Origin of the sequence: Bradyrhizobium sp. LCT2 (assembly GCF_009931255.1) — a bacterium.
Classification (GTDB): Bacteria; Pseudomonadota; Alphaproteobacteria; order Rhizobiales; family Xanthobacteraceae; genus Bradyrhizobium; species Bradyrhizobium diazoefficiens.
In genome coordinates, this window is the sequence record NZ_CP034432.1 from 288,358 (window position 1) to 1,198,105 (window position 909,748).

The 909,748-nt window shown below is 64.6% G+C and carries 828 protein-coding genes, 9 tRNA genes, 13 pseudogenes and 1 riboswitch (1 of these 851 cut by a window edge); of the genes and pseudogenes, 398 read left to right on the forward strand and 452 right to left on the reverse strand.

Translation table 11 applies throughout. The features are described 5' to 3' along the window. Window positions 1–178 carry the 3' portion of a hypothetical protein gene (locus EI171_RS02175; RefSeq protein ID WP_161532453.1) on the forward strand. Its footprint begins 122 nt before the window's first position, so the window shows 178 of its 300 coding nt (coding positions 123–300); its start codon lies beyond the left edge, outside the window; it ends in the stop codon at window positions 176–178. Window positions 179–316: 138 nt separating this feature from the next. Continuing rightward, window positions 317–1,468 (forward strand): acyl-CoA dehydrogenase family protein, encoded by a 1,152-nt coding sequence (locus EI171_RS02180; protein WP_161532454.1) that lies wholly within the window; start codon window positions 317–319, stop codon window positions 1,466–1,468. Between the two features lie 251 nt (window positions 1,469–1,719). Here EI171_RS02180 and EI171_RS02185 read toward each other — a convergent pair whose 3' ends face one another. Together EI171_RS02185 and EI171_RS02190 are read right to left on the reverse strand one after the other, a co-directional pair. Then, window positions 1,720–3,891 (reverse strand): bifunctional diguanylate cyclase/phosphodiesterase, encoded by a 2,172-nt coding sequence (locus tag EI171_RS02185; protein ID WP_161532455.1) that lies wholly within the window; start codon window positions 3,889–3,891, stop codon window positions 1,720–1,722. A 388-nt stretch (window positions 3,892–4,279) separates the two neighbouring features. Then, window positions 4,280–4,723, reverse strand: a complete 444-nt coding sequence (locus EI171_RS02190; protein WP_246740430.1) for a L,D-transpeptidase — start codon at window positions 4,721–4,723, stop codon at window positions 4,280–4,282. Between the two features lie 138 nt (window positions 4,724–4,861). Here EI171_RS02190 and mepA point away from each other — a divergent pair, with 138 nt between their 5' ends. The 5 genes from mepA (at window position 4,862) to modC (ending at window position 9,187) form a co-directional block, all read left to right on the forward strand. Then, a complete protein-coding gene (mepA, locus tag EI171_RS02195; protein ID WP_161532456.1) occupies window positions 4,862–5,806 on the forward strand; it encodes a penicillin-insensitive murein endopeptidase in 945 nt (314 codons plus the stop codon). Between the two features lie 510 nt (window positions 5,807–6,316). Next, window positions 6,317–6,820, forward strand: coding sequence for a hypothetical protein (locus EI171_RS02200; RefSeq protein ID WP_060910008.1), 504 nt, complete (start codon window positions 6,317–6,319; stop codon window positions 6,818–6,820). A gap of 210 nt (window positions 6,821–7,030) precedes the next feature. Continuing rightward, window positions 7,031–7,813: a molybdate ABC transporter substrate-binding protein gene (gene modA, locus EI171_RS02205; RefSeq protein WP_060910007.1), complete on the forward strand. Its 783-nt coding sequence runs from the start codon at window positions 7,031–7,033 to the stop codon at window positions 7,811–7,813. A 13-nt stretch (window positions 7,814–7,826) separates the two neighbouring features. After that, window positions 7,827–8,522, forward strand: coding sequence for a molybdate ABC transporter permease subunit (modB, locus tag EI171_RS02210; protein WP_011090882.1), 696 nt, complete (start codon window positions 7,827–7,829; stop codon window positions 8,520–8,522). 2 nt (window positions 8,523–8,524) lie between these two features. After that, window positions 8,525–9,187, forward strand: a complete 663-nt coding sequence (gene modC, locus EI171_RS02215; RefSeq protein ID WP_060910006.1) for a molybdenum ABC transporter ATP-binding protein — start codon at window positions 8,525–8,527, stop codon at window positions 9,185–9,187. A gap of 38 nt (window positions 9,188–9,225) precedes the next feature. On the opposite strand, the gene EI171_RS02220 is transcribed toward modC, so the two are convergent. From EI171_RS02220 to EI171_RS02240, 5 genes are all read right to left on the reverse strand, one after another. After that, entirely contained in the window at window positions 9,226–10,263 is a 1,038-nt protein-coding gene (locus EI171_RS02220; protein WP_060910005.1) for a glycosyltransferase family 1 protein, read from the reverse strand. Next, window positions 10,263–11,132, reverse strand: coding sequence for a UDP-2,3-diacylglucosamine diphosphatase (locus EI171_RS02225; RefSeq protein ID WP_161536897.1), 870 nt, complete (start codon window positions 11,130–11,132; stop codon window positions 10,263–10,265). Before EI171_RS02225 ends, EI171_RS02220 begins: the two co-directional genes overlap by 1 nt. 239 nt (window positions 11,133–11,371) lie before the next feature. Then, the gene (locus EI171_RS02230; RefSeq protein ID WP_161532457.1) at window positions 11,372–12,031 is read right to left on the reverse strand and encodes a DedA family protein; all 660 of its coding nucleotides are present in this window, start codon (window positions 12,029–12,031) and stop codon (window positions 11,372–11,374) included. Window positions 12,032–12,041: 10 nt separating this feature from the next. Next, window positions 12,042–12,620, reverse strand: a complete 579-nt coding sequence (locus EI171_RS02235; RefSeq protein WP_161532458.1) for a class I SAM-dependent methyltransferase — start codon at window positions 12,618–12,620, stop codon at window positions 12,042–12,044. A 539-nt stretch (window positions 12,621–13,159) separates the two neighbouring features. Further along, window positions 13,160–14,953, reverse strand: a complete 1,794-nt coding sequence (locus EI171_RS02240; protein ID WP_028175936.1) for a potassium/proton antiporter — start codon at window positions 14,951–14,953, stop codon at window positions 13,160–13,162. A gap of 208 nt (window positions 14,954–15,161) precedes the next feature. On the opposite strand from EI171_RS02240, the gene EI171_RS02245 reads away from it, so the two are divergent. Further along, complete coding sequence (locus tag EI171_RS02245; RefSeq protein WP_028175937.1) at window positions 15,162–16,478, forward strand: mechanosensitive ion channel family protein; 1,317 nt, start codon at window positions 15,162–15,164, stop codon at window positions 16,476–16,478. 116 nt (window positions 16,479–16,594) lie between these two features. Continuing rightward, window positions 16,595–17,413 carry a type I methionyl aminopeptidase gene (gene map, locus EI171_RS02250; RefSeq protein ID WP_011090891.1) on the forward strand — a complete coding sequence of 273 codons (819 nt, stop codon included), beginning with the start codon at window positions 16,595–16,597 and terminating at the stop codon, window positions 17,411–17,413. Window positions 17,414–17,427: 14 nt separating this feature from the next. Here the strand turns inward: map and EI171_RS02255 are convergent, their stop codons facing one another. Next, window positions 17,428–18,024 carry a bifunctional transcriptional activator/DNA repair enzyme AdaA gene (locus EI171_RS02255; protein ID WP_161532459.1) on the reverse strand — a complete coding sequence of 199 codons (597 nt, stop codon included), beginning with the start codon at window positions 18,022–18,024 and terminating at the stop codon, window positions 17,428–17,430. 131 nt (window positions 18,025–18,155) lie between these two features. Between EI171_RS02255 and EI171_RS02260 the strand changes: the two genes are divergently transcribed. The 4 genes from EI171_RS02260 to EI171_RS02275 all read left to right on the forward strand — a co-directional run bounded on the left by EI171_RS02260 (window position 18,156) and on the right by EI171_RS02275 (window position 22,536). Further along, window positions 18,156–19,127 carry a DMT family transporter gene (locus tag EI171_RS02260; protein ID WP_161532460.1) on the forward strand — a complete coding sequence of 324 codons (972 nt, stop codon included), beginning with the start codon at window positions 18,156–18,158 and terminating at the stop codon, window positions 19,125–19,127. A 40-nt stretch (window positions 19,128–19,167) separates the two neighbouring features. Continuing rightward, window positions 19,168–19,770: a RadC family protein gene (locus EI171_RS02265; RefSeq protein ID WP_161532461.1), complete on the forward strand. Its 603-nt coding sequence runs from the start codon at window positions 19,168–19,170 to the stop codon at window positions 19,768–19,770. A 163-nt stretch (window positions 19,771–19,933) separates the two neighbouring features. Further along, on the forward strand, window positions 19,934–21,175 hold the full coding sequence (locus EI171_RS02270; RefSeq protein WP_161532462.1) for a site-specific integrase: 1,242 nt from the start codon (window positions 19,934–19,936) through the stop codon (window positions 21,173–21,175). Continuing rightward, a complete protein-coding gene (locus EI171_RS02275) occupies window positions 21,118–22,536 on the forward strand; it encodes a YhcG family protein (RefSeq protein ID WP_161532463.1) in 1,419 nt (472 codons plus the stop codon). Before EI171_RS02270 ends, EI171_RS02275 begins: the two co-directional genes overlap by 58 nt. A 360-nt stretch (window positions 22,537–22,896) precedes the next feature. Here EI171_RS02275 and EI171_RS02280 read toward each other — a convergent pair whose 3' ends face one another. Beyond that, entirely contained in the window at window positions 22,897–23,805 is a 909-nt protein-coding gene (locus tag EI171_RS02280) for a restriction endonuclease (RefSeq protein ID WP_161532464.1), read from the reverse strand. Window positions 23,806–24,341: 536 nt separating this feature from the next. On the opposite strand from EI171_RS02280, the gene EI171_RS46615 reads away from it, so the two are divergent. From EI171_RS46615 to EI171_RS02310, 5 genes are read left to right on the forward strand one after another with little or no spacing between them, the layout of a single operon-like run. Then, window positions 24,342–24,917, forward strand: a complete 576-nt coding sequence (locus tag EI171_RS46615) for an XRE family transcriptional regulator (protein WP_371740416.1) — start codon at window positions 24,342–24,344, stop codon at window positions 24,915–24,917. Next, the gene (locus EI171_RS02295; RefSeq protein ID WP_161532465.1) at window positions 24,914–26,233 is read left to right on the forward strand and encodes an SIR2 family protein; all 1,320 of its coding nucleotides are present in this window, start codon (window positions 24,914–24,916) and stop codon (window positions 26,231–26,233) included. The genes EI171_RS46615 and EI171_RS02295 overlap by 4 nt, the downstream gene beginning before the upstream one ends. Further along, a complete protein-coding gene (locus EI171_RS02300; protein WP_161532466.1) occupies window positions 26,233–26,763 on the forward strand; it encodes a hypothetical protein in 531 nt (176 codons plus the stop codon). The genes EI171_RS02295 and EI171_RS02300 overlap by 1 nt, the downstream gene beginning before the upstream one ends. Further along, the gene (locus tag EI171_RS02305) at window positions 26,760–28,808 is read left to right on the forward strand and encodes an AAA family ATPase (protein WP_161532467.1); all 2,049 of its coding nucleotides are present in this window, start codon (window positions 26,760–26,762) and stop codon (window positions 28,806–28,808) included. The genes EI171_RS02300 and EI171_RS02305 overlap by 4 nt, the downstream gene beginning before the upstream one ends. Then, the gene (locus EI171_RS02310) at window positions 28,805–31,123 is read left to right on the forward strand and encodes a hypothetical protein (RefSeq protein WP_161532468.1); all 2,319 of its coding nucleotides are present in this window, start codon (window positions 28,805–28,807) and stop codon (window positions 31,121–31,123) included. Before EI171_RS02305 ends, EI171_RS02310 begins: the two co-directional genes overlap by 4 nt. 254 nt (window positions 31,124–31,377) lie before the next feature. Here EI171_RS02310 and EI171_RS02315 read toward each other — a convergent pair whose 3' ends face one another. Beyond that, the gene (locus EI171_RS02315) at window positions 31,378–32,511 is read right to left on the reverse strand and encodes an SAVED domain-containing protein (RefSeq protein ID WP_161532469.1); all 1,134 of its coding nucleotides are present in this window, start codon (window positions 32,509–32,511) and stop codon (window positions 31,378–31,380) included. 108 nt (window positions 32,512–32,619) lie between these two features. On the opposite strand from EI171_RS02315, the gene EI171_RS02320 reads away from it, so the two are divergent. The 3 genes from EI171_RS02320 to EI171_RS02330 are packed head-to-tail and all read left to right on the forward strand — an operon-like array spanning window position 32,620 to window position 35,991. Continuing rightward, on the forward strand, window positions 32,620–33,837 hold the full coding sequence (locus tag EI171_RS02320) for a nucleotidyltransferase (RefSeq protein ID WP_202633093.1): 1,218 nt from the start codon (window positions 32,620–32,622) through the stop codon (window positions 33,835–33,837). After that, on the forward strand, window positions 33,834–35,558 hold the full coding sequence (locus tag EI171_RS02325) for a ThiF family adenylyltransferase (RefSeq protein WP_161532470.1): 1,725 nt from the start codon (window positions 33,834–33,836) through the stop codon (window positions 35,556–35,558). Before EI171_RS02320 ends, EI171_RS02325 begins: the two co-directional genes overlap by 4 nt. Beyond that, entirely contained in the window at window positions 35,533–35,991 is a 459-nt protein-coding gene (locus tag EI171_RS02330; RefSeq protein WP_161532471.1) for a Mov34/MPN/PAD-1 family protein, read from the forward strand. The genes EI171_RS02325 and EI171_RS02330 overlap by 26 nt, the downstream gene beginning before the upstream one ends. 8 nt (window positions 35,992–35,999) lie before the next feature. On the opposite strand, the gene EI171_RS46370 is transcribed toward EI171_RS02330, so the two are convergent. After that, window positions 36,000–36,134, reverse strand: a complete 135-nt coding sequence (locus EI171_RS46370; RefSeq protein WP_256380411.1) for a hypothetical protein — start codon at window positions 36,132–36,134, stop codon at window positions 36,000–36,002. A gap of 547 nt (window positions 36,135–36,681) precedes the next feature. Here EI171_RS46370 and EI171_RS02335 point away from each other — a divergent pair. Continuing rightward, window positions 36,682–36,758, forward strand: a tRNA-Arg gene (locus tag EI171_RS02335). Between the two features lie 78 nt (window positions 36,759–36,836). On the opposite strand, the gene EI171_RS02340 is transcribed toward EI171_RS02335, so the two are convergent. From EI171_RS02340 to EI171_RS02390, 11 genes are all read right to left on the reverse strand, one after another. Then, entirely contained in the window at window positions 36,837–37,193 is a 357-nt protein-coding gene (locus EI171_RS02340; RefSeq protein ID WP_161532472.1) for a hypothetical protein, read from the reverse strand. A 161-nt stretch (window positions 37,194–37,354) separates the two neighbouring features. Further along, window positions 37,355–38,551 carry an acyl-CoA dehydrogenase family protein gene (locus EI171_RS02345; protein ID WP_161532473.1) on the reverse strand — a complete coding sequence of 399 codons (1,197 nt, stop codon included), beginning with the start codon at window positions 38,549–38,551 and terminating at the stop codon, window positions 37,355–37,357. A gap of 25 nt (window positions 38,552–38,576) precedes the next feature. Further along, window positions 38,577–39,362 (reverse strand): ABC transporter ATP-binding protein, encoded by a 786-nt coding sequence (locus EI171_RS02350; protein ID WP_161532474.1) that lies wholly within the window; start codon window positions 39,360–39,362, stop codon window positions 38,577–38,579. A gap of 61 nt (window positions 39,363–39,423) precedes the next feature. Continuing rightward, window positions 39,424–40,755, reverse strand: coding sequence for an ABC transporter substrate-binding protein (locus EI171_RS02355; RefSeq protein ID WP_161532475.1), 1,332 nt, complete (start codon window positions 40,753–40,755; stop codon window positions 39,424–39,426). A gap of 34 nt (window positions 40,756–40,789) precedes the next feature. Further along, window positions 40,790–41,845 (reverse strand): branched-chain amino acid ABC transporter permease, encoded by a 1,056-nt coding sequence (locus EI171_RS02360; protein WP_161532476.1) that lies wholly within the window; start codon window positions 41,843–41,845, stop codon window positions 40,790–40,792. Between the two features lie 3 nt (window positions 41,846–41,848). Then, complete coding sequence (locus EI171_RS02365; RefSeq protein ID WP_161532477.1) at window positions 41,849–42,739, reverse strand: branched-chain amino acid ABC transporter permease; 891 nt, start codon at window positions 42,737–42,739, stop codon at window positions 41,849–41,851. Continuing rightward, window positions 42,739–43,587, reverse strand: coding sequence for an ABC transporter ATP-binding protein (locus tag EI171_RS02370; RefSeq protein WP_246740606.1), 849 nt, complete (start codon window positions 43,585–43,587; stop codon window positions 42,739–42,741). Before EI171_RS02370 ends, EI171_RS02365 begins: the two co-directional genes overlap by 1 nt. Before the next feature lie 91 nt (window positions 43,588–43,678). Next, window positions 43,679–44,779, reverse strand: a complete 1,101-nt coding sequence (sfnG, locus tag EI171_RS02375) for a dimethylsulfone monooxygenase SfnG (RefSeq protein ID WP_161532479.1) — start codon at window positions 44,777–44,779, stop codon at window positions 43,679–43,681. 584 nt (window positions 44,780–45,363) lie between these two features. Then, window positions 45,364–46,125, reverse strand: coding sequence for an MBL fold metallo-hydrolase (locus EI171_RS02380; RefSeq protein WP_161532480.1), 762 nt, complete (start codon window positions 46,123–46,125; stop codon window positions 45,364–45,366). Window positions 46,126–46,142: 17 nt separating this feature from the next. Further along, window positions 46,143–46,808, reverse strand: a complete 666-nt coding sequence (locus EI171_RS02385; protein ID WP_246740432.1) for an MSMEG_1061 family FMN-dependent PPOX-type flavoprotein — start codon at window positions 46,806–46,808, stop codon at window positions 46,143–46,145. Beyond that, entirely contained in the window at window positions 46,795–47,607 is an 813-nt protein-coding gene (locus tag EI171_RS02390; protein WP_161532481.1) for a carbon-nitrogen hydrolase family protein, read from the reverse strand. Before EI171_RS02390 ends, EI171_RS02385 begins: the two co-directional genes overlap by 14 nt. A gap of 2 nt (window positions 47,608–47,609) precedes the next feature. On the opposite strand from EI171_RS02390, the gene ftrA reads away from it, so the two are divergent. After that, the gene (ftrA, locus tag EI171_RS02395) at window positions 47,610–48,656 is read left to right on the forward strand and encodes a transcriptional regulator FtrA (protein WP_161536901.1); all 1,047 of its coding nucleotides are present in this window, start codon (window positions 47,610–47,612) and stop codon (window positions 48,654–48,656) included. Window positions 48,657–48,933: 277 nt separating this feature from the next. Here the strand turns inward: ftrA and glcF are convergent, their stop codons facing one another. From glcF to EI171_RS02410, 3 genes are read right to left on the reverse strand one after another with little or no spacing between them, the layout of a single operon-like run. Further along, a complete protein-coding gene (glcF, locus tag EI171_RS02400) occupies window positions 48,934–50,217 on the reverse strand; it encodes a glycolate oxidase subunit GlcF (RefSeq protein WP_161532482.1) in 1,284 nt (427 codons plus the stop codon). Between the two features lie 5 nt (window positions 50,218–50,222). Beyond that, on the reverse strand, window positions 50,223–51,443 hold the full coding sequence (locus EI171_RS02405; protein WP_161532483.1) for an FAD-binding protein: 1,221 nt from the start codon (window positions 51,441–51,443) through the stop codon (window positions 50,223–50,225). Window positions 51,444–51,457: 14 nt separating this feature from the next. Further along, on the reverse strand, window positions 51,458–52,939 hold the full coding sequence (locus EI171_RS02410; protein ID WP_161532484.1) for an FAD-linked oxidase C-terminal domain-containing protein: 1,482 nt from the start codon (window positions 52,937–52,939) through the stop codon (window positions 51,458–51,460). Window positions 52,940–53,821: 882 nt separating this feature from the next. Here EI171_RS02410 and EI171_RS02415 point away from each other — a divergent pair. Together EI171_RS02415 and EI171_RS02420 are read left to right on the forward strand one after the other, a co-directional pair. Next, window positions 53,822–54,205, forward strand: a complete 384-nt coding sequence (locus EI171_RS02415; protein WP_161532485.1) for a CidA/LrgA family protein — start codon at window positions 53,822–53,824, stop codon at window positions 54,203–54,205. Next, the gene (locus EI171_RS02420) at window positions 54,202–54,924 is read left to right on the forward strand and encodes an LrgB family protein (RefSeq protein ID WP_161532486.1); all 723 of its coding nucleotides are present in this window, start codon (window positions 54,202–54,204) and stop codon (window positions 54,922–54,924) included. The genes EI171_RS02415 and EI171_RS02420 overlap by 4 nt, the downstream gene beginning before the upstream one ends. 229 nt (window positions 54,925–55,153) lie before the next feature. Here the strand turns inward: EI171_RS02420 and EI171_RS02425 are convergent, their stop codons facing one another. The 11 genes from EI171_RS02425 to EI171_RS02475 all read right to left on the reverse strand — a co-directional run bounded on the left by EI171_RS02425 (window position 55,154) and on the right by EI171_RS02475 (window position 69,879). Continuing rightward, a complete protein-coding gene (locus EI171_RS02425; protein ID WP_161532487.1) occupies window positions 55,154–56,125 on the reverse strand; it encodes an ABC transporter permease in 972 nt (323 codons plus the stop codon). Window positions 56,126–56,165: 40 nt separating this feature from the next. After that, window positions 56,166–57,707 carry a sugar ABC transporter ATP-binding protein gene (locus EI171_RS02430; RefSeq protein WP_161532488.1) on the reverse strand — a complete coding sequence of 514 codons (1,542 nt, stop codon included), beginning with the start codon at window positions 57,705–57,707 and terminating at the stop codon, window positions 56,166–56,168. Then, window positions 57,704–58,711, reverse strand: coding sequence for an ABC transporter permease (locus EI171_RS02435; RefSeq protein ID WP_161532489.1), 1,008 nt, complete (start codon window positions 58,709–58,711; stop codon window positions 57,704–57,706). The genes EI171_RS02430 and EI171_RS02435 overlap by 4 nt, the downstream gene beginning before the upstream one ends. Window positions 58,712–58,733: 22 nt before the next feature. Continuing rightward, window positions 58,734–59,909, reverse strand: coding sequence for a sugar ABC transporter substrate-binding protein (locus EI171_RS02440; RefSeq protein WP_161532490.1), 1,176 nt, complete (start codon window positions 59,907–59,909; stop codon window positions 58,734–58,736). A gap of 207 nt (window positions 59,910–60,116) precedes the next feature. Continuing rightward, complete coding sequence (locus tag EI171_RS02445) at window positions 60,117–61,631, reverse strand: amidase (RefSeq protein WP_161532491.1); 1,515 nt, start codon at window positions 61,629–61,631, stop codon at window positions 60,117–60,119. A gap of 525 nt (window positions 61,632–62,156) precedes the next feature. After that, window positions 62,157–62,540 (reverse strand): SgcJ/EcaC family oxidoreductase, encoded by a 384-nt coding sequence (locus tag EI171_RS02450; protein WP_246740433.1) that lies wholly within the window; start codon window positions 62,538–62,540, stop codon window positions 62,157–62,159. Between the two features lie 191 nt (window positions 62,541–62,731). Then, a complete protein-coding gene (gene pyk / locus EI171_RS02455; protein WP_161532493.1) occupies window positions 62,732–64,144 on the reverse strand; it encodes a pyruvate kinase in 1,413 nt (470 codons plus the stop codon). Between the two features lie 14 nt (window positions 64,145–64,158). Next, on the reverse strand, window positions 64,159–65,790 hold the full coding sequence (locus tag EI171_RS02460; RefSeq protein ID WP_202633095.1) for an NADP-dependent glyceraldehyde-3-phosphate dehydrogenase: 1,632 nt from the start codon (window positions 65,788–65,790) through the stop codon (window positions 64,159–64,161). 207 nt (window positions 65,791–65,997) lie between these two features. Continuing rightward, the gene (locus tag EI171_RS02465; RefSeq protein ID WP_161532494.1) at window positions 65,998–67,767 is read right to left on the reverse strand and encodes an FAD-dependent oxidoreductase; all 1,770 of its coding nucleotides are present in this window, start codon (window positions 67,765–67,767) and stop codon (window positions 65,998–66,000) included. Between the two features lie 29 nt (window positions 67,768–67,796). After that, complete coding sequence (locus EI171_RS02470; protein ID WP_161536903.1) at window positions 67,797–68,621, reverse strand: phosphoenolpyruvate hydrolase family protein; 825 nt, start codon at window positions 68,619–68,621, stop codon at window positions 67,797–67,799. Beyond that, the gene (locus tag EI171_RS02475) at window positions 68,614–69,879 is read right to left on the reverse strand and encodes a Tm-1-like ATP-binding domain-containing protein (RefSeq protein ID WP_202633096.1); all 1,266 of its coding nucleotides are present in this window, start codon (window positions 69,877–69,879) and stop codon (window positions 68,614–68,616) included. The genes EI171_RS02470 and EI171_RS02475 overlap by 8 nt, the downstream gene beginning before the upstream one ends. 157 nt (window positions 69,880–70,036) lie before the next feature. Here EI171_RS02475 and EI171_RS02480 point away from each other — a divergent pair, with 157 nt between their 5' ends. Then, window positions 70,037–70,591, forward strand: a complete 555-nt coding sequence (locus EI171_RS02480) for a hypothetical protein (RefSeq protein ID WP_161532496.1) — start codon at window positions 70,037–70,039, stop codon at window positions 70,589–70,591. A gap of 11 nt (window positions 70,592–70,602) precedes the next feature. Here the strand turns inward: EI171_RS02480 and EI171_RS02485 are convergent, their stop codons facing one another. From EI171_RS02485 to EI171_RS02520, 8 genes are all read right to left on the reverse strand, one after another. After that, window positions 70,603–72,357, reverse strand: a complete 1,755-nt coding sequence (locus EI171_RS02485; RefSeq protein ID WP_202633097.1) for a phosphoenolpyruvate hydrolase family protein — start codon at window positions 72,355–72,357, stop codon at window positions 70,603–70,605. Window positions 72,358–72,415: 58 nt separating this feature from the next. After that, on the reverse strand, window positions 72,416–73,528 hold the full coding sequence (locus EI171_RS02490; protein ID WP_161532497.1) for an ABC transporter ATP-binding protein: 1,113 nt from the start codon (window positions 73,526–73,528) through the stop codon (window positions 72,416–72,418). Further along, window positions 73,528–74,355 (reverse strand): HAD-IIA family hydrolase, encoded by an 828-nt coding sequence (locus EI171_RS02495; RefSeq protein ID WP_161532498.1) that lies wholly within the window; start codon window positions 74,353–74,355, stop codon window positions 73,528–73,530. The genes EI171_RS02490 and EI171_RS02495 overlap by 1 nt, the downstream gene beginning before the upstream one ends. Continuing rightward, complete coding sequence (locus tag EI171_RS02500; protein WP_161532499.1) at window positions 74,348–75,118, reverse strand: SDR family NAD(P)-dependent oxidoreductase; 771 nt, start codon at window positions 75,116–75,118, stop codon at window positions 74,348–74,350. Before EI171_RS02500 ends, EI171_RS02495 begins: the two co-directional genes overlap by 8 nt. Further along, window positions 75,118–76,038, reverse strand: coding sequence for a ribokinase (locus EI171_RS02505; protein WP_246740607.1), 921 nt, complete (start codon window positions 76,036–76,038; stop codon window positions 75,118–75,120). The genes EI171_RS02500 and EI171_RS02505 overlap by 1 nt, the downstream gene beginning before the upstream one ends. Before the next feature lie 14 nt (window positions 76,039–76,052). After that, window positions 76,053–76,883, reverse strand: coding sequence for a carbohydrate ABC transporter permease (locus EI171_RS02510; RefSeq protein ID WP_246740435.1), 831 nt, complete (start codon window positions 76,881–76,883; stop codon window positions 76,053–76,055). A 42-nt stretch (window positions 76,884–76,925) separates the two neighbouring features. Continuing rightward, complete coding sequence (locus tag EI171_RS02515) at window positions 76,926–77,861, reverse strand: carbohydrate ABC transporter permease (RefSeq protein WP_246740436.1); 936 nt, start codon at window positions 77,859–77,861, stop codon at window positions 76,926–76,928. Between the two features lie 86 nt (window positions 77,862–77,947). Then, on the reverse strand, window positions 77,948–79,333 hold the full coding sequence (locus EI171_RS02520; RefSeq protein ID WP_246740437.1) for a sugar ABC transporter substrate-binding protein: 1,386 nt from the start codon (window positions 79,331–79,333) through the stop codon (window positions 77,948–77,950). A 539-nt stretch (window positions 79,334–79,872) separates the two neighbouring features. Between EI171_RS02520 and EI171_RS02525 the strand changes: the two genes are divergently transcribed. Continuing rightward, the gene (locus tag EI171_RS02525) at window positions 79,873–80,790 is read left to right on the forward strand and encodes a LysR family transcriptional regulator (RefSeq protein ID WP_161532503.1); all 918 of its coding nucleotides are present in this window, start codon (window positions 79,873–79,875) and stop codon (window positions 80,788–80,790) included. Here EI171_RS02525 and EI171_RS02530 read toward each other — a convergent pair. The 11 genes from EI171_RS02530 to trbB are packed head-to-tail and all read right to left on the reverse strand — an operon-like array spanning window position 80,772 to window position 90,471. Further along, window positions 80,772–81,011: a DUF2274 domain-containing protein gene (locus EI171_RS02530; protein WP_161532504.1), complete on the reverse strand. Its 240-nt coding sequence runs from the start codon at window positions 81,009–81,011 to the stop codon at window positions 80,772–80,774. The two genes, EI171_RS02525 and EI171_RS02530, sit on opposite strands and share 19 nt — an antisense overlap. After that, window positions 81,008–82,210, reverse strand: coding sequence for a TrbI/VirB10 family protein (locus tag EI171_RS02535; protein WP_161532505.1), 1,203 nt, complete (start codon window positions 82,208–82,210; stop codon window positions 81,008–81,010). Before EI171_RS02535 ends, EI171_RS02530 begins: the two co-directional genes overlap by 4 nt. Continuing rightward, a complete protein-coding gene (gene trbG / locus EI171_RS02540) occupies window positions 82,201–83,280 on the reverse strand; it encodes a P-type conjugative transfer protein TrbG (RefSeq protein WP_161536905.1) in 1,080 nt (359 codons plus the stop codon). The genes EI171_RS02535 and trbG overlap by 10 nt, the downstream gene beginning before the upstream one ends. After that, on the reverse strand, window positions 83,277–83,966 hold the full coding sequence (gene trbF, locus EI171_RS02545; protein WP_161532506.1) for a conjugal transfer protein TrbF: 690 nt from the start codon (window positions 83,964–83,966) through the stop codon (window positions 83,277–83,279). The genes trbG and trbF overlap by 4 nt, the downstream gene beginning before the upstream one ends. A gap of 3 nt (window positions 83,967–83,969) precedes the next feature. Further along, entirely contained in the window at window positions 83,970–85,331 is a 1,362-nt protein-coding gene (gene trbL, locus EI171_RS02550) for a P-type conjugative transfer protein TrbL (protein WP_161532507.1), read from the reverse strand. Further along, window positions 85,328–85,648: a putative entry exclusion protein TrbK-alt gene (gene trbK-alt, locus EI171_RS02555; protein WP_161532508.1), complete on the reverse strand. Its 321-nt coding sequence runs from the start codon at window positions 85,646–85,648 to the stop codon at window positions 85,328–85,330. Before trbK-alt ends, trbL begins: the two co-directional genes overlap by 4 nt. Before the next feature lie 10 nt (window positions 85,649–85,658). Beyond that, the gene (gene trbJ / locus EI171_RS02560) at window positions 85,659–86,417 is read right to left on the reverse strand and encodes a P-type conjugative transfer protein TrbJ (protein ID WP_161532509.1); all 759 of its coding nucleotides are present in this window, start codon (window positions 86,415–86,417) and stop codon (window positions 85,659–85,661) included. Next, complete coding sequence (trbE, locus tag EI171_RS02565; RefSeq protein WP_161532510.1) at window positions 86,414–88,852, reverse strand: conjugal transfer protein TrbE; 2,439 nt, start codon at window positions 88,850–88,852, stop codon at window positions 86,414–86,416. The genes trbJ and trbE overlap by 4 nt, the downstream gene beginning before the upstream one ends. A 7-nt stretch (window positions 88,853–88,859) precedes the next feature. Continuing rightward, window positions 88,860–89,135: a VirB3 family type IV secretion system protein gene (locus EI171_RS02570; RefSeq protein WP_161532511.1), complete on the reverse strand. Its 276-nt coding sequence runs from the start codon at window positions 89,133–89,135 to the stop codon at window positions 88,860–88,862. Beyond that, the gene (locus tag EI171_RS02575; RefSeq protein WP_161532512.1) at window positions 89,135–89,476 is read right to left on the reverse strand and encodes a TrbC/VirB2 family protein; all 342 of its coding nucleotides are present in this window, start codon (window positions 89,474–89,476) and stop codon (window positions 89,135–89,137) included. The genes EI171_RS02570 and EI171_RS02575 overlap by 1 nt, the downstream gene beginning before the upstream one ends. Beyond that, the gene (gene trbB / locus EI171_RS02580; RefSeq protein ID WP_161532513.1) at window positions 89,473–90,471 is read right to left on the reverse strand and encodes a P-type conjugative transfer ATPase TrbB; all 999 of its coding nucleotides are present in this window, start codon (window positions 90,469–90,471) and stop codon (window positions 89,473–89,475) included. The genes EI171_RS02575 and trbB overlap by 4 nt, the downstream gene beginning before the upstream one ends. A gap of 335 nt (window positions 90,472–90,806) precedes the next feature. Between trbB and EI171_RS02585 the strand changes: the two genes are divergently transcribed. The 3 genes from EI171_RS02585 to EI171_RS02595 all read left to right on the forward strand — a co-directional run bounded on the left by EI171_RS02585 (window position 90,807) and on the right by EI171_RS02595 (window position 96,550). Then, window positions 90,807–91,754, forward strand: a complete 948-nt coding sequence (locus tag EI171_RS02585) for an aminotransferase (protein WP_161532514.1) — start codon at window positions 90,807–90,809, stop codon at window positions 91,752–91,754. A gap of 8 nt (window positions 91,755–91,762) precedes the next feature. Continuing rightward, the gene (locus EI171_RS02590; RefSeq protein ID WP_246740439.1) at window positions 91,763–95,401 is read left to right on the forward strand and encodes a DEAD/DEAH box helicase; all 3,639 of its coding nucleotides are present in this window, start codon (window positions 91,763–91,765) and stop codon (window positions 95,399–95,401) included. 399 nt (window positions 95,402–95,800) lie between these two features. Then, on the forward strand, window positions 95,801–96,550 hold the full coding sequence (locus EI171_RS02595) for a hypothetical protein (RefSeq protein ID WP_161532515.1): 750 nt from the start codon (window positions 95,801–95,803) through the stop codon (window positions 96,548–96,550). A gap of 225 nt (window positions 96,551–96,775) precedes the next feature. Here EI171_RS02595 and EI171_RS02600 read toward each other — a convergent pair whose 3' ends face one another. After that, window positions 96,776–97,897, reverse strand: coding sequence for an IS630 family transposase (locus EI171_RS02600; RefSeq protein ID WP_161532241.1), 1,122 nt, complete (start codon window positions 97,895–97,897; stop codon window positions 96,776–96,778). Between the two features lie 38 nt (window positions 97,898–97,935). Between EI171_RS02600 and EI171_RS02605 the strand changes: the two genes are divergently transcribed. Then, on the forward strand, window positions 97,936–98,217 hold the full coding sequence (locus EI171_RS02605; RefSeq protein WP_126262178.1) for a LexA family transcriptional regulator: 282 nt from the start codon (window positions 97,936–97,938) through the stop codon (window positions 98,215–98,217). 285 nt (window positions 98,218–98,502) lie between these two features. Here EI171_RS02605 and EI171_RS02610 read toward each other — a convergent pair whose 3' ends face one another. The 4 genes from EI171_RS02610 to EI171_RS02625 form a co-directional block, all read right to left on the reverse strand. Continuing rightward, the gene (locus EI171_RS02610; protein ID WP_161532516.1) at window positions 98,503–98,670 is read right to left on the reverse strand and encodes a hypothetical protein; all 168 of its coding nucleotides are present in this window, start codon (window positions 98,668–98,670) and stop codon (window positions 98,503–98,505) included. A 510-nt stretch (window positions 98,671–99,180) separates the two neighbouring features. Then, a complete protein-coding gene (locus EI171_RS02615) occupies window positions 99,181–100,041 on the reverse strand; it encodes a hypothetical protein (RefSeq protein ID WP_161532517.1) in 861 nt (286 codons plus the stop codon). Then, window positions 100,038–100,910: a DUF1353 domain-containing protein gene (locus tag EI171_RS02620; protein ID WP_161532518.1), complete on the reverse strand. Its 873-nt coding sequence runs from the start codon at window positions 100,908–100,910 to the stop codon at window positions 100,038–100,040. Before EI171_RS02620 ends, EI171_RS02615 begins: the two co-directional genes overlap by 4 nt. 103 nt (window positions 100,911–101,013) lie before the next feature. Beyond that, window positions 101,014–102,084 (reverse strand): LOG family protein, encoded by a 1,071-nt coding sequence (locus EI171_RS02625; protein WP_161532519.1) that lies wholly within the window; start codon window positions 102,082–102,084, stop codon window positions 101,014–101,016. 132 nt (window positions 102,085–102,216) lie between these two features. Here EI171_RS02625 and EI171_RS02630 point away from each other — a divergent pair, with 132 nt between their 5' ends. Beyond that, a complete protein-coding gene (locus tag EI171_RS02630) occupies window positions 102,217–103,131 on the forward strand; it encodes a S1/P1 nuclease (protein ID WP_161532520.1) in 915 nt (304 codons plus the stop codon). A 66-nt stretch (window positions 103,132–103,197) separates the two neighbouring features. Here the strand turns inward: EI171_RS02630 and EI171_RS02635 are convergent, their stop codons facing one another. Further along, window positions 103,198–104,319 (reverse strand): IS630 family transposase, encoded by a 1,122-nt coding sequence (locus EI171_RS02635; RefSeq protein ID WP_161532241.1) that lies wholly within the window; start codon window positions 104,317–104,319, stop codon window positions 103,198–103,200. 38 nt (window positions 104,320–104,357) lie between these two features. On the opposite strand from EI171_RS02635, the gene EI171_RS02640 reads away from it, so the two are divergent. Further along, window positions 104,358–104,639, forward strand: coding sequence for a LexA family transcriptional regulator (locus EI171_RS02640; RefSeq protein ID WP_126262178.1), 282 nt, complete (start codon window positions 104,358–104,360; stop codon window positions 104,637–104,639). Between the two features lie 30 nt (window positions 104,640–104,669). Continuing rightward, entirely contained in the window at window positions 104,670–105,335 is a 666-nt protein-coding gene (locus tag EI171_RS02645) for a GDSL-type esterase/lipase family protein (RefSeq protein ID WP_161532521.1), read from the forward strand. A gap of 103 nt (window positions 105,336–105,438) precedes the next feature. Here EI171_RS02645 and EI171_RS02650 read toward each other — a convergent pair whose 3' ends face one another. The 14 genes from EI171_RS02650 to EI171_RS02715 all read right to left on the reverse strand — a co-directional run bounded on the left by EI171_RS02650 (window position 105,439) and on the right by EI171_RS02715 (window position 116,305). Beyond that, entirely contained in the window at window positions 105,439–105,876 is a 438-nt protein-coding gene (locus tag EI171_RS02650; RefSeq protein WP_161532522.1) for a CopG family transcriptional regulator, read from the reverse strand. Between the two features lie 7 nt (window positions 105,877–105,883). Then, the gene (locus EI171_RS02655) at window positions 105,884–107,866 is read right to left on the reverse strand and encodes a conjugal transfer protein TraG (protein ID WP_161532523.1); all 1,983 of its coding nucleotides are present in this window, start codon (window positions 107,864–107,866) and stop codon (window positions 105,884–105,886) included. A gap of 41 nt (window positions 107,867–107,907) precedes the next feature. Continuing rightward, window positions 107,908–109,647 (reverse strand): VirD2 family relaxase/mobilization nuclease, encoded by a 1,740-nt coding sequence (locus tag EI171_RS02660; protein ID WP_161532524.1) that lies wholly within the window; start codon window positions 109,645–109,647, stop codon window positions 107,908–107,910. Window positions 109,648–110,325: 678 nt separating this feature from the next. After that, window positions 110,326–111,231 (reverse strand): lytic transglycosylase domain-containing protein, encoded by a 906-nt coding sequence (locus tag EI171_RS02665; protein ID WP_246740440.1) that lies wholly within the window; start codon window positions 111,229–111,231, stop codon window positions 110,326–110,328. A gap of 3 nt (window positions 111,232–111,234) precedes the next feature. After that, window positions 111,235–111,570: a DUF736 domain-containing protein gene (locus EI171_RS02670; protein WP_157343582.1), complete on the reverse strand. Its 336-nt coding sequence runs from the start codon at window positions 111,568–111,570 to the stop codon at window positions 111,235–111,237. 33 nt (window positions 111,571–111,603) lie between these two features. Then, window positions 111,604–112,149, reverse strand: a complete 546-nt coding sequence (locus EI171_RS02675) for a S26 family signal peptidase (protein WP_161532525.1) — start codon at window positions 112,147–112,149, stop codon at window positions 111,604–111,606. Next, on the reverse strand, window positions 112,146–112,664 hold the full coding sequence (locus tag EI171_RS02680; protein WP_161532526.1) for a DUF2840 domain-containing protein: 519 nt from the start codon (window positions 112,662–112,664) through the stop codon (window positions 112,146–112,148). The genes EI171_RS02675 and EI171_RS02680 overlap by 4 nt, the downstream gene beginning before the upstream one ends. Next, complete coding sequence (locus EI171_RS02685; RefSeq protein ID WP_161532527.1) at window positions 112,661–112,915, reverse strand: hypothetical protein; 255 nt, start codon at window positions 112,913–112,915, stop codon at window positions 112,661–112,663. The genes EI171_RS02680 and EI171_RS02685 overlap by 4 nt, the downstream gene beginning before the upstream one ends. Further along, window positions 112,912–113,550 (reverse strand): ParA family partition ATPase, encoded by a 639-nt coding sequence (parA, locus tag EI171_RS02690; RefSeq protein ID WP_161532528.1) that lies wholly within the window; start codon window positions 113,548–113,550, stop codon window positions 112,912–112,914. Before parA ends, EI171_RS02685 begins: the two co-directional genes overlap by 4 nt. Further along, complete coding sequence (locus tag EI171_RS02695) at window positions 113,547–114,662, reverse strand: replication initiator protein A (RefSeq protein WP_161532529.1); 1,116 nt, start codon at window positions 114,660–114,662, stop codon at window positions 113,547–113,549. Before EI171_RS02695 ends, parA begins: the two co-directional genes overlap by 4 nt. Window positions 114,663–114,677: 15 nt before the next feature. Continuing rightward, window positions 114,678–114,929 (reverse strand): AlpA family transcriptional regulator, encoded by a 252-nt coding sequence (locus EI171_RS02700; RefSeq protein ID WP_148750764.1) that lies wholly within the window; start codon window positions 114,927–114,929, stop codon window positions 114,678–114,680. A 206-nt stretch (window positions 114,930–115,135) separates the two neighbouring features. Further along, a complete protein-coding gene (locus tag EI171_RS02705) occupies window positions 115,136–115,651 on the reverse strand; it encodes a DUF2285 domain-containing protein (RefSeq protein ID WP_161532530.1) in 516 nt (171 codons plus the stop codon). Window positions 115,652–115,712: 61 nt separating this feature from the next. Next, on the reverse strand, window positions 115,713–115,922 hold the full coding sequence (locus EI171_RS02710) for a transcriptional regulator domain-containing protein (RefSeq protein ID WP_161532531.1): 210 nt from the start codon (window positions 115,920–115,922) through the stop codon (window positions 115,713–115,715). A gap of 119 nt (window positions 115,923–116,041) precedes the next feature. Beyond that, on the reverse strand, window positions 116,042–116,305 hold the full coding sequence (locus EI171_RS02715) for a DUF2285 domain-containing protein (RefSeq protein WP_161532532.1): 264 nt from the start codon (window positions 116,303–116,305) through the stop codon (window positions 116,042–116,044). A gap of 230 nt (window positions 116,306–116,535) precedes the next feature. Between EI171_RS02715 and EI171_RS02720 the strand changes: the two genes are divergently transcribed. Together EI171_RS02720 and EI171_RS02725 are read left to right on the forward strand one after the other, a co-directional pair. Next, window positions 116,536–116,769 (forward strand): helix-turn-helix domain-containing protein, encoded by a 234-nt coding sequence (locus tag EI171_RS02720; protein ID WP_161532533.1) that lies wholly within the window; start codon window positions 116,536–116,538, stop codon window positions 116,767–116,769. Window positions 116,770–116,935: 166 nt separating this feature from the next. Then, window positions 116,936–117,346 carry a hypothetical protein gene (locus tag EI171_RS02725; RefSeq protein ID WP_161532534.1) on the forward strand — a complete coding sequence of 137 codons (411 nt, stop codon included), beginning with the start codon at window positions 116,936–116,938 and terminating at the stop codon, window positions 117,344–117,346. Between the two features lie 117 nt (window positions 117,347–117,463). Here the strand turns inward: EI171_RS02725 and EI171_RS02730 are convergent, their stop codons facing one another. From EI171_RS02730 to EI171_RS44580, 3 genes are all read right to left on the reverse strand, one after another. After that, window positions 117,464–117,790 (reverse strand): DUF736 domain-containing protein, encoded by a 327-nt coding sequence (locus EI171_RS02730; RefSeq protein WP_161532535.1) that lies wholly within the window; start codon window positions 117,788–117,790, stop codon window positions 117,464–117,466. A 609-nt stretch (window positions 117,791–118,399) separates the two neighbouring features. Beyond that, a complete protein-coding gene (locus EI171_RS02735; protein ID WP_161532536.1) occupies window positions 118,400–118,834 on the reverse strand; it encodes a hypothetical protein in 435 nt (144 codons plus the stop codon). 159 nt (window positions 118,835–118,993) lie between these two features. After that, window positions 118,994–119,158 carry a hypothetical protein gene (locus EI171_RS44580; RefSeq protein WP_202633098.1) on the reverse strand — a complete coding sequence of 55 codons (165 nt, stop codon included), beginning with the start codon at window positions 119,156–119,158 and terminating at the stop codon, window positions 118,994–118,996. Window positions 119,159–119,726: 568 nt separating this feature from the next. Here EI171_RS44580 and EI171_RS02740 point away from each other — a divergent pair. The 3 genes from EI171_RS02740 (at window position 119,727) to EI171_RS02750 (ending at window position 122,255) form a co-directional block, all read left to right on the forward strand. After that, the gene (locus EI171_RS02740; RefSeq protein WP_161532537.1) at window positions 119,727–120,431 is read left to right on the forward strand and encodes a hypothetical protein; all 705 of its coding nucleotides are present in this window, start codon (window positions 119,727–119,729) and stop codon (window positions 120,429–120,431) included. 113 nt (window positions 120,432–120,544) lie between these two features. Further along, complete coding sequence (locus tag EI171_RS02745) at window positions 120,545–120,889, forward strand: hypothetical protein (protein ID WP_161532538.1); 345 nt, start codon at window positions 120,545–120,547, stop codon at window positions 120,887–120,889. Between the two features lie 106 nt (window positions 120,890–120,995). After that, window positions 120,996–122,255 (forward strand): HEPN/Toprim-associated domain-containing protein, encoded by a 1,260-nt coding sequence (locus tag EI171_RS02750; protein WP_161532539.1) that lies wholly within the window; start codon window positions 120,996–120,998, stop codon window positions 122,253–122,255. Between the two features lie 30 nt (window positions 122,256–122,285). On the opposite strand, the gene EI171_RS02755 is transcribed toward EI171_RS02750, so the two are convergent. The 7 genes from EI171_RS02755 to EI171_RS02785 all read right to left on the reverse strand — a co-directional run bounded on the left by EI171_RS02755 (window position 122,286) and on the right by EI171_RS02785 (window position 135,083). Continuing rightward, window positions 122,286–123,215, reverse strand: coding sequence for a DUF2493 domain-containing protein (locus EI171_RS02755; RefSeq protein ID WP_161532540.1), 930 nt, complete (start codon window positions 123,213–123,215; stop codon window positions 122,286–122,288). A 328-nt stretch (window positions 123,216–123,543) separates the two neighbouring features. Beyond that, entirely contained in the window at window positions 123,544–124,602 is a 1,059-nt protein-coding gene (locus tag EI171_RS02760; RefSeq protein ID WP_161532541.1) for a toprim domain-containing protein, read from the reverse strand. Then, window positions 124,602–128,933, reverse strand: coding sequence for a strawberry notch family protein (locus EI171_RS02765; RefSeq protein ID WP_161532542.1), 4,332 nt, complete (start codon window positions 128,931–128,933; stop codon window positions 124,602–124,604). The genes EI171_RS02760 and EI171_RS02765 overlap by 1 nt, the downstream gene beginning before the upstream one ends. 88 nt (window positions 128,934–129,021) lie before the next feature. After that, window positions 129,022–129,678 (reverse strand): hypothetical protein, encoded by a 657-nt coding sequence (locus EI171_RS02770; protein ID WP_161532543.1) that lies wholly within the window; start codon window positions 129,676–129,678, stop codon window positions 129,022–129,024. After that, window positions 129,641–131,785 carry a ParB/RepB/Spo0J family partition protein gene (locus EI171_RS02775; protein ID WP_161532544.1) on the reverse strand — a complete coding sequence of 715 codons (2,145 nt, stop codon included), beginning with the start codon at window positions 131,783–131,785 and terminating at the stop codon, window positions 129,641–129,643. The genes EI171_RS02770 and EI171_RS02775 overlap by 38 nt, the downstream gene beginning before the upstream one ends. Window positions 131,786–131,958: 173 nt before the next feature. Further along, window positions 131,959–133,155: a DUF932 domain-containing protein gene (locus EI171_RS02780; protein ID WP_161532545.1), complete on the reverse strand. Its 1,197-nt coding sequence runs from the start codon at window positions 133,153–133,155 to the stop codon at window positions 131,959–131,961. A gap of 230 nt (window positions 133,156–133,385) precedes the next feature. Further along, on the reverse strand, window positions 133,386–135,083 hold the full coding sequence (locus tag EI171_RS02785; RefSeq protein ID WP_161532546.1) for a DUF262 domain-containing protein: 1,698 nt from the start codon (window positions 135,081–135,083) through the stop codon (window positions 133,386–133,388). 606 nt (window positions 135,084–135,689) lie between these two features. Between EI171_RS02785 and EI171_RS45360 the strand changes: the two genes are divergently transcribed. Further along, entirely contained in the window at window positions 135,690–135,908 is a 219-nt protein-coding gene (locus EI171_RS45360; protein ID WP_161532547.1) for a helix-turn-helix domain-containing protein, read from the forward strand. A 71-nt stretch (window positions 135,909–135,979) separates the two neighbouring features. Here EI171_RS45360 and EI171_RS02795 read toward each other — a convergent pair whose 3' ends face one another. Then, window positions 135,980–136,732, reverse strand: coding sequence for a hypothetical protein (locus EI171_RS02795; RefSeq protein WP_161532548.1), 753 nt, complete (start codon window positions 136,730–136,732; stop codon window positions 135,980–135,982). A 214-nt stretch (window positions 136,733–136,946) separates the two neighbouring features. Between EI171_RS02795 and EI171_RS02800 the strand changes: the two are divergent. After that, window positions 136,947–137,111 (forward strand): annotated as a pseudogene (locus EI171_RS02800) (JAB domain-containing protein); the annotation flags it as partial. A gap of 119 nt (window positions 137,112–137,230) precedes the next feature. Here EI171_RS02800 and EI171_RS02805 read toward each other — a convergent pair. After that, window positions 137,231–138,259 carry a hypothetical protein gene (locus EI171_RS02805; RefSeq protein WP_161532549.1) on the reverse strand — a complete coding sequence of 343 codons (1,029 nt, stop codon included), beginning with the start codon at window positions 138,257–138,259 and terminating at the stop codon, window positions 137,231–137,233. Between the two features lie 559 nt (window positions 138,260–138,818). Between EI171_RS02805 and EI171_RS02810 the strand changes: the two genes are divergently transcribed. Further along, window positions 138,819–141,068, forward strand: coding sequence for an ABC transporter substrate-binding protein (locus EI171_RS02810; RefSeq protein ID WP_161532550.1), 2,250 nt, complete (start codon window positions 138,819–138,821; stop codon window positions 141,066–141,068). 213 nt (window positions 141,069–141,281) lie between these two features. Here EI171_RS02810 and EI171_RS02815 read toward each other — a convergent pair whose 3' ends face one another. From EI171_RS02815 to EI171_RS02825, 3 genes are all read right to left on the reverse strand, one after another. Then, on the reverse strand, window positions 141,282–142,145 hold the full coding sequence (locus EI171_RS02815; protein ID WP_231166616.1) for a hypothetical protein: 864 nt from the start codon (window positions 142,143–142,145) through the stop codon (window positions 141,282–141,284). A 103-nt stretch (window positions 142,146–142,248) separates the two neighbouring features. After that, complete coding sequence (locus tag EI171_RS02820; RefSeq protein ID WP_011082914.1) at window positions 142,249–142,569, reverse strand: YMGG-like glycine zipper-containing protein; 321 nt, start codon at window positions 142,567–142,569, stop codon at window positions 142,249–142,251. A 165-nt stretch (window positions 142,570–142,734) separates the two neighbouring features. Beyond that, window positions 142,735–143,109: a hypothetical protein gene (locus tag EI171_RS02825; RefSeq protein WP_028175101.1), complete on the reverse strand. Its 375-nt coding sequence runs from the start codon at window positions 143,107–143,109 to the stop codon at window positions 142,735–142,737. 289 nt (window positions 143,110–143,398) lie between these two features. Between EI171_RS02825 and EI171_RS02830 the strand changes: the two genes are divergently transcribed. Beyond that, a complete protein-coding gene (locus EI171_RS02830) occupies window positions 143,399–144,787 on the forward strand; it encodes a peptidoglycan-binding protein (protein ID WP_161532551.1) in 1,389 nt (462 codons plus the stop codon). 57 nt (window positions 144,788–144,844) lie between these two features. On the opposite strand, the gene EI171_RS02835 is transcribed toward EI171_RS02830, so the two are convergent. The 7 genes from EI171_RS02835 to EI171_RS02865 all read right to left on the reverse strand — a co-directional run bounded on the left by EI171_RS02835 (window position 144,845) and on the right by EI171_RS02865 (window position 151,135). Beyond that, window positions 144,845–146,131: an RNA polymerase sigma factor gene (locus EI171_RS02835; protein WP_161532552.1), complete on the reverse strand. Its 1,287-nt coding sequence runs from the start codon at window positions 146,129–146,131 to the stop codon at window positions 144,845–144,847. A gap of 133 nt (window positions 146,132–146,264) precedes the next feature. Further along, window positions 146,265–146,672 (reverse strand): YciI family protein, encoded by a 408-nt coding sequence (locus tag EI171_RS02840; protein ID WP_161532553.1) that lies wholly within the window; start codon window positions 146,670–146,672, stop codon window positions 146,265–146,267. Between the two features lie 118 nt (window positions 146,673–146,790). Beyond that, on the reverse strand, window positions 146,791–147,483 hold the full coding sequence (locus EI171_RS02845; protein ID WP_011082919.1) for an AprI/Inh family metalloprotease inhibitor: 693 nt from the start codon (window positions 147,481–147,483) through the stop codon (window positions 146,791–146,793). Continuing rightward, window positions 147,483–148,472 carry a 2-hydroxyacid dehydrogenase gene (locus EI171_RS02850; protein ID WP_161532554.1) on the reverse strand — a complete coding sequence of 330 codons (990 nt, stop codon included), beginning with the start codon at window positions 148,470–148,472 and terminating at the stop codon, window positions 147,483–147,485. Before EI171_RS02850 ends, EI171_RS02845 begins: the two co-directional genes overlap by 1 nt. Beyond that, window positions 148,472–149,290, reverse strand: a complete 819-nt coding sequence (locus EI171_RS02855) for an ABC transporter permease (protein WP_011082921.1) — start codon at window positions 149,288–149,290, stop codon at window positions 148,472–148,474. The genes EI171_RS02850 and EI171_RS02855 overlap by 1 nt, the downstream gene beginning before the upstream one ends. Beyond that, window positions 149,287–150,102, reverse strand: a complete 816-nt coding sequence (locus EI171_RS02860; protein ID WP_028175105.1) for an ABC transporter ATP-binding protein — start codon at window positions 150,100–150,102, stop codon at window positions 149,287–149,289. Before EI171_RS02860 ends, EI171_RS02855 begins: the two co-directional genes overlap by 4 nt. A 10-nt stretch (window positions 150,103–150,112) precedes the next feature. Beyond that, on the reverse strand, window positions 150,113–151,135 hold the full coding sequence (locus EI171_RS02865) for an ABC transporter substrate-binding protein (RefSeq protein WP_161532555.1): 1,023 nt from the start codon (window positions 151,133–151,135) through the stop codon (window positions 150,113–150,115). A 153-nt stretch (window positions 151,136–151,288) separates the two neighbouring features. Between EI171_RS02865 and EI171_RS02870 the strand changes: the two genes are divergently transcribed. The 4 genes from EI171_RS02870 to EI171_RS02885 all read left to right on the forward strand — a co-directional run bounded on the left by EI171_RS02870 (window position 151,289) and on the right by EI171_RS02885 (window position 156,027). After that, window positions 151,289–152,095, forward strand: coding sequence for a creatininase family protein (locus tag EI171_RS02870; RefSeq protein ID WP_161532556.1), 807 nt, complete (start codon window positions 151,289–151,291; stop codon window positions 152,093–152,095). A 139-nt stretch (window positions 152,096–152,234) separates the two neighbouring features. Then, window positions 152,235–152,498 carry a hypothetical protein gene (locus EI171_RS02875; protein WP_028175107.1) on the forward strand — a complete coding sequence of 88 codons (264 nt, stop codon included), beginning with the start codon at window positions 152,235–152,237 and terminating at the stop codon, window positions 152,496–152,498. Window positions 152,499–152,707: 209 nt separating this feature from the next. Continuing rightward, window positions 152,708–153,661, forward strand: a complete 954-nt coding sequence (locus EI171_RS02880) for a DUF1194 domain-containing protein (RefSeq protein ID WP_161536908.1) — start codon at window positions 152,708–152,710, stop codon at window positions 153,659–153,661. Window positions 153,662–154,095: 434 nt separating this feature from the next. Further along, on the forward strand, window positions 154,096–156,027 hold the full coding sequence (locus EI171_RS02885; RefSeq protein ID WP_161536909.1) for a carbohydrate porin: 1,932 nt from the start codon (window positions 154,096–154,098) through the stop codon (window positions 156,025–156,027). A gap of 202 nt (window positions 156,028–156,229) precedes the next feature. Here EI171_RS02885 and EI171_RS02890 read toward each other — a convergent pair whose 3' ends face one another. Further along, complete coding sequence (locus EI171_RS02890; protein WP_161532557.1) at window positions 156,230–158,305, reverse strand: methyl-accepting chemotaxis protein; 2,076 nt, start codon at window positions 158,303–158,305, stop codon at window positions 156,230–156,232. Between the two features lie 243 nt (window positions 158,306–158,548). Between EI171_RS02890 and EI171_RS02895 the strand changes: the two genes are divergently transcribed. After that, complete coding sequence (locus EI171_RS02895; protein ID WP_028175109.1) at window positions 158,549–159,847, forward strand: hemolysin family protein; 1,299 nt, start codon at window positions 158,549–158,551, stop codon at window positions 159,845–159,847. Between the two features lie 248 nt (window positions 159,848–160,095). Here the strand turns inward: EI171_RS02895 and EI171_RS02900 are convergent, their stop codons facing one another. The 3 genes from EI171_RS02900 to EI171_RS02910 form a co-directional block, all read right to left on the reverse strand. After that, window positions 160,096–160,335, reverse strand: a complete 240-nt coding sequence (locus EI171_RS02900; protein WP_011082930.1) for a PilZ domain-containing protein — start codon at window positions 160,333–160,335, stop codon at window positions 160,096–160,098. Window positions 160,336–160,437: 102 nt separating this feature from the next. Beyond that, window positions 160,438–162,063 (reverse strand): FMN-binding glutamate synthase family protein, encoded by a 1,626-nt coding sequence (locus tag EI171_RS02905; protein ID WP_011082931.1) that lies wholly within the window; start codon window positions 162,061–162,063, stop codon window positions 160,438–160,440. Window positions 162,064–162,464: 401 nt separating this feature from the next. Continuing rightward, on the reverse strand, window positions 162,465–163,238 hold the full coding sequence (locus EI171_RS02910; protein WP_028175111.1) for a ferredoxin--NADP reductase: 774 nt from the start codon (window positions 163,236–163,238) through the stop codon (window positions 162,465–162,467). Between EI171_RS02910 and EI171_RS02915 the strand changes: the two genes are divergently transcribed. Together EI171_RS02915 and EI171_RS02920 are read left to right on the forward strand one after the other, a co-directional pair. After that, window positions 163,237–163,389 carry a hypothetical protein gene (locus tag EI171_RS02915; protein ID WP_156149860.1) on the forward strand — a complete coding sequence of 51 codons (153 nt, stop codon included), beginning with the start codon at window positions 163,237–163,239 and terminating at the stop codon, window positions 163,387–163,389. The genes EI171_RS02910 and EI171_RS02915 overlap by 2 nt on opposite strands. Window positions 163,390–163,612: 223 nt before the next feature. Next, window positions 163,613–164,539 carry a RimK family alpha-L-glutamate ligase gene (locus EI171_RS02920; RefSeq protein WP_161532558.1) on the forward strand — a complete coding sequence of 309 codons (927 nt, stop codon included), beginning with the start codon at window positions 163,613–163,615 and terminating at the stop codon, window positions 164,537–164,539. A 201-nt stretch (window positions 164,540–164,740) separates the two neighbouring features. Here EI171_RS02920 and EI171_RS02925 read toward each other — a convergent pair whose 3' ends face one another. Both EI171_RS02925 and EI171_RS02930 read right to left on the reverse strand, forming a co-directional pair. Beyond that, window positions 164,741–165,667 (reverse strand): amino acid ABC transporter substrate-binding protein, encoded by a 927-nt coding sequence (locus EI171_RS02925; RefSeq protein WP_161532559.1) that lies wholly within the window; start codon window positions 165,665–165,667, stop codon window positions 164,741–164,743. Between the two features lie 9 nt (window positions 165,668–165,676). Further along, window positions 165,677–166,975 carry a dicarboxylate/amino acid:cation symporter gene (locus tag EI171_RS02930; RefSeq protein ID WP_011082935.1) on the reverse strand — a complete coding sequence of 433 codons (1,299 nt, stop codon included), beginning with the start codon at window positions 166,973–166,975 and terminating at the stop codon, window positions 165,677–165,679. A 210-nt stretch (window positions 166,976–167,185) separates the two neighbouring features. Between EI171_RS02930 and EI171_RS02935 the strand changes: the two genes are divergently transcribed. The 5 genes from EI171_RS02935 (at window position 167,186) to EI171_RS02955 (ending at window position 172,599) form a co-directional block, all read left to right on the forward strand. Further along, window positions 167,186–168,187: an NADP-dependent oxidoreductase gene (locus tag EI171_RS02935; protein ID WP_161532560.1), complete on the forward strand. Its 1,002-nt coding sequence runs from the start codon at window positions 167,186–167,188 to the stop codon at window positions 168,185–168,187. Window positions 168,188–168,447: 260 nt separating this feature from the next. After that, complete coding sequence (locus EI171_RS02940) at window positions 168,448–169,299, forward strand: cysteine rich repeat-containing protein (RefSeq protein ID WP_028175114.1); 852 nt, start codon at window positions 168,448–168,450, stop codon at window positions 169,297–169,299. 129 nt (window positions 169,300–169,428) lie between these two features. Then, a complete protein-coding gene (locus tag EI171_RS02945; RefSeq protein ID WP_038966627.1) occupies window positions 169,429–169,644 on the forward strand; it encodes a hypothetical protein in 216 nt (71 codons plus the stop codon). Window positions 169,645–169,834: 190 nt separating this feature from the next. Continuing rightward, complete coding sequence (locus EI171_RS02950) at window positions 169,835–170,989, forward strand: FAD-dependent monooxygenase (RefSeq protein WP_028175116.1); 1,155 nt, start codon at window positions 169,835–169,837, stop codon at window positions 170,987–170,989. Continuing rightward, on the forward strand, window positions 170,986–172,599 hold the full coding sequence (locus EI171_RS02955) for a benzoate-CoA ligase family protein (protein WP_028175117.1): 1,614 nt from the start codon (window positions 170,986–170,988) through the stop codon (window positions 172,597–172,599). Before EI171_RS02950 ends, EI171_RS02955 begins: the two co-directional genes overlap by 4 nt. A 185-nt stretch (window positions 172,600–172,784) precedes the next feature. Here the strand turns inward: EI171_RS02955 and EI171_RS02960 are convergent, their stop codons facing one another. Beyond that, window positions 172,785–173,297 carry a MarR family winged helix-turn-helix transcriptional regulator gene (locus tag EI171_RS02960; protein ID WP_028175118.1) on the reverse strand — a complete coding sequence of 171 codons (513 nt, stop codon included), beginning with the start codon at window positions 173,295–173,297 and terminating at the stop codon, window positions 172,785–172,787. Beyond that, window positions 173,287–173,919: a maleylacetoacetate isomerase gene (gene maiA / locus EI171_RS02965; protein ID WP_161532561.1), complete on the reverse strand. Its 633-nt coding sequence runs from the start codon at window positions 173,917–173,919 to the stop codon at window positions 173,287–173,289. Before maiA ends, EI171_RS02960 begins: the two co-directional genes overlap by 11 nt. Window positions 173,920–174,091: 172 nt before the next feature. Here maiA and gtdA point away from each other — a divergent pair, with 172 nt between their 5' ends. After that, window positions 174,092–175,132 (forward strand): gentisate 1,2-dioxygenase, encoded by a 1,041-nt coding sequence (gene gtdA / locus EI171_RS02970; protein WP_060909982.1) that lies wholly within the window; start codon window positions 174,092–174,094, stop codon window positions 175,130–175,132. Between the two features lie 214 nt (window positions 175,133–175,346). Here gtdA and EI171_RS02975 read toward each other — a convergent pair whose 3' ends face one another. The 4 genes from EI171_RS02975 to EI171_RS02990 form a co-directional block, all read right to left on the reverse strand. After that, entirely contained in the window at window positions 175,347–176,174 is an 828-nt protein-coding gene (locus tag EI171_RS02975; RefSeq protein ID WP_028175120.1) for an ABC transporter permease, read from the reverse strand. Further along, window positions 176,167–176,940, reverse strand: a complete 774-nt coding sequence (locus EI171_RS02980) for an ABC transporter ATP-binding protein (RefSeq protein WP_011082944.1) — start codon at window positions 176,938–176,940, stop codon at window positions 176,167–176,169. Before EI171_RS02980 ends, EI171_RS02975 begins: the two co-directional genes overlap by 8 nt. Before the next feature lie 110 nt (window positions 176,941–177,050). Next, a complete protein-coding gene (locus tag EI171_RS02985) occupies window positions 177,051–178,055 on the reverse strand; it encodes an ABC transporter substrate-binding protein (protein ID WP_161532562.1) in 1,005 nt (334 codons plus the stop codon). A 43-nt stretch (window positions 178,056–178,098) separates the two neighbouring features. Next, window positions 178,099–179,463: an FAD-dependent oxidoreductase gene (locus tag EI171_RS02990; RefSeq protein ID WP_161532563.1), complete on the reverse strand. Its 1,365-nt coding sequence runs from the start codon at window positions 179,461–179,463 to the stop codon at window positions 178,099–178,101. A gap of 113 nt (window positions 179,464–179,576) precedes the next feature. Here EI171_RS02990 and EI171_RS02995 point away from each other — a divergent pair, with 113 nt between their 5' ends. Beyond that, the gene (locus tag EI171_RS02995; protein ID WP_028175123.1) at window positions 179,577–180,461 is read left to right on the forward strand and encodes a LysR family transcriptional regulator; all 885 of its coding nucleotides are present in this window, start codon (window positions 179,577–179,579) and stop codon (window positions 180,459–180,461) included. Between the two features lie 67 nt (window positions 180,462–180,528). Then, on the forward strand, window positions 180,529–180,801 hold the full coding sequence (locus EI171_RS03000) for a hypothetical protein (RefSeq protein ID WP_161532564.1): 273 nt from the start codon (window positions 180,529–180,531) through the stop codon (window positions 180,799–180,801). A gap of 11 nt (window positions 180,802–180,812) precedes the next feature. Here the strand turns inward: EI171_RS03000 and EI171_RS03005 are convergent, their stop codons facing one another. After that, on the reverse strand, window positions 180,813–181,616 hold the full coding sequence (locus tag EI171_RS03005) for an enoyl-CoA hydratase-related protein (RefSeq protein ID WP_161532565.1): 804 nt from the start codon (window positions 181,614–181,616) through the stop codon (window positions 180,813–180,815). Window positions 181,617–181,774: 158 nt separating this feature from the next. Here EI171_RS03005 and EI171_RS03010 point away from each other — a divergent pair, with 158 nt between their 5' ends. Further along, complete coding sequence (locus EI171_RS03010; protein WP_161532566.1) at window positions 181,775–182,749, forward strand: ketopantoate reductase family protein; 975 nt, start codon at window positions 181,775–181,777, stop codon at window positions 182,747–182,749. A 2-nt stretch (window positions 182,750–182,751) separates the two neighbouring features. Here EI171_RS03010 and EI171_RS03015 read toward each other — a convergent pair whose 3' ends face one another. Beyond that, window positions 182,752–183,429, reverse strand: coding sequence for an alpha/beta family hydrolase (locus EI171_RS03015; protein WP_028175126.1), 678 nt, complete (start codon window positions 183,427–183,429; stop codon window positions 182,752–182,754). 126 nt (window positions 183,430–183,555) lie between these two features. Here EI171_RS03015 and EI171_RS03020 point away from each other — a divergent pair, with 126 nt between their 5' ends. Next, window positions 183,556–184,689 carry an acyl-CoA dehydrogenase family protein gene (locus tag EI171_RS03020; RefSeq protein WP_161532567.1) on the forward strand — a complete coding sequence of 378 codons (1,134 nt, stop codon included), beginning with the start codon at window positions 183,556–183,558 and terminating at the stop codon, window positions 184,687–184,689. A 9-nt stretch (window positions 184,690–184,698) separates the two neighbouring features. Here the strand turns inward: EI171_RS03020 and EI171_RS03025 are convergent, their stop codons facing one another. Beyond that, a complete protein-coding gene (locus EI171_RS03025; protein ID WP_161532568.1) occupies window positions 184,699–185,583 on the reverse strand; it encodes a LysR family transcriptional regulator in 885 nt (294 codons plus the stop codon). Window positions 185,584–185,686: 103 nt separating this feature from the next. Between EI171_RS03025 and EI171_RS03030 the strand changes: the two genes are divergently transcribed. Genes EI171_RS03030 through EI171_RS03040 form a run of 3 tightly spaced genes read left to right on the forward strand, consistent with a single transcriptional unit; the run spans window position 185,687 to window position 187,189 of the window. Continuing rightward, the gene (locus EI171_RS03030) at window positions 185,687–186,115 is read left to right on the forward strand and encodes a DoxX family protein (RefSeq protein WP_028175129.1); all 429 of its coding nucleotides are present in this window, start codon (window positions 185,687–185,689) and stop codon (window positions 186,113–186,115) included. Between the two features lie 20 nt (window positions 186,116–186,135). Then, window positions 186,136–186,594, forward strand: coding sequence for a DsrE family protein (locus tag EI171_RS03035; RefSeq protein ID WP_028175130.1), 459 nt, complete (start codon window positions 186,136–186,138; stop codon window positions 186,592–186,594). Continuing rightward, entirely contained in the window at window positions 186,587–187,189 is a 603-nt protein-coding gene (locus EI171_RS03040) for a TlpA disulfide reductase family protein (protein ID WP_161532569.1), read from the forward strand. Before EI171_RS03035 ends, EI171_RS03040 begins: the two co-directional genes overlap by 8 nt. A 5-nt stretch (window positions 187,190–187,194) precedes the next feature. Here the strand turns inward: EI171_RS03040 and EI171_RS03045 are convergent, their stop codons facing one another. Beyond that, window positions 187,195–188,334, reverse strand: coding sequence for an amidohydrolase/deacetylase family metallohydrolase (locus EI171_RS03045; protein WP_011082957.1), 1,140 nt, complete (start codon window positions 188,332–188,334; stop codon window positions 187,195–187,197). A 129-nt stretch (window positions 188,335–188,463) separates the two neighbouring features. Further along, window positions 188,464–188,540, reverse strand: a tRNA-Arg gene (locus tag EI171_RS03050). A 160-nt stretch (window positions 188,541–188,700) separates the two neighbouring features. On the opposite strand from EI171_RS03050, the gene EI171_RS03055 reads away from it, so the two are divergent. Then, window positions 188,701–189,054 carry a VOC family protein gene (locus tag EI171_RS03055; RefSeq protein ID WP_038966633.1) on the forward strand — a complete coding sequence of 118 codons (354 nt, stop codon included), beginning with the start codon at window positions 188,701–188,703 and terminating at the stop codon, window positions 189,052–189,054. A 124-nt stretch (window positions 189,055–189,178) separates the two neighbouring features. Further along, entirely contained in the window at window positions 189,179–189,472 is a 294-nt protein-coding gene (locus EI171_RS03060; protein WP_011082959.1) for a GYD domain-containing protein, read from the forward strand. Window positions 189,473–189,529: 57 nt separating this feature from the next. On the opposite strand, the gene EI171_RS03065 is transcribed toward EI171_RS03060, so the two are convergent. The 5 genes from EI171_RS03065 to EI171_RS03085 form a co-directional block, all read right to left on the reverse strand. Further along, window positions 189,530–190,486 (reverse strand): tripartite tricarboxylate transporter substrate-binding protein, encoded by a 957-nt coding sequence (locus tag EI171_RS03065; RefSeq protein WP_060909923.1) that lies wholly within the window; start codon window positions 190,484–190,486, stop codon window positions 189,530–189,532. Between the two features lie 46 nt (window positions 190,487–190,532). Then, on the reverse strand, window positions 190,533–190,904 hold the full coding sequence (locus EI171_RS03070; RefSeq protein WP_161532570.1) for a cupin domain-containing protein: 372 nt from the start codon (window positions 190,902–190,904) through the stop codon (window positions 190,533–190,535). A 26-nt stretch (window positions 190,905–190,930) separates the two neighbouring features. After that, complete coding sequence (locus EI171_RS03075) at window positions 190,931–191,569, reverse strand: RraA family protein (RefSeq protein ID WP_028175134.1); 639 nt, start codon at window positions 191,567–191,569, stop codon at window positions 190,931–190,933. A gap of 25 nt (window positions 191,570–191,594) precedes the next feature. Continuing rightward, window positions 191,595–193,112: an AMP-binding protein gene (locus EI171_RS03080; protein WP_028175135.1), complete on the reverse strand. Its 1,518-nt coding sequence runs from the start codon at window positions 193,110–193,112 to the stop codon at window positions 191,595–191,597. Window positions 193,113–193,208: 96 nt separating this feature from the next. Next, window positions 193,209–194,237, reverse strand: a complete 1,029-nt coding sequence (locus EI171_RS03085; RefSeq protein WP_028175136.1) for an alpha/beta hydrolase — start codon at window positions 194,235–194,237, stop codon at window positions 193,209–193,211. Window positions 194,238–194,445: 208 nt separating this feature from the next. On the opposite strand from EI171_RS03085, the gene EI171_RS03090 reads away from it, so the two are divergent. Then, window positions 194,446–195,066: a hypothetical protein gene (locus EI171_RS03090; protein ID WP_161532571.1), complete on the forward strand. Its 621-nt coding sequence runs from the start codon at window positions 194,446–194,448 to the stop codon at window positions 195,064–195,066. Window positions 195,067–195,178: 112 nt separating this feature from the next. On the opposite strand, the gene EI171_RS03095 is transcribed toward EI171_RS03090, so the two are convergent. Both EI171_RS03095 and EI171_RS03100 read right to left on the reverse strand, forming a co-directional pair. Further along, window positions 195,179–195,391: a hypothetical protein gene (locus tag EI171_RS03095; protein ID WP_028175138.1), complete on the reverse strand. Its 213-nt coding sequence runs from the start codon at window positions 195,389–195,391 to the stop codon at window positions 195,179–195,181. Between the two features lie 36 nt (window positions 195,392–195,427). Beyond that, window positions 195,428–196,429 (reverse strand): 2-dehydropantoate 2-reductase, encoded by a 1,002-nt coding sequence (locus EI171_RS03100; protein WP_011082966.1) that lies wholly within the window; start codon window positions 196,427–196,429, stop codon window positions 195,428–195,430. 186 nt (window positions 196,430–196,615) lie between these two features. Here EI171_RS03100 and EI171_RS03105 point away from each other — a divergent pair, with 186 nt between their 5' ends. Beyond that, entirely contained in the window at window positions 196,616–197,209 is a 594-nt protein-coding gene (locus EI171_RS03105; protein ID WP_161532572.1) for a YidB family protein, read from the forward strand. 41 nt (window positions 197,210–197,250) lie between these two features. After that, complete coding sequence (locus tag EI171_RS03110) at window positions 197,251–197,523, forward strand: GlsB/YeaQ/YmgE family stress response membrane protein (protein WP_161532573.1); 273 nt, start codon at window positions 197,251–197,253, stop codon at window positions 197,521–197,523. Window positions 197,524–197,618: 95 nt separating this feature from the next. Here the strand turns inward: EI171_RS03110 and EI171_RS03115 are convergent, their stop codons facing one another. Further along, a complete protein-coding gene (locus EI171_RS03115; protein ID WP_161532574.1) occupies window positions 197,619–198,404 on the reverse strand; it encodes an SDR family NAD(P)-dependent oxidoreductase in 786 nt (261 codons plus the stop codon). A gap of 260 nt (window positions 198,405–198,664) precedes the next feature. On the opposite strand from EI171_RS03115, the gene EI171_RS03120 reads away from it, so the two are divergent. Genes EI171_RS03120 through EI171_RS03130 form a run of 3 tightly spaced genes read left to right on the forward strand, consistent with a single transcriptional unit; the run spans window position 198,665 to window position 201,760 of the window. Beyond that, the gene (locus EI171_RS03120; protein WP_161532575.1) at window positions 198,665–199,729 is read left to right on the forward strand and encodes an acyl-CoA dehydrogenase family protein; all 1,065 of its coding nucleotides are present in this window, start codon (window positions 198,665–198,667) and stop codon (window positions 199,727–199,729) included. Between the two features lie 16 nt (window positions 199,730–199,745). Next, window positions 199,746–200,906 carry an acyl-CoA dehydrogenase family protein gene (locus EI171_RS03125; protein WP_011082971.1) on the forward strand — a complete coding sequence of 387 codons (1,161 nt, stop codon included), beginning with the start codon at window positions 199,746–199,748 and terminating at the stop codon, window positions 200,904–200,906. 41 nt (window positions 200,907–200,947) lie between these two features. Beyond that, entirely contained in the window at window positions 200,948–201,760 is an 813-nt protein-coding gene (locus EI171_RS03130; RefSeq protein WP_028175142.1) for an enoyl-CoA hydratase/isomerase family protein, read from the forward strand. A 160-nt stretch (window positions 201,761–201,920) separates the two neighbouring features. Here EI171_RS03130 and EI171_RS03135 read toward each other — a convergent pair whose 3' ends face one another. The 4 genes from EI171_RS03135 to EI171_RS03150 all read right to left on the reverse strand — a co-directional run bounded on the left by EI171_RS03135 (window position 201,921) and on the right by EI171_RS03150 (window position 207,179). Then, window positions 201,921–204,035 (reverse strand): acetate--CoA ligase family protein, encoded by a 2,115-nt coding sequence (locus EI171_RS03135; RefSeq protein ID WP_161532576.1) that lies wholly within the window; start codon window positions 204,033–204,035, stop codon window positions 201,921–201,923. 240 nt (window positions 204,036–204,275) lie between these two features. After that, on the reverse strand, window positions 204,276–205,025 hold the full coding sequence (locus tag EI171_RS03140; protein WP_161536910.1) for a hypothetical protein: 750 nt from the start codon (window positions 205,023–205,025) through the stop codon (window positions 204,276–204,278). Window positions 205,026–205,027: 2 nt separating this feature from the next. Next, on the reverse strand, window positions 205,028–205,819 hold the full coding sequence (locus tag EI171_RS03145) for an enoyl-CoA hydratase (protein WP_011082975.1): 792 nt from the start codon (window positions 205,817–205,819) through the stop codon (window positions 205,028–205,030). A 154-nt stretch (window positions 205,820–205,973) separates the two neighbouring features. Further along, a complete protein-coding gene (locus EI171_RS03150; protein ID WP_161532577.1) occupies window positions 205,974–207,179 on the reverse strand; it encodes an ABC transporter substrate-binding protein in 1,206 nt (401 codons plus the stop codon). A 288-nt stretch (window positions 207,180–207,467) separates the two neighbouring features. Between EI171_RS03150 and EI171_RS03155 the strand changes: the two genes are divergently transcribed. Together EI171_RS03155 and EI171_RS03160 are read left to right on the forward strand one after the other, a co-directional pair. Beyond that, on the forward strand, window positions 207,468–208,268 hold the full coding sequence (locus EI171_RS03155) for a thermonuclease family protein (protein WP_371740428.1): 801 nt from the start codon (window positions 207,468–207,470) through the stop codon (window positions 208,266–208,268). 133 nt (window positions 208,269–208,401) lie between these two features. After that, window positions 208,402–209,793 carry a M48 family metalloprotease gene (locus tag EI171_RS03160; RefSeq protein ID WP_246740608.1) on the forward strand — a complete coding sequence of 464 codons (1,392 nt, stop codon included), beginning with the start codon at window positions 208,402–208,404 and terminating at the stop codon, window positions 209,791–209,793. 177 nt (window positions 209,794–209,970) lie between these two features. On the opposite strand, the gene EI171_RS03165 is transcribed toward EI171_RS03160, so the two are convergent. Further along, window positions 209,971–211,299, reverse strand: a complete 1,329-nt coding sequence (locus tag EI171_RS03165; RefSeq protein WP_161532579.1) for an MFS transporter — start codon at window positions 211,297–211,299, stop codon at window positions 209,971–209,973. Window positions 211,300–211,480: 181 nt separating this feature from the next. On the opposite strand from EI171_RS03165, the gene cyoA reads away from it, so the two are divergent. The 7 genes from cyoA to EI171_RS03200 are packed head-to-tail and all read left to right on the forward strand — an operon-like array spanning window position 211,481 to window position 218,406. After that, complete coding sequence (gene cyoA / locus EI171_RS03170; RefSeq protein ID WP_028175149.1) at window positions 211,481–212,641, forward strand: ubiquinol oxidase subunit II; 1,161 nt, start codon at window positions 211,481–211,483, stop codon at window positions 212,639–212,641. Window positions 212,642–212,652: 11 nt separating this feature from the next. After that, window positions 212,653–214,650: a cytochrome o ubiquinol oxidase subunit I gene (cyoB, locus tag EI171_RS03175; RefSeq protein ID WP_028175150.1), complete on the forward strand. Its 1,998-nt coding sequence runs from the start codon at window positions 212,653–212,655 to the stop codon at window positions 214,648–214,650. Then, on the forward strand, window positions 214,651–215,280 hold the full coding sequence (cyoC, locus tag EI171_RS03180) for a cytochrome o ubiquinol oxidase subunit III (protein ID WP_011082983.1): 630 nt from the start codon (window positions 214,651–214,653) through the stop codon (window positions 215,278–215,280). It begins immediately after the preceding gene. Continuing rightward, window positions 215,277–215,657, forward strand: a complete 381-nt coding sequence (gene cyoD / locus EI171_RS03185; protein WP_011082984.1) for a cytochrome o ubiquinol oxidase subunit IV — start codon at window positions 215,277–215,279, stop codon at window positions 215,655–215,657. The genes cyoC and cyoD overlap by 4 nt, the downstream gene beginning before the upstream one ends. After that, window positions 215,654–216,514: an SURF1 family protein gene (locus EI171_RS03190; RefSeq protein ID WP_161532580.1), complete on the forward strand. Its 861-nt coding sequence runs from the start codon at window positions 215,654–215,656 to the stop codon at window positions 216,512–216,514. The genes cyoD and EI171_RS03190 overlap by 4 nt, the downstream gene beginning before the upstream one ends. Then, the gene (locus EI171_RS03195; RefSeq protein WP_161532581.1) at window positions 216,486–217,883 is read left to right on the forward strand and encodes an ATP-binding protein; all 1,398 of its coding nucleotides are present in this window, start codon (window positions 216,486–216,488) and stop codon (window positions 217,881–217,883) included. The genes EI171_RS03190 and EI171_RS03195 overlap by 29 nt, the downstream gene beginning before the upstream one ends. Further along, window positions 217,873–218,406 carry a response regulator transcription factor gene (locus EI171_RS03200; protein WP_011082987.1) on the forward strand — a complete coding sequence of 178 codons (534 nt, stop codon included), beginning with the start codon at window positions 217,873–217,875 and terminating at the stop codon, window positions 218,404–218,406. The genes EI171_RS03195 and EI171_RS03200 overlap by 11 nt, the downstream gene beginning before the upstream one ends. Window positions 218,407–218,648: 242 nt before the next feature. On the opposite strand, the gene EI171_RS03205 is transcribed toward EI171_RS03200, so the two are convergent. The 5 genes from EI171_RS03205 to EI171_RS03225 form a co-directional block, all read right to left on the reverse strand. Beyond that, window positions 218,649–219,437, reverse strand: coding sequence for a CarD family transcriptional regulator (locus tag EI171_RS03205; protein ID WP_161532582.1), 789 nt, complete (start codon window positions 219,435–219,437; stop codon window positions 218,649–218,651). 344 nt (window positions 219,438–219,781) lie between these two features. Continuing rightward, on the reverse strand, window positions 219,782–220,120 hold the full coding sequence (fdxA, locus tag EI171_RS03210) for a ferredoxin FdxA (protein ID WP_011082989.1): 339 nt from the start codon (window positions 220,118–220,120) through the stop codon (window positions 219,782–219,784). Between the two features lie 132 nt (window positions 220,121–220,252). After that, complete coding sequence (locus EI171_RS03215; RefSeq protein WP_161536912.1) at window positions 220,253–220,510, reverse strand: RNA-binding S4 domain-containing protein; 258 nt, start codon at window positions 220,508–220,510, stop codon at window positions 220,253–220,255. A 21-nt stretch (window positions 220,511–220,531) separates the two neighbouring features. Beyond that, window positions 220,532–223,903: a helicase-related protein gene (locus tag EI171_RS03220; protein WP_161532583.1), complete on the reverse strand. Its 3,372-nt coding sequence runs from the start codon at window positions 223,901–223,903 to the stop codon at window positions 220,532–220,534. Between the two features lie 776 nt (window positions 223,904–224,679). Next, window positions 224,680–225,489, reverse strand: a complete 810-nt coding sequence (locus EI171_RS03225) for a DUF3108 domain-containing protein (RefSeq protein ID WP_038966645.1) — start codon at window positions 225,487–225,489, stop codon at window positions 224,680–224,682. 548 nt (window positions 225,490–226,037) lie between these two features. Between EI171_RS03225 and rpmB the strand changes: the two genes are divergently transcribed. Beyond that, the gene (gene rpmB / locus EI171_RS03230) at window positions 226,038–226,346 is read left to right on the forward strand and encodes a 50S ribosomal protein L28 (RefSeq protein ID WP_011082994.1); all 309 of its coding nucleotides are present in this window, start codon (window positions 226,038–226,040) and stop codon (window positions 226,344–226,346) included. Window positions 226,347–226,760: 414 nt separating this feature from the next. Next, the gene (locus tag EI171_RS03235) at window positions 226,761–230,672 is read left to right on the forward strand and encodes an ATP-binding protein (protein ID WP_161532584.1); all 3,912 of its coding nucleotides are present in this window, start codon (window positions 226,761–226,763) and stop codon (window positions 230,670–230,672) included. 193 nt (window positions 230,673–230,865) lie between these two features. On the opposite strand, the gene EI171_RS03240 is transcribed toward EI171_RS03235, so the two are convergent. Further along, window positions 230,866–231,036, reverse strand: coding sequence for a DUF1488 family protein (locus tag EI171_RS03240; RefSeq protein WP_202633099.1), 171 nt, complete (start codon window positions 231,034–231,036; stop codon window positions 230,866–230,868). 121 nt (window positions 231,037–231,157) lie between these two features. Between EI171_RS03240 and EI171_RS03245 the strand changes: the two genes are divergently transcribed. Further along, window positions 231,158–231,670 carry a hypothetical protein gene (locus tag EI171_RS03245; protein ID WP_161532585.1) on the forward strand — a complete coding sequence of 171 codons (513 nt, stop codon included), beginning with the start codon at window positions 231,158–231,160 and terminating at the stop codon, window positions 231,668–231,670. 50 nt (window positions 231,671–231,720) lie between these two features. Next, a complete protein-coding gene (gene ftsZ / locus EI171_RS03250; RefSeq protein ID WP_161532586.1) occupies window positions 231,721–232,980 on the forward strand; it encodes a cell division protein FtsZ in 1,260 nt (419 codons plus the stop codon). Between the two features lie 232 nt (window positions 232,981–233,212). Here ftsZ and EI171_RS03255 read toward each other — a convergent pair whose 3' ends face one another. Beyond that, the gene (locus EI171_RS03255; RefSeq protein WP_246740443.1) at window positions 233,213–233,761 is read right to left on the reverse strand and encodes a hypothetical protein; all 549 of its coding nucleotides are present in this window, start codon (window positions 233,759–233,761) and stop codon (window positions 233,213–233,215) included. 183 nt (window positions 233,762–233,944) lie between these two features. Between EI171_RS03255 and EI171_RS46375 the strand changes: the two genes are divergently transcribed. Continuing rightward, window positions 233,945–234,067, forward strand: a complete 123-nt coding sequence (locus EI171_RS46375) for a hypothetical protein (RefSeq protein WP_256380412.1) — start codon at window positions 233,945–233,947, stop codon at window positions 234,065–234,067. 10 nt (window positions 234,068–234,077) lie between these two features. Here the strand turns inward: EI171_RS46375 and EI171_RS03260 are convergent, their stop codons facing one another. The 3 genes from EI171_RS03260 to EI171_RS03270 form a co-directional block, all read right to left on the reverse strand. Then, complete coding sequence (locus EI171_RS03260) at window positions 234,078–234,356, reverse strand: DUF1488 domain-containing protein (RefSeq protein ID WP_011083000.1); 279 nt, start codon at window positions 234,354–234,356, stop codon at window positions 234,078–234,080. Window positions 234,357–234,641: 285 nt separating this feature from the next. Then, window positions 234,642–234,938 (reverse strand): hypothetical protein, encoded by a 297-nt coding sequence (locus EI171_RS03265; RefSeq protein ID WP_027545228.1) that lies wholly within the window; start codon window positions 234,936–234,938, stop codon window positions 234,642–234,644. Further along, complete coding sequence (locus EI171_RS03270; protein ID WP_011083002.1) at window positions 234,931–235,227, reverse strand: hypothetical protein; 297 nt, start codon at window positions 235,225–235,227, stop codon at window positions 234,931–234,933. Before EI171_RS03270 ends, EI171_RS03265 begins: the two co-directional genes overlap by 8 nt. A 390-nt stretch (window positions 235,228–235,617) precedes the next feature. On the opposite strand from EI171_RS03270, the gene EI171_RS44585 reads away from it, so the two are divergent. The 3 genes from EI171_RS44585 to EI171_RS03285 all read left to right on the forward strand — a co-directional run bounded on the left by EI171_RS44585 (window position 235,618) and on the right by EI171_RS03285 (window position 238,018). Then, on the forward strand, window positions 235,618–235,953 hold the full coding sequence (locus EI171_RS44585; protein ID WP_038966647.1) for a hypothetical protein: 336 nt from the start codon (window positions 235,618–235,620) through the stop codon (window positions 235,951–235,953). Between the two features lie 297 nt (window positions 235,954–236,250). Continuing rightward, window positions 236,251–237,585 carry a DUF2235 domain-containing protein gene (locus tag EI171_RS03280; protein WP_161532588.1) on the forward strand — a complete coding sequence of 445 codons (1,335 nt, stop codon included), beginning with the start codon at window positions 236,251–236,253 and terminating at the stop codon, window positions 237,583–237,585. A gap of 187 nt (window positions 237,586–237,772) precedes the next feature. Further along, window positions 237,773–238,018: a PilZ domain-containing protein gene (locus tag EI171_RS03285; protein WP_161532589.1), complete on the forward strand. Its 246-nt coding sequence runs from the start codon at window positions 237,773–237,775 to the stop codon at window positions 238,016–238,018. 198 nt (window positions 238,019–238,216) lie between these two features. On the opposite strand, the gene EI171_RS03290 is transcribed toward EI171_RS03285, so the two are convergent. The 7 genes from EI171_RS03290 to cobS all read right to left on the reverse strand — a co-directional run bounded on the left by EI171_RS03290 (window position 238,217) and on the right by cobS (window position 245,152). After that, window positions 238,217–238,624 carry a hypothetical protein gene (locus tag EI171_RS03290; RefSeq protein WP_161532590.1) on the reverse strand — a complete coding sequence of 136 codons (408 nt, stop codon included), beginning with the start codon at window positions 238,622–238,624 and terminating at the stop codon, window positions 238,217–238,219. Window positions 238,625–238,793: 169 nt separating this feature from the next. Then, window positions 238,794–239,906 carry an NADH:flavin oxidoreductase/NADH oxidase gene (locus tag EI171_RS03295; RefSeq protein ID WP_161532591.1) on the reverse strand — a complete coding sequence of 371 codons (1,113 nt, stop codon included), beginning with the start codon at window positions 239,904–239,906 and terminating at the stop codon, window positions 238,794–238,796. Window positions 239,907–240,044: 138 nt separating this feature from the next. Then, window positions 240,045–240,740 (reverse strand): hypothetical protein, encoded by a 696-nt coding sequence (locus EI171_RS03300; RefSeq protein WP_161532592.1) that lies wholly within the window; start codon window positions 240,738–240,740, stop codon window positions 240,045–240,047. Between the two features lie 43 nt (window positions 240,741–240,783). Further along, a complete protein-coding gene (locus EI171_RS03305) occupies window positions 240,784–241,854 on the reverse strand; it encodes an esterase-like activity of phytase family protein (protein ID WP_161532593.1) in 1,071 nt (356 codons plus the stop codon). Then, window positions 241,851–243,758: a cobaltochelatase subunit CobT gene (cobT, locus tag EI171_RS03310; RefSeq protein ID WP_011083010.1), complete on the reverse strand. Its 1,908-nt coding sequence runs from the start codon at window positions 243,756–243,758 to the stop codon at window positions 241,851–241,853. Before cobT ends, EI171_RS03305 begins: the two co-directional genes overlap by 4 nt. Beyond that, the gene (locus EI171_RS03315) at window positions 243,755–244,165 is read right to left on the reverse strand and encodes a GNAT family N-acetyltransferase (RefSeq protein ID WP_011083011.1); all 411 of its coding nucleotides are present in this window, start codon (window positions 244,163–244,165) and stop codon (window positions 243,755–243,757) included. Before EI171_RS03315 ends, cobT begins: the two co-directional genes overlap by 4 nt. Before the next feature lie 3 nt (window positions 244,166–244,168). Beyond that, complete coding sequence (cobS, locus tag EI171_RS03320) at window positions 244,169–245,152, reverse strand: cobaltochelatase subunit CobS (RefSeq protein WP_370139181.1); 984 nt, start codon at window positions 245,150–245,152, stop codon at window positions 244,169–244,171. A gap of 311 nt (window positions 245,153–245,463) precedes the next feature. Between cobS and EI171_RS03325 the strand changes: the two genes are divergently transcribed. After that, the gene (locus tag EI171_RS03325; protein ID WP_161532594.1) at window positions 245,464–246,123 is read left to right on the forward strand and encodes a DedA family protein; all 660 of its coding nucleotides are present in this window, start codon (window positions 245,464–245,466) and stop codon (window positions 246,121–246,123) included. A 152-nt stretch (window positions 246,124–246,275) separates the two neighbouring features. Here the strand turns inward: EI171_RS03325 and EI171_RS03330 are convergent, their stop codons facing one another. Then, complete coding sequence (locus EI171_RS03330) at window positions 246,276–247,493, reverse strand: citrate synthase family protein (RefSeq protein WP_011083014.1); 1,218 nt, start codon at window positions 247,491–247,493, stop codon at window positions 246,276–246,278. A 78-nt stretch (window positions 247,494–247,571) separates the two neighbouring features. Here EI171_RS03330 and EI171_RS03335 point away from each other — a divergent pair, with 78 nt between their 5' ends. Beyond that, entirely contained in the window at window positions 247,572–248,666 is a 1,095-nt protein-coding gene (locus EI171_RS03335; RefSeq protein ID WP_161532595.1) for a citrate synthase/methylcitrate synthase, read from the forward strand. Between the two features lie 246 nt (window positions 248,667–248,912). Here EI171_RS03335 and EI171_RS03340 read toward each other — a convergent pair whose 3' ends face one another. Continuing rightward, window positions 248,913–249,545, reverse strand: a complete 633-nt coding sequence (locus EI171_RS03340; protein ID WP_011083016.1) for a J domain-containing protein — start codon at window positions 249,543–249,545, stop codon at window positions 248,913–248,915. A gap of 107 nt (window positions 249,546–249,652) precedes the next feature. On the opposite strand from EI171_RS03340, the gene EI171_RS03345 reads away from it, so the two are divergent. Beyond that, window positions 249,653–249,922, forward strand: a complete 270-nt coding sequence (locus EI171_RS03345; RefSeq protein ID WP_161532596.1) for a BolA family transcriptional regulator — start codon at window positions 249,653–249,655, stop codon at window positions 249,920–249,922. 91 nt (window positions 249,923–250,013) lie between these two features. Here EI171_RS03345 and EI171_RS03350 read toward each other — a convergent pair whose 3' ends face one another. From EI171_RS03350 to EI171_RS03360, 3 genes are all read right to left on the reverse strand, one after another. Next, window positions 250,014–251,318: an HlyC/CorC family transporter gene (locus EI171_RS03350; RefSeq protein ID WP_011083018.1), complete on the reverse strand. Its 1,305-nt coding sequence runs from the start codon at window positions 251,316–251,318 to the stop codon at window positions 250,014–250,016. A 92-nt stretch (window positions 251,319–251,410) separates the two neighbouring features. After that, window positions 251,411–252,559, reverse strand: a complete 1,149-nt coding sequence (aroB, locus tag EI171_RS03355) for a 3-dehydroquinate synthase (protein ID WP_161532597.1) — start codon at window positions 252,557–252,559, stop codon at window positions 251,411–251,413. Further along, window positions 252,556–253,179, reverse strand: a complete 624-nt coding sequence (locus tag EI171_RS03360; protein WP_028175815.1) for a shikimate kinase — start codon at window positions 253,177–253,179, stop codon at window positions 252,556–252,558. The genes aroB and EI171_RS03360 overlap by 4 nt, the downstream gene beginning before the upstream one ends. A 171-nt stretch (window positions 253,180–253,350) precedes the next feature. On the opposite strand from EI171_RS03360, the gene EI171_RS03365 reads away from it, so the two are divergent. From EI171_RS03365 to EI171_RS03380, 4 genes are all read left to right on the forward strand, one after another. Further along, complete coding sequence (locus EI171_RS03365; RefSeq protein WP_011083021.1) at window positions 253,351–253,497, forward strand: hypothetical protein; 147 nt, start codon at window positions 253,351–253,353, stop codon at window positions 253,495–253,497. A 17-nt stretch (window positions 253,498–253,514) separates the two neighbouring features. Further along, a complete protein-coding gene (xerD, locus tag EI171_RS03370; protein WP_161532598.1) occupies window positions 253,515–254,471 on the forward strand; it encodes a site-specific tyrosine recombinase XerD in 957 nt (318 codons plus the stop codon). A 181-nt stretch (window positions 254,472–254,652) separates the two neighbouring features. After that, window positions 254,653–255,615 carry an acetyl-CoA carboxylase carboxyltransferase subunit alpha gene (locus tag EI171_RS03375; RefSeq protein WP_011083023.1) on the forward strand — a complete coding sequence of 321 codons (963 nt, stop codon included), beginning with the start codon at window positions 254,653–254,655 and terminating at the stop codon, window positions 255,613–255,615. A 422-nt stretch (window positions 255,616–256,037) separates the two neighbouring features. Continuing rightward, a complete protein-coding gene (locus EI171_RS03380) occupies window positions 256,038–257,609 on the forward strand; it encodes a murein L,D-transpeptidase family protein (RefSeq protein ID WP_161532599.1) in 1,572 nt (523 codons plus the stop codon). Between the two features lie 198 nt (window positions 257,610–257,807). Here the strand turns inward: EI171_RS03380 and EI171_RS03385 are convergent, their stop codons facing one another. From EI171_RS03385 to EI171_RS03415, 7 genes are all read right to left on the reverse strand, one after another. Then, a complete protein-coding gene (locus EI171_RS03385) occupies window positions 257,808–258,503 on the reverse strand; it encodes an ABC transporter ATP-binding protein (RefSeq protein WP_060909852.1) in 696 nt (231 codons plus the stop codon). Beyond that, entirely contained in the window at window positions 258,496–259,230 is a 735-nt protein-coding gene (locus tag EI171_RS03390; RefSeq protein WP_028175810.1) for an ABC transporter ATP-binding protein, read from the reverse strand. The genes EI171_RS03385 and EI171_RS03390 overlap by 8 nt, the downstream gene beginning before the upstream one ends. Then, window positions 259,217–260,302: a branched-chain amino acid ABC transporter permease gene (locus tag EI171_RS03395; protein WP_028175809.1), complete on the reverse strand. Its 1,086-nt coding sequence runs from the start codon at window positions 260,300–260,302 to the stop codon at window positions 259,217–259,219. Before EI171_RS03395 ends, EI171_RS03390 begins: the two co-directional genes overlap by 14 nt. A 6-nt stretch (window positions 260,303–260,308) precedes the next feature. Further along, window positions 260,309–261,526, reverse strand: a complete 1,218-nt coding sequence (locus EI171_RS03400; protein ID WP_011083028.1) for a substrate-binding protein — start codon at window positions 261,524–261,526, stop codon at window positions 260,309–260,311. A 4-nt stretch (window positions 261,527–261,530) separates the two neighbouring features. After that, complete coding sequence (locus EI171_RS03405; protein ID WP_011083029.1) at window positions 261,531–262,388, reverse strand: branched-chain amino acid ABC transporter permease; 858 nt, start codon at window positions 262,386–262,388, stop codon at window positions 261,531–261,533. 36 nt (window positions 262,389–262,424) lie between these two features. Next, window positions 262,425–263,939: an amidase gene (locus EI171_RS03410; protein WP_161532600.1), complete on the reverse strand. Its 1,515-nt coding sequence runs from the start codon at window positions 263,937–263,939 to the stop codon at window positions 262,425–262,427. A 164-nt stretch (window positions 263,940–264,103) separates the two neighbouring features. Further along, entirely contained in the window at window positions 264,104–265,288 is a 1,185-nt protein-coding gene (locus EI171_RS03415) for a substrate-binding domain-containing protein (RefSeq protein WP_028175807.1), read from the reverse strand. 179 nt (window positions 265,289–265,467) lie between these two features. Here EI171_RS03415 and EI171_RS03420 point away from each other — a divergent pair, with 179 nt between their 5' ends. After that, entirely contained in the window at window positions 265,468–265,911 is a 444-nt protein-coding gene (locus tag EI171_RS03420) for a MarR family winged helix-turn-helix transcriptional regulator (protein WP_018643508.1), read from the forward strand. A gap of 311 nt (window positions 265,912–266,222) precedes the next feature. Here EI171_RS03420 and secA read toward each other — a convergent pair whose 3' ends face one another. After that, window positions 266,223–269,063: a preprotein translocase subunit SecA gene (secA, locus tag EI171_RS03425; RefSeq protein ID WP_161532601.1), complete on the reverse strand. Its 2,841-nt coding sequence runs from the start codon at window positions 269,061–269,063 to the stop codon at window positions 266,223–266,225. A 353-nt stretch (window positions 269,064–269,416) separates the two neighbouring features. Here secA and EI171_RS03430 point away from each other — a divergent pair, with 353 nt between their 5' ends. The 3 genes from EI171_RS03430 (at window position 269,417) to EI171_RS03440 (ending at window position 272,100) form a co-directional block, all read left to right on the forward strand. Further along, a complete protein-coding gene (locus EI171_RS03430; protein WP_028175805.1) occupies window positions 269,417–270,340 on the forward strand; it encodes a peptidylprolyl isomerase in 924 nt (307 codons plus the stop codon). 102 nt (window positions 270,341–270,442) lie between these two features. Then, window positions 270,443–271,684, forward strand: a complete 1,242-nt coding sequence (gene argJ / locus EI171_RS03435; protein WP_011083038.1) for a bifunctional glutamate N-acetyltransferase/amino-acid acetyltransferase ArgJ — start codon at window positions 270,443–270,445, stop codon at window positions 271,682–271,684. Between the two features lie 5 nt (window positions 271,685–271,689). After that, window positions 271,690–272,100 (forward strand): (deoxy)nucleoside triphosphate pyrophosphohydrolase, encoded by a 411-nt coding sequence (locus tag EI171_RS03440; protein ID WP_028175803.1) that lies wholly within the window; start codon window positions 271,690–271,692, stop codon window positions 272,098–272,100. Window positions 272,101–272,215: 115 nt separating this feature from the next. On the opposite strand, the gene EI171_RS03445 is transcribed toward EI171_RS03440, so the two are convergent. Next, complete coding sequence (locus EI171_RS03445; protein ID WP_161532602.1) at window positions 272,216–273,064, reverse strand: methyltransferase domain-containing protein; 849 nt, start codon at window positions 273,062–273,064, stop codon at window positions 272,216–272,218. A gap of 139 nt (window positions 273,065–273,203) precedes the next feature. Between EI171_RS03445 and EI171_RS03450 the strand changes: the two genes are divergently transcribed. The 4 genes from EI171_RS03450 to EI171_RS03465 are packed head-to-tail and all read left to right on the forward strand — an operon-like array spanning window position 273,204 to window position 275,678. Continuing rightward, window positions 273,204–274,001, forward strand: coding sequence for a ComF family protein (locus EI171_RS03450; protein WP_161532603.1), 798 nt, complete (start codon window positions 273,204–273,206; stop codon window positions 273,999–274,001). 47 nt (window positions 274,002–274,048) lie between these two features. After that, a complete protein-coding gene (gene grxC, locus EI171_RS03455) occupies window positions 274,049–274,324 on the forward strand; it encodes a glutaredoxin 3 (protein ID WP_028175800.1) in 276 nt (91 codons plus the stop codon). Then, window positions 274,321–275,199 carry a carbon-nitrogen hydrolase family protein gene (locus EI171_RS03460; RefSeq protein ID WP_011083043.1) on the forward strand — a complete coding sequence of 293 codons (879 nt, stop codon included), beginning with the start codon at window positions 274,321–274,323 and terminating at the stop codon, window positions 275,197–275,199. The genes grxC and EI171_RS03460 overlap by 4 nt, the downstream gene beginning before the upstream one ends. Next, the gene (locus EI171_RS03465; protein ID WP_011083044.1) at window positions 275,196–275,678 is read left to right on the forward strand and encodes a DUF1178 family protein; all 483 of its coding nucleotides are present in this window, start codon (window positions 275,196–275,198) and stop codon (window positions 275,676–275,678) included. Before EI171_RS03460 ends, EI171_RS03465 begins: the two co-directional genes overlap by 4 nt. Window positions 275,679–275,817: 139 nt before the next feature. Here EI171_RS03465 and EI171_RS03470 read toward each other — a convergent pair whose 3' ends face one another. From EI171_RS03470 to EI171_RS03480, 3 genes are all read right to left on the reverse strand, one after another. Further along, the gene (locus EI171_RS03470) at window positions 275,818–276,717 is read right to left on the reverse strand and encodes an EamA family transporter (RefSeq protein WP_011083045.1); all 900 of its coding nucleotides are present in this window, start codon (window positions 276,715–276,717) and stop codon (window positions 275,818–275,820) included. A 278-nt stretch (window positions 276,718–276,995) separates the two neighbouring features. After that, window positions 276,996–277,763 carry a bifunctional 2-polyprenyl-6-hydroxyphenol methylase/3-demethylubiquinol 3-O-methyltransferase UbiG gene (gene ubiG / locus EI171_RS03475; RefSeq protein ID WP_038966657.1) on the reverse strand — a complete coding sequence of 256 codons (768 nt, stop codon included), beginning with the start codon at window positions 277,761–277,763 and terminating at the stop codon, window positions 276,996–276,998. Between the two features lie 14 nt (window positions 277,764–277,777). Then, window positions 277,778–278,245: a PH domain-containing protein gene (locus EI171_RS03480; protein ID WP_011083047.1), complete on the reverse strand. Its 468-nt coding sequence runs from the start codon at window positions 278,243–278,245 to the stop codon at window positions 277,778–277,780. A 163-nt stretch (window positions 278,246–278,408) separates the two neighbouring features. Between EI171_RS03480 and EI171_RS03485 the strand changes: the two genes are divergently transcribed. From EI171_RS03485 to EI171_RS03505, 5 genes are all read left to right on the forward strand, one after another. Continuing rightward, complete coding sequence (locus EI171_RS03485; protein WP_011083048.1) at window positions 278,409–279,665, forward strand: aspartate kinase; 1,257 nt, start codon at window positions 278,409–278,411, stop codon at window positions 279,663–279,665. Window positions 279,666–279,953: 288 nt separating this feature from the next. Further along, on the forward strand, window positions 279,954–282,221 hold the full coding sequence (gene ptsP, locus EI171_RS03490; protein ID WP_161532604.1) for a phosphoenolpyruvate--protein phosphotransferase: 2,268 nt from the start codon (window positions 279,954–279,956) through the stop codon (window positions 282,219–282,221). Window positions 282,222–282,279: 58 nt separating this feature from the next. Beyond that, window positions 282,280–283,365, forward strand: coding sequence for a peptide chain release factor 1 (gene prfA / locus EI171_RS03495; protein ID WP_011083050.1), 1,086 nt, complete (start codon window positions 282,280–282,282; stop codon window positions 283,363–283,365). Further along, window positions 283,362–284,255 carry a peptide chain release factor N(5)-glutamine methyltransferase gene (gene prmC / locus EI171_RS03500; protein WP_202633101.1) on the forward strand — a complete coding sequence of 298 codons (894 nt, stop codon included), beginning with the start codon at window positions 283,362–283,364 and terminating at the stop codon, window positions 284,253–284,255. The genes prfA and prmC overlap by 4 nt, the downstream gene beginning before the upstream one ends. Before the next feature lie 463 nt (window positions 284,256–284,718). Further along, window positions 284,719–285,504 (forward strand): DUF4167 domain-containing protein, encoded by a 786-nt coding sequence (locus EI171_RS03505; protein WP_161532605.1) that lies wholly within the window; start codon window positions 284,719–284,721, stop codon window positions 285,502–285,504. A 57-nt stretch (window positions 285,505–285,561) separates the two neighbouring features. Here the strand turns inward: EI171_RS03505 and EI171_RS03510 are convergent, their stop codons facing one another. Beyond that, entirely contained in the window at window positions 285,562–286,302 is a 741-nt protein-coding gene (locus EI171_RS03510; protein ID WP_011083053.1) for a methyltransferase domain-containing protein, read from the reverse strand. A 108-nt stretch (window positions 286,303–286,410) separates the two neighbouring features. Between EI171_RS03510 and gloB the strand changes: the two genes are divergently transcribed. Both gloB and EI171_RS03520 read left to right on the forward strand, forming a co-directional pair. After that, window positions 286,411–287,178, forward strand: a complete 768-nt coding sequence (gene gloB / locus EI171_RS03515) for a hydroxyacylglutathione hydrolase (RefSeq protein WP_028175791.1) — start codon at window positions 286,411–286,413, stop codon at window positions 287,176–287,178. A 23-nt stretch (window positions 287,179–287,201) separates the two neighbouring features. Next, on the forward strand, window positions 287,202–287,624 hold the full coding sequence (locus EI171_RS03520) for a cupin domain-containing protein (RefSeq protein ID WP_011083055.1): 423 nt from the start codon (window positions 287,202–287,204) through the stop codon (window positions 287,622–287,624). 115 nt (window positions 287,625–287,739) lie between these two features. Here the strand turns inward: EI171_RS03520 and EI171_RS03525 are convergent, their stop codons facing one another. The 3 genes from EI171_RS03525 to EI171_RS03535 form a co-directional block, all read right to left on the reverse strand. Beyond that, window positions 287,740–288,609, reverse strand: coding sequence for a DMT family transporter (locus EI171_RS03525; protein ID WP_011083056.1), 870 nt, complete (start codon window positions 288,607–288,609; stop codon window positions 287,740–287,742). Window positions 288,610–288,777: 168 nt separating this feature from the next. Next, window positions 288,778–289,503 (reverse strand): acetoacetyl-CoA reductase, encoded by a 726-nt coding sequence (phbB, locus tag EI171_RS03530; protein WP_028175789.1) that lies wholly within the window; start codon window positions 289,501–289,503, stop codon window positions 288,778–288,780. Window positions 289,504–289,753: 250 nt separating this feature from the next. Continuing rightward, complete coding sequence (locus EI171_RS03535) at window positions 289,754–290,932, reverse strand: acetyl-CoA C-acetyltransferase (protein WP_028175239.1); 1,179 nt, start codon at window positions 290,930–290,932, stop codon at window positions 289,754–289,756. Between the two features lie 305 nt (window positions 290,933–291,237). Here EI171_RS03535 and phaR point away from each other — a divergent pair, with 305 nt between their 5' ends. Beyond that, window positions 291,238–291,831, forward strand: coding sequence for a polyhydroxyalkanoate synthesis repressor PhaR (gene phaR / locus EI171_RS03540; protein WP_011083059.1), 594 nt, complete (start codon window positions 291,238–291,240; stop codon window positions 291,829–291,831). A gap of 217 nt (window positions 291,832–292,048) precedes the next feature. Further along, window positions 292,049–292,669 carry a trans-aconitate 2-methyltransferase gene (locus tag EI171_RS03545; protein WP_038966671.1) on the forward strand — a complete coding sequence of 207 codons (621 nt, stop codon included), beginning with the start codon at window positions 292,049–292,051 and terminating at the stop codon, window positions 292,667–292,669. A gap of 62 nt (window positions 292,670–292,731) precedes the next feature. Here the strand turns inward: EI171_RS03545 and EI171_RS03550 are convergent, their stop codons facing one another. Next, window positions 292,732–293,619 (reverse strand): branched-chain amino acid aminotransferase, encoded by an 888-nt coding sequence (locus tag EI171_RS03550; protein WP_161532606.1) that lies wholly within the window; start codon window positions 293,617–293,619, stop codon window positions 292,732–292,734. A 184-nt stretch (window positions 293,620–293,803) separates the two neighbouring features. On the opposite strand from EI171_RS03550, the gene EI171_RS03555 reads away from it, so the two are divergent. Next, on the forward strand, window positions 293,804–294,739 hold the full coding sequence (locus EI171_RS03555; protein WP_161532607.1) for an alpha/beta hydrolase: 936 nt from the start codon (window positions 293,804–293,806) through the stop codon (window positions 294,737–294,739). A gap of 9 nt (window positions 294,740–294,748) precedes the next feature. Here the strand turns inward: EI171_RS03555 and EI171_RS03560 are convergent, their stop codons facing one another. The 5 genes from EI171_RS03560 to EI171_RS03580 form a co-directional block, all read right to left on the reverse strand. After that, complete coding sequence (locus EI171_RS03560) at window positions 294,749–294,997, reverse strand: hypothetical protein (protein WP_161532608.1); 249 nt, start codon at window positions 294,995–294,997, stop codon at window positions 294,749–294,751. A gap of 537 nt (window positions 294,998–295,534) precedes the next feature. Next, the gene (locus tag EI171_RS03565) at window positions 295,535–296,095 is read right to left on the reverse strand and encodes a carboxymuconolactone decarboxylase family protein (protein WP_161532609.1); all 561 of its coding nucleotides are present in this window, start codon (window positions 296,093–296,095) and stop codon (window positions 295,535–295,537) included. A 109-nt stretch (window positions 296,096–296,204) separates the two neighbouring features. Next, complete coding sequence (locus EI171_RS03570) at window positions 296,205–296,792, reverse strand: peroxidase-related enzyme (RefSeq protein ID WP_161532610.1); 588 nt, start codon at window positions 296,790–296,792, stop codon at window positions 296,205–296,207. Then, window positions 296,789–297,280: a CMD domain-containing protein gene (locus EI171_RS03575; RefSeq protein ID WP_161532611.1), complete on the reverse strand. Its 492-nt coding sequence runs from the start codon at window positions 297,278–297,280 to the stop codon at window positions 296,789–296,791. The genes EI171_RS03570 and EI171_RS03575 overlap by 4 nt, the downstream gene beginning before the upstream one ends. Continuing rightward, window positions 297,277–298,434, reverse strand: a complete 1,158-nt coding sequence (locus tag EI171_RS03580) for a PLP-dependent cysteine synthase family protein (RefSeq protein ID WP_161532612.1) — start codon at window positions 298,432–298,434, stop codon at window positions 297,277–297,279. Before EI171_RS03580 ends, EI171_RS03575 begins: the two co-directional genes overlap by 4 nt. Before the next feature lie 86 nt (window positions 298,435–298,520). Between EI171_RS03580 and EI171_RS03585 the strand changes: the two genes are divergently transcribed. From EI171_RS03585 to EI171_RS03595, 3 genes are read left to right on the forward strand one after another with little or no spacing between them, the layout of a single operon-like run. Beyond that, window positions 298,521–299,501: a LysR family transcriptional regulator gene (locus tag EI171_RS03585; RefSeq protein WP_161532613.1), complete on the forward strand. Its 981-nt coding sequence runs from the start codon at window positions 298,521–298,523 to the stop codon at window positions 299,499–299,501. Then, a complete protein-coding gene (locus EI171_RS03590; RefSeq protein WP_161532614.1) occupies window positions 299,498–300,958 on the forward strand; it encodes an NAD(P)-binding domain-containing protein in 1,461 nt (486 codons plus the stop codon). Before EI171_RS03585 ends, EI171_RS03590 begins: the two co-directional genes overlap by 4 nt. 25 nt (window positions 300,959–300,983) lie before the next feature. Continuing rightward, on the forward strand, window positions 300,984–302,288 hold the full coding sequence (locus tag EI171_RS03595) for a citrate-proton symporter (RefSeq protein ID WP_161532615.1): 1,305 nt from the start codon (window positions 300,984–300,986) through the stop codon (window positions 302,286–302,288). 6 nt (window positions 302,289–302,294) lie between these two features. On the opposite strand, the gene EI171_RS03600 is transcribed toward EI171_RS03595, so the two are convergent. Next, window positions 302,295–302,759, reverse strand: a complete 465-nt coding sequence (locus EI171_RS03600) for an Lrp/AsnC family transcriptional regulator (protein ID WP_011083072.1) — start codon at window positions 302,757–302,759, stop codon at window positions 302,295–302,297. Window positions 302,760–302,922: 163 nt separating this feature from the next. Here EI171_RS03600 and EI171_RS03605 point away from each other — a divergent pair, with 163 nt between their 5' ends. Then, on the forward strand, window positions 302,923–303,936 hold the full coding sequence (locus EI171_RS03605) for a 1-aminocyclopropane-1-carboxylate deaminase (protein WP_011083073.1): 1,014 nt from the start codon (window positions 302,923–302,925) through the stop codon (window positions 303,934–303,936). A gap of 203 nt (window positions 303,937–304,139) precedes the next feature. On the opposite strand, the gene recQ is transcribed toward EI171_RS03605, so the two are convergent. From recQ to EI171_RS03630, 5 genes are all read right to left on the reverse strand, one after another. Continuing rightward, the gene (gene recQ / locus EI171_RS03610) at window positions 304,140–306,005 is read right to left on the reverse strand and encodes a DNA helicase RecQ (RefSeq protein ID WP_161532616.1); all 1,866 of its coding nucleotides are present in this window, start codon (window positions 306,003–306,005) and stop codon (window positions 304,140–304,142) included. A 235-nt stretch (window positions 306,006–306,240) separates the two neighbouring features. Beyond that, on the reverse strand, window positions 306,241–306,984 hold the full coding sequence (locus EI171_RS03615) for a polysaccharide deacetylase family protein (protein ID WP_038966663.1): 744 nt from the start codon (window positions 306,982–306,984) through the stop codon (window positions 306,241–306,243). A 100-nt stretch (window positions 306,985–307,084) separates the two neighbouring features. Next, window positions 307,085–308,086: a homoserine O-succinyltransferase gene (locus tag EI171_RS03620; RefSeq protein WP_011083076.1), complete on the reverse strand. Its 1,002-nt coding sequence runs from the start codon at window positions 308,084–308,086 to the stop codon at window positions 307,085–307,087. Window positions 308,087–308,098: 12 nt separating this feature from the next. Then, on the reverse strand, window positions 308,099–309,400 hold the full coding sequence (locus EI171_RS03625; protein ID WP_011083077.1) for an O-acetylhomoserine aminocarboxypropyltransferase/cysteine synthase family protein: 1,302 nt from the start codon (window positions 309,398–309,400) through the stop codon (window positions 308,099–308,101). A gap of 326 nt (window positions 309,401–309,726) precedes the next feature. After that, complete coding sequence (locus tag EI171_RS03630) at window positions 309,727–311,301, reverse strand: amidase family protein (protein WP_161532617.1); 1,575 nt, start codon at window positions 311,299–311,301, stop codon at window positions 309,727–309,729. 251 nt (window positions 311,302–311,552) lie between these two features. On the opposite strand from EI171_RS03630, the gene EI171_RS03635 reads away from it, so the two are divergent. Both EI171_RS03635 and EI171_RS03640 read left to right on the forward strand, forming a co-directional pair. Then, window positions 311,553–312,371 carry a uracil-DNA glycosylase gene (locus tag EI171_RS03635; RefSeq protein WP_161532618.1) on the forward strand — a complete coding sequence of 273 codons (819 nt, stop codon included), beginning with the start codon at window positions 311,553–311,555 and terminating at the stop codon, window positions 312,369–312,371. Further along, window positions 312,368–313,978: an amidohydrolase family protein gene (locus tag EI171_RS03640; protein WP_161532619.1), complete on the forward strand. Its 1,611-nt coding sequence runs from the start codon at window positions 312,368–312,370 to the stop codon at window positions 313,976–313,978. The genes EI171_RS03635 and EI171_RS03640 overlap by 4 nt, the downstream gene beginning before the upstream one ends. 7 nt (window positions 313,979–313,985) lie before the next feature. On the opposite strand, the gene EI171_RS03645 is transcribed toward EI171_RS03640, so the two are convergent. Beyond that, the gene (locus EI171_RS03645) at window positions 313,986–315,020 is read right to left on the reverse strand and encodes an aldo/keto reductase (RefSeq protein ID WP_060909825.1); all 1,035 of its coding nucleotides are present in this window, start codon (window positions 315,018–315,020) and stop codon (window positions 313,986–313,988) included. Between the two features lie 10 nt (window positions 315,021–315,030). Further along, entirely contained in the window at window positions 315,031–316,212 is a 1,182-nt protein-coding gene (locus tag EI171_RS03650; protein WP_161532620.1) for an MFS transporter, read from the reverse strand. A 98-nt stretch (window positions 316,213–316,310) separates the two neighbouring features. Between EI171_RS03650 and EI171_RS03655 the strand changes: the two genes are divergently transcribed. Then, the gene (locus EI171_RS03655; protein ID WP_161532621.1) at window positions 316,311–317,288 is read left to right on the forward strand and encodes a LysR family transcriptional regulator; all 978 of its coding nucleotides are present in this window, start codon (window positions 316,311–316,313) and stop codon (window positions 317,286–317,288) included. Between the two features lie 259 nt (window positions 317,289–317,547). Continuing rightward, on the forward strand, window positions 317,548–318,345 hold the full coding sequence (allE, locus tag EI171_RS03660) for a (S)-ureidoglycine aminohydrolase (RefSeq protein ID WP_161532622.1): 798 nt from the start codon (window positions 317,548–317,550) through the stop codon (window positions 318,343–318,345). A gap of 55 nt (window positions 318,346–318,400) precedes the next feature. On the opposite strand, the gene EI171_RS03665 is transcribed toward allE, so the two are convergent. The 3 genes from EI171_RS03665 to EI171_RS03675 form a co-directional block, all read right to left on the reverse strand. Then, entirely contained in the window at window positions 318,401–318,808 is a 408-nt protein-coding gene (locus EI171_RS03665; protein ID WP_161532623.1) for a RidA family protein, read from the reverse strand. Window positions 318,809–318,988: 180 nt separating this feature from the next. Continuing rightward, the gene (locus EI171_RS03670) at window positions 318,989–319,243 is read right to left on the reverse strand and encodes a hypothetical protein (protein WP_011083087.1); all 255 of its coding nucleotides are present in this window, start codon (window positions 319,241–319,243) and stop codon (window positions 318,989–318,991) included. Next, window positions 319,240–320,094 (reverse strand): helix-turn-helix domain-containing protein, encoded by an 855-nt coding sequence (locus EI171_RS03675; protein ID WP_028175262.1) that lies wholly within the window; start codon window positions 320,092–320,094, stop codon window positions 319,240–319,242. The genes EI171_RS03670 and EI171_RS03675 overlap by 4 nt, the downstream gene beginning before the upstream one ends. A 471-nt stretch (window positions 320,095–320,565) precedes the next feature. On the opposite strand from EI171_RS03675, the gene EI171_RS03680 reads away from it, so the two are divergent. The 8 genes and pseudogenes from EI171_RS03680 (at window position 320,566) to EI171_RS03710 (ending at window position 328,437) form a co-directional block, all read left to right on the forward strand. After that, the gene (locus EI171_RS03680; protein WP_246740444.1) at window positions 320,566–322,443 is read left to right on the forward strand and encodes a PAS domain-containing sensor histidine kinase; all 1,878 of its coding nucleotides are present in this window, start codon (window positions 320,566–320,568) and stop codon (window positions 322,441–322,443) included. After that, window positions 322,440–323,111, forward strand: coding sequence for a response regulator transcription factor (locus tag EI171_RS03685; RefSeq protein ID WP_161532625.1), 672 nt, complete (start codon window positions 322,440–322,442; stop codon window positions 323,109–323,111). The genes EI171_RS03680 and EI171_RS03685 overlap by 4 nt, the downstream gene beginning before the upstream one ends. Window positions 323,112–323,210: 99 nt before the next feature. Continuing rightward, complete coding sequence (locus tag EI171_RS03690) at window positions 323,211–323,588, forward strand: response regulator transcription factor (protein ID WP_028175265.1); 378 nt, start codon at window positions 323,211–323,213, stop codon at window positions 323,586–323,588. A gap of 252 nt (window positions 323,589–323,840) precedes the next feature. Then, window positions 323,841–324,902: pseudogene (locus EI171_RS46620) on the forward strand (FUSC family protein); the annotation flags it as partial. A gap of 103 nt (window positions 324,903–325,005) precedes the next feature. Beyond that, on the forward strand, window positions 325,006–325,626 hold the full coding sequence (locus tag EI171_RS46625) for an FUSC family protein (protein ID WP_371740529.1): 621 nt from the start codon (window positions 325,006–325,008) through the stop codon (window positions 325,624–325,626). After that, window positions 325,626–325,826, forward strand: a complete 201-nt coding sequence (locus tag EI171_RS03700; RefSeq protein ID WP_246740609.1) for a DUF1656 domain-containing protein — start codon at window positions 325,626–325,628, stop codon at window positions 325,824–325,826. The genes EI171_RS46625 and EI171_RS03700 overlap by 1 nt, the downstream gene beginning before the upstream one ends. Window positions 325,827–325,837: 11 nt before the next feature. After that, a complete protein-coding gene (locus tag EI171_RS03705; RefSeq protein ID WP_161532626.1) occupies window positions 325,838–327,133 on the forward strand; it encodes an HlyD family secretion protein in 1,296 nt (431 codons plus the stop codon). A gap of 299 nt (window positions 327,134–327,432) precedes the next feature. Continuing rightward, the gene (locus EI171_RS03710) at window positions 327,433–328,437 is read left to right on the forward strand and encodes an AraC family transcriptional regulator (RefSeq protein ID WP_246740445.1); all 1,005 of its coding nucleotides are present in this window, start codon (window positions 327,433–327,435) and stop codon (window positions 328,435–328,437) included. Between the two features lie 218 nt (window positions 328,438–328,655). On the opposite strand, the gene EI171_RS03715 is transcribed toward EI171_RS03710, so the two are convergent. The 6 genes and pseudogenes from EI171_RS03715 to EI171_RS03740 form a co-directional block, all read right to left on the reverse strand. Next, entirely contained in the window at window positions 328,656–329,594 is a 939-nt protein-coding gene (locus EI171_RS03715; RefSeq protein ID WP_161532628.1) for an acyltransferase domain-containing protein, read from the reverse strand. A 9-nt stretch (window positions 329,595–329,603) separates the two neighbouring features. Further along, complete coding sequence (locus tag EI171_RS03720; protein WP_011083096.1) at window positions 329,604–330,554, reverse strand: AEC family transporter; 951 nt, start codon at window positions 330,552–330,554, stop codon at window positions 329,604–329,606. After that, window positions 330,551–331,429, reverse strand: a complete 879-nt coding sequence (mdcB, locus tag EI171_RS03725) for a triphosphoribosyl-dephospho-CoA synthase MdcB (RefSeq protein WP_161532629.1) — start codon at window positions 331,427–331,429, stop codon at window positions 330,551–330,553. Before mdcB ends, EI171_RS03720 begins: the two co-directional genes overlap by 4 nt. Then, window positions 331,426–332,106, reverse strand: coding sequence for a malonate decarboxylase holo-[acyl-carrier-protein] synthase (gene mdcG / locus EI171_RS03730; RefSeq protein ID WP_161532630.1), 681 nt, complete (start codon window positions 332,104–332,106; stop codon window positions 331,426–331,428). The genes mdcB and mdcG overlap by 4 nt, the downstream gene beginning before the upstream one ends. After that, window positions 332,081–332,218: pseudogene (locus EI171_RS46630) on the reverse strand (biotin-independent malonate decarboxylase subunit gamma); the annotation flags it as partial. The gene mdcG and the pseudogene EI171_RS46630, both read right to left, overlap by 26 nt. A gap of 1 nt (window position 332,219) precedes the next feature. Beyond that, the gene (locus tag EI171_RS03740; RefSeq protein ID WP_126262178.1) at window positions 332,220–332,501 is read right to left on the reverse strand and encodes a LexA family transcriptional regulator; all 282 of its coding nucleotides are present in this window, start codon (window positions 332,499–332,501) and stop codon (window positions 332,220–332,222) included. A gap of 38 nt (window positions 332,502–332,539) precedes the next feature. On the opposite strand from EI171_RS03740, the gene EI171_RS03745 reads away from it, so the two are divergent. Further along, the gene (locus EI171_RS03745) at window positions 332,540–333,661 is read left to right on the forward strand and encodes an IS630 family transposase (protein ID WP_161532241.1); all 1,122 of its coding nucleotides are present in this window, start codon (window positions 332,540–332,542) and stop codon (window positions 333,659–333,661) included. Here the strand turns inward: EI171_RS03745 and EI171_RS03750 are convergent. The 6 genes from EI171_RS03750 to EI171_RS03775 form a co-directional block, all read right to left on the reverse strand. After that, window positions 333,634–334,272, reverse strand: a complete 639-nt coding sequence (locus EI171_RS03750) for a biotin-independent malonate decarboxylase subunit gamma (protein ID WP_246740447.1) — start codon at window positions 334,270–334,272, stop codon at window positions 333,634–333,636. The genes EI171_RS03745 and EI171_RS03750 overlap by 28 nt on opposite strands. Further along, window positions 334,259–335,197, reverse strand: coding sequence for a biotin-independent malonate decarboxylase subunit beta (locus EI171_RS03755; protein ID WP_038966669.1), 939 nt, complete (start codon window positions 335,195–335,197; stop codon window positions 334,259–334,261). The genes EI171_RS03750 and EI171_RS03755 overlap by 14 nt, the downstream gene beginning before the upstream one ends. Beyond that, window positions 335,194–335,511, reverse strand: a complete 318-nt coding sequence (mdcC, locus tag EI171_RS03760) for a malonate decarboxylase acyl carrier protein (protein WP_011083101.1) — start codon at window positions 335,509–335,511, stop codon at window positions 335,194–335,196. Before mdcC ends, EI171_RS03755 begins: the two co-directional genes overlap by 4 nt. 10 nt (window positions 335,512–335,521) lie before the next feature. Further along, a complete protein-coding gene (gene mdcA, locus EI171_RS03765; RefSeq protein WP_161532631.1) occupies window positions 335,522–337,168 on the reverse strand; it encodes a malonate decarboxylase subunit alpha in 1,647 nt (548 codons plus the stop codon). Beyond that, window positions 337,165–338,031, reverse strand: coding sequence for an MBL fold metallo-hydrolase (locus tag EI171_RS03770; protein ID WP_161532632.1), 867 nt, complete (start codon window positions 338,029–338,031; stop codon window positions 337,165–337,167). Before EI171_RS03770 ends, mdcA begins: the two co-directional genes overlap by 4 nt. 97 nt (window positions 338,032–338,128) lie before the next feature. Then, window positions 338,129–338,914, reverse strand: a complete 786-nt coding sequence (locus tag EI171_RS03775) for an alpha/beta hydrolase (protein WP_011083104.1) — start codon at window positions 338,912–338,914, stop codon at window positions 338,129–338,131. A gap of 320 nt (window positions 338,915–339,234) precedes the next feature. On the opposite strand from EI171_RS03775, the gene EI171_RS03780 reads away from it, so the two are divergent. The 6 genes and pseudogenes from EI171_RS03780 (at window position 339,235) to EI171_RS03805 (ending at window position 346,938) form a co-directional block, all read left to right on the forward strand. After that, window positions 339,235–339,576 carry a hypothetical protein gene (locus tag EI171_RS03780; protein ID WP_161532633.1) on the forward strand — a complete coding sequence of 114 codons (342 nt, stop codon included), beginning with the start codon at window positions 339,235–339,237 and terminating at the stop codon, window positions 339,574–339,576. Between the two features lie 135 nt (window positions 339,577–339,711). Next, on the forward strand, window positions 339,712–340,251 hold the full coding sequence (locus EI171_RS45245) for a hypothetical protein (RefSeq protein ID WP_210253963.1): 540 nt from the start codon (window positions 339,712–339,714) through the stop codon (window positions 340,249–340,251). 19 nt (window positions 340,252–340,270) lie between these two features. Next, window positions 340,271–341,443 (forward strand): efflux RND transporter periplasmic adaptor subunit, encoded by a 1,173-nt coding sequence (locus tag EI171_RS03790; protein ID WP_011083108.1) that lies wholly within the window; start codon window positions 340,271–340,273, stop codon window positions 341,441–341,443. Continuing rightward, complete coding sequence (locus tag EI171_RS03795; RefSeq protein ID WP_028175281.1) at window positions 341,440–344,583, forward strand: efflux RND transporter permease subunit; 3,144 nt, start codon at window positions 341,440–341,442, stop codon at window positions 344,581–344,583. Before EI171_RS03790 ends, EI171_RS03795 begins: the two co-directional genes overlap by 4 nt. Then, a pseudogene (locus EI171_RS03800) lies at window positions 344,570–344,985 on the forward strand (thioesterase family protein). Before EI171_RS03795 ends, EI171_RS03800 begins: the two are co-directional and overlap by 14 nt. A 102-nt stretch (window positions 344,986–345,087) precedes the next feature. Then, the gene (locus EI171_RS03805; protein ID WP_161532634.1) at window positions 345,088–346,938 is read left to right on the forward strand and encodes an ATP-binding protein; all 1,851 of its coding nucleotides are present in this window, start codon (window positions 345,088–345,090) and stop codon (window positions 346,936–346,938) included. Between the two features lie 23 nt (window positions 346,939–346,961). On the opposite strand, the gene EI171_RS03810 is transcribed toward EI171_RS03805, so the two are convergent. Next, on the reverse strand, window positions 346,962–349,253 hold the full coding sequence (locus EI171_RS03810; RefSeq protein WP_161532635.1) for an FdhF/YdeP family oxidoreductase: 2,292 nt from the start codon (window positions 349,251–349,253) through the stop codon (window positions 346,962–346,964). A gap of 248 nt (window positions 349,254–349,501) precedes the next feature. On the opposite strand from EI171_RS03810, the gene EI171_RS03815 reads away from it, so the two are divergent. Continuing rightward, window positions 349,502–350,749, forward strand: a complete 1,248-nt coding sequence (locus EI171_RS03815; protein WP_161532636.1) for an oxalate decarboxylase family bicupin — start codon at window positions 349,502–349,504, stop codon at window positions 350,747–350,749. An 81-nt stretch (window positions 350,750–350,830) separates the two neighbouring features. Here the strand turns inward: EI171_RS03815 and cydB are convergent, their stop codons facing one another. The 12 genes from cydB to EI171_RS03875 form a co-directional block, all read right to left on the reverse strand. After that, window positions 350,831–351,817, reverse strand: a complete 987-nt coding sequence (gene cydB / locus EI171_RS03820) for a cytochrome d ubiquinol oxidase subunit II (RefSeq protein WP_028175285.1) — start codon at window positions 351,815–351,817, stop codon at window positions 350,831–350,833. A gap of 2 nt (window positions 351,818–351,819) precedes the next feature. Then, window positions 351,820–353,229 carry a cytochrome ubiquinol oxidase subunit I gene (locus EI171_RS03825; protein WP_161532637.1) on the reverse strand — a complete coding sequence of 470 codons (1,410 nt, stop codon included), beginning with the start codon at window positions 353,227–353,229 and terminating at the stop codon, window positions 351,820–351,822. A gap of 19 nt (window positions 353,230–353,248) precedes the next feature. Next, window positions 353,249–354,787 carry a malate dehydrogenase (quinone) gene (gene mqo / locus EI171_RS03830; protein ID WP_161532638.1) on the reverse strand — a complete coding sequence of 513 codons (1,539 nt, stop codon included), beginning with the start codon at window positions 354,785–354,787 and terminating at the stop codon, window positions 353,249–353,251. A 42-nt stretch (window positions 354,788–354,829) separates the two neighbouring features. Further along, on the reverse strand, window positions 354,830–355,234 hold the full coding sequence (locus EI171_RS03835; RefSeq protein ID WP_161532639.1) for a hypothetical protein: 405 nt from the start codon (window positions 355,232–355,234) through the stop codon (window positions 354,830–354,832). Window positions 355,235–355,463: 229 nt separating this feature from the next. Continuing rightward, a complete protein-coding gene (locus EI171_RS45365) occupies window positions 355,464–355,655 on the reverse strand; it encodes a hypothetical protein (protein ID WP_246740448.1) in 192 nt (63 codons plus the stop codon). Window positions 355,656–355,669: 14 nt separating this feature from the next. Beyond that, entirely contained in the window at window positions 355,670–357,106 is a 1,437-nt protein-coding gene (gene fumC, locus EI171_RS03845) for a class II fumarate hydratase (RefSeq protein ID WP_011083118.1), read from the reverse strand. 185 nt (window positions 357,107–357,291) lie between these two features. Beyond that, window positions 357,292–357,960 carry a YoaK family protein gene (locus EI171_RS03850; protein ID WP_161532640.1) on the reverse strand — a complete coding sequence of 223 codons (669 nt, stop codon included), beginning with the start codon at window positions 357,958–357,960 and terminating at the stop codon, window positions 357,292–357,294. An 18-nt stretch (window positions 357,961–357,978) separates the two neighbouring features. After that, a complete protein-coding gene (gene fdhD, locus EI171_RS03855) occupies window positions 357,979–358,815 on the reverse strand; it encodes a formate dehydrogenase accessory sulfurtransferase FdhD (protein ID WP_161532641.1) in 837 nt (278 codons plus the stop codon). A 3-nt stretch (window positions 358,816–358,818) separates the two neighbouring features. Next, window positions 358,819–359,418 (reverse strand): HdeD family acid-resistance protein, encoded by a 600-nt coding sequence (locus tag EI171_RS03860; protein ID WP_161532642.1) that lies wholly within the window; start codon window positions 359,416–359,418, stop codon window positions 358,819–358,821. A gap of 343 nt (window positions 359,419–359,761) precedes the next feature. After that, window positions 359,762–360,262 carry a Dps family protein gene (locus tag EI171_RS03865; protein ID WP_028175294.1) on the reverse strand — a complete coding sequence of 167 codons (501 nt, stop codon included), beginning with the start codon at window positions 360,260–360,262 and terminating at the stop codon, window positions 359,762–359,764. A 63-nt stretch (window positions 360,263–360,325) separates the two neighbouring features. Beyond that, the gene (locus tag EI171_RS03870) at window positions 360,326–360,889 is read right to left on the reverse strand and encodes a cytochrome b (RefSeq protein ID WP_011083123.1); all 564 of its coding nucleotides are present in this window, start codon (window positions 360,887–360,889) and stop codon (window positions 360,326–360,328) included. Beyond that, window positions 360,886–361,941, reverse strand: a complete 1,056-nt coding sequence (locus EI171_RS03875) for a catalase family peroxidase (RefSeq protein ID WP_161536915.1) — start codon at window positions 361,939–361,941, stop codon at window positions 360,886–360,888. The genes EI171_RS03870 and EI171_RS03875 overlap by 4 nt, the downstream gene beginning before the upstream one ends. A gap of 360 nt (window positions 361,942–362,301) precedes the next feature. Here EI171_RS03875 and EI171_RS03880 point away from each other — a divergent pair, with 360 nt between their 5' ends. Further along, window positions 362,302–363,183, forward strand: coding sequence for an SDR family NAD(P)-dependent oxidoreductase (locus EI171_RS03880; RefSeq protein ID WP_028175297.1), 882 nt, complete (start codon window positions 362,302–362,304; stop codon window positions 363,181–363,183). A gap of 283 nt (window positions 363,184–363,466) precedes the next feature. Continuing rightward, the gene (locus EI171_RS03885) at window positions 363,467–366,382 is read left to right on the forward strand and encodes a winged helix-turn-helix domain-containing protein (RefSeq protein WP_161532643.1); all 2,916 of its coding nucleotides are present in this window, start codon (window positions 363,467–363,469) and stop codon (window positions 366,380–366,382) included. Window positions 366,383–366,645: 263 nt separating this feature from the next. Here the strand turns inward: EI171_RS03885 and EI171_RS03890 are convergent, their stop codons facing one another. Together EI171_RS03890 and EI171_RS03895 are read right to left on the reverse strand one after the other, a co-directional pair. Next, window positions 366,646–369,543, reverse strand: a complete 2,898-nt coding sequence (locus EI171_RS03890; protein WP_161532644.1) for a winged helix-turn-helix domain-containing protein — start codon at window positions 369,541–369,543, stop codon at window positions 366,646–366,648. 69 nt (window positions 369,544–369,612) lie between these two features. After that, entirely contained in the window at window positions 369,613–369,810 is a 198-nt protein-coding gene (locus EI171_RS03895; RefSeq protein ID WP_231166614.1) for a hypothetical protein, read from the reverse strand. A gap of 336 nt (window positions 369,811–370,146) precedes the next feature. Between EI171_RS03895 and EI171_RS03900 the strand changes: the two genes are divergently transcribed. From EI171_RS03900 to EI171_RS03920, 5 genes and pseudogenes are all read left to right on the forward strand, one after another. Further along, window positions 370,147–370,389, forward strand: a complete 243-nt coding sequence (locus tag EI171_RS03900) for a hypothetical protein (protein ID WP_028175300.1) — start codon at window positions 370,147–370,149, stop codon at window positions 370,387–370,389. A gap of 320 nt (window positions 370,390–370,709) precedes the next feature. Beyond that, window positions 370,710–371,975, forward strand: a complete 1,266-nt coding sequence (locus EI171_RS03905; RefSeq protein ID WP_202633103.1) for an ABC transporter substrate-binding protein — start codon at window positions 370,710–370,712, stop codon at window positions 371,973–371,975. A gap of 173 nt (window positions 371,976–372,148) precedes the next feature. Continuing rightward, window positions 372,149–372,376 (forward strand): hypothetical protein, encoded by a 228-nt coding sequence (locus EI171_RS03910; RefSeq protein WP_074076402.1) that lies wholly within the window; start codon window positions 372,149–372,151, stop codon window positions 372,374–372,376. Window positions 372,377–372,858: 482 nt separating this feature from the next. Next, window positions 372,859–373,143 (forward strand): annotated as a pseudogene (locus EI171_RS46635) (transcriptional regulator); the annotation flags it as partial. Window positions 373,144–375,847: 2,704 nt separating this feature from the next. Continuing rightward, a complete protein-coding gene (locus EI171_RS03920; RefSeq protein ID WP_161532647.1) occupies window positions 375,848–376,531 on the forward strand; it encodes a hypothetical protein in 684 nt (227 codons plus the stop codon). On the opposite strand, the gene EI171_RS03925 is transcribed toward EI171_RS03920, so the two are convergent. The 6 genes from EI171_RS03925 to EI171_RS03950 form a co-directional block, all read right to left on the reverse strand. Continuing rightward, window positions 376,503–377,774, reverse strand: coding sequence for an efflux RND transporter periplasmic adaptor subunit (locus tag EI171_RS03925; protein ID WP_161532648.1), 1,272 nt, complete (start codon window positions 377,772–377,774; stop codon window positions 376,503–376,505). The two genes, EI171_RS03920 and EI171_RS03925, sit on opposite strands and share 29 nt — an antisense overlap. Then, complete coding sequence (locus EI171_RS03930; protein WP_161532649.1) at window positions 377,771–380,953, reverse strand: efflux RND transporter permease subunit; 3,183 nt, start codon at window positions 380,951–380,953, stop codon at window positions 377,771–377,773. The genes EI171_RS03925 and EI171_RS03930 overlap by 4 nt, the downstream gene beginning before the upstream one ends. Window positions 380,954–381,032: 79 nt before the next feature. Further along, complete coding sequence (gene rpoH, locus EI171_RS03935) at window positions 381,033–381,956, reverse strand: RNA polymerase sigma factor RpoH (protein ID WP_161532650.1); 924 nt, start codon at window positions 381,954–381,956, stop codon at window positions 381,033–381,035. Between the two features lie 60 nt (window positions 381,957–382,016). After that, complete coding sequence (locus EI171_RS03940; protein ID WP_161532651.1) at window positions 382,017–383,441, reverse strand: HAMP domain-containing histidine kinase; 1,425 nt, start codon at window positions 383,439–383,441, stop codon at window positions 382,017–382,019. A 9-nt stretch (window positions 383,442–383,450) separates the two neighbouring features. Further along, on the reverse strand, window positions 383,451–384,131 hold the full coding sequence (locus EI171_RS03945; protein WP_028175307.1) for a response regulator transcription factor: 681 nt from the start codon (window positions 384,129–384,131) through the stop codon (window positions 383,451–383,453). Window positions 384,132–384,208: 77 nt separating this feature from the next. Continuing rightward, complete coding sequence (locus EI171_RS03950; protein ID WP_161532652.1) at window positions 384,209–384,388, reverse strand: hypothetical protein; 180 nt, start codon at window positions 384,386–384,388, stop codon at window positions 384,209–384,211. A gap of 234 nt (window positions 384,389–384,622) precedes the next feature. Between EI171_RS03950 and EI171_RS03955 the strand changes: the two genes are divergently transcribed. Both EI171_RS03955 and EI171_RS03960 read left to right on the forward strand, forming a co-directional pair. Continuing rightward, entirely contained in the window at window positions 384,623–384,868 is a 246-nt protein-coding gene (locus EI171_RS03955; protein WP_161532653.1) for a hypothetical protein, read from the forward strand. Between the two features lie 288 nt (window positions 384,869–385,156). Further along, the gene (locus tag EI171_RS03960; RefSeq protein ID WP_161532654.1) at window positions 385,157–385,534 is read left to right on the forward strand and encodes a hypothetical protein; all 378 of its coding nucleotides are present in this window, start codon (window positions 385,157–385,159) and stop codon (window positions 385,532–385,534) included. A 356-nt stretch (window positions 385,535–385,890) separates the two neighbouring features. Here the strand turns inward: EI171_RS03960 and EI171_RS03965 are convergent, their stop codons facing one another. Further along, window positions 385,891–386,847: a MurR/RpiR family transcriptional regulator gene (locus EI171_RS03965; RefSeq protein ID WP_161532655.1), complete on the reverse strand. Its 957-nt coding sequence runs from the start codon at window positions 386,845–386,847 to the stop codon at window positions 385,891–385,893. A gap of 242 nt (window positions 386,848–387,089) precedes the next feature. Between EI171_RS03965 and EI171_RS03970 the strand changes: the two genes are divergently transcribed. The 5 genes from EI171_RS03970 to EI171_RS03990 all read left to right on the forward strand — a co-directional run bounded on the left by EI171_RS03970 (window position 387,090) and on the right by EI171_RS03990 (window position 392,443). Further along, the gene (locus EI171_RS03970; RefSeq protein WP_161532656.1) at window positions 387,090–388,631 is read left to right on the forward strand and encodes an ABC transporter substrate-binding protein; all 1,542 of its coding nucleotides are present in this window, start codon (window positions 387,090–387,092) and stop codon (window positions 388,629–388,631) included. A 79-nt stretch (window positions 388,632–388,710) separates the two neighbouring features. Then, complete coding sequence (locus tag EI171_RS03975; RefSeq protein WP_161532657.1) at window positions 388,711–389,655, forward strand: ABC transporter permease; 945 nt, start codon at window positions 388,711–388,713, stop codon at window positions 389,653–389,655. Beyond that, the gene (locus tag EI171_RS03980) at window positions 389,652–390,512 is read left to right on the forward strand and encodes an ABC transporter permease (protein WP_161532658.1); all 861 of its coding nucleotides are present in this window, start codon (window positions 389,652–389,654) and stop codon (window positions 390,510–390,512) included. Before EI171_RS03975 ends, EI171_RS03980 begins: the two co-directional genes overlap by 4 nt. A gap of 3 nt (window positions 390,513–390,515) precedes the next feature. After that, a complete protein-coding gene (locus EI171_RS03985; RefSeq protein ID WP_011083143.1) occupies window positions 390,516–391,490 on the forward strand; it encodes an ABC transporter ATP-binding protein in 975 nt (324 codons plus the stop codon). Continuing rightward, window positions 391,487–392,443: an ABC transporter ATP-binding protein gene (locus EI171_RS03990; RefSeq protein ID WP_161532659.1), complete on the forward strand. Its 957-nt coding sequence runs from the start codon at window positions 391,487–391,489 to the stop codon at window positions 392,441–392,443. Before EI171_RS03985 ends, EI171_RS03990 begins: the two co-directional genes overlap by 4 nt. 99 nt (window positions 392,444–392,542) lie before the next feature. Here EI171_RS03990 and EI171_RS03995 read toward each other — a convergent pair whose 3' ends face one another. Then, window positions 392,543–393,421: a ferritin family protein gene (locus EI171_RS03995; RefSeq protein ID WP_161536917.1), complete on the reverse strand. Its 879-nt coding sequence runs from the start codon at window positions 393,419–393,421 to the stop codon at window positions 392,543–392,545. Between the two features lie 161 nt (window positions 393,422–393,582). On the opposite strand from EI171_RS03995, the gene EI171_RS04000 reads away from it, so the two are divergent. From EI171_RS04000 to EI171_RS04030, 7 genes are read left to right on the forward strand one after another with little or no spacing between them, the layout of a single operon-like run. Continuing rightward, window positions 393,583–395,886, forward strand: coding sequence for a NosR/NirI family protein (locus EI171_RS04000; protein ID WP_161532660.1), 2,304 nt, complete (start codon window positions 393,583–393,585; stop codon window positions 395,884–395,886). Between the two features lie 22 nt (window positions 395,887–395,908). Continuing rightward, a complete protein-coding gene (nosZ, locus tag EI171_RS04005) occupies window positions 395,909–397,861 on the forward strand; it encodes a TAT-dependent nitrous-oxide reductase (RefSeq protein ID WP_011083147.1) in 1,953 nt (650 codons plus the stop codon). 32 nt (window positions 397,862–397,893) lie between these two features. Next, complete coding sequence (locus EI171_RS04010) at window positions 397,894–399,237, forward strand: nitrous oxide reductase family maturation protein NosD (RefSeq protein ID WP_039186341.1); 1,344 nt, start codon at window positions 397,894–397,896, stop codon at window positions 399,235–399,237. After that, on the forward strand, window positions 399,234–400,142 hold the full coding sequence (locus EI171_RS04015) for an ABC transporter ATP-binding protein (RefSeq protein WP_161532661.1): 909 nt from the start codon (window positions 399,234–399,236) through the stop codon (window positions 400,140–400,142). The genes EI171_RS04010 and EI171_RS04015 overlap by 4 nt, the downstream gene beginning before the upstream one ends. Next, window positions 400,139–400,966, forward strand: coding sequence for an ABC transporter permease subunit (locus EI171_RS04020; RefSeq protein ID WP_011083150.1), 828 nt, complete (start codon window positions 400,139–400,141; stop codon window positions 400,964–400,966). The genes EI171_RS04015 and EI171_RS04020 overlap by 4 nt, the downstream gene beginning before the upstream one ends. After that, on the forward strand, window positions 400,963–401,511 hold the full coding sequence (locus tag EI171_RS04025) for a nitrous oxide reductase accessory protein NosL (protein WP_011083151.1): 549 nt from the start codon (window positions 400,963–400,965) through the stop codon (window positions 401,509–401,511). Before EI171_RS04020 ends, EI171_RS04025 begins: the two co-directional genes overlap by 4 nt. A gap of 11 nt (window positions 401,512–401,522) precedes the next feature. Beyond that, the gene (locus EI171_RS04030) at window positions 401,523–402,521 is read left to right on the forward strand and encodes an FAD:protein FMN transferase (RefSeq protein ID WP_011083152.1); all 999 of its coding nucleotides are present in this window, start codon (window positions 401,523–401,525) and stop codon (window positions 402,519–402,521) included. 57 nt (window positions 402,522–402,578) lie between these two features. On the opposite strand, the gene EI171_RS04035 is transcribed toward EI171_RS04030, so the two are convergent. The 3 genes from EI171_RS04035 to EI171_RS04045 are packed head-to-tail and all read right to left on the reverse strand — an operon-like array spanning window position 402,579 to window position 406,060. Then, on the reverse strand, window positions 402,579–403,550 hold the full coding sequence (locus EI171_RS04035) for an alpha/beta hydrolase (RefSeq protein ID WP_161532662.1): 972 nt from the start codon (window positions 403,548–403,550) through the stop codon (window positions 402,579–402,581). Between the two features lie 17 nt (window positions 403,551–403,567). Continuing rightward, window positions 403,568–404,431 (reverse strand): MBL fold metallo-hydrolase, encoded by an 864-nt coding sequence (locus tag EI171_RS04040; protein ID WP_161532663.1) that lies wholly within the window; start codon window positions 404,429–404,431, stop codon window positions 403,568–403,570. Between the two features lie 51 nt (window positions 404,432–404,482). Next, window positions 404,483–406,060, reverse strand: a complete 1,578-nt coding sequence (locus tag EI171_RS04045; RefSeq protein WP_246740611.1) for an MFS transporter — start codon at window positions 406,058–406,060, stop codon at window positions 404,483–404,485. On the opposite strand from EI171_RS04045, the gene EI171_RS04050 reads away from it, so the two are divergent. Beyond that, window positions 405,945–407,174: a LysR family transcriptional regulator gene (locus EI171_RS04050; RefSeq protein WP_246740450.1), complete on the forward strand. Its 1,230-nt coding sequence runs from the start codon at window positions 405,945–405,947 to the stop codon at window positions 407,172–407,174. The two genes, EI171_RS04045 and EI171_RS04050, sit on opposite strands and share 116 nt — an antisense overlap. Before the next feature lie 194 nt (window positions 407,175–407,368). Here the strand turns inward: EI171_RS04050 and EI171_RS04055 are convergent. Continuing rightward, window positions 407,369–407,458, reverse strand: a tRNA-Ser gene (locus EI171_RS04055). 196 nt (window positions 407,459–407,654) lie between these two features. Here EI171_RS04055 and EI171_RS04060 point away from each other — a divergent pair. After that, the gene (locus EI171_RS04060; RefSeq protein ID WP_038966690.1) at window positions 407,655–407,996 is read left to right on the forward strand and encodes a hypothetical protein; all 342 of its coding nucleotides are present in this window, start codon (window positions 407,655–407,657) and stop codon (window positions 407,994–407,996) included. 58 nt (window positions 407,997–408,054) lie between these two features. Here EI171_RS04060 and EI171_RS04065 read toward each other — a convergent pair whose 3' ends face one another. The 3 genes from EI171_RS04065 to EI171_RS04075 form a co-directional block, all read right to left on the reverse strand. Beyond that, window positions 408,055–409,518: a trehalose-6-phosphate synthase gene (locus tag EI171_RS04065; RefSeq protein ID WP_161532665.1), complete on the reverse strand. Its 1,464-nt coding sequence runs from the start codon at window positions 409,516–409,518 to the stop codon at window positions 408,055–408,057. Between the two features lie 232 nt (window positions 409,519–409,750). After that, a complete protein-coding gene (otsB, locus tag EI171_RS04070) occupies window positions 409,751–410,572 on the reverse strand; it encodes a trehalose-phosphatase (RefSeq protein WP_161532666.1) in 822 nt (273 codons plus the stop codon). Window positions 410,573–410,575: 3 nt separating this feature from the next. After that, a complete protein-coding gene (locus tag EI171_RS04075) occupies window positions 410,576–412,060 on the reverse strand; it encodes an MFS transporter (RefSeq protein WP_161536919.1) in 1,485 nt (494 codons plus the stop codon). A gap of 182 nt (window positions 412,061–412,242) precedes the next feature. Here EI171_RS04075 and EI171_RS04080 point away from each other — a divergent pair, with 182 nt between their 5' ends. After that, a complete protein-coding gene (locus EI171_RS04080; RefSeq protein ID WP_074076407.1) occupies window positions 412,243–412,602 on the forward strand; it encodes a DUF3175 domain-containing protein in 360 nt (119 codons plus the stop codon). 196 nt (window positions 412,603–412,798) lie between these two features. Here EI171_RS04080 and EI171_RS04085 read toward each other — a convergent pair whose 3' ends face one another. Both EI171_RS04085 and EI171_RS04090 read right to left on the reverse strand, forming a co-directional pair. Beyond that, window positions 412,799–414,832, reverse strand: a complete 2,034-nt coding sequence (locus EI171_RS04085) for a methyl-accepting chemotaxis protein (RefSeq protein WP_161532667.1) — start codon at window positions 414,830–414,832, stop codon at window positions 412,799–412,801. Between the two features lie 364 nt (window positions 414,833–415,196). Next, window positions 415,197–417,236: a methyl-accepting chemotaxis protein gene (locus EI171_RS04090; RefSeq protein ID WP_063921594.1), complete on the reverse strand. Its 2,040-nt coding sequence runs from the start codon at window positions 417,234–417,236 to the stop codon at window positions 415,197–415,199. Window positions 417,237–417,519: 283 nt separating this feature from the next. Between EI171_RS04090 and EI171_RS04095 the strand changes: the two genes are divergently transcribed. Both EI171_RS04095 and EI171_RS04100 read left to right on the forward strand, forming a co-directional pair. Beyond that, window positions 417,520–418,686 carry an FIST N-terminal domain-containing protein gene (locus EI171_RS04095; protein WP_011083160.1) on the forward strand — a complete coding sequence of 389 codons (1,167 nt, stop codon included), beginning with the start codon at window positions 417,520–417,522 and terminating at the stop codon, window positions 418,684–418,686. Between the two features lie 5 nt (window positions 418,687–418,691). Further along, window positions 418,692–420,041: a hybrid sensor histidine kinase/response regulator gene (locus EI171_RS04100; protein ID WP_161536920.1), complete on the forward strand. Its 1,350-nt coding sequence runs from the start codon at window positions 418,692–418,694 to the stop codon at window positions 420,039–420,041. A 180-nt stretch (window positions 420,042–420,221) separates the two neighbouring features. On the opposite strand, the gene EI171_RS04105 is transcribed toward EI171_RS04100, so the two are convergent. The 5 genes from EI171_RS04105 to EI171_RS04125 form a co-directional block, all read right to left on the reverse strand. Next, window positions 420,222–420,917 (reverse strand): response regulator transcription factor, encoded by a 696-nt coding sequence (locus tag EI171_RS04105; protein WP_161536921.1) that lies wholly within the window; start codon window positions 420,915–420,917, stop codon window positions 420,222–420,224. A gap of 124 nt (window positions 420,918–421,041) precedes the next feature. Further along, a complete protein-coding gene (locus tag EI171_RS04110) occupies window positions 421,042–421,725 on the reverse strand; it encodes a response regulator transcription factor (protein ID WP_161532668.1) in 684 nt (227 codons plus the stop codon). A gap of 138 nt (window positions 421,726–421,863) precedes the next feature. Then, window positions 421,864–423,036, reverse strand: a complete 1,173-nt coding sequence (locus EI171_RS04115; protein ID WP_246740451.1) for a c-type cytochrome — start codon at window positions 423,034–423,036, stop codon at window positions 421,864–421,866. Between the two features lie 131 nt (window positions 423,037–423,167). After that, window positions 423,168–424,883: a PQQ-dependent methanol/ethanol family dehydrogenase gene (locus tag EI171_RS04120; protein WP_039186352.1), complete on the reverse strand. Its 1,716-nt coding sequence runs from the start codon at window positions 424,881–424,883 to the stop codon at window positions 423,168–423,170. 406 nt (window positions 424,884–425,289) lie between these two features. Beyond that, the gene (locus tag EI171_RS04125) at window positions 425,290–425,739 is read right to left on the reverse strand and encodes a carbon monoxide dehydrogenase subunit G (protein WP_028175650.1); all 450 of its coding nucleotides are present in this window, start codon (window positions 425,737–425,739) and stop codon (window positions 425,290–425,292) included. 592 nt (window positions 425,740–426,331) lie between these two features. Between EI171_RS04125 and EI171_RS04130 the strand changes: the two genes are divergently transcribed. The 4 genes from EI171_RS04130 to EI171_RS04145 all read left to right on the forward strand — a co-directional run bounded on the left by EI171_RS04130 (window position 426,332) and on the right by EI171_RS04145 (window position 431,501). Further along, window positions 426,332–426,817 (forward strand): (2Fe-2S)-binding protein, encoded by a 486-nt coding sequence (locus EI171_RS04130; protein WP_028175651.1) that lies wholly within the window; start codon window positions 426,332–426,334, stop codon window positions 426,815–426,817. Between the two features lie 84 nt (window positions 426,818–426,901). Then, a complete protein-coding gene (locus EI171_RS04135; RefSeq protein ID WP_011083168.1) occupies window positions 426,902–429,244 on the forward strand; it encodes a xanthine dehydrogenase family protein molybdopterin-binding subunit in 2,343 nt (780 codons plus the stop codon). A gap of 139 nt (window positions 429,245–429,383) precedes the next feature. Further along, window positions 429,384–430,184, forward strand: a complete 801-nt coding sequence (locus tag EI171_RS04140; RefSeq protein ID WP_011083169.1) for a xanthine dehydrogenase family protein subunit M — start codon at window positions 429,384–429,386, stop codon at window positions 430,182–430,184. Window positions 430,185–430,388: 204 nt separating this feature from the next. Then, window positions 430,389–431,501: a CaiB/BaiF CoA-transferase family protein gene (locus tag EI171_RS04145; protein ID WP_161532670.1), complete on the forward strand. Its 1,113-nt coding sequence runs from the start codon at window positions 430,389–430,391 to the stop codon at window positions 431,499–431,501. Window positions 431,502–431,744: 243 nt separating this feature from the next. Here EI171_RS04145 and hppD read toward each other — a convergent pair. Then, a pseudogene (gene hppD / locus EI171_RS04150) lies at window positions 431,745–432,791 on the reverse strand (4-hydroxyphenylpyruvate dioxygenase); the annotation flags it as partial. Window positions 432,792–432,897: 106 nt separating this feature from the next. On the opposite strand from hppD, the pseudogene istA reads away from it, so the two are divergent. From istA to EI171_RS04170, 4 genes and pseudogenes are all read left to right on the forward strand, one after another. Further along, a pseudogene (istA, locus tag EI171_RS04155) lies at window positions 432,898–434,654 on the forward strand (IS21 family transposase). A gap of 4 nt (window positions 434,655–434,658) precedes the next feature. Next, on the forward strand, window positions 434,659–435,426 hold the full coding sequence (gene istB / locus EI171_RS04160) for an IS21-like element IS1631 family helper ATPase IstB (RefSeq protein WP_038952109.1): 768 nt from the start codon (window positions 434,659–434,661) through the stop codon (window positions 435,424–435,426). Between the two features lie 274 nt (window positions 435,427–435,700). Next, on the forward strand, window positions 435,701–436,180 hold the full coding sequence (locus EI171_RS04165; protein ID WP_028175656.1) for an Lrp/AsnC family transcriptional regulator: 480 nt from the start codon (window positions 435,701–435,703) through the stop codon (window positions 436,178–436,180). 71 nt (window positions 436,181–436,251) lie between these two features. Then, complete coding sequence (locus EI171_RS04170; protein ID WP_011083173.1) at window positions 436,252–436,563, forward strand: DUF1272 domain-containing protein; 312 nt, start codon at window positions 436,252–436,254, stop codon at window positions 436,561–436,563. Between the two features lie 96 nt (window positions 436,564–436,659). Here the strand turns inward: EI171_RS04170 and fahA are convergent, their stop codons facing one another. The 5 genes from fahA to EI171_RS04195 all read right to left on the reverse strand — a co-directional run bounded on the left by fahA (window position 436,660) and on the right by EI171_RS04195 (window position 442,266). Then, the gene (fahA, locus tag EI171_RS04175) at window positions 436,660–437,931 is read right to left on the reverse strand and encodes a fumarylacetoacetase (RefSeq protein WP_161532671.1); all 1,272 of its coding nucleotides are present in this window, start codon (window positions 437,929–437,931) and stop codon (window positions 436,660–436,662) included. A gap of 141 nt (window positions 437,932–438,072) precedes the next feature. Next, a complete protein-coding gene (gene hmgA / locus EI171_RS04180) occupies window positions 438,073–439,419 on the reverse strand; it encodes a homogentisate 1,2-dioxygenase (protein ID WP_161532672.1) in 1,347 nt (448 codons plus the stop codon). Window positions 439,420–439,421: 2 nt separating this feature from the next. Beyond that, window positions 439,422–440,378 (reverse strand): MBL fold metallo-hydrolase, encoded by a 957-nt coding sequence (locus EI171_RS04185; RefSeq protein ID WP_161532673.1) that lies wholly within the window; start codon window positions 440,376–440,378, stop codon window positions 439,422–439,424. Between the two features lie 23 nt (window positions 440,379–440,401). Next, the gene (locus EI171_RS04190; protein ID WP_060909790.1) at window positions 440,402–440,629 is read right to left on the reverse strand and encodes a DUF2783 domain-containing protein; all 228 of its coding nucleotides are present in this window, start codon (window positions 440,627–440,629) and stop codon (window positions 440,402–440,404) included. An 8-nt stretch (window positions 440,630–440,637) separates the two neighbouring features. Then, the gene (locus EI171_RS04195) at window positions 440,638–442,266 is read right to left on the reverse strand and encodes an FAD-dependent oxidoreductase (protein ID WP_161532674.1); all 1,629 of its coding nucleotides are present in this window, start codon (window positions 442,264–442,266) and stop codon (window positions 440,638–440,640) included. A gap of 110 nt (window positions 442,267–442,376) precedes the next feature. On the opposite strand from EI171_RS04195, the gene EI171_RS04200 reads away from it, so the two are divergent. Next, window positions 442,377–442,919 carry a MarR family winged helix-turn-helix transcriptional regulator gene (locus tag EI171_RS04200; protein ID WP_038967447.1) on the forward strand — a complete coding sequence of 181 codons (543 nt, stop codon included), beginning with the start codon at window positions 442,377–442,379 and terminating at the stop codon, window positions 442,917–442,919. A 216-nt stretch (window positions 442,920–443,135) separates the two neighbouring features. On the opposite strand, the gene EI171_RS04205 is transcribed toward EI171_RS04200, so the two are convergent. After that, on the reverse strand, window positions 443,136–443,435 hold the full coding sequence (locus EI171_RS04205) for a hypothetical protein (RefSeq protein WP_161532675.1): 300 nt from the start codon (window positions 443,433–443,435) through the stop codon (window positions 443,136–443,138). 510 nt (window positions 443,436–443,945) lie between these two features. On the opposite strand from EI171_RS04205, the gene EI171_RS04210 reads away from it, so the two are divergent. Further along, complete coding sequence (locus EI171_RS04210) at window positions 443,946–444,308, forward strand: hypothetical protein (RefSeq protein ID WP_060909787.1); 363 nt, start codon at window positions 443,946–443,948, stop codon at window positions 444,306–444,308. 29 nt (window positions 444,309–444,337) lie between these two features. Continuing rightward, a complete protein-coding gene (locus EI171_RS04215; RefSeq protein WP_028175664.1) occupies window positions 444,338–444,799 on the forward strand; it encodes a MaoC/PaaZ C-terminal domain-containing protein in 462 nt (153 codons plus the stop codon). 415 nt (window positions 444,800–445,214) lie between these two features. On the opposite strand, the gene EI171_RS04220 is transcribed toward EI171_RS04215, so the two are convergent. Then, complete coding sequence (locus tag EI171_RS04220; protein ID WP_161532676.1) at window positions 445,215–446,021, reverse strand: N-acyl homoserine lactonase family protein; 807 nt, start codon at window positions 446,019–446,021, stop codon at window positions 445,215–445,217. A gap of 407 nt (window positions 446,022–446,428) precedes the next feature. On the opposite strand from EI171_RS04220, the gene EI171_RS04225 reads away from it, so the two are divergent. The 4 genes from EI171_RS04225 to EI171_RS04240 all read left to right on the forward strand — a co-directional run bounded on the left by EI171_RS04225 (window position 446,429) and on the right by EI171_RS04240 (window position 453,004). After that, a complete protein-coding gene (locus EI171_RS04225; protein ID WP_161532677.1) occupies window positions 446,429–447,955 on the forward strand; it encodes a caspase family protein in 1,527 nt (508 codons plus the stop codon). Between the two features lie 146 nt (window positions 447,956–448,101). Continuing rightward, on the forward strand, window positions 448,102–448,773 hold the full coding sequence (locus tag EI171_RS04230; RefSeq protein WP_028175667.1) for an OmpA family protein: 672 nt from the start codon (window positions 448,102–448,104) through the stop codon (window positions 448,771–448,773). A 158-nt stretch (window positions 448,774–448,931) separates the two neighbouring features. After that, the gene (locus tag EI171_RS04235) at window positions 448,932–449,861 is read left to right on the forward strand and encodes an efflux RND transporter periplasmic adaptor subunit (RefSeq protein WP_060909784.1); all 930 of its coding nucleotides are present in this window, start codon (window positions 448,932–448,934) and stop codon (window positions 449,859–449,861) included. Further along, window positions 449,861–453,004: an efflux RND transporter permease subunit gene (locus tag EI171_RS04240; RefSeq protein WP_161532678.1), complete on the forward strand. Its 3,144-nt coding sequence runs from the start codon at window positions 449,861–449,863 to the stop codon at window positions 453,002–453,004. The genes EI171_RS04235 and EI171_RS04240 overlap by 1 nt, the downstream gene beginning before the upstream one ends. A gap of 15 nt (window positions 453,005–453,019) precedes the next feature. Here the strand turns inward: EI171_RS04240 and EI171_RS04245 are convergent, their stop codons facing one another. Then, entirely contained in the window at window positions 453,020–453,694 is a 675-nt protein-coding gene (locus EI171_RS04245; protein ID WP_011083189.1) for a Crp/Fnr family transcriptional regulator, read from the reverse strand. A gap of 236 nt (window positions 453,695–453,930) precedes the next feature. On the opposite strand from EI171_RS04245, the gene EI171_RS04250 reads away from it, so the two are divergent. The 3 genes from EI171_RS04250 to EI171_RS04260 all read left to right on the forward strand — a co-directional run bounded on the left by EI171_RS04250 (window position 453,931) and on the right by EI171_RS04260 (window position 459,965). After that, window positions 453,931–456,006 (forward strand): AsmA family protein, encoded by a 2,076-nt coding sequence (locus EI171_RS04250; protein WP_161532679.1) that lies wholly within the window; start codon window positions 453,931–453,933, stop codon window positions 456,004–456,006. Window positions 456,007–456,254: 248 nt separating this feature from the next. Further along, on the forward strand, window positions 456,255–458,702 hold the full coding sequence (locus EI171_RS04255; RefSeq protein WP_161532680.1) for an adenylate/guanylate cyclase domain-containing protein: 2,448 nt from the start codon (window positions 456,255–456,257) through the stop codon (window positions 458,700–458,702). Between the two features lie 396 nt (window positions 458,703–459,098). Beyond that, window positions 459,099–459,965 (forward strand): hypothetical protein, encoded by an 867-nt coding sequence (locus tag EI171_RS04260; RefSeq protein ID WP_161532681.1) that lies wholly within the window; start codon window positions 459,099–459,101, stop codon window positions 459,963–459,965. On the opposite strand, the gene EI171_RS04265 is transcribed toward EI171_RS04260, so the two are convergent. Together EI171_RS04265 and EI171_RS04270 are read right to left on the reverse strand one after the other, a co-directional pair. Continuing rightward, window positions 459,966–461,237, reverse strand: a complete 1,272-nt coding sequence (locus tag EI171_RS04265) for a Spy/CpxP family protein refolding chaperone (RefSeq protein ID WP_161536922.1) — start codon at window positions 461,235–461,237, stop codon at window positions 459,966–459,968. It abuts the gene before it with no gap. 136 nt (window positions 461,238–461,373) lie between these two features. After that, the gene (locus EI171_RS04270) at window positions 461,374–462,399 is read right to left on the reverse strand and encodes a LysM peptidoglycan-binding domain-containing protein (RefSeq protein ID WP_161532682.1); all 1,026 of its coding nucleotides are present in this window, start codon (window positions 462,397–462,399) and stop codon (window positions 461,374–461,376) included. Between the two features lie 185 nt (window positions 462,400–462,584). On the opposite strand from EI171_RS04270, the gene EI171_RS04275 reads away from it, so the two are divergent. From EI171_RS04275 to EI171_RS04295, 5 genes are all read left to right on the forward strand, one after another. Then, the gene (locus EI171_RS04275) at window positions 462,585–463,277 is read left to right on the forward strand and encodes a hypothetical protein (protein ID WP_161532683.1); all 693 of its coding nucleotides are present in this window, start codon (window positions 462,585–462,587) and stop codon (window positions 463,275–463,277) included. Window positions 463,278–463,595: 318 nt separating this feature from the next. Continuing rightward, window positions 463,596–466,259, forward strand: a complete 2,664-nt coding sequence (locus tag EI171_RS04280) for an EAL domain-containing protein (protein WP_161532684.1) — start codon at window positions 463,596–463,598, stop codon at window positions 466,257–466,259. Window positions 466,260–466,538: 279 nt separating this feature from the next. Further along, window positions 466,539–466,817 (forward strand): 30S ribosomal protein S21, encoded by a 279-nt coding sequence (gene rpsU, locus EI171_RS04285; RefSeq protein ID WP_011083197.1) that lies wholly within the window; start codon window positions 466,539–466,541, stop codon window positions 466,815–466,817. Between the two features lie 103 nt (window positions 466,818–466,920). Continuing rightward, window positions 466,921–467,181 (forward strand): hypothetical protein, encoded by a 261-nt coding sequence (locus EI171_RS04290; RefSeq protein WP_038967442.1) that lies wholly within the window; start codon window positions 466,921–466,923, stop codon window positions 467,179–467,181. A gap of 159 nt (window positions 467,182–467,340) precedes the next feature. Next, window positions 467,341–469,035, forward strand: a complete 1,695-nt coding sequence (locus EI171_RS04295) for a GMC family oxidoreductase (protein ID WP_161532685.1) — start codon at window positions 467,341–467,343, stop codon at window positions 469,033–469,035. A gap of 120 nt (window positions 469,036–469,155) precedes the next feature. On the opposite strand, the gene EI171_RS46385 is transcribed toward EI171_RS04295, so the two are convergent. Further along, window positions 469,156–469,278: a hypothetical protein gene (locus EI171_RS46385; protein ID WP_256380414.1), complete on the reverse strand. Its 123-nt coding sequence runs from the start codon at window positions 469,276–469,278 to the stop codon at window positions 469,156–469,158. Between the two features lie 312 nt (window positions 469,279–469,590). Between EI171_RS46385 and EI171_RS04300 the strand changes: the two genes are divergently transcribed. The 4 genes from EI171_RS04300 to EI171_RS04310 all read left to right on the forward strand — a co-directional run bounded on the left by EI171_RS04300 (window position 469,591) and on the right by EI171_RS04310 (window position 472,339). Continuing rightward, on the forward strand, window positions 469,591–469,728 hold the full coding sequence (locus tag EI171_RS04300) for a hypothetical protein (RefSeq protein WP_156149861.1): 138 nt from the start codon (window positions 469,591–469,593) through the stop codon (window positions 469,726–469,728). Window positions 469,729–469,861: 133 nt separating this feature from the next. Next, a complete protein-coding gene (locus EI171_RS04305; protein ID WP_161532686.1) occupies window positions 469,862–470,986 on the forward strand; it encodes a beta-propeller fold lactonase family protein in 1,125 nt (374 codons plus the stop codon). A 68-nt stretch (window positions 470,987–471,054) separates the two neighbouring features. Continuing rightward, a complete protein-coding gene (locus EI171_RS44590) occupies window positions 471,055–471,225 on the forward strand; it encodes a hypothetical protein (RefSeq protein ID WP_165448133.1) in 171 nt (56 codons plus the stop codon). Between the two features lie 223 nt (window positions 471,226–471,448). After that, window positions 471,449–472,339, forward strand: coding sequence for an efflux RND transporter periplasmic adaptor subunit (locus tag EI171_RS04310; RefSeq protein WP_028175680.1), 891 nt, complete (start codon window positions 471,449–471,451; stop codon window positions 472,337–472,339). Window positions 472,340–472,575: 236 nt separating this feature from the next. On the opposite strand, the gene EI171_RS04315 is transcribed toward EI171_RS04310, so the two are convergent. Next, window positions 472,576–473,424, reverse strand: a complete 849-nt coding sequence (locus EI171_RS04315; RefSeq protein WP_011083202.1) for a caspase family protein — start codon at window positions 473,422–473,424, stop codon at window positions 472,576–472,578. A gap of 421 nt (window positions 473,425–473,845) precedes the next feature. On the opposite strand from EI171_RS04315, the gene EI171_RS04320 reads away from it, so the two are divergent. The 3 genes from EI171_RS04320 to EI171_RS04330 all read left to right on the forward strand — a co-directional run bounded on the left by EI171_RS04320 (window position 473,846) and on the right by EI171_RS04330 (window position 477,736). Continuing rightward, window positions 473,846–475,573: a hypothetical protein gene (locus EI171_RS04320; RefSeq protein ID WP_161532687.1), complete on the forward strand. Its 1,728-nt coding sequence runs from the start codon at window positions 473,846–473,848 to the stop codon at window positions 475,571–475,573. A gap of 149 nt (window positions 475,574–475,722) precedes the next feature. Beyond that, on the forward strand, window positions 475,723–476,445 hold the full coding sequence (locus tag EI171_RS04325; RefSeq protein WP_011083204.1) for a thermonuclease family protein: 723 nt from the start codon (window positions 475,723–475,725) through the stop codon (window positions 476,443–476,445). Window positions 476,446–476,548: 103 nt separating this feature from the next. Then, window positions 476,549–477,736, forward strand: coding sequence for an alanine--glyoxylate aminotransferase family protein (locus EI171_RS04330; RefSeq protein WP_011083205.1), 1,188 nt, complete (start codon window positions 476,549–476,551; stop codon window positions 477,734–477,736). A gap of 266 nt (window positions 477,737–478,002) precedes the next feature. On the opposite strand, the gene EI171_RS04335 is transcribed toward EI171_RS04330, so the two are convergent. Next, the gene (locus EI171_RS04335; RefSeq protein WP_161532688.1) at window positions 478,003–479,112 is read right to left on the reverse strand and encodes a hypothetical protein; all 1,110 of its coding nucleotides are present in this window, start codon (window positions 479,110–479,112) and stop codon (window positions 478,003–478,005) included. Next, entirely contained in the window at window positions 479,112–480,548 is a 1,437-nt protein-coding gene (locus EI171_RS04340) for an MBOAT family protein (protein ID WP_161532689.1), read from the reverse strand. The genes EI171_RS04335 and EI171_RS04340 overlap by 1 nt, the downstream gene beginning before the upstream one ends. Before the next feature lie 337 nt (window positions 480,549–480,885). Here EI171_RS04340 and EI171_RS04345 point away from each other — a divergent pair, with 337 nt between their 5' ends. After that, window positions 480,886–482,991 carry a S9 family peptidase gene (locus EI171_RS04345; protein WP_161532690.1) on the forward strand — a complete coding sequence of 702 codons (2,106 nt, stop codon included), beginning with the start codon at window positions 480,886–480,888 and terminating at the stop codon, window positions 482,989–482,991. Window positions 482,992–483,037: 46 nt separating this feature from the next. Here EI171_RS04345 and EI171_RS04350 read toward each other — a convergent pair whose 3' ends face one another. The 5 genes from EI171_RS04350 to EI171_RS04370 all read right to left on the reverse strand — a co-directional run bounded on the left by EI171_RS04350 (window position 483,038) and on the right by EI171_RS04370 (window position 488,249). Beyond that, window positions 483,038–483,757, reverse strand: a complete 720-nt coding sequence (locus EI171_RS04350) for a ribonuclease activity regulator RraA (protein WP_011083209.1) — start codon at window positions 483,755–483,757, stop codon at window positions 483,038–483,040. 99 nt (window positions 483,758–483,856) lie between these two features. Beyond that, entirely contained in the window at window positions 483,857–485,596 is a 1,740-nt protein-coding gene (gene araD / locus EI171_RS04355; RefSeq protein ID WP_161532691.1) for an L-arabinonate dehydratase, read from the reverse strand. Next, on the reverse strand, window positions 485,593–486,456 hold the full coding sequence (locus EI171_RS04360; protein WP_161532692.1) for an ABC transporter permease: 864 nt from the start codon (window positions 486,454–486,456) through the stop codon (window positions 485,593–485,595). The genes araD and EI171_RS04360 overlap by 4 nt, the downstream gene beginning before the upstream one ends. Window positions 486,457–486,468: 12 nt before the next feature. Continuing rightward, the gene (locus EI171_RS04365; RefSeq protein WP_161532693.1) at window positions 486,469–487,230 is read right to left on the reverse strand and encodes an ABC transporter ATP-binding protein; all 762 of its coding nucleotides are present in this window, start codon (window positions 487,228–487,230) and stop codon (window positions 486,469–486,471) included. Beyond that, complete coding sequence (locus EI171_RS04370; RefSeq protein WP_161532694.1) at window positions 487,230–488,249, reverse strand: ABC transporter substrate-binding protein; 1,020 nt, start codon at window positions 488,247–488,249, stop codon at window positions 487,230–487,232. Before EI171_RS04370 ends, EI171_RS04365 begins: the two co-directional genes overlap by 1 nt. A gap of 94 nt (window positions 488,250–488,343) precedes the next feature. Between EI171_RS04370 and EI171_RS04375 the strand changes: the two genes are divergently transcribed. Next, the gene (locus EI171_RS04375) at window positions 488,344–489,054 is read left to right on the forward strand and encodes a GntR family transcriptional regulator (protein ID WP_028175686.1); all 711 of its coding nucleotides are present in this window, start codon (window positions 488,344–488,346) and stop codon (window positions 489,052–489,054) included. On the opposite strand, the gene EI171_RS04380 is transcribed toward EI171_RS04375, so the two are convergent. After that, window positions 489,055–491,226 (reverse strand): methyl-accepting chemotaxis protein, encoded by a 2,172-nt coding sequence (locus tag EI171_RS04380; RefSeq protein WP_161532695.1) that lies wholly within the window; start codon window positions 491,224–491,226, stop codon window positions 489,055–489,057. A 392-nt stretch (window positions 491,227–491,618) separates the two neighbouring features. Between EI171_RS04380 and EI171_RS04385 the strand changes: the two genes are divergently transcribed. Both EI171_RS04385 and EI171_RS04390 read left to right on the forward strand, forming a co-directional pair. Then, window positions 491,619–492,038: a response regulator gene (locus EI171_RS04385; protein WP_028175688.1), complete on the forward strand. Its 420-nt coding sequence runs from the start codon at window positions 491,619–491,621 to the stop codon at window positions 492,036–492,038. Next, window positions 492,016–495,612, forward strand: a complete 3,597-nt coding sequence (locus EI171_RS04390) for a PAS domain S-box protein (RefSeq protein WP_161532696.1) — start codon at window positions 492,016–492,018, stop codon at window positions 495,610–495,612. The genes EI171_RS04385 and EI171_RS04390 overlap by 23 nt, the downstream gene beginning before the upstream one ends. A gap of 112 nt (window positions 495,613–495,724) precedes the next feature. Here EI171_RS04390 and EI171_RS04395 read toward each other — a convergent pair whose 3' ends face one another. Continuing rightward, a complete protein-coding gene (locus EI171_RS04395) occupies window positions 495,725–496,360 on the reverse strand; it encodes a response regulator transcription factor (protein ID WP_011083218.1) in 636 nt (211 codons plus the stop codon). Window positions 496,361–496,526: 166 nt separating this feature from the next. Here EI171_RS04395 and EI171_RS04400 point away from each other — a divergent pair, with 166 nt between their 5' ends. Continuing rightward, a complete protein-coding gene (locus EI171_RS04400) occupies window positions 496,527–496,832 on the forward strand; it encodes a hypothetical protein (protein ID WP_028175690.1) in 306 nt (101 codons plus the stop codon). A 52-nt stretch (window positions 496,833–496,884) separates the two neighbouring features. On the opposite strand, the gene EI171_RS04405 is transcribed toward EI171_RS04400, so the two are convergent. The 8 genes from EI171_RS04405 to EI171_RS04440 form a co-directional block, all read right to left on the reverse strand. Continuing rightward, a complete protein-coding gene (locus tag EI171_RS04405; RefSeq protein ID WP_011083220.1) occupies window positions 496,885–497,388 on the reverse strand; it encodes a response regulator in 504 nt (167 codons plus the stop codon). Window positions 497,389–497,529: 141 nt separating this feature from the next. Then, window positions 497,530–497,847: a hypothetical protein gene (locus tag EI171_RS04410; protein ID WP_011083221.1), complete on the reverse strand. Its 318-nt coding sequence runs from the start codon at window positions 497,845–497,847 to the stop codon at window positions 497,530–497,532. Between the two features lie 2 nt (window positions 497,848–497,849). Continuing rightward, a complete protein-coding gene (locus EI171_RS04415; protein WP_011083222.1) occupies window positions 497,850–498,728 on the reverse strand; it encodes a protein-glutamate O-methyltransferase CheR in 879 nt (292 codons plus the stop codon). Window positions 498,729–498,789: 61 nt separating this feature from the next. Then, complete coding sequence (locus EI171_RS04420) at window positions 498,790–499,176, reverse strand: response regulator (protein WP_028143851.1); 387 nt, start codon at window positions 499,174–499,176, stop codon at window positions 498,790–498,792. 31 nt (window positions 499,177–499,207) lie between these two features. Further along, entirely contained in the window at window positions 499,208–499,681 is a 474-nt protein-coding gene (locus EI171_RS04425) for a chemotaxis protein CheW (RefSeq protein WP_011083224.1), read from the reverse strand. Between the two features lie 81 nt (window positions 499,682–499,762). Further along, a complete protein-coding gene (locus EI171_RS04430; protein WP_161532697.1) occupies window positions 499,763–502,600 on the reverse strand; it encodes a hybrid sensor histidine kinase/response regulator in 2,838 nt (945 codons plus the stop codon). 409 nt (window positions 502,601–503,009) lie between these two features. Then, window positions 503,010–503,489, reverse strand: coding sequence for a response regulator (locus tag EI171_RS04435; RefSeq protein ID WP_246740612.1), 480 nt, complete (start codon window positions 503,487–503,489; stop codon window positions 503,010–503,012). 586 nt (window positions 503,490–504,075) lie between these two features. After that, a complete protein-coding gene (locus EI171_RS04440; RefSeq protein ID WP_161532698.1) occupies window positions 504,076–504,303 on the reverse strand; it encodes a hypothetical protein in 228 nt (75 codons plus the stop codon). Between the two features lie 219 nt (window positions 504,304–504,522). Here EI171_RS04440 and EI171_RS04445 point away from each other — a divergent pair, with 219 nt between their 5' ends. The 3 genes from EI171_RS04445 (at window position 504,523) to EI171_RS04455 (ending at window position 506,101) form a co-directional block, all read left to right on the forward strand. Beyond that, window positions 504,523–505,221, forward strand: a complete 699-nt coding sequence (locus EI171_RS04445; protein WP_171901173.1) for a Crp/Fnr family transcriptional regulator — start codon at window positions 504,523–504,525, stop codon at window positions 505,219–505,221. A gap of 156 nt (window positions 505,222–505,377) precedes the next feature. After that, the gene (locus EI171_RS04450; protein WP_161536924.1) at window positions 505,378–505,755 is read left to right on the forward strand and encodes an Hpt domain-containing protein; all 378 of its coding nucleotides are present in this window, start codon (window positions 505,378–505,380) and stop codon (window positions 505,753–505,755) included. A 97-nt stretch (window positions 505,756–505,852) separates the two neighbouring features. After that, window positions 505,853–506,101, forward strand: a complete 249-nt coding sequence (locus EI171_RS04455; protein WP_060909763.1) for a hypothetical protein — start codon at window positions 505,853–505,855, stop codon at window positions 506,099–506,101. A 55-nt stretch (window positions 506,102–506,156) separates the two neighbouring features. Here the strand turns inward: EI171_RS04455 and EI171_RS04460 are convergent, their stop codons facing one another. Then, a complete protein-coding gene (locus EI171_RS04460; protein WP_060909762.1) occupies window positions 506,157–506,780 on the reverse strand; it encodes a helix-turn-helix transcriptional regulator in 624 nt (207 codons plus the stop codon). 341 nt (window positions 506,781–507,121) lie between these two features. Between EI171_RS04460 and EI171_RS04465 the strand changes: the two genes are divergently transcribed. Together EI171_RS04465 and EI171_RS04470 are read left to right on the forward strand one after the other, a co-directional pair. Beyond that, the gene (locus tag EI171_RS04465; RefSeq protein WP_060909761.1) at window positions 507,122–508,285 is read left to right on the forward strand and encodes a hypothetical protein; all 1,164 of its coding nucleotides are present in this window, start codon (window positions 507,122–507,124) and stop codon (window positions 508,283–508,285) included. A 334-nt stretch (window positions 508,286–508,619) separates the two neighbouring features. Then, window positions 508,620–509,045: a hypothetical protein gene (locus tag EI171_RS04470; protein WP_161532699.1), complete on the forward strand. Its 426-nt coding sequence runs from the start codon at window positions 508,620–508,622 to the stop codon at window positions 509,043–509,045. 12 nt (window positions 509,046–509,057) lie between these two features. On the opposite strand, the gene EI171_RS04475 is transcribed toward EI171_RS04470, so the two are convergent. Next, the gene (locus EI171_RS04475; protein WP_131234228.1) at window positions 509,058–509,276 is read right to left on the reverse strand and encodes a hypothetical protein; all 219 of its coding nucleotides are present in this window, start codon (window positions 509,274–509,276) and stop codon (window positions 509,058–509,060) included. Between the two features lie 52 nt (window positions 509,277–509,328). On the opposite strand from EI171_RS04475, the gene EI171_RS04480 reads away from it, so the two are divergent. Continuing rightward, a complete protein-coding gene (locus tag EI171_RS04480; RefSeq protein WP_028174835.1) occupies window positions 509,329–510,537 on the forward strand; it encodes an EAL domain-containing protein in 1,209 nt (402 codons plus the stop codon). A gap of 173 nt (window positions 510,538–510,710) precedes the next feature. Here EI171_RS04480 and EI171_RS04485 read toward each other — a convergent pair whose 3' ends face one another. Further along, window positions 510,711–511,571, reverse strand: coding sequence for a DMT family transporter (locus EI171_RS04485; protein ID WP_161532700.1), 861 nt, complete (start codon window positions 511,569–511,571; stop codon window positions 510,711–510,713). A gap of 162 nt (window positions 511,572–511,733) precedes the next feature. On the opposite strand from EI171_RS04485, the gene EI171_RS04490 reads away from it, so the two are divergent. After that, window positions 511,734–513,092, forward strand: a complete 1,359-nt coding sequence (locus EI171_RS04490; protein WP_246740453.1) for a PLP-dependent aminotransferase family protein — start codon at window positions 511,734–511,736, stop codon at window positions 513,090–513,092. A gap of 105 nt (window positions 513,093–513,197) precedes the next feature. Here EI171_RS04490 and EI171_RS04495 read toward each other — a convergent pair whose 3' ends face one another. From EI171_RS04495 to EI171_RS46390, 3 genes are all read right to left on the reverse strand, one after another. Beyond that, a complete protein-coding gene (locus EI171_RS04495; protein ID WP_161532702.1) occupies window positions 513,198–513,803 on the reverse strand; it encodes a GDYXXLXY domain-containing protein in 606 nt (201 codons plus the stop codon). Next, window positions 513,800–515,071 (reverse strand): DUF2157 domain-containing protein, encoded by a 1,272-nt coding sequence (locus EI171_RS04500; protein ID WP_161532703.1) that lies wholly within the window; start codon window positions 515,069–515,071, stop codon window positions 513,800–513,802. Before EI171_RS04500 ends, EI171_RS04495 begins: the two co-directional genes overlap by 4 nt. A 117-nt stretch (window positions 515,072–515,188) precedes the next feature. Then, on the reverse strand, window positions 515,189–515,317 hold the full coding sequence (locus EI171_RS46390) for a hypothetical protein (RefSeq protein ID WP_256380415.1): 129 nt from the start codon (window positions 515,315–515,317) through the stop codon (window positions 515,189–515,191). 147 nt (window positions 515,318–515,464) lie between these two features. Here EI171_RS46390 and EI171_RS04505 point away from each other — a divergent pair, with 147 nt between their 5' ends. After that, window positions 515,465–516,568, forward strand: coding sequence for a tripartite tricarboxylate transporter substrate binding protein (locus EI171_RS04505; protein WP_028174840.1), 1,104 nt, complete (start codon window positions 515,465–515,467; stop codon window positions 516,566–516,568). Window positions 516,569–516,646: 78 nt separating this feature from the next. Here the strand turns inward: EI171_RS04505 and EI171_RS04510 are convergent, their stop codons facing one another. Then, the gene (locus EI171_RS04510) at window positions 516,647–517,627 is read right to left on the reverse strand and encodes a tripartite tricarboxylate transporter substrate binding protein (RefSeq protein ID WP_161532704.1); all 981 of its coding nucleotides are present in this window, start codon (window positions 517,625–517,627) and stop codon (window positions 516,647–516,649) included. 79 nt (window positions 517,628–517,706) lie between these two features. Then, entirely contained in the window at window positions 517,707–519,347 is a 1,641-nt protein-coding gene (locus EI171_RS04515; RefSeq protein ID WP_161532705.1) for an FAD-dependent oxidoreductase, read from the reverse strand. A gap of 117 nt (window positions 519,348–519,464) precedes the next feature. On the opposite strand from EI171_RS04515, the gene EI171_RS04520 reads away from it, so the two are divergent. Beyond that, window positions 519,465–520,358 carry a LysR family transcriptional regulator gene (locus EI171_RS04520; RefSeq protein ID WP_161532706.1) on the forward strand — a complete coding sequence of 298 codons (894 nt, stop codon included), beginning with the start codon at window positions 519,465–519,467 and terminating at the stop codon, window positions 520,356–520,358. Window positions 520,359–520,379: 21 nt separating this feature from the next. Here EI171_RS04520 and EI171_RS04525 read toward each other — a convergent pair whose 3' ends face one another. The 8 genes from EI171_RS04525 to EI171_RS04560 form a co-directional block, all read right to left on the reverse strand. Then, a complete protein-coding gene (locus EI171_RS04525; RefSeq protein ID WP_028174843.1) occupies window positions 520,380–521,255 on the reverse strand; it encodes an ABC transporter permease in 876 nt (291 codons plus the stop codon). After that, complete coding sequence (locus EI171_RS04530; RefSeq protein WP_049832547.1) at window positions 521,252–522,037, reverse strand: ABC transporter ATP-binding protein; 786 nt, start codon at window positions 522,035–522,037, stop codon at window positions 521,252–521,254. Before EI171_RS04530 ends, EI171_RS04525 begins: the two co-directional genes overlap by 4 nt. 44 nt (window positions 522,038–522,081) lie before the next feature. After that, window positions 522,082–523,131, reverse strand: coding sequence for an ABC transporter substrate-binding protein (locus EI171_RS04535; protein ID WP_161532707.1), 1,050 nt, complete (start codon window positions 523,129–523,131; stop codon window positions 522,082–522,084). Beyond that, entirely contained in the window at window positions 523,131–524,270 is a 1,140-nt protein-coding gene (gene leuB / locus EI171_RS04540; RefSeq protein WP_161532708.1) for a 3-isopropylmalate dehydrogenase, read from the reverse strand. The genes EI171_RS04535 and leuB (EI171_RS04540) overlap by 1 nt, the downstream gene beginning before the upstream one ends. Next, entirely contained in the window at window positions 524,267–524,902 is a 636-nt protein-coding gene (gene leuD, locus EI171_RS04545; RefSeq protein ID WP_161532709.1) for a 3-isopropylmalate dehydratase small subunit, read from the reverse strand. Before leuD (EI171_RS04545) ends, leuB (EI171_RS04540) begins: the two co-directional genes overlap by 4 nt. Beyond that, on the reverse strand, window positions 524,903–526,336 hold the full coding sequence (leuC, locus tag EI171_RS04550; protein ID WP_371740530.1) for a 3-isopropylmalate dehydratase large subunit: 1,434 nt from the start codon (window positions 526,334–526,336) through the stop codon (window positions 524,903–524,905). Window positions 526,337–526,487: 151 nt separating this feature from the next. Next, complete coding sequence (locus EI171_RS04555) at window positions 526,488–527,441, reverse strand: LysR family transcriptional regulator (RefSeq protein WP_161532711.1); 954 nt, start codon at window positions 527,439–527,441, stop codon at window positions 526,488–526,490. A 162-nt stretch (window positions 527,442–527,603) separates the two neighbouring features. Further along, window positions 527,604–527,693, reverse strand: a tRNA-Ser gene (locus tag EI171_RS04560). A 135-nt stretch (window positions 527,694–527,828) separates the two neighbouring features. On the opposite strand from EI171_RS04560, the gene EI171_RS04565 reads away from it, so the two are divergent. Continuing rightward, on the forward strand, window positions 527,829–528,692 hold the full coding sequence (locus tag EI171_RS04565) for an alpha/beta fold hydrolase (RefSeq protein WP_161532712.1): 864 nt from the start codon (window positions 527,829–527,831) through the stop codon (window positions 528,690–528,692). Between the two features lie 427 nt (window positions 528,693–529,119). Here EI171_RS04565 and EI171_RS04570 read toward each other — a convergent pair whose 3' ends face one another. Continuing rightward, a complete protein-coding gene (locus tag EI171_RS04570; RefSeq protein ID WP_161532713.1) occupies window positions 529,120–530,244 on the reverse strand; it encodes an ROK family protein in 1,125 nt (374 codons plus the stop codon). A 324-nt stretch (window positions 530,245–530,568) separates the two neighbouring features. On the opposite strand from EI171_RS04570, the gene rplU reads away from it, so the two are divergent. The 3 genes from rplU to EI171_RS04585 all read left to right on the forward strand — a co-directional run bounded on the left by rplU (window position 530,569) and on the right by EI171_RS04585 (window position 532,046). Further along, window positions 530,569–530,958 carry a 50S ribosomal protein L21 gene (gene rplU, locus EI171_RS04575; protein ID WP_060909734.1) on the forward strand — a complete coding sequence of 130 codons (390 nt, stop codon included), beginning with the start codon at window positions 530,569–530,571 and terminating at the stop codon, window positions 530,956–530,958. A 97-nt stretch (window positions 530,959–531,055) separates the two neighbouring features. After that, complete coding sequence (gene rpmA, locus EI171_RS04580; protein WP_011083253.1) at window positions 531,056–531,325, forward strand: 50S ribosomal protein L27; 270 nt, start codon at window positions 531,056–531,058, stop codon at window positions 531,323–531,325. 127 nt (window positions 531,326–531,452) lie between these two features. Next, window positions 531,453–532,046: a GNAT family N-acetyltransferase gene (locus tag EI171_RS04585; RefSeq protein WP_161532714.1), complete on the forward strand. Its 594-nt coding sequence runs from the start codon at window positions 531,453–531,455 to the stop codon at window positions 532,044–532,046. A gap of 181 nt (window positions 532,047–532,227) precedes the next feature. On the opposite strand, the gene EI171_RS04590 is transcribed toward EI171_RS04585, so the two are convergent. Continuing rightward, window positions 532,228–533,142 carry a DMT family transporter gene (locus EI171_RS04590; RefSeq protein WP_161532715.1) on the reverse strand — a complete coding sequence of 305 codons (915 nt, stop codon included), beginning with the start codon at window positions 533,140–533,142 and terminating at the stop codon, window positions 532,228–532,230. Between the two features lie 269 nt (window positions 533,143–533,411). On the opposite strand from EI171_RS04590, the gene EI171_RS04595 reads away from it, so the two are divergent. The 3 genes from EI171_RS04595 (at window position 533,412) to EI171_RS04605 (ending at window position 536,898) form a co-directional block, all read left to right on the forward strand. Further along, window positions 533,412–533,891, forward strand: coding sequence for a MaoC family dehydratase (locus tag EI171_RS04595; protein ID WP_161532716.1), 480 nt, complete (start codon window positions 533,412–533,414; stop codon window positions 533,889–533,891). Between the two features lie 101 nt (window positions 533,892–533,992). Beyond that, window positions 533,993–535,033, forward strand: coding sequence for a GTPase ObgE (gene obgE, locus EI171_RS04600; protein ID WP_161532717.1), 1,041 nt, complete (start codon window positions 533,993–533,995; stop codon window positions 535,031–535,033). 233 nt (window positions 535,034–535,266) lie between these two features. Further along, entirely contained in the window at window positions 535,267–536,898 is a 1,632-nt protein-coding gene (locus EI171_RS04605; RefSeq protein ID WP_161532718.1) for an alkaline phosphatase family protein, read from the forward strand. Window positions 536,899–537,054: 156 nt separating this feature from the next. Here EI171_RS04605 and EI171_RS04610 read toward each other — a convergent pair whose 3' ends face one another. Next, on the reverse strand, window positions 537,055–538,032 hold the full coding sequence (locus EI171_RS04610) for a Bug family tripartite tricarboxylate transporter substrate binding protein (RefSeq protein ID WP_028174854.1): 978 nt from the start codon (window positions 538,030–538,032) through the stop codon (window positions 537,055–537,057). 216 nt (window positions 538,033–538,248) lie between these two features. Here EI171_RS04610 and proB point away from each other — a divergent pair, with 216 nt between their 5' ends. The 10 genes from proB to EI171_RS04660 all read left to right on the forward strand — a co-directional run bounded on the left by proB (window position 538,249) and on the right by EI171_RS04660 (window position 548,004). After that, window positions 538,249–539,370 carry a glutamate 5-kinase gene (gene proB / locus EI171_RS04615; RefSeq protein ID WP_028174855.1) on the forward strand — a complete coding sequence of 374 codons (1,122 nt, stop codon included), beginning with the start codon at window positions 538,249–538,251 and terminating at the stop codon, window positions 539,368–539,370. Between the two features lie 247 nt (window positions 539,371–539,617). After that, window positions 539,618–540,913 (forward strand): glutamate-5-semialdehyde dehydrogenase, encoded by a 1,296-nt coding sequence (locus EI171_RS04620; RefSeq protein WP_060909729.1) that lies wholly within the window; start codon window positions 539,618–539,620, stop codon window positions 540,911–540,913. Window positions 540,914–540,936: 23 nt separating this feature from the next. Beyond that, window positions 540,937–541,581, forward strand: a complete 645-nt coding sequence (locus EI171_RS04625; RefSeq protein WP_038965055.1) for a nicotinate-nucleotide adenylyltransferase — start codon at window positions 540,937–540,939, stop codon at window positions 541,579–541,581. A 196-nt stretch (window positions 541,582–541,777) separates the two neighbouring features. Further along, window positions 541,778–542,134, forward strand: a complete 357-nt coding sequence (gene rsfS / locus EI171_RS04630; RefSeq protein ID WP_027523570.1) for a ribosome silencing factor — start codon at window positions 541,778–541,780, stop codon at window positions 542,132–542,134. A gap of 94 nt (window positions 542,135–542,228) precedes the next feature. Then, window positions 542,229–542,711: a 23S rRNA (pseudouridine(1915)-N(3))-methyltransferase RlmH gene (gene rlmH / locus EI171_RS04635; RefSeq protein ID WP_028174858.1), complete on the forward strand. Its 483-nt coding sequence runs from the start codon at window positions 542,229–542,231 to the stop codon at window positions 542,709–542,711. Window positions 542,712–542,744: 33 nt separating this feature from the next. Then, on the forward strand, window positions 542,745–544,094 hold the full coding sequence (locus EI171_RS04640) for a murein hydrolase activator EnvC (protein ID WP_028174859.1): 1,350 nt from the start codon (window positions 542,745–542,747) through the stop codon (window positions 544,092–544,094). Beyond that, complete coding sequence (locus EI171_RS04645; RefSeq protein ID WP_011083266.1) at window positions 544,091–545,446, forward strand: S41 family peptidase; 1,356 nt, start codon at window positions 544,091–544,093, stop codon at window positions 545,444–545,446. The genes EI171_RS04640 and EI171_RS04645 overlap by 4 nt, the downstream gene beginning before the upstream one ends. A gap of 148 nt (window positions 545,447–545,594) precedes the next feature. Then, complete coding sequence (locus EI171_RS04650) at window positions 545,595–546,818, forward strand: divergent polysaccharide deacetylase family protein (protein WP_161532719.1); 1,224 nt, start codon at window positions 545,595–545,597, stop codon at window positions 546,816–546,818. Between the two features lie 74 nt (window positions 546,819–546,892). Further along, complete coding sequence (locus tag EI171_RS04655; RefSeq protein WP_011083268.1) at window positions 546,893–547,396, forward strand: RNA pyrophosphohydrolase; 504 nt, start codon at window positions 546,893–546,895, stop codon at window positions 547,394–547,396. A 104-nt stretch (window positions 547,397–547,500) separates the two neighbouring features. Then, entirely contained in the window at window positions 547,501–548,004 is a 504-nt protein-coding gene (locus EI171_RS04660) for an RNA pyrophosphohydrolase (protein ID WP_161532720.1), read from the forward strand. 166 nt (window positions 548,005–548,170) lie between these two features. Here the strand turns inward: EI171_RS04660 and EI171_RS04665 are convergent, their stop codons facing one another. From EI171_RS04665 to EI171_RS04690, 6 genes are all read right to left on the reverse strand, one after another. Beyond that, window positions 548,171–549,817 (reverse strand): adenylate/guanylate cyclase domain-containing protein, encoded by a 1,647-nt coding sequence (locus tag EI171_RS04665; protein WP_161532721.1) that lies wholly within the window; start codon window positions 549,815–549,817, stop codon window positions 548,171–548,173. A gap of 161 nt (window positions 549,818–549,978) precedes the next feature. After that, entirely contained in the window at window positions 549,979–550,386 is a 408-nt protein-coding gene (locus tag EI171_RS04670) for a F0F1 ATP synthase subunit epsilon (protein WP_011083271.1), read from the reverse strand. 86 nt (window positions 550,387–550,472) lie between these two features. Next, a complete protein-coding gene (gene atpD, locus EI171_RS04675; protein ID WP_011083272.1) occupies window positions 550,473–551,906 on the reverse strand; it encodes a F0F1 ATP synthase subunit beta in 1,434 nt (477 codons plus the stop codon). Window positions 551,907–551,988: 82 nt separating this feature from the next. Then, on the reverse strand, window positions 551,989–552,861 hold the full coding sequence (locus EI171_RS04680; protein ID WP_011083273.1) for a F0F1 ATP synthase subunit gamma: 873 nt from the start codon (window positions 552,859–552,861) through the stop codon (window positions 551,989–551,991). Between the two features lie 174 nt (window positions 552,862–553,035). Then, window positions 553,036–554,565, reverse strand: a complete 1,530-nt coding sequence (gene atpA, locus EI171_RS04685) for a F0F1 ATP synthase subunit alpha (protein WP_011083274.1) — start codon at window positions 554,563–554,565, stop codon at window positions 553,036–553,038. After that, on the reverse strand, window positions 554,565–555,125 hold the full coding sequence (locus EI171_RS04690; RefSeq protein ID WP_011083275.1) for a F0F1 ATP synthase subunit delta: 561 nt from the start codon (window positions 555,123–555,125) through the stop codon (window positions 554,565–554,567). The genes atpA and EI171_RS04690 overlap by 1 nt, the downstream gene beginning before the upstream one ends. Window positions 555,126–555,784: 659 nt before the next feature. On the opposite strand from EI171_RS04690, the gene EI171_RS04695 reads away from it, so the two are divergent. Then, a complete protein-coding gene (locus tag EI171_RS04695; RefSeq protein ID WP_011083276.1) occupies window positions 555,785–556,282 on the forward strand; it encodes a septal ring lytic transglycosylase RlpA family protein in 498 nt (165 codons plus the stop codon). A gap of 232 nt (window positions 556,283–556,514) precedes the next feature. Here EI171_RS04695 and EI171_RS04700 read toward each other — a convergent pair whose 3' ends face one another. After that, window positions 556,515–558,725 carry a primosomal protein N' gene (locus tag EI171_RS04700; protein WP_161532722.1) on the reverse strand — a complete coding sequence of 737 codons (2,211 nt, stop codon included), beginning with the start codon at window positions 558,723–558,725 and terminating at the stop codon, window positions 556,515–556,517. 112 nt (window positions 558,726–558,837) lie between these two features. Here EI171_RS04700 and EI171_RS04705 point away from each other — a divergent pair, with 112 nt between their 5' ends. After that, window positions 558,838–559,803, forward strand: a complete 966-nt coding sequence (locus tag EI171_RS04705; protein ID WP_011083278.1) for a tyrosine recombinase XerC — start codon at window positions 558,838–558,840, stop codon at window positions 559,801–559,803. Between the two features lie 100 nt (window positions 559,804–559,903). After that, entirely contained in the window at window positions 559,904–560,494 is a 591-nt protein-coding gene (locus tag EI171_RS04710; protein WP_011083279.1) for a DUF4337 domain-containing protein, read from the forward strand. Between the two features lie 130 nt (window positions 560,495–560,624). Here the strand turns inward: EI171_RS04710 and EI171_RS04715 are convergent, their stop codons facing one another. The 12 genes and pseudogenes from EI171_RS04715 to EI171_RS04770 form a co-directional block, all read right to left on the reverse strand. Continuing rightward, complete coding sequence (locus EI171_RS04715) at window positions 560,625–561,155, reverse strand: hypothetical protein (RefSeq protein WP_011083280.1); 531 nt, start codon at window positions 561,153–561,155, stop codon at window positions 560,625–560,627. Window positions 561,156–561,189: 34 nt separating this feature from the next. After that, window positions 561,190–562,590, reverse strand: a complete 1,401-nt coding sequence (gene lpdA, locus EI171_RS04720; protein ID WP_028174863.1) for a dihydrolipoyl dehydrogenase — start codon at window positions 562,588–562,590, stop codon at window positions 561,190–561,192. Window positions 562,591–562,646: 56 nt separating this feature from the next. Continuing rightward, window positions 562,647–563,395, reverse strand: a pseudogene (locus EI171_RS04725) (SDR family oxidoreductase). A gap of 65 nt (window positions 563,396–563,460) precedes the next feature. After that, window positions 563,461–564,705 carry a 2-oxoglutarate dehydrogenase complex dihydrolipoyllysine-residue succinyltransferase gene (odhB, locus tag EI171_RS04730; RefSeq protein ID WP_060909716.1) on the reverse strand — a complete coding sequence of 415 codons (1,245 nt, stop codon included), beginning with the start codon at window positions 564,703–564,705 and terminating at the stop codon, window positions 563,461–563,463. Window positions 564,706–564,864: 159 nt separating this feature from the next. Then, window positions 564,865–567,822, reverse strand: coding sequence for a 2-oxoglutarate dehydrogenase E1 component (locus EI171_RS04735; protein WP_011083284.1), 2,958 nt, complete (start codon window positions 567,820–567,822; stop codon window positions 564,865–564,867). A gap of 137 nt (window positions 567,823–567,959) precedes the next feature. Then, window positions 567,960–568,844 carry a succinate--CoA ligase subunit alpha gene (gene sucD, locus EI171_RS04740; protein WP_011083285.1) on the reverse strand — a complete coding sequence of 295 codons (885 nt, stop codon included), beginning with the start codon at window positions 568,842–568,844 and terminating at the stop codon, window positions 567,960–567,962. Window positions 568,845–568,878: 34 nt separating this feature from the next. Beyond that, a complete protein-coding gene (locus tag EI171_RS04745; RefSeq protein ID WP_011083286.1) occupies window positions 568,879–569,358 on the reverse strand; it encodes a DUF1579 domain-containing protein in 480 nt (159 codons plus the stop codon). A 4-nt stretch (window positions 569,359–569,362) separates the two neighbouring features. Further along, a complete protein-coding gene (sucC, locus tag EI171_RS04750) occupies window positions 569,363–570,559 on the reverse strand; it encodes an ADP-forming succinate--CoA ligase subunit beta (protein WP_011083287.1) in 1,197 nt (398 codons plus the stop codon). Window positions 570,560–570,783: 224 nt separating this feature from the next. After that, window positions 570,784–571,752, reverse strand: a complete 969-nt coding sequence (gene mdh / locus EI171_RS04755) for a malate dehydrogenase (RefSeq protein ID WP_008145224.1) — start codon at window positions 571,750–571,752, stop codon at window positions 570,784–570,786. 262 nt (window positions 571,753–572,014) lie between these two features. Then, a complete protein-coding gene (gene zapE / locus EI171_RS04760) occupies window positions 572,015–573,199 on the reverse strand; it encodes a cell division protein ZapE (protein ID WP_161532723.1) in 1,185 nt (394 codons plus the stop codon). 102 nt (window positions 573,200–573,301) lie between these two features. Next, window positions 573,302–573,838: an RNA 2',3'-cyclic phosphodiesterase gene (thpR, locus tag EI171_RS04765; protein ID WP_011083289.1), complete on the reverse strand. Its 537-nt coding sequence runs from the start codon at window positions 573,836–573,838 to the stop codon at window positions 573,302–573,304. 174 nt (window positions 573,839–574,012) lie between these two features. Further along, window positions 574,013–574,657 carry an arylesterase gene (locus EI171_RS04770; protein WP_161532724.1) on the reverse strand — a complete coding sequence of 215 codons (645 nt, stop codon included), beginning with the start codon at window positions 574,655–574,657 and terminating at the stop codon, window positions 574,013–574,015. A gap of 55 nt (window positions 574,658–574,712) precedes the next feature. Between EI171_RS04770 and EI171_RS04775 the strand changes: the two genes are divergently transcribed. The 4 genes from EI171_RS04775 (at window position 574,713) to EI171_RS04790 (ending at window position 579,822) form a co-directional block, all read left to right on the forward strand. Beyond that, on the forward strand, window positions 574,713–575,435 hold the full coding sequence (locus EI171_RS04775) for an ABC transporter ATP-binding protein (RefSeq protein WP_060909711.1): 723 nt from the start codon (window positions 574,713–574,715) through the stop codon (window positions 575,433–575,435). Continuing rightward, on the forward strand, window positions 575,432–578,002 hold the full coding sequence (locus EI171_RS04780) for an ABC transporter permease (RefSeq protein WP_011083292.1): 2,571 nt from the start codon (window positions 575,432–575,434) through the stop codon (window positions 578,000–578,002). The genes EI171_RS04775 and EI171_RS04780 overlap by 4 nt, the downstream gene beginning before the upstream one ends. 269 nt (window positions 578,003–578,271) lie before the next feature. Beyond that, the gene (locus EI171_RS04785) at window positions 578,272–579,063 is read left to right on the forward strand and encodes a Bax inhibitor-1/YccA family protein (protein ID WP_028174871.1); all 792 of its coding nucleotides are present in this window, start codon (window positions 578,272–578,274) and stop codon (window positions 579,061–579,063) included. A 228-nt stretch (window positions 579,064–579,291) separates the two neighbouring features. Next, a complete protein-coding gene (locus tag EI171_RS04790; protein WP_161532725.1) occupies window positions 579,292–579,822 on the forward strand; it encodes a GNAT family N-acetyltransferase in 531 nt (176 codons plus the stop codon). A 125-nt stretch (window positions 579,823–579,947) separates the two neighbouring features. On the opposite strand, the gene EI171_RS04795 is transcribed toward EI171_RS04790, so the two are convergent. The 3 genes from EI171_RS04795 to acnA all read right to left on the reverse strand — a co-directional run bounded on the left by EI171_RS04795 (window position 579,948) and on the right by acnA (window position 584,785). Next, a complete protein-coding gene (locus EI171_RS04795; protein ID WP_011083295.1) occupies window positions 579,948–580,319 on the reverse strand; it encodes a DUF2794 domain-containing protein in 372 nt (123 codons plus the stop codon). A 748-nt stretch (window positions 580,320–581,067) separates the two neighbouring features. After that, entirely contained in the window at window positions 581,068–581,844 is a 777-nt protein-coding gene (locus EI171_RS04800) for a thioredoxin family protein (RefSeq protein ID WP_011083296.1), read from the reverse strand. Between the two features lie 220 nt (window positions 581,845–582,064). Beyond that, on the reverse strand, window positions 582,065–584,785 hold the full coding sequence (acnA, locus tag EI171_RS04805) for an aconitate hydratase AcnA (RefSeq protein ID WP_011083297.1): 2,721 nt from the start codon (window positions 584,783–584,785) through the stop codon (window positions 582,065–582,067). Window positions 584,786–585,027: 242 nt separating this feature from the next. Here acnA and ccmA point away from each other — a divergent pair, with 242 nt between their 5' ends. The 5 genes from ccmA (at window position 585,028) to EI171_RS04830 (ending at window position 588,255) form a co-directional block, all read left to right on the forward strand. Continuing rightward, window positions 585,028–585,630 carry a heme ABC exporter ATP-binding protein CcmA gene (ccmA, locus tag EI171_RS04810; RefSeq protein WP_161532726.1) on the forward strand — a complete coding sequence of 201 codons (603 nt, stop codon included), beginning with the start codon at window positions 585,028–585,030 and terminating at the stop codon, window positions 585,628–585,630. Window positions 585,631–585,940: 310 nt separating this feature from the next. Continuing rightward, window positions 585,941–586,609 (forward strand): heme exporter protein CcmB, encoded by a 669-nt coding sequence (gene ccmB, locus EI171_RS04815; RefSeq protein WP_011083299.1) that lies wholly within the window; start codon window positions 585,941–585,943, stop codon window positions 586,607–586,609. 91 nt (window positions 586,610–586,700) lie between these two features. Further along, window positions 586,701–587,492, forward strand: coding sequence for a heme ABC transporter permease (locus EI171_RS04820; RefSeq protein ID WP_161532727.1), 792 nt, complete (start codon window positions 586,701–586,703; stop codon window positions 587,490–587,492). Further along, window positions 587,489–587,674, forward strand: coding sequence for a heme exporter protein CcmD (ccmD, locus tag EI171_RS04825; RefSeq protein ID WP_161532728.1), 186 nt, complete (start codon window positions 587,489–587,491; stop codon window positions 587,672–587,674). Before EI171_RS04820 ends, ccmD begins: the two co-directional genes overlap by 4 nt. Then, entirely contained in the window at window positions 587,671–588,255 is a 585-nt protein-coding gene (locus tag EI171_RS04830) for a DsbE family thiol:disulfide interchange protein (protein ID WP_028174877.1), read from the forward strand. Before ccmD ends, EI171_RS04830 begins: the two co-directional genes overlap by 4 nt. A 113-nt stretch (window positions 588,256–588,368) precedes the next feature. Here EI171_RS04830 and EI171_RS04835 read toward each other — a convergent pair whose 3' ends face one another. Both EI171_RS04835 and ftsY read right to left on the reverse strand, forming a co-directional pair. Continuing rightward, window positions 588,369–588,971, reverse strand: a complete 603-nt coding sequence (locus EI171_RS04835) for a septation protein A (RefSeq protein ID WP_011083303.1) — start codon at window positions 588,969–588,971, stop codon at window positions 588,369–588,371. A gap of 2 nt (window positions 588,972–588,973) precedes the next feature. After that, the gene (gene ftsY, locus EI171_RS04840; protein ID WP_011083304.1) at window positions 588,974–589,921 is read right to left on the reverse strand and encodes a signal recognition particle-docking protein FtsY; all 948 of its coding nucleotides are present in this window, start codon (window positions 589,919–589,921) and stop codon (window positions 588,974–588,976) included. A gap of 222 nt (window positions 589,922–590,143) precedes the next feature. Here ftsY and EI171_RS04845 point away from each other — a divergent pair, with 222 nt between their 5' ends. Together EI171_RS04845 and EI171_RS04850 are read left to right on the forward strand one after the other, a co-directional pair. Continuing rightward, on the forward strand, window positions 590,144–590,845 hold the full coding sequence (locus EI171_RS04845) for an RluA family pseudouridine synthase (RefSeq protein ID WP_028174878.1): 702 nt from the start codon (window positions 590,144–590,146) through the stop codon (window positions 590,843–590,845). A gap of 163 nt (window positions 590,846–591,008) precedes the next feature. Beyond that, on the forward strand, window positions 591,009–592,118 hold the full coding sequence (locus EI171_RS04850) for a DUF2336 domain-containing protein (protein WP_161532729.1): 1,110 nt from the start codon (window positions 591,009–591,011) through the stop codon (window positions 592,116–592,118). A 172-nt stretch (window positions 592,119–592,290) separates the two neighbouring features. Here EI171_RS04850 and mtaB read toward each other — a convergent pair whose 3' ends face one another. Beyond that, window positions 592,291–593,544, reverse strand: a complete 1,254-nt coding sequence (gene mtaB, locus EI171_RS04855; protein ID WP_161532730.1) for a tRNA (N(6)-L-threonylcarbamoyladenosine(37)-C(2))-methylthiotransferase MtaB — start codon at window positions 593,542–593,544, stop codon at window positions 592,291–592,293. Beyond that, a complete protein-coding gene (dapF, locus tag EI171_RS04860; RefSeq protein WP_060909701.1) occupies window positions 593,544–594,419 on the reverse strand; it encodes a diaminopimelate epimerase in 876 nt (291 codons plus the stop codon). Before dapF ends, mtaB begins: the two co-directional genes overlap by 1 nt. 235 nt (window positions 594,420–594,654) lie before the next feature. Here dapF and EI171_RS04865 point away from each other — a divergent pair, with 235 nt between their 5' ends. Next, window positions 594,655–595,410: a GyrI-like domain-containing protein gene (locus tag EI171_RS04865; RefSeq protein WP_161532731.1), complete on the forward strand. Its 756-nt coding sequence runs from the start codon at window positions 594,655–594,657 to the stop codon at window positions 595,408–595,410. Window positions 595,411–595,415: 5 nt separating this feature from the next. After that, window positions 595,416–596,117: an SIMPL domain-containing protein gene (locus tag EI171_RS04870; RefSeq protein ID WP_038965070.1), complete on the forward strand. Its 702-nt coding sequence runs from the start codon at window positions 595,416–595,418 to the stop codon at window positions 596,115–596,117. A 223-nt stretch (window positions 596,118–596,340) separates the two neighbouring features. On the opposite strand, the gene EI171_RS04875 is transcribed toward EI171_RS04870, so the two are convergent. Next, window positions 596,341–597,321 carry an MBL fold metallo-hydrolase gene (locus EI171_RS04875; RefSeq protein WP_161532732.1) on the reverse strand — a complete coding sequence of 327 codons (981 nt, stop codon included), beginning with the start codon at window positions 597,319–597,321 and terminating at the stop codon, window positions 596,341–596,343. Between the two features lie 400 nt (window positions 597,322–597,721). Here EI171_RS04875 and ffh point away from each other — a divergent pair, with 400 nt between their 5' ends. The 3 genes from ffh to rimM all read left to right on the forward strand — a co-directional run bounded on the left by ffh (window position 597,722) and on the right by rimM (window position 600,218). Next, a complete protein-coding gene (gene ffh, locus EI171_RS04880; protein ID WP_028174885.1) occupies window positions 597,722–599,269 on the forward strand; it encodes a signal recognition particle protein in 1,548 nt (515 codons plus the stop codon). A gap of 85 nt (window positions 599,270–599,354) precedes the next feature. Beyond that, a complete protein-coding gene (gene rpsP, locus EI171_RS04885; protein ID WP_011083313.1) occupies window positions 599,355–599,687 on the forward strand; it encodes a 30S ribosomal protein S16 in 333 nt (110 codons plus the stop codon). A gap of 9 nt (window positions 599,688–599,696) precedes the next feature. Beyond that, window positions 599,697–600,218: a ribosome maturation factor RimM gene (gene rimM, locus EI171_RS04890; RefSeq protein ID WP_161532733.1), complete on the forward strand. Its 522-nt coding sequence runs from the start codon at window positions 599,697–599,699 to the stop codon at window positions 600,216–600,218. 6 nt (window positions 600,219–600,224) lie between these two features. Here the strand turns inward: rimM and EI171_RS04895 are convergent, their stop codons facing one another. Next, the gene (locus tag EI171_RS04895) at window positions 600,225–601,136 is read right to left on the reverse strand and encodes a LysR substrate-binding domain-containing protein (protein ID WP_161536925.1); all 912 of its coding nucleotides are present in this window, start codon (window positions 601,134–601,136) and stop codon (window positions 600,225–600,227) included. A gap of 128 nt (window positions 601,137–601,264) precedes the next feature. On the opposite strand from EI171_RS04895, the gene EI171_RS04900 reads away from it, so the two are divergent. The 5 genes from EI171_RS04900 to EI171_RS04920 all read left to right on the forward strand — a co-directional run bounded on the left by EI171_RS04900 (window position 601,265) and on the right by EI171_RS04920 (window position 605,821). Continuing rightward, window positions 601,265–602,488 (forward strand): MFS transporter, encoded by a 1,224-nt coding sequence (locus EI171_RS04900; RefSeq protein ID WP_011083316.1) that lies wholly within the window; start codon window positions 601,265–601,267, stop codon window positions 602,486–602,488. A gap of 48 nt (window positions 602,489–602,536) precedes the next feature. After that, window positions 602,537–603,292: a tRNA (guanosine(37)-N1)-methyltransferase TrmD gene (trmD, locus tag EI171_RS04905; RefSeq protein WP_028174889.1), complete on the forward strand. Its 756-nt coding sequence runs from the start codon at window positions 602,537–602,539 to the stop codon at window positions 603,290–603,292. Between the two features lie 110 nt (window positions 603,293–603,402). Continuing rightward, window positions 603,403–603,783, forward strand: coding sequence for a 50S ribosomal protein L19 (rplS, locus tag EI171_RS04910; RefSeq protein WP_011083318.1), 381 nt, complete (start codon window positions 603,403–603,405; stop codon window positions 603,781–603,783). A gap of 327 nt (window positions 603,784–604,110) precedes the next feature. Then, window positions 604,111–605,517 (forward strand): 3-isopropylmalate dehydratase large subunit, encoded by a 1,407-nt coding sequence (gene leuC / locus EI171_RS04915; protein WP_011083319.1) that lies wholly within the window; start codon window positions 604,111–604,113, stop codon window positions 605,515–605,517. Between the two features lie 94 nt (window positions 605,518–605,611). Continuing rightward, window positions 605,612–605,821, forward strand: coding sequence for a hypothetical protein (locus EI171_RS04920; protein ID WP_028174890.1), 210 nt, complete (start codon window positions 605,612–605,614; stop codon window positions 605,819–605,821). Window positions 605,822–605,937: 116 nt separating this feature from the next. Here EI171_RS04920 and EI171_RS04925 read toward each other — a convergent pair whose 3' ends face one another. After that, entirely contained in the window at window positions 605,938–606,486 is a 549-nt protein-coding gene (locus EI171_RS04925; RefSeq protein WP_161532734.1) for a hypothetical protein, read from the reverse strand. A gap of 186 nt (window positions 606,487–606,672) precedes the next feature. Here EI171_RS04925 and EI171_RS04930 point away from each other — a divergent pair, with 186 nt between their 5' ends. Then, entirely contained in the window at window positions 606,673–606,972 is a 300-nt protein-coding gene (locus EI171_RS04930; RefSeq protein ID WP_161532735.1) for a DUF1330 domain-containing protein, read from the forward strand. A gap of 4 nt (window positions 606,973–606,976) precedes the next feature. Here the strand turns inward: EI171_RS04930 and EI171_RS04935 are convergent, their stop codons facing one another. Next, a complete protein-coding gene (locus EI171_RS04935; RefSeq protein ID WP_246740454.1) occupies window positions 606,977–607,258 on the reverse strand; it encodes a hypothetical protein in 282 nt (93 codons plus the stop codon). Window positions 607,259–607,486: 228 nt separating this feature from the next. Between EI171_RS04935 and EI171_RS04940 the strand changes: the two genes are divergently transcribed. Beyond that, window positions 607,487–607,696 carry a hypothetical protein gene (locus EI171_RS04940; protein WP_161532736.1) on the forward strand — a complete coding sequence of 70 codons (210 nt, stop codon included), beginning with the start codon at window positions 607,487–607,489 and terminating at the stop codon, window positions 607,694–607,696. Window positions 607,697–607,704: 8 nt separating this feature from the next. Here the strand turns inward: EI171_RS04940 and EI171_RS04945 are convergent, their stop codons facing one another. Further along, entirely contained in the window at window positions 607,705–607,995 is a 291-nt protein-coding gene (locus EI171_RS04945; RefSeq protein WP_161532737.1) for a hypothetical protein, read from the reverse strand. A gap of 172 nt (window positions 607,996–608,167) precedes the next feature. On the opposite strand from EI171_RS04945, the gene EI171_RS04950 reads away from it, so the two are divergent. The 4 genes from EI171_RS04950 to EI171_RS04965 all read left to right on the forward strand — a co-directional run bounded on the left by EI171_RS04950 (window position 608,168) and on the right by EI171_RS04965 (window position 610,782). Then, a complete protein-coding gene (locus tag EI171_RS04950; RefSeq protein ID WP_060909695.1) occupies window positions 608,168–608,566 on the forward strand; it encodes a metallopeptidase family protein in 399 nt (132 codons plus the stop codon). 81 nt (window positions 608,567–608,647) lie between these two features. Beyond that, window positions 608,648–609,253, forward strand: coding sequence for a 3-isopropylmalate dehydratase small subunit (gene leuD / locus EI171_RS04955; RefSeq protein WP_027543922.1), 606 nt, complete (start codon window positions 608,648–608,650; stop codon window positions 609,251–609,253). A gap of 81 nt (window positions 609,254–609,334) precedes the next feature. Then, complete coding sequence (locus EI171_RS04960) at window positions 609,335–610,120, forward strand: hypothetical protein (protein WP_011083327.1); 786 nt, start codon at window positions 609,335–609,337, stop codon at window positions 610,118–610,120. A 242-nt stretch (window positions 610,121–610,362) separates the two neighbouring features. Then, on the forward strand, window positions 610,363–610,782 hold the full coding sequence (locus EI171_RS04965) for a hypothetical protein (RefSeq protein WP_028174902.1): 420 nt from the start codon (window positions 610,363–610,365) through the stop codon (window positions 610,780–610,782). Between the two features lie 49 nt (window positions 610,783–610,831). Here EI171_RS04965 and EI171_RS04970 read toward each other — a convergent pair whose 3' ends face one another. Together EI171_RS04970 and EI171_RS04975 are read right to left on the reverse strand one after the other, a co-directional pair. Further along, window positions 610,832–612,547: a caspase family protein gene (locus tag EI171_RS04970; RefSeq protein ID WP_049832545.1), complete on the reverse strand. Its 1,716-nt coding sequence runs from the start codon at window positions 612,545–612,547 to the stop codon at window positions 610,832–610,834. Window positions 612,548–612,614: 67 nt separating this feature from the next. Continuing rightward, window positions 612,615–613,496, reverse strand: coding sequence for a CoA ester lyase (locus tag EI171_RS04975; protein ID WP_028174903.1), 882 nt, complete (start codon window positions 613,494–613,496; stop codon window positions 612,615–612,617). A 111-nt stretch (window positions 613,497–613,607) separates the two neighbouring features. Between EI171_RS04975 and EI171_RS04980 the strand changes: the two genes are divergently transcribed. After that, the gene (locus EI171_RS04980) at window positions 613,608–614,252 is read left to right on the forward strand and encodes a carbonic anhydrase (RefSeq protein WP_060909692.1); all 645 of its coding nucleotides are present in this window, start codon (window positions 613,608–613,610) and stop codon (window positions 614,250–614,252) included. Window positions 614,253–614,356: 104 nt separating this feature from the next. Here EI171_RS04980 and EI171_RS04985 read toward each other — a convergent pair. Further along, a pseudogene (locus tag EI171_RS04985) lies at window positions 614,357–615,390 on the reverse strand (aspartate-semialdehyde dehydrogenase). Window positions 615,391–615,506: 116 nt separating this feature from the next. Here EI171_RS04985 and EI171_RS04990 point away from each other — a divergent pair. Together EI171_RS04990 and EI171_RS04995 are read left to right on the forward strand one after the other, a co-directional pair. Then, window positions 615,507–616,286, forward strand: a complete 780-nt coding sequence (locus tag EI171_RS04990; protein ID WP_161532738.1) for a hypothetical protein — start codon at window positions 615,507–615,509, stop codon at window positions 616,284–616,286. A 156-nt stretch (window positions 616,287–616,442) separates the two neighbouring features. Further along, entirely contained in the window at window positions 616,443–616,829 is a 387-nt protein-coding gene (locus EI171_RS04995) for a hypothetical protein (RefSeq protein WP_028174905.1), read from the forward strand. 118 nt (window positions 616,830–616,947) lie between these two features. Here EI171_RS04995 and leuB (EI171_RS05000) read toward each other — a convergent pair whose 3' ends face one another. Beyond that, window positions 616,948–618,060, reverse strand: coding sequence for a 3-isopropylmalate dehydrogenase (gene leuB, locus EI171_RS05000; RefSeq protein WP_161532739.1), 1,113 nt, complete (start codon window positions 618,058–618,060; stop codon window positions 616,948–616,950). Window positions 618,061–618,300: 240 nt separating this feature from the next. Between leuB (EI171_RS05000) and EI171_RS05005 the strand changes: the two genes are divergently transcribed. Beyond that, window positions 618,301–619,488: a YbfB/YjiJ family MFS transporter gene (locus tag EI171_RS05005; protein ID WP_038965084.1), complete on the forward strand. Its 1,188-nt coding sequence runs from the start codon at window positions 618,301–618,303 to the stop codon at window positions 619,486–619,488. 99 nt (window positions 619,489–619,587) lie between these two features. On the opposite strand, the gene EI171_RS05010 is transcribed toward EI171_RS05005, so the two are convergent. The 4 genes from EI171_RS05010 to EI171_RS05025 form a co-directional block, all read right to left on the reverse strand. Beyond that, window positions 619,588–620,370 (reverse strand): molybdopterin-binding protein, encoded by a 783-nt coding sequence (locus EI171_RS05010; protein ID WP_028174907.1) that lies wholly within the window; start codon window positions 620,368–620,370, stop codon window positions 619,588–619,590. A 12-nt stretch (window positions 620,371–620,382) separates the two neighbouring features. Further along, complete coding sequence (locus EI171_RS05015) at window positions 620,383–621,012, reverse strand: cytochrome b/b6 domain-containing protein (protein ID WP_028174908.1); 630 nt, start codon at window positions 621,010–621,012, stop codon at window positions 620,383–620,385. 182 nt (window positions 621,013–621,194) lie between these two features. Continuing rightward, complete coding sequence (locus EI171_RS05020; RefSeq protein WP_161532740.1) at window positions 621,195–621,749, reverse strand: fasciclin domain-containing protein; 555 nt, start codon at window positions 621,747–621,749, stop codon at window positions 621,195–621,197. Between the two features lie 316 nt (window positions 621,750–622,065). Further along, window positions 622,066–622,827 (reverse strand): SDR family oxidoreductase, encoded by a 762-nt coding sequence (locus tag EI171_RS05025; protein WP_161532741.1) that lies wholly within the window; start codon window positions 622,825–622,827, stop codon window positions 622,066–622,068. Between the two features lie 100 nt (window positions 622,828–622,927). Here EI171_RS05025 and EI171_RS05030 point away from each other — a divergent pair, with 100 nt between their 5' ends. Beyond that, the gene (locus EI171_RS05030) at window positions 622,928–624,457 is read left to right on the forward strand and encodes a malonyl-CoA synthase (RefSeq protein WP_161532742.1); all 1,530 of its coding nucleotides are present in this window, start codon (window positions 622,928–622,930) and stop codon (window positions 624,455–624,457) included. A gap of 303 nt (window positions 624,458–624,760) precedes the next feature. On the opposite strand, the gene EI171_RS05035 is transcribed toward EI171_RS05030, so the two are convergent. Beyond that, on the reverse strand, window positions 624,761–625,621 hold the full coding sequence (locus EI171_RS05035) for a sulfite exporter TauE/SafE family protein (RefSeq protein ID WP_161536927.1): 861 nt from the start codon (window positions 625,619–625,621) through the stop codon (window positions 624,761–624,763). 102 nt (window positions 625,622–625,723) lie between these two features. Between EI171_RS05035 and EI171_RS05040 the strand changes: the two genes are divergently transcribed. From EI171_RS05040 to EI171_RS05090, 11 genes are all read left to right on the forward strand, one after another. Further along, the gene (locus EI171_RS05040; protein ID WP_161532743.1) at window positions 625,724–626,629 is read left to right on the forward strand and encodes a LysR family transcriptional regulator; all 906 of its coding nucleotides are present in this window, start codon (window positions 625,724–625,726) and stop codon (window positions 626,627–626,629) included. Between the two features lie 417 nt (window positions 626,630–627,046). Next, window positions 627,047–627,445: a succinate dehydrogenase, cytochrome b556 subunit gene (sdhC, locus tag EI171_RS05045; RefSeq protein ID WP_011083343.1), complete on the forward strand. Its 399-nt coding sequence runs from the start codon at window positions 627,047–627,049 to the stop codon at window positions 627,443–627,445. Beyond that, complete coding sequence (sdhD, locus tag EI171_RS05050) at window positions 627,442–627,846, forward strand: succinate dehydrogenase, hydrophobic membrane anchor protein (protein WP_011083344.1); 405 nt, start codon at window positions 627,442–627,444, stop codon at window positions 627,844–627,846. Before sdhC ends, sdhD begins: the two co-directional genes overlap by 4 nt. Window positions 627,847–627,849: 3 nt before the next feature. Continuing rightward, a complete protein-coding gene (gene sdhA, locus EI171_RS05055) occupies window positions 627,850–629,685 on the forward strand; it encodes a succinate dehydrogenase flavoprotein subunit (RefSeq protein WP_011083345.1) in 1,836 nt (611 codons plus the stop codon). A gap of 102 nt (window positions 629,686–629,787) precedes the next feature. After that, window positions 629,788–630,570: a succinate dehydrogenase iron-sulfur subunit gene (locus EI171_RS05060; protein WP_011083346.1), complete on the forward strand. Its 783-nt coding sequence runs from the start codon at window positions 629,788–629,790 to the stop codon at window positions 630,568–630,570. Between the two features lie 191 nt (window positions 630,571–630,761). Further along, window positions 630,762–632,915, forward strand: a complete 2,154-nt coding sequence (locus EI171_RS05065; protein ID WP_161532744.1) for a hybrid sensor histidine kinase/response regulator — start codon at window positions 630,762–630,764, stop codon at window positions 632,913–632,915. 52 nt (window positions 632,916–632,967) lie between these two features. After that, window positions 632,968–634,926 carry an ABC transporter ATP-binding protein/permease gene (locus EI171_RS05070; RefSeq protein ID WP_028174915.1) on the forward strand — a complete coding sequence of 653 codons (1,959 nt, stop codon included), beginning with the start codon at window positions 632,968–632,970 and terminating at the stop codon, window positions 634,924–634,926. Between the two features lie 240 nt (window positions 634,927–635,166). Next, the gene (locus EI171_RS05075; protein WP_161532745.1) at window positions 635,167–635,991 is read left to right on the forward strand and encodes an FkbM family methyltransferase; all 825 of its coding nucleotides are present in this window, start codon (window positions 635,167–635,169) and stop codon (window positions 635,989–635,991) included. A gap of 24 nt (window positions 635,992–636,015) precedes the next feature. Further along, complete coding sequence (locus EI171_RS05080; protein WP_011083350.1) at window positions 636,016–636,402, forward strand: VOC family protein; 387 nt, start codon at window positions 636,016–636,018, stop codon at window positions 636,400–636,402. A gap of 83 nt (window positions 636,403–636,485) precedes the next feature. Then, complete coding sequence (locus tag EI171_RS45370) at window positions 636,486–636,728, forward strand: hypothetical protein (RefSeq protein WP_161532746.1); 243 nt, start codon at window positions 636,486–636,488, stop codon at window positions 636,726–636,728. 186 nt (window positions 636,729–636,914) lie between these two features. After that, window positions 636,915–639,146, forward strand: a complete 2,232-nt coding sequence (locus tag EI171_RS05090) for an OmpA family protein (RefSeq protein ID WP_161532747.1) — start codon at window positions 636,915–636,917, stop codon at window positions 639,144–639,146. Between the two features lie 191 nt (window positions 639,147–639,337). On the opposite strand, the gene argG is transcribed toward EI171_RS05090, so the two are convergent. The 6 genes from argG to EI171_RS05120 all read right to left on the reverse strand — a co-directional run bounded on the left by argG (window position 639,338) and on the right by EI171_RS05120 (window position 645,349). Continuing rightward, complete coding sequence (gene argG / locus EI171_RS05095; protein WP_011083353.1) at window positions 639,338–640,675, reverse strand: argininosuccinate synthase; 1,338 nt, start codon at window positions 640,673–640,675, stop codon at window positions 639,338–639,340. A 93-nt stretch (window positions 640,676–640,768) separates the two neighbouring features. Then, on the reverse strand, window positions 640,769–641,545 hold the full coding sequence (locus tag EI171_RS05100) for a phosphatase PAP2 family protein (protein ID WP_161532748.1): 777 nt from the start codon (window positions 641,543–641,545) through the stop codon (window positions 640,769–640,771). A 156-nt stretch (window positions 641,546–641,701) separates the two neighbouring features. Further along, a complete protein-coding gene (locus EI171_RS05105; protein ID WP_161532749.1) occupies window positions 641,702–642,196 on the reverse strand; it encodes a hypothetical protein in 495 nt (164 codons plus the stop codon). Window positions 642,197–642,362: 166 nt separating this feature from the next. Continuing rightward, window positions 642,363–643,565 (reverse strand): 23S rRNA (adenine(2503)-C(2))-methyltransferase RlmN, encoded by a 1,203-nt coding sequence (rlmN, locus tag EI171_RS05110; protein WP_161532750.1) that lies wholly within the window; start codon window positions 643,563–643,565, stop codon window positions 642,363–642,365. 165 nt (window positions 643,566–643,730) lie between these two features. After that, a complete protein-coding gene (locus EI171_RS05115; protein ID WP_011083357.1) occupies window positions 643,731–644,393 on the reverse strand; it encodes an invasion associated locus B family protein in 663 nt (220 codons plus the stop codon). A 116-nt stretch (window positions 644,394–644,509) separates the two neighbouring features. Continuing rightward, window positions 644,510–645,349, reverse strand: a complete 840-nt coding sequence (locus tag EI171_RS05120; protein WP_161532751.1) for an SDR family oxidoreductase — start codon at window positions 645,347–645,349, stop codon at window positions 644,510–644,512. 241 nt (window positions 645,350–645,590) lie between these two features. Between EI171_RS05120 and EI171_RS05125 the strand changes: the two genes are divergently transcribed. The 3 genes from EI171_RS05125 to EI171_RS05135 all read left to right on the forward strand — a co-directional run bounded on the left by EI171_RS05125 (window position 645,591) and on the right by EI171_RS05135 (window position 649,098). Continuing rightward, a complete protein-coding gene (locus EI171_RS05125; protein WP_028174923.1) occupies window positions 645,591–646,565 on the forward strand; it encodes an NADPH:quinone oxidoreductase family protein in 975 nt (324 codons plus the stop codon). Window positions 646,566–647,196: 631 nt separating this feature from the next. Then, complete coding sequence (locus tag EI171_RS05130) at window positions 647,197–647,919, forward strand: hypothetical protein (protein ID WP_371740451.1); 723 nt, start codon at window positions 647,197–647,199, stop codon at window positions 647,917–647,919. A gap of 18 nt (window positions 647,920–647,937) precedes the next feature. Further along, window positions 647,938–649,098: a TAXI family TRAP transporter solute-binding subunit gene (locus EI171_RS05135; protein ID WP_011083361.1), complete on the forward strand. Its 1,161-nt coding sequence runs from the start codon at window positions 647,938–647,940 to the stop codon at window positions 649,096–649,098. Window positions 649,099–649,167: 69 nt separating this feature from the next. Here EI171_RS05135 and EI171_RS05140 read toward each other — a convergent pair whose 3' ends face one another. Both EI171_RS05140 and EI171_RS05145 read right to left on the reverse strand, forming a co-directional pair. Beyond that, complete coding sequence (locus EI171_RS05140; protein WP_161532753.1) at window positions 649,168–649,545, reverse strand: YkvA family protein; 378 nt, start codon at window positions 649,543–649,545, stop codon at window positions 649,168–649,170. A gap of 96 nt (window positions 649,546–649,641) precedes the next feature. After that, the gene (locus tag EI171_RS05145; protein WP_011083363.1) at window positions 649,642–649,944 is read right to left on the reverse strand and encodes a 4a-hydroxytetrahydrobiopterin dehydratase; all 303 of its coding nucleotides are present in this window, start codon (window positions 649,942–649,944) and stop codon (window positions 649,642–649,644) included. A gap of 151 nt (window positions 649,945–650,095) precedes the next feature. Between EI171_RS05145 and EI171_RS05150 the strand changes: the two genes are divergently transcribed. After that, a complete protein-coding gene (locus tag EI171_RS05150; protein ID WP_051000233.1) occupies window positions 650,096–651,541 on the forward strand; it encodes a TAXI family TRAP transporter solute-binding subunit in 1,446 nt (481 codons plus the stop codon). Between the two features lie 166 nt (window positions 651,542–651,707). Beyond that, window positions 651,708–653,249, forward strand: a complete 1,542-nt coding sequence (locus tag EI171_RS05155; protein WP_161532754.1) for an alkaline phosphatase — start codon at window positions 651,708–651,710, stop codon at window positions 653,247–653,249. A gap of 23 nt (window positions 653,250–653,272) precedes the next feature. Here EI171_RS05155 and EI171_RS05160 read toward each other — a convergent pair whose 3' ends face one another. Further along, window positions 653,273–653,656, reverse strand: coding sequence for a response regulator (locus EI171_RS05160; protein ID WP_202633105.1), 384 nt, complete (start codon window positions 653,654–653,656; stop codon window positions 653,273–653,275). 186 nt (window positions 653,657–653,842) lie between these two features. Between EI171_RS05160 and EI171_RS05165 the strand changes: the two genes are divergently transcribed. The 7 genes from EI171_RS05165 (at window position 653,843) to EI171_RS05195 (ending at window position 661,195) form a co-directional block, all read left to right on the forward strand. After that, the gene (locus EI171_RS05165; protein ID WP_161532755.1) at window positions 653,843–654,610 is read left to right on the forward strand and encodes a Crp/Fnr family transcriptional regulator; all 768 of its coding nucleotides are present in this window, start codon (window positions 653,843–653,845) and stop codon (window positions 654,608–654,610) included. A gap of 352 nt (window positions 654,611–654,962) precedes the next feature. Beyond that, window positions 654,963–655,679, forward strand: coding sequence for a prolipoprotein diacylglyceryl transferase (locus EI171_RS05170; protein WP_060912813.1), 717 nt, complete (start codon window positions 654,963–654,965; stop codon window positions 655,677–655,679). After that, window positions 655,660–657,105, forward strand: coding sequence for a radical SAM protein (locus EI171_RS05175; RefSeq protein ID WP_161532756.1), 1,446 nt, complete (start codon window positions 655,660–655,662; stop codon window positions 657,103–657,105). Before EI171_RS05170 ends, EI171_RS05175 begins: the two co-directional genes overlap by 20 nt. Beyond that, window positions 657,102–657,347, forward strand: coding sequence for a hypothetical protein (locus EI171_RS05180; RefSeq protein ID WP_028174932.1), 246 nt, complete (start codon window positions 657,102–657,104; stop codon window positions 657,345–657,347). Before EI171_RS05175 ends, EI171_RS05180 begins: the two co-directional genes overlap by 4 nt. Before the next feature lie 18 nt (window positions 657,348–657,365). Then, entirely contained in the window at window positions 657,366–657,647 is a 282-nt protein-coding gene (locus EI171_RS05185; protein ID WP_011083370.1) for a hypothetical protein, read from the forward strand. Window positions 657,648–657,884: 237 nt separating this feature from the next. Then, window positions 657,885–659,711, forward strand: coding sequence for a translational GTPase TypA (typA, locus tag EI171_RS05190; protein WP_028174933.1), 1,827 nt, complete (start codon window positions 657,885–657,887; stop codon window positions 659,709–659,711). Between the two features lie 236 nt (window positions 659,712–659,947). Beyond that, on the forward strand, window positions 659,948–661,195 hold the full coding sequence (locus tag EI171_RS05195; RefSeq protein ID WP_161532757.1) for an NAD(P)/FAD-dependent oxidoreductase: 1,248 nt from the start codon (window positions 659,948–659,950) through the stop codon (window positions 661,193–661,195). 42 nt (window positions 661,196–661,237) lie between these two features. On the opposite strand, the gene EI171_RS05200 is transcribed toward EI171_RS05195, so the two are convergent. Genes EI171_RS05200 through EI171_RS05215 form a run of 4 tightly spaced genes read right to left on the reverse strand, consistent with a single transcriptional unit; the run spans window position 661,238 to window position 664,314 of the window. Continuing rightward, on the reverse strand, window positions 661,238–661,645 hold the full coding sequence (locus EI171_RS05200; RefSeq protein WP_161532758.1) for a thiol-disulfide oxidoreductase DCC family protein: 408 nt from the start codon (window positions 661,643–661,645) through the stop codon (window positions 661,238–661,240). Further along, window positions 661,645–662,964: an SDR family oxidoreductase gene (locus EI171_RS05205; RefSeq protein WP_161532759.1), complete on the reverse strand. Its 1,320-nt coding sequence runs from the start codon at window positions 662,962–662,964 to the stop codon at window positions 661,645–661,647. The genes EI171_RS05200 and EI171_RS05205 overlap by 1 nt, the downstream gene beginning before the upstream one ends. Window positions 662,965–662,971: 7 nt before the next feature. Further along, window positions 662,972–663,439: a DUF2269 domain-containing protein gene (locus EI171_RS05210; protein WP_011083376.1), complete on the reverse strand. Its 468-nt coding sequence runs from the start codon at window positions 663,437–663,439 to the stop codon at window positions 662,972–662,974. Further along, window positions 663,436–664,314 (reverse strand): S9 family peptidase, encoded by an 879-nt coding sequence (locus EI171_RS05215; protein WP_161532760.1) that lies wholly within the window; start codon window positions 664,312–664,314, stop codon window positions 663,436–663,438. Before EI171_RS05215 ends, EI171_RS05210 begins: the two co-directional genes overlap by 4 nt. A gap of 266 nt (window positions 664,315–664,580) precedes the next feature. Here EI171_RS05215 and EI171_RS05220 point away from each other — a divergent pair, with 266 nt between their 5' ends. Then, window positions 664,581–665,090 carry a GNAT family N-acetyltransferase gene (locus tag EI171_RS05220; RefSeq protein WP_008136728.1) on the forward strand — a complete coding sequence of 170 codons (510 nt, stop codon included), beginning with the start codon at window positions 664,581–664,583 and terminating at the stop codon, window positions 665,088–665,090. Window positions 665,091–665,269: 179 nt separating this feature from the next. Then, window positions 665,270–665,806 (forward strand): inorganic diphosphatase, encoded by a 537-nt coding sequence (ppa, locus tag EI171_RS05225; protein ID WP_011083378.1) that lies wholly within the window; start codon window positions 665,270–665,272, stop codon window positions 665,804–665,806. A gap of 133 nt (window positions 665,807–665,939) precedes the next feature. Here the strand turns inward: ppa and folD are convergent, their stop codons facing one another. From folD to EI171_RS05240, 3 genes are read right to left on the reverse strand one after another with little or no spacing between them, the layout of a single operon-like run. Then, window positions 665,940–666,824 (reverse strand): bifunctional methylenetetrahydrofolate dehydrogenase/methenyltetrahydrofolate cyclohydrolase FolD, encoded by an 885-nt coding sequence (gene folD, locus EI171_RS05230; RefSeq protein WP_161532761.1) that lies wholly within the window; start codon window positions 666,822–666,824, stop codon window positions 665,940–665,942. Between the two features lies 1 nt (window position 666,825). Then, entirely contained in the window at window positions 666,826–667,179 is a 354-nt protein-coding gene (locus EI171_RS05235; protein WP_161532762.1) for a DUF167 domain-containing protein, read from the reverse strand. Window positions 667,180–667,194: 15 nt separating this feature from the next. Next, complete coding sequence (locus EI171_RS05240; protein WP_007598721.1) at window positions 667,195–667,485, reverse strand: YggT family protein; 291 nt, start codon at window positions 667,483–667,485, stop codon at window positions 667,195–667,197. Between the two features lie 206 nt (window positions 667,486–667,691). Between EI171_RS05240 and EI171_RS05245 the strand changes: the two genes are divergently transcribed. After that, window positions 667,692–667,767, forward strand: a tRNA-Ala gene (locus tag EI171_RS05245). Between the two features lie 108 nt (window positions 667,768–667,875). Here EI171_RS05245 and EI171_RS05250 read toward each other — a convergent pair. The 7 genes from EI171_RS05250 to EI171_RS05280 form a co-directional block, all read right to left on the reverse strand. Beyond that, window positions 667,876–668,688, reverse strand: coding sequence for an enoyl-CoA hydratase (locus EI171_RS05250; RefSeq protein ID WP_161532763.1), 813 nt, complete (start codon window positions 668,686–668,688; stop codon window positions 667,876–667,878). 99 nt (window positions 668,689–668,787) lie between these two features. Further along, the gene (locus tag EI171_RS05255) at window positions 668,788–669,591 is read right to left on the reverse strand and encodes a glutamine amidotransferase (RefSeq protein ID WP_161532764.1); all 804 of its coding nucleotides are present in this window, start codon (window positions 669,589–669,591) and stop codon (window positions 668,788–668,790) included. Between the two features lie 129 nt (window positions 669,592–669,720). Further along, entirely contained in the window at window positions 669,721–670,500 is a 780-nt protein-coding gene (locus EI171_RS05260) for an SDR family oxidoreductase (protein ID WP_161532765.1), read from the reverse strand. A 227-nt stretch (window positions 670,501–670,727) separates the two neighbouring features. After that, window positions 670,728–671,216 (reverse strand): TerB family tellurite resistance protein, encoded by a 489-nt coding sequence (locus EI171_RS05265; RefSeq protein WP_011083384.1) that lies wholly within the window; start codon window positions 671,214–671,216, stop codon window positions 670,728–670,730. Window positions 671,217–671,440: 224 nt separating this feature from the next. Beyond that, window positions 671,441–672,850 (reverse strand): adenylate/guanylate cyclase domain-containing protein, encoded by a 1,410-nt coding sequence (locus EI171_RS05270; protein ID WP_161532766.1) that lies wholly within the window; start codon window positions 672,848–672,850, stop codon window positions 671,441–671,443. 50 nt (window positions 672,851–672,900) lie between these two features. Continuing rightward, window positions 672,901–674,268 (reverse strand): cytochrome P450, encoded by a 1,368-nt coding sequence (locus EI171_RS05275; protein ID WP_161532767.1) that lies wholly within the window; start codon window positions 674,266–674,268, stop codon window positions 672,901–672,903. A 34-nt stretch (window positions 674,269–674,302) separates the two neighbouring features. Continuing rightward, on the reverse strand, window positions 674,303–675,673 hold the full coding sequence (locus EI171_RS05280) for a hydrolase (protein WP_161532768.1): 1,371 nt from the start codon (window positions 675,671–675,673) through the stop codon (window positions 674,303–674,305). 137 nt (window positions 675,674–675,810) lie between these two features. Here EI171_RS05280 and EI171_RS05285 point away from each other — a divergent pair, with 137 nt between their 5' ends. Further along, window positions 675,811–677,499, forward strand: coding sequence for an MFS transporter (locus EI171_RS05285; RefSeq protein WP_011083388.1), 1,689 nt, complete (start codon window positions 675,811–675,813; stop codon window positions 677,497–677,499). A gap of 155 nt (window positions 677,500–677,654) precedes the next feature. Here EI171_RS05285 and EI171_RS05290 read toward each other — a convergent pair whose 3' ends face one another. Next, complete coding sequence (locus tag EI171_RS05290; protein WP_028174942.1) at window positions 677,655–677,870, reverse strand: hypothetical protein; 216 nt, start codon at window positions 677,868–677,870, stop codon at window positions 677,655–677,657. Between the two features lie 165 nt (window positions 677,871–678,035). Continuing rightward, a complete protein-coding gene (locus EI171_RS05295; RefSeq protein ID WP_161532769.1) occupies window positions 678,036–678,329 on the reverse strand; it encodes a hypothetical protein in 294 nt (97 codons plus the stop codon). Between the two features lie 254 nt (window positions 678,330–678,583). Between EI171_RS05295 and EI171_RS05300 the strand changes: the two genes are divergently transcribed. After that, entirely contained in the window at window positions 678,584–679,639 is a 1,056-nt protein-coding gene (locus tag EI171_RS05300; RefSeq protein WP_161532770.1) for a polysaccharide deacetylase family protein, read from the forward strand. A 162-nt stretch (window positions 679,640–679,801) separates the two neighbouring features. Here EI171_RS05300 and EI171_RS05305 read toward each other — a convergent pair whose 3' ends face one another. From EI171_RS05305 to EI171_RS05325, 5 genes are all read right to left on the reverse strand, one after another. Then, complete coding sequence (locus EI171_RS05305; RefSeq protein ID WP_028174945.1) at window positions 679,802–680,170, reverse strand: hypothetical protein; 369 nt, start codon at window positions 680,168–680,170, stop codon at window positions 679,802–679,804. A gap of 169 nt (window positions 680,171–680,339) precedes the next feature. After that, window positions 680,340–680,415: transfer RNA gene (locus EI171_RS05310), tRNA-Thr, on the reverse strand. 100 nt (window positions 680,416–680,515) lie between these two features. Continuing rightward, on the reverse strand, window positions 680,516–682,258 hold the full coding sequence (locus EI171_RS05315; RefSeq protein ID WP_161532771.1) for a heme biosynthesis protein HemY: 1,743 nt from the start codon (window positions 682,256–682,258) through the stop codon (window positions 680,516–680,518). Window positions 682,259–682,294: 36 nt separating this feature from the next. After that, entirely contained in the window at window positions 682,295–683,506 is a 1,212-nt protein-coding gene (locus EI171_RS05320; protein WP_161532772.1) for a COG4223 family protein, read from the reverse strand. A gap of 89 nt (window positions 683,507–683,595) precedes the next feature. Next, a complete protein-coding gene (locus EI171_RS05325) occupies window positions 683,596–684,342 on the reverse strand; it encodes a uroporphyrinogen-III synthase (protein ID WP_011083395.1) in 747 nt (248 codons plus the stop codon). Between the two features lie 151 nt (window positions 684,343–684,493). Here EI171_RS05325 and tsaD point away from each other — a divergent pair, with 151 nt between their 5' ends. From tsaD to EI171_RS05340, 3 genes are all read left to right on the forward strand, one after another. Continuing rightward, window positions 684,494–685,567: a tRNA (adenosine(37)-N6)-threonylcarbamoyltransferase complex transferase subunit TsaD gene (gene tsaD / locus EI171_RS05330; RefSeq protein ID WP_161532773.1), complete on the forward strand. Its 1,074-nt coding sequence runs from the start codon at window positions 684,494–684,496 to the stop codon at window positions 685,565–685,567. Window positions 685,568–685,569: 2 nt separating this feature from the next. Then, window positions 685,570–686,550: an NAD(P)H-dependent glycerol-3-phosphate dehydrogenase gene (locus EI171_RS05335; protein WP_161532774.1), complete on the forward strand. Its 981-nt coding sequence runs from the start codon at window positions 685,570–685,572 to the stop codon at window positions 686,548–686,550. A gap of 141 nt (window positions 686,551–686,691) precedes the next feature. Next, window positions 686,692–687,105, forward strand: a complete 414-nt coding sequence (locus tag EI171_RS05340) for an EVE domain-containing protein (protein WP_028174950.1) — start codon at window positions 686,692–686,694, stop codon at window positions 687,103–687,105. A gap of 26 nt (window positions 687,106–687,131) precedes the next feature. Here EI171_RS05340 and EI171_RS05345 read toward each other — a convergent pair whose 3' ends face one another. Continuing rightward, entirely contained in the window at window positions 687,132–688,211 is a 1,080-nt protein-coding gene (locus EI171_RS05345) for an adenylate/guanylate cyclase domain-containing protein (RefSeq protein ID WP_161536929.1), read from the reverse strand. Between the two features lie 123 nt (window positions 688,212–688,334). On the opposite strand from EI171_RS05345, the gene EI171_RS05350 reads away from it, so the two are divergent. Further along, the gene (locus EI171_RS05350; RefSeq protein WP_011083400.1) at window positions 688,335–688,790 is read left to right on the forward strand and encodes an SRPBCC domain-containing protein; all 456 of its coding nucleotides are present in this window, start codon (window positions 688,335–688,337) and stop codon (window positions 688,788–688,790) included. Between the two features lie 14 nt (window positions 688,791–688,804). Here the strand turns inward: EI171_RS05350 and EI171_RS05355 are convergent, their stop codons facing one another. Further along, a complete protein-coding gene (locus EI171_RS05355) occupies window positions 688,805–689,974 on the reverse strand; it encodes a DNA topoisomerase IB (protein WP_161532775.1) in 1,170 nt (389 codons plus the stop codon). A 391-nt stretch (window positions 689,975–690,365) separates the two neighbouring features. Between EI171_RS05355 and acs the strand changes: the two genes are divergently transcribed. Continuing rightward, complete coding sequence (gene acs, locus EI171_RS05360; protein WP_060909639.1) at window positions 690,366–692,312, forward strand: acetate--CoA ligase; 1,947 nt, start codon at window positions 690,366–690,368, stop codon at window positions 692,310–692,312. 432 nt (window positions 692,313–692,744) lie between these two features. Further along, on the forward strand, window positions 692,745–693,260 hold the full coding sequence (locus tag EI171_RS05365; RefSeq protein ID WP_161532776.1) for a L,D-transpeptidase: 516 nt from the start codon (window positions 692,745–692,747) through the stop codon (window positions 693,258–693,260). 53 nt (window positions 693,261–693,313) lie between these two features. Here the strand turns inward: EI171_RS05365 and EI171_RS05370 are convergent, their stop codons facing one another. Beyond that, a complete protein-coding gene (locus EI171_RS05370) occupies window positions 693,314–693,898 on the reverse strand; it encodes a thermonuclease family protein (protein WP_161532777.1) in 585 nt (194 codons plus the stop codon). Window positions 693,899–694,131: 233 nt separating this feature from the next. Here EI171_RS05370 and EI171_RS05375 point away from each other — a divergent pair, with 233 nt between their 5' ends. Further along, window positions 694,132–696,162 (forward strand): methyl-accepting chemotaxis protein, encoded by a 2,031-nt coding sequence (locus EI171_RS05375; RefSeq protein WP_161532778.1) that lies wholly within the window; start codon window positions 694,132–694,134, stop codon window positions 696,160–696,162. A 141-nt stretch (window positions 696,163–696,303) separates the two neighbouring features. Continuing rightward, complete coding sequence (locus EI171_RS05380; protein ID WP_161532779.1) at window positions 696,304–697,749, forward strand: FAD/NAD(P)-binding protein; 1,446 nt, start codon at window positions 696,304–696,306, stop codon at window positions 697,747–697,749. A 4-nt stretch (window positions 697,750–697,753) separates the two neighbouring features. On the opposite strand, the gene EI171_RS05385 is transcribed toward EI171_RS05380, so the two are convergent. Further along, on the reverse strand, window positions 697,754–697,963 hold the full coding sequence (locus tag EI171_RS05385) for a DUF1674 domain-containing protein (RefSeq protein WP_028174957.1): 210 nt from the start codon (window positions 697,961–697,963) through the stop codon (window positions 697,754–697,756). A 189-nt stretch (window positions 697,964–698,152) separates the two neighbouring features. Here EI171_RS05385 and EI171_RS05390 point away from each other — a divergent pair, with 189 nt between their 5' ends. The 3 genes from EI171_RS05390 to purH all read left to right on the forward strand — a co-directional run bounded on the left by EI171_RS05390 (window position 698,153) and on the right by purH (window position 703,137). Then, window positions 698,153–699,499: an RsmB/NOP family class I SAM-dependent RNA methyltransferase gene (locus tag EI171_RS05390; RefSeq protein WP_028174958.1), complete on the forward strand. Its 1,347-nt coding sequence runs from the start codon at window positions 698,153–698,155 to the stop codon at window positions 699,497–699,499. Between the two features lie 159 nt (window positions 699,500–699,658). Further along, window positions 699,659–701,377: a heparinase II/III family protein gene (locus tag EI171_RS05395; RefSeq protein WP_028174959.1), complete on the forward strand. Its 1,719-nt coding sequence runs from the start codon at window positions 699,659–699,661 to the stop codon at window positions 701,375–701,377. A 59-nt stretch (window positions 701,378–701,436) separates the two neighbouring features. Next, window positions 701,437–701,519, forward strand: a riboswitch (ZMP/ZTP riboswitch). A gap of 25 nt (window positions 701,520–701,544) precedes the next feature. After that, window positions 701,545–703,137: a bifunctional phosphoribosylaminoimidazolecarboxamide formyltransferase/IMP cyclohydrolase gene (purH, locus tag EI171_RS05400; RefSeq protein WP_161532780.1), complete on the forward strand. Its 1,593-nt coding sequence runs from the start codon at window positions 701,545–701,547 to the stop codon at window positions 703,135–703,137. Between the two features lie 128 nt (window positions 703,138–703,265). Here the strand turns inward: purH and EI171_RS05405 are convergent, their stop codons facing one another. Beyond that, window positions 703,266–704,651 carry an MFS transporter gene (locus EI171_RS05405; RefSeq protein WP_161532781.1) on the reverse strand — a complete coding sequence of 462 codons (1,386 nt, stop codon included), beginning with the start codon at window positions 704,649–704,651 and terminating at the stop codon, window positions 703,266–703,268. Between the two features lie 98 nt (window positions 704,652–704,749). Between EI171_RS05405 and ggt the strand changes: the two genes are divergently transcribed. Together ggt and EI171_RS05415 are read left to right on the forward strand one after the other, a co-directional pair. Continuing rightward, window positions 704,750–706,501, forward strand: coding sequence for a gamma-glutamyltransferase (gene ggt / locus EI171_RS05410; protein WP_161532782.1), 1,752 nt, complete (start codon window positions 704,750–704,752; stop codon window positions 706,499–706,501). 97 nt (window positions 706,502–706,598) lie between these two features. Further along, entirely contained in the window at window positions 706,599–707,894 is a 1,296-nt protein-coding gene (locus EI171_RS05415) for an MFS transporter (RefSeq protein ID WP_028174963.1), read from the forward strand. A 96-nt stretch (window positions 707,895–707,990) separates the two neighbouring features. Here the strand turns inward: EI171_RS05415 and EI171_RS05420 are convergent, their stop codons facing one another. After that, window positions 707,991–708,656, reverse strand: a complete 666-nt coding sequence (locus EI171_RS05420) for a glutathione S-transferase family protein (RefSeq protein WP_060909632.1) — start codon at window positions 708,654–708,656, stop codon at window positions 707,991–707,993. A gap of 149 nt (window positions 708,657–708,805) precedes the next feature. On the opposite strand from EI171_RS05420, the gene EI171_RS05425 reads away from it, so the two are divergent. The 4 genes from EI171_RS05425 to panE all read left to right on the forward strand — a co-directional run bounded on the left by EI171_RS05425 (window position 708,806) and on the right by panE (window position 712,684). Then, window positions 708,806–709,402: a DUF2239 family protein gene (locus tag EI171_RS05425; protein ID WP_202633106.1), complete on the forward strand. Its 597-nt coding sequence runs from the start codon at window positions 708,806–708,808 to the stop codon at window positions 709,400–709,402. Between the two features lie 74 nt (window positions 709,403–709,476). Further along, complete coding sequence (locus tag EI171_RS05430; protein WP_161532783.1) at window positions 709,477–710,841, forward strand: MATE family efflux transporter; 1,365 nt, start codon at window positions 709,477–709,479, stop codon at window positions 710,839–710,841. Window positions 710,842–710,949: 108 nt separating this feature from the next. Beyond that, window positions 710,950–711,558, forward strand: a complete 609-nt coding sequence (locus EI171_RS05435; RefSeq protein ID WP_028174966.1) for a 2-hydroxychromene-2-carboxylate isomerase — start codon at window positions 710,950–710,952, stop codon at window positions 711,556–711,558. 202 nt (window positions 711,559–711,760) lie between these two features. Beyond that, window positions 711,761–712,684, forward strand: coding sequence for a 2-dehydropantoate 2-reductase (panE, locus tag EI171_RS05440; RefSeq protein ID WP_161532784.1), 924 nt, complete (start codon window positions 711,761–711,763; stop codon window positions 712,682–712,684). Window positions 712,685–712,870: 186 nt separating this feature from the next. Here panE and EI171_RS05445 read toward each other — a convergent pair whose 3' ends face one another. The 3 genes from EI171_RS05445 to EI171_RS05455 form a co-directional block, all read right to left on the reverse strand. Continuing rightward, the gene (locus tag EI171_RS05445) at window positions 712,871–713,464 is read right to left on the reverse strand and encodes a cytochrome c (RefSeq protein WP_028174967.1); all 594 of its coding nucleotides are present in this window, start codon (window positions 713,462–713,464) and stop codon (window positions 712,871–712,873) included. Between the two features lie 189 nt (window positions 713,465–713,653). After that, window positions 713,654–714,946, reverse strand: coding sequence for a sorbosone dehydrogenase family protein (locus EI171_RS05450; protein WP_161532785.1), 1,293 nt, complete (start codon window positions 714,944–714,946; stop codon window positions 713,654–713,656). A 380-nt stretch (window positions 714,947–715,326) separates the two neighbouring features. Further along, window positions 715,327–716,313 carry an NAD(P)-dependent oxidoreductase gene (locus EI171_RS05455; protein ID WP_161532786.1) on the reverse strand — a complete coding sequence of 329 codons (987 nt, stop codon included), beginning with the start codon at window positions 716,311–716,313 and terminating at the stop codon, window positions 715,327–715,329. 436 nt (window positions 716,314–716,749) lie between these two features. Here EI171_RS05455 and EI171_RS05460 point away from each other — a divergent pair, with 436 nt between their 5' ends. Continuing rightward, complete coding sequence (locus EI171_RS05460; RefSeq protein WP_161532787.1) at window positions 716,750–717,115, forward strand: hypothetical protein; 366 nt, start codon at window positions 716,750–716,752, stop codon at window positions 717,113–717,115. Between the two features lie 513 nt (window positions 717,116–717,628). On the opposite strand, the gene EI171_RS05465 is transcribed toward EI171_RS05460, so the two are convergent. The 3 genes from EI171_RS05465 to EI171_RS05475 form a co-directional block, all read right to left on the reverse strand. After that, complete coding sequence (locus EI171_RS05465) at window positions 717,629–718,663, reverse strand: serine/threonine-protein kinase (RefSeq protein ID WP_161532788.1); 1,035 nt, start codon at window positions 718,661–718,663, stop codon at window positions 717,629–717,631. Next, window positions 718,660–719,130, reverse strand: a complete 471-nt coding sequence (locus tag EI171_RS05470; protein WP_161532789.1) for a hypothetical protein — start codon at window positions 719,128–719,130, stop codon at window positions 718,660–718,662. The genes EI171_RS05465 and EI171_RS05470 overlap by 4 nt, the downstream gene beginning before the upstream one ends. 128 nt (window positions 719,131–719,258) lie before the next feature. Further along, a tRNA-Gly gene (locus EI171_RS05475) sits at window positions 719,259–719,333 on the reverse strand. A gap of 273 nt (window positions 719,334–719,606) precedes the next feature. Here EI171_RS05475 and trxA (EI171_RS05480) point away from each other — a divergent pair. Beyond that, window positions 719,607–720,529, forward strand: a pseudogene (gene trxA / locus EI171_RS05480) (thioredoxin). Between the two features lie 115 nt (window positions 720,530–720,644). Further along, entirely contained in the window at window positions 720,645–721,322 is a 678-nt protein-coding gene (locus EI171_RS05485; protein ID WP_011083424.1) for an LON peptidase substrate-binding domain-containing protein, read from the forward strand. Window positions 721,323–721,335: 13 nt separating this feature from the next. On the opposite strand, the gene EI171_RS05490 is transcribed toward EI171_RS05485, so the two are convergent. The 5 genes from EI171_RS05490 to EI171_RS05510 form a co-directional block, all read right to left on the reverse strand. Beyond that, entirely contained in the window at window positions 721,336–723,837 is a 2,502-nt protein-coding gene (locus EI171_RS05490; RefSeq protein ID WP_161532790.1) for an EAL domain-containing protein, read from the reverse strand. Between the two features lie 181 nt (window positions 723,838–724,018). Continuing rightward, window positions 724,019–724,612, reverse strand: coding sequence for a cytochrome b/b6 domain-containing protein (locus EI171_RS05495; RefSeq protein WP_161532791.1), 594 nt, complete (start codon window positions 724,610–724,612; stop codon window positions 724,019–724,021). 62 nt (window positions 724,613–724,674) lie between these two features. After that, complete coding sequence (locus EI171_RS05500; RefSeq protein WP_161532792.1) at window positions 724,675–724,953, reverse strand: PepSY domain-containing protein; 279 nt, start codon at window positions 724,951–724,953, stop codon at window positions 724,675–724,677. Window positions 724,954–725,173: 220 nt separating this feature from the next. Continuing rightward, window positions 725,174–725,992 carry an SDR family oxidoreductase gene (locus tag EI171_RS05505; RefSeq protein WP_161532793.1) on the reverse strand — a complete coding sequence of 273 codons (819 nt, stop codon included), beginning with the start codon at window positions 725,990–725,992 and terminating at the stop codon, window positions 725,174–725,176. 62 nt (window positions 725,993–726,054) lie between these two features. Next, the gene (locus tag EI171_RS05510) at window positions 726,055–726,405 is read right to left on the reverse strand and encodes a hypothetical protein (RefSeq protein WP_161532794.1); all 351 of its coding nucleotides are present in this window, start codon (window positions 726,403–726,405) and stop codon (window positions 726,055–726,057) included. Window positions 726,406–726,496: 91 nt separating this feature from the next. Here EI171_RS05510 and EI171_RS05515 point away from each other — a divergent pair, with 91 nt between their 5' ends. Next, complete coding sequence (locus EI171_RS05515; protein WP_038965114.1) at window positions 726,497–727,030, forward strand: TetR/AcrR family transcriptional regulator; 534 nt, start codon at window positions 726,497–726,499, stop codon at window positions 727,028–727,030. A gap of 74 nt (window positions 727,031–727,104) precedes the next feature. After that, window positions 727,105–727,302: a Trm112 family protein gene (locus EI171_RS05520; protein ID WP_011083431.1), complete on the forward strand. Its 198-nt coding sequence runs from the start codon at window positions 727,105–727,107 to the stop codon at window positions 727,300–727,302. 214 nt (window positions 727,303–727,516) lie between these two features. Here the strand turns inward: EI171_RS05520 and EI171_RS05525 are convergent, their stop codons facing one another. Next, complete coding sequence (locus EI171_RS05525; protein WP_011083432.1) at window positions 727,517–728,737, reverse strand: ubiquinone biosynthesis hydroxylase; 1,221 nt, start codon at window positions 728,735–728,737, stop codon at window positions 727,517–727,519. Window positions 728,738–728,952: 215 nt separating this feature from the next. On the opposite strand from EI171_RS05525, the gene tesB reads away from it, so the two are divergent. Further along, on the forward strand, window positions 728,953–729,816 hold the full coding sequence (tesB, locus tag EI171_RS05530) for an acyl-CoA thioesterase II (protein WP_028174978.1): 864 nt from the start codon (window positions 728,953–728,955) through the stop codon (window positions 729,814–729,816). Between the two features lie 3 nt (window positions 729,817–729,819). Here the strand turns inward: tesB and EI171_RS05535 are convergent, their stop codons facing one another. Continuing rightward, window positions 729,820–730,698 carry a DUF4339 domain-containing protein gene (locus EI171_RS05535; protein WP_028174979.1) on the reverse strand — a complete coding sequence of 293 codons (879 nt, stop codon included), beginning with the start codon at window positions 730,696–730,698 and terminating at the stop codon, window positions 729,820–729,822. A 238-nt stretch (window positions 730,699–730,936) separates the two neighbouring features. Between EI171_RS05535 and EI171_RS05540 the strand changes: the two genes are divergently transcribed. The 12 genes and pseudogenes from EI171_RS05540 (at window position 730,937) to xth (ending at window position 742,875) form a co-directional block, all read left to right on the forward strand. Continuing rightward, window positions 730,937–731,275 carry a P-II family nitrogen regulator gene (locus tag EI171_RS05540; protein ID WP_008142802.1) on the forward strand — a complete coding sequence of 113 codons (339 nt, stop codon included), beginning with the start codon at window positions 730,937–730,939 and terminating at the stop codon, window positions 731,273–731,275. Between the two features lie 75 nt (window positions 731,276–731,350). Then, window positions 731,351–732,652 (forward strand): ammonium transporter, encoded by a 1,302-nt coding sequence (locus tag EI171_RS05545; protein ID WP_161532795.1) that lies wholly within the window; start codon window positions 731,351–731,353, stop codon window positions 732,650–732,652. Window positions 732,653–732,733: 81 nt separating this feature from the next. After that, entirely contained in the window at window positions 732,734–733,048 is a 315-nt protein-coding gene (locus tag EI171_RS05550; RefSeq protein WP_011083437.1) for a helix-turn-helix transcriptional regulator, read from the forward strand. Window positions 733,049–733,076: 28 nt separating this feature from the next. Beyond that, a complete protein-coding gene (locus tag EI171_RS05555) occupies window positions 733,077–733,430 on the forward strand; it encodes an SRPBCC domain-containing protein (protein ID WP_161532796.1) in 354 nt (117 codons plus the stop codon). A gap of 40 nt (window positions 733,431–733,470) precedes the next feature. After that, complete coding sequence (locus EI171_RS05560) at window positions 733,471–734,073, forward strand: ATP-dependent Clp protease proteolytic subunit (protein WP_161532797.1); 603 nt, start codon at window positions 733,471–733,473, stop codon at window positions 734,071–734,073. Between the two features lie 447 nt (window positions 734,074–734,520). Then, entirely contained in the window at window positions 734,521–734,859 is a 339-nt protein-coding gene (locus EI171_RS05565) for a P-II family nitrogen regulator (protein WP_008142813.1), read from the forward strand. A 37-nt stretch (window positions 734,860–734,896) separates the two neighbouring features. Further along, a pseudogene (locus EI171_RS05570) lies at window positions 734,897–736,344 on the forward strand (ammonium transporter). A gap of 214 nt (window positions 736,345–736,558) precedes the next feature. Next, window positions 736,559–736,963 carry a GFA family protein gene (locus tag EI171_RS05575; protein ID WP_028174984.1) on the forward strand — a complete coding sequence of 135 codons (405 nt, stop codon included), beginning with the start codon at window positions 736,559–736,561 and terminating at the stop codon, window positions 736,961–736,963. 332 nt (window positions 736,964–737,295) lie between these two features. Beyond that, the gene (locus EI171_RS05580) at window positions 737,296–738,510 is read left to right on the forward strand and encodes an aminotransferase class I/II-fold pyridoxal phosphate-dependent enzyme (protein ID WP_161532798.1); all 1,215 of its coding nucleotides are present in this window, start codon (window positions 737,296–737,298) and stop codon (window positions 738,508–738,510) included. A 9-nt stretch (window positions 738,511–738,519) separates the two neighbouring features. Next, entirely contained in the window at window positions 738,520–740,997 is a 2,478-nt protein-coding gene (locus EI171_RS05585) for a DNA translocase FtsK (RefSeq protein WP_161532799.1), read from the forward strand. 151 nt (window positions 740,998–741,148) lie between these two features. Then, window positions 741,149–741,904, forward strand: coding sequence for an outer membrane lipoprotein carrier protein LolA (locus tag EI171_RS05590; protein WP_011083445.1), 756 nt, complete (start codon window positions 741,149–741,151; stop codon window positions 741,902–741,904). Between the two features lie 155 nt (window positions 741,905–742,059). Next, the gene (gene xth / locus EI171_RS05595; protein ID WP_161532800.1) at window positions 742,060–742,875 is read left to right on the forward strand and encodes an exodeoxyribonuclease III; all 816 of its coding nucleotides are present in this window, start codon (window positions 742,060–742,062) and stop codon (window positions 742,873–742,875) included. A 116-nt stretch (window positions 742,876–742,991) separates the two neighbouring features. On the opposite strand, the gene EI171_RS05600 is transcribed toward xth, so the two are convergent. Both EI171_RS05600 and EI171_RS05605 read right to left on the reverse strand, forming a co-directional pair. Further along, on the reverse strand, window positions 742,992–743,435 hold the full coding sequence (locus EI171_RS05600; RefSeq protein ID WP_011083447.1) for a cyclic nucleotide-binding domain-containing protein: 444 nt from the start codon (window positions 743,433–743,435) through the stop codon (window positions 742,992–742,994). A gap of 58 nt (window positions 743,436–743,493) precedes the next feature. Continuing rightward, window positions 743,494–744,180: a response regulator transcription factor gene (locus EI171_RS05605; RefSeq protein WP_008142830.1), complete on the reverse strand. Its 687-nt coding sequence runs from the start codon at window positions 744,178–744,180 to the stop codon at window positions 743,494–743,496. 203 nt (window positions 744,181–744,383) lie between these two features. Between EI171_RS05605 and EI171_RS05610 the strand changes: the two genes are divergently transcribed. After that, entirely contained in the window at window positions 744,384–744,953 is a 570-nt protein-coding gene (locus EI171_RS05610) for a L,D-transpeptidase (RefSeq protein ID WP_028174988.1), read from the forward strand. A gap of 6 nt (window positions 744,954–744,959) precedes the next feature. Next, entirely contained in the window at window positions 744,960–745,745 is a 786-nt protein-coding gene (locus EI171_RS05615; RefSeq protein ID WP_028174989.1) for a 2-keto-4-pentenoate hydratase, read from the forward strand. A 143-nt stretch (window positions 745,746–745,888) separates the two neighbouring features. Here the strand turns inward: EI171_RS05615 and EI171_RS05620 are convergent, their stop codons facing one another. After that, window positions 745,889–746,578: a YggS family pyridoxal phosphate-dependent enzyme gene (locus tag EI171_RS05620; protein ID WP_161532801.1), complete on the reverse strand. Its 690-nt coding sequence runs from the start codon at window positions 746,576–746,578 to the stop codon at window positions 745,889–745,891. 108 nt (window positions 746,579–746,686) lie between these two features. On the opposite strand from EI171_RS05620, the gene EI171_RS05625 reads away from it, so the two are divergent. Then, window positions 746,687–748,384, forward strand: a complete 1,698-nt coding sequence (locus tag EI171_RS05625) for a diguanylate cyclase domain-containing protein (protein ID WP_028174991.1) — start codon at window positions 746,687–746,689, stop codon at window positions 748,382–748,384. Window positions 748,385–748,399: 15 nt separating this feature from the next. Here EI171_RS05625 and EI171_RS05630 read toward each other — a convergent pair whose 3' ends face one another. Beyond that, window positions 748,400–749,056 (reverse strand): hypothetical protein, encoded by a 657-nt coding sequence (locus tag EI171_RS05630; protein ID WP_161532802.1) that lies wholly within the window; start codon window positions 749,054–749,056, stop codon window positions 748,400–748,402. A 41-nt stretch (window positions 749,057–749,097) separates the two neighbouring features. Then, window positions 749,098–750,468 carry a tetratricopeptide repeat protein gene (locus EI171_RS05635; RefSeq protein ID WP_161532803.1) on the reverse strand — a complete coding sequence of 457 codons (1,371 nt, stop codon included), beginning with the start codon at window positions 750,466–750,468 and terminating at the stop codon, window positions 749,098–749,100. A gap of 289 nt (window positions 750,469–750,757) precedes the next feature. On the opposite strand from EI171_RS05635, the gene leuS reads away from it, so the two are divergent. The 3 genes from leuS (at window position 750,758) to holA (ending at window position 755,059) form a co-directional block, all read left to right on the forward strand. After that, a complete protein-coding gene (gene leuS / locus EI171_RS05640) occupies window positions 750,758–753,382 on the forward strand; it encodes a leucine--tRNA ligase (RefSeq protein ID WP_161532804.1) in 2,625 nt (874 codons plus the stop codon). After that, window positions 753,369–753,920: an LPS assembly lipoprotein LptE gene (gene lptE / locus EI171_RS05645; RefSeq protein WP_011083455.1), complete on the forward strand. Its 552-nt coding sequence runs from the start codon at window positions 753,369–753,371 to the stop codon at window positions 753,918–753,920. Before leuS ends, lptE begins: the two co-directional genes overlap by 14 nt. Before the next feature lie 110 nt (window positions 753,921–754,030). Beyond that, complete coding sequence (gene holA, locus EI171_RS05650) at window positions 754,031–755,059, forward strand: DNA polymerase III subunit delta (RefSeq protein WP_028174995.1); 1,029 nt, start codon at window positions 754,031–754,033, stop codon at window positions 755,057–755,059. Between the two features lie 48 nt (window positions 755,060–755,107). On the opposite strand, the gene EI171_RS05655 is transcribed toward holA, so the two are convergent. The 7 genes and pseudogenes from EI171_RS05655 to hemJ all read right to left on the reverse strand — a co-directional run bounded on the left by EI171_RS05655 (window position 755,108) and on the right by hemJ (window position 763,787). After that, window positions 755,108–755,995 (reverse strand): ParB/RepB/Spo0J family partition protein, encoded by an 888-nt coding sequence (locus tag EI171_RS05655; RefSeq protein ID WP_038965125.1) that lies wholly within the window; start codon window positions 755,993–755,995, stop codon window positions 755,108–755,110. A gap of 137 nt (window positions 755,996–756,132) precedes the next feature. Further along, complete coding sequence (locus EI171_RS05660; RefSeq protein WP_011083458.1) at window positions 756,133–756,987, reverse strand: ParA family protein; 855 nt, start codon at window positions 756,985–756,987, stop codon at window positions 756,133–756,135. Between the two features lie 29 nt (window positions 756,988–757,016). Beyond that, entirely contained in the window at window positions 757,017–757,658 is a 642-nt protein-coding gene (gene rsmG, locus EI171_RS05665) for a 16S rRNA (guanine(527)-N(7))-methyltransferase RsmG (RefSeq protein WP_171463831.1), read from the reverse strand. A 165-nt stretch (window positions 757,659–757,823) separates the two neighbouring features. After that, window positions 757,824–759,703 (reverse strand): annotated as a pseudogene (gene mnmG / locus EI171_RS05670) (tRNA uridine-5-carboxymethylaminomethyl(34) synthesis enzyme MnmG). Window positions 759,704–760,174: 471 nt separating this feature from the next. Beyond that, window positions 760,175–761,533 carry a tRNA uridine-5-carboxymethylaminomethyl(34) synthesis GTPase MnmE gene (gene mnmE / locus EI171_RS05675; RefSeq protein ID WP_161532806.1) on the reverse strand — a complete coding sequence of 453 codons (1,359 nt, stop codon included), beginning with the start codon at window positions 761,531–761,533 and terminating at the stop codon, window positions 760,175–760,177. Between the two features lie 315 nt (window positions 761,534–761,848). Then, entirely contained in the window at window positions 761,849–763,114 is a 1,266-nt protein-coding gene (gene rho / locus EI171_RS05680; RefSeq protein ID WP_011083462.1) for a transcription termination factor Rho, read from the reverse strand. A 250-nt stretch (window positions 763,115–763,364) separates the two neighbouring features. Further along, complete coding sequence (gene hemJ, locus EI171_RS05685; protein WP_011083463.1) at window positions 763,365–763,787, reverse strand: protoporphyrinogen oxidase HemJ; 423 nt, start codon at window positions 763,785–763,787, stop codon at window positions 763,365–763,367. A gap of 519 nt (window positions 763,788–764,306) precedes the next feature. Between hemJ and EI171_RS05690 the strand changes: the two genes are divergently transcribed. Genes EI171_RS05690 through dnaQ form a run of 4 tightly spaced genes read left to right on the forward strand, consistent with a single transcriptional unit; the run spans window position 764,307 to window position 767,132 of the window. After that, window positions 764,307–765,146: a pyruvate, water dikinase regulatory protein gene (locus EI171_RS05690; protein WP_028175001.1), complete on the forward strand. Its 840-nt coding sequence runs from the start codon at window positions 764,307–764,309 to the stop codon at window positions 765,144–765,146. An 8-nt stretch (window positions 765,147–765,154) separates the two neighbouring features. Continuing rightward, on the forward strand, window positions 765,155–765,763 hold the full coding sequence (locus EI171_RS05695; protein ID WP_028175002.1) for a Maf family nucleotide pyrophosphatase: 609 nt from the start codon (window positions 765,155–765,157) through the stop codon (window positions 765,761–765,763). 23 nt (window positions 765,764–765,786) lie between these two features. After that, window positions 765,787–766,386: a dephospho-CoA kinase gene (gene coaE / locus EI171_RS05700; protein ID WP_011083466.1), complete on the forward strand. Its 600-nt coding sequence runs from the start codon at window positions 765,787–765,789 to the stop codon at window positions 766,384–766,386. 26 nt (window positions 766,387–766,412) lie between these two features. Next, window positions 766,413–767,132: a DNA polymerase III subunit epsilon gene (dnaQ, locus tag EI171_RS05705; protein WP_028175003.1), complete on the forward strand. Its 720-nt coding sequence runs from the start codon at window positions 766,413–766,415 to the stop codon at window positions 767,130–767,132. 8 nt (window positions 767,133–767,140) lie between these two features. Here the strand turns inward: dnaQ and secB are convergent, their stop codons facing one another. Then, entirely contained in the window at window positions 767,141–767,626 is a 486-nt protein-coding gene (gene secB, locus EI171_RS05710; protein ID WP_060909600.1) for a protein-export chaperone SecB, read from the reverse strand. A gap of 416 nt (window positions 767,627–768,042) precedes the next feature. Between secB and EI171_RS05715 the strand changes: the two genes are divergently transcribed. Genes EI171_RS05715 through EI171_RS05725 form a run of 3 tightly spaced genes read left to right on the forward strand, consistent with a single transcriptional unit; the run spans window position 768,043 to window position 770,868 of the window. Beyond that, window positions 768,043–768,750, forward strand: coding sequence for a Tim44/TimA family putative adaptor protein (locus EI171_RS05715; RefSeq protein WP_011083469.1), 708 nt, complete (start codon window positions 768,043–768,045; stop codon window positions 768,748–768,750). Continuing rightward, the gene (locus tag EI171_RS05720) at window positions 768,728–770,281 is read left to right on the forward strand and encodes a murein transglycosylase A (protein WP_038965126.1); all 1,554 of its coding nucleotides are present in this window, start codon (window positions 768,728–768,730) and stop codon (window positions 770,279–770,281) included. Before EI171_RS05715 ends, EI171_RS05720 begins: the two co-directional genes overlap by 23 nt. Then, entirely contained in the window at window positions 770,278–770,868 is a 591-nt protein-coding gene (locus EI171_RS05725) for a Smr/MutS family protein (RefSeq protein ID WP_011083471.1), read from the forward strand. The genes EI171_RS05720 and EI171_RS05725 overlap by 4 nt, the downstream gene beginning before the upstream one ends. Window positions 770,869–771,012: 144 nt before the next feature. On the opposite strand, the gene EI171_RS05730 is transcribed toward EI171_RS05725, so the two are convergent. The 5 genes from EI171_RS05730 to hslV all read right to left on the reverse strand — a co-directional run bounded on the left by EI171_RS05730 (window position 771,013) and on the right by hslV (window position 775,557). After that, window positions 771,013–772,137, reverse strand: a complete 1,125-nt coding sequence (locus EI171_RS05730) for a hypothetical protein (protein WP_161532807.1) — start codon at window positions 772,135–772,137, stop codon at window positions 771,013–771,015. A 221-nt stretch (window positions 772,138–772,358) separates the two neighbouring features. Next, entirely contained in the window at window positions 772,359–773,663 is a 1,305-nt protein-coding gene (gene hslU, locus EI171_RS05735; protein WP_060909598.1) for an ATP-dependent protease ATPase subunit HslU, read from the reverse strand. 52 nt (window positions 773,664–773,715) lie between these two features. Beyond that, a complete protein-coding gene (locus tag EI171_RS05740; protein WP_011083474.1) occupies window positions 773,716–774,333 on the reverse strand; it encodes a DUF2585 domain-containing protein in 618 nt (205 codons plus the stop codon). Beyond that, window positions 774,330–774,815: a GNAT family N-acetyltransferase gene (locus EI171_RS05745; protein WP_161532808.1), complete on the reverse strand. Its 486-nt coding sequence runs from the start codon at window positions 774,813–774,815 to the stop codon at window positions 774,330–774,332. Before EI171_RS05745 ends, EI171_RS05740 begins: the two co-directional genes overlap by 4 nt. A 181-nt stretch (window positions 774,816–774,996) precedes the next feature. Further along, the gene (gene hslV, locus EI171_RS05750; RefSeq protein ID WP_011083476.1) at window positions 774,997–775,557 is read right to left on the reverse strand and encodes an ATP-dependent protease subunit HslV; all 561 of its coding nucleotides are present in this window, start codon (window positions 775,555–775,557) and stop codon (window positions 774,997–774,999) included. A gap of 240 nt (window positions 775,558–775,797) precedes the next feature. On the opposite strand from hslV, the gene hisB reads away from it, so the two are divergent. From hisB to coaA, 7 genes are all read left to right on the forward strand, one after another. Then, a complete protein-coding gene (gene hisB, locus EI171_RS05755; protein WP_027543777.1) occupies window positions 775,798–776,391 on the forward strand; it encodes an imidazoleglycerol-phosphate dehydratase HisB in 594 nt (197 codons plus the stop codon). A 65-nt stretch (window positions 776,392–776,456) separates the two neighbouring features. Then, window positions 776,457–776,987, forward strand: coding sequence for a DUF2628 domain-containing protein (locus tag EI171_RS05760; RefSeq protein WP_011083478.1), 531 nt, complete (start codon window positions 776,457–776,459; stop codon window positions 776,985–776,987). Then, a complete protein-coding gene (gene hisH, locus EI171_RS05765; protein WP_011083479.1) occupies window positions 776,984–777,634 on the forward strand; it encodes an imidazole glycerol phosphate synthase subunit HisH in 651 nt (216 codons plus the stop codon). Before EI171_RS05760 ends, hisH begins: the two co-directional genes overlap by 4 nt. Continuing rightward, the gene (hisA, locus tag EI171_RS05770; protein ID WP_161532809.1) at window positions 777,622–778,368 is read left to right on the forward strand and encodes a 1-(5-phosphoribosyl)-5-[(5-phosphoribosylamino)methylideneamino]imidazole-4-carboxamide isomerase; all 747 of its coding nucleotides are present in this window, start codon (window positions 777,622–777,624) and stop codon (window positions 778,366–778,368) included. The genes hisH and hisA overlap by 13 nt, the downstream gene beginning before the upstream one ends. A gap of 10 nt (window positions 778,369–778,378) precedes the next feature. Beyond that, window positions 778,379–779,152 (forward strand): imidazole glycerol phosphate synthase subunit HisF, encoded by a 774-nt coding sequence (hisF, locus tag EI171_RS05775; protein WP_011083481.1) that lies wholly within the window; start codon window positions 778,379–778,381, stop codon window positions 779,150–779,152. A gap of 89 nt (window positions 779,153–779,241) precedes the next feature. Beyond that, window positions 779,242–779,562: a phosphoribosyl-ATP diphosphatase gene (locus tag EI171_RS05780; RefSeq protein ID WP_011083482.1), complete on the forward strand. Its 321-nt coding sequence runs from the start codon at window positions 779,242–779,244 to the stop codon at window positions 779,560–779,562. Window positions 779,563–779,588: 26 nt separating this feature from the next. Next, entirely contained in the window at window positions 779,589–780,545 is a 957-nt protein-coding gene (gene coaA, locus EI171_RS05785) for a type I pantothenate kinase (RefSeq protein WP_027543772.1), read from the forward strand. Window positions 780,546–780,675: 130 nt separating this feature from the next. Here coaA and EI171_RS05790 read toward each other — a convergent pair whose 3' ends face one another. The 5 genes from EI171_RS05790 to EI171_RS05810 all read right to left on the reverse strand — a co-directional run bounded on the left by EI171_RS05790 (window position 780,676) and on the right by EI171_RS05810 (window position 787,116). Beyond that, complete coding sequence (locus EI171_RS05790; protein ID WP_038965128.1) at window positions 780,676–781,734, reverse strand: AI-2E family transporter; 1,059 nt, start codon at window positions 781,732–781,734, stop codon at window positions 780,676–780,678. Window positions 781,735–781,846: 112 nt separating this feature from the next. Then, a complete protein-coding gene (locus EI171_RS05795; protein ID WP_161532810.1) occupies window positions 781,847–782,476 on the reverse strand; it encodes a histidine phosphatase family protein in 630 nt (209 codons plus the stop codon). 103 nt (window positions 782,477–782,579) lie between these two features. Further along, a complete protein-coding gene (locus EI171_RS05800) occupies window positions 782,580–784,805 on the reverse strand; it encodes an ATP-binding protein (protein WP_161532811.1) in 2,226 nt (741 codons plus the stop codon). 207 nt (window positions 784,806–785,012) lie between these two features. Next, window positions 785,013–785,480, reverse strand: coding sequence for a hypothetical protein (locus tag EI171_RS05805; RefSeq protein WP_011083487.1), 468 nt, complete (start codon window positions 785,478–785,480; stop codon window positions 785,013–785,015). Window positions 785,481–785,577: 97 nt separating this feature from the next. Further along, entirely contained in the window at window positions 785,578–787,116 is a 1,539-nt protein-coding gene (locus tag EI171_RS05810) for a YifB family Mg chelatase-like AAA ATPase (RefSeq protein ID WP_161532812.1), read from the reverse strand. Window positions 787,117–787,341: 225 nt separating this feature from the next. On the opposite strand from EI171_RS05810, the gene EI171_RS05815 reads away from it, so the two are divergent. Together EI171_RS05815 and EI171_RS05820 are read left to right on the forward strand one after the other, a co-directional pair. After that, entirely contained in the window at window positions 787,342–787,587 is a 246-nt protein-coding gene (locus EI171_RS05815; protein ID WP_011083489.1) for a PilZ domain-containing protein, read from the forward strand. Between the two features lie 78 nt (window positions 787,588–787,665). Continuing rightward, window positions 787,666–788,442: a tetratricopeptide repeat protein gene (locus EI171_RS05820; protein ID WP_011083490.1), complete on the forward strand. Its 777-nt coding sequence runs from the start codon at window positions 787,666–787,668 to the stop codon at window positions 788,440–788,442. Window positions 788,443–788,491: 49 nt separating this feature from the next. Here the strand turns inward: EI171_RS05820 and EI171_RS05825 are convergent, their stop codons facing one another. The 7 genes from EI171_RS05825 to rsmI form a co-directional block, all read right to left on the reverse strand. After that, complete coding sequence (locus tag EI171_RS05825) at window positions 788,492–789,781, reverse strand: AAA family ATPase (protein WP_038965131.1); 1,290 nt, start codon at window positions 789,779–789,781, stop codon at window positions 788,492–788,494. Further along, entirely contained in the window at window positions 789,778–790,512 is a 735-nt protein-coding gene (locus EI171_RS05830) for a CpaD family pilus assembly protein (protein WP_161532813.1), read from the reverse strand. Before EI171_RS05830 ends, EI171_RS05825 begins: the two co-directional genes overlap by 4 nt. A gap of 56 nt (window positions 790,513–790,568) precedes the next feature. Further along, window positions 790,569–792,086, reverse strand: coding sequence for a type II and III secretion system protein family protein (locus EI171_RS05835; protein ID WP_161532814.1), 1,518 nt, complete (start codon window positions 792,084–792,086; stop codon window positions 790,569–790,571). Window positions 792,087–792,096: 10 nt separating this feature from the next. Then, window positions 792,097–792,909, reverse strand: a complete 813-nt coding sequence (gene cpaB, locus EI171_RS05840) for a Flp pilus assembly protein CpaB (RefSeq protein ID WP_011083494.1) — start codon at window positions 792,907–792,909, stop codon at window positions 792,097–792,099. A 353-nt stretch (window positions 792,910–793,262) separates the two neighbouring features. Continuing rightward, window positions 793,263–794,207, reverse strand: coding sequence for a glutathione synthase (gene gshB, locus EI171_RS05845; RefSeq protein ID WP_011083495.1), 945 nt, complete (start codon window positions 794,205–794,207; stop codon window positions 793,263–793,265). Between the two features lie 10 nt (window positions 794,208–794,217). Further along, window positions 794,218–794,619: a YraN family protein gene (locus tag EI171_RS05850; protein ID WP_011083496.1), complete on the reverse strand. Its 402-nt coding sequence runs from the start codon at window positions 794,617–794,619 to the stop codon at window positions 794,218–794,220. Then, complete coding sequence (gene rsmI / locus EI171_RS05855; RefSeq protein WP_161532815.1) at window positions 794,606–795,556, reverse strand: 16S rRNA (cytidine(1402)-2'-O)-methyltransferase; 951 nt, start codon at window positions 795,554–795,556, stop codon at window positions 794,606–794,608. The genes EI171_RS05850 and rsmI overlap by 14 nt, the downstream gene beginning before the upstream one ends. Window positions 795,557–795,908: 352 nt before the next feature. On the opposite strand from rsmI, the gene EI171_RS05860 reads away from it, so the two are divergent. Next, window positions 795,909–797,144: a penicillin-binding protein activator gene (locus EI171_RS05860; RefSeq protein ID WP_161532816.1), complete on the forward strand. Its 1,236-nt coding sequence runs from the start codon at window positions 795,909–795,911 to the stop codon at window positions 797,142–797,144. A 164-nt stretch (window positions 797,145–797,308) separates the two neighbouring features. Here EI171_RS05860 and hemW read toward each other — a convergent pair whose 3' ends face one another. The 3 genes from hemW to rph are packed head-to-tail and all read right to left on the reverse strand — an operon-like array spanning window position 797,309 to window position 799,810. Further along, window positions 797,309–798,463, reverse strand: a complete 1,155-nt coding sequence (gene hemW / locus EI171_RS05865; protein ID WP_161532817.1) for a radical SAM family heme chaperone HemW — start codon at window positions 798,461–798,463, stop codon at window positions 797,309–797,311. Continuing rightward, entirely contained in the window at window positions 798,450–799,085 is a 636-nt protein-coding gene (rdgB, locus tag EI171_RS05870; RefSeq protein ID WP_011083500.1) for an RdgB/HAM1 family non-canonical purine NTP pyrophosphatase, read from the reverse strand. The genes hemW and rdgB overlap by 14 nt, the downstream gene beginning before the upstream one ends. Before the next feature lie 11 nt (window positions 799,086–799,096). Beyond that, the gene (gene rph / locus EI171_RS05875) at window positions 799,097–799,810 is read right to left on the reverse strand and encodes a ribonuclease PH (protein ID WP_011083501.1); all 714 of its coding nucleotides are present in this window, start codon (window positions 799,808–799,810) and stop codon (window positions 799,097–799,099) included. Window positions 799,811–799,984: 174 nt separating this feature from the next. On the opposite strand from rph, the gene hrcA reads away from it, so the two are divergent. Both hrcA and grpE read left to right on the forward strand, forming a co-directional pair. Continuing rightward, window positions 799,985–801,073: a heat-inducible transcriptional repressor HrcA gene (hrcA, locus tag EI171_RS05880; RefSeq protein WP_011083502.1), complete on the forward strand. Its 1,089-nt coding sequence runs from the start codon at window positions 799,985–799,987 to the stop codon at window positions 801,071–801,073. A gap of 97 nt (window positions 801,074–801,170) precedes the next feature. Beyond that, window positions 801,171–801,788, forward strand: coding sequence for a nucleotide exchange factor GrpE (gene grpE, locus EI171_RS05885; protein WP_028172454.1), 618 nt, complete (start codon window positions 801,171–801,173; stop codon window positions 801,786–801,788). Window positions 801,789–801,888: 100 nt separating this feature from the next. On the opposite strand, the gene pncA is transcribed toward grpE, so the two are convergent. Both pncA and EI171_RS05895 read right to left on the reverse strand, forming a co-directional pair. Beyond that, entirely contained in the window at window positions 801,889–802,611 is a 723-nt protein-coding gene (gene pncA, locus EI171_RS05890) for a bifunctional nicotinamidase/pyrazinamidase (protein ID WP_011083504.1), read from the reverse strand. A gap of 264 nt (window positions 802,612–802,875) precedes the next feature. After that, window positions 802,876–803,817 carry a hypothetical protein gene (locus EI171_RS05895; protein ID WP_028172455.1) on the reverse strand — a complete coding sequence of 314 codons (942 nt, stop codon included), beginning with the start codon at window positions 803,815–803,817 and terminating at the stop codon, window positions 802,876–802,878. 396 nt (window positions 803,818–804,213) lie between these two features. On the opposite strand from EI171_RS05895, the gene dnaK reads away from it, so the two are divergent. From dnaK to EI171_RS05935, 8 genes and pseudogenes are all read left to right on the forward strand, one after another. Next, the gene (dnaK, locus tag EI171_RS05900; RefSeq protein ID WP_011083506.1) at window positions 804,214–806,115 is read left to right on the forward strand and encodes a molecular chaperone DnaK; all 1,902 of its coding nucleotides are present in this window, start codon (window positions 804,214–804,216) and stop codon (window positions 806,113–806,115) included. A 245-nt stretch (window positions 806,116–806,360) separates the two neighbouring features. Then, on the forward strand, window positions 806,361–807,494 hold the full coding sequence (dnaJ, locus tag EI171_RS05905; RefSeq protein ID WP_011083507.1) for a molecular chaperone DnaJ: 1,134 nt from the start codon (window positions 806,361–806,363) through the stop codon (window positions 807,492–807,494). 87 nt (window positions 807,495–807,581) lie between these two features. After that, window positions 807,582–808,181, forward strand: coding sequence for a class I SAM-dependent methyltransferase (locus EI171_RS05910; protein ID WP_007598495.1), 600 nt, complete (start codon window positions 807,582–807,584; stop codon window positions 808,179–808,181). A gap of 57 nt (window positions 808,182–808,238) precedes the next feature. Further along, complete coding sequence (locus EI171_RS05915) at window positions 808,239–808,817, forward strand: NADPH-dependent FMN reductase (protein WP_011083508.1); 579 nt, start codon at window positions 808,239–808,241, stop codon at window positions 808,815–808,817. Window positions 808,818–808,823: 6 nt separating this feature from the next. Further along, a complete protein-coding gene (gene pyrF / locus EI171_RS05920) occupies window positions 808,824–809,537 on the forward strand; it encodes an orotidine-5'-phosphate decarboxylase (protein WP_161532818.1) in 714 nt (237 codons plus the stop codon). 119 nt (window positions 809,538–809,656) lie between these two features. Beyond that, the gene (locus tag EI171_RS05925) at window positions 809,657–809,968 is read left to right on the forward strand and encodes a DUF1330 domain-containing protein (protein WP_011083510.1); all 312 of its coding nucleotides are present in this window, start codon (window positions 809,657–809,659) and stop codon (window positions 809,966–809,968) included. Window positions 809,969–810,083: 115 nt separating this feature from the next. Further along, window positions 810,084–810,898: pseudogene (gene dapB / locus EI171_RS05930) on the forward strand (4-hydroxy-tetrahydrodipicolinate reductase). Between the two features lie 27 nt (window positions 810,899–810,925). Then, a complete protein-coding gene (locus EI171_RS05935; RefSeq protein ID WP_011083512.1) occupies window positions 810,926–811,549 on the forward strand; it encodes a 2,3-bisphosphoglycerate-dependent phosphoglycerate mutase in 624 nt (207 codons plus the stop codon). A 116-nt stretch (window positions 811,550–811,665) separates the two neighbouring features. On the opposite strand, the gene EI171_RS05940 is transcribed toward EI171_RS05935, so the two are convergent. Next, window positions 811,666–812,562 carry a bifunctional helix-turn-helix domain-containing protein/methylated-DNA--[protein]-cysteine S-methyltransferase gene (locus EI171_RS05940; protein ID WP_161532819.1) on the reverse strand — a complete coding sequence of 299 codons (897 nt, stop codon included), beginning with the start codon at window positions 812,560–812,562 and terminating at the stop codon, window positions 811,666–811,668. Between the two features lie 55 nt (window positions 812,563–812,617). Next, window positions 812,618–813,151 carry a DUF2244 domain-containing protein gene (locus EI171_RS05945; protein ID WP_161532820.1) on the reverse strand — a complete coding sequence of 178 codons (534 nt, stop codon included), beginning with the start codon at window positions 813,149–813,151 and terminating at the stop codon, window positions 812,618–812,620. 22 nt (window positions 813,152–813,173) lie between these two features. Here EI171_RS05945 and nth point away from each other — a divergent pair, with 22 nt between their 5' ends. From nth to EI171_RS05960, 3 genes are all read left to right on the forward strand, one after another. Continuing rightward, window positions 813,174–813,926, forward strand: a complete 753-nt coding sequence (gene nth / locus EI171_RS05950) for an endonuclease III (protein ID WP_028172458.1) — start codon at window positions 813,174–813,176, stop codon at window positions 813,924–813,926. A 138-nt stretch (window positions 813,927–814,064) separates the two neighbouring features. After that, entirely contained in the window at window positions 814,065–815,201 is a 1,137-nt protein-coding gene (locus EI171_RS05955) for an HlyD family secretion protein (RefSeq protein WP_161532821.1), read from the forward strand. Next, the gene (locus tag EI171_RS05960; protein ID WP_161532822.1) at window positions 815,188–816,816 is read left to right on the forward strand and encodes an MFS transporter; all 1,629 of its coding nucleotides are present in this window, start codon (window positions 815,188–815,190) and stop codon (window positions 816,814–816,816) included. The genes EI171_RS05955 and EI171_RS05960 overlap by 14 nt, the downstream gene beginning before the upstream one ends. 8 nt (window positions 816,817–816,824) lie before the next feature. Here EI171_RS05960 and EI171_RS05965 read toward each other — a convergent pair whose 3' ends face one another. Together EI171_RS05965 and EI171_RS05970 are read right to left on the reverse strand one after the other, a co-directional pair. Continuing rightward, window positions 816,825–817,565: a sulfate transporter family protein gene (locus EI171_RS05965; protein WP_011083518.1), complete on the reverse strand. Its 741-nt coding sequence runs from the start codon at window positions 817,563–817,565 to the stop codon at window positions 816,825–816,827. Window positions 817,566–817,652: 87 nt separating this feature from the next. Next, entirely contained in the window at window positions 817,653–818,825 is a 1,173-nt protein-coding gene (locus EI171_RS05970) for a hypothetical protein (RefSeq protein WP_161532823.1), read from the reverse strand. Between the two features lie 268 nt (window positions 818,826–819,093). On the opposite strand from EI171_RS05970, the gene EI171_RS05975 reads away from it, so the two are divergent. Continuing rightward, the gene (locus tag EI171_RS05975) at window positions 819,094–820,746 is read left to right on the forward strand and encodes a protease pro-enzyme activation domain-containing protein (RefSeq protein WP_161532824.1); all 1,653 of its coding nucleotides are present in this window, start codon (window positions 819,094–819,096) and stop codon (window positions 820,744–820,746) included. A gap of 145 nt (window positions 820,747–820,891) precedes the next feature. Here EI171_RS05975 and EI171_RS05980 read toward each other — a convergent pair whose 3' ends face one another. Both EI171_RS05980 and EI171_RS05985 read right to left on the reverse strand, forming a co-directional pair. After that, window positions 820,892–822,307 carry an MFS transporter gene (locus tag EI171_RS05980; RefSeq protein ID WP_161532825.1) on the reverse strand — a complete coding sequence of 472 codons (1,416 nt, stop codon included), beginning with the start codon at window positions 822,305–822,307 and terminating at the stop codon, window positions 820,892–820,894. A 325-nt stretch (window positions 822,308–822,632) separates the two neighbouring features. Then, the gene (locus tag EI171_RS05985; protein WP_161532826.1) at window positions 822,633–823,565 is read right to left on the reverse strand and encodes a LysR family transcriptional regulator; all 933 of its coding nucleotides are present in this window, start codon (window positions 823,563–823,565) and stop codon (window positions 822,633–822,635) included. Between the two features lie 106 nt (window positions 823,566–823,671). Here EI171_RS05985 and EI171_RS05990 point away from each other — a divergent pair, with 106 nt between their 5' ends. Together EI171_RS05990 and EI171_RS05995 are read left to right on the forward strand one after the other, a co-directional pair. After that, on the forward strand, window positions 823,672–824,847 hold the full coding sequence (locus tag EI171_RS05990; RefSeq protein ID WP_161532827.1) for a CoA transferase: 1,176 nt from the start codon (window positions 823,672–823,674) through the stop codon (window positions 824,845–824,847). After that, the gene (locus EI171_RS05995) at window positions 824,844–825,791 is read left to right on the forward strand and encodes a hydroxymethylglutaryl-CoA lyase (RefSeq protein ID WP_161532828.1); all 948 of its coding nucleotides are present in this window, start codon (window positions 824,844–824,846) and stop codon (window positions 825,789–825,791) included. Before EI171_RS05990 ends, EI171_RS05995 begins: the two co-directional genes overlap by 4 nt. Before the next feature lie 179 nt (window positions 825,792–825,970). Here EI171_RS05995 and nikR read toward each other — a convergent pair whose 3' ends face one another. Together nikR and EI171_RS06005 are read right to left on the reverse strand one after the other, a co-directional pair. Next, window positions 825,971–826,417 (reverse strand): nickel-responsive transcriptional regulator NikR, encoded by a 447-nt coding sequence (gene nikR / locus EI171_RS06000; RefSeq protein ID WP_011083525.1) that lies wholly within the window; start codon window positions 826,415–826,417, stop codon window positions 825,971–825,973. Window positions 826,418–826,624: 207 nt separating this feature from the next. Further along, the gene (locus tag EI171_RS06005) at window positions 826,625–829,090 is read right to left on the reverse strand and encodes a heavy metal translocating P-type ATPase (protein WP_161532829.1); all 2,466 of its coding nucleotides are present in this window, start codon (window positions 829,088–829,090) and stop codon (window positions 826,625–826,627) included. Window positions 829,091–829,177: 87 nt separating this feature from the next. On the opposite strand from EI171_RS06005, the gene EI171_RS06010 reads away from it, so the two are divergent. Beyond that, window positions 829,178–829,453: a metal-sensitive transcriptional regulator gene (locus EI171_RS06010; protein WP_011083527.1), complete on the forward strand. Its 276-nt coding sequence runs from the start codon at window positions 829,178–829,180 to the stop codon at window positions 829,451–829,453. A gap of 179 nt (window positions 829,454–829,632) precedes the next feature. Here the strand turns inward: EI171_RS06010 and EI171_RS06015 are convergent, their stop codons facing one another. Further along, a complete protein-coding gene (locus EI171_RS06015; protein ID WP_161532830.1) occupies window positions 829,633–830,616 on the reverse strand; it encodes a YiiX/YebB-like N1pC/P60 family cysteine hydrolase in 984 nt (327 codons plus the stop codon). Between the two features lie 192 nt (window positions 830,617–830,808). Here EI171_RS06015 and EI171_RS06020 point away from each other — a divergent pair, with 192 nt between their 5' ends. Continuing rightward, window positions 830,809–832,197 (forward strand): NAD(P)/FAD-dependent oxidoreductase, encoded by a 1,389-nt coding sequence (locus EI171_RS06020; protein ID WP_161532831.1) that lies wholly within the window; start codon window positions 830,809–830,811, stop codon window positions 832,195–832,197. 167 nt (window positions 832,198–832,364) lie between these two features. On the opposite strand, the gene EI171_RS06025 is transcribed toward EI171_RS06020, so the two are convergent. Genes EI171_RS06025 through pheS form a run of 3 tightly spaced genes read right to left on the reverse strand, consistent with a single transcriptional unit; the run spans window position 832,365 to window position 836,676 of the window. Further along, entirely contained in the window at window positions 832,365–833,135 is a 771-nt protein-coding gene (locus EI171_RS06025) for a sulfite exporter TauE/SafE family protein (protein ID WP_161532832.1), read from the reverse strand. 53 nt (window positions 833,136–833,188) lie between these two features. Continuing rightward, window positions 833,189–835,597, reverse strand: coding sequence for a phenylalanine--tRNA ligase subunit beta (pheT, locus tag EI171_RS06030; protein WP_161532833.1), 2,409 nt, complete (start codon window positions 835,595–835,597; stop codon window positions 833,189–833,191). Beyond that, on the reverse strand, window positions 835,594–836,676 hold the full coding sequence (gene pheS / locus EI171_RS06035; protein ID WP_011083532.1) for a phenylalanine--tRNA ligase subunit alpha: 1,083 nt from the start codon (window positions 836,674–836,676) through the stop codon (window positions 835,594–835,596). The genes pheT and pheS overlap by 4 nt, the downstream gene beginning before the upstream one ends. A gap of 150 nt (window positions 836,677–836,826) precedes the next feature. Here pheS and EI171_RS06040 point away from each other — a divergent pair, with 150 nt between their 5' ends. Further along, window positions 836,827–837,240 carry a hypothetical protein gene (locus EI171_RS06040; protein ID WP_161532834.1) on the forward strand — a complete coding sequence of 138 codons (414 nt, stop codon included), beginning with the start codon at window positions 836,827–836,829 and terminating at the stop codon, window positions 837,238–837,240. A gap of 32 nt (window positions 837,241–837,272) precedes the next feature. On the opposite strand, the gene rplT is transcribed toward EI171_RS06040, so the two are convergent. Beyond that, a complete protein-coding gene (gene rplT, locus EI171_RS06045; protein WP_011083533.1) occupies window positions 837,273–837,632 on the reverse strand; it encodes a 50S ribosomal protein L20 in 360 nt (119 codons plus the stop codon). Between the two features lie 80 nt (window positions 837,633–837,712). Continuing rightward, complete coding sequence (gene rpmI, locus EI171_RS06050; protein ID WP_008539890.1) at window positions 837,713–837,913, reverse strand: 50S ribosomal protein L35; 201 nt, start codon at window positions 837,911–837,913, stop codon at window positions 837,713–837,715. A 273-nt stretch (window positions 837,914–838,186) separates the two neighbouring features. Here rpmI and EI171_RS06055 point away from each other — a divergent pair, with 273 nt between their 5' ends. Continuing rightward, window positions 838,187–838,594, forward strand: coding sequence for a hypothetical protein (locus EI171_RS06055; RefSeq protein WP_028172475.1), 408 nt, complete (start codon window positions 838,187–838,189; stop codon window positions 838,592–838,594). 62 nt (window positions 838,595–838,656) lie between these two features. Here the strand turns inward: EI171_RS06055 and infC are convergent, their stop codons facing one another. Beyond that, complete coding sequence (gene infC, locus EI171_RS06060) at window positions 838,657–839,196, reverse strand: translation initiation factor IF-3 (protein ID WP_011083535.1); 540 nt, start codon at window positions 839,194–839,196, stop codon at window positions 838,657–838,659. Window positions 839,197–839,445: 249 nt separating this feature from the next. On the opposite strand from infC, the gene EI171_RS06065 reads away from it, so the two are divergent. Beyond that, window positions 839,446–840,258 (forward strand): carboxylesterase, encoded by an 813-nt coding sequence (locus EI171_RS06065; RefSeq protein WP_011083536.1) that lies wholly within the window; start codon window positions 839,446–839,448, stop codon window positions 840,256–840,258. 155 nt (window positions 840,259–840,413) lie between these two features. Next, window positions 840,414–840,881 (forward strand): nuclear transport factor 2 family protein, encoded by a 468-nt coding sequence (locus EI171_RS06070; protein WP_161532835.1) that lies wholly within the window; start codon window positions 840,414–840,416, stop codon window positions 840,879–840,881. A 147-nt stretch (window positions 840,882–841,028) separates the two neighbouring features. Here the strand turns inward: EI171_RS06070 and EI171_RS06075 are convergent, their stop codons facing one another. The 3 genes from EI171_RS06075 to EI171_RS06085 form a co-directional block, all read right to left on the reverse strand. Then, window positions 841,029–841,826 (reverse strand): acyl-CoA thioesterase domain-containing protein, encoded by a 798-nt coding sequence (locus tag EI171_RS06075; protein ID WP_161532836.1) that lies wholly within the window; start codon window positions 841,824–841,826, stop codon window positions 841,029–841,031. 172 nt (window positions 841,827–841,998) lie between these two features. Further along, complete coding sequence (gene queG / locus EI171_RS06080; RefSeq protein WP_161532837.1) at window positions 841,999–843,177, reverse strand: tRNA epoxyqueuosine(34) reductase QueG; 1,179 nt, start codon at window positions 843,175–843,177, stop codon at window positions 841,999–842,001. Next, a complete protein-coding gene (locus tag EI171_RS06085) occupies window positions 843,126–843,818 on the reverse strand; it encodes a glutathione S-transferase family protein (protein WP_011083540.1) in 693 nt (230 codons plus the stop codon). The genes queG and EI171_RS06085 overlap by 52 nt, the downstream gene beginning before the upstream one ends. 169 nt (window positions 843,819–843,987) lie before the next feature. Here EI171_RS06085 and EI171_RS06090 point away from each other — a divergent pair, with 169 nt between their 5' ends. Then, window positions 843,988–844,794 (forward strand): undecaprenyl-diphosphate phosphatase, encoded by an 807-nt coding sequence (locus EI171_RS06090; protein ID WP_011083541.1) that lies wholly within the window; start codon window positions 843,988–843,990, stop codon window positions 844,792–844,794. A gap of 219 nt (window positions 844,795–845,013) precedes the next feature. Here EI171_RS06090 and EI171_RS06095 read toward each other — a convergent pair whose 3' ends face one another. Beyond that, window positions 845,014–845,979 (reverse strand): complex I NDUFA9 subunit family protein, encoded by a 966-nt coding sequence (locus tag EI171_RS06095; RefSeq protein WP_161532838.1) that lies wholly within the window; start codon window positions 845,977–845,979, stop codon window positions 845,014–845,016. A gap of 150 nt (window positions 845,980–846,129) precedes the next feature. Here EI171_RS06095 and EI171_RS06100 point away from each other — a divergent pair. Beyond that, window positions 846,130–846,216 (forward strand) — tRNA-Leu (locus EI171_RS06100). A gap of 86 nt (window positions 846,217–846,302) precedes the next feature. Here EI171_RS06100 and EI171_RS06105 read toward each other — a convergent pair. Continuing rightward, window positions 846,303–847,574, reverse strand: coding sequence for an MFS transporter (locus EI171_RS06105; protein ID WP_161532839.1), 1,272 nt, complete (start codon window positions 847,572–847,574; stop codon window positions 846,303–846,305). A 345-nt stretch (window positions 847,575–847,919) separates the two neighbouring features. Between EI171_RS06105 and EI171_RS06110 the strand changes: the two genes are divergently transcribed. The 7 genes from EI171_RS06110 to ptsN all read left to right on the forward strand — a co-directional run bounded on the left by EI171_RS06110 (window position 847,920) and on the right by ptsN (window position 854,524). Continuing rightward, a complete protein-coding gene (locus EI171_RS06110; RefSeq protein WP_011083544.1) occupies window positions 847,920–848,534 on the forward strand; it encodes a ribonuclease D in 615 nt (204 codons plus the stop codon). A gap of 144 nt (window positions 848,535–848,678) precedes the next feature. Beyond that, complete coding sequence (gene lptC / locus EI171_RS06115) at window positions 848,679–849,413, forward strand: LPS export ABC transporter periplasmic protein LptC (protein ID WP_161532840.1); 735 nt, start codon at window positions 848,679–848,681, stop codon at window positions 849,411–849,413. A 5-nt stretch (window positions 849,414–849,418) separates the two neighbouring features. Next, window positions 849,419–850,147, forward strand: coding sequence for an LptA/OstA family protein (locus EI171_RS06120; RefSeq protein ID WP_161532841.1), 729 nt, complete (start codon window positions 849,419–849,421; stop codon window positions 850,145–850,147). Between the two features lie 221 nt (window positions 850,148–850,368). After that, window positions 850,369–851,367: an LPS export ABC transporter ATP-binding protein gene (lptB, locus tag EI171_RS06125; RefSeq protein ID WP_011083547.1), complete on the forward strand. Its 999-nt coding sequence runs from the start codon at window positions 850,369–850,371 to the stop codon at window positions 851,365–851,367. A gap of 91 nt (window positions 851,368–851,458) precedes the next feature. After that, entirely contained in the window at window positions 851,459–853,072 is a 1,614-nt protein-coding gene (rpoN, locus tag EI171_RS06130; protein WP_011083548.1) for an RNA polymerase factor sigma-54, read from the forward strand. 156 nt (window positions 853,073–853,228) lie between these two features. Next, a complete protein-coding gene (hpf, locus tag EI171_RS06135; protein ID WP_011083549.1) occupies window positions 853,229–853,840 on the forward strand; it encodes a ribosome hibernation-promoting factor, HPF/YfiA family in 612 nt (203 codons plus the stop codon). A gap of 222 nt (window positions 853,841–854,062) precedes the next feature. After that, window positions 854,063–854,524 (forward strand): PTS IIA-like nitrogen regulatory protein PtsN, encoded by a 462-nt coding sequence (gene ptsN / locus EI171_RS06140; protein ID WP_011083550.1) that lies wholly within the window; start codon window positions 854,063–854,065, stop codon window positions 854,522–854,524. 29 nt (window positions 854,525–854,553) lie between these two features. Here the strand turns inward: ptsN and EI171_RS06145 are convergent, their stop codons facing one another. Beyond that, on the reverse strand, window positions 854,554–855,054 hold the full coding sequence (locus EI171_RS06145) for a GNAT family N-acetyltransferase (RefSeq protein ID WP_231166755.1): 501 nt from the start codon (window positions 855,052–855,054) through the stop codon (window positions 854,554–854,556). A 390-nt stretch (window positions 855,055–855,444) separates the two neighbouring features. Between EI171_RS06145 and EI171_RS06150 the strand changes: the two genes are divergently transcribed. Next, window positions 855,445–856,377 carry a lipopolysaccharide assembly protein LapB gene (locus EI171_RS06150; protein ID WP_246740455.1) on the forward strand — a complete coding sequence of 311 codons (933 nt, stop codon included), beginning with the start codon at window positions 855,445–855,447 and terminating at the stop codon, window positions 856,375–856,377. Between the two features lie 132 nt (window positions 856,378–856,509). On the opposite strand, the gene EI171_RS06155 is transcribed toward EI171_RS06150, so the two are convergent. The 8 genes from EI171_RS06155 to EI171_RS06190 form a co-directional block, all read right to left on the reverse strand. Continuing rightward, window positions 856,510–856,782 carry a DUF1150 domain-containing protein gene (locus tag EI171_RS06155; protein WP_011083553.1) on the reverse strand — a complete coding sequence of 91 codons (273 nt, stop codon included), beginning with the start codon at window positions 856,780–856,782 and terminating at the stop codon, window positions 856,510–856,512. Between the two features lie 51 nt (window positions 856,783–856,833). Continuing rightward, window positions 856,834–857,259: an Hsp20 family protein gene (locus tag EI171_RS06160; RefSeq protein ID WP_011083554.1), complete on the reverse strand. Its 426-nt coding sequence runs from the start codon at window positions 857,257–857,259 to the stop codon at window positions 856,834–856,836. A 298-nt stretch (window positions 857,260–857,557) separates the two neighbouring features. Beyond that, window positions 857,558–858,643: a sn-glycerol-3-phosphate import ATP-binding protein UgpC gene (locus EI171_RS06165; RefSeq protein ID WP_161532843.1), complete on the reverse strand. Its 1,086-nt coding sequence runs from the start codon at window positions 858,641–858,643 to the stop codon at window positions 857,558–857,560. 20 nt (window positions 858,644–858,663) lie between these two features. Next, entirely contained in the window at window positions 858,664–859,512 is an 849-nt protein-coding gene (gene ugpE, locus EI171_RS06170; protein ID WP_011083556.1) for a sn-glycerol-3-phosphate ABC transporter permease UgpE, read from the reverse strand. Continuing rightward, entirely contained in the window at window positions 859,512–860,393 is an 882-nt protein-coding gene (gene ugpA / locus EI171_RS06175; protein WP_028172488.1) for a sn-glycerol-3-phosphate ABC transporter permease UgpA, read from the reverse strand. Before ugpA ends, ugpE begins: the two co-directional genes overlap by 1 nt. Before the next feature lie 49 nt (window positions 860,394–860,442). Then, complete coding sequence (ugpB, locus tag EI171_RS06180; protein ID WP_161532844.1) at window positions 860,443–861,759, reverse strand: sn-glycerol-3-phosphate ABC transporter substrate-binding protein UgpB; 1,317 nt, start codon at window positions 861,757–861,759, stop codon at window positions 860,443–860,445. Between the two features lie 372 nt (window positions 861,760–862,131). Continuing rightward, complete coding sequence (locus EI171_RS06185; RefSeq protein ID WP_161532845.1) at window positions 862,132–863,334, reverse strand: CaiB/BaiF CoA-transferase family protein; 1,203 nt, start codon at window positions 863,332–863,334, stop codon at window positions 862,132–862,134. A 178-nt stretch (window positions 863,335–863,512) separates the two neighbouring features. After that, window positions 863,513–863,938, reverse strand: coding sequence for an organic hydroperoxide resistance protein (locus tag EI171_RS06190; protein WP_011083560.1), 426 nt, complete (start codon window positions 863,936–863,938; stop codon window positions 863,513–863,515). A 152-nt stretch (window positions 863,939–864,090) separates the two neighbouring features. Here EI171_RS06190 and EI171_RS06195 point away from each other — a divergent pair, with 152 nt between their 5' ends. Then, entirely contained in the window at window positions 864,091–864,552 is a 462-nt protein-coding gene (locus tag EI171_RS06195; protein ID WP_028172490.1) for a MarR family winged helix-turn-helix transcriptional regulator, read from the forward strand. A 69-nt stretch (window positions 864,553–864,621) separates the two neighbouring features. Here EI171_RS06195 and EI171_RS06200 read toward each other — a convergent pair. Together EI171_RS06200 and EI171_RS06205 are read right to left on the reverse strand one after the other, a co-directional pair. Then, window positions 864,622–864,697: transfer RNA gene (locus EI171_RS06200), tRNA-Ala, on the reverse strand. Window positions 864,698–864,796: 99 nt separating this feature from the next. Next, window positions 864,797–865,207 carry a TIGR02300 family protein gene (locus tag EI171_RS06205; RefSeq protein ID WP_011083562.1) on the reverse strand — a complete coding sequence of 137 codons (411 nt, stop codon included), beginning with the start codon at window positions 865,205–865,207 and terminating at the stop codon, window positions 864,797–864,799. 161 nt (window positions 865,208–865,368) lie between these two features. On the opposite strand from EI171_RS06205, the gene aroA reads away from it, so the two are divergent. From aroA to EI171_RS06270, 13 genes are all read left to right on the forward strand, one after another. After that, entirely contained in the window at window positions 865,369–866,706 is a 1,338-nt protein-coding gene (aroA, locus tag EI171_RS06210) for a 3-phosphoshikimate 1-carboxyvinyltransferase (RefSeq protein WP_161532846.1), read from the forward strand. Next, window positions 866,703–867,341: a (d)CMP kinase gene (gene cmk / locus EI171_RS06215; protein ID WP_011083564.1), complete on the forward strand. Its 639-nt coding sequence runs from the start codon at window positions 866,703–866,705 to the stop codon at window positions 867,339–867,341. The genes aroA and cmk overlap by 4 nt, the downstream gene beginning before the upstream one ends. Window positions 867,342–867,607: 266 nt before the next feature. Continuing rightward, window positions 867,608–869,314: a 30S ribosomal protein S1 gene (rpsA, locus tag EI171_RS06220; RefSeq protein ID WP_027546860.1), complete on the forward strand. Its 1,707-nt coding sequence runs from the start codon at window positions 867,608–867,610 to the stop codon at window positions 869,312–869,314. A gap of 375 nt (window positions 869,315–869,689) precedes the next feature. Continuing rightward, the gene (gene sppA, locus EI171_RS06225; RefSeq protein ID WP_028172493.1) at window positions 869,690–870,670 is read left to right on the forward strand and encodes a signal peptide peptidase SppA; all 981 of its coding nucleotides are present in this window, start codon (window positions 869,690–869,692) and stop codon (window positions 870,668–870,670) included. A 171-nt stretch (window positions 870,671–870,841) separates the two neighbouring features. Further along, entirely contained in the window at window positions 870,842–871,147 is a 306-nt protein-coding gene (locus EI171_RS06230; RefSeq protein ID WP_008539997.1) for an integration host factor subunit beta, read from the forward strand. 71 nt (window positions 871,148–871,218) lie between these two features. After that, window positions 871,219–871,611: a lipopolysaccharide assembly protein LapA domain-containing protein gene (locus EI171_RS06235; RefSeq protein WP_011083567.1), complete on the forward strand. Its 393-nt coding sequence runs from the start codon at window positions 871,219–871,221 to the stop codon at window positions 871,609–871,611. Between the two features lie 66 nt (window positions 871,612–871,677). Continuing rightward, window positions 871,678–872,349, forward strand: a complete 672-nt coding sequence (locus EI171_RS06240; protein ID WP_028172494.1) for a phosphoribosylanthranilate isomerase — start codon at window positions 871,678–871,680, stop codon at window positions 872,347–872,349. After that, window positions 872,346–873,563, forward strand: coding sequence for a tryptophan synthase subunit beta (gene trpB / locus EI171_RS06245; RefSeq protein ID WP_011083569.1), 1,218 nt, complete (start codon window positions 872,346–872,348; stop codon window positions 873,561–873,563). Before EI171_RS06240 ends, trpB begins: the two co-directional genes overlap by 4 nt. After that, window positions 873,560–874,396: a tryptophan synthase subunit alpha gene (trpA, locus tag EI171_RS06250; protein WP_011083570.1), complete on the forward strand. Its 837-nt coding sequence runs from the start codon at window positions 873,560–873,562 to the stop codon at window positions 874,394–874,396. Before trpB ends, trpA begins: the two co-directional genes overlap by 4 nt. 112 nt (window positions 874,397–874,508) lie before the next feature. Continuing rightward, window positions 874,509–875,450: an acetyl-CoA carboxylase, carboxyltransferase subunit beta gene (gene accD, locus EI171_RS06255; protein ID WP_011083571.1), complete on the forward strand. Its 942-nt coding sequence runs from the start codon at window positions 874,509–874,511 to the stop codon at window positions 875,448–875,450. Continuing rightward, window positions 875,447–876,790 carry a folylpolyglutamate synthase/dihydrofolate synthase family protein gene (locus EI171_RS06260; RefSeq protein ID WP_161532847.1) on the forward strand — a complete coding sequence of 448 codons (1,344 nt, stop codon included), beginning with the start codon at window positions 875,447–875,449 and terminating at the stop codon, window positions 876,788–876,790. The genes accD and EI171_RS06260 overlap by 4 nt, the downstream gene beginning before the upstream one ends. Before the next feature lie 140 nt (window positions 876,791–876,930). Beyond that, window positions 876,931–877,671 carry a metallophosphoesterase gene (locus EI171_RS06265; protein ID WP_038965152.1) on the forward strand — a complete coding sequence of 247 codons (741 nt, stop codon included), beginning with the start codon at window positions 876,931–876,933 and terminating at the stop codon, window positions 877,669–877,671. 86 nt (window positions 877,672–877,757) lie between these two features. Beyond that, window positions 877,758–878,198: an SRPBCC family protein gene (locus EI171_RS06270; protein WP_011083574.1), complete on the forward strand. Its 441-nt coding sequence runs from the start codon at window positions 877,758–877,760 to the stop codon at window positions 878,196–878,198. A 74-nt stretch (window positions 878,199–878,272) separates the two neighbouring features. On the opposite strand, the gene trxA (EI171_RS06275) is transcribed toward EI171_RS06270, so the two are convergent. The 11 genes from trxA (EI171_RS06275) to ubiE all read right to left on the reverse strand — a co-directional run bounded on the left by trxA (EI171_RS06275) (window position 878,273) and on the right by ubiE (window position 895,671). Further along, on the reverse strand, window positions 878,273–878,593 hold the full coding sequence (gene trxA / locus EI171_RS06275) for a thioredoxin (RefSeq protein ID WP_007598398.1): 321 nt from the start codon (window positions 878,591–878,593) through the stop codon (window positions 878,273–878,275). 67 nt (window positions 878,594–878,660) lie between these two features. Next, window positions 878,661–882,170 (reverse strand): double-strand break repair helicase AddA, encoded by a 3,510-nt coding sequence (addA, locus tag EI171_RS06280; protein ID WP_161532848.1) that lies wholly within the window; start codon window positions 882,168–882,170, stop codon window positions 878,661–878,663. Continuing rightward, window positions 882,164–885,310, reverse strand: a complete 3,147-nt coding sequence (gene addB / locus EI171_RS06285) for a double-strand break repair protein AddB (RefSeq protein WP_161532849.1) — start codon at window positions 885,308–885,310, stop codon at window positions 882,164–882,166. Before addB ends, addA begins: the two co-directional genes overlap by 7 nt. Before the next feature lie 310 nt (window positions 885,311–885,620). Further along, on the reverse strand, window positions 885,621–886,343 hold the full coding sequence (locus tag EI171_RS06290; RefSeq protein WP_011083577.1) for a nucleotidyltransferase family protein: 723 nt from the start codon (window positions 886,341–886,343) through the stop codon (window positions 885,621–885,623). 193 nt (window positions 886,344–886,536) lie between these two features. Beyond that, window positions 886,537–886,854 (reverse strand): PilZ domain-containing protein, encoded by a 318-nt coding sequence (locus EI171_RS06295; protein WP_011083578.1) that lies wholly within the window; start codon window positions 886,852–886,854, stop codon window positions 886,537–886,539. Between the two features lie 87 nt (window positions 886,855–886,941). Next, the gene (gene tsaE, locus EI171_RS06300) at window positions 886,942–888,498 is read right to left on the reverse strand and encodes a tRNA (adenosine(37)-N6)-threonylcarbamoyltransferase complex ATPase subunit type 1 TsaE (protein ID WP_161532850.1); all 1,557 of its coding nucleotides are present in this window, start codon (window positions 888,496–888,498) and stop codon (window positions 886,942–886,944) included. Beyond that, window positions 888,495–890,999: a PAS domain-containing sensor histidine kinase gene (locus EI171_RS06305; protein ID WP_038965154.1), complete on the reverse strand. Its 2,505-nt coding sequence runs from the start codon at window positions 890,997–890,999 to the stop codon at window positions 888,495–888,497. Before EI171_RS06305 ends, tsaE begins: the two co-directional genes overlap by 4 nt. Before the next feature lie 376 nt (window positions 891,000–891,375). Further along, window positions 891,376–891,834: a dUTP diphosphatase gene (gene dut, locus EI171_RS06310; RefSeq protein WP_011083581.1), complete on the reverse strand. Its 459-nt coding sequence runs from the start codon at window positions 891,832–891,834 to the stop codon at window positions 891,376–891,378. Next, on the reverse strand, window positions 891,831–893,282 hold the full coding sequence (gene coaBC / locus EI171_RS06315; RefSeq protein ID WP_161532851.1) for a bifunctional phosphopantothenoylcysteine decarboxylase/phosphopantothenate--cysteine ligase CoaBC: 1,452 nt from the start codon (window positions 893,280–893,282) through the stop codon (window positions 891,831–891,833). The genes dut and coaBC overlap by 4 nt, the downstream gene beginning before the upstream one ends. 56 nt (window positions 893,283–893,338) lie before the next feature. After that, a complete protein-coding gene (ubiB, locus tag EI171_RS06320; RefSeq protein WP_161532852.1) occupies window positions 893,339–894,913 on the reverse strand; it encodes a 2-polyprenylphenol 6-hydroxylase in 1,575 nt (524 codons plus the stop codon). After that, window positions 894,910–895,671, reverse strand: coding sequence for a bifunctional demethylmenaquinone methyltransferase/2-methoxy-6-polyprenyl-1,4-benzoquinol methylase UbiE (ubiE, locus tag EI171_RS06325; RefSeq protein WP_161532853.1), 762 nt, complete (start codon window positions 895,669–895,671; stop codon window positions 894,910–894,912). The genes ubiB and ubiE overlap by 4 nt, the downstream gene beginning before the upstream one ends. Before the next feature lie 81 nt (window positions 895,672–895,752). On the opposite strand from ubiE, the gene mutM reads away from it, so the two are divergent. Beyond that, window positions 895,753–896,634, forward strand: coding sequence for a bifunctional DNA-formamidopyrimidine glycosylase/DNA-(apurinic or apyrimidinic site) lyase (mutM, locus tag EI171_RS06330; protein WP_060909551.1), 882 nt, complete (start codon window positions 895,753–895,755; stop codon window positions 896,632–896,634). Between the two features lie 171 nt (window positions 896,635–896,805). Here the strand turns inward: mutM and EI171_RS06335 are convergent, their stop codons facing one another. Together EI171_RS06335 and EI171_RS06340 are read right to left on the reverse strand one after the other, a co-directional pair. Continuing rightward, on the reverse strand, window positions 896,806–897,549 hold the full coding sequence (locus EI171_RS06335; RefSeq protein WP_161532854.1) for a ParA family protein: 744 nt from the start codon (window positions 897,547–897,549) through the stop codon (window positions 896,806–896,808). A 245-nt stretch (window positions 897,550–897,794) separates the two neighbouring features. Further along, complete coding sequence (locus EI171_RS06340; protein ID WP_161532855.1) at window positions 897,795–899,156, reverse strand: serine protease; 1,362 nt, start codon at window positions 899,154–899,156, stop codon at window positions 897,795–897,797. A 267-nt stretch (window positions 899,157–899,423) separates the two neighbouring features. Here EI171_RS06340 and EI171_RS06345 point away from each other — a divergent pair, with 267 nt between their 5' ends. Beyond that, window positions 899,424–900,227: a molybdopterin-synthase adenylyltransferase MoeB gene (locus tag EI171_RS06345; protein WP_161532856.1), complete on the forward strand. Its 804-nt coding sequence runs from the start codon at window positions 899,424–899,426 to the stop codon at window positions 900,225–900,227. A 107-nt stretch (window positions 900,228–900,334) separates the two neighbouring features. Here EI171_RS06345 and EI171_RS06350 read toward each other — a convergent pair whose 3' ends face one another. Then, a complete protein-coding gene (locus EI171_RS06350; protein WP_011083589.1) occupies window positions 900,335–901,336 on the reverse strand; it encodes a D-glycerate dehydrogenase in 1,002 nt (333 codons plus the stop codon). A 330-nt stretch (window positions 901,337–901,666) separates the two neighbouring features. Here EI171_RS06350 and EI171_RS06355 point away from each other — a divergent pair, with 330 nt between their 5' ends. Continuing rightward, complete coding sequence (locus EI171_RS06355) at window positions 901,667–902,197, forward strand: SH3 domain-containing protein (protein WP_011083590.1); 531 nt, start codon at window positions 901,667–901,669, stop codon at window positions 902,195–902,197. A gap of 155 nt (window positions 902,198–902,352) precedes the next feature. Here EI171_RS06355 and irrA read toward each other — a convergent pair whose 3' ends face one another. Next, window positions 902,353–902,844: an iron response transcriptional regulator IrrA gene (gene irrA, locus EI171_RS06360; protein WP_008131763.1), complete on the reverse strand. Its 492-nt coding sequence runs from the start codon at window positions 902,842–902,844 to the stop codon at window positions 902,353–902,355. A gap of 350 nt (window positions 902,845–903,194) precedes the next feature. On the opposite strand from irrA, the gene fabA reads away from it, so the two are divergent. The 4 genes from fabA (at window position 903,195) to EI171_RS06380 (ending at window position 908,043) form a co-directional block, all read left to right on the forward strand. Continuing rightward, window positions 903,195–903,716, forward strand: coding sequence for a bifunctional 3-hydroxydecanoyl-ACP dehydratase/trans-2-decenoyl-ACP isomerase (gene fabA / locus EI171_RS06365; protein ID WP_011083591.1), 522 nt, complete (start codon window positions 903,195–903,197; stop codon window positions 903,714–903,716). A gap of 40 nt (window positions 903,717–903,756) precedes the next feature. Then, entirely contained in the window at window positions 903,757–904,980 is a 1,224-nt protein-coding gene (fabB, locus tag EI171_RS06370; RefSeq protein ID WP_161532857.1) for a beta-ketoacyl-ACP synthase I, read from the forward strand. A 135-nt stretch (window positions 904,981–905,115) separates the two neighbouring features. After that, complete coding sequence (gene fabI, locus EI171_RS06375) at window positions 905,116–905,913, forward strand: enoyl-ACP reductase FabI (RefSeq protein ID WP_161532858.1); 798 nt, start codon at window positions 905,116–905,118, stop codon at window positions 905,911–905,913. A 192-nt stretch (window positions 905,914–906,105) separates the two neighbouring features. Then, window positions 906,106–908,043 (forward strand): autotransporter outer membrane beta-barrel domain-containing protein, encoded by a 1,938-nt coding sequence (locus EI171_RS06380; protein WP_246740613.1) that lies wholly within the window; start codon window positions 906,106–906,108, stop codon window positions 908,041–908,043. A 64-nt stretch (window positions 908,044–908,107) separates the two neighbouring features. On the opposite strand, the gene EI171_RS06385 is transcribed toward EI171_RS06380, so the two are convergent. Both EI171_RS06385 and EI171_RS06390 read right to left on the reverse strand, forming a co-directional pair. After that, window positions 908,108–908,704 (reverse strand): glutathione S-transferase family protein, encoded by a 597-nt coding sequence (locus EI171_RS06385; RefSeq protein WP_011083595.1) that lies wholly within the window; start codon window positions 908,702–908,704, stop codon window positions 908,108–908,110. A gap of 115 nt (window positions 908,705–908,819) precedes the next feature. Continuing rightward, window positions 908,820–909,710, reverse strand: a complete 891-nt coding sequence (locus tag EI171_RS06390; protein ID WP_161532859.1) for a hypothetical protein — start codon at window positions 909,708–909,710, stop codon at window positions 908,820–908,822. Window positions 909,711–909,748: the final 38 nt, after the last annotated feature.

A 909,748-nucleotide genomic window follows, 5' to 3' on the forward strand; every position in this document is an offset into this window, starting at 1 on the left:
CCGGAAAATCAGGGCCTTCAGTCCCGATCTCGTGGTCTGGCTGCTGGACTGGTCGCGGCAGGTTTTCCAGAGGGACACCGCGCCGGTCCAGTACTGGATAGAAATGGGCCATCAGGCCATCTGCCTTTTGGCGTGCCTCGTCGTCGCGATCTTCGGGTGGTGGCTACCGAACGGCTGAGCAGCCGGCGATGGCGTTCCGGGACCGCAACCGACCTCGCCCTGGGGCGAGCGAGCGCGGGCAATCTTGATCCTCCCTGCCAAATAGACCACCATCGCTTGTCTTACCGCTCACGGCAGAATGGGCGAGGAAACGCAGATGAACGCAACTCGCGGGTTTGGCCTGGTTGAGCGGGCGCGGGCCATCGCACCACTGATCGCGGGCGAGGCCGACGAGATCGAGCGGACGCGGAGGCTGACGCCGGCCGTCGTTTCAGCGCTGGTCGAGAACGGGCTCTATCGCGCGCTGCTGCCGCAGAGCCTTGGTGGCACGGAAGCTCCGATCGAAGCCTTCATGCAGATGCTGGAGGAGATCGCGAAGGCGGACGCCTCCACGGCCTGGTGTCTCGGCCAGTGCTGCGTCTGCGCGATGATCGCGGCCTCGCTCGACCGCGACACCGCGCACGAGATCTTCAACACACAGCCGGGCATCCTCGCCTGGGGTGCGATCGCGCATGAGGCGCGCGCGGTCGAGGGCGGCTATCGCGTCACCGCGCGCTGGGATTTTGCCTCGGGCTCGCGGCAGGCGAACTGGCTGGGGGCGCATGTCCGCATCGTCGGCGCCGACGCTGTGCCGCGAAAAAATGCCGACGGCTCGCCAGAGGTGCGCACCATCCTGTTTCCGGCAGAGAGCGCCGTGCTGCACGACGTGTGGCAGGCGATCGGGCTCGCCGGCACCGGCACGGATTCCTATGAGGTGAGCGACCTCTTCATCCCCGAGCGCTTCACCGCGTTCCGTGACGTGCCGTCGGCGCTGCGCGAGAAGGGACCGCTCTACAGGATCGGCACCGGCTCGACCTTCAGCCTCGGCTTTGCCGCGGTGTCGCTCGGCGTCGCGCGCGCCACGCTGGATGCGGCGATCGCACTGGAGCGCGGCAAGCACCAGTCGCTGGCGGCCAGCGCCATGCGCGACAACCAGTCGGTCCAGGGCCTGATCGGCCACACCGAGGGCGACCTTCGCGCCGCGCGCGCCTATCTCTACGCCACCGCAAATGCGATGTGGCGCGATCTCAGCGCGACCGGCGAATTCAGCGCGGCGCATCGCAGCGCGGTTCGCCTCGCCGCGACTTGGACCATTCACCAGTCGGCCAAGGTGGTGGACGCCGCCTACCACATGGCCGGCGCCACGGCCGTGTTCCGCAGCAATCCGTTCGAACGGCGGTTCCGCGACATGCACGCCATCGCGCAGCAGATCCAGGCGCGCGACACGCATTATGAGGATGTGGGGAAGGCACTTTTGGCGAGCGAGTGAGGCGGAGTGATAGCCGCACGGCCGGTGCGCTCCCTCCCCCGCTTGCGGGGTCGCGACGAGCTTCGCTCGCGCTGAGAGGGTTGGGGAGAGGGTGGCTCCGCAATCGAGAATCCCCCCAGAGGAGAGAACCCTCACCCGCGCCTTCGGCGCGACTTCTCCCGCAAGCGGGAGAGGTTAACCGAAAGAGTGGCGCGTCCCTTACATTGGGAATTCACGGTGAGCTGCGAAGAATGGCCGGAGGAGCATGACGATCACGCCACCATCGCGGCGTCTTCCTCGTCGGCGGCATCGATGCCGCGCTGCGCGGCGAGCAGGCTGATGATCTCGATATTGGGGCGGGCCTTGCTGAACAGAAAACCCTGGCCTTCGTCGCAGCCTTCGGCCCTGAGGCAGCTCAGCTCGGCCTCGGTCTCGACGCCTTCGGCGGTGATGGTGACGCCAAGACCTTTGCCGAGGCTGACGATGGAGCGGATGATCGCCTGGGCCTCGCGGTTGGCGCCGAGATCGCGCACGAAGGACTGGTCGATCTTGATCTTGTCGAAGGGGAAGCTGCGCAGATAGCTGAGGCTGGAATAGCCGGTGCCGAAATCGTCCATCGAGATGCGCACCCCGAGCGCGCGCAGCGCATGCAGCGTCGCCAGCACCTGGGCGCTCTTCTCCAGCAGCAGCGTCTCGGTGATCTCGAGCTCGAGCCGCCGCGGCGGCAGGCCGGAATGTTTCAGCGCGTCCGTCACCATCGAGAGCAGGTTGCCGCTGCGGAACTGGAGCGGCGACAGATTGACGGCGACGCGGACGTCGTCGGGCCAGGTCGCGGCGTCGAGGCAGGCGCGGCGCAGCATCAAGCCGCCGAGCGGATTGATCAGGCCGGTTTCCTCGGCGACAGGGATGAACTCCGCCGGCGAGACCATGCCGCGCTCGGCATGCGGCCAGCGCACCAGCGCCTCGAAGCCGGTGATGCGGCCGCTCGAGAGGTCGATCAGCGGCTGGTAGTACGGCCGCAACACGTCGTTCTGGATCGCGTCGCGCAGCTCGACCTCGATCTTGCGCCGGCTCTGCGCTTTCGCATGCAGCGCCGCCTCGAAGAAGGCGAAGGTGCCGCGCGCGTCCAGCTTGGCGCGCGACAGCGCCATGTCGGCGCTCTTGAGCAGCTTTTCGGAATCGTCGCCGTCGGCCGGCGCCATCGCGATGCCGATGGAGGCGCCGATCACCACGGAATGGCCGTCGAGCAGATAGGGATCGGCGATGGCCTCCAGCAGGCGCTTGGCCAGCATCACCGCGTCCTCGGGACGGGTCAGCCCGCTCTGCACGATCGCGAACTCGTCCGAATTGAGCCGCGCCAGCGCGTCCGCTTCGCGCAAGGTGGAGCGCAGCCGCTTGGCGACACCGCGCAAGAGCTTGTCGCCGACGGCGTGTCCGAGCGTCTCGTTGACCGCCTTGAAATTGTCCAGCCCCAGCATCAGCACCGCGACCTTCTCGGAACTGCGGCGCGTGTGCAGCAGCATCTCGTCGACCTGCTGGCGCAGCAGGTTGCGGTTCGGCAGGCCGGTGAGCCCGTCATGCTGGGCCATGAAGGCCAGCCGCGCCTCGGCGCGCTTGCGCTCCGTGATGTCCATCAGCGCGAGCAGCACCGCGGGCCGCTCGGCATAGGTCAATTCGCGCGAATAGATCGCAAGGTCGATCAGCGCGCCGTCGGCCTTGACGTGCTTCCAGGTGCGCGCGGCCTGCTCGTCGCTGGAGCGGTCGGTGGTCCAGGGCGGCTCGCTGTCGAAGGCCTGCAAGGACCGGATCTTCAGCTTCTCGAACTCGGTGCGGCTATAGCCGTAATGGGCGACCGCGGCGTCGTTGACACCGAGGATGCGCTCGTCGTCGAGCGCGCAGACGATCATGGGGACGGGATTGCCGTCGAACAGCAGGCGGAACGAGGCCTCGCGCTGCTTCAACTCGGTGATGTCGACGCGCAGGCCGACGACGCCGCCGTCGTCGGTGCGGCGCTCCTCGATCAAGATGACACGGCCGTCCGACAGCGTCTGCTCGTGACGTGCGCCCGGCTGATAGAGCTTCTCCAGCCGCCGGGCTATCCACTCTTCCTCGTGGCCTGCGGCTTCCGGATAGTCGCCGCGGGCGACGCCGACGCGCAGCGTGTCTTCGAGGCGCGCGCCCTCCGCGAACAGATCGGCGGTCTTGCTGTAGATCTCGGAATATTGCTTGTTCCAGAGAACGTAGCGGCCTTCGGGGTCGAGAATCACGATGCCCTGCGGTAGCAGGTCGACGGCCTGGCGCAGCCGTTCGTGCGATTTGCGCACCTCGATGATGGCCGCTTCGGCTTCCGCGCGGCTCTGCACGAGTTCGTCGTGCCTGGCGGGCCGATGCGAGGCGCGCGCGAAACGCGGCTTGCGCGGCCGCTCGCCGGCCGCAGCACGCACGTTGCGCTTTCGCTTTCCTGGTTTTCGAGACCCCAAACTCAACTTCACATGTCCCAGTCGCGCCCTGCGGCCGCAAGTCTTGAGGCAGTCTTGGGGCAAGTGTCTGAAAAAAAAGTAATCTTCGCCGGCCCCGCGGTTCGCATGCACCCGCAGCCGTGCCTGTTTGCGAGGCGTGAAAGCCTCCGCGGGCGCAGCAAACCCGTTTCGTCGTTACAATCGGACGGCGCGCTGGCGCAAAATTGCGCGCGCGCTTGAATCATTTCCGAAATCGCGCGCGATTGCATGCCGACCGCGGTTATTCCGCACGCCGCGCACGAATTTTGGTCAATGCAGGATACGGTTATCGGGCCGTTAAAATCGGCCGGCCGGCATGCGACTTTGTGATGGTCTAATCGGAAATACGGATCGTGGTGTTACGTGCGCCCTCGCGCTGGACCAGCGCGAACAGGGCGGCCGCATGCGCGGGATGCAAGCGGACACAGCCGTGCGAGGCCGGCCCGCCCAGGCGGTAAATGTCGGTCGTGCCATGAATGGCGAAGCCGTAGTGGAAGAAGATCGCGTGCGGCATCGGCGAATTGTAGTATTTGCGCGAGAAGTAGCGCCGCATCATCGCCTGCGGATGGAAGGTGCCGCTCGGCGTGCCGTAGCCGCTGCGGCCCGTCGACACTGGCCAGCTGTACCGCGGCGTGCCGTCGACACGCACCGACATGCGCTGTGACGATTTGTCGATGTCCACCCTGAGGTCGGCCCGCGCCGGCGTCACGCAATATCCTGCCAGCACAAGCGCCGCAGTCACGCCCCGCATCGCGAGCCGTGCACATTGTTGGTTCATGACCAAAGCCCCGCAGCTTTTTGTCCGGCCAGCATGGTGTCGGGGCCGGACCGCGGCTGTAAAGACACCGTGAGGCGGCGGCCGGTCGAAAGCCTAATTCTTAACCCTGACGCAGCGTTGGGCTATAAGGTGATCAGCATGAGTCCCCGCCGCCTCGTCCCTCTCCTGCTTTTCGCGACACTCCTGACCGCCGGCGGCGCGCTGGCCCAGGACAAGGGCAGCGTGAACCCAAAGCCGCTGCCGCCGCTCGCCAACCCCAACGATCCCAGCATCGGCGCCAAGGAGCTGTTCGCGCGAAAGCTGCTGCCCTCGAAGGGGCCGGCGCATGTCATCGGCTCCTACACCAAGGGCTGCATCGGCGGCGCCGAACGGATGCCGCTGAACGGCGACAATTGGCAGGTGATGCGGCTGTCGCGCAATCGCAATTTCGGCCACCCCGAGATGATCGCGTTGATCAAGCGGCTCGCGGCCAGGGCGCACAAGGACGCGGGCTGGCCGGGCATCCTGGTCGGCGACATCGCCCAGCCGCGCGGCGGGCCGGCGCTGTCGGGCCATGCCAGCCATCAGATCGGCCTCGATGCCGACATCTGGCTGACGCCGATGCCCGACCATCGGCTCTCGCGCGAGGAGCGCGAGGAAATGTCCGCGGTGATGATGGTGCGGCAGGACCGGCTCGACATCGACCCGAAGGCGTTCACGCCGTCCCACGTGCTGGTGCTGCGCGACGCCGCGCAGGAGCCGGCGGTGCAGCGCATCTTCGTCAATGCCGCGATCAAGAAGGCGCTGTGCCGCGAGGCCAAGGGCGACCGCTCCTGGCTGTCGAAGATCCGGCCATGGTGGGGCCATGACTATCACTTCCACATCCGCATGCGCTGCCCGCCGGGCGCCGGCGAATGCGAGGGCCAGCCGTCGCAGTCCGAGGACGAAGGCTGCAAGGAGGCCGATCTCGCCTACTGGTTCTCTGATGCCGTGCTGCACCCCAAGCCGCCGCCGGAACCGCCAAAACCGAAACCGCCGATGACGCTGGCGCAGATGCCGGCGGCCTGCAAGGCGGTGCTGCACGCGGCGGATGCGAAACCGTAACGCTCTCCGCCGTCGTCCTGGCGAAAGCCAGGACCCATTACCCCAGGGAGGAGTTGTTGGGCGAAGTGGCAACTGCGAGTCTTCGCCAAACACAATCCTGGGGGTATGGGTCCTGGATCAGCGCTCGCTCTGCTCGCTTGTCCAGGACGACGAGCTGATATTGACGCTGCCGCCTCCTCACCGCCGTCGTCCCGGGGCGCGAAGCGAGCACGGGACTCATAACCACAGGGAGTGGTTGTGGCGCGAGCTGGCAACTCAGAACCCCCGTGACCACACCCGCCTGTGGCTATGGATCCCGGATCTGCGCTCCGCTTGTCCGGGACGACAGTGGTGATTGGGGCGCGCGGCCCGGGCTGACGAATGAGTTGATTGGTTCGCACCAGCCAAATGCGCTAGTATCGGCCTGCCGCCGCGCCGTAAGCCCGCGGCATCTCGGGACGCGCATCCCGTTCTTCAACAAGCCTGACCGCAAGCCCCGCGTCTTTCGCGTGGCCAACGATGAGATTTGACATGCGCATCCTCACCTTCCTCGCCGCGCTCACGCTCGGTGCGACCTCCGCTCTGGCCGCCGAAGAGCCGAGCGGCTGCGACAAGTTCAAATGGCCGATCGAGCGCGAGCGCGCCGCGCTGACGGCGCCGGACCGTGCGAAGCTCGTTTCGGGGAGCGAACAGGCCGCGCTGCCGTCATCGGCCATTACGCTGGGGCTGGTCGCCCCGAGCGAAGCAAAGCTGCCCACGCCGCCGGAGCGGGCTCCGAAGGACGGCACCTTTGCCGGTTTCACCGGCATCAAGACAACGAAAGCCGGGCTCTACACGATCAGCCTGTCGGCCGGCGCCTGGGTCGACGTGGTGCAGGACGGGCATGTCCTCAAGCCCGTGGCCTTCAGCGGCGCGACCGATTGCGACGGCATCCGCAAGACCATGAAATACGAGCTGTCGGCGCAGCCCTTGGTGCTCCAGGTCAGCGGCGCCAGGGACAATTTTATCTCGATCGCGATCCTGCCGAGCGAGTAGGCAAGGGTCGGACCAAAGGTCGCCTTTGACCTCAAAGGTCGCCTTTGACCTGTTCCGCCAGCCTGTTATGGTCGCGCCCAGCGATATCCCGAGGGACCGTAAGTCCGTCGGGCTCCCCGGAACAGCGCGTCCGCCGATCGCACCCCTGACTCAACCAACGCCGTCTTGCGTGCGCTATTGGCGCGCGCAGGCGCGCATGGAGCGCTCCCGATGTCCCGCCCTTCCGTACTTTTTTCCGCCTTCATCGTTTTGCTCGCGGCTTTGTCGCCCGCCGCCGCCGAGGACAAGACCATCACCGTGTTCGCCGCCGCCTCGATGAAGAACGCGCTCGACGAGATCGACGCGGCCTACACCGCGAAGACCGGCGTCAAGTTCAGCGTCAGCTATGCCGCAAGCTCGGTGCTCGCCAAGCAGATCGAGCAGGGCGCGCCGGCCGACGTGTTCGTCTCCGCCGACACCGACTGGATGGACTACGCGATCTCCAGGAAGACCATCAACGAGCCTTCCAGAGTCAACCTGCTCGGCAACAGCATCGTGCTGATCGCGCCGAAGGATTCCAAGATCGACAGCGTCGCCATCGCGCAGGGCTTCGACCTCGCCAAGCTCGCGGGCGACGGCAGGATCGCGACCGGCGACGTCAAGTCGGTGCCAGCAGGCAAATATGCCAAGGCTGCACTGGAGAAGCTCGGCGCGTGGCAGGCGGCCGAGCCGAAATTCGCCATGGCCGAGAGCGTGCGCGCCGCGCTGACGCTGGTCGCCCGCGGCGAGGCCGATCTCGGCATCGTCTATTCGACCGACGCCAAGGTCGAGCCGGGCGTCAAGATCGTCGGCACCTTCCCGGCGGACTCGCATCCCGCGATCATCTATCCCGTTGCCGCGACCGTGACCGCGAAGGGCGAGACCAGCGACTATCTCGCCTTCCTGCGCTCGACTGCGGCCAAGACGATCCTGGAAAAATACGGCTTCAAGTTCCTGATCAGCCCCACGACGTGATATCTGCGACTTGATGTCCGAGATCTCACCTGCCGAATGGACTGCGATCCTGCTCTCGCTCAGGGTCGCCGTGATCGCAACGCTGGTGGCGACGCCGTTCGGCATTGCGCTGGCATGGCTGCTCGCGCGACGCGATTTCTGGGGCAAGTCGCTGCTCGATGCGCTGGTGCACCTGCCGCTGGTGCTGCCGCCAGTCGTGACCGGCTATCTGCTGCTTCTCACCTTCGGCCGCCGCGGCCTCGTCGGCGGCTTCCTCGCCGACCATCTCGGCATCGTCTTCGCGTTCCGCTGGACCGGCGCGGCGCTCGCCTGCGGCGTGATGTCGTTTCCGCTGCTGGTACGCCCGATGCGGCTGTCGATCGAGGCGATCGACCGCAAGCTGGAGCAGGCCGCGGAGACGCTTGGCGCGGCACCGTGGAAAGTGTTCTTCACCGTGACGCTGCCGCTGGCGCTGCCCGGCGTGCTCGCCGGCATGGTGCTCGGCTTCGCGAAAGCGATCGGCGAGTTCGGCGCGACCATCACCTTCGTCTCCAACATTCCCGGCGAGACCCAGACGATTTCCTCGGCGATCTATTCGTTGATCCAGACGCCCGATGGCGATGCCGCGGCGGGCCGCCTCGTGATCGTCTCGGTCATCCTGGCGCTGGGTGCGCTGATTGCCGCCGAGTGGTTCGCCCGCCGCGCCACCGCGCGATTGCACGGGAATTGACCATGCTGCGGGTCGATGTCGAAAAGCAGCTCGGCGAGTTCTCGCTTCACGCATCGTTCACCGGCGAAGGGCGCGTCATCGGCCTGTTCGGTGCGTCAGGCGCCGGCAAGACCTCGCTGGTCAACATGATCGCCGGGCTCTTGCGGCCCGACCGCGGCACTATCGTGATCGACGGCGAGACCGTGGACGACACCGCGGCCGGCATTCATGTGCCGCCCTGGCGCCGCCGCATCGGCTATGTGTTCCAGGACGCGCGGCTGTTCCCGCATCTCAACGTTGCGCAGAATCTCGACTATGGACGACGGATGAACCGCCTTGCGCCCGATCCTGCCCAGCACAGGCGCGTCATCGACCTGCTCGACATCGGCGCCTTGCTTGACCGCCGTCCCGGAAAACTCTCCGGCGGCGAGCGCCAGCGCGTCGCGCTCGGCCGCGCGCTGTTGTCCAAACCGCGCTTGCTGCTGCTCGACGAGCCGCTCGGCGCGCTCGACGAAGGCCGCAAGCTCGAGATCCTGCCCTATCTGGTGCGGCTGCGGGATGAGGCCAACGTCCCCATGGTCTATGTCAGCCACGACGTCGCCGAGTTGCGCCAGCTCGCGACGCAAATCGTGATGCTGAAAGAGGGGCGCGTGACGTCGTTCGGCGGGGTGAAGGTGCTGACGTGAGGGGCTTGTGACGTTGCCGCTCTTTTGCTTGTCGTCCCTCAGCTCGCGAACAGCGGCCGCGCGGCGTCGGTCAGCATGCCATGCGCCCGCTTGACGTTGTCGAGAAACTGCCGCACGCTTTCCTGCCAAGTGAAAGTCAGGGCATAGGCCCGGCATTTTTCGCGCGGCACCTGCAGGGCGGCGAGCGCCGCGCGGCGCAGGTCGGCATCGAGACAGCCGCATCCGGACTCTCCGATCACATCGAGCGGCCCCATCACCGGGAAGGCCGCAACCGGCAGGCCGCACGCCAACGCTTCGAGGATCACCAACCCGAACGTATCGGTCAGGCTCGGAAAGACGAAGACATCGGCTGACGCGTAGACATCGGCGAGTGCTCGCCCGGTTCGCGTGCCGAGAAAATGGACCTGCGGAAACCGCGCCTGCAGGCTCGCACGCAACGGCCCGTCGCCGACCACGACCTTCGAGCCCGGCAGGTCCAAGGCAAGGAAAGCCTCGAGGTTCTTCTCGACCGCGATGCGGCCGACATACAGGAACACCGGCGCCGGAAAGGCGAGCGGCTGCACGCTGCGCGGACGAAACAGCACGGCATCGACGCCGCGCGACCACGGCATCAGGTTGCGGAAGCCATGCGCCTTCAGGGCCTGTTCCAGCGTCGGCGAGCCGACCATGATGCCGTCGCCGCCGTTGTGGAAACGGCGCAGTACCGCATAGCTCCACCTCAGCGGCACCGGCAGCCGCTCCGCCAGATATTCAGGAAAGCGGGTGTGATAGCTCGTCGTGAACGGATAGCCGCGGGTCTGGCAGACATGGCGAGTGATCCACCCGATCGGCCCCTCGGTCGCGATGTGCACGGAATCCGGACTCATGCTTTTGATCGCGCGCTCGATTCGCCCCACCGAGGCCAGCGCGAGGCGGATCTCCCGGTAGCCGGGCAGCGGCACGGTGGGGAAATCGCCCGGCGTGAGGAAGCCGATACTGGCGCCGAACGAAGGCGCTTCGCTGGCGAGATATTCGAGCGAGCGCACCACGCCGTTGATCTGTGGGCGCCAGGCGTCGGTTGCCACCAGCACGCGCATCAGGCGACCGCCCTTGCGAACGGCACCACGCTCGACGGCCCCGGCATCTGCTGGGGCCGCGCCTCGACCCAGCGGATGATCTCGAACCGGCCGTCATGGTGCTCGACGACACCGGTGCAGGATTCCACCCAGTCGCCGGTGTTGATGTAGCGAATGCCGAACTCGTCATGCATCGCTGCGTGATGGATGTGGCCGCAGATCACGCCCTGCGCAGCGTGCCGCCTTGCCTCCGACGACAGAACCTCCTCGAAGCGGCCGATGTGATTGACCGCATTCTTGACCCGCAGCTTCGCCCAGGACGAGAACGACCAATAGGCGAGCCCGAACCGGCTCCGGATCCAGTTGAGCCAGACGTTGGAGGCAAGCGCCGTGCGATAGCCGACATCGCCGAGCAGCGCCAGCCAGCGGGCGTGGCGTACGACGAGATCGAAGTGATCGCCATGGACGACGAGATAAGCGCGGCCGTCGACGCCCCGGTGGATCGCGTGCTCAACCACCTCGACGCTGCCAAAGGTCGAGCCGACATAGTCGCGCACGAACTCGTCGTGATTGCCGGCTACATAGACGATCCGCTTGCCGCGCCGCGCGATATCGACGAGCGCCTGCACCACTGCATTGTGCGTGCCTGGCCAGTACCAGCTCGACCGCAGGTACCAGCCATCGACGATGTCGCCGACCAGGAACACAGTGTCGGCGTCATGGTGATGGAGAAAGTCGATCAGCCGCTCGGCCTGGCATCCCCTCGTCCCAAGATGGACATCGGAGATGAACAAGCTCCTGACCTTGACGACGTCGGACGGCAAGGCCGCATCCCTGTCCGGACTCTGCGCCGGCCGGTCGCCGCGATTGTCATCGCGCAGGAATGCCATCGCGGCAGCTTCCGCCAATCCCGCGACCGCCTTCGTCACATCGCGGTTGGCGCGGCGCCGGAAGATCGAGCGATGCCAATAGACGCCGACGGCAAGAACCAGGAGCGCGAACTGGGCGCCGCGATGCCGCCCGTCGGACGCCGCGACACCGAACTGAAGGCCGGCGAGCAGGATCAGCACCGCGGCGGTGAGATGCTCAAGCGTGTGCGAGCCGGACCGAAACCGGGACAACAGGGGTCTCATGCGATCTCCTCCACAGCCTTGGGGGCGGCGATGGCGCGCGACGACGCGAGGCGCGACCGCGCGATCGCGTGCGTGTAAAGGCGAAGTCCGAGAATGATCGCGACCTCCACAGCGACGAGGATGGCGACCACCCAGAAGCCGATGCTGACGGGATCCTGACCGCTGTCGCGCAGCACATAGCCGAGGCTCAGGAACGGCATGTTCCAGATCACGGTGCCGATTGCGGTGGCGGTGACGAAGGCGCGCGGCTCCAGTTGCAGCACACCGGCCGGCAACGCCAGATAGATCCGCACGGTCGGCAGCGTCTGGCCGATCAGCGTGACCCAGAAATGGTTGCCGCGATAGGCATCGGTGAGTTGCTGATAGAACGAGGGCCGCAGCAGCACGTATTTGCCGTAAGTCCTCACCAGTCGCTCGATCCGCTGCGAGCCGAGCGCGCGGCCAAGCCCGTACCAGCCGAGCGCGCCGACGACCGATCCAACACTTGTCGCCACGACGGTCATGGCCAGCGACGCGCCGTCGGACACGGTGAGACCGAGCAGCATCAACAGAACGTAGGACGGAAACACCGGAATGAATTTCTCGGCGATCGCCAGGCAACAAATGCCCAGCAGGCCGAAGTGCAGAAACATTGCGATCGTGCTCGACGTGTCCATGGTGCCTCGATCACGCGCAGGGGGGACGGCGGCTGATCCGGTACACCGAGGCCGGAGGCAGGTTGCGATAGGTCTGCCCGATGCAACTTGCCTGCAGATCGAGATGATCGAGGATCGCATCAGGGACGGGACAGCGCGGGCCGTACGTGATCTGGTAAAACGCGCCGCCCGGACGGAGGTAGGCAAACGCGCCGCCGAGAATCGCCAGCACTTTTCCTGGCGGCATCGTGAGCAATCCGAGGCCGCTGACGACGGCGCCGACCGGCGCCCCTTCAAACAGTTTTTCTCTCACCAGCCAGGCCGCATCCATCCACAGCACGCGCGCGCCGGGGAAGCGCTGCTGCAGCAACGGGATGAAATCGGAGCCGTATTCGACCAGCGTCAGATTCTGCTGCCGGACGCCGCGATCGAGCAATGCGCGGGTGAACACGCCGGTGCCGGGGCCGAGTTCGATGACGGGGCCAGTCTCTGCCGTAATCTCCTGCGCCATCAGCGACGACGCGGCGGGTCCCGACGGCGCAACCGCTGCGACACGCAAAGGATCGCGAATCCAGGCGCGGAAGAACGGCAGGATGTCAGCAGACAACATGCGAGATCTCCCTCGCGATGCAGTCGGTCTCGCAGGTGCGGTTCAGTACCAAGGCCATTCAAATGTCTTTCCGCTTGCGCGTGTCCGCCATCGAACGCGGAGCGTCGCGCAGGTGAGCCATGTCGGGCCTGGCAGGATGATCAAGCCCGACCCAATAGTGGCTTCAGTCTCACGCCTACATTGCGAGAGTCTGTCGCGAATGCGCATCTTTCAAAAAAACATCCGCGACGTTCGCGCTGGATGGAGCCGCAAGGTTGCCGCAATGAATTGGACAAAAAGCCGGCAGCGAGCGCGAAGGAGAGACTCCTCGATGCGGCACTGTTGGTGGAACCACACCCTCCGCCGTCGTCCCGGCGAAGGCCGGGACGCATACCGCGTGATCTATCGAGAGCGTTCGGTGCGAGTACCGGCAAAGAAGAGATAGCTACCAGTCTTCGCCAAACTTCACCCTGTAGTTATGGGTCCTGGCTTTCGCCAGGACGACTTTGGGGAGGCATATCGCTTCAACAACTCACACCGCCATGACGACGCCGGGACCGCTAAACCCCCGCCACCGAGGTCCATAGCTCCGCCAGCTTGCGGCGCAGCGCCTGCCAGCGCGTCAATGGCGCGGGCGTTTCCTCGTCTTCCGGCAGGCGCAGGCCCACGACGTTGACGCGGCCGCCGGAGATGCTGCGTGCGACCAGCACGATCTCGTCCAGCGCAAGCTCAGCGCCCTCTTTCGGCGCGCGGTCGAGATGGACGTCGAAATAGTCGGCCAAGGTCAGCTTGCCTTCGTCCTCGCTCACCTTCACGCCATAGATCTCGGCGAGCTCGGCGAGCGTGTGCTCGCCGGAGACCATGAAGTCGCCGAGCAGATGCGGGTCCGGCGCGGTGCTCGGCTGCATGTCGACGAAGAAGCGGTCGAGCGACTCGGCCTTTTCCGGCGGCGCCAGCAGATAGATGTAGTCGCCAGGCGCGATCGGATCGGCCTCCGTCGGCGTCAAAATGTTCTCGTTGCGGATCACCAGCGTCGGCTTCGACCAGGACGGGATCAGGCCGCGGCGGAAGTACAGGCTCTTGGATCGCACCGGATAGCCGACGAGCTGCTGCTCGAGCTGGCCGGGCAGATCCAGTTCGACACGCCGCGGGCCGCGCTCGGCGCGCGGCAGCGCGACGTGCAGCTTGCGCGCGGCCGGCGCCAGGGTCCACCCTTGCAAGAGCAGCGAGATGATGACGACGACGAAGGCGACGTCGAAATAGAGATAGGCCTTGGACAGGCCGACCAGCATCGGGATCGACGCCAGGAAGATCGCGACGGCACCGCGCAGGCCAGTCCAGGCGATGAAGATCCTTTCGCGCCAGTTGAAGCGGAACGGCGCCAGGCAGACGAACACCGCGAGCGGCCGTGCGACCAGCATCAGCACGAGCGCGACGGCGACAGCCGGCAAAACGCTGGCGCCGAGCCGGCTCGGCGAGACCAGGAGACCGAGCAGCACGAACATCACGATCTGCGCCAGCCAGGTCGCGGCATCGAGGAAGGTCACCACCGAATTATGCGCGCGCGTAGGCCGGTTACCGATGATGATGCCGGCGAGATAGACCGCGAGGAAGCCCGAGGCATGCATGATCTGCGAGCCGCCGAAGATCACGAGCGCGCCTGTGGTCACGAACGGCGCATGCAGGCCCTGCGGCAGCGCCACCTGGTTGAGCGCGATGACGACGAGACGTCCGCCGAAGAAGCCGACGACGGCGCCCAGCACCGCCTCCTGCAGGAACTCCATCAGCACGTGCCCCGCCGAGCTCGATCCCAGCGAGATGTATTCGACCAGCATCAGGGTGAGGAAGATCGCGAAGGGGTCGTTGGTGCCGGACTCGGCCTCCAGCGTCGCACCAACGCGCGGACGCAGGCGCAGGCCCTGGGTATGGACCAGCAGGAACACGGCGGCCGCATCGGTCGAGGCTACCACGGCGCCGACCAGCAGCGACTCCGTCCAGTTGAGGTCGAGCGCGTATTTGGCGAACGGCGCCGTGATCAGCGCGGTCAGCAGCACGCCGACAGTCGCGAGCACCACGGATGGCGCAAGCACGGTGCGGATGCTGGCAAAGCGCGTCTTCAGGCCGCCGTCGAACAGGATCAGGGCCAGCGCCACCGAGCCGACCAGATAGGTGGTGCGGACGTCGTCGAACTGGATCTGCCCGGGACCGGAATCGCCCGCGAGCATGCCGATCACAAGGAAGACGAGCAGCAGGGGCGCGCCGAAGCGCAGCGCAAGCAGGCTCGACAGGATACCCGCCATCACCAGGACGGCGCCGAGCAATATGGCGAGGCTGACAGAGTCGAGAGAGGCCATCCACCTTCCGGGTAAAAATAGCTGGATTTGCATCCTTATCGTCGCTGCACCGGCGCGCCAACCCATTTTCTCCCGCTCGCGGCAATCTGCCCGTATTTTGCGGCCTTAACGCGCTTCACATAGCGGTGTATCGATGGCCGGGCCGCACCCTTTGTGGGATTCTGCAGCGCCCTCGAATCAATTCCTCCCCCGCTTCCCGACGAGACCGATGGACATGGACCTCAAAGACTTCATGGAGTTCGTGCAGACGACCGCACGCAGCGTCGGGGCGGAGATTTCCTCACCCTGGTTCTACCTGCAATTTGGTCTCATTCTCGCGGCAGCCGGCATCGCCTATGCCGCGGAAGCCGGCGTTCGCAACCGCGTCGACATGACATCGCTGGCGATGGGCTGGCCGCTGCCGCTCCGGCACTTCTCCCGCGTCATGGTCTCCAGTGCCTCGACGGCGGTGTTCACCCTGCTCGTGATCATCTCCCGCTTCGTGATGTACCATGCGACCTGGCCGAGCCGCAGCTATCTCTTGATGGTCGCCGCCAAGATGGGGCTGGCCTGGCTCGCGATCCGGCTCGTGACCTCGGTGCTGCGCAACGCCTTCATCGTCAAGCTGGTGTCGATCACGGCGTGGTTCGTCGCCGCGCTTTCCATCCTCGGCCAGCTCGACGCGACGATCGACCTGCTCGATTCCTTCGCGATCGTGCTCGGCGGCCTGCGGCTGACCCCGCTGCTGGTGATCAAGGCCGGCGCGCTGCTGCTCATCGCGCTGTGGGCCACCAACATCGCCAGCAATTTCGCCGAGAGCCGGATCAACTCGACCACCGATCTGACGCCGTCGGTGCAGGTGCTGCTGGTCAAGATCATCCGCATCGGACTTCTGGCCATCGCAATCGTCATTGCGCTCGGCGCGGTCGGCATCGACCTCTCGGCGCTCGCGGTGTTCTCCGGCGCGGTCGGCGTCGGCATCGGTATCGGCCTGCAGAAGATCGTCGCCAATTTCATCTCGGGGATCATCCTGCTCGCCGACAAATCGGTGAAGCCCGGCGATCTCGTCACCATCGGCGACAACACCGGGCGCATCAGCGCGATGAAGACGCGTTATATTTCCGTCGCCGCCGGCGACGGCCGCGAGTTCCTGGTGCCGAACGAGGACCTGGTGACGCAGAAGGTCGTCAACTGGACCTATACCGACAAGAACACGCTGGTGAAGATCGCCTTCGGCACCAATTACGACGCCGACCCCAGGCTGGTCTGCAAGCTCGCCATCGAGACGGCCATAGCCCATCCCCGCGCGCAGAAAGCCAAGCCGCCGAACTGCATCCTGACCGAGTTCGCGGAGGCCGGGATGAAGTTCTCGCTGACCCTCTGGCTCGCCGACCCCGACGGCATGGACAATGTCAAAAGCGACGTGATGCTGGCGCTATGGGAGGCCTTCAAGCGCGAGGGCATCCGGGTTCCCTATCCGGTCCGCGAAATCCGCGTCCGCGGCGGCGCCCTGCCGGTGGAAACCACCGTAGAAGTCCCGAATTAGGCCCGCTTTCGGGCGCAAGGCCCACGCTCGGCTTGCATGAAGGCCCGCGATCATTAGATTAGGGCCTGAAATCAAGCCCTTTCCACCGCATCGAGCCCCGCAAAGACCATACAAGCATGAGCTACGTCGAAGCCACCGATACCTCCCTGCGCAAGACCGGACAGATCAAGCTGCATGGACCGAGCGCCTTTGCCGGCATGCGCAAGGCGGGCGCGCTGGTAGCCAAGTGCCTCGACGAGCTCACCGACATTGTCGGGCCGGGCGTGCCGACCGAGCGCATCGACCAGTTCGTCCGCGACTTCGCCTTCAGCCATGGCGCCTATCCGGCGACGCTGATGTATCGCGGCTATCGCTACTCGACCTGCACCTCACTCAACCACGTGGTCTGCCACGGCATGCCCGGCGACCGTCCGCTGAAAGAGGGCGACATCGTCAACATCGACGTCACCTTCATCGTCGACGGCTGGTACGGCGATTCCAGCCGGATGTATGCGATCGGCCCGATTGCGCGCAAGGCCGAGCGGCTGATCGAGGTGACCTATGAAGCCATGATGCGCGGCATCGCGGCGGTGAAGCCCGGCGCCACCACCGGCGACATCGGCCACGCCATCCAGAGTTTCGTCGAACCGCAAGGCATGAGCGTGGTGCGCGATTTCTGTGGCCATGGTCTCGGCCGCATGTTTCACGACGAGCCGAACATCATCCATATCGGCCGGCCCGGCGAAGGCGTCCAGCTCAAGCCCGGCATGTTCTTCACCATCGAGCCGATGATCAATCTCGGCAAGCCGCATGTGAAGATCCTCTCCGACGGCTGGACCGCCGTCACTCGCGACCGTTCGCTGTCGGCGCAGTTCGAGCACTCGGTGGGCGTGACCGCGACCGGCGTCGAGATCTTCACGCTGTCGGAGCGGCACGGCGAGAAACAGATCGGGTGATCCCGGCGCGCGTCCTATCGCCGGCGGCGGAATGACGACGGCGGCCGCCTGTAGGTCGCGGCAAAAGCATCGTTGAAGCGGCGGACGCTGCCGAAGCCCGCCGCAAACGCAATCTCCGCCAACGTCATCTCAGTCTGGTCGATCAGACGCTTGGCTTCCTGCACCCGGCGGGTCGCCGCGATCTCGCTCGGGCTCGCGCCGGTGTGGCGCATGAACAGGCGCAGCAGATGACGCGGCCCGACCCCAAGCGCTTCTGCAAGCTCCACCATCGACGCGCGATCCAGAAAACCGTCGTTGATCAGGCGCATGCCGCGCGCAACGGTGGTGGCGGTCCCCATCCAGGCCGGCGACCCCGGCGCCGCTTCCGGCCGGCAACGCAGGCATGGGCGGAAGCCGGCGCGCTCCGCAGCCGCAGCGGTCGGATAGAAGGTCACGTTCTCGGAGCGCGCGGGGCGAACCGGACAGACCGGCCGGCAATAGATCCGCGTCGAGCGGACACCCGAGAAGAACAGGCCGTCGAACGCGCGCGCACGCGCCAGCCGCGCCCGGTCGCATGTGTCCCAGTCGAGATGCGGTGGCAGCGTTTGCCGATGTGCCGAACCTGTCGCCATCGCGGAAGAATAATGACCGCGCGGCTCGCCGAGTAGCTGAAATCGGACTCGGTCGGGCGATGAGGTCCGAATTCAGCCAGCCTGCGCCGTCGCTCCGGATCATGGTGCCGACACATCCTGGAGCACATCGCATGGACACACAGGCGCAACAGACGACGTCAGAACAAACCACGCTCGCGTTCGAAATCGGGCTCCTGCTGCTGCTGGCGCTGATCTGGGGCAGCTCGTTCACGCTCATCAAGGTCGCGATCCCCTCGATTCCGCCTTTCACGATGGTCGCGGCGCGGGTGACCATCGCGGCCATTCTCCTGCTCCTGATCGCTCGCGCGCAGGGACACGCCCTTCCCCGCCGGGGATCGGTGTGGGCTGCGTTCCTCGTGCAGGGCCTGCTGCAAAGCGCGCTGCCGTTCACCCTGATCAGCTGGGGCGAGGCGCATATCGCCAGCGGCCTCGCCGGCGTGCTCAATGCGACTCCGCCGATGTTCGTGCTCGCAATCGCGATGATGAGCGGGCGCGGACGGCAGACCGTCAGCGGCCGGAAGATCCTCGGCGTCGCTCTTGGCCTTGCGGGCGTTGCCGTGACCATGGGCGGCGACGCGCTCTCGGGGATCGGCACGACCGCTCCGCTGGCGCAAGCGGCCGTGCTGTGCGCGAGCCTCTGCTACGCGGTCGCGCCGATATGGGGACAGCGCTTCTCGGGCCTTCCCGCGATCGTCACGGCCGCCGGAGCCATGAGCTGCGCAGCGGTGCTGATGCTCCCCGCGGCCGCCGTTCTCGAACGGCCATGGACGCTGGCGCCGCCGCCCGCGCAGGCGATCGCAGCGGTGATCGCAGCGGTGATCGCGCTCGCGGTGATCTGCACGGCGTTCGCGATGGTGATCTATTTCCGGCTGATCCACACGCTTGGCCCGCTCGGCACGACCAGCGGCAGCTATCTGCGCGCGGGCTTCGCCGTGGCGCTCGGCACCGCGTGGCTCGGCGAGCGTTTTAGCTGGTCCAGTCTTGCCGGAATGGCGCTCATCCTCGCAGGCGTGGTGGCGGTCACGGTGCCCGCTCCTGCACGGACCGGCAAGACAGCGACCGGCGCACCGTCCCGCAATTGACGGTTGCAAAAGCGCAGGTCCCCGGCGATGCTGGCGGCCGATGCCCGCCAAAGCCGACCACGACAAGACCAAGCCGGAGGACGCGCCGCACTATCACGGCCATCGCGAGCGGTTGCGCGAGCGCTTTTACAGCGCCGGGGCGGATGCGCTCAGCGACTACGAGCTGTTGGAGATGGCGCTGTTTCCGGCGCTGCCGCGGCGCGACACCAAGCCGCTCGCGAAGACGCTGATCAAGATTTTCGGCTCGTTCGCCGAGGTCGTGCACGCGCCGGTGGCGCGCTTGCGCGAGATCGACGGCATCGGCGAATCCGCGATCCACCAGCTCAAGCTGATCGCAGCCGCCGCGCATCGCGTCGCCAAGGGCGAGGTCAACAGCCGCAACGCGCTGTCGTCCTGGAACGAGGTGATCGACTATTGCCGCACCAGCATGGCCTTTGCCGACAAGGAGCAATTCCGTCTGCTCTTCCTCGACAAGCGCAACCAGCTCATCGCCGACGAGGTGCAGCAGACCGGCACCGTCGACCACACCCCGGTCTATCCGCGCGAGGTGATCAAGCGCGCGCTGGAGCTGTCGGCAACCGCCTTGATCCTGGTGCACAACCACCCCACTACCCCCTATTCGATCACGCTAGATCACGCTTGATCCCTCTGAAACACCTATAAAATTAGTTTTTCCTCGCATTGCGTGGTGGGGGCGTTCATGGCAAATTGGGAGCGGTTAGAGGGATAGAAAACGGTTTTCCGATCCCAGTAAACGATCCCCGCTTCTCCCCGACCGATCCCAGTTGCGGAACAGTAGAGACGCCATGCCAAGCCTGACCGACACCGCGATCCGACATGCGATGAAACGCGTCGAACTCAGCCGGAAACAAGAAAACCTCGCAGATGGTGAAGGTCGCGGCACCGGCCGTCTCGTTCTTGTCCTCAAACCGATGCCCAAGCGCGTGACCGCTGAGTGGATGGCGCAGCAATGGCGCGACGGTAAACGCGCTAAAAAGAAGCTCGGCGCCTATCCGTCAACGTCCTTGGCCCAGGCGCGCGAGGTCTTCAAGCGTGACTACGCCGATGTGATCCAGAAGGGCCGGAGCATCAAGATCGCAACAGATACCCGCCCCGGCACCGTCGCTGATCTGTTCGAAGGCTACGTCGGGTCGCTCAAGGCCGCCGGGAAGCCGTCCTGGAAGGAGACGGAGAAGGGCCTCAACAAGATCGCCGATACGCTCGGACGCAACCGGCTCGCGCGCGAGATCGAATCTGAGGAGATCGTCGAGCTTATCCGGCCGATCTACGAGCGTGGCGCCCGCTCGATGGCCGATCACGTGCGATGTTACATCCACGCGGCTTATAGTTGGGGGATGAAATCGGACAACGATTATCGGAATACATCCCCGCGCCGCTTCCGTATCCCATTCAATCCGGCCTCGGAAATTCCGACCGAACCTAAGGTTCAGGGCACGCGCTGGCTCAACGAGGAAGAGTTCGTACAACTCTATCGCTGGCTGGAATGCCCCGATACGCCGGTTCATCCCTCCTATCCTCGCGCCGTGCAGCTGATCATGCTGACTGGTCAACGCGTCGAGGAAATCGCGCGCCTGCATGTCGATCAATGGGATGCGCCGGAGAAGATCATCGATTGGTCCAAGACCAAAAACCTTCAGCCGCACGCTGTTCCAGTGCCGTCGACCGCCGCCGAATTGATTGAGTCGATCAAGCCAAATAAGTACGGCTGGTTCTTTCCCTCAGCGAAGGACCCATCCAAGCCCGTAAGCCACGGTACGCTCTATAGCTTCGTTTGGCGTCAGCGGGACCGCGGCGTGATCCCCTACGCAACAAATCGGGACCTTCGGCGAACCTTCAAGACGCTGGCCGGCAAGGCGGGCGTGTCCAAAGAAATTCGAGATCGTCTGCAAAATCATGCGCTCCAGGACGTCAGTTCCAAGAACTATGATCGCTGGCATTACATGCCCGAGAAGCGCGCGGGAATGGCAAAGTGGGACAAGTTCGTGCGCGCCATGCTGGCGAGGAAGCGCTTGAAGGTGGCCGCGTGAGCAAGCGACCTTCCAAATCCCTCTCGGCCCGAAAAGGGGCCAAGCCAACGACCGAAATTGACGCCCAAAGCTATTCGGCGTTCGTCAGCGACGTTAAACGGAAGATCGCGGAGGCGCGGCATCGTGCCGCTCTCTCGGTGAACCGTGAGCTGATCCTGCTTTATTGGAACATCGGACGCGATATCCTCGCGCGACAGGACCGGGAGGGATGGGGCGCCAAGGTCATCGATCGTCTAGCCGACGACCTGGGCCGAGCCTTCCCTGAGATGACCGGGCTCTCGGCCCGAAACCTGAAGTATATGCGCGCCTTCGCGGAGGCGTGGCCGGATAGCGGATTTGTGCAACAGGTTGTTGCACTTTTGCCTTGGGGCCATAACGTCCGCCTGCTGGATGCAGTCAAGGCGCCCGAGGAGCGCGCTTGGTACGCCCACCAAGCGATTGAACACGGATGGAGCCGCAACGTCCTCATCCATCAGATCGATAGCAACCTGTTCGCGCGCCAGGGCAGCGCGCTCACAAATTTCTCGCGGACCCTGCCAGCCGAGCAATCGGAGCTCGCCCAGCAGATCCTGAAAGACCCCTACACTTTCGACTTTCTATCGCTCGGCCCCGAGATGCTCGAGCGTGACCTCGAACGTGGGCTGATCGAGCACCTCCGGTCGCTCATCCTCGAACTTGGTAAGGGCTTTGCCTTCGTCGGCAGCCAGTATTATCTCGAGGTCGCCGGCCAGGACTACTATCTTGATCTACTCTTTTATCACCTTCGATTGCGCTGCTTCGTGGTAATCGAACTGAAGATCGAAGACTTCAAGCCCGAATTCGCAGGGAAGATGAACTTTTACCTCTCGGCAGTTGACGATCAACTCCGGCACCGCGACGATCAGGCGACGATCGGCATCGTCCTCTGTAAGGGCCGTAACGAGGTGATCGTCGAATATGCTCTACGCGACGCGAGCAAGCCGATGGGTGTAGCGCAATATCAGCTCTCACCTGCACTGCCGCCCCAGCTTCAGCAAGACCTGCCGACTGTGGAGGAGTTCGCTCGTGAATTTCCGCTCATGTCTCTCGTCAAAATGCGCATGGAGATCGAGAGAGCCCTGCACGACTTTATGGACGACCACGGCTTTGCTCCGACTCGACCGACTGGCCTCAGCGACATGCTGCGCGAACTGCATCGTCGCAGCCTCGCCCCCGCCAGCACCGCGCAGCTTCTGGACTCACTGAGAGTCATGAACGAGGCCGCGCACGGTATGGACGTCGACCCGACGACCGCGGAGCAAGCCGTCGATGTCGGCACAGTTTTTCTAAACGAACTTCAAAACCTGCGTGGAAATGGCCCCGTTAACGGGGAAACATCATGATCGAGGACGTGTTTTTTCGCCCTTACCCTCAGCAGATCTAATGGGGCGATCTGCCGACCGCTGAGATTCACCAACTTTTCGTTCAGGTTGCACACATCATCTTCGGCGATCTTGTTGAGCCTTTGCAACTCAACGATGACTTCTTCAAGCGCGCGCACGACGCGCTGGCACGCGACGCGGGCGTCTCTACGACGCGCCGTCCTGGGATGCCGCTTGCGGGGAATTCCTGACCGAGATTGATGCCGATCAGATCCTGCGCGCAGTCCTGTTCGCGTAGCGCCAGAAATCCTGACGGTCCGTCATTCCTTACTTGGCCAGTCGCCGGAGCTAGCAGCCGTTAGCCGACGACTTTGCTAGAATCTAGCTGAGGCGCTGTTCCGGCAGATCGCCGATCTTCACTCCATGGTGCAACCCTCCCGTGGAAACGACGTAGCCCATCACGCCGTCCTTCGATTTGACGAATGCCACCGTGGATTGCCCACCAGAGAACGTGATTTGTCCGGACGCAATTTCCAGCGCTGTGTTTTCTCCGAGGTAGTGATGGAGCGTGATCGGGCGTTCCGTGACTTCAATCTCCAGTACGTAAGTGAATATGATATCCTTCACCTGGAAGCGTTGGCTCAGATTGTCGATAACGAAGAATCCATCCATGGGAACAATGACTTGACCGTTGAAGGTCTGGCGTGTGGTCGATTTACGGACGTCGGGAGGCAGTTTGTCGATGATGTGGGATTGAATACCCTCGCCGGTGTAGGGCAAGCCGTCAGGCGTATAGACCGTGGATGGATTCGTGACCTTTCGCTCGTCTTCCACCACGCGAACGCGGGCGTCGACCGCGGTGAAGTTGTAGAATTGGCCGATGATGGTGACAGTGCGAATCCATTCAAAGGATTCCGCCTCGGCCAAATTCATGCACGTCAGGTTCAGCGCTTTAGCCTTGGTGCGAGCCGTACTTGTAAAGCCGTTCGCAGCGACTACGATTCCGTGATGGATCCCGGTCTTTTCGCACTTCTTAGCGAAAGCCTCGATCTGAGGAACTCCCACCTTTCTCCCTTGGTCCCTGCACTCAATGGCGGTCAGGTTCGGCCCGTGATGGGTATGACGGATAATCACCACGTCATGTTCGCGAAGCCGCCCGGTGTCCTTGTCGGGCAACCGTAAGGAGGAAGCCACGGTCACTCCGTCGTGGTGCGCGAACATGCGCTCTAAGACAGCGACCAAATGATGGAATCGCTGACCGGGTCGTTCAAGAGAGACGGTTTCCTTCACGGCTCAGATCCTACGTCCACCTGTCAACCTTGTACTCCAAATAGGACGACCAGCCTTCCATCTTTCGAAAGGAGACCTTAGAGGCCTGTGGAGTAGACATAGTCGAGTTCGTCGCGAATCTCCCGTTCGACATCGAGCGGCTTGAGCTTCACCCGCCAAGTTCTTCATCGCGAAACCTGTCCTCCGAGCCCACGCCCAGAAGCTACAATTTTCGTGGCGACGAAGCGTAACGTCGGGTAACTGGCCGGAACAGCTTTGTCGCGACATTCATTGCTTTTGCCGTCGGTAAGAACGATCGGATACAAAGGAGAACGGTGCAGCCAAGGGATGCCAACCTCATCACCCTTGACCCGACATAGCTTGGAAGCTATGTGGTTGGGACGTCAGACTTCACGACGCCTCCGAGGCGGAGTTTCTGTCTTTCGAGCGCGGGGTTTAGACCGAACTTTTGGCTGTCGCGAAACTGTTCGCCGAATTCGGTCCGCCGGACCGGTCGGCCCTACGTCGACACGCTCAAAGGCTCGAAGCACGCCAACATGACGGAGATGCGGTTCTCTGCCGCGGATGGCGAATGGCTTGCGGCATTCGCGTTTGATCCGGAGAGGAACACTATCGTCATGGTCGCAGGCGACAAGTCGGGCAGTGGCCAGAAGCGTTTCTACAAGCACCTAATCGCAAAATCCGACAGCCGGTTTTCCGACCATCTGAAAAACCTGAGATCCTTAAAGAAGGGTGATCCTATGGGACGGAGTATCGATCAGGTCATAGCTTCCCTCTCCCACGACCGGCAGGAGCAGATCGAAGCGCGTTATGGCGAACTCCAGCAGGAGGTCGAAGGACTGCGCGAGCTGCGTCAGATCGCGGGCAAGGCCCAGGAAGATGTCGCGACCGCCCTGAACATCAAACAACCCTCCGTCTCCAAGATCGAGAACCAGGCGGACATGTATCTCTCGACGCTCCGCAGCTACGTCGCAGCGATAGGTGGCAAACTGGAATTGACAGTAAAGCTGCCGGCCCGGCCGCCCGTGAGGATCGAACATCTCGGCGAGCTAACTCAGCCAGCAGTGAAGCCATCGGCTCGGCGAGCTAGCTCTCGGCGGAGGCCTGCTTGACACCTGAGACGATCACTCGACTGCTAGCCTCTATGAACGCTGGCCGCCTTCTGGTGGTCTGTGGTGCCGGGCTTTCGATGGCGCCGCCCAGCAGCCTGCCGTCGGCCCGCGCGGTCGCCGAGCGGTGCTTCGACAAATATCGTCTCGAATCCGACCCGAACTGCGACCTCGCTCTTCGGGACAATCTCGAAGCCCTCGCTGAGCACTTTGCAGGCCTCAACACCCTGCAATCGGTCTTCATCGAACATCTCGTGCCCTGGCCTGCATTTGTGCGGCCTTCGAATACGGGGCATGCCGCGATAGCGGACTTTCTCATCACCCGTGCCGCCGTTGCCGGCATATCGAGCAACTACGACACGCTCATCGAGAGACGCGCCTGGGACTACGGCGCAGACTTTCGGGGCTCGCTCGACGGAGACGAAGCCACCGTCGATTCCGTCCGTCAGGCGCCCTTGCTGAAATTCCATGGCTGTTCCCACCGCGATCGACCAGCGACGGTCTGGGCGCCTTCACAGCTCGACGATCCGACCATCTCGACTCGCATTGCGCGTAGCAAAGTTTGGATGGCTGCCAACCTCCGGCAGAAGGATCTGCTCGTCGTCGGCTTCTGGTCGGACTGGAAATACCTCAACGCCGTAATCGGCGAAGCGCTGATCGACATGCAGCCGCTGTCGGTGACTGTGATCGACCTCTCGCCGACAAATGCGCTCGAGCAGAAGGCCCCCCAGCTCTGGGAAATAGCGCACGCACAAAACGTAACGTTCGAACATGTCCAAGAGTCCGGAGCTGCGGCGCTCGACGAGCTTCGTCGCGCGTTCTCATCGAACTACCTTCGTCAGGTCCTGAATGCCGGACGGGCCGCCTTCGAGCACGCCGCCGGACTCCAGTGTGACCCAGCTTGGCTGAACGTCGGGAACTTCGATAGCGAGGCTCTGTATGGTCTGAGGCGAGATGCTGAAGGCGTCTCGGCGGCGGAGCCGGCTAAGCTCCTGCGCCCAGCAAACTCGGAAGCCCTCGGCTTCTTCCACTTGCTGCTCCGTCAGGCCGGCGCTGTTCAACGCGCTGACGGTTATGATCTGAACGGCCGGAGCATCCGAGTCCTCAACGGTGCTCAATCGATCCTTCGGACACTACGGGGAAAATTCGTCGAGCCGCCTGCCGCGATGCAGTCTGACATCGTTGTGGCAGTGGGCGCGACCGACTTGGGCGTGCCGGACAACGTCGTGCGCAGCGGACGCGCCGGTGATGTCATTCGTCCCGGCCCAGCGGGGGAATGGTACGATCTTCCTGGAGCAAGAGCTGCGTTGGGCATCTAATGGACATCTTCACGCAAGCCGAAATTCTCCTTCGCGACGCCCAATATGAAACTTGGACGTGGACTGGCTCGGCCGGGCCAGTGACCTGTTTCGAAAACGCGGCGCTGATGGGATTCGTCCACGTCTTCGACACCGCAGATGCTCTCCTCACCACCTGGAAGGAAAACCAGCAAGCCGCGCTCACTCGGCACGCCGCTTCGCTGCGCGGCGCCGGAGCGAAGGCGTGGAACGTCTATTCGGTCTTTCTGACGCCGGATCAGGATGCGCGCCGAGGACGCGAGATCGAGCGCATCGAAGAGGATTTCTCTTTGACCCGAAAGATCGCCAGAGCCTCGATCGCCACAGCCGATGACGTCGAGAAGGCGCTTCTACCTTTGCTGTCTATACGCTCCAAGCCGCTGCTCGGCGCGTCCAACTTTGAAAAGAGACTGCGCGCCAGGCTGAAGGACATTCCTTCGGATGCTGTTACCGCGTTCCTTAACGAGACCACGCCGGCAGAGGTCGCTCGCATCTTGGGAGCGACATCATGAGGCTCGATTTCATTGAAGTATGCGGTTTTCGTGGCTTCAGGGATCTCGTCCGGATCAATTTCGGACAGGGCTTCACCGTCATCACCGGTCGCAACGGCGTGGGCAAGAGCACGCTGTGCGATGCTGTCGAGTTCGCGATCACAGGCTCTATCGACAAGTACGCGGTGGAGAAGGCGGCGAAGGAAAGCCTCAGCGATTACCTTTGGTGGCGCGGCGAAGGCGTACCCAAAGCTCATTACGTCACCGCCTCTTTTGTTGACGACAACGGGAAGCCATTCACTATCACTCGGACGCGAGAATCCGGCTCCGATCACTCACCAGAGGAAATCCGCGCTGCGCTGTGCCGTGGACCTGCACCGGATGACGCACTTCGTCAGCTCACCCGGACATCGATCATCCGTGACGAATGGATCGCCGCGCTGAGCCTGGATCTCACCGAAACGGAGCGATTCGATCTCGTCCGCTCCGCGCTCGGTGCACTGGAGGGTTCCGAAGCCGGTAGCAGAGCCAAGGAGGTCGTAGCTGCTGCCGAAGCCGCGCACAATAAAGACGAGGCCGCCTATGAGGCTGCCCGTTCGCGGCTGGCGGACAGACTGACACAGCAGTCCGAGACGCAAGCCGCGCTCAGCAGATCAGGGGATGTGTCCTCCGCGCTCCGAGTGATCGCCACCGCGGCGCCGGATGCCCCCACCGAGTTGACCGCACGACTGGCTGCCGGTCGAAATGCGCTCGCGAACGGACGAGCCCGATTTGGTCGAATGGGCGAAGCGCTCCAACTCGGCCGCGAGGTCGCATCGTCGCAGGCGGCCTACAACGCTCCAGATGCTGTTGCGAATCGCGAGGCCGCATCGGCAGCATATGAAGCGGCACAGCGCGAGCATGATGCTGCACAGCAAGTCGTCTCTGAAGCTGAACAACGCCTCATGCGGGAAGAAGAGATGAACGCGATGGCGGCGTCGCTGAGCCTCCTCGTCGAGCACGGTGAGCGCCTCGGGCTGCACGACGATCACTGCCCGCTGTGCGCAGCCCATCGGACGTCGGACGAGTTCACCGCCGGTCTCGCCGCGGCGCGGCGACGGATTACATCACTGGCGTCGGGGGTTCAGGCCGCTCGCGATGCTCTTGCCAGCGCGAAGGCGAACGCGCGGCAACCCAGCCTCACCTTGCAGACAACCGCCTCCGCAGTTCAAACTCATGCACAGGAGCTGAGCCGGCTGCGCGAGCGGGAAGCAGCCCATGTCGATTTCTACAATCAGTGGGGACTCGATCACCGCTTCATCCAAGATCTTGACGCGCTCGAGCGGGCTATCTCTCCCGAGCGTGATCGATTGATCGACCTCGAGCGTGCGCTCCTCGTGCTGGAGGCCTCGCAAGCAGTGTCGCGAATGTCATCGATCGAAAGCAACATCTCAGCGCTGCGAGACGAAATCGAGAAATTGGCTCGGGCAGTTACCCTGTCGCAAAATGCCGTCACAGCGTCCCGCGAAATCGAGCGCTCTGTCAGACGCGTGAGCGCCGAAATCATCGATGAGCGGCTTGCTCAAATCAGCCCCCTCCTCAATGAGCTTTACCAACGCCTACGACCGCACGCCAACTGGCGGACGATCGACTACAGCATCCGCGGCGACGTCCGACGTTTCCTGAGCCTAAAAGTGGGAGACGGCCTGAACCCGCAGTTTGTCTTCAGCAGTGGCCAACGTCGCGCAGCCGGCCTAGCCTTCCTACTTTCCGTCCACCTCGCTCGAGCATGGACACCGCTTAGGTCCCTCCTGCTCGACGATCCCGTTCAGCACATCGACGATTTCAGAGCCCTCCACCTAGTCGAAGTGCTTGCCGCCCTCCGCTCGGACGGGCGCCAGATAATCTGCGCCGTTGAAGACCCCGCGCTGGCCGATCTGCTGTGCCGGCGCTTGGTGAGCACCGCGACCGAGGGCGGCCGGCGTCTCGATATTGACCTTGGGTCGCTCGGGGCTACGAGCGTGGTGGTGGACCAGGAAATCTATCCGATGCCGGTCGGCGTTCTGCGCGGTGTTGGCACCGCATGACGGTCGAGAGTGTGCAAATCGAACTTCCGGCACCGCGCGAGCGTCAAGCGCACGGCCCGTGGAGCGATCTGGCGCTCCATACGATCGGTTGGCGCGCGTTTCAGGATCTTTGCTCGCAGGTCTGCGAGGTCGTGCTCGGGCGGCCCGTCGAGATCTTCCGCGAGGCCCAGGACGGCGGTCAGGACGCTGTCTTCCTCATCCCCGCGGAAATCGACGCTCTACCGATCGGGACGGTCCAGTGCAAACATACATCTGACGCATCAAAGGCGCTGAAGCTAAGCGATCTCACGGCGGAGATTGATCATGTCGCAGAACTGGTAGAAGCAGGCCAGGCGGATACCTATGCGTTCATGACGAACATGAGCGTGGATGCGCCTGTCGCAGCCGCCATGCGCGCCAGGCTTCACGCCCTCGGCGTGCGTAAGCCGCACATCATTGGTCGCCAACATATCGTCCGCGTCATCAGGAGCAGCGCTCGCCTTCGCGCCCTTGTCCCCCAAGTCTACGGCCTCGGGGACCTAACTTCGATCGTTGATGAGCGCCTGAGCGAGCAGAGCCGGGCGCTGCTTGATAGCTGGATCCCAAAGCTTCGAACCTATGTGCCGACGAAATCCCATCGCGACGCGGTCAACGCGATCTCCGATCATGGCGTAGTGCTGCTGCTGGGCAACCCCTCAAGCGGAAAATCAGCAATTGGCGCGATCGTCTCAACAATAGCCTCGGAAAATCCGGCTAATACCGTTCTTGCTTTGACCAGTCCACGCGACTTTGAGGCCGGCTGGAATCCGAACGATCCGGGCCGCTTCTTCTGGATCGACGATGCCTTCGGCTCGAACGTGCTGCGCGACGACTATGTGCAAGACTGGGCCTCGGCCTTCTCCAAGCTGCGGGCCGCAATCAAGCACGGCAACCGCTTTCTCCTGACGTCTCGCAAACACATCTACGAAGCGGCGAGGCGGCGGCTCGGACAACGCAACCTTGCTCAATTCGCCGACGGTAGCGCCGTCGTCGATGTCGGCGAGCTCACGTTCGAAGAAAAGGCGCAGATACTCTATAATCACGTGAATTTTGGCGAGCAGAGCCAGAGCTGGCGATCGAGCGTCAAGCCCCATCTCCCAGCGGTCGCCGCTGTACGCGATTTCCTTCCGGGTATCGCAGAGCGTCTTGGTGACCCGAACTTTACGAAGGGGCTCGCGCCCCGCGAGAGCTCGCTAGTTCGGTTCATGCAAGAGCCAACAGAACATCTAATCGATACGGTCAGTGCTCTGGATGATCAGTTGCAGGCGGCGCTCATCCTCGTTTACGTCCACCAAGCCGGCTTCGATCCAAGCGACTACGATGTGCCGGCTGCCCAGGCAGTCGCGGACCTGACAGGCTATAGCCTGACGAAGATCCAAGATTGTTTCACCGAACTGAAGGGCTCTTTCCTGAAGCTCTCCGGGTCCAAATGGACCTTCGCTCATCCAACGATATCTGACGCTCTGACGGAGATCCTTCGCCAGAAGCCGCATATGATGGCGGCGCTCATACGCGGCGCAACCATCGACACCATTCTCAGTAGCTTTACCTGCGAAAACTCGCCTCTCATTCGAGATGCGCTTGTTATCCCCACGACCCTCGACGACGCCCTGGTCGCCCGGCTTGGCCGCACGCCGGACGAATGGCACCGCAATTGGATGCTGTTCCACTTCTTGTCCTACCGCGCCAGCGAATCCGTGTTCGCCAAGGCGATTCAGCAATTTCCGGACTTGCTTCGGCGAGCGTGCTGGCACACTGACCTCATTGGCAACGATCCTCGGCTAAACGCACATGCTCGCGCTCATCATCAGGCTGTCTTACCTGATGATCTCCGCTTGGAGGCAGCCGACAGCCTGGAGGCAGCCGCACTTACGGACCTCGATACGTCCTTCTTTGACGAAGAGAACATGCTAGCACTTATTCCGCCATCACGCCTTATTGGGCTGGGACTGGCGCTGCGCGCAAAGGTCTTGCCGTCGCTAGTAGAACGCGCCGACGAGATCGCTGAGGGAGTAGATCTGGACGAAGAGCCTGATAGCCATTTCAAGAAGCTTCTTGGTGTATTGGACCGCATCGAGGCGACGACGGGCGACCCAGAGACCACATCCATGATCGATGACACGCGCGACCGGGTAAAACAGTCGGTCAAGGCGATTGAAGAGCGCAAGCGCGAGCACGACGACAGCTCCGAAGACGAGACTGATTGGACGCACATCGTGACGCAGAAGAAGGAGGAGTCTTCACCTTCAGCTCCCGTCACGACGAAACGCTCGGTGTTCGATGATGTCGACAAATAGTCATCTTGACATCACGCTCCTCGCGTTCGCTTGCGTCAGACGCATCCTTACCTGATAGCGAGAGAGCAACACCTGCTCTGCCGCGGACGCGGCCATCGGTCAAGGTGATCGAAATGTTCTCAAGAATCCGCTTTCTACGTCACGATCGCTTCAGCGTCTCAGCTTCGGTTTCAGCGCTCAAAGCAAAGCGCAGCATTCTTTCCGGCGCTGGCAGGCGGAGGAGTACAGCCAACCATGCGGCGGTCCGCCTGCCGCTACTCGCCAATTTTCAAGGTCGGGATGAAGCCGCCGACAGACCGGTTTTGGTCATAAATATGCAGCGGTAGATCGGCTTTCGGCATCAGCACTCTTCCGACCTCAACTGCCGCTGACGTTGGGAGTGCCGGAAAAACGTTGATGGTGGCCTGTTCGCCGTGAACCGCCTTGATCCGATCGAACAGACGCCGAAGATGACGCTTGAACTCCACGAGATCCTCGGGCCGCCGCATAATGTCGTTATGCGGGTTTTCCGCCGTCAAGGACCAGATAGCAGTATCATCACCAAGCACGGCGCGAATTCGATCATCCGTCACTGTCGCGCTTAGCGCCAGCTTGAGCGCAACGCTTGCGGCTGCTGGCCCCGAATATTCCTCAACGCGGAAGGTTATCGCGGCTTGGTTGGGCTGCCAGCGCCAGGTCGCGGGCTCGCGATACCGCTGATGGACCGTGACCGGGACGATATCTCCCAAGAGATGCCCTAACTGGATGAGCAGCGGCTGCGGCGCTAAGGTAAAGACACTGAGCTGCTTGATCTCTTTCTGCTCAATGCGCTCCTTCACCTTGCGAGCAAAGACGCGGCGGAGATTATCCTGCTGGACAGTCCAGTAGCTCAATTCGTGATCAGCGTAGGCACATCCGACCAACTCGATATCGATCGTTCGTCCTTCGGCGGGGTGCCTGTCCGGTGGCATGGCCATGAAGATCGAACGGGTCGAAACGAGTGCGTCCCGCTGGCCGATATCGGCCGCAAACCGGAGTACGTGCGCGGCGCGCTCCTGCGCCATCCCGGTGACAATCGCAATTCGATCCTCATGCTCCGCCTTCATCTCGAGGAGCACGTCTTCCGGATGATCCGCCAGATAATCGACATCCACGCCCTTGTGATGCTTCGCGCAGAGCAGCATCAGGTTGTTCATATCTTTTGCGAGCGCGGATGAGCGAACCGGGTCCCCGCGTGGCCCATCGGCGCTATCGGCAACGATGTGAGCTATGAAGCCAAACTTCCCATCCTCGCGACCGGCCATCAGGTCGCCGACCAGTTCCTCATTGCACCCCCGGTATTCGCACCGCCCTCCGGCCTTGGCCCAAAGAGAGGTCTGAATTTTGTGGGGGATTTGCGTTTTTGCCATGGTGAAGTTCCGGTTCGACTCTGTATAGTGTTCACGTTTTACCCTCAAAGCTCAACCGCGCAGTTTGATAATCCACACGCGGCTCCTGGGCATACTTGGAGGCCGCCTGTGGACCAGCAAACGCTTACCCGCGAGAGCGAGGAGTTCCTGGAAGACCTTGCCGAAGAGCTGAGCGTGCCGCCGAGCCGCTACGAGCAGGCAGAGCGAAGCTACAAGTCCCTGGGGGATTGGCTTCATCGCGATGCTTCGAGCGTTCGGCAATACGGACCGAAGGTCTACGTGCAGGGGTCGTTTCGGCTCGGCACCACGATCCGTCCTGCGAACGAGGCCGAGGAGTACGACGTCGACTCAGTCTGCGAGTTTCAAAAGCTGTACAAGGCATCCCTCAGCCAACAGCAGTTGAAGATCCTGCTCGGCGCGGAGATCGAGGCGTATCGCAAAGCGCAAAGCATGAACAAACCGCTGCGCGAGGGCCGTCGTTGCTGGGTTCTGGATTATGCCGACGGCGCCCAGTTCCACATGGACGTGGTGCCTTCGGTGCCCAACGGTCAAAGCGCCCGCATCCTCCTGGAAACCCTAGGCCTCGATGCGCGCTGGACCGCGACGGCGATCGCCATAACCGACAATGAATACCCGACCTACACTGCCGTCACGGAGGATTGGCCACGGTCGAATCCCAAAGGCTACTGCGAATGGTTCAAAAACCGGATGGCCGCCGTTCTCGAACGGCGTAAGCGCATGCTGGCGGAGAGTACACGGGCCAGCATCGAGGAGATCCCCGACTACAAGGTGCGCACGCCCTTGCAGGCAGCTATCATGATCCTGAAGCGTCACCGCGATCACAGCTTCGAGCAACGCAAAGACGAACGGCCGATATCGGTGATCATCACCACCCTCGCGGCACATTCCTACAACGGCGAGGAAACGATAGGCCAAGCCCTTGTCGCGATCCTGACCGCCATGGACAAGCATATCCTCTGGCACAACAACCAGTATTGGATTCCGAACCCGACCGACCCCTTGGAAAATTTTGCCGACAAATGGGCAGAGCATCCGGAGCGGGCCAAGGCGTTTTTCGAGTGGCTGCAGAAGGCCAGGACGGAATTTGCTCGAGCTGCGCGTTCGAACGATAGGAAACTCATCACCGAAACCGTGGGCCGCGGCGTCGGCGGCTCGCTGGCCGACCGCGCAGCCCGCCGCCGCCAGCCACCGGCTCGCCCTGCGCTGCTGAAAACCGCATCGGTGGCGCCGGCCAGTGCAGGTCTGTCCTTTCCCGACAAGAGCCGCGTTCCAACGAAGCCGCAGGGGTTCGGCAGCGCGGGATGATCTGGTGGCTCGAAAACCCGGGACGGGCCAGATCCGAGCGCCAGAGCGTCGCCGAGCTGGCCGAGCGCGTGAGCTGGCTCAAGAATTTGCACTGGTATTTATCGGACGGCGCCGCACTTGCCGTCGATTTCGAGATCGACCACGACGGCCGGAGCGTTCCGCTCACGATGACCTACGCGGAATTTCACCCCAACGCGCCACCCATCGTCGTCCCGCGCGATGGAAGTCGGTTGTCGAGCCATCAATATGGCGCCGGCGGAAATCTCTGCCTGGAATATCGCGCCGACAACTGGGAAACCACGATCACCGGAGCCATGATGATCGAAAGCGCTCATCGGCTGATCGCCGGTGAACGCGATGGCGATGGGCCGGAATTGCCATCGGCGCACTCTATCTCGATTGGTCAAAGCGTCCGCGGCTCATACTTCCGGTTCCTGCTCACTTCGGCGCTCGCAGATCGCCTCAAAGCGATCGAGCCGGGCCAATCGGTCGGAATCGGCGTAGCGGAAAAGTACCACGCGGAAACGTTCACCGTCACGATCGCCGAGATCGATAGCGCTGTGGACGTGCGCGCCTGGCCTCCAGGGATTCGCGAGACGACCAAGCGAGGCCATGCCATTCGCCTTCCAGCCGGAACGCCCATGCCGGTTGCGACGCAAGACAGCATAGCAACCCTGGTCGGTGAGCTCGGGTTCGCACCGATCCGTGAGCGGGTCTTGGCCGCGACTGGCGAGATGGACCTGGTGTTGGTATCCGGGAACGACATAGCGCATTTCTATGCTTACGACGGCAGTCAGAAGCGCTATTTCGGGCGCTCGCGGATCCTGAACGTCGGCGCCGGCACTCGGCTCCCGGATAACTATGCTGTTCTTGCGAGGAAAAGTATCGGCATCGTCGGATGCGGCTCCTTGGGGTCCAAGGTCGCCGCAATGCTGGTGCGCTCGGGAGTGCGCCAGTTCACGCTTGTCGACGACGACGTTCTGTTTGCGGCCAACATCGTCCGAAATGAGCTCGGCGCTCCTGCAGTCGGTGTCCATAAGGTCGATGCGCTCAAGGCCCGACTCACGGATATTGCAGGAACGATCGACATCACAGTGCGGCGTGTAGCGTTGGGAGGACAGGAAAGCGCAGATTCCACCGATTCCGTCATGTCGGCCTTGCGTACCTGCGACGTGATTATCGACGCAACCGCGGACGCGCACTGCTTCAATTTTTGCGCCGCGGTCGCAAGGGAGAGTCTGAAGCCTCTCATATGGGGAGAAGTGTTTGCCGGCGGCATTGGCGGCCTCGTGGCACGCGTTCGATCGGGTCACGAACCTGAGCCCCAAACAGCTCGCAACCAGATCAATGGCTGGTGCGAATCGCACGGCATTCCCGCTCCGCTCGCAGGCTTTGCCGCGCCTTACGCGGTAGCAGCGGGAGACGGCATCCCGCTCGTAGCCGACGATGCTGAAGTTGCCATCATCGCGGGACATCTTGCGCGTTTTGCAACAGACGTTCTTGAGCACACTGACGAAAGCGCATTCCCCGTTCCGGCCTACGCGATCGGTCTCCGTCGGGCCTGGATCTTCTCCGCCCCATTCGAGACTTGGCCCATTCAGCTCACCGGCTCCGGACCGTGGAAGGCAGAACAGGATTCCGCCTCGGCCGCCGAAAGCCTTGAATTGCTCCGTGAACTCTTACCCTCGGCGTTCAATGGTCACGATCAGTCTTCCAAGTGACCAGCGAGCCCGTTTTCGCAATTGCTTAAGGCGAGCCGGAAGACGCGAGATCGGTGGCATCCTGATGGGCGAGCAAGTCGCACCAGATCATTTCCGTATCGTCGATTTCTCAGTCGACGCCACGACCGGAACAGCCGCTCATTTCGTCCGCAGCCCTGACCATCACGCCGAAGCGCTTGAGACCTTCTTTCAAAAGACCGGATCTGATTTCAGACGCTTCAACTACCTCGGTGAATGGCATTCCCATCCAAGCTTCCCGGTAAGGCCGAGCCAGGAGGATCTAATGTCCATGCAAAGTCTGGTGGATGGAGAGCGGGACATCGACTTCTCCGCTTTGGTGATTGTCAGACTACGTTACCTCCTCCGCCTGGACGCCGCTGCATACATGTTCATTCGACATGGTGCGCCCCGACATGTCGCGCTCACCTCCTGAGGGCGGTTCTAGTCCTTCAGCTTCTGCTTTCCCTCTGCAAGGAAGCCTGACAGCAATGTCTTCATTGCCGCCATCAAGTCGTCCGGCCTCTCTTCGCGGAGCCTTTCCGCCTGTTCGACGAAACCCGAGAGCAGGCCCTTCATTTCATCCGGCGCCTTCTCGAGCCGCCTCGCTCCTTACATCATTGAGTTCGATCCGACGCCCAGACGGTTTCTCCGCTAGCGGTGCTTGAGATCTTCTGCTCGGTGGTCCATTAGGCGACGCTCATGTGCGAGGCGGAGAATCTGGCCATTGTGCTGACAAGAGAGCTGGCCGTAACCCTGCGCTTTGTGACGAAGAAGAGCCCGACGTCTTTATCGGAGCTGGGGTTTGAATGCCTTCCTTTCGCAAAAATCGTTAGTTGCGGGGACACTCAACACCCGATCCCGGCGAAACGGAATGTCTGTTCCGGGGATCGGAGCTACGCAAGCGATGATTGCCGGAGCCCGCAATAACCGATTCTCGCGTTTGGTCGAACGGGTCATTCCGCGATTGGCCGCCTAGGTCAATCGTTGCCCTCCGAAGGCACGTGTCAATCCAATTCTTGCAGAAGCGGGAGTGGAAAGAGGATTAGAATACAAGGACTTGCGAGACTGACGTTCGTCGCTTCACTCTCGCAAAAAATTCGCGTAAGCACTGCGTAAGCAGTTAGCACCCGTAGCTCAGCTGGATAGAGCGTCGCCCTCCGAAGGCGAAGGCCACACGTTCGAATCGTGTCGGGTGCGCCACGTATTACGACTAGACGGGCTGGTTTGTCGGTTAGGGTGCGAGTTCTGCTCTGACATCGCCGAGCAGCGCCGTGGCACCTAACCGTCCCAATTCGTCCGAACAGTTCGCACTCTTGCCGTAGCAGCCTGCTGCGGCCACAACACGTTCAGACAGGGTCCGATGCTGGGCAAGCCTGTTTCGCCAAAAGTCGTCATGCAAGGCACGACACGGCGTTCTTCGAATTTGAGGTCACGAATAACGTCGAGGATCGTCTCTTGAAGCTGGTCCGCAACATCCATCGATCCGCCCGATTGGAACCAGCGCTTGATATCCGCATCCCCTTTGAGGGTGATATCGAGCGGATCACCGCCGAGCTTTAGCCATGTATGGCCATCTGGATAGGTGATTGGCGGCAGGATATAGGGATTTTTGCGCTGCAGGTCGATGCAGTGCATCGACGGCATACCGATCCATGAGCGGCGTGGCTAGGCAGTCGTTCCGAATGCAGCGCTTTTGCTTACTCCGCCAAGTCAAGGCCGGTTCGGGTAGGCGGTTCGCATTCAACCAAATTTCGATTGGCTGCGACGCCTATTGCCAAACCGCCCAAGTAATGCACCTACTCTCCCCCCTCGTAGAATAGTTCGAGCGGCAGGCCGACCAGCGCCTTGCCGATCCAGTCCCGCGCGATCACATTCGACGGGCCCATCGCTATGGCGGCGCGCGCGTCGCGGAACGAGCGTTCGATCGGGCCGCGATGGTAGCCATAGCCGCCGGTCACCGTCAGTGCGGTGGCCGCGACCTTGTTGGCGACCTCGGCGGCGTGCACCTTGAACTCGGTCAGCGGGATCAGGATCTCGCTCTGCGGCTTGCCGGCGCGCCACAACGCATCGAGCCGGGCGGCGAGCTCATTGCGCCAGGGACGCAAGGTCTCGACCAGCACCTTGGCGGCGCCGAGCTCCTGCCGGATCGCCTGGTAGTCCGACAGGCTCTTGTTCCTGTCCTTGTGCACGAAGCTCGTGGTGTGCGCCACCGCCGCGTTCAGGGCGCCGCGCGCCACACCTTCCCAGACTGCGCCGAGCCCGATCAGATAGACCGGTGACACGCCGTCATAGATGATCTCCTTGCCCTGCCCCTCAATGCCGAGCCGGTCGCGCTGTGGCACTTTCACATTGCTGTAGCGGATCGGACCCGAATGATTGGCCCGCACGCCGAGCGCATCCCATGGCCGCGATTCGATTCCTGTGGCCTTACCGTCGACGATGAAGAACACGATGTCGGCCTGGTCCTTGGCGCCGGGCGTACGCGTCTGCACCACGTAATAGTCCGCCTGTCCCGAGCTCGTCGTGAACGATTTTTCGGCATTCACGAGATAGTCCTCGCCGTCGCGCGAGGCTTCGGACAGATTGTACCACCAGTGCCCGCCGGTGGCGCGTTCGCTGGTCGAATAGGTGCCGAGCAAGCCGCCATCGTTCGCCTTCAGCCAGCGTTCCTTCTGGTCGGTGCTGCCGAACAAATTGATGGTCTGGGCGGCGCCGACATGCATCACATAGACGAGCCCGGTCGAGGCATCGGCCTGCCCGATGCGATAGGCGGCTTCGGCGAAATCGACATGGCAGAGGCCGAGGCCGCCGTGCTGCATTTCATTCAGCACGCCGGTCCAGCCGGCCTCCGACAGCGCTCGGAGATTTTCGCGGGGGAAGCGGCCCTCCTTGTCGTTGCGGTCGGCGTTCACCTTCACGGTGGCGTCGATCGCAGCGTCGAGCCTTGCGTAGACGTCGTCGTCGATCTTGCGGGCGAGATTGTCGTGAGCCATGGTCGTTCTCCTGTCCGGGTTGATGTCAAGCGACAGCCTGGGTCGGCTGCCGGTTCGGATCGGCTTGCGACGATCCGCCGAGATAAAGCGTCTTGATGTCGCCGCGCCGCCGCAGCTCGGCGGCCGCACCAGTGAGCACGCTGCGGCCGTTCTCGAGCACGACGGCATGGTCGGCGAAGCGCAACGCCACCATCGAATTCTGCTCCGCGACCAGAATCGACAGCCCCTGCTCGGCATTGAGCTTTTTGAGCGCGCGAAAAATCCCCTCGACGACGAGCGGCGCCAGCCCCATGGAGGGCTCATCGAGCACCAGCAGCCGCGGCCGCGACATCAGGGCGCGACCGATCGCCGTCATCTGCTGCTCGCCCCCCGAAGTCAGCCCGGCGAGCAAGCGGCGGCGCTCCTTCAGCCGCGGAAACAGCGTGTAGACGCGGTCGAGATCATCCGCCGTCTCGGCGCGTGTCGCATCGCGGCCAATCGCGCCGGTGATGAGATTCTCCTCGACCGTCAGCGACGCAAAGCAGTGCCGGCCCTCGAGCACCGGCACGATGCCGGCCCGCACCAGCGCGGCGGCCGAGATGCCGGTAAGATCGCGGCCGTCAAACACGATGTGTCCAGCGGTGATCTGGCCGCGGCGGGCGGGCAGCAGCGCCGACACCGCCTGCAAGGTGGTGGATTTGCCGGCACCGTTGGCGCCGAGCACGGCCACGATCTCGCCCGGCCGCACCTTCAGCGACACGTCGCTGACGGCGCGGATCGCGCGATTATAGGTCGCGACCAGGCCTTCGACTGAGAGCAGGAATTCGTTCATGGTTCGGTCCGTGATGTCGCCGGCTGCGGGAGCTTTGCAGCTCCCGCAGCCGCGCGATCGGTTACTGGCTGACCGGATCGTCGCCGGAGGTGCGCGGCTTGATGCCGCGCTCAGTGGCGTAAGCCGCCGCCGACTTTTCGATGATCGGCCGCAGCGACGCCCAGTCCGGCGCGATCCAGTCCGAGACCACCTTCCACTTGGCGCCGTCCCATTGCTGGAAGGTGACGCGGCCGTCACCCTCGTGATTGTCCCAGGTGACATTGATCGAGTGGAACAGCCCCTTGGCGCCCAGCGCCTCGACCCGCGCCGGGTCGAGTTGCAGGTGCTCAAAGCCCCAGCGCACCTCGTCGCCGGTCAGCGTGCGTTTGCCGAACTTGGCCTGCGCGATCCTGATCGCCTCGACATTGAGGATGCCGTTCACGATGCCGAGGTTGTGGTAGACGCTGCCGATCCGCTTCTTGTCGTCGAGATTGCCCTTGTCGGCGCCGTAGACCGTCTTGATCACTTCTTGCAGCACCGGATATTCGGCGCCGGAGGCTTGCGTGGTGATCGCGATATAGCCCTTGGCCGCATCGCCTGCCGGGATCACATCTTCCTCGGAGTTGGACCAGACGTTGCCGATGATGTGGTCGGCCGGGAAACCAACCTTCTGCGCGGTCTTCAGCGCCACCGGATTCATCACGCCCCAGCCGCGCAGCACCACATAGTCGGGCTTGGCGCGGCGGATCGAGAGCCACTGCGACTGCTGCTCGTTGCCGGGATGCGGCACCTCGATCTGCTCGACGCTGAAATGGTACTTGTCGGCCAGCAGCTTGTAGATCGGGATCGTCTCCTTGCCGTAGGGCGAGCCGTGATAGAGCACGACGATCTTCTTGTCCTTCAGCTTGTCGACGCCGCCTTCACGGCTCGCGATGTAGTTTACGATGCCTGACGTCTCGCTGTAGGGATTGAGCAGCAGCGGGAAGACGTAGGGGAACACGCGGCCATCGGTCGAATCGGTGCGGCCGTGGTTGATGGTGATCAGCGGCACCTTGTCCTTGGTGATACGGTCGATCATGGCGTAGGCGATGCCGACCGACAGCGGATTCCAGGCGGCGACGCCGGGCCGGTTCTTCAACCGCTCATAGACCTCGACGCCGCGCTCGACCTCGTACTGGGTCTCGCCCTCGTCCCAGGTCAGCTTGACGCCGTTGACGCCGCCGTCGCGTATGTTGATCAGGTTCAGATAGTCGATGAAGCCGCCGAAGAAGCCGGTGCCGCCGGCGGCATAGGGACCGACGCGATAGCTTTGCAGCGGGAAGAACTGCTCGGCAGCGTGTACGGCCGGCGCGCCGGCCAAAGCAAGGGCGCCGACCACGCCCAGCGCAAACTTCAAGTATCGTAACCTCGTCATCGTCTACTCCTTGATGTGTCAGTTGCAGGAAAATTCATGCCGCGGCCGCTCCGCGCCGGCGGACCGCCGCGCGAAAACGGTCCCACAGCGCAATCAATCCGCGTGGCTCGGCGATCAGGAACGCGATGATCAGCGCGCCGATCACGATGCGCTGGCTCATCTCCAGCACGCCCGAGTCGAACACGCCGCCGAGCAGCGCCGCGCCCAGCCGCGACAGCACCAGCGGGAACACCACGACGAAGGCCGCACCGAGGAAGGCGCCGCGCAGCGAAGCCAATCCGCCGATGATGATGATGAAGAGGATCTGGAACGAGCGATCGAGATTGAACCCGGCCGGCTCGACCGTGCGCAGATAGGCGAAGGCCCACAGCACGCCGGCAACGCCGATCAGGAACGAGGAGACGCCGAACGCCAAGAGCTTGGTCCGCAGCAGCGGCACACCGATGACCTTCGCGGCGATCTCGTGGTCCCGGATGGCGATGAAATTGCGGCCGGTCTGGGATTGCAGCAGCCGCAATGTCAGGATTGTCGCCACCGTCACGACGGCGAGCGAGAACAGATAGCGGCCCGCGGCGCTGGTGAAGGAATAGCCGGCGATGGTCAGCGTCGGCGCGTCGATCACGCCGGACGGATTGTCGTTGGAGAACCAGCCGAACTTGGTCAGCGCCCATTGCACGAAGAACTGCGCGGCCAGCGTGGAAACCGCGAGGTAGAATCCGCGCAGCCGCAGGCTCGGCAGCCCGAATACGATGCCGATCGCGGCCGCAACCACGCCGGCCAGCACCAGGTCGACGAGCAGCGGCAGTGCGGGAATCCGGAGATGGAGATTATAGGCGGCATAGGCGCCGACCGCGAGGAACGCGGCCGAGCCGAGCGACACCTGCCCGGCATAGCCGGTGAGGACGTTGAGCCCGACCGCGGCGAGCGCCAGCGCGAGGAACGGTGTCAGCACCGCGTCCATCAGGTAGTCCGAGCCGGCGAGCGGGATCACGCCGAAGGCGATCACGGCGGCTGTGCCGATCAGGATGCGGTCGATGACAGGCCAAGTCTGCTGCGACGTTCGGCGCGGCGTTGTGACGATGGCGTCCATGTCCTAGACCCTCTCGACCAGCTTCTGCCCGAACAGCCCGGAGGGCCGCAGCAGCAGGAATGCGAGCGCCACAACATAGGCGGCCCAGGCCTCGATGCCGCCGCCGAACAGCGGGCCGACATAGACCTCGGCGAGCTTCTCTATCGCACCGATCAGGAGGCCGCCGGCAATCGCACCCGCGATCGAATCGAAGCCGCCGAGCACGAGCACCGGCAGCGCCTTCAGCACCACCAGCGACAGCGAGAACTGCACGCCGAGCCGCGCGCCCCACAGCAAACCGGCGACCAGCGCAACGATCCCGGCGACCGTCCACACGATGGCCCAGACCCGCGGCAGGCGCAGGCCGACCGCAAGCGCCGCGAAGGGATCGTCGGCGACGGCGCGGAACGACAGTCCCGTGCGGGTGAAGCGGAAGAACAGCGCAAACAGCGTCACCAGGCTGCCCGCAACTGCGGCTGCGAACAGGTCGAAGCGGCTGATGAAGACGCCGGCAATATCGAGTGGCACGTCGCTGACGCCGATGTCGAGGCCGTGGACCTGGGTGCCCCACAGCAGCTGCGCCGCGCCCTCGATCACGTAGGACAGTCCGAGCGTTGCCATGAACAGGGTGATCGGCGGCTGGTTGACCAGCGGGCGCAGCACCGCGCGCTCCACCGCGACACCAAGTGCGACCATGATCGCCAATGTCGCCAGCAGCGCGAGCGGAAACGCGATGCCGCGCTCGACCAGGCTGACGAAGGTCAGCGCCGCGAACAGCAGCATCGCGCCCTGCGCGAAGTTGAGCACGCCCGAGGTCTTGTAGATCACGACGAAGCCGATCGCGACCAGCGAATACATCACGCCCGACAGCAGGCCGCCGACCAGGACTTCGATCAGGAATTGATAGTCGAACATCAGACGGCGAGCTCCGTTTCGTCGGCATGCGCGACGCCGAGATAGGCATCGACCACCGCCTGGTCGGACCGCACCTGATCCGGCGTCCCGTCGGCGATCTTGCGGCCGTAGTCGAGCACCGCGATGCGATCTGACAGCCCCATGACCACGCCGATGTCGTGCTCGATCAGGACGATGGTGGCGCCGTAGCTGTCGCGCGCGTTGCGGACATGTGCGGCCAGTTCGTGCTTCTCGCCGAGCGTGACGCCGGCGAACGGCTCGTCGAGCAGCAGCAGGGATGGCTTTGCCACCAGCGCACGTGCCAACTCGACGCGCTTCTGCACACCATAAGGTAACGTCCCGGCAGCGCGATCGCGCACATCGGCAAGGTGCAGGAAGCGGATGACGTCGTCGGCAGCCGCACGATTCTCCGCCTCGATCCGCCGCGCCAAGGGCGAGCCGGCGATCTGGCGCAGGAAGCCGGCGCGAACACGATGCGCCAGTCCCATCAGGACGTTGTCGAGCACCGAGAGGCCCTTGAACACCGCGAGATTCTGGAATGTCCGTGCCACGCCGTGCTGCGCCAATCGTGCCGTCGGCACGTGGGCAAAGGACTGCCCGCCGAACCACACCCGGCCGCGGTCGGGCCGGTAGAGCCCGCTGACGACATTGAGCAGCGAGCTTTTGCCGGCCCCGTTTGGCCCGATCACCGCGCGGATCTCGCGCTGCGCGACCTCGAGGTCGATGTCACGCAGCGCCGCGACGCCGCCGAATGTCAGCGAGATGTTGGCAAGCGCGAGCACCGGCCGTGCGGCGTCATCCTCTCGCTTCGAGAGCACACGGCCCGTTGCCTCGGCGCGCCCGGCCATGGATGGCGAGAGCACCGGCTCGACAAGGGCGCCATCCAGCGGCAAGACCCCCGCGCTTGCTGCGATCATCGACACGTCCGCGATCCCCCGGTCACTCGGCCGCCTGAACGCGCAGCGGCGCGTTCGCTTCCAGCGCGCGGACCAGCGGAATGACGCGGCGGCCGAAATATTCAACCTCTTCCTGGAAATGCAGGAAGCCGAGCAGCACCAGGTCGACGCCCACCTCCTTGAGCGCGATGATGCGCTCGGCGATCTGCTCCGGCGTGCCGATCAGATTGGTCTTGAAGCCGTCATTGTACTGGACGAGATCCTCGAAGCTCGATTTGGCCCAATTGCCCTGCCCTTCCGGCGAGGCCTTGCCGGCGTTCTTGACCTCGTGGCCGAAGGCGTTGACCGCCTCCGGATCGGCCTTGGCGATGATCTCGTTCAGCACGCTGCGCGCCTCGGCCTCGCTGTCCCGCGCGATCGCGAAGGCATTGACGCCGATCTTCACGGAATGATTGTTGGCCTTCGCCTTGGCCCTGATGTCGTCAACCTGCTTCTTGATCTCGTCGACCGAGTTACCGTTGGTGAAGTACCAATCCGACACCCGCGCCGCCATGTCGCGCGCCGCGCGCGAGCTGCCGCCCTGGAAGATCTCGGGCAGGGGCTGGGCCGGCTTCGGCTTCAGCGAGTAATCCGTGAAGCGGTAGAAATCGCCGCGGAAAGTAAAACTGTCCTGGGTCCAGATCCCGCGCAGCGAGCGGATGAATTCTTCCGAGCGTCGGTAGCGCTCGTCATGGTCGAGCCACGGCTCGCCGATCGCGGCAAACTCGCCGCGGAACCAGCCGCTGACGATGTTGACGGCAACGCGCCCCTCGGTGAGCTGGCTGATGGTCGCGATCTGCTTGGCTGCGACCGCCGGATTCCATGGTCCCGGCAGCAGCGCCGCGATCACCTTCAGCTTGGTCGTCGCCGCAAGCAACGCATGGCTGAAAGCGACCGGCTCGTGCTGGAATTCGGCGCCGTAGCCTGCGGTGAAGCGGATCTGGCTCAGGGCGTAGTCGAAGCCGGCCTGCTCCGCGATCTGCGCCAGGCGGCGATTGTAGTCGATGTCCCATCCGGTGCGCTGCTCGATCTTGCTGATCACGAGGCCGCCGGACACGTTCGGCACCCAATAGGCGAATTTGATCGGATCATGGTTCTTGGTCATCGGAATTCTCCTCAAAGGTTGGGTCTTGGAGACGGATGTGGCGCAGGCAGCGCGGTGCGTTCGCGCTGCGCGCGGTCAGCGAGGGACGATGCGGCCTGTTCGGGCCGCCGCTGAGATTTGAATGATGAGAAGGTTGGCGCGATCAGTTGCGACCGGCGCCGGCGCGCGATCGGCGCGTCAACAACACGCCGCGAGACACGATGTCAGCGGCGCGACGCAGGTTCGAGATCGATCAAGGAGGCCCGTGCAAGTCATCCGCATTCTCCTCGCAAGCACCATCGGCGAGCAATCAATAGTCTCAGAGAACGCCCAAGCGAGCGAGTCCAAGGCAAACTCTTTTTCAGCGAGTCAGAGAAAGCGGCATTCTTTTGTTGACGCAAAACGCGATACTTGTTGCTGCGCGGCTGGAACTTCGCTCGCATCGAGGTACCCGCACGCAAAGACGACGCTGGCTCACGACCCGATCGTGAGCTGATGCAATAGAAGAGCGAATAAGTGTCTCGGGTGAGACGTTTATTCTGCGGGAACCGACTCTATGAACGCAAAAGAACTGGGACCAGCACCTCATGATTGGAGCAGGCTCCCTATTTGGCCGGAACATCGAGGTAGAGCAATTCGCCGTCACGAGGGATCAACAATCGCTCGGCAGTGATCCCTTGGGAGAGCGAAAACTGCCGAAGTTGATCTCGGGTGACCGTGGCGTGATCAAGAGCTTCAAGGTGAGTTGCGACGACAATCGGGTGCGGGAACGTCTTGCAGAGTGTTGCGGCCTGTTCGGCATCCATGGCAATCGACTCGCCCTCCCATAACGCACCAGAAGGATGAATGACGATGATGTCAGGATCGGTGCTTCGAATGGTCTCCTCGATCGGCGGGTATAGAACCGTATCGCCTGTCCAGTAGAGGCTCGGCTCGCCTTCCAGTTCTAGGCTAAAGCCCATCACCGGCCCCATCTTCTCGACCACCAGACCAAAGCCATGGCGGCCCTGGCGCCGCGTCAGCTTCACGTCGCGCCAATCCAGTTGATTGTGAAGCGGCGTGACCTTTTCGAAGCCAAAGGAGCGGATCTTGCTGTCATCACCAGGTTGGCAGACAATCGGCATATCCTTTGGCACAAGGGATTGTGCCAAAGGATCGAAGTGATCCGAATGCAGATGGGAGACGATAACAAGCTCGACGCCGTCGAGGGCTTGGTCGATACTCACGGGGAGATCCACCAGCGGATTTGGCGAGCTTCCCGCAATAGAAGGGCGACTGTGCTTCGGCGCGAAAAACGGATCGATGAGTATCGTACGATCGCCGAGATTCAGCTTCAAGGTCGCGTTTCGGAGGAGTTGCAGCTTCATCCGTCTTCCCTCGTTCGTTAATAGAGATTCTTTTGGGCGTCGATCTCAATTCGCGCCTCGATGTCCTTGACGGAGAGATCGGCAGGCATGGTCTGATCGGAGATCATCTGTCCGAGCGACGGCAGTTTGGCGCGGTCCAGCCGATAATCATCCTGCCAGAGACGGCTGCGTTTGAGGGCCTTGGTGCAGTGGAGGAACGTTTCCGTGACGGTCACGACGATCGCGAGCTTCGGCGCCTTGCCACCAACTGACATCAATTGGAGGAGATCCTGCGAGCGCGTGAGATGCGCCGTGCCATTGACCCGCAGCAATTCCTCGATGCCCGGAACAACGAACAGCAGGCCGATCGCTGGATTGGCGAGCAAATTCTCCATCGTGTCGAGGCGATTGTTGCCGGGCCGGTCCGGGATCGCCAGATGATGAGGATCGAAGATATGCACGAAGCCCGGCGCATCGCCGCGGGGGCTGACATCATGGCCGCGCTCGGGATGCGATGAGCCGATGATGACAAGCGGCGCATGCGCAATAAAGTTGCAGCAATGTCGATCCAGCCGGTCGAGCTGCTTGGCGCGCATCAGGGCCGACGGCGGAAGATAGGGTGGCCGTAACTCCTCAGCAGACGTGAGATAGGTCAGCGCCTCCAGCATCGGCGGGGTCTCCTCGATCCAGTCAATCCCTGACATTGCGCGGATAGGTCTGTTTGGCCGCATCGGCCGCGGCCAGATCGACGTCAAAGCTGATGATGGGACTGTCCTCGCTCGTGCGCACAAGGATGTCTCCGTCAGGCGCCACGATCCAACTACCGCCGGCAAGGCTTCCGCCGCGGCGGTTCGCCGTCACAACGAACGCGCCGGCTGCAATCGCCGCCATCCGCGTCGCCACTTCCCAACGCGCATGGCCGCCAGTCGCCCGCGGCGCGGCAATCAACTGAACTCCCGCCTGCCCGAGACGCCGCGCCGCGGTACTCACCATGATCTCCGTACACACCAGTTCGGCGAAACAGAGCTCATCGTCATGCACGGGAAGTACATTCTGTGGGCCGCGGTCGAACCAGGTTGCTTCCCAGCCCCCCTCCTGCTGCGGCAGCCACGCCTTAGGCCTGCCTCTGACCAGACCGCTCTCCGGCTTCCAGAGAAAGGTCTCGTTCCAGCGCCGTGTGTCCAGCTCGACAGCCCGCGTCCCAAGGATACGCTTTGCCGCGAGGCGCTTCAGCTCATCTGAGATCTTGGCATGCGTCGTGACGGCCTGACGCCAAACGACCTCGCTGAAGACTGGGTTTTCCCAGAAACTGTCGACGCCTGCCAGTTCAGGAAGAACGAACAGATCGACGGGTGCTTTGGCGAACTCACTTTCGAGCCGGCGCCACATCGCTGGCACCTCATTGATTCGATCAGGGAATTCGCAGGTCGCTACTCGAAAGGGCACAGTTTCCTCCATCTTGGTCGAACCTGCGCCAAACGAGGCCGAGTTGACCAGTGGCACAGATGCCGTATATCGTCAAAATTATGCCAAACCTGCGGACGCGCGCCACGCACCGGAAGCTGCCCCCGCCACGGCGGGAGCAGTCTGTCGCCGTGCTCGCCTATGACGGCGTCAACACTTTCGAGCTAGGGATGGCGGTGGAAGTGTTCGGCCTGACAGATATGGGCCGCGACTGGTATCGCCTGGTCGTTTGTACCGAGCATCCAGGACGGCCGCTTGCTGCCAATAACGGCATCAGAATTGCTGCCGACGATGGTCTGAAGACGCTGGCGCGAGCGAACACGATCATCGTGCCGGGGTGGTCGCATATCGAACACGTTCCGTCCGCGACACTGCTCGACACGCTGCGCCGCGCACATCAGCAAGGCGTACGGATCGCCTCGATTTGCTCCGGCGTGTTCATCCTTGCTGCCGCCGGATTGCTCGATGGCCGCCGCGCTACCGCGCATTGGGCGCAAGCTGAGCTGCTCTCAAGCCGATATCCGGCCGTAAATGTCGATCCAAACGTGCTCTATGTCGACGACGGCGACATCATGAGCTCAGCCGGCCGCGCGGCAGGGCTCGATCTGTGCCTTCACATCGTCAGGCGGGACTACGGCGCGGAGATCGCCAATCGGGTTGCACAGCGGCTGGTCGTGCCGCCTCATCGCGAAGGCGGGCAGGCGCAGTATATTCCGCAACCGGTTCGCAAAGCTGAGGGCGATGCCTTGGCATCTGTGTTTGCCTGGGCGCAACACCACCTGGATCAAGACCTTGCGATCGACCGCCTCGCGTCCCGGGCAGGAATGAGCCGCCGCACTTTCATCCGACGATTCGAGGAAGCAACCGGCATGTCGCCTGGTGATTGGGTGGCGCAGGCGCGCGTGTCGCGGGCTCGCGAACTCCTTGAGGCGACACAGCTCCCAATCGAGGATATCGCGGTCGCGACCGGCTTCGGCTCAGCTGAAGCGCTGAGACATCATTTCAGACAGCGAATCCGAACGAGCCCGATGCGTTATCGCACGGCCTTTCAGGTGTCCGGGCGCATGGGAGTGGGCGAAGATCGCTGATCGGCCACCAAGCAGCAGGGGGCCTCCGCATCGCAATAGTCGCTATTTCAGGACTCCCATCTTTTTGCTCCATCCTCCGCGCAAGCACCACGTACATTGGGAAGACAGCCGCCCATGAGGCGGAGCGCAAGATCGCAGTCCGTCGCAGGTTATCCAGGTGGAGCGCCTGGGCTTCCGCAGCATCATAGCACCAAGGCGAAGCAATAGTGCCATCTTCATCGGCCGTGGCGCGACGAGAAGGTTGGGAATGAGGTCGATGCAAAAGAACAACTCACCATCAGGCAGACAATTCCCTTGGGCGGGGTCCACCTGTTGCCCAATCGAGCAACTCAACCGTGTGCACCACTGGTATTGATGTTCCACTCGCGATCTGGGTAATGCAGCCAAGGTTGCCTGCCGCGACTATTTGTGCCGATGTGCCCTCTATGTTGGCCACCTTGCGGTCACGCAATTTGCCAGCGAGGTCCGGCTGAAGCAGGTTGTATGTACCTGCCGAGCCGCAGCAAAGATGACCTTCCGGCGGCTCGAGTACGATGAAGCCGACTTCCTTGAGAAGCTGTTTGGGTTGAACTCGCACCTGTTGCCCATGCTGCAACGAACACGCGCTGTGATATGCGACGCGCTGTCCGGTCGGAGTGAGCTGCGGCTGAAGGCCGATTTCGCTCATGAATTCCGTAATGTCGCGGGTCAACGAAGATATCACCTGAGCTTTTTTCGCGAGCTCCGGATCATCGCGGAACATGAAGCCGTAGTCCTTCACAGTCGTTCCACACCCTGACGCATTGATGATGACAGCGTCGAGCCCGGAGCCCTCTATCTCTCTGCTCCACGCCTCGATATTGGCGCGCGCCAAGGCGCGTCCATTCTGACCCAGATGATGGTTCAGCGCCCCACAGCAGCCGCCGTCCCTTGTGATTACAACCTCACATCCGTGCCTGGCCAGGAGACGGACCGTCGCTTCGTTCACTTGCGGCGCTAAGACTTGCTGGGCACAACCGGTGAGTAGGGCAACGCGGCGCCTGGGTGCGAGCGCGCTAGATATGACTTGAGGCCGCACCAGCTTAGAGGCACGGGGGATCCGCTGAGGGATAAGATCAAGCGATGCGCGCAACCGAACCGGCATCAGCCAAGCGAACGGCTTGATGAGAAACGAGAAGGTCAGCGCCGCTCGGAACAGGCGAGGCCTCGGAAGTACCAAGCCGAGCAAATGCCGCAGCATCCGGTCAAACCATGGCCGGCGGCAGGTTTTTTCGATGTGATGCCGGGCATGATCGACCAGATGCATATAATTGACACCGGACGGACAGGTCGACATACAGGACAGGCAGGACAGGCAACGATCGATGTGCTTGACGACCTCTTTCGTCGCCGGCCGGCTGTTTTCGAGCATATCCTTTATCAAATAGATACGTCCGCGCGGACTATCGAGTTCGTCGCCGAGCAGGGCATAGGTGGGACAGGTAGACGTGCAGAACCCGCAGTGCACACACGCGCGGAGGATCTTTTCAGCGATGCGCGTCTCGGAATCAGCAAGCTGCTCTTCGGTGAAGTTTGTCTGCATGGCAACTAATGTCCCTCGTGCATGCGGCCGCCATTGAGGACGCCCTGAGGATCGAAGCCACGCTTGATCCGCAATGTGAGGTCTGCAATCGGCCCCTCCAGCGGATCGAACACCGCAACTCTTTCCCGCGTTTGCGCGGGCGCGACGACAAGGGTCGAATTTCCTCCCGACCGCCTCATGGCTCCGCGTACAACCGCCGCGCCAGCGTCCAGGCCGGCTTCGTCTGCATCAATGCTGAGCCACACTTGCCCGCCACCCCAATCGTATAGCGCGTCCACAGAACTTAATTTGGCGCGCACGTTGGCCACAACCAGCGCCGCCGAGCTTGGCGTCGGGCAGAGACGCCACACGACCCGGGGGCCACGCGGCAGAAGCGGCCGTACCTCGCCGATCTCGTTCCAAAGGTATGCCGACTCCGCACCGAAAAGACGTGTGCCATGTCCGAACTTCTTTTCGAGGGCTTCAGCCCGATAGGCGACCGAAGGACGAGGCCCTTCTAGCCGCACCGCCGTAACCGCGCCCTTACCATTCGAAACAGCGCTCGTCTCGGATTGCCGCGCCGCGGCAGCCGGCAGGTGAGCAACTGAAGAAACCTCAAAGCGGCTGTTCAGCGCAGCTACCATCACTTCGATTGCAATCTCGTCAGCAAGCCCCGGGAGGAGAAGGGTGTTTTCCACTTCCGGTCTTGGGGATACCTTCAGAGTCGTTTCTGTCAGGACAGACAGGGTGCCAAAGGCCCCGGCTTGCAGCTTGCACATGTCGAAGCCAGTGACGTTCTTTACGACCTTGCCGCCTGCCTTCCATACCTCTCCCCTGCCATTGACTGCGGAAAAGCCCAGGATGAAATCGCGTGCGGCGCCTGCACGAACCCGCCGCGGCCCGGCAAGATTACAGGCCAAAGTTCCGCCGAGGGTCGGGGCTTCACTCGACTGAAGCAAACCGCACAAATTGGGCGGCTCGAAAGCGAGCATTTGGCCCTTGGCTTCGAGCTCGGCCTCAATGGTCGTCAAGGGTGTCCCGGGACGAACGGTCAAAATTAGCTCGGCAGGCTCGTAATGGACAATCCCACAGATTTGCGAAACGTCGAGAGTGTGCTCGGCCATCGTGGACCGGCCCAGCGCGCGCTTGCTACCGCCAGCGACGACCTCAAATTTCTTGTTTTCCGCCGCCGCCCAAGAGACTATGTCCGCGAGCTGTCCCTCATCCGACGGCCGGTAGATAGTCATGACCTACTCTTCCGTCAAAAGCGAGGAAGGCTTGGGAAGCGAAGCTTGCCACCCTGCACGTGCATTCGACCCAATTCCGCACAACGGCAAAGCTGCGGGAAGACCTTGCCGGGGTTAAGCAGGCTCTCCGGATCAAAGGCGCACTTGAGAAGCAGCTGCTGCCTCAGATCGCTGTCATTGAACATCGTACCCATGAGATCGCGTTTCTCGACCCCGACACCGTGCTCACCCGTCAATACGCCACCAACTTCCACGCAGAGCCGAAGAATGTCATCGCCGAATGCCTCGGCGCGTTCGAGCTCTCCTGGCTTGTTTGCGTCGTAAAGAATGAGCGGATGGAGATTGCCGTCGCCGGCATGGAATACATTGGCGACCTGCAGCCCATATCTCGCCTCCATCTGCTTTATGCACGTTAGCACCCTTCCGATCTCCTTGCGCGGGATCGTGCCATCCATGCAGTAATAGTCCGGCGCGAGGCGACCGACCGCGGGGAATGCGGCCTTTCGTCCCGCCCAAAACAGCAATCGCTCCTCTTCCGACTGACTGGCTCTGCAGCTTGTCGCACCATGCGATGTAGCCATCGCTTCCACAGCCGAGACGAGCTGGTCGACCTCGACTGCGCACCCATCGAGTTCAACGATCAACAAGGCCTCGGCATTCATTGGGTAGCCTGCGTGGACGAACGCCTCGGCCGCTTCAATGGCGAGCTTGTCCATGATCTCCATGCCGCCGGGAATGATGCCGGCGCCGATCACGGCCGCGACACATGCACCGGCGCTTTCAACCGAGGGAAATCCAATCAAGAGCGCGCGCGCTCCCGCCGGCGCAGGAAGGACCCTTACTGTCACCTCCGTCACCACTCCGAGCAGCCCCTCAGAACCGACGATCACGCCGAGCAAATCATAGGCACCGGCATCAAAATGCTTGCCGCCCAATCGGACGATATCACCATTCACTGTCACCAGTTCGACGCCGAGGACGTTGTTGGTCGTCAGCCCGTATTTGAGACAATGGACACCGCCAGAATTTTCGGCAACATTGCCCCCGATCGTGCATGCTATTTGGCTTGATGGATCGGGCGCATAATAGAGCCCCTCCCACTGCACGGCCTGGGTAATGCCAAGATTGGTTACGCCTGGCTGCGCCACCACGCATCGATTGGCGACATCAATCTCCAGAATGCGGTTGAACTTTCCGAGTCCGAGCAAGACTCCGTCGGCCAGAGGCAGAGCGCCTCCAGAAAGAGATGTGCCGGCACCGCGGGGAACCACCTTGATGTTATTGTCTTTGCAGTAGCGCAGGATCTTGGCGACCTGCGCGGTGGTCTGTGGCAGCACCACGACCATCGGCAACTGCCGATAGGCCGTCAACGCGTCGCACTCGAAGCCACGGCGCTCGATATCGGAGTCAATGACTCCGTCTCCCGGTACGATCCCTTTTAGCGCTTCGACGATGTCGGCTCGCCTTGACAGCACCGCCTGATCGGGCTTTGGCATTCTAATCACACCGCGCCTCCCTTGGGTTTCCCCCCACGAACTGCTGCCCCACCACCTGAGGGGAGTAGCAGCCATCGGGCGAGCTCAACTTTGACGACAACACTATCCAGCGACGTGCTTCGTGGGGTGCGCGTCAATGAATGAGGCAGCCGGCAGCCTTCCAAAAAACGCCGCTGTCGGATTTCTCCAACAGCGGCCTAGGTCTTGGGAGAAAGCAGACGAGCCGGTCTGCCAGCGGAGCCGAGCAACAAAACAGAATCCCGATCGTGATCGCCATTGACACTGCCGATGTCTTTCCAGCCGCATTGCGGAACGATTCGACTCGACTTTGCGCATTGGAACGTCATCAAGCGGTTCGAGATACGGAGTGAAGTCTTGCTTCCAATCGCATTGTTCCAAATGATCTCACCTGGGTCATTGGGGCACGACGCCAGTATCGGGGTAACCTTGGGTAAGTAGACCGAGCGACTTCGATAAGTGTCTGGACGGAAGATCGTGGGAAATTCGCCGGCCTACGCAGACAAAGTGCTCAACCTATCGGGGCGGGACATCTGGCTTGCCAGCCAGCGGATACAAAAATTCGATTCCCGCATCCGAAAATGTGAAACAAAATTGTGCGTTTGCCGACCCAACGGTCAAAACAATGGAGGTAGAGAGATTAGAGGTTCACCAGAGAAGACATGGTCCATCAGTTGCGTTTGCCAACCATGCACTGAAAAACTTGAGACCTACTGATTTTTGAAATACGTATTGCGGCCGCCCTAGATCCAAAAGTCGACGAGGCAACGTTGCCTGCTGCTTGGCAATCTCTCTCACAGAGAGAGGAGCGCAATGCTTCGCAGGTCCTCAACGACTTGATGCGATTTATCGTGAAGGTCGTTCATGATCGCAAGTCTCACTGTTGTCCTCCTCTGCCAACTCATCGGCGAGGTCATTGTGCGGGGTCTGGGCTTACCGTTGCCGGGGCCTGTGCTTGGTCTCCTACTCCTGCTGATCACGCTGCTTGCCCGCGACCGGTTCGTGGTGATGGCCCGCGGACCGCTCCGGGATAATGGCGTGGAGAATGTCAGCAAGGGACTGCTGCCTCACCTGTCGCTTCTGTTCGTGCCGGCCGGCGTTGGCGTCGTGCAGAAGCTCGAGCTCTTGGCCACGCATGGCCTGGGCATCATGCTAGTGCTCATCTTCTCGGTGACCTTCACTTTGCTCGTGACCGTGCTGACCTTCCTGCTTGTTAGCCGTCTGATCAGCCGGCCGGAGGCAAAATGAACGACAATCCCCTCTCGCTCTGGGTCTATCTCTCACAGTCGCCGCTGCTCTGGCTGACTGCCACGTTGCTGGTCTATGCAATCACGGATGCGCTATCCTTGGCAATGCATCGCCATCCGCTTGCGAACCCGGTCCTGCATGCAATGTGGATTATCGGCCTGTTTCTGCTTCTGACCGGCACTTCCTACACAACCTATTTCGCCGGGGCGCAGTTCGTACATTTCCTGCTCGGGCCTGCGACAGTCGCGCTCGCCGTGCCACTCTATGAAAATCGCAAGCTTGTTACCGCGGCGATCGTTCCGATGCTGGCCGCCCTGGTTGTCGGCTCAATCACAGCGGTGACATCGGTGGTCCTGCTTGCCGAAGCTGCGGGGCTCCCCCGGGAGATTATCCTGTCACTCGCACCGAAGTCCGTCACGGCCGGCGTTGCAATGGGAATCAGCGAAGCGCTCCATGCGGATCCGTCGTTGACCGCTGTTGCAGTCATTCTCACCGGTATCATAGGCGCCATCATCGTGACCCCCTTGATGAACTGGACAGGCATCAGCGATTTTCGGGCGCGCGGCTTTGCCGCAGGCATCGCAGCGCACGGCATCGGCACCGCACGTGCTTTCCAGGTTGATGAGGTCGCCGGTGTGTTCTCGAGCCTTGGCATGGGCCTGAATGCCCTTGTGACATCCTTTCTGGTGCCGCTCGCAGTAACAGTACTGATAAGATGATGCGCGGGACGCCCTCGCCGTTATTGGATCTCTGCAACAGGGGCCCGAATCCAGGGGACGAACCGGTCTGTCGCGGCGCGCTTAAAGCGCTGTTGACGTTTTGAGATGCCCACGGGCACAGTTTCAACACGCCCTTGCACGGCCTGTCCAAGAGATGACACCTCAATGCAAGCCTCTGCAAAGGAGCCGCCAAGCCGGCTCGCTCAACGTCGCCGCGACAGATCCTGTTCTACTTGATGAAGGCAAGCCGTGATCGATCGAGCGTGATCGTCACAGCCAGGATTACGATAAGCCCCGTTACCATGATTTGTATGTAGGTATGCACCCCTGCGATGTTCAGGCCATTTTGAAGAACGGCAATCACCAACACGCCGATCAACGTTCGATACACGCCCCCTGAACCACCCGAAAGAGCGGTTCCACCCATGACCACAGCCGCGATTGCCTGAAGCAGCAGATCATCTCCCATCCGTGCGGTTCCGGTCGAGGTTCGCGCGACAAGCAGCAAACCCGCAATTCCGCAGAGCATCCCGGATGCGATAAAGGCGATCGCTTTGGTACGAAGGACATCGATCCCGGAGAGCCGAGCGGTTACCCCTCCACCTCCGATTGCAAACAGAGATCGTCCGAAGTGGCTTCGCGCGCCCACGAAAGAAGCCACCGCAAAGATCAGGAGCGCCAGGATTCCGGAATTTGGAATCCGTCCGATCATAGCGCCGGATGCAATCCACGTGAGATCCGGACTGCGAAAAAACACATTCACCCCACCGCTGATCCAGGTGGAAATGCCGCCAATAATGGTCATCGTGCTGAGTGTAGCGACAAAGGAAGGGATTCGCAGACGCAGCACCAATATCGCGTTGAGAAGACCACAAAGAGCCCCAATCGTCGCGGCAGCAAAAACAATCGCACCAGGGCTGAACCCGAAATCCCGGATCAGGACCGCCGACGAGATCGCGACAAACGTCACGATCGCGCCAACGGAAAGATCGATTGATCCCATCAGGATGACGAAGGTGATTCCCGTCGCCACGATCAGAAGGATCGACGATTGCCTCATCAGATTGAAAAGGTTTATCCAGCTCAGGAAGCGAGGATTGATGGCTGTGAAAACGATGACCATCGTCAACAGCAGAAGCACCGGGCCGCCCGGATTGATGATCGTGCGGTGTCGGCTGCAAAACTGTCTTGCAATCTCCACTCCCGCCTCGAGACCCAATCTCGATCTACGCGCCTTCATCTCAGACCATGTGCCGGACAAGTTCCTGCTCCGTCGGTTTATCATTGGCAGGCGCGTCCCGCTCGAACTGGATTTCGCCGTCGCGCATCACCAGGATCCGGTTTGATAGACCGATGAGCTCGAGTAGGTCGTCCGATATCAGAAGAATGGATGCTCCCCGGCCTGTCAGATCCCGCAGGACGCCATAGATTTCTTCTTTTGCGCCGACATCAACGCCACGGGTGGGATTGTCGAGCACGAGAACCTGAACGCCTCGCGCCAGCCATTTTGCTAGCACCACCTTCTGCTGGTTTCCCCCGGAGAGGAATTGGCAGAGCTGTGTCGGCCCGCTGCATCGGATGCGCAAGCCATCGACGTGTTTCTGGGCCAACGACCGTTCTCGCGAGGCCGATATGATACCAGTCAACCGGGACACCAGCGGCAGCGAAGCTAGGGAAATGTTTGCTTCGACTGACATGTAAGGCACGATGCCTTCGGTCTTTCGCTCCTTGGGTACAAAACCCACGCCGTGCGCGATCGCAGCCTTGCCACGCCCCCGAAGAGGCAGGACTTTTCCGTTCACCTCGACGGTGCCGGTTGGCGGAAACGGATCAAATCCGACGATGGCCCTTCCCACCGCCTCCTTGCCGCACCCCACAAGTCCGCCAATTCCGACTATCTCCCCCTTGCGAACCTCGAAGCTGACGTTCTTAACGTTGTCACCCTCAAGGCCTTTGGCCGCGATCACAATGGGCGCTTCGGTAACGTCCAGCTGGCGCTTTTCCTTGAAGTATTCCTCATCCCGGATTCGCCCCACCATCGCCATGTGAAGGTTCTGCTCGGAAATCCGTTCCTCGGCAAACTCACCCACGTTTCGACCATCTTTGAAGACATAGATGCGATCACATAGGTCTATATATTCGGAAAGCCTGTGCGTGATGAGGACGAAGGACGCTCGATTTCGGAACCGCCGGATCGAGTCGAAGAGAAGCCTGACTTCGCGCTCACCGATCGCCGCTGTCGGCTCGTCAAGCAGGATGATCGGGTGATCAATATGGAAGTACTCGGCTAATGCGAAGGCTTTGGCGATCTCGATCATCTGCCGATCGTGGAACGCGTAGTCGCTCGTGCGTCGGCGCGGGTCGATATGATCGAGACCAAGGTCCTTCAGATGCTTTTCGCTGAAGGCGATCATCGCGCTTCTATCGACGATAGCCAGCCGGTTGGTAAAATTGGATTCCAGCGACAGAAAGATATTCTCGTAGACCGCCAGGTTCGGGATAAGCGCCTGCTCCTGGAACACCATCGAAATCCCCGCCTCGACGGCCTGGGTGTAACGGAGTGGGCTAAACGGTTTGCCGAACAGCTCCATCTCGCCGCCACTCGGGGGATGGATGCCGGCAATCATTTTGAGGGTTGTGGATTTTCCCGCCCCATTTTCACCGGCGATTCCGACAATCTCGTTCGGAAATATCTCCAGATCAACTCCCTCGACGACCAGGTTGCCGTTGAAGCTCTTGGATCCGCTCCGCATCCTGAAGATCGGATTTCTTACCTCCCTCATCTCACGTCCTCCGCGCTCACGCGCTTCGTGTTGAGGAGAACAGCGAGCAGGATGACGACACCCTGGATGATCGCCTGCAGATGAGGCGCGAGCGCGAGCGTGTTCAAGCCGTTCGAAAGAGTCGTCGTGAAAAGCACCCCAAGGATCGTCAGGCGCACATTGCCGAATCCTCCGGTGATGGCAGTACCGCCGACGACCACCGCAGTAATGGTATCAAGGGTCATGAAGCTGCCCATTGTCGCCGTGGCCGACCCAAGACGCGCGGCCAGCAGCGCCCCGGCAAACCCTCCCAGAAGGCCTGACAATGCGAACGCCTGTATTTTGATGGTATTTACTTTGACCCCGACGAGGGCAGCTGTTTGCTCATCGCTTCCGAGTGCAAGTGTCATGCGGCCAAAACGAGTGCGTAGGCCGAGGAGGACTGCAGCGAGGTAGATTATGAGGGAAATCAGGACCGCGTTGGGGATCACATGGAGCCATGCGCCCTGGGCCATGTCAATCACGGCGGCATCAGATACCGTCAGCGATCGGCCATCAGAGATAAAGAGCACGGCACCCGAGAGAGTCGTTGCGGTTGCAAGCGTCACCAGGATGGAGGGGATCCTGAGATAGACGTAGACAAGCCCGTTGATCACACCACAGGACAGGCCGACCAGACAAACGATAGGAATCGACCATAAACCGAAGTCCGGCGCCATCCGCGCAACCAGCATGCCGCAGAAGCTCGCGATGGCTCCGATCGACAGATCAATGCAGCCCATCAAGATCACGAAGGTCGCACCAACCGATGCAACCAGGAGGACAGAACTGGATAGCCCAATTGCCCTCAGGTTTCCCACGGTCAAAAACGAAGGGGCTGCGAGGCCGATCGCCGCGCATGCGACAGCAAACACCGAAATGGTTATGATGCGCCGCGATAGCTCGCCATCTCCACGCCCGACCTGCCATGCCTGCAACATTTTGCGATCCGATTGAGCATTTTCTTCAAAGGATGCCTCCCTCAAGGAGGGAGGCATCCAGACACATTTACTCCGGGATCCGCTGCTTGTAGTGGTCCTTATACTCCGCGGTCAGCTTCCCCACACAACCAGCGTCGAAGGCTTCTTGATAGGTCTTCGGAAGGTTGTAACCGGCCGGCATACGGCTTCCCCAATAGGTCTTCACGTCGATCGGCCAGACGTAGTTTTGAGGGTCCCAGTCATTGGGATGGAGCGCGCGCGACATTTTCTTCCAGTCAAACGGCAGCTTTTCGCCCGCGAGAAACTCCTGATATTTGTCCACATTCGCTGCGGTGATCAGCGTCGCTCCAGTGTACATCATGCGTTCGCACGGACTCGGCTTGAACCCCTTGGCCGCATCGTACGCCCGCACAAGAGCAAAACCGGCCTGCCACTGCGGCGTAAAGCCCATGGTCGCAAGAATTCGGCCTTCCTTCACCAGCTTGAGCGTTTCGCGATTGCCGTCAAGGCCCGTGATCGGGATGCGCATACCGGCATCTTCGACGGCCTGCATTGCTCCGAGTGCGATCGAGTCGTTTTGAGCGAATACCGCATCGATCTTCGAATGTGCCACCAGCAGATCTTCCATGACCTTGCGGGAATCGACCTGGTTCCATTTTCCGGGCTGGCGGGCAACGACCTTGATGTTCGGGTATTCAGCTAGAGCTTTTTCCAAGCCTGCGGTTCTGGCGATGTCCGCATCAACCCCGGGAAAGCCTGTAATATGAACAACGTTGCCTTTTCCGCCGATCTTGTCAAAGAGCAGCTTTGCTATTCTATAGCTGTTATCGACGTCGTCCGGGGAGAAGAAGGTTGCGAACGCAAAGTTGTCTTGACCCGCGTCCAAGGGATGAAAGCCGGGCAAGGATTCCCAGACAGCAACGTGCACTGCCCCAGCTTTCTTGGCCATCTCGACGATCGGCTTGATGTTTGCTGCGACGAGATTCTCGCCGAACGTGATTTTGACGCCCGCCGCGAATTGAGCCTCGTAGATTTCGATCTGCTTTGCGGCATCACCCTTTCCTGAAAGGATGCGGTAGTTTAAGCCGAGGGCTTTCGCCGCCTGCTCGGCTCCTTGCGACCAGTTGTTGAAATACTCGTTCTCGAGCGTGGAGACCTCAGACAGGACATCCTCGGCCCTTGCGACCGTAAATGATGCCAATAGCGCGGCCGTTGCAAGAAAGTATGTAGACAAGTTGCGCATTAGTTCCCTCCTCTGCTTGATTGAAACATCGATCGTCTCTCGAAAAGTCCGCAATCCGGCTGCACCTGCCGGCATCCCCCGATGGTGCGACGGGCTCGACTAATTGTCGCGCTCACGGTCTCCCGCGCTCGCACAAGCAACGTCGGCATCAAAGGTCGTGATGATGACGATGGCGGGACGACTTCGGCGTCACGCCTCCCGCCACTCCTACATCTTCTTCCAGTCGCCAATCTGCTCGAACGCATGCGCCGCCCGATAGATGGTCGTTTCCTCGAAGTGACGACCTACGAGCATCAGACCCACCGGCAGGCCATCTACCATTCCGCAGGGCAGCGACATGGCCGGATGGTGCGTGAAGTTGAACGGAGCGGTGTTGGTGAACATCTCCGTCGCGCGCGTGATATAGTCCTCTCGGCTGACATCGTGCGGAGGCAGTTGGGTCGCCTTCATGGGCGTCGTTGGCATCAGAAGGAGATCGTAGTCTTTAAGCGTCTTGTCGTAAGCAGCCCTCAGGCGGCGAGAGACGTTGACAGCCTTGCCGTAAAACCGCGGCCCGTAATTGTTGTTGATGTAAGTGCCGAGCAACAGAAACAACTTCGCCTGCTCGGACAGGGCGTTCGCTTTCCGGCGCCAACCCCGATGAAAGTCCATGAGTGACAGTGAAAAGAGATCTGATCGACTGGTGCCATAGCCGTCGCCAAACATCATGGTCTGCGTTGCGCCCTCGGTACCGATCGGCGTCCAGATTGCGGCTCCCTGGAGATGCATCGGAACTGAAACTGTCTCTACCGAGGCGCCGAGATCCTTGAAGCGTTTGGCCGCTTCACGAACGCTTCTGTTGACCGCAGCTTCCGCTCCGGGTTGCTCAAAACCCTCCTTCAGAACACCGATCTTCAATCCACTGATACTTTGGCCGAGCGCCTTGGTGTAGTCTTCGACTTTCGGTGCCTTGATGCGCGGATCGTAACCGTCATCTCCAGCAATCACTTCCAGCAACAATGCGTTGTCGGCGACCGTTGCGGTCATGGGACCGGCGTGGTCCAAGGTCATTTCATTGGGCATGATGCCGGTATAGGGGACTAGACCCCAGGTCGGCTTCATGCCGTAGATTCCGCAAAAGGACGATGGCATGCGGATTGAGCCGCCCTGGTCGCCGCCGATCGCCATATCGACTTCGCCAAGGGCAACGACAACGCCGGAGCCCGAAGACGAGCCGCCGGCGGAGTAGCCCATCTTGTGAGGATTGTGCACGGGTCCGAGCGCACCGGTATGGCTGCCGCCTGATGTGCAAAAACATTCACAATGCACCTTGCCTGCAATTTCGGCGCCCGCGTCCAGCATGCGGGTGACAATGGTCGCATCGATATCCGGGACAAATCCTTCAAGCGTCGCCGACCCGTTCATCATGGGCACCCCGGCGAGCATGATGTTGTCTTTCAGCGCGACGGTCTTTCCCTTGAGCTTCCCGCTCCGCGCCCCTACCACGCTCGCCTTTCGATACCAGGCGTTGTGCGGGTTCTCCTCGGCTTTCGGCTGATAGCCCGGCGTACGAGGATACTTCACCGCGGGCAACTCGTCGGGAACGGCGTCGATATAGTTGTATGCTTCAAGCGCCCCCTTCATGAGGCCGCGAAAGGAGGCAAGGTCTTCATCGGAAAGTGAAAGACCGCATTGCCCTGCGACATCTCGCAACTGTGCTGGTGTAGGCGGGACGATTGACACTGGGCTTTCCTCCTCGAGATCGGGCTATTTCGTATGTGTGAGGCCGCTCTGCGGTGGCTCGTCACTAACATTTCAAGGAAATATGCTTGGTGCAGCCGAGTCATCGGGGCCAACGCTCAGAACTGGGTAATTTTGAGTAATTCATTCTACAAAAATCGCCGAGAAAAGAAGCAATTTATGCGGGAATAATGCGCATCCAGCGCGCTCAAGTCAGTCCTACTAGGCAGAGAGATCATTTGTGTACCAACACGGCGAACAGCTGGGGACCAGATACGGCTCTCGCGTCTACATCCCAGAGCTGTCGGATTAGCCGCGATCCGGACCAAGATTACCGCAACAGGTAGCCGGCCACACTCGCAGAAGAGCCGTGGATTGCGGTGGCCCCTCGATGCAGCGTCCAATTCGGTGCCTGGAGGTTCACTCCTGCACACTTAGGCGATGCGATGGCGCAAAGCGGCTTGGATGTGCTTTTCCAACGCATCCTCGACACTGGCAACGTCCTCAGATCGAGTAATCATCGAGTAATCAGGGGCTGCGGGACGAATGATGATGCAGGATCTGCCACGCACCGTCTTTGTGGCTCAGTACGAAAGTGAAACGAGCCGGTGTCGCCACAATCTGATCCGTGAAAGATTGGGAAAAGACATAATTGCCCACCACCAGAACGAGGTTGGCCGCCAATCTCGCAGAACGCCAGACCTCAAATTCCACTGTATGCGTGCCACGGAAATAGGTGCGAATCTCTTCAGCACCCGAATAGAGCTTCGAGCTCGAAGTACCGTAGAGCGAGGCGTCAAGTGCGTATAAGGCCGCCAGCTTCTCGACGTCGTGAGCGTTGAAGGCTTGCGCCCAGAGCACCAGGAACGCGCGCACGTCCGGCATCACATCGTCGATATTCAAATTAGACACCCACCCGACATGGCGAAGACATCTGTTGGGATATTGTAAGACACGAGATGAGTCGCGTTTAAAACTTCCTGGCGATCGATTATTGACATCGCCGCCTCAAAAGATCGCCGCTGCTGGATTTCTCCAACAGCGGCTTAGTCTAGGGAGGAAGCAGACAAGCCGGCCTGCCAGCGGATTCCCATTACGTGACCTCAGCAAGCTGCAACACGGAGATTGTTTGTCGCGCCCCTCAGCCCAAATGGCGCCCCGGAGATCACGATCGCCAAATCACCCGGCTCGGCGTAGCCTTCCTTGCGCGCCATCGCCGCCGCCATTTGCGTGACGTCGTCGGAGTTGGAGGGATCGGCTGCAACGATGCTGTGTACCCCCCACAGCAAGCTCATGCGCCCCGCGACCCTCTCGTCTGGCGTAAGAGCGAGAATCGGGATCAGCGGCCTTCTACGCGCGATACGAGCGGCGGTGGTCCCGCTTGCGGTGAACCCGATGATCGCTCTCGCATCAATCGCGGCTGCCAGATCCGCGCCCGCGGCCGCAACCGCGTGAGGGGGCGTGATTTCCTCACCGACCTGCGATGCGTCGACAAGCGACCGATAGAGATGATGCCGCTCGGTGCTAGTGATGATTCTGTCCATCATGATAACCGCCTCGATGGGATAGGCTCCGCTCGCCGATTCAGCAGAGAGCATGACGGCGTCGGCGCCATCGTAGATGGCGGTCGCGACATCGGACGCTTCTGCGCGCGTCGGCGTCGGCATAGCCGTCATCGAATCCAGCATCTGAGTTGCGACGATCACGGGCTTGGCGGCAAGCCGACAGGCGCGAACGAGCTCCTTTTGCCGTGAAGGCACCTCCTCGAGCGGGATCTCGACACCAAGATCGCCGCGCGCGACCATAATGCCGTCCGACAGGGCAATGATATCGTCGATACATTCGAGCGCCGTGGGCGTTTCGATCTTGGCTATAAGACCTGCAGCTTCACCGATCAGGGAACGTGCTTCGAGGAGGTCCGACGGCCTTTGAACGAACGACAGAGCGACCCAGTCGACGCCAAGTTCGAGGCCGAAGGCGATGTCGGCGCGATCCTTATGCGTCAAGGGGGATATATCAAGGAGCGCACCTGGGAGGTTTACTCCCTTGTGGTCACGGATCACGCCGCCCACGATAACTCTCGCGATGATCTCTTTGTCGCCAGGACAAGCAACGCTCAGACGGACTCGGCCGTCATCGATGAGGACGTCCTGGCCGGGATGGACGGCTGCGAAGATTTCGGGATGAGGCAGGGGAATGGACTGTTTTCCATCCCCTCCTCCGTCGAGCGAAAAGCGAACCGTTTCGCCCGCATTCAGCATCAACTTGCCGCCATCTAATGAGCCGATGCGAAGCTTCGGTCCTTGCAGATCCTGCAGTACGCCGATTGGCGTGCCGACCTCCCGTTGAAGCTGCCGGATAGAGGCAAAAACCCTCGCATGGTCATCATGCGATCCGTGACTGAAATTGAGCCGGAACGTGTCCGCACCTGAAAGATAGAGAGAGCGGATCATCTCGGGTGCGGCGGTCGCCGGCCCCACCGTCGCTACAATCTTGGCAAAACGAGAACGACGCATCTTGGATCCCCTAGTTAGAGGATGAAACCAGTGTGAATGAAATTTGAATGGCGTCCCTCGACGATGGTATTCAGAATCTCGCGCGATGGGCTCGTGTACTTCGCGGCCACCATGGATCGAATGGAAAACGAACGTAGCGCATCTGTGACCGACAGGGTGCCTTCGGCTGCGTCCTTCCTGCCCGTGAAGGGAAACACGTCCGGGCCACGCTGGCATTGACAGTTCAAGTTGACGCGGCAAACCTGATTGACCAGGGCATCCGACATGCGACCGATCACATCGGGGTCGCGGGCGAACAAGCTCACCTGCTGGCCATGTTCAGAGGTCGCCACGTAATCAAGCGCGAGGTCGACATCCTCGAAATCCAACATGGGGATGAGCGGGCCGAACTGCTCCTCCCGAAAGAGCCGCATGGACGGCTCCACGGGATAGACGACTGCGGGATAGAATAGAGTGCCTACGGTCGTCCCCCCGCCGGCGTTGAGGATGCGGCCGCCCTTCGTTACGGCGTCATCCAGAAGCGCGGCCATCTGGTTTACTTTCTCGACACTTGGCAAGGGCGTTAGGGTCACGTCTGGTGCCCAGGGCATGCCGATTTTTAGTTGGGCAAGCTCCGCCAGTAGCGCCGATATGAACGAATCAGCGACATCGCGGTGCACGAGCAACATCTTCAGAGCCGTGCAGCGCTGTCCATTGAACGAAAGCGCGCCTAGTAGACATTCCTTTGCTGCGAGTACGATATCAGCATCAGGCATAACGATCGCTGCGTTCTTTGCGTCGAGACCGAGAATGGCGCGCAGGCGGTTGGTTTTGGGGTGGAGTTTTTTAAGATGGTCGGCCACTCGGCTCGAGCCGATTAGCGTAAGGACATTGATTTTGCCGGTCTCAAGAAGTGTCGGGACGATTTCGGCGCCTTCACCGTAGGCGAAGTTGACTACTCCAGGCGGGAACGCGCTCCGGAAGACCTCTAGCAGCGGTTCGAACAAGAGAACGCCGTGTCGAGGCGGCTTGAAGACGACGCAATTGCCCATAAGCAAAGCCGGAATGAGCGTCGCGAAAGTTTCATTCAGGGGATAGTTGTATGGCCCCATGCAGAGGACAACGCCAAGCGGCGTTCGGCGTATCAGGGCAATCACTCCTTCAACGATTTCAAACCGCGAGTTGGCATTGTCGAGGTTTCGCAAGGCGTCGATCGTTTGCCGCACGTAGTCGACTGTGCGGTCAAATTCCTTTTCCGAATCCGCAAGCGTTTTGCCGATCTCCCACATGATAAGCCGTGTGACTTCGGCGCGGCGTGCACACATTCCGGCGAGAAATCTTTGCATCGCCAGGATGCGCTCTGAAACACGCATGGTGGGCCATGCGCCGCGCCCGCTGTCGCATGCAGCGACCGCAGCGTCGAGTGCAGCAATCGCGGCTTCGACGTCGCCGGACGGGTGGCTGCCGATCCGCATCTGCCTGAGCCCGCCATCACTTCCGCGGACCATCACGGGAGACAGAACGTTCTTGACCGGCCCTGTCCAGTCCCGCATTTCGCCGTTGACCAGGACACTCCGCTGTTCAATGGGCGCAATGGCGGCCTCATGCAAGGCCGCGTCATCGGCAGTCGGAAAGAGCACACTGAGATTACCGCGGTTCATCATCATCCCTGATTCACAACAAAGATTGTTAGGCGAAGAGACAATGAAATCGCGCAGATCGCGGTGCTGGCGGCGGCCTTCCCCTTTTCTGGCAGCCTGGAAACAACACTATCTGGCTCACTAGCACTCTTCGGCACGTCGCCGCCCGCTCGAACGGAACGGCGAGCATCAGCAAATTTCCGCGATCGCAGGACGGCAATCTCAATCCTCCCCTTAGGAAGCCACTCGCTTCTCCGTATTGGAGGCGGCGAGGATATCCGCCACGGCGCGGTAGCTGAAGACGATCGCGGGACCGATTGTGATCCCTGCCCCCGGGTAGATTCCGCGCATTAGCGAAGTCATGTCGTTGCCGCAGGCGTAGAGACCCGGGATTGGCTTGCGTTGTGCGTCCAGGACTTTGCCGTAGCTATCGGTTGCGAGGCCCGACGCAGTGCCAAGCGTTGCCGGAACGATCGGCAGCGCAATGAAGGGGCCCTTTTGGATCGGCCCGAGATTTGGGTTCTTTGGTCCGACCGATGGGTCTCCAAGCGTGCGGTTGAAGGCCGACTCACCACGCTTGAACAGTGGATCGATTCCTGCGGCGGCGTGGGCGTTGTGCTCCTCGATCGTTCTCTCGAGCTCGGCTGGGTCGAGTCCGATTTCCTTGGAAAGCTCTGGGATCGTTTTGCCCACCTTGATATATCCGAGCCGCGCGTATTTCCGGACGCTCAGCGTCCATGGCCACGGCAAAAGATGTCCCATGCCTCTGAGGCGAACGAAGTCGTAATCACAGACGAAATAGAACCGCTTGTCTGAGGGGTATCCGTTTGCGAACATTGCCAGGCAAATGTCATGGTAGGAGTTTGACTCGTTTACGAATCGCCGCCCGTTCGGCGCGACTGCGATGACGCCGGGACGCCCCCGATCGAGCCAGCCATACGGGATAACTTGTGAGGTGCTTCTGGTCTTAAGGATCGATACCGGTGTCCAGAACCCTGCGGACGCGACATCCTTATCGACTGCGGCTCCGACCTTCGTGGCAAGCCCAATGCCATCGCCGGTGACATCGGGATGAGCCAGTGTGTCGTCATGCTGATGTGGGCCGCTCAGCTCGGCTCTCAGCTGCGCGTTGCGCGCGAAGCCACCTGTTGCAAGTATGACACCATGGGAAGCACGCACGCGAACCTCGGAATGGGCGTGTTTGACGACTGCCCCCGTGACGCGTCCATCTTCCTTGATGAGCTCAAGGAGAGGAGACGCCGGCCATATTTCGACATCGAGCTTCCGCAAGCTCACGAGCAAGCGCGCGATCAACGCGTTGCCTCCACTGAATTCCGTGCCGCGCCTGTAGCTCAAGCGATCCCGCGCGTAGCGGCTCACGCGACGCAAGACGTGCTTGAGGGACGAAAACGATTGAAACGGATTCAGAAAACTTCGTACCTCGCCGGACGAGATCATCATCCCTCCAAGTACAACACGAATGGGATCCCCGATGAGATTGAAGTCTTTGCCGAGAAGGCGCGCATCGTAGGGGGCAGGGCTGAGTGCCCGGCCCTTGTCTACGCCGCCGATTTGGCTCGAGTGATAATCGGGCGCCGAGGCCAGTGTGAACTTGACCTCGGTCCCGTTCTCGAGCGAAGCAAGCGCGGTTGGACCGTCCTCCAGATAGGCTCCGATGAAGTCTTCCCGGTAGTAATTGCCCAGTTCATGCTGAAGATAGGTCCGGGCCTTGGCAAGTGAATCATCGATTTTTGCGGACCGCGCCTGGGGCGAGCAGGGAATCCAGATCATGCCGTTTGAGAGGGCTGTCGTTCCGCCAAGTCGCGGAGATTTTTCGCAGACAGTCACTCGAAGTCCAGCCTTCGCCGCATAGAGGGCCGCCGACAGACCGGCTACGCCGCTGCCGATCACGAGAACATCGGTTTCCCGATCATCTGCTGATCTGCCCGCTCGGGAGAGCGCCATCGTGTTCCGCTTGCCTGATTGGTTGATTGGCTTGTTCATTCCAGCCTCTTTCTTATTTGCGATGAACATCAGTTTTGCTGCGGCAGAGGAACGGCTTTAAATTCTTCTGCCGCCGCTTTCACTGCACGTTCGATTGGGATGCGTTCGATGGAGGAGGCTCCAACGAAGCCGACGCATTCGGTCGAGCGGTAGACCTCAAACGTATCCTGTGGCTCGGAAATTGCCCCGCCGTGGCAGAGGAGAACGATGTCTGATCGGACCGCCTTGGCTGCCGCGTTGATCTCGTTGATGCGCCTGATCGCATCCTGGATCGACTGTCCTTCCTCGTGGCCCACGAGCCCGCCGCGGGTAGCGCCGACATGAGGGACAATGCAGTCCGCTCCGCTGTTTGCCATCGCTTTGGCGTCTTCAGGGCTCGCGACGTAGGCAAGCGAGAAGATGTTCTTTTTGCAAGCAGTCGCAATCATCTCGACTTCGCGCTCGAAGCCGAGCCCTACACGACCGCGGCGGTCACGCCATTTTTCTCCCATGGTGGAGATGGTCGGGTAGTTGATCACGCCTGAGAAACCGGCGGCCGAGAACTTGTCCAGAAGAGCGTCAAGATCGAGCCGGAGGGGATCCCAGGCTTCAACGCCGCCAATCACCGGCACGGAGGATACGACGTTGCGGATCTCCGCAGCGAGCTCCAGCGTACGGGCGTTGGAATCGCCGATGCGGCTGGTGGGGAGCCCCATGAGCCGCGATAGACCAGTGCTGTAGACCACCAGCATATCGGCGCCTCCGAGCGCGGCGCATTTTGCGACCAGACCACAGCTACTCGCTGCGGCAAGCACTGCTTTTCGTTCCGCGACCTGGTTCGCGATCTTCGAGAGAATTTCGGCTCGATCAAACATCCGCACGAGATGAACCTCCTTGCCCCAACTGTTCGAGGATCCACGTCACAGCGGCCTCGGCGAATTCGGGATCGTTGATGTGACAGTCCAGTTCGTGGACCGTGATCTCTCGTTGGAGATTGCCCTTGATTGCCTCAAGCCACGCCTTGTCGGCGTCCACATCCCAAAAAACGCCGCCCTCTCGGTCGTAATCCGACACGCCTTTGGCTGGCCAAAGCACGACGGCAGGCCCCTGGGCCTGCGACAGCCGCTCGGCCGTAAGCCGGCCGATATTCGCGTTCTCGGCAGAGGTCGTGCGCATCAGCGTCGTGTAAGGCGTGTGGGAATAGAGCCGGCGGCCTCGGAATTGATCGGGAACGCTGGACGGCGGTCCGAAATTGACCATATCAACCGCGCCGGGCGCGATGACTTGCGGGATCTGTTGGCGCGAAGCCGCCTTTAGCCGACCGGGACCTGCGCTGGCCGTACCTCCTACCAGTTCATCGGCCAGCTCCGTTGTGGTCAGATCGAGCACGGCATCGAATTCGCCGGCAGCGATCAGTTGCTCCATTTTCCGGCCACCTGCCCCATTGGCCGGAAAGACGATCGCGTCCAGACCAGCATCGGCAAGTCGCGACACGCACTGATTTGCAGCCGGCGTGGTCACGCCGAAGGCCGTGATCGCAACAATCTTTCTTTCGCGTTCATGCTTGCTGGGCTCATAGTGCATGGCGGAAATAGCTCGCCCTGCATTCTCCAGCACTCTTGCCGTGAAGGCGTTGATGCCGAAGAGATCGACTAGGGTTGGATAGAGTATGATGTCGTGGTGGGTCGCGAGTTCGGCGAGGAGCGCCGGCCGCGCACTCGTGACCAGTAGCTTCGGGAAGCCGTAGGGCAAATCGGACACGATCTCGCCGAAAGCCGCGCTGCCCTTCCCTCCTGCGATCGCGACGATCGCGCTGATCTCGCCAGAGGCCAGGAGCCCGGCAACTCGTGTGCGCGTAGTGGCGGCTATCTCTTTCAGGAGCTCGGCTGGTGAGGCCAGTCGCGCTCCCGCACCGTCAGTTGGCCGCGCCAAATTCGGATTACTGGACGTACCGATATCGATCAGGACCGTACTTCTGCCCCGTGCCTTGATGACATCCGCGAGGAAAGAGGCTTCCTTGCCCTTGGTGTCCATTGTGACCACGACCGCCACCGCGCCCAAGGCAGCAGTTGCCGGCTCGGATAGATGACCATCCCGGACCGACCTCTGGTCGTCCGCGCAATGGTGAGACACGGTTGCCCTCCCGGACCATTCTTGACAGCAGGTGGTCTAGACCGGGCCAAAACCGGGTATAAGATCGACGAAACGCGTAAATGGGTAAGATTGGGTAGAAGCCTTGAGAGCGACAATTATCGGCAGACTCAGCACAGACGTCTTGGCTCCCCGCGGGATGTCCCTGCAGATCTATGCCCCGTCGCTGCGCAGCCTTCCTGAGCACGCTATGCTCGTAATGGCGACCCTGCCAATCATCGACTGGAACGACTGCCTGTTGCGGGAATTGCGCGCTGTCAAAAAGAGGGCGCCCGTTCCTGCCTATGCGGCGATCGTCATGATCGATCCCTTTGCATGCTGGGAGGATTTCGCCGACTTGTTGAAAGATGCTGAGATCACCGGGATCATAAACTTTCCACCCGCCTCGATACTTGAACGGTCGAGCGGAGGCGTGCCGGTCGATACCGGACAGGAGCTCGAGCTTCGGCGCATGGAATGGTTCGCAGGCCTTGGGTTCAAGGTGTTATTCGCGGCCGCCAACGAGTCGGATATCACGGCGGCGGAGCTGCGGTTAGGCTCGCAACTAGATGGCGTTGTCTATTTACCCGCGGAGGCGCTCGCTCTGACGATTGGAACCGACATCGGGCTGGTAAGCCTTGGAGCTCAGGGGTCGTCGGTACCGAAGTTCGCGCTCCTGGACGCAACCGCTGCAAGGAGGCCGCTTCCAACGTGAGAAGCGCAGCGCTATTCGAGGATCCGCAGCTTCTTGATCTTGTTGTATAGCGTTTTTCTTGAAAGCCCGAGAGAGCGGGCGGTCCTGCCACGGTGAAGCCGGTTTCTTTTCAGGCCTTCAATGATCCACTCGCGTTCGGATAGCGAAGCGGAGGGCTTGGCATGTGACTGGGCATCCAGAAGCGGTCTCAGCACATCGGCCGTGATGTGGGTTTCCCGCAGGGTCACGAGCTGGTTTACGATCTGGCGCAATTCCCGCAAATTGCCAGGCCAGTCATGACCGGCGAGCGCCAGGAATGCAGAATTCTCAATTGCAAGCGTCTGAGCCCTCGAATCCCCTTTTGCCTCGACCGTGAAGTGTTGAATAAGTTGCGGAAGATCCTCGAGCCGGTCTGGCAAAGCCGGCAGCTCGATATCGAGCCCCGCAAACAGGGCAAGCAGCCTGGGACACAGCACTGTTTCAAGGCTAGCCCCTCGGGCGACGGTGGCGGTCGCGATGATCCGCGCCGTGGAGCGGACAACCGCGACCCCATTCAAAGGTGTGAAACCGCCGGTCTCGAGGTAATCGGCAAGACGCTCCTGCCCCTCGCGCGAAAGCTGGTCAACATGCAGCAGCAAGACCGCACCATCGCTTGACGTTTCCAGGAGGGACAATTGGCGCCTTCTGGTCTCATCGCGCTCGGCGCCAAACAATGCTCCCAGCGTATCGATCGCCGGGCCTGGCCGGCACTGGAACAGCGCCGCCTTGGCGTGCTTGCGATCGCTAAAGGCGTGTACGAGGCCTGCTATTCTTCGTTTCCCCGAGCCGGCTTCGCCCCAGACAAGCACTGGATTGGGGTTGGCGGCCAAGCGTTTTGTCGTCTCGAGGATGCGCTTCATCGAAGACGCCTGCGCGATGACCCCGTGCCTGAATCCGCTCAACTGGAGCTGCCGTTCAAGCAAATCGACCTTCTCCCGCAACAAGTGGATGGTTTTGAAGCCCGAGGTCACCTCAAGGACGGACATCTCCAATGGCACGCGGTCCAGCGAAGAGCCTCCAATGAAACCCTGGATTCCCGTCTCGCGGCAGATGTCCAACAATTCGTCGGGCCTTGTGATCGGTCCGCCGCCAAGGAGGCAGATAGTACTCTTGTCGATCGACTGAGCGACGCGCGCCACGGCACTGGTGCGGGCTGCAAGCTCCGACAAGCTAATCGACGGGTCGGAAGCACTTTCCACACCGCGGTTCAGGTTGAAGTTGATGCAGATCGCTTCGGCACCCGCTTCAACCATGCGTCTTGCTTCGGCCTGGGTGCGCGTATAGGCGATGGTCATCAGGCCGCGTTTTGCGGCCTTCACCAGAAGCTCGGTCTCTCGGGCGTAACCAAGGCCGCACTTCTCGAGCAACGACCTTCTGTAATCATCGATGTGTATGACAGATGGAAAGTTGGTGACGCCGGAAAACCCCCATTTGATGATCCGATCGAGCCAGCGGTCAAGATCGAGCTGCGGATCGAACGTGCAGGCACCGAAGAATACGGGTAGTTTCGTGCTAGGCAGGATCTCGGTCCGTCCAAAGCTGGCCACGAACTCGTTGCAATTGCGGATTGGAAGGATGGATGCAGGCGAGGAGCCGCCCATCGCTCGGAAACGGCCCGCGTTGAGCGCAAGAACGAAATCTGCGCCCGCCCGTTCGGCCGCTCGTGCGGTCATGCCAGAACCGATTCCCGCCCCAAGTACAAAAGAGCGGGAATTTCGGAAGAACTGCCTGATACCGGCTTCCTTCACCTCATCCGTCCGCTATCCAAAACTCGAGCTGACATCATCGCCCAGCTTAAGCGAAAGACTAGCTCCAATTCGCCGGCGCGTGCAACCGCCGAAGCGCCCTGCCGTTGCTCATGAACAGGTGGCAATCCGCGGGAGCCGCAGCAAGACGAAGCTTCCCCGCCATTTTTAGCGGCTCGGGTTTTGGCGCCTTGGCAACCACTGTTTCGTTTCCCGCGTTGCCGTAGATGTAGGTGACGCTGCCGAGATGCTCGACGAAATCGACGTCGAGCTCGATGGCGATTTCCTGCTGCGTAGGTGAGGACGCGGAGAAATCATCGGGCCGGATTCCGAGCGTGATCGGCTTGCCAATCAGTCCTTTGTCCGGTTGGACCGGTACGGAGACAGTGGTGCCGGCCTTCAGTCGCACGTCTACACCTCCCTCGTGTGCCGCCTCGACCTCGCCGCCCAAAAAGTTCATTTTGGGCGAGCCAATGAATCCCGCCACAAAGCGCGACGCCGGATTGTGGTAGAGATCGTGCGGGCTGCCGACTTGCTCGATATTTCCGTCCTTGAGCACGACGATCTTGTCCGCCATGGTCATCGCCTCGACCTGATCGTGCGTGACATAGATCATTGTGTTGCCGAGCTGCTTATGAAGCTTGGCAATCTGAACCCTCATCTGCACCCGCAATTCCGTGTCCAGGTTGGAGAGGGGCTCGTCGAACAGGAACACCTTTGGTTCGCGCATGATTGCGCGCCCGATCGCGACGCGCTGCCGTTGTCCCCCTGAGAGTTGTCGGGGCTTGCGGTCCAAGAGATGATCGATCTGCAAGAGCAAAGCAGTCTCCCCTATCCTAGTGGCGATCTCGGCTCTCGTAGCCTTGGCCATACGCAGAGGGAAGGCAAGGTTCTCTCTCACGGTCATATGCGGATAGAGAGCGTAGCTTTGGAATACCATGCCGAGGTTGCGGTCCGCCGCGTCGATATCGTTGACGAGTTCATTATCAATCAGGAGCCGCCCGCCGCTGATGGGCTCCAGTCCCCCAATCATACGCAACAACGTGGACTTGCCCGACCCGGATGGACCGACGAAGACGACGAATTCGCCGTGATCGATTGTGAGGTCAATATTGCGCAGGACCTCGATCGTTCCATACACCTTTCTCACGCCTTCCAGGCGGACGTCGGCCATTATCCCCTCCTCTGTGGTGACCGTCCCGAGAGAGCCGCGGTCACATCGATCTCGCCCAAGCTCGACACCACGAAATCGGGCAGTATCAACGACGAGTCCTCCCGGGCCGGCACACCGGTCGTGACAAGCACGGTCGGTAGACCTGCCCTCTTTCCGGCCTGAATATCGGTCGGGATTTGATCGCCGATCAGAATAGTTGAATCGCGAGCAGTACCGAGCCGAGAAAGTGCCGTTTCGATCATATGCGGTTCTGGCTTACCGACGATTAGTGGTTTCACTTGCGTGGCGGCAGCAATAGCGGCGATCGTTGCACCAGCTCCCGGTTCGAACCCGGTCGTCGTCGGAAGCAGAAGATCAGGGTTGGTGCCGATAAAGGCGGCTCCATTCAAGATCGCGTCAACCGCGATCCGCATCTTCTCGTGCGTGATCTCGCGATCGAGCCCCATCACTACGGCTTCGGGGGCTCGCTCGGTGATCTCGAGTCCTGCGCCAACTATTGCCTTCACAAGGGAGGGCGCACCGATGACATAGACGCGTGTCATTTTTGGGTATTTCGCACGGATGAGCTCCGCGGCCGTGACAGCGCTTGTAACTACCTCCCCGGGTGTAATCGCAAGACCGAATCCTTCCAGCTTGCGGACGACGTCCTCCGGCGTGTGCGTCGAATTGTTTGTCACGAAACAAAATCGTAAGCCGCTCGCCTGCCACCGAGCGAATGCTTCTATCGCATCTAAGATCGCTGCGTTTCCGCGATAGACCACCCCGTCCAGATCCGAGATGATGCCCTCGATTGGTGGCCAGCTGAGGTAAGAGCCTGCACTAGCCATTCATGAGCATCCCGCCGTTCACATGAACGATCTGACCGGTCATGTAGGAGGCTGCGGGACTTGCAAGGAAGACCGCAAGCCCCGCGATGTCTTCGGGTAACCCGACCCTTCCCAAGGGAATCCGGCCGCTATGGCGTGCTTCGGTCTCCTCCCGCGGTCGCCCGTGCATGGGTGTATCGATGATGCCGGGCGCGATTGCGTTGACGTTGATGTTGAGAGGAGCGCATTCGTAGGCGAGCAGCTTGGTTACGTCGTGGACGATCGCCTTCGACAAGCAATAGTCTGCTCCACCGGCCTGGTAGTTGAAAACGGCGCCTTGCGAGGACAGTGAGGAGCCAACGTTGACGATGCGACCACCTTTGCTTTTCATGAAACGCTCGATGGCCAGTTTCGAGCAGCGCAGCACGGCGACCGAGTTGATCTGTATGGTACGCTCGATCTTGTCAGCATTGCCGTTGAGAAGCGGCTGGGCCGATTTTATACCGGCGTTGTTGATCAACACGTCTAGCCTGCCGAACCGCCTGGCAATCTCGTCGAGAACCCTGGCAACGTCTTCCTCGCGTGCCACATCCATCGCCATTGGCAATATGCCGTTCCCGTAAGGTAACCTCGTCAGAATCTCTCGGAGGTTCTCCAGGTTGGCGTCGGTCGCCATGACGTTTGCGCCGCCTTGGCGAAACGCATTGGCAATGGCGGAGCCGATGCCGCCACCCGCTCCGGTGACGAGCACGGTTCTATCGGCAACTGAGAACTGTTCGGTCATTACAACTCCAAGATCGTTTGGGATTTCAGGAACTCGTCGACGGCCTCGCCGTTCGGCATCGAACTTTGGGCGCCTCGCCGTGTCACGCACAATGCAGCTACTGCCAGAGCCTTCTTAACGGCTTCTCGCAAAGGCAGCCGCTGGGCGAGTGACGCCGCAAAGGCTCCGTTAAAGGCATCGCCCGCGGCAGTCGTATCAACGACCTTCACAGGAAATGCTCGCAGGGCGAAAGATGTTCTGGCATCAGCGTAATAGGCACCCAGCGCCCCGAGGGTGATCAACGCGGCTGCTGGTCCGAGGTCCAGGAGCTTCCCCGCTGCATGAGCGGCACTGTCAAAATCATGCACCTCGACTCCGGTCAGCTCGAACGCTTCCGTCTGGTTCGGCGTGACGAAATCGACATTTCTCCACGCCGTCGACGAAAGTCCGGCCCTTACGGGTGCAGGATTAAAGATGAGATCGAATTCTCGGTCGCGTTTCATCTCGAAGAGGCGATTGAGGGCCGGAATCGGCATGCCCATCTCGGCGACAACGATGGCGTCGCGCTCAATGAATTCGGCAGCTCTGTCGATCATGCCCGGCGTGACGTTCAGATTGGCACCCGGATCTATGACGATCATGTTGGCGCCGTCGTCACCGACCAGAACTAGAGCTGAGCCCGATACTTCGCCTGGGCAACTCTCAATTGCGTCAGCGCAAACGCCGGCTTCCCGAAGCGACTGCAAAAGCGATTGGCCCGCATCATCATCCCCGAGCCGCGTGTAGAAGTGTGGCCGCAGCCCGAGCCGGGCGGCGGCAACGGCCTGGTTGGCGCCCTTGCCCCCGGGGTTGCGATTCAAGGCTCCCATCAGGCTTTCGCCCGGCGTCGGAAGTCGCTCGACATTGAAGCAGAGGTCGAGATTGGTCGTTCCAAAGAACATCAATGGTCTGGGACTCATTTCACGGCACCGAAGGTAAGACCACGTTCCAGATGGCGCTGGCCAAGGACAATCAGAATGACGGGAATGATCATCGTCACCACGAGTCCGGCGGCCATTACAGGGTAGAACTGCACACCCGGATTGAGCAGCTTGAGAAGAGCGACTGTCACCGGCGCCCTGGTCGAGCTTAAGATCAGCCCGAGGGCGAAGTTGTGCCAGGCAAGCAGGAAGATGAGCAACGAGGCGCCAATGAGGCCGGGCTTCAATAGCGGCAGCACGATGTGCAGCACGACTCGGAACGGTTTCGCGCCGTCCATAGCAGCGGCTTCCTCAATGTCCTTCGGGATGTCTTCGATATAAGAGCGGCTCAACCAGACGATCATCGGCAGGGTGACGACCTGGTAGACCCAGATCATGCCGAAATAGGTGTCGTATAGCCCAATTGCTTGGAAGACGCTGAAGAGCGGGATAACGACCAGCAGAGCCGGAGCAAAGCGGAAGCCCAGAATGAAGAAAGCGATGTCTTCCTTCAGAGGTATGTCTCGCCTCGCCAGCACGTAGCCGGCGGGCACTCCGACGAGCACAGATATGATCACGGAGCCGAGCGCAATGATCACGCTGTTCGTGATCGGTGTCAGGAAATCCACCTTGATCGTGCCGTAACTGGTCGCGCCAGCCTGAGCGACATCAAACAGGACGCGAAAGTTCTCCAGCGTTGGCTGGAAGATGAACGTCGGGGGCCAAGTCATGACCTCGGACTGCTGTTTGAGCGACGTCATCAGGATCCAGACAAGGGGAAATGTCAGGATCAGCGCGCAAATAGCGACGAAGAGATTGAGTGTCAAGTTGGTCGTGGTTGCTCGTCTTAAGCGCATTTGCGGCCTCGATCAGCTCACACGCTGGCGGACGAAGCGCCACAGTTTGACCATGGCGAGTGTTCCGATCAGCACGATCAACCAATTGATCACCATGAGCGTGGCACCACGACCAAAGGCAAGATTTTGGAAGGCCGTAATGTAGGCGCGTACCGAAAGGACGGCAGTGCTGTCGCCGGGCCCTCCTTGCGTGGTCCCGAAAATGATGTCGAATTGATTCAGGGATTCGATCAATCGAAATACCGCGGCAATTAGAATATATGGGGCGACGAGCGGTAGCTCGATGTACCAGAAGGTGGCCCAGCCTTTCGCTCCGTTGACCCGCGCGGCCTCCCTCACTTCATCATTGATGCCCTGGAGGCCGGCGAAAATGATCAGCGCGAAGAAAGGCGTGTAGGTCCACACGTCGATCAGAACTAGGGAGAACATCGCCGTTGTCGGATCTGAAATCCACGCAAACCGGCTGATCCCGACAAGTGACAGCAAATAATTCAGAATCCCGTTTTGCGGATCCATCATTGTCGTCCACATGAGCGCGACGCTCATCGGCGGAAGGACCAGCGGCAGGAGAATGACGGGCCGCATCAAACGCGCAAGGAAGACATCCGTGGCGAACAGCTTGGCAAGCGCCAGTCCGAATAGAGCTTCTGCCAACACCGCCAATCCCGCGTAAGCGAGCGTCGCGCGCACGCTATTCCAGAAATCCTCGGTCTTAATCAGCGCGGCATAGTTATTGAGACCTATGAAGCGAACCAGCGGTCGTCCAAACCTGAGGTCAGTCAACGACTGATAGACTCCGTAGAAGAACAGGAAAAGAAAACCGAGCAGGATGATGATAGCCGGCGCGACCGCGGCAATGCTCCACCAGTCAAAGCGCCGCCCGTCGGCGCTCTTCACCGGCTCGTCCTTGGGCGCAGCAAGCTGGGTGACCGTCGACTGTAGCGTCACGATTCCGTTGAATCCTCGAAAGTCCATCTCATTGTAACTCTACGATGCGAGGGAGCGGCAACTGAGGTTGCCGCCCCTTTTCCGCTTCACATGGACGAGCGGATACCCGAGGCGAGGTCAGTCAGCGTCGTTTTCACGTCCGCGCCGTTGACCATCTTCTGCATCGCCACAGCCCACGCGTTCATTGCTTCGGCGAATCCGACCCGGGGCGTAAAAGCGAGCGCAGCTCTGTCCTGCACGCTGTTGAACGTGTCGACGAAGTTATTGAATTCCGGCTTTGCCGCATATTCCAGCCAAGCCTTATCGCTCCATGTCGAGGCGCGAGGAGAGTTAACGAGCTTGCCGGCAACCGCACCGTTCAGCTCGACCTGCTTCGACGTTGCCCACTGAATGAACAGCCAGGCAGCGCCCTTCTTCTGGGACGCAGCGTTTATCGCCAAGGACCAGATCCAGATGTTCGATTCGAAGTTCTTGCTGTTCGGAGCGTGCAATGGGGGTGCGAAGGCGATCTTGCCCGAGGCGGGCTTGCCGGCAACATCGTTCCAAAAGCCGAACATGTTGGAATCGATTGCCATCGCCGTCCGTCCGGAATTGATGCCATCGACCACTTGATACCAGTTGTCGTTGGCAAAGGACGGAGCCGCACACTTCTTGATCATGTCCACATAGTCCTTGTGGAACGCGATCGACTCGGGCGAGTCTAGGCCTGTTTCCAACTTCCCGTCCTTGACGACGAAATCATGGACGCCGTAGGACTTGGCGATCGAGATTGCCGCCGTGTGGATGCTGCTCCAAAAGCGCACGCCGCGCACGCCCAATGGCGTGATGGCAGGGTCGGAGGCTTTGAGCTTTTCGCAAGCGACGGACATCTCAGGCGGCGTTGTCGGAACCTTGATTCCGTATTTGTCTAAGATGTCCTTGCGGTAAAACAGCTGGATGTTCTCGAAACCGTGCGGGATAGCCCACACTTGGCCGCTTCCCGGCTCGATCTGCCCCTCCTTCACTTTCCAGGTGAGCGCGTTCCGCAGTGCAGGGAAGAAATCCTTGTAGTCGTAGCTGGCAGCGGTGAGTTTTGAATCGTTCAGATAGCGATCGAGCGGCTCAAGCAACTGTCCCGGCGCGAGATCCCAGGCAGGCTGAATCCCTGTACCCACAACGTCCCAACTCGGCGATTTCGTGCTTAGTTGGATGGTGAGCTTATTCCAATAGGCATCGTCCGGATAAAGCTCCGGCGTCACCTTGATGCCCGTCAGCTTCTCGAACTCCGGCAGCTGGGCCGCAACGGCGTCAGCATACGGATGGATGTCGTATGCCCAGACGATCGACGCACCTTCGAACTGCCGCCAGTTGATTTCGTCTGCTTTGGCTTGCTCGAAAGCAAAGGCCGTTCCGGATAAAAGCGTAGAGCAGATGAGAGCGCTTCTGGCAAAATTTATCGAATAGCCGCGAAAAGCGGCGAGCTTCCTTGGCATTAATCCCTCCTCTGGGCTCTTTGGCCCGGAAATCCACGTGCCCTCCTCTTCCAGGGCCGCAGTAGGGCGAAGGCTAGCCATCATTGTTTGGTCCTAGCCTCCCTTTCGCTCCAAGAGTTGGGTAAGATTGAGTAACTTCGAGAGATATCAGCTTCTCTAAAAGGAGCTGCCGATTGGGACAAAGGCAGACACGCACCAGCTGTAGACTTTGAAGTTGGATGAACGGAAGGGCGTCCATCGTGATGATTCAAAGACCTTCTTTCGCTTATGCCTTGTAAACTTTTCAGAAACTCATCGCCCTCGACCTTCAGTCGCGCGCTGTCGCTGGACAGCATTTGGCAAGCGACCGACGGCGGTCTCGCGCGGGATAGACCGCCAAAATGGATATTCCCGGTTCTACCCATTCCGATTGAAACATTGCTTCCGATTATTTCGGAAGGCCATTCCACTACCAAGTTGGACTCGCGATTGGTCCCGACTGCGATTTGGAATCGCAGCATTTGACCGAAACATAAGTTAGAGGAGGTCGCGGTTCGACCGTGCCCGTGGAATTTCGAGATCTGCGCTGGGCGATCACGGTTTCCCAGCATCGAAGCCTCCGCCAAGCGGCAGAGACGCTCAGAGTCAAGCAATCGACGCTGAGTCGACGCCTGCGCAATCTCGAACACAAGTTGGACAGCAAGCTCTTCGAGCGCACTAACGGTGGCACGCGACCAACCGTGGAAGGTCAAGAATTCCTCGAGGATGCTCGGCGAGTCATAGGCGAAGCTGAAGCAATGACTGCTCGCCTCAAGACCCGCTCGCGTGGCGAGAGTGGTCGGTTGACCATCGGCATCCACACCTCCCTGTCAACCGGCAATCTCCGGGCCACTCTCCTCGAGCACCGGCAGCGTTTTCCCGATGTGGATAGACATTTTGTCGACGGCGCGAGCGAGCATCTGATCTCGGATCTCGCCAGCTCCGCCATTGATGTCGCCGTCCTGGCCGATCCCAATCCGAATTGGAGTGGCAGGTCATTGTTGCTCTGGAGCGAGCGTGTCGTTGCCGCCCTCCCCGCGAACCATCCGTTGACAGGCCGTGATGTAGTTCACTGGGGCGAACTGAGGCGCGAGCCGCTGTTGATGTCACAGCGTGGCCCTGGACCGGAACTCTTCAAGCTTCTCATCAGCAAATTGGGATCTTCGGATCCTTGTACGTTGCTTCGCCATGACGTGGGGCTCGACCGGCTTCTCTCCTTGGTGGGCGCGGACTGGGGTATTCTGCTTGCACTGGAAAGTGCGACTGGCGCAGACTATCCCGGCGTCACCTTCCGGGAGGTGCATGATGCCGAGGGGCCGACGCGGCTGAGCTTCCGCGTCTATTGGCGACAGGCCAACAGCAATCCGTCATTGCGTCCGTTTCTCGACCTGCTTCGTGAACGCTACCCAGACCTTTCGACCTATCCAGGTGCGGGCTGAGCGGCATTGCGCCGTGCCTTCGCAAAGGCCCGATCGGTTGCCATGAACCGCTCGATCATCGGCGCGATCAGCTTGGCAGGCTCGGTCGGTGTCGTCGCGCCTCCGTTACGCGTCAGAATCTCGGCATAGCTTTTGAGATCCTTAAAGACCGCCGCCGGCAGCTCGACCGTGAGCTTGACCGGCTTGTCGTCTTCAAGCGGCCCAAGCTTGAGCTTCGTCATGGTGTTCCTCCCGTTCCGTACGGAGCGAGCACCAAATCCCGCGTAACGATGACCCGCACCGGGAAACCTGGGCGGATGGTCAGCGTCGGCTGGATGTTGAGCTGGCGCTGAACGATCTGCTGGCCGGTCTGGCTGATGCTGTTGGACGCGCCGCTGCGGATCGCTTGAACGAGGTTGTTCTCATTCTGGCTCGTGCCCGCCTCCGCTCCGACGCTGAGCATGGTCGAGAGGACGGCAGCCTTGAACAACATGCCCCAGTGGTTGTCGACCTCATCCTCGAGTCCAGCATAACCACCGGTATCGGCACCAGGCTGGCGCTCCAGCACGATCGAGTGACCGTCGGGCATGATGATGCGCGTCCAGACCAGGAGGATGCGGGACTGGCCGAACGCGACGGAACTATCGTACTGACCTATCAGTTTCGCGCCCTGCGGGATCAGAAGATATTTGCCGGACGGGCTATCCCAGACCGCCTCCGTGATCTGAGCAGTGACTTGGCCAGGCAGATCGGACCGAATGCCCGTGATGAGCGCGGCCGGGATCACGGTGCCGGCCTGCACGACGTAAGGTGAGGCCTTGGCCTCGAGCCGATCCGGACTGACCGTGCGCTTGTCGGTCGCAGCATTGAGGAAGGCCATCTTGCGGTCCTGCATGTTCTGCGCGGATCCGGCATCGACAGGTGGCGTCGCAGCCGGGGTCGGCGTGGCCCCAGCGGCAGCATTTGGGATGAGTTGGCCGACGCTCTGTGGTTGCTGGGCAGTCTGGGCGAAGAGGCGACTGACCCGTGCCGCCTCGATTTCCTGGCCCATGCGCTGCGTCTCCGGATCAGACGTCGCAGTTATTGTGCTCGGTGCTGCTCCGGCGTTGAGGATCGGCTTGCCGAGATCGCCGGGCAGCGGCGGCCCGAGCGGCGGCGCCTGGCGCGGCAGGCCAGTATAGTCCTTCGGCAAACCCGCGAGGCCCTCGGCCGAAGGCCTGTTCTGGGTGCTAAGCAACTCTTGGCCGGTCTGCGGCTTGTTGCCGGTCTGCAGGGCATAGCCGAGCGCGCCTGCGACCGCGAGGGCAGACACCGCGCCGAGACCGATAAGGACCTTGCGCGAGAGCCGCGTGACACGCGGCCGCTCGCCCCTGAGCCGAAGGTCCGGCGGCGCAGCGGGCGGGATGTCGCTCTGATGTTCGTCTTCGCTGCCTATCGCCATGAGCGCGGCCTTCCGTCGGTGCGGACAATGCGTACACGCCGCTCGCTGTCCTTGTCGCCAAGACGCAATTCGGCGGCGGCGAACAGGCGGTCGACAATGTAGTAGTTGCGGTTCGCTCGGTAGTTCACGAGTTCGGACCCGCCGGCCGGACCGATGACGAACAGCGGCGGCATTTCGCCCTGGACGATCCCGCTCGGAAATTCGATGTAGACCTTGTTTCCGTCGTCAAAGGCGCGCAGCGGACGCCAGGCCGGATCATCGCCCTCGATCGCGTAGCGGAAGTTGATCGAAGCGAGATCGACGCCGGCCGCGATCGGGGCCGCGGTTTCAGCCGCCGCGTTCTGTCGCCGAAGTGCAATCAGCTGGTCCTCGGGATACTGCCAGGAGACCGAGGCCATATAAGTCTTCTCCGTCGAACGCAGCTCGAGGAGATAGGTCCGCCGATCGGTGTTGATCACGAGATTGGTAACCAATTCCGGCCGCGTCGGCTTGACCAAGATGTGGATCTTCCTGGTCGCGCCCGCGCCGCTCTCGGTGTCGCCGATGATCCAGCGCACGGTGTCGCCGGCGGCGACCGGACCGGAGCCTGTGAGTTGCTCGCCGTCCTGAAGAGCCACGTCGGTGATCTGACCGGGCGCCGTATAGACCTGGTAGAGAGCTCCGCCGGAAAAGGGATAGACCTGTACCGCGTTGATAAAACCGTTGCGGACCGGCTGCACCCGCGCCGCGGCGTTGGCCTGTTTGACGCGAACCTTCGGGTCAGCCGCTTCCGGGACGCGTTTGCCGGCGGCGACCGGTTTCAACTGCCCAGGCAGCGGCAGGGGTTTTGGCAATTCCACGATCTTGACGGGCAGCGGCGGATCAGTGGTGAGCGCCGCCGGCTCCGCGGTGTCGTAGTTGATGTCAGGCGGAATGAAATTGTGCGCGCAGCCGCCAAGCACTGATGCGAGCATCAGCAAAGCCGCAAAGGCGGGTTTACGGAAAGACGTATCGTCGTGTCTCCGGTTTCGGTGAACGATGGAAAAGCGCGAAGCCGGACCGCCGGCTTTCGAGAAAATCGGCGGGGTCATTGTCCCAGCTCCTTCGACCAGTTGATGGCATTGACGTAGATGCCGAGTGGATTCTTGCGCAGCCGATCGGCATCGGTTGACGGCTGAATTGCGATGGTGAGGATTGCGGTCCAACGTGTGGTGCCGGCGAGCGTCCCGTCTTGATAGCGGTGCTCGACCCAGGCAACGCGAAAACTGTCGGGCGAGGCGCGGATGACGCTGGAGACGTCGATCGCGACCTGCTGCTTGCCGAGATTGGCGAAGGGGTCATTGGCGCGGGCGTAATCGTTCAGCGCCGCCGCTCCCGCCGTCGTCGTGAAATCATAGGCCTGCAGCCAATTGTGCCGCACGATGATCGGGTCGGCCGGAAGCGAGCGTACGATCTGGATGAAGTGGGCGAGATACCAGGCAATCTGCGGGTCATTCGGCCGGTAGTCGGCGGTGGCCGGCGCCACCACTTGCGCCTCGCCGAGCTTGTCGACCTGCACCACCCAGGGAACGACGGTGCCGTGCGTGGATTGCCAGACGAGCCCGCCGGCGAGGCCGCAAGACAGGATCAGCGAACCAAAGGCCATCAGCCGCCAATTCCTGGCCTGCATGCGGGCGGAGCCGATGCGTTCGTCCCAGACTTGCGCCGCGCGCTGGTAGGGGGTTTCGGGTTCTGGTGTGCGGCCGTAGCGGACCGACGATCGCCGGAAGACTGACATTCTTTACTCTTTCCCCGAGAGGTCGACGGAGTGGCCGCCGCCATGGCTGTCGCCGGATTTGAGGGCTTGCGCGGCTGTCTGAGCGCCGTGAATGACGGTCTGATTGCGCTTGACGCGTTGGGCCCAGGCGGGCGGACCGCTCTCGCTCGTCGCTTGAGATGCGGCTCCATCGTTTGCGGCCTCGCCACTCCCGATGGTCCCCATCGTCGAGGAGCCACCCGTGTTGGCGACGCCGGCACGGGCGCCAGAGCTAAAGCTCTCCGTCATTGCCCCCGTTGCTCGCGCAGCGGCGCGTCTGACGGGAGCTGCCGCGCTGCTGGCCGCCGCACGGCCTGCGCCACCGAGACCGGACGCGACGCCGCCAACGCCGGACCGACCGGCCGATGCGAGGCTGTAGGCGGAGGACACACCGCCCGCCATCGACGCACCACCACGCGCGGCGGCCGCAGCACCGGAGCTCGCTGCCATCGCTCCCCTTCCGGCCAGACCGAGCGCCGCGCCGCCGACCATTGCCGTGCCGGCGACGGCAAGGCCCGTGCCGACGGCAGCGCCGGCGCCTAGCTGCGGCGCCCCTGACACTAGACCGGTGGCGATGCCCGGACCGAAGATGCCGAGGCCGAGCATGGCGAGCGCCGCCAGCACGACAGAGAGCGCCTGCTCGATCGTCGGCTGGCCGCCTGCATAGGCGGTGGTGAATTGCGAGAAAAGTCCGGTGCCGATGCCGACGATGACGGCGAGCACCATGACCTTCACGCCGGAGGCAACGACATTGCCCAGCACCTTCTCTGCGAGGAAGGCGGTCTTGTTGAACAGCGCGAATGGAATCAGGATGAAGCCGGCGAGCGTCGTCAGCTTGAACTCGAGCAGCGTGATGAACAGCTGCACCGCCAGAATGAAGAAGGCGATCAGCACCAGCAGCCAGGACACCATCAGTACGGCAATCTGGACGAAGTTCGCAAAGAAGCTGGTGAAGCCCATCATCTGGCTTGCGGAGTCGAGCAACGGCTGCCCGGCATCGAGGCCGACCTGCGCAAGCCGGCCGGGCCGCAGGAAGTCCGTGGTCGAGATCGACGAGCCGCCGGCCTTCAGGCCGAGGCTAGAGAAGCTGTTGAAGATGATGCTTGAGAGCTTCGTGAAGTTGGTGATGATGAAGGCAAAGAAGCCGATGTAGAGTGTTTTCTTCACCAGCCGTTGGAGAATGTCTTCGTCTGCGCCCCAGGCCCAGAACAGGCCGGCCAACGTGATGTCGATGACGATCAACGTCGACGACAGATACGTGACCTCGCCTTTGATCAGGCCGAAACCTGAATCGATGTAGGTCGTGAAAGTATTGAGAAAGGTGTCGATGACGCCGACGTTGTTCACGGCTTCTCTCCCTTTGGAACACTCGTCATCGGCTGTGTGGCCGGCGCGGCTTGCGGCAGACGTGGCCGCGCCGGCCTGCCGAAGAAGCGCGCGCGGTTCTCCTTCCAAACCGCCTGGCAGTGCGGATCTTCGGCATCCTGGGGTCCAAGCTCGGCGCAGCGGAGCAGCTCGGCCGAGAGGTCATCGGGAGTGGAGGCAGAGGGAGCGTCGGATACTGGCTGCTCAGCCGGACGCCGATGGATGACGTGCAGCGTGCCAAGGAAAATCACGAACACGATGATCATCGCGCCTGCGCGAAGGATATCCGAGCGCTCCATAGTCGGTGCCTCAGTTGCCGCTGAACATGGTGACGTTGCCGGGCTGATAGCCGCTGCGTGTCGAGAAGATCTTGTATTGCTGCTGGCCTTGGGATTCGGTCGCGGTCACACGCGCCTGCTCCAGCGCGTCCGCCCTCCCCTTAGCGGCGAGAACCGCGACAAGATCGGAAAGCTGCTGGGAATGCAGGGCCAGGAGCTGGTTGCCGGCCTGAGCGGCCTGCAGAGCGCCACTTGCCGACTGGCTGGCGGTAACCAGCGAGCTCATTGCGCTGGAGTTGGTCGAGATATTGCCGACGACGCCGGCTTGCACTTTCAGGGAGTCTTCGAAAGCGCCCACCGAGTTCTGCCAGCGGGTTTGAGCCGCGGCAAACATTGTCGCATTGGAGCCCGTTGCCGCCGCCGTGCCGTATGTCGTGGAGTACGCCGTCTGGATGCGCTCGACGTTGAAGGCGATGTTCTGGGCCTGGCTCAGCAGTGACTGGGTCCGTGCGACCTGTGCCTGAAGCTGGGTCAGCGTCGACAACGGCAGGTTGGCGAGGTTCTTTCCCTGGTTCACCAGGCTCTGGGCCTGATTGGTCAGCATCTGAATCTGATTGTTGATCTGCTGCAGCTCGCGCGCCGCGGTCAGCACGTTCTGGCTGAAGTTGGTGGGGTCGTAGACGATCCACTGCGCGGAGGCCGGCGCCGTCAGAAGCGATGAGATCGATAGAGCGAGCGAGAGAGCAGTCGCAGCGGCCAAGCCAGCGCGCCGCACTTCAAGAGTCGTCATGATTGCACCTCCAGGTTTGTCAGGTCAGGGATGAGATCGGCGGCCCAGAGCAGCTCGTGATCGGCGAGCCAGGCGGGCGTGAAGTCGTCTCGGCCGTGCTCGGCGAGCAGCCGTTCGATGGCGGCATGGTCGGCCTTGGAGGACGCAGCGCAGAAGGCGAGCGCGACCGGGCCGAGGCCGAGCTCAAAGAGCCGATTGCCGCGCCGGGACTGGCAGTAATAGTCCCGCTTCGGCGTCGCCCGCGCGATGATCTCGATCTGGCGATCGTTCAAGCCGAACCGCTGGTAGATGGCGGTGATCTGCGGTTCGATCGCGCGCTCGTTCGGCAGGAAGATGCGCGTCGGGCAGCTCTCGACGATCGCCGGCGCAATATTGCTGCCGTCGATGTCGGAGAGCGATTGGGTGGCGAAGACGACGGAGGCGTTCTTCTTCCGCAGGGTCTTCAACCATTCCCTGAGCTGTTGCGCGAAGGCTGGATCGTCGAGGACGAGCCACCCCTCGTCGATGATGAGGAGGGTCGGCCGGCCGTCGAGCCGGCCCTCGATGCGATGGAAGAGGTAGGTGAGGACGGCAGGCGCCGCGCCTGCGCCGATCAAGCCCTCGGTCTCGAACGCCTGCACCGACGCAAAGCCGAGCTGCTCGGCCTCCGCGTCGAGCAAACGGCCGGAGGAGCCGCCGACGCAATAAGGTTGCAGCGCCTGTTTGAGTGCGGTCGATTGCAACAGAACCGTCAAACCGGTGATCGTGCGTTCCTCGACCGGTGAGGACGCCAGTGAGGTCAACGCCGACCAGACATGCTCCTTCACGGTCGGATCGATGGTGACGCCTTCCTTTGCGAGGATCGCGGTCACCCATTCGGCAGCCCAGGCGCGCTCTGCCGCGTCGCCGATACGTGCGAGCGGTTGAAGAGACACGGAGTCCTCCGCGCTGTTCGACAGACTGCCGCCGAGGTCGTGCCAGTCGCCGCCCATGGCAAGCGCCGCTGTGCGGATCGAACCGCCGAAATCGAAGGCGAAGATCTGGCTTTTCCGGTAGCGGCGGAACTGAACAGCCATCAACGCCAGCAGCACGGACTTGCCGGCGCCGGTGGGACCGACGATCAGGGTGTGGCCGACGTCGCCGACATGCAGCGAGAAGCGGAACGGAGTTGAACCTTCCGTCTTGCCGAAAAACAGTGGTGAGCTGCGGAAATGCTCATCGCGGTCCGGCCCGGCCCAGACCGCCGAAAGCGGGATCATGTGGGCCAGGTTCAAAGTCGAGAGCGGCGGCTGGCGGACGTTGGCGTAGGCGTGCCCCGGCAGAGAGCCGAGCCAGGCTTCAACCGCGTTCACCCCTTCCACCATGCAGGTGAAGTCGCGCCCCTGGATCACCTTCTCGACGAGGCGAAGCTTCTCGGCGGCAACACCGGGATCTTCATCCCAGACGGTGACTGTCGCGGTGACATAGGCCTGGCCGACATCGTCGGTTCCCAATTCCTGCAAGGCGAGGTCGGCATCAGCGGCCTTGTTCGCGGCGTCGCTATCGACCAGTGTCGAGGCCTCGTTGGTCATCACCTCCTTGACGATGGCGGCGATCGACTTGCGCTTGGCGAACCACTGCCGGCGGATCCTGGTCAGCAGCTGCACCGCCTCGGTCTTGTCGAGGAGGATCGCGCGGGTCGACCAACGGTAGGGGAAGGCAAGCCGGTTCAGCTCATCGAGAATTCCGGGATGGGTCGTGGTCGGAAAACCGACCACGGTGAGCGTGCGAAGGTGATAGCTGCCGAGGCGGGGCTCGAGGCCACCGGCGAGCGGCTCGTCCGCGAGCAACGCGTCGAGATGCATGGGTGTTTCGGGGACGCGCACGCGCTGTTGCCGGGTCGAGATGGTCGAATGGAGGTAGGTCAGAGTCTCACCGTCTTCGAGCCACGCCACCTCGGGCATGAACCCTTCGACCAGTTGCAGGACGCGGTTGGTCCGATCGACAAAGCCGCGCAGCAACTCGTGCGGATCGACGCCGCTCTGCGCGCGGCCCTCATAGAGCCAGCCCTCGATGCGCGAGGCGTCTTCAGCCGGCGGGAGCCAGACGAAGGTCAGGTAATAGCGGCTCTCGAAATGGGCGCCGGCCTCCTCGAAAGCGTCCCGTCGCTCCAGATCGACCAGCGCTGCTGCGGCGTCAGGAAAGGTGTTGTGCGGATAAGTCTGGGCGGCGATGCGCTGGGCTTCGACGAAGATCGCCCAGCCTGAGCCGAGGCGGCGGAGCGCGTTATTGAGGCGGGCCGTCACGCCGACCAGTTCGGCAGGCGTCGCGCTGTCGAGATCCGGACCACGGAAGCGCGCCGTGCGCTGGAACGCCCCGTCCTTGTTGAGGACAACGCCTGTTTCGACCAAGGCGGCCCAGGGCAGGAAGTCGGCGAGGCTTGTGGGCCGGTTGCGGTATTCAGCGAGGTTCAGCATGGAAGCCTCACGCGCCGAGATAGGATGGATAGCGGAGGTGACGTCGAACGACGTCCACGAACTGCGGGTCACGCTTGGCCGCCCAGACCGCTGCGGCATGGCCCACAGCCCAAATCAACGCTCCGGGGATCCAGAGGTGGAGGCCGAGCGCTATTGCCGCCGCCAACGTGCCGTTGGCGATCGCAACCGTACGGGGCGCGCCGCCCATCAGGATCGGATCGGTGAGCGCGCGATGGACCGGCGCGAAGAAGCCCGGCACTTCCGGATCGACGATTGCAGCCATCACACCAACGCTCCGCCAGAGAAGCTGAAGAAGGTCAGGAAGAAGCTCGACGCGGCGAACGCGATCGACAGGCCGAAGACGATCTGGATCAGCCGGCGGAAGCCGCCGGACGTATCTCCGAACGCGAGCGTCAGGCCGGTCACGGTGATGATGATGACCGACATGATCTTGGCGACCGGACCTTGCACCGACTCCAGGATCTGATTGAGCGGCGTCTCCCACGGCATTGAGGAGCCGGAAGCGTAGGCCGCGGGGGCAAAGGCGATGGAGATGAAGGCAATCGCCGCAAGCTCAGTGAAGCGACCGCGAACATGGCGGATCGCGGAAGGGAACTGGATCATGATGGCTCCTTGGAAAGCGAGGATTGGCCGCCCGTCTCGGCTGACTGGACGCGGTAATCGCCGGTGGCGGGATCGAGGCCGGCGACGAGAGCGAGTTCGGCGAGGCGGCGTTCGCTGCCACGGCCCCGCAGCACCGCGACGAGATCAATGGTCTCGGCGATCAGCGCCTTGGGAACGGTGAGGACGGCTTCCTGGATGAGCTGCTCCAGGCGACGAAGAGCGCCCAGCGCCGTGCCGGCGTGAATCGTTCCGATCCCACCTGGATGGCCCGTGCCCCAAGCCTTGAGGAGCTCCAAAGCTTCGCTGCCCCGCACCTCACCAACCGGAATCCGGTCGGGGCGCAGACGTAGAGAGGAGCGGACGAGGTCGGATAGCGACGCAACGCCGTCCTTGGTGCGCAGCGCGACCAGATTCGGGGCGCGGCACTGCAGCTCACGCGTATCCTCGATGAGGACCACACGATCGGTGGTGCCGGCGATCTCGGCCAGCAGTGCGTTTGTGAGGGTGGTCTTGCCGGTCGAGGTGCCGCCGGCGACCAGGATGTTCTTGCGGGCGGCAACCGCTTCGCGGAGCACGCCCGCCTGGCCGGCCGTCATGATGCCGGCCGCCGCGTAGTCGTCCAGGGTGAAAACAGCAACGGCGGGCTTGCGGATCGCAAAGGCCGGCGCCGCAACGACGGGCGGAAGAAGCCCCTCAAACCTCTCCCCCGTCTCGGGAAGCTCGGCTGAGACGCGCGGCTTCTCGGCATGCACCTCAGCGCCGACATGGTGCGCGACCAGGCGCACGATCCGCTCGCCGTCGGCCGCGGACATCGTTCGTCCGCTATCCTCCAGACCGCCGGACAGCCGGTCGATCCAGAGCCGACCGTCGGGGTTGAGCATCACCTCGACGATCGCGGGGTCTTCAAGGAAGGTGGCTACCGCGGGGCCAAGCGCGGTGCGCAGCATGCGCGCGCCACGCGAGAACGCTTCCGAATGGAGTGAAGTGCCCGCCACGATCGTCCCCCGTCGAGCGCCAATCGCGGCAAGCGATCAGCAACGGGGATGGATAGAAAAGGCAGGAAACGGGTTAGTTCAACAAGTATTCAGCCGTCGTAGGGACCTGGCGTAGAGCAGCGAAAAAATACTTGCTGCATAGAAGGCGATACCCTAACCGGGACGCGGGGCTAGGTTGCTATTCGATCGGTACTTCAGAAATGCAATGGGCGATCGGCATCCTGGCATTTGTAGGCGGGCTCCGGTCGTTGAGAACTAAATGCCTAGTTCCATCGAAGGATATGAAGGTATATTTTCCACAAACAACAATTTTTGGTTGAGGCATTTTAGCAACGATGCATACCTGTCCGCCCCCGAGCGAGGCGCTCGACGAATGGCTCGAATCATACGACAGCGTGAGGGGGCGTTACGGCCACCTTCTCCTCGAGCAAAAGTCCGACACCGACAACGATCTGGTCGCTGGGCTGAGGCCCTACTTCGAATCGGCTCATACAGATGCGCGGGAATATTTTCACGCTCAGATCGGGATCGACCTTCACCCGGACGCTGGCGCTCCCGGCGATAACGCGTGCTATCCGAACTGTCTCCCCTCGAAGGCACTTCGCGGCCTTTTCGGCGAGGTGATGGCGGGAATGCTCACGGAGGCCTTTCGCGATTCGTTCGTCGGCGGCCATCCTTGGCGCGTACCGATCTATCTGTTTCGGTATCACGCTGATGTCGAAGCCTATTTATTCTCGCTCGCTCGAGTTGGACGGCGGCGCGAAGTGTTTGGCCGATTCGGCAGCGATTTCATCGGAGTTGTTCTCGATGATGATGGTCGGGTATCGAGGTTTATTGCTGGAGAGGCCAAATGGCGCCGCCAGCTCACCGACAGTGTCTTCAATGAGCTGATGCTGGGTGAGATGATCAAAGACCCGGACACTGGAGAGCGCATTCGTTCGGGGAAAGGCGTTTGGTTTGAAATAAATCGGGACACCCCGGTGCCGCATGGCTTGCGCCAACTGCAGAGGCTTTTGGAACAGCGAGATGCGGAGGGCTATGCGGCAGCGATCTTGTCACTCGACGAGGCGTTGATCCTCGATCACCCACGGCCACTGCCCCGTACCAACCTCATTCTGATCGCAGGTAACGGTGCGCGACGGAGAGAGGAAGGAGACGTGCTGATTGGCTGGGAGGAACTGCCGAACGAATACACTGCTCCTCATGACTTGCAGGTCGTTGAGCTCATCCTGAGGGACGGTGAATTGCTCATCGATGGTCTGTATTCTTCGCTCTGGACGTAGGATGAGCTATGCCGGAATTCGATGCTGAACGGCTCGACCTGGCCAACAATCTTCGCCGCCAGCTGGCGGTGGAGAATGAACTCTCGCGCCCGCAAGCGAGAGCATATGTTCGCTGCCTGCAGGCGACATGGCAGGTGCCTACGATTCAATGGACGGACCAGGAATCCGCCAGTCAGCTGCAGGACGCAAGGCGTCTGCTTCATGCAGCACATATATTCCAGCAGGTCGAAGGGCCGGCGTCGCCAGGCGCTATCGCCTGCTATCGCCGCACGGGCGAAATCCTTGAGTGGCTGACGCGAGCAGCGGATAGCATCCGTGCCGTTGTTCCGATCGAGATACTTGCTGCCGCCGCCTACCAACTTGGCGGCCTCCCAGCAATGGCGTCCGGTCTCTTGGGGCAGGTTGATAGCGAGCACGATGGGGTCGCTCTGTACTCTGCCTTCTTGCGTGCGGATTTTGACAACGTACTGGAGCGAGCGGCCGCGTTTTGGGCATCCCATCGCGACCTGACGAGTCCAGACGCCTCGGAAAAATTGGCCAGGCCCGACCTGGACGTATTCGACGATGATGATCGAGTAGCCTGGCTCTTCACTGTCGAGCTCGTGCGCTGCCTCGGGCTCTTGGCTGACAGTCTACGACGCGGAGATGATGAGCGCGGCGGCCGCGCGATGGCGAAGCTCAACGCCCTTGATGGAATGGCCGCGCGTGTTTTCAGCGACGACGCCTCTCTCCTTGTGGGATTGCTGAAGCAGGTAGCGGATGGCTTCAGACGCGCAAGCATCTATCGTCCCCTCAATGCGCTATCGGACCTCAATCCTGACCGACGTTCGAACCTTCTGGCCTACGCTCGGGGACAATTCAGCCGAGGACGCGGTATTCTCTGGACCTCGCAATTGCAGGGACTGGAGCGCCTGTTGAGGGACAGCTCCTTTGCTCTTTGTACACCAACCGGATCAGGCAAAACGCTGGTCGCCAACATGGCATTGGTCAAAGAGTTGTTGCTACGGGAGCACGAGGACGTCGCGCCCCTGGCAATCTATCTCGTGCCCTCGCGCGCCCTTGCTGGTGAAGTGGAGGCTAAGCTTCGCGTTGAGCTTGGCGATGAAATGATCGTCACCGGACTCTATGGCGGCGCGGACTGGGGTGTTACGGATTATTGGCTAAGCGGTGAGCAACCGACTGTGCTCATTGTCACGGTAGAGAAGGCGGATGCGCTAATGCGCTACCTCGGCCCCCTTTTGCTGGCCCGTCTACGACTTGTGATCATCGACGAAGCACATCAAGTTGTTCCGGAAGGTGGGGAGAATACCAGAATCAGTTTTTCGGAGCACCGCAATCGCTCGCTCCGGCTCGAAAGCTTCATATCGCGCGTTCTCGCAAGGCGACCAGACGTCGTGCGAATTGCGCTCACCGCAGTGGCGGGAGGCGCGTCCCTACCAGTAGCACGTTGGGTCGAGGGGCGGCCTGACGCCGAGGCCGTAGGCGTGCGTTATCGAAGCACTCGACAGGTTATCGGCGTCTTGGAAACAACACCGAACCGCCCGTGCCGGATCCTCCTCGATATCATGAATGGGCGACCGTTGTATTTGCGTGGCGAGGAGCAGCCCGTGTATCTGCGGCTTCGAATCGGACAAATGCCGCAGTTGCCGGCAGGCATGCGGAATAGTCTCAATCGCTTCAATAGTCTGACCGTGCTTTGGACGGCTCTTCACCTGGTCGAGGAAGATCAACGCATTCTGATCTCCGTAGCGCAAGAACCAGAACAGACAATGCGCTGGTTCAAGGAAGCTCTCGAACTGCCGACATGGGCGGCAGCGCCTGGCTTCTCGGCGCCCGGCGGGGAACTGCGCGCGCGCTACGACGAAGCACGGGCTGCTTGTATTGACTATTGCGGCGTTGACTCCTTCGAGCTCGCGCTCCTTGATCGGGGCATTGCGACGAGCCACGGCCAAATGCCGCAACGGCTTCGGCGGTTGATGACCGAAATGATCGAGCGGAGAATTTGCCCGATAACGGTCGCAACCGCGACACTGACAGAGGGAGTAAACCTACCGTTCGACCTGATTCTTCTTACGTCACTGAAGCGGCGTTCTTGGGACGCGGAGAACGAGCAACAGATAATCACGCCACTTTCCACTGCGGAATTCCGGAATCTGGCAGGCCGGGCCGGACGGCCCGGTGCCGCTCGAGGGATCGAGGGTATGACGCTTGTGGCGCTCCCAACCACGATCTCCACAACAGCAGACAGCTTCATCGGGGTTCAGCGCAGGCAACGTCGTGATCTCTTGGCAGACTATGAACAGCTCCGAACGGCGTTGCTGATCGAGGAACGTGATGCTGATGCGGTCGAGAGCCCATTGGCGATGCTGCTAGCCGCAATCCGCGATCGTGCAGTCGGCGTTCTTGGGCTGCCGCCTAATCGATTTCTGGACTGGCTCGATCAGGTCCGTCCGCCGAATATCAGTCCGGACGCTGGTGAGGGCGCGAGCGGGCTTCGCGCTCGCCTTGCAGACAGTCTTGATGAACTCGACGGCGTGCTGCTCGCGGCGATTGAGGAGATCGCACGGGCAGACGAGGTGGACATGACCGGCGCCGAGGCTGAAGCCCAGCTCATCGAAATATGGCGGCGAACGTTTAGCGCCGTTGCCGCAGCCCAGGAAGAATGGATGGAGCAGGCGTTTATACGGCGCGGCCGCGCGGTGGTGGAAACTGTCTACCCGGACGCGGACGAACGGCGACGTCTCTATCAGTATGGGTTCTCTCCCGTGGTTGGCCGTCGTTTCGAAGCCATCGCTCCCCAAATCCGGGATTTGATGGCAGCAGCGCACACTTACGGCGTCGATGATGCCGCGACCCGACTGCACTTATTCGAACAAATCGGGAGGCTCCTCGCCAATGATCGCGGATTCGGATTTCGGGTGCGCACCACAGTCGGCGACCAGGCGTTGCTCGCAAACTGGCAGCGTGTGTTGGGGTGGTGGATGCAAACACCCGGCGCCGATGAACCTGATGCGGATCAGCTTCGAAGCTGGCAGCGCTTTGTAGCCGACAACCTCGAATTCAAACTGGGCGTCGCCATAGGAGCGGTTGTCGCGCAGGCCTGGTCGGCAGGCGCGGGCGATCCCCACGCGGTCCCATCGCTTTCAGAGTGGCGCGCTACCACGGGTTTACCGTGGTTTGGCTTTTGGGCTCGCGAGCTGCTGCGATGGGGCACACACGATCCGTTCGTCGCCTATGCGCTGTCACAAGGGTTAGCTCAGACGCGAGAGCGCGCTGCGGAACGCCGTGAAGAATTCGAAACTTGGTTGCGCGCACACCACGTGGATATCGAGCCCGACGACTACATCGATCCGCAGCTTTTTCTCGAATGGCAGAACAGTCTGCCCAGGCGAGAGCGCGCCGCCGCAACAATTACTCCCGAGACGGTCAAATTGACCGGGACCAATGGCGCGCGGCATCGATACAACGTGATACCCGTTTCCAGCGGTTCCCACGTCTGTTGGCTTGACCCCGCTGGCTTTGAGCTCGCAACGTCGAAGGATCTTGTGGGCGCATATGACAATAATTCCATTCGAAACGACTATGAGCTTCGCGCGACGCAGAGCGGCACCTCTGTGAACAGAACTTTTCGGTCAAGCGCTAAATAATCCGAGGAGATGAGTTGGGCCTGCCCTGCCGGAAGGCATGGTGGCGCAGAGGCAGGCGATGAGTCCCCCGCAGCCTATCGTCTTGGATTCGGCGCCTGGTAAGTGCGATCATACCGAACAATGCGGTTGGTCGTCGTGGCCGTAGACCGAATATAAGGACGTCCAAAGGGGCTATTCCGCGATGTTGTTCAAAAATCGCAACATGGGATGCCGTGAGCGTTAGTTTGATTGTCGACGGATCGTTGGCGTTAGCGGGGAGCAGTGGCGCGCCGGACAGGCCCCACGGCACAAGGGGTGCATTTGAGACAAGTGCGTGGGAAGAGCCCGATTCTTATGCCAATTTGGGCCAGTTAAAGGAGTATAAGCTCAGGTCATGAACCTGGAGTCTCGAAACCAGACATGCGCCACAACGAATCAGACTTCAACTCGCCTCAGGGATGGCATCCCGGCTTACTCCGCGAGATCGTGCTCGCGACAGCTAGCAAGTTGTCGCACCATGGAATCCCGCTTCCGCCGCTTGACTTCTATGAAGCGGTCGCTGACCGGGGCGAAGAGATCATTATTGAAGCAATTGCGGAAGCAATTGCCGCCAGCCACGACGATACTGATACGGTGATTGCGAATATTCGGGTGGCGCGACGGTTTCTTGAGAGATTCGGTGACGACCTTTTCCTCGCGACCGAAGAAACGGATGATCTGCTTCTTGCGAGGCTCGCCGCATATCTCGCGTTGGAAGGATCCGACGGATACAACGAAATCCGCTATCAGTGTGCTTGGGGAGCACAAGGTAGTCCCGACTGGGGCACGTTGTGGGGTGTCAAACAGAAGATCCGGGATTTCACGCCTGCCTTCGTGCTGAAGGTCTGCATGAAGGGTGATTTCCGATGGTTGGGGGTTGAGTGTCATGCTCCCAATCGCGTCCTGCCCGAGGACATTAACACCCGAGTCCGAGCCCGAACGATGATTGTATCAGGGATTCCTGTGCTCGCATTCTCCCCGGCTGATGTTGAAAAGGATGCGTCCGCGTGCGTTGAAGAGATCGGCTGCGCACTTTCGGTTCTCGCGCAGGAGCTGCTTGCGATGCATGGTCTAGAATCCCGACCGCGGCTGGATTTCCGCCCACGTGGTGAGCGATCACTGGACGATTAGGGGCTGCCCTGACGGAAGAGGACAATGAACCACGATCTTCGTCCAGGCAGATTCAGCGTGAAAGAGTTGGAAAGATCTCTGTTTATAGCGCTTTCTCCGGCTGCTTTCTTTATCGTTGGAGTGGGTATTGTTCTGCCTGCCTGGGTAGCTCTCCACATTGGTGGTTCCGGACTGGTTGGACTGGTGTTAGGGCTTGGCAGCCCACCTAGTGGTTCATCACAGTGATTATGACTCTTTGGCGGTGGCTGGATAGGCGCGGCCGAGTTTGGTGCGGGCTTTTTCTGTTGTGAACATCCATTTGATGCGGGCTCGGGTTTTATTCCGCCTCTTTTGCCATGCTGCGATCTCGTTTCGGAGCCTTTTGGGATCGTCGATGCGGCGGCCGAGACACTGACGCTGTAGCACGCTGATCTCGCACTCGACCATATTGAGCCAACTGGCGTGCTTCGGGGTGAAGTGGAATTCGAGGCGGCGCAGGATGCGCCGGGCCTCGGCGGGCGCGAAGGCCTCATACAGCGCCCCAGGCTTGTGGATCGACAAATTGTCCTGCACGACACGGATGCAGGCGGCGTCGGGATAATGGACGTCGACGAGATCACGCATGCAGTGGGCGTAGTCCACGGCGGCGCGGCGGTCGGTGACCTTGACGTTGCGCCAGCCCCGATGTGGATCGAAGGTGACGAAGAGATTGGCGGTGCCGTTGCGGCGATACTCGTAATCGTAGCGCTCGCGCTGTCCCGGTTGGGCCGGGACCGGCTGGCGCACCTCGCCGATCAGCTGGATGGGGGTCTCGTCGAAGCAGACCAGCGGCCGGGCGGGATTCTGCGTCTCGGCGTAGAGGTCGAGCACGTCCTCCATGCGGGCAACGTATTCGCCGTCGACATGGGGAATGCACCACATGTCCCTGCGCCACGGCTTGAGGTCGTTCTCGGCCAGCCGGCGACGCACGGTCTCGCCCGACAGGCTGTTGTGATCGGTGAGCTTGACCATCGTGTCGGCCAGCAGCGTCAGCGTCCAGCGTTTGCAGCCAGCGGGCGGCTTGGCGCATGCGGTCGCCACCAGCAGGGCTTCCTCCTTGCCGGTCAGCTTGCGCTCAGCGCCCGGACGCGGCTCCTCGCTCAGGGCCCGCTCCATATTGCCTTCCACGAAGCGGCGCCTGGTCCGGCCGACGGTGGAGAGGCTGACACTCACGGTCCGGGCAATCTCCTCGTCGCGGCAGCCTCCATCGGCCGCCAGCAAAATCTGCGCCCGCTTAAGCTTGCGGGCGGCGTGCTTGCCGCCGCCGAGCATCGCCGTCAGTTCGTCGCGCTCGGCTTGGCTCAATTCGACCCGATAACGTACATTCATGCTTTGCCTCCTTGTCGGAGGCCGGGACGAATCCAACGATGAGTCAAAAATCAGGCGCGCGCTTCACCGAGAAGCAGGGTTATTACCTGGCCTTCATCCATACCTACGCCCATATGTTCGGACGTCCCCCCGCCGAAGCCGACATCCAGCGCCACTTCCGCGTCAGCCCGCCTTCGGTCCATCAGATGATCGTCACCCTCGAACGAAACGGCTTCATCCGACGTCAACCCGGCGTCCCCAGAAGCATCGAAATCCTCGTGCCACCGGAAAGCTTGCCGATCCTCGAATGGCTCGGTATCAAAACGTCAAAATCACTGTGATGAACCACTAGTTGTTGGCGTCTATGACTACCGTTCCGTCAGCACCCGCCCGTCCATCGCGACCGTCCGCTGCGGCCGGACCCGCTTTGCCATCGTGTCCCTTCCGCTGTTCCTCTCGCCCTTCGCACCCCGTCGCCCCACGACCCCCGTAACCGAACTTGCCGGCCGCTCCCGCGCTACCGGCCGACCCCTTTGCTCCAGGCCTCCCCCCCGAAACGTCGACAAGAATTTGTTTCGAAAGCATTTGCCGGACATTGCCTTCGAGACTCGAAGGTATGGCTAGCGTCACGATACCGGCGTCGCCGCCGTCTCCCCCGTTGCCACCACGGCCCGCGCTTCCGCCGTCTCCACCATTCCCGCCATCACCAGGCCCAGATCTGCAACCGAACGGCTGGCCCGGTATTGCTCGTCCACCCTGTTCGCCATCACCACCGCCTGCGCCGTTACCACCATCTTGACCGGGCATCCCATCGCCGCCCCGGGCACAGATCTTAATTGATCCTCCCGCAAATTCTTCGAACGCTAAGCGTACCGAGGCAGCGTTTGGCCCTTTCGCGCCAGTCGCCCCATCGCCACCATCGCCGCCGTTAGGGCCGTTTCTTCCCGCCGTCGCATCACCGGGACCGTTGCTGCCGGGACCACGATCATATGGATTTGCAGTGTCGGGCGAGTTCGCCTTGGCCCGCCTAGAAACGGTTACGAGGCAAGACGCCGTCACAATCTCAGCGGACCCAACGACCTTGAAAGATCTTTCGACATTGATGAGCTGGCCACCTTTTCCATCGAGGATCAATCTCGCGCCGTCCATAAGAACCAGATCACCCGCGCATAAGTCCCCGTTGATCGTCCGCTGACCGCTGATTTCGGTACCTTGGCATGGCAGACCAGGATAGCAAATCTGTTCGCAGTCTGCGGCCGCCACGCTTGGTACCGACAACATAACGATTGGAAGAACGAGCCGCGCTACTTGCATACGTCATCTCCGGCGCTACGGACCTGAGGGGCCGAGAGTTGGCCATCAAGCAAAGCAATGCCGAGTGTGGAGGCATCGGGTGCACCGAGTGTCGGCGAGCGCTGCGCTTCGATGTAGCCTTTCATCATCATGGTGTATCGCTCCGCCGGTGTTCCGTGATGCAAGCAGGGGCGAAAGTTGAAATCTCCAAGATTCAAGATCGTGTCGGAAAACCTGCGGAGAAGATCTTCCGGGCGTCCATAGCGCTCCTCCGCCCTAGCGAGAGAGAAACCCGCCATATAGTCGGCGTGAAGTTCGATGTCTCGCAGAGGCCGAACGATGCCGCCGGCTCCTATGAACGCGGTATCGCCTTGATCAAAACATCGGCTGAACTGGAAGGCGTGTCCAAGCTCATGTGCGAGGATCGCAAACAGCATGTTGTCTCCGGACGGAGCCTGTCCCTTACCAATCGTGTCCGATTTGCTGAGCAGCACGACTTCTTTGTCGCTTCCCGAGAAATGTCGATCGACTGTTCGCCACGCCGGACTTTCAGCGAGCATTATTTCGGGTAGGTGCGGACCGCGCAATTCCAGCGCACCGCACAGCCTGCTGGCAGCAACTCCCATGTTGGCGAGAAATTTCTCGGCTCCAACGAAGTAGGTCTGTTGCTTCGCCCGTTCGCGCGCGATCTCATCCTTCTGCGCGACAATAGCGGCCTGCGAGGGAGCGGAAGCGTAGAGCACCGGAGGTAGGCAGGATGCAATTTCCTCAGGGCGCGCGGCCTGCGAAAACGCGGGAATAGGGTGCACAGATGCGGCCGCAAGCAGACCGATAGCCGCTCGGCGAGAAAGTCTGTCCGGGCGATTGCTCACCGGACAACGCCCGGAAATAGGCCAGGAATCGGCATATTGTCAGGTACGACCGTGGTGGTCTCCGACAAGCCGAAGTCTTCGTAACGGCTGATGGGCGCAGATGACAAGATCACCGCCTTGCGCGTGATCGATCGTGCTCTTGGAACCGGGGGCTTGGAGTCAGCAAGTTTTTCGATCTGGTCGAGCGAAACATCCTCTTTGCTTACCTTGTCGGCCACCTCGTGCAGCTCGCTTGTGGCACCCGCAATGTCCTTCTCTTCGACGATCGGCTTTTCCACCGAAAGTTCGACCGATGTGGCTTTGACCGAAGCACAGAATTTTCCAATCGACGGATCCGGGACGCAGGGTACGATTTCGGTGACCGACCAGCGGGGGCCGAAACGCCAGACCGCATAATACATGAGCTTCGCCTTTGCCGTGCTGACCCCGCCCGTGATCATCGCATCGTAGAAGACCCGATGGACCTTTTGCCATGCGCGGTACTTTCGATTGCAATAGAAGTCGTGAATGACAGATGCACGTCGATACTGTCCTTCGAATGGGCCACCTATGATCGACCAAAGAGGCCACGGGATCGATGCGCCGTCGGTCACAAGGCCCTTCTCGGCCTGCCACATGATGCCCGAGGGATCGACATAACCGAACGGCTGATCGAGCGTAAACCTTAGACCTTCTGGATCGAGGTCCCGGAGCACCAACTCGCCGACAAAATGATCGACTGGCTCTGCCAATGCAAACGTGCGGATTCCAATCGTCCCGGCAGCGGCCAACGCGGTCGTAAGTACGCGACGCCGGGTCAATGCCAATGCCATAGGGCCGCCCGGATAGGTGATGTCAGGGCGAGATCGCAAGAAACGGAGTGATTTCATCGTTCGTGTCCCTTGTCGTCATCAGCCAAGCGGGTTCTCTTGAATCGAATCCGCGTCAGTCCGGGGCCTAGCGAAACCTTCGAGCCAATGTAAATTTTCGCAATCAGGCAGGCGCATTCAGCACGGCGGCGAGCTCGCGCTGCGCCTTTCGCGCTCGAGTGTCGATCACTGCGGCTATTTCATCGAACTCCGTGGTAAACCTCACCTTCTTGAGGATCTGTGCAGTGTCCCTGCGACCATAGCGGAAAATCCGCTCGAGGATGTCGCGTACGTCGATGCCGGGGCGAGTCACCCCACTCACATCGAATTCGGCGTCGCGCTGCCAAAAGTCGTCCGGATCGAAGAAAATCATCGGAATGAAATCGTCCGGCGTCGACGCGTAAAAGTTCAGCTCGACGTCTTGAAAGATCTCGCGCAACGTACCGCCGCCGCCCTGTGCATAGACGATGCCCGCCCGCGACTGCGCGATCAGCGCTTCCTCGCGTATGCTGTTCTGAAAATATTTGGCGTAGGCGCTTGCAAAGGGTGTCGAAGGCTCGGACCCGTAAAACCAGGTCGGGATTGCGAGGCTTTCGCCCCGCTCCTTCGGCGCGCTGTCCCTCACCTCAAGCCCCATATTGAGCCACTTGCGCGCCCCATCAGCGCTTTCCTCGTAGCCCGGTGCAAGGTCGCCCGATTTCGTCAAAATATTGCCGAGCCCCTTCGGCAGCGACGGCTCCTCGCCGAGGGCGGTAAGGGCACGGGCGAAAGTCGCATCATCTGCATAGGCGAAGGTGGCGCCAACGTGAGCGGCTTCCATTGCGCCAGGCCCGCCCCCCGTGACAAGCAGATAGCCTCGTTTCGTGAGGTAGCGCCCCAGTTCGGCGACCGCTTTATAGGCCGGATGCAGGCGTGAAAGACTATGGCCGCCCATCACACCGACTAGCGTGGGTTCCGTCGGGCGAACCAAAAACGCTTTCAAAGCTTCCGCGATACGCGCGTCATGCTCGGCTTGAGCGAGCCTGATGTCGAGCGTGCGCGGCGTCGCGCTACCATCGGTGGTATACCGGCGATAGGCACCGAAATCCCAAGACTTGACGAAGGCCAATTCGTCGCTTGGATCATATCCCTGCAACAGATCGCCAATATCATAGAGCCTGTCGGGCTTTCCGTAGTCGGGCAATTCGCCAGCCATGGATGTCGGCCTTCAAATATGGGGGCGTCGAGAAAAAATCATTTTGAGCGATGGATTGCAATATGACGGACGCTCTAGCTAAAGTCGAGCCGTTAGATCGAAAATAGTCATTGCCTGGATGGAGAGCGAGTGATGGGAAATCGATTTCCTTTCTCGAAGAGTTGGATTTTCCTGGTACTAGTTTTCACAATTTTTGCTTCGGACGCTTGGGCTTGGGGTGAGGAAGGTCATTCGATCGTCGCTGAGATCGCTCAACGGCGGCTCTCTCAGAACGCGGCCGAGGCGATAACCCAAATCCTTCGGGCCAGTCCTAACGCGACGCCATATTCGACTCCGTCGCTCGCATCGATCTCAACGTGGGCCGACGAGGTTCGCTACGACGGCGCGAAGCCGAACGGGACCTACAACTGGCACTTCGTCGACATTCCAAGGCAGGATACGCATTACGATTCCGCGACGGAATGTCCGAAGGAAAAACCTGAGCAAGGCGACTGCGTCATCAATGAGTTGTCCCGTTTGAGGAACGAGTTGCGTTGCACTGCCGGCGATCAGCAACTTCGCGCCCTCAAATTCGCCGTCCACTTCGTAGGCGACATACACCAGCCTTTCCACACGATCTGGGAGAATATAGGCGGCAACGGGATTACGTTCACGACCGATAAACTGCAGTTCAAGGGAAAGACGTGCTCGGCCGATAAGTGTTCGACGCCGCCGGACAATCTCCACAAAATGTGGGACACAACTCTGATCCGCGCGATGGAGTACAATTGGCCGACCTTCGTCGATGACCTGGAATCGGGCTGGCTGACAACCGATGCAGCCAAGAACGACCGCAAGGACGATCCGGTCGCGTGGGCCGAGGACGCCCACAATGCGGCGATCGCCTTCAACGTCTGGGTTGATGCTGGTGCCACCCTCGATCAGGCCTACTATGATCGAGTGACTCCGCTTGTTAGCCAACAACTAGGCTTCGCCGGCATACGGCTTGCAAGGTATCTGAACGATGTCTTCAGCTCTTCGCAGTGTCCTTATGCGCCACGACAGTGACGCCGCGCGGCAACTGGCCTTCGGGAGATCAACATGTCGGAAGCCCCTAGTGGTTCATCACAGTGATTATGACTCTTTGGCGGTGGCTGGATAGGCGCGGCCGAGTTTGGTGCGGGCTTTTTCTGTTGTGAACATCCATTTGATGCGGGCTCGGGTTTTATTCCGCCTCTTTTGCCATGCTGCGATCTCGTTTCGGAGCCTTTTGGGATCGTCGATGCGGCGGCCGAGACACTGACGCTGTAGCACGCTGATCTCGCACTCGACCATATTGAGCCAACTGGCGTGCTTCGGGGTGAAGTGGAATTCGAGGCGGCGCAGGATGCGCCGGGCCTCGGCGGGCGCGAAGGCCTCATACAGCGCCCCAGGCTTGTGGATCGACAAATTGTCCTGCACGACACGGATGCAGGCGGCGTCGGGATAATGGACGTCGACGAGATCACGCATGCAGTGGGCGTAGTCCACGGCGGCGCGGCGGTCGGTGACCTTGACGTTGCGCCAGCCCCGATGTGGATCGAAGGTGACGAAGAGATTGGCGGTGCCGTTGCGGCGATACTCGTAATCGTAGCGCTCGCGCTGTCCCGGTTGGGCCGGGACCGGCTGGCGCACCTCGCCGATCAGCTGGATGGGGGTCTCGTCGAAGCAGACCAGCGGCCGGGCGGGATTCTGCGTCTCGGCGTAGAGGTCGAGCACGTCCTCCATGCGGGCAACGTATTCGCCGTCGACATGGGGAATGCACCACATGTCCCTGCGCCACGGCTTGAGGTCGTTCTCGGCCAGCCGGCGACGCACGGTCTCGCCCGACAGGCTGTTGTGATCGGTGAGCTTGACCATCGTGTCGGCCAGCAGCGTCAGCGTCCAGCGTTTGCAGCCAGCGGGCGGCTTGGCGCATGCGGTCGCCACCAGCAGGGCTTCCTCCTTGCCGGTCAGCTTGCGCTCAGCGCCCGGACGCGGCTCCTCGCTCAGGGCCCGCTCCATATTGCCTTCCACGAAGCGGCGCCTGGTCCGGCCGACGGTGGAGAGGCTGACACTCACGGTCCGGGCAATCTCCTCGTCGCGGCAGCCTCCATCGGCCGCCAGCAAAATCTGCGCCCGCTTAAGCTTGCGGGCGGCGTGCTTGCCGCCGCCGAGCATCGCCGTCAGTTCGTCGCGCTCGGCTTGGCTCAATTCGACCCGATAACGTACATTCATGCTTTGCCTCCTTGTCGGAGGCCGGGACGAATCCAACGATGAGTCAAAAATCAGGCGCGCGCTTCACCGAGAAGCAGGGTTATTACCTGGCCTTCATCCATACCTACGCCCATATGTTCGGACGTCCCCCCGCCGAAGCCGACATCCAGCGCCACTTCCGCGTCAGCCCGCCTTCGGTCCATCAGATGATCGTCACCCTCGAACGAAACGGCTTCATCCGACGTCAACCCGGCGTCCCCAGAAGCATCGAAATCCTCGTGCCACCGGAAAGCTTGCCGATCCTCGAATGGCTCGGTATCAAAACGTCAAAATCACTGTGATGAACCACTAGCTGCGATACGCCAACGGAATTGACTTCGCTGGGACAGCGGCTGCCCCGGCTTGCCGAGGCTTTGGGGAGATCAGGCGACATCAGTATTGTCGCCATCGGTTCATCCTCGACCTTCGGCGAAGGAGCAAGCCCCGGCAACGGGTACGTGGACAAGCTGGCGACAGCGCTCGCTGGCCGTTTTCCGGGTCGCAAGATCAATATGCACAACGCCGGCGTAAACGGCGATGAAGCGCCAAATGAAGCCGCACGGTTCAAGAAGGAAGTTATCTCGTTGAATCCAAGCTTGGTGATTTGGCAGGTCGGCACCAATGCTGCCTGGAAAGACTATTTTCTAGACGATGTCGGAGCGGCCATTATCCGTGGCATCGATCATCTGTCAGAAGCCAAAGCCGACCTCGTCCTGATGAACCCTCAATATGCACCTGCGTTGCTCCAAAAAGACGAGACGCCGACGGCCGCCACGCAAGAGATGCTGCGTATCATTGAAACCATCGCCGCCGAGCATGATGTCGCGCTCTTCCGCCGGTTCGAAATCATGCGCTACTGGCATATCAAACGCGGTATCCCGATCAACCAGATGATCAGTAATTTCGACGGAAATTGGCTGCATCAGAATGATTGGAGCTACAACTGCATAGCTCAAGCCCTCTGTGACGGCTTGGCCGAAGCGGCTGTCCCAGACTAAGCCAAAGGCAGCGGTAAAGGACGGCACCGCTCCTCCATTCGCGAATCTCCACCGCGGCTGAATTTTTACCCACGCGGCAAGAGATCATCGGACGATCAAGCGGCTACCCATCGATCGGCTTACTCTCCTGAATATCGTCCGGGATCTCCTGTCGCAGCTTCGGCCCTTGATTGAGCCGTCGGCCGAGCGCCGCAACGAAATTATCATAGCGCGCTCCGGCCTGTGCCCTTGCTGCTTTGGCGGCCGGTTCGGGGAGCGGCGGTGTTATCGTGAGCCAGAAGCGGATGAAGAGAGCGATAGTCTCCACCGAAATCCCCACGTCCCGCTCAAGGCGCGCGATTCGTCGATCGATCTGATCGAGCCGCTTGGCTATGGCGGCTTCACGCCGTTCGTCAGCGTCCGGCGACAGAAAGGAAGCGATCGCGGCTTCGGCGATGAGCGACAGCGACTGCTCGCGCCGGGTGGCATAAGCCGACAGCGCCTTCATGACGTCCTGATCGAGATAGACCGACATCTGGGCTTTTTTCTTGGGCGCGGCCATGCCTGCCTCACAATCCGAGATCGTCGCCGGGATCGAGCGAGGCCTGCCGCGCGACGCCCTGCATCATGTCGTTCATGCGCCTGATCCGCGGGGCATCTTCATCGAGCTCATCGGCGAGGTCGGCCGTGAACTCGTTGTCGAGTGGTTCCTTCTTCTTCACCGTGTCTCGATCGAGTTCCGGCTGCCGCCGCCGGTCGGCGGTCTTTGGATCTTCGTCGTCCGTCTGATCGTCGGTGGACGCCTCCAATGCCGTTGGGTGCGGCGGCAGTGGCCTCGAACTCCAATCGTCCGGCCGCCCGCCATTGGGCTTGGTCAGCGTCGGCGGCGCGATGATGCGTTCCTGGAAGCGCGCGTCCTCGTAATAGCGCGCCTTCTTCGCCCGAATCGGATGGAGGCCCGACATCATGACGATCTCATCTGATTGCGAGAGCTGCATCATCTCGCCGGGCGTCAGCAGCGGGCGGGCGGTCTCCGACCGCGACACCATCAGGTGGCCCAGCCAAGGTGCCAGCCGGCTGCCGGCATAGTTCTTCATCGCTTTCATCTCGGTCGCGGTACCAAGCGCGTCGCTCACCCGCTTCGCGGTCCGCTCGTCGTTGGTTGCGAAGCTGACCCGGACGTGACAGTTGTCGAGGATCGAGTTGTTGGGCCCGTAGGCCTTTTCGATCTGGTTCAGGGACTGGGCGATCAGGAAGCTCTTGATGCCGTAACCCGCCATGAAGGCCAGCGCAGACTCGAAGAAGTCGAGCCGGCCGAGCGCGGGGAATTCGTCGAGCATCAGGAGGAGCCGACGCCGGCCGGCCTTGGCCTGAAGATCCTCGGTCAAGCGGCGGCCGATCTGGTTGAGGATGAGGCGGATCAGCGGCTTGGTGCGGTTGATGTCCGACGGCGGCACCACGAGGTACAGCGTGGTCGGCCCGTCCCCGCCGACGATGTCGGTGATGCGCCAGTCGCAGCGCCGTGTGACCTCCGCCACCACAGGATCTCGGTAGAGCCCCAGGAACGACATGGCGGTACTCAAGACGCCGGAGCGCTCGTTACCGGATTTGTTCAGCAACTCGCGCGCAGCGGACGCGACCACTGGATGGACGCCGGCCTCGCCGAGATGCGCCGTCCGCATCATGGCGGCGAGCGTCGTCTCGATCGGCCGCTTCGGATCGGACAGGAAAGCTGCGACGCCGGCAAGCGTCTTGTCTTCCTCGGCATAGAGGACGTGGAGAATCGCGCCGACCAGGAGCGCGTGACTGGTTTTTTCCCAGTGGTTCCGCTTCTCGAGGCTGCCCTCCGGGTCCACCAGGATGTCGGCGATGTTCTGGACGTCGCGCACCTCCCACTCGCCACGGCGGACCTCCAACAGCGGATTGTAGGCCGAGGACTTTGGGTTGGTCGGGTCAAACAGGAGCACCCGTCCATGCTGGGTCCTAAAGCCGGCGGTGAGCTGCCAGTTCTCCCCCTTGATGTCGTGGACGATCGCCGAGCCCGGCCAAGTCAGCAGCGAAGGGATGACGAGGCCGACGCCCTTGCCACTCCGGGTCGGCGCAAAGCACAGGACATGCTCCGGCCCATCATGGCGAAGATAGGCGCGCTCGAACCGGCCGAGCACGACGCCGTCGGGCCCGAGTAATCCGGCCTGCTCGATCTCCCTTGCCTCAGCCCACCGCGCCGAGCCATAGGTCTCGGCATTCTTGACTTCCCGGGCGCGCCAGACCGACATGCCAATCGCGCCGGCCGCGGCGATGATGCCGCCAGATGCGGCGATGTAGCCGCCCTCAATGAAGATTGAGGGCGCATAGGCATCGTAGGCATACCACCACCAGAAGAAAGCGGGCGGGAGATAGAACGGAAAATGGAGCAGCTCGAACCAGGGCTGCCCGAGCTGCGGCTGGAAGCCGAGCCGCCAAGCCGTCCATTCCGTCGCGGTCCAGATCGTCAGCAGGACGATCGCGAAGACCGTGATGACCTGCCCCCAGAGAATCCTGGTCGCGGACATGGCGGCCGTCCTTTCCTGACGTCGGTGATTGGAGGGATCGCTCACAGGCCGAGCCCCCGGTTGCGTCCGAAACCCCAATCGATGCCGCCGTCTTCGCGGGCGACGCCGGAGACATGCCGGCCGAGCTGCTTTTCCAGTGAGGGCGTCCAGGGCACGAGCTGGAAACCCAGTCCGTTGTCGATCATGGCGAAGCGGCCGGAGGCGAGCGCGAAGCGCTGCTGATAGGTGCCGGAGACATATTCTCCGGCGCCCGACGGATTGAACGGCTGGCCGGTCTCGGCGGCGAGCTTCTTGCCGAGATCTTCTAACTCCCGGCGGCGGAGCGTGCCGATGACATTCTTCGCGAATACCAGTCCACGCGCCTGTCGTTCGGCGAGACCCTGCCCGATGAGCTGCTCGGCCCGCCGTTGCATGGCTTCGCGGACCTCGGCGCCGAAGCCGGCCTGACCGAGCGCCACAGGGTCGCGCGCGACGGCCTGGCGATCGAGCCATGTCGCGCCGTTCGCTGTCACCTGCGCTTCGATCGACAGATCGGAGCGGACGGCGAGCGCGACTCGACGCCGGCCTTGTGTGTCTTCGAATTTGCGCAGCTCAACAACCGAACCCGGCGCACTATCGCCGGCCGCGTCGAGATCGGGCAGCCTGATGTGGTGGGTGCGGCCATCGACGCCGTCGACCACGGCATAGGCGGTCGCCTTGAGTTCGTCGTCGAGACCGCGATCGACGAGGCGCCCGATGATGGGGACGTCCAGGCTTTCACCCGATAGCACGTAGCTCGCGGTCCCCCGCTCGATGCCGCGTTCAGTCAGGCTGCGGTGGATGCGCTTGATGATGTCGCCGCGTTCACCGAGCTCACGCAAGGTCGTCTCGGCGGCCTCGTCCATCACCCATTGGCCCGGCCCGATCTGATGAGCGAGCCCGAGGCTTTCCAAGCGCCGCAGGCGGCCGACCTTGAGCGCATGGAACTGATCAGGCGGTGCGGCCGGATTGGGTGCAAGGTCGATGACGCCATGCCGGTCTGCATCGCGAACAAGCTGGCGGTCGAGCTGTGTCCAGCGTTCGGCTTCGACCTGGCGCTCAAGCGACTGGCGGATGTCGAGATCGGAGCGCAGTCCGAGTTCCTGCGTAACCCGGTCCTGGGCGCGGGCACGCATCCCCTCCTGGATGTAGTCGCGGGAGATGACGAGGTCCTGGCCGTCTTGGGCGACGCCACGTACGATGATGTGGACGTGCGGGTGCTGGGTGTTCCAGTGATCGACCCCCACCCAGTCGAGTTTGGTGCCGAGATCCACTTCCATCTGACCGACCAGCTCGCGGGTGAACCCCTTGAGGTCGGCCATATCGGGCGCATCTTCGGGCGAGACGATGAAGCGGAAATGGTGGCGGTCATTGTGACAGCGCTCGGCGAAGGCCTTGGGATCGGCATCCTCGGTGTCCGGGCCGAACAGGTGGGCCTTCTCCCCGTCCCGGGTGACGCCGTCTCGCCGGAGATAGCCGAGATGCGCAGCGAGCGGTGCCGACCTGGCCCTATGCCGGACAACACGTGTCTTGATCGTCACCAGCCGCGAGCGGCCGGTGAGCAGACGGTTCGCCCGCACGCTGGCGACACGCCCCCGGCCGAAACGCGAATGACGGGGGCTGACGAGATGACCGGCTCGCGAAATGCCGCCGCCGGCGCGCTGAGCGGCAGCAAGTGCCTGGGCAATGAAGGGCTTGGCCCGCTGGCTCCGCGAGGAGCGGATGCGGCCAGGCCGCGGCTGAAATTCCTTCTCCTCAGCCATTGCCAACCTCGGCAATGTGCGAAACGTCTAATCCCCACAATGCGTTGATGGTTAGGCGCACATTGTGCGCAGCAGCTGCACATTGCTGGGTCAGTAAGAAAATGAAGCAATAACAACCGACCGCCCGAGCCGCACATTGCGGCCTTTTATCTCGCCCTCCTTCGGTCGTTGTCGTGGTCCCCCGGTCGCTGGTACCCAAGGCCCAGCTTCCAAGCCAACAGCCTCTCGGTACTCCCGGCGATTTGCGACAAAATGCAGTTCGGGTCATTGCGGTGAATCTGCTAATAACGCCTGCCCGAACACGTCGGCTGATGGCCGATTCATTGCGAAAGAGCCGCCGCGACTTGGCAGTTGACTTGCGAAGCCGCCACCGTTTGCGAGCGAAGCGAGCGTTTGCGATAGCGATCGTTACCCGAAGGGCCGAGACACCCGTAGGGTGGCTCGGTGAGGAGCGAAGCGACGAGTAGAGCGCGGGCCGAAGGCATCGCCCGTATGCCCTCAGCACGTTATTGTCGCACTCCTCCGCGAACTCTTGCCCACGTGAGCGAGGGTCGTTTAGTAGCAAACCCGAAAGTCTTAGCGATGATCGTGTTACAGCGTTTCGAATGCAAACCGAATGTCCGTTACGGGGCGCCAGCTTGCGCCAATCTGAGCGCCGATGTTGATGATGCCGTGCCATCATTGCGATCGTCCCGTTGTCGAGAGCGCGACGAACAAGCCTTCCGACTGCGGCGCAATCGCAGACAGATCATGCACCGGAACTGCAGCCGGACTGTCGTGCGCCGGCCGATCGACTGTCACTCGCGCGGCGGACGACGGACCGTCAACGTTGACGAAAAACAGCGGCGCCCGCGTCCAGGATGAACGAAAAGAGGCCGCGAGGAGAAGAGGTCCTGGTGCCCCTTCCGCATCGACAAAAGGGACGATCGCCGCGACATAGGCTACGGTCTCGGCAGGCAGTGGACGATGTCTATCGCGAAACGCCTCGTAGCGGCCCGGCCCTGCATTGTAGGCCGCAAGGAAGCCCGGCGAGCCGTAGCGGTCGTGCAACTCGCGAAGAAAGGCGGCACCCGCGAAAATGTTATCCCGGGGATCGAAGGGATCGCGCCCGAGACCGTAGCGCGCACGCAGGTCCGCCCAGGTGTTGGGCATGAGCTGCATCAGACCGAGCGCGCCTTTGGGTGAGACGGCACGCCGATCCCCGTTGCTTTCCACCCGCATGACGGCACGAATCCATGCAGTCGGAATGCCAAAGCGCTGCGCGGCCTCTGCAACATGAGCTGCGTAGTGATCGGTCGCCGCTTGACTTTGCGCCGACGCTCTCTGCCCGGACACTGCTGCCGTTGGCCCGCCAATCACCAGCAGGCCGGTAAGGAGGAGAACGGCAAGGCCCGCCGAGGCTCCGCCATCACGGCGCGGCGTCGTACTGCCTACCGGCGGTGTGCACGGACCTCCGGTTCGACCACCGCTGTGCGCGGCGGCCAGCCGACGGTTGCGCGGACCGGAGGGATGAGACGGCTTTGCGCGCAAGGGGATCGAGCTTCGATGCGCCTTGTCGGCGGCGTGCGTGACGGGACCCTGCATGCATCAATCCCGCTCGGCGCGCTGCGGCAGACGATTCCAGTTCAGCGTCCAAGCCGACTTGTCGTCGCCCGACTGGAAGAGATTGGCGCGGATCGGCCGCGGCAGCGCTGGATCGTCGATGATGAGCGAAACGTACTCACCGGCCTTCTCGCCGGTACGTTTCCAGCCAGCGCCGATCTCCGGGCCGTCGGCATCGCCGAGGCGGATGCGGTAGTCCGGCGCGTTCTCGGCATCCGAGGATTCGGCCGGAACGAGGGTTAGAATCCGCTCGAAGAAAAGCGTTTCAACGCGTCCGGTGAAGCCGGACTTGTCGCGGGTGAACTGGCCGATTTGTGCCATGGGAAACCTCCTGGTTGGCAGGTTGAGAAACGGCTAATGCGTCGCGGCGCGCCAGACGAAGCGACCGTCGGCGGCCTCGTTGGTCCAAAGCGGGACTGCAGACGCGACGATGGAGCTGACCGGCAGTAAGCCGAAGTAGCGACCATCCAGGCTGTCCGGGGCAGTCGGGTTCATGAGGAAGACCTCGTCAGACCGCAGGATGTAGCAGCCGCTCCAACGCGGCAGCGGTCTGCCGAGATGGTCGCGATCGCGCGCGGCGCCGACTTCGACGACGTCGACAGTGATGGTGTCGCCGGACCGACATACGGTCTGCCCAGGCAGCGCCATCACGTGCTTCAGCATCGGCACGCCTTTCGGGAGAAAGCCACTATCTGCGAGGACGTTCGCGATGGGCTCTGGCAGCCGCACCACGACCAGTTCGAGGGCATGCAGCCGTCCTACAGGATGCAGCGCGTAGAGCCCTATCGGCGTGCTCGCGGTAGCATTCCAGATCAGTCGTGTTGCCGGATGAACGAACACCAAGACACCGGCGACCAGCGCCGCAATATACGTCAGCATGAGATAGCCGAAGCGGGTCATGGCGTGGCGCTCCGGCGCTTGAGCCAGGCGACGTGCTGCTCGCGCGTGTAGGCGCGCGGCACGTGGTCGGCGGCGAGACGGTTGTGGAGATGACGCCAATATTCGGGGGCAGCGTCGGCCGGATCGATGGCGAGCGCCTCGATGGCGTCGACCGCCTGCAACACGCGCTCGACCTTCGGCCAGCTATCGACGCGCAGTAGTATCTCGCCGCCGGGCCGGACGAACGGCAGCGTCTGATAGCGCTGGCCCGCCTCCACGGCGCGCACGATGTCCATGCGCGATACCACGGTGCCGTAGTCGTTCGAGGCCCAGCGGACGAAGCCGAAGATGCTGCCTGTCGCAAAACTTGAAACGCTGCGGCGGCGGTCGAGGATCTTCTCCTCCGCGCGACGGCCGAAGCGCAGCCAGTGCTCGATCCGCTTCTCGATCCAGGTCAGTTCGACATGGGTGAGCGCGACCCCGCGCCGATGCGAAGCCGACACGGTACGCGGCGGCAAGGCCTCATTGTCATTCATGACGGCTCTCCGGTATCTATGGGAAACTCTCGCGCCAGCAATTCGCGCAGCATGTCGGCGACCGTGACGCCGCGCTGGAATGCTGCGACCTTGATGCGCCCACGCAGTGCCGGCGCGATGTCGATGGTCAGACGCGCGGTAAATCCAGTCGCGTCATCGGTGCAACGCTGCGGTGCCTCACTGGCCTTGATCCAGCTCTCGGCATCGCCGGGACGCGAGACGAAGCCCCGTTTGGGGGAGCGCTCGCTCATGGCGCGAACCTCGCAACTTCAGCGGCGAGCGCGGCAATCTCGCGGGCGGCGGCATTCTGCTCGGCGAGCTCGAAGACGAGCCGGCCCGACTGCGCGGCGTCAGCGAAGACGACGCGTTGGCCGATGGTGCTGGCGAGCACCGGTGGGTCGTGATCAGCAAGAACCTCAGCCGTCTCCCGCGCGATAATCGTGCGCGCACCACAACGGTTGAGCACAAAGCGTGCGGCAAGCTGCGGACGATAGATGCGAGCCTCGCGCAGCAGATCGAGCATCTCGGCCGACGCCCAGCCGTCGAACGGCGAGGGTTGCACGGGGATCAGCACCAGGTCGGCCGCCAGCAGCGCCGAACGCATCAAGCCAGCGACGCGCGGCGGTCCGTCAATGACGACATGATCGGCCGTGCGCGCGATCTCCGGCGCTTCGCGGTGGAGCGTATCGCGCGCAAGGCCAACGACGCCGAATAGCCGCGCAACGTTCTCCCGCGCGCGCTGCTGCGACCAGTCCAATGCGGACCCTTGGGGATCAGCATCGATCAGCGTCACGCGCCTTCCGCGTAGCGCCCACTCTCCGGCGAGGTGCAGGGCAAGCGTGGTCTTGCCGACACCGCCCTTCTGGTTGAGCACGGCAACAATCATCGCTTGCCTCCCGGCTTGCGGTCGAGAAGCGGCGAGGATTGTCGGCTTGGGTGCTTGGTTGGCGGCTCAGCGCTCGCGTCCTGGTTATCCGCAGGACGCACGGACCCACTACAATAGTTAGAGTCTAAGTTAGATTCTAAGTTAAGGGCTGGGATCGTCGTTTCCGGCCAAAGCGTTAGCTGTGGTTTGCACTCCCGAAATCCCGATACGGGCACGCCCGAAGTCCCGATAGCGCGAACGCCCGAAGTCCCGAGATGATTCACAGCGCCATCCACTGGTGCTGTGAATGACTTACCTGGCAGGATGCGCAGCAGTTCTTGGCGCTCCCTACGTTCGATGCTCAGGCGGTAGCCTGGCAGCGGTTGACGGGCGGCGATCCGGCGAAGATCAAAGGCGAAGTCAGCGGGCTTGGCGAGGCTGCCGGATTTCTCGTGGAGGTGTGCGAACTCAAACAGCCACCCTCTCGGCTGGCGGCCGGCATGCTTACGAGCGACGCGGTAAAGCCAACGCTCGATACCGCCAGTCAGGCTGAAGTAGGCCGGGTCAATCGTGAGAACGAGCGAGCGATCGATGACACCGCGGTAGAACCAGTCAGGAAGAACAAACTCCATGCCCTCCACGCGGCCATCGCGCCGCGCGCACTCCTCCCATTCGTTGATCCACGAGAATTGATGGCGCCGCCAATGCTCGCCCTGCCGGATGCTGGTGCGGATGACGGTCGCCTGCAGACGGCTCAGCGCCCCCTTCAACAACTTGTAGTCCCGCGCGCCCGTCTGCCGACCGACTGCGATCAGGAGTTGGTAGGGCGTAAAGCGCAGGAAGCGCGAGGTCTTCAGACCGAGGTTCTCAGCCTCAACGATCTGGCTCGCCGCCCAAATCAGTACGTCGGCATCCCAGATGGTCGCCATGCCGTGCTCAGGAACTGCATAGACTTCGACACGCACATCGCCGGCCTGATAAAGGATCGGGCGCGTGCGCTTGACCTTGGCGAGCGAGAAGAATGGTCGCTCCATCAGATCGCGCTGATCGCGCGGGCTGGCATCGCCCGTGGCGATGACGAACGGATCGAGCTTGCTTCGCTCGCTGGGCGTGATGAGGCGGCGCGACGACATGGGCGAGCGTTGCCTTTAGCGATGCGCGTTGCCGGCGGCGCGCGCCTCGACGTAGCGCGGATCCGACGTCGAGCTGCAAGCGGCCTGATCAGCCCAGGCTTCGAGATCGCCGATGGCATAGACAACGCGGCCACCGAGCTTGCGGAAGGTCGGACCGTTGCCGTGACAGCGATACTTCTCAAGCGTACGCGGCGAGAGGCCAAGGAGGCGCGCAGCCTCCGGGGTGCGCACGTAGCGTGTGGTGAGCTGCGCAGTTCGGTCGAGCATGGGAGATCTCCGTCTTGCCTTGAAGCGCCGCAGCCAAGTCGCGGCTTGTCGGGGCCAGAGTGGCGGAGAGCTTTGGCGTTGGGGGTGGACGAAAATTCGCGTTTGATTGTGTCCCCCCACAGCCGCAACCGGGCGAAGCCCGGCGTTGCCAACGCGGCTTGGATTGGCTCATCAGGGCGAATGGATTGGAGAGACCGAAATACCGGTCAGAGGCCGCGCAGGAGTTTCAGATAGCCGCGCTCGACCAGGGCTATCGAATCATGAATGAGCCGGTTCGCCTTACGGCGGGCGTGCGAATCCTTCCACTCGACTGAACGACGCTGGGCGTGGTCGGAGGCAAGCACCTTCGCTGCCACGTCCCGCGGGCCGCCGCCCCGGGCGTGGACGTCGAAGGCGTGAAGGAGCTGAATCAATCGCCGTTTCTGGAACGCGGTGAGGCGCAGAGCCGCCGGCAGAAGACCAGTGCGCTGGCCGGCAAGGCGGCGCGCGAAGTGCAGCGCCACGTCGGCCCGCAGTTCGCCCATGCTGTCGAGTGGCAGAAGCACAGCGGGACGTTGCGCGGCCTGTTCGTCGCGCAAACGGACATGAAGTTCATCTGCGCCCTCCGCAATCACCAGAGCGCGCCCGTCAGCATCGGACAGTTCGAGCAGCGACTGCCCGAAAGCGACGTCATCAACCGAACGGGGAGTATCGAAGCCCAGCGGCGCCGGCTCCAGGATCAATGTTCCCGGTGAGGCCTCGGGGAGCCAGATGGCCGGCTCTGGCCCTACCGGAGAGACTGGGTCATGGGCGACACCGCAACCTCCAACGACGCGCGAAACTCATTCGGATGGTTTCGGGATCGGAGGCGCCGCGCGCAATCCGGCGCTCAGTGCGGGCGAAGTCGCGGCGGTAGTCAGCGTTGCGGCGAAGGAATTCGAGGGCAAAGCCCGGGCGCTCAAGGCGATTCAGGCGTTCAATGGTCTCCGGCGAGCGCCAGTACTGGGTCGGCATGGTCTGTCTTCTCGTCTTTTTGTTCTGTGCCCCACGCCACGATCCGTAAAGACGGCACAAGAGACTAGACCCGCAGGTTGCATCACGCGCGATCGCAATTTGCGTGATTGGGGCGCAACTCACTGCATCTGCGGTTGCAACAACTGCTGATATCCGGCGTCCACCATCCATCGCGCGCGGGCGAGATGGCTGTCATGGACGAATTTGGCGCGATCCGGCTCTCGCGCAGGGTCGAGACCGAAGATCACGTGCACCACTTCACGCCAGTCGGCCCCCTCTTCTTCGGCCATCAACAATCGGACATAGATTGCAAGATGTTTCTCGTCGTAAGCGTTCACGCGATCGGTTTTTGGTGGCCGGTCTTGAAATGGCGCTTCGTTCATTGCAATTGCCCCTCAGCATCGATGCAGCGATTAGAATTCATCTAAGCTCCGGAACTTTGCAAGTTGGGAAATCGTCACACGCGATTTGTGCCGTGATGCGCAGACCGCATCACGGCGCCCCCCGAAGTGGCACACTGGGCCCAAGCCAGAACATATGAATAGCATGGCGCCGCACGAATCGGAACGATCGTTCCTGGAACGATCGTGCTGATGTGAGTTCCCATGTCGCCATGGATCTCAAGGAGGTCATGGCGATCAATCTGCGTCGGATACGTCATGTGAAGAAAATGACGCAGGAAGAGTTGGCCGATGGCGCCGGACTGAGTGTCCGTTACGTCGGCGCCATTGAACGCGCTGACGTGTCGGCCAGCGTGACCGTTCTTGGCCGAATCGCGGAGGCGCTCGGCGTCGAAGCAGCCGATCTGATTAAACGAACGACGGTTCGTCCTCACCGCGCGCGATAGCGCGAGAAGTTTGTACTCCTTCGCAGCGCTGGCACGTTGTGAATCAACTCCATACTGCTTCACGCATAAGTTGATAGGCGGCTTTACGTTAATCTGGTCCTCTTTCCGGGAACGTTGCGTGGGTCCAGGGACGGAACGGCATGCTGGGCGAGTTGGAGTAGACTTTATGACCCTGTATGAGCACCTGCCAGCCGACATCCGCGAAGTCGTGGACGTTTACGTCGGGGACCTCAGGCCCCAGCCTTGGCGAACTCGCTTCCTCTTGCTGATTGATCTCCTTCAAGAGAAATTGGAGACTGGGGCCGCCGCTGAGCAGTGGCGTCTGCTTCAACAGTGGACCGGCATAGTGACGGCGATCTTGGAACACTTGTCGCCTGACAGTTCGGTCGTCGAATGTTTGGGGTTGATGAGCATCAGCTTCAACGACCAATGGCGCGCTCAGGCGCTCGGCCAGATCGAGCGGGATCCGACGGTACTGGATCGTCTCGTCGCTATCTGCCCCGACTGGGGAGACATCGTCGAAACCGTCGTGGAGGCCAATCAAGGACGGCCGATCAAATCGGCACGCACTCGCTAATCGGAATCTATTTCGACCCTCCCCGCTTCCGCCGGCACGGCTAACGAAGTGCCTTCGCGACTCTTGACCGCTGCGATGCCTCGCCCGGACCATCCGGGCGAGGCATTGTGGGCCGGGTCAGTCGCCGTTGCGGCGGCTAGGGCGGGACCAGATCAAGCTAAAGCCCTCGCCGTCCTCGTCGTCGAAGAGGTTGGCGAAGATCGGAGCGGTGAAGCTCGGATCGTCGAGCTTGAGGCTCAGGTAGTCGCGGCCCTCGTTGGAGCGCTTGGACCAGCCGGCCCCGATCTCGACGCGTCCGACGTAGACCCGGTGGCTCGGTCCGTTCTCGCCGGAGCGGTTGGTTTCGGGGACGATGCGGACGTTCCTGGCCTGGAGCGAGAGAGTGACGATTTCGCCGGTGAACTCGTTCGAGCCGGCCTTCTTGAAGGTGCCGATGGTCGCCATGATAGTTCTCCTTGATCTCTGTCTTTCGAGCCCGCACCTTGCGGCCTCGATGGTGATCGACAGGCCGGAGGCGATCGACGGCGCACCCCGCAGGGGCCGAAGCGCCAGCGGAGGATGGCAGCAGAACGACTTTCTTGTTTCGCGAGGAATGGCGGCGCAGCCGGCAGGGGAAGAAAGTCGATCGGCGCCGTTGCGCCATAGGCGGTCGAGGCTTTAGCCGTCCTTCGGCCAGATCCACCCATCGGAGAGGCCGTTCGGTGCGCTCGATCTAAGCAGAGCTGACATCAAGGAGAACGTGGCGACGGTCGCGCTGCCTTCGGCGACCGGCAAGACGTTCCACGGCGGATAAAACTCTCTATGTGAGAAGGACGAGAAAGGCGTCGCCACGACGACCCTCCCCGAGACGCACTGCTCATCCCGGGCTTGTTGGTCACGTTCACCCCGAGTTCGCCGTGGGCCCGCCATTGCACCGATGGGCGGATCAACATGAGCGTTTGCTTCCGATCAGGGCCTCACCGCGCTCATCGTCCCACTCACAGTCGTGGCAAGAGACGCATGTCGCGAAAGCCTGATCTGGCCAAACCACTGCTGCTGTGAGGGCTGTCAGCCCTACGCCATGCCGCGCCCGCTTGGCCCCGGCGTTGTCATCGCCGTGAAGCGGACGCACGCCGTGATGCTCACGGCAACGGCGCCAAGGACCGAGAAGATCAACTGCCAAGTCGCGGACTGAATCGCCATTTGCGCGATCCCGTACGTGGCGCTGTATCCCGCGACCGTGGCCGGAGCGACGAAGAGGATGATGATCAGCACACGAAGCCATGTCCACGGTAGGAAGGTCAGGGCGAGCCGGCCGACCCAGAAGGTCGCGCCGCCAGCAACCAGGCCAACGAGAATGCCGCCGAGGGCGCCGGCGCCGGAATGAAAGGCTCCCATGGCCACGGTGAGGCCGACAAAGAATGGCAACGCGAAGACGGCAAGCGTGAACAGTAGCCAGCAGAAGAAGCCGATGCCGACAATGACGAGGAGTGGTCCGAGAGCGAACATGGTGGTGGTCTCCGTGAGATAGACAAAGGTCTAACGGTCGCGCCTTCCACCACCACCACCGCGGCGCAGCTGACAGCATAGCCGCAAATGGTGGCGGCCAGCGAGCAGAAATCCGATAGGACCTCAGCTCACAGGCCAACGATCTACAGCGCCCCTTCGTCATTGGAAGGGATCGAATTCGTGAATCACCGCGGCAGGATCGCCGTCGTATTCGGCAGCGGGCATCACGCCGTATCCGCCGATGCCGGTACGGAAGATGACGACGCAGACCATGAGAGTGGTGGCGAGGTTCCAGGCGTTGGCGAAGGCAAGGGCTTGAGACATCGGTCCGGCTCCTGTTTTGAGGCGGGGACCATCCCCGCGCGACAGGCGCCCGATGTGTCCGGGCGTGGGCCGCAATCACCGCGCAGGCGAAGACGTAGCGGCGGCACGCTTCAGCGTAAGCCGACCCCTTGCGGGTTGATGGCGTCAGGCCTGCGGCCGGACCAAGGATCAGCGCCAAAGCAGCGGGGTGGTGTTCGCCGGACAGGAGTCCGGCTGTCGGCCTGCGTGGCTCTCGGTGGAATATCCAGGTGCGGCAGCTTGATCGCGTCTACGCCTGAGGCCCATGCCGGAAACGCGAGAACCTGGTTCCAGCACTCCAGAATGCGTGGCTAGCGATGCGATGCACAGATTGTGACGTTCGATAGAAGCAAAGCGTAATCGGACATCCACTCGCTGAGCATCATCGGTGATCACCGCGGCAAAAGGGACCTACGATTTGAGAGGCTTGCCCTGATATTATCTATCGAGGAATTGCGATTCTTACGGTAGCTGACCTCCCGCCTACGTCAGCAGGCCGGAGATCGTCATGAACATTCGAGGCTCAACAGGAAGAACGAGGATGCCAGGCATGGGAGAAATCAATATCCCCCGCGATCAACAAGATGCCCTCGCGGCGATTGATACCATCGAGGCGGACAGGCTTATCGACCAAGCGATCCGCGAGGAACGATTGGGTGATCTACACCGCCTCCCTCTCGCGAACTGCGGCCCCTACGTCGCGAGAAAACTTCACTATTTTGAACGGGCCTTGACGAAACACCGTGAGGCCAAGGCGCCGCGAAAGCGCGCGGAAACAGAACACACCCTCCGACGAGCCGGCAGTGATTTGTCCTTCGCGGTCGAGGCCATGAAGCGCCGCATGGATACGGAACAGAAGGACGGACAGCTCTTCTATATCGATGATCAGATCGTGCCGCCTTACCACTTCGATAGACGCCTGAGTGTCAGAGTGAGCTATCGGTGGCGTCGGACCGTTGATGACGAGTGGACTTTGGGCAGCATTACGTTTGTCTATGACGAAGATTTGCGTCCCGACTATACGGCTCCTGTCCCCAAGCGAAAGCCGAACGCCGCCAAACAGGAACAGGATCGGCAGACCGAGTTGTATGAAACATGGCAACATCTGATGAGAGGCGCGCTCTATTCGGTCAGGGACTATTTCAGGGAAGGCGGTGACGGAGATAAGATCCCGCAGACATTTGAGGCGACGATGGATGCGCATACGCGCGGATTGAACAATTACAGCACTCAGTTCTGGCGCCAGCCCGCCTAATTTGCGAGGCGAATGACCTCGCCTTGGCGTCGTTCCCACCACCTACGAGCCGCCTAATTTTTGCTCGTTCAGGCCTGCACAAATTGCTTAGAGATTCGCGAGGAGAAGAGCGGGTGAGCGGTAACACCGATCTCGAAAGCAGAGTTGTTGCAGCGATACGACAATATCGCGAGGCGCTCACACGAGTGGAAAACCTAGAACGAGAGGACTCTTGCGCGCACCGAGCGCTTATGAACACGCTCGTTGGCTTGGATCGTGCCATGCGAGGCGAAGTGGCCGCGCATCTCAAGGACGGCCTGTTTGAGACTGGCACGGCAGTAGTTGCGCGGTCCGACGATGCGCAGAACGCCCTGGTGGAGGCGACTGCGCAATTGGAGTCTGCCCGCCTAACTTTGGCCGCCCTGGAACGGCAATTAGGATACATCCCAGAGGTTGCGATGGGAACGGATCGCGAATAGACACGGGCAGCGTGTCTGAACAGACGACCCGTCCCGGAGTGTTGGATAGCGTTGCAACCCACTGCTTGGCGCCACCGTGCTAGCGGTTGGCCTGTAGGGGCGATGGATGGGAAGTTACTGTGAGATCTATTTCGACAGGACCGAAGTCTGTGGCGCGAAGTCCGTTGTTCCCGATCATTTCTGCGCGCTATTCCAGGAAAGCGACCGGGTCGTCAGGCCGTCGCGCGATGAAGATGAGGAAAGTCCCGAGGTCGTCTACGAGGCGCCCCGAGCGGTCGTCCTGTCACGCTTGGACCTCTTGGGCTGCACGACCACTGTAGCACGGGAACGGCTGGAGGCTTGGCTCGCAACGACGCGCGAGACTTGGGACGAATACTGCGCCGATGGCGATTGGGCAGAGAAAACGACGACCGCGCTGCGCTCATTCTCGGTCGAGGATTGGTATCGGCGGGCGCCCGAGGTACTCGCGACGCTCTACACGCGCGAGGAGGCGACAGACGAGATCGATCGTCACATGCGTGATCGCGATGGCGAGGGCTGGCTTTGGTTCGACGGCTACGGATCCCTGATGAGCCTTCGGGCTTTGTTGGATGCCTGCGCCGAAGTGCAGTGCGTCACTCTCGACGTTACGGCGCTGATCGGCGGCGGGTGGATCGAGCCGGGCGCCAAGATCTGCGACGAGAAGAGGGCTTCCGCTCCCCTTGACCCCCGTCCTCTGGCAACGACGGTCATCCTTGCCGAGGGTAGTTCGGACATTCGGATCTTGCAGCGTTCGCTCGCGGGTCTGTTTCCCGAGCTGCAAGATTACTTTTCGTTCTTCAACCATGCCGAGCTCAGCGTGGACGGCGGCGCTGCTTACCTCGTGAAGTTCCTAAAGGCATTCGCGGCGGCTCGGGCGCCGCTTCGACTAGTTGCCGTGTTCGATAATGATACGGCGGGACGTCAGGCGCATCGGCAGGCGAACACCTTGGGCTTACCAGACAACATGGTGGCGGTCACACTCCCCGACACGGAGCTTGCACGCAGCTACCCAACTATTGGTCCCCAAGGTGAGCATGTCGTCGACGTCAATGGCAAGGCCGCCAGTATCGAGCTTTATCTAGGCCGTGCTTCCTTGATGGCGGGTAGCGGGTTCAGAAGAGTGCGGTGGAGCGGCTTCAATTCTACCGCCCAAGCGTATCAGGGCGAGATTGAGGGTAAGGCTGAGGTGGAAGCTTCATTCCTCCGCGCCGTGGCAAATTGTTCAAGCCCGGCCGAGGCGCGGGCCGCGTTCCCCGAGTTGGTGGAGGTGTGGACGATGATCTTTTCAGCCGTCGAGAAGGCCGCCGAGGTGGCAGAGCGAAAGTTGCACGGTCGCGTAGCTTGAGTGGGGTCAACGGAAAATTTGCGGCAGCGCTCACGCGCCGCCGAATTTCCAGACCGGGATTCCGAGCTTTTTCGCCTTGTCGGCGAGGTTGTCCTGAATGCCGGTGCCAGGGAAGTGCATGACCCCGATCGGCAGTTCCTGGAGCATCGTGTCGTTGCGCTTGAAGGGAGCGGCCTTGGCGTGCTTCGTCCAGTCCGGTTTGAAGGCGATCTGCGGGACCTTGCGATTGTCGGCCCACTTGGCGGCGATCAGCTCGGCGCCCTTGGGCGATCCGCCGTGTAGCAACACCATGTCCGCATGCTTGGCGTGCACCTGGTCAAGTTTGGCCCAGACTAGCCGGTGATCGTTGAAGTCGAGACCGCCGGTCAGCGCGACCTTTGGGCCGAGCGGCAGGAACACCTGATTATCCGCGCGCTTCTTAGCGGCCAGGAAATCGCGGCTGTCGATCATGGCGGACGTCAGATTGCGGTGGTTGACCTTCGACCCGTTGCGCGGGCGCCAGGCGGAATGGGTGTGGCGTTCGAACTCGTCGGCGGCATGGTCGCGCATCAGCTCGAGAGCGTTGCGTCGCTCGATCAGCGTCTGCCCTTCCGCTGTCAGTCGCTCCAGATCGACGGATTTGACCTCGCTGCCGTCCTGCTCCCGCTGCGAGCGCTGCTGCGCCAGTTCGTTGTCGTCGAGCTCGCGCTCGATCCTGTCGATGGCGCGATGGAAGAGGTTGACCGTCGACCAGAGCAGGTCCTCGAGGTCGGGTTCAAGACGAGTATCGGACAGCGCCGCCACCAGGGCATCGAAGATGTCGGCGATGCTGCCGGCGAGGATTTGTGCTTCGGGGAGCTTGCGGGGATCGGGCTCATCGTGGAAGGGACGGTAGCCATAGAGCTGGAGTTCCTGGAGGACGTGATCGGTTGGGGATGAGCTCTGCTGCGGCTCGAAATCGTTGTCGTGGTCGGTGGTCATTGCGGCTTTCCCTCGCTGGAATCGACCGCGCCCAGCGCGGCCTTCATGGCGACGAAAGCGGCAGGCGGAACGGACTTGCACCCGCAGCGCAGCGAAGGGCCGGAGCTGAGCGGAGGACCGAAGGCGGCCGACTATTTTGCCTCGCGATGTAAAGGCGGCTCTGCCGCCGACGGAAAATAGTCGGCCCACGAGGTTGCCGGTCCGGGCCGTTTGCCGCCCGATCGCCCTCTTAAGAAGGCCGTGGGTGCGGTCCTCTCCGGCGCCGAGGGGAAGCAGGACCACCGACCCCGCAGAGACGAGGCGTCGCATCACCCTCATCCCGTTCCGGCTATGCCGCCAACTCCATAAAGCGCGCGACGTCCTGCGCCGCGATCTGCACGCGGCTCGCGGCCCGAAGCGCGTCAAATCCGAGCAGGCGAAGATCCTCGTTGAAGTCGCCAAGCCGAGGCGAGATCACGATCGCCTCGATCCCGGCCTCCTGCGCCCGATCGGTCAAAGTGGCCATGGCACCGTCACCAGCAGGATCGTCGTCGCGAGCGATGTAGAGCCGGCGGAGCGTATCCGGGAAGAGAAAGGCGGAGAGATGCGCCGCCGAGAGGGCTGCGACCATCGGCATTGCCGGCAGCACGCTGCGGAGCGACAGCATCGTCTCAATGCCCTCGCCGGCCGCCATGACCTCACCGGCTAGGCCAAATCGAACGGCGTGACCAAGCAGGTCGCCCATCGCCCGTTTCGGCGTGTCGATCCGCGCCTTGCCGAGCGTCGTCTCGCAGAAGCCGTCGGGGTCAAGCCAGGTGCGATGCGCGCCGGTCAGGTGGCCGGAGAGATCGGTGACGGCGGCGATCATCGCCGGCCAGGTCTCGGTCGAGCTGTGGTCGTCGGGCCGGTAGTAGCAACGCGGGTGAAAACGCAGACTTCCGGTTTCGTGCAAAGCCGCAATGCCGCGATTGCGGAGATACGCTTCGACGAGTGTGCCCGCGATCGACTGCGACATGCCGAAGAGTCGCCGCGCCGTCTCTGGCGATCCGAGGGGCACGGCCGATTTTCTCGACCGGCGATTCGGCTCAGGCTCCAGTTCTGGTCGCGGCAGACTGAGAAAACGTCGTGCCTCATTGACGACTTCGCGAAAGTCAGTGAAACCGCAGCTCTCGCGGATCACGTCGAGGAGATCGCCATGTTCGGCCGAGGCGGCATCGGTCCATTTGCCCGCGGGTCCCTTCGCCGATTCCTTGAGCCGGACGAACATCGAGCGACCGGGCGTATTTCGGACGTCGCCCACCGTCCAATATCGGCCCTGGCGCCGCCCGTTGGACAGGTAATGGCGGCACACGGCCTCGGCGTCACGCGCAAGACGGCGGGCCAGTTCGGAGGCGTTGTCGCGGGCCATCAGGCGGCCTCCCGCTCGCCGATGCGCACGATCGGATAGTGGTCGAGCACCTTTGCCAACACGGCGGCGCCGGTCGCATCTGATGGCACGAACATGCGCAGCTTCCACGAGATGATTTCGCTGAAGAGGCCGTATGCGCGCAACCGGTCACGCATCGTATCGGTGAAGCCGGACAGTTCGATGCGATGGGCGCCCATCACGCGGACACGACGCAGTTGCAGATCCTCGGCGAGGTCGAGCACGGCGTGCCCCTCCATCAGCGCCGAGAACGCTTCGTGTGGCGTCAAGCTGCAGGTGCCGGTCGCGCAAGCGTTCGCCGCCCAGGCTGCCGAGACCCTGCGGCCGATGATGCGCTCGCCATCATCGGCCTGAAGCCGATAGACCCGAGTCGACTCGTTCGGAAGCCGCTTCCAGATCGGCAGCAGCAGGCCGGCGACGATGTTGAGGGTGCTTTCGGCGAACTCGGGCACGTCGACGACTTCGCCGTTCCATGCTGCGGTGAATGTCTCGCGATCCGCAGGCTGCCAGTGGCTCTCGTCCATCATCTTCACTGAAGCATGATGGTGCTCCATGGGGCGGATCAGCCGCACGCGGCGTTCGATCTCGCCGTCATCGAGCATGAGGCTCGGCGCGGGAATCTGCACCGCGGCGCGCCCCGAGCGCTCGTTGACCAGCAGCACCGCCCGAGGATCGGCGAGATAATCGAGCGCTTCATCCAGCGTCACGGGTCGATTGCGCCGGCGTTCGGTGATCGTGAGCAGCCGGGTTTCCGCGCCGGTCGCGGGGTGCGTGTAGATCGAGCGCCGATCGGTGACGACGAAGCTCTCGGCCTGGAGTGTCTCAAGGCCGACATCGTAGACGCCGCTGGCGATGGCGCCCTCGACCTTGGCGTTCAGCAACTGCTCGAAGGCTGTGAACAGCACACCTTGCAGGTCGATGGTCAGCGCGAGCAGCCGGTTCAGGAACGTGGTGATCGGCGGCAGTTCGTCCCTGATGCCGTTCGCATCCATGAGCTTCAAGCCCGTGGTGTCTTCGAACATCTGGAGCGAGCAACTCTCCACCCTGCCGCGCACGAGCAGCAGATAGAGCTGGCGCAGCGCATCTCGGGCGTAGTGGCTCTCAAGATTGTCCTCGGGCCGGAACAGGCCCTGGCCGCCGGTCTGGCGCTGGCCGCGCGTGATGGCGCCCAGCGTGTCGAGCCGTCGCGCAATGGTCGAGAGGAACCGCTTCTCCGCCTTCACGTCGGTCGCAATGGGGCGGAACAGGGGTGGCTGCGCCTGATTAGTGCGGTTCGTCCGGCCGAGCCCCTGGATCGCGGCATCAGCTTTCCAACCCGGCTCGAGCAAATAATGAACCCGAAGCCGGCGATTCCGCGCCGAGAGTTCGGCGTGGTAGCTGCGGCCCGTGCCGCCGGCTTCCGAGAAGACGAGGATGCGCTTCATGTCATCCATGAAGGCGGCGGTCTCGGCCAGATTGGCCGAGGCGGCCCGGTTCTCGACGGCAAGGCGGTCACCCCTGCGCACCACGCGGCGCGAACGTCCGGTCACTTCCGCCACGAGGTCCGTGCCGAAACGCTGCACGATCTGGTCGAGCGCGCCGGGAACGGGCGGAAGTGACGCGAGGCGCTCGATGAGCTCGTTGCGGCGGGCGACGGCTTCCCGACTCTCGACGGGCTGACCGTCGCGAAAGGCGGGTCGAGACGAGAGATTGCCTTCGGCGTCGGTGAAGGGCTCATAGAGCTGCACCGGGAAGGAATGGGCGAGGTAATCCAGCACGTACTCGCGCGGCGTGATGTCTACGCGGACATCGTTCCATTCCTCAGGTGCGATCTCGGCGAGCCGCCGTTCCATCAACGCCTCGCCGGTCGACACGATCTGGATGACGGCGGCATGGCCCTCGGTCAGGTCCCGCTCGATCGAGCGGACCAGGGTCGGCGTCTTCATGCTGGTGAGCAGATGGCCGAAGAAGCGCTGCTTGGCCGACTCGAAGGCAGAGCGTGCGGCCGACTTAGCCTGACGATTGAGCGTGCCGGTCTCGCCGGTGATGTTGGCGGCCTGCATCGCCGCGTCGAGGTGATTGTGGATGACGCTGAAGGCGCCGGCATAGGCGTCGTAGATGCGCCGCTGCTCGACAGTAAGCTGGTGCTCAACGAGCTCGTATTCGACGCCGTCGTAGGAAAGCGAGCGAGCAGTGTAGAGGCCGAGCGAGCGAAGGTCGCGGGAGAGCACCTCCATCGCCGCAACGCCGCCCTCCTCGATCGCCTCAACGAACTCTGCGCGCGTGGCAAACGGGAAGTCGTCGCCGCCCCAGAGGCCGAGGCGCTGGGCGTAGGCGAGATTGTGGACGGTGGTGGCGCCGGTCGCCGAGACATAGACGACGCGGGCATTGGGCAGCGCATGCTGCAGGCGCAAGCCCGCACGGCCCTGCTGCGAGGGCGCGACATCGCCGCGCTCGCTCTTGCCGCCACCGGCATTTTGCATGGCATGGCTCTCGTCGAAAATGATGACGCCGTCGAAGTCGGAGCCCAACCATTGAACAATCTGGCGGACGCGCGAAAGCTTCTCGCCGCGGTCGTCGGACCGCAGCGTAGCGTAGGTTAAAAATAGGACGCCTTCGGCCAAGGGGATCTCGTACCCTTGAGGGAAGCGCGAGAGCGGCGTGACCAGCAGACGCTCCATGCCGAGCGCCGACCAGTCGCGTTGCGCGTCCTCGAGCAGCTTGTCGGACTTCGATATCCAGACCGCCTTGCACAGGCCCTGCAGCCAGTTGTCGAGAATGATGCCGGCAGATTGGCGGCCCTTGCCGGCGCCGGTGCCATCGCCGAGCATGAAGCCTCGACGGAAGCGGACGGCGTTAGGTGCGTCATCGCGCGCGGCGGTGACGAGGTCGAAGGTCTCGTCCACCGTCCAGGCGCCGGCGAGATAACTACCGTGCGCCTCACCGGCATAGATGACCGTCTCAAGCTGGGCATCGGACAGGATGCCGTCGCTAACGAGATTGGCCGGCAGGCGTGGCCGATAGCTTGGCTTCGGCGGCGCGACCGAGGCCATCGCGGCCGACTGCACCAGCTTGGTCGGGTGCGCCTGCGCGCCGGGGATCCGGATCGATTGGAGCCGGTATTCCTCGTAGATGGCGTCGCTGAGGCGCGCGCCCTCGGGCGGCGTCCAATCGATCGTCTCATAGGCAAGGTCGACGGCTTCGGGATCGGCGACCGACGCCTTAGCCGACTGTGCGGCGGCTCGCACGAGATAGCCGCGCACGGTGCGAGGCGCTGACGAGGTTGACATCGGAAGTGCGCCAGTCGAGGCGACTGGCAAGCGAGCTGGAACGTGCTCGCCGATCCACCGGAGCAGCGTCGCGACGTTGGGCGCCACTCCCGGCGACTTCGGGAATGCGTTCGGGTGATCGGCCGGCACCTTGTCGATGACAGTCAGGCGCGTCTCAATCGTGGTGCCATGCTTGGCATAGACGGGGCCAGCGATTGCGGCGGTGAACACGACCCGGCCGCGTTCCTGCAACCGGACGAAAGCGTCGCGCCAGGCTGAGTCTTCGGGTGAGAAGTTGGCGCCGGTGACCGTGACCAGCCGGCCGCCGTCGGCGAGACGCGCCAGGGCCGAGGCGATGTGACGGTACGCCGTGTCGGCCATCCGGCCGGAAACGTTCGCCATCGCCGAGAACGGCGGGTTCATCAGCACGACGCTCGGGACGACGGCGGGATCGAGGTGATCATCGATTTGAGCCGCGTCGAAGCGCGTGACGGAAATGGCCGGAAAGAGGGACGAGAGCAACACGGCGCGGGTCTCGGCCAGTTCGTTCAGCACGAGACCGCTGCCGGCGATCTCGGCGAAGATGGCGAGCAGCCCAGTGCCTGCGGACGGCTCGAGCACGCGATCCGCCGCCGTGAGGGCGGCCGCGGTCAGTCCAGCCAGGCCGAGCGGGATCGGCGTCGAGAACTGCTGGAAAGTCTCGCTCTCGGCAGAGCGGCGCGTGTGCGTCGGCAGAAGCCCCGCGATCTTGTCCAGAGCGGAAAGTCGTAAAGCCGGCGAGTCGGCTTTGCGGAAGAGCGCCTTTCCGTATTTGCGCAGGAACAGGACGGTGGCGGCCTCACAGGCGTCGTATGCCAACTTCCAATCCCAGGCACCGGTCGCATCGGATGCGCCGAAGGCCGCTTCCATGGCGGCGCGTAGAATTGCGGCGTCGATGCGTCGGCCACGCTCGAGATGCGGCAGGAGTTGCTCCGCCGCAGCGATGACGATGCTGGCATCCTCGGGAGCGCGGACAGGCGAGATCGGCGCGGCCTGTTCGGCCGCGATCGGAGAAAAGTCATTCATGACAGAAAACTCGGGAGAGCGGGAACGGGTGAGCCGGCCGGCGCTCTCTCTCGGATCGGACCGGCTCAAACCCGTCCTGGCCCGCCTCTCACTCTCTGCCCGATGCCTTGAAACGTTGCAGGCACGAGATTACTTGAGCCGTGTCAGGGTCGCTGCGCTCGCGCAGCAAGAACCGCTTGTGGCGCACGCCCCAAGAGCTGAACGGCCTGGTCAACAGGCTGCCGCTGACCTGCCCCCGCGCTTTTTTGCGCAGGGCGCGGGTCTCGGCATGCGGTTCACGAGCCCCGACAAGACCATCGAACCGCTTCGCACAATGAAGGACGATTTGATGGCTCAAATTCTGAAGTTTCCCACCAAGAAGATCGAACCAGTCACCGTTCGCGGCGGGAGCAAGCACCGTATCAGCGTCGAAGTGCTCGATGATGTTCGGCCGCGGCGTACGCGGTGGAGGGTTCAGTTTGAGATCCAGGAAGCGGCGGGACGTGCTGCTTTGAAGGGCTTTACCGATCGCGCCGTAGCCCAAGGCTATCGACACCGCTTCGAAGTCATCAGCACGCGGGCGGTACGGCGGTTCGTAGCGGAAACCTCCGGTCTCGTCGCCGCCGGCAGGATCGCGATCTGGATCGACGGCTTGCGAGTGCATCCGCGGGTGGCTCGCAGCGCGTAAAAACAGGCTGGGGCGAAGCTCGTCGCCCCAGCCAGCGCTTCTACTCGGCAGCGACCATGTGAGGCTCGTCCGCATCATCGGCCGGAGTTTCCTCGTCGTCCCCGGCGAGGAATTCCGGCAGCGCCTCGTCACCCCCCTCGGGCTCCGCGGCGTCGGTGGTCGCAACCTGGCCGACGTCGGTCATTCTCAAGGGCTCCGGTAGCCAGCCGGTCTCGGCCAGGAGGCGTTCGGCCTCCTTGGCCATGTCACCCTTCTTCAGATGATCGAGGAGCTGGGCGGCCCGCTCGCCGGCGCCTTCCCGCACTGCCTCTAGGATGCGGCGCTTCGGCACGCGGCCGAGATAGTTTTCGACGGTCGGGCGCCAACCGGACGCCACCATGTCGAGGTCGACGGCACGGGCAATGCGATCGGCCTCAGCGATCCGCTGCTCGACCATGTGCGGAGTGACGCCGCCGCCGTAGCGGTCGCCCTTCTCGTAAAGCGCGTTGACGCCGAACGAGGCGCAGTGCGCAAAGAGCGCCGCCTGCTCGTCGCCGGTGAGACCCGTGAGCCAGTCCCAGAGATCGGCCTTGTCCTTCGGCAGACGCTCCTCCCAGGTCTTGTGGCGCGCGTCGATCGCCTTGGCCGCCGGCATATCCTTCAAACCCTGCGCCTGCGCCGGGAAGCTGGCGCTGCGCAAGGAGATCTCCATCGCCGTTCCATAGGAGGAATAGCGGGAGAAGACGTCGAGGCAGAACTTGTGCAGCACCGCCTGGAAGGCGACCGACGGCATGGTCGCCAGTTTATCGCGCAGCGCCAAAGTCCGCTCCGCCGTGAGCTCGGTCAGCAGGCGGTCCGGCAGCGGCTTGACCGCATCGTCATCCTCGTCCTCGGGCTCAGCAACCTGCCCGCCGATGGTGATGACGGCGCGCTGGATAGCCGGCGCTGACGGCTCGGCGCCGTCTAGCGCCGGGGCGGCGGGTTCGCCATCGCTGTTCGGCTCTGGCTCGGCTGTGGGCACTTCGTCCTCGGGCCGGACGTAGCCGCGATCGACCGACAGCACACCTTCGGCATCGATGCTAACGAACACGCCCGCGCGGGTGATGTCGGCCGGCTGATAGATGACGGGCCGCTCTTCGAAGGCGGCGAGGGCCGTCTCGATCTCGCCAAGCCGTTGGTCAGCCTCGTCGGGCAGCTCATCCACGCTGTCATACTCGGCTTCGAGCCTGGCATATTCGGCCTTGAGGGCGTCGATGGTCCCGTGCTCTTCGGCCGAGAGATCAGCAGACACGCCGTCCAGTTCGCGCAAGCCACGAGCATGGCCGTAGGGAAACTCAATGGCGAGCTCGATCCACTTCCAGCCTTCGGCGGCGATCGTCTCGGCCTCCGCCTTCAGCTTCTCAGCGACCAGACGGTCGAGCAGAGCAATGTCCTCAAGCCAGCCGCCGTCGTCGGACTGGAACAGATCGCGCAGCACCACACCACCGGCCGCCTCGTAGGCGTCGAGGCCGACAAACACGGCGCGCCGGTCGGACGCGCGCACCGTCTTCTCCGTTAGCATGCGGCGGATCTGATAGGGCTCCTTCTGCCAAGAACCGGAGATCGCCTGCCAGACCTGTTCCTGTCGTCCATGATCCGCGGTGACGGTGAAGGCCATGAGCTGCTCGAGCGACATGCCGTCGTCGGCATAGACCTCGAGCAGCACGGGCGAGACCGAGGCGAGCCGCAGGCGCTGCTTCACCACGTTGACCGAAACGAAGAACGCGGCGGCGATCTCCTCCTCGGACTGCCCCTTCTCGCGCAAAGCCATGAATGCCCGGAACTGGTCGAGCGGGTGCAGCGGTGCGCGCTGGATATTCTCGGCCAGCGAGTCGTCCTCGGCGAGGATGGTGGTCGCGGGATCGCGCACAACACAAGGCACCGGCGCGGTTTTGGCCAGGCGCTTCTGCTTCACCAGCAGCTCCAGCGCCCGATAGCGCCGTCCGCCGGCCGGGATCTCGAACATGCCGGTCTCGGCACCTTCGGCGTCGAGGACCGGCCGGACATTGAGGCTTTGGAGCAAGGTACGACGGGCGATGTCCTCGGCCAGCTCCTCGATGGAGACGCCGGCCTTCACACGCCGAACGTTCGACTGGCTGAGCACCAGCTTATTGAAGGGGATGTCGCGCGAGGACGACAGGGTGATCTTCTGAACGGCAGTTGCCATGGGTGATACTCCGCGACGGGCGGCCCAAAGACTCTCTCTGGGACCTCCAACCCGTCACAAAGCGCAGCGCCGCCCTCTTCCTCTCAAGGGCAGCGCCGCGCGTCGATGATCAGGAAAGACGGAAAGGCACGAAGCCGGAGACACGCCGTTCCGTGTATCCGGCTTTCCGGGTATCAGGCTACGCGGTCGAGCAGCTTCTTCGCACGCGCCTCCAGATCGAGTCGCGCGTCCTGATGGGTCTTGCCCCGCGCAACCGCCGTAATGCCTTGCACGAAATCGAACACGCTCTCGGGCTTGCGCCCTTCCTCCGATAGCACCCTTTCGAGGATTTTCGCTGTCTCGGCCTTCGAGAAGCCGCGCTTGCGGAGAAACTCGGTGCGATCGTCGTCGGTGCGGGCGACGATCGTTTCTCGCGCCGCCTTGATGCCATTGACAAATGGCATCGGTGATGAATTGGCAAAGCTGGCCAGCGCCGGCGCCGCCTCGTGGGCAAAGCGAGAGGCGGCGTATTTGGAGTGACGAATGGTGATCTCCTCGAAATCCTCGACGCCCCAGAGATTGCGGTTCTGGCAGACGGCGCGGAGATAGAAGCTCGCCATGCCGAGCGTCTTCGCTCCCACCTCGGAATTCCAGCAATAGAACCCGCGGAAATAAAGGTCGGGCGAGCCGTCGGCCAAACGGCCGGCCTCGATCGGGTTGAGATCGTCGACCAGGAACAGGAAGACATCGCGGTCGGACGCGTAGAGCGTCGTTGTGTCCTGTGTAATGTCGACGTGCGGGTTATAGACACCGGTCGACCAGTTGTGCACGCCCGGCACCTTCCAGCGCGTGTCTCCCGTGCCATTGCCCGCGATGAGCTGAACAGCGGCGACGAGTTCGTCGTCGAAAATTCGGCCATATTCGGGGCCCGTAACCGCGCGAAGCTCGACGCGACCGTCTTCGATCTCGAGCGTCTTCACCTGCTCGGCGGAATGGGAGGTCAAGCCGTACTGCAGATTGATGCCGGCCAGCGGTGCCGGAAGCTGGCGGAGGTAGGCCGCTGGCGCTCCGACCAGGCCGGCGAGTTGGCCGAAACTCCAGTGGGTCGATGCAATCGGCGTGTCAGAGCCGGGTAGGATCAGCGACAGACGCTCGGCATTGTCGCGACTGGCCTCAACCCGGATCGCAGCGCTCTCGACCGTTCGGGTCCGGCTTCGCTCGGTCCGTCCACGCACCGCGGCATAGAGGTCCGCCAGTGACAGATAGCGCTCGTCCGCTGGCCGCGAGAACCATTCCGACGACACTCGGCCGACACGCGTCCCGCGGGTCACGTCCACCTTGTAGCCGCCGGCATGGTCGCGGCCAGCGCTAAAAACTTCGACTTGGGTCATGGGTCATCTCCACGACAGGCGCCGGAAGGCCTCTCCTCCGTTCTTCAACCTGTCACAGCGAAGCCCGCCCGCCCTCTCACTCTAATGGGGGCGTTGCGGGGTATCCCCGCAGAAGGGGTCGGCCGAGACCCAAGGCTCGGGCGCAGGGGAAGGCTTTCCCCTCACGGCGTAACGTCGGAGTTAAGGAAGTCGGATCGACGTCTACGCGACGCCGGTCGAGCTCTGGTGGATCAAGTCGCTTTACGGTTTTGCAGACGCCAATGCGTCTCGAGCTTATCGCAAAGCTGCTTTTGGCGAGCGGCAACGATGGAAGGAGTCCAATCGTTGTGCTCCAAAACTTGCGTCGTCAACACGAACGGCGACACACCGTCTTTTGCGAAGTACGCCTTTTTCTTGCGATCGAAGTCCCAATTGCTGGCCGAGGCATTTTTCTTCCTCGTCAGAAGGGCCAAATTTCCGAGCGAGTGAACGATGTCGAGGCGCTTCTGCGCGTCCGGAAACCACTCGATCCACTTGCTGTCTGCCTTCGGATTCTGCGGCATCACGTGCTCAACGGTGATGGTATCGTAGTCGTAACTTGCGCCACCGCCGGACATCAATGCGTCCAGACGAAGCAACACAGCGGACCGGGCGCGAGCGGCTAGTGTATCGTATAGAGGTCCGCTCAAAACTTTGAACGTCGCTGCCTGTTCGGCCTGCGAAAGCCGTAGCGCGGATTTCTCGCTTGCCAAATCATCACCGCTCTCGACTTCCTTGGTGAGCCGAGAGAATTTCTCTATGCGGTCATTGATACTGCTCTTACGGATCAACATGGAATACGCAAGGCGCTCCAAGTCCCGGAAGAACGTCTCCATTTTCTTAGGCTGGCTGCGGTGGCGCACGGCAAAGGCCAAGGCGGGCGGTAGCCAATCGTTAAATTCGAGGCGGTTTAACCACTTCAAATGCTCGTTGACGATTTCCGCCTTTTCCGAGCTGACGTAAGCGGAATCGGTCAATTCAGCAAAGACCTCGCCGGTGGGAACGATGACATCATCGATCAGTTGCTTGGGTTTGTAAGCTTGCGCAACATGTTCGCGGAACTCTTTGAGGACCGTGCCTTTCGGCTTCGCTTTGCGATAGATCATGCGAATGAGGCTGAGAAGCTCACTGAACTGATCGCGTCCCAAAGACTCTTCCAGATCTTCCCATTTCTTGGTGTAGGAGTTCCGTTGGCTGTCCTCGATCGCACCGACAATCTCGGCCTTTAAAATGTCGCCAGGTGCGAGTGGTAGTCCACGGCTATTTAGAATCGAGAAGATGCGATACGCAGAGTCAAGGTCCGGGGTCGAGACAACAACGAGGAAGCAGCGCGTGACCATGAATTGTGCGAGGGTCAAGCGCTCCGCGACCGTCATCTGCTTAAGCCGCTCGTCAAAATAAAGAGCGTTGCGGCGAAGGTTTTGGCGACTATCAGAATTTTGCTCGCCGAGGGCGATGAGCTTGGCGAAGCCCCCTTCGCGTTGGACGTAGGTTTGAAAGAATTCTAGGTCTCGTGATCGCAGGGCCAGACGAAATCGATCCTGCGTCCCCAAGATCTGACTGCCTTTTTCATAGATGAGCTGGGTGATGTCGCGGCCTTCGTCCATTGATAAGTTTGCGCGAATGGCTGAAAGAAGAAGAGTGATCGTTGTCAGCCTCTGTTGACCGTCCACCACTTGGCAGTCGGGGACGGTTTCGGGCTTGATCAAAACGATGCTTCCCAGGAAATAGGGAGAATACTCTTCTCCGGGGTCTTTCGCCTTGGCAGCATCCCATAGGTCATCAAGAAGATCGCGCGCCTGCTCAACCGTCCATGCGTAGGGACGCTGGAATCCGGGAATTTCGAAAACGTAGTCTCCGCCGAAGATTTTTGAGATCGGTTGTTCGTGCGCGGAAAGTGGTGAAGCCATTATTTCCTCTCTCTAAATGGAGGAAACATGGCATCCAGTACCCATGGTTGTCGAGGCTCAATTCCACAAGTCCTCAGATTTGAGCCTGCCCCTTGCCGCGCGTCGCTGATCCGAGAGCTTTCACCCTGGATGAAGTCACCCAGTTGGAGTTTTACCGTGACCGCAGGCCGACGAAATCGGCAGCGGACATCTGCTCCAAGCGCTAGTCGACCAGCCGACCAAGGTCGTCGCGATCGCCCGGTGTCGGTTGCGAACATCGCTGCGGGACTGGCCAACACCGTCACGCCTCTCGTTAAGATTGACCGCCACAACGTCACCTAGTAACGGATACTTGAGCTACCGCCGCCAGTCCTGGCCAGCGCATCATCGGACAACCTTCAGCATCCTCGACTTCGTGAACTTGGGACCGCGAGGCGCAAGTATTTTTACTACGCTCCGTCACTCCATCCTGCGATGTTCAGCGACGGCCGGCGCGCCAAGTCGTCCGAATTTGATACGAGCTACGCTAGCTTATCGAGAATACCGTTTTCTTCCGTTACTCCGGGTGTCAACATCTCGGCCATTTCGACCGTGCTGTGTCGTGCGGCAGAGTGATGGAGAATACGAATGTCAGACGCCAAATTCCTCACGCCCGAAGAAGTATCTACACGATACCGTGGCGAGGTGACAGTGGGCACGCTGCGGAACTGGCGCGCGATGCGACTCGGGCCTGCATACGTTAAGATCGGCAAAGCCGTCTTATACCCGCTGGACGAACTTGACGCATGGGATCGGAAAAACCTTGTGATCTGTAGTGCGTCGAAAGGACCTAGCGTGGGAGCTTAACGCGGCAGTCATCCTCGCCAACCTGGAGGAAGACCTCCCTTGTCCGAATGTCCGCCAATTCTCGTTGGCCGCTAGACCTGCCAAAAGACGTTTGACTGGCATGCCCCGCAGAAGGCGTAGCCCCACATCCCGGCTTCGTATTCTACTTCTTCGCCTTCGCTCATTTCGTCTTGGTCAACCTCGATAGGCGCCAGCTTCCCGATAGCGCCGCACTTGGGACATCGGCTCGGCATGTGATGTCCGGGGCGGACATTGAAGTATTCGCCGTTATCGGGATTGCGCTTGGCCCACAGATCCCGCGCTTCTTTAACTTGCTCGACGAGAGACTCAAACTCTCCCCAATCAATCGTCCATTCCTTCTTAGATCGACGCTTCCATATTCGCGCGCTTTTCAGAAGGTGGTCGTCGAATACCTGCTGACGACAATCATTGATCACTCGGAAATGCCTCCTGAGATACTTGTATCGTTCGGCTGTGATCTTTCTTTCCTCTAGCAATATCGTCGTCCGCACCCAATGATGGATGTCGTGGCAATCGATGCAAACGATCTCGATACGCAGCAGCGTTGCGGTCCCAGCGCTTCCATTTTCTCGATAGTTCCAGACTTCGTGAGCTTGAAGTCGCGGCCCTGTCGACCCGCAAATTTCGCAGCAGGCGCCCCGTAGCTTGACGAGCCCGCGGCGGAGTTTATCCCATCGTGCCTTTCCGATGCCTTCGCTCGATCGTAGATTCAGTTTCGCGAGCGGTTTCGGGATCAACTCGACGCGGAGTTTGAGCTGACGACGCACACGTGCCTTTGAGGGCTGCTTGTTTGCCAAGATCATCGAGCGTGTCCGCGAGCAAGTACGAAGACCAGGAAGGCACCGACCATGATTCGGATCGTGATCGCTATAGCTCCAAATCTGCGTTACATTCTCGAGCGTGTGCAACCGTGATCATCACGCCGGCTCACGACTTACCGTCCCCAGTCTGCGTCCCCTGCCACTGGTGGCATGCATAAAAAGCTAGCGTATCCATGTACATAATTGAACCAGCACGGTCATGCACAACCACCCTAGCGGCGATCCCTCGCCCTCGCAGGCCGACATCCAGATGACGAAAGCGATCATCGACATCGCCAGGCCGCTCGGCATCGCCGTGCACGACCACATCATCGTCGGCAAGAACGGGCATTCCAGCTTGAAGGGGATGAAGCTGATCTGACGACGTCGGCTCTCGGGGCTAAAGCGGACCTTACCGCGAACTTCGCAAAACGACGCGACTGACCCAAGGCGACATTCAACGTCTGGAGTGATTTCCAGCTTCTGTCTGATCTTCGGATGCTAGCCGGGGAAGTCGCGGAACTCCTTGACGAGATTAAACGGAATTTTCCACCCGGCGCCTCCCCCGCGCATCAGCATCTTGATGTCTTCCGCCCTGTTTTCTTTTCCGGTTTTCGGATCGGTCTCCAGCGTGTGGCCTTGGCTGTCCCAAGGTTTGCTCGCGCTCTTCGAGTAGTAGCCGAGAAAATGGCCGGATTCATGGGCAGACGTGTTAGGCCCGCGTTGCGAGCTGATGAAGGCAAGGTCCAGCGATCGAGCAAATGAGCCATTGGCGGGGCCGCCATTGGACCAAACCTTATCGACGCAAAAAATGGTTAGATGGGCGCCCTGAACTTTGTGTTTGACGAAGAAGCCCTTCAGTTTTTCGACGTCGATCACATCGGGAAAGGTCGCTAGGCTCGCATCCTTCATGCCAGTCGCACTGGCGAGGTCCTGTTTGACGGCAGCCTGCGAGTCGTCGATGACCAGCCAGTCGCTTGGCACCCGCTCGAAGCGGATGTTGGCCTGCGGCCTCCATATATTGTTCATCGTCAGCAATTCATCTTGCTCGTTGCAAGGCTTCTTGGCGTGAAACGCCGGAGCGCCGCCACTCCCCGGAACCATGACGTTACGGAACGCCACCTTGATCTTGATTTCCGGCAGCACGACGACATGGAGCTTGGCTTCGATCTTCCGGCCGGCCGACCGGGCCACCACCTCCAGGCCGGGAAAGCCAATCGGCTTAATCCGGCCATTGATTTCGAAAAACCGTGCATCGCCATTGAAGGTGGTGGGAAGTGACGCCGCCCTGAGCTGCGGATCGATATCGGGTTCGGAGAAGGTGTCTCTGGCTTGCATTACGCGTCTAAGGGTATCGGCGCCATCGATCTCCTTGATCCCGAGGGCATGGGCGTTAGGATCGACTTTGAGCTTTCTTCCGGGATCGATCAGCGCCACGATGTTGGAGCCGCCGAACGGCACCACCATGCCCGGCGGGCTGCGGCGCTCATCGATGCCGGAGCGGCGGAAAACCTCTTGAAAAGCGGCCATGTCTGGTTCTCCTGTCTTAGTTCGGTCCGTCAACGCGAAATTTTGCGCGCGGAATGAGAGCCTCCTTCGGCGGCGGGAACACCATCTGGCCGGCCCCCGCGGCGAGATGCAGAAAATTTCGGCGGCGAAGTTTCATGGCAGTCCCTCCGCAACAATTGGGCACGGACGGCAGTAGGCGTAGCCTACTCCGCTTTGCGGAGAACGCGGAAGGCCAATCAATGTCCGCTTCTGGCCCATCAGAGAAGTGGCGGAACGCTTCATTGAGGTCCGTTCAATCAAACGCCTCATCGGCCGCGCTCCACGGCCAGAACGAAAGCCGTTCCGAGCGATCCGGCGAATGCGCGCGGTGTCAGGCCGGGTATGTGAATGACCGAGGCCACGGCCGACGGCCCGGACTTCCGGCACCACGCACTTTCCTTCATCCGCCTTGAGTAGTCGTAGATCTTGCCGGTGACGATGGGGCGGGCTTGAAAAACGCTCTCAGCGGCGGCAATCTCGGCCTGATTGAGGCCTCGATCTGGAGAATCTCGGCTTATGCCGATCGATGCGAGGATCGACGATGAAGCAGCGGCTTATAATGTGGCTTGCCGTTGTTGCGGGCGTCGCCCTGGTGCTCGCCGTCGCCTGGGCCGCCATCCTCTGGACCCGCCCGGAGCCTATTCGCATCGCGTTCGCCAATTCGCTCTCTGGACCGTCCGCCCCGGCCGGGACGGAAAGCCTGGTCGCGACGCAGCTTGCAATCGACGAGGTGAACGCCAAGGGTGGCGTCAACGGACGGCTAATTGAACTCGTTCTGTTCGACGACGCAAGCGATCCAGCCGTGGCGCGCGCGAACGCGCAGGCGATCGCCGACAGCCCATGCGTCGCTGTGCTCGGCCATTATCTCAGCTCCGCTTCGCTCGCGGCAGCGCCGTTATATAAGGATGCGCGGATTCCGGCGCTCACGGGAAGCGCGGCTGCCGACGATCTGACATCCACCAATGATTACTATTTTCGTGCGTTGGCGCCAGTCTCCGCGCAGGCGCGCTCGATCGCGGAACATCTGCGCGCCGTGATGAAGGAGCCAAAAGTCCGTCTTGTTCACACGCGCGATTCCTACGGCAAGAGTTTTGAGCATGGATTTGCCGCGGCCTATCCGGCGGAGCAGTTGCACGTGTTCGGACTGGACGTCGCAGCCGGTCAGATCGGATCGATGGATGGGACGCTAGCCGCTGCCGCGCAGGAGCCCGGACCCGGCGTTATCGTCGTCGGCGCGGCACCCGATTTTAGCCCAGACATCGTCAAGGCGCTGCGCCGCCACGGCATCAAGGGAACGATCATCGCATCCCAAGGCGCGGCCCGCGAAAGCTATTTGCAGAATTTCGCCAACGAGCCCGAGGAAAAATTGCATCCGGGTTTCTTCAGCGAGAATCTGTATGCTGCTTCATCGCTGATGTTCGACAGCGCAGGCGTGGCGGCGCAGGCCTTTGCCGTCGACTACAAGGCGAAAGCGGGAACCTCGCCAAGCTGGGTTGCCGGCGGCGCGTATGACGCCGCGCGCCTGATGATCGATGCGCTGAAACGAGCTGCCGTACATCACCGGTTTATGGGGCAGGGGATTCAGAAACGATCCGACAGCAAGGTTGCGGATCGCGACCGGGTGCGCGCCGCACTGGCCGCGATCGACAGTCCGAAGTCGGCGGTCGTCGGGCTGACGGGGCGGCTCTATTTCAACGCGAACCGCGACATTCCGCGCCCGATCCGAATGGGTTTCTTCCATTACGGTCGGTTCGTCACGGCGCCGCAGCAACTCGTGCGCATCGATCAGCCTGATGGAATCGATCTCGCCGCGGAACAGGAGAAGGGCCATGTCATCGCGTTCGAGGATCGGCGCTACTGGATTCAGCGCGTCGTCTATACCGGCATCGACATCATTCGCGTCAGCCGGATCGACGTGAAGCAAAATTCGTTCAACGTCGACTTCTATCTCTGGATGCGATTCGCTGGCGACGATGATGCGCAGACGCACGTCGAATTCCCGGCATCGCTGGATCGCGGGGCGTTCGATCCAGCTCGACCGATTCAGGCTGGACACGAAGACGGCCTGAGCTACCGGCTCTATCGCATCAACGGCGATTTCAAGGCCCATTTCGATCTCCATGATTATCCATTCGACACGCAGCAATTGCATCTACTTTTTCAGAACACGGAACAGCGGCGGGAACTCGTCACCTATGTCATCGATCGGTTCGGCTTGCGCCTCGCCGACGACGGAAGCTCGCGGGCCGAGGACGGGGCCTATTCCGGACTTCCGCTCTGGCGATTTCTCGGGCTGAACTATTTCGTCGAATCGCTGTCCAGCGGATCGACGCTCGGAAAGGCGCCTTTGTTTGGTGCCGAGGCAAGGACGGAATTCGCAGGCTTCGATGCGGCCATCATGCTGCGCCGCAGCTCCGCCATCTACATGCTGAAGAACCTACTGCCGCTGTTTCTGCTCGTGCTCGTCGTATTCGCCACGCTGTTCTTTCCCGAAACCATGTTTCGTGAACGCGTGACGATCCCAGTGACCTCGATCCTGGCGAGCGCGGTGCTGCTCGTAGCGGTGAACAGTCAGATCGGCGATGTCGGATACACGGTGGTGGTCGAAGAGATGTTCTACATCTTCTTCGTACTATGCCTGATGGCGATGTTGGCGGGCTACAGACATGAAAAACTTCGGGACGCGGGCCGAAAGCGCGTCGCTGTTGTTTCGGATCACGTAGCACAGATCATTTATGCCGGGACGGTGCTCGCTATCATCGTCGTGCTCTTCCGGCGTTATGCCGTGTGAGGCAAGCGTGGATACCTCGCCGGCCCGCCACACATCGCCAGGCCGCTCGGCATCGCCGTGCACGACCACATCATCGTCGGTAGAAGCGGGCATGCGAGCTTGCGCGGGATGCGGTTGATCCAGGGCTCCAAATCGTGGCGGCGGATTGAGAGGAAGTCCCGCCTATCTTATCAGTGCCTGCCGCTGAATCGGCCGCATGGCTCTCAGGCCATCTCACCGAACCAGTTGCCACCCTTTCGGCGTCCAGCGCAGCAGCGCGGCGGAAAGCGGCTTCGGCGCGCGCGCCATGACGTTCCTGGCGAGCGTCCGCAGCGCGTCGAGCGCGGCGCCGCTGTCTTCGCTTGCATAGAGCACGAGATCGGCCGACGGCGCCGCCACGATCAGGACGCCACCCTGGGCCTGCGCGAGCGGCGCCCAGCTGTCGATCAGCGCAAGCCGGCTGGTCTGATAGTAGTCTCCCTTCAGCGTACCGAATTGTCCTGATGGGACCGCCTTTGCGGCGGTCGCGAGCGGCTTCATGCTGCTGCGCAGATTGGCGATGGCGATGTCGAAGACCTGGTCCGGCGTCAGGCCGAGCGCAGCACGATCCTTGTCATTGAACACCCGTATCGTCCGCGGCGAATCCAGCACCGGGACGATCACCAGCCCCTCTGCCAGAGGCCGCGTCAGGGCCGGACCGCGCGCATCGACCTCCCGAAGCGCCTGCCGCATGTAATCGGCCGAGCGCACGACCACGCGCAGCGCTGCTCTGGTGGGAGGATCATTCCGATTGCTTGTCGTTGCCACGACGCCGCTGACATAGGTGCCGATCTCCTTGCTGCAGGCGCCCGTGTTGGTCTTGCAGAAGGCGTAGATGCGATCGAGGTTGGCTTGCAGAGGGCCGATCGAAAGCGTCAGCGGCCCCTTGATCACGACAGGGGTGTCACGAATCTCGGCGCGGATGCGCTCGGCCACGAAAGCCGTAAACGCGGGTTCGTCGGCTGGAATCTGTTGCGCGCGGGCGGACCCGGCTCCGACGAGATCGCCCGCTGCGATGACGGCGATCAGAAGCCGGCACATGCGAGATCGGATAGTCATGCGATCCACCACCCCGGGATGGCGGCCCGCGGCCGATGCTCACCCCTCCCCGCCAAGTCAACCGCCGGCCGCCGTCAACCCCGCGACGCCGGCGGCTGAACGATCAATAGCAATATCGGGGATCGACCGGGACGTAGCGGCCGTCGGGGCGCTGCATGTAGCAGCCGCGCTGATAGGCGTAGTAACCGGAGCGGCGGCGCTCGCCCTCGGAAGCGATCGCGGCGCCCGTTCCGGCACCGACGACGGCCCCGATTGCGGCACCGCGGCCTCCACCGATCGCGCCGCCGAGGATCGCCCCGCCGACACCGCCGATGATCGCGCCGCCGACGGCGTCCTGGGCCGCCGCCTCATGCACCGGCATTGCCATCGCAACCGTCAGACACGCAGCGATCCCAAAACTTCCAATGCGAAGACCTCGAAGCATGCTCGACCTCCCCTGTGGTGAGCTGTGTCATAGCGCCGGAAGCGGATTCGGGCCAGAAAAATAGCCAGCGCCGCCACCTGGACGCGCCGTGATGGCGCCGGGGGGCTCTGCGAGGCGGCAGCTCAGACCGTGCCGGGTGCGGTGCACATGCCGGCCATCTCCGTGTCAGGGCTCGATCCAGCGCTGCACAGCCTCGGCGGTGTCGGCGGGCGTGGTGTTGAAGCAGATCGCCGCATTGGGCGCCAGGCGGTGGACGAGGTTGAGCACCTTCTCGAACAGCAGCAGGCGCTGCTTCGGCTCGCGCAGGCCCGCGCCGATCACGATGCAGTCGAAGCTCTCGTCGCGCAACGCCGCCGTCACCGCCGCTTCCGCAGCCGCGTCGAGATCGATCAGGCAGCTCGTGACCTCGTAACCGAGACCGCGCAGGCGCAGCAGCTGGGTCTCGATATAGTTGCGCACGAGCTCCGGCGTGAGCTGCGGGAATGTGCTATAGTCCGCAACCCCGGGTTCGATGCCGATCGCGAGGACGCGCTTGGCCATGCAAGCCTCCTGAGCAAGCCTCCTGACCGTGTGCGCTGCTAACGGGCGGACGCCCCAGCAGGTTCCAGGATCGCGGTGACCCGCGTTCGCAAGCCACATTCGGCTTGCGACCTCCGACCGCAGTGCTGCCGCCGATTTCCCGCTCAGGCTGTAACCCATTTCACACACGCCGGGCCGGCGACCTGTCACATTCTCGCAGATTACGCTGGCGCCACGCCCTGATTACGGCGCCCGGCCTACTTTGACATGCACGGAGAGTAGATCGTTCATCCATTTGCGGGAGCGGGAAATGTTGTCATTCGAGAGCTTGAAAGACGAATACGAGCGCAATTGGGCCAGTCTCGAGATCAGGCCCTCACGCCTCGCCGAGGCCAATGCGGTCGCACGCAAGGCCCTCAACGGCAAGGCGACCTATCAGCAGATCGAGCGGTTGACCGGCGTGCCCTGGTATTTTGCCGCGCTCTGCCACTATCGCGAATCCAACTTCGATTTCGACACCTATCTCGGCAACGGCGAAACGATCCATCGCGCGACGACCATCGTTCCGAAAGGGCGCGGCCCGTTTGCCACCTTCGTGGACGGCGCCGTGGACGCGTTCAGAATCGAGAATTTCGTTGGCGCGCACGACTGGGGTGTCGCGCGGATTCTGTTCCGGCTCGAGGCGTTCAACGGCTTCGGCTACCACGCCAAGGGCTGCAATTCGCCCTATCTCTATGGCGGCTCGACACTGTACGGCCCGCCCGAGGCAAGGGCCGGCAAATTCGTCCGCGATCACGTGTTCGACTCGAACCACGTCGATTCCCAGCTCGGCACCGCGGTGATCCTGCATGCGATGATGTCGCTCGATTCCTCGATCGCCATCGACGGCAGCACGCAATTCGTCGGCCGCACCGAGCCCGAGGACGACATCGCCTCGACGGTCGTTCTGATGCAGCAGGCGCTCAACAAGCTCGGCGCCAACCCGCCGCTCGCAGAGGACGGCATCAGCGGACCGAAGACCAAGGCTGCGGTCTCGCAGTTTCAGCAGCAGAACGGCCTGAGGGATACCGGCCTTCTCGACGGGGCCACGGTCGCTGCCATCACGCGCGCGACGCAGTCGGGCACCGCCGGGCAGACCGGCGATCTGTCCCAGGCCCTGAAGCGGCTGGAGGACCTCGCGCAGTTGCTGCGACCGTCAGCCGGCGGCGTAACGCCGGGGACGACGACACCGGGCAACACGCTGCCCGCCACCAACGACCCGATCAGCCTATTCGAACGGCTCTTTTCCCTCATCAACAAGACGGCGCCCATGCCAGGACCGGTCACCCCGACCAATCCCGCCCCCGTCGATCAGCTGAAGCAGGTTGTCGACCTGCTCAGCACCTTGCTCAACAAGGACGGCAAGCCCGTGCTCGGCCAGGTCAACGGCGCGCTCGGCGAGACCATCGGCAAGCTGCTCGACGGCAAGAAGACCGCGCTCGGCATCGGCGGCTCGGTGCTCACCGCGCTGCTGTCGTCGGTGACGGCAAGCCCCAATGCGGGCGGCATTGCCGGATTGCTCGGAACGATCGTGTCGGCCGTGCCGGGCCTTGGCCAGTTCGCGATGCCGATCTCGCTGGCGCTCACGGCCTGGGGCGTGCTCGGCAAGCTGGAGAAGTGGGCGCAGGGCACCGCGCCGCCGCCCAAGGCTACGACGTAAAGCCGACGACGTAGAGCCGACGACCTAACCACGACCGCGCAGCCGTTTCAGCGCGCCTCAAGCCATGCCGCCGGCATCGGCAATGTCTGCCGCACGTCGTTCCATCAACCCGCGCTCGCGCGCATTGGTTGCAAGACGGGCGGCGGTCTCGAACGATAGCCGTGCCTCGGCGAAGCGGCCGAGCCTGTGCAGAAGGTCGCCGCGCACGGCCTGAAGATGGTGATAAGTCCTGAGCGCCGGCTCGTCGGCGATCAGCTCGACGAGATCGAGCCCGGCCTGCGGCCCTTCGGCCATGCCGAGCGCGACCGCGCGGTTGAGTTCGATCACGGGCGAGCGCACCAGCGTCGCAAGCTGGCCATAGAGCTCCGCGATGCGTCGCCAGTCGGTGCTTGCGGCCGTCTCCGCGGTGGCGTGACACGCGACGATTGCGGCCTGCAGCGTGTAGAACCGGCCGGCTCCGCCGAGCTCGCGCGCGCGGTCCAGCGCCCGAAGGCCGCGGGTGATCTGGAGCCGATCCCACAGCCCGCGATCCTGGTCCATGAGCAGGATGGGCTCGCCATCGCGGTCGGTGCGGGCATGCATCCGCGCGGCATTCAGGTCCATCAGCGCCATGAGACCGTGCACCTCGGGCTCGAGCGGCGCGAGCCCGACCAGCACCCGTCCCATGCGCAGGGCCTCGTCACAGAGCTGCGGCCGCAGCCACTCCTCGCCGCGAGAGGCCGAATAGCCCTCGTTGAAGATGAGATAGACGACCTCGAGCACCGAGGCCAGACGCTCGGAAAGCGCCTCGCCTCCCGGCGTTTCGTAGGTGAGGCCCGACCGCGAAAGCGTGCGCTTGGCGCGGACGATGCGTTGGGCGATGGTTGCCTCCGAGACTAGGAAGGCGCGCGCGATCTCGTCGGTGGTCAGGCCGCAGATCATGCGCAACGCCAACGCCGCGCGGGCCTGCCGCGGCAGCAACGGGTGGCAGGCCGTGAAGATCAGCCGCAGCCATTCGTCACCGATGTCGTCGTCGAGGGCGGTGTCGAAATCGGGCATCGCGTCCTGTTTCTGCATCAGCTCGTGCGTCAGCAGGTCCTGCTTGCGGGTGAGCATTTTCGCCCGGCGCAGATGATCGAGCGCACGGCGCTTGGCTGTCGCAACCAGCCACGCGCCGGGATTATCCGGCACCCCGCTGAGCGGCCAGGCCTCCAGCGCGGCGACCAGTGCGTCCTGGGTCAATTCCTCCGCGAGCGTCACGTCCCGCAGCATGCGCGACAGCGTCGCGATCAGCCGCGGCTGCACGACGCGCCAAGCTGCGTGAATCGCGGCGCGGATCGCGTGATCGATGTCGGCGGCCGTCATCGCCGCCGACTAGAGCCCTTTCCGTTCCGATAGAATCGGAACGGGGCTCTAGATTCTTGTTTTGACGCGTTTTCTTTACGCGAACCGGTATCCACTTCGCTTGAAAACGCACTAAAACGAGCGGTGGTGTTCATCAGGCGTGGGCGGCGACCCTGGAATGCGCGTCGATCTCGCACCCCACGTCGACGCCCGGCGTCGCGAATGCCCGCAATTCGCAGGTGCCGTCCCATCCCGGCATGTGATCGAGATGCAACTGCATGAATTCCTTCGCCATGGCCAGGGCTTCCGCCTTGTCGCGCAGCTCGAAAATGGCGTAGCCGCCGATCACTTCCTTGGCCTCGACGAAGGGGCCGTCGATGACGCTGAGCTCGCCGTCGACGATCTTCACCCGTGCGCCGGTCGCAAGCGGCATCAGGCCGCCGGTGTCGAGCATTCGACCGGCCTTGATCTCCCGCTCTGATATTTTCTGCATCGCCTCCATCAGTGCCGGGGTCGGGCCCGCCATCGGCTGGCTGGAGGTGACGATGTACATGAAGCGCATGAAAAACTCCCTTGGCGCGAGCAGCGGCCGCTCCGGCCGCAAACCGGCTCGCTATGGATGTGACGATTGAGCCTCGGCTAAATCGACATCCCCGAGAGAAATTATTGGCCGGGAGAAATTATTGCCGCAGCATGATCAGGGGATCAGCGGTATCGGGAACGCGCCGCCACTGCGCGTTGTCGTCGGCCTCGAACTGCCAGACATCGCCTGATTTCGACATCAGGATGATCTGGCCGCGTTCGAGCCGCCATTGCGTCGGATTGAACTGCGCGATGCCCGCATCGCATTTCGGCTTCAGGAAGACCTGGAAATTGTCCGGCCCCGCCTCGGTATTGGTCAGCGTCAGCCCGCAGACCGGCTGGCCGTTGCCGCGCACCATCGACCAGTCGCCGATCATCTGGTCCATCGACTTGGCCATCGAACGGGCGGCGGCGAGGTCCTGCAGGATGTAGACACCTTCGCCCTGCCGCAGCCCCTCGAAGATGCCGGCCTCGACCTCGGTGAAGTCGATCACCGCTTCACCGGTCGCATCCTGCAAGCGAACGATGTCGAGACCCCTGACGCTCCAGGCTACGATGTCCTTGGTGAAGGGCAGCGCGGTCTTGCAGGCCGGCTCCAGCTCCAGCTTGAAGCCCTGGCCCGCGGCGTCGCTCTTCATGGTGACCACGCAGGTCTTGCTGCGCTCGGTGGTCGAGAGCTCCCATTGCCCGGGCATCGTCTTCTTCAGGCTCGTCGCATCCTGCGCCAAGGCAGGGCCGACCGCGGCGACACATGCCGCGATGGCCAATGCAGCGACCCGAAGAATGGTCATCAGCGCCCCTTGAACGGCGTTTCCGCAACCGGGGTCAACGGCGCCTTGCCGGCGAACCAGGCCTTGAGGTTGTCGACGACGAGCTGATCCATCGCGTTGCGCGTCACCACCGAGGCCGAGCCGATATGCGGCAGCAGCACGACGTTCTGCATGCTCTTCAGCTCGTCCGGCACGCTCGGCTCCGCTGCGAACACGTCGAGGCCGGCGGCCAGGATGGTGCCGGATTTCAGCGCCTGCACCAGCGCCGGCTCGTCGACCACGGAGCCGCGCGCGACATTGATCAACACGCCGCGCGGGCCGAGCGCCTTGAGCACCTCGGCATTGATCATCTTGTTGGTGCTGGTGCCGCCGGGCACGATCACCATCAAGGTATCCACCGCCTTCGCCATCTCGATCAAGTCAGGGTAGTGCTTGTAGGAGACGTCCTTGGACGGGTTGCGGGAGTGGTAGACCACCGGCACCAGCGAGGCATCGAGCCGGCGCGCGATGGCCTGGCCGATCCGGCCCATGCCGACGATGCCGACCTTGCGGTCGCGCAAGGAGCCGACGCTGAGCGGATAGTTCTGCGTCTGCCAGAGGCCGGAACGGACGTAGCGGTCGGCCTTGATGAATTCGCGCACGGTGGAGATCAGCAGGCCCATCGCGACGTCGGCGACCTCCTCGGTCAGCACGTCGGGCGTGTTGGTGACGATGATGTTGTGCTCGGCCGCGTATTTGGCGTCGACGTGGTCGTAGCCGACGCCGAAGCTCGCCACCATCTCGATCTTGGGCAATTGCGACAGCGAGTCCCTGTCGGCACGCACCGTGTGATAGGTCACGGCCACGCCGCGGATCTTTTCGCGGATCGCGGGTGTCAGCCGCTCGAGGTCGCCTCGTGTCTCGGCCTTGTGCACGACGAAATGATCGGAAAACCCGTTCTCGAGGATCGGCCGCACCGGCCCATAGATCAGAAGGTCGATCTTTTCGGACGAAATCGAACCGGCGGTCATCAGTTTTCCTTTCCAAGGGCGCTTTCGTGCCAGCGCCGTAAAACGAGGTGGGAAACTAGCGCCAGCACCCCATAGATGACAATCCCGGCCAGCGACAACAGCAGCAGCGCGGCGAACATGCGGGGTATGTTCAATCGGTAGCCTGACTCGGCGATCCTGTAGGCGAGCCCGGAGCCGGCGCCGGCCGTTCCGGCCGCGATCTCGGCCACGACAGCGCCGATCAGCGACAGCCCTCCGGCGATGCGCAGGCCGCCGAGGATATAGGGCAGCGCCGCCGGCAGCTTCAGGAAGCGCAGGGTTTGTGGTGGCGAGGCGCCATAGAGCTGGAACAGGCCGGCCAGATTGCGGTCGACCGAATTGAGCCCGAGCGTGGTGTTGGAGAGCACCGGGAAGAAGGCGACGATGAAGGCGCAGACGACGACCGCGGTCTGCTGCTCCAGATAGATCAGGAGCAGCGGTGCAATCGCGATAACAGGCGTCACCTGGAGGACGACGGCGTAGGGGAATAGCGAATATTCCACCCATTTCGACTGGTTGAACAGCAGCGCCAGCGCGATACCGCCGACGCTCGCTGCCACAAATCCTTCAAGCGTGGTCAGAAGCGTGGTGGCGAGCGATTGTGACAGCACGGCCCAGTCCTTGATCAGCGTCAGGAAGATCACGGAGGGCGCGGGCAGCACGTAAGGCGGGATCTCCCTGATGCGGACCACGAGTTCCCAGGCGAGAAGCCCGGCCGCAAGCACGATGACGGGAAGCACGAAGCGCACCGCGCGGTGCGCGCCGGACGGACTGGCGGTGACGGAGGGCTGCGCGCTCATAGCACCGGTTGCCCCGAATAAGACGGCGCCAGCGCGGCCGACACCTTCCGGCAATAGTCCGAATAGGCGGCCGAGGTGCGAAACTCCTCTCCGCGCGGCTCGACCGTCTCGATGCGGATGTCGGCCTGGATCCGGCCGGGCCGCGCCGTCATGACCACCACGCGCTGCGACAGATAGACGGATTCGAACACCGAATGGGTGACGAAGATGACGGTCTTGCGCAGGCTGCGCCACAGCGCGAGCAGGTCGTTGTTGAGGCGGAAGCGCGTGATCTCGTCGAGCGCCGCGAACGGCTCATCCATCAGGAGGATATCGGGATCGGTGACGAGCGCGCGCGCCAGCGAGACCCGCATCTTCATGCCGCCGGACAGCTCGCGCGGATAGGCGTCGGCGAAATCGGCAAGCCCGACGCTCGCCAGCGCTTCGTCGGCGCGCCCGCGCGCCTCCGCCTTCGCCACGCCCGCGAGCTTCAACGGCAGCCGTACGTTCTCGCGCACGCTGGTCCAGGGCATCAGGGTCGGCTCCTGGAATACAAAGCCGATGCCATGGCCCGGCTGTGCAGGTCCCTCGTGACGCGCCATCCGCACGATGCCGGACGACGGCGCGCTGAGCTGTGCGATCAGCCGCAGCGCGGTCGACTTGCCGCAACCCGACGGTCCCAGCAGCGAGATGAACTCGCCCTTGCGCACGGCGAGATCGAGCGGCCCGAGCGCCATGACGCCGTTGTCATAGACCTTCGTCACGCCGCGCAGGCTGACGGCGAGCGCCGTCAGGCTGGCCTCGACCCCGGACGAGGTTTTGACTGGTGACATGGACCTTGCGTTACGGCTTGCTCGGACGCAGCTCGACGCCGACGCCCTTGTTGACGAAGCGCAGCGTGTAGGACTTGCGGAAGTCGAGATCCGGCTTCACCACGCCCGCCTTCACCATCTTGTTGAAGAAGGAGGTGTAGCGCTCGTCGCTCATGGCGCCGATGCCGTTCTTCAACGACTCGCCGGAATCGACGATGCCGTATTCCTTCATCCTGGCGACGGAATAGGCAAGCAGATCGTCGGTCATCTCAGGGTTGAGCTTCTTGATCATGGCATTGCCGGCGGAATTATCGCCGTAGATATAGTTGTACCAGCCGATCATGGAGGCATCGACGAAGCGCTGCACCAGATCGGGCTTCTTCTCGGCGATGTCGCGGCGGGTCTCGATCAGGGTCGAATAGGTATTGAAGCCGTAATCGGCGAGCAGCAGCACGTTCGGCTTGAAGCCGGCGGCCTTCTCGACCGCGAAGGGCTCGGAGGTGACGTAGCCCTGCATCGCGCTCTTGGGATTGGCGATGAAGGGCTGCGGATTGAAATTGTAGGGCCGGACGTTCTTCTCGTTGAAGCCGTATTCGGACTTGAGCCACTGGAAGTAGCTGCTCATGCCCTCCTTGGAGACGAACAGGGTCAGCGGCTTGAGGTCCTCGATCTTGGCGACTTTGGCGTCCGGCTGCGTCAGCATCACCTGCGGATCCTTCTGGAACACCGCGGCGATGGTCACGACGGGAACGTTGTTGGCGACCGCATCGAACGACATCAACGTGTTCGCGGCCATGAAGAAATCGATCTTGCCGGCGATCAGCAGCATCCGGTTGTTCTCGTTGGGACCGCCGGGGACGATGGTGACGTCGAGCCCGTATTTCTTATAGGTGCCGTCGGCGGCCGCCTGGAAGAAGCCGCCATGCTCGGCCTCGGCGACCCAGTTGGTGCCGAAGGTGACTTTGTCCAGGGTCTCGGCGCGCGCCGGGACGACCGAGACAAGAGCGGCCATCAAGCCCGCCGTTAACGCTCGCCGCAGATGAGAGAGGGTCATAATGGCACTCCGTCGATCGCTTCTGGCCCAATCGCTTCTGGCCCATGTGAAAGCAACGCGATAAAACCGCATGAAGTTCGGGGACGCGAGCCGGCCAGGCCCGCGTCCCCTCATACGCCAAATTACGTGACAAATTCGGGCAAAGAAACCTTGATGATGCCGTCCCGCGACTGGACCGAGATCCGCTGGGCCGACGCCGTCCCTGCGGAGACATCGCGCTGGATCGCGGTGCTGCCGCTGGCGGCGACCGAGCAGCACGGCCCGCACCTGCCGCTTGCAACCGACGTGCTGATCGCGGACGCCTATCTGGCGCGCGTGCGCGAGCTTTTGCCCGCGACCATTCCGGTCAGTTTCCTTCCCGTTGAACCGGTCGGAATTTCCACCGAGCATATCGACTATCCGGGCACGCAGACGCTGCCGACCGACGTGGCGCTGAAAAGGTGGACCGCGATCGGCGAGGAGGTCGCGCGGCGCGGGGTGAAGAAGCTCGTCATCATCACCAGCCATGGTGGCAACAGCGCGGCCATGATGCTGGTCGCGCAGGATCTGCGCGCGCATCACAAGCTGTTCGTGGTGACGACGTCGTGGTCGCGCCTGTCGGGCGCCGACAAGCTGTTCCCGGCCGAGGAGGTGCGCCACGGCATTCATGGCGGCGCGATCGAGACCTCGATCATGCTGGCGCGCTATCCCGACCAGGTGCGCAAGGATGCGATCGCGGATTTTCCCGCGAGCAGCGTCGCGATGGAGACGCAGTATCGCTGGCTGTCGACGCAGCGGCCCGCGCCATTCGCCTGGCAGGCGCAGGATCTGAACGCCAGCGGCGCCATTGGCAATGCGACCCTGGCCGTACCTGAGAAAGGCGCGCAATTGTTGGATCAGGGTGCGCGCGCCTTCTGCGAGCTGCTCACCGAAGTCGATAACTTCGACGTGAACAGGCTCGCCAAGGGCCCTCTCGGCTAGCCAACATCCTCCTGGAATCATTGAGGAAAGGACCTCACCCGGGGGTCGCATCCGCCGTCTTCGAACCGGACGCGCAGAGCCTCCGTCCAACTGGGCACGCGGGCCACAACGGACCGCCTCAACCCGGATGGAGTTTCACATGTCGATCAAGACCAAGATTGCCGCCGCAGCTCTCGCTGCCCTCGCCGTCACCGGCAGCATCGTGTCCACCACCTCCTCGGCCGAAGCCAAGCAGCCCGGCTGGGTCTGGGGTGTGGGTGCCGGCATCGCCACCGCCGCTGTGGTCGGCTCCGCGATCGCCGCCAGCAACGACCCCTATTACTACGGCTATCACCGCTGCGGCTGGGTCGCCCAGTACAACGCCTTCGGCCAGTACGTTGGCCGCGTTCGCAGCTGCTACTGATTTGAGTACCTGAGGCCGATCTCACGTGGATCCTGCGTCCGACACGGGCGCCTCATCCACCCCGTGTCGTGCCCGACCCCGCCCGGCTGTCCCCCCGGGCGGGGTCAACCATTTGCGGCCAGAAAAGCCCGGCTACCGCTTGGCTCAGACGATCCTTCCGATTGCACGTCTCGCGTGTCAGGATACGGATAGGCGGCTGGAGGGCGAGCGTGAATTGGCGGGTCTCAATTGGATCGATCCTGATTGCGATCCTGACATCGACACAGGCATTTCCCGAGCCGGCCTTACAGCCGCAAACAGCGCCCCAGGGCGACAGCCGCCCCGCCGTGGACCTCGAGCTCGTGATCGCGGTCGACATTTCCTACTCGGTGCAGCCAGATGACCTGGCGGCTCAACGCGAAGGCTATGCCAAGGCCATCGTCTCGGAGGAGTTTCTGCGGGCCTTGCGGACCGGCCCTGTCGGCAAGATCGCGCTGACCTACTTCGAATGGTCATCGACAAGGGATCAGGACGTCATCGTCCCCTGGCGGCAGATCGACGGACCGGAAGCGGCCGAGGCCGTCGCAGCTGAAATCATGAAGGCACCGATCCGCCGCGGTTCGCGCACGTCGATTTCGGGTGCGATCAAGTTCGCCATGCCGCTGTTCGAGCAGAACCCGTACCGGGGCGCGCGCCGCATCATCGACGTTGCGGGCGATGGCCCCAACAACAACGGCGATCCTGTCGCCACCGCGCGCGACACAGCAGTGCAGCAGGGCATCGTCATCACCGGCCTGCCGGTCATGATCAATGCAACGCCTCCTGGTCAGGTGGACATCAGCCATATCGACCATATCGATTGGTACTATGAGGATTGCGTGATCGGCGGTCCAGGTTCCTTCGTCGTGCCCATCACCGATCGCGAAAACTTCAAGGAGGCGATCCGGACCAAGCTGGCGCTCGAGGTCGCGGGCCGTACGCCGGATCAATCGCCGCCCCCCTCAGTGGACAAGAAGCCGCGGGTTCTCTGCACGATTGGTGAAAAACTCTGGCAGCAGCGGTGGGATACGATCGCTCCGGCGACCAATAGTCCGGCGATGAGCAAACCGGCGGCGAACAGTTCGTCGAGCAAGGAGGACGCGCTGCTCGACAAGAAGATCAAGGGCATCTGCCGCGGCTGCTAGGTGCTCCCGCTGGCCAGCGACCGGCCGTCGAGCCTTCGCGATGCCACCACTCTCCCATCCGTCCTGGATAGGTCCTTCCGCAGAGGTCGACTCCGCTCGAGCAGTCGAGATCCTGTCTCCCTGAGCGATGTTGCAGTCACGTCACACAGCGGTGCGAACCATCACCTGCGGCAATCCGCTTCAGTTGCTATTGCGAATTAATCGCAATAAGGTTTGCAGCAGACACGGGGACTTGGGAAGAAATCGCGTCGGATCGAGATCATCTCGGCCGATCGTGCGAACAACCGGAACCTGGTGACAGGACCGTCGCGAATCGGCAGGGATGTCGGCTGCGGCGGATAGGACACATTCGCGTATTGGGGGCGTGCGTTTTGACGTTGAGAGGTCACCGTTACAGGTATTTGCGGACGGCCGCGGCAATCGCCTCGGGCGTGATGGTTTTGCCCGCCGCGAGCCGCGCGGCCGATCTGCCGCTGAAGGCGCCGGCGCTGAAAGCGGTCTATGACTGGACCGGCCTCTATATCGGCGCGCATGTCGGCGTCACCCGCGGCACGTCGTCGGCGACACTGATCGATCCGACGCTCGCGACCGACGACCATGTGTTTACCGGCGCGACCGGCGGCGTGCAGGCGGGCTATAACTGGCGCCTCAATTCGGGGCTCCTGCTCGGCGTCGAAGGCGACATCTCGTTTCCGAACTATCTGCCGTCCAACCACGTCGTGTCGTCGGCAGCGACCGTGCTGTCGAGCGCGGAGGAGCGCTGGGACTATGTCGCGAGCCTGCGCGCACGGCTCGGCTACACCAGCGGCAACTGGCTGTTCTACGCGACCGGCGGCGCGGCCTTCACCGGCGAGCGTTTCCTGTCGACGCCGACCGGCGGCACTGAGGAGAAGGTGTTGCACACGCGGTTCGGCTGGACCGCCGGCGGCGGCGTCGAATATGCCTTCGCGCCGCACTGGAGCGCGCGGCTCGAATATCTCTACAGCAAGTTTGACAACGCCAACGTCACCTTCCCGTCCGGCGCGCAATATTCGTCGTCGATGGATTTCCAGAGCCTGCGCATCGGCCTCAATCGCAAGATCGACTGGCCGGGCGTGCCGACCTACAACCCGAAGTCCGACGTCACCGACACCGAGTCCAGCCGCTGGGAGATTCACGGCCAGTCGACCGTGCTGGGGCAGGGCTACCCCGCGTTCCACGCGCCCTATACCGGGACGAACAGCCTGCTCCCGTCGCCGGATTTCCAGCAGACCTGGAGCAACTCGCTCTATCTGAATGCGCGGCTGTGGGACGGCGGCGAGGTCTATTTCAATCCTGAGCTGCTGCAGGGCTTCGGCTTCAACAACACGACGGGCGCTGCGGGCTTTCCCAACGGCGAAGCGCAGAAGTCCGGCTTCCCCTATCCGCACTTCAACGCCTCTCGCCTGTTCGTGCGCCAGACCTTCGGCTTCGGCGGCGAGCAGGAGGAGCTTGCCAGCGGGCAGCTTCAGCTCGCGAGCAAAGTTGACGTCTCGCGCCTCACCTTGCAGGTCGGCAAGTTTTCCGTGGTCGACGTGTTCGACGGCAATTCCTATGCGCACGATCCGCGCAAGGACTTCATGAACTGGTCGATCTGGGCGTCCGGCGCTTTCGACTACGCCGCCGACAAGCTCGGCCTCGGCTACGGCGCGACCGCCGAATTGAACCAGAAGCAATGGGCGCTGCGCGCCGGCTACTTCCTGATCGATGCCGTCTCCAACTCGAACAATTTCGACATGAACGTCGGCCGTCGCGGCGAATATGTCATGGAGCTCGAGACGCGCTACTCGCTGTTCGGCCTGCCCGGCAAGCTGCGCACGCTCGGCTTCGTCAACAGCGCCTTCTCCGGCAGCTATCGCGAGACACTGGACAATCCCGCGTTCGGCGTCGACATCAGCCAGACCCGCCGCGGCCGCCTCAAATACGGCTACGCGTTCAACGTCGAACAGGCCATCACCGACGATATCGGCGTGTTCGGCCGCTGGAGCTGGAACGACGGCCGCAACGAGATCATGGCCTTCACCGACATCGACCGCAGCCTGTCCGGCGGCGTCTCGGTGAAGGGAACGAAATGGGGCCGGCCCGACGACGTCGTCGCCATCGCCGGCGCCATCAACGGCCTCTCGCAGGACCATCGCGACTTCATCGCCGCCGGCGGACTCGGTCCGCTGATCGGCGACGGCCAACTCAACTACCGCCGCGAACGCGTGCTAGAGACCTATTACGCCTACGCGCTGAACAAGGCGCTGACCTTCACCGCCGACTATCAGCTCATCGTCAATCCCGCCTACAACGCGGATCGTGGCCCGGTGTCGGTGTTCTCCGGCCGGCTCCACGGCGAGTTCTGAGCGCGCGCGCCTCGTCCTTCGAGACGCCCGCTTCGCGGGCTCCTCAGGATGAGGCTAAGCATTGGTGCCCGTCGAAACTGCGGCCGCGCACTCCGTCCTCATCCTGAGGAGCCCGCCAGAGCGGGCGTCTCGAAGGATGGGCCAAAGGGACGTCGCTCTGCAAATACGATTGCGACCCCAGCGGGGAGAGGAGTTCGATTTTCTACGCGGCCCGGATCGCGTCCAGGAACTTTCCGACCTCGGTCTTGAGACGCGTGCTCTCGCCTGACAGCGATCTGGCTGCCGCGAGCACATTCGAGGATGCCGATCCGGTCTGGCTCGCGCCGCGCTGCACGTCGACGATGCTGGCGGAGACCTGCTGGGTGCCGCGGGCCGCCTGTTGCACGTTGCGGGAAATCTCCCGCGTCGCCGCGCCCTGCTCCTCGACCGCCGAGGCGATCGCGGACGCGATCTCGGACATGCGGGTGATGGTGTCGCCGATCGACTTGATGGCGCCGACGGAATCCTCCGTCGCCGTCTGGATTCCCGCAATCTGCTGGCTGATCTCGCCGGTGGCCTTGGCGGTCTGCTCGGCCAGCGCCTTGACCTCGGAGGCGACGACGGCAAAGCCGCGGCCGGCCTCGCCGGCGCGGGCCGCCTCGATGGTGGCGTTCAGCGCCAGGAGATTGGTCTGGCCCGCGATCTGGCTGATGAGCTCGACGACGTCCCCGATCCGGCCGGCGGCCTTGGCCAGCTCGCCGACGTGATCGTTGGTCCGCCCGGCCTGCTGCACCGCTTCGCCGGCGACGCGCGCGGAGTCCTGGACCTGCCGGCTGATCTCGTCGACCGACGAGGCCATTTCCTCCGCCGCCGCGGCAACGGTCTGCACGTTGGTGGAAGCCTGCTCGGATGCGGCCGCGACGGTCGCAGTGACCTTTTCCGATTGATCGGCCGTGCTCGTCAGCGTTCCCGCCGAGGCCTCCAGCTCCGAGGATGCCGACGCCACGGTGTTGATGACGTCGCCGATCATCGCTTCGAAGTCGCGCGCGATCTGGTCCATCCGCTGGCTGCGACGGAGCTTCGCCTCGGCTTCGACCGCGGCCGCCTCGTCGGCGGCCTTCTTGGCCGCGAGCGAATCCTTGAAGTGCCGCAGCGAGCCCGCCACCTGGCCGATCTCGTCGTTGCGGCCCGTCGCGGGGATCTCGACCTCATGCTGTCCGGCGGCGAGCGTGCCGATCACGTCCGCGAGCCGGCTAAGCGGCGTTACCACGCGGCTGCGCAGCATCATGGTCACGCCACCGAGCGTCCCGAGCAGCGCCAGCACCGCCACGCCTGCAAGCGCGAGCATCGCCAGCGCGCCATCGCGCGCGGCCGCGGCGCGCTCGGCCGCTTCGGCCAGCGCGGCGTCGCGCACGCCGTAGAACATCTGGATGGCCGGCACGATGACACCGGCCAGCTCTTCGGCGTTGACACCGTACTTGCCGTCGCTACGGGCCGCCGGCATTTCCTTATCCACGACGAGCGCGGCTTTGCCGAAATAGGAGTCCGTCGCCGCCTTCAACGCGGTGGCGATGCGGGGCGGGCTTCCGAGCTGGTCGATACCGGCCTCGATGCGCTCGCGGTCGGCCTCGACACGCCCCTGCATGCGATCCATCAGCGAGAACTCGGCCGCGGTGAGCGGCCGGCGTACGCTCAGCGCCGGCGACAGCGTGGCGGCGCGGCTGCCGGCCGAGACGCGCAGATCCTGCGCCGTCCGCGCCAGGCTCAGCAACGCCGCAAGCGAGGAATCGGCATTGACGACCTTCGCCTCAAGCCGGTTCATGACCGGCTCGATATTGCCGAGCACCTCGGCAACACCGGGCAGGAAACCCTTGATCGCGGCGCTGTCGCGCGCCGCCAGCGGAACACTCATCGCGCGATCTGCCGCAGCGTTGATCTCCTTCAGCCGCCGCGCCGCACGGTCGAGATGCTCGGCAATCGCTCCGCCGTCATCCAGCACCATGATGGCCCGCCTTGCGCTCTCGAAGGCGGTCTCGGCGGCTTTCGCGGCCTTCGCGGCAGCGTCGATCTGGGCCTGCGTCGCAGCGGCCTCCTGGAAGATCGGTCCAATGTAGGGGGCACGGAGACCGGCGACCTGCTGGCTGACCATCAGGGTCGCACCAAAAGCGTCAACCGTCTTGATCGCATCGGAGCGGTTCGTGAAGATGCGCGCCTGGGGTATCAGCACCTCGGCGCCGAGGATGACTGCAAAAACCGTCACCGTCAGCATCGACAGCGCGAAGAGCTTCCCGATCCGCATCCTTGGGTCCCCGAATACATTGCTACAAATGTCGAAAACCTAGCTGGCGGCCACTAAGGGCCCGTTAAGCAACGGCCCGTAGTTCAGCGGAGTGCCTTGGGCCGCGCGGGTCGCCGGAACGCTGTCATCGCCGGGTTCCCCTTGGTGTCAGATGCGACAGAATTGCCGGGATTTTCCTCGCAAAACGCCTATATCAATGCTTGCGTCGCCATCCGGCCGCACTCGCATACCTCCGGAACATCAATGCTCTCGGTCGAACTCGTCATCGTCGTCGTCCTGATCGTCATCAACGGCCTGCTCTCCATGTCGGAGCTGGCCGTGGTCTCGTCCCGCCCGGCCCGCCTCTCGCTGCTCGCCGCCAAGGGCGTGCGCGGCGCCGACCGCGCGCTGACGCTGGCGGCCGATCCCGGCAAATTCCTCTCGACGGTGCAGATCGGCATCACGCTGGTCGGCGTGCTCTCGGGTGCATTCTCCGGCGCGACGCTCGGGCAACGGCTGGCGCAATGGCTGGTCGAGCTCGGCCTGTCCGCCGGCATCGCCGACATCGTCGGCGTCGGCATCGTCGTCACGCTCATCACCTACGCCACACTGATCGTCGGCGAGCTGGTGCCGAAGCAGGTGGCGCTGCGCGACCCCGAGAGCATCGCGGTCAAGGTCGCGCCCGCGATGCATGTTCTGGCGCGGATCTCGCTGCCGCTCGTCTTCCTGCTCGATCTCTCCGGCAAGCTGATCCTCACGCTGCTCGGCCGCGGCGGCAAGGCCGAGGAGAAGGTCTCGGAGGACGAGATCCATCATCTCGTCAGCGAAGCCGAAAATGCCGGCGTGCTCGAGCCCGGCGAGAAGGAGATGATCGCCGGCGTGATGCGGCTCGGCGACCGGCCGGTCGGCGCCGTCATGACGCCGCGCACGGAGGTCGACGAGATCGACCTGAACGACGCACCGGAAGCCATTCAGCAGATCATCGCCAAGAGCCCGCATTCGCGCTTTCCGGCCTCGGACGGCGAACGCGACAAGCCGATCGGCGTGCTCCAGGCCAAGGACCTGCTGGTCGCGTTCATGAGCGAACGCACGCCCGATCTGCGGGCGCTTGTTCGCGAAGCGCCAAGCATTCCCGCCTCGGCGGATGCCCGCGACGTGCTCGCGATCCTGAGGGCCGCTCCGGTCCATGTCGGTTTCGTCTATGACGAGTACGGCGCCTTCGAAGGCGTGGTCACCGCGGCCGACATTCTGGAATCGATCGTCGGCGCGTTCCATTCCGAGGAAGGCCCGCCGGAGCCGGCCTATGTCAAGCGCGCAGACGATTCGCTGCTGGTCGCCGGCTGGATGCCGGTCGACGAATTCTGCGAGCTGCTCGGCATCGAGCTGCCGCCGCACCACCGCTTCTACACCGTGGCGGGCCTCGTGCTGCAACACTTCAACGTGCTGCCCAATGTCGGCGACGCCTTCGACCTCGGCGGCTGGCACATCGAGGTGGTCGATCTCGACGGAAGAAGGATCGACAAGATTCTGGCGAGCCGTCGGGGTGAGCAGGCGGCGGCGTGAGTGCGCGCTTGCGTGAAGTGACGCATGCTGTCGCGCCAATCTCCACTCGTCGTCCCGGACAAGCGCGCCTCAAGCGCGCGCCGATCCGGGACCCATACTCCCAGGAAGCCGTTTGGCGAAGACTGGGTGTTCGGTACTACCACCAACCGCAATCGATCGATCACGCGGTATGGGTCCCGGATCTGCGCTGACGCTTGTCCGGGACGACAGCTGAGATTGTGGTTCGCGCTCATGCCAGATGCAGGCGCCTACCCGAACCTCACACCGATCCGCTTTTCCTTGCGCCAGACCACGGTGCACGCCAGATGCTTTCCGTCGGCCTGGATGAGCAGGGTGAAGTGTTCGGGAATGCCGACCGGGCTGGTGACGTCGAGGGCTGCGCCGGTGTCTGAGAAATTGCGGACGGTGCAGTCGATCGCGCCGCCACCGAACTCGATCGTTCCGGCCTTCAGCACGCGATGCCTGGCTTTGTTGCGTCGCTCGTCCATGGGATGAACTATACCCAAAGTTGAATCAGACGTTAAGCCCCCGCTCTGCTCGCGACAATTTCATGGCCTCGCGCGGGCCGCATCATGCCGTGGCCCGGCGCCTCACAGCGCCGGCTGGAACGTCTCCGCCCGCGCCATCCGCCAGGCGTCGCGGAAGCGCGGGTCCTCCGTGCCTTCGAGCAATTCTCCCGGACGCAGCGCCGGATAGAGCTGCGCGAAAGATTGCACCTGGGTCGTCGACCTGCGTTGGCTGAAGTGGATCGGGCGCAGCTGCTGGGGATGTTCGAGGCCGGCCGCGGCGATCAGCTCGGTCAGCGAATGCAGCGTGGCATGGTGGTAATTGTGCACGCGGTCGATCTTGAGCGGCACGTAGAGCGCGCGCGCCCGCGTCGGGTCCTGCGTCGCGACACCGGTCGGGCAGCGGTCGGTGTGGCAGCTCAGCGACTGGATGCAGCCGAGCGAGAACATGAAGCCGCGCGCCGAATTGCACCAGTCGGCGCCGATCGCCATCGCCCGCGCCATGTCGAACGCGGTGGCGATCTTGCCGGAGGCGCCGAGCTTGATGCGGTCGCGCGCATTGATGCCGATCAGCGCGTTGTGCACGAAATTGACGCCCTCGCGCATCGGCATGCCGAGATGGTCCATGAACTCCAGCGGCGCGGCGCCGGTGCCGCCCTCGTTGCCGTCGACGACGATGAAATCGGGATAGATGCCGGTCTCCAGCATCGCCTTGCAGATCGCCAGGAATTCCCAGGGATGACCGATGCACAGCTTGAAGCCGGCCGGCTTGCCACCGGAGAGGCGGCGCATCTCAGCGATGAACTGCATCATGCCAACGGGCGTCGAGAAGGCGCGGTGCGAGGCCGGCGAGATGCAGTCCTCGCCCATGGACACGCCGCGGATCTTGGAAATCTCCTCCGAGACCTTTGCCGCCGGCAGCACGCCGCCATGGCCGGGCTTGGCACCCTGGCTGATCTTGAGCTCGACCATCTTGATCTGGTCCTGGCCGGCGACGCGCGCGAACGCTTCGGGATCGAACGAGCCGTCGAGATGGCGGCAGCCGAAATAGCCGGAGCCAATCTCCCAGATGATGTCGCCGCCCATCTCTGCGTGATAGGGGCTGAAGCCGCCCTCGCCGGTGTCATGGGCAAAGCCGCCCTTCTTCGCGCCGGCATTGAGCGCACGCACCGCGTTCGGGCTGAGCGCGCCAAAGCTCATCGCCGAGATGTTGAACACCGAGGCCGAGTAGGGCTTCTTGCAGTCCGGTCCGCCGACGACGACGCGAAACTTCTCCTCGGCATGCGCCTTCGGCGACACCGAGTGATGCATCCACTCATAGCCCTCGCGGTAGACGTCCTCCTGGGTGCCGAACGGACGCTTGTCGAGCTGCATCTTGGCGCGCTGATAGACCACCGCGCGGGTGTCGCGCGAGAACGGCATGCCGTCCTTCTCGCTCTCGAAGAAATACTGCCGCATCTCGGGGCGGATCTCTTCGAGCAGGAAGCGGATATGCGCCGAGATCGGGTAGTTGCGCAGCACCGCATGGCTCTTCTGGAGCAGGTCGCGGACGCCGAGCAGCGTCAGGGCGCCGAAGATCAGGATCGGGATCAGCAGGATGTCGAAGATCTTGCGGTCGGCGATGCCGAAGCCGATCAGGAGAGCGGTGACGACCGCGCAGATCGTCAGCACGATGAAGCGCGGCGAGAACGGCATCAGCAGGGTTTCCATGGCCCCCTCTTCCAACGGCCCACGCTTCGATTTTGGCGCTTTGCTATTTTCGTCGGCCACGATTCCCATCCTCTCGCCAGCTTGAGGCGGTACGATACGCCCGCGCCTGTCATACGGATATGACGCGGCCCTTGTTTCAGGCTAGCGAATTCCGCCGCCGCAGATCAATCCGCCGAGAGGTTAGGCTTTTGCAGTGCAGCAGAGGGAGTGGGGGTGGGAATAGTGGGGCGGCCGGGCAAGGTGCTTTACCCACCGCCGTCGTCCTGGCGAAAGCCAGGACCCATTACCCCTAAACGGGGTTGCGCGAAGACTGACAACGACCAGCCTTCGCCAAACTTGACTCGGTGGGTATGGGTCCTGGCTTTCGCCAGGACGACACCGAGAGGATAAACGAGCGGTGCTTACCGCTCGACGAACGCCTTCTCGATCACGAAATGGCCGGGCTTGTTGCCGCTTCCCTCGATGAAGTCGCGGCCTTCGAACATCACCTTCAGCTCTTCCAGCATCGCCGGGCTGCCGCACATCATGATGCGGTCGGTTGCGATGTCGAGCGGGCCCTGTCCGATGTCGTTGAAGATCTGCTCGGAGCTGATGAGGTCGGTGATGCGGCCCCGATTGCGGAACGGCTCGCGGGTCACGGTCGGATAATAGACCAGCTTGTCCGCGAGCAGCTCGCCGAACAGCTCGTCCTCGCGCAGATTGGCGACGAGCTTCTCGCCGTAAGCGAGCTCGGAGACCTGGCGGCAGCCATGCACCAGCACGATGGTCTCGAACTGCTCGTAGACGTCGGGGTCCTTGATCAGGCTCGCGAACGGCGCGAGGCCCGTGCCGGTCGAGAGCAGCATCAGCCGCTTGCCCGGGATGAGGTTGTCGGTGATCAGCGTGCCGGTCGCCTTGCGGCCGACCAGGATGGTGTCGCCCTCCTTGATCTTCTGGAGGCGCGAGGTGAGCGGGCCGTCCTGAACCTTGATCGAGAAGAACTCGAGCTCTTCCTCGTGGTTGGCGCTCGCCATGCTGTAGGCGCGCAGCAGCGGACGGCCGTCGACCTCGAGGCCGATCATCGCGAACTGGCCGTTCTGGAAGCGGAAGCCGGTATCGCGCGTGGCGCGGAAGCTGAACAGCGTGTCGGTCCAGTGCTGGACGGAAAGAACCTTCTCTCGGTAAAACGCGCTCATGATTTTCGATATTCCGAATAATTGCGGTTTTAGGGCAAAAGCACTGCCCGGCCCTGAAAGCGGGGCGGACACCATTGCCATGGCGGAGGATTTCGCGTGTGTGATCTACGCCATTGAGACCAATAATCAACCTCGTTTCGGATGCAATTGATGCCGATCAAACCGGCATTTGCGATGGAATTGGCCGCATCATTAATGAATCTGCTGCGTGGCGCGCACAGAGGGCAATTTCTTTTCCCTTTCGGGCTCGATGGCAGCACTTAATTTCCGTCGCGCTCGCGAGAATTTCATTAAGAATAGCTCTGATCTTCACCCCGGCTTGGCGCCGATGCCCGCATTTTTGCGGCTTTTGGCGACAGGAATGATTGAGACCCATGGCCAGCAGCGAACGCATCTTCGTCCAGGCGATCAGGCGCTATTGCGCCCGACATGGCATTGCCGTCGACATCCGCGCCGGTGGCTGGCTGATCGCGATGCGCCGGGGCGAGGCGCGCCACTTCGCCTTCGGCTACGACATCGGCCTCAACAGCGCCATCGCGCATCGCCTCGCCAACGACAAATCGGCGACCGCCGAGGCGCTGTCGCTTGAAGCCGTGCCCTGCATTCCTCATCATCTCTTCCTCAACCCGAGCATGGGCGCGCATGTCGCCGGCCCTGGTTGGCGTGAAGCGATGCTGGCGCTGCTTGCGCAGCACCCGCAAGGCGTGGTGGTGAAGCCGAACGAGGGCACGTCCGGACGCGCGGTGTTCAAGGTGACGAGCGCTGCCGAGCTCGATCGCGCCGTCAGCGAGGTTTTTTCGTCGAGCCTCGGCCTCGTGATCGCGCCTTATGTCGAGATCGAGGAGGAGGTCCGCGTGATCCTGCTCGATCGCAAGCCGATGATCGTCTACCGCAAGGACCGGCCGTCGGTCGTCGGCGACGGCGAGCATACGTTGCGCGAGCTCGCGATCGCGGCGGGACACGACGGGCAGCTCCGCGAGCTCGAAGCGCGCGAGGTGAATGCGGTCGTCCCGAACGGCAAACGGCGCATCCTGAACTGGCGGCACAATCTCGACGCCGGCGCGCGGCCGGTCCTGATGGAGATTGGCGAGGTGCACGCGGCATGCGTGAAGCTCGCCGTCGACGCCGCCAACGCCATCGGCATCGCCTTCGCCTCGATCGACGTGGTGCGCGTGGATGGCGCCTGGCGCGTGCTCGAGATCAATTCCGGCGTGATGATGGAGGCGCTGGCGAAGCTCCATCCGGAGCTGGTGCAGGCGACGTATGACGCGGCGCTGGACCGGGTGTTTGGGGAGAGATAGCAGCCGCGAGCTCGCTGCGCCCTCTCCCCTTGTGGGAGAGGGTGGCTCACCGCGTAGCGGTGAGACGGGTGAGGGGTCTCTCTCCGCGCGTGAAACTCTTGCGTCTGAATTTGCGGAGACAACCCCTCATCCGGCGCTTCGCGCCACCTTCTCCCACAAGGGGAGAAGGGAAGGCAGCGAGCCTCCGGCACGGCGCGATCACTAATTATTCGCGCTCGCCGAATCGTCCATCGCCTTGAAGGCTTCCTCGAGTTGCAGCGAGATCGGCACGTTGAGCCGTTCGCCGGTCGGAAGCCTGGCGGTGAACCATTTGTTGTAGAGCGGGACGAGGTCGCGGTTGGAGCCGAGCTTGCGGAAGGTGCGCTCGACCACAGCCGACAATTGCGGCTCGCCTTTCCTGAACATGATGCCGTAGGGGTCGTAGGACAAATAGTCGCCGGTGACGCGGTACTTGTCCTGCGCCTTGTGGCGCGCGATCAGGCCGGAGAGCAGGATGTCGTCGGTCGCGAACGCATCCGCCTTGCCGTCCGCGAGCATCTGGAACGATTGCTCGTGATCGGCGCCGACGGCGATGGTCAGCCCCAGCGAGGATTTCTTGTCGGCCGCTTGGATCGCCTGCTCATTGGTGGTGCCCTTCGTCACCACGATGGTCTTGCCCTTCAGGTCGGCCAGCGACTGGACGCTGGACGCCTTCGGCACCATCAGCTTGGTACCGGCGACGAACATCAAGGGGGAGAACGCGACGCGCTTGGCGCGCTCGGCATTGGCCGTGGTCGAGCCGCACTCCAGGTCGATCTTGTTCTGGAGCACCGCTTCGATGCGGTCGTCCGAGGTGACCTTGACGTAGTCGATCTTGAGATTGGGATCGTCGACCTCGACGCCGATCTCCTCGACGATGGCCTCGCAGAGTTCGAGGCTGTAGCCGATCGGGCGGCCCGACTGGTCGAGGAAGGAGAACGGCGGCGAGCTCTCGCGATAGCCGAGCCGCACGACATGCGCCTTCTTGATGGCCGACAGCGTCGGGCTGAGCCCTTCGCTCCCGGTCTGGGCGAGTGCTGTGGTCGCGAGCAACGATGCCGCGAGCCAGAGGCAGCCGCCGATCACTGACCTTGTCAGTGTCTGGCCCATGGTGTGCTCCTAACCATGGCCGGCCATGGCGGGCACTTCGCCCGGCACCATGTCATCAGGAACGGCGTCGCCCGGTCCCATCGCATGCTCCGGCCCAAGCTCGCCTTCCCACTTCGCGACGACCGAGGTCGCGAGCGTGTTGCCGATCACGTTGGTCGCGCTGCGGCCCATGTCGAGGAAGGTGTCGATGCCCATGATCATGAGCAGGCCGGCCTCGGGGATGTTGAACTGCGCCAGCGTCGAGGCGATCACGACGAGGGAGGCGCGCGGCACGCCGGCGACGCCCTTCGAGGTGATCATCAGCGTCGCCAGCATCGCGAGCTGCGTGCCGAGCGGCATGTCGATGTGGTAGCTCTGCGCGATGAAGATGCTCGCGAAGGTGCAGTACATCATCGTGCCGTCGAGGTTGAAGGAATAACCGAGCGGCAGCACGAAGCTCGAGATCCGCGACGAGGCGCCGAAGCGGTTGAGGCCCTCCAGCGTCTTCGGATAGGCCGCTTCCGAGCTCGCGGTCGAGAACGCGATCATCAGCGGCTCGCGGATCAGCTTCAGCAGGTGGCTGTAGCGCGGCCCGATCACGATGAAGCCCACGATCACCAGGATCGTCCACAGGAGCGCCAGCGAGAGATAGAAGCCGCCCATGAACACGACGAGCTTCCAGAGCACCAGCAGGCCGTTCTTGGCCACCGTCGCCGTGATGGCGGCCCACACCGCGAGCGGCGCGAACAGCATCACATAGCTCGTCACCTTGAGCATGATGTGGCCGATATCGTCGATCAGCGCCAGGATCGGCTTGGAGCGCTCCGGCATCGCGCCCATCGCCACCGAGAAGAACACGGCGAAGATCACGATCTGGAGGATCTCGTTCTGCGCCATCGCGTCCGCGATCGAGGTCGGGATCAGATGGGTCAGGAATTTCTCGATCGAGAAGGCCGAGACCGGCAGGCCGGTCGATTGGCCTGCCGCAGGCAGCGTGCCGGGGAAGTTGGCGCCGGGCTGAAGCAGATTGACCATGATCAGGCCGAGCATCAGCGAGACGAACGAGGCGCTGATGAACCACCCCATGGTCTTGGCGAAGATGCGGCCGAGCTTGGCGCCCGAGCCCATATGGGCGATGCCGCCGACCAGGGTCGCAAACACCAGCGGCGCGATGATCATCTTGATCAGGCGCAGGAACATCATGGCGATCAGGTTGATGGACGAGGCCCAGTCGGCGCGCGTATCGGGCAGGAAGTTGTAGATCGCCGAGCCCATGATGATGCCCAGCACCATCGCGCCCAAGATGTATTGCGTAAACCTGTTCGACATTGCTTACCCCCACGTACACCGGCGCTTCATGATGTCGCAGATATGGCGGCTGCGCAACTCGCTTGCCGGGTGGCCGCGTTGGCCGGATGTTCCCGTTGTGAAACGGCCCCCCGCGATCTAGCCTTCATGCAGCGCACAACGAATGCGCCTGCACGTTTTCTTTGCGGCAGCTGCATCAATAATCGTCAAACAAACGGAGAGGGAAACGCCATGAGCGGCAGCATCAATCGCCAGATTCTTCTGGTCGAAAAACCCAGCGGCAAGCTCGGCCCTGAACATTTCAAGATGGTCGACGGCGCGATGCCGGAGCCGAAGGACGGCGAGGCTTTGCTGCGCGTGCGTTACATCTCGCTCGACGCCGCCAACCGCGCCTGGATGCATGGCGCGACCTATCGTTCAGCCGTCGAAGCGAACAGCGTGATGGCCGGCGGCGGCATCGCCGAGGTCGTCAGCTCGAAGGCGCCGGGGTTGGCTGCCGGCGACATCGTGTTCGGCGACACCGGCTGGCAGGAGTTTGCGGCGGTGCCGGCAAAGCATCTCACCAAGATGCCGAAGCTGGAACCGATGACGCATCTGCTCAGCGTGTTCGGCATCGCCGGCCTCACCGCCTATTTCGGCCTGCTGGAGGTCGGCAAGCCCAAAGAGGGCGAGACCGTCGTGGTCTCCGCGGCGGCCGGCTCGGTCGGCTCGATCGTCGGGCAGATCGCCAAGATCAAGGGATGTCGCGTCATCGGCATCGCCGGCGGCGCCGACAAGTGCAACTGGCTGACCTCCGAGCTCGGCTTCGATGCCGCCGTCGACTACAAGGACGGCGCGGTGTTCAAGGCCCTGCGCGCGGCCGCGCCAAAGGGCATCGACGTCTATTTCGACAATGTCGGCGGCGACATTCTGGAAGCCTGCCTGCCGCAGATGAACAATTACGGCCGCATCGCCTGCTGCGGCGCGATCTCGCAATATGACGGTGCGCCTGCCGCGCACGGTCCGCGCGGCGTACCCGGCCTGATCGTGGTGAAGCGGCTCGTCATGCAGGGCTTCATCGTGATGGACTACATGAAGGACAGCCAGCGCGCGCTCGCCGAGCTCCAGGGCTGGGTCAAATCCGGCAAGCTGAAGGTGCAGGAGGACATTATCGACGGATTGGAGAACACGCCGAAAGCGCTGATCGGATTGCTCGCGGGCGAGAACCGCGGCAAGCGCATGGTCAAGCTCTGACGACGTATTGCTTGAGCATGATCTCCGCGCAAACGCATTCCGCGTCTGTCGCGAGGGAAAACCACTGCACACTTTGCGCTGACGCGGCCCTTCGGGTCCGGATCATGCTCTAGTTACGTCGCAATTGCGCCGGCATTATCCACTTGCGGTAGAGGCCAAAGCATCCAAAGATACCGCGCGCGAGGCATCACTCGCGACGATTGCGCTTGAATCACATTTGAAAATCGTCGGCGCTACCGACAGGGCGGGAATTCACTCAGATGTTCAACACGTTGAAACATGCATCAACGCGCACGGCGTTGCTCGCGGCCGCGCTCTTCGCAACTGCAACAGGCGCGGTCGCGCAAGCGCCGACCGACGCGCAGAAGAGCGCGATCCGGTCCGCATGCCGCTCGGACTTCATGGCGCACTGCTCGAGCGTCACGCCCGGCGGCGTGGAAGCGTATCAATGTCTGGCGAAGAACATGTCGAGCCTGTCACCTGGGTGCCAGACCGCGGTTCGCGCGGTCGAGCCCGCTGCGGCTCCGAAGACCGAAGCCGCGCCGGCCGCACCAAAGACCGAAGCTGCGCCCAAGACCGAGTCCAAGACGGAAACGGCGCCTGCGGCGCCGAAGGCTGAATCGGCGCCCGCCGAAAAGCCCGCCGCCGCACCAGCGCCGAAGGCAGCTGCCGCCAAGCAACCGAGCAGCGCGCAGGTTGCTGCGGTCAAGAGCGCGTGCCGCGCCGACTATCCCAAGGTCTGCGCCAGCGTGCCGCCGGGCGGTGCGCCCGCGCTCGAATGCCTGGAGAAGAACAAGGCAAAGGTTTCGCCCGCCTGCGAGAAGGCCCTGAGCGCCGCGGCCGGCGGCGGCGCGGCAGCAACGGCAGCGCCTGCGGGCGCAGCCCCTGCGGCGGCGGCAGCACCGGCGGCCGCGCCAGCCGTGATCGTTCTGCGCCCGCTGCGGCCGCGCGAAGAGCTGTTCATCGTCCGATCGGCCTGCGGCGCCGACATCCGCACGCTGTGCGCCGGTGTCGCGCCCGGCGGCGGCCGCATCGTGCAATGCATCGCCAGCAATGCCGCGTCGCTGTCGCCCGCGTGCAAGGACGTGCTGGCGCCGTTCGCGGCGCGATAAGGCAGCGCACGGCGACGCGCCGGAGTACACGACACCGATCGGCGGCATGCGCGAATGAATTCTCGCACGCCTGCCGCGATCAACCTTTGCGGGTATCGATTTCGATCACGACAAGACCGGGAGGACAACATGCGTTCATTGCTGCTGGTTGCTTCTGCACTCCTCGCCTTCGGGGCGACCATGACGTTCGAGGCCACCGACGCCAACGCGGTGGTGTGCGCCCGCGGCGTCTATCGCGCCGGCTGCGCCGGGCCGAACGCGGCCGTCGTGGTCCGCAAGCCGGTTCCGGTGGTCCGCTGTACCAGGGTGCTGGTGGACGGGGTCTACGTGAAGCGTTGCGTCTGATCGCCGGGTGGCCAAGAGGGCGCGCTTTGGCTATGGTTCGCTCCTGACGGTTTCGGACACGCGCAAGACGCAGGTCCGGAAGCGAGCTTTGGCGCGCCGCGCTTGGCCGATAATTCTGCTGGCGCGGGAGGCCGGAGCACATTAGTCTACCCCTAGATAGTAAGTATACTGTCAATTAGGGAGGCAGACGTTGCGGATCGCCGTGATTGGCGGGGGGCCCGGCGGGCTCTACTTCGCCTATCTCTGGAAGAAGCGTCATCCCGAGGATCAAGTCGACCTGTTCGAACAGAACCCGGCCGACGCGACCTGGGGTTTTGGCGTGGTGTTCTCCGACCAGGCCCTGGAGTTCCTGCGCGCCGACGACCCCGAGACGGTCGATGCGATCGCGCCGCATATGGAGAGCTGGGAGAACATCACGCTCAACCTGCAGGGCGGCAGCGTCGCCATCGACGGGGTCGGCTTCTCCTCGATCGGGCGGCTTGAGCTCTTGCAGTTCCTTCAGCAGCGCGCGCTCGATGTCGGGGTCACGCCGCGCTTCGACACGCAAATTCACGGGATCGACCAGCTCAACGGCCACGATCTGATCGTCGCCGCCGACGGCTTGAACTCGCTGGTGCGCCGCGCTTACGAGGGCGATTTCGGCACCTCGCTGTCCTACTCCTCCAACAAGTTCGTCTGGTACGGCACCTCGAAGCGCTTCGACACGCTGTCACAGACTTTTGTGAAGACCGACCGCGGCGCCTTCAACGCCCATCACTACCGCTATTCGCCGACCATGAGCACCTTCCTGGTCGAGTGCGACCACGCCACCTGGCAGGCCTATGGCTTCGCCTACAAGGACGTCGAACAGTCCAAGGGCGTCTGCGAGGAGGTGTTCGCCGACACGCTCGGCGGCCACTGCCTCGTCTCCAACAAATCGGTGTGGCGCAATTTTCCCTGGGTCTGGAACGAGCACTGGTCGTTCAAGAATATGGTGCTGATCGGCGACGCGCTGCACTCGGCGCATTTCTCGATCGGCTCCGGCACGCGGCTCGCGATCGAGGACGCGATCGCGCTGGTCAAGGCGCTGGAATCCGATGCGCATCTGAACACCGCATTGCTTCGCTACCAGGCCGCGCGCAAACCGGTCGTGCAGAAGCTCGTCGACGCCGCACGAACCAGCGCCTCCTGGTACGAGAACTTTGCCCAGCACATGCAGCTCGACCTGATGGATTTTGCTTACAGCTACATCACCCGCTCCGGCCGCATCGACGATTCCCGGCTGCGGGCGATGTCGCCGGCCTTCATGGCGCGTTACGAGGCCGCCAAGAACGGTGGGGATGCGGCCAGTGAGGCTACCGCATGAGCAACGAGATTTGCGACCAGGTGCCCGCGGACAGCGCGGGCGCACGCGAGATCGGCTTTGCCGTTCCGGAAATCTACAACGCCAGCCGCGTGCTGTTCGACAATCTCGGCAAGGGATATGGCGACAAGCTCGCGCTGATTGGTCCGGCGGGCACGCGCACATATGCCGAGCTCTGCGCGGAGGCTTGCCGCTGGGGCAACGGCTTCATCTCGCTCGGCCTCAAGCGTGGCGATCGCGTGCTGCTGTTCCTCGACGATACGCCGGCTTATCCCGCCGCCTTCTTCGGCGCCGTGCGTGCCGGCTTCGTGCCGCTCCTGATCAACACGCTGACGCCGCCGGACCTGTTGCAATTCTATCTCGCCGATTCCGGCGCGACCGTCGCGGTGGCCGAGTCCGAATTCTGCGCGCGCTTCAATGCAGAGGCGTGCAAGGACACGAGCCTGCGTACGCTGATCGTCGTCAATGGCGGAATGGGCGAGCGTGCTGCGCCTGCGGCGGTCGCGGCGGCAAGCTGGCTTGCGCAATTCCCGGCCGAGCTTGCGGAAGCGAATACCCATCGCAACGAGATGGCGTTCTGGATGTACTCGTCCGGCTCGACCGGCCGGCCCAAGGGCATCGTGCACCTCCAGCACGACATGACCTATAGCGAGGTGGCCTTCGCGCAGAATGTGTTGAAGCTGACGCCTGACGACATCTGCTTCTCGGTGCCGAAGATCTTCTTTGCCTACGGGTTCGGCAACTCCGTCACCTTCCCGTTCTCGGTCGGCGCGGCGACGCTGCTGCTACCGGGACAGCCGAAGCCGGCGACGATCTTCGCGGCGATCGAGCAATACAGGCCGACCGTCTTCTTCGGCCTGCCGACGCTTTACACCTCGCTGACCAAGGCCGAGGGCGCGCAACAGACGAACTTCTCGTCGCTGCGCATGGCGCTCTCCGCAGCCGAAGTGCTCTCGGCCGAAGTCTTCAACGGCTGGAAGACGCTCACGGGGCTCGAAATCGTCGAAGGCCTCGGCTCGACCGAGGTGCTGCACATCTATCTCTCCAACCGTCCCGAACGGAAGAAGCTCGGCGCCGCGGGCCTGCGCGTGCCCGGCTACGAGGTCGCGCTGCGCGACAAGGACGGAAGCGAGGTCGGCGACGGCGAGGAAGGCATCTTGTGGGTGCGCGGCGATTCCAACACGCCACTGTACTGGAATCGGCCGGACAAGTCCACCGAGACCATCCGCGAGGGCGGGTGGATCTACACCGGCGACCGCTTCGTCCGCGATGCCGACGGCTTCCACTTCTTCCGCGGCCGCGCCGACGATCTTATCAAGATCTCCGGCCAGTGGGTCTATCCGCTCGAGGTCGAGCTCTGCCTCGCCGATCACCCCGACATCCGCGAATGCGCGGTGTTCGCCGCCGAGCTGCCCGATCGTCGCATGACGCTGAAGGCGGTGGTGGTGATGAACAGCCGTGCCGTAGACCAAAACGAGGCGACGCGGCGGCTACAGGATTACGTGAAGGGCAAGCTCTTGCCCTACAAATATCCGCGCGAGGTGATCTTCATCGACGAACTGCCGAAGACGGGGACAGGGAAGATCGACCGGCAGGCGTTGCTGCGGATGTGAGGGGACTGCGTTGCAACAACCTCAATGTCGTCCCGGCGAAGGCCGGGACCCATACGCCGCAGCAGTAGTTGTTGCGTGAAGTGGTCGTTATCAATCTTCGCAAAACAAAGATTTGTGGCTATGGGTCCCGGCCTGCGCCGGGACGACGGCGGAGTTTTTAGCCGCCACCGCGGCAAATCACCCCCTCACCCGCCCTTCCCCAGATGCTCCAGCGCGTCCTCGGCCCGCAGCGGCACCCGCGAGACTTCGTTGTTGAGATCGACGAGCTGCACCAGAAGTCCCATCAGCGCCTTGCGGTCGGCGGGCTTCAGCGGCTCCAGCATGCGCGCCTGGGCGCGTTCGACGGCGGGAATGATCTCGCGCAGGATCGCGGCGCCTGATTTCGTCAGGTAGAGCAGCTTGATCCGCTTGTCCTCGGGCGCGGGCTTGCGCTCGATATAGTCCTTGGCCTGAAGCCGTTCGATCACGCTGCCGAGGGTGGAGCGGTCGAAGGCGATCACCGCCGACAGCCGCGTCGCATCGATGCCGGGATGGGTGTGGATCGCGATCAGCGCCCCATACTGCACCGGCGTGAGATCGAACGCCTTGCACTCCTCCATGAAGATCGAGACCGCGATCTGCTGCATGCGCCGGAACAGATAGCCCGGCGCGGCATAGACCGCGTCCATCGTGATCGGGGGAGGAGGCTTACTCGGCATCGGGCTGCTTCTCCGGTGCGGCATCGGCGAACGCCGGCAGCGCCTTGGCGGCGGCCTCCGCCTTCAGCAGGCGCGGATAGGCCGAGACGTCGACGCCGAAGCGGCGCGCGTTGGCAAGCTGCGGCACGAGGCAGAGATCGGCGAGCGTCGGCGCATCGCCGAAGCAGAACGGGCCCGGCTCGTCCCTGATCAGCGTTTCGCACGCCGACAGTCCCTCGCGGTTGACCCAGGCGGCCCAGTCCTGGACCTTCTCTTCGGCAAGCCCCAGTTCGCGCAGCCGCGCCAGCACCTTCAGGTTCTGCACCGGATGGGTGTCGCAGGCGATCGCCAGCGCAAACGCCCTCACCTTGGCGCGTCGCAGCGGATCCTTCGGCAGCAGCGGTGGATTGGGGTGCGTCTCGTCGAGCCATTCGATGATCGCGACCGATTGGGTCAGCACCGTACCGCCATCGTTCTCCAGCGCCGGCACCAGCCCTTGCGGATTGATGGCGAGATAGGCGGGCGCGCATTGCTCGCCCTTGCGAAGATGATGCGGCAGATGCTCGGCGCCGAGGCCCTTCAGATTCAGCGCGATCCGCACCCGGTAGGCGGCGCTGGAGCGGAAATAGCCGTGCAGCTTCATCGGAACCCTCCCTTTTGTTTTGTCATTCCGGGGCGATGCGTCAGCATCGAACCCGGAATCTCGAGATTCCGGGTTCGGCTCTTCGAGCCGCCCCGGAATGACCTTCCCCCTGCGTTGACGCTACCTAGATCGTCAGTATACTGTCAATCAACAAAACGACGGGAGCCGCACCATGGAAGCCGTGACCAAGACGCCGGAACGCGAGGCGTTCTACAAGAAGATCGACGGCGAAAATCTCACCGCGCTGTGGACGGTGATGGGCGATCTGATCACGCCGGAGCCGAAGAGCGCCTGCCGGCCGCACCTCTGGAAATTCGACGTCATCCGCGACTACATGCGTGAAGCCGGCAAGCTGATCACGGCCAAGGAGGCCGAGCGCCGCGTGCTGGTGCTGGAGAACCCGGGCTTGCGCGGGCAATCAAAAATCACGACCTCGCTCTATGCCGGCGTGCAGATGGTGGTGCCCGGCGACGTCGCCCCCGCGCATCGGCACAGCCAGTCGGCGCTGCGCTTCGTGCTCGAAGGCAAGGGCGCCCACACCGCCGTCGACGGTGAGCGCACCGCGATGGAGCCCGGCGATTTCATCATCACGCCGTCGATGACCTGGCACGATCATTCCAACGAGACCGACGAGCCGATGTTCTGGCTCGACGGCCTCGATATCCCGCTGGTGCAGTTCTTCGACTGCTCCTTTGCGGAAGGCGCGAAGGAGGACCAGCAGAGGATCACGAAGCCCGCCGGCGACAGCTTTGCGCGCTATGGCCACAATCTGCTGCCGGTCGACGTGAAGCGGAGCTCGAAGACCTCGCCGATCTTCAGCTATCCCTATGCCTATACCCGCGAGGCGCTGGAGAAGGCTCGCGCGAGCCAGGAATGGGACGCCTGTCATGGGCTGAAGCTGAAGTTCAGCAATCCCGAGACCGGCGACTTTGCGATGCCGACCATCGGCACCTTCATCCAGTTGCTGCCAAAGGGCTTCAAGACCGCGCGATATCGCTCCACCGATGCGACGGTGTTCTGCCCGATCGAAGGCCGCGGCCGCAGCCGCATCGGCGATGCCGTTTTCGAATGGGGCCCGCGCGACCTGTTCGTGGTGCCGAGCTGGCACTGGGTGACGCACGAGGCCGACGACGACGCCGTGCTGTTCAGCTTCTCGGATCGGCCCGTGCAGCAGAAGCTCGACCTGTTTCGCGAGGATCGGGGGAATGCGTAAGGCGGGGTGCTATAGCCTTACATTCGGTGTCGTCCCGGCGAAGGCCGGGACCCATACCGCGTAATCTATCGGGGAACAGCGGTATTCGTACCGACCAAAGGTAACTACCAGTCTTCGCCAAACCGCTCCCTGTGGGTATGGGTCCCGGCCTTCGCCGGGACGACGACGGAGGTTGTGGCGCGCGGCTTCGTCCACATCATCATTGCGAACGCAGCTACCGCCAGTGCAGCAACCGCGTCTCCAGCAGATTGATCACCTTGCCCACCGCGAGGCCAAACACCGATAGGATCACCACGCCCGCGAGCAGCTGATCCGTCTGCATCAGATTGCCGGCCTGGAGCACAAAGGCGCCGATGCCGTATTGCGCGCCGATCATCTCGGCGCTGACGACGAGCAGCAGCGCCACCGAGGCAGTGATGCGGAAGCCGGCGAGGATCGCCGGCAGCGCGCCCGGCCAGATCACCTTGCGCACAATGGTGGCGAAGGGCACGTTGAAGCTCTGCGCCATGCGGATGAGGTTGCGCGGCACCGCATCGACGCCGCTATAGACCGAGATCGCGGTCGAGAAGAACACACCCAAGGCAATGGTCGCGATCTTCGGCTCTTCGCCGATGCCGAGCCAGAGGATCAACAGCGGCAGCAGTGCGATCTTCGGGATCGGGAACAGCGCCGAGATGAAGGTGATGCCGACGCTGCGCGCGAGCCGCGACAGGCCAATGGCAAAGCCGACGGCGACGCCGGCCGCCGTTCCCAGCAGCCAGCCGACACCGATGCGCAGCAGCGAGGCCGAAAGGTGCTGCCAGAGCGCGCCTGACATCGCCAGCTCGTAGATCGCGCGCACGATCGCCAACGGCGCCGGCAGGAACAGCGGATTGACGAGACCGGCGCTCCCGGCCGCCTGCCAGATCGCGATGACGAGGGCGAGCGCGATCCAGCCGCCGAAGCGGCTGCTCGCCGGCACGAAGCCCGCGCCGCGAAAGCGGACGCGCCGGGTCGCCTCGCTCTTGACAGGTGTCTCCGCCACCGGCGCGCGATCAAGCATGCTGGACCTCGCGCTCGGCATCGATCGCCTCGTGGCGGATCAGCGACCAGATCTGGTTCTGAAGCAACAGCAGCTTTTCGCGCGCCGCGGTTTCGCCGCGCTCGGCGCGCGTCATCGGCACGGTGACGACCTCGCGGATCCGCCCGGGCCGGCGCGACAGCACCACGATGCGGTCGGCGAGCCGCGCCGCCTCTTCGAGATTGTGCGTGACATAGACCGCGCCCATGCCGCCGTCGGCGAGCAGGCGGACGAAGTCCTCCATCAACAACTCGCGGGTCTGCGAATCCAACGCCGAGAGCGGCTCGTCCATCAGCAGGATGGCAGGCCTGACCGCCAGCGCCCGCGAAATCCCGACGCGCTGGCGCATGCCGCCGGAGAGCTGCTTTGGATAGGTCTTGCGAAAATCGGTCAGGCCGGTGCGGCGCAGCGCATCCTCGACCAGCGCGCGGCGCTGCGCCGCCGAGAGCTGGGCGTGCAGCAGCGGAAATTCGACGTTCTCCTCGACCGTCGCCCAGGGCAGCAACGCAAAATCCTGGAACACGAAGGTGAGCGGATTGAGACTGTCCGCCGGCGGCGCCCCGCGCAGCTCTGGCGCGCCGGAGGTCGGCTGCAACAGCCCGCCGAGGATCGACAGCAGCGTGCTCTTGCCGCAGCCGGAAGGACCGACGATCGCGACCACCTCGCCGGCGCTGACGGTGAAGGAGACGTCGTCGAGCACGGCGAGGTCGCCGAAGCGGTGGGTGATGTGGTTGGCGATCAGGTCCATGCTGTCTCGTCTATCCGGTTCTCCGTCGTTCCGGGATGATCCGAAGGATCAGACCCGAAACCTCGAGATTCCGGGTTCGATGCTTCGCATCGCCCCGGAATGACGAAAGGTTAGTCCGCCTTCACATAGTCCTTTGCGATGATCGCATTGGCATCAAAGCCCTTGTCGGCGAAGCCCTGCTCCTGGAGCCATTTGATCTGGTTGTCGACGTTCTTGACGTCGAGCTTGCCGTCGGGATCGATGTAGGCGCAATTGCCGACCACCTGCTCGACCGGCAGATTGGTGTACTTCGCGATGATCTCCAGCAGCGGCTTGGTCTGCTCGTTGACGGGCGCCACGCCGTCCTTCATCGCGGCGAGGATCACGTCGTGGTATTCGCGGTCAGCCTTTGCCAAAGCGCCGAGCAGCTTGGTCACCAGCGCCTTGTTGGTCAGCGTCTTCGGCGAGGCGAACACCGCGCCCAGCTGCCAGGGCGTCTCGTCCCCGACCCAGCCCAGGAACTTCGCGCCGCCCTCGTCCATCAGCTTGCGCGCGGTGGAGATCGGCAGCAGCGCGGCATCGACGGTCTCGCCCTTGAGCGCGGCCGCCGCATTCGACAGCGACTGCAGCGGGATGATCTTCACGTCGGCGAGCTTGAAGCCGTATTTGTCGGCGAGCAGGCCGAGCGAATAGTGGAAGGATGATCCGACCTGCGTGACCGCGACGCGCTTGCCCGCGAGGTCCTTCGGCGTCTTCAGCCCGGCCGCGTAAGCGTTGTTGCTGGCGAAATAGCCGATCAGGGGATAGCCGGCTTTTTCGCGGCTCATGCCGCCGATCACCTTGAGCACGCCCTTGCCGGCGAGATTGTAGAGACCGGCGGTGAACGCGGTGACGCCGAAATCGACGTCGCCCGAGGTGGTGGCGACCGCGATCGGCTGCGCCGCGTCGAAGAACTTCAGCTCGACGTCGAGCCCGGCCTCGCGGAAATAGCCCTTGTCCTGCGCGATGAAGACCGGCGCGGAGGAGGACAGGCGGAGCACGCCGATCCTGGCCTTCAGCGCGTCCTCGGCCTGCGCCGCGCCCATCGCCATGATCGCCACCAGGCCCGCAAGCGCGAGCCGCGCAATCCCGATCATCCGGTTTCCTCCGTCGTTGTCTTGGTCGTTCTCTTGCAGCCCGTCAAAGCCCTTCGGGCACGGGCTGGTCCCGTCCGATGAAGGCGCCCTGTTGTTTCAACGTTTCCTGCAATTTTTCAATGGGGATGTCACGCGGGATCCGATTTCCGGAGAGCGCCAGCGCGGCGGCGGAACCTGCGGCCTCCCCCATCACGAAACAGGCACCCGAGACGCGGGCGGCCGACTGGCCCTCATGGGTCATCGAGGCGCAGCGGCCGGCGACCAGCAGATTGTCGACGCCCTCGGGCACCAGCATCCGGTAGGGCAGCTCGTTATAGCCGCGCGATTCCGGGATTGGCGGAAAAGTGAAGATCACATCGCCGGGAACATGAGCCTCGATCGGCCAGCCGTTGACGCCGATGGAATCCTCGAACGAGGCACAGCCGAGCACGTCCTCGCCGCTGAGCTGGTAGCCGCCTTTGATGCGGCGGGTCTCGCGGATGCCGAGCTGCGGCGGCAGGTCCACGATGTAGGACTTCTCAAAACCCGGCACCGTGCGCAGGAATTCGAACGCGGCGAGCGCCTGCCTGCGGCCCTCGATCTCGCCGCGGGTGAGATCGTCGGGCTCGATGCCGTTGATGGCGTGGCCATCCTCGCGCGCGACCTGCGTGAAATTCACCCGCCATTCGATGCCGGATTTCTGCGGCCGCACGATGGCACTTTTCCGCGGGAATTTGTGGGTGCCGGCGGCGAGCGCCTTTTCCATCAATTGCGGGATGGTGCGCCAGGCCTCGCCCGCCTTTTCCGGATCGATATTGTTGAGACGGAGCATCATCGACGGGTAGAGCGGATGGCCGTGTTCGTCGCCGACTTCGAACGGCGCCCCGGCCCAGACCGCGAGATCGCCGTCACCGGAGCAGTCGATGAAAATCTCCGAACGCACGGCCTGCCGGCCGGCCTTGGTCTCGACCATCAGCGCGTCGATGCGGCTGTTATCGCCCATCACCACGCCGGCGCCGAGCGCATGGAAGAGGATATTGACCTTGTGACTTGCCAGGAGTTCGTCGGCCGCGATCTTGTAGGCCGCGGTGTCGTAGGCCTGGGCAAAGACCTTGCCGAGGATCAGATGCGGGGTGTTGATGCCGTTGAGCAGGTCGATCCGTGCCAGGAGCTCGGACGCCATGCCCTGCACCAGCCGGTGGGCCTGGCCGTAGACGTTGCCGTGCAGGCCGCAGAAATTGGTGACGCCGGCCGCGGTGCCCATGCCGCCGAGGAAGCCGTAACGCTCGATCAGCAGCGTCTTCCGCCCCGCCCGCGCTGCCGACGCCGCCGCGATAATGCCGGCCGGACCGCCGCCGAGCACGACCACCTCATATTCGCCGTAGAGCGGCACCCGGCGCGCTGGTTCTTCGATCGTCGTGGCCCGCATGGCGCGTCCTATCCCTGAAAATCCTTGCTTGGGACCGACTATGAATTAACGCGAGGCGGGCTACAATCCACCAAATTACGCGATCAGCTTTCTCGAATCGCGAAAGGTCAGAGATGGACATCCTGGTGAACCTTCAGGCGTTCCTCGCCACCGCGGATGCGGCCGGCTTCTCTGCCGCCGCGCGAAAGCTCAATGTCTCGACCTCCGTGGTGGCCAAGCGCGTCACGCAGCTGGAGGCGCGGATCGGCACGCCGCTGTTTCACCGCTCGACCCGGCAATTGCGGCTGACCGACGCCGGCCAGCGCTATGTGCATCGCGCGCGTGGCGTCGTCACAGACGCCACCGACCTGCTGTCGCGCATGGGCGAGAAGGGCCACGATCTCGTCGATCACCTTCGCATCAAGGCGCCGACCTCGCTGACGGTGGCGCGCCTCGCCGACGCCTTCAGCGCCTTCCAGACCCAGAATCCGCGACTGAAGCTCGAGATCGTGCTGATCGACCGCCCGGTCGATCCCGTCACCGAAGGCTTTGATATCGCCATCGGCGCCTTCCCGCACTCCTTCGGCGGCGTGGTCGACGAGCCGCTCTGCGCGCTGAAGCGGCTGCTCTGCGCTTCCCCCGCCTACTTGAAGAAGCACGGCACGCCAAAGCATCCGCGCGACCTCGTCGAGCATCGCTGCCTCAGCTTTCTGCCGACGGGACCGGAATGGATTTTTGACGGGCCGCGCGGCCGCATCAGCATCCAGGTCAGCCCGCTGCTCTCCTCCAACGAGGGACACGTGCTGGCGCGCAGCGCCATCGCCGGCAACGGCATCGCGCTGATCTCGCATTATCTCGTCGCCGATGCCTTGCGCGACGGCACGCTCAAGCCGGTGCTGCGCGACTTTCCGATTCCGGAATTGTGGGTGAAGGCCGCGATCCCCGAACGCCGGCGCAACGCGGCGGCGGTGCAGGCGCTGCTCACCCTGCTGAAAACGTCACTCGCGTCGTCGCTGTAAGCCGCGTCGCGCGGCTGTCACAAGATCGCAGTTGCTCTTGATTGTCGGACCTGAGAGAAGGGCCGCCATGGATTCGATAGTCGTGAAATTCGCCCTGCCAGCCCTGATCGCTCTTGCGATCTCCACCACTCCCGCCGCAACCGTGGAGCAGAACTGCCGCTTCATCCAGGCCAAGGCCGATCGCGAGGCCTGCTACATGCGGCAGGAGGAAGAACTGGCCGCAAAGCGCAAGCCTGCTGCGCCCGTGAATGAGGGCAAGACGCTCGAAACGCTGCGCCAGATGCGGCAGGACGACGACGCCGTCTATCGCAGCATCAACAACATTTGCCGCGGCTGCTGAGCCGAGAACGCTCAGCCTTTCCCGCCACCCCAATTCCCCGCCCGCTTCTCGGCGAACGAGGCCAGCCCCTCCGCCGCCTCCGAGCTCTGGCGCTTGACCGAATGCAGGTGCACGAGCCGCGTGTACGCCGCATCGTCCACCGCCATCCCGCCGAACGAGCTCTCCAGCGCGAGCCGCTTGGTCTCGGCCATCGCCTCGGGTCCGTTGGCGAGGAGCTGCCCGACCACCTTGGCACCGGCGGCCTCCAACTCGGCGAGCGGCACGACCTCGTGGACGAGACCGATGCGGCGGGCGTCTTCGGCGCCGAAACGTTCGCCTGTCAGCGCGTAGCGGCGGACTTGCCGTACACTGATGGCATCGCAAAGCTGCGGGATGATGATCGCCGCCGTCAGGCCCCAGCGCACCTCCGTGATCGAGAACAGGGCATTGTCCGCCGCGATCACGACGTCGCAGGCCGCGATCACGCCGGTACCGCCGCCGAAGCAGCCGCCCTGCACCAATGCGACGGTCGGAATCGGCAGCGTGTTGAGCCGCTGCACGGCCTCGAAGGTCGCCCGCGATGCCGCTTCGTTGGCCTCGGCCGATTGCGGCCGCACGCCGTTGATCCATTTGAGGTCGGCGCCGGCCTGGAAATGCTTGCCGTTGCCCCGGAGGACCACGACGCGCAAATTGGGCCTCTTGCCGAGATCGTCCATGGCCGCGAGCGCGCCCGCGATCAACGCGCCGTCATAGGCGTTGTTGACTTCCGGCCGGTTCAACGTGACGGTCGCAACCCCACGCTCATCCAAAGTCCACAAAACGGGGTTGGCAGTCATCGGCGATCCTCCGGTCGTTTGTTTGCCCTGCACTATGGCCGAGGCCACGCGCCCTGATCCATATCTTTCCGGCGTGGGGCGGCCGCGTCCATCGCATGGCGGCTTGTGTCATGCTGGCGTGGGGTGGCAGCAAAGGGATCAGGACGGGACATCACATCATGCGCATTTGCATTTTCGGCGCGGGCGCCGTCGGCAGCCACATTGCGGTCCGGCTGGCGCGCGCCGGCCATGAGGTCTCGTGCGTGATGCGGGGGGCGCATCTGGAGGCGGCGCGTGCGGGCGGCCTGAAGCTGCGTGTCGGCGATTCCGAGGTCACCGCCAAGGTGAACGCCTCCGGGGATCCCGCCCAGCTCGGCCCGCAGGACGTCGTGATCAGCACCTTGAAGGCCACCGCGCTGACCGGACTGGTCTCCAGCATCAAGCCGCTGCTGCAAGACGACACGGCGATCGTGTTCGCGCAGAACGGCATTCCCTGGTGGTACGGCATCGGCCTGCCGCCGCGGCACCCGACGCCGCCGGACATTTCCTTCCTCGACCCGGGCGGGCGCCTGCGCGCCTGCATCCCGAAGGAGCGGATCATCGGCGGCGTCATCTTCTCCTCCAACGAGGTGGTCGCGCCCGGCGTGGTGCAGAACCTCACCCCGGACCGCAACCGCCTGCTGATCGGCGAATGCGACGACCGCAATTGCGAACGCATCACGAAACTCCGCGGCGTCCTCAACGATGCGCGGCTGGAATCGCCGCCGGTGGCCGAGATCCGCGAAGCGATCTGGTCAAAGCTGCTGACCAACATGTCGCTGTCGGTGCTGTGCCTGCTGACCGGCCAGACCGCACGCGGCGTGCGCGACGACCCCGCCTTTGCCGAGGTCATTCCGCGCATGTTGAACGAGGCCAACGACATCGCGCAGCACTTCATTCCCGAGGTCAAGCGCGTCACGCGCAGCGGCCCCGCCCCCAACCACAAGCCGTCGCTGCTGCAGGATTACGAGATCGGCCGCGCCATGGAGATCGACGTGCTGGTGAAGGCGCCCGCCGCCTTCGCGCGCACCTCGGGCCTGCCGACGCCGACCCTCGACCTGATCGCCGCGCTGGCGATCCAGAAGGCGCGCGACAAGGGGCTTTATTCGGCCTGAGTTCAGGCGAGCCCGCCGATCCAGGTCGTGAGCGCGTCGAGCACCTCGGTGAGCGCCTCTTCGTTGCTACGGCCGGACTTCTTCAGTACCGCGAAAGAGTGATCGCCGCCCTCGACCTCATGCAGCGTCGCCTTCGGGCCAAGCCCTTCGACGACGGGCTTGAGGATGCCGAGGTCGGCAAGCTTGTCGCGCGTGCCTTGCAGGAACAGCATCGGGATAGCGATGCCCGCGAGGTGCTCGGCGCGCTCCGCCGACGGCTTGCCGTCGGCATGCAGGGGAAAGCCGAGGAAGGCGAGCCCTTTGACACCAGGCAATGGAGCCTTGGACTGCGCCTGCGAGGTCATCCGCCCGCCGAAAGACTTGCCGCCGGCGACGAGCGTCACGCCGGGGCACAGCCGCGCCGCCTCCGCGACCGCCGCGCGGATGGCGGCGTGCGCGACCGCCGGCTGGTCGGGACGTCCTTGCTTCTTTTCCATATAGGGGAAATTGAAGCGGAGCGTCGCGATGCCGCGCTCCGCGAGGCCTTCCGCAACCTTGTCCATGAACGCATGCCGCATGTCGGCACCTGCGCCGTGCGCCAGCACGTAACAGGCGCGCGCATTTTCGGGCTGCGTCAGGATCGCGGAGACCGTGCCGATGCGCTCGATGTCGAGCTTGAGCTCTTGAGTTTTGGTCGCCACAATCAGCCATCCCGACAGACGCTGCTCCGGCCGCCTTGGTAGCGTCACCGGCGCAGCCTGAAAACACAATAATTGTCGCCGCCGACCAGCCTACCAAGCCGGAACGACGCATCAACCGAGGTGACCATGTCCTACCGCTCCTCCTGGATGACCGAAGAGCTCGACGTCTTTCGCGACCAGTTCCGGAAGGACCTGGCGCCGCATGCCGAAAAATGGCGCGAGCAGAAGATGGTGGACCGCTTCGCCTGGCGCGGGCTCGGCGAGATGGGCGCGCTCTTGGCGAGCGTACCGGAGGAATATGGCGGCCTGGGCGCAACCTTCGCCTATGACGCCGCCCTGCTGGATGATCTCGAGAGCACGGTGCCGGAGCTGACGACCGGCGTCTCCGTGCACAGCGCCATCGTCGCGCACTACATCCTCAATTACGGCTCGGAGGAGCAGAAGAAGCGCTGGCTGCCGAAGATGGCGAGCGGCGAGATGGTCGGCGCCATCGCCATGACCGAGCCCGGCACCGGCTCGGACCTCCAGGCTGTGAAGACCACCGCGAAGAAGCAGGGGAATTCCTACGTCATCAACGGCCAGAAGACTTTCATCACCAATGGCCAGGCCGCCGATCTCGTCGTCGTGGTCGCGCGCACGGGCGAAGCCGGTGCGAAAGGCATTTCGCTGATCGTGGTCGAGACCGCAGGCGCGGACGGCTACAAGCGCGGGCGCAACCTCGACAAGATCGGCCTGCACGCTTCCGACACGTCGGAGCTGTTCTTCGACAACGTCACGGTGCCGCCGGAAAACCTGCTCGGCAAGGAGGAAGGCCAGGGTTTTGTCCAGCTGATGCAGCAATTGCCGCAGGAGCGCCTCGCGCTCGCGGTCGGCGCCGTCGCCTCGATGGAGCGCGCGGTCAAGCTCACCACCGAGTACACCAAGGAACGCAAGGCCTTCGGCAAGCCGCTGATGGATTTCCAGAACACCGCCTTCACGCTCGCCGAGCGCAAGACCGAAGCGATGATCGCGCGCGTCTTCGTCGACTGGTGCGTCGAGCGCCTGGTCGCCGGGGATCTCGACACCGTCACGGCGTCGATGGCGAAATACTGGTGCTCGGACAAGCAGGTCCAGACCGCCGACGAATGCCTGCAGCTGTTCGGCGGCTACGGCTACATGCAGGAATACCCGATCTCGCGCATCTTCATCGATTCCCGCATCCAGAAGATCTATGGCGGCACCAACGAGATCATGAAGCTGTTGATCGCAAGGTCGCTGTGACCCGGCTGGTTACCTCATCCGCTTGTCGGCCGCGATGAAGTCGATGAAGGTCCTCACCTTCGCGGAGAGGTATTTGCGGCTCGGATAGACCGCGAACAGGCGCCCTTCGAAGATGATGTCGTCGGGCAGGATGTGCACGAGCCGGCCGGCGGCGATGTCGTCCGCGACCAGCCATTTCGGCAGGAAGGCGAAGCCCATGCCTTCCAGCGCGGCCATGTGGAGCAGCGTCTCGTTGCCGCTGCGCAGGACCGGGTTGAGCTTGATGGTCTCGACCGTGCCGTTCCTGTTCACGGAGAAGCTCTCTCCCGGATAAAGCGCATAGTGCAACAGCGCCTGGCCTGAGAGATCGGCGAACTTCGTCGGGCGTCCGGCGCGTTTGAGGAACGCAGGGGCTGCAACCAACAAGAAGGGGACCTTGGTGATGGGACGCGCGATCAGCGCCTCGTCCGGCGTGCCGGTCGCGCGCAAGGCGAGATCGAATCCCTCCTCGACCAGATTGACCAGCCGCCCGCTGAGATCGACGTCGAGGCACACCTCCGGATAACGAGCCTGGTAATCCGCCAGCACGCCCGCGAAGATCGCATTCGCCATCCACACCGGCGCGGTCAGCCGCAGCGTACCGCGCGGAACGACGGTCGCCTTGCTGACGGCGGCCTCGACCTCGTCGAGCGAATCCAGCATCTGCCGCGCCTGCTCGAAATAGAGCGCGCCGCTCTCGCTCAGGCTGACGCGCCGGCTGGTGCGGTTGAGCAGCCGCGTGCCCAGCCGCTTCTCGAGCTGCATCACGTGCTTGCTCGCCATGGCGGGCGAAATGCGCAGGCGCTGCGCCGCGGTCGCAAAGCTCTTCAGCTCCGCGACCAGGCAAAACACCCTCATGCTGACCAGCGAGTCCATGAAATCATCAACATCCAGGAAAGGAATCAATCATGGAATGCATAATGATCAAATGAGGCGAAACCATCAAATGGTGGCGACCCACAGACCCTGGAGATCCACCATGACCGCCACCACCTTCGAAACCGCCACCCCGGGCCGCGCCCTTCGCATCGGCCTCTGGGCCGCACAGGGCCTGATCTTCTTCGTCTTCGCCTCGGCCGGGCTGGTCAAGCTGCTCACGCCTATCCCTCAGCTGGCCGCGATGATGCCCTGGGCCGGGCAGTATTCCGAAACTTTCGTCCGAATCATCGGACTGATCGACCTTGCCGGCGGGATCGGCATCCTGCTTCCGGCCCTGACGCGGATCCTGCCGCGGCTGACGGTGCTGGCCGCGCTCGGCTGCACCGTGTTGCAGGTGTTCGCGCTCGTCTTCCACCTCTCGCGTGGCGAGACTGATGTCACGCCGCTCAATGTCGTCCTGCTCGCGCTCAGCCTGTTCGTGCTGTGGGGACGCGGCCGCAAGGCGCCGATTACGCCGCGTCAGCTCTGACCGTCAGGAACGCCGCCGCCATGATCTCAGCCAATGGATGGTCCCGGAGGGGTCTGCTCGCAGGCACCGCGATCCTCACCGCGGGCGGCGCCGCCGCCAGGGAGGACCGTCTCGCCGACGGCGTCGTGATCCTGATCGACAGCAACGAGCCCTATGTCATGGGACATGCGATCAGCTACTCGGCCAACCTCGCAAAGCACTTTGCCGACAAGGGCGCGCGGTTGCTGATCGAGGTCGTCGCCAACGGCAAGGGCATCGACGTCTTCCGGGCGGACAAGACTCCGCTGGTCGAGCCACTCGCGACGCTGCGGCAGTCGCTGCCCAATCTCACCTACAGCATGTGCGCGTCGTCGAAGGCGATCGCCGAAGCCAAGGAGCAGGTCTCGATTCCGTTGATATCGGGCGCGAGCCTGGTCCCGTTCGGGATCGGCCGCGTCGTCGATCTGCAATTGAAGGGCTGGGCCTATATCCATGCGTGAGAAGCCTCGTGCGCCCGGCACGACGCTATCCAGGCGAGCGCTGCTGATGGCCGCGCCGGCGGCCCTTGTCCCTCCGCGCGCAAGCCGCGCGCAGGGCGGCGATCCCGCCTGGCCGCCGGTGTTGGAGGCCGGCCGCAGCCAGTTTACCGTCGTGCGGCCTCGCGCAACGATGCCGCAGCTCAGGCTTCAGGACCTGCACGGAAAAGACGTTGTGCTGACGGCGCGGCCGGGCCGGATCACGCTCGTCAACTTCTGGGCGACGTGGTGCGCGGCCTGCCGGCTCGACCTGCCTGTGCTCGCAAGCCTCGCGGGATCGCGGCCGGATCGGCTCGACGTTGTCGCGATCTGCACCGATACGAAGGACCTGCGCAAGATCCGCGCGTTCCTCGGCGGTCTCGCCGTGCAAAACCTCGCCTGCTACGTCGATGCGTATGACACGATGGAAGCCTCAGCCTCGGCCTTCACGCTCGTCGGCATGCCTGTGACCTATCTGGTCGGCGCGAGCAACCACGTCGAGGGTTACATCACCGGCGCACCCGACTGGCTCTCGCCGGCGGGCGCGCGGTTGCTGCAATTCTATCGCGAGCAAGCCTGATCCGCTCAATTCGGATGCCACCAGCGGCCACCGATGACCACGCCCTCCGAAACGATCTTGCGATCGCCGATCAGGTGCTCGCCGACGACGTCCTCATAGTCGAACTGGCCCTGCCTGACCGAAATCAGCGTGGCGTCGCCGACGCAGCCCGGCTTGAGGCTGCCGAGCTCGGGGCGGCGCAGCGCCATCGCCGCGTTCACCGTCGAAGCGGCGACCACATCGGACAGCTCCATGCCCATGCACAGGAACTTCGACATGGTCGTGACCTGGTCGAAGGCCGGGCCATCGATGCAGAGCTGATGGATGTCGGAGGAGATCGTGTCCGGATAGAAGCCGTTGGCGAGCATCGCGCGCGCGGTCTTGAAGGCAAACGAGCCCTTGCCGTGGCCGATGTCGAACAGCACGCCGCGCTCGCGCGCATCCAGCACCGCCTTCTTCACCGTGCCCTGCGCCGTCGCCGGCGTGTTGGGGAAAGGGCGGAACGCATGGGTCAGCACGTCGCCGGGCCGCAGGCGCGCCAGCACGTCCTCATAGCTCGGCGGCGGATGATCGATATGCGCCATCAGGGGCATGCCGACCTCGTTCGCGACCTCGAGCGCGATGTCGAGCGGCACGGCCCCCGACGTGCCCGAGGAGTGCAAGCCCACGCGCACCTTGATGCCGACGATGAGATCGCGGTTGGCATCCGCCACCTTGGCCGCCTCGATCGGATTCATCAGCCGCAACTCCTCGCTCTCACCCACCATGATCCGGTGCGAGAAGCCGAAGATGCCGGCATGCGAGACGTGCAGGTAAGCGAGAATGCGGACCTGGCTCGGCTCGATCACATGCTTGCGGAAGCCCGCGAAATTGCCGGGCCCCGCGCTGCCGGTGTCCACCGCCGTGGTGACGCCGGAGAGGCGGCAGAATTCCTCGGCATCGATGCCGAGCGAGGTGCCGCCCCAATAGACATGGGTGTGGAGATCGATCAGCCCCGGCGTCACGATGTAGCGTGACACGTCGCGCACCTCCGTGCCCGGATCCGCCTTGAGCCCGCTGCCCACCGCAGCGACCTTGCCGCCGGCAAAGCCGACATCGGTCACGGCGTCGAGCTTCTGGGACGGGTCGACCACACGGCCGCCGCGCAGGATCAAGTCGAAAGGCATTGTCGTCTCCGGATGGGCAGTGAGGCGTGGCTAGCAGGTCAGCCGGGCCAGCAAGGAAGGAAGCCGTTCGCTTCTAGCAATTTTTGCGCCGATGGACCCGCCAAATAGCGGCCAATGCCCATGACAAAATGGCGATCCCGGGATGACTCGAACATCCGACCTACGGTTTAGGAAACCGCCGCTCTATCCGGCTGAGCTACGGGACCGCGGAACCCGCGGGAGGCGGGTTTCGACCCCTCTTAGCAGAGCAGGATTGGGATCGCCAGTCGCCAGACGGGGTCAGCGATGCGCCGCGCCGATGGTCGTCAAACTGCGTTAGGGGTGTACCATGGTCCCAGCCCAAAACCGGGTCCAGGAGCCGGCACCATGATCGAGGGCATCAGTGCCATCACACTCGGCACCCATGACATGGCGCGCGCCGTGCATTTCTACCGTTCGCTCGGGTTCGAACTCCTGTATGGCGGCGAGGCCGCTGCATTCACCAGCTTTCGCGCCGGGACCGGCTATCTCAACCTGACCGCACAACCGGACGACAAGCACTGGTCCTGGTGGGGGCGCGTCATCTTCTACGTCGCCGATGTCGACGGGACCTACGAGCGCGCCCGCGCAGCCGGTTGGCAGCCATCGAGCACGCCTCGCGATGCGGAATGGGGTGAGCGCTACTTCCATCTCACCGACCCCGACGGCCACGAGCTCAGTTTCGCGCGTCCGTTGTCCTGACCGAATAAGTCACACCCGCTGACGTTCCCAACGCGCAAGTAGCGCTCTCTCAGCCGCCGTGGCAAGCTCGGCGCGGTTGCCTCAAGCGAGAATTGTATCTGGGTTCTAACGAGGGAGGACGACCATGGTAACCTATGTCGTGCTGGGAAACTTCACGGATCAGGGAGTCCGCAACGTCAAGGACTCGCCGAAGCGGGCCGACGCCTTCAAGGAGATGGCCAAGACGTTCGGAGTGACCGTGAAAGAGATCGTCTGGACGCAGGGACGATATGACGTTGTAACCGTTCTCGAGGCTCCAGATGAGGCTGCCGCGATGTCGCTTAGCCTTAGTCTCAGCGCACTCGGCAATGTCCGCACCGAAACGCTGCGCGCGTTTTCGGCGGCAGATATGACAAAGATCGTCGGCAAGATGCTCTGACGCTCAAGCCCGCGCGAGCGCACTGGACCCGGGATGGCAATCCCGGGAATAGGCCTTTCATGCCCTGATATTGTTCTCGCGCACCACCTTGCCCCAATAGGCGACCTGCTTGTCGAAGAAGGTCTTGAAGGCGGCGCCGTCCTCGAGCAGCAGCGTCATGTGCTGGGTCTCCTTGAGCTGGGCTGCGGTCGCGGGTTCGCTCAGGATCTCCCTGGACGCCGTCGCCATGGCGGCGACGATCTCAGGCGGCGTGCCCGCGGGCGCGAAGATGCCCCACCAGGCCAGCGTCTCGAAGTCCGGAAAGCCCGCCTCGATCGCGGTCTGCGTATCGGGCAGCGCCGGCAGCCGCTCGCGGCCGAGCTGCAGGATCGGACGCAGCATGTTGGAGCCGAGCTGGGCTGCGACCAGCGCCGCCGATCCCGCGATCAGATCGACATGGCCGCCGAGCACGTCGTTCATCGCGGGGCCGCCGCCGCGATAGGGCACGTGCATGATCTCGACCCCGGCCTTGTTGCCGAGCACGGTCATGGCGAGATGGCCGAGCGTGCCGATGCCGACGGAGGCGTATTTCACCGCGCCGGGCGTCGCCTTGCAGGCCGCGACCACGTCGGCAAAACTCTTGTAGGGACGGCCGGCGCCGGCGGCGATCACGTATGGCGCGGTGCCGACGAGCAGCACCGGCATCAGCTCGCGCTCGACATCGACCGGCGGCTTGTCGAGGATCGACGGGATCACCGCGTGGGAATCGAAGGTGACCAGGAACGTCGTGCCGTCCGCCGGGCTCTTGGCGACCTGCGCGGCGCCGAGCGCGCCGGCGGCGCCCGATTTGTTCTCGACCACGACGATGCGGCCAAGCTTGGTTTGCAGGTTGCTCTGGAGCAGCCGCGCCATCGCGTCGGTCGAGCCGCCCGGCGGAAACGGCACGACCAGGGTGATCTTGCCGGCCTGCGCCGCCGCGGGCGCCATCGCCAGGATTGCGGGCGCTGCCAGCAGCGCCCGTCGTGTGATCGTCATGGTCCCCTCCCTTGTGTTTCCGCGCCCGGCTTTTGCTCTTTGGCGCTTAGGTCGTCCCGAAACCCGACCCGGGTTTTCTGTATTCTGGCCGCGGTGGACTGAAGATGTCCAGCACGCGGGCGCCCTCGGGGCCGGCGCGCATGGTGTGCGGCACATTGCCCGGCGTGCGCCAGAAGTCGCCCTTCTTCACGGGGATCTCCTCATCGCCCTGGACGCGGATGGCGGAGCCGTCGAGCAGCACGCCCCATTGCTCCTCGGGATGGTGGTGCAGCGTACCCTGCGCGTGCGGCGCCAGCGTCACCACCGACAGCATCGCCTGCTCGCCGGAGAAGATGCGCGTGGTCACCCCCGCCGCGAGCTCGCGGAACAGCCCGTCGCTGGCGTCGTCGATGTTGTGGAACTCTTCCTTCTGGCTCACGCCATCCTCCCCTTCGTTCGCGCCGATCAGGACTTGCCGTAGGAGCCCTGATAGCGGCCCTCGCGGATCGCCTTCAGCGTCTCCTCCTCGCGCGCGACCTGGGCGCGCACGGCTTCCAGCAACGCGGCCGCACCAGCCGCGGGAAACGACACCACGCCGTCCTCGTCGCCGACCACGATGTCGCCGGGCGAGATCACGCTGCCGCCGACCGTAACAGGCACATTGATCTCGCCGGGGCCGTTCTTGTAGGGGCCGCGATGGATCACCGCGCGGGCATAGCAGGGGAAGTCATCAGCCGCGAACGCCGCGACATCGCGGATCGCGCCGTCGATGACGTAGCCTTCGGCTTTGCGCCACTGCGCGATGTTCTTCATGATCTCGCCGACCAGCGCGCGGGTCTCGTCGCCGCCGCCATCGACCACGATGACGTCGCCGGGACCGACCAGATCGAGCGCGCGGTGGATGGCGAGATTGTCGCCGGGCCGGGTGCGCACCGTGAAGGCCGTGCCCACCAGCTTGCCGCCGCGATGATAGGGTTTCAGCCCCACCGCGCCCGGCAAGCGGGCGAGGTTGTCTGAAATGACGGAGGTCGGCGCACCTCGAAAGCCCTCGATGATGTCGGCCGGCGGCTTCGGCACGCTGTTGGCTACGATCGTGATGGTCATGTCCCAAAATCCTTCCGTAGTTTTCTCACTCGGCGTGCGCCCTCGCCTTCGCCGGCCAGATCCGGAAGGCGCGCCCCTCCTTCATCCACGCCGCGCGCTCGTCGCGCAACAGCGTGCGGCGCACTTTTCCGGAATCATCGCGCGGCGGGGCGCTGACGATCTCGAAACTCTCGGGGTGCTTGTAGCGGCTGAGCCTGTCCTTCAAGAACTCCGCCATGCCGTCGGCGATAACCTGGCCGTCCGCATCCAGCTCCGGCTCGATGATGGCATGCACGCGCTGGCCCAATTCCGGATCAGGCAATCCCACCACCACGCAGGAGCGCACGCCGGGGCAGGCGGAGACGGCGGCCTCGACTTCGGCCGGATAGATGTTGGCGCCGCCGCGCAGCACCATGTCGGCGAGGCGGTCGCCGAGATAGAGATAGCCTTCCGCATCCAGCCTGCCGATATCGCCGAGCGATTCCCAGCCGTCGGCGCGCCGCTTCGGCTCGGCGCCGAGATAGTGATAGGTGGCGTCCTTGCCGTCATTGTTGAGGAAATAGATCTCGCCGGTCTCGCCCGGCGCGACGTCGTTGCCGTCCTCGCCGATGATGCGCAGGCGCGCCATCTCGCCGATCTTGCCGACCGAGCCCTTGTGGGTCAGCCATTCCGTGCCTGATATGATGCAGGAGCCTTGCCGCTCGGTGCCGCCATAGAGCTCCCAGACCCGCTCGGGCCCGAGCCAGGCGATCCAGTTCTCCTTCAGCCAGGGCGGCATCGGAGCCGCCATGTGAAACACGGTCTGAAGGCTCGACACATCGTAGGCGTTGCGCACGTCCTCAGGCAGCGCCCAGATCCGGTGCATCATGGTCGGCACGAAATTGACCCACTGCACGCGCTCGCGTTCGATCAGCCGCAGCGTCTCCTCGGCGTCGAACTTGACGAGGCCGGTGAGCTGGCCGCCGGCGAACAGCGCGGTGTGCGACACGATGAACGGCGCATTGTGGTAGAGCGGGCCGGGATTGAGCAGCGAGACCCCGAAGGGGATGTTGAGCGCCGGCGCGGCGACGGTGTCGGTCACCGCCGGGTGATGATCGAGGATCACTTTCGGGCGGCCGGTCGAGCCGCCTGAGGTCATGGCCTTCCAGTAGCGCGCCACCGGCGGCGTCAGCGGCTCGTCCGAAAATCCTTCCGGCACGAAATCCGCAGGCAGACGGTTCGGCGCGTTCCAATCGGCCTCGCCGCCGACCACCAGCGCAGGCTTGAGGATGTCGAGCACCGCGGCGGCTTCGCCGCGCGGCAACCGCCATGACAGCGAGGTCGGTGTCGCCCCGCACTTCCAAATCGCAAACGAGGTCTCGAAGAATGCATTACCGTTGGGAAGACCGATCGCGACGAAATCGCCGGGCTTGACGCCCTTGGCCGCAAATGCCCGCGCGCGCCGGTTGGCGCCGCGCTCGAGCTCGTCCCATGTCAGCGTATCCTGCCCGTGGCGGACGGCGATCGTGCCTTGGGGTTTGCGCTCAGCGTACCAGCGCGGCACGTCGGACAGGGGCAGCAGCATCAGGCGTTTCCACTTCGTCTTCTTGGCGGCGCCTCGGGGTGAGATGCTCGCGGTGCGAAGTGTAACAGCCAGAGCCGGAGCTTCAAGGCAGCGGCGTCAGCGCTCGGCGCCGCAGCCCGGAATATCGAACAGGGCCGCGAGCCCGCATTTCGAGGTCAGCATCTTGTCGCCGTCATGACCGACGCCGGGAACGTCCCAGACCCGGTGGTTTGGCGTACCGTGATCGCGCTTGGCCATCGCGTCCACGTAAGCGTGGCCGCGGGCGTAACGATAAGGCCCCTGCGCCTCCGCCATGCAGCTCTTGTCCAGCGCGGAATGCTTCGGGTTGGTGTCGAGCGTGCCAAGCAGATAGATCACCTCGCGCTCGACATAGCGCTGCTCGAGCGCCGCCGGCGTCGCGTCGGCGAGATAGGGCGGCCGGTCGCCCATGCCGTATTTCCAGTTGTTGTAGCCCGGACAGGACGCGGCAATTGCGGGCACCGGCCGGTCGGCGCTGAAATAGGCATAGGACGAGGGGTTGGCGACGACATAGCGGACGTCGATGTGCTGGCGCGACAGCGCCGTCTCGCCCTTGCCGGCGATGGCATAGCGTTGCACGACCTGTCCGCCGCCGGAATGGCCGGCAACCACGACCTGCTTCAGGTTCGGGAAGACGCGCCGGTCGGCGAGTCTTGCGAGGATCGCATCGAGCGCCTCGAACGAGGAGACCGGATTGGGCGCAAGCGCAGCATCGCCGCCCTCCCATCCCTCCAGCGACCAGCGCAGCGTGTCCTCCGTCAGCTTGTGCGCTTCGATATCGATCTCGGCGAGAAACTGCGGCACGATCATCAGTGCGGCCTTGCCGTCGTCGCCCGCCGCGGCCTGCGCGTTGTTGGCCGATATGTAATATTCGTCGGCGTTGCGCAGGCGTCCGTGCAGCACGATGACGGCGCGCGAGATCGCGGGCTGGGGCATCGACCAGTCGCGGGAGAGGTAGAGCCGCAGCGTTCCCCGGCCGCCGACCGAGAGCCGTGCATCGCCAATCGCCTTCACCGGCTTGCGGTTGGGCGCATCTTCGTCCGCTGCAAAGGCATGGCCGCAGATCAGCACCAGGACGAGTGCGGCAAGACAGGCCAGCGCTCTCATGACGAACATTCCCCTTCGCCTCCGAATGGATAGAACTCTAAGCGCATGACGTGCCGTACGGCTGTGACTCCCGCGCCACGTCAAGCAAAAAATGTCAGCATTGCAGTCATGAAATTCCCGAGTTCCATGGGTGACAAGCCGGCGATAAAGAGGCAAAAATTGGCCCGACTCAGTTCGGGTTGAGTTTTGCAAGGAATGCTCTCGTAGAATGTGGTCCGTGTTTGCATCGCGTCGTGCGGCGCTTCTCGTTGCTGCAGCAGGATTTTTTCTGCTGACGCACGCGCATGCCCAGGCGCAATGGTGGAAGCGCGCGCCTGTCGACTTCGAGGAATGCGCTGATGCCGCCGAGAAGGCCACGACCAAGGCCGAGAAAACGGCGGCGCTTGCGGATTGCAACGCCAAGTTCGCCGGACGCCGCAAGCCGGGCGGCGGCTACTCCTATTACGACTTCCTCCAGGACCGCACCTTCGATATCGCAGGTCCCAACCCGACGCCGGAAGAGCAGAAGAAGATCGACGAAGCCTACACCGCCTATCTCGCCAGTCAGCGCCGCAGCAATGAAGCGGCCCAGGCCACCGCGCGTCAGCAGCGCGAGCAGCAGGAACAACAGGTGCAGCAGCTCCAGCAGGTCGCGCTGCGGACCGACGTCGAGCGCGTGCCTGTTCCGGTCGAGCGGCCGAAGGTGCAGCAGGCCGTGGGCCCGAGACCAAAGGGCGCGCCCTGCACCAAGGGCTCGTTCTCCTGCGAATGGCCGCGGCTGTCAGAAAGCCTGAACGATCTGAAGAAGCTGTTCAGCCCGACGCCGAGCAAGCCGGCGAAGAAGGGGTGAGCTTCTCGCACTGACCGTAGGGTGGGCCAAGGCGCGCGCTTCGCGCCCCGTGCCCACCATTCCGGCAAGAAGGAAGATGGTGGGCACGCTTCGCTTTGCCCACCCTACATCCTCAGTTCGGCTGCTTCTTCTTGCTGCGCTTCGGTTTGACCACCGGCGCATCCGCCGGCGCTGTCGCCGGTGAACTGCCCAACTGCGACCTGCTCTCCTGCAATCGCCTGTCATAACCGGGAGAGTTCATGACCGTCGGCGGCCGGGCTTCCGCAAACGTGGACGCGCCGCAGAGCACGGCCAGTGCGAATCCGATCATCAAGAAACGCCTCATCGTTGCTCCTCCGGTCGCGCGGCATGCACTCAGGCGCTACCCGCGAATCTGCTGCGGCGTCAGCCCGGGAGGGCCGTTGCCGGCGACTTCAGCTTCCTTGATCAGCGCAACAATGCGGCGCATCAGCGGCACATTGACATTGCTCTGCTCGGCAAGCGCGATGACCGCGCCCTGGAGATAGTCGATCTCGGTCTTGCGGCCCTGCTTCAGGTCCTGCCACATCGAAGAGCGCGCCTCGGGATCGATCTTCATGGTCCGCCCCAGGATCGCGTTGAAGATCATGTCGGGCAACCTCAGCAATGTCGGCGTCCAGTTCAGCGGGATCGGCGTCGCGGAGACCGGATTGATGCCGGCGGCCTTCATCGCAGCCAACCCCTCTGCCATCTGTTCGGCGAACAGTTTTCGCCAGTTGCGGCTTGCCAGTTGCGCGGCGAGCGGCATGTCCGACAATGCGCTGAGCGCGTTGTTCAGGTTGATGATCAGCTTGCCCCATTGCACGCCGGTGATGTCGCGGCTCGCGCGCATCGACAGACCGGGCACCGAGAGCGCCGCGGCCGTGTTCTCGGCGTCCTCTCCGACATGGATGTCGCCGGAGGTCGAGCGGTGGAAGCGCCCCTCGCCCATCGCGATCACGTTGAACGGCACCATGCCGGCGAGCACGCGCCGGCCGCCGAGGCGCTCGCGCAGCACCGCGACATTGCCGACGCCGTTCTGAAGCGAGACGATGACAGCGTCCTGCGGCGCGTGCTGCGCGATCTGGTCCGCGACATCGGCGGTGTCGGCGCTCTTCACGGTCACCAGCACGATGCCGGCACTATGGAAGATCGCGGGATCCTCCGACAGCGCGAGCTGTCCGGCCCCGAGCTTCTTCTCGGAGCCGTCGAAATCGGTCAGCCGCAGGCCGAACCGCTCGATCTCGGTCTTCACCCGCGGCCGCACCAGCAGCGCGACGCGACGGCCGGCAGCCGCCAGCATGCCGCCGACGAAACAGCCGATGGCGCCCGCGCCGGCCACCACGATCGGTCGATCCGCAACCACCTGACCTCAACTCCCTGAATGACCGGCCTTCGATAGCAGAGCCGGGGGCCTCGCGGCTACGGCGCATCCGCCTTGTAACGGTCATGAGAGCCCCATATGTTTTCGCCCCGGGGGGCTTGTCAGCGGCGAGCGCTCGCCGAACGGGAACGGCAAACTCGCCGAACGAGAACGCCAAAGGAGAGCACCATGGGTCTACTCGACGTCCTCAACGGCATGCAGAACGGCCCGCACGGATCGCGCACGGGCGAGCAACCATCCTCCGGCGGCATGTCGCCGATGACCATGGCGCTGCTCGGCCTGCTCGCCTGGAAGGCATTCAAGCATCTGACGGCAGGCCAGCCGGGCGACGCGCCCGCCCCGCAGCAGCGCTCACCGCTGCCGCCTCCGACGCCTGTCAATACGGGCAACGCCACGCTTCCCGGAGGGAGCGGCGGCGGTCTCGGCGATCTGCTCAAAGGCGGCCTCGGCGGTCTGCTCGCGGGCGGCGCGGCCGGCACCGTGCTGAGCGGCGGGCTCGGCGATCTCCTCAATCAGCTCCAGCAGGGCGGCCACGGTGAGACCGCGAATTCGTGGGTCGGCAAGGGCCAGAACAAGCCGATCGCGCCCGGCGATCTCGCCAGCGCACTCGGCGCGGACCAGATCGAGAGCCTGTCCGCCCAGAGCGGCCTGTCGCGCGAGGAGCTGCTCTCCGGCCTCAGCCAATATCTGCCGCAGGTGATTGACCACCTGACGCCGGATGGACGGCTGCCGACCGAGAACGAACTCTCGGGCAGAATTTAGTCAAGATTGATCTGCGCGTTCTCGGGAAGGGGAGCATTGTCATGAGCATGGGCGGCCTGTTGTGGATCATCGTCGTCGGCTTCATCGCCGGTCTCATCGCGCGCTGGCTCGCGCCGGGGCCGAACAATCCGAGCGGCTTCATCCTCACCACCATCCTCGGCATCGCCGGTGCGTTTCTGGCGACGTTCGTCGGCCAGGCGATCGGGCATTACGGCGCGGACCAGGGCGCCGGCTTCATCATGGCCACGATCGGCGCGGTGGTGGTGCTGTTCATATGGCACCGGCTGGTGGCGAGCGGCGTGATCAAGGGGTAGCCACCGTCATGCCGGGGCGCGCAACGCGCGAACCCGGAATCTCGAGATTCCGGGTTCGATGCTAACGCATCGCCCCGGAATGACGTCGTGTAGAGTCACGCAATCAAATGCATGCCCGCGTCCATGCGCACGACCTCGCCGGTCATGTTGCTGGAGGCCGGCATCGCCAGGAAGCAGACGAGCTGCGCGATGTCGTCGGCAGTTGACGCGACCTTCAGCGGCACCTTCGCCACCACGCTGTCGCGCACCTGCTTTGCGCCGGCCTCGCCGCGGCCCTTGGTGAACCAGGGCGTGTCGATATAGCCGGGGCATACCGTGTTGACGCGGATCAGCGGCGCCAGCGCCCGCGACAGCGACAGCGTCATCGTGTTCAGCGCGCCCTTGCTCGCGGCATAGGCGATCGACGAGCCGACGCCGCTGATGCCGGCGACCGACGACACGTTGACCACCGCCGACGGGCGCCCCGACGCCTTCGCGCCGGCTTCCAGCAGGCTGCGCGCCGCGCGCACCATCTGGAACGGGCCGATGGTGTTGACGCCGTAAAGGCGCTGGAAATCTTCCGCCGACAATCCGTCGAGATCGGCATGGGCGACATGCTTGGTGGTGCCGGCATTGTTGACGAGCACGTCGAGCCAGCCCCAGCCGCTGGCTGCCGCAACGATCTTGCGGCAATCCTCATCCTTGGAAACGTCGCCCTGGGCGACCAGGACTTCCGCAGCGCCCGCGTTGCGGCAGAGCTCTGCCGTGGCCTCGGCTTCCTTCTGGCTCGACGAATAGTTGATGACGAGCCGCGCCCCGCTCCGTGCGAGAATTTCCGCGGTCGCTGCGCCAAGTCCGGATGCGGACCCCGTCACGATTGCGCATAAGCTGTCTTTGGCCATCCGGATTTCCTTCCCCTGTATCTGATGCAAGCCTTGGGTCGCTGGCCCTGTTTAGCGAGTTTGCCGCACCCTGCAAATCGAGCAAACTCCGCTAAGCGGAATTAGTCCAGATCGGTTCTCGCGCCCATGCCGGTGCCGCAGATGGGCTTGCGATCAACGCTTGTCAGGGCCATGGCTTTTTCAGATCATCGGGCGCAAGAAGAGACCGCGCGCCGGCTTGACTTGGCGGGACGCGCCAATGGCAAAGCACGGGGAACGCTGTGGCGGAGAGTGACAATATCGTCGTCGAGACCGCGGAAAAAATCTTCGCCGATCTCGCCGACCCGCAGACCATCAACAACGACAAGAAGGATTCCTGGCAGGCGCCGCTATGGCAGGCGCTGAGCGAGGCCGGACTGCCGCTGTCCTGGGTGCCGGACGATCTCGGCGGCTCCGGCGCAAGCCTTGCCGACGGTTTTGCGCTGCTCAACGCGGCCGGCCGCTTCGCGGTCGCGGTTCCCCTCGCCGAGACCATGTTGGCGGGCTGGCTGCTCGCGCAGGCCAGGATCGCCTCGCCCGAAGGCGAGATGACGGTCGTCCCGGCGAGCCCGAAGGATCGCGTCACGCTCGATGCCGACGGCGCGCTCTCCGGCCGAGCCCGCGGCGTGCCCTTTGCCAAGGCCGCGAAACATTTTGCCGTGCTGGCGCATGGCAAGGACGGCGCCGTGATCGCACTGGTCGATGCCAGCAAGGGCCGGATCGAATCCGGCCTTAATGTCGGCTACGACCACAGCGACACCGTCACGCTCGACAAGGCCCAGCCAATCACCATCAAGCCGGCGCCGAAGGGCTTTGACCAGACCGCCCTGATGCTGATGGGCGGCGTCGCGCGCAGCCTCCAGATCGCGGGCGCGCTGGAAGCGATACTCGACATCTCCGTGCGCTACTCCAACGAGCGCGTCGCCTTCGAGAAGAAGATCTCGAAATTCCAGGCGGTGCAGCACAATCTCGCGCGGCTTGCCGGCGAATCCGCCGCAGCGCTCGCGGCCGCAACCTCCGCGGCCGATGCCATTGCAAGCGCAAAGTCGTTCAACGACGAGGTCTACCTGGAGGCCGCCTCGGCAAAGATCCGTTGCGCGGAAGCCGCCGAAAAAGGCGGCGCCATCGCGCACCAGGTCCATGGCGCGATCGGCTTCACCATGGAGCACATCCTGCACCGCTATTCGCTGCGGGCGCTGGCCTGGCGCGACGATTTCGGTTCGGAAAGCCACTGGGCCGTCGAGCTCGGCAAGCTTGTGGCCAAGCGCGGCGCCGACGAATTGTGGCCGCTCGTAGCTTCGCGTTGATCGGGAGACGAAACACATGACCGCTGCCCTCCGTTTCGATCCGATCCGCCTGCCCGAGAAATGCGAGCAATTGCGCAAGGAAGTCCGCGCGTTCCTCGCCGAGGAAATCGCCGCCGGCACTTTCGATCCGCACAAGCCCAACCGCGAAGACACCGACGCACCGGAATTTTCCCGCCGGGTCGGCGCCAAGGGCTGGCTGGGCATGACCTGGCCGAAGAAATATGGCGGCCAGGAGCGCTCGTTCCTCGAACGCTACGTGGTGACCGAGGAGATGCGCGTGGCGAATGCGCCGACGCGGCGCTTCTTCGTCGCCGACCGCCAGAGCGGGCCGGTGCTGCTGAAATACGCCCCTGAACACATCAAGATGGAGATCCTGCCGCGCATCTGCCGCGGCGAGATCTGCTTTGCGATCGGCATGAGCGAGCCGAATTCCGGCTCGGACCTGTTCGCGGCGAAGACCCGCGCGACCAAGACCGACGGCGGCTATCTCATCAACGGCACCAAGATCTGGACCTCGTCGGCGCATATCGCCGACTACATGATCGCGATCTTCCGGACCTCGCCGCCGACCAAGGAGAACCGCCGTCACGGCCTGACGCAGTTTTTGGTCAAGATGAAGCAGCCGGGCATCGAGGTGAACCCGATCGGCCAGATCACCGGCCAGTACGAGTTCAACGAGGTCGTCTTCACCGACTTCTTCGTCCCTGACGATCACGTGCTCGGCGAGGTCGACGGCGCCTGGAAGCAGGCGACGAGCGAGCTTGCCTACGAACGTTCGGGCCCCGAGCGCTTCCTGGAAACGTACTATGTGCTCACCGAGCTGGTCCGCGCGGTCGGTCCCAATCCGGACACGCGCAGCGCCGAAGGCATCGGCCGGCTGGTGGCACAGCTTCACACCATGCGGCGCATGTCGGTCTCCGTCGCCGGCATGCTGCAAGCCGGCAAGGAGCCGGTGGTGGAAGCCTCCATCGTCAAGGACATCGGCACGGTCTGGGAGCAGCAGCTTCCGCATCGCGTGCGCGATCTCGCCGCCTTCGTCGAGGAGACCGCGACCAACCGCGAGACGCTGGAGCGGCAGCTCGACTTCGCCATCAAGACCGCACCGAAACTCACCATCCAGGGCGGCACCACCGAGGTGCTCCGCGGCATCATCGCGCGCGGACTTGGCTTGCGCTAGTCGCGCGGACTTGGCTTGCGCTAATTCAATCGAGGACCATCATGAGCACCTATACAGATATCGGCGTCGAGAAGGTCGGGCACGTCGGCACCATCGAGATCCGCCGTCCGCCGCTGAACTTCTTCGACATCTCGCTGATCAACCAGATCGCGGACGCGCTCGACGAGTTCGACCGCGACATCGAGATCCGCGCCTCGGTGCTCTCGGCCCAGGGCAAGGCGTTCTGCGCCGGCGCCAATTTCGGCGACCCGGCGCGACAAGCCCAGGAAGCGCGCGCGGCCGAGAAGAAGGGCGATCCGGCCGACAATCTCGGACCGATCAGCCATCTCTACATCCAGGCCGTGCGCATCTTCCGCGCCAGGAAGCCGATCGTTGCGGCCGTGCAGGGCGCGGCGATCGGCGGCGGCCTGGGCCTTGCGGTGTCCGCGGACTTCCGCGTCACCTGCCCCGAAGCGCGCTTCTCCGCGAACTTTACAAAACTCGGCTTCCACCCCGGCTTCGGCCTGACCGTGACACTGCCGGAGCTGATCGGCAAGAACAACGCCGAGCTGATGTTCTACACCAGCCGCCGCGTCACCGGCGAAGAAGCGGTCAAATGGGGCCTCGCCAACGAGCTGGTGCCGCAGGACCAGGTGAAGTCGGCCGCGCTGAAGCTCGCCGGCGAAATCGCCGAGTGCTCTCCGCTCGGCTTGCTGTCGACGCGCGCGACGATGCGCGCCAGCCTCGCCGACCGCGTCATGGCCGCCACCAACCACGAACTCGCCGAGCAGACCCGCCTGCGCGCGACGGAAGATTTCAAGGAAGGCGTCAAGGCGACGGAAGAACGGCGCGCGGCGAATTTCAGGGGACGGTGACCTCTTCTTCCTTCTCCCCTTGTGGGAGAAGGTGGCGCGAAGCGCCGGATGAGGGGTATCTCTCCGCAAATGCCTCTCTCGCAGATGTGTGCGCGGAGAGAACCCCTCACCCGTCTCGCCGCTCCGCGGCGAGCCACCCTCTCCCACAAGGGGAGAGGGTTTAGCCGCGCCCCACCACCAGCGCGTCCACGATCGTCACGCCCTGCCCTTCGGCGTGCACCAGCACCGGGTTGAGCTCGATCTCCGCGATGTCCCTCGCATGCCGCGCGGCGAGCACGGAGACGTCCGCGATCAATTGCGATAGCGCCGCAACGTCGGCCTTCGCCGCTCCGCGAAAGCCGTTCAAGAGCGGCGCCGCCTTCAAACCCTTGAGCATCGCCCCCGCCTCCTCCGCACTCACGGGCGCCGGGCGATAGACGACGTCACGGAACAGCTCGGTAGTGATCCCACCGAGACCCACCATCACCATCGGGCCAAAGGTCTCGTCCGTCATCGTGCCGACGATGATCTCGACACCCTGCTTCGCCATCGGACCGACCAGCACGCCCTGGATCACAGCCTCCGGCCGATGCTTGCGCGCATTGCCCAGCAGCGCCTCGAACGCCAGAAACACCTCGCCCTTGGCGGCGATGTTGACGCGCACGCCGCCGATCTCGCTCTTGTGCGCGATGTCGGGCGACTGGATCTTCATCACCAGCGGGAAGCCGACGCGGGCGACCGCTTCATCGAGCCCGGCCTTGTCCCTCACCAGCACTTCGTCCGGCAGCGCGATGCCGGCGGCGCGCAGCAACGCCTTGCTGTCGACCTCCGACAGAACCGGCGAGGTCAGATACGCGGAGAGATCGCGCGACGGCAACCGCGCCTCGTCCGCGGGCTTCGGTAGCTCGAAACGGGCGTAATCCACGAGTTGCCGCATCGCGACGCCGGCATGGGACAGGCCGGAGAGCACGACGACGCCGGATTTGGCAAGCTCGCGCCGTGCGAAGTCGGACGGCACCGTGTAGGAATAGAACAGCACCGGCTTGTGCTGCGCCGCCAACACCGGCGTCAGCTCCTCCTCCCTGAAGGGCTTGCGCATCTCGCTCGACAGCGACAGCACGACCAGGATCGCGTCGACCTCGTCCGAGGCCGTGAGCAGATCGACGCTCTTCTGGAGACCGCCCGACGTGACGCCCTGCGCGGTGACGTCGATCGGATTGCGCGCGGTGCCGTAGGACGGCATCAGCGTCTTGATCTCCGCCTGGACCGGTTCGGACAATTCCGGCACCTGCAAGCCCCGCAGCGCCACCGCATCCGCGCCCCAGATGCCGGCGCCGCCGGAGACCGTGACCACCGCAACGCGATCGCCCTTCGGCAACGGGTTGCTCGCCAGCACGGCGGCAATCGTCAGCGCCTCGTCGAGATCGTTGGAGACGATGAAGCCGTATTTCGCGAACACCGCGTCATACGCCGCCGACCAGCCGGCCATGCTCGCGGTATGCGAGGCCGCGGCGCGCTGGCCTGCGCCGGAGCGGCCGACTTTCGTGACGATGACGGGCTTCTTCACCTCCGCGGCGCGGCGCGCCGCCGCGAGAAACTTGTCAACGTCGCGGATGCCTTCGATGAACAGCAGGATCACGTCGGTCGAGGAATCCTGCACCAGGTAATCGAGGAATTCGCCGGCGCCGAGATCGGATTCGTTGCCGGCGCTGACGACGTAGCTCACGGCGACACCGAGCGCCCGGGCGCGGTGATAATAGGCAAAGCCGATGCCGCCGCTCTGCGCGACGATGCCGATCCGTCTTTGCGTGGCGATGAGCGGCACCACACCCGGCTTGACGTCCACGGCCGGGCTGAACGTCGCCGCCACGCGCTGCATCTGGCTGAAGAAGCCCTCCGCGTTGGGGCCGGAGATCCGCATGCCCGTGCGCTTGGCCAGCGCCGCGATCGCATCCTGCATCGCCGCACTGTCGCCGCCCTCCTCCGCAAAGCCGGAGGAGATGATGACGGCGTTCTTGACGCCGGCGACGGCGCATTGCTCGAGCGCAGGCAGCACGGCACGGGCGGGAATGATGACGACGGCGAGATCGATCGGCGCACCGATCTCCGCGATCGACTTGTAGCAGGCGAGCCCGTCGATCTCGGCGTAGTTCGGGTTCACCGGATAGATCTTTCCGGGATACTCGTTCTTGCGCAGCATCGCGAGCAGCCGCCCGGGAATCTTCTCATGATCGCGCGAGGCGCCGATCAGCGCGATGCTGGCAGGCGAAAAGAAGCTGTCGAGCGGATGCGGCATTGGGAGGCGAGTCCTTTTTCGTGGAGCCGTGCACTCTCTCAAACCGTCATCCCCGCGCAACGGCGAAGCCGTTGTCGCTGGAGGCGCGAGATCAGCGGCGCAAACTGCGCCGCTGGGCGAGCCTCGAAGGATGAGCGGCCCGGCCGGTGGCCGTTCATCCTTCGAGGCTCCCTGCACGGCGCTGCGCACCGTACAGCTCGCACCTCAGGATGACGGTTTGAGAGCTACGAAGGCGAGAGCTCACGCATTGAGCCGGAACGTCACTCCGCCCAGCAGGAACTCGTTGCCAGCCACCGCGTGGCCTTTCGCCCTCGCCGCGTGCAGCACACTCGCGACATCAGCGACCCGGAACTCCAGCGCGCTCATGATCTCGCTACGCCCCTTCACGAAACGAAAAGTTGCGTTGGGCAGCCTCAGCTCGGCATCGCTTGGCGCAACCCCGATGATCCCGCCCCAGTGCTCCGCCAGCCCCGCTGGATCCGGGCTCTGCATCTCCACCGCTGTCAGCGCCTGCGTCACATCCTTGCGGATGAATTTCTGCCAGTCCGGTCCCGCCGGCGGATACGGCCCCAGAATGTCGTCGCTGCCTTTGGTGTGGTTGAACTCGATGAAGGCCGCGCGGCAGTCGCGCGGATGGAGCTGCACGCCGTGATACGGCGCGTGGTCGATCACGTTCGCCGTACGCACGCCGAGCGCGTTGGCGTTGCAGCCGCGCTCGTCCGGATCGTTGCAGCAGAAGATCGCCATGTAGCCGCCGCGGCCGCCGGTCTTCTCGATGAAGCGGCCGGCGGTGGTGCCGTCCTTGAAGGGTGCGACCACCTCCAGCAGGATCGTGTCGACCGGGAGCAGGGCGTTCTCCAGGCCGTATTTTGCGACATTGCCGTCGCGGTAGCAGACGGCGAGGCCCATGATCTCCGCGATGTCGGAGATCACGGGCGCGAGCTGCGGCGCGACCAGGCAGATCTGTCGCAAGCGCACATAGGGCGCCATGATCATGCGCCCTTGAAGGTCGGCTTGCGCTTCTCGACGAAGGCCTTTGCGGCCTCCTTGTGGTCCTCGGTGTCGCCGCAGCGGGTGTGATGGATCGCCTCGCCGTCGAAGCAGTCCTCCAGCGCCAGATGCTCGGCATTGTTGATGTTGCGCTTGATGAAACCAAGCGCGATCGAGGGGCCCTGCGCCAGCGACAGCGCGAGCTCGTGGGCGGCAGTGTCGATCTCGGCGTCGGGCACGACCTTCGTCACCATGCCGATGGCCTGCGCCTCCTTCGCGGTGAGCACCGGCGACATCAGATAGAGCTCGCGCGCCCGCGCGCTGCCGAGCAGCTGGGTCAGGAAATAGGTGCCGCCGTAATCGCCGGAGAAGCCGACCTTGGCGAAGGCGGTGGTGATCTTACAGGATTCAGAGGCGATGCGCAGATCGCAGGACAGCGCCATCGAGAGGCCGGCACCGGCCGCGGCGCCGTCGAGCTGCGCCACCACGGGTTTCGGCATCTGGTGCAGGATGCGCGAGACCTCCATGCCGCGGCGCAGATTCGCAAGCTTCTGCTCGAACGGCAGCGGCGCGCGGCCCTCCGCCATCGACTTGACGTCACCGCCGACACAGAACGAGCCGCCGGCGCCCTTGAACAGCACCGCGCGCACCTCCGGATCGTCAGCCGCGCGCCGCGCCGCCTCGACCAGCCCGCGCACCATGTCCGGGTTGAGCGCGTTCTTCCGTTCGGGGCGATTCATCGTGATGGTGAGCAGCCCGCCTTCGAGCTTTTGCAGGACCATGTCGTTGCTCATGGGACGTCTCCCTCTTGTTGTTTGTTGTTTCGTCATTCCGGGGCGCGCCGACCGTTAGATTGTCGTTCCGGGGCTCGCGAAGCGAGAACCCGGAACCTCGAGATCCCGGGTTCGCTTCGCGCCCCGGGATGACGTCATGACTTACGTCACGCCGTCACTTCTTCACCAGCGGGCAGCGCGACTGCTCCAGCGACTGGAACGCTTCGCTGCCGGGCACGGTGGCGAGCAGCTTGTAGTCGTCCCAGCGGCCCTTGGATTCCGACGGCTTCTTCACCTCGAACAGGTACATGTCGTGGATCATGCGGCCGTCCTCGCGGATCTTGCCACCCTTGGCGAAGAAATCGTTGATCGGCGTCTCCTTCATCACCTTGATCACCGCAGCCGCATCCGTCGTGCCCGCCGCCTTCACGGCTTTCAGGTAATGCGTCACGGAGGAGTAGACGCCGGCCTGCGCCGAGGTCGGCGGCCGCTTCATGCGCTCGGTGAAGCGCTTGGAGAATGCACGCGTGTCGTCGTTGAGGTCCCAGTAGAAGGCTTCCGCCAGCAGCAGGCCTTGCGCGGTCTCCAGTCCGATCGAATCGATATCGGTCACGAAGGCCAATAGCGGCGAGACCTTCTGGCCGCCCTTGGTGATGCCGAACTCGGCCGCCTGCTTGATGGCATTGACGGTGTCGCCGCCGGCGTTGGCGAGGCCGATCACCTTGGCCTTGGAAGCCTGCGCCTGGAGCAGGAAGGATGAGAAGTCCGACGTGTTGAGCGGATGGCGCACGCCGCCGAGCACCTTGCCGCCGGTCTTGGTGACGACGGCGCTGGTGTCCTTCTCCAGATCCTGGCCGAAGGCGTAGTCGGCGGTGAGGAAGAACCAGGTGTCGAGGCCCGACTTCACGGCTGCAAGGCCGGTCACGTTGGCCTGGCCGTAGGTGTCGAACACGTAGTGCACGGTGTAGGGACCGCAGGCCTCGTTGGTGAGACGGATCGAGCCCGGGCCGTTGAACATGATGATCTTGTTGCGCGCCTTGGCGATCTCGCCCGCCGCAAGCGCGGTCGCGGAGGCCGCGACGTCGTAGATCATCTCGACGCCCTGGTTGTCGAGCATGTCGCGGGCGATGTTGGCGGAGAGATCCGCCTTGTTGAGATGGTCGGCCGCCAGCACCTGGATCTTGCGTCCCAGCACCTCGCCGCCAAAATCCTCAGCGGCCATCTTGGCTGCGGTCTCGCTGCCGGGACCGGTGATGTCGGCATAGAGGCTCGACATATCGAGGATGCCGCCGATTTTCAGGGGCGGCTTGTCCTCGGCCTGCACGGCACTCGCACTCAGGGCCAACGCGGCGGCAAAAATGCCCGGCAAAATTCTCTTCATCGAAAAAGACCTCCCTTATCGCGCCGTACTCTGATGGCGGCTTGGTTATTGCTCTTGGTTATCGCTATTGCCGCAATCATGCCGCATGCGCGAGAGGGCAGCAAGCGCGAGGGGCGTGCAGGTCGCGCGATCGTCACGCGTTTTCCGCAAAGCGGAATGGTGGAATGACGCACGACGTTTCCGCAGCGTCATTGCGAGCGCAGCGACGCATGTGAGGCAATGGCTGAGCTTCACACGGCCACTGGATCGGATCGAAGCACTTCGTCGTTGGCCTCGTTTGAGTTAAGAGTGGAGCGTAACGCAACCTTCCCGGGCAACGTGACGCGACTGCTTCACCTCATCGTCGCACTTCTTCTCGTCGCGGGTCGCACTGCGTTCGCGGCGCCGTGCCATTTCGATTCGCAGGGCGATGGCCGCGTCGCCGCGATCGTCGATGCGCGCAGCGTGCGTCTGGACGACGGCCGCGAGATCCGACTCACCGGAATCGAGCCGACCGCGACGACGAAGCAGGCGCTGGCTTCGCTGCTCGTCGGCCGCGACGTGACGCTGCGGAGCGCCGACGACACGCCGGACCGCTATGGGCGCCAGCGCGGGTTGATCTTCATCGGCGAAAGCGACACCCCGGTGCAGGCGCTGCTGCTGGCCCAGGGCGACGCCATCGTCTCCGCCGAGATCGCCGACAAGGACTGCGCGGCCGCCCTGATGTCGTCCGAGGCCGAGGCGCGACGCCAAAAAAAGGGCAACTGGGCTGACCCGTCGGCCATAAAAAACGCGGAAAGTCCGGACGATATTTTGGCCGGGATCGGGCGTTTTGTGGTGGTCGAGGGCAAAGTCCTGTCGGTCCGGCAAGCTGGGGCAATGACCTACCTCAACTTCGGACGGAACTGGACACGCGGCTTTGCCGTGACTATTTCAAGGCGCGCGTTACCGGCGTTCGAAACCGCCGGGATAGCCCTTAAGTCCCTGGAAAATCGACGTATTCGAGTCCGGGGCTGGGTTGAGGGGAATACGGGGCCGCGTATCGATGTGCGCCTCGTTGGACAGGTCGAGTTGCTGGGTGCAAACGAGCCGGCAGGGGTAAGGCCTTAAACGGGCCGGGCACGGGTTAAGCGACGTGAATGGGGTGCTAGAACAGCACTGGACGGGTGAAGGCCGCCGCCTTCGGGCTGCGCCGGCCGTGCTATGCCTTTTGCTGGGCACGGCGCTCGCCGGTTGCGGCGACATGAACCGGTTCCAGGCCGCGGCGGCCCCGCCGGCGGTCGCGATGCCCAAGCCGAAGCCGGCCGTCGCGCAGACCCCCGCCACCGAAAAGGAGCACGAGCGCATCCTGGCGAGCTATGGCGGCACCTATGACGACCCGAGGCTCGAATCGCTGGTCACCAAGACCGTCGACCGGCTCGTCGCCGCCTCCGACCGCCCCGACCAGGGCTACCGGGTTACCATTCTGAATTCCGGCGCGGTCAACGCCTTCGCGCTGCCGAACGGCCAGCTCTATGTCACGCGCGGTCTTCTTGCGCTCGCGAGCGATACGTCGGAGTTGTCCTCCGTGCTCAGCCACGAGATGGCGCATGTGCTGTCCAAGCACGCCGCGATGCGCGAGGACCAGGCGCGCCAGGCCGCGATCGTCACCCGTGTTGTCACCGACATGAGCAACGATCCCGATCTCACCGCGCTCGCGCTGGCCAAGACCAAGCTCACCATGGCGAGCTTTTCGCGCAACCAGGAGTTCGAGGCGGACGGCATCGGCGTCGGCATCTCCGCCAAGGCACATTTCGACCCGTATGGTGCCGCGCGCTTCCTTTCCGCGATGGAGCGCAATGCCGAGCTCAAGGCCGGCAAGACCTCGCTGGATCCGCGCGCGCAGGACTTCACCTCGTCGCATCCGGCAACCCCGGAGCGTGTGCAGAACGCGCAGACCATCGCGCGGCAATACGTCGCTCCGGAAGGAGGCGAGCGCGACCGCGAGAGCTATCTCGCCGCGATCGACAACCTCGTCTATGGCGAAGACCCGAGCGAGGGTTTTGTCCGCGGCCGGCGTTTCCTGCATCCGAAGCTCGGCTTCACCTTCCAGGCGCCGGACAATTTCACGCTCGACAACACCGCGCAGGCGGTGATCGGCGTGCGCGACGGCGGCTCGCAGGCAATGCGCTTCGACGTGGTGCGGGTGCCGGCCGAGCAGTCGCTCGGCGATTACCTCAATTCGGGCTGGATGGAAGGCGTCGAGAAGGCGTCCACGGAAGACATCACCATCAACGGCTTCCCGGCCGCGTCCGCCACCGCCAAGGGCGACCAGTGGCAGTTCAAGGTCTATGCGCTGCGTTTCGGCAGCGACGTCTACCGCTTCATCTTCGCGGCACGGCAGAAGTCGACCGAGAGCGAGCGCAATGCGCGCGAGACCGTCAACTCGTTCCGTCGCCTGACCCTCGACGAGATCCAGGCCGCCCGCCCGCTGCGCATCAAGGTGATCACCGTGCAGCCCGGCGACACCGTGGAATCGCTCTCCCACCGCATGGCCGGCGTCGATCACCCCGCCGAGCGCTTCCGCGTGCTCAATGGCCTCGATCGCAACGCGCAGGTGAAGGTGAGGGATCGCGTGAAGGTCGTGGCGGATTGACGCTGCGCTAAGCGCGCGTCATCCCGGGGCGCTTAGCGCGAACCCGGGATCTGGAGCCACGAAGACACTGCCGTAGGGTGGGCAAAGCGTAGCGTGCCCACCATTTCCGATCGCAATCGTTGAGAGAGGTGGGCACGGCGCCATGCGCCTTTGCCCACCTACGAGCTTCGCGCTTGACTAACCGCCCGCGTCCATGTCGCCCGCCTCGCGCTGGCCGCTGAGCCAGAGCGCGAGCAGCGTCCAGAACGCGCCCGAGAGCAGATACGCACCCGAGGCGATGACGCCGAGATTGGTGGCAAGCAACAGCGCGACCAGCGGCGCGAAGCCGGCGCCGAACAGCCAGGCCATGTCAGAGGTCAGCGCCGAGGCCGTGTAACGATACGCCTGCTTGAAGTTCGAGGCGATCGCGCCCGAGGACTGGCCGAACGACAGGCCGAGCAGGATGAAGCCGATCACCATGTAGATGGTCTCGCCGAACGCGCCGGCGTCGAGCAGCTGCGGAGCGAAGCCGCTGTAGATCGCGATCGCGATCGCCGATCCCATCAGCAGCGACTTGCGGCCGACGCGGTCGGCGATGATGCCGGAGGCCACGATCGCGGCGACGCCGAACACGGCGGCGACGATCTCGATGATCAGGAAGCGCACCGGGCTTTCGCGGGTGAATAGGAACACCCAGGACAGCGGAAACACCGTGACCATGTGGAACAGCGCAAAGCTCGCCAGCGGCGCGAATGCGCCGAGCATGATGTTCTGGCCTTCGCGCGCGACCGTCTCGGAGATGCGCGCGGGCTGCAATTCACGGGTCTCGAACAGCGTCGCGTATTCTTCCGTCGTCACCATGCGCAGGCGCGCGAACAGCGCCACGACGTTGATGGCGAAGGCGACGAAGAACGGATAGCGCCAGCCCCAGTCGAAGAAATCGTCGGCCGAGAGGTTGCCGGCGAAATAGGCGAACAGCGCGCTCGCCACGATCAGCCCGAGCGGGGCCCCGAGCTGCGGCACCATCGCGTACCAGCCGCGCTTGGAGGGCGGAGCGTTCAGCGCCAGCAGCGAGGCCATGCCGTCCCAGGCGCCGCCCCAGGCCAGACCCTGCGCGATACGCGCCAGCGCCAGCAGCCAGATCGCGGCGCTGCCAATCTCGGAATAGCCGGGCAGGAACGCGAGCGCCACGGTGGCGGTGCCGAGCAGGAACAGCGCCGAGACCAGCTTGGCCGTCTTGCCGTACTCACGGTCGACCGTCATGAAAATGACGGTTCCGATCGGCCGGGCCATGAAGGCCAGCGCGAAAATCATGAAGGAATAGAGCGTGCCGGTCAGTTCGCTGGTGAACGGAAACACCAGGCGCGGGAACACGATCACCGAGGCGATCGCGTAGACGAAGAAGTCGAAGAATTCCGAGGTGCGGCCGATGATGACGCCGATGGCGATCTCGCCGGGACTGGCCTGGTCGTGGCCGTGCTCGCCCGAGTGGAGGTCTGCCATTGCAGGGGTCTGTGCCGTCGCCATTCGTGCGCCCTTAACGTCCTGAAAACCAAAGCCGACCGCCCGGCGGGGCGCCAGGCAATCCGGGCCTGTCTGGCCCAACATTCCGCACTGCAACATTGGACAAATTGTCCAATGTCCGGATTGTTGCGCCGCAGCTACCCGTTGGCCCCGCAAAGGAAACTCATTCTCAAAGGCTCGGCCCGTGTCCCGTCTCAAGATCCTGGCGCTGCTACCCCTGGCAGCCGCGCTCAGTGGCTGCAACTACGTCGTGCTGGCGCCAGCCGGCGACATCGCTGCCCAGCAGCGCGACCTCGTCATCATCTCCACCGTCCTGATGCTCCTGATCGTCGTCCCCGTGATGGCACTGACGGTGCTGTTCGCCTGGCGCTACCGCCAGTCCAACACCTCGGCCCGCTACGAGCCGGATTGGGATCACTCGACCAAGCTCGAGCTGGTGATCTGGTCGGCGCCGCTGCTGATCATCATTTGCCTGGGCGCGCTGACCTGGATGGGCACGCATCTGCTCGACCCCTATCGCACGCTCGGCCGCATCCACGCCGACCGCGCCGTGGACCAGTCCAAGGCCCCGCTCGAGGTCGACGTCGTCGCGCTCGACTGGAAGTGGCTCTTCATCTATCCGGACTACGGCATCGCCACCGTCAACGACCTGGCGGCGCCGGTCGATCGCCCGATCAACTTCCGCATCACCGCCTCCTCGGTGATGAACTCGTTCTACATCCCCGCGCTCGCCGGCCAGATCTACGCGATGCCGGGCATGGAGACCAAGCTCCACGCCGTCGTGAACCACACCGGCACCTACAAGGGCTTCTCGGCGAACTACAGCGGCGCCGGCTTCTCCGGCATGCACTTCGACTTCCAGGGCCTCGACGACAAGGGCTTTGACGCCTGGATCGCCAGCGCCAAGTCCGCCGGCGGCTCGCTCGGCCGCGCCGAATATCTCCAGCTCGAAAAGCCGAGCCAGAACGAGCCGGTGCGGCGCTACGGCACCATCGATTCCGATCTCTACCGCCTGATCCTCAACATGTGCGTCGAGACCGGCAAGATGTGCCAGAGCGAGATGATGGCGATCGACGCCAAGGGTGGCCGCGGCCATGAGGGCCTGAACAACACCCTGCCGCTCGCCTACGACAAGTACGCCCGTCGCGGCACCGCGCTCGGGCCCGAGCCGACCTTCGTCGCCGGCACCTGCACGCCGGATGCGCCGCAGGGCCAGACCACCGCGTCGATCAAGGCGCCGGCCGACACCGCGCCGCTGCTCGGCGCCGGCCTGAAGCGGCCGACCTTCACGCCGCTCAAGTCCTCGTCCTTCTTCCTCGGACAGCGTCCGAAGTCAGACTCCTAAAGAGAGCTCGCATGTCTCCTGATCTTCTCAAGCTCATCTTCGGCCGGCTCGGCCTCGAGTCACTGCCACTGCACGAGCCGATCGTCGTCGGCACCTTCGTGGTGGTCGCGCTCGGCGGCGCCACGCTGCTCGGCGGCCTCACCTATTTCCGTCTCTGGGGCTACCTCTGGCGCGAATGGTTCACCACGGTGGACCACAAGCGCATCGGCATCATGTACATGATCCTCGGCATCGTGATGCTGCTGCGCGGCTTCGCCGACGCGCTGATGATGCGCGGCCAGCAGATGCTCGCGTTCGGCGGCTCCGAAGGCTATCTCAACGCCCATCACTACGACCAGGTCTTCACCGCCCACGGCGTGATCATGATCTTCTTCGTGGCGATGCCGCTGGTCACGGGCCTGATGAACTACGTCGTTCCGCTCCAGATCGGCGCGCGCGACGTGTCGTTCCCGTTCCTGAACAATTTCAGCTTCTGGATGACGGTCGGCGGCGCGGTGCTGGTGATGGCCTCGCTGTTCATCGGCGAGTTCGCCCGCACAGGCTGGCTCGCCTATCCGCCGCTGTCGAACATCGGCTACAGCCCTGATGTCGGCGTCGACTATTACATCTGGGCGCTGCAGGTCGCCGGCGTCGGAACGACGTTATCCGGCATCAACCTGATCTGCACCATCGTCAAGCTGCGGTGCCCCGGCATGACCATGATGAAGATGCCGGTGTTCACCTGGACCTCGCTCTGCACCAACATCCTGATCGTCGCCTCCTTCCCGGTTCTGACCGTCGTGCTCGCGCTGCTCTCGCTCGATCGCTACGTCGGCACCAACTTCTTCACGAACGATTTCGGCGGCAGCCCGATGATGTACGTGAACCTGATCTGGATCTGGGGCCATCCCGAGGTCTACATCCTGGTTCTCCCCGCCTTCGGCATCTTCTCGGAAGTGACCTCGACCTTCTCCGGCAAGCGCCTGTTCGGCTACACGTCGATGGTCTACGCCACGGTCGTCATCACCATCCTGTCGTATCTCGTGTGGCTGCACCACTTCTTCACGATGGGCTCGGGCGCCAGCGTGAACTCGTTCTTCGGCATCACCACGATGATCATCTCGATCCCGACGGGCGCGAAGATGTTCAACTGGCTGTTCACGATGTATCGCGGCCGCATCCGCTACGAGCTGCCGATGATGTGGACCATTGCCTTCATGCTGACCTTCGTGCTCGGCGGCATGACCGGCGTTCTGCTGGCGGTGCCGCCGGCCGACTTCGTGCTGCACAACAGCCTGTTCCTGATCGCGCACTTCCACAACGTGATCATCGGCGGCGTGGTGTTCGGCGCGTTCGCCGGAATCAACTACTGGTTCCCGAAGGCGTTCGGCTTCAAGCTCGATGTGTTCTGGGGCAAGCTGTCGTTCTGGTTCTGGGTCGTCGGCTTCTACCTCGCCTTCATGCCGCTCTATGTGCTCGGCCTGATGGGCGTGACCCGCCGCCTGCGCGTGTTCGACGATCCGTCCTTGCAGATCTGGTTCGTCATCGCCGCGATCGGCGCCGGCCTCGTCTTCCTCGGCATTCTCAGCATGCTGATGCAGTTCGCGGTCAGCTTCCTCAAGCGCGAGCAGCTCAAGGACGTCACCGGCGATCCCTGGGACGCGCGCACGCTGGAATGGGCGACCTCCTCGCCCCCGCCGGACTACAACTTCGCCTTCACCCCCGTCGTTCACGACAATGACGCGTGGTGGGACATGAAGAAGCGCGGCTACCAGCGTCCGCTCATCGGGTTCAAGCCGATCCACATGCCGAGCAGCACCGGCACCGGAATCATCCTCGCCGGCTTGGCAACCGCGATGGGATTCGGCCTGATCTGGTACATCTGGTGGCTGGCCGCCGCGAGCTTCATCGCGATGCTCGCCGTCGGGATCGGTCACACCTTCAACTATCACCGCGACTTTGACATTCCGGCTGACGACGTCATCCGGACCGAGGACGCGCGCACCAAACTGCTCGCCGGAGCCAAGTAAATGACTGTCGCTGTCAATCCCTCGCAAACCGGCGAGCCGGTCTTCTATCTCGCCGACGAACACCCGCATCCGGAAGGCTACAGCACCTCGCTCGGCTTCTGGATCTACCTGATGAGCGACTGCCTCATCTTCGCGATGCTGTTCGCCGCCTTCGGCGTGCTCGGCGCCAACTACGCCGCCGGCCCCGCGCCGAAGGACCTGTTCGACCTCGACCTGGTCGCGGTGAACACCTCGATGCTGCTGCTGTCGTCGATCACCTACGGCTTCGCGATGTTGACGATGCAGCAGAACAAGATCGCGCAGACGCAGATGTGGCTGGCGATCACCGGCCTGTTCGGCGCCGCCTTCATCGGCATCGAGCTGACCGAGTTCGCCCACATGATCCATGAAGGCGCAACGCCCCAGCGCAGCGCCTTCCTGTCCGCCTTCTTCACCCTGGTCGGCACCCACGGCCTGCACGTCAGCTGCGGCCTGATCTGGCTGGTCACGTTGATGGTGCAGGTCTGGAAGTTCGGCCTGATCGAAGCCAACCGCCGCCGCCTGATGTGCCTGTCGATGTTCTGGCACTTCCTCGACGTGGTCTGGATCGGCGTCTTCACCTTCGTCTATCTCCTGGGAGTTCTGCGATGAACACCGATACCCACGCCGCTCACGCGGGCGACCATCACCACGACGACGGCCACGCCCACAGCACGTTCTCGGGCTACATGCTCGGCTTCGTGCTCTCGGTCGTGCTCACCGCGATCCCGTTCTGGCTGGTGATGAGCGGCACACTGCCGAGCAAGCAGATCACCGCGCTGGTCATCATGGCCTTCGCGGTCGTGCAGATTGTCGTGCACATGATCTACTTCCTGCACATGAACACGAAATCCGAGAACGGCTGGAGCATGATGGCGCTGATCTTCACCATCGTCATGGTGGTGATCGCGCTGTCCGGCTCGCTGTGGGTGATGAACCACCTCAACAGCAACATGATGCCGATCCACCAGATGAGCGGAATGAAGTGAGCGAATTGGGGACCGTGACGAGCAAGGCAGGACGGGCGCGCCGTAAGGCTGCGCGCCCGTCCTTCTGGCTCACGGTCCTCTCGCTCACGGCCTTTGCCGCTCTGATCGCGCTCGGCGTCTGGCAGATCGAGCGCCGCGCCTGGAAGCTGGCGTTGATCGACCGCGTCGAGCAGCGCGTCCATGCCCCGGCCCAGCCGATCCCCTCGCCCGCTTCGTGGCCTGCGGTCTCCGCCGCAAGCGACGAATACAGGCATGTCACCGTCGCCGGCCGCTTCCTGCATGACCGCGAGACGCTGGTTCAGGCCGTCACCGAGGAAGGCCCCGGCTATTGGGTGCTGACGCCTCTCAAGCGCGACGATGGCACCCAGGTCCTGATCAATCGCGGCTTCGTGCCGCCCGAGCGGCGCGAGGCATCGACGCGCCGGAACGGCAATCCGGACGGCGAGGTCGAGATCACCGGCCTGCTGCGCATGACGGAGCCAAAAGGCGGCTTCCTCCGCAACAACGTGCCCCAGCACAACCGCTGGTACTCGCGGGATGTCGCCGCGGTTGCGGCGGCGCGCGGCCTCCACGATGTCGCACCCTTTTTCGTCGATGCCGATGCCGGATCACAAACCGCCCAAGGCCCCATCGAGGGCCCCATCGGCGGATTGACCGTGATCCGCTTTCCCAATAACCACCTGATCTACGCGCTGACGTGGTTTGCCCTGGCGTTCATGCTGGCCGGTAAACTTTTCGTCACATTCGGCGGCGGGCTGTTCCGCCGCGGGCGCTTCGTCCACGAACCGGCCGGCGGCTCCGATGCTGCCGCCCGCAGGACGGGATCAGATGCTGGAACGATCGTCGAACAGACCTGACGACGGAAGAACGCCTCCCCAGGCGTTTGGCGAGCTCGCCGTCACGCTGCAATCGCAGGCGGACGCGCGCAGCGAGCTGATCGGCGCTGCGCCGACCGACGACGAGACCAACCGCAAGAACATGGCGTTGCTGATCCAGCTGCGCTGGACCGCGGTGGTCGGCCAGATCGTGACCATCGGCGGCGTGCATTTCTGGCTCGGCATCCCCCTGCCGCTGGAGCGGATGGGCGCCGTGATCGGCGCGCTGGTGCTGCTCAACGTCTCGAGCCTGGTCTGGGTGCGCCATCGCGCCGCGATCTCCAGCAACGAGCTGCTGGTCGCCTTGATGCTCGACGTCGCCGCGCTGACCGCGCAGCTCTATCTCAGTGGCGGCGCCACCAATCCGTTCACCTCGTTATTCCTGCTCCAGGTGACGCTGGGCGCGGTGCTGCTCGATGCGCGCTCGACCTGGTCGCTGGTGGCGCTGACCTGCGCCAGCTTTGTCTGGCTGACATTGGCGTACCGGCCGCTCGACCTGCCGCCGAACCCGATCAGCGAGGCCTACAGCCTCACCGTGGCCGGCATGCTGTTGGGCTTCGTGCTCAACGCCGTGCTGCTGGTCGTGTTCGTCACCCGCATCAACAGAAACCTGCGCGAGCGCGACGCGCATCTGGCGGCGCTGCGCCAGCATGCGGCCGAGCAGGACCACATCGTCCGCATGGGCCTGCTAGCATCGGGTGCAGCGCACGAGCTCGGCACCCCGCTGGCCTCGCTCTCGGTGATCCTCAGCGATTGGCGCCGCATGCCGGATCTCGCCGGCGATCAGGAACTCGCCGAGGATCTCGCGGAGATGGAGACCTCGCTGCAACGCTGCAAGTCGATCGTGACGGGCATCCTGGTGTCGGCGGGCGAAGCGCGCGGTGAAGGTTCCTCGCCGACGACGGTGACGGCCTTCGTCACCGCACTGGTCGATGAGTGGCGCAACGCCCGTTCGGCGCGCACGCTTTATTTCGTCAACACGTTCGGCGAGGACGTCGCGATCGCCTCGGACGTCGCGCTGAAGCAGGTGATCTTCAACGTGCTCGACAACGCCTATGAGGTCTCGCGCGACTGGGTCGAGCTTCTGGCCGAGCGCGAGGGCGACAATCTCGTGCTGTCGATCAGCGACCGCGGCCCGGGCTTTGCGCCGGAGATGCTGGCGCAGCTCGGCAAGCCCTATCACTCCAGCAAGGGCCGCGCCGGCGGCGGGCTCGGCCTGTTCCTGGTGGTCAACGTTGTGCGCAAGCTCGGGGGCAGCGTAACCGCCGAGAACCACAGGAAGCGCGGCGCCACCGTCCGCCTGACCCTGCCCCTCGCAACGCTCGCGATCGGAGGCAGCTTTGACGCCTGACCGTTCGCTCATCGTCGTCGAGGACGATGAAGGCTTTGCGCGCACGCTGAAACGCTCGTTCGAGCGCCGCGGCTACGATGTCGTGCTCGCCGGTTCGATCGAGGAGGTGCGGAAAGTGCTGGAGGAGCGATCCTTCGGCCACGCCGTGGTCGATCTCAAGCTCGGCGGCGCTTCGGGCTTGGCTTGCGTCGAGCTGCTGCACACGCACGACGAGGAGATGCTGATCGTGGTGCTAACCGGCTTTGCCAGCATCTCGACTGCCGTCGAGGCGATCAAGCTCGGCGCCTGCCACTATCTGGCCAAGCCGTCGAACACCGACGACATCGAGGCCGCCTTCAATAAGGCCGAAGGCAATGCCGAAGTCGCGCTCGATGCGCGGCCGACATCGATCAAGACGCTGGAATGGGAACGCATCCACCAGACCCTGATCGAGACGGATTTCAATATTTCGGAGGCGGCGAGGCGGCTCGGCATGCACCGGCGGACGCTGGCGAGGAAGCTGGAAAAGCGGCCGGTGAAATGAGGCAAGGCCTCCTTCTCCTCGTCGTCCTGGACCAGCGAGCAAAGCGAGCGCCGATCCAGGACCCATCACCACAGGCTGCGGTTTGACGAAGGCTGTAACTCCGAGCCGTCGCAGCAACTCAAACCTGGGGTAATGGGTCCTGGCCTTCGCCAGGACGACGCTTGGTATGACCCCGCCCCCAAACAAAAAGCCCGGCCGCAAGGCCGGGCTTTTGATCTGTTGCGATCGACGCGACGTGGCGCTTACGCCGCCTCGTCGGCGACGGTGGTGTCGTCGCCATCGGTATCGTCGGCATCGCCCTCGGCATCCGCCTCGCCCTCGGTGGCTTCCGCCTTGGCGTTGCGGCGCGGGCTCTTGGCGAGCTGGGCCTCGATCTCCTTGACCGCTTCGGTCTCGGTCGAGTGCTGCACCACCGCGATCTCGCGGGACAGACGATCAAGCGCCGCTTCATAGAGCTGGCGTTCGCTGTAGGACTGCTCGGGCTGCGACTCGGAGCGATAGAGGTCGCGCACGACTTCCGCGATCGCGACGATATCGCCCGAATTGATCTTCGCTTCGTATTCCTGGGCGCGGCGCGACCACATGGTGCGCTTGACGCGGGCGCGGCCCTTGAGCGTTTCCAGCGCCTTCTTCACCAGCGCGGGCTCGGACAGCTTGCGCATGCCGACGTTCGCGACCTTGGCGGTCGGAACGCGCAGCGTCATCTTGTCCTTGATGAAGTTGATGACGAACAGCTCGAGCTTCGCACCGGCGATCTCCTGCTCCTCGATGGCCAGGATCTGGCCGACGCCGTGAGCGGGATAGACGACGAATTCGTTGGCCTTGAAGCCCTGGCGCTGGGTCACGACCTTCTTTTCCTCGACCTTCGGCGCAGCAGCCGCCGGCTTCACGGCCGGCTTGGCAGCGACAGGAGCCTTGGCAGGAGCAGCAACAGAGGCCTTCGGCGCAGCGGGCTTGGCAGCGGGAACCTTAGCAGCAGCAGGCTTGGCAACGGTCGCTTTCGCGGCCGGTTTGGCAGTCTTGTTAGGCATTGCGCTTCTTTTGTTCTTCGAGGACTTTGCAGCCGGCGCCTTAGTCGCGGTCCGACCCTTGGATGCGCTACGGCTGGCCGCGGCGACTTTTTTGGCCTCCTTATGGGAAGCCCTCGCTGAAGTACTCTTTTTACGCGTTTTCTGTGACACAGCCTGCGCGCGGAAATTGCCACGCCCCTGTTCGACATTTGGTTTCACGGGAACCCAGAGGGGCCAACGGGGCTGACGGGGTTCGGCTTAATGTGCCCAATATAGCACATTTCCCGCAAAAATCAATGATTTAGGGGTCTTTAGGCCTGGTTTTCGGCGCGAACGAAGGTATTAGGGTTAAGTTTGGGTCCGAATTAGTCTCCGGAGCCGGGATTCGGAGAAAAATATTTCTCGAACTTGCCCTCCATACCGTCGAATTCCTTGGCGTCGGCGGGTGATTCTTTCTTTTGGGTGATGTTCGGCCAGCTCTTGGCGTAATCGGCGTTGACCGAAAGCCACTTTTCCAGGCCCGGTTCCGTGTCCGGCTTGATGGCGTCGGCGGGGCATTCCGGCTCGCACACGCCGCAGTCGATGCATTCGTCAGGATGGATGACGAGCATGTTGTCACCCTCGTAGAAACAGTCGACCGGGCAGACCTCGACGCAGTCGGTGTACTTGCACTTGATGCAGTTTTCAGTGACGACGTAAGTCATCCAACGCTCCGAAAAGCTCTTTTGAAAGTCGCGGCTTGCGTAGCGCGGATGGCCCGGCGCCGCAAGGTCGGGGACGGCCGATCATGACGGCTTTGCGCGATTGATCGACCAAGAAATGAATTCAAAGCGCAATTAATTGCGCTTTCCTTCGCCGAGCTCCTCGTAGAGCACGCGCGCCGAGGCGGCATCGCCGCGGCGCTCGTTGAAGGCTATCACTTTCAACACGCGCACGGTGCGGTCGAGCGCGATGGTGAGCACGTCGCCCACCTTGATCGCATGCCCGGGCGAGGTCTCGCGCGTGCCGTTGACGCGGACATGGCCGCACTCGACGAGTTCAGCCGCGGAGGTGCGCGCCTTCACCACCCGCGCGTGCCACAGCCATTTGTCGATGCGCTGCCGCTCGGTCGTAGGCTACTCCTTGCGCCCCGCGAGCTGCTCCTTCAGCGCAGCGAGCTTTGCGAAGGGCGAATTGGGATCGACCGGCCGATCGCGCTCGCGCGGGTTCGCGCTCGAGGCGTAGGGACGCAGCGACGGCCCGCCTTGGCGGTCATGGCCCTTGTCGCGGTCGCGGCCACGATTGTCGCGACCCTTGTCGCGATCGCCGCCGAACTTGCCCTTGTTGCGATCGCGATCCTTGTCGCGATCCTTGCCCTGGAAGCTGCGGTTCTTGTCGTCGCGCCCCTCGGGACGCGGCGCGCCGTCGGCACCGCCTTCGCGGCCTTTGCGGAAATCTTTCCGATGCCCGCCATGGCGATGACGCTCGCCGCGCTTCTCGCCGTCGGCTGCTTGCGCGGCCTCGCCTTCGGCGGGCGCAGCACCCGCCTCGGCGCCCGCCTGCGGACGCGGCTGATGATGACGCTGATGGCGATGGCGCTCGTGGCGCGGCTTGCGATCCTCGTGACGGCCGCCGGGACGCCAGACCTCGACGAGCTCCGGCTCGGCGGGCGCGGCAGCGGCCTCGACCGGCGCTGCGGCATCGGGCGATGCGGCAGCTTCGACCGCGGCAGCTTCAGCGGGCGCGGCTTCAAGGCCGGCAGCCTCGGTGGGCGCGGCGGCCTCTTCGGCCGGCGGCGCGATGCCGGGAGCATCTTCGGGCGTGACGGGCGCCTCTAGCGATGCTTCGAGCGCCGGCTCTTGGTGCGCGGGCTCGTCGTGCTGCTCCATGCCGGGCGCGTCTTCGACGGTGACGGCTTCGGCAGCGACTTCGATCGGTGTGTCTGCGGCGACAGCGTCCTCGACCGGTATTTCGGTCGCGGGCGTCTCGGCGGAAGCCTCTGCGCTGGACGCTTCCACAACAGGCGCAACAGGCTTCGGCGGCAGCGGCGGGCGCTTCTCCATGCGATAGCCGAGCGCGCGCAGCACCGAGGCGAAATCTTCGCCCGCGGAGCCCGTGAGCGAGGTCATCGCCTGGGTCACGATAAAGCTGCGGCCGTCGAACGCGCCGGCGGGCTTTTCGCCGGGCGAGTTCTCGCGCCAGGCCAGCGCCGGGCGGATCAGGTCGGCAAGGCGCTCCAGGATGTCGACGCGCACGGCGCGCTCGCCGGCCTGCTTGTAGCCGAGCACGCGATAGGCATCGCGCGGCAGAGCCTTGTCGACCGGGAACGAAGTGCGGCCCGAAGATGCCAGATGCTGCGCGCCCGAGAGCGAGGACAGATCGACATTGTCCTGCTTCAGCGCCCACAGCAGCGCAGCCAGTGCACGCGCGGCGGGCTTGAGCAGGCCGGGGAAATAGAGGTGATAGGCGCCGAAGCGGACGCCGTATTTGCGTAAAGTGGCGCGCGAGGGCTGGTCGAGATCCTTCAGCTCGTTGGCGATCCTGGGACGTTCGAGCACGCCGAGCGCCTCGACCAGCTGATAGGCGATGCCGCGGGCAATGCCGGTGACGTCCTCGGCCTTGGAGAGCTCGAACATCGGCCCGAGCAGCTTTTCGATATGCGTCTTGAGCCAGAGGTCGAGGCGCGCCTGCACCTTCTCGCGCGGGCTGCCGGTCAGGCGCTCGTCCGAGATGATGCGGATGCGCGGATGCAGCGCGTCCTCTGCGGCGGACAGTCGCGCCACGGCGTCGCCGGTCCAGCGGATGGTGCCTTCCGAGGTCAGCACGAACTGCTCGTCCGGCGCGTTGCCCAGCTTTTCGGCGCGCGCGTTGATCTCGCCGGCGAGCACCGCTTGGGCCGCAGCCTGCAAGGCTTTCGCATCGGAGCCGGCTTCCGCCGCATCCGGTGCAAAGGTGAAGCCATCGAGACGGCCGATGACATGGCCTTCGACGATGACTTCGCCGGTCTTGCCGATTTCAGTATTCAAGCTCGTGTTCTCCCGCAGGCGGCGCATCAATACACTGGTCCGGCGATCAACGAAACGCTCAGTCAAGCGTTCATGGAGCGCATCCGATAATTTATTTTCGACCTCCCGCGTAATCCCCTGCCAGTGTTCGGGGTCGGCGAGCCAGTCCGGCCGGTTGGCGACGAAGGTCCAGGTGCGAATCTGCGCGATCCGGCCCGACAGCGTGTCGATATCGCCGTCGATGCGGTCGGCCTGGTCGACCTGGGCCGCGAACCAGGCATCGGGAATGCGGCCCTTCTGCATCAGGAAGCCGTACAGCGTGGTCACGAGCTCGCCATGGGCCGCCGGCGACAGTTTTCGGTAGTCGGGGACCTGGCAGGCCTCCCACAGCCGCTCCACGGCCAGCTTGCCATGTGCTGTATCGCGCACATCGGCGTCGCGGGCGACGTGGTCGAGCACGCGCATGTCCTCGGCGATCGGCGCGCGCGTCAGCGCCTCATGGCCGGGGGAGAGGTTCAGCGACACCTGGAGCGCGCCGAGCGAGGAGAAATCCAGCTTCGAATTGCGCCATTGCAGCATCTTCACGCTGTCGAAGGTGTGGTTCTGCAGCGCGTTGACGAGCTCGGGCTCGAACGGCGCGCAGCGGCCGGTGGTGCCGAACGTTCCATTTCGCGTGGCGCGGCCGGCACGGCCGGCAATCTGCGCGAACTCAGACGGCGTCAGGCGGCGGAACTGGTAGCCGTCGAACTTGCGGTCGGAGGCGAAGGCGACGTGGTCGACGTCGAGATTGAGGCCCATGCCGACCGCGTCGGTGGCGACGAGATAGTCGACGTCGCCGTTCTGGAACATCGACACCTGCGCATTTCTGGTGCGCGGGCTGAGCGAGCCGAGAACGACGGCGGCGCCGCCGTGCTGGCGGCGGATCAGCTCGGCGATGGCGTAGACCTCGTCGGCCGAGAACGCGACGATGGCGGTGCGGCGCGGCTGGCGGGTGATCTTGCGGTCGCCGGCAAATTGCAGCTGCGACAGCCGCGGCCGCGTGATCATGGACACGCCGGGCAGGAGCCGCTCGATGATCGGGCGCATGGTCGCAGCGCCCAGCAGCAGCGTCTCGTCGCGGCCGCGACGGTTGAGGATGCGGTCGGTGAAGACGTGGCCGCGTTCGAGATCGGAGGCGATCTGGACCTCGTCCACAGCGAGGAAGGAGACGTCGAGATCTCTCGGCATCGCCTCGACGGTGGAGACCCAGTAGCGCGGGTTCTTCGGCTTGATCTTCTCCTCGCCGGTGATCAGCGCGACGCTCTCCACGCCCTTGCGATCGGCGATCTTGTTATAGACCTCGCGCGCCAGCAGCCGCAGCGGCAGGCCGATCATGCCGGAGGGATGCGCGAGCATCCGCTCAATGGCGAGATGGGTCTTGCCGGTGTTGGTCGGCCCGAGCACCGCAGTAACGCCCGCGCCGGGTGCGCGCTCGGAGGCGAAGGGGGAAGGGGGAAAAGCCATTCTGTACGATTAGGTAGTGCCGATTTCGGCGAATGTCAGTGCTGTTTGGGGCGGCGCGGCGGCCGGGCGCGAATAGGGCCAGGCGCGAAGCGCTTGGAAGTCACCTCGCCCCGCTTGCGGGGAGAGGTCGGATCGCGAAGCGATCCGGGTGAGGGGACTCTCCACGAACCAGCTATCACCTATTCCGTGGAAGCAGCCCCTCACCCCAACCCTCTCCCCGTAAGAACGGGGCGAGGGAGAAGAAGGAGCCGCCCGAACCTCGCGCAACTGTCTCACTTTGCGACGCTTTTCCCTGTGTCCTTAAGCTTCGGAACGACTCTAGAACGAATCGCGGCCGAATCGCTGACTCCCTGTTGAGTCCTGTTACGTTCACGCAACATGTCGCGGCGCCCTATGCTTGATTGCACTAGATGGAGTTTTGGGCTGCCGCACAAGCGACGTTTCGGTGGCGGGTTCCTTAAAATTGGGGACGGCGCGGAGTCGAATCAGAATCGGGGAGGAGTCAAATGGATTCACGGATCGAGGGCGCCAAAACAAAAACTGCGAAAACAACCCCATGCACAGTAGAAACGGCGCGCGGGCGAAGGGCGGGGTGACGGCGGGTAAGGTGTTGGAGCTGCGTGCCGAATCGCTCCGCTCGTCATTCCGGGGCGCGACGCTGGTCGCGAACCCGGAATCTATCAGGCCGCAAGGTTCGCCTCACCATGGATTCCGGGTTCGCGCCAAGTGGCGCGCCCAGGAATGACGGAGGAATGGTAGCCCGTATGGCGCGGCCTTTACTGCGTCTTCGCGACCCGCGGCGGCTGGGCGGATGTGATGAAGCTGGTGGCTTCGAGCATCGCGGGGCCGAGCGGCGTCGGCACTTTCAGCCAGAACGGAACCAGGATGCGCGTGCCGGCGACCGGGGCGAAGGCGATCTCGATGTTGCGCTGGGCGGCGAGGTATTTGATCACGGGGCGGTCGGGGATGTAGCCGGCGACAGGCACGAAATAGAGCGCGCAGACCACGACCGGGCCGCGATAGCCCTTCTCCGCCTTCACGGTCTCCATGCGCTTGAAATCGAGTTTTAAGTCGTAGCGCATGCGGCCGTCGAACACCGGCGCTGCGTTGTGGCAGGCGTCCGGCGTGACAGGATCGCCGGTGCCGGGCACGCGCAACAGCGAGGCCGTCATCGGATCCCAGACGCCGCGGCGATGCGCCTCGGTGACGACGATACGATCAGGGTCGACCGGCGGCTCCGGCACGATGCCGAACTCCTTCACATTGCCCTTGTCGAGCGTGATGTGGATCTCTTCGGTCTTCTTCGAGGTGGTGGTGGAGGCCTGGTAGCCGGTCGCAACCAGCGCGCCGTTGACGACCCGGCCCTGCGAGGCGCCGGTGCCGGACCCGCCCGCGAACGACTTCAAGAGCCCCGTGGTGCCGCCGGAGGCGGCCGCGGCAAACACGTCGTCCTGGATGTCGATGTTCCAGGCGCCCCGGCCGACCGGAATGCCTGCCAGCGTCGCCTCATACTGCGCCTCGAGCTTGCCTTGCGCGGCGGCCGGCTTCGCCTCCCAGGCGAAGACCAGCCCGCACAGGGCCGCCATGGCCAACCGGGCGGCAGACCGCGGGCTGGCGATACGCGGCTTGGGCGCAAATCGGGAGGAAATGGGCACGAAACGATCCAATCGGGGCGCGACGGTTGTTACTTAAGCCAAAAACCGCCGCAAACAATGTGTTCGGGCGCAACAAGCGCGGAACTCCACCTGATACTTCGGGGGCGAATACGCCCTTTATGTGATGGTAAGGCACTTCAAACATTGCCGTTTTGGTGATCGGGAGGCCGCGGGCTCTGAAACCTCTCCCGCTTGCGGGAGAGGTCGGCGCGTAGCGCCGGGTGAGGGCTCTCTCCCCTTGGGGACACCAACCGTGATAACGACTGCCCCTCCGCGGAGGCACCCCCTCCCCGGCCCTCCCCCGCAAGCGGGAGAGGGAGGACACCGCCCGGGCGGCCTCAAAACCCGCCCCAAAAACTTGACGTCCCGCCGCTTCCCCCCTATACGTCCGCCGCTCCCTGCAAGGACAGAGAATTTGCCCCCGTGGCGCCCCGGATGGCGGCCGCAAATCGTTGGGGGACAGGATAAGGATTTGTGACATGTCTCGCCGCTGCGAACTGACGGCCAAGGGCCCCCTCGTCGGCCACAAGGTCAGCCACTCCAACATCAAGACCAAGCGCCGCTTCCTGCCGAACCTCGTCAACGTGACGTTCATCAGCGAAGCCCTGGAGCGCAACGTGCGCCTGCGCGTCTCGACCAACGCGGTCAAGAGCGTGGACCACAATGGCGGCCTGGACGCCTTCCTGCTCAAGGCCAGCGCCGACGCCCTGTCGCCGCGCGCCCTCGAGCTGAAGCGCGCCATCCAGAAGAAGGTCGGCGTCACCGCGCCGGTCAAGAAGGCCAGCTAAGCGATTTTTTCGAATTGGGCGGGGGCTAAGTAGCGTCGCGTGGCCTAGGCTTAGCCAAGTAGAGTTTTGTGTAGCGGCCGGATCGGAAGATCCGGCCGTTTTTGTTTTTGGGGTGCACTCCCTTCTCTCTCCGTGCTGGCCGGGCTCGACCGGCCGTCCACTTCCTACCTTGAAGGCAGACCGTATTTTCACGGTGCGACTTCACGCGCATACACGCTTGCGCACCCGTTCCGGTTGCTCTTGAATGAGCAGCGAGTCTAAGGGTCCATTTCATGCGTAGTCTGGGTATCGTGGCCCTTTGCGCCGCGTTTGGGCGGCTGCGTTTCGCGCTTCCAATCCACAGCAAGAGGCGACGACAGATCACGGGCACCCGGCGCTCGTGAGTCATAGATCATTTTGATATTGGGAGGCAGCGTGTCCGAAGCCGAACCGCGCGCTCTACACCTTCATACGCTTGCTTCACTCATTGCTGATCTTATTAGCGGCAGATCCGTTTCTATCCGTGGCGGAAAGACTTTCGCCTTGCCGGATGAAAGAACACGCAGCGCACTGGAATGGTACCGCAAGCGCGGCTCGGCTGCATGGACCGCAAATGTAAGCGCAACTCACGCTGAAGATTTGGTCGATAGCATTCTGCTGAAGCCACCTCAACCGCCGCCTCTGCCCGCCCGTCCCGCCAACGCTAACTGTCGGCGCCTCCGACTGAAGAGGGTGGAGGCGCATCGGTTTGCTGGGCTCCACAAATTTGGAACTCCCGGAACCGCCCCTGAAAACTACATCCACGAATTTTCGTCTTCACTCACGCTGCTCGAAGGTAGAAACGGTTCGGGCAAAACCTCATTGCTTAATGCGATCATTTGGGCGCTTACGGGTGAAATGCTCCGTCCGCAACGTGCGCCCGAGGCTGCAGAAGACTTCGAATGCTGGATTGACGCTTCAGCGCCAGGTCAGGAACCCACGGCTCACAAATTGTCGCCCCTTACACCTATGCCGAACGCGGAGCAGTATCGCCCCAACGAAGCATGGGTACCCGCCGACACATGGGTTGAGCTTACATTTGTTGACCAAACTGGAGCTGAATTGCCGATTGTTCGCAGCCAGAGCCGATCTCCGCAAGGAAAGCTGAGGGAGACACCTCCCGACCTATCGGTTCTAGGGATTGATCCCATCGCCGTCAGAATTGGCTCAATTATGCCGGGACTACTTCCACTCATTAAGGTCGGATCAGAATCTGAATTGGGCCGCGCCGTTTCCCAACTTACCGGCCTTTCTGCACTTGTCGACCTAGCGGAACACGCGCGACGGTCGAAGCTCAAAATCGACAAAGAGTTCCTGAAAGCGAAAATGGCTGAACTCGGTCGAGCAGACGCCAATTACACCACCGCAAAGGATGACTTAAGTAACATCTTGCTTGCTCATCCAGCGTTAGCGCCAGTACACGCCGCACCTCAACCATCCGACGCCACAGATATTGAACAAGTTTTGGATGAGATTACCAAGCACTTTGAAGGGGCGAAGGCTTCGGCGTTCGAATCTGCCAGAGATATTCTTGGTGAAAGCTTCGATCCTACGAATCCTGTCCTCATCGCCGATCTGGAAAAAAACATCAGTCGGGCGCTTGAGCGAGCCAGCCGACCTCAAGACCTACCTTCTGCAACACGGCTCGCGGCCTTGCGCCAGGTTGCAGCGGATCAATTGCAAGCAACGGACGATAGAATTCAGAGCATTCTCGCAGAGGCGGAAGCTCTTAATGCTTTGGCTCAGGATCCTTCGAGAGCCGCCCGCATACGCCTCTACGCTCGCGTAGCTACTTGGATCGCCGATCACCCCGATCCAGAACGCAAAGACAACGCTTGCGTCGTTTGTGGTAGCGATCTAGCCGAGGCAAAGGACCCTGTAACAGGCCAATTGGTCAGAATGCACCTGCACGATGCAGCGTCAGATGCGGTTCTCCTTTCGCAAACGATTGGTCGTTGGGCAGAAAACGCACAAGGTGACTTGATGCGAAATTTGCCCGAAGCTCTTCGGGCAGAGATTGCACGAACTCTTCCTGCACATCCGTGTGATCTACTTCGAACAGCAATTGTCGATGAGCTGTTCGACTTCGAGCCATTCAAGGGAGTGTTGTGCGAGCTGAATGCGCAAACCGTTTCTACCTTTGATGACGTCGTTAAAAATCGAGCGCCTCTCGCTAGCGCGACAGAGATCGTCCTCCCACGAGGATGTGATGCACTCAGCGAGGCCTTGAAACGGCTTGATTGCGCCGTTCGCTTTTCCAAATGGCGACAAAACAACGATCTGCTTGCGCGGGAAATCGTGACACGGGTCTTGGGGCGTGCGCCCAAAGAGAGTGAGCCCAGAGAGACGACCACGCTTACGGGGAAGCTTCTCGACCTGCAAGCAACCGCACATGCGGCAAAACCCATCTCTGACGCACTAACTCAATGCGATCGGCTCAAGCGGCACCTAAAGGTTCGCCGCACCGCCGAAACTCGCCTTCGCGAATATCAAACTGCAAGCAAAGCGTTGGGAAATCTCGCTCACTTAGGACTACTCGCTGATCAGCAAGTAGACCACTTGCGTACAATCTTACGATCCGAGGCGGGGGCATGGCGAAAGCGAATCTATCTTGGCGCGTTTCCGGACACCGCCCACGAGTTAATCGACGCAGAGCTTGGTCGTAAAGGCGAGCTGGGTCTTGTCGTTCAGACAGGCGGAGTCGCGGCCCCCGCGCAACATGTGACAAACGCCTCGGCGTTGCGCGCAAGTCTAGTCGCGTTCTTTCTTGCCTTTTGGGAGTACGTGTTGAAAGAGCGTGGCGGGCTCATAACTTTGATCTTAGATGATCCACAAGAGCTCTTAGATGACGAGAATCGAGAGCGTCTTGCCTCGGCGCTAGTTCCACTAGTCGCGTCCGGTGCGCAACTCTTCGTATCATCCTACGACTCGCGCTTTTGCGCGCGGGTTGCCCGCCTTACGGTTCATGGCGGCATCGAACATCTTGAGGTTAATCCGGCAACACGCCTGCAGCCAGTCATCAGAACTACGCCACCACTTCCCGTCATTGAGCGGCGAAGATCGCGATTCGAAGCAGATCCCAATCTAGAGGAGCCCGCTCGGGAGTTCGCAGATGGTTGCCGCATATTCTTCGAGGCGAAGCTCGGTGACATGTTCGACGACCCCGGTTTCGCGGCCTGGACCATCGCCAACCCAGACCCGACCTTAGCAACCTTTGTCCAACGTCTCCGCCCGCTGGTGAAATCCGCTCCACAAGGGATGTTTGGCGCCCTTGTCTTTCGTCGTTTTGTTGACCATCCGGCGCTAGTTGATGGATCTCCTGTCCTTATCCTAATGAACAAGGCTCATCACGGTCGACGTCAAGAGATAAGAGCTGCCGACGTCGCGCAGTGCGCCAACGATTTGAGCGAACTTCTTGAAATCGTCGAAGCCATGTATGAGGAATGTTATCGTTGGCGACGTAGAGACGCGCTGAAGGATCAACCGTTGGCCGAGGCGCAGCCACCTGCGCTTATCCCAATGCCCAATCCTGGCCTCAACGTTTTGGTTTGCCCGGACCTAGCGGCATTTACTCAACATGCGCCGGTGGGAGAATCGCAGTCCTCTCCGGAGCGCCTCGCTCTGAATCTCTTCGATAATACCGTCACATATTTTCTCCGCCGACCCAATTATGGCTTTGCCGCCCCCGTGAATTCGCTGGCTATAGTCCAAGCAATACCGGAGCCGGTCGCTGATCGGAGACTCGTTATAGCCCGATACGGAAGCACGACATATGCGCGCCGCTTAGTGCGCGGTGTGAATTCGGATGTTATTGGGCTTACGGCAGAGATACCCGACCCGCGCTTTAGGGCACCGAAGACCATCTTCCTTCCTGAAACCAGCGTAGCCATTCATCAAGTTGTCGGAATAATCTTCGATCATAACGTAGCGGCTTCGCAAGGTCAGGATGAGGCAATACAAGTCGATGCAAGTGGCGTCCTAAAGCACGTTGAGATCGCCTTTCGCGTGTCTGACGACAGTGCTGTTCCACTAGCTCTTGAAAAACAGGTAGTATTAGGAGGAGCGCGTATTGAGTTGAATGAACTTGGGCAACATAGAGATGCGCTCGTGGCACTGACCCTTGATGACGGGTCGAGCATTTTCAAGCGCGTCGGGGCCGCGTTACCGGTTGAGCTTAATCACCTATGCCAATTCGAAAGCATAGGCGGGCTGGGCTCGTCTCAGGTGCTTTCTATCGGTAAACCACAAAAGGGGTTCCGAACCGTTACAAGCGCGCGGGCAATTATAGGTGTTCTCTATCACGGCTAGTCACATCCAGCAGGTTCGCACTGATGGTGTCCCGTACTTCCGCAAGTGTCCCCTGCGCATCATCGCATCCGGATAGCCGGCACGGGCAACGAGACCAGCGAGAATATCGCCAATGCCTTGAAAGCCAATTCGCCTGCGCAAGACGGACGAGACGTAATGTGGCACTGTTTTATGGATCATGGTGATAAGTGAACTACACCGCGGTCACCGTCTCCCCCTCCCCCCGAAAATCAATGCTCCGCAGCACGATGCCCGGCGGCGTGCCCTCGAACTCCGTCGCGCGGTACTTGCTCACGGCGCGCGCCTCGATGCGGTCGCGCAGGCGGGTGAACTGGGCTTCGCGCTGCTCGGGGCGGGCGCGCACGCCCGGCGTTGGTGTCCCCCGCGCGTTAACCGTCCATTAACCAACGCAGCCTAGCCTGCTGTAATCGTCCAGCCATCATTAGCCCGAAATGCCTTCCCGGTTCGCTCCAGGAGAAGCGCCGATGTGCGTTGCGTTGTTGACGTATGCTGATCTGGGTGCCCGCCTCAATATCTCGCGCGAGGCCGCTCGTTCGCTTGCGAGACGTCGCCGGTTGCCGCGCTCGCGTTCGGATGATGGCAAAGCGCTGGTGAGCGTTGATTTCTCCGAGCTTCGGTACGTGCCCCGCCCACGGCGTTGCCGCCAGGCAGACCCCATCGCCGCCTCCATGGCAAGGATCGAGGCGTTCAAGGCGGAGGCATTCAAGATGGAGGTCGCGCGGCTCGAAGCAGCAGCAACCGGCTACAGGGCGGATTTCGAGCGCGAGCGTGAGCGCGCCGATCGCCTGGCTGTCGAGCTGCTGCAGGCGGGTGCCGAGACGACGGCAGCCAATGCGTGGGCGGCACGACTGGAAGACGAAGTGGCGGCTCTGCGGACCGGTCGCCGGGCCAGCGGCGCGATCGCGGGACGAGCCGCGCTTCGATTGGGACATCTGGCCGCGGCCATCGTGGGCGCAGACCGCGCGGCTCGCAGGTAGCACTTGAACCTTTCTCCACCCCGGCCTGCCGGAGCAACCACGAGGAAAGAATGACTGGCATGACCGATATTCGTGAGATGAAGGCGCGCATTGTCGTGTTCGGGGTCGGCGGCGCCGGCGGCAATGCCGTCAACAACATGATCACCGCCGGGCTGGAAGGGGTCGAGTTCGTCGTCGCCAATACCGACGCGCAGGCGCTTGCAATGTCGAAGGCGACGCGCCTCATCCAGCTCGGCACAACGGTCACCGCAGGCCTCGGCGCCGGCTCGCAGCCGGAATTGGGACGCGCCGCAGCCGAGGAGGTCATCGATACGATCCGCGAGCACCTGACCGGCGCGCACATGGTGTTCGTGACGGCCGGCATGGGCGGCGGCACCGGCACCGGGGCTGCACCGATCATCGCCAGGACCGCGCGCGAGCTCGGCATCCTCACCATCGGCGTGGTCACCAAGCCGTTCTACTTCGAGGGCCAGCGCCGCATGCGCTTTGCCGAAGCCGGCGTCGAGGAGCTGCTGAAGACGGTCGACACCCTCTTGATCATCCCGAACCAGAACCTGTTCCGGGTGGCCAGCGAGAAGACCACGTTCGCCGATGCCTTCGCCCTTGCCGACCAGGTGCTCTATTCGGGCGTGGCCTGCATCAGCGACCTCATCGTCAAGGAAGGTCTGATCAATCTCGATTTTGCCGACGTCCTCTCCGTCATGAAGGAGAAGGGCAAGGCGATGATGGGACGGGGCGAGGCTTCCGGCGAGAAGCGCGTGCTCGCCGCCGCCGTGGCCGCGATCTCCAATCCGCTGATCGAGAATCCCTCGATCAAGCGTGCCAGTGGCCTCATCATCTCCATCACCGGCGGCAGGGATCTCATGCTGTACGAGGTCGACGAAGCCGCGACCCGCATTCGCGACGAGGCCGATCCGGACGCCAACATCATCGTCGGCGCGTCGTTTGACGAAAGCCTCGAAGGCATCGTCCGCGTCTCGGTGGTTGCGACCGGAATCGATAATCTCGATCCGGCGCAGCAGGCGCTACCGGTGGAAACCGCCCTCACCCAGCTCGCCGGCAGGCTGCGCAACGACGGCCGTCGCATCGCCGATCGCATCGAGCGCAGTGCCCCCCTTCCGCAAGCGGCAAGCCCGCCGCTCCGCCCGCAGCCGCACCACCCCGTGGGGCCACCGGCAAGGCCGGGTCTGGACTATGCGCCGCAGGCGGCGCTTCAGCCGCTCGATCCTTACGGCCGCGCCCCTGCGCGCAATCTGCCCGACGAGGCCGCTCTCGATATCCCGGCCTTCCTGCGCCGCGCCGCCAACTGAGCGGTGGCGAAGGAGGTGCGCTCCCTCTCCCGCAAGCGGGAGAGGTTCGAACGAGCCCGCGGCCAGTCGATTCGACTTAAAGCCATTCCGCTTTAGGTCCAGGGTGCGATGAGATCAGGTTCGGCCGCCCGGTTCACCCTCTCCCCAGCAGGGAGAGGTGGCCTGGTTCTCAACTCGCTTCGAACGTCAGATTATGCAGACAAGGTCTTGAGCTGCGCAGCGTGCCGGGGCTTCAAGCCGCCGTGCTGCGCGGGCTCTCGGCGGTGTCCTTCTTGTCCGTCTCCCTGTCGCGGGACAGCCACGCCGGAAAACGAAGCAGGCGCTCGTTGGTGTCCTTTGGCAGCTCGATGGGCGGCGCTTCAATGGCCGAACTCGGCAGGTCCAGCGCTGCGTGTCCCGTTCGCACCGCATCCGCGCGCTGATCCAGTTCGCGGAGCAGGGGATCGAGCACGCTGTCGATCTCGGTCGCCACCGACACCAGGAAACTATTGAGCTCGCGCGCCTCGGGCACAACCGCCGCAGCCTGCTCGATCGCCCTCGAGAGACCATCGACGACAGGCGCAAACGCGCCGGCGGCTTGCTTGATTCGCGTCTTGATCGCTTCGACCTCGCTCAAGACGCGCTCACGCTCACGCCTTTTCTTTTCCTCCGAAAGACGGGCTTCAATTTCGGCGATCTGGGCCGTCAGGGTCGTGGCTTCGGATGCAAGCGCATCTCGTCTTCCGCGCGCGCGATCGAGATCGCGGCTGAGATTGTCCACTAAGTCGTCCTTTCCGAACATGGCTTTGCTCCGTGGGACAGGCGCTTTGCCCTGTAGGACGGCCTTGGCGCGAACCGCCAGCCTCGCCACCGACCGGATGGCCGGATCGGCCGAAACAGGCATCAACCTCGGTCGCGTCACATGGGCCGACATGGTGATCCCCCATCGTCAACATTAGGCAACCGCATGGTTAACAGACGGTTAATGTCAACAGACGATGCGGCCATGGGGCGTGACGGCATCGGCAACGAGATCCCGAAGAACATCTCCAACGTCCCGAAGCTCCATCGCTGCCTGCGCAAGACGGACAAGTCGCAGCCGCGGTAGCCCGCCTCCCCTACCCCCGAAAATCAATGCTCCGCAGCACGATCCCCGGCGGCGTGCCCTCGAACTCCGTCGCGCGGTACTTGCTCGCGGCGCGGGCTTCGATGCGGTCGCGCAGGCGGGTGAACTGGGCTTCGCGCTGCTCGGGCCTCGCCTGCGGGCCGCGCTCGAGATAGTCCATCGCGGAGGTCGAGATCGCGCAGGCGATCTCCTTCGATCCGTCCTGCATCAGGAACTGGACGATGCCGCGGTCCTGTTCGTAGCCGACGAAGCGGCTGCTCGTGAGTGTCATGGCTTACTCCCTTACGCGATTGCACCTTGGCGGTCGCCGCGGGGCTTCGATGCCGCCGCGGCCCGCGAATTCTCCGACGTCGTCCCGGCCTGGTGCGCAATTGCGCACGGGAGCCAGGACCCATTATCCCGGTCAGCGTTGTGGAGGCACGCTGTGGCCGCGTTCGTTCACAATAACTCGGTTCGGTGGTTATGGGTCCTGGCTTTCGCCAGGACGACGGCTGTGTTCCACGGGCGCACTGCCGCTGCCGCGCTCCGGCCGGCCTTCAATTGCCGCCACTGAGCCTCAGCTGTCGCCACTGAGCCTGGCGAAATCGTCGAACAGCGCCGTCACCAGCGCGCGGTGGCGGGTGTCCTCGGTGGAGAGGCTGGCGGCATAGAGGTTGAGCAGATAGCGCGCCTTCACCGCGGCCTCGGGCCACGAGGTGGCGGGCACGGTCATCAGGCGGTTCTCGAGATCGGCCTCGCGCTCGCGCAGCTCCCGGACATTGTTCTCGACCTCGGCCAGCGCGCGGCGCAGGTCGGTCGCCTTCTGGGCGGCCATGCCGCGATGCCTGTCGAGATCCACCGGGACGTCAGTCATGGGCGACCCTCTGGGCGACGCTCGCCGGCGCGGCCTGCGCGTCCGCGGCCTGCGCGTCCGCGAGGTCCACCGAGCCGATCGACAACATTTCCGTCATGCCGGCGCCCCCGCTTTCGGCCGGCACCGTGATCATGGTGGCGATGCGGCGCCAGCACGGGAACGACAGGCCCTCGATCATCTCTTCGTCGGTGACGACGTCATAGCTGCCCGCGGGCAGCAACCGGTCGATGCCGTTGATGCGGAACGGATGCCTGAAGGTGACGGTTTCTCGTCGCGAACGGATGGTCATGGACGCCTGCCTTCCTGCGAGCGAAGCCCCAACCGACGCCGGCTATGATAAGCATGCGCTCCCTGGGCGGATATAGCCAGCACTATCGTCGCCGCGCCGCGCGCGGCCGGGGCCGCGGGCTGCGGGCTGCGTTTTAGTCCTCGCTATTGGCGTAGGGCAGGCGTAGGCTCGCTCCTATCACCGCACTTCCTGCAACGGCATCGACCGGTGACTGAGGGTCACGTGCGCTCCCGCCGTAGGACCAGTTAGCGGAGCATGGTGTTGCCCTGCTCTGGCAGGAGCGTGCGATGTCGCGGTTTCGCGTCCCGGAATGGATCGTTCCACAGGTCGACGTCGCGCTGTTCCTTCTGCTCCTGGTCTGCGCGGCGGCCATCCTCAATGGCTAGGACAATGCGCGTGCCCTATCTCGTCAGCGGCACCAACGAATATGGCTGTTCCAATCTCGGCCGCGGCAGCGCCACCGTCGCGCTGCGGCTGGCGCGGAAGCTGCTGCGCGAGGGCTACATGGACGTGCGCGTCTGCACGCCGCGCGGACGCGTGCTGCAATCCGACGAACTGGACGAACTCAAACCCCCACAGGAGACCGACGCCATGGCCAAGGGACAGCAACGCGGCAACCGCGAAACCAAGAAGCCGAAGAAGGACAAGACCAAGGTGATCGCCGCGGCCCCGAGCCGCAAGGACGCGGCGTGGCAGCCGGATTTCGGACCGGCGAAGAAGAAGTAGGACTTCTTTCGCCTCTCCCCGCTTGCGGGGAGAGGCCGGGATTTGCGCAGCAAATACCGGGTGAGGGGGACTCTCCGCGAGTCCAGCTCTCACCTCCCCTGCGGAGACTCCCCCTCACCCCAACGCTCTCAGCGCGAGCGCAGCTCGTCGCGCCCCCGCATCCGCCTTCGCCAAGGCTTCGGCGGACATGAGCGGGGCGAGGGAGCGCACCTTCGCTGCGGCAACCACCACCGTCTCCTCGCCGTCGCGCTTTTTTGCTATACTCGCCCCGGTAGCATTGCCGGGAGGGGCCGACCTGTGGAGCACGAGCGCAGAACCGAACCGAAGACCGAGCCGAAGCACCTCGTCCTCTGCTGCGACGGCACCGGCAACGAGATCAGCGAGAACATCTCCAACGTCCTCAAGCTCTATCGCTGCCTGCGCAAGACCGACAAGACGCAGCCGCGGCAGATGGTGTTCTACGATCCCGGCGTCGGCACGGTGACGGAGCCGACGACGTGGCACCGCCTCAAGGCCAACGTCAATCTGGTGCTGGGGCTCGCCACCGGCTACGGGCTCGATGACAACGTGCTGTCGGCCTATTGCTTCCTGGTCGAGCACTATGCGCCCGGCGACAAGATCTACCTGTTCGGCTTCTCGCGCGGCGCCTATACCGTGCGCGTGCTGGCGGGGCTGATCCACAAGGTGGGGCTGATCTCGCCGGAGCAGGCCAACCTCGCAGGCAGTGGCCTCGTCGCCTACAAGCAATATTCCGGCTCGGGGCGCGGCAACGACATCGCGGACCTCAAGGACGTCGGCTCCGACGACGACGGGCCGCTGCCGCAGGATAAGTTCGACCTCGCCGCGCAGTTCGCGCGCATCACCTCCTCGCGCTGGCCGACCATCCATTTCATCGGGGTGTGGGACACCGTGGCGAGCGTGATCGTGCCGCGTCCCGACCGGCTGTACTGGCCGAGCTTCGAGGAGCTCGCCTTCACGCTGCGCAATCCGAGCGTGAAGATCTTTCGGCAGGCGATCGCGATCGACGAGCGGCGCTGCATGTTCCGCCTCAAGCAATGGCGGGAGCCGCAGGAATATTGGAGCAACCGCTTCGTGCCCGACGACAAGAAAGAGCCGCAGGACATCATGCAGGTGTGGTTCGCCGGCGTGCACAGCGACGTCGGCGGCGGCTATCCGGAGGCCCAGAGCGGCGAGTCGAAATATCCGCTGATCTGGATGATCGACGAGGCGGGAAAGGCCGGGCTCAACTTCAACCCGCGCACCGTGAACCAGCTCGCCTGGGGCGTCCATCGCAAGAACTCGCCGTTCCAGTATGTGCCGCCCGCCTACACCGGCAAGACCGGCGAATTGCACAATTCGATGACGGCGGCCTGGCGGCTGCTGGAATATTTGCCGAAGAGCGCGAAGTACAAGGAGTGGCCGGAGCGAAAAGTGTTTCTCGGCTTCTACATCCCCGATTGCGAGCCGCGCCTGATCCCCGAAGGCGCGCATGTGCACGAGAGCGTCGTGAAGCGGATGGCGGTGGAGCCGGACTACCGGCCGGTGAATCTGCCGAAGACCTACGAGACGGTGCCGATGCCGGTGCCGCCACATGTGGGGGTGGCAACGGAGGCGGAGACGGTGACGGGGTGAGATGGAGCGGAGGCGCCGACGGCGGAGCGTGGGGCAACGCCGTCGCACCCCGCTACCGCCGCTTTCGCCATTCGCAGCTACTTTTCATTAAAATTCTCGCGCCCACCTTAGTCGGATCGCATCAACTCCCGTCGATCATTGGGAAGAGACCACCCGCGCTATCCGCGGAATTGGAGGAGATGTGCCAATGCATCCGCGAAAGTTCGCCCGTGTAAAACCCGCAGGGCTGGTGTCCCGCCAGGCCAAGATCATCACCGACCCGCGCGCGCCGGTGATCCCCTGCACGCTGATCGACTATTCGCCCGGCGGGGCCTGCGTCGATCTCGGCGGCCAGGTGAGCATCCCCGACAGGTTCGAGCTGCTGCACGTCAACACCAAGAAGCGCTGCCGCATCGCCTGGAAGCGCGGCACGCGGGTCGGCGTGGTGTTTTGAGGCGCGAGCTGCCTCCTTGGCTCTGCCGTAGCCTCTCGCTCCATGGTCGTCCTGGCGAAAGCCAGGACCCATACCGCGGAATCTATCGGTTGTGGATGGTAGGCGTACCGGACGACGAGTCTCCGCCAAACTTCTCCCTGGGGTAATGGGTCCTGGCTTTCGCCAGGACGACACCGGAATTTGCGGCGACGGCTTCGCCTACGTCCGCATCCTGGCCTTCGCGCCGGCGACGATCTGCATGGCGACGCCGCCGACCCAGCCGAACAGAGAGAGCCAGGTCCAGGCCAGGTGCGGATCGAGCCGCAGCACGATGACGGCGACGGAAGCGAGCGCGGTGAGCGTGGCGCAGAGCGTCCCGGCCGAGCTCAAGAATTCCGCGGCGTCGATGGCGCTGTGCGCCTCGTCGAAGGGCAGCTGCGGCGTGTCGATGCCGAGATAGAAGCCGACCGCACCGAGCGCCATCATCAGCAGCAGGAAACCCTGCGTGGTGAGCACGGGGATTGCCGACCCGACATAGGCGCCGACGAACAGTCCGCACGCCGCGCCTGCCATCGCAAGGCCCACGCGCTCGAAGATGTGAGCAGCTTTGCGGACAGGATAACGCATGGCGGGCCTCCGTGAGGCGTTGAACGTGCGAAGGTTAGGCCAGTTTTGCGGGGGGTGGAAGCCGAGGGATGTTACGGATGCGTGAGGGAACGGCTGCGATCGCGCAACTTAAACCTATCGAGTTACTCCCTGTGGTTATGCCGCTGTCCTTGCGCCTCGCATGCGCCCCCTACCTCGCCCCGAACGTCGTCTTGCCGAACAGCGCCTTCTGCGTCGACGGCTGCGAGCGCCAGTATTGCGGCGGGGCTTCGACCTCGCCGCCGACTTCGGCGGCGGCGTGCCAGCCCCAGCGCGGGTCGTAGAGCATGCCGCGGGCGAGCGCGACCATGTCGGCCTTGCCGGAGGCGACGATCTCCTCGGCATGCTTCGCATCGGAGATCAGGCCGACGGCGATGGTGGGCAGTCCCGTCTCGCGGCGGATGGCGTCTGCGAACTGCACCTGATAGCCGGGGCCGAGCGGAATCTTCTGCAGCGGCGAGACGCCGCCGGAGGAGGCATCGATCCAGTCGATGCCGCGCGCCTTCAGCGCGCTGGCGAATTCGATGGTCTGCGCCAGATCCCAGCCGCCCTCGACCCAGTCGGTCGACGACACCCGCATGCCGATCGGCTTGTCGTGCGGGAACACGGCACGCACCGCGTCGTAGACCTCGAGCGGGAAGCGCATCCGGTTTTGCAGGCTGCCGCCATATTCGTCGGTGCGCCGGTTCGAGATCGGCGACAGGAACTGATGCAGGAGATAGCCGTGCGCGCCGTGCAGCTCGATGGCGTCGATGCCGATCCGCTCCGCGCGTTTCGCAGCCTCGACGAAGGCCTCGCGGATGCGCGTCAGGCCCGCGGCATCGAGCGCGAGCGGCGCGGCCTCGCCCTCCTTGTGCGGCAGCGCGCTTGGGGCCACCGTCTGCCAGCCGCCTTCACTGATCGGGATCAGCTGGCCGCCGTCCCAGGGCCGCGCGCTGGAGGCCTTGCGGCCGGCATGGGCGAGCTGCATCGCGACCGCGGTCGTGGAATGCTTGCGCACGGAGGCGAGAATCTGCTTCAGCGCGGCTTCGGCGGCGTCGCTGTAGAGCCCGAGGCAGCCCGGCGTGATGCGGCCGATCGCTTCCACATGGGTCGCCTCGATGCAGAACATCGACGCGCCCGACAGCGAAAGATTGTTGATGTGGGTGAAGTGCCAGTCGGTCGGAACGCCGTCGTCGGCCGAATACTGGCACATCGGCGACACCACGACGCGGTTCTTCAAGGTCAGGCCGCGCAGCTTGATCGGAGAAAACAGGGCGCTCATGCAGGGAGTTCCGGGGGATGGAGGGCAATCATGGAAGTGTAGTGAGCGGATGCCGGATTGCTAGCCGCGCGGCGGACATGCCCGCCCGTGGCGGCATGCATTGCGCAACCGTGCCGGCCTCAGGCCGGGAACGACCCGCTACTGCTCGAAAACCCCAAGCCGAAGCTTGCCGACGCGGTTGCGATTCCCGCGCCCGAGCGTGACAGTGGCGTGGGCGGCGAACTCGATCGTATAGCGGCCGTCATCCATCCTGGTCAGGCTGCCGAGATCGCCGAGCTTGTCGGCAAGCGTCTTGTCGTCCTCGACGAACAGACGGTAGTCGTTGAGATCGTAGCTGCGCGGTCCCCGCCACTTCACTGTCGGGAAATAGGTGCGCATGTCGCCGTCGGTCTTGACGACGACCGTGCGGCCCGCCGCCTTGCGAAACAGGTCCGGCGTCTCGATCAGCCGCGCGCGATTGCCTTCGATCGCATAGACGTTCAGCGTCATGATGTGACGCTCGGTGCGGAAGGAGACCGCGACATAGCGCGAGTCGGGCGACCAGGCCGCGTAGTAGGCATCGGACGCGGTGTCGAGATTGTTCTCGTGGCTGATGTTATCCAGCACGGCCAGCCTGCGATGCTTCGGCTCCGCCATCAGATAGGCGTGAAATTTATCATGCGCGCCGTCGCCCTCACCATGGACGGCGATGGCGAGCCGCTTGTTCGGCGCCCACCCGCCCGAGATGATGCCGTACTCGCCCTTCGCATAGGTGTGCTCGGCCGTGGCGTGCGCCTGCGGCAGGCCGGCAAGCACGACGAAGAGCGCAGCAGCGATGGCACAGCGGAATTGCATGATGGTTTGTCGCGGCCAAAAGCCACCGCGTTCAACGATGACTTCACTCCACCAGCGTGAACTGGAGCAGCAGCGTGCGCTGGAGCATTGAAAAATTGTCGTCCGAGACCAGCGTCAGCACGGTGTCGCCCCCGGGCGTGACGTGGGCGTCGATGCCTTCCATGTTGTCGATCTCCTGGCCGAGATCGGCCTTGAACAGCGCAGGGCCGTCGACCACCGCGCCCGGCGCGATCGATTTCAGGGGAATCGAGCGGATGCGGATGTCGACGCCGGTGAACCAGGAGAATTTGCGTTCGAGGATGAGCAGCTCGCCCGACGGCAAGAGCACCGCGTCGCTGATGTCGAACTTCTCGGTGCGGCGGACGCTGAACTGGCCGGGCGTGGGGCCGCCGATCAGGAACGCGACCAGATTGCCGTCGGCGTCCAGCCCGCGCTCGGAGAAGGCGATCAGGGTGCCGGCGAGCGGCTGGCCCTTCGGGACGAAGACCAGCCCCTCGAGCCCCTTGTTGTGCGGCAGCTTGCGCAACGCGGGCGGCACCTGGATCACCTCGCCGCGGGCGCGCGTGCCGCCTTTCGAAAAATCGTAGCGCAGGATCTGGTTGACGCGCTCGAGCCCGACATAGACGACATTGCCGTCGCGCGTCAGCGACTCCGAATCCCACCAGAGACGCTTTTCCGTGATCGGCCGTCCCTCCGCATTGAGCAGCGGCGCGGCCTCAACGTCGTCGAGCCCGGCCATCCTGCTGCCGGAATAGCGGATGGCCCCGGTGAACCAGCCGCCCTGGTCGGAGACCGCAAGGAAGCGTTCGCCTTTCGCATCCAGCCGGATGCCGGACAGGCCGCCGAAGCCGCGATAGGGCGAGGTCAGCACCAGGCCGCTGCGATACTCCAGCGAACCGAAGCGCGTGCGCGAGCGGTCGCGCGGCTCGAAATTCGGGATCGGCCGCGCGTTGACCTCGATGCTGACGGGCTCGGCGACGGCGCGCTCGACCTGGAGCGGCCGCGGCGGCGGCTCGGTCGCGACTTGCGCCTGCGCCAGACCGGACAGTGCGAAAGTGGAAAATCCCGCCGCCGCGTGGCCAAGGAAGCTGCGGCGGGATCGAAGCGTGCTCACGAATGCAGTTTGCGGCGCGGACGGCTTGCCGAGGGCTGCGGTGCGGTCGCCGTCTCGCTGAACAGCTCGGCAAGCTTCTCGGTGATGGCGCCGCCGAGCTCCTCGGCGTCCACGATCGTCACTGCGCGGCGATAGTAGCGCGTGACGTCATGGCCGATGCCGATCGCGATCAGCTCGACCGGCGAGCGGGTCTCGATCTCCTCGATGATGTGGCGCAGGTGCCGCTCGAGATAGTTGCCGGCGTTGACCGACAGCGTGGAATCGTCGACCGGCGCGCCGTCCGAGATCATCATCAGGATCTTGCGCTGCTCGGGCCGGCCGAGCAGGCGCTTGTGCGCCCAGTCTAGCGCCTCGCCGTCGATGTTCTCTTTCAGCAGACCCTCGCGCATCATCAGGCCGAGGTTCTTCCGCGCACGGCGCCAGGGCGCGTCGGCGGACTTGTAGATGATGTGGCGGAGATCGTTGAGACGGCCGGGATTGGCCGGCTTGCCGGCGGCAAGCCACGCTTCACGCGACTGCCCGCCCTTCCAGGCGCGCGTGGTGAAGCCGAGAATCTCGACCTTGACGCCGCAACGCTCCAGCGTGCGGGCGAGGATGTCGGCGCAGGTCGCCGCCACCGTGATCGGGCGGCCGCGCATCGAGCCGGAATTGTCGAGCAGCAGCGTCACCACGGTGTCGCGGAACGTCGCCTCCTTCTCGTGCATGAAGGACAGCGGGTGATAGGGATCGGTCACCACGCGCGACAGCCGCGCGGGGTCGAGGATGCCCTCTTCGAGATCGAACTCCCAGGCGCGATTCTGCTGCGCCATCAGCTTGCGCTGCAGCCGGTTGGCGAGGCGGGCGACGATGCCTTGCAGATGCGCCAGCTGCTTGTCGAGATAGGCGCGCAGGCGCTCCAGCTCGTCATGGTCGCAGAGGTCTTCGGCGGCGATGACTTCGTCGAATTTCGGCGCGAAGGCGTGATATTCCGGCCCGCGCGGCTCGTTCTTCCCGTGCGCGTTCGGACGCGTCGCCTCGCCCGGCGTCTCGTCGTCGCCGAGCTCGCCGTCGTCGAACGTGTCTGACGTCGAGGCCTGCGCGCTTTCCATCGCGCTCTCGCTCATCTCCTCGCTCGACGCCTGCGCCTGGTCGGCGCTCATCTCCTGGGCGGCATCGGAATCGGGCGAGCCCTCGGCGCCGGACTGGTCGTTGTCGCCGTCGCGGTTTTCGTCGTCGTCGTCATTCTCTTCGCTGTCGGCGTTGCGCTCGTCGCCGAGCTCGAGCGCCGACAAGAGGTCATGCACGGCGTCGCCGAACCTGGTCTGGTCCTCGACCACGCCGTCGAGCCGGTCGAGGCGCTTGCCGATCTTGTCTTCGAGAATCGGCCGCCAGAGATCGACCATCTTCTTCGCAGCCGTCGGCGGCGCCATGCCGGTGAGGCGCTCGCGCACCAGCATCGCCAGCGCATCGGCCAGCGGCGCGTCGGCGCGATCGGTGATCTCGTCGAACTTGCCGCGATGGAAATGGTCGTCGAGCATCGCGGTGAGGTTTTTCGCAACGCCCGCCATGCGGCGCGCGCCGATCGCCTCCACCCTCGCCTGCTCGACCGCTTCGAACACACCGCGTGCCTGCGGATTGCCCGGCATCAGCTTGCGATGCAGCTTCGGATCGTGACAGGCGAGCTTCAGCGCGATGGAATCCGCGTGGCCGCGCACGATGGCGGCATCGCGCTTGGTCATCTTGCGCGCCGGCTCGGGCAGCCGCGCCTTGCCGGGCGCAAGGCCCGGCCGCTCGGCGGCAAAGGAGACCTCGAGCTCGGGCGATTTCGCGATCGCCTTCAGGCAGGAGGCGACCGAGCGCTTGAACGGCTCGGTCGGCGCTTCCTTGCTGTTACGGAATTTGGAATTGGATGATGATGTGCTCATAGCGACTTCGTAAACGAATGGCGCGTCACGCCGCCCGGATAGCCCTTGAGAGTGCCGAATTCCTCGTACCCGCAGGAACGATAGAAGCCCGGCGCCTGGAAACTCATCGTGTCGACATAGGCTTGGATCGCGCCATGCCGTCTCGCCTCATCCTCGATCGCCGCGATCAGCTTCGTCCCAAAACCCTTGCCGCGCTGCTTCTGGTCGATCCAGAAGTACTGGATGAACAGAACCGTGGCCCAGAGATGCCCGACGATGCCGCCGACGATCTTGCGGCGGTCCTTCAGTGAGACCGCGATGCTCCTGACCTTCTGCTTCCCAAAGTGCTCGTCGTTATAGGCGCCGAGCCCGGCGAGCACAGCCTTCTTGGTCGTCCCAATGGTGCGCTCGACGGTGATGGTGGCCATGGGTCAGCTGAGCGCCACGTTGACTGCCGATTCCGGCAGCTCCGCATTGAAGCAGCGCTGGTAGAACTCGGCGACCAGGGGACGCTCGAGCTCGTCGCACTTGTTGAGGAAGGTGACGCGGAAGGCGAAACCGATATCGCCGAAGATGTCGGCGTTTTCCGCCCAGGTGATCACCGTGCGCGGGCTCATCACCGTCGACAGATCGCCATTGGCGAACGCGTTGCGGGTGAGATCGGCGAGGCGCACCATCTTGTTGACGATGTCGCGACCTTCCTGGGTGCGATAGTGCTTGGCCTTCGCCAGCACGATCTCTACTTCCTCGTCGTGGCTGAGATAGTTCAGCGTGGTGACGATCGACCAGCGGTCCATCTGGCCCTGGTTGATCTGCTGGGTGCCGTGATAGAGGCCCGAGGTGTCGCCAAGGCCGACCGTGTTGGCGGTCGCAAACAGCCGGAAGGACGGATGCGGCTTGATCACCTTGTTCTGATCCAGGAGCGTCAGGCGGCCGGAGACTTCCAGCACGCGCTGGATCACGAACATCACGTCCGGACGGCCGGCGTCGTATTCGTCGAACACCAGCGCGACGTTGTGCTGGAGCGCCCAGGGCAGGATGCCGTCGCGGAATTCGGTGACCTGCTTGCCGTCGCGGACCACGATCGAGTCCTTGCCGACGAGGTCGATACGGCTGATGTGGCTGTCGAGGTTGACGCGCACGCAGGGCCAGTTCAGGCGGGCGGCGACCTGCTCGATATGGGTGGATTTGCCGGTACCGTGATAGCCGGTCACCATCACGCGGCGATTGCGGGCGAAGCCGGCGAGAATGGCGAGCGTGGTGGCGCGGTCGAAGCGGTAGTCGGAATCAACTTCAGGCACATGAGGATCGACTTCGGAATAGGCCGGCACTTCGAGATCGCTGTCGATCCCGAACACCTGGCGCACCGACACCTTCATGTCGGGCAAACCGGAAACTTCCTCAACTTTGGACATGGCGGCGGTCGTCATCAATCCTCCGAGGCCCCGGGCGATCCCGAGACCAGTTATTGCACGGTGGCTGCGGCTGGGTGCGTTTGCGAACCTATCAGAGACAACGTGCGGGCAGAAGCCCGCCCTCCAATCAAAGTTCCGTTGTCTTTTCATTTAGATAGGCAAGGAACGCGATTTTTGGAAGGCTGCCCTGCGAATCACGCTCGAATTTCGGGCGGGCCAGCTGGCCTGCCCACGCGAGTGGCACTTTTACCGCTTCTCCTTACTTATGTAGGGTCTGGACCGACGTAACCCCTCCCACCACGAAAGACGACGTGACGTCATTCCTCGATCCCTTCATCGCTTTCGTCTCGGCCCACGCGTGGCTGGCTTATCTGACCCTGTTCCTGGCAGCGCTTCTGGAAGCCGTTCCGGTGGTGGGATCGGTGGTCCCGGGCTCGACCATTATCCTGGCGCTCAGCGCCCTGATCCCGGGCGGCGAGCTGAAACTCGGCTGGGTGCTGCTGGCGGCCGCGCTCGGGGCCGTGCTGGGTGACGGCTCGGCCTACTGGATCGGGCACCGGCAGCAGCGCGAGATCCTCAACACCTGGCCGCTGACCAATTATCCGCGCGTGGTCGAGGAGAGCGAAAGCTTCTTCCACCGCTTCGGCACCTGGGCCGTGTTCTTTGCCCGCTTCGTGCCGCCGATCCGCGCATTTGTCCCGGTCACGGCCGGCGCGCTCGGGATGCCCCCTGCCCGCTTCTACGCGATCAACATCCCGGCGATCCTGGTCTGGGCCCCCGCGCATGTGCTGCCGGGCGTGCTGGCGGTGTCGGCCCTGCACGAATATGCCGGGCTGCCGCACCATGAGCACGTCGGCAAGCATATCTGGATGCTCGCCGTGATCGGCGGTGCGATCGTGCTGAGCGTGACGGTTTGGATCTATCGTCGGCGGAACGGTGGTGGTGTCGCGGCGGCCAAGCCGCGGGTCTGATTAGCTTTGGCTGCCACGGCGGACGGAGGTGAGCTCCCTCCCCCGCTTGCGGGGGAGGGTTGGGGGGAGGGTGCATCCACAATCGAGAACCCCCAAGAGGAGGGAGCCCTCACCCGCGCCTCCGGCGCGACCTCTCCCGCAAGCGGGAGAGGTTAGGACCCGCCCGTCCGCCGCCCCGGCGCGGGTCCAACGTACCGCGCGCGCGGGCGGATCAGCTTGCCGAACTGCAATTGCTCGCTGGCGTGCGCAATCCAGCCGACGCTGCGGGCCATCGCAAACAGCGCGAGCTCGCTGCCCGCAGGCAGGCGCAGGGCATGCACGAGGACGGCGAGCGCATAGTCGATATTGACGAATTCGCCGGTCGCCTCGGCGATCCGCTCCGGCACTTCGCGCGTGAATTTGCGCGGCGCGCCGGCGCGCGACAGCGCATTCAGCAGCGATTGCGCGCGGGGATCGCCGCGCTTGTAGACGCCATGGCCGAAGCCGGCGAAGCGCTCGCCGAGCGCGACGCGTTCGCGCACCACGGGAGCGACATCGCGGTCGACCAGCGTTTTCACCAGCTGTGAAGCCAGCACGCCGGCGCCGCCATGCTTGGGTCCCTTCAGCGCGGCGAGGCCGGCGATGACGGCATCGTAGAGATTGAGGCCGGTCGAGGCCGCGCAGCGCGCGGTGAAGGTCGAGGCGTTCAGTTCATGATCGGCGAGCAGAACGAGCGCGCGGCGGATCAGATCGGGTGCATGCTTGTTGTCCGCCGCCCAGACGCGCGCGACCTGCTGGTGCAGCGGCTCGGCCGAGGCTTCCGCATTGAGCATGGTCGCAACCAGCAGGCGGACGATGCGCGCGCCGACCATGGCGCGGCCATCGGGAGCGCGGGTGAAGGCGCGGGGATCGGCGCTCGCGGCGAGCGCCAGCACGGCGATGGCGCGGTCGATCGGCGCCGCGCGGCGCGCGGCGCCTGCGATCGTGCGCATCTCCTCGGAGATCTCGGGCTGATTGTCAGGCGCAAACGGATCGACGCCGGAGACGTCCCAGAGCAGCGTCGCCGTGTGCTCCAGCGTGTCGTTCTCGGCGAGGTCGACGCAATTGACGCCCCGATAGATCGCGCCCTCCTCGGTGATGGTCGAGATCTCCGTGTCCATGACCGGCAAGTCGGCATCGAAGCTGCGCAGCCCGCGCGGCTCCGGCGACGGCACCCGGCGCTCCTTCAGGGCGCGGACGTCCTCGGCGCGGTAGCGGTTCTTGCGCGAATCCGGCGTCGGCTCGGAGCGGATCAGGCCGCGGCTGACATAGGCGTAGAGCGTGGCCGGCGAGATCGCGAGTTCGGCGGCCGCCTCCCGGGCGGAGAGGTAGAGCTCATCAGAATTTTTCATATTGATTTATGTAATCAAGATTGATCAATCTGTCGAGAGGCCCGACGTTTGACCTGCGTAGAACAGGAGATTTGGGCCATGAACATCCACCTCACCAAAAGTCAGATCGGGCTGGACGGCGTTCCCGCGGCCGAGACCGTGCTGAGCCATGTCGACGGCGAGCGCGGCGAGCTGATCATCGCCGGCGAGCATGTCGGCCGGCTGGCCGCCAAATCGAGCTTTGAGGGCGTCACCGCCCGGCTCTGGAACGGCGCCAGCAAGACCTCGCTGAGCGAGGCCAATGTGCGGGCGAGCCTGGGCGCCGCACGCGAGCGCGCCTTCGCGCGGCTCGCCGAGCTGCTGCCGGCGACGCACGGCATGGGAATCGTCGACGGGTTTCGCGCGGCCGTCGCGGGCCTTCGCGCCGAGCACGGGCTGGAGCATGAGGCGACCATCGTCGGCGCCTTTCCGGTGATATCAGGCGCGCTGGTCCGGCGCGCCAAGGGGCTCGAGCCGGTCGCGCCCGATCCGAGCGCGAGCCACGCCGCCGACACGCTGCGCATGCTGCATGGGCGCGCGCCGGCAACGCGCGAGGTCACGGCGCTGGATGCCTATCTCGTCACCGTCTGCGACCACGGCATGAACGCCTCGACCTTCACCACGCGCGTGGTGGCCTCGACCCAGGCCGATCTGTTCGCAGCCGTCACCGCCGGCTATTGCGCACTGACCGGTCCCTTGCATGGCGGCGCGCCGGAGCCGGTGCTGGAAATGCTCGATGCGATCGGCTCGCGCGAGCGGATCCAGCCCTGGGTGGATGCCGCGCTCGCACGCGGCGAGCGGATGATGGGTTTTGGGCATCGCGTCTATCGCGTGCGCGATCCGCGCGCCGACGTGCTGAAGACCGCGATCGAGGCCCTCGCCTCCAACGGCGCCGACCTGCCGTTTGCCGGCGAGGTCGAGGCCTATATCCGCGCAGCGCTGCGCAAGAAGAACCCGGACCGGCCGCTGGAGACGAATGTGGAGTTCTTCACCGCGATCCTGCTCGATGCGCTCGCGATTCCAAGGCAGGCGTTCACGCCGATCTTCGCGGTGGCGCGCGCCGCCGGCTGGACCGCGCATGCGCGCGAGCAGCAGCGCACCGGGCGGCTGATCAGGCCGAGCTCGTCTTATGTGGGGGCGGTGCCGAAGGCCTAGGGCCAGTAGCTTTGAACGGAATAATGACGACGGAGTGGTTCACTCCGTCGTCGTCCCGGCGAAGGCCGGGACCCATACCGCGTGATCTATCGATAGTGGGAGGTGGGAGTACCGCGGGAAGACGTCTTCACTGCGAGTCTTCGCCAAACCACTCCCTGGGGTTATGGGTCCCGGCCTTCGCCGGGACGACATCGAGAGTTTGGCTGCGACCGTCAGACTCTCGGAGGACGACGACCGCAAGAGGCCCTACGCCTCCCGCACCACCGTCTTCAGATAGTTATACGCCTTGATGATCTCGATCAGGCGGTCTTCGGTCGAGCGGTCGCCGCCGTTGGCGTCGGGGTGGTGCTGCTTCACCAGCGCCTTGTACTTGCTCTTGACGTCGGCGAGCGTGGCACTGGGGCCGAGGCCCATGACCTGGAGCGCCTTGCGCTCGGCGTTCATCACCTTGCGCGTCTCGGCCTTGGGCTGGGCGTCAGGACCCTTCCGCCAGTTGGCGCGGCCATTGATCTCGCTGAACATGCTGAACGGATCGGACGCCATGTCGATATCGGCTTCCGCACCCTTCTTGCCGCCATTGGCGCCCATCTTCCAGGTCGGGCGGTGGCCGGTCAGCGCATCCTTCTGGTAGCGCGCGACGGCGTCGGCATTCATGCCGGAGAAGAAATTGTAGTTCTGGTTGTACTCGCGCACGTGATTGAGGCAGAAGTGCCAGTACTCGCGCTGGTTCTCACGCCCCTTCGGCGCGCGGTGTGCGCCCTTGTTCTGGCATCCGGCCCATTCGCACGCGACCGCGGTGTCGCGCGGCTTCACCTCGGGCTGCTTGCCCCGCGGCTTGACGCGGATGGAGTCGAAGAACTTTGATGAATCGATCGGCATGGCTGACTTTGACTACGCAATGCAAAAACCTTCAAGTCTTGACATTGCAATTAGCTGCGAACCCGGCAAATAACGGAGTGCGACCTCTGCACCTGAATGGCACACACATGACTATGAGCGACATTATCAGCAACAAGTTGCAGGAAGCTTTCACGCCGGAAAACCTGCAGGTTGTCGACGAGTCACATCTGCATGAGGGCCATGCCGGCCATCGGCCCAGCGGCGAGACGCACTTTCGCGTTTATATTGTGTCTCAAGCCTTCAAAGGGAAGAGCCGGGTCGATCGCCACCGCATGATAAATGCGGCGCTGGCCGCGGAACTCTCCGGCAGCGTGCACGCGCTCGCCATCCACGCGCAGGCGCCGGGGGAAAATTAGCTCGGTCATTCCGGGGCGGCTCAAAGAGCCGAACCCGGAATCTCGAGATTCCGGGTTCGATGCTTCGCATCGCCCCGGAATGACTGAGGGCTTAGAACGACGTCCCCGCCCTTCTCGGCTTGGCTTCTTCCATCTCGGCCTCGCGCGGCACCGGTGAAATACGGAGCGCGGTGATGCGGTTGCGTTCGCGGCGCAGGACGCGGAAGCGGAAGCCGTGGAACGTGAAGCTCTGGCCGCGATCGGGGATCGAGCGCGCCTCGTGAATGACGAGGCCGGCGACCGTGGTTGCCTCTCCATCGGGCAGATGCCAGTCCATGGCGCGGTTGAGATCGCGGATCGGCACCGAGCCGTCGACCACGACCGAGCCATCCGGCTGGGCGCGCACGCCGGCGACCACGACGTCGTGCTCGTCGGAGATGTCGCCGACGATCTCTTCCAAAATGTCTTCCAGCGTCACGAGACCTTCAACCTCGCCGTACTCGTCGACGACGAGCGCGAAATGGGTCTTGCGGCGGCGGAACGCCTTGAGCTGCTCGGACACCGGGCGCATCTCCGGCACGAACCAGGGCGGCAGCGCGATGGTGGAGACGTCGATGCGCGAAGTGTCGCCTTCGGAGGCGCGGATCGCGCGCAAGAGATCCTTGGCGTGGAGCACGCCGATGATGTTTTCCGGCTTCTCGCGCCAGAGCGGAATGCGGGTGTATTCGGTCGCCAGCACCTCGCGCAGCAGCTCCTCCGGCGGCAGGTCGGCGTTGATCATCATCATCTCGGTGCGATGGATCATGACGTCGGAAACCTGGAGCTCGCGCAGGTCGAGCAGGCCGCCGAGCATGTCGCGGTCCTGCTTCTCGAACTTGCCCTCGTGATGCAACAGGTCGACCGCGCCGCGCAGGCGCTCGGTCGGCGACAGGATGGCTTGGTGCTCGCCGGCAAGGCCGAACAGGCGCATCAAGAGGCGCACGATGACTTCGACGATCTTGAGGAGCGGCCCCAGCACATACATGGTCAGCCGCATCGGGCGCGCGACCGCAAGCGCCATGCGGTCGGGCGCGTTGATGGCGATGGTCTTGGGCAGCACCTCGGCGAAGATCACCACCAGCGCGGTCATCACGCCGGTGGCGTAGAGCACGCCGACATCGCCGAACCAGGACGTGAAGATGGCGGTGGCGAGCGCGGAGGCGCCGATATTGGCGATGTTGTTGCCGAGCAGCAGAGCGCCGATCAGGCGCTCGCGCATGTCGAGCAATTGGGATACGACGTCGGCGTCGTGATTACCCTGCTTGGAGAGCCGCAGCATGCTGGCGCGCGAGGCGCCGGTCAGCGCGGTCTCGCTCGCCGCGAAGAACGCCGAGACCAGCAGGCAGAGGACGACGATGGTGAATCCGAGCCAGTCCATGCACCACTCGAGTTTCTTGTCTTGACGCGTTTTCCTTGCGCGAACCGGTCCCCACTTCGCTCGAAAACGCTTTCACGAAATTCAGCCGCGCATCAGGCCTTCTGCGCGAGCTTCTCTTTCAGGAAGTCGCGCACCGGGGCCGGCTCGACGTCCTTTGCGATCACGGCGCGCCCGACCGCCTCCAGCAGGATGAAGGTGAGCTTGCCGCGCTTGACCTTCTTGTCCTGCGCCATCAGGGCCATCAGCGCGTCGGCATCGGCAAGCCCTTCCTGCGAAAAGCCCGCGATGTCCTGCAAGCGGGTCGGCAGGCCGGCCTCAATGAGATGCCGCTCGACGCGCGCCGCGTCGGCCTCGCCGATCATGCCGAGCTTGGCCGAGAACTGCGCCGCTAGCGTCATGCCGATCGCGACGCCCTCGCCGTGGAACAGACGGTCGGAGAAGCCGGTCGCAGCTTCCAGCGCGTGACCAAAGGTGTGGCCGAGATTGAGCAGCGCGCGTTCGCCGGTCTCGCGCTCGTCGCGCGAGACGATTCCGGCCTTGGCACGGCAGGAGGTGGCGATCGCGTGCTCGCGCGCTGATCCGCCCTTGAAGATGTCGGCGTGGTTCTTTTCCAGCCAGGTGAAGAAGGCCTCATCGCCGAGCACGCCGTATTTGGCGACCTCGGCATAGCCGGCGTGGAACTGGCGCGGCGACAGCGTGTCGAGCACGGCGGTGTCGGCGATGACCAGCACCGGCTGGTGGAAGGCGCCGAGCAGATTCTTGCCCTGCGGCGAGTTGATGCCGGTCTTGCCGCCGACGCTGGAATCGACCTGCGCCAGCAGCGAGGTCGGCACCTGCACGAAATCGACGCCGCGGCGCAGGATCGCGGCGGCAAAGCCGGCGAGATCGCCGACCACACCGCCGCCGAGCGCGATGACGAGATCGTTGCGCTCGATCTTCGCGGCGATCAGGGCTTCGCTGACCTTTTCCAGGCCGGCATAGGTCTTGGAGATCTCGCCTTCCTCGACGACGATGCGCGACGTCGGGATGCCGGCGGCCGCGAGCGATGCTTCGGTCGGCTCGAGCCAGTGCTTTGCAACGGTACGGTCGGTGACAACAGCCGTGCGCACGCCGGGGCGCAGCGCTGCGACCCGTTCGCCGAGCGAGGCCAGCACGCCGCGGCCGATGACGATGTCATAGGCGCGATCGCCGAGCGCGACGTCGACGTTGACGGGATCGGAATGTTTCAACGGCGCAGTCATCGTACGGCACTCGCAACGTCGGCAGGTGGTTGGGCGGCCTGTTCGCCGCAGAGATGGGCGCGCAGCGTCTCGATACACTCCTCGACGATCTTGTCGTGCGGCACGTCGCGCGAGGCGATGGTGAGGTCGGCATGGCTGTAGACCGGCTCGCGCTCGGTGAGCAGGCGCGTCACGGTTCCCTCGGGGTCGGCGGTCTGGAGCAACGGGCGGTCGGCGCGGCGGCGGACGCGGCGCATGATGACGTCGTGGTCGGCCTTGAGCCAGATCGAGACCGCCTTGGCCGCGATGCGCGCGCGCGTCTCCTCGCGCATGAAGGCGCCGCCGCCGGTCGCCAGCACCACCGGGCCGCCGTCGAGCAGGCGCGCGATCACGCGGGCCTCGCCGTCGCGGAAATGGCCCTCGCCATGGCGCTCGAAAATCTCCGGTATGGTCATGCCGGCCGCCGCCTCGATCTCGGTGTCCGCATCGACGAAGGGCAGCTTGAGCCGGGCCGCCATGCGGCGGCCGATGGTGGATTTGCCCACCCCCATCATGCCGACGAGCACGATCGAGCGCGCCCCGAGCGCCGACAGGATGTCGGCCTCAGGCGATGCTTGTATCGGCAACGCGGCGTCGGACATGGGTCTCGCTCTGGATCTCGCTCGATCTGCCGCCAAAAACGGCCTGCTTTGGCCACCTATACGACCCCAAAGGGGGCCTCGCCAGAGGACTCTTGCCACGAAACGGCGAACATGTTGGATGATTTCATTGGTTAATTTGCCTGCCAAGTCCCCTACAGAGACCCCAGACCGATGCCCAGCCTGTTCCGCTTCCTGACGGTCGTCGCCGTGATCGCCGGCATCGTCTATGGCGTGATTTTCGCGCTGGCGAACTTCGTCAATCCGAAGCCGCGGGAAATGTCGGTGACGATCCCGCCGGATAAGTTTCTCAAGAAATAGGGGTTAGCCTCCAGGGCATGCGTGCAAAGCCCTCAGACGCCAAGCTCACCGGCCTGTTCCTCGACATGCTCGCGGCGGAACAGGGCGCCGGCCCCAATACGCTCGATGCCTACCGCCGCGACCTCACGGACTTCTCCGAGTTTCTGGGCCGCGTCGGCCACAGTTTTGCGGACGCCGAGACCCAAACGCTGCGCGACTATCTCGCCGATCTCGACACGCGTGGCTTCAAATCCACCAGCGTCGCGCGCCGCCTGTCGGCGATGCGGCATCTCTACCGCTTCCTGCTGAACGAGCGGATTCGCAGCGACGATCCCGCCGCGATCCTGTCCGGCCCGAAACGTGGCCGCGGCCTGCCAAAGGTGCTGTCGATCGCGGATGTCGACCGCATGCTCCGCCGCGCCAAGGAATTGAGCGAGGCGGAGGATGCCTCGCCCTCGAAGCGGCTGCGCGCCTTGCGGCTCTATTGCCTGCTCGAGGTGCTGTACGCCACGGGCCTGCGCGTCTCCGAGCTGGTGGCGCTGCCGCGCACGGCGGCCAAGCGCGACGCCCGCATGATCGTGGTGCGCGGCAAGGGCAACAAGGAGCGGCTGGTGCCGCTGAACGAGGCCTCGCGGCAGGCGATGGCGGATTATCTCGCCGCGACCGAAGCCGCGAAATCCGACAAGAAGACCAGCGTTGCCGCCTCGAAATGGCTGTTCCCCTCCTTCGGCGAGAGCGGGCATCTGACCCGGCAGCATTTCGCCCGCGACCTCAAGGAGCTCGCGGTCGCCTCCGGGCTTCAGGCCCGGCTGGTCTCCCCGCACGTGCTGCGCCACGCCTTTGCCAGCCACCTCCTGCACAACGGCGCTGACTTACGCATCGTGCAGACCCTGCTCGGCCACACCGACATCTCGACCACCCAGATCTACACCCATGTGGTCGAGGAGCGGCTGAAGAGCCTGGTGCGCGACCTGCACCCGCTGGCGGAGAAGTAGGTCTCCCGCAGCCGAAACTGCCTTGACTTCGGCCACATCTCCGCAGAAAGAGCCGTGGCCTCACGATTGAATTGGCGGGCTGCCCAGAAGCCCACAAGCCAACTCATTGAAGAGGCTACACTTCTTTCCGCAGGTCCGAAATCGCTTCGCCGCCTCGCCCCGTCCTCCCTATATTGAGTTGATGCAAGACCAGATGCGCAGCTATCTCGACTTCGAAAAGCCCGTCGCCGAGCTCGACTCCAAGGTCGACGAGCTGCGGACGCTCGCGGCCTCCGGGACCGACATCACCGACGAGATCGGGCGGATCGAGGACAAGGCGGCGCAGGCGCTGGCCGACCTCTATACGAACCTGTCGCCGTGGCAGAAGACGCTGGTCGCGCGCCATCCGCAGCGGCCGCATTTCAACGACTTCATCAAGGGCCTGATCACCGAATTCACGCCGCTCGCCGGCGACCGCAAGTTCGGCGAGGACGAGGCCCTGGTCGCCGGCTTCGGCCGCTTCCGCGGCGAGCCGATCTGCGTGATGGGCCAGGAAAAGGGCGATTCCACCGAAAGCCGCATCCGGCACAATTTCGGCATGGCGCGGCCCGAGGGCTATCGCAAATGCGTGCGGCTGATGGAGATGGCCGAGCGATTCGGCCTGCCGGTGCTGTCGCTCGCCGATTCCGCCGGCGCCTATCCCGGCATCGGCGCCGAAGAACGCGGCCAGGCCGAGGCGATCGCGCGCTCGACCGATGCGTGCCTGTCGCTGGGCGTGCCGAACGTCGCCATCATCACCGGTGAAGGCATGTCGGGCGGCGCCATCGCGATCACCACCGCCAACCGGGTGCTGATGCTGGAGCACGCGATCTACAGCGTGATCTCGCCGGAGGCCGCCTCCTCCATCCTCTGGCGCGACGGCACCAAGGCGCAGGAAGCCGCCAACAACATGAAGATCACCGCCCAGGACATGCTCCGCTTCGGGGTGATCGACAGCATTTTGAAGGAGCCGGTCGGCGGCGCCCACCGCGACCCCGCCGCCATGATCGCCACCACGGGCGAGGCCATCGCCAAGGCGTTTGACGAGCTCCGCGGCCTCGACGGCGACGCCATCCGCAAGCAGCGTCGGCAGAAATTCCTCGATATCGGCCGGAAACTGGGCTGATTCGGGCAGCCTCGACGTCGTCATTCCGGGGCGATGCGAAGCATCGAACCCGGAATCTCGAGATTCCGGGTCCGCCCTTCGGGCGCCCCGGAATGACGGTTGGAGCCCGGTAACCCCGCATTAACCCTTTTTTTGCCCAAATCGGCGATCTGAGTCCCAATTGGGCCGGAAGGCCCAAGTAAGGCCCAAAGTCGCGTCCATTTAGTCTCTGTTGACCATGCTACTGGGCCAACGGGCTCGTGATCCCCGCTCGGGTTGCGACCACATGACCCAGAGGTTAGAATTTTAATCAATGGCTTCAGGGCAAAAGCACTGGAGCGTGGTTTGAAAAAGCCCGTCACGACGGGTCCGGATCTCCGGTCGGATCATGCTTCAAAGAATTGGGGTTCGCGCTCTCTGCCCGGCACGGTGTGGGGTCCATCTTGATTTCTCGTTCGCTTGCTCGCGCGCTCTTGGCTTCGGTTGCGCTGCTGACGGCCAGTGTCCTGCTGGCCGGCTGCGACACCGACCAGGTTTCGCTCGCGACCAACGCCAAGGCCAACCAGCCGGTGCCGCCAAAGCTTCTCGCCGCGATGGTCGAGAAGGACATGGATCTGCAGTCCCCGATCCTGGTCCGCCTGTTCAAGCAGGAAGCCGAGCTCGAAGTCTGGAAGCAGACCCGCAACGGCCAGTTCGCGCTGCTCAAGACCTATCCGATCTGCCGCTGGTCGGGCGATCTGGGCCCGAAGGTGCGCGAAGGTGACCGCCAGGCGCCGGAAGGATTCTACTCGATCAATCCGGGCCAGATGAATCCGCAGTCGGCCTATTACCTCTCGTTCAACACGGGCTATCCGAACGCGTTCGACAAGGCTTTGGGCCGTACCGGCTCGCAGCTGATGGTGCATGGCGATTGTTCTTCGCGCGGCTGTTACGCCATGACGGACGAGCAGATCGCGGAGATCTATTCGCTCGGCCGCGAGTCCTTCTTCGGCGGCCAGAAGGCGTTCCAGCTGCAGGCCTATCCGTTCAAGATGACGCCGGTGAACATGGCCAAGCACCGGAACAATCCGAACATGCCGTTCTGGAAGATGATCAAGGAAGGCTATGATCATTTCGAGGTGACGCGGCAGGAGCCGAAGGTCGATTTCTGCGAGAAGAAGTACGTCTTCGACGCAGCGAAGACGCCCGATGCCAAGCGCGATCCGGTGTTCGACGCCTCGGCAAAGTGCCCGGCCTATGTGATCCCCGAGGACATCGCGAGCGCCGTGCGCGAGAAGGACGCGCGCGACCAGGCCGAGTACGCCAAGCTCGTCGCCAAGGGCACACCGGTGGCGCGCATGAACACCGGCATCGACGGCGGCATGAACAAGATCTTCGCTGCCAAAATTCCGGAAGGCTCGACCGGCCTGTCGGAGGGCGCCGAAGGCACCACGCTGCAGATGCTGGCAATGGCGAAGGCGCCGGGCACGATCCCCGGCCACGTCAATCCGCCGAAGCCGAATTTCGACGCGGCCGCTCCCTCGCCGCAGGAAGAGCCGGTCGTCGCCGTCAGCGCGCCCGCGACCAGCACGCGCGTCGCGGCCGCAGCGCCCGCCGAGAAATCCCAAGAGAAATCGCAGGGCGGCGGCTTCTTCTCCAACCTCGGCCGCAAGATGGGCCTCGGCACCGCCGAAACCACGGCGACCGCTTCGGCTCCGCCGCAAGCCACGGCGTCCGTGGCCCCGGCTACGACGTCCACGACGCCGCCGACGGCAGCGTCCAGGCTGAAGGCCGCAGTCACCCGGTTCGTGCCGGGACATGACAAGTCCAAGGATGCAGCGAAGGACGCGCCGAAGCCGGCTGTGGCCGCCGCCAAGCCGGCAGAGCCGGTGAAGCCCGACACGCGCCTCGCCGCAACGCGTCCTGCGCTGAAGCCGTCGGTGTCGGATGGTGCGGGTGACAGCGGCCAGATGGCAGGCGCGGCACCGGTCGTGTCGTCGAACTCGTTCGACAGCCGGTTTGGGGCGGTGAAGTAAGCGCGCGGCCTCTCCGCGCGTTCTCTCCGGTCCATTCCAGCCTGACGCCGTCATTCCCCGCGAAGGCGGGGAATCCAGCATTCCAGAGGCACCAATTAGCGATCGAGAAGCCGCGGCGTACTGGATGCCCCGCCTTCGCGGGGCATGACAGGGTGGGACGAGAGTACCGCGCCTCACTCGCAGGTGAGCAGCGCTACCTTACGGCGCCAGATACCGCAGCAGTTCCGGATTGCCGCGCACATCATTCGCCTCGCCCTGCAGCGCGACCCTTCCGCGGTCAAGCACGTAGGCGTAGTCGGCGACGCGCAGCGCGAGGTCGAGGTGCTGCTCGACGATGATGACGGCGATCTCTTTCGCGAGCTCGATCAGGCGCTCGGTGATCTCCTCGATGACGCCGATCCAGACGCCTTCGGTGGGCTCGTCGAGCAGCAGCAGTTTTGGATCCCCTAACATGGCACGGCCGATGGCGAGCATCTTGCGCTCGCCGCCGGAGAGCGTGCCGGCGGGCTGGTCGAGGCGCTGGCCGAGCTTCGGGAAGATGGTCAGCACGTGATCGACTGCGTCGGCCTTGCTGCTCGCGAGCGAGCCGACCGCGAGATTGTCGCGCACCGACAGGCGCGCGAACACCGAATGCTCCTGCGGGACGTAGCCGATGCCGGCGCGCACGCGCTCCTGGGTCGCGCGGCGGCTGATGTCGCGGCCGTCGAAGGCGACCTCGCCCTTCCACGCCGGCAGCTCGCCGACGATGGTCTTCATCAGCGTGGTCTTGCCGGCGCCGTTGCGCCCGAGCACGGCGACGCCGCCGCGCCAGGGAATGCCGAGGTTGACGTCGAACAGGACCTGGCTGCGGCCATAGCCGGCGTCGAGATGCTTGATGTCCAAAAATTCAGGCACGGCGCAGATAGATCTCCTGGACGGATTTGTTGGCCTGGATCTCGGACACGGTGCCTGACGCCAGCACCTTGCCCTGGTCGAGCACGGTCAGGCGATCGCAGATGTCGCGGATGAAATCGAGATCGTGCTCGACGATGACGAGCGAGCAATGTTTCTTGATCGGCTGGAGCAATTCGCCGGTGACGCGGCGCTCCTCGAGGCTCATGCCGCCGGTCGGCTCGTCCAGCAGCAGGAGCTTTGGTTTTCCGGCAAGCGCCATCGCGATCTCCAGCCATTGCTGCTGGCCGTGCGACAGCGCCGCCGCCGCGTCGAAGGCGCGGTCGGCGAGACGAAACTGCGTCAGCATGGTCATGACCTGGTCGTGCAGCGCGCCGCGCGTGCGCGAGAACACGAGGTCGAGCAGCGAGGATTGCGCCTGGAGCGCGAGCAGGATGTTGTCGTACAGCGTCAGCGTCGGCAGCACGCTCGTGATCTGGAATTTCAGGCTCATGCCGGCGCGGGCGCGCTCGGTCGGCGTGAACGCGGTGATGTCGGTGTTGATAAAACTCACCTTGCCCTGCGTCGGCACCTCGGCGCCGGCAATGCACTTCATCAGCGTGCTCTTGCCGGAGCCGTTCGGACCGATCAGGCCGTGAAACTCGTTCTCGCCGACGGTGAGGGCTGCGCCGTCGAGCGCGGTGAGCTTGCCGAAGATCTTTTGGATGCCGGCGGCCTCAAGGAGCGGCATTGCGCTTCTCCTTTGGCGTGGCACCGAAGCTGCCGACACGCTCGCGCTCACCGAGCGCGAAGCTGATCAGGCCGAGCGGCCGGAACAGGATCACGAGCAGCAGCAGCAAGCCCAGGATGATAGGCCAGATGTCACGATAATTGTCGGACAGCCAGAAGCTGACGCCTTCGACGATGATCGCGCCGATGACCGCGCCGATCAGCGTGCCGGAGCCGCCGAACAGCACATAGAGCACCACCTGTGTCGAGACGACGACGCCGACCATGTTGGGCCAGACGAAACCTTCGTGGAAGGCATAGAGGCTGCCGGCAAGGCCGGCGACGCCGCCGCCGATGGTGAAGATGATCGCTTTCAGATGCTGCGCCTTGTAGCCGAAGAAGGCGATACGCTGCTCGTTCTCGCGCAGGCCCGCCAGCGCGAGGCCAAACTGCGAGCGCACCAGGAAGCGGCAGAGCAGGTAGACTACGACGAGGATGCCGAGCACGAGATAGTAGAAGGCGGGCCCTTCCGAGAATTCGTAACCACCGAGCGTCATCGGCGCGATCGAGGGAATACCGTTCTGGCCGCCGAGATAGTACCAGCCGCGCGCGAGGCGGTCGGCGGCGTAGGAGCCGGTGAGCGTGCCCAGCGACACGAAGATCACGCTGGAGGGATGCCGTCCCAGCAGCAGGAAGCCGCCGAGCAGCAGCGCGAAGGTGAGGCCGATGATGGTGCCCGCGGGGAGCACCAGGAAGATGTTGGTGATGTCGAGGTCGCGCGCGAGCAGCGCCACGCCATACCCGGCCGAGCCGAAGAACAGGGCCTGGCCAAAGCTCATGATGCCGGCATAGCCCCAGACCAGATCGAACGACAGGGCGAACAGCGCGAGGATGATCACGCGCGTCGCGAACACCGTGAGATAGTCCTGCAGCACCAGCGGCGCGAGCAGCGCGGCGACGAGCACCACGCCCTCCACGATCGGCAGGACTCTTCGTCCCGCCGCGACCTGTCCCGCCGCTTCGCGTTCAGCCATCGCATCGTCCGCTTCGTCGCCGGCGATGGCTTCCCTTACCACACTCATCGACTTCGGCATTCCGCCTCAGCATTCCTTGGGATCGACGAGCCCGTCGCTGCGTCCGACGATCTCGTAGTTTCCGCCCTTGGCGACCGCGGTGTACATCTTCATCTTGCAGTGCCGCTTGCCCGGCACCATTTCGGCAGGTCCGCCGGGACCTTCGGCGATCTTGGCGTGGTCGAGCGCGGCGGCGACCGACTCGCGGTCGAGCTTGCCCGCTTCTTTCACCGCCGCTTCCCACAGCTTGAGGCCGCGATAGGTGCCGGTGGCGGCGCTGCCGGCGGCGAACAGGAAGTTGCCCGGAAAATCCTTCTCGTAGGCCGCCTGGATTTTTGCGTCGAACGGGTTCTCCTTGGTCAGCACCTTGAAATAGTCGAGGCAGCTCGCGAGGCCCTCGATCTCGCTCGCCTGATTGATGTTGAGCGTGTTCTCGTCATAGTAGACGCAGGCGAGACGGCCGCCGTTCTTGAGGAAGCCCGCTTCGTAGAGCTGCTTGAAGAACGGGCCGACGCCGGGCGGAATGACGGTGTTGAAGACGACGTCGACCTTGTTGGAGATGATGCGGTTGACGGTCGAGGAGAAGTCGACCTGGTCGAGTGGATAGTACTCCTCGAACACGACCTCACCGCCGTTGGATTCGATCACCTTGCGGGCATAGACGTTGAGCGTATGCGGCCAGACATAGTTGGCGCTCGGCAGCGCGAATTTCTTGCCGCCGTTCTTGATCAGCCAGGGTATGAACTCGTCGCATTGCTGCGCCGGCGTCGGGCCGGTGCAGAACAGATAGGGCGTGCACTCCTTGCCTTCGTAGAGCTGCGGATAGATGTAGAGCGTCTTGCCGCGCGCCACGATCGGGTCCTTGATCGCGTTGCGCATCGAGGAGGTGATCCCGCCCAGCACCATGTCGACCTTGTCGCGCTGGATCAGCTTGCGCACGTTGCCGACCGCGACGGATTCGTTCGACGCGGTGTCCTCGATATAGAGCTCGAGCGGACGGCCGAGCATGCCGCCGGCGGCGTTGATCTCCTTGATCACCATTTTTGCGACGTTGGCGTCGGCATTGCCGGCGTACGCAATTGGGCCCGTTAGATCTGTGGCGATGCCGACCTTGATCGGGGCTTCGGCCGCATTGGCCCAGGGGGCCGGGATTACCCAGCTGCCGACGCCGGTCGCGACCGCGCCCGACGCAAAGGCGAAATTGGAGAGGAAGCGGCGGCGTGAGAGCTGCGTACGATCGAACATATGACTAAACCCCTTTGCCAGCGATGAGGCCCTGCGGCCGGAATTTGATGAAGATAATGGCGAGCACAAAGACGAGGACGTCGGCGACGACGGGCGCCATCACCCAGGGCAGCGCGGCACTCAGCGTGCCGATGACGCCGGCACCCGCCACCGGCCCGATGAAGGAGCCGACGCCGCCGACCATGACCGCGACAAAGCCCTGGATCAGGAAGCGCAGGCCGAGATCGGCGAACAGGCTGAAGACAGGCACGATCAGCGCGCCGGCAAGGCCGGCGAGCGCCGCGCCGAAGGCAAAGGTGGCGCCATAGATCAGCGGCGTGGAGATGCCGGAGGCGCGCGCCAGCGAGGGATTTTCCAGCGTGGCGCGGACGCGCAGGCCGAAGCTCGTGCGAGAGAGCAGGAGATAGCAGCCACCCATCACCAGCAGCGTGATGACGATGATGGTGAAGCGCCATGCCGAGATGTGCATCGCGCCGATGTCGATCGAGCCGCCGATCGGCTCGGGCACGGTGAGATAGAAGCCGCCGATCAGGCCGCGCACGGATTCGCGGATGATCAGGCCGAGCGCATAGGTGCCGAGCATCGCCACGATCGGCGCGGCGTAGAAGCGGCGGATGATCAGCGCCTCCAGCACAAAGCCGAGCGCGCCGACCACGAAGGGCGCCGCGACCATGCCGGCCCAGATCGGCAGGCCCCCGGCGTAGGCGAGATAGGTGATGTAGGCCCCGAGCAGGACGAACTCTCCTTGCGCGAAGTTGAAGATGCCCATCATGCTGGCGATGATCCCGAGCCCCAGCACGATCAGGACGATGATCGCGCCAAAGCTCAGGATCTCGAACGCCGCGACGAACGCGTTAGCCATTTGGTGCTGTTCCGTCCGTCTGCATCGACGCCTCGCTCACATCTTCTTCCAGTCGCCGATCTGCTCGAAGGCGTGCGCGGCGCGATAGATGGTCGATTCCTCGAACATGCGGCCGACCAGCATCAGGCCGACGGGCAGGCCGTCGACCATACCGCAGGGCAGCGACATCGCGGGGTGATGGGTGATGTCGAACGGCGCGGTGTTGCCGATCATCTCCAGCGCACGGGCGACGTAGTCCTCGCGGCTGGCCGTGGGCTCCGGCAGCTTGGTTGCCTTCATCGGCGTCGTCGGCAGCAAAAGCAGATCGTAATCCCCAAACGCCTTGTCGTAGGCGGCGGTCAGCCTGCGGGAGATATTGAGCGCCTTGCCGTAGAAGCGTGGACCGAAATTGTTGTTGATGTAGGTGCCGAGCATCATGAACAGCTTCGTGGTCTCGGACAGCGAGTCGGCCTGCCGGCGCCAGCCGCGATGAAAATCCATCAGCGAGGTCGAATAGAGATCGCCGCGGCTGAGGCCGTAGCCGTCGCCGAACATCATGGTCTGGGTCAGGCCTTCGGTGCCGATCGGGGTCCAGATCGCGCCGCCCAGGAGATGCATCGGGATTGAGACCGTCTCTACGGTGGCGCCAAGATCCTTGAAGCGCTTTGCCGCCTCGCGCACGCTTTCATTCACCGCGGCTTCTGCGACCGGCTGCTCAAAGCCTTCCTTGAGAATGCCGATCTTCATGCCCTTGACGCCCTGGCCGAGCGCCTTGGTGTATTCCTCGACCTTCGGAGCCTTGATGCGCGGATCGTAGCCGTCATCGCCGGCGAGCACTTCAAGCAGCAGCGCGTTGTCAGCGACGGTCGCGGTCATCGGACCGGTATGGTCGACATAGATCTCGATCGGCATGATCCCGGTGTAAGGCACGAGGCCCCAGGTCGGCTTCATGCCGTAAATGCCGCAGAACGAGGACGGCATGCGGATCGAGCCGCCCTGATCGCCGCCGATCGCCATGTCGACTTCGCCGAGCGCGACCACGACGCCCGAGCCTGACGACGAGCCACCGGCCGAGTAACCCATCTTGTGCGGATTGTGCACGGGCCCGTAAGAGCCGGTGTGGCTGCCGCCGGACAGGCAGAAATGCTCGCAATGCACCTTGCCCTTGATCTCGGCACCGGCATCCAGCATGCGCGTGACGATGGTGGCGTCGAAATCGGGCACATAGCCTTCCAGCGTCGACGAGCCGTTGGTCATGGGCACGCCGGCCAGCATGATGTTGTCTTTCAGCGCAACGGTTTTGCCCTTGAGCTTGCCGCCGGCGGCGCCTTTCACAGTCGCCTTGCGATACCAGGCATTGCGCGGGTTCTCTTCGGCCGAGGGCCGATAGCCCGGCGTGCGCGGATATTTCACCTCCGGCACTTCGTCCGGCATCGCGGCAACGAGATTGTAGGCTTCAATCGAGCCCTGCATCAGGCCGCGGAACGAGGCGACGTCGTCGTCGGTGAGCGAAAGGCCGCATTGCTCGGCGACACTGCGAAGTTGGGCGGGCGTGGGAAGGACGACTGTCACGGCGCTCTCCTTGAGGTTTCTTGATCCCTGGCTTTGGATGGAGGCCGCTCGCTCGCGCCTGCACGGCGCGGGCCAGCCGGCTTCGCCTCGATATTACAGACGGAAATATTTTCCTTTTCAAGCATTATTTCGAAGCTCGGCCGTGACGGACGAGCGGCCGGATCTCAGAGCGTCTTGATGAGCTTGAAGTCGAGACCGTCCGCTTCGGCAAGATACATCGGCATCTCGGCGCGGCCATCGCGGATGGTGACGGGTCCGCGGCCCGCCGAATAGACGGTGTTGCGCGCGGCCTTGAGCAGCGGGCGAAAGGCCAGCGAGCCGGCGCGGTTGGCCACGGATTCCAGGAACCGCAACCCCTCATAATTCGACTGGCCGACCGAGCCGACCGGCGGCGCGTGCGGGCCGAACATGGCCTGATAGCCACTTAGGAACTCGTCGTTGGCGCGCGAGGCCATGCAGTTGAAATAACCGGAGGCGCAGAACAAATTCTCGGTGTTGTCGGCGCCGATGCCGAGCAGCACGGTCTCGTCCATCGCGCCCGCGAGCCGCAGCGTCGAGGTGGCAAGCCCTGCCTCGGCGAAGGCACGGTTGAAGGTGATGCTGTCGGTGCCGATCAGCGAGATCAGCACCACGTCCGGCTTGGCAGCGTGGATGCGCGCCAGATGCGCCTCGTGATTGTCCTCGCCGACGGGAACGAACTCCTCGCCGACGACCTGGCCGCCGGCCTCCTTGATGTAGCGCTTCACCGCGCGATGCGACTGCCAGGGCCAGACATAGTCGCTGCCGATCAGATACCAGCGAGCCGCCTTCTTGACGTCGGCCAGCCAGTGGATGGCGGGGCGGCTCTGCCAGCGCGGCGTCTCGCCGATCGCCATCACGCCCGGCGTGCGCTCGCCGCCCTCATAGACCGGCGTGTAGATGTAGGGGATGCGGTTGCCGGTGACCTTGCGCAGCGCGACGCGGACCGCGCTGATATGCGAGCCCATGATGAGGTCGACCTCGTCGAAGGCGATCGCCTGCTCGGCGCGCTGCACCACCTCGTCGATCGGGCCGCCGGAATCGTAGATCGACAGCTCCAGCTCGCGGCCCAGAATGCCGCCGCGCTTGTTGATCTCGGCAACCGCCAGCATCGCGCTGTTGGTGGAGGTCGGGCCCCAGATCCCGGGCGAGCCGGTGAAGGTGAGGAAATTGCCGATGCGCAGCTTGTTGCGTGCGCCACGGCGCTTCATGAAATGCGCGTCAACCGGAGACAGGTCGAAGTCGGCCGCCGACGACGACAGATTCCTGAACAGCAAGGACGGCGGCAACGCCGGGCCGCCGTGAGCCGGGAAGTTTACCGTCGCGCGCACGCCAACTCCTGTCTGGCACCAGACCTGAAAGCACATTGAGCAGGCGGCCGCGGCTTCCGCCCTTTTGTTGGGCAATGATCCTATTTTGAAAATATTGAATATTCAAGAATTGAAGTGCATATAGATGCAGCATTGATTGCAAGACATTCACTCATTTGGGTCAAGACGAAGTCTTAGCCGTGGCAAAACCGTCGAAAGAAAACACTCCGATCACCGAACATCTCGCCTACCTGCTCGCGCAAGCCAACCGGGAGATCAACCGGCAGCTGGAACTGCGCTTGAGCAAGGAAGGTGTTCCCGTCGAGCAATGGCGCATCCTGAAAGTGCTGTCGGATGGCAACGGCCATTCGATGGGCGAGCTTGCGGACGCCGTGCTGCTCAACCATCCGACGCTGACCAAGATGATCGACCGCATGGTCTCGGACACACTGGTCTATCGCGTGCAGGACCCGAACGACCGCCGCAAGGTGCTGATGTTCATCTCCGACCGCGGCAAGGTGCTGTGCAAGAAGCTCAACTCGCTCGCGGTGGACCAGGAGGAGCACATCCTGGAAAGCTACGGCGACAAGTCGACGAGCGAATTGAAGCGGCTGTTGGAGAGCTTGATCGACAGCTCGAATTGAGCTCGTCGTTTCGGACGCGATTTCTCAACCCACGTCGTCCTGGACAAGTGCAGCTCGAGACAACGCGCAGCGTTGTCTCGAGCGGAGCGCTGATCCAGGACCCATTACCCCAGGATTGGGTTTGACGAAGACTGCTAGTTGCGCTTCTTCGCGCGGTACAACGACTGCATGCTCTCGATAGATTCCGCGGTATGGATCCCGGCCTTCGCCGGGATGACGACGGAATGTGCTGCAGCGGTGTCGTGCTTAACTAGCGCCGCGGCGTACTGGATGCCCCGCTTTCGCGGGGGCATGACAGTGGGGCCTAGCGGTTACGCATACCGCCCGTGGCAGTGCTTGTACTTCTTGCCCGAGCCGCACGGGCAATCCTCGTTGCGGCCGATCTTGCCCCAGGATGCCGGGTTCTTCGGATCGCGCTGGGCGGCGTCGGAGGCCGGCGCGCCGAGCGTGACGCTGGCGAGCGCCATCTCGTCCTCGCCGGTGTTCGGGTCGAACTTGTGCGCTTCCATCGGCGGCAGCACGGGCGCTTCCTGCTCCGGCGGGACGATCTCGACCCGCATCAGCTGCGCGGTGACGGCCTCGCGCAGGTGCGCGCTCATCTCCTGGAAGAGATTGAAGGCCTCGGTCTTGTACTCCTGCAGCGGATCGCGCTGGCCGTAGCCGCGCAGGCCGATGACCTGGCGCAGATGGTCGAGCATGATCAGGTGCTCGCGCCAGAGATGGTCGAGCGTCTGGAGCAGAATGGTCTTCTCGACGTAACGCATCACGTCGGGGCCCCACTGCCCGACCTTGGCGGCCATGTGCTCGTCGGCGCGGTTCTCGATGCGGTTGAGCAACTCCTCGTCGGCGATGCCCTCTTCCTTGGCCCAGTCGTCGACCGGCAGGTCGAGATCGAGCACGCGCTTCAGCTCTTCCTTCAGGCCGGCAACGTCCCACTGCTCGGCATAGGCATGCTCGGGCACGTGCTTGGCGACGAGGTCGTCGATGAAGGCATGGCGCATGTCGGTAACGGTCTCGGCGACGCTGTCGTCCTTCATCAGGTCGACGCGCTGGTCGAAGATCACCTTGCGCTGGTCGTTCTGGACGTTGTCGAACTTGAGCAGGTTCTTGCGGATGTCGAAGTTGCGGGCCTCGACCTTCTGCTGCGCCTTCTCCAGGGCCTTGTTGATCCAGGGATGGATGATGGCCTCGCCCTCTTGCAGGCCGAGACGCTGGAGCATGCTGTCGAGGCGATCCGAGCCGAAGATGCGCATCAGATCGTCTTCCAGCGACAGGAAGAACTTCGAGCGGCCGGGGTCGCCCTGACGGCCGGATCGGCCGCGCAGCTGGTTGTCGATGCGGCGGGATTCGTGACGCTCGGAGCCGATGATGTAGAGACCGCCCGGCTTCGTCACGGTCTTGGCGGGCTTGGAACCCTTCGCCGGCTCGATCTCGACGATCTCCTCGGCCTTCAGCACGATCTCGCGGAAGCGCTCGACGTCGGCCTTGATCTGCTCGATCTTCCTGGCCTTCTCGGCCTCGTCCTCGATGCCCGCGGTTTCCTTCGGGACGCGCATCTCGAGCGAGCCGCCGAGCTTGATGTCGGTGCCACGGCCGGCCATGTTGGTCGCGATCGTGATCGCGCCGGGCACGCCGGCTTCCGCGACGATATAGGCTTCCTGCTCGTGGAAGCGCGCGTTCAGGACCGCGAACAGCTTCGACGGCTTGCCGGCACGGGCCGCCGCATAGAGCTTGTCGAGCGCGTTCTCCTTGCCGAAATCGATCTGCTTGTAGCCGTTCGACTTGAGGAACTCGGCGAGCACCTCCGACTTCTCGATCGACGCCGTGCCGACCAGCACGGGCTGGAGCCGCGCGTTCGCCCGCTCGATCTCGGCGAGAATGGCGGCGTATTTTTCCTTCTGCGTGCGGTAGACCTCGTCGTCCTCGTCGAGACGCGCGACCGACAGGTTGGTCGGGATCTCCACGACCTCGAGCTTGTAGATGTCGAACAGTTCGTCCGCTTCGGTCGCGGCGGTGCCGGTCATGCCCGCAAGCTTCTCGTACATGCGGAAGTAGTTCTGGAAGGTGATCGAGGCCAGCGTCTGGTTCTCGGGCTGGACCTGGACGTGCTCCTTGGCCTCGAGCGCCTGGTGCAGGCCTTCCGAATAGCGCCGGCCCGGCATCATGCGGCCGGTGAACTCGTCGATGATGACGACCTCGTCGTCGCGGACGATGTAGTCCTTGTCACGGGTGAACAGCGTGTGGGCGCGCAGGGCCTGGTTGATGTGGTGCACGACGGAGACGTTCTCGACGTCGTAGAGCGACTCGCCCTTGAGCTGGCCGGCGTCGCGCAGCAGGGTTTCGATCTTCTCCATGCCGGCTTCGGTGAGCGTCACCGTGCGCTGCTTCTCGTCGACGTCGTAGTCGGTCTTGTCGAGCTTGGGCAGGAAGCCGTCGATGGTGTTGTAGAAGTCGGAGCGGTCGTCGAGCGGGCCGGAGATGATCAGCGGCGTGCGCGCTTCGTCGATCAGGATGGAGTCGACTTCGTCGACGATGGCGAAGAAGTGCGGCCGCTGGACCATGTCCTCGAGCCGGTACTTCATATTGTCGCGCAGGTAGTCGAAGCCGTATTCGTTGTTGGTGCCGTAGGTGATGTCGCAGGCATAGGCCGTCTTGCGCTCGGCATCGTCGAGACCGTGGACGATCACGCCCGTGGTCATGCCGAGGAAGCCGTAGATCTGGCCCATCCAGCCGGAGTCGCGGCGGGCGAGGTAGTCGTTGACGGTGACGACATGGACGCCCTTGCCGGCGAGCGCGTTGAGATAGACCGCCAGCGTCGCCACCAGCGTCTTGCCTTCGCCGGTCTTCATCTCGGCGATGTCGCCCTCGTGCAGCACCATGCCGCCGATCAGCTGGACGTCGAAATGGCGCTGGCCGAGCGTGCGCTTGGCGGCCTCGCGCACGGTCGCGAAGGCCGGCACCAGCAGGTCATCGAGCGTCTTGCCCTCGGCGAGCTGCTTCTTGAAGTCGGCCGTGCGGGCCTTGAGCTCCTCGTCGGAGAGCTTGATGAGCTCGGGCTCCAGCGCGTTGATCGCGTTGACGCGGGACTGATATCCCTTCACCCGCCGGTCGTTGGCGGAGCCGAAAAACTTGCGGGCGAGCGCGCCGATCATGCCTAGTTCCTGTGTTCGCGATTTAACCGCGTTGCAGCCAAGAAGTTGTCCCCCGCCTGCCTATCAACTCACCGTGACGCTGATGGCGCCAGAGCCCGGACTGCGGGGGGTCATCCGCCATATGGGTGGGAATTGGGCAAGTCTGGGTTCAACGGCCAAAAACGCAGCAAAATAAACGCCATCGCCATGGTCGCGACCGGGCAGAGATATGGCCCGGTCAGGGCCTTGTCAACGGCGGGCGCATTGCGGCTAATTCATCATTTTGACAGACTTTTCGCGTTGCCAAGCCCCCCTGAATTGGGCGAGTGTCCGCCCCGCTCGAGCAGCCCCCTGCTTCAACAAAAGGATTTTCCATGACCACCTCGTTCCCGGTAACCAAAACCGGCCTGCGCTTCGGCCTCGCCACCGCCCTCGTGGGCTGCCTTGCGCTGGCGCTGATCGCGGGTCCCGGCCGGGCTGCCGACGATCCGGTCCTGGCGAAGGTCAATGGCGCGGAAATCAAGAAGAGCGACGTCGCCATGGCCGAGGAGGAACTCGGGCCGAGCCTCGCCCAGATGGACCCGGCGACCAAGGACGAGAACGTCCTGTCCTTCCTGATCGACATGAAGATCGTGTCCAAGGCCGCCGAGGACAAGAAGGTCGCCGACAGCGAGGAGTTCAAGAAGCGCCTGGCGTTCGCCCGCAACCGCCTCCTGATGGACAGCCTGCTCGCCAACGAGGGCAAGGCCGCCACCACCCCCGACGCCATGAAGAAGGTCTACGAGGAGGCCTCCAAGCAGATCACCGGCGAGCAGGAGGTGCGCGCCCGCCACATCCTGGTCGAGACCGAGGACGAGGCCAAGGCGGTGAAGGCCGAGCTCGACAAGGGCGCCGATTTCGCCGAACTCGCCAAGAAGAAGTCCAAGGATCCGGGCTCCGCCGACGGCGGCGACCTCGGCTTCTTCACCAAGGAGCAGATGGTGCCGGAATTCTCGGCGGTGGCCTTCGCGCTGGAGCCGGGCAAGATCTCCGACCCCGTGAAGTCGCAGTTCGGCTGGCACATCATCAAGGTCGAGGAAAAGCGCAACCGCAAGGCGCCGGACTTCGAGCAGGTCAAGGCCCAGATCGAGCAATACGTCACCCGCAAGGCCCAGGCCGACTACGTCGCCAAGCTGCGCACGGAAGCCAAGGTCGAGCGGCTGGACCAGCCCGCCGCGGACGCCAAGCCGGCCGACGCGGCCAAGCCTTCCGATGCGAAGCCCTCCGACAGCAAGATGGCGCCCCCTGCGAAGAAGTAAGAATTCGCTGTCACTTCGCGGACGCCAATAGTATCTAACGTCGCAATGGCCGGGCAAATGCCCGGCCATCTGCATATCCAGACCCCACCAAGGCGCCCCGCGATGTCCTCCTCCGTCTCTCCCCTCGCTCCCAAGACTGTTCCCGACATGCCCGTGATCGCGGGCGTCCGCCTTGCGACGGCCGAGGCCGGCATCCGCTACAAGAACCGCACCGACGTGCTTCTGGCGGTGATGGACAAGGGCACTGCGGTCGCCGGCGTCTTCACGAAGTCGAAATGCCCGTCCGCGCCGGTGGAATGGTGCCGCGCCAAGCTGAAGGGCGGCAAGGCGCGCGCCCTCGTCGTCAATTCCGGCAATGCCAACGCCTTCACCGGCAAGACCGGCCGCAGTTCCACCGCGCTGACCGCCAAGATCGCGGCCAAGGCCGTCGGGTGCAGCGAGAGCGAGATTTTCCTGGCCTCGACCGGCGTGATCGGCGAGCCGCTGGACGCGACCAAGTTCGACGGCGTTTTGGGCCGACTGGCCGAGACCGCCGAGCCCGGCGATTATCTCGCCGCGGCCAAGGCGATCATGACCACCGACACCTTCCCCAAGGTCGCGACCGCGACCGTCAAGCTCGGCAAGGCCAAGGTCACCATCAACGGCATGGCCAAGGGCGCCGGCATGATCGCGCCCGATATGGCGACGATGCTGTCGTTCGTCTTCACCGACGCGCCGATCGCGCCGGCCGCCCTGCAAGCGCTGCTCAAGAGCGGCGTCGAGGACACCTTCAACGCGGTGACGATCGACGGCGACACCTCGACCTCGGACACGCTGCTGGCCTTCGCGACGGGCGCGGCCGCCGAGCACGGCGCGCCGAAGATCAGCCGCGCCAGCGATCCCAGGCTGAAGGCCTTCGTCAAGGCCTTCAACCAGGTGCTCGCCAACCTCGCCGAGCAGGTCGCCCGCGACGGCGAAGGCGCGCGCAAGCTGGTCGAGATCACCGTCGAAGGCGCCAAGACCAAGGCGTCGGCGCGCAAGATCGCGATGTCGATTGCCAATTCGCCGCTGGTGAAGACCGCGATCGCCGGCGAGGACGCCAATTGGGGCCGCGTGGTGATGGCCGTCGGCAAGGCCGGCGAGCCGGCCGACCGCGACAAGCTCTCGATCTCCTTCAACGGCATCCGCGTCGCCAGGAGCGGCGCGCGCGATCCCGACTACGACGAGGCGCAGGTGTCGGAGGCGATGAAGGCGCCGGAGATCGCTATCAAGGTCTCGCTCGGCCTCGGCAAGGGCCGCGACCGCGTCATGACCTGCGACCTCACCAAGGAATATGTCGCGATCAACGGGGATTACAGGTCGTAGTCTCCATGACCCCTCTCAAGCTCACACTGGTGGTGGCCTGCGCGCTTGTCGACGCCGACAAGCGCGTCCTGATCGCGCAGCGCCCCGAGGGCAAGGCGCTGGCCGGCCTCTGGGAATTTCCCGGCGGCAAACTCGAGCCCGGCGAGCGGCCGGAGCAGAGCCTGATCCGCGAGCTGCATGAAGAGCTCGGCATTACCGTCGCCGAGCCGTGCCTGGCGCCGCTAACCTTTGCGAGCTACGGCTACGAGACCTTCCACCTGTTGATGCCGCTCTACATCTGCCGGCGCTGGGAGGGGATGGTCACCGCACGCGAAGGCCAGACCCTCGCCTGGGTCCGTGCCAACAAGCTGCGCGACTACCCGATGCCGCCCGCGGACATTCCGCTGATCCCGCATTTGATTGATTTGCTGATGTGAAGCCGGACCTCATCCTGAGGAGACCGCGAAGCGGTCGTCTCGAAGGATGGCCACACGGCAAGAGCGGGGCCTGCATGGTTCGAGACGGCGCTTACGCGCCTCCTCACCATGAGGATCACTCTTCCCCCGCCTTTTTCACCGCCTCCGCAAGACTCGCCTTCGCCGACCCCGGCTTGAGCGGCTGCTGCTGGCTTGCATGCGGGGCCCAGCCGGAGAGCCAGATGATGTCGAATGTCGCGCGGATGCGGCCGTCGGAATCGGCAAAGCGTTCGGCATAGATCTCGGCCATGCGCAGCAGCGTCGCGCGCCGGCTCGGCGTGCGGCGGCGTTCGATCAATACATTGGCCGCGCCCATGCGCCTGATATCCTGCATCAGCGCGAAGGCATTGGCGTAGCGCACCACGACACGGTCGACGTCTGTGACCGGCAGCGCAAAGCCCGCGCGCTGCAACAGCGCGCCGATGTCGCGCAGATCGGCGAACGGCGCGACGCGCGGCGACACGCCGCCTTCGCATTCGGCTTCGGCGGCAGCAAAGGCCTGGCGCAGCTCGGTGAGGCTGTCGCCGCCGATCATCGCGGCCAGCACCAAGCCATCCGGCTTCAACGCGCGCCGGACCTGCGCCAGCACGCCCGGCAGGTCGTTGACGAATTGCAGCGCCAGTGCCGAGACGACGAGATCGAGGCTCTCGGGCGTGAAGGGCAGCTTCTCCTCGCCGGTTTCGCCAAGTGCAATCCGCTGAAGTGACGGCAGCCGCGCGCGCAGGACCGCGAGGCCTTCACCGGGCGTCCAGAGATCGGCCGGAGCGTGAAACTCCCGCATCACCGCGGCGAGCCGGTCGGACATGTCCTCGGTCACCCGATCGAGCAGGAAGCTCACGGCGCCTTGCGCGTGCGCACGGCGTTGCCGCGCGTGCAGCAAGGCCCGATCGAACAGGGCGGGCGGGGTTTGCACGTTCTGAGCCATGCCGCTGGTTACGCCGATCCAAGTCGTTCTGGCAACCGTGTCCCGGACGCAGTGCGGCACCAAGTGACGCGCCGCGCTGCGTCCGGGGCACCAGACCGAGCCGCTTGAGCGGATTGTCGCAGAGCGCTAGCCTTCCCGGATGGAAGCCGACGCCGCCCCTTCCCGTTCGATCGCGACCCCTCTGCGTGCCGCATGGACGGCCGGCCGTCATGCGCTGGCGCGCGCGGCACGGCTCGCGCTCGACATTGCGCTGCCGACCTTGTGCGTGTCCTGCCGCGAGCCGGTGGATGGCGAGGGCGTGTGCGCGGCCTGCTGGGCGCGGCTGTCGTTCATCGAACGGCCCTATTGCCCGCGCCTCGGCATCCCCTTTGTCTACGATCCCGGCCCCGACATGCTGTCGATGGAGGCGATCGCGAGCCCGCCGGCCTACCAGCGCGCGCGAGCAGCCGTGCGCTATGACGACGTCGCGCGCACGCTGGTGCATGCGCTGAAATACCAGGACCGCACCGATCTGGCGCCGGCGATGGGCCGCTGGATGGCGCGCGCGGGCGGCGAGTTGCTCGCCGGCGCCGACATGCTGATCCCCGTTCCCCTGCACTGGCGACGGGCCTGGCGCCGCCGCTACAACCAGTCCGGGGCGCTGGCGCGGAGCATCGAGCGGCAGAGCGGGGTGAAAGTGCGAGGCGAGGTGCTGCGCCGGGTGCGCGCCACCGAGCAGCAGATCGGCCTGTCGCGGGCCCAGCGCGCCACCAATGTGCAGGGCGCATTCCAGGTATCTCCCGACCGTCAGGCCGAGGTGCAGGGCCGCCGCATCGTCCTGATCGACGACGTCCTGACGTCAGGGGCGACGCTGGATGCCTGCGCCCGTGCCTTGCTGCGCGCCAAAGCGGCCCAGGTGGACGTGCTGGTCTTTGCCCGGGTTGTGGAGGTCAGGTGAAGTCCCATATAATTCAATGAATTCATGACATGAGAGCGCCAGACAAGATGACCGCCGCTGTCGAGATCTACACCAGACCAGGCTGCGGCTATTGCTCCGCGGCCAAATCGCTGCTGACCCGCAAGAAGGCGACCTTCACGGAATTCGACGTCGCCAGGAACCCGTCCTGGCGCGACGAGATGTACGACCGCGCCGGCGAGGGCTCGACCTTCCCGCAGATCTGGATCGGCGGCAGCCATGTCGGCGGCTGCGACGACCTCTACGCGCTCGACCGCGAGGGCAAGCTCGACGGCATGCTCGAAAGCGTGAAGGCCGAATCATGAGCGACAACAGGACCTTCACCGCCGCGATGGTGCAGATGCGCACCGGCCTGATGCCCGAGCCCAGCCTCGCGCAGGCCACCAGGCTGATCCGGCAGGCCGCGGCCAACGGCGCCGACTACGTGCAGACGCCCGAAGTCAGCAACATGATGCAGCTGAACCGCAAGGCGCTGTTCGAGCACCTCCAGAGCGAAGAGAACGACGCCTCGCTCAAGGCTTACCGCGCGCTCGCGGCGGAGCTGAAGATCCACATCCATGTCGGCTCGCTGGCATTGCGTTTCTCGGACGAAAAAGCGGTCAACCGCTCGTTCCTGATCGGGCCCGAGGGCAATGTGCTCGCGAGCTACGACAAGATCCACATGTTCGACATCGAGCTGCCGGACGGCGAGAGCTATCGCGAATCCGCCAATTACCAGCCGGGCGAGACCGCCGTGATCTCCGACCTGCCCTGGGGCCGGGTCGGGCTGACGATCTGCTACGACGTGCGCTTCCCCGCGCTCTACCGCGCGCTGGCCGAGAGCGGCGCCTATTTCATCACGGTGCCGTCCGCCTTCACGCGCAAGACCGGTGAAGCGCACTGGCACGTGCTGCTGCGCGCACGCGCGATCGAGACCGGTTGTTTCGTGTTCGCCGCGGCGCAGGCCGGCCTGCACGAGAACAAGCGCGAGACCTATGGCCACTCGTTGATCATCGATCCCTGGGGCGAGATCCTCGCGGAAGGTGACGTCGAGCCCGGCATTATCATGGCCACGATCGATCCCGCCAAGGTCGAGACCGCGCGCCGGGCGATCCCTTCGCTCCAGCACGGCCGCCGCTTCGGCGTCGCCGACCCCAAGGCCGGGCCGGATCATCTGCATCTGGTGCGGGGATCGGCATGATTCGCTACGCGCTTCACTGCGACCGCAACCACGCATTCGAAAGCTGGTTCCAGAGCTCGTCGGCCTACGATTCGCAGGTGAAGCGCAAGCTCGTGACCTGTCCGATCTGCGGCTCGGCCAAGGTCGAGAAGGCGATCATGGCGCCGCGCATCGTCGGCAAGAAGGGCCGCGGGCCGGCCACGCCTCCGCCGGAGCCCGCTTCAACACCCGTGCCCGAGGCTGCGCCGTCAGGACCGACCCCGCTGCTGATGGCGCAGGAGCGCGAGCTGCGCGCCAAGATCAAGGAGCTGCGCGACCACATCGTGAAGAACGCCGACAATGTCGGCGAGCGCTTTGCGAACGAAGCCCGCGCGATGCACTACGGCGACAAGGAGCATCGGCCGATCTACGGCGAGGCCTCGCCCGACGAGGCCAAGTCGCTGATCGACGAAGGCATCGAAGTCTCGCCGCTGCCGACGCTGCCGGAAGACAGGAATTGACGCGCGAAGCGCGTCATCCCGGGATGGTCCGAAGGACCAGACCTCAGATGCGCAATTGCGCATCGGGGGATCTCGAGATTCTCAGGAGCGCAATTGCGCTCCATAGTTCGCCCTTCGGGCGCCCCGGAATGACAGTCAACTACGCCCCCACCAACACCGCCACGCCGACCACGATCAGCGCGATGCCAAAGATCTCGCGTGGCGCGATCGGCTGCTTGAACGAGTAGTACGCCACGCCTTGTGCGAACAGCACCTCGATGAGGGCGAGCGTGCGGACATTCGCGGCCGCGGTCAGCGCGAACGCCAGGAACCAGAACTGCGAGGAGAAGGCGCCCATGAAGCCGGCGAACAGCGACGGCTTCCACAGGCCAAGGATCGCCTGCAGGATCTTGGGCGCGCGCCAAAGCAGGTAGATCGTCAGAATCAGAGTCTGCACGAACAGGCCCAGCACCAGCGTGAAGGACGCCGCCGTTACGAAAGACACGTTCGGCACCGTGATGATGGCGCCGCGGAAGCCGACCGCGGACAGCGCGAACGCCGCGGCCGCCACAAGCCCCAGAATGGTCGGCTTCAGCTCGGCAAAGCTTTTCTCGCCGCCGGGCCGCAGCGCCGTGATGACGACGCCGATTGTCGCAACCACGATCGCCAGTACCTTCAGCAAGGTGAGATGATCGCCGAGGAAGACGAAGCCGAAGATCGCGGTCTGGATCGCCTCGGTCTTGAGGTATGCCGTCGTCACCACGAAGGAGCGATCGTTCATCGCCAGCAGCATCAACCCGGTGCCGACGATCTGGCTGAGCGCACCGAGCAGCAGCCACGGCCAGAATACCGACGGCGGCATGCCGAGATGATCGCCTGTCGCGACCAGCACGACGCCAAGAAACAGCAGCGAGAACGGGAAGCCGAACAGGAAGCGGATATTGGTCGCACCCCACGTCCCCAGCGGCTTCGTCAGCGACCGCTGCATCGCATTGCGCGCGACCTGCCCGAGCGCGGCAATGATGGTGAAGGGAATCCAGAGGCTGGTGATGGTGAGCATGGGGGTGGGTGGGGATGGTGTGGCAGGAGAGGATTTGCGGCCAACCTGCCGCTAGCGCTCAAGCAGGTCAATCACAGGGATGTCATGGGTGCGATGCTCTCGCTACAAACGCCGATGTCGTCCCGGCGAAGGCCGGGACCCATAGCCACTGGATTTGGTTTGGCGAAGATTCGTGGTGACGAGCTCGCGCTGCAACTTCTCCCTGGGGGTATGGGTCCCGGCCTTCGCCGGGACGACACCGTGGGTGTGGATGCAGCTAGGCCGCCACGAACAGCCCCTCACACCATCCCTTCCGCCACCACCATGTAGTTCACGTCCATGTCGGAGGAGAGGGTCCACTTGTCGGCGAAGGGTGAGTAGACGACGCCGGTCTGCTCGGTGATGACGAGGCGGTTGTCGAGCAGGTATTTCGTCAGCTCGTCGGGGGTGACGAACTTGTTCCATTCGTGGGTGCCGCGCGGCAGCCAGCGCAGCACGTATTCGGCGCCGACGATGGCGAGAGCAAAGCTCTTCCAGTTCCGGTTCAGCGTCGAGACCACCATCAGCCCGTTGGGCTTGAGCATTGCGGCGCAGCGCTTCAGGAAGACGCCGACGTCGACGACGTGCTCGACCACCTCCATCGCCAGCACGATGTCGAAGCGCTCGCGCGGGTCGATCTCCTCGACCGTGGTGCAGCGGTAGTCAATCGCAAGATGGCTCTTGTCGGCGTGCAGTTTTGCGGCCGCAATATTGCTCTGCGAGGGATCGACGCCGATGACCTGGGCCCCTAGCCGCGACAGCGGCTCGCAAAGCAGGCCGGCGCCGCAACCGATGTCGAGCACGCGCAGGCCGCCGAGGCAGTTGAGGCTGCGCACGTTGCGCTCGAACTTGCGGCAGGCGGCGTCGCGGATATAGCCGAGCCGCAACGGGTTGATCCGGTGCAGCGGCGCCATCTTGCCCTTGGGGTCCCACCACTCCGCGGAGAGTTTCGAGAATTTCGCGATCTCGGCGGCGTCGACGGTCGAGCCCGGCTGGGCAGTTGCGGAAGTATTTTGCTGCATGCTCATGGTTACGCGCGGTCCTACCGCGTGGTGATCGAACTACGGAAGGCGAGCGGCGAGGCGATGGTCCTGATCGTCTCGATCCCCTCGCCGACACCGCGAATGGTCACGTCGCCGTAGTTGAGAATACGTCCAAGAATCGTCTGATCGACGTCGACGCTCTCGACCTTGTCCAGCGCCATCTCGAAGGTGCGGCGCTTGATGAACCCGGTCTTGTGCACAACCCTGAGGTTGGTGACGTCGGTCTCGGTGGTGAAGCGATGGAACCAGCCCTTCACGGTCCAGTACAGGGCGGCCAGCGCGACCAGGCCGGAGCCGAACAGGGACAGGATCATCACGCTGTAGATGTCGCTCTGCCGGGACAGGGCGAACAGGGCCAGGGCCACGATCCAGGCCACAATCGCCGGGAAATAGAAGATCCAGTGCGCATTGGTCGAATACAGCACCCGCTCGCCCGGTTGCAGGATCTCGTCGATGTAACGCGCCATGATCTCGGTTAACCCATTACCCCCGAACCGGACCTCGAGCCTGCCCCCGCAGGAACCCGCTTGCCCCCGGCCCCGCCGCTATGTATACGCGCGGTCGGTGTCCGCGAGGCCCGTCCAGTGCGGGTCACCATACTGATCCTTATGAGGGAATGCACGCGTCGTCATGAGCCGCCTCGTGATGAAATTCGGCGGCACATCCGTCGCCAACATCGAACGCATCCGCAACGTCGCACGCCATGTGAAGCGTGAGGTCGACGCCGGCCACGAAGTGGCCGTGGTCGTCTCGGCGATGTCGGGCAAAACCAACGAGCTGGTGGCCTGGTGCACCGAGGCCTCGCCGATGCACGATGCGCGCGAATACGACGCCGTCGTCGCTTCCGGCGAACAGGTGACCTCCGGCCTCCTCGCCATCGTGCTCCAGAGCATGGGCATCCAGGCCCGCTCCTGGCAGGGCTGGCAGATCCCGATCAAGACCAGCGACGCCCATGCCTCGGCCCGGATCGAGGACATCGACGGCAGCGAGATCATCAAGCGCTTTAGGGATCGCAAGGAAGTCGCCGTCATCGCCGGCTTCCAGGGCATCAACCCCGAGACCAACCGCATCACAACGCTCGGCCGCGGCGGCTCCGACACCTCGGCCGTGGCGGTCGCCGCCGCCGTCAAGGCCGACCGCTGCGACATCTACACCGACGTTGACGGGGTCTACACCACCGACCCGCGAATCGTGCCGAAGGCCAAGAGGCTCGGCAAGATCGCGTTCGAAGACATGCTGGAACTGGCCTCGCAGGGCGCGAAAGTGCTCCAGGTCCGCTCGGTGGAACTCGGCATGGTCCACAACATGCCGATCTTCGTCCGCTCGAGCTTCGACAAGCCCGAGGATATCGACCCGCATGCCAACCAGCCGCCCGGCACGCTGATCTGCAGCGAGGAGGAGATCATGGAAAGCCACGTCGTCACCGGCATCGCCTTTTCGAAGGACGAGGCCCAGATTTCGGTGCGCCAGATCGAGGACAAGCCGGGCGTCGCCGCGTCGATCTTCGGTCCGCTGGCGGATGCCAACATCAACGTCGACATGATCGTGCAGGGCGTCTCCGAGGACGGCAAGACCACCGACCTCACCTTCACGGTGCCGGCCGCGGACTTCACCCGCGCCAGGGATACGATTACCGCCGCCAAGGGCAAGATCGGCTATGCCCGGCTCGATACCGCCACCGACGTCGCCAAGATATCGGTAATCGGCAGCGGGATGCGCAGCCACGCCGGCGTCGCCGCCCAGGCGTTCTCGGCCCTCGCCGGACGGAATATCAACATCCGGGCCATTACAACCTCCGAGATCAAATTCTCGGTATTGATCGACACCGCCTATACCGAGCTTGCGGTGCGGACCCTGCATACGCTCTACGGCCTCGATCAGGCTTAGGCTAATTTTCTCTTAGCGGTCGCAGCAAACGCGAAGGTGTACACACCTTCGCGTCTGGCAGGCGTTTTGCTTGGCAAAACAAGCCCCAATTCGCTATACGGCGAACAGGGTGGGCTGCCACATACTGTGCCCCAGTTGAGGCGGTGCTGATTCGGCTCAGGCGCCAAATCTGAAGAAGATTTGGACCCGGGCCGGCGCCGGATGAGCAAATTCGTTGTTTTTCTGGATTTTCGGGCGAGCCGCCGGGACCCCCTTTCGGGCCCGGCTGACGGAGGAGACTGAGGGTACATGCGGAGCGCGTCGGGAGGTCCCCGCGTCTTGTTGAGACGGCTCCGCGAAACCATGGCGGAGCAGGTCTCGGCCCAGGAGCGGCTGGACAAGATCGTGGTGCTGATCGCCGCCAACATGGTGGCCGAGGTGTGCTCGGTCTATGTGCTGCGCATCGACAACACGCTCGAGCTCTACGCCACCGAAGGTCTGAACCGCGAGGCGGTGCACCATACCGTGCTCAGCGCCCATGAGGGCCTGGTCGGCCTCGTCGCCAGCGAGGCGACGCCGCTCAATCTGAACGACGCGCAGAGCCATCCGGCCTTCTCGTTCCGCCCGGAGACCGGCGAAGAGATCTACCACTCCTTCCTCGGCGTGCCGATCCTGCGCGCCGGCAACACGCTCGGCGTGCTGGTGGTGCAGAACCGCGCCAAGCGCACCTATGTCGAGGAAGAGCTCGAGGCGCTGCAGACCACCGCGATGGTGCTGGCGGAGCTGATCGCCTCCGGCGAATTGTCGGCGCTGGCCCAGCCCGGCCTCGAGCCGGCCGCGCGCCACTCCATGCAGAGGGTCGGCGCGATCCTGTCGGAAGGCATCGCGCTCGGCCATGTCGTGCTGCACGAGCCGCGCGTCGTCATCAAGGACTACATCGCCGAGGACCTGCCGAAGGAAATCAAGCGGCTGGACACCGCGCTCGCCAAGCTGCGCGCCGATCTCGACCGCATGCTGGAGCGCGGCGACGTCGCCGAGGGCGGCGAGCACCGCGAGGTGCTGGAAGCCTATCGCATGTTCGCCAACGACCAGGGCTGGTCGCACAAGCTGCACGAGGCGGTCGCCACCGGCCTCACCGCGGAAGCCGCCGTCGAGCGCGTGCAGTCCGACACCCGCGCGCGCATGCTGCGCTCGACCGATCCATACCTGCGCGACCGGCTGCATGACCTCGAGGATCTCGGCTACCGCCTGATGCGGCAGCTCGTCGGCCAGGACCACGCGCCGTCACGCGAACAATTGCCCGACAATGCCATCGTCATCGCCCGCGCGATGGGCCCGGCGGCGCTGCTCGACTACGACCGCAAGCGCCTGCGCGGCATCGTGCTGGAGGAAGGCACCGCCAACTCCCACGTCTCGATCGTGGCGCGCGCGCTCGGAATCCCTGCGGTCGGCGAAGTGCCGAACGCGCCCGGTATCGCCGATCCCGGCGACGCCATCATCGTCGACGGCACATCGGGCTCGATCTATGTGCGCCCCTCGCAGGAGATCGAGGCGGCCTTCGCCGAGCGCGTGCGCTTCCGTGCCCGCCGCCAGGCGCAGTACCTCGCGCTGCGCGACCGGCCCTGCGTCACCAAGGACGGCCAGAAGGTCGAGCTGATGATCAACGCAGGTCTCGCCATCGACCTGCCGCACATCGAGGACACCGGCAGCGCCGGCATCGGCCTGTTCCGCACCGAGCTGCAATTCATGGTCGGCCAGAGCCTACCGCGCACCAGCGACCAGCTCGCGCTCTATCGCACCGTGCTGGATGCGGCGGGCAGCAAGCCCGTCACCTTCCGCACCCTCGACATCGGCGGCGACAAGGCGCTGCCCTATATGGAAGCGGTGATCGAGGAGAATCCGGCGCTCGGCTGGCGCGCGATCCGGCTCGGGCTCGATCGTCCCGGCCTTTTGCGCGGCCAGATCCGCGCGCTGCTGCGCGCCGGCGGCGGCCGCGCGCTGCGCATCATGTTCCCGATGATCTCGGAGGTCGCCGAATTTGATTCGGCGAAGGCGCTGGTCGAGCGCGAGCTCACATATCTGCGCCAGCACGGCCACACGCTGCCGGAGCGGATCGACATCGGCACCATGGTCGAGGTGCCGGCGCTGCTGTATCAGCTCGACGAGCTCCTGAAGAAGGTCGATTTCATCTCGGTCGGCTCCAACGATCTGTTCCAGTTCCTGTTCGCGGTCGACCGCGGCAATGCCAAGGTCTCCGAGCGCTTCGACACCATGTCGGCGCCGATCCTGCGCGCGCTCCGCGACATTGCCCGCAAGTCCAATGCGGCGCAGAAGTCGCTGTCGCTCTGCGGCGAGATGGCCTCCAAGCCGATCGGCGCGCTGGCGCTGATCGCGATGGGCTATCGCTCGCTGTCGCTGTCGGCAACCGCGCTCGGCCCGGTCAAGGCGATGGTGATCGATCTCGATGCCAAGAAGGCCGAGGCGATGCTCGGCCCGTTGCTGGATGCGCCAAGCGGCAGCGTCTCGATCCGGCAGAAGCTGACGGAATTTGCCGAGGCCGAAGGCCTGGCCTTGTAGCGGGCCTGTCGCCCGCGTCCCGCCGCCTCGCCGCCTTCCGCCATTTGAGACTTACCCGATGTCGTCACTCCCCGAAGCCAAACTGGACGTCCTGCTCGCGCATCACGCTTCGCTCGAGGCCGAATCGCTGGGACAGCTCGCCTCCGAGCGCTACGTGCAGATCACGCGCGAGCTCGCCGAGATCACGCCGCTGATCGAGGCGGTCAAGACTTACCGGTCCGCGGTTAAAGAACTCGCCGACACCGAGGCGCTGATCGCCGATCCCGCGACGGATGCGGAGATGCGCGGCATGGCGGAAGCCGAGCGCGACGAACTGGCGCCAAGGATCGAGGATCTCGTCCAGAAAATCCGCGTCGCGCTGCTGCCCAAGGACGCCATGGACGACCGCAACGTGGTGCTGGAAATCCGCGCCGGCACCGGCGGCGACGAGGCTTCGCTGTTCGCCGGCGACCTGTTCCGGATGTACGAGCGCTTCGCCAGCCTGCAGGGCTGGAAGGTCGAGGTCATCTCGGCGAGCGAAGGCACCGTCGGCGGCTACAAGGAAATCATCGCGGAGGTGCAGGGCCGCGGCGCGTTCTCGAAGCTGAAGTTCGAATCCGGCGTGCACCGCGTGCAGCGCGTGCCCGACACCGAGACGCAGGGGCGCATCCACACCTCGGCCGCGACGGTGGCGGTGCTGCCGGAGGTCGAGGATGTCGACGTCGACATCAAGAACGATGATCTGCGCATCGAGACCATGCGCGCGCAGGGCGCCGGCGGCCAGCACGTCAACAAGACCGAATCGGCGATCCGCATCACCCACATCCCGACCGGCATCGTGGTGATGATGCAGGACAGCCGCTCGCAGCACAAGAACCGCGCCTCGGCGATGAACATCCTGCGCTCGCGCATCTACGACGCCGAGCGGCAACGCGTCGATGCGGCGCGCTCGGCCGAGCGCAAGGAAAAGGTCGGCTCCGGCGACCGCTCTGAGCGCATCCGCACCTATAATTTCCCGCAAGGGCGCGTCACCGACCACCGCATCAATCTAACGCTCTACAAGCTGCCGCAGGTGATCGCGGGCGAAGCGCTTGGCGAATTGATCGACGCGCTGACCACCGAGCACCAGGCCGCACAGCTCGCCGCGCAAGGCGCGGCGGCGTGACGCCCCGCGTGAGCGATCCCTTCACCGGACAATCGATCGAGAGCGCACGGCGTGCACTGGCGGCGCGGCTGCGATCGGCGCAGCTCGAGGAAGCCGAGCTCGACGCCCGCATCCTGCTTGGTGCTGCGCTCGGCCTCGATCTCACCGGCCTGATTGCGCAGGCCGCCCGGCTTCTCACGGAGGCGGAGGCCTCGCGGATCGCGCAGCATGCGCAACGCCGGATCGCGGGCGAGCCGGTGGCGCGCATTCTCGGCACGCGCGAATTCTGGGGCCTGCCGTTCCGCCTGTCGGACGCAACCCTGGTCCCACGCCCCGACACAGAGACGGTGGTCGAGCGCGCGCTCGAGCTTTTCCGCGAGCAGAAGGCAATCCAGCAGCCACGCATCGCCGACATCGGCACCGGATCCGGCGCGATCCTGCTGGCGCTGCTGCACGATATTCCCGGCGCCTTCGGCGTCGGCACCGATCTCAGCCTGAACGCGCTCGAGACCGCCAGGGGCAATGCCGTGACCCTTGGCCTTGCCGACCGCTCCGCCTTCGTCGCCTGTTCCTATTTAGCGGCGCTCCGCGGCCCATTCGACCTCATCGTGTCGAATCCGCCCTATATCCCTTCCGCCGAAATTCCGAAATTGAGCATCGAGGTGCGCGAGCACGATCCGCATCTGGCGCTCGACGGCGGCAATGACGGATATGACGCCTACCGCGCCCTGATCCCGCAGGCGGCCGAGCGTCTCGCGCCCGGCGGAGCGCTGATCGTCGAGGCCGGACAGGGCCAGGCCCGAAATATTGAAACCCTTTTGACGGCTGCGGCGTTGGTGGTGGACAGGCCGCCCAAGGCCGATTTGGCGGGTATCCCACGGGCCGTTTCGGCCCGAAAAATGCCCCCATAAAAGCCGGATTGGCCTGTAAAAACCACTTGGAATATCCCTTGGGAACGACTACCTTCTACTCAACACATCGGTGTCGGCCCCGTACACCTACGGGCGAAAGCCGGGCTCTCGGGCGAGAGCTTCACTGATTTTAGGTTCCAAGCCGCAGGTCCTGTTAAGCGCGATAGCCCATTGAGGTGCGCAGCTTTCCGACCGCAAAGTGAACGAAAGCCTGATATTGCGCGCGAAGACTAACGCAAGAAACCAGGGCTTGTTTTGGCAGGCAAAATGAATGGGTTCGCTGGCAATGAATGCTGGCGGGTGGGGAACGCGTCTTTGTTGAACGCGACGGTCGACGAACATTGGCAGGGTTCAAGCCGCCTCTTGCGCGCGGTGCGCGTGAGCGATGTGAACCGCTGTCATCAGGTCACTCCTAGCAATCAGTAATGCGTGCAACCTTTAGGGCTGGAATTAAAGGCAGGACATGAGAAACGGTCAGAACAAGCAGCGGATGCGCAACCGCAACAACAACAATAACAACAACCGGCGCGGCCAGAACCCGATGACCCGGGTCTACGAGTCCAACGGACCCGATATCAAGATCCGCGGCACGGCTTCGCATATCGCCGAAAAATATCTGCAGCTCGCGCGCGACGCGCGCTCCTCCGGCGACCCCGTTGCGGCCGAGAACTACTACCAGCACGCCGAGCACTATTTCCGCCTGATCGCGGCCGCCCAGGAGCAGTTCCGCCAGAACCAGCAGCCGCGCGGCGACGAGCCCATCAGCAGCAATAGCGACGACGGTGAAGACGACGGCGAGAATTTCTCGAATTTCGGCCAGGAGCCGGGCTTCGTCCCGCAGCCGCAACAGCAGCAGCCCTTCATGCGCGACCGCGACGGCCAGCGCGATCATCATCAGCGTGATCACCAGCAGCGTGACAACCAGCCGTCGTACCAGCGCGACAACCAGCAGCCGCGCGAGCACCGCGAACGCGACCATCGTCCGCAGCCGCAGCAATATCAGCCGCAGCCAATGCCGCCGAACCAGCCGCAGCCCGTCATCGCCGATGCCGGCAGCGTCGATCGCCTGCCCTCCTTCATCACCGGCGCACAGCCGCAAGTGAATGTCGGCGCGAACGGCGGCCAGACTGGCTTCGAGGGCGGTGGCGGCGAGCGCTTTCCGCGCCGGCGGCGCCGGCCGCATGGCCCGCGCCCCGAGCGCGAAGCCGCTCCGGCCGCGTCCAGCGACGATCTGGCGCCCGGCGAGTAAGCTCCTTCGGATTTTCTGATCTGCATCGTCCCGGCCTCGCGCCGGGACGATTTGTTTTCAGCTGCGCGTCACCGTCGAGGACGGCACCAGCACCGGCTTCAACGAGGGAATCAGCCGCGCCCGCTCGCGCTTGGCGGGGATCGCGCGATAGACCTGCTTGGTGGCCTCGACGATGTGCACGCCGGCGAAGGGCAGCGACAGCGCCGCGCCGGCACGCTCCCACATCTGCGCCGATTTCAGCACCCAGCCGCCGGCATAGGGCGGCATGAACAGCGCCTCGCCCCAGGCGGTCGGCGTGAACCAGGTCTGGCGCAACAGATCGGTGATCTGCGAGCGCGAATAGGGCCGGCCGTGGCCGAACGGCGTATTGTCGCTGCGCGTCCACACGCCGCGCCGGTTCGGGATCACCGCGATCACGCGGCCGGACGGCGACAGCACGCGCCACACCTCGCGCAACAGCGCAGCCGGATCGTCCGACATCTCCAGCGCGTGGACCAGCAGGATGCGGTCGACCGCGGAATCGGGAAGCGGCAGCGAGAATTCATCCACCAGCGAGGCCAGCGCCGGCCGCCCCGTAGGCCATTTCAGGACGCCCTGGGCCGCCGGCATGAAGGCGAGGCAGCGCTCGGCGTCCTCCCGGAACAGTCCGAGATAGGGCGTGGGATAGCCGATGCCGAGCACGCGCTGGCCCTCGGCGCGCGGCCAGCGCTCCCTGATGCCGCGATTGATCATTTGCCGCGCCACAATCCCGAGGCGACGGGAATAGAACTCGCGGAGGTCGACGACGTCGATGCTCATGACGGCAATGTAACATGCGCAAGGCCGCCGCTGCGCGCTGAATATTGCATTGCCTGCGCAACGTTAACGCCATATTTGTCTGGCGGGGCTGAGCGCGAAGGAGACGTCATGGCTGCCGAAATTCGTACTTTCAGCTGTTTAAACGACAATTTCGGTTACCTGATCCACGATGTGGAAACCAAGGCGACGGCGTCGATCGACGCGCCGGAGGCCGGCCCCATCCTGAAGGCGCTGGAGCGCGAGGGCTGGCAGCTCACCGACATCCTGATCACCCATCATCATGGCGATCATGTCGGCGGGGTCGCCGAACTCAAGCACAAATACAACTGCCGCGTCGTCGCGCCGCACGACAAGACCACTGCGATCGCCAACGTCGACCTGCGCGTCGCCAATGCCGACGTGGTCAAGGTCGGCAACCTGCTGGCGCGCGTCGTGGAGACGCCCGGCCACACGCTCGACCACATCTCCTACGTGTTCGACACCGAGAAGACCGTGTTCGCCGCCGACACGCTGTTTTCGATCGGCTGCGGCCGCGTCTTCGAGGGCACCTACCCGATGATGTGGGATTCGCTCTTGAAGCTGCGGGCGCTGCCCGACGATTTCAAGCTCTATTGCGGCCACGAATACACGGCTTCCAACGTCAAGTTCGCGCTCACCGTCGATCCCGACAATGCGGCGCTTCAGGCGCGCGCGGCGGAGGTGACCAAGCTTCGCGCCGAGAACAAGCCCACGATTCCCTCACTGCTTGGTGACGAGAAGCGAGCAAACGTGTTCCTGCGTGCCGATGACCCCTCGGTCGCAGCCAGGCTACACATGAAGGGTGCGGATGCCGCCGCGGTCTTCGGCGAGTTGCGCGAGCGCAAGAACAAATCCTAAAGAACAAATCCTGACGGGGATCGATGCCGACCGCAGCCGAGATCATCGCGCGCCTTGAACTCCGACCGCATCCCGAAGGCGGGCACTATCGCGAGACGTTTCGCGACCAGACCACCGACGCCAACGGCCGTTCGCGCTCGACCCTCATTTACTTCCTGCTCGCGCGCGGCGAGCGTTCGCACTGGCACCGCATCGATGCGGTCGAGATCTGGCATTACTACGCCGGCAGCCCGCTGATGCTGCGCATCGCGCATGAGGGCTGCTCCCAGCACGAGGTCCGCCTCGGCACGGATCTCGTGAGCGGCGAACGACCGCAGGCCATCGTACCGGCCGATGCATGGCAGATGGCCGAGACAACAGGTGAGTGGACACTGGTCGGCTGCACCGTGGCCCCCGCATTCGAGTTCGCGAAGTTCGAGCTCGCGCCGAAGGGCTGGGAGCCGTAGCTCCACACCGTCATTCCGGGGCGCCCCGCAAGCGGCAAACCCGGAATCTATCTCGCCACCATTGACTCCGATAAATGGATTCCGGGTTCGCACGTCGTGCGCCCCCGAATGACAATCATCGCTTCCGCAACACCATATCTTTCGCCGCGATCAGGCCGCCGCCGGCGATCAGGACCGCGGCGATGGCGATATTGGCACTGGCTTTTGCGAAGCCGGCGGCGATGAGGAAGCCGGTCGACAATAGCGGCGTCGCGTAGGAGGCGGCACCGAGCACGCGGATGTCGCCGCGCTTCATGCCGATGTCCCAGGCGTAGAACGCTGCCCCGACAGGCCCGATGCCGAGCCCAATCACGGAAATCCATTGCAGCGCCGTCTCCGGCCACACGGTGGTTTCGAGCGCGCCATGCATCAGCGCAGCGAGCAACGCCGTGGCGAGACAGAAGCCCGCGACCGCGTCGGTCGGCACCGCCTTCAATCGGCGCGACAGCACCGAATAGGTCGCCCACACGAAAGCGGCGATGAAGGCCGCGATCAATCCCGGCACCGCCCCCGGCGCAAAGCCGGAGGTATTGCCGGCGAACAGCAGCACGGTGCCGACGAGGCCGAGCACGGCACCGACGATGTGATGCACGGCGAGCCGCTCGCCCGGCAGGAAGGACGAGAACAGCACGATCAGCAGCGGCCAGAGATAGTTGAGCAGACCGGCTTCAGCCGGCGGCGCGAAGCGCAGTGCCAAAAAATACAGCGCGTGATAGCCGAACAGTCCGCCGACGCCGACGGTCCACACAGCCAGTGGCTGGCGCAGGCTTTTTGCCGCCTCGCCGCGGCCGATCCAGGTGAGCAGGCCGACGAGGCCGCCGATCGCAAACGTCATCGCGGCGAGCTGGAATGCCGGGATCTTTCCGGTCGCCACCGTCATCACTGACAGCAGCGACCACATCAGGATCGCGGTCAATCCGATCAGCGTCGCGGTGCGGGGAGTCATTTAAATCGCCTCGTCATTCCGGAGCGGCTCAAAGAGCAGAACCCGGAATCTCGAGATTCCGGGTTCGCCGCTATCGCGGGCCCCCGGAATGACAGTGCATGGACAAATGCCCGGGACAAGCCCGGGCATGACGACGTCGTCGATATCAGCCTGCGTGATGCCTACGCATCACACCATGTACTGGCCGCCGTTGACGGTCAGCGTCGAGCCGGTGATGGCGCCGGCTTCGTCGGCGGCGAGGAACACGACCGCGCGTGCGATTTCCTCGGGCTCCCCTAAGCGGCCGATCGGGATCAGCGGCAGGATCGCCTTCTCCAGCACGTCCTTCGGCACCGCCTGCACCATCTCGGTGTTGATGTAGCCGGGGCAGATCGCGTTCACGGTGACGCCGCCCTTGGCGTTCTCCAGCGCCAAGGCCTTGGTGAAGCCGATCTCGCCGGCCTTCGCCGCAGAATAGTTCACCTGGCCGAACTGGCCCTTCTGGCCGTTGATCGAGGAGATGTTGATGATGCGGCCGAACTTGCGCCCGCGCATGCCTTCGATCACCTGGCGCGACATGTTGAACAGCGAGCCGAGATTGGTGCCGATCACGGCGTTCCATTGCTCGAGGCTCATCTTGTGGAAGGCGCCGTCCTTGGTGATGCCGGCATTGTTGACGAGCACGTCGATCGGGCCGACCTCGGCCTCGACCTTCTTCACGCCTTCGGCGCAGGCGTCGAAATTGCTGACGTCCCATTTGTAGACAGCGATGCCGGTCTCCGCCTTGAACTTCTCCGCCGCGGCATCGTTGCCGGCGTAGCTCGCCGCGACCTTGTAGCCGGCCGCCTTCAGCGCCTTGCCGATCGCAGCTCCGATGCCCCGCGTACCACCCGTCACCAATGCAACACGTGCCATATCGTATTCCTTCCCTTGGACTCTTCGGACGTTTCTGAGTGATCGTTTTTAGCTACGGATTATGCGGGACGTTTGACGGACATCAAGAACAAAACGCCCGGCGTGAGCCGGGCGTTTCTCTTTAGTCGAGGCCGACGCGGTTGCGAAGAATATTTGATTTGCAACCGCTGCCTTTTTAGTCGCGTGCAACGCACTCACTTATGTGTGCAGCGCACGCGCATGGTCCAAATAAGCTGCGCGACAGCTAGCTTCAGTCGCGCGCCAGACACATCGCGATACCCATGCCGCCGCCGATGCACAGCGTGGCAAGGCCCTTCTTGGAATCGCGCTTCTGCATCTCGTGCAGCAGCGTCACCAGCACGCGCGCGCCGGAGGCGCCGACCGGGTGGCCGATCGCGATCGCACCGCCATTGACGTTGACCTTGGAGGTGTCCCAGCCGAGGTCCTTGTTGACGGCGCAAGCCTGCGCCGCGAAGGCCTCGTTGGCCTCGATCAGGTCGAGGTCGCCGACGTTCCAGCCGGCCTTCTTCAGCGCGGCGCGCGAGGCCGGGATCGGGCCCGAGCCCATGATCTTCGGATCGACGCCGGCCTGCGCCCACGACACGATGCGCGCGAGCGGCTTCTTGCCTTCCTTGGCAGCCTGCTTGGCGGTCATCAGCACCACGGCGGCAGCGCCGTCATTGATGCCGGAAGCAGAGCCTGCGGTGACCGTGCCGTCCTTCTCGAAGGCGGGACGGAGCTTGGCCATCGCATCGAGCGTTGCGCCATGGCGCGGGTATTCGTCGGCGCTGACGACCACGTCGCCCTTGCGGGTCTTGATGGTGACGGGGACGATCTCGTCGTTGAACTTGCCGGCCTTCTGCGCGGCCTCGGCCTTCTGCTGCGAGGCGACCGCGAACTCGTCCTGCTGGGCGCGGGTGATCTGCCACTGGCGCGCAACGTTCTCGGCGGTGTTGCCCATGTGGTAGCCGTTAAAGGCATCCCACAGGCCGTCCTTGATCATGGTGTCGATGAATTCGAGCGCGCCCATCTTGACGCCGCCACGCAGATACTGGGCGTGCGGAGCCATGCTCATCGATTCCTGGCCGCCGGCGACCACGATCTCGGAATCGCCGTTGAGCAGCGCCTGGTAACCGAGTGCGACCGTGCGCAGACCCGAGCCACAGAGCTGGTTGACGCCCCAGGCCGGGCTCTCCACCGGAATGCCGGCGGCGATCGAGGCCTGGCGGGCCGGGTTCTGGCCCTGAGCGGCGGTCAGAATCTGGCCCATGATGACTTCGGAGACCCGGCCGGGCTCGATGCCACCACGCTCCAGCGCGGCCTTGATGGCGACGGCGCCGAGATCGTGGGCGGGAAGGGTCGCGAACGCTCCGTTGAAGCTTCCGACCGGGGTGCGGGCGGCGCTGACGATGACGACATCGTCTGACATGGGCATCTCCTGGGGTTGAATGGGGGCAGACGGGGCTGGGGAAACGGCTCGCCAGTCTCGGACGGCATCCTGTTAACGTCATTGCGGCATGTCAATCGGCCGGTGACCGAATTCATGCCGCAACGCATTCCAAATAGCGTTCTTGGCGCTTTCGCAAGCACGTTTTTGCTGCCCGATTAACCGTGGCGCACAAAACGGTAGCGTGACCCCTTTGAAAATGCTTATTTTGTTGCGTTGCGTACTCTTCCCGCCCTGCGGCATCGGCCGCCGGGTTCCCGTTCTCAGCGTCTTGCAAGTGAGAGCCCATGGCGAAATCAGACCAACCCACCACCATCAAGAAATACGCGAACCGCCGGCTCTATAACACCGGAACGAGCACCTATGTGACGCTGGAAGACCTCGCCGCCATGGTCAAGGATGGCGAAGATTTCCTGGTCTACGACGCCAAGACCGGCGACGACATCACCCGCTCGGTGCTGGCCCAGATCATCTTCGAGCAGGAGAACAAGGCCGGCCAGAACCTGCTGCCGACCACCTTCCTGCGCCAGCTCATCCGCTTCTACGGCGACAGCATGCAGATGGTGGTGCCGAAATATCTGGAACAGTCGATCGCGACGCTGACCCAGGAACAGGAGAAGTTCCGCAAGCAGATCGCCAATACGCTGTCCGGCACGCCCTTTGCGCCCCTGGAGGAGCAGGTCCGCCGCAACATGGAGCTGTTCCAGCAGACCTTCTCGATGTTCAAGCCGTTCGCCCCGCCGGCGCGCTCCTCCACCACCCCGGAGCCGGAGCCCGATGCGACCGCCGAGGCGCCGAAGGACAGCAACATCGACGATCTGCGCCAGCAGATGAAGGAAATGCAGGAACGCCTCGAGCGGATGTCGAAGAAGGAAGAGTAGGTCCTCTCGTTCGCCTCAGCGCGGCCGCCTGCCGCGGGCGTTTGCTTGGCGATTGTGCGCCCGTCATTCCACAATGTCGTCCTGGCGAAAGCCAGGACCCATACCGCGTGATCTGTCGGTAGAGATCGATAGCAGTACCGAACGACGAATCATCGCCAAACTGCTTCCTGGGGTAATGGGTCCTGGCTTTCGCCAGGACGACGCTGGAGAAGCCGCCATGTCCGACCCAAGCGCGCATTGGAACAACGTCTACGCCACAAAGGGCGAGACCGAGGTCAGCTGGTTTCAGGAGAGCCCGGCGATCTCGCTCGACATGATCCGCTCCGCCAACGTGGATCGCGGCGCAGGCATCATCGATATCGGCGGCGGCGCTTCGCGGCTGGTGGACGCTCTCTTGCAGGACGGATACCGCAATCTCGCCGTGCTGGACCTGTCCGCCAATGCGCTCGACGCTGCAAAGCGGCGGATCGGCCCGGCGGCCGCGTCCGTCGACTGGATCGTCGCCGACGCCACGACGTGGCGGCCGGCGCGCAGCTACGAGGTCTGGCACGATCGTGCGGCGTTTCACTTCCTGACCGATCCGCGCGACAGGGCCGCCTACGTCGAGCGCCTGCGGTCGGCGGTTGCGGCCGGCGGCCACGTCATCATCGCCACCTTTGCGCTCGATGGTCCGGAGAAATGCAGCGGCCTGCCGGTGCAGCGCCACGACAGCAAGAGTCTTTCGACGGAGTTGGGGCCGGATTTCGAGCTGATCGAAACGCGCAGCGAGACTCATCACACGCCGTGGAAATCGACGCAGGCGTTTCAGTTCAGCCGGTTCCGGAGGCGCGGCTCTTGAGGCGTGGCGCATGCCACACCCTCGGTGTCGTCCTGGCGAAAGCCAGGACGACATCAGGAAGCCTACGCCGCCAGCTTCACCGCATGCGCAAAGTCCCAATAGAGCTTGCGCGCTTTTGTGTAGAGCGGGCCCAGCTTCAGCTCGCGCTCGTCGATGCGAATCACGGGCGCGACCTTGGCGAAATTGCCGGTTGAAAAAATCTCGTCGGCGGCGAGGAAGTCGGCATAGCGCAACGTCTTCTCGACCACGGTGACGCCGTCGGCGCGAAGCAGGCCGATGACGCGCTGGCGCGTGATGCCGTTGAGGAAGGTGCCGTTCGGCACCGGCGTGAACACCACGCCGTCCCTGGCCATGAACACGTTGGAATTGCCGAACTCGGCGACATTGCCGAGCATGTCGAGCATCAGCGCGTTCTGGAAGCCGCGGGAGGCGGCCTCCGACAGCGCGCGCGAATTGTTGGGATAGAGGCAGGCCGCCTTGGCCTCGACCGGCGCGCATTCGGCCGTCGGCCTGCGGAACGGCGACAGCGTGATGGCGTTGCCTACAGGTTTGGGCATCGGCGCCTCGTAGATGCACAGGCACCAGTTGGTGGTCTCGGGGTCGAACAGCACGCCGCCGCCCGACCCGTTCTCCGCCCAGTACATCGGACGGATATACAGCTCGGCATTCGCCGCGAAGCGCGCGATGCCTTCGTTTGCGAGCGTGAGCCAGGTGCCGGGATCGACCACCGGCTTCAGGCCAAAATTGATCGCGGATCGATTGGCACGGGCGATGTGACGGTCGAGATCGGGTGCGACGCCCTCGAACGCGCGCGCGCCGTCGAACACGACCGAGCCGAGCCAGGCCGCATGCGTGCGCGGGCCCATGATCGGCACATTGCCGTCGTGCCATTTGCCCTCGAAGAAGGTCCAACTCGGCGAATATTCGATGGCTTTCTTGATCTCGGCCATGACCGGCCTCCCCTTGGCGTGATGCCGCAATATGGCACGACTATTGGGGGCAATTTCTAAATGATTCCCTGCGGGGAATGACCCCCCTCCCCTGGAGGGGCCCCTGGACGGAGGGTGAGCATCGCGGTGAAATAACATTGGGGAGCAAACCGGATATAATGCCGTCCACGTTACGGAGTCCTCCATGCCGCTCGATCCGCTCGCAAAGCGTTTGTTGACCATGATGGCTGCGGCCGGGCCGCAGGTGCGAAACCGGCCGAGCGTCGAGGCGCGGCGGCAGTCGCTGGCGAAACTGATGCAGTTCGCGCGCACTGACGCGCCTGACGTGACCGTCTCCGACGGCACGCTGCCCGGCCCCGGCGGAGAGCTTCCCTATCGGCTGTATTCGCCCGCAACCGCCGCTGAGCGCGCGCCGGGCTTCGTGTTCTTTCATGGCGGCGGGCTCGTCGCCGGCAGCGTCGCCACGCACGACCGCATCGCGGCGGCACTTGCGCATGCCACCGGCTGCCGCCTGGTCTCGGTCGATTACCGCCTCGCGCCGGAGCACAAATTTCCCGCCGCGGTGGACGATGCGATCGCCGCCACCGAATGGGTCGCGCGCGAAGCGTCGTCCCTCGGCATCGACGCCGGACGCCTCGTGGTTGGCGGCGATTCCGCCGGCGCGACGCTCGCCGCGATCGTGTGCCAGGAAGCGCTGCAGAACGCCGGCCTATCCATCGTCGCGCAATGCCTGATCTGCCCGGTGCTGGATTTCGAGGAGACCTCGCCTTCGCGCGAGGCGTTCGCCGAGGGCCATCTGATCGATCGCATCACGATCGAAGCCGATCTCGCCGACTATCTGCCCGGCGGCATCGATGCCGCCGATCCCCGCATCTCACCCCTGCGCGCCACACGCCTTGCGGGCCTGCCGACCGCGATCATCCACACCGCCGAGTTCGACCCGATGCGCGACGAAGGCAATGCCTATGCGCGCAAGCTTCTCGCCGCCGGCGTCACCGTCGAGCACGTCTGCCATGACGGCATGGTCCACAATTTCCACGCTATGGGCGCGATCCTGCCGCAGGCACAGCTCGTGCTGTCGCAGATCGGCGAACAGGTGCGGCGGGCGGTGGAGAAGTAAAAGCGCGAATCACACGCGCGCGTCCAGCACGGCTCTGGCTGCCGCAACATATTCGGGCCAATGCGCATCCGCATAGCGTTCGGCCTGCCGCGCGCAGGTGACATCGGGGGCATGCGCGGCCGCGATCGTGCGCGCGAAGCGCTCTTCGGCGACCGTCACGTCGCCAGGTTCGGCCGACGGAACGGCGGCGGCCACGGCGGTCGGAGCGACAGCGAGGCCTGCCAGACCAGTGAGCAGGATGCGGCGTGACGTGTTCATGACTGTCGTCCCTCCATTGTCCGGCCTGCACTCTGGCCGGCGAGTATGTCAACGCGATCACCGCAGGGTACCCGCGCATATCCGAGCAGTCCATCGCTTGCGGACAGCGCTTGACCACAGGTGTGATCACGTTCCATCTAACAACGGTTCCGTCATCAAGTCGCCACGCGTCGGATCGTCACGTGTCCTGTCACAGCCCATCGCGAAGCCGACCGTTCGGACATCTATCTCGACCTGCGCACGACTTGCGCGACGATTCCCGCGGGCACGCTCGGGCTCGGCTTCGGCAACACCTCCCTGTCGGCCGCGTTCGAAGCCCTGGCGGTACGACAGGGCGCGACGCTGCCGAGCGGACTGCCTGCTGCGAAAAACGACAACCGCCTGTTCGGCATCACCGCGCAGATCGCATGGATGCCGAAACCGTCCTACCAGCTGACGCTGCGGACGCCGCTCTACACCGTGCGCAATTAGAGCATGATCCGGAAAAGTGTGCAGCGGTTTTCCGAAAAGATCATGCTCGAACAGAACAAGGCGCTTCTACTCCGGCACCGGCACGTCGAAGGTGTTGAGCGTGACCGAGACCATGCAATAGACGCCGACGAGATAGGACAGCTCGGCCGCGCCATGCTCGCCGAACTCCTTGACCGCGGCGCGCCAGGTCAATTCCGGCAGCACGCCGCCGCTCACCAGCGCCGATGCGACGTCGTAGGCGACCGCCTCCTGCTTGGTCAGATCCACCGGCCGTTGCCCGGCCACGATGGTCGCGAGCTTCTCGTCGGAGAGGCCGCGCTGCTCGGCCACCAGCACATGAGCATAGAGCTCGTAGCCGGAGCGGAAATGCGAGCCGGTGACGAGGATCGCGACCTCGCGCACCGAGGCCGGCAGCAGCGGGTTCGACGCAATCGCCTTGACCAGCTCCCACACCGGCTTGCCGAAGCGCGGCTCGCGGACCCAGGGATTCCAGGGTCCGAGCAGCGCGCCATCGTCGCGCATGTTCACAAAGCCCTTGAAGTGGTCCTTGATGCCGGCCCGCATGTCGTCATAGAGCGGCTTCTGTTCGTCGGTCAGATCTTTCGGATCGAGAATGGAAAGGCGCACGGTGGGATCTTCTCGTTGAGAAGCGGAGACGGTCGCCCGCATGTGCGCGCATCGCAAGTGAAGTTGCCGTGACGATCGTGCAATTTTGCAAATAGCAGGGAGACGCCGGTTACGGCGCCTCCGGGCGCGCCAGCGGCTCGCCCAGCGTATGCATCAGCCGGTTGGCCCAGCCGAAGATCGCGGCCGACAGCACCAGGTCGAGCTGCTCGAGCTCGCTCAGCCCGGCCTCGCCGAGTGCACGCGCGTCCTCTGCGGTAGCTTCGATCGGCGTCGTCGAGAGCTTTGTAGCGAAATTGAACAGTGCCTGCTGGCGCGCCTCCAGCGTGGCATCGCGCTCGTCGGCAAAGATTTCCTCGACGACGTCGTTGCGCCCGGAGTAGCTGATGAAGCGTGAGGCGTGCACGGCGGCGCAATAGATGCAGCGGTTGACGACCGAGGCACTCAGCGCGCCGAGCTCACGCTCGGCCGGGGACAAGCCGTCCTTGCCGTACATGATGAGGTTGAACAGCGGCGAGCGCACCGCGAGCGATTCAGGGTCATGCGCCAGCGTCAGCACGTAAGGCGAGACGCCCTTGTTGGAGGGCGTGACCTTCATCGCCGCGAGCTGCTCTGACGTCGCCGAGGCGAGCTCGACAGGCGTGACATAGGGCGACCAGGTCGGGATCGTGGCGGTGAAGTTGTGGACGACCTCGCTCATCGGGCTTCGACCTCTTTCAGGAGCCTGAGGCCGGCCAAGACCCGCAGCTGGTAGTTCACGAAGGCGGCAAGCTCGGACAGCCGCACGATATCGGCCTCGCTGACGCCAGCCGTCTTCAGCGCCGCAATGTCCTGTCGCGTCGCCTCGCGCGGCGACAGCGTCAGCAGGTCGGCATGGCGGGCCATGGCGTCGTGCAGGGAATCGCCACACAGGCCGCCGGGCCGTGCCAGAGCGGCCAGGTCGAGATCGCTCGCATGCGCCAGATAGGAGTCGTAATGCGCGGTCAGCGCCTCGTCGCCGACGTGCCGGCACATCCGCGCCGCGAGCGCCGCCCGCAAGCCGTGGCTCAGGCCGCCGGGCTCGTGCGGCAGCAGCACCGCGTCATGGGCGGCTTCGCTGAGGCGCAAAATCTCGGCGCGGGCGTTCAGAGCCTGGCCGAGCCGTGACGCCGCGCGCACGCCGGCAATGGTTTCGATCAGCGTGGTCAAGCAACACTCCGCGGGCTCTGTGGATTGACAACATCCTCGACGGCGAGCGCCAGCGGCTGCGCCGTATCCAGGAACGACGACAGGGCAGTCTCGAACGGCGCTGGATCGAGGCCGCGTGCTTTCAGCCATGCGGGGTCATAGTAGGTCTGCCGATAGCGTTCGCCGGAATCGCAGATCAGCGTGACCAGCGATCCGGTTTGGCCGGCGCTGCGCATCTCCGAGGCAATGCGGCACAGCGCCAGGAAGTTGGTGCCGGTGGAACCGCCGACGGATCGGCGCAGCCGGCGCGACAGTACATTCATCGCCGCAATCGTTGCTACGTCCGGGATTTTCATCATGCGGTCGACAACGCCAGGCACGAAGGACGGTTCGCAGCGCGGCCGGCCGACGCCCTCGATCAGCGAGGGCCGTTCGCAAACGTGGGAGCGGTCCTGCGTGCGGAAGCAATCGAAGAAGGCGGAATGCTCGACATCGGCGACGCACAGCCGCGTCGGATATTGGCGGTAGCGCAAGTAGCGTCCGATGGTGGCCGAGGTGCCGCCGGTGCCGGCGCCCATCACGATCCAGTCCGGCAGCGGGCGCGGCTCGCCCTGCAATTGCGTGAAGATCGATTCGGCGATGTTGTTGTTGCCGCGCCAGTCGGTGGCGCGCTCGGCGAAGGTGAACTGGTCCATGTAGTGGCCGTTCAGGCGGGTGGCGAGCGCGGCGGCCTCGGCATACAGCGCGCGGCCGTCGTCGATCAGATGGCAATTGCCGCCATAATGCTCGATCGCAGCGATCTTCTCCGCCGACGTCGTGCGCGGCATCACGGCGTAGAAGGGCACGCCGATCATCTGCGCGAAATAGGCTTCCGACACCGCGGTCGATCCCGACGAGGCCTCGACCACGGGCGTGCCTTCGCGGATGTGGCCATTGCAGAGCGCGTAGAGGAACAGCGAGCGCGCCAGCCGATGCTTCAGGCTGCCGGTCGGATGCGTGGACTCGTCCTTCAGATAGATATCGATGCCTGATAGCACCGGCACGATCAGCCGGATCAGATGCGTGTCGGCCGTGCGGCACTGGTCGGCCTCGATCGCAGCTACAGCCTCGTCGACCCAGCCGCGCCGGTAGACCGGCCCGGCCGGATTGTGGTGGCGAAAGGGGGTTGGCTCCATCGGCATGACCTCATGCTCTCATAATACCTCTTGCACATCAAGAAATATTGTTCATTCTATATTCACATAATGCGGGCGACATGGCCATGAACCAGGACGTTATCGATATCCGCCTTCTCGAGGCCTTCGCCGCCGTGATGTCGGCCGGCAGCATCACCGGCGCGGCGCGGCTGCTCGGCCGATCGCAGCCAGTCGTGACGCGTCAGATCCAGGATCTCGAGGCTGACGTCGGCTATCTCCTGTTCACCCGGAACGGCCCGCGCATCAGCCCGACGCCAAAGGGCGTGCTGTTTCATGCCGAGGTCGAGCGGCTGCTGATGGGCTTGAAGCACATCCGCCAGCGCGCCAACGCGATCGGCGCCGGTGCGCTTCCCGTGCTCAGCCTGGCGGCAATCCCGGCGCTGGCGGCCGGCTTCGTCCCGGCCGCGCTCGCAGCGCTCGAACGCGAGTTGCTGCCAAGTCAGGTCCACGTGCAGGCGCTCTCGGCCGAGAACGTCGTGCAATCGGTGCTGTCGCAGTCGGTCGATTTCGGCCTTGCGAGCCTGCCGATCCAGCATCCCGGGCTCGACGTGCAGTGGGTCTGCGAGGTGCCGTGCGTCGCGTGCCTCGCGATGGATCATCCGCTGGCGAAGAAGAAGGTCATTCGCCTGAGGGATCTCGCCGGCGTCCGGCTGCTGACGATGGCCAACCCCTACCGGCTTCGCCGCCGCGTGGAGGAAGCGCTGGAGCGTGAGGGTGTCGTGCCCGCTGAGGTCATCGACACCAACGCTTCGCTGACGGCGATCGCCATGACCAAGCAGTCGCTCGGCATCGCCGTGGTTGAGCCGGTGCTGACCTCCAGCCTGCCGGTGGAGGGCGTCGTCACCCGGCGCCTGGACGTGTCCATTCCCTTCCTGTTCGCCGCGATTGCGCCTACCGGGCGCGAGCTGACGCCGACGGTTGCCGCGCTCAACGACGCACTGCGCGCCGCGGTCGCGCTGATGCCCGGCGCAAAACTGCATAGCGGCGCCGCCGCGCTGGCCGAGGCCGGCGACGAAACCAGTGAATTCGAGAAAGCTCCCTCATGACGACGATGACACCTGACGCGGCGGGCCTCGCGGCGCTTGAAGCGCGCCTGAAGCAGGATCTGGCCTGGCTCGAACTGCCGGCCAAATCGTGGGTGCCGCGCCGCCTCGTCGATGGCGAGAGCGTCGTCGACGTCGTCATCGTCGGCGCCGGCATGGCCGGCCTCGTCGCCTCCGCCATGCTCAGGCGTCTCGGCGTCGACAACCAGCTCGTGCTCGACCGTGCACGCGCCGGCGAGGAAGGCCCCTGGGTCACGTTCGCCCGGATGCGGACGCTGCGCTCGCCCAAGGAATTGACCGGACCTGCGATGGGCATGCCGGCGCTGACCTTCCGCGCCTTCTACGAGGCGCAATATGGCAGGCAGGCCTGGCAGGCGCTCGACCGCGCGCCGCGCACGATGTGGATGGATTACCTGATCTGGTACCGCAAGGTGCTGGACCTGCCGGTCCGCAACGGGGTTTCGGTCGAGCGAATCCACGCGCGCACCGATGAATTGTTCGCGCTCGACATCAGCGAGGGCGGCACGTCGCGACAGATTCTCGCGCGCCATGTCGTGCTGGCGACGGGGCGCGACGGCCTCGGCGGTGCTTACGTGCCGTCGCTCTGCGACGGCATCGACCGACGTTTCTGGGCGCATTCGTCCGCCCCTATCGACTTCGAGAGACTTCGCGGCAGGCGTGTTGCCGTCGTCGGCGCGGGCGCATCCGCGATGGACAACGCAGCGATGGCGCTGGAGGCGGGCGCAGCGCGGCTCGACCTCTTCATTCGGCGCGCGGACATCCCGCGCGTCAACAAGTTCACCGGCATCGGCAGCCAGGGCGTCGTCCACGGCTTTGCCGGCCTGTCGGATGACTGGAAATGGCGTTTCCTCGATCACACGCTGAAGGCGCAGACGCCGCCGCCGCGTCAAAGCGTACTGCGGGTCTCCGCCTATCCGCAGGCGCATTTCCATCTCGCAAGCCCGATCGATGATCTCGCCGTCGCGGGAGACCATCTCACGGTAACGACGCCGAAGGGCCGCTACGCGACCGATTTCATCATCTTCGGCACGGGCTTCAAGGTCGACCTCGCGTTGCGCGACGAGCTCGCCGAGTTCGCGCCGCATATCCGGTTCTGGTGCGACCGCTTCCCGGCACCTGACGGCATGGACAATGCCGAGCTGGAGAACTCGCCAGACCTCGGCGGCAGCTTCCAGTTCCTGGAGAAAGAGCCCGGCGCCTGCCCCATGTTGGCGCGGCTGCATTGCTTCAACTATCCGGCGACGCTGAGCCACGGAAAGCTCTCCGGCGATATCCCCGCGATCAGCGAAGGCGCCGACCGGCTCGCGCGCGGCATCGTCCGTCGCCTGTTCGTCGAGGATCGCGAGATTCATTTCGCCAACCTCAAGGCCTTCGCCACGCCGGAACTCGCCGGCGACGAATGGCAGGATGCCGACGTCACCCATCAACCCGCCGAATAGGCGCAACCGGACAGGCAAGCGAGAGATGCAGACGAACAGGAAAGCCATCGCAGCCGCGATCGCCGGCAATGCCCTGGAGTGGTACGACTTCACGGTGTTCGCCCTGATGACACCGGTCATCAAGAACCTGTTCTTCCCGGTCGACCCGAAAATTCCGGGCAGTGAGATCAACGCACTGCTGCTGACCACCGCGCTGTTCGGCACCGGCTTCTTCATGCGGCCGATCGGCGGCCTCGTGCTCGGCTATTTCGGCGATCGCAAGGGGCGGAAGGCGGCGATGACGCTCGGCATGGGCATCATGGCTGTGTCGGTCGCGCTGTTGGCGTTGACGCCGACCTACGCCACGGCCGGCATTGCGGCGCCGCTGATCGTGCTGCTGGCGCGGCTGTTGCAGGGCTTTTCGGTCGGCGGCGAGTTCGGCACCTCGACCGCCTATCTGATCGAAGCGGCGCCTCCCGGCCGCACCGGCTTCTATGGCTCGTGGCAGATCGCCGGCCAGCTCATGGCCAACGTGCTCGGCGCAGTGTTGGGCGCCGCACTGACGCTGGCGTTCACGCAGGAGCAGCTTGCCGCCGGCGCGTGGCGCATTCCCTTCTTCGTCGGCCTCGTGATCGTTCCGATCCTGCTCTATATGCGCGCCAGCGTCATCGAGCCCGAAGCTTCCCGGCGCAGCATGGCGACGGTGCACAAGGACAACTTCATCGCCGCGCTGAAGAATCCCGGCCGCAATTTCCTGATCGGCATGGGCATGGTGGTGGCGAGCGCCGTGTCGTTCTACGTCACCTTCGGCTACACCGTGACCTACGCCAAGGAGGTGCTGAAGCTGCCGCTGATGCAGAGCTTCCTGGTGCAGATGATCGCGGCAATCGTGATGGTGATCGTCGTGCCGATCGCGGGCGCCGTCTCCGACCGCTATCCGCGCCGGCCGCTGTTGCTGGTCTCGCTGATCGGCTATTTCGTCTCGCTCTACCCGCTCTATGCCTGGGTGATCTCCGAGCCGTCGATCGCAAGGCTCCTGGTCGCCCAAATCGTCATCGGCTTCTTCAGCGCCTTCTTCCTCGGCGTCTACTGCACCACGCTGGTCGAGCTGTTCCCGATCCGCGTCCGCTCGACCGCGCTCGCGATCGTCAACAATGTCGCGGTGCTGGTGTTCGGCGGCTTTGCCCAGTTCTTCGTGACCTGGCTGATCGCGCTCACCGGCTCCCCGCTGGCGCCGATCTTCTATGTCATGATCGGCGTCGGCCTCGGGCTGATCGCGGTGATCGCGATGCGGCCGGAGGACGCCGAGCGGGAGCAGGTCCCGGACGGCGTCGTCGAACAGGCATCGTGAAGCCGCTCAAAACTCCAGCGGCGCGTTGTCGACGACCTCTTTCATCACGAAGAAGGTGCGGGTCTGGCGCACCCCCGGCAGCGCGATGAGCTGTTCGCCATGGATGCGGTTGAAATCCTCCATGTCGCCGACGCGGATCTTGAGGAAATAGTCGAAGTCGCCGGCGACGAGGTGGCAGTCGAGCACGAATTTCAGTTTTGCGATCGCCTGCTCGAAGATGGCAAAGCTTTCCGGCGTCGAACGGTCCAGCACGACGCCGACCATGACCAGCGTCCCCTTCGCCACCTTCTTCGGCGCGATCATGGCGCGGACGGCAGCGATGAAGCCGTCCTCGAACAGGCGCTGCGTGCGGCGATGGCAGGTGGCGGGGCTGATCGCAACGGTTTCGGCCAGCTCGGCATTGCTGAGCCGGCCGTTATTTTGAAGCAATCTCAATATCTTAAGGTCGGTTCGATCGAGCCGAAGCGGCATGGAAGAAGCTTCCGATGCTGGATGATTTTCTGAAAGAAATATTAGTCAAAATGCCAATCTTCGCAAGATATCATGCAATATCGGTGCAGCATTCGAGAGCACATTCCTTACCACATATGCTAGTCGCTGCGGCCAGCTCAACACCAATCGAGATGACCTGACCATGCTGGAAAAATTCGCGCGCTATCCGCTGACCTTCGGCCCGACGCCCATCGAGAAGCTGGAGCGGCTGTCGAAACATCTCGGCGGCAATGTCGAGATCTATGCCAAGCGCGAGGACTGCAATTCCGGCCTCGCCTATGGCGGCAACAAGCTGCGCAAGCTCGAATACATCATCCCGGACGCGATCGCCTCGAACGCCGACACGCTGGTCTCGATCGGCGGCGTGCAGTCCAACCACACCCGCATGATCGCCGCCGTCGCCGCCAAGATCGGCATGAAGTGCCGCCTGGTGCAGGAAGCCTGGGTGCCGCACGAGGACGCCGTCTACGACCGCGTCGGCAACATCATGCTCTCGCGCATCATGGGCGCCGACGTGCGCCTGGTCGACGACGGCTTCGACATCGGCATCCGCAAGAGCTGGGAGCAGGCGATCGAGGAAGTGAAGGCCGCGGGCGGCAAGCCTTACGCGATTCCCGCCGGCGCCTCCGTGCACAAATATGGCGGGCTCGGCTATGTCGGCTTCGCCGAGGAAGTGCGTAAGCAGGAAGCCGAGCTCGGCTTCAAGTTCGACTACATCGTGGTCTGCACCGTCACCGGCTCGACCCATGCCGGCATGCTGGTCGGCTTCGCCGCCGACGGCCGCGCGCGAAAGGTGATCGGCATCGACGGGTCGTTCACCCCGGCGCAGACCAAGGCGCAGGTGCTCTCGATCGCCCAGAACACGGCCAAGCTCGTCGAGCTCGGCAAGGACATCGTCGCAGACGACGTCGTGCTGATCGAGGACTACGCCTATCCCGCCTATGGCGTGCCGTCGGAAGAGACCAAGGAGGCGATCCGCCTCACCGCGCGTCTCGAAGCCATGATCACCGACCCCGTCTACGAGGGCAAGTCGATGCAGGGCCTGATCGACCTCACGCAGAAAGGCTATTTCGAGAAGGGCGCGAAGGTCCTCTACGCGCATCTCGGCGGTGCCCCGGCGCTCAACGGCTACGGCTACGCGTTCCGGAACGGCTAGTGCGTCGGTGCCGTAAGACGGCGCGCGCCTCCTCGCTGGTCTCGTCCTGGCGAAAGCCAGGACCCATTACCCCGACTGCCAATTGTTGAAACACACTGAGGCTGTCGGCGTGCCGTTTCCCACGGCCTGTGGTTATGGATCCCGGATCTGCGCGCGCTTTGGGCGCGCTTGTCCGGGATGACGGTGGAGATATTAGCTCACCCCTACCGCGTCCGCACGATCTGCAGCAGCTCGTCGCCATAATGCTCGAGCTTCTTGTCGCCGATGCCGGGCACGTTGCGGAGTTCGTCCAGCGTGGTCGGCCAGGCCCGCACGATGCCGTCAATGGTGGCGTCGTGCAGCACGACATAGGCCGGCACGCCGCGCTCGCGCGCGATCTCCGAACGCCAGGACCGGAGCCGCGCGCGCAATTCGGGATCGACATCGCCTTGCGGGGCGCTGGCGGCAGGCGCAAGATCGCCGCGGCGGGATTTTGCGCGGCTGGAACGGGCGCGGGTGCCGGGCGCCTCCTCACGCAGCCACACCTCTGTCTCGCCGCGTAGCACGCCGCGCGCGGCCTCCGTCAGCTTCAGTGCGCCATAAGCTTCGCTGTCGCTCTGCAAATGGCCCATCGCCACGAGCTGCCGCAGCACCGTGCGCCACTGCTTTTCGTTGAGCTCGCGCCCGATGCCGAATACCGACAGCTTGTCGTGGCCGAACTGCGTGACCTTCTCGGTCAGGCGACCGATCAGCACGTCGATCAGGTGCATCGCGCCGAAACGCTGGCCGGTACGATAGACGCAGGACAAGAGCTTTTGCGCCAGCACCTTGCCGTCGCGCATCTTCGGCGGCGTCAGGCAGTTGTCGCAATTACCGCAGGTTTCACCGTGCACGATCTCGCCGAAATAGGCGAGCAGCCGCCTGCGCCGGCACTGCGCGGTCTCGGCGAGCCCGACCAGCGCGTCGAGCTTGCCGATCGACACGCGCTTGAAATCGTCGGAACCGCTGGACTCGTCGATCATGCGGCGTTGCTGCACGATGTCGGAGAGGCCGTAGGCCATCCATGCCGCGGACGGCTTGCCATCGCGGCCGGCGCGTCCCGTCTCCTGGTAATAGGCCTCGATGCTCTTGGGCAGATCGAGATGCGCGACGAAGCGCACGTCGGGCTTGTCGATGCCCATGCCGAAGGCGATGGTCGCCACGATGACGATGCCGTCCTCGTTGAGGAAGCGGTCCTGGTTGCGCGAGCGCACGCTACTGTCGAGCCCGGCGTGATAGGGCAGCGCGGCGATGCCGGCATCATCGAGCGCGGCGGCGACCTCCTCGACCCGGTTGCGCGACAGGCAGTAGACCACGCCGGCGTCACCCGCATGGCGCTCCCGGATGAACTCCTTGAGCTGCGACACCGCATTGCGCTTGTCGACGATCTCGTAACGGATATTGGGGCGGTCGAAGCTCGAGACGAATTGCGGACTGCCCCCAAGCTTGAGCCGTTCAACGATCTCCTTCCGCGTCAATTCGTCGGCGGTCGCGGTCAGCGCGATGCGCGGCACCTCGGGAAAGCGCTCGGCGATGATGGAGAGGCCGACATATTCGGGGCGGAAGTCGTGGCCCCATTGCGAGACGCAGTGCGCCTCGTCGATCGCGAACAGCGCCACCTTGGCCTGCGCCAGCATCGACAGGCAGCGCGGCGTCACCAGTCGTTCCGGCGCGACATAGAGCAGGTCGAGATCGCCCGCGATCAGGCGGCGCTCGATGTCGGAGGCCTCCTGCGGCGTCAGCGACGAGTTCAGCGCGGCGGCGTTGACCCCGGCCTCGAGCAGGCCGGCAACCTGGTCGCGCATCAGCGCAATCAAGGGCGAGACCACGATGCCGCAGCCTTCGCGCAGCAACGACGGCAGCTGGTAGCACAGCGACTTGCCGCCGCCGGTCGGCATCAACACGAGGCAATTGCCGCCATCGGTGACATGCCGGATGATCTCGCCCTGCGCGCCGCGGAACCCCGGCAGGCCGAACACCGAATGCAGCACCGACAGCGCGTCGCGGCCGTTGGCCGGCGCGGGCAGCGGAGCAGTGGAAGGGACGTTCATGGGTGTGTCGGAGGCCGTGGGATTCGTCACAAGGCCAGTCGCATGGCTGCGCGGGCGTGGCAAGACGATTTGACGCTTGCGCCGCTGCTTCTTCTCCCTCTCCCCGCTCTTACGGGGAGAGAGTTGGGGTGAGGGGCCTCTTTCCACGGATGAGACTGTTGCGGGACCTGTACCCCCTCACCCGGATCGCAAGAGCGATCCGACCTCTCCCCGCAAGCGGGGCGAGGTAAGAGAGCTACGCCCCGATTCGTCGCAGCGCCTCCGCGACGGTTACGATCGGCATGTCGCGCTTGCCGGCCGCCTCCAGCGCATGGCGCATCAGGTGCGGCGTGCAGCCATAGGGGCTCGGCGCGTTCACGACGTCATGGCCGTAGAAGATGAGCCATCCGCCGCTTGCGACCGCCTCGTCGAAATAGCGATCGACGCCCGCCCTATCGATCTCGCAATCGACCAACGGCGAGGCGCGCAGGAACTGGAGGTCGATGACATCGCGATTGACGCCGGGCAGAATGCCGCGCGCCGAGCGGAAGGTTCTCGCGAGCTGCGGCTTGCGCCAGACCGAGGCGAGGCCGTACGGATAGGCGAAATTCTCCAGCGCGATCGAGGAATCGATTTCGCGGAGATGGCTGCGGTTTCGTTCGATCTCGCGGGTCATGGCGGCCTCGCCGAGATTGACCGCGCTCTGATGCGAAAAGGTATGGCAGGCGATCTCGTGGCCGGCATGGTGAAGCCGCACGATCGCGTCGTTCGACAGCCCATGCCAATGATCCGACGGCCGGCCAATCAGGCTGCCAGCGATGTAGTAGGTGCCGCGGCCACCATGCGCTTCGAGAAGCGAAGCACCCTCGCCGGCGGCACTATCGGGGGCATCGTCGAAGGTGAAGCTCACCATCGGCGCGTGCGCGGGCAGCCGGTGCGGCGCGGCACGGAAATGCCGGGCCAGCCGATTGCTCACGCGTCCCTGGAGTGCCGACCACACGACCGCATTTCCTGTTTGCCCCGCCCCCTTCAGTGAAGCATTCGTACGCTGCCGGAAGCAAGCTTCACACTTCGTTAGTCCTAACGTGAAGCGTCCCGACCTAGCGCGCAAGGACCGACGCATCGGCGTCCGCGCCGAGATATTGCAGCCAGTTACGGAATAGCGCCGCCGCCGCGCTGCCGGCGGCGATATCGGCGCGCAAATTCAGCGCGGGAAGCTCGTTGCTGAGCGCTGGATGGCGCTGGTGCCTCGCCTGCTTCTCGAAGCGCACAAGCTTCTCTTCCGTCGCTGCGTCAAAATAGCTCACCGGCAGGTGCGGATAATTGTCACGCTCGCGCACGAGGTAGCGGCCGACGTCGCGCAGATATTCGCGCTGGAGCGACAATGCGTCATATTCGGGGTGGCCCTGGAAGAACACGAAGCGGCTGGCATATTGGCGGACGAAGACGTCGACACCAGCCAGTGCCGAGCGGGTCAAGACCTGATAACCGGCCTGCTCGAGGTCGCTCTCGACGATCTCGTTCAGGCGCGAATGCGAAACCTTGAGCGGCGCAGGCAGGGCATGCGTCAGCGGATCACCCGTAACGGCCTCGCAGTCGAAGATGCCGTGACACTTGGCCGGTAGCCGTCGCCGCGCGATGCCGTCGAGGTGCAGCACCGCGGCGTGCGCGGCGAGGCATGACCAGATCGTCGAGCGCGTGTTGGTCCTCGCCCAGTCGACCAGATCGGTGAGGTCGCGCCAGTACGGCTCCTGGTCGAGCTCGGGCGCGACCGGCTCGGCGCCGGTCACGATCAGCCCGTCGAATCGCTGACGCTTGAGATCCGCGAGATCGGAATATTCGCTCTCGACGTGCCATTTCGCTTCGGGCGAGCGCTTGACCGAGGGCAGCGAGAAGCAGTGGAAGCGGATGCGGCGCGGGCCGGCGGCGGCCTGGAGCAGCTTCATGAACTGCCGCTCAGTCGCCTTCAGCGCCGGATCAGGCATGTTGTTGATCAGCCCGATGGTGAGCTCGGCGCCGGCATGATCGCGCGCCAGATCGCCCTCAGCCGGCACCAGCGCCGGGCTCGACATACCGTGATCCCTGTCGATCAGGATCGTCATCGGGGCCGTCGCCTACTCCGCGGCCTGGAGGCGCGACGACGGACAGGCTTTTTCCAACGCCTGGTCGATGTCCTCGATGATATCGGCAGCATGCTCGATGCCGATGGACAGGCGGATCGTCTCCGGCAGAACGCCGGCGAGGCGCTGCTGCTCCGCCGACATCTGCCGGTGCGTGGTCGAAGCCGGATGGCAGGCCAGCGACTTCGCGTCGCCGATATTGACGAGGCGCGTGATCAGCTTCAGCGCATCGTAGAAGGTCTTGCCGGCTTCCATGCCGCCCTTGATGCCGAAGGTGAACAGCGAGGAGGCATTGCCGTCGAGATATTTCTGGACCAGCGGATAGTAGGGGCTGTCCGGGAAACCCGTGTAGTTGACCCAGGCGACGCGCGGGTCAGTACGCAGGAATTCGGCGACCTTGCGCGCGTTCTCGACGTGGCGCTCCATGCGCAGCGCCACGGTCTCGATGCCCTGGAGCAGCAGGAAGGCGTTGAACGGCGACAGCACCGAACCCATGGTGCGCTGATAGACGCTGCGCGCGCGCTCGATATAGGCGGTCTTGCCGAAGCGCTCGGCATAGACGAGTCCGTGATAGGACGCGTCCGGCTTGTTGTAGGCGGGGAAGCGGTCGGCGTATTTCGCCCACGGAAAATTTCCGGAATCGACGATGGCGCCGCCCAGCGTGGTGCCGTGGCCACCCAGGAACTTGGTCAGCGAATGCACGGCGATGTCGGCGCCGTAGTCGAACGGCTTGAGCAGGATCGGGGTTGCGACCGTGTTGTCGACGATCAGCGGCACGCCATGGGCATGCGCGATCTTCGCCAATGCCTCGATGTCGCAGACATTGCCGGCAGGATTGCCGATGGTCTCGGCGAACACCGCACGGGTGTTCTCGTCGATCAGCTTCTCGATCGCATCCGGCTTGTCGCTCTCGGCGAAGCGGCCCGTGATGCCCTGGCGCGGCAGAATGTGCGAGAGCAGCGTGTGCGTGGTGCCGTAGAGCTGCGGCACGGACACGATGTTGCCGCCGTGATCGGCGACGTTGACGAAGGCGAAATGCAGCGCCGCCTGGCCGGTCGCGACCGCAAGCGCGCCGACGCCGCCTTCGAGCTGGCTGATACGCTTCTCCAGCACCGCGCTGGTCGGATTGGCGATGCGGCTGTAACGGAAACCCTCGGCCTCGAGATTGAAGAGCGCCGCGCCGTGATCGGCGCTGTCGAAGGCGTAGGCCGCGGTCTGGTAGATCGGCACGGCAACCGCATGCGTGGTGGCTTCGGGCTCATAGCCGGCGTGAATAGCGATCGTCTCGTTGCGCATCGTGCCACCTCCGCGTGGAGCGGGCCGCACTTATTGGCCTGTATGAGGCACGTGCGTTGTCCGCCGTCCTCGTGTTAGAGGCGGGTGGTAAAGCGAGCAATAATTCGCCTAGAGATCGAGGAAGTAACCCTAACGGTTATTGGTGAATTGGCTAAAATTCGAATCAAATTGGATTAACGAATTCGTACGCCTAGGCGCGACTCGCTTCCCATCGCGGATGCAAAGCATCGGCGTTCTCAAGGGACGGCGGCCGAAGGCCGCCAGTGCCACCCTCTCCCACAGGGAGCGAGGGCGGCACTGTCAACGCGGCGGCAACTCGCGAGCGCTCAGTCCATCGTCTCCCATAGGCGATGGGCGAGCACGCCGGCACGCTTCTCGATCGCCGCCGCGGCATCGAGCGCGAGATCCTCGCGGTAGCGCCCGGTGATGAGCTGCACGCCGATCGGCTTGCCCTCGTGCAAGGCCACCGGCACCACCGCGCCCGGCAGGCCCAGCACGTTGATCGCGGAGATGAAGCGTATCCCGCCCCAGAACACCTCCTGCACGCGCTCGGCGCTGATGGTGTCGTCGCGCGGGCCCGGCGTCGGACTGACCGTGGTCGGCGCCAGCACGACCGGGTAGTCCTCGAAGAACAGCTGCCAGGCGCGGATGTGGCCGTTGCGCGCGGCCGTCGCCTGCATCCAGGCCTTGAGATCGAGCACATTGGCCTTGGCCTTCATGCCGTTCCACGCTTTGTGGAAATCCTCGGACGTGACCTTCAGCATCGCGGCCTCCTGCATCACCATCGTCTCGTTGGTGATGATGTCGCACCAGGTCTGCCAGACGCCGTTGATGTCGGGCACCTCGACCTCGCTGACGCGATAGCCGGAACGCTCGAGGTGATCGGCGGCCTGGCGCAGCGCCGCGGCGACGGCCGGATCGACGTCCATGTCGTCGGGGATCTTCGCCAGCGCGACCTTGATCGGTCCCTTCGGCCTCTCGCCGACCAGCGGCGCCGGCACCCACCAGGGATCGCGCGGATCGCGCTGACTCATCACCTCCAGCGCAAGGCGAACGTCGGCGACGTGGCGGGCCAGCGGCCCTTGCGCCGACATCAGATGCGCCAGCATCGGCCGCTCGGCCGTTGCGCTTCCGTTGAAGGCGGGGATGCGGCCCTGCGTCGGCTTGATGGTGGCAACGCCGTTGCAATGTGCCGGCCAGCGCAGCGAGCCGCCGATGTCGTTGCCATGGGCGATCGTGCCGATACCGGCGGCCACCGCCGACCCCGCGCCACCCGAGGAGCCGCCGCAGGTGATATCAGGGTCCCAGGGGTTCAGCGTCAGCCCATGCAGGGGATTGTCGGTGAAGCCGCGGAAGGAGAATTCCGGCGTGTTGGTGAGACCGATGACGATCGCGCCGGCCTTCTTCAGGTTACGGACAACAGGCGCATCCGACGGCGCGATGTAATCCTTGTTGGCGGGCACGCCGTTGAAGTTCGGCCGGCCTTCGTAATCGACGTTTTCCTTGATGGTGATGGGCACGCCGTGCAGGAGGCCGAGCTCGCCGCCCTTGGCGCGCTGCTTGTCGGCCGCATGCGCAGCCTTCAGCGCTTCCTTGCTGAGATCGACAACGACCGCGTTCAGCCTGGGATTGACCGCGCGCATCCGATCCAGATGCGCCTCGACGGTCTCGACAGCGGAGATTGCGCCGCTGCGGATCGCGGCCGCGGTATCGACCGCAGACCATTGCCAGACCGGTCCCCTGGGACGGCGCGCCGTGGCCGATTTGCGCGGGGCGGCCTTCTTGACTGATTTCTTCGCAGCTTTCGCGACGGCACCCTTGCGGGCGGTGGCTTTCTTGCTCGAGGTCTTCGTTACTTTCCTTGAAACACTTTTCTTCTTGCTCGCCGTCTTCTTCGCCACGCCGCATCTCCTGAAATTGCGCCGCGGAGGTTATGGAGATCACGCGACCGTGTACAGGCGCGTTTCTGCATGGCGCGTTGTCGCGACGCTCTGTCACGGCCCCGGAGCCAGGGACGCCCGTGAACCTTTGCGCCCGCTGTCTTGACCCATATATTGGTTGAATTGTGGAACAGACTACCGCTGAGATTGCGGCATAACGACCAGGTTTTTTGACGCAGCTATTTTGACATCGGCAGATTGGAGCATTTTCCATGCTCACAGAATTCGACGCCGGATACGGCGAGCAACCCTTTCGCGATCTGTGCGCCAACTACCCCGGCGCTGAAGCCTACGATCCCCACGACTTCCGCATCGAATGGGGGCCCATCTTTCACCGCGGCCGGCTGGACGGATCGGCGCGTGTGCTCATCGTCGGCCAGGATCCCGCCCAGCACGAGACCATCGTACGCCGAATCCTGGTCGGCACCGCGGGCCGCCGGACCCAGGGCTTTCTGGCCAAGCTCGGCATCGTGCAGAGCTATGTGATGGTGAACACCTTCCTGTACAGCGTTTACGGCCAGAGCGGCGGCTCAAAGCACAAGAACGAGCCGGGCATCGTCGACTATCGCAACAAATGGTTCAAGGCCGTGCTGGGCCCCGGCAACATCGAGGCTGTCGTCTCGCTCGGCGGCCTCGCGGACGAGGCCTGGAAAGCCTGGCTCAAGAGCTCCGACGGCGCGGCCTACAAGACCCTCGCGTATCAGCACATCACGCACCCGACCTGGCCGGAGAGCTCCGCGCATGATTCCGCGACGCAGGCGGCGAATACCAAGATCATGCTGGCCAAGTGGAATGCCGCCCTCGCTGCGCTGGCGCCTGAGGTCAAGCATCCCGACGTGCCGACAACACTCGTGCCATACGGCGACACCTTCAAGCCGTCCGAACTCGTCGACATCATCGCAAAAGATCTTCCGGCGGGACTGCCGGCCTGGATGCGTGGAGATACGCCGTGGGCCGTGCGCCAGGGCGTTGACGCGGCAGCCAAGCGGCGCACCATCATGATCACCATTCCCGATGGGGTGATTCCATGAGCCCGGCCGCAAACCCGAAGCGATGGGCGCTGACCGGCCGGATCGTGACGATGGCCACTGAGGGCGACTTCATCAAGAACGGGACGATCTTCATCGAGGACAATCGGATCGCCGCGATCCTGCCCAAAGGACAGCCGGCCCCGGCAGGCTTCGAGGCCGTCGATCCGGTCGTGACCGGCGGCACCATCTATCCCGGCCTGATCGAGCTGCACAATCACCTCAGCTACAACGTCCTGCCGCTCTGGCGCGTGCCGCAGCTCTTTGGCAATCGCGACCAGTGGCAGAATGCCAAATCGTACAAGACGTCCGTGACCGGTCCGATGAGCGCGATCGCCCTTGCCGACGACGGCTCGCTGCTGCCGGCCCTGGTTCGCTATGTCGAAGCCAAATGCCTGGTCGCGGGAACGACGACGAGCCAGGGGATCACGCTGTCGAACTGGAGCGGCACGATCCACAAATATTACAAGGGCGCGCTGCGCGCCGCCGAGATCGGGAGCCCGCCCGATCTTCCGCGGGCACACTCCAAGATTCCCGACATCGATGCCGAGGATTGGGCGAAGTTCGACAACGAGCTGAAATCGTCGGCGTGTTTCCTGCTCCACTTAAGCGAGGGCATCGATCCCAAGGCGCATAGCCACTTCCTGGCGCTGCGCAATTCCGCGGGAGATTGGGCGATCGAGCCGTCGCTGGCCGGCATTCATTGCACGGCGCTCGATGCGACCGACTTCGGAACGATGGCCCAGCACCAGGCCAAGGTCGTCTGGTCGCCCCTGAGCAACCTGCTGCTCTATGGCAGGACGACCGATGTCGCCGCAGCGCGCGCCGCAGGCCTCACCATCGCGCTGGGCTCGGATTGGTCGCCGTCCGGCAGCAAGAACCTGCTGGGCGAGCTGAAGGCGGCGAAGGTCGTATCCGCGCATTTCAATCTCGGCTTCAGCGATTACGATATCGTCGCGATGGCAACGCGCAATCCGGCCGCGATCCTGAAGTGGGACTCAAAGCTGGGAACCATCGCCAAGGGCAAGTTCGCCGATCTCCTCGTCGTGAAGGGTGTCACCGGCGATCCTTACGCCCACCTGATCAAATCGCGCGAGCAGGATATCGTCCTGGTCACGATCGGCGGGCGAGCGCGCTATGGGACCAAGAAGGCCATGCAGCAGGCAGGCGGAAGCGGCGAGGCCCTCAAAGTCGGCAGGAGTGCGCGGGTGATCGATTTCACCTCGCCCGACCAGGATCCGGGGATCGAGAAGATCACGCTGTCGGAAGCAACGACACGATTGAGTGCCGCGCTCGGCAATCTCGGCACGTTGCAGCCGCACAGCATCGCGATGTCGGCCGCGATCGCGAGCGGAACGGTGTCACGAACCGGATGGCGTCTCGCGCTGGACGAGCAGTTCGGCAACAACGTCCAATTGCGCCCGCGGCTGGCATATAACGGCATCCGGACCGGTCCGGATTTGGCAGCTGTCGCAGCAGCCGCCGAGCCGCTGCATCCGATCAAGCTGGATGGCCTCACGGTGGCCGACGATCCCGTCTTCATCGACACGCTGAAGAGCGAACCCAACCTTCCGCAGGGGCTAGGCGCAGCGATCGCCGCCTTCTATTAGCTATCCGTCACACCAGCGGTGGATTGAGCCGCGCAAAACCCTCCTGGATGCGATAGGGGTAATAGGGATAGGGCGGCATCACGGCGCTCGCCTCGTCGAGACGCTTGATCTGATCCGCGCCCAGCGACCAGCCGACCGCACCGAGATTGTCGCGCAGCTGCGCCTCATCACGGGAACCGATGATCACGGAAGAGACGGTGGGGCGCGACAGCAACCAGGCGATCGCGACCTGCGGCACGGTGCGGCCGGTCTCGGCGGCAATCGCATCCAGCACGTCGACGATCGCGTAAAGCCGCTGCTCGTCCACGGGCGGGCCGAATTGCGCGGTGGCGTGCAGGCGGCTCTGTTGCGGCAGCGGTTGGCCGCGCCGGATCTTTCCGGTCAGCCGCCCCCAACCGAGCGGGCTCCAGACCAGCGCGCCGACGCCCTGATCGCGCGCGAGCGGCATCAGCTCCCACTCATAGTCGCGGCCGAGCAGCGAGTAATAGACCTGGTGCGCGACATAGCGCGGCCAGCCGTGCCGGTCCGCGATGGCGAGCGACTTCATCAGCTGCCAGCCCGCGAAATTGGAAACGCCGACATAGCGCAGCTTGCCGGCACGCACGAGCGTATCGAGGGTGGACAGCACCTCCTCGATCGGTGTGAACGCGTCGAACGCGTGAAGCTGAAGGAGGTCGATGGTGTCGGTGCCGAGCCGTTGCAGCGCTGCGTCGACCGCAGTCAGCAACCGCTGCCGCGATGAGCCGGCATCGAGCGGGCCATCGCCCATCGGCAGGCTCATCTTGGTCGAGATCAGCACCTTGTCGCGGCGGCCCTTGATCGCAGCGCCGAGAATCTCCTCGGAGGCACCGTTCGAATAGACGTCGGCACTGTCGAACAAATTGACGCCGGCATCGAGGCAGATGTCGACCAGCCTGCGCGCTTCCTCCGTGCCGCTGCGGCCCCAGGCAGAGAATAACGGGCCTTGGCCGCCGAAAGTGCCGGTGCCGAAGCTGAGGACGGGAACCTTCAGTCCGGAAGCGCCGAGATTGCGGTATTCCATGATCGCGCTCCTATTCCGCCGGGCACGCTGCGACGGCGACCGCGGTACGGTCGAGCCGGAGGCTCCACAACGCCAGCACGAGGCCGATCGCGGTGATTCCGGCCGCCACCAGCGGCAACGCGGAGAGGTCGAGCCCGCGATCGATGGTGACACCGCCGGCCCAGGCCCCCAGCGCGTTGCCGAGATTGAACGCAGCGATGTTGAGGCTGGAGGCGAGCGTGCGGCCGCTCGGGCCGGCGGCTTCCAGCACGCGAAGCTGGAGCGGCGCGACGGTTGCGAAGGCGGCGATGCCGAGCAGCAGGATCAACGCGACAGCGGGGATCTTGACCGACAGCACCGCGGCAAGGCCGAGCAGCACGATGGCGAGCGCGGCAAGAGTGCCGATCAGGGCCCGCGCCAGGCCGCGGTCGGCGAGCTTGCCGCCCGCGACGTTGCCGATCGCAAGACCCGCGCCGAACACCAGCAGGATCGGCGACACCGCTTCCTCCGAAAAACCGGTGAAGCGCGTCAGGATGGGCTGGATATAGGTGAAGACGACGAACAGGCCGGCAAAGCCGAACACGGTCATGGCGAGGCCGAGCAGCACCTGCGGACGGCCGAGCACCGCGAGCTCTTCAGCCAGCGAGATCGGCTTGTCGCCATTGCCGACATGGCCGGGCACGAACGCGGCGACCACGGCGAAGGCAATCACGCCGATCACCGTTACCGCCCAGAACGCCGCGCGCCAGCCGAGCATCAGGCCGAACCAGGCGCCGAGGGGCACGCCCAGCAGCGTTGCGACCGTGAGGCCGATGAACATGGTAGCGATCGCCGAGGCGCGCTTGTCCTCGGCGACGAGGCCGGTGGCCACGACCGAGCCGACGCCGAAGAACGTGCCGTGGGCCAGCGAGGTCAGCACCCGCGCCGCCATCAGCAATTCGTAGTTCGGCGCCAGCGCGCAGGCGGCATTGCCGAGCGTGAAGATCGCCATCAGCGCCAGCAATACGGTTTTGCGCGGCATCCGCCGCGTCGCCAGCGTCAGAACCGGCGCGCCGACGAACACACCCAGCGCATAGCCGGAGATGAGGAGGCCCGCGATCGGCACGGAGACATGCATGTCGGCGGCGACCTGGAGCAGCAGGCCCATGATGATGAATTCGGTGGTGCCGATGCCGAAGGCACCGGCGGTGAGCGCAAGGACGGCGGGAGGCATGCGGGACTCCAATGGATGGCACGAGCCACGCAGATAGCCGCGCTGCAGCAAAAGCATTAGGATGTCCGCAATCCAATCATTTGTGACGTGAATTCAACATGGCCCGTTTCGACACCAACCGCTCCGCCGAGATGGAGGTTTTCGTCCGCGTCGTCGACCTGGGCGGGTTCACCCAGGCCGCGCGAAAACTGCGCCTGACGCCGTCGGGCGTCAGCAAGCTGATCTCGCGGCTGGAGGTACGGCTCGGCTCGCGGCTGATCAACCGCACCACGCGCAAGCTCACGCTGACGGAGGAAGGCCAGGCCTTCTACCAGCGCGCCGTGCGCATTCTCGCCGAGATGGAGGAGGCCGAGCGCGAGGCGGCCTCAGGCGCCGCGCCGCGCGGCCGCCTGGCGGTGAACAGCAACATCCCTTTCGGCATGCTGCATCTGATGCCGCTGATCCCGCGCTTCCTCGAACAGCATCCCGACGTCACGCTTGATCTCGTGCTGACCGACACGCTGATCGACCTGATGCAGGAGCGCGCTGACGTCGCCATCCGCGTCGGCCCGTTGCGCGCCTCACGCCTCGTCGCGCGAAAACTCGGCACCAGCCGCATGGTCGTGGTCGGCGCGCCGAATTATCTCGCGCACGCGGGCACACCAAAGACACCAGCGGATCTCGCCGATCACCGCGGCATCGGCTGGACCTTTCCGCGCTCGATCCGCGCCTGGCCCTTCAAGCGCGGCGAGCACACCGAGGAAGCCATGCCGCCGCCGGCCGCCCGTGCCAGCGACGGCGAAGCCGCCCGCCGCCTCGCGCTCGGCGGCGTGGGCCTCGCCCGCCTCGCCCTCTTCCACATCGGCCCCGACATCGAATCAGGCCGCCTCGTCCCGGTCTTGCAGAACTACAATCCCGGCGACCGCGAAGACATCCACGCTGTCTATGTCGGCCACACCGCGCCGCTCCCGGCGCGCGTCCGCGCGTTCATCGATTTTCTGGCGGAGCACGTGCGGGTGAGCGACCCCGCGCTGAAGCGCGCGGGGGACGGGAAATGGAGGGTGATGGAAATCCAGCGGACGCGTCCTATTCCTTGAGCTAAGCCTCACGTCAGCGTCGCATCGGAGCTCGACCTGGTCCGGCTCATTGCTCCACTGTCCTTTCCGCATTGATGCGAGGGACTGGCTGGTATGTTCTGCATTCGCGCTCTCGTCGCAAGGATCCCGTGATGATAACTGTCCGGAACCGGCTGCAACGTGAAGCGGGCTCCAGTGTCCGCGGCATGTTTCCGAAACCCGCCGACGCGGCCTTTCGCTAGACCCTTTCGATTGAACCAGACTCCCCCGAGGACCTCAGATGCATCCCACCGACTTGCCCGGCCAACCCGGCATCGTTCCTCCCGGAGCGATCGGCCACAATCGCGGCGTTGTCGGTCGCAACTTCGCGTTCATGCCGCCGGAAGGCGTGTTGAAGAGCCGGCTTCCGGCGTGGAAATCCACAACCGTGCGCTTTCTGGCGGCGCCTTCGCTCGGCGCCGGTTTTGCCCAATATATGCTGGAAATCGAGCCCGCGGGCGGTACGGCCCAGCCGATCTGTGTGGACCTGCAGCACTTCTTCTATGTTGTGGCAGGAGGCGTGGACGTGACCATCGGCTCCGACCCGCCAGTGGAGCTTGCTGTCGGCGCCTTTGTCTATGTACCGCCCGGCGTATCCTTCACGATGTCCTGCCATCCCACCGCGCCTGCCCGCATCATCGCCGTCAAGAAGCGTTATGAGAAGGCCGAGGGCATCGCCACCCCGACGGCGATCATCGGTCAACAACAATCCATGCCGATGACGAACCATACCGGGCTGCAGGGCCGCGGGTTCAAGCACCTGCTGCCAATGGGCGACCTGCGGTTCGACTTTGAGATGAACCTGATGTTTTTCCAGCCCGGCGTCTGCTTCCCGGCCGTCGAAACGCACATCATGGAGCACGGATTGTTCATGCTGGAGGGGCAAGGCCTGTATTATCTCGGCAATAGCTGGCACGAAATCTGGGTTGATGATTTCATCTGGATGGGATCGTTCTGTCCGCAGCAATTCTATCCCACCGGCCTGAACCACTCGGTTTATCTGCTGTACAAGAACGTCAACCGGGACGTCGTCCTCTGACGATGGCCGATGAGCGCCGGCAAGACGGGGCGAAGCGAACAAGCTTCGGGGATCTTCAGCCTGACGCCTGAGACGTGTCGCGCGCGCCCGCCGGCAGAGCGGCAGTGATGATGATCTCGATCATATCGCCATCGGGCATGACCGACTGCACGAACGAGCGCACCGGCCCATAACCCGCCGGCATCCAGCTCGCCCAGGCCTCGTCGAAGGCTGGCTTGTTGTCGTGGTCGGTCACCACGATCTCAGCCTTGACGATGCGCGTACGGTCCAGACCCGCATCCTTCAGATAAGTATCGATGACGCCCAAGGCGCCCAGCGTCTGTATGCGAACGTCCTGGGTGCGATCAGGTGAAACCGCCACCGCCCACAGCAACCCGCCGCCGCCCGGCATATGATATGTTGTTACCGCTGACTTGCTGGGCAGATTCCTGTTCGGGATGCGCGTGATGTCGTTTGCATTCATTCTGGGCTCTTGGGCTTGGAGGAGATTCTCGCGATGACGCCTGAGGCCTAACAGCTATCGCGCTCGAAATAGTTCGGAATCGTTGCTTGCCGCACAAAATCGTGGGATGGCGGAGGGTGTCAGTCAATCCCCGTTGAAAGATACAGCACTCTCGACATTCCGAGACTGGCTCCGTCTCCTTCAGCTTTGCGTGGCCGTTTCTTCGATCGACGGCTCCATCAAGGCATAGTGCGCGATGCCGGCGGCAATGAGCCTGCAGAAGTTTATGGTAACGCGACCGTAGAAGGCGCCCGCCCCGGGTTCCGAGGATGCGAACCGATAGGAGGCGCCGAGACCGCGAGCGATCTCCAACAATCCCATGATCTCATGGTGCACCAGCGCCGAATGAATGCCGACCAGCTGCAGCAGCAGGGCCTGAATGCCAGGGTTGCTCATGACGGTCTTGCTCCGACGGGCGGCAGCGGCAGGAATTGCGCGAGATAGGCGCTCCTCCATTGATACGGCGTGTCGCCCGCGAAGCGCTTGAACACCGTCGTGAAATGAGCCTGCGTCTGGAACCCGACGGTCAAGGCGATGTCGACGAGCGAGACGTCAGCTTGTTGCAGCAATTCCTGGGCCCGCTCGATCCGCCGCTTCAGCAAATACTCGTGCGGCCTGATGCCGACGGCCGCCCGGAACTGCGCCGCGAAGTGCATCCGGCTAAGGCCGGCAACGGCGGCCAGATGCTCCAAGGTCACCTTCGCGGCCAGATTGTCGTCGACATACTGCATGACGCGCTTGAGGCGCCATTTCTGCAACGACCGCACCGCCCGGCAAACCCGGCCTTCATGATCACCCTCGGCCGACTCGGGCTGGCCTTGTCCGGCCACCGTCCGCCGGCTTGCCTTGCGGGTCAGAATGGCCAGACGCAGCGCATCGACAAGGATGGCAGAATGGGGATGGTGCATGGCTTTGGTGGCCGCGAGCGCATCCGCGAGGCGCTGCATCACCGGATCCGTGAATCCTTCCGCGCCCGTCTCCCGATCGACCTCCGAGGAGGCGCACGCAAGCCGTTTCGCGGACACCCTGAAGCTCGGCTCGCTATCGGCAGATCCCCGCACGTCCGGCGCAGGCGGCTCGATGGCCAGCGCAACATCCAGATGAACGAGGGAGAGCGTCATGGCCTCCTCGCCGGAGCGCCGTGAACGTCTCGATGACCGCAGCCGCCCACGTTCGATTGACGAGACGTCGATTGCGGCGGCGACATGGTCCTTGGCATTTTGCGGGTGTGACATCTGCAGCGACATCGTCGAACTCCTTGTTCCATTTCGCATCGGCAATGTCTGACGACTTGTCCGAATGCGATGGGAGCAGAGTAGTTCGGCGATCCGCGCGCTCCATTCTACGCGCGGGTGCATGGATAAGGTCTCGGGTTAACTGCGTCATACCTAGGTATGATCGCGGTACAGCCACTGGGCGGGAGTGCGAGCGGAACACCCCGTCCGCAGCTACGGACGCACGAGGCCGGCGGCTCGGCGCGCCTGCGGTAAGTTGACGCGGCCGTGATCGGCGATATCACCGAGAAGCCTCGTTCCGCCGGAGAATCTCCCGGTCGCGCCCGCGCCGGATTCAACTGTCCAGGAGGTCTTCCACGAGAGCACGAAAATCGGCCGGCTGGATATTGTGGACGCGATCAAATCGCGGCATCAACGCGGCTGCAATGAGAAGAAGCACAGCCTGCGACGATGACGAACCTTGATCGGCCCACGGGTTCATCCATGAGCCGCGCCGGCTTGCGGTTCTGGTCCGCCGCCCTCGCCTTCGCGGTCTTCATGGTTGACGTGCTGACGCCGCTCGAGGGCGCGGTCGCAGTCCTCTATGTCATCGCGATCCTCCTTGCGGCAAGGACGAATCGGCGCAACGACATCATCGTCGCCGCGACCGGCTGTGTCGTCCTGACCATAACCGCCTATCTGCTGTCGCACGATCTGCATGAAATCGCCTCGCCCGCCCTTCGCGCGCTGGTGAGCCTCGCGGCGATCGGGATCACCACCCTGCTGGTGCTGCAGAATCACGCGGCGACGACGCGCCTCGCGGCGCAAGCGCGCCTGCTCAATCTCTCGCATGACATGATCTTCGTCAGGGATCGCGGCGGCGTGATCACGTTCTGGAACAAAACCGCGGAACAGACTTACGGCTGGTCGGCCGACGAGGCGCTCGGGCAGCTCGCCGACAAGCTTCTGCGGACCAGCTATTCCGACCGGCGGGAAGCCATCGAGGCCAGCCTGCTCGATACCGGGCGATGGGAAGGCAGGGGTGAGCAACGGACGAAGGCCGGCGCCGCGCTCATCGTCGACGCCCGATGGGCCCTTCAGCACGACCATCTCGGCAAACCCGTCGGGGTGCTCGAAACGCACACCGACGTTACGGACCGCGTGGCGGCGCACAGCGCGCTGGTGCAGAGCGAGCGGCGATACCGCCGGATGTTCGACGCAAGCCGGATCGGCGTCGTCGAGGAGGACTGGAGCGGACTGCGGACCGCGCTGGATTCGCTGCAGACCGGAGGGGCGGACCTGCGCGACTATCTGGCACGCAACCCCGATTTCGTCAGGCATGCCCGCCGCCTCGCCAGAATCACCGACGTCAATCCGGCCCTGCAGAAGATGGCGGGGGCAAGCGGCTCACCGGCCTTCATCGAGAACGCGGACAAGCTGCTGGGCGAGAATGATCGCAGTTTCCTCGACGCCCTGGTCGCATTCGCGAACGGAGAGCGGTTTCACGAAGGGGAGACCCAGCTCGTGAGCTTCGACGGGCGTAAGGTCCCCGTGCTGTTCACGATCACCTTTCCGCCCGAACCCGACGGAGATCAAAACGTGCTCGTCTTCGTCGTCGACATCACCGAGCGCAAGCAGGCTCAGGATGCACTGCTCGCGGCGCAAGCCGAGCTCGCCCATGCTGCGCGCGTTGCCACCCTCGGCGAGCTCAGCGCGTCCATAGCGCACGAGGTGAACCAGCCGCTGGCGGCAATCGTCACCAGCGGCGAAGCCGGCTTGCGATGGCTGCGGCGCGACGTACCCGATCTCAAGGAGGTCGCCACCACGATCGGCCATGTTGTTGCTCAGGGCCGCCGCGCCAGCGAGATCGTGACCCGGATCCGGACCTTCCTGAAGAAGGCTGCACCCCAGCAGGATCTGCTGCAAATCGGCGAGGTCATCGAGGAGGCGACTGCGCTGGTCGCGCGCGAGCTCGCCAAGGACGACGTCGCCCTCATCGTCGAGCCGCAGCACGGCCTGCCGCCGGTTCGCGGCGACCGGATTCAGCTGCAGCAGGTCCTGGTCAATCTTCTGATCAATGCCAGCCAGGCGATGTCAGGCCGGCCCGGTTCCCGCGTCATCACGCTGCGTGCAGGCACCGTGGACAGCGAGACCCTCGCCATCACGGTGCAGGACAGCGGCCCGGGCATCCCGCCTGATGACATGGCACGCCTGTTCGATCCGTTTTTCACGACGAAGGATGGCGGGATGGGCATGGGGCTTGCGATCTGCCGAACGACGGTGGAAGCTCACGGCGGCCGATTGTCGGTGGTGAGCACCCCGGGCTCGGGAGCGACATTCCACCTGACATTGCCATATAGCCAAGAACACGCCTCGCCATGACACGACCAACCCAGGCTCAGCCGCCGACGCAACCCTCAAGCGCGACTGTCATCATCGTCGATGACGATGCGGGCATCCGCGCCTCGCTCGACAGCCTGTTTCGATCCGTCGGCCTCGAGACGCGCCTGTTCGGCTCGCCGGCGGAACTGCTCGGCGGCTCGCTGCCCGGCGGCCCAGGCTGCATCGTGCTGGACGTCCGCCTCCCGGGCGTGAGCGGGCTCGATCTGCAGAGCCAGCTCGTCCGGCAGGGCATCAGCTATCCGATCATCTTCATGACGGGCCATGGGGACATTCCGATGTCGGTGCGTGCCATGAAGGCCGGTGCCGTCGATTTCCTCTCCAAGCCGTTTCGCGACCAGGACATGCTCGATGCGGTGACGGCGGCGCTCGAACGTGATGCGCAGCACCGTGCCGAAGCCGCGACCAAGGAGGACATCCGCGCCCAGTACGAGACCCTGACGGCGCGCGAGCGCGAGGTGATGGGCCATGTCACCGCCGGCCTGATGAACAAGCAGGTCGCGGCCCTGATCGGGCTCAGCGAGATCACCGTCAAGATCCACCGCGGGAGCGTCATGCGCAAGATGGGGGTTCGGTCGCTGGCCGACCTCGTCCGCAAGGCCGAGGCGCTGGGGGTATCCCAAACCCGCGGGACTACGGATCACACCTGAGTATAATTCCTGCGGGACTGCCCCGGGTGCATAAGGCGCCATCGGCCGCGCAAAGGGAGATGCCTCCTTGCGGAACACCGCGGTCAGGATTGTGTGCCAATGGCCAAAACCCCGGTGATTGCGATCGTAGACGACGACGAAGGCGTTCGCACGTCGCTGGCGAGCCTGGTGCGCTCGATCGGCTACGAGGCCCAGGCCTACGAATCCGGCATGGATTTCCTGCGGCAGGCACCGGGAGACGATCCGGCATGCATGATCGCCGACGTCCAGATGCCTGTCATCACCGGCGATGAGCTGCAGGCACAGTTGATCGCGTCCGGCCGACGCTTTCCGATCATCTTCATGACGGCATTTCCAAGCGAATCCGTGCGCCGGCGCGTGATGGCGGCTGGCGCGCATTGCTATCTCGGCAAGCCCTCCAGCGGTGACGAGATCATCCGTTACCTCGAAGAGGCGCTGGCAGGCCACGCGCCGTAGTCCGCAAGACGGCCCCTGCCCCCAACCGGACGTGCATTCCGGCAAGCGGGTTGGTGGACCGGAAATACCGGCAAGCCCCGCAAACCTCATATTCGGCGCTGATTTTGCGAGATCGGCAGGCCCGCACGCTCTGCCGGAAACGGATGGGGCACGATGCCAGTGAATACCACCAGTGCCGCCGCGCCGCGCCCGCTGGTCTTTGCCGGCTTTCCGGCAAGTTCCTGGGCGTTCGCGCTGCGGGTCTGGCTGGCGATGCTGCTCGCGTTGTATGTGGGCTTCTGGCTCGAGCTCGAATCCCCGTCGTCGGCCGCCCTCACCGTGGCCGTCCTGGCGCTGCCGACACGCGGTCAGGGTATGGAAAAAGCCGGCTACCGGCTGCTCGCAACCGTCATCGGCGTCATCGCCTCGATCGCGATCGCCGGCCTATTTTCCCAGACCGGCGGCCTCCTGCTGGTGGTGTTGGGCATCTGGGTCGGGCTTTGCACCTATGTGGCCGGCCTGCTGGATGGCAATCGCGCCTATGCGGCGGCACTCTGCTGCATCACCGTCGCCCTGATCGCCGTCGAGCAGATCGACACGCCGCTACAGGTGTTCCCGACCGGCGTCGCGCGTGGCGCAGCCATCGGCATCGGCGTCCTTGCGGTGGCGCTTGTGAACGAGGTTCTGGCCGCGCCGAGCTATCATCCGGTTCTGGCAAGCCGCATCGAAGTGCTGAACCGCCGGGTCACGGATCTCGCGCGAGATGCCGAGCGCGGCGAGACTCCATCCGCGGCCGTTGGGGCTGGACTGCTGCATGACATCGCGGCGGTACGTCCGGAGATCGCCAGCCTGACGACGGAATCGAGCATCGGCACGGCAAGGACCGCGGCCGCGCGTTCCGCGCTGGTCGATCTCGTCAGCGCGCTCTCGCTCGGTCGCATGCTCGCAGCGCTCCCTGCCGCGTCGGCGCTGGCCCCAGAGGCAGCCGGGCTGGTCGCGATATCCCGATCCTCGCTCCGGGCCGAAATCGGCCGAAACAACGCGCAGGTCCGCGGCAGCCTCGATGCGCTGCGCGAAGGGACAAGCCCGTATCGTGCATGGCGCGCACCGCTCTATCGCTCGCGCCGCATCGCGGCCGAGACTGGCGCACGGGCTGCGATCTCGTTCACGCTGATTGCAATTGTCTTCGTCCTGACGGGCTGGCCGACCACCGAGCTCTGCCTCTCGCTCGTTGCGGTGATCATCGGCCTCGGCTCGACGTCACCCTCGCCGCGCAACTTCACGATGGTGGCGGTGATGGCGACGCCGATCGCCTGCGTGCTGGCCGGCATCCTGAAATATCTCGTCTTCAACGGTGTGTCCGAGTTTCAGCTGCTCGCGATCGGTCTTGCGCCTGTCGTCATCGGCCTTCGCACTTCTGATCACGTTGCCGAGCCCCATGCTGTCTTCGATCGGCCGCCTCGTGCTGGTGTTCACCCTCGTCGTGCTCGCGCCGACCAATCCGCAGAGCTACGACCCCGAGGTGTTTCTCGTGACGAGCTTGTTTGTCTGCCTGTCGTCGACGCTGGTCTTCGCGGCGCAGCTGCTGCTGCCTCCCTTGTCGGGCGACCGGCGAGTTCGCCTGCTGCTGGGAGAGGCCCGGCGCGAACTGAGCCGCGCCGACGGGGGACGAGCCCGCCACCTCGCGCCGGAGGAAGCCGCCTTTCGCGACGCGGCGCGGATCGAGCAGATTTTGACCGCAAACGGCCCCTCCGCGATCGACGATCAGATGGCCGGCACGGCGATGCGCTGTTTCGACCAGGCCGCAGCCCTGCGGCGTTGCCGCGCCGAACTGGACCGGGTCGGACAGGGGCCGCTGGCCGTAGCGGCGCAGGCCGCGCGAGAGGCCCTCACCCGTCGGAACAGCGGCGTGATCCTCGCTGCAGCCGAGGCGCTGCACCAGTCGGCAGCACGAAGCGACCTGTCGGCCAGCGCGGCCATTGCCGCGCTGATTGCGGCAAGCGTGGCCTTCGCGCCGTCACAATCTCCGGCCGACTCCAGCCAAGGGAAACGACCATGATGAACACCTATCGGGAACTCGTCATCGGCGGCGTGCTCATTGCACCCATCGTTTCCTATGCGGCAACCGCGCTACTCGCGTTCCTGTTGCTGCGCCCGCTGCTGCGCTTCATCGGATTCGCGAGAGTCTTCAGCAACCCGTCGCTGGCCGAACTTTGCCTCTACGTGGCGATGTTCGGCATGCTCGCACTGTTCTTCTAGGGAGAAGAGTCATGGAAGCTACCCTGCCCCGCGACGCCGCCCCGCTTCGCAGCGACCCATCAGCCGAAGCACCGGGCGATGCCTCAAGTACCGCGGAGGGCTCAGCCGCACCGGAGACCGTGGCACGCGACACCAGCGATCGCACGGCGGACACCGTCAGACCTCCGACACAGGCAACGCCCTCCGCGAGGCCGCTGCACAAGGCTGTCGGCCAATTCATGCTCGGCGCCGGCAAGCATCTCGCGACCCTCGGCATCGCATTGGTCGCCGTCTTGATAGCGGTTGCGACTTGGCAGCACTACGTCACTGCTCCCTGGACGCGGAACGGCAGCGTGCGTGTCCAGGTCGCCAATGTCGCGCCGCAGGTTGCAGGCAAGATCGTGGCGCTGCGGGTTGGCGACAACCAGTTCGTCCACAAGGGCGACGTCCTTTACGTCATCGACCCCTTCGACTTCGAAGTGGCCGTCCGAATCGGCAAGGCGCTGGTTGACCAGCGGGCCGCGGATCTGGAGGTGAAGCAGGCCGAGTTCGACCGGCGTCGGCATCTGTCCAACCTCGCAACGACGCCCGAAGAGCAGCAGATCTATGCAGGCAACGCAGCGCAGGCGAAGGCCGCCTACGAGGCGGCGGCACACCAGCTCGCACAGGCGGAGCTGAATTTGAAACGGACCAGCGTGACCAGTCCCGTCGACGGTTACGTCACCAATCTCCTGCTGCGCGCAGGCGACTATGCCGTCACTGGCGTCAGCAACATCTCGGTGATCGATTCCAACAGTTTCTGGATCGACGGCTATTTCGAGGAAACCAAGATGGCTCGCGTCTGCGTCGGGGATCGCGCGGAAGCGCAATTGATTGGTTACGCCAAGCCGATCCTGGGGCATGTGAAGACCGTGACGCGAGGCGTCAGCGTGTCGAACGCCGCTGCGGGCACGCAGGGCTTGCCCAATGTCGACCCGATCTACACCTGGGTGCGGCTTGCCCAGCGCGTACCGGTTCGCGTCGCCATCGACACGGTGCCGCCGGATGTGCCACTGGTCTCGGGCATGACGGCGACGGTGACAATCCGACAGCCCTCCGCGGGCGATCACCAGACCCGGTTCGACCGGTTCCGCGCGAGCTTCATGGATCCCCTCACTGATCTGTTCGGCGCAGGACAACCGCCGCGTGCGAACTGCCTGCAGGCCACATCCCAGCAACGCCCCGAGGTGGAAGCGATCCCGTATTCGCGCGAACCCGCGGTTCCCTCGGCACAGTCGATCGCGCCCGGCCTTACACCCGGCATCGACGCCTCGCCACGTCTGCCCTGAACACGTCTGCTCTGAATTAGACGAACACGCCCGACCGAACGAGACGGCGCCGCGTCAAACCTCTGGTCCGGCCGGTGCTGCGCTCTAACATCAGACCTCACGACACATGTGCTTGATCCCTTTGGTTCAATTGAACTCTTTGCGACATGCGGTCGCACCTCTCGCATTTGCAAAATCTAATACCGCTTAAGCATCCTTAACGAGCCTTTCGACGAGGCCGCACCTATCGTTCGAGCATGGACCAGTTGCATTCGGCAGCCGTCACGACGGCGGCAGAATCCAGGACACGGGGACGAACGATGCTCACCGATATCCAAGCGGCCGGCGCCCGGTCGACGTATCAACCCAGCCGCCACGAACCGGCCTCCCCGCAGGAGACTCGCGCATTTCCCCTCGAACGGAGGTGGCGCCAGCCCGCGGCCACGCCTGACGACATCACGATCTCGCGCTGGACCTGCACGCAAACGGGCATAAGGCACGAAGAGGCGACGACGCCTGCCGACCGATACTTCTTCGCCATCGCCTTGAAGACGTCCCGCGCCAAACTGACCAGAGGCCGTCACACCATCTTCGACGGCATCATGCCGGCAGGCACGCTGTATATCGGCGCACCGTTGCAGCAGCTCAGTGCGCAGTTCTCGGCGCCGTGCGACTTCCTGCACTTCCACGTCTCGGCCAGCACTTATTTTCCGTTCCTAAGGCCTGGAGCAGGAACAGCCTCGGCCGAAGGCCTCAACGACCTCGTGCTGCTCCGCGACCCCTTTGCCGAACAGCTGGCGAAGGCGCTGACAGAACGCGGCCATTCGGCTGACCGGGAATTCGCGCGTTGCATCGGTCAGACGCTGGCAATGCACCTCGCCCGGCGCGAGCTGCCACACTCGAAAGTCAATGCCTTACCGAAATGGCGACTGCGGCGCGTGGAGGAATACGTCGGGACGCACTTCGACCACTGCATCAGCTTGTCCGAGCTTGCCAAGGTGGCGGGACTGTCCCGGATGCACTTCGCGGCCCAGTTTCGCGCCGCGACGGGATACCGGCCGCGCGAGTACCTGCTGCATCAGCGCATCGAGCGTGCGAAATCGCTGCTGTCGAATTCCGAGACGGCCCTGGCCGAGGTGGCGCTGACCGTCGGCTTCTGCACCCAAGCGCATTTCTCGACCGTCTTCAAACGGATCACGGGTGACACGCCTGCGCGCTGGCGTTGCGCCAGCCGGAACGCATCGGCTTCGTCCAGGCTCTCCGGCGGCGATCCGGCTTCGACATACAAGGCCGCGTCTCACGTGCTGCCCGCGGACTTCTCGTGAATCATGCGAAATGAGAAACACAAGGGGTTCGTGAAATACTTTGGCCGCGGGATCGGCGATGCTGTGCGTGTTAGGTGACTGAGACCCCAAGTCACAGCTCGAGCCTCCCTCCTCCCTGGGCATACGAGCGTTTTAGGGCCGTCCTCCCCCAAAGGACGGCCCCCTTTTTCGACCGGGCAGCGCGATCGACGGCATCGTCTCTTCGGAATTTGGCGAGGCTAGTCGTTCAGGTGACGCGCAGCCCAGGCGCGGACGCCCTGAAGACTCCTGAAATCATCCAGCGAGCGAGCCGGAAGTCCGGCCCCGATTTCCGCAACCATGCTGCTGAGCGCATGTCCCGGCCCCAGCTCGATAAACCCCGTAGCGCCCGCTTCGACACAGGCCCGCAGGCAATCCGCCCATTGCACCGTTTGCGAGATCTGCGCGGCAAGTTTGTCGCGACCGCTCTCGAGCGAGACGACCGGAGCGGCATCGATTCCGCTCAGAATGCGCGCACCGGTCCTCGGGGGAAATACCGCCGGTGCCAGGCGCAAGGTCTCACGAAATGCGGCAGACGCCGCGGCGAGCCGCTTGGTGTGGGAGGCAACCTCGACCGGCAACGCGACGATCCTTGCGCCGTGCATCGCCCGCGCGTCGTCGGCAATCCCGCCCAGCGCCTCACGGCCGCCGCCGACGACAAAGGCATCGCCCGGATTGACGATGGCGACCGCTGCGCCGTGACGTTCGCAAAGCTGACCGACTTTCTCGCGCGAAAGACCACGGACGAAGATCAGCCCGTCGCCGGCGCGCGTGGCCGCATCCATGGCCTCTGCGCGGCGTGCCACGAGATCGAGCGTGGCGGTCGCATCGAGCACGCCGCCGACACCCCAGGCCGCGACCTCGCCGACACTGTAGCCGGCAATGATGACGCCGCGTGGAATGACATCTGCGAGCGCGCGCGCCGCGGCGAGCGGCTGCAAGGTGCAGAGAATCTGGCCCGTACGGTTGCGGTGCAGGGCCTCATCGGGTTCGCCGCGGACGAAATCGCGCGGATCGCTGCCACCGAGCAATGTCGCCGCGTGCGCAAACAGGTTCGCGGCCTCAGGCGCGCCGCCCGTGAGGGCGAACATGTCCCGATGCTGTCCGCCTTGTCCCGAGCAGAGGATCGCAAGCGTCACGGTCGCGACCTAACCGGGAAAGAGCATGGCGATTGCAATCGCCAGGGTCACGACGCTGAATCCGGTGCTGGCGATGACCATGGATCCCGCCGTCGCGGAATCCAGCCGGTAGTTGACGGCAAACAGGATGCCGAAAAAGCCCGAAGGCACCGCGGCAAGCAGAATGGCAGTCTTGGCGGGATCAGGCGCAATCGGAATGAAGTGAATGACCGCAATGGCCAGCAGCGGCCGAACGACATCCGAGGCCGCCGTTGCGGCCACGATCCGCCAATCCAGCCGGAACGATTGTGCCGACAGAATCGCCCCCGTGAGAAACAGGGCGACACCCGCGGCGGCGCTCCCGATCAACGCCAGGCATGCATGGGCAAGTGCATCGAGGCTCACGTCCGACAGCGAAAGCAGGATGCCTGCCGCAGGCGCCAGTACGACCGGCTTGGTGATCGCGCGCCTGACTGCCGTCAGAATCTGCCGCATCGACAATTCGGCGCCCTGCGCCCTGCTCGCACCCATTTCCACCATGATCAGGGTCAGCGGGCTGATCAGAATCGAACCCGTTGCCAACGCGACCGCGACCGGGACGGTGCCGGCGGGGCCCAACACGGACGACAGGATCGGAAGTCCGACGCCGGCAAGGTTCGGAAAGCCGATCGTCAAGGCCTGCAGCGACGCATCGGACCGGGACGCCTTCGAGAACCTGCGCGCGGCGCAATACCAGGCGACATAGAGCAACAGCATCGTCACGCCGAGCACCATGGAGAGCGGAACCTGTTCGATCATATCGCGGCGCGAGGCCGAAGCGGTCGCGGCGAACAAGGACGCCGGCAGCGCAAAATCCATCACCAGCGCGTTGAGGGCGTCGACGTGAAGATTGTCGACGATATGAAATTTTCCGGCGGCGTATCCCAGCAACAGGACGAAAAAGACCGGCACCAGCGCCATCAGGATCGCGTTGGACATCATGGAATCGGCCTTTCATGGGCATCGACGAAGAGCGTCATAGCGAGCAGGTCGGCCGATCCACCCGGGCTGAGACGGCGGGCGACGAAACTTTCGTGGATCGATTCTGCCCGCGCACGCCAGCCGGACGCGCAGACGCCGCCGGCATCGACGAAGCGACGCGCAGCGTCATGTGCAAAACGAAGGCCGTCGAGGCCGCCGCGATGCAGGAGGTTGGTGTCTTCGACGGAAGCGATCAGAGCAAAGCACACCTCGACCCGGGCGGCTTCCGTATCCTCCACAACGACAGTTGCTCTCCGCAAGGCCGGCAAGCCGATTCCGTAGATGCTGGGAAATCCCCTCGCGGCCTCGATACGCGCACCGCCCGCGCGAAAGCGGCGGCGGGCTACGCTGCCATGGCTGTGCAGCAGCACCGGACCATCGAGGATGCTGTCGCCCCACAGGCGCGCCACGACGTCGCCAAGCGGAAGCTCGGGAGCGACCAACCCGCCGGCTCTCGCACCGGCGGCCGCGCACAGCAGGCCGAGCCCGAAGATCGCGCCACGGTGCGTGTTGACCCCCGACGTCGCCGCGAACATGGCGCGCTCCGCCTCGAGGCCAATGATCCGCAGCCGCCCCATGCCGCAGCCAAGCGCACCCGCATCGGCCAGGCGTTGCAGATAGGGCCTGATGGCCGCGGCGCTGCGACGAAACGTGCCCGCATCCATGTCATCGTGACTGCCATTGTCGACATGGCTCACCAGCCCCGGTTTCGGCCAGGTTTCGAGCTCCTTGACGAGGCAATCGGCGGCGACAGCACCGATGGCAGAGACATCGGGCATTATCCGCGCGCGGCGCAGAAGCGGCCGTTCCATGCCTCTTGCGGCCATGGTGATCATGATCCCGTCGCTCCCGAAATGAATTGATGCCTGTCGAGCAGGACCACGCGCTCAATGCTCTTGACCAGAAGCTCGCTCGCGCCGCCGTGGACTTCACGCCAGTTCACCGCAGCGCCGTCGGCGCTCATCAGCTCGCCATCAAGCCGTATCGGCGCGCTGGTCTCGATCGCGGCGACATCGGCGACGAAGCGATCGATGTCGGTTTCGCTTCGAAACTCGAACAGGACATCGAGATCGGAACGGCCGGTCACGTAGTCGAGCCCGGTCAACGACTGCCAGGCCAGGCTGCCGTAGACGCGCGCGTCCACCGAATGGCGACGCGCCAGCCCGTCGAGCCGGTCGAGCGTCGGCCACCAGTTGCGCGGCGCGTAAGCCCGCGCCTGTTGCAGCGACGGCGGCCGCGCGACCGAGGCGACGTGGTCGATTTCGACCAGGAGGGCAACCCGTTTCTTGCCGGCAGAAGGCGGCAGGGGCAGGCCCAGCGCGACGCCGGTTGCCTCGTGTGGCAAGGCGCGCCGCCTGATCGTCGGCCACCGCATTTTGGGCCAGCGCGCGAGAAGGGAATCGGCAGCGAGATCGTCGCGCGCGTCCAACATCGCGCGCCACCCCGCGGGGCTGACGAAGACGAGGTCGTGACGACCGGGCGGTCGATCACCGTGCTTGCAGGGCGAGGTCACGAACGCGCTCCGCGATCTCGGCGGCCTTCAGCCGGCCGCCACGCTGCTTGCCGAGCGCATCCCGCCGGTCCTGCGCGGCCGGCATGTCGGCGAGCAACGCCTCTAGTGGTTCATCACAGTGATTTTGACGTTTTGATACCGAGCCATTCGAGGATCGGCAAGCTTTCCGGTGGCACGAGGATTTCGATGCTTCTGGGGACGCCGGGTTGACGTCGGATGAAGCCGTTTCGTTCGAGGGTGACGATCATCTGATGGACCGAAGGCGGGCTGACGCGGAAGTGGCGCTGGATGTCGGCTTCGGCGGGGGGACGTCCGAACATATGGGCGTAGGTATGGATGAAGGCCAGGTAATAACCCTGCTTCTCGGTGAAGCGCGCGCCTGATTTTTGACTCATCGTTGGATTCGTCCCGGCCTCCGACAAGGAGGCAAAGCATGAATGTACGTTATCGGGTCGAATTGAGCCAAGCCGAGCGCGACGAACTGACGGCGATGCTCGGCGGCGGCAAGCACGCCGCCCGCAAGCTTAAGCGGGCGCAGATTTTGCTGGCGGCCGATGGAGGCTGCCGCGACGAGGAGATTGCCCGGACCGTGAGTGTCAGCCTCTCCACCGTCGGCCGGACCAGGCGCCGCTTCGTGGAAGGCAATATGGAGCGGGCCCTGAGCGAGGAGCCGCGTCCGGGCGCTGAGCGCAAGCTGACCGGCAAGGAGGAAGCCCTGCTGGTGGCGACCGCATGCGCCAAGCCGCCCGCTGGCTGCAAACGCTGGACGCTGACGCTGCTGGCCGACACGATGGTCAAGCTCACCGATCACAACAGCCTGTCGGGCGAGACCGTGCGTCGCCGGCTGGCCGAGAACGACCTCAAGCCGTGGCGCAGGGACATGTGGTGCATTCCCCATGTCGACGGCGAATACGTTGCCCGCATGGAGGACGTGCTCGACCTCTACGCCGAGACGCAGAATCCCGCCCGGCCGCTGGTCTGCTTCGACGAGACCCCCATCCAGCTGATCGGCGAGGTGCGCCAGCCGGTCCCGGCCCAACCGGGACAGCGCGAGCGCTACGATTACGAGTATCGCCGCAACGGCACCGCCAATCTCTTCGTCACCTTCGATCCACATCGGGGCTGGCGCAACGTCAAGGTCACCGACCGCCGCGCCGCCGTGGACTACGCCCACTGCATGCGTGATCTCGTCGACGTCCATTATCCCGACGCCGCCTGCATCCGTGTCGTGCAGGACAATTTGTCGATCCACAAGCCTGGGGCGCTGTATGAGGCCTTCGCGCCCGCCGAGGCCCGGCGCATCCTGCGCCGCCTCGAATTCCACTTCACCCCGAAGCACGCCAGTTGGCTCAATATGGTCGAGTGCGAGATCAGCGTGCTACAGCGTCAGTGTCTCGGCCGCCGCATCGACGATCCCAAAAGGCTCCGAAACGAGATCGCAGCATGGCAAAAGAGGCGGAATAAAACCCGAGCCCGCATCAAATGGATGTTCACAACAGAAAAAGCCCGCACCAAACTCGGCCGCGCCTATCCAGCCACCGCCAAAGAGTCATAATCACTGTGATGAACCACTAGCTGGTCGGCGAGCGATGCGGCATTGCTCCATGTCATGTGAACGGCACCCATTTGCGCGAGATTGGACAGGCCCGGCGCGAACACCGGCGTCGACTTCGCCTTTTCCTGTAGCGCCTCCATCGACAGCTTGGTCACCTTCGCCATCGAAGGCAGATCCATCACTGCGGGATCGGCTCCGGGCAGTCCGACCAGCACACGCGTTGCAAGGCCTGTCGCAAGCAGCGCGCCCGCAGCCGAGTGGCCGTACAGGACGCCGACGGTCGGGCGGCCATTCATGTCCGCGTGGATCAGCACCTTCGCCAGATGTGCGAGGAACTCGTTCAGCCCGAGCAGTTCGTCACGCTTGCTCATGCGCTGGCTGTCGCTATCGACGAGCACCAGGATCGGCCCGGAGTCCCGGCCGATCGATTCCAGGACATGTCCGGAAAGCCTGACGGCCTCGTCGACGCCCAGCGCGGTGCGGTTCGCAACGCCGATCACCAGCATCGTGCCACCGGATCGCAGCGTCGCCGAGCCGTGAAGGACGCCGTTGTCGTTGCTTACCTCATGGCCGTCAGGAAAGAGCGAGGCGATGATGTCATCGAGCGTCACGGCTGGTCCTCCCGATCCTGTTGGCGAGCGCAATGAACTGATCTGCCGGCAGCTCCGGAACCGTCTCAGCGTGCTCGATGCCTTCCGCGGTCCAGATGTCGACGGCATCCGCGCAGGCGCCGAAGCGGCGCAACCGTCCGGCGAGCCGTTCCTGCTCGGCCTTCAGCCTGTCGAGACCGAAAGGTCCGACCAGGCCGATCAGCTCCAGCGCGGCCTCGCGAAAATCCTGCACATTGTCGTCGGCAAAGACATCGGCGGCGCCGAGCAGGCGGCGGTGCTTGCCGCCCATCGTCCGCCAGACCAGGGCACGATCGCGCGAGTCGAACTCCTCGACGCCGCGATTGGTCTCGATGACTTCGGGACCTGACACCGCGATGCGCCCCGGCTCCGAGACGGCGAGCGCGGAGCAACAGCCCGCGATCAGGCCGCCGCCGCCGTAGCATCCGGACCTCCCACCGATCAGGCCGATGACCTTCACGCCGGCGGCGCGCGCTTCCATCACGGCGCGCATGATCTCGGCGATGGCAAGCTCGCCGGCATTGGCTTCCTGCAACCGGACGCCGCCGGTATCGAACAGGATCAAGACGGGGATCGAGCCGATCTCGCGCGCGGCGCGGAGCAGCCCGGTCAGCTTGGCGCCGTGCACTTCGCCGAAGGCGCCGCCCATGAAGCGGCCCTCCTGCGCGGCAACGAACACCGGCGAGCCGTCGAGGCGACCGTGACCGACGACGATGCCGTCGTCGAACTGCTCGGGAAGATCGAATATCTTCAGATGCGGGCTGACCTCGCGCTGCTCCGGCCCGATGAACTCGACGAAGCTGCCGGCATCGAGCAGCAGTTCCAGCCGCACGCGGGCCGACGCCTCGTAGAAGCTGGTGCTGTGCGCCCGTTCGGCGGGGGTGATGTGCTTGATCGGCGCGGTCATTGGCCGTTCTCCGCGATCGATCGCACCGCCTGCGCCAGCCGGAGCGAGACCGTATCGGGACGCGCGCCGCCGTCATTGATCGAGAACTTCAGCCCGCCGGGCGAATAGCGCTCGACGAAATCGCCGATCACGGCTCTCCAGACCTCGCCGAAGCCGACGGCGGCGGTCTTGATGTCGATGGCACATTCCGCATCCGGCAGCACGCGCTCCACCAGCACTTCGAGATTGCCCGAGGCAACTATGCCGACAATCGCGCTCCGCCTGGCGCCGTCGGCGCGGGCGCGAACCGGATGTCGAAAGCTGAGATCTTCCATGGCGCGTTCCTCACCAGTTCCTGAATTTCGAAGGGGGTGCGTACAAGCCACCCGACCAGCGCACGAGATCCTTGATCGAGCGCGCCGCCAGCAGGCTGCGATCCGCATCGAGCGGATTGATGCCGAGATCTTCCGGCCGGCGGATCACGCCGCGCTCGCGCAGGCGCGCGACCATGCCGTGGTCCCGCCGACGGCCGACATCGGTGTAGCCGGCAACGCCACGGATGGCCTGCTCGCGCTCCTGCGCGGTGCGGCACAGCAAGAGATTCGCCACGCCCTCCTCGGTGACGATGTGCGTGACGTCGTCGCCATAGATCATGACCGGCGCCAGTTCGAGCTTCAGCTTCTCCGCGAGCTCGATGGCATCGAGCTTCTCGACGAACAGCGGCACGTTCTTGTCCCCGAACGTCTCGCCGATCTGCACGACCAGCTTGCGGCCGCGGCGCATCAGTGCCGAGCCGTCCGGATCGGCCTCCGCTCCGGCCTTCAGCCAGGGCTCGCTCGGATGCCGCCGCCCGCGGGCATCCGCCCCCATGTTCGGAGCGCCGCCAAAGCCTGCGATGCGCGAGGTGGTGACAGTCGACGAATTTCCCTGCAGATCGATCTGCAGCGTGGAGCCAATGAACATGTCGCAGGCATAGAGCCCGGCGGCCTGACAGAAGGCGCGGTTGGAACGCAACGAGCCGTCGGGACCGGTGAAGTAGACGTCGGATCTGGCGCGGATGTAGTCATCCATGCCGACCTCCGATCCGAACGAGTGGATCTGCCGCACCCAGCCGGATTCGATCGCGGGAATGAGTGCGGGATGCGGATTCAGCGCGAAGTGGGTTGCGATCCTGCCCTTCAGCCCCAGCCTCTCGCCGAATGTCGGGAGCAGGAGTTCGATCGCGGCCGTGCTGAAGCCGATGCCGTGATTGAGCCGCTGCACGCCATACGGTGCATAAACCCCCTTGATCGCCAGCATCGCGGTCAGGATCTGGCCTTCGGTGATCGCGGCCGGATCGCGCGTGAACAATGGTTCGACGAAGAACGGCTTGTCAGCCTTGACGATGAAATGGACACGGTCCGCCGGGATATCGACCCGCGGAACCGTCTCCACGATCTCGTTGACCTGGGCGATCACGACGCCGTCCTTGAACGTCGTCGCCTCGACCACGGTCGGCGTGTCCTCGGTGTTCGGGCCGGTGTAGAGATTTCCCTCGCGATCGGCGCTGACGGCGGCGATCAGCGCGACGTGCGGCGTGAGGTCGATGAAGTAGCGGGCGAACAGTTCGAGATAGGTATGAACCGCACCCAGCTCGATCTTGCCGCCGAACAGCATGCGCGCAATCCGCGCCGATTGCGGCCCGGAATAGGCATAGTCGAGCCGCTTCGCGACGCCGCGGTCGAACAGGTCCAGATGTTCGGGCAGAACGACGCCCGACTGCACCATGTGCAGATCGTTGACCCTGGAGGGATCGACCGCCAGCAGCGCGCGGCTCAAGAGATCCGCCTGCTTCTGGTTGTCGCCCTCCAGGCAAACCCGGTCGCCCGGCCGGATCACGGCCTCCAGCAGGCGCGTGACGTCGTGTGCTTCGACGACCTTGCCGCGGGCAAGGACTGCGCCCGCCGCAATGCGGGCATCACGCGCGACACGGTTGTCCTGCCAGCTCGTCATGACTTCTGCCCCTTTGCGGCGTTGGCCCCGCTCCAGAGCGACCCCGGATTGGCACGGTCGGGATGGAGCTCGAGCATCGCCTCGTAGAGCTCGCGCGGCGATATCGTCGCCTTATCGAGGCGGTTGAAATCGAGCAGGTATTGCCGGGTCGCCGCGATGTTGCGCGGGTCGTCGTCGTTATCCGGCTTTTTGTGTCCGGCGACGACGAAGCGCGGCTTCAGCGCCACAAGCCGGTCGAGCGCGGCGATCCATTCCAGCCGGCTCTGCGTGTCGGTTTCGGCCAGATAGGGATGAATGCCGTTGTACACGGTGTCGCCGGCGACGATCAGATCGAGAGACGGGACATGAAGGGCGGTTGAGCGCGCCGTATCGGTTCGTCCCATGTCGATGACGACGAGCTTGTGTCCCTCGAGCGTGAGCTCGCCTTCGAGGGGCGCAGCCGCGACCAGGCGCTCTGCGATCTCGCCCGGAAAGCGCTTGCGCCAGAAACCGTCGAGCGAGGCCGGCGAGAGCTGCGCCTTCATCTCGTCGACGACCTCGGGAACGGCAACGGCTTTTGCCTGCGGAAAGCGGTCGAGCAGCGGTGCCAGCCCGAAGAAATGATCCCCGTGCCCGTGTGTGACATAGATCGTCGTCAGATTTCGCTCGCAAGACGCGACCCAGTCCAGCAGCGTTTTCGACTGCCCGGCGGTGAGGAACGTGTCGACGAGGACCGCGTCCCGCTCGCCGTAGATCAACGTCGACGAATTCGCGACCCACATCAGGTCCGGATTGCCGGACGGCAAGTCGCGGCTCAGTCCGGCCCGCTTCACCGTCGTCACCTTCCAGTTCAGGGCGGCGCCGGTCGTCTCGATCACATTCATGGGAATTCTCCTGATGGCACAGTCGGGCCGGCGGGAGTGCTGCCGCTCCCGCCGTCCTTCCTTCTGCCGGTCGTGCGTCAGGACCGGCGAAGCGTGATCACCGCGTAACCGGCTGCTGGATGCTGCGCGCGGCGCGGGTGATGACCGCAGCCACTTCCTTCGGATGCGACTCGTAGACCGAGTGGCTGGCGCCCGGGATCACGGTGGTCTGGCTCTTGGCGCGCTCGTAGTACCAGCGCTCCAGATCCGGATTGATGATCTGGTCGTTGCCGGCGACGATGCCCCAGCTCGGCTTGGTCTTCCACGCCGCCGCCGTCAGCGGCGTGCTGAACACCTGGGCCGCGGCCGGGACCTGGGAGCGCGCGACGAACTCGGCCCGCTCGCGCGGCAGATCGGGTGCGAACAGTTTCGGGAATTGCACGGGATCGAGATAGGTGAACTTGTCGGGCGTGACCTTGATGACGCCCTCGGTCTTGCCGAGCACGCTCGGCGTCTTCTTGCCCAACGCCGATTCGTCCTCTCCGACGTCGGGCGCGTGCGCGGCGACGTAGACGAGACCGACGACGCTCGGATGAACGCCGGCCTCGGTGATGATCGAGCCGCCGTAGCTATGGCCGACGAGAAGCGTCGGGCCATCCTGCAGATCGAGAATGCGCTTGGCCGCCGTGACGTCGTCGGCGAACGAGGTCTCAGGCTCCTGCACCATGGTGACGCGGAAGCCTTCCTTGGTCAGGATCTCGTAGACCGGTTTCCAGCCGGACCCATCCACCCAGGCGCCGTGCACCAGGACGATGTTCTTCAGGGGCTCCGCGTTCGCAGGGGCGACGGTCGAGAGCAAGGAGAGAGCGGCGGCAAAGGCGAGACCAGCGTTGAGGTGTTTCATGTCGGGATCACTCCGGGTTGGAATGACGCGACACTAGTTTCGATGCTTGCCCGCGTATTTCGGCAAGCAACGGCCCTTGCCACTTCGCACGCCGGGACACGCGAGCTGCGACGATCGCTGCTCGAACATCCTCCGGACGCGGCCCGGTTGAGAGACGCACTTCTAACGGAGGGCCCACGTCATGCACACTGACATTCATGACAATGATCTCTCGCAAGCGTGAACGGCCGGCGTTCATACGCGAAAGACGATCGATACGCGCTCTGTCATTCACGACAACGTTCCTGACGTCACTCGAAATCCAAGCATAGGATTGAACAATGACATCCATCGCAAAGTGCAGCGTCGCTCTCTTCGCCCTGCTGTGCGCGACCATGCCGGCTCATGCCGGAAGCTGCGCGGATGACATCGCGCAAACCCAGGCCCAGCTCGATCTGGCCATAGAAAAGGATGCGGGCTCCCACGGCTGGAAGCCGGAGAGCCTCAGCGCGCTGCGCAGCCATCAACCGACGCCCCGCTCGCTCGCGGAAGCAGAAGGTGGCAACGGCGTCGATTTCACTGACGCGCTCGACTCGCTCGATCGCGCGCGCACCGCCAATCGCGCCGGCGACATCGCCGCGTGCAGCCGGGAGATCGCACACGCGCGGGCCATCCTGAGATAGCGAAGGCGCTTCGGGGCCGATGACGAGGCGACGCCTCCTCGCCGTCGTGCAGCCGGGGAGCAGGACGTGCGTTCTGGAAATACCCGCGCGAGCGCATCTTTCTAATGTCCATGCATAGAGCCGGAGCCTTCTTCCATGCGAGATCAGCATTCACCGAACGACGCCGGCGCACGGAGTTCCGAATCGCGCCGGTTCTCCTTGATGCACCCTGCCGCGATGCTTGCGACCAGCGTCCTGTGGCTGGTCTCGACTGCGGCCATCGCCCAAACAACGATGCCGGGAACGCAGCCGCCTGCCGGCATGCTTGCGACCTCGCCGCTCAACCCGCAATCCACGCGACCCGTGGGCATTCCGTTGGGATCGACCGAGATCGCAACGCCCGGCATCTCCCCGATCAACCCCGCGCAAAGCACGACCGTCTGCGCCGGATCCGGCAATGCTTCATCCTCCGGAGCATTGTTCGACGGCGGCGGGCTGTCCGGCACCTCATCGACCAATTGCCCCGGCAGCACTGCAGCAGTCTCGTCCCTGCCCTCGACATCGACGGTCGGCCGCGTCGGGATTCCGCTGGGCTCCACCGAAATCGGCGGCGCCGGAATCAGTCCGTCCGTGCCGGTGCCCGGCCCCACGCCCACGGGCGGCACGACTTCGATCGACGGCTCCGGCAATCCCTGAGATCAGAAGGACCATCACCGTGAAACGCAACCTCACCATTGCATTCGTTGCTCTCGCCGCGATCCTGATCGGCGCGGGTCTCTGGTTCTTCGGCACCGACCGGAAGCCGGCCGTGGCAGCCGCACCCGTGCCCACCGCCGTGCCGGTGGTCGCCGCCAGCGTCACCGGCAAGGACGTTCCGATCTATCTGCGCGGCATCGGCACGGTGATTGCCTACAACACCGACGTCGTGCGCAGCCAGATTCAGGGACAGATCGTCAAGATCGCCTTCACCGAGGGACAGACCGTCAAGGCCGGCGACCTGCTCGCGCAGATCGACCCGCGTCCCTACGAGGCGCAGATCGAACAGCTGACGGCCAATCGCGACAGGGACCAGGCGCAGCTCGCGAATGCCGAGGCCAACCTCTCCCGCTACAATCAGCTCGGCGACAAGGGCTATGCGACCCCGCAACTGATCGAGACGCAGACGGCGCAGGTGGCGCAGCTCAAGGCCGCCGTGAAGGCGGACCAGGCCCAGATCGACGAGGCCAATGTCCAGCTCAGCTATACGCGCCTGTCGTCGGCCGTCCCCGGCATCACCGGCGTTCGCCAGATCGATGTCGGCAACGTCATTCATCCGACCGATCCCAACGGCCTCGTCATCGTCACCCAGATCGAGCCGATCTCGCTGCTGTTCACCCTGCCGCAGGCCGATCTGCCGGTGATCCAGGAGCATGCCGCGAAGGGCGAACTGAAGGTCATCGCCTACAGCCAGGACAACAAGACGAAGCTCGACGAAGGCACGCTGCTGCTGGTCAACAACGAGATCGCGGGAACGACCGGCACGGTCCAACTCAAGGCCGTGTTCCCAAACCATGAGCACAAGCTGTGGCCGGGCCAGCTGGTGAACGCGCGCCTGCTGCTCGAGGTCCAGAAGGGTGCGCTCACTGTCGCCGGCTCGGCCGTGCAGCAGGGACCGAACGGCAGCTATGTCTATGTCGTGACCGACGGCCAGACGGCCACCTTGCGTCCCGTTCACGTCGTGCAGATCAGCGATGGCCAGGCCCTGATCGACCAGGGACTGAAATCAGGCGACGTCGTCGTGATCGACGGCCAGTACCGACTCACGGAAGGCAGCCGCGTTCGCGAGCTGCACGGCAAGGCCGCGCGTGAAGCCGACCTGCAGAGCGCCGTGCAGGATGCGATCCCATGAACCTTTCCGCGCCCTTCATCCTGCGGCCAATTGCAACCGCCCTGCTGATGGCCGGCCTGCTGCTGTGCGGCCTCGCGGCCTATCCGTTGCTGCCGGTCGGTGCGCTACCGAACGTCAATTACCCGACCATCCAGATCTCGGCGCAACTGCCCGGCGCCGATCCAGGTACCATCGCCTCGTCGCTGGCGACGCCGCTCGAGCAGCAGCTCAGCCAGATCCCCGGCGTCACGCAGCTCACCTCCTCCAGTGCGCTCGGCGTCGCCCAGCTCACGGTGCAATTCGAACTGTCGCGCACCGTGGACAGCGCGGCGGTGGACGTGCTGGCCGCGATCAATGCCGCAAGCCCTTTCCTGCCGCCGAACATCCCCTACCCGCCGACGATCAGGAAGGTGAACCCGGCGGAGACGCCGATCATGCTGATCGCGCTGACGTCGGACTCGCTGCCGCTGACCACGGTCGACGCCTATGCGGAAAACATCCTGCTGCCGAAGATCTCGCAGGTGCCGGGCGTGGGTCTCGTCGGCATCGGCGGCCAGCAGAAGCCCGCGATCCGTGTTCGCGTCAATCCGCAGGCGCTTGCCGCCCGCGGCATCGGCCTCGAAGACGTCCGCAACGTGATCGCCGGCGCCAACGTCGACCTGCCCAAGGGCACGCTCAACAGCCCGCGCGTCACCTATACGCTGAACACCAACGATCAATTGCTCAAGCCCTCCGCCTATGAAGACCTCATCATCGCCTATCGCAACGGCTCGCCGGTGCGGATACGCGACATCGGCACGGCGATCGAGGGGCCCGAGAACGACCTCCTGGCCGGCTGGTACGGCAAGGAGCCCGCCATCATCCTGGCAGTCCAGCGCGTTCCCGGCGCCAACGTGATCGAGACGGTCGACCGCATCAAGAAGCTGCTGCCGCAATTGCAGGCCTCCGTTCCACCGGCGATCAAGGTGACGATCGCCGCCGACCGGACCGCCACCATTCGCGCCGCGGTCTCCGACGTTCAATTCACGCTGATGCTGACGGTTGCACTGGTGGTAATGGTCATATTCCTGTTCCTGCGGAATTTCTGGGCCACCATCATCCCGGCGATCACGGTTCCCCTGTCACTGATCGGCACGTTCGCGGTCCTCTACGTGCTCGGCTATAGCCTGGACAACCTCTCGCTGATGGCGCTGTCGATCGCGGTGGGCTTCGTCGTCGACGATGCCGTCGTCGTCATCGAGAACATCGTGCGCCATCTCGAGCAGGGCATGACGCCGATGGAGGCCGCGCTCAAGGGTTCCAGCGAAATCGGCTTCACGATCGTCTCCATCACCCTGTCGCTGATCGCGGTGTTCATCCCGCTTTTCCTGATGGGAGGCTACGTCGGCAAGCTGTTCCAGGAATTCGCCGTCACGATCACGGCTTCGCTGCTGCTGTCGCTGGTCATCTCGCTCACGCTGACGCCGATGATGTGCGCGCGGCTGCTGAAGGACGACTCGCGGAAGAAGCACGGCCGAATCTATCTCGCCTTCGAACGCGGTTTCGACGCCCTGCTTGCGCTTTATGCGAGCGGCCTGCGAATCGTGCTGCGCCATCGCTTCGTGACGCTGCTCGTGATGCTCTCGACGATCGCGCTGACCGGCTATCTCTACGTGATCATTCCGAAGGGTTTCTTCCCGCAACAGGATACCGGGCAAATCGTCGGCATCACCGAAGCCGCACAAGACATTTCCTTCCCCGCCATGTCCGAGCGCCAGCAGGCGATCGTCGACATCCTGTCGAAGGATCCGGCAATTCAGTCGGTGGCGAGCTATATCGGTCCGGGAGGTCCCACGGCGACGCTCAACCAGGGACGGATCTTCATCGTCCTGAAGCCGAAGCCCGGGCGCAAGGCCAGCGCCGACCAGATCATCGAACGCCTGGGACCCCAGCTCGCCCATATCCAGGGCATCAGGCTCTACATGCAGGCCGCGCAGGACATCACCATCGGCGCACGCCTGTCCAAGACGCAATACCAGTACACGCTGACGGACGCCGATTCCAACGAGCTCACCAACTGGTCGGCGATCTTCCTCAAGAAGCTCCGCGAGCTCGACCTCATCACCGACGTCGCGAGCGACCAGGCCAATGCCGGCCCGCGGCTGGAGGTCACCGTCAATCGCGAGGTCGCATCGAGCTTCGGCATCCTGCCCACGACGATCGACAATGCCCTCGACGACGCATTCGGCCAGCGCATCGTCTCCACGATGTTCACCTCGCTGAACCAGTACCATGTCGTGATGGAGGTCGATCCGCGCTTCCAGTACGGGCCGGAAGCGCTCAAGGACATCTACCTGAACTCGGCCACCGGCCAGCAGGTCCCCCTGAGCACGCTGGTTCACAGCGTCATCAAGCCCGCGCCCATCCTGATCAACCACCAGAGCCTGTTTCCGTCGGTCACGATCTCGTTCAACCTGCGGCCCGGCGTCGCGCTCGGCGATGCGGTGACGGCGATCCAGAACATCGAGAAGAGCACGGGCAAACCCGCCTCGCTGTCGACCTCGTTCCAGGGCAACGCCCAGGCCTTCCAGTCATCCCTGCGAGGCACACCGCTGCTGATCGGGGCGGCGCTGATCGTGATCTACATCATCCTCGGCGTGCTCTATGAGAGCCTGATCCATCCGATCACGATCCTGTCGACGCTGCCGTCGGCCGGCATCGGCGCGCTGCTGCTGCTGCTGGCGGTCCACATGGATCTCAGCGTCATCGCCATCATCGGCATCATCCTGCTGATCGGCATCGTCAAGAAGAACGGCATCATGCTGGTCGATTTCGCTCTCGAGGTGGAGCGCCAACACGGGCTCAGCCCGGAAGAGGCGATCTACCAGGCCTGCACGCTGCGCTTCCGCCCGATCCTGATGACGACGATGGCGGCGCTGCTCGGCGGCGTGCCGCTGATGATCGGTTCCGGTACCGGCGCGGAGCTGCGCCAGCCGCTCGGCTACACGATTGTGGGCGGCCTGATGCTCTCGCAGATCCTGACGCTCTACACCACGCCCGTCGTCTATCTCTATCTCGACCAGCTCAGCAACTGGCTGACCGGGCGCAAGCCGCGGGCGGCCGCGACACCCACTTCATCCACGACCAAGGCAGATGCCGAATTGAGCCATGAATCCGCTTGAGAGGCTGACCGCCGGCATGACGGCAGAGAAGCTGGTGACCGTCACGTCCAAGATGACGGTTGGCCATGTGGTGCCGGGAATGCCAGCCGTCTACGGCACGCCGATGATGATCCTGCACATGGAGATGGCCGCGGATCGGCCGTTCAACCATTCCTGCCGACGGGCCATGTCAGCGTCGGGATGATGGTCAATATCCGCCATCTGGCGGCAACCCCGGTCGGCCGCAAGGTGCGCGCGATCGCGCGGGTCGTCGCGGTCGAAGCCAGGAGTGTGCTGTTCGAGGTCGAGGCCTGGGACGGCGACCGCAAGATCGGCGACGGCAGCCACCGGCGCGGTGTTGTCGATGTCGCCGAATTCGAGCGGCGGTTCGGCGTGACGAAGCCCGCCGCTGAGATGGCCTAGGATCGCTGGCGGCAGGCAGCCCGATCGCGGCTTCGTGCGTTTTGACAAAGCGCCTGCGAAAACGCAAAAGACCGCTCTTCGGCGGCGCGGTAGACCTGCCGCATGACGCTCGAACGCCTGGATGGCCCTAATTTCGTACAGCTCCAGCGATGGTGGCGCCGTCTGCTCCAAGACTGGGCCAAACAGGATCGCACTCCATTGTGGGCGTGGAGCAGCGTCGCCCTTTGCCTGCTGTCCTTCGCCTGGTCACTGCTCGGCTTCAATTCCACCACGATCGCTCTCGCCGCCTTTGTCGCGACTTCGCTCGCGGCGATCAGTCTGACCAGGTGGTCAGGCGAGCATGGCCACCTGGCCGCTTATCTCGCCGAGGCACAGAAGCTCAGCCAGACCGGCAGCTTCGGCTGGAACGTCGTGACCGGAGAGCTTTTCTGGTCGGATGAAACGTTCAGGATCTTCGATCTGGCACAGACATCGCGCCCGTCGCTCGCCGTCGTCTTGAAGCGCACACATCCCGATGACGTCAATGCCGTACGCGAGGCCATCGACCGGGCGGTGAACGAGAGGGGCGACTTTTCCCACGAAAACCGGCTGGTGCTGGACGACGGTTCGATCCGGACCATACGCGTGGTCGCCCGCGGAATGACGAACGGCCGGGGCCAGTTCGAGTTTGTCGGCGCGGTCATGGACATCACCGCCCAGAAGAAGGCCCATACCGAGCTGGAGCGGAGCGAACAGCGTTACCGCCATCTGTTCAGCCGCATGCCGATCGCATTCCGCCAGCTCGACGCCAGCAGGCTGGTCGTGCTCTTCCGAAAATTGCGTGCCGAGGGCGTCAAGGACCTTGGCCCCTATTTCGACAGCCACCCCGAGTTCCTCAGGACCTGCATGGACGCGCTCTCGTTTCAGGAGGCCAATGAACGGGCCATCCAGATGTTCGGAGGCGGCGTCGACGACTTTGTCGGACGCTCCATGGCCGAGACCTGGAAGGAGCGTCCCGATACGTTCCGGCGGGCCATGGAGTCGCGCTATCGCGGCGAGACGAATTTCGAGGAAGAGACCAAGATGGTCACGTGGGACGGCCGCGTCGTCGACGTTCTCTTCACCACGGCTCGGGTCGGCCCCATCAATGATCTCGAAGTCAGCCTGGTCGGCACCATCGACATTTCACAGCGTGTTCGCGCTCAGCAGAAGCTCCAGCAGGTTCGGGCTGAGTTCGCGCATGCCGCGCGCGTCTCGATGCTCGGAGAACTCACCGCATCGATCGCCCACGAGGTCAACCAGCCCCTCGCGGCCATCGCCACCAACGGCGCCGCCGGGCTACGGTGGCTGAACAGGCCCACTCCCGATATCGTCGAGATCCGCAAGACCATCGAGAACATCATCGTGGATACCCAGCGCGCCGCGAACATCGTGGCGCGCGTTCACGGGATGGCTTCCCGGAAAGTCCCCGAACAGGCATCCATGTCATTTGACGAGATCGTCCGCGAAGCGCTTCTCTTTCTGCGACACGAGCTCGAATCCCGCGGCGTAACGATCCTGCACCGACCCGATCCGACCACACCGCAGGTGCTTGGTGACCGCACCCAGCTCCAGCAGGTGATCGTCAATCTGGCCATCAACGCTGTGCAGGCGATGACGCAGGCGGGATATGACGATCGCAGGATCGTCATCAGCACGGTCACGCAGGACGCGGCCACGTTGTGCTGCGCCGTGGAGGACAACGGCCCCGGCATCGCAGTTGAACATGTCGACCGGCTCTTCGAGAGCTTTTTCACGACCAAGGACAGCGGGATGGGCATGGGACTGCCGATCTGCCGGTCGATCGTGGAAGCGCATGGAGGCCGGATCGGCGCCGGGGGTAACGGTGCGAGTGGCGGCGCCCGCTTCTGGTTCACGCTGCCGGTCTCCGTGCCAGCGGATTCGCTGCGCTGCGACCTCAACGCCGATACGTGACCGCGACGTTTCCGGCGTGGCCGCTATTCCCCGGTAGCGGCCGAACGCACCAGGCGGATCGGGACGCCCTTGTATGACGGCGTGAAGCTGAGCGGATCGCGGGCGTAGAGCGGCACCAGCGGATTGGTCTCCGGATAGTACGCAGCACAGCAGCCCGTCGGAAAGGAATAGGCTACCACGCGGAAGTTGCGCACGATCCGCTCGGCGCCATCGGTCGAGGCGGTTATCAGGTCGACGCGATCGCCGTCCACAAGTCCCCGCCTCTTCAGCTCGTATTCATTGAGGAACACCACGTCGCGCTGACCGAACACGCCGCGATAGCGGTCCGACATCGAGTAGAGGGTGGTGTTGTACTGATCGTGGCTGCGTATGGTGGTAAGCCACAGGAAATCGGGATCGCCCTGCGGCGGGTCCTCGCCGCAACCGGCGAAGACCAGGAAGTTCGCCTTGCCCGACGGCGTCGCCCAGATGCGTTCGCGCGCCGTCGAGGTGAGATGGAAGCCGCCGGGGACGCGGATGCGGGCATTGTAGCCTTGGAAGATCGGGAACACCGCCTCGATCGCATCGCGGATGCGATCGTAATCGGCAACGAAGCCATCCCAGTCGACCACCGTGCGCTCACCCAGCGTCGCCCTGGCAACGCCGGCGATGATCGCGACCTCGCTGAGGAGATGCTCCGATGCCGGCTTGTTGCGGCCGCCGGACGCATGCACCATCGACATCGAGTCTTCCACCGTGATCGACTGCGGCCCCGACGCCTGGACGTCGATCTCGGTACGGCCGAGGCACGGCAGGATCAAGGCTGCACGGCCATGAACGAGATGGCTGCGGTTGAGCTTGGTGGCGACGTAGGCGGTCAGATCGAGATTGCGCAACGCAGCCTGCGTCGCCTGCCAGTCCGGTATGGCCGCGGCAAAATTGCCGCCCATTGCGAAGAAGGCCTTCACCTCGCCGCGGATCATGGCTTCCAGCGCGGTCACCACGTTGTGCCCCGGCGCGGCCGGAGGCTTGAAGCCGAAGCGCTGCTCCAGCCGCTCGAGGAAGTCCGCCTTGGGGACTTCCGTGATCCCCACGGTCCGATCGCCCTGCACGTTGGAATGACCGCGAACCGGGCAGACGCCGGCGCCTTCGCGCCCCACATTGCCGCGCAACAGCGCGAGATTGGCGATCTGCTGCACGTTATTCGCGCCGCGCCAGTGCTGGGTGATGCCCATGCCGTACACGAGGATGGCACGCTCGGCCTTCATATAAGCGCCGGCGGCATATTCCATGTCCTCGCGCGTCAGGCCGGACTGACGTTCGATGTCCGGCCATTGCGTGCGCTTGAGATCGTCGATCAACGCCTCGACGCCGACGGTGTGACCGCGGATGAAATCCCAGTCCAGGATCTCCGGCCGCTCGGCGGCGCGGGCCGCATCGTCGGCCTCCACCAGGATCTTCATGATTCCCTTGAGGACGGCGACGTCGCCGCCGACCCTCACCTGGAAGAGCTTTGAGCTGATCGCCGTCGACGACAGTGTGATCATCTCGATCGGGCTCTGCGGCGCCTGGAAACGCTCCAACGCTCGCTCGCGGAACGGATTGAAAGAGATGATGGAGGCGCCGCGGCGTGCCGCATTGCGCAGGCTGGTCATCATCCGCGGGCTGTTGGTGCCGGGATTCTGACCGAAGATGAAGATGCAATCGGCCTTGTCGAAATCCTCCAGCAGCACGGTGCCCTTGCCGACGCCGAGCGAGTAAGGCAGGCCGACGCTGGTCGCCTCGTGGCACATGTTCGAGCAGTCGGGAAAATTGTTGGTGCCGTACTCGCGCACGAAGAGCTGATAGAGGAAGGCGGCCTCGTTCGAGGTCCGCCCGGACGTGTAGAACTCCGCCATGTTCGGATCCGGCAAGGCCCGAAGCTCGCGACCGATCATGTCGAATGCATCGCTCCACTCGACCGGGAGATAGCGGTCGGATGCGGCATCATAGGCCATCGGATGGGTGAGCCGCCCGACCATTTCGAGATCGTAATCGTTCCAGCTCGTAAGCTCTGTGACCGTATGCTCGGCGAAGAATTCGGGCGTGCAGCGCTTCGACGTTGCCTCCCAAGCGACCGCCTTGCCGCCGTTCTCGCAGAATTCGAAGGACGAGGTGTGCTTCGGATCGGGCCACGCACAGCCGGGACAATCAAAACCCTCAGGCTGGTTCATCCGGCTCAGCGTCGCCGCGCCCTTCAGCGGCACCCGCTGCACCAGGAGTGCTTCGCTAAGCGCCTTGAGTGCGCCCCAGCCGCCGGCGGGTTCACGATAAGGACGAACCGATTTCGTGGTCATCTCGATATCTCTCGGTATGGCAATTCTCCGAACCAGTTAAGGATCGCGCGGGCAGAGCCGTCTTTTCAAAACGACGCCGAATTTCTCAATTGCACACGTTCGAACCCGGCCGGGCGGCTGAAGCAGCCAGTGCATTCCGGAAAAAGGAAAGCCGTTCGCGGAAGCTGTGCCGGCAGCAAGGAACTAGGCTGGGCATCTTGAGCCCCCGCGCGACAGAGGGCTTTCGATGATTTTCAGGAGAGGCCCCCATGTTTTCACGACGTGATTTGCTGGCCATGTCCGCGGCAGGCGCCGCCATGGTCGGTTCCAGTACGCAGGCGGCAACCTTCGGCAATCCGGACGAGCCGCCGCAAGGCGCCGTCAACGCCAAGAGCCCCGGGAGCCTGAGCGATCCCGGTCCGCAAAATCCCGAACTGGCCAAGCAATTCCCTTCCGCACAAACGCCGCCAGCGACGGACGTCGGCGGCCTGCCGATGGATTGGGCCTCGTTCAACAATGCGCCGCGACGCATCCAAAACGGTGGCTGGGCTCGTCAGGTCACCGTCGAGGACTTCGCCATCTCGAAGGAGATCTCCGGCGTCAACATGCGGCTGTCCGCCGGCGGCATCCGCGAGCTGCATTGGCATCAAGCGGCCGAATGGGCGATCATGACCTACGGCTCCTGCCGCATCACCGTACTCGACACGCAGGGGCGCCCCTATGTCGGCGATCTCAAGGCCGGCGACCTCTGGTATTTCCCGCCGGGCGCGCCGCATTCGCTGCAGGGCTTGGGCCCCGACGGCTGTGAGTTCGTGATCTGCTTCGACGACGGCCACGCCAACGAATTCAACACGCTGCTGGTGACGGACTGGCTGGCCCATACGCCGCCCGAGGTGCTGGCGAAGAATTTCGGCGTGCCGGCCGACGCCTTCGCGAAGATCCCGCTGCACAATCGCTGGATCTTCCAGGGTACGGTGCCCAGCGATCTCACCGCCGATCGCGCGGCGGTCTCCAGGCACGCCGAAGCGCCGCCCTATCCCTTCATCCATTCGCTCGGCAGCTCGCCTCCCGTCAAGGAGAGCGCCGCCGGCAGCATCCGCGTCGCCGACAGCAGCAACTTCAAGGTCGCCACCACCGTCGCCGCGGCGCTGGTGACGATGCCGCCGGGCGCGGTCCGGGAGATGCACTGGCATCCGAATGCCGACGAGTGGCAGTACTACATCAAGGGCAAGGCGCGGATGACGGTGTTCGACACCGGCCCCAACGCGCTGACGACGGATTTCTCGGCCGGCGACATCGGCTATGTCCGGCGCAATCTCGGCCATTATGTCGAGAATGTCGGCGACACCGAGCTGCAGTTCGTCGGCGTGTTCCGCGCGCCGCGCTACGAGGAGGTGTCGCTCTCCAACTGGCTGACGCACACGCCGCCCAAGCTGGTGGCCCAGCATTTCAACATCGACGAGAAGCTGATCGCCCAATGGCCGGACAACGGCCCGGGTGTCATGCCCAAGTCCTGAAGCAAGGCCTTAGACGGTCCTGAACGAGAAAGGCGCCGAAACCGGCGCCTTTCTTTTATTCGCGGTTCGGGCCTGTAGCCGTCAGTAGTGGTCCGCCGTCGCAGCCGTCTTGCCGCGAAAGACGCGATAACCCACCGCGACATAGAGCAGCATCAGCGGGAACACGAACAGGCCGGCGCCCCAGAACATGAAGGCGAGGCTCGCATGAGGCGCCGCCGCCTCCTCGATCGTGATGACGAACGGGATCATATAGGGCCAGAAAGACAGGGCAAGCGTGCCGAAGGCCGATGCGAAGATCAGCGCCACCATGTGGAACGGCCAATAATCGTCGTGGCGCAGGATACTCGTCGCAAGCACTGCGGCGGCGCCCGCGCCGATGAGGGGAAACACGAACAGATAGGGCCGCTCGATCCATCGGCGCAGGATTGGCAGATGTTCGACAAGCGCGTGCGTGAAGACGACGACGAGAAAGGCCAGCACGGCGACCGCGAGCAAGGGAATCTGACGCCGCGTGGCGTCGCGGATCGGGCCCTCGCACTTCCCCACCAGCCAGCAGGCACCGAGCAGCGCGTAGCCGAAGCACAGGCCGATCCCGCACAAGACCGAAAAGCCGGTCAGCCAGCCGAAGGTTCCGCCGACATATTCGCCGTTCGAAAACTGCAGTCCCTCGACGAGCGCCCCGACCATCGCGCCCTGCATGAAGCTTGCGGCAAACGATCCCACGGTGAAGCTGACGTCCCAGACCCGGCGCGAGCGCGAGGCCTTGCCGCGAAATTCGAACGCAACGCCGCGCAGGATCAATCCCAGCAGCATGACCACGACCGGGATGTAGAAGGCGGGCATCAGCATGGCATAGACCACGGGGAACGCCCCCCACATGATCACGCCGGTGACGACCAGCCAGGTCTCGTTGCCATCCCAGACCGGAGCGATCGTGCGCAGCATCTCGTCACGCCTCGCCTCGCCATCGGCGAGGCCAAACAGCATGCCGACGCCGAGATCGAACCCGTCCAGCAGAAGATAGATCAGGATGCTGATGGCGAGCAGCGCAACCCAGAACATCACCATGTCTATTCTCCCGCTTCGAGGTAGCTGTGCGAGGCCGGCACCTGGTCGGCGAGCGACATCGGCCGATTGGGGACGGGAACGTGCAGGGGCTTGCCGCCCGGTCCCGCCGGGCCGGCGCGCAGCAGCCGATAGATGTAGTAAGTCCCGAACGAGAAGATGAAGGCATAGACAGCAACGAACAGGATCAGCGAAGCCGTCGCGGCGGCCGCTGTCAGAGACGGCGTCACGGCATCGGCGGTCCGCAATACGCCGTAGACCGTCCACGGCTGGCGGCCGACCTCCGCGGTGTACCAGCCGGTGAGAATCGCGATCCACGGCAGCGGGAAGCTGAGGAAAATGCCCCACAGCAGCAGGCGGCTCCGATCGAGCCGATGCTTGAGGCCGAGCCAGGTCCCGAACCACGCGAGCCCCAGCATCGCGAAGCCGCAGCCGACCATGACGCGGAAGGCAAAGAACGGGATCGCCACCGGCGGCCGGTCCTGCGGCGCGAAGCTGGAGAGGCCGACCTCTTTCGACGTCAGGCTCATGCTGCCGATGATGCTCCCGAGCACGGGAATCGATATCGCATATTTGTTGGATTCGGTGCTCGAATCGGGAATTGCGATCAGCACCTCCGAGGCCGGCTGCTCGTCATGCCAGCGCGCCTCGATCGCGGCGAATTTGGCCGGCTGGTAGTCGTGGACATAGTCGCCGACGAGATGCCCAATGAAGAGCTGGACCGGGAGCAGCACCGCCGCAAGCGCAAGGCCCATCCGCAGCATGACATGGGCCTCGGCGCGATAGGTCCGCCGCAGCAGATACCACGCGCCGGTTGCGGCCACGCAGAACGCGCCGGTCAGATAGGACGCGAGTAGCATGTGCGGAAACCGGACCCAGACCACGCGATTGAAGATGATCTGCGCCCAATCGTTCGGTACGAACTGGCCGTTCTGCAGGACGTAGCCGGTCGGCGCCTGCATCCAGCTGTTGTTGACCATGATCCAGAACGCCGAAAGCGTGGTTCCGAGCGCGACCATCGCCGTCGAGAACAGGTAGAACCACGGCGGCACCCGGGGCCGGCCGAAGATGAGGATGCCGAAGAAGCCTGCCTCCAGCATGAAGGCGGTGAATGTCTCGTAGGAGAGCAGCGGGCCCTGGATCGGACCCGACATCTTCGAGAGCACGCTCCAGTTCGTTCCGAACTGAAACGCCATCACCACGCCCGACACGACGCCCATGCCGAAGGCCACGCCGAAGATCTTCAGCCAGAACTCGAACAAGGTCCGGTAGACGGGCATGCCACTATACTGGTGCATCGCCTCGAGCACGGTGAGCCAGGCGGCAAGCCCAATCGTGAACGCCGGAAAGATGATGTGGAACGAGATGGTGAAGGCGAATTGCAGCCGCGACAGGAGGAGTGCCGTCGGATCCATCGGACATTCTCCCGTTCGTTCACGCCCGCTTCGCGGCCGCCGGCGCGCGTGCGGCCGGCTGCGGAATGTTGTCGACCTTGAGAACCTCCGCCGTCGTCGCTCGAATCTGACGACAGAAATCCGCGTCGTCGATCAACGACACACCATAGGACGCGACGATCTGCTTCAGCTTCGGCAGCCAGGCGCTCGCCGTCAGCTCTCCGGCAAAGCACTTTTCGAGCACGCTGATGGCGATGAACGCCGCAGTGGAGGCGCCCGGCGAGGCGCCGAGAAGCGCGACCAGCGAATGATCGTCCGCGCCGACGAGCTCGGTCCCGAATTCGAGCAGACCGCCGCGCTTGACATCGGGCTTGATGATCTGGACGCGCTGGCCTGCGACCTGCAGCCTCCAGTCCTTCGGGTCGGCCTTCGGGAAATATTCGTCGAGCGCCGCAAGCCGGTGGCTCTCGGATTGCAGCACCTGCCCGACCAGATATTCGGTGAGATCGAAATTGTCGCGCGCCACCGAGAGCAGCGGCTTGACGTTGGCAGGACGAATGGACTCGAAGAGGTCCAGCAGCGAGCCGTGCTTGAGGAATTTGCTCGAGAAGCCCGCATAGGGGCCGAACAGCAATGAGCGCTGGCCGCCGATCACGCGCGTGTCGAGGTGCGGCACGGACATCGGCGGAGAACCGACCGCCGCCTTGCCGTAGACCTTGGCATGATGACGCCCGTTGATCTCCGGATCGTCGCAGCGCAGCCAGGTCCCGCTGACCGGAAAACCGCCATAACCGCGTGCTTCCGGAAGGCCGGATTTCTCCAGCAGCGGCAGCGCACCGCCGCCGGCACCGATGAAGACGAATTTTGCGCGGACCGACCGCGTTTCGCCGCTCGCGGTGTCCCGCACCTCGATCCGCCAGCGGCCGCCCTGCTCGCGGACGAGACCGGTGACGCAGCTGTTGTAGTGGACCGCGCAACCCGGCTGGCTGACGAGATGACCAACCAGCAGATGCGTCAACGCGCCGTAATCGACGTCGGTGCCGGTGATGATCCGCGTTGCGGCGACCGGCTCGTCGCCGCTCCTTCCGTCCATCACCAGCGGCGCCCATTCGGCAATCTTCCTGGGATCCTCGGTATGCTCCATGCCCTCATAGCAATGATGGGCCGACATCGCCTTGAACCGCTTGCGGAGAAATTCAACATTCTCCGTGCCGTGCACGAAGCTCATATGCGGCACCGGATGGATGAAGGACCGGGGGTCGGCGATCGCGCCCCGCCCGATGAGATAAGACCAGAATTGCCGGGACAGATCGAACTCGACGTTGACCTGGAGCGCCTTGGAGATGTCGATGCTGCCGTCGGGCCGCTGCGGCGTGTAGTTCATCTCGCAGTTCGCCGCGTGGCCGGTCCCGGCATTGTTCCAGGAGTCGGAGCTCTCCTGCGCGCAATCCCCGAGAAGCTCGAACATCTGGATCGACAGCGAGGACTCGAGCTCCTTGAGAAACACGCCGAGGGTGGCGCTCATGATGCCTGCGCCAATGAGAACGACGTCGGTTTCGCGATCGGAAGCTGCTGACATGGTTTTTTCCTTCGTTGGGTGTTGCTGTTCCGGATGGCTCGATCAGGCCCGCACCGATTGCCGCGTCCTGGCGCGGAACGGCACATCGGCTCCCGGCCGCAGGATCACGTAGGCACGGCGCCAGGACGAATCGTCGGTCAATTTCCAGCTGTGCCCCGAGCCGGCGGTGTCTTCGGCAAGCAGGACGTTGCCGGGGTGAATCAGGAAGTGGTGGCCGTCACGCGTCTGGAAATCGAGCGTTCCGCTCAGCGTGATCACGAGCTGCCGGATCGGCGCGGTGTGCCAGGCGAAAGCCCCGCCTGATTCCGTCTCCTGGAAGGAGACGCTGACGGCATCGATCTTGCCGGTCAGAAAATCGCCACGCTGGCCCGGCTCCAGCTCGAGGAAACCTTCCTCGAAATGCGAGTTGTTGTCCTCTCCGGTCCATAGACGCACACAGCGGATCATCGTGTCTCTCCTTGCATTTTTGCTGCTTTGCCTCAGCGGCGTTGTACGGACCGGAACGGCACCTCGGCGTCCGGTTCAAGAACCGTGTAGAGGCGCCGCCACGGCGCTCCATCCGTCATGGTCCAATTGTGGCCCGCCCCGCCCGTATCTTCCGTGAACAGGACATCGCCCGGGTGCAGCATGAAACTTCCGTCTGCCGTTTCGAACCGCAGCGTCCCGCTCAAGGACATCACGAGCTGCGCGCGGGGTCGGGATGCCAGCCGAGTTTCGGATCTGCATCCGTTTCGTGGAACGAGGCAGAATCGATCGTCAGCTTTACGCTGAGCGCATCGCCTCTCGCTCCATGCTCGAGCTCGACGACACCTTCCTGGAAGTGCGACTTGCCGTCCGCTCCCGTCCACAGCTTGACACACCGCATCATGGCCCTTGCTCCCTTCAACCGGTTTTCGCACCGATTGCGAGCGGCACCTTGATCTCGGCAACGTAGGGCTTGACCATCTTTGCGGGATCCACGATGCGGTCGAACTCCGGTTCGGTCACGAAGCCGAGCTTCAGCGCCGCCGACTTCAGCGTGAGATCGTTGTCCATCGCGTAATGCGCGATCCGCGATGCCTTGTCGTAGCCAATCACCGGCGCCAGGGCGGTCACGAGCATCAGCGACCGCTCGACATACTCCTTGATCTTCTTGCGGTTCGGCTCGGTACCCTCGACCAGGAAGGTGCGGAAATTCGTGCAGCCGTCGGTGAGGATGGTGACGGATTGTGCGATGTTGTGGATGATCAGCGGCTTGTAGACGTTCATCTCCAGGTAGCCGCCGGCGCCACCGAACCCGACGGCGACGTCGTTCGCCATCACCTGCACGGCGATCATCGTCAGCGCCTCAGCCTGCGTCGGATTGACCTTGCCCGGCATGATCGACGAGCCCGGCTCGTTCTCGGGAATCCGCAACTCGGCAAAGCCCGCGCGCGGACCGCAGGACAAAAGGCGGATGTCGTTTGCGATCTTGTAGAGCGAGCCGGCGAGCGTGCGCAGTGTGCCGGAGAGCTGCACCAGCGCGTCGTGTGCGCCCTGCACGGCGAACTTGTTCGGCGCACTGACGAAGGGCAGGCCCGTCAACCGCGCGATCTCGGCTGCGACGGCTTCTGCAAAGCCCGGCGCCGCGTTAATCCCGGTGCCCACGGCGGTGCCGCCCAGCGCGAGGCGGAAGACGCCCTTGAGCGCGTCGTCGATGCGCGCCAGACCGTCGGCGAGCATCGCGGCATAACCGGACCACTCCTGCCCGAGCGTCAGGGGTGTGGCATCCTGCATGTGGGTTCGGCCGATCTTGACGATGTCGTCCCACTGGTTCGATTTCGCTGCGATCGCATCGTGCAGAGCTTCGACCGCAGGAACCAGCCGTTGCGTCACGTTCATCGCGGCCGCGATGTACATGGCCGACGGGAAGCTGTCGTTCGACGACTGCGACATGTTGACGTGATCGTTCGGATGAACCGGCAGCTTGCTGCCGAGCGCCGTGCCAGCAAGCTGGCAGCATCGGTTCGAGATCACCTCGTTCACGTTCATGTTGAACTGCGTTCCGCTACCCGTCATCCAGACGTGAAGGGGAAACATGTCGTGATGCTGGCCGGCGAGAATCTCGTCGCAGGTGTGGACGATCAGTTTGTGAATCTTGCCGTCGAGACGGCCGCCGGCGTAATTCGCATTCGCGGCCGCTTTCTTCAGGATCGCGTAGGACTGGATCATTTCGCGCGGCATCAGGTCCCGGCCGATGCTGAAATGCTCGAGCGAGCGCTGCGTCTGCGCGCCCCAGAGCTTGTCCGCGGGAACGTTCACTTCACCCAGGCTGTCTGTCTCTTTGCGGAGGTCGTTCATCCTTTGCCTCTCGTGGCAGTTGATGTCGGGAGCACTCTTGCGGCGCTGATCTAAAATGTACGGACCGCACGGCGCACACGCTTCCGCGAACGAACGTCCTTTTTCCGAATGGCATGGTGGGCGCCTCGACCTGCAACGAGCGAGCGCGCGTTTGGCGTGCGGAACACTCAGACAATCGCATGGCTTCAATGCTGATGCCTTCGATGCCGGCAGAGCCAGAGAACGTACCCCGACAATGCGATCGGCAGAGCGAGGCTCCAGGTTCCCAGCCACTTCGTCACGCAGCCACCGACAGCGGCTCCCAGCAGGAACATCAGGCAGATCGCAACCATCGCTCCACCGCCGTGCGCCGCATCGCGATCGGACGCGGCAACGAACTGATCGATGGCGCGGAGCATGTTTCCACTGGCAGTGACCGAGAGGTACTTCCAGCGTCCAACCTGCCTGAAACTCGCCGACTGCAACGCGACGCCGAAGGAGATGACAAGAATCACGATCTGATCGGGAACGCGATGAAGCAGCAGCATCGCCGTGGCAAGGCAGACGATTTCTCCGACGAGACAGCGCAGCGCCGCCCGGGTGCGGGCCGCCACCACCGCCCCCAGGACGAAGGCCACGATCGGAAGGAGATGGTGAAGCGCGCGCAGCCATTGCCCGGACTGGGCGTCGATCCCGAGGAAGACGACGTTGCCGGTCTGCGAACTCGCGAAGACGCCCAGCGACAGCCACGTGAAGGCGTCGAGGAAGCCCCCCGACATGCTCAAGAGAGAGGCAACCAGCAGCGATCGTTCCGGAGCGCAGGCCTCGACGCGCGTCTCGGCCAAGGGCTCCGTTGATGCGGCTTGCATCGCCATGTTCGCGGGTCCGCGAGGTCAGCAGCCGGCGTGCGGCGCGGCCTCTTCAGGCAGCAGAACGCGGCGCGGATGCGTGAATACGCCGTATCCATCATCGCGGGCGACGGCGAGCAACGTGATTCCCGCCTCGTTCGCTGTCTGGATGGCGAGCGCGGTCGGCGCGGAAACGGCAACGACGACCGGCGCGCCGATCATCGCAGCCTTCTGCACCATCTCTACCGAAACGCGGCTCGTCAGCAGCACGGCGCCGTCGCGAGCCGAGTTGCCGTCGCGATTGATTGCACCGGCGAGCTTGTCGAGCGCATTGTGCCGGCCGACATCCTCCCTGACCAGAGTAATGCCGGCGCGAGGCTGCCAGAAGGCCGCCGCGTGAACGGATCTCGTCTGTTGATTCAATATCTGGAGAGGAGACAGAGCCTGCATGGCGCTCAGCAGGTCCCGTGCGTGAAAGGCAACGCCGGGGCCCTCGACCGGCGACGGCGCACGACGTGCCTGTTCGAGGCTTTCGATGCCGCATAGCCCGCACCCGACGGGACCGCTGATGGCGCGGCGGCGCGAGGCCAGGGACGCAGCGCGGTCACCATCGAGCCACATCCGCACCTCCACGCCAAGCTCGTTCGAGATCAGCTCGATGCTCCTGATCTCGCTTGCGCGGCCGATGATTCCTTCGGTGAGGCTGAAGCCGACACCGAAATCCTCCAGATCGGCCGGGGTCCCCATCATCACCGCATAGGTCGACCCGTTGTAGGTCAGCGCGATGGCGCTCTCCTCGGCGACCAATCGCGACGTCGACCTCGTGCGGCCGCCGCGCCAGGCGATCTCCCGGTGCCGCGTGAATGTCGAACCCGTCATCATGGCTCACACCGTCGCCGGCTCGGCCGAATGTCGCGAGGCCCGGTTTCTGAGGGCGAGCCCGAACGCAATGAAGCCCCATCCCTGGAAGATCAGATCGACGACCAGCATCGCACCGAGTAGCCACAGGCTAATGGTCGGCCAGGCTGCAACCAGCATCACGCCGACGCAGAACGTCACGACGCCGGCGGCCACTATCCAGCGCCAGCCTGCGGCCGGCCGCATATGGAAGCCTACCCAGATCCGCGTCACCCCGGCGACGATCAGGAAAGCGCACATTGCGAGCGACAGTGTGAACGAAGCCAGTAGCGGATCGTAGAGGATGACGGCTCCGGCGGCGCCATAGATGATCCCGGCGAACAGCCAGAACAGGAAACCCCGCAGGCCGTGCACGGAGAAGGCATGCACGATCTGGAAGATCCCGGCGACTGCCATGGTCGCTCCAATGACGAGCACGGAGGCCAAGCTCGCCGCCATCAGATTGGCCGACGCAATGCCGCCGAGGATCAGTTCGCCAACCCCCAGTGCAACGAACCAGCCCCATTTTCCGGCAATCGCGTGAATGGCCCTTCCGAGCGACGCCTTCGAGTTCGACACGTCCGTCATGGCTTGACCCTTGTACGTGCGACCGGCCTAGCGGTCATGGATGGGAGCAAGCGTACAGAGTTTCGCTCGGGGTCATCTTTCGAGGATGCCGCGATATTGTTTCATCCGCACGATGCGGGTCTTTTCGGTGGGCTCACGATCAAACGGCGAGCGTTCAAGGCAGGTCTGCAGCCATCTTTGGCAGATGCAACGGCAGTGAGATGGTAAAGTCGCGCATGGACTTCCAACCACCCCTGCGCGGAAGCGAGGGTCGCCCTCGCTTCCGCGGCGTCGCAGCGATCGGCCGCCTTCGACACCAGGTCGATCACCAAGGCAAGCTCGTCATCGACCCGGCATCCTGTGCTTACGAATTCGGGCCGCTTCGTCCGGTCTCGTACAGGAACCAGATCCGCCGCTCCGTCTCATCGATCCAGTTTTCCAGCAGGCTTGCGGTGGCGACGTCGCCATACTCGTCGCAAAGCTCGTGGACCCGGCGCATTTCCCGCGTCAGCTGCTGGTTGTCGCTGCGCAGCTCGGCGAGCATGTCCTGGGGTTCGACATAATCCGCGTCGTTGTCGAGAATGCGCTGCTCGCGCGCGATCTGGCCGATCGAGCGCAGCGTCGTGCCGCCGATCTTGCGCGCCCGCTCGGCAATGTCGTCGGTCATGGCAAAGATCTGCTCGGCCTGCTCGTCGAGCAGCAGGTGATAGTCGCGGAAGTGCCTGCCCGATACGTGCCAGTGGAAGTTCTTGGTCTTCAGGTACAGCGCGAAGACATCGGCCAGCAGCGCTCTCAGCGCGGCTGGAATGTCCCGGTTCGCGTTGGCCCCGAGATCCGTCGGGCTCTGGAGATCCGCCTTGCTCATTGTCGTCATCCTTGTTGGAGGTTGAAAAACTTTAACCGCATGCTTCGCCGGCGCACGAGGGCTTCATTCCGCCGGCGTCGTCCTGTTCCGCAACGGCAGGAGCGCGATCGTTCCGAATACGCCATCGCGGCGGATCAACGCGTGGAACAGCCCTGCCGCGAGATGCAGCAGCACGAGGGCAAAGAACGCAAAGCCCAGATAGACATGGGCATTCCACAACAGCGTGTGCAGGCGGTCGCTCTGCGGCAGCAACGCCGGAATTCGAATGTCGCCATACAGAACGACTGGATAGGCCGCAGCCCAAAGCATGCCGAGCCCCAGCAACGGCATCACGATCATGAAGCCATACAGGAGCTGGTGCGACAAACGTGCTGCCAGCTTCATCGCCGGCGGAAGATCAGCCGGCAACGGTGGCGCGCTGTAGTGGCGCCGCAGAGCCAACCTGATCACGACGAGAGCCAGAAGAGTGACGCCGAGCGTCTTGTGGATCAGGATCAGCGGCAGATATGTCGGCGCCACGGTGGACACCATGCCGACGCCGATGAAGAGCATGGCGATAATACAGACTGCCATCAACCAGTGCAGGAGCCGCTGAAGCAGGGCGAAACGATGAGGAGCATTGCTCATGGCCTGGCGGTCTCGGTTCGAGAATAATCCCGGGCTTCGGCCGCACGCAAATCGTAGGACTTGCGGTAGACCGACGAGCGCGCGGCCGGGAAAGGATCGTCCGACACCCGGATTCCCTGCGGCAGCACGGTCGGATCGAAGTTGATGTCGCGGCAGGGCCCATCCCGCTCCGGTTCGATCCGCTGCACGATGAGCGTTCCGACCTGCACCGTACGGCGGCCCTCAGGCCAGGGCTTGCTCGGGTCCGCGGTCGGATCACCGGGATCGGCGACGGTCGTGACCATGGTCCAGCGTTGCGGGCCGGCGATCCGGACCCGTTCCGCTATCTCCTGCTCGAGAAAATCGGGACCGCGCTTTTCCAGCTCGGCTTGTGACAGTGAAACGACCTCCGCCGTCGGCAGCAGCGACCATCGCACCGCATGCTCTGCGCCCTTCGCATCCGTGAAGATGAAACTGTTGAGCCCGTGGTAAGGCTCCTCCGCATAGCTGGCGGTCCAGGGCGCCGTTTTGGCCCAGGCCGCGAAGGCGGCGAATTCCGGATTTGCCTGGATGAACGCCTTCATCGCCTCCGGATCCTTCTTGCCGGATGCAATCAACAGGTCGTGAAACGCCTGCGGCGTGGAGACTGCAAAGAACGGCGGATTGATCATCGCCATCCGCCACTCTTCGCCATCCGCCGTTGCGATCTGCAATCCCAAACCGCGCACGCGCGCGGTTGCGTCCACGGCGCTCGGATCGGCAGTGCCAAGATTGAAGCGGCCCAGAGCCGGATACGTGCCTCGCTCGAAGACCCTGGCTTTCGAGAGTTCCACGCCGTTCCCGTTCGCCTCGAAGGCGCCGGTGAAGCAGATTCCCTTGGCATGATTTCGCCGGTGCCCGAGCGGCGGGCCACTCGGGGGCGTGAGCGCCGCGATCATCAGATCCGGCGTCAGGCGCCCGGGCGAGAACCACCCAGCAGTGTAGGCAAACGCGGCAGCACCGCCCCCGAGGACGGCCACAATCAGCACCAGCGAGCCGAGCCTCGAGCGCGGCAGGTTGCCTGACTGATTCATCGCTTCTCCTTGCAATACGCAAGCCGCCCCGCAGACCGGCCCCACGGCCCGTTCTGTCGAGCGGCTCGGGTTCCGTTGTAGCTGGCGACCACGGCCGCGATCTTCTGAAACCGGATCGCCAATTTCGCGAAGGCACGTTCGTGCTTGCCCAGTATGCGGGGCTCGTCCTCACCGGATTTCGGGCTTTCTCGAAATATTTCGTGCGATCTGAAAATCACTCACCGGGCTCGAAAGACCCGCTTTGCGCCGGGGCCTAGTTCAAAGGCTCTTCGCACAAGGCCAGCGGTCGATCGACGAACGATGAACGTGTCGCGACGACGCTGGCGTCTTTGCGGAAGCTGGAGTGCGATTGGGGTTCGAATGAGCAAAGTGATCATCGTCACAGGAGCTGCAAACAGCATCGGACGAAGCACCTGCAAGACATTGGCGCAAGCCGGCCACACGGTCTACGTTTCGATGCAGGAAACGAAGGGCCACGATGATCACGGCGTCGAGGACGCCGGCAAGCACGGCGCGGAACTCCGAACCATCGCGTTCGACGTCGCCTCGGAAGCCTCCGTGAATTCGGCCATCGATGCCATCGTCGCCGAGAACAACCGCCTCGACGTGATCGTGCACAATGCCCGACAGGTCATCTACGGACCGGCGGAGGCCTTTACGCCGGACCAGCTTGCCGAGCTCTACGACACCAACGTGCTGAATGCGCAACGGGTCAATCGGGCCGCATTGCCCCAGTTGCGCAAGCAGGGCCAGGGCCTGCTGATTTGGGTCTCATCGAGCAGCGCACGTGGCGCCTCGGTTCCTTTCCTGGGAGCCTATGCTTCGTCAAAGGCCGCCCTCGATGCACTGGCGCTCGGCTATGCGGGCGAACTCGCGCGCTGGGGCGTCGAGACGACGATCGTGGTCCCCAGTGCGCTCGGACCCGGCCACTACATTCGCTCCGGCCGACCGCTCGACACGGCGCGGGCCGAGGAATACGCGGATGGTCCGACGGCCGACGTGAGCGAGATCGCGCAATCGGCACTTGCGCAGCTTCCGGCGAAGGATCGAACTCCGCAAGACGTCGCGACCGCCATAGCCGATGTCGTCGGCATGCCATTCGGACAACGGCCGCTGAGAGTTCATTTCGGTCCTGACGACGACGGAGCCGCAGCCGTCAACGCCATCGCCGACAGCGTCCGCATGGAACTTCTCCGCCGGATCGGGTTGGACGACATTCTCAAGCCCGCGTCCATCGGATAGGGCTGGGTGTCGTGGCGTCGCACATTCGTGATCAGGCGAGACCGAAGACCAGCCGCGGCGCTCGTTTCGACGCATCGATATAAGCTCCCGGTCGTTTCTGTAATCAGGGGTCGATTCCTGAAAATCCGGGAGCCTCTTCGGAGCCCCAGACGAAAGTGATACGTCCCAATCCTTTACCCTGTTACTGCCGAATGTTAGGTTTGAAAGGCCACTACGTTCACGCGTCTTGGTGTGCTTCCAAGTCATAGAACGTGACGAGTCGTGCGCCGGGTTGAAATTCCCAATGGCCCCCCGCTGGCAAAGCAACAACACGCAAAGCAGCAACACGATGGCCGCTGCCGGCCGCTCCGCCCAAGACGAAGCCGCCCGGGAGATCTTGGTCTTCGGGCCGTTTCGGCTCGACCCCGCGCAGCGGCGGGTTGAGAGAGACGGGAGCCCCCTGCAGCTGTCGGGTCGAGCATTCGACATTCTGCTCGCACTGGTCCGGCAGGCCGGCAACGTCGTCAGCAAGACAGAGCTTATGGCCACGACGTGGCCGGGCGCCGCCGTCGAGGAAAACAGCCTGCGTGTCCATATCGCCGCACTCCGCAAGGCACTCGGAGACGGCAACGACGGCGTCAGATATCTGAGCACGGTCTCCGGGCAAGGCTACTGCTTCGTCGCGGCGGTATCGCGCCCGGAACAGAGGCAACCTGCACCGACCAATCCGACTTACGTCCATAACCTGCCGGCGCATCCCCGGCAGATGGTCGGGCGTGAGCAAGCCATACAGGACATCTCGGAAAGACTGAGAGCCCAACGTTTCGTCACGGTCGTCGGCCCGGGCGGCATCGGCAAGACCACAGTCGCCATTTCCGCAGGCCACGCCCTGCTCGCGGAATTCGCCGGCAATGTCCACTTTGTCGGACTCGGCGAGACGGGCAGCGCCGCTCCAGTGCCGGCGATCGTCGCATCTTCACTTGGGCTGCGAGCTCGATCGAATGATCCCACGAATAGCCTCGCGACATTCCTGCGCGACATGCGGATGCTGCTCATTCTGGACTGCTGCGAGCATGTCATCGAAGCCGCGGCGGCGCTGGCCGAACGGCTCTACCAGGCAGCACCGGAGCTGCACATCCTGGCGACCAGCCGGGAGCTGCTGCGCGTCGAAGGCGAGTTCACATACCGGCTCCCACCGCTGCCGAGCCCGCCGGAGAAGATCGTTCTGACGGCCGCGAACGCTCTCGCCTACCCTTCGGTGAAACTCTTCGTCGAGCGTGCGACCGCGGGGGGCGGCGAGTTCGCGCTGACGGATGCGAACGCCTCTGATGTCGGCAACCTCTGCCGTCGGCTCGACGGTATCCCGCTTGCCATCGAGCTCACCGCCGGCCATGTGGGCGCATATGGCGCAAGAGCGATGGTCCAACTCCTCGACCAGCACCTCAATTTGCTGTGGGAGGGACGACGCACCGCGCTGCCTCGGCACCGGACACTGCGCGCAACCATCGAATGGAGCTACAATCTTCTATCCGACGCGGAACGCGTGATTCTCGGCCGGCTGTCAGTGTTCGTCGGCAGCATGACCCTGGACGCCGTGCGGTCGATTGCCGCGGGCTCGGAGGATGACGACACGATCCTGGCGATCATCGACAGCCTCGTCGCCAAGTCGATGCTTGCACTGAACACCGGCTCGCAACCGACCCGCTACCGCCTTGCCGACTCGACCCGGGCATACGCGCAAGAGAAACTTGCCGCCAGCGGGGACTCCGAAGCGGTCGCGCGACGTCACGCCTGCTACTTTCTCGGCCTCCTTGAGAAGATCGGCGACGAAGCGAACCGAGACCTTTCGACGGTTGCGGAGGAATTCGGCAACGTCCGCGCCGCACTGACGTGGTGCTTCTCGGATCAGGGAGACCGCAGAGCCGGCGTGGCGCTCGCTGCAGCATCGATACCGCTCTTCTTCAAGCTGTCGCTCCTGGCGGAATGCGAGCTCTGGGTCACCCGCGCCATCGAAGCACTCGATGACACCAATGGAGGCATCAGGCAGGGCCTCGTCCTTCACACGGCGCTAGGGGCGGCGCGCATGCTCACCGGACAGCTGGATGAATTGGGCGCAAATCACCTCCGCCGGGCGCTCGAGCTGACGGAAAGGATCGGCGATATACCGGGGCAGATCCGTTTGATCGACCAGTTGCATTTGCTGCAATTGTTCGTCGGCAAGTATGATGACGCATTCGGCATCGCCAAGCGCGGCGAAGCCATTGCCCTTGCCAACAACGATTCCAATGCGGTCGCGCGCATGCGCGTATTGCTCAGCATCTCCTGCCAGTATCTCGGCAAGTTCGTTGCCTCTCGCTCATACGTCGAAAAGGCATTGCGACATACGGGCCTGGACAAGGACGTCCTTAGCGGCCTCACCCTCGAATATCCCAAACGCGCTCAAATCACCCTTGCGCGCGTCCTCTGGCTTCAGGGATATCCCGATCAGGCGACGCGAATAGTGCGCCGCGCCATCTCGGACGTCATCGCAGCGAACCATCCGGTCATGTTCTGCAGAGCGCTGCCATGGGCATTCGGCGTCTTCTTCTGGAATGGCGATCTGGAGGATTGCGAAGAACACATCGACAGGTTCGTCGTGGAGGCTCGCAGGCACAACCTCGCCATCCTCCAGTTGGTCGGCGAGGCCATGAAGGGGATTACACTGCTGGCCAGGAACGAGACCGGTGTCGGACTCGCCATGCTGAAAGGCTCGATCGAGAAGCTGCAGAGCCTGTGCTTCGGTGCGGTGGCTGGGTTTCGCATGCCTCTCGCCGATGCCCTGGCGGCGACAGGTCACGGCGACGAAGCCCTGGAGATCATTGATCAGGCGATTGCCCAGGCCCAACACTGCAACTTCATGATGGACATGCCCGACATGTTGTGCACAAGAGCGAAAGCGCTGATGAGGAAGAGCAATCCGGATCTTTCGCAAGCGGAGCTGAGCCTCATCCGAGCACTCGACCTCGCCCGCCATCAGGGGGCGCTGGGTTATGAGCTTCGCGCGGCGATCGCGCTTGCGAGACTATGGCAGCGAGGCGATCGCCGCCGGGAGGCGTACGATATGCTCGCCCCCGTCTATCAGCAGTTTACCGAGGGATTCCAGACGCGCAGCCTCGTGGCGGCAAGAGGCTTGCTTGCCGAGCTGAACCCGCCACGCTCGCGCTCGTTTGCGGCCAAATGATCCTCTCCGGATCGCGTAAGCGCGCATCGCCTCGATCGCCGTGCAATCGCGATAGAGGGGTGCAGTCTCGAACGACGCGTGCGGGCGGCCGGTCCATGCTGAGTTGGCAATGAGACGTCGGCGCCGGCCATCGCCATCCATGGCACAGGCGGCGCCACTGGCGGATTGCGGAACGTTCCAGAGCACGGGGATGCGGCGCTCGCCGAGGCCGCACAGGCATCCGATCGATCGGATCTGATGCCGCTCCCCGGGGCCTCCATCGCTTACGATCCCAGCTTCACCATCATTGCGCGCGCGTCGCTGAGGTCCGCAGTCTCGAAGCCTTCGGTGAATTTGCCATACACGGAAGCGAGAACATCGCGTGCATCGGCCGGATGCCCCTCATTCATCCTCATTCGTGCCACGCTGATCGCCGTCCTCAGCTCCCAGAACAATGCACCCTGGCTCCGCGCCACCTCGAACGCCTTGTCGAAGGCCTGCTCGGCACCGCCCGTCGAGCGGCGCGCGCCGGGGAGCAGCAGCAATTCGCCCTTGATGCGCAAGAGCTCGGCGACATACCACCCTTCGTCCCTTGCCTCGCATCGTGCGAGCGCCTCGTCGGCGGTCGCGAGCCCTTGCGACACCTCGCCGGCCTCTCCGAGACACACGGCGAGCTCGCCGAAGGGAAGCAGGAAACGCGGCAGGAAGCGCGCCTCGCCCGCGAGCTCGAGCGCCTTGCGCAGCAGCGGCAATCCGGTCGCTACGTCGCCCCGGCGCGAGATCAGCACGCCCCTGAAGGCGCGTGCCCATACGTTCCACAAGCGGATCGGGTGGCGTTCGGTGTGCTCGATCAGCATCGTACAATACCGCTCCGCCGCGTCGAGATCGCCGGCCAGGAAGGCAATCGGGCAAGCACCCTGCCCGAGGACGCTGCAGAATGTGAGTGCGTGGCCGCTCGTCCGGCCTTCCTCGACGTTGCGCTCGACGACGCTCAAGGCCTGATCCGCGAGGCCAAGCAGCCACAGGATCCGCGCCTGGAAGTAGTGAGTTGAGGCCCGCAGGTCGAACCGGAAACGGATGACCTGCGGCTTGGCCGCCAGATCCGAGAGGCGAGACAAGGTTCGCCCGATGTGATGATACGCCTGCCGCTGGTCGCCGAGATAGTGCAGCGTGGTTGCAAGAAGTCGGTCGGCCATCATCCGGTCGACAGGATTGCCGGAATCGGCTACGGCGTCCGCGAAACGATGCGCAAATTCGAGGGCCCTGCGGAATTCGCCATTGTTGAACTGATCGATGCAGAGTCCCCAAAGCGCGCGCAACAGGTAGTCCCTGTCACCGAGTTGCTCGGCCAGCTGAAGGGTCGCGGCCCAGGCGGGACCGGCCTCCCGGGCTCTTCCAACACCGTACATCAGCGACCAGCCGCGCGCGGCCGACAGCTGCATGCGAAGCCGCGGCGCGTTCGCGGCCGTCGGGTCGAGGCGCGCCAGAGCGAGTTCGGTCCGCTCGCGGCATTCGCTGAGGAGCGACAATTGCACCCAGAGCGGGACCGCGGCCGCCGTCAAGGCCGCTCCGACCTGCGCGTCTCCGCCGGACGAGAAGGCCCAATCAAGGCTCGTTCGCACGTTGTCGATGTGCCGGCCATAGATGGTGAGCCACTCCGCCTGCGGCTTTACTTCGCTGTCAGCCTCGGCGTTGGCAAAGAATCCGCAATAGTATTTCGCCTCGCGGCGGGCGGCGTCGGGATATTCTCCGCCCGCGTGCAGCTTCTCCAATGCATAGGCACGCGTTGTATCCAGCAAGCGATAATGAGGACTGTCGCGGCGAATATCAGCGACAACGAGTGACTTTGCCACCAGCCTGGCAAGCTGGCCGGTCACGTCGCCGATATGCTCGCCGGCGAGCGCGATCACTGCATCGAGCTGGAATTCGCCGGCGAATATGCCGAGCTGCCGGAGCAGCCACGCCTCGTCGTCCGGCAGCAGGTCATAGCTCCAGTCGAGCGTTGCTCGCAGCGTTTGCTGCCTCGGCAACGCGGTACGACGGCCCGTCGTCAGAAATTTGAACCTGTCATCGAGAAGTGCCGCGATCCTCGGCGGGCTGAGCATGACTGCGCGCGCCGCTGCAAACTCGATCGCAAGCGGAATGCCGTCGAGCCGCCGGCAGATGGCTGCGATGGCGCCGATGTTCTCCTCGTCGGACGCGAAGCTTGAACCCAACGCCTTCGCTCTGCTCGTGAACAGCTCGACTGCGCTGTACGCGGAGGCGCCGGCGGGCTCGAGCCTGGCTTCAGGCGGCACGCCCAGAGGGAGCACGCGGTAGACGTGCTCCCCCTCGATGCGCAGCGCTTCTCGACTTGTCGCAACAATGAACGTCCCGGGACAGCGGCTGACAACGAGCTCGGCCACCTGGGCCACGGCATCAATGACGTGTTCGCAATTGTCGAGGATGAGCAACAATGGCCGAGGGCCGATCGCGCGTGCGATGGATTCAGGCGAAATCTCCTCGCCCTCGAGCTTGGTGCCGAGCACGCCGGCGATGACCGAGCAGACGAGCTTGGGATCGGACAGCGAGGCCAGTTCGACCAGCAACCGGTCAGCCGCCAAGCCGGTCGGCGGCGTTCTGGCCACCTCCAGCGCCAACGCCGTCTTTCCGATCCCGCCGGGCCCGACCAGGCTCACCACGCGATAGGCCGACAAGAGCCGCCACAAATGTGCGATCGCGGCGGTGCGGCCGATGAGATCGAACGACGCGCTGGGAATGTTGGTCGACGGCGGCAACCCGGTTGCGGCAGATTGTAGCGGGGCGTCCATATGCCGGATCCGCCACGCTCCCAGCAAACGATAACCGCGGCCAACAGTGGTTGACAGCATGTCGCGGTCAGAACCAAGGGCTTTTCGGATCGCCGCGATATGTACGCGAAGTGCGCTCTCCTCGACAAAGACGCCCCGCCAGACGCGCTCCGTCAGGTCGTTCTTGGTGACGAGTTGGCCCTCCGCCTGAACCAATTCCGCAAGAATCTCAAAGGCACGCCCCCCCAAAGGAACGAGCTCTCCTGCCGAACGCAACTCGCGTCTGACAAGATCGATCTCCCATTGCGCATAAATGTAGACGGGACGCTGGCCTGGCTCAGCCATCATTGGGACAGCCCAAGCGGTTTCATCATTTTCAGTCCAGCTTACCATCAACCCTTTCGAAAGACACAGGTTGCCGGACGGCGCCGCCGCCGGCCCCCGTCTCGGAATGCGCGCTCTTCAGCAGCCGCGGCAGATCGATCCTTCCAGCATCTTCTCGAGCCGGGCGTCGTCCTTGTCGATGGTCGGGTCCGTGCCGAGCAACGGCCCCTTCGTCGCGCGACCACCACTGTCGGACGACGGAAGCGCGGTGCCCAGCGAGTTCGTTCCAGGCGCGGCGGCGCTCGTCCCGAGCGCACCGCCGCTTGCCATCGACATATGCGATCCCATGTCACCGCGGGCAGACGCAATGCCCGAGAGCGCTACGCAGGCGACGACACAAACAACAGGGATTAATCTCATTGCTCACACTCCAAATGTTCAAACGACCCGCCTCCCAGAAACGGGCATCAGACGCGTTTGACCACGCACAATCGCGCGAGGATTCTGACAACGCTGACAGAATCTTCCCGCAGGAGTGATGCACGTCCTCCGGGACTTCTCGACCGGACGACCTACATAGGATTCATCAAAAGAATTTTCGGAAACGCCACCAGCCGAGCAGCGATCATCGCCAAGCGACTCTCCGCACAGAGCAAGCAATGGAGAATCGCTATGAGTGTATTCAAAATCCTAATCGCTGCGGCGCTACTCTCAACGGCAACGATATCGTCCGCATCCGCAGCCTGGTCCTTCGCCGATCAGGAGCCGGCAGCCTTTGCATCGATGTACCCCGATCGCGACGTGCTGAATGGCGGCGCGCTGACGCCGGCCGGACGAATGGGCCTCGAGCGGCCGGGTGGTGCCGCGCCCGTATTCGCCGCGGGCCACTACCACGTCCGCAACTGGCATCGATGATGAGGCACCACAATCGAGCGTCATGCAGATGATGGCGTCCAAAATCCGGGAGTGCGGCCGCGCCATGCGGCGCACGCTGCCGGCTTCGAAACAAGGCCAATCATGTCGATCCGGATAGCCGGTCCGGCAGTTGCGAAACTTAACAGTTCTTCAGCATCTTAAGCCGGGCTCGCGGCAGCACCCGCGCTATATTCGGGACCCGACTTCTGCACGTGCACGCCCAGCGACCGCAATACGCGTCTCTCCCGGGCCGGCGCGGCCGAACGACACGTCGTCGGGTTTGGTATGTTCGAAACCCGGCAGCGCCATGGAGGCACCGCTTGATTACAGGCAGAACTGGCTACTCGATTTCGGGCAACGCGTGGCGCCTGGGAAAGCTCGTCATCTCCTGCGCCGTGCTCGCAGTCGGCAGCGCTTCCGCGGAGCCGCAGTACGACCCCGGCGCAAGCGATACCGATATCCGGATCGGCAACATCATGCCCTACAGCGGTCCGGCGTCGGCTTACGGCATCATCGGCAAGACGATGAGTGCATACTTTCGCATGATCAACGACAACGGCGGAATCAACGGCCGGAAGATCAATTTCATCTCATATGACGACGCCTACAGTCCATCCAAGGCGGTCGAGCAAGCACGACGGCTCGTCGAGGACGACGAGGTGCTCGCGATCTTCGCGCCGTTCGGCACGGCCAGCAATGCCGCCATTCAGAAGTACATGAACCACCGGCATGTGCCGCAATTGTTCGTCATCACCGGAGCGTCGCACTGGGCCGATCCCGAACACTTTCCGTGGACCATCGGCTGGCTACCGAGCTACCGAACCGAGGCCCGCATCTATGCGGACTACATTCTGAGGCATCATCCAGGTGCCAGGATCGGCATTCTCCACCAGAACGACGACTTCGGGCGCGACTATCTGCTCGGGCTGAAGGACGTGCTCCAGGACAAGTACGCGCAAATGGTGGTTGCCAGCCTGCCATACGAGGTCAGCGAACCGACGATCGATTCACAGGTCGTCGCGATCAAGTCCGCCGCGCCCGACATATTCATCGACATAGCCACGCCCAAATTCGCCGCTCAGGCGATCAGGAAGCTCGCTGAGCTGGACTGGCATCCCATCCACATCGTGACGAACGTCTCGGTCTCGGTCGGCGCGGTGCTGAAGCCGGCCGGACTGGACAACGCAAAGGGAGTTCTCAGCGCGGGGTATCAGATGGACGTGACGGATCCACAGTGGGACAGCCATCCGGGCATGCAGCACTTTCGCGCGTTCATGGCGAAATACTTTCCGGAAGCGGATCGATCGGAGAGCGGGCCTCTGGTGGCCTTCAACATGTCGAGCGCGCTCGTGGAGGTGATCAGACGCTGCGGCGATGATCTGACGCACGAGAGAATCATGCAAGTGGCCGCGGATCTCGATTTCGAACTCGAAGCCTACATCCCCGGCATTCGAATAAAGACATCGCCAACGGACTTTCATCCGATCGAGCAGCTCCAGATGATGCGCTTCACCGGCGAGAGCTGGGAATGGTTTGGTCCGCTGCTCGATGGACGCGCTGACCAGGCGACGCCCTTGCCCGACTAGGACGCGAACCTCCCTGTGGGATGAGCCGTCGATGTCCGAAGTCAACGCACCGCGACGACTTCGTGCAAAGACGAAAATGTTCGTTCGATCAACACTGCGGATCCGACGCGCGCATGAACATGTCTCGCGTGCGGGCCGAGGCGTTCGGCGTCGCTTTCTCAAGGAGATGTTCGATGACTACACTGAAGCTCTTGTCGGCCGGATTCGTGGTCGCAGCCATGATTGCCTCCCCCGCGATGGCTCGCGAAGGCAACGCGAAGCGTACCAATGCCGAGGCTTATGCGTCGGCTCAGCGCGTTCCGGCCTCCTCCAAGCGCGGCTGCGCCCGTGCTCCCGACGTCGGTGCGTACGCAACCGCCCCCTGGCGGCGGCCGCCCTGCGAGCCCACCTCTGGCTATTGAGTTCGCGAACCGGATCAAGTCCGGTTGACGCCGACTGGAAGTTGATCGTCTCAACGTTCCGGATTTTGACCTCTCGGCGGAAGGAAGGACGGCGGCTCACGATCAGGCCGCCGTTCTTGCGACCGGTGCACGTCTCTCGGACGCATTTCTGCTCCGGAGGTCTTGCGCTGACGATCCTCGGCGAAGTGAGTAAATGATCCTTCCGTTGCAGACATCAGGCTCCTTCCAACCGCCTCTCCCACTGTGACACACGCCCGGCCGTCGTCACGAATTCGTGTATCGAACACGAATGCGTCGGGTGCCAGCATCGACGATGAACGAACGCCGGACTGAGCGGGCCTTCTTGACATGCCGACGATCTCCCCTCCAGGGGACCTAGGCGCATTGACGCTTTCAAATTCTTGCCACGGGTCGGTGATCTCAAGGGCGGGCTCGTGATCTCCTCTCGGATCACGGCAGCGAAGTTGATGCACGGACCCCTTATGTCATCTCCGGTTGATCGCACGTACTCTTTCGGACATTGGCTGATCGATTGCCAACGGAGGGAGCTGAGATACAACAACGTCACGGTGCCGATCGGAAGCCGTGCATTCGAGATTCTCGAGAAATTGGTGGGCTCCGCCGGCCTCCTGGTCACCAAGGACGATTTGATCGGAAGCGTCTGGTCGGGCCTGACCGTCGAAGACAACACGCTCCAGGTTCATATTTCGGCCGTCCGGAAGGCGCTGGGCGAGGATCGCAATCTGCTCAAGACGGTTTCAGGTCGCGGATACACGCTCGCTGGAACTTGGCGAAGCGGGCATTTGGATCATCCGGCGGCCGCACCGGTAACGATTCCGGCCGATGCGCTCTTTTCCAGCAACCTGCCGAGTATCCGCGCGCCTCTCATCGGTCGCGAGGATAGTCTAAGCGAATTGAGCGACGTGTTGTCCGCATATCGGGCCGTGACTCTTGTCGGCCCCGGCGGCATCGGAAAGACGAAGCTGGCGATCGAGCTCGCGCGCAGTGTCGCGCCTTCGTTCAACGATTCCGTAGCGCTGGTCGAGCTCGCGGCCCTGCAGGGTGCGGCTCTTGCGGCATCTGCGACCGCCCGTGCGCTCAGGCTCGCCTCGAATGACAAGGAAGTAACGCCCGCAAGCATCGCGCAGGCCATCGGGACCCGCCGCCTGCTTCTTGTCCTGGACAATTGTGAGCATGTGATCGAAGCGGCCGCGCAGATCGCAAGTGCCGTGCTCCACTATTGTCCGAACGTCACGGTTCTCGCGACCAGCCGCGAAGGCCTCCGCATCGACGGCGAATACGTTGCGGCCGTTCCGGCGCTGTCGGTCCCTGGTCCCGATATGCACGCTCCCGATCTGCTGCTCCGGGCAAGCGCAGTGCAGCTGTTCGTCGCCCGAACGCGGGCGCTGCGTGCGAGCTTCGTTGCCGGCGCCGAGGAGCTTCAGAAGATCGCCGCCATCTGTCGCCGCCTCGACGGCATTCCGCTCGCACTGGAGTTTGCCGCAGCCCGGGCCGCCAATCTCGGAGTAGACGCCGTACTGCTCCGCCTGGACAAGCGCTTCGAGCTCCTGAATGGCGGCCGCCGCGACCAGCTGCCGCGACACCAGACCCTGCGGGCGACCCTGGACTGGAGCTACGATCTCTTGCCGCCGGCAGAGCAGAACCTGCTTTGCCAACTCGCGGTGTTTCCGGCCGGTTTCACGCTCGATGCGGCCAGTGCGATGATGGACGACACTCTGTCGCGGTCGGACGTCATCGAAACCCTGTTCAATCTGGTCGCGAAATCGCTGGTGTCGCTGGATCCCTCCTTCGAGGGACGATGGCGCCTCCTGGAGAGCACTCGCGCTTATGCGCTGGAGAAGCTCGCAGACGCAGGCCTCGTCGAGCAGGCTGCCAGACGGCAGGCCGGCTTTCTCAGGCAGATCATCGCGCCGCTCGGCGATGCCTCTCCCGCTCCCGACGACATCTCCCGTTTCGCCCAGGAGATCGGAAACGTGCATGCGGCGCTCGATTGGGCGTTCTCGCCCGGTGGAGACACGGCGCTTGGAATCGAGCTGACGTCCGGCTTCGTTCCGGTATGGATGCAGTTGCTGTCCTTCGTGGAATGCTCAACGCGGATCGAGCACGCTCTTGCGCATTTCAGCCCCGGGTTCACCTGCGTTCCGAAGCTCAAGGCGCAGCTCTGTGTCGCGCTGGGATTCGCACTCCTCAACACCACGGGGTCGGCGGATCGCATGAAGGCGGCGCTGAGCATCGGTCTCGCGCTCGCCGAGGAATTGTCCGATCTTGAGCTTCAGCTCAAGGCGGTCTGGACCTTGTGGAGCTATAACCTCAACTCGGGCCAATATGCCGCGGCCAAGGACGTCGGCGAACGCTACCTCGAGATCGCGCTGCGCACCGGAAATCCCGCCAACGAGGCGGTAGGCCGTCGCCTGATTGGCGCTGCCGCCCATTTCTTCGGCGCGCAGGAGATTGCACGGCGCGAGCTGACCTTGTCCCTGGACGATTCGGCCCACGGATTGAGCGGCGGCACGAACCTGATGTGGTTCCTGCTGAATCAGAGCGTTCTTGCCAAGGCGATGTTGGCTCGCGTGCTGCTGTTGCAGGGAAAGATCGCCCAGAGCAGATCACTGGCCGCCGAGTGCCTCCAGGACGCCGAGCGTGAGAAGGACAAGCTTGCGATCGCCTACGCGCTCCGGAACGCCGTCTGCCCGATCGCGCTGATGACGCATGATCTCGCCGCCGCCGATCAGGCAATATCCTCCCTTCTCGAGCTCGTCACACGCGAAGGAATAGCTTTCTGGACGAGCTGGACGTCTTGCCTGAAGGGGCAGCTGTTGGTTTTGCAAGGCAACCATGACGACGGAATAGCGCTGCTGCGTAGTGGCCTGAAAGCGCGGACCGAGAACGGATGGCTGATGCGCAATCCCGAGTTTCTCGGATCGCTCGCCGAAGGCCTGCTCGCGAGCGGCGAGGCTGCGCAGGCCCTGGCCGCGGTGGAAGAGGCCTTGTCCATCTCGCGGCAAGGCCGGCAATTGTGGTGCCTTGCGGACCTGCTGAGGATAAAGGCTGAAGTTCTTCTGGCCAATGGCCCATCCGATCTCTCGCGATCCGAATTGCTGTTCGCCGAGGGACTATCCGTGGCCAGAGAGCAGCAATGCCGCTTCTACGAGCTGAAGGTTGCGGCGGCCTGGGCAAGGATCATGGCGAAGTCGAACCGTCAGCAGACGGCACTTGATCTCGTTGGTCCGGTCAGCGCTCTGTTCGATCAGGAGATCGATCTTCCCGCACTCACGTTTGCTCGCGCTCTGGCTGAAATACCGGGCATCTCGCTTTCGACATACGACGGCGACCGGCCCGCGTCTTGCACCTGCCACTAGGTTGCGATGACGCTTGAGGCCTGCAATTTCGCCTCAGCATCCCGGTGGCAGGATCGGCGACACGCCCGGCGTTGGCGCTGCACCCGAGGCGTTGGCCGGCAACACCGTCGCAGGCTGCGCCAGATTCATCGAAACCCCTTCCGCGCAAGCCGAGCTGTTCGGGCTGGGCACAACGGCGGCGTTCGGGTCGATGCCCGTGCCGCCGGCGCCGCTGGTATCCGCCAGGATCGTGCCGGGCGCGGGGCTTGCAGGTACCTGCGGAATCGAAAGCGGCAGAGATGCCGCGCTCGTCACCTGCCCTCCGGGCGTTGAGCTGCATGCCACTGTCGCACCTGTTCCCGCCGGCGCGGCCGTGGAGATTGTCCCGATGGAGCTGCCGTTCTGTCCCGTGACCGGCGGGATCGGGGCCGCGATGCCCGATGTCGAAAGGCCAGTGCTCGATACGGTCGGTGTCGCCGGCAACGGCGTTGGCGAGGTCGCCGGCGGAGCGCAGACGACCACCGTCCCGGGCGTCGTGGGATCCGAGGCGAGCGGAACGGGCGCCAGCGTCGTATCCGGAACGCCCGGCACGGTCGTTGCCGAAAACGGCCCCGGACTGTTGAGCGGCGAGATCACGATCGCGCCCGGCACTGTCGGCAGATCCATTGCCGTGCTGCCGGTCGTTGCGATCTGTGCCTGGCCCGGAGAGATGCCGAGCAGCAGAGCCATTGCCGTTGCGAACGCGAGCCGCATCATCTTTTGGTGCCCTAACTCACTTCGCTCTTGCGAACCGTGACCTTGCTGCCCTCTGCCAGATTGACCGCAGGATTGAGCACGACCTGATCGCCGGGCTGCACGCCGTCGCGCACTTCCACCGTGGTGCCGAAATCCCTGGAGATCGAGACCTGCTGAAAATGAACCGTACCATTCCGCACGACCGCGACATGGAGGCCGTTCTGATCGAAGACGAGCGCATCGGACGGGATCGTCGTCGAGGGCGTCCTGCGCGGGATCGATAATTCGACCGTGCAATAGATGCCGGGACTGAGCAGGCCATCGGGGTTGGGCACGTCGATCTCGGTCAGCAACGTCCGGCTCCCCGGCTGCAGCGCGGTCGCGATCCGCGTGACCTTGCCCGCAAACGTCCGCCCCGGAATCTCGGGGACGCGGATATCCGCGTCGACGCCCGGAGCAACGCCGAAAGCCTCGTCCTGCGGCACGAAGACCTGGGTTCGGATAACGTTGGAGTGCATCATCGTGAACATGAAGGTGGAGCCGGACTGCACCAGGCTGCCATTGTCCACGTTGCGCTGCGTGACCACGCCGTCGAACGGCGCCACCACGCGCTGGTAGGACTTCTCCTGCTGGAGCACGCGAATCTGCGCCTCTTGCGCCGCGATGTTCGACTGCGCGACGCCCACCGCGCCCTGCTGTGCGCGCAGGGTGAGACGATCGTTATCGCCCTGTTGCGCCGTCAACCAGCCCTGCTTGACGAGATTGCTGTCGCGCGAATTGGTGACGTCGGCCAGTTCTCGGCTCGCTTGCGCTTGCTGAAGTGCGGCCTGGTCCTGCGCGAGCGTCGCCTGCGCCTGCGCGATCTGCTGGTCCAGCTCGGGAGCGGTGATTTCCACGAGGAGATCGCCCTTCTTCACTCGATCGCCGATGTCGACGTAGCGCTTCTCGATATAGCCGCTGGTCCGCGCGAAGATGTTGGCAGCCTCGAACGCGGTCGTCGTCGCCGGCAAGGTGACCTTCATGAGGTCGCCGCTAGCCTGGACCGTCGCCACGCGAACTTCCGGAACGTTGGTCCGAACCTGCTCTGCCACTGCGGCGACCTCACGCGCGGCCTCATAGTGCCGCCAGCCGCCGATGCCCAGACCGCCCGCAAGTAGCAGGAGCACGCCTCCCCCGAGCAGCGGACCACCGTAACGGCGCTTGGATCGTGCGACCTTGCCCGGCAGCTCCACGATCCTGAGGCTCTCCGCTCCGGGGCGGTCTGCTGCCTCGTCGTCATCGGACCGTTCGCGAACATCACTCATTCCGGTTGCTCCTCGAATACGCCGTGGCGGGGCTTGCCGTCGTTGCCCTTGCGCAGCATGGCGAAGAGATAAGGCACGATCAGCAAGGTGGTCGGAGTTGCGAACAGCAGGCCGCCGATGACCGCCCGCGCGAGCGCTGCATTTTGCTCCTCACCCGGCCCGCCGATCGCCATCGGGATCATGCCCACGATCATCGCCGCCGCGGTCATCAGCACCGGCCGGATCCTCGTCCGGCCCGCGCTCAGCGCCGCCTGGAAGGCGGAATGTCCCTTCAACTGCTCGTCCCGCGCGAACGTCACGAGCAGGATGGAATTTGCGGAGGCAACGCCGACCGCCATGATGGCTCCCATCAGCGAGGGCACGTTCAGCGTGGTCCCGGTGACGAACAGCATCGTCACGATGCCGCAGAATGTCGCCGGCAGCGCCATGATGACGACGAAGGGATCTCCGAAATTCTGGTAGTTCACGACCATCAGCAGGTAGACGAGAATCGCCGCGAACAGCAGTCCAATCCCGAGATCGCGGAACGACTGATGCATGCTCTGGATCTGTCCCAGAACCTGGATCGAATTGCCGGGCTGCAGTTGCTTCTGAAGGGTGGACGTCACCTTGTCGATATCGGACGCGACGCTGCCGAGATCGCGGCCCTGGACGCTCGCATAGACGTCGAACACCGGCTGGACATTGGCCTGGTTCAAATTGGTCGGAACGGTGCCCCGCTTGAAGGTGGCGACATTGCTGAGGAGGCCAGGCACCGTCTGCCCGCTTGCGGCGAGCGATGCCGACACCGGCGTGTTGCCCAGGGCGTTCAGCGAGTTGGCCCTGTATTCGGGTGTCTGCACGGCCAGGTAATAGGGGATGCCTGACGTCGGATCAGTCCAGAAATTCGGCGAGACCTGCGCGGACGAACTGAGGCTGACATTGATATTGGTCGCCACCGTGCTCGCATTGAGACCCAATTGCGCGGCGCGAGTGCGGTCAATGTCGGCGTAGAACGCGGGAGCATCGACCTCCTGCTGCAGATGCGCGTCGACGACACCGGGGATCGCCGCAAGACTCTTCTGCAGCTCCTTGGCCACGGCCAGGTTGTTGCTGCCGTAACCGACGGTGCGGACATCGATCTGCGCCGGGAGACCGAAGTTCAGGATTTGCGTGACGATATCGGCCGCCTGGAAATAGAACGTGTCCTCCGGAAATGCCGACGGCAGCACCTGCCGCAGCTTCCTGATGTAGTCCGCAGTCGGCTTGTGCCCGTCCTTCAGCGATACGAGAATGGTGCCGTCATTCACGCCGATCGTGGAGCCGTCGGTGAATGCGAGATTGTAGGGCCGCGCCGGAAGGCCGATATTGTCGACGATCAGCGCCCGGTCGCGCTCCGGAATAACTTCGCGGATCTTGTCCTCGACCGCCTGGAAAATCGCTTCCGTCCGCTCGATTCGCGTCCCCGCGGGCGCACGAACATGGAGCTGGATCTGGCCGCCGTCGATCAGGGGATAGAAGTCCCTGCCGACATAGACGAACATGGTGGCTCCGAGCGCCAGCACCAGCACGGCGACGACGGGCACGATGACGCGACGACGCAACAATGTCAGCAGGAGATCGGAATAGCCGTCGCGCAGGTGCTCGAACCCGCGCTCGAACGCGGCGGAGGCGCGCGCGAATATGTTCGACGATCGCTCGCCCTCGCCATGACGACGCTCGCCCTTCAGCAGCAGGCCGATAGTGATCGGCGTGAGCGTCCGCGACAGCCCGTACGACGCCAGCATCGCGAACACCACGGCGAGGCCAAGCGGCGTGAACAAATATTTGGCCGGGCCCTCCAGGAATACGACCGAGGTGAACACGCAACTGATCGCGAGCGTGGAGACCAACGTCGGAATAGCGATCTCGGCGGCTCCGTGCAGGGTCGCTTCCGACAACGGCATGCCCTCTTCGGTCCAGAGCCGGTGCGTGTTCTCGATCGTCACCGTCGAATCGTCGACAAGGATACCGACCGCGAGGGCAAGCCCGCCGAGCGTCATCGTGTTGAGGGTCTCGCCGAGAAAATACAGGACGACCAGCGAGGACAGCATCGCCAGCGGGATCGAGATCAGGACGACCAGCGTCGATCGCCAAGACCCCAGAAACACCAGGATCATCAGCGCGGTCAGGCCGGCCGCGATCGCTCCTTCGCGCAGCACGCCATTGACCGAATGGGTGACGAATATCGACTGATCGAACAACTCGTTGATCTTCAGCCCCGCCGGGGCCGACGCGCGGATCGACGTCAAGGCCGCCTTCACGCCGTTGACGACGGCGAGGGTAGAGGCGTTCCCGTTCTTGATGACGCTGAGCAAAACGGCCCGGTGGCCGTCCTCGCGGACGATATTCTGCTGGACCTGGGCACCGTCGCGGACCTGGGCGACGTCCTTCAGGAAGATCGTGGCCCCGTTGGCGAACTTGACCGGGATCATGTTGAGATCCTGGATCGTGGCCGGCGTTGCGTTGGTTCGAACGGTGTACTGGGTGTCGCCGATCTTCGTCGTGCCGGTCGGCAGCGTCAGATTCTGGGTGTTGACCGCATTGACGATGTCGAGCGGCGTCAATCCGCGCGACAGCAGCTTGTTCGGATCGATATCGACCATGATCTGCCGGTATTTGCCGCCGGCAGGCGTGGGAAGGGTCACGCCCGGAACGGGAGCCAGTTGCTGGCGGACCCGGTAGATGCCGAAATCGTAGAGTTGCTGCTCGTTCAGGCTGTTTGACTCGAGGCTGAGCTGGAGCACCGGGACGCTCGAGGCATTGAACTGCACGATGATCGGCGGCTGGATGCCCGGCGGCATCAGGGCGCGGATGGCATTGGTCGCCGAGACGATCTGCGAGATCGCGAGATCGAGATTGACGTCGGGCTGGAAGTAGATCTTCTGAACCGAAAGGCCGTTGAGCGTCTGTGCTTCGATATTCTTGATTCCGGTGACGTTGGCGCTGATCGAATATTGGCTGTAGGTGCTGACGCGCTGCTCCATCTCCGGCGTCGAGAGGCCGGTGTAGCTCCAGATGACCGTGACAACGGGGATCCGAATCTCTGGGAAAATATCCGTCGGCATCGACCGGATCGCGATCCCGCCGAGAAACAGGATCAGCGCGGCAAGCACATAAAATGTGTGCGGAAGCCGTAGTGCGAAGCGAACAATTCCCATGGTGGTCTGCCTGGAGCGAGGGACGCGGGATCTTCGGACAGGTGAGGACGGTCGGAGCTCCGTTCAAATGAAAACGAATTCAGACGTTGCATACGGCGGCGCGTGGCGCATCCTGCGCGGCGAGCATCACGGCCCGCTTGACCTTGGCAAAGGCACGAATCTCGATCTGTCGAACCCGTTCGCTGGAGATGGACAATTCGCGGGCCAACTGATCGAGCGTCACGGGGCATTCCGTCAGCCGCCGCGCCTCGAAGACATGACGCTCCCGCGCCGCAAGCCCGCCCAGCGCAACCCGCAAGGCTTTGGCACGCCGCTCCGTCTGCTCGTGATCGGCGAGCATCGTCTCGGCGTCGACCGCCCCATCGACCAGCAAGGCTTCCAGCTCGGTTCCGCTTTCCTCGCCACCGACGCGCGCGTTCAGCGACATGTCGCCATTGAGCCGCGCATCCATCTCGATCACCTCACGCGCGGTCACATCGAGCTTCCCGGCGATCAATTCGGCGACGTCAGGCGTGAGCCCTGACATCACGCTGCCGGTGGCTTTCCTGATCTCGCTGCGGAGCCTGAAGAACAGCTTCTTCTGCGCAGCCGTCGTCCCGATCTTGACCAGGGACCAGGAGCGCAGGATGTACTCGTGAATGGCGGCCTTGATCCACCAGATCGCATAGGTGGAGAAACGCGCGCCGCGGCCGGGCTCGAAGCGTGACGCTGCGATGACGAGGCCGAGATTCGCTTCCGCGATCAGGTCGACCATCGGAAGTCCGTATCCCTTGTAGCCGCGCGCCAGCTTGGCGGCGAGCCGGAGATGGCTGGTGACGAGCGCATCGGCTGCGCCGCGGTCTCGTGTCTCGTGCCAGCGACGTGCCAGCTGCTGCTCCTGACCTGGCTCGAGCAGTTCGTAGCGTCTGATGGCCGCGGAATACGCGCTGAGGAACGGTGCCGATACCGCTGCGCCCGCAGCGGCGACGGAAGCACTCCTCGCAACTTCGTGGCTAGTCTGCATCTGTCACTCCCACACTCCAGGCCGGCTGATCGATCTCGAAGGCATTGCGCATCATTTGGCTCATCCCATCAGATCGGCGTCTGCGTGCCGCAATGTCCGGGACCGGCAGGTGGCGGCCTTGTCCGCCCGTCCGGTCCAGGCGAGGATCTCGATCCGCCCTCCGGGCGCGGGACCGACGATCAGCCGGAAGCCGTGCAGCTTGACGATGGCGGCCACCAGGCTTAGCCCCAGCCCGACGCCCGGCGTGTTGCGCATCTTGTCGGAGCGATAGAACCGCCGCAGCACCGCCTCGCGCTCCTGCTCGCTGATGCCGGGGCCCGTGTCGCTGACACGCATGAGCGCCGTGCCGTCCTCCGCTTCCAGCGCGAGCTCCACCCGTCCGCCCGATGGCGTGAACTTGACGGCATTGTCCACGAGATTGGCGATCGCCTCGAACAGCAGGTCCCGGTCGCCCCACACCTGCACATTGCGCTCGATGACGACACCGAGGGCGATGCGCTTGTCCTCGGCGATGGGCTCGTAGACGTCGCACACTTCCCGCAGGATCTCGTCGAGCGCGACCTCGCCAAAGCCGGCCATGCGACGGCTGTTCTCAATCTCGGTCAGACGCAGCAGGGCGGTGACGATCGCGAGCGACTGGTCGATACCGGCGATCGCCTTGTCGGTAATCTCCTGGAGCTCCTCCAGCGTTGCCGCATGCGTGCGCCCGCGCTCCAGCGCCAGGCGGACGCGCGTGAGCGGCGTCCTGAGATCATGGGCGATGTCGTTGCCGACGCCGGCGAGCGCGTTGATCATCGTCTCCATCTCGTCGAGCATGCCGTTGACGATCCCGGCCAGCCGCGCGAATGGATCGTCCGTTCCGCCCTCCGGGAGCCGCTCGCGCAGCTCGCCGGCCACGATGCGCTGGACCCGTTGGTTCACCTCCTCCACGCGTCTCTGGGCGCGGATGCTCAGCCAGGCGCCAGCCAGCAGACAGAGGCTGAAGGCCGGCAGCAAGCCCAGGGCCAGCGCCTGCCCCACCACGCTCGATATCTCGCGCGTCTCATCGACGTTCCGTCCCATCACCAAGACATCGCCGCCATCGAGACGTCTGCCGACCGCCCTGACGACCGGAACGTGGGCTGCCGGCTTTTCGAACAGATCGAGCCGCACGCCCTGCACCGCGCCATCAAGCCCCAGCTCGCGCGGCAAATGGTCGATGTTGCCGGCCAGCCTCGTGCCAGCGGCATCGAACAGTCCCGCGTATTGCACGCCCCTGGAATCCTGCTCGAGATGATCCGCGATCGCGCTGATGCGGCGGGCCGGCGGCAGGTCTGCGATGAAGTGAATCCGTGTGGTGATCATGCGATCGGATCGCGCGACCAGATAGTCGTCGAGCTTCCAGTAGATGAACGCGAACAGGCCGACCACGAACAGCGCGAAGGCGGCCGCCACGGCCAGGGCCCAGAGGAACGTGCTGGAGCGGATCAGCTGGCTCTGGTGCATCTTGCGCCCCTATAGCCGCGAACGCAGAACGAAGCCGGAGCCTCGGACATTGTGGATCAGCTGCACCTCTCCGGGACCGTCGACCTTGTGACGGAGCCGGCCCATATGCACATCGATCAGGTTCGTGGTCGCCGGGACGAACTTGTAATTCCAGACCTCCTCGAGCAGCATCGCGCGCGTCAGCAACTGATCGTTCCGGCGCATCATGTATTCGAGCAGACGGAATTCGCGCGGCAACAGCTCGAGCTCGCGCTCGCCGCGTCGCGCGGTCCGCTCGATCAGGTCGATCTCGAGCGGCCCGACATGCAAGATGGTTTCGCGGCTGTCGGTCGGACGGCGCAGCAGCGCCTCGATCCGCGCGACCAGCTCGATGATCGCGAACGGCTTTGTGAGATAATCATCTCCGCCCATGCGTAATCCGCGCACCCGGTCGTCAACCGCGCCGAGCGCGCTCAGGACCAGCACGGGCGTCCTGACCTGGTCCTTGCGTAGCGCCTCGATGACGGCCAGCCCGTCCATTCCCGGCAGCATGCGATCGACGATCATGGCATCGGGGCTCGATGTGCGCGCGCGGTCGAGACCGTCGACGCCGTCGCCGGCCCATTGCACCTCGAACCCGCGATCGGCGAGCTCGGCGACAATTGCCTCGGCGGTCTCGGCGTCGTCCTCGATCAGGAGAATCCGGTTCATGATCCTCGTTCCGCGTTCCGCACGCCGTTTCGGCGCGCGGTGAGGAAGCGAGGGTTCAGCGGCACGCGGTGTCATGCTCAATGCCCGCCCGCGTCGAACGCGCGGCGCTGATGTCGCCTGACGCCGGCCACTCGCTGCGGTACAGGATAGGCTCGCGTCGCATGGGGCACCATTGAATTGCAGTTCATGGTGCGGACCGCGCGCCTCGCGAGCAGCGCCAGTGCAAGGGCGATGCGTGTTGCCAATGTCGTGATCATCTTCCGGGCTCCGCTGCCAACTGCGCTGGATCGAACATATGCCGTCAACGCACGCGCTGTAGTTTCAGGGGCCACGGATGTTATGCATTCGCACGATCGTGGTTGCGACGCCGCATCGGGTCACGGGCGGTTGAACTGCGGTGAGCAAATCGTGCGTTTGAATCGCGACCGATCGTTCACACGTCGATGACGAGCCGGCTTGGTTCGGCCTGATGTCATCAATGGAGAGAGCGAATGACCACGTCCAAACTGTTGTCGATGGGATTGATCGCAGCCGCCATGCTGGGCGGCCCCGTCATGGCGCGCGAGCACCATCGCGTCGTGCAGCAGCCCGCGGTGGAAGCCGATACGGTCGCGACGAGCGCGCCATTCTATCCGGGCGAACGCGCCTGCATTCCGGCACCGCGCGTCGGCGCCTTTGCCACCGCGCCGTGGGCCGGCAACAACGTGCCTTGCGAGCCGGGCACGGGCAGCTTCTGATTGCACCAACGCGGCCGGCCGGATGGCTTCGCCGGGCGCTTCACATCGAATGAGAGAGAGCGGGCTGTTCGATTCAGCCCGCTCTCTTGCGTGCGCCGCCACCACGCGCGGCACGTTCACCTTCGCGCGCGGCGCCTGATGTCTGACGCCGAATTCAGTTGGATTGCCGCGCGGCGCACCTACCTCTCCTGCATCACACGCCCGGTCATCAGCAGCCTCGCGCGCACAGCACGATCCGGCAGCGGGCCTCAGGGATGACCGGGCAGCTCAACACGAGAGGAGTTTTCCATGAAACGAGCCATCATGATTCTGGCAACAGCAGCGCTCGCCTCGACGCTCGCCATCGGCGCGGCCGACGCGCACGGTGGAGGAGGTGGAGGTGGCGGCCACGGCGGCTTTGGCGGTGGCGGCTTCGGCGGTGGACATGCGGGCTTTGGCGGCGGCGCGCATTTCGGCAGCATGGGGCATGAGGGCGGCTTCGGCGGCGGCGCCCGGTTCGGCGGCGAGCACCTCGGCTTCGGCGGTCATGCCGACGGTCTCCGCCAGCACGCGTTTCACCACTTCGGCCGCTACCGGCCCGGATATGGATTCTACGGCGCCTACCCGGATTGCTATGATCGGTACGAGTTGCATCCCAACCAGCCGTTGCCGCTGAGCTGCAGCTAGCCCCAACCGCTCAACAGCCATCGGCCCGGACCGACCAAAGCGCATTGCCGTCTTGTTCGAAGAAAATGGCGATGAAACGTATCCCACGCTTGCGAAGCCAAGATGCTCTCTCGAGAGCATCTTGGCTACCGAACGACCAACAGACTCAATGTCTTCCATGCCGTTCCAACACGAGCCCACTGTTACAGGCTTGAGTTCTACCGGCTCGCTCCAAAATGACGACCGCTCTGATCGCGCAGATTGTCCGATTTGCTCGTCCCGACATCCAAATCTACGACGCGCACGTTTGAGCAAGTGCCCGAGCCTGCTCTGAGAGCGTCAGCAGCGCAACAATTGGCATGTGCCGGCAGTGCCCTTCAGTCGCCGAGCGGCCCATTTGAATTCCCGTCCGTCCCCTTCAGCAACTCGTATTTGATCCGGCGCATCCGCGTCTGGGCCTCGAGCGGCTTGCAATAGGCCGTCGACGCGGCGAGCAGATCGATGGCCGCGAGAAGGGCATAGCGCGACGCGGTCGGCTTGAGCGCATCGGGCGCTTCGGGCACTTGCACGCCGAGCGCAATATCGGCGATTGAGGCCAGCCTGCTTTGCGGCCTGGTAATCGCGACGACCAGGGCGCCGTATCGCTTGGCGATACCGGCTGCCTCAATCACCTCGTTCGCTGCACCGGTGGTCGAGATGGCGACGACGACATCGTCCTCGCCCAGGGTCGCGGCGATCATGCGCATCAAGCTCGGGTCGGAGGTGTGAGAGACGGCGATCCCGAGACGAAAGAAACGATTCTGAACCTCCATCGCCGCAAGGGTCGAGCCGCCGCCCACGCCGAACGCTGCAAGTTTCGAGCAGCGCGAGATGGCTTCGGCAGCCCTCTCGATGTCCTCCTTCCGCAGTCCCTCTTCGGCAGCAGCGATTGCGCGACGAATTTCCTGGAACACCGACCGCCAGAGAGCGGGGCGCGCCAGATCCGTGCCGACATGCGGGGGCAGCTCAACGTAAATCCGCCCAACCGCCATTGCTTGAGCCAGCCTCACCTTGAGGTCACGGACGCCGCGACAGCCGACGGAGCGGCTGAACCTGGTCACTGTCGGTTCACTGACACGCGCGCTGCGAGCCAGCTCCGCATTGCTCGCGTGAATGGCAAACTCGACGTCGGCCAGCAGCGCCATGGCAACACGCTGCTCCGAGGGGCTGAGACTCGGAGCACTCTGTCTGATGACAGAGATGATGTCGCCGGCCACGAACGCGTCGCGGCGCGACGGGGTCGAGACTGCTGTCCCCGCGGCTTTCGCCGGGTGAATTCGCTTCGCACGCGGCATGCGCGCCCTTCCTCAAGTCGGATTAACCTGCGCCCTTGGCCAGGAGATGGTCGTAAGAAACCTTCAGCCTCGATCAATCCACGTATCGACAGATCGGCAGTCTATCGCAACTTTCCACTTGAAACTTAGCATATTCTGTATGTAACTTTCAAACAAACGATAACGCGCCGCCGGGTCAACGCCTGAGGGCGCATCCCCTGCAGGTGAAGGCAGGCGGCTGAAACAAGGTGGGAGGGGCGATCATGAGATGCGACCTCAGTGTCTTGATGCGCGGCGCCGTTGGGATCGCCACCGCATTGTTTCTCAATGCACACGCCAGCGCGGCCACCCTGCTTCGCGAAGCCACCATCGGCGAACCGCCGCCACTTGACGTCATGCTGACGACAGCCGACGTCGCATCGGTCATCGGCCGCCACATCTTCGAAACACTGTATGCGCTGGACTCGACCTATACGCCACGCCCGATGCTGGCCGAGAGCGATCGCGAGGAAGACGGCGGCAAGACCATCGTCATCAAGCTCCGCGAAGGCGTTCCCTTCCACAACGGCAAGGAGATGACCGCCAAGGACGTGGCCGCCTCGCTGACGCGGTGGGGCAACTTCGGTGCGCGCGGCAAGCTCCTGATGGCCGCAGCCACGTCGGTCGAAGCGACGGGAAAGTACGAAGTCACGCTGAAATTGTCCGCGCCGAACGGCGCCTGGAAGAACCTCATTGCGGACGTCAATGGTGGCCTTGCGATCTATCCGGAAGAAATCGCCGCCAATGCCGGCAACCGACCGATCGAGCAGAAGGACTATGTCGGTACCGGGCCTTACAAGTTCGTGGAGTGGAGGCCGAACCGCTATGTCGAGGTGGAGAAATTCGATGGCTACAAGCCGGTGAAGGAAAAGGGCGACGGCTTCGCCGGCGCCCGCATCGCCATCTTCGACAAGATTCGGTTCATTCCGGTCCCGGACGTCGGCACCCGCGTGAGCGGCGTGCAGGCCGGCGACTACGACTATGCGGAAATGATCTCTGGCGATCTGTACGAGTCCCTGAGCAAGGACCAATCGGTGCAGGTGCAGCGTACGAACGCGCCGATCTTCGGCCTTTTCTTCATGAACTCGAAGCAGGGAATCCTGAAGGACAACTACAAGCTCCGCCGCGCCATCCAGACCGCGCTGGACAAGTCGCAGGCCCTGCGCGTCGCCTTCGGCTCCAAGGACCTGTGGAACGCCGAGGGATCGATCTTTCCCAAGGGCACGCCCTGGTACTCGGCGGAAGGCGGTTCCGGCTACAGCCCGCACGATCCAAAGAAGGCCAAGGAGCTCGCCAAGGAGGCGGACTACGCGGGGACTCCGATCCGCCTTCTGGTCTCGACAAACTATCAGGCGCACTATGACGAAGCCTCGGTCTTCACACGCCAACTGGCCGACGCCGGGATCAATGTTCAGATGATGGTCGTCGATTGGGCGACGCTTCTGAAGATGCGAGGCCAGCCGGAACAGTGGGACATCTTTGTCACCCACCATTCGTTCTCGCCCGATCCGCTGCTCCTCACGTTCCTGAATGCGAGTTATCCCGGGTGGTGGGACAGTCCCGAGATCAGTTCGCTTCGGGCCGAGCTGATCAAATCGACCGATCCGACCGCACGCAAGTCGACATGGGACAAGATCCAATCGCTGATCTACGATCAGGTGCCGGTCATGAAAGTGGGCGATGCCTACACCTATGACATCGCTTCTCCCAAGTTGAAGGGACTGAACCCGAACGGTCCCGTGTTCTGGAATGTGTCCACGAAGTAAGGACGGGCAATGAGACCGCTGGGAATGTCGAGCGCCGTCACCGGCGCGCATCATCGCCGCTGATCAGCCGCACAATCACATGTGGTCTTACGCACTCAAGCGCGCGGGAACGACGGCGGTGACGCTTCTGGCGGCGTCCGTTATCATCTTTGCCTTCATCCATATCGTTCCGGGCGATCCCATCTACGTCCTGCTCGGTGACACCGCGACCCCCGATCAGATCGACGCTCTGCGACACCAGCTCGGCCTCGATCAACCGATCATCCTGCAATATCTGACCTGGATCGGCCATGTGCTCGAGGGCAACCTCGGACGGTCGATCTTCTTCCAGGCGCCGGTGCTGTCGGTGATTGCCGACGGTGCCGAGACCAGCGCCTTGCTCGCCACCATGACGATGATCTGGGTTACACTCATCGGCGTGCCGATCGGCATGATCGCGGCGGTTCGGCACGGCACCTGGCTCGACCAGGGGCTGTCCGGCGCGGCGATGCTGATGGCCTCGATTCCCACGTTCTGGGTCGGGCTCTATTTGATCCTGATCTTTGCCGCGTGGCTTGGCTGGTTTCCGAGCTCCGGTTATCCATCGATCTTCGAAGGCGGGCTCGTCAATCTCCGCTATCTCGTCCTCCCGAGCCTGGCGCTTGCAGCGCCGAATGCCGCGCTTATTCTGCGGCTGACGCGCGCCAGCATGCTCGACGTCTCCCGCGAGGATTACGTGCGCACGGCGCGTGCAAAGGGCATCCGACCCTGGCAGGTCGTGGTTCGGCACATCCTGCGCAACGCGCTCCTGGCGGTGGTCTCGGCATTCGGCTTCACCTTCGCGGCGCTGCTGTCCGAAGCGGTGGTGACCGAAACCGTGTTTGCCCTGCCGGGTATCGGCCGCCTCGTCGTACAGTCGATCCTCCGCCGGGACTATCCGGTGATCCAGGGCGTCATTCTGGTCATCGTCGTCGTGTATCTCCTGATCAACCTGATCGTCGATCTGAGTTATCGCCTGCTCGATCCGCGGGTCGAACTCCAATGAGCCGCGCCGGCGCGACCCTTTGGCTGAAGCCGTTCGTCGCGCGCCCGATCGCGCTGGTGGGGCTCGGCATCCTGCTGGGGACCGTGCTCGCCGCGTCTTTCGCACCCTGGCTCGCACCTTACGATCCCTATGCCATCGACCCGTCGATCCGTCTGACACCTCCGAACGCGCTTCATTGGTTCGGCACCGACCAATTTGGCCGGGACACCTTGTCACGCGTCATCCACTCGGCGCGCATGGCGCTCCTGATCGGCTCGGGCGTGGTCGTGTTCGCGCTTGCGACGGGCGTGCCGATCGGCGTTCTGTCCGCCCTGTTCCCCCGACTCGGTCACGTGCTGATGCGCCTGGTCGATGTGCTCATGGCATTCCCGAGTCTGCTGCTCGCACTTGGGCTGATCGTCGTCCTCGGCCCGAGCGTGGCCAATGCCATTCTGGCGATCGGGCTCGGCTACATGACGACGACGACGCGCATCGTTTACGGTCTGACGCTGCGCTTGCGCGTGGAGACCTATGTCGAGGCATCCCGCAGCATGGGCGCCGGAACGGCATGGCTCATCGGCAAGCACATCTTGCCGAACCTGATCTCACCGCTTCTTGTGCAGGCCAGCTTCGTCTTCGCGTTCGCGCAGCTTGGCGCGGCATCGCTCGATTTCCTGGGCCTGGGCGCTCCGCCGGAGATTCCGAGCTGGGGCAACATGCTGGCGGAATCGCGCACCTTCATTACCCGAGCCCCGTGGCTGCTGTTCTTTCCCGGCATGATGATCGTGGCGACTGCATTTTCGCTCAACCTGGTCGGCGACGCACTGCGCGATCGTCTCGATCCCCGGTTCCGTCAGGTCTTTAGCGAGAAGGGCTAGATCGTGCTGTCCGTTCGCGACCTTACGGTGTCATTGGGCTCGGAGACCACACCGGTCGACATCGTCGCCGGCGTGTCCTTCGAACTTGGCAAGGGCGAAATCCTCGGCCTCGTCGGCGAATCCGGCTGCGGCAAGAGCATGACCTCGCTTGCGGTGATGGGATTGCTGCCGCAGCCCGGCCCGCGGATCCGGGCCGGCCGGGTCCTGTTGGAAGGCTGCGACGTGACGCAGCTGCAGCCCTGGCAGCGCGTCGAAGCGGGCCACGGCCGGATGGCAATGATCTTTCAGGAGCCGATGACCTCGCTTAACCCGGTTCGTCGGATCGGCGATCAGATCGCCGAAGCCGTGCGCGTGCATGATCGATCTTCCGGTCCCCCGGCGATCGCCCGGGCGCGCGAGCTGCTCGAGCTGGTGCGCATGCCAGATCCCGCAATGCAGCTCTCGGCGTATCCGCATCAATTGTCCGGCGGCCAGCGCCAGCGGGTCATGATCGCGATCGCGCTCGCCTGCCGGCCTCAGGTTCTGATCGCGGATGAACCGACCACGGCACTGGATGTCACCATCCAGGTGCAGGTTCTCGGGCTGCTGCGCGAGCTCTGCAACCGCCTCGACATGGCGATGTTGTTCATCACCCACGACATGGGGGTGATCGCGCAGCTCGCCGATCGTGTGTCGGTCATGTATGCGGGCCGGATCGTGGAGACCGCGGGCGTCGAAGCGTTGTTCGGCAGACCGCGCCACCACTACACGCGCGGACTGATGGACTGCATGCCGTCGCGGAATTCCGGCGCGCGCCGCCTGCCAACCATAGCGGGCCAGCCGCCGGCGCCCGGCACAGTCGGTGCCGGCTGCGTCTTTGCCTCGCGGTGCGCAGCAGTGCGCGAGTCGTGCCGCACGGCGGCCCCGCCGCGCGCGGAGGTTTCTCGAGGACACGAGGTGCTCTGCGCCTTCCCCCTGGACGGCGGGGAATCGCGATGAACGGAAACGCCGTCCTCGACATTCGGGATCTGAGAGTCTCCTTCAGCGTCAGGCGCGCCGGCCGAAAATATCAGGTGCGGGCGGTGGATGGTGTGTCGCTGTCGCTGGCAGAGGGTGAGGTGCTTGGGATCGTCGGCGAGTCAGGCTGTGGCAAGACCACGCTGGGCCGGTCCATCGTGGGGCTGGCCCGGCCCGACAGCGGCACCATCAGCTTCAAGGGAACGGACATGACGGGCGCCAGCCTTCGCAACATGCGCCTGAACATCCGGATGGTCTTCCAGGATCCCTATGCATCGCTCAACCCGCGGCGGTCGATCGGAGACTCGGTCGCGGAGGCTGGCGATATCAATGGTTTCTTCACCAGTCGCGCCGAGCGCAGCGCGGCGATCGCCGCCACGCTGACGGCGGTCGGCCTGGATCCGTCTTTCGCCGCGCGCTATCCGTACGAACTGAGCGGCGGGCAGCGGCAACGGGCCGGCATCGCACGAACAATCCTTCCCTCACCGTCCATCGTGATCGCCGACGAGCCGGTCTCGGCCCTCGACGTGTCCGTGCAGGCCCAGGTGCTCAATCTGATGATGGATCTGCGTGAGCAGCTGAGACTGTCGATGCTGTTCATCTCCCACGACCTCGGCGTAATCGGACAAATCAGCAATCGCGTTGCGGTGATGTATATGGGGCGGATCGTGGAGCAGGCCGCAACGCGGACGGTTTTGGACGATCCGCGCCATCCCTATACACGTTCGCTGGTGGCGGCAATTCCGAAGCCGGACCCATCCAAGCGGATTCTCGGCGCGATCGAAACGGGTGAACCGCCAAGCCTCTTCAAGCGGCCAAGCGGCTGCGCCTACGCCCCACGTTGCCCGATAGCCAGCCATCGCTGCCTGGTCGACGTTCCCGAGCTTCGGTCTGCCGGCGCGGACGGTAGAGCAATTGCCTGCCATAACGCGTAGCCGGATTCGTGGGCCTGTCGGATCGACTTCGCGCGACCAGGAAACCGATGGCGTACGGCCAGGACCGGGCACGGAGACGAACGACGTCGCATTCAACCTTCACGCCACCGTCAACGAGCGCAACCACGCTAAGCGAGCGATGGCCCCTTCCGCCAATTCTTGTAGCAGCACGACCTGGGTTTGATCGCTGGCGCTTTCGGCGCTCTCCAGGTAGCCGTCGGCCAGCGCTTCCGAGATCGTCTCCGCGTCGCGCTGTTCGAGTGACACCGGGAATTTCCCGATGCCCTCGGCTTTCTCGGACATCTGCATCGTCTCTTCAACAAGCTCCCGTGTGCGGACCGCTGCAGCCCCGGCGAGACCGCGTTCCAAGTCGGCAAGCTGCGCTGCGAGACGGAGCTCCAGTGCGCGCGCATCGATCTGCATCACGGCCGAATCGTCGCGCCCCCTCCGTTCGGTTTGCTCATGCTCCTTATGGTAGGCGCGACGCCGTTCCTTCCTCAGTGTCGAGATATGTCCGAGTTCCTCACGCGCCATGGCTTCGGCGGCCTGCTTGATCTCCAAATCCCGGGAATAGGCGGCGACGTAGGACCAGAATGCGAAGGCGCGTTCCTCGTTGCGAACCGCCATGGCCAAAGCGCGGTAGGGGGTCGTCAGCCGGGAGGTTTCGATCTCCCTTGCCGTCTCGGCGTCGAACGTTTCGGGCGCCTCCCATCGAACCAGCGCCGGATCCGGCGCCTTGCCGCGGCGCGATTGTGACCATCTTGCGACGCTGTCGACATGTTCGCGCTCAGCGGCGGCGAGGTGAGCGAAGACCTCGGCCAGGGCATCCTTGTTCTGCCGTCGCATCTCCTCCGCCAACGCGGAGTATCTTTTCGCAGCCTCCTCTTCCATGGCGTTGGCGAGAGCGAACAACTCGTCGAGCGACTCGAGCGTTCCGGCCGGCTCGCTCATCAGCAGCGAAGTTCGTAGCAACGGCATGACGAGATCCTCACGGAACAATTGGCGAGCTTGATCCAGCGCAAACACTCTTTCGGTTGACAGCGTAGCATCTATCCGATCAAGTTCCTGCGTCAACGGCGACTTCGGAAGAAATAGGAGCGCGCGACCCGGTCGGTCGCGGCGCTCACGTTCGAGGTCCCATGCTCCAAAGAACGCATGTTGTTCCGGATTTTCTAACCCAAGCGGCGCGCGCACTCTTCGCGTTGGCGTTGCTTTGCGTGTCGTCCTTCGGCACCGCGTCCGCTGCCGACCTGAACGGTTACCTGTCGAAGATTGCCCCTGCCGACTTCTTCCCGGGCGCCGACCGTTTCGGTCCCCCGCAGGGCGAGCCGCCTATCATACCGGCCTATCGCGGCGATCAATTGCAGGGCTTCGTGTACCTGAATTCCGATTTCGCCAATGCGGTCGGCTATTCCGGAAAACCGATCCAGATGCTCGTTGGCATCGATCCGAAAGGTGTGCTGACCGGCCTCAAGCTGGTCGAGCACAAGGAGCCCATCGTGCTGGTGGGCATCCCCGAAAAGCGCATTCTGGAGGCCGTCAACAAGCTGATCGGCGCCGACCTGGGGAGCGTCGCCCGCGGGGCTGCGCCGGCGCCCCAAGTCGACATCGTCAGCGGCGCAACCGTAACCGTTCTGGTGATCGGCGATAGCATCGTTCGATCCGCCACCAAGCTGATCCGGAGCGGCCGCCTCGGCGCTCAGGGCAGCCCGGTTGCGGCGGCCGGGCCGCGAGCTACGAAGGCCATCGACGCGGCCAAGAGCGAAGTCCGCGATTGGCAGACCCTGGTCGGCGACGGCTCGGTCCGGCGGCTAACCCTCTCCGTCGCCGATATCAACCAGGCCTTCGAGAAATCGGGCAATGCGGTCGCCGCAGCGCGCCCGGAGGAAGGCGCTCCGGACGACAGCTTCATCGATCTCTATGTCGCGGACGTCGCGGTGCCGACCATCGGCCGCAGCCTGCTGGGCGACGAGAGCTACGGCCGGCTGGCCGGCAGGTTGAAGCCAGGCCAGCAGGCGCTCGTCGTCGCCGGTGCCGGCCGTTATTCCTTCAAAGGGGCCGCCTACGTTCGGGGTGGAATCTTCGACCGGATCGAGCTGATCCAGGAAACCAACAGCATCCGTTTCCGCGATCGGGACCATACCCGACTGGGTAGCCTGGCGGCCGACGGCGCGCCGGATTTTCCCGAAATTGCGCTGTTCATCGTGCCGGCCGACTTCGCGTTCGATCCGACCGAGCCGTGGGCGCTGCAGCTCCTGGTGCAGCGCGTCGTCGGCGCACGGGACAAGGCCTGGGTCACCTTCGATCTTGGATACACACTTCCCGAAACCTATCTCAAGCGCGAAGCGCCAGTTCGGCCGGCTGCAGCGGCAGCGGCGCCGACCGCAAAGTCGTCGCCGGCCGCCGCCCCCGAAGCCCGCGTGCCGACGACCGACGAGGACCCGTTGTGGATGCGGATATGGCGCGCGGACACCCTCAAGATCGGCACAGCGATGCTGGCGCTCGGCGCGCTGACGCTGATCTTCTTCTTCCAGAATTTTCTGGTCCGTCGTCCGGCGGTGTACACGTGGGTCCGCCGCTTCTATCTGCTGTTCATTCTCGTCTGGCTGGGATGGTATGCGAACGCTCAGCTTTCAGTGGTCAACGTCCTGACCTTCACGAACTCCCTGCTGACCGGGTTCAGTTGGGAGTATTTCCTTTCCGCGCCGCTGATTTTCCTTCTCTGGGCCTCCATCGCGGCGGGACTTCTCTTCTGGGGGCGCGGACCGTTCTGTGGTTGGCTCTGCCCGTTCGGCGCCCTGCAGGAATTACTCAACAACGCCGCCAAGGCGCTCAAGGTCCCGCAGTATCGCGTCCCCTGGGGACTTCACGAACGGCTGTGGCCGATCAAGTACATCATCTTTCTCGGCCTGTTCGGCATGTCGCTCTACTCGACGGCGTTTGCCGAGCAACTTGCCGAGGTCGAACCGTTCAAGACTTCGATCGTTCTGAAGTTCGCGCGGGAATGGCCGTTCGTCGTCTACGCCCTGACCCTCCTCGCGGCGGGGTTGTTCGTCGAGCGCTTCTTCTGCCGCTACATGTGCCCGCTCGGCGCGGCGCTGGCGATTCCCGGCCGCATCCGGATGTTCGAATGGCTGCGACGCTGGCCGGAATGCGGCTCGCCCTGCCAGCGCTGCGCCAATGAATGCCCCGTGCAAGCGATCCATCCGGAAGGTCACATCAACGTCAACGAGTGCATCTACTGCATGCACTGCCAGGAACTCTATTTCGATGACCACCGCTGCCCGCACATGATCCAGGTGCGGCTGAAGCGCGAGAAGCGGATGGCCATGTCGTCGCCTTCGATGCGATCAGGCGGCAAAGGACCGAACACAATCATCACAGCCGGGGGAAAACCCGTCGGCGCGTCGCCAGTCGACGCCATCACGCCATCTGCAACCTGAACCGAAAGCCGAGGAGGCAATCATGAGCGACAGCGACAACATCAAGGGCGTCAGCCGGCGAACGCTGCTGGGGACCACGGCGGCCGCTGCGGGCGTGGGACTTGCCGGCGGGGCGGTGGTAACGAAGGACGGCGCGGGCTTCGTCTCGACCGCCGACGCGCAGACCAAATCTGCCGCACCCAAGGCACCGCCGGCACGTCCGGCCGTGCAGAAGACCGAAGTCGCGCCGGGCGAGCTCGACGAATATTACGTCTTCTTTTCGAGTGGCCAATCCGGCGAGATGCGGATCATCGGGCTCCCCTCGATGCGCGAACTGATGCGCGTTCCGGTCTTCAACCGCTGCAGCGCGACCGGCTGGGGCCAGACCAACGAAAGCCTGAAGGTTTTGACAGAAGGGATGCAGCCGGCAACCCGCGAATTCCTCAAGAACCGTGGCGGCACGTTCATGAACGGCGACCTCCACCATCCGCACGTCTCCTTCACGGATGGCACCTACGACGGCCGCTACGCCTTCATGAACGACAAGGCCAACAGCCGCGTGGCGCGGGTGCGGCTCGACGTCATGAAGTGCGACAAGATTATCGAACTGCCGAATCAGCACACCGTCCACGGCCTTCGGCTACAGAAGTATCCACGAACCGGATATGTGTTCTGCAACGGGGAAGACGGCGTTCCGCTGCCGAACGACGGCAAGGTTCTCGACAACCCGAAGGAATATCACTCCATCTTCACGGCGCTCGACGGCGATACCATGAAAGTGGCCTGGCAGGTGATGGTTAGCGGCAATCTCGACAACGTCGATTCCGACTACCAAGGCAAATACTGCTTCTCGACCTGTTACAACGCCGAAGAAGGCGTCACTCTGGCCGAGATGACCGCCAACGAGCAGGACTGGGTCGTCATCTTCAACCTCAAGCGGATCGAGGAGGCAGTGAAGAAGGGTGATTTCAAGGAAATGAACGGCGTGCCCGTGATCGACGGTCGCAAGGGCTCGCCCTACACGCGCTACGTTCCGGTGTCGAACAATCCGCATGGCATGAATACCGCGCCCGACGGCATCCACATCGTCGCGGCAGGCAAGCTGTCGCCGACGGTGACGGTGATGGACGTTCGGCTGTTCGACCAACTGTTCGACGACAAGATCAAACCGCGCGACGTCGTGGTCGCCGAGCCCGAACTCGGCCTCGGGCCGCTGCATACGGCCTACGACGGCAAGGGCAACGCCTACACGACGTTGTTCCTCGACAGCCAGGTCGTCAAATGGAACATCGATCTCGCCAAACGAGCCTTTAAGGGCGAGAAGGTCGATCCCATCATCCAAAAGCTCGACGTCCACTATCAGCCTGGCCACAATCACTCCTCGATGGGTCAGACCAAGGAGGCCGACGGAAAATGGCTGATCTCGCTGAACAAGTTTTCGAAGGACCGCTTCCTCAACGTCGGCCCGCTGAAGCCGGAGAACGATCAGTTGATCGACATCTCGGGCGACCAGATGAAACTGGTCCATGACGGTCCTAGCTTCGCCGAGCCGCATGACGCCACCATCGTGCACCGTTCCAAGATCAACCCGATCTCGATCTGGGACCGCGCCGATCCGATGTTTGCCGATGCGGTCAAGCAAGCCAAGGCCGACGGGATCAACCTGGAGGCGGATTCCAAGATCATCCGCGACGGCAACAAGGTGCGGGTCTATATGACCTCGACCGCTCCGGCGTTCGGGCTCGAGCAGTTCCAGGTCAAGCAGGGCGATCAGGTCACCGTCTACATCACCAACATCGATGCGGTCGAAGACCTGACGCACGGCTTCTGCATCGTGAACTACGGTATCCAGATGGAGGTCGCGCCGATGGCGACCGCGTCGGTGTCGTTCAGCGCCGACAAGGCGGGCGTCTACTGGTACTACTGCTCTTGGTTCTGCCACGCCATGCACATGGAGATGAAGGGCCGCATGTTCGTCGAGCCGAAATCGGTCTGATCGGGAGCGACACCGTGCGTCTTCCGTCACGCATGCTTCCGGCGGCGCTCGTCGCCGCCGGATTGTCCGGCTTCGCCAGCGCGGAGACGCTGACTGCTGTGCCGGGGCAACCGCTGCAGGCGTTGCTGGATCGTGCCCGCGACGGTGACGTCGTCGAACTCGCTCCAGGAGACTACAACGGTTCGATCCGCATCGATCGCCCTCTTGCCCTGACCGGACGTCCCGGCGCCGTGCTGGACGGCGGGGGCTCCGGCAACGTCGTCACGGTGACCGCGCCCGATGTAACGGTCCGCGGCGTGACCATCCGGGGGTCGGGGCGCGACCTGCAGGCGATGAATTCCGGGGTCTTTCTCCAGAAGACCGCCGAACGCGCGACCATCGAGAACAACCGCCTGGTGGGAAACCTGTTCGGCGTCTACGTGCACGGAGCGACCGGATCGCGGGTGGCCAACAACTTGATCGAAGGGCTTCGCGGCCATCGCCTCAGCGAGGCCGGCAACGGCGTCTCGCTCTGGAACGCTCCCGAAGTCACCATTGCGGACAACACCTTCCGCTATGGCCGCGACGGTATCTTTACCATTTCCAGCCGCAAGGACCGCTTCGTCGGCAACCGCTTCGAACAGGTCCGCTTCGCGGTCCACTACATGTACACCAACGACAGCGAAGTCAGCGGCAACGTCTCGATCGGAAATCATGTCGGCTACGCCATCATGTACTCGAACCGGCTGATCATCCGCGACAACATCTCCGATCGCGATCGCGATCACGGCCTCCTGTTCAACTACGCCAACTACGCCGAGATCGACGGAAACAGGGTGACGGGCGGACTATTGGATACGGTGTCCGTCGGGAGCGAAGAGGGGCCGGACGACGAGCGAGGCATGATCCCGGACACGAAGCGCGAGCAGAGCTTGCGAAGCGGCCCGGAGAAGTGCGTGTTCATCTACAACACGAACCACAACCGGTTCCGGAACAACTGGTTCGAACGCTGCGCCATCGGCGTTCATTTCACGGCCGGATCCGAAGGCAACGAGATCACCGGAAACGCCTTCGTCGGCAATCGGAACCAGGTCAAATATGTCGGTACGCGCAACCTCGACTGGTCCAAGGGCGGCCGCGGCAATTATTGGAGCGACAATCCCGCCTTCGATCTCGACGGTGACGGCATCGCCGACACCGCCTACCGACCCAACGATCTCGTCGATCGGGTGCTGTGGACGGCACCCTCCGCCAAGGTGCTGATCAACAGCCCTGCGGTGCAAGTGCTGCGGTGGGCCCAGGCTCAGTTTCCGGCGCTCTACCCGGGCGGCGTCATCGACAGCCACCCCTTGATCGCTCCACCGCCGCGGCCGTCGGGCAAGGAGGGCGGAAGATGAGCCCTACCGTTTCCGTGACTGGTGTCGTGAAGAACTACCGCACAGTGCGCGCACTGCGCGACGTCTCGTTCGATCTCGCCCCGGGACGGCTCAGCGCACTGGTCGGCCACAACGGCGCCGGCAAGACCACACTGATCAAGCTGATGCTGGGATTGATCCGTCCGGATCAGGGCTCCATCCGCGTCCTCGACGAGGATCCGGCCGCCGGTGAATTTTCGGCACGACGGCAACTTGGATATCTTCCGGAAAACGTTGCCTTCAACGCAGCACTCACCGGGCGAGAGACGCTGACATTTTACGCGCGGCTGAAACACGTCAAACCGTCGAAAGCGTGGGCCTTTCTCGATCGCGTCGGACTGACCGATGCGGCCGACCGCCGGGTCGGGACCTATTCGAAGGGCATGCGCCAGCGCCTCGGATTGGCGCAGGCGCTGCTCGGCCGGCCCCGGGTGCTCCTGCTCGACGAGCCGACGACGGGACTGGATCCCGCGCTACGGCAGACCTTCTATGAGATCCTGAACGAACTCCGCGACGACGGCGCCACTGTGCTGATCTCGTCCCACGCGCTGAACGAACTCGAGGATCGCGCCGAGCATGTCCTCATCATGAACCGCGGGCTCCTCGCCGCGCAGGGCACCCTGTCGGAACTGCGCTCGATCTCGCAACTCCCGATCCGGGTTTCGGTCGACTTTGCGCCCGGCGCCGGCGTTCCCGCGGCGTGGATGAACGGCGCAAGTGTTGCGACCCCGCGCGGACGCATGCTGCTGGTGCCCGACGAGGCGCGCAAAATGGACGTGCTGCGCGCTGCGGCCAGTGATCCCGGCGTCATCAACATCGAGATCGCGGCGCCGACCCTCGATGAGCTCTATGCGCATTTCCTAAATTCGCAGGAGAGTGCTGCGTGAGAACGATCGTCATCATAGCCGCCAAGGAGATCCAGGAAGGGTTACGGAACCGCTGGGTCCTGGCAACCACGCTCCTTTTGGCCGCGCTGGCCTTGTCGCTGACGTTCCTGGGAAGCGCACCCACCGGCAATGTCGGCGCGGGGGCGCTCGACGTCGTCGTCGTCAGCCTGTCGAGCCTGACGATCTTCCTGCTTCCGCTGATCGCCCTCTTGATCTCGCACGACGCCGTGGTCGGCGAGATGGAACGCGGCACCATGACGCTGCTCCTGAGTTATCCGGTGGGCCGAGGCCAGGTGATCCTCGGCAAATTCTGCGGCCACGTCCTGATCCTCGCCTTCGCGACAGTGATCGGCTACGGCGCCGCGGCCGCTGCCCTCGCGACGACCGGCGCCTCGGTGCTCGCCGCGAGCTGGTATGCCTTCGCCTCGATGCTCGGAACCTCGGTCATGCTCGGGGCGGTCTTTGTCGCGGTCGGTTATCTGATCAGCAGCCTGGTCCGGGACCGCGGCACCGCCGCCGGCATCTCGGTGGGAGTCTGGCTGCTGATGGTGCTGGTATTCGACATGGCACTGCTCGGCGTGCTGGTCGTCGATCAGGGGAACATCGTCTCCGCACCCGTTCTCGAAGCGCTGCTGTTCCTCAATCCGACGGACCTGTACCGGATGACGAACCTGACCGGCTTTAACGTCAGCCAGTTTTCCGGGATGGCAGGGCTCGCCGGCACCGCGACGACCAGCGTCGGCGCGCTGTTGACGGGACTGACCGCCTGGGTCGTCGCGCCGCTCGGGCTTGCGGCCGCCTTCTTCGCTCGGAGGGAGCTATGATCCTGCGGATTCTGTGCATGATCGTCGCGCTGGTCCTCGCCGGCTGCAATCGGGACGGAAGCGATGCCGTCATGCCGCCGCCCGCGGCGCTCAACAGCGATGCAATGGGGGTCTTCTGCGGCATGAACGTGCTCGAACACCCTGGCCCCAAAGGGCAGATCATCACGGCGAGCCGCATCGACCCGTACTGGTTCACCTCGGTGCGCGACACCGTGGCCTTCACTCTGATGCCGGATCAGCCCCGTGATATCCGCGCGATCTACGTGTCCGACATGGCGCGCGCGCCCAGTTGGGAGGAGCCGGGAGCGACCAACTGGATCGACGCCAAAAAGGCGTTCTTCGTCATCGAGAGCCGCAAGCAGGGCGGAATGGGGGCCGCCGAGGCTGTGCCTTTCGGCAATCGTGCCGCGGCGGACGCCTTCACCGCCGCCAATGGCGGCAAGGTCGTCACGTTTGCGGACGTTCCGAGCGGCTACGTGCTCGGCAGCGACAGCGCCGCCGTCGATCAAACCGGGCATGAACGCCCCAGCGCCCGGACCAACTGACGAGGCTTCCGATGGCACCAGCAAATCTCACGCGCCGGCGCATGATCACCATCGCAGCCGCGACCGCAGGCTCGGCGTTTCTTTCCGGCGGAGGACACGCGTCCTCGACCGGGGCAGTGCGTTGGCGCGGATCGGCGCTCGGCGCGCAGGTGTCGATCGATATCTTCCATCCCGATCGGGAGGAGGCGGAAAGGATCATTCAGGATTGCCTGACTGAGGTAAGACGACTCGAAGGGCAGTTCAGCCTGTACCGGGCGGATTCCGCCATTTGTGCCCTCAACCGGAGTGGCATCCTTGTCGCACCGGAGCCCGACATGGTCGCGCTGCTCAAGGCCTCGCTGCAATTCTCCGACCTTACCGGCGGCACCTTCGATCCCACCGTCCAGCCGCTCTGGCAGCTCTATGCCGCACACTTTTCGTCGGAGAATCCGGATCCCGGCGGTCCGCCGGCCGGGAAGCTGGCGGAGGCGCTCGCGAAGGTGGGCAGCAGCGGCCTGCGCGTAAGCGAAAAGCTTGTGGCGCTCCTCAGACATGGCGCTGCGATCACCCTGAACGGCATCGCCCAAGGATACGCCACCGACCGTGTCGTGGATGTCTTGCGCGCCCGCGGGTTGTCGACGACCCTCGTCAACATGGGAGAGATACGCGCGCTCGGAGCGCGCGCGGACGGGACGCCGTGGCGCGTCGGCCTTTCCGATCCGGACCGAGCCGGCGCGCTCACGGAAACCATCGACCTCATTGATCGGGCGGTCGCGACCACCGCGGGCGCGGGCTTCCGCTTCGATCCGGCGGGCCGGTTCACGCATCTATTCGATCCCCGGACGGGACGGAGCCCTGCGCTCTATCGGACCGTCAGCGTCATCGCGCCGACCGCCACCGAGGCGGATGCGCTCTCGACCGCCTTCAGCCTGATGCCTGCGTCGCAGATTGGCGACATCGCGGCCACGCGGCCAGACGTGCAGGTCCGGCTGATCACCAATGATGGAAATTTGCGCCTTTACGGCGCCTGAGAGGACGAGTCGCCATGCTTGCCATTTCGGGAGTTGGGCAATCGCAGCGTGCCCTCTTTAGGCTGCAGGCCGTTCCCCAAGGAAACCGTCGACAGCAGCGAAGACCTGCCAGCGATTTTTCTCCATGAATACCGAGTGCGTGCCCTCGCCGATCTCGATCCAGCGGCGATATGGCGCCGCCGAGAGCTTGCTGAACACCGTTTGCGCCATATCCATTGGGCAGTCGCGATCCAGGTCGGCATGGACGATCAGGACCGGCACCGTGAGCGAGGAAGGATCATAAAGCGGCTTGCCAGATGCCCAATATTCTCGGCTGTCCTGAACCGTTCCGTTCGGCGCCCGCAGCTTGTCCGGCCCGAGTCCTGTTTTAGCAAAAGTTGCCTCCGCCCACGCATCGAACCAGGCCGGCGGCAATATCGCGTCCTTCTTGTCATCGGGAACGCCGTTGAGCCAACGGCTCTTGGCCGCCGAGCGCTCGACGATGCGATAGGCGCCGAGGGGGCCGCCGGAATCAGCCGCGCTCGGGGTCGTCCGGAGCCACTGCGGCGCGATCAGAACAAGCTTGTTGACGTGCGCCAGGTTCTCCGAGGCGTAGCGTGACATCAGCGTCGTCCCCCACGACCACCCGATCAGGTTGATCTTGTCGACCCCTCGCCGCGACCGGATAAACATAGCAGCACTGTCGACGTCACGCACAGCGACGGGTGTGCGCACGATTGGCTGATTGTTGGACGCCGGTTCTTCCATTTCAGGCGGACGGGTCGACCCACCATAGCCGCGGACATCGACGAGATAGACGTCATAGCCCCCCTGGGCCAGATGATCCATCCAGGACAAGCCGTCCAGGCGAAGGTCGAACGAAGTCGACGCCGGATAGGTCGATCCCGCGACGAACAAGACCGTCTTGTCGGCAGAGAACCGGACCAAGTCGGACCGTCGCTTGTTGCGAACGAAGAGTTCGATCCCTGCGGTGTCGCTCGGGATCATCATCTCTTCGCTGATGATGGCGTCGGTAATCGATTTATGCATCTCGGTGTCCCCTCAGGTTACACGAACCGCCAGTCGAACCTGTCGCCGCTACGTGTGACGTGTCCGGCTGACGTGTTGGCGAAATGAGCCGTGAAAACGGTCGAGCGATCTTCCGCAGCCCGTTCGAGAAGCCAGAGGCGCGATGCGCGGGCGCGCTCCGCGTCCTCACAAAACGCGCTGTTCCAGTCCGGACGATAGATCTGAAGCGGCTGATGCATGATGTCGCCGCTGAAGAGCGCCTTCTGTCCCTGGTCAGAAAGCTGGATAGCGACGTGACCAGGGCTGTGCCCCGGGGTCGGATGGAACGTAAGACCGTCCCCGATCGCAGCCTCGCCATCGACGATCTCGGCCTGTCCGCTCTGGATAACAGGAAGAACGCTGTCCTCGAATACGCCGGCGCTGAAGCCTTCCTTGCCAGCCGGGCCGGACCAATGATCGTACTCGGCCTTGGAGAAGACGTACTTGGCATTCGGGAATGTCGGCACCCAGCGGCCGTTGAGGAGCCGCGTGTTCCAGCCGCAATGATCCGCGTGCAGGTGGGTACAGCAGACATAGTCGACCTGTTCAGGTGAGACGCCGGCTTCCGCCAGCCGGGCGAGGAAAGGCAGATTCAACTGATGAAAGCGCGGCAGCATCGGACGGTTCTTGTCGTTGCCTGCGCAGCTGTCGATCAGGATCGTATGGTGCTGCGTCTTCAGAATCCAGGTGTGGATGCTCGCGATGAAGCGCCCCTCCGCCTCGTCGAAGCAATCCGGGATCATCAGCGCTTGGTGCTTCGCCAGAACCGACTGATCCCAATCCGGGAAGAGGAAGTCCGGGGTGAAACCCGGACCTCGGATCTCGACAACCCGACGAATGGCAACGTTGCCGATCGCGTGCATTGCAGTCATTTGAACCAGACCTTCTTGCTTGTGCAGATTGAAGCGTGACCGCTAGGCCGTGGCTGTCGCGACTGACTCGACCTTGGCCGCTGCCGGCGCCGATTGCAGCCAGAACAAGCCGAGAAAGAACGAGATCGCCGAAATGACCATCACGTAGTACAGACCGGCGTATATATCGCCGCTGGAGATCTGGAGTGCCGCGGCGATCGCCGGCAAGAGGCCGCCGAAATAGCCGTTGCCCACGTGATAGCTGAACGAGACCGACGTGTAACGCACCTGAGGCGGAAACAGATCGGTCATCGCAGATGCCAGCGGACCGAAGATCATGCCGGCAACCGTGCTCAGCGCCGCCAACACCAGTATGATCATTCCGAAATTCATCGCACTTGGATCGGCACGGCTCGGATATCCGGCCTCCTCAAGCGCATGCTTCAACTTGGCGGTGAACGCCGCGACATCCGGAGCCTGCCCTGCGGCGCCAACCGGGATTGGCTTGCTGCCAACGAAAACCGTCGCGACCGCCCCTTTTGCTTCGGACCTAGTCAAATAGGGAGCGCCGAACCGGATCAAGGCGTTCTTGGCCATATCGCACCCTGTGGTGAACTTCGCCGTTCCGATCGGGTTGAATTGGAAGGAGCACTCCGATGAATCCACCGCGACGGTTACGGGTACGGCCGCCTGCGCGGCATGGAGCGCAGGGTTGGCATAGAAGATGAGTGCCTTGTAGAGCGGGAGGTAGGTGAACGTGCCAATGACGCAGGCAGCCAGGATGAATATCTTGGTGCCGTAGCGATCGCTCAACCAGCCGAAGAAGATCATCACCGGCAGCGTCAACATCAGTGCCGCACCGACCAAGAGACTCGCGATCTGCGGATCGACCTTGGCCGTACCGGTGAGAAACACCAGGGAATAGATCTGTGCACCGACCAGCAGCACGCTCTGGGGGACGACCATCGCAAACATCGCGATCAGCACGCGTTTCAGGTTCGGCAACGCCCGGAGCGTGTCGTAGATCGGAGACTTTGAGAGCGTCCCCTCATTCTTCATTTTGAGGAAGAGCGGCGATTCCTGCAGCTTCAGCCGAATCCAGACCGAGATCGCGAGCGGCAACACCGAACTGATGAACAAGATCCGCCAGCCCCAGTCATTGAATGCCTCGGGCGTCATGCTGGAGCGCATGAGATACACGGATAGCATCGAGAGAGCGAAGCCGATCGGTGCAGAGGTTTGCAGCCAGGACGTTAACCAGCCGCGGCGGCCTTGCGGTGCATGCTCTGCGATGTAGGTCGCAGCACCGCCATACTCGCCGCCAAGAGCCAATCCCTGGATCATTCGCAGCAAGATCAAGATCGAAGGCGCCCACAGGCCGATCGACGCATAGCTCGGCACCAGACCGACGGCGACCGTTGAAGATCCCATCATCAGGATCGTGGTGAGAAAGGTTTGCTTGCGTCCGATCATGTCGCCGATGCGACCGAACACCAGCGCTCCAAACGGCCGAACGAGATAGCCCGTGCCGAAGGTGAGAAGCGCGAAGACATTGGCCCAAACGGGATTGTCGGCCGAGAAGAAATTAACCGAGATGGCCGAAGCCACCGAGATATACATGAAGAAATCGTACCACTCGATGACCGTACCGACGGTCGCTGCGATCATGACCCTTCGCTGCAACTCGATGGTGGGCTCCGCCGCAGCAGGACCGGCGTTTGGCAGCTTCCTCATCTGTCCCCCAGCTATCTTGTCCGCTTTCGCGGCCCATATGATCCGGCTTGCCTTGATGTCCTCCGTCATGGGATATTTGAAATCGATAGATGAGATATGTGGTATAATCCGGATGAATATCAGGGCTCATGACATGCCTCTGCTCGCATCGCTCAAGGTGATGCTCGATGAGAGGAACATCACCCGTGCGGCAGCGCGGCTTGGCATTAGCCAACCGGCACTTTCCGCCCAACTGGCCAGGCTTCGCGATATCTTCAAGGATCAGTTGCTGACACCTGCCGCCTCGGGGAAAGGCATGGTCCTCACCCCACGGGGAAACGAGCTCAAGGAACCTCTGCGACTGGCACTGCAGAATCTGCAAGATGTTATCGGTGCACCAGCTGGCTTCGACCCGAAGAAATCGGATCGAACTTTCACAATCGGTGCGAACGACAACGCGACCGCTATTGTTGGATCGCGGCTGGTCGCGTTCTCGCGACGGGATGGCTTATCGGGAATCCGGTTCGCCTTCCGCTCGATCGATTTGATGAAATTGGCTGGCCAGCTCGAGGCGGGAGATCTCGACGTTGCGCTGGTTTCGAAAGATGCGGTCCCAAGCGGAATGCCGTCCCAGCCGCTGCTCGATGAACGGTTCATGATGGCCCAGCGTAAGGATCATCCGCGCGGATTGCGGCGGCCCACGATGAGAGAGTATTCGCACCTGGAGCATATTATCGTTTCGGGAGAAGGCGGCGGCTTTCGCGGCTTCATCGACGATGTCCTGGCGAGGGACGGGCTGACGCGTTGCGTCGCCGTGTCAGTTCAGCACTACAGCGTCGTGCCGCTCTTGCTACAGTCGACCGACCTCGTTTGCACTCTTCCGCAGCGTTTCCTCAACCGCTACCGTGATGTCCTGCAATCCCTGCCGCTGCCGTTCAATACGAGGCCCTTTACGCTGCACGCCACTTGGCACGCCCGATTCGATAACGATCGCGGTCATCAATGGCTTCGACAGCAACTCAAGGACTGCGCCACCGGCTAGCAACGCGAGCTGAAGTGAAACCACTTGCTCACTGTCGCGGTCTGGCCGTAACCGACGAGTTGGAAGAGAGGCCCTCATCCTTGTCGATGGCGACAATGATATTGGACTCCGTCAGGCCAGCCATTTCGTACATTCGGCCAAGCTAACGAATTCAAACGAGCCAAATCGTGGTTTGGCATAGAAAATGGCGAAAATGGCGGAGAGAGTGGGATTCGAACCCACGGTACGGTTTCCCGCACACACGCTTTCCAAGCGTGCGCCTTAAGCCACTCGGCCATCTCTCCGGAGCGCCCTCTCTTGAAGGGGCGCCGGCGATTTTGCAAGAGACCGCGAGAAAATCGGGTGAATTTTCCGTAAGATGTTGTATTGAAACGACAATATCTGGCGCCGGCGGCTGTTTTGGAACCGCCTGCTGGCTGAACCCAGGACTTGTTTGGCGCGACGATTCATTTGAGAATGCCAAACACGACCGGGGGCGCCATGACCATCCGCAAGACCATCGCCGCACTGGGCCTGATTTCGGCCCTTGGCTCCGCCTTTGCCGGGCCGGCCCTGGCTCAGGTCTGCACCCGCCAAGGGGTTGACGTCAGCTGCGACGACGGGCGGCGCGGGGTGCTTTCGGGCGATGCCATTATCTGGCCGGACGGGACGCGCTCGAGCTCGTCGCCGCATCCGAGCGTGATCATCGGCAACAAGAGCTCGGTGCATGTCGGGCCCGGCGTGTTCGTCGGCCAGGGCAAGGGCATGGTGCCGCTGGACGATCCCAACGCGCCGAACAAGCGGCAGTGCGCGATTCTGGATGGCGTGTCGTATTGCTATTGACGATCTCTTCCTTCCCCCCTCGTGGGAGGGGGGAAGATCAGAGCGAGCTTCACGGAAGCTAAATCAACCGCACGCCCGAGATCGCCGACTTCAACCAGCGCAGCGCTTGCGGGGGCTGGGCTGCGAGCGGGGCGACGGCGGCCTTCTCGATCCGGCACTTTTCGAGCTCGGCGACGAAATCGGCGGACCATTGCTGGATGGTATGGCCGCGCAGCTTCTTCATCATCGCGTCCCAGCGCATCTTGCGCTCGGTGAGCGGCATCGCGGCGGCGATCGCGATCGCGCGTGCCATGGCGTCGATGTCGTGCGGATTGACCAGCAGCGCCGTGTCGAGCTCATTCGCCGCGCCGGCGAATTTCGACAGCACCAGCACGCCGGGGTCAGCCGGGTTCTGCGCGGCGACATACTCCTTTGCGACGAGGTTCATGCCGTCATGCAGCGGCGTCACCACACCGATCTGCGCGGTGCGATAGAGCCCCGCGAGTACGGCCTGGCTAAAACCCTTGTTGAGATAGCGGATCGGCGTCCAGTCCACCTCGCCGTGGCGGCCGTTGACGTCGGTGACGAGACGCGCGACCTCGTTCTGAAGATTGCCATAGGCCTCGATGGCACCGCGCGAAGGGTTGGCGATCTGGAGCAGCGAGATGCTGCGCAAGAATTGCGGCTGCTCGGTCCAGAGCCGGTCGAACGCGCTGATGCGGTTGACGAGGCCCTTGGAATAGTCGAGCCGGTCGACACCGATCGCCAGACGCTCGCCGTTGAGGCTGCGGCGCAGCCGCGACACATCCGGATGCGAGGCGGACTTGGCGGCATACTGCGCGAACTTCTCCGCATCGATGCCGATGGGGAAGACTTCACAGCGGGTGCGGCCGTGCTGCGACAGCACAACACCATCATCGATGACGAGACCGAGCTCGCCGGCGACATAGCCGAGGAAATTCTGGCGATCCTCCTCGGTCTGGAAGCCAATGAGATCGTAGGCGAGCATCGCCGTGATCAGCTCGCGATGATTGGGCACGCCCTGCGTCACCGCGGCCACCGGCCACGGCGTGTGCAGGAAGAAGCCGATCGGATCATCAACGCCGAGCTCGCGCAACTCCGCACCGAGTGCGAGGAAATGATAGTCCTGCACCCAGAATGCGGTCCGGGGCTTGCGGAAGCGCATCAAGGCGCGCGCCATGAAGGCGTTGACCTCGCGATAGCTGACATAGTCTTCGCGCGAAACGCGGATCAGATCACTGCGCGAATGCAGCGCCGGCCACAACGCCGAATTGGCAAAACCTTCGTAATAGCCGCCGTAATGCGCCGCCGGCAGATCCAGCGTCGCAATCGCGCCCGAACCCAGCGCCTCGATCTCGGCAAACGGTTCCTTCTGATGGCCGTCACGCACGCGGCCGGAAGACCCCACCCAGATGGCACCCGAATGTTCCACAACGGGAAGCAATGCCGCAGCCAAGCCGCCCGTCATGGGCTCGTTGGGTTTGCCGCGCGCAACACGATTCGAAACGACGACTAAGTTCACAGGTCGTCCCCTCCTGTTCATTCCACCCCGTTTAACTGGCGTTCATCAATATGGTTCCTGTCATCATTTCCACGAAATGAAACCAAAGTCAGGCGCGCACGTTGGAACTTGTTTCGCTTGCGGAACCTACTGCAAAGACAGTCATTTTGGTACTATTGCACGGCATGCATCGCTGCACGCTAGGGCGCTGCGCCGACGGCCTTTATGTCTGCAGCGTGGCGCTGCCTTTGTTTCACCTCGGATCGAGCAGGCGCGCCAGGAACGCGCGCACATCGCTCGGCGCATCGAAGTGACCATTCACACCCATGGCACGGCGGCCCACCGAAAAAGCGAGCCCGTTCATGTCAGGCATGATCGCGAACACGGTCTCGTCGGTGACGTCGTCGCCGATGAACAGAGGACGCCGTCCCCTGAACGGTTCGTGCTTCATCAACTCGTGCACACCAGTCGCCTTGGTGAAGCCGGAATGCTTGATCTCGCAGACGAACTTTCCGGGCAGCACCTCGATCGGCGCATTGGGCAGATCGGCGCGGATCAGCGAGACAGCCTCGAAGATCGCCTTCTCCGCATGCGGTGCGAGGCGATAGTGCAGCGCGAGCGAATAGCCCTTGTCCTCGAGCAGAATGCCCGGACTGAGCTTTGCGATCGCAGCGAGCCGCCGCTTCAACTCCTTGTCCAGCGGCGGCGCGTGCACGTCATCCGCTTCATTGTCCACCGACAGCCGCATCTCCGCGCCGTGGCCGGCGACGGCGCGATAGACGTCGGGCGCGAAGATCAAGTCGATGTCGTTGAGCGAGCGGCCGCTGACCAGCGCCAACGCCCCGGAGGTGCGTTCCACCAGCCGCTTGAGCGTCTCCGACAGGCCCGGCGGCACCCACACTTCGCGCGGCGTCGGCATCAGGTCGAGCAGCGTGCCGTCGATGTCGAGCAGGATCGCGGTCTCGTCGAGATGTGGCACGAGCGCATGCGGCACCGGCACCGTTTCCGGCACATCGTCGTCAACGGGCATGGTGCGCTTCTGGTCCACCGCCATTTCCGCAAGTTCCGATTTCATAGTCTACTCCATAAAGGCCAGCGGCCGCGCTATTTGTTCGAGCGATTTGCGTTCCGCGGAGACGGCGTAGCGCCACGCCACGATCGCGGCCGCGATCATGAGGAATGCCCCCAGCAAATAGCCGGCGAACACGCTTGTGCGTGATCCCGTGTCGATCAGCGCGCCGAACAGCGCCGGGCCGATGACGCCGCCAATACCGGTGCCGACCGCGTAAAACACCGCGATCGCCAGCGCGCGGACTTCCAAAGGAAACGTCTCGCTGACCGTGAGATAGGCCGCGCTCGCGGCGGGCGAGGCAAAGAAGAAGATCACCATCCAGGCGATGGTCTGTCCTTGCGCACTGAGCGCCCCGATCGAGAACAGATAGCCCGACAGCGCCAACAGCAGGCCCGACGCGCCATAGGTGAACATGATCATCGCGCGCCGTCCGAGCGTGTCGAACAGGCGGCCGAGCAGCAGCGGGCCGAGGAAATTGCCGGCGGCGAAGGGAAGCAGATACCATCCGACATGATCGGCGCTGATGCCGTAGAAATCGGTCAGCACCAGCGCGAAGGTGAAGAAGATGGCGTTGTAGAAGAAAGCCTGTGCGCCCATCAGGACGAGGCCGACCAGCGCGCGCTGGCGATAGACCGTGAACAGCGTGTGCATGACCTCGCGAATCGGCGTGTGATCGCGCATCTTCAGCCGGATCCTGGTGAAGCGTCGGTCGCTCGCATCCTGGTCGTGTCCGATCACCGAACGCTCGATCTCGTCGACGATGGCGTGGGCCTGATCGGGCCGCCCGTGGATCATCAGCCAGCGCGGACTTTCCGGGATCCACATCCGCATCAACAGCACGACGAGGCCGATGCTCGCGCCGATGAGATAAGCGAGGCGCCAGCCGAGATCGGGGCCGATCAAGGCGGGATCCAGCAGAACGATGGCCGCCACCGCGCCCATGGCCGCGCCGATCCAGAAGCTGCCGTTGATGACGAGATCGGTCCAGCCGCGATAGCGCGCCGGCACCAGCTCCTGGATGGTCGAATTGATCGCGGTATATTCGCCGCCGATGCCGGCGCCGGTGAGAAAACGAAACAGCGCGTAGCTCGCGATATCCCACGACAGTGCGGTCGCAGCGGTCGCGGAGAGATAAAGCGCGAGCGTGATGAAGAACAGTTTCTTGCGGCCGATGCGGTCGGTCAGCCAACCGAAACCGAGCGCGCCGAGCACCGCGCCGGCGAGATAGGCTGAATTGGCAATGCCGAGATCGAGATTGGAGAATTGCAACGAGGGACTTTGCTTCAGCGCGCCGGAAAGCGCACCGGCGAGTGTCACCTCGAGCCCGTCGAGGATCCAGGTGATGCCGAGCGCCAGCACGACCCGGGTGTGAAAGCCGCTCCACGGCAGCGCGTCGAGACGTGAGGGAATACTGGTCTCGATGATGCGATCGGTCGCGACCACCGGGACAGCAGGTCCATAATTCAGCGCTTGGCTTTGCTGCAATTCCATCGCGTTGCTGGGTCTGACCAATAGGAGCGACCCCGGTTCACATGATGTGGCCAGGGGCGAACCGATCATCGGGGTGCGGCATTCCGCCTGCCACCTGCGACAACGTCTGCGGCAAGCGCCGGTTCCAGTAGGAACGGCCTCCAACGCCGTCCGTTTCCGAAGGAGCCGCAGGGAGTTGACGCATGGCTCACGTCAGAAAGACGACACATTCTCGCAAAACAGCTGCGCGCAGCAGGAAGACCAGCGTGCGCAAGAGCGCGAAACGCGCGACGCCGAAGCGCTGGTCGCAACGTGTGACCAAGGAGAGCGACGCGCTCGATCTCAAGCGCGGCGTATTCACGCTCACGAGTCCGAAGAAGATCGCAGCCTCGCTGAAGCGCTCGGCCGAGCACAGTTCGCGCCGCAAGACCGGCGCCTATCGTTCGGCGCTGTCGATGCTGACGTTCTATATCAACCGTGCCGGCAAGACGCTGCCGAAAACACAGCGGGCGCGGCTGGAGCAGGCGAAGGTGGAATTGAAGCGGGCGTTTGGAAGGGCGTGAGGCTTAGACGGCACAGCGAAAAATCAGCCGTCGTCCTGGACAAGCGAGCGGAGCGAGCGCTGATCCAGGACCCATTATCACAGGACGTGGTTTGGCGAAGACTTGCGGCTGGCTGCTCGCGCAACGACTGCTCCATGGGATAATGGGTCCTGGCTTTCGCCAGGACGACAGCGGAGAGAGTGGAGAAGTCCGAGCCTTACGCCGCCCGGATATTCCCCATGAACCGGTCGAGCTCGGCGCGGAGGCGGGTGCTTTCGCTGGAGAGGGTCTTGGCCGAATTCAACACCTCCTCCGAGGCCGAGCCGGTTTCGGCGGCGCCGCGGTTGACCTCGCCGATGTCGGTGGCTGCGGTCTGGGTGCCCTGGGCGACCGTCTGGACGCTGCGCGCGATCTCCTGCGTCGCGGCGCCCTGCTGCTCCACCGCGCTCGCGATCGACGTCGAGATCGACGAGATCTGGCCGATGGTGGCGCCGATCTCCTTGATCGCGGCAACCGACTCGGCGGTGGCGCCCTGCATGCCCGTGATGTGGGAGGAAATCTCGTCGGTGGCTTTCGCCGTCTGGCTGGCCAGTGACTTCACTTCGCTGGCAACCACCGCAAAGCCGCGGCCGGCTTCACCGGCGCGCGCCGCCTCGATGGTCGCATTGAGCGCCAGCAGGTTGGTCTGCTCGGCGATCGCGGTGATGAGCTTGACGACCTCGCCGATCTGCTGGGCGGCATGCGAGAGCTTGCCGATGCGGCCGTCGGTCTCCTTGGCCTGCACCACCGCAGCTTCTGCAATGCGGCTGGAATCGCGCACCTGGCGGCCGATCTCCTCGACCGAGGCCGAGAGCTCTTCCGTCGCGGTGGCGACCGACTGCATGTTGCTGGAGGCCTGCTCGGAGACGCCGGCGACCTGGCTCGACAGGCTCTGCGTGGTCTCGGCGGTACGGGTCAGCGTGGACGCGGCCGATTCGAGCTGCACGGCCGAGGCCGAGACGTTGGAGACGATGGCGCCGACGGCGTTCTCGAAATCGTCGGCAAAGCGGATCAGTTCGGAGCGGCGGCTTGCGGCCTGCTCCCGGCTCTGGGCTTCGCTGGCGGCGGCATCGCGCTCGGCCTTGGCGACGGCCTGAACCTTGAACTCCTCGACCGCGCCGGCCATCTCGCCGATCTCGTCCTTGCGGCCGAGGCCCGGCAGCACGACGTCGAAATTGCCCGAGGCGAGCTCGCGCATCGCCTTGCACATCGCGATCATCGGACGCGAGATGCCGTTGCCGAGCATCAGGGCGAGCACGGCGCCGATGGCCAGGCCGCCCAGCGCCAGCATCAGCATCAGCCGTTCGGTCTCTCCGATCGTTGCATTGGCGCTGGCCTCGATGCGCTGCTGATCGGCGGTCAGGTCCGATCGCAGCTCACTCGAAAGCTTGAGGATGGACGCGGCCGTCTTGGTCATCTCGCCGTTCGACTTGACGATGACCTTCACGTTCTCGGTCAGCTTGGCAAAGGAGATGCGGTACTGCTTCAGCAGGTTGCTGATCTCGGTGACGCGGTCGGTGATCTTCTGGTCGTTGGCATAGATCGAGACCAGCAGGGTCTCCAGGAACTTGATGCGGGCGATCACGCCGTCGGCGGTCTTCGGTTCGGGCTTGGCGACGAAGGCGCCGACAGAGGTGGAGACCGCAAGATATTGCGAGGTGACGTCCTTGGCCGTGGTCTGGACCGAGGCGAGCCCGGCGAGCGCCGCGGTATCGGCAAGGTCGTCGAACTTGAAGCGAATCTTGTTGCCGACGCTGTTGAGCTCATCGGCCGCGATCTTGTTGTTCTCGCGCGTCAGGGTGATGATCTCACCGAATACCTTCGTGAAGCGCTGGAACTCCGCCTCGAGCTTGCCGACCTGCTCGCGGCGCGCGGCGCCGGTCGTGGCGGACGTCGATTTGGCGATCGCCGCTTTCAGATTCTCTTCGGCCGCCTTGGCCGCGGTCTCGTCGTCTGTCGCGCCGGTCAACGTATAGGCCCGCGCCAGCCCCTGGTAGGCGATCAGCTCGCGGTCGACGGTTCGCGCGAGATCCGCTTCCGCCACGCTGGTCCGGTAGGAGGCCACGGCGGCCTGGATCCGCTCGAAGCCGAAATAGGCGAAAGCCATGCTGACCGCGAGGATGGCCAGCACCGCCACGAAGCCGAGGATGATTTTTGCGCGAAAACGCAAGGTTGGCAGTTTCGATGTGTTCGGCTTGGATTTGACGGACATTCCCCCACCCCATTCCATTCGCGGAAAACCAGGCGCAGCCCGGAAGCAGCCCGCTTCCCGACTCGTGTGCACGGTAATTGGCAAAGGATAAGCGGCGGTAAATTTGCGGCGTCGCAACTTGCGGTTCGGTGACGCGGGCAAATGTTAAGGCGCGCTTTCTCGCGCCGCTACAAATTGAAGGCCGGCGCCAATCTCCGCTGTCGTCCCGGACAAGCGAGCGGAGCGAGCACTGATCCAGACCCATTACCACAGGGCGTGGTTTGGCGATGACTCGTAGTTGCCGGTCTTTGCCCAGCTGGCTCTCGGGGTAATGGGTCCTGGCTTTCGCCAGGACGACGGTGGAGAGAGGGGAGAAGTCCGAGCCTTACGCCGCCCGGATATTTGCCATGAAGCGGTCGAGCTCGGCGCGAAGACGCGTGCTTTCGGATGACAGCGTCTTGGCCGAATTCAACACCTCCTCCGAAGCCGAGCCGGTCTCGGCGGCGCCGCGGTTGACCTGGCCAATGTCGGTGGCGGCGGCGTGGGTGCCCTGGGCGACCGTCTGGACACTGCGCGCGATCTCTTGCGTCGCGGCGCCCTGCTGCTCGACCGCGCTCGCGATCGACGTCGAGATCGACGAGATCTGGCCGATGGTGGCGCCGATCTCCTTGATCGCGGCAACCGACTCGGCTGTGGCGCCCTGCATGCCCGTGATGTGGGAGGAAATCTCGTCGGTTGCTTTCGCCGTCTGGCTGGCCAGCGACTTCACTTCGCTCGCGACCACCGCAAAGCCGCGGCCGGCTTCACCGGCGCGCGCCGCCTCGATGGTCGCATTGAGCGCCAGCAGGTTGGTCTGCTCGGCGATCGCGGTGATGAGCTTGACGACCTCGCCGATCTGCTGGGCGGCATGCGAGAGCTTGCCGATGCGGCCGTCGGTCTCCTTGGCCTGCACCACCGCAGCTTCCGCAATGCGGCTGGAATCGCGCACCTGGCGGCCGATCTCCTCGACCGAGGCCGAGAGCTCTTCCGTCGCGGTGGCGACCGACTGCATGTTGCTGGAGGCCTGCTCCGAGACGCCGGCGACCTGGCTCGACAGGCTCTGCGTGGTCTCGGCGGTGCGGGTCAGCGTGGACGCGGCCGATTCGAGCTGCACGGCCGAAGCCGAGACGTTGGAGACGATGGCGCCGACGGCGCTCTCGAAGTCGTCGGCAAAGCGGATCAGCTCGGAGCGGCGGGCGGTGGCCAGTTCCTTGTTCTGGGCTTCGCTGGCAGCGGCATCGCGCTCGGCCTTGGCGACGGCCTGAACCTTGAACTCCTCGACCGCGCCGGCCATCTCGCCGATCTCGTCCTTGCGGCCGAGGCCCGGCAGCACGACGTCGAAATTGCCCGAGGCGAGTTCGCGCATCGCCTTGCACATCGCGATCATCGGACGCGAGATGCCGGTGCCGAGCAGGAAGGCGAGGATCGCACCTAACAGCGTGCCGCCGACGGCCAGCATCAGCACCAGTTGCTCGGTCTGCCCGATGGTCGCTTCCGATTCCGTATCCAGCCGCTGCTGCTCGGCGACGAGGTCCGCCTTCATTGCGGTCGCGCCTTGCAGGATCGCACCAGCCGAGCCGCTCATCTCGGTCACGAGCTCATCGACCATCTTGGCGTTGGCGATCAGCTTCTCCAGCGCGTCGCGATAGGCCGCGAGCAGCACCTTCGCATCCTTCAAGCCGGCGACGATCTTGTCGTCCATGGAATAGACCGCGCCCAGCGAGTTCTCGACGAACTTCAGTCGCGCCAGCGCGCTTGTCGCCACCGCCTGGTCGGAGTTGAGGATGAAATTGCTCGCGGCCGAACTCGCAGTCTGGAACTGGGCATTGACCTGCTTGGTGCCGAACTCGATCGCCTGCGCTTCTGCGTCGGAGGCGTTGTTGCCGATATCGTCGAGCTTGTACTTCAGGAGGTTGGCATTGCGCTGGAGCTGGTTCTGGACCAGCAGGGCGCTGTCGCGCTTGGCCTGCAGGATCTTTGCAAACGTCGCGGAGAAGTTCGAGAACTCCTTGGCGAGCTTGTTGAGACTCTCCTGCCGCGCCGGCCGCTTGGCGCCCTTGATCGCCTGGTCGATAGCGTTCTTCAGGCTGGCCTCGGCTTCCAGCGCCGCCTTGGCGTCATCTTCCTTGCCGGTGACGACGAAGTAGCGGGCGGACGAACGATAGGCGAGCAGCTCGCGGTCGATGTTGCGGGCGAGGTCGGCCTCCGAAACGCTGGTGCGGTAGGACCCGACCCCGGAGGAGACCCGCTCGAAGCCGAAATAGGCGAAAGCCATGCTGCCGGCGGAGATCACCAGCACTGCGGCAAAGCCCAGGATGATTTTGGCGCGGAACCTGAGGGTCGGAAATATGGTGCGCTTAGACGGCGACGCGATACGCCCGGACATTCCCACCCCCAACCTTATGTTCTTGCAACGATCACGCGGCCCGGAAGCAGCCCTTTCCGAACGCGTGCGGAAAATTAAGGCAGAAACGTCAAGGGGTGGTAAATCCGTCCGGCCTGCACCCCGGGTGGAGAGCGTTTCCGCTCCCTCGGGCGCGTCCAGCCTTGCCGGGCCGAGCGGCGCCGTGTTGCGGCTAACCGGAAAACGCCTTATTCTTTGAACACTTGTCGGGCACTTATCAGGCACTTGGCGTTAGACCAGGCTGGTCCTCGAGGGGAGAAACGGAGTGGGGCAAACCGATTTTCGGTTTGGCGGTGCGTCTGGCGTTGCCGTTGCCAAATCGAAGGCTGCGAGCGTCGATGAAGCCGTGGCCGAGCTCGCCGCCCAGCTCCCATCCGACGAGCTGGCGCTGATCCTGGTCTTCCTCTCGCCCAGCTACGACCCTCATCACTTCATCGCCGAGATCACCCGGCAATTCGACGAGACTCAGGTCTGCGGTTGCACGACCGCGGGCGAGCTCGCCCCTGACGGCTGGGACGAGAACAGCGTCGTGGCGCTGGCGTTCAGCCGCGCCGACTTCTCGGCCGCGGTGCGGCCCATTCTCAACCTCGACAGCTTCCGCGTCGAGGACGGCCGCAGGATCGGCGGCGAGCTCCGGCACGAGCTGTTGCGGATCACCCCGCAAGTCGATCGCGGCAATCCCTTCGGCCTGGTGTTGATCGACGGCCTGTGCCGCCGCGAGGAGGCGGTGATGTCCGCGATCTATGCCTCGCTCGACGACATCCCGGTCGTCGGCGGGTCCGCAGGCGACGGGATGCGCTTCGAGAAGACCTGGGTGTTCTGCGATGGCAAGGCACACACCAACGCCGCCCTCCTGATCCTGTTGAACACCTCGCTGCCGTTCCGGGCTTTCAAGTGCGACAATTTCGAGCCGAGCCCGCAGAAGATGGTGGTCACCGAAGCCGACATCGAAAATCGAACGGTCAGGGAGCTGAACGCGGAGCCCGCGGCCGAGGAATATTCGCGCATGGTCGGGATCCTGGACGCCAAGCTCGATCCATTTTCCTTCGCGTCCCACCCCGTGCTGGTGCGCGTCGGCGGCGCCTATTACGCGCGGTCGATCCAGCGCGTCGAGCCGGACGGATCCTTACATTTCTTCTGCGCCATCGACGAGGGCATGGTGCTGACGGCGGCGACGTCGCGCAGCCTGGTCGGCTCGACCCGCGACACCTTCGCCGAGATCCGGGACCAGATCGGAGACGTCTCGCTCTATATCGGCTTCGAGTGCCTGCTGCGCCGGCTCGACGCCGAGCAGCATCAGCTCGCCCGCGACATGTCCGACCTGTACCGGCAGAACCGGGTCGTCGGCTTTCATACCTATGGCGAGCAGTTCGGCTCCATGCATGTGAACCAGACCTTCACCGGCGTTGCGATCGGAAGGCGCCCGTCGTGACGGACATGTTGCAGGGCCCTGATACGGTCGACCAGCTGCGGCGCGAGGCGGCGAAGCTGAAGAAGATCAATGCCGCGCTGATGTCGCGCGTCGAACGCTCGATGGACCAGCAGCTCAACGCCTTTTCATTGTTCGAAACCGCCATTGCGCTTGACCACAAGGTTCGCGACCGGACTCATCAGTTGCGCGAGGCGCTGCATTCGGTCGAGCGCGCCAATGAAGGGCTCTACCGCGCCAAGCAGCAGGCCGAAGCCGCAAGCTCGCTGAAATCATCGGTGCTGATCTCGGTGACCCACGACCTGTTGCAGCCGCTGAACGCGGCGCGCCTGACGCTGTCGGCGCTGACCGAGATGATGGAATCGCAGGAGGCGGGCCTGCTGATCGACCAGGCCGACCGCTCGCTGCTGATGCTGGAGGATTTGCTGCGGTCGCTGCTGGAGATCGCAAAGCTCGACGCCGGCGCGCTCAAGCCCGACGTGCGCGCGATTGCGCTGGCGCCCCTGTTCGAACAGCTCCGCAACGAATTCGAGCCGGTCGCGGCGCGGCAGGGTCTTTCCCTGCGCATCCGCACCTCGCCGCGCGCGGTGAGGTCGGATGCGATGATGCTGCGGCGGATCCTGCAGAACCTGCTTGCCAATGCCATCCGCTATACCCGCAACGGCGGCGTCGTCATGGGATACCGGCGGAGGGGCGACCACATCTGCATCCAGGTCTCCGACACCGGGCCTGGAATTGCACAGGCGCAGCAGCAGGCAATCTTCCGCGAATTCCAGCGCGGCGAGGCGACCGCGACCGACCAGGCCGGCTTCGGGCTCGGCCTCTCCATCGTCCGCCGTTTCGCAACCGTGCTCGGGCACGAGGTGCGGCTGTCGTCGCAGGTCGGCCGGGGATCGACCTTCACCCTGGAGCTGGAGCCCGCCGACCTCGCCGAGGTCAGCGACGAGGTGCACGAGGTCAAGCTCGCCGAGCGGCGCTATAGCGGGCTCGAAGGCGCCAAGATCCTGCTGATCGAGAACGACCCGAACGGCTCGGAGGCGATGGCCGCGCTGCTGGAAGGATGGGGCTGCGACGTCGCGACCACGCGCTCGGCCGCGGATGCGCTGCTGCGCCTCAGCGAGCTCGGCGGCGCACCCGATGCCGTGATCGCCGACCTCCATCTCGATCACGGCGAGAGCGGCTTGTCGGCCATCGCCGACGTCCGCCAGCATCTGAAGCTCGACACGCCGGCCATGATCATCACGGCCGATTACTCCGAAAAGGCCGCGAAGGACGCGAGCCGCCACGGCCTCGAAGTGCTGAAGAAGCCGATCAAGCCCGCCGAGATGCGGGCGCTGCTGTCGTTCCTGCTGAGCTAGCCCGCGCGGATGGCCTTCGCCCCGCCTGCGCGGCAAGCGCGCATGGCTCCCAACAAAATGGCGAAAACAACCCCATGCACAGTAGCGGTAATATCTTACATTCCCTCAAGGCAATGATTTACAATCGAAATCAGAAACAGAGCGCTCTCAATCTGGAGGGCAAACCAGGCGCGGATCGCCTCACTGCTGGTCCGGCCGTGGTCGCTCCCGCTCGGCCGCGGTGCCCCCGCCTGCCAGCGTCGCGAAATCGATCCTGGACATTTCGACGATGGCCTTGGTGCGGCTGATCACGTTGAGCTTGCGCAGGATGTCGGAGACGTGGACCTTCACCGTGGTCTCCGAGATCTTGAGCTCAAAGGCGATCTGCTTGTTTTGCAGGCCGCGCTTGAGCATTTCGAGCACGCGCAATTGCTGCGGCGTCAGCTCGTGCAGGCGCTTCAGGAGATCCTGCGCGGGGCCGGCCGCGCGCTGCGGGCGGACCTGCCCGCGATACGCGGCGGGAACACAGACCGCGCCGCGCAGCACCTCGCCGATCGATTGCGCCAGATCCTGCTTGGACGACGATTTGAGGATGTAGCCGGACACGCCGAGCGACAATGCGCCGGAGATGATCTGCCGATCCTGATAACCGGATACGATGACGACGGGAATTTTGGGGAACGCCTTGCGGATGCGGATGATGCCCGAAAGACCCGTGGTGCCCGGCATCGACAGATCGAGCAGGATCAGGTCGAGCTCGGTGGTCGCCACGACCTGCTCCAGCGCGCCGTCGATCGAGGTCGCCTGAAGAATATCGGCCGCGGGCGCCACCATCCTGAGCGCGCCCTCGAGCGCCTCGCGAAACAGCGGATGGTCCTCGACGATCAGAAATCGCATCACGTATGAGCCATTCTGAAGACCTTGCCCAAGATGCCGCCGGGGCCGACGTTGAATTGCACGTGCTGAGAATGGCTCAGCAGGGCCGCGCCGGCTTGATCCAGGTCAAGGACGACAGCGCGCGTCATTGCGGCCTGCCGCGATCGACCCGTGCATGAGGCCGGCTGCGCGGATCGGGCAGCTCCATCTTGCCGATCTCGATGATCGCCTTGTTGCGGCTGAACAGGCCGAGCTTGCGCAGGATCTCGGTGATATGCGCCTTCACCGTGGATTCGGCGAGCTGAAGCTCCTGGGCGATCTGCCGGTTCGGATAGCCGCGACGCAGGAGGTCGAGCACGCGAAGCTGCTGCGGCGTGAGCTCGCGCAGCATGACCTCGATCGCCTTGCTGGCATCGGCCCGCCGCCGCGGCGTCGCCACGAAATCCTTCGGCACCGACACCGATCCGCTCAGCACACCCTCGATCGATTGCGCCAGCTCACGCTTCGACGTCGACTTGGGCAGATAGCCGGCGGCGCCCAGCGCCAACGCCTCGCGGACGACGTGCTGATCCTCCTCGCTCGACACGATAGCGACGGGCAGGCGCGGATAGGCCTCGCGCAAGCGCAGGAAGCCGGAGAAGCCGGTCGCATCCGGCAGCGAGAGGTCGAGCAGCGCGAGGTCGATGCCCTCCCCGGCCGACAGAATATGCAGGGCATCCCCGATCGACATCGCTTCGAAGATCCGCGCCTCCGGCAAGGCCAGCCGCACCGCATTGCCGAGCGCCTCGCGAAACAGCGGATGATCGTCGATGATCAGGAAGCTGGTCATGGGGCCTTCCCAACACTGCACCGCACCCGCATCGACCGCAGCAGCGGAAGCGGCACATCCATGCGATAGCCGTCCGGCGCCGGGATGATGCCGGACGGACGCTACCACATCCTCCCGATCGCGTTCGGTCAAGATCGTTCAGTCGTTCGATTCGGACTGGACCGTCAGCAGGAAGGAAAAGATGTGGTCGAACTGCTCGTCGGTGAAGACCTCTTTCCAGGCCGGCATGCCCTTGGTCGGCCGTCCCTCATGCACGGTCGTCCAGAACTTCTCGCGCATCTCGTCGCCGTAGCGGTGACGCAGCAGCCGCAGGTCGATCTTCCGCTCGCTCTGGATCGCGTCGGGGCCGTGGCAGTGCGCACAGGTTCCGTTGAAGATCTCCTTGCCCGAGCCGACGGCCTCGGCGGCCGGCGCGGCCGCGTCCCCCTTGGTCTCGGTCGCCACCACATTGGCGGTCTGCGTCACGCCGGGTCCGGTCCCGGTCGTCGTTCCCGCCGGCATCGCCTGGGTCGCACCGAAGCGCGCCGGCTGGCCGGTCGGCAGGCCATATTTCACCGCGAGCGCGCCGATCGTGCCCTGAAGCTGCGGTAGGACGGCATCGACGCGATCACGCAGCTCGGTGGACGTCTTCGCAAAGCCGATCGCCGCATCCCATGACAGGCCTTCACCCTCGGTGAGCTGGATCTGATAGCGATCGCCGTAGCTGGTCTTGTTCAGCCAGCCGGCGACCGGCCCCCAGATGAAGGCGACGTCGGCCTTGCCCTGATCGAGCGCCTGCATGCCTTGCTCGGGCGACAGCACCGTCACCTTCTGGATATCGTCGCGGCTCGCGAGCAGGTTCTGCGGCGTGCTGGCGAACTGCACGGCGACGCGCTTGCCCTTGAGGCCGTCGATGCCATCGAGCGCCTGCCCCTTGGCGGCCACGAGGGCATAGCCCTGCTTCGCGAACGCGTTGGAGAAGATCACGGCCGGTCCCATGAAATCCTCGGACCGCGGCAGCCCGATCATGGCGTCGCATTGCTTGCCGAGCAGGGTGACGCGCACGGTGCGCTTGCCGAAATAGGATTTGTACCAGTCATAGGCGATCGGCCGGCCGAGCGCCTGCGCCAGGGCCTGCCCGATCTCGACATAGAAGCCCGGTTGCGACGGACTATCGCTCGAGAATGGAAGATTGGTCGGATCGGCGCAGAGGCGGAGCGGCTGCGCCTCGTCTGCGCGCAGCGAGGCCGGAACGATCAGCGCGGCACATGTGAGCAGGCCTGCGATGGCGCGATTTCGGCTCGCACCGATGCCAGAATGATTCGGACGCATCCTCGTCTCCCATAGCTTTGTTGAGCCGGAGCTCGTTGAGCCAAGCGCAGCGGCACCAGGCATCGGCCGATGCCGCAACCAAAGTCTGGAAAAAGCGCGCGCGTATCCCGCGGGGATACGCGCGCGAGTGGTCACTGGACGGAGAACACGAAGAGCGAACCGCCCTCGGGAGCTGCGGCCGTCATCTTCTTTCCTACCTCGCCCAGGAACGCAGGCAGCGCAGCCGTGCGGCCGACGACGATGGCGACATATTGCTTGCCGTCGACCTGGTAGGTCACCGGACCTGCGCCGATGCCGGAGCCGAGATTCCTGCTCCACAACACCTTGCCGGACTTCGCATCGATGGCGCGGAAATCGCCATGGATGTTGCCGGCAAACACGAGGCCACCGCCGGTGGTCAGCGTGCCGCCGTTGAACGGCAGGTCTTCCTTGATCGACCAGACCTTCTTCTGCGCGACCGGATCCCAGGCCACGAGCTCGCCGAGGAAACCGCCGGGGCCTTCCTTGGTCGGGAATTCGGCGCCGAGATAGAACACACCGCGCTTGTAGGCGACGTCGGAGACCGACCAGTCCATGCAGACATTGTTGGACGGGATGTAGACGAGCCCGGTCTGCGGGTTGAACGACATCGGCTGCCAGTTCTTGCCGCCGATCAGGTTCGGGCAGATGTCCTTGGCGGGATGGTTCGGCCCGGGACGCTTGTCGGGATCCTCGACCGCGCGCATCGTGGCGACGTCCCACTTCTTGGCCCAGTTGGAGAACACGTATTTCTCCGCCGAAAGCACCTTGCCGGTCTCGCGATTGGCGACGAAGAAGTAGCCGTTGCGATCCGCCTTCATCAGCGCCGGCACGGTGCTGCCGCCGATCTTCAGATCCGCGAGCACGGCTTCGTTGACGCCGTCATAGTCCCAGGCATCGGCCGGCGTGGTCTGGATGTGCCACTTGATCTTGCCGGTGTTGGGATCGAACGCCACCGTCGAGGCGGTGTAGAGGTTGGTCAGCTTGCCGAAATTGCCGTCGCCGGTCGAGCGTACCGCCGTGTTCCAGGGGCCGGGATTGCTGGTACCCCAATAGACCGTGTCGGTCTTCGGATCGTAGGAGCCGACCAGCCAGGCCGCACCGCCGCCATGCTGGGCGGAGTCGCCCTTCCAGGTGTCGCCGCCGGGCTCATCCGGCGACGGAACGGTGTAGGTCTGCCAGAGCTGCTTGCCGGTGTTAATGTCGAAGGCCTGGAGCGAGCCGCGCACGCCGTACTCGCCGCCGCCGAAACCGGTGATGACCTTGTCGCGCACGACGAGCGGCGGCGAGGTGATGACCGAACCCTGCTTGTAATCGACCACCTTCGCCGTCCAGAGCGCCTTGCCGGTCGCGGCATCGAGCGCCGTCAGCTTGCCGTCGAGGCGGCCGACGAAGATCTTGCCGTCGGCATAGGAGACGCCGCGATTGTTCACGTCGCAGCAGGCGTATTGCAGCACGTCCTCGGGAATATCGGGTTCGTAGGTCCATTTGCGCACGCCGGTGGCGGCATCGAGCGCGTAGACGTATTTCGGGCCCCAGGAGCTCGAAACGTAGAGCGTGTTGCCGACGACGATCGGCGAGGATTCGTTCGAACGGAGCGAGGCCAGCGAGAACGAATAGGCGAGCGTCAGCTTGCCGGCGTTCTCGGTGTTGATCTGCTTCAGCGGGCTGAAGCGCGTGTTGCCGTAGTCGTGGCCGGCAACGGCCCACTGGTTCGAGTCGGATTGCGCCTTGAGCAGGGAGTCGTTGGCGCGAACGCCCGACGTAGCGGTGGCCAGCATCGCAACCATCGAGATGCCAGCCAAGAAGCCCTTCGTTCCAAAGGTCATGTATTCCCTCCACGATGTTGTTGTGCACGCCATGTTAGGCGCCTGAGCGCGCCGCGCCCGTGATGCGCAGTTCGTCTGCGAGCCATCGTTCGAAATTACAGCATCGCCTTGTCGCGCTTAGTATAGGCGGAAGGTAGTAGTGCAAATCATTGGCGGCTTTTGCCGCTCATCTCGTTGTCCGGGCTTGCGTCTTGCCCTTATTTTACAGCTCGAAAAGCGCCATCGGATTTGGGCAGCATCGCGCCGTAATCCGCTTCGTCCGCCCAATCAGCGCAGTAGGTTGGGCAAAGCGAAGCGTGCCCACCTCTTCTCTCGCAATCGTGGATTGGTTAAGTGGTGGGCACGGCGCAAGAGCGCCTTTGCCACCCTACAAGTTCGCGTCGGGGCGCCGAGGACGACGCGCGGATCACGATGATGGCGCTACCACAGCCGCGAAGCTTTCGAAGAAATTCGCGGCAAGCTTTCGCGACGTCGAATCGATCAGCCGCGAGCCGAGCTGTGCGAGCTTGCCGCCGATCTGCGCGTCGGCCTCGTAGTGCAGGACGGTGACGCCAGGCGATTCTTCTTCCAGCCTGACCTTCGCGCCGCCCTTGGCAAAGCCGGCGACGCCGCCGGCGCCTTCGCCGACGATGCGGTAGCCGTTGGGCGCATCGATATCGGTCAGCGTCACCTTGCCGCTGAACGTCGCCTTCACCGGGCCGACCTTCAGCACCACGGTCGCAATCATCTCCGTCGGCGATGCCATCTCCAGCGATTGGCAGCCGGGAATGCAGCGCCTGAGAATATCGGGATCGTTGAGCGCGGCCCACACATTGGCTTTCGACGCTGGGATACGCTGACTGTCGTTCATCTGCATCGCTTCCACCCCTTTTGACCGTTGCTTGTATGGCACGACTAGGGCGGCGCCCGGCTGCGATCAATCGCCAGGAAGTACTAGGGGTGCTTTTTCTGGCGTCTCATTCACTCAATGCCACTCTGCGGCCCGATGGATTCCGGCACCCTCGCTCCGCTCGGGCCCCGGAGTGGCGGAATGGACTGTCCGGCGAGGAACGCCAAGGTCAACATCAATAGAATCAATGACTTAGCCTGCCGCCGTCTACTACCAAGATCGCGATTACAACGGCGTGGGCGCGTGCTCCTATTCGCAACAACGAACACGACATCAAAGGGAGAAACGACGCGCCAAGGGCGCCGACATCCAGGGCCAGCGCCTCGCGCCGGCGGCTGAACCCAGCCGCCATCGACGAAGCGGAGATCGTTCTCGAAAGCTCCCTGCAAGGTCGCGCCACGCACTGGCGGCGGCACGGAACATCGTGGCCGAATCGCGCACCTGCGACAACCGCCACGATGACCTTTCCATGACGCGCAGTCCCCAAAATCCCAGTTGCAAAGTTCCGTTCGCGCTGTCTCTAATTGGAATAACTACAAACATTCGGGAGGACTTCACCGTGTCTACAGTCAAACTGACAGTGAACGGCAAGGCCGTTGCTGTCGACGTCGAGGATCGCACGCTGCTGGTCCATCTCCTGCGCGATCACCTCAACCTCACCGGCACCCATGTCGGCTGCGACACCAGCCAGTGCGGTGCCTGCGTCGTGCACATGGACGGCCGCGCGGTGAAATCCTGCACCATGCTGGCGGGACAGGCCGACGGCGCCAGCGTCACCACCATCGAAGGCATCGCCAAGGGCGACGAGCTGCATCCGATGCAGGCCGCCTTCCGCGACAATCACGGCCTGCAGTGCGGCTATTGCACGCCGGGCATGATCATGTCGGCGATCGACATCGTGCACCGCCATGGTGGCGAGCTCGACGAGGCCACCGTCCGCCAGGAGCTCGAAGGCAATATCTGCCGCTGCACCGGCTACCACAACATCGTCAAGGCCGTGCTGGATGCAGCCGGACGCATGAAGGTTGCGCAGGCGGCCGAGTAAGGCCGCCCGCCTCGAACAAAGACCACCACTTGCTGCTTTCGATGGAAAGCGCAGTCAAAATAATTCCGGTCGGGAGGACCAGACATGGGTGTTGAAGGCATCGGCGCGCGAGTCGTGCGCAAGGAAGACAAGCGTTTCATTACCGGCAAGGGCCGCTACGTCGACGACATCAAATTGGTGGGCATGACCCATGCCCATTTCATCAGAAGCCCGCACGCGCACGCCAAGGTGAAGAAGATCGACTCTTCCGCCGCGCTGAAGATGCCGGGCGTGGTCGCGGTGCTCACGGGGCAGCAGATCGTCGACGACAAGGTCGGCAACCTGATTTGCGGCTGGGCCATCACCTCCAAGGACGGCAGCCCGATGAAGATGGGCGCATGGCCGGCGATGGCGCCGGAGACGGTGCGCTTCGTCGGTCAGGCCGTCGCGGTCGTGATCGCCGACAGCAAGAACCTGGCGCGCGACGCGGCGGAAGCTGTCGTCGTCGATTACGAGGAACTTCCCGCGGTCGCCGACGTCCACGCCGCGATCAAGGCCGGCGCGCCGCAGCTTCATCCCGAGGCTCCCGGCAACCAGGTCTATGACTGGGTGATCGGCGACGAGGGCGCCACCGATGCGGCCTTCGCCAAGGCCGCCAATGTCGTGAAGCTCGACGTCACCAACAACCGCCTCGCGCCGAACGCGATGGAGCCGCGCGCGGCGATCGCCGATTACGACGCCGCGGAGGAGCATTTCACGCTCTACACGACGTCGCAGAACCCGCACGTCGCCCGCCTCGTGCTGTCGGCGTTCTACAACATCGCCCCCGAGCACAAGCTGCGCGTGATCGCGCCCGACGTCGGCGGCGGCTTCGGCTCCAAGATCTTCATCTATCCCGAGGAGATGGTGGCGCTGTGGGCCTCGAAGAAGGTCGGCCGTCCCGTGAAATGGACCGGCGACCGCACCGAGGCCTTCCTCACCGACGCGCATGGCCGCGACCATGTGACCCATGCCGAGATGGCGTTCGACGCCAGCAACAAGATCACCGGCCTCAAGGTGAAGACCTATGCCAATTTCGGCGCCTACATGTCGCTGTTCTCCTCGTCGGTACCGACCTATCTCTACGCGACGCTGCTGTCGGGCCAGTACAACATCCCGGCGATCCATGCCGAGGTGATCGGGGTCTACACCAACACCACGCCGGTCGACGCCTATCGTGGCGCGGGCCGGCCCGAGGCGAGCTATTTGATCGAACGGCTGATGGAAACGGCGGCGCGGCAGTTGAAGGTCGATCCGGCCGCGCTGCGCCGGACCAACTTCATCACCCAGTTCCCGCACCAGACGCCCGTGATCATGGCCTATGACACCGGCGACTTTAATGCCTCGCTCGACGCCGCGATGAAGGCGATCGACTATGCCGGCTTCGCCGCGCGCAAGGCCAAGGCCAAGGCGGACGGCAAGCTGCGCGGCATCGGCGTGTCCTGCTACATCGAGGCCTGCGGCATCGCACCGTCGAAGGCCGTCGGCAGCCTGGGGGCGGGCGTCGGCCTTTGGGAATCCGCCGAGGTGCGCGTCAACCCGGTCGGCACCATCGAGATCCTCACGGGCTCGCACAGCCACGGCCAGGGTCACGAGACGACGTTCTGCCAACTCGTGGCGGAGCGCCTGGGGGTTCCCATCAGCCAGGTCTCGATCGTTCATGGCGACACCGACAAGGTGCAGTTCGGCATGGGCACCTACGGCTCGCGCTCGGCGGCCGTCGGCCTCACCGCGATCCTGAAGGCCATGGAGAAGATGGAGTCCAAGGCCAAGAAGATCGCCGCGCACGCATTGGAAGCGTCGGAAGCCGACATCGTCATCGAGAACGGCGAGTTCAAGGTGACGGGCACCGACAAGGCGATCGCCTTCCCGATGGTCGCGCTCGCAGCCTACACCGCGCACAATCTGCCTGACGGAATGGAGCCGGGCCTGAAGGAGAGCGCCTTCTACGATCCGACCAACTTCACCTTCCCGGCCGGCACCTATATCTGCGAACTCGAGGTCGATCCCGGCACCGGCAAGACCTCCTTCGTCAACTTCGTCGCGGCCGACGATTTCGGCCGGCTGATCAACCCGATGATCGTCGAGGGCCAGGTCCATGGTGGCCTGGTTCAAGGCATCGGACAGGCGCTGCTCGAGCACGCGATCTACGACGCCAACGGCCAGCCGGTCACGGCCTCGTTCATGGACTATGCCATGCCGCGCGCCGACGATGTGCCCTCGTTCAACCTCTCCCACACCACGACGCTGTGCCCGGGCAATCCGCTCGGCATCAAGGGTTGCGGTGAGGCCGGCGCGATCGGGGCGTCAGCGGCCGTGATCAACGCGATCACGGATGCGATCGGCAAGAACAATCTGGAAATGCCCGCAACCCCTGACCGGGTGTGGCGCACGATCCACGCGGCTTAACCGCCTCATCATCGTCATTCCGGGGCGACGCGAAGCGTCGAACCCGGAATCTGGAGCCACGAATTCAACCTCGAGATTCCGGGTCTGCGCCTGCGGCGCATCCCGGAATGACAGAGAAGAGATTTCAGGAGCAACCAAGATGTACCAGACAACCTATCATCGCGCCTCCTCGGTCGACGAAGCCGCCAGCCTGTTCGGCAAGAGCAGCGAGGCGAAATTCCTGTCCGGCGGCCAGACGCTGCTGCCGGTGATGAAGCAGCGCCTCGCCAGCCCGTCCGACGTGATCGACCTCGGCAAGATCAAGGACATGATCGGCATCGAGGCCGCCGGCGACACGCTGACCATCAAGGCCGCCACGCCGCATTACGACGTGGCGACCAGCGATGCCGCGAAGAAGGCGATCCCCGCGCTCGCCTATCTCGCGTCGCTGATCGGCGACCCCGCCGTGCGCTACCGCGGCACGATCGGCGGCTCGCTCGCCAACAACGACCCTGCCGCGGATTATCCGGCCGCGACGCTGGCGCTCGGTGCCACCGTGAAGACCAACAAGCGTTCGATCTCGGCGGAGGATTTCTTCAAGGGCCTGTTCACGACGGCGCTCGAGGACGGCGAGATCATCACCGCCGTGTCGTTCCCGGTTCCGGGAAAAGCGGGCTACGCGAAATTCCCGCATCCGGCCTCGCGCTTTGCGCTGACCGGCGTGTTCGTCGCGCAGACGAAGTCGGGCGATGTCCGCGTTGCCGCCACGGGCGCCTCGCAGAGCGGCGTGGTGCGCATTCCCGCCATCGAAGCCGCGCTCAAGGCCAACTGGTCGCCGTCGGCGATCGACAGCGTGACTATTTCGGCGAGCGGACTTCTGTCCGACATCCACGGCACGTCGGAGTATCGTGCGAACCTCATCAAGGTGATGGCGCAGCGTGCGGTGGCCGCCGCAGGCTGACGATCCCGCTCTAGCGACTGAACACAAATTTTCCGCGGCGCGCAGAAATGCGCGCCGCTTTTATTATGCGCCCATGCATGAAAACCGCTTGCCTCGCTGGCGGGAAGGCGAGAAAAGTTAATCAGCCGATTAACTCGCCCCCAAGAGCAACGTGAGGCGTTTGCCGGATCACCGGCACTGCCCGCGACCCGAGGAAACAACAACGTGCTCGACAAATCAGCCCCCACCTCGTCCGTCCGCGCCTCCGGCCCGCTCTCGGGCTTCCGCATCGTCGAATTCGCCGGCATCGGGCCCGGCCCGTTCGCCTGCATGATGCTGGCCGACATGGGCGCCGACGTCGTCACGCTCGACCGGGTCGGCGCCAAGAAGAGCATGAAGTCGGTGGCGGGCCGCGGCCGCAAGGTGATCGAGCTCGACCTCAAGGACAAGGCGGCGATCGCACAGGTGCTCGACCTGCTTGCGAGCGCCGATGCGCTGGTCGAAGGTTTTCGTCCCGGCGTGATGGAGCGGCTCGGACTGGGCCCCGAAATGGTGCTCGCGCGCAACCCAAAGCTCGTCTACGGCCGCATGACCGGCTGGGGCCAGGAAGGCCCGCTCGCGAATGCCGCCGGCCACGACATCAACTACATCTCCATCACCGGCGCGCTCGCCGCGATCGGCACGAAGGAGGCGCCGGTGCCGCCGCTCAACCTGGTCGGCGATTTCGGCGGCGGTGCACTCTATCTCGTCGTCGGCGTGCTCGCGGCCTTGCTCGAAGCCTCGAGGTCGGGCAAGGGCCAGGTGGTCGATGCCGCGATGTGCGACGGCGCCGCATCGCTGATGTCGTTCTTCTTCGACATGACCACGATCGGCCGCTGGACCGAAGGGCGCAACCAGAACTTCCTCGACGGCGGCGCGCATTTCTACGGCGTCTACGAATGCGCCTGCGGCCATTTCGTCTCGATCGGCTCGATCGAGCCGCAGTTCTACGCGCTGCTGCGCCAGCACGCGGGCCTGACCGACGCCGATTTCGACGCGCAGATGGACCGCAAGGCCTGGCCGGTGCTGAAGGAAAAGCTGAAAGCCGTGTTCAAGAGCAAGACGCGCGAGGACTGGTGCAAGATCATGGAAGGCACCGACATCTGCTTCGCGCCGGTGCTGACCATGTCGGAGGCCACGCAACATCCGCACATGGTCGCCCGACAGGTGTTCGTCGAGCGCCACGGCGTGAAACAACCTGCGCCCGCACCAAGGTTCTCACGGACGCCATCAGCGGTGCGCGAGCCGGAGGGCGCGGAGATCGCGGCGGTGACGAAGGCGTGGCAGGCGGCGAAATAATCTCCGCCGTCGCAACACGCTCCGCTGTCGTCCCGGACAAGCGCAGCTCTCGACAACGCGTAGCGTTGCCTAGAGCGGAGCGCTGATCCGGGATCCATAACCACAGGCCGTTGTGGTTACGGGACTCGGAGTTACCGCTTTCGCGCCGCAACTCCTCCCTGTGGCATGGGTCCCGGATCTGCGCTTGCGCTTGTCCGGGACGACACCTGTTATGAGGCGGCAAATGCAGGCAATAGCGACGAGCTACGCCGCGTCATCCACCTTCAACACCCCACGCCGGATCTGGTCCTCCTCGATCGATTCGAACAGGGCCTTGAAGTTGCCCTCGCCAAAGCCGTCGTCGCCCTTGCGCTGGATGAACTCGAAGAAGATCGGGCCGATCGCATTGGCCGAGAAGATCTGCAGCAGCACCTTGGTCTGGCCGCCGTCCACCACGCCTTCGCCGTCGATCAGGATGCCGTTCTTCTGAAGCCGTGCGATGTCCTCGCCATGCTTCGGCAGGCGCGCGTCGATCCGCTCGAAATAGGTCTCGGGCGGCGAGGGCATGAAGGGCAGGCCGGCCTCGCGCAGGCCCTCGATGGTGTGGTAGATGTCGCGGCAGCCGCAGGCGATGTGCTGGATGCCTTCGCCACGATAGATCTTCAGATATTCCTCGATCTGACCGGAATCGCCGGCGTCCTCGTTGATCGGAATCCGGATCTTGCCGTCGGGGCTGGTCAGCGCGCGCGAGAACAGGCCGGAGGCGCGGCCCTCGATGTCGAAGAAGCGGATCTGGCGGAAGTTGAACAGCCTTTCGTAGAAGCCGGTCCAGACATCCATGCGGCCGCGATGGACGTTGTGGGTGAGGTGGTCGAGATAGAACAGGCCGGCACCGACCGGCTTGGGATCGCGCGCGCCCAGCCACTCGTACTCGGCGTCGTAGGCCGAGCCCTTGGCGCCGTAGCGGTCGACGAAATAGAGCAGGCTGCCGCCGATGCCCTTGATCGCGGGCACGTCGAGCGCCTTCTGCGCGGATGACACGTTGGCGGGCTCTGCGCCGAGCGCAATCGCGCGGTCGTAGGCCGCCTTCGCATCGACGACGCGAAACGCCATCGACGGCGCACAGGGACCGTGCGCGGCGACGAAATCGTAGCCGTGGGTGCCGGGCTGCTCGTTGACGAGATAGTTGATGTCGCCCTGGCGATAGACCGTGATCGCCTTGGTCCTGTGGCGCGCGACGGGCACATAGCCCATCAGCTTGAACAGCGCGTGCAGCTGTTCCGGATTGGGATGCGCATATTCGACGAACTCCCCGTGGGTCGGTCAAAATCCCCCGGGTATGGTCACTTGAAACTCCCCCACCTGATGATCGCCGTCAGCGCCGCTGAACAGCAGTAGCCGGTCAGGCAGGACGTTTATGTTCGACCCCTTTAGCCAGCAAGGGGCCGGGGAGTTGAACGTCTTGAAGCGACATCTGCAAAGCACGGTATTTACATTACTTGATCGCAACGCCAGCCAGCGCGAGATCCACAGGCTGACGGGGGTCGATCGCAAGACGATCCGGCGTTACCGGGCGCTGCGGGCTGGTGCGGAGGCAAATTCCCCGGGGAAGTGACCACCGGCACGGTGAGCGCGGACGACCAAATTCCCCCACCCCGACCACCGGCTTTTGGGGTGTCGGAAGCGACAGCCGCCTGCAGCCTGGCCCGCTCGGCCTGCGAACCGCATCGGGCATGGATCGAAGAACAGGTCCGCCTGAAGCGGAATGCGCAGGCGATTTACCAGGACCTGGTCGATCGATTTGGCTTTCCGTCCAGCTATCAGAGCGTCAAGCGGTTTGTGCGCACGTTGCGACACAGCGATCCCGAGCAGTTTGATCGACTTGAGTTCCTGCCTGGCGAGGAGGCCCAGGTCGACTATGGCGAGGGCGCTCTGACGATTGATCCCAGGAGCGGCCGGTACCGCCGTCCCCGCCTGTTTGTGATGACGCTGCGCTACTCGCGGCGCAGCTTCCGGCGGGTGGTCTGGAAGTCCAGCCAACACGTCTGGGCGCAGCTCCACGAAGAGGCGTTCCGGTATTTTGGCGGGGTCCCCAGCTATGTCGTGCTCGACAATCTGAAGGAAGGCGTCCTCAAGCCGGATTTGTACGAGCCCGAGCTCAACCCGATTTACAGCGCGATGCTGGCTCATTACGCCGTGGTCGCCGATCCCGCGCGGGTGGCCGATCCCAATCGGAAAGGCTGCGTCGAGAGTGCGATTCAACATACCCAGGGCACCGCGCTGGCCGGACGGCGCTTCGAGACACTGGAAGCCCAGAACGAGTTCCTGAGGCACTGGGAGGAGAATTGGGCCTCCAAGCGCATCCACGGCAGCACGCGCCGTCAGGTCGAGGCGATGTTCCAGGAAGAGAAGCCGCACCTGCGGCCGCTGCCTGTCGCTCCCTTCCGCATCTTCACCGAAGTCGTCCGGACTGTCTGCGACGACACCACCGTACGCGTCGACAACAGCTATTACGCCGCGCGGCCCGCGCCGATCGGCAGTCAGGTCGTGGTGCGGATCTACGCCTCCACGATCGAGATCCGTGATCGCCACACCCGTGCGCTGCTGCGTGTTCATTCCCGGATGACGCACCCCGGTTCTGTTGTCCTGCCGACCAGCGAACGGCCGTTCAATCCGTCGCGGCAAACCGCCGTGCTGCTGGCGAGCGCCGAGCGCATCGGGCCGCAGACCAGGGCGCTATGCCAGCAAGTGTTCGACACCGAGGGGCGCCCCGGACAGCGCGCGATGTGGGGCATTGTCGGGCTGGGCCGGAAGTATCCGGCGCGGCTGGTCGAGCAGGCCTGCGCGCACGCCATCGACAACCGCATCTACCGCTACAAGCACGTGCGTGCGACCGTCGAGCGGTTGTTCGAACAGGCGATTGAGCAGGTTGGAGTGACGCCACAGCCGGCATCGCCGCTCACCCAGGATCATCCGCTGATCCGTACCCCCGCGGAATACGGCGACCTCTTCAGCCGCGCTGTGCGGCGCGACGCCGACGATAATGGTCGGCAGGCCGAGGCTCACGACGATCACGCCACGGCAATCCGCGCTCGTGTCGCCTGCGCAACCCCGGCCAGCTCCGGCGCCACGAGCGCTCCCGCTGCACCTTCTCACCTTAAACTGGAGACCTAGCCACATGATGACCATGCCGGAAATTGAGCGTTGCCTACGACAGCTGCGCCTGTCGGGTGTCCGCGACACGCTGCAGACGCGCGTGCTCCAGGCGCAGGGCGCCAACCAGCCCTTCCTCGAGACCTTCTCCCTTATCCTGCAGGATGAACTGGACCGTCGTCAGTCCCGTCTTATCGAGCGGCGATACCAGCAATCCGGGCTCGACGAAAAGCTGACGCTCGCCGAGTTCGACTGGTCCTTCAATCCCAAACTGCCACGTCAGACCTGCTTCCAGCTCCACACCCTGGCGTTCATTGCCGCTGGCGAGAACGCTCTGCTTGTCGGCAAACCTGGCACCGGGAAGTCGCACATCGCCAAGGCGATTGCCTATCAGGCGATCCTGCAAAGCCACAAGGTCCAGTATCTTGAGACCGACGACTTCTTCCACCGCTACGCCCTGAACTCTCCGGCACAACGCGAGGTCCGGCTGCGAACCATCATCGACTGCGATCTCCTCGTGCTGGACGATCTATTCCTCGCACGCGCCATCCCCGACGACGCCGGCACTTTGCTGCAGACCCTGATCCATCAGCGCTACAAACTGCGCCGCAGCGTCATCGTCACCTCCAATCGCGTCGTGCAGGATTGGGGGGCATACCTTGGGGACAACACTATGAGCACGACGATCCTCGATCGCCTTATGCATCATTGCCATCTGCTTGAGTTCGACGGACGCAGCTATCGGCTCAAAGAAGCCGCTGAAGCTCTTGCCCGGGAAACAAACTCAAACTAACAGTCCCTTGTCCTGCCTCGCGGGTGGAGGAATTTGACTGACCACACCCGGAGGAATTTGAAGTGACCCGCGGGGGAACTCGAAGCCGTCGGTGCCCATCGGATTGTCGGCGCTAACAGTGGCCGGCGGTGCATCGTGCGGAAACGGACCCATGCTGCTCTCCCAAATGGCTGCTGGGAGGAACTATCCTTCATGGGACGCGCAAGAGGCGTGCAAACGGGACGACATTTGGCTATCATATGCACAATCCGTGCATCAAATGGACAAAACCCGCATGATTTCGGTGGACGCCTTCGACCTCAGGATTCTCGGCGCGCTGCAGGACGACGGCCGCCTCACCAACCAGGAGCTTGCGGAGCTCGCAGGTCTCTCGGCCTCGCAATGCTCGCGGCGGCGGATGCGGCTCGAGGAGGAGAAGGTGATCGCGGGCTATCACGCCGATCTCTCCAGCGAGGCGCTCGGCTTCGGCGTGATCGCCTTCATCCAGGTGGGGCTCGCGACCCACTCGCCGGACAATTCCAAGCGCTTCCGCGCGCTGGTGAACCGGATCGACGAGATCCAGGAGGCCTACTCGCTGACGGGCGATGCCGATTACGTGCTGAAAGCCGTGCTGCGCGACCTGAAGGGCCTCTCCAACCTCGTCAACGACGTTTTGATGCCGCACCAGAGCGTGGCGCATGTGCGTTCCTCGATCGTGCTTGATAGGCTGAAGGAAAGCACGCGGCTGCCGCTGAGGGATTTGAAGGCTGGCTGAAATCGAGGGAACTACGGCATTCGCGCGTCACGCGCCGTCTGCGATGATCCGGCCGATCCGGAGATTCGACCATGGCCCTCCAGCTTCGACCGAACTGCGAATATTGCGACCGCGACCTGCCGCCTGACGCAACGGATGCGCGAATCTGCTCCTATGAATGCACATTCTGTGCGGACTGCGTCGAGACCAAGCTCTCCAACGTCTGCCCGAACTGCGGCGGCGGCTTTGCGCCGCGCCCGATCCGCCCCACGCAGGAATGGCGGCCGGGCGTGTGCACGACCAGGCAGGCGCCGTCGGACAAGCGGGTGCATCTGAAATACAGCGTGGAGGATGTCGCGGCACATTGCGCGCGGATACGCGACGTGCCGCCGGAGAGGCGTTGAATTTCTAACTCGTCGTTCCGGGGCGCGCGAAGCGCGAACCCGGAACCTCGAGATTCCGGGTTCGATGCTTCGCATCGCCCCGGAATGACGACCATCTCACTCCGCCGGCAAAATCGTCCCCTCGACCTCGCCGAAGCCGACGCGATAGCCGGCGCCCTGGCACCAGCCGCGCATGATGAGGCTGTCGCCGTCCTCCAGGAACGAGCGCTTGATGCCGCCGGGGAGTTCGACCGGCTCGGTGCCGTTCCAGCTGATCTCGAGCAGGCTGCCGCGCTGGTTCTTCTCCGGGCCGGAGATGGTGCCGCTCCCTAGGAGATCTCCGACATTCATGGCGCAGCCAGAGGAGGCGTGGTGCATGAGCTGCTGCACCGAGGACCAGTACATGTACTTGAAATTGGTGCGGCTGATGCTGGTGGGCGCGTTGGCGCCGCCGGGCCGCAGCGAGACGTCGAGCTCGATGCTGTAGTTCTGCGGCTTGGCCTGCTTGAGATAATCGAGCGGCACCGGCTCCTGCTCCGGCCCCTTCAGCCGGAACGGCTCCAGCGCCTCGCGCGTCACCACCCACGGGCTGATCGAGGTCGCAAACGCCTTTGCCAGGAACGGACCGAGCGGCACGTACTCCCACTGCTGGATGTCGCGCGCGCTCCAGTCGTTGAGCAGGACGAAGCCGAAGATCATCTGTTCGGCCTGCTGCTCGGTGAGCATGCCGCCCATCGCTGAGGGCTGGCCGACCACGACGCCCATCTCCAGCTCGAAATCGAGCCGCTTGCAGGGACCAAAGCTCGGCACGTCGACATTCGGCGGCTTCAATTGCCCGCGCGGGCGCTTCACGTTGGTACCTGACACCACGACCGTGGACGCGCGGCCGTTATAGGCGATCGGCATATGCAGCCAGTTCGGCTGCAACGCATTGTCCTTGCCGCGGAACATCACGCCGACATTGGTGGCGTGCTCCCTGGACGAATAGAAATCGGTGTAGCCGGAGACCGCGAACGGCATGTGCAGTTTGGCGTCGCGCATCGGCACCAAGGCCTGCTTGCGCAGCTCCTCATTGTCGCGCAGCTCCGGATGATCCGCGCGCAAGAGCTCGCTGATCCGCGCCCGCGTCCTTGCCCAGACCTTCGGCCCCAGCGCCATGAACGGATTGAGCGAGGGCCCGGAGAACACGCCGAGCGCGCCGACATCGAGACGCGAGTCCTGCTCGAGCTCCCAGAGATCGAGCACGTAATTGCCGATCGCGACGCCAACCCGCGGCGTCGGGCTGGCCGCGGTCGAGAACACGCCATAGGGCAGGTTCTGGATCGGGAAGTCGGAGGCCGGATCGACGTCGATGAAGGAGCGGAGGCTGGGATCGTTGGGGTGGGGCATTGGTTTCCTGCCGGATGTTCTGAGACGGTTTCTCCGCCGTCATTCCGGGGCGCGCGGAGCGCGAGCCCGGAATCCATAACCACGATCGTGAGTATGGATCCCGGGCCTGCGCCTCTGGCGCATCCCGGAATGACGAAGTCACTACGGCCTGTTCGGATCGAACCGCTTCTCCAGACCCTTCCAGCAATCCGCGTAATCGTCCTGAAGCGTGGACGCGTCCGCGGCATGCGCGGTGACGCGCTGCGGGTAGCGGGTCTCGAACATGAAGGCCATGGTGCCGGTCAGCTTCACCGGCTTCAATTCGCCGTTGCTGGCGTGCTCGAAGGCGTCACGATCCGGGCCGTGCGGCAGCATGCAATTGTGCAGGCTCATGCCGCCGGGGACGAAGCCCTGCGGCTTGGCGTCGTAGACGCCGTAGATCAGGCCCATGAACTCGCTCATGATGTTCATGTGGTACCAGGGCGGCCGGAAGGTGTTGTCGGCAACCATCCAGCGCTCCGGGAAGATCACGAAATCGATGTTCGCGGTACCCGCGGTCTCCGATGGCGAGGTCAGCACCGTGAAGATCGACGGATCGGGATGGTCGAAGCCGATCGCGCCGACCGGAGAGAAGGTGCGCAGATCGTATTTATAGGGCGCGTAATTGCCGTGCCAGGCGACGACGTCGATCGGCGAATGCGGCAAGGTGGTCTTGAACAGCGACCCGCCCCATTTCACGAACAACTCGGTCGGCGTGTCCTTGTCCTCGTAGTACGCGACCGGCGTCAGGAAGTCGCGCGCATTGGCGAGGCAGTTGGCGCCGATCGGCCCGCGCTCCGGCAGCGTGAAGGCGCCGCCGTAGTTCTCGCAGAGATAACCGCGCGCCGGCCCGTTCGGAATCTCGACGCGGAATTTGACGCCGCGCGGGATCACCACGATCTCGCCGGGCTCGGCGTCGATGCGGCCGAACTCGGTGACGAGGCGCAAATTGCCCTGCTGGAGCACGAACATCAGCTCGCCGTCGGCATTGTAGAAATGCTGGTCCACCATCGACTTGGTGATGAGATAGACATGCGCGGCCATGCCGGCCTGCGTATTGACGTCGCCGGCCGTCGTCATGGTCTGCACGCCCTGAACGAAGGTGACCTCCTCCTGCGGCACCGGCGTCGGGTCCCAGCGCATCTGAGCGATGGGCAGATCGTATTCATGGCACGGCGCCGAGCGCCACAGGCCGGCATCGGCCTTCTCGAAGCGGCCCGAATGCTTCACCGAGGGGCGGATGCGGTAGAGCCAGGAGCGCTCATTGCTGCCGCGCGGCGCGGTGAAGGGCGAGCCCGAGAGCTGCTCGGCATAGAGCCCGTAGGCGCAGCGCTGCGGCGAGTTGCGCCCGATCGGCAGCGCGCCCGGCAGCGCCTCGGTCTCAAAGCTGTTGCCGAAGCCGGACATGTAGCCCGGCGTCACCTGGGCCGAGCTGCGGATGATCTGGTCAGGCGAGGTATTGATGTTCATGACTATCCTCCTCCTTGCAAGGCGGTCCACATCTCCTGATCGCGCTTGTCGGTCCAGATCACGGGGTCGTCGATCCCCGACGCTTCGTCATAGGCGCGCGACACGTTGAACGGCAGGCAGTGCTCGTAGATGGCGAAGCTCGAAAACTTCGGATCCATCACCTCGCGCGTCGCCGCCATCGATTCCTTCAGCGTGCGTCCTTTGGCGACCGAGATTTCGGCGGCGCCATAGAGCGAGGTGACGAAGTCCCGCGTCATCGCGATGGCCTCGCGCACGGTGGCTGTGCCCTTCAGCGCATCGCCGCGGCCCGGCGCGATCGCCTTGGGATTGAAGTTGCGGATCTCGTTCAGCGTCAGCGGCCATTCGCGCAAATGCGCGTCACCGCAATAGCAGGCCGAGTGGTACTCGATGAGATCGCCGGAGAACATCACTTCGGCATCCGGCACCCAGGCGACGATGTCGCCCGAGGTGTGGCCCGCGCCAAGCTGCATCAGCCGCACCTCACGCTTGCCGAGATAGATCGACATCTCGCCTTCGAAGGTCAGCGTCGGCCAGGTCAGGCCGGGAATGCTCTGCGCATCCTGGAACAGGCGCGGGAAGCGGCCGTATTCGGAATCCCAATCCTGCTTGCCGCGCTCCTCGATGAGACGATAGGTCTCCTGCGAGGCGACGATACCTTGCGCCTTGTAGGCGGAGGCCCCCAGCACGCGCACGGCGTGATAGTGCGACAGCACGACATATTTGATCGGCTTGTCGGTGACGGTGCGGACGCGCTCGATCACCTTGTTCGCCATCGCGGGCGTTGCCTGCGCGTCGAACACGAGGCAGCCGTCGTCGCCGACGATCACGGCCGTGTTCGGATCGCCCTCCGCGGTGAAAGCATAAAGATCGGCGCCGATCTCGGAGAAGGTGATCTTCTTCTCGGCGAGATCGCCGGTGGACGCGAAGTTCTTCGCCATCAATTCATCCTTAGGTCACAGGGTTATTGTTGTTGCTGTTGTTGCTGCTGCTGGCCGTCGATCATGCGGCGCTTGGCGAGCCCGATCGCTTCCCGCAGCACATCGATGTCGCCGATATGGTTGGCGAGGATCAGCACCAGTGCCGCGTCGAAATCGGCGCTCTGCTCCTCCGTGAGGCCGCGATGCGCCTCGACGATGGCGCGAAAGGCGTCGTCCGGGCGTGCGAAGTTGGAACTGGTGGACAGCGGCATACCAAACCTCAATTCAAGCCTTCGGCGCGCGACAGCGCCGCAGCAATGGTCTCGCGCGTCGGATGACGGAACCGCGCAGCAACGTAACCATCGGGCCTGAGCAGATAGGCAGCACCCGCGTCGGCATCGTAGCGCCTTGCGACGAGGCCCGAGGGATCGGCAAGGCCGCCCTCGCCGCCGATGCGGATATCCTTCACGCCTTCGGGCACGCCGAGCTGCATGCCATTGCTGAACGACAGCAAGGTGAAGTCTGTTCCGCCCTTGCGGAATGCATCCGTCAGATAGATCTGCTCGCCCGCGCTTGTGGCAACCGGCGCATCCAACATGGAACAGCCGGGCCGCGGGCCAGCGCCCCACATATCGGCATCGGGCGATGACAGCGGCGTATCATAGCTGCACGGCACCGAGAGCCGGCCGCCATTGACCATGCGCTTGCCGAATTCGGTCTCCTTGGCGAGCGACAGCACCGCCTTGCGCAGCCGCGCCTCCTGGTGCGAGTTCGGCGCCATGAAATCGGTCGAGCGGGTGGATTCGCGGATGTTCTCATCCGCCGCCATGCTGCGCTCGGCGTGGTAGCTCTCCAGCAGGCTCGCGGGCGAGGTGCCGCGCAGGACGCGGTCGAGCTTCCAGGACAGGTTTTCCGCGTCCTCGAGTCCCGAATTGGCGCCGCGCGCACCGAAGGGCGAGACCTGATGCGCGGAGTCGCCGGCGAAGATCACGCGGCCATGGATGAAGCGGTCCATGCGCCGGCACTGGAATTTGTAGAGCGAGATCCACTCGAACTCGAACTTGTCGTGGCCCAGCATGCGCGCAATCCGCGGCCGCACGTTTTCCGGCTTCTTCTCGACGACCGGATCGGCGTAGCGATTGAGCTGGAGATCGATGCGCCAGACATCGTCGGGCTGCCGGTGCAGCAGCGCCGAGCGTCCCGCATGGAACGGCGGATCGAACCAGAACCAGCGCTCGGTCGGGAATTCCGCCGTCATCTTGACGTCGGCGATCAGGAACTGGTCCTCGAACACCTGGCCGGCGAACTCGGCGCCAACCATCTGCCGCAGCGACGACCGCGCGCCGTCGCAGGCGACGACATATTGCGCGTGCAGGCGGTAGGCGCCCTCCGGCGTCTCGATCGTCAGCGCGACGGAATCGTTGCGCTGCTCCAGCGCGGTCACCTTGTTGCGCCAGCGCAGGTCGACCTCCGGCAGATCGCTGATGCGATCGACCAGATAGGCCTCGGCGTAATATTGCTGGAGATTGATGAAGGCCGGCCGCTTGTGACCGTCTTCCGGCAGCAGATTGAACTGGTAGAGCTGGGACTCGCCATGGAAGATGCGGCCGACGCTCCACACCACGCCCTTCTCGACCATGCGGTCGCCGACGCCAAGCCGGTCCCAGTACTCCAGCGAGCGTTTCGAGAAGCAGATCGCGCGCGAGCCTTCGCCGATGCGGTCGGCATCATCCAGAAGGACGACGCTCTGGCCGCGCTGCGCGAGGTCGATCGCCAGCGACAGCCCGACCGGGCCCGCGCCGACAACCACAACCGGATGCTCGGCCGGGCTTTGCCCGGGACGGTCCTGATCGGGGTGGCGGCGATAGCCGAATTGGGTCTTGGTCTGATGCACATTGACCTGCGCCATGCGCTAACCTCGGCTCTGGTCAGGAGAGGGCTGATCTGCTAGATAGTCTCACGTGCAACTATTTTGGACCGGAGCCGGCCGGCCGTCAACTGGAATTCGGAGCGCAAGCCTTGGCGAGGACATCCAGCGATGCGGCGCTGCAGAGACAAGAGGCGGGCGAGGCGTCGCCGCGGCAAAAAACGCGGCTCGATCTGTTCAAGTTCGTGCCGTTCCGCCTCAACCGGCTTGCCGCGGAGGTGAGTTCCGCGCTCGCGGTCGAATATCAGGAGCGTCACGGCCTCGACATTCCGGCCTGGCGCGTGATCGCGACGCTCGGTTTCCGCAACGATGCCTGTAGCGCGCAGTACATCTCGCAATGCACCCGCACGCACAAATCGACCATCAGCCGCGCCGTCACCATGCTGTTGCATGAGGGACTAATCGAGCGCGTCGAGAACGAAGCCGACCGCCGCGAATTCCGCCTGCAACTGACGAAGAAAGGCCGCGCGCTCTACGAAGAGCTGTTCCCGCAATTGCTGCGGCGTGAGGACGAGATCCTCGCCTGCCTCTCGGCGCAGGAGCGCAAGCAGCTCTCGGCTCTGCTCGGCAAGATCGAGCAGAGTCTCGACCTGATCCAGACCAGCGAAGAGGCGGATGCCAAGCAGGCGTATTAGGGTGCGGAATAGACGCTCCAGCATGTAGTTGCTGAGCCGTCTTTGTCGCGACTTTCCGCTCGGCCGACGGCGGCCCGATGCCGAAGCGACGACGCGGTCAAGACAACTGCGCTTGGCGGCGTCGGCACATTGCGGCCGGTCAGGACCGCCGCGCGGCCGATGCGGCTCACAGAACCTCAATACTCTAACGCTACGCCCGCAACTCTCAGCGGAGCCTCAGAGATCGATGCCGACCGCGATGTTACGGCCCTTCAATTCGGCAAAGGTTAGTGTGTGCGCGTACAGCTTTGTGAATGCTTCATCCTTTGCCAATGCCTCCTGCACCTTTCCGTACACTTCCCAACTGGAATAGCGCGTAGCGATAAGAAACTCCCCAGCCCACATACCAGTGTGAAATCGGGAAAGTCGAAGAAATTCAGCGCCGTGCTTTTCGAAGATTGCCTTCGCCTGCCTGGCGGTCTTGATCATTTCCTCAGGTTTGTCGCTCTTGAAGCGTGTAAATTGTACAATAGCCATGACCTAGTCCCTCCATTGACCCTCCCATGGGTAAGTCTAGGAGTGGCCGCGGAGGTTCACAGGAAGCCCCTATGATGCGAGGTCCGGGTGTTGGGCAAAAACGCCGGTCGAGAGCCGTGCGGCCAAAGACCGGTCTAGGGTGCAGCGAACCCATGCGGCTTCCCGAACCTCTTCGCGTCGGGCCACAAGGAGCTGTCTCCGCATTTCAGAGAGACGCGCACGACAAAATTCGCGGTACAGAAAATCGAATATCGAGGGCATGGTCAAACCCCCTTGTTTGATCTTCGCTATGCACGTCCCACTTGCACTAGCTCTTGGTGTGCAACAGGCGAACTAGAACACACGAGGCTACCAAACTTTGTCGGATACTTCGCGACGTTCGGCCTCACCCCAATTTGTGAACCTCCCTTAGCCGAAAGATACCTACTCACAAGCGGTTACAGTTCGCCCGGAGGCACCATGGGGCGGCACTGCACAGCGTTGATCAAACGCGGGATTTCGCAAATCGCCATGAGCGCGGCTATCGCGATGGTGATGTCGCCGGCGCCGGCGCCGGGGCGCGATCTCGACGGACGCTACAGGAATTCACCACTTCTCGAATGGTTTGAGAGTTTGGCAAGCGGCAAAGGCCTCTGCTGTTCGCACGCCGACGGTCATGCCGTCGAAGACGTAGACTGGGAAGCCAGAGACGGCCACTACCGTGTGCGACTGCCGAAAACCGCCGACTCCAAAGTGATGATCTGGGTCGATGTGCCTGACGATGCCATCATCACCGTACCGAACAAAGTCGGACGCACCATGGTCTGGCCGATCTACAACGACCTCTATCCGGAGATATCGATCCGGTGCTTCTTGCCAGGGAGCATGACCTAGATTGGCGGGCGCTTGTAAAGGATTGACCGATGACCAGCGGCTATTTTGAAGACACCGAGATTGGCGATAGCCGCAAGGCCGGCCCCTATTTTGTCTCCAAGGACGAAATTATTCAGTTCGCCAAGCAATATGACGCACGGCCCTTCCACATCGATGAGGAAGCTGCTGCGCGCTCAGTTTTTGCGGGACTGACGGCATCCGGTGCCCACACGTTCGCGATCTTCATCTCGCTAACGAGCAAACTACAGCCTCCGCTCCGTGTCCTTGCCGGGCTCGGCTGGGATGAGGTGAGGCTGCCGAACGCGGTACGCCCCGGAGACCACCTCGATCTTGAATCGATCGTTCTGGAGAAGCGCGAGTCGAGGTCGAGCTCCGATAGAGGAATCCTTCGCAACCAAATCCACTTGCGCAACCAAAGACGCGAGACGGTATTGCAGTGCATCGGCAATGTTCTCGTTGCGAGGCGACCGGATGCGAAAGCATCGATGTAAGCCATTCAATAAGCTGCCGTCGGTTGGTTTCGCTCTGATGTCTCTTGTGGGTTACAAGGCGACATTCCGGGTTCGGGGCTGGGTGTCCGCTTTACCCTAAAAGCAAACATCCCGGATTTACGAAGTACACGCCCTTGCATTCCTGACGACTAGTTGACCCTCACAGCGAGGAGGCGCGACGCGCGGCGCCGTCCAAAACTCAATCGTCGTCCCGGACAAGCATCGCTCCCGACAACGCGAAGCGTTGTCTAGAGCGAAGCGCAGATCCGGGATCCATAACCACAGGACGCAGTGATCACGAAGACTCGCGGTTGCAGTGTCGCGCCAAACTCTTCCCTGGGATTATGGGTCCCGGATCTACGCGCGCTTTGGGCGCGCTTGTCCGGGACGACGAGCGTGGGGCAGGTCTCAACCGCTATTTCACGAACGACCGCGACGGCGGCAAATGCAGCGCCCAGGCGTCGACCTTGTCGCTCGCACGCGGATAGATCTCCGTCACGATCGGATCGTGGCCTGGGATGAATCTGTCAGGATGGCCGGCGAGGCGCTCGATCGTCTCCCAGCCTACCGCCATGTCACCGACATTGTAGACGATCGGGAACGGGCTGCGGCGCTGGAGATTGGCGTAGTAATGCGCGGCATCGGACGCCAGCACCACCGGCCCGCGCGCGGTCTCGACCTTGACCACCTGCAAGCCGTCCGAATGGCCGCCGACACGGTGCACGGTGATTCCGGGCGCGATCTCGCCGTCGCCGGAATAGAAATTGACGCGCTCGCCATAGACATGGCGCACCATCTGCGTGACGTGCTCGACCGAGAACGGATGTCGCAGCAGTCCGTTGCACATGCAGCGGCCGGTCGCGTAGGCCATCTCGCGCTCCTGGAGATGGAAGCGCGCGTTCGGGAAGCGGTCGAGATTGCCGGCATGGTCGTAATGCAAATGCGTCACGATGATGTCGCGAATCGCCGACGCCTTGACGCCAAAGCGCTCCAGCGCATCGACCGGATTGAGCGTCAGCTTGCGCGCGCGTGCGCTCGCCTCCTCGGCATTGAAGCCGGTATCGACCAGGATGTCGCGGCCGCCGCCGCGGATCAGCCAGACGAAGTAGTCGAGGTCCTGCGCCGCGCTGTCATGCGGATCCGGCGCCAGGAAGTTCATGCTGGGAGTGCGCGGCGACATGGTCGCATAGCGCAGTGCGTAGATTTCGTAGGCGTTTCCCATGATTTTTCTTTTGGTCTTGCTTCTTGTGTGGACCTTCGGGGAGGTACGAGCGCACCAAGCCATTGTCCGCCGGAAAGGTCAAACGCCATGCGTGATGCGCGGAGGCCCCCTCCAATGTGAGACCAATCACATTTTCGGCGCCAAGATTCCCCTAAAAAAGACTCCCCTAACAGGGGTGCCCCGAGATGGGCGCTGCAATGCCCAACCGGATCGCGTCGAGCACGACCATGATGGCCCGTTTATTCCCCTCGCGGCGCGCCCCTGCGTTGCGGTCAATCGTCGCGATAATGCCGAATCTCCAAGCGGTTGACGCCCCCTCTCCCCGGTTTGATAATGCACATTGCGTAAGTTAAGGTCGCCGCGGCGCAAGCTGGGAACGGCGCCCTTTTGGCTGGACCGCGCTGATTATGAAAATTCGCTTCCTTTTCCTTCTTGCCTTGCTCGTTTCGCTCGTCCCGACCGCACCGTCGCTTGCGGTCGGCGACCGTTATGCGCTGGTCATCGGCAACGCCAAATATCCGGATGCAGACGCCCCGCTGAAGGAGCCGCTCAACGACGCACGTGACGTCGCCGACGAGCTCAAGCGCGACGGCTTTTCGGTCGAGATCGGCGAGAACCTGACCGGCGACGGCATGCGCCGCGCCTTCGACAAGCTCTACGGCAAGATCAAGCCGGGCTCGGTGGCGCTGGTGTTCTTCAGCGGTTTCGGCATCCAGTCGGCGCGCCAGAGCTACATGCTGCCGATCGACGCGCAAATCTGGACCGAATCCGACGTACGCCGCGACGGTTTCAGCCTGGAAGCCGTCCTCGGCGAGCTCAACACCCGCGGCGCCGGCGTCAAGATCGCGCTGATCGATGCCTCCAGGCGCAACCCGTTCGAGCGCCGGTTCCGCAGCTTCTCGGCCGGCCTGACCCCGGTCATCGCGCCGAACGGCACGCTGGTGATGTATTCGGCGGCGCTGGCCTCGGTGGTGTCGGACGCCGGCGGCGAGCACAGCCTGTTCGTCCAGGAACTGCTGAAGGAAATCCGCGTCCCCGACCTGATGGCCGAGGAGACGCTGAACCGCACCAAGATGGGCGTCACCCGCGCCTCGCGCGGCGAGCAGGTGCCGTGGATATCCTCTTCATTGGCCGAAGATTTCTCGTTCATTCCGGGAGCCGGCGGATCGCGTCCGACAATGGCGCCGCCGCCCGCGCCCCCCGCGCCGCCACCCGTCGTCGCCAACACCCCGCCGCCGGCACCACCGGCGCCACCATCACCGCCTCCGCCGCCGAAGCCGGCCGACACGGCGGCCGCACCGGCTCCCGCGCCCGTCCCGGCCCCATCACCGAAGCCGCAGGTCGAGGCCGCCTTGCCCCCGCCGCCACCGCCGGTGAAACCGGCCGACCCCGCTCCCGCGCCGAACGCGGACGCCGGGCCTAGCGCGGCCGCCCTGGCGGAGGACCCCACCATCAAGGGCCTGACGGCCAAGATCGCGGCCAATCCTGACGACGTGAACGCGCTGTACCGGCGCGGCCAGGTCTATGCCAGCAAGGGCGCCTACAACCTCGCCATCAAGGATTTCGACGACACGCTCCGGATCAACTCGAAGGACGTCGAGGCGCTGAACAACCGCTGCTGGACCCGCACGGTGGTCGGCGATCTCCAGGGCGCGCTGAAGGACTGCAACGAAGCGCTGCGGCTGCGGCCGAACTTCGTCGATGCGCTGGACAGCCGGGGGCTGGTCAATCTGAAATCGGGAGCGGTGAGGAACGCGATCGCCGATTTCGATGCGGCCCTGAGGATCAATCCCCGCCTCACCTCCTCGCTGTACGGACGGGGCATTGCGAAGCAGCGCAACGGCTCCGCCCAGGAAGGGGCGCTGGACATTGCCAATGCCAAGGCGATGGATCCGAACATCGTTCAGGAATTCGCAAGCTACGGAGTACGCTAGTATTTTTTTGAATTGAGGCAACCGACGCCTCGAACCTCGGCGGCCCAGGCAAGACTAATGGACGGATGCCGCAGGCGGCCTTTCCCGGGGGGCCTATTGCAGGAATTTTGGAACCACGCAGCTCGGCTGCGCAGGAGGGACTGGCAATGAGATCGGCTGCAAAAGGACTTACCGCAATCCTGTCCATCATGGCCATTGGCGCCGCGCTGTCGCTGCCGGCCTCACCCGCATTCGCCGGCGACGACGGCAACAGCAAGAACGTCACCGAGGACGAGATCGTCCGCGCGCTGGCGCCGCCGCAGAAGAAGCCGCTGACCCGCGGCCTCTCGATCGCGCCGCAGGCCGACCCCGCGCCGAGCGCGTCGGAGACCAAGCTGATCCAGTCCGTGCGCGGCCGCTCGACGCGCTCGCTGTCGTCGACCGAGCGCGAGGAAATCGCGTCAGTCGCCAAGGACAAGCCGAACATCGATCTCGAGATCACCTTCGACTACAACTCCGCCAACATCAGCACCAAGTCGCTGGCTTCGGTGCAGGCGCTCGGTCGCGCGCTGACCAGCCCCGACCTGAAGGGCTCGACCTTCGTGGTCGCCGGCCACACCGACGCCGCCGGTGGCGAGAGCTACAACCAGGACCTGTCTGAACGCCGCGCGGATGCGATCAAGCGCTACCTCGTCGAGAAGTACAGCATCTCCGCGACCGACCTCGTCACCGTCGGTTACGGCAAGAGCAAGCTGAAGGACCCGAGCCAGCCGATGGCCGAGGTCAACCGCCGCGTGCAGGTCGTCAACATGGAAAACAAGACCACCGCATCGAAGTGAGCACGACGCAATCCGTTGAAGTGACCGTGCGTGATGTGGTGTAAAGTCTCGCTTCCAAAGCGCGTCCCGCAGCCTTGCGGGACGCCGCTTTGTTTCAGGGAAACGCTCTCAGCAGGCCTCGTGCGGATGGCCGTGAGCCAGGCCAGGACAATCCGGCGATGAACGTCTCCGACTATCTCAAGCCTGCCGGAACCGTGGCGTTCATCGTCGCGCTCGGCATCGGCTATTATCTGTTCGAGCATCGGCGTCGCCCCGAGGCGAAGGAAACGCCGGGCGAGGCGCTCGTCATCGTGACGAAGTCGACCAATGCCTGCTTCTCCGACCTCGTCCGGGTGACCGGCTTTTTCGTGCCGCGCCGCGAGGCCGTGGTCGTCGCCGACCAGGAAGGCTCCCGGGTCACCGACCTCTTCGTCACCGAAGGCACCATGGTCACCGACAACCAGGAGCTGGCGCGCCTGACGGCGCCGCCGCAGATCCCGGGCCAGCCGCAGCGGCCCGGCGCGCAAGGCCCGATCTCGCTGAAGGCGCCGGCGCCGGGCCTCGTCACCGAGGTTCGCACCATCGTCGGCGCGCCGGCCTCGCCGCAGGCCGGCCCGATGTTCCGCATCGCCGTCAACAACGAGATCGAGCTCGACGCCCAGGTCCCGGCCGTGCACATGCCCAAGCTCAGCGCCGGCGCGACCGTGCGCATCAGCCGCGACGACGCGCCCGATCTGATCGGCCGGGTGCGGCTGGTTGCGCCCGAAATCGACCGCGCCACCCAGCTCGGCCGCGTCCGCATCAGCGTCACCAACAATCCCTCGCTGAAGGTCGGCGTGTTCGCCCGCGCCTCGATCGACGCCAAGCGAAGCTGCGGCGTCGCGGTGCCCAAGACCGCGATCGACCATCTCACCGTGCAGGTCGTCAAGGGCAACACGATCGAGACGCGCAAGGTGCGGGTCGGGCTGTCGTCCGACACCGCGACGGAAATCCTGGAAGGGCTCGACGTCGGCGAAATCGTCGTGGCCGACGCCGGCTCTTCACTGCATGACGGCGACCAGATCAAGACCATGTTCGCCGATGAACTCGATCGCACGCGGGTACGCTGATGGCTCTCAATATCTCGGCATGGTCGATCCGGAATCCGCTGCCGTCGGTCGTCTTTTCGATCATCCTGCTGATCCTCGGCTGGACCTCCTTCGCCAAGCTCGCGGTGACGCGGCTTCCCTCGGCCGACATTCCCGTGATCTCGGTCGCGGTGTCGCAGTTCGGTGCTGCGCCCGCCGAGCTCGAATCCCAGGTCACCAAGACCATTGAAGACGCGGTCTCCGGCGTCGAGGGTGTGCGGCACATCACCTCCTCGATCACCGACGGCTTGTCGCTGACCACCATCCAGTTCGCACTCGAGACCAATACCGACCGCGCGCTCAACGACGTCAAGGACGCAGTGACGCGGGTGCGCTCCAACCTGCCGCAGAACGTCACCGAGCCCTTGATCCAGCGCGTCGACGTCATCGGCCTGCCGATCGTGACCTATGCGGCGATCTCGCCCGGCAAGACGCCTGAGCAGCTCTCCTATTTCGTCGACGACGTGGTCAAGCGCGCGCTCCAGGGCGTGCGCGGCGTCGCCCAGGTCGAGCGCATCGGCGGTGTCGAGCGCGAGATCCTGGTCTCGCTCGATCCCGACCGCCTCCAGGCGATGGGCCTGACCGCCGTCAATGTCAGCCAGAGCCTGCGCGGCACCAATGTCGACGTCGCCGGCGGCCGCGCCGAGATCGGCAAGAACGACCAGGCGATCCGCACCCTGGCCGGCGCCAAGACGCTGAGCGACCTCGCCGGCACCATGGTCCCGCTGTTCGGCGGCGGCGAGGTCCGGCTCGACGATCTCGGCACCGTCACCGACACCATCGCCGACCGCCGCACCTTCGCCCGCTTCAACGGCGAGCCGGTGGTCGCGCTCGGCATCAAGCGCTCCAAGGGCGCCAGCGACGTGAAGGTCGCCGACGCCGTGCAGAAGCGCATCGACGCGCTCAAGGCCGCCTATCCCGACGTCGACCTCAAGCTGATCGACACCTCGGTCGAATACACCAACGGCAATTACGAAGCGGCGATCTCGACCCTGTTCGAGGGCGCCATCCTCGCCGTCGTCATCGTGCTATTGTTCCTGCGCGATCTGCGCGCCACCATCATCGCCGCGATCTCGCTGCCGCTGTCGATCTTCCCGGCATTCTGGGCGATGGACCTCCTCGGCTTCTCGCTCAACCTCGTCAGCTTCCTCGCCATCACGCTGTCGACGGGTATTCTTGTCGACGACGCCATCGTCGAGATCGAGAACATCGTGCGGCACATGAACATGGGCAAATCGCCCTATCGTGCCGCGCTGGAAGCCGCCGACGAGATCGGCCTCGCGGTGATCGCGATCTCGCTCACCATCATCGCAATCTTCGCCCCCGCGAGCTTCATGTCGGGCATCGCCGGACAGTTCTTCAAGCAGTTCGGCATCACCGTCTCGGTGCAGGTGTTCTTCTCGCTGCTCGCGGCGCGCTTCGTCACGCCGGTGCTGGCCGCCTACTTCCTCAAGCATGGCCATCACGAGGAGCCGCCGCCCGGGCGCGTGCTGCGGTCCTATCACCGGATCGTGGCCTGGTCGGTGAAGCACTATTTCATCACGGTGCTGATCGGCTTCGGCATCTTCGCCGCCTCGATCTGGAGCATCACGCTGCTGCCGCAGGGCTTCCTGCCGGCGCAGGACAGCGCGCGCTCGCTGCTTGCCCTCGAGCTGCCGCCGGGCACCCAGCTCGCCTACACCGAAAAGGTCACCGAGGACATCGTCGCGCGGCTGCGCAAGCGGCCCGAGGTGAAGAGCATCTTCGTCGACGGCGGGCGCGTCCCACCCGGCACCCAGGAAGTCAGGCGCGCCGCCCTCATCATCAACTATACGCCCAAGGGCGATCGCGACATCACCCAGCGCGAGCTGGAATTCTCGATCAGCCAGGAGCTGGAGAACATTCCCGACATCCGCTTCTGGTTCCTCGACGAGAACGGCCTGCGCGCGATCTCGCTGGTCGTGACCGGCGTCGACGCCAACATCGTCAACAACGTCGCCAGCGAGCTCGCGACGCAGATGAAGCGGATTCCGACCATCTCCAACGTGATCTCGGAAACCACGCTGGAGCGGCCCGAGCTGCGCATCGAGCCGCGCGCCGATCTCGCCGCACGCCTCGGTGTCTCAACCGAAAGCCTGTCGCAGACCATCCGCGTCGCCACCATCGGCGACGTCGGGCCTGCGCTTGCCAAATTCGACGTCGGCGACCGCCTGGTGCCGATCCGGGTGCAGCTCGAGGACGCCGCGCGCGGCAACCTCAAGACGCTCGAACAGTTGCGCGTGCCGCTCGGTGAGCACGGCGAGAAGGGCGGCGTGCCGCTCTCGGTCATCGCCGACGTCAAGCTCGACCAGGGTCCGACCAGCATCAACCGTTACGACCGGGACCGCCAGGCCACCGTTGCCGCCGACCTCGTCGGCTCCGCGGCGCTCGGCGATGCCACCAAGAAGATCAACGAGCTGCCGGTGATGAAGAGCCTGCCGAAGGGCGTGAAGGTCTCACCGTCCGGCGACGCTGAAAGCCTGAACGAGCTGTCCGACGGTTTCGCCACCGCGATCACCGCGGGCCTGATGATGGTCTATGCCGTGCTGGTGCTGCTGTTCGGCACCTTCCTGCAGCCGATCACCATCCTGTTCTCGCTGCCGCTGTCGATCGGCGGCGCCATCGCGGCCCTGCTCGTCACCGGCAAGCAGCTCACCACGCCGGTCTGGATCGGCATCCTGATGCTGATGGGCATCGTCACCAAGAACGCGATCATGCTGGTGGAGTTCGCCATCGAGGCGATCCGCGACGGCAAGCCGCGCGACGAAGCCATGATCGACGCCGGCATGAAGCGCGCCCGCCCGATCGTGATGACCACGATCGCGATGGCCGCCGGCATGATGCCGAGCGCGCTCGCGGTCGGCGCGGGCGGCGAATTCCGCTCGCCGATGGCGCTCGCGGTGATCGGCGGCCTGATCTTCTCGACCATCCTGTCGCTGGTGTTCGTGCCCGCGATGTTCATGGTGATGGACGATCTCGGCGCCCTGATCTGGCGCTTCGGCAAGCGGCTGATCGTGCACAGCGAGGATACCGAGGCCCCCGGTCATCACGAAGCTTCGCCGGCACAGCCGGCACCGAAGAGCATCGTGCATCCGGCGGCGGAGTAAGGTTCGCGAGAGCCCCTACTCGTTCCGCGCGATCGCCGTCAGCTTGGTCATGTTCCTCAGCAGGATGCGGCCACGCTGGAGATCGAGGATCGCGTCCTTGCGCCAGGCCTGAAGCTGGCGGTTGACGCTTTCGCGGGCGGCGCCGACGAAGACGCCGAGCTGCTCCTGCGAGATGTGCACCTCCGAGCCGAAATCGGCGGCGAGCGCGCAGAGCCGCCGCGCGAGGCGAACCGGCAGCGGCTGCAGCATGGACTCTTCCATGCGCTCGCTCTGCCAGCGGATGCGCTGGCACAGCAGCGCGATGATCTTGATCGCGACCTTCGGCTCGCGCTCGAGGAAGGCGAGAAAGTCTTCGCGCCGCAGCACGAACAATTCGCTGGCCTCGCCCGCGGTCGCGTCCGCAGTGCGGTTCTGGCCGTCCAGCACCGCGACCTCGCCGAACAGGTCGCCCGGCCCCATGAAATTCAGCGTCAGCCGGCTGCCGTCGGCGGCGCCGGTCTCGATACGGACCTGGCCGCGGCGCATGCCGAACAGCGCGTCTCCGGCATCGCCCTTCTGGAACAGCACCTCGCCGTTCGCCAGATGCTGGGTGTGGCAGAGATTGGACAGCCGCTGGAGCTCGTCTGCGCCGAGATCGGCGAACATCGGGTTCATCTTCAGGATGACCGCAAATTCGGCCTGCTTGCTCATTTCAACTTCCTTGTGAATTTACTTGTCAATTTCGCTGGCAAATCGGCTGGAACCATCAACGTCCAGAATCGCGTAAAACCGCGCCGGAGAAGTGTGTCATAAGTCACATAACTTTGCAGCACCCCCTGACTATTTTTGACCGCTTGGAGCGGCTTCCCGTCCCGGGATAAACTCACGCGCATAGGACGGGTGAGCGGCCGGGTTCGGCACCGTTCGTCCGTCGTTGGAAAGTCGACATGAGAGCAGTGAAATTCGCCGGCGCCGCGGTCGCCGCTGTCGTCATCGTGATCGCGCTTCTCCTCGTGGTCGGGATCCCATCGGGCTTCCTGACCTCGACGATTGCGTCGCGGGTCGAGAGCGCGACGGGCTATCGCCTGTCGATCGACGGCACCACCAGGATCAGCCTGTGGCCGACGCTGAACGTCACCTTGAACGATCTCACGCTTCAGGATCCGAAGGACCGCAGCGGCATTACGCGCCTCACCGTCGACAGCGTGCAGGCCGACATGTCGCTCTCCAGCGTCTGGTCAGGCCGCCCGAAGATCAGCGAACTCATCGTCACCCGCCCCGTGCTCTACCAGCCGCTGCTGCGCGAGCGCCTGCCGAATGCCGGCACCTCGTCGAAGCCGCTGGCGCTCGACACGGACGGCGCGACCATCGACCGCGTCAAGGTCACCGACGGCGAGGTCGCATTCGCGCGCGTGCGCGATCGCGTCGAGAGCCGCATCAGCGCTATCAATGCCGATGCCGTCGTTGGCCGCGACCGCAACGTCAGCATCACCGGCACCGCGCGCGTCGGCGAGCACCCGACCAAGTTCGACATCAAGGCGACGACGCCCGCGCCGCCAACCGACCGGCCGACGATCCCGGTGGAGTTCGCCATCGACATGCCTGATGTGCTGAAGTCCCGGCTCGCAGGTCACGCCGAGATGCGGCTGAGCGGCGATCTCGTGATGATCAACGGCGTAAACGGCACGCTCGGCGACGGCGCGTTCAACGGCTGGGCCTCGGTCGACATCGCGAGCAAGCCTCTGGTCAAGGTCGATCTCGACTTCCAGCGGCTCACGATTCCGCTGGCGAAATCGCCGGACGGTGCGTCCGGACAGCCCTGGAGCAATGCGCCGATCGACGTGTCCGGGCTCAATTATGTCGATGCACAAATCAGGATCTCCGCGAACGACGCCGTGATCGGCGATGCGCGTCTTGCGCCGCTGGCGCTCGATGCAAAGCTCGCCGGCGGCGTGCTGAAGGCCGGCACCGCCAATCTCGGCGCCTATGGCGGCCAGGTCTCCGGCGAAGTGATCCTGGATGCGACCAGCGGCGCGCCGAGCTTTGCCATGCATTCCGACCTCGTCGGCGTGCGCGCGCTGCCCCTGCTCCAGGGCCTTGCCGAGTTCGACCGGATCGACGGCAAGCTGCAAGCCAAGCTCGCATTGCGCAGCGCCGGCACCAGCCAGCGCGCCCTGATGGCGAACATGCAGGGCACGGCCTTCGTCAATTTCCAGGACGGCGCCATCCGCGGCATCAACGTCGCGCAGATGATCCGCTCGCTGACATCGGGCACGCTGTCCGGCTGGCAAGACAACCAGAACAGCAGCCAGGACCAGAGCACGGATTTGTCGCAGCTCTCGGCCTCCTTCCGCATCGACAAGGGACAGGCGGTGACGACCGATCTCAACCTGATCGGGCCGCTGGTGCGCGTGACCGGCGCCGGCACCATCGCGCTCGACACCAAGATGTTGGGCTTTCGCGTCGAGCCGAAGCTGGTGATGACCACCGAGGGCCAGGGCCGCGCCTCCGAGCCGGTCGGCTTCGGCATCCCCGTGATGATCCAGGGCAGCTGGTCGCAGCCGCGGATCTACCCTGACATGGCCGGCATGCTCGACAATCCCGACGCCGCCTATGCCAAGCTGCGCGAGATGGGCAAGGGCCTGTTCGGGCCTGATGGCGCCGGGCTCGGCAATATCCTGGGCAGCCTTGGTCTCGGCGGCACGACCGCGCCGGGTGGCGGCAATGCAGGCAGCAACGCCAATCCGCAAACCCAGCAGCCGGGACAGAACAATCTGCTCGGCGGCCCGCTGGGCGAGGCGCTCGGCAATCTGATCCAGCAGGGACTTTCCAGCGGAGCTGCAACCGGCACTGGCACCGGCCGCAGCCGCAGCCTGCCCGCGACGCCGTCCACACCGGCACCGCAGGCCTCGCCCGCGCCGGCGCCCCCGGCCCCGGCCCCGGCCCCGGACGAGCCGCCGGTGGCGCAGCAGGACAGCCAGCCCATGAACGACGTGTTGCGGCAGCTCTTCAATAATCGATGATTGGCGGACCAACAGGCTGGACTCCACGCCAATCCCTTACATCGGCCCGGCCTTTCCCTGCTTCCTCCGAACGGATGAGCCTGCGACAATTCACCACCCTTTAGGCCCGACCCGGCGTCCACTTCGGGTAACCACGCCGGCCGGTCCTCCGGTCCCCGGGACGTCCCTTGGCCCAAATTGTGATAGAAGGGCGGCTGGGCCTGTACGGCCCGTAGCGCCGGCGTCGATGGCGGCGCGAGAGGATCCGGATGGCGGGAGCGAACGACAAGACACGGTTTCTGCGCGAGGGCCTGTTCGCCAAATACGTCGTCTCCCTCGTCGGCCTCGTCGTGTTCGTCCTCGCCGTCAGCGGCGCGATGGAGACCTGGATCTCCTATCGCGCCACCAAGACACAGCTGACCGACGGGCTGGAGGACAAGGCGCAGGCCGCGGCCCGGCGGGTGGAACAGTCGATCTCCGAGCTCGAGCGCCAGATCAGCTGGGTGACCCGCGCGAGCCAGGACACCCTCGAGAAGCGCCGCGCCGACTACGCCCAGCTCCTGCACCAGGTCGCGGTGGTCAACCAGCTGTTCCAGCTCAACGGCGAAGGCCGCGAGGTGCTGCGCGTCTCGCGCCAGTCGACCACGACCGGCGGCAATGCCGACCTCTCCCGCGACATGCGCTTCACCGACACCGTCGCCCGCGGCGTCAGCTACGCGCCGGCCTGGTTCTCCGACAGGACTCCGTTGATGTCGATCTCGGTGGCGCATTCCGGCTTCAACGCCGGCGTCACGGTCGCTGAGATCGATCTCAGCTTCCTCTCCGAATTGCTGTCCGACGCCCAGGTCGGCAAGGCGGCCTTTGCCTATGTGGTCGATCCGCGCGGCCGCGTGCTGGCGACGTCCTCGAAAGGACCCGATGTCGGCAAGGACCTCTCCAAGCTGCCGCAAGTGGCTGCCGCGATTTCGCCCGGCCGCGGGCCCGACACGTCAGGCACCGACTTCAACGGCTATTCGGTGCTGACCGCCGCGAGCACCGTACCGAAGCTCGGCTGGAGCGTGCTGTTCGAGCAGCCGACCACGCAGGCCTTGACGCCGATCCGCGATCAGCTGGTGCGCATCGCGCTCTTGATCGGCATGGGCCTGATGGTCGCGATCCTCGCCGGCACGCTGCTCGCCCGCCGCATGATCATTCCGATCACGGCGCTGCGCGACGGCGCGCACAAGCTCGGCGAAGGCGATTTCAGCCACCGCATCGACGTGCACACCTCCGACGAGCTGGAAGATCTCGCCGGCCAGTTCAACCGCATGGCCACCCAAATCCAGGAGACCTATTCGAACCTGGAGACCAAGGTCGAGGAGCGCACCCGCGATCTCGCTCAATCGATCAACGAGCTCAAGGTGCTGGAAGAGGTCGGCCGCGCCGTCGCCTCCTCGCTCGATCTCAACGCGGTGCTGCCGACGATCGCCGCCCGCGCGATCGAGATCACCCATGCCGATGCGGTGCTGATCTACGGCTTCGACGCCGGGACGCGTCGCTTCAACCTGGTCGAATCCAACGGCATCGACAAATCGGCAGACGGCGCCCATGTCACGATCGACGAAGGCGACAACATCCTGAGCGATGCCGCGGCGAGCTGTGAGCCGATCGCGCTTGCCGATCTCGACCATGCGGCCGAGCAGCCGCTGCGCGACGTCGCGATCGCGGCCGGCTTCCACTCCGTGCTGGTGGTACCGCTGGTGGACCAGCAGGGCACGCTCGGCTCGCTCGTTGTTTTGCGCCGTGCCGGCGGCGAGTTCGCCGGCAGCATCATCGGCCTGATGCGCACCTTCGCGAACCAGGCGGTGCTGGCGATGCGCAATGCGCGCCTGTTCACCGAGGTCGATCACAAGAGCCACGCGCTGGAGGCGGCGCACGAGACCGTGCGCGCCCAGGCGGACAAGCTGCGCGTGCAGACCGAGCAGCTCAAGGACTGGAACAAGTCGCTGGAGGAGCGCGTCGAGAAGCAGCTCGGCGAGATCGAGCGCATCCGCAAGCTCGAGCGGTTCCTCGCACCGCAGGTCGCGCAGTTGATCGCTTCCTCCGACAGCCCCGAGGGGCTGCTCACCAGCCAGCGCCGCGAGGTCACGGTCGTGTTCTGCGACCTGCGCGGCTTCACCGCGTTCACGGAAGCGACCGAGCCGGAAGAGGCGATGAACGTGCTGCGCGAATATCACGCGGCGCTCGGCACGCTGATCTTCAAGTATGAGGGCACGCTCGACAAATATGCCGGCGACGGCGTGATGATCCTGTTCAATGCACCGATTCAATTCGAGGACCACACCCAGCGCGCCGTGAAGATGGCGGTGGAGATGCGCGACACCATCGGCCCGCTGACCGAGCGCTGGCGCAACCGCGGGCATAGCCTCGGCTTCGGCATCGGCATTGCACTCGGCTATGCGACGCTCGGCCAGGTCGGCTTCGAGCAGCGGCTGGAATATGCCGCGATCGGCAGCGTCACCAACCTCGCCTCGCGCCTCTGCGGCGAAGCCAAGGCCAACCAGATCGTGGTCAGCCGCCGCGTCTACGGCATGGTCGAACCCTGGGTGGAGGCGCGCGCGCTCGACGATCTCGTGCTCAAGGGCTTCAATCATCCCGTGCTGGCGATGGAGATATTGAGCTGGCGCGAGGAAGTGGAGAACGTGGTGGATGCCGCGGCGGCGCGCAGGCGGGGGTAGCCCTCGCTCTCAGCCGCACGCTCGCTGCGTTCCCTCCCCCCTCGCGGCAGGGCAATCGCATTTGAGGCCGTTGCTCTGCGGCCCATCCTTCGAGACGCCCGCCTTTGGCGGGCCCTCAGGATGAGGACGGAGTTCGCGGCAGCAATTTCGACCGGCAAAGATGCCGCTTAGCCTCATCCTGAGGAGACCGCGGAGCGGTCGTCTCGAAGGACGAGGCGCGCGCTCACGCCCTGCCAAAAGTCATATGCGATTACCCTGCCGCGAGGGGGGAGGGAGCGCAGCGGCGCAAGCCGCACCGTCGTCGCGACTCTTGCGACGACACTACGAACCACATCCCTCCTCCCCGCGACTAACCATCGCCTCAACGACGAGGCCCACTCTCGATGGGAGACGATCGTGGCGCTTGGCTTGCCTTCGCGTGCGTATGACTTGCAGATGCTGGACCGTCCGACTGAGCGTGCGCGCGACCACGGCTGGGTCTATGGCTTGCCGCCGGGCATCACATCCGAGCAATGGCCGCTCGATCCCGTCACCGGCTATCCGTTGATGCACGGGTTTACGCTTCTGCTGCCGGACGATTATCGCGTGCATGGCGACGACATCGTCGCGGTGTCGTTCTTCGCGACCGCGCCCGATCACAATGACGGCGGCGCGCCCGACGACCCTGAGATCCGCGAGGCGGTGCTGGCGCGGCCCGCGCATCCGCGCCTGTCGCGCATGACCGACATCCTCGACTACGAATATGCCGCGCTGCTGCTGACCAAGGCTGAATATGACGGCGCGTTCGCGACGCCGCCGGCGCCGCTTGCGCTGGCCACCGCCGACCGGCCGCGCTGGCTGGATGTCGGCGGCGCCAATGCCTTCTTCGAGGCCGCCGCGCCCTACGCCAGGAAGATGTTCGCCGCGCCGCCGCGCGCCGATCTCGCCGAGACCCGCGCGATTGGCTTGACGCCGCGCGCGGCCGATCCCAATGCCGGCAAGGGCCCGCAGGACGAGCACGTCCGCCAAAACCCACCGACCGGCTATCAGCCCTATTACTATTATGTCGGCGGCGTGCCGAGCCGCGACAATTTTCGCCTGCACGATTGGAGCAAGGACCACGCCCACAACCATCTCGGCGGCACCATGCGGCCGTGCCAGGCGGTGCCGGAGATGAGCCCGTTCTACATCGAGTTCGAGGAATATTTCGGCGGCTACAATTTCGGCGGCGGCAATGCGCAGCTCGACTTCAAGGAGATGAAGTTCGACTGGGCGTGCGGATAGTCACGCCCCCCGCTTCGGTCCGATCGCCTCGAAGCCGGCCTTCTGCTCGTCGCTCAGGTCCGCCTCGAAATCGTCGAGCGCATCGGCAACGCCGTTCACCGCTTGCAGCATCGTCTCCAGCCGTGCCTTCACGGCCGTGAGGCGGCCTTGCGGTGTCGCGGCAGGCTTGGCCGGGCAGGCGCTCAGCGTCTCCATGGTGCGCAGCGTGGTGTCCTGGAGCACGTCGAGCCGGGCGCGGCCGATGTCGTCGAGGCGAAGCGTGGACGCGATGTCGGCGACGGGCCATTGCTGCTGCACGAGCTGCTCATACTGGCGCTGCAGCTGGGGGTCATAGCGAGGATCGCTGTCCGCCGCGCAAGCCGCGGCTGCCTGCGCATCCTTGTGCTGGCTTGACGCGAGCGCGGCGCGAGCCTCGTTGGCCAGCGCATCGAGCCTGGACTTCTGGTTCGCGTCGAGAAGATCGACAAATTTCGAAAGCGGCGGCGCGACCGCGTCCGTTGCCTTGATCATGGCCTCCAGGCGCTCGCGCATCAGGCCGAGGCGCTCGGATGCGGTCGCAGGCACCTGCGCCGGGCAGGTCGCGCGAATGCTGTTGCGGGCAGCTAGCCAGGCGGCACTGAGATCGTCGAGCGCGGTGCGCTGCAATTCGTTCGGCTGCACGGCAGCGGTGATGCGATCCGCCGGGAAGCCGGCGGGATCGCTGACGTCACAGATGTTTTGCGCCGACGGAATCCTGCGCGCAAACCGGCCTTGCGGCGCGGCGTAGGCGGCAAGCTCCTTGGCCGCATAGGGCGAGAACAGCGCGGCGTAGATGTCGCCGTAGCCGTAGAGCGAGATGCTGGTCGTATCACCAAGAATGATTGCATTGGCGAGATCGTCATGGGCGAACGGCCAGAACACCGGACCGGCCCAGCCATAGCTGCCGTCGGGGTGGCGCCACCAGCCCTGCGGGCGGCGGCCGCCATGCCAGCCCGACAGCGCCGCTTGCGCCGTGAGCGCCGCGCGCAGAATGGCGGGATTGAGCGGTTGCCGGCCCTCGACGCCGCGGGGATCCTGCGACCGCAACGCGGCGGAGCGGTATCCGCCGCCTCGCACCGCCATGCGGGCATGACGCAGGCGCGACAGGCCGATCACGTGACCGACGGCGAACCGCGCGACGCCGAGCGGCCCGCCGCGCAGTCCGAACTGCGCTTCGGCCCTGTTCGGCAGCAGCACGGCCAGAACGACAAGGGCGGCGCCCGCCAGCACGGGGGCCATCCGTGATCCCGACATGATCGCTGACCTGACCACCTTGGCCCTCCTCCAGCGCCAAGCGCGCACCACCTCGCATCACATGACGCGCGGGGGAACCAAAGGTTCCGGGAGTACGACGGTCAAAGCGTCGCGGCGGTGAGAAGAAGCGCCGCGTTCATTCCGCCTTTTGCGGCAGCACAAGAGTCTGGCCGGGATAGATCAGGTTCGGGTTGTGGATCTTGGCGCGGTTGGCGTTGAAGATCACGGCGTAGCGGGCGCCGTCGCCGTAAGCGAGCCGGCTGAGCGCCCACAGGCTGTCGCCGCGGGAGATCACCCGGCTGCCGCCCGCCTCCGCCTGTGTGCCGCTGAGGGCGTCGCCCGGCGACGCCGATGCGACCGTCGTGGCGGCAGGCGCTCGCGCCATGCTGCCCCTGGATTTCGTCGCGCCCATCATTCTGGGCCGCGCCGCGGGCCTGTCCGATCCCGACGGCAGGGATGCCACGACATCCGATCTCGCGTCCGGCGTCTCGGCCCGCTTCGTTTCCAGTTTGGCGGCGGGCGGTGCAACACGCGCCGGCGGCGGCGGCGCCTCCGCGATCGTCACCGGCATGGTGCGGTTGGACTGCGTGACGGTGCCATCCGGCGCCCTGGCGCGCAGGGTCAGCTCGTAGCTGCCGGCGGGAAGTTGCGGCGGCGTCATGACGAACTGGCCCGATGCATCGGCCACGACCGAGTGAAGCGGCTGGCCGTCGCGCAGCAGCTCGACCTTTGCGCCCGGCGTGGCCTGGCCCGCGATCACCGCCGCTTCGCCATGGTCGTCGATGCGGGCGACGTCGAACCGGGGACCGGCGTCGGTCGCGGCCACCGGCGGGTTGACCGGCACGAGATCAGCCAGCGCCGTGACCTGCTTCTGCGTCTCGGCCAATGGACCCGCAGGCTTCGGCGCGGCGGCGGACGCGGGCGGCGCGCCGGCGGCGAGCTTCGGTTCTTCGGGCGTCGGCGCTGCCTTGGTCTCGGCTTTAGGTTCGGTCTTGATTTCGGCGTTGGCTCCGACCTTGGCCTCGGGCTTGGCCGCGACGGCGATCTCGGTGCTCGTCCCGCCCGGCAACAGGCGGCGCAGCTCGGTGGGGCCGATCACCAGCACGGTGCCGACCACTGCGAGCAGGCAGAATGCAATGAAAGCCTTGGAAGCGGTCATCATCAGAAAGCAGACCCTTGCTGGCAAATCGGCCGATGACGGCAAGTTGCTCCGATTTGGCTACGGCAGCAAGACGGTCGAAGGGATTACCGCCCTCCGTTCCCACCCGCCACGGATGAACCGGCGCGGCCCCGTCGGCGTCAAATGATCGAGGCCGCATCGCGGCCTATTTTTTGAGGATTTTTCCCGTGACTGCATTCTGCCGCCCCGCGCCATGGCTGGCGCTTGCCGTGATGCTCGCCGCCACCCCCGCACTTGCCGCCTCGGGCCCGCCGCCGGACTACATCCTCACCGACAATGCCGATCTCGCCTTCACCTCGCCCGACGGCGCCACCCGGATCGAGCAGTACATGAAGGACAGCAAGGATTTCGACGTCAAATGGCAGGCCTGGGCGAGGAACGGCGAGCGGATGACGGAGCTGAAGCCCGAGCAGGGCTATGGCGCCGGCTTCCGCTTCACCAGCGACTCGCAATGGCTGGTGCGGATGCAGAAGACCGGCTCGGGCGAGCAGGATCTGTTTCTCTACCATGTCGAGAACGGCGCCTTCGTGAGCGCGACGAAGAAGTCGCTCAGTGACCTCGCCTGGGCCTATTTCCACAGCCGGCCGGACACGAAGAACATGAAGCTCGACTACCACATCTCGGCCAATCTGATGAAGGGCACCGAAGATGCTTATCGCTGGCTCGGCGTTGACTGGCCCAACAATCGCTACCTCCTGATCTCGCTGTCGGGCGAAATGGACAAGCATCCGAAGAACGTCGCCGTGAAGGGACTGGCCGACTGGAAATGCCGTTATGACCACAAGACCGGCAAGTTCGACGTGCCGGCGATGTTCGCCAAGGGCAACGCGGAGGCGCTGAACTGGGAGATCAAGCGGTGAGATTTGGCCTCGCCGGCCCCCTCCAAAGCGGGGCGATCTCATATGTCTCCTTGGCGCCAGTCTACGCGCGCCTCGCCCTTCGAGACGACCGCTTCTCGCGGTCTCCTCAGGATGAGGCTAAGCAGCATCGGCGCCCGCTAAAATTGCTGCCACGCACTCTGCCCTCATCCTGAGGAGCCCGCCAAAGCGGGCGTCTCGAAGGATCGGCCGCCCCGAGAACCAACCTCCCGATTCCGTTCCGATTCATATTTTCGTAACCCTCACTGGTAACGGGGTCTTGTCGGTTTTGCTGCATCTTGCATCCCACGGGAGGGCTGGATGGGCACATCGATCCGATGGACCGCGCGGATGCGCGCGCTGCTGCGCCGTTGGCGCGGGGCGCCGCTGACATGGCTGATCGTCGGCGGCTTCGTGCTGATGGCTGCAACCGCCATCGGCACCGCGCTCACCGTCGACCGCTTCCGGCAGAATGCGATCGAGAGCGGCCGCGACAGCCTGGAGAGTGCCGTCCGCCTGCTGGTCCGCCATTTCGACCGCGAGTTCGCGGATTTCGCGGTGCTCCAGAAGAGCGTCATCGCCGAGCTCGAAAGCCACGGCATCGCCTCCACCGACGTCTTCCGCAGCGAGATGGGCACCCTCGCCATGCACGAGGCGTTGCGCGCAAAAGCCAGCGGCTGGTCCGACGTCGCCGGCGCCAATGTGTTCGACGCCAACGGCGTGCTCATCAACTCGTCGCGGCGCTGGCCGGTCGCCGACATCTCGGTCGCCGACCGCGGCTATTTCAACCGCCTCAAATCCGACCCGACCTCGCAGGAGGAGATCGAGGTCGTGCCCGGACGGTTCGGCAACGGACCGGCGATCGTGTTCGCGCGGCGCGTCTCCGGCCCCCATGGCGAATTCCTCGGCATGGTCTCGCGCGCGATCACGCCCGACCAGCTCGAATCCTTCTTTGCCTCGACGGGACTCGGCGAGGATTCCTCGATCGCGATGCACCACCAGAACGGCCAGCTGCTTGCGCGCATTCCGCATGTCGACGCGATGATCGGGCAGAACTACCACACCGGCTCCCCCGAGCAGAAAGCCGTGTTCGAGCGCACCTTCGTCACGATGCAGCTCGCGAGCCCGATCGACGGCAAGGACCGCATCGTCGCCTCCCGCCTCCTGACCGGCGCGCCGCTGGTGATCGTTGCGACCAGGTCGCTGGACGCGACGCTCGCCACCTGGCGCACGCAAACGAAATTCTTCGTCACCGTGGCCGTGCTGTCGATCGGCCTGCTCGTCCTGACGCTGTTCCTGATCTTCCGCCAGATGACCCGCCGGCTCTCGCTGGAGAAGCAGCGGCTCGACACCGCGCTGAACACCATGACGCAGGGCCTTCTGATGTTCGACCAGGACGAGCGGCTGATCGTCTGCAACCGGCGCTACATCGAGATGTACCACCTGTCCACCGACGTGGTGAAGCCCGGGGCCTATTTCCGCGACGTCATCCAGCACCGCCACGACACCGGATCGTTCGACGGCGACGTCGATTCCTATTGCGACGGCATTTTGGGCAGTGTCGGACGGACCCAGAGCACGATCGTCGAGACCGCCGACAGCCGCCTGATCGAGATCAAGAACCAGCCCGGCGCCGCCGGCGGCTGGCTTGCCACCCATGACGACGTCACCGAGCGCATCCGCGCCGACGAACGCATCGCGCATATGGCGCATTACGACGCGCTGACCGACCTGCCCAATCGCGTGCTGATGCGCGGCCATCTGGAACGCCGCGTGGCGGAGCTTGCCGAGGGCAAGCCGTTCGCGATCCTCTATATCGACGTCGACGAGTTCAAGGGCGTCAACGATTCGCTCGGACACGAGGTCGGCGACGAGCTGCTGCGCCAGGTCGCGAACCGCCTGCGCGCCTGCGTCAGCGGCAACGACCTCGTCGCGCGGCTGGGCGGCGACGAATTCGCCATCGTCAAGGCCGGTACCCGCGACCAGGCCGAGCTGACGGCGCTGGCGGAAACGATCCTCAACGCATTGCGTGCGCCCGTGAACTGCAAGGGCCAGGAGGTTCCGACCGATGCCAGCATCGGCATCGCGATCGCGCCCGACCACGGCGACAATCTCGACGACCTGCTCAAGCGCGCCGACCTGGCGATGTATGCCGCCAAATCCGAGGGCCGCCGCACCTTCCGCGTCTTCGTGCCCGAATACGACGCCAAGGCGCGGCTGCGCCGGCAGCTGGAGCTCGATCTGCGGCAGGCGCTCGCGCGCGGCGAGTTCGAGGTGCACTATCAGCCGCTGGTCGACCTCGCGGCCAATGTCGTGACCGGCTGCGAGGCGCTGCTGCGCTGGCACCATCCGGAGCGCGGCATGGTCTCGCCCGCCGACTTCATTCCGGTCGCGGAAGACACCGGACTGATCGGCGAGATCGGCGAATGGGTGCTCAAGGAGGCCTGCACGGAGGCGGCCTCCTGGCCCGGCGATATCCACATCGCCGTCAACGTCTCGCCGGTGCAGTTCCGTTCCAAGACGCTGGCGCTCAAGGTCGCCGCCGCGCTTGCCGAATCGGGCCTGGCGCCCGGGCGGCTCGAGCTCGAGGTCACCGAAACCGTCCTCATTCGCGACGACGAGGAGGCGCTGACGATCCTCCAGCAGTTGCGCGAGCTCGGCGTGCGCATCGCGCTCGACGATTTCGGCACCGGCTATTCGTCGCTGAGCTATCTGCACCGCTTCCCCTTCGACAAGATCAAGATCGACCGCAGCTTCATCAGCGACATCGGCGAGCCCGAGGACTCCTCTCCGATCGTCCAGGCCGTAGTGCACATGGCCGCCGCCCGCCGCATGGCGACGACGGCCGAAGGCGTCGAGACCGAGGCGCAGCGCGAGGTGCTGCGGCAGCTCGGATGCAGCCAGATGCAGGGCTGGCTGTTCAGCCCGGCCGTCCCCGCCGCGAAGCTGAAGCGGTTGCTGTCGGCGCAGGCGGCCGCGGCTTAAGCGCCGTTTGCGGAGGCGATGACGGTGAAAACACCTCTCGCACGGCCCCGAATCGGCTTCAGGTGGCGAATTGACGCGAACGGAAGCCTTATCGATTGACACGGCGGCCCGGGAGTGTTCACGTCGTCCCCGAACTGTATCGCGGCGCCAAGCAGCTCGCGTGTTCGAGGCCGGCGCTGAAGATCGCCGTCACTGTCATCCTCACGATCGCAATGAAGCTCCTGCGCAATCGGCTGCGTGCAGGACTGCCGTATTTCGCAGCCGGACGAGGAGACACAATTGCAGGTACTTGTTCGCGACAACAATGTCGACCAGGCGCTTCGTGTCCTGAAGAAGAAGATGCAGCGCGAGGGCGTGTTTCGGGAAATGAAACAGCGGCGCTCCTACGAGAAGCCGTCGGAGAGAAAGACGCGCGAAAAATCCGAGGCCATTCGCCGCGCCCGCAAGCTCGCTCGCAAGCAGGCGATCAGGGAAGGCTTGCTGCCGGCGCCGCCGAAAAAGAAGCTTCCGGAGCGCAAGCCGCCGCTGCCGCAGACCGCTGCCAGGCCCGCGGGCTGAAACGGCGGCACGACAACGCCGTGAGACCGACCGGGCAATGAGAACAGGCCGGCATCGTTGCTGCGCATCTTGTATCCGGGAAGATGGTCCATATCTCATCGGCATGATGAAGCTCACACTCGTCCAGGACCAGGCTATCCAGGCGCTCATGGCAGGCATCGTCGGCGCCGAGACGTTCGATCGCGTCTTCGCGGGCATCCGCTTCGACAATATCGAGGGCACGATGCTCTACGCCTTCGCCGGGAACGCGGAGGTCGCGTCCGACATCGAGGACAGCTACTCGCCCTACATCGCCGCGGTCGCATCGCAGGTGCTGGACAAGCAGGTCGACGTCGTCATCGTGATGCCGAAAGTGCTGCAATAGGGTTCATCGAGCGAGACGGCGCACACCCGCCGTCCGTCTCGCCCCGCGGCATCGTCCCACCCTGCAGACCTCATGGCGCCACCAACAAAAGCCGTGGCGTGACCTCGAAATAAATCCGCGCTAACCTCTTGGGCACAAGAACAAGAGGAAACGCCAATCGTGTACGACTACATTATCGTGGGCGGCGGCTCGGCGGGGTCCGTGCTGGCCCACCGGCTCTCCGCAAAGAGTGCCAACAAGGTCCTGCTCTGCGAAGCCGGACAGGACACACCACCCGGCAACGAGCCGGCCGAGATCAGGGACAGCTATCCGGGCACGGCCTATTTCGATCCGCGCTTCCACTGGACGGAATTGAAGGTCACGACGCAGGTCGTCAGCCACAACAATCCGAACGAAGCGCGTCCGCCCTTGCGCAAATACGAGCAGGCGCGCGTGCTCGGCGGCGGCTCGTCGATCAACGGCCAGATGGCCAACCGCGGCGCGCCGACCGACTACGACGAATGGGATGCGCGCGGCGCCGAGGGGTGGACGTGGAACGACGTGCTGCCGTTCTTCAAGAAGGTCGAGCGCGACCTCGATTTCGACGGCCCGTATCACGGCAAGGACGGCCGGATCCCGGTGCGCCGGATTCCGCGGGAGCACTGGACACGGCATTCGCAGGCCTTCGCCGATGCCTTCCAGCAGGCCGGTCATCAATTCGTGGCGGACCAGAACGGCGAGTTCGTCGACGGCTATTTCGCGGTGACGCACTCCAACCAGGCCGAGCAGCGCGTCTCCGCCGCGATGGGCTATCTCGATCGCGACACCCGCAAGCGCGCCAACCTCACGATCTCCACCAACACGCAAGTTCGGGAGCTGCTGTTCGAAGGCACGCAATGCGTCGGCGTGAAGGCCAGGGTCGACGGGCGGGAGCAGGAATTCCGCGGACGCGAGATCATTCTCTCCAGCGGCGCCATCCATTCGCCGGCGCATCTGCTCCGCGCCGGTATCGGCCCGGTCGGCCACCTCAAGGACATGGGGATTCCCGTGCTGACGGGCTTGCCGGGCGTCGGCCAGCGCCTGATGGATCATCCCTCGATTTCGCTGTCGTCCTTTGTCCGCCGCGGCGCGCGCATGAACGAGCATACCAGGCGCCACATGCAGCTTGGCCTGCGCTATTCGTCCGGGCTGTCAGGGGTGCCGAAGGGCGACATGTTCGTCGTCGTGCTCAGCAAATCGGCCTGGCACGCGGTCGGCGCGCAAATCGGCTCGCTGCTGACCTTCGTCAACAAGACCTATTCCGAGACCGGACAGGTCAAGCTTGCCTCGCGCGACCCTTCCGCAGAGCCGATCGTCGAGTTCAACCTGCTGTCGGACCGGCGCGACCTCGATCGGCTGATGAGCGGCTTCCGCAAGATGGCGGCGGTGCAGATGAGCGAAATCGTCAGGAAGGTGACGGACAAGCCGTTCCCGGCCGCCTATACCGACAAGGTCCGCAAGATCGGCGTGGTCAACACCAGGAACAAGATCCTGACCAGGATCGCGGCAGCGCTCATGGACGGACCGACGGCGCTGCGTCACTATCTGATCGACAATTTCGTGGTCGAAGGCTTCACCTTCGATGACGTGATGAACGACGACGAGGCGCTTGAAGCCTTCGTGCGCAAGGCGACCATCGGCGTGTGGCACGCCTCGTGCTCATGCCGCATGGGCCGGGCCGACGATCCGATGGCGGTGGTCGACAACCAGGGCCGCGTCAGGGGTGTCCAGGGTCTGCGGGTCGTCGACGCCTCGATCTTCCCGGTGGTGCCATGCGCCAACACCAACTTTCCGGTGCTGATGTCGGCAGAGAAGATCGCTGCAACCATGCAGTGAGCGATCCCGGCGGGACGAGGTCCGGAAGCGGAGGCGAGTCCAAACCGGACCTCGGACCGCAGACGTCGCCCTCGGGCGAAGCCGGCGATCGGGGAACAGCATCCCGGTCGGGACGAAAGTTCACATCAGCCGTTTGGCCGCGTGCACTTCGACGAACTCGGCGTCGGGATGCGTGACGATGGTGGCGAACATGATGCCGCTGATGATCAGCGACCAGGCGGTGTCCCAATAAATCCAAAACACGTGCCAGCCTCCGTTTTGGCGTCCTCCGCCCGCGAGATCAGGGGTAACGGCGGGAAGGGGGCTGCCGTTCCCTAGCGATCATGTGGCCCTGCGGCCTGAGATGGTGCAGAGGAAGCGCAGCGCTGTTCAAGTTTGTCGGAGAGACCTTGCGATCGGTTTAACCGGTGTGGCGCTTTGCCACGACATCCTCATCCCGCGGACCCTTTCATCCCCTTGGGCTGTGAACGAGTTCATAGAGGCGCGGCCGTTTGCAGTGCACGATGGTTCACACGCGCCCCGGCGCATCGAACATTCGACCGACGGATTTTCGCCATGCGCAAACGACTCGTCGCCTGGACCATCCTGACCTCGGCATTGCTCGCGGTCGTCGTGTGGACCGTGCTCGGGCCGCCCGACCATCCCGCCGGCCCGAATCTGCACTTCCGCAACCTGACGGCCGCGGTGCGGTAGCCGCCTTCGGCGCGACGCAACCGATACCATTTCGGCATCGATCGATCTCATTTGGAATTTGGTGCGGCGAGGCGCCTGCCGCTATCCTCTGCGACAAAACAACAATGCCGCACTGGCCCCGAGGAGAACGCCCATGCCGAGACCGACACGCTGCGTCGCATCCAAAACGCCCCGCGCTGCGATCGCCACCACCCTCGCCTTCCTTGCCCTCATTTCGGGAGTTCGCGCCGGCATGGCCGAGACCTTCGCCTATGTCGGCAATGCCGACAGCAACGACATCAGCGTGTTCAAGCTGTCCGAAAGCGGCGAGATGACACCGGTGCAGACCGCCGCCTTCACGGGCGTCGAAAAGCCGGGCTCCTCGACGCCGCTCGCGATCACACCCGACCACCGCGTGCTGATTGCCGGCGTCCGCTCGCAGCCGTTCCAGGCGGTGAGTTTTGCGATCGACCCCAAGACGGGCCAGCTCAGCCATGTCGGCAACGGACCGCTCGCCGACAGCATGGCGAACATCGCAACCGACCGCGGCGGCAAGGTCCTGTTCAGCGCCTCCTATGGCGGCAACAAGGTCGCGCTGAATCCGCTTTCCGCGAACGGCGTCGTGGGCGAGCCGAAGCAGGTGATCCCGACCGGGCTGAACGCGCACGCCTTCCTGCCCTCGCCCGACAACCGCTACGTGTTCGCGACCAATCTCGGCTCCGACCAGGTGCTGAGCTTCGCGTTCGACGCCACGACCGGTACGCTCACGCCGAGCGATCCGCCGAACTACAAGGTGCCGGAAAAATCGGGGCCGCGGCACTTCGTGTTCCATCCGAACGGCAAGTTCGTCTATCTCATCCACGAACTGAACGGCGATGTCGCTGCTTTCACCTATGAGGCCAAGAGCGGCGCATGGGACGAGATCCAGCGCACCACCGCACTGCCGGAGGGTTTTAATGGGAAACCCTGGGCCGCCGACATCCACATCACCCCGGACGGGCGCTTCCTCTACGCCTCCGAGCGCACCACCAATACGCTCACCGCCTACAAGGTCGATGCGGCCAGCGGCAAGCTGACCACGGTCGGCAGCGTGCCGACCGAGAAGCAGCCGCGCGGCTTCAACATCGATCCGTCCAGCCGCTACCTCGCCGCGGTCGGCGAGCTGTCCGACGGCATGACGGTCTATGCCATCGACCAGAGCAGCGGCGCGCTCAGCAAGCTGAAATCCTACCCCACCGGCAAGAAGCCGAACTGGGTGGAGTTCCTGAGCCTGCCGTGAGGGGCCGCGGCCGGCCTAAGTAATCATCCGTAATTTCAAAGTCCGGGGCTTTTCATCATATGACGGTCATGGACCGTCATATTGTCTTCAAGTGCCCCCAGACCGGCATGAACGTGCAGCATCGGCTTGGCGACGAGCCGGCCGACCGCACCCACGTGTCCGTACCCTGCCCGGCCTGCACGCGACTGCATCTGATCGACCGTTCCTCCGGCAAGCTGCTCGGCGATCGCCGAAGCTGACCGGCAGCCAGGCAGAACCGTCGCACCCCATCTCGAACCACGAGCTGTGCGGCCGCCGCGCCCTGCCCGGCGGCGAGCGAACCTGTTCTCCAATCCCGCGACTAATCAAAGACTTGCCGCGGCAGCCCGGGCGGCGCGGCATCCCGCTTTGGGACAACGCTGCCGTAGTCCTTGCCGCTGCCATCTGCTATCGATTGGAGGCATAGCCCCCGTGGAATTTCCGATGCGCCATTTGCCCCGTGCCGCTGTTCGAGCCCTGTTTCCCGCAACCATCGCCGCAGTGCTCGTCTTCGGCCAATATCCGGCCGGAGCCGCCGATGACGACGCGCCCAAGGGGCCGGCCGTCACGGTGCTGAAGGTCGCAAAATCCTGCTTCTCCGACATCGTCGAGGCCACCGGCACAATCATCGCGCGCGAGGAGACCTCGGTGCGGCCCGAACGTCCTGGCCTGAAGGTAACGGAAGTGCTGGCGGAAGCCGGCGAAACCACCACCGCCGGCCAGGTGCTGGCGCGCCTCGCGCTGCCCGAAGGCGGCACGCTTCAGGTCACCGCGCCGGTCGCGGGTGTGATCGCCACCTCGACCGCGCAGATCGGCAACCTCGCCTCGGCCAAGGGCGAGGCACTGTTCACGATCGTGGCGCGCAGCGAATACGATCTCGTCGGCCTCGTGGCGACGACCGACATGCGCAAGCTCGCAGTCAACCAGCAGGCGACCGTGCGTATCGCCGGCGCCGGCGACATCGACGGCAAGGTGCGCCGCATCGGGCCGACCGTCGAGCCGAACATCCAGCAGGGCATGGTCTATATCGGCATCTCCTCGCAGAAGCGGCTGCTGCTGAATGCGAGCGGGCGCGCGCTGATCAAGACCGGGCAGAGCTGCAACGTCGCGGTGCCGCTGACCTCCGTGCAATATTCGTCCGCCGGCACCGTGGTGCAGGTGATCCGCCGCAACCGCGTCGAGACCAAGCGCGTCGAGATCGGCTTGATGTCGGGCGGCAATATCGAGGTCCGCGACGGCCTCAACGAAGGCGACGTCGTCGTCGCTCGCGCCGGCGCGCTGCTCCGCGAAGGCGATCCCGTGCGCCCGGTGATGGCCGCGGAAGCGGCGAAGTAGCAGCCACGATCGTCATTGCGAGGAGCTCTTGCGACGAAGCAATCCAGAGTCTTTCCGCGGAAAGATTCTGGATTGCTTCGCTGCGCTCGCAAGGACGGTGTAGGGGCAGATGTGCGCTACACACGCATATCGTAGGGTGGATTAGCCGAAGGCGTAATCCACCTCTTTGCTTTCCGCTCTGAGAGAGAAGTGGTGGATTACGCTTCGCTAATCCACCCTACAATCGCCGGGAAAAACTAACCGCCGGCTTCGCCGAAATGAACGTCTTCGAGCAGCGAGGAGGAGACGGTCGGGACCTGGTCGCCTTCGGAGGCGCGGGAGATGGCGACGCGGGTCTTGTTGAAGGCGCTTTCGGCGCTGCCCTGCGCAGCGAGGTTGCCGAGCAGCTCGCTCACCAGCACGCTATGCTCGCCCTTGCCGTCGTCGACGACCTTGCCGGGCGAAGCGGAGGAGAGGATCAGCGCATTGTCGGGCGCGCTGATCGGCGCGAGGCCGTGGCTGTAGGAGCGGAAGCGGCGCTCGTAGGGGTTACGGCGGGAGGCATCAACAACGACGAGCTTGGCCTTGGCGCCCTGCTCCTTCATCATGTCGAGCACGCCGTCGATGGAGACGCCCTGGCGGCGGACGTCGCTTTCCTTCCAGATCACGGCGTCGATCGGCAGCATGTAGCTCTGGCGGCCGGCCTGCACGCCGTAGCCGCCGAAGAACAGCATGACGACGGTGTCGCGCTTGATCCGGGACTTCAGGCGGTTGACGGCGCGGACCATGTCGTCCTTGGTCGCGTCTTCCACCATGTCGACGTCAAAGCCGTTCTTGCGCAGGGTCGAGGACAGCGCGCGGGCGTCGTTGATCGACTGCGTCAGCGGCGCGTTGGCGTCGGGATAATGTCCATTGCCGATGACGAGCGCGAGCCGGGAGGCCTGGCCGATCGACCCGGTGACCTGGTCGGTCGTAACAGCCTTGGCGGCATCGAGCGCGCGCATGTTGAGGGCAGCATGGGCGCCGATCACGAGCGAGACCGTGCCGATGAGGGCTGCGGCCACCGCAATCGTGCGTCGGGAAATGTCGAGCTGCCTTACATTCATCTCGCTTCATTCCTGTCAGTGCCAAAGACCGGCCACGCGCGCGCATACAGGTTGAGTAGCGCGATAGCGTCTTTAGGTTTGAGGGATTGGCCGGGGGAGTGCCCCCGAATTGCGCGCAATTTGCGGCGCCGCACCAAACAAACCTTTAACGGGATATAGGGTGTCCCGCAATAGATTGCCCAAAATTTGAGCTAAGTCGCTGAAGATGTTAGTTAATTACCTGACCTGGATTTCTCCGTTTTTGGTATCCCCGTAGCCTTCCGGGCTCTGATCATGCAGCCCTCGTGCCGACTTTTTCCGTGACTGCCATCACATTTGTTTTTCCTGCGAATCCGGGTACTTTTTCAAAGACTTGCAGGGGTGGTGCGCAGATGGGAGCGCACCGGCCGTCCCCGACCAAGGCCCCGCGACCAGGTATTTCATGAGCTTTCATTATTTTGCCGGCGCCGCCTGCCGGGCGCTGACGGCGCGGAAGGACGGCCCCTCGCTTTACGACGTCTGCGATCCCGTATTGTCAGGCCCCGCCAGCGGCGATCCGCATCTGGCCAAATTCTACAAGACCGCACTGGGCAATCCCGCGCTGCGGGTGCTGCTCCGGCGGGCCGGGCTGCCCGAGTTGCGCAACGAGGCCAAGCTCACCCGGCTGCGCGAGGCACTCACCCGCGCCCGCGACGAGGCCGAGCCGGACTGGGCGGCGGTCGGCCAGCCCGTCGCCGATCTCGTCGACAGCATCACGCTCGACCATCCGAGGCCACCGCCGGCGCTGTTCGTCGGCGCCATGCCGCAGGCTTCACAGATCGACGGCGTGATCCGCGACTGCGCGCAGCATCTGCTCGGCTCGTACCGCAAGAACGGTTTCCTGCCGACCTATGCCGCCTTCAACCTGATCGGCGACCCTGATTTCCGGGGACGCGAGCTGACCATGGCGCTCACCGGGTTGAACGCGCGCGGCTACAAGAACTCCTCGCTGCTGTTCAATCTCGCCCGCGTCTTCATCGCGCGCTCGAAGGCAGCCGCCGTGGTCAATCCGCCCTGGACCGGCATCGCCGAGCCGATGTGGGAGCCGGTGCAGATCCGCCACCGCTCGGCCTATTACGATGCGTTCTTCATTGAAGCGCTGCTCAGCTTCGTTGAGACCGGGCTCGCTTCACCGGCCGACAAGACGGCGGCAGAGCGCGCCATCGCCGACATGGTCGATTTCTGCGTCAACATCAGCCGCGAGGAGGTCGAGGGCACCGACGGTGCGCGCTTCAATGTCATCACCGCGCTCGCGCCCGCGCCACATCCGCGCTTTTCCCGCTTCTTCGCCCAGATCAAGCAGGATCTCGGCTTCGGCGTCTATGTGCCGGACTGCGACACCACGGCCTGCTCGATCTCGGCGGCGACGCAGGCGGGCTGCACCGATCCGATCATCGACCAGCCGCTGCTGGATTTCTACAGCAGTTACCAGGTGCGCGCCGGCGTCAACGAGCCGCGCGTGACCGTGCCGCTCAATGACAATATCGACTACGAGGGCGGGGTCGCGACCTGGATCGACAATCTCAGGGGCGAACGGCCCTACGGCAACGATCTCGATCCGACGCTCAATCTCGACATTCTAGAGGTCAGCTTCCGCAACCTCGTGCGCTGGAAGATTCTGGAGACGCCGGCCCGGCTTGCGACCGTGCATCGCATCATCGGCTTCCAGAAGCGGCTCGCGGCCAGCGGCGCCTTCGCCAATCCGCGCTCGCACATCTATTACCTGCCGGAACTCTACAGCGCCTATTTCGGCCGCTGCTATGCCGCCTTCCTCGCGCTGCCGCTGGCGGCGCAGGCGGCGATCGATCCGGACGGCGACTTCGATTTCATCCGCCACCGCGTGCTCTCCTACGTCAAGGGCGAGCTGATGGCCGCCGAGATGAACGTGTTCGACGCGGCACTCGCCTTGATCGCGCTCGGCCATCTCGGCGCCGACCCGCGTGCCTTCGCGCCGGCGCTGAATGTCATCGTCGGCGCCATCGGCGAAGGCGGCCGCCGCGGCCCGTTCCGCGCCTATGAATGGAACAAGATGAAGACGCCGACGCGGATCCTGGTGGGCGGACCGGAGGTGACGTCGGCGTTCGTGCTGATGGCGCTGGCGGTGGCGAAGCGGGCGATGGCGCGGGGGTAACGTGTCTTCCCCCTCCAGGGGAGGGTAAGTGGCGTCCACGACAATGACGGGAAGTTGAAAGCTTAATCGTTAGGCAAGCGCTGGCCGGGCGGCCAAAAGCCGACCACAATTGCGCGGCTTATCGAGATTTTCCTGAACACTGGACCGGCATGTTGCGAAAATTCCTGCTTGCGCTGTCTTTGCTCGCCCCGACGCTCGCCCAGGCCGCCGACATCACCGGCACCGCAAAGGTCCGCGACGGCGATTCCGTCGTGATCGGCAACACGAGGGTCCGGCTCGGCGGCATCGACGCGCCGTCGTCCGACCAGCTCTGCCTCAACACCCATACCGAGCGCTGGACCTGCGGGATCGCGGCACGCGACGAACTCGCCAAATACACCGAGGGCAAGAACTGGGTCTGTCATGCCCGCGCGATCGACCGGCGCGGCCGCACCGTGGCGCGCTGCGAGGTCGGCGGCGAGGACATCCAGAAATGGCTGGTGCGCAGCGGCTGGGCGCTGTCCTACACCCGCGTTTCGCACGATTACGACGCCGACGAGGCTGCCGCGCGTGAGGCTAAGGCCGGCATGTGGCAGGGCGCCTTCATTGCGCCCTGGGACTGGCGCGTGCGCAACAAGAAGACGACGATATTGGGCGCCACCAAGCCGCCGGAGGGAGCGCATGCCGTGCTGCTCGCTTCGGCGTCGGGGCCGGTCGCGCCCTCGCCGGACTGCACCATCAAGGGCAACGTCAACACCGCCGGCGAGTGCATCTATCACCAGCCGACCAGCCGCTGGTACACCCAGATCAAGATGAAGATCAGCAAGGGCACCCGCTGGTTCTGCTCGGTGGAGGAGGCGGAAGCCGCCGGCTGCCGCGAGACCAAACGATAACCCAGCCCTGCATTTTGCGTGCTTTTCTTGGCTTCCAGCAGCGCGTAAAAGTACGACTCGAGCGACCCACCAGCCTGTCCTCCAGCAACAAGGACCAACAGCAATGACCGTTCGCGCGGGCCGGGAATTTCTGGCCATCCCCGGGCCCACCACGATGCCCGACGAGGTGCTGCGGGCGATGCATCGTCCGGCGATCGACATCTACTCCAAGGAGATGCTCGACCTGACGGAGAGCCTGCTCAGCGACATCTCGAAACTGTTTGCGACCAGGGGCAAGTCCTACATCTACATCGCCAACGGTCATGGCGCCTGGGAAGCCGCGCTGAGCAACGTGCTGTCGCGCGGTGACAAGGTGCTGGTGCTGGAGAGCGGCCGCTTCGCGATCGGCTGGGGCAATGCGGCAGCGCTGATGGGTGCCGAGGTCGAGGTGCTCAAGGGCGACTGGCGTCGCGCGGTGCGGCCGCACGAGGTCGAGGAGCGCCTGCGCCGCGACAAGGAGCACAGGATCAAGGCCGTCGTCGTCGTCCAGGTCGATACGGCCTCGGGCGTGCAGAACGACATCGAAGCGATCGGCAAGGCGATCAAGGCGAGCGGTCATCCCGCGCTGTATATGGTCGACACCGTCGCCTCGCTCGGCTGCATGCCGTTCGAGATGGACAAATGGGGCGTGGACGTCGCGATGTCCGGCTCGCAGAAGGGCCTGATGACGCCGCCCGGCCTAGGCTTCGTCTCCGCCAATGCGCGCGCGCTCGAGGTGCACAAGAAGGCGAACATGTCGACGCCCTATTGGAGCTGGAGCGAGCGCGAGGGCACCGAGAATTATCGCAAATATGCCGGCACCGCGCCGGTGCATCTGCTGTTCGCGCTGCGCAAGGCGATCGACCTGCTGCACGAGGAAGGGCTTGAAAACGCCTTCCGCCGCCACAGCCTGCTCGGCGAAGCCGCGCGCCGCGCGGTATCCGCCTGGACGGAGGGCCAGGTGCTCGGCTTCAACATCGCCGAAGCCAGCGAGCGCTCCAACACCGTGACCACGGTGACCATGAGCAACGGCCATGATCCCGCAGTGCTGCAACGCTATTGCAAGGACAAGTGCGGCGTGGTGCTCGGCACCGGCATCGGCGACCTCTCCGGACAAGCCTTCCGCATCGCCCATATGGGCCACATCAACGCGCCGATGCTGCTCGGCACGCTGGGGGTGGTCGAGATCGGCCTCAACGCGCTGAAGATCCCGCACGGCAAGGGCGGGCTGGAGGCGGCGGTCGCGTATCTCGGCGAAGAGGTGGCGGCGTAGGCGCAAGCCACCGCTGTCGTCCCGGCGAAGGCCGGGACCCATACCGCGTGATCTATCAGTGACGCACGGTGTGCGTACCACGAGAAGACTCTTTAACTACGAGTCTTCGCCAAATTCCTCCCTGGGGTTATGGGTCCCGGCCTTCGCCGGGACGACAGCGGGGTTTGGCTACTGCTGACCATCACAGCTGCAGTCTTGTAGCCCGGGTGAGCGAAGCGACACCCGGGATCTGCGCAAGGTCCCGCATATCGCTTCGCTCTTGCGGGCTACGGCTGCGGCACGCGATACGCCTCGACCTGCGCCTTCAGCTTCTCCAGCGACGCCAGCGGCGCCTTCGGATCGACCCGGTATTCCCCGCTCGCCAGCCATTTCAACACCATCGCGTCCACGGCCGGCGAATGGTGGATGACGTCGCCGTAATTGTTGAGGTCGTGGGTCACCGCCTTGATCGCGCGGAAATCGTGGAGGCGCACGTTGGGAAGCTGCGTCAGGCGCTGCGCGATGCGGGCCGTAAGATCGGTGACGATGGTCAGCGTCGCCGGTGAGGCATCGCGCATCGCGACGAATTGCAGGATCGAATAGGGCGGGAAGTAGACGTCGAAGGTCACGTCCGGATGGCGCGCGATCCGGCTGGCGGCGTCACGCTCGAAATGCCTGATCATGGCGTCACGCTCGTAGCCCTCGCCGAGAAAGCTGCTGCGCACCGGATCGGTGATATAGGCGAAGGCGGCGCGTGTCCTCTCGGCGTTGTAGGCGCGCGCGACGTCGAAATCCCGTGGCAGCGCGTAGATGTCGTCGACGTCGGACAGCGCGAACTTGACGGGGAGAAACGGCGCCGCACGGCTCAGCGGCTCCCGCAGCGGCGGGACAGACCGCAGCAGCGCGAACAGGGATTCCTTCGCCATCGGCGCGCTGAACAGATATGCCGCGATCCCCTTGGCCGTCCTCCGATAAAGATCGACGGACAGATAGGGATCGGCCTCGATGCCGGCCGCATCGACAAAGCTGAAATCGTCCATCGCCCAGATCACGCGCCGGACGCCGCGATCGATCGCCTGCTCCAGCACAAAGCCCTGCTGGCGCGAATTGGATCCGGTCATCGCCAGCTTGAGCGAACGGACGCCGAGCGCGCGGTCGATGTCGCTCTGGCGGAAATGGATCGCGAGCGAGGTGCCGATGAAGGCGGTGTCGAACGACTGGCTGCGGATCAGCCCGGCATTCTGCATGCGCGTGTCGTCGGAATAGAACGGCGCGACGAGGCGCGACGGGCGGAACAGTTGCAGGGGATCGACGGCAAAGGTAAGCGCCGCGGCGCCCAGCACGCACGCGACGCTCGCAAGGAGAAGGCGCATCACGCTGGTGAACGATCCCCGCATCAGAACCGGAAGTAGATGAATTCGCTGTGGCTCTGGATGCCCAGAAGCCCGAATGCGAGCACGAGCGATGCACCATAGAGGAACAGCGGCCGCATGCGCCCTGCCCGCAAGCTTTCGCCGACCCTGCGGTTGCCGTGATCGTAGCCCATGATTCCTTGCGTGTTCGGCGCCAGCCACACCAGCGCCGCATAGATCGCGACCTGCACCAGCGCCGCGATCTCCTCGCGGCCGAGGACGATGTTCAAGGGATCAGCCATGGCACTGACGATCCGCAACGCCCAATCGACCCGCTCGGCGCGGAAGAACACCCAGGCGACGACGACGGCGAGGAAGGTCAGCACGGCGCCAAGGATCCGGACCGGGCGCGCATGAAGCGACGGGATGGTCTGCACCAGCGCGCTGAAGGCGTGATTGACGCAGAGATAGGCGCCGTGCAGCGCACCCCACACCACGAATGTCCAGGCCGCGCCGTGCCAGAGCCCGCCGAGCAGCATCGTGATCAGCAAATTGACATAGCGCAGCACGTGGCCGCGGCGGTTGCCGCCGAGCGGGATGTAGAGATAGTCGCGCAGGAATTGCGACAACGTCATGTGCCAGCGGCGCCAGAACTCGACGATGCTCGCAGCCTTGTACGGCGAGTTGAAGTTGACGGGCAGGAAGATGCCGAACATCAGGGATATCCCGATCGCCATGTCGGAATAGCCGGAGAAGTCGAAATAGAGCTGGAACGTGTAGGCGAGCGCACCACACCAAGCCTGGTCGAAGCTCGGCGAGCGCGCTTCGAAGGCGAGCGCGACCAGGGGCTGGATGCCGTCGGCAAGGCAGGTCTTCTTGAACAGGCCGATGGCGAAGATGATGATTCCGCACAGGATCAGATGCGCGTGCGGCTGCTTGGACTCCTCCCGCTCGAATTGCGGGATCATGTCCTTGTGGTGGAGGATCGGCCCCGCGATCAGATGCGGGAAATAGGTCACGAACAGCGCGTAATGCGGCAAGGCATAACGCGCGACCTGGCCGCGATAGGCATCGACCAGAAACGCGATCTGCGTGAACGTGTAGAAGGAGATGCCGACCGGCAGCAGGATGTGGACCGCGACATGCGTGCCGAGCAGCGCATTGAGATTGTCGGCGGCGAAGCCCGCATATTTGAAGATGCCGAGCACGAGGAGGTCGCCGGCGACACCAAGGGCAAGTGCCGCCCGGCGCTGCGTTGGCATGAGCTCCGCTGCAATCAGGAGATGGCCGACACCGTAGTTGAAGGCGATCGACGCCAGCAGCAGCGCGACAAACTGCCAATTGCCGATGGCATAGAAGGCGAGCGAGGCGGCCGCCAGCCAGATCACCGGGGTCAGATTGCCGCGCCGCCCGAGCCAGAAGTACCCGGCCAGCGCAGCCGGCAGGAACAGCAGGATGAACGGGTAGGAATTGAACAGCATCAGGCTGGACCGGCGGCGGGGTACTGCCCCTAAAGCATACAAGGGGGCGATCAACAACCCGGCGACTTGGCGCAGTCCTTTGTCCGGTCCTTGGCGCAGCGACGCTGGCAATCCGCGGAATCGGGACGATATAAGGTGGGACACGCTGTGCTAATTCCCCCTTTCCCCGTTCTTACGGGGAGAGGGTCGGGGTGAGGGGCCTCTCTCCACACGCGAGATGGTCGAGAGACCTGTACCCCCTCACCCGGATTGCATCTTCGATGCAATCCGACCTCTCCTCGCCGGCGGGGAGAGGTAAGGAAGAGGCGCCATACGGACGTGAGATGATGAGGATCGAGTGACCCAGATCAAGACACCTTCCCAGCCCCCCGTCGCCCCGCGCCGGCCGCACAGCTTTACCCGGCACGGCATCACCGTGACCGACGACTATGCCTGGCTGAAGGACGAGAAATGGCAGGAGGTGCTGCGCGACCCCGGGGTGATCAACCCCGACATCCGCAAATATCTGGATGAAGAGAACGTCTACACCGAGAGCCTGCTCGGCCATACCGCAGGCTTGCAGAAGACGCTGGTGCGCGAGATGCGCGGGCGGATCAAGGAGGACGATTCCAGCGTGCCGTCGCCGGACGGCCAGTTCGCCTATTTCCGCAGGTTTCGCGAGGGCGGGCAGCACGAGCTGTTCGGCCGCATGCCGCGCGAGGGCGGCGACGGCCATATCGTGCTCGACGGCGATGCGCTCGCCAAGGACCACAAATATTTCAAGTTCGGCGGCAGCCGGCATTCGCCCGATCACAAGCTGCAGGCCTGGAGCGCCGACACCAAAGGCTCCGAATATTTTTCGATCCGCGTGCGCGACTGGGCGACGGGGAAGGACTTTGACGACCTCGTCGAGGAGACCGACGGCGGCATCGTCTGGAGCAAGGACGCGAAAAGCTTCTTCTATGTGAAGCTCGACGACAATCACCGGCCGATGCAGGTGTGGCGGCACCGGCTGGGGACGAAACAGGCCGACGACACGCTCGTCTATGAGGAGCAGGATTCCGGCTGGTTCACCCATCTGCACGAGAGCACCAGCGGCCGCTTCTGCGTGATCGCGGGCGGCGATCACGAGACCTCCGAGCAGCGGCTGATCGATCTCGAAAGCCCTGATACGCCGCCGCGGCTGGTCGCGGCGCGTGAGGAAGGCGTGCAATATTCGCTGGCCGATCGCGGCGATCAGCTCTTCATCCTCACCAATACCGATGACGCCATCGACTTCAAGATCGTCACCGCACCGCTTAGCTCGCCCGAACGGAAGAACTGGCGCGATCTGATCCCGTATCGTCCGGGGATCTACATCATCGACCTCGATCTCTATGCCGGCCATCTGGTGCGGCTGGAGCGCGCCAATGCGCTGCCGGCGATCGTGATCCGCGATCTCGCATCGAACGAGGAGCATGCCATCGCCTTCGACGAAGCCGCCTATTCGCTCGATACGATGGGCTCCTACGAATTCGAGACGACGAACTTGCGTTTCGCCTATTCGTCGATGACGACGCCGTCGGAGGTCTATGATTACGACATGGCCAAGCGCACGCGGACCTTGCGCAAGCGCCAGGAGATCCCGTCCGGCCACAATGCGAGCGACTACGTCACCACGCGCATCATGGCGAAGGCGCAGGACGGCGCCGAGGTGCCGGTCTCGATTCTCTATCGCCGCGGGCTGAAGCTCGACGGATCGGCACCGCTCCTGCTCTACGGCTACGGCTCCTATGGCATGGCGATGCCGGCCTCGTTCAACGCCAACCGCCTGTCGCTGGTCGATCGCGGCTTCGTCTATGCCATCGCCCACATCCGCGGCGGTGCCGACAAGGGCTGGGGTTGGTATCTCGACGGCAAGCGCGAGAAGAAGACGAATTCGTTCGACGATTTCGCCGCCAGCGCCCGCGCGCTGATCGACGCAAAATACACCAGCGCAAAGCGCATCGTCGGCCATGGCGGCTCGGCCGGCGGCATGCTGATGGGCGCGGTGGCCAACCGCGCCGGCGAGCTGTTCGCCGGCATCGTCGCCGAAGTGCCGTTCGTCGACGTGCTCAACACCATGCTCGACGACACGCTGCCGCTGACGCCACCGGAATGGCCGGAATGGGGCAACCCGATCGAGAGCGAGAAGGATTTTCGCACCATCCTGTCCTACTCGCCCTACGACAATGTCGCGGCCAAGGCCTATCCGGCCATCCTGGCGATGGGCGGATTGACCGATCCGCGCGTTACCTATTGGGAGCCCGCCAAATGGATCGCGCGCCTGCGCGCCACCATGCGCGGCGGCGGCCCGGTGCTGCTGCGCACCAACATGGGCGCCGGCCATGGCGGCGCCTCGGGACGATTTGATCGTCTGGACGAGGTGGCGATCGTCTATGCGTTCGCGCTGTGGGCGGCGGGAATGGCGGAGGCCAGGGTGTAGCCCCGTCGTCGTCCTGGCGAAAGCCAGGACGACGACGGAGTGTAAACTACCTGCCGTTCTTCTTCCGCCATTCCGCGAAGTCGGTGAGCGTCTGCGGATCGGTGGCAGGATAGAGACCGAAGATGCCGCGACCCTTGCCGACCTCCTCGGTGACGAAGTCCTCGAACGCGGTCATCTCGAACGTCTCGTTGGCGATATCGTCGGCAAGATGCGCGGGGATCACGATGACGCCGTCGGCATCGCCCAAAATGACGTCGCCGGGAAACACCGGCGCATCGCCGCAGCCGATCGGCACGTTGATCTCGATCGCCTGATGCAGCGTGAGGTTCGTCGGCGCCGAGGGACGATGGTGGTAGGCGGGGATGCCGAGCTTGGCGATCTCGGCGGAATCGCGAAAGCCGCCGTCGGTGACGACGCCGGCGACGCCGCGCTTCATCAGCCGCGTCACCAGGATCGCACCGGCGGAAGCCGCGCGCGCATCCTTGCGGCTGTCCATCACCAGCACGCTGCCTGCCGGGCAGTCCTCGACCGCCTTGCGCTGCGGATGCGAGCGGTCCTTGAAGACGTCGATGGTGTTGAGGTCCTCGCGCGCCGGCATGTAGCGCAGCGTGAAGGCCTCGCCGACCATGGTCGGCTGGTCAGGACCGAGCGGGTGCACATCCTGGATCATCTGGATGCGCAGGCCGCGCTTGAACAGCGCGGTGGCGACGGTGGCGGTGGAGACGGATTTGAGCTTGTTGCGGGTGGCTTCGCTGAGTTTTGTCATTGGCGCTTTCTTTCTCGTTCGTCATTCCGGGGCGCGCCACTTGGCGCGAACCCGGAATCTCGAGGTTCCGGGTTCGCTTCGCGCCCCGGAACGACGGTGTTAGTAGATCGACGGCTCGCCGATCGGCGCGCCGAAATCGGTCTCGAGGAAGTCGAAGTCGCAGCCGTCATTGGCCTGCTTGATGTGCTTGGTGAACATCCAGCCATAGCCGCGCTCGAAGCGGCGCTCGGGCTGCTTCCAGGCGGCGCGGCGCTTTTCGAGCTCGGCTTCGCTCACATCGAGATTGATGGTGCGCGCGGCGACGTCGAGGGTGATGCGGTCGCCGTTCTGCACCAGGGCCAGCGGGCCGCCGATGTAGGACTCCGGTGAAACGTGCAGGATGCAGGCGCCGTAGCTCGTGCCGCTCATGCGCGCGTCCGAGATGCGCACCATGTCGCGCACGCCCTGCTTCACGAGCTTGGTCGGGATCGGCAACATGCCCCATTCCGGCATGCCAGGTCCGCCCTGCGGCCCCGCATTGCGCAGGATCAGGATGTGGTCCTCGGTGACGTCCAGATTGGGATCGTCGACCGCCTTCTTCATCGACGGATAATCGTCGAACACCAGCGCGGGTCCGGTGTGCTTGAGGAAGCGCGGCGCGCAGGCGGAGGGCTTGATGACGCAGCCGTCGGGCGCGAGATTGCCCTTGAGCACCGCGAGCGCGCCTTCCTTGTAGATGGGATTGTCGACCGAGCGGATCACGTCGTCATTGTGCACCTCGGCATGCGCGATGTTCTCAGCCACCGTCTGGCCGGTGACGGTGATGCAGTCGAGATGCAGATGCGGCTTGATCTGGCCCATCAGCGCCGGCAGGCCGCCGGCATAGAAGAAGTCCTCCATCAGATAGGCATCGCCGCTCGGCCGCACGTTGGCGATCACAGGCACCTTGCGGCTCGCGATCTCGAAATCGTCGAGACCGATGTCCTGGCCGGCACGGCGAGCCTGCGCGATCAGATGGATGATCGCGTTGGTGGAGCAGCCCATCGCCATCGCGACCGCGATCGCGTTCTCGAACGCCTTGCGGGTCTGGATCATCTTCGGCGTCAAATCCTCCCACACCATCTCGACGATGCGGCGGCCACATTCACTGGCCATGCGGATGTGGTTGGCGTCCGCCGCCGGAATCGAGGAGGCGCCCGGCAGCGTCATGCCGATGGCCTCGGCGATCGCGGTCATGGTCGACGCCGTGCCCATGGTCATGCAGGTGCCGTAGCTGCGGGCGATGCCGGCCTCGATGTCGAGCCAGTCCTTGTCGGAGATCTTTCCGGCGCGGCGCTCGTCCCAGTATTTCCAGCCGTCCGAGCCGGAGCCCAGCGTCTTGCCCTTCCAGTTGCCGCGCAGCATGGGACCTGCCGGCAGATAGATCGCCGGGATGTTCATCGAGGTCGCGCCCAGCAGCAGCGCCGGCGTGGTCTTGTCGCAGCCGCCCATCAGCACCACGCCGTCGACGGGATGGCTGCGCAGCAGCTCCTCGGCGTCCATGGCGAGCAGATTGCGGTAGAGCATGGTGGTCGGCTTCAGCAGCGATTCCGACAGCGACAGCGCCGGCAGCTCGAGCGGCAGGCCGCCGGCCATCAGGATGCCGCGCTTGACGTCGTCGACGCGCGACTTGAAGTGCATGTGACAGGGCTGCGCGTCCGACCAGGTGTTGAGGATCGCGATGATCGGACGGTCCTTCCACTCCTCGGGGGCGTAGCCCATCTGCATGGTGCGGGAGCGGTGGCCGAACGAGCGGAGATCGTCGGGCGCGAACCAGCGCGCGCTGCGGAGCTGGTCGGGTGTTTTCTTCTTCTTGGTCATGATTGAGTGCCCCATTTCTGGACCGTGTTCCGCTCGATGGCGCGGAAGATCAGGTTCTCGACAAAGAGCCCGATGATAATCACCGTCAAGAGGCCTGCGAAGACGGCGGGTATGTCGAGGAGGTTGCGGTTCTCGAAGATGAACCAGCCGAGCCCGCCTTGGCCCGAGGACACGCCGAACACGAGCTCGGCCGCGATCAGCGTGCGCCAGGCGAAGGCCCAGCCGATCTTCAGGCCGGTGAGGATCGAGCCGAAGGCGGCGGGGATCAGGATTTTCGCCACATAAGGCAGCCCGCGCAGGCCGTAATTGCGCCCGACCATGCGCAGCGTGTTGGACACACTCTTGAAACCGGAATGGGTGTTGAGCGCGACCGGCCACAGCACCGAATGGATCAGCACGAAGACGAGGCTGCCGTTGCCGAGCCCAAACCAGATCAGTGCCAGCGGCAACAGCGCGATCGCCGGCAGCGGATTGAACATCGCCGTGACGGTCTCGAGGAAATCGGTGCCGATGCGGGTCGAGATCGCAAGCACCGTGAAGATGGCGGCGAGCGCGATGCCGGCCGAATAGCCCATGAACAGGACCTTCAGCGAGGCCCAAGCCCGCATTGGAATCGTGCCGTCCTTCACGCGCTCGAACATCGTGACGATGGTGTCGTGCAGCGTCGGAAACAGCAGGGGATTGTCGAGGGCGACGCCGTAGGCCTCCCAGACCGCCGCCAAGAACAGGATGATGACGGTCTTGCGGACAAAACCGTCGTTCCACAACAGCTCGGCCACGCTCAGCTTGCGCTCGACCTCGGCAGCGCCGCTGGCAGCAGCGACCGGCGCGTCACGCAGCAATATTCTCGCTTCGCCCATGTCGAGGCTCCCTCAATGCGCGGTGGCTTCGGCGGCGAACAGGAGATCGTGGATCTCCTTCTCCAGCCGGCCAGCGCTGCCGTCCGCACTCGAGACCTTGTCGACATCGACCACCTCGGCCTTGACGCGGCCAGGATGCGGCGACAGCAGGAGGATGCGGTTGCCGATGCGGATCGCCTCCGCGATCGAATGGGTCACGAACAGCACCGTGAATTTGGTCTCGCTCCAGAGCTGGAGCAGCTCGTCCTGGCAGGTCCGGCGCGTCAGCGCGTCCAGCGCCGCGAACGGCTCGTCCATCAGCAGGATGTCAGGCTCCATCGCCATGCCGCGCGCGATCGCGACGCGCTGCTTCATGCCGCCGGACAGCGTGTGCGGATAGGCATCGACCACGCGGGTGAGGCCGACCTTCTCGATGTAGGCCCGCGCGCGGGCCTCGGCGTCCTTGCGCGGCAGCTTTCGCGCCGTGAGCAGCGGAAACATCACGTTGGCGAGCACGGTCTTCCAGGGCAGCAGCTGGTCGAACTCCTGGAAGATCATCATGCGGTCGGCGCCCGGGCCGTGGATCTCGCGACCGTTGATACTCATGCGGCCTTCGCTCGGGCTCATGTAGCCGCCGACGGCCTTGAGCAGGGTCGACTTGCCGCAGCCGGACGGTCCGAGCAGCACGAAGCGGTCGGACCTGTCGACGGTGAAGCTCACCCTCTCGGTGGCGGTGACGACGGCGCTGGAGGTCTTATAGCGCAGCGTCACTCCGTTGACGTCGAGCAGCGCCATCAGTTGCCCTTCAGGTCGTGCGCGACGGGGAGATAGTAGTCGGTCCAGGCCTTGGGCTGATTCTTCAGCGTGCCGGTCTTGAAGAGATGGGCGGCGAATTTCATCGTACCCTGCGGCTCGAGATTCCACTCCATCATGCCGGGCTCCTTCAGCAGATCGAGCAGCTCCTCCACCGAGGTCTTGTCGCCGGTGATCTCCTTGTAGATCTCGACGGCTTGCCTGGTGTCGCTGCGGATCAGGTCCTGCGCTTCCTTGGTGGCGTCGCGCACGGCCTGGATGATCTTGGGATTGGCGTCGGCGAATTTGGTCGTGGTGAAGAACTGGGCCTGGCTGAGCGGGCCGCCCATCACGTCGGGCGACGACAGCACGACATGCGCGCCCGGCACGTTCTTCAGCTCCAGGAACGTGAACGGCGGGATCGAGAAGTGGGTGTGCACCTCGTGCTTGGAATTGGCGAGCGCCGCATAGGCGTCGGGATGGCCGAGTTGCACGGTGTTGGCGTCGAGCTTGGACCATTGATCGGCGCCGAAGGCCTCGGCCGCCGCGATCTGAAGCACGATCGCCTGGGTCGAGACTTTCACCGTCGGCACCGCGATCTTGTCGCCGGGGCCGAAATCCCTGATCGACTTGATGTTGGCATCGCGGCTGATCAGCGTCATCGGCTGCGCCGAGGTCGCGACGATGCCCTTCACGCCGCCGCGGGTACGGTCCCACAGCAACAGCAGATTGCCGGTGCCGGTGTTGAGGATGTCGACGCCGCCCGCGAGCAGCGCATCGGTCTGCGCGCCGCCGCCGGAGAAGGTGACCCATTTCGTGGTGACGCCTGATACTCCGAGCGAAGCAGCATGCTTCTCGATCAGCTTCTGCCTCTCCATGATGTGGCTCGGCATGTAGAAGATGCCGGGCTGGCGCGACAGCGAGATCTCGGACTTCTGCTGCGCCTGCGCCGGAGACACCGAGAGGGCGGTTGCGGCGATCAGGGCGGCGGCCGCGAGGTTGCTACGAAGATGCATCATCATTGTTGTGTGTTTCCTCCGGCCAGCGTCGAGCTGCGTTGACCCTGCTGATGCACTAATATATTAGTGCATCAAAGGCAAGCCCGCGGGACCCGACATGGAAGTAACCCATACCGCGCCGCGCGCGGCACGACCCGCCCGGCTCGACCGCGCCCGTCAGGCTGCGCCGCAGGTGTTCGAACGGCTGCGCAATGCGATCATCGCCCTGGAGCTGCCGCCGGGCGCGCCGCTGTCCCGCGCCGAGCTCGCCGGCCAGTTCGGCGTCAGCTCGACGCCGGTGCGCGATGCCTTGATGCGGCTCGAGGAAGAGGGCCTGGTCGACGTCTTTCCGCAGCACGCGACCGTGGTCAGCCGGATCGACATCGGCCGCGCCCAGCAGGCGCATTTCCTGCGCCAGGCGCTGGAGCTCGAGATCGTCCGCCTGCTCGCGGAGAAGCATGACGACGCCCTGATCATCCGCCTCGACCACGCCATCGCACTCCAGCAGCAATTCGCGAAGGCCGGCGAGTTCGAGGCGTTCATGGCCGCCGACAACGACTTCCACGCCCAGCTCTACGCCGCCGCCGGCAAGCAGGAGCTGTGGGCACTGGTGCGCAGCCGCAGCGGCCATATCGACCGGCTGCGCCGGCTGCATCTGCCCTCACCGGGCAAGGCCCAGAACATCGTGCGCCATCACAGGCTGATCACCCGCGCGATCGAGACCGGGGACGCCGACGCCGCGCAACAGCATCTGCGCAAGCATCTGTCGGGCACGCTGAGCGAGCTCGACAAGATCCGGAGCCACCACCCGGAGTACCTGACGGACTAGTCAGGCGGCGTTGCGCCGGTCCGGCCCGCGATAATCGGCATCGTCGCTGTTGCGGCGGTCCATCGGACCAGTGCGCAGCCTGACGAAGAAGGCCTGGACCTCGGTGGCGAGACGTTCGGCTGCTCCCGAAACGTGGTTCGCGGCGCCCATCACGTCGTCGGCCGAGCGGTTGGTTTCCGCGATGGCGCCGGAGACGGTCCCGATGCTGGTCGCCAGCGTCTGCGTGCCCGACGCCGCCATCTGGACGTTCTGCGAGATCTCCCGCGTCGCGGCGCCCTGCTCCTCCACGGCGCTGGCAATCGCCGCGGTCACCTCGTCGATCCGGCGCATGGCGGTTGCGACCTCCTTGACGGAGGCGACTGCGCTGCCGGTCGAGTTCTGGATCGCGGCAATGTGCTGGGCGATATCCTGCGTCGCATTGCGGGTCTGGTCGGCCAGCGCCTTGACCTCGGAAGCCACCACGGCAAAGCCGCGACCCGCCTCGCCGGCGCGTGCGGCCTCGATGGTGGCGTTGAGCGCCAGGAGGTTGGTCTGGGCCGCGATCGCCTGGATCAGGTCGACCACCGAGCTGATGCTCTGCGCCGCTTGCGCGAGCCCCTCGATCTCGCTCTCCGAGCGCGCGGTCACCTCGCCCGCCGACCGCACGGTCTTGTTCGACAGTTCGATCTGCCGGCCGATCTCGACGATGGAGCTCGCGAGCTGCTCGGCCGCCGCGGCGACGGTCTGGACGTTGACCGCGGTCTGTTCGGATGCGGTCGCTGCGGACGCGGCCTGGCTCGTCGCATGGTTGGCGATGCCGCCGAGGCTCTCTGCGGTCTGCCGCATGGTGCCGGCGTTCTCGCCGACCAGCGCGAGCAGGTCGCGCGAGGTCCCGCGAAATTCCTCGACCGCGTCCTCCATGTTGCGGTTGGCCGCTTCGCGCGCCTCCGCCTCGCGCGCGAGAGACGCCGCCGCCTGTTGCTGGGCGATGACGTTGTCGCGGAACTTCGCCACCGCCTGCGAGACCACTCCGATCTCGTCGCCGCGCCCGGCCGTCTTGAATTCGACACTGGTGTCGCCCCCGGACAGGCGCGCGGAATCGCCCACCAGCTCGACGATCGGACGGGTGATGGAGCGCGCAACCAGGATCGCAATCGTTGTCCCGAGCGCAAGCCCCGCGGCGAGCAGGATCCATTGCAGCAGCAGCAACCTCTCGACCGCGTCAGCCACGCTGCGGGCGTCCTCGGCGAGCTTCGACTGCTGGTCGCTCTTGAGTCCGCCGGAGCGCTTGCCATCGGTGTCCTTGCGACCGTCGAGCAGATCGAGGATGCGGGCCGCGCGCGGCGCGGCTTCGGTGGACAGGATGAAGACCGGCATGTTCCATTGCGGCGTCTGGCGGATCGCGAAGATCTTCTGCGGCAGCGGGGTGAAGGCCTCGTTCGCCCTGGCGATGGCCCGGTAAGCGGACGCCTGCCTTTCGGTGAGCAGATCCGCCTGGGTGCCGACCGATGCGAGCGCGGCCCTGAAGGTCGCCAGCGGCTTTTCGAACTTGTCACGGTCGGCCGCCTCGCCCGAGGCGACGTAGAGCCGCAATTGCGATCCCGCCGCGGCGAGATTGCCGCGCACGTCGGCGAAGGTCTTGAGCAGGCGCTTGCGCTGGGGCGTCGCCTCCAGCGCCTCCTCCTCGTCGATCATCGAGGTGATCTCGGCGAACATGGTCGCGATCAGCGGCGCGGCCTCCTTGGCCAGGAGCTCGCTCGCCGGATAGGCCGACGGGGTGAAGGCGGCGAGCTCGGCCTTGTCCTGGGCCTGGCGGAATTCCGCGATCAGCGCCCTGGCTTCGCTCCAGTTGGTCTTGTTCTGCGGGTTGGAAAACCCCTCCGCCATGCGGTCGACCGCGGCGGCGGTGCGATCCAGGTCGGCCCAGACCGCCGCCCGGTCACGCTTGCCCTGCGCATCGCCGGTCAGCAGATAGCCGCGCAGCACCGAGAGCGTGGAGTAGAGATTGCCGACGAGCTCCGTGCTTGCGACCGCGACCGGCGCTCGCAGGTCCACGACCGTCTTGATCCGCGACGAGATGTCCGAGACGGCGGCGACGGTGTAGATCACGGTCGCGGCGAGCAGGACGCAGATCAGCGCAAAGCCGCCGAGCAGCCGGGTCCGAATTCCGGTGTTCGCAATCGATTTGAACATGAGGGGTCTCGTGCTGATGGCCGGTTGGAAGGGCCGGCCTGGTCGGATGCCAGAATGCAAAATGAAATGCGCGAAATACTGATACGAGGACTATCGGAGATTGTAGTCAGCGGCCTTTAATCCATAGTGAAGGCTCGGGTTCCGTACAACTACGGCGAGAGAAATATCTCCCGATGCTAAAATGGGTTACGATGTTTGGAACCAGGCCCGACCTCAAATGCACGCAAGAGTGCGTATGAAGTGCAAGGAATTGCCTCCCGGCGCGCCAGGAAAGGCAATCGCGGCAGACGCGAGGCGCTTGCGGGGCGGATAGAATCCGCGCAACAATTTCGTATTTGATGCCTTGATTTGCGGTCACTGGAACGTCCCAGCCGACCCGGAGGAATTCAGACGTGGCCAACATCCTGATCGTGGATGACGACCCGGCCGTGCAGATCACGATCCGGCTGCTTCTGGAGAGAGCCGGTCATCACGTCACCGTCGCCGGCGACGGCCACAAGGGACTTGCGCTGTTCGAGGCCAGCCCGTTCGACCTCCTGTTTCTCGACATCTTCATGCCCGGCATGGACGGGCTGGAGACGATGCGCCACATCCGGGCGCTAGCCCCGGCGATTCCGATCATCGTCATTTCCGGCCGATCAATCACGCCGGACCCCTATGCGGAGCCGGATTTCCTGAAGATGGCGACCAAGCTCGGCGCAGTGGCAAGCCTTCAGAAGCCGTTCCGGGCAGACGCGTTGCTCGCCGCGGTGAGCGGCTGCCTCGACGCGGGCAAGCCGGAGGGGCCCGATGTCAGTACCGGCCGCCGATGACGAGGGCGTCTCCTCTGCTGCAGGCCAGAACACGCACGGTCATCCGGGAACCCCTGCGAATATCTCCATGACCCTCGCAACCCGGCTGGCCATCGCGATGATCCTGCTGGTGGCGGCTACCGTGACCGCCGTCGGCTGGCTGGGCTATCGCAACATCACACAAGCCGTCATTCCGCGGGTGCTGGAGCGGGTCGAAGCCCAGTCACGCCTGCTGGCCACCAATCTTGAATCCTACGTTGCCGGCGTTCGCGGCGATTTGGTCGGCTATCGCTCCGCCGCGGCAATCAACGGTCTGATCCGGGCCCACCTCGGCGGAGGAATTGACGCTCTTGACGGCGTCTCGGAGCAGACCTGGCGCGAGCGTATCGCGGCGCGGCTCGCGGCCGAGATCGAGGCCAAGCCCAGCTATGGACAGTTTCGAATCATCGGTCTTGACGACGACCAGCGCGAGCTGGTCCGCGTCGATCGCTCCGGCCCGAACGGAGCAGTACGAGTTGCCCCCGACAGCGAACTGGAGCGCAAGAGCGAACGAACCTACTTTCAGGAAACGATACGACTGGCGCCGGGCGAGATTTATGTGTCGCCCATCGAACTCGCGACCCGCCAGGGGGGAACCACGGCCTTGCACACTCCGACCCTGCGGGCCGCGACGCCGCTGTTCACGCCCGACGGCAAGCCGTTCGGCATCATCATCGCCAATATCGACATGCGTCCGGTACTCGACCGCATTCGCTCGACGACGAGCTCGGGAGGCGAGATCTACGTCGTGAATGCGCGCGGCGACTATCTGGTTCATCCCGATCAGACGCGAGAATTCGGCTCGTTGCGCGCCCCCCCCACCAACTGGCGCAGTGATTTTCCATTTTTCTCAGCCCTGGCAGGCTCGCCGGGAGTATCCACGCAGCTCGCGACCGATGGATCGGGCCGGCCGAGCGGCGCGGCGATCGCGCCTGCGCTGCTTGCGAGCAAGGAATGGGTCGCAATCATCGTGACCATTCCCCCGGCCGTCTTTGGCCGCGTGCCGGCCGCCATTCAAAAAACGTCCTTGCTCGTCGGCTTGCTTGCCGTCCTCGCCGCGGCTTCGCTCGCGGTGCTGCTGGCGCGCTCCCTGACTCGCCCGATCGGGCGCCTGACCGCGGCCGTGGAGGCCATCGGCAGCGGACGGCCAGCGGACATTCCCGTCGATGCAAGCGGCGAGACGGGCGTGCTGGCGCGGGCCTTTGCCCACATGGTCGAGGAGATGAAGGCAAAGACGTCGGCACTGGAGCACGAGGTCGAGGAGCGGCGTCGCACCGAGGCCGTCCGCGACCAGCTCGCCGTCCGCGAAAGCCTGTTCAGCGCGGCGGTCCAATCCTCCGACGATTCGATCGTCCTGCAAACGCTCGACGGCATCATCATCGGCTGGAACGCGGCAGCCGAACGCCTCTACGGCTATTCGGCCGAGGAAGCGATCGGACAGCCGACGTCGATCCTGCTTCCGCCGGATCGCCGCGAGGAGGGCAAGGACTATCTTCGGCGGATTGCGAGGGGTGAGCGGATCGAACATTTCGAAACCGCGCGCCTGCGCAAGGATGGCAGCCCGGTCGAAATCTCGGTGAGCCTCTCACCGATCAGGGGCCCCTCCGGCGAGATCATCGGCGCCTCGGGCTCGGCGCGCAGCCTCACCGAGGCGCGACGGACCGAGCGGGCGCTACAGCAGCAGCTAGAGGAGCGGCGACAGCTTTTCGACGCCTCGCAGGACCTGATCATGATCATGGACTCGCAGGGCCATATCGCGCAGATCAGCCCGAGCTGCGAGGCCATTCTCGGCTACCGGCCCGACGACATGATCGGCTACAGCGGCGCCGATTTCATCCACCCGGCCCATCTCGAACAATCGCGCGAGGAAATGCGCGCACTCAGGCGCGGCGGGCACCCGAAGCTCGCCGACACCCGCTGCCTCCACAGGGACGGACGCGAGATCTGGCTGTCCTGGCTCGGCAACTGGTCCGATCAGGCCAAGCGCTACTTCTTCGTCGGGCGCGACATGACCGAGGCAAGGCTGGCCGAGGAGTCCTTGCGCGAAAGCGAGCAGCTGGCCCGCAACATCGTCGAGACCGCGCTCGACGCCTTCGTCCAGACCGACGACCGCAGCATCATCCTGAACTGGAGCTCGCGGGCCGAAGAGCTGTTCGGCTGGCGCCGCGACGAAGCGCTGGGCAGGAATGCGATCGACCTCATCGTCGCCACAGGTGAGCGCGAGAGGGTCAAGGCGGGTCTCGCACGCTTCCTCGATTCCGGAGACGGTCAGACGCTCAATCGCCGCCGCGAGCTGGTCTGCTGCCGCCGTGACGGCAAGGAATTCAAGGCCGAACTGAGCGTCACGGCGCTGAAGCGCCGCGAAGGCATTCTGTTCAACGTCTTCTACCGCGACCTCACCGATAAGATCGCGTCCGAGGAACGCATCCGCCATGCGGAGAAGATGGAGGCGGTCGGCCAGCTCACCGGCGGCGTGGCGCACGACTTCAACAACATCCTCACCGTGATCACCGGGACGATCGAAATCCTCAGCGACGCAGTGGCCAAGGAGCCCGAGCTTGCGGCGATCACCCGGATGATCGACGAGGCCGCCGGCCGCGGCGCCGAGCTGACCCAGCACCTGCTCGCGTTCGCGCGCAAGCAGCCGCTCCAGCCGCGCGAGGTCGACATCAACTCGCTGATCGTCGACACCGCAAAGCTGCTGCGGCCGACGCTGGGCGAGCAGATCCAGATCGAATCCGTGTTCGAGGAGGAGAGCTGCGTTGCGATCGTCGATCCCAACCAGCTCACCACCGCGATCCTCAACCTCGCGCTCAACGCCCGCGACGCCATGCCCGGCGGCGGCAAGCTGATCGTGGAGACGGGCGCCGCCTATCTCGACGAGGTCTATGCCAGCGTCAACGACGTCCGGCCCGGGCACTACGTGCTGATCGCCGTGAGCGACACCGGAACCGGCATTCCGTCCAACATGCTGACCAGGGTGTTCGATCCCTTCTTCACCTCGAAGGGACCGGGCAAGGGCACCGGACTCGGGCTTTCGATGGTCTACGGCTTCATCAAGCAGTCCGCGGGCCACATCAAGATCTACAGCGAGGAAGGCCACGGCACCACGATCAAGATGTACCTGCCGCCGGGCAAGACGGCGACGGCGGTCGGCGACGGTGTGATCCCTGCGACGATCGAGGGCGGACACGAGACGATCCTGGTGGTCGAGGACGACCGGCTGGTGCGCGACTACGTCCTGGCGCAGCTGCATGCGCTGGGCTACGTCACCTTGCAGGCTGCGAACGCCGCGGAAGCGCTCGCGATCGTCGCCGCCGGAAAGCCGTTCGACCTCCTGTTCACCGACGTCATCATGCCCGGCAGGATGAACGGACGGCAGCTCGCCGACGAGCTGATGAAGACGCGCCCCGATCTCAGGGTGGTCTACACGTCAGGCTATACCGAGAATGCGATCATCCATCACGGCCGGCTGGATTCGGGCGTTCTGCTGCTCGCAAAGCCCTACCGCAAATCGGATCTCGCGCGGATCATCCGCAAGGCGCTGCTGGGGTGAGGCTTGGGAGTCATTCCGGACGCGCGTAGCGCGATCCGGAATCTCGAGATTCCGGGTTCGATGCTCCGCATCGCCCCGGAATGACGAAGAAATGTCCGCGATGCAACCGACCCTACGACGCGCGCTGCGCCGCGGTCATCACGATCCGGATCAGGTCGGCGGCATTGCGCGCACCGAGCTTCTTCATGATGTTGGCGCGGTGGTCCTCGATGGTGCGCGGGCTGATGCCGAGAGTGCGGCCGGCTTCCTTGTTGGAAGCGCCGGCGGCGAACTGCTCGAGCACCTCGCGTTCGCGCCGCGTCAACGGCTCGCGTCCGGGGAAATGCAGCGAGCCGAATTTCGGCGCTGCGTTCTCCGCCTGCCTGCGTGCATAGGCGCCGATCGCCTCGTCGAGGCGGCCGACGATCTCGCTGCCGCGGAACGGCTTCTCGATGAAGTCGAGCGCGCCGCTCTTGATGGCGCCCACCGCCATTGTGATGTCGCCCTGCCCGGAGATCATGAAGATCGGCGCCGGATAATCCTCACCGTGCAGCTCCTTCAGAATGTCGAGACCCGACTTTCCGGGAATGTGCACGTCGAGCAGGATCGCAGCCGGTGTGCGGTTTCGCGCGACGGAGAGCAGCGCTGCGCCGTCCGCAAAACAGATCACCTCATAGCCCGCCGCCTTCAACACCATCGACAAGGTGTCGCGAACAGCCGGGTCGTCGTCGACTACGAAGATTTCACCGCGAGAGGTTTGTTCGGCCATGTGCCATGTCCAATTGGCATTAGAGTCCATTCGGCATTGAGGACTCGCGTCCGCGCCAACCGTTATGGCGTTCGGCGCGGATTCGGCCCACCCGTATTTGTACGGGACATAGACTTAACGCACAAGTAGCGGCATGGCGCCTAATTGCGGGGGACGGAGAATATCCATGCTAAATTTGGCCAGCACGCCACCTCTCGTCACGACGCCCGAGGCCGACAGCCGTCAGTTGATTGCGGCCGACCTTCGCTGCCTGATCGCGCAGATCGAGAGCAGCATGCGCCTGATCGACGCAGCCATGATCGACGCAGGCCCGGAGCAGGACGACAACGGCGATCAGGCCGGTTCCGCCGACATTTTCGTGCTCGACGACGTCACGCCGCGCTATGCCACGGCGAGTGCCGCCCTCAACGTCTGCCGGGCGGGCCTTGGCCACGCCCTGCAATACCTGTCGGATTCCGGCGACCCGGTGTAGGTCGCGATCGGCGCGGCGGCGGCTGCATCCGATTGCATGGCAGCTCCGCGCGTCAGGTGCGGTGCCGTTCCACGATCGCGTCGCTGGCGACACCACCCCAGGTGTGGATCGCCGGCAGCCCCATCGCGGTCTTGCCGAGGTTGGCGAGGCTGATGCGCAGGGCCGCCAGATCGAGCGGCTTCGGCAGGCCCTGGAGCTGGATCCCGACGGAGCGGGCGAAGCTGCGGGCGGCGCTGCGGCGCTTGCCGTCCATGCCGCTGATGACGATCACGGCACCGGCGAATTTCGCGTTCGCCATCTCGCGCAACACGTCGATGCCGTCGCCATCCTCCAGCACGAGATCGAGCGTCACGCAGTCGAAGCGCGCGGCGCGCAGCTTCTCGATCGCTTCCGCCACGGACGGCGCCACGGTGACCTCGTGGCCGGCCTGCTTGGCGGCGACCGTGATCAGGCTGCGCTGCGTGGCGTCGTCATCGACCACCAGGAGCTGGAGCGCACGCCGCTCGGCGACGTCGGGCAGGTTCGATGGGACGGGGGAGAGGGAACTTCTGGGCATTGCCGTATTCCTGAGATTGAGACAGGCAATGGATACACGGCGCGCGCTTAGGCCACGTAAAGCCGCCGCGGCAAATTCGCCCGGATGTTTCAGCAAATGTAAAGCAACGTGGCGGAAAGCGCCGGCGCCGCCACGCGCCGGTCAGGCTGCCGCGTCGTGGCCGCCGGCCGCGCCGCGCTTCTTCCGGTTCTTGCCGCGCAGGAACTGGATGTCCATTTCGGCGCCGTTGACGCGCACCAGCTCGCAGCGGCGGTAGGCTAGGCCGGTGGACGACAACAGCAGGAAGAACTCTTTCAGGTTCAGCCCCTGGATCGAGCCTTCAACCGTGAGGATGGCGTCGGTGTCGGAAATGGCGTTGAGCTTGCAGTCACGGCGCCAGGTGCCGTCGATGGCCATGATGCAGACATCATAGCCGCGACTGAAGGTGACGCGCTCCGCGCCTTTTCCATCCTCGGCCATGCCTATCGTCCCGCCATCACCGCCATGCGCGGCGCCACGCCGGCGAGAGCCGGCTTGGCCACGGCTGCACGCGGATCGTTCGGCTTGTAGAGGCCGCGCCGGTCGGGAATCGGCCTGAACGTATCCGTCAGTCCGACCACGGTTTCGGCGGCACCCAGCACGAGGAAGCCATCGGGCTCGATCTGGCGCGCCAGGCGGTTGAAGATGTTGATCTTGGTGTCCTGGTCGAAATAGATCAGCACGTTGCGGCAGAAGATGACGTCGAACGTACCGAGCTGGGCGAAGTCGTGCAGCAGGTTGAGCTGGCGGTGCTGGATCATCGCCCGCAATTCGGGATTGATCTGCCAGGTCTCGCCGGTCTGCTTGAAATATTTCACCAGCATCTGGATCGGCAGGCCGCGCTGCACCTCGAACTGGCTGTAGACGCCGGCTCTGGCCTTCTCCAGCACCTCCTGCGACAGGTCGGTCGCGATGATCTCGACGCGCCAGCCGGTGAGGGCCGCACCCATCTCCTTCAGGCACATCGCCAGCGAATAGGGCTCCTGTCCGGTCGAACCGGCGGCGCACCAGATCCGCACGCTGCGGCGGCCGGCGCGCGCCTTGATGATCTCGGGCATGATGGTGTCGCGGAAATGATCGAACGGGACCTTGTCGCGGAAGAAGAAGGTCTCGTTGGTGGTCATGGCTTCGACCACGTCGGTGATGAGCGCGCGCGAGCCGCCCTGCAGCTTCTGCACGAGCTCGGGGATGCCGGAGAGCCCGGCCTTGCGGGCGAGCGGCAAGAGGCGGCTTTCGATCAGATACTGCTTGTCTGCGGACAGATCGAGACCTGAATTGTCCTTCAGGAACTTGCGCAGATACTCATACTCGGTCGGGGTCACAGATGGCCTCTCGAAAGCTGTACTGAAAACATTCTGGCCGGAACACTCGGGCCAGACACACTCAGACCATGGCTTGTCCGACCGGGATCAAGCCGACTTCAGCGAACTTGTCGGCGATAATGTCTTTGTCGAAGGGCTTCATGATGTACTCGTTGGCGCCGCCACTGAGCGCCTGGGCGATATGGGCCACGTTGTTCTCGGTGGTGCAGAACACCACCTTCGGCTGGTCGCCGCCGGGCAGGCGGCGCATGTGGCCCATGAACTCGAAGCCGTCCATGACGGGCATGTTCCAGTCGAGCAACACCGCATCGGGCAGTTGCCGCTGGCAGATCTCGAGCGCCTTCGAGCCGTCCTCGGCTTCGGTGACCTGGAATTCCAGGCCTTCCAGGATGCGGCGCGCGATCTTGCGCACGACGCTGGAATCATCGACCACCAAACAGGTCTTCATTTTGGTTCTCCGGCTTCGATGTTTCGTTGGTTCACGCAGCCATTTGCACTTTGGTTTCGAGCTCGAGGACGCGATCGACGTCGAGGACGACCATGAGCTGGCCGTCGAGGCGGTGGACACCGCCGGCGAGCTTGGCCATGCGGGGGTCGAGGTTGACGGGGTTTTCTTCCTTGCCGTCCTCGGGCAGGCGCAGCACCTCGCCGATCTGGTCGATCAGCAGGCCATAGGATTCGCCGCGCAGATCGACACCGACCGCCATCGGCACCTTGCCGTCCTCGGGCCTCGGCAGGCCGAGGCGGGCGCGCATGTCGACCACGGTGACGATGCGGCCGCGCAGGTTGAGGACGCCGGCGATCTCGCGGGAGGACAGCGGAACGCGGGTGACGCGCTCGGGCATGAACACGTCCTGGACGCGGGAGATCGGCAGGCCGAACAGCTGGCCGCCGATCATCGCGGTGACGTATTCGACCATGGCGCCTTCGGTGGACTGGGTCTTGTTGGCCATCAGCGTATCTCCTGATCCCGCTTTTTCGTTTTGAGCATGATCTCGTCGGAAAACCGCTTCACACTTTTCCGGATCATGCTCTTACGCCGCTGCCCGGCTCAGCTCGGAGGCGCCGGCGGCGCCCGCGGTCTGCTCCTTCAGCGCCGCGATCAGACCGGGACGGTCGAACTTGGCGACATAGTCGTGGAAGCCGGCCTGACGGCCGCGCTCGATCGCCGCCGGCGACACCAGCGCGGACAGGCCGATGATCGGCATCGCGCCCAGATTGTTGTCGGAGCGGATCACCTCGGCGAACTCGAACCCGTTCATGTCGGGCATCTCGATGTCGGTCAGGACCACGTCGAAGCTCTGGGCGCGCAGCGCGGCCAGGCCCTCCTGCGCGGTCGGCGCGGTGCGGACGCGGTAGCCGGCCGCCTTCAGGACGGGGGCCAGCATGTTGCGGAAGAACGCGGAGTCGTCGACCAGCAGCACCGACTGCGAGTGCATCGACGGCTTCATCTCCTTGCGGGTGAACCAGTCGGCGAACGCCATCGGCAGGAAGTGGCCGACGTCAATCACCTCGGTGGCCTGCCCCTTGATCACGGCCGAGCCCAGGATGCCCTGGCTGGAGCCGCCGACCTCGATGTTGAGGCGTTCCTCGACGATGTCGATGATCTCGTCGACGACGAGGCCCATGGAGCGGCCGTCGTCGGCGAACACCAGGATCGGCTGGGCGCCCTGGCTGGCAACGGTGACGCTCTCCATGGCGACGAGCGGCATCAGCTGCTCGCGGTACTGCACCATGTAGCGGCCGTTGCTGAACTCGATCTTGTCGGCGGGGAGCTCCTCCAGGCGCGTAACGAGCCCGAGCGGGACCGCCTTGGGCTGGGACGAGCCGGCGCGGAACACCAGCAGCGAGGTGGTCTGCTCGCCACTTCCGATGTGATGCGCCCCGTTCTCGTCGCCCATGTCATGGGCCGAGGAGCCGGCGGCGCCCAGCGCCTTGGCAATGCCGTTGGGGTCGATGATCATGATGACGGCGCCATCGCCCAGGATGGTGTTGCCGGAGAACATGTCGATGTGACGCAGTTTTGTCGACATCGGCTTCACGACGATCTCTTCCGTATGGAAGACGCCGTCGACGACGATGCCAAAGGTCTGGCTGCCGACCTGCGTCACCACGATAAAACCGTTCTCGGGATCGCTGGCCGCGCCGTCGTCGATCTTGAGCAGCTTCTTCAAATGGATCAGCGGCAAGAGCTTGTTGCGCAGGCGCAGGACGGCGGTGTCCTTGATGCGCTCGATGCGGTGCTCGCTGTTGGCGCGGGCCCGGACCAGCTCGACGACGGAGAGCTGCGGGATCGCGAAGCGGTCGCCGGCGGCTTCCACGATCAGCGCGGAGACGATGGCCAAGGTCAGCGGGATCTTGATGGTGACGCTCGAGCCCTCGCCGGCCACCGACTTGATGTCGATGGTGCCGCCGATCTGGTCGATATTGGTGCGCACCACGTCCATGCCGACGCCGCGGCCCGACACCGAGGTGATGGCGGCCGCGGTCGAGAAGCCCGGCGCGAAGATGAACTTGTGGATCTGGGCTTCGCTCATCTTCTCGAGCTCGGCCTCGGTGACGAGACCCGAGGAGATCGCCTTGGCCTTGATCCTCTCGGTGTTGAGGCCGCGGCCGTTGTCGGCGATGCAGATGATGATGTGGCCGCCCTCGTGATAGGCGGAGAGGCGGATGGTGCCCTGCTCGCCCTTGCCGGCCGCGAGCCGCTCGGCGGGGGTCTCCAGGCCATGGTCGGCGGAGTTGCGCACCATGTGGGTGAGCGGGTCCTTGATCAGGTCGAGCACCTGGCGGTCGAGCTCGGTGTCGGCGCCGTGCATCTCCAGCTCGATCTGCTTGCCGAGTTCGCTCGACAGGTCGCGGACGATGCGGGGCAGCTTCTGCCAGGCATTGCCGATCGGCTGCATGCGCGTCTTCATGACGCCTTCCTGCAGCTCGGCGGTGACGTTGGAGAGGCGCTGCAACGGCACCTTGAACTCGGTGTCCTCGTTGCGGCGGGAGATCTCCAGCAGCTGGTTGCGGGTCAAGACCAGCTCGGAGACCATGGTCATCAGATGCTCCAGCGTATCCACGTTGACGCGGATCGACTGGTTGGCGATGCGGTCGCCCTCGGAGGCGCCCTCGTCGGCCATCGACTTCTTCGGCGCGGCCTTCTCCTTGGCAGCTTCCTTGGCAGCCTCTTTGGCAACAGGGGCCGGAGCCGGCGCGGGCTCAGCCTTGACCTCGGCTTTGGCAACGGGTGCGGGGATTGGGGCTTCGATCGCGGTCTCGCGGAAGGCGCGCTCGAGCTCGTCGAGCGACACTTCGCCCGGGCGCAGCGGGCGCTCCAGGGTCTGATCGATCAGTGAACCCGTGGTCATGTCCTTGGCCGGCGCAGCGGCGGCCGGCGCTTCCGGCACCAGCGGCGGGGCGTCAGCAACAGCAGTAGCGCTGCCAGCCGCCGGCATCGGCTGCGCCGAGCCTGACGCGATCGGCGAAGCCGACGCTGACATCGCCGCCATGCCCTGCTCGACCATCGCTTCCAGCTTGTCGATGAGATCGCGGTCGGTGCCCTCCGGCTCGGCTTCGGTCGCCTCGAGGCCGGCGAGGATCTCCTTGATGCGGTCGATCGAGGACAGGATCACCGTCACCGCCTGCCCCGTCACCGGCATGCCGTCGCGGAACTTGCCCATCAGCGTCTCGCCGGCATGCGCCAGCGCTTCCAGTCGCGGCAACCCGAGGAAGCCGCACGTCCCCTTGATGGTGTGGACCAGGCGGAAGATGTTATCCAGGATCTTGGCGTTGTTCGGCTCCTGCTCGAACTTCACCAGCTGATTGTCGACGGTGTCCAGGCTCTCGCTGGTCTCCGTCAAGAACTCCCGCAACAGATCATCCATGAGCTACGCCTTACTGAGCTGGACTTCGACGCCTGAGCCACGCTTGGCATCGACGGAGGTCCCCGTCTGGATCGTTAGACATCCCCTTTCACGGTCCCGTTAATTTCATCCTCCGTGCTAATACGGATATTGAAGAGAAGTTTGCGGTTCGGTCACATGCGGCAACGCTTCTCGGTAAAACCGGCACCGAACCGTCGCGAAAAAAAGCGTTAGGTAAACGCGCCGACAACGGCGCGACGACGCGCGCGAAAAAATCCTGGTCGTGAAGGACGATATGCACGGCCCACGTGAAATCGAAGCCGATCGGGAGCGCTCTCGCGACCGTCGCGGCGTGCCCTGCCGGGATCCGCAAGGCCCGCGTTTGTGGTAAACAGACGCTTACCCCGCCGCTACGACGGCCTGCGCTGCGCTAACCCAGGCGCGCGGCCGAGGCAACGTCGTCGGAGCGGTGCTCCGCGAGGCAATCGTTGATGGCGGCGAGCAGAGCGTGCGGCGTGAACGGCTTGCGCAGACAGCGTGCCGCGCCGAGCTCGAGCGCCATCCGGAGGAAATCGGGAGCGGGTGAATTCAGATTTGCGAAAGCGTAGCCGGACATCGCGATCAACGGAATGGTGGGCGCCCGCTCGTGGAACACCCTGATCGATTCGAAGCCGCGCATGTGCGGCATGAAGATGTCGATGATCATCAGATCGAACTGTCCGTGTTCGAGAGCGCGCAGTCCGACCTCTCCTCCTTCGGCAATCGTCACCCGAAAATGGTTTCGCTGAAGATAGACCTCGATGGCCATGCACACCATCCGGTCGTCGTCGACAACGAGAATATGGCGCAGACTTTCTGTCCCCGTTTGAGCTTCCCGTTTCGGCGATTCAATAATTGAACCGTGGGGCACGCCTTTCTCCTCTGGTTGGGATCGAAGAACTGACGGTCGCGAACGTCTTTGGCGAAGCCAGGAGGACGGAAACGACGGACGCGAAATCTGCAGCCATGCGGCGCCATGAATCGGCGCGATGTCCGGTCGCTGTAACCACTCGTCCAATAGACGAGGCTGCGCGGACTGACCGGTGTCCGATCGCCGCGCGGATGCAGTGCTCCCGGCTCATGAAGGCCCCCTGCCACTTTTTCCTGTGCGCCCTCACAGGACTGGCGCGAAGGTTCTCGAGCGAATCAGCGCGCTGTACTTATTTCCGCCGCAAATGCGGCAGCCTGTCTGCCCTCTAACGGGTATATGGACAGCACCACAACCTGTACAATATGCTTTTGTTGCCGTGCAACTGAACGACGCAACAGGGTGCTGCATCGATCTTAGGTCGAACGCACCGGAATTGATCCTGAATGACCACGAGCGGCTTCCCGCCCAATCAGTTGCTGCAAATGCTCGATGCGGCAGATTTCGACCTGCTGCGCCCCCATCTCGCGACAGTCGAAATGGTCAGGGAATCTGTCTTGGGCGAGGCGGGCGCCGCGTTGCGATACGTCTACTTCCCGCACGGCGGGTCCATTTCGATCACGCTGGGCTTGTCCGAAGGACAAATGATCGAGATCGCAATGCTGGGGCGCGACAGCGTCGTGGGCAGTGGCGCGGCGCTTGCCGACGGCATCGCGCCGGCATTATTCGCTACACCCGCGGGCAGATCGAAATCATCGACCTGCGCGCGCTGGAGACGACGTCCTGCGACTGCCATTCGGCGGTCAAGGCCACCCATTCACGCCTGCTCGGAGCGCCGCGGTGACGAGAAGTCGATGCGACCGTTCTGCATGCCGAGGTGCACACAGCGTCGCGAAGGTGACCGTCGCACTCGGACAACTTGTCCCAATTGCCTATATATCCCGACGGGAACATGATGGAGCTTGCCCGTGCCGGGATCCGCAAATTCGCTCTCGCAAATCCCTGCCTGACGAGACGGGAGGCAGTTTTGGAAACGATGGTGCGTCCGTCCAACGGTTTCCTGTCCGCGCTCACGGCGGACGATTATGAGCTGATCCGCCCATATCTGCGCACGGTCGAACTGCCGCACGAGGCCGTGCTGGTCGAGACCGGCGAGACGCTCAAGCGCGCGTTCTTTCCCCACCGCGGCGTCATCTCGCTGGTGGTGAACCTCGCCAAGGGCGAGCATGTGCAGGTCGCCATGATCGGCCGCGACAGCCTGCTCGGCACGCTCTCGACCATGGGCGATACTTGCGCGCTGAACACGGCGATCGTGCTGGTTCCCGGCGTCGCGTCGGTTATGGATCTCGACCGGCTGCGCATCGCGGCCGACCAGAGCGGCACCCTGCGGACGTTGCTCACGCGCCACGGGTTGGCGGTCTACGCTCAGGTCCAGCAGACCGCGGGCTGCAACGCCGCCCATCCGGTGGAATCGCGGCTGTCGCGCTGCCTGTTGCACACCCATGATCTGTCGGGCGACTACCGGCTGCTGCTGACCCAGGAGGCCATGGCGCAGATGATCGGGGCGCGGCGCAACAGCGTGTCGTTGGTCGCCAATACCTTGCAGCAGGCCAATTTCATCCACTACAGCCGCGGGCACATCCAGATCCTGAACCTGGACGGCCTGCGCCAGACCGCGTGCGAATGCTACGCCACGGTGAAAGCCCAGTACGACCGGCTGCTCGGCCAGCGCTGACCGGCGCCGTCGCGTGGTAAACCTGCGGCTAACGCCGGCCTGCAAACACCTGCCGTCCCGCTACCGGAACTGAAATTCAAATGCCGTAGACACGGGCCGGACCTCGCGCCGGACGCGCCGCGCGACAAACGGACCGTGACCAAGGCAGGCAAAGCCATGTTTGAAATGACCGCTGCGCCTGCGCAGGCAGCGCTCGATGCCGAGCCCGCGCGCGAGCCGGGCGCGTACGCGGCGCTGGTGCGCGAGATCGGCGAGGACGGTGCCGGCGAAGTGCGCGCCGTGTTCTGGAGCGAGACCTGCGCGCGCCTGCAACTGTTCCGCACGCTCGCGCTCGCGCAGCACCACGCGAAGATCGCGCGCGAAGCGCATTCGCTGAAGAGTGCGGCCGGGACGTTCGGCTATGCCAGGCTCGCGGCGCTGGCGCTGCGGCTGGAGAAGACCGCGGAGACGCTCGGTGAGGCCGAATTCGGTGATCTGCTGGAGCGCATGGATGCCGCCTACGCCGCCGCGCGCGCGCAGGAGCCGCAGGCATAGCGAGACCGATGCAACCCCGCCGTACTTCTACGGTTTGGGATTTTCACAGATGGCTAATCATAGGTGGCGATAGTCGCGGGAAACCAGGAGGGTTTCCATGTTCACCTACGAGACAGTGGACCAGAAGGAGGTCCGTCGCTTCCGTATCGCGCAGTTCAACGGCCGGATGGCGACGGTGAAGGCTGGCGAGTCGACGGTGACCGGCTTCGTGCGCTCGGTGCTGGAGCAGGAATCGAGCACCCCTCCCCGCTGGACCATCACGATCATTCCGAACGCGCCGAAGGAAGAGATCAAACCGCTGCGCCCCAGCTCGCGCGCGCGCGCCTTCTCCGAAGACTATTTCTGAACGCGATCGGCTTCTCCCGCCCCCGCGCCGCCACCGGCGGCGCAAGACAAGAACCTCAATCGATTGAATGCAGCAGCGCCGCGCGGACGAGGTCCGCGGTATTGCGCGCACCGAGCTTGCGCATCGCCTCGGCGCGATGGCTCTCAAACGTGCGCGGACTGATCTGCATCCGAAGCGCACCCTGCTTGTTCGAATAGCCCTCACTGATCAGCCGGAGCACCTCGCGCTCGCGCTTGGTCAGCCGCTTCTGACCCGACAGGCCCAGGAGTTCGGGACTCGGCACGCGCTGCGCCTGCGGCGCACGGGCGATCTTCGCTTCGGCGTCCTCGATCCGGGGCGGGATCGGCGAGTCAACCTTGTGGGGGCCGGCAAGCTGCTTGACCAGGCCGCAAACGCGCTCGGTCTGCGTCAGCGCATTCTCCACCACCCGCTGCAAATAGGCACGGTCGCCCGTAGCCGGCGCGAGCTGATCGCTGTGATGCTTGATCTCGCCCATGTAGAGCAGGAGCGCAGTCAGGGGGCCGTTGAGCTCGCGGGCGATGACAGCGGCCATTTCGTCTGCGGCCTTGGCGCGAGCGGCGTTCAGGCGGACGAAATCGAGCTCTTCAGCCGGAGCAGTGCTGCTTTCGTACCATTCCGACGGCCGCGAATCGGTAGCCGTATCGTTCTGTGACCCCATGTGACCTGTTTAGCGGAACCCGGGCCGATCTGTGGTTAACTTTTTGCTCCGTAAGACTACGGTAATTTTGGCAGTTTTGCGCTAAAATACCGGCGTCGGCACAATTTATGCTTGCGCGAAGCTTGCCTTGACCATGCAAGGGTTGAGAATTTCGCCCACTTCCTGGGCAGACGGGCCGAAGCCTCCTTAACCGCCGTCGCCCGGACGGTCCTCCGCCGCCCCCGGATTTTACGGATAAATTAACGGCGACTTGCTTCTCTAGAGCCCGATTGAGAGCGCGCAAATGCCTCCATGCATTGAGCCCGTAGGCTTGCTGGAATCGTTGCGGAAGATTGCGTGCCATGAACGAGATCGATCGGCTGACCGAATTCTTGCAGAGGCTGACGCCGCTGTCGCGCAGCTGTCTGCTCAGCGAGCTCGAACGGCTCGAGCTGTGCGGCATCGACATGCCGGGCTCGGCCGACGTCCAGGCCCGCCTGCGCGCCGAGTTTCGCAAGGACGGTTCGACCCAGGCGCGCGCCACCAGCCCCTCGCGTTATTTCTTCGCCCCGCTCGAGCTGCTGCTGATCGACGGCGCACCCGAGCATGCCAATATGGGGCGAATTTCGCGCAACACCCTCACCCCGATCTGGGAGTGGATCTGCCGCGATCTGCTGCCGACCATGGCGCGCGACTACATCAAGGCGATCAACGACCAGGTCGCCGCCAACAACCCGAAGGAAGTGCTGAAGGTCGCGTCGATCTTCCAAACCAAGGTCGTCAAGGTCCTCGAGAACACCCTCGCATCAGCGGAGAGCGCCGAGTTCGCCCGCGGCAAGCTCGCGCAATACACGGCTTCGCGCAGCGCCTTCGACGACGTGAAGAAGATGCAGCAGGTGCTGCGCGCCGGCGCCGCGCTACCGAAGTTCAACGAAAAGCTGCCCGAGAAGATCGCGAAATTCGACGACGGCCAGGTTGCCCAGATCACCGCGCAGCTCGATGCCTTCAAGAAGGCTCATCCCGAGGCGCTGCCCTTCGCGCTGGCGCTGGTGGCGCGGCGGCTGAAGACGTCCTGGCAATTGGTGCGCCTCGCCACCAGGGCCGCCGCGAGCAAGAGCGCGGCCGACGTCGCCGCCACGCCCTATGCCTGCGTCGTTGCCATGGTGCTCGACCGGCTCGACGACAAGCGCCTCGCGCTCAGGATCGCGCTCCGGCACAACCGGGTGCTGGTCGCCCGCGACCTGCTCGCCGAAATCTACGACACCGAATATGCGCTCAAGGTCCGCATCGACGGCATCGAGAATTGCGAATGGGGCGTCCGCCTCCAGCAATTGATGGACGCGATCGCGGCGCTGGTGGCCGCCGAGGTAAGCCGCTTCCCGGCCAATGTCGGACACATTCTCGGCTCGCGCCGGCTACGCAGTCACGATACGCTCGGCGGCAAGCTGTCCTACCTGGCGTGGAAGGGACGCGATGCCGTGCAGGACGGCGCGGCGGCGTTTCGCAAATTGATCGGGCAGACCTGACATCCGGCAGCGCACTCAATGCGCGCGCGGCAGGCACAGGAAGCGATCGAGAAATCGCCCTGACAGCACGAACCTGAACCACCAATACAATATCCGCCGCGTCGTCATTGCTGCGATCCTCGACAGCCCACCACCGGCTGCCTGAAGCAATAGCGCAGGTGCAGCAAACCGCATGTGATCTGCTTCACACTTGCGCCGTCGCGGCCACGCATTGTCGCAGAACCGTCACGAGAAGAGGCGGAACATGCGCGCATCGCGCGAAAATGAGTTCTTCGGCCGTAGCTGCCGCTCTTATCCTCCGATGCACGGCATGAGCATTGGGAAGGAATCCGCGATGAGATCGAACCGACGGACATTGACGATGGCGGCCCTGCTTGCGGGCGCGCTGGCGCTCACATCGACGACGATGGCACAGACGTCGCCGCCGCAAGGCAATGCCGCGCCGACCGCCGACAACGCGGTGCTGCTCACCGTCTTCTTCAAGCACGACCAGTCCCGCCCGCTCAACGAGCTGAATGCGCAGCTCGATAGGCAGGGATTCCACAAAGCGTTTCCGCCGCCCGGAATCGAGGTCGTGAGCTGGTACGTGATGATGGGCATCGGCCAGGTGATCACGCTGCGCCTGCCGGCTTCGCGGCTGCGCGAGGTCAATCGCGTCATCGAGGATACCGCGTGGGGCTCGTACCGCACCGAGTTCTATCCGACCTATGACTACAAGGCGGTCGGCATGGCCCAGCACGACAAAGCCACAGCCAATTGAGGCGAGCGTTATTCAATTGGGCGACACGCGAACGGCTTCGTCCAATTGCAGGACACCGGTCTTGATCTCGCCGCGGCCGCATCTTTCAAAAATCTCTCGCGATGACCGTGTCATGCGCCCGTCACGCACGGTCAGACGTAAAGATTCTTCGAAGAAGATCCGAACAATTTTAGGAATGATGAGGGCTTTAACGTTACCCAGATAATCCGACGATCGACTGAAGCCCTCCATATTTGAAACTGCTCCCATCGCTAACACCGTCGCGGAACGGGAGTGGTTTGCGATGAACGATCAAATTGTAGAACTCGCCGGCGGAAGGCCCAGAACCTTCGGACGGCGAAAGGTAACGCCGCGCGCTTGCGTCGCCGACGGCAAGCGCCATCTGCGTGCTTTCCTCGCCGAGGTGCTGGAGGATCTCGGCTTCGTCACGACCGAATGCGCCAGCGCGGAGGAGCTGCAAACCGTACTGACGCGCGAGCTGCCGGATCTGATCCTGCTCGGAATCGCCGCCGACGGCATCGAGCCCGGGACATTTCTGCAGACGCTGGTTCGCGAGGCATTCGACGGCAAGGTTCTCGCCGTCGGCGCCCGCGAGTCGATCATCGTCAGGGCCGTGCAGCAGGTCGGCGAGGAATATGGCCTTGCGATGCTGCCGCCGCTGACCACGCCCTTTGCCGCCGAGACGCTGCGCGAGCGCGTCGCGATGCTGCTGCCGGAGGAGCCGGCGCCGAGCCCGGCCGTGCATGTCGGCGAGGCCCTGCATGCCGGCTGGCTCGAGCTCTGGTATCAGCCCAAGATCGACGCGAGGACGCTGATCCGCAACGGCGCCGAGGCACTGGTGCGGATCCGCCACCCGACCTGGGGCGTGGTGCCGCCCGCCTATTTCATCCCCGAGGCGCACGATCCGCATCTGCGCGACCTGTCCGAATTCGTGATCGGGCGCGCCGTGCAGGACTGGCACTATCTGCTGGAGCACCAGAGCCCGGTCGATCTCTCGATCAACCTGCCGGCCTCGTATCTGAAGGAGCCGCAGGCCGTGCGCGATCTCTGCCGGCGCGTGCCGACGCATCCGGCCTTCGGCGGACTGACGATCGAGATCGACAGCGAGGAGGCGATCCGCGACCTCGATCACCTCGCCGAGGTGGCGCGGGAAGTGCGCCTGCACAATATCGGCCTGTCGATCGACAATCTCGGCGCCAACTGGCCGTCGCTGATGGACCGGGACAGGCTCCCCTTCATCAAGCTGAAGGCCGACCGGCACTTCGTCACCGGCAGCGGCAATGACCGCCTCAAGCGCACGGTGTGCCGCCACATCGTCGAGCTTGCGCAGGGCTACGGTGCGTGCGCGATCGCCGAAGGCGTCGAGAGCCGCGCCGACCTCGTCGCCGCGAACGAGCTCGGCTTCGACTTCGTGCAGGGCTTTCTGTTCGGCAAGCCGATGCCGCTGAAGAAGTTTGCCCGTTCGACGCTGACGAAGACGGTGATGGAGTGAGCGCGTTCGCGGCGATCGCGCTCGCAAGCGTGCACTGTCGATTGCTTCGAAGCGCTTCCGGCGTGCCACGCGCGGGTGTCGTGATCCCGCGCGCGTTCGCCGTGATGCAAGGCAATTCGGAGAACTACGCTGTTGCCGCGCGAACATCCGTCGGCTGCGGCAATGGGCTGTCGTCAGGCAAACCGCCGCGCGAAGAAGACGCAGACGACGACGAGCGCGGTCGCGGCGATCATGCTCCATGCGACCGGCTCATGCAGCAGGAGGCCGGCAAGCGCGAGACCGAAGAACGGCTGGAGCTGCTGCAACTGACCGACGCGCGCGATGCCGCCGATCGCAAGGCCGCGGTACCAGAAGATGAAGCCGACGAACATGCTGAAGATCGAGACGTAGGCGAGCCCGATCCAGGCCGGCGCACCGACGCCGCTCCATGTCGACGGCCAGGTCAGGATCGCGACCGGCACCATCAGCGGCACCGCAAGCAGCAGCGCCCAGGAGATCACCTGCCAGCCGCCGAGGCGGCGCGACAAAGCGGCGCCTTCGGCATAGCCGAGCCCGCACAGCACGATCGCGGCGACCATCAGCAGATCGCCGGCGAGTGACGCCGAGCCGTCGTTGGAGAGAGCAAAGCCACCCACCGTGGCGCTGCCGAGGATCGCGAACAGCCAGAACAGCGGTCTTGGCCGCTCGCCGCCGCGCAGCACGGCGAAGATCGCGGTCGAGAGCGGCAAGAGGCCGATGAACACGATCGAATGCGCGGAGGTGATGTGCTGGAGCGCAAGCGCCGTCAGCAGGGGGAAGCCGACCACCACGCCGATCGAGACGATGGCGAGCGAGGCGAGATCCTTTCGCTGCGGCCGCGCCTGACGGAGCAGGCCGAGCACGGCCGCGCCTATCAGCGCGGCGATGACCGCGCGCGCCGACGTCAGGAACAGCGCGGAGAAGCCGCCGACCGCCACGCGCGTCGCCGGCAGCGAGCCGCTGAAGATGATGACGCCGAGAAGCCCGTTGCCCCAGCCGCTGCCCGCCGATTGCATGTCCGCCTCGTCTTCTTGGGCAGCGATACTCGGCCTTCACCGGTGGCAAGAACAGCCACAATCCAGTACAATCCGGCCGAACTGTATGGGTATCGAAGGCAGTACACCTTGGACAGCGGGGCGCTGACGAAAGGCCGGGGCGGCACCCGGACCGTTGATGTGATGAGCGCGATCCGCGCCAAGGTCGCGGGCCGCGCGCTCGGTGCCGGCGACCGCCTGCCGTCGATCCGGAGCCTTGCCGCGACGATGGGTGTTTCGCCCTCCACCGTCGTCGAGGCCTATGATCGCCTCGCCGCCGAAGGCCTGATCCGCCCCCGTCGTGGCTCCGGCTTCTACGTCTCGCCGACCGTCACGCCGCCCCTTGCGTTGACCGAGGTCGAGCCGCGCCGCGACCGGGAGGTCGATCCGTTCTGGGTTTCGCGGCAATCGCTCGATGCCGACGAAAGCGTGCTCAAACCCGGCTGCGGCTGGCTGCCGCCGGAGTGGATGCCGGAAGAGGCCCTGCGCCGCGCCGCTCGCGCGCTCGCCCGCACGGATGCGAGCGTATTGACCAATTACGGTTCGACATCCGGCTCCCTCGCCCTGCGCCGGCTGCTGCTGACGCGGCTCGCGGAAGACGCAATCGAGGCTTCGGCCGACCAGTTGATGCTGACGGGTTCAGGCACGCAGGCAACCGACTTGATCTGCCGCTTCCTGCTGCGTCCCGGCGACACCGTGCTGGTGGACGATCCCTGCTACTTCAATTTTCGCGCGCTGCTGCGAGCGCATCAGGCCAGGATCGTCAGCGTTCCCTACACGCCGTCGGGTCCGGATGTCGCGCGCTTCGAGCAGATTCTCGCCGGCGAGCGGCCACGGCTCTACATCACCAATTCAGCGCTGCACAATCCGACCGGCGCGACGCTCTCGCTCCAGACCGCGCACCGGCTGTTGACCGCGTCCGCGGCGCACGACCTCACCATCGTCGAGGACGACATTTTTGGCGACTTCGAGCCGGAGCGCTCGCCGCGCCTGGCCGCACTCGACGGCCTCAATCGCGTGATCCGCATCGGCAGCTTCTCCAAGACGCTGTCGGCCTCGGTGCGCTGCGGCTACATCGCAGGGCGCGCCGACTGGATCGAGCATCTCGTCGATCTCCAGGTCGCAACCAGTTTTGGCGGCCCGAGCCCGGTCGCGACCGACATCATCGCCAGGGTGTTGGCCGGCGGCAGCTATCGCAAGCACATGGACGAGCTCAGGCAAAGGCTCACGCGCGCCCGGCGCGAGGTGGCACGCAAGCTCCAGGCGCTCGGCATCGAGCCCTGGCTGATGCCGCGCGGCGGCTTCTTCCTCTGGTGCCGTCTCCCGGATGGACAGGATGCCACCGCCGTTGCGCGCGCCGCGCTCGAAGAGGATGTCGTGCTCGCACCGGGCAACGTGTTCAGCGTGTCGCAGACCGCGCAGGACTTCATACGATTCAACGTCGCGCACATGAGCGATCCGCGGATGTGGGACGTGCTGCGGCGGACGCTGAAGGCCAAATGATCGGCGCCTAGGACGCTGGTTTGAGGTCGAGTCGAGTTCGGCCAACAGCGGTGCTCTCTCCGTTCCCTCCGTTGGGGGAGCAGGCGAGTCTCATCTCATCGGGTCCTAGTACAACGGCTCCTCGTACACCGGCTCGCCGTCGAGCAGCAGGCGCTTGATCGCGGCGCGGCCTGAGGGCAGCACGGCGGCGACGACCCGCAGCTTCTGCTGGTTGCGGGCCTGCTCGAGCTTCTTGCCCTCGCCTTCGGGCACGAAATAACTTTCGAGACCGTATTTGATTGTGAGCTTGTCGCAGAAGGTGCGGCCGGGCGAACCGCAGGAATAGGGGACACGGCCGCGGATCAGCACTTCGGGCGCCGTGACCGCGACAGGCTCGGCGTGAACCGAGACGGCCTCGTAAAGCCCGTTGGCATTGGGCGCCAGCTTGACGAACACAACGGAATTGCGCTCGGCCGCCGGCTTGCCGGCAAGCGCGCCGGCCGGCAGTTGCGAGATGTCGTAGCGGAGCACGACATAGTCGCCGCGCAAGAGATCGCGGGGATCGACCGGCTGCGTCTGCAAGGTCACCTCACGGCCTTCGCGCAGGATCTGCATGCGATCGGCGACCATCAGGACCAGCAGCACGCATTGGACCAGGACGGCGACGCCGAACAGCACAGCTTTCGGGATGCGCTGCCAGAGCCTGATGACGGAAGCGACCAGTTCCATCATCGCCCCGCCCTCGGCAGTGCGCGATTGAGCGCGGTTGCAAATGCGACGGCAACGACGCCGGCCGCCGCAAGGAAGGCCGAGCGGCGCAGCAGCGAACCCTTCACCGCCCAGGTGATGCCCGCGATGACGCCGGCGATCCCGAGCCAGCCGGCCACGATCCGCGGACGCACATCATCGAGCATGCCGGAGACGACGAGGCTGAGCATGGCACAGAGCAGCGCAGCGTAGGCGAACCAGGGCTCTCCGGCGGTGGATACCGGCCACAGCGGAGCTGCGAGCAGGGCGAGCCCGATCGAACATCCTGCAAGGATCTCACCCGCGCGCTTGGTGATCCCGGCGGACGCGAGAGCGAGGATCACACCCGCGGCCCCGCACAGGATCGCCCAAAGCGGCTGGGCTGGCGCACTGCCGGTCCGAAAGCGAATGATATCGTCGACCGTCGTCACCTCCAGGAACGCGACCACGGCCAGCGAAAACGCCCCGTAAATCGATAGAACGGTCCCGAGACGAAGCGCTCTCGGCGACGGCGCTGCGGCGATCGCGAGCCCGGCGCCGAACAGCAAGGCGGCGCCGTTCGCGAGCACGAATGACGGCTGAGCACCATCGAATTCGAAGCGAAGCGACGTCGCGATCCACCACGGCAGCACCGCGATCGCGACGAGGTGGGCCGCGACGCGGGAATTCCACGCAAACGCAAGAGCGGCGGCGAGGAGCCACACCGCCACGAACGGAAGATGCAGCGCGTCCGGTGCGTCGTAAGTCCGCATGCAGGTCCAGATGCAGGCGGCCACGAGGGCGACCGCAAGCGCGCCGCGCGATTCGGTCAGCAGCGCCGCTGCGAACGCGCCGATCGACCACAGCAGCATGCCGCCGGCAAAATCCTCGCCGAGATGGTACATCTGACCGACCAGGGCAATACCCGCGCCGAAGATGACCGCGCCGATGCTCGCGCAGAGATCGGCAAGAATCGTGCGCCCCTTCGCCGCGAACCACGCCCCAAGGCCCCCTGCGACGACCATGCCGGCAATCAGGATTCCGAACCGCAGCAGCCGCGCGATCTCCGTCCAGTGCGCCGCGACGAAGGCGAGGAAAGCGGCTGCGATCAACAGGCCGCCAACGATGCCGACGACCACCGCGATGTTGACGCCGGGCGACAAGGGCGGCAGCGCATTGCGGATCGAGACGGCGGCCGCCGGCGCGATCACGCCGTCCGCTTCCCATTGCGCCAGATCAGCTTCGAGGCGCTGCCGGTAGGTTTTGTCGAACATGGTCGTGAATCACCTCGCTCCCGGCCGGCGGGCTGCTGTTGGTCGGGCCGCGAGGGTAGCAGGTTCAAGCTGTCACTGCTGCGGTTGCGGGACACCGGGTTGTCGATTGCTGCGCAGTCAGCCGGCAAGGCTCCGTTCGCGGATCGCCTGCGCACCCGCGAGAATGCCGCGCTGGAGCGCGCGTGCGGCCGGCGACAGATCGCGGCCGATGCGCCAGGAAGCTGCCCTCGCGGACGGTGCTGACAAACGGTCCCATAGCCTGAAGGCGATCTATCTTTTCATATTCTGCAAAAGAGATGCTCGGACTGCGCCAATGGTTTGAAGAGACTCAAGGCTGTAGCCTTCGGTCAACATGGCCGTAAACGGCCACGCTGCAACGGGGGGACTGCATCCATGGAATTCTTGGCGCAGCAGCGCGGCTATCATCAGACCTCGCGACAGGTGATCAACAACGTGGTCGAGCAGACCGGCGCGCGCAGCGGCCTGAGCGGTCGCCCCGTCGGGACGGTGAGGAGAGCGCTCCTGTGTCTCGTCGCCGCGACGACGCTGGCGCTCCAGGCCGGCGCCGCGGGGGCCCAGACGGCCGCGGAATCCTGGCCGAACCGCGCGATCACCTGGGTGGTGCCGTTCGGGGCTGGCGGCGTCACCGACCTCGTCTCGCGCAAGATCGCGGAGCTGCTGCGGACGCGGCTTGGGCAGCCGGTGGTGGTGGAGAACCGACCCGGCGCTGGCGGGACCATCGGGACAGAGTTCGTTGCCCGGGCCCAACCCGACGGCTACACCGTGCTCTACGCCTCCGGCGGGCCTATGACGATCCAGCCGAACCTGGGGCTGGCGAAGCTCAACTACGACCCGCTCAAGAGCTATATCCATGTCCGCGGCGTGAGCTCGGCAAACCAGATCCTCGTCGCAACCTCGGCAGCGCCCTACAGCACGCTGGCTGAGTTCGTCGCCTACGCGAAGACCAACCCGGGCAAGGTCAACTTCGGCTCCCCCGGCCCCGGCACCGCCCAGCACCTCGCCGGCGAGATGTTCCAGGCGGCCGCCGGCATCAAGCTGACCCATGTGCCCTACAAGTCGGGCTCGAGCCAGATGACCGACATGATGTCGGGCATCCTGGACGTCTCCTTCGACTACCTCACCGTGCTCAGGCCGCTGATCGACACCGGCAAGGTCAAGGTGCTCGGCACCACCGGCACGGCGCGGCTGGCCGCGTTGCCCGACGCGCCGACGGTGCTCGAGGCCGGCTACCCGGACGCCGTCAGTGTCGGTTCGACCTGGGTCTCGGTCCCGGCCGGGACCGACCCGAGAATCGTGGGCAAGCTCTCTGAGGCGCTGGCCGCGGTGCTCGCCGACCCCGGCATCGTCGCGGACCTCGCCACCAACGGCCAAGTGTCGATTGCCGACAAGGGGTCGGCCGAGATGGGACCGTTCATCGTCGAGGAGACCGCACGCTACAAGCGGGTGATCGAGAGCGCGGGCATCGCCGCGCATTAGCTCAGGCGCACGGTTGCGGGCACCGCACACTCGAGGGAGCGGCCGTCGGCGTGGCGCCGACCGATCGTGATGCCAGTTCTAGTTCGCCTTGATGCCGGCTTCGCTGATGAGCTTGCCCCATTTCGCGCTTTCGCCTTGAATGAAGCGACCGAACTGCTCCGGCGACATTGGCGCGGGCTCTGCGCCGAGGGTCCTGATCTTCTCGGCCACGGACGGGTCCTTCAGGGCTTTCGTGAAAGCCTCGTTCAGCCTGGCGACGATGTCGGCGGACGTGCCGGCCGGCGCAACCAGCCCGAACCAGCCGACGGATTCGAAACCCGCAATGCCGCTCTCGGCCAGAGTCGGCACATCCGGCAGGGATGCAAGGCGGCGCGCTGAGGAAACGCCGATCGCGTTGAGCTTGCCTTCGAGGATCAGTTGCTTCGATGCGGGAATATCCAGCACCGCGAAGGGGACATGTCCTGCGAGGACGTCGACCGTCGCGGGCGCGGTCCCGCGATACGGGACCAGCTCCATGGCGATCCCCGTCCTCTGCGTAAACAGCGCGGCCGTCAGATGCATGGCCGTCGAATTGCCGCCATGTCCGATCGACAGCGCACCCGGCTTTGCCTTGGCGAGCGCGACCGTCTCCGCCGTATTGTGCGCAGGTATGTTCGCGGAGGCGACGAGCACAAAGGGAATTTCCGCAAGCAGCGTGATCGGCGCGAGATCCTTCAGCTCGAACGGCATCGACGAATTGAGATGCGGGTTCACCGTCAGCGCGCCCGCCGGCGCGACGCCGAGCGTGTAGCCGTCGGGCTTGGCCTGCGCGACCGCGGCCATGCCGATGTTGCCGCCGGCGCCCGCGCGGTTCTCGATCACCAGGCTCTGCTTGAGCTCGGCGGTGACGAGCGGCTCGAGCGCACGGATCACGGTGTCGGCGCTGCCGCCGGGCGGGAAGGTCACGATGATCTTGATCAATTGCTCCGGATAGGCGGCCTTGCCCGCCGTCAGCGGCAGCACGGCGAAAGTCGCGACCGTCAGCACGGCCAGAATGCGGCGCCTTGCAACGTGAAACACGCTCCCCTCCTCGGTACGTTCTTGTTTGTGAACCACGACCGGGCCGCCTGCGCCGCCAGACCGTCCGCTTCAAGTTGCCTTACGCTGCAGCGCCGGTGATGCGCGCCAGCAAGCCTTGTGTATCCGCGGGCGCGACCTGCCCGCGCCAGGCGATGTGCTGGTCGGGCCGCGCCAGCACCAGCTTCTCGGCATAGGCGCCGTTCGCCTCGTCAGGCGCGATGTCGACCAGCGCGAGCGGGATGCCGCGCTCCCTTGCGGCGGATTGCAGCCGCGCCACGTCGATCGCCGGGTCGAACCGCAACAAGGTGTAGCCGGCTCCGAACGCATCGTAGAGCGATCGTCCGTCGCGCAGGAACAGATGCGGCGCGCGGGCGCCCGGCACAGTGGAGGGCGTGAAGCTGCCCATCGCGTAAGCCGGCGGCGTTTCGCCGTCATAGGCAATGATCGGCGAGGCATCGTAGTAGTAGCCGAAATTGAGACCCGCGCAGCAATATTGCTGCACGTTGAGATCGTAGGCCGCTCTCGCCAGCGCTGCGCGCGCCGCCTGGCCGCGCGGCGTGTCGTCCTCGATCTCCGCGGACACGCCGCCGCGCTGCGCCATCATCTTCATCGCATGGTCCATCGCGAAGCGCGACACCTGCTCGGTGATGGGCTGACGCTCCGCTTCATAAGCGTCGAGGATCGAAGCCGGCGCCCACCCGTTCAGATGCGCCGCCAATTGCCAGCAGAGATCGACAGCGTCGGCAATGCCCGCATTCATGCCGTAGCCGGCATAGGGCATCCACAGATGCGCGGCGTCGCCACAGATGAAGACCCTGCGGTCGCGGAAGCGATCGGCCACGAGGCGACGCCCGACCCAATCCTCCTTGCTGAGGACGCGGTACTCGAAGCGCTCGTCGACGCCGAGGATGGCGCGGATCGCCCAGTCGCGATCGACCGAATCGAACTCGGGCTCGTCAGGCTTGAGGTGGTTGTGGATCAGCCAGCGGTCGTGGCCGTCGATCGCAACCGTCGTGCCCGAGCGTCGCGGGTTGAGCGAGAGCACCATCCAGGCCGGCTTGTGCGCGCCCATCAGCTCCTTGAGCTTCGGGGCTTCGATGAAGGTCGATTGCACGCGCTGGATCACCGGCGTGCCGGAGAGGCTTGCGCCGATCGATTTGCGAACCAGGGAACGGCTGCCGTCACAGCCGATCACGAAGGACGCTTCGATCCGAAGCGAGCTCCCGCTGTCGAGGTCGCGCGCCAGTGCGACCACACGGTCGTCGCCCTGTTCGATGTCAGTGATTTCCGTGCGCGCCAGAATGGTGATGCGCGCTTGAGCGGCCGCATGACTGAACAGGATCGGCTCGAGGTAGACCTGGTTGATCCGGTGCGGCGGCTCGGGCGTCGGCCACCAGGTGTCGGGACCGCCGGTTGCGCTGTAACGGCGCGCGCGGGAGGGAATGTCGATGCGGCACAGCTCGATGCCGGTCGCCGTGGTCCGATAGGAGCAATCGTTCGGGAAGTCCGCCGGCAGGCCTGCGTCGCGCAGCTTTGCGGCGACGCCGAGCCGGCGGAAGACTTCCATCGAGCGCGCCGAGACGTGATTGCATTTGACGCTGGGCGGATCGCCGGCATGGCGGATCTCCGCGACGACGACGTCAATCCCGCGCGAGGCCAGATCCATCGCCGCGGTCAGTCCCACGGGCCCGGCGCCCACGACCAGCACCTGTGTCCTCATGCTCGTCTCCGCTCCCCTTGCCGTGCGGCGGATTCTCCGACCGCGCGGCATGCATTTTATTGCAGGCTCGCTTATGAGATAAGCCAGAAAGAACTCATCAATTCATGAGCCCTGCCTATGAATGTCACCTTGCGCCAATTGCGGGCCTTCACCGGCGTCTATCGCACCCGCAGCATCACGCGGGCCGCGCGCGAGCTCGGGATCACGCAGTCGGCGGCGAGCCTGTTGATCCAGCAGCTCGAATCCCAGCTCGGCGTCAAACTGTTCGATCGCTCCACGCGTTCGGTGCAGCCGACCTTGGCAGCCGACGAGGCGTTTCATTCCGCCGAACGGATGCTGGGCGATGCGCTGGGCCTGTCACGGCGCATGCGCGACCTCGCGCAAGCGCGCGCCGGCCGCGTCGCGTTTCTGGCATCGGCCGGCGCCGCCTCGGCGCTGCTGCCCCTGGTGCTGGCGAAATTCCGTGCGGCCCATCCCGACATCGAGATCGACATGCGGGATGTCGCCGCCGACGATCTCGTTCCGCGCCTGATCGCAACCGACGCGGAGTTCGCCATCGGCAGCGTGGAAGGTGAATTCGCGGAGATGACGATCGAGACGCTGACCCGCGGGCGCCTGAGCGCGATTGGCCGGAGCACAGCCGACTTCGCCGCGCGGCGCGCGCTGACATGGGACGAGCTGGCACAGCTCCCGACGATCGCGATGCGGCGCGAGACGCGGATCCGCATGCAGATCGATCAGACCCTCGGCGCGCAGGGCAAGCATCTCAATCCAACCTATGAGGTGACGCTGATCAACACCGCGCTCGCCATGACCGCGCAGGGCCTCGGCCTCGCCATTCTCCCCGCGACGATGCTGCCGGCCGATCAGTTCCCGACGCTGATCGCAAGACCTCTGATCCGCCCGGCCATCACCCGGCCGGTGTCGCTGCTGCAGCGTCAGGGCCGGACGCTGTCGCCGGCGGCGCAGGCGTTCGTGGCGATGGCGCGGACGGTGCTGGCGGGTCCGTAATCAATGTAGCCCCTGCTCGGGCTACTCCGCCAGATTGTGCTGCTGCCAGCGCAGCAGATAGGCCTGCAATCGCCAGATCAGCGCGGACAGCGCAACGCCGACCAGCATCAGCACGATGACGGCGACCATCATGCCCGAGGCCTCCGCGCGCGCTTCGGACTCGATGATCAGGCGTCCGATTCCGCGTTCCGCGCCGATGAACTCGCCGACGATCACGCCGATCAGGGCGAAGGAGATCGCAGGCGTCAGCGAGGCGAAGACCCAGGCCATGGTCGATGGGATGACCACCGTGCGGGTGATCTGCCACTCGCTGGCGCCGAGCAGCCGCGCCGCGTTGACAAAGCCCTCGTCGATCGATCGTGCGCCTTCGAACGTATTGAAGAAGACGAGGAAGACGACCACGATCCATGACGTCACGACCTTCGAGGTATCGCCGATGCCGAAGGCCAGCACGATGATCGGGGCCAGCGCGATGCGGGGAATCGAATTCACCGCCGTGATGAACGGCTGGAAGATCGCGCTCAGCCGGTCCGAACGGCCAAGCACCAGGCCCGCGGCAAAGCCGCTGCTCACGCCGGTCACGAAACCGAAGAAGGTGTTCTTCAGGGTGACGGCGGTCGCGATCCAGAGATTGTTCTCGGATCGTGCCATGCAGCGGGCGAATTCGCCATTGAACCAGCCGTTGAACACGCCGAGCTTGGACTTGAGACAGCTCAGGATCAGGAAATGCTCGAAGATGTCCGAGGGTTTTGAGACGAAATAGGGGTCGAGCAGATCAGGCACCAGCCAGGGGAGCCGGCCGTGCAGATCGTAACCCCATTGCCAGATCGACAGGAAGCAGGCGCAGATCGCCATTTGCCAGGCCAGGGTCCTGCCGGCGTTGCGCGCGCGTCTCATGGCTTGCGGCCCTTGATGAACTCTTCGCCGAGCGAGTGCCAGATTAGCTGGAACAGCTCGGCATAACGCGGCGTCTCCCGGATCTTCACCGCATTGCGTGGGCGGGCAAAATCCACATCGAAACTCTCCTTGATCCGGCCGGGCCGCGCGGAGAACAGAATGATGCGGTCTGCCAGCGTCAGGGCTTCGCCGAGATCATGGGTCACGAACAGCACGGTCTGCTGCTCGCGTTCCCAGATGCGAAGCAGCACGTCGTGCATGTCGATCTTGGTGTGGGTGTCGAGCGCGCCGAACGGCTCGTCCATCAGCAGGACCTGCGGCTCAACGACCAGCGTTCGCATCAAGGCGGCGCGCTGGCGCATGCCGCCCGACAATGCAGAAGGGTAGGCGTTGCCAAAGCCCTCCAGCCCGGCCTGCACCAGGCAGGCACGGACACGCTCCTTTCGCTCCGCCACCGGGACGCCCGCCAGCTCCAGGCCGTAGCCGATGTTGTCGGCGACTGTCCGCCAGGGAAACAGCGTATCGCGCTGGAACACGTAGCCGACGTCAGACGTCGCCCGTCCGGGGACAACAGGCGTTCCGTCGATCAGAATCTGACCGCTGGTCGGCTTGACCAGTGTCGCTATCATGTTGAGGACGGTGCTCTTGCCGGAGCCGGATGGCCCCAGCAGGGCGACGAATTCGCCGCGCCGGACATTGAAGGAGACGTCGCGCACCGCCTCGATGGCGGTGCCCGCCAGCTGGAAAGTCTTGCACAATCCGCGCACGTCGATGCGCCGCATCTCAGGCGGCGCGTCGGCGTGCGGCGCATGTAAGGCCTGCACGCTCAAGCCGGATAGGCCTTGCGTGCCGCTTCGATGAAGCTGGTGGTGACGACGTCGGCCATGGCGAGCGGCTTGATCCCGGTCATTTCACGGAACCAGACCTTCTGCCCGCGTGCAAAACTCTCCGCATCGATGACGCATTCGTAGTCGGTGACCTTCTTCATGATCCCAATGTCGAAAACATTCGCATCGCGCGACGTGCTCCCGACATAAGGCTCGATCGCATCGTAGATCTCTTCGGGGGAGTGCCCCTTGATCCACTGGGTCGCGCGCCACAGCGCCGTGACGAACGCCTGCATCTTCTGCGGGTCCTTGTCGATGGTCGACTGCAAGGTGAAATGAGACGTCACCGGGACCTTGCCGCCGATATACTTGGCCCAGACCGCCTCGTCGGTTCCGTCGAACAACAGCGCGCCCCAGCCCTGCTCGATAGAATCCTTCAGGATCGACGGCGAGTTGATGAGGACATCGACCTGTTTCGTTTTCAACGTCCCCATCATGGTGTCGACATTGCCGGTGCCGATCCAGGTCACCTTGTCGTCGAGCCCCATGGTTTCCAGGTAATAGGAGGCCCAGACGTGGTTGGTGCCGCCAAGCGACGATACCGCAACGATCGGCTTGCGTCCGTCAGGCCGCTTCCACTTCGCCAGCGCCTCCAGCGTGGTGATGCCCTGATCGAACAGATCCTTGCGGATGATGAAGATCGCGGCGTTGCTGCGGGTATCGACCGGCATCAGCACGCGCGCGCTGCGGCCGTGATTGCTGAGCTGCATCGGGTGGGTGATGTCGCCGATGCCGATATCTCCCTGGGACGAAGCAACGATCTCACGGGTCTTCACGCCGCTGCCGCCCTGGATCAGCTTGCAGTCGAGGCCGGCCTCCCTGAAGAACCCGGCACGGTCGGCGACGAATTGGGACTGATACACCGGAATGGCCACCGGGTAGATCACGCGGCCCGACGGGGTATCCGCCCACGCCCGCCCCGCCGCCATGGAGACACCGGCGCCGGCGACAATCGTCAGCGCCGACCGTCTTGTGACCCGAGTTCTCATCACGCGTGCTCCCTCTCCTTGCCGACCACCTTGTCGAGCGCGTTCAGCACCGCATCGCCCATCTCCTGGGTCGAAAGTCTTTTTGCGCCGGGTTCGGCGATATCGGCCGTTCTTGCGCCGGCGGCCAGGGCCGTATCCACGGCCTTCTCCAGCAGCGCGGCATCTTCAGGCCGATGGAGGGTAATGCGCAACATCATTGCGACGCTGAGGATCGAGCCAAGTGGATTGGCGATGCCCTTGCCCGCAATGTCAGGCGCGCTGCCGTGAACCGGCTCATAGAGCGCCTTGCGACGTCCGAGCCGGTCCGGCGGCCCGAGCGAGACCGACGGCAGCATGCCGAGCGAGCCCGACGCCATCGCCGCGCAATCGGAGAGAATGTCTCCGAATATATTGCAGGTCACCATGACGTCGAATTGCGAGGGTGCCCGCACGATCTGCATCGCGGCGTTGTCGACATAGAGATGCGTCAGCTCGACATCGGAAAACTCCGCTTCATGCAGCGCGGTGACCTCCTCGCGCCACAGCGCACTAGTCTCAAGCACATTGGCCTTGTCGACGGAGCAGACCCGGCCCTTGCGCGTCCGTGCCAGCTCGAACGCGGTTCGCGCCACCCGGCGGATCTGGCTGGTTGTGTATTGCTGGGTGTTGAAGCCGCGGCGCTGGCCATCGGGCAGCGTTTCGATGCCGCGCGGCTCGCCGAAATAGATGCCGCTGGTGAGCTCGCGGATGATGATGAAGTCGACGTCCTTCAGCACCGCGGCCTTGAGCGGCGCGGAGTCCGCCAGCGCCGGATTGGCGACGATGGGCCGGAGATTGGCATAGAGGTCGTATTTGCTGCGCAGCGACAAGAGGCTTCCCGCCTTGCGCGCGGCCGGAGGGACCTCCGTCGTCTCCGGGCCACCGGTCGCGCCCCAGAGGATCGCGTCGGCCTCCTCCATCGCCTCGACGGTGTCATCCGGCAGCACCTTGCCTGTCGCGAGATACGGGATCAGACCGTATTGCGCTTCGCGCAGAATCACCGGAGCGCCGCGCCGGTCCGAGAACCATTTGAGAATGCGATGGGACTGATCGGTCACTTCCGGACCGATGCCTTCACCACCGACCACGGCCACCGTGATCGTGTTCGAGAGCGTGTTCATGCCTGATGTCCTGCAAAGTGAATCCACGGCCGCGCGGTGCGGTCGGATGCCTGGAATCCGCGGATCTCTTGGTCGCGCCGCAAGGTCAGCGAAATTTCGTCGAGGCCTTCGAGCAGGCCCGCACGTCTGCGCGGATCGATCTCGAAGACGTGCCTTAACCCCGATGGCGAGGTGACCGTCTGCTCCTGCAGATCGACCGTGAGGCGTCCCGCGCCCTGGCTCGCTTCGATGTCGGCGGCGAGGCTGTCGATGATGGCCTTGTCCAGCACCACCGGCAGGATGCCGTTCTGGAAACAGTTGGCGAAGAAAATGTCGCCGAAGCCGGATCCGATGATGGCGCGGATACCCATCTCCTGCAGCGACCACACCGCCGCCTCGCGCGATGAGCCGCAGCCGAAATTCGGACCCGTGACCAAAATTTCCGCCGCGCGATACGGCTCGCGATTGAGGATGAACTCCGGATTGTCCGAGCCATCAGGCAGATAGCGGAGCGAGCCGAACGCCCATTTGCCGAGATTGCCGCGGACGGAATTTCCGATCATGCGATTGATGCTGATGATGACGTCCGTATCGACATTGGTGCGCATGATCGGCGCGGCAATCGCGGTCAACTTGGTAAAGGGCTCCGCCATCTAGCGCTCCATGGTTCGGACATCGGCGATGGCGCCGGAGACCGCCGCCGCCGCGGCCATGGCCGGGCTCGCCAGGTGGGTGCGGGCACGCGGCCCTTGCCGGCCGATGAAATTCCGGTTCGACGTCGAGACCGAGCGCTGGCCGGGCGGCACGGTTTCGCCGTTCGCGGCGAGGCACATCGAGCATCCGGGCTCGCGCCATTCGAAGCCCGCGTCGATGAAGATCTTGTCGAGCCCCTCGGCCACCGCATCGCGCTTGACGGTCTCCGAACCCGGCACGACCCAGGCGCGCACGCCGGGCGCGACCCTGCGGCCGCGCGCGACCTCGGCCGCGGCGCGCAGATCGCTGAGACGGCTGTTGGTGCAGGAGCCGATGAAGACCCAATCCACCGGCGTGCCGGCGATCGGCACACCCGGCATCAGGCCCATATAGTCGAGCGCGATCTCGATCGCGCCGCGGCGCGCCGGATCGGCAATGTCCCGGGGATCCGGGATGCGGCCATCGACACCGAGGACATGTTCGGGACTGGTGCCCCAGGTGATCTGCGGGATGATGGTTGCGACATCGATCGACACCTCGCGATCGAACATTGCGTCCCTGTCGCTCCGAAGCGTCCGCCACGCCGTGACGGCCCGCTCCCACATCTCACCTTGCGGCGCGTAGGGACGTCCCCGGACATAATCGAACGTCGTCTGGTCCGGCGCGATCAGCCCCATCTTGGCACCGAGTTCGACCGACAGATTGCAGATGGTGAGCCGCCCTTCGATCGGCATGTCCCTGATCGCGCTGCCGGCATACTCGACCGCATAGCCGGTGCCGCCGGCGGCGCCGACATGGCCGATCAAAGCGAGGATGAGATCTTTCGCCGTGACACCGAACGGCATGCGGCCGTCGAACGTCACGCGCATGGTTTTCGGCCGGCGCTGGATGATAGTCTGGGTCGCCAGCACGTGCGTGAGCTCGCTGGAGCCGATGCCGAAGGCAAGCGCGCCGAGCCCGCCATGGGTGCAGGTGTGGCTGTCGCCGCAGACGATCAGGCAGCCGGGCAGGCTGAGACCGAGCTCCGGCCCGATGACATGGACGATGCCCTGCCCCGGCTGGTCGATGTCGAACAGCCGGATGCCGCTGGCGGATGTCTCGGTCCGCAACGCCGCCAGCAGCTCCTGCCCGGTCGTGATCGTGCCGGCGCGCCCGGACGCCGTGGAAATCGCATGATCGGGCGTGGCAAAAGTCAGCTCGGGATTGTGGACCGGGAGGTTGCGGCTCTTGAGGTCGATCAGGCCGCGGGAGCCGCCGAGATCGTGCAGCAGATGACGATCCACATGAAGCAGATCAGTGTCATCGCTGACATGGGCGATGACATGCTGGTCCCAGATTTTGGCCAGCAGCGTGCGACCACGCGTGTCCACGATCCGTCCTCCCCTGATCGGCATCTGATGTGCCGTAGTGCCGCCGATCATGCCGACCGAGGGCAATCCTGGGAAGCAGGATAGAAGCGCGTCCCGCAAATGTGCAGTGACGGTTTGGCAGGGTGCCATCGCGGCCGGCGATGGCAGGCGATGGCAGGCGTTGACACGGGCGATGTCAGCCCCTGCTGCGGACGACCGTCAGCCGGTCGGAGACGCTGCTCGTGGTGAGACCCGTATCATCCTGGGTCCGCAAATGGTCCACCAGCAGCTTCATCACCGGCGGCAACGATTTGTAGTCGCGCACGCCCATGACCAGCTCGCGTCGCGCCCAGGACTCATCGAGCGCGACGGTGACGAGGCTGTCGACACCGTAGCGGCCGCGAACGATCTCGAGCGGCACGACCCCGACCCCCATCCTGGCATCGATGACGCGGAACAGCGCATCGAAGCTGCTGACGCGGATGCGCACCTTCAGGTGCTGCCCGAGAGCGGCCGCCGCCCTGACACACAGCGTCTCGATCGAGCTGCCCTTCTCCAGGCTGACGAAGTCGAAATCGACCAGCTCGCGGAAGCGAACGCTGCTGCGACCGGCCAGCGGATGGTCGCGCGTGACCAGCGCGACCAGGCTGTCGCTGCGATAGGACAGCAGCTCCAGATCCTGTGCGTCGATGTTGCCGCCGAAAATGCCGATGTCGGCCCGGTTCTCCATCACCGCGCGCACGATCGCGGGGCTTAGATCCTCCTCGATGTCGATATGCACCAGCGGATGCCGCTCCAGGAACAGGCTGAGCTCGTCGGCGAGAGCTTCGAGGATCGCGGACTTGTTGGCGCAGACCCGGATCAGCCCGCGCTTGCCCTGCCGGTATCCGGTCAATTCGGTCTCGAGCCGGCTCAGGTTTCCAAGGACGATGCGGGCATGCTCGAGCAAGGCAAAGCCGGCCGGCGTCGGCTCGATCCCCTTCGAATGGCGATGCAGCAGCTCGACCTGGAAACGGTCCTCGATATCCGAGATGCGCCGGCTGACCGCGGACGCGGCGATGTTCTTCTTCTCCGCCGCCTTCGCGATGCTCTGCTCCTCAACGATCGCCACGAAGAGCTGCAGCGTCAGCAGATCGATTTTGGCCGTCATCCGTCGGGTCCTCGGGGCGGGCTGTCATGACGGACATTGTGGAGAAGCTTGCCGCCCCGCCGCAAGTGCGGTGTCGGATTGCGGTCCCCTGGAGGCGACACCAGAAGCTGCTGCGATCTTGAGGATTCAGTGCTTGAGGCGAGGCTTTGAGGCCGATTGATATGGCGGAGAGGGAGGGATTCGAACCCCCGATAGGCTTGCACCTATGCCGCATTTCGAGTGCGGTGCATTCAACCACTCTGCCACCTCTCCTGAAGGCGCCAAGTAAGGAGCAGGGCCCCTGTGGTTGGGGGCGTTAATAGGCGAGGATGACGGGCCAGACAAGGCGCGAAAGGGGAAAATCCGCTGCCTCTTTCAACCCCATCCCAGCCTTCGGGAGGAACCGCGATGGAGCATCTGACGATCAAGGCCAATGGCGCCAATTTCCACCTGGTTCGCGCTGGAAAGGGCAAACCGCTGCTTTTGCTGCATGGTTGGCCGGAATTCTGGCTGACCTGGGAGCCGGTGATGGCACGGCTGGCCGATCGCTTCATGCTGATCGCGCCCGACCTGCGCGGCTTTGGCGACAGCGACAAGCCTGACGGGCCTTACGGGCCGGACGGCCATGCCGCCGACATGCTTGCGCTGATGGAGGGGCTCGGCATCGAGCGATTCGCCGTGGTCGGCCACGATGTCGGCGGCGCCGTGATGCAGCCCCTGGCGCGGCAGGCACCGGGGCGGCTCGCCGGTCTCTTCTTCTTCGATTTCGTCTATCTCGGCATCGGACCGCGCATGGCGGCGCCCGACCGGCTCAACCACATCTGGTACCAGTCCTTCCACCAGATGGAGATGGCCGTGCGGCTCGTCGGCGCGAGCCGCGAGAGCTGCCGGCTCTATATCAGTCACTTCCTGAAGGGCTGGGCGCATCGAAAAGACGCCTTCGACGACGTCCTCGACGCCTTCGTCGACAATTTCTCTAGGGTGGGCAACCTTGCCGGCGGCTTTGCGCATTATCGCGCCTCGCATGCCGGGCGCGTCGCGATGATGAAGGGCGAAGCTCCACAGCTTCCGCCGATCGACGTGCCGACCTGCGTCCGCTGGGCCGAGCACGATCCGCTGTTTCCCTATGCGTGGACCGACCGGCTCGGCGAGACGTTCAGCGCGCTCGATCTCGCGATGTTTCCCGGCGCCGGCCACTTCCCGCATCGGGAAAATCCCGACCACGCGGCCGCGGAGATCGCGGCGTTCTTTCAGCGCGTCGGCTGGAGTTGAAGACAGGGAAGCTGGAGCGGATGGGTTGAAGTCGATCGCGCTTGTCCGACAGCAGCGCTCTCTCCGTTCCCTCCCCCCTTGTGGGGGAGGGAACGGGAGGGGGGGGTGCCACACGGGGATTCTCTCCGTCGCGCACCACGCCATATCATCCAACAACCGTCACCTTTTCCTGGGCTACCCCTCTCCCTAACCCTCCCCCACAAGGGGGGAGGGAACGCACCCTCGTCGGAGCACGAGTCCAGTCTCATCATGCTTTAGAGAAGGGGGTGGGACCGCCAGACGCGGTAAACACTGGCGGTCCCGTGCCGCTCATTGCAATACTGACCGGGAAGGGCGGCTTCGCCGGCCAGGTGAGGCGACAGATTCGACCGTAGCGGGTGCCCCATGCACCGCAACGCAATCCGTCCCTTAACCTAACCAGTCAAGGTTACTCCTTGTCAGACTTGGCCTTTTTCTTCCCATTCTCGGTAGAATCACGGTCTTTCCCATTGTCCTTGCGGCGGTTGGTGAAGCGCGCATTGCCGAGGCCCGTGCCGATGGTGAGCACGCCCCAGCGCTCGACATCCTGCATGAACGGCACCTCGGAGAGGCCCTGAACCACGCCGTCATTGTGCATCAGGATCGCGGTGTCGTGCTCGCCGATCTCGGGAATGCCCTCGATCAGGCTCGCCGGCAGGTTGAACTTGCTGCTCTCCCAATTGCCCGGCAGGTTCTGCGCGCCCTTCTCGATCGAGCCGTCTGCGTCGATCACGCCGGGACAGGCGATGCCGATGAAGGGCGCGAGCTTGAAGCCTTCGGTCTCGGCCTCGGCGATCAGCCCCTTCAGCATCTTGGTGAGCCGCTTCACCGCGCCTTCGCGCGTCGGCTCGTCGTCGGCATGACGCCATAGCTCGGATTTCACGACCTTGGCCTTCGACAGGTCTTTTGCCTTTTTCCAGCTCGTTTCCACCAGGCCGCAGCGGATGTTGGTGCCGCCGATATCGACGGCGAGGATGCTGTCATGAGCCTCGAAGATCCATGATGGCGCCAGATGCAGCGCGCCGATCAGGCCCGCCTCATCGGGATGGGCGCGGATCGGCACCATGTCGATCTTGAAATCCTCGGCTTTGAGGATGATCTGGGTGCGCGCGATCGCGAGCTCGCCGAGCCTGGAATCGCGAAAACCGCCGCCGACCACAATGCGCTCGGTCTTGGCCCAGGCCTTGGTCTTGAGGAAGCGGCGGGTGACATGGGCGAGCTGCTGGGCGAAATCCTCGATCGCGCTGTGGACCAGCGCCGAGGCCTCGGTGTCGTCGCCGATCAGGATCGCATCCAGCGTCTTCTTGCTGATCTGGTCCGAGGGCTCCTTGCCGAACGGGTCCTCGCCGGTCTTGCGCAGCGGCTTGCGCCAGCGGTCGAGGATCTCGCGGAACGCGCCCTTGCTGGCGCGGTCGCCGAGAAAACCGTCCTCGTCCTTGATCTCGATGTTGAAACTGTCGACGTCCACCGACGGCAGGCGGCTCGCGCCGTGCTGCGCAATGCCCGTCGTCGCGACCAGTTCGTCCGTTGCCATGGGACCCTTGCCCGCTTGCGAAATCTGGGGGACAACGGCGCGGGAACCCGTTGGTTGCAACGCCGGGGGAGAATCGGCGGACGGGCGGGCGGCCAAATCCTTCAAATCCGGGCCTTTTTCAGCGGTTTTCCTTGACTTGCGGCGTCCGGCGGCTATAAGTCCCACACCCGGCGCGGGGCGTTTCTCGCGCCGCTTGTTTTTGCGTGGGTTTTCAAAGGGATAGCTCCCACCCGCACAAAACTCGCATAAACCCATAGCGACTGACAAAAAGCCGGCCCCGACAGACTGTCGCGAGGCCGGGATTGAACACGAAGGAAAACAACGATGTTCGCAGTCATCAAAACCGGCGGCCGGCAGTACCGCGTCGCTCCGGATGATGTCCTGGAAGTAGGCAAGATCGAAGGCGAAGTCGGCTCGATCGTGCAGCTGAATGAAGTTCTGGTGGTCGGCGGCGACACGCCGATCCTGGGTCTGCCCACGGTGGCCGGCGCGTCCGTTGCGGTCGAGGTGCTCGACCACAAGCGCGGCCCCAAGGTCATCGCGTTCAAGAAGCGCCGCCGCAAGAATTCGCGCCGCAAGCGCGGCTACCGCGACGAGATCACGGTGCTGCGCGTCAGCGAGATCCTGACGGACAACGCCAAGCCCACAAAGGGGCCGCGTCCGAAGAAGGAGAAGGTCGCCAAGGAAGCGGCCAAGGAAGACGCCGCCGCATAAATTGATCACGCCAATTCACGAATTGATGCGTGAGAAATTATGAAATGATTCCGTCAAGGAATTGATCTAGAACTACTCAGGATTTCGGAGACGAGCCATGGCTCACAAAAAAGCAGGCGGTTCATCGCGCAACGGTCGCGATTCAAAGGGCAAGCGCCTCGGCATCAAGGCGTTCGGCGGGGAAGTTGTGATTCCCGGCAACATCATTGCGCGTCAGCGCGGCACCACCTGGCATCCCGGCCTTAATGTCGGCATGGGCACGGACCACACTTTGTTCGCCAAGATCGAGGGTCGCGTCACGTTCCAAGCCAAAGCCAACGGCCGCACATTCGTATCGGTACTCCCGATCGCAGAGGCGGCTGAATAGACGGTGGATCAAATTTGGAGTCCGCCGGGTCCTGACCAAACCGGCGGAGTCCACAAATAGGCTCCAGGGGAGGCGGGAAACCGGCCTCCCCTTTCGTTTTGTCTTAGTGACTTCGACGGAGCCGGACATGTTGCAGGATTTTTCGAGCACCACCTTGCGGGAGGCGAGACCTGATGTCGTCGCCACCGAACGGCTGACCTTGCGGCGGCCGACCCTCGCCGACGTCAGGACCATCGCCCGGCTCGCCAATGATCGCCGCGTCGCCGAGAACACGCGCCGCCTGCCGCATCCCTATTCGCAGGACGACGCCATCGAATTCGTCCGTGCCACCGCCGAGATCGGCAGCGAGACCGTATTCCTGATCGAGCACGACAGCGGGCCGGTCGGCATGGTCGGGATCGACTGCTCGAAGCCCGACAATGCCGAGCTCGGCTACTGGCTCGGCGTCGAGCATTGGGGCCAGGGCTTCGCCACCGAGGCCGCACGCGGCGCGATCGACTTCTTCTTCGAGGAGTTCGAGGACGACCACCTCTATGCCGGTGCGCGCGTCACCAACCCCGCCTCGCGCAAGGTGCTGGAGAAGTGCGGCTTCCAGTGGAGCGGCGTCCAGCTGCACCGCTTCCTGGCGCTGGGCTCGTCCACGCCCGTCGATTGCTTCCGCCTGTCGCGCGGGGTGTGGGCGTCGCTGAAGAGCTGGAGCAGCGCAAGACGGGTGAGGTAGGGCGCAGGCCGCGCCACAATCGACACTGTCGTCCCGGGGCGCGACGAAGTCGCGAGCCCGGGACCCATAATCCCAGGGAGAAGTGCGAGGCGAAGCGCCCACTCCGAGTCTTCGTCAAACCACTCCCTGTGGGTATGGGTCCCGGGCTCGCCGCTGTGCGCGCCCCGGGACGACGTTGTGGCTACGCCGGCGGATTTACCTCGTTGCTCGGGCGCCCCAAATCGCGCTCACGCAAGTAGATATAGAACCCGGCGCCGATGATGATGGCGGCGCCGACGATCGTTGCTATCGACGGCACGTCGCCGAACACGACGAAGCCGAAGATCACGGCCCAGACGATCATCGAATATTGATAGGGCACGACGACGCTGGCCGGCGCGAGCTTGAGGGACCGGTTGACGCAGAACAGCGCCGTCACCGAGATGCATCCGGCCAGGGCGAAGATGACGAGGCTGCCTGATGTCGGCGGCACCCAATGGAATGCCGACAGCACCGCACCCAGCGAAAACGTGCCGACGAATTGCGAGGACGCCATCACGATGTCGGGGGTCTTGCGCAGGCTGCGGGTGATCAGCATCAGGGTTGCAAAGGACAGGCTGCCGCCGAGCGCGATCAGCGCCGGCAGGCTGACGGTCTGCGCCGACGGCCGCAGCGCGATCACGACGCCGCAGAAACCGATCAAAATCGCCGTCCAGCGCCGCCAACCCACCTTCTCGCCCAGGAAGATCGCCGACATCGCGGTGACGAAGATGGGGCCGGCGAGGTAGTACGTGATGACGTCGGCGAGCGGCAGATAGACCGTCGCAAGGAAGAAGGCCGCCACTTCCAGCGTCGAGAGCACGACGCGGAACAGCTGCAAGCGCGGCCGCTCCAGATGCAGGAACTGGCGACGCTGCCGCCAGATCAGCGGCGACAGCAGCAACAGCGCCGCGCAGGCGCGCAGGAACAGCAGCTGCCCCACCGAATAGGTCCCCACCAGGAACTTGCCCATGGCGTCGCCGAACGAAAACATGAAGATCGACAGCACCATCAGCGCAATGCCGGCGAGGCGCGCGGAGCGGTCGTCATAGGCGGAGAGGTTCTTGAAGAAGGGCATTGAAACGAGTCGGAGTGTGAGAGGTCGTCATTGCGAGCGAAGCGAAGCAATCCAGACTGTCTCCACCGCGGCAGTCTGGATTGCTTCGTCGCTTCGCTCCTCGCAATGACGGGCGGAGAGAGCACGGAAAACCCGCGATTAGCGTCGCTTGCGGTCGTTTTAATGACGTGAGCGACTGGGACAAGCCCGCCACCGCCGAATTGAACGGATTGTCGCACTCTTCGCGTCGCGGTAGCGATAGGCGCCTCATCGACAAAGAGAGCTTTGACATGACCGACTTCGATCCGGCCCGGCACCGCATGATCCCCACGCAACGCTGGTTTGAGGATTTCGTCGTCGGCGAACGCTTCGTGCTGCCGAGCCGGACCCAGACCTCGGCGGTGTTCGCGGCGTTCCAGACCGCGAGCGGCGACACCCACCCCGTGCATTACGACGTGGAATATTGCCGCAGCCGCGGCATGCCGCATCTGCTCGCCCACGGCTTCCAGACCTTGATCCACACCGCGCCCGGCGCCGGCCTGTTTCCGTTCATGGTCGAGGACTCCCTGGTCGGCTTCCTCGAGCAATCGAGCCGGTTCCTCAAACCCGTGTTCGCCGACGACACCATCTATCCCGCGCTCGAGGTCACGGAGCTCGCGCCGGGACGCTCGACCGGCGTGGTGACGCTCAAAAGCACCGTGTTCAACCAGCGCAAGGAGCTGGTGCTGGAGGGCACGCAGAAATTCCTGATCCGGCGACGGCCCCTCTGATGTCGTCTTGGGTTAAGCAAGGGGCGAAATTCGCGGAATTTCGGCCGGTTTGCGGGTAAGTCCGGGTTGCCGCGGGGGACCGGCTGGCCTACCTATGGCCCATGAAATTCCTCGACGAAGCAAAGGTCTATATCCGCTCCGGTGACGGTGGGAACGGCTGCGTGGCGTTCCGCCGCGAGAAGTTCATCGAATTCGGCGGCCCCTCCGGCGGCAATGGAGGCCGCGGCGGCAACGTCGTCATCGAGGTCGCGGACGGGCTCAACACGCTGATCGACTACCGCTACCAGCAGCATTTCAAGGCCCAGAAGGGCGAGAATGGCGCAGGCTCGGACCGTCACGGCGCCAACGGCAAGAACATCGTGCTGAAGGTGCCGATGGGCACGCAGATCTTCGATGAAGACCGCGAGACGCTAATCCACGACTTCACCAATGTCGGCGAGAAATTCGTGCTCGCCGAGGGCGGCAATGGCGGCTTCGGCAACGCGCATTTCAAATCCTCGACCAACCGCGCGCCGCGCAACGCCAATCCCGGCCAGCCCGGCGAGGAGCGCTGGATCTGGCTGCGGCTGAAACTGATCGCGGATGCGGGCCTCGTCGGCCTCCCCAATGCAGGCAAGTCGACCTTCCTCTCCAAGGTCAGCGCGGCCAAGCCGAAGATCGCCGACTATCCCTTCACCACGCTGCATCCGCAGCTCGGCGTCGTGAATGCCGACGGCCGCGAATTCGTGCTGGCCGACATTCCCGGTCTGATCGAGGGCGCGCATGAAGGCGCGGGCCTCGGCGACCGCTTCCTCGGCCATGTCGAGCGCTGCCGCGTGCTGCTGCATCTCGTCGATGCGACCTGCGAGCACGCCGGCAAGGCCTACAAGACCGTGCGCACAGAGCTCGATGCCTATGGCGGCCTGCTCACCGACAAGATCGAGATCGTCGCGCTGAACAAGATCGACGCGGTCGAGCCGGACGAGCTCAAGAAGCAGAAGGACCGGCTGAAGCGCGCCGCCAAGAAGACGCCGCTGCTGCTCTCCGCCGCGACCGGAGAGGGCGTCAAGGAAGCGTTGCGCGCGCTGGTCGCAGTGATCGGCGAGGCCCCGGTGTCCGCCAAGGCGAAGAGCGCCGCCGAAGCCGAGCCCTGGTCGGCTTAAACTATCTCCCCTGGATCGTCCCGGCGAATGCCGGGACCCATAACCACCGAATGCGATTTGGCGAAGATTGGTCATTGCCATCTCGCGCCATAACATCTCCTGAGGAGTATGGGTCCCGGCCTTCGCCGGGACGACATTGGAGTGTAGGTTGCGGGCACCCGCATCACTGGCAGGTTGTCACCGGCGCTCTAATAGCGCAGCATTAAACAAGCAAGAAACGACAGGGATGACGCATGGCGCGCGCGAAGAACGTTCTCTGGATCATGTGCGACCAGCTTCGCTATGACTATCTCGGCTGCACCGGCCATCCCACGCTGAAGACGCCCAACATCGACGCCATGGCGAAGCGCGGCGTGCTCTTCAGCAAGGCCTACGTGCAGTCGCCGATCTGCGGGCCCTCGCGGATGTCGTTCTACACCGGCCGCTACATGCGCTCGCACGGCTCGCACTGGAACGGCTGGCCGCTGCGCGTCGGCGAGCCCACGCTCGGCGATCACCTCAAGAAGATCGGCGTGCGCAATGTGCTGGTCGGCAAGACCCACATGGCGCCCGACCTCGAAGGCATGAAGGCGCTCGGCATCCCGCCGGAGTCGATGATCGGCGTGCATGTCGCCGAATGCGGTTTCGAGCCTTACGAGCGCGACGACGGCCTGCACCCGACGGGACGGCCGCGCCCGAAATACGATGAATATCTGCGCAAGCAGGGATTCGAAGCCACCAATCCCTGGGAGCATTGGGCGAATTCAGGTGCGGCGGAAGACGGCAGTTTGCAGAACGGCTGGCTGCTGGTGCATGCCGACAAGGCCGCGCGGGTGCCGGAGGAGCATTCCGAGACGCCCTACATGACGCGGCGCGCGATGGACTTCATCAGTGAGGCCGAGACCGACGGCAAGCCGTGGTGCCTGCATCTGTCCTACATCAAGCCGCACTGGCCCTACATCGCGCCCGAACCCTACGCCAGCATGTATTCGACCGATGACATGATCCCGGTGATCCGCTCCGAGCGCGAGCGCCAGAATCCGCATCCGGTGTTCGGCGCCTATATGGACATGCGCTACTCCCGCAACATGGCGCGCGACGACGCTCGCGAGAAGGTGATCCCGACCTATATGGGCCTGATCACGCAGATCGACGACCAGATGGGCGCGCTGATGAGATTCCTGGAAGAGCGCGGCCTGCTGGACACCACCATGATCGTGTTCACCTCCGATCATGGCGACTATCTCGGCGATCACTGGATGGGCGAGAAGGATCTGTTCCACGAGCAGTCGGCAAAGATTCCGCTGATCATCATCGATCCCTCCCGGGAAGCCGACGCCACGCGCGGCACGCGCAGCGACGCGCTGGTGGAGGGCATCGATCTTGCGCCGACCTTCGTCGATTATTTCGGCGGCAAGGTGCCGGGCCACATTCTCGAAGGACGCTCGTTGCTGCCGCTGCTGCGCGGCGAAAAGCCGGAATGGCGCAAGGTCGCGTTCTCCGAATACGACTACGCTATGCAGGACGTGCGACTGAAACTGAATCAGCCGATCGAGCGCTGCCGCCTGTTCATGGTGTTCGACGGCCGCTGGAAATACATCCACGCCTCGGGCTTCCGTCCGATGCTGTACGATCTCGAGACCGATCCGGAAGAGTTTTTGGATCGCGGCGATGATCCTGATTGCGCCGGCATCATCGCGCGGTTGCAGGCCGAGCTGTTCGACTGGGCGCTGCATCCCAACGACCACATCACCACGCCGCGCGAGAAGATCGCGGCTTATGCCGACAACCAGCTCCAGGTGAAGGGCGGCGTTTTGATCGGCATCTGGGACGAGGCCGAGCTTGCAGCGATCAAGGACGGCATCGCGCAGCGCGCGAAGCTTTGAGTCTGTCTTCGCCTCTCCCCGCTTGCGGGGAGAGGCCGGATCGCATCGTCAGATGCGATCCGGGTGAGGGGGACTCTCCGCGAGTCCAACTGCCACCGTCCCCGCGGAGACTCTCACCCCGACCCTCTCCCCGCAAGCAGGGAGAGGGAGAAGAATTCAATTCTCGATCTTGTATCCCGTCGCCTTCACGATCGGCTGCCAGAACGCCGTGTTGGCGGCGAGCTCCTTGGTCAGCTCATCCGGGCTGCTGCCGACCGGGATCAGTCCGATCGCAGTGAGCTTCTCCTTCACCTCGGCCTTGGCGAGGGCAGCGCTCGCGGCGGCGCCGAGCTTGCTGGCGAATTCCGGCGGGCTGCCGGCGGGAAGCCACATGCCGTACCAGGCATCCGCAACGAGAGCGATGCCGCTCTCCTTCAGCGTCGGCACCTCCGGCGCGAAGGGCGACCGTTCCGCGCTCGAGACCGCGATGACCTTCACGCCCTTGGCGCGGTGCTGCGGCAGCGCATCGGCCAATGTCACGATGCCGAACGACAGATGGCCGCCGATGAGATCGTTGAGGATCGGCGCGCTGCCGCGATAGGGCACGCGGGTCAGGGGAATGCCGAGATCCTTCTCGAGCTTGGAGCCCATGAAATGCGGAATGGTGCCGTTGCTCGGCACCCCGAACGACGTCTTGTCCGGATGCGCCTTCAGCCAGGCCACGAATGACTTGAAATCGGCAGCATCGATCGCCGGGCCGATCACGACGGCGAATTCGAACCGCGCCAGCAGCGACACCGGCATGAAATCCTTGGCCGTGTCGAAGCTCGGCGTCGTCTCCACCATCGGCAGCAGATACATGGTGGGGCCCGTCGTCACCAGCACCATGCTGCCATCGGAGTTCGCACCCTTCACCGCCTTGATGCCGATCAGGCCGTCGCCGCCAGTGCGGTTCTCGACCACGATGGTCCTTTGCAGCACCGGCGCCATCTCCTGCGCGATCAGCCGGCACAGCGTGTCGCCGCCGGCGCCCGCCGCGAACGGAAAGATGATTTTTGAAAGCCCCGCCTGCGCTTGCGCCCCGCCCGCCTCTGCCAGCAGCGGCAGCCCAAGACCTCCTCCAAGACATCCGGCCATGAATTTGCGGCGATCCATACGTTTCCCCTTCCAGCCCGTTATTGGTTGCCGGCATTAGAACCGCCCCCGCGCTCAAGACAAGGCCGAAGACCAAGCCACGTTGCGCCGTTTACCGGGCCAGCCGCCTTGCGCCGGCCATCGTCCTGCTGCAAAAGCAGGCCTTATCGGAGCCGCTTGTTTGCTCCGCCGTTCCCGAACCCGAGCAATTCGTCACACGCGCCAACACATACACACATGGCCAGCCCCGAACTCAGTCAATTCCGCCGCATCGTCGTCAAGGTCGGCTCCGCGCTGCTGGTCGATTCCGACAAGGGCGAGGTGCGGACGTCCTGGCTCGCCGCGCTTGCCGACGACATGGCCAAGCTGCACAAGGAGGGACGCGACGTCCTCGTCGTCTCCTCGGGCTCGATCGCGCTCGGCCGCAGCCGGCTCAAGCTGCCGCGCGGCCCGCTGAAGCTGGAGGAGAGCCAGGCCGCCGCGGCCGTCGGACAGATCGCGCTGGCGCGGATCTGGTCGGAGGTGCTAGGGGCCCACGGCATCGACGCCGGGCAGATTCTCGTGACGCTCCAGGATACCGAGGAGCGCCGCCGCTATCTCAATGCGCGCTCCACCATCGGCAAGCTCCTGGAGTGGCGCGCCATCCCCGTGATCAACGAGAACGACACGGTCGCCACCACCGAGATCCGCTACGGCGACAACGACCGCCTCGCCGCGCGCGTCGCGACCATGGCGAGCGCCGATCTCCTGGTGCTGCTCTCCGATATCGACGGGCTCTACGACGCGCCGCCGAAGAACAACCCGAACGCAAAGCTCATTCCCGTCGTCGACAGCATCTCCTCGGAGATCGAGGCGGTGGCGGGCGACGCCGAGTCCGAGCTCTCGCGCGGCGGCATGCGCACCAAGGTCGAGGCGGCCAAGATCGCGACCACCGGCGGCACGCATATGCTGATCGCCTCCGGCAAGATCGAGCATCCGCTCCGGGCGATCGCCGATGGCGGCCGCTGCACCTGGTTCCTGACGCCGGCCAATCCCATTACCTCGCGCAAGCGCTGGATCGCGGGCACGCTGGAGCCGAAGGGCACGCTGACGATCGACGCCGGCGCGGTGACGGCGCTGCGTGCCGGCGCCAGCCTGCTGCCGGCCGGCGTGATCAAGGTCGAGGGCCAGTTCGCCCGCGGCGATGCCGTGATCGTGCGCGGCCCCGATACGAGCGAGATCGGTCGCGGCCTGATCGCCTATGACGCCGACGACGCCGAACGCATCAAGGGCCGCTCCTCCCCTGATGTGATGACCATCCTCGGCATCAGCGGCCGCGCAGAGATGATCCACCGTGACGATCTGGTGGTGGGCGGGTAAACCCGTTGCTCCGTCATTCCGGGATGGTCCGAAGGACCAGAGCCGGAATCTCGAGATTCCGGGTTCAATGCTCCGCATCGCCCCGGAATGACGCCCAAGGAAAACATGGACAAGCCCGCCACAACGTCGGGGCTGGGCCAATGACCCAGCCGTCGCGCGGCTGGGGAGACCTGCCATACCCTCCCCGCCCTTCGCAAAAGCGGGATTTCCGTGCTAGGACACCGTCTTAGCAGAAGGTTGAAACCCCATGGCCGCCCCCCTCAAAGCCGTTGACGGCAATGCCGATCTCCAGGCGCTGATGTCCGATCTCGCCGCCCAAGCCCGCGCTGCCGCGCGCGTGCTGGCGCTGGCGCCGCCGGAGCAGAAGAACCGGGCGCTGGAGGCCATGGAGCGGGCGATCCGCGCGAACGCGGCTCCGATTCTCGCCGCCAATGCCGAGGACGTCGCTGAGGCTCGCGCCTCCAGCAACATGACCGCGTCCTTCATCGACCGCCTGACGCTGACACCGGCGCGTGTGGAGAGCATGGCCGAGGGCATCGGCATCGTGCGCGGCATCGCCGATCCGGTCGGAATCGTCACCGAGAGCTGGCAGCGGCCGAACGGCATGACCATCGAGCGCGTGCGCGTGCCGCTCGGCGTCGTCGGCGTGATCTTCGAAAGCCGGCCGAACGTCGCAGCGGATGCCGGCGTGCTGTGCCTGAAGTCCGGCAATGCCGTGATCCTGCGCGGCGGCTCCGACAGTTTCCGCTCCTGCCGCGCCATCCACGAATGCCTGGTGCAGGGCCTGCGCGAAGCGGGCCTCCCCGAGGCTGCGATCACGCTGGTGCCGACGCGCGACCGTGCGGCGGTCGGCATGATGCTGTCGGGGTTGAACGGCGCGATCGACGTCATCGTGCCGCGCGGCGGCAAGAGCCTCGTCGCGCGCGTCGAGCAGGAGGCGCGCGTGCCGGTGTTCGCGCATCTCGAAGGCGTCAACCACGTCTATGTCGATGCCAGCGCCGACCTCGCCATGGCGAAGTCGATCGTGCTCAACGCCAAGATGCGGCGCACCGGCGTCTGCGGCGCAGCCGAGACGCTGCTGGTCGATCGCGCGGCTGCTGCGACGAGCCTGAAGCCGCTGGTCGAGATGCTGATCGAGGCCGGCTGCGAAGTGCGCGGCGACGACGTCGTGCAGAAGACAGACGCGCGCGTAAAGCCTGCGAACGACGACGATTGGGACACCGAATATCTCGACGCGATCATCGCGGCGAAGGTGGTGGACGGCGTCGACGGCGCGATCGCGCATATCCAGAACCACGGCTCGCATCACACCGATGCGATCGTGAGCGAGAACGAGGCCGCTGCGAAGAAATTCCTGAGCGAAGTCGATTCCGCGATCGTGCTGCACAACGCCTCGACGCAGTTTGCCGATGGCGGCGAGTTCGGCTTCGGTGCCGAGATCGGCATCGCCACCGGCCGCTTTCACGCCCGGGGACCTGTCGGCGCCGAGCAGTTGACGAGCTTCAAATATCGCGTTCACGGCACCGGGCAGACGCGGCCGTAGATAACGTCGCGAGGCGCGGGCAATTGAGCAACAATTTCGTCGTGCCGCGTTTCGTGGCGCAAGCGATACCGCCCTCGACCCCGGGCATGCGCGTCGGCCTGCTCGGCGGCTCCTTCAATCCGCCGCATCAGGCCCATCGCGCGATCAGTCAGTTCGCGCTCAAGCGATTGCAACTCGATCGCGTCTGGTGGCTGGTCACGCCCGGCAACCCGCTGAAGGAGAACGGCACGCTGCATGAACTCGGCGCGCGCATGCAGGCCGCGCGCGACGTCGCCAACGATCCCAGGATCGAGGTGAGCTGTCTCGAATCCGTCATTCGCACGCGCTACACTATCGACACGATCAACACCTTGCGCCGCCGTCTCCGCGGCCTGCGCTTTGTCTGGATCATGGGCGCCGACAACCTCGCTCAATTCCACCGTTGGCAGGACTGGCGGCGCATCGCCGGCCAGGTGCCGATCGCGGTCATCGATCGCCCGCCGCAGAGTTTTCGTGCCCTCGCCTCTCCTGCCGCCAAGGCACTATCGCGCTACCGCCTCCCCGAGAACGAGGCGGCGTTGCTGGCGGATCGACCGGCGCCGGCCTGGGTCTTCCTCACCGGACTGAAGCTGAACCTGTCCTCGACGGGCCTGCGGAACCCGGACGGGAGCTGGAAAGGTACGAAGTGAGACAGACTGTGCGGATCGGGGCTCTCTGGCATATTGAAACCCTTAACCCCACATGATGTAGTGTAACCCGCGAGGGTCGGATTCGGCTCTCGCGATACAGTGAAAGGAATGGTCCCTGGCCACATCTGTATTGTCCAAGTCTGTTTTACCCAAGGTTGCTAAGCCTACGCGTAAAACATCGACCAAAGCTGCGGCCTTGAAGGCGCAACCCGACGCCGACAAGACGCTGAGCCTGATCCTCTCCCGCCTCGAGGACATGAAGGCGGAAGAGACGGTCACCATCGACCTTCGCGGCAAATCGGCGTACTCCGACTACATGATCGTCACAACGGGCCGGGCCAACCGGCACGTCGGCGCGATCGCGGAAAACGTCACGAAGAGCCTCAAGGAAACCGGCATCAAGAACATCCACGTCGAGGGCTTGCCCAATTGCGACTGGGTGCTGATCGATTCCGGCGATGTGATCGTGCACGTGTTCAGACCCGAGGTCCGCGAGTTCTACAATCTCGAGAGATTGTACACGCAGGGCCCAGGGGCGGCGAAGGCGATCTAGAGGCTCAAAGAGCCGATTTCGAATCGGCTGACGCGCATGCTAGCGTCGTGCGCGCGCGAGATGCGCGCGGCCTCGAAAACACGACTCTGAACACATGCGTGTTGCTGTCATTGCGGTGGGCCGGCTGAAGCAGGGCCCCGAACGGGAGCTTGCCGACCGCTATTTCGAGCGGTTCGATGAGGCCGGCCGCAAGCTCGGATTCCGCGAGCTGTCGATCCACGAAATTCCCGAGAGCCGCGCGCGCGACGCCGCGACGCGGATGGCCGAAGAGGCTGCGGCGATCGGCGCGCATATCCCGGACAAGTCGATCCTGGTGGCGCTGGACGAACGCGGCCAGAATCTCGATTCCACCGTATTCGCACGGCATCTCGGGCGCTGGCGCGACGAGGGTGCCGGTCATACTATCTTCGTGATCGGAGGGGCGGACGGACTTTCGCCCGAATTGCGCCGTAAGGCCAAGCTCGCGATCGCGTTCGGCTCTGCGACCTGGCCGCACCAAATGGTCCGCGTCATGCTTCTGGAACAGCTTTATCGGGCCGCCACCATCCTGGCCGGCCACCCCTATCACCGCGCGTGATCCGCGCCACAACGAGCACCTTTGCCTAAAGCGATGCGAGCGCCTGTCCTCAACCTGCTGCTGATCGCGAGCGTCTCAGGCGCAAGTGTCTTGGATGCAAGTGTCTTGGGCGCAAGCCTCGCGCAAGCTCAGACGCCGGCACCGCAGACGGCAGCCGTCTCGCCCGATGCGATCAAGCAGCGCGAGCAGGAGCTGGAGGCCGCGCGCGCCAGGCAGAAGAGCGCGGAGGAGGCGCAGGCCAAGCTCAAGGCCGAGATCACCTCGCTCGGCCAGGACCGCACCCAGCTCAACCAGCAGCTGATCGACACCGCCGCCAATGTGCGCTCCGTCGAGACCAAGATCGACGAAGCCGAAGCGCGGCTGAAGACGCTCAACGGCCGCGAGCAGGCGATGCGCACCTCGCTTGATTCGCGCCGCGCCGACATCGTCGAGGTACTGGCGGCCTTGCAGCGCGCCGGCCGGCGTACGCCGCCCGCGCTGCTGGTGCGGCCCGAGGACGCGTTGCAATCGCTGCGCACGGCGATGCTGCTCGGCGCCGTCGTGCCGGAACTGCGCGGCCGCGCCGAAAAAATCGCGAGCGAGCTCGGCGAGCTCGTGGCTCTGCGCAAGAACATCGCCACCGAACGCGACCAGCTCGCCTCCGATCGCGACAGGGTCCGCAACGACCAGAGCCGGCTCGCCGCATTGGTCGACGAACGGCAGCGCCAGCAGGCCGCGCGCGAAAAGGACCTCGATGCCGAGAACTCGCGCGCCATCATGCTTTCAAGGCAGGTCGGCGATCTCCAGGGCCTGATCGCCAAGATGGAGCAGGACCTGCAAAGCGCCGCCAAGGCGGCGGAGAAGGCAGCCGAGGCCGCCAGGCAGGCGGAGGCAAAAGCGGCCGCCGGCGCCAAGTCGGGCCCGGGCGCTTTCAAGGACCGGTCCCGGACCAGCCCCGCGATCGCCTTCGCTTCGGCCAAGGGCCTGCTGCCGCTTCCGGTTAACGGTAACAAGATCAGGGACTTTGGCGGTTCCGATGGGGTCGGCGGGGTCCAGAAGGGCATTTCGCTGGCCACCAAGCCGGGCTCCCAGGTCACGACGCCGTGTGATGGCTGGGTGGTCTATGCCGGCCCGTTCCGCAGTTATGGACAACTCTTGATCCTCAACGCCGGGGGCGGGTATCATGTCCTGATCGCCGGGATGGAGCGCATTTCGGTCAACATCGGACAGTTTGTGCTCACGGGGGAGCCGGTCGCGACCATGGGGTCGACCTCTCAAGTCGCCTCCATTCTCGCCACGAACGCGAGTCAACCTGTGCTGTATGTCGAGTTCCGCAAAGACGGCACTCCAATCGATCCAGGCCCATGGTGGGCCGCAAATGAAGGCGAGAAGGTTCGCGGATGATGCGCAAGACTTCAGTTATCCTCCTCAGCGCGGCCACCGGTGCGGCGCTGACGCTGTTCGTGACCCAGCCGCGCGCGGTCTTCATGGGCTCCAGCGCGCGGGCCGCCACCGCGGACACCTATCGCCAGCTCAATCTGTTCGGCGACGTCTTCGAGCGCGTGCGCTCCGACTATGTCGAGAAGCCCGACGACACCAAGCTGATCGAATCCGCCATCAGCGGCATGCTCACCGGCCTCGATCCGCATTCGAGCTACATGGACGCCAAGAGCTTCCGCGACATGCAGGTGCAGACCCGCGGTGAGTTCGGAGGCCTCGGCATCGAGGTCACGATGGAAGACGGCCTGATCAAGGTCGTCTCGCCGATCGACGACACACCGGCCTCGCGCGCCGGCATCATGGCCAACGACATCATCACCAATCTCGACGACGAAGCGGTGCAGGGCCTGACCCTGAACCAGGCGGTCGAGAAGATGCGCGGTCCGGTCAACACCAAGATCAAGCTCAAGATCATCCGCAAGGGCCAGGACAATCCGCTCGACGTCACCTTGGTGCGCGACAACATCCGCGTCCGCTCGGTGCGCGCCCGCATCGAGGCCGACGACATCGCCTATATCCGCATCACCACCTTCAACGAGCAGACCACCGAAGGCCTGAAGCGCGAGGTCGCCAACCTCTCGAATCAGATCGGCGACAAGCTGAAGGGCTACATCATCGACCTGCGCAACAATCCGGGCGGCCTGCTCGAGGAAGCGGTCACCGTCTCCGACTCGTTCCTGGAGAAGGGCGAGATCGTGTCGACCCGCGGCCGCAATGCCGAGGAGACCCAGCGCCGCACCGCGCATGCGGGCGACCTCACCAAGGGCAAGCCGGTCATCGTACTGGTCAATGGCGGCTCGGCCTCGGCGTCCGAAATCGTCGCCGGCGCGCTGCAGGACCACAAGCGCGCGACCATCGTCGGCACGCGCTCGTTCGGCAAGGGCTCGGTGCAGACCATCATCCCGCTCGGCTCGGGCAACGGCGCGCTGCGCCTGACCACGGCGCGCTACTACACGCCGTCGGGCAAGTCGATCCAGGCCAAGGGCATCGTGCCCGATATCGAAGTGCTGCAGGACGTGCCGGACGAGCTGAAGTCGCGCACCGACACCAAGGGCGAGGCTTCGCTGCGCGGCCATCTGAAGAACGACGGCGACGAGAAGACCGGCTCGCAGTCCTACGTCCCGCCGGACGCCAAGGACGACAAGGCGCTCAAGCTCGCCGACGACCTGCTCCACGGCATCAAGAACAGCGCCTCCGCGGCGCCCACGCCGGGTACCGACAAGGCCGCGACCGACAAGCCCAAAGCGGCGAACTAAGTCGGCCCGACCCGCGCGATCCAACGCAAAGGGCGGCTCCCGGAGCCGCCCTTTTTTGCTTGGATCTCCTGGCATCCCCGGCCTATCCCGGCCTGCCGCCGCTTGACCTCGGCGTGGTATCGTCGGCAGCAGTGATTCGGGATCGCGCATGACTGAAACGGCCGATGATCTGAGCGCCCCGCTCGGACAGGACAAGCCGCGCCGGAAACGCCGGCTGCGGCTGCCGTTCACGGCCATGCAGGCGCTCGCCATGCTGCTCGGCCTGTTCCTCGTCGCCTTTGCCGGCTTCGCCATCTTCAACAAGGATCCGCTCGGCGGCGAGCCGATGACCCGGATCGCGATCCGCGAGCCCAGAGCCACGGACGAGAAGCCGGCCGCCTCCGGCCACGGCCAGGACAGCAAGCAAGAGAGCAAGCACGAGACCAGGGAGGCGCCGAAGCAGGCCGCCCCCGGCGAGCAGAGGACCGTCACCATGATCGACGGCTCCACCGGCGCGCGCCACGACGTGGTGATCGGCGCCGGCGAGGCCGCCGACAAGGGCGAGGCGGCGTCCGCACCGCCGCCGGTCATGGCCGGAATCGACCCGAAGCTGCTGGAGAAGTCGCGCTACGGCATGATCCCGGTGGTCGCCGACGGATCGAAGCCGTTCAACGTCTACGCGGCGGACGCCGACCGCGCCAAGGCCGCCAAGATGCCGGTCGTCGCGATCGTGATCGGCGGGCTCGGCGTCGGCGCCGCCAAGACCACCGACGCGATCATGAAGCTGCCGGCCGCGGTGACGCTGGCCTTCACGCCCTATGGCTCCGATCCAGGAAAACTCGCCGAGCGGGCCCGCGCCCAGCGCCACGAGATCTTCCTCCAGATCCCGATGGAGCCCTACGACTTCCCTGACAACGACCCGGGCCCGCAGACGCTGCTGACCTCGCTCAGCGCCGACCAGAACATGGACCGCCTGTACTGGCACCTGAGCCGGATGCAGGGCTATGCCGGCATCACCAATTTCATGGGCGCCCGCTTCGTGGCGACGGACGCGGCGATGCAGCCGATCATCCGCGAGGCGGCCAAGCGCGGCCTCGGCTTCTTCGACGACGGCTCCTCGCCCCGCAGCATCGCGCCCCAGGCCGCAGCGAGCCAGGCGATGCCGTTCGGCAAGGGCGACATCGCGATCGACGTGGTGCCGACCCCGGCCGAGATCGACCGTGCCCTGAACAAGCTCGAATCGGCGGCGCGCGAGCGCGGCACGGCCATCGGCACCGCCTCCGCCCTCCCCGTCTCGATCGAGCGCATCGGCGCCTGGACCAAGACATTGGGCGACCGGGGTATCCTTTTGGTGCCATTGACAACCGCGATGCTGAAATCAAAATCCAGCTAAATCAACGAATTGGTACGGTACGGGTCCCGCGGGGCCGAGATGCCCTGCCGGAAGCACGCGAGAGGTTTGGCGGAATGGCGCGTTACGAGGATCTGCCCTACCGGACTTGCGTCGGAGTGATGCTGATCAACGCGAAGGGACTGGTGTTCATCGGCCGCCGCGCCGGTGGCATCGAACATATCGACGACACCCATGTCTGGCAGATGCCGCAAGGCGGCGTCGATCCCGGCGAGGACACCTGGGCGGCCGCCAAGCGCGAGCTCTATGAGGAGACCAGCGTGCGCTCGGTCGAGCGGCTCGGCGAGGTTCCGGACTGGCTGATCTACGACATCCCGCGCACCGTCGCAGGCCGCGCCTGGAAGGGCCGCTACCGCGGCCAGCGCCAGAAATGGTTCGCGGTGCGCTTCACCGGCAAGGACAGCGAGATCAATGTCGAAAACCCCGGCGGCGGCCACAAGGCCGAGTTCGTCAGCTGGCGCTGGGAGCCGATGAAGAATCTTCCCGGGTTGATCATCCCCTTCAAACGCCCGGTCTATGAGCGCGTGGTGAAGGAGTTTTCCGCGCTGGCGGAGGAATAGTTTGCACGGTCACTCCGGGGCGTGCGAAGCACGAACCCAGGATCTCGGAATTCCGGGGCTGGTCTTTCGGACCATCCCGGAATGACGATCAGAGAAGTGACCGCATGTCGAACGACAACAAACCCTACCGTCCCAATGTCGGGATCGCGCTGTTCAATGCCGAAGGCCGCGTGCTGATCGGCCACCGCTTCAAGGGCGACGGCCCCGAGATCATCCTGCCGGGTCTCGACTGGCAGATGCCGCAGGGCGGCGTCGACGAGGGCGAGGACCTGCGCGATGCGGCGATGCGCGAGCTCTGGGAGGAGACCAACGTCGTCAGCGCGAGATATCTCGGCGAGACCGACTGGCTCACCTACGAATTCCCGCCCTATGACGGACCGCAGACGCATCGACTGGCGAAGTTTCGCGGCCAGCGCCAGAAATGGTTCGCGCTGCGCTTCACCGGCAAGGATGACGAGATCGATCCGCTGACGCCGCAGAACGGGCAGCCCGCGGAATTCGACGCGTGGCGCTGGGAGCAGCTCGATCGCGTCGCCGATCTCGTGGTGCCGTTCCGCCGCGAGGTCTATCGGGCCGTGGCGCAGCAGTTCGCGCCCTTCGCGAGCTAAACTGCGAAAACAACCCCATGCACAGTAGAATGGTGGTTGAAATCATTGGGACATTCTCGACGGAAATTTGCGCGTGAGGGCCGCACGATTCTCTCGTTCCCTCCCCCACAAGGAGGGAGGGAACGCACCTTTGTTGGTGCGTTCGTCGGGCCAATCAGAGCAAGCGCTAGTTGATCGGCCCGACCGTGAACGGGCCGATCGCGATCACGTGGCAGTCGCTGTCGCGCCTCGCGCAATCGGCCAGCGCGGAATTGACCGCGGTCTGCTCGTCCGCGGCCTTGAGGCCGAGGCCGGGGCGTCCTGCGGTGCCGACGGCGACGGCATTCCAGCCCATGCCATCCGCGAGCTTGCGCACGACCTCGTCGCGGGCGTCGGCCACGATCGATGCATTGCTTGCAGCATGGAAGAAGCCGGTGATCCTGAGCAGGGTCGGAATCGGCACGACGAAATTATCGTCCACCGCGACGATCATGCAGGCGACGCCCGCGATCGCGCCGCACGATTCCAGCGCACGCCGCGCCGATTCCTCGGGCGATGATGCGCCCAGCACCATGAAATATTGTCCGCCCGGGCCGAGCGCGACCGACCGGGATTTCGCCGCCGGCACGAACATGTTCTCGAGCCGGACCTTTTGCGGATCGCGCACCATCGGAAAGTCCTTCGACGCAAAGGTTCGCTCGGTCATCGCGTCATGCCGAAAATAGGGAGACGGCGGCATCGGCGGCTTGCCATGCGTGTAGACGACATTGTTGCCGACCGCATAGAGCTCGCAGCGCCGCGGCGATTGCGCGGCATCGGCGCGCTTCTGGCACTGATCGAGCGCGGCGTTGCGCGCGGCCTCCTCGTTCGGCTGGTTCAACGCTGAACCGGTGAAGCCGCCGATATTGAGCGCGAAGGCCTTGTAGTCGCCGGCGGCGGAATAGTCCCCGGCCAGATAGTTGCGGATGCGCTCGTTGATGAAGGGCACGCTGTCGGCAGCAAACTTGCCCGTCATCGGCGAGGCGGATGGCGACGGTGCGGGCATCGGCGCCATCGCAGCGCCGGCATTCGGCGGCGCCGTCGGCGCTACCTGCGCCTTTGCGAGCTGGGTCGGCGTCGCGCTCGGCGCGGCACTGGGTCTCGCGGCCGGCGTCACCACGGCGGTCGCCGTCTGCTTGAGCTTGGTGTTGTAGAGGAAGCCGGTGACAACGATGGCAACGACCGAGACGACTGCCACCACCAGCGGCCACATCCACACGGGTGCGGCGGCGAGCCTGGAGGCGGGCTTCTTCAACTGCGGCTTCGAATAGGTGCCGTCCTCGCGCCGCATCGCCACCATGTAGGCATGCACCGGCGTCGGGATGTTCTTCACCTCCTGCGCGCCGATATCGGCGAACTGCACCGACAGCTTGTTGGCGACCTGCTCGTGCACGGCACGGGAAACGCAGATGCCGCCGACCTCGGCGAGGCCTTCCAGCCGCGCGGCGATGTTGACGCCGTCGCCGAGCAGATCGCCGTTGCGCTCGACCACGTCGCCGATGGTGATGCCGATGCGGAACGACATCTGCCGGCTCGGCGGATAGGCCATGTTGCGGGTCCGCAAGGACTCCTGGATGTCGATCGCGCAGCGCACCGCGTCCACCGCGCTCGGAAATTCCGCGAGCACGGCATCGCCGGCGGTGTTGAAGATGCGACCGTTCGCCTTTGCGATGAAATCGTCGATGACTTCGCGGTAGGAGGCCAGGCGCCGCAGCGTCTCCTCCTCGTCTTCCGCGACCAGCCTCGAATACCCGGCAATATCGGCTGCGAAAATCGCTGCGATCTTGCGTTTCATCTGTGACCCGCCCCGGAACAAATTCGCGGGCGAAGAATGCCGCTATCGGCTGCGCAGTGCAACAAGTTTCAGCGCCCGCCACTTCCGTGACGAGCGCTGAACTTATTCAGGAATTTCTTGCAGGAATTTCGCGTTCGAGCCCCGAAGCGATGCCTCGGGGCTTAATGCATAGCCGTCGAGCTGAGCTGCTGCTGGATGCTCTTGTAGTGGTCCAGCCGCTCGATGGCCAGATCGAGCTCGCCGCCTTCGTGCTCCTTCAGGCCCTCCTCCATCTCCGCGATGGTCTCGGCGAACTGGGCACGATCGAGCTCGTCCAGAGAGGTCGCGACGTCGGCGAGCACGGTGAGGCCCTTTTCGGAGACTTCGGCGAGGCCGCCGAGCACGATGATCTTCTCGTGGCGGCCGGCGGTGGTGACGGTGAGGATGCCCGGCCGGATTGCAGCCACGACCGGCGCATGTCCCGCCAGCACGCCGAAGTCGCCCTCGACGCCGGGGATGTCGACCTGGTCGACCTCACCCGAGAATGCGAGCTTTTCCGGCGAGACGAGATCGAAGTGGAAGGTGGCCATGGAGAACCTGCGAATAGCGAGTGGCGAATGGCGAGCGGCGAGTGGGAGCGGCGACTATTCGCTACTCCCCATTCGCCATTCGCTTCTTAGGCCGCTTCAGCGGCGAGCTTCTTGCCCTTCTCGACCGCCTCTTCGATGGTGCCGACCATGTAGAAGGCGGCTTCCGGCAGGTGGTCGTACTTGCCTTCCACCAGGCCCTTGAAGCCCTTGATGGTGTCGGCGAGGTCGACGAACTTGCCGGGCGAGCCGGTGAAGATTTCGGCGACGTGGAACGGCTGCGACATGAAGCGCTCGACCTTGCGGGCGCGGGCCACCGTCAGCTTGTCCTCTTCCGAAAGCTCGTCCATGCCGAGAATGGCGATGATGTCCTGGAGCGCCTTGTAGCGCTGCAGGACCTGCTGGACCTGACGGGCGACCGCGTAGTGCTCCTCGCCGACGACCAGCGGGGAGAGCATGCGCGAGGTCGAGTCGAGCGGGTCCACCGCCGGGTAGATGCCCTTTTCGGCGATCGAGCGCGACAGCGTGGTGGTCGCGTCCAAGTGCGCGAACGAGGTCGCGGGCGCCGGGTCGGTCAAGTCGTCGGCCGGAACGTAGATGGCCTGCACCGAGGTGATCGAGCCCTTCTGCGTGGTGGTGATGCGCTCCTGCAGCGCGCCCATGTCGGTCGCGAGCGTCGGCTGATAACCCACCGCCGAAGGAATACGGCCGAGCAGCGCCGACACTTCCGAGCCGGCCTGGGTGAAGCGGAAGATGTTGTCGACGAAGAACAGCACGTCCTGGCCCTTGTCGCGGAAGTCTTCCGCGATGGTCAGACCGGTGAGCGCGACGCGGGCGCGGGCGCCCGGCGGCTCGTTCATCTGGCCGAACACCAGCGCGCACTTCGACTTCACGCTCGGATCCGGATTGTGCGGATCGGCGTTGACCTTGGACTCGATGAACTCGTGATAGAGGTCGTTGCCCTCGCGGGTACGCTCGCCGACGCCGGCGAACACGGAGTAACCACCGTGCGCCTTCGCGACGTTGTTGATCAGCTCCTGAATCAGCACGGTCTTGCCGACGCCGGCGCCGCCGAACAGGCCGATCTTGCCGCCCTTCGCATAGGGAGCCAGGAGATCGACGACCTTGATGCCGGTGACGAGAATTTCAGCTTCGGTGGACTGGTCGGTGTAGGTCGGCGCTTCCTGGTGGATGGCGCGCAGGCCTTCCGACTTGACCGGGCCGGCTTCGTCGATCGGCTCGCCGATGACGTTGATGATGCGGCCGAGCGTGCCTTCGCCGACGGGAACGCGGATCGGCGAACCGGTGTCGGTCACTTCCTGGCCGCGGACCAGACCCTCGGTGGTGTCCATCGCGATCGTGCGCACGGTGGATTCGCCGAGATGCTGGGCGACTTCGAGCACCAGGCGGTTGCCGCCGTTCTTGGTCTCGAGCGAATTGAGAATGGCCGGGAGGTGGCCTTCGAACTGCACGTCGACGACGGCGCCGATGACCTGGGTGACGCGACCGGACTGGGCTGCCATTGAATGTCTCCTTCGATCCGAACTTCTAGACCACGGTCAACTGACCGGGATGTTGGGTTTAACGGGCAATGAAGCGCCTTGATCAGACGGCCTCGGCACCCGAGATGATTTCGATCAGTTCCTTGGTGATCTGCGCCTGACGCGTGCGGTTGTAGACCAGCGTCTGCTTGCGGATCATCTCACCGGCGTTGCGCGTCGCGTTGTCCATCGCGCTCATCTGCGCGCCGTAGAACGAGGCGTTGTTCTCGAGCAGCGCGCGGAAAATCTGGACCGCGAGGTTGCGCGGCAGCAGGCGGGTGAGGATCTCGTCCTCTTCCGGCTCGTATTCGTAAGACGTCGTGCTGGCGGCAGTGCCCTCCTCGACGACCAGCGGGATGATCTGCTGGGCGGTCGGGATCTGGGCGATCACCGAGCGGAAGCGCGAATAGAACAGCGTGCAGACGTCGAATTCACCGGCCTCGAAGCGCGCCAGAACCTTCTTGGCGATGTCCTCGGCGTTGACGAAGCCGAGCTGGCGAACGCTGCGCAGGTCGAGATGCTCGACGATCTGCTTGTCGAACTGGCGGCGCAGCTGCTCGTAACCCTTGCGGCCGACGCAGAAGAATTTCACTTCCTTGCCCTGCGCCATCAGCGCCAGCGCGCGCTCACGGGCGAGACGCACGATCGAGGAGTTGAAGGCGCCGGACAGGCCGCGCTCGCCGGTGCAGACCAGCAGCAGGTGGACCTGGTCCCTGCCGGTGCCGGCCAGCAGCGCCGGCGCGCCGGGCGAGCCCGCCGCGGCTCCGGCGATGTTGGAAATCACCGCGCTCATCTTGTCGGCATAGGGACGCGCAGCTTCGGCCGCGGTCTGCGCGCGGCGCAGCTTCGAGGCCGCGACCATCTGCATGGCCTTGGTGATCTTTTGCGTCGCCTTGGTGGAGGCGATGCGGACGCGCATGTCTTTAAGTGACGCCATTCTTCGTCCCCGACGGTTCGAGCCCTTGCGGCCAAACCGCTAGCCTGTCTCTGTCGTCATGCCCGGGCCTGTCCCGGGCATCCACGTCTTCGTCTCCCACGCGGTAAGGCGTGGATGGCCGGGACATCAAATGCGAAGACGCGCTTCGCGCTTTTGGCCCGGCCGTGACGGTTCTTACGCGAAGCTCTTCGCAAAACCTTCGACCACCGACTTCAGCTTGGCAGCGGTGTCGTCGGAGAGGTCGCGGCTGTCGCGGATCGAATTGAGGATCTCGACGTTCTTGCCGCGCAGCAGCGAGAGCAGACCGTCCTCGAACGCGCGCACCTTGTTAACGGGGAGCGGATCGAGATAGCCGTTGGTGCCAGCCCAGATCACGCAGACCTGCTCTTCCATCTTCAGCGGCGAGAACTGCGGCTGCTTCAGGAGCTCGGTCAGGCGCGAACCGCGGTTGAGCAGGCGCTGGGTCGAGGCGTCGAGGTCGGAGCCGAACTGCGCGAACGCCGCCATTTCGCGATACTGCGCGAGCTCGCCCTTGATCTTGCCGGCGACCTTCTTGGTGGCCTTGGTCTGCGCGGACGAACCGACGCGCGACACCGACAGACCGACGTTCACCGCGGGACGGATGCCCTGGAAGAACAGGTCGGTTTCCAGGAAGATCTGGCCGTCGGTGATCGAGATGACGTTGGTCGGGATGTAGGCCGACACGTCGTTGGCCTGGGTTTCGATAATAGGCAGCGCGGTCAGCGAGCCCGAGCCATGATCCTTGCTGAGCTTCGCCGCGCGCTCGAGCAGGCGGGAGTGCAGATAGAACACGTCGCCCGGATAGGCTTCGCGGCCCGGCGGACGGCGCAGCAGCAGCGACATCTGGCGGTAAGCGACGGCCTGCTTGGACAGATCGTCATAGATGATGACGGCGTGCATGCCGTTATCGCGGAAGAATTCGCCCATGGTGCAGGCAGTAAAGGGGGCAATGTACTGCATCGGCGCCGGATCCGAGGCGGTGGCGGCGACGATGATCGAGTATTCGAGCGCGCCCTGCTCTTCCAGCACCTTCACGAACTGGGCGACGGTCGAACGCTTCTGGCCGACTGCGACGTAGACGCAGTACAGCTTGATGTTCTCGTCGGGCTGCGCGTTGAGCGGCTTCTGGTTCAGGATGGTGTCGAGCGCGATCGCGGTCTTGCCGGTCTGACGGTCGCCGATGATCAGCTCGCGCTGGCCGCGGCCGATCGGGATCAGGGCGTCGATCGCCTTGAGGCCGGTCGCCATCGGCTCGCTCACCGACTTGCGCGGAATGATGCCGGGCGCCTTGACGTCGACGCGCATACGCTTGTCGGCCTGGATCGGGCCCTTGCCGTCGATCGGGTTGCCGAGCGCGTCGACGACGCGGCCGAGCAGGCCCTTGCCGACCGGCGCGTCCACGATGGCGCGGGTGCGCTTGACGGTCTGGCCTTCCTTGATCTCGCGGTCGGCACCGAAAATAACGACGCCGACGTTGTCGGTTTCGAGGTTCAGCGCCATGCCGCGGGTGCCGTTCTCGAACTCGACCATCTCACCGGCCTGGACGTTGTCCAGACCGTAGACGCGGGCGATACCGTCGCCGACGGACAGCACCTGTCCGACTTCGGAGACTTCAGCTTCCTGGCCGAAATTCTTGATCTGGTCCTTGAGGATCGCGGAAATTTCCGCGGCGCGGATGTCCATCAGCCTGCCTCTTTCATCGCGTGCTTGATCGAATTGAGTTTGGTGCGAAGCGAACCATCCACCATGCGGCTGCCCAGCTTGACGACGAGGCCACCGATGATCGAGGGATCGACTTTCACGTTCAGCGCGACGTCCTTGCCGGTCACCGACTTCAGGGCAACCTTGAGGGCGTCGAGATTCTTGTCCGAGAGCGCCTCCGCCACGGTGACATCAGCGGTCGCCTCGCCCTTGAACTTGGCGACGAGGGCGCGGTAGGCGCGGATGACGTCAGCCACCACGAACAGGCGGCGGTTGGCGGTCAGCACTTTCAGGAAATTGGCAGAGATGCCGGCGATGCCGACCTTGTCCAGCACGGCCGTGAGGGCCCTGGACTGGGCATCGGCCGCGAACACCGGGCTGCGGACGAGGCGCTTCAGATCGGCGCTCTCGCCGAGCAAGGCCTCGAACCTGTCGAGGTCGGCCTTGACCTCGTCGACCGCTTTCTGGTCGCGGGCCAGTTCAAACAAGGCCGTTGCATAACGGCCGGACACACCGGAAACGGACGTATCTTCTGCAGCCACAGACGCGCTCTTTTTGCTGTCAAATTCGCAAGGGAAAAACCGTCGCCACGAAGCGTGCGCCTAGCGATCCAAGCCCTTGGAATTCAAGCGGGACTTCGATTTTCGACCAGCACGGGAAGTGCCGGGCTCGTTAAAATCGCGGCTTTGCTAACATAGCAGGCGCGCACGTGCAACATGACGCCAAATTAAAGGCACGAGGTTCTGTCGCCAGTTCGTCGCACTCGACGGCGCTTCAATGACGAGGGGTCGGCGACCTCGACGATGACCCGCCACGCCACGGAATTGCCGCGAGCCTTGCGGCGGTGCGGCGCCGTTGGTTCCTGCTCTCAGCGCATAGCGGCCATGAACACGGATCGCTGAGGCGTGAATTCGGCCCCGGTCGCGCCGCCCGCTGAATACTTACCCAATTCTAAATGCTGAGAGCGATGACTTCACTCTACAGTATTCATAAGTAATAGTTCAGTTAATGAATCGTTAAAGTTAAAGATTACGGAATGTCGGATGAATATACCGGCAGGTCACAAGATATTTCACGACGAAACAGAATGGAATTACTGCCCAATTCATGCCGCATTGCGCAACGAAACGCCAAACCGCTCACAAACTGATGAGGGCTCCACTGGCCACATATGTGGCAATACTAGCTTAGGGACCACTAAATGCTGTCTTTCAAGACGCTGGGCACTGTGACCCGGCCGCGCACGGCGATCGCTTTCATAGCCGCAACCCTCTTCATCGGTGGAACCGCCACCGAAGCTTCCGCCAAATCCAGGCATCACCGGCACCATCATCGTCACCACGCCCAGACCGACGCCAATGCAGGCTCTGATTGGCGCAATGCCAATGCGGCAATGACGCCGTCCTCGGGCACCGGGCACAGCTTCTCCGGCATGGCCTCCTATTACGGCAACGAGTCCGGCAGCAGGACCGCCTCGGGCCAGCGCTTCAACCAGAACGCCATGACCGCGGCACACCGTTCGCTGCCGTTCGGCACCAAGCTGCGCGTCACCCACGGCGGCTCGAGCGTGATCGTCACCATCAATGACCGTGGCCCGTTCATTCGCGGCCGTGTGCTCGACCTCTCCACGGGCGCTGCCCGCGCCATCGGCCTCACCGGCGCCGGCGTCGGCCGCGTCACCGCGGAAGTCATCTCCTAAGGCGCCACGGCGCCTCACATTGCCCGCGCACTTTCCATCAGTTTGATGCGCGCATGAAACAAGCCCGCCGTCTTGGGGGACGGCGGGCTTTTTGTTGTCGTCATTCCGGGGCGATGCGCAGCATCGAGCCCGGAATCCATCGGGCGGCAGGGCCCGCGGTGAAATGGATTCCGGGCTCGCGACTTCGTCGCGCCCCGGAATGACAGCGGAGAATGTGGCGGCGACGGCAGCCTTACAAAAAGCTCTGCGGATCGACGTCCACCTCCAGCTTCTGATTGCCCTTCGGTTTCGGACACACAGCGAGCCAGTTGCGCAAATAGTCCGACAGGTCGAAACCGCGCGCCGATTTCACCAGGATGCGGAAGCGGTAGCGGCCCTTGATGACGGCGAGCGGCGCTTCCGCCGGGCCCAGCACCACCACGCGCTCGTCGCGCGGCGCGAGCGCAACGAGGCGGCGGCCAAAGCCTTCCGCGCTCGGGCGGTCGCCGGCCGAGATGATCAGGCTGGCGAGCCGGCCGAACGGCGGATACAGCGTGCGCTCGCGAAGATCGATCTCGCTGTCGTAGAAGGCCTCGCGGTCGCAGGCGATCAGCGCCTTCATCACGGGATGATCGGGCTGGTGGGTCTGGAGATAGCCGACGCCGCGGCCCTGCTCGCGTCCGGCGCGGCCGATCACCTGGTTCAGCAATTGCCAAGTGCGTTCCCCCGCGCGCGGATCGCCATTGGACAGGCCGAGATCCGCATCCACCACGCCGACCAGATTGAGTCGCGGGAAATTGTGGCCCTTGGCGACGAGCTGCGTGCCGATGATGATGTCGACGCGGCCCTCCGCGATCTCGGCAAGCTCGGAGCGCATGGTCTCGATCGAGGTGATGAGATCGCTCGACAGCACCATGGTGCGCGCCTCCGGGAACAGCGCGGCCGCTTCTTCCTGCAGGCGCTCGACGCCGGGGCCGACCGCGACCAGCGATTCCTCCGCCGAACAGTTCGGACAGACATGCGGGCGCGGCATCGAGAAGCCGCAATGGTGACAGACGAGGCGCTGGCGGAAGCGATGATCGACCAGCCAGGCATCGCAGATGGTGCAGGCGAAGCGGTGGCCGCAGGCTCGGCACAGCGTCAGCGGCGCATAGCCGCGGCGATTGAGGAACAATAGCGCCTGCTCGCGCCGCTCGATCGCGGTCCTGATCTCGCCCGCCAGGCGCGGCGAGATGAAGCGGCCGCGCGCCGGCGGCTCGCGGCGCATGTCGATCGCCTCGATATGCGGCATGTGCTGGCCGCCGAAGCGCGAGGGCAGCGCGATGCGCTGATAGCGGTTCTTGCGCGCATTGACCTCGGATTCGACCGACGGCGTCGCGGAGGCCAGCACGATCGGAATTTTTGCGATATGCGCGCGCACCACCGCCATGTCGCGGGCATGGTAATGCACGCCCTCGTCCTGCTTGTAGGCCTGGTCGTGCTCTTCGTCGACGACGATGAGGCCGAGATTGGCGTAGGGCAGAAACAGCGCCGAGCGCGCGCCGACCACGACCGGCGCGCTGCCTTCGGAGATCGCCGCCCAGTTGCGCGCGCGGGTGCGCGGGGTGAGCTCGGAGTGCCATTCGATCGGCCGAACGCCAAAACGCTGCGCGAAGCGGTCGAGGAACTGGCCGGTGAGCGCGATCTCCGGCATCAGGATCAGCGACTGCCTGCCGCGGCGGATCGCCTCCGCCACCGCCTCGAAATAGACCTCGGTCTTGCCCGAGCCGGTGACGCCGTCGAGCAACGCGACGTGGAAGGTGCCGTTGGCCGCGAGCGCGCGCATCGTATCGACCGCGGTGCGCTGGAGCGGTGTGAAATCCGGCCGGCCAAAATCCGGATCGGGGGCCGGCGGCGGTGGCGGCGGCGGCATCGGCTCGACCGTGAGCGTGCCTTCGTCCACCAGCCCGTCGATCACGCCGGCCGAGACGCCCGCCTCCTTGGCCGCCTCGGACTTGCCATGCAGCAGCCGGTCCGACAGCACCTCGATCACGCGCTGCCGCGCCGGCGTCAGCCGCCTGGGGGGATCGCCGACCAGGCGCACGCCGGGGCGCACCCGCTCGGGGCCGAGATTCTCGCCCATCCGCAGGCACATGCGCAGCACCATGCCGCGCGGGCTCAGCGTGTAATTGGCGACCCAGTCGACGACCGAACGCAACTCGGGCTTCAGCGGCTGGAGGTCGAGCTTCTCGCTGACCTCCTTGAGGCGGTTGTGCAGGCGCGGATCGGGATTGGCGTTTTCGGCCCAGACCACGGCGAGCACCTCGGCGGGCCCAAGCGGCACGCCGACGAGATCGCCCGCCTTCAGCTCCATCCCGCGCGGCACCTTGTAGGAATAGGTCTGGTCGAGCGCGACCGGCACCAGCACGTCGACCATGCGGGTCGCGTTGGCGGAGGCGGTGCTGCTGCGGGACGTGTGGTCCATGAACTGAGAATCGGAACCCGGGGGCCTCAAGGCTAGCGCCGTGAGGCGGCCTTAGCGAACGATAAACGAGTGTGATGCGATATACTGTGCGGAATCACCACGTCCAGAGCGCATGAGCAAAGCGGCCGCCCCACAAATCGAGCTCGCCAGCGCCGATCCCTCGATCGCGCAGGAGATGACGCGCTGGCTGTCGCATCTCGGCGCCGAGCGGCGGCTGTCGCCGAAGACGCTGGAGGCCTATGGCCGCGACTTGCGGCAGTGCCTGGATTTTCTCTGCAATCATTGGGGCGAACGCGTCACGCTCAAGCGCTTCGCCGCGCTGGAGGCCACCGACGTGCGCGCCTTCATGGCGATGCGCCGGGCCGACGACATTGCCGGTCGCTCGCTGATGCGCGCGCTGGCGGGCCTGCGCTCGTTCGGCCGCTTCCTCGAACGCGAGGGCAAGGGCAAGGTCGGCGCGCTCTCCGCGATCCGCGCGCCGAAAGTCGCAAAGAGCCTGCCGAAGCCGCTGCCGATGGCGTCGGCCAAACGTCTTGCGGACGCCGACGAGCGCGCCGGCGAGGAACGCGAGACCTGGATTCTGGCGCGCGATGCGGCGGTGATGGCGCTGCTGTATGGTTCCGGCCTGCGCATCTCCGAAGCGCTCGGACTGAAGCGCCGCGAGGTGCCGAAGCCGGGCGAAGGCGACGTGCTCGTCGTCACAGGCAAAGGCAACAAGACCCGCATGGTGCCGGTGCTCCAGAACGTGCTCGCGCTGGTGCAGGAATATGTTTCGATGTGCCCCTATCCGCTGCCGGCGGAAGGGCCGATCTTCGTCGGCGCGCGCGGCGGTCCCTTGAGCCCGCGCATCATCCAGCTCGCGATGGAGCGGCTGCGCGGCGCGCTCGGCCTGCCCGACAGCGCGACGCCGCACGCGCTGCGCCATTCCTTCGCCACGCATCTTCTGTCGCGCGGCGGCGACCTGCGCGCGATCCAGGAACTGCTCGGCCATTCCTCGCTCTCGACCACGCAGATCTACACCGGCATCGATTCCGAGCGGCTGCTCGAAGTCTATGCCAGCGCGCATCCGCGGCGGTGAATTCTGACATCAAGCTGTCATAGCAAGCTCTTGGCGCGCATGCCTCTTGCGCGGCGCCCGCGGTTCGGTCAATCGTGGGGCATAAAGGCAGGAGGGATTTATGAGCGCACATGAAAGCATGGAGCATGCCGAGCACGCCGAACACGCGTCCGGCTCGAACAAGAAGATCGCCCTTCTGATCGCCGTGCTGGCCCTGTTCCTGGCGATCTCGGAGACGCTCGGCAAGGGCGCCCAGACCGAATCGATCAGCAAGAACGTCGAGGCCGCCAATCTCTGGGCGTTCTTCCAGGCCAAGAGCATCCGCCGCACCGTGGTGCTGACCGCGGCCGAGCAGGGCAAGCTCACGGTCGTCGGCGCGACCGACGACGCCATGAAGGCAGCGGTGCAGAAGCAGGTCGACGACTGGACCAAGACCGCGCAGCGTTATCGCTCCGAGCCCGAGACCGGCGAAGGCACCGAGCAGCTCGCCGAGAAGGCCAAGCATGCCGAGCACGAGCGCGACGAGGCGACCGCGAAATACCATCACTTCGAGCTGGCATCCGCCGCCTTCCAGATCGGCATCGTGCTGGCCTCGGCCACCATCATCACCGGCATCTTCGCCCTCGCCTATGTCGGCGGCCTCCTGACGCTCGCCGGCCTGCTCATGACCGCGCTCGGCCTGTGGTGGCCGCATCTGCTGCATTTGCATTGAGGGGGCTGATGAGGCGGTTGCGCTGCCAATTCCGTCATCCTTCAAGGGCCGCTGAAGAAGCGGCCACCTCCAGCGACAACGGCTTCGCCGTTGCGCGGGGGTGACGGTGATAGATTGATTGCCGCAGCAATCACCGCGCCTGGTGCACGCTCTTGCGGAAGCGCTGGATCAGGCGGAGCGTGCGGGCGGACCAGCCTTCGCCGTTGCCGGTGATCAGCTCGCGGATGCGCTGCTTGATCGGGTCGACCAGCAGGTGCGCCTTGGCACGCACCTTCATCACGAGATCGTAGATCCGCTCGAACCAGTGCATCTCCAAAAGCTTGTCGCGCGTGACGTCGAACACGAAGGCGGTGACGCCGACGCCGACGAGCTTTGCGAACAGGATCGTGAAGACGGCGCTGGTCCAGTATTCATGCGTGAGCAGCCACAGGCCGACCAGCTTGAGCGGAAACAGCGGGATGATGGGGACCGCGAACACGATCAGCGTCATGGCCGGCGACAGCGCGTCGACACGCTCCGTCAGCCATTGCTTGAAACGCGCGAGCGGGATAGCTGCGACAACCCGCGCGACGATCGGTTCGAGATGGTCCCACAGCCAGGCTTCGATCAGGAAAATGATCGCAAGCAGGACCCAGACCGGTTGGAGAAGGCGGCGCAGCATGTGTTGTCCCGCCCGATTCGGCTCGGGGCGTCGCCTACATATGGATGGCCCGCTTGCCGACTGCAAGCGCGGCTTCCTTGATGGCCTCCGAGCGGGTCGGATGCGCGTGGCAGGTGCGCGCGAGATCCTCCGCACTGCCGCCAAACTCCATGAGAACGCACGCTTCATGGATCATTTCGCCGGCTTCGCGGCCGATAATGTGCACGCCGAGCACGCGATCGGTCTTCGCATCTGCGAGAATCTTCACAAAGCCATCGGTGGTCTGGTTGACCTTGGAGCGGCCGTTGGCGGTAAAGGGAAACTTCCCGACGGTATAAGCCACGCCCGCCTGCTTCAGTTCCTCCTCGGTCTTGCCGACGGAGGAGACTTCCGGCGTGGTATACACGACGCCTGGGATAACGTCGTAATTCACGTGGCCGGCCTGGCCTGCGATGATCTCGGCAACCGCAACGCCTTCGTCCTCGGCCTTGTGCGCGAGCATCGGGCCCGCGACGACGTCGCCGATGGCATAGACGCCCTTCAGGCTGGTGGCAAAATGCGGATCGATCTGCACGCGGCCGCGATTGTCGAGCGCAACGCCGGCTTCCTTCAGGCCGAGCCCATCGGTGTAGGGCACGCGGCCGATGCAGACGAGCACGACGTCGGCTTCCAGCGTCTCCGCAGCGCCGCCGGCGGCGGGCTCGATCGTCGCCTTCAGCGTCTTGCCGGAGGTATCAACGGCGGTGACCTTGGCGCCGAGCTTGAATGCAAAGCCCTGCTTCTCGAGGATGCGCTGGAATTGCTTGGCGATCTCGCCGTCCATGCCGGGCATGATGCGATCCAGGAATTCGACGACGACGACTTCGGCGCCGAGCCGCTTCCACACCGAGCCGAGCTCGAGGCCGATCACGCCGGCGCCGACGACGAGCAGCTTGCCGGGGACCTTGTCCAGCGACAGCGCGCCGGTGGACGAAACGATGCGCTTCTCGTCGATCTCGATGCCCTTGAGACGCGCGATGTCCGAGCCGGTGGCGATCACGATGCTCTTGGTCTCGACGACCTGCGACTTGCCGTCGGCGGAGACTTCGACCTTGCCGGTGCCGAGAATCTTGCCGGTGCCCTTGAGCACGTCGATCTTGTTCTTCTTCATCAGGAACTCGACGCCCTTGACGTTGCCGTCGATGCCCTGCTGCTTGAAGTTCATCATCGCCGGAAGCTCGAGCTTCGGCGCGGAGACCGACACGCCCATCTTGGCGAAGGAGTGCGCGGCCTCCTCGAACATTTCGGAAGCGTGCAGCAGCGCCTTCGAGGGCATGCAGCCGACATTGAGGCAGGTGCCGCCGAGCGTTGCGTTCTTTTCGACCACGGCGACTTTCATGCCGAGCTGGGCTGCGCGCACCGCGCAGACATAACCGCCCGGTCCGGTGCCGATGACGACGAGATCGTAGGTAGCCATGAGAGAAAGTCCCGTGAGTTTAGCGTGGAAAGATGCGTCAGCGTCCGCGCGGCGCGTCAGCGTCCGCCGGACACATCGAGAATGGCTGAGGTGACGTAGGAGGCATCGTCCGACATCAGCCAGACGATGGCGTTGGCGATTTCCTCGGCAGTGCCGACGCGCTTCATCGGCACCAAATGGGCCAGACGATGGGCGCGGTCGGGTTCGCCGCCGGCGGCGTGGATTTCGGTGTCGATCAGGCCGGGCCGGATCGCCGCGACGCGGATGCCTTCGCCAGCGACCTCGTAGCCGAGCCCGACGGTGAAGGAATCGACCGCGCCCTTGGATGCGGCGTAATCGACATAGGTGTTGGGTGCGCCGAGCCGGGCTGCGACCGACGACAAATTGACGATGACGCCGCCCTTGCCGCCGTGCTTTGTCGACATCCGCTTCACCGCCTCGCGCGCGCAGAGGATGGAGCCGGTGACGTTGACCGCCATCACGCGCTGGATGCGCTCGGCCGACATCTCGTCGACGCGCACGCCGCTCTTGCCGACGATGCCGCCGTTGTTGACGAGGGCGCCGAGCGTGCCGAATTTGTCCGCTGCCTGAACAGATCGAGGATGTCGCTTTCCTCGGCGACATCGCATTTCACCGCGATGGCCTTGCCGTTGCTGGCCGCGATCTGCGCGACGACTTCGTCCGCCGCCTGCTTGTTGCTGGCGTAGCCGACGACGACACGGAAGCCGCGTGCGGCCGCCGCGATCGCGGTCGCCCGCCCGATGCCGCGGCTCCCGCCGGTGATGACAACGACTTTATCGGTCATGCGCGCCTCCATGGTTCGACACGCGCCGTCGCGTGAGGGCGACGGCGCTCGCAGAGCATCAGCGATCAGAGATCGAGCACCAGGCGCGCCGGATCTTCCAGGCTCTCCTTGACGCGGACGAGGAAGGTGACGGCTTCCTTGCCGTCGATGACGCGGTGATCGTAGGACAGCGCCAGGTACATCATCGGGCGGACCTCGATCTTGCCGCCGACGACCATCGGCCGCTCCTGGATCTTGTGCATGCCGAGGATGCCGGACTGTGGCGCGTTGAGGATTGGGGTCGACATCAGCGAGCCGTAGATGCCGCCATTGGTGATGGTGAAGGTACCGCCCTGCATCTCGTCGATCTTGAGCTGGCCGTCACGGGCGCGGCGGCCGAAATCGGCGATGCCCTTCTCGATGTCGGCGATCGACTTGTGGTCGCAGTCACGCACCACGGGCACGACGAGGCCCTTGTCGGTGCCGACGGCGACGCCGATGTGATAGTAGTTCTTGTAGATCAGGTCGGTGCCGTCGATCTCGGCGTTGACGGCCGGGATGTCCTTCAGCGCCTGCACGACGGCCTTGGTGAAGAAGCCCATGAAGCCGAGCTTGCTGCCGTGCTTCTTCTCGAACGCGTCCTTGTAGTGCGCGCGCAGCGCCATGACGTTGGTCATGTCGACCTCGTTGAAGGTCGTGAGCATGGCCGCGGTGTTCTGCACGTCCTTGAGGCGGCGCGCGATGGTCTGGCGCAGCCGGGTCATCTTGACGCGCTCTTCGCGGGCGGCGTCATCGGCCGGCGACAGCGCGCGGACCTGAACGGCGGCGGCGGGCTGGTTGACCGGGGTCGGCGCAGAGGCCGCGCGCTCGATCGCGGCGAGCATGTCGCCCTTGGTGACGCGGCCGTCCTTGCCGGAGCCCGGAACGGTCGAAGCGTCGATGCCGGTCTCGGCCGAGAGCTTGCGCACGGAGGGGGCGAGCGGGGCGTCGGCCGGCGGCGCCTTCGCGGCCGGAGCCGGTGCGGCAGCAGCCGCCGCGGCGGCCGGAGCAGCAGCGGGCTTGGCGGGAGCAGCGGCCGGCTTGGCCGCGCCAGCGGCGCCTTCGGTGATCTGGCCGAGCAGCGCGCCCACGGCAACGGTCGCGCCGTCAGCGGCGATGATCTCGCTCAGCGTGCCGGCGGAGGGCGCCGGGACTTCGATGGTGACCTTGTCGGTCTCGAGCTCCACCAAGGGCTCGTCAACGGCGACGGGGTCGCCGGCCTTCTTGAACCAGCGGCCGATGGTGGCCTCGGTGACGGATTCGCCGAGCGTCGGCACACGAATTTCAGTCATGGTCTTTTCCTTAAGGGATCGCCAATGCGGTCATGAATTCCAATTGTCACGGCCAGCGAAAAGCAGGCCATCCAGCAAGCCGGGACGTTCGCATTCACGAGGACGCCATGGCATGCCGGATGCCCCGCTTTTGGCGGGGCATGACGCAGTTCAAAAAGTTCAGCTCAGTGCTTCGTCCAGGAACGCCTTCAGCTGAGCCTGATGCTTGGACATCAGACCCGTGGCGGTCGCGGCGGAAGCGGCGCGGCCGACATAACGCGGACGCCGGCTCACACCGTTCACCTGGTTCAGCACCCACTCCAGATAGGGCTCGATGAAGTGCCAGGCACCCATGTTGCGGGGCTCTTCCTGGCACCACACCACTTCGGCCTTCTTGAAGCGCGACAGCTCGGCCACCAGCGCCTTCAGCGGCACCGGATAGAGCTGCTCGACGCGCATCAGGTAGATGTCGTCGATGCCGCGCTTCTCGCGCTCCTCGTAGAGGTCGTAATAGACCTTGCCGGAGCAGAGCACGATGCGGCGGATCTTCTCGTCCGGAACGAGCTTGATGGCATCGGTCGGCAGCATCTGGGCGTCGTCGTACAGGATGCGGTGGAAGGTCGTTCCCTTCGCAAGCTCCTCGAGACGCGACACCGCCCGCTTGTGACGCAGCAGCGACTTCGGCGTCATCAGGATCAGGGGTTTACGGATCTCGCGATGCAGCTGCCGGCGCAGCACGTGGAAGTAGTTCGCCGGCGTGGTCGGGTAGACCACCTGCATGTTGTCTTCCGCGCACATCTGCAAGTAACGCTCGAGGCGCGCCGAGGAGTGCTCCGGTCCCTGCCCTTCATAGCCGTGCGGCAAGAGGCAGACGAGGCCGGACATGCGCAGCCATTTGCGCTCGCCCGAGGAGATGAACTGGTCGAACACGACCTGCGCGCCGTTGGCGAAGTCGCCGAACTGCGCTTCCCACAGGGTCAGCGTGTTCGGCTCGGCGAGCGAATAGCCATATTCGAAGCCGAGCACGGCTTCTTCCGACAGCAGCGAGTTGATGACCTCGTAATGGCCCTGCTCGTGGCCGAGATGGTTGAACGGCGTGTAGCGGCTCTCGTCTTCCTGGTCGATCAGGACCGAGTGGCGCTGCGAGAAGGTGCCGCGCTCGGAATCCTGGCCGGACAGCCGGACGTGATGGTTCTCGTTGAGCAGCGAGCAGAACGCCAGCGCTTCGCCGGTCGCCCAGTCGATGCCGGCGCCGCTGTCGATCGCCTTGGAGCGGTTCTCCAGGAAGCGCTGGATGGTGCGGTGGACGCGGAAACCATCCGGCACCTTGGTGATCTTGCGGCCGATATCCTTCAGCGCGGTGATGTCGACGCCGGTGACGCCGCGGCGGGCGTCCTCTTCCTGGTCGGCGATCTTGAAGCCCGCCCACTTGCCGTCGAGCCAGTCGGCCTTGTTCGGCTTGTAGGAGGTGCCGGCCTCGAACTCGGCATCGAGCCGCGCGCGCCAGTCGGCCTTGGCCTTGTCGACCTCGCCCTCGGTCATCACGCCTTCGCTGATGAGGCGGCGGGCGTAGAGCTCGAGCGTGGACGGATGCGCCGCGATCTTCTTGTACATCACCGGCTGGGTGAACGCCGGCTCGTCGCCCTCGTTATGGCCATGCCTGCGGTAACAGAACATGTCGATGACGACGGGCTTGTGGAACTTCTGCCGGAATTCGGTCGCGACCTTGGCCGCGAACACCACGGCTTCCGGATCGTCGCCGTTCACATGGAAGATCGGCGCGTCGATCATCTTCGCCACATCCGACGGATAGGGCGAGGAACGCGAGTAACGCGGATAGGTGGTGAAGCCGATCTGGTTGTTGACGATGAAGTGCACGGAGCCGCCGGTGCGGTAGCCCTTCAGGTCCGACAGACCGAAGCATTCCGCGACCACGCCCTGGCCGGCGAACGCGGCGTCGCCGTGCATCAGCAGCGGCATGACGGAGATGCGCATATCCGGCGGATCGCCGTGCTGGTCCTGCTTGGCGCGGACCTTGCCGAGCACGACGGGATCGACGATCTCGAGATGCGAGGGATTGGCGGTCAGCGACAGATGGATGCGGTTGCCGTCGAACTCGCGGTCCGAGGAGGCGCCGAGGTGATACTTGACGTCGCCGGAGCCTTCGACCGCGTCAGGGTTGGCCGAGCCGCCCTTGAACTCGTGGAACAGCGCGCGGTGGGCCTTGCCCATCACCTGGGTCAGCACGTTGAGGCGGCCGCGATGCGGCATGCCCAGCACGATTTCCTTCACGCCGAGATTGCCGCCGCGCTTGATGATCTGCTCGAGCGCGGGGATCAGGGATTCAGCACCGTCGAGACCGAAACGCTTGGTGCCGGTAAACTTGGTATCGCAGAACTTTTCAAAGCCTTCGGCTTCGACCAGCTTGGTCAGGATGGCTCTGCGGCCCTCGCGGGTGAAGGAGATTTCCTTATCGGGCCCCTCGATGCGCTCCTGGATCCAGGCCTTCTGCGCGGCATTGCTGATATGCATGAACTCGACGCCGAGCGTCTGGCAGTAGGTGCGCTCGCAGATCGCGGTGATCTCGCGCAGCGTGCCGTATTCGAGACCGAGCACGTGATCGAGGAAGATCTTGCGGTCGAAATCGGCCTCGCTGAAGCCGTAGGTGCGCGGGTCGAGCTCTTCGCGGTTGCGCGGCGCCTCGATGCCGAGCGGATCGAGCTTGGCGTGGAAGTGGCCGCGCATGCGGTAGGAGCGGATCAGCATCAAGGCGCGGACCGAGTCGCGCGTCGCCTGGAGCAGATCGGCGGAGGAGATATCGGCGCCCTTGGCCTGCGCCTTGGCGGCGATCTTGCCGCCGACCGCCTTCTCGACCTCGGCCCAGTTGCCGTCGAGGGCGGAGGTCAGGTCGTCCTGCGGCGTCAGCGGCCAGTTGGCGCGCTCCCAGGACGGGCCCTCGGCGTTCCTGCGGACGTCGTCCGGCTGGTCCTTCAGGCTCTTGAAGAACTCCTGCCACTCGGCGTCGACCGAGGACGGGTCCTTCTCGTAGCGGGCGTAGATTTCGTCGATGTAGGTGGCGTTGGTGCCCTGCAAAAAAGATGAGAGGGCAAAGGCTGCGTTCGCGTCTTGGCGAGACATACTTGAGTTCCTGGCGATTTCGGTTCGCGCATAACAAACGGCGCTGGCGCTGGGCTCCCCGGCAGAGGCCCAGCGCGATTGGCACCATTTACCCTATTTGCTGCGAAACTTCGCCCGGAAAAGTACGAAGAAGTGAATTAGCCTTTCAACTTTTCGGCAAGCGTGTGCCCGAGGCGGGCGGGCGACGGCGACACTGTAATCCCAGCCGATTTCATCGCGTCGGTCTTGGAACCGGCGTCGCCCTTGCCGCCTGAAATGATCGCGCCGGCATGACCCATGCGGCGGCCGGGAGGGGCGGTGACGCCGGCGATGAAGCCGACCATCGGCTTCTTGCGGCCGCGCTTGGCCTCGTCCTTGAGGAACTGGGCGGCGTCCTCCTCGGCGGAACCGCCGATCTCGCCGATCATGATGATCGATTCCGTCTTGGGGTCGGCGAGCAGCATTTCCAGCACGTCGATGAACTCGGTTCCCTTGACCGGGTCGCCGCCGATGCCGACCGCGGTGGTCTGGCCGAGGCCTTCCTGCGAGGTCTGGAACACGGCTTCATAGGTCAGCGTGCCGGAGCGGGAGACGATGCCGACGCTGCCGGTCTTGAAGATGTTGGCCGGCATGATGCCGATCTTGCATTCGCCGGCGGTCATGACGCCCGGGCAGTTCGGCCCGATCAGGCGGGACTTGGAACCGGCCAGCGAGCGCTTCACGCGGACCATGTCGATGACCGGAATGCCTTCCGTGATGCAGACGATCAGCGGGATCTCGGCGTCGATGGCTTCGCAGATCGCATCGGCCGCGCCCGGCGGCGGCACGTAGATCACCGACGCGTCCGCGCCGGTCTTCTCACGCGCGTCGCGCACGGTGTCGAACACCGGCAGGCCCAGATGCGTCGAGCCGCCTTTGCCCGGCGAAGTGCCGCCGACCATCTTGGTGCCGTAGGCAATCGCGGCCTCCGAATGGAAGGTGCCGTTCTTGCCGGTGAAGCCCTGGCAGATGACCTTGGTGTTCTTGTCGATCAGGATGGACATGAGGTCTGCTTTCGCGAAACTAACGAGTGAGAGGTCAGTGGATGCGGCGGTAGACGCCGGTGAGCACGTCAGCCCAGCCTTCCGCGTCCGGCGAGAACTGGATCTTCAACGAGTAGGAATTGTCGTCGATGATCTCGTAGACGTGGCGCGCATTGCCGCGGAGCGAGCCGCGCACCAGCGTCAGGGTCTTGCCGACCCACCCGCCGGAGGCGGGCGAAGGCGGCGTGTAGCCGAGCGAGTCGTACCAGAACAATTTGTAGGTCCGGTCCTCGCGGTCGAAGGTGAAGATGCCGTGGGTGGCGAAGATCTGCTTGCCGTCGCGCATCTGGACCGAGTCCTGGATCAGGTAGAACCCGTTGAGATCCATGCGCGCGACGGTGTGCGAGGTGGCCGGCCCGCCCGCCGTCCAGCGCGACGGGAAGACCACCTCTTCGCCATCCCATTCGCCGGCGAACGCGGCGAGACGCGCGTGCTCTGCAAGCGGAGATGATGCGGCGAGATGGTCCTGGGCCATGGCGTTAGCCTCCCTTGACGGCCTTCACGATCTTCTGCGCGGCGTCGTCGAGATTGTCGGCCGGCACCACGTTCAGACCGGATTCAAGGATGATCTTCTTGCCGAGCTCGACATTGGTGCCTTCGAGGCGAACCACCAGCGGCACGCTGAGGCCGACCTCGCGCACGGCGGCCGTGACGCCCTCGGCGATCACGTCGCACTTCATGATGCCGCCGAAGATGTTGACCAGGATGCCTTTCACGTTGGGATCGGCGGTGATGATCTTGAACGCGGCCGCGACCTTCTCCTTGCTGGCGCTGCCGCCGACGTCGAGGAAGTTCGCCGGCGCCATGCCGTAGAGCTTGATGATGTCCATCGTCGCCATGGCGAGACCGGCGCCGTTGACCATGCAGCCGATGTTGCCGTCGAGGGTGACGTAGTTGAGGTCGTACTTGGACGCCTCGATTTCCTTGGCGTCTTCCTCGGTCTCGTCGCGCAGCGCGAGCACCTCGGGATGACGGAACAGCGCGTTGTCGTCGAACGACACCTTGGCGTCGAGCACGCGGAGCTGACCCTGCTTGGTCACGACCAGCGGGTTGATCTCCAGCATCGACATGTCCTTGGCGACGAATGCCGCGTAGAGCTGCGCGGTGAGCTTCTCGGCCTGCTTGGCGAGATCGCCCGAGAGCTTCAGCGCGTTGGCGACGGTGCGGCCGTGATGGCCCATGATGCCGGTCGCGGGATCGACCGAGAAGGTGACGATCTTTTCGGGCGTGTTGTGCGCGACGTCCTCGATGTTGACGCCGCCTTCGGTCGACACGACGAACGAGACGCGCGAGGTCTCGCGGTCGACCAGCAGCGAGAGATAGAACTCCTTGTCGATGTCGGAGCCGTCCTCGATGTAGAGGCGGTTGACCTGCTTGCCGGCAGGGCCGGTCTGGATCGTCACGAGCGTCGCGCCGAGCATCTGCTTGGCGAATTCGGAGACCTCGGCGGCCGACTTGGCGATGCGGACACCGCCCTTGTCGCCGGCGGAGGCTTCCTTGAACTTGCCCTTGCCGCGGCCACCGGCATGGATCTGGCTCTTCACCACATAGACCGGACCGGGCAGCGCCTTGGCGGCGGCCTCCGCGTCTGCGGCTTTAAGGACCGGCACGCCCTTGGAGATTGGGACGCCGAACTCGCCCAGCAGCGCTTTGGCCTGATATTCATGGATATTCATATGGTCGCTCCCTGAATCCGCGGGCGGTGACCTCGTAGGCCCACCTCAGTCTTGTGGCTGGCATACCATATACCACAGGAACTGCAACCCGGATTCTTTGACATCGAGATCTTTGGACTGCTGAGCCGGAACCCGCCAAGCCTTCAACAAGAGTTGCAGCCGGGCCCCAGAAGTGAAACCGCCGAAGACCGGTTTTCCGATCTTCGGCGGGATTTGTTTGCGCCTTAGCGGCCGAGAAGATCGGGGGCGATCTTCTTGCAGGCGTCGACCAGGCCCTGCACCGCGCCGACCGACTTGTCGAAGGCCTCGCGGTCCTTGCCGGCGAGCTCGATCTCGACGACGCGCTCGACACCCTTGGAGCCGATCACGACGGGCACGCCGACATACATGTCCTTCACGCCGTATTCGCCGTTGAGGTAGGCGGCGCTGGGCAGCACGCGCTTCTTGTCACGCAGATAGCTCTCGGCCATCGCGATCGCGGAAGCGGCCGGGGCGTAGAAGGCCGAGCCGGTCTTGAGCAGGTTGACGATCTCGGCGCCGCCGTTGCGGGTGCGGTCGACGATCTCGTCGAGGCGCGCCTGCGAGGTCCAGCCCATCTTGACGAGGTCAGGCAGCGGGATGCCGGCGACGGTGGAGTACTTCACCAGCGGCACCATGGTGTCGCCGTGGCCGCCGAGCACGAAGGCGGTGACGTCTTCAACGGAGACGTTGAATTCGTCGGCCAGGAAGTAGCGGAAGCGCGCAGAGTCCAGCACGCCGGCCATGCCAACGACCTTCTTGTGCGGCAGGCCCGAGGCCTTCTGGAGCGCCCACACCATGGCGTCGAGCGGGTTGGTGATGCAGATGACGAAGGCGTCGGGGGCATACTTCTTGATGCCGGCGCCGACCTGCTCCATGACCTTGAGGTTGATGGAGAGGAGATCGTCGCGGCTCATGCCGGGCTTGCGCGGCACGCCGGCGGTGACGATGCAGACCTTGGCGTTGTCGAGCGCCTCGTAGGAGTTCGCGCCGGTGTAGTGAGCGTCAAAGCCGTCGACCGGGGAGGACTGCGCAATGTCGAGCGCCTTGCCCTGCGGCACGCCCTCGGCGATGTCGAACATCACGACGTCGCCCAGTTCTTTCAGGCCGATGAGGTGAGCCAGCGTTCCGCCGATCTGACCGGAGCCAATCAAAGCAATCTTGTCGCGCGCCATGTGAACCTGTCCTTTAGACACGTAAGGAGGGGAAAACTGACAGGGTGGTTATCCCTTTCGCTTCGCCCGTTCAAGTCGGTGGATGCCCAATTGTCGGGCTTGCCGAGATCGCAGCCAGCATACCCCCGTCCGTCATTCCGGGATGCGCCGACAGGCGCAGGCCCGGAATCCATCGGGCTGCAGAGTTGGTGGCGCGATGGATTCCGGGCTCGCGACTTTGTCGCGCCCCGGAATGACGGCGGAGAAAATGGTGAAATAGGACTTAAGTCTCCACCAGCCCCTTAGTGGAGCCGCTGGCGGTGGAATCCTTGCGGCCGTGAGGCAGCGCCAGATAGGATTCCGAGCTCATTTCGATCAGGCGCGAGGCGGTCCGCTTGAACTCGTTGGCCTCGTTGCCCTCGTCGGCGACGTACAGCGAGATCGGGTTGGCGTCGGCCGAGGCCATCAGCTTCACGGCATTGTCATAGAGCGTATCGATCAGCGTGATGAAGCGCTTGGCGGCGTTGCGCTGGGAGAAGTCCATCACTGGAATATGGTCGACCAGGATGGTGTGATAGTCGTGCGCGAGCCTGAGGTAATCCGATGCGCCCAGCGGCTTCTCGCAGAGATCGGCGAACGAGAACCGCGCCACGCCATGGGCCGAGCACGGCACGTGCAGGATGCGGCCCTTGATCGAAATATCGCGCGACTTGCATTTGGCGCTGCCGCTCATCCGCGACCAGGCGCGGTCGAGGGCTGCGTCCGCATCGCCATCCGCCGGCGTCAGCCACATCGGCACGCCCTGAAGCTTCTCCAGCCGGAAGTCGGTGCGCGCATCGAGCCGCGCCACGTCCATGTGGTCGGTGATCTGCTTGATGAAGGGCAGGAACAGCGAACGGTTGAGGCCGCCCTTGTAGAGATCGTCGGGCGCGACGTTGGAGGTTGCGACCACCACGGTGCCGAGATCGAACAGCTTTGCGAACAGGCGGCCGAGGATCATCGCGTCCGCGATGTCGGTGACGTGGAATTCGTCGAAGCAAAGCAGCCAGCTCTCCTCGAAGATCGCGTTCGCGGTCAGCGCGATGACGTCGCCGTCGGCGATCTCGCCGCGCGCGATGCTCTGGCGATAGTCGTAGATGCGCTCGTGCACATCGGCCATGAACTCGTGGAAATGCGCGCGGTGCTTGTGCTCGACCGAGGAGTGCTGGAAGAACAGGTCCATCAGCATGGTCTTGCCGCGGCCGACCTCGCCATGGATGTAGAGCCCGTGCGGCGCCTCGTCCTTGTCACTGCTGAACAGACGGCTGAGCAGGCCCTGCTTGCGCTGCGGCTTGTAGCTGCCGAGCCGCTGGTCGAGCGCCGCATAGGCTTCGGCGACTTCGGCCTGCGCGGCATCGGGCTCGATCGCGCCGTCGGCGATCTGGGCCTGATAGGCCTCGCGGAATGGGGAACTGGGGGTCGAGAGCATGGCTCTTTACCGCCAGAGACGAACGGAAATTGCAAGCCGTGAATTGGTGTCAGGGGTATGCGAATTTCCTCACTCTCCCCGCAGGCGGGGAGAGGTAAAGACCTACTCACACAGCTCGTAGGCGTCCTCGACCACATACGGTCCGCCGCCGGTCGATGCACGGGACGAGAACAAGACAAAACGTTCGGCCATGAACGCCTTGCTCGGGAAGTAGCCGCGCAGCGACAGATAGTCGGCGACGTCACGGTCGGTGGCGTCGTGCAGTCGCGCCAGCGTGACGTGCGGGATGAACTTGCGTCCCTCCGGATTAAGGCCGATCCGCTGCATCATCCGCTCGAGCTCGGCCTGCAATTCGATCAGCGGCTTGCTCGGCGCGATGGTGGCGACCACCGCGCGCGGCTTGCGGCCGCCGAAGCTCGTCAGCCCCTGCACCTTCACCTCGAACGGTTTGCGGTTGACGCGAAACAGCATCGAGGCGATCTCGTTGGCGGAGACGCCGTCGATATCGCCGATGAAGCGCAAGGTGACGTGATAATTTTCGGGATCGATCCAGCGGGCGCCGGGAAGGCCGCCCCTCAAGTTGGAAAGCGTCTGGCCGATCTCGGCCGGAATTTCCAGACCAGTGAACAAACGCGGCATCGTTTCGCACTCCCGATGCTTGGGTACGGTCCCTTGAAGCAGGACCTTATCCAAATTAGAGCCGGCGACGAATCACCGGTACCCTGATTCCTATCGCAGTTGTGTGACTCTGCGAAGCATCGCGCGGGCCACCCCGGGAAAACCCTGGGAATTAGGGTTAGCGTTGCCTGCTTTTCAACGGCGTTGCTCGCTTATGTTGCGCAGGAATGCCTCCACCGTGGGCATCATGTTGCCGACGATGATGTCGACGCCCGCCGCGGTCGGATGGATGCCGTCGGCCTGGTTGAGCTTGGCGTCGGCCGCAACGCCGTCGAGAAAGAACGGATAGAGCGGCACGTCGAATTGTTTCGCAAGATCCGGATAAATCGAATTGAATCGGGCGGCGTAGTCGGCGCCGTAATTCGGCGGCGCCAGCATGCCGCACAGCATCACCGGAATCCTGCGCGCCTTCAGCCGCTGGACGATGTCGGTCAGCGCGGTGCGCGTCAGGCCGGGATCGATGCCGCGCAGCGCGTCGTTGGCGCCGAGCTCGACGATCACCCCCTCGGTTCCCTCAGGGACCGACCAGTCGAGCCGGTCGCGGCCGCCGGAGGCGGTGTCGCCGGACACCCCGGCATTGGTCATTTCAACCTCTATGCCTTTGGCCTGCAAGGATTTTTGAAGTTTCGTGGGGAATGCCTCCTGGGCCGGGAGGCCGAGGCCGGCGCTCAGGGAATCGCCGAGGACCACCAGCTTGAGCGGTTTGGCGGCCGGCTGGGCCTGTGCCGACGCATTTGTCGCAATTGTCATCACGGCGAGCACCAACACGGCTATGTGCATGAACAATCCGTAACGCCTCTCGACCGCGCTATCGGAGTTGCCATATGACCGGACCATGGACACTCGCATCGAATCCTCTTCGCTCGCCGGCACCACGCCGGACACCATCGCCATCTCCAACGTCAATCTCTCATTGGGTACGGGCGCGGCACGCGTTCACATCCTCAAGGATATCAGCTTGCGGGTCGCCTCGGGCGAGACGATTGGCCTGATCGGCCCGTCAGGCTCGGGCAAATCCACGCTGCTGATGGTGATGGCGGGGCTGGAGCGTCCTGATAGCGGAGAGGTGGTGGTGAACGGCACGCCTTTCAATGCCCTCGACGAGGACGCGCTCGCCCGCTTCCGCGGCCGCCAGGTCGGCATCGTCTTCCAGTCCTTCCATCTGATCCCGACCATGACGGCGCTGGAGAATGTCGCCGTGCCGCTCGAGCTTGCCGGCAATCCCGAGGCCGCGAAACGCGCGGCGCAGGAGCTGCAATCGGTCGGGCTCGGCGACCGCCTGCATCATTATCCGACGCAGCTTTCCGGCGGCGAGCAGCAGCGCGTCGCGCTCGCGCGCGCGCTGGCGCCCGATCCCGCGATCCTCGTCGCCGACGAGCCGACCGGCAATCTCGACGAGGCAACCGGAAAACAGATCGTCGACCTGCTCTTCACCAAGCATGCCGAGCGCGGCATGACCCTGGTGCTGGTCACGCACGATTCCTCGCTCGCGCATCGCTGCGATCGCGTGATCCGCCTGCGCTCCGGGCGCATCGACACGCAGTCTGCGCCGGCATGAGCGCCGCGGCCGAACCGTTCGTGCGGCCCAACGCCGCCGCGTTGTCGCTCCGCTACGCCTTACGCGAATTGCGCGGGGGTCTGCGCGGCTTCTACGTCTTCATCGCCTGCATCGCGCTCGGCGTGATGGCGATCGCCGGCGTCGGCTCGGTGTCGGCGAGCCTCTCCGACGGCCTCGCCCGCGAAGGCCGCACGCTGCTCGGCGGCGACGTCTCCTTCGTGCTGTTCCAGCGCGAGGCCAAGCCCGAGGAAGTCGCTTTCCTGCGTTCGCGCGGCACCGTCTCGACCGCCGCGACCCTGCGCGGCATGGCGCGCTCGGCCGACGGCCAGCTCGCGCTGGTCGAGATGAAGGCGGTCGACGACACCTATCCGATGCTCGGCCAATTGACGCTGGCGCCACAGCTAGCGATGTCCGACATCCTTGCGGAGCGTGACGGCGCGTTCGGCGCGGCTGCCGATCCGACGCTGCTGGCGCGGCTCTCGCTCAAGACCGGCGACCGCGTCACCATCGGCTCGGCGACCTTCCAGATCCGCAGCACCGTCGAAGCCGAGCCCGACAAGCTCGCCGGCGGCATCGGCTTCGGCCCGCGCTTCCTGATCAGCGAGGCGGGCCTGCGGGCCACCGGCCTGATCCAGCCCGGCAGCCTAGTGCGCTGGGTCTACCGGGTGAAGCTGCCCGATACCGCCAACAACGAGCGCGCCACCGACGCCTTCATCGCCGATGCGCGCAACGCCGCGCCGCAGGCCGGCTGGGAAGTCCGCAGCCGCTCCAACGCCTCGCCGCAGCTCGAGCGCAACATCAGCCGCTTCACGCAGTTCCTGACGCTGGTCGGCCTCGCCGCGCTGCTGGTCGGCGGCGTCGGCGTCGCCAACGCGGTGAAGAGCCATATCGACCGGAAGCTCGAGGTGATCGCGGCCTTCAAGGCCGTCGGCGCCACGGGCCGCGACGTGTTCGGCATCTATCTCGCCCAGGTCATCCTGCTGGCCGCGATCGGGTCCGTGATCGGGCTCGCGCTCGGCGCCGCCATGCCCTTCGCCATCGTCGGGCTGTTCGGCAAGCTGCTGCCGCTGCCGGTGGTGCCGGCCGTGCACGCTGACGAGCTCGCGCTGTCCTTCGTCTACGGCCTCTTGACCGCGCTCGCCTTCGGCCTGTGGCCGCTCGGACGGGTGCACGACGTGCCGGTCGCCGCACTGTTCCGCGACACCATCAGCTCCGAATGGCACCGGCCGCGCTGGAGCTATCTCGTGTTCATGGGCGTCGTGATCGCCCTGCTCGTCGCGGTCGTGATCGGCCTGTCCTTCGACAAACGCATCGCGGCGGTGTTCGTGGCCTCCTCGGTCGTCGTGTTCGCGCTGCTGCGCGGCATCGCCGCCCTGCTGATGACGATCGCGCGGCGGATGCCGCGGACGCGGCTGCCGATGCTGCGGCTCGCGATCGCCAACATCCACCGGCCCGGCGCGCTGACGCCCTCGGTCGTGCTATCGCTCGGCCTCGGGCTCGCCGTGCTCGTCACCATCACCCAGATCGACGGCAATCTGCGCCGGCAGTTCCTCGCGGCCCTGCCGGACCAGGCGCCGTCGTTCTTCTTCATCGACATTCCGAGCACGCAGGCCGCGCAGTTCGACGGCTATCTGCGCCAGATCGCGCCCGGCGCCAAGGTCGAGGACGTGCCGATGCTGCGCGGGCGCATCGTCGCCGCACGCGGCGTCCGCGCCGAAGAGCTCAAGCCGACGACCGATTCCGAGTGGGTGCTGCAAAGCGACCGCGGCCTCACCTATACCGGCGAGCTGCCGAAGGGCTCCAAGGTGGTCGAGGGCGAGTGGTGGAGCGCCGACTATTCCGGCCCGCCGCTGGTCTCGATGGAGAAGAAGATCGCCGACGGGCTCGGCCTCAAGCTCGGCGACGAGGTCGTGGTCAACGTGCTCGGCCGCGACATCCCGGCGAAGATCAGCAATCTGCGCAACATCGACTGGCAGGGGCTCGGCATCAATTTCGTCCTGGTGTTCTCGCCGAACGCCTTCAAGGGCGCGCCGCATACCCATATCGCGACGCTGACGGAAGCCGGCAGCAATGCCGAAGGCGACGGCAGGATCATCAAGCAGGTGGCCGACACCTACCCGATGGTGACGAGCGTGCGCGTGCGCGAGGTGATGGAGACGGTCGGCTCGGTCGTGACCAATCTTGCGCTGGCGATCCGCGGCGCGAGCGCCGTGACCCTGATCTCGGCGATCCTGGTGCTCGGCGGGGCGCTCGCGGCCGGCCATCGCCACCGGGTCTACGATGCGGTGATCCTGAAGACGCTGGGCGCGACGCGGCTGCGGCTGCTCGGCGCCTATGCGCTCGAATACCTCCTGATCGGGCTTGCAACCGCGGTCTTCGGCGTGATCGCCGGCAGCATCGCCGCCTGGATGATCGTGACGCGGCTGATGACGCTCAGCTTCGTCTGGCAGGCCGGCAGCGCGGCCGGCGTGGTCGTGGCCGCCCTGGTCGTCACCGTCGGGCTAGGGCTCGCCGGCACGCTCCTGGCGTTGAACAAAAAGCCCGCCACGGTGTTGCGGAATTTGTGACAAAAGGTAGCGGGCCGCCGCGCGGGTGCGGAAACGCACGATTCTTGCGATTAACCACGTCCGCTCGCCAGGATTGCCGGCGAGGGCGACATTCGGCCGCGCGTGGACGGTTGCAGCGAATGTGTTAGTTTCCCACATATCCAATGGGTTCGGACCCCCGATTGTTAGCCAAAATTTAGTCGGCAGACATCGGTATCCGAGATAGAGTTTGACGAACCGGCGGCATGGCGACCCTCATGCCGGACCGGCCAACCAACGGGAATTCGACCATGTCGGACCTAGACCGTAACTACGCTTCTCCTTTCGGCAGGGCCGCCGGGCGTGTTGACGCCGCGACGGTCGATGCCGGCCTGCGCGCCTACATGCTGCGCATCTACAACTACATGAGCATTGGCCTCGCCATCACGGGCCTTGCCGCACTCGGCGTCTACATGGCCGCCGTGACCGACGTTCCGACCCCGGAAGCCGTCCGCGTCGGCAAGCTGTTCCTGACGCCGTTCGGCTATGCGATGTTCGTCAGCCCCCTGAAGTGGCTGTTCATGCTCGCGCCGCTCGCCATGGTGTTCGTGATCTCCGCTGGCATCAACCGTCTGGCGCCCTCGACCGCCCAGATCCTGTTCTGGGTGTTCTCGGCGCTGATGGGCATCTCGCTGTCGTCGATCTTCCTGGTGTTCACGCACACCTCGATCGTGCGGGTGTTCTTCATCACCGCGGCGACCTTCGGTGCGCTCAGCCTCTACGGCTACACCACCAAGCGTGACCTGACCGGGATGGGCTCGTTCCTGTTCATGGGCCTGATCGGCATCATCATCGCGAGCCTGGTGAATTTGTTCCTGGCGAGCTCGATGCTGCAGTTCATCGTGTCGGTGGTCGGCGTGCTGGTGTTCGCGGGCCTCACCGCCTGGGATACCCAGCGGCTGAAGAACGACTACATCTACGGCTACGCTGCGGCCGGCGGTGACATCGCAGAGCGTGCGGCCATCACCGGCGCGCTGTCGCTGTACCTGAACTTCATCAACCTGTTCACGCTGCTCCTGCAGCTCCTCGGCCAGCGCGATTAAGCGATCGACCAGAGAGAACGACATGAGCCCCGGCCGCAAGGCCGGGGTTTTTTGTTTGGGCCGGGTGCCTCCACGAACACCGCCATTGCGAGCGCAGCGAAGCAATCCAGGGTGCCTCCGCGGATGCATTTCTGGATTGCTTCGTCGCAAGGGCTCCTCGCAATGACGGAGTATATGGAAACGATGTTGCCTCTTCCGGCCGCCGCGGGAAGGCTCTAATCTTTCCCCATGTCCGCACCTGAAATCAGGCCCACCCTTGAGGCCGACCTCCCCGCCATCACCGCCATCTACCAGCAGGCCGTCCGCGAGGGCACGGCGACGTTCGAGCTGGAGCCGCCGGATCTTGCCGAGATGACGCGGCGCTACCGCGCGCTGGTCGACGGCGGCTATCCCTATTTCGTCGCCATCCTCGACGGCAGCGTTGCCGGCTACGCCTATGCCGGCGCCTACCGGCCGCGGCCGGCCTATCGCTTCACGGTCGAGAATTCGATCTATCTCGACCCCTCCTTCCACCGCCGCGGCGTCGGCTCGTTGCTGCTGGAGCGGCTGATCGCCGAGTGCGAGGCGCGCGGCTTCCGCCAGATGATCGCGGTGATCGGCGATTCCGCCAATGCCGGCTCGATCGGCGTGCACACCAAGGGCGGCTTCAGGATGATCGGCACGCATCCCAATGTCGGGCTGAAATTCGGCCGCTGGCTCGACACGGTGATGATGCAGCGCGAGCTCGGCGAGGGCGCCAGCACGGTGCCGGGGAAGTAAGCGTTTCTTCATCGTCATTCCGGGGCGCGACGAAGTCGCGAGCCCGGAATCCATAACCACAGGCCGGGGTTATGGATTCCGGGCCTGCGCCTATCGGCGCATCCCGGAATGACGAGAGGAGTTTGCTACACCACGGCCAGCTTGCGATCGATCACCAGCAGCACGCGCTCGAGCTCGTGGCCGCGGCGCAGGATCAGGCCGGTCGCCGAGATCACGCTGTACATGCCCTGCTTGCGCGCGAGGCGCGGGTCCTTCTCGATGCGATAGATCGGCACTTCCGAGGCACGGCGATAGACCGAGAACACCGCACGGTCCTTCAGGAAGTCGATGGCATAGTCGCGCCACTCGCCGTCGGCGACCATGCGGCCGTAGAGATTGAGAATTCGGCGCAGCTCGAGCCGGTTGAAGGTCACCTGGTTCGGCTGCGCATTCGCAGCGGGGGGACGCGCCGCCGCGCGCTGCTCGCTCGGATCGGCATCCTCCGACGTCAGACTCATGGAGCGCCTCCTGATCGCACGGCATGATCGCGTCCGCGAAAACCGTCCCCGGAACCGCGGATCATGACAATCGCATGATTGCGCCAACCGTTCCCCACCGCAAGGGGCTCTCGAGGGCTGTTTGAAGGGCTCTCGGTGCAACCCATTGAACCGGGGGCGAATCGGAACACACGCAACGGTGGAACTCTGTCGCGACGAACCGTCACGGGATCGTTAGCAGGAATCATAGTATCGCCGCTTTTCCGCCCAGCGCCTGCCGCCCTGCACTGCGAAAAGAGCTGTGTGCGTTGACCCGGTCCTTTCGGTTCCGGATTCCTCAGCCCCCAGCCCCCCGGGGTCGACGGGATCGGGTCTGTACGCGCGACAAGGAGGGCCAACGCGAGTTGGTCCTTTTTTGTTTGTGTCGGGATGTTTCTTCCCCCGCTGTCATTCCGGGACGCGCGAAGCGCGGGCCCGGAATCCATCAATCCAAGGTTCCCAGTTGAGAAATGGATTCCGGGCTCGCGCCAAAGAGGCGCGCCCCGGAATGACGAGGGACAAGATCTTTCCGACACGATCTTGCGTACGCTCTCTCCCCTCATCCTTCGCGCGGCGTCCCGAAGGATCGAGGCCCGAGCGGCATCAGCGGGGCCTTTCATGGTTCTCGCGGCGATGCGCAGCATCGTCCGCCGCGCGCGCAAGGGGCGCGCTCCTCACCATGAGGAGATAGAGCCAGACCGCGCATCAGGAAGAATGCGAAGCGTGCGCGTCAGTGCAGCGACGTGTATGCCGCGCCCAGCATCGGGCCGGGTTTCTCGCGGCTGCCGTCCTGGACATAAACCACCGCGCCATCGACGCCGTCGCGCGTGAGGTTCTCGATCGGCACCGTCCAGCTTTCCGGACGACCGTTCCAGTCGCCGACCTTGAGCAGGTTGCGCACCACGTTGTGATAGGTGATCTGCTGTCCGCGATTTTCGCCTTTGGCGATCGCGATCGGCACTGACTTCGCAATCGAGCAGATCCAGACTTCGCCGTGCGAGATCGCCGGCTCCTTGCTCGCGGCCACCGACACGTTGATCTGCTTGCCCGAGAGCGACATCGTCACCGGCACGCTCATCACGCCCATGCCTTTGTCGGTCTTGCCGATCGCACTCTCGATGCCGGCACGATCACTGCCGACGACATGCGTCGAGCCGTTCACCACGACCTGCGGGGTGTAGACCTCGCGGTCGCCGCGCATGCGCGAATAAGCGCGCTGCCGCGCCGAGAAGCGCGAATCCGCCAGCGTGTCCTTCCAGCCGAGATAATCCCAATAATCGATCGGCATGCTCAGCGCGATGATCGAGGGATCGCTGGAGAGATCGCCGATGATCTTGTCGGCGGGCGGGCAGGAGGAGCAGCCCTGCGAGGTGAAGAGCTCAACCACGGCGCGGGGATCAGCCTCAGCGGGACGGATGACGGCGACGATCGCACAGATGCCGAGTGCTCCCGACCAGAAGGCACCGGACCAACGTGAAATCAGATGAGAAGCCGTCATTGCTGTCATGTCGAACGCCGCACACCGTTGCTCGTGGGAAGGGAAATCTTATCGCCTGATGGTCACCGTAGTCTTACGGGCACGGCACATTCGACCGTCCAGGGCGGAGTTTCCGCCGGGCGGGCCCATCCGAAGCATGCCGCAAACGCGCGAAGGCGGCCTTGTGATAGGCCGCCTTCGTTTAACCTTCTACTCACTTCGCAGTGAGCCACCGTTCACAAATCCGCGCTTAAGCCGCGAGCTTGCGCAGCACGTAGTGCAGGATGCCGCCGTTCCGGTAGTAGTCGAGCTCGTCCAGCGTATCGATGCGGCAAAGCAGCGAAACGCGCTGCAACGAACCGTCGCCGGAGACGATCTCCGCGGTCAGCTTCTGGCGCGGCTTCAGATCGCCGACGAGACCACGCAGCGTGACCTTCTCGTCGCCCTTCAGGCCGAGCGACGACCAGGAGGTGCCTTCCTCGAAGGTCAGCGGCAGCACGCCCATACCGACAAGATTGGAGCGATGGATGCGCTCGAAGCTCTGGCAGATCACCGCGCGCACGCCGAGCAGGCGCGTGCCCTTTGCAGCCCAGTCGCGCGAGGAGCCGTTGCCGTATTCGGCGCCGGCGAACACCACCAGCGGCACCTGCTCCTGCTGGTACTTCATCGCGGCGTCGTAGATCGACATCTGCTCGCCGTCGGGCCAGTGCTTGGTGAGGCCGCCTTCCGGGATGTTGCCGTCGGCGCCCTTGAGCATGAAGTTCTTGATGCGGATGTTGGCGAAGGTGCCGCGCATCATCACTTCATGGTTGCCGCGCCGGGTGCCGTACTGGTTGAAGTCGGCGGGACGCACCTGGTGCTCGCTGAGATACTTGCCCGCGGGCGAGGTGAGCTTGATCGAACCGGCCGGCGAGATGTGGTCGGTGGTGATCTTGTCGCCGAACATGGCGAGGATGCGCGCCTCGACGATGTCGGTGACCGGCTCCGGCTCCTTCTTCATGCCTTCGAAGTAGGGCGGGTTCTGCACGTAGGTCGAGCTCATGTTCCAGCGATAGGTCTCGCTCTCGACGGTCTTGATCTTGCGCCAGTTGGTGTCGCCCTTGAACACGTCGGCATACTTCTTCTTGAAGATCGACGCGGTCACGAACTTCTTCATGAAGGCGTTGATCTCCTTCGACGTCGGCCAGATGTCCTTGAGGTACACCGGCTTGCCGTCCTTGCCTTCACCGAGCGGCTCGACGGCGAGGTTCTTGGTCACGCTACCCGCGAGCGCGTGAGCGACGACCAGCGGCGGCGAGGCCAGATAGTTCGCCTGCACGTCCGGCGAGACGCGGCCTTCGAAGTTGCGGTTACCGGAGAGCACGGCGGCGGCAACGATGCCGTTGTCGTTGATCGACTTCGAGATCTCCTCCGGCAGCGGACCGGAATTGCCGATGCAGGTGGTGCAGCCGAAGCCGACCAGGTTGAAGCCGACCTTGTCGAGGTGGGCCTGGAGGCCGGAATCGGCGAGATAGGCCGCGACCACCTGGCTGCCCGGGGCAAGCGAGGTCTTCACCCACGGCTTGGCCTTGAGGCCCTTCGCCGCGGCATTGCGGGCCAGGAGCCCGGCGCCGATCAGCACGCTCGGGTTCGAGGTGTTGGTGCAGGAGGTGATCGCCGCGATCACGACGTCGCCATGGCCGATCTCGTACTTCTTGCCTTCGACGGCAAAGCGCTTCGCCGGCTCTTCGGTCTTCTTGTACTCATTGGCGAGCGCGACCGAGAAGCCTTCCGCGACCGACGGCAGCGCGATGCGGCCTTCGGGGCGCTTCGGACCGGCCATCGACGGCACGACGTCGGCGAGGTCGAGCGTCAGCGTTTCCGTGAACACCGGATCGGCCGACTTGGCGGTGCGGAACAGCCCCTGCGCCTTGGCATAGGCCTGCACCAGCGCAACGCGCGGTGCGGCGCGGCCGGAGGTCTTGAGGTAGTCGATCGCGGCAGCGTCGACCGGGAAGAAGCCGCAGGTCGCGCCATATTCGGGCGCCATGTTGGCGATGGTCGCCTTGTCGGCGACGGAGAGATGATCGAGGCCGGGGCCGAAGAACTCGACGAACTTGCCGACGACGCCGAGCTTGCGCAGCATCTGCGTCACGGTCAGCACGAGGTCGGTCGCGGTGACGCCTTCCTTCATCGCGCCCTTCAGCTTGAAGCCGACGACGTTAGGCAGCAGCATCGACAGCGGCTGGCCGAGCATGCAGGCTTCCGCCTCAATGCCGCCGACGCCCCAGCCGAGCACGGCGAGACCGTTGACCATCGTGGTGTGGGAATCGGTGCCGACCAGCGAGTCGGGATAGGCGACCTCGAAGGTGCCGGTCTTCTTGCCGACCGTCATCTTCTCCTTCTTGGTCCAGACCGTCTGGGAGAGATATTCGAGATTGACCTGGTGGCAGATGCCGGTGCCGGGCGGCACGACGGAGAAGTTCGAGAACGCCGCCTGGCCCCACTTCAGGAACTCGTAGCGCTCCTGGTTCTGCTTGTATTCCTCGGTGACGTTCTTGGCGAAGGCCTTGTTGTCGCCGAAGAAGTTCACGATCACGGAATGGTCGATGACGAGATCGACCGGCACCAGCGGGTTGATCTTCTCGGCATCGCCGCCGAGCTTCTGCATCGCGTTGCGCATCGCGGCGAGATCGACCACCGCGGGCACGCCGGTGAAGTCCTGCATCAGCACGCGCGCCGGGCGGAACGCGATCTCGTGCTCCAGCGACTTCTTGCGCAGCCATTTGGACACCGCGACGATGTCCGCCTTCTTGACCGAGCGGCCGTCCTCATTGCGCAGGAGGTTCTCGAGCAGGACCTTCATCGAATAGGGGAGTTTCGAAATTCCCTTCAGACCATTCTTCTCGGCCGTGGGCAGGCTGTAATAGACATAGGTCTTGGCGCCGACCTTGAGGGTCTTTTTGCATTTGAAGCTGTCGAGCGAGGTCATGTAGGAAATCCCAATTGTTAGTTATACCCGGCAAGGGGTATTTTAACACCGTCAGCGAATCCGGCTGGGTCGCTTGCAGGGGCAGGTTGAGTTGCTGCATCAAGTAGTTCCGGGCTTATAGAAGCTTTCTAACCGCGCCGCCACAGCCACAAACGTGCCGCAGCAATCCGCGAGCCAAAAATTCCCATGCGCTACCCCAAGTTTTCCTGAGGCCTGGTTTGAACGGGTTGATACGAGGCAAGATGCAGCTTTCCGGACGTAGGGTGATCTGTGTGCGGGGCGGCCGCGAGGTGTTTGCCGGACTCGATTTCGAGGCCGTCTCCGGCGAGGCCGTGGCGGTCGTCGGCCGCAACGGGTCGGGCAAGACCTCGCTGCTGCGGCTGATCGCGGGGCTGCTCATTCCGACTGGCGGGACGATCGCGCTCGATGGCGGCGATGCCGAGCTGACATTGCCTGAGCAATGCCACTATCTCGGCCATCGCGACGCCCTGAAGCCGGCACTGAGCGTGGCGGAAAATCTGTCATTCTGGGCCGATTTTCTGGGCGGCGAGCGACTTGATGCCCATGAGAGCCTCGCCACGGTCGGGCTCGACCACGCCACCCACCTGCCGGCAGCGTTCCTGTCGGCCGGCCAGCGCCGCCGGCTCTCGCTGGCCCGGCTGCTGACGGTGCGCCGCCCGATCTGGCTCCTGGACGAGCCGACCACGGCGCTGGACGTCGCCGGCCAGGACATGTTCGGCGGCCTGATGCGCGACCATCTCGCCCGCGGCGGCCTGATCATCGCGGCGACCCACATGGCGCTGGGGATCGAATCACGCGAGCTGCGGATCGGGGGTGTGGCATGATTCCGACCGACCCTCAGCTTTTCGAGCGGCAAAGCTCCGCTCTACCCGTTCCCTCCCCCCCTGTGGGGGAGGGTCAGGGAGGGGGGTGCCACACAGGGACCCTCTCGATCTACCGAAGTCCTTCCCTGAACCCAAGCACACCTTTTCCGGGGCCACCCCTCTCCCATAGCCGAAGCTTCGCTTCGGCGTCTCTTAAGAGGACGGCCGCCGGAGGCGGCCTACGCCTCCCCCGCAAGGGGGGAGGGAGCGCAGATTGCCTGTGGCGCGAGTCGGGCTCTTGCGATCGTCTCGAAGCCGAAAAGGCAGCCCCATGACCGCCCTGTCCGCCCTCATCCGCCGGGATATCAGGATCGCGCTCCGCGTTGGCGGCGGGGCGCTGATCGGCGTGCTGTTCTTCCTGACCGTGGTGGTGCTGATGCCGTTCGCGGTGGGGCCGGACCTCGCGTTGCTGTCGCGGCTGGGGCCGGCCATTCTCTGGCTCGGCGCCCTGCTGGCGAGCCTGCTGACGCTGGACCGGCTGTTCATGGCCGACCATGAGGACGGCTCGCTCGACCTGATCACGATGAGCCGGACGCCGCTGGAACTCGCCTGTGCGGCGAAAGCGCTGGCGCATTGGCTGGCGGCGGGCCTGCCGCTGATTGTCGCAACCCCCGTGCTCGGGCTCTTGCTGAACCTCGACATGGTCGCGACCGGCGCGGTGGCCCTGACGCTGCTCGCGGGCACGCCGGCCCTGACATTTACCGGCATGATCGGCGCCGCGCTGGCGGTGACGCTGCATCGCGGCGGGCTTTTGATGGCGGTTCTGGTGCTGCCGCTGTCGATCCCGGTGCTGATCTTCGGAGTCGCGGCCTCCCAGGCCGTGATCGTCGGTCCCATGTCGTTCGGCGCGCCGTTCTCGATCCTGTGCGCGCTGTCGCTGGTCAGCCTCGTGATCGGCCCCTTCGCCGCGGCGGCGAGCCTGCGGCATGGTCTCGACTGAGATGAGCTCGACTGACCTTGACCCCGATCAACTTTCGCTGCCCGCTTTTATGCTGATTGCGTGAGTGCTGACCTGTGATTATCAGAATACCATGACGCTGATCGACCTCGCCAACCCGACACGGTTCCTCGCGCTGACGGCGCGGGTGTTGCCGTGGCTTGCGGCCGCGACCGTCATCCTGCTCGCGATCGGCCTCTACCAATCCGCGCTAGCGCCCGACGACTACCAGCAGGGCGCGACCGTGAAGATCATGTTCATCCACGTGCCCAACGCCTGGCTGTCGATGTTCGTGTGGGGCGTGATGAGCATCTCCTCATTGGGCACGCTGGTGTGGCGGCATCCGCTCGCCGACGTCGCCGCGAAGGCGGCAGCTCCGATCGGCGCCGCCTTCACCTTCCTCGCGCTGCTGACGGGCTCGCTGTGGGGCCGGCCGATGTGGGGCACCTATTGGGAATGGGACGCCCGCCTGACCTCGGTGCTGATTCTCTTCCTGATGTATCTCGGCCTGATGGCGCTGTGGCGCGCGGTCGACGATCCCTCGCGCGCGGCGCGCGCCGCCGCGGTGCTGACGCTGGTCGGCGCGATCAACCTGCCCATCATCAAATTCTCCGTCGACTGGTGGAACACGCTGCACCAGCCGGCTTCGGTGATGCGCATGGGCGGCTCGTCGCTCGACAAATCGTTCCTGATTCCGCTGCTGGTGATGGCGATCGCGTTCACGCTGCTGTTCGTCACGTTGCACCTGGCGGCGATGCGCAACGAGATCCTGCGCCGCCGTGTCCGCTCGCTGCAGATGATGCAGGCGAGCCGCATGGCGTTTTCGAGCGAAATGGGCGCCGGTTCGCGTCAAAACAACGCGTCAAACGAAGTCGGGGCCGCGTGATCATGTCGCTCGGTCCCTATGCCTCCTTCATCGTGACGTCCTATGCCGCAGCCGCGCTCGTGGTCGCAATCCTGATCGGTTGGATCGTGCTCGACCATCGCAGCCAGACCCGCCGCCTGCGCGACCTCGACCGCAGCGGCATCACCCGCCGCTCGGGCCGCAGCGCGATGGATCGGCCATGAGCGAGCAGTCGACTTCCGCGAGCCCGCAGCGCCGCACCTTCCTGATGGTGCTGCCGCTGATCGCCTTCATCGGCCTGGCGCTGCTGTTCTGGTTCCGGCTCGGCAGCGGCGATCCTTCGCGGATTCCCTCCGCGCTGATCGGACGGCCGGCGCCGCAGACCGCCCTGCCGCCGCTCGAGGGATTGCAGGCCGACAACGTCCAGGTGCCGGGTCTCGATCCCGCCGCGTTCAAGGGCAAGGTCAGTCTCGTCAACGTCTGGGCCTCCTGGTGCGTCCCCTGCCACGACGAGGCGCCGCTTCTGACCGAGCTGGGGAAAGACAAGCGCTTCCAACTCGTCGGCATCAATTACAAGGACGCGGCCGACAACGCCCGCCGCTTCCTCGGCCGCTACGGCAACCCGTTCGGCCGCGTCGGCGTGGATGCCAATGGCCGCGCCTCGATCGAATGGGGCGTCTATGGCGTGCCGGAGACCTTCGTCGTCGGACGTGAGGGCACCATCGTCTACAAGCTGGTCGGCCCGATTACGCCGGACAATCTGCGGAGCGTGCTGCTGCCGCAGATGGAGAAGGCGCTGAAGTAGTTACTGTCATTCCGGGGCGGCTCGCAGAGCCGAACTATGGTGCGCACTTGCGCACCTGAGAATCTCGAGATTCCGGGTTCACGCTTCGCGTGCCCCGGAACGACATCAAACAGTCACCCCTTCCTGACATCCCCCGCATCCGCCTCGCTCGCTTCCAGCGAGACCGGCTCGAGGTGATAGCGCTTGGTCAGCGGCATCTGGGCGATGGCGAAGATCATCGTGATCGGCGTCACGCCGAACACCTTGAAGTTCACCCAGAAATCCGTGCTCTGGGTGCGCCAGACGATCTCGTTCAGCACCGCCATGCCGGCGAAGAACAGCGCCCAGCGCAGCGTCAGGATGCGCCAGCCCTGCGGCGTGAGGTTGAACATCTGGTCGAACATCACGGCGATGAAGGAGCGGCCGAACAGCAGCCCGCCGCCGAGGATGGCGGCGAACAGGCCGTAGATGATGGTCGGCTTGACCTTGATGAAGGTCTCGTCGTGCAGCACCAGCGTCAGCGTGCCGAACACCAGCACGATCACGCCCGTCACGATCGCCATGATCGGGATATGGCGCGTCACCACATAGGAGGCGATCATCGCCGCCACGATCGCGACCATGAAGGCGCCGGTCGCGGCGAACAGATTGAACTTCGCATTCACGAAGAAGAAGACGAGCAGCGGACCGAGTTCGGTCGCAAGCTTGAACAGCGGATGCGGCTGGGTCTTGTCCATTCTCAGCTTTCGATTCCGGCGATCGCACGGGCGAAATCGCGCGCGGTGAAGGGCGCGAGATCGTCGACGCCCTCGCCGACGCCGATGAAATGCACCGGCAGTTTGAATTTCTCCGCGAGCGCCACCAGGATGCCGCCACGCGCAGTGCCGTCGAGCTTGGTCATCACGAGGCCGGTGACGCCCGCCGTGCGATGGAAGGCCTCGACCTGCGACAGCGCGTTCTGGCCGACGGTGGCGTCGAGCACAAGCAGCACCGCATGCGGCGCAGTGTCGTCCACCTTGCGGATGACGCGCACGACCTTTTCGAGCTCGTTCATCAGCTCGGCCTTGTTCTGAAGCCGCCCGGCGGTGTCGATCAGGAGCACGTCGGTTTTCTGCTCCTTCGCCGCCGTCAGCGCGTTGAAGGCGAGGCTCGCCGAGTCGGAGCCTTGCGTGCCCGCGATGACCGGTGTTTTCGTACGCTCACCCCAGACCTTGAGCTGCTCAATCGCCGCTGCGCGAAAAGTGTCGCCGGCGGCCAGCATCACCTTGCGGCCTTCGGAGGCGAATTTTTGCGAGAGCTTGCCGATGGTGGTGGTCTTGCCGGAGCCATTGACGCCGACGACGAGGATGACGAACGGCTTCCTGGCCGCATCGATCTCGAGCGGCTTTGCCACCGGCGCCAGCACCTTCTCGACCTCGGTCGCAACGACGTCCTTGACCTCGTCCGCCGAGATCGCCTTGTCGTAGCGCCCGGTGCCGACGGCGTCGGCGATGCGCACCGCGACGGATGTGCCGAGATCGGCGCGCAGCAGCACGTCCTCGATGTCGTCGAGCATGGCGCGGTCGAGCTTGCGCTTGGTGACGAGGTCGGCGACCGCGGTCCCGAGCGAGGACGAGGTGCGCTTCAGCCCGTTGGACAGGCGGCGCCACCAGCTCAGCTTGGGGGGATCTGACGTGGTATCGTTCATGATGCTCGTGCCGACGATTTGAAGTTCCTACTCTCTTGCCGCAAGTCCGGTTAGGAACTTCAAATCGAAGAGCGGCACGAGAAAATATTGTTGCCAGTGCGGCCCTGGATTTGGCATTCGCTTCACATTTCGCGGCAGCCGCTGAGCGAATGCCAAATCCACCGCACTGGTGTGTTAGCCGTTCCGGCTCCCAAACGAAAGTCTTGACCGAAAGTCCTGCCATTGCTCGATGTTCCCGAACTGACCGCCGACGAAATCCTGGGCCGCGTGCTCCATCGCGACGGATTGATGCTGGTCATCGACAAGCCGGCCGGTCTGCCGGTGCATCGCGGCCCCAAGGGCGGCGCCAATCTGGAGGCATCCTTCGACGCGCTCCGTTTCGGCCTGCCGCGGCCGCCGGTGCTGGCCCACCGGCTGGACAAGGACACCTCCGGTTGCCTCATCCTCGGCCGCCATCGCAAGGCGACCGCCTCGCTCGGCCTGCTGTTCAAGCACGGCAAGATCGGCAAGACCTACTGGACCGTGGTCGAAGGCGGGCCCGCCGAGGACGAAGGCACCATCGATATGCCGCTCGGCCGGCTCAATGCCGAGCGCGGCTGGTGGCAGAAGCCCGATCCCGAAGGCCAGAAGGCGATCACCAACTGGAAGGTGATGGGCCGGGGTGACGGTTTCACCTGGCTCGCCATGGAACCGGTGACGGGGCGGACCCATCAATTGCGGGTGCATTCGGCCGCGACCGGCTGGCCGATCTTCGGCGATAACATTTACGGCAACGGCCCGCGCTTCGGCGAGCCGAAGCTGCACCTGCACTCCCGCGAGATCGTAGTGCCGATCTCCCGGAACAAGGAGCCGGTCCGCGTGGTGGCCCCGGCCCCGCCGCACATGCACGAAAAACTGCGCGCCTGCGGGTGGAATGGGGAATAGGTGCCGTTCACCTCTCCCGCTTGCGGGAGAGGGAGCGCAGCGCCGCCGCGGCAGCACTTCGTTCTCCTCGGCCATGGTTTACGAAACGTTCAGGGCTCGCCTCTAATGATAGCGGTCGCTTAGAACAAGCTTCCGTCAATCCGCTCAGGACGAGCCGCGCGTCATGTCCAAGGCCGAGCTATCGATCATCGACGAGGTCGAATCCGCACTTCGGATTGGCTCGGCGGAAAAGGGCCTGGAGACGGCCCGCCGCGTCACCGACCTGTTCCTGTCCTCCGCCGGCAGTTTTGACGACGAGCAGATCGCGCTGTTCGACGAGGTGCTCGAGCGCCTGATCGGCACCATCGAGCTCCGCGCCATCGCCGACATGGGCGCACGCGTGGCGCTGGCCGAGATCAGCGCGCAGCTTGCGCCGATCGCACAGGCGCCGCCCTCCGTCATCCGCCGCCTCGCCAACAATGACGAGATCCGCATCGCCGGACCCGTGCTCCAGGAATCCGCGCGCCTCGACGACGGCGAGCTGGTGAAGATCGCATCGTCCAAGGGCGAACCGCATCTGCTCGCGGTCGCCGGGCGCTGGTGGCTGAAGGAGATCGTCACCGACGCGCTGCTGGCGCGCCGTTATCCCAGTGTCAGCCGGCGGCTTGCCGCCAATCCGGGCGCACGCGTCTCCGGAAACGGATTTGCCGTCATCGTCGGACAGGCGGAGAGCGATCCGGAGCTCGCCGTCAGCGTCGGCGTCCGCGTCGATCTGCCATCGGAGCTGCGCCGCCAGTTGCTGCGCTCGGCGACGGACACGGTTCGCACCCGCCTGCTGTCGCGCGCGCCGCCGCATCTGTTCGAGGAAATCCAGAGCGCGATCGCCGCCGTTACCGCCGGCGTCACGCGCGAGATGTCCGGTGTCCGCGATTTCGAAGGCGCCAAGCGCGCCATCGCAGGTCTCAAGGCATCCGGCCAGCTCAACGAGGCGACGCTGTTCAGCTTTGCCAAGCAGCGGCGCTATGAAGAAACCGTCGCGGCGCTGGCGGTGTTGTCGCAATCCACCGTCGAGGTGATTCGCCCGCTGATGCAGAGCCTGCGCGAGGACGGCCTGCTGGTGCCGTGCAAGGCGGCGCAGCTCAGCTGGGAAACCACCGCCGCCGTGCTCGAAAGCCGCTTCGCCACCGGCGCGATGAAGCCGGCGGATCTTGCGAGAGCGCAGGGGCATTACGCACGAATGACGCCGGAGAACGCGCGGCGCACGCTGCGGTTCTGGCAGGTGCGGGCGTCGTAGCGGAGCGGGTTTGAGGCGCGCTGCGGGCCACGCCCTCCGCTGTCGTCCTGGCGAAAGCCAGGACCGATAACCACCGAATTCAATTTGGCGAAGACTGGTGGTTGGCAATCGCGCGCAACAACTTCTCCCTGGGGTAATGGGTCCTGGCTTTCGCCAGGACGACGACGGCAAATTACGTGGTCAACCGCTCACCATCGCTGCCGACGATCATCCGCGGCACCACGCTTCCCACCCGCTCGCCCGCGATCGCCACCGGCAGATAGTGCTCGGTGCGGCCCTGGCTGTCGCTCTCGATCAGCACATCGCGCGTTGCGCCAATTTCGGCTTGCAGCCTCTGACGCAATGCTGCCTCTCCAGCCGCACGCAGCCGCCGCGCGCGTTCCTTGATCTCAGGCCCCGCAACCTGCGGCATCCGCGCGGCGGGCGTGCCGGGGCGCGGGGAATAGGGGAAGACGTGCAGGAAGGTCAGGCCGCATTCCTCGACCAGATCGAGCGAGCGGGAAAACATCGCCTCGGTCTCGGTCGGGAAGCCCGCGATGATGTCGGCGCCGAAGGCGACGTCCGGGCGCAGGCGCCGCACCTGGTCGCAGAAGGCGATCGCATCGCCCCGCAAATGCCGCCGCTTCATGCGCTTCAAGATCATGTCGTCGCCCGACTGCAGCGACAGATGCAGATGCGGCATCAGCCGCGCATCGTCCGCAATGGCATCGAGAAGATCGTTGTCGGCCTCGATCGAATCGATCGAGGAGATGCGCAGGCGCTTCAGCTCCGGCACATGCCGCAGGATCTGCTTCGTCAGCATGCCGAGCTTCGGCGCGCCCGGCAGGTCGGCGCCATAGCTGGTGAGGTCGACGCCGGTCAGCACGATCTCGGCATGGCCGCGCTCCGCCAGCGCCCGCACCTGCTCGACCACGCTGCCCATCGGCACCGAGCGCGAATTGCCGCGGCCATAGGGGATGATGCAGAAGGTGCAGCGATGGTCGCAGCCGTTCTGCACCTGCACGAACACGCGCGGCAGGCCGCTGGCGAAGCCGTCGATGAGATGCGGCGCCATCTCCTTCACCGCCATGATGTCGCTGACGGCAATCTTCTCCCTGGCGCCGATGTCGAAGGCATCGCGCGCCTCGCGCCAGGCATCGCTGCGCATCTTGTCGTCATTGCCGACGACGCGATCGACCTCGGCCATATCGGCGAACATCCGGCTTTGCGTCTGTGCGGCGCAGCCGGTGACGACGATGCGCGCCCCCGGCCGCTCGCGCTTCAGCTTGCGGATCGACTGCCGCGCCTGCGCCACCGCCTCGTTGGTGACGGCGCAGCTGTTGATGACGATGGTGTCTACGAGACCTGCGCCTTCGGCTTTGCTGCGGATCACCTCGGCCTCGAAGGCGTTGAGGCGGCAGCCGAAGGTGACGATATCGACGGACATTATCCGACCGGCGCGAACAGCGCCGGATCGAAATTGCCCTCATATTCGAAGGTCGCGGTGCCCGTCATCAGCACGTGGTCGTCGCGCTCGCGCCATTCGATGCCGAGCTTGCCGCCGGGCAGCGTGATCTCGACGTTGCGATTGGCGCGCTTCAGGCGTGCTGCGGCGACGGCCGTCGCGCAGGCCGCCGACCCGCATGCCCTGGTGAGGCCGGCGCCACGCTCCCAGGTGCGGATCGTGATGTGGTCGCGGTCGACGATATGAGCGAGCGTGATGTTGGCGCGCTCGGGGAAGATCGGATGGTTTTCCAGCAGCGGACCAAAGCGCGCGAGGTCATAGGCGTTGACGTCGTCGACCCAGAAGATCGCGTGCGGGTTGCCCATGCTCACCACTGAGGGCGAATGCAGGATCGGATTGTCGATCGGCCCGATCTGCAATTCGATGTAGCGGGTGTCGCGAAACTCTTCCGCCAGCGGAATGTCCTGCCAGCCGAACTTGGGCACGCCCATGTCGACGGTATAGAGATCGGGCGCCGGGCCCTGCCAGGCATTGAGCAGGCCGGCGGCCGTCTCGAACGTCGCTGTTGCCTGCCCGGTCTTCTCGAAGATGCGCCGCACCACGCAGCGCATGCCGTTGCCGCAGGCGCCGGCTTCGGAGCCGTCATTGTTGTAGATGCTGATGAAGGCCTCGGTGCCGTCGAGCCGCGGCTTCTGAAGCACCATGAGCTGATCGTAGGGCACGCCGCCCTGCGCGGATGCCACCGCGCGGGCATCGTCCGGCGTCACCTTTGCCGTGGAATCGCGCATGTCGACAACGACGATCTCGTTGCCGATACCGTTCATCTTGGCAAATGCGTGGTTGGCCAGCGCGCTCATGAAATTTCCTGAATTTCGCCTGCCTTATATGGCGATCCTTGGCCGCTTGGCCAGTGATTTGCCGCCGGGCGCCAGGACGTTCGCCATGACGCATCTGTCATGGGACGAATTCGGCGCTCGCGTGTTAGAACGGCGCGGCTCGCGCGAACCGGGACGCGCGGCCGGGTTAGGGCCTTGGTGGGTAAGGTCTTGATGAATTAGGGCCTTGCTGGACCAAGGCCTTGGGGAGAATAAAATGAACACTTTTCGTCGCCTCGCTCTGGCCGCGCTGATCCCGGCAGCGGCCTTGTCGCTTGGGCTATCCGCCGCTCTGGCGCAGAGCCCGGCGCCGGCTGCCTCGGCGAGCCCCTCGCCGGCCCCGTCGGCCTCGCCCGCCCCGGCTGCAAGTGCCTCGCCCGCTCCCGTGGCAACGCCCTCGCCTGCGGCGAGCGCCTCACCGGCTCCCGCAGCATCGCCCGCGCCCGCAGCCAGCACCTCGCCCAGCCCGACGGCCCCGGCTGTCGCCGCCACCCCCGCCCCGGTCCAGACCGCCGATCCCTTTGGCCTCGAGACCACGCTCGAGTCCAGGAAGGTCGTGATGGTCAAGGGCACCGCCAATTGGGACTCGGCCTTCGACACGCTGGTCGATGCCTTCAAGGCGCTGAACACGCTCCTGGACAAGCAGGGCATCAAGCACGCCGGCAATTCGATGATCGTCTATACCTCGACCGACGACACCGGCTTCACCTTCCTCGCCGAGATTCCGGTCGAGCAGGATCCCAAGAACCTGCCCAAGGACATGAGCGTCGGCAAATCGCCTGAAGGCAAGGCGCTGAAATTCGTCCATCGCGGCTCCTACGACAACATGGACAACACCTACGAGGCGATCACCAATCACCTCGACGACAAGAGACTGGAAGCCAAGGACACCTTTATCGAGGAGTACCTCACCGATCCCCTGAAGACGGCGGAGGACAAGCTCGTGATCAATGTTTTCGTGCCACTGAAGTGAGACCGATGAAAAAGCCTGCCGTACTCGCCGCCGTTTTCGCTGCCACGCTGCTGGCAACGCCCGTGCTCGCCGACGATTTCCCCTCCGCGATCTCGGTGAGCGGCGAGGCCACCGTTTCCGTGGCGCCCGATCTTGCGCAGATCGACGCGGGCGTCGCCAATGACGCCAAGACGGCGAAGGAAGCCTCCGACGCCAACAACGCCGCGATGGGCAAGGTGCTTCTGGCGTTGAAGGGGGCCGGGATCGCCGAGAAGGATTACCAGACCTCACGGCTGTCGCTGCAGCCGCAATACGGCCAGAACAAATCCACCGGCGCCTCGCCCGTGGTCGGCTTCCGCGCCTCCAATCGCGTCACCGTCAAGATTCGCGATGTGACCAAGATCGCCGGCATCATCGACACGCTGGTCAGCGCCGGCGCCAACGATATCGGCAACATCTCGTTCGAGGTGACGCAGGCGTCAAAACTGCTCGACGACGCCCGCGAGCAGGCGGTGGCGGATGCCCGCCGCAAGGCCGAGATCTACGCCAAGGCCACCGGCGTCACGCTGGGTGCACCGCTCAGCGTCTCCGAAGGCGGCGCGCCGGTGCCGTTGTTCAAGGCGCGAATGGCCACGGCACCGATGGCCGCACCCGCAGCCGTCGCACCGGGCGAGGAGACGCTGTCGGTGACGGTGAATGTGAGCTGGGCGATCAAGCAGGGGCAGTAGACGTAGCGCCGTAAGAGGCACACTGCTCGCTACAAATACAACTGTCGTCCCGGCGAAGGCCGGGATCCATACCGCGTGATCTTTCGGTAGGCGCAGGTCGCCGTACCGCGGGAAGACTGAAAACGACGAGTCTTCGTCAAACATCTTGCTGTGGGTATGGGTCCCGGGCTCGCGACTTCGTCGCGCCCCGGGACGACGAGCTGTATGGGTGGCGACAGCGGAGCTAAATCTCCACCACCTGCCCCGGCTTCATCGCGACGAACCGCTGCTGCGGAATCTGCGCGGCATCCAGCGCCTCGACCAGCGCTTTCGCAGGTGCGTCGATCGCCTCGTCCGTCAGCTGGAAAGTGCCGTGATGATGCCCGAGCGCGTCCTGCGCGCCGCAATCGAGCAGCGCCTTCACGGCATCTTCCGGATTCATGTGCTGGTCGCGCATGAACCAGCGCGGCTCGTAGGCGCCGATCGGGAGGATCGCCAGGCGTAACGGCCCGTGCTTCTCCGCGACGCGGCGAAAATGTCTGCCATCGCCATAGCCGGAATCGCAGACGACGTAGATTTTCCCGGCGGGCGTCTCCAACACAAAACTCGCCCACAGCGCCTTGTTGCGATCGAACAGGCCGCGCGCCGTCCAGTGCCTCGTCGGGACCAGATGCACCGCGATGCCGCCGCCGAGCTCGACGCGGTCGTGCCAGTCGAACGCCTCGGCCTTGATCGACGAGTCGGTGCTGCGCATCGTCACGTCATTGCCGAGCGGCGTGACCACCCGCGGAGCAAAATTCTTGGCGAGGCGCGACAGCGTCGCGATGTCGAGATGATCGTAGTGCCCGTGCGAGACCAGCACGACGTCGATCTTCGGCAGCTTCTCGAAGGCGATGCCGGGATCGTTGTGCCGCTTCGGGCCGGCAAAGCCGACGGGCGACACCCGCGAGGACCAGACGGGATCAACGAGGATGTTGAGGCCACCGGCCTGGATCAGCCAGCTGGCGTGACCGACGAAGGAGAGCCGCGCCTTGCCGCCGTCGACGCGCTCCGGCGGGGTGTCGGCATGGGGGCTCGGAGCCCAATCCGGCCAGGCCGCCCGCTGCCGCTTGCCGCTGAACTGCCAGCGCAGCACCTCGCGAAGCGGTTTCGGCGGCGCGCCGTCGGGATCGAAGAAGTGCAGGCCGTTGAAATGGTCGGAGGTGGGACCGTCATAGGTCTTCATGCGGGACATCCAGAGGAGGGGACGCCGACCAGCGCACCGGCTCCGGCAAGCAGTCCGAAAAGGCGGCGGCGGGCGACCGGCACCGGCGGGATTCTAGGGATGGTCGGGACGGCAAGACATCACCGCCTATATGGGCGGGGCCGCCAGAAAAGGAACCCATCGCCAAAAGGGTCATAATTTCAGAGCCTTGCCCTACCAGGGGCGTTCCGGCGCCCTAACTTTCCTTGACTTTTGGGCGGGAGCGGCGTTTAACCCCGCCACTTTCTCGGAAAGGCTTTCTTTTCGACCCGCCGACTGGCCCTGGAGGCCAGAGGTCAACGCCCGACAGCGCTATGCGCCCTCGGGCGCAAAGGTGTTTGGAAGATCGTCTTTTTGACGAGCAGGACAAGGGACAACGGCATTGTTCGACAATCTGTCGGAACGGCTTGGCGGCATCCTCGATCGTCTGACGGGGCGCGGGGCGCTGACCGAAAAGGACGTCGACGCCGCGATGCGCGAGGTGCGCCGCGCGCTGCTGGAGGCCGACGTTGCGCTCGAAGTCGTGCGCAGCTTCACCGAACGCGTCCGCGAGCAGGCGATCGGCGCCACCGTCGTCAAGTCGGTGACCCCCGGCCAGATGGTGGTCAAGATCGTCCATGACGAGCTGATCAACACGCTCGGCGCCGAAGGCCAGACCATCGACATCAATTCCGTGCCGCCGGTGCCGATCATGATGGTCGGCCTGCAGGGCTCCGGTAAGACCACCACCACCGCGAAGCTCGCCCGCCGCATGGTCCAGCGCGACAAGCGCAAGGTGCTGATGGCCTCGCTCGACGTCTATCGCCCGGCGGCGATGGAGCAGCTGGCCGTGCTCGGCCGCGATCTCGACATTCCGACCCTGCCGATCGTGGCGGGACAGCAGCCGGCGCAGATCGCAAAGCGCGCGCTGGAAGCCGGCAAGCTCGGCGGCTACGACGTCGTGCTGCTCGACACCGCCGGCCGCACCACGCTCGACGAAGACATGATGGCGGAAGCCGCAGCCATCAAGGCTGCCGCGAATCCGCATGAAGTGCTGCTGGTCGCGGACTCGCTCACCGGCCAGGACGCCGTCAATCTTGCCCGCGCCTTCGACGAGCGCGTCGGCCTCACCGGCATCGTGCTGACCCGCGTGGACGGCGACGGCCGCGGCGGCGCCGCGCTGTCGATGCGTGCCGTCACCGGCAAGCCGATCAAGCTGATCGGCACCGGTGAAAAGACCGACGCGCTGGAGGACTTCCATCCCGACCGTATCGCCGGCCGCATCCTCGGCATGGGCGACGTGGTGTCGCTGGTCGAACGTGCCGCCGCCAACATCGACGCCGAAAAGGCCGCGCGCACCGCCGAGCGCATGCGCAAGGGTCAGTTCGACCTCAACGACATGCGCGAGCAGCTGTCGCAGATGGCCAATATGGGCGGCATCAGCGGCCTGATGGGCATGATGCCCGGCATCTCCAAGATGAAGAACCAGATCGCTGCCGCGGGGATCGATGACAAGATCTTGAAGCGCCAGGTCGCGATCATCGATTCCATGACGCGCGACGAGCGCCGTCATCCCGACCTGCTCAAGGCCAGCCGCAAGAAGCGCATCGCCGCAGGCAGCGGCCAGAGCGTCGAGCACGTCAACAAGCTGCTCAAGATGCACCGGAACATGGCCGACGTGATGAAGGCCATGGGCTCGGGCAAGCGCGGCCCGCTCGCCGGCATCGCCCAGGCGATGGGCTTTGGCGGCGGCATGAAGATGCCTTCGCCCGAAGAGATGAAGGCGATGCAGGAGAAGATGCAAAGCGGCGGCGGACAAGGCCTGCCGAATTTGCCGAAGGATTTGCCGCCCGGTCTTCGCACCGGCCTGCCGAACCTTCCTGGACTGACCGGGCTGAGCGGCAAGCCGACGCTGCCGGGCCTCGGCGGTTTCCCGGGCAAGAAGAAATGAGGAATTCGTCGCACGGGATCGCATCGGTCTCGCGCAACGCGGAATACCAATCAACCGAACAAAACGTACTTTGAAGGAGAACTGAATGTCCGTCGTTATCCGCCTCGCCCGCGCAGGCACCAAAAAGCGTCCCGTCTATCACGTCGTCGTCGCCGACTCGCGCTTTCCGCGCGATGGCCGCTTCATCGAGCGTCTCGGCTACTTCAACCCGCTGCTGCCGAAGGACAACGAGGCGCGCCTCAAGCTCGACATGGAGAAGGTGAAGGCCTGGGTCGCCAAGGGCGCGCAGCCGTCGGACCGCGTGTCGCGTTTCCTCGACGCCGCCGGCGTCAAGAAGCGCGAAGCGCGCAACAACCCGCAGAAGGCCGTGCCGCGCAAGGAGCGCAAGGCGCAGGCCGAAGCTGCCGCGAAGGGTTAAGGCCAGACCATGTCGGCGCTGGTCTGCGTCGCGCGGATCGGCGCCGCGCATGGTGTGCGCGGTGCGGTCAAATTGTGGACCTTCACCGAAGATCCCTTCGCCATCAAGCGCTACGGTCCGCTTCTGTCCAAGGACGGCAAGCGCCAGTTCGAGGTCACGCAGGCGCGCGAGGCGAAGGATCATCTGGTCGCGACGTTCAAGGGCGTCACGACCCGCGATGAGGCCGAGCGCCTCAACGGCATCGAGCTCTACGTCGCGCGCGAAAAGCTGCCCGCGACCGACGAGGACGAATATTACCACACCGATCTGATCGGGCTCGCCGCCGTCACCACGGACGGCGAGCCGCTCGGCCGCGTGCTCGCGATCCATAATTTCGGCGCCGGCGACATCATCGAGATCGCGCCGCCGAAGGGCACGTCCCTGCTGCTGCCGTTCTCCAACGCGGTGGTGCCGGAGGTCGATATAGCCGGCGGCCGCGTCGTGATCGCGCTGCCGCAGGAGATCGCGGGCGAGGAGGCCGAAGAGCGCTAACCGCGCTCAGCCCGTCTGGCGGCCCTGCTGCTCGAGCCAGTCGCAGAACACCGCGCGATGCGGATCGTCGTCGCGCCCTTCGGGAAAGTAAGCAAAATAGCTGCGGGCCGGCAGGCTGATGTCCGGGAACGGCGTCAGCAGGCGCCCGGCGGCGAGATCGTCGGCGATCAGTGCCGTCGGTCCCATGGCGACGCCGAGGCCGTCGAGCGCCGCCTGGAGCGTCAGATAGAAATGATCGAAGGTCAGCGACGCCGCGCCCTCCAGCGCGGACTCGCCTGCATCGGTCAGCCAGTCGCGCCACAGCCGCGGCATCGAGGTGACGTGCAGCAGCGTATGCCGGCTGAGATCCGCAACCTCGGTTAGCGGCAGCTTCGCAAGCAGAGCGGGACTGCACACCGGCAGCCGCTGCTCCGACAACAGGAAGCGCGACGCAAAGCCGTGAAAGGTGTCGGGGCCGCCGCGGATCACCACGTCGAACAGCTCGGGCAAGGCATCCACGGGATCGTTCGACGTCGACAGCCGCACCTCGATATCGGGATGCTCGGCACGAAACCTTGTCATGCGCGGCAACAGCCAGCGCAGGCTGAATGTCGCTAGCGCGTTGACGCGCAGCACCGCGGCCGGCGCCTCGCCGCGACGCTTGCGATGCTGCTGCACGGCGGCCGAGACCCGATCGAGCGCGGGCGCGAACTCCGCGAGCAGCGCGGCGCCAGCCGGCGTCAGCACCACCCGCCGCACCGATCGCCGGAACAGCGCCGGCGGCCCGAGCCAGGTCTCGAGCAGGCGGATCTGCTGGCTGACCGCGCCATGGGTCACGCCAAGCTCGCCGGCCGCCTCCTTGAAGCTGCCAAGCCGGGCCGCCGCCTCGAAGGCACGGACAGCGTTCAGGGGCGGCAGGCTGCGGCGAGGAACGAACATGGCCATACAATAGAATTTCTAGCGCATGATCCGATTATTACTGGTTTGTGACGGATTCTTGAAGGCCGCATAGTGGAGGCCAAAGCACTCACATAGCTTCGTCTTTCGACTGCTTTTGGTTTGAGATCGTGGCAATTCTCCCCTCAGGTTTTCTATCGCAATCGCAAACGGCCCCTCCCGGCGAGGAGACGCTGAGCAAGCCGCGCCGCACCCTGGCGGCGACCGGCATCAACCACGCCCTGCACGATGGCTACACCGACCTGATCTATGTGCTGCTGCCGGTCTGGCAGGCCGAATTCGCGCTCAGCTACGGGCTACTGGCGGTGATGCGCGGGCTCTATTCCGGCGCCATGGCCGGGCTGCAAATCCCGGTCGGCCGCCTCGCCGAGCGGATCGACGGCAAGATCCTGCTCGCGCTCGGCACGCTGCTCGCCGCGCTCGGCTATGTCCTGGCCGGACTGTCCGGCGGCGTCATGGGACTGGGCCTTGCGCTCCTCATATCCGGCGCGGGTTCGAGCACGCAGCATCCGCTCGCCTCGGCCGCAGTGTCGCGCGCCTATGGCAAGGCGGCGCGCGGACCGCTCGGCATCTATAATTTCAGCGGCGATCTCGGCAAGGCGGCACTCCCGGCCCTGACCGCGGTGCTGCTGGTGATCATGTCGTGGCGGCACGCGCTGCTTCTGGTCGCACTGATGGGCCTAGTCGTTGCGCTCTGCCTCGCGGTGCTGATGCCGGCTGTCGGCAAGGGGTTTGCGCACAAATCAGCGGTCACGACGCAAGGCACGCATGCCGGCCGCGGCGGCTTCTCCTGGCTGCTCGCGATCGGGATTCTCGACAGTGCGGTGCGGATGGGCTTCCTCACCTTCCTGCCGTTCCTGCTGCGCGACAAGGGCGCCTCGCTGCCGACGAGCGGCTTTGCGCTGGCGATGGTCTTCATCGGCGGCGCCGCCGGCAAATTCACCTGCGGCTGGCTCGGCGAACGCGTCGGCACGATCCGCACCGTGCTTCTCACCGAGGGCGGCACCGCCGCGCTGATCCTCGCGGTGCTCGCATTGCCGCTGATCCCGGCGATCATCGTGCTGCCGCTGCTCGGCGTGATGCTCAACGGCACGTCCTCGGTTCTCTACGGCACGGTCCCCGAGCTCACATCGCCCCATCGCACCGAGCGCGCCTTCGCGCTGTTCTACACCGGCACGATCGGATCGGGCGCCATCGCGCCGGTGCTCTACGGCCTGCTCGGCGACGCCGTCGGTCCGACGCTGGCAACCGCGGCGACGGCCGTCACGGCGCTTGCGATCTGCCCGCTCGCGCTGGTGCTGGCATCGCATCTGCCGAATGACCGGCGAGCCTGAGGAATCCGAGGCCTCGACCTGTCGGCCGCAATGCCCTAACCAGCGGCGATGACGACTTCCTCACCCTGGCGCGCGACGGTGCTGACGCTGTTTCCGGAGATGTTTCCGGGACCGCTCGGCGTGAGCCTGGCCGGCCGCGCGCTGGCCTCCGGGCTCTGGCAGCTCGAGGCACGGGACATCCGGGCCTCGGCGACCGACCGCCATCGCAGCGTCGACGATACCCCGGCCGGCGGCGGCCCGGGCATGGTGCTGCGGGCGGATGTTCTGGCGGCCGCCATCGACGCGGCGGAGATCGGTTCGGAACGCCCCCGCCTGCTGATGAGCCCGCGGGGTCGGCCATTGACCCAGGCTCGCGTCGTGGAGCTCGCCCGGGGCCCCGGCCCCCTGATCGTCTGCGGGCGGTTCGAGGGGATCGACCAGCGGGTGATCGACGGGCGGGGCCTGGAGGAGGTCTCGATCGGCGATTACGTGCTCTCCGGGGGCGAAATCGCGGCCCTGGCGCTGATTGACGCCTGCGTCCGGCTGCTGCCGGGCGTGATGGGCAAGGAAGCCTCGGGAACCGAGGAAAGCTTCTCCGACGGCCTGCTCGAATACCCCCAATATACCCGCCCGCAGCTGTTCGAAGGGGTTCCGATCCCCGAGATCCTGACCTCCGGCGACCACGCCAAGGTCGCGGCCTGGCGGCGGGCCGAAGCCGAGGCTCTGACGGCGGCCCGGCGGCCCGATTTATGGGCCCAGATCCCGGTCAAGGCTCCGAATCGGGCCGGTCGCCAAAAAACGCCAAAAAACAAGACAGACGGGTGACAAACGCTCCGGCTTGCCTTATAGCAGCGGCCAAATCCGCAATGGCTGGATAGACGAATTTTGCGCAGCCCCCGTTTGAAAAGGCTGGGCGCGCCGATGGAGATTTACCCATGAACCTGATCAAGCAGCTCGAACAAGAGCAATTCGACAAGCTGTCCGCCGGCAAGGACATTCCGGAATTCGGTCCCGGCGACACCGTGATCGTCAACGTGAAGGTCGTCGAAGGCGACCGCACTCGCGTGCAGGCCTATGAAGGCGTCTGCATCGGCCGTTCCGGCGGTGGCCTCAACGAGAGCTTCACCGTGCGCAAGATTTCGTACGGCGAGGGCGTCGAGCGCGTGTTCCCGGTGATGTCGCCGATGATCGACTCGATCAAGGTCGTGCGCCGCGGCAAGGTGCGTCGCGCCAAGCTCTATTACCTCCGCAACCTTCGCGGCAAGTCGGCCCGCATCGTCGAGAAGCAGGACCGCCAGGCTGCCGTCGGCGAGTAAGCTCCGCCCACCAGGCAAGTTTCGAAGAGCGCGGGGCCGAACGCCCCGCGCTTTTTTGTTGCGTCAGCCGTGCGCGTCAAAGCCCTCGCGCTTCCAAATCTCCCTGCTATATATTCTTGGAATGTTTCCAGATCTGACCAGCCTCGCCCCCGTCAAGCGCATCGTCATCGACGATCGCTCGCGGCTGCCTGGCCGGTTCTTCGGACGCTTCGCGACCTCGGCAACGTCAGAGCTTACGCGCGCAGCCTAAAAGCTGCGCCGACGATTTTGTTGCCCGCGCGCCATCCGCGCATATCCGCTGACACAACATTCCCGGAGCTCAAGCTCATGTCCAAGCCGACCACATTGTACGACAAGATCTGGAACGACCATCTGGTGCACGAAGCCGACGACGGCACCTGCCTGCTCTATATCGACCGCCATCTGGTGCACGAGGTGACCTCGCCGCAGGCGTTCGAAGGCCTGCGCGCGACCGGGCGCAAGGTTCACGCGCCGGAAAAGACACTCGCCGTCGTCGACCACAACGTGCCGACCACCGACCGCACCAAGCCGAATCCGGATCCGGAGAGCATCGAGCAGATCAAGGCGCTGGCCGACAATGCCAGGGAATTCGGCATCGAATATTACAACGAGTTCGACAAGCGCCAGGGCATCGTCCACGTCATCGGCCCCGAGCAGGGCTTCACCCTGCCCGGCACCACCATCGTCTGCGGTGACAGCCACACCTCGACGCATGGCGCGTTCGGCGCGCTCGCGCACGGCATCGGCACCTCCGAGGTCGAGCACGTGCTGGCGACACAGACGCTGATCCAGAAGAAGGCCAAGAACATGCGCGTCACCGTCGACGGCAAATTGCCTGACGGTGTGACCGGCAAGGACATCATCCTCGCCATCATCGGCGAGATCGGCACCGCGGGCGGCACCGGCTACGTGCTGGAATACGCCGGCGAGGCGATCCGCGCGCTCAGCATGGAAGGCCGCATGACGGTCTGCAACATGTCGATCGAAGGCGGCGCCCGCGCCGGCCTCGTCGCGCCCGACCAGAAAGCCTACGACTTCCTGCGTGACCGCCCCAAGGCGCCGAAGGGCGCGGCCTGGGACGCGGCGATGCGCTATTGGGAGAAACTGCGCTCCGACGACGGCGCGCATTTCGACCACGAGCTGCGCCTCGACGCTGCAAAGCTGCCGCCGATCGTGACCTGGGGCACCTCGCCGGAGGACGTCATCTCGGTGACCGGCATCGTGCCCGACCCCGACAAGATCGCGGACGAGGCCAAGCGTCTCTCTAAGCACCGCGCTCTGAAGTACATGGGCCTGACGGCGGGGACGAAGATCACCGACATCAAGCTCGATCGCGTCTTCATCGGCTCCTGCACCAACGGCCGCATCGAGGATCTGCGCGCCGCCGCCAAGATCGCGGAAGGCAAGCAGGTCTCCGCTAGCGTCAACGCCATGGTGGTGCCGGGCTCCGGCATCGTGAAGGAGCAGGCCGAGGCCGAGGGTCTGGACAAGATCTTCATCAAGGCCGGCTTCGAATGGCGCGAGCCGGGTTGCTCGATGTGCCTGGCCATGAACCCGGACAAGCTGAAGCCGGAAGAGCGCTGCGCCTCGACCTCGAACCGCAATTTCGAGGGCCGCCAGGGCTTCAAGGGCCGCACGCATCTGGTGTCGCCGGCGATGGCGGCGGCAGCTGCGATCGCGGGTCACTTCGTCGACGTCAGGGAGTGGCGCTAAGCCGCTCCCCGCAATTTGAGCTAAAGCGGCAAACCGCCGTTAATCGCCAGCGCCGACACTGCGTCCTCGCGACGACTTCGCGAGGACACGCCTGATGGCCAACAAGCCTGAATATGTCGATCTGATCAGCGAGGCGACCCGCCAGCACCGGCGGCGCGCGACACCCTTGCGCATCGTCGCCAAGCCGGAGGTCGAGGAGACCTCAAAGCTCAGCCGCTGGCCGCCGGCGATGTTCAAGCAGTGGAAGCTCGAGAACCTGATGCGGTGGAAAGCTTCGTCGTGGAAGCTGAAGGATTGGCTCTGAATCAAAGAGCGCCACTATCCGCAGTCATTCCGGGGCGACCATAGGGCGAACCCGGAATCTCGAGATTCCGGGTCTGGCGCTGACGCGCCATCCCGGAATGACGGCGCTAACTCACATCACCAATAGCGGTACGGATAGTGCCAGCGATGCCAATGGTGCCAGCGGCAGATGCGGCGCGGGCCGTAATAGGTCCAGATGATCCGGCAGCGGCGCGGATAGTGGTAGTAGGGATAGTAGCCGCCGTAATAATAGCGCCGGTGGAAGTGGCGATAGCCGTAGTGCGGGCGATAGATTCCGTAGCGATGATAGCCGCCATAGTGGTGGATTCCGCCGTAGCGAATGCCGCCGCCGTGAAAGGCCGGCGCGGCACGGAAGCCGCCGCCATGGAAGCCGCCGCCATGGAAGCCGCCAAAATGTCCTCCGCCACCGCGGAAGCCGCCGCCGCCGCCGTGAAAATGTCCGCCACCACCATATCCCCCGCCGCCGTGGCGAACCTGCGTGACGAGGTCGTCGCTTGCGGCCTTCGCTGCCGGCAACGCCGTCGGATTGATTGGAGTCATCGCCTCGGCGCGGCGCGCCGTCCCGGCCGACAGCATCAGCGTGGCAACGGCCGCCAGCCCGAGCAAGCGTATCGGGCCTGTCCCAACACCCAGAATCCTCAGCATCGAATTCTCCTGAACCTGGACAGCGGCATTGCGGCGCAGCGCCTCGCGCCACCGCTGCTCATTTGGCTGTTCATTCGCGGTCGCTCCCAAGATTAAATTAGGGACAGCGACGTGAACGCGTCATGAATGAACGATGTTGCGGGCAACGCGCCGCGGCGCAGTGCCGCGATGGGAGGAATTCTTGCAATGACTGTCTACGCGATCGCGCAATTGAAGATGACGGACCGCGCGGCCTATGACCGCTACCAGGCGCGGTTCTTCGATGTGTTCAGGAAGTACAGCGGGCGGCTTCTCGCGGCCGACGAACAGCCCCGCGTGCTCGAAGGCGCCTGGCCCTATGACAAACTTGTCATGATGTCGTTTCCCGACGAAGCCGCGTTTGTTGCCTTCTCCAACTCAGCCGACTACGAGGACATCTCGCGCGATCGCAAGGCGGGCGCGCAGGCGACCGTGCTGCTGGTGAAGGGATTTGCGCCTGCCGGCTAGCGCGTCACCACCACGGTCCGAAACCGAGCACGAAGGGAGCGGGCACACCGTAGGGATAGGGACGGTAGTAGACAGGCCGCGCGTAGTAGCGCGGATCACGGGACGCAGAGTGCCGCGCAATGTCGTAATGTCGCGCGTGTCGTCGCGCATCAAAAACTGCGATCCCCGCCGAGGCATCCGGCTTCGTCATTCTCTGCACCGCGGAAGCGCGAGGCATGGCGGCGGCGAGCCCAACGATAACGGCCAATGCAATCCATCGCGTCATGACGACCTCCGCGCCCAGCATGCGGGCTTCGTTCTTGCGGTGCACGCGCTGACCAGGCGTTACGACACAAGGATTAGGGCCGGACCCTAGAGCCTTGAGACTGAATAGGCTATGGATGAACGCGCCCCGGACATGAATGCAGAGGGCGCGCGACAAGTTCCTGAGTCCCGGCGCAACATTTCAGGCGCTGCCAAAACCGGCCGTCAGCGACGAACGTATCTTCTGGTCGAGCGAATGCAGGAGATGGTCATGCCGAATTCCAGCGGATTGCGGATATCTCGCCTCGTGATCGCAGCGAGCCTTGCACTCGGCGCGAGCTCGGCGGTTGCCGCGCAGGGACCGGGCGTCGAGGCCGGCGCGGCAAGCCCGCTGACTCAGCTCGTGATGACGATCCTGGTCTATGGCGCGTCCGCAGCTGTCGTCGGCGCCGGCCTGATCGGCGCGCTCCGCGGGCATTGAAGGGGGCGTCAGCCTCGGCGCCAGTAGCAGCTCATATGCGGCACGATCACCGTGCCGCTGGGCCGGTATTCCTGCACATAGGTCGCGTTGCACTCGCGGATCGCATCGGGACCGGGATTGTAGCGCGGATAGACGCCGTCCGGGCTGTAATAGGGCGTGACACGCAGGCGCGCCGGAGGGCGCCTGCGTGGCGGCGGCGCGTCGGGCGAGACGGCCTGGGCCAGTCGGATTTCAGGGGCGGCCGTCTGCGTCTGGGCATTGGCTCCGCCGCCGACAAAAAAAGTCGAAAACAACCCCATGCACAGTAGAACCAGAACTGCTGTTCCCGCCCGCATCGCACCACCACTGACCTGAGCCAACCCCTTGATGCGCCGTACGCTCCTCGTTTTCGCGCGCGGCGTCAACGCTCCTTCTTGGCCCGATCCTATAAAGCGGGATGCAACGCCGCGGAACCCGCGCTAAGAGAAGTCCATGTGGACGGAATTGAAAGCGCCCTCGCTGGCCGAGATGGAAGCGATGGCCCATGACGTGTTCGAGCGCCTGCCGGCGGAGTTTCGCGGGCTGTGCGAGGGCGTGATCATCCGCGTCGACGACTTCCCCACCGAGGAGGTCCTGGACGAGATGGAATGCGAGAGCGAGTTCGACCTGCTCGGCCTGTTCCAGGGCATCGGCCTGCCCCAGCAGAGTTTTGGCGACGTGGCGCGGCTGCCCAACATGGTCTGGCTCTACCGCCGGCCGATCCTGGACTACTGGGCCGAGCACGACGAGAGCCTCGGCCATATCGTCCGCCACGTCCTGATCCACGAGATCGGCCACCATTTCGGCCTCTCGGACGACGATATGGCGGCGATCGAGGCCAAAGCAGACTAGATCTGCCGAATTCGGCCTAGGATTCGGTCCCCGATCGCGATAAATACCTGTTCCCCCTGAACCACCCGGGAAAGCGCAACCATGGACAAGTTCACCACGCTGGAAGGCGTCGCGGCGCCGCTGAAGATCATCAATGTCGACACCGACATGATCATTCCGAAGCAGTACCTCAAGACCATCAAGCGCACCGGCCTTGGCAAGGGGCTCTTCTCCGAGCAGCGCTACAAGGACGACGGCAGCGAGAACCCTGATTTCGTCCTCAACCAGCCCGCCTATCGCAATACCAAGGTGCTGGTGGCCGGCGACAATTTCGGCTGCGGCTCGAGCCGCGAGCACGCGCCCTGGGCGCTGCTCGACTTCGGCATCCGCTGCGTGATCTCGACCTCGTTCGGCGACATCTTCTACAACAACTGCTTCAAGAACGGCATCCTGCCGATCCGCGTTGCCCAGGAAGACCTCGACAAGCTGTTCGACGACGCCGAGCGCGGCGCCAACGCGACGTTGACGATCGACCTGCCGAACCAGGAGATCCGCGGCCCCGACGGCGGCAAGGTCAAGTTCGAGATCGACCCGTTCCGCAAGCACTGCCTGATCAACGGCCTCGACGACATCGGTCTCACCATGGAGAAGAAGGCCTCGATCGACACCTACGAGGACAAGCTCAAGCGCGAACGCGCCTGGGCGTGATCTCGACATCCGGTTCAAGCCCCGGTGCTGATTGCGCCGGGGCTTTTTCTTTGCCCTGATTATCCCCTATAGCTTCCGCGCATGCTGCCCGACATCGTCACCTTCTGGCACGGCCCGATGGACGCCCTGCGCCAGACCTGTCTGCGCTCGCAACTTGCGGCCGGCCACAAGGTCACGGTCTACAGTTTCGACACCATTCCCGGCCTGCCGGCAGGCATCGAGAATGCCGAGGCCGAAGCGATCCTCCCGCACGCATTCTCAGAGCGCTTGCGGCCGCCGCAACCCGACGGAAGCTGGCGCGACTGGACCACGCTTCAATTCAGCGACTTCTTCCGCATGAAGCTGATGGCGAAAGGCCTCGGCCTCTGGCTCGACGCCGACGTGCTGCTCCTAAGGCCTGTCGAGATCGATCCGGCAAAGCCCTACTTCGCCTGGGAGCGGCCGCGCCAGCTCGGCAATTCCGTGATCTACCTGCCGCCCGGGCACGGCATCGTTGCCGCTTTCGAGGAGCTGATGGAGCAGGAGGAGCTGACGCCGAACTGGCTGTCGGTGCGCCATCGCATCACCTTCATGATGCGCCGCCTGCGCGGCGGCTCGAACCGCCTCTCCGATATTCGCGTTGCGATCTTCGGGCCCGCGGCGCTGACCGCGCTGGCGCGTCGCACGGGTGAATTGCAGAACGCGCTGCCGAAGCAGTCGTTCTACGCCGTGCATGCCGAGCCAAAATTGTTCTTTGATCCCTCGAGCTATCTCGGCCTCGTCACCAACCCCGAGATCATCGGCCTGCACATTTCGCCCAAGGGGCGCGGTAGCGAAAAACCGATCCCGGGCAGCCTGTATGCCTGGGCGGCGGAGCGGTTCGGCTAGCTGTCGCGCAGGAAGTGCGCTCCCTCTCCCGCTTGCGGGAGAGGGTTGGGGAGAGGGTGTCTCCGCAGGCGAGCCCCCCAAGAGGAGAAAGCCCTCACCCGGCGCTTCGCGCCGACCTCTCCCGCAAGCGGGAGAGGTTGACCACCTCGCAGCCCGCTCTTCCTGTTTGATCCAGCGCAACGCGCTCCTGCATCATTGTGCCTAATCTGGTTCCAATTTCACGACCCCAAGAGGAGCCTCGCATGAGCACCGCAAGCAGGCCTTATCCCATCGTTCAGGATCTCATCGACTCCTTTGCGAGCTGGCTGAAGCATCGCCGCGAGATGAACGAAATGCGGCAGCTCGACCGCGCCGATTTCGACCGGATCGCGAGCGATCTCAGGATCGCGCCTGATGATCTCGAAGAGCTGGTCCGCCATGGCAAGCACGCCGCCGATGAGCTGCCCAAGATGCTGGAGCAGCTCGGCATCAGTGCGGAAGGGCTCGGACGCGCGCAGCCGCTGCTGCTGCGCGACATGGAGCGGGTCTGCTCGCTCTGCGGTCACAAGGGACAGTGCGACCGCGATCTCGCCGACGGCACCGCCGCGGAGAACTACCACGGTTATTGCGGCAATGCCGCGACGCTGGAATCGCTCGAGCGCGCAGACGTGGAGACGCATTGAGCGGTCGTCCGCACCGATCGATGCCCTGGCGACGGACGCGTCGCCGGCGCTAGATCACACCGGTTCGCGCGCAAGCCTCGCGCCGGGCAAATCCCTTCACGAGCTTCCTGCAGGCGCGATAACGCTCTTCCATGCTCGCGCCGCCGACGCTCGCCGGAGCGTGCGGCTCGGCAGTGCTCTCCTTTCTGACGGGATGCGGCTGCGAGGTCTTTTCGCGCTTGGTTGAAGGCTCGACATCCTCCGGCACCGGCACAAGCTGCCAGACCGGACGAAGCTCTATGCTCGCCGTCTCGGATGGCTTCTCCTTCCTGAAGGAAGAGAGGGCCAGAACGTTCTTCTCCATCCTGACCGTAACTGGCGTCCCGGTGATCGAGAATTTGTTGTCCGTAATGTACTCTGCGAACGATTGATACCCGGCCTCGTCTTTGACCCACGATGCCTTTGTCGGCGGCCCCCAGAGATAGTACCCCTTGGCCAATCCCGTGGCGGACACCTCGGTAACGATCAGCATGGCATAGCGTCCCTTGCCATTCGTCCACCCACGCTTGTTGGACCACACGCCAACAAATTTGGAATCGGATTTGGGCTGGACGTCGTGACCGGACGAGATCGTGAAGCTCGGCAGCTTGAGCTGCTGCGCGGCCGCGATGGCAGCAACTTTCTGGTTATCCTCGGGCGCAAAAACGTTTCGGACGACGGCTTTCGTATCTGGTCCCTGGCGCCGGCTCGCATCCGATGCCGGAGAGGCGGTGAGGGACGGCACGGCCGCCACTTCGCTGGCCTTGAGATCCTTGATCCGCTGGCGAGCCTCTGCAGCATGGCCGCTGCGCGGATATCTTGCCAGAAACTCCTCAAACAGGCCCGCCACGGTCGACGTCTGGATCGCCAGCCAAAACTTCTCGTCCTCTGCGGGAGCCGCGGCCGCCGGCGGTGATGCGGCTGGCGCCTGAGCGCTCGCGGCAGGCGCCTTCAGGTAGATCTCCTCCTTCGACAGGGAGCCGTACACGAAGGGCTGCTGTTCGCGTTTGGTCGCCGCCATCACGTCGTCGCGGACCCGGCGAAACAGAAACGATATCTCGAGGCCCGGTGTTTCAATGTGGCGAAGCAACGACGCGGTAAAGGGGCTGTTCCGGCCATCGCCGTCACTCGCCGTGGTGCCGTCGCGGGCGGCGTAGGCAATCAGAACATTGTCGGAGGGCTCAGTCGGCGCGAGCCCACGAGCTACGGCCCGGGTGGCGATCGACCGCTTCATCTTCGCTGCGAACGGATTGTTGCGGCACGCGTCGAGAATGACTAGGCCCAGCTTCCGGGCCTTCGAGACCTGAAGGCTCACGGAGCGCAGGCTGATGGCCTCGCTCTCGATGTCGGTGTCGCTGCGCAGCTCTGCGCTAACCGGAATCAGCCAGTTCTCGCCGCTGACCTCCATGCCGTGCCCCGCGTAGAACACCACGGCGAGATCGGCTCCCTCGGCAGCCCGGCCGAACTCGACGACGGCCTTCCTCATCTCTTGCGCGTTGGCGTTCTTGACCTGAGTAATCTTGAAATCGAGACGCTCGAGGGCGCGGCCGATGTCGGCCGCATCGCGCGTCGGGTTCGGCAACTCAGGCACTTTCTCATAGGCGCCGTTGCCGATGACGAGCGCAACCCGGGCCTGCTGTGCAAGCGCTGGCGAGACGAAGGAGAGTGACGAGGCGAGGAGGACGGCGACCCAAAAAATGCGCATCAAATACTTGCCCGGATCAAATATCGGGCGCGAGCGTAGCATTGTCCGTCACCACCGCAACGGGAAAAGCTGCGGTCGCTTAGGGACGACTTGAATGCGACCGGGTCGCTCAGCCCTTGCTCATCGCGGCGATCGCGTCCGCGATCTCGATGGTACGCTTGGCCATGTCGGCGTGGAGCCGCTCGACCATCGCACCGTCGAGGCGGATCGCGCCGCGCGAGACGTTCTCGGGCAATTCGAACGCCGCGATGATTTTTCGCGCGCGCGCGACTTCCTCTTCCGGCGGCGTGAAGATCGCGTTGCAGGCTTCGATCTGCGAGGGGTGGATCAGCGTCTTGCCGTCGAAGCCGAGGTCGCGGCCCTGCGCACATTCGGTGGCGAAACCGTCGGAATTGTTGATGTCGCTGTAGGGGCCGTCGAGGATTTCGAGGCCGTGGGCGCGCGTCGCCAGGATGCAGTGGGTGATCATCGGGATCATCGCGGCGCGGCCGGGCAGCATCTTGATGCGCGTCTCGCGCGAGATGTCGTTCGGGCCGAACACGAAACCGGAGAGGCGGCTCGTTGGATTGCGCCCGGCGGCGGCCAGCTCCTCGGCATGGAGCACGGCGCGCGCAGTCTCGATCATGGCCCAGACCTTCACGGTCGGCGCGGCTCCGAGCTCGGCGAGGCGGCGGCCGATCGCGTCGAGATCTTCGACGCTTGAAACTTTTGGAACCAGGATGCCGTCAGGCGATGCCTTGGCCGCCATCGCGACGTCATCGGCCCACCAGGGCGTATCGAGACCGTTGGTCCGGATCAGGATCTCGCGCTTGCCGAACCCCTTGGCCGCGATCGCGGCGGCGATTCCGTCGCGTGCCGCCGCCTTGGCGTCAGGGGCGACGGAATCCTCGAGATCGAGGATCAGGCCGTCGGCGGCCAGATTCCGCGCCTTCTCCAGCGCACGAGGGTTAGAGCCGGGCATGAACAGATGGCTGCGGCGCGGGCGGGTCATGCGAATGGTCCTTCCGGTTTCCTCATATCTCTTCTGACCTGAGCCGATAGCATCTGGCATGCCTATTCGAAAGGCTTGTTCGCCCCTGCGGCATATGGTTAGGCATAGGCCATGGTCACATTCCCGAAGCATTTGCTGGAAGGCTACCAAGCCTTCGCCACCCAGCGGCTGCCGACCGAGCAGAGCCGCTACCGTGAACTGTCGGTGAAGGGGCAGTTCCCGGAAGTGATGGTGATCGGCTGCTGCGACAGCCGCGTCTCGCCCGAGGTGATCTTCGACGTCGGCCCGGGTGAATTGTTCGTCGTCCGCAACATCGCCAACCTGGTGCCGGTGTATCAGCCCGACGGCAACGCGCACGGCGTCTCGGCCGCGCTCGAATATGCCGTGACGGTGCTGAAGGTGAAGCACATCGTGGTGCTCGGGCACGCGCAATGCGGCGGCATCCGCGCCTTCGTCGACAAGATCGAGCCGCTCACCCCCGGCGACTTCATCGGCAAATGGATGCAGATGTTCATCAAGCCCGGCGAAGTGGTCGAGCAGCGCGACCACGAATCGATGGCGCAATTCGTCGAGCGCATCGAAAAGGCCGCGGTGTTCCGCAGCCTGGAAAACCTGATGACCTTCCCGTTCGTGCAGAAGGCGGTCGATGCCGGCCAGATGCAGACCCACGGCGCCTATTTCGGCGTCGCGGAGGGATCGCTGTTCGTGCTGGACAAGGTCGCGAAGGAATTCCGCAGCGTCAAGGACGCGGCGTAGTCTTGTAGGGTGGGCAAAGGCGCAACGCGCCGTGCCCACCATCTTTCCCGGTTGCGACGAAGGTGGTGGGCACGCTTCGCTTTGCCCACCCTACGAGAGCTTCGTTACGCCGCCTTCTTCTTCGCGCTGATCAGCTTTCGGTTGATCAGCACTTCGGCGATCTGGATCGCGTTGAGCGCGGCGCCCTTGCGCAAATTGTCGGACACACACCACAGTACGAGGCCGTTCTCCACTGTCGCGTCCTCGCGGATGCGGCTGATATAGGTCGCGTCCTCGCCGGCGCTTCATACGGCGTGGCGTAGCCGCCGGGCTCATGCTTGTCGATGACGAGGCAGCCCGGCGCCGTGCGCAGGATGTTGCGCGCTTCGTCGGCGCTGATCGGATTCTCGAACTCGATGTTGACGGCCTCGGAGTGGCCGACGAAGACAGGCACGCGCACGCAGGTCGCGGAGAGCTTGATCTTGGGATCAAGAATCTTCTTGGTCTCCATCATCATCTTCCACTCTTCCTTGGTGTAGCCGTCCTCCATGAAGACGTCGATCTGGGGAATGATGTTGAAGGCGATGCGCGCGGGAAACTTCTTATTGACGATCTCGCTGTTGGTGTAGACGGCCTTGGTCTGCGAGAACAATTCGTCCATCGCATCCTTGCCGGCGCCCGACACCGATTGATAGGTCGAGACCACGACGCGCTTGATGGTCGCCTTGTCGTGCAGCGGCTTCAGCGCGACCACGAGCTGCGCCGTCGAGCAGTTCGGGTTGGCGATGATGTTCTTCGTCTTGAAGCCCGCGGCCGCATCCGCGTTCACCTCGGGCACGATCAGCGGCACGTCCGGGTCCATGCGCCAGGCCGAGGAATTGTCGATCACGACCGCGCCGGCGGCGCCGATCTTCGGCGACCATTCCTTCGACACCGAGCCGCCGGCCGACATCAGGCAGATGTCGACGTCGGAGAAGTCGTAGTGCTCGAGTGCTTTGACCTTCAGGGTGCGGTCGCCATAGGAGACCTCGACGCCGACGCTGCGGCGTGACGCGAGGGCCACGACCTCGTCCGCGGGGAATTTGCGCTCATCGAGGATGTTGAGCATTTCCCGTCCGACATTGCCGGTCGCGCCGACGACTGCGACTTTGTAACCCATCGTTCACTCTCCGATGAAAAAGCCCGTTCCCGAAGCTGACGCTTAAACAGGAAGAGCAGCGCTTCTATGCGAGAACCGGCCTCAAGACAACGTTGGACCATGCCCGAAGGCCGTGGATGCAGTCGCCTGAGGCCAGCACGGCCGCAACTCCCACCCAGATCCATCTGGCGCTCGCCAACTTCGCCGACGAGGTCGTCGGCACGCTGGCGCGCCTGTTCGCCTATGTGGGGACGCTGGTGCTGTTTGCCATCCTGGGCCTTGCGGCCTTGGGTCAGCTCCCGAGCCTGCGCGACGACGATCCGGCGCTGAAGCCGGGCTGGAGCGTGGCCGACCACTCGCATCCGGCCTTCGCCATCAGCCGGCTAAATTCATCAGATAAAACAGCCACTTATACCATCCTACGACATCCCGAAGGTGGCCGCCGGGACGTGATGCGCTGGACTGGCGAGGCGGACCGGCCCGTCGCCGAGCTCGATATTTACCGGGAAGGCGGCGAATTCGACGTGGCGCGCCCGGCCACAGCAGACCTGGCCGTCCAGATGGGACTTGGTGCGGCCGCCCCGCTCGAGCAGGCCGGCCTGATCGACACGAAATTCGGCCCGGTCGCCCTGTACCGGCCGACCGGCACGGCGCAGGCGTGCCTTGGCTATCTCAAGCGCAGCGAGGAGCCGGCGCTCCAGCTCTCCGGCTTCTCCTGCCAGGGCGATACGCTGCCCGCCCGGCGCGCGGCCATCGCCTGCACGCTGAACCGGCTGACGCTGCTCACCTCGGGCAACGAGCCGAAGCTGGCGGAATTGTTCGCCCGTGCCGAGCTCAAGCGCAGGGGTTGCGACCCCCAGGGCTCGCCGGACTGGCTGCTGGGCGCCGCGAACGCGCAATTGCGCGGGGCGCTTTGACCGGCATCAAGCTCAAGTGGCTGGTATTCATGCAACTTTTGCCGGCGCGCACGATTATTCCGCCCTGGTGTGACCCAATAGACCTAGTTGCGGCCACCCCGACCGGGCTAGTATGGGTCGAAATCGACTGGCGGCTTGCCGCCTGAAGGGGACGTGATGAGCTCGAAATTTTCTGCCGCGAACAAATTGGCGACGTTGCTTGCGGCGGGCGCCGCGATTGCCATGGTCTTCGCGGCACCGGCTTCGGCCGACACCAGGACCAAGCAGCGCTATGACGATCGCGGCCGGCCCGTTTACGGCCCGAGCGGCCCCAACACGGTCTATCAGCAGGGACGCACCCGCATCTATGTGAGCAAGCGCTCCTGGCTCGACGGCGGCACCGAGGTCAATCCGGGCGATCGCAAGTTCTCCGACTACGCCTTCCCGCCGGCGGTGGGCTATCCGTCCTTCGCCCGCGAGAACCTCAACCGCCCGATCGATCGCCAGCCGCTGTCCCCGCCGTCCGATGTCGGCGGCTATCCGCAGAACTTCCCGCTGTACTGAGGCGGACGCAGGCACCGAATCAAAATGGCCGGGCTCACGCCCGGCCATTTTTGTTTTCTCGCACCGTCATTCCGGGATGGTGCGCAAGCACCAGACCCGGAATGACGGCACTTGCCGCTTACGCGTGCAGCTTCTGCAATTCCTTCAGGATCGCTTCGCCCATCTGCGTGGTCGAGGCGGCCGTGGTGCCTTCCGACTTGATGTCGGCCGTGCGCAGGCCGCTGGCCAGCACGGCGGCGATCGCGGCATCGACCTTGTCGGCGAGCGCGCCCATGTCGAAGGAGTAGCGCAGCGCCATGCCGAACGACGAGATCATCGCGATCGGATTGGCGAGACCCTTGCCGGCGATGTCGGGCGCCGAGCCGTGCACGGGCTCGTACAGCGCCTTGCGCTTCTTGCTCTTGACGTCGACCTCGCCGAGCGAGGCCGAGGGCAGCATGCCAAGCGAGCCGGTCAGCATCGCCGCGATGTCGGACAGCATGTCGCCGAACAGATTGTCCGTGACGATGACGTCGAACTGCTTCGGCCACTTCACCAGCATCATGCCGCCGGAATCGGCGAGCTGATGCTCGAGCGTGACGTCGGGATATTCGCGCTTGTGGACCTGGGTCACGACCTCGTTCCAGAGCACGCCCGATTTCATGACGTTGCGCTTCTCCATCGACGTCACCTTGTTCTTGCGCTTCTTGGCAAGGTCGAAGGCGACGCGGGCGATGCGCTCGATCTCATAGGTGTCGTAGACCTGGGTATCGATGGCGCGCTTCTGGCCGTTGCCGAGATCGGTGATGGTCTTGGGCTCGCCGAAATAGACGCCGCCGGTGAGCTCGCGCACGATCATGATGTCGAGGCCCTCGACCGCCTCACGCTTCAGGCTCGAGGCATCGGCCAGCGCCGGGTAGCACACCGCGGGGCGGAGATTGGCGAACAGGCCGAGATCCTTGCGCAGGCGCAACAGGCCGGCTTCGGGGCGCACCTCGTAGGGAACGGCATCCCACTTGGGACCACCGACCGCGCCGAAGATGATGGCGTCGGCGGCCAGCGCCTTGGCCATGTCGCCCTCGGAGATCGACACCTTGTGCGCGTCATAGGCGGAGCCGCCGACGAGGCCGGAGTCGGTCTCGAATTTGGCGATCCCGGCCGAATTGAGCCAGTCGATCAGCCGCTTCACCTCGCCCATCACCTCGGGGCCGATACCGTCGCCGGGGAGCAGCAGCAGTTTGTGGGTCGCCATGGTCGTTTCCTTCTCGATCCTCTCTCGTCATTCCGGGACGCGCCTCTCGGCGCGGGCCCTGAATCCATAACCACCAGCCGGGGTTATGGATTCCGGGCTCGCCCGCTTCGCGTGCGCCCCGGAATGACGGCCGGCCGGAGTGCTAGAGCGGCGTTGCGCGCTTGGCAAGACACCATTGCCGCGCCACGGCTGTGCAAGACCGGCAGGGCCTGCCACAGTGCGGGACGCCGGAGTACCCCCTTGCACGCGCCTGACCGCCCCCCGCCCGACGCGCACCCCGCGCGGCTGATCCTGATCCTGTCGCTGGCAGCGACGGTCGGGCTCGGCATCGGCCGCTTTGCCTATGCGCTGGTGCTGCCCGACATGCGGGAGACCCTCGGCTGGTCCTATTCGGCGGCCGGTTTCATGAACACCATCAACGCCGTCGGCTACCTCGTGGGCGCGCTGGTGGCGTCCCGGCTGATCCAGCGCGTCGGCTGGTCGGCGGCAATCCGCGGCGGAACCCTCGCCTGCGTCGCCGCGCTCGCCACCTGCGCACTGACGGGGAATTTCGTCGCGCTGAGCCTTGCACGCCTGGTGCTGGGCCTGGGTGCCGCGGCCGGCTTCGTCGCCGGCGGCGCGCTGGCCGCTTCGATCGCGCAGTCGCAGCCCGCGCGGGCGAATTTCCTGCTCAGCCTGTTCTATGCCGGCCCCGGCATCGGCATTCTCGCCTCGGGGCTGATCGCACCGTTCACGCTCCAGCATTTCGGGCCGGGCTCGTGGTGGCTGGTGTGGTGGGCAATGACGCTGCTCTCGGCCGCGATGACCGTCCCGCTGTTCCTGGTCCGCATCGAGAGCCGCGTGCGTTTCACCGAAGGCAGCCACGCCTCGTTCGCGATTCTCCCCGTTCTGATCTATCTCGCCGGCTACTTCCTGTTCGGCGCCGGCTACATCGCCTACATGACCTTCATGATCGCCTATGTGCGCGACGGCGGCGGCGGCGCCGCGGCGCAGGCGGCGTTCTGGAGCCTGATCGGCCTCAGTGCCTTCGTCACGCCGTGGGTCTGGCGCGGCGTCCTCGCGCTCGATCGCGGCGGGCTTGCCACCGCCATCATCCTCGGCACCAACGCGCTCGGCGCAGCCTTGCCGATGCTGGGGCATTCGCCGGCGTGGCTCGCGGTCTCGGCGGTCGTGTTCGGCGTCGCCTTCTTCGCGGTGGTCGGCTCGACCACGGCCTTCGTCCGCTTCAACTATCCGCCCGAGGTATGGCCGACCGCGATCGCGGCGATGACGATCTCGTTCGGCGTCGGCCAGACGCTGGGGCCGATCGTGGTCGGCGCCATCACCGATGCGCTGGGCAGCCTGAGTTACGCGCTGAACGTCTCGGCCGCACTGCTGGCGTTGGGCGCGGTGGCGGCGCTGTGCCAGCGGAAGGTGGGGTCTTCATAGCCGTCATTCCGGGGCGCGCGTAGCGCGAACCCGGAATCCAGAGATTGTGGCACGAGATTCCGGGTTCTCGCTTCGCGAGCCCCGGAATGACTGCCTCAATCAGCTCCCGCTGAACGAATTATACCCCTGGTCTTCCCAGTAACCGCCCTTGTAGTCGTTGGTGACTTCCATCGAGACCACGTATTTCGGGTTCTTGAAGCCGAGCTTTGTCGGCACGCGGATCTTCATCGGGAAGCCGTAGGCGCGCGGCAAAATCTCGTTGGCATATTTGAACGTCATCTGGGTCTGCGGATGCAGCGCGCTGCGCATGTCGAGAGGCGAATTGTAGCCGTCCTTGTCGGCGCACTGGAACCAGACATATTTGGCGCGCGTGTCGGCGCCGATCAGCTTGAGGAAATCGCGGAGCGGCGTGCCGGTCCAGCTGCCGATCGCGCTCCAGCCCTCGACGCAGATGTGACGGGTGATCTGCGTGACCTGCGGCAACTTGTAGAGCTCGTCCAGCGTCCAGGACTTCTTGTTGTCGACGAGGCCGCGCACTTCGAGCTTCCAGTCCGCGGCCGAAACCTCCGGCGCGTCGTCGAGATCGTAGTAGGCGTTGAATGGAAACGGCTTCGTGATCGCGCTCTCGGGGAAGGTCGGCGCCAGCGCGTCGGGATTGAAGATGAAGGCCTGCACCGCGTCGTTGAACTTCGAGACCTGCGCCAGCAGCGTATCGGCCGAGGACGAGTCCACGACGTCGCAGCCGGTCAGCAGCGTCAGCGCGCCGAGGCTGGCGCCGCCCGCGATGAAGCGGCGACGGGTAAAATCCGGCATCGTCTTGATGGCGTCCTTGATGAGCAACCGCTTGTCAACGCCGGGGATCAGGAATGAACGCTTGGCCATCGCTATTCTCCCTTATCGCCCGATGATCATCGCGCGCAGGCTCTTCGGCACCAGCAGCGCGAGCAGGACGTGAATGACGAGGAAGGCGCAGATCGCGGCCATGCAGAAGAAGTGCACGTAGCGCGCGGTCGGATAGTCGCCGAACAGCATCACGAGATAATAGAGCTGCACCGGCTTCCACATTCCAAGGCCGGAGAGCACGATCAGCACGCCGACGACGATGATGCCGGCATAGAGCAGTCGCTGCACGTAATTGTAGACGGTGAGATCGTCATGGCCGAGCTTGAAGGTCAGCGCGGCCCTGACGTCGTGGAGCACGCCGGACGGCGTGATCGGCAGCAGCTTTTTCCGAAAGCGGCCGGTGGCGAAGCCGGTGACGAGATAGGCAAGGCCGTTGATCATCAACAGCCACATCGCCGCAAAATGCCAGAGCAGGCCGCCGCCGAGCCAGCCGCCAAGCGTGTACTCGCGCGGGAAACTGAAACCGAACAGCGGAGAGGCGTTGTAGATCTGCCAGCCCGACAGGATCATCAGGATCATGGCAAGAGCGTTGATCCAATGCATGAGGCGGACCCAGGCCGGCTGGATCACTTTGGCCGGGCTGGACCGGACCTGCTCGTCGGTGACTGTAAGGCTCGCCATGGTGGTTCCGTCCTGAACGTCGTGTGACACCGAATATACGCCGATGCGTCCGCTTTCGTTACGCCTGCGCACGACATCGAGTCGATGCCGGCAGGCTATGCTGGTCACAAAAATGCGAGCCGGGTGCCCCCGGCTCGCCGTCTCAAAGCACCCTGTCGGGGATGAAACAGGACGCCGCGGTGTTACGTCGCCGGCATCAGCACGGTGTCGACCACATGGATCACGCCGTTCGACTGGTTGACGTTGGAGATCGTCACCATCGAGGTGCCGCCCTTGGCGTCGACGATCCAGGTCTTGCCGTCCATCTTCTTCACCGTCAGCTCCTCGCCTTCGGCGGTCTTCAGCTTCTTGCCGTCGGTGAGGTCAGAGGCTTCGAGCTTGCCGGGCACGACATGGTAGGTGAGGATCTTGGTCAGCGTCGCCTTGTTCTCGGGCTTGACCAGATTGTCGACGGTGCCGGCCGGCAGCTTGCCGAAGGCCGCGTTGGTCGGCGCGAACACCGTGAACGGACCCTTGCTTTCCAGCGTCGGCACGAGACCGGCCGCCTTCACCGCCGCCACCAGCGTGGTGTGGTCCTTGGAGTTGACCGCGTTCTGGACGATGTTCTTGGACGGGAACATTGCGGCGCCGCCGACCATGACGGTCTTCTCCTCGGCGCGAGCGGGCGCGACGACGGTCGCGGCGATGGCAAGGGCGCTGAAGGCGGCGGCAGCGAGATAGGCAATACGCTTCGACATGGAGGGTCTCCCGATTGAATTGAGACCGGCAATGGCCGGTGCTTGAGTTGGGGCAACAACGGCGGCTGCGACAGTTGGGCGTGAAGCAGCAGCGCGTCGTTGGACCGAACTACGGGAGGGTTGGCGAAGTGGTTTCGAGGAAAAATTCTTTGTGATGCGTGAAACTATGTGGGGGCGTGTCCGTGTGATGCGCGAACGCGCCACACATCTCAGGAGCCGTAGGGTGGGCAAAGGCGCGCTTGCGCCGCGCCCACCCTCTCGCGCTCGATTGCGATAGGCATGGTGGGCACGCTTCGCTTTGCCCACCCTACAAGACTCAATCCCTGTTGTTCGGCGTCTGGATGAACCCGCGATTATGCGTCGGGCTGATCAGGAGCTCGTTGATGCAGACTCGCGCCGGCATCGATGCGATGAAGGCGATGGTGCGGCCGAGGTCTTCGGATTGCAGCATCCTGGCCTGCTCCTCCTCGCTCGGCACCACCGGGCGCTGCTTCAGGATCGGCGTCGCGACCTCACCCGGCATCAGGCAACAGGCGCGCAGGCCGTTGACGCATTCGTCCATGTTGAAGGAATGGGTCAGCGCCAGCACCGCGTGCTTGGTCGTGGTGTAGGCAGGACCCGGCATCTTCGAAACGTGCCGGCCGGCCCAGGACGAGACGTTGATGATCGAGCCGTCCTTTTGCTTGCGCATCGTCGGCAGCACCGCGCGCATGCAATAGAGCACGCCGTTGAGGTTGACCTGGACCAGCTTGTCCCAGCCCTCCAGTTCCATGTCCTTCCAGCTTCGCTTCGGGACATTGATGCCGGCATTGTTGACCAGGAGATCGATACGGCCGTGCTTGGCGACGATCTGATCGGCCGTCTTCTGGGCCTCGGCGGCGTTGGACACGTCCAGTGCGATGGCCTCGGCCGCCCCGCCCGCCCCGATGATCTTGGCAACTACGGTATCCAGGGCATCCTTGCGGCGGCCCGAGACCACCACCGTCCAGCCGTCGGCAGCTAACGCCTCGGCGCCGGCCTCCCCGATGCCGCTGCCGCCGCCCGTGACCCAGGCCACGCGTTTCCCATTTTTGGTCATGCAAACTGTCTCCGTTGCTTCATCGGGGCGGTTTTTGCTAATCCAGCCCTCGGTTTTGACCGACCTTGTCTTACAAGCCTTGCGGTCGAGGAAATCTTGCATGAACCGAGCTGCCAACGCCAACCTGTTTTCCCGCCTGTTCGATGGCCTGGACAATCCCAAGCGCCTCGCGATCGAGACGCATGACGGCGCCCGTATCAGCTATGGCGATCTGATCGCGCGGGCCGGGCAAATGGCGAACGTGCTGGTCGCGCGCGGCGTGAAGCCTGGCGACCGCGTCGCGGTGCAGGTCGAGAAATCGGTCGCGAACATCGTGCTTTATCTCGCCACCGTGCGGGCCGGCGCGGTCTACCTGCCGCTCAACACCGCCTATACGCTGAACGAGCTCGATTACTTCATCGGCGACGCCGAGCCGTCGCTGGTGGTCTGCGATCCCTCCAAGGCGGAAGGGCTCGCCCCGATCGCAGCGAAGGTGAAGGCCGGGGTCGAGACGCTCGGCCCCGACGGCAAGGGCTCGCTGACGGAGGCCGCAGACAAGGCGAGCAGCGCGTTTACGACGGTGCCGCGCGAAAACGACGATCTGGCCGCGATCCTCTACACGTCGGGCACCACCGGCCGCTCCAAGGGGGCGATGCTCACCCACGACAATCTCGCGTCGAACTCGCTCTCGCTCGTCGGCTACTGGCGCTTCACCGACAAGGACGTGCTGATCCACGCGCTGCCGATCTACCATACGCACGGCCTGTTTGTGGCGACCAACGTGACGCTGTTTTCGCGGGCGTCGATGATCTTCCTGCCGAAGCTCGACCCTGACCTGATCATCAAGCTGATGGCGCGCGCCACCGTGCTGATGGGCGTGCCGACCTTCTACACCCGCCTCTTGCAAAATGCCGCGCTGTCGCGCGAAACCACCAGGCACATGCGGCTGTTCATTTCGGGCTCGGCGCCGCTGCTCGCCGAAACCCATCGCGAATGGTCGGCGCGCACCGGACATGCCGTGCTCGAGCGCTACGGCATGACCGAGACCAACATGAACACGTCGAACCCCTATGACGGCGAGCGCGTGCCCGGCGCGGTCGGCTTCCCGCTGCCCGGCGTCTCCCTGCGCGTGACCGACCCCGAGACCGGCAAGGAGCTGCCGCGCGAGGAGATCGGCATGATCGAGGTCAAGGGCCCGAACGTGTTCAAGGGCTACTGGCGCATGCCGGAGAAGACCAAGGCGGAATTCCGGCCCGACGGCTTCTTCATCACCGGCGACCTCGGCAAGATCGACGGCAAGGGCTACGTCCACATCCTCGGCCGCGGCAAGGATCTCGTGATCTCCGGCGGCTTCAACGTCTACCCGAAGGAAATCGAGAGCGAGATCGACGCGATGCCCGGCGTGGTCGAGTCCGCCGTGATCGGCGTACCGCATGCCGATTTCGGCGAGGGCGTCACCGCCGTGCTGGTCTGCAACAAGGGCGCCGAGGTCAACGAGGCCTCCGTGCTGAAAGCACTCGACGGCCGGCTCGCCAAATTCAAGATGCCGAAGCGCGTCTTCGTGGTCGACGAGCTGCCGCGCAACACCATGGGCAAGGTGCAGAAGAACGTGCTGCGGGATACCTACAAGGATATCTACGCGAAGAAATAGACATCGCGTTGCTCCAAAACCGCGCCACACTCTCGCTGTCGTCCTGGCGAAAGCCAGGACCCATTACCCCAGGGAGAAGTTGCGGCACGAAGCTGGCAACCACGAGTCTTCGCCAAACCACTCCTTGGGGTAATGGGTCCTGGATCGGCGCTCGCTGCGCGAGCTTGTCCAGGACGACGTTGGAGTTGGCATAGCGCGCTCTCTCAACAACGTCATTGCGAGCGCAGCGAAGCAATCCAGACTGCCGCCGCGGAGAGATTCTGGATTGCTTCGCTGCGCTCTCAATGACGGAGCTCATGGCGTCTACTGCCCGCCCACCAGGCTCATCACAAACCGGCTGCCGACAATAAACAGATAGCACCCGAACGCTGTCTCCAGCGTGCGCTTCGACATCGCATGCGCGGCTCTCACGCCGAGCGGCGCGGTGACGAGGCTCATCGGCATTACCAGCACGGCACCGATCAGCGAGACGTAGCCGAGCGCGAACGGGACTTGCAGCGCTGCGACGGCCGGATAGCTCGCCGCCGCCGGCCAGCCGGCATAGATGTAGCCGAGTGCGCCGGGTATCGAGATCAGCACCGCGAGCGCCGACGACGTCGCGACCGCCTGATGGATCGGCCGGCCGTAGAAGGTCATCAGCAGGTTCGAGAACAAGCCGCCGCCGATGCCCATCAGCGTCGACAGGATACCGACGCAGAAGCCGTAGATCCGCATCACCGGGCCTTTCGGCAGGTCGTCGCCGAGCTTCCAGGTTTCGCGCGCGAAGATCAGCCGCACGGCGGCCGACCAGGCGACGCAGACGAACACGATCTTGAACAGCCGCTCCGGCGCGTGGCGCGCGACCACGCTGCCGGCGACGACGCCGATCACGATCGGCAGCCACCAGACGCGCAGGATCGCCATGTCGACGGCGCCGCGCTTGTAATGCGCCTGGAACGAGCGAATCGAGGTCGGGATGATCACCGCAAGCGAGGTGCCGACGCAGAGCGGCATGCGCACTTCGAGCGGCACGCCGGCGATGCGGAAGCATTCGTAGAACACCGGCACGAGAATCGCGCCGCCGCCGATCCCGAACACACCGGCCAGAAATCCGGAGAGCGCGCCCGTTGCGATCAGCAACAGCGCGAGCTCCATGATCTCCTTGATATCAAGTCCCGCCATCAGCACGTCCAAAGCCTGTTCTCAAGGACAGGGATAGACCCTTTCGCATTGCGCTACTATCGGCGAAGCTGGATAGACTATCTTGATGAAAACGGAAGGATGGCCATGGACCAGCTCGCGGCGATGGCGACCTTTGTCCGGGCTGTCGACAGCGGCAGCCTGTCCGCGGCGGCGCGGTCGTTGCCGAGCTCGCTGACGGCAGTGAGCCGGCAGATTTCAGCGCTCGAACAGCATTTCGGCACGCGCCTGCTGGTGCGTACGACGCGGCAGCTGGCGCTCACGGACGACGGCCGCATGCTGTACGAGCGCGCCAAGTCGATCCTCGGCGAGGTCAAGGAGATCGAGGAGGCGCTGGCGGGAAGCCGCCGCGAGCCGTCGGGGCGCCTGCGCGTGAGTGCGCCGACATTGATGGGGCGCCTGCTGATCGCACCGCTGCTGGGCGACTTTCTGCGCGCCTGTCCCTCGCTGTCAGTCGATCTGCTGCTGGTCGATCGCAACGTCAACCTGATCGAGGAGGACGTCCATCTGGCGCTTCGCGTCGGGCGCGTTCCCGATTCCCAGCTCGTGACGCGGAAACTCGCGGAGGTGCAGATGATCCATTGCGCCTCGCCTGGCTACCTCGCGCGCCGCGGCGAACCGCAGAGCCCGTCCGATCTGCCGCGGCATGATTGCCTGGTGTTCTCCGATGCGCCGGGTGCAGCGACCTGGCGATTCGGCCGCGACGCGAAGGGCGGATCGCGAATCAGGATAGCGGGACGGCTCTGGGTCAACAGTCTCGACGCGCTCGCCAGCGCCGCGGAGAACGGCGCCGGCATCGTCCGCGTGCCGTCATGGCAGGTGGAAAGGCAACTTGCCGAGGGGCGCCTGCGTCGTCTGTTGCGCGAGCATGAACCTGCTCCGGCTCCGCTCCACGCGCTCTATCAGCCGTCGCGCCTGGGGTCGGCGAAGATTCGTGCATTCATCGATTTCCTGGTCGAGCGATGGCGCGGCAGCGATCCCCTCGGACGCTGATTCCTGCGGCGGGGTGGGATGCAGGCCGCGCATATCCACCCGTCACACGAAAAATCGGTGCGCGCGGCGGAAATCGAAATTGCCTCGCTGGCGATTCGTGCCGACGTGGGCGTCATGAACTGACTGGTTCGAACTCTGGCTGGCCCGCGGCGGCTTAGAGCCGTTCCAATAGTAATTTCAATGTGCCTCGGCCGTCGCCACAAAAGATGAATATATATTCTATTCTTTGTCGGCACACCATTGCTCTGGTATACCAAGCCCCTGATTGGCCTTGTTTCATCAACGCTGTAGCGCTGAACCACGGTTCGATTTATGGCGATTTGGTGATTGCGCAGGCCAAATCGACTCCGTAAATAGAGCCGACCTTTCGCGATCCCCGCGCGCCCCCTGCTGGGCCGCTACACAACATCAAAGCCCATGACCGCACGGATCGAACGACCGCTTTCACCACACATGCAAGTCTATCGCTGGACGTTGACGATGGCGCTGTCCATCGTCCATCGCGCCACCGGAATCGCCCTCTATGCCGGAACCCTGCTGCTGGCCTGGTGGCTGATCGCGGCGGCCTCCGGCCCCGCCGCCTATTCCCACGTCCAGGCCTTCACCGGCAGCATCATCGGCCGGCTGATCGTGTTCGGCTACACCTGGGCGCTGATGCACCATATGCTGAGCGGCATCCGGCACTTCGTCTGGGACCTCGGCTACGGCTTCAAGGCCAATGAGCGCGAAGCGCTGACCTGGGGCGCGCTGATCGGCGGCATCGTGCTGACGGTGCTGATCTGGATCGTCGCCTACGCGATCGGAGGTGGACGATGAGCGCAACCGATACGCCGAAGCGCAGCATGCGCACCCCGCTCGGCCGCGTCCGCAATCTCGGCGCGGCGCATTCGGGCACGTCGGACTTCTGGCGCCAGCGCATCACCGGCGTCGCGATGGTGCTGATGATGATCCCGGTGATCGTAATCATCGTGATGCTGTTCGGCCGCAACCAGGCCTTCGTAGCGCAGACCATCGGCTCGCTGCCGATCGCCATCATCATGCTGCTCTTCATCTTCGCCAGCGCCTGGCACATGAAGATCGGCATGCAGGTGGTGATCGAGGACTACGTCCATAACGAGAAGCTGAAGCTCACGGCGATCATGCTCAACAACTTCTTCTCGATCGCCGTGGCACTCGCCTCGACCTACGCGATCCTGAAACTTTCATCCGGAGTGTAACCCATGGCCAACGAGACGAATGGCAAGGGCAACGGCGCTCCCGCCACCAACGGAAAAGCCTATCCCATCGAAGACCACACCTATGACGTCGTCGTGGTCGGCGCCGGCGGCGCGGGACTACGCGCCGTGGTCGGCTGCAGCGAGGCGGGCCTGCGCACGGCCTGCATCACCAAGGTGTTTCCGACCCGCTCGCACACGGTCGCGGCGCAAGGCGGCATCTCCGCCTCGCTCGGCAACATGCACAAGGACGACTGGCGCTGGCACATGTACGACACCGTGAAGGGGTCGGACTGGCTGGGCGACCAGGACGCGATCGAATACATGGTGCGCAACGCGCCCGACGCGGTCTACGAGCTCGAACATTGGGGCGTGCCGTTCTCGCGCACCGAGGACGGCAAGATCTACCAGCGCCCGTTTGGCGGCATGACGTTGGACTTCGGCAAGGGTCAGGCGCAGCGCACCTGCGCCGCCGCGGACCGCACCGGCCATGCCATGCTGCACACGATGTACGGCCAGTCGCTGCGTCACGCGGCCGAATTCTTCATCGAGTTCTTCGCCATCGACCTGATCATGGACGACCAGGGCACCTGCCGCGGCGTCATCGCGCTCAAGCTCGATGACGGCACGCTGCATCGCTTCCGCGCCCAGACCGTGATTCTCGCGACCGGCGGCTACGGCCGCGCCTATGCCTCCTGCACCTCGGCGCACACCTGCACCGGCGACGGCGGCGGCATGGTGCTGCGCGCCGGCCTGCCGATGCAGGACATGGAGTTTGTGCAGTTCCATCCGACCGGCATCTACGGCTCGGGCTGTCTCGTCACCGAAGGCGCGCGCGGCGAAGGCGGCTATCTCGTCAACTCCGAGGGCGAGCGCTTCATGGAGCGCTATGCGCCGTCGGCCAAGGACCTCGCATCGCGCGACGTCGTCTCGCGCGCAATGACCATCGAGATCCGTGAAGGGCGCGGCGTCGGCAAGAAGAAGGACCACATCTTCCTTCATCTCGACCATCTCGATCCCGCGGTGCTGGCCGAGCGCCTGCCGGGCATCTCCGAATCCGCGAAGATCTTCGCCAATGTCGACGTGACGCGCGAGCCGATCCCGATCGTGCCGACCGTGCACTACAACATGGGCGGCATCCCGACGAACTATCACGGCGAAGTGCTGACCAAGAAGGACGGCGACGACAACGCCGTCATCCCCGGCCTGATGGCGATCGGCGAAGCGGCCTGCGTCTCCGTGCACGGCGCCAACCGTCTCGGCTCCAACTCGCTGATCGACCTCGTGGTGTTCGGCCGCGCCGCCGCGCTGCGGCTGGCCGAGAAGCTCACGCCCAACGCCAAGCAGCCCGAGCTGCCGGCGAACTCCGCCGAGCTCGCGCTCGGCCGCCTCGATCATTACCGCTACGCCTCCGGCGGCACGCCGACCGCAAAGCTGCGCGAAGGCATGCAGCACGTGATGCAGAGCAACTGCGCCGTGTTCCGCACCGGCGAAGTCCTGAGCGAAGGCCAGAACCTGATCGAGAAGGTCCACAGCGGCATCACCGACATCGCCGTGTCCGACCGCTCGCTGGTGTGGAATTCGGACCTCGTCGAGACGCTGGAGTTCGACAATCTGATCGCGCAGGCGGTGGTGACGATGAACTCGGCCGCCAACCGCACCGAGAGCCGCGGCGCCCACGCCCGCGAGGATTTTTCCGAGCGCGACGACAAGAACTGGATGAAGCACACGCTGGCCTGGCTGGACGATGCCGGCAAGGTCAAGATCGAGTACCGCCCGGTTCACGACTACACCATGACCAACGACGTGCAGTACATCCCGCCCAAGGCGCGCGTGTACTGATCGAACAGTAGCCGTCATTCCGGGGCGATGCATCGACCCCGGAATCTCGAGATTCCGGGTCTGGTCCTTTGGACCATCCCGGAATGACGAAAGGTTAGAGCAATGGTTGAATTCGCACTTCCGAAGAACTCCAAGATCACCGGCGGCAAGACCTGGCCGAAGCCCGCGGGCGCGACTGACGTTCGCGAATTCCGCGTCTATCGCTGGAATCCGGACGACGGCAAGAATCCGAGCGTCGACACCTACTACGTCGACACCAATGATTGCGGTCCGATGGTGCTGGACGGCCTGATCTGGATCAAGAACAACATCGACCCGTCGCTGACCTTCCGCCGCTCCTGCCGCGAAGGCGTCTGCGGCTCCTGCGCCATGAACATCGACGGCCAGAACACGCTGGCCTGCACCCGCTCGATGCACGACGTGAAGGACGGCGCGGTGAAGATCAATCCGCTGCCGCACCAGCCGGTCGTCAAGGACCTCGTCCCCGACCTCACCAATTTCTACGCGCAGTATGCCTCGGTCGAGCCGTGGCTGAAGACGACCTCGCCGACACCGCAGAAGGAATGGCGCCAGAGCCACGAGGACCGCGAGAAGCTCGACGGCCTCTACGAGTGCATCCTCTGCGCCTGCTGCTCGACCTCGTGCCCGAGCTATTGGTGGAACAGCGACCGCTATCTCGGCCCCGCCGCGCTGCTGCAGGCCAACCGCTGGGTCTCCGATTCGCGGGACGAGGCGACCGGCGAGCGGCTCGACAATCTCGAGGACCCGTTCCGGCTCTACCGCTGCCACACCATCATGAACTGCGCCAAGGCGTGCCCGAAAGGCCTCAACCCGGCGGAAGCCATCGCCGAGCTCAAGCTCAAGATGGTCGAGCGGCAGATCTAGACCTGATCCATGCTTCGATCCCCGGCCGAGATGGCCGGGGCCTGCTACGGCCGGCGTCAATTTGAGTAGATTTTTCCGCCAACCCGCGCCGCGGGCGATTATCTGGAATTGCAACCACCGGTTCCGGTCATAAGCGGCTTCCTTCCCAGCGGGAAATTCAGTTAAGCTCGGGTCCAGGGACCGGAGCGACTGTGCAGGGTGCGCAACGCAATTCGCTGAAGCTGTTGCAGTGGATGATGGCGGCATCCCTGGCATTGCCGATTGCCCTGTTCGCGATCGCCGCCACGATCTCCTACACATCGACCAAAGATATCGCCGACCGCGAGATCGAGCGCACCCTCGACGTCGCGCATGAGCACGCGCTCAAGGTGTTCGAGACCATCGACCGCAGCCTTGCCGAGCTCAACGAGGTCGTGCGCGGCCTCCCCGACGACCTCATCCGCGCGCGCGAACCGGCGCTGCACCGCCGCCTGAAGCGGCTGGCCGATTCGCTGCCGCAGCTCAAATCGGCCTGGATCTTCGATGCGGACGGCAAGGCGCTGGTCAACAGCCTCGCCTCGCCGCCGCCGGAGCTGAGCTTCGCGGACCGCGACTACTTCTACGCCCATGTCGACCAGGCCATCGGCACGTTCATCGGCATGCCCCTGACGCCGCGTCCGCCCTATCAGGGTGCGCGCTTCTTCGGGATGAGCCGCCGCCGCGACTCCGACGACGGCAGCTTCATCGGCGTGATCCAGGCCTCCGTCCTGCCGGAATATTTCGAGAGCTTTTACGCCAGGATCGGCTCCGATCCCGGTAGCTTCTTCGCGATGGGTCGCGCCGACGGCGTGGTGCTGGCGCATTTTCCGCGGCTCGACCGCGACCTCCGGCTTGATCCAGGCGGGCCGGTCGGCCGCCAGATCGCCGCGCACCCCGCGCACGGGCTCATGACCATCGCGTGGCCGTCAGACGGGATCGAGCGCCGGCTCGGCTACAGGCGCATCGCCGAATATCCGATCTATGTCAGCGCGGGGCTCGAGACCTCGGCCATCCGCGCGCGCTGGCTCGCCACAATGGGCCAGCATCTCGTGTTCGGCGTTCCCGCGACCGCACTGCTGTTCCTGCTGCTCGCGTTCGCCTTCCGGCGCACCCAGCATCTCCAGACCGAAGCCGCAAAGCGGCGCGAGGCCGAGGAGGCGCTCAAGCACAGCCAGCGCCTGGAGGCGCTCGGCCAGCTCACCGGCGGCGTCGCACACGACTTCAACAATCTGCTGACCGTGATCCGCGCCTCCGTCGACCTCTTGAACCGGCCACAACTGACGGAGGAGCGGCGGCAGCGCTACATGACCGCGATCGCGGATGCGGTCGCGCGCGCCGCCAGGCTGACGTCGCAGCTCCTCGCCTTCGCGCGGCGCCAGACCCTGAAACCGGAGGTGTTCGACGTCGGCGAGCGGATGCAGTCGCTGCACGACATGCTCGCCACCTTGCTGGGACCCGCGATCGAGATCGCGACACAGCTGCCGGCCGAGCCGTGCCTCGTCAATGCCGATGCCAGCCAGTTCGAGACGGCGCTGATCAACATGGCGACCAATGCGCGCGATGCCATGCAGGGCAAGGGCCGGATCAGCTTCAAGGTCGAGGTGGCGACGACCGTTCCGGACACGCTGGCGCATCTTCCGGGCGGTCATATCCCTGACAGCAATGGCTTCGTCTGCGTCGTCGTTAGCGATACCGGAATCGGCATTCCGGCCGCGCGCCTCGGGCGCATCTTCGAGCCGTTCTTCACCACCAAGCAGGTCGGCCACGGCACGGGTCTTGGCCTTTCCCAGGTGTTTGGCTTTGCCCGGCAATCCGGCGGCGAGGTGACGGTCACCAGCGAAGTCGGCCAGGGCAGCACCTTCTCGCTCTATTTGCCGCGCGTGCCGGCGGACCTGCTGCCGCAGCAGCAGGCGCCGAACACCGCACCGGCGCTGCCGGGCAGCGGCATGTCGGTGCTGGTGGTCGAGGACAATATCGAGCTCGCCAATTTCGCCGCCGATGGGCTCACCGAGCTCGGCTACAGCATCACCCTGGTCGACAACGCCGCCGACGCGCTCGCCGAGCTGGTCGTGGACACGGATCGTTTCGACGTCGTGTTCTCCGATGTGGTCATGCCCGGCATGACCGGGCTCGAGCTGGCGCGGGCGATCCGCGATCGCGGCATCGGCGCACCGGTCGTGCTGACCACCGGCTACAGCGAGGCGCTGGCGCAGGACGGCAGCGACGGTTTCGAACTCGTGCAAAAGCCCTATTCGATCGAGGAGCTGTCGCAGATCCTCCACAGAGCCGCGCGGCTGCGGCGGGTACGCGGTGGCGCGGCCGAATAGCCCGGCCTCGGAACCGCTGGGAACCGACTGATTTCCCTTGCGTTGTCCGGCCATGCAAAAACCGGCCGGGAAGCGCGAACAGGGCAAGAAGCCGCCCATCATCGAAATCGAGGGCGAGACTGGCGAGGACGTGGCTCCGCCCCCGCCGGAGGAGCTCGAACCCGATCCCGAGCTGTCACCTGAGGAGGCCGAGCAGGCGCGCAAGGATTATCTGCTGACCCGCTTCTGGATCAGCGCGCGCGGCTTCTGGGGCCGCAACGGCGATCGCCTCGCATGGCCGTTCTCGATCGGCCTCGGCATGCTGATCGTCCTCACCGTCGCCTTCCAGTACGGCATCAATGTCTGGAATCGCGCGATCTTCGACGCCATCGAGAAGCGCGATGCGACCAGCGTGTTTCATCTCACCGCGGTGTTCGTGCCGCTCGCGATCGGCAGCATCGTGCTCGGCGTGGCCCAGGTGTTCGCGCGGATGGGCATCCAGCGGCGCTGGCGGGCCTGGCTCACGGCAAGCGTGCTGACGCGGTGGCTCGCCAACGGGCGATACTACCAGCTCAACCTCGTCGGCGGCGACCACAAGAATCCCGAATACCGGATCGCGGAGGATCTGCGCATCGCGACCGATTCGCCGGTCGATTTCCTCGCCGGCGTCACCTCGGCACTGCTGTCGGCGGTGACCTTCATCGTCGTGCTCTGGACCATCGGCGGCGCGCTCACGATCGCGCTGGGTGGATCGACCATCACCATTCCCGGCTTCCTCGTGATCGCCGCGATCCTCTACGCCGCGATCGCATCGAGCTCGATCGTGGTGATCGGCCGCCGCTTCGTGCAGATCTCCGAAGACAAGAACCAGGCCGAGGCCGATTTCCGCTACACCCTGACGCGCGTGCGCGAGAACGGCGAGAGCATCGCGCTGCTCGGCGGCGAGGAGGAGGAGCGCGGCGGCATCGACCGCAATTTCACCAACGTGCTGCGGCAATGGGCGCGGCTCGCCGGCCAGCACATGCGCACCACGCTGGTGTCACAGGGATCGAACCTCGTTGCACCGGTGGTGCCTCTGCTGCTCTGCGCACCCAAATTCCTCGACGGCAGCATGACGCTCGGACAGGTGATGCAGGCGGCCTCCGCCTTCACCATCGTGCAGGGCGCGTTCGGCTGGCTGGTCGACAATTATCCGCGGCTGGCCGACTGGAACGCCTGCGCGCGCCGCATCGCCTCGCTAATGATGTCGCTGGACGGCCTCGAGCGCGCCGAGCAGGGCGACGGCATCGGCCGCATCAAGCGCGGCGAGACCAGCAACGAGGCGATGCTGGAGCTGAACGACCTCTCGGTCACGCTCGACGACGGCACCGCCGTGGTCGGCGAGACCGAGGTGGTGATCGAGCCCGGCGAGCGCCTGCTGGTCGCCGGCGAATCCGGCACCGGCAAGAGCACGCTGGTGCGCGCCATTGCGGGGCTGTGGCCGTGGGGCGGCGGCAGCGTCAATTTCCATCCCGACCGGCGGCTGTTCATGCTGCCGCAGCGGCCTTACGTGCCCTCCGGATCCCTGCGCCGCGCGGTCGCCTATCCAGGGGCCGAAGACGACTGGACCGTCGACGAAATCGGAGAAGCCTTGCACAAGGTCGGCCTCGACCATCTCAAGGAGAAGATCGAGGAGGAAGGACCGTGGGATCAGACGCTGTCCGGCGGCGAGAAGCAGCGCCTCGCCTTCGCTCGGCTCCTGCTGCACAACCCCGACATCGTCGTCCTTGACGAGGCGACCTCGGCGCTCGACGAGAAGAGCCAGGACAAGATGATGAAGATGGTCACCGACGCGCTGCCGAAGGCGACCATCGTCAGCGTCGCGCACCGCGTCGAGCTGGAGGCCTTCCACAGCCGCAAGATCGTGCTGGAGCGGCGCAAGGGCGGCGCCAAGCTCGTCAGCGACATCGACCTGATCCCGCGCAAGGGCCGGCGCAGGCTGCTCGGCCGCTTCCTGCGCCCGCGCAAGCCAGCGCCGACAAGGGCGGCGTGAAGCACTTCTCTCTCCCTCGTCGTCCCGGACAAGCGCAGCGAAGCGGAGCGCCGATCCGGGACCCATACCCACAGGGAGAGATTTGGCGAAGACTCGGAGTGGGAGTTTGGCGTCACGACTCCTCCCTGGGGTTACGGGTCCCGGGCTCGCTTCGCGCCCCGGGACGACACCGGTGATCGAGCGTTGGAGTCCCCGGCAAAACCGGCTATGCATGCGCCGCTTGCAACGAGGACCACCTGCTTGACGACCGACAACGCCCCTTCGTCCGCGCCGTTCGGCACGTTTGCGCCGAATGCGGCGCAGGCCGCGATCATTCGCCTCGCGACGCAATCGGGGCTGAAGCGCGGCGCGTTCCGGCCCTGGCTGTCGCGGCTGGTCAATCTGCTGCGCGGCGGTCCGGTCGACGTGCAGTATCAGGGCGCCTCGTTCCGCTTCTACCACCAGGGTAGCGCGACCGAGCGCGGCGCGCTGTTCAACCCCGACTACAATCTCGACGAGCTCGACTTCCTGCGCCAGCACACGCCGGCGGGCGGCGTGTTCGTGGACGTCGGCGCCAATGTCGGCACGTTTGCCCTGGTGATGGCGCGGCAGGTCGGGCCCGCAGGCAAAGTGATCGCGATCGAGCCGCATCCGCTGACCTTCGGACGTCTCTCCTTCAACCACGCCGCCTCGAAAGCGACGCAGGTCCGCCTGGTGCAGGCCGCAGCAGGCGACAGCGACGGCGAGCTGATGATCGAGAGCGGCGGCGGCAATCTCGGTGCCACCCACGTCGTCACCGGCACGGCCGGCGCCGATGCGATCAAGGTCCCGTCGCTGCGCTTGATGCGCATTCTCGACGAGGCCGGCGTCACGCAGGTCGACGCGCTCAAGATCGACGTCGAAGGCTTCGAGGACCGCGTGCTGACCGGCTTCTTCCGCGACGCGCCGCAAGCGCTGTGGCCACGCGCGGTGGTGATCGAGCATCTGTCACAAAAGGAATGGCAGCAGGATTGTATTGCCGACATGGTCGCGCGCGGCTTTACGCTCGCACGCAAGACACGAAGCAATACGTTCCTGTCACGCTGACAGGGGCGAACAACGGAGGTTGCGATGATCGACCATTTGGGTTTCTCCGTCTCCGACTATGAGCGCGCGAAAGCGTTCTATGCCAAGGCGCTGGCGCCGCTCGGCTACAGCCTCATCATGGAGGTCACGGCGGAGCAGACCGGCCACGATCCGGCCGCCGGCTTCGGTGCCGACGGCAAGCCGGATTTCTGGATTGGCGGCGAAGGCGCCATGAACAAGCCGGTGCATGTCGCGATCGCGGCAAAGGACCGCGCCACGGTCGACGCCTTCTACAAGGCGGCAATCGCGGCCGGTGGTCGCGACAACGGACCACCCGGCATCCGTCCGCACTATCATCCGAATTATTACGGCGCCTTCGTGCGGGACCCCGACGGCCACAACATCGAGGCCGTCTGTCACGCGCCCGAATAGGCGCGCCCCGCGACGACGCGGCAAGGAACATCAGCGCGGCATCGCCGTTGTTGTCCTCTGGACAACCGAACTCGATGATGCCGATGCCGATCGAACCGCCCGAGATTCCACCGGCAACACCGGGGACTCCCACCGAGCCGCCGCCTGGAATTCCGCCGGGCAATCCTCAGCCCGAAATCACGCCGCCGGTGCACGAGCCCGGCGAATCACCGCGGCCCGACGAATTGCCGGGCCGCATGCCTGAAGAGATTCCATCGCGCGGGCCGAACGGACCGCTCACTCCCGGTCCTGCGACGGACGCAACGCCGCGGCGGGATCACACATGAGGCGAACCATCGCATGTGAGGCGATTGCAACCCACGCCTGAATGCGCAATGAACGTCGGCATAATGAGGTGATTTGCGTGCAGAAATAAATCGGGCCGCGCCCGCTTCGCTCGCCACAATGCGGCCTAACGCGTAGCTGTTCATCCCACCACTTCGTCAAAGAACCTTCCGGGGAAGTTCACCACTATGACCAATCTTCGTTTCGTGCTGCTTGCCACCACGGCTCTGACCGCGATGCAATTGGCAAACACCGCATCGCATGCGCAAGGCGCTTCGCCGCTCGTGGTCGCGCAGGCCCAGCCTCAAGAGACGGGCCCTGACGGAAAACCGAAGCAGCCGCCGAAGGGACCGCCAGGGGCTGCGCCGCCTGCTGCGCCCGCGCGCCCGGCCGCTCCGCCGCCCGCCGCTGCGCCGCCCCACCCGCCCGCTGCGCCTCCGCCGGCCGCCGCGCCGCCGCGCCCCGCGGCGCCTCCTCCGCCTCCGCCTCCGCCTGCGGCACGTCCGGCTCCGCCGCCCCCGCCACCGCCGCCTGCCGCTCCGAAGCAGCCTTCGCCGCCTCCGGCCGCGGCCCCGCAGCAGCACGCCCCGACACCGCCGCCTCCGGCTCCGCCCGCAGCACGTCCGGCGCCCACGCCACCCGCGCCGCCGCCCGCCGCAGCTCCACAGCACGCGCCGCCGCCTCCGCCTCCTCCCGCGGCACGTCCGACTCCGACACCTCCGCCGCCGCCTCCTGCAGGCCCCGCGGCGCGGCCCACGCCTGCGCCCACAGCAACGCCGACGCCCGCGGCTCCTCCGCCCGCAGCGCCGACGGCCCGCCCCGGCTCGCCTGCGCCGGCAGCCACTCCGACGCCGACGCCCGCACCGACAGCAACACCTGCGCCGACCGCGACGCCGGCTCCGGGCAGCACGCCCGGCGCTCCGCCGGCCGGACGCCCCGGTGCACCGCCGCCCGGCGTACGTCCCGGTTCGCCCCCGGCTGCAGGATCACCGCCAGCTCCAGGCGCTACGCCCGCTCCAACGACCACGCCGGCACCCGGCGGCACCGCGACGCCGCCATCCGGACGTCCGGGTCCTGCACCGACGCCCGCGCCCGGCACGGCGACCCCGGCTCCGACGGCAACGCCGGCCCCCGGCGGCGCTCTGACGCCGCCGCCCGGACGTCCCGGTGCGGGACCGACGCCAGGACCTCAGGGTGGAACGCCGCCCGCCGGCGCGCCTGCTGCCGGAACTCCGGCTGCGCCGCCCCAGGCCGGCGGCCTCCCGGCCCGGCCCGCGGCTCCTGCCGGTGCCGCAGCGCCGAGCACAGTCCCGGGCTCGGCGGCCGCAACGCCGCCGCCCAACAGGGCGCAATTCGCTCCGCCGACGGTTACGCCTGCCTTCCAGGCCGCGCCGACAGTCGTCGCACCGCTGCCACCTCCGCCGCGTCCGCCGCAGCGTGACCTGACGCCGCTCGCGATCGGTGCGGGCGTCGTGGCCGGCGCCGTGATTGGTGCGACCATCGCCGACCTGCACAACCAGCGACGCGAGTCCATCGAAGGCGGCCGCACCGTCTACACCGAGCCGGATCGCATCATCATCCGCGATCCCGGCGGGCAGGCCTACGTCCGCGGCAACGATCTCTATCGCTTCCGCTATGGCGCCCGCGACATCCGCACCGACACCGTCGGCGGCGATACTCGCACCGTCGTGATCCGTCCCGACGGCAGCGAGATCATCACCGTGGTCGCTCCCGACGGTCGGTTGCTGCGGCGAATTCGCAGGGACCCCGGCGGGCGCGAGCTCATCATCATCGACAACAGCTACCGCGATCCGCAGTCGGTCGGCGGCTTCTATGTCGACGCGCCGCCGCCGGTCGTGAACATTCCCTACGATCGCTACATCGTCGACGCGGAGGAGGCGTCGCCGGACGTGATCTACCAGACCATGGAGGCACCGCCGGTGCAGCGGATCAATCGGCGCTACACGCTCGACGAGATCCGCTACAGCCCGAATATTCGCATGCAGATGCCGAGCATCGACGTCAACACGATCACCTTCGAGACGGGTTCGTGGACGATCCCACCGGATCAGGCGGCGAAGCTGCAAGTGATCGCCGACGGCCTCAACCGTGCGATCCAGGCCAACCCGCGCGTGGTGTTCCTGATCGAGGGACATACCGACGCGGTCGGCAACGAGGTCGACAATCTGTCGCTGTCGGACCGCCGCGCGCAGTCCGCGGCCGAATTGCTGACCCAGCAGTTCGGTGTGCCTGCGGAGAACCTGACGTCGCAGGGCTATGGCGAGCAGTACCTGAAGGAGCAGACGCAGGGGCCGAGCGCGATCAACCGGCGCGTCACCGTCCGCAACATCACGCCGCTGCTCAACGGCGGTCAGGCCTCGCTGCCGCCGCCCCCGCCCGGCACCGCGCCGCCGCGGTAACGGCACACACAAACGCAAAATGGCCGGGAGAAATCCCGGCCATTTTTGTTTTCGTTGTTGCGCGCGACGTTGCGGCACATCGCGCAATCGTAGGGTGGGCAAAGGCGCGCGAGCGCCGTGCCCACCACTATCTCGGACGTGGAAGGATGGTGGGCACGCTTCGCTTTGCTCACCCTACGGCTACGAAAATCTCAGCCCTTGTCGTTCTCCAGCCGGAAGATCTGCGAGCCTTCGCTGCCCGAAAGCAGGCCGGTGTCCGTATAGAGCTTCAGCTTGGTGCGCGTGTCGGCGATGTCGAGGTTGCGCATGGTGAGCTGACCGATGCGATCGGCCGGCGTGAACGCCGCGTCCTCGACCTTCTCCATGCTGAGCCGCTCCGGCGCATAGGTGAGGTTCGGGCTTTCCGTGTTCAAAATCGAATAATCGTTGCCGCGGCGCAGCTCGAGCGTCACCTCGCCGGTGACGGCGCGCGCGACCCAGCGCTGCGCGGTCTCGCGCAGCATCAGGGCCTGCGAATCGAACCAGCGGCCCTGATAGAGCAGGCGGCCGAGACGCATGCCGCTGATGCGGTACTGCTCGATGGTGTCCTCGTTGTGGATGCCGGTGACGAGGCGCTCATAGGCGATGTGCAACAGCGCCATGCCGGGCGCCTCATAGATGCCGCGGCTCTTGGCCTCGATGATGCGGTTCTCGATCTGGTCGCTCATGCCGAGGCCGTGGCGGCCGCCGATCGCGTTGGCTTCGAGGAACAGCGCGACGGGATCGGTGAAGGTCTGCCCGTTCAGCGCGGTGGGCTGGCCTTCCTCGAAACGCACGACGACCTTCTCGGCCTTGACGTTGCAGTCCTCGCGCCAGAACGGCACGCCCATGATCGGGTTGACGATCTTGATGCCGCTGTCGAGGCTCTCGAGATCCTTGGCTTCGTGCGTGGCGCCGAGCAGATTGCTGTCGGTCGAATACGCCTTCTCGGCGCTCATCTTGTACGCGAAACCCTGGGCGGTCATGAACGCCGACATCTCGGCGCGGCCGCCGAGCTCGTCGATGAACTGCTGGTCGAGCCAGGGCTTGTAGATGCGCAGGCTCGGATTGGTGAGCAGGCCGTAGCGATAGAAGCGCTCGATGTCGTTGCCCTTGAAGGTCGAGCCGTCGCCCCAGATGTTGACGCCGTCCTCCTTCATCGCCGCAACCAGCATCGTGCCGGTGACGGCACGACCGAGCGGGGTGGTGTTGAAATAGGTGATGCCGCCGGTCGAGATGTGGAAGGCGCCGGACTGGATCGCGGCGATGCCTTCGTGGACGAGCTGCGTGCGGCAATCGACCAGCACGGCCTTCTCGGCACCGAATTCCTGCGCCTTGCGCGGAATCTCGTTGTAGTCGGCTTCATCGGGCTGGCCGAGATTGGCGGTATAGGCGTAGCAGCGCGCGCCCTTCTGCTTCATCCAGAGCAGCGCCGCGCTGGTGTCGAGCCCGCCCGAAAACGCGATGCCGACTTTCTCACCCTTGGGCAGGCTTTTCAGGATCGTGGTCATGGGGCTTCCAATCGGGTCTTAGGGGGCTGATGGCGGTTGCGGATTGACCGGGCGAATATCAAATTTCGCAGGGCTCGGCACGCATTTAATGGCTCAAACTGACGGCTCGGGGCCGGTCTTGCGACCGAACAGGCGCTGGCGGAGCCGGTAGGCGGGCATGTTCAGCCGGGTCAGGGCGGCGTCGACCGCCTGGTCCGAAAACCGCGTCCGCGGCCAGCGGTAAATCATCGCGTAGGCGAACCAGATCACGACGAAGGTGACGAGGCCGGCGATCGACACGTCGGTGAAGAAGTGCCCGCCGAAGGCCATGCGGAGCCCGCTGGTCACAAGGCCGAAGACGACTGCGCCGGCATAAGCCAGCGGGCGCCACGCCGGCGGCGCCAGCGCAGCCGGCGCCAGCGTCCAGAACGCAGTCGCGCCCTCGCCCGAGAAGAACGAGCAGTTGCGCACGCAGCCACCGCGCGGATCCCACCATGCCACGAACTGCTGGTCGCCGGCAAACTGCGTCACCACCACCGGGCGCGGCCGGCCCCAATAGGTCTTGAAGGTGAGGTTGGTGAGGATTCCGGCCGACAGGATGATCGTCACCAGCAGGAACACGATCGCGCGCCCCGACACCATCAGCGGCCGATCGGGCCGGATCATCTTGACCACAAGCGCCACCAGCGAGGGCAGCACGAACGCCCAGGCGATCCACATCGCCGCATCACGCGCGACGCCGGCCCAGCCGCTCGATTTGAGCGGAAACGTCTTCGTCTCGGGATCGAAGAACAGCGCGGCGAGCTTGAGATCGAGTTCGGGATAGAGGCCGAAAACGACACCGATCACGAGCCACAGCGCCAGGGCGATGAAAAGTCCAGTCCGGTTCATGCCGCGCGGTTTAGCGGAGTGGGGCGGGGATGAAAACCCTTTCACCGTCATTCCGGGGCGGCTCGCAGAGCCGAACCCGGAATCTCGAGATTCCCCGGTGCGCAATTGCGCACCTGAGGTCTGGTCCTTCGGACCATCCCGGAATGACAGCGCCAGTCACCGCGCATCGGGCCTCGACTGCGACGGCAGCGGCGGAGGCGGCTTGCGCGGGGGTGGCGGATTGCGCCAGGCGCCGGCGTTGCGGCCGGCGATCAGCCAGTAGACCACGCCGGCCACGATGCCGGCGCCGGTCATGATCTCGAGGTGACGCCGCACGACGCCTTCGAACTGCAACGTGTCGGAGTGAAAGGGAACGAGGCCGAGGTAGCAGGCGAGCCCCACAACGCCGCCGCCGACGGCGTAGGCCAGTGCGCTGCGGATGTAGAGCGCTTCAGTGATCGCGACGATCACCGCCGCCGGCACCAGCGCAAAGCCGGAGACGAAGATGAAACCGAATCCGAGCAGGATGTCGATCGCGCCTTCATCGACGGGGCCTGCGCCGAGATCGGCGAATTCCGGAAACAGCAGCGCGACGACGACGATCATGCCGCCGACGAAGCAGGCGGCGAGAAAGCCGATGAAGATGACGACGAGGCGGCCGATCAGGGACATCTGATGGCCCTGTTGAGTGTCATCGTCATTCCGGAGCGGTGCGCAGCACCGAATCCGGAATCTCGAGATTCCGGGTTCGCGCTACGCGCGCCCCGGAATGACGGCTCATAAACGCAGATGGTCGGATCAAGCCCAGGCATGACGAGAGTGCACGAGGCACGCATCCTCAATCCGTCATCGCCATGGCGCGCAGCGTCTGGCGTTCGCGGGCCGAGAGCTTTTCGGTTTCCGACTTGAGCTGGCCGCAGGCGGCGAGGATGTCGCGGCCGCGCGGGGTGCGCACCGGCGAGGAATAGCCGGCGTTGAAGATGTATTCGGAGAATTTCTCGATCTGGTCCCAGTCCGAGCATTCATAGGCGGTGCCGGGCCAGGGATTGAACGGGATCAGGTTGATCTTGGCGTGAATGCCCTTGAGCAGCTTCACCAGCAGCTTCGCATCGTCGAGCGAATCGTTGACGCCCTTGAGCATCACATATTCGAAGGTGATGCGGCGCGCGTTCGAGGCGCCGGGATAGTCGCGGCAGGCCTGCAGCAGCTCCTTGATCGGATATTTGCGGTTGAGCGGCACCAGCTCGTTGCGCAGCTCGTCGCGCACCGCGTGCAGCGAGATCGCGAGCATCACGCCGATCTCCTCGCCCGCGCGCACGATATTCGGCACCACGCCCGAAGTCGACAGCGTGATGCGGCGGCGGGAGATGCCGATGCCTTCGTTGTCGCCGACGATGAGCAGCGCATCGCGCACCGCATCGAAATTGTAGAGCGGCTCGCCCATGCCCATCATCACGATGTTGGTGACGCGGCGCGTACCGTCCTCGCGATCGGCCCAATCATTGAGACGATCGCGTGCGACCATCACCTGTCCCACGATCTCGCCGGCGGTGAGATTGCGCACCAGGCGCTGCGTGCCGGTGTGGCAGAACGAGCAATTCAGGGTGCAACCAACCTGCGAGGAGACGCAGAGCGTGCCGCGATCGGTCTCGGGGATGTAGACGCACTCGACTTCATGCGCCTTCTCGACATTGTCGCCGCTCGGCAGCCGCAGCAGCCATTTGCGGGTGCCGTCATTGGAGATCTGCTCGGCCACGACTTCGGGCCGGTCGACGGTGAAATGCTGCGCGAGCTCGGCGCGAATGCCCTTCGAGACCGAGGTCATCTCGTCGAAATTCTGAGCGCCACGGAAATACATCCAGTGCCACAGCTGCTGCACGCGCATCTTGCGCTGCGCGGGTGCGACGCCGATCTCGCCGAGGCGGTCGGCAAGCTCGGTGCGCGACAGGCCGATGAGCGACGGCTTGGCCGGCGGCACATAGGTTTCGAGCGGAGTCTTCTCCACCAATGTTGCGTTGTGCGGCTCGGTCGTCGGTTGCATGGAATGGACCTAATGGCTTGGTCGTTCCGGGATGGTCCGAAGGACCAGACCCGGAACCTCGAGATTCCGGGTTCGCGCTTCGCGCGCCCCGGAATGACGGAAAAACTTGGAACCGCCCCTATATAGCAACCGGAACCGCCGATTGCGACCTTATCGCCCGCAGCCTTAACGCCGGCAGTCCTGGGCGATCTTGTCGAGCGCCTGGGCGAGGCCCTTCAGCGAAAACGTGTCGGTCGTCTCCGTCCCCTTGGCCGAGATGCCTTTGACCACGAGATCGGCGGATTTGCGCATGGCTTCGACCATCCGCTCCTCCTCGGCCGCGTTCTTGATCCAGAGGCCGTCGCCCTGCGTGTACATGGCGAAGGCGGCGCCGCCGACCTCGACCGAGGATTCCGATCCCGGCTTCAGCGCGTAGCCGATCATGACGGAGACTTCGTTGTTCACCTTCTCGGCCGGCCGGGTCGAGACGAAGGCATAGGCGGGATCACGCGGCCGGTTCGGCGGATTGGTCTTCGACGACGACGGTTTGGCCAGCGCAAAGCAGACCTTCTTGCCGTTGGGCGTGGCCGAATAGGCGCCCCAGGTGCCGAACTGGCCGATCAGGGTCGGCTCCGCGCCGCCCGCAACCGCCGCAGCCGGGCCCGCCGGCTTGCTCTCGGGCTTTGCAGCCGTCTTTGCTGTCGTATTGGCCGCCGGCGCAGCCGCTTTCGGTGCGGCCTCTTTGGGTGCGGACTTGGGCGCCGGTTGCGCCGTCTGAGCCCGCGCGGAATCAGTGATTCCCCACGCCGTCACGCCGGCCGTCAAAGCCAAAAATAGCACCCGCCACATGCTGGAGTGGTTCCCTCAATATTGTGACTGGAAGATGGCCCGGCCGCGCTTTGTCCCCGCGGCAGGGATAACCGGGAAAGTTCAATTTGGGAAGGCAGTTAGCGGGTTGGCAACAGCTAGCCCCGGGATCGCGCGGCACGCTGGTCGGCCCATTGCGCGTCGGTCCAGCCAAGCAGGTCTTCGGCGCCGGAACTGCGCAGATGCGCGCCGCCGTCGATCACCACCATCTCGCCGTTGATGTAGCCGGCGCGGTCGGAGACCAGGAAGCTGGCGAGATCGGCAAGCTCGCTGTGGTCCCCGGTCCGGCCAAGCGGGTTGCGCGCGGTCCAGCCGTCGTCGCGGCCTTCGGGGCGGAGCTGCCCCGATGCGCCGGCGGTCGGGAACGGACCTGGCGCGATCGCGACGGTACGGATGCCCTTCGGACCCCACTCCACTGCAAGGCTTTTGGTCATCGCCAGCAGCGCCGACTTCGCCATCGCCGACGGCACGGTGAAGGCGCGGCCGGTGATGGTCGAGGTCGAGAGGATCGAGAGCACGACGCCGGCATGCCTGCCGTCGATCCAGCGTTTGCCGGCGGCGAGCGTGCAATACATCGCGCCATGCAGCGTCGGCGCCAGGATCGCATCCGCGGCGCGGAAGGACAGATGCTCGCTCTGGGCAATGAAGGTCGCCGCGGCATTGTTGACGAGAATGTCGAGCGGCGCCTCGCGCCAGATCGCGTCCATCATGCTCTCGACGGCGGCGCCGTCGCGGATATCGCAGGCGATCGTGGTGACCTTGCCGCCGCTCTGCGCGCGCATCTCGGCTGCAGTCGTTTCAAGCCGATCGAACTTGCGGCCGCAGATCACGAGCTCGGCGCCGAGCGCGAGGAAACGTCGCCCCATCGCGGCGCCGAGGCCCGAGCCGCCACCGGTGACGAGAATGCGCTTGCCTCTGAGCAGACCCGTTTCAAACATCGTTTGAATCCTTCATTTCCTTCTTGTTCCGTCATTGCGAGCGCAGCGAAGCAATCCAGACAATTTCCGCAGGACGGATTCTGGATTGCTTCGCTGCGCTCGCAATGACGCAAGGATAGGCCTGCGCGCTCCCTTAGACAAAGAATCCGGATTGTAGGGCCGCGCTAAATCCGGCAGAAACGGGCCAACTATAATTCCACCTCGAAACGCCCAAGACTTCGCTTCTCAAGAAGGTGTCGCCATGAAAGCCATTCTCTGCACGCAATATTGCCAGCCCGACGATCTCGTGCTCGCCGAGGTGCCGGATCCGGTGGCCGGTCCCGGCGAGGCCGTGATCGCGATCAAGGCGGCGGCGCTGAACTTCTTCGACATCCTGATGATCCAGGGCAAGTACCAGATCAAGCCGCCGTTCCCGTTCTCGCCAGCCGCCGAAGTCGCGGGCGTGATCGAGAGCATCGGCCCTGGCGTGACCGACCTGAAGGTCGGCGATCGCGTGGTCGCCTCCTGCGGCCACAACGGCGCGCGCGAGAAGATCGCGCTGCCGGCGGCGTCGATCGTGAAGATCCCTGACAATCTCGACTATGACCGCGCGGCCGGCATCATCATCATCTACGGCACCGCGCTGCATGCGCTGGAAGATCGCGCCAGCCCCAAGCCCGGCGAGACGCTTGCCGTGCTCGGCGCGGCCGGCGGCACGGGCCTCGCCGCCTGCGAGCTCGGCAAGCTGATGGGCCTGAAGGTGATCGCCTGCGCCTCGTCGGACGAGAAGCTCGAATTCGCGAAAGCCCATGGTGCCGAGCTCACGCTGAACTACGGCAAGGAAGATTTGAAGGAAGGCCTGCGCAAGCTCACCGGCGGCAAGGGCGTCGACATCATCTTCGATCCGGTTGGCGGCGCCTATGCCGAGCAGGCACTGCGCTCGATCGCCTGGGAAGGCCGCTTCCTCGTGATCGGCTTTGCCGCCGGCGACATTCCGAAGATGCCGCTGAACCTCGCGCTACTGAAAGGCTGCGACATCCGCGGCGTGTTCTGGGGCGCCTGGACCCGGCTCAATCCCGCCAAGAACCGCGCCAATCTCGAGAAGCTCGTGAAGTGGACCGCGGAAGGCAAGATCTCATCGCACGTCGATCGCACCTTCCCGCTGGCACAGACCGCGGACGCGCTGAAGGTGCTCGCGGGACGCCAGGCCATGGGCAAGGTGATCTTGCATCCGTGACGGTGCAGGCGACGGCGCGACGCCGTCGCTACGCACACACCTGTCATCGCATGTGAATTTCACGAAGATTGTCCGCGGGCCTGCTCCGCCTCTCCCGCTTGCGGGAAAGGCCGACGCGCCCCGGGCGATGCGAAGCATCGTCCCGAGCGCGGCGGGTGAGGGCTCTCGCCCACGCAGGGACGTTCTCCGCAATCCCTGGCAATCCCGACGCGGAGACACCCCACCCCAGCCCTCCCCCGCAAGCGGGAGAGGGAGCCCAGCGCCGATGCCGCCGCACGGTAGCGCCTTCTCAACCACCATCGCCAAAATTGCGGTGCACTCCGCCGCGCCGCCCGAATCAAACCTAAATTTTTCCCGATTCGCCCCAACCGTTGTCGCTTTTTGGGCTGATTCAAATTGCGATTTACCGGTTCCAGTCTGCAGGGCGCTCCTGGACAAAAACAAGAAAACTAAAACCGGCACTGCCCCGCGTTGTGTCAGTATTGGGGGAAGCATCACCATGGAGACGACGGCATTCCGTCCGTCCTGGGGGTCGAGAGCGCTCGACTCCGAACAAGCGGCATCACATACGTCCACCGCATCCTACATTCGTGCGCGCGCTGAACGGACCGATCCTTCATCGCACGATCCTATGCCACTGTTCTTGTCCGATCCGCTCAGCGCGCCGGATCCACGGGAATTCGCGCCATTGGCCGTGCGCACCAGGACCAGAATCGTCCGGCGCATTCTCGCTGCCGTCCTGGCCGCGTCGGTCATCGCGGTCCCGATCGCGCTGTTTTGGTCCGACATCAACCGGCTGCTCACCGTCAACGGCGCGTCGTGGATCGGCGCGGCCGCGAACGAGGCCGCGGCTCCCGCCTATCCGCCCGCCGCACGGCAGGGTCCGGTCGAGGATGCCGCGCGTGTGACCAACACGATGCTGGCGAGCGGAGACGCACAGGATATTGCCGCACCGGCGACGCCGAGCCGCGAGGCGATCGCAACCGCCTATCAGAGCGCGCTACAGGCTCAGGCACCCGCGCCCGTACCGACACAAGTCGCCGCACAGCCCGCGCCACCGCCGCCAGCCAAGAGCCTCGACGCCGACACGTTGGCCGGCTTGATGGCGCGCGCCAAGAGCCTGATGACCATCGGCGACATCGCCGCGGCGCGTCTGCTGCTCGAGCGCGCGGCGAATGCGCAGGATGCGACGGCGGCGTTCCTGCTGGCGCAGACCTACGATCCAGCCGTCCTGGGCACCAAGGACACGCGGAGCATCACCGCCGACGCCGTCGCCGCACGCGACTGGTACCAGCGGGCCGCCAGCCTCGGATCGGCGGAGGCGCGACGGCGCCTCACCCAGCTCTCGAACTAGAACTCTTCAGGGGACATCATGCGTAACGTTTTGGGAATGGCGCTTGCCGCCATCATGACCATCTGTGCCTTCGCAGCGCGCGCCGATCAGACCGAATACGATCCGGCCAAGGTCTCGGACAGTCTGAAGGCCATCTTCCAGTTCGGCTCGACCTCGACCAAGCAGGCGCTCAACGCCAACACCGTCACGCTGATAACAGGCACGATCGGCGGCACCTATGTGCAGTTCGGCGCCGACCTCGCCTCCGTGCTCGACGACGGCAACAAGATCCGCGTGCTGCCGATCGTCGGCCGCGGCTCGGTGCAGAGTGTCGCCGACATTCTGTTCCTGCAAGGCGTCGATCTCGGCGTCGTGCGGGCCGACACGCTCGACTATCTCGAGCGCAAGGGCTTTGCCAAGGACATCAAGAAGCAGTTCACGTATGTCACCAAGCTCTACAATGAAGAGATGCAGGTGATCGCGCCGCGGTCGATCGCAACGCTGAAGGACCTCGAGGGCAAGAAGGTCAGCGTCGACCTGCCCAATGGCGGCACCTTCGTCACCGCGCTCACCGTGTTCGAACGGCTCGGGATCAAGGCGAACTTCGTCTATGTCGAGCAGCGCATCGCGATGGAAAAGCTGAAGGCCGGCGAGATCGACGCCGTGATCGTGGTCGGCGGCAAGCCGTACAAATCGGTCTCGACCTTCGGCAATGACGGCCGCTTCCATCTCGCGAAGGTCGACTATGCGAAGCCGCTCCAGAGCGACTATCTGCCGGCGACGCTGACCGCGAAGGACTATCCGAACCTGATCAAGGAGGGCGAGAGCGTGGACACGATCGCCGTGCCTGCGGTGCTCGCGGCCTACAACTGGGCGCCCAACACCGAGCGTTATCGCAAGCTCGCACTGTTCGTGGACGCGTTCTTCACGAAATTCCCCTCGCTCCAGAACCCACCCTTCCACCCCAAGTGGAAGGAGGTCTCGCTCGCCGCACCCCTGTCAGGCTGGAGCAGGCTGCCGGTGGCGCAGCAATGGCTCGACAAGCACGGCGTCGAGCCGGTGACGCGCCAGCGCTTCGAGGCGTTCCTGAAGCAGAGCCCCGCGGCCGCACAGGTGTCCGACGCGGACAAGGAGACCTTGTTCAAGCAATTCCAGGCGTGGGATGCGGAGAAGGCGCGGGCGCAGGCGGAGAAGAAGTAGCTCCCTCGGCGTCGTCCTGGCGAAAGCCAGGACGACACGGAGGATGTGGCGACGAGGCGTTGCCAGCAACTACTCTCCCGCCTCGTCCACGCCCCGCTTCAGCGCGGCGCGGGCGGCTTCGCGGTGCTCCGTCGTGATGTGGCTGGCGACCATGCGGATGGCGGTGGCGAGCACGGCGGCATCGTCGGTGAAGCCGAGGATCGGCATCACGTCGGGGACAAAATCGAACGGCAGGATGAAATAGGCGATCGCCCCCAGCAGCGACGCCTGGACATGGCGCGGCGTCTGCCGGTCGAACGCGCAGTAGTAGGCGGCGAGCAGGTCTTCGGCGAACGGCAGATGCGCGGCGACGCGCTTCAGCTTGCGCCAGAAGCGGCGGCGAACGCTTTCACGATCTTCCGCGAGCCGATCGGCCGGCTCGAAGCCGATGCTGTGTTCGGCAGCCATGCTCCAAAACTCCCCGTTCAGCCCGGAGCGGCGGATCGCCGCATCCCCTGCTGATCACAATCACAAGATGGGGATGCAGCCGGTCGCTGCAAGACGTCAGCCCGGTGTAAGCTTGGCGATGGCGTTCATCGCCCTGGCGAGCTCGATGTCGAGCGCTGTGACGCCGCCGGCGTCATGGGTCGACAGCACCACCTCCACGGTCTTGTAGACATTGCGCCATTCGGGGTGATGATCCATCTTCTCGGCAACCAGCGCTGCACGGGTCATGAAGCCGAAGGCTTCGTTGAAATCCTTGAAGACAAAGGTTTTCCCGATGGCGTCGCGGCCCGAAACCTCGGTCCAGTCAGGGATTCCGCCCAGCGCCTGCTTGCGCGCCTCCGTCGTCAGCCGTTCTGCCATGATCGTCTCCGTGCTTCAGGGGAACTTTACCCTAACACCGTGCTTACGCCCGGGTTCACGCGGGATATGCCCCATCCGCTAACCATGACGGAGATGTAACCCCGCCGGACAAGAAATTTGCTACAATTGCGGGCGTAAATCGCCGGCGAAGATGAAACTGAGCCTCAAGCGCCTGTTCGGGAGATCGATGACCGGGGGATTGGACCTGGCCGAAACGCCCTCTCCGCCTTCGCCGCGATCAGCGGCGCGGAAGACGGCGCTCGTGTCTCTGGCGCTGGTGCTCGCAATCGTCGGCGCGCTTGCCGGCGGCTATTATTTCGCGATGCGGCCGGTGGCGCTGAAGATCGCGGTCGGTCCCCCCAATAGCGACGACATCAAGGTCGTGCAGGCGCTGACGCAGGCCTTCTCGCAAAACAAGAGCTATGTGCGGCTACGTCCGATCCAGACCGACGGCGCCACGGCCAGCGCCGAAGCGCTTGCGGAGGGCAAGGTCGATCTTGCCATCGTGCGCGGCGATGTCGACGTGCCGAAGAACGCGCAAGCGGTCGCGACCCTGCGCAAGAACGTCGTGGTGCTGTGGTCCGTCCCCGGCAAGGGCAAGAAGAAGGGCGCCAAGATCACCAAGATCGCGCAGCTCGCCGGCCATCGCGTCGGCGTGGTCGGCCGCACGCAGGCCAACGTCAACCTGCTCAAGGTGATCCTCCAGCAATACGGCGTCGATCCCGCCAAGGTCGAGATCATACAATTCCCGGCCAATGAGGCCGCCGAGGCAATCAAGGCCCAGAAGGCCGATGCCTATCTCGCGGCCGGCCCCGTCAACAGCAAGATCACGTCGGATGCGATCGCCGCCTCAGCCAAGGATTTCGGTACGCCGACCTTCCTCGCGATCGATTCGGCGGATGCGATCGCGCAGAATCATCCGGTCTATGAAGCGGCGGAGATTCCCGCCGGCACCTATGGCGGCTCGCCTGACCGACCGGAGGACGAGGTCAAGACCATCAGCTTCGCGCACCACATCGTGGCGCGCAAAGGCGTGTCCGAAACCACCATCGCGGCGTTCACGCGCCAGCTTTTCGCCGTGCGCCAGCAACTGGTGACGGAATTCCCGCTCGCCGCCAAGATCGAAACGCCCGACACCGACAAGGATGCCGTGATCCCCGTGCATCCCGGTGCCGCGGCCTTCGTCGACGGCGAGGAAAAGACCTTCCTCGACAGATACAGCGATTACATCTGGTGGACCCTGATGGCGCTCTCCGCCATGGGTTCGATCGGCGCGTGGTTTGCGGGCTATCTGAAGAAGGACGAGCGCGACAACAACAGCCATCTGCGCGATCGCCTCCTCGACATGATCGCGGCGGCGCGCAAGAGCGAGACCATGGACGAGCTCGACCAGATGCAGACCGAGGCCGACGAGATCCTGCGTGACACGCTGCACTGCTACGACCACGGGGCGATCGAGGAAGGTGCGCTCACCGCGTTCAACATCGTGCTCGACCAGTTCCACGCCGCGATTGCCGACCGCAAGGCCGTGCTGTTCAGCATGCCGCAAAACCCGCCGCGCGCCGGCGCGCAATTCCGGGCCGCCGGCAACGCGTAAACGGTTGCGCGCGTAATCGCTGCGTCACATTGTCTCAATATAGACTTTACCGTCATTCCGGAGCGCGCGAAGCGCGAATCCGGAATTTCGAGATTCCGGGTCCGGTCCTTCGGACCGTCCCGGAATGACAGCGCCAGATGCGCCTAAGACAACCAGCGAATCCACCATGAACATCAAATTCTCCCGCCGCCGTTTCCTCGCCACCAGCACCGGTGCGCTTGGCGCAATCGCAATGCCCTATCTGTCGCGCGCGGCCGACCGGCCGGCGGTCACCCATGGCGTGCAGTCGGGCGACGTCACCGTCGACGGCGGCGTGGTCTGGGCGCGCGCCGATCGTCCATCGCAGATGCTGGTCGAGGTGGCGACGACGGAGTCCTTCAAGGACGCGCGCGCGCTGCCGCCGATCGCGGCGCTGCCCGAGAGCGACTTCACCGCGAAGATGCTGATCGAAAATCTGCCGGGCGGGCAGGACATCTTCTACCGCGTCCGCTTCCGCGATCTCTCGCACGGCGCGATCGAGGGCGAGCCGGTGGTGGGCCGCTTCCGCACCGCGCCGGCCGACCGCCGCGACGTCAGCTTCGTCTGGGGCGGCGACGTCGCCGGACAGGGCTGGGGCATCAATCCCGATGACGGCGGCATGTTCACCTTCTCCGCGATGCGCAAGCATCGTCCGGATTTCTTCCTGCACTCGGGCGATACGATCTATGCCGACGGCCCGATTGAATCCGAGGTGAAGCTCGCCGACGGCAAGACCTGGAAGAACGTCACCATCCCCGAGAAGGCCAAGGTGGCCGAGACGCTGGACGAGTACCGCGCCGCGCACAAATACAATCTCACCGACGCGAACCTCCGCGCCTTCAATGCCGAAGTACCGATCTTCGTGCAATGGGATGACCACGAGGTGACCAACAACTGGTCGCTGTCAAAGGAGCTCCCGGCGACCTACAAGGTGCGCGACATCGCGCTGCTCGCAGCGCGCGCGGGCCGCGCCTTCCACGAGATGTATCCGATGCGCGAGAGCATCAATGAGCCGGGCCGCGTCTATCGGCAGATCTCCTACGGCCCGCATCTCGACGTGTTCGTGCTCGACGAGCGCAGCTATCGCGGCCCCAACGGCGCCAATCTCGAAACCGCATACGGCCCCGCCAGCTATTTCCTCGGCCCGGACCAGATCGCCTGGCTCAAGCGCGGTCTCCTCAACTCGCGTGCGACCTGGAAGGTGATCGCCTCCGACATGCCGCTCAGCCTCGTCGTCTCGGACACGCCGAAGGGCGGATCGGAAGCGATCGCTCAGGGCGACGGCCCGGTGCGTGGCCGCGAGTTCGAGATCGCCGACATCCTGCGCTTCATCAAGATGGCGCCGATCAGCAACACGGTGTGGCTGACCGCGGACGTACATTACGCCGCCGCGCATTACTACGACCCGAACAAGGCGCAATTCCAGGATTTCGAGCCGTTCTGGGAATTCGTCTCCGGCCCGCTGCACGCAGGCACCTTCGGTCCGAACGCGCTCGACAACACGTTTGGGCCGGAGGTGCGCTTCGTCAAGGCGCCGGGCAAGGACAGCCAGAACCTGCCGCCGTCGGCCGGCATGCAGTTCTTCGGTCACGTCAAGATCGACGACGCCTCCGGCCAGATGACGGTGACCCTGCGCGACCGCGCCGACGTCGCGCTGTGGTCGACGACGCTGGATCCGAAGCTCGCTTGAGCCGCTTCAGCCAGAGCGGAGCGTCATGAGCCGCGCGACCGTAGCGCGGCCTCAAGCGCATCGCTCGAGCACGGCTTTTGCAAACGCGGCCGGTTGACGAAATCCGAAGCGATCCGTGTCTCGGCGCCATAGCCGGTGACGAAGGCGAAGGGAATCTTCAGGGCCGCCAGCCGCTCGGCGACGGCAAAGCTGTTCTCGCGGCTGAGCTCGACGTCGAGCAGCGCGAAGTCGGGCGCGCGCGCCGCGATCGCGGCCAGCGCCTGCGCCACCGAACCCACGGTGCGCACGCTTCTCACGCCAAATCCCAGCAGGCGGTCCTCGAAGTCGATCGCGATGATCGGATCGTCCTCGACGATCAGGACATCGACGGGGACGTCGGACGAGCCGTCCGGGGAAGCAGGTATCATGATCCTGGCTATCGAGGGCTGCATGTTCTTACCGATCAAGGACAGCCTCATTCCGACGCCTGCGCCCAGCGCATCGGAGGGTTCCCGGAACGAAACTCACCACAGAACAGTTTTGACGTCTGTCCACTTGTGCACACGGCCAGCGATCGAGACTCGCTCGTGCTGAAAGGAGAGCAGGGATTTACGATGGACGCGCGTATCGGGAAGGCGACGGAGGTCGGCAGCCGGCCGGCCAACAATCTGCTGCGACGCTTGAGTCCGGCCGACTATGCGCTGCTCGCGCCACACGTCATCGTTGATGATGCCGCGGCCAACGAGCTGCTCTACAGTCCCGGCGACGATGTCCAGGTCGTGCACTTTCCGTGCGGGCCGTCGCTTGCGACCTTTCTCGTTCCCAACGAAGACGGCCGCGACGTCGAGACCATCCTGGTCGGCCGCGAAGGCGCGGTCGGCGGCATCGTCAGCGAGGGATTTCTGCCGGCCTACACCCGCATCTGCGTGAAATTCGGCGGGCCGTTTGCGCGCATCCACGTCGGCAAATTGGAGGCGGCCAAGCTGCGCTCGCCCACGCTGCGCAACATCTTCGCCCGCTATGCCGACTGCATGCTGGCGCAGATCTTCCAGTCCACCGCCTGCAACGCCATCCACTCGATCGAGCAGCGCACGGCGAAATGGATCCTGGCGGCGATGGAGCGGACCGGCGACGAGAGCAGCGTGCCGCTGACGCATGAGCAGCTTGCGACGCTGCTCGGGGTGGGGCGCAGCTATGCGAGCCGCGTGCTCCAGTCGTTCAGGGCCGACGGCATCCTCGACACGCGGCGCGGCTCGATCCTGGTCCGCGACCGCGACCGCCTGCGCCTGCGCGCCTGCCTCTGCAACGAGGCGGTGAAGACCCATTTCGAGGAAGTGCTGCGCGGCGTCTACCCGACGGAGGAGGCGAGCAGCACGGGCTGACCCTCTCCGGCGCCTGACCTCCCGCTCCATGCAGAGCAATCGCATGTGGATTTCACGAGGATTGTCCGCGGGCTTGCTTCGCCTCTCCCGCTTGCGGGAGAGGCCGACGCGCCCCGGGACGATGCGAAGCATCGTCCCGAGCGCGGCGGGTGAGGGCTCTCACCACGCAGGGACGTCCTCCGCAATCCCAGGCAATCCCGACGCGGAGACACCCCAGCCCTCCCCCGCAAGCGGGGGAGGGAGCCGAGCGCCGGTGCCGCCGCATCGTGCACACCACATGCGATAGCCCTGCGCTCCATGAAAGGATGCCGGCGTGCGACACCGCACGTCCGCCGTGCTATACCCGCTCCGCATGAGCGGGGCATTCCTTCACACTGTCTTCGATGTTGCGGCGTGGCTGGCGGCGGGTGCGGCGGTTTACTGGCTGTCGCGACAAGGCTTGCGGTTTCCGGCGCAATCCTTCGAGCTGCCCTACATCGCCGCGCTGGTGTTCGGCGCCGGCATTGGCGCCTATCTGTTCGGGTCCGCCAATCTGTGGCTGTCGGGCGAGAGCGGCATTGCGCGCTCGGTCGAGGGCGCGCTTGCCGGCGGCATCGTGGCGGTCGAGCTCTACAAAAGGACCGCAGGCATCGCCCTGCGCACGGGCGCGCGGTTTGCGCTGCCGCTGGCCCTCGGCATCGCGATCGGGCGGCTCGGCTGCTATTTCGCGGGCCTCGACGATTTCACCTACGGCACGCCGACGGCATTGCCCTGGGGACATGATTTCGGCGACGGCATTCTCCGCCATCCCGTGCAGCTCTACGAGAGCGCCGCGATGGGCGTGTTCGCGCTGCTCTATGTGCTGGCGGTCTTGAACCGGAACGCATTCGCGATCACCAATGGTTTCTACCTGGTTCTGCTCTACTATGGAGCGCAGCGCTTCCTGTGGGAATTCCTCAAGCCCTACGGCACGCTGATCGGCCCCCTCACGCTGTTTCACCTGCTGTCGCTGTCCATCCTCCTCTACGCCGCAATCATGCTGGCGACGGCGCCCAAAGCGAGACCTGTGCATGAACGCGCCGTTGCGTAAGTCGCATCCCTACATCTTCTGGGGCCAGACCCAGTCCCTCTGCGAGACCTGCCTGAAGCTGGTGCCGACCAAGATCCAGATCCTCGACAACGAGGTCTGGTACGAAAAGCGGTGCAAGGAGCATGGTGTTCAGTCGACGCTCGTGTCCACCGACGCGGCCTATTGGCGTCTGTGCAAGGATTTCATCAAGCCGGGCGACCGCCCGCTGCAATTCCAGCACCGCACCGAATTCGGCTGCCCCTATGATTGCGGCCTCTGCCCGGATCACGAGCAGCATTCCTGCCTCGCGCTGATCGAGATCACCGAGCACTGCAATCTCACCTGCCCGGTCTGCTTCGCCGAATCCGCGCCAACGCGGACCAAATTCACCCCGCTCGCGACGGTGGAGAAGATGCTCGACGCGCTGGTTGCCAGCGAGGGCGAACCCGACCTCGTGCAGATCTCCGGCGGCGAGCCGACATTGCACCCGGACTTCTTCGCGATCCTGGACGCCGTGCGCGCCCGCCCGATCCGCCATGTCATGATCAACACCAACGGCCTGCGCATTGCCCGCGAAAAGGATTTCGTGGCGCGGCTCGCCGAGAACAAGCGCGGGCTGGAGGTCTATCTCCAGTTCGATTCGCTGCAGCGCGATCCACTGATCAATCTGCGCGGCGCGGATTTGCGCAAGATCCGCCAGCAGGCGCTGGAGAACCTCGAGCATTACGGCGTGTCGACCACGCTGGTGGCGACCATCAAGCGCGGCGTCAATGATGCCGAGATCGGCGACATCGTGCGTCACGCGCTGACCTGGAAATGCGTGCGCGGCGTCACGCTCCAGCCGGTGCAGGATGCCGGCCGCAACGAGAACTTCGACAAGAATACCGACCGCATCATGCTGTCGGAGATTCGCAACCGCGTGGTCGAGACCGGCGTGTTCGGCGACAAGGACATGATCCCGCTGCCCTGTAACCCCGAGAGCATCTCGATCGGCTACGGTCTGCGCAACGGCGAGAAGGTGCTGCCGCTGACCTCGCTGATCCCGCAGGAGCAGCTGGTTGCGGTGATGCCCAACACCATCAGCCCGGAGAAATATCCGATGCTGCGGGAGAAATTCGTCGATTTGTTCTCACTGTCGTCGGGCCCGCTCAACACCTCCGAGCGCGTTTGCGAGCTCTTGTGCTGCCTGCCGAGCTTCGAGGTGCCGGAAGGACTTTCTTACGAGAACGTGTTCCGCGTCACCATCGTGCAGTTTCTCGACCGCTTCAATTTCTGCGTCGGCAACGTCAAGCGGTCCTGCATCCATTTCGTCACGGAGCAGGGCGCGATCATTCCGTTCGACACCTACAATCTGTTCTATCGCAACGGAAAGATCGACGGCATCCGCGCTGCACTGGCTGGCGAGACGTATCGCGAGGCACGCCAAAGCGAGGAGGTGCCGCGATGAGCGACACCGGCACGCCTCCTCCGACTCCGACGCCGCAAGGGGACGCGCCTCCGATGGCGCCGCCACGGCGCGACGGGCGCCTGACCGCTTTCATGGTGATCGCCGGCGTGGTGCTGCTTTTCCCCGGCCTGTGCTTCCTGGCATTCGGCGGCCAAGGTGCCCCCTTTGTCCTGATTGGATTGGTCCTGGTCGGATTTGCGATCTTCCTGTTCATCCGCGCGGCGAGCCCGCCCAAGCCCTGACAAGAGTGTCGCCTCCTCATGAGCAACATCGCCCCCCCGCCCCCGCCTCCTCCGGCCGCCCCGCCGCAGCGCGGCGGCTGCCTGACCGCGCTCATGGCGATCTCCGGGGTCATCCTGCTGCTTCCGGGTCTCTGCGCACTCCTGTTCGGCGGAATCTCCATATCCGAGGGGGGCAAGATCGATTCCGACATCGCCCCGCTGGTCTTCCTGGGGCTGGTCGTCGGCATCGGGGGCGTCGTTCTGATCTGGGCGGCGATCAAGGGGCGAAAGGCCCCCGCCCATCCCGGAACCCAGCCCTAAGCCCCGGGAATTCCCGGACAAAATTCAGTCAACCAACCGGCAAAGAACACATTGTTTTTTGGCGGTTTTTGCATATATTGCGCCGCAACGCGCAGGGTGCCCGGTCGATAGACCGGGCTTCCCTTTTTGGGCGGAAAGCGCCCGTTTCCAGTCTTCCAGCGTTGTTTCGAGAAGAGGTCCCGGTCTGGCCGGCGAGATCGCGCTTAACCCATTGTTCGAACGCAAAGAAGCTCACTCATGAACCTCCGCAACGTCGCCATCATCGCCCACGTCGACCACGGCAAGACGACCCTGGTCGACAAACTCCTCCAGCAGTCCGGCACGTTCCGCGAGAACCAGAAGGTGACGGATCGCGCCATGGACTCCAACGACCTGGAGCGCGAGCGCGGCATCACCATTCTGGCCAAGGCGGCCTCGGTGCAGTGGAAGGACACCCGGGTCAACATCGTCGACACCCCCGGCCACGCCGATTTCGGCGGCGAGGTCGAGCGCATCCTCAACATGGTGGACGGCGCGCTGGTGCTGGTGGACGCCGCAGAAGGCCCGCTGCCGCAGACCAAGTTCGTAGTCTCCAAGGCGCTGAAGGTCGGCCTCAAGCCGATCGTCGTCATCAACAAGGTCGACCGCCCCGACGCGCGCCCGACCGAAGTCATCAACGAGGTGTTCGACCTGTTCGCGGCGCTCGACGCCAGCGAGGAGCAGCTCGACTTCCCGATCCTCTACGGATCGGCCAAGCAGGGCTGGATGGCCGAGAGCCCCGAGGGTCCGCAGGACAAGGGCATGGAGCCGCTTTTCGACCTGATCCTGCGCCACGTCGCGCCGCCCACGGTCGAGGAAGGTCCGTTCAGGATGATCGGCACCATCCTGGAGGCCAACCCCTATCTCGGCCGCATCATCACCGGCCGCATCTCCTCCGGCGTGCTCAAACCGAACCAGCAGGTCAAGGTGCTGCATGCCGACGGCAAGCTGGTCGAGACCGGGCGCATCACCAAGATCCTGGCGTTTCGCGGCCTTGAGCGCACGCCGCTCGATGAAGCCGAAGCCGGCGACATCGTCGCCATCGCGGGCCTGACCAAGGGCACCGTCGCCGACACCTTCTGCGATCCGACCGTCGAGGTGCCGCTGCCGGCACAGCCGATCGATCCGCCGACCGTGTCGATGTCCTTCATCGTCAACAATTCCCCGCTCGCCGGCACCGAAGGCGACAAGGTGACGAGCCGCATGATCCGCGACCGTCTGCTCCGTGAAGCCGAAGGCAACGTCGCGCTGCGCGTCGTCGAGGCCGCCGACAAGGACGCGATGGAAGTCTCGGGCCGCGGCGAATTGCAGCTCGCGATCCTGATCGAGACCATGCGCCGTGAGGGCTTCGAGCTCTCGGTGTCGCGCCCGCGCGTCGTGTACCAGAAGGACGAAGCCACCGGCGCCACCATGGAGCCGATCGAGGAGGTCGTGATCGACGTCGACGAGGAGCATTCCGGCGTCGTCGTGCAGAAGATGAGCGAGCGCAAGTCCGAGCTGGTCGAGATGAAGCCGTCCGGCGGCAACCGCCTGCGCCTGGTGTTCTACGCGCCGACCCGCGGCCTGATCGGCTACCAGGGCGAGCTGCTCACCGACACCCGCGGCACCGCGATCATGAACCGCCTGTTCCACGGCTACGCCCCGTACAAGGGCGAGATCCAGGGCCGCCGCAACGGCGTGCTGATCTCCAACGACCAGGGCGAGGCCGTGGCCTACGCCATGTTCAAGCTGGAAGACCGCGGCCCGATGATGATCGAGCCGGGCTGGAAGGTCTACAAGGGCATGATCGTCGGCGAGCACACCCGTGACAACGATCTCGAGATCAACGTACTCAAGGGCAAGCAGCTCACCAACATCCGCACGACGTCGAAGGACGAAGCCGTGCGCCTGACCCCGCCGATCCGCATGACCCTGGAAAAGGCGCTCGCCTATATCGAGGACGACGAGCTCGTCGAGGTCACCCCGAAGTCGATCCGCCTGCGCAAGAAGCACCTCGACCCGAACGAGCGCAAGCGCGCGGAGAAGTCCAAGGAAGCGGTGGCGTAAGCTACCGCACGCCGTTGTGCCGTAGGGTGGGCAAAGCGCAGCGTGCCCACCACTTGAAGTCCCGGTCGGCAATGGTGGGCACGGCGCAAGAGCGCCTTTGTCCACCCTACGGAGCGTCACTCCCGTCTCTGGAATACTGGATCACCCGCTCCAGTGCGCAAGCGCGCACAGGGCGGGTGATGACAGCTGACTTGTGGCGGCTTCAGCACATCCAGCGAACGTGCTAGAGCCCGCCCATGAGCTCCCTTCCCTCCTCCGTTGATGTCGCGATCATCGGCGCCGGTGCTGCCGGGCTCGGCGCAGCGCACGCGCTGGCGGGCTCCGGCCTCTCCGCCATCGTGCTGGAGGCCCGCGACCGGCTCGGCGGCCGGGCGTGGACCGTGCAGGCCTCGCCCGAGGTGACGTTCGACGTCGGCTGCGGCTGGCTGCATTCGGCGGACCAAAACTCCTTCGTCGCAATCGCAAGGCAGCTCGATTTCGAGGTCAACAAGGACCTGCCGCCCTGGCGCGAGCGCGCCTTCGGCAACGCGTTTCCGCAAAGCCAGCGCGACGAGTTCATGCACGCCATGGACGCGTTCTACCAGCGCCTCTGGCAGGCTGCGCAAAAGGGCAAGGACGAGCCCGCGAGCCTGAGCCTCGAGCCCGGCAATCGCTGGAATCCCATGATCGACGCGATCTCGACCTATATCAACGGCTGCGAACTCAAGGACATGTCGACGCTGGACTGGGATGCCTATGAGGATACCAACTTCAACTGGCGCATCCGCCGCGGCTACGGCACGCTGGTTGCGGCCTATGGCGCGCCCTGCCCGGTGGCGCTGAACTGCATGGTCACGCTGATCGATCATTCCGGCCCGCGCATTCGTATCGAGACGTCGCAGGGCACGCTGACCGCCGGCAAGGTGATCGTCACCGTGCCGACCAATCTGATCGCCGATGAGGCGATCCGCTTCTCGCCACCGCTCCCCGCCAAGGTCGATGCCGCAGCCGGCCTGCCGCTCGGTGTCGACGACAAGGTGACGCTGGCGCTTGGCGATGCCGAAGCGTTCCCTAGGGAAGGCAACCTGCGCGGCGCCACCATGCGCACCGCGATGGGCACCTACCACATCCGCCCGTTCGGCCAGCCCTGCATCGAAGGCTTTTTTGGCGGCAGCTTCGCAAGAGAACTGGAAGACGCCGGCGACGGCGCCATCGCCGCGCAGAGCATCGACGAGATCGCCGGCTTCCTCGGCAACGACATCCGCCGCAAGCTGAAGCCGCTGTGCGAGTCGCGCTGGGCGCATGATCCATTCGCGCGGGGATCGTATTCGCACGCGCTGCCCGGACATGCAGGTGACCGCGCGGTGCTGGCCGCGCCGGTGGATGGGCGGCTGTTCTTTGCCGGAGAGGCAACGTCGCCGACCTTCTTCACGACGGCGCATGGAGCGCGGGACAGCGGGGAGCGGGCGGCGAAGGAAGTGCTGGCGGCTCTGCGCAAGCCATAACAGCAAACTCCGTCATTGCGAGCGCAGCGAAGCAATGACGAATTACTCAATCACCCGTGCTCGCAAATCTGCATCCGGCACAAAGCACGCCTCATACTTCCCGAAAATGCGGTAGCGGTTGCGCGCGATGAGGCTGTAGACGGGATCCCGCAGCGGCTTCGGTACCGCGAACAACGCGCGTACCCAGCCCCAATCGGGAAGCTGCGACAGCACCATCAGCGCTGCATCCGACTTCATGAACACCTCGCCGCCGTAGATCACGGCGTTGGTGTCGGGATCCCCAGGGTCGATGCCGAACGTGCGCGCCAAACGCGCCCCATAGTCCGACTGGATCGGCGTGAAACGAAAGCGCTTCGCCGTGTCGCGCTTGGCGACGAAGCGCACCCAGCGCGAGCAGAAGATGCAGACGCCGTCGAACAGGATCACGTCGTCGTCGGGCCATTTTGGCATCAGCGATTGTCCAGCATCAGCAGCGCAACCAGCATCAGCACGATCGCAGGCCCCGTCTTGACCAGCGCGCCGAGCGGCTCGATCCAGAGATCGGGCGTCAGGATCGCCGCGCCGAGCATGTAGCCGAGCGATGCGACGATGCCCGCGACCAACCCGACCGCAGCCGTACGTCGGAACGCGATCAGCACGCCGATGCTCATGTCCATCAGGCTGGTGCCGATGGTGATGGGATCGACCAGCGCAGGCGCAAAATTGTGCGCGCTCAGGATGCCGGCGGCGGCGCGGTAGGAGACGAACAGCGCGATGAAGCCGGAGACGACCCAGAACGCGACCAGGCTCGCGAAGATCAGCGCCTTGATCAGAAACAGCCGCGCGAACCATTTGTCCTGGATGGTGGCGGGATGACGTCCGATCACTTCAGCCAGCGTTTTCGGCACGATGCCCGTGGCGGCAATCCACGCCGAGGGATCGCCGCTCACGCCGCGGCGCAGCTCGGCGATGGCCGTGGAGCGCATCGGCGGCATCCAGCCGAGATAATTGGCGAGATCGCCGATTTTCGCGCCGAGATCGAGCATCAAGGTCGGCATCGCGATGCGCGGCCAACCGGCCGTGCCGAACGCGATCCGAAACTGCTTGATGATTCCGGCCATGGTGACCGGCTCCGATAGCATCAGGTCCCAGCACACTGATATCACGGATGCATCGTCGATATCACGCGCGGCGAGCCAGGCGATGGTGGCAGCGATATCCTCGACGGCGACGGGCTGGAACGGCGTCGCCATCTCCGCACCCGGCAAGTCGAGCGGGAAGGCGGCGAGCGCGCGCAGCATGGCGCTGCCGCCATAGGCTGACGGCGCGACCACGAAGCCGGGCCGCAGGATGGCATGGGCGATGCCGGAGGCCGCGATCAATCGCTCGGCCTCGCGCTTGGTCGTCGCGAAAGCGGTACGGTCGGCTTCGGCCATTCCCGGAATCGAGATGTGCACCAGCCGGATCGCGCGGCCGCTGTCGCCGATCGCCTGAAGCAGACGCGCGACGAAATCCCGGTGCACGGCGCTTGTGTCGCTGCCGGGCCCATCCTGGAGCACGCCGAGGCAATTCACGACGACATCCGCCGCATGCTCGCGCAGCAGGCGCGTCAGCGCGGCCGCATCGAGCGATAGGATTGGAAGCTCGATATCGAGCGCGCCCATCTTCTGCGCCGGTGACAGGCTGCGCGCCACGCCGACGGCGCGAAAGCCCCGCGCGCGCAGATCGTCGGTGACGAAGCGGCCGATCAGGCCGGAGGCGCCGAGCACCAGGATGGCTCGCTGGTTCATCATTCCCTCAAAACGGCTTGGCGACCATCAGCCAGAGGATCAGCATCGTCGCGCCGAAGCCGGGGAAGCCGAACGCGAACCAGCGGCGGAACAGGACGAAGTAACGCTCCGGCAGCGCGGCGCGCTGCTCGGAAGCCTTGCGCGCGAGATCGCGCATCTCGATCTGCATGAAGACGACAGGGATCCAGAACAGGCCCGCGATGGCATAGAGCGCGAGCGACGCGAGCAGCCAGCGCTCCGTGAACGACGTCGCCGAGAGCATCATCAGCAGGCCACCGCTGACCGGCTGCAAGATCACGGCCGACAGCGTGAAGATCGCGTCGGCAATCACCACCACCGAGGCGGTGCGCGCAATGAAGTCTGCATCGTGCGTGCGATGCGCCATCAGCATGAAGAAGGCGATGCCGGTTCCGGTGCCGAGGATGACGATGGCGCCGAGCACGTGCAGGTATTTGACCAGGAAATATAACGTCATGGTTTCTTCTTCAGCGCACGCTCGAGCTCGCTGCCGGCGGCTTTGACGCCGGCTTCGGTCTCGATCATCCAGTGCCCCTCGCCGCCTACCCCGGGCAGTGCGCGGAAATCGACCTTGCCGCCACCGCCGCGAAATGCATCTGCCAGCGACTTCGAAAATACCGGCGGAAAATAGCTGTCATTGCTCGCAACGAGCCATGTGACGGGAATGCGCACCGCCCTGCCGAATTCAGCAGCAGCCGCGAGAAGCGCATGGGGCGCGCAGATCCGGTTCGGTTCGTCATTGGCATGGCCGCCGCGCCCCGGCGCAATCACTGTGATCGCGGAGATCGTCTTGGGCTCGGCATTGGCGAGGGCCAGCGCGCCCCAGCCGCCGGCGGAATGGCCGATCACGATCGCGGCATCCTTGCGGATGAAATCCTGCTTCCGCAAATGGTCCAGTGCCAGCGAAATTTCTTCGGCGGTCGCACGACCCGCGCGCGCGTAATCCGCTTCGTCACAGCCGCCCTGGTCCTCGACATAGCGGCCGCCGGTTGCACCGTGGCCGAGCCGTTCCGGCACCAGCACGGCAAAGCCGCGCGCGACGAGGAACGCTGCGAGCGCGCGGTATTCCGGCTGCGGCATTTGTGCACGACGCAAGCCATTCTGCGTCGAAGCATGCGCGATGACCGCGAGTCGAAATGGACCGGCACCGAACGGGCGAAACAGCAGCGCATGCGCGGCAATGTCCGTATCCGGCGACGGCACACGCCACTCCTGCCGGCGAAACGGCTCGCCTTCCTCGCCCGACGCACCGAACGTGACCTGGGCGCACAGAGGCGGCGCGGTCAGCAAAGCCAGCAGAGGCAGGAGCGCAAGGATGTTGAAGAGCCGCATGAATTGCCGGAGGCGAGCACGGACAGCGAAGGCCAGACTAACGGGAACGAATCATCCTGGGCGGACTTTCTGCGTTGCCATCGCCGTTCATTGGTTGCCGCAACCGAGTTTTGCACCGACGCGTGGCAGTTCGTTGCCGTTCAGGGCAGCGCCTTGTCCTCTTTCGGTACAACACAGTTGAAATACTGATGCAGAAAGTCCACAGGTTAACCGATAATTAACGATAGGTCTTGCCGCCGACGCGGCGACTTGGTTTGATCGTCTCCATGAGCACAACCCTGATCGAGGTCCGGCCGGCCAAAGCTGCAGATGCAACTGCGGTGGCGTCAACCCATGACGAAGCCTGGCGCTCGGCCTATCAGGGCATCATTCCCGGCGCCGAGCTGGAGAAGCTGATCAACCGCCGCGGTCCGCAGTGGTGGGACAGCGCGATCCGCAAGGGCAGCCGCGTCAGCGTACTGGTGTTCGGCGACAAGATCGCAGGCTATGCCAATTACGGCCGTAACCGTGCCCGCAGCCTGCACTTCGACGGCGAGATCTACGAGCTCTATCTGCGCCCCGAATTCCAGGGCCTCGGCTTTGGCCGTCGCCTGTTCGCCGCCGCTCGCCGCGACCTGATGCAGAGCGGGCTGAAGAGCATGGTCGTGTGGGCGCTCTCGGACAACGATCCGGCGACCGAGTTCTACCGGGCCCTGGGCGGCCGCATGGTGGCGCGTTCTTCGGAACGATTCGGGCCGAAGTCGCTCGACAAGGTTGCCTTCGCTTGGACCAATTGAGCTGCTGAAAGCCTAGCCGGCAGCGTTTCCCATCCGTCGATACCGTTTGCCGCTTGAGCCGGTGTTCGCCGGATTCATTATTTCAAAAAAACACGATGGATTGGGGGGCCAAGCCCGCGTATGACAGCGCCAAAATCGCTGCCGGGCGCGATTTAACCTCGGCAACAACGGAGCCTTGAATGCGTATCGATGCTATCTCGATCGGGAAAAACGTCCCACAGGACGTCAATGTCATCATCGAAGTCCCCGTGGGCGGCGAACCGATCAAATACGAGATGGACAAGGAGGCCGGCACGCTGGTGGTCGACCGCTTCCTGTACACGCCGATGCGTTACCCCGGTAACTACGGCTTCATCCCGCACACGTTGTCGGACGACGGCGACCCCTGCGACGTGCTGATCATCAACACCCGCGCCATCATCCCCGGCGCCGTCATGAGCGTACGCCCGGTCGGCGTGCTGTTCATGGAAGACGAAGCCGGCGGCGACGAAAAGATCCTGGCGGTGCCGTCGTCGAAGCTGACGCAGCGCTACGACAAGGTGAAGTCGTACTCCGACCTGCCCGACATCACGCTGCAGCAGATCCAGCACTTCTTCGAGCACTACAAGGATCTCGAGAAGGGCAAGTGGGTGAAGATCCTGCGCTGGGGCGGCCCGGAGGACGCGCACAAGCTGATCCTCGAGGGCATCGAGCGCGAGAAGAAGAAGAAGGGCTGAGCTTCTGTGTCCCGGACGCGGCGCGGCATGAAATGACGCGACGCTGAGCCGGGACCCATGCCGCCACTGGGCCCCGGCTCAGCAGCGCCCCGCTGAAGAAGCGCTGCGCTGCGTCCGGGGCACGAGAGTTTACCTACACCGCCGGCTTGGGCAGCCCCGCGATCGCGCAGGCCGCCCGCAGCGTATTCACCAGCAGGCACGCCACCGTCATCTGGCCGACGCCGCCCGGCACCGGCGTGATGGCGCCGGCCACGGCGAGCGCTTCCTGATAGGCGACGTCACCGACAAGACGCGTCTTGCCGTCATCCTTCGGGATCCGGTTGATGCCGACGTCGATCACGGTCGCGCCGGGCTTCAGCCAGTCGCCGCGCACCATCTCAGGTCTGCCGACGGCGGCGTAGACGAGATCGGCGCGCCTTACGAGGCCGGGCAGGTCGCGCGAGCGCGAATGCGCGATGGTCACCGTGGCGTTCTCGTTCAGCAACAACTGCACCAGCGGGCGGCCGACCAGGTTGGAGCGACCGATGACGATGGCGTTCATGCCTTCGAGCGAGGTGTGGACGCTCTTGGTCAGGATGATGCAGCCGAGCGGCGTGCAGGGCGACAGCGCCTCGAAGCCGCCGGCGAGCCGGCCGGCATTGTTCGGATGTAGGCCGTCGACGTCCTTGGCGGGATCGATGGCGTTGATGACGGCCTCGGTGTTCAGACCCTTCGGCAGCGGCAGTTGCACCAGAATGCCGTGCACGGCCGGATCGCGGTTGAGCTTTGCGACCAGCGCCAGCAGATCGCCTTGCGACACGTCGGCCGGCAGCTTGTGCTCGAACGAGGCCATGCCGGCGGCCTGGGTCTGGGTCTGCTTGGAGCGGACATAGACCTCACTCGCCGAGTCGTTGCCGACCAGGACCACCGCAAGGCCCGGCACCAGATTGTGCTCGCGCTTGACGCGGGCAACCTCGTCGGCCACGCGCGCCCGGAGGTCCGCGGCAATGACTTTTCCATCGATGATCTTGGCCGTCATGTCAGTTCCCTTGGTCTTTCGATTTGGCGGATGCGAGTTGGCGCAAGGCCTCGCCGAGCCGCGCCGGATCGCCGTCGACCGCGATCTGCTTCAGCCGCGAGGTTGCTCCGGACAGGAGTCTTACGCTGGCCTTGGAGACACCAAGCGATTTCGCCAGCAGGACCAAAACGGCCTTGTTGGCCTCGCCGCCATCGGCGATCGCGCGCACTCGCACCTTGAGCACGCTGCGGCCATCGGCCAGCTGCTCGATCCCGTCGATGTCGTCGCGGCCGCCGCGCGGCGTCACCCGCAGCGCGATGCTGATTCCTGCAGCCGAGTAACGCCAGGGTTCCTTGAAGGCCTCTTTCGCGACCAAGGCGCTCCTGCCTGCTTAGATGACGTTCGGGTAGATGTAATACAGGATCACCCGCTCGATGAACATGATGAGCAGGATCAGGATGATCGGCGAGATGTCGAGGCCGCCGAGGCTGGGCAGGAAATTGCGAATCGGCGCTAAGACCGGCTCGGTGATCCGGTAGAGGAACTCCGCAACCGCCGAAACGAACTGGTTGCGGGTGTTCACCACGTTGAAAGCGATCAGCCAGGACAGGATCGCGGAGGCGATCAGCAGCCAGACGTAGAGGTCGAGCACGATGATGACGATGTCGAGAACGGCACGCATGGCTTTTGAAGACTCTGGCTTTTGAAAACTCTGGCTGCGGTCGGGATTGACGCCTTTTGCTAGATATCGGTTCCCCCCGGCCCAAACAAGGGAAGTTCGGACGCAGGAATGGCTAAAACCGGGTTACGCCCGTCCTTGACTTGACCTTGGCAGGGACTTAAATGGCGCCCGGTTGTCGGCCGCGTTTACCAGGGCGGCCAACAAACGGGGCCATAGCTCAGCTGGGAGAGCGCGTCGTTCGCAATGACGAGGTCGGCGGTTCGATCCCGCCTGGCTCCACCAGCCTTCGCAGGCTGCGCCTGCTTCGGCTCGGCAAGCCCGCTCGTAGCGAAGGCTGCCACGCCATAGCCCACGGGGCGACGGCGGGCTCCATCCGAAGACCTCTCCCCCCTACCTCCCCGTAAACCTCGGCGGCCGCTTCTCGATGAAGCTTGCCACGCCCTCCCGGAAATCGCTGCCGCCGAGCGCCACCATCATCTCCCGGTTGGCCTCGATCGTTGCCTCGGCCAGCGTCTGGAACGGCACCTCGTAGAGCTGGCGCTTGATCACGGCCATCGCGCTCGGCGAGACGAAGTCGGCGAGGTCGCGCGCATAGGCGTAGGTTTCCTCGCGGAGCTTCTCCGGCGAGCACAGGCGGTTGACCAGCCCGATCCGCAGCGCCTCGTCGCTCGAAACACGGCGCGCCGAGAGCAACAGATCCATCGCGTTGGCATGGCCGACGATGCGCGGCAGCATCCAGCCGATGCCGTGCTCGGCGATGAGTCCGCGCCGCGCGAAGGCGGTGGTGAACACGGTGTTGTCGGCGGCAAAGCGCAGGTCGCAATAGAGCGCGTGGACGAGGCCGATGCCCGCGGTCGCGCCGTTGAGCATGGCGATGACGGGCTTGCCGATCGACGGATAGAAGCCGTAGCGCGTCTGCCAGTCGGGCCGGCGATTCATGTCGAAGGGCGGTAGGCTCGATGCGCGCCTGACGTCATCGGGGTCGAGCCCTTTCAGCGCATCCATGTCGGCGCCGGCGCAGAAGGCGCGGCCCGCGCCGGTGAGCACGATGACGCGGACATTGTCGTCGGCGCTTGATGCTTCCATCGCATGGCGCACGTCGCGCTCCATTGTCGGCGTCCACGCGTTCATGCGGTCCGGGCGATTGAGCGTGATGGTCGCGACCTTGTCGCGCACCTCATAGAGAATGTGTTCATAGGCCATGACGCTCTCCCTTTGTCTGCCGGCACGCGTTCGCGCGCGCTCGTTGTCAGCGAGCCTAGCATATCCAGGGATGAGGCAAGGGCTTGCGCGAAGGCGCGATCACTCGGCGGCTTGCGCCAGCAGCGGCCGGCGCGCCAGCCAGCCATTGATGAAGTGATCGAGCCAGGCGCGTTCCGCGGCATCGTACACGGCACGGTCCGCGAAATGATGATGCCGCTCGCGCGCACCGGGCGCGCTGAACCCGTCATAGCCGCGCGTGGTCCAGCGATGCATCATGGCGTAGGTCACGTCAGGATGAAACTGCACGCCGAAGGCATGGCCCGCACGGAACGCCTGCACCGGAAAATCGTCGCCTTCCGCCAGCAGCTCAGTGCCGGCCGGCAGCTCGAAACCCTCGCGGTGCCAGTGATAGACCTGCGCCGGCCAGGCCGGACAGAGCGCGTGGCCCGCGGCCGTCGGGCGGATCGGGTAGTAGCCGATCTGGGTCAGTGCCTCCGCATGCGGCGCGACGCGGGCCCCGAGCTGCATCGCCAGCATCTGTGCACCGAGACAGATGCCAAGGAACGGCCGCTGTTCGCGGAGCGGAATTTCGATCCAGTCGATCTCGCGGCGGATGTAGTCGTCGGGATCGTTGGCGCTCATGGGGCCGCCGAAGACCACGGCGCCGGCATGCTGATCGAGCGTCTCCGGAAGCGGATCGCCAAAGCGGGGACGGCGGATGTCGAGACGATGGCCGAGCGCGCGCAGCGCATTGCCGACCCGGCCGGGCGTCGAGGATTCCTGGTGCAGGACAATCAGAACCGGCAACCGGGCTTCGGGACGAGCAGCAGATGCGCCAAGGGCCCTTCTCTTCGGGAAGGCCACCAATTCCGCGCCACCAAACCTGTCCGTCCGGAACGACATTGCCTTTCCAAATGCTATCGGTTCAGACCGCCAGCATAGCTAAGCGATGGTTAACATCGTGTGAGTTTGCGCACACACGACACCGATCAGGAAAGCAAGCTCCGGGCCACGACAGGCTTCGAGCGTTCTTCAGTGTCTCTGCCGCTGGAATCGACTGGTGGCGGACAGGATAAAGCCGCGCGGGAAGAAACGCAGCGCGAACGGCACAATCTTGATGCCGAGACCCGGCAGCACTGCCCGTTTATTTGCCATGAGCCCACGATAGGCCTCCCGTGCAACATCGGAGGCAGGAACATTGAGAAGGGCCGTATTGTGTCCGGAGCCGACGCCGGCGCGCGCCTGGAATTCGGTAGGCACCGGACCCGGGCAAAGTACGGTGACGCGGACGCCGCGCGGCGCGAGCTCCGCCCGCAAGGCCTCGGTGAGAGAAATCACATAGGCCTTGGACGCGTAATAGACCGCCATGCCGGGGCCGGGCAGAAAGCCGGCGACCGAGCCGACATTGAGAAGACCGCCCTTGTTCCTGATGAGCTGATCGGCAAATCGCAGCGACAGATCGGTCAGGGCCCGGACGTTGACGTCGACGATGCCAACCTGCTCGTCGCGATCGCACTCGATGGCATCGCCGAACACGCCGAAGCCGGCATTGTTGACGAGATGGTCGAGCTCGACATCTTCGGCGGCGAGCGCGGCCGCGATCTTCTCGCCGGCATCAGCTTCCTGGAGGTCGCAGGCGATTACGATCGGCTTCTTGCCGCCCTTGGCGGCGAGTTCGTTCGCGAGCGCCTCGAGCCGGTCCGCACGCCGCGCCGTCAGCGCCAGACGGTGTCCATTCGCGGCGAACACCCGCGCCAGCTCTGTGCCGATGCCCGCCGAGGCACCGGTGATCAACGTTACCCGCTCAGTCACGATCGAAGTCTCTTGAATTGAAGTTTTTAGTCCCGCAATGGCGGAACGAGAGCATAGGCCGTACGCGACAGGCAAGCGGCGCTGACAGCATGGCCGCCTGAGCGGACATCAGGGAGAGCAGAAAACCCGGGGATTTACGGATGAATCCGGGATAACCGCAGCCGGGGGCTACATTAAAGTTTCGTCATGTAGCCTGTACAACCGGCAATCCGCCGTGTTGGACGAAATCAGCCGCCTACGGCGCCGTCCTTCACCTGGTTACCGGCACGGTCCGCCACGGCATGCTTCAGGTCGATCCGGTCGCGCTGGGAAATCCCGAGCAGGTCGGAGGCGCGCCAGACCACGTTGTCCTCGAACTCGGAGACCTGGCCGTCGGCATAGACCAGCTCCCACATCATCTGGACGATGCGCTTGCGGCCCGCTTCGTCGAGCGAGCGCATGATGACGCTGGTGAAGTGATAGAGGTCGACCGCCTCGCCCTCGACCTGGGTCGCATCGGCGATCAAACGATCGGCAGTGCCGCGATCGAGCCCAAAATGGCTTTCGATCAGGCTGTGCAGCTTGCGCTGCTCGGTCGCCGTCGGCTGGCCGTCCAGCGAGACCACGTGAACCAGCAACGCGGTCGCCGCAAGCCGATAATCGCTGTCGCCGAATGCGCGATCCCCGGCATGGGGAGCAACAATGTCGGCGATGAATTGACGCAGGCCGTCGAGCATGGAGTCCTACCGAAAACGATGACGCCGCGGGGGCGCGGCGTTACCAGCATTATATGTGCGGGAAACTCAACCGGCGCAACGTGCGTCAGTTCCCCGCGCTGCATTACGTTTCGGCAATCTGTTCGCTGTCATTCCAGGGCGCGCGAAGCGCGAAGCCGGAATCTCGCGCTACAATCTCGAGATTCCGGGTCTGGCCCTTCGGGCCATCCCGGAATGACGGTGGCTCACGGTATCTCGTACACCACCATCTTGTCGGCGATGCCGCGCAATGCGGCCTGCTTCTGGATCGGCCTGATCTCACGCTGCTTCAGCACTTCGGCCACGGCCGGCGCGTCCAGCACTGACCCCGTGATGTGCATCTCCTGCGCGGTCGACAGGCTCTGCACGCGGGCGGCGATGTTGACGGTCTGGCCGAAATAATCCTGCCGCTCGTTGAGCATCACCGCGAGGCACGGACCTTCATGGATGCCGATCTTGACGATGAGATCGGCGGTGCCGCGCTGCTTGTTGAGCACGTCCATCGCCGCGCGCATCCGCAGGCCCGCGACGATCGCGTGCTCGGGACGGACGAAGGTCGCCATCACGGCGTCGCCGATGGTCTTCACCACCGCGCCCTTCTCGGAGGAGATGATCTCGAGCAGCGCATGGAAATGCGCGCGCACGAGATCGAAGGCGGCGAGATCGCCGACTCGCTCGTAGAGCGCGGTCGATCCCTTCAGATCCGTGAACAGAAATGTCAGGGACGTGATCTGGAGCCGCTGGTCGACACTGAGATTGTCCGCCTTGAACACATCGCGGAACGTCTGGTTCGACAGCATCCGCTTAGCGGTGAGGAACGGCTTGCGCTTGCCGATGAGGTGATGAAGCGCCTCGGCCGCGATGAACACCGACGGCAGCACGCGTACGCCGGCCTGGTTCTCCAGCGACAGCCGCAGCGGACCCGGCCGCATGGTCGTGGTGCCCGTCGGCGCCTGCACCCTGTTGTACATGATGGCGAGCTGCTGGCGGTCCTTGGTCGGCTCGCCCTGGACGTCGATGAAATGCGCGGCGTGCGTCACCGGCTCGAAGATGATGATGAAGTCGTTCGGCAGTTGCAGCGACATGGTCGCCTTCTCGCCGGCAGGCAGCTCCATCGTATCCAGTGTGACCTCGTTGGCCAGCGTCGCAAACGACTCCTTGTTGAAGTCGACGCCGGAGCTCCAGAACACCTGCTTGAAATACTCCCATACCGGAAGCGTATCCGGGTCGTGCGCCGCGATGCGCCGGACGCGCGGGTTCACGGTGAAGGAGACCTCGACCTGGTCGTCGACGGAGGCCTTGTAACCGCAGGCACAGAGCGCACAGTGATAGTCGTCGGGCTTGAGCGCCTTCAGCGTCGCGTGAGCGCCAAGCACACCGCCGCAGCCCGGACACAGCACGTTCCAGCCGAGATCGAACAGCCCGAGCCGCGCCGAATGCAGGAAGGCGGAGATCGCGCGCTCTTCGTCGACACCATGCTGCCTGGCGAAATCGAGGACATTGACCCGGTTGAGCTCGTGATCCTCGCCGTCCTCGATGAGGCGCGCAATCTCATCGACCGCCTTCGGATCGGCGGTCTGCTTCAGAACGGAAAACTGGGCCTGGATGTCGCTCATGGCGTAACTCTATCTAGGGTGGACCACGCCATCGGCCAGGCGAGCGCCTGTCACCGACGCGTGATTCGGAACATGGGTGAGCGGTCCGGCTGGGTCGTGACGACGCCATGCGGGATCACGGGAACCGTATCGACCAGCTCGACGCGAAACGCACCGATCAGCCGGGCCAGCGCCAGCACGGATTCGGCTTGCGCAAACGGCGCGCCGACGCACACGCGCGGACCCGCGCCGAACGGCAAATAGGCAAAACGGTCGGGTGCTTCGGTCGACATGAAACGCTTTGGAACGAACGCGTTCGGCTGATCCCACAGCTTCTCGTGCCGGTGCAGCAGCCAGGGTGCGATCATGATGATGTCGCCCCTGCCGATCTCGATTCCGGCCGCACTGTCCTTCTCGCGCGCGGCACGCGCGATCAGGAAGGCGGGCGGATAGAGCCGCATGGTTTCTTCGATCACCGCACGGGTGAATTTCTGGCGATCGATGTCGGCCATGCTGTCGAGATGTTCGCCGCGGGTCTCGGACGCCACCTCCTCCTGCGTATCAGGATCGAGCGCGAGCAGATAGAGCGCCCAGAACAGCGCGGTCGCCGTGGTTTCGTGACCGGCGAGAATCATGGTCGCGACTTCGTCGATAAGCTGCTCGTCGGAAAAGCCCTTGCCTGTTTCAGGATCGCGCGCCTCGTCCATGAGATCGAACAGGTCGCGCGGCGGCGCGCCGTCCTTTTTCCCTGCTGCCCGCCGCTCTGCGATCAGCATCGCGACGAATTCGGTCCAGCGCTTGCGGAAACGGGCGCGGGCAAAATCCATCGGGCTCGGCCAGGACACCGGCAGCAGCATGTCGAGGAAATAGGGCCGTCCCAGCCGCTCGCCATATTCCACGACGAAGTTGCGCAAGGTGGGGCCATGCCGGTCCATGCCGAACGAGAACATCGTGCGCCCGGCGATCTCGAGCGTCATGCGCTGCATGGTCTCGCGCAGATCGACGGTCTCGCCGCTGCGCGCATCCAGCTTCGCAATGGTCTCGTCGAGCACCGCAGTCATGTGCGGAACGAGATTTGCGGTGGCGCGCGGCGTGAAGGCCGGCGCGAGCGTGCGGCGCTGAAACGTCCAGGCATGACCTTCCGCAATCAGGAGGCCTTCGCCGAGCACGGGACGCAGCATGCGGATGCCGGCCGGCGTGCGCGTGTAGTTCTCGTAATTGCTGAGCAGGACATGCCGGATCGCGTCCGGGCGGTTCAGGATGAAGCTCTTATGGAGGAAGAAGCGGCCCTCGAGAACGTCTTCCTCATAGGCGCGCTGTCCCCAGGTTGCGATCATGTTCTGCCTGATCACAGCGACCCGTCCGAGGAATGACATGTCGTCGGGGGCACGCGGCGGCGTCGGGGGGATGATGGGCCGCCGCACGCTGGCGATGTTCATGGCTCTCTCCCGCAGATGTGACGCAGGCAAATAGCTAGTAAGTCAGCTCGGCAACCGCAATCCTGTTCTCGGCGGCAGGCCAGAGGCGTGCCACGATCCGTTCTTCGCCGAACTGGGCCACGATGTTACGCCCGATCTCGCCGGCCGGAAGCCGCAATGTTGCTGTCGCATCCGTGGGTACGCCCGGTTTGACGTCGGCCGGCTCCTTGCCGTCGAGCAGAACCACGTCCCGCGGCAGGCCGAAATAGCCGCGCGGACGTGACATGATCACGACCGCGCCGGCATCCTTGTCCGCCGGCCCGAGCGGGCGCGCGGCACGCAGGTGGACGACGTCGGACGAGCGCGGGAAGGGCGAGCGATAGATATGCGTGGTCGGCGCATCCGGCGACGCGAGGACGAATTCGAGCGGCCAGGAGGGTTCGACCTGCGCCGGCCCCCAGCGGCCGTCAGCACCGGTCTTCGCGCTGTGCACGGCATTGCCGTTGCGCTCACCGGTATCCGGATCGACGCGGAAGATATCGACGGTTGCGCCCGCCACCGGCCGATTGGTGGACACGCCGCCCGGCGTTCCCGTGACGAGGCCACTCAGCCTGACGCTCGGTCCCGGCACGATCGCGATGCGCGCGGGCTCGCGGCCGGCGATGAACTTGTAGATCTCGCGGAACGCGCGCGGGTGAAACGCCACCTCGCGATGATCGAGCGCACCGAGCACGAGATTGGTGGCCCCCCGCAGTTCAGGCCCCTCGGCGGTGACACCGGTCGGCGTGCCGGGCTTGCCGATGAAGCGGCCGTCGGCTTGCGCGTATTTGTCCATGCCATCGCTCCGCAGGGTGAGGAAAGCCGTGCCCGGCGTCACCTCGCTCTCGCCCCCGTTCAACCCGCGCAGGAAAACGCCGCGGCCGTTGAACTCGTTGTTGGGCTGGTCGTCGCTCGCGAACACGCCGTGATTGGGCGTGCCGCACAGGACAGCGTGGCTGACGTCAGCCACACCGCCGTTCCTGACGACATTGCGGATCGCATAGCCGCCGCGAGAGCTGCCGACCAGTGCCACGCGCGCCGCACCGGTACGGCGCTTCAGCTCGGCGATGGCGGCGGCAAGCTCACGGCGCTGGTCCTCGGTCGAGGAGCGGTTCGCCTGCTCGACCGTGTCGTCGCTCCGCGCATTGGGATCGGTGAAGTTGATCGCCAGCATGCGATCGCGCGCGATGCCATTGGATTCCATCCGCCACATCGTGGTCATCCAGAGCGCGTCGTAGTCGCCATTGCCGTGGACGAACAGGATCGGCGGCACCTCGGCGCCCTGCGCCGCGGGCGCGGTTTGAGCGAAAGCGTCCATCCGGACGCTCGCAAGCGCAAAGGGCAATGTGCCGGCACCTTGCAGGATCGTCCGTCGCGACAGCTTCATCTGTTCCTCCCCGGCAAAACCGCCTCTTTGCACCGCTTATAGCGTCCTAACCACTGGACAGCGAAGGACTTTCGCGGGCATCACTGAATCCGCCGGAATCGCCAGGACCACTTCTGCCAGCCCATATGGAAGGGGATATGACCGAGCAGCCGAACCGTCAGAGAATCGCAGCCGACGGCATCGCCGCGCCGCTGCGATACACCGTGTTCCGGCGCATCTGGCTCGCCAGCCTGCTCTCCAATCTCGGCCTGCTGATCCAGGGCGTCGGCGCCGCCTGGGCGATGACGCAGATGGCGGCCTCGGCCGACAAGGTGGCGCTGGTGCAGACCGCGCTGATGCTGCCGATCATGCTGATCTCGATGCCGGCGGGCGCCATCGCCGACATGTATGACCGCCGCATCGTCACCCTGGTCTCGCTCATGATCGCGCTGACCGGCGCGACTGCGCTCACGATCCTGGCCGGGCTCAAGCTGATCACGCCGGAAGCGCTGCTCGCCTTCTGCTTCGTCGTGGGCAGCGGCAACGCGCTGTTCGGCCCGGCCTGGCAATCCTCGGTCAGCGAGCAGGTGCCGCCCGAAGCACTGCCGTCGGCCGTCGCGCTGAACGGCATCAGCTACAACATCGCGCGCAGCTTCGGTCCCGCGGTCGGCGGCGTCATCGTCGCCGCGCTCGGCGCGGTGGCGGCGTTTGCCTGCAACGCGATCCTCTATCTGCCGCTGCTGGTCGTGCTGCTGCTGTGGCGGCGCAGCACCGAGCCCTCGCGCCTGCCCCGCGAGAAGCTCAACCGCGCCATGGTTTCGGGCTTCCGCTACATCACCAATTCGCCGCCGATCAAGATCGTGCTGCTGCGCACGCTGGTGATGGGCCTGATCGGCGGCGCCATCATGGCGCTGATGCCGCTGGTCGCGCGCGACCTCTTGCATGGCGGCGCGCAGACCTACGGCATCATGCTCGGCGCCTTCGGCATGGGCGCGGTCATCGGCGCGCTCAACATCCACGAATTGCGCAAGCGCATGAGCGGCGAGTCCGCGATCCGCGCCTGCACCATCTCGATGGCCTTTGCGATGGCCGCCCTTGCCGTGAGCACAGAGCCGGTGCTGACGGCGACCGCGCTGGTGCTGGCCGGCGCGGTCTGGATGGCCGCCGTCGCGCTGTTCAATATCGGCGTGCAGCTCTCGGCACCGCGCTGGGTCGCGGGCCGGTCGCTGGCAGCGTTCCAGGCCTCGATCTCCGGCGGCATCGCGATCGGCGCCTGGGGCTGGGGCCATCTCACCGACTATGCCGGCGTCGAGGTCGCGCTTCTGGTCGCGGCAGGCCTGATGCTGATCTCACCGCTGCTCGGGATCTGGCTCACGATGCCGCGCGTCGGCGCCCGCAACGAGGACGCCGAGGTGCTGGCCGATCCCGAAGTCAGGCTGTCGCTCACCGGCCGCAGCGGACCGCTGGTGGTCGAGATCGAATACCGGGTGTCTCAGGAGAACGCGCGCGCCTTCCACAATGTGATGCAGGACGTGCAGCTCTCAAGGCAGCGCAACGGCGCCTATGGCTGGTCGATCGCGCGCGACATCGCCGACCCCGAATTGTGGACCGAGCGCTATCACTGCCCGACCTGGTTCGACTATCTGCGCCAGCGTAACCGCTCGACCCTATCCGAACGCGCGCTGCATCAGCAGGCGATCGATTTCCACATCGGCCCCGAGCCGGTGCGCGTCCGCCGCATGCTGGAGCGTCCGTTCGGCTCGGTGCGCTGGAAGGAAGAGACGCCGGACCAGGGAGCAAGCGAGGTGCTGCCCGTGGTCGCGACCGCGGCGGGGAGCAGCACGTAGGTTCTGCCGTCGTCCCGGCGAAGGCCGGGACCCATAACCACAGGCAAAAGTTTGGCGAAGACTCGGAGTTGCGACCGAGTCCTGTACAGCTAGTCGCGCTCTATCGATAGATCACGCGGTATGGGTCCCGGCCTTCGCCGGGACGACAAGCACGTTTACTGCCCGTGCTCCGTCAGCACCTTGTCGCAGCCCTTGCTCAGCCGCGTGCGGTTCTGCTTCAGGCAGGCGAGCACCGCCTGGTCGCCATTGTTCATCACGGGGCGGCAGAAGCGCGTGACGTCGCGCGCGCAGGCGTCGTGTCCGGGCTGCTGTTGCGCGGAGGCGCCAGATGCGCACAGAAGAAAAGGAACGATCAAAAGAAATCTGGTCATCGCGTAATGCCTCATACCCGGAAGATGTGCGGGCGAAGCTAGTGCGACGATCCCGGAGCCGCAACGGCTTTATTGACAGGCTGCATCGCGCCACAGCGTGGCCCCGGCTTGACGCCGGGGCACAACGCGAGGGGAGCTAACCGACGCAACGATCGCTGTGTGCTCTTACTGGTTGCCCTGAGCGTCAGCGACCTTGCGTGACGCGCCCTTGGCGAGGTCCTTGTCCATCACCGCGCGGCAGCCGGCGCTCAGGTCCGAGCGATGCTTCATCATGCACGCGGTGATCTTCGGGATGTTGGGGATCTCCGACGAGCACAGGCGGAAGGCATCGCCGGTGCACTGCTGCTGCGCCTCGGCCGAGAAGGCGAAGCTCGAAGTCGTCGAGACGATCGAGACGATGGCGGCGAAGCCCAGAGCCAGGCTGGTGTCGCGCAGCTTGGCCGTAAACGACTTGGTCATTTGAAGCTCCCATTGGCGCCGCTGCAAGCGGAGCCCGTTGTTGATGGGAACTACGATGCTCCAGCAAAACAGTTTCCACTGTGATGACGGTCACGGGACGCACCCGAACTGTGACATCGGTCACATTGGCGCACCTCGCTGAAAATCCGGCGCAAACGCCGTCGCGTTGGTGTCACGTTAACTGTTCCTTCGCATTAATGGCTCGTTGCGCGGGAAATTCCGCAGGTTTGGTTGCGTAATTGGAAAGAGTAGCGATGCGTAATGCGTTGGGCCTGATGCTGGCCAGTGTAGTTGCGGCGGTCGTGATCGCCGCCGGCGGTTGGTTTTATTATTCCGCGAGCGCCGATCCGGGCGCCCCCAAGACAGTTGCCGCCCGTGCCGCCGACCCGTTGCCGGCACAGGCGAAAATCGCCGCCAAGGACGACGTCGCGACCACCGCGGCGATCGCGACGAAGCCGACGGCCGTTGCCCAGGCATCCGCGCCTGCGCCCGCCCCGATCGCGCCAGTTCAACCAAAGCAGGCCTGCGCCAATCCAAACGCCCTCGGCGTCGCCCGCGTGGTCGAGATCGACACCACCGGCGGTCCCGGCTTCGGCTTCGAGCACTTCAAGCAGTTCGATTTCCTCACCGACAAGGAGGTCGTGCTGACCTTCGACGACGGTCCGTGGCCGGTCAACACGCCCGCGGTGCTGAAGGCGCTCGCGGATGAATGCACCAAGGGCCTGTTCTTCTCGGTCGGCAAGCACGCGACCTACCACCCGGAGATCCTGCGCCAGGTTCTGGCCCAGGGCCACACGGTCGGCACGCACACCTGGTCGCATGTCAACCTGAACAGCAAGAAGATGACGGAGCAACAGGTCAAGGACGAGGTCGAGAAGGGCTTCAGCGCAGTGAGGTTCGCGCTCGGCACCAATCCGGCGCCGTTCTTCCGCTTCCCGCAGCTTCAGCACAATCCGGCGATGGTGACCTATTTCGGCACCCGCAACGTCGCGATGTTCTCGACCGACATCGATTCCTTCGACTTCAGGAAGGGCGCGACGCCGGAGAAGATCGTCGAGACCGTGATGGGCAGGCTCGACAAGCTCGGCAAGGGCATCATCCTGATGCACGACTTCCAGAAGCACACCGGCGAAGCCATGCCGGCGCTGCTCGCGCGGCTCAAGGCCGGCGGCTACAAGATCGTGCAGATGAAGGCCAAGACCACCTTCCAGACGCTGCCGGAATATGACGAGGCGCTGCTGAAGGACCTGAAGGTGCCGACCTCGAGCGCGCGTCCGATCGGAAGCGTGGTGCAGACGGTTTCGCAGTAACGCGTTCGACCAGATCGAAAACTCTTGCGTGATGGCCGGGCTTGTGCCGGCCATCAACGTTCTTGGGCCACTCCGAAGACGTGGATGCCCGGGACATCTGGCGCGAACACGCGCCTCGCGTTTGCCCGGGGCGTGACGGCGAGGGTGGGGCGCAAAGACCGCTTACCAATAGATGCCGTGGCGATGCAGCTCGCTGATGATGCGGCCTTCGGTCCAGGTACGCTTGTGCTTCGGCTTGTTGACTTTCGCCGTGGTCTTCGTTGCGGTCGCGGCGGGCGCTGAAGTCGTCGTGGTTACGGCGGGTGCCGCGGCAGGCGCAGGCGCCGAGATCGCCGGCGGACGGTCGACATATTTCGGAGGTTCGGTGACGGGTGCGGCTTCACTCACTTGCGTCGTCACGGCGATTGTCGCCGTCGCTTGCGGCGCCGAGGCCTGTTCGCTCGCCGTGGCCAGCGAGAGGCTGCGTGGACCGGCCGCCTGAGCAGATGCCGAAGCCAGGACCATGGCGGCCAGCAGAATGATCTTGCGCATGTGAAATCTCCCCGCGTTGGCGTGACCGGGACGCTACGGGAGAGACACGCGACATTATGTGATCGCGATCACGCAGGCGACCGAACGATCTTGAACCCGCGCACGCTCATGCCGGCTGGATGCGCCGGTTAAGACGCTTGTCTGTGATAACAGGATGAATTCGGGGCGCTGGTGCCGCAAGAGGGATTCGAACCCCCGACCCCGTCATTACGAATGACGTGCTCTACCGACTGAGCTATTGCGGCGAACCCTGCCGGGGCCCGGACGATGCCTGCCCCGATACGCGCGCTCCTGATATCGGGCATGGCCCGAATTGGCAAGAACAAGCCGGGTGCGAAATGGTGCTTAGGCGCCCCAGCGGGACCAGAATCCGCGCCAGCCGCCGGCCTGGGCCTTGGGCGTGCCGATTTGTTCCGTAAATTCATCGCTCGGGCCCTCGTCATCGATCCCGGGATCATCCGGGGCGCGGACGATCGGGATGACGGCGGGGATCGGGGCAGGTGCGGGCTTGCCGAGGTCGGCGCGGGTCCGGAACACCGGCGTTGCCGCCGCCGGCGATGATTCGGCCGGCTCAGGGGCCGGCGTGACCGGCTCCGCAGATGTCATCGCAGGCTCTGCCTTTGGCTCTTCCTTGGCCGCCGGAGGTGAATTGTCCTGCTCCGCCGGGACCGATGCAGCCGGAGCCGGTTCCATCAGGGTGTCGTTCGCAGGCGCCGTCACCCGTTTCGGCGGCGGGGCCGCCAGCATGGCTTCCTCGAAGGCCGAGGATTCGATCAAGTCGCCCTTGTCGGAAGGAAGGCTCGCGACCGGCGTCTGCCACTGGAAGGCGTCGAGGCGGCCGGTGACCGGGGAAACCGGGCGCCAGCGATCGCTGACATAGCCGTCGGCGGTCCAGGCCGGATCGTGGCGAGCACGCACCGCGCGCAAGGTCCAGGCGCGGGCGCGGCCGCCGTCGCCGTGCTCGGTGCGCTCGATTTCCGCCATCAGCAGTGCGACCCGCTGGGTCGGATCGTTGACATAAGGCGCCAGCACCGCGCGCGCGCGGCTGAACTCGGAGGCATCGATCGCGGCGCGCGCGAGCGCGAGCTGGCCTTCAATATGACCGGCCTTGTCGGCAGGCGTCTTGGCTGCAAGCGTCTCGACCCGCTGCAAGCGCTGCCGCGCGGAATCGCCGAGCTTCACATGTGCATAGGCCTCGGCGAGATCCGGATGCGGATTGGCGAGCCAGGCGGCCTCGACCAGCTTCATGGCGCGGCGCACCTGATGCGCCTCGCTCTCGAACTTTGCGGCGAGCACCGCAGCCGGCACCAGGGTCGGTGCGAGCTTGATCGCCTCCATCACGCTCTCGCGCGCGACATCGCGGTCCATCGTTTGCAATTCCAGCGCGCGTGCGGTGAGCAGCACGCCGCGCTGGCGACGATAGGCCGGCTTGTCGATCAGGCCCGCGGACAGGTTCGAATCGAGGATCGCCAGCGCGCCGCTCCAGTCGCCGCGCGCGCAGCGGAAGCCGAGCACCGCATGCGAGGCCCAGGTCGACGACGGCGACAGCTTGATCGCTTCCTCCGCGATCATGACGGCGCCGACCGCATCGTCGGCGCGCTGCGCCTCGATGAACAGGCCGCGCAGGCCGAGCAGCCGCGTATCCTCGCGCTCGGCCATGGCACGGAAGGCGCGCTGCGCCTCGTCGCGATTGCCTTCGAGCTGCGCCGACTGCGCATGCAAGAGAAGCGCGAGCGGATCGTTCGGCGCATGCCGCCGCGCCGTCTCGGCGTGACGGCGGGCGAGCGCGGTATCGCCATGGCCGATCGCGAGCAGGCCGTGGGTGATGGCATGGCGGCCGCGCGCGTGGCGCTTTTCGTGACTGCGGCGGCGCAAACGCCCCGGCGTCCGCCAGATCGTCGTCAGGATGCTCCAGACCAGCACGACTGCCGCGGCAAAGAGGCCAAGCAAGAACACGAATCTGGGCAACGTCGTTGAGGCGCGGAAGCCGCCCGCCGTCAGGACGAGATCGCCGGGCTGATCGGCAACCCAGGCCGCGCCGGCCGCCGCCAGCGCAATCAAGACGAGGAAAAGGACGATGCGAAGCATGGCGATCCCTATACGCGCTGATTGTTGCGCGAAGCTTTATTGAGCAGGCTTGACGAGATCCGCCATGGCATCGTCGGCGAATTTGCGGGAGGCGGCGAGCGCGGCATCGCGGGCATTGGCCTTGTCGAGCCAGGCCTGCGCCGGCGCGCGATCGGCATCGGGCAGCGTCTTCAACTCGCGCCGCGCCTCGACGAAATCATTGCGGAGCGCAGCAGCCGTCACCCGCGCCACGATGGCGCCGCGATCATTGCCGACCCCGTCGGTCCGTTCGATGCGGACGAGCTTTGACGCTCCGGCCTGGAGGCGCTCGACGATGCCGCCGCCGCTGGACTGGGCATCCGCCGGCGGCGACAGCTTTGACACGATGTTGAGGAGCTCGCGGCTCAGCGCGACGGGGGTCGGGATGCCCGACGATGCAAAGGTGTCGAGTGGCTTCAGCATCTCGGGCTTGGCCGCCAGCGACCGCGCCGCGGCGAGCTGCGCCTCATAGGGATCGCCATGGCGCACGGCGACGTCGAGCAGGGCCGCCGCCACCACATGGCGCAGCGGCTTGTCGTCCATCGTCCTGGCGTCGGCGATCTTCTCGCCCTGCTGCGCGAGCTCGGCCCGCTCCGTCTTGCCGGCGCGCTCGAGCTGCGCGATGCGGTCGTTGAGCGCGGCAAGATCAGGCGAAGCGGCGCCCGGCGCAGATTTCGCGTCGTTCAGTGCGCTCGCGGTCTTGTCGGACTGTGCGCGCAGATTGGCGATGTCGCTGCGCAGGCTGCCCACGGATTTTTCCAGCGCATCGATCCGCGCCACCATGGCCGGATCGGCGGCGGGCTTGCCGGCCTTGGCTTCGACCGCGGCAACGCGACCGCTCAGAGCGTCGACCGTCGCGCTCGTCACTTGTGGCGCAGCAGGCGGCGCCTGCACGGCGGGCCAGCCCAGCATCCAGCCGACCGCGATCACGACGGCCGCCGCCACCGCACCGGAGAACGGTGCAATGACCCAGGGCGAAACCGGAGGCGACGCGGGAGCGGGCGCAACCGCGGCCTGCGCCTCGGCGCGCTCCGGCTCGGCGTCAGCCTGCTCGGATTTTGCCTGCTCGGGCTCGGTGTGCTCGCTCACCGGCGGAGCCTCGGGCTCGCCCGCCACCTCCTGCGGCTGGGTCGAGACATCGGTCGCCTCGAGGTCGATGGTCGGCGGGGGGCGCTTGGCACGACCGGACTCGGGGGCCAATCCTGCGTCTTCAGGCTTGTCGTCGGCCATCGTGACGGTTCCTCACACTTCCATACCTTGCACAGATCCCTGGCGTAGATCTTGGGCAGACCCTATCGCGTCGGATTCGGCCCGACCTCTTACGCCAAACGGGTCTGCAAAGCACGCTCCAAGGTGTCAAATAAGGCATTTTCGTCCGGTTTCGCGGCCACCAGAACCTGCGACGCACCGGCATCGCGCAGCACGCTTGCGACCGTCTCGGACAGGCAGCATTGCGGGATCGCCAGCGCCGAGATTTCGACGCCTTCGTCCCGCGCTGCATCCAGGAAGGCTCGCGCGCTGCGCCGGGAGTAATGAAGCACCGCCTCGATCCCATGCGCGGCAAAACCCTCGCAGACATCGCGCGGGAGAACCTTGACCGGCGCCATGCGATAGGTGGTCTGCGTCACCACGTTGAAGCCTTCGGTGCCGAGTTCGCCGCCGAGATCGCGCGACAGATCCGCGCCGGCGAGATAAAGCAGCGTGCTTTTCTTTTTCAGCACCTTGTCGCGCGCACTCCGGACGACCGTGTCGCGCAGGGCCGCGGAATCGCCGCCGGCGATAATCACCTCGGCAAAGCCGGCGTCTCGCGCGGCAGTCGCGGTGTGCTCGCCGACCGCGAACAGCGGCAGCTTCAACAGGCCGAGATCCTGCAATTGCGGCGCGACGGCACGGATCGCATTGGCCGATGTGACGATGATGGCGCTATAGTTCGCCTCGCTCTCGTCGTGGAAAGCGACCGGCTCGAACTTGAGCACCGGCGCGAGCAGCACCACGTGTCCCCGCGCGCGCAAATTGTCCGCCGTCGCCTCATTGTCGGGATGCGGCCGTGTGACAAGAATGGACATCGCTCGTGTTCCCGAACCGCGTGACGGTGACGCATTCGCAAAGACGGCCGCGCGTGACGATTGCGCAAGCCGACCCCGGAATGCTACCGGACGTACCAGAACTCTGCTTTCCGGATGAGCGCAAGGGCGCAAATTGGATAACAATTCGCCAATGCTGGTATTGGGCATCGAGACCACCTGCGACGAGACCGCCGCGGCCGTGATCGAGCGCGCGCCTGACGGCAGCGGCAAGATCCTGTCCAACATCGTGCGGTCGCAGGTCGAGGAGCATGCCCCATTCGGCGGCGTGGTGCCGGAGATTGCCGCCCGCGCGCATGTCGACCTGCTCGACGGCATCATCGACCGCGCCATGCGCGAGGCCGGCATCGGCTTCGCCCAGCTCAATGGCGTCGCGGCGGCCGCGGGACCCGGCCTGATCGGCGGTGTCATCGTCGGGCTCACCACCGCGAAGGCGATCGCTTTGGTGCACGACACGCCGCTGGTCGCGGTCAACCATCTGGAGGCGCATGCGCTGACGCCGCGGCTGACCGACGGAATCGAATTCCCGTACTGCCTGTTCCTCGCCTCCGGCGGCCACACCCAGATCGTCGCGGTCACCGGCGTCGGCCAATATGTGCGGCTCGGCACCACCGTCGACGACGCCATCGGCGAAGCCTTCGACAAGGTCGCGAAGATGCTGGGCCTGCCCTATCCCGGCGGCCCGCAGGTCGAGCGCGCGGCGGCCGGCGGCGATGCCGCGCGCTTCGCCTTTCCGCGGCCGATGCAGGGCAGGCCGGACGCCAACTTCTCCCTGTCGGGATTGAAGACCGCGGTGCGCAACGAAGCGAGCCGGATCGCCGAGATCACGCCGCAGGACATCAGCGATCTCTGCGCCAGCTTCCAGGCCGCCGTGCTGGATTCGACGGCCGACCGGCTGAATGTCGGCTTGAGACTTTTCCGCGAACAGTTCGGCGCGCCGCGCGCGCTCGTGGCCGCCGGCGGCGTCGCCGCCAATCAGGCGATCCGCGGCGCGCTGCATGACGTCGCTCGGCAGGCCAAGACGCAACTGATCATGCCGCCGCCTGCGCTCTGCACCGACAACGGCGCGATGATCGCCTGGGCCGGCGCCGAGCGCCTCGCGCTGGGAATGACCGACACGATGGAAGCCCAGCCCCGCGCACGCTGGCTGCTCGACGCGAATGCGACCGCGCCCGCGGGCTACGGCAAGACGCGAGCGGGATTCTAGCGATGACCGCGTTCCAATCCGTTGCGGTGATCGGAGCGGGCGCCTGGGGCACGGCGCTGGCGATGGTGGCAGCGCGGGCCGGGCGGAGCGTCACGCTCTGGGCGCGCAATGCCGAGCATGCGACGCGCATCGCGTCGACCCGCGACAATCCGCGGCTGCCCGGCGTGCGGCTTGCGCCGGAAATTGTCTTGACGAGCGAGCTGGCGCTCGCCGCGCGCGCGGACATGCTGCTGATCGCAACGCCGGCGCAGCATCTGCGCGGCGCCGTCAACATGCTGGCCTCGCACATCGCAAGACCGACACCGGTCGTCGCCTGCGCCAAGGGCATCGAGCACGGCACCCACAAATTCATGACCGAGGTGATCGCCGAAGCCGCGCAGCACGCGCAGCCGGCGATCCTGTCGGGCCCGAGCTTTGCCGACGACGTCGCGCGCGGCCTGCCGACGGCGGTGACGCTGGCGGCGAAGGAGGAAGAGCTGGCCAGCAGCCTCGTGCAGGCGTTGGGCTCGCCGACGTTCCGGCCCTATCACTCCACCGACGTCCGCGGCGTCGAGATCGGTGGCGCCGCCAAGAACGTGCTGGCGATCGCCGCCGGCATCGTGGTCGGCCGCAACCTCGGGGCCTCCGCGCTCGCCGCGCTGACCACGCGCGGCTTCAGCGAGCTGGCACGGCTCGGCCGCGCCTGCGGCGCGCGCCCGGAAACGCTCTCGGGCCTCTCCGGCCTTGGCGACCTGCTCCTGAGTTGTTCAACCGCGCAATCGCGCAATTTCGCGCTCGGCATTGCGCTCGGCCGCGGTGAGGCGGCGCCGGCGGGCAAGCTTGCGGAAGGCGCATTCACCGCGCCGGTGCTGGTCGAGCTCGCGGCCGCACGGAACGTCGACATGCCGGTCTCGCAGGCCGTCGCTGCCATCCTCGACAACAAATTGACGATCGACGCAGCGATCGAGGGGCTGCTGACGCGGCCGTTCAAGGCAGAAGAATGACATCTTCCGTCATGCCCGCGCTTGTCGCGGGCATCGACGTCTTGGTATTGAACACGGAAGCAGAGACGTGAATGGTCGGGCATAGGCGAGCGAAAGCGACGCCGTCCTTCGGACGGCTATGACGAACGGATAGGGCGCGCGATGAACTACTGGCTGGTGAAATCCGAACCGTCGGTGTGGTCCTGGGACCAGCAGGTGGCGAAGGGCGCCAAGGGCGAAGCCTGGACGGGGGTGCGCAATTACACCGCGCGCCAGAATCTTGTCGCCATGAAGAAGGGCGACAAGGCGTTCTTCTATCATTCCAACGAGGGCAAGGAGATCGTCGGCATCGCGGAAATCGTCAAGGAGGCCTATCCGGATCCGACCGACAAGACCGAAAAATTCGTCTGCGTCGACATCAAGGCCGACAAGCCCTTGAAAACCCCGGTGACGATGGCCGCGATCAAGGCCGAGAAGAAGCTCGCCGACATGGCGCTGGTGAAATATTCGCGCCTGTCGGTGCAGCCGGTGACGGCGGAGGAGTGGAAGCTCGTCTGCAAGATGGGCGGGATGTAGGAGTTATCCCATCTACGCTGTCCGACTTACGTCTCCGGCAGCGCAAAGACCTCGCATGGCGCGGCAATGCCGCGCAGCGGATGCGATCCGAGCGCGACCAGTGGCATGTCCGTCTCGGCGGCGAGCGCGCCCGACACCAGCACGGTCTCGCGAAGCGGCTTGCACAATCCCTCGAGCCGGCTGGCGAGATTGACGGCGGGACCGATCGCCGTGAAATCGAGCCGGTTGGCGGCGCCGATATTGCCCCACAGCATCTCGCCGAGATGGAGCGCCGCGCCAAACGAGAGCGGCGGCAGGCCCTGGTTGCGGCGCTCGTCGTTGAGGTGGGCCATCCCCGCCCGGGCCGCGCCTGCGGCGCGCAAGGCCGCATCGCAGGCGCGGCGCGGTGATGCCTCGACCACCGGAAAGATCGCGAGCACGCCGTCGCCGATGAATTTCAGCACCTCGCCGCCAAAGGCGTGAACGGCACCGGCGATGCGGTCGAACCAGGCGTCGAGCGCCGCGATCACCTGGGCCGGCGGCGTGGTTTCCGACAGGATCGTGAAATTGCGCAAGTCCGCATAGAGTAGCGCGGCCTGAATGGTTTCGCCGAGATCGCGCCGCAGCGGTGCTGCCAGCACCCGTTCCGCGCTGCGTTTGCCGAGATAGGCATCCAGCGTCGCCCGCAACGTGGCGCGCGCGGCGAGCACGGCAAGGGGCGTCGCGGCAAATCGCGCAGCCTGGCGCAGTTGTTCGATTTCATCCGCCGTGAACGGACGCGGCCCGATCCAGCCGAGCACCGGTCCATCGGGCCGACCGACGATGTCTTCGTGCACCTCGCCGTCCGCAATGCCGCGGAGCCAGCGGCGACCGGCATCGTTGGGCGGGTCGGGCGCCAATCCGCCTGGTGCAAAGCCGAGCGCTTCGATCACCGTGCCGGTCCCGGCGCGCCACAGCCAGGTCCGCTTCGCGATCAGCGGGTGCGGCACCTCCAGCGTCAGGGCGCCTGCCGCAAGCGGCACGCCGTCGGCGACCAGATGCGCGCCGAGGTCCGCAAGCAGGCGGTCGGCCCCCTGACTATCGGAGGCGGCATCGACGAGCCAGGCGAGGGTCGGGGCGAGGTGCATGGCCCGATGATGACGAAGCAGGGCCGTCTTTGTCACGGGCAATCCTTGACGGAGCGCAGGGCCGCCGCCATGTCCCGAGGGCAGCCCAAGGGCAGCTCAAGGCAAGACGAGGGATGATCGCCGATGACCGAACCGTTCATAGTGCGACGCGAGACCCAGATCGCAGCCCCGCGTGCCACCGTCTTCGCCTATTTGACCGATCCCGAGAAGATCTTGAGCTGGATGGGTTCCGACGCGACGACGGAACCGCATCCCGGCGGGCTCTATCTGCTCAAGGGTATCGGCCCGCGCGGCGCCGCCGCCCGCGGCGCCTTCCGCGAGGTCGTGCCGGTGCATCGTCTGGCCTACACGTTTGGCTGGGAGGGCGGCCAGGAAGTGCCACCCGGATCGAGCCTGATCGAGATCGACCTGATCGAGCGCGACGGCGGCACGCTGCTGCGCATGACCCATAGCGGGCTGCCGACCGAGGAACAGGCCGCCGCACACGCGAAGGGCTGGGCGCACTATCTGGAACGACTCACCACAGCGGCCGCGGGCAACGATCCCGGTCCGGATAACGGCGTCTCGACCAAGTCGTAGCTCTTGTGGGGTCGTTACACCGCCGCGGTCGCGACCACCTGCGCCAGAAGCTGCTCGCGCCTCGCCTGCGAGCGCTGGCCCTTCATGGTCGCGGCGAAGCGCTCGAGAATGCCGTCCTCGAAGGCGGTGACGATGGTGTCGTGGACATAGCTCTTGCGGCAGATCGCCGGCGTGTTGGAGAGCTTGTCGGCCGCGGCACGGATCGCGTCCAGCACCTGCTTCTTGCGGCCGCGCTGGCTGGTCGCCGGCGTGATCCGCGACAGCGATTCCACCACGACGGCGGAGGCCATCAGGGTGCGAAAATCCTTCAGCGAAATCTTGATGCCGGCGATCTCGCGCAAAAACGCGTTCACCTGCGTGGTGTTGACCGCGCGCACGATGCCGTAGGCATCGCGATACTGGAACATGCGCTTGCCGGGAACGCCGCGCAGGATGCCGATGGCGCGCACCAGCTTGGCCGCGTCGCACTCCTTCCGCACCGCCTTGCCGCCCTTCGCCTTGAAGGTCAGCACGAAGCAATCGTCTTCCAGCGTCACGTTCGACTTCAGCAGTGTGGTCGCGCCGCGGGTTCCGTTGAGGCGGGCATAGGATTCGTTGCCGGGACGGATCGCGGTGCGCGCGATCAGCTCGATCACGGCCGAGAGCGCGAATTCGCGTGTCGGCTCGTCACCCGACAGGAACGCCGACACCTTGCGCCGGATCTTTGGCAGCGCGCCGACGAGTTTCTCCAGGCGATGCGCCTTGCGGTGCTCGCGGACCTTCTCCCAGTCGGCGTGATAGCGGTATTGCAGCCGGCCCGCGGCATCGCGTCCCACCGCCTGGAGATGCGTGCTCGGATCGGCCGAGTAGCGCACCTCGCGATAGGCCGGCGGCACCGCCATGGCGTGCAGCCGGCGGATGGTGCGGGCGTCGCGGATATGCGCGCCGTTGGGACGGACGAAGGAATAGCCCTTGCCGCGCTTGATACGGCGGATGGTCAGCTCGTTCTGGTCGCCGAGCCGCAGGCCCAGCTCCCTGGCCAGCGCCTCGACCGTCGCCGCGGGCGCCGCGTCGAAGACCTTTTTCGGGCTGAGACGCCCCGAAACGGCCGGTTTCGGCCATTGTCCCAGGGCCTTGGCCAGCGCAACAGCTGCAGGATCGGCTGAAGCGGGCCGCATCGTCCCGAGATTCTGCTGATCCATCATAGTGTTACGCCTTAGCCCTGCCTGTTACCGGTCAATGCCGCTGTTCTGATTTTTGTTCCTAGGGGGTCTCTTTGGACCCGGGTTGGCCATTTAGGGTGTTCCGAACCGTATTGCGAGTCCCGAATCAGTGAGAGACGGTTCCCAAATACCTCCGAACGGCGCATGGGGCTCTGCGCGGGCCTGTTCCGGGGATCTGGGTAAAGAGCCGAAAGGCGCCGACCGGCCTGTTTCAGATTTGCGACAGCCGGCCTGCGCACCTTGATCCTTCGCATGGCGGGCCGCTCGCCGAAGGTCCAGCTTGTGCACCTTGTCGGGTCCGGTTAGCCCGACGCATAATCAGCCCAATGATTGATGTCGGCATTGCCTGAGCTTGCCGCATGTGGAGGGAAATATGTCCGAGAAGATTTACGACGTGCCGGCGGAATGGGCAAAGCGCGCCTGGGTCGACCAAGCCAAGTACAAGGAAATGTACGCCCGCTCGATCTCGGACCCGAACGGTTTCTGGGCCGAACAGGCCAAGCGCATCGACTGGATGAAGGCGCCGACGAAAATCGAGAACGTCTCCTTCGCGCCGGGCAACGTCTCGATCAAATGGTTCGAGGACGGCGTCCTCAACGTCGCCCATAACTGCATCGACCGTCATCTGCACAAGCGCGCCAACCAGACCGCAATCATCTGGGAAGGTGACGATCCCTCGCAGTCCCGCCACATCACCTACAAAGAACTCCACGACGAGGTCTGCCGGATGGCCAACATCCTGCGTACCCGCAACGTCAAGAAGGGCGACCGCGTCACCATCTACCTGCCGATGATTCCGGAAGCGGCCTACGCGATGCTGGCGTGCGCGCGGATCGGCGCGATCCACTCCGTGGTGTTCGCGGGCTTCTCGCCCGACAGCCTCGCCCAGCGCATCAACGACTGCCAGTCCAAGGTGATCATCACCGCCGACGAAGGCCTGCGCGGCGGCAAGAAGGTGCCGCTGAAGGCCAATGTCGACGCAGCGCTCGCCAAGGCCGACGCCGTCGACTGGGTCGTCGTGGTCAAGCGCACCGGCGGCAAGATCGACATGAACCCGACCCGCGACCTCTGGTATCACGAGGCGGCGGCGATGGTGACGACGGAATGCCCGGTCGAGCACATGCACGCCGAGGATCCGCTGTTCATCCTCTATACCTCCGGCTCGACCGGCCAGCCCAAGGGCGTGCTGCACACCTCCGCCGGCTATCTCGTCTATGCCGCGATGACGCATCAATACGTCTTCGACTATCACGACGGCGACATCTACTGGTGCACCGCCGACGTCGGCTGGGTCACGGGCCACAGCTACATTCTCTACGGGCCGCTCGCCAACGGCGCGACCACGCTGATGTTCGAGGGCGTGCCGAATTATCCGGACAATTCCCGCTTCTGGAACGTCATCGACAAGCACAAGGTCAATACCTTCTACACGGCGCCGACCGCGATCCGCGCGCTGATGCAGGGTGGCGACGAGCCGGTGAAGAAGACCTCGCGCGCCTCGCTGCGCCTGCTCGGCTCGGTCGGCGAGCCCATCAATCCGGAAGCCTGGGAGTGGTATCACCGCGTCGTCGGCGAGGACCGCTGCCCGATCGTCGATACCTGGTGGCAGACCGAGACCGGCGGCATCCTGATCACGCCGCTGCCGGGCGCCACTAAGCTCAAGCCGGGCTCGGCGACGCAGCCCTTCTTCGGCGTGGTGCCGGAGATCGTCGATGCCGACGGCAAGGTTCTGGAAGGCGAGACCACCGGCAATCTCTGTCTCACCCGGGCATGGCCGGGCATGATGCGCACGGTCTATGGCGATCACGCGCGGTTCGAGCAGACCTATTTCTCGACCTACAAGGGCAAGTATTTTACGGGCGACGGCTGCCGGCGCGACGCCGACGGCTATTACTGGATCACCGGCCGCGTCGACGACGTCATCAACGTCTCCGGCCACCGCATGGGCACCGCGGAGGTCGAGAGCGCACTGGTTGCGCATGAGAAGGTGTCGGAAGCTGCCGTCGTCGGCTTCCCGCACGACATCAAGGGCCAGGGCATCTACGCCTATGTCACCCTGATGGCCGGCGTCCAGCCGACCGAGGATCTGCGCAAGGAGCTCGTGACCTGGGTGCGCAAGGAGATCGGCCCGATCGCCTCGCCCGACCAGATCCAGTTCGCGCCGGGCCTGCCCAAGACCCGGTCCGGCAAGATCATGCGCCGCATCCTGCGCAAGATCGCCGAGGACGAGCCGGGCAGCCTGGGCGACACCTCGACCCTGGCCGATCCCGCCGTGGTCGACGACCTCGTCAAGAACCGGCAGAACAAGAAGTCGGCGTAAGCCAAGGTCTCGTGCCCCGGACGCAGCGCAGCGCGCACTTCAGCGGTGCGCTGCAGAGCCGGGGCCCGACTGTCCACACGCAAAGAACTGGGTCCCGGCTCTGCGCCTTGTCGCTTCGCGCCGCGCCTTGTCCTTGACACGCGACCAAACCTCGCTCCGCACTCTGTCGCCCCCCGAAACAACAGCGGTTCACACCCTCACGCTCTTGTCAGGGCGCTTGCCGGCATGGCCGTATCTTTCCCGCCGAGTGTTGTTTTCCGGTCATTTACTTTATTTCGAACATTTCCTTTGTTCCCCCGGCTGGCTGGCCCTCGGCGGCCGCGCGTAGAAACCATCCGGTTAACAGGCGCGGTTAAGAATGTCTGGGCAAGGCAGCGATTGCCGGGTTCTGCGTAGATTTGGACGACCCGTACGGGGCAAGGGGAAGCATTGATGGCGATGAGGATTGCTGTGGCGCTGGCCGCCACCATCGGGGCAGGGATATTGATGTCAACGGCGGCGGAGGCGCGGCCGGAAATGGTGGGGACGCACCTGGCCGACTATTCGCCGGGCACCATCGTGGTCAAGACCAACGAGCGGCGGCTCTATCTCATTCTCGATAACGGCCACGCCGTGCGCTATCCGGTCGGCGTCGGCAAGTCCGGCAAGCAGTGGGCCGGCACGACCCGTATCGACGGCAAATACCGCAATCCGGCCTGGTCGCCGCCCGCCGAGGTGAAGCGCGACAAGCCGCAGCTTCCCGACGTCATTCCCGGCGGCTCGCCGCGCAACCCGATGGGCGTTGCGGCGATGACGCTCGCCGGCGGCGAATATGCGATCCACGGCACCAACGTGCCGGGCTCGGTCGGCGGCTTCGTCTCTTATGGCTGCATCCGCATGCTCAACGACGACATCACCGATCTCTACAGCCGCGTCTCTGTCGGCACGACGGTGGTCGTGACACGCTGATCACCGGGATCGGAGAGAATTGAAAGAGCCGCGTCCTCGACGCGGCTTTTTTGTTACCAGAAGCGCCACCCCCGCGCGCACCAGCCGTCGCGATGGCCGCCATTGTAGCTGCGCGCATAACCACCCGCGAGCAGCACGGCCGAGACGTTGGCCGTGCGTTTGGTCGCGACGTCGGCAAGAACACGCCCGTACTTGTCGGGGCCGAGATTGGTGATCGTGACGCCGCCCTGGCCGAGCAGGTTGCGCAGCGCGTCGGTGGCGGCTTCAGCCTTCTCCAGTTCCTCCTGGCAGGACGCTTTCATCTCCGGCGCATCGATGCCGCGCAGGCGCACGCGCACGACGAGATCGCGGCCGCCCTGCTGATGCACGCGCGCGAGAAAAGTGTCGCCGTCGATGGTGCGGATGACGTCGACGGGCTGACGGCTAGCGGAATTGCCGGATTGCTGGAGGATGATCTCGGTATCTTGCGACCGACCGTCGGCTCCATGCGGAACGGGCGCTCCGTGCCGGAAGGTGAGCACGATCGCCGCCGCGACGCCGACCACGAACATCCACGGCAACAGGCCCGCGAAGCGGCGGCCGAACGGCGAACCGCCGAACTGCGGCCGATAGGCATTGGGGCGATCGTGGAAGCGCATCAACTCACGCTAGGACTGAGTCGGGGAAACCGGCAAGGCACGATCGGCACCCGGGCTGATCGGTGATCGCTTGATCGCCCCGATCGTTGCCCGACGAAGAAACGTACCTATGCGCGGCGCGCTGTTCCAAACGCTCTCCGCTCGATACCTCCTGTAGTTGTACGGAGTTTAAGATTCACGCGTTGTTTAGTAATAGGGCGGAGTACTCGGTTTGCGTGTGGGGAGCGGTAAGCATGGCATCGTTCAAGGTTCGCATCGGTACAAAACTGGGATTGACCGCGAGTGCGGGTGTCCTTCTCGTCGGCGGCATGCTCGCCAACCAGCTCATTCGCAACGAGCAGATCGCGGACCTGAGCCGGCTGGTGGTCATCAACACCGCGAACAAGGCCAACGCCCAGGGCGCCGAACTCGCAGTGACCCGGGCACGCCTCGCCATAGCGGAAATCGGATCCGCATCCTCCGCCGACGGTCTCGCCAAACATCTCGAAACATTGCGTGGCTCCATCGCCGGTGCCACGACCGAAATAGACGCCGCATTGGAACGGTCCAAGCGTGCCGAAGCCAAAGAGCTTTGTCGCGAGGTGAAGATCCTGCTCGACGCCTCTTTGAAGGCCGGCAACGATCTCGGCGAGGCTCGTGGCACCGCCGTCGCCGAATTCGCCGCGGCAAGCCAGATCGAGGAGGCCTGGAACAAGGCCCTCGAGACCCTGTTGGCGTCGCCCGCAATCGCCGCATCGCAGAACCGGCTCAACATCGAGGTCGCGTTGCGCGAAGCCGACGCCTTGTTCAAGGCGGTTAGCGCGGCCGACTGGCATTTCACGGCGACCGGCGACGCCGTGCAGAAGGACCGCATCGCCGAACGCGCCGACGCCATGATCCGCGTTCTGAAACAGGTCCGTCAGTCCGCCGACGACAAGAAGATCGCCGACGGTGTCGACGCGCTCGCCGCGCTCGCCGGACGCTACAAGGCGGCAACCGGCGCAGCCATCAAGGCGGAGGAAGCCAAGAGGCGCATTTTCGACGAGCGGGTGCTTCCGGCCGCCAAGGAAATCACGACGCGCGTCGACAAGCTGGTCGCCGCCAACAACGAATATATGGCTCTGCGGCAGAGCCAGCTCGTGACCGCGCTGGAGCAGGCGACCCAGGTCAGCCTGGCCGTCGGCGTCCTCGTGATACTGGTCCTGGCCGGCTCCGCCCTGTTTTCCGTGCTGAGCATCGCCCGGCCGATCCGTCGCATCGGCGACGTGCTGCTGCAACTCGCCGGCAGCAACAAGGCCGTCGAGATTCCCTACACCGCCCGCAGTGACGAAGTCGGCGACAACGCTCGCGCAGCCCGCACGTTCAGGGACAACCTGATCCGCATCGAGCAGATGGAGGCCGACCAGAAGGATCAGGAGGCCGCAGCCGCCGCGCAGCGCAAGCAGGAGATGATCCGGCTGGCGGGCGCGTTCGAGGATGCGGTCGGCGGCATCATCAACTCGGTTTCGGTCGCCTCGCAGCAGCTCGAATCCGCCGCCGGCACGCTGTCGGGGACAGCGGAAGAGACCGAGCAGCTTTCCGGAATGGTGGCCGCGGCCTCCGAAGAAGCCTCTGCCAATGTCGGAGCCGTGGCGTCCGCCGCCGAGGAGATGAGCGCATCGGTCGTCGAGATCGGCCGGCAGGTCCATGATTCCAGCCGCATCGCCGGCGAAGCGGTGCGGCAGGCCGAGCGTACCGACCTCCGGATCAACGAATTGCTCAAGGCCGCGGGCCGGATCGGCGACGTCGTCAAATTGATCACCGCAATCGCGGAGCAGACCAACCTGCTGGCCTTGAACGCCACCATCGAAGCGGCGCGCGCCGGCGAGTCGGGTCGCGGATTTGCCGTGGTGGCGAGTGAGGTCAAGGCGCTCGCAGCCCAGACCGCGCGGGCAACCGACGAGATCGGCGCACAGATCGCCGACATGCAGACGGCGACGGAAGACTCCGTCGGTGCCATCAAGGAGATCGGCACGACCATCTCCAGGATTTCGGACATCTCGACCACCATTGCCGCCACCATCGAGGAGCAGGGGGCTGCGACGGCCGAGATCGCACGCAATGTCAGCGAAGCGGCCAAGGGAACGGTCGAGGTCGCCGACAAGATCGCTCAGGTCAGTCATGGCGCCGGCGCCACCGGTTCGGCGTCGACACAGGTGCTGGCATCCGCGCGCTCACTCTCGACCGAGAGTGGCCGCCTCAAGAACGAGGTCGCGAAATTCCTCGATACGGTGCGGGCCGCCTGAAGACCCGCACCTCCTGCGGCCGGCCCGAGGCCGACCGCAAGCGATCATTCTCACGTGACGAATAATCAACGGCTTTGGGAGACCCCCACGCGGAGCCCCCGCTCGCGCCTGGGTCAAACATATAGACTGGGGGATTGAGCGATGATCATCAGCATTGTCGGCGGTGGCGCGACCGGCATCACGATCTTGCGTCATCTGGCGGAGCTCGCCGCATCAGGGCGAGACAACGGCGCGATCAGCGGAATTCAACTCTTCGACAAGTCCGGTTTCGATGGCGGCGTTGCCTATCGCACGCAGAGCGACCGCCATCTGCTCAACATGAAAGCGTCGACGATGTCGATCCGTCCGGGCGACGCGCAAGAGTTTCTGCGCTGGCTTCGAGCCCGCGGCCTCTCCTGCCACGGCGACAAGCACCTGCCGCGGATGGTCTATCGGGACTACCTCGACGCCGTGCGACTGGCCGCGATCGCGCAATGCCGCAGCGCCGGTGTGCCCGTTCATGCCGAACAGGCCGAAATTGTCCGCATGCGGCTCTCGCCGGATCGCGATGTCCTGCTGACGACCGACCGCAACATCACGCATATCTCGTCCGTGCTGATCCTCTGTACCGGTCACAACGCGCCCGACGACCATTACGGCCTCGCCGCAATCCCGAACTACATCCGCGACCCCTACGCCCAATTCGCCTTCGCCGATCGCGACGGCGTCGAGGTCGGCATCCTCGGAAGCGGACTCAGCGCGGTCGACACCGCGGCGGCGCTGGCCAAAACCCACCAGTCCGTCAGGATGACCTGCTTCTCCAGAAGCGGCCTGTTTCCGACGGTGCAGCCGGTGACGCTTCCCGCCACCGCAGATGACTTCCGCGACGCCTTGCATCGCTATGTGGCCAGCCGTGAGCGAATCGAAGCGGACGCCTTTGCCGCCCGCCTTTCCGGACTGCTGCTGGAGACCACCGGAATCCGCTGCGATCTGTCTTGCCGCAACGTCGGCGGCGACGCGCTGGCCGATCTCGAGCACAACATCGGGCGAGCCGAGTCCGGCGAGCCCGGCGTCTACTCCTATCTCGTCAGTGTCATCGACGTGATGTGCGATGCCTGGAGCCGGATGCGCGATGTCGAGAAGATGCGCTTCATGGACGTCTACAATTCCGGCTGGCTCCGCAATCGTTCGGCGATGCCGCTGGAGAACGCAATCCGTATCCGCGACCTGATGCGCTCGGGCAGGCTCTCGGCCCGCGCCCGGCTGCGCAACGTGACCGGAATCGGCGGCCGATTTCGCGCGATCCTTGGCGACGGCGATCGTCACGACGTCGATTACGTCATCGACGCGACAGGACCGTCCTACCGGCTGGACTCGAGCCCGCTCTATCAGGACATGCAGCGACAGGGGCTCATCGCGTTCGACGCACTCGGCGGGATTCGCTGCGGCTACGACGACGGCCGTGTCCACGACCGCCACGGCACAGCTCATCCGAACGTGTACGCGGTCGGTGGCCGCGGTCGACATCAACCTGCGCCGCGCCCGGGAGCACCATTATCTCTAGCGGCCGGGACGAGCCTTGCCCGCATCATCGGCCGATCCGGCTGACTGCTCAGAAGTCGGACGCGATGCCCTTGCGCTCCCAATCGCCGTAGCGGGTCGGCTCGGGTCCCTTCGGCCCCTGCAACTCCTTCGGCGTCGCCTTGGCGTCGTCCTCGGCCTGGACCGCCGCAGCCTGTCGGCGCGCCTCGGCCTCGGCCAGCGCGCGCTGGGCTGCCGGCGACAGCGGCTTGCGATCGGAAACGGGTGGCTGGTCACTCATCGCCAGGACTTCTAGCGCAGGACGAGCCGCAATGCGACGTCCAATAACGCATTCCTGAAATCGGGCCCAAAGGGCTGAAAAAGCCGGAAGCGATTCTTACATTTGGCATATTCGCGTGCCAGAGATCGCTTTCTCAAGGCATGCGCCCATATCGGCGGAACTGCCGCTCGCTCAGAACCTTGCTTCCGCATGCCATCTCAACGTTTCGCCCCACCATCCGAAGTGCCTGGTCTCGCGGCGCGGCGGATTGCCGCCGACATCGTCGACGGCGTGCTGCACAAGCACCGCACGCTTGACGACCAGCTCGACGGCAGCGGCGCCCATCCCGGACTGAAGACGCTGGCCGACCGCGACCGCGCGCTGATGCGCCGCCTGGTCGCGACCGTGCTGCGCCGGCTCGGCACGCTCGGCCATGTGCTGTCCCGCCTGCTCGACAAGGGCATTCCCTCCGAAGCACCGCGCGCGCAGAGCGCGCTGCTGATCGGCGCCGCCCAGATCCTCTGGATGGACGTGCCCGATCATGCCGCCGTCGATCTCTCCGTCCGCCTCGTGCAATCCGACCGGCGCGCCGCGCGCTATGCTGGCCTCGTCAACGCCGTGCTGCGCCGCTGTGCGCGCGAGGGCCAGGCGCTGGTCGAGGAAGTCGCTACGCAATCGCTGGACCTGCCGCCATGGCTGCTGGCGCGCTGGCGCGCACATTATGGCGAGGCCGCCGCAAGAGACATGGCGCTGGCGCTCGGCCATGAGCCGTCACTCGATCTGACCGTGAAGTCGGACGCCGAACAATGGGCGAGCCGCCTGCACGGCGAGACGCTGCCGACGGGGACGGTGCGGATGCTGCTGCACGGCTCGGTGACCATGCTGCCCGGCTTCGCCGAGGGACAATGGTGGGTGCAGGATGCCGCCGCCGCATTGCCGGCCCGGCTGTTCGGCGACATTAAGGGCAAGTCCATTGCCGATCTCTGCGCCGCCCCCGGCGGCAAGACCGCGCAACTGGCGCACGCCGGCGCGCATGTCACGGCGATCGACCGCTCGCCCGCCCGGGTCGCACGGCTGCGCGAGAATCTGGCGCGGCTGTCGCTCCAGGCCGAGACCGTCGTCGCTGACGCCGCGGAATGGGCCGGCCCCGCCGAAGGTTTTGACGGTATCCTGATCGACGCGCCCTGCACCTCGACCGGCACGATCCGCCGTCATCCCGACGTGGCCTGGCTGCGACAGGAGTCCGACATCGCCGCCCTGACCGCGCTCCAGCAGCGGCTGCTGCGAAAATCGGTCTCGCTGCTCAAGCCGGGCGGGACGCTCGTCTACTGCACCTGCTCGCTGGAACCCGAAGAGGGCGAACAGGCCATCGCCACGCTGCTGGCCGCAGAGCCTGCGCTTCGCCGCGTCCCGATCGAGGCGTCGGAGGTCTCAGGGCTCTCCGAGATCATCACTGCCGAGGGCGACCTGCGCACCCTGCCCAGCCATCTGCCGAACGCCGATCCCAAGCTCGGCGGGCTCGACGGATTCTTTGCAGCCCGGCTCGTTAAATCCTGATTTTGCACTGGTTTTTGCAACCTCGGCGTTGATTCCCACCGTTCAAGGTGGTGTCAGACGGTCGATTTTGGGATTAATAAGGATTCGTCGGAATCCTCCTCTCCCCCTTCAAGGCAAGGCGTGTCGGTCGCTCAACGCAGACGTATCTCGACGCTGGTGATGAACCGCTTCGCGCGGAACATGCTCGCGCGCGCGAGCGGCGGCTCCGTTGCGCTGTCTCGGGTCTGGCCCGGCCGCACCGACCGCCTGATCATCGCGCCGCATGATCTGCGCACCGCGGACGCGACCCGCGCCGCCGAGATCTATGCCGGCCGCTTCGTCTTCGCCGGCAAGATCGTCAATTGCCACGGCCGCTCGATCTTCGATCTCGAGCCGCCGTCGGAGGATTGGGAGGTTGCGCTGCTCGGCTTCGGCTGGCTGCGCCATCTGCGCGCCGCCGACACCGCGCTGACGCGCGCCAATGCGCGCGCGCTGGTCGAGGACTGGATCGCCAACCCCGCCAACAAGCGCCGCCCCGTCGCGCGGCGCGCCGACGTGCTCGCGCGGCGCGTGATCTCGCTGCTGTCGCAGGCGCCCCTGGTGCTCAACGACACCGACAACAAATTCTACCGCCGCTATCTGCGCGCGCTGGCCCGCGAGATCCGCTTCCTGCGCTACACCATGGTCAACATCCCGGACGGGGTGCCGAAGCTCCAGGTGCTGATCGCGCTGTGCTACACGACACTCTGCCTCGCCAACCAGGCGCGCCATATCCGCAGCGCCTCGAAAAAACTTTCGGACGAGTTGCAGCGGCAGATCCTGCCCGACGGCGGACACATCTCCCGCAATCCGGGCGCGCTGATCGAGCTCCTGATCGACCTCTTGCCGCTGCGGCAGACCTTTGCCGCGCGCAACATCGCGCCGCCGCCGGCGCTGCTCAACGCGATCGACCGCATGATGCCGATGCTGCGCTTCTTCCGGCACGGCGACGGCAATTTCGCGCTGTTCAACGGCATGAGCGCAACGCCCTCGGACCTGCTCGCCACGCTGCTCGCCTATGACGACACCCACGGCGCGCCAATGGCGAACATGCCGCATACCGGCTTCCAGCGCCTCGATGCCGGCCAGACCACGCTGATCATCGACACCGGGCCGCCACCGCCGGCCGGCGTCAGCCACGACGCCCATGCCGGCTGCCTGTCGTTCGAATTGTCCTCCGGCATCAGCCGCATCGTCACCAATTGCGGGATGCCGACCACGGGCCGCGACAATTGGCGGCCGTTCGCGCGCAGCACGGCGGCGCATTCGACGCTGACCTATCACGACACCTCTTCATGCCAGTTCGTGGAGATGTCGGCGATGAAGCGGCTGTTGCATGGCTCGCCCGTCACCAGCGGCCCGGTCGAGGTCGAGAGCTATCGCGAGGTCGTTCAGAACGGCACGCTGCTCACGACGTCGCATGACGGCTATCTCGCCAAATTCGGCGCGATCCATCGCCGCGTCCTGATGATCGCCAATGACGGCGCGCGCATCGACGGCGAGGACACGCTGTCGCCGCCGCAAGGCGGACGTTTCAAGGGTGCGGATGCCGATTTCGCGGTCCGCTTCCATCTGCATCCGGCGGTGAAGGCGAGCCGGCTGTCGGATGCCCGCGGCGTCATGCTGGTGCTGCCGAACCGCGACGTCTGGACCTTCGAGGCGCTCGACGACAAGGTCGATCTCGAGGACAGCGTGTTCCTGGCCGGCAATGACGGCCCGCGCCGCACCGCGCAGATCGTGGTCCGGCAGGATGCCCGCCAGGCGCCCTCGCTCCGCTGGAGCTTTGTCCGCTCCACCGCTTCGCCCGCTGTCACCAATGCCCGCCGCAACGCCCGCCGCGAGCCGGAACTTCCGCTGTAAATGCGCACGATTCGGCCCCATCTCATCGTTGTGAAAACGGCCGAAAGCTGCTATCGAGCGCTCGCTCGCGCGACTGGCGACCTTGGATGGAGCACCATCGGGAAGCGCGGGACTTAAGACGCCGCGCGCCTGGGCATAGACACTCCTTAAGACAGAGGATCTTGCTCATGACTGACCATCCCCGCCGCGTCACCCGTGCCCTGCTTTCCGTCTCCGACAAGACCGGCCTGATCGAATTCGCCAAGGCGCTTGCCGCCCATGACGTCGAACTGGTTTCGACCGGCGGCACCGCCAAGGCGATCGCCGCGGCCGGCCTCAAGGTGAAGGACGTTTCCGAGCTGACCGGCTTCCCCGAGATGATGGACGGCCGCGTCAAGACGCTGCATCCGAAGGTGCATGGCGGCCTGCTCGCGATCCGCGACAACAAGGACCATGCGGATGCGATGAAGGCGCACGGCATCGCGCCGATCGATCTGCTCGTCGTCAATCTCTATCCGTTCGAGGCGACCGTGGACAAAGGCGCGGGCTTCGAGGATTGCATCGAGAACATCGACATCGGCGGCCCCGCGATGATCCGCGCCGCCGCCAAGAACCATGACGACGTCGCCGTGGTGGTCGAGGCCGAGGACTACAAGGCGGTGCTCGACGAGCTCGCCGCCAACAAGGGCGCAACCACGCTGAAGCTGCGCCGGCGGCTTGCCGCGAAGGCCTATGCGCGCACCGCGGCCTACGACGCCGCGATCTCGAACTGGTTCAACCGGCAGCTCAAGATCGACGCACCTGATTTCCGCGCCTTCGGCGGCAAATTGATCCAGTCGCTGCGCTACGGCGAGAACCCGCACCAGACCGCGGCATTCTATGCGACTCCCGACAAGCGCCCGGGCGTCTCGACCGCACGGCAGCTGCAGGGCAAGGAGCTCTCCTACAACAACATCAACGACACCGATGCGGCATACGAGTGCATCGGCGAGTTTGACGCCAAGCGCACCGCGGCCTGCGTCATCGTCAAGCACGCCAATCCCTGCGGCGTCGCTGAGGGCTCCGACCTCGTCAGCGCCTATCGCAAAGCGCTCGCCTGCGATTCGACCTCGGCGTTCGGCGGCATCATCGCGATGAACCGCGCGCTCGACGCCGACACCGCGCGCGAGATCACGAAGATCTTCACCGAGGTGATCATCGCGCCCGACGCCAGCGAGGAAGCGATCGCGATCATCGGCGCGCGCAAGAACCTCCGCCTGCTGCTCGCGGGCAGCCTGCCCGACCCGCGCGCGCCGGGCCTCACCGCCAAGACGGTGGCCGGCGGCCTGCTCGTGCAGAGCCGCGACAACGCCGTGGTCGACGACATGACGTTCAAGGTGGTGACCAAGCGTGCGCCCACGGACGCCGAGATGCGCGACCTCAAGTTCGCGTTCCGGGTGGCCAAGCACGTCAAGTCCAACACCATCATCTACGCCAAGGATCTCGCTACCGTCGGCATCGGCGCGGGCCAGATGAGCCGGGTCGATTCAGCCCGCATCGCGGCGCGCAAGGCGCAGGATGCGGCGGCTGAGCTGAAGCTCGCCGAGCCGCTCACCAAGGGCTCGGTGGTGGCCTCGGATGCGTTCTTCCCGTTCGCCGACGGCATGCTCGCCTGCATCGAGGCCGGCGCTACCGCCGTTGTGCAGCCCGGCGGCTCCATGCGCGACGACGAGGTGATCAAGGCCGCCGACGAGCACGGCATCGCCATGGTGTTCACGGGAACGCGGCATTTCAGGCACTGATTTCGCCGTCATTCCGGGGCGCGCGCAGCGCGAACTCTGGTGCGCAATTGCGCACCTGAGAATCTCGCGCGACAACTTCTGGATTCCGGGTTCATCGCTCCGCGATGCCCCGGAATGACGGCGGGAAGCTACTCCCGCACCCGCATCAACAGCCCCAGTCCCGCGACGAAGAACACCACCAGCACGGCCATGCCGGCCTTCTGGCTGGCCGTCACCGCCGTGATCATGCCGATCAGCAGTGGGCCGATGAAGGACGTCACTTTCCCGGTCAGCGCGAACAGGCCGAAATACTGCGCGATGCGATCCTTTGGCGCGAGGCGGATCAGCAACGTGCGCGAGGCAGCCTGAAGCGGACCGCCGGCGGCGCCGATCAGGCAGCCCAGCACGAGATAGGCGCGTTCGGCCGCGCTCGAGAACAGGGGCGCGCCCGGCTGGGGGGCCGCGACCTTGACGAACAGCACGCTGTCCTTGTCGACCAGAAGGATCGCCGCCACCGACAGCAGCAGAATCAGCATGCTGCCGGCGATGACGCGCTTCGGCCCGAGATGATCGTCCAGCTTGCCGCCGAGCCAGGCGCCGAACGCGCCGGCGATGGCGAGCATGATTCCGAAGGTGCCGATCTGGATCGTGTGCCAGCCGAAGGTGCCGGCGGCGTAGATGCCGCCGAATGCGAACAGCGACACCAGGCCGTCGGTGTAGATCATGTTGGCGAGCAGGAACGCCGCGAGCGATTTCTGCTGCGGCAAACTCCTGATCGATTGCTTCAGCTCCGACAGGCCTTTGCGTAGCGCCTCGCGCACCGGCCGCTTCGCCGGATAGTCCGGCGTGAACAGGAACATCGGGGTCACGAAGATGATGAACCACACCCCGGTCAGCGGTCCGGCGGCGCGATCTCCCTGATGGCTGGCCGGATCGAGCCCGAACAGCGGCGCAAAGCCGAGCAGCGTGCGTCCGGTCTCGGGATTCGCAGCGAGCAAGCCGAGCACGATGATCAGGCTGACGATGCCGCCGATGTAACCCGTAGCCCAGCCGGTGCCGGAGAGCCGGCCGATTCGCTCCGGCGGCACCAGGGTCGGCATCATCGCGTTGTTGAAGAGGGTGGCGAATTCCGCGCCGACGCTGGCGAGCGCGACCGCGGTGAGCAGGGGCGGAATGACTGAGGGATCGCCGGGCTTGCCGATCCACAGCGTGCAGGACGCCAGCACCAGCAGCGTGCCGAACCCCGCGATCCATGGTTTCCTGCGGCCCGAGGCATCCGCGATGGCCCCCAGCACCGGCGACATCAGCGCGATGGCGAGGCCCGCAGCCGCCATCGCAAAGCCCCACAGCGATTGGCCTGTGGCAGCATCTGGCGCGATGCTGGTGGCGAAATAGGGCGCGAACACGAAGGTCGTGATCAGCGTGAAATAAGGCTGCGCAGCCCAGTCGAAAAAGATCCAGCTGATGACAGCGGCGCGCGGCGGATAGGTCCGCAGCACGCCGGCCATGCGCGCATCCGAGGCGATCGTCGTCATCACGCAGTCCTCATCACGAACAGTTTTGCCTGTCTTGGGGCAAACCGTATAGCATAAGCGACGCGTGTGAACTGTCCCGAGGACCCGGCGGAAATTTGATGATGTCGTCATTTTCGACCCGGCGGACGTTTTTCGCCTTCCTGGCCACTCTGGCGCTTTGTCTGGCATCTGCGACCGCGCAGGATGCGCGGCGGGGCTATGTCCCGCCGGCGCTCGACACGGTGCATGCCGTTGCAGCCGAGCACGGCATGGTGGTGGCGCAGGAAAAGATATCGGCGCAGGTCGGCGCCGATATCCTGCGACGCGGCGGCAATGCCGTCGATGCCGCGGTCGCGACCGGCTTTGCGATGGCGGTGACCTATCCGCGCGCCGGCAATATCGGCGGCGGCGGCTTCATGATGATCCATTCCGCCGAGCGCAACGAGGACATCGCGATCGACTATCGCGAGACCGCGCCGGCAGCGACCACGCCGCAAATCTTCCTCGGCCCCGACGGCAAGCCCGACATTGCGAAGTCGCGCGATTCCGCGCTCGGCATCGGCGTGCCCGGAACCGTCGCAGGCCTTGCCCTGGCATTGGAAAAATATGGCTCGGGCCAGTTCACGCTGGCGCAATTGCTCGAGCCCGCGATCGCGCTCGCCCGCGACGGCTTCGTCGTCAGCGACGACATCGCCGACACGCTCCCGGGCTGGCACCGGCGGCTGACACGCTGGCCTTCCGCGGCCAGGATCTTCTCGCGCCCCGATGGCGCGCCGCTCAGTGACGGCGACAGGCTGGTGCAGGGCGACCTTGCCGATACGCTGGCGGCCGTCGCCGCGCAGGGACCACGCGGCTTCTATGAGGGCGCGGTCGCGGACAAACTCGCCAAGGCCGTGTCCGAGGCGGGCGGCATCATGACGCCAGCCGATCTGAAAACCTATCAGGCGGTGATCCGCACGCCGGTGCGCGGCACTTATCGCGGCTACGACATCGTGTCGATGCCGCTGCCTTCCTCCGGCGGCGTGGTGCTGGTGGAGACCCTCAATATCCTCGAAGGCTTTCAGCTTGCCGACCTCAAGCAGGGATCGCCGGCATCGCTGCATCTCCTGATCGAGGCCATGAAGCGTGCCTATGCAGACCGCGCGCGCTATCTCGGCGATCCCGCCTTCGTCAATGCGCCGATCGAGACCCTCACGGCAAAGGACTACGCCGCCAAGCTGCGCGCGGGCATCTCCACCAGCCGCGCCACGCCGTCGAAGCAGCTGGTCTCCGCCGCCGCCTCGCCGCGCGAGGGCAGCAACACCACGCATTTCTCCGTCGTCGACAGCCGCGGCAACGCCGTCAGCAATACATACACGCTGAACTTCAGCTATGGCGTCGGTCTCGTCGCCGAGGGTACCGGCGTGCTGCTCAACAACGAGCTCGACGATTTCACCGCGGCGGTCGGCGCGTCCAACGCCTACGGCCTTGTCGGCTTCGAGGCCAACCTGCCAGGGCCCGGCAAGCGACCGTTGTCGTCGATGTCGCCGACCATCGTGCTGAAAGACGGCAAACCGGTGCTGGTGACGGGTTCGCCCGGCGGCAGCCGGATCATCTCCACCGTGCTCCAGGTGATCGTGAACGTGCTCGATTACAAAATGGATGTGGCCGCCGCCGTTGCCACACCGCGGCTGCACCATCAATGGCTGCCGGACGAGGTGCGCGTCGAGCGCGGCTTTCCCGACGATGTCCTGTTCGAGCTGAAGGCGATGGACCATCCCATCGTCGAGCCGATGGGACAGACTTCCGCCAATTCGATCGCGGTGACACCGAATGGCCCCCTCGGCGCACCCGATCCGCGCACACGCGGCGCAGAGGCGGCAGGGCAGTAACTCGTCCGCCGCATGGCACGGAAGCGGGCGCCGGCTTGCGCCCGCTGCTGCGCGTGCTACCACCGCGCAACTTCAAGAAACTGCCGGGGAAACACACATGACCACAGCCGATCCGAACCAGCGCATCGAACGCGCCGAGATCGAGGACACCAGCCTTCTCGCCTTCTATCGCGACATGAACGCGCCGGAGCGGCGGACGTTCTGGGCCTGCGCGGCGGGCTGGGCGCTCGACGGCATGGACTTCATGATCTATCCGCTGGTGATCGGCACCATCATCGCGCTGTGGAAGGTCGATGCGGCCTCGGCGGGTCTCGCCGGCACCGTGACGCTGCTGGCCTCTGCGATCGGCGGCTGGCTCGGCGGCTACCTCTCCGACCATATCGGACGAGTCAGGACGCTCCAGATCACCATCATCTGGTTCTCGTTCTTCTCGCTGGTCTGTGCCGTCGTGCAGAATTTCGACCAGCTCCTGATTGCACGCGCCGTGCTCGGCCTCGGCTTCGGCGGCGAGTGGGCGGCGGGCGCCGTGCTGATGGGCGAGGCGATCCGGCCGCAATATCGCGGGCGCGCGGTCGGCTCGGTGCAGTCGGGCTGGGCGGTCGGCTGGGGTCTCGCCGTGCTGTCGCAGGCGATCCTGTTCTCGCTTCTGCCGGCCGAGACGGCCTGGCGCTGGATGTTCGTGATCGGCGCGCTGCCGGCGCTCTTGGTGTTCTACATCCGCCGTTCCGTCACCGAGCCGGAGATCGCAGCCGAGGCCCGTGCCAGGCATGCGGAAACGGGCAGTCATCCGAAGCTTTGGGAGATCTTCACCTTCCCGATGGTGAAGACCACGATCCTGGCGTCGCTGATGGCGACGGGTTGCCAGGGCGGCTACTACGCCGTCACCTTCTGGGTACCGCAATTCCTGACCAAGGAGCGGCATCTGTCGATCGTCGGCTCGACCGGATATCTCTCGACGCTGATCATCGGCTCATTCATCGGCTATCTCACCGGCGCCTGGCTCGCCGACCGGATCGGACGGCGCAATCTGTTCCTGATCTTCTCGCTCGGGGCCATGGCCGTGGTGCTGCTCTATACGCAGCTGCCGCTGACCAACGAGATCCTGTGGGTGCTTGGCTTCCCGCTCGGCTTTTTCGCCTCGGGCTATTTCTCGGGGATCGGCGCGTTCCTGACTGAGCTCTATCCGACGCGGCTGCGCGGCTCCGGCCAGGGCTTTTGCTACAATTTCGGCCGCGGCATCGGCGCGCTGTTTCCGTTCCTCGTCGGTGCGCTGTCGGCGACGACGTCGCTTGCGAACGCAATCGCGATGTTTGCGGTGGTAGCCTACGCGCTGTTCTTCATCGCCGCCTTCGCGCTGCCGGAGACGCGCGGTCGCGTGCTGCACGCGGATTAGTGGAAGGCTGTCATTCCGGGGCACGCGAAGCGTGAACCCGGAATCTCGAGATTCCGGGTCTGGTGCTTCGCACCATCCCGGAATGACAGGAACTAACTACCGCCCCACCTGGTACGGCCCGCCTTTTTCCAGCGCTCTGGCGTAGGCCGGCCGCGCATGGATGCGCTCCAGGAACGCCATCGCCCTGGGATGGCCCTGCTCCAGCCCGCCGCGCGCTTGCGCGGCTTCGAGCGGAAAGCTCATCTGGATGTCGGCTGCAGTGAACTCGTTGCCGGCGAACCACTCGCTCTTCGCAAGCTCGCCTTCCCAGTAATCCATGTGCTGCTTGAGCTGCGGATTGACCAGCGCGGTAAGCGCCTGGTTCGAGACCTTGCGCACCAGCGGACGAAGCAGCGCCGGCGCACGCTTCGGCATCAGCGTGAACAGCAGCTTGAGCAGCAGCGGCTGCATCGCCGAGCCTTCCGCATAGTGCAGCCAGTAGGTGAAGCGCAGTCGCTCCGGCGTGTTCGGCGGCGGGATCAGCCGGCCGTTGCCGTAGGTGGCGATGAGATATTCGATGATCGCGCCTGACTCGGCGATGGTGTTGCCGTTGTCGGTGATGACGGGCGACTTGCCGAGCGGATGGATCGCGCGCAGCTCCTTCGGCGCGCGCATGTCGGGCTGGCGCTGATAGCGCACGATCTCGTAGGGCACGCCCAACTCCTCGAGCAGCCACAGCACGCGCTGCGAGCGGGAATTGTTGAGGTGATGGACGGTCAGCATCGGCGGGATCCCCAGGCTAGGCGTGGTCTGTTCGCCGCGTACGTGCCAGCCCGGGAACGCAATGTCGAGCCATCCGGACGGATATTTTAACCCGGGTATATTGACGCCGATAATTTACCCGGGTATTAAATGATCAACGTCATCGGGATATGGCAATGATTTCAATGCAGAGGACATTCACGGCCTTCCAGGGCCAGCGTCGCCTGGCGTCCGGGTCGGCCGGAGAGGTCGCACTTGTCGTCAAGCGGATCGTGCCCCCGCCGGACGAGCCCGTCATCATCTTCGAGGACGCTACGGGCCGATCGATCGACTTCGATCTGCGCGGCGGCGATCGCGAGGTGCTGGCGCGGGTGGCGAAGCTTGTCCCGCCTCCGGTTGAGGAGACCGCACCACCGAGCGAGCCGCGCGGGCGCGGCCGGCCGAAACTCGGCGTGGTCGCGCGCGAGGTAACGCTGCTGCCGCGGCACTGGGAATGGCTCAACGCGCAAGCAGGCGGCGCCTCGGTCGCGCTGCGGAAACTCGTCGACGAGGCACGGCGTGCCAGTGGCGACAAGGACCGAGAGCGGCAGGCGCGCGATGCGGCCTATCACTTCATGTCGACCATGGCGGGCAACCTGCCGCAGTTCGAGGAAGCTTCGCGGGCGCTGTTCGCGGATGACCGGCGGCGCTTCACCGGGCTGATCGCCGACTGGCCGACCGACATCCGCGACCACATCGTCAAGCTCGCCTACAGCGACCGCGCGTAGACGCGCGGCGCTTTCCCTCAACCCTATCGACGGCCCAAGCCGCGCCTCGCGCGGCAACGGTTTCGCACGCCCTGATGAAAGGCAAATCCATGTCCGCCGTCACGCCGCTCTGGACAACATTCCTCCGCTTCCTCGCGCCCTTGATGCTGAGCAACGCGCTGCAATCGCTGTTCGGCACGGTCAGCAACGTCTATCTCGGCCAGATGATCGGCGTCGACGCGCTCGCGGCGGTCTCGGCGTTCTTTCCGGTGATGTTCTTTCTGTTCGCCTTCGTCATGGGCTTGAGCACCGGCGCCACGGTGCTGATCGGCCACGCGTTTGGCGCCGGTGAACATGGCCGGATCAAAATCGTTGTTGGCACGACGCTCGCGGTCGGCCTGCTGCTCTCGATCTCGATTGCACTGGTCGGCGGGCTGTTCAGCCGGCCATTGATGATGGCGCTCGCCACGCCCGCGGACATCCTCGACCAGGCCTCCGCTTATGCGCGCGTCATGCTGCTCACGATGCCGCTCGGCTTCGTCTTCCTGCTGATGACGGCGATGATCCGCGGTGTCGGCGATGGGCTCACGCCTCTGCTGGCGCTGGCGTTGTCGACCGCGATCGGCCTGATCCTGACGCCAATGCTGATCCGCGGCGCGTTCGGATTGCCGGCGGCCGGCATCACCAGCCCGGCATGGGCGGCCGCGATCGCCAACGTTCTGACACTGATCGTGCTGGCCCTCTATTTGCTGCGGAAGAAACATGCGCTTGCCCCCGATGCCGCGCTGCTGCGTCATCTGCGGCTCAACGGCGCGGTGCTCGGCAAGATCCTCGGCATCGGATTGCCGAGCGCGATCGGCATGGTGGTGATGGCGGTCGCCGAGCTGGTGCTGCTCGGCCTCGTCAACGGCTTTGGCTCCGACGCCACCGCAGCCTATGGAGCCGTCAACCAGGTGATGGGCTATACGCAGTTCACGGCGATGTCGATCTCGATCGCGGTCTCGATCCTCGGCGCGCAGGCCGTCGGCGGCGACGACAGGGGCCGGCTCGACGGCATCGTTCGCACAGGCCTCGCGTTCAACCTCGTCCTGACCGGCGGCCTCGTGGCGTTGATCTATCTCGCGCCACGCGCCGTGCTCGGCATCTTCATCACCGATGGCGACGTGCTCGATCTGGCGAAGGAGTTGCTCACCATCGCCTTGTGGAGCTCGGTGCCGTTCGGCCTGGCAACGGTGTTTTCCGGCGCCATGCGCGCCGCCGGCGTGGCGCTGACGCCGATGCTGCTTTCGATCTTCGCGATTCTCGCGATCGAGCTGCCGGCCGCGGTCATCCTGAGCCGCACGATTGGCCTGAAGGGCGTATGGGCCGCCTATCCGATCGTGTTCTGCGCCATGTTCGTTTTGCAGATGGGCTATTACCTCCTGGTGTGGCGCAAGCGGACGATCCGGCGTCTGATCTGACCCGGATCATCAAGGTATTATGACCATCATTAAACGGTGGACCTGTGGCGCGCGCTGCGCCAGAATGGACGAAAAGCCAGATCAAAAGTCAGGTCAGGGAGAACGATTTTGACCCGCACAGCCCCGCAATTCCTGTTCGATTTCGGCAGCCCGAACGCCTATCTCAGCCATCTGGCGATCCCGGCGATCGAGCAGCGCATCGGCGTCAAATTCGAGTATGTGCCGATCCTGCTCGGCGGCATCTTCAAGTCGACCAACAACAAGTCGCCGGCCGAGACGCTCGCCGGCGTCAAGAACAAGCGTGAATTCCAGGCGGTCGAGACCGAGCGCTTCATCAAGCGCTTCAAGGTTCAGCCCTATGTCTGGAATCCGCACTTCCCCGTCAACACGCTGAACCTGATGCGCGCCGCGATCGCGGCGCAGCTCGAGGGTGTGTTCGAGAAATACGTCGAGGCCGCCTTCCACCACATGTGGCGCGAGCCGAAGAAGATGGACGACCCGGAAATCGCGGCGAAGGCGCTGGCATCCTCCGGCCTCGATGCGCAAAAGCTGTTCGCCCGCGCCCAGGAGCCCGAGGTCAAGGGCAAGCTGATCAAGAACACCGAAGAGGCGGTCGCGCGCGGCGCGTTCGGCTCGCCGACCTTTTTCGTGGGCAACGAGATGTTTTTTGGCAAGGAGCAGCTGCGCGAGGTCGAGGAGATGGTATCGGGAAAGTGATTCCCTCATCGCGCGGAAAGCTAGCAATCTCCCCGACGTCGTCCTGGCGAAAGCCAGGACCCATAGCCGCCAAAGGTTATTGATGTGACGAGCTGGGGCTCCAACTTGTCCGACAACATGCAGTCGGGGTAATGGGTCCTGGCTCCCGTGCGCAATTGCGCACTAGGCCAGGACGACAGCAAGAAGAAAAAAGGACAATCCCATGCGCATCCTCGTGGTCGGCGCCGGCGCCATCGGCGGCTATTTTGGTGGCAGGCTGTTGCAGGCCGGCCGCGACGTCACCTTCCTGGTCCGGCCGCGGCGCGCCGGCGAGCTTGCGAGCGCCGGCCTCGTCATCAAGAGCCCGAACGGCGACGTGAGGCTGAAGGCTCCACCGACGGTCGAGGCCGACAAGCTGAAGGACAAGTTCGACGTCGTGCTCCTGAGCTGCAAGGCGTTCGATCTCGACGATGCCATCAAGTCGTTCGCGGCGGCGGTCGGGCCTGATACGGCGATCATTCCGATGCTGAATGGCATGAAGCATCTCGATACGTTGGATGCCAGGTTCGGCAAGGAGCGCGTGCTCGGCGGGCTCTGCGCCATCGCAGCGACCTTGAGCGAGAAGCGCGAGGTGGTGCAGCTCCAGCCGATGCAGGCGATCAGCTACGGCGAGCGCGACGGCAAGCTGTCCGACCGGGTCCAGGCGATCGACGAAGCCTTCAAGAGCGGCATCGTTGGGGCCACCGCCAGCCAGAACATCATGCAGGACATGTGGGAGAAGTGGGTGTTCCTCTCCTCGCTCGCGGCCTCCACCAGCCTGATGCGCGCCTCCGTCGGCAACATCCTCGCCGCCCCCGGCGGCAGGGATTTCCTGCTCGGCATACTCGATGAGACCAGTGAGATTGCCACCGCGTCAGGCTATCCGCCAGGCGGCCCGTTCTTCGAGCGGGTGAAGGGCAACCTCACCACCGAGGGCTCGCCGATGACCGCCTCGATGTTCCGCGACATCAAGGCCGGCCTGCCGGTCGAGGCCGATCACGTCATCGGCGATCTCATCGCACGCGGCGATGCCGCCAAGGTGCCGCTGCCGAAGCTGCGCATCGCCTATACGCATTTGAAGGCGTATGAGAAGCAGCGGGCGGGGTAGCGACCAGCCACACTCGGTGTCGTCCCGGACAAGCGTAAGCGCAGATCCGGGATCCATAACCACGAGAATACATCGTACGCGACGTCGTCACTCCGAGTCCCCGTGACCACATCTTCCTGTGGTTATGGATCCCGGATCTGCGCGCGCTTGGGGCGCGCTTGTCCGGGATGACGGCGGAGTGTGGAGTTACTGCAAATGCGCCAGATAATGCGCGACCGCCGTAATCTCTTCTTCGCTCATCGCGTAGGCGACATCGGCCATCGCGGCGACGCCGCCGCCGACGCGCTGGCCGGCCTTGTAGTCGTGCAGCGCCTTCACGAGATATTCCTCGCGCTGGCCGGCGAGGCGCGCGACGGCCTTGGTGCCCGCGTAAGTGTCCGTGTGGCATGAGGCACAGCGGCGACCGGCCGCGACTTGTGTGCCTTTCTTCGACAGATCGGGATCCTGGTCTTCCGGCCCCTTCGGCGGCGCGAGCTGCGAGAAGTAAGCCCCTAGATTGCGGATGTCCTCGTTGTTGATCTCTTCGACGATCGGCTGCATCTGCTCGTTCTTGCGCGAGCCGGCGCGGAAGAACACTAGCTGCCATTGCAGGAATTGATCGGGCTGGCCCGCGAGCGAGGGGATGTTCTCGGTCTGCGAGATACCGTTCTCGCCGTGACAGCCGGCGCAGACCTCAGCCTTGGCCTTGCCGGCGGCAGTATCGGCGGCATCGGCCGGGCAGAAGCCCAGCGTGACAAGCGCAATCGCGCTGATTGCGTGCGAGATGAACTGCCGGCGCATGATGGGGATTCCGATCTATCGAAATTGTCATTCCGGGGCGTGCGAAGCACGAGCCCGGAATCCATAACCACCAGTCGTGGTTATGGGTTCCGGACTTGCGCGCAAGGGCGCGCAATCCGGAACGACGGTCATTCACGAAAAAGGCTGCGGCCGCCTCATGCCCACCGCAGCCTTTGATTCGCCCGCGCGCTACTTCTTGCTGTAGCTGATGCGATAGATCGCGCCGGCCCAGTCGTCGGCGACGAGGATCGAACCGTCCTTGGCGAGGATGATGTCGTTGGGACGGCCGAGATAACCCTGGTCACCCTCGATCCAGCCGGAGGCGAACACCTCCTGCTTGGCGTTCTTGCCGTCGGGTCCGACGATCACGCGCATGATGCGGCCGCCCTGGTACTTGTGACGATTCCAGGAGCCATGCTCGGCGATCAAAATGTTGTTCTTGTACTCGGCGGGGAATTGATCGCCGGTGTAGAACTTCATGCCGAGCGGAGCGACGTGCGCACCGAGATTCAGCACGGGCGGCGTGAACTCGGAGCACTTGTGACCCATCGCGAACTTCGGATCGGGCAGGTCACCCTGGTGGCAATAGGGATAGCCGAAATGCTCGCCCATCTTCGAGATCATGTTCAGCTTGTCGCTGGGCAGATCGTCGCTGATCCAGTCGCGGGCGTTCTCGGTGAACCAGTACTTGCCGGTACGCGGATCGACGTCGCCGCCGACCGAGTTGCGAACGCCGAGCGCATAGATCTCGGCGTTGCCGGTCTTGGGATCGACGCGGCGGATCTGCGAGACGCTGGTCGGGGGAACGCCGACGTTGAAGGGCGGTCCGAACGGCAGGTAGAACCAGCCTTCCTTGTCGACTGCGATGTACTTCCAGCCATGCGCGGCATAGGAAGGCATGTCGTCATAGACGACCTTGCCGTCGCCGAGCTTGTCCAGATTGGCTTCCGCGTTGTCGTAGCGGATCAGCTTGTCCACCGCGATGACGTACAGCGCGCCGTCCTTGAAGGCGAGACCGGTGGGCATGTTCAGCCCCTTCAGGATGGTCTTGACCTCTTTCTTGCCGTTGTTGTCCTTGATGGCATAGACGTTGCCGAGGCCGAACGAGCCGACGAACAGCGTGCCCTTGTCACCCCAGGCCATCTGCCGCGCGGCGAGAACGCCGGGTGCATAGACCTCGATCTTGAAGCCCGCCGGCAGCTTGATCTTCTTCATCATCGCCGCGAGCTCGGCCTCCGACGCACCGGTCGGTGGACCCGACGGCGGCGCGAGGCCCTTCTGCGCCTCGGTCTCGTCGCCCAGGAACCAGTCATCCGGCGGATGGGTCCAGAACTCCTTGGTGCCGGATTCGTATTTCTTCAGCGGCTTGTTCTTGTCCTGCTGTTGCGCATTGCCGGCGCTGGTCCCCGCGAGAAGCGCAACCGCTGCAAGCGCCAGGACGGATTGAAAGACGGATTGAAAGACGGATTGATGGAATTTCATCGCGTCACTCCCCTAAGGCAGCCGTCAGGGCTGCACGTTATTTTGTTTTGCTAGTCGAGAGGCGAAGTTTGGAGCCTGTCGAGGCGACAGACGCAAAAAGGTTAGCACATCTGCGAGCGGTGAGAAGCGCGCCGCGTGCACTGCGGTTGCGCTCAATAAAAATTGAGACGGAATCTCTCCGAAGGCGAACGCGGCAGCGAAAACGATCTCGCTGCAACGCGGCATCGACGTGGCGCGTGGCTGATTTTCAGGCAGCGGGAGAGGCGGCCGCACAAAAACGCGAAAACAACCCCATGCACAGTAGACCGGCAAAGACCATGTTGCGCCCGGTGGCGCCGGACAGACGTCTGACGCGTCGAGCAAAACAGCAACTTCGGCGCTTACGAGGCAACCGGGTAAGGTCCGTCGTCGAACGCCACGTCATGATAGCCTTTCGACCCGATCTCGCGCGCCAGCGCGCTGCGAAAATCCTGTCCCGCGCGGAGGCTGTGCAGCACATGCGCGAAGTCGAATTCCGGCCGCCACCCCAGCTCGTGCCGCGCACGATCGTTGACGTAGACGCGATCGATCTGCGGAAACAGGCGCCAGCCGTTCGCCGCATAGAGCTGCGCGCAATCCGGATAGAGCTCGCGGACGACGCCGGCCGCGTCGCGCGCCAGCGCCGCGAGATGGTGCGGCTCGAACGGGCTCGTGGCCGACACGATGTAGCGGGCGAAGCCGAGGTCGGGCGCGCGGGCGACGGCGAGCAGATGGGCGCTCACCGCGTCCGCTATATCCAGCCGGCGATAGAGCAGCTCGTTGGCCTGCGTGTTGTCTAGCGCATAGGCCAACCGCATCGAAGGATCGTCATCGTCCTCTGGAAAGAAACGCGAGGTCCTCAAGACGACGACCGGCAGGCCGCGCTCGCGAAAGAACAGCTCGCACAAATTCTCCGCCATCAGCTTGGTCGTGCCGTAGATGTTCTTCGGCACCGGCGACAGGTCCTCGGTGACCCACACCGCGGCCTGTCCGGCCTCGGGGCGGAGCTGCGAGCCGAACGCGCTGGTGGTGCTGGTGAAGACGAAGCTGCGCACACCGGCGCTTGCCGCCGCCTCGAGCAGATTAAGCGTGCCTGTCACGTTGGTGTCGACGAAATCCCGCCTGCTGTGGGTCGCCACATGCGGCTTGTGCAGCGTCGCGGTGTGGATCACGGCGGTGACGCCGTCCATCTGACGCCGCACGAAGTCCGGATCGACGATCGAGCCGACGGCATCGGTGAAGGGCGATGGCTTCAGGTCGACCCCGCGCACAGCGGACCCGCGCCCGCGGAGCGTGCGGAGGATGGCCTCCCCGAGATGGCCGGCGCTGCCGGTGACCAGAATTGTCATCCGAAACCTAATCCAACCGCCTGAATCGTTGGACGCCTTGTTGCATGTTTGCGTTGGACGTTTTTTGCCTCATTTGTGGAACCTGATAGGCCACGTGACGGTTGAACGACGATGCTGTTCGGGGGGTCTCTATGTGGACGGAGCAGGACGACACCGAGCCCGATCATGGGTCTTGGGAATTCACTGTGACAGAAGCGCTTGCCGAGGAAAAGAAGCGCAATCCCGTTCAGTTGCCTCCGGACATCCTGCCTGACTGGTCGGAGGGCGTTCCGACGCTCATACGGTGGACGGGTTGGACTGAGCGATTTTGGAAAGACAACGTCCGATACGAGCCCCGATCCGTCACGAGCACAATTGAATATGACTGGTGCCCGCCGCAAAACATGGGTGAACTTGCGAGCCGGTACAGTCGCCTTCCGAGTACGTCTCACTGGGAATGGAGCGGCGTGTACGTCTATTCGTCGAGGGCCAGGGTATCGATCGGCTGCTGGCACAAGACCCCACAGGCACGCTTTACATCGGTATGGCAGGCGATGGGTCGGGGCAGTGGTCAATCATGCGCAACCGGATCATGGGCCTCGCCAAGCGCCGAAATCATCATGTGGCCGATCGATGGTTCTTTAACGAGAAGCTTGAGCGCCGCTTCCCTTGGAAAACCTTGATGATCCAGTGGGCTTTCACTAAGCGGCGTACCAACTACAAAGGCGAAGAAACCTCCGGCGCGCGTGGTGCGGAAAGCGTACTGCTAAGCACTTACCGGGATTCATTTGGAGAGTTTCCCCCAATGAACGAGAAGGCCTAACCACTTCGACTTCAGTGTCGCTACCTGAAAGGACGAGCGAACCGGCATTTCGCCAAACCGCTCCTGCGATCACTGTGACCAGTTTCCATAGTTACATCGCGAAGCGCGCGCCCGATCGCGTCCTTGAGATGGTCAGCGCAGCAGTTGACTAGAATTGTCATGCGAGACCGAAGCCAGCCACCGCCGGAACTGGCGCGCCGCTCGACGGAAACAAAAGCTTAACGAGTTGTTAATTCAGAATGACGAGGATTGACATTCGAACATCGTTCCCTATATGTTCCATCGAATCATCCTCTGGTAGGGATTTCTCCCATGTTTCAACTTCCACGCTGTAGAAGCTGCGGAAGATCCTGGAGACCAAGGCTGGGTGTTGTCGCAAAAAATTCTTACTGTTCACGTTGCCGCGACGAACGAAGAAGACTTGCAATTCAAGCCTTCGAACTTCGTCCTTTGCGTAAGAGCGACTTTGACGGTCCTTACCTATTGCCGCGCAAACTGCGTAAGGTCGAGAATTCAGCCTAGCTTCGTCGCAAACAACGCGGACAATTGTTTTTCAGCCGTTCCGTGATCGAGACCGGTCCCAGATCCAAAGTTCCGACGATTACCATTCCCGAGAGGTTCGCTTCGTGCGCTCCAAGCGAACCTCTTCGGCGCAATCTCATTTAGCTCCACAAAGTAGCGTCGGCCCTTCGCGTCGTGCGTCCAAGTTATGTTGCCGGGAACTACAACACACTCCCAAGGAGGCGTCGTCTTTAGCTTTGAATATGCTCGTAAGAGCTCAGCTCCGGTTTGATACCGCGCTTTGGTATCGTCATTCATCATTGTTCGGATCACAGTCCTCCAAGCTTGGGGAATGTGCGGGAGCCAAGGAAGAGACTTCGCGAAGCCTCCCTTGCCAACAACGTGCCGGGGCGGTGGCAACCTTGAATACCACTCGGCCCCATGAAGCAGACGGTACATGGTCATTCCGAGTGCCCAAATGTCTGTCTTGACGCTTGTCGGGCCCCCATTGAGAACCTCAGGCGCCAAATGGTCGCTATAACCTGCCGCAGATGCGTAGCCACCCACGATATTGTCGGACACCAGCCCGAAGTCGCCCAACTGAGCTATGTCCCTTTTGCCCAAGAGTATGTTGCCAGGTTTGATGTCACGATGGATCATTCCGCGCGAATGGAGAGCGACCAATCCCATTGTCACTTGGGTGATATATCGACGAACATCGGAAAGTGTCATCGGCCCCTGGTCGAAGAGGGCCTGAAGAGAGCCGCCCGGGCATTTCTCCATAACGATCAAAACAGCATCACTGCTCTCATCTTCCAACAGCGAATGAACTTTAACGACGTTGGCATGTTCCGCCTCGCTAAGCCTACGTCCCTCAGCAAGATGCCCCTCTCGTCGAACCAGCCATTCCGCGTCTGATTCACCGGTCAGTCGTGCAAGACGTTTGACGGCGACCTCATCATGAACATCGTCAGTGCCGGCGAACACCTCGCCAAAGTGACCGCCGCCCAGCTTGCGGCCAAGTTTCAAATTCGATCGCAGCGTCATTTCTTTTTTCGCGCCGCGAGAATGATCATAGCGGCTTCGCGGCTCCCGACTCGAAGATTCACGCCCGCGCATTCCTTCTTCCAAAACGCGCTATCTGACAGATACTCGTCAACTTTGCGTTCCCCGAAAGTCTTGCTGATGATCGCCTTTGATTGCAGTTTCACCTCGGTGGCGCGCCGAAGTGCGCATAAAACGACTCCTCGCAGCTCTGCAGATTCGAGGTGAGCCTTCTTCGTGCCCCCCAAGCTGACCGCACTTTCCTTTACAACTGCACGGTCAATTCCATTTTCCGTGGCGTAATCTGTGACTTGCTGAGCCATCACCACATAGGCATCAGCGCGGTCCCCTGATTGGAGAGGCCACGATTGATCCGACTGAATTGTGATTGGCCCGGTGTCGGGCACCTCGGCATCCACGGCGGTAACTAGGTCGCCCGAAACCACCACCCCCAACCAGCGCGCCGTCATGCCACCTCCCAGCAATTGCGATTACAAACCGCAATATTCTCAACGCGCTGAGTCTGCAACCAGGAGTTGGCGGGAAGGACTTGGCCGGATGTCTGGTGAAAAGCCACAGCTCCCGATCTGGGAAAAATTGGAGCGGGCGAAGGGGCTCGAACCCTCGACCCCGACCTTGGCAAGGTCGTGCTCTACCACTGAGCTACACCCGCATCCTGTGTCGGTCGCGTGACGCGCCGGCAACGGCTGTCGTATGCCAAAAGCGGGAGGGGAATGCAACAGCTACCGGCGGCATAGATTGGTATCTTCGGGCCTATATGGACCCCGAAATTGGCCAAATCGACCGAAAATGCCCCGGAACCGGCGAATCGGCCGCGACGGATTGAAATTCGGCCGCCCCGGCCCAATTTAGGAGCCGACAACGAAGCATATGCATTGGCGACGTGCTAAAGCCCGCCATTCCAGACATGAGACGAGGGAATCCCGTGACGATCATCGACCAGGGTAACGGAGCGGCGGGCCCGGCTGCGGCCGATCTGATCAAGGACACCACCACCCAGACCTTCGTGAAGGACGTCATCGAGGAATCGAAGCGCCAGCCGGTGCTGATCGACTTCTGGGCGGAGTGGTGCGGCCCCTGCAAGCAGCTCACCCCCGTGCTGGAAAAGGCGGTCAAGGCGGCCAAGGGCAAGGTCAAGCTGGTCAAGATGAACATCGACCAGCACCCGGCGATCCCGGGCCAGATGGGCATCCAGTCGATCCCGGCCGTGATCGCCTTCGTCAACGGCCAGCCGGCCGACGGCTTCATGGGCGCGGTGCCGGAGAGCCAGCTCAACGCCTTCATCGAAAAGCTGACCAAGGGCGTGACGGCGCCGGGCGAGCCCAATATCGCCGAGATCCTGCAAGAGGCCGAGGCGGTGCTCGCCGAGGGCGACGCCGCCGCCGCGGCGCAGATCTATGCCGAGGTGCTCTCGCACGATTCGACCAACATCGCGGCGCTCGCGGGCCTCGCCAAGTGCTACACGTCTCGGGCGCGATGGAGCAGGCCAAGCAGACGCTGGCCATGGTGCCGGAATCCAAGCGCAACGACCCCGCCGTGAAGGCCGTGCAGACCGCGATCGATCTCGCCGAGCAGGCGGAGCAGCTGGGGCCGGTGGCGGAGCTGGAACAGAAAGTCGCCGCAAATCCACTCGATCATCAGGCGCGCTTCGATCTCGCGACCGCCCTCAACGCGCAGGGCAACCGGGCAGCCGCGACCGAGCAGCTGCTCGCGATCATCAAGCGCGACCGCAAATGGAACGACGACGGCGCCCGCAGGCAGCTCGTGCAGTTCTTCGAGGCCTGGGGCGGCACGGATGATGCAACCGTCGAGGGGCGCAAGCGCCTGTCGACCATCCTCTTTTCGTAGGCGCGCGGCTATTTTTGGAGCATGATCTTGTCGGAAAACCGCTTCGCAATTTGCGCCAACGCGGCCCTCCGGCTCCGGATCATGCTCTAGCGCGCGGGACTTCAGCGGGGACCAGATGCCGATCAACATCGAATATCGCGGGCCCGCCGACCTTCCGGAGATCATTCCGGTATTTCCATTGCCGGGCGCGCTCTTGCTGCCGCGCGGCCAAATGCCGCTCAACATCTTCGAGCCGCGCTATCTCGCGATGGTCGACGATTCCTTCCGCGACGGCCATCGCCTGATCGGCATGATCCAGCCTGACGTGGCGCACTCGCCGAAGAACTCCGACAAGCCGGCGCTGTTCCGCGTCGGCTGCGTCGGCCGCATCACCCAGCTCGCCGAATCCGGCGACGGCCGCTACATCCTCGAGCTCACCGGCGTCTCGCGCTTCAAGGTGGTCGAGGAGCTCGAGGTGCTCACCGCCTACCGGCAGTGCAAGGTGGATTTCTTCACCTATGTCGACGACTTCACCGCGCGGATGGGCGAGGACGAGGTCGATCGCGAGGCGCTGCTGGCGGTGCTGGCCGACTTCCTGAAGGCCAACAATCTCAAGGTCGACTGGGAGGGCGTCGAGAGCGCGCCCAACGAGGCGCTGGTCAACGCGCTGGCGATGATGTCGCCCTATGGCCCCGCGGAAAAGCAGGCCATGCTGGAGGCGCCCGACTTGAAGACCCGCGCCGAGATCCTGATCGCGGTGACCGAGATGGACCTCGCCAAGAAGCGCACCAGCGGCGATCCGCCGTTGCAGTGAGGGCCTGAATTGCTCAGGCAGCGCGAACGGCTGCGCCGGCACCTCGCCGCAGCATCCTGGCGATGTCGGATGCAGGCATCGGCCGGCTGAAATAGTAGCCTTGCGTTTCGAGGCACCCCTCTTCGCAGAGGATATCCAGCTGCTCCTTGGTTTCGACGCCTTCGGCGGTCGTCGTCTTGCCGAGGCTGACTGCGAAACGAACCACTGCGCGCGCGAGATGGCGCGCCTCTGCCCTTGCGCTCGAAAGTTCGTTGACGAAACTGCGATCGATCTTGATCTTGTCGAACGGGAACTTTTGCAGAAAGCTCAGCGATGAATAGCCGGTACCGAAATCGTCGAGGGCGATTCGCACACCGAGCTCGCGCAATTGGCCGAGGACGGCGAAAACGGCTTCGCTGTCATGCATGATCACCGTCTCGGTGACCTCGAGCTCGAGCCTGTGCGGCGCAACTCCCGAACTCGCCAGCGCGCCGATAACGACCGGAACAAGCTCCTTGCTCCGGAACTGAGCAGGAGACAGGTTGACCGCGATCCTGACATGCGTGGGCCATTTGGCGGCTTCCGCACAGGCGGCTCTCAGGACCCATTCTCCCAGCGGCACGATCAAGCCGGTCTCCTCCGCGAGCGGGATGAATTCGCTCGGCATGACCAGACCTTGCTGCGGGTGATGCCAGCGTAGCAAGGCCTCGAAACCATTGACCTTGCCGGTCGCGGGGCTGACGAACGGCTGGTAGTGGAGCTCGAACTGACGGCCGGCAATCGCATCCCGCATGTCGCGCTCCAGGTTGCGTCGCGCATGCATGAGCTCGTCGAGTTCCGGCTCGAAGAAACGGAATGCACCACGTCCACCACTCTTGGCCGAGTAGAGGGCGAGATCCGCGCTCTTCATGATCACGTCGGAATCGTTGCCATCGCGCGGCGCGATGGCGATGCCGATGCTGGTGCCCACCGTGACCCGGTGATCACCAAGATCGAACGGTTCGCAAAGCGCCTTCCTGATGTTCTCGGCAAGGGCGGCGGCCTCCACGGCCGGGTTGGTCACGTAATCGATCACGGCGAACTCGTCGCCGCCCAGCCGGGCGATCAACGCGGTTTCCGTGGTGCATTCGCGCAAACGCGCGGCGACGGCGCGCAACAGGGAATCGCCCGTCGGATGTCCCAGCGTGTCGTTGACTTCCTTGAAGCGGTCGAGATCGAGCATGAGCACGGCCAGATCGAGGCCGCCATTGCGCGTAACCGCGATGGCATGCTCCATCCGCTCCCTGAGCAGCACGCGATTCGGCAGATCGGTCAACGCATCGTGTTGTGCCATATGAGCGATCTTGGCCTCGGACCGGCGCTGCTCGGTGACGTCAAGATGCGTAGCCACCCACCCGCCGCCGGCCATTGGCTGCCGCGTCACGCAGATCAACCGACCATCCGTGAACTCGTCGATTCTGCTCGAGACTGCATCGAACGGCAACGCAGCCAGTTTCGAGAGGAATTGCTCGGCAGCGCCTTCGCTGGTGTCGCTCTTGAGGATGCCGGTCACGACGCGATGCCTGATGATGTCGGCGTGCGGTGTCCCCGTCCTCAACAGTTCCGGCGGCAGCTGATAGAGTCGAGCATAGCGCTCGTTGCAGACGACAAGTCGCTTCTCCGCATCGAACATGCACAGGGCCTCGACCATGTTGTTGATGGCCGTATCGAGCCTGAGTTTCTGCTCCTGGATTTCCTGTTGTGAATCTTCCACCTGCTGCCGGGCGAGCGAGAGCTCACTGATGATTTGCTCGAATCTGCTGGTTCTGGTCGCAAGGCGGCGATCCGCCAGCACGCCGACGAAGCTCATCCCGAGCACCGACAGGGCCACGCCCGCAATTGCCACGGCGAGGAAGGTCGGAGAAAGCGACAATGTATCGCTTGCCAGCGTAGGGTCTGGAACGATCTGCACGGCCCCCATGGCCGTGAAATGGTGCGACACGATGGCGAGCGTCAGCAGCAGCGCCGCAGCAAAGGTCCCCCACTTGTCCTTGTGGCCCAGGGCAACCGCGAGCGCAGCGTAGCCCAGCACCATGCCGAGGACGATCGAGATCAACACCAGCCCCGGCGACCAGGTCACGCGACCCGGGACCTCGAGGGCCCACATGCCGATATAGTGCATGCTTGCAATGCCCGCGCCGATAATGCCGCCACCGGCAGCTGCGCGCCACTGGCCGGAATTGTTGACGGCAACACCAAAACCGCCCGAGGTCAGGATCATCGCCGCGGCGAGCGACAGCACCGTCAGAACGAGGCCGTAATTGGTCGGGACGCCGGGCTCGTAGGCGAGCATCGCGACAAAATGCGTTGCCCAGATTCCGTAGCCGATGGCGGCGCCGGCAATCGCAACCCAGATCAACCGCGCCCAGGCCCGCGAGGCGACCGCACGATGAAAGATGCTGACCGCAACGATACTTGCAACGAAGCACACCAAGCCGGCAAGCAGGACGAGACGCCAATCGTGTTCGGCCGTAAGGCAGGAAAAAACACGGAACATCCAATAGCGCTCCCCTCGTCAATATCGTCGATGGTGGATCGCCTAGACGTTCTTCGCGTTAATTTTGTGCAACGCCTGATTGCATGATTACCAGCGGGTTAACGCGGCCCGTGCAATTCGATCTGCGGAAATTTGCGCCATCGACGGCCGGCGGACGTGCGCCGTGATCGGCAACGAACGTCTAGAGGTGAGTGCGGATGCGCTTGCGTCCGGTGATCATCGCGCGGATCAGGTTCTCGCGCTGGAGAATCCCCATCAGCACCACGCCCACGACGTGCAGCACGACCAGGACGATGACCGCGTCCGATGAATAATGGTGGGCGTCTTCGACCCACCAGACGCCGAAGAAGGTGACGGTCACCGACATCGCTCCCGTGATCGTGGAGACGGCGAGCGATGCCAGCAGCGCCACCAGCATCAACGTGCCGGCGGGATTGAGACCGATGTAGCGGCCGGTCATGCCGCGGCGCAGGTTCCAGAGATAGCCTGGCGCCGCGCGAAGCCTGACGCCGACCATGCGGAAGCGCGAATAGCGGCTTCCCCAAAAACCCCAGACCAGGCGGAAGGCCAGGAGCCCAAGCACCGTATAGCCGACGATGCGGTGCAGGCGGTCAAAGACGGTGGGGGTGAACCACGCGGCCAGAACACAGATCGCCAGGGCCCAGTGCCAGAGGCGCAACGGGAGGTCCCAGACCGCGATCGTGCGCGGAGCAGTTCGATCCGCGGGGCTCCTGTCGGACGCCCCGCGCGCTTCTGGCACCGCTTCTTCGATCAAGCGAAGACCACCCTCAAGCCTTACTTTGCGCAGATCACTTCGCGCAGGTCATTTCGCGCAAGTCATTTCGCGATCGTGTGCTTCAGGCTGAGATCTTCGGGGCTGTAGAACAGCTCGTAGAGCTTGCCTTCCTTGACGCCATAGACCTCATAGCACGAGCCTTCGATCTTGGAGCGCCGCACTTCGTAACCGAGCGCCTTGGCCTTGGCTTCGGCTTCGCTCGCCGGCTTCCACGACGCCTTGTCGAGCTTGGTGCAGTTCTTGAAACCGTCGGCCATGGCGGCGGATCCCGTGCCAATCCCGATCGTCAGTACCATGGCAACAACACGAATGACCTTCACGAACGTCTCCTCCTTTGTCGTGAGCGCTGCGCGGGAAGCCGCGAAGCGGGACGGAAGGAAGCAAAGCACATGATGAAGTCAATGCCGTTCGGAGCCGGTTCGCTTTAGAGATATTCTAACGATCCGAGAAAGATCAGCGCTCTCCGCATGCAGCACGCATTTGAACGGCCGCTGCGGCCTTACGTCTCACGGGACGGAGGCACGCAGCCGGCCGGGCTGGTCATCCCTGGATCGCGCTTCGCGCAGCGGGGTAGTTGCGTTGCAGCCAGTCCGCCCAGGAGAGCCGTCCGCGAACGCCTTGGCTGACGACGAAGCCCATGCCGCGCGCCTTCGCGTCCGAAAGATTCATCGGCAGGATTTTCCGATGCAGCCCCCGGGCGTCCTGATACCGGCGGGCTAGCGAGACAAGCTCGAGATCTTCGGGGCCGCCAATCTCCGCGCGCTCGCCACGCGTCCCGTCGAAGGCGCAGGCCACGACGTGGTCGGCGACATCCGACGTATCGACGGGATTGAACAGCGTCGTCGGCACCGGCCACACCGGAAGCCAGGCGAGGCCCGAGAGCAGGCTGTCGAGCAGATAGTAGAACGGCATCGCGCGAACCACCGACCAGGACAGAGCCGATGCACGCACCAGCCGTTCGCCGGCAAGCTTGACCCGCGCGTAGGGCAGGGTTGCCTCATCGAGGCCGACGATCGAGACGTGGAGGAAGTGCCGCACCCTGGCCTCCCCGCAGGAGGACAGCAAGCGCCCGGTGCCCTCGACGTCCACGGCGGAGGGCGAAGTGAAGAAGTCTTTCGGGCGAATGCCGCCGCGCCGCGCGATCGGCGAATAGGTCGCCGCGTTGATGACCGTGTCGACGTCATGCAGCGCGTCCCGCAACCCGGCGCCTGTGGCGAGGTCGCCGATCGCCCATTCGACGTCCGGTCGCGTGCCCGGCGATCGCGCAAGCACCCGGACGTGACGTCCGCTGCGAACGAGGCGATCGACGATATCCCGGCCGAGATGGCCTGTGCCCCCGGTGACGAGTGTCAGAGCCATGCTTGAAGCTCCATCTGTAACGGCTCGCCGTTCGCCGTAGCGGGAAGGCGTTTACGGCGAGCTCAATAGCCGGCAACCGTCATGGCAACGACGGCGCTGAGCGCCATCCAGCCAAAGTGCCGGCCGCGTGTCGCCCATGCGTTGGCGAAGGCGGAGAAACCGAACACGCAGGCCATGGTGATGACGATCCAGTGGCGCGCCGGCGCCGAGTCCATCCAGGGCGCCGCGACCAGGAGCACGCCGCCGCCGATCCAGGCGACGGTCGATGCCTGCCAGACCAGGCGGATCAGGGTGCGCAGCCGTTCCGGCTCGATGCTCGCGCGAGCAAAGACCTTGGTCTCGCCGAGGATGCCATGGATGAGGGCCACGACGATGGTCAGGACGCCGGCGCACTGGAGCAACAGATCACGCATCGATATCTCCGTACATAACTGTATGGAGACATAGGGGCTGGCCTGCCGCCTGTCAATACACTAGTGTATGGTCAAGTTCCGGGAACCTGGCATGACCGAACAGCTCTCCGCCGACGATTGGATCAAACAGGGGCTGAAGGCGCTCGCGAAAAGCGGCTTCACGGCGCTGAAGGCCGACCCGCTGGCAAAGGCCATCGGGGTTTCGCGCGGCAGCTTCTATTGGCATTTCGCCGATCTCGGCGCGTTCCATGCCGCCGTGCTGAAACGCTGGCGCGAGATCGCGGCCGAGCAGATCATTGCCGATGTCGAAGCCGCCGGCGACGAGCCGCTGAAGGCGCTGCTGCGCAGGTCCTTCGGCGCGCGGCTCGATCTCGAACGCGCGGTCCGCAACTGGGCGGCATTCGATGCCGCCGCGCAAGCCGCGGTGCGCGCGATCGACCGCCGCAGGCTCGACTATATTGAGCAGCTCCTGGACAAGCGCGGGCTAGACCCGGCGACGGCGCAGGCTCGCGCGCAGATTCTCTATTGGACATTTCTCGGCTTCGCCCTGTCGGGCCCGCCGGTGCCGGTGGCACGGCTCCAGGGCCTGCTCGACGACCTGCTACGGATGATCTCTGCCGAGTGACCCGTTCCAATGGAACGGGTCACTCGGCGGGCGCGAATTTCTGTGCTAGAGGCAGCCGATCGCCGGAGACCACAATGAACGCGCCCACCGAACGCCCCGAAACCAGCGTCGATCCGAAATTGCTGGAGATTCTGGTCTGCCCGCTGACCAAGGGTCCGCTGGAGTTCGATTCCGCAAAGCAGGAGCTGATCTCGCGCAGCGCCAAGCTCGCTTACCCGATCCGCGACGGCATCCCGATCATGCTGCCGGAAGAGGCGCGGAAGATCGATTGAGGTCGCAGTCTTGCGCAGCGGCCGCGCAACAATCGCGATGTCGTCCTGGCGAAGGCCAGGACCCATAACCCCAGGGAGGGGTTTGGCGCGACGCTGGTAACTCCGTGTCTTCGCAAAACTATTGCTGCGGCGTATGGGTCCCGGACCTGCGCGCGCTTGGGGCGCGCTTGTCCGGGACGACGAGCGGAGGGTGGAGCGCCAGCGAGGATAAGAACTACAGCGCCTCGCCCTTCAGCAGCCGCGGCACCTCGCCCGTCAGGCCTGCGGCCTGGCGGATAAAGAGATTCTTCAGCGGCGGGGCGCGGTCGACGAGACCGAGGCCGATGTCGCGCACGGTGCGCAGCAGCGTCGACTGGTTGGAGAACAGGAAGTTCAGCGAGTTGGTGGCAACGCCCATCGCCATGGTGTCGAAGCGGCGCCAGCGCTGGTAGCGCTCGAGCACGTCGGCCGCGCCGAGATCCATCCCGAGCCGCGCGGCATCGACGACGACCTCGGCCAGCGCGGCGACGTCCTTCAGCCCCATGTTGAGGCCCTGGCCCGCGATCGGGTGGATGACGTGGGCGGAATCGCCGACCAACGCGAGGCGCTCGGCGATGAAGGAGCGCGCCACGAAATAGGACAGCGGAAATGCGCGCGGCTTGTCGAGCGCCTTGACCTCGCCGAGATGCAGGCCGAAGCGCTGCTCGAGCTCGCCGTGAAACTCTTCGTCGCTGAGCGCGATGATGCGCGCGGCCTCAGCCCGGCGCTCGGTCCAGACCAGCGAGGAGCGCTTTCCGGACAGCGGCAGGATCGCGAAGGGACCTGCGGGCAGGAAGTGCTCTTCGGCGCGGCCTTCGTGATCGCGCTCATGGCCGACGGTGACGACGATGCCGGACTGGTCATACTCCCAGCCATTGGTGGCGATGCCGGCGCGCTCGCGCAGCTTCGACCTCGCACCATCGGCGGCGACCAGCAGGCTGGCCGCGATCACGCTGCCGTCGCCGAGCGTCACGTCGATGCCGTCGGAACGCGCGTCGTAGGAGGCGACCGTGGTGGCGCGGAGATCGATGCCCTCGGCCTCGGCACGCACGACCAGCGCGTCGATCAGGCGGCGGTTCTCGACCATGTGCGCAAAGGGCTCGCCCGGCGCGACGTCGCCGGCGAAGTTCAGGAACACCGGACGCGTGGCGTCCTCCAGCTTGGAATCGGTGACGACCATGTCGAGGATCGGCTGCGCCTCGCCCCTGACGTCGTCCCAGGCACCGATCGCCTCGAACAGGCGGCGGCAGGCCGCGACGATCGCGGTGGCGCGCGGGTCCCGGCTCGGCCGCGTGCTGAGCGCGGGATCGGCGACGATGACGGGAATCTCGGGCCCGAGCCCCTGGCGGAGCGCCAAGGCCAGCGCCAGGCCCGCAAACGCGCCGCCGCCAATGACAATGCTACCCTGTACCGACATACCAAGCTTCCCGGCCAATACTTCGCCTGTTCTTGGTCTTGCTAGCAGACTTGAGGTGGGCGAAACAGTGCGGTGAAACAAGGGCGGAACGGCCCAATTCCGTCATTCCGGGGCGCGCGGAAGCGCGAACCCGGAATCCAGAGGTTATCGCTCGGGATTCCGGGTTCATCGCTGGCGCGATGCCCCGGAATGACGAGATTTTCGAAAGCACAATCATGTCCAAAAGCCTGATCGACCTGATCTCGATCCTCGACCTCGAACAGCTCGAGGTGAACCTGTTCCGCGGCAACAGTCCGAAGACGAGCTGGCAGCGGGTGTTCGGCGGCCAGGTGATCGGGCAGGCGATGGTCGCGGCCTGCCGCACCGTCGAGGGCCGGCTGCCGCATTCGCTGCATTGCTATTTCATCCTGCCGGGCGATCCGCAGATCCCGATCATCTACCAGGTCGAGCGCCTGCGCGACGGCAAGAGCTACTCGACCCGCCGCGTCACCGCGATCCAGCACGGCAACGCGATCTTCTCGATCATGGTGTCGTTCCATGCCGAGGAGGAGAGCGCGTTCGATCACCAGGACAAGATGCCGGACGTGCCGCCGCCGGAAAAGCTGACGGCGGAGGAAGTGGCGAAGCAGCCGCTGTTCAAGGAGATGCCGGAGTTCATTCGCCGCTACTATGAATCCGACCGTCCGATCGAGCTGCGCCCGGTCGAGCTCGGCCGCTACTTCGGCCAGAAGATCGAGGACGGCCGCATCCACGTCTGGATCAGGACCGCGGCGAAGCTGCCCGACGATCCGGCGCTGCACATGTGCGCGCTGGCCTATGCGTCGGATTTCTCGCTGCTCGATGCGATCATGGCGCGCTACGGCCGCACGCTGTTCGACAAGCGCATGATGCCGGCGAGCCTTGACCACGCGATGTGGTTTCACCGCCCGTTCCGCGCCGACGAATGGCTGCTCTACGCCCAGGATTCGCCGAGCGCGCGAAGCGGCCGCGGGCTGACCCGCGGCTCGATCTTCAAGCCCGACGGCACGCTGGTCGCCTCCGTCGCGCAGGAAGGCTCCGTGCGCGAGCGGAGGGCATAACGCCTAGAGGGAGCCGCGGGGGGCGAGCTCGGTCTGCGACGCAAACCAGTTCATGATCCAGCGATACACCCACGGGATCGGGATGATGAGGCTGAACAGGATTGCGGCCACGATTCCGCGCCAGAGAATCTCAAGACCGCTGCCCTTGAAGACGATCTCGCGCCGCGTGCCTTCAATGCTGCGGCAGAACCAGCGCATCTGAGCCGCGGCAACCCAGGCCCAGCCGATGATGGTAATGATCGAGATCGCGAACAGCAGATTCCAGCCGACATAGGCCCAGACCGAGCCGGTGAAGCTGAGGCCGAGCGGCTGCCCATTGGAGGCGAGGTTCGCGACGATCCATTTGATGAGGAGCCAGTAGAGAACGATCTGCACGAGGAACAGCAGGTTGCTCAGCAACTGGCTGCCGATGAAGCCGATCGCGATCGCCAGAACGATGAAGCCGAAAAACCAGGGCACCAGCGCCATCGCATTGCCGGTGAAGCTGAGGTTCGGGCGTCCCGGGACCTTCACGCAAGGCACGATCCATTTTGTGTACCAGACGAAGACCCACGGCGCCGGGATGACAAAGCACATGCCGATCAGCATCACGATGCTACGCCAGGTGAATTCGAGGATGCCAAAATCGACCGACAGTGATCCGCCGGCGGCGCCACCATTGCCGCGGCCGCCCATCGTCGGCGGACCACCGGCCGGGATCATCGGCGGCGCGCCGCCGCCGACCAGGCCGGGGATCTCGGCGGCCTTCTGCCAGCCGGCCATGCCTTCGGTCCACACCAGCGTATCCGGGCGCACGACGCCCTGGGCGATGAGGTCGCGGAACTGCCCTTCGGGAAAGGGCCCCTGCTGCTTGCCCTCGGATGCGTAGAACCAACTCGCCATGAAACGTCCCCCTCAAACATACTTATGTACCGGCTGGGACGCTTCGGTTCACCGCATCCATGCCAAAAATGCATTGTGACGGATGAACGGCTGCCCTGTACAGAGGCGGCCGTTCACAACGCCAAACGTTTTTCCGCTTCAATCTGCAACTTTTTTATGCCATTTGCCCGGAAAGATGCCAGATTGACGCTGCGCCGGGGACATACGGCGCGGCGCATCCCGGGGAATAGGCCTGACCATGAAACTCGTCGTCGCGATCATCAAACCCTTCAAGCTCGATGAGGTCCGCCAGGCCCTGACGGCGATCGGCGTCCACGGCATGACCGTGACCGAGGTAAAGGGTTATGGCCGCCAGAAGGGCCACACCGAGATCTATCGCGGCGCGGAATATGTCGTGAACTTCCTGCCGAAGCTGCGCATCGAGATCGCGGTCGCCTCCGACGTCGCCGACAAGGCGGTCGCCGTGATCACCGCCACGGCGCGCACCGGACAGATCGGCGACGGCAAGATCTTCGTCACGCCGATCGACCACGCGCTGCGCATCCGCACCGGCGAAACCGACAGCGACGCGCTCTAAAAACGACTTCTTCTTCGATCGTACCGGGCAACGACGCCACAGCTGCGACGCAATTTCTATGCTGGGGGAAATGACATGGCGGGATTGTTGCGCCGCGCGACCGTTATGGCTGCGCCGGCCGGACTTATGTCGATCATTGCCGCGCCCGCGCAGGCCGCGGGTTCCGAGATCAACACCGCCGACACCGCCTGGATGATCGTCGCCACCGCGCTGGTGCTGATGATGACGATCCCCGGCCTCGCGCTGTTCTATTCCGGCATGGTGCGCAAGAAGAACGTGCTCGCCACCATGGCGCAGAGCCTTGCCGCCGTGACGATGATCTCGATTCTCTGGGTCGCGTTCGGCTATTCGCTCTGCTTTGTCGGCGACGGCCCCTGGATCGGCACGCTCGACCGCTGGTTCCTGGCGGGCATGACGCTCGACAGCGTCAACCCGGCGGCGAAGACCATCCCGGAATCGCTGTTCATGCTGTACCAGATGACGTTTGCGATCATCACGGTGGCGCTGGTCGCGGGCTCGGTTGCCGACCGCATGCGGTTCTCCGCTTATCTGCTGTTCTCCGTCGCCTGGTTCATCTTCGTCTACATTCCGCTGGCGCATTGGGTGTGGGGCGGCGGCTTCCTCGCCAGCATGGGCGTACTGGATTTCGCCGGCGGCCTCGTGGTGCATCTGTCGGCCGGCACCGCCGGCCTCGTCGCCGCCAAGGTGATGGGGCGCCGCCACGGCTACGGCACCGAAAATCTCTCGCCGTTCGATCTGTCGCTCGCCGTGATGGGCACTGGCCTGTTGTGGGTCGGCTGGTTCGGCTTCAACGGCGGTTCGGCCGGCGCGGCCAATTCGCGCGCGGTGCTGGCGATCATCGCGACCCATCTGGCGGCCTGCTCCGGCGCGCTGACCTGGGGCGCAATCGAATGGTCGACGCGGCGCAAGCCTTCCGTGCTCGGCATGATCTCCGGCGCGGTCGCTGGCCTCGGCACCATCACGCCGGCCTCGGGCTTCGTCGCGCCGTGGCATGGCATCGTCATCGGCATCATCGCCGGGGCGGTTTGCTACTGGGCCTGCACCTGGCTGAAGCACCGCTTCGACTATGACGATTCGCTCGACGTGTTCGGCGTCCACGGCATCGGCGGGCTGACCGGCACCCTGCTCGCCGGGGTGTTCGCAACCAGCGCCATCGGCGGCACCGCCGGCCTGCTCGAAGGCCATCCGCGGCAGCTTCTGATCCAGCTTTATGGGGTCGCCGTCACCTTCGTTTGGGCGGCAGGCGTGAGCTTCATCCTGCTCAAGCTGGTCGGCCTGTTCGTGCCCTTGCGCGTATCCCGTGAGCACGAGCTCGAGGGACTGGATATTTCGCAGCACGGTGAGGCGCTGCAGTAAGCTGCGGGCGAGCGGTTCGAAGCATCGACCAGCCTAAGCCCAGGACTTGCACATCACATAAGTGTATGCTTATGTGTTGCCATGATCGAAGCCGACATCTTCAAGGCGCTGGCCGACCCGACGCGTCGAAGGGTCTTTGAGAAGCTCGCTGGCGGAAGCCTGAATGCGAGCGCTTTGCGCGACGGATTGGAGATCAGCCAACCGGCGATGTCGCAGCACCTCGCGGTGCTGCGTGCGGCAGGTCTGGTGCGTGAACAGCGGCAGGGCCGCTTTGTGAACTACGAAGTCGACCCGGACGGAATCGTCGCCATCGGGGCATGGCTTGCGCGCTACCGCGCCTACTGGCCGAAGCGCATGGAAGCACTCGCCGATCTCCTCAAGGACATGGATCAATAAGGACCTGGATTAATAAGGACCTGGACCGATGAGCGACGCCGCGAAGCCTGATCGTCCCGACGAAGCCCTGGTGCTTGAATATGATTTCGATGCGCCGCCGGCAAAGGTCTGGCGCGCCGTGACCATTCCGGCCTTGCGCGAGCGCTGGTTGCCGGATTGCGACCTTGCGGGCGCCGAGCCGGAATCAACGATCGCAGGCGAAGAGGTGCGCTACCGGCTTCGCGATTCAGAGCCGCCGTTTCGCGAGAGCCACGTCATCTTCCGGATCGAGCCGAACGAGGACGGCGGCACCCGCTTCCGCATCATCCAGCAAGCCTGCGACGACCTCGCGAAACTGCCGCAGCCGGCCAACACCAATTGCCGCCTGATGATGGCGGCCTGACAGCAAAAGACTTCATCACCTGCAGACATGGAGGTCGCCAATGCGCGACATGCTTCAGCTCGTCCCTATGGTTGTCGAACAATCTGCCCGCGGCGAGCGATCCTTCGACATCTATTCGCGGCTCCTGCGCGAGCGCATCATCTTCCTCAACGGCGAGGTCAATGATGCGATGTCCGGACTGGTCTGCGCGCAATTGTTGTTCCTGGAGGCGGAGAATCCGAACAGGCCGATCAATCTCTACATCAATTCCTATGGCGGCGTAGTCACCAGTGGACTGGCGATGTACGACACCATGCAGTTCATCAAGGCGCCGGTTCATACGCCGTGCATGGGCACCGCGCGCTCGATGGGCTCGTTCCTGCTGATGGCCGGCGAGCGAGGTCACCGCGCCGCGCTGCCCAATGCGAGCCTTCACGTGCATCAGCCGCTCGGCGGCTTCCAGGGCCAGGCGTCCGACATCCTGATCCATGCCAACGAAATGCAGGAGACCAAGCGGCGCATCACCCGGCTCTACGCGCAGCATTGCGGGCGCACTGAGGCGGAGGTGGAACGAACCTTGGACCGCGACCACTTCATGACTGCACAGCAAGGGGTCGAATGGGGATTGATCGACCGGGTCTTTGCGGAACGCGACGCTACCTGACGGTCCGACGGCGGCTTCGGCCGGATACCGTCCGGCGAGCTTTGTTCTGCCCGAGCGGCTCGGCCGGTTGCGCGCATCCCGTGAGCACGAGCTCGAGGGGTTCGGTATTTCGCCGCACGGCGAAGCACTTCAGTAAGCTTTGCCCATAATTAGATACCTTCCAGCTGCCCGACACGTGAGCAACATTGTGTCGGCAGCCTGTCGTGCCCTCATTTTAAGCAGTCGTGACCAGTTCTTGAGCGCGACGTAATAGCGCACTGCACTGCGATACCCGTCAAACGCGAAAACCCCCGCTTTCATAATCCGTTAGGCAACACGCCCGTTCTGGCACGGCATTTGATTCTAGGGGGCGTGGCTGTGCCCGCGTAGTGAAACTTCTCCCTCGTGGCGAACCAGTCGAGAAACGCCCGGCCACGTCCGGACCGGGCCCAAGCGGGGATAGGACCCATGAAAATTGTTATGGCGATTATTAAGCCATTCAAGCTGGAAGAAGTCCGTGACGCCCTGACCGCCATCGGCGTTCACGGTCTCACGGTGACGGAAGTCAAGGGGTATGGCCGCCAGAAGGGCCATACGGAAATCTATCGCGGCGCTGAATATGCCGTGAGCTTCCTGCCCAAGATCAAGATCGAGGTCGCTGTCGCCTCCGACCAGGTCGACAAGACCATCGACGCCATCACGTCCGCCGCGAAAACCGGACAGATCGGCGACGGCAAGATCTTCGTCATCAACCTCGACCATGCGGTTCGTATCCGCACCGGCGAGGCCGATGCCGCGGCCCTTTGATTTCGCGCTCAACCTTATCCAATCAGGAGTAAATAATATGACGTTCAAGCGTCCCTATGGCGCGGGATTGGCGGCTCTCGCAGTCGGCCTGTTCGCTGCGACCGCAGCCTATGCCGAGCCAACGGTCAATAAGGGAGACAACGCCTGGATGCTGACATCGACAGTCCTCGTGCTGTTGATGACGATCCCGGGTCTTGCGCTGTTCTACGGCGGTCTCGTCCGTTCCAAGAACATGCTCTCGGTCTTGATGCAGGTCTTCTACACGTCTGCGTCGTCACCGTGATCTGGGCCGTGTACGGCTACAGCCTCGCCTTCACCGGCGGTTCCGACTTCATCGGCGGCTTCTCCAAGGCCTTCATGATGGGCGTCACCACCGACTCGAAGGCCGCGACCTTCTCGGTCGACGCCAACATCTCGGAGCTCATCTATATGTGCTTCCAGATGACCTTCGCGGCGATCACGCCGGCCCTCATCGTCGGCGCCTTCGCCGAGCGCATGAAGTTCTCGGCGATCGCTCTCTTCATCCCGCTCTGGGTCACGCTGATCTACTTCCCGATCGCGCACATGGTCTGGTACTGGCCGGGCCCGGACGCGATCCAGGACGCTGCCAAGGCTCTGGCTGCGGCGACTGATGCGGCGGCGAAGACCGCGGCGCAGGCCAAGCTCGACGAGATCAACGCCGACGCCGGCTGGATCTTCAAGAAGGGCGCGATCGACTTCGCGGGCGGCACCGTGGTGCACATCAACGCCGGCATCGCAGGTCTCGTCGGCGCTCTCCTGATCGGCAAGCGCACCGGCTACGGCAAGGAGCTGATGGCTCCGCACTCGCTGACCATGTCGATGATCGGCGCCTCGCTGCTCTGGGTCGGCTGGTTTGGCTTCAACGCCGGCTCCAACCTCGAAGCCAACGGCGGCGCTGCCCTCGCCATGACCAACTCCTTCGTCGCCACCGCAGCCGCCGCGCTGTCGTGGATGTTCGCGGAGTGGATCGTGAAGGGTCACCCGTCGGTGCTCGGCGTCATCTCCGGCGCTGTCGCGGGTCTCGTGGCCGTCACGCCCGCCGCCGGCTTCTCCGGCGTCATGGGTGCGATCGTCCTCGGTCTCGTGGTCGGCGTGGTCTGCCTGTTCTTCTGCACCGTTGTGAAGAACGCGATCGGCTACGACGACTCCCTCGACGTGTTCGGCGTGCACTGCATCGGCGGCATCGTCGGTGCTCTCGGTACCGGCATCCTGGTGAACCCCGCCCTCGGCGGCGCCGGCATCATCGACTACACGGCGATCCCGCCGAAGGTTGCCGATTACGACTTCGCGGCGCAGATGGTGTCCCAGTTCTGGGGCGTCTGCACCACGCTGGTGTGGTCGGGCGTCGGTTCGGCGATCCTCTACAAGGTCGTCGATGTGATCGTTGGCCTCCGCGCCAATGTCGAGAGCGAGCGTGAAGGCCTCGACATCACCGAGCACACCGAGCGCGCCTACAACATGTAACGTCTCCTCCCGGGCACGGTCTCCCCGGAGACCGCGTCCACAACTACGGTTTGGGCACATACCCGGCAATGCCCCGACCGTTGAGGGGCTCCAGCGCAAGCTGGAGCCCCTTTCTTTTTGCGCCGCGCGGCAAAGAAGCAAAGAAAAGGATTGCCATTCCAGATTGCCGGCGCAGAAATATCGACCACAACGAACAACAAACCGGGAGGTCGTCATGCGTTTGGAAGGCGGATGCTATTGCGGCGAAGTGCGCTACGTGGCCGAGGGCGACCCTATGATGCAGGCGCAGTGTCATTGCCGCGAGTGCCAGTACATCTCGGGCGGCGCACCCAACACCTTCATCGCGATGCCGGTGGCCGGCTTCAGCTACATCATCGGGCAGCCCAAGCAGTTCACCCGCAAGGACCTCGAGCGCGCCGTGACGCGCGAGTTCTGCCCCGAATGCGGCACGCATCTGGTAACCAAGGTTCCGGGCCTCCCCGCAGCGATCCTGAAGGTCGGCACGCTGGACGAGCCCGAGCAGTTCCATCCGCAGATGGCGATCTACACCTGCGACAAGCAGGAATTCCACGCGATCCCCGCCGGCATGGCGACGTTCGAGAAGCTGCCGGGGCATTAGCCCACGATGACGGCGCGCTCCCTCCCCCGCATGCGGGGGAGGGCGAGGGCAGGGGAGAGGGTGTCTCAACATCGGGACAGTCCTTCTGCGGAGAGAACCCTCACCCGCCTTCGGCGCGACCTCTCCCGCAAGCGGGAGAGGTCGAGGAACCAGCCGGCCCTGTAGCCTAGCCCACCCATCCCGTTGTTATCCGGCCTCAATATTCCCGCTCTGGACGGGGGCGGCGGCCGATGGTTAATCGCGTCTTAACCTCGCCCTATCTATGGTGAACTGAACCGCTTCCCGCCGGCGCCTTGGTGCGACTGGCTGTTCCAAGAGTGCTGGCGTCCAGAATGGCTATGACCGCTTCATCCCGTGCGCCGCAGGCCAGCGGAAGCTCCGATTCCGAACGCTCGCCCTTCGTCCGGCTGAACGAGCTGTTGGGACCCCATCAGCCGGGTAAGCCCTTGATTACGCTTGCGGTCGGCGAGCCTCAGCATCCCGTGCCCGATTTCGTCGGTCCGGTCTTGGCCAAGCACACCGCCGATTTCGGCCGTTACCCGATGAACCAGGGCACCGAGCCGTTCCGGAAAGCCGCGAGCGCCTGGTTGTCGTCGCGCTTCAAGCTGCCGCGGCCGCTCGACCCCGCGAGCGAGCTTCTCGTCCTCAATGGCAGCCGCGAGGGGCTGTTCCTCGCCGCGATCACGGCCGCACGCTATGTCAGCCCGCGCCCCGGCAAGCCCGCCATCCTGATGCCGAACCCGTTCTATCCGGTCTACGGCGCCGGCGCCCGCGCAGCGGCTTGCGAGCCGGTCTATCTGCCGACCACCGTCGAGAACGGCTTCCTGCCCGATCTCGACGCCATCGACGAGGCGACGCTGGCGCGCACGGTGGCGTTCTATCTGGCCTCGCCCGCCAATCCGCAGGGCTCGGTCGCCAAGCCCGACTATTTCAAGCGGTTGAAGCAGCTCGCCGACCGCTACGGCTTCGTGATCCTCAGCGACGAATGCTATTCGGAGATCTACACCCGCGAGGCCCCGGGCAGCGCGCTCGAATGTGCCGGCCCCGACTTCACCCGCGTGGTTGCGTTCCAGTCGCTGTCGAAGCGCTCCAATTTGCCGGGCCTGCGCGTCGGCTTCGCCGCCGGCGACAAGAAGTTCATCGGCATGTTCCTCGAGCTGCGCAACATCGCAGCGCCCCAGGTGCCCGTGCCGCTCCAGCATGTCGCCACCGTCGCCTATGGCGACGAAGCGCATGTCGAGGAGAACCGCAGGCTCTACCGGATCAAGTTCGACCTCGCCGACCAGATCATCGGCAATCGCTACGGCTATCGTCGGCCCGACGGCGGCTTCTGCGTCTGGCTCAACACGTCCGAGCTCGGCGACGACGTTTCGATCACGCTCAGGCTCTTCAAGGAAGCCGGCGTGCGCGTGGTGCCCGGCAGCTATCTGGCGCGGCTCCAGCCCGACGGCTTCAATCCCGGCGCAGGCTACATTCGCCTCGCGCTGGTGCAGGATGGCGAGACCACGGCACAGGCGCTGCACCGCCTGGTCGAGACTCTGGGTTAGGCGGGGCCCGTGAGCATGTCGGCAATCGAACGTGTCATTCCACTGGTCGGCCATCTGCCGCCGTCGATCCGCGAGGGGCTGGCGCGGCGTATGCGCGAGCTCGCCGGCCTCGGCCTGATCGCGCTGTCGGGGCTCGCCTCGGCCGCGCTCATGACCTGGTCGGTGCAGGATGCAAGCCTCAGCCACGCGACCTCGCGGCCGATCCGCAACATCCTCGGCTATGCCGGCGCGATCGGCGCCGACCTTGCGATGCAGATCCTCGGGCTCGGCGCCATCATGCTGGTCCTGACGGTCGCGGTCTGGGGCTGGCGCATGATGACCCATCGCCCGTTCGACCGCGAGGCGCTGCGGCTCGGCTCCTGGATTCTCTGCACCGTGATCGCTGCGGGCTTTGTCAGCTGCTGGCCGCACGGCGGCGCATGGCCGCTGCCGACCGGACTCGGCGGCGTGGTCGGCGATGCCCTGGTGCGCGCGCCCGCGGTGATTTTCGGGCCGCCCGGCATGATCTATCGCACGGTGCTCGGCGTGATCCTGTTCGCGGCGATGGCCGCGACCTTCCTGATCGCCTGCGGTCTTGGCGCGCGCGAGCATGACGACGAGCTCGCCGAGATCGAGGATGACGACAAGCCGCTCGATGAAGACGAGGAGAGCGATCGCGGCTCGGTGTCGCTGGGCTGGCTGTTCCATGCGCTGATGAGCACCAAGGCGCGCCTGATCTGGCTGTGTGGTGCCGCTTACCGCTCGCTGGTCTCGAGCGGACCGAAGACCAGGGCCGTTGGGTTCAGCCGCCAGGAGCCGAATCTCGGCGGCGGCCGCGCCGCGCCGCCGATCTCGCCGCGGTCCGAAGACGAGGACTACGAGGAGGAGCACGAGGAAGAGGAAGACGAGGAGGAAGAGGAGGAGCCTGCCGCGCGCGCACCGCGCAAGAAGGCGGCTCCGAAGGCCGCGGCCAGGAAATCCTCCGACAAGTTCGAGCTTCCGTCCGTGTCCGTGCTGGCCGCGCCCAAGGCCGGCGATCGCCAGCCGCTCAGCAAGGCCGAGCTGGAGGCCAATTCGCGCGCGCTCGAAGGCGTGCTGCAGGACTTCGGCGTGCGCGGCGAGATCGTGAAGGCCAATCCGGGTCCCGTCGTCACGCTGTACGAGCTGGAGCCGGCGCCCGGCATCAAGTCGTCGCGCGTGATCGGCCTCGCCGACGACATCGCCCGCTCGATGAGCGCGCTGTCGGCGCGCGTCGCCGTCGTGCCCGGCCGCAATGCCATCGGCATCGAATTGCCGAACGCCCATCGCGAAAAGGTCTATCTGCGCGAGCTGCTGGTCGCCAAGGAGACCGTCGACACGGTCGCGAAGCTGCCGCTCTGCCTCGGCAAGACCATCGGCGGCGACCCCGTCATCATCGACCTCGCGCGCACGCCGCACATGCTGATCGCCGGTACCACCGGCTCGGGCAAGTCGGTCGCCATCAACACCATGATCCTCAGCCTGGTCTACCGGCTGCGCCCGGACCAGTGCCGGCTGATCATGGTCGATCCGAAGATGCTCGAACTCTCCGTCTATGACGGCATTCCCCATCTGCTCACGCCCGTCGTGACCGACCCGAAAAAGGCGGTGGTCGCGTTGAAATGGGCCGTGCGCGAGATGGAAGAGCGCTACAAGAACATGGCCAAGCTCGGCGTGCGCAACATCGACGGCTACAACACGCGCCTGCTCGAGTTGAAAGCCAAGGGCGAGGAGCCGACGCGCACGGTGCACACCGGCTTCGACAAGGAAACCGGCAAGGCGATCTACGAGGAAGAGAAGCTCTCGCTCGACCCGCTGCCCTACATCGTCATCATCGTCGACGAAATGGCCGACCTGATGATGGTCGCCGGCAAGGACATCGAAGGCGCGGTACAGCGTCTCGCGCAGATGGCGCGCGCAGCCGGCCTGCATGTGATCCTGGCGACACAGCGTCCGTCGGTGGACGTCATCACCGGCACCATCAAGGCGAACTTCCCGACCCGCATCGCCTTCCAGGTCACCTCCAAGATCGACAGCCGCACCATCCTCGGCGAGATGGGCGCCGAGCAGCTGCTCGGCCAGGGCGACATGCTCTACATGGCGGGCGGCGGCCGCATCAGCCGCGTGCACGGACCGTTTGCGTCGGACGACGAAGTCGAGAAGGTGGTGCGCCACCTCAAGACGCAGGGCCAGCCCGAATACCTCGAGGCGGTCACGGCCGAAGAGCCGACCGAGGACGAGGACGGCGGCGCCGTGTTCGACGCCAGCGGCATGGGCGCGGATGGCGGCGGCGATCTATTCCAGCAGGCCGTTGCCATCGTCAAACGCGACCGCAAGGCCTCGACCAGCTACATCCAGCGCCGCCTGCAAATCGGCTATAACCGCGCAGCATCGCTGATGGAGCGCATGGAACTGGAAGGCATTGTCGGTCCCGCCAACCACGCCGGCAAGCGCGAGATCCTGGTCGAGGAAGAAGACAGCCATATGTGAGGCGAGCCGCCTCAAAACAGGCTTTCACGCAAAATCGATATCTGCTTTTGCCCGAAATCACGCTAAAAGGCGCCTAGCCATACAGGACGACGCGTTGATCAGACATCCGGACATTCGATTCGCTGCCACCATCGCCGCGCGAAGCGCGCGCGTGGCCGGCGTGCTTCTCGTCACCGCCGCGATGGTGACCGCGGCGTCGTCCGCGCAGAACGTGCCGGTACCGAAGCCCGCGCCGAAGGGCCGCGACAATGGTGCGGCCGCCGGCGGGCCTGCGGTCACCGGCGCGACCCAGACGCCGCCGAATCCGGTGATCCCGGATCCGCGCCGCAACGTGCCGAGCAGCATCTTCCAGACCTTCGACGCCAACCAGAAGGCGCAGGCGGCCAAGGTCAGCGCCTATCTGTCCTCGCTGTCGACGCTGGTCGGGAATTTCGTTCAAGTCGGCCCCGACGGCAGCAAGACGCAGGGCGATTTCTACATCCAGAAGCCGGGCAAGGTGCGCTTCGAATACGACGCGCCGAGCCCGATCGACATCGTCGCCGACGGATCGTCGCTGGTGGTGCGCGACCGCAAGCTCGCGACCCAGGACGTCTATCCGCTGTCGCAGACGCCGCTGCGCTTCCTGCTGTCCGATCGCATCGACCTGATGAAGGACACCAACGTCGTCAACGTCTCGGCCGACGACGTCTTCGTCAGCGTCACCATCGAGGAGAAGCAGGCGCTGGTCGGCACCAGCCGCCTCCTGCTGATGTTCGGCGCCAAGGACGGCCAGCTGAAGCAGTGGACCGTCACCGACCCGCAGGGCTACGACACCACGATCGCGGTCTACAATCTCGACGCAACCAAGAAGCTCGATCCCGGCATGTTCAAGATCGACTTCACGAATTACGGCCCATCGCCAGGATAGTTGCTGTAGGGTGGGCAAAGGCGCACTTGCGCCGTGCCCACCATCTCTCCTCCTCGCGGCAGGAATGGTGGGCACGCTTCGCTTTGCCCACCCTACGAGAGCTCGCTGTGGACAAGCATTTTCCCCGCGCCAATCCATGCTAAGACGCATCCCTCATGCGTCTTTCCCTGACAACCTGGAACATCAATTCGGTGCGGCTGCGCATCGATCTGGTCGCGAAATTCCTCAAGAGTGCGCGGCCGGACGTGCTGTGCCTCCAGGAGACCAAGTGCATCGACGACGCCTTTCCGCTGAAGCGCTTCAAGCGGCTCGGCTATGAGCACGTCGCGCTGAACGGGCAGAAGGGCTATCACGGCGTCGCCATCGTCTCGAAGATCCCATTCGAGTCCAAGGACATCCGCACCTTCTGCGACAAGGTGGATTCGCGCCACATTTCTGTATCTTTCGGGACGCAGGCCAACATCGAAAAGCCGCTGGTGCTGCATAATTTCTACGTGCCGGCCGGCGGCGACATTCCCGATCCGGCGCTGAACGAGAAGTTCGACCACAAGCTGCGCTTCCTCGACGAGATGACGGCGTGCGAGCCGCTGCATCCGCGCGGCGATGACCGCCACATCCTGGTCGGTGATCTCAATGTCGCCCCGCACGAGAACGACGTCTGGTCGCACAAGCAGCTTCTGAAAGTGGTCTCGCACACGCCTGTCGAAACCGAGAAGCTGAAGGCGGCACTCGCGGCCGGTGAGTGGGTCGACGTCGCGCGCGAGCGCATTCCGATGTCGGAGAAGGTCTACACCTGGTGGAGCTACCGTTCCGCCGACTGGACCGTCGGCGACCGCGGCCGCAGGCTCGACCACATCTGGGTCTCGCGCGCGTTGAAGGACGCGGTCCAGGATTTCAAGATTCTCCGCGACGCGCGGAGCTGGGAGCGTCCGTCGGACCACGTGCCGGTGACGGTGACGCTGGAGGTGTGACCTCCTGTCATTCCGGGGCGCGCGTAGCGCGAGCCCGGAATCCATCGGGCGGCAGAGTTGGTGGATGAATGGATTCCGGGCTCGCGACTTCGTCGCGCCCCGGAATGACAGGGGCCTCAGGTCGTCAGCTTCGCACCGGCCATCAGGATATCGCTCGCGATCTGGCTGGAGCGAACTGCGAATTCGTCGCGCAGGCGAACGGCGGCGGCGGGGTCGCTTTCGAGCACGCGCTGAAACAGGCTGCGCGCGACGCGGATGACGGAGGAATGCTCCAGCGCGATCGCGCTCGACGGCCGCTTCATCGGCACCACCAGCGCGAGCTCGCCGATCAGCGCGCCGGGACCCACGGTCATCTCGGCGCCGGCGCCGTCTTCGACCCGGAAGGCGCCGCGCTGGACCACGAAGCCGGCATCGGCGTCGTCGCCGAGATTGAACAGGATGTCGCCGCGGACGAAGTCACGCTGCTCGGAGCCGATCGCCAGCATGCGCAACGAGGCGTCTCCCAACAGGCGCAATGTCGGGACCCGCTCGAGAAGCGCTACGTCGTCGTCAATTGACATTCAGATCCGAGGCTCAAGGGCACGCGATCTAAAACGATTCGCACGCCCCCAAAGCGTATCACGGCACCAGCTTGTAGCCACCGGCTTCCGTTACCAGGATCTCCGGGTTGGCGGCGTCCTTCTCGATCTTCTGGCGGAGGCGGTAGATGTGGGTTTCCAGCGTGTGGGTGGTGACGCCGGAATTATAGCCCCAGACCTCCTGGAGCAGGGTCTCGCGCGACACCGGCATCTGGCCGGCGCGGTAGAGGAAGCGGAGGATGGCGGTTTCCTTCTCCGTCAGCCGGACCTTGCGCGCATTGGCGGCGGTCAGCATCTTCGAGCCGGGCCGGAAGCTGTAGGGGCCGACCGAGAACACCGCGTCCTCGCTGGCTTCGTGCTGACGGAGCTGCGCGCGGATACGGGCCAGCAGCACGGCGAAGCGGAAGGGTTTTGCGACGTAGTCGTTGGCGCCGGATTCCAGGCCCAAAATCGTGTCGGAATCGGTGTCATGCCCGGTCAGCATGATGATGGGGGCTTTGAAGCCGCCCTTGCGTAAGGAGCGGACCACCTCGCGGCCATCGGTGTCGGGCAGGCCGACGTCCATCAGGACGAGATCGGGGGAATTGGCCTTCGCGGCGCTCGCACCCTTGGCGCCGGTATCGACGGCGGAGGCTTCAAATTCTTCGTGCAGCGATAATTGCTCCACCAACGTATCGCGCAGATCGGTATCGTCATCCACGATCAGGATCTTGCGGGCATTGGCCATAGGGTATCATCCTTTTGGGGTCCGGCTCGGCGCGCATGCATGCCGCGCCCAGCCGCGAGGGGAAGTTTAGGGGTCGCCGTTATTATTGTTGTTCGTGTTGAAGTAGTGGGCTGTTACCGATTCACAAGCCAGAAGCACTCTAACCTAGAATAGCAGGGCGTTTTGATGAATGTCCTGTAATGAATGCGACATCGCACGGTCACATGAAAAACAACGCTGCTTCAGCTACTTACACCAAAAATCGAGGCGCCGGACCGCTGTCCGCGATCCGCGTTAAGCCTGCCGCCGGTAATCCGCGCCGCGGCTGGCTGACGGCCGGAGCGCTGACGATTCCGGTGGCGCTGGGGCGGGGCGGTATTCTCGCCAACAAACGCGAGGGCGACGGCGGCACCCCGAGGGGCAGCTTCCGACCGCGGCGACTGTGGTGGCGGGGCGACCGGCACAGCCGGCCGCAAACCTTCCTGCCGGCGCGGATCATCACCGGCGAGGACGCCTGGTGCGAGGATCCCCGGGACCGTCACTACAATCAGGGAATCCGGCTCGGCGAGGGGCAGGGCGGTGACCGGCTCAAGCGGGCCGACCATCTCTATGACTTCATCATCGAAATCGACCACAACACGCGCCCGCGCATCGCCGGCCGCGGCAGCGCGGTGTTTCTGCATCTGGCCCGCGACAATTTCGGGCCGACCGCGGGCTGCGTCTCCATGACCAAATCCGCGATGCTGCAATTGCTGCGGCGGATCGGCCCACGAACAAGAATCATCATCGGGTGAGGGCCCATGCTCGAGAAGGATCAGATCGCCGCCGCATCGCGCATCCTCGTCCGACATTGGCGTGACGGCACCAAGCTCGACGCACTGGAGAGACATCTGCGGCCGCAGACCCGCGCCGAGGGCTACGCCATTCAGGCCGCGCTCGAAGCGCAATCGCCCGGAAAGCTGTTCGGCTGGAAGATCGCGGCAACGAGCTTGTCCGGACAGAAGCACATCAATGTCACGGGACCGCTGGCCGGGCGCATCATGAGCGACACCGTGATCGCCGATGGCGGCACCGCGTCGATGAAGGGCAACGCGATGCGCGTCGGCGAGCCGGAATTTTGCTTCCGCATGGGACGCGATCTGGCGCCGCGCGCGGCGCCGTTCGCCGTCGACGAGGTGCTGGGCGCCGTGGACAGCTTCCATCCCGCGATCGAGATTCCGGATTCGCGCTTTGTCGATTTCGCCGGCGCCGGCGAGGCGCAGCTCATCGCCGACAATGCCTGCGCGCATCTGTTCGTGCTGGGCGCGGCGACGCCTGCGAACTGGCGCGGGATGGATCTCGTCGAAGAACGGCCGCAGATCACGCTGCGCGGCGAGCGCTACATCGGCCATGGCAAGAACGTGCTCGGCGATCCCCGTGTTGCACTCGCCTGGCTCGCCAACGAGCTGCGCGGACTCGGCATCACCTTGCGGGCAGGGGAGGTGGTGACCACAGGCACCTGCCATCCGCCGCTGCCGATCCAGGCCGGCGATCACTTTGCGGTGGATTTTGGCGTGTTGGGAAAGGTGTCGGTGGGGTTCGAATAATCACTGCTGTCGTCCTGGCGAAGGCCAGGACCCATACCGCGTGATCTCTCGATTCCGCTCCGTTGCAATACCGACGGCCAATCTTCGCCAAACCACTCCCTGGGGTAATGGGTCCTGGCTTTCGCCAGTACGACCCAAGACAATTATCTATGCCCGAAGATCGCGCTTCCCACGCGCACATGCGTGGCGCCGAGCATGATGGCGGTGGCGAAATCCGCGCTCATGCCCATCGAGAGATTCTTCAAGCCGTTACGCGCGGCGATCTTGGCGGTCAGCGCGAAATGCGCCGCCGGCGGCTCGTCGACCGGCGGGATGCACATCAGTCCGGAGATCGTCAGTCCATAGGTATCGCGGCAGCTTGCGAGGAAGGCATCGGCCTCGCCGGGCGCGACGCCGGCCTTCTGTGGCTCCTCGCCGGTGTTGATCTGGACGAAGAGCTGCGGGTGCTTTTTCTGGGATTCGATTTCCTTGGCTAACGCCTGGCAAATGCTCGGGCGGTCAACCGAATGGATGGCGTCGAACAGCGCGACCGCCTCTTTCGCCTTGTTGGATTGCAGCGGCCCGATCAGATGCAGCGCGATATCGGGGTAAACGGACGTTAACGCCGGCCACTTGCTTTTGGCCTCCTGCACCCGATTCTCGCCAAATACGCGCTGTCCGGCGGCGATGACCGGGGTAATTGCATCCGCGTCGAAGGTCTTCGACACCGCGATCAGCGTGACCGAGGCGCGATCGCGCCGCGCGTCCTTGCAGGCGCGGGCGATTTCGGCTTCGACCGCGGCGAGCGCGTTTGGTGAATGGCCGGTTACCGGCGCGGCGTTGGCTTCTGTCATGACGTCGATTGGCTGTGGTCGTAACCGAGGTAAGTCCAATTTTACCGAGTTCAAGAAAGAGTTTTTGAACCCTTCGCTTTACCTTGGCCCATGGGGTGGGCAGCGAAGATGGCAAACGTCAGTTTCAACCGTAAGCGAGCAAAACTCAAGCAGGTCCTTGGAATCCGGGCGCGGCTTGCGTTACTCGCCGTGATTCTGGTGGCGCCCTTGATGCTCGAGCGCATCCGTTCGCTCGAGAACACGCGCACCAGCCAAATCGCGCAGGCCGCGGCCGAGTTCAACACCGTCGCAAGGCACAGCGCCGATGCGCAGCGCGAGGTGATCTCGTCGGTCGAGACCATCCTGAAATCGGAAGCCTTCATCCGCGCCTCCGCCGGCGGAATCAGCAAGAGCTGCGACGTGCTGCGCGCGAGCCTGCCGTCGAATCTCCCCTGGATCCGCACGCTTCTGATCGCCGGCCAGGACGGACGCATCCAGTGCGCCACCAACAACATGTATGTCGGCCTCGATCTCAGCGACCGGCCTTACTTCCAGCAGGCGCAGGAAACCGGCCGTTTCGTGCTGAGCGACTTCATCCTGTCGCGGCCGGTGCCGTCACCGACCGTCATGGCGGTCTATCCGGTGTCCGCCTTCAGCGGCGTCGCCGATGCCGTCGTGCTCGCCACCGTCAACCTCGACTGGATGTCGAAGGTCATGAGCAATCTCGGTGGTCGCGCCGGCATCACCGCCGTGCTGGTCGACAGCGCGGGCACCGTGCTGGCCGCCCCCGCCGACCAGCACAGCGCGGTCGGCCGTCCCCTCGACAACATGCCGCTGATGTCCGCAATCGCCGACAAGGCGCTGCGGTCGGACCAGGACGAGGGCTCGCTGTCCTTCCTCGCCGCCGACGGCTCGCGCCGCGCCGTCAGCTACATCCGCATCGCCGGCACAAATGCCCGCCTGATCGCCAGCATCGACGAGGACAAGGTGTCTGCGGCCGTGAGCCGCGATATCCGCACCGCCTATCTCCAGCTCGCTTTCGTGGTCCTGTTCGTCCTGCTCGGCGCGCTGATCGCCGCCGAGAAGCTGGTGATCAAGCCGATCGAGATGCTTGCCGACATGGCCAAGCGCCTCGGCGAGGGCGATCTGTCGGCACGCGCGGCGCGCAATCGCCTGCCGGCCGAATTCGTGCCGCTGGCCCGCGCGTTCAACGCGATGGCCGCGCAATTGAGCCAGCGCGAGCGCGAGCTGATCGCGAGCAACGACCGGCTGACGGTAATGGCCTCGATCGACATGCTGTCGGGCCTAGCCAACCGCCGCGGCTTCCAGAGCCGGCTCGACTTCGAATGGATGCGCGCGCAGCAATATGGCAGCGACCTCGCGCTGCTGATGATCGACGTCGACCACTTCAAGCTCTTCAACGACACCTACGGCCATCTCGAAGGCGATTCCTGCCTGACCCGACTCGGCGAGTCGCTGTCCGGTATCGCCGCCGACACGATGGGCTTTGCGGCGCGCTATGGCGGCGAGGAATTCTGCCTGCTGCTCCCGAACACCGACGTGGACCGCGCCGTGGAGATCGGCGAACTGGTGCGTGCGGCCGTGCTGAGGCTCTGCCTGCCGCACATCACGTCCGCCCACATGATCGTCACCGTCTCGATCGGCGTTGCCGCAGCGAAGCCCAACGAGGCCTTGCGACCCGGCGACCTGATCGAAGCCGCCGACGCCGCCCTCTACGCCGCAAAACACCGCGGCCGCAACAACGTCGTCGAGCACGGCGTGCAGGCGATTGAGACCGGCGCAGCGGACATGATGATGGCGGGCTGACGGCCGGCTGCAAGACTACCGCGGAGATATCGTTTCGAGACCGCGCTCCAGCTTTTGCGACAGCTCGGAGACCGACGGCGCATTTTGTCCCCACTTGACGGGTGGATGAATCTTCGTCGGAGGACCCTTTGTCAGACTAACACGCTTAAGGAAATTGTTCGTGTTGTCGCTGCTCATCATTTGCTTGAGAGGGATAAAGCCGATCCCCTCGGGAAAAATGAGTCTGATCGAATCAGTGTCGCTGTTGAGCTCGGCAAACCTCATCGTAATCAGATAGGTCTGATCGTCCGTTTGCTTGAAATCATATGCATAGGGCTGAATCCGTATCTGCTCCGCAGAGTTGGTGGTGTAAGGCCTGCTTACGCTGTCGTCCGATTCGACGAATTGAACCAAGGCTTCGACCGTCCAATAGGGACGCTGAAGACCTCGCACATACTCAATCGTCGGCTCGAGAAACTTGAAGAAGCCGAGCGCCAGGATCGCGAAGTAGAAGCCGGCCGCTCCGCCCGCTTTCACTGCAACTCCCAGTATCTTCCATTGCGTATCAACCGGCGCGTTGGGAAACAGCCGGTAGATCATAACCGCAGGAAGCAGGGGTACGACCGCCCAGAAGATGTAAGTGACGCACAATGCGAGGAGCAGGACGACATCCCGGCTGAGCAATTCGTTCATTTGCCAACCCTCCAATATATGGAGCGACTTGTTTCGTAATCTTACCGAATTCCTAGTTTCTTGAAATCGTCGGCGACGGTGCTGCTGATCGCCTTGGCCGCATTAATATCTTCTTCGCCGCCGGCACGATCGCCAAGCTTCAACTTGCTGATACCGCGGCCATAGAGGGAGTTCTCATCCTTCGGACTCATATTGAGCGCCCGATCATAGTCCTCGATGGCCTGGGCTAGATTTCCCGACTTGAGGTTGACAAGACCGCGGCTATTTGACGTGACGGCGCTGTTCGGCCGCAATGAAAGCGACCGGTCGCAGGCATAGAGTGCCGTTTTCAGCTGATCTATGATGCCAAGAGCCCAGCACAGATTATTCCATGTCTCGGGATCGTTCGGGTTCAATTGTGAGGCTTTGGTGTAGTCGTCCGCAGCTTGTTTATATTCCTCTCTTTGGTCGTGAACGTACGCGCGCCCAAAGAATGCGCTCGCGGATTTCGGGTCGAGCGCGATCGCCCGATCGTAGTCATTGAGCGCCAGGTCGGTTTGATTCTTCAAACGATGGGCCCGACCCCGTCCAATGTAGGGATTTACATAGGTTGGAACGAGCTCGATCGCGCGGTCGCAATCCTTCAAGGCATTGTCCGCGTCTTTTAAGCTGTTGTAGGCCGAACACCGATTATTCAGGGCATAGACGAACGTCGGATCGAGATCGATCGCCGCGCTGAAGTCCTTGATCGCACGATCCAGGTCATGCAGTCGCAGGTAGATCAAGCCCCGATTGTTAAGCGCCTGAATGCTCTTGCCGTCGAGTTTGAGGACCTGGCCATAGACTTCAATTGCGCGCCCGTAGTCTTCTATGGACGAATAAGAGAGAGCGGCACCGAAGAGCGCAGCCGTTGAATTCTTGTCGAGCGCGATGGCGCGCTCGTAGTCTATGATTGCCTGACTATGCAGATTCTTCAGGCGGTAGGCGTTGCCCCTGCTCACGTAAGCACTTGTGTAGTTTGCGTTCAGGTTGATGGCGTTGTCGCAATCTTCGATCGCGCGATTGAATTCGCGCTTTCTGACGTAGACGGCGCACCGATTGCTGAAAGCATTCGCATATTGCGGGTCAACCTTGATTGCCTCGCCGTAGTCCTGGATTGCTTTGTCGAAATCGTTTGCGCGACTGGCGAGAAAGCCACGGTTCAGATAGAGGACAGCCAGATCGTGGCCCTGAAGGCTCCCCGATTTGATTGCGGCAGTGCACGCATCTGGTGAGATGAGCGGGTCGATCTTTTTGCAGGTCTCGACGTCGTCTGCGGCAGCCGCGCACAGTCCGCTCGCTAGCAGAGCGGCCAGCCAAGCCCATGGCCTGAGATTTTTACGCAGCGCGCAAATGGGCACTTCCGGGCCCCCTTGTCGACGCCCGTACCACACGCATGCTCCGCCTAGACTGCAGCTAAGGATCGCGCGGGCGAGCCTCTGCGGAAACTGTTGTGGTCAGGCAAATTATTGTTGCCACTTCAGCTAACGTCGTCGCTGTCAGGGCGAAAACCAGTAACACTCTCAAAAATCGCTTCATGGCGTATACGATGGTGAAATACGACTAGGGATTGTGTTCCCGGTGCCGTTGGTTGTCAATACTCATCCGTTGACCCCACGGTCGCTTTTATGGCCTAGTCCGGCCACTTCAGACCGCCGAACCCACGAAAAAACCAACGATTCCATGACCTCCGAACGCTATAACGCCCGCGATTCCGAACCGCGCTGGCAAGCCGCCTGGGACGAAAAGGCGATCTTCGTCTCCAAGAACGACGATTCGCGGCCGAAATACTATGTGCTGGAGATGTTCCCCTACCCGTCGGGGCGCATCCATATCGGCCATGTCCGGAACTACACGCTCGGCGACGTGCTGGCCCGCTTCATGCGCGCCAAGGGGTTCAACGTGCTGCATCCGATGGGCTGGGACGCTTTCGGCCTGCCGGCCGAGAACGCCGCGATCGAGCGCAAGGTCGCCCCGAAGGCCTGGACCTACGACAACATCGCCGCGATGAAGAAGCAGCTCCGCTCGATCGGGCTGTCGCTGGACTGGAGCCGCGAGATCGCGACCTGCGATCCCTCCTATTACAAGCACCAGCAGAAGATGTTCCTGGACTTCCTGCGTGCGGGCCTTGCCGAGCGCGAGAAGCGCAAGGTGAACTGGGACCCGGTCGACATGACCGTGCTCGCCAACGAGCAGGTGATCGACGGCAAAGGCTGGCGTTCCGGTGCCATTGTCGAGCAGCGGGAAATGAATCAGTGGGTCTTCAAGATCACGAAGTACTCGCAGGAGCTCTTGTCCGCGCTGGATACGCTCGACCGCTGGCCCGACAAGGTGCGGCTGATGCAGCGCAACTGGATCGGCCGCTCCGAAGGCCTCCTGGTGCGCTTCGCGCTGGATCCGGCGACGACGCCGGCCGGCGAGAGCGAGCTGAAGATTTTCACGACGCGCCCCGACACGCTGTTCGGCGCCAAGTTCATGGCGATCTCGGCCGATCATCCGCTGGCGACGGCCGCCGCCGCGAAGGACCCGAAGCTTGCGGAGTTCATCGCCGAGATCAAGAAGATCGGCACCGCGCAGGAGATCATCGACACCGCGGAGAAGCAGGGTTTCGACACCGGCATCCGCGCGATCCATCCGTTCGACCCGAGCTGGAAGCTGCCGGTCTATGTCGCCAACTTCGTGCTGATGGAATACGGCACCGGCGCGATCTTCGGCTGCCCCGCGCATGACCAGCGCGACCTCGACTTCGTCAACAAGTACAACCTCGGCAACACGCCGGTGGTGTGCCCCGAGGGCCAGGATCCGAAATCGTTCGTCATCACCGACACCGCTTATGACGGTGACGGCCGCATGATCAATTCGCGCTTCCTCGACGGCATGACCATCGAGCAGGCCAAGGATGAAGTCGCAAAACGCCTCGAAAGCGAGCTGCGCGGCAACGCGCCAGTCGGCGAGCGTCAGGTGAATTTCCGCCTGCGCGACTGGGGCATTTCGCGCCAGCGCTATTGGGGCTGCCCGATCCCCGTCATCCATTGCCCGACATGCGATGTGGTGCCGGTGCCGGACGCCGACCTGCCGGTGAAGCTGCCTGACGATGCGACCTTCGACAAGCCGGGCAACGCGCTCGATCATCATCCGACCTGGAAGCACGTCACTTGCCCGCAATGCGGCGGCAAGGCGCAGCGCGAAACCGACACCATGGACACCTTCGTGGACTCGTCCTGGTACTTTGCGCGCTTCACCGATCCCTGGAACGAGAACGCGCCGACGACGCCCGCGGTCGCCAACCGGATGCTGCCGATCGACCAGTATATCGGCGGCGTCGAGCACGCGATCCTGCATCTGCTCTACAGCCGCTTCTTCACCCGCGCGATGAAGGCGACCGGGCACGTTGCGCTGGACGAGCCGTTCGCCGGCATGTTCACGCAGGGCATGGTGGTGCACGAGACCTATCAGAAGGCCGACGGGTCCTATGTGCAGCCGGCCGAGGTCAAGATCGAACTCGGCGGCAACGGGCGCCGCGCAACCCTGCTGGCGACGGGCGAAGACATCCAGATCGGCGCGATCGAGAAGATGTCGAAGTCGAAAAAGAACACCGTCGACCCCGACGACATCATCGAGACCTACGGCGCCGACGTCGCGCGCTGGTTCATGCTGTCGGACTCCCCGCCCGACCGCGACGTGATCTGGAGCGACGAGCGCGTCCAGGGCGCCTCGCGCTTCGTGCAGCGGCTGTGGCGGCTGGTGAACGATTCCGTCGAACTCGGCAAGGCGGCGCTGGCGGCCCGGCCGGCCTCGTTCGGGGCGGACGCGACCGCCTTGCGCAAGGCCGCCCATGGCGCGCTGGACAAGGTCACCACCGGGATCGAGCGGCTGCACTTCAACGTCTGCCTCGCCCATATCCGCGAATTCACCAATGCGTTCTCCGAGGTCCTCCAGCGCCCCGGCCAGCCGGCCGCGGACTTGGCTTGGGCGATCCGGGAGGCCAGCCAGATCCTGGTCCAGCTGTTCTCCCCGATGATGCCGCATCTAGCCGAGGAGTGCTGGCAGGTGCTGGGCCAGAAGGGGCTGGTTTCGGAGGCCAATTGGCCCCAAATCGAACGCGATTTGCTGGTTGAAGACAGCGTGACCCTGGTGGTCCAGGTCAACGGCAAGAAGCGGGGTGAGGTCTCAGTTGCAACAGCGGCCCAGAATCCGGAAATCGAGGCTGCCGTTTTGGCCCTCGATGCGGTAAAGCTGGCGCTGGACGGCAAGCCCGTCCGCAAGGTGATCATCGTCCCCAAGAGGATCGTGAATGTTGTCGGCTAGGATCCGCATCGCAGCCCGTTTGCTGGCAGTCGTCGCTCTGGCGGCGCTGACGGCCGGCTGCTTCCGGCCGATGTATGCCGAGCATACTGACGGCACCCCCGGCTTGCGTGAGAAGCTGATGGGCGTCGAGCTGCCCCCGATCCCCAAGCCCAACGCCTCCCGCGAGGCCCGCGTCGGCGTCGAGGTCCGCAATGCTCTCGCCTTCAAGCTGTACGGCACGGCCACGGGCATGCCGCCGACTCACCGCCTGGAGATCCGCTTCACCTCCAGCCGGTCGTCCCTGATCATCAGCCAGGCAACGGGACTGCCGACCAGCGAGAATTACGGCATCGACGCCCAGTACAACCTGATCGAGGTCGCGAGCGGCAAGTCGGTGATGACCGGCACGACGTTCTCGCGCGTGTCCTATGACAATCCCGGCTCCTACCAGCGCTTCTCCCGCAACCGCGCGGTGCGCGATGCGGAGGATCGTGCCGCCAACGAGATCGCCGAGAACATCAACACCCGGCTCGCCTCGTTCTTCACCGCGGGCAGCTAGTTCACATTCCCGTCGTTCCGGGGCGCGCGTGGTGCGAACCCGGAATCTCGATTCCCAACCACTGGATTCCGGGTTCGCGCTACGCGCCCCGGAATGACGATCTAGGCCCGATGGTCGCGCTGCGTGGAAAAGAGATCGACGCCTTCCTCGCCCGCCCCGACGCGGGCCGGCCGATCGTCCTGCTCTATGGTCCCGACGCCGGGCTGGTGCGTGAACGCGCCGACGCGCTGATCGCCTCCGCCGTGGACGACCCCAACGATCCGTTCTCGCTGGTCAGGCTCGATGGCGACGAGCTGTCCGCCGAGCCGTCGCGCCTCGTCGACGAAGCCATGACGGTGCCGCTGTTCGGCGGCCGACGCGCCATCCGCGTGCGCGCAGGCTCGCGCAGCTTCGCCAGCGGCATCGACACGCTGGCCGAGATGGGCGTGAAGGATTGCCGCATCGTGATCGAGGCCGGCGAGCTGCGCCCGGAATCGCCGCTGCGTAAGGCCTGCGAGCGCGCCAAGACGGCCGTGGCGATCGGCTGCTATCCCGACACCGAGCGCGACTTGGCCAAGCTGATGGACGACGAGCTTCGCATCGCAAACTTGCGCATCGCGCAGGATGCCCGCGCGGCACTGATGTCGTTCCTCGGCGGCGACCGCCAGGCCTCGCGCAACGAGCTGCGCAAGCTGACGCTCTATGCACATGGCAAAGGCGAGATCACGCTGGAAGACGTGATGGCGGTGGTCGCCGATGCTTCCGAACTGAAGCTCGATCCGATCGTCGACGGCGCCTTCGCCGGCCGGCCCGACATTGTCGAGACCGAGTTCGCCAAAGCCATGATCGCCGGCACCTATCCCGGCGTGATCATCTCGGCCGCGCAGCGCCAGGCCGCGTGGCTGCACAAATCCGCGCTTGCGATCGCCGACGGCCAGCCTGCCTCCGCCGTGCTCGACGGCGGCTTTCCGCGGCTGCACTTTTCGCGAAAGCCGGCGGTGGAGACGGCGCTGCGCAATTTCAGCGTGGCGCGGCTCGCCGCCATCATCGAGCAGCTCGCAACCGCCGCGCTCGACACCCGCAAGCAATCCACCCTCGCTGCCGCCATCGCCCAGCGCACGCTGATGGCGATCGCCGCGAACGCCAAGCGGCGGGGCTAAGTCCAGCTCTCTCCGCGCGTGATCGCGAGCCCGGAATAACGGCGAAGACTACAGCGCGCCCTTCGCCAACCGCTTCATGACTTCGTCGAGCTGGTCGAGGTTGCGGTAGTTGATCTGCACGGAGCCGCCGGGGTCGCGGTGATTGACGGTGACCTTGAGACCGAGCGCGTCGCTGACACGCTTTTCGAGATCGATCGTGTCGGGGTCCTTTTCCTTCCCCCCGGTGCTGCGCGCCTTCTGCGGCTTGCGCTCCGGCACGCCCTCTTCATGCGCGAGCGCCTCGGCCTGGCGGACGTTGAGACCCTCCTCGACGATGCGCCTGGCGGCGGCAAGCGGATCGGGCACGCCGATCAGCGCGCGGGCGTGACCGGCCGTCAGCTGGCCGGTCGCGATGAAGGCCTGCACCTCGGCCGGCAGCTTCGTCAGCCGCATCATGTTGGCGACGTGGCTGCGGCTCTTGCCGACGACTTTCGCGATGTCATCCTGGCTGCGTTTGAACTCATTGGCGAGCGCGTGATAACCCTGCGCCTCCTCCATCGGATTGAGGTCTTCACGCTGCACGTTCTCGATGATCGCGAACTCCAGCGCATCGCTGTCGCTGATGTCGACCGGCACGATCGGCACTTCATGCAGGCCTGCCATTTGCGAAGCGCGCCAGCGCCGTTCGCCGGCGATGATCTCGTAGCGGTCCTGCGCGCCCTTCACCGGACGCACCACGATCGGCTGGATCACGCCGTGCTGCCGGATCGAATCGCTGAGCTCCTTGAGCTCGGTTTCCGAAAAGGTGCGGCGCGGGTTGCGCGGGTTGGGCTTGATGAATTCGATCGGCACCTTGCGCTGCGCGCGCGGACGATCGACGTGCTGAGCCTCGCCGCCGACGTCACCGATCAGACTTGCAAGACCCCGGCCCAGTCGCGAACGCGCTTCGTCGGCCATCGCCAGCTCCCTTGGATTCACGGTGCAGCACTCCAGAACTGAATTATCGTAGGGTGGGCAAAGCGAAGCGTGCCCACCGATTGTGTGCGGAAGACGGTGGGCACGGCGAAGACGCCTTTGCCCACCCTACGGCATCGTCAATGCGTCGTGCGCAGCTCGCGCTCGCGCTGGATCACTTCGGTGGCAAGCCGCAGATAGGCTTCGCTGCCGACGCATTTGAGATCGTAGACCAGCACCGGCTTGCCGTAGGACGGCGCTTCCGAGATGCGCACGTTGCGCGGGATCATGGTCTTGTAGACCTTCTCGCCCATGAACTGGCGGACGTCGGCGACGACCTGGTTCGAGAGGTTGTTGCGCGAGTCGAACATGGTCAGCACGATGCCGTGGATCGACAGGTTCGGGTTGAGCGTCGAGCGGACCTGCTCCACCGTCTGCAGCAATTGCGACAGACCTTCGAGCGCGAAGAACTCGCACTGGAGCGGCACCAGGATCGCATCGGACGCCGCCATCGCGTTCACCGTCAGAAGGTTGAGCGAGGGCGGGCAGTCGATCAGCACATAGGTGTAATCGGCGTCCGGAGAGACGTTGTTGTTGAGCGCGCCGATCGCGTCGCGCAGCTTGAAGGCGCGGCCGGGCGTGGTGCCGAGCTCGAGCTCGAGGCCGGAGAGGTCCATGGTCGAGGGCGCGATGTGCAGCCGCGGCACCGCCGTCGACACCACCGCCTCGCGCAAGGCCGCTTCGCCGACCAGCACGTCGTAGGTCGAACAGGAACGGTTGCGGCGATCGATGCCGAGGCCGGTCGAGGCGTTGCCCTGCGGATCGAGATCGACGATCAGAACGCGCTCGCCAATCGCGGCGAGCGCCGTGCCAAGATTGATCGCTGTGGTTGTTTTTCCCACGCCGCCTTTTTGATTCGCCAGCGCGAGGATGCGCGGGTGTCCCTGTGGGACCACATCGGTCTGCTCTTGCTGCGGCTCGTCAATCACGCTCATCGCAAATTCCCCACTCGCCCCTGAACGCCTCAGCCGCGCCGTTCGGCGGCATTGAGCTCCACGATCCAGCCGTCACCGGTGCGGCTTTGGTGGAGCTGCGGCTGAATATTCCAATATTTAGCGGCTTCGGTCAATTCAGCCTCTACATCTTGACCCTTTGGAAACAACGCTTTTGCGCCCTGGCGCATTAGCGGCTCCGCAAAGCCGATGAGTTGATGTAGCGGAGCCAGTGCACGCGCGGTGACGCAATCGACCGGGCCGGTGATTCTATCCACATTATCCCCGATCTCAGCGAGATGTACGACTCCCGGAGATGTGGTGATCCGAATTGCTTCGCGCAGGAACGCCGCCTTCTTGGCGATTCGCTCGACGAGGTGGACGCTCGCACCCGGTGTCTCCGCCATGGTGCAGGCCAGGACAACGCCCGGAAATCCGCCGCCGCTACCGAGGTCGGCCCAGCGCCTGGCCGTTGGGGCAAGATCGACGAGCTGAAGCGAGTCGGCGATGTGCCGGGTCCAGAGGTGCGGCAGCGTCGAGGGCGCGACGAGATTGGTCTTGGCCTGCCACTCCCGCAGCAGCGCGATGTAGCGATCGAGCCGGGCCTCGGTTTCACGTGAAACGGGCGCAAGCTTCAGCGCTGCGATCTTGTCCGCCGCTATGACCGAGTCCAACGATCGATCGTTGGCGCTGGCCTTGTTGATCTTCTGGCTGGCCGGTGCAGATCGACCGTCGGGTCCCTCGCCCGCTCCAGATCCTGGTGCTGAAGGTTTCGGCGATGAAGGTCTCGGCGATGACGATCGACCGCCGGCCGGTCCGCGCTGTTTCACGTGAAACGCCTATGCAATTGCCTTTGAGGTCTTCCTTGCCTCGCGCCGGAGATAGGCCGCGAGGATGCCGAGCGCCGCCGGCGTCATGCCATCGATCCGGCCGGCCTGGCCGACCGTGAACGGCCGCGCCTTCTCCAGCTTGGCCCTCACCTCATTGGAGAGACCCGGCACCAGCTGATAATCGACCTCTGACAGCGCCAGCCCCTCGTCGCGCCGGAAGGCTTCGACGTCGGCGCTCTGGCGCTCCAGATAGACGTCGTACTTGGCGTCGATCTCGAGATGGGTGGCGATGACCGGGTCGACCGCCGACAGCTCGGGCCAGATGGCGCGGACCTGGCTCCAACCAATGTCCGGATAGGCCATCAGCTCGAAGGCCGAGCGGCGTTGACCATCCCGGTTCAGGGACAGTCCGTGCTGATCGCCTCATTCGGGGTGATGGTCAGAGACCTCGACAGTGCTCGGGCGGCGTTCAAGGCCTCCATCTTGGTCCGGTGATGCAGGGTCCGGGCGTTCCCAACGCACCCCAGAGCGATGCCCTTCTCGGTCAGACGCTGATCGGCATTGTCGGCCCGCAGCGTCAGCCGGTACTCGGCCCGCGAGGTGAACATCCGATAGGGCTCGCTGATCCCCCGAGTGACGAGGTCGTCGATCATCACGCCGAGATAGCCGTCGGCGCGGTCGAACACCGTTAACGCGGCCCCGCTGGCGGCCAACGCCGCGTTCAACCCGGCCACGATGCCCTGCCCGGCGGCCTCCTCGTATCCGGTGGTGCCATTGATCTGCCCGGCCAGGAACAGGCCGCGCAGACGCTTGGTCTGGAGGGTCGGATCGAGCTCGCGGGGATCGACGTGGTCGTATTCGATGGCGTAGCCCGGGCGCACCATCTTGACCCGCTCCAAGCCGGGAATGCTGGCGAGGATCGCGAGCTGGACCTCCTCCGGCAGCGAGGTCGAGATGCCGTTGGGATAGACGGTGCTGTCGTCGAGCCCTTCCGGCTCCAGGAAGATCTGGTGGCCGTCGCGGTCACCGAACCGGACGATCTTGTCCTCGATCGAGGGGCAATAGCGCGGTCCGGAGCTCTTGATCTGGCCGGAGTACATCGGGGAGCGATGGACATTGGCCCGGATCACCTCATGGGTCGCGGCCGTGGTCCGGGTGATCCCGCACTGGATCTGCGGGGTCGTGATCCGGTCGGTCATGACCGAGAACGGCTCCGGCGGTTCGTCTCCGGGCTGCATTTCCACCGCCGACCAGTCGATCGTCGTGCCGTCCAGACGCGGCGGAGTGCCGGTCTTCAGCCGTCCCAGGGTGAAGCCGGCACGCTCGAAGGAGCTTGAAAGGCCCATCGCGGGCGCCTCGCCGACGCGGCCGGCGGGCCAGTTCTTCTCACCGAGATGGATCAGACCACGCAGGAAGGTGCCGGTGGTGACAACAATGGACCCGGCCCCGAACTCCCGGCCGTCGGCCAGGCGAAGACCGGTCACCCGGCCCTCGACCACGATCAGCTCGTCGGCCTCACCCTCGATGACGGAAAGACCCTCGGTCTCCCGGATCGCGGCCTGCATCGCGGCGGCATAAAGCTTCCGGTCGGCCTGGGCCCGGGGGCCGCGGACCGCGGGGCCCTTGCGGCGATTGAGGACACGAAACTGGATGCCGCCGGCATCGCCGACCCGGCCCATCAGACCATCCAGCGCATCGACCTCGCGGACGAGATGGCCCTTGCCGAGACCGCCGATGGCCGGATTGCAGGACATCGCGCCGACAGTGGAAAAACGATGCGTCACCAGAACGGTCGCGGCGCCCATCCGGGCAGACGCAGCCGCGGCTTCACAACCGGCGTGGCCGCCGCCAATCACGATGACGTCGAAACTCTCTCGCTCTGGTCGCATGGGCGGACTTCTAGCTCAGCGGCGGAGAAGCCGGAAGTGGAAACTCGGTGAGCTGGTTGTTTCACGTGAAACAGGGCAACTGGGCTCGGTCGAAGTGGGTTTCGCGAAAACAACCCCATGCACAGTAGGCTGGGGTTTGAAATCACTATGTTTCACGTGAAACGAAATGGACCCCGACGATGCAGGAAGGGGCGACGACGGGACAATCATCCGTCGACGCGAAGCAATCCAGACTGTCTCCGGCGGAGGCGGTCTGGATTGCTTCGTCGCAAGAGCTCCTCGCAATGACGAGACTGAGCACGTGCCCTGCTCCAAATCGCCACCGTTTCGCAGCGAGGTCAGATCGAGTGCACCAAGGCCGGTTTCACGAGAAATAGGCCCACTCGCCTTCCCCGTGAATGGAACCGCTCCTGTTTCACGTGAAACAACAAGGAATGGAACAAGCACTAGTTCTACAATGAAGAACTAGCGCTACTTTCCGATACAGAATTTCTGGAAGATGGCCCCAAGGACGTCTTCAACGTCCACCCGGCCCAACAGCCGGCCCAGGGCATAGGCGGCGGAACGAAGCTCCTCGGCCGCCAGCTCTTCGCCCTCTTCTACAAGCTCCAGACTCCGGCGCAAGCTGTCTGACGCCTGACGCAACAGATCGCGTTGGCGGGCCCGGGTCACCAATGCGCCCTCACTGGTTCCAAAGAACTCGGCGGCGAACTTCACGAGGGCGTCGACCAGCTCGCGTATCCCGTCGCCGCGGCTCGCCGAGATCCCGAACTCGCCCCGCGGCCCGTCGTCCCCGACCCCGCCGAGATCGATCTTGTTGCGCACGATCCAGACCGCGCCGCCGGACGGATGGCTGCCATCGCCGGACGTCCACAGCGAACGCATCGCCGCCGGATCGGCGGCCTGCTCCCCCTCCACCAGCCACAGCACGAGGTCGGCGTCCTCGGCTCGCGCACGGGCGCGGCGCACACCCTCCTGCTCCACGGGATCATCGGTCTCGCGAATGCCGGCGGTGTCGATGACAGTGACCGGATAGCCATCGAGATCGAGCTGCACCTCGATCACGTCGCGCGTGGTGCCGGCATGTGGCGACACGATCGCGACATCTCGGCGCGCGAGCTGATTCATCAGCGTCGACTTGCCAACATTCGGCTCGCCGGCGATGGCAACCACCATTCCATCGCGCAGGCGTTCAGAATGTCCCTGTGCCGCAAGCACTTCTGTGATTTCGATGTGGAGCGCCTTGATCGCCTTCACCGCCGGCGCCCTCAGCTCCGCCGGCACATCGCCCTCGTCGGAAAAATCGATGCCGGCTTCGATCAGTGCCGAAGCCTCGATGATTCGCTCGCGCCAGTCGCGCGCGCGGTTGCCGAGCAGCCCCTGCAGTTGACGCAACGCCTGGCGGCGCTGGCGGTCGGTGTCGGCATGGATGAGGTCGTCGAGGCCCTCGGCTTCGGTCAGATCGAGCTTGCCGTTCTCGAAGGCGCGTCGCGTGAACTCGCCGGGCTCGGCCGCCCGCATATTCGGAATTACAGAAATAGCGGCCAGGAGCGCCGCCAGCACGGCGCGGCCGCCATGGACGTGGAATTCGGCGACGTCCTCACCGGTCGCGCTTGCCGGCCCCGGAAACCAGAGCACGACCGCGTCGTCGATCGGCTGGCCTGTCCCGTCACGGAGCAGCCGGCGGCTGGCCTGCCGCGGTGCCGGCAGCTTGCCCGCCAGCGTCGTCAGCACCAGGCTGGCCTGGGCGCCCGAGACCCGCACCACGGCGATCGCGCTCGGCGGACGGCCCGACGACAGAGCGAAGATGGTCTGGTCTCGCGGATGCATGGCCTATTTGTCCAGCCGCCGGGGAAAAGGCAAATATCCGTTTCGGCCGATACGCCCGCACGGTTTTGCTGCACCAATTCTCGCAGCAAAAGCGCTTATTGCATCGCAGCATAGGCACAGCATTCTGCTGCAAAAGTCTCTCCGCCTTGGCTACCAGACTTAGGCGAAAATCAAGTATTATCTAGCTATGTCAACGTATTAATAGAGATCAGGTGAGACGGCGAACCGCTCGCCATGCTGCACCCTCGCTGCAACAAGGCCGCACAAAAGAAAAGGGCGCCCGAAGGCGCCCTCCAATCCTTTGCTGCACCGCACTCAGGTGTTCATGGAGTCGAAGAACTCCGAATTGCTCTTGGTCGAGCGCAGCTTGTCGAGCAGGAAGTCGATCGCATCCATGGTGCCCATCGGGTTCAGGATGCGGCGGAGCACGTACATCTTCTTGAGCACCTGCGGATCGGTGATGAGCTCCTCCTTGCGGGTACCGGAGCGCGAGATGTCGATCGCCGGGAAGGTCCGCTTGTCCGAGACCTTGCGGTCGAGGATCAGCTCGGAGTTACCGGTGCCCTTGAACTCTTCGAAGATCACTTCGTCCATGCGGCTGCCGGTATCGACCAGCGCGGTCGCGATGATGGTCAGCGAGCCGCCCTCCTCGATGTTGCGGGCGGCACCGAAGAAGCGCTTCGGGCGCTGCAGCGCGTTGGCGTCGACACCGCCGGTCAGCACCTTGCCGGACGACGGCACCACGGTGTTGTAGGCGCGGCCGAGACGCGTGATCGAATCGAGCAGGATCACGACGTCGCGGCCATGCTCGACCAGGCGCTTGGCCTTCTCGATCACCATCTCGGCGACCTGGACGTGGCGCACCGCCGGTTCGTCGAAGGTCGAGGACACGACCTCGCCCTTCACCGAGCGCTGCATGTCCGTGACTTCTTCCGGACGCTCGTCGATCAGAAGCACGATCAGATAGCATTCGGGATGATTGTGCGTGATCGAATGCGCGATGTTCTGCATCAGCACGGTTTTACCCGTGCGCGGCGGCGCCACGATCAAGGCGCGCTGGCCCTTGCCGATCGGCGCGACGATGTCGATCACCCTTGCAGAAAGGTCTTTTCGCGTCGGGTCGTCGATTTCCATGCGGAAGCGCTGGTTCGGAAACAGCGGCGTGAGGTTGTCGAAATTGACCTTGTGCTTGGCCTTTTCCGGGTCCTCGAAATTGAGCGTGTTGACCTTCAGCAGCGCGAAATAGCGCTCGCCCTCTTTCGGGCTGCGGATGTGGCCTTCGATGGTGTCGCCGGTACGCAGGCCAAAACGGCGGATCTGCGAAGGCGAAACGTAGATATCGTCCGGGCCCGGCAGATAATTGGCATCGGGCGAACGAAGAAAGCCGAAGCCGTCGGAGAGCACCTCGACGACGCCTTCGCCGACGATGTCGGTCTCAGCGAGCGAAAGCTGCTTGAGGATGGCGAACAGCAGCTCCTGCTTGCGCATGGTGCTGGCATTCTCGACCCCATTCTCTTCCGCGAACGAGACGAGCTCGGCCGGGGTTTTCGACTTGAGGTCCTGGAGTTTAATTTCCCGCATTGGGGTGGTCCTGTGGGGTAACCTTAGGGAGGGGGTGCGAGGAGGCTCTGAAATGCGGACGAGAAGGAAGATAGGGTCCGCAGGTCTGGCAAGGTGAGTGCCGGTGAGGCTTCAAACCTGATGCGGTGTCCGGCCTCTGGAAAGCTCGGACACAACCACATCCGCCTGCGTTGGGTGGGATATCGCCAATATAGAAAATCGCCCCTCACTGCGCAAGCCGAAGCGCTGGGCGATCAATCGAGATCGCTGCCTAGAACGGTTTCACGATCACCATGATGACGATGAAAATCATCAGGGCGGTCGGCACCTCATTGATAATCCGATAGAATTTCTGACTTCGGGGACGCCGGTCGGCAGCGAAATCCTTCAACCAGCGGGAAAAAAAGCCGTGGACCGCGGACAACGCCAGGACCAGTGCCAGTTTTACGTGCAGCCAACCGGATGCAAACCAATGGCCGGACCAGGCGAGATAGAGCCCGGCGAGCCAGGTGATGATCATGGCCGGGTTGATGATCGCCTTGAGCAGCCGGCGCTCCATGACCTTGAACGTTTCCGACTGCTTGGAGCCGATTTCGGCCTCGCAATGATAGACGAACAGCCGCGGCAGATAGAGCATGCCCGCCATCCAGGAAATGACGGCGATCACGTGCAGCGCCTTGATCCACTCGTACATGCCGGCGGCCTCCTTTTCTTGTTTCGACGCGCTTTCTCGAGGCGAACCGGAATCCGCTTCGCTCGATAACGCTTCTGCTCACCAAACAGTGGATGGAATGAGCCCGGTAAGAATTCATTCATAGATGGGAGCGCACACTTATCCGAGCGCTCCGCTTATCTAAACCTAAACTTTTAGAATCTTAAGGTTTGAGTCTTAGTGACCGTGGATTGGACTCACACAATTCCGTCCGCCACTTCCCGAGTGCTTGTTCACATCCATCAACATATCCCGCGTGGGCCTCGGCGGATCCGATAAGCCGTCCGGGCTCAAGGGCTTGCGTGCGCCCGTCGACAGCCTATCAAGGGGGTTATCCGCGCAATCCCGCTTCCCTCTCGGCGGGCCGCCGGACTTGTTCTCACGGGCAGTGGTGTGAAGAAAATTGGCACTTGTCCCGCCCCTGGTGTCGCGCAACCCTTTCCGAGGGGTTAAGCTCCACAGAAATCCACACATCACACCGCCCTCATACAAAGAGTTTTTGTGCCGACCTCGAACAATTATTTCCATCTGCACCTCGTATCCGACTCCACCGGCGAGACGCTGATCACCGTCGCGCGCGCTGTCGCCGCGCAGTATGCGAACGTCACGCCGGTCGAGCATGTCTATCCGCTGGTGCGCAGCCAGAAGCAGCTCGACCGCGTGCTCGACGAGATCGAGGAGGCGCCGGGCATCGTGCTGTTCACGTTGCTCGAGAAGGATCTGGTCTTCCGGCTCGAGGACAAGTGCAAAGGGATCAATGTTCCGAGCCTGTCGATCATCGGCCCGGTGATGCAATTGTTCGAGGCGTATCTTGGGGCCGCGACCACGGGGCGCGTCGGCGCGCAGCACGTGCTCAACGCGGAATATTTCAAGCGCATCGATGCGCTGAACTACACGATGATCCATGACGACGGTCAGCATGTCGAAGGTCTCGACGATGCCGACGTGGTGCTCGTCGGTGTCTCCCGCACCTCGAAGACGCCGACGTCGATCTACCTCGCCAATCGCGGCATCCGCACCGCCAACGTGCCGCTGGTGCCGGGCATTCCGGTGCCGGTGCAACTGGAGACATTGACGCGGCCGCTGGTGGTGAGCCTGCATGCGACACCGGAACGTTTGATCCAGGTCCGTCAGAACCGCCTGCTCTCCATGGGCGCCGACTCCAGCAGCGACACTTATACCGACAGGCAGTCCGTCGCCGAGGAGGTCGCGTTCGCCCGCAAGCTCAGCGCCAAGCACGACTGGCCGCTGCTCGACGTCACGCGGCGCTCGATCGAGGAAACCGCCGCGGCGATCATGAAGCTCTACAGCGATCGCCAGCGCAACCGGCCCTCGGAATAGTTTTCGCGATGAGTTTGTGGCGCGGCAAATCTCCGTTGATCCTGGCCTCGCAAAGTAGCGCGCGAAAGATGCTGCTGGCGAATGCCGGGCTGGAGTTCATAGCGATCAAGGCCGACATCGACGAGCGCGGCATCCAGGCTGCGTCGAAGCTCTCGAGTCCTCGCGACATCGGTCTTTTGCTGGCACGGGAAAAGGCCAAGGCCGTCTCGGCCAATCATCGGGGAAGCCATGTCATCGGCGCCGACCAGACCCTGGCCCTTGGCGAGCGTCTCTTCAACAAGCCCGCCGGCCGCGCGCAGGCGATGGCGCAATTGCGTGATCTCGCCGGCAACTGCCATGAGCTGAATTCGGCGGTGGCCGTGGCACATGACGGCAAGATTGTCTTCGAGGACGTCTCGGTGGCCCGCATGACCATGCGACAGATGAGCGAGGCGGAGCTTTCGGCCTATCTCGACGCGGCCGGCGACGCCGTGACGACCAGCGTAGGCGCTTATCAGCTCGAGGGCCTCGGCATTCACCTGTTCGAGCGCATCGAGGGCGACCATTTCACCATTTTGGGTTTGCCGCTGCTGCCGCTGCTTGCGTTCCTGCGGAGCGAACAGCTAATTGCAGTTTGAATGACGGACGTGGTTGTGCGCTGATGCGGATCCTGGGACTGACCGGCTCGATCGGGATGGGCAAATCGACCACCGCGAAATTGTTCGCGGAGGCCGGCGTCCCCGTCTACGACGCCGATGCCGCCGTCCATCAGCTTTACGAGGGCGAGGCGGCGCCTGCGATCGAAGCCGCCTTCCCCGGCACCACCGCGAACGGCAAGGTCGATCGGCCAAAACTGTCGGCGCGCGTCGTGCACGATCCCGCCGCGATCAAGCAGCTCGAGCAGATCGTCCATCCGATGCTCGGCGCCTCCCGGCAAAAATTCTTTGCCGACGCCGAAGCCGCTAATGCGCCGGTCGTGGTGCTGGATATCCCGCTGCTGTTCGAGACCGGTGGCGAGAAGCGCGTTGACGCCGTCGTTGTGGTCTCGACCTCGCCAGAACTGCAGCGCGAGCGGGTGCTGGCGCGGGGCACGATGGACGAGGCCAAGCTCAACGCCATCATCGCCAAGCAGACGCCCGACGCGGAAAAGCGCAAGCGGGCCGATTTCGTAGTGGATACGTCACACGGACTTGAACCGGTGCGGGCGCAAATTGCGCACATCCTGGCCGAGGTCGTTAAGATGCCGCAGCGGCGAGCCTGATTCGCCGTCCCACACGGCTCCTGATCATGCGTGAAATCGTCCTCGACACTGAAACCACAGGCCTCGATCCACTCCGCGGCGATCGCCTGGTCGAAATCGGCTGTGTCGAGATGTTCAACCGCATGCCGACGGGGCAGACGTATCACGTCTACATCAATCCCGAACGGGACATGCCGGCGGAAGCCTTTGCGGTGCACGGGCTGTCGGCCGAATTTTTGTCGACCAAGCCGCTGTTCCACGAGGTCGCCGACGCGTTCCTGGAGTTCATCGGCGATGCGCCGCTGGTGATCCACAACGCCTCGTTCGACATCAGCTTCATCAATGCCGAGCTCGACCGGATCAAGCGCGCCGCGATCCCGCGCGAGCAGCTGGTGGACACGCTGCTGCTGGCCCGGCGCAAGCATCCGGGCGTGTCCAACCGGCTCGACGATCTCTGCTCGCGCTATGCGATCGACAATTCCCGCCGCACCAAGCACGGCGCGCTGCTCGACGCCGAGCTTCTGGCCGAGGTCTACGTCGATCTGGTCGGGGCGAGGCAGTCGCAGCTGCTGCTGGCTTCGGAAGCCGAGGAAATTCGCATCAATGCGGCTGGCGATACGCCGCGGCGGCAGCGGCCGACGCCGCTTGCGCCGCGGATTTCCGACGCCGAGCGCGAGGCCCACAGGGCCTTCATCGCAACGCTCGGCGACAAGGCGATCTGGAACGAGTTTTTGCCCGCTCCAGTTACCGTCAATCCGGCTGGTTAGGCCTGATTTTAGGCTTGGCCGGTCTGACCACCGGCGGCCATTTGCCGCTCCATGTTCTGGCGATACAGACCGACGAAATCGACCGGATCCAGCATCAGCGGCGGGAACCCGCCGTCGCGCACGGCCGTGGCGATGATCTCGCGGGCGAACGGGAACAGCAGACGCGGGCATTCGATCATGACCAGCGGGTGCAGGTTCTCCTTCGGCACGTTGACGATCCGGAACACGCCGGCATAGGCGAGCTCGAACGAGAACATCACCTTGCCCGCGGTCTCGGCCTTGCCCTCGACCGACAGAGTCACCTCGAATTCCTGTTCGCTGAGGTTATTGGCGCCGACATTGATCTGGATATTGATCTGGGGCGGCTGGCCCTGCTGCTGGAGCGAGCTCGGCGCGTTCGGATTTTCGAACGAAAGGTCCTTGGTATATTGCGCCAGCACGTTGAGCTGGGGAGCCGGGGCCGCCTCGGGAGGGGTGCCGTTACCGTTGGTCATGAAAGTCTCTCCTTACCCGATTGGGGCTGAATTTCGCGGCGGTTGGCTAACATAGGGCCGCCTCGTTCCACAAGGACGAACGGCCCCGGAGGGGATACCCCGGCCGCGGCCACATCTGTGACGCTCACTCCGGCCTCCCGGCCCAATCGCAGGTTAAACGATTGAAGATGCGCGATTTCCGGGCATGATCGGGTTTCCCCTTAAGCATAAAACGCGCTACACTTCGTGCTGTGCCAAAAGGCGCCATTGGCCGGGCAAGATTTCGTGCCTACATCCCACGGACCTGACGTGCGGACCCGAAATGGTGATGTAGACTTGCCGTTCCCGTATGGAACGGTCTACTGGCCGGATTGATTTTCCCGGCGGCGACCCTTCTAGGCGGCCCCTTCTAGAGAAGACCAGAAAGCGAATACCTCGTGGACATCTACACCATCATCTTCCTGGCGCTGGCGGTCTTTATTTTTCTGCGGCTGCGCAGCGTGCTGGGGCAGCGCACGGGCAACGAGCGGCCGCCGTTCGACCATACTGCCGCCCGCAACGCGCTGGGGGGCGCCCAGGACAAGAACGTCGTGACCATGCCGGGCAAGGTGATCGACCAGGCTCCGCTGGCGCCGACGGTCGAGCCGACCCCGCCCTCCGACCGGTGGAAGGGCCTGACCGAGCCGGGCACCGCGCTCGCGCAGGGTCTCGACGCCATCGTCGACAAGGATTCCACCTTCGACCCGCGCCACTTCATCTCGGGCGCCCGCGGCGCCTATGAGATGATCGTGCTGGCCTTTGCCAATGGCGACCGCCGCGCGCTGCGCGACCTGCTGTCGTCGGAGGTCTATGAAAGCTTCGACGCCGCGATCAAGGAGCGCGAGAAGAACGAGCAGAAGACCGAGACGCGCTTCGTCTCGATCGACAAGGCCGAACTCGTCGGCGCCGAGCTGCGCGACCGCACCGCCCAGCTCACCATCCGCTTCGTCTCGCAGATGATCTCGGCCACCCGCGACAAGGCCGGCAACATCGTCGACGGCAGCGCCGATACGGTCGCCGACATCACCGACATCTGGACTTTCGCCCGCGACATCACCTCTCGCGATCCGAACTGGAAGCTGGTTGGCACCGGAAGCGCGAATTAAGGTCTTCCTGAAGACCAGCGCGACGGCGCTTTGCGCGGGTGTCGTCGTGCTGTCGTCGTTTTCGCTCGGCGCCGAGGCGGCGCGGCGCCACTACCGCAGCCACCATCACCATCTCCCGCAATTGCCCGCCACCCCGCCGCGGGCCTTGCCCTATCCGCAGCTCCCCCTGCCGTTCGAGATATCAGGCGCGCAATACCTGCCGCTGGCCTGGGCCGATGTGAAAGGCTGGAGCGATGACGATCATCTCGCAGCCTACAAGACGTTCCGCGCGAGCTGCCGGTCGATCAACGCGCAGACCGTCGCTCCCGAGCCCAAGAGTGAATACAAGGCGCTGGGGGCATCGCTGAGCGAACCGTGCCGGGCCGCCAAATCGCTCGAGCTCAGCGACGACGCCAAGGCGAAAACCTTCTTCGAGGAGAATTTTGCGCCGCTGCGCATTTCGCGCCTCGGCGAGCCCGACGGTTTCGTCACCGGCTATTACGAGCCGGTGCTGGAGGGATCGCGGACGCAGACCGACGTCTACAATGTCCCGGTCTATCGCCGGCCTTCGAACCTCTTCGTGCGCGGCTACAAGCAGGATTCGGTCAGCCTGCCCAACAAGGGCCCGGTCTATCGCAAGATCGGCCGCCGCAAGCTGGTGCCCTATTACGACCGCGGCGAGATCGAGGACGGCAAGATCGCGGGCCGCGGGCTCGAGATCGCCTGGCTGAAGGACCCGACCGATCTGTTGTTCGCGCAGATCCAGGGCTCGGCGCGGATCAAGTTCGACGACGGCACGACGCTCCGGCTCAACTATGACGCCTATAACGGCTACCCCTACACGGCCGTCGGGCGCATCCTGATCGAGCGCGGCATCATTCCGAAGGAAGAGATGTCGATGCAGAAGATCCGGGAATGGATGGCGCAGAACCCCGATGGCGCCAAGGAGCTGCGGCGCCAGAACCGCGCCTACATTTTCTTCCGCGAGGTCAATCTCTCGGACAAGGACGAGGCGGTGGGCGCGCAGGGCATTCCGCTGACGGCCGGCCGCTCGATCGCGGTCGACAAATCGCTGCATGTCTACGGTACGCCGTTCTTCATCGAGGGCGAGCTGCCGATCGACTCCGAGCGCTCCAAGACGCCGTTCCATCGGCTGATGATCGCGCAGGACACCGGCTCGGCCATCATCGGTCCCGCGCGCGCCGATCTCTATTTCGGCGCCGGCGCGGATGCCGGCCGCGTCTCCGGCCGGCTGCGCCATCCCATGCATTTCGTGATGCTGGTGCCGAAGAGCCTCGATCCGACGCCACGCGCGGCGCGGCTGCCGGTGCCGGATCCGCGGCCCTCGGAGAAGATTGCAAAGCTGTTTCCGCAAACCGAACCTGCTAAGGATCAGGCCAAGCCGGCGGCTCCGGCCGCAGCCGTGGCGCCAGGCAAGGGTGAGACGGTCGCTGTCGCCAGCCCTGTCCCGTTGCCGGTGCCGCGTCCCGTGATCGAGCCTGTTCAAGAGCTGCGGCGGCCGGCGAAAAATCGTCCCCATCGGCAGCAATGAAACGATCGTCCCGTCCGCCCGTGCTGGAGCCTCGCCCCTCGCCGCGCCGCCGCGCGCTGAGCGAGGATGAGCGCGAGCTGTGGGATACGGTCGCAAAACAGGTCAAGCCGCTGAGGAAGCATCGTGCGCCGAAGGCGCATCCCGCGTCGCGACCAGAACCATCACCCGCTGCGCCGGCCACGCGACCTGCGCCGTCGCCACGTCCGATTGCTGCGGCGCCGGCGCCGCGTGCCGCCAAGCCGTCCGTCCCGCCTTTGGCGCCGCTCGGCAAGCGCGAGCGCACAAAGCTGTCGCGCGGCCGCAGCGAGATCGAGGCGCGGCTCGATCTGCACGGCATGACCCAGACGCGCGCGCATCGCGCCTTGACCGGTTTCCTGCACCGCGCCCATCACGACGGCTTGACTTTCGTGCTCGTCATCACCGGCAAGGGCCGGAGCGGCGGCGAAAGCGGCGTGCTCCGCCGGCAGGTACCGGAATGGCTGAGCCTGCCGGAATTCCGCGCCTTCGTCGTCGGCTTCGAGACGGCGCATATTGGCCATGGCGGCGAGGGCGCGCTTTACGTGCGGATCAGGCGGGCGAGATTTTAGCGGTTCTACACCTCTCCCGCCTGCGGGAGAGGTCGGCGCGCTCGAAGAGCGCGGCGGGTGAGGGTTCTTTCGTCTTGGGGAATCCCGCTGCGGTGACACCCCCACCCCAGCCCTCCCCCGCAAGCGGGAGAGGGAGTGCACCGTCTAAAACGGCCGCACGATTCCGACGCGCGGGATCAGCGTGATGACCAGGCCGAAGATGTCAGTGTTGCGATCCCCGGCTGGGATCAGCGGGGTCTCCTGTTTGGCCGGCAGCATCTTCACCGCATGCAGGATCAGGAACATGCAGACCGCCCAGTTCGAGATCCAGCGCGAATAGTCGAACACCATCGCGAACATCACGAGATAGGCGAGGCTGACGCCAATCAGCGCGGCGATGACGAGGCGCCGGTGCATCTCGCTTGCGAGCGCGCCGATCAGGTTCGCAAAATAGCGCCATAGCGGCGTGTGCAGACAGATCAGAAGCGCAAACACCGGCAGGCCGAGGATGTTGTGCGGCAGACGGCCCCAGGTGTCCAAGATCTCCTTCGCCAGCGGCTGGTACCAGATGTAGCTGAATTGCAAGAGGTCGGTGCGGGAGGGATCGGCCATCCGGGTCTTCAGATACGCGACGAAATCCGCTTCCGGGATCGGCATCGTTCCCAGGAATTGGGCCGCGAAGAACAGCGCGGAGACGACCGCGAGGGCGACCACGCCGAACGCGACGTTGCTGCGATTGCAGCCGCAGGCGAGATAGTGCCTGATCACGACGATGGCGATGATGGTCGGCACGTACATCAAGAGATGAATGTGGTGGATCAGCACGAGCACGATCGAGAACAGCGCCGCCGTCGCCACGAACAGCAATGAGCCCGCCGGCATCAGCAGCAGGATGATCGTCAGCGCGCAGCCATAGATGTCGAAATGGCCGAGCGTGTGCATGAAGTTCTTCAGGAAGAACGGCGAGCCCGCGATGAACACGAACAGCGGCAGCGTCTTCGCGGCAAAGCCGAAGGTCTTTTGAAACAACCTTGCGAATAGCGCCAGCGTCACCAGCCACGTCATGCCGCCGAGTGCGAACACCAGCCAGACCGGCACCTTCGCCGTGAACAGCGCGACGACCGCCCCGATCAGCGCGCGCTTGATGAAGCCGAAATGGTAGTCGACGAGCAGGTGGATGTAGGGGACGTAGGGCGGCAGCTGGATCTTGTGAACGAACACGCCGACGATGACCACGGCGTTGATCGCGAGCAGCAGGCGCCAGGGGTTTTTCTGGAGGTTAGCGAGCATGTGGCACTCGACGCGCGTCAACCCCCGCCGTCGTCCCGGACAAGCGAGCTCGTGGCAACGCGCAGCGTTGTCCGGAGCGTGCGCAGATCCGGGACCTATAACCACCGCAGGTTGTTTGAGCCGAGATCAGAGCCGCCATCTTGCTTCAACAATATCCGCTGGTGGAATGGGTCCTGGCTTTCGCCAGGACGACGGCGGATAGATAGCGGACAAGCCCGGAATTACAAAATAAACCGGCTCAGATCGGCGTTCTTGGCGAGGTCGCCGACGTGCTTCTGTACGAAATCGGCATCGACCCGGATGGTCTCGCCGTTGCGGTCGGGGGCGGTGAAGGAGATCTCGTCCAGCACCCGCTCCATCACCGTCTGGAGCCGCCGCGCGCCGATGTTCTCGACGGTCGAGTTGACGGCGACCGCGACGTCGGCGAGCGCGTCGATGGCGTTGTCGGTGATGTCGAGCGTGACGCCCTCGGTCTGCATCAGGGCAACATATTGCTTGATCAGCGAGGCCTCGGGCTCGGTCAGGATGCGGCGCATGTCGTCACGGGTCAACGCCTGGAGCTCGACGCGGATCGGCAGGCGGCCCTGCAATTCCGGCAACAGGTCCGACGGCTTGGCGACATGGAAGGCGCCGGAGGCAATGAACAGGATGTGGTCGGTCTTCACCGCGCCGTGCTTGGTCGAGACCGTGGTACCCTCGATCAGCGGCAGCAGGTCGCGCTGCACGCCCTCGCGCGAGACGTCGCCGCCGACGCGGCCGTCGCGGGCGCAGATCTTGTCGATCTCGTCCAGGAACACGATGCCGTTGTTCTCGACCGCGCTGATCGCTTCCAGCGTCAGCTGCTCGGTGTCCAGCAGCTTGTCGGATTCCTCGTTGACGAGGATCTCGTGCGAGCTTTCCACCGTGAGCCGCCGGGTCTTGCTGCGGCCGCCCAGCTTGCCGAAGATGTCGCCGATCGAGATCGCGCCCATCTGCGCGCCCGGCATGCCCGGGATCTCGAACATCGGCATGCCGCCGCCGGAGGACTGCGTCTCGATCTCGATCTCCTTGTCGTTGAGTTCGCCCGCCCGCAGCTTCTTGCGGAAGGATTCCCGCGTCGCCGAGCTCGCATTGGCGCCGACCAGGGCGTCGAGCACGCGCTCCTCGGCGGCGAGCTGGGCGCGCGCCTGCACGTCCTTGCGCTTGCGCTCGCGCACCTGGGCGATCGCGACCTCGACGAGATCGCGCACGATCTGCTCGACGTCGCGGCCGACATAGCCGACCTCGGTGAACTTCGTCGCCTCGACCTTCAGGAACGGCGCATTGGCAAGCTTGGCCAGTCGCCGCGCGATCTCGGTCTTGCCGACGCCGGTGGGGCCGATCATCAGGATGTTCTTCGGCAGCACCTCCTCGCGCAAGGAACCTTCGAGCTGCTGCCGCCGCCAGCGGTTGCGCAGCGCGATCGAGACGGCGCGCTTGGCGTCGGTCTGGCCGACGATGAAACGGTCGAGTTCGGAAACGATTTCGCGGGGAGAGAAGTCTGTCATGGGACCTTAGCTAGGGTCAGATGCGGGCCGGGACAAGTCGCTTTTTCGGCCGTCAGATGATCGGCGGCCCCGATTGCCATTGCTTCACGGCCTCGATCGGATGGATCAGCATCAGGATATTGAGCGTCAGATTGTCGCGAATGTGGAGCGCCAGCATGATCTCGAAGGCGAGCCCGATCATCACGGTGACCCAGACCGGCAGAACGCGTGCGGCGAGGAACCCCAGCACCATGGCCAGATTGTCAGAGACCGAATTGACGATGCTGTCGCCAAAATAGTCCAGCGAGATCGTGCCGGCGCGGTAGCGCTCGATGATGAATGGCGAGTTCTCGACGATCTCCCAGGCGCCTTCGATCAGCATGGCGACGATCAGCCGTGCCGGCCACGACAGAGGCAGCAACGGCAGGCGCGCGAATAGCAGAAAAGTCAATCCGTAGAACAGGAAGCCGTGCAGGACGTGCGAGAAGCTGTACCAGTCGGCGATGTGCTGGGAGTTCTCCGAGCTGTTCACCACGCCGTGCCACAGCTTGACATAGCCGCAGGTGCAGATCGGCACCCGGCCCATCGCGAACAGGATCGAGGCCTGCAGCGCCAGCAGCAACAGCGCGATGCTGACCCAGGCGAATGCCGGCACCGCGGCTTTGCTTTCGTGCGTGGTTGCCAGCGTCATGGCTCGCGCACCATCAACAGCGCCGGCCCGTCCGGCGTCTCGACCATGCGGTCGCGGACGAAGCCCGCCTTCTCATAGGCGCGTACGGCACGCGAGTTGAGCGGGTCTGGATCGGTGACGACGCGCGGTAGGCCTTGCCGCAGCTGCTCGTCGACGAATTGGCGGATGAAGGCCGAACCGTGGCCGCGCGCGATCATGTCGCTTTCGCCGATGAACTGATCGATCCCACGCGCGCCCTCCGGTTGCGGCCCGAAGCCCGTATTCCAGGCGGTCAGGCGGTAGCACTGAAGATAGCCGAACGGCTTGTCGCCGGCCAACACGATGAACTGGTCCATCGCCGGCTCATCGAGGTCGCCGTTGACCAGCGCAAACTGCTCGCCCGGATCGCCCCACCATTCCCGCACATGCGCTTCGCCCAGCCACCGCCGGATCAGCGGCAGGTCGGCCGCAGTCATCGGGCGGAAGGTGTAGCTTTGGGTCATCTAGCGACCATGGCGGAGCTGCACTCCCTCTCCCGCTTGCGGGAGAGGGTTTGGGAGAGGGTGCTTCCGCAACGGGACAGCCCCCAAGGGGAGGGAGCCCTCACCCGCGCCTTTGGCGCGACCTCTCCCGCAAGCGGGAGAGGTTACAGCCAGTCCTGGGCTCCGCTGTTCAATCACAGGCCTAGCCGGTCGCCAGGCTTTCGATGGTCACATTGCGGTTGGTGTAGACGCAGATGTCGGCGGCGATGTCGAGGGAGCGGCGGACGATGGTCTCGGCGTCCTTGTCGGTGTCGAGCAGGGCCCGCGCGGCCGCCAGTGCATAGTTACCGCCGGAGCCGATCGCCATCACGCCGGCCTCGGGCTCGAGCACGTCGCCGGTGCCTGTCAGCACCAGGGAGACGTCCTTGTCGGCCACGATCATCATGGCCTCCAGCCGCCGCAGGTAACGGTCGGTGCGCCAGTCCTTGGCGAGCTCGACCGCGGCGCGGGTCAATTGCCCCGGATATTGCTCGAGCTTGGCTTCCAACCGCTCAAAGAGCGTGAAGGCGTCGGCGGTGGCGCCGGCAAAGCCGCCGATGACGTCGCCCCTGCCGAGCTTGCGGACCTTCTTGGCGTTGGACTTGATCACGGTCTGGCCGATCGAGACCTGGCCGTCGCCGCCGATCACCACCTTGCCGCCCTTGCGGACCGTCAAGATCGTGGTGCCGTGCCAGCCCGGCGAGCTTTTCTGGGAATCCTGCATGAATGATCCTCGTTGTCCGGGCTGATTTAGGCGGTCGGGGGCGAGGGCACAACGGGCCGCTCCGGCCCCAATTTCGCTCACCATAGGCAGAAGTAGAGCCCGGCCAGCCGTTCCCGCAGTAGCGAAGGCGTCATGGGGCTGTTAAAAGACCCCCGTTTTCGGCCCCCGAGCATGATCCGGAAAAGTGGGCACCGGTTTTCCGACAAAGATCATGCTCAAATAAAGCGAAAGCTAGTTTTGATGCGCACCGCGACGATCAAGCGCAAGACCAAGGAAACCGACATCGAGGTCACCGTGAACCTCGATGGCACCGGCGTGTCCAATATCGCGACCGGCATCGGCTTTTTCGACCATATGCTCGATCTCCTCGCCCGCCATTCCCGCATCGACCTCACGGTCAAGGCGGTCGGCGACCTGCACATTGATCATCACCATACCACCGAAGACACCGGCATCGCGCTCGGCCAGGCGGTCAAGCAGGCGCTCGGCACCATGGCGGGCATCACCCGCTATGCCGGCGTGCACATGCCGATGGACGAGACCCTGTCGCGCGTCGTGATCGACATCTCCGGCCGCCCGGTCCTGGTGTTCAAGGTCGACTTCCCCCGCGACAAGATCGGTGAGTTCGACACCGAGCTCGTGCGCGAGTGGTTCCAGGCCTTCGCCATGAACGCCGGCGTGACTCTCCACGTCGAGACCCTATATGGCGATAACAGCCACCATATCGCCGAGTCCTGCTTCAAGGGTCTGGCGCGGGCGCTGCGGGCGGCGGTTGCGATCGATCCGAAGGCGGCGGGTGAAATCCCGTCCACCAAGGGCTCGCTCGGCGGCTGACATCTCCGTCGGTTGACGAAACGACGCCGGCGGCATCACTGAATTCTTGAGAACGGGGCATCACCATGCCTGTCTACACAGTTCATGCTCCCTCCCCTGCCGGAGCCGATCTGCGCGCGACCGACAAGTTCGTCTTCGTGCGCGACGGCTTCCATTTCTGGGCGATGATCTTCGGCCCGTTCTGGCTGCTGTGGAATCGGCTATGGCTGGCGCTGATCGGCTGGATCGTCTTCCTGGCTGCGTTCGATGCCGGACTGCACCGCCTCGGCGTCGGCCGCAGCTCGATCTTCTTCGCCAATATGATCGTTGCGGTGCTGATGGGGTTCGAGGCTTCCAGCCTGCGGCGCTGGACGCTGTCGCGCGGCAAGTGGCGGCAGCTCGATATCGTCATCTCCGACGACGAGGACACCGCCGAGCGCCGCTTCTTCGAGCGCTGGAGCCAGAAGCAGCACGGCATCGTCAACGATCAATGGGCCGTCGATCGTGGCGGCCCGCCGCCGACCCGCAATACGCCGGGCCAGCAATTCTCGAACCCGCCGCCAATTCCGGCCGGCGGCATCATTGGTTTGTTTCCAGAACCGGGAGGGTCAAGATGAGCATCGCCATCATCGATTACGGTTCCGGTAATCTGCATTCCGCCGCGAAAGCCTTCGAGCGCGCCGCGCGCAGCCTGGAGGACCCGCAAAAGGTCTTCGTCACGAGCGATCCGGATCAGGCTTACGGCGCCGATCGCCTGGTGCTGCCGGGCGTCGGCGCCTTCGCCGATTGCCGGCGCGGCCTCGACGCCGTCAACGGCATGGTCGAGGCGATCACCGAAGCGGTGCGGGTCAAGGCGCGGCCGATGTTCGGCATCTGCGTCGGCATGCAGCTGTTCGCCACCCGCGGCAAGGAGCATGTCATCACGCAGGGCCTGAACTGGATCGGCGGCGACGTCGAGAAGATCACGCCGCGCGACGAAAGCCTGAAGATCCCGCACATGGGCTGGAACACGCTCGACGTGCTGCGCGAGCACCCGGTGCTGAACAAGCTGCCGCTCGGCCCCAAGGGCCAGCACGCCTATTTCGTGCACTCCTACCACCTCAACGCCGCCAATGAGGCGGACGTGCTCGCGCGCGCCGACTATGGCGGGCCTGTCACCGCGATCGTCGCGAAGGACACCGCCATCGGCACGCAATTCCACCCCGAGAAGAGCCAGCGTTTTGGCCTCGCTCTGATCTCGAACTTTTTGCGATGGAAGCCGTGATTCTTTTCCCCGCGATCGACCTCAAGAACGGCCAGTGCGTGCGCCTCGAGCAAGGCGACATGGCGCGCGCGACCGTGTTCAACCTCAATCCCGCGGCGCAGGCGCAGAGCTTTGCCGAGCAGGGGTTTGAGTATCTCCACGTCGTCGATCTCGACGGTGCCTTTGCCGGCAAGCCGGTGAACGCGCAGGCTGTCGAGGCGATGCTGAAGACGATCAAGATCCCTGTGCAGCTCGGCGGCGGCATTCGCGACCTCGCGACCGTCGAAGCCTGGCTCGAAAAGGGCATCACCCGCGTCATCATCGGCACCGCCGCGGTGCGCGATCCTGAACTGGTGAAGGCTGCGGCCAAGAAATTCCCCGGCCGCGTCGCGGTCGGGTTAGACGCCCGCGACGGCAAGGTCGCGGTCGAGGGCTGGGCGGAGACCTCGCAGGTGACTGCTTTGGAGATCGCGCAGCGGTTCGAGGATGCCGGCGTTGCCGCCATCATCTTCACCGACATTGCGCGCGACGGCCTGCTCAAGGGCCTGAACCTGGACGCAACCATCGCGCTGGCCGACAGCATCTCCATCCCGGTGATCGCCTCCGGCGGCCTTGCCTCGATCGACGACGTCAAGGCGATGCTGACGCCGCGCGCATCGAAGCTCGCCGGCGCGATCGCTGGCCGTGCGCTCTATGACGGCCGGCTCGATCCCGCCACCGCCCTCACCCTGATCCGCAACGCGCGCGCCGCCTAGGAGACATCCGATGTTCAAGGTGCGCGTGATCCCCTGCCTCGACGTCAAGGACGGAAGAGTCGTCAAGGGCGTCAATTTCGTCGACCTGCGCGATGCCGGCGACCCCGTCGAAGCCGCGATCGCCTATGACGCCGCCGGCGCCGATGAGCTCACCTTCCTCGACATCACCGCGACCCATGAGAACCGCGGCATCATGCTCGACGTGGTCCGCCGCACGGCGGAGGCCTGCTTCATGCCTGTGACCGTCGGCGGCGGCGTGCGCGAGGTCGACGATATCAAGACGTTGCTGCGCGCCGGCGCGGACAAGGTCTCGATCAACAGCGCCGCGGTGTCGCGGCGCGAGTTCGTCAAGGAAGCGGCCGAAAAATTCGGCGAGCAGTGCGTGGTGGTCGCGATCGACGCCAAGCGGGTCAAGCGCCCGGGCGGTGACCGCTGGGAGATCTTCACCCATGGCGGCCGCAACGCGACCGGCATCGACGCCATCGAATATGCCCAGGAAGTGGTCTCGCTCGGCGCCGGTGAAATCCTGCTGACCTCGATGGACCGCGACGGCACAAGGCAGGGGTTCGATATCCCGCTGACTCGGGCGATCGCCGACAGTATTCCCGTTCCCGTAATCGCCTCGGGCGGCGTCGGCAATCTCGACCACCTCGTCGACGGTATCCGCGACGGACACGCCACGGCAGTGCTGGCGGCCTCGATCTTCCATTTCGGGGAATTCACCGTCCGCGAGGCCAAGGAGCACATGGCCCGGCGCGGCCTGCCCATGCGCCTGGATGCCTGACGACTCCCGCTCCTGAAAATGCTACATAGGCCGTTGGGCTTGGCTGCCGTGGCCAGGTGTGCTGCCAAGTGTGTTTCCGAGTAGTTCCGATGCCGCGTTTCACGATCCACGATCTGGCCGAGACCATCGACGCCCGCGCCGCGGCCGGCGGCGAGGGCTCCTATACCCGCAAGCTCCTGGACAAGGGCGCCGAGCATTGCGCCAAGAAGTTCGGCGAGGAAGCAGTCGAAACCGTAATCGCAGCAGTCGAAAACGATCGCGCGCATCTGATCGCCGAAGGTGCCGATCTGCTCTATCATTTCCTTGTGCTTTTGAAGGCACGCGGCATAAAGCTGGAAGAGGTCGAGGCCGCGCTGGGCAAGCGAACCTCGATGTCAGGGTTGGAAGAAAAAGCTTCGCGTAAAGAGTGAGCAAGTCGCAACGGAAAGGCGGCGTCATGGATATCCGCGCACCCGAGCAGCAGTATAATCCGTACCGGGTCTATACCCGCGAGCAATGGGCGCGGTTGCGCGACGACACGCCGATGACGCTGGAGCCGGGCGAGTTCGACCGGCTGCGTTCGCTGCACGATCGCCTCGACTTGCAGGAGGTCGAGGACATCTACCTGCCGCTGTCGCGGCTGCTGTCGATCTATGTCGACGCGATGCAGCGCCTGTATTACGCGGAGCGCCAGTTCCTCAACATCCGCGACCGCAAGATGCCCTACATCATCGGCGTCGCCGGCTCGGTCGCGGTCGGAAAATCCACCACGGCCCGCGTGCTCCAGGCGCTGCTGGCGCGCTGGTCGCCGCGCCCGAAGGTGGACCTGATCACGACCGACGGTTTTCTGTACCCGAATGCCGTGCTCGACCGGCAGGGCATCATGCAGAAGAAGGGTTTTCCGGAGAGCTACGACCTGCCGCTGCTGCTTGGCTTCCTCTCCGACATCAAGGCCGGCCGCCGCCACGTCCGCGCCCCGGTCTATTCGCATCTGACCTACGACATCGTGCCGAACCAATGGGTGGAGATCGACCAGCCCGACATCCTGATCGTCGAGGGCGTCAACGTGCTGCAAACCGGCAAGTTGCCGCGCGACGGCAAGGCGGTGCCCGTGGTCTCCGACTTCTTCGATTTCTCGGTCTATATCGATGCCGACGAAGCGGCGCTGCGGCGCTGGTACATCAAGCGCTTCCTGGCGCTGCGCGACACCGCGTTCACCAATCCCAAATCCTACTTCAACCGCTACGCGCTGTTGTCCGACGAGGAGGCCACCGCCACCGCGATCGCGATCTGGGAACGCACCAACCTCGCCAATCTCGAGGACAACATCCTGCCGACCCGTCCCCGCGCGACGCTCATCCTGAAAAAGGGCCCCGACCACGTGGTCGAGAGCGTGGCGCTGCGGCGGCTGTAAGCGCGCCGGCTGACAAGGCCTGGCTTGTTCGGGCAGAGTGTCTTTTGTCGCAGGCCGACAAAAGGTTTTTGGCTATGACGCATCGAAGGCGCGATGGGCTCCATGGTTGACCGTCACGCCGGGTAGCGGGTCAATTCCGGACCTCTTGTTGCTCTTTCGAGCCGACGAAGATGTGCCACGCCGTCAGAAACATTGCGGCGACGAGCGGGCCAATGACAAAGCCGTTCGCGCCGAAAGTCGCAAGGCCGCCCAGGGTGGCGAGCAGCACAACATAGCTTGGCATTCGGATTGACTGGCCGACCAGGACAGGGCGGAGAAAGTTGTCGGCAAGACCGATCACGAAGGTGCCGAAAACGAGCAGGATCATTCCCTTCGTGACTGCGCCTGCCACGAGCAGGTAGAGGCCGACCGGAACCCAGACCAGGGCGGAGCCGAGCACAGGCAGAAGTGAAAGTAGCGCCATGAGGGCGCCGGCCAGCAGCGGCGCAGTCAGGCCGAGCAGCCAGAAGATCAGCCCGCCAAGCGCTCCCTGGATCAGCGCAACCAGTATGATCCCCTTGATCGTCCCGCGAACCGAAAGGGTGAACGCATCCAGAATCGCGGCGGTGTGGCTCCTACGCAGCGGCAGCGCGTCGCGGATGCGCAGGTTCAGCTCGTCACCGTCGCGCAGGAAAAAGAACAGCAGGTATAGCATCACGAGCAAGCTTGCGACGAACTCCACCGTCAACTGACCGATGTTGATCGCGTGGCCGGCCAGCTGCTGGCCGGCCGGGACGACAAGGCTCGAGAGGCGTTCCTTCAGGGCCGAAAGATCAATCCCGGCCAGACGGTCCGAGACGGACGCGGCCCAGTCGGGCAGCGCGGATTTCAGTTGCTGCAGGGGATGAGCGAAACTGATCTCCCCGGTCTGAACACGCTGATACAGCTCCCCTCCCTGCTCGACGAGCGAGGCGATCACGACGGCCACAGGGATCAGGACCATGACGACCACGACGAGGACGGTGGAAAGTGCCGCAAGGTTGCGCCATTCCGGGAACGTTTCCAGGCAAAGTCGATAGAGTGGCGCGAAGATGATCGCCAGCAGCGTCGCCCACAACAATGCGCCGGAGAACGGCCATAGCAGCCAGCCGAACGCGACGGAGATTGCCGCAAGCAAGACGAGGAATGAGCGGTCTTCCGATGTTCTCACGTGTCGCCGGCCTTTCAGTCGCTCCTCACGGGACGTTGGTATCACAGGACTGCGGCGGGGCGGCAAGTCACGCCCGTCCCGTCGCGCAGGCGGCCGGGTTCGATGCGGTCTGTCACCTGCCGGCCTTCGCGCTCCAGTCCGCAGGCTTGATGCGCCCTGCAAAGGCGGCCGGGCCGGAGCCGCTGGCCTTGTAGACGAAAGCTTCGCCCTCCTGCACGTCGCCGGCATCCTTGCCAAAGGCATCGGCGATATTCGTCTTGTGGGTGACCAGGAACGTGTTGGTGCCGGCCTTCGGCGGTGCATCGACGAGCTGTCGCACGGACTGGCCGGCCTTGGCATTTGCGCCGGCCGGGTTTGCCATTCCCGATGCGCTGGCGTTGCTGCTGTCTGTCAACGCGTCGACCGGCCTGACCTCGCGGCCGGAGATCAGCTTGCCGGTCTCGATCGCGCGGTTCAGCCGGCTGGTGTAGACATCGCCGATCGGGATCGCGAGCTCCTTGACCGCCGCCCCGATCTGGCGCGCCATGTCCCTGCCCTTTTCACTGAGCTGACGCTGGGCGCTCATGTCGTCGAACCTGAAGGGGTAGACGTCCTTTTGGCTATCGTCGGTCGCAGTGTGCCGAAAGATCAGCACGTAGCCGCCTTGCTTGAGCGATGAGACGAGATCCGGCGTATCGGCGGCGGCGTGTCGGGAGAATCCGGCGAGAAGGACAATGACTGCGAGGCGGCAAAGCACGTTCATGTGCGACATCCTCTTTGCAAATGCCCCGGAGGATGGTGACGCGCCGTGCAGCCGACTTCAATTGGCGATTGCCAGCCGAGGTGAGGTTCCCGTAAATCCGGGATCAGCCCGCCAGCTGCCGCGACGCCGCCAGTCCCGCCAGCGCTTCGTCCAGCTTGTCGCGGTCGAGCGGCTTGATCAGGAATCCGTTCATGCCGGCCTCGAAGCAGGCGTAGCGGTCCTCCACCAGCGTATTGGCGGTGAGCGCGAGGATCGGCGTGTGGTGGCCGCCGGTGGCGGCCTCATGCGCGCGGATGCGCTTGGTCGCTTCGATGCCGTCGAGCTGCGGCATCTGGATGTCCATCAGCACGAGATCATAGGGCGTGCCGGCCGAGCCGGCAGCGAGCCAGGATTCCAGCGCGGCCTCGCCATGGACGGCGATGACGACGCGGTGGCCGAGCTTGGTCAGCAGCGAGCGCATCAGCAGCGCGTTGATCTCGTTGTCCTCGGCGACGAGGACCGAGAGCCCCCTTGCCGGCGCCGCGCTCGTGGATTCCACCGGAGGCTCCGGCGCAAGCTCGGGCGAGGCAACCTCCGGGGTCAGCGCGAGGCGTGCGGCGAGCGAGGCCGCGCGCAGCGGCTTCACCAGAAAACCGGTGAACGCCGCCGACTGCTTTTCATGGCGCGAGCTCGACGTCAGCAGCACCAGCCGTTGCGGCGCATGGGCGCGGGCCACTTCGACCAGCCGGTCGGCAATTGCAGGGCCGATCGCGCGATCGACCAGCACCGCGTGCCATGAGCGTTCCGGCAGCAGCGCTTCCGCGACCGTGGCGTCGGTCACCAGGCAGGTCTGGCTGCCCCAGCGCTCCAGGCGCCGCGCGATCAGCGAGGCCTCGATGCCCTCGGCAATCAGGAGGATCGACTTGCCGGTGAGGTCGGGGCTCGGGAACGCGGTCTGCCCCGCGCGGGCCTCTGACGGCGCGAGCGGCACCGCGACCTCGAAGGTCGAGCCCTTGCCCGGTTCGCTCGCGAGTGTGATCCGGCCGCCCATGCGCTTGACGATGCGCTCGCTGATGGCAAGACCGAGCCCGGTGCCGCCATAGGTGCGGGCGACGCGCTCGTCGGCCTGCTCGAACTCGCGGAAGATGCGTTGCTGCGCTTCGGCTGCGATGCCGATGCCGGTGTCGCGGACGAGAAAGCTGATCTCGTTCGGCCAGATGCCGGGCTCGACGATCAGCGCGACACCGCCGCTTGCGGTGAACTTGATGGCGTTGCCGGCGAGGTTGAGCAGCACCTGGCGCAGCCGCGCGGCGTCGCCGACCACCTCGAGCGGCAGGCGCTCGTCGACATAGGCGGCGATCTCGAGCGTCTTCGCCTGCGCGCGGGGCGCGAGCAGCTCGGTGATCTCCTCGATCAGGGTCGAGAGCGCGAAGGGGCGTTGCTCGAGATCGAGCTTGCCGGCTTCGATCTTGGAATAGTCGAGCAGCTCCTCGATCAGCGCCATCAGCGCTTCGCCGGAGGTCTTCACGGCCTTCGCGTAGGTCGCCTGCTCCAGCGTCAGCGTGGTGTCGAGCAAGAGGCCGCCCATGCCGATGATGCCGTTGAGCGGCGTGCGGATCTCGTGCGAGGCCATCGCGAGGAAACGCGATTTGGCGCGGTTGGCGGCATCGGCCTGGTCGCGGGCGTCGGACAAGGCGCGCTCGGTCTCGGTGCGGTCGGTGACGTCGCGCCCTACACTCTGCAATTCGGCCGGCTGGCCGGCGTCGAGGCGGACATAGCCCTCGCGCCAGGCGATCCAGCGCGCGCCGAGCGGGGTTGCGATCTTCTGGTCGTGAACGCGTGTGCCACTGCTTTCGCGGGCACTGTCGCCCTGCTCCAGCACGTCGAAATCAAAGCGCGTGCCGACCAGCGCGCCGCGCGCCTGTCCCGCGAGCGCGCAATAGGCGTCGTTGGCAAAGGTGATGCGGTTCTGGTGATCGCGCAGCACGATCAGGTCGCCCTGCTGTTCGAACAGGCTGCGGGCGCGCTCCTCGGCTTCCTTCAGCTCCCAATTGCGATCGATCAGTGCCTCGTTGTGGGCGGCGAGCTTGCGCAGCCGCTTGTTGACGAAACGCAGCCGCATGCTGAGCGTCGCGAGGCCAAGGCAGGCGAGCGCGAACAGGAAGCTCGCGCCGATCGCAAAGGTGTGGGGATCGTAACCGGAATTCTCGGAGCGGCTGCCGGAGACAAAGCCATAAGCGCCGCCGAACGTCGCCGAGAAGATCATGAAGGAGCGGATCGCGAAGGCAATGCGGGGGTGCTGCCGCCTGAAGCGGCGCATGCGCACCTTGATCCGGAACGTCCGACCCATCGCCACCGACCCCGACTCTTAAAACCCCGCGCTCGCCGCTGCGACGATGTCCCGCCGACCTTGCGAACAGCTTGAGGCTTTCGGGTCGCCTCCAAACAAGGTTGACGAGGTGTTAACGCCTCAGAGCATGATCCGGAAAAGTGTGCAGCGGTTTTCCGGAAAGATCATGCTCCGACACCAACTCTGAAGCGGGATAATCATCGCGCTTCAGAGCGAGGCGGCCTGGAACGGGCGGTGACCGTCGTGGGCGCCGACGATCAGCGCCGCTGCCTCGCGCTGCGAAAACGTCTTCGAGCGCACATAGATGCGATAGTCGGCCGGCCCGTCCGTGGAGAGGTAGATCACCGGTCCGCCGTCGACCGGCTGCGCGGCAATCGTGATGAGCCGGGTCTGCGGATTGGCCTGGCAGGAGTCCGGCTCGGCGCCGAGGCCGTCGTCCACGACCGCGAAGTCCGCACCGTCCGCATCGTCGGTGATCTGGACCCGCACCGTGGCCCGCGTCGGATCGTCTGTGAAGGCGACATGGATGCCGGCCGTCCAGAACAGCGATGTCAGCTCGACGGAGGTGTCGCCCAGCGCGATGCAGGGATGTGAGACCGATCCGATCTCGCTGCGGGCAAACACCGCAGCCGCCAACAGGGGAACAACCGAGGCCAGGATCTTGAAACGCAACATGACACTCTACTCGCCGGGCCCGTCCGGGAACTTGTGGGCCTTATGGTTTGCAGAGCGTAAAGGAAACTCGTTACCGCCGGGTTGATGCGCGGAATGATCAAGCCATCTGGCGTACATCCTCCGCGAGTGCGCGGTAGGACAGCGCTTCGGCGAGATGCAGCCGGCCGATCTTGTCGGCGTTGTCGAGGTCGGCGAGCGTGCGCGCCACGCGCAGCACGCGGTGATAGCCGCGCGCCGACAGCCGCATGGTCTCGGCGGCGTCGCGCAGCAGCTTGGCGCCTTGCGCGTCCGGCTTGGCGATGTCTTCCAGCACGGAGGCAGGCGCCTCGGCATTGGTGCGGACATTCGGCAGGCCGATATCTGTGTAGCGCGCAAGCTGGATGTCTCGCGCCGCCGCCACGCGCGCGGCAACCTCGGCCGATCCCTCCGCCGGCGGCGGCAGGATCAGGTCGGCCGCGGTCACCGCCGGAACCTCGATGCGCAAATCGATGCGGTCCATCAAGGGCCCCGAGATGCGCGCCTGGTAGTCGCCGGTGCAGCGATCGATGCGGCCGCGCTTGCAGGCATAGCCGGGCTCGAAGGCGTTGCCGCAGCGGCAGGGATTCATCGCCGCGACCAGCATGAAGCGGGCAGGGTAGGTGACGCGATGATTGGCGCGGGACACCGAGACCTCGCCGTTCTCCAGCGGCTGGCGCAGCGAATCCAGCACGCGCGGATCGAACTCCGGCAGCTCGTCGAGGAACAGCACGCCCTGATGCGCGAGCGAGATCTCGCCGGGCTTGGCGCGCATGCCGCCGCCGGTGAGCGCGGCCATGCTGGCGGAATGATGCGGCGAGCGGAACGGGCGCCGCGCGGTCAGCGCGCCGCCCTCGATCTCGCCGGCAACGGAGGCGATCATCGAGACCTCGAGCAGCTCGCCCGGCGACAGCGGCGGCAGGATCGAGGGCAGGCGCGCCGCCAGCATCGACTTGCCGGCGCCGGGTGCGCCGATCATCAGCAGGTGATGTCCGCCGGCGGCCGCGATCTCCAGCGCCCGCTTGGCGCTTTCCTGGCCCTTGATGTCGCGCAGGTCGAGCTTTGAGGCGGCGGCCTCGTGCACTTTCGGCGAGGGCCGCGACAGCACCTGCGTGCCCTTGAAGTGGTTGGCGATCTGGATCAGCGATTGTGCGGCGATGATCTGGATGTCCGGGCTCGCCCAGGCCGCTTCCGAGCCGCAGGCGGCCGGACAGATCAAGCCTTCCTCGCGCACATTGGCGCCGATCGCGGCGGGAAGAACGCCGGCCACAGGCGCGATCGAGCCGTCGAGGCCGAGCTCGCCGAGCACGGTGAAGCCGGTCAGCGCATCCGGCGGAATCGCGCCGATTGCCGCCATCAGCCCGAGTGCGATCGGCAGGTCGTAATGGCTGCCTTCCTTGGGCAGATCGGCGGGGGCCAGATTGACGATGATCCGCCGCGCCGGCAGCGCCAGGCCCGAGGCGATCAGCGCCGAGCGGACCCGCTCGCGCGCCTCGGACACCGCCTTGTCCGGCAGGCCGACGATGGCAAAGGCCGGCAGGCCCGGCGCGACCTGCACCTGCACGTCGACCGCGCGGGCCTCGATCCCTTCAAAGGCGACGGTAGAAACCCGTTGAACCATGCCGAACCAGCCTGCCCTCTCGCACAATCGAGGGTAGCAGAGCCGGCCACCCTCCGCAAGAACAATACGGGAACATATCCGGCGCCGCGCAAGCCCTAACCAATCGTAAACAGGACGCGGACACTACGCGTCGAATGCAAGCTTCTGTCCTCAGCACATCCCAACGAATGTCCGCTACTCCTAGGGCTGCGGGATGGGCCGTGATCTAACAAGTGAACAATCAAAATGCTTGCAAATCGCCGGAGAAGCGAACGTCGGGTGTGCAGCCGGCTCGCCAAGATTCACTTTGGCGCGGGCTCGCTGCCGCGAGATTGCACGATCACCGATATTTCGGACGGGGGCGTGAAAGTGGTGGCGGAATTCCTGGAAGTGCCGCCGCAATTCACCATCATCTTCGCGCCGGACTATTCCCGCCAGTGCCGCCTGCGCTGGCGCATCGGGTGCGAGTTCGGCGCCGAGTTCACCGATTAGACTGCGGGGCTCACGTCCTTAACGGGAATTTAGCGTTAATCGGTAAGCATCCCTGATCAGTCGCCGAGTGATCAGAGTATGTCCAAGCGTTTGTCCCTTGCCTCTCGCCCGGCGAGATATCTGCTGTCCGCGCTTGTGCTCCTTGCCCTCGGCGGCTGTCAGACCACTGGCATCGAGGACATCACCGGCGCGCTCGGCGGCAAGTCGGAAGCCGCGAGCAAGGCAGACGGCAAGCCGGACATGGACGCACTGCGCGAGCGTTATCGCGCCAAGCCCAGCGATCCCAACGTCGCGCTCGACTACGGCAAGGCGCTGCGCGAGAGCGGGCAGAGCGCCCAGGCGGTCGCGGTGCTCGAGCAGGCCGTGCTCGGCCATCCCCGCAACAAGGCGCTGCTCGCCGGCTACGGCCGCGCGCTCGCCGACAACGGCAATTTCCAGCAGGCTTTCGACGTTCTGAGCCGCGCGCATACGCCGGAGGATCCGGACTGGCGCATCCTGTCGGCGCAGGGCGCGGCGCTCGACCAGCTCGGTCGCAACGAAGAGGCGCAGCAATATTACGCGACCGCGCTGAAGATCGTGCCGGACGAGCCGCAGGTTCTGTCCAATCTCGGCCTGTCCTATGTGCTGCAAAACAATCTGCCCAAGGCCGAACAGGTGCTCGGCCGCGCCCATCAGCGCAATCAGAACGATGCGCGGATCCGTGCCAATCTCGCGCTCGTGCTGGGATTGCAGGGCCGCGAGGCCGAGGCTGAAATCCTCGTGAAGGCAGATTTGCCGCCGGACCAGGCGGCGGCGAAGATCACGGCGTTGCGGCAGCTGCTGGCGAAGAAGCAGCAGCAGCGGGCCGAGAAGTAGTCCGCCAACTCGTTGGTTTCTGTTTGACGTGTTGTCTCGACGCTGGCGCCTACGACGCCTTGCGATGCGGCGCGGATGCGCGGCCCGAGCGGCCCTTCAGCTTCTTCAACAGCGGTCCGAGCAGCGAGCGCTTCGGCTTCTTCACCTCGCCGCGCCCGGCAAGGCGGTTCGCCATGTTCTGGAACAGCGCGGTGGTGCGGTGGCTCTTGGAGACCTCCGCGATCATCTGGCCGTTGTTGGCGGCGGTCGAGAACAGCTTCGAATCGAACGGGATCACCGCGATCGGCTGGCTCTCCATGGTCTTGGCGAAGGACTTGACGTCGATCTCCGCGCGCTTGTGCATGCCGACCTGGTTGATGCAGTACAGCGGCGGCCGGTCGTTCGGCCGCGCCGTCTTCAGTACGGTCAGCATGTTCTTGGTGTTGCGCAAATTCGCGAGATCGGGCTCGGCCACGATCACGATGTCGTCGGCGTTGATCAGCGCGCGCCGCGTCCAGCCCGACCATTGATGGGGAACGTCGAGCACGATGCAGGGCGTGGTCATGCGCAGCGTGTCGAACACCGCGTCGAAGGCTTCCGCGCCGAAATCGTAAACCCGGTCAAGGGTGGCGGGCGCGGCCAAAAGGCTGAGGCGCTCGGTGCATTTGGCGAGCAGGCGCTCCATCAGCGCCGTGTCGGGCCGGTCCTGCGACAGCACTGCGTTGGCGATGCCCTGCACCGGGTCCTGGTTGTAGTCGAGGCTCGCGGTGCCGAAGGCGAGGTCGAGGTCGATCACGACGGAATCGAGCGCGAGGTCGCGGGCGATTGTCCAGGCCACATTGTGCGCGACGGTGGACGCGCCGACGCCGCCCTTGGCGCCGACCACCGCGATGACGCGGCCGGTGATGATGGCTTCGGACGCCGAGAACAGGCTGCAGATCGAACGGACCACGTCGATCGTTTCGACCGGTCCCACCACATAGTCGTTGACGCCGCGGCGCACCAGCTCGCGATAGGGCGCGGTGTCGTTGGGATTGCCGATCACGACCACGCGGGTCCCGGGATCGCAGACGCCGGCGAGATCGTCCAGGCCCTCGAGGATGTCGCGCGTGCCGTCGGATTCGATCACGATCACGTTCGGCGTCGGCATCGTCTCATAGACTTCGATCGCCGCGGCGAGGCCGCCTTCCTTGGCGGTCAGGTGCGCCTTGGCCAGCCGGCGATCCTCTCCCGCCGCGGTTACCGCGGCGAGCGTCTGGTCGGTCTCGCAAAAGGCCTGCACCGAGATGCGAGGAACCGGCGCAATGTGCTCCTCGGGGTGCCGCGGATGGTCCGTTTCTTCGTCGTTGACGCTCGTCATTTGCCTGTGTCGCTGAGCTTGGCCTTGTCGGCCTCGGGGCTGGGAGTCGCGATCGCCGCGCCCTTGCGATAGCGATCGAAGGCGATGTCGCGACGTGCGGTATAGACCGGCGTTTCGGCACGCGGCTGCTCGAGGTCGGCGGGGTTGTCGATCATCGCCGCGAGGTTGCGCTGGCTGGCGCAGCCCAGATTGAAGTACGGGTGGTTCTCGTTGTAGCCGGGGTCGAGGATGGACGGACCGACGTCTTCGGGCCACAGCCCGCAGGGACCGGCGACCGCGGCGATGCGGGAATAGCTCAGGCGGATGGTCGGCAGCAGTCCGGGATCCTCGGGCCGATAGGGATGCTGGACGATCGCGCGCGACGGCACGCCGCCGGATGCGAGCACGGAACGGATCTCATGATAGGTCGTCGCGGCGGCACGCGAATTCGCGCTGCCGATCGGCACGTCGACGACGACGGACCCGGTGCCTTCGCGCACCCAGTCCCCGGCGATGCCCGCGACGTCGGACTGCTGTGCGGCCGAGAGGCCGCCTCTCGCCTTGCCGACGAAAATCACGATCGACTTTTTGGCTTCCTGCACCGCGATCGGATGGCGCTGGCGATAATCGGTCGGCACGGTCTGGGTGACGATCTCGCCCGTGGTGTTGCACGCACCCAGCATGACGGAGAGCCCCGTCAGCACCAGCGCGACGCTTAAGCCGCGACGTCGATCGGCCATGGTCTTCGTCATCGCTTGATCCCCTCTTGCCCCGATCCTTGCCCCGTTCCCCAAGCCGTCCGCCGGTCTCAGTCGATGATGAAGCCGAAATCGCCGCGGGCGCCGTCGATCGGATCGACGCGGCGCGCGATGCCATAGAGCCGGTTCATGCGGCCGAGCAGCGCCGTCTGTGCATCCGAGGCCGGCGCGAAGCCGTCGTCGGGCCGCGACAATTCCTTCTGGGCGACCGCGCGCACCACATAGGGCGTCACGATCACCATCAGCTCGGTCTCGTTGTTGACGAAGTCCTGGCTGCGGAACAGCGCGCCGATGATCGGCACCTGGTCGACGCCGGGCAGGCCGTTGATCGCCTGCTTGGTCTGCTGCTGGATCAGGCCGGCCATCGCCATCGAGCCGCCCGAGGGAATCTCGAGCGTGGTCTCGGCGCGGCGGGTCTGGATCGAGGGGATGGTGACTGAGCTGGTCTGGCTCGCGGACACCGCCTGTGTCACGGAGATGGCGTTCTGGTTCGACAGCTCCGAGACCTCGGTCATCACGCGCAGGCTGATACGTCCTTCGCTGAGCACGACCGGCGTGAAGTTCAGGGAGATGCCGAACTTCTTGTAGGTGATCTGGGTGGTACAGACGTGGGTGACCGGATCGCAGGCATATCCTCCCGGGATCGGGAATTCGCCGCCCGCGATGAAGGTCGCGGATTCGCCCGAGATCGCCGTCAGGCTCGGCTCGGCCAGCGTCCGCATCACGCCGGCGGTTTCCATCGCCCGCATCGTGGCGTTGACGGTGGCCACGCCTTTTGCGAGTCCGGTAACACCGAGCCCGTTGCTGCTGACGAGCGGGCCGCCGGAGACCGAGAACGGGTTGGAATTGTTGAAGTTCACGACCGCGGTGCCGGCGTTCAGGCTGGCGCTGAGATCGACGCCCAATTGCTTGACGATGTCGCGGCGCACTTCGCCGACGACGACCTTGAGCATCACCTGGTCGCGGCCGCGCACCACGATGTTGTTGACCACCTTCTCGGAGCCGCCGACCAGCTTTGCGGCGACTTCACCGGCCTGCTGCGCCTCGACCGGGCTCGACACCGAGCCGGTCAGCATCACGCTGTCGCCGATGCCTTCAATTTGCACGCCCGGCAACGACTGGCGCAGCGCGGCACGCATGCCGTTGAGGTCTCGCTTCACCGCGATGTCGTAGGCGGCGACCTGCTGGCCGTCGGCGGTGAAGAACACGACGTTGGTCTGGCCGACCTGGCCGCCGATGATATAGGCGCGCTGGGCCGAGCGGATCACCGCGTTGGCGATCTTGGGATCGGCCACCAGCACATCCTTGACCTCGCGGGGCAGGTCGATGACGACCGACTTGCCGACGCCGAGCGACAGGAAGCGCGTCTTCGCCGGCGCGATCGTCCCGACCGATGCCACGCCAAGATCCGGCGCCTGCAGCGGCGCCTGGTCGCCGACCGGCGCTTCGGCGGCGCTGACGAGGCCAGGCGCTGCGAGCAGCCCCAGTGTCAACATAGCCCCCGTCCAGAACGTGCGTGCGCGATTCCCCCGAATGCGCAAGCCCGCCCGATCATCCCCGTAGTTCATGCTATCCCCATCACTTCTGTGACGTCAGTTGTCGCACCTGGACGCCGTAGCGGATCACGTTGACTCCGCCGGAACGCTTGATCGCCAGGTCCTCGGCCGTGAGTTCGGTTGCGTTGGCATCGACGATGCTCCGCAGCGCAAGCTGGAGCGTGCCGCCCTGGCGCGCCGCGGTGAGCGTTGCGACCTGGTCCGGCTTGAGCTCGAGCGTGACGGTCTTGCCGACAACGGCGTTCTGGCCGTCCTTTTCCTTCGGTGCCTGGTCGATCGCGAGCACGCGGATGTTGGTCAGGATGACCTCGGACAGGATGAGGTCGTTGCCGGCGGTCGGGCCGTTGACGTCGGGATTCTTCAGGCGGCGGGTCAGGACGATGTCGACGCGGTCGTTCGGCAGGATGAAGCCGCCGGCGCTGGTCTCGGCTGTAACGTCGGTGGAAACGGCGCGCATGCCCGACGGCAGAATCGCGGCCATGAAGCCGGAGCCCTCGGCCCGCACCAGCTTCTGCTCGCGGATCGGCTCGCCCTGCATCAACGGCACGCGCGCGATCGAGCCGGCGATCTGGGTCTGCGCCTCGGGCCTGCTGTCGCGGCGGATGAAGGCGCCGCTGGCGGTTGCCGCCGGCCAGGACTGCCATTGCAGATCCTCTGGCTTCACGGCTTGGCCAAGCTGGATATCGTTTTTCGCGACGAGAACCTCAACCGTCGGCAGCTTCTCGGCGACGGGAAGCGCGGGCGCGGGCTTGTTGTCGTAGCCGCTCGCCAGATACGCAGCGACGCCGCCGGCGCCCAGTGCGATGACGAGAACGACAATGCGTGCGGTATTCATACGCCTCTACTCTTACGCGGGGCACTCGAACCGCACGTGGCGGGTTCCCCGTGTCGATGAGTAGGGAGTAAAAGTATAAGGGGTGTTGCGGTTACGAATGCGACGGCCGGCTACGGCCCGAGTTCTGGGCAGATGGTGAACGTGGCGTTATTCGGTCGGCCAGCGGCCCCCGTAGATTCACGCAGTGCGGACGTTCATTCGAACGATGCGCGCGGTGTCATGGTGAATGGGTGGTTAGTGACGTGGGAGCTGGCGTCGCGCCGTCATGCCAACAAGACGGAAGCAATGCGCCACATCATCGGTGTCGTCCTGGCGTTCGCCAGGACGACGTTGGGAGAGACAGCGTGCGAGCCCTACTTCGCCCGCTTCTGCTCGATCGTGTCCCAGACCTTCGCCGCCACGTCCGGGCCGCCGAGCCGCGCGATGGCGCGGATGCCCGTTGGCGATGTCACGTTGATCTCGGTGAGGTTGCCGTTGATGACGTCGATGCCGACGAACAGCAGGCCGCGTTCGCGCAGCGCCGGGCCGACGGTGGCGCAGATCTCGCGCTCGCGCGGGGTGAGCTCGGTCTCCTGCGCCGCGCCGCCGCGCACCATGTTGGAGCGGAGGTCGTCGGCAGCGGGCACGCGGTTCACCGCGCCGGCGAACTCGCCGTTGACCAGGATGATGCGCTTGTCGCCGTGCTTCACCTCGGGGATGAACTGCTGGATCACCCAGGGCTCCTTGAACGTGACCGTGAACATGTCGAACAGCGAGCCGAAATTCATGTCCTGCGGCATCACGCGGAACACCGCCGCGCCGCCATGGCCGTGCAGCGGCTTCATCACGACGGCGCCGTGCTTGTCTCGGAACGCGTTGATCTCGTCGAGGTCGCGCGAGATCAGGGTCGGCGGCATCAGCTGCGGAAAGTTCATCACGAACAGCTTTTCCGGCGCGTTGCGCACCGAGGCCGGATCGTTGACGACCAGCGTCTTCGGATGAATCCGCTCCAGGAAATGCGTCGAGGTGATGTAGGCGAGGTCGAACGGCGGGTCCTGGCGCAGCAGCACCACGTCGAAGCCGTTGAGCGCCTCGCGCTTGGGCTCCCCGAGGGTGAAATGGTCGCCGGGCTCGTCGCGCACGGTCAGGAGCTGCACCGGCGCGACCAGCTCTTCGCCGATCATCGAGAGCTTGTCGGGCGTGTAATAGGACAGGCCGTGGCCGCGCTTCTGCGCCTCCAGAAGCAGCGCGAAGGTGGAATCGCCCTTGATATTGATGCGGGCGATGGGGTCCATCTGGACGGCGACGTTCAGTTTCATGGTCTGCCTTTCAGGTCGAGGCGTCGAATGCTGCCAACACATGGCGTGGAAGTGATCGCGGCGCAATCAGCATGGCGTCGAATCGCAATTCGAATTCGGCATGCTCGGGATGCGCTGCGAGCCAGCCTTGCGCGGCGTCGATGATGCGCTGCTGCTGGCGCGGCGTCACCGCATAGGCCGCATCATCGAGGCTGGCGCGTGCCTTGACCTCGACGAAGGCGATCAAATTGCGCCGGCGCGCCACGATGTCGATTTCGCCATGCGGGGTGCGATAGCGCTTGGCTAGGATGCGATAGCCTTTGGCCATGAGATAGGCGGCGGCGCGGCTCTCCGCAGAGATGCCGGTGCGGAACGCGGCAACGCGCTCGGGCGAGGCGACTTTCGGTTCCGCTCCGCCCTCAGGCTTCGCCATCGCCGCCCCGCAAATCTTTTGCGAGCTCGAGTGCGCGGGCATAGACCTCGCGCCGCGGCCGGCCGGACAGCGCGACGGCATGGGCCACGGCGTCCTTGACGCTGTGCGTCGCCAGCTGCGCGCGCAGCAGGTCGTCGAGCGCATGCGATGTCAGCATCTCGGCGTCCGCCGCAGGCGGTGCGATCACCAGCACGAACTCGCCGCGCGTCTCCAGCGCATCTGCCTCGCGTGCCAGCTCGGTCAACGTCGCGCGCGAAATCTCCTCGTGCAGCTTCGTCAGCTCGCGGCAGATCGCGGCCTCGCGCGTCCCCATGATCTCGGCGAGATCGGCGAGCGTGTCCTGCACGCGGTTGCCGGACTCGAACATCACCAGCGTCGCATCGATGCGGGCAAGCTCGGCAAGGCGCGAGCGGCGCGCGGCGGATTTTGCCGGCAGAAAGCCCTCGAAGAAGAAGCGGTCGGTCGGCAGCGCGGCGACCGACAGCGCCGCCAGCACCGAGGAGGGGCCGGGCAGCGCATAGACGGCATGGCCGGCGGCGCACACCTCGCGCACCAGCTTGAAGCCGGGATCGGAGATCAGCGGCGTGCCGGCGTCCGACACCAGCGCGATTGAGCCGCCCTGCGAAAGCCGCTCCAGGATCTTCGGGCGCGCCGCCTCGGCATTGTGCTCGTGATAGGGCTTGAGCTGCGCCGAAATGTCGTAGCGCTCGGTCAGGCGCCGCGTGATGCGGGTGTCCTCGCAGGCGATGACGTCGACCCCGGCGAGCGTCTGAAGCGCGCGCAGCGTGATGTCGCCGAGATTGCCGATCGGGGTCGCGACCAGATAGAGGCCCGCGGCCGCTTTCGGCGCCGCAAGACGATGGGCGTCGATGGAGAAGCCGCGCGGGGCGGCGTCTGTGCCTTCAGGCGTATTTATCGGGGCCGGCTTTGCGCGCATAATGAATCGAACTTAGGCATGATCCCCGGGGCTGGGAACCGGTCCTCCGAAAAAGATCGCGGCTAGGCCAAGGGGCGGGGCAAGGACTGAAGAGGAGTGGAATGTGATCCATCCGGCATCACATTCCAGAGGGAATGCAGCGTCAGCGCCATATTCGCGGCGGAAACGCCGCCTTGATGCTGGGTGACGGACGGCGGACAGCTGGCCGGGACTTGAGGGACGGTCGCGTTAAGCGGTCATTATCCTTTTGTTTTGGTTAACTATTTGCCGACAATATGCCTGAATCCGCGGCTTCTGTCGCGACAAGTTTGTTGTGACCGGCCGGCGACGGCAGGTCAGAAGAGAAGCCACCATGCTGGGCCCGCGTCATCCAAAATCTCCCGATCCGGGGCCCCAATCGTCGGGTGCGACCCGGCGGAGCGCGCTCGGCCTGTTGCTCGGTGCGCCCTTGCTGTCGGCCTGCGCCGGCGTGCAGCAGAGCCTGAGCCAGTTCTCTAATCCCTTCAGCAGCTCCTCTACGCCCCCGGCTCAGCCGGCCGGGCCGCCGCAACAGGCCACCACCGCCGGCACCGGCGGGGTGAAGGTTGCCGTGATCCTGCCGCTCTCGGCCGCCGGCAACGCCGGCCTCGCCGCGCAATCCATGCGCAACGCCGCCGAGATGGCGCTGGCCGAATTCCAGAATCCGAACATCCAGCTCCTGATCAAGGACGACAACGGCAGCCCGCAAGGCGCGCAGGCCGGTGCGCAGCAGGCGATCGACGAAGGCGCCGAGATCATTTTGGGACCGCTGTTCGCGCAGTCGGTGCCGGCGGTGGCGCAGGTCGCGCGCACGCGCGGCATTTCCGTCATCGCGTTCTCGACCGATTCCAGCATCGCCGGCCGCGGCGTCTATCTGCTCTCGTTCCTGCCGGAGTCCGACGTCAATCGCATCGTCGAATATTCCGCCAGCATCGGAAAACGCTCCGTCGCCGTGCTCGTGCCCGACAATGCCTATGGCAATGTGGTCGAGGCCGCAGTGAAGGCGGCGGTGCCGCGGCGCGGCGGCCGCATCGTCGCGTTCGAGAAATATGGTGCCGACCGCGCCACGCCGGCGCGCACCGTGGCGCAGCAGCTCGGCAGCGCGGATGCGCTGTTCATCGCCGATGACGGCGATGCGGTGGTGACGGTCGCCGATGCGATGACGGCCGCCGGCGCGAACTTGCGCAACATCCAGCTGCTCGGCACCGGCCTGTGGGACAATCCGCGCGTCTACGCGAATGCGAGCCTGCAAGGCGGCCTCTACGCGGCGCCCGATCCCGCCGGCTTCCGCGCCTTCTCCGGCCGCTACCGCACCAAATACGGTGCCGAGCCGATTCGCACCGCAACGCTCGCCTATGACGCGGTCGCCCTCGTCGCCGCGCTCGCGCGCACGCAGGGCACCACCCGTTTCTCGTCCGACGTGCTCACCAACCCCTCGGGCTTTGCCGGCATCGACGGCCTGTTCCGCTTCCGCGCCGACGGCACCAACGAACGCGGCCTTGCGGTGATGAAGGTGACGACCGGCGGCGGCGTCGCGGTCGCGGGTTCGCCGAAGAGTTTTGGGGCTTAGCTGTTCTTTCGCCGTCGTCATGGCGAAAGCCAGGACCCATACCGCGTGATCTATCGAGTGACTACAGTGCGAGTACCAGCAAAGAATAATTGGGACTCTTCGCCAAACTCCTCCCTGGGGTAAATGGGTCCTGGCTTTCGCCAGGACGACGATGGGGAGAGAGCTCAGGCCGCCAGATCCGCGACCACCGCATCCAGCACCGGGAATCCGCTGCTGGTTACGCGCAGCCGTCCCGTCGCATCGACCGTGATCGCGCCTTCCTCACGCAGCAGGGCGATGCGCTTGGGGTCGAGCGCGCGGCCGGAGAGGGCGGTGTAGCGTTCGGGATCGATGCCTTCGGCGAGACGGAGTCCCATCAGCAAAAATTCATCGGCGCGCTCCTCGCTGTTGAGGAGATCGTCGGTGACGACGCCGTGGCCGTTGGTCTCGACCCGCAACAGCCAGGCTTCGGGACGCTTCTCGGTGGCGGTGGCGTGCCTGATCCCGTCGATGTCGAGCCGGCCGTGCGCGCCGGGGCCGATGCCGGCATATTCGTCGCCGCGCCAGTAGACCAGATTGTGCCGGCATTCGGCGCCGCGCCGCGCGTGATTGGAGATCTCGTAAGCGGGCAGGCCGAGCTTGTCGCAGGTTTCCTGCGTGACGTCGTAGAGCGCGCGCGCGACCGCCTCGTCCGGCGTCTTCAATTTGCCGGCGTGGTGCAGGCCGAAGAACGGCGTGCCCTCCTCGATCGTCAATTGATAGAGCGACAGATGCTCGGCCGCCTCCGCGATCGCAAGACGCAGTTCATCGGCCCACATCGCCGGCGTCTGGTCGGGGCGGGCGTAGATCAGGTCGAACGAATAACGCTCGAACGAGCGGCGCGCGATGGCGACCGCGTCCAGCGCTTCGCGCGCGCTGTGCATGCGGCCGAGCGCCTTCAGCGAAGCATCGTCGAGCGCCTGCACGCCGAGCGAGACGCGGTTGACGCCGGCGGCGCGATAGCCGGCGAAGCGCGTGGCCTCGACGCTGGTCGGGTTCGCTTCCAGCGTGACTTCGACATCACGAGCGACCTGCCAGTGCTTGCCGATCGAATCGAGCACGGCGCCGACGGTCGCGGGCTGCATCAGCGACGGCGTGCCGCCGCCGAGGAAGATCGAGGTGACCTCGCGGCCGGGCGCGCGCTGCGCGGTCGTTTCGATCTCGCGCGCGAAGGCGGAGGCGAAGCGCGCTTCGTCGATCGCGGCATGGCGGACATGGCTGTTGAAGTCGCAATAGGGGCACTTCGACAGGCAGAACGGCCAGTGCACGTAGACGCCGAAGGCTTCGTTAGCGCGGCTCAAGGCAGATCTCCGCCAGTTTCACGAAGGCGCGGGCACGGTGCGACAGGGCAAGGCCGAGCGGCGGCAGGCCGTGCTTCTCGATGCTGGTCATCTCGCCGAAGGTGCGCGTGTGCCCGTCGGGCCGAAACATCGGATCATAGCCGAAGCCGGCGGTGCCGCGCGGCGGCCAGACCAGCGTGCCGTCGACGCGCGCCTCGACCTCTTCGAGATGATCGTCGGGCCAGGCGACGCAGAGCGCGGAGACGAAGTGCGCCTTGCGCTTGTCGGGCGCGGTCGCGCCGCGCTCCTGCAACAGGCGCTCGATCCGCGTCATCGCCGCGGTGAAGTCCTTGGTCGGTCCGGCCCAGCGCGCACTGTAGATGCCGGGCGCGCCGTCGAGCGCGTCGACCACGATGCCGGAATCATCGGCGAAGGACGGAAGCTTGGACGCGTGCGCGGCCGCGATCGCCTTGATCGCGGCGTTGCTGCGAAAATCGTTGCCGGTCTCGTCCGGCTCGGAAAGGCCGAGCTCGCCGGCCGACACCGCCTCGATGCCGTAAGGCGCCAAAAGCTCCTTCATCTCGGCGAGCTTGCCGGGATTGTGGGTGGCGATGACGAGCTTTCCGGTGATTCGGCGGTGCATGGGCCTATTGACTACGCGACGGCCAGTTTCTGCAAGTCCACGAGGCGCGCGATACCCTTCTGGGCCAGCGCCATCAGCGCCAGGAGCTCGTCTTGTGTGAACGGTTCGCGTTCCGCGGTGCCCTGCACCTCGATGATGCGGCCATCGCCGGTCATGACGAAATTGGCGTCGGTCTGGGCTTCCGAATCCTCGGCATAGTCGAGGTCGAGCACGGGCGTGCCGTTGTAGATGCCGCAGGAGATCGCGGCGACGTTGTCGCGCAGCACGTTGGCCTTGACCATGTTGCGCGCCTTCATCCAGTTGACGCAATCGGCGAGCGCGACCCAGGCGCCGGTGATCGAGGCCGTGCGCGTGCCGCCGTCGGCCTGGAGCACGTCGCAATCGACCGTGATCTGGCGCTCGCCGAGCGCTTCGAGATTGATGATGGTGCGAAGGGAGCGGCCGATCAGGCGCTGGATCTCGACGGTGCGGCCGCTCTGCTTGCCGGCGGAGGCCTCGCGGCGGGTGCGTTCCGAGGTCGCGCGCGGCAGCATGCCGTATTCGGCGGTGACCCAGCCGCGGCCCTGGCCCTTCAGCCACGGCGGCAGGCGGTCCTCCAGCGTGGCGGTGACCAGCACATGGGTGTCGCCGAATTTCACCAGGCAGGAGCCTTCCGCATATTTGACCACGCCGCGCTCCAGCGTCACGGGGCGCAATTCGTCGGGCGCACGGCGGCTTGGCCGCATGGGAAATCCTCCAAAACTCACGGGAATAGGCTGTTCGCGGTGCTTGTAGGTGGGGTGAGGGTGAGCGGCAAGGCCTTTTCGGTCCCCAAGCAACTGTCGAGCAAGTGCAAAACCACGCTTGTCAGGGGCCTCCCGGATGGCCAAATTATAAGCATCTGAGAGGAGTTGCTGTCTGTGGCCCATCACGATCCGATCCATCTGATCGCGCCGCGCGCAGGGCTCGCCCAGCTGAATGAGCGGTCCCGCGACATCTTTCGTCAAATTGTCGAAAGCTATCTCGCGACCGGCGAGCCGGTGGGCTCACGCAATATTTCCCGGCTGATCGCGATGCCGCTGTCGCCGGCCTCGGTTCGCAACGTCATGGCCGATCTGGAACAGCTCGGCCTGATCTATGCCCCGCATACGTCCGCCGGCCGGCTGCCGACGGAACTCGGCCTGCGCTTCTTCGTCGACGCCTTGATGCAGGTGGGTGACCTCAATGACGCCGAGCGGCAGTCGATCCAGAGCCAGCTCACCTCCGTCGGTCAGGCGCAGTCGGTCGAGGCGGCGCTGGACCAGGCGCTGACGCGGCTGTCGGGCCTGACCCGCGCCGCCGCGGTGGTGCTGACGCCGAAATCCAACGCGCGGCTGAAACACATCGAATTCGTCCGGCTGGAACCGGAAAAAGCGCTGGTGATCCTGGTCGGCGAGGACGGCCAGGTCGAAAACCGCGTGCTGACGCTGCCGCCCGGAGTTCCCTCCTCGGCGATCACCGAGGCCGGCAATTTCCTCAATTCGCGGATTCGCGGCCGCACCCTGGCCGAGGCGCGGCTCGAGCTCGAGACCGCGCTCGGGGAGGCCCGTGCCGAGCTCGATCAGCTGACGCAGAAGGTGATTTCGGCCGGGATCGCCAGCTGGTCCGGCGGCGAGAACGAGGACCGCCAGCTCATCGTCCGCGGCCACGCCAATCTGCTGGAAGATTTGCACGCGCTGGAGGATCTGGAGCGGGTCCGCCTCTTGTTCGACGACCTCGAGACCAAGCGCGGCGTCATCGACCTGCTCGGCCGGGCCGAGACCGCGGAAGGCGTGCGGATTTTCATCGGTTCGGAGAACAAGCTGTTCTCCTTGTCGGGCTCCTCGACCATCATCTCGCCCTATCGGGATGCCGCCGGCCACATCGTCGGCGTTTTGGGCGTTATCGGGCCGACACGGCTGAATTATGCCCGTGTGATCCCGACCGTGGACTACGCCGCCCGGATCGTCAGCCGCCTTCTGGGGGGCTGACCGGCGGCTGAGGCGATCACGGGCGCTTGATTTTCGGCGTCCGAAGCACGATATCCGGGCCAGAAAAATCCCTGAGACAAATTCGAAAAGAGAGCCGATGACCGATCGAGACCGGCAACCCGAAGACACGACCGCGCCGACCGGCGAGCCCGTGGTGTCGAAGCCCTACATCATGCCCGACGATCCCGAGCCGGGCTCGGTCGAGCTGTTGCAGAAGGAAGCCGCCGAGGCGCGCGACCGTATGCTGCGGACGCTGGCGGAGATGGAAAATCTGCGCAAGCGCACCACCAAGGAGGTCGCCGACGCCCGTCTCTACGGCATCACCGGCTTTGCCCGCGACGTGCTCGACATAGCCGACAACCTCCAGCGCGCGCTCGACGCGGTTCCCGCCGAGGCCCGCGCCGCGGCCGATCCCGGCCTGACCTCGCTGATCGAGGGCGTCGAGCTCACCGAGCGCTCGCTGCTCAACGCGCTGGAAAAGCACGGCGTGAAGAAGTTCGATCCGCAGGGTCAGAAGTTCGACCCGAACTTCCAGCAGGCGATGTTCGAAGTGCCTGATGCGTCGGTGCCCGCCGGTACGGTCGTGCAGGTCATGCAGGCCGGCTACACCATCGGCGAGCGCGTGCTGCGTCCGGCCCTCGTTGGGGTCGCCAAGGGCGGCGCGAAGGCTGCGTCCGCCGCCAACACCAACGAGCCGAACAGCGCGGCGAACTGAGTTCTGACGTCATTCCGGGGCGATGCGAAGCATCGAACCCGGAATCTCGAGATTCCGGGTTCGGCTCTTCGAGCCGCCCCGGAACGACTGATGGCTGGTCTTACGCGCTCGCCGCGATATCCGCAGACTGAATCCGCTTCACGCCGGCCTTGGCCATGTCGGCCCAGGCTTTTGCCAGCGAGCCCTGCGTGTCGATGCCGCGGCAGGCGTCTTCCACGACATAGACTTCGAAGCCCGCCTTGCGCGCGTCGAGCGCGGTCCAGGCGACGCAGAAATCTGTCGCGAGGCCAGCGACGAAGACGCGCTTGATCTTGCGGCCCTTCAAATAGCCGGCGAGGCCGGTCGAGGTCTTGCCGTCGGCTTCGAGGAAGGCCGAGTAGCTGTCGACGTCCTTGTGAAAACCCTTGCGGATGATGAGCTCGGCGTGCGGGATTGCGAGGTCCTTCGACAGCGAAGCGCCGTCAGTGCCCTGCACGCAATGGTCGGGCCACAGCACCTGCTTGCCGTAAGGCAGGTCGATGGTCTCGAACGGCTTCTTGCCGGAGTGTACCGACGCAAACGAAACGTGGCCGGGCGTGTGCCAGTCCTGCGTCATCACCACATTCGAAAACGCTTTCGAGATCTTGTTGATGACGGGCACCACCTGCTCGCCTTCCTTCACCGCGAGGCTGCCGCCCGGCAGGAAGCAGTTCTGCACGTCGATCACGAGCAGCGCGGACGCATCGTCCGGCTTGATCGATGCGGCCGCAAGAAGTGCGGTTGGCGCGAGGGCTACGAGGGCGCTCGTCCCAAGCGCCGCCAAGACTTGTCGCCGATCCAGCATCGTTCGCCTCCCTCCAGGATGAACCCGATTGGGCAGGAGCCTAGTTCCGCTTGCGTACGAACAGAAGCCCGAAAATGCAGCCGGTTTTGGTGAGAGGGTGGGCTCAGCCGCGTACTCGGTGCACCTCTCCCGCTTGCGGGAGAGGTCGGCGCGTAGCGCCGGGTGAGGGTTCTCTCCTCTGGGGGAGTCTTCGTTGTTGAGACACCCTCTCCCCAACCCTCCCCCGCACGCGGGGGAGGGAGCGCATCTCGCTTGCGGATGCAGCTACCCCTTCGGCTGGATGCCGTCGCGCACGGCGCGGAAGCGGGTGAAGGCGGCTTGCCACTGGTCGCGCGGGGCGCTGGCGATGATGCGCAGCGAGGCGCCGCCGCTCGAGAAGCGGATCCACTGCACCACGGTCACCGGGGTCTTGTCCTTGCCGCTGACGCCGTCGATCCGGGTCTCGAAGCCCTGCTGGCCGTTGATGCGGATCGGCTCGGACATGGTGACGCGCGATTCGCGCACGCCGGGGATCTGGAGCGCCGCCTCCTGGGCGAAGCGGGCGCGGTCGTCGGCGGCTTGCGGGGTGGCGCCGATCAGGCCGAGGATCATGAACGGCTTCGACTCGTAGCCCGTGCTCTCGTTGCCGTCGGCCAGGATGATGCTGGAGCCCGGCGCCAGCGTGCGGATGTCCTTGAAGTCGGCGAGATCGGTGATCTTGAACGGCATCAGCGCGATCTGCTCTTCGGCCGAGACCTGCTTGCGGGTCACAGTGCTCGCAAACATCTGCCGCACCGCCTCGTCGGTGTAGATCTTGGTCGCGTTCTCCGGGATCTGCACCGCGACATAGCCGGAGAAGCCGGCGCCCGGCACGATCATCGAATAGCGTTTCACCGCCGTCTCGCCGGCCTTGCCGCTCTCGGTGGTGAAATAGGCAAGGCCCGCGGGGGTCTCGATCTTGTCCTGCTTGACGCCGTTGACGCCGGCCGGATTGGAATTGAAGGCGCTCACGACCTCGCCATAGGCCGCCGGCGGCAGCTCGGTGATCAGCACCTTGACGGTGCCGTCCTCGCTCTCGAAGCCCGGAAAGGTCTTGGCCGTGCTGAGGCCGACCAGCGGCACCATGCCGAGGCGCAGTCCGGGCGGGAAAACGGCGTCGGCAGCAAAGGCCGGAAGCGCGGAGACGGCGAGGAGGGCGAGCGCGGCGAGGGGACGGATCAGCTTCATGGGCACTCTGATTGGTTCACATTGAGGCCGTTCGATGGTCGGCCACCGGGCCGCTTTGTCGCGCGAAGCAGCCTGGGTGCGGCGCTCCGGCCGGTCCGCCTTTTAGCCGGTTTGGCCCTGCCGCAACAGGGCAGGCCGGATCGCGGTAACGGGGGCTTGCCGAAGCCCGGACCTGTTAATAATTCCTCACCCGCAAGGGCGGCTGGGCCCGGATATGATCTTCCAAAACCCAATGTTTTCACGGCCGAAACTTGCGTTCGGTCCTTGCGGGCCCCTCCCCCCCTCCTATATGAGCCTCAACCATCGCAATATCGCGAATGTTTGATCTTAGGGGGTTTCGGTTCGGGTGCCTTCTGGGCCCAACCAACCTGCCGCAAAAAGAAGGATATCAGGACCATGGGAAAGGTCATTGGGATCGACCTCGGCACCACGAACTCGTGCGTCGCCGTGATGGATGGCAAGAACGCCAAAGTCATCGAGAATTCCGAGGGCATGCGCACGACGCCTTCGATCGTCGCCGTCACCGACGACGGTGAGCGCCTCGTCGGCCAGCCGGCCAAGCGCCAGGCCGTCACCAATCCCGAGCGCACCTTCTTCGCAGTGAAGCGCCTCATCGGCCGCCGCTACGACGACCCGATGGTCGAGAAGGACAAGAAGCTCGTTCCGTACAAGATCGTGAAGGCTTCCAACGGCGACGCCTGGGTCGAGGCCGACGGCCAGACCTACTCGCCCTCGCAGGTCTCGGCGTTCATCCTGCAGAAGATGAAGGAGACCGCGGAGGCCCATCTCGGCCAGAAGGTCGACCAGGCCGTCATCACCGTTCCCGCCTACTTCAACGACGCCCAGCGCCAGGCGACCAAGGACGCCGGCAAGATCGCGGGCCTTGAAGTGCTGCGCATCATCAACGAGCCGACCGCGGCCGCGCTCGCCTATGGTCTGGACAAGACCAAGACCGGCACGATCGCCGTGTACGATCTCGGCGGCGGCACGTTCGATATCTCCATTCTCGAAATCGGCGACGGCGTGTTCGAGGTGAAGTCGACCAACGGCGACACCTTCCTCGGCGGCGAAGACTTCGACATGCGCCTGGTCGGCTATCTCGCCGACGAGTTCCAGAAGGAGCAGGGCATCAACCTGCGCAACGACAAGCTCGCGTTGCAGCGCCTGAAGGAAGCCGCTGAAAAGGCCAAGATCGAACTGTCGTCGACGACGCAGACCGAGATCAACCTGCCCTTCATCACCGCGGACCAGACCGGTCCGAAGCATCTGACGATGAAGCTCACCCGCGCCAAGTTCGAGGCGCTGGTCGACGACCTCATCCAGAAGACCGTCGAGCCCTGCCGCAAGGCGCTGAAGGACGCCGGCGTCACCGCCGGTGAGATCGGCGAAGTGGTTCTGGTCGGCGGCATGTCGCGCATGCCGAAGGTTCAGGAAGTCGTGAAGCAGCTGTTCGGCAAGGAGCCGCACAAGGGCGTCAACCCGGACGAAGTCGTGGCGATCGGCGCCGCGATCCAGGCCGGCGTGCTCCAGGGCGACGTCAAGGACGTGCTGCTGCTCGACGTGACCCCGCTGTCGCTGGGCATCGAGACGCTGGGCGGCGTGTTCACCCGCATCATCGACCGCAACACCACGATCCCGACCAAGAAGAGCCAGGTGTTCTCGACCGCCGAGGACAACCAGAACGCGGTCACCATCCGCGTCTTCCAGGGCGAGCGTGAAATGGCGGCCGACAACAAGATGCTCGGCCAGTTCGACCTGATGGGCATTCCGCCGGCCCCGCGCGGCATGCCGCAGATCGAGGTGACCTTCGACATCGACGCCAACGGCATCGTCAACGTCTCGGCGAAGGACAAGGCCACCGGCAAGGAGCAGCAGATCCGCATCCAGGCCTCCGGCGGTCTGTCGGAAGCCGACATCGAGAAGATGGTCAAGGACGCCGAGGCCAATGCCGAAGCGGACAAGAAGCGCCGCGAGGCGGTGACCGCCAAGAACGAGGCGGACGGTCTGGTGCATTCGACCGAGAAGGCGCTCGCCGAGCACGGTTCGAAGGTCGCCGAGACCGAGCGCCGCGCCATCGAGGATGCCGTCAGCGACCTCAAGGAAGCGCTGAAGGGCGACGATGCCGAGGCGATCAAGGCCAAGACCCAGACGCTGGCCCAGGCTTCGATGAAGCTCGGCGAGGCCATGTACAAGCAGCAGGCCGAGGCCGACGCCAAGAAGGACGCGGCCAAGGACGACGTCGTCGACGCGGAGTTCACCGAAGTCGACGACGACAAGAACAACAAGAAGTCCGCCTGAACCCCAAGAGGGTGATGATGCGGACGGCTTGGACCCCACACACTCCTTCGGCCTCCCCCTTCGCGGGGGAGGCTCCCGTGTCGAGGTCGGCGGGCTACGCTCCCGTTACGATCGATCAATTTCCAGCCGTTATTCTCAACGCTGCCATGCTGCCCTCTGCCGCGAGGCGGAGGGACGCCTATATCGTCGCGTGGCAGCATTGTTTTGCCCCGACTTGAATCGCGATTGGATAGACCGAGTTCAACATGTCCACGTCCACCAAGCGCTGCTACTACGAGACCCTCGAAGTCGAACGTGACGCCGACGAATCCAAGTTGAAGTCGTCGTTCCGCAAGCTGGCGATGAAGTTCCATCCCGACCGCAATCCGGGGGACGACACCAGCGAGGTCAAGTTCAAGGAAATCAACGAGGCCTACGAGGTCCTGAAGGACAAGGACAAGCGCGCGGCCTATGACCGTTTCGGCCATGCGGCCTTCGAGCAGGGCGGTCCTGGCGGCGGCGCCGGTTTCGGCGCGGGCTTCGCCTCCTCCTTCTCCGATATTTTCGAGGACCTGTTCGGCATGGCCGGACAGCGCGGCCGCGGCGGCCGCGAGCGCGGCGCCGACCTGCGCTACAACATGGAAATCACGCTCGAGGAAGCCTTTGGCGGCAAGACCGCGCAGATCGAGATCCCGGTCTCGGTCACCTGCGAGGCCTGCTCGGGCATCGGCGCCAAGGCCGGCACCAAGCCGAAGACCTGCTCGACCTGCGGCGGCGCCGGCCGCGTGCGGCAGTCGCAGGGCTTCTTCACCCTGGAGCGGACCTGTCCGGGTTGCCAGGGCCGCGGCCAGATGATCGAGGACGCCTGCCCGTCCTGCTCGGGCCAGGGCCGTGTGACCCGCGAGCGGACGCTGTCGGTCAACATTCCCCAGGGCGTCGAGGACGGTACGCGGATCAGGCTCGCCGGCGAAGGCGAGGCCGGTGTCCGCGGCGGCCCGCCCGGCGACCTCTACATCTTCCTGTCGCTGGCCCAGCACCAGTTCTTCCAGCGCGACGGCGCCGATCTGCATTGCCGGGTGCCGATCTCGATGGTGACGGCCGCCCTTGGCGGCGAATTCGAGGTGCCGACCATCGAGAAGGGCAAGGCCAAGGTGAAGGTGCCGGCCGGGACCCAGTCCAACCGTCGATTCCGCATTGCATCAAAAGGCATGCCGGTGCTGCGCTCGCGCCAGACCGGCGACATGTACGTTCAGGTCGTGGTCGAGACCCCGCAGAATCTCACCAAGAAGCAGCAGGAATTGCTGGCCGAGTTCGAAAAGCTCTCTTCCGGCAACACCCAGCCGGAATCCGAGGGTTTCTTCACCAAGGTCAAGGATTTCTTCGGCAGTCGGGCGAATTGACTCGTCTTGACCGTATCGCCTTCGGCCTATACGTCTTTATGACCATTTTCTGACACGCCGCGTCCTGCGGTCCCGTCCGGTCCAGACATGCCATTGCCATCGTCCGCGCGTGCGTTGAAGAAGCCTCGTCTCGATGACGAGGTGCGCTTTCTCAGATCGTGGATCGAAAAGCCGCTCCACATGGGCGCAGTGATGCCGTCGGGCAAGCTGCTGGCCCGGACCATGGCGCATTACGTCGACGTCAACTCGGACGCCCCTGTGGTTGAGCTCGGCCCCGGTACCGGCGCCATCACCTCGGCCCTGGTCGAACGTGGCGTCGACCAGAAGCGTCTCGTCCTCGTCGAGTACAATCCCGGCTTCTGCGCGCTGCTGCGCGACCGCTATCCGCAGGCCAAGGTCGTGCAGGGCGATGCCTATCGCCTGCGCGACACGCTCTGGAACGTGCTGAGCGCGCCGGCATCCGCCGTCGTCTCCGGCCTGCCGCTGGTCACCAAACCGATGCTGACGCGGTTGCGGCTCATTCGCGACGCTTTCACGGCGCTCGCGCCCGGCGCGCCCTTCGTCCAGTTCACCTATGCGGTGGTGCCGCCGATCCCGAAATCGCTGCCCGGCGTGTCCACAGAGGCTTCGGAACGGATCTGGATGAACCTTCCGCCGGCCCGCGTCTGGGTGTATCGCAAGGATTAATTCCGCCGGCATTCCTCTTTGCGCGGCGGGCTCGTTTCGCCGAACGCATGGAAGCGGATGTCCGCACCCAAAATCCTGGTCATTCCCGGCTCGCTACGCACCGGCTCGCACAATGCGAAGCTGGCCGCGCTCGCCGCCTATGAATTCGCCCAGGCCGGCGTCGACGTCACCCGCATCTCGCTCGCCGATTTTCCGCTGCCGATCTACGACGGCGACCTCCAGGCCAAGTCGGGCGTGCCCAAGCACGCGATCAATCTCAAGCGCATGATCGGCGCGCATCATGGCGTGCTGATCGTTTCGCCCGAATACAATGCCTCGGTGCCGCCGCTGCTGAAGAACGCGATCGACTGGGTCAGCCGCGTGCATGAGCTGCACGAGGCGCGCGGCGAGGTGTTCCGCAACCGCGCCTTCGCGCTCGCCGGCGCCTCGCAGAGCCGGCTCGGCGCCGCCCGCGCGCTCCAGGCGTTGCGGCTGATCCTGACCTCCTGCCACGCCAATGTGATTGCCAGCCAGCTCACGCTCGCCTTTGCCGGAGAGGCCTATGACGATATGGACAGGCTGAAGAACGAGGGCGATATCGCCGCGTTGAAGGAGCTGGTAGCGCAGTTGATCGACATTTCCCAACGCATGATGTGAGGTGACATGACGCCAGCCGAGATCGCCCCGAAAGACCGCCTGATCGTAGCGCTCGATCTGCCGAGCGTTGATGCCGCGGAGGCAATGATCGCAAGGCTCGGCGACAGCGTCACGTTCTACAAGATCGGCTATCGCCTCGCTTATGCCGGCGGCTTGCCGCTCGTTGCGAGGCTCGCGGACAAGGGCAAGAAGGTCTTTCTCGATCTCAAGCTGCACGACATCGGCAACACCGTGGCGCAAGGCGTCGAGAGCATCACCAGGCTGGGCGCGACCTTCCTCACCGTGCACGCTTATCCGCAGACCATGAAGGGCGCCGTCGAAGGCCGCGGCGGCTCGAACCTGAAGATCCTCGCCGTCACTGTGCTGACTTCCTACAACGAGGACGATCTGCACGCGGCAGGTTTCCGGCTCGGCGTCGCCGAGCTCGTCGAAGCGCGCGCGCAGCAGGCGCAGGTGCTTGGCATCGACGGGCTGGTGTCGTCGCCCGAGGAGGTGGGCACCTTGCGCAAGATCGTCGGCCACCAGATGAGCCTCGTCACGCCCGGCATCCGGCCGGCGGGCTCGGCAAGTGGCGATCAGAAACGCATCATGACGCCGGGCCGCGCGATCACCGCGGGCGCCGATTATCTCGTCGTCGGGCGCCCGGTGGTGGAAGCCGCCGAGCCCAAGGCGATCGCAGACGCCATCCAGGCCGAGATCGGGCAGGCGCTGGGAGCGTGATCCGGACCCGAAGGGCCGCGTTAGCGCAAAGTGTGCAGCGGTTTTCCATCGCGACAAACGCGGAACGCGTTTGCGCGGAGATCATGCTCAAATAGAGACAACAACAAGGGAGAAGAATAATGGCAAAAGGCTACTGGATCGGGCGCGTCGATGTGAACAGTGACGAGGGCTACAAGCCTTATGCCGTCGCCAACGGCGCGATCTTCAAGAAATGGGGCGGCCGCTTCGTCGTCCGCGGCGGCAAGTTCACCACCGTCGAAGGTGCCAGCCGCACCCGCAACGTCGTGATCGAATTCCCGGACTACGAGACCGCGATCGCCTGCTACAACTCACCGGAATACCAGGCCAACATCAAGGTGCGCCAGCCGCACTCGGTCGCCGACCTCATCATCATCGAGGGCTATGACGGCGCACAGCCGTCGGACGGCTGAGGTAGGCCGTCATTCCGGGTTCGATGCTGCGCATCGAACCGGAATGACGGTGGTGTCCCCCTCGGTTGCCGGAACTGCGTCCCCCCGCTACAACGGCCCCGAAGAGGATCACACCATGTCCGACATGCGCTTGATTGTTGCTGGAGCCGGCGGCCGGATGGGCCGGGCGCTGACGCGCGCGATTGCCGAGAGCAAAGGCGCGGTGCTGGCGGCGCGCTGGAGGCGCCGGGCTCCGAGCTGCTCGGCAAGGACGCCGGCGTGCTCGCGGGCCTGCCCGCCAATGGCATCAAGGTCTCGGCGGATCTCTGGGCAATGTCCAAGGAGGCCGACGGCATCCTCGATTTCACCGTGCCGGCCGCGACCATCGCCAACGTCGCGATCGCCGCCGAGCGCGGCATCGTGCATGTCATCGGGACGACCGGGCTTTCGGGTTCCGACAACGCCGTGATCAAGAGCGTCACCAATCGCGCGGTCGTGGTGCAGTCCGGCAATATGAGCCTGGGCGTCAATCTGCTTGCCGCAGTGGTCAAGCGCGTCGCCAAGGCGCTCGACCAGAGCTTCGACATCGAGATCGTCGAAACCCATCACCGCATGAAGATCGATGCGCCCTCCGGCACTGCGTTGATGCTGGGCCAGGCCGCGGCGGCCGGCCGCGGCATCTCGCTCGACGAGCATGCGGACCGTGGCCGTGACGGCATCACCGGGGCACGTAAGCCCGGCAACATCGGCTTCGCCTCCTTGCGCGGCGGCACCGCGGCCGGCGACCACAGCGTCAGCTTCCTCGGCCCGTTCGAGCGCCTGACGCTGTCGCATCAGGCCGAGGACCGCATGCTGTTCGCGCATGGCGCGCTGAAGGCGGCACTGTGGGCGCATGGCAAGAAGCCGGGGCACTACTCCATGGCCGACGTGCTCGGCCTCGCCGATATCTGAACGAAAGAAAGCAACGGAAAGCAGTCAATGAGCGAACGTCTTCTCGTGCTCGTCCGCCACGGCCAGAGCGAATGGAATCTGAAGAACCTGTTCACGGGGTGGAAGGATCCTGATCTCACCGAGCAGGGCGTCGCCGAGGCCAGGGAAGCCGGCCGCAAGCTGAAGGCGCAGGGACTCGTGTTCGACGTCGCCTACACGTCGGTGCTGACGCGTGCGCAGCACACGCTCGACCTCATCCTCGGCGAGCTCGGCCAGAAGGGTCTGCCCACGGAGAAGAACCTCGCGCTGAACGAGCGCGACTATGGCGACCTCTCCGGCCTCAACAAGGACGACGCCCGCAAGAAATGGGGCGAGGACCAGGTCCTGATCTGGCGCCGCTCCTACGACGTGCCGCCGCCCGGCGGCGAAAGCCTGAAGGACACGCTGGCGCGTGCGCTGCCCTATTACGTGCAGGAGATTTTGCCCAGCGTGCTCAACGGCAAGCGCACGCTGGTCGCCGCCCACGGCAACTCGCTGCGCGCCCTGATCATGGTGCTGGAAAAGCTGTCGCCGGAAGGCATCCTGAAGCGCGAGCTCGCGACGGGTGTGCCGATCATCTACCGCCTGAATGCGGATTCGACCGTGGCCTCGAAGCTGGATCTGGCGGGGTAACAGACGCCGTCATTCCGGGGCGCCCGAAGGGTGAACCCGGAATCTCGAGGTTCTCAGGTGCGCAGTTGCGCACCATAGTTCGATGCCTTGCATCGCCCCGGAACGACATCAGACAATCACTGCATCCCCAGCTTCCCCGCTTCCCACCCGAGCATCGCCTGCTTGCGGGTGATGCCCCAGTGATAGCCGGTGAGCGTGCCGCTCTTGCCGAGTGCGCGGTGGCAGGGCACGACGAACGACACCGGGTTCTTGCCGACCGCAGCGCCGACGGCGCGCGAGGCCTTCGGGCTGTTGATGTTGCAGGCGATGTCGGAATAGGACACCGCGCGGCCCATCGGGATCTTCAAGAGCGTTTCCCAGACCCGCACCTCGAAATCGGTGCCGATCATCACCACGCGCAATGGCTGGTCCGGCCGCCACAGCTTCGTGTCGAAGATGCGCTGGGCGAGCGGGGCGGTGCCTTCGTGATCCTCGACGTAAGTTGCGTTCCGCCAGCGCCGCGTCATGTCGGCGAGCGCGACCTTCTCTTCACCGGGATCGGCGAAGGCGAGCCCCGACAATCCGCGATCGGTCGCGATCACGATGGCCGTGCCGAAGGGCGAGGCGTGGAAGCCGTAGCGCAGGGTGAGGCCCGCGCCGCCATTCTTCCATTCACCCGGCGACATCGCCTCGTGGGTGACGAAGAGATCGTGCAGCCGGCCCGGCCCCGACAGGCCGGAGTCGAGCGCGGCGTCGAGCACGCTCGCGGAATCCCGCAGCAGGCCCTTGGCGTGGTCGAGCGTCAGCGCCTGCATGAAAGCCTTCGGCGTGATCGAGGCCCAGCGGCGGAACAGATGGTGCAGCTCATCGGGCGTGACGCCGGCCGCATCCGCCATCGCCTCGATGGTCGGCTGCGCGCGCCAGTTCTCCGAGATGAAGGCGATCGCCCGGCGCACCGAGTCATAGTCGCGCAGCGCGGCGTTCTGGTGGCCCGGCTTGGTCAGGCGCTGGTCATGTATGGCGAGTGTCATCATGACCGGAAATGTAGGAGAGGGGAGGGTTCGAAACCACCCGATTTCCGACGTGAACTCAGCGAATGGGGTTGAAGGTCGGCCCGCGCTTGGCGGCGTTCAGCGCCTCAACCAAGCCATTGTAAAAGCTTGTTTTTTCTTCAGGTCCCAAAAACCCGGCGAGCTGGAGCCGGCGGCCGCGCGAGATCAGGTAGAGGTGTTCGAGGCCAAAATCCTCGTCGATCTCCAGGTCGAGCCGGACCCAGAGCGGATTGAACGTCCATTCGGCGACCTGGCCGCGATGGCTGACGCGCCGCACCCGCAGTTCCGAGGGCGTGACCACGATCTCCTCGCTGGCCCGCGCGGCGCGGAAATTGACCTTGAAGGCCCACCAGATCACCAGCATGTCGAGGCCGAAGAAGCCGAGCACCGGCCACGCGCCCATCATCAGGAAGACGAGGCCGGTAACGAAGCTGACGGCGCTCAGGAACAGCATCACGGCGAGGAAGCCGGTGCGGTTCAGCGAGCGGTGCGGCGTCAGCAGCGCCGAGAAGATTTGAGCTTCGCTCTGATCTTCAGAGTCCCTGCGCTCAATTTCGTTGCCTGTGCTCATCGTCCCTCAGTATATCCCGATCATGGCGAAAATCACCCGCAAGCCGGTCCCGCGCAAAGCAGCTGTGCCTAAGAAAAAAGCAAAGGCGGCTGTGGCGAAGCCGAGGGCCCCCGCGAAGAAATCGCTCAAAGCGATGAAACCTTGGACGCCCGCCGAGATCCGCGAGGTCTTCAGCCGTTTCCGCAAGGCCAACCCGGAGCCGAAGGGCGAGCTCGAGCACGTCAATCCGTTCACGCTGCTGGTCGCCGTGGTGCTGTCGGCGCAGGCCACCGACGCCGGCGTCAACAAGGCGACGCGCGCATTGTTCGAGGTCGCCGATACGCCGCAGAAGATGCTCGACCTCGGCGAGGAGTCCTTGCGCGAATACATCAAGACCATCGGCCTCTATCGCACCAAGGCGAGGAACGTCATTGCGCTGTCGGCCAAGGTGCTCAGCGAGTTCGGCGGCGAGGTGCCGCGCACGCGCGCCGAGATCGAGTCGTTGCCGGGCGCCGGGCGCAAGACCGCCAACGTCGTGCTCAACATGGCCTTTGGCGAACACACCATGGCGGTGGATACGCATGTCTTCCGCGTCGGCAACCGCACCGGGCTCGCGCCCGGCAAGACGCCGCTGGAAGTCGAGCTCGGTCTCGAAAAGGTGATCCCGGCCGAATTCATGCTGCATGCCCATCATTGGCTGATCCTGCACGGCCGCTATACTTGCCTCGCGCGCAAGCCGCGCTGCGAGGTATGCCTGATCAACGATCTCTGCCGATGGCCGGAGAAGACGGTCTGAGGCAGTATTCGCCGTCATTCCGGGGCGATGCGCAGCATCGAACCCGGAATCTCGAGATTCCGGGTCTGGTCCTTCGGACCATCCCGGAATGACAGTGGTGAGATTCGCGTTCGGGCAAAGTGGCTTTGGGGACATGTCGTGAGTCAGCAGGATCAAGTTACGTCATCGCCGCCGCCTGCCGCTCCAGCCCCACCGCCCAAGCCGATACAGCCTCCCGCCAGCTCGCTGTGGAGCCGCCTCGTAATCCCGCTGTTCGCGGTCATCGTCGCGCTCGCTTTCGTCGCGCTGGCGACGCTGCGCTTCGACGAATGGGTCGGCAACGCGGTGATCCAGACCACCAATGACGCCTATGTGCGCTCCGAGCTGACGCGGCTGGCGAGCCGTGTCTCCGGCGAGGTCCTGACCGTAGGGGTGACCGACTTCCAGCGCGTCAAGGCCGGCGACCTCCTGATTCAGATCGATCCGGCGGACTATGAGGCGCAGGTCGCGCAGTCCGAAGCCGCGGTCGCCGCCGCGCAAGCCACGCTCGACAATCTGGCCAACCAGGTCGAGCTGCAATATGCGACGATCGCGCAGGCGCAAGCCGCGCGGCTGTCGGCCGAAGCCATTGAGGTCGAGGCGCGGCAGGAGCAGGAGCGTCAGCAATCACTGTCGCAGACCGAGTCCGGCACGCGGCAGCGGTTCGAGCAGGCGGTCGCCGCCTACGCCAAGGCGCAGGCCGACGTGCGCGCCAGCCGCGCCGTGATCGCCGCCCAGCAGCATCAGCTCGAAGTCCTGCAAGGCACCAGGAAACAGCGCGCCGCCGATCTCGAAGCCACCAAGGCGTCGCTGGCGAGTGCGAGGCTGAAGCTCGGCTACACGAAGATATCGGCGCCGTTCGACGGCGTCGTCGGCGAGCGCCAGGTGCAGCCCGGCGACTACGTCAATATCGGCACCAACCTCATCAACGTGGTGCCGCTGCCGAAGGTCTATGTGATCGCGAACTACAAGGAGACCCAGCTCACGCACGTCGCACCGGGCCAGCCGGTAGAGATCACCGTCGACAGTTTTCCGCGCGAGAAGCTGCGCGGCCGGGTCGAGCGTATCGCGCCGGCGACCGGCGCGCAGGTCGCGCTGCTGCCGCCGGACAACGCGACCGGCAATTTCACCAAGGTGGTGCAGCGCATTCCCGTGCGGATTCAACTCGACGACAACCAGCAGCTAACGGCACGGCTCGTGCCCGGCATGTCGGTCGTCACCAGCATCAACACCGCGGGCGCGAATGGCGGGAAATGACGATTCCGATCGCGGACCGCTCTCGCGCGGCGGCGTCGCGCCACAGCCCATGTTCGCCGTGGCGGCGGTGCTGCTCGGCTCGTTCCTCGCCAATTTCGACAGCCGTCTCACCACGGTCGGACTGCCCGACCTGCGCGGTGCGTTTTCGCTCAGCTTCGACGAAGGCGCCTGGCTCTCCACCGCCGGCATCGGCTCGCAGATCTTCATCGCGCCCGCGGTGGCGTGGCTCGCGACGGCGTTCGGGCTCAGGCGCGTGCTCGGGATCCCCAGCCTGGTCTACGCCGCGGTCTCGCTGATCATTCCCTTCGTGCACGATTATCCGACGCTGATTGCGCTCAGCGTCGTGCATGGTCTGCTGCTCGGCACCTTCGTACCGGCGACGCTGATGATCGTGTTCCGCAACCTGCCGATCCGCTGGTGGCTGCCGGCGATCTCGATCTACTCGATCCGCGTCGGCTTTGCGTTGGACACATCGAGCTCGCTGGTCGGCTTCTACGTCGACCATCTCGGCTGGCAATGGTTGTACTGGCAGGGTGTCGTGATCGCGCCGCTGATGGGCCTGATGGTCTATCTGGGCACACCGAGCGAGCCGGTGAACCGCGCGCTGCTGCGCGAGGCCGATTGGGGCGGCATGCTGCTGCTCGGCGCCTCGGTCTCGATGATCTATGCCGGGCTCGACCAGGGCAACCGGCTGGACTGGCTGGGCTCCGGCACGGTGATGGCGCTGCTCGCCGCCGGCGCGGTGCTGTTCGCAGGCTTCCTCGTCAACGAGTCGCTGGTGCGCCAACCCTGGGCGCATGTGAACGTGCTGTTCTCGCGCAATATCGGCCTGTCGCTGGTGGTGATCCTGCTCTACACGCTGACTTCCCTTTCCAATTCATCGCTGGTGCCGAACTTCCTCGGCAATGTCGGCCTGCTCCGGCCGGAGCAGAGCGGTCTGCTGCTGTTGACCTACGGCGCGCTGCCGACGTTCGTGCTGGTGCCGATTTCGATCTGGCTGCTGCGTCATTTCGATGCGCGCGTGGTGACGGTGCTGGGCTTTGCCTGCTTTGCCGCCGCCAACCTCTGGGGCACCCAGCTCACCCATGACTGGGCGCGCGAAGATTTCATAGGCATCGTGCTGCTGCAATCGGTCGGTCAATCGACGACGCTGCTGCCGATCATCATCATGGCGCTGTCGAACTCCGATCCGAGCCGGGCCACGTCGTTCGCCGCCTATATCCAGATCATGCGGCTCGGCGGCGCCGAGATCGGCGTGGCGCTGATGGGGACCTGGCTGCGCGTCCGCGAGCAGGTCCATTCCTTCTATCTCGGTCAGAACCTCGGCGTCGGCGACGTCGATGTGGTGCGGACGCTGAAACAGCTCGCCGACCATTTCGCCGCCCATGGCGCCGGCCTGGCCCAGGCGCGCGCGGTGGGGACGCTCGCAAGCTTCGTCCAGCGCGAGGCCAATGTGCTCGCCTATATCGACGGCTTCTGGCTCTGCTTCTGGCTGGCGATGGCCGCGCTCGGCGTCGTCGCGCTGATCACCCGCGCCCCGCCGGGCCCGTTCACGCCGGCGCCGTTCGGCTTCGCCAAGATGCTGCTGCGCAAATGCGGGGCGCAGGTGACTTAAGTCCACCGTCACCGCATCTGCCGCGCCGGCTCGATCAGCTCGGGCCTCGGGCCCGACAGCCGCTTGTGCATGTGGACCATGAAGGCCATGCCGAAGATCGGCGTCGCCAGGTTGACGATCGGAATCGAGACGAAGGCCGCGATGATCAGGCCGGCGGCGAAGACGGTCGCGGCATTGTCGCGCCGCATCGCCTTGGCTTCCTTCGGCGAGCGGAAGCGCATCGCAGCGAGCTCGAAATATTCGCGTCCCAGCAGCCAGGCGGTGGCGAGGAAGAAGATCAGGAAACCGGCGCCGGCCAGCAGCACGAAGGGCAGCGCGATCAGATAGACCAGGATGGTCAGCAAGGCGGTCTTGACGCCCTCGTAGATCGCCTGGCTGAAGGGCAGCGCCACGCCCGGCCGTTCGGCGGGATAGTGTTCGCGCTCGACATGGTCGGCGACATCGTCGACGAACAGGCTCGCCACCAGCGAGGTGATCGCCGGCATCAGAAACACGGCCCCGAACACGACGCCAAGTCCCGCCGCGATCGAGACGATCCAGGCCAGGACCTCGAGCGAGGTGTGCCAGCCGGGACCGAGCAGGCCCTCGAGCCACACCTCGCCATAGGTCGCAAACCAGCTGAGCAGCCGCTGCAATCCGATCGCCAGCACGGTGATCAGCACGAGCGCAAGCCCGATCGATCGCCACAGGATCGATCGCATCGGCGGCGAGATCATTTGCGACAGCGCCTTCACGGCGGCATCCAGCATGGGAGTTCCTCTCACGAAAACCACCCGCGAGAGGTAGACACCCCGGGCCGCTTCGGCAAGGGACGCTGACCCGCCGGCCCCTGCGGCTTACCGCTCGGCGGCGATACTGGCCCAGCAGGTGATGGCGCTGCAGACCGTGCTCCAGCGGCCGAACCCCTTGTAGATCTGGGCTGCGACCTGCTCCTGCTGCTTCAGCGTGCCCTCGGCCTTGATCTGCGGGTCGGAGACGTTGCGGATCGCGAGCCAGCGCGGCGCCTTCTCGCCCATCTCCTGGGCCACGAGGCCAAGGATGGCGTCGCCCATCTCGGAGACGTCGCCGAGTCCCTGGAGATGGAAATGATTGTCCGAGGTGTCGAAGCCGAAGAAGTCGGTGGTGACCACGGAGGAGGACAGCCCGCTCGGCTTCACGACGAAGATCTTCGGCGCCCTGGTATTGTCCCTCGGCAATTGCCCGGCATTGGCCTTGAACAGCGTCTTGGCCTGCGCGAATTTTTTCGACACGGCGGGCCTGCTCGAAAAGTGCTCCTGCGCGAAGGGCTGCTTCTTGAATTTCGACAGGCAGTCGAAGCGCACGATCGGGCTGACCACGACGTCGCCGACCTCGAATGCCTTGCCGATGCCGCCGGCGGTGCCCGTGGTGATGACCAGTGTCGGCTGCACCTCGGTGATGATCTGGCGCCAGACGTCGATGTTCGGCAATCGCGGACCGTCCTGCGACATGTGCGAGTCGGATTTGAAGATCACGCATTTCTTCTTGCCGATCGTCGTGGTCCAGTAGGTACCGAGACGCTTCAGTTCCTTGGCCGGGCAGCCGTTGCGCATCTTCTTGGAGATGGCGGCGTAGTTATGCGTATAGGGCACGTAATCGTTGCGTGAATCCTTGCCCGGCGTCAGCACGCGGCTGAGCGCGTGGCCCTCCTCGACGGTCCAGGTCACGACCAGCACGTCGGCGCGCGGCAGCGGCCCCTTGCCATTGCCTTTCGGCTTCGGCCCGGTCTGCGGCGCGAGTCCCTTTGGCCAGGGAATGTCGGTGAAGCGCGACAGCCCGGTCGAGGTCGAGAAGGCCATGAACGCGCGGCCCTCGGCCGATTCGGAATCGAAATCGATGATCTCGCGCCGAAAGTCTTCCGCGGTGACCTTTGCGGTCTTCTTCGCCGCGGCATCCTTCATGCGTTTCACCACGAAGGTCTCGGGCGGGGGCGGTGTCGTGATCGGATCGAAACCAAGATTTCTCTCAACCCATTTGCGGTCGGCTAACATCGCATCGTCTCCGTCAATTTGATTTTGACAAATGTCTTTCGGTCGGCCAGTCGGGCCGACGGGTGCAATCCTAGATCGAATTCATTGGCGTCGAATGGGTCGGAGCTATTGACCGAATCGAGGCCGGTTCGGGTCGCAGACAATTTCTCCTGTCAAACAACAGTTATTCTGAAAAAAATTTGCGCAATGTCTGAACCAAGTGGCGACTGAGATTACACCTATAGTTGAGGTGCGACAATCTGCCTTCCAATCACAAACGGAGGAAGTCATGGCAAGCTCGACTAAGCGAGTTGCGCTGGTGAACAGCGCGAGGAAATTGCCGAAGGGGGCCAAGCTCGTCGGCGCGGCCGATCCCAAGCAGGAAATCGAGATCAGCGTTCGCCTCCGTGCCAAGCGCGCGCAGCCGGCGGAGGACGAATCCGTGATGGCGCTCGGCGCACAACCGCCGCGCGAGCGGCAATATCTCTCGCGTGCCGAATTCGGCGAGCATATGGGCGCCGACCCTGCCGACGTCGCCAGGATCGATGACTTCGCCCACCATCACGAGCTCAACGTCAAGAGCGTGCATCTGGCGTCCCGCACCGTGAAGCTGACCGGTACGGTGAAGGCGATGAGCGCGGCCTTCGGCGTCAAGCTCAACAAGGTCAGGCACGAGGGCGCGACCTATCGCATGCGCAAGGGCAGCGTGCAGATCCCGGCCGAGCTCGAAGGTATCGTGGTCGGTGTGCATGGCCTCGACAACCGCCCGGTGGCGCAGCCGCACTTCCGGCGCAAGATGGCGAAGACGGGGGCGACGGCGCGTACCGCACAGGGCGGCAGCTTCTCGGTCGAACAGATCGCAGAGCTCTACAACTTCCCGGGCGGCGAGACCGGCGCCGGCCAGTGCATCGCCATCATCGAGCTCAACGACATCGACCAGAAGGGCCATCCCACGGGCGCCGGCTACAAGACCTCCGACCTACGTACCTTCTTCAAGAAGGCGGGCATCCCGATGCCGCAGATCGCGCCCGCGAGCGTCGACGGCGGCGCCAACAAGCCGGGTCATTCCGAGGCCGACGGCGAAGTCGTGCTCGACATCGAGGTGGCCGGCGCCATCGCGCCGGGCGCCAGGATCGTGGTCTATTTCGCGCCCAACACCACCAACGGCTTCATCGACGCGGTGAAAGCCGCCGTCCACGACGCCGCGCGAAAACCCTCGGTGATCTCGATCAGCTGGGGCGGACCGGAAGACGAGGACGGCTCGCAGCAATTCGTCGACGGCCTGAACGAGGCGATCCGCGATGCCGCCGCGATGGGCGTCACCGTCTGCGTCGCCTCCGGCGACAATGGCTCGGCCGATATGGGCGAGGATTGGGACGGCAAGCCGCACGCCGACTTCCCGGCCTCGAGCCCCTTTGCGCTGGCCTGCGGCGGCACCAACCTGAAGGCGCCGAACGGTCACATCCAGGAGGTGGTCTGGAATGGCGGGACGCAGGGTGGCGCGGGCGGCGGCGGCGTCAGCGTGGTGTTTCCGCGACCGGCCTACCAGGCCCATGCCCACGTCCCGAAGTCGCCGTCGCACTCGGTCGGGCGCGGTGTTCCTGACGTCGCCGGCGACGCCGATCCAGCGACCGGCTACCAGATCTTCCTCAACGGCGTCGGCACCACGATCGGCGGCACCAGCGCGGTGGCACCGCTGATGGCCGGATTGATCGCCCGCATCAACGAGGCCACGACCAAGAAATTCGGCAAGACGGTCGGCTTCATCAACCCGCTGATCTACGCCTCGCACGCGCAAGGCGTGTTCCGTGACATCACGGTCGGCAACAACGACATCACCGGCGATCTGCACGGCATGTACAAGGCCGGCCCCGGCTGGGATGCCTGCTCCGGCCTCGGCGTCCCCAACGGCGCCGCGTTGCAGAATTTGCTCGCGGCGTGATTGATCCTCTTCCTCTCCCCGTCCTGACGGGGAGAGGGCTGGGGTGAGGGGCTATTTCCGCGGAAATGGTGAAAGCTGTTCGTCCGCTCTCTCCCCGTCATTGCGAGCGCAGCGAAGCAATGACGAACGCGGAGCGAGACACGGGCTACACCGCGTCCAGCGGCTTGCCGCGCACGTTCGGACCGAACAGCGCCATCGCGATCACCACGACCAGCATGGCCGCGGTGATCAGGCCGAACACGCCGGTGACGCCGCCCTCCTTCAGCATGTAGGCGACGATGAAGCCCGAGAACGTCGCGCTTAGCCGGCTCATCGAATAGACGAGGCCGGATGCACGTGCCCGGATCTGGGTCGGAAACACCTCGGTCTGATAGGCGTGATAGGCGTAGGACATCGTGGTGTTGCAGGCCGTCAGCAGCACGCCGCAGACGATCAGCAGCGCCGGCTCGGTCAGTTGCGCGAACGCCATGCCGAAGACGATGATGGCGACGCAGGCGCCGGCGATGATCCAGCGTCGCTCGAATTTGTCGGCGAAGCTCGAAGCGAGCAGCGGCGCGATCGGATAGGCGAAGGCGACGATGAAGGAATATTGCAGGCTCTTGGTGACGTTGATGCCCTTCTCGACCAGCAGCGTCGGCACCCAATTGGCGAAGCCGTAGAAGCCGAAGGCCTGGCAGAGGTTGAACACCATGAACAGGACCACGAGCGAGAGATAGGGCGGCCGGAACAGGTCGGCGAAGCCGACATTCGTGGTCGATCGCACCGCCTGGCGCGCAGGCGACGTCGCGGGCCGCGAGCCGGCGCCGCCGCTGGCGGCCTCCAGCGTCGTCAGGATGCGAAGTGCCTCTTCGTTGCGGCCGTGCCGCGCCAGCCAGAGCGGGCTTTCGGGCAGGAACAGCCGGAGCACCCAGATGATCATGCTGGCGGCGGCGCCGATCAGCACCACCCAGCGCCAGCCCTCGACACCGTAAGGCGCGAGCGGCACCAGCCACCAGGCGAGGAATGCGACGACGGGGACGGCGACGAACATGATCGACTGGTTCACCGCAAAGGCGCGCCCGCGCATCCGGCTTGGCACGAGCTCAGTGATGTAGGCGTCGATGGTGATGACCTCGACGCCGATGCCGATGCCGGCGAGGAAACGCCAGAACAGCAGACCTTCCGGAGAGGTCTGGCAGGCCATGATCACGGAGGCCGCGGTGTAGCCGAGCAGCGCATAGGTGAAGATCGCGCGCCGGCCGAAGCGGTCGGCGAGGAAGCCGAGGAAGAAGGTGCCGACGAACAGGCCGGCAAAGGTCGCGGCGACGAAGGCGCCGATGCCGGCGAAGCCGAAGAACGCCTGCGTCGTCGTGCTCAAAAGTCCGCTGCGGCTCAGGCCCGGCGCGATATAGCCGGTGAGGAACAGATCGTAGATCTCGAAGCAGCCGCCGAGCGAGAGCAGGATGACGAGGCGCCAGACATAGGGCGACCCCGGCATCGCCTCGAGCCGCCGCGAGATCTCGTCCGGCACGGACGGCGCAGCGCCGAGCTCGAAGCCTGTGTCGATGCCGACAACGCTCATGATGTCCTCCCCGAGGCGCGCGGATCGCACGCGGTTCCCGGCGGCTCATCTGTGTTGCGTGTCGTGAACTCTGCCGGATCGCGCCATGTTGGCCGGTCAAGGGCGGAAATCCAGAAGAACATATCGATGGGAGCGTTCGAGATTTTCGAACTCGGCTAATGAGAGGCAGGACAGCCGCTCGGCGAACTCGGTCACCTCTCCCGCGTGCGGGAGAGGTCGGCGCGCAGCGCGGGGTGAGGGTTCTCTCCGCAACGGGACAATCCCGATGCGGAGATACCCTCACCCCAACCCTCTCCCGCAAGCGGGAGAGGGAGCGCACCGTTGCTCACCCTACCAGCTCCGCCTGCCATCCGCCGCTGCGCACCTGCTCGGCGATCAATGCGAGCATCAGGCGGCGCATCTCTTCCATGGCGTAGGTCATCGGGCGGTTGCGCAGCCGGCAGAGATAGAGCGTGCGGGTCAGCTTCGGCTCGATCACCTTGCGTGCGATCAGCCGGCCGGCCGCGAGCTCCTCCCGCGCGAACAGCTTTGTCGCGATGGTGCAGCCGAGCCCTTCCACCAGTGCGCCGGTCATGCCGGTGATCGAGTTGGCGTGCAGGATGGCGCCGCCCTCCAGCCGCTTGAGCAGGACCGGATCGTCCAGCAGCGCGCGCGAGGACAGCCCAAGACCGTAGCGAAGCAGGATCAGCGGCATCCGGCTCAGCTCCTCGAACCGGATCGGGGCCTTGCCCTTGCCGACCAGTTTTGGAATGCCGACCAGGAACATCTCCTCTTCGAGCACGGCTTCCGTGATCAGCTCCTTCTCCGAGGGCGGATTGTAGACCAGCGCCAGATCGACATTGGAGACCATCAGGTGCATCAGCGTCGCGCCAGACAGGCTCTCGGTGAGCGACAATTTGAGCTTCGGATAATTGGTCAGCACCGTGCGCATCAGTTCGACACCGATCGCCTTGACGCCGGAATTGGCCATGCCGATCGAGATCTCGCCGGCGATGACGCGGGCGCCCTCGCGCACCTCGGTCTCGGCTTCCGCCATCGCGCGCAGGATGATGCGCGCGTGCTCATAGAGCCGCTCGCCGGCCGCCGTCGGCTCCATGCCGCGCGACTTGCGCTCGAACAGCGGCGTTGCGAACTCGGCCTCCAGGTTCGAGATATGATGGCTTAGCGCGGACTGCGCGACGTTCACCTGGTCGGCCGCGCGCGACAGGTTCCGCTGCTCGTAGACGGCGATGAAATAGCGGAGCTGGCGTGAATCCATGGGCGATCAAGCGTTCTAGAACTGCGAAGGCAATCTTCGACAGATTATATTTTTCAGAAGGCTTGTGAAGGCCTAGTCTCCCGGTTGGACGAACAGGGAGTGACGCATGACTGAGGCCGGATTGCCGCTCGAAGGCGTGCGGGTCGTCGAGATGACCCACATGGTCATGGGCCCGACCTGCGGCATGATCCTCGCGCAGCTCGGTGCCGAGGTGATCAAGGTCGAGCCGCCGTCCGGCGACAAGACGCGGAGCCTTGGCGGCATGGGAACGGCGTTCTTCCCGCTGTTCAATCGCGGCAAGCGCAGCGTCGTGCTGGATTTCGAGAAGCCTGGGGATCGCGACAGCATGCACCGTCTGCTCGCGACGGCCGATGTGTTCCTGGAAAACTTTCGCGATGGCCAGCTGGAGAAGCAGGGGTTAGGTGCCGAGGAATTGCGCCGCCGGCATCCGCATCTGATCATCGCCGGCCACAAGGGCTTTCTGTCCGGCCCCTACGAGCACCGCCCCGCGCTCGACGAGGTCGTGCAGATGATGTCGGGGCTCGCGGCCATGACCGGCACCAAGGAGAAGCCGCAGCGCGTCGGCTCCTCCGCCAACGACATCATGGGCGGCATGTTCGGCGTGATCGCGATTCTCGCCGCGCTCTATCAGAAGCGCGGAGGCAAGCGCGACGGCGCCGACATTCGCATCGGCCTGTTCGAGAATTGCCTGTTTCTGGTCGCCCAGCACATGGTCGAATACGAGATGACCGGCAACAAGCCGCGCTCGATGCCCGAGCGCGAGCACGCCTGGCCGATCTACGACATTTTCGATGCCGCGGACGGCGAGCGCATTTTCATCGGCGTCGTGACCGAGGGGCACTGGCAGAGTTTTTGTCGCGAATTCGGACTGACCGAGTTTCTCGACGATCCCGCCTTGCGCACCACGACCGACCGTATCCTGGCGCGGCCGCGGATCCTTCCGCGCGTCGCCGAAATCATCCGGCAGCGGAAGGTGGCAGAGCTGTCGCAAAAGCTCGACGCGCTCAACATCTGCTTTTCGCCGATCAACCGGCCCGAGGATCTCCTCACCGATCCCCATGTGCTGCGCCCGGGCGGGCTCGTCAGCAATTTCACGGCCGACGGCAAGCCGTTCCATGTGCCGGCTCTGCCGGTCGAGTGGAACGGCAGCCATCTCGGTGAAGGCCTGAAGGTCGCACCGCTCGGCGCCGACACATCGGCGGTTCGTGCCGAGATCGACAAGGATGACATCGCGTCAAAAGCCGCTGGGAGGCGTGCATGAGCCGGATCGAGACGATTTACCCCTCAGATCGCGTCAGCCTGCGCGAGGTGGGCCTGCGCGACGGGCTCCAGCTCGTGAAGAAATTTCCGTCAACCGAGGCCAAGCAGCGCTGGGTACGCGAGGAATATGCCGCCGGCGTGCGGCACTTCGAGGTCGGCTCGTTCCTGCCGGCCAAGACCTTCCCGCAATTCGTCGACGTGCGCGATGTCATCGGGGCGGTCGCGAACCTGCCGGGCGCTCATGGAATCGCGCTTGCGCTCAACGAGCGCGGCGTCAATGAAGCCCTCGAATCCGGCGTTGGCGAAATCGCGTCGGTGGTCTCGGCCACGGAAGAGCACAGCCAGGCCAACGCCCATCGCTCGCGCGACTCCGCGATCGCCAATGTCAGGCGGCTCTGCGAGATGCGCGATGCCAGCTCCCACAAGCCGCTCGTGAATGCCGCGATCTCGATGGCGCTGGGCTGCTCGATCACCGGCGCGGTCGATCCGGCCGAGGTCTTGCGGCTGGTCGACAAATGCCTCGAGGCCGGCGTCGATTTCGTCGCGATCGCCGACACCGTCGGCTACGCGGGCCCGAAGCAGGTCGCCGAACTGTCGCGCGCCGCGGTCAAGCTCGCAGGACAAAAGCCGATCTGCATCCACCTCCACGACACCCGCGGCATGGGCATCGCCAACGCCGCGGCTGCACTGGACGAGGGCGTGCGCATTCTCGACGGATCGCTCGGCGGCCTCGGCGGCTGCCCCTTCGCGCCCGGCGCGACCGGCAATGTCGTGTTCGAGGATCTCGTGTTCCTGTGCGAGAGCAAGGGATTTGCGACGGGGATCGACCTGGAGAAGCTGGTCGGTGTGCGCAGGATCTTGCGCGACGAGATGCCGAACGAAACGCTGTATGGCGGCGTCGCGCGGGCGGGCCTGCCGTGCGGGACGGCGGCGAAAGCGGCGTGAGCTTTTTTTCCTTCTCCCCTTGTGGGAGAAGGTGGCGCGAAGCGCCGGATGAGGGGTTTGTCTCCGCGAGCTCGAAGAGGAGTAGTCGCTGAGACATACCCCTCACCCGTCTCGCCGCTTCGCGGCGAGCCACCCTCTCCCACAAGGGGAGAGGGAGACGCACCGTCTATGCGACGGACTTACTCATGCCGATGCCCGTGCTTCCGCGCCTTCGCCGGCTTGCCTTCGCCCGTCGGGATCATCACCACGCGCCCATAGCGCACGCCGCGTTCGGCGATGATGTGATCGGCGAAATGCCTGACCTCGTCGGCCGCGCCGCGCAGTGCCGTCATCTCCATGCAATTGTTGTCGTCGAGATGGACGTGCAGCGTCGCCAGCGCGAGGTCGTGGTGGCCGTGGAATTCCTGCACCAGGCGCTTCGAGAGATCGCGGGCGGCGTGGTCGTAGACATAGACGAGACCGGCGACGCAGGGGCCGGTCTGCGCCGTGTCCTCTGAGGTCTGTTGCAGGCCGGCCCGCGCGAGGTCGCGGATGATCTCGGAGCGGTTCTGGTAGCCGCGCGCCGCCGCCGCGGCATCGATCTCCGCCAGTAGATCGTCCTCGATCGTGATCGTAATTCGCTGCATCAGGCCCTCTCCGCGCGTATCGCTCCTCTTACCTCGCCCCGCTTGCGGGGAGAGGTCGGAATTCAAGCCTAGCTTGAATTCCGGGTGAGGGGGACTCTTCGCGAGTCCGTCTCTTACCGGCTACGTGGTGGCAGCCCCTCACCCCAACCCTCTCAGCGCGAGCGAAGCTCGTCGCGGCCCCGTAAGAACGGGAGAGGGAGTACGCCCTCACAGCCGGGTCGCACGAAGCCGCAGCGCATTCCCGACCACGCTCACCGAGGACAGCGCCATCGCCGCCGCGGCGATGATCGGCGACAGCAGGACGCCGAAGTTCGGATAGAGGATGCCGGCCGCGATCGGAATGCCGGCGGCGTTGTAGATGAAGGCGAAGAACAGGTTCTGGCGGATGTTGCTCATCGTCGCCTGAGACAGTTTTCGCGCTCGCACGATGCCGGTGAGATCGCCTTTGAGCAGGGTCACGCCGGCGCTCTCCATTGCCACATCGGTGCCGGTGCCCATGGCGATGCCGACTTCGGCGGCCGCCAATGCCGGGGCGTCGTTGACGCCGTCGCCGGCCATCGCGACGCTGCGGCCGGCCTTTTGCAGCTTTGTCACCACCGCGCTCTTCTGGTCCGGCAGCACCTCGGCCTCGACCTCGGCGATGCCGAGTCGGCGCGCCACCGCTTGCGCCGTGGTGCGGTTGTCACCGGTCAGCATGATCACCTTGATGCCCTCGGCGGCGAGGGCCTTCAGCGCCTCCGGCGTCGAGGCCTTGACCGGATCGGCGATCGCAAACAGGCCGGCGAGCCGGCCGTCGACGGCCATGTTGATGACCGTCGCGCCATCGCCGCGCAGCCGTTCGGCCTCGGTGTCGAGGGCCTTGGTGTCGATCCCGATCGACGACAGGTATCGTGCGTTGCCGAGCACGATGGTCTTGCCGTCGACCTTGCCGGTCGCGCCCTTGCCTGTCGGCGAATCGAACGCCTCGACCTGGCCGAGTGTGAGCTGCTTCTCCTTGGCCGCGCGCACGATGGCGTCGGCCAGCGGATGTTCGCTGGCGCGCTCGACGCTGGCCGCCCAGCGGAGAATCTCGTCGTCGGCAAAGCCGGAAGCCGGCACGATCGCGACGACCTTGGGCTTGCCCTCGGTCAGCGTGCCGGTCTTGTCGACCACCAGCGTGTCGATCCTCTCCATCCGCTCCAGCGATTCCGCGTTCTTGATCAGGACGCCCGCCTGCGCGCCGCGGCCGACGCCGACCATGATCGACATCGGGGTCGCTAGCCCCAGCGCACAGGGGCAGGCGATGATCAGCACGCTGACGGCGGCGACCAGCCCGAAGGCCAGCCGCGGCTCCGGCCCGAACCAGGCCCAGGCCGCGAAGGCGGCGAGGGCGACGACGATGACGGCGGGCACGAACCAGCCGGCGACCTGATCGGCCAGCCGCTGGATCGGCGCGCGCGAGCGCTGCGCATCGGCGACCATCTGCACGATCTGCGACAGCAGCGTCTCCCGCCCGACCTTGTCGGCGCGCATGATGAAGCTGCCGGACTGGTTGAGCGTGCCGGCGATGACTTTTGCACCGGTTTCCTTGGTGACCGGCATGGATTCGCCCGTCACGAGCGACTCGTCGAGCGAGGAACGCCCCTCCAGGATGACGCCGTCGACCGGCACCTTCTCGCCAGGGCGAACGCGCAAATGCTCGCCGGCATGGAGCGTATCGATCTCGACCTCGTGCTCGCTGCCGTCAGCCTCGACGCGGCGCGCGGTCTTCGGGGCGAGCTGCAACAGCGCCTTGATCGCGCCCGACGTCGCATCGCGGGCGCGCAGCTCCAGCACCTGGCCGAGCAGCACCAGCACGGTGATGACGGCAGCCGCCTCGAAATAGATGGCCACCGCGCCGCCATGGCTGCGGAAGGTGTCCGGGAAGATCTGCGGCACGACAGTGCCGAGGACGCTGTAGATGTAAGCGACGCCCGTGCCCATCGCGATCAGCGTGAACATGTTGAGGTTGCGGGTGACCAGCGACTGCCAGCCGCGGACGAAGAACGGCCAGCCGGCCCACAGTACCACGGGCGTGGCGAAGACGAGCTGGATCCAGTTCGAGAGTGTCTGGTCGATCCAGTTGTGCGGGCCTGCGAGATGGCCGCCCATCTCCAGCACCACGGCCGGCAGCGCCAGCACGCCGCCGATCCAGAACCGCCGCGTCATGTCGGCAAGCTCGGGATTGGGGCCGGTCTCCAGGCTTGCAACCTCCGGCTCCAGCGCCATGCCGCAGATCGGGCAGCTGCCGGGTCCGACCTGGCGGATCTGCGGGTGCATCGGGCACGTGTAGATCGTGCCCGCCGGCATCTCCGGCTCGCTCGCCTTCTCCTTGGCGAGGTATTTTGCGGGATCGGCGGCGAACTTGGTGCGGCATCCGGCCGAGCAGAAATGGAAGGTCTCGCCGTGATGGTCGAACCGGTGCTTCGAGGTCGCGGGGTCGACCGTCATGCCGCAGACGGGGTCGAGGACTTTCGTCGCTGCGTCGCCATGGTCATGGGCGTGATGATGGGCGTGGCCGGCATGATCGCCGTGTCCGCCGCAGCATGAGGCTGCCGCAGGCTTGTCGTTCGGCGGCGTCGCCGCCTTGCTCGAACAGCCGCATCCGGTGTGACCGTCCGCGTCGTGATGATGCTTGTGCTCGGCGTCGCTCATTTCCATGCTCCGGCTTTGTGCCAGGTCTTAGTGTCAGGTCTTGATGTAGGTCTTGCAACCCATACCCGGTAGGGGTATATAGACGGCATGCGCAAGGACATCAAGACATCTGTCGGAAAACGTCTCGGCCGGATCGAGGGCCAGGTTCGCGGCCTGTCGAAAATGGTAGAGGAAGACCGCTACTGCATCGACATCGTGACGCAGATCTCGGCGGTGCGCGCCGCGCTGCGCCGGGTCGAGGAGGAGGTCCTGAAGGACCACGTCGCCCATTGCGTCGAGCACGCCATCACGAGCGGCGACAAGGCCGACCAGCGCGCCAAGATCGCGGAGCTGATGGCGGTGATCGGACGGGCGGAAAGGTAGTTTCGTATTCGCCCGTCATTGTGAGGGGCACGGTATCTCCCCAACGTCGTCCTGGCGAAAGCCAGGACCCACACCGCGGAATCTATCGATCGCGGTCGGCAGCGGTACCGAACGACGAGTCGTCGCCAAACTTCTCCCTGGGGTAATGGGTCCCGGGCTTCGCCGGGACGACGGCGGAGTTAAGCCGCGATCTCGCGCGCCCGTCTGCGGCGCCGCGGGCGGTACATCGCCAGCTTCTTCAGCAGCGAGACATGCGCCGCGGCGGCGGCACATTCGACCATCTCCGCGGGCTGCGCGCTTACTTGCTCAGCCGGAATCTCATCCGGCGCCTCTTCGTCAGCCGCTTCAGGAACGAGCGGCGGCGCACTGATCGTTTCTGGAAACACACTGAATGTGCCCGCTACCTCCTCGAGCGGCTTCTGCTTGTCGGCCCAGTGCAGGGTGGTGTAGTCGAACCCGTGCACGATGGTGGGTTTGACGACTTCGAAATAGGGCGAGATGTCGAAGTCGCGGGGCATGTAGAGCGAGGAATCGCGGATGTGCAGGATCTCGCGGCGGGCGGCGCGGCTGCCGGCCTTGGTGATCTTGGGCAGGATCGGATAGCGCACGGCGTCGAACGCCTGCGCGATCAGCGCCGAGCAGATGATCTTGGTCGGATCGCCCGAGCCGATCGCGATCATGCGGCGCCGCCAGCGCTGCGGTATCGGCAGCGGAAACAGGAAGCGCATCAGGTCGACGATGTTCTTGGTGTCGTAGCCGAAGCCGATGCGGTTGATCGCATAGCGACAGACTGTGGTGCGGTCCTCATGGGACAGCCCGACCGGGCGGCAGACCCGGGTGTGATAGGGGAAGTATTTCGACAGCGGCGCCGAGGTGACGCCTTCGCCGATATTGGCCTCGATCAGCACATGCGGCTCGCCGTTGGGCTCTTCCGCACCCTCGATCGGGCCGACATAGAGCGCGGCATGCGACCAGGTCGACTGCGTCAGGTATTTGATGATGCCGGAGATGCGGTTGTTGCCCTCGACCAGCAGCACGTCGCCGGGCTCGATGACGCCGCGCAGGTGCTCGGGGTCGCTCGGCGTGAACGGCTCATAGCCCGGCACCTCCTTCGAGAGGTACGCGGCAATCAGCTTGCCGACTGAATCTAGGACCGTCCCCATGTCGAGCTCCTCCGCGGCCTTTTCCGGCCGCCTTTTTTCCCTTCTCTATCATGGTCGAAACGTGTTGCAATTCGGTTCATCACTCTGTGAGATCAAGCACGATTGATTCACCATGATGGTTGCCGTGCAACATGAGATACGGCAAGGTTCGCTGGCTGTTCCCGTTTGCCGCAAGTCTCCGGAAACCATGACATGACAATCACGCGCCGCGGTTTCCTTTCGGCGTCGGCGGCCTTTGCCGCGATGCCGGTCCTGCGCGCAACCGCCGCACCCCTGCCGCGCGAGGCCGACATCGTCGTAATCGGCGCGGGGGCCGCCGGAATTGCCGCAGCGCGGCGCATCATGGCGGCCAATCGCAAGGTCGTGGTGGTCGAGGCGGCATCGCAGGTCGGCGGCCGCTGCATCACCGATACGACGACCTTCGACGTGCCGTTCGATCGCGGTGCGCGCTGGATGCACAATCCCGAGACCAACCCGATGATCCGGCTGGCGCGCAGCGCGGGCCTCGACGTGCTGCCGGCGCCATCGGGTCAGAAGATGCGCATCGGCCGCCGCAACGCGCGCGCCGGCGAGACCGAGGAATTCCTGGCGGCGCTGGTGCGCGCCAACCGCGCCATCGACGAGGCCGCGCGTGGCAAGCTCGATACCTCCTGCGCCTCCGTGCTGCCGAAGGATCTCGGCGACTGGGCGGGCGCGGCCGAGTTCATGCTGGGCGCGAGCTTTGCCGGCAAGGACCTTAAGGAGCTTTCTGCGATTGACAAGGCGCGCGCGCAGGATCGCAATGCCGCGATCGCCTGCCGTCAGGGCCTGGGTACGCTCATCACGAAGCTGGGCGAGCAGGCGCCGGTCGCGCTGTCGACGCCGGCGAGCCGCATCAGCTGGAGCAATCGCGACGTCAGTGTGGAGACGCAGGGAGGCAAGATCGCCGCGCGTGCCGCCATCGTCACGGTCTCGACCAACGTGCTGACCGCGGGCGCGATCAAGTTCGCCCCCGATATTCCCAAGCGCACGTTGGACGCGGCGTCAAAGCTCAGCCTCGGCAGCTACGACCACATCGTGTTGCAGCTGCCGGGCAATCCGCTTGGTCTTGCGCGCGACGACATCCTCATCGAGCAGAGCAATTCGACGCGCACCGCGCTGATGTTCGCCAATATCGGCGGCTCCTCGCTGTGCTCGATCGACGTCGGCGGCTCGTTCGGCCGCGATCTGTCGGAGCAGGGCGAGAAGGCGATGGCGGCCTTCGCGAAGGAATGGATCGCAAAGCTGTTCGGCAGCGAGGCCGCGGCCATCGTGCAGAAGACCAGCGCGACGCGCTGGAATGCCTCGCCCTTCGTAATGGGCGCGATGTCGGCGTCCTCGCCCGGCGGTCAGCTCTCGCGAAAGATCCTGACCGAGCCGATCGGCAACCTGTTCCTCGCCGGCGAAGCCACCCACGAGACGCTGTGGGGCACCGTCGACGGCGCCTGGGAAAGCGGCGAGCGCGCCGCGGACGCAGCGCTGCGCAAAATCGGCGCGCTCAAGGACGAGCCGGCCGATGTGCCGACGCAATCGACGAAGAAGCGGCGGGCGCCGCGCCAGTAGGGGAATTGATCCAGCTGTCGTCCTGGACAAGCGCAGCGAAGCGGAGCGCAGATCCAGGACCCATTACCCCAAGAAGTAGTTTGGCGAAGACTCGGAGTGACCCGCTCGCACTACAAGCGTTGACCGGGGCAATGGGTCCTGGCTTTCGCCAGGACGACATTGGGGAGTTAGCGCAAAACCCCATCCAGCGCCGGCAGCCCAAAAATCACCGCCATCGCGATCAGCGCATAGCAGATGCCGCGAAATACTTTTTCGCTGGCGCGGCCGAACAGCGAGGCGCCGAATGCGACGCCGATGGCGTAGACCGGACCGACGATGAGCGAGAGCATTAGCGATTCGCGGCTGATCAGGCCTGTCGTCGCGTAACTGACCATCGAGAAGAAGTCCGACGCGCCGAAGAACAACAGGATGTTGGCGCGCGCGACGATCGACGGGATCGGGCGGCCGAGCCAGTAGCCGACGATCGGCGGCCCGCCGGTCTGCGCCAGCCCGCTGCAGAAGCCTGAGAGGCCGCCGATGCCGACCGAGAGCCAGGCGTGGTCCTCGCCGCGATAACGCCAGCCCGACAGCAGCAGCAGCAATAGCGCGGCGACGAAGCTGGAGATGATCCAGCGCGTGGTGACGGGCTCGAGCACGCTGAGAAAATAGGTGCCTATGGGCACGCCGATCAGCGCGCCGAGCACGATCACGGCCGTGGCCTTGCGGTCGGCCTTGCGCCACGCGTCGGGCAGCAGCGGCAGCGCTGCGACGAAATCGATCACGAGCAGCAGGGCGGCAACGAGCCGCGGCGCCGCGAAGCTGCTCGCCAGCGGCATGAAGATCAGCGCCGAGCCGAAGCCGGAGAAGCCGCGCGCGGTACCCGAGACGAAAGCGACGGCGCAGAGCGCCATCGCAATGGTGAGGCTGACGTCCTTCGGGAGGAAGTCCGTGAGACTCATGCTTTATTTCTGGAGCATGATGTTGTCCGAAAACCGCTTCACACTTTTCGGCATCATGCTCTCAGCGTGCCGCCGGTCTTCTTCGTCACCTCCGCCACGACCTTCGCGGCGACGGCCTCGATCTCCTGGTCGGTCAGGGTCTTCTCGCGCGGCTGGATCGTCACCGCGATCGCGATCGACTTCTTGCCGTCATCGATGCCCTTGCCCTCGTAGACGTCGAACACGTTGACGCCGGTGATCAGCTTCTTGTCGACGCCTTGCGCGGCGCGCACGATGTCGCCGGCCTTCACGGTGCGGTCGACGATGAAGGCGAAGTCGCGCGACACCGGCTGGAAGGCCGACAGCTCGATCAAGGGCTTGGCGCGGGTCGGCCTCTTCTTGGCCTCGGGGACGCGGTCGAGGATGACCTCGAACACCATCAGCGGACCGTCGGCGCCGAGCGCTTCCAGCGCGCGCGGATGCATCTCGCCGAAATAACCGAGGACGTTCTGCGGGCCGATCTGGATCGTGCCGGAACGCCCCGGATGCAGCCAGCCGGGACCGCCGGCGACGATCTGGAGCGCCTGCATCGGCGCGCCGGCAGCGGCCAGCACCGCCAGCGCATCGGCCTTGGCGTCGAACAGGTCAGCCTGCACCGAGCCCGACCAGTGCCGTCCGAGACCCTCGGACGAGGCAAAGCCGCGGCGCACGCCGCTCGCCGCCATGAACTGATCCTGCGGGCGATCGCCCTTGAACACCTGGCCGACCTCGAACAGCGCGACATCGCCGAAGCCGCGATCGACATTGGCCTGCGCCGCCGCGATCAGGCCCGCCAGCAGAGTCGGGCGCATGTCGGAGAGATCAGATGCGATCGGGTTGGCGACTTCGAGTTCGCGCTGGCCGCCGCCGAACAGTTTTGCCGCAGACTTCGTGATGAACGACCACGTCACCGCCTCGATGATGCCACGGCTCGCGAGCGCGCGCCGCGCGCGGCGGGTGCGGAGCTGGAGCGGGGTCAGCACGGATTTGCGCGCATCCTCGCCGCGCTCGAACGGCGTCATCGGCACCTTGTCGACGCCGTAGATGCGGACAATCTCCTCGACGATGTCGGCCTTGCCGTGCACATCGGTGCGCCACGAGGGCACCGCGACCTTCACCACGGGACCCGGGCCCGCCATCATGAAGCCGAGATGGGTCAGGATGCGCTTCATCTCCGGCTGCGGCACCTCGATGCCGGACAGGCGCTTGACCTCGGTCACCGGGAAATCGATCACGCGGTCATCGCCGAAGGCCTTGCCGACGACGACGTTCTCGGACGGCGCGCCGCCGCACATCTCCATCACGAGTTTCGTGGCGAGCTCCAGCCCTGGCACCATGAACGCCGGATCGACGCCGCGCTCGAAGCGGTAGCGCGCATCCGAGTTGATGCCGAGCTTGCGGCCGGTCTGCGCGATATTGATCTCGTTCCACAGCGCCGATTCGATCAGCACGTCGGTGGTGTTCTCGTCGCAGCCGGAAGCCTCGCCGCCCATGATGCCGGCGAGCGATTCGACGCCATGCTCATCGGCGATCACGCAGGTCGCGGGATCGAGATTGTAGGTGCGGCCGTCGAGCGCGAGCAGCGTCTCGCCGTCGCGGGCGCGTCGCACCACGAGATTGCCCTTCACCTTCCTGGCGTCGAACACGTGCAGCGGGCGCGCGCGGTCGTAGGTCATGAAGTTGGTGATGTCGACCAGCGCGTTGATCGGACGCAGTCCGATCGCGGTCAGCCGCTTCTGCAGCCATTCCGGCGACGGGCCATTCTTGACGCCGCGCACGAGGCGAAGCGCGAAGCCCGGACAGAGCGTGGCGTCCTCGACCGTGACCTTCACGGGACAAGGGAATTCGCCCTTGACCGGCTTGATGGTCGGGTCCTTGAACTTGCCCATGTCGGCGGCGGCGAGGTCGCGCGCGATGCCGTGCACGCCGGTGCAGTCCTGCCGGTTCGGCGTCAAATTGATCTCGACGACGGGATCGCCGAGCGCGGCCCATTCGGCGTAAGCAGCGCCGATCGGCGCGTCCGCCGGCAATTCCATGATGCCGTCATGGTCATTCGAGATCTGGAGCTCGGCCGCCGAGCACAGCATGCCGCGGCTCTCGACGCCGCGGATGGTGCCGACGCCGAGCGTGATGTCCTTGCCCGGAATGTAGGTGCCAGGGGCCGAGAACACGCTGACGAGACCCGCGCGCGCATTCGGCGCGCCGCACACGACCTGCACCGGCGCGCCACCGTCGCCGGTGTCCACCATGCAGACGCGCAGGCGATCCGCATTCGGATGCTGCTCGGCCGAGATCACCCTCGCGATGGTGAAAGGCTTCAGCGCCTTCGCCTTGTCCTCGATGTTCTCGACCTCGAGCCCGATCATGGTGAGCTTCTCGGCGAGCCTGTCCAGCGGCTCGTCGGTCTCGAGATGATCCTTCAGCCAGGAGAGGGTGAATTTCACGAGCTCAGCCCTCCCGCGAGAGTCGGCACTTCGAGCGGCTTGAAGCCGTAATGGGACAGCCAGCGGACGTCGCTGTCGAACAGCTGGCGCAAATCGGCGATGCCGTATTTCAGCATGGCGATGCGGTCGATGCCCATGCCCCAGGCGAAGCCCTGGTATTCGTCGGGATCGATGCCGCAGGCGCGCAGCACGTTCGGGTGCACCATGCCGCAGCCGAGAATCTCCAGCCAGTCCTCGCCCTCGCCGAAGCGGATCTCGCCCTTGTCGCGGCGGCACTGGATGTCGACTTCCAGCGACGGCTCGGTGAACGGGAAGAACGACGGCCGAAAGCGCATGTTGATGTGGTCGACCTCGAAGAACGCCTTGCAGAACTCGTGCAGGATCCATTTGAGGTGGCCGAGATGCGAGTGCTTGTCGATGACGAGCCCCTCGACCTGGTGGAATTGCGGCGTGTGGGTCGCATCCGAATCGATGCGGTAGGTGCGGCCCGGGCAGATCACGCGGATCGGCGGCTTCTGGCTCAGCATCGTGCGCACCTGCACCGGCGAGGTGTGGGTCCGCAGCAGCATGCGCGAGCCGTCCTCCTTCGGATGGAAGAAAAAGGTGTCGTGCATCTCGCGCGCGGGATGGCCTTCCGGGAAGTTCAGCTTGGTGAAGTTGTAGTCATCGGTCTCGATGTCAGGACCTTCGGCGACTGAGAATCCCATGTCGGCGAAGATCGTCGTCAGCTCGTCCCAGACCTGGCTCAGCGGATGGATGCGGCCGGCATCAGTCGGCGCCTCGCGCAGCGGCAGCGTCACGTCGATGGTTTCGGACGCGAGCCGCGCATCGAGCGCCGCCGACTTCAAGACGTCGCGCCTTGCTGCGAGCGCCTCGGTGACCTTGTCCTTGGCCTGGTTGATCGCGGCGCCCTGCGTCTTGCGGTCGTCCGGCGACATCTTGCCGAGCGTGGCAAGCAGCGCGGAAATCGAACCCTTCTTGCCGAGGGCTGCGACGCGTACCGCTTCGAGGGCGGCTTCGTCGCCGGCGGCGGCGACCTGATCGAGGATGGATGTTTCGAGCGTTGCGAGGTCGGACACAGTCAAATCCTTGCTGCTAAATTCGGCTGGGTTGTCGCCGCCGGAAGGCCGTAACGTCAAGCGAAAAGCCGGTTATTTCGGGCTGAAGAACGGCTGGGTTGAACCTCGCGCGGGGCGCTGGCACCAAGGGGGATACGAGGAGACTTCGTGATGCTCTCAAGGTCCTGCCTGGCCATTCTGGCCGTCGTTCTATCGGTCGCCGGCACCCCGGCACGCGCCATGGTCTGCATGGAGAAGTCCATGACGCTGGACGAGGTCGTCGACACCATCAACGCCCAGAAGGGCTGCGAAAGCGCGATGAAGGTGTTTCAGGATTGCCAGTTGACCGCGAGCGGCGATGTCCAGCTCGGCGCCGCCGTCGAGAAGAAATGCGAGGCGGACTTCATACCCGGCCTCAACGCTGCGCAGAAACAGGCCTATCAACGCGAGATGCGCGTCTGCGACCGAAAGTACCGGAATAAATCCGGCACCATGTATCTGTCGTTCGCAGCATTCTGCCGGGCGGAGGTCGCCCAGCGTTACTCGCAACGCGCGCTGCAGGCTGCGGGCCCCAAGAACCGCTAGTCAGGAATCGTTAGGCCCGCGCGCGAGAGACCTCAGGCCGCGAGCGCGGCCTTGGCCTTCTCGGCGATCGCCTGGAACGACGCGGGCTCGTTGATCGCGAGATCCGACAGCACCTTGCGGTCCACGGTGATGCCCGACTTGGCGAGACCGTCGATAAATCGGCTGTAGGTCAGGCCGAACGGACGCACAGCGGCGTTGAGACGCTGGATCCAGAGCGCGCGGAACGTCCGCTTCTTGCGCTTGCGGTCGCGGAAGGCGTACTGCTGGGCCTTCTCCACGGCCGGCTTGGCGGCGCGGATGGTGTTCTTGCGGCGGCCGTAGAAGCCCTTGGCGGCCTTGTAGACTTTCTTGTGCTTGGCGTGGGCGGTCACACCGCGTTTGACGCGAGACATGACAAAAATCCTTCAGAGATGACTTGGTTTTCGGATCGCCGCGGAAGGCGCGGCTGAGGTGGCAGTGATCGTGGACGCGATCAGGCGTTCGGCAAGAAGTACTTCTTGACGTTGTCGCCGTCGGTCTTGAACAGCACGCGGGTGCCGCGAAGCTGACGGATCTGCTTCTTCGTCCGCTTGATCATGCCGTGACGCTTGCCGCGCTGGGCGTGCATCACTTTGCCGGTGGCAGTCACCTTGAAGCGCTTTTTAGCGCCCGATTTGGTCTTCAGCTTGGGCATTTGGCTCTCCTAATGGCCACAGAAATCCGCCCGCGAAGGCGGCTGGCCGTCAAAAATGCTCGTTAGAGCGTTGATTGTGCTCAGGTTTCTACGAACAAGCGCGAAACCCGCACGAAACACCGCCACGGCAGCCCTTAATCAGCCGGGCGATGAAGGCTGGGCTTATGCCAGAGCGGGAGCCGATTGGCAACGATGAACCGCCGAAACCCGCCCGCCGACTATCCGGAGTTGCTATCCTCATGTCCAAGCCGTGTCGCCTGGAGCAGGACCAAAATGGCCCATTTCTCGCAATTAATCCCGCAATTTGTCCCGCAATTTACCCGCCCGCGCCGCCTGGCGCTGCTTGCCGTGCTCGCCGCCGCTGCGCTGCCGTCCACCGCCGATGCCCGCGCCGGCGGCTATGACGGCATCTGGAACGTCACCTTCGCCACCACCCGTGGCAATTGCAGCTCGGGCTACAGCGTCCCCTTCACCGTGACCGGCGGCCGCGTCTCGTCAGCCGGCGGCGGCCGCGTCTCGGGCAGGGTCAAGCGCTCCGGCATGGTGGCGGTCTATGTCTCCGTCGGCGCGTCCCATGCCAGCGGCGGCGGCCGGCTTGCCGGCGTAAACGGCGCCGGCTCGTGGCGCGGCATCATTTCCGGCGACCAGTGCAGCGGCACCTGGCACGCGACGCGAAGCTGACACACCAACGGCCCGCCGGAGATCCGGACGGGCCGTTAACTCTCAATCCCAAATAACTGGCGTCAGCGCGGCGCCAGCACCATGACGACCTGACGGCCTTCGAACCGCGCGTCCTGCTCGACCTTGGCGAGCTCGGCGACGTCGGTCTTGATCTTGTCCAGAAGCTTGGTGCCGATCTCCTGGTGCGCCATTTCACGGCCGCGATAGCGCAGCGTGATCTTGACCTTGTCGCCCTCTTCGAAGAACCGCTGCATCGCGCGCATCTTCACGTCGTAATCGTGATCGTCGATCATCGGGCGGAGCTTGATCTCCTTGATCTCGACGGTCTTCTGCCGCTTGCGGGCTTCGGCGGCTTTCTTCTGAGCGGAATACTTGTACTTCCCGTAGTCCATGATCTTGCAGACGGGAGGGCTGGTATTCGGCGAAATCTCGACCAGATCCATGCCAGCTTCCTGGGCCATCTTGATGGCGACGACGGTCTCGACCGTGCCTTTGTTGTCACCGGTCTGATCGATCAGCTGGATCTGCGCATTGCGGATATCATCATTGATGCGCGGCCCGTCTTTGCTGGCAGCGGGCGGAGCTTTATTAGGACGGCGAATGGGTGGTTCTCCAAAGTTGTGAAAGAAGCGGCTATTTTGAAGGAAGATGCGTTTGCCGGCAAGCAAGTCGCGTACGCGAAGCGAAAAACCCTCAAATGCGAGGCATTTTGGACACGCCCCCGGGCACGCTGACCGACATAGACACCTTGCCTCTGTTCCGCAAGCGTCCCAAAGGGCCAATGCCGGTGTCCGGCGGCACCACGGAACACGCCCAGGCAGCTCAAACCACACAGCCAGAGTAAACGTTCCATGACCGATGCAATTCCCGATACCGTGCTCGATTTCATCGATGTGGGCGAGGGCGCGTCCGCGCGCAGGATCGCGGTGCGCCGCCGCGCCGGAAAGGGCCCCGGCCTCGTCTGGCTCGGCGGGTTCAAGTCGGACATGCAGGGCAGCAAGGCGCTGGCGCTGGACGCCTGGGCTGGGGATCACGGCCGCGCCGCGGTCCGGTTCGACTATTCCGGCCACGGCGAATCGGGCGGCGATTTCGCCGACGGAACCATCGGGCGCTGGCTGGAGGAGAGCGTCGCGGTGTTCGAGCGGTTCTGCGACGGCCCGCAGATCCTGATCGGCTCCTCCATGGGCGGCTGGATGGCGCTGCTGCTCGCGCGCGAGATCAGGAAGCGCCAGGAGAACCGGCAAGAGAACCAGCAAGAGAGCGCGTCGCTCGCCGGCCTCGTGCTGATCGCGCCGGCGCCCGACTTCACCGAGGAGCTGATGTGGAAGAATTTTCCGGCTGCGGTGAAGAAGGAGATCGAGACCAAGGGCGTCTGGCTGCGGCCGTCCGAGTATGGCGACGGCTCGCCCTATCCGATCACGCGGAATCTGATCGAGGAGGGCCGCAACCATCTCGTGCTCGGCGGCGCCATCGATCTCGGCTGTCCCGTCCGCATCCTGCAAGGTGCACAGGACCCCGATGTGCCCTGGCAGCACGCGTTCGCGCTGACGCACCGTCTGCCGGCCGACGACGTCGTGCTGACCCTGATCCAGGATGGGGACCACCGCCTCTCGCGCCCGCAGGACATCGCGCGCATTCTTGCCGCGGTGGCCGAGATCGGGTGATGTGTCGTCGTCGCTGTCATTGCGCGCCTTGTGCGCAATTGCGCACTGGGGCGGGCAATCCAGTATTCCAGCAGCCGATGTGCTTGAACCGAGAAGCCGCGGCGTACTGGATGCCCCGCCTGCGCGGGGCATGACGGAGAATGGGAGAAGCGCCGATGACCATCACCGCCATGCTGCGCGCTTTCTGCGATGCCGTGGAACAGCGCAACGGCCGCGCGTTTGCCGATCTCTTCACCGAGGACGGCGTCTATCACGATGTCTTCTACGGCGCGTTCGAAGGCCGCGAGAAGATCGCCGCCATGATCGATGACTGGTTCTATCGCACGGCGACCGACTTTCGCTGGGACATGCATGATCCCGTAACCGACGGCACCACGCTCTATGCGCGCTACACTTTCAGCTATCGTTCGACCTTGCCGGAAGCGAACGGCGCGCGTGCGATGTTCGAAGGTGTCGCGATCATGACGCTGAAGGGCGGCAGGATCGCGAGCTATCACGAGGTCGCTAACACCGCGCCGGCGTTCGTCGATTTGAAGTTCGCGCCTGAAAGAATTGCGAAGATCGTCGCCAGGCAGGGCGCGGAGCTGAAGGCGCGGCCGGAGATGAAGCGGCATCTGGCGTAGGCGCGACTCTCTCCTCTCGTCATTCCGGGGCGCGCCACTTGGCGCGAGCCCGGAATCCATTTCGCCTCTCGGCCCGCGGCTCGATGGATTCCGGGTCTGCGCCTGACGGCGCATCCCGGAATGACAAAGTCGAGAGACCTCGTATCTCTACCGCTTCGACGGATTCGCCATCGGCTTGCGCTGTGCCAGCGCGGCGACGGTGGCCGTGCCGATCGGGCCCTGTTCGTCGTAGAGCCAGCATTCGCCGATCGCGACGCCGTCGGTGGCCTGGTGGTTCACCACGTCGAAGCCGATCCAGTTCGTCACCGGTAGGCGGTGCAGATAGATCGTCACGTCGCTGTTGATGTAGCCGAGCCCCTTGTCGCCGGCGTTCGCAAAGGGGCTGGCGAAATCGGCGCCAACAGCGACATGCACGAACGGCGTCATCGGCACGCCGGCAACGAGCTCGCGCACCTCGCTCATCCAGAGCCGGCGCGGACCGAGCGAGCCCATATGGCCGACGATCGGCCGCGTCGTCCATTTGCCGTGCATGCCAAGCCTGGGATCGGTCGGCTTTGGAATGTCGGCCGGTTTCGGCACGTCCCAGTTCGGCGGCGACCAGACATTGCCATCAGGGTTCTGCGTCTTGCGCAGCAGCTGGCAGGAGGCGCGCGCCATGCCGACGCCGCCGGAGACAAATTCCGCCTCGACCACGCGGATGCGCAGGCCGTCGCGCACGAGCCGCGTCGTCACTTCGATCGGCTTGTCGATCGTCGGCAGCCGAAACATGTCGACGGTGAGCCGCGCCGGCACGAATTCAGGGCCGGAATGGCGTTCCTCGATGGCGAAGCCGAGCAGGCCGACGATGACGCGTCCGTGCAGCGATTTCGGATCCCACGGGCCATTGGCGACTTCCGTCGGATGGAATGTATCGCCGTCGCGGGTGAAGAAAGGAATGTCTGTCATGACGCGCGACCTTGAAGGAACTCGCGGGGAAATCAAGGGCGCCCGTTCTCCTCGTTCTCCGCTGTCATCGCCCGCGAAGGCGGGCGATCCAGTACTCCGAGACGGTTGTGGTTCAATCGATAGGCCTCGGCGTACTGGATGCCCCCGCCTTCGCGGGGCATGACACCGAGAATTAGGTGGCGAGGTCCCACTCCTCACGCACGCCTTCGTCGTGCTCGTTGCCCATCGCGACGGATCTCATCGCCTCAAACGCATCCCGCGCCACCAACTGCGCCAGCGCCCATACCGCGGCTCCGCGCACCAATGCGCTCTCATCCCCCAGCAATCGCTGCGCCTCCTCCGCGAGTGCCGCTTCTCCCGAGTTGCCGATCGCGATCAGCACGTTGCGCAAGAAGCGATCGCGGCCGATGCGCTTGACCGGCGACTTCGTGAACAGCGCACGAAACGCCGCATCATCGAGCCGCGCCAATTCGGCGAGGCCAGGCGCACGCAATTCGTCGCGCGCGGCGAGCTTGGCCTCGCGTCCCGCCTGCGCAAACTTGTTCCAGGGGCAGGCGGCAAGGCAATCGTCGCAGCCATAGATGCGGTTGCCGATGGCTTTGCGAAATTCGCGCGGGATCGGTCCCTTGTTCTCGATGGTGAGATACGAGATGCAGCGGCGCGCATCGAGCTTGTAGGGCGCGGGAAACGCCGCGGTCGGGCAGATGTCGAGACAGGCCTGGCACGAGCCGCAATGATCGATCTCGGCTGTGTCGCGCGGCAAGTCGAGCGTGGTGTAGATCGCGCCGAGGAACAGCCAGGAGCCGAACTCGCGCGAGACAAGATTGGTGTGCTTGCCCTGCCAGCCCAGATGCGCGGCCTGCGCCAGCGGCTTTTCCATGACGGCGGCGGTGTCGACGAACACCTTCACTTCCGACGGCGCGGTCGCGACCAGCCAGCGCGCCAGCGCCTTCAGGCGCTTCTTGACCAGATCGTGATAGTCGTCTCCTTGCGCATAGACCGAGATCGCCGCGCGCGTGCGCTGCTCGAGGATCGCGAGGGGATCGGCGTCGGGCCCGTAATTGACGCCGAGCATGATGACGCTGCGCACGTCCTGCCATAGCCCGCGCGGATCGACGCGGCGCTCCGGCTGTGCCGCGAGCCAGTCCATGTCGCCATGGCCGCCCGAGGCGATGAACTCGAGGAAATGCTTTCCGGCCGTCTCGATCGTGCCGGGCTCGGTCACGCCGATGCAGTCGAAGCCGAGCGCCTTTGCCTCGGTCGTCAACTTCGCCTTCAGTTCAGACAGATCGGCAGAGCTCAGAAATCCAGGTCCACATAGGTCCGCGACGCCGGCACGCCGGCGAGCCATTCGCTCAGCAGCGGGCGGAACGACGGGCGGGATTTCACCCGCGCGTACCACGCCTTTGCCGCGTCGTCCTCGCTCCATGGCACGTCGCCCAGATAGTCGATCGCCGAAAGATGCGCCGCGGCGGCGAGATCCGCGTAGGTGAGCCGGTCTCCGGCGAGGAAGTTACGCGTCTGCGCCAGCCAGCCGATATAGGCCAGATGATAGCGCACATTCGCCTTGGCGGCGCGCATCACGTCGGCCGAGGGCGCACCGCCGCCGTTCTCCTCGCTCATGAAGCGCTTGTAGATGCGCTCGGTGACGAGCGGGTGGGAGACCTCCTCGAAGAACTTCTCGTTGAACCAGGCCATCAGCCGGCGCACCTCGACGCGTTCGGGAAGCGTCTCCGGCATCAGGCGCTTGGGTCCCATCCCCGCGCCATAGGCCTCGTCGACATATTCGGCGATGATCGCCGCGCCCGGTATCGGCGGCTGTTCCTCGTCCACCAGGACCGGCGTGGTGCCGGCGGCATTGAGCAGCAGGAATGCCTCGCGCCGTTCCCAGCTGCGCTCTTCGACCAGCTTGAGGTCGAGCCCGTATTCGCCCGCGATCAAGCGGATGAAGCGCGAATGCGGACAGAACGGATGATGAAACAGCGTAAACATGAAGCCTTTGACTATTTGATGGTGCTTAAGAATCCATCAATGTTTGTGCGGCGCCACACTAGTCCTTCAAAACCGCGAAGCAAGAGCGTGATGCCGTATTTTGCGATTGCAGCATGAAGGCGAATAGGCGAGAAGAACCCCGCTTTTCCAGCGGAAATGGACCGTAAATATGTCAGATGCAATACGGGCAGTGATCCTCGGCATTATCGAGGGTGTGACCGAGTTCCTTCCCGTTTCCTCGACCGGCCACCTCCTGCTTGCGGAGCGCTTCTTCCATCTCGGCGAAGGCGCCTTCTGGGATTCGTTTACGGTTCTGATCCAGCTCGGTGCGATCCTCGCGATCGTCGGGCTGTACTTCAAGAAGCTGTGGGATGTCGTGATCGGCTTCTTCACGGGCGACACCTATTCGCGCCGTTTCGTGATCGGCGTGCTGGTGGCGTTCCTGCCGGCTGTCGTGGTCGGCCTCGTCGCCGGCAAGTACATCAAGAGTGTGCTGTTCAACCCGTGGGTCGTGTGCTTCACGCTGATCGTCGGCGGCGCCATCCTGCTCTGGGTCGACAAGCTCGACCTCAAGCCGCGCGAGCATGACGCCACCCGGTTTCCGCTGCTGATGTATCTCTATATCGGCATCGCGCAGTGCGTGGCGATGATCCCGGGCGTATCGCGCTCCGGCGCCAGCATCGTCGCCGCCATGCTGCTGGGCGCGGACAAGCGCGCGGCGGCGGAGTTCTCGTTCTTCCTCGCGATCCCCACCATGATCGGCGCTTTCGCCTACGACTTCTACAAGAACCGCTCCGAGATGACGATGGACCACATGGGCATCGTCGCGATCGGCTTCGTGGTGTCGTTCATCACCGCGGTCATCGTGGTGAAGACGTTTTTGACATACGTCACCCGCCACGGCTTCGTGGTGTTCGCCTGGTGGCGCGTCATCGTCGGCACACTCGGCCTGATCGCGCTGGCGTTGGGGCGATAACTCTCGAAAGCTTGCTGACGCGCCGGTCCTCGCCGCAAGGACGGTGCGCTCCCTCTCCCGCTTGCGGGAGAGGGCTGGGGAGAGGGTCTCTCCGCAGAGAGACTCCCGATGACGAGAAAGCCCTCACCGGCGCGCGGGACGATGCTTCGCATCGCCCGGAACGCGCCGACCTCTCCCGCAAGCGGGAGAGGTTAACCGAGCCCGCGGCCTAAGCGGGGCTCAAATGCTCATGCGCTGGAACTGCCCGGCGGCGCGGAAGCGCCAGAGATATTGCGGAGCGATCGCTTCCAGCGAATCCGCGGCGATGCCGAGGCCTTCCAGCGTCAGCCCAGCCGCCTTCGCCGCATCCGACACGACATTGTCGCGCTGGAGCAGCGTGACCTGGTCGGGCGTCAGCTTGAACGCGCCCGGCGCGAATTGCAGGAAGTTGGCCTGGAAGCGGGCAAGCCCAAACGGCAGCGGCACCAGCGTCGGCTTGCGAGCGGTGATCTCGAGGATGGCCTCGATGATCTCGCGCATGGTGAGCACCTCCGGCCCGCCGAGCTCGTAGGTCGCGCCCGCCTTGGCCTTGCCGTCGACCGCATCGGCGATCGCGGTGGCGACATCGCCGACATAGACCGGCTGCATCTTCGTCTCGCCGCCGATCAGCGGCAGCACCGGCGACATCCGGGCCAGCGCCGCAAAGCGGTTGGTGAACTGGTCCTCGGGGCCGAACATCACGGAGGGACGGAAGATCGTGGCCGACGGCACCGCGGCCAGGACCGCCGCCTCGCCGGCCGCCTTGGCCTTGGCGTAGCGCGAGGGCGATTCCGCGTCGGCGCCGATCGCCGAGACATGCACCAGGCGGGCCCCGGCTGCGGCCGCCGCCTTGGCGACGGTCTCGGCGCCCTTGGCCTGGACCGCGTCGAAGCTCTGTTTGCCACTCTCGGTGAGGATGCCGACCAGGTTGATCACGACATCCGAATCACGCAGCGCCGCCTCGACCGAGGCGGGGTAGCGCAGGTTGGCCTGCACCACATGGACCTGGCCGACCTTGCCGGAGGGTTGGAGGTATCCAGCCAGTTCCGGCCGCCGCACCGCGACCCGGACCCGGTAATCCCGCTTGCACAGCGCCCGGACGACATTTCGGCCCAAAAACCCCGATCCGCCGAAAACCGTGACGAGAGTTTCCAGATTCGATGCCATGGGGATCTTTTCCTGAGGGAGAGTGCGCCTGACGAGGCTTGTATCGAGCCGGTTTGCGATGCGCAATCCGCAAGCCGAAACATGGCTCAAGCATGAATTGACAACGGCGTCACCGAACCGTAGTAACCGCCTCCGTGCCCCAAACGGCATGCCCAGGTGGTGGAATTGGTAGACGCGCTGGCTTCAGGTGCCAGTGGCTTAACGGCCGTGAAGGTTCGAGTCCTTTCCTGGGCACCATTTTGCGGGATCTGGACCCAAAATGGGGCCGCTCCCGGTCTGCGTCGCCGTCGCGAAGATCCCTAGCGGGACAAATCCGCCCGCCCTCAGACCACCCTTTTCCCCGCCCGCTCCGCCACCGCCTTCTGCACAAAATACATCGCGACCAGCGACACCATCGCCGATGCGACGACGACGTAGCCGATCCGGTCGAAATGGATCAGCGAGCCGTCCGGCGCTTGCGCGATGATCGCGCCGGCGAGCATCGAACCGAGCCCGCCGGAGAGCTGCTGGAGTGAGGCGCTGATCGCGCTGAACGAGCCGCGCTGGCTGGGGTCGGGGATCGCCGACATCAGCGCCTGCGACGGGATCATGCGCGAGAAGATGCCGACGAACATCAGGACGTTGACGAGGATCGCGGTCGCGAGCGAGACGTGGCCGAGATGGGTGTAGATCAGCACCATGATGACAGACACCACGCTGCCGAAGACAAATGTGGGATATTTGCCGAACGCGTCGCTCGCCCTGCCGACCAGCGGGCCCGTGACGATGCTGAACAGGCCGGAGACCAGATAGATCGTCGGCAAATGCAGCATGTCGATGCCGAGATTGTTCACGGTGTAGGCGCTGGAGAACGGCATCAGCATGTACCCGCCCGTCGCCAGCAATGTCGTGACCGCGAAGGCCAGCGTGTAGCGCTTCTGTGCGACGGTCGCGATCAGATGGTGGAATGGGTTCCTGTCCTGCTTCAGCCGCAGATGCGCGTCGACCGGCTCCATGGCGAAGGCGATGATGGCGATCGCCGCGATCGACAGGCCGACGATCGCGGCGAAGCAGACATGCCAGCTCCAGTGATTGGCGAGAAACAGCCCGGCCGGAATGCCGAGCACCTGGCTCGCGGCGAACGCGGTCTGAACGAAGCCCATCACGCGGCCGCGCAAATGCAGCGGGAACAGGTCGGTGATGATGGCCAGCACGACCGAGCCGATCACGCCGCCGAACAATCCGGTCACGATCCTGCCGAGCAGCAGCACATGGTAGGTCTGCGCCATTGCGCAGAGCAGGGTGCCGAGCGTGAAGCCGACATAGAAGAACAGCAGCAGGCGCTTGCGATCAAAGCGGTCGGCAAAGCCGGCGGCCAAGATACCCGACAGTCCCGCGCTGAATGCGTAGGCCGACACCGCGACGCCGAATTGGGTGGCCGTGATGTCGAGCGCGGGCATCAGGATGGCGCCGAGCGGCGACATGATGATGAAATCGAGGATGATCGTGAACTGCGTGAACGCGAGCAGCGCGATGAGGAGCGCCTGGTAGCGCGAAAAGCCGCGCTGGCGGTCCTGTTGATCGTCGATAGGCGCTGCGAGCGTCTGTTCGGTCATGACATCTCATTCGTGGTGAGCGGAGCAAGGGCGCGGGGGGTCGGCAACAGATGGGGTGGGTGGGGACGATTTTCACGGGGCGCATGACGCAAGTTGTGCCGGACCATGAAGCTCGCGCCGGGTTGTGGGATCCATGCAACAGCCCGGGGGCCGGAAGCCCTCCATCTCCGCTCGCAACCTTGATCGCGTGCCACGCACCTGCCGCCAGCTGCACGGCGGTGATCTGCCCGGCCCCGTGAGGGCATGACCGCGGTTGCGCGGACGGCCCGCAATGGCTACATCGCGGGCAATCCGAATTAGCCTATTGTGCCGACAGACCGATTCGACCCGAGGTTTTGAAACGCCATGACCGTACGCCTGCACCGCGGCGACCTGCCCGACCTGTCCCGCTACACCGGAGCGGTGGCGATCGACACCGAGACCATGGGGCTGAACCCGCACCGCGACCGGCTCTGCGTGGTGCAGCTCTCGCCCGGCGACGGCAGTGCCGACGTCGTGCAGATCCCCAAGGGCCACACCGACGCGCCGAACCTGAAGGCGCTCTTGGCCAATCCCGCCATCACCAAGATCTTCCACTTCGCGCGGTTCGACGTCGCGGTGCTGTACCAGAGCTTCGGCGTCATGACCGGGCCGATCTATTGCACCAAGATCGCCTCCCGCCTGACCCGCACCTATACCGACCGCCACGGCCTCAAGGACCTCGTGCGCGAGGTCCTCAATGTCGACCTTTCCAAGCAGCAGCAATCCAGCGACTGGGGCTCCGACAGCCTGACCGAGCCGCAGCTCGCCTATGCCGCCTCCGACGTGCTGCACCTGCACGCCCTGCGCGAGCGGCTCGACGCCATGCTGGTGCGGGAAGGCCGTACGGGGCTGGCCAAGGCCTGCTTCGACTTCCTGCCGACCCGCGCCTTGCTCGACCTCCAGGGCTGGGCGGAAGAGGACATTTTCGCGCATTCCTGACACCTCGACGGGCGGCTAGGTTGGGCCAATCGCCCCGTTTCGGACACTTTCGTATCGGCCTGTCCGAGGCTGCATATTCAGGCGGCGCCGGGTACAATGGCGCGCACTTGACCGGACCAGGCGAGCGACACCTCAGGAGCCCAGGTGAATTCGGCCCAGAATCCCACCTACGACGCCGCGCTTGCGGCGAAGTTTGCCAGCGCGGCGCGCCACAGCCGCCTGGTGCGGATTCTGCGCGTCGCGGTCCCGGGCGCGGTGCTGTTGTCCCTGGCCGCCATCGTCGGCGTCTCGATCTTCAATCCATTTCGCATGCTGTTGCCGAAGCTGCCGCTCGATTCCGGAAACCTGGTGGTATCGGGCACCAAGATCACGATGGAATCGCCGCACCTCGCCGGCTACACGCCGGACCGGCGGCCGTACGAGCTCTGGGCCAAGACCGCGACGCAGGACATCACCGACCCCGACCATGTCGATCTCTCGGACCTTCGCGCAAAGGTCCTGATGGAAGATCAATCGACCCTGTTCCTCGATGCCCGCACCGGCCGCTTCGACAACAAGCAGCAGCAGCTCGACCTGCACAAGGACATCTTCCTGCGCACCTCGACCGGCTATGAGGCGCGGCTGAAGTCGGCCTTCGTCGACATGGGCAAGGGCACGGTCTCGTCGGACGAACGAGTCGACGTCAAGCTGACCAACGGCACGCTGACCGCGGATCGGCTGCGCATCACGGAAGGCGGCGATCTCATCCGCTTCGAGGGCAATGTGGTGATGCATCTGGACAAGCTGGATGACCCCGCCGCTGCTCAGCCCGCGCCGGCCGAGCCGACGCCGCCGGTGAAGACACGTACGCCGCAGAACAAGTCCGCCAATTCAAAGTGATTTTCATGATCAGGTTTTTCCCGCGCAACGACAGCAAACGGTGCGCCGCCATCGGTGCGGCCGCGCTTGCCGCCACTGTCGCGCTGATGGCAACGGGCGCGGCGATCGCACAGAGCACGATGCAAGGCGTGCCGAATGCGATGCAGGGCTTCTCGCAGAACCGCGATCAGCCGATCCAGATCGAGGCCGCTTCGCTCGAGATGCGCGACAAGAAGAAGGAGGCGACCTTCGCCGGCAACGTGAAGGTCATCCAGGGCGACACCACCATGACCTCGAAGACGCTGGTGGTGTTCTACGAATCCGGCGGCGACAAGCCGGCGACGCCGCAGCCCGCGGCGAAGGGGGCCAAGGCGGCCCCGATGCAGTCGGCGACGCCGGGTCCGGGCGGCAGTTCCTCGATCAAGCGGCTGGAGGCGCGCGGCAATGTCGTGGTCACCCAGAAGGACCAGGTGGTCACAGGCGACACCGCCGTGTTCGACACCAAGACCAACCTCATCACCATGCTCGGCGGCACGGGCGGCCAGGTGGTCCTGACGCAGTGCAAGAACGTGCTGCGCGGCGACCGTCTGATGGTCGACATGACGACCGGCGTGTCGCGTGTGGAATCTGACAATGGCAGGGTGCAAGCCCTGCTGCCGCAGGGCGGCGGTAGTGATTGTGGCCAGGGGGGGCAGGGCGCCAAGCCCGGCGCGGCGTCGCCCCTGCAATTGCCCGGCGCAACTAAACCGAAGTAAATTCAACAGCTTGTGTCGGGCGCTCCCGATCCGAGGTTGAAGCTTGCCCGGCGAGACTGTATCTAGCGCGCAGGGCTTTCGAAGCGGGGTCCTCCGCTTATCGGGCGTGTTTCACTGGGCATGAGACATCCCTTCACCCATGCTGCGTCGGCGAATCGTAACGCCGCCGCGGCAGATCGCGCGAAGACCGCGCAAAAACTGCGCGAGGCTAGAAGGCGGGGATGGTCGATCTTTTCAGCATGTTCCGTCGGCGCCCCGCCAAGCGCGGCCGGCCAGGATTTGCGCGTCAGGACATCACCGCGCTCGGTGACAGCGTCGGCGGGCTGGTGGCGAGCCCCGTGCGCGACGCGCCGCCGATCGCCCGGGACCAGCCGATGCACGCGCCCGACCACTTTCAGGCCGATTATCAAACCGAGCCGCCGCGGGCGCAGGCGGTCCACCCGGTCAGGGCCGCCGCCAGGCCGAACGGCGCCGGCGGGCCGCAGCTTCTGAAGCGGCCGGGCTTCCTGGCTGTGCATAGCGTGGAAAAGGCCTTCGGCAGCCGCCAGGTGGTGCGCGGCGTCAGCATCTATGTGCGCCGCGGCGAGGCGGTCGGCCTGCTCGGTCCGAACGGCGCCGGCAAGACCACCGTGTTCTACATGATCACCGGCCTGATCAAGGCCGATCGCGGCGCGATCGAGCTCGACGGCCACGACGTCACCAAGCTGCCGATGTATCAGCGCGCGCGGCTCGGCATCGGCTATCTGCCGCAGGAAGCCTCGATCTTCCGCGGCCTCACCGTCGAGCAGAATATCCGCGCCGTGCTCGAAGTGGTCGAGCCTTCGCGCAAGAAGCGCGAGCAGCAGCTCGACTCGCTGCTCGACGAATTCAACATCACGCGCCTGCGCAAATCACCGTCGATCGCGTTGTCCGGCGGCGAGCGGCGCCGCGTCGAGATCGCGCGCGCGCTGGCGACGCGTCCGAACTACATGCTGCTCGACGAGCCCTTCGCCGGCATCGATCCGATCGCGGTCGGCGACATTCAGGATCTCGTCCGCCATCTCACCAATCGCGGCATCGGCGTGCTCATCACCGACCACAATGTGCGCGAGACGCTCGGCCTCACCGACCGTGCCTATATCGTCTATGCCGGGGAAATCTTGACCGAGGGCAGCCCGGATGAGATCGTCGCCGATCCGGATGTTCGCCGCCTTTACCTTGGCGAGGAATTCCGCCTCTAGCCTGTTTTTGCGCTACGTCAAGACGTGTACATCAGGCTCAGACTAGGATAAGCAAAAATCGGACCAACTTTTTGGGATCGGTTCTTGCTTCATGGCGCTCACGCAGAGATTAGAGTTCCGGCAATCGCAGTCGCTGGTCATGACGCCGCAGCTGATGCAGGCGATCAAGCTGCTGCAATTGTCCAATCTCGATCTCACGACCTTCGTGGAAGAGGAACTCGAGCGTAATCCGCTGCTGGAGCGGGCCAATGACGAGGCCTCCGGCGGCGAAGCCCCGGCCGAGGCCGGCCAGTTCAGCGATTCCGACGGCGGCCACAACGACGAGCCGGGCGGCGGTCCGGGCGAGGCGTTCGAGCCGGGCCAGGAAGAATGGATGAGCAAGGATCTCGGCACCCGCGCCGAGATCGAGCAGACCCTGGACACGGGCCTGGACAACGTCTTCTCCGAGGAGCCGGCCGAGGCCGCGGCGCGCAACGCCCAGGACGCCGCGCCGACCACCTACACGGAATGGGGCGGCGGCGCCTCCGGCGACGAGGACTACAATCTCGAGGCGTTCGTCGCCGCCGAGGTCACGCTCGGCGATCATCTCGCCGAGCAGCTCTCGGTCGCATTCACCGCACCCGCACAGCGCATGATCGGTCAGTACCTGATCGATCTCGTCGACGAGGCCGGCTATCTGCCGCCGGATCTCGGCCAGGCCGCCGAGCGACTTGGCGCCTCGCAGCAGGAGGTCGAGGATGTCCTGGCCGTGCTGCAAAAATTCGATCCGCCCGGCGTCTGCGCGCGCAATTTGAGCGAATGCCTGGCGATCCAGCTCCGCGAGCTCGACCGCTACGACCCGGCGATGCAGGCGCTGGTCGAGCATCTCGATCTCCTCGCCAAGCGCGACATCGCGGGCTTGCGCAAGGTTTGCGGCGTCGACGACGAGGACATCGCCGACATGATCGGCGAGATCCGCCGTCTCAACCCCAAGCCCGGCATGAAATTCGGCGCGGCGCGGCTCCAGACCATGGTGCCCGATGTCTATGTCCGTCCGGGTCCGGACGGCGGCTGGCATGTCGAGCTCAACAGCGACACCTTGCCGCGCGTGCTGGTCAACCAGACCTACTATTCCGAGCTTTCGAAGAAGATCGGCAAGGACGGCGACAAGTCCTATTTCACCGACGCGCTCCAGAACGCGACCTGGCTCGTGCGTGCGCTCGACCAGCGCGCCCGCACCATCCTGAAAGTTGCAACCGAGATCGTGCGCCAGCAGGACGGCTTCTTCACCCATGGCGTCGCGCATTTGCGGCCGCTGAACCTGAAGGCCGTCGCCGACGCCATCCAGATGCATGAATCCACGGTGTCGCGCGTCACCGCCAACAAATACATGGCGACCAATCGCGGCACGTTCGAGCTGAAATATTTCTTCACCGCCTCGATCGCCTCGGCCGACGGCGGCGAGGCGCATTCGGCCGAAGCCGTGCGCCACCACATCAAGCAGCTGATCGATTCGGAAGCGCCGGCCGCGATCCTGTCGGATGATACCATCGTGGAACGGTTACGCGCTTCGGGCATTGATATTGCCCGCCGCACGGTCGCGAAGTACCGCGAAGCCATGCGCATTCCTTCCTCGGTGCAACGTCGCCGCGACAAGCAGAGCGCTCTTGGTAACGTCCTCTCTACCGCAATGTCCGATCGCTCCCGCAACCCCGAGCCGGCCTGATTGCGCTGGCGCCAAATCGCGCTACTCTCAATCTCCCATCGAGACCGATCCATGCGCGCGCATGATCCGGACCCGGAGGGCCGCGCCAGCGCCAGGTGTGCAGCGGTTGTCCGCATGGATCACGCGCAGACAAGAACCTAACCAGGTGAGGTTCACATGACTCTCCGCATTTCGGGAAAGAGCGTCAGTGTCGGCGAGGCCCTGCGCGGCCGCGTTTCCGACCGGACCGAAGAGGTCCTGCGCAAATATTTCGACGGCAATTATTCCGGCCACATCACGCTGAGCAAGGATGGCTTCGGCTTCCGGACCGATTGCGCGCTGCATCTCGATTCGGGAATTACGCTGGAGGCCGATTCGAACGCGCCGGACGCCTATGCCAGCGCCGACCAGGCGCTCGTGATGATCGAGAAGCGGCTCAAGCGCTACAAGAGCCGGCTCAAGGACCGCTCGGCCCGCAAGGCCCATGTCGCCTCCGCCGCTCTCGCGGCCATGGACGCCACCAGCTACGTGCTGGAGGCGCCGGGCGAGGGTGAGGACGAGGACGAGGTCACCGGCTACAGCCCGGTGATCATCGCCGAGGCAACCACCTCGCTGAAGCAGCTGTCGGTCAGCGAAGCCGTCATGGAACTCGACCTCAGCGGGGCACCCTGCCTGGTGTTCCAGCATGGCTCCAGCGGCCGGGTGAACATCATTTACCGCCGGGCCGACGGCAATGTGGGCTGGGTCGACCCGCCCGGAGGCAAGGCAGATGGCAAAGCGGGCGGTTAGGGCCGGATTCGGGCCCCGTACGATCCGCAGGCCTTAACAATGACCGGGGCAAAGCCGCACGCAGGAGTTGGCACCGGGATTGCGTTGGAGTAGAAGCGCCCCACATCAGGACCGGGGCTAAGTCCCCCTCCTGCTTCACCTTCTTGACGCCGGCCCGGCGTGGTTTCTCTCCAAGCTGGCCAATTCGGAACCTGACGGTTTAATTCACCTCGGAAACCCTCCATGCCGATTACCGATCTGGTCGCACCCGAGGCGATTCTCCCGGCATTGAAGGTCAACAGCAAGAAGCAGGCCTTGCAGGAGCTCGCTGCCAAGGCTGCCGAGCTGACCGGACAGAACGAGCGCGCCGTGTTCGAGGTGCTGCTGCAGCGGGAAAAGCTCGGCACCACCGCGGTCGGCTATGGCGTCGCGATTCCCCACGGCAAGCTGCCCAAGCTGGAAAAGATCTTCGGCCTGTTCGCGCGCCTCGATCGCCCGATCGATTTCGAGTCGATGGACGGCCAGCCGGTCGATCTCGTCTTCCTGCTGCTCGCCCCCGAAGGCGCCGGCGCCGATCATCTCAAGGCGCTTGCGCGTATCGCCCGCCTGTTGCGCGACCAGGACATCGCCAAGAAGCTGCGCGCCTCGCGCGATGCCCAGGCGATCTACTCCGTGCTCGCGCTGCCGCCGGCGACGGCGGCCTAAGGCCGCCCGATCTGCTTTCTTGAGTGCGTTTAGAGGGTGCGCGACAGATAGCGTACCGTTTTGCTGCCCTTGTGGATGCTTGCGCGGCCGACCTCGGCAAATCCCAATGCAGCGTGAAAGGCATCCGACGCCGGATTCGGAGGCTGCTGGTTAACTTCGCAGACAATGCGATCGTACCCGGCCTCGGCCGCGCGATCGAACAGGTCGGCATAAAGCCGGCGCGCGCATCCCATGCCTCGAGCGGAAGCTGCGACCACGATCCGGTCGACATAGACAAAGCGCGCGTAGCGGGATCGAAACCACAGGAAGTTCGGGCTGTCGTATTGTCCGTCCTGATCCAATGCGATCATGAAAGCATCGAGATTGCCGATCCTGCGGGCGTAGAAGGCTTGCGCGACGAGGTCTTGCAGCCGCTCGCGCTCAAGCCATGACAACTCCTCTGCGTGGCTGTTGTTGAGCGCAAGCAGGGCGTCACAAAGCGGTGTGCCGGACGAAATCTCGAATTTGGTGACTGGGACGGGTGCGATCATGTTCATGGCGACGATCTACCAGCCGCGAGATGCAAAGCAAAACCGGCACAGGTTTGCTTGCCCGAACTTGTGGCGGCGCCTGCGGCGTAACCCTCACCCGTTCGAACCGAAGCCGCGCCGTCTGCGACTTATTTCGCAGCCGGGCGCTGTGATATCTCGTCACCATATCCACCGGCGACCGGCACGGCTTCGGCGCAGGAGTTTTGAGATATGGTTTGCGGTTCGATCGGCCGGGTCTTCGGTCTGCTTTGCTCGGTCACCATCGCCGCCACGGCCGTGGCCCATGCCGACGAGGCATCCAACGACCGCGTCATCGCGGAAAAGACCGAGATCATTGTAGCCGACCCGACCAATGCGGTCGCTTACGAGCTGCGTGGCGAAGCCTGGTACATGAAGCGGGACAAGGACCGCGCCTTCGAGGATTGCAGTGCTGCGATACGGATCGATCCGAATTTCGGGCGGGCCTATAACTGCCGCGGTCGCGCCTATTCTGCCAAAGGCGATCGCGATCACGCCATGGCCGATTACAACGAGGCCATTCGCCTCGATCCCGGCTACGGACCGTCTTACACATCGCGGGCGCAGGAATATTTCAACAGGCGCGACTTCGATCTCGCGATCGCCGGGTTCACCGAGGCGATCGAACGCAATCCCAAACAAGCCTATTTTGCGACTGTCATGAGAGGGGAGGCGTATGCGGCGAAGGGCGACACCGATCACGCCGTCGCCGATTACACCGAGGCCATGCAGCGGAATCCGGCGGCCGCGTGGCCCTACGAGCTGCGCAGCACCATCCATCTCAACAAGGACGAGATCGATGCAGCTCTCGCTGACTGCGACAGCGCCGTCCGTCTGGAGCCCGGAAGTGCCGGTGGCCACTATTGCCGGGCCATGGTGTTCCTGAAAAAGGACGATGCCGACAGCACCATCCGGGAGCTGGATGACGTCATCAGGATCATGCCGTCTTTCGAGAGAGCCCATCTGGTTCGCGCCGTCGTCCTGCACAGGAAGGGCGACGATAAACGTGCCCTTGCCGATTTCGACGAAGCGATTCGGTTACAGCCGGGGAATTCGGTCGCCTACAAAGATCGCGCTGGTGTGTTTCGAGACATGGGACAGCACGATCGCGCGCTCGCCGACTACAACGAGGCGCTTCGACTCGATCCCAAAAACCAGGATGTGCTGGCTAATCGCGGCCTGCTCTACATGATGATGTCCGACGCCAAACATGCGCGCGCGGATTTCAACAGCGTGCTCGCGCTGCCGCCGACCGACAAATGGGCCACCGACACCGCGCGCGAAGGGCTTGGCTTTCTGAAATGACGCGTGGGTAGGGCAGTAGCCTCACACTCCGTCATTGCGAGAGTGCAGGCGATCTGTCGCCCAAATAGAAACGGGCACGCCTTCGTGCGAAGGCATGCCCGCTGAAATCCTATTCGTGCGACGCGCGTGCGCTCAGTGCACGCTGACGGCTTGCAGCTCGTTGCTCCAGGCGTTGGCGACCGCGGCTTCGCGGCTGTCGGTCAGCATGATCGGCGTGCCATCGGCGGCGTGGAGCGCGAAGAGCTTCAGGCCGGGCGCAATCTTCGGAGCCTCGGGGAACAGCCCAGGCACGTCCTCGGAGCGGATCTGCTTCACATAGGCGATATGGCCTTCGCCGAGGGTTGCCAGCGTCTCCGGAGAGACGTTCTTGGCTTCGTATTCGAACGCAACGTGACCTTCACTCATGGTCTCGACTCCTTCACAGAAACTAAGCGGTCGAGTCCGCTACTCGTTCCATTATTCGTGCTCATTGATAGCGATTGTCTTAACGATCCTCTCCGGTTCAGGCCGGGCAAGGTCGATCGACAACAACCCGTTCTTCAGATCCGCACCCAGCACCAGCATCCCCTCCGCCAGCACGAAGGTGCGCTGGAAGTGGCGCGCGGCGATGCCGCGATGGATGTATTGCCGGGTCTTGTCGTCCTGCTGCCGCCCGCGGATCACGAGCTGGTTTTCCTCAATGGTTACATCGAGTTGGTCGCGCGTGAATCCGGCGACCGCCAGCGTGATGCGCAAACGCTCGGGCTGGCCGTCCGACCGGTCGCACCTCTCGATATTGTAGGGAGGGTAACCGTCGGCGCCTTTGACGACCCGATCGAGCACGCGCTCGATCTCGTCGAAGCCCAGAAGGAACGGACTGGATAACGTGGGAACACGAGACATAGTTTACAAAGTCCTCTCGAAGCGACTTTGGCATTTCAGGGCCCGGAAGCGGCGCCCCTTGGTCAGCAATATGGGCATATCCCCGTGGTGGTTCAAGGACGTAGCGCTGGGCTGTGGATTCATTGCTTCCAGCGGCGCCTGGCCCAACATCGCATAGATGCTCCAGGATCATCGTAGCCGGGAGCAGCCCCGGGTCATGACGAATCTGACCGACGATTTATCCCAATGAAAACAGGCCCCTTCTACTGTGCATGGGGTTGTTTTCGCGGTTTTTGATCGAGCGGCCCCGCGGAACCGCTCAGGCCTCCAGCCGCGTCCGCCCGTCGTCGCTGAAAAGGTGCAGCTTCGGCCGTATCGCGGCGACCCGGATTCTTGCCCCGATCGCTGGTGCCTCGGTGCCGGGGATGCGGACGATGACCTCGCCGGGCGGCAGCTCGCCGGGCGTGGCGGCGACCCGCTGGTCTTCCTGCTCGCGGGAACCGTAGACGAAGGTTTCGGCGCCGACGCGCTCGATCGCTTCCACGGTGAGCGGCAGGGCGACGCCGCCGGCCGGGGTCTGGTCGGTGATGACGAAATCTTCCGGGCGGATGCCGAGAACGCCGGCCTCAGCCGCACTGCCACCGAGCTGCGATTTGATCTCGTCGGAGCGCGTCGACATCAGATTCATCGGCGGTGCCCCGATGAACGAGGCGACGAAGGTCGTGGCCGGCTTCTCGTAGATCGCCAAGGGATTGCCGACCTGCTCGACCTGTCCGCCGTTCATCACGACGAGAACGTCGGCGAGCGTCATCGCCTCGAGCTGGTCGTGGGTGACGTAGATCGAGGTCGTGTTGAGCCGGCGCTGCAATTTGCGGATCTCGACGCGCATCGCGATGCGCAGCTTTGCATCGAGGTTCGAGAGCGGCTCGTCGAACAGGAACACTTTTGGCTGGCGCACGATGGCGCGACCCATCGCGACGCGCTGGCGCTGGCCGCCGGAGAGCTGGCGCGGCTTGCGCTCCAGCATCGAGGTGAGCTCGAGCACGCGCGCGGCTTCCCCGACGCGGGTCTTGATCTCGGCTTCCGCCATGCCGCGGTTGCGCAGGCCGTAAGCCATGTTGTTGTAGACGCTCATATGCGGATAGAGCGCGTAGTTCTGGAACACCATCGCGATGTCGCGATCGGCGGGCTCGATCTGGTTGACGACGCGGCCGCCGATGTCGATCTCGCCGCCGGTGACGGTCTCGAGCCCCGCAACCATGCGCAGCAGCGTGGACTTGCCGCAGCCGGAGGGGCCGACCAGCACGCAGAACTGCCCGTCGGCGACATCGACGTTGACGCCTTTGATGGCCTCGAAGCCGCCGGTGTAGGTCTTGCGGACATTGCGCAGGGTGACGTTAGCCATGAAAACTCACTTCCAAGAACCTACTTTTCCGTCTCGACCAGGCCGCGCACGAACAGTCTCTGCATGGCGACGACGACGAACACCGGCGGCAGCATGGCCAGCACGGCGGTCGCCATCACGATCGGCCATTCGGTCAGCGCGTCGGTGGTGGTGATCATCTTGCGGATGCCGACCTGGATGGTCTGCATGTCGTCGCGGGTGGTGATGAGCAGCGGCCAGAGATATTGATTCCAGCCGAGGATGAACAGGATCACGAACAGCGCCGCCATGTTGGTGCGCGACAGCGGCAACAGCGTGTCCCAGAAGAAGCGCAAGGGACCGGCGCCGTCGATGCGCGAGGCCTCCAGCAATTCGTCCGGCACGGTCATGAAGAACTGCCGGAACAGCAGCGTCGCGGTGGCCGACGCGATCAGCGGCAGCGACAGGCCCGCATAGCTGTCGAGCATGTGCAGGTCGGCGACGATCTTGTAGGTCGGATAGATGCGGACCTCGACCGGCAGCATCAAGGTGATGAAGATGATCCAGAAGATCGGCATCCGGAACGGAAAGCGGAAATACACGATCGCATAGGCCGAGATGATCGAGATCGCGATCTTGCCGATCGCGATCGCCAGCGCCATCACCAGCGAGTTCAGCATCATGTTGCCGACGGGCTCGCGGGTCGAGCCGCTCGTGCCGACGAAGATGGTCTGGTAGTAGACCTCGAAGAAGTGCCCGCCCGGCAGCAGCGACATCTGCCCGTTCGCGATCAGTGCGTTGTCCTGGGTCGAGGCGACGATCGCGATGTAGACCGGGAATGCGACGATCGCGATCCCGATCCAGAGAATGAAATGGGCGACGTAGCGCCTGATGCCCTCGTCCTCGACCATCAGTAGGTCACCTTGCGTTCGACGAAGCGGAACTGGATTCCCGTCAGCACGATGACCATGACCATCAGGATCACCGATTGCGCCGCCGAGCTGCCGAGATTGCCGCCGAGCAGGCCGTCGGAATAGACCTTGTAGACCAGCGTGACCGTCGATGTTCCGGGCCCGCCGCGGGTCATGGTGTCGATGATGCCGAAGGTGTCGAAGAAGGCGTAGACGATGTTGACGACCAGCAGGAAGAAGATCGTGGGCGACAGCAGCGGGAAGGTCACGGTCCAGAACCGCCGCATCGGCCGCGCGCCGTCGATCGCGGCGGCCTCGAACACGCTTTTCGGGATGGCTTGCAGGCCGGCGAGGAAGAACAGGAAATTATAGGAGATCTGCTTCCACGCGGCGGCGAGGATGATCAGCGCTGCGGCCTGGTTGCCGTCGAGCAGCGGATTCCAGTCGACGCCCAGGCCGCGCAGATAGCGCGACAGCACGCCGAGCGAGGGATGCAGCATGAAGATCCAGAGCACGCCGACCACGGGCGGCGCGACCGCATAGGGCCAGATCAGGAGCGTGCGGTAGAGCATCGAGCCGCGCAGCGGCTTGTCGGCCATGACGGCGAGCAGCAGCGCAAAGGACAGCGACGAGACGGCGATCGCGAACGAGAAGAAGAACGTCCGGACGATCGCCTCGAAATAGGCGGGATCCCTGAACAGCTCGATGTAATTGTCGAACCAGACAAAGGTGCTCGACAGGCCAAAGGCATCCTGGAGCAGGAAGGACTGGATCACCGCCTGCAGGGCCGGCCAGTAGAAGAAAATCAGGACGATCGCGAGCTGCGGCGCAACCAGCGCGTAAGGCAATAGCTTTGATTGGAAAATGGCTTGCTTTTGCATGATGTCAGCAGAAGCGGCAGGCCGGGTCGCGGCCTGCCGCTTCAATGCCTCACTTCACAGCGGTCTTTTCGAACTGCCGCAGCATCGTGTTGCCGCGTTCGACAGCGGCGTCGAGCGCCTGCTTGGCGGTCTTCTTGCCGGCCAGCGCCTGCTCGATCTCTTCCGACCAGACGTCACGCAGCTGCACCATGTTGCCGAGGCGCAGACCGCGCGAGTTCTCGGTCGGCTCCTTGTTGATCAGCTCGAGCAGCGGGGTCTCGAGATAGGGCTGGTCCTTGTAGAAGCCCTCGGCCTTGGCCTTCTCATAGGCCGCCTTGGTGATCGGCAGATAGCCGGAGGCCTTGTGGATGTAGACCTGGCGATCGGTGTCGGAGAGGAACGTCAGGAATTTTGCGACGCCCTTGTATTCCTCGGCCGACTTGCCGCCCATGACCCAGAGCGAGGCGCCGCCGATGATCGAGTTCTGCGGCGCGCCCTTGACGTCGGGATAATAGGGCATCGGCACGGCGTTGAAGTTGAACTTGGCCTGTGCCTTGACGTTGCCGAAGAAGGCCGACGACGTCAGGTAGATCGCGCACTCACCCGAGGTGAAGCGGCCTTCGCCGGTGTTGGTGCGGCCGGCGTAGTCGTAGGTCTTGTCCTTCTGAAGTTCGACCAGCTTCTCGAGATGCTTGACCTGGAGCGGGCCGTTGAACTCGAGCTTGGTGTCGAAGCCGTCGAGGCCGTTCGCCTTGGTCGAGAGCGGCACGTTGTGCCAGGCGGAGAGCTGCTCGAGGTTGACCCAGGTGATCCATGAGCCGGAGAAGCCGCAGGTCGGATGACCGTTGTCGTGCAGCTTCTTGGCGACCTCGAACACTTCGGGCCAGGTCTTCGGGATCTCGGCGTTGACCTTCTTGAACTCGTCGAGGTTGACCCACATCACGGTCGAGGACGAGTTGAAGGGGAACGACAGCATCTCGCCCTTCGACGTGGAGTAGTAGCCGGTGATGGCGGGCAGATAGATCTTGGGATCGAACTTCTCGCCGGCGTCGGCCATCAGCTTGTAGACGGGCTTCACGGCGCCGGTCGCGGCCATCATGGTCGCGGTGCCGACTTCGAACACCTGCATGATGTGAGGCGCGTTGCCGGCACGGAACGCGGCGATGCCCGCGTTCATCGTGTCGGGATAGTTGCCCTTGTAGGTCGGGATGACCTTGTAGTCGCTCTGCGACGCGTTGAAGTCGGTGGCAAGCTTGACGATGACGTCGTTGTTGGCGCCGGTCATCGCGTGCCACCACTGGATTTCGGTCACGGCCAGGGCCGGCGAGGCCGACATGCCGACCGTGATTGCAAATGCGGCAGCCGCCCCAAAGTGTCGAAGTGCCATCAAGAAAACCTCCCTTGGCCGTCAATAAAGAAGCGCTTGCGCTAGCAGCGCCATATGACGTTCACATGACTGTGTAAGCGGCCGAAACGAAAGCGGCAAGCGCTGGAAAAGGGAAGCCGTCAAATAGGCGAATGCGACGCGGACAGCCTCGTCCGTTCGCGCTGCACACGCGTGGGTCGCGCCGCAGTGCGGCATTGCTCGTGTGAGGTCGACGATCAGGCCGCGGGCTCCAAAACCTCTCCCGCTTGCGGGAGAGGTCGCGCCGAAGGCGCGGGGGTGAGGGCTCTCTCCTCTGGGGGATTGTCCCATTGCGGAGACACCCTCTCCCCAACCCTCTCCCGCAGGGGGGAGAGGGAGCGCAGCATCGTTGCCCTAGCGCTTGCGCTCGAGGCCGCAGACCGTGCCCTTCTCGACCATCGCGTCGATCTCGGCCTTGGAATATCCGAACTCGCCCAGCACCTCCGCCGAGTGCTGGCTGAATTTCGGCGGCAGCCGGCGCAGGCTCGGCTTGCTGCGATCGAGCCGGATCGGCGAGGCGACGCCCTTGTACCAGTCCTTCTCGATAATATCGCCGCGGTAGATCGTGTGCGGGTTCGTCAACGCCTGGTCGATCTTCTGCACCGGGCCTGCGGGCAGGCCCGCCGCGAGCAGGCGATTGCAGAGCGGCTCGGCCTCGTGCTGGCTGAACACCGCGGCAAGCTCGGCGCGCAGCGCCTCGCGATTGGCGATGCGGTCCTTGTTGCGGGCAAAGCGCGGATCGGTGCCGAGCTCGGGCTTGCCGATCTCCTTGGCGAGCTTGCGGAAGGTGCCGTCATTGCCGACGCCGATGAAGATGTTGTCGGTTTTCGTCGGGAAGATCGCGTAAGGCACGAGGTTGGGATGCTCGTTGCCGGTGAGGCCCGGCGGCTTGCCATGCATGAAATAGTTCGCGGTGTGCGGATGCATGATGGCAAGGCCGGTCTCGTACAGCGTGGTCTCCAGGAACTGGCCCTTGCCCGAGCGCTGCCGCTCCGACAGCGCCATCAGGATGCCGATCGCCGCATAGAGGCCGGTCGTGATGTCGACCAGCGGCACGCCGATCCGCATCGGCCCGCTCTCGGGCGAGCCGGTCGCCGCGATCATGCCGGTCATGGCCTGGATGATGGCGTCATAGCCGGGATTGCCGCCGCGCGGGCCGTCGGCGCCGAAGCCGCAGATCCGGCAATGCACGAGGCGCGGGAATTTCTCGCGCAGCACCTCGTTGCCGATGCCCCATTTCTCCAGCGTGCCCGGCTTGAAATTCTCGATCAGGACGTCGGCCGTCTCCAGCATCTTGAGCAGCACGACGCGGCCGCCCTCGGAGGCGAGGTCGAGGCCGATCGAGCGCTTGTTGCGGTTGATGCCGATGAAATAGGCCGCGTCCTCGTCGTGGAAGGGAGGGCCCCAGTCGCGCACCTCGTCGCCGGCGGGCGGCTCGACCTTGATCACGTCGGCGCCATGGTCGGCGAGGATCTGGGTGCAGTAGGGGCCGCCGAGCACGCGCGTGAGATCGATGACGCGCAGTCCGCTCATTGCACCCATAACGGCTTCAGTCATGCCTTCGCTTCCCCTGTGTCGATCGTTGGATCACAGGCCTAGCGAGGTTTTTTTGCGCCAGCAATGGCGCCGGGCGTGGAGCCGTATGCGCCGCGGCGCGGCCATCCCGCGAGGTGGCAAATTCAAACGGAAGCGGCCGGCCCGAGGGGGATCCCGGGCCAGCCAATCCGCCGTTTGATCAGACGACCGTCAGGCGAACGTCGACATTGCCGCGCGTGGCATTGGAATAGGGGCACACCTGGTGCGCCTTCGCGACCAGCGCCTCGGCTTCGGCACGGGCGAGGCCCGGCAGCGAGACGGCGAGGTCGATGTCGAGGCCGAAGCCGCCTTCGGAGCGCGGGCCGATCCCGACGGTCGAGGTGACGGCGGCGTCGGCGGGAACCTTGGGGCCGCCCTGCGAGGCCACGAACTTCATCGCGCCGATGAAGCAGGCGGCGTAGCCGGCCGCAAACAGCTGCTCGGGATTGTTGCCGGCGCCGCCGCCGCCGCCGAGCTCCTTCGGCGTGGTGAGCTTGACGTCGAGCGCGCCGTCGAGGGTCGCAGCATGGCCGTCGCGGCCGCCGGTGGCTTTTGCACTGGTCTTGTAAAGGACGTTCACGGACATTTTCGTCTCCCTGGGTTTCGGTGGGGTGCGATGTCTATCGCAGACAATTAGATTGTGCGCAATTGAAATTGCGACGTCTCACATTTAATTGTTCGCAATTGAATGTACGGCGGCGCGGCCCCACAATGCGGACAAACCTCGTGAGATTCTCCATGGCTCGGAAACTATCGGCAGCGGACGCGCCGCTGCGGCTCGACAACCAGATCTGCTTCGCGGTCTATTCGGCCGCGCACGCCTTCAACCGCGTCTACAAGCCGCTGCTCGACCGCCTCGGCCTGACCTATCCGCAATATCTGGTGATGCTGGTGCTGTGGGAGCGCGACGACGTGCCGGTCAAGGACATCGGGGAGAGGCTGTTTCTGGATTCGGGCACGCTGACGCCGCTGCTGAAGCGCCTCGAGGCCGCCCACCTCGTCAAGCGCACCCGCTCGAGCGAGGACGAGCGCCAGGTGCTGATCGCGCTGACGCCGCAGGGCCACGCGCTGAAAGACAAGGCGCGCGCCGTGCCGCAGTCGATCCTGGCGGCGTCGGACTGCTCGGTGTCGGAGCTGGTGGCGATGAAAGACGAGATCGTCGCGCTGCGCGACCGGCTCAATGCGGTGATCGGGGAGTAGTTGAGATTTAATTCAAAGCCCGCCTTCGCCCTGCGGGCTTCGGCGCGGCAGCCTTCGCTTCGCGAAGGCTGGTGGAGCCAGGCGGGATCGAACCGCCGACCTCTTGCATGCCATGCAAGCGCTCTCCCAGCTGAGCTATGGCCCCTTAAGTCTTCCAGTGGGGAGGATCCTGGGGGATCCGTCCCGGCCGGCGAGCCCTAGGCGACTCGCGCGGTGCACCCTTTTTCACAGATCAGGGCTGATCTCAAGTCTCTTCATCGCCCCCGACATCACCAATGATGTCGGTAACGTCCTCATCGCCCTCTTCTTCGTCGGCGATGAAGGTCGAATCATCGTCATCGTCGTCGTCGAGGGTCTCGTCGACCTCGATATCGTCCTCCGATTCGGGCACGACGGCCTTGACCTTGCCGGTGTTCTCCTCGGCATCGGCCTCCTCGAGGGAGACCAATTCCTCGGCCTCCGCCGGCTCCGGCGTGGTGTCCGCGGCCGCTGCGTGGCGAGCTTCGGCGCCGCGAGTCGTGCGCGCAGGCGCCACGGGCGCGATCGGGACCACTTCGCCGGTATAGGGCGAGATCACCGGATTCTTGTTGAGGTCATAGAACTTCTTGCCCGTGGTCGGGCAAATACGTTTGGTTCCGAGTTCGGACTTGGCCACGGCAGAGGAATCCTGGGAATGTCTGAAAAGCGGTGTTTCACTTGGCTAGTTGGCAGCCCGCTGTCAATAGCGCATTACGGGAGAAAGACATGCCGGTGACGGGGCGCGGACCATGTGGTACCTGCGCCCCAGCTCTCCGGAGCACATCCAAGGACACAATCTTGACCCATTCCGACCAACCGAGGCCGCTTCAGTCGCGCGCAAACGGTCCCCTGACCGGGAAAGTACGGGTGCCCGGGGACAAGTCGATCTCCCACCGCGCCCTCATCCTGGGCGCGCTCGCGGTCGGCGAGACCCGGATTTCGGGCCTGCTGGAGGGCGAGGACGTCCTCAACACCGCCAAATCCATGCAGGCACTGGGTGCCAGCGTCGAGCGCACCGGCGATTTCGCCTGGAAGGTACAGGGCGTAGGCGTCGCAGGCTTCGCCCAGCCCAAGGCGGCGCTGGATTTCGGCAATTCCGGCACCGGCTGCCGGCTGGTCATGGGCGCCGTCGCCGGCTGCCCGATCTCGGCGGTCTTCGACGGCGACGCCTCGCTGCGCAGCCGTCCCATGCGCCGAATCCTGGACCCGCTCGAGAAGATGGGCGCCAGGGTCGTCTCCGGCGGCGAGGGCGGCCGCCTGCCGCTGACCCTCCAGGGCGCGCGCGATCCGCTGCCGATCACCTACAAGACTCCGGTCGCCTCGGCTCAGATCAAATCCGCCGTGCTGCTCGCGGGCCTCGCCGCCCCGGGCACCACCACGGTCATCGAGAGCGAGGCCAGTCGCGACCACACCGAGCTGATGCTGAAGCACTTCGGCGCCGACATCACCTCCACCAAGGAGGGCCAGCACGGCCGCCGCATCACGCTCAAAGGCCAGCCCGAGCTGCATGGCGCCAACGTCGTGGTGCCCGCCGATCCCTCCTCGGCGGCCTTCCCGGTCGTTGCGGCGCTGATCGCCGAGGGCTCCGATGTCGTGCTGTCGGATGTCATGACCAATCCGCTGCGCACCGGCCTGTTCACCACGCTGCGCGAAATGGGCGCTTCGATCGAGGAGAGCGAAGTGCGCGGCGATGCCGGTGAGCCGATGGCGCAGCTGCGCGTGCGCGCGTCGAAGCTGCGCGGCGTCGAGGTGCCGCCGGAGCGCGCGCCGTCGATGATCGACGAATATCTCGTGCTGGCGGTGGCGGCCTCCTTCGCCTTAGGCACGACCATCATGCGCGGCCTGCAGGAGCTGCGCGTCAAGGAATCCGATCGCCTGGAGGCCACCGCCGAGATGCTGCGCGTCAACGGCGTCAAGGTCGAGGTCTCCGGCGACGATCTGGTCGTCCAGGGCCGCGGTCACGTTCCCGGTGGTGGCACCGTCGCCACCCACATGGACCATCGCATCGCGATGTCCGCGCTGGTGATGGGCTGCGCCTCCGACCAGCCCGTGACCGTCGACGACACCGCCTTCATCGCCACCAGTTTCCCGGATTTCATTCCGATGATGCGTTCGCTTGGGGCCGAGTTTTCATGATTATCGCCATCGACGGGCCCGCGGCCTCGGGCAAGGGGACGCTCGGCAAGCGTCTCGCTCATCATTACGGTTATCGTCATCTTGATACCGGCGTGATCTATCGCGCGGTCGCCTATGCCCTGATGCAATCGGGCCATGATCTCCGCGACGAGGCGGCCGCGGTTGCGGCGGCGCTGGAATTGGATCCGGAAAAGTTCGGCGATCCCGCCCTGAAGACCCAGAAGGTCGGAGAGGGCGCCTCGATCGTCTCGGCGATCCCAAGGGTTCGCGAGGTCCTGGTCAATTTCCAGCGGCAATTCGCCGCCGATCCGCCGGGAGCGGTGCTGGACGGCCGGGACATTGGAACCGTGATCTGCCCCCATGCCGACGTGAAGATCTTTGTCGTGGCGGACCCCAAGGTCCGCGCCCGCCGCCGCACCATGGAGGCCAAGGCGCGGGGCGAGGCGGCGGACGAGGCGGCCGTGCTCGCCGACATCATCCAGCGCGACGAACGCGACAAGAACCGGCCGATTGCGCCGCTGAAACCCGCACCCGATGCTTACTTGCTAGATAACTCCCAACTGGATATAGAAGGCGGCGTCCGGGCCGCCATCGACATTATCGAGGCCGTCCGAGCGGGCCGGTCGCGGGGTTAAGCCGCAGCCGTCATTGGAGGAAGCGCCCGCTCCCGCTCTTTGAGGTCGATACCCCGGTCCGCCTGTTTCGGGACCGGTGCGATCGAGGCTCCGGACAAAGATTTCCACGTATCGAACGCGCGGGCCTCAGCCGGCCCGCTTCCGCCGTTCCGGTGCCAGCCGGGGCAGCAAGCGGTCGCTCGAAGGTCTTGCGGACCTTCCGACACTGCGCGTGCGATGCGCCCATGAACCCAACGGCCGGCAAGACATCCGCAACTGGAGAACAAATGGCTTCGACTTCTGCTGATACCTATAGCCCCTCGCGTGACGATTTCGCCGCGATGCTCGACGAGTCCTTCGCAGGTGGCAACCTGCAGGAAAGCTCCGTCGTCAAGGGCAAGGTGGTTGCAATTGAAAAGGACATGGCCGTCATCGACGTCGGCCTGAAGACCGAGGGCCGCGTCGCCCTGCGCGAATTTTCCGGCCCCGGCCGTGACAGCGAGATCAAGGTCGGCGACGAGGTGGAAGTGTTCCTCGATCGCATCGAGAACGCCCTCGGCGAAGCCGTGCTGTCGCGCGACAAGGCGCGCCGCGAAGAGAGCTGGGGCAAGCTCGAGAAGGCGTTCCAGAACAACGAGAAGGTCAACGGCGTCATCTTCAACCAGGTCAAGGGCGGCTTTACCGTCGACCTCGACGGTGCCGTGGCCTTCCTGCCGCGCTCGCAGGTCGACATCCGTCCGATCCGCGACGTTGCGCCGCTGATGAACAACTCGCAGCCGTTCCAGATCCTCAAGATGGACCGCCGCCGCGGCAACATCGTCGTCTCCCGCCGCACGGTGCTGGAAGAGACCCGCGCCGAGCAGCGCCAGGAGCTGGTGCAGAACCTCGAAGAGGGTCAGGTCATCGACGGCGTGGTCAAGAACATCACCGACTACGGTGCGTTCGTTGATCTCGGCGGCATCGACGGCCTGCTGCACGTCACCGACATCGCGTGGCGCCGCGTCAACCACCCGACCGAGGTGCTCTCGATCGGCCAGACCGTGAAGGTCAAGATCATCAAGATCAACCACGAGACGCACCGCATCTCGCTGGGCATGAAGCAGCTGCTGGACGATCCGTGGCAGGGCATCGAAGCCAAGTACCCGCTGGGTGCCCGCTTCACCGGCCGCGTCACCAACATCACCGACTACGGTGCGTTCGTCGAGCTCGAGCCGGGCATCGAAGGCCTGATCCACGTCTCCGAGATGTCGTGGACCAAGAAGAATATGCACCCCGGCAAGATCGTCTCGACCTCGCAGGAAGTCGAAGTGCAGGTGCTCGAAGTCGATTCCGTCAAGCGCCGCATCTCGCTCGGCCTCAAGCAGACCATGCGCAACCCCTGGGAGGTCTTCGTCGAAGGTCACCCGACCGGTTCGGTGGTCGAGGGCGAGGTCAAGAACAAGACCGAGTTCGGTCTGTTCCTGGGTCTCGAGGGCGACGTCGACGGCATGGTCCACCTCTCCGACCTCGACTGGAAGCTTCCGGGCGAGCAGGTGATCGACAACTACAAGAAGGGCGACATGGTGAAGGCCGTGGTGCTCGATGTGGACGTCGAGAAGGAGCGTATCTCGCTCGGCATCAAGCAGCTCGAAGGCGACCCCTTCGCCGAGCCGGGCGATGTCAAGAAGGGCGCGGTCGTGACCTGCGAAGTGCTCGAAGTGAAGGAGAGCGGTATCGAGGTGAAGATCGCCGGTACCGACTTCACCACCTTCATCAAGCGCTCGGAGCTCGCGCGTGACCGCAACGACCAGCGCGCCGAACGCTTTGCCGTCGGCGAGAAGGTCGATGCCCGCGTGATCCAGTTCGACAAGAAGGCCCGCAAGGTCCAGGTGTCGATCAAGGCGCTCGAAGTCGCCGAAGAGAAGGAAGCCATCGCGCAGTACGGCTCCTCCGATTCGGGTGCGACGCTCGGCGACATCCTCGGCACCGCGCTCAAGAACCGCGACAGCAAGTAAGCGAAACGTTCGTTTCGCTGACATCAAAGCCCCGGCGCGAGCCGGGGCTTTTTTGTTGCTCCATACTCAACTGTCGTCCCGGACAAGCGCGCTCAAAGCGCGCGTAGATCCGGGACCCATCACCACAGGGAGCGGTCTGGCGCGAGCTGGTAACTCCAAGTCTTCGCCAAACTCAATTCTGTGGGTATGGATCCCGGGTCAGCGGTCCGCGTCGCGGCGCTTGTCCGGGATGAAGAGAAGCCTGTGACGGGGGCTCGGCCCGACCAGCACCAGCCTTGTTTTCTTCAAATTGCGCCGCAATTGATGTATCCAGATAAGCCGTTGGTCACGCCGTGACGGCACAACGCGCCTGGTCTTTCATTTGGAGATATTCCGATGTCGCTCGATTCGGACATCATCGTCGATCGTCGCAGGATCCGCCGCAAGCTGACGTTCTGGCGCGTCATGGCCGCGCTGATCGCGATCGCGGCGATTGCGGGCTTCGCGCTGATTGCGACGCCCGGCGCACGCGGCACGTTCGCAGCCGCCGGCTCGATTGCGCGGGTCCAGATCGACGGCCTGATCCGCAGCGATTCCGATCGCACGCAGGCGCTGGAGCGGTTGGAGAATTCGCAGGCTGCCGCCGTCATCGTTCACATCAACTCGCCGGGCGGCACCACCGCAGGCTCCGAGCAGCTCTACGACTCGCTGGTCCGGCTCAAGGCGAAGAAGCCGCTCGTCGTCGTGGTCGAGGGTCTTGCCGCCTCCGGCGGCTACATCACGGCGATCGCGAGCGACCACATCATCGCGCAGCAGAGCTCGCTGGTCGGCTCGATCGGTGTGCTGTTCCAGTACCCCAATGTCACCGAGCTCCTGAAGACCATCGGCGTCAAGGTCGAGGAGGTAAAATCCTCGCCGCTGAAGGCCGCGCCCAACGGTTTTGAGCCGACCAGTCCCGAGGCGCGGGCCGCGCTCGACGCGCTGGTGAAGGACTCCTACGCCTGGTTCAAGGGACTGGTGAAGGAACGGCGTGGCATGGACGACACGCAGCTCGAGAAAGTGGCCGACGGCCGCGTCTTCACCGGACGCCAGGCGATCGATCTCAAGCTGATCGACCAGATCGGCGACGAGAAGACGGCGGTGACCTGGCTGGTCGAGCAGAAGGGCGTCAAGAAGGGGCTTTCGGTGCGCGACTACAAGCTTCAGTCGCGCTTCGGCGATCTGCCGTTCCTCAAGACGGCCGCTGCCGTGACGCTGGAAGCGCTGGGTTTAGGCTCGATTGCGCATCAAATCGGGCAAACCGGCGTCGCGCAGGCCGTCGACCGGTTCGGAATGGATGGAATGCTGGCTTTGTGGCAGCCGGCTGCGTCAAACTGACTGGGACAGGCGAGCGCCTAAGGGTTTTCTCGTCTGGCGAGTGTCGGGGCAGCCTGCTTTTTTGGCATTTGTCACGCATTTTCACGACGCTCAACCTTGATTTAGCGTCTTGACAGATCACGGTATTTTCACGGAAATGGTCATCCGCACGCTTCCGGGTCCTATCTCTCGATGATCAAATCCGAACTTGTTCAGCGTATCGCCGAGCACAACCCGCATCTGTACCAGCGGGATGTCGAGAACATTGTGAATGCGATTCTCGAAGAGATCGTAGCGGCTCTCGCACGCGGTGATCGCGTCGAGTTGCGCGGCTTCGGTGCCTTCTCGGTCAAGCATCGCCCTGCACGCGCCGGGCGTAATCCGCGCACCGGCGCCCATGTACCCGTCGATCAGAAGAGCGTTCCGTTCTTCAAGACCGGCAAGGAAATGCGCGAGCGGCTGAACCGCGACCATCCGGATCCCGGCGCGGCAGACTGAGGCCGGCGTCAGGGTTTCCCGCGGTCGCTCAAGATGCGGCCGGAAGCTTGATTCAAGGCGAGCGAAGCGAGATGCGAAAGTTCCTGACCGCGCTGATCGTGATTCCGCTGGGTCTGATCCTGGTGGTGTTCGCCGTCTCCAACCGGCATTTCGTCACGGTCTCCTTCGATCCCTTTGTCTCCGACGACCCGTCATTGTCGGTCACGCTGCCGCTGTTCCTGCTGCTGATCCTGGTGGCGGCGCTGGGCGTCCTGGCCGGCGGCTGTGCCGTCTGGCTCGGCCAGCGGCACTGGCGCCGCGCGGCCCGTCGGCATGAGGCGGATGCGCGCAGCGCCCGGACCGAACTGGCCGGCTTGCGGGCCCAGACGGCCGCGGCGAAGCCCGATTCCCAGCGCCTCCCCGCCCCCGTCGGGGTGGGCCTTTACGGGCCCGTCGGGCGAGACAAGCAGCGCGCGACGTTGTAGAAGCGGCCGCAACCGAAAACCCTGCTTTCCGGCCGCGGAGTTGCGGCCTTTACCTGCTTTGAGACCATGTCCCTGCTCGTCAAAATCTGCGGCCTGTCCACGCGCGAGACGCTCGAAACAGCGCTCGACGCGGGCGCCGACATGGTGGGGTTCGTGTTCTTTCCGCCGTCGCCCCGGCATCTGTCGCTGGAGCTTGGCCGCGATCTCGGCCGCCAGGTGAATCGGCGCGCGCTCAAGGTTGCGCTCACGGTCGATGCCGATGACGCCACGCTCGACAACATCATGGACGCGCTGTCGCCGGACATTTTCCAGCTCCATGGCAAGGAGACCGTCGCGCGGCTGCGCGACATCAAGCAGCGGTTCGGCCGCCCCGTGATGAAGGCGGTGCCGGTCGCAACCTCAGCCGATCTTGCCGTGCTGCCCGGCTACGCCGCGGTCGCCGACCGCATCCTGTTCGATGCGCGCGCGCCGAAAGACGCGACGCGGCCCGGCGGCCTGGGCGCGCCGTTCGACTGGCACCTGCTCGAAAACCTCGATCTGAACCTGCCCTACATGGTCTCGGGCGGGCTTCACGCCGACAACGTTGCGGAGGCCCTTCGCATCACCCGCGCCGGCGGCGTCGACGTGTCCTCCGGTGTCGAGAGCGCTCCCGGCGTCAAGGATCCCGAGCTGATCAAGGCCTTCATCCGCGCCGCGCGCGCCACCCAAGATGCAAGTCAAGAGTTGAGCGTCCGATGAACATCGCCAAACCAAACTCCTACCGCAGCGGGCCCGACGAGCGCGGTCATTTCGGCATCTTCGGCGGACGCTTCGTCGCCGAAACGCTGATGCCGCTGATCCTCGATCTGGAGAAGGCCTACACCGCGGCCAAGGCCGATCCGGCCTTCCAGGCCGAGATGAACGGCTATCTCAAGAACTATGTCGGCCGGCCCTCGCCGCTCTATTTCGCCGAGCGTCTCACCGAGCATCTCGGCGGCGCCAAGATCTACCTCAAGCGCGAAGAGCTCAACCACACCGGCTCGCACAAGGTGAACAACGTGCTCGGCCAGATCATGCTGGCGCGGCGCATGGGCAAGAAGCGCATCATCGCCGAGACCGGCGCCGGCCAGCACGGCGTCGCCACCGCGACGCTGTGCGCGCGCTTCGGCCTCGAATGCGTGGTCTATATGGGCGCCGTCGACGTCGAGCGGCAGCAGCCCAACGTGATCCGCATGGAGATGCTGGGCGCAAAGGTGGTCCCGGTGCAGTCGGGCACGCGCACGCTGAAGGACGCCATGAACGAGGCGCTGCGCGACTGGGTCACCAACGTGCACAACACGTTCTATTGCATCGGCACGGTCGCGGGCCCGCATCCCTATCCGACGCTGGTGCGCGACTTCCAGTCGATCATCGGCAACGAGACCAAGGCGCAGATGCAGGAGGTCGAGGGCCGCCTGCCGGATTCGCTGGTCGCCTGCATCGGCGGCGGCTCGAATGCGATGGGCCTGTTCCACCCATTCCTCGACGATCCCTCCGTCGAAATTTTCGGCGTCGAAGCTGCAGGCCACGGGCTCACGCAGCTTCATGCGGCCTCGATCGCGGGCGGCCGTCCCGGCGTGCTGCACGGCAACCGCACCTATCTGCTGATGGACGCGGACGGCCAGATCCAGGACGCTCATTCGATCTCGGCCGGCCTCGACTATCCCGGCATCGGCCCCGAGCATTCCTGGCTGCACGAGATCGGCCGCGTGAACTATCTCTCCGCGACCGACGACGAGGCGCTCGCCGCGTTCCAGCTGCTTTCAAAGCTGGAAGGCATCATCCCGGCGCTCGAGCCTGCGCATGCCATCGCCAAGGTGATGGAGCTCGCGCCGAAGCGCGCAAAAGATCACCTGATGGTCGTCAATCTCTCCGGCCGCGGCGACAAGGACGTCCCGCAGGTCGGCGACATCCTGAGGGGCAAGAGCAAGTGACCACGCGTATCGACATCCGTTTTGCCGAGCTTGCGAAGCAGGGCCGCTCGGCCTTCGTGACCTTCCTGATGGCCGGCGATCCGGATCCCGCCACCTCGCTCGAGATCATCAAGGCGCTGCCGAAGTCCGGCGCCGACGTGATCGAGATCGGCATGCCCTTCACCGATCCGATGGCCGACGGTCCGTCGATCCAGGCGGCGGGCCTGCGCGCGCTCAAGGCCGGCATGACGCTGAAGAAGACGCTCGAGCTCGTGCGCGGCTTCCGCAAGGACGACAATGCGACGCCGATCGTGCTGATGGGCTATTACAATCCAATCTACATCTACGGCGTCGACAAGTTCCTTGTCGATGCCAAGAGCGCCGGCGTCGACGGCCTCATCATCGTCGATCTGCCGCCGGAGGAGGACGACGAGCTCTGCCTGCCCGCGATGAAGGCCGGCCTGAACTTCATTCGCCTGGCGACGCCGACGACCGACGACAAGCGCCTGCCGGCCGTGCTCGCCAACACCTCGGGCTTCGTCTACTACGTCTCGATCACCGGCATCACCGGTGCTGCGGCGGCGGATTCCTCGGCGGTGAGCGAAGCGGTTGCCCGCATCAAGCGTCACACCAAGCTGCCGGTCTGCGTCGGCTTCGGCATCCGCACGCCGGAGACCGCGCGCGCCATCGCCTCGCATGCGAATGGCGCGGTGGTCGGCACGGCGCTGGTCGATGCGCTCAAGAACAGCCTCGATGCAGACGGCCGGGCCACCGCCAAAACCGTTAACGCCGTCGCCGAACTGACGGCATCCCTGGCCCAAGGCGTCAAAGGCGCACAACAGGCGGCGGAATAGGCCATAATTCCGCTTTTGGGGCGGACGACACGGCGGCTTGCCGGGGCAGGGTCCGGCAGCCATATATCCCTTCAGGCGATCTCCGGAGCGGGATCGCACATCGGAGCAAACCATGAACTGGCTTACCAATGTGGTCCGGCCGAAGATCCGCAACATGCTGCGGCGGGAGACGCCGGAGAATTTGTGGATCAAGTGTCCGGATTCCGGGCAGCTCGTGTTCTACAAGGACGTCGAGGCCAACCAGTTCGTCATTCCCGGCTCGAACTACCACATGCGCATGGGCGCGGTGGCGCGTCTGAAGTCGATCTTCGACAACGAGACCTGGTACGACGTCGCGCTGCCGGATGTCACGCCGGATCCGCTCAAGTTCCGCGACGAGAAGAAATACGTCGACCGCATCAAGGATGCCCGCGCGCGAACTAACCTCAACGACGCGATCAAGGTCGGCTACGGCAAGCTCGAAGGCGCCGCCGTCGTCATCGCCGTGCAGGATTTCGACTTCATGGGCGGCTCGCTCGGCATGGCCGCGGGCGAGGCCATCGTGCGTGGGCTCGAACTCGCGGTCGAGAAGAAGTCGCCGTTCATCGTGTTCGCCGCATCAGGCGGCGCGCGCATGCAGGAAGGCATCCTGTCGCTGATGCAGATGCCGCGCACGACCGTCGCGGTTCAGATGCTGCGCGAGGCAAAACAGCCCTATATCGTCGTGCTGACCAATCCGACCACCGGCGGCGTCACCGCCTCCTACGCGATGCTGGGCGACGTGCAGATCGCCGAGCCCGGCGCGCTGATCGGCTTTGCCGGCGCGCGCGTGATCGAGCAGACCATCCGCGAGAAGCTCCCGGAAGGCTTCCAGCGCGCCGAGTACCTGAAAGAGCACGGCATGGTCGACATGGTCGTGCATCGTCACGATTTGCGTCCGACCCTGGCACGGCTCTGTCGCCTGTTGACCAAGGCACCGGCGCTGGAGACCGCGTCGAAATCGGTGCAACCTGTCGTCAGCCCGGCGCAGATCGTATCGGCTTCCGAGACGGCGCCGGCCGCGCCGCACGCGTGAACGCGTCTCCTGACAGCGCAAAGCCGCCGCTCGACGAATTGATCGGGCGGCTGTCGGCCCTGCATCAGAAGCGCATCGATCTTGGGCTGGAGCGGATGCATCGTCTGCTCGATCGGCTCGGCCACCCCGAACGCAAGCTGCCCCCGGTGATCCACATCGCCGGCACCAATGGCAAGGGCTCGACGCTCGCTTATCTGCGCGCGACGCTGGAAGCGGCAGACCTGCGCGTCCACGCCTACACCTCGCCGTATCTGGTCCGCATCAACGAATGTTTCCGGCTTGGTCGCCTCGGTGGCGGCGTGCTGGTCGGCGACGTCGAACTGCGCGCCGCGCTGGAAGAAGTCGAGCGCGTCAATGCCGGCGAGCCTGCCACCGTGTTCGAGCTGAAGACGGCTGCCGCGTTTCATCTGTTCGCGCAGAATCCGGCCGATGCGGTGCTGCTCGAGGTCGGCCTTGGCGGCCGGCTCGATTCGACCAATGTGGTCGATACGCCGGCGGCCACCGTGATCACGCCTGTGAGCATGGACCACACGGACTTCCTCGGCGATACGCTGACCTCCATCGCCGGCGAGAAGGCCGCGATCATCAAGCGCGGCGTGCCCGTGGTTTGCGCCGAGCAGTCGGGCGAGGCGATGGCGGTGATCGAGGCGCAGGCCAAGCGCATGCGCGCGCCGCTGTTTGCCGCGAACGAGAGCTGGCACGTCAATGTCGAGCATGGGCGCCTGGTTTATTCCGACGATCGCGGCCTGATGGATCTCGCCGCGCCGCGCCTGTTCGGCCGCCACCAGTTCGACAATGCCGGGCTTGCGATCGCGACACTGCGCGCGATTTCGACATTCAAGGTCAACCAGGCGGCGTTCGAGGCCGGCATCGTCGGCGCCGAATGGCCGGCGCGGATGCAGCGCATCACCTCGGGCGAGCTGCTCTCCTGGGGGCCGCAGGGCTCGGAGATCTGGCTCGACGGCGGGCACAATGCGGAAGGCGGGCGCGTTGCGGCGGCCGCACTCGGCGATCTCGAGGAACGGGTGTCGCGGCCGCTGGTCGTGATCGCGGGCATGATGGCCAACAAGGATGCGCGGGCCTTCCTCGCCAATTTCGCCGGCCTCACCCGTCACATCATCGCGGTGCCGATTCCCGACACCGAGAATGCGATGCCGGCCGACCGCCTCGCGGACGCCGCGCGCAGCCTCGGCATGCGCGTCGAGCCCGCGCCGGGCATCGAGGCCGCGCTGCGCGCGCTGTCGAAGCTCGCCTACGAGGTGCCGCCGCGCATCCTGATCACCGGCTCGCTCTATCTCGCCGGCCACGTGCTCGGCATCAACGGCACGCCTCCTGCATGAGCTGTCTTGTCCCGGACAAGGCGCATCGCGCAAGCGATGCGCCGCAGAGCCGGGACCCAGAATGCCGCAACATGGGCCCCGGCTCTGCAGCGCACCGCTGAAGAAGCGCTGCGCTGCGTCCGGGGCAAGAGAGAATGCCAATGCGTTTTGCCGCGATTGCCGACATTCACGGAAACCATCTCGCGCTGGAGGCGGTGCTTGCCGACATCCGCGCCCAGGGCATCGCCGACCTCGTCAATCTCGGCGACATGCTGAGCGGTCCGCTCGACGCGCGCCGGACCATCGAGATCCTGATGAATCTCGACGCCGTGCATGTGCTCGGCAATCACGACCGCTACCTGCTCGACCGTCCGCCGGAGAAGATGGGCTCGTGGGATCGTCCCGCCCATGCGGCGCTGAATGCCGTGCAACTCGATTGGCTGCGGGCGCAGCCGATGACGCGCGTGTTTCGCGACCGGGTCTTCCTCTGCCATGCGACGCCCGAGAACGACGAGGTCTATTGGCTCGATACCGTGCATCCCGACGGCACGGTGGCGCTATCGCCGCTCGACCGCATCGAGCAGTTCGCGCAAGGCATCACGCAGTCCCTGATCCTCTGCGCCCACACCCATCTCGCCCGCACGGTGCGGCTTCGTGACGGCCGGCTGATCGTCAATCCCGGCAGCGTCGGTAGCCCGGGCTATCGCGACAAGCATCCGTTCCCGCATGTCGTCGAGGCCGGCACGCCGCACGCGCGCTACGCGATCCTCGAACTCGTCGATGCTGCTTGGCAAGTGACCTTCCGCCATGTCGTCTATGATCACGAGGCGATGGCCGCGCTCGCACGCCGCAACAATCAGCCGGAGCTCGCGAACGCGCTCGCGACGGGATGGATCAAGTAGCGCCGCTTCGCTCCATCCGGGCGGCGGGTTTGACTCCTTGATAAGGGCGCTTGTTATAAGCGTACATATCAAAGTGGGAGCGCGCCATGGACGACGGCCATGTCTGGCGAAACGAATATACCATCGAGACGTCTGCAACCGCAGAGACGATCTGGGGCATCTTTCGCGATGTCCCCGGCTGGAAAAACTGGAATGCGGGTATCGAGCAGATCGACATCGACGGGCCATTCGCGGCCGGCACTTGGTTCACGATGAAGCCCCCCGGCGAGGAGACGCTACGCTCGCAACTGATCGAGGTTCGCGAGAACGTGTGCTTCATCGATGAAACGCGAGTCGGCGATCTCGTCATCACAGTCGCCCATCGCATCGAACCGCTTGGCGATTCTCCTGGACCGGCGCGCACGCGCATCGTTTACGCCGCGGACGCGCGAGGGCCGCAAGCGTCCGAGATCGGTCCGGCTGTCGCGTCGGACTTTCCCGATGTTCTCGCCAGTCTCGCCAAACTTGCCGAAACGAGATCGGCATGATTGCCGCCGACAAAAAACAAAACGGCCGGCGTGTTGCCGGCCGTTGCAGAATTCTCAGTTACTCGCGAGGCGGATCACACCGCCGACGTGATCCACTGCTGCAGCTTTGCCTTCGGCGCCGCGCCGACCTGGCGGGAGGCCATCTCGCCGCCCTTGAAGATCATCAGGGTCGGGATCGACATCACGCCGTACTTCGACGCGGTCTTCGGGCTCTCGTCGACATTGAGCTTCACGATCTTGACCTTGTCGCCCATCGCGCCGGCGATCTCGTCGAGGGCGGGCGCGATCATGCGGCAGGGACCGCACCATTCGGCCCAGAAATCGACGACCACAGGGCCGTTCGCCTTGAGCACTTCGGCTTCGAAATCAGTGTCAGAAACCTTGCCAACGGCCATGGGAGTACCTCACTCGGTTGAAAGAATCGGCGCGGATGGGAATCGCGCCCGGGATCATGGCGTCAACCTATGAACGGCCCCTTGCCGGGTCAAGGACGCTCACACCGAGATGAAGGGATGCCAGCGCCGCGTCCAGCGCGGGGGCCGAAATCTCCATATATTCAAGGGCCTCGGTCCAGAGCAGGACGGCCCTGACCGGCTTTTGGGGATAAAGCCGCGCCAGCACCGCCCGGTACAGCGCAAGCTGCCGGACATAGACGGCGGGCGCCTCAGTCGCGCTTTTGGGCGCCGCCTGGTTGGTCTTGAAATCGACGATCAGGACCTCATCCGGACGAACGACCAGCCGGTCGATCTGCCCCGACACCAGCGCAGGCTGGAGGCCTGGCCGCTCCAGCCGGCCGACGATGGCGACCTCCGCCCGGCTGCCGGCGGCAAACACCGGTGCAAAGCGCGGCTCGGCGATCAGCGCGAGCACCTTGTCGGCCAGCGCGGTGCGGTCGGCCTCCGCCCAGTCGGAGGCATTGCGCGCCATGAAGCCGCGCGCGGCCTCGCGCCGCCGCTCGGCGGCGATGTCGGGCAGCGACTGGAGCAGCCGGTGCACCAGCGTGCCGCGTTGCAGCGCCAGAGCGCGCGACTGCACCGATTCGCCTGACCGGACCGCGCGGCCTCCCTCCGCAGACTGGCCCGAGGGGCGCACGGAATCGTCGTCCTGCATCTCGCGCGGTGCCGGCGCCCGCAGCCAGTCCGGCAACGCGATCGTCTGATCCACGAATGTCGCGGGCGTGCCGAGGGCAACGACGTCCTCCGGCCGGGCGAATCGCGTCACCTTGCCAAGCGGCGTTTCCAGCGTCTGCTTCTCCAGGCCGGAGCCGGCGAGCCCGGTGTCGACCAGGTCGTACCAGCTCAGCTTGCGGACCGTCCTCATATTGCCGGGCATGCAGCCGCCGACGATCAGCCGGTCGGCCGCGCGCGTCATCGCGACATAGAGCAGGCGGCGATATTCGTCCTCGGTCTCCTCGAGCATGGCCTTGCGGGCCTCGGCGACGGGCTTGGGATCATCGGCCTTGCGGCCGGCCCACACCACCACCTCGCCGCCATTGCCGCGCGGCACCTGGATCAGCCGGACCCGCTGCGAATCCGCGGGCGACGATGTGGTGTCGACCATGAACACGACGGACGCTTCAAGGCCCTTGGCGCCGTGCACGGTCATCACCCGCACCTCGTCGCGGGAGATTTCCATGTCGCGCTTCACCTCGGTGTCGGCCGAGCGCAGCCAGGCCATGAAGCCTTGCAGCGACGCCGGCGCCTTGCGCTCGTAGTTCAGCGCCAGCTCCAGGAATTCGTCGAGCGCGTCATTTGCCTCGTGGCCGAGCCGGCGCAGGATGCGCGCGCGTCCGCCATCACCGCCAAGCAGCCAGGCGTAGAAGGCGAACGGTGTCTCCTCGCGCGCGCGAGTTTCGCAGGCCTCGAGCCGCCGCAGCACCGCGGCGAATTTTTCGCTTCCGGCCGCCTGCTCGCCGAGCGCCCGGCGTAGCGAGCCCTTGCGGCCCCAGGCAAGCGCAAACAAATCGTCATCGTCGAGCCCGAACAGCGGGCTCTTCAGCGCGACCGCAAGCGCGAGATCGTCCTGCGGCAGCAGCAGCGCGTCCGCAAGGTTCATCAGATCGATGATGCCGATGTGCTCGGTGAGCTTCAGCCGGTCGGCGCCGGCGACCGGCACGCCAGCGTGCTTCAGCGCCTGGATCACGGCATCGAACGCGTTGCCGCGCCGGCGGACCAGGATCAGCATGTCGCCGTAGCGCAGCGGCCGCCGCTCGCCTTCATGTCCGGTGAGCGTGCCGCTTTCGACCAGCCGCTTGATCTCGGCCTGGATGCGGCGGGCGAGCTTGACCTCGGGGCTGGTGACGGCAACGCCGTCGAACGGCGCGCGCCAGCCCTCGATGTCCTGCCTGTCGTCGGCTTCAGCCAGGTCCCACAGCTCGATCACGCTTGGCCCTGCATCGGCGAGCGCATTGTGCAGGGGATGGCCGATCTCGACCGAATGGATGCTCTTGTAGATCGCGGGGTCGCGGAAGACGTGGTCGACCGAGTGCAGGATCGCGGCGCCCGAGCGGAACGAATAGGTGAAGGCGACCGGATCGAATTTCAGCCCGGCGGCGGTGAACTTGCGGTGCAGCTCGCGCCGGCGCGCGTCGAATTCCCGGGGCTGCGCGCCCTGGAACGAGAAGATCGACTGCTTCTCGTCCCCGACGGCGAAGATCGTGCGGTTCAGCCCCTCGCGCGCGCCTTCGCCCGCGGTGAACTCGGAGATGATGTGCGCGACGATGTCCCATTGGCGCGGACTGGTGTCCTGCGCCTCGTCGATCAGGACGTGGTCGACGCCGCGGTCGAGCTTGTAATGCACCCAGCCCGAGGAGACGCGGTTGAGCATCGCCAGCGTTTTGTCGATCAAATCGTCATAGTCGAGCAGGCCGCGCTCCTGCTTCTCGCGCCGGTAGTTCGCGGCAGCAGCGGTCGCGATATGCAAGAGAGCCGCCGTGCGGTCACGCATGGTTACCGCGCGGCGCTTCTCGATCAATCCAGCGAGGCGCTTGGCCTCGTTCTCGAACAGGCGGGCGACGGAGGGATTGTGATCGCAAAATTTCCTGGTCAGCACCGCCTTGCGCGGCAGCTTCTCGTCGGTGAGGAAGACGCCGAGATAGGCGTCGACCTGCGCGCCGCCCGAAAACGCTTTTGCCTCGCGAAGCCGGCTGGCCTGGTCGTTGTCGGATTTGCTGCCGTCTTCCAGCGCAAACGCGATGTCGTCCCAGCGCGATCGCGGCAGGAACGGACCGTCGAGGATCTCCGTCTCGACGTCCTCGATGCCGTCGGCGGCGTCAACGCCCAGCACCGACGCCATCTGCGCGGCGGCAGCTTCTGCGTTGCCGGCCTCGTCGGTCCAGGCCATGAAATGATCGCGGCTCAGACAGGCCTCGCGCACGACCTCCTTGAAGGTGACGTCGGCGGCGCTGGCCATCGCGGTCAGCAGCGCGCGGCCTGTGACCGTTTCCGGGTCGCGCGCGGCCTCCAGCAGCACCTTCAGATTGGCGCGCTCCATCATGTCGGTCTGGTCGCGCTCGTCGATGACGGAGAAGCGCGCCGGCACGTTGGCTTCGAACGGAAACTGCTGGAGCAGGCGGGTACACAGCGCGTGGATGGTCTGCACCTTCAATCCACCGGGGGTCTCCAGCGCACAGGCGAATAGCTTTCGCGCTTCGCGTCGCAGCTTTGCGCTGGGATGCGGGATGCCGACGGCACGGATCGCGGCATCGAGCGCGGTGTCGTCCAGCGTCACCCAATGGCCGAGCGTGGTGAACACGCGCTCGGCCATGTTGGCGGCGGCGGCCTTGGTGAAGGTGATGCAGAGGATCTTTTCCGGCGGCACGCCCGACAGCAGCAGACGGATCACGCGCTGCACCAGCACGTGCGTCTTGCCCGAGCCCGCATTGGCCGACACGAAGGCCGATGCGGTCGGATCGGATGCACGCGCCTGCCTGGCGCGCACCTCATCGGGGATTGGGCGTGGCGCCTTCACCATTCCTCGATCCCCAATCCGCCGGCTGCCGACCACTCCTTGATGCGGGCGAGGTCGTCATAGGTGCCGTAGCGGTTGGACCACATCGGCAGGTTCAGCGAGGTGTAGGCTTGGTTCTCGTCCTCGAAGGCGCGGATCAGCGCTTCCAGCTTGGCCCGGGCCTCAGCGGCAGCAATATCCGGCGGCTGCGGTTCGTCGCCTTGCTTGTACTTGAGCTCGAGGATGCGCTCCTCGCCCGGCGGATTGTTGCCGCTGAGGCGGACATAGACGAGCTGGCTCACGGATGAGCCGGCGTCGATGTCGGGAAAGCCGCCTTCGCGCAGGATCGCCGCCTCCAGCGTGAGCTGTGGCGACAGGCCCATGCGGACCTGCTTGCCGGTCGGCGGCTGGCCGGTCTTGTAGTCGAGGATGGCGTAGCCGCCGCCCTGGCGGCGCTCGATGCGGTCGGCGCGCGCGGAGAGGCGGAAGCTGCGTTCATTGTCGAGCGTGATCGAGATCTCGCCGCGGGTCTCCGCGGTGATCGCCTCGACCACGTCGCGCCGTGCCGTTTCCCACTCGCCGAACCAGCGCGCGATGCGCTGGAAGCGCGGCCACCACAGCGCGCGCGCCTCGGGGCGCTCCATCAGCGGCGCGAAATGCTTTTCGCCGATCGCGCGCAGCACGCGGGCGGGATCGTCGGGCAGACGCGTCGCATAGCGTTCCGTGAATTCGCCGATCGCATCGTGGATCGCCGAGCCGCGGTCGGCGGCCGACAGCGGCATGTCGACGGGATCGAGCGCATCCAGCCGCAAGATGTGCTTGGCGTAGATCGTGTAGGGATCGCGCAGCCAGTCCTCGATCGCGGTGACCGACATCTTCAGCGGCCGTGTCGCGCGCGGCGGTCGCGGTTCGGGTTGCTTGATCGGCCTGACCTCGTCGGGCTGGTCCAGCCGATCTGCGAACCGCACGTATTTCTCGCCGGCGCGGATGGCCGCCTTCCAGCGATCGTCGCCCGCAACCGCCTCCAACCGATGCAGGAAGCGCGAAGCCACCGCCGGCGCGCCGCCGGCCTTGGCGGAATGGGTGAGGATCACCTCATCTCCGCCGAGCAGCTGCGCGAAATCGTGGGCGGACAGGCCGATGCGCCGCTCCGGCAGATCGAGGCCGAGCTCGTGCCGCATCGGACGGCTGAGCCAGGGATCGATGCGCGGCGCCGGCGGCCAGACGCCCTCGATCAGGCCACCGACGATGATGCGGTCCGCCTGCATCAGGCGCGATTCCAGCGGGCCGTAGATCTGGAGCCGCGCGCCCGGCTTGTCACGCCGCCGTACCGCGCGATCGCCAAACGCGGTCTGGAAGACATCAGGGTAATCAGGCAGCGGCACCATCAGTCCGCTGGTCGTGCCGCCGCGCAGGAGATCGTCGAAGGCGCCGGCGAGTGCGAGGCCCTCGCGCTCCTCGAAGGCCAGCGGGATGCCCTGCTCGTCGCGCGACAGCTCGATCATGATCTCGCGATGCCGGTGCGCGAGCTCGGCGAAGTCATATGGCTTTGACGACGCCAAACTCTCGATCGGCGCCAAGGCCTTCTGCAAGGCATCGATCAGGGCCTGGACGCGATCGAGATCCTCCGCCTTGAGGCGTGCGCGTGGCTCGGCCTTGTGGAGCGCGGAGACCTCGCTGCGCCACAGCTTGGCCAGTTCCTCGCGAAAGCGGTTGAATTCACGCAGCAGGCCTGCCGAGCCCGCAGGCGGGCGCGTGCCGCGCAAGACGGCGAGCTCCAGGCCTTCGATCGGCGCCTTCCAAGCGCCCGGCGCGCGGCCCAGCCGGCACAGTGGATGTTTCAGCATCGCCAGCAGCGTCGGCGGCTCCAATCCCTTGGTCGCCGCTTCGGCCGCAAGGCGCGCAAAAACGCCGGCGGATGTCTCCATCAGCACGTCGCCGCCGGAATCGTCGAAGGCGAGGTCCCATCGGGTGAGCGCAGCCATCACACGGCGCGCCAGCGCGCGGTCCGGGGTGACCAGCGCTGCTGACTTGTCGAGGTGCCGCGCCTCGCGCATCGCGATCGCAATCGCCAGCGCTTCCATTTCAGGATTGGGGGCTTCGACGACTGCGAGGTTTGTCATGCCGCCGGCGATCTTTGCCGCAACATCCGGCTGCTTCAGCCGGTCGTGCCAGACTTCCGTCTTGGCGGAGGGCCGCATCGATTCGGATGCGAGCAGGTCGCGGCCGCCTTCCGCCGGCGCTTGAAGCAGCTCGACGTCGCCGCGCTTGATGCCGAAGCGCTCCAGCAGCGCGTGCATGGCATATTGCGGATGGTTCGACGCCGGATGCTCCGCGAACTTGCCGAGCGCATCGCGCACGCCGCCGATGGCCCGCCAGGCATCCTCGTCGAGATCAGTGTCGAGGCCCGGCAGCACCACTGCGCCATGCGGCAGCGAGGCGACCGCATGCAGGAATTTTGCGGTGGCCGGCATCGAGCCGGTCGAGCCGGCCGCGATCACGGGCCCATGCGGATGCGCGGTCAGGCGCTTCGCTTCCGCCGCGATCAGGAGGTCGCGCCGCGCCGCGGGCTCGATCCGGTTGATCTCGGCGAGATGGCCGGGCCAGGCGATGCGGGCGATGCGCAGGAATTCGAGCGAGTGCTGCCAGTAGCGATCGAGCTGGTCCGGCACCAGACCATCGAGCGCGCTCCAGTCGACCCCGCGCGTCACCATGTCGTCGATCAGGCGCGCGAGATCGCCGGCGAGAGCCAGCGTCGAGGCGGGGCCGCCGACCACCAGCGGCGACAGCACCGGCCCCTTGGCCCAGGCCGCGACGAGCTGCGCCAGCGTCAGCCGTCGCTCGAGCTCGCCAAGGCGCGGCGGGATGTCGAGCGGCGTTGCGCCGGAAAACTGCTCGCCTTCATCGGCGAAGGCGAGCTCGTCCTCGTCGATGTCGCCGAGCGCGACGATGCGCGGCAGCACGACCGCGTCAGCCTTCATCTCGTCGAGGAATATCTCCCGCACGACACGCATGGCGCGCCGGGTCGGCAGGTACAGCGTGGCGTCCGCAAGCCGTGCCGGCTCCCTGCGCGCCTCGAATCCCGCGACCAGCCGGCCGTCGATCAGGGCCGTGACGACCGTGCGCAGGAACGGAACTGAGATGGGAACACTGAAAACGCGCATCGGCTGCCTGATTCGGGATCAGGCGCCAATATAGGGAGGCGGACACAAATGGTCATTGGCTGTGGCGGGGTCTTCCCCGCTCTCCCACTGTCATTCCGGGGCGATGCGAAGCATCGAACCCGGAATCTCGAGATTCCGGGTTCGCGCTTGCGCGCGCCCCGGAATGACGGGAAGCCCCTACGCCACGCTCTCCAGCCTCGTAGGGTGGGCAAAGGCGCGCTTGCGCCGTGCCCACCGTATTCGTCATTGGAGTTGGCTTGTGCGGTGGGCACGCTTCGCTTTGCCCACCCTACGGCACCGTGTTCGCGGCCTACGCCACGCTCTCCAGAAACGCCTCTTCCGCGGCATGCACCGCATCAGGCGTGCCGACATGCATCCAGACGCCGTCGAGGCGCAGGCCGAACAGGCGCTCCTGCTCGTTGGCGCGGTCGAACATCTTGGTCAGCGAGAACTCGCCCTGCGGCGCATCGGCGAAGATCGACGGCGACAGGATCGCCGCGCCGGCGTAGACGAACGGAACGACCTCTTTCTCCTTGCGCTTGCGCAGGGCTCCGTCGGGCAGCATGCCGTAATCGCCGCGGCCGCTATAGCCGATGCTGGTCGCCGTCGGCGCCATCAAGAGCAGGATGTCCATGCGCGCGGGATCGAAGTTTTCGGCAAGCCGCGCCAGGTTCGAGCGCACGCCGTCGATCCACAGCGTGTCGGAATTGACATGGAAGAATGGCGCGTTGCCGAGCAGCGGCAGCGCCTTGACCACGCCGCCGCCGGTGCCGAGCACCTGGTTGCGCTCGTCCGAGATGGTCACGCGCGGATGCTGGCGCGATGCGACGTGATCGATGATCTGGTCCGGCAGGTAATGCACGTTGACCACCGCCTCGCTCACGCCGGCCTGGCCGAGCTTGTCGAGCACGTGGTCGAGCAGCGGCTGGCCCGCCACCGGCACCATCGGCTTCGGCATCTTGTCCGTCAGTGGACGCATGCGCAGGCCGAACCCTGCGGCGAGCACCATGGCTTTGGTCGGTTTGACGGACATCGTTTGCTTTCTCAGATTCGTCTTTCTCAGCCTCGTGGACTCAGAACTCTTGGGATTAGAACTCTTGGAATTACTCTCGAAATTGCCCTTGGAATTCGCGTTCGCGGCAATCCTAGCACGGGACTCATTCAGCCGCACCGCATCTCAACCGCCTTAGCCACCTGCCGTGACGGTTGTACGACGGGTGTGGCCGTTACGCCCCGACGGATGCGGAACGCGCCTTTTTCTTCTTGTCGCCGAGCTTGAGGAAGTTGACGCCGATCTGGTCGCCATTGACCCAGGCAAGCTCACAGCGCCGGTACGCGAGTCCGGTGGACGACAGCAGGAGAAAAAATTCCTTCAGATGGAGCCCTTCGACCGAACCGTCGATGGTCAGCTTGGCGCCGCTCTGGGAGACGTCCTCCATGGTGCAGTCGCGCCGCCACGTGCCGTCGATTCCCATCATCTGGGCCGGAATCCCACGCTCGAAAACAACCCGGCTGTTGCTGCGCTGGTCTGTCTTCACCGCCATCTGCCCTTGCTCCAGCCCGGTAATTATTTGGCTCCTTGCCGCCAGAATACCGACGTCTTGGCTAACAGCCGGTAAATCGGGCCCGAATCAGCCTTGGGGCGGTTCTGGTGCCGGTTCTTGTGACGGCCTTTGGGGTGGCGGGACGTTGGCGAGATACCAGTCGCGCAAATGGCTGAGCGCGGGATGCGCCAGCGAGCGCTGGAGGTAGGTCCAGATCCGCGGCTGGTGGCGCAGGTAATGCGGCTTGCCGTCGCGGCGGTTGAGCCGGGCGAAGGTGCCGAGCAGGCGGGTGTTCCGCTGCGCCGACATGATGGCGTAGAGCTCGGCGAAACCGGCCGGATCGAAGCTCGCATCACCAGCGCGGCGCGCCTTGATGTAGCGCGACAACAGCGTCAGCTCGAGATTCTCGGGCACGTCGATGCGGGCGTCCTGGAGCAGCGACACCACGTCGTAGGATTGCGGCCCTAGCACGGTGTCCTGGAAATCGATCACGCCGACGCGTTCGATGCCGGTGCGCATCCCGAGCCAGATCAAATTGGGCGAGTGATAGTCGCGGATGATCCACGTCCTCGGCGCGGCCAGCGGCTTCTTCAGCAGCTCGCGCCACATCGCAAAGAATTCCGCGCGCTTCGGCTCGCTCAGCGGCGCGTTGCGATCGGGCAGATACCATTCCGGCATCAATCCGATTTCGATCAGCATCGCCTCGATGTCGAAGACCGGAATGGCGTAGCTCTGCCCGTCCAGCGGCAGCGTCTCCGGCAGCGTCTTGCCGTGCAGCACCGCCAGCACGTCGGTCGCGGCTTCGTAGCGCTCGGGAATCGGGCGCGGCGGGTTGCCTTCGATTACGCCTTCGCTGCCGAAATCCTCCGATATCAGGAAGCCGTGGTCGAGATCGGCATGATGGATCGCGGGCGCCGAGATGCCTTGCGCGCGCAGGCCTTCGTCGATGGCGACGAAGGGTTTGACGTTTTCGGCGAGATGCACCGCGGCGCTGTAGGACTTTCCGTTGTAGAGCGCCGCGCCGTCGGGGCGCTGCGGAAAGTTCATGAGGATGACGATCTCGTCGTCGCGCAGCAGCCGCGCGTAGGACCGTGTCGAGGCGTCGCCGGCCATGCGCCGCCGCATTGCGTCGAGATAGCCGGATGCGTCGAGGAATTCGCGCAGCGCTTTCAGACGCGCGACCTGGGCTGCGCTCTTGCCGTAACCGGTGATGTCGGCGGCACGTGCGTTCGAGCCCAGAGCCGGACGATGGGTGAGTGCGATGTCGATGCGATCCTCGGGCAGCGCCGACGGCGCACGCTCCGGCCATTCGATCAGGACAAGCGTGGCGTCCGGCAGCGGCGACAGCCCGATCTCCTCGAGCTCGCTCTCGTCCTCGACGCGGTAGAGGTCGGCATGCATGACCGGAAACGGCGGCAGCTCATAACCCTGCACCAGAGTGAAGGTCGGGCTCGGCACTTCCAGCGCCTCGTCGTCGGCGAGGTAGCGGATCATGGCGCGGGCGGCCGCGGTCTTGCCGGCGCCGAGGTCGCCGGTGAGCGTGATGACATCGCCCGGCCCGACCAGCAGCGCGAGATCAGCCATCAGTTGCGCGGTGGCCGTCTCGTTGTGAAGCGCGACGGAGAATGTGGTTGGCGCGCTCATTCGGCGGCGTCGCGATGCGCCGCCTGGTCGGTCGGGAAGTCGCAGATCACGACCGTGCCCCGGCCCACGATCGAATCCACCCGCACCTTGCCGCCATGCAGCTCGACGAAGGAGCGCACCAGCGACAGGCCGAGCCCGGCGCCGCGGTGACGCGACCCCTGCGAGCGGCTTTCGAACCAGTTGAACACCTTGTCCTTCATGTCGGCAGGTATTCCAGGCCCGGAATCTGTCACAGTGAAGACCACACTGTGCTCGGTGCGGCGCGCGCTGATGCCGACGGTGGAATCCTGTGGAGAAAACCCGACGGCGTTGGCGAGGAGGTTATAGAGCACCTGCACCACGCGCTTTTCGTCGCCGATGAAGCTGCCGATATCGGGCGCGATCTCGACCTTCAGGCGGATGCGGTCGGTGGCGAGCCGGTCCTGGATGCCCTCGGCGGCGAGCTCGATGGTCTTGCTGACGTCGACCGGGCCGAGTTCCAGCTTCATCGCGCCGGCGTCGATGGTGGCGAGATCTAGGATGTTGTTGGTCAGCGCCAGCAGCGCGTTGGTCGATTTGGTGACGTAGTCGAGATATTCGGCCTGTTTCGGCGTCAGCGGTCCGGTCGAGGGATCGCTGAGGAAATGCGCGAAGCCGATAATGGTGGTGAGCGGCGAGCGCAGCTCGTAGGAGACGTGGTGGACGAAATCCACCTTCATCTGGTCGGCGGCCTCCAGCGCCTCGTTGCGCTCGCGCAGCGCGCGCTCGACGTTCTCGGTGTCGGTGATGTCCTGGAACGTCAGCATGGTGGCGCCGTCGTGCAGCGGCCGGATCATGCCGTCGAGCACGCTGCCGTCCTTGCGGTCCAGCTTCAGCGGCACGTCGGCGCGGCTCTCGATCGAGGTGACGGCCTCGCGGATCTGCCGCCAGACCACGGGATCGTCGAACAGTTGATGGCACCAGCCTTCGACGGTCTGGATGTGCGGCTCGTCGCGCATCGCGTCGCTCGACAGCTTCCACATCCGGACGAAGGCCGGGTTGAAGAGCTGCGCCTTGCCGTTGCTGCCGAACACCGCGACGCCCTCGGCGAGGCTGTCCAGCGTCTCGCGCTGGACCCGGATCATGCCGTCGAAGCGGCGGGCGAGCTCGAGGCTCTCGGTGACGTCGTCGAACAGATAGGTGACGCCGCCTTCCGGGTTCGGCGTGGTGACGACGGAGAGGGCGCGGCCGTCGGGCAGATACCAGGTATCCTTGGCGGCCTCGACCGCGCGATACGCCTCGTGCAGCTTGGCCTTCCAGGCGCGGAAGTCGGGCTGCTCCGGCAGTTTTCGCGCGGCACGGAGCTGGTCCAGCACGCTGGAATCATCGGGATTGGCGTCGAGGAAGGTACGGTCGAGGTCCCATAGCCGGCGGTAGGAATCGTTGTAGAAGGCAAGGCGCCGGTGGCCGTCGAACACGGCGACGCCGGAGGAGAGCTGGTCGAGCGTGCGGCGATGCGCCTCCGCCATCCGCACCAGCGCCGAGCTCAGCGCATCCGCCTCGCTGGCATCGATCGCGACGCCGACGCTGCCGCTGCCGACATTGACGGCGCGCACGTCGTAGATGCGCCGCTCGCCGCCGATCACGATCGGCAGCCGGGAGGTGAAATTGGCCGCGTCCTTCAGTCCCCGTTCCATGGCGCCGCGGTCGGCGCTGTCGAGCAGCTCGAGCTTGCGCTCGTGGGCGTCGCTGAAGCTCGCAGCCTCGGTCGCGCGGACATAGGCCGGGTTGGCGAAAGTGAGCGCACCGTTCTCGCCCTTGGCCCAGATCGGCCAGGGTGCCGCCGCAGCGAAGCCGCGCAGCATCTCGGTCTCGTCGGAGAGCGCCTTGTAGCGCAGATTGGTTTCGGCCAGATCCCGGCGCAGGCCCGAGAGTTCGCGAATCCTGACAATGGCCTGGCCACCGATGGCGCGGCCGATGGCTTCCAGCGTATGGCCATGCGCGGTGGTCAGCGTCAGCTGGAACCCGTCGCCGCGGTCGCGCAGCGCATCCACAGCGTGATCCATCTGGAGCGCGGGTTCCGGCGGCAGCCAGGTTCCGAAGGCGAGCACGCGCTGCGGGGAGGAGTCGCGCGGCAGCACCATCGAGACGTCGCCCGAAATCTGCGCGCGGTTGTCGCCCGCCGGCCAGGAGATCAGGATCTGCGGTTCGGCGAACAGCAGCGCGCCGAAGCGGTCGGCCTGGAGTTGCAGTTCCCCGATCCGCGCGCGCAGCCGCGCCTCGTTCTTCGCCGTGCGCACGCGCGTGCGCATCAGCAGGATCGCGGCCATCACCGAGAAGCCGAGCAGCGCCAGCGCGGTGGCGAGCACCGCAAGTTCCTGCCGGTTGAAGTCCAGCAATTCCGAAAGTGTGCCAACGAAGTCGGCGGCCTCAGCCGGCGCAGCCGGCAGCAGCGCCGCGAGAGCGCTCCCGATCAGGCCGTCGCGCACGAGCGATGTGCACGATAGCAGCGTCCGACGCATCGACACGATCACGCCTGACATAGTTGCCCCAAGACCGCACGAATTTACGCGCGGCGACCCCCGTCGCGCGCGAATCAAACGACAATACCCCCACCGTGACTCCACCGGTAAGAGTCCAGATCGTGAACGCAAAGGCGGCCCCAAAAAAATGCGGGACGTGGCGTTCCGGGTTCACGTAGTTCTTCGGAGAATTCGGCTGGAGTTGCCGTGCGTTAGCGGCCCATGCGAACTGTTGCCCCGATGAAGGTGCGCTCCCTCGCCCGCTCGCGGGGGAGGGTTGGGGAGGGGGTGTCTCCGCGGTGGGAATCCCCGAGAGGAGAGAACCCTCACCCGCGTCGCTTCGCTCCGCGACCTCTCTCGCAAGCGGGAGAGGTGAAGCCCAACTCGCTGCCGTGCGTTAGCGGCCGGTCGAGCCGAAGCCGCCGGCGCCGCGATCGGTCGCCGACAAGGTCGCCACCGGAACCAGCGCGGCCTGAACCACGGGCGCGATGACCATCTGCGCGATCCGCTCGCCGCGCTTGATCACGAAGGCCGCTGCGCCGTGGTTGATCAGGATCACCTTGATCTCGCCGCGATAGTCCGCGTCGATGGTTCCGGGCGAGTTCAGCACGGTGACGCCGTGCTTGGCGGCAAGCCCCGAGCGCGGCCGCACCTGCGCCTCGTGCCCGGGCGGCAAGGCGATCGCAAGGCCGGTCGGCACCAGCGCATATCGGCCGGACGCAAGCGTCAGCGGCGCGTCCTCCGGAACCGCGGCCATCAGGTCGAGACCGGCGGCCTCCGCCGTCTGATAGGCCGGCAGCGGCAGGCCCTCGGCATGCGGCAGGCGTTGCAGTTCGACCGTGACTTTCGTGCTCAAGATGCGGGCTCCAGGGATTTGCCGATCACACTCTTGACGATATGCGCGATCAGCTCGGTGGCGACCTGTTCCTTGGTCATCGCGGGCCAGGAATCAACCGCGATCTCGCCGTTCTTCTCACCATTCTTGCGGCTGATGAGGTGGACAGTGTTGCGGTCGCCGCCCATCACGCCGGTCGCCGGCGAGACGTCGTTGGCGACGATCCAGTCGCAGCCCTTGCGGGCAAGCTTTGTCTTGGCGTTGTCGATGAGGTGCTCGGTCTCGGCGGCGAAGCCGATCACCAGCGGCGGGCGCTTGTCGGTCAGCTTCGCGATCGTGGCGAGGATGTCGGGGTTCTCGACCAGCTGGAGCGGCGGCATGCCGGCCGAGGTCTTCTTCAGCTTCTGCTCGCCCTCATTGGCGACGCGCCAGTCGGCGACCGCGGCGGCGAAGATCGCGATGTCGGCAGGAAGCGCCGCCTGCACCTGCTCCAGCATCTGCCGCGCCGATTCCACATGCTTCACCGTCACGCCCTGGGGATCGCCGAGATCGACCGGGCCGCTCACCAAGATCACCTCGGCACCGGCGGCCTGCGCGGCGGCGGCGATGGCAAAGCCCTGCTTGCCGGAAGAGCGGTTGGCGATGTAGCGCACCGGGTCGATCGGCTCGTGGGTCGGGCCCGCGGTGATCAGCACGCGCTTGCCGGCGAGCGGGCGCGGCACCGGCGGCCGCAGCAGGCGCTCGGCGGCGGCGGCGATCTCCAACGCCTCGGACATGCGGCCGATACCGGCTTCACCCGCCTCGGCCATCTCTCCGGAATTCGGCCCGATCAGCACGACGCCGTCGCGCTGAAGCTGCGCGACGTTGCGTCGGGTCGCCGCGTTGTTCCACATCAGCGGATTCATCGCCGGCGCCAGCAGCACCTTGCGGTTGGTCGCGAGCAGGATGGCGCTGGCGAGGTCGTCGGCATGGCCGTTCGCCATCTTGGCCATCAGGTCGGCCGTGGCGGGGGCCACCACGATCAAGTCGCAGTCACGGGCCAGGCGGATATGGCCGGCGTCGAACTCGCTCTGGGGATCGAACAGGTCGGTATAGACGCGCTCATGCGAAAGGGCGCTGACCGAGAGCGGCGTGACGAACTGCTGGGCCGCGTTGGTCAGCACGCAGCGGACCTCGATGCGCCGCTCCTTCAGCCTTCGGATCAGGTCGAGCGATTTAAAGGCCGCGATCCCGCCGCCGATGATCAGGGTGATGCTGGCCTCGGCAAGGGCGCCGGTGCGCTGAGGCGTCGGAGCGGTGGATGCCGCAGGCGGCACCGCAAAGGGCGTCAGCGGCTCCTCACGACCGTCGATCAGCTCCCGCAGGATGACCCGGACCTCTTCCTCGAGGGACCTGTGATTCTTGGCCGAACGCAGCCGCAGATAGGTTTTGACGTGTTCGTCGAGCTTGCGGATGGTTAGGCTCGCCATGACGCCCTCCGGCACGGAATGATAGCGATGCTATCAATCGAATGATTGCAATGCAATCACAAATTCCGGACGGCGATCAGGATCCCGATGAAGGTCGCTGCGATGATCCAGAGCGCCACCGTGCGCCAGCGGTTCTTGCGGCCCTCGCTGCGGCCCATCGCCGCGATGCTCTCCGGCGACAGCCGCAGGCCCTCCCGCGTCATGGTCTCGAGCTGCTCGAGCACCGCGACTGAACGCTGCGCGATATCGGGCAGGCGCATCAGCACGCGGGCGAGGTCGCCGCCGCCGGTGAGCGCGCCCTGCACCCGGCCGATCGGCCCGAGATTGCGCTCGATCCACTCACGCACCACGGGGGCGGCGGTCTTCCAGATATCGAGCCTGGGATCGAAGCCGCGCGCCACGCCTTCGACCACGACCATGGTCTTCTGGAGCAGGATCAGCTCGGGCCGTGTCGTCATGTCGAACAGGCCGGTGACCTCGAGCAGCAGCGTCAGCAGCCGCGCCATCGAGATCTCTTCGGCCGTGCGGTTGTGGATCGGCTCGCCGATGGCGCGGATGGCTTGCGCGAAATTCTCGACGGAGTGGTGCGCGGGCACGTAGCCCGCCTCGAAATGCACCTCCGCCACACGGCGATAATCGCGGGTGATGAAGCCGAGCAGGATTTCGGCGAGGAAGCGCCGCTCCTTCATCCCGAGCCGGCCCATGATGCCGAAATCGACCGCGACGAGGCGGCCGGTGTCGTCCAGGAAAAGATTGCCCGGATGCATGTCGGCGTGGAAAAAGCCGTCGCGCAGCGCGTGGCGCAGAAAGCTCTGGATCACCTTGCGGCCGAGATCGGGCAGGTCGACCTGCGCCTCTGCCAGGCGCTTGTGATCGTTCAGCGCGATGCCGTCGATCCACTCCATCGTCAGCACGTTGTGCGTGGTACGGTCCCAGTCGACCGTGGGCACACGGAAGTCGAGATCGTCGCCCGTGTTCTCCGCCATTTCCGACATTGCAGCCGCTTCCAGCCGCAGGTCCATCTCCATCGCGACCGAGCGCGACATGGTGTTGATGACCTCGATCAGGCGCAGCCGCCGCGCCTCGGCCGAATAGGTCTCGGCCTTGTGCGCAACGTAGAAGAAATCGGAGAGATCGCGCCGGAAGCGCGAGGCCACATTCGGGCGCAGCACTTTCACGGCGACTGCCTTGCGGATGCCGTCACGTACCACTTCGCCGCGGTGCACCTGAGCGATCGAGGCGGCGGCGACCGGCGGGCCGAGGCTCGCAAACACGTCCTTGAGCGGACGCTCCAGGGAGGCTGCGATCGCAGCTTCCGCTTCTGCTTGCGAAAACGGCGGCAGGCGATCCTGGAGACTTTCCAGGTCACGCGCCATGATGACGCCGACGACGTCGGGGCGCGTGGCCAGAAACTGCCCGAGCTTGAGATAGGCCGGGCCCATCCGGGTCAGCGCGCGCGACAGTCGCGGTCCGTGCTTTGGACCGCGCCGTTCGACGATGCGCGCAAGCTTCAGCGCGAGCTGTCCGGGCGGCGGCACCAGGCTCGGATCGACGGAGCCGAACACGCCTTCGCGCGCGAACACGAACGCAGCGCGCATCAGGCGCGCGGTGTGGGTAATTGCAGAAATCACAAACGCCAGCCCGAATGCAGTGCGACGATGCCGCCGGACAATGTCTGCCAGTTCACGCGGGCGAAGCCGGCGTTGCGGATCATGTCGGCGAAGGCGTTGGGCTTGGGAAACTTGCGGATCGATTCGACGAGGTATTGGTAGGACTCGGCATCGCCCGTGATCATGCGGCCGAGCGGCGGGATCACCTTGAACGAGAACAGGTCATAGAGCTTGTCGAGGCCGGGCATCTCGACGGTAGAGAATTCCAGGCACAGGAAGCGGCTGCCGGGCCTCAGCACGCGATAGGCCTCGCGCAGCGCCAGGTCGATCTGCGGCACGTTGCGGATGCCGAAAGCGATCGTATATGCGTCAAAGCTGCGGTCGGCAAAGGCGAGCGCTTCGGCATTGCCTTCGACGAAATCGACCTGGGTCTCGAGATGGCGCTTGGCGGCGCGCTCGCGGCCCACGGCGAGCATGTCGGAATTGATGTCGCAGACCGTGGCGTGGAAGCCGGGGCCGGCGGCCTTGGCGGCGCGGAACGAGATGTCGCCGGTGCCGCCGGCGACGTCGAGCAACGCGAACGGCCGGTCGCCCCTCGGCGGATCCAGCGCGTTGATCATGATGTCCTTCCAGACCCGGTGCAGGCCGCCGGACATCAAGTCGTTCATCAGGTCATAGCGCGACGCAACGCTGTGAAACACATCGTTCACCAGCGTCTGCTTGTCCCCCAGGGGAACGTCCCTGAAGCCAAAATGCGTGGTTTCGCCCGGCCGATCCATTACTCTACTCCACGAGGCGGACCATAGCGCGCCCGCCGCAATGGCGCTATCACACCGCCCTCATAAGGTGAATGCCTGACCATGCCTGAATTGCCCGAAGTCGAGACCGTCCGCCGCGGCCTTCAGCCTGTCATGGAGGGAGCGAAAATCGTCGTCGCGGAGGCCCGCCGGCCGGATCTGCGCTTTCCGTTCCAGCCGGATTTCGTGGCCCGGCTCCAGGGGCAGGTCGTCACGGGGCTCGGCCGCCGCGCAAAATATCTCATGGCCGATCTGGCCTCCGGCGACGTGCTCTTGATGCATCTGGGCATGTCGGGCTCGTTTCGTGTCATCAAGCCGGACAATGATGTCGCACCTGGGGAGTTTCACTATCCACGGGGTAAGGACACCACCCATGACCACGTGCTGTTTCGGATGTCCTCCGGTGCCGACATCGTCTTCAACGATCCGCGCCGCTTCGGTTACATGAAAGTGATCGCGCGCAACGCGCTCGAGGACGAGCCGCTGCTCCGCGGCCTCGGCCCCGAGCCGCTCGGCAACGAATTCGATGCCGCGATGCTGGCGCGATCCTGCGAAGGCAAGGCCACCAGCCTGAAGGCCGCGCTGCTCGACCAGCGCGTGGTGGCAGGGCTCGGCAACATCTATGTCTGCGAAGCGCTGCATCGCTCGCACCTGTCGCCGCGCCGGATCGCTGCGACGTTGGCGACCAGGAAGGGCGAGCCAACGGATCACGCGAAGAGATTGGTCGGTGCGATCCACACCGTGCTGAACGACGCCATCAAGGCCGGCGGCTCGTCACTGCGCGACCATCGCCAGACCACAGGTGAGCTCGGCTACTTCCAGCATTCGTTCAAGGTCTATGACCGCGAAGGCGAGACCTGCAAGACGCCTGCTTGCGGCGGCACGATCAAGCGCTTCACCCAGAACGGCCGTTCGACCTTCTGGTGTCCGAAATGTCAGAAGTGAGGATCAGGCTCGCGACCGCGAGGCTGTGAGTCTCTGCGAGCGTGACGAGCTCACCACGACGTCATTGCGAGTGCAGCGAAGCAATCCGGCCGGGCTGGTGGCCGGATTGCTTCGACGCTGGTGCCCTTCCGGATGGTGAAGGGCCGGCTGACGCCCGATCAATCGCCCCGCTCAGGACGCCAGTGTCGTGGTCTCGTCCGTGGAAAGCCCAGTGGCGGCATGCAGCAGGCCGTCCGGAGCCGACATGACCTGGTCGATCAGGGCATTGGTCGTGGCGCTGAGCTCGAGCCGGGTCTCGATCCACTGCCAGAGGCCGCGGATCTCGTCCGCCGACTTGCCGTTCGGCGCGAATTCGCTGACGGCGAGGCCGCCGGCGAGTGAATCCTGGTGGTCGTTGCGCATCACGATCAGGGGACGCGCGAGCACCTCGGCGAGATCGAGCGCGGCTTCCTCGGCGAGCGTGTTGGCGGCATTGTCGATGCGCTGGCCGCGGATCGGCGTCTGGTTCAGCACGAAGCTGTAGGGCCGCTTCCAGGCGCGTGCGACGCTCAGCGTCGAGGCGGTCGCCTCGATGTCCGCGACGCTCGGGCGGGCCGGGATCAGGCAGAGATCGGAATGACGGATCGCGGCGGTGGTCGCGGCGCTGAGGCCGGCCGCGGTGTCGATGATCGCGAGCTGGAGGCCGCTGTCGGCCAGCATGTTCAGGCGCGGCGCGATGTCGGCGGCGTGATAGATCGGCTCGACCACGAGATCCTCGGCGGTGCGACGGCGCTGCCAGTTGGACAGGGTGCCCTGCGGGTCGGTCTCGATCAGGCGGACGGTGAAGCCGGCCTGCTTGGCCGCCAGCGCGAGGCCGACGGCGAGCGTGCTCTTGCCACTGCCACCCTTTTGGGTGGCCAGTACGATCGTGTGCATGGAAGATGAATCCTTTGGAATGCCTGGGTCAGGAATACGCCACGCGAACGTGCATCGCTTCTGGATGCTGAGCTCTTCTCGCTCAGGACGTGCCGGCCCGATCCAAAGGGGATCGCGGAGGTCCGAATCAACGGTAACAATGATGTCGGAATCGGGAATGCCAGCTAATCCGTACCATTACTGGACCCGTAGTCGTACGTGCGATGTGCGCCGATAGACACGAGAGATTGTGATTGTCGCCTGGCTTACTTCCGCACGCAGATCACGCGGACGACTGCGGCCTTCGCATCCGCTGAACTGCCGTTTGCTGTGACGCCGTTGGCCTTCAGGAAATCGCGCACCGTCTCCGCTGAGACCATCACGGCCTGCGATGCCGGCACCGACGTCGCGGGTCCCGCCACCATCGCCGGCTTCAACAGCGCAATGCCGGCGAATTTGCCGTCCGCGTCGATCGCGGGGCTGCCGGAAAATCCGACCGCCGGTGGTGGCGACAGCGCGGAATCGCTGCTCGTGACGGGTGTGAGCGCGCCCTTGACGCTCGAGACCCCGGCCGCGCCACCCTGGCTTTGCGGATCGGCGATGCCGACGACATCGACATTGGTCTTCGCCCCGCCGCCAGCGAGGCCGAGTGGCTTCAGGCCACGCGCGCCGTAGATGTGCAGGAGCGCAAGATCGTGCTCCTTGTCCTCGGCAAGACGATCGGCGCTGCCGTAGCCGGCGATGGTGATCGCAAGGCAGCTGTCGGTGACGAGGCGGTCGGTGAGGATCGCGCCGTCGTCGCTGACGACGATGCCGGTGCCGTATTCGACGGTCTTGCGCGGCGGCGATCCGGCTTGCGGTCCTGCCGGAAATGCATTGAACGCGCTCGACATCGCGATCACGACCGGCTCGACCGTGTTCTCGGTGGCCTGGTCGTAGAGGATCGTCATGATGCGGACTTCGTCGCCCTTGAAGGTGCCGCGCACGTAGAATTTCTTCAGGCCCTGGAGCCCCGACAGCACGAAGAAGTCGGGCTTCACCACGGTGTAGTCGACCTTGCGTCCGGCCGGCTCCTTCTTCTCGGCGTCCGCGAGCTTCGCGGTCGTGGGGTTCGCCTCCTTGCGCCGGCTGAGCAGCACCTGCACAGTTCCGGTCGGCGAGGTCCATTTCGAGCCGTTGGCGTCGGTCGCCTGCTGCGGCACCAGTTTTGAGGGAATGCCGAGCCGCGCGCCGCTGGTCATCTCCGTCACGATCTTCCAGCCGACGCTGTCCTGCTTCCGCCGCGCGGTCTCGGCAAGCGCAGCGCGCTCCTGCGGATTGAGCACGCCGGTCGGCTTGCCGCCCTTGTTCTTCTGGTACTCCTTGATGGCATTGACCATGCGCTCGCTGACCTCGCCGGTGATGGCGCCGTTGTATTGGCCGACCCAGGCGAGGTCGGACTGGAGCGAGAGGCGTTCGGCCTGCGCCATGGCATCGGCCGTTTCCGACGGTGTCTGAAGTGCGGGCGGGCGGATCGGAACGGTCTGGACCGTTTTCGGCTTGGTGCCGGGGACCTGCGGCGTCGTCATCTGGGCGTTCGCGCCTGTGGCGGCCGCAAACATCAGTGTTGCCGCAAGCATCGATCTCATGACAAATCCAGCCAGCCCATTGAACGCAATGCCATTGAAGCACATCTCGTTGGTCGCGAACAATCTCGGGGTGGTTCAGGCCTGCGGGCAGGCCGGACCCTCATCTGAGAGGACGTGAGTGTTACGAGGTCATTCCGGGGCGGCTCGAAGAGCCGAACCCGGAATCTCGAGATTCCGGGTTCGATGCTTCGCATCGCCCCGGAATGACAGTATGTGCGACTTCCGCGCTCCTCGCGGGGAGCGGCAGCAATCTAGGAAGAGCTGAGAATGCTGAGCCCGGACGAACTCGAACGTTATGCCCGCCATATCGTGCTGCGCGACGTCGGCGGCCCGGGCCAGGCCGCGCTGAAGCGGGCCTCCGTGCTGGTGATCGGCGCCGGCGGGCTCGGCGCGCCCGCCTTGATGTATCTGGCTGCCGCCGGGATCGGCACGCTCGGCGTGGTCGATGACGACGTGGTGTCGCTGTCCAACCTCCAGCGCCAGGTGATCCATACGACGCCCGATATCGGCCGCCACAAGGTCGAGAGCGCGGCCGAGCGCATTTCCGCTCTCAATCCGCATGTCCGCTTTGTCGGTCACGCCACCTGGCTCAACGCCGACAACGCGCTCAGCCTGATCGGCGACTACGACCTCGTGCTCGATGGCTCCGACAATTTCTCGACGCGCTATCTGGTCTCGGACGCATGCTTCTTCGCGAAGAGACCGCTGATCACCGCGGCGCTCGGCACCTTCGACGGCTCGCTCACCACCATCCGCGCGCATGAAAAGAACGAGGCTGGTGAATTCAATCCGACTTATCGCTGCCTGTTTCCGGAAGCGCCGCCGCCCGGCACGGTGCCGGCCTGTGCCGAAGCCGGCGTCATGGGCGCGCTCGCGGGCGTGCTCGGCTCGATGATGGCGCTGGAGGCGATCCGCGAGATCGTCGGCTTCGGCGACGGCCTCGTCGGCCGCCTCCTGATGATCGATGCGCGCGCGATGCGCTTCGAGACGCTGCGCTATTCGCGCGATCCGGCCAATCCGCTCAACGGCGATGGTCCCGTGTTCGACGATCTAAGCATCCATCGCGAGTAGGCGCGGAGCCAAGCCGCTGCTCAGATTGCCGGGGCAGTGACTGGCTCGGGGCGGCCGCGGTTTGCCGGCCGCTCCGTTCAAGTCTGCGAGCCCTGGCGCACAGCGCCTCAGAGCATGCTCGGCAGCACGCGATCCGGCGGCTTGTGCGCGTCGAGGAAGGTGCGGATGTTGATGATCACCTTCTCGCCCATCTCGACGCGGCCTTCGATCGTGGCCGAGCCCATGTGCGGCAGCAGCGTCACCTTGCCGGCCTTGGCCAGCCGCACCAGCTTGGGATTCACCGCGGGCTCGTGCTCGTAGACGTCGAGCCCGGCGCCGCCGATCTCGCCGCCTTCGATCAGCTTGATCAGCGTGTCCTCGTCGGTCACCTCGCCGCGCGCAGTGTTGACGATGTAGGCGTCCTTGCGGATCAGCTTCAGCCGTCGCGCCGAGAGCAGGTGATAGGTCGCCGGCGTGTGCGGACAGTTCACCGAGAGGATGTCCATCCGCGCCAGCATCTGGTCGAGGCTTTCCCAATAGGTCGCGCCAAGCTCTTCGGCGATCTTCGGCGCCACGGGGCGGCGGTTGTGATAGTGAATCTGCAGGCCGAAGGCGCGGGCGCGGCGCGCCACTGCCTGGCCGATGCGGCCCATGCCGATGATGCCGAGGCGCTTGCCGCCGATGCGGTGGCCGAGCATCCAGGTTGGCGACCAGCCGGGCCAGGGCTTGCCTTCCGTCAGGATCGAGGCGCCTTCGATCATCCGCCGAGGCACGGCCAGGATCAGCGCCATGGTCATGTCGGCGGTGTCTTCGGTCAAAACCTTTGGCGTGTTTGTGACGGTGATGCCGCGGGCATGCGCGGCCTCGACGTCGATATTGTCGACGCCGTTGCCGAAATTGGCGATCAGGCGCAGCTTGCAGTCGGGCTGGTTGACGATGTCGGCGGTGATGTGGTCGGTGACGGTCGGAACCAGCACGTCGGCGGTGCGCGCGGCTTCCGCGATCTGGTCGGCCGACATCGGCGTGTCGTCGAGATTGATCCGCGCGTCGAACAGCTCGCGCATCCGCGTCTCGATCGAATCCGGCAGCTTGCGCGTTACCACGACGAGGGGCTTTTTCTTCACCGACATGTCCTGCTCTCATGAGGCGTGGCAAGCCCGCCTCTGTCGCCAAAGGCCGGCCGTTCAGGCCTCATTAACCCGGTTGTTCGACACTGCCCTTGCCGTGTCGTCCCCGGCGTTTCCTTCAAGCTCTCCCGATATTTCCGACCGGAAAATCGGGCCAAACTGGTTGTTCAAGCGTCCGTCCTCTCTAGCAGAAGGCCGGGCCAAGACAAGAACCACGGGGTAAGGCTTGGCGGAACACCCGCGTGGGGCGGGTCAGGGACGACCGCGGCAGGGTATTTTGGAATTTTGGGGTGAGGGTCCGGCTCGGCCGGGTCCTCGACAGGAGACGGGTTGATGGCGTTGGGGCGTTTTTGTTCGGTGATGGCGCTCGTTTGCACCTGGTTGAGCGCCTCGGTCAGCCCCTCGCATTCGGCGAAGGACAACACCCCCCAGAGCGCCAGCGGCCTCCCGGTGCCGCGCTATGTCAGCCTGAAGTCGGATCACGTGAACGTCCGTGCCGGTCCGACCAAGGACAATGACGTGGCCTGGGTCTATACCCGCGCCGGCCTGCCGGTCGAAATCACCGCCGAGTTCGAGAACTGGCGCCGGGTGCGCGATTCCGAAGGCGCCGAGGGCTGGGTCTATCACTCGCTGCTGTCGGGCCGCCGCACCGCGGTCGTCACCATGAAGCACAAGGACGAGCTCGCGCCGATCTATGACCGCGCCGATCCTGACAGCGCGGTTGCGGCCAAGCTCCAGGCCGGCGTCGTCACCCAGGTGAAGAAGTGCAGCGCAAACTGGTGCCGCGTCACCGGCAACGGTTTTGACGGCTGGATCCAGCAGGAACGCCTCTGGGGCGTGTATTCGGACGAGCAGGTGAATTGACGCTGCAGGCGTCATCCCGGGATGGCGCGAAGCGCCAGACCCGGGATCTCGAGATACGGGGTTCGGTGCTACGCACCGCCCGGAACGACGGCGTAAACAATTATGGCCGGGACAAGCCCGGCCATGACGACCAAATCAACAGTTTAGGATAGATCTCAGCGCTTCTTGCGCAGGCGCACGACCATGTCGATGCGCGCGATCTCGTAACCCTCGGGCACCTCCGGCATCTTGGACAGCGCCAGATGCGGATCCTCGATGTCGACCAGCTCGTGGCTGTTCTCGAGGTAATAGTGGTGGTGCGTGGTGACGTTGGTGTCGAAATAGGTCTTGGTGCCGTCGACACTGACCTGGCGCAGCAGGCCGGCATCGGTGAGCTGGTTCAGCGTGTTGTAGACGGTCGCCAGCGACACCGGAACCTTGGCCAGCGTGGCTTCCTCGTACAGCATTTCAGCCGTAAGGTGGCGAGCACCCTTGCCGAACAGGAGCCAGCCCAGCGCCATGCGCTGCCGCGTCGGGCGGAGCCCGGCGGACTGGAGCATTTCGTTAACGTCGTGCCACGGGCAGCCGGTCAAAGCCGGCTGGCGGCCGGACAGGAGGGCCGCGGCATGGACGTCGTCGTCGTGATGGGGCGCGGTATTCTCGCTCATTTCCAGATTTCGGGCACGCGTGAACAATAACTCCCTGCAATATAAGAACAGATAGATGCAGATGCAAGTTTCTCGCAACTAGAGAGGTTCTAATCGGAGTGGAACCGAGCGAGGAGCCCGTCATTTTACCTTCATGAGAGCGCTTTGCCACCGAAATGGCCTGTGTTAGAGAGCGCGCGGTTCCGCTTAGCCGATTTTGGTGCACCCGGGCATCGAGGCCCGGTCCGCAGTCCATCGGGGCTTGTGGGAGTTGCGCCTGACGATGGCAATTGGCGTTACTCTCCGACCGGGACGGGGCCCATTTTCGCCAAAAAACGTCGCTCAATCGGACTTTGAACAGAGGCACATGCATGCTGAACAGGCGCAACGGTTACGAATACGAAGATCTGCTGGCATGTGCCCGCGGCGAGATGTTCGGCCCGGGCAATGCCCAGCTGCCGCTGCCGCCGATGCTGATGTTCGACCGCATCACGGACATCAACGACAATGGCGGCGAATTCGGCAAGGGCCTGGTGCGCGCCGAGCTCGACGTGAAGCCCGACCTCTGGTTCTTCGGCTGCCATTTCAAGAACGATCCGGTGATGCCCGGCTGCCTCGGCCTCGATGCGCTGTGGCAAATGGTCGGTTTTTACCTGGGCTGGAGCGGCGGTGAAGGTCGCGGTCGCGCGCTTGGCCTGAACGAGCTGAAGTTCAGCGGCCAGGTGCTGCCCGAGGCCCGCAAGGTTGTGTACAACGTCGATATCAAGCGCGTGATGCGGGCAAAGCTCGTGCTCGGTATCGCCGACGGGTGGCTTTCGGTCGATGACCAGATTATCTATCGCGCGAAGGATCTGAAGGTCGGCCTGTTCAAGCAGGGCACGAGCCTGGGCTGAACGCATCACAAAGAAAGACAACGATTTAGGCGAGGCTGTCATGAGGCGGGTTGTGGTCACCGGGATGGGCATCGTCTCGTCCATCGGAAACAACACCCAGGAAGTGCTTGCGAGCCTTCACGAGGCGAAGTCGGGCATTTCGCGGGCTGAGAAATATGCCGAGCTCGGCTTCCGTTCGCAGGTGCAAGGTGCGCCGACGCTCGACCCTGCGACGGTCGTCGACCGCCGCGCGATGCGCTTCCTCGGCCAGGGCGCGGCCTGGAATCACATCGCGATGGAACAGGCGATCCAGGACTCCGGTCTGTCGCCCGAAGACGTCTCCAACATCCGCACCGGCATCATCATGGGCTCCGGCGGCCCCTCCGCCCGCACCATCGTCGAATCCGCCGACATCACCCGCACCAAGGGCCCGAAGCGCGTCGGACCGTTTGCAGTGCCGAAGGCGATGTCGTCCACGGCGTCCGCGACGCTCGCGACCTGGTTCAAGATCAAGGGCGTGAATTATTCGATCTCCTCGGCCTGTGCGACCTCGAACCATTGCGTAGGCAATGCCTATGAGACGATCCAGATCGGCAAGCAGGACATCATCTTCGCCGGCGGCTGCGAGGAGCTGGACTGGTCGCTGTCGGTGCTGTTCGACGCGATGGGCGCGATGTCGTCGAAGTACAACGACACGCCCGCGACCGCCTCGCGTCCCTACGACGTCAACCGCGACGGCTTCGTGATCGCCGGTGGCGCCGGCGTGCTGGTGTTGGAAGAGCTCGAACATGCCAAGGCGCGCGGCGCGCGCATCTACGGCGAGATCGTCGGCTACGGTGCGACCTCGGACGGCTACGACATGGTCGCGCCGTCGGGCGAGGGCGCCGAGCGCTGCATGCGCATGGCGATGTCGACGGTGAAGACCAAGGTCGACTACATCAATCCGCACGCGACCTCGACGCCGGCAGGCGATCCGCCGGAAATCGAGGCGCTCCGCAAGGTGTTCGGCGTCGGCGAGAAGTGCCCGCCGATCTCGGCGACCAAGGCGCTGACCGGCCATTCGCTGGGCGCCACCGGCGTCCAGGAGGCGATCTACTCGCTGCTGATGATGAACAACGGCTTCATCTGCGAGAGCGCGCACATCCAGGAGCTCGATCCCGTGTTCGCCGACATGCCGATCGTGCGCAAGCGAATCGACAACGTCAAAATCGGCACCGTGCTGTCGAACTCCTTCGGTTTCGGCGGCACCAACGCCACGCTGGTGTTCAGCCGGCTGGACGTGTGATCTCTGATTTTGTCATGCCCCGCGAAGGCGGGGCATCCAGTATGCCGCGGCTTCTCCATTTATCACGACGGTCTCTGGATACTGGATCGCCCGCCTGCGCGGGCGATGACGTCGAAAATAGGAGCGACGGCTGACATGGAAGGTTTGATGAAGGGCAAGCGCGGTCTGATCATGGGCATCGCCAATGATCATTCGATTGCCTGGGGCATGGCGAAGACGCTGCATGCCCATGGCGCCGAGCTTGCCTTCACCTTCCAGGGCGAAGCCCTCGGCAAGCGAGTCAAGCCACTGGCGGAGCAGCTCGGCGTCGAACTGGTGCTGCCTTGCGACGTCGAGGACATCGCCAGTGTCGACGCGACCTTCGATGTGCTGCGCGAAAAATGGGGCAAGCTCGATTTCGTCATCCACGCCATCGGCTTCGCCGACAAGAACGAGCTGAAGGGCCGCTACGCCGACACCAGCCGCGATAATTTTTCGCGCACCATGGTGATCTCCTGCTTCTCGTTCACGGAGGTCGCAAAACGTGCCGCCGAACTGATGACGGAGGGCGGCAGCATGATCACGCTGACATTCGGCGCCTCGGAGCGCGCGATGCCGAACTACAACGTGATGGGCGTGGCCAAGGCGGCGCTGGAAGCCTCCGTGCGCTACCTCGCCTCCGATTTCGGACCGCGCGGCATCCGCGTCAACGCGGTCTCCGCCGGCCCCATCCGCACGCTTGCTGGCTCGGGCATCGGTGAGGCGCGCGCGATGTTTGCCTTCATGCAAAAACACTCGCCGCTTCGCCGCGGCGTCACGCTCGACGAGCTCGGCGGTTCGGCGCTGTACCTGCTGTCGGATCTTTCCGGCGGCGTGACCGGCGAGATCCACTACGTCGATTCCGGCTACAACATCGTCCTGATGCCGAGGCCTGACGATCTGAAGTCGGAATAAAACGTCCGCAGGCCGCTTGAGGCCGCGATCGTTCCTCGCACCCCCACGATCATGGGGCAGACTCGACGATAGAAATAATGTTTGCTGCGCCCGGTGGCGCCGCGGGGTCGTATCCCGCGGTTCGGGAGAGTGGCCTTGCCGAGGATACGTGCGATCAGTCGCGTAGGCGTGCTGGCGTCTGTTGCCGGTGCGATGCTGGTTTGCGGCAGCTCCCGCGCCGTAGCGCAGTCGGCGATCTGGGATGCGACCCTCTCCAACACGAACTGGTACGTGCCGACAGCGCAGCTGCTGGCCTACGCCACGCCCAAGACCGGCTTCTCCAATCCGATCCCGATCGGCGACCAGACGCTGTGGTCGCTGGCGACCGCGACCAACGGCGCCTTCACCGGAACGAGCGTGGCGCAGCTCAAGCTTGGTCCGGCGCTGCTGACCGATACCTCGACCATCCAGGGGTTCGTCACGACCGCGGGCCAGATCACGATGCTGTTCACGCCGACCGCGGGCGGTGCGGTGACCGTCGGCCTCGGCCATATGCGAACCGTCAACGGCGTGACCGGCATGGAAATGCAGATGATCACGGGCGACAGCCTGCTCGTGACGCACTGGGCCTACATGCTTCCTTACGATCCCGCGACCTTCACGCCGCCGGCCTCGCAGGCCGTTCCGGCCAACTCCGTTCCACAATGGGCTTGGACATCGGGTACGCCGTGGCGGATCGTCAGCTCGACGCTGTTCGGCACGTCCGCGCCTGGTCGCTTCGTCATCACGAATTACCAGAACGGATATTTCTGGGGCGCCGGCATTGCGCCCGCGGGGAGCGGTGCTGCGAACTTCACGCTGCTGGGGTCGGTGACGCCGGAAGGCAACGTGCTCTTCAACACGCTCTCGAAGGGCACGCTCGCAAGCCTCTATGGCGCTGCGAGCGGCGACGCATCGGGCGCACAGATGCTGGTCAGCAGCTATGATCTCTCGGGCAACCCGACCGGCGGCATCGCCTATCTCTCGCTGGTGCGGCCCTATGCCGAAACGCTCCAGGCCCGGAACAGCCGTGCGGGATTAGGCGCGGCGGACATGCTCTATCGCTTGTCGGCGACCTCGCTTGGCTGGACCGGCAGCATGGCGACCGGCTTCACCGCGCTCGACAATCTCAGCGGCTCCGGTCTCGTCAACGCCGTCAACCAGACCTTGCCTGTCCTCACCGGCGCGGCGTCGCAGGCGACCTATTCCACGCAACGCACATTTCAGCAGGCGATGACAGGACGATTGGACGACGTGCTCGGGCTGAACGCGGGCGCAACGCCTGAGCGGAATCTTTGGATGAAGCCGCTCGGCGGCGGTGTCCGGCAGGGCAGTGTGGATGGCGTCCCCGGCTATAACGCGTCCGGCGGCGGCATTGCCGTGGGCGCGGACACGACAATCTCCACGCGCGCGATGATCGGCGGCGTGTTCGCCTATTCGCATCAAACGATCACCGGCAGCGAGGATGCCGTCCCGAACCGGCTCGCCATCGATTCCTATCAGGCCGGACTCTACGGCGCCTATGCGCTCGGCCATGGCGTTCAGGTCGATGGCCAGCTCGACGGTGCGTTGAATGACAATGGCGAGAGCCGCTCGCTCACGTTCATCAACAATACGGCTGCGGCCGGCTATCGGTCCTATAGCGGGCACGCCGGTGCGGGTGTTCGCAAGCTGATCCCGCTCGAGCCTGGATTTGCGATCGCGCCGTCGCTGCGGCTGGACTATGGACAGGTTCGTTCGCCAGCCTATCAGGAAGGCGGCGCAGGCGGCTTCAGCCTCAATGTGGATTCGCAAACCTATCGCGAATTGACGCTGACAGCAGGGCTGAAGGGCGCCTACAGGATCGCGCAGCACGTCTATCTTACCGGCGATGTCGGCGTCGGCTACAACGCGCTGAATCAGGGACTTCAGATCAAGTCAGCGTTTGCCGGCGGCGGCGAGACCTTCACGACCGGCGGCCTTGCCCTGTCGCCGTGGATCTACTCGACCGCGCTGGGCATCGTCGCGGCCGACAACAACCGTTTCGATCTCGGCCTCCGCTACGGCCTCGCGGCGACATCCTCCGGATTGCTCCAGCAGTCCGGGCTCGCCGTCCTCAAGATCAGGCTTTGAGCCGGATTCTTGTTTTGTCGCGTTTTCTTTACGCGAACCGGCATCCACTTCGCTTGAAGACGCTCTAACCCGCCGCGATCTTCTCCGCGCGCTGGAACGCCGGCCGCGCCATGCAGCGCGCCAGATAGGCATCGAAGGCCGGGCGCGACGGCACCATCTTGAACAGGCGCACCGCGAAGTTCAGGCCCGAGCCGACCGTGATGTCGGCGGCGGAAAACTCCTCGCCGAGAATCCATGGGCCCTTGGCGAGCGCAGCTTCCAGCACGTCGAACACCTGCGTCGCGCTGCCCCACGCCGCGGTCGAGGTCGGGATCTCGATCTTGGTGAAGATCTGGATGATGGCCGGCTCGATGCAGCCCGGCGAGAAGAACAGCCATTGCAGATAGCGCGCGCGGCGCGGATCGGTCACAGCGGGCGCAAGCTTGGTCTCGGGATAGCGGTCGGCGATATAGGCGCAGATCGCCGCGGCCTCGCCGAGCGCAGCGTCGCCGTCGCTGAGCGCCGGCACCTTGCCCATCGGGTTGACCTTCAAATAGTCCGGCGCCTTCTGCGCACCGGTCGAGATGTCGGTCAGCACGCGCTCATAGGGCAGGCCGCTCTCCTCCATCAGCCAGAGCGTCGTGAACGAGCGAGAACGGGGCGACCAATAGAGCTTGATCATGGCGGGAACCTTTCATCGACGGAAGGCCAACAGCGCGCAATTCATGCCGCGTTTGCCGCGCATCCGCAACGCACTACGCCTAGGCAGAAGGCAAGCGGCGTGAACGACATGTGGGTCAACGTTCTTTGGCGTCGCTTTGACTCGCTGCTGATCGAACACCGAGCAAAAGCGGCAGCGTCTTGTCGAGGCTTTCCGCCAGCATGGCGCGCACGCCGTCGCGCAGTGCGGGATTGTCGGCGGCATCTTCAGGGCGCGTTGGAAACGATTCTGCGGGTAATTCGCGATAGGGGCCGCCGATTTGCCTCCCCAGAAGCCGCTGCACCACCAGGGAATGATGCACGTTGATCAGCGCAGAGCTCTGTCTGACAACGGAGAAGTCGCGCCCGTCAAAGATGCGGATAAACGCCAGGGCATAAAGATAGATGCGACGCCCTAGCACTACATCCTGGTTGAGGATGCCGAACCCGCGGACCGTATAGTTCGATGTCCCGATAGGGCTGATTGAATTGAGGATCTGAATGTAGTGCCGGCAATTCGTTCCTTTCGCGACCTCGCGCATGTATCCGGCCAGCTCCGCGTTGAGATCGCGGAACAGCCTGTCCTTCAATGTGTCCTTGGACTCATCGCGGGGAGGAAATTTCGCTGGGTTGTAGGAGATTCTCAGAACGGACACGCTGGCAGGGATCGCGGCGCGAGTCCGCGCGAAGATCAGATCGTTGAGCCCCCAGCCTGGGATCGGGACCACCATCGTCTTGTTCTGGAATACGGTGAGGCCGGTCGTCAGCACGGTGAACTCATCGCCGGTGGTGACCACGACACCGAAGTCGCACGAGCCGCCGGCCACGGGAGCGGGCTTGCCCGTCGCTTCACGCCGCGTGGTTATCTTGCCGATGGCTTGTTTGACGGTTGGTCGTGCCGTCTCCAATTGGGCTTGTGCCCGCGCCTGAGTTGAAAAACACCACAGGATGATCGCGACGACGAACAGCAGGGTCATGATGCTGAACACGGCTGTGTTCGCAAGCGCAGCGAAATTTGATTCTCTGG

Excerpts from the sequence above, each read along its gene's own strand:
- EI171_RS05090 (WP_161532747.1), top strand. The coding sequence starts at position 636,915 with ATGACCAATCTTCGTTTCGTGCTGCTTGCCACCACGGCTCTGACCGCG.
- gshB (WP_011083495.1), bottom strand. The coding sequence starts at position 794,207 with ATGAAACTGAACGTCGCCGTCCAGATGGACCCCATCGCCCGCATCAAT.
- EI171_RS04865 (WP_161532731.1), top strand. The coding sequence starts at position 594,655 with ATGAACACTTTTCGTCGCCTCGCTCTGGCCGCGCTGATCCCGGCAGCG.
- EI171_RS45245 (WP_210253963.1), top strand. The coding sequence starts at position 339,712 with ATGCGAGATCAGCATTCACCGAACGACGCCGGCGCACGGAGTTCCGAA.
- EI171_RS03400 (WP_011083028.1), bottom strand. The coding sequence starts at position 261,526 with ATGTTCGATCGTACGCAGCTCTCACGCCGCCGCTTCCTCTCCAATTTC.
- EI171_RS02660 (WP_161532524.1), bottom strand. The coding sequence starts at position 109,647 with ATGGCTGAGGAGAAGGAATTTCAGCCGCGGCCTGGCCGCATCCGCTCC.
- EI171_RS03295 (WP_161532591.1), bottom strand. The coding sequence starts at position 239,906 with ATGAGCGCCCTGTTTTCTCCGATCAAGCTGCGCGGCCTGACCTTGAAG.
- EI171_RS03850 (WP_161532640.1), bottom strand. The coding sequence starts at position 357,960 with ATGGCGATGCAAGCCGCATCAACGGAGCCCTTGGCCGAGACGCGCGTC.
- EI171_RS05020 (WP_161532740.1), bottom strand. The coding sequence starts at position 621,749 with ATGTCGAAGCGTATTGCCTATCTCGCTGCCGCCGCCTTCAGCGCCCTT.
- otsB (WP_161532666.1), bottom strand. The coding sequence starts at position 410,572 with ATGAAATCGGAACTTGCGGAAATGGCGGTGGACCAGAAGCGCACCATG.
- EI171_RS05180 (WP_028174932.1), top strand. The coding sequence starts at position 657,102 with ATGAGCGACACCGGCACGCCTCCTCCGACTCCGACGCCGCAAGGGGAC.
- EI171_RS02750 (WP_161532539.1), top strand. The coding sequence starts at position 120,996 with ATGGGAAGTTACTGTGAGATCTATTTCGACAGGACCGAAGTCTGTGGC.
- EI171_RS03865 (WP_028175294.1), bottom strand. The coding sequence starts at position 360,262 with ATGAGCAAGGCGGATCTCCAGAGCCCGACGGATCTCGGGGCCAACGCG.
- rplU (WP_060909734.1), top strand. The coding sequence starts at position 530,569 with ATGTTCGCAGTCATCAAAACCGGCGGCCGGCAGTACCGCGTCGCTCCG.
- EI171_RS03740 (WP_126262178.1), bottom strand. The coding sequence starts at position 332,501 with ATGAGTCAAAAATCAGGCGCGCGCTTCACCGAGAAGCAGGGTTATTAC.
- modB (WP_011090882.1), top strand. The coding sequence starts at position 7,827 with ATGTCCGAGATCTCACCTGCCGAATGGACTGCGATCCTGCTCTCGCTC.
- EI171_RS03350 (WP_011083018.1), bottom strand. The coding sequence starts at position 251,318 with ATGGACTGGCTCGGATTCACCATCGTCGTCCTCTGCCTGCTGGTCTCG.
- EI171_RS03650 (WP_161532620.1), bottom strand. The coding sequence starts at position 316,212 with ATGCCTCCCGCCGTCCTTGCGCTCACCGCCGGTGCCTTCGGCATCGGC.
- EI171_RS05605 (WP_008142830.1), bottom strand. The coding sequence starts at position 744,180 with ATGGCCAATGCCCGCAAGATCCTGATCGTGGATGACGATACCGATCTG.
- EI171_RS06265 (WP_038965152.1), top strand. The coding sequence starts at position 876,931 with ATGCGTTTTGCCGCGATTGCCGACATTCACGGAAACCATCTCGCGCTG.
- EI171_RS03875 (WP_161536915.1), bottom strand. The coding sequence starts at position 361,941 with ATGAATCAGTCAGGCAACCTGCCGCGCTCGAGGCTCGGCTCGCTGGTG.
- EI171_RS03930 (WP_161532649.1), bottom strand. The coding sequence starts at position 380,953 with ATGGGAATTGTTCGCTTCGCACTACGGCTTCCGCACACATTTTATGTG.
- EI171_RS05660 (WP_011083458.1), bottom strand. The coding sequence starts at position 756,987 with ATGAGCGTGATTGACGAGCCGCAGCAAGAGCAGACCGATGTGGTCCCA.
- EI171_RS06380 (WP_246740613.1), top strand. The coding sequence starts at position 906,106 with ATGCTGGTTTGCGGCAGCTCCCGCGCCGTAGCGCAGTCGGCGATCTGG.
- trbF (WP_161532506.1), bottom strand. The coding sequence starts at position 83,966 with ATGTCAGTCTTCCGGCGATCGTCGGTCCGCTACGGCCGCACACCAGAA.
- mdcA (WP_161532631.1), bottom strand. The coding sequence starts at position 337,168 with ATGACGAGCTGGCAGGACAACCGTGTCGCGCGTGATGCCCGCATTGCG.
- EI171_RS06160 (WP_011083554.1), bottom strand. The coding sequence starts at position 857,259 with ATGTCTCGTGTTCCCACGTTATCCAGTCCGTTCCTTCTGGGCTTCGAC.
- EI171_RS04975 (WP_028174903.1), bottom strand. The coding sequence starts at position 613,496 with ATGACCCGCCCGCGCCGCAGCCATCTGTTCATGCCCGGCTCTAACCCT.
- EI171_RS05540 (WP_008142802.1), top strand. The coding sequence starts at position 730,937 with ATGAAACTCGTCGTCGCGATCATCAAACCCTTCAAGCTCGATGAGGTC.
- EI171_RS03290 (WP_161532590.1), bottom strand. The coding sequence starts at position 238,624 with ATGCGTTATCCTGTCCGCAAAGCTGCTCACATCTTCGAGCGCGTGGGC.
- EI171_RS05925 (WP_011083510.1), top strand. The coding sequence starts at position 809,657 with ATGGCAAAAGGCTACTGGATCGGGCGCGTCGATGTGAACAGTGACGAG.
- queG (WP_161532837.1), bottom strand. The coding sequence starts at position 843,177 with ATGGCTCGCCGGCGTGCCGGCGTCGCGGACCTATGTGGACCTGGATTT.
- EI171_RS05270 (WP_161532766.1), bottom strand. The coding sequence starts at position 672,850 with ATGAGCGACATCCAGGCCCAGTTTTCCGTTCTGAAGCAGACCGCCGAT.
- EI171_RS04800 (WP_011083296.1), bottom strand. The coding sequence starts at position 581,844 with ATGACAGCAATGACGGCTTCTCATCTGATTTCACGTTGGTCCGGTGCC.
- EI171_RS03335 (WP_161532595.1), top strand. The coding sequence starts at position 247,572 with ATGAACATCCACCTCACCAAAAGTCAGATCGGGCTGGACGGCGTTCCC.
- phbB (WP_028175789.1), bottom strand. The coding sequence starts at position 289,503 with ATGGCACGTGTTGCATTGGTGACGGGTGGTACGCGGGGCATCGGAGCT.
- EI171_RS02810 (WP_161532550.1), top strand. The coding sequence starts at position 138,819 with ATGAAGCAGCGGCTTATAATGTGGCTTGCCGTTGTTGCGGGCGTCGCC.
- EI171_RS05970 (WP_161532823.1), bottom strand. The coding sequence starts at position 818,825 with ATGTTAGCCGACCGCAAATGGGTTGAGAGAAATCTTGGTTTCGATCCG.
- trbK-alt (WP_161532508.1), bottom strand. The coding sequence starts at position 85,648 with ATGGAGCGCTCGGATATCCTTCGCGCAGGCGCGATGATCATCGTGTTC.
- EI171_RS04090 (WP_063921594.1), bottom strand. The coding sequence starts at position 417,236 with ATGTCCGGGCGTATCGCGTCGCCGTCTAAGCGCACCATATTTCCGACC.
- EI171_RS02220 (WP_060910005.1), bottom strand. The coding sequence starts at position 10,263 with ATGCGCGTGCTGGTGGCAACCGACGCCTGGCGCCCACAGATCAACGGC.
- EI171_RS04015 (WP_161532661.1), top strand. The coding sequence starts at position 399,234 with ATGAGCCCTACCGTTTCCGTGACTGGTGTCGTGAAGAACTACCGCACA.
- map (WP_011090891.1), top strand. The coding sequence starts at position 16,595 with ATGAGCTACGTCGAAGCCACCGATACCTCCCTGCGCAAGACCGGACAG.
- EI171_RS46615 (WP_371740416.1), top strand. The coding sequence starts at position 24,342 with ATGACGGAGATGCGGTTCTCTGCCGCGGATGGCGAATGGCTTGCGGCA.
- EI171_RS03470 (WP_011083045.1), bottom strand. The coding sequence starts at position 276,717 with ATGCTCACCATCACCAGCCTCTGGATTCCCTTCACCATCATTGCCGCG.
- EI171_RS02700 (WP_148750764.1), bottom strand. The coding sequence starts at position 114,929 with ATGCTCGACCGAACTGCGCAGCTCACCACACGCTACGTGCGCACCCCG.
- ptsN (WP_011083550.1), top strand. The coding sequence starts at position 854,063 with ATGCCGATTACCGATCTGGTCGCACCCGAGGCGATTCTCCCGGCATTG.
- cydB (WP_028175285.1), bottom strand. The coding sequence starts at position 351,817 with ATGGTGATGTTCTGGGTTGCGCTGCTCGCCATCAGCATCCTGATCTAT.
- EI171_RS04745 (WP_011083286.1), bottom strand. The coding sequence starts at position 569,358 with ATGGCCCAGGACCATCTCGCCGCATCATCTCCGCTTGCAGAGCACGCG.
- coaBC (WP_161532851.1), bottom strand. The coding sequence starts at position 893,282 with ATGGCGAGCCTAACCATCCGCAAGCTCGACGAACACGTCAAAACCTAT.
- EI171_RS02200 (WP_060910008.1), top strand. The coding sequence starts at position 6,317 with ATGCGCATCCTCACCTTCCTCGCCGCGCTCACGCTCGGTGCGACCTCC.
- EI171_RS02305 (WP_161532467.1), top strand. The coding sequence starts at position 26,760 with ATGAGGCTCGATTTCATTGAAGTATGCGGTTTTCGTGGCTTCAGGGAT.
- EI171_RS02460 (WP_202633095.1), bottom strand. The coding sequence starts at position 65,790 with ATGATGATGAACCGCGGTAATCTCAGTGTGCTCTTTCCGACTGCCGAT.
- EI171_RS04660 (WP_161532720.1), top strand. The coding sequence starts at position 547,501 with ATGTCGAACGACAACAAACCCTACCGTCCCAATGTCGGGATCGCGCTG.
- EI171_RS05550 (WP_011083437.1), top strand. The coding sequence starts at position 732,734 with ATGATCGAAGCCGACATCTTCAAGGCGCTGGCCGACCCGACGCGTCGA.
- EI171_RS05380 (WP_161532779.1), top strand. The coding sequence starts at position 696,304 with ATGATCATCAGCATTGTCGGCGGTGGCGCGACCGGCATCACGATCTTG.
- EI171_RS02905 (WP_011082931.1), bottom strand. The coding sequence starts at position 162,063 with ATGGAAACCCTGCTGATGCCGTTCTCGCCGCGCTTCATCGTGCTGACG.
- EI171_RS02885 (WP_161536909.1), top strand. The coding sequence starts at position 154,096 with ATGGTTTTGCCCGCCGCGAGCCGCGCGGCCGATCTGCCGCTGAAGGCG.
- EI171_RS06270 (WP_011083574.1), top strand. The coding sequence starts at position 877,758 with ATGGACGACGGCCATGTCTGGCGAAACGAATATACCATCGAGACGTCT.
- allE (WP_161532622.1), top strand. The coding sequence starts at position 317,548 with ATGCATCCCACCGACTTGCCCGGCCAACCCGGCATCGTTCCTCCCGGA.
- EI171_RS05895 (WP_028172455.1), bottom strand. The coding sequence starts at position 803,817 with ATGAAGCTGATCCGTCCCCTCGCCGCGCTCGCCCTCCTCGCCGTCTCC.
- EI171_RS04030 (WP_011083152.1), top strand. The coding sequence starts at position 401,523 with ATGGCACCAGCAAATCTCACGCGCCGGCGCATGATCACCATCGCAGCC.
- EI171_RS04485 (WP_161532700.1), bottom strand. The coding sequence starts at position 511,571 with ATGCAATCGGCGGGCAGCGGCTGGGGCAACGGGCTTCTCGGCGTCATC.
- EI171_RS05610 (WP_028174988.1), top strand. The coding sequence starts at position 744,384 with ATGAAAAACAACGCTGCTTCAGCTACTTACACCAAAAATCGAGGCGCC.
- EI171_RS04875 (WP_161532732.1), bottom strand. The coding sequence starts at position 597,321 with ATGAAGACCTATGACGGTCCCACCTCCGACCATTTCAACGGCCTGCAC.
- EI171_RS02890 (WP_161532557.1), bottom strand. The coding sequence starts at position 158,305 with ATGCGGATCGGGAAGCTCTTCGCGCTGTCGATGCTGACGGTGACGGTT.
- istB (WP_038952109.1), top strand. The coding sequence starts at position 434,659 with ATGATGACCATGCCGGAAATTGAGCGTTGCCTACGACAGCTGCGCCTG.
- EI171_RS02765 (WP_161532542.1), bottom strand. The coding sequence starts at position 128,933 with ATGAATGACTTTTCTCCGATCGCGGCCGAACAGGCCGCGCCGATCTCG.
- EI171_RS03195 (WP_161532581.1), top strand. The coding sequence starts at position 216,486 with ATGCTGGAACGATCGTCGAACAGACCTGACGACGGAAGAACGCCTCCC.
- EI171_RS02405 (WP_161532483.1), bottom strand. The coding sequence starts at position 51,443 with ATGACTATCTACCGGCCGTCGGATGAGGGACAGCTCGCGGACATAGTC.
- EI171_RS03705 (WP_161532626.1), top strand. The coding sequence starts at position 325,838 with ATGGAAGCTACCCTGCCCCGCGACGCCGCCCCGCTTCGCAGCGACCCA.
- EI171_RS03645 (WP_060909825.1), bottom strand. The coding sequence starts at position 315,020 with ATGGAATACCGCAATCTCGGCGCTTCCGGACTGAAGGTTCCCGTCCTC.
- EI171_RS04965 (WP_028174902.1), top strand. The coding sequence starts at position 610,363 with ATGAGCACCGCAAGCAGGCCTTATCCCATCGTTCAGGATCTCATCGAC.
- EI171_RS04255 (WP_161532680.1), top strand. The coding sequence starts at position 456,255 with ATGGCGGGAGCGAACGACAAGACACGGTTTCTGCGCGAGGGCCTGTTC.
- hpf (WP_011083549.1), top strand. The coding sequence starts at position 853,229 with ATGACTCTCCGCATTTCGGGAAAGAGCGTCAGTGTCGGCGAGGCCCTG.
- EI171_RS04215 (WP_028175664.1), top strand. The coding sequence starts at position 444,338 with ATGACCAGCGGCTATTTTGAAGACACCGAGATTGGCGATAGCCGCAAG.
- EI171_RS04620 (WP_060909729.1), top strand. The coding sequence starts at position 539,618 with ATGGCCGCCCCCCTCAAAGCCGTTGACGGCAATGCCGATCTCCAGGCG.
- EI171_RS03910 (WP_074076402.1), top strand. The coding sequence starts at position 372,149 with ATGACTACACTGAAGCTCTTGTCGGCCGGATTCGTGGTCGCAGCCATG.
- EI171_RS02835 (WP_161532552.1), bottom strand. The coding sequence starts at position 146,131 with ATGACGGCCGCCGACATCGATCACGCGATCCGCGCCGCGATTCACGCA.
- EI171_RS03260 (WP_011083000.1), bottom strand. The coding sequence starts at position 234,356 with ATGACACTCACGAGCAGCCGCTTCGTCGGCTACGAACAGGACCGCGGC.
- EI171_RS02310 (WP_161532468.1), top strand. The coding sequence starts at position 28,805 with ATGACGGTCGAGAGTGTGCAAATCGAACTTCCGGCACCGCGCGAGCGT.
- EI171_RS05175 (WP_161532756.1), top strand. The coding sequence starts at position 655,660 with ATGAACGCGCCGTTGCGTAAGTCGCATCCCTACATCTTCTGGGGCCAG.
- cpaB (WP_011083494.1), bottom strand. The coding sequence starts at position 792,909 with ATGAATACCGCACGCATTGTCGTTCTCGTCATCGCACTGGGCGCCGGC.
- mnmE (WP_161532806.1), bottom strand. The coding sequence starts at position 761,533 with ATGCATCCGCGAGACCAGACCATCTTCGCTCTGTCGTCGGGCCGTCCG.
- EI171_RS03055 (WP_038966633.1), top strand. The coding sequence starts at position 188,701 with ATGATCGAGGGCATCAGTGCCATCACACTCGGCACCCATGACATGGCG.
- leuB (WP_161532708.1), bottom strand. The coding sequence starts at position 524,270 with ATGAACACGCTCTCGAACACGATCACGGTGGCCGTGGTCGGTGGTGAA.
- EI171_RS05615 (WP_028174989.1), top strand. The coding sequence starts at position 744,960 with ATGCTCGAGAAGGATCAGATCGCCGCCGCATCGCGCATCCTCGTCCGA.
- EI171_RS46370 (WP_256380411.1), bottom strand. The coding sequence starts at position 36,134 with ATGAAGGGCCTGCTCTCGGGTTTCGTCGAACAGGCGGAAAGGCTCCGC.
- EI171_RS04520 (WP_161532706.1), top strand. The coding sequence starts at position 519,465 with ATGAATGTCACCTTGCGCCAATTGCGGGCCTTCACCGGCGTCTATCGC.
- EI171_RS05975 (WP_161532824.1), top strand. The coding sequence starts at position 819,094 with ATGGCAAGCTCGACTAAGCGAGTTGCGCTGGTGAACAGCGCGAGGAAA.
- EI171_RS02755 (WP_161532540.1), bottom strand. The coding sequence starts at position 123,215 with ATGACCACCGACCACGACAACGATTTCGAGCCGCAGCAGAGCTCATCC.
- ftsY (WP_011083304.1), bottom strand. The coding sequence starts at position 589,921 with ATGAACGATACCACGTCAGATCCCCCCAAGCTGAGCTGGTGGCGCCGC.
- EI171_RS06295 (WP_011083578.1), bottom strand. The coding sequence starts at position 886,854 with ATGGCGGTGAAGACAGACCAGCGCAGCAACAGCCGGGTTGTTTTCGAG.
- EI171_RS04210 (WP_060909787.1), top strand. The coding sequence starts at position 443,946 with ATGAGCGCGGCTATCGCGATGGTGATGTCGCCGGCGCCGGCGCCGGGG.
- EI171_RS02875 (WP_028175107.1), top strand. The coding sequence starts at position 152,235 with ATGTCGATCAAGACCAAGATTGCCGCCGCAGCTCTCGCTGCCCTCGCC.
- EI171_RS03995 (WP_161536917.1), bottom strand. The coding sequence starts at position 393,421 with ATGCCGTTGCTACGAACTTCGCTGCTGATGAGCGAGCCGGCCGGAACG.
- EI171_RS02920 (WP_161532558.1), top strand. The coding sequence starts at position 163,613 with ATGGCCAGCAGCGAACGCATCTTCGTCCAGGCGATCAGGCGCTATTGC.
- EI171_RS06020 (WP_161532831.1), top strand. The coding sequence starts at position 830,809 with ATGACAATCACGCGCCGCGGTTTCCTTTCGGCGTCGGCGGCCTTTGCC.
- EI171_RS05560 (WP_161532797.1), top strand. The coding sequence starts at position 733,471 with ATGCGCGACATGCTTCAGCTCGTCCCTATGGTTGTCGAACAATCTGCC.
- trpB (WP_011083569.1), top strand. The coding sequence starts at position 872,346 with ATGAACATCGCCAAACCAAACTCCTACCGCAGCGGGCCCGACGAGCGC.
- EI171_RS03580 (WP_161532612.1), bottom strand. The coding sequence starts at position 298,434 with ATGGAGCCAACCCCCTTTCGCCACCACAATCCGGCCGGGCCGGTCTAC.
- lptE (WP_011083455.1), top strand. The coding sequence starts at position 753,369 with ATGTTGTCGGCTAGGATCCGCATCGCAGCCCGTTTGCTGGCAGTCGTC.
- EI171_RS05285 (WP_011083388.1), top strand. The coding sequence starts at position 675,811 with ATGACCGAGCAGCCGAACCGTCAGAGAATCGCAGCCGACGGCATCGCC.
- mutM (WP_060909551.1), top strand. The coding sequence starts at position 895,753 with ATGCCTGAATTGCCCGAAGTCGAGACCGTCCGCCGCGGCCTTCAGCCT.
- EI171_RS05825 (WP_038965131.1), bottom strand. The coding sequence starts at position 789,781 with ATGACGAGCGTCAACGACGAAGAAACGGACCATCCGCGGCACCCCGAG.
- EI171_RS05575 (WP_028174984.1), top strand. The coding sequence starts at position 736,559 with ATGCGTTTGGAAGGCGGATGCTATTGCGGCGAAGTGCGCTACGTGGCC.
- EI171_RS05620 (WP_161532801.1), bottom strand. The coding sequence starts at position 746,578 with ATGACAGAAGCCAACGCCGCGCCGGTAACCGGCCATTCACCAAACGCG.
- leuS (WP_161532804.1), top strand. The coding sequence starts at position 750,758 with ATGACCTCCGAACGCTATAACGCCCGCGATTCCGAACCGCGCTGGCAA.
- EI171_RS04115 (WP_246740451.1), bottom strand. The coding sequence starts at position 423,036 with ATGCGTCCGAATCATTCTGGCATCGGTGCGAGCCGAAATCGCGCCATC.
- secA (WP_161532601.1), bottom strand. The coding sequence starts at position 269,063 with ATGATCGGCGCGCTCGCCCGCAAGTTTTTCGGCTCCGCCAACGACCGG.
- EI171_RS02235 (WP_161532458.1), bottom strand. The coding sequence starts at position 12,620 with ATGTTGTCTGCTGACATCCTGCCGTTCTTCCGCGCCTGGATTCGCGAT.
- EI171_RS03555 (WP_161532607.1), top strand. The coding sequence starts at position 293,804 with ATGCCGCTCGATCCGCTCGCAAAGCGTTTGTTGACCATGATGGCTGCG.
- EI171_RS05815 (WP_011083489.1), top strand. The coding sequence starts at position 787,342 with ATGCTTGCAAATCGCCGGAGAAGCGAACGTCGGGTGTGCAGCCGGCTC.
- mepA (WP_161532456.1), top strand. The coding sequence starts at position 4,862 with ATGAGTCCCCGCCGCCTCGTCCCTCTCCTGCTTTTCGCGACACTCCTG.
- EI171_RS02410 (WP_161532484.1), bottom strand. The coding sequence starts at position 52,939 with ATGCCAAAGCCCGATCAGGCGGTGCTGTCAAGGCGAGCCGACATCGTC.
- EI171_RS04425 (WP_011083224.1), bottom strand. The coding sequence starts at position 499,681 with ATGGCCAACAAGACCCAGTCCACCGAAGGCGCCATGGTCGAATACGTC.
- EI171_RS03690 (WP_028175265.1), top strand. The coding sequence starts at position 323,211 with ATGGCCAAAACCCCGGTGATTGCGATCGTAGACGACGACGAAGGCGTT.
- EI171_RS05600 (WP_011083447.1), bottom strand. The coding sequence starts at position 743,435 with ATGTCAATTGACGACGACGTAGCGCTTCTCGAGCGGGTCCCGACATTG.
- EI171_RS02355 (WP_161532475.1), bottom strand. The coding sequence starts at position 40,755 with ATGACGAGGTTACGATACTTGAAGTTTGCGCTGGGCGTGGTCGGCGCC.
- EI171_RS05060 (WP_011083346.1), top strand. The coding sequence starts at position 629,788 with ATGGTTGAATTCGCACTTCCGAAGAACTCCAAGATCACCGGCGGCAAG.
- rpoN (WP_011083548.1), top strand. The coding sequence starts at position 851,459 with ATGGCGCTCACGCAGAGATTAGAGTTCCGGCAATCGCAGTCGCTGGTC.
- EI171_RS06340 (WP_161532855.1), bottom strand. The coding sequence starts at position 899,156 with ATGAGATCGATGCTTGCGGCAACACTGATGTTTGCGGCCGCCACAGGC.
- rpoH (WP_161532650.1), bottom strand. The coding sequence starts at position 381,956 with ATGCAGACTAGCCACGAAGTTGCGAGGAGTGCTTCCGTCGCCGCTGCG.
- EI171_RS03000 (WP_161532564.1), top strand. The coding sequence starts at position 180,529 with ATGGATTCGATAGTCGTGAAATTCGCCCTGCCAGCCCTGATCGCTCTT.
- EI171_RS06240 (WP_028172494.1), top strand. The coding sequence starts at position 871,678 with ATGTCCCTGCTCGTCAAAATCTGCGGCCTGTCCACGCGCGAGACGCTC.
- EI171_RS02985 (WP_161532562.1), bottom strand. The coding sequence starts at position 178,055 with ATGATCGGGATTGCGCGGCTCGCGCTTGCGGGCCTGGTGGCGATCATG.
- EI171_RS03980 (WP_161532658.1), top strand. The coding sequence starts at position 389,652 with ATGAGCCGCGCCGGCGCGACCCTTTGGCTGAAGCCGTTCGTCGCGCGC.
- EI171_RS04240 (WP_161532678.1), top strand. The coding sequence starts at position 449,861 with ATGGCTCTCAATATCTCGGCATGGTCGATCCGGAATCCGCTGCCGTCG.
- EI171_RS02535 (WP_161532505.1), bottom strand. The coding sequence starts at position 82,210 with ATGGCGATAGGCAGCGAAGACGAACATCAGAGCGACATCCCGCCCGCT.
- EI171_RS04025 (WP_011083151.1), top strand. The coding sequence starts at position 400,963 with ATGATCCTGCGGATTCTGTGCATGATCGTCGCGCTGGTCCTCGCCGGC.
- acnA (WP_011083297.1), bottom strand. The coding sequence starts at position 584,785 with ATGACCTCGCTCGACAGCTTCAAATGCAAAAAGACCCTCAAGGTCGGC.
- EI171_RS02415 (WP_161532485.1), top strand. The coding sequence starts at position 53,822 with ATGATCGCAAGTCTCACTGTTGTCCTCCTCTGCCAACTCATCGGCGAG.
- EI171_RS02865 (WP_161532555.1), bottom strand. The coding sequence starts at position 151,135 with ATGACCCTCTCTCATCTGCGGCGAGCGTTAACGGCGGGCTTGATGGCC.
- EI171_RS04440 (WP_161532698.1), bottom strand. The coding sequence starts at position 504,303 with ATGGGTGGCCTTGACCGCCGAATGGCAGTCGCAGGACGTCGTCTCCAG.
- EI171_RS05760 (WP_011083478.1), top strand. The coding sequence starts at position 776,457 with ATGCCTGTCTACACAGTTCATGCTCCCTCCCCTGCCGGAGCCGATCTG.
- prfA (WP_011083050.1), top strand. The coding sequence starts at position 282,280 with ATGTCGTCACTCCCCGAAGCCAAACTGGACGTCCTGCTCGCGCATCAC.
- ugpE (WP_011083556.1), bottom strand. The coding sequence starts at position 859,512 with ATGGTCGAGGACGAGGGCATCAGGCGCTACGTCGCCCATTTCATTCTC.
- EI171_RS06090 (WP_011083541.1), top strand. The coding sequence starts at position 843,988 with ATGTCAGATGCAATACGGGCAGTGATCCTCGGCATTATCGAGGGTGTG.
- EI171_RS04375 (WP_028175686.1), top strand. The coding sequence starts at position 488,344 with ATGGAAGTAACCCATACCGCGCCGCGCGCGGCACGACCCGCCCGGCTC.
- araD (WP_161532691.1), bottom strand. The coding sequence starts at position 485,596 with ATGACCAAGAAGAAGAAAACACCCGACCAGCTCCGCAGCGCGCGCTGG.
- EI171_RS04935 (WP_246740454.1), bottom strand. The coding sequence starts at position 607,258 with ATGCTGGGCGCGGAGGTCGTCATGACGCGATGGATTGCATTGGCCGTT.
- EI171_RS05725 (WP_011083471.1), top strand. The coding sequence starts at position 770,278 with ATGAAACGATCGTCCCGTCCGCCCGTGCTGGAGCCTCGCCCCTCGCCG.
- EI171_RS02270 (WP_161532462.1), top strand. The coding sequence starts at position 19,934 with ATGCCAAGCCTGACCGACACCGCGATCCGACATGCGATGAAACGCGTC.
- rlmH (WP_028174858.1), top strand. The coding sequence starts at position 542,229 with ATGCGTGTTGCTGTCATTGCGGTGGGCCGGCTGAAGCAGGGCCCCGAA.
- EI171_RS03485 (WP_011083048.1), top strand. The coding sequence starts at position 278,409 with ATGAGCCGCCTCGTGATGAAATTCGGCGGCACATCCGTCGCCAACATC.
- pyk (WP_161532493.1), bottom strand. The coding sequence starts at position 64,144 with ATGCGTCGTTCTCGTTTTGCCAAGATTGTAGCGACGGTGGGGCCGGCG.
- EI171_RS03890 (WP_161532644.1), bottom strand. The coding sequence starts at position 369,543 with ATGGTAAGCTGGACTGAAAATGATGAAACCGCTTGGGCTGTCCCAATG.
- EI171_RS04205 (WP_161532675.1), bottom strand. The coding sequence starts at position 443,435 with ATGGCTATTGTACAATTTACACGCTTCAAGAGCGACAAACCTGAGGAA.
- EI171_RS44580 (WP_202633098.1), bottom strand. The coding sequence starts at position 119,158 with ATGTCTCAAGCCCTTGCCTTCGCCAACGCCTGGAACCTCGCCACCACT.
- EI171_RS05935 (WP_011083512.1), top strand. The coding sequence starts at position 810,926 with ATGAGCGAACGTCTTCTCGTGCTCGTCCGCCACGGCCAGAGCGAATGG.
- EI171_RS02595 (WP_161532515.1), top strand. The coding sequence starts at position 95,801 with ATGCGCCACAACGAATCAGACTTCAACTCGCCTCAGGGATGGCATCCC.
- panE (WP_161532784.1), top strand. The coding sequence starts at position 711,761 with ATGCGCATCCTCGTGGTCGGCGCCGGCGCCATCGGCGGCTATTTTGGT.
- EI171_RS06345 (WP_161532856.1), top strand. The coding sequence starts at position 899,424 with ATGCTGAGCCCGGACGAACTCGAACGTTATGCCCGCCATATCGTGCTG.
- EI171_RS04430 (WP_161532697.1), bottom strand. The coding sequence starts at position 502,600 with ATGGATGATCTGTTGCGGGAGTTCTTGACGGAGACCAGCGAGAGCCTG.
- EI171_RS05170 (WP_060912813.1), top strand. The coding sequence starts at position 654,963 with ATGAGCGGGGCATTCCTTCACACTGTCTTCGATGTTGCGGCGTGGCTG.
- leuC (WP_371740530.1), bottom strand. The coding sequence starts at position 526,336 with ATGCCGATCAGGGGAGGACGGATCGTGGACACGCGTGGTCGCACGCTG.
- EI171_RS02650 (WP_161532522.1), bottom strand. The coding sequence starts at position 105,876 with ATGGCCGCGCCCAAGAAAAAAGCCCAGATGTCGGTCTATCTCGATCAG.
- EI171_RS05655 (WP_038965125.1), bottom strand. The coding sequence starts at position 755,995 with ATGGCCGACGAAGCGCGTTCGCGACTGGGCCGGGGTCTTGCAAGTCTG.
- fdxA (WP_011082989.1), bottom strand. The coding sequence starts at position 220,120 with ATGACTTACGTCGTCACTGAAAACTGCATCAAGTGCAAGTACACCGAC.
- EI171_RS03045 (WP_011082957.1), bottom strand. The coding sequence starts at position 188,334 with ATGCCTTTCGACTTGATCCTGCGCGGCGGCCGTGTGGTCGACCCGTCC.
- EI171_RS04290 (WP_038967442.1), top strand. The coding sequence starts at position 466,921 with ATGATGAAGCTCACACTCGTCCAGGACCAGGCTATCCAGGCGCTCATG.
- EI171_RS05945 (WP_161532820.1), bottom strand. The coding sequence starts at position 813,151 with ATGAGCACAGGCAACGAAATTGAGCGCAGGGACTCTGAAGATCAGAGC.
- EI171_RS02325 (WP_161532470.1), top strand. The coding sequence starts at position 33,834 with ATGATCTGGTGGCTCGAAAACCCGGGACGGGCCAGATCCGAGCGCCAG.
- EI171_RS04770 (WP_161532724.1), bottom strand. The coding sequence starts at position 574,657 with ATGCACATAGCCGTGTTGGTGCTCGCCGTGATGACAATTGCGACAAAT.
- EI171_RS04990 (WP_161532738.1), top strand. The coding sequence starts at position 615,507 with ATGCAGTCGCCTGAGGCCAGCACGGCCGCAACTCCCACCCAGATCCAT.
- hisA (WP_161532809.1), top strand. The coding sequence starts at position 777,622 with ATGGAAGCCGTGATTCTTTTCCCCGCGATCGACCTCAAGAACGGCCAG.
- EI171_RS02370 (WP_246740606.1), bottom strand. The coding sequence starts at position 43,587 with ATGGCCGGGCGCGCCGAGGCAACGGGCCGTGTGCTCTCGAAGCGAGAG.
- grxC (WP_028175800.1), top strand. The coding sequence starts at position 274,049 with ATGACCGCCGCTGTCGAGATCTACACCAGACCAGGCTGCGGCTATTGC.
- pyrF (WP_161532818.1), top strand. The coding sequence starts at position 808,824 with ATGACGCCAGCCGAGATCGCCCCGAAAGACCGCCTGATCGTAGCGCTC.
- EI171_RS02955 (WP_028175117.1), top strand. The coding sequence starts at position 170,986 with ATGAGCAACGAGATTTGCGACCAGGTGCCCGCGGACAGCGCGGGCGCA.
- tsaE (WP_161532850.1), bottom strand. The coding sequence starts at position 888,498 with ATGAGCGCGCCAACCACATTCTCCGTCGCGCTTCACAACGAGACGGCC.
- EI171_RS04980 (WP_060909692.1), top strand. The coding sequence starts at position 613,608 with ATGGTCACATTCCCGAAGCATTTGCTGGAAGGCTACCAAGCCTTCGCC.
- ugpA (WP_028172488.1), bottom strand. The coding sequence starts at position 860,393 with ATGCAAAAGCAAGCCATTTTCCAATCAAAGCTATTGCCTTACGCGCTG.
- EI171_RS06105 (WP_161532839.1), bottom strand. The coding sequence starts at position 847,574 with ATGACCGAACAGACGCTCGCAGCGCCTATCGACGATCAACAGGACCGC.
- dapF (WP_060909701.1), bottom strand. The coding sequence starts at position 594,419 with ATGAGCGCGCTGGCCAACCACGCATTTGCCAAGATGAACGGTATCGGC.
- EI171_RS03805 (WP_161532634.1), top strand. The coding sequence starts at position 345,088 with ATGACGCTCGAACGCCTGGATGGCCCTAATTTCGTACAGCTCCAGCGA.
- EI171_RS02980 (WP_011082944.1), bottom strand. The coding sequence starts at position 176,940 with ATGGACCTGATCGCCAACCACATCACCCACCGCTTCGGCGACCTCGCC.
- EI171_RS05255 (WP_161532764.1), bottom strand. The coding sequence starts at position 669,591 with ATGTCGTTCCGGACGGACAGGTTTGGTGGCGCGGAATTGGTGGCCTTC.
- EI171_RS02805 (WP_161532549.1), bottom strand. The coding sequence starts at position 138,259 with ATGGCCGCTTTTCAAGAGGTTTTCCGCCGCTCCGGCATCGATGAGCGC.
- EI171_RS02345 (WP_161532473.1), bottom strand. The coding sequence starts at position 38,551 with ATGGCTCACGACAATCTCGCCCGCAAGATCGACGACGACGTCTACGCA.
- hmgA (WP_161532672.1), bottom strand. The coding sequence starts at position 439,419 with ATGAACATCAATACCTCGCCTGACCAGATCATCCGCAGCTCGGCCCAG.
- EI171_RS04505 (WP_028174840.1), top strand. The coding sequence starts at position 515,465 with ATGGAATTCTTGGCGCAGCAGCGCGGCTATCATCAGACCTCGCGACAG.
- EI171_RS04410 (WP_011083221.1), bottom strand. The coding sequence starts at position 497,847 with ATGGCCGAGGATGGAAAAGGCGCGGAGCGCGTCACCTTCAGTCGCGGC.
- EI171_RS02190 (WP_246740430.1), bottom strand. The coding sequence starts at position 4,723 with ATGAACCAACAATGTGCACGGCTCGCGATGCGGGGCGTGACTGCGGCG.
- EI171_RS02635 (WP_161532241.1), bottom strand. The coding sequence starts at position 104,319 with ATGAATGTACGTTATCGGGTCGAATTGAGCCAAGCCGAGCGCGACGAA.
- EI171_RS05780 (WP_011083482.1), top strand. The coding sequence starts at position 779,242 with ATGCCGCGTTTCACGATCCACGATCTGGCCGAGACCATCGACGCCCGC.
- EI171_RS02255 (WP_161532459.1), bottom strand. The coding sequence starts at position 18,024 with ATGGCGACAGGTTCGGCACATCGGCAAACGCTGCCACCGCATCTCGAC.
- rpsP (WP_011083313.1), top strand. The coding sequence starts at position 599,355 with ATGTCCGTCGTTATCCGCCTCGCCCGCGCAGGCACCAAAAAGCGTCCC.
- EI171_RS03700 (WP_246740609.1), top strand. The coding sequence starts at position 325,626 with ATGAACACCTATCGGGAACTCGTCATCGGCGGCGTGCTCATTGCACCC.
- EI171_RS03165 (WP_161532579.1), bottom strand. The coding sequence starts at position 211,299 with ATGGCGACGGCACAGACCCCTGCAATGGCAGACCTCCACTCGGGCGAG.
- EI171_RS06025 (WP_161532832.1), bottom strand. The coding sequence starts at position 833,135 with ATGAGTCTCACGGACTTCCTCCCGAAGGACGTCAGCCTCACCATTGCG.
- EI171_RS05155 (WP_161532754.1), top strand. The coding sequence starts at position 651,708 with ATGAACATCAAATTCTCCCGCCGCCGTTTCCTCGCCACCAGCACCGGT.
- rplT (WP_011083533.1), bottom strand. The coding sequence starts at position 837,632 with ATGTCTCGCGTCAAACGCGGTGTGACCGCCCACGCCAAGCACAAGAAA.
- tsaD (WP_161532773.1), top strand. The coding sequence starts at position 684,494 with ATGCTGGTATTGGGCATCGAGACCACCTGCGACGAGACCGCCGCGGCC.
- EI171_RS06015 (WP_161532830.1), bottom strand. The coding sequence starts at position 830,616 with ATGGGGACGGTCCTAGATTCAGTCGGCAAGCTGATTGCCGCGTACCTC.
- EI171_RS04830 (WP_028174877.1), top strand. The coding sequence starts at position 587,671 with ATGAGCGAGCAGTCGACTTCCGCGAGCCCGCAGCGCCGCACCTTCCTG.
- cobS (WP_370139181.1), bottom strand. The coding sequence starts at position 245,152 with ATGTCCAAAGTTGAGGAAGTTTCCGGTTTGCCCGACATGAAGGTGTCG.
- EI171_RS05305 (WP_028174945.1), bottom strand. The coding sequence starts at position 680,170 with ATGCGCAAGATCATTCTGCTGGCCGCCATGGTCCTGGCTTCGGCATCT.
- EI171_RS04300 (WP_156149861.1), top strand. The coding sequence starts at position 469,591 with ATGCGCAAACGACTCGTCGCCTGGACCATCCTGACCTCGGCATTGCTC.
- rsmI (WP_161532815.1), bottom strand. The coding sequence starts at position 795,556 with ATGCGCGCAAAGCCGGCCCCGATAAATACGCCTGAAGGCACAGACGCC.
- EI171_RS03480 (WP_011083047.1), bottom strand. The coding sequence starts at position 278,245 with ATGGCGCGTTACATCGACGAGATCCTGCAACCGGGCGAGCGGGTGCTG.
- trbJ (WP_161532509.1), bottom strand. The coding sequence starts at position 86,417 with ATGACGACTCTTGAAGTGCGGCGCGCTGGCTTGGCCGCTGCGACTGCT.
- EI171_RS05120 (WP_161532751.1), bottom strand. The coding sequence starts at position 645,349 with ATGTTTGAAACGGGTCTGCTCAGAGGCAAGCGCATTCTCGTCACCGGT.
- EI171_RS04500 (WP_161532703.1), bottom strand. The coding sequence starts at position 515,071 with ATGTTCGACAAAACCTACCGGCAGCGCCTCGAAGCTGATCTGGCGCAA.
- rdgB (WP_011083500.1), bottom strand. The coding sequence starts at position 799,085 with ATGCACCGCCGAATCACCGGAAAGCTCGTCATCGCCACCCACAATCCC.
- EI171_RS02245 (WP_028175937.1), top strand. The coding sequence starts at position 15,162 with ATGGACATGGACCTCAAAGACTTCATGGAGTTCGTGCAGACGACCGCA.
- EI171_RS03225 (WP_038966645.1), bottom strand. The coding sequence starts at position 225,489 with ATGGCGGCCCTGTGCGGGCTGGTCTTCGCCTGGGAGGCGAAGCCGGCC.
- EI171_RS02330 (WP_161532471.1), top strand. The coding sequence starts at position 35,533 with ATGGTCACGATCAGTCTTCCAAGTGACCAGCGAGCCCGTTTTCGCAAT.
- EI171_RS03300 (WP_161532592.1), bottom strand. The coding sequence starts at position 240,740 with ATGCAATTCCGCTGTGCCATCGCTGCTGCGCTCTTCGTCGTGCTTGCC.
- EI171_RS03130 (WP_028175142.1), top strand. The coding sequence starts at position 200,948 with ATGAGCACCTATACAGATATCGGCGTCGAGAAGGTCGGGCACGTCGGC.
- leuC (WP_011083319.1), top strand. The coding sequence starts at position 604,111 with ATGTCCAAGCCGACCACATTGTACGACAAGATCTGGAACGACCATCTG.
- atpA (WP_011083274.1), bottom strand. The coding sequence starts at position 554,565 with ATGGACATCCGCGCCGCGGAAATTTCCGCGATCCTCAAGGACCAGATC.
- EI171_RS03035 (WP_028175130.1), top strand. The coding sequence starts at position 186,136 with ATGATCTCAGCCAATGGATGGTCCCGGAGGGGTCTGCTCGCAGGCACC.
- holA (WP_028174995.1), top strand. The coding sequence starts at position 754,031 with ATGGTCGCGCTGCGTGGAAAAGAGATCGACGCCTTCCTCGCCCGCCCC.
- EI171_RS02655 (WP_161532523.1), bottom strand. The coding sequence starts at position 107,866 with ATGTCCGCGACCAGGATTCTCTGGGGGCAGGTCATCACGGTCTTCGCG.
- EI171_RS45360 (WP_161532547.1), top strand. The coding sequence starts at position 135,690 with ATGTCAGACGCCAAATTCCTCACGCCCGAAGAAGTATCTACACGATAC.
- hemJ (WP_011083463.1), bottom strand. The coding sequence starts at position 763,787 with ATGTACGAGTGGATCAAGGCGCTGCACGTGATCGCCGTCATTTCCTGG.
- EI171_RS05150 (WP_051000233.1), top strand. The coding sequence starts at position 650,096 with ATGAAACTGAGCCTCAAGCGCCTGTTCGGGAGATCGATGACCGGGGGA.
- EI171_RS04390 (WP_161532696.1), top strand. The coding sequence starts at position 492,016 with ATGTCAGTACCGGCCGCCGATGACGAGGGCGTCTCCTCTGCTGCAGGC.
- EI171_RS04060 (WP_038966690.1), top strand. The coding sequence starts at position 407,655 with ATGACCATCCGCAAGACCATCGCCGCACTGGGCCTGATTTCGGCCCTT.
- EI171_RS03115 (WP_161532574.1), bottom strand. The coding sequence starts at position 198,404 with ATGGCCAAAGACAGCTTATGCGCAATCGTGACGGGGTCCGCATCCGGA.
- EI171_RS03535 (WP_028175239.1), bottom strand. The coding sequence starts at position 290,932 with ATGTCAGACGATGTCGTCATCGTCAGCGCCGCCCGCACCCCGGTCGGA.
- EI171_RS05425 (WP_202633106.1), top strand. The coding sequence starts at position 708,806 with ATGGCAATGATTTCAATGCAGAGGACATTCACGGCCTTCCAGGGCCAG.
- nosZ (WP_011083147.1), top strand. The coding sequence starts at position 395,909 with ATGAGCGACAGCGACAACATCAAGGGCGTCAGCCGGCGAACGCTGCTG.
- EI171_RS05810 (WP_161532812.1), bottom strand. The coding sequence starts at position 787,116 with ATGGTTCAACGGGTTTCTACCGTCGCCTTTGAAGGGATCGAGGCCCGC.
- EI171_RS05210 (WP_011083376.1), bottom strand. The coding sequence starts at position 663,439 with ATGACGTTATATTTCCTGGTCAAATACCTGCACGTGCTCGGCGCCATC.
- hisB (WP_027543777.1), top strand. The coding sequence starts at position 775,798 with ATGCGCACCGCGACGATCAAGCGCAAGACCAAGGAAACCGACATCGAG.
- EI171_RS46625 (WP_371740529.1), top strand. The coding sequence starts at position 325,006 with ATGCTGTCTTCGATCGGCCGCCTCGTGCTGGTGTTCACCCTCGTCGTG.
- EI171_RS02495 (WP_161532498.1), bottom strand. The coding sequence starts at position 74,355 with ATGGCTAGTGCAGGCTCTTACCTCAGCTGGCCACCAATCGAGGGCATC.
- ccmA (WP_161532726.1), top strand. The coding sequence starts at position 585,028 with ATGCAGCTTTCCGGACGTAGGGTGATCTGTGTGCGGGGCGGCCGCGAG.
- EI171_RS04465 (WP_060909761.1), top strand. The coding sequence starts at position 507,122 with ATGAACGAGATCGATCGGCTGACCGAATTCTTGCAGAGGCTGACGCCG.
- sdhC (WP_011083343.1), top strand. The coding sequence starts at position 627,047 with ATGACCGCACGGATCGAACGACCGCTTTCACCACACATGCAAGTCTAT.
- EI171_RS06235 (WP_011083567.1), top strand. The coding sequence starts at position 871,219 with ATGCGAAAGTTCCTGACCGCGCTGATCGTGATTCCGCTGGGTCTGATC.
- EI171_RS02740 (WP_161532537.1), top strand. The coding sequence starts at position 119,727 with ATGGGAGAAATCAATATCCCCCGCGATCAACAAGATGCCCTCGCGGCG.
- EI171_RS05335 (WP_161532774.1), top strand. The coding sequence starts at position 685,570 with ATGACCGCGTTCCAATCCGTTGCGGTGATCGGAGCGGGCGCCTGGGGC.
- EI171_RS04455 (WP_060909763.1), top strand. The coding sequence starts at position 505,853 with ATGTTCACCTACGAGACAGTGGACCAGAAGGAGGTCCGTCGCTTCCGT.
- EI171_RS03340 (WP_011083016.1), bottom strand. The coding sequence starts at position 249,545 with ATGCCGATCGATTCATCAAAGTTCTTCGACTCCATCCGCGTCAAGCCG.
- recQ (WP_161532616.1), bottom strand. The coding sequence starts at position 306,005 with ATGAACGTCCCTTCCACTGCTCCGCTGCCCGCGCCGGCCAACGGCCGC.
- EI171_RS05100 (WP_161532748.1), bottom strand. The coding sequence starts at position 641,545 with ATGAACCGGACTGGACTTTTCATCGCCCTGGCGCTGTGGCTCGTGATC.
- EI171_RS04330 (WP_011083205.1), top strand. The coding sequence starts at position 476,549 with ATGACCGTTCGCGCGGGCCGGGAATTTCTGGCCATCCCCGGGCCCACC.
- EI171_RS04710 (WP_011083279.1), top strand. The coding sequence starts at position 559,904 with ATGAGCGCACATGAAAGCATGGAGCATGCCGAGCACGCCGAACACGCG.
- rho (WP_011083462.1), bottom strand. The coding sequence starts at position 763,114 with ATGCGGGAAATTAAACTCCAGGACCTCAAGTCGAAAACCCCGGCCGAG.
- EI171_RS03585 (WP_161532613.1), top strand. The coding sequence starts at position 298,521 with ATGAACCAGGACGTTATCGATATCCGCCTTCTCGAGGCCTTCGCCGCC.
- EI171_RS04640 (WP_028174859.1), top strand. The coding sequence starts at position 542,745 with ATGCGAGCGCCTGTCCTCAACCTGCTGCTGATCGCGAGCGTCTCAGGC.
- rph (WP_011083501.1), bottom strand. The coding sequence starts at position 799,810 with ATGCGGCCAAGCCGCCGTGCGCCCGACGAATTGCGCCCCGTGACGCTG.
- EI171_RS04040 (WP_161532663.1), bottom strand. The coding sequence starts at position 404,431 with ATGCACGCGATCGGCAACGTTGCCATTCGTCGGGTTGTCGAGATCCGA.
- EI171_RS03520 (WP_011083055.1), top strand. The coding sequence starts at position 287,202 with ATGCCGACCGCAGCCGAGATCATCGCGCGCCTTGAACTCCGACCGCAT.
- EI171_RS02300 (WP_161532466.1), top strand. The coding sequence starts at position 26,233 with ATGGACATCTTCACGCAAGCCGAAATTCTCCTTCGCGACGCCCAATAT.
- addB (WP_161532849.1), bottom strand. The coding sequence starts at position 885,310 with ATGCGCGTTTTCAGTGTTCCCATCTCAGTTCCGTTCCTGCGCACGGTC.
- EI171_RS05040 (WP_161532743.1), top strand. The coding sequence starts at position 625,724 with ATGGACCAGCTCGCGGCGATGGCGACCTTTGTCCGGGCTGTCGACAGC.
- EI171_RS02715 (WP_161532532.1), bottom strand. The coding sequence starts at position 116,305 with ATGAACGAAGCGCCATTTCAAGACCGGCCACCAAAAACCGATCGCGTG.
- EI171_RS02470 (WP_161536903.1), bottom strand. The coding sequence starts at position 68,621 with ATGTTTGATCGAGCCGAAATTCTCTCGAAGATCGCGAACCAGGTCGCG.
- EI171_RS02840 (WP_161532553.1), bottom strand. The coding sequence starts at position 146,672 with ATGCGCTTCATGTACATCGTCACCTCCAGCCAGCCGATGGCGGGCCCG.
- EI171_RS04605 (WP_161532718.1), top strand. The coding sequence starts at position 535,267 with ATGGCGCGCGCGAAGAACGTTCTCTGGATCATGTGCGACCAGCTTCGC.
- EI171_RS02640 (WP_126262178.1), top strand. The coding sequence starts at position 104,358 with ATGAGTCAAAAATCAGGCGCGCGCTTCACCGAGAAGCAGGGTTATTAC.
- EI171_RS05130 (WP_371740451.1), top strand. The coding sequence starts at position 647,197 with ATGCCACTGTTCTTGTCCGATCCGCTCAGCGCGCCGGATCCACGGGAA.
- argJ (WP_011083038.1), top strand. The coding sequence starts at position 270,443 with ATGTCCTCCTCCGTCTCTCCCCTCGCTCCCAAGACTGTTCCCGACATG.
- EI171_RS02725 (WP_161532534.1), top strand. The coding sequence starts at position 116,936 with ATGACCCTGTATGAGCACCTGCCAGCCGACATCCGCGAAGTCGTGGAC.
- EI171_RS05740 (WP_011083474.1), bottom strand. The coding sequence starts at position 774,333 with ATGACGCTGGCAACCACGCACGAAAGCAAAGCCGCGGTGCCGGCATTC.
- EI171_RS06350 (WP_011083589.1), bottom strand. The coding sequence starts at position 901,336 with ATGTCGGTGAAGAAAAAGCCCCTCGTCGTGGTAACGCGCAAGCTGCCG.
- EI171_RS04350 (WP_011083209.1), bottom strand. The coding sequence starts at position 483,757 with ATGACAAAACTCAGCGAAGCCACCCGCAACAAGCTCAAATCCGTCTCC.
- sfnG (WP_161532479.1), bottom strand. The coding sequence starts at position 44,779 with ATGACCAAGAACCATGATCCGATCAAATTCGCCTATTGGGTGCCGAAC.
- EI171_RS04235 (WP_060909784.1), top strand. The coding sequence starts at position 448,932 with ATGAACGTCTCCGACTATCTCAAGCCTGCCGGAACCGTGGCGTTCATC.
- EI171_RS04795 (WP_011083295.1), bottom strand. The coding sequence starts at position 580,319 with ATGAGTCTGACGTCGGAGGATGCCGATCCGAGCGAGCAGCGCGCGGCG.
- sppA (WP_028172493.1), top strand. The coding sequence starts at position 869,690 with ATGTCGCTCGATTCGGACATCATCGTCGATCGTCGCAGGATCCGCCGC.
- EI171_RS04190 (WP_060909790.1), bottom strand. The coding sequence starts at position 440,629 with ATGCCGCTGTCCACCAGTTCCAACTTCGCACGCCCGGACGACGCCTTT.
- EI171_RS03010 (WP_161532566.1), top strand. The coding sequence starts at position 181,775 with ATGCGCATTTGCATTTTCGGCGCGGGCGCCGTCGGCAGCCACATTGCG.
- EI171_RS03140 (WP_161536910.1), bottom strand. The coding sequence starts at position 205,025 with ATGGCGCCCTATGTGCGCTTGCGACAGATCTGCCTGGTCGCGCCGCAG.
- EI171_RS03040 (WP_161532569.1), top strand. The coding sequence starts at position 186,587 with ATGCGTGAGAAGCCTCGTGCGCCCGGCACGACGCTATCCAGGCGAGCG.
- EI171_RS06085 (WP_011083540.1), bottom strand. The coding sequence starts at position 843,818 with ATGTTTACGCTGTTTCATCATCCGTTCTGTCCGCATTCGCGCTTCATC.
- xth (WP_161532800.1), top strand. The coding sequence starts at position 742,060 with ATGCGTCTTTCCCTGACAACCTGGAACATCAATTCGGTGCGGCTGCGC.
- ftrA (WP_161536901.1), top strand. The coding sequence starts at position 47,610 with ATGCCGTATATCGTCAAAATTATGCCAAACCTGCGGACGCGCGCCACG.
- nth (WP_028172458.1), top strand. The coding sequence starts at position 813,174 with ATGGCGAAAATCACCCGCAAGCCGGTCCCGCGCAAAGCAGCTGTGCCT.
- EI171_RS05070 (WP_028174915.1), top strand. The coding sequence starts at position 632,968 with ATGCAAAAACCGGCCGGGAAGCGCGAACAGGGCAAGAAGCCGCCCATC.
- purH (WP_161532780.1), top strand. The coding sequence starts at position 701,545 with ATGACTGACCATCCCCGCCGCGTCACCCGTGCCCTGCTTTCCGTCTCC.
- EI171_RS05315 (WP_161532771.1), bottom strand. The coding sequence starts at position 682,258 with ATGCTTCGCATCGTCCTTTTCCTCGTCTTGATTGCGCTGGCGGCGGCC.
- EI171_RS04515 (WP_161532705.1), bottom strand. The coding sequence starts at position 519,347 with ATGAGGACACAGGTGCTGGTCGTGGGCGCCGGGCCCGTGGGACTGACC.
- EI171_RS03720 (WP_011083096.1), bottom strand. The coding sequence starts at position 330,554 with ATGATGTCCAACGCGATCCTGATGGCGCTGGTGCCGGTCTTTTTCGTC.
- EI171_RS03145 (WP_011082975.1), bottom strand. The coding sequence starts at position 205,819 with ATGAGCAACGACATGGTCCTGCAAAAGCTCGAAGGCGGGCTGCTCACC.
- EI171_RS04670 (WP_011083271.1), bottom strand. The coding sequence starts at position 550,386 with ATGGCCACCTTCCACTTCGATCTCGTCTCGCCGGAAAAGCTCGCATTC.
- EI171_RS05220 (WP_008136728.1), top strand. The coding sequence starts at position 664,581 with ATGAGCACAACCCTGATCGAGGTCCGGCCGGCCAAAGCTGCAGATGCA.
- EI171_RS03755 (WP_038966669.1), bottom strand. The coding sequence starts at position 335,197 with ATGACCGCGCCGATCAAGCACATCACCCCCGCCGAACGGGCGCACAGC.
- EI171_RS05450 (WP_161532785.1), bottom strand. The coding sequence starts at position 714,946 with ATGAAATTCCATCAATCCGTCTTTCAATCCGTCTTTCAATCCGTCCTG.
- EI171_RS02930 (WP_011082935.1), bottom strand. The coding sequence starts at position 166,975 with ATGTCGAACAGGTTTACGCAATACATCTTGGGCGCGATGGTGCTGGGC.
- EI171_RS05835 (WP_161532814.1), bottom strand. The coding sequence starts at position 792,086 with ATGAACTACGGGGATGATCGGGCGGGCTTGCGCATTCGGGGGAATCGC.
- EI171_RS04940 (WP_161532736.1), top strand. The coding sequence starts at position 607,487 with ATGCCGAATTCCAGCGGATTGCGGATATCTCGCCTCGTGATCGCAGCG.
- EI171_RS04695 (WP_011083276.1), top strand. The coding sequence starts at position 555,785 with ATGCTGTCTTTCAAGACGCTGGGCACTGTGACCCGGCCGCGCACGGCG.
- gloB (WP_028175791.1), top strand. The coding sequence starts at position 286,411 with ATGGCTGCCGAAATTCGTACTTTCAGCTGTTTAAACGACAATTTCGGT.
- EI171_RS04165 (WP_028175656.1), top strand. The coding sequence starts at position 435,701 with ATGATTTCGGTGGACGCCTTCGACCTCAGGATTCTCGGCGCGCTGCAG.
- EI171_RS03080 (WP_028175135.1), bottom strand. The coding sequence starts at position 193,112 with ATGCTGCTGCCCCTGTCCGACGTGCCGCGCTGGTACGCTGAGCGCAAA.
- EI171_RS02670 (WP_157343582.1), bottom strand. The coding sequence starts at position 111,570 with ATGGCACAAATCGGCCAGTTCACCCGCGACAAGTCCGGCTTCACCGGA.
- EI171_RS04460 (WP_060909762.1), bottom strand. The coding sequence starts at position 506,780 with ATGGGGTCACAGAACGATACGGCTACCGATTCGCGGCCGTCGGAATGG.
- EI171_RS03710 (WP_246740445.1), top strand. The coding sequence starts at position 327,433 with ATGCTCACCGATATCCAAGCGGCCGGCGCCCGGTCGACGTATCAACCC.
- EI171_RS03680 (WP_246740444.1), top strand. The coding sequence starts at position 320,566 with ATGAGCCGCGCCGGCTTGCGGTTCTGGTCCGCCGCCCTCGCCTTCGCG.
- cmk (WP_011083564.1), top strand. The coding sequence starts at position 866,703 with ATGATTATCGCCATCGACGGGCCCGCGGCCTCGGGCAAGGGGACGCTC.
- EI171_RS06110 (WP_011083544.1), top strand. The coding sequence starts at position 847,920 with ATGACCGTACGCCTGCACCGCGGCGACCTGCCCGACCTGTCCCGCTAC.
- EI171_RS03020 (WP_161532567.1), top strand. The coding sequence starts at position 183,556 with ATGTCCTACCGCTCCTCCTGGATGACCGAAGAGCTCGACGTCTTTCGC.
- hslU (WP_060909598.1), bottom strand. The coding sequence starts at position 773,663 with ATGACAGACTTCTCTCCCCGCGAAATCGTTTCCGAACTCGACCGTTTC.
- EI171_RS04585 (WP_161532714.1), top strand. The coding sequence starts at position 531,453 with ATGTTGCAGGATTTTTCGAGCACCACCTTGCGGGAGGCGAGACCTGAT.
- EI171_RS05340 (WP_028174950.1), top strand. The coding sequence starts at position 686,692 with ATGAACTACTGGCTGGTGAAATCCGAACCGTCGGTGTGGTCCTGGGAC.
- EI171_RS05290 (WP_028174942.1), bottom strand. The coding sequence starts at position 677,870 with ATGACCAGATTTCTTTTGATCGTTCCTTTTCTTCTGTGCGCATCTGGC.
- EI171_RS02695 (WP_161532529.1), bottom strand. The coding sequence starts at position 114,662 with ATGTCGTCGCGCCGCCTCATCACGCCCAGCGAGCGAAGCAAGCTCGAT.
- fabA (WP_011083591.1), top strand. The coding sequence starts at position 903,195 with ATGCTGAACAGGCGCAACGGTTACGAATACGAAGATCTGCTGGCATGT.
- EI171_RS05280 (WP_161532768.1), bottom strand. The coding sequence starts at position 675,673 with ATGAAGCTGTCGCGACGGACGATCCTGCAAGGTGCCGGCACATTGCCC.
- EI171_RS04305 (WP_161532686.1), top strand. The coding sequence starts at position 469,862 with ATGCCGAGACCGACACGCTGCGTCGCATCCAAAACGCCCCGCGCTGCG.
- EI171_RS03745 (WP_161532241.1), top strand. The coding sequence starts at position 332,540 with ATGAATGTACGTTATCGGGTCGAATTGAGCCAAGCCGAGCGCGACGAA.
- EI171_RS03770 (WP_161532632.1), bottom strand. The coding sequence starts at position 338,031 with ATGAATGTGATCGAGACGACCGGCGCCGCCCTGAACTGGAAGGTGACG.
- EI171_RS06155 (WP_011083553.1), bottom strand. The coding sequence starts at position 856,782 with ATGAGTGAAGGTCACGTTGCGTTCGAATACGAAGCCAAGAACGTCTCT.
- EI171_RS46375 (WP_256380412.1), top strand. The coding sequence starts at position 233,945 with ATGTCAACAGACGATGCGGCCATGGGGCGTGACGGCATCGGCAACGAG.
- EI171_RS03450 (WP_161532603.1), top strand. The coding sequence starts at position 273,204 with ATGGAAGCCGACGCCGCCCCTTCCCGTTCGATCGCGACCCCTCTGCGT.
- EI171_RS05505 (WP_161532793.1), bottom strand. The coding sequence starts at position 725,992 with ATGGCTCTGACACTCGTCACCGGGGGCACAGGCCATCTCGGCCGGGAT.
- EI171_RS02225 (WP_161536897.1), bottom strand. The coding sequence starts at position 11,132 with ATGGCATTCCTGCGCGATGACAATCGCGGCGACCGGCCGGCGCAGAGT.
- EI171_RS05445 (WP_028174967.1), bottom strand. The coding sequence starts at position 713,464 with ATGCGCCGGCAGTTCATCTCGCACGCAATCAGCGCGATTGCGCTTGTC.
- EI171_RS03780 (WP_161532633.1), top strand. The coding sequence starts at position 339,235 with ATGACATCCATCGCAAAGTGCAGCGTCGCTCTCTTCGCCCTGCTGTGC.
- EI171_RS03390 (WP_028175810.1), bottom strand. The coding sequence starts at position 259,230 with ATGCCGCTCCTTGAGGCCGCCGGCATCCAAAAGATCTTCGGCAAGCTC.
- EI171_RS02910 (WP_028175111.1), bottom strand. The coding sequence starts at position 163,238 with ATGAGCGCGTTTTACCGAGAGAAGGTTCTTTCCGTCCAGCACTGGACC.
- EI171_RS04420 (WP_028143851.1), bottom strand. The coding sequence starts at position 499,176 with ATGAAGACCTGTTTGGTGGTCGATGATTCCAGCGTCGTGCGCAAGATC.
- EI171_RS03655 (WP_161532621.1), top strand. The coding sequence starts at position 316,311 with ATGGCCCGTTTCGACACCAACCGCTCCGCCGAGATGGAGGTTTTCGTC.
- EI171_RS04370 (WP_161532694.1), bottom strand. The coding sequence starts at position 488,249 with ATGATGATGCATCTTCGTAGCAACCTCGCGGCCGCCGCCCTGATCGCC.
- EI171_RS03990 (WP_161532659.1), top strand. The coding sequence starts at position 391,487 with ATGAACGGAAACGCCGTCCTCGACATTCGGGATCTGAGAGTCTCCTTC.
- EI171_RS06335 (WP_161532854.1), bottom strand. The coding sequence starts at position 897,549 with ATGCACACGATCGTACTGGCCACCCAAAAGGGTGGCAGTGGCAAGAGC.
- EI171_RS03085 (WP_028175136.1), bottom strand. The coding sequence starts at position 194,237 with ATGAGAGCGCTGGCCTGTCTTGCCGCACTCGTCCTGGTGCTGATCTGC.
- EI171_RS05470 (WP_161532789.1), bottom strand. The coding sequence starts at position 719,130 with ATGACGGCGCGCTGGTTGGGGGTGGTGGTTTCGGGCGACCTAGTTACC.
- EI171_RS05030 (WP_161532742.1), top strand. The coding sequence starts at position 622,928 with ATGAACCGAGCTGCCAACGCCAACCTGTTTTCCCGCCTGTTCGATGGC.
- sucC (WP_011083287.1), bottom strand. The coding sequence starts at position 570,559 with ATGAATATCCATGAATATCAGGCCAAAGCGCTGCTGGGCGAGTTCGGC.
- EI171_RS02315 (WP_161532469.1), bottom strand. The coding sequence starts at position 32,511 with ATGGCAAAAACGCAAATCCCCCACAAAATTCAGACCTCTCTTTGGGCC.
- mdh (WP_008145224.1), bottom strand. The coding sequence starts at position 571,752 with ATGGCGCGCGACAAGATTGCTTTGATTGGCTCCGGTCAGATCGGCGGA.
- EI171_RS05420 (WP_060909632.1), bottom strand. The coding sequence starts at position 708,656 with ATGCTGACCGTCCATCACCTCAACAATTCCCGCTCGCAGCGCGTGCTG.
- EI171_RS05010 (WP_028174907.1), bottom strand. The coding sequence starts at position 620,370 with ATGGCCAAGCGTTCATTCCTGATCCCCGGCGTTGACAAGCGGTTGCTC.
- EI171_RS04000 (WP_161532660.1), top strand. The coding sequence starts at position 393,583 with ATGCTCCAAAGAACGCATGTTGTTCCGGATTTTCTAACCCAAGCGGCG.
- EI171_RS05940 (WP_161532819.1), bottom strand. The coding sequence starts at position 812,562 with ATGATGACACTCGCCATACATGACCAGCGCCTGACCAAGCCGGGCCAC.
- EI171_RS05960 (WP_161532822.1), top strand. The coding sequence starts at position 815,188 with ATGGCGGGAAATGACGATTCCGATCGCGGACCGCTCTCGCGCGGCGGC.
- mqo (WP_161532638.1), bottom strand. The coding sequence starts at position 354,787 with ATGTCAGCAGCTTCCGATCGCGAAACCGACGTCGTTCTCATTGGCGCA.
- EI171_RS03315 (WP_011083011.1), bottom strand. The coding sequence starts at position 244,165 with ATGGCCACCATCACCGTCGAGCGCACCATTGGGACGACCAAGAAGGCT.
- EI171_RS04645 (WP_011083266.1), top strand. The coding sequence starts at position 544,091 with ATGATGCGCAAGACTTCAGTTATCCTCCTCAGCGCGGCCACCGGTGCG.
- EI171_RS04610 (WP_028174854.1), bottom strand. The coding sequence starts at position 538,032 with ATGGATCGCCGCAAATTCATGGCCGGATGTCTTGGAGGAGGTCTTGGG.
- EI171_RS05805 (WP_011083487.1), bottom strand. The coding sequence starts at position 785,480 with ATGTTGCGTTTCAAGATCCTGGCCTCGGTTGTTCCCCTGTTGGCGGCT.
- EI171_RS05915 (WP_011083508.1), top strand. The coding sequence starts at position 808,239 with ATGTCCGCACCCAAAATCCTGGTCATTCCCGGCTCGCTACGCACCGGC.
- EI171_RS44590 (WP_165448133.1), top strand. The coding sequence starts at position 471,055 with ATGGACCGTCATATTGTCTTCAAGTGCCCCCAGACCGGCATGAACGTG.
- ubiG (WP_038966657.1), bottom strand. The coding sequence starts at position 277,763 with ATGAGCATGCAGCAAAATACTTCCGCAACTGCCCAGCCGGGCTCGACC.
- EI171_RS04125 (WP_028175650.1), bottom strand. The coding sequence starts at position 425,739 with ATGCAGATGAACGACAGTCAGCGTATCCCAGCGTCGAAAGCCAATGTG.
- EI171_RS03220 (WP_161532583.1), bottom strand. The coding sequence starts at position 223,903 with ATGGCTTTTCCCCCTTCCCCCTTCGCCTCCGAGCGCGCACCCGGCGCG.
- EI171_RS02260 (WP_161532460.1), top strand. The coding sequence starts at position 18,156 with ATGGACACACAGGCGCAACAGACGACGTCAGAACAAACCACGCTCGCG.
- EI171_RS02620 (WP_161532518.1), bottom strand. The coding sequence starts at position 100,910 with ATGAAATCACTCCGTTTCTTGCGATCTCGCCCTGACATCACCTATCCG.
- EI171_RS03900 (WP_028175300.1), top strand. The coding sequence starts at position 370,147 with ATGAGTGTATTCAAAATCCTAATCGCTGCGGCGCTACTCTCAACGGCA.
- hisF (WP_011083481.1), top strand. The coding sequence starts at position 778,379 with ATGTTCAAGGTGCGCGTGATCCCCTGCCTCGACGTCAAGGACGGAAGA.
- EI171_RS05355 (WP_161532775.1), bottom strand. The coding sequence starts at position 689,974 with ATGATGGATCAGCAGAATCTCGGGACGATGCGGCCCGCTTCAGCCGAT.
- sucD (WP_011083285.1), bottom strand. The coding sequence starts at position 568,844 with ATGTCCATCCTGATCGACAAGAACACCAAGGTCATCTGCCAGGGCTTC.
- EI171_RS04565 (WP_161532712.1), top strand. The coding sequence starts at position 527,829 with ATGGAGCATCTGACGATCAAGGCCAATGGCGCCAATTTCCACCTGGTT.
- EI171_RS04010 (WP_039186341.1), top strand. The coding sequence starts at position 397,894 with ATGCTTCCGGCGGCGCTCGTCGCCGCCGGATTGTCCGGCTTCGCCAGC.
- EI171_RS05160 (WP_202633105.1), bottom strand. The coding sequence starts at position 653,656 with ATGATACCTGCTTCCCCGGACGGCTCGTCCGACGTCCCCGTCGATGTC.
- EI171_RS04085 (WP_161532667.1), bottom strand. The coding sequence starts at position 414,832 with ATGTCCGTCAAATCCAAGCCGAACACATCGAAACTGCCAACCTTGCGT.
- EI171_RS03095 (WP_028175138.1), bottom strand. The coding sequence starts at position 195,391 with ATGAGGCGTTTCTTGATGATCGGATTCGCACTGGCCGTGCTCTGCGGC.
- EI171_RS02240 (WP_028175936.1), bottom strand. The coding sequence starts at position 14,953 with ATGGCCTCTCTCGACTCTGTCAGCCTCGCCATATTGCTCGGCGCCGTC.
- EI171_RS03895 (WP_231166614.1), bottom strand. The coding sequence starts at position 369,810 with ATGTCGATGGCAAGCGGCGGTGCGCTCGGGACGAGCGCCGCCGCGCCT.
- EI171_RS05265 (WP_011083384.1), bottom strand. The coding sequence starts at position 671,216 with ATGCTCGACGGCCTGCGTCAATTCATCGCCGACATTGTTGCTCCCCAT.
- cyoB (WP_028175150.1), top strand. The coding sequence starts at position 212,653 with ATGTCTCCTGATCTTCTCAAGCTCATCTTCGGCCGGCTCGGCCTCGAG.
- EI171_RS02480 (WP_161532496.1), top strand. The coding sequence starts at position 70,037 with ATGTCCCTGCAGATCTATGCCCCGTCGCTGCGCAGCCTTCCTGAGCAC.
- EI171_RS04340 (WP_161532689.1), bottom strand. The coding sequence starts at position 480,548 with ATGCTGTTCAATTCCTACCCGTTCATCCTGCTGTTCCTGCCGGCTGCG.
- EI171_RS02975 (WP_028175120.1), bottom strand. The coding sequence starts at position 176,174 with ATGCTTGATCGCGCGCCGGTGGCGGAGACACCTGTCAAGAGCGAGGCG.
- EI171_RS02380 (WP_161532480.1), bottom strand. The coding sequence starts at position 46,125 with ATGAAGCTGCAACTCCTCCGAAACGCGACCTTGAAGCTGAATCTCGGC.
- EI171_RS02860 (WP_028175105.1), bottom strand. The coding sequence starts at position 150,102 with ATGTCACCAGTCAAAACCTCGTCCGGGGTCGAGGCCAGCCTGACGGCG.
- EI171_RS03430 (WP_028175805.1), top strand. The coding sequence starts at position 269,417 with ATGACCACCTCGTTCCCGGTAACCAAAACCGGCCTGCGCTTCGGCCTC.
- fdhD (WP_161532641.1), bottom strand. The coding sequence starts at position 358,815 with ATGATGACGGGTTCGACATTCACGCGGCACCGGGAGATCGCCTGGCGC.
- EI171_RS06145 (WP_231166755.1), bottom strand. The coding sequence starts at position 855,054 with ATGATCGCACCCGTCCCAGTCACCAAATTCGAGATTTCGTCCGGCACA.
- EI171_RS03925 (WP_161532648.1), bottom strand. The coding sequence starts at position 377,774 with ATGAGTGATGTTCGCGAACGGTCCGATGACGACGAGGCAGCAGACCGC.
- EI171_RS03835 (WP_161532639.1), bottom strand. The coding sequence starts at position 355,234 with ATGATCCGCTGTGTGCGTCTATGGACCGGAGAGGACAACAACTCGCAT.
- EI171_RS04790 (WP_161532725.1), top strand. The coding sequence starts at position 579,292 with ATGTCCGCACCTGAAATCAGGCCCACCCTTGAGGCCGACCTCCCCGCC.
- EI171_RS03945 (WP_028175307.1), bottom strand. The coding sequence starts at position 384,131 with ATGAACCGGATTCTCCTGATCGAGGACGACGCCGAGACCGCCGAGGCA.
- dnaQ (WP_028175003.1), top strand. The coding sequence starts at position 766,413 with ATGCGTGAAATCGTCCTCGACACTGAAACCACAGGCCTCGATCCACTC.
- EI171_RS03620 (WP_011083076.1), bottom strand. The coding sequence starts at position 308,086 with ATGACGATCCTGATCGACAGGGATCACGGTATGTCGAGCCCGGCGCTG.
- typA (WP_028174933.1), top strand. The coding sequence starts at position 657,885 with ATGAACCTCCGCAACGTCGCCATCATCGCCCACGTCGACCACGGCAAG.
- EI171_RS02685 (WP_161532527.1), bottom strand. The coding sequence starts at position 112,915 with ATGAGCGAGCGCTCCCCCAAACGGGGCTTCGTCTCGCGTCCCGGCGAT.
- rpsA (WP_027546860.1), top strand. The coding sequence starts at position 867,608 with ATGGCTTCGACTTCTGCTGATACCTATAGCCCCTCGCGTGACGATTTC.
- EI171_RS04945 (WP_161532737.1), bottom strand. The coding sequence starts at position 607,995 with ATGGGGTTGTTTTCGACTTTTTTTGTCGGCGGCGGAGCCAATGCCCAG.
- EI171_RS04495 (WP_161532702.1), bottom strand. The coding sequence starts at position 513,803 with ATGATGGAACTGGTCGCTTCCGTCATCAGGCTCTGGCAGCGCATCCCG.
- EI171_RS06305 (WP_038965154.1), bottom strand. The coding sequence starts at position 890,999 with ATGTCAGGCGTGATCGTGTCGATGCGTCGGACGCTGCTATCGTGCACA.
- EI171_RS04105 (WP_161536921.1), bottom strand. The coding sequence starts at position 420,917 with ATGCGATTTCTGATCGTCGAGGACCATCCGCTGTTTCGCGAGGCGCTC.
- EI171_RS04270 (WP_161532682.1), bottom strand. The coding sequence starts at position 462,399 with ATGATGACCGCTTCCAAGGCTTTCATTGCATTCTGCCTGCTCGCAGTG.
- EI171_RS06075 (WP_161532836.1), bottom strand. The coding sequence starts at position 841,826 with ATGACAGACATTCCTTTCTTCACCCGCGACGGCGATACATTCCATCCG.
- ccmB (WP_011083299.1), top strand. The coding sequence starts at position 585,941 with ATGACCGCCCTGTCCGCCCTCATCCGCCGGGATATCAGGATCGCGCTC.
- EI171_RS02500 (WP_161532499.1), bottom strand. The coding sequence starts at position 75,118 with ATGACCGAACAGTTCTCAGTTGCCGATAGAACCGTGCTCGTCACCGGA.
- EI171_RS02230 (WP_161532457.1), bottom strand. The coding sequence starts at position 12,031 with ATGGACACGTCGAGCACGATCGCAATGTTTCTGCACTTCGGCCTGCTG.
- hisH (WP_011083479.1), top strand. The coding sequence starts at position 776,984 with ATGAGCATCGCCATCATCGATTACGGTTCCGGTAATCTGCATTCCGCC.
- EI171_RS02915 (WP_156149860.1), top strand. The coding sequence starts at position 163,237 with ATGATTTTCGATATTCCGAATAATTGCGGTTTTAGGGCAAAAGCACTG.
- EI171_RS03605 (WP_011083073.1), top strand. The coding sequence starts at position 302,923 with ATGCTGGAAAAATTCGCGCGCTATCCGCTGACCTTCGGCCCGACGCCC.
- EI171_RS03570 (WP_161532610.1), bottom strand. The coding sequence starts at position 296,792 with ATGAGCGAGGTCGTCCACAACTTCACCGCCACGATCCCGACCTGGTCG.
- EI171_RS05215 (WP_161532760.1), bottom strand. The coding sequence starts at position 664,314 with ATGCGGCTCTTCAACATCCTTGCGCTCCTGCCTCTGCTGGCTTTGCTG.
- EI171_RS05465 (WP_161532788.1), bottom strand. The coding sequence starts at position 718,663 with ATGACGCTGCGATCGAATTTGAAACTTGGCCGCAAGCTGGGCGGCGGT.
- EI171_RS04360 (WP_161532692.1), bottom strand. The coding sequence starts at position 486,456 with ATGGGCGAAGCGAGAATATTGCTGCGTGACGCGCCGGTCGCTGCTGCC.
- xerD (WP_161532598.1), top strand. The coding sequence starts at position 253,515 with ATGCGTGCAAAGCCCTCAGACGCCAAGCTCACCGGCCTGTTCCTCGAC.
- sdhA (WP_011083345.1), top strand. The coding sequence starts at position 627,850 with ATGGCCAACGAGACGAATGGCAAGGGCAACGGCGCTCCCGCCACCAAC.
- EI171_RS04785 (WP_028174871.1), top strand. The coding sequence starts at position 578,272 with ATGTCGGACCTAGACCGTAACTACGCTTCTCCTTTCGGCAGGGCCGCC.
- EI171_RS02935 (WP_161532560.1), top strand. The coding sequence starts at position 167,186 with ATGAGCGGCAGCATCAATCGCCAGATTCTTCTGGTCGAAAAACCCAGC.
- fahA (WP_161532671.1), bottom strand. The coding sequence starts at position 437,931 with ATGCCCCACCCCAACGATCCCAGCCTCCGCTCCTTCATCGACGTCGAT.
- EI171_RS04195 (WP_161532674.1), bottom strand. The coding sequence starts at position 442,266 with ATGGCGCAGGTCAATGTGCATCAGACCAAGACCCAATTCGGCTATCGC.
- EI171_RS05325 (WP_011083395.1), bottom strand. The coding sequence starts at position 684,342 with ATGTCCATTCTTGTCACACGGCCGCATCCCGACAATGAGGCGACGGCG.
- EI171_RS04650 (WP_161532719.1), top strand. The coding sequence starts at position 545,595 with ATGACTGAAACGGCCGATGATCTGAGCGCCCCGCTCGGACAGGACAAG.
- EI171_RS04590 (WP_161532715.1), bottom strand. The coding sequence starts at position 533,142 with ATGCCCTTCTTCAAGAACCTCTCCGCCTATGACGACCGCTCCGCGCGC.
- EI171_RS03360 (WP_028175815.1), bottom strand. The coding sequence starts at position 253,179 with ATGTCCGACGCCGCGTTGCCGATACAAGCATCGCCTGAGGCCGACATC.
- EI171_RS04080 (WP_074076407.1), top strand. The coding sequence starts at position 412,243 with ATGGCTCACGTCAGAAAGACGACACATTCTCGCAAAACAGCTGCGCGC.
- EI171_RS04140 (WP_011083169.1), top strand. The coding sequence starts at position 429,384 with ATGTACCAGACAACCTATCATCGCGCCTCCTCGGTCGACGAAGCCGCC.
- maiA (WP_161532561.1), bottom strand. The coding sequence starts at position 173,919 with ATGAAGCTGCACGGCTATTTCCGCTCCAGCGCCGCCTACCGGGTGCGG.
- fabB (WP_161532857.1), top strand. The coding sequence starts at position 903,757 with ATGAGGCGGGTTGTGGTCACCGGGATGGGCATCGTCTCGTCCATCGGA.
- nikR (WP_011083525.1), bottom strand. The coding sequence starts at position 826,417 with ATGCAGCGAATTACGATCACGATCGAGGACGATCTACTGGCGGAGATC.
- rimM (WP_161532733.1), top strand. The coding sequence starts at position 599,697 with ATGTCGGCGCTGGTCTGCGTCGCGCGGATCGGCGCCGCGCATGGTGTG.
- EI171_RS03970 (WP_161532656.1), top strand. The coding sequence starts at position 387,090 with ATGAGATGCGACCTCAGTGTCTTGATGCGCGGCGCCGTTGGGATCGCC.
- lptB (WP_011083547.1), top strand. The coding sequence starts at position 850,369 with ATGGTCGATCTTTTCAGCATGTTCCGTCGGCGCCCCGCCAAGCGCGGC.
- coaE (WP_011083466.1), top strand. The coding sequence starts at position 765,787 with ATGCGGATCCTGGGACTGACCGGCTCGATCGGGATGGGCAAATCGACC.
- secB (WP_060909600.1), bottom strand. The coding sequence starts at position 767,626 with ATGACCAACGGTAACGGCACCCCTCCCGAGGCGGCCCCGGCTCCCCAG.
- modC (WP_060910006.1), top strand. The coding sequence starts at position 8,525 with ATGCTGCGGGTCGATGTCGAAAAGCAGCTCGGCGAGTTCTCGCTTCAC.
- EI171_RS04950 (WP_060909695.1), top strand. The coding sequence starts at position 608,168 with ATGTGGACGGAATTGAAAGCGCCCTCGCTGGCCGAGATGGAAGCGATG.
- EI171_RS03815 (WP_161532636.1), top strand. The coding sequence starts at position 349,502 with ATGTTTTCACGACGTGATTTGCTGGCCATGTCCGCGGCAGGCGCCGCC.
- EI171_RS02530 (WP_161532504.1), bottom strand. The coding sequence starts at position 81,011 with ATGACGAAGCTCAAGCTTGGGCCGCTTGAAGACGACAAGCCGGTCAAG.
- EI171_RS05580 (WP_161532798.1), top strand. The coding sequence starts at position 737,296 with ATGGCTATGACCGCTTCATCCCGTGCGCCGCAGGCCAGCGGAAGCTCC.
- EI171_RS02820 (WP_011082914.1), bottom strand. The coding sequence starts at position 142,569 with ATGCTTCGAGGTCTTCGCATTGGAAGTTTTGGGATCGCTGCGTGTCTG.
- EI171_RS05295 (WP_161532769.1), bottom strand. The coding sequence starts at position 678,329 with ATGACCAAGTCGTTTACGGCCAAGCTGCGCGACACCAGCCTGGCTCTG.
- glcF (WP_161532482.1), bottom strand. The coding sequence starts at position 50,217 with ATGCAGACAAACTTCACCGAAGAGCAGCTTGCTGATTCCGAGACGCGC.
- EI171_RS04185 (WP_161532673.1), bottom strand. The coding sequence starts at position 440,378 with ATGGCGAAGAACTTCGCGTCCACCGGCGATCTCGCCGAGAAGAAGATC.
- EI171_RS45370 (WP_161532746.1), top strand. The coding sequence starts at position 636,486 with ATGCCGATCGAACCGCCCGAGATTCCACCGGCAACACCGGGGACTCCC.
- EI171_RS03965 (WP_161532655.1), bottom strand. The coding sequence starts at position 386,847 with ATGCCGCGTGCGAAGCGAATTCACCCGGCGAAAGCCGCGGGGACAGCA.
- EI171_RS05200 (WP_161532758.1), bottom strand. The coding sequence starts at position 661,645 with ATGCCAAAATGGCCCGACGACGACGTGATCCTGTTCGACGGCGTCTGC.
- EI171_RS02850 (WP_161532554.1), bottom strand. The coding sequence starts at position 148,472 with ATGACCGCCGGTTCGATTTCGTCCGAAAAGATCGACCTTCTGATCTAT.
- EI171_RS02430 (WP_161532488.1), bottom strand. The coding sequence starts at position 57,707 with ATGAGGGAGGTAAGAAATCCGATCTTCAGGATGCGGAGCGGATCCAAG.
- EI171_RS06185 (WP_161532845.1), bottom strand. The coding sequence starts at position 863,334 with ATGACTGAAGCCGTTATGGGTGCAATGAGCGGACTGCGCGTCATCGAT.
- mdcB (WP_161532629.1), bottom strand. The coding sequence starts at position 331,429 with ATGATCACCATGGCCGCAAGAGGCATGGAACGGCCGCTTCTGCGCCGC.
- EI171_RS03560 (WP_161532608.1), bottom strand. The coding sequence starts at position 294,997 with ATGAACACGTCACGCCGCATCCTGCTCACTGGTCTGGCAGGCCTCGCT.
- EI171_RS03060 (WP_011082959.1), top strand. The coding sequence starts at position 189,179 with ATGGTAACCTATGTCGTGCTGGGAAACTTCACGGATCAGGGAGTCCGC.
- EI171_RS04245 (WP_011083189.1), bottom strand. The coding sequence starts at position 453,694 with ATGAGCAAGCAGGCCGAATTTGCGGTCATCCTGAAGATGAACCCGATG.
- EI171_RS02925 (WP_161532559.1), bottom strand. The coding sequence starts at position 165,667 with ATGGGCCAGACACTGACAAGGTCAGTGATCGGCGGCTGCCTCTGGCTC.
- EI171_RS04265 (WP_161536922.1), bottom strand. The coding sequence starts at position 461,237 with ATGTCGGGATCACGGATGGCCCCCGTGCTGGCGGGCGCCGCCCTTGTC.
- EI171_RS05545 (WP_161532795.1), top strand. The coding sequence starts at position 731,351 with ATGGCGGGATTGTTGCGCCGCGCGACCGTTATGGCTGCGCCGGCCGGA.
- EI171_RS05990 (WP_161532827.1), top strand. The coding sequence starts at position 823,672 with ATGACTGAGGCCGGATTGCCGCTCGAAGGCGTGCGGGTCGTCGAGATG.
- EI171_RS02570 (WP_161532511.1), bottom strand. The coding sequence starts at position 89,135 with ATGGCTGCAATCGTCGATCCGGAAGTGCCGGGCTTCTTCGCGCCGGTC.
- EI171_RS03440 (WP_028175803.1), top strand. The coding sequence starts at position 271,690 with ATGACCCCTCTCAAGCTCACACTGGTGGTGGCCTGCGCGCTTGTCGAC.
- EI171_RS04280 (WP_161532684.1), top strand. The coding sequence starts at position 463,596 with ATGGGCACATCGATCCGATGGACCGCGCGGATGCGCGCGCTGCTGCGC.
- EI171_RS05730 (WP_161532807.1), bottom strand. The coding sequence starts at position 772,137 with ATGCTCGCTAACCTCCAGAAAAACCCCTGGCGCCTGCTGCTCGCGATC.
- EI171_RS04525 (WP_028174843.1), bottom strand. The coding sequence starts at position 521,255 with ATGAGACGCGCGCGCAACGCCGGCAGGACCCTGGCCTGGCAAATGGCG.
- EI171_RS04555 (WP_161532711.1), bottom strand. The coding sequence starts at position 527,441 with ATGACGGCCAAAATCGATCTGCTGACGCTGCAGCTCTTCGTGGCGATC.
- ftsZ (WP_161532586.1), top strand. The coding sequence starts at position 231,721 with ATGACTGGCATGACCGATATTCGTGAGATGAAGGCGCGCATTGTCGTG.
- EI171_RS04700 (WP_161532722.1), bottom strand. The coding sequence starts at position 558,725 with ATGGACCACACGTCCCGCAGCAGCACCGCCTCCGCCAACGCGACCCGC.
- EI171_RS05365 (WP_161532776.1), top strand. The coding sequence starts at position 692,745 with ATGGCGATGAGGATTGCTGTGGCGCTGGCCGCCACCATCGGGGCAGGG.
- EI171_RS05300 (WP_161532770.1), top strand. The coding sequence starts at position 678,584 with ATGCGTAATGCGTTGGGCCTGATGCTGGCCAGTGTAGTTGCGGCGGTC.
- EI171_RS04835 (WP_011083303.1), bottom strand. The coding sequence starts at position 588,971 with ATGGACAAGACCCAGCCGCATCCGCTGTTCAAGCTTGCGACCGAACTC.
- EI171_RS05140 (WP_161532753.1), bottom strand. The coding sequence starts at position 649,545 with ATGGCTGCCGAACACAGCATCGGCTTCGAGCCGGCCGATCGGCTCGCG.
- EI171_RS05455 (WP_161532786.1), bottom strand. The coding sequence starts at position 716,313 with ATGACAATTCTGGTCACCGGCAGCGCCGGCCATCTCGGGGAGGCCATC.
- EI171_RS05565 (WP_008142813.1), top strand. The coding sequence starts at position 734,521 with ATGAAAATTGTTATGGCGATTATTAAGCCATTCAAGCTGGAAGAAGTC.
- EI171_RS05370 (WP_161532777.1), bottom strand. The coding sequence starts at position 693,898 with ATGCGCTTCCACGATCGCCCCAATGCCTATCGGCCGCAGTTCGGCGGT.
- EI171_RS05910 (WP_007598495.1), top strand. The coding sequence starts at position 807,582 with ATGCCATTGCCATCGTCCGCGCGTGCGTTGAAGAAGCCTCGTCTCGAT.
- EI171_RS02520 (WP_246740437.1), bottom strand. The coding sequence starts at position 79,333 with ATGCCAAGGAAGCTCGCCGCTTTTCGCGGCTATTCGATAAATTTTGCC.
- EI171_RS06355 (WP_011083590.1), top strand. The coding sequence starts at position 901,667 with ATGGCGTTGGGGCGTTTTTGTTCGGTGATGGCGCTCGTTTGCACCTGG.
- rplS (WP_011083318.1), top strand. The coding sequence starts at position 603,403 with ATGAACCTGATCAAGCAGCTCGAACAAGAGCAATTCGACAAGCTGTCC.
- EI171_RS04365 (WP_161532693.1), bottom strand. The coding sequence starts at position 487,230 with ATGGCGCTGCTCGACGTCAACGGAGTGACGCTGCGCTATAAGACCTCC.
- EI171_RS05795 (WP_161532810.1), bottom strand. The coding sequence starts at position 782,476 with ATGAACGTGCTTTGCCGCCTCGCAGTCATTGTCCTTCTCGCCGGATTC.
- EI171_RS04380 (WP_161532695.1), bottom strand. The coding sequence starts at position 491,226 with ATGTTCAAATCGATTGCGAACACCGGAATTCGGACCCGGCTGCTCGGC.
- EI171_RS04925 (WP_161532734.1), bottom strand. The coding sequence starts at position 606,486 with ATGCTGAGGATTCTGGGTGTTGGGACAGGCCCGATACGCTTGCTCGGG.
- EI171_RS04170 (WP_011083173.1), top strand. The coding sequence starts at position 436,252 with ATGGCCCTCCAGCTTCGACCGAACTGCGAATATTGCGACCGCGACCTG.
- EI171_RS02735 (WP_161532536.1), bottom strand. The coding sequence starts at position 118,834 with ATGTTCGCTCTCGGACCACTCCTCGTCATTGTCGGCATCGGCTTCTTC.
- EI171_RS02440 (WP_161532490.1), bottom strand. The coding sequence starts at position 59,909 with ATGCGCAACTTGTCTACATACTTTCTTGCAACGGCCGCGCTATTGGCA.
- EI171_RS04655 (WP_011083268.1), top strand. The coding sequence starts at position 546,893 with ATGGCGCGTTACGAGGATCTGCCCTACCGGACTTGCGTCGGAGTGATG.
- EI171_RS05405 (WP_161532781.1), bottom strand. The coding sequence starts at position 704,651 with ATGACGACGATCGCCTCGGATGCGCGCATGGCCGGCGTGCTGCGGACC.
- EI171_RS03150 (WP_161532577.1), bottom strand. The coding sequence starts at position 207,179 with ATGAAGAGAATTTTGCCGGGCATTTTTGCCGCCGCGTTGGCCCTGAGT.
- EI171_RS06095 (WP_161532838.1), bottom strand. The coding sequence starts at position 845,979 with ATGGCATCGAATCTGGAAACTCTCGTCACGGTTTTCGGCGGATCGGGG.
- ubiE (WP_161532853.1), bottom strand. The coding sequence starts at position 895,671 with ATGGATCGGCCGGGCGAAACCACGCATTTTGGCTTCAGGGACGTTCCC.
- EI171_RS05105 (WP_161532749.1), bottom strand. The coding sequence starts at position 642,196 with ATGTCCCTGATCGGCCGCCTCGTCGTCATCTTCATCGGCTTTCTCGCC.
- EI171_RS05625 (WP_028174991.1), top strand. The coding sequence starts at position 746,687 with ATGGCAAACGTCAGTTTCAACCGTAAGCGAGCAAAACTCAAGCAGGTC.
- accD (WP_011083571.1), top strand. The coding sequence starts at position 874,509 with ATGAACTGGCTTACCAATGTGGTCCGGCCGAAGATCCGCAACATGCTG.
- EI171_RS02365 (WP_161532477.1), bottom strand. The coding sequence starts at position 42,739 with ATGTTCGACTATCAATTCCTGATCGAAGTCCTGGTCGGCGGCCTGCTG.
- EI171_RS02900 (WP_011082930.1), bottom strand. The coding sequence starts at position 160,335 with ATGGACGAGCGACGCAACAAAGCCAGGCATCGCGTGCTGAAGGCCGGA.
- EI171_RS04995 (WP_028174905.1), top strand. The coding sequence starts at position 616,443 with ATGAGCTCGAAATTTTCTGCCGCGAACAAATTGGCGACGTTGCTTGCG.
- EI171_RS05985 (WP_161532826.1), bottom strand. The coding sequence starts at position 823,565 with ATGGATTCACGCCAGCTCCGCTATTTCATCGCCGTCTACGAGCAGCGG.
- ggt (WP_161532782.1), top strand. The coding sequence starts at position 704,750 with ATGATGTCGTCATTTTCGACCCGGCGGACGTTTTTCGCCTTCCTGGCC.
- EI171_RS02360 (WP_161532476.1), bottom strand. The coding sequence starts at position 41,845 with ATGGACGCCATCGTCACAACGCCGCGCCGAACGTCGCAGCAGACTTGG.
- cyoD (WP_011082984.1), top strand. The coding sequence starts at position 215,277 with ATGAACACCGATACCCACGCCGCTCACGCGGGCGACCATCACCACGAC.
- leuB (WP_161532739.1), bottom strand. The coding sequence starts at position 618,060 with ATGGCGACCCACAAACTGCTGCTGCTCCCCGGCGACGGTATCGGCCCC.
- EI171_RS06065 (WP_011083536.1), top strand. The coding sequence starts at position 839,446 with ATGACCGATGCAATTCCCGATACCGTGCTCGATTTCATCGATGTGGGC.
- EI171_RS03255 (WP_246740443.1), bottom strand. The coding sequence starts at position 233,761 with ATGTTCGGAAAGGACGACTTAGTGGACAATCTCAGCCGCGATCTCGAT.
- EI171_RS03510 (WP_011083053.1), bottom strand. The coding sequence starts at position 286,302 with ATGAGCATCGACGTCGTCGACCTCCGCGAGTTCTATTCCCGTCGCCTC.
- proB (WP_028174855.1), top strand. The coding sequence starts at position 538,249 with ATGGCCAGCCCCGAACTCAGTCAATTCCGCCGCATCGTCGTCAAGGTC.
- atpD (WP_011083272.1), bottom strand. The coding sequence starts at position 551,906 with ATGGCAGCCCAGTCCGGTCGCGTCACCCAGGTCATCGGCGCCGTCGTC.
- rpmB (WP_011082994.1), top strand. The coding sequence starts at position 226,038 with ATGTCTCGCCGCTGCGAACTGACGGCCAAGGGCCCCCTCGTCGGCCAC.
- gtdA (WP_060909982.1), top strand. The coding sequence starts at position 174,092 with ATGGAAGCCGTGACCAAGACGCCGGAACGCGAGGCGTTCTACAAGAAG.
- tesB (WP_028174978.1), top strand. The coding sequence starts at position 728,953 with ATGTCCAAAAGCCTGATCGACCTGATCTCGATCCTCGACCTCGAACAG.
- EI171_RS03065 (WP_060909923.1), bottom strand. The coding sequence starts at position 190,486 with ATGACGATCACACGACGGGCGCTGCTGGCAGCGCCCGCAATCCTGGCG.
- EI171_RS04490 (WP_246740453.1), top strand. The coding sequence starts at position 511,734 with ATGAGCGCGATCCGCGCCAAGGTCGCGGGCCGCGCGCTCGGTGCCGGC.
- EI171_RS05345 (WP_161536929.1), bottom strand. The coding sequence starts at position 688,211 with ATGCACCTCGCCCCGACCCTCGCCTGGCTCGTCGATGCCGCCTCCGAT.
- EI171_RS03245 (WP_161532585.1), top strand. The coding sequence starts at position 231,158 with ATGTGCGTTGCGTTGTTGACGTATGCTGATCTGGGTGCCCGCCTCAAT.
- EI171_RS03160 (WP_246740608.1), top strand. The coding sequence starts at position 208,402 with ATGAACCGGTTCCAGGCCGCGGCGGCCCCGCCGGCGGTCGCGATGCCC.
- EI171_RS04870 (WP_038965070.1), top strand. The coding sequence starts at position 595,416 with ATGAAAAAGCCTGCCGTACTCGCCGCCGTTTTCGCTGCCACGCTGCTG.
- EI171_RS04230 (WP_028175667.1), top strand. The coding sequence starts at position 448,102 with ATGAGATCGGCTGCAAAAGGACTTACCGCAATCCTGTCCATCATGGCC.
- EI171_RS05415 (WP_028174963.1), top strand. The coding sequence starts at position 706,599 with ATGACCACAGCCGATCCGAACCAGCGCATCGAACGCGCCGAGATCGAG.
- EI171_RS02350 (WP_161532474.1), bottom strand. The coding sequence starts at position 39,362 with ATGAACGAATTCCTGCTCTCAGTCGAAGGCCTGGTCGCGACCTATAAT.
- EI171_RS03270 (WP_011083002.1), bottom strand. The coding sequence starts at position 235,227 with ATGACCATCCGTTCGCGACGAGAAACCGTCACCTTCAGGCATCCGTTC.
- EI171_RS03005 (WP_161532565.1), bottom strand. The coding sequence starts at position 181,616 with ATGACTGCCAACCCCGTTTTGTGGACTTTGGATGAGCGTGGGGTTGCG.
- mtaB (WP_161532730.1), bottom strand. The coding sequence starts at position 593,544 with ATGTCCGTCGATATCGTCACCTTCGGCTGCCGCCTCAACGCCTTCGAG.
- fumC (WP_011083118.1), bottom strand. The coding sequence starts at position 357,106 with ATGAACGACCTCCGCAAAGAGACAGACAGCCTGGGTGAAGTGAACGTT.
- EI171_RS02600 (WP_161532241.1), bottom strand. The coding sequence starts at position 97,897 with ATGAATGTACGTTATCGGGTCGAATTGAGCCAAGCCGAGCGCGACGAA.
- EI171_RS05510 (WP_161532794.1), bottom strand. The coding sequence starts at position 726,405 with ATGCGTGATCTGTTGCTCCAGTGCGCCGGCGTCCTGACCATCGTCGTG.
- EI171_RS02795 (WP_161532548.1), bottom strand. The coding sequence starts at position 136,732 with ATGATCTTGGCAAACAAGCAGCCCTCAAAGGCACGTGTGCGTCGTCAG.
- EI171_RS04930 (WP_161532735.1), top strand. The coding sequence starts at position 606,673 with ATGACTGTCTACGCGATCGCGCAATTGAAGATGACGGACCGCGCGGCC.
- ppa (WP_011083378.1), top strand. The coding sequence starts at position 665,270 with ATGCGTATCGATGCTATCTCGATCGGGAAAAACGTCCCACAGGACGTC.
- EI171_RS06070 (WP_161532835.1), top strand. The coding sequence starts at position 840,414 with ATGACCATCACCGCCATGCTGCGCGCTTTCTGCGATGCCGTGGAACAG.
- EI171_RS04445 (WP_171901173.1), top strand. The coding sequence starts at position 504,523 with ATGGTGCGTCCGTCCAACGGTTTCCTGTCCGCGCTCACGGCGGACGAT.
- trbE (WP_161532510.1), bottom strand. The coding sequence starts at position 88,852 with ATGCTGAACCTCGCTGAATACCGCAACCGGCCCACAAGCCTCGCCGAC.
- EI171_RS03885 (WP_161532643.1), top strand. The coding sequence starts at position 363,467 with ATGGCCCCCCGCTGGCAAAGCAACAACACGCAAAGCAGCAACACGATG.
- irrA (WP_008131763.1), bottom strand. The coding sequence starts at position 902,844 with ATGAGCGAGAATACCGCGCCCCATCACGACGACGACGTCCATGCCGCG.
- EI171_RS06190 (WP_011083560.1), bottom strand. The coding sequence starts at position 863,938 with ATGTCCGTGAACGTCCTTTACAAGACCAGTGCAAAAGCCACCGGCGGC.
- EI171_RS03465 (WP_011083044.1), top strand. The coding sequence starts at position 275,196 with ATGATTCGCTACGCGCTTCACTGCGACCGCAACCACGCATTCGAAAGC.
- EI171_RS03795 (WP_028175281.1), top strand. The coding sequence starts at position 341,440 with ATGAACCTTTCCGCGCCCTTCATCCTGCGGCCAATTGCAACCGCCCTG.
- pncA (WP_011083504.1), bottom strand. The coding sequence starts at position 802,611 with ATGCTGGATCGGCGACAAGTCTTGGCGGCGCTTGGGACGAGCGCCCTC.
- EI171_RS02265 (WP_161532461.1), top strand. The coding sequence starts at position 19,168 with ATGCCCGCCAAAGCCGACCACGACAAGACCAAGCCGGAGGACGCGCCG.
- EI171_RS03635 (WP_161532618.1), top strand. The coding sequence starts at position 311,553 with ATGCTCACAGAATTCGACGCCGGATACGGCGAGCAACCCTTTCGCGAT.
- EI171_RS04895 (WP_161536925.1), bottom strand. The coding sequence starts at position 601,136 with ATGTTCGTTCCTCGCCGCAGCCTGCCGCCCCTGAACGCTGTCCGTGCC.
- trbG (WP_161536905.1), bottom strand. The coding sequence starts at position 83,280 with ATGACCCCGCCGATTTTCTCGAAAGCCGGCGGTCCGGCTTCGCGCTTT.
- EI171_RS05015 (WP_028174908.1), bottom strand. The coding sequence starts at position 621,012 with ATGGCGAGCCTTACAGTCACCGACGAGCAGGTCCGGTCCAGCCCGGCC.
- dnaK (WP_011083506.1), top strand. The coding sequence starts at position 804,214 with ATGGGAAAGGTCATTGGGATCGACCTCGGCACCACGAACTCGTGCGTC.
- EI171_RS03395 (WP_028175809.1), bottom strand. The coding sequence starts at position 260,302 with ATGCCGAAGTCGATGAGTGTGGTAAGGGAAGCCATCGCCGGCGACGAA.
- EI171_RS05385 (WP_028174957.1), bottom strand. The coding sequence starts at position 697,963 with ATGAGTGACCAGCCACCCGTTTCCGATCGCAAGCCGCTGTCGCCGGCA.
- phaR (WP_011083059.1), top strand. The coding sequence starts at position 291,238 with ATGGCGAAATCAGACCAACCCACCACCATCAAGAAATACGCGAACCGC.
- fabI (WP_161532858.1), top strand. The coding sequence starts at position 905,116 with ATGGAAGGTTTGATGAAGGGCAAGCGCGGTCTGATCATGGGCATCGCC.
- trxA (WP_007598398.1), bottom strand. The coding sequence starts at position 878,593 with ATGGCCGTTGGCAAGGTTTCTGACACTGATTTCGAAGCCGAAGTGCTC.
- EI171_RS04315 (WP_011083202.1), bottom strand. The coding sequence starts at position 473,424 with ATGAATGTAAGGCAGCTCGACATTTCCCGACGCACGATTGCGGTGGCC.
- EI171_RS05395 (WP_028174959.1), top strand. The coding sequence starts at position 699,659 with ATGAACCGCTTCGCGCGGAACATGCTCGCGCGCGCGAGCGGCGGCTCC.
- EI171_RS04075 (WP_161536919.1), bottom strand. The coding sequence starts at position 412,060 with ATGGAATTGCAGCAAAGCCAAGCGCTGAATTATGGACCTGCTGTCCCG.
- EI171_RS04480 (WP_028174835.1), top strand. The coding sequence starts at position 509,329 with ATGAACGATCAAATTGTAGAACTCGCCGGCGGAAGGCCCAGAACCTTC.
- EI171_RS03600 (WP_011083072.1), bottom strand. The coding sequence starts at position 302,759 with ATGCCGCTTCGGCTCGATCGAACCGACCTTAAGATATTGAGATTGCTT.
- EI171_RS05275 (WP_161532767.1), bottom strand. The coding sequence starts at position 674,268 with ATGAACATCGCCAGCGTGCGGCGGCCCATCATCCCCCCGACGCCGCCG.
- EI171_RS06120 (WP_161532841.1), top strand. The coding sequence starts at position 849,419 with ATGATCAGGTTTTTCCCGCGCAACGACAGCAAACGGTGCGCCGCCATC.
- EI171_RS03550 (WP_161532606.1), bottom strand. The coding sequence starts at position 293,619 with ATGGCCGAGATCAAGAAAGCCATCGAATATTCGCCGAGTTGGACCTTC.
- EI171_RS02675 (WP_161532525.1), bottom strand. The coding sequence starts at position 112,149 with ATGACCCGCTTCGGCTATCTCATGCTGACGTATATTGCGGCGCTGGTC.
- EI171_RS03330 (WP_011083014.1), bottom strand. The coding sequence starts at position 247,493 with ATGAAAAATTCTGATGAGCTCTACCTCTCCGCCCGGGAGGCGGCCGCC.
- EI171_RS02420 (WP_161532486.1), top strand. The coding sequence starts at position 54,202 with ATGAACGACAATCCCCTCTCGCTCTGGGTCTATCTCTCACAGTCGCCG.
- EI171_RS04120 (WP_039186352.1), bottom strand. The coding sequence starts at position 424,883 with ATGACCTTTGGAACGAAGGGCTTCTTGGCTGGCATCTCGATGGTTGCG.
- EI171_RS03640 (WP_161532619.1), top strand. The coding sequence starts at position 312,368 with ATGAGCCCGGCCGCAAACCCGAAGCGATGGGCGCTGACCGGCCGGATC.
- trmD (WP_028174889.1), top strand. The coding sequence starts at position 602,537 with ATGACGACTTCCTCACCCTGGCGCGCGACGGTGCTGACGCTGTTTCCG.
- EI171_RS06165 (WP_161532843.1), bottom strand. The coding sequence starts at position 858,643 with ATGGCTAACGTCACCCTGCGCAATGTCCGCAAGACCTACACCGGCGGC.
- EI171_RS02780 (WP_161532545.1), bottom strand. The coding sequence starts at position 133,155 with ATGACCCAAGTCGAAGTTTTTAGCGCTGGCCGCGACCATGCCGGCGGC.
- argG (WP_011083353.1), bottom strand. The coding sequence starts at position 640,675 with ATGACCACGATCCTGAAAAGCCTGCCCAAGGGTGAGAAAGTCGGCATC.
- EI171_RS03105 (WP_161532572.1), top strand. The coding sequence starts at position 196,616 with ATGGGTCTACTCGACGTCCTCAACGGCATGCAGAACGGCCCGCACGGA.
- parA (WP_161532528.1), bottom strand. The coding sequence starts at position 113,550 with ATGATTGTTGCCGTGCTCAACCAGAAGGGCGGTGTCGGCAAGACCACG.
- EI171_RS03265 (WP_027545228.1), bottom strand. The coding sequence starts at position 234,938 with ATGACTGACGTCCCGGTGGATCTCGACAGGCATCGCGGCATGGCCGCC.
- EI171_RS02180 (WP_161532454.1), top strand. The coding sequence starts at position 317 with ATGAACGCAACTCGCGGGTTTGGCCTGGTTGAGCGGGCGCGGGCCATC.
- EI171_RS02960 (WP_028175118.1), bottom strand. The coding sequence starts at position 173,297 with ATGCCGAGTAAGCCTCCTCCCCCGATCACGATGGACGCGGTCTATGCC.
- EI171_RS02995 (WP_028175123.1), top strand. The coding sequence starts at position 179,577 with ATGGACATCCTGGTGAACCTTCAGGCGTTCCTCGCCACCGCGGATGCG.
- grpE (WP_028172454.1), top strand. The coding sequence starts at position 801,171 with ATGACCGATCGAGACCGGCAACCCGAAGACACGACCGCGCCGACCGGC.
- EI171_RS02605 (WP_126262178.1), top strand. The coding sequence starts at position 97,936 with ATGAGTCAAAAATCAGGCGCGCGCTTCACCGAGAAGCAGGGTTATTAC.
- EI171_RS05490 (WP_161532790.1), bottom strand. The coding sequence starts at position 723,837 with ATGTTCCGTGTTTTTTCCTGCCTTACGGCCGAACACGATTGGCGTCTC.
- cobT (WP_011083010.1), bottom strand. The coding sequence starts at position 243,758 with ATGAGCACATCATCATCCAATTCCAAATTCCGTAACAGCAAGGAAGCG.
- EI171_RS05830 (WP_161532813.1), bottom strand. The coding sequence starts at position 790,512 with ATGACGAAGACCATGGCCGATCGACGTCGCGGCTTAAGCGTCGCGCTG.
- EI171_RS06010 (WP_011083527.1), top strand. The coding sequence starts at position 829,178 with ATGCGCAAGGACATCAAGACATCTGTCGGAAAACGTCTCGGCCGGATC.
- EI171_RS03285 (WP_161532589.1), top strand. The coding sequence starts at position 237,773 with ATGCATCCGCGAAAGTTCGCCCGTGTAAAACCCGCAGGGCTGGTGTCC.
- EI171_RS05240 (WP_007598721.1), bottom strand. The coding sequence starts at position 667,485 with ATGCGTGCCGTTCTCGACATCGTCATCATCGTGCTCGACCTCTACGTC.
- EI171_RS04665 (WP_161532721.1), bottom strand. The coding sequence starts at position 549,817 with ATGAAACGCAAGATCGCAGCGATTTTCGCAGCCGATATTGCCGGGTAT.
- EI171_RS05850 (WP_011083496.1), bottom strand. The coding sequence starts at position 794,619 with ATGGCGAAGCCTGAGGGCGGAGCGGAACCGAAAGTCGCCTCGCCCGAG.
- EI171_RS05125 (WP_028174923.1), top strand. The coding sequence starts at position 645,591 with ATGAAAGCCATTCTCTGCACGCAATATTGCCAGCCCGACGATCTCGTG.
- EI171_RS02825 (WP_028175101.1), bottom strand. The coding sequence starts at position 143,109 with ATGGCCAAGCGCGTCCTCGCGATCGGCATCGAACCCGGGGTTGCGGAC.
- EI171_RS05430 (WP_161532783.1), top strand. The coding sequence starts at position 709,477 with ATGAAAGGCAAATCCATGTCCGCCGTCACGCCGCTCTGGACAACATTC.
- EI171_RS03675 (WP_028175262.1), bottom strand. The coding sequence starts at position 320,094 with ATGTCGCTGCAGATGTCACACCCGCAAAATGCCAAGGACCATGTCGCC.
- EI171_RS04920 (WP_028174890.1), top strand. The coding sequence starts at position 605,612 with ATGGCCAACAAGCCTGAATATGTCGATCTGATCAGCGAGGCGACCCGC.
- EI171_RS05525 (WP_011083432.1), bottom strand. The coding sequence starts at position 728,737 with ATGTCGGTACAGGGTAGCATTGTCATTGGCGGCGGCGCGTTTGCGGGC.
- dnaJ (WP_011083507.1), top strand. The coding sequence starts at position 806,361 with ATGTCCACGTCCACCAAGCGCTGCTACTACGAGACCCTCGAAGTCGAA.
- EI171_RS02945 (WP_038966627.1), top strand. The coding sequence starts at position 169,429 with ATGCGTTCATTGCTGCTGGTTGCTTCTGCACTCCTCGCCTTCGGGGCG.
- EI171_RS04035 (WP_161532662.1), bottom strand. The coding sequence starts at position 403,550 with ATGCATAAATCGATTACCGACGCCATCATCAGCGAAGAGATGATGATC.
- EI171_RS03870 (WP_011083123.1), bottom strand. The coding sequence starts at position 360,889 with ATGAGCAATGCTCCTCATCGTTTCGCCCTGCTTCAGCGGCTCCTGCAC.
- EI171_RS02990 (WP_161532563.1), bottom strand. The coding sequence starts at position 179,463 with ATGCGGGCCACGACGATCGAAGAACCAGCGCGCCGGGTGCCGCTCTAC.
- folD (WP_161532761.1), bottom strand. The coding sequence starts at position 666,824 with ATGACGGCCAAGATCATCGATGGAAAAGTCATTGCCGCGGACCTCCGG.
- ugpB (WP_161532844.1), bottom strand. The coding sequence starts at position 861,759 with ATGGCACTTCGACACTTTGGGGCGGCTGCCGCATTTGCAATCACGGTC.
- EI171_RS04715 (WP_011083280.1), bottom strand. The coding sequence starts at position 561,155 with ATGCTGCGCCGCCTTCTCCAACCGGTCTGGGTCCTGCTTGCGATCATT.
- EI171_RS04680 (WP_011083273.1), bottom strand. The coding sequence starts at position 552,861 with ATGGCGTCACTTAAAGACATGCGCGTCCGCATCGCCTCCACCAAGGCG.
- EI171_RS02680 (WP_161532526.1), bottom strand. The coding sequence starts at position 112,664 with ATGAATGACAATGAGGCCTTGCCGCCGCGTACCGTGTCGGCTTCGCAT.
- EI171_RS03460 (WP_011083043.1), top strand. The coding sequence starts at position 274,321 with ATGAGCGACAACAGGACCTTCACCGCCGCGATGGTGCAGATGCGCACC.
- EI171_RS02585 (WP_161532514.1), top strand. The coding sequence starts at position 90,807 with ATGCATACCTGTCCGCCCCCGAGCGAGGCGCTCGACGAATGGCTCGAA.
- EI171_RS02895 (WP_028175109.1), top strand. The coding sequence starts at position 158,549 with ATGCTCTCGGTCGAACTCGTCATCGTCGTCGTCCTGATCGTCATCAAC.
- EI171_RS02770 (WP_161532543.1), bottom strand. The coding sequence starts at position 129,678 with ATGATGCGGACGAGCCTCACATGGTCGCTGCCGAGTAGAAGCGCTGGC.
- EI171_RS04570 (WP_161532713.1), bottom strand. The coding sequence starts at position 530,244 with ATGGCAACGGACGAACTGGTCGCGACGACGGGCATTGCGCAGCACGGC.
- EI171_RS04220 (WP_161532676.1), bottom strand. The coding sequence starts at position 446,021 with ATGGGAAACGCCTACGAAATCTACGCACTGCGCTATGCGACCATGTCG.
- EI171_RS03670 (WP_011083087.1), bottom strand. The coding sequence starts at position 319,243 with ATGAGCAACCCTGGCATTCAGGCCCTGCTGCTGCAGCTGGTCGGCATT.
- EI171_RS04850 (WP_161532729.1), top strand. The coding sequence starts at position 591,009 with ATGTCCAAGGCCGAGCTATCGATCATCGACGAGGTCGAATCCGCACTT.
- EI171_RS02710 (WP_161532531.1), bottom strand. The coding sequence starts at position 115,922 with ATGCCGACCCAGTACTGGCGCTCGCCGGAGACCATTGAACGCCTGAAT.
- ptsP (WP_161532604.1), top strand. The coding sequence starts at position 279,954 with ATGCGGAGCGCGTCGGGAGGTCCCCGCGTCTTGTTGAGACGGCTCCGC.
- aroB (WP_161532597.1), bottom strand. The coding sequence starts at position 252,559 with ATGACTGCGCCGTTGAAACATTCCGATCCCGTCAACGTCGACGTCGCG.
- EI171_RS02465 (WP_161532494.1), bottom strand. The coding sequence starts at position 67,767 with ATGAACAAGCCAATCAACCAATCAGGCAAGCGGAACACGATGGCGCTC.
- EI171_RS05145 (WP_011083363.1), bottom strand. The coding sequence starts at position 649,944 with ATGGCAGAACGGCTGACGACGGAGGCGCGCAAGCAGGCGCTGGGCGGA.
- EI171_RS05460 (WP_161532787.1), top strand. The coding sequence starts at position 716,750 with ATGGAGCGGCGTGTACGTCTATTCGTCGAGGGCCAGGGTATCGATCGG.
- EI171_RS05980 (WP_161532825.1), bottom strand. The coding sequence starts at position 822,307 with ATGAGCGTTGTCGGCATCGACACAGGCTTCGAGCTCGGCGCTGCGCCG.
- EI171_RS04395 (WP_011083218.1), bottom strand. The coding sequence starts at position 496,360 with ATGGCCGAACAAACCTCTCGCGGTGAAATCTTCGTAGTCGACGACGAC.
- EI171_RS04135 (WP_011083168.1), top strand. The coding sequence starts at position 426,902 with ATGGGTGTTGAAGGCATCGGCGCGCGAGTCGTGCGCAAGGAAGACAAG.
- EI171_RS02665 (WP_246740440.1), bottom strand. The coding sequence starts at position 111,231 with ATGCAGGGTCCCGTCACGCACGCCGCCGACAAGGCGCATCGAAGCTCG.
- EI171_RS04705 (WP_011083278.1), top strand. The coding sequence starts at position 558,838 with ATGAGCAAAGCGGCCGCCCCACAAATCGAGCTCGCCAGCGCCGATCCC.
- EI171_RS04595 (WP_161532716.1), top strand. The coding sequence starts at position 533,412 with ATGACCGACTTCGATCCGGCCCGGCACCGCATGATCCCCACGCAACGC.
- leuD (WP_161532709.1), bottom strand. The coding sequence starts at position 524,902 with ATGGCGGAGCCCTTTACCAAGTTGACCGCGATTGCCGCGCCGATCATG.
- EI171_RS05800 (WP_161532811.1), bottom strand. The coding sequence starts at position 784,805 with ATGGGTCGGACGTTCCGGATCAAGGTGCGCATGCGCCGCTTCAGGCGG.
- EI171_RS02940 (WP_028175114.1), top strand. The coding sequence starts at position 168,448 with ATGTTCAACACGTTGAAACATGCATCAACGCGCACGGCGTTGCTCGCG.
- EI171_RS05080 (WP_011083350.1), top strand. The coding sequence starts at position 636,016 with ATGATCGACCATTTGGGTTTCTCCGTCTCCGACTATGAGCGCGCGAAA.
- EI171_RS04820 (WP_161532727.1), top strand. The coding sequence starts at position 586,701 with ATGACGCTGATCGACCTCGCCAACCCGACACGGTTCCTCGCGCTGACG.
- EI171_RS04470 (WP_161532699.1), top strand. The coding sequence starts at position 508,620 with ATGAGATCGAACCGACGGACATTGACGATGGCGGCCCTGCTTGCGGGC.
- cyoC (WP_011082983.1), top strand. The coding sequence starts at position 214,651 with ATGACTGTCGCTGTCAATCCCTCGCAAACCGGCGAGCCGGTCTTCTAT.
- EI171_RS03135 (WP_161532576.1), bottom strand. The coding sequence starts at position 204,035 with ATGCCGCATCCGCTCGACAGCTTCTTTTCGCCTGCCAGCATCGCGCTG.
- EI171_RS03810 (WP_161532635.1), bottom strand. The coding sequence starts at position 349,253 with ATGACCACGAAATCGGTTCGTCCTTATCGTGAACCCGCCGGCGGCTGG.
- EI171_RS03025 (WP_161532568.1), bottom strand. The coding sequence starts at position 185,583 with ATGGACTCGCTGGTCAGCATGAGGGTGTTTTGCCTGGTCGCGGAGCTG.
- EI171_RS05195 (WP_161532757.1), top strand. The coding sequence starts at position 659,948 with ATGAGCTCCCTTCCCTCCTCCGTTGATGTCGCGATCATCGGCGCCGGT.
- EI171_RS02830 (WP_161532551.1), top strand. The coding sequence starts at position 143,399 with ATGTTGTCATTCGAGAGCTTGAAAGACGAATACGAGCGCAATTGGGCC.
- EI171_RS06055 (WP_028172475.1), top strand. The coding sequence starts at position 838,187 with ATGGCCCATTTCTCGCAATTAATCCCGCAATTTGTCCCGCAATTTACC.
- EI171_RS04530 (WP_049832547.1), bottom strand. The coding sequence starts at position 522,037 with ATGCGGCGCATCGACGTGCGCGGATTGTGCAAGACTTTCCAGCTGGCG.
- EI171_RS05965 (WP_011083518.1), bottom strand. The coding sequence starts at position 817,565 with ATGCTGGATGCCGCCGTGAAGGCGCTGTCGCAAATGATCTCGCCGCCG.
- EI171_RS02385 (WP_246740432.1), bottom strand. The coding sequence starts at position 46,808 with ATGTCAGGGATTGACTGGATCGAGGAGACCCCGCCGATGCTGGAGGCG.
- EI171_RS04405 (WP_011083220.1), bottom strand. The coding sequence starts at position 497,388 with ATGCCCAGAAGTTCCCTCTCCCCCGTCCCATCGAACCTGCCCGACGTC.
- EI171_RS03625 (WP_011083077.1), bottom strand. The coding sequence starts at position 309,400 with ATGCGCAACGAGACGATCGCTATTCACGCCGGCTATGAGCCCGAAGCC.
- EI171_RS03405 (WP_011083029.1), bottom strand. The coding sequence starts at position 262,388 with ATGGCTAACGCGTTCGTCGCGGCGTTCGAGATCCTGAGCTTTGGCGCG.
- EI171_RS03665 (WP_161532623.1), bottom strand. The coding sequence starts at position 318,808 with ATGAATGCAAACGACATCACGCGCATCCCGAACAGGAATCTGCCCAGC.
- EI171_RS05745 (WP_161532808.1), bottom strand. The coding sequence starts at position 774,815 with ATGACCCAAAGCTACACCTTCCGCCCGATGACTGCGGCCGACCTGCCG.
- EI171_RS02505 (WP_246740607.1), bottom strand. The coding sequence starts at position 76,038 with ATGTTCTTTGGAACGACCAATCTCGACCTCTGCTTCAATGTCGAGCGA.
- EI171_RS03975 (WP_161532657.1), top strand. The coding sequence starts at position 388,711 with ATGTGGTCTTACGCACTCAAGCGCGCGGGAACGACGGCGGTGACGCTT.
- EI171_RS02575 (WP_161532512.1), bottom strand. The coding sequence starts at position 89,476 with ATGATCCAGTTCCCTTCCGCGATCCGCCATGTTCGCGGTCGCTTCACT.
- EI171_RS05250 (WP_161532763.1), bottom strand. The coding sequence starts at position 668,688 with ATGGCCTATGAACACATTCTCTATGAGGTGCGCGACAAGGTCGCGACC.
- EI171_RS03125 (WP_011082971.1), top strand. The coding sequence starts at position 199,746 with ATGACCGCTGCCCTCCGTTTCGATCCGATCCGCCTGCCCGAGAAATGC.
- EI171_RS02490 (WP_161532497.1), bottom strand. The coding sequence starts at position 73,528 with ATGGCCGACGTCCGCCTGGAAGGCGTGAGAAAGGTGTATGGAACGATC.
- EI171_RS03375 (WP_011083023.1), top strand. The coding sequence starts at position 254,653 with ATGCAAGACCAGATGCGCAGCTATCTCGACTTCGAAAAGCCCGTCGCC.
- EI171_RS02720 (WP_161532533.1), top strand. The coding sequence starts at position 116,536 with ATGGATCTCAAGGAGGTCATGGCGATCAATCTGCGTCGGATACGTCAT.
- EI171_RS02775 (WP_161532544.1), bottom strand. The coding sequence starts at position 131,785 with ATGGCAACTGCCGTTCAGAAGATCACCCTGTCGTCCTCGCGCGACATC.
- EI171_RS04325 (WP_011083204.1), top strand. The coding sequence starts at position 475,723 with ATGTTGCGAAAATTCCTGCTTGCGCTGTCTTTGCTCGCCCCGACGCTC.
- EI171_RS06195 (WP_028172490.1), top strand. The coding sequence starts at position 864,091 with ATGGCTCGGAAACTATCGGCAGCGGACGCGCCGCTGCGGCTCGACAAC.
- EI171_RS03075 (WP_028175134.1), bottom strand. The coding sequence starts at position 191,569 with ATGACCATCACGATCGTAGCCAACAGCGTGCCGAAGCCGCCGGCCGAC.
- EI171_RS04735 (WP_011083284.1), bottom strand. The coding sequence starts at position 567,822 with ATGTCTCGCCAAGACGCGAACGCAGCCTTTGCCCTCTCATCTTTTTTG.
- EI171_RS05555 (WP_161532796.1), top strand. The coding sequence starts at position 733,077 with ATGAGCGACGCCGCGAAGCCTGATCGTCCCGACGAAGCCCTGGTGCTT.
- modA (WP_060910007.1), top strand. The coding sequence starts at position 7,031 with ATGTCCCGCCCTTCCGTACTTTTTTCCGCCTTCATCGTTTTGCTCGCG.
- EI171_RS05025 (WP_161532741.1), bottom strand. The coding sequence starts at position 622,827 with ATGACCAAAAATGGGAAACGCGTGGCCTGGGTCACGGGCGGCGGCAGC.
- EI171_RS05375 (WP_161532778.1), top strand. The coding sequence starts at position 694,132 with ATGGCATCGTTCAAGGTTCGCATCGGTACAAAACTGGGATTGACCGCG.
- lpdA (WP_028174863.1), bottom strand. The coding sequence starts at position 562,590 with ATGGCTACCTACGATCTCGTCGTCATCGGCACCGGACCGGGCGGTTAT.
- EI171_RS03345 (WP_161532596.1), top strand. The coding sequence starts at position 249,653 with ATGACTATGAGCGACATTATCAGCAACAAGTTGCAGGAAGCTTTCACG.
- EI171_RS03365 (WP_011083021.1), top strand. The coding sequence starts at position 253,351 with ATGCCCAGCCTGTTCCGCTTCCTGACGGTCGTCGCCGTGATCGCCGGC.
- EI171_RS02845 (WP_011082919.1), bottom strand. The coding sequence starts at position 147,483 with ATGACCATTCTTCGGGTCGCTGCATTGGCCATCGCGGCATGTGTCGCC.
- EI171_RS04110 (WP_161532668.1), bottom strand. The coding sequence starts at position 421,725 with ATGACCAGCTTCCTGATCATCGACGATCATCCGCTGTTTCGCGAGGCG.
- EI171_RS03950 (WP_161532652.1), bottom strand. The coding sequence starts at position 384,388 with ATGATCACGACATTGGCAACACGCATCGCCCTTGCACTGGCGCTGCTC.
- EI171_RS05165 (WP_161532755.1), top strand. The coding sequence starts at position 653,843 with ATGGACGCGCGTATCGGGAAGGCGACGGAGGTCGGCAGCCGGCCGGCC.
- EI171_RS02730 (WP_161532535.1), bottom strand. The coding sequence starts at position 117,790 with ATGGCGACCATCGGCACCTTCAAGAAGGCCGGCTCGAACGAGTTCACC.
- mdcC (WP_011083101.1), bottom strand. The coding sequence starts at position 335,511 with ATGGAAGATCTCAGCTTTCGACATCCGGTTCGCGCCCGCGCCGACGGC.
- EI171_RS02590 (WP_246740439.1), top strand. The coding sequence starts at position 91,763 with ATGCCGGAATTCGATGCTGAACGGCTCGACCTGGCCAACAATCTTCGC.
- EI171_RS03940 (WP_161532651.1), bottom strand. The coding sequence starts at position 383,441 with ATGCACCAGAGCCAGCTGATCCGCTCCAGCACGTTCCTCTGGGCCCTG.
- rpmA (WP_011083253.1), top strand. The coding sequence starts at position 531,056 with ATGGCTCACAAAAAAGCAGGCGGTTCATCGCGCAACGGTCGCGATTCA.
- hslV (WP_011083476.1), bottom strand. The coding sequence starts at position 775,557 with ATGCAGGATTCCCAGAAAAGCTCGCCGGGCTGGCACGGCACCACGATC.
- EI171_RS03090 (WP_161532571.1), top strand. The coding sequence starts at position 194,446 with ATGTGGTCCGTGTTTGCATCGCGTCGTGCGGCGCTTCTCGTTGCTGCA.
- EI171_RS03825 (WP_161532637.1), bottom strand. The coding sequence starts at position 353,229 with ATGGATCCGACGGCACTCCTCCTGTCGCGGCTGCAATTCGCCTTCACC.
- EI171_RS03445 (WP_161532602.1), bottom strand. The coding sequence starts at position 273,064 with ATGGCTCAGAACGTGCAAACCCCGCCCGCCCTGTTCGATCGGGCCTTG.
- EI171_RS02760 (WP_161532541.1), bottom strand. The coding sequence starts at position 124,602 with ATGGCCCGCGACAACGCCTCCGAACTGGCCCGCCGTCTTGCGCGTGAC.
- addA (WP_161532848.1), bottom strand. The coding sequence starts at position 882,170 with ATGGTGAAGGCGCCACGCCCAATCCCCGATGAGGTGCGCGCCAGGCAG.
- EI171_RS05350 (WP_011083400.1), top strand. The coding sequence starts at position 688,335 with ATGACCGAACCGTTCATAGTGCGACGCGAGACCCAGATCGCAGCCCCG.
- EI171_RS05115 (WP_011083357.1), bottom strand. The coding sequence starts at position 644,393 with ATGTGGCGGGTGCTATTTTTGGCTTTGACGGCCGGCGTGACGGCGTGG.
- obgE (WP_161532717.1), top strand. The coding sequence starts at position 533,993 with ATGAAATTCCTCGACGAAGCAAAGGTCTATATCCGCTCCGGTGACGGT.
- EI171_RS02610 (WP_161532516.1), bottom strand. The coding sequence starts at position 98,670 with ATGGTGGTAACGGCGCAGGCGGTGGTGATGGCGAACAGGGTGGACGAG.
- EI171_RS02870 (WP_161532556.1), top strand. The coding sequence starts at position 151,289 with ATGATGCCGTCCCGCGACTGGACCGAGATCCGCTGGGCCGACGCCGTC.
- EI171_RS04100 (WP_161536920.1), top strand. The coding sequence starts at position 418,692 with ATGTTGCAGGGCCCTGATACGGTCGACCAGCTGCGGCGCGAGGCGGCG.
- zapE (WP_161532723.1), bottom strand. The coding sequence starts at position 573,199 with ATGCTCTCGACCCCCAGTTCCCCATTCCGCGAGGCCTATCAGGCCCAG.
- EI171_RS03960 (WP_161532654.1), top strand. The coding sequence starts at position 385,157 with ATGAAACGAGCCATCATGATTCTGGCAACAGCAGCGCTCGCCTCGACG.
- EI171_RS03545 (WP_038966671.1), top strand. The coding sequence starts at position 292,049 with ATGTCCGACCCAAGCGCGCATTGGAACAACGTCTACGCCACAAAGGGC.
- EI171_RS03030 (WP_028175129.1), top strand. The coding sequence starts at position 185,687 with ATGACCGCCACCACCTTCGAAACCGCCACCCCGGGCCGCGCCCTTCGC.
- EI171_RS06150 (WP_246740455.1), top strand. The coding sequence starts at position 855,445 with ATGAAGCGGGACAAGGACCGCGCCTTCGAGGATTGCAGTGCTGCGATA.
- EI171_RS06385 (WP_011083595.1), bottom strand. The coding sequence starts at position 908,704 with ATGATCAAGCTCTATTGGTCGCCCCGTTCTCGCTCGTTCACGACGCTC.
- EI171_RS03505 (WP_161532605.1), top strand. The coding sequence starts at position 284,719 with ATGAGAAACGGTCAGAACAAGCAGCGGATGCGCAACCGCAACAACAAC.
- EI171_RS04780 (WP_011083292.1), top strand. The coding sequence starts at position 575,432 with ATGAGCGCCGCGGCCGAACCGTTCGTGCGGCCCAACGCCGCCGCGTTG.
- EI171_RS04960 (WP_011083327.1), top strand. The coding sequence starts at position 609,335 with ATGCTGCCCGACATCGTCACCTTCTGGCACGGCCCGATGGACGCCCTG.
- EI171_RS02630 (WP_161532520.1), top strand. The coding sequence starts at position 102,217 with ATGGGAAATCGATTTCCTTTCTCGAAGAGTTGGATTTTCCTGGTACTA.
- EI171_RS04535 (WP_161532707.1), bottom strand. The coding sequence starts at position 523,131 with ATGAGAACTCGGGTCACAAGACGGTCGGCGCTGACGATTGTCGCCGGC.
- EI171_RS03880 (WP_028175297.1), top strand. The coding sequence starts at position 362,302 with ATGAGCAAAGTGATCATCGTCACAGGAGCTGCAAACAGCATCGGACGA.
- EI171_RS04225 (WP_161532677.1), top strand. The coding sequence starts at position 446,429 with ATGAAAATTCGCTTCCTTTTCCTTCTTGCCTTGCTCGTTTCGCTCGTC.
- EI171_RS05390 (WP_028174958.1), top strand. The coding sequence starts at position 698,153 with ATGCCATCTCAACGTTTCGCCCCACCATCCGAAGTGCCTGGTCTCGCG.
- EI171_RS03110 (WP_161532573.1), top strand. The coding sequence starts at position 197,251 with ATGAGCATGGGCGGCCTGTTGTGGATCATCGTCGTCGGCTTCATCGCC.
- EI171_RS02340 (WP_161532472.1), bottom strand. The coding sequence starts at position 37,193 with ATGCACTGCATCGACCTGCAGCGCAAAAATCCCTATATCCTGCCGCCA.
- EI171_RS05860 (WP_161532816.1), top strand. The coding sequence starts at position 795,909 with ATGCTGGGCCCGCGTCATCCAAAATCTCCCGATCCGGGGCCCCAATCG.
- EI171_RS02855 (WP_011082921.1), bottom strand. The coding sequence starts at position 149,290 with ATGAGCGCGCAGCCCTCCGTCACCGCCAGTCCGTCCGGCGCGCACCGC.
- EI171_RS04310 (WP_028175680.1), top strand. The coding sequence starts at position 471,449 with ATGCGCCATTTGCCCCGTGCCGCTGTTCGAGCCCTGTTTCCCGCAACC.
- EI171_RS05485 (WP_011083424.1), top strand. The coding sequence starts at position 720,645 with ATGCCGATCAACATCGAATATCGCGGGCCCGCCGACCTTCCGGAGATC.
- EI171_RS05320 (WP_161532772.1), bottom strand. The coding sequence starts at position 683,506 with ATGGCCGACGACAAGCCTGAAGACGCAGGATTGGCCCCCGAGTCCGGT.
- EI171_RS04450 (WP_161536924.1), top strand. The coding sequence starts at position 505,378 with ATGTTTGAAATGACCGCTGCGCCTGCGCAGGCAGCGCTCGATGCCGAG.
- EI171_RS05205 (WP_161532759.1), bottom strand. The coding sequence starts at position 662,964 with ATGAACCAGCGAGCCATCCTGGTGCTCGGCGCCTCCGGCCTGATCGGC.
- EI171_RS02625 (WP_161532519.1), bottom strand. The coding sequence starts at position 102,084 with ATGGCTGGCGAATTGCCCGACTACGGAAAGCCCGACAGGCTCTATGAT.
- EI171_RS04970 (WP_049832545.1), bottom strand. The coding sequence starts at position 612,547 with ATGCTACGCTCGCGCCCGATATTTGATCCGGGCAAGTATTTGATGCGC.
- EI171_RS03685 (WP_161532625.1), top strand. The coding sequence starts at position 322,440 with ATGACACGACCAACCCAGGCTCAGCCGCCGACGCAACCCTCAAGCGCG.
- EI171_RS06230 (WP_008539997.1), top strand. The coding sequence starts at position 870,842 with ATGATCAAATCCGAACTTGTTCAGCGTATCGCCGAGCACAACCCGCAT.
- EI171_RS04475 (WP_131234228.1), bottom strand. The coding sequence starts at position 509,276 with ATGGAGGGCTTCAGTCGATCGTCGGATTATCTGGGTAACGTTAAAGCC.
- EI171_RS06005 (WP_161532829.1), bottom strand. The coding sequence starts at position 829,090 with ATGAGCGACGCCGAGCACAAGCATCATCACGACGCGGACGGTCACACC.
- EI171_RS45365 (WP_246740448.1), bottom strand. The coding sequence starts at position 355,655 with ATGATGCGGTGTGTCAAGCTGTGGACGGGAGCGGACGGCAAGTCGCAC.
- thpR (WP_011083289.1), bottom strand. The coding sequence starts at position 573,838 with ATGCCGCGTTTGTTCACTGGTCTGGAAATTCCGGCCGAGATCGGCCAG.
- EI171_RS05820 (WP_011083490.1), top strand. The coding sequence starts at position 787,666 with ATGTCCAAGCGTTTGTCCCTTGCCTCTCGCCCGGCGAGATATCTGCTG.
- EI171_RS05995 (WP_161532828.1), top strand. The coding sequence starts at position 824,844 with ATGAGCCGGATCGAGACGATTTACCCCTCAGATCGCGTCAGCCTGCGC.
- EI171_RS03590 (WP_161532614.1), top strand. The coding sequence starts at position 299,498 with ATGACGACGATGACACCTGACGCGGCGGGCCTCGCGGCGCTTGAAGCG.
- EI171_RS02785 (WP_161532546.1), bottom strand. The coding sequence starts at position 135,083 with ATGGCTTCACCACTTTCCGCGCACGAACAACCGATCTCAAAAATCTTC.
- rlmN (WP_161532750.1), bottom strand. The coding sequence starts at position 643,565 with ATGCAACCGACGACCGAGCCGCACAACGCAACATTGGTGGAGAAGACT.
- coaA (WP_027543772.1), top strand. The coding sequence starts at position 779,589 with ATGGATATCCGCGCACCCGAGCAGCAGTATAATCCGTACCGGGTCTAT.
- EI171_RS04335 (WP_161532688.1), bottom strand. The coding sequence starts at position 479,112 with ATGCGGGGATCGTTCACCAGCGTGATGCGCCTTCTCCTTGCGAGCGTC.
- EI171_RS04775 (WP_060909711.1), top strand. The coding sequence starts at position 574,713 with ATGGACACTCGCATCGAATCCTCTTCGCTCGCCGGCACCACGCCGGAC.
- odhB (WP_060909716.1), bottom strand. The coding sequence starts at position 564,705 with ATGACTGAAATTCGTGTGCCGACGCTCGGCGAATCCGTCACCGAGGCC.
- EI171_RS03595 (WP_161532615.1), top strand. The coding sequence starts at position 300,984 with ATGCAGACGAACAGGAAAGCCATCGCAGCCGCGATCGCCGGCAATGCC.
- EI171_RS03775 (WP_011083104.1), bottom strand. The coding sequence starts at position 338,914 with ATGAAACACCTCAACGCTGGTCTCGCCTTTGCCGCCGCTCTCTCCTTG.
- EI171_RS05630 (WP_161532802.1), bottom strand. The coding sequence starts at position 749,056 with ATGAACGAATTGCTCAGCCGGGATGTCGTCCTGCTCCTCGCATTGTGC.
- EI171_RS04250 (WP_161532679.1), top strand. The coding sequence starts at position 453,931 with ATGAGAGCAGTGAAATTCGCCGGCGCCGCGGTCGCCGCTGTCGTCATC.
- EI171_RS04320 (WP_161532687.1), top strand. The coding sequence starts at position 473,846 with ATGAGCTTTCATTATTTTGCCGGCGCCGCCTGCCGGGCGCTGACGGCG.
- EI171_RS05535 (WP_028174979.1), bottom strand. The coding sequence starts at position 730,698 with ATGGCGAGTTGGTTCTACGCATCCGAGGGCAAGCAGCAGGGGCCCTTT.
- rpmI (WP_008539890.1), bottom strand. The coding sequence starts at position 837,913 with ATGCCCAAGCTGAAGACCAAATCGGGCGCTAAAAAGCGCTTCAAGGTG.
- EI171_RS04400 (WP_028175690.1), top strand. The coding sequence starts at position 496,527 with ATGCTAAATTTGGCCAGCACGCCACCTCTCGTCACGACGCCCGAGGCC.
- EI171_RS05695 (WP_028175002.1), top strand. The coding sequence starts at position 765,155 with ATGAGTTTGTGGCGCGGCAAATCTCCGTTGATCCTGGCCTCGCAAAGT.
- EI171_RS44585 (WP_038966647.1), top strand. The coding sequence starts at position 235,618 with ATGCGCGTGCCCTATCTCGTCAGCGGCACCAACGAATATGGCTGTTCC.
- EI171_RS05520 (WP_011083431.1), top strand. The coding sequence starts at position 727,105 with ATGAACGCGCCCACCGAACGCCCCGAAACCAGCGTCGATCCGAAATTG.
- EI171_RS03860 (WP_161532642.1), bottom strand. The coding sequence starts at position 359,418 with ATGACGGACGTGTCGAACTCGAAGGCGTCGCTCGGAAGGGCCATTCAC.
- EI171_RS02815 (WP_231166616.1), bottom strand. The coding sequence starts at position 142,145 with ATGACTATCCGATCTCGCATGTGCCGGCTTCTGATCGCCGTCATCGCA.
- EI171_RS05515 (WP_038965114.1), top strand. The coding sequence starts at position 726,497 with ATGACCGAACAGCTCTCCGCCGACGATTGGATCAAACAGGGGCTGAAG.
- EI171_RS05135 (WP_011083361.1), top strand. The coding sequence starts at position 647,938 with ATGCGTAACGTTTTGGGAATGGCGCTTGCCGCCATCATGACCATCTGT.
- EI171_RS03525 (WP_011083056.1), bottom strand. The coding sequence starts at position 288,609 with ATGACTCCCCGCACCGCGACGCTGATCGGATTGACCGCGATCCTGATG.
- EI171_RS05185 (WP_011083370.1), top strand. The coding sequence starts at position 657,366 with ATGAGCAACATCGCCCCCCCGCCCCCGCCTCCTCCGGCCGCCCCGCCG.
- EI171_RS03205 (WP_161532582.1), bottom strand. The coding sequence starts at position 219,437 with ATGCCTAACAAGACTGCCAAACCGGCCGCGAAAGCGACCGTTGCCAAG.
- EI171_RS06040 (WP_161532834.1), top strand. The coding sequence starts at position 836,827 with ATGCTCTCAAGGTCCTGCCTGGCCATTCTGGCCGTCGTTCTATCGGTC.
- sdhD (WP_011083344.1), top strand. The coding sequence starts at position 627,442 with ATGAGCGCAACCGATACGCCGAAGCGCAGCATGCGCACCCCGCTCGGC.
- leuD (WP_027543922.1), top strand. The coding sequence starts at position 608,648 with ATGGACAAGTTCACCACGCTGGAAGGCGTCGCGGCGCCGCTGAAGATC.
- EI171_RS06290 (WP_011083577.1), bottom strand. The coding sequence starts at position 886,343 with ATGTCCGTCAAACCGACCAAAGCCATGGTGCTCGCCGCAGGGTTCGGC.
- acs (WP_060909639.1), top strand. The coding sequence starts at position 690,366 with ATGTCCGAGAAGATTTACGACGTGCCGGCGGAATGGGCAAAGCGCGCC.
- EI171_RS03955 (WP_161532653.1), top strand. The coding sequence starts at position 384,623 with ATGACCACGTCCAAACTGTTGTCGATGGGATTGATCGCAGCCGCCATG.